Source organism: Phaeobacter sp. CC-HEC084, assembly GCF_059429255.1.
Genome location: NZ_JCAIJQ010000002.1, coordinates 1,120,833 through 2,039,477 on the forward strand (window position 1 = coordinate 1,120,833; position 918,645 = coordinate 2,039,477).

At 60.9% G+C, this 918,645-nt stretch carries 827 protein-coding genes, 11 tRNA genes, 1 other RNA gene, 2 pseudogenes and 2 riboswitches (2 of these 843 running past the window's edge); of the genes and pseudogenes, 425 read left to right on the top strand and 416 right to left on the bottom strand.

Annotated features, from left to right (window positions below; translation table 11 throughout):
• The 8 genes from secD to AC5SSZ_RS05825 all read left to right on the top strand — a co-directional run.
• Positions 1-1,365: the 3' portion of a protein translocase subunit SecD gene (gene secD, locus AC5SSZ_RS05790; RefSeq protein WP_274829125.1), read on the top strand. 297 nt of this gene lie to the left of the window's left edge; only the last 1,365 of its 1,662 coding nucleotides appear in the window; the start codon falls outside the window, past its left edge; its stop codon occupies positions 1,363-1,365.
• 1 nt (position 1,366) lies between these two features.
• Positions 1,367-2,335: a protein translocase subunit SecF gene (gene secF, locus AC5SSZ_RS05795; protein WP_065270470.1), complete on the top strand. Its 969-nt coding sequence runs from the start codon at positions 1,367-1,369 to the stop codon at positions 2,333-2,335.
• Positions 2,336-2,450: 115 nt separating this feature from the next.
• On the top strand, positions 2,451-2,804 hold the full coding sequence (locus AC5SSZ_RS05800) for an Mth938-like domain-containing protein (protein WP_274833480.1): 354 nt from the start codon (positions 2,451-2,453) through the stop codon (positions 2,802-2,804).
• 58 nt (positions 2,805-2,862) lie between these two features.
• On the top strand, positions 2,863-3,480 hold the full coding sequence (gene ccmA / locus AC5SSZ_RS05805; RefSeq protein ID WP_495437557.1) for a heme ABC exporter ATP-binding protein CcmA: 618 nt from the start codon (positions 2,863-2,865) through the stop codon (positions 3,478-3,480).
• On the top strand, positions 3,477-4,133 hold the full coding sequence (gene ccmB / locus AC5SSZ_RS05810) for a heme exporter protein CcmB (protein WP_495437559.1): 657 nt from the start codon (positions 3,477-3,479) through the stop codon (positions 4,131-4,133). Before ccmA ends, ccmB begins: the two co-directional genes overlap by 4 nt.
• Before the next feature lie 82 nt (positions 4,134-4,215).
• Entirely contained in the window at positions 4,216-4,947 is a 732-nt protein-coding gene (locus AC5SSZ_RS05815; protein WP_065270466.1) for a heme ABC transporter permease, read from the top strand.
• Positions 4,944-5,105, top strand: coding sequence for a heme exporter protein CcmD (ccmD, locus tag AC5SSZ_RS05820; protein WP_065270465.1), 162 nt, complete (start codon positions 4,944-4,946; stop codon positions 5,103-5,105). Before AC5SSZ_RS05815 ends, ccmD begins: the two co-directional genes overlap by 4 nt.
• Positions 5,098-5,637 (top strand): DsbE family thiol:disulfide interchange protein, encoded by a 540-nt coding sequence (locus AC5SSZ_RS05825; RefSeq protein ID WP_065270464.1) that lies wholly within the window; start codon positions 5,098-5,100, stop codon positions 5,635-5,637. Before ccmD ends, AC5SSZ_RS05825 begins: the two co-directional genes overlap by 8 nt.
• Before the next feature lie 200 nt (positions 5,638-5,837).
• Here AC5SSZ_RS05825 and AC5SSZ_RS05830 read toward each other — a convergent pair whose 3' ends face one another.
• The 3 genes from AC5SSZ_RS05830 to acnA all read right to left on the bottom strand — a co-directional run bounded on the left by AC5SSZ_RS05830 (position 5,838) and on the right by acnA (position 9,707).
• Positions 5,838-6,176 carry a DOPA 4,5-dioxygenase family protein gene (locus AC5SSZ_RS05830; RefSeq protein WP_495437562.1) on the bottom strand — a complete coding sequence of 113 codons (339 nt, stop codon included), beginning with the start codon at positions 6,174-6,176 and terminating at the stop codon, positions 5,838-5,840.
• A gap of 48 nt (positions 6,177-6,224) precedes the next feature.
• Positions 6,225-6,929, bottom strand: coding sequence for an SDR family NAD(P)-dependent oxidoreductase (locus AC5SSZ_RS05835; protein WP_495437564.1), 705 nt, complete (start codon positions 6,927-6,929; stop codon positions 6,225-6,227).
• Between the two features lie 90 nt (positions 6,930-7,019).
• A complete protein-coding gene (acnA, locus tag AC5SSZ_RS05840; RefSeq protein ID WP_274833489.1) occupies positions 7,020-9,707 on the bottom strand; it encodes an aconitate hydratase AcnA in 2,688 nt (895 codons plus the stop codon).
• A 245-nt stretch (positions 9,708-9,952) separates the two neighbouring features.
• On the opposite strand from acnA, the gene AC5SSZ_RS05845 reads away from it, so the two are divergent.
• Positions 9,953-10,660, top strand: coding sequence for a DUF1223 domain-containing protein (locus AC5SSZ_RS05845; RefSeq protein ID WP_274829142.1), 708 nt, complete (start codon positions 9,953-9,955; stop codon positions 10,658-10,660).
• A 44-nt stretch (positions 10,661-10,704) separates the two neighbouring features.
• Here the strand turns inward: AC5SSZ_RS05845 and AC5SSZ_RS05850 are convergent, their stop codons facing one another.
• The 6 genes from AC5SSZ_RS05850 to AC5SSZ_RS05875 all read right to left on the bottom strand — a co-directional run bounded on the left by AC5SSZ_RS05850 (position 10,705) and on the right by AC5SSZ_RS05875 (position 16,794).
• Positions 10,705-11,628: a lysophospholipid acyltransferase family protein gene (locus tag AC5SSZ_RS05850; protein ID WP_495437567.1), complete on the bottom strand. Its 924-nt coding sequence runs from the start codon at positions 11,626-11,628 to the stop codon at positions 10,705-10,707.
• Between the two features lie 127 nt (positions 11,629-11,755).
• Complete coding sequence (locus AC5SSZ_RS05855) at positions 11,756-12,901, bottom strand: flagellar motor switch protein FliG (protein WP_495437569.1); 1,146 nt, start codon at positions 12,899-12,901, stop codon at positions 11,756-11,758.
• Positions 12,902-12,978: 77 nt separating this feature from the next.
• Positions 12,979-13,527, bottom strand: coding sequence for a tetratricopeptide repeat protein (locus AC5SSZ_RS05860; protein ID WP_065270459.1), 549 nt, complete (start codon positions 13,525-13,527; stop codon positions 12,979-12,981).
• A 185-nt stretch (positions 13,528-13,712) separates the two neighbouring features.
• Entirely contained in the window at positions 13,713-15,017 is a 1,305-nt protein-coding gene (gene purB / locus AC5SSZ_RS05865) for an adenylosuccinate lyase (RefSeq protein ID WP_065270458.1), read from the bottom strand.
• A gap of 129 nt (positions 15,018-15,146) precedes the next feature.
• Positions 15,147-15,404: a DUF6455 family protein gene (locus AC5SSZ_RS05870; RefSeq protein ID WP_347510069.1), complete on the bottom strand. Its 258-nt coding sequence runs from the start codon at positions 15,402-15,404 to the stop codon at positions 15,147-15,149.
• A 169-nt stretch (positions 15,405-15,573) separates the two neighbouring features.
• Complete coding sequence (locus tag AC5SSZ_RS05875) at positions 15,574-16,794, bottom strand: bifunctional alpha/beta hydrolase/OsmC family protein (RefSeq protein WP_065270456.1); 1,221 nt, start codon at positions 16,792-16,794, stop codon at positions 15,574-15,576.
• Between the two features lie 102 nt (positions 16,795-16,896).
• On the opposite strand from AC5SSZ_RS05875, the gene AC5SSZ_RS05880 reads away from it, so the two are divergent.
• Positions 16,897-17,445 (top strand): NUDIX hydrolase, encoded by a 549-nt coding sequence (locus AC5SSZ_RS05880; protein WP_495437572.1) that lies wholly within the window; start codon positions 16,897-16,899, stop codon positions 17,443-17,445.
• A gap of 117 nt (positions 17,446-17,562) precedes the next feature.
• Positions 17,563-18,333, top strand: coding sequence for a heme-dependent oxidative N-demethylase family protein (locus AC5SSZ_RS05885; protein WP_495437574.1), 771 nt, complete (start codon positions 17,563-17,565; stop codon positions 18,331-18,333).
• Positions 18,334-18,376: 43 nt separating this feature from the next.
• On the opposite strand, the gene AC5SSZ_RS05890 is transcribed toward AC5SSZ_RS05885, so the two are convergent.
• The 6 genes from AC5SSZ_RS05890 to AC5SSZ_RS05915 form a co-directional block, all read right to left on the bottom strand.
• On the bottom strand, positions 18,377-19,402 hold the full coding sequence (locus AC5SSZ_RS05890) for a hypothetical protein (RefSeq protein WP_495437575.1): 1,026 nt from the start codon (positions 19,400-19,402) through the stop codon (positions 18,377-18,379).
• A gap of 329 nt (positions 19,403-19,731) precedes the next feature.
• Complete coding sequence (locus AC5SSZ_RS05895) at positions 19,732-20,529, bottom strand: lytic murein transglycosylase (RefSeq protein ID WP_495437576.1); 798 nt, start codon at positions 20,527-20,529, stop codon at positions 19,732-19,734.
• 99 nt (positions 20,530-20,628) lie between these two features.
• A complete protein-coding gene (locus AC5SSZ_RS05900) occupies positions 20,629-21,879 on the bottom strand; it encodes an Hsp70 family protein (RefSeq protein WP_495437577.1) in 1,251 nt (416 codons plus the stop codon).
• A 124-nt stretch (positions 21,880-22,003) separates the two neighbouring features.
• Positions 22,004-23,185, bottom strand: a complete 1,182-nt coding sequence (locus AC5SSZ_RS05905; protein WP_495437578.1) for an ATP-binding protein — start codon at positions 23,183-23,185, stop codon at positions 22,004-22,006.
• A 193-nt stretch (positions 23,186-23,378) separates the two neighbouring features.
• Complete coding sequence (gene glnA / locus AC5SSZ_RS05910; RefSeq protein WP_495437579.1) at positions 23,379-24,785, bottom strand: type I glutamate--ammonia ligase; 1,407 nt, start codon at positions 24,783-24,785, stop codon at positions 23,379-23,381.
• A 93-nt stretch (positions 24,786-24,878) separates the two neighbouring features.
• On the bottom strand, positions 24,879-25,217 hold the full coding sequence (locus tag AC5SSZ_RS05915; RefSeq protein WP_065270448.1) for a P-II family nitrogen regulator: 339 nt from the start codon (positions 25,215-25,217) through the stop codon (positions 24,879-24,881).
• 172 nt (positions 25,218-25,389) lie between these two features.
• Here AC5SSZ_RS05915 and AC5SSZ_RS05920 point away from each other — a divergent pair, with 172 nt between their 5' ends.
• Positions 25,390-26,991, top strand: a complete 1,602-nt coding sequence (locus tag AC5SSZ_RS05920; protein WP_495437580.1) for an NAD(P)H-hydrate dehydratase — start codon at positions 25,390-25,392, stop codon at positions 26,989-26,991.
• Here the strand turns inward: AC5SSZ_RS05920 and AC5SSZ_RS05925 are convergent.
• Positions 26,988-27,521 carry a Hint domain-containing protein gene (locus tag AC5SSZ_RS05925; protein ID WP_495437581.1) on the bottom strand — a complete coding sequence of 178 codons (534 nt, stop codon included), beginning with the start codon at positions 27,519-27,521 and terminating at the stop codon, positions 26,988-26,990. The genes AC5SSZ_RS05920 and AC5SSZ_RS05925 overlap by 4 nt on opposite strands.
• 226 nt (positions 27,522-27,747) lie before the next feature.
• Here AC5SSZ_RS05925 and AC5SSZ_RS05930 point away from each other — a divergent pair.
• Positions 27,748-27,832 (top strand) — tRNA-Leu (locus tag AC5SSZ_RS05930).
• 194 nt (positions 27,833-28,026) lie between these two features.
• Here the strand turns inward: AC5SSZ_RS05930 and AC5SSZ_RS05935 are convergent.
• The 3 genes from AC5SSZ_RS05935 to AC5SSZ_RS05945 form a co-directional block, all read right to left on the bottom strand.
• On the bottom strand, positions 28,027-28,551 hold the full coding sequence (locus tag AC5SSZ_RS05935; protein WP_495437582.1) for a hypothetical protein: 525 nt from the start codon (positions 28,549-28,551) through the stop codon (positions 28,027-28,029).
• A gap of 262 nt (positions 28,552-28,813) precedes the next feature.
• Positions 28,814-29,416, bottom strand: coding sequence for a hypothetical protein (locus AC5SSZ_RS05940; protein WP_495437583.1), 603 nt, complete (start codon positions 29,414-29,416; stop codon positions 28,814-28,816).
• 262 nt (positions 29,417-29,678) lie between these two features.
• Positions 29,679-30,299, bottom strand: a complete 621-nt coding sequence (locus tag AC5SSZ_RS05945; protein WP_347510374.1) for a glutathione S-transferase family protein — start codon at positions 30,297-30,299, stop codon at positions 29,679-29,681.
• Positions 30,300-30,443: 144 nt separating this feature from the next.
• Here AC5SSZ_RS05945 and AC5SSZ_RS05950 point away from each other — a divergent pair, with 144 nt between their 5' ends.
• Complete coding sequence (locus AC5SSZ_RS05950) at positions 30,444-31,328, top strand: LysR family transcriptional regulator (protein ID WP_495437584.1); 885 nt, start codon at positions 30,444-30,446, stop codon at positions 31,326-31,328.
• Between the two features lie 30 nt (positions 31,329-31,358).
• Here AC5SSZ_RS05950 and gph read toward each other — a convergent pair whose 3' ends face one another.
• The 10 genes from gph to AC5SSZ_RS06000 form a co-directional block, all read right to left on the bottom strand.
• Entirely contained in the window at positions 31,359-32,030 is a 672-nt protein-coding gene (gph, locus tag AC5SSZ_RS05955; RefSeq protein ID WP_495437585.1) for a phosphoglycolate phosphatase, read from the bottom strand.
• On the bottom strand, positions 32,027-32,584 hold the full coding sequence (locus tag AC5SSZ_RS05960; protein ID WP_495437586.1) for a thioredoxin family protein: 558 nt from the start codon (positions 32,582-32,584) through the stop codon (positions 32,027-32,029). Before AC5SSZ_RS05960 ends, gph begins: the two co-directional genes overlap by 4 nt.
• A 15-nt stretch (positions 32,585-32,599) precedes the next feature.
• Positions 32,600-33,304, bottom strand: a complete 705-nt coding sequence (locus AC5SSZ_RS05965; RefSeq protein ID WP_495437587.1) for an HAD family hydrolase — start codon at positions 33,302-33,304, stop codon at positions 32,600-32,602.
• The gene (gene rpe / locus AC5SSZ_RS05970) at positions 33,294-33,977 is read right to left on the bottom strand and encodes a ribulose-phosphate 3-epimerase (RefSeq protein WP_495437588.1); all 684 of its coding nucleotides are present in this window, start codon (positions 33,975-33,977) and stop codon (positions 33,294-33,296) included. Before rpe ends, AC5SSZ_RS05965 begins: the two co-directional genes overlap by 11 nt.
• A gap of 72 nt (positions 33,978-34,049) precedes the next feature.
• Positions 34,050-35,105 (bottom strand): class II fructose-bisphosphate aldolase, encoded by a 1,056-nt coding sequence (gene fba / locus AC5SSZ_RS05975; protein WP_495437589.1) that lies wholly within the window; start codon positions 35,103-35,105, stop codon positions 34,050-34,052.
• 9 nt (positions 35,106-35,114) lie between these two features.
• Positions 35,115-36,326 (bottom strand): phosphoglycerate kinase, encoded by a 1,212-nt coding sequence (locus AC5SSZ_RS05980; protein ID WP_495437590.1) that lies wholly within the window; start codon positions 36,324-36,326, stop codon positions 35,115-35,117.
• Positions 36,326-37,327: a type I glyceraldehyde-3-phosphate dehydrogenase gene (gene gap, locus AC5SSZ_RS05985; RefSeq protein WP_495437591.1), complete on the bottom strand. Its 1,002-nt coding sequence runs from the start codon at positions 37,325-37,327 to the stop codon at positions 36,326-36,328. Before gap (AC5SSZ_RS05985) ends, AC5SSZ_RS05980 begins: the two co-directional genes overlap by 1 nt.
• Positions 37,324-39,324, bottom strand: a complete 2,001-nt coding sequence (tkt, locus tag AC5SSZ_RS05990) for a transketolase (protein ID WP_495437592.1) — start codon at positions 39,322-39,324, stop codon at positions 37,324-37,326. The genes gap (AC5SSZ_RS05985) and tkt (AC5SSZ_RS05990) overlap by 4 nt, the downstream gene beginning before the upstream one ends.
• 11 nt (positions 39,325-39,335) lie before the next feature.
• Positions 39,336-40,208, bottom strand: a complete 873-nt coding sequence (locus AC5SSZ_RS05995) for a phosphoribulokinase (RefSeq protein WP_495437593.1) — start codon at positions 40,206-40,208, stop codon at positions 39,336-39,338.
• A gap of 24 nt (positions 40,209-40,232) precedes the next feature.
• Positions 40,233-41,234 (bottom strand): class 1 fructose-bisphosphatase, encoded by a 1,002-nt coding sequence (locus tag AC5SSZ_RS06000; protein ID WP_495437594.1) that lies wholly within the window; start codon positions 41,232-41,234, stop codon positions 40,233-40,235.
• A gap of 90 nt (positions 41,235-41,324) precedes the next feature.
• On the opposite strand from AC5SSZ_RS06000, the gene AC5SSZ_RS06005 reads away from it, so the two are divergent.
• On the top strand, positions 41,325-42,260 hold the full coding sequence (locus AC5SSZ_RS06005; protein ID WP_495437595.1) for a LysR substrate-binding domain-containing protein: 936 nt from the start codon (positions 41,325-41,327) through the stop codon (positions 42,258-42,260).
• A gap of 17 nt (positions 42,261-42,277) precedes the next feature.
• On the opposite strand, the gene AC5SSZ_RS06010 is transcribed toward AC5SSZ_RS06005, so the two are convergent.
• The 4 genes from AC5SSZ_RS06010 to AC5SSZ_RS06025 all read right to left on the bottom strand — a co-directional run bounded on the left by AC5SSZ_RS06010 (position 42,278) and on the right by AC5SSZ_RS06025 (position 47,266).
• Positions 42,278-44,593 (bottom strand): nitric oxide reductase activation protein NorD, encoded by a 2,316-nt coding sequence (locus AC5SSZ_RS06010; protein ID WP_495437596.1) that lies wholly within the window; start codon positions 44,591-44,593, stop codon positions 42,278-42,280.
• Entirely contained in the window at positions 44,559-45,362 is an 804-nt protein-coding gene (locus AC5SSZ_RS06015; protein ID WP_495437597.1) for a CbbQ/NirQ/NorQ/GpvN family protein, read from the bottom strand. Before AC5SSZ_RS06015 ends, AC5SSZ_RS06010 begins: the two co-directional genes overlap by 35 nt.
• A 74-nt stretch (positions 45,363-45,436) precedes the next feature.
• Complete coding sequence (locus AC5SSZ_RS06020; RefSeq protein ID WP_495437598.1) at positions 45,437-45,793, bottom strand: ribulose bisphosphate carboxylase small subunit; 357 nt, start codon at positions 45,791-45,793, stop codon at positions 45,437-45,439.
• Positions 45,794-45,832: 39 nt separating this feature from the next.
• Positions 45,833-47,266: a form I ribulose bisphosphate carboxylase large subunit gene (locus tag AC5SSZ_RS06025; RefSeq protein WP_274829180.1), complete on the bottom strand. Its 1,434-nt coding sequence runs from the start codon at positions 47,264-47,266 to the stop codon at positions 45,833-45,835.
• 123 nt (positions 47,267-47,389) lie between these two features.
• Here AC5SSZ_RS06025 and AC5SSZ_RS06030 point away from each other — a divergent pair, with 123 nt between their 5' ends.
• The 4 genes from AC5SSZ_RS06030 to tig all read left to right on the top strand — a co-directional run bounded on the left by AC5SSZ_RS06030 (position 47,390) and on the right by tig (position 52,147).
• Complete coding sequence (locus tag AC5SSZ_RS06030) at positions 47,390-48,310, top strand: LysR family transcriptional regulator (protein WP_274834308.1); 921 nt, start codon at positions 47,390-47,392, stop codon at positions 48,308-48,310.
• A 97-nt stretch (positions 48,311-48,407) separates the two neighbouring features.
• Positions 48,408-48,962 carry a hypothetical protein gene (locus AC5SSZ_RS06035; protein ID WP_495437599.1) on the top strand — a complete coding sequence of 185 codons (555 nt, stop codon included), beginning with the start codon at positions 48,408-48,410 and terminating at the stop codon, positions 48,960-48,962.
• Positions 48,963-49,477: 515 nt separating this feature from the next.
• Positions 49,478-50,596 carry a porin gene (locus AC5SSZ_RS06040; protein WP_274834305.1) on the top strand — a complete coding sequence of 373 codons (1,119 nt, stop codon included), beginning with the start codon at positions 49,478-49,480 and terminating at the stop codon, positions 50,594-50,596.
• A 219-nt stretch (positions 50,597-50,815) separates the two neighbouring features.
• Complete coding sequence (gene tig, locus AC5SSZ_RS06045; protein ID WP_495437600.1) at positions 50,816-52,147, top strand: trigger factor; 1,332 nt, start codon at positions 50,816-50,818, stop codon at positions 52,145-52,147.
• Between the two features lie 100 nt (positions 52,148-52,247).
• Here tig and AC5SSZ_RS06050 read toward each other — a convergent pair whose 3' ends face one another.
• The 5 genes from AC5SSZ_RS06050 to rpsF form a co-directional block, all read right to left on the bottom strand.
• A complete protein-coding gene (locus AC5SSZ_RS06050) occupies positions 52,248-52,712 on the bottom strand; it encodes a lytic transglycosylase domain-containing protein (protein WP_065270426.1) in 465 nt (154 codons plus the stop codon).
• Between the two features lie 678 nt (positions 52,713-53,390).
• On the bottom strand, positions 53,391-53,753 hold the full coding sequence (locus tag AC5SSZ_RS06055) for a hypothetical protein (protein ID WP_495437601.1): 363 nt from the start codon (positions 53,751-53,753) through the stop codon (positions 53,391-53,393).
• Positions 53,754-53,899: 146 nt separating this feature from the next.
• On the bottom strand, positions 53,900-54,523 hold the full coding sequence (gene rplI, locus AC5SSZ_RS06060) for a 50S ribosomal protein L9 (RefSeq protein WP_065270424.1): 624 nt from the start codon (positions 54,521-54,523) through the stop codon (positions 53,900-53,902).
• A gap of 11 nt (positions 54,524-54,534) precedes the next feature.
• On the bottom strand, positions 54,535-54,762 hold the full coding sequence (gene rpsR / locus AC5SSZ_RS06065) for a 30S ribosomal protein S18 (protein WP_005982441.1): 228 nt from the start codon (positions 54,760-54,762) through the stop codon (positions 54,535-54,537).
• Positions 54,763-54,790: 28 nt separating this feature from the next.
• The gene (rpsF, locus tag AC5SSZ_RS06070) at positions 54,791-55,144 is read right to left on the bottom strand and encodes a 30S ribosomal protein S6 (RefSeq protein WP_065270423.1); all 354 of its coding nucleotides are present in this window, start codon (positions 55,142-55,144) and stop codon (positions 54,791-54,793) included.
• 321 nt (positions 55,145-55,465) lie between these two features.
• Here rpsF and AC5SSZ_RS06075 point away from each other — a divergent pair, with 321 nt between their 5' ends.
• Both AC5SSZ_RS06075 and AC5SSZ_RS06080 read left to right on the top strand, forming a co-directional pair.
• The gene (locus AC5SSZ_RS06075) at positions 55,466-55,993 is read left to right on the top strand and encodes a hypothetical protein (protein WP_495437602.1); all 528 of its coding nucleotides are present in this window, start codon (positions 55,466-55,468) and stop codon (positions 55,991-55,993) included.
• 193 nt (positions 55,994-56,186) lie between these two features.
• Positions 56,187-56,762 (top strand): YceI family protein, encoded by a 576-nt coding sequence (locus AC5SSZ_RS06080; protein WP_274839125.1) that lies wholly within the window; start codon positions 56,187-56,189, stop codon positions 56,760-56,762.
• A gap of 377 nt (positions 56,763-57,139) precedes the next feature.
• Here the strand turns inward: AC5SSZ_RS06080 and AC5SSZ_RS06085 are convergent, their stop codons facing one another.
• Complete coding sequence (locus AC5SSZ_RS06085) at positions 57,140-58,396, bottom strand: cytochrome b/b6 domain-containing protein (RefSeq protein WP_495437603.1); 1,257 nt, start codon at positions 58,394-58,396, stop codon at positions 57,140-57,142.
• Between the two features lie 188 nt (positions 58,397-58,584).
• Here AC5SSZ_RS06085 and fabD point away from each other — a divergent pair, with 188 nt between their 5' ends.
• The 26 genes and pseudogenes from fabD (at position 58,585) to AC5SSZ_RS06215 (ending at position 80,829) form a co-directional block, all read left to right on the top strand.
• Positions 58,585-59,517, top strand: a complete 933-nt coding sequence (fabD, locus tag AC5SSZ_RS06090; RefSeq protein WP_495437604.1) for an ACP S-malonyltransferase — start codon at positions 58,585-58,587, stop codon at positions 59,515-59,517.
• Between the two features lie 171 nt (positions 59,518-59,688).
• On the top strand, positions 59,689-60,426 hold the full coding sequence (gene fabG / locus AC5SSZ_RS06095) for a 3-oxoacyl-[acyl-carrier-protein] reductase (protein WP_495437605.1): 738 nt from the start codon (positions 59,689-59,691) through the stop codon (positions 60,424-60,426).
• 421 nt (positions 60,427-60,847) lie between these two features.
• Positions 60,848-61,081: an acyl carrier protein gene (locus AC5SSZ_RS06100; RefSeq protein ID WP_065273474.1), complete on the top strand. Its 234-nt coding sequence runs from the start codon at positions 60,848-60,850 to the stop codon at positions 61,079-61,081.
• 170 nt (positions 61,082-61,251) lie between these two features.
• The gene (locus tag AC5SSZ_RS06105; RefSeq protein WP_495438320.1) at positions 61,252-61,995 is read left to right on the top strand and encodes a 1-(5-phosphoribosyl)-5-[(5-phosphoribosylamino)methylideneamino]imidazole-4-carboxamide isomerase; all 744 of its coding nucleotides are present in this window, start codon (positions 61,252-61,254) and stop codon (positions 61,993-61,995) included.
• Positions 61,996-62,268: 273 nt separating this feature from the next.
• Positions 62,269-63,534 carry a beta-ketoacyl-ACP synthase II gene (gene fabF / locus AC5SSZ_RS06110; protein ID WP_495437606.1) on the top strand — a complete coding sequence of 422 codons (1,266 nt, stop codon included), beginning with the start codon at positions 62,269-62,271 and terminating at the stop codon, positions 63,532-63,534.
• Positions 63,535-64,689, top strand: coding sequence for an endolytic transglycosylase MltG (gene mltG, locus AC5SSZ_RS06115; RefSeq protein WP_495437607.1), 1,155 nt, complete (start codon positions 63,535-63,537; stop codon positions 64,687-64,689).
• A 315-nt stretch (positions 64,690-65,004) separates the two neighbouring features.
• Positions 65,005-65,352: a recombinase gene (locus AC5SSZ_RS06120; RefSeq protein WP_495437608.1), complete on the top strand. Its 348-nt coding sequence runs from the start codon at positions 65,005-65,007 to the stop codon at positions 65,350-65,352.
• Positions 65,249-66,622, top strand: coding sequence for a DNA-packaging protein (locus AC5SSZ_RS06125; protein ID WP_495438321.1), 1,374 nt, complete (start codon positions 65,249-65,251; stop codon positions 66,620-66,622). The genes AC5SSZ_RS06120 and AC5SSZ_RS06125 overlap by 104 nt, the downstream gene beginning before the upstream one ends.
• A 121-nt stretch (positions 66,623-66,743) precedes the next feature.
• Positions 66,744-67,937: a phage portal protein gene (locus tag AC5SSZ_RS06130; RefSeq protein WP_495437609.1), complete on the top strand. Its 1,194-nt coding sequence runs from the start codon at positions 66,744-66,746 to the stop codon at positions 67,935-67,937.
• The gene (locus tag AC5SSZ_RS06135; RefSeq protein WP_065270415.1) at positions 67,930-68,148 is read left to right on the top strand and encodes a GTA head formation protein, RCAP_rcc01685 family; all 219 of its coding nucleotides are present in this window, start codon (positions 67,930-67,932) and stop codon (positions 68,146-68,148) included. The genes AC5SSZ_RS06130 and AC5SSZ_RS06135 overlap by 8 nt, the downstream gene beginning before the upstream one ends.
• 32 nt (positions 68,149-68,180) lie before the next feature.
• Positions 68,181-68,795: an HK97 family phage prohead protease gene (locus tag AC5SSZ_RS06140; protein WP_495437610.1), complete on the top strand. Its 615-nt coding sequence runs from the start codon at positions 68,181-68,183 to the stop codon at positions 68,793-68,795.
• Positions 68,770-69,951, top strand: a complete 1,182-nt coding sequence (locus AC5SSZ_RS06145; RefSeq protein WP_495437611.1) for a phage major capsid protein — start codon at positions 68,770-68,772, stop codon at positions 69,949-69,951. Before AC5SSZ_RS06140 ends, AC5SSZ_RS06145 begins: the two co-directional genes overlap by 26 nt.
• Before the next feature lie 170 nt (positions 69,952-70,121).
• Positions 70,122-70,721 (top strand): head-tail connector protein, encoded by a 600-nt coding sequence (locus AC5SSZ_RS06150; RefSeq protein ID WP_495437612.1) that lies wholly within the window; start codon positions 70,122-70,124, stop codon positions 70,719-70,721.
• Positions 70,718-71,068, top strand: coding sequence for a head-tail adaptor protein (locus AC5SSZ_RS06155; RefSeq protein ID WP_495437613.1), 351 nt, complete (start codon positions 70,718-70,720; stop codon positions 71,066-71,068). Before AC5SSZ_RS06150 ends, AC5SSZ_RS06155 begins: the two co-directional genes overlap by 4 nt.
• Positions 71,065-71,472 (top strand): DUF3168 domain-containing protein, encoded by a 408-nt coding sequence (locus AC5SSZ_RS06160; protein ID WP_495437614.1) that lies wholly within the window; start codon positions 71,065-71,067, stop codon positions 71,470-71,472. The genes AC5SSZ_RS06155 and AC5SSZ_RS06160 overlap by 4 nt, the downstream gene beginning before the upstream one ends.
• A gap of 47 nt (positions 71,473-71,519) precedes the next feature.
• Complete coding sequence (locus AC5SSZ_RS06165; protein ID WP_495437615.1) at positions 71,520-71,933, top strand: phage major tail protein, TP901-1 family; 414 nt, start codon at positions 71,520-71,522, stop codon at positions 71,931-71,933.
• A gap of 3 nt (positions 71,934-71,936) precedes the next feature.
• Complete coding sequence (locus tag AC5SSZ_RS06170; RefSeq protein WP_495437616.1) at positions 71,937-72,260, top strand: gene transfer agent family protein; 324 nt, start codon at positions 71,937-71,939, stop codon at positions 72,258-72,260.
• Positions 72,257-72,472, top strand: a complete 216-nt coding sequence (locus tag AC5SSZ_RS06175; protein WP_495437617.1) for a rcc01693 family protein — start codon at positions 72,257-72,259, stop codon at positions 72,470-72,472. The genes AC5SSZ_RS06170 and AC5SSZ_RS06175 overlap by 4 nt, the downstream gene beginning before the upstream one ends.
• Positions 72,459-73,115: pseudogene (locus AC5SSZ_RS06180) on the top strand (RcGTA-type gene transfer agent tail tape measure protein). The gene AC5SSZ_RS06175 and the pseudogene AC5SSZ_RS06180 overlap by 14 nt, the downstream one beginning before the upstream one ends.
• A gap of 52 nt (positions 73,116-73,167) precedes the next feature.
• On the top strand, positions 73,168-73,800 hold the full coding sequence (locus tag AC5SSZ_RS06185) for a phage distal tail protein, Rcc01695 family (protein ID WP_495437618.1): 633 nt from the start codon (positions 73,168-73,170) through the stop codon (positions 73,798-73,800).
• Complete coding sequence (locus tag AC5SSZ_RS06190; RefSeq protein ID WP_495437619.1) at positions 73,800-74,687, top strand: phage/gene transfer agent baseplate hub protein; 888 nt, start codon at positions 73,800-73,802, stop codon at positions 74,685-74,687. The genes AC5SSZ_RS06185 and AC5SSZ_RS06190 overlap by 1 nt, the downstream gene beginning before the upstream one ends.
• Positions 74,684-75,157, top strand: coding sequence for an NlpC/P60 family protein (locus tag AC5SSZ_RS06195; protein ID WP_495437620.1), 474 nt, complete (start codon positions 74,684-74,686; stop codon positions 75,155-75,157). Before AC5SSZ_RS06190 ends, AC5SSZ_RS06195 begins: the two co-directional genes overlap by 4 nt.
• Positions 75,157-79,125, top strand: coding sequence for a baseplate multidomain protein megatron (locus AC5SSZ_RS06200; RefSeq protein WP_495437621.1), 3,969 nt, complete (start codon positions 75,157-75,159; stop codon positions 79,123-79,125). The genes AC5SSZ_RS06195 and AC5SSZ_RS06200 overlap by 1 nt, the downstream gene beginning before the upstream one ends.
• Positions 79,122-79,406, top strand: coding sequence for a DUF7742 family protein (locus AC5SSZ_RS06205; RefSeq protein ID WP_495437622.1), 285 nt, complete (start codon positions 79,122-79,124; stop codon positions 79,404-79,406). The genes AC5SSZ_RS06200 and AC5SSZ_RS06205 overlap by 4 nt, the downstream gene beginning before the upstream one ends.
• A gap of 129 nt (positions 79,407-79,535) precedes the next feature.
• Positions 79,536-80,345, top strand: coding sequence for a serine O-acetyltransferase (cysE, locus tag AC5SSZ_RS06210; RefSeq protein ID WP_065270400.1), 810 nt, complete (start codon positions 79,536-79,538; stop codon positions 80,343-80,345).
• A gap of 190 nt (positions 80,346-80,535) precedes the next feature.
• Positions 80,536-80,829 (top strand): DUF1330 domain-containing protein, encoded by a 294-nt coding sequence (locus AC5SSZ_RS06215; protein WP_274829226.1) that lies wholly within the window; start codon positions 80,536-80,538, stop codon positions 80,827-80,829.
• A gap of 94 nt (positions 80,830-80,923) precedes the next feature.
• On the opposite strand, the gene AC5SSZ_RS06220 is transcribed toward AC5SSZ_RS06215, so the two are convergent.
• The 6 genes from AC5SSZ_RS06220 to AC5SSZ_RS06245 all read right to left on the bottom strand — a co-directional run bounded on the left by AC5SSZ_RS06220 (position 80,924) and on the right by AC5SSZ_RS06245 (position 88,836).
• The gene (locus AC5SSZ_RS06220) at positions 80,924-82,264 is read right to left on the bottom strand and encodes a pyruvate dehydrogenase complex dihydrolipoamide acetyltransferase (RefSeq protein ID WP_495437623.1); all 1,341 of its coding nucleotides are present in this window, start codon (positions 82,262-82,264) and stop codon (positions 80,924-80,926) included.
• 12 nt (positions 82,265-82,276) lie between these two features.
• Positions 82,277-83,656: a pyruvate dehydrogenase complex E1 component subunit beta gene (locus AC5SSZ_RS06225; protein WP_495437624.1), complete on the bottom strand. Its 1,380-nt coding sequence runs from the start codon at positions 83,654-83,656 to the stop codon at positions 82,277-82,279.
• Positions 83,657-83,672: 16 nt separating this feature from the next.
• A complete protein-coding gene (gene pdhA, locus AC5SSZ_RS06230) occupies positions 83,673-84,686 on the bottom strand; it encodes a pyruvate dehydrogenase (acetyl-transferring) E1 component subunit alpha (RefSeq protein ID WP_065270396.1) in 1,014 nt (337 codons plus the stop codon).
• 232 nt (positions 84,687-84,918) lie between these two features.
• Positions 84,919-85,218, bottom strand: a complete 300-nt coding sequence (locus tag AC5SSZ_RS06235; RefSeq protein ID WP_065273470.1) for an FtsB family cell division protein — start codon at positions 85,216-85,218, stop codon at positions 84,919-84,921.
• A gap of 362 nt (positions 85,219-85,580) precedes the next feature.
• Positions 85,581-87,419, bottom strand: coding sequence for a methyl-accepting chemotaxis protein (locus AC5SSZ_RS06240; RefSeq protein ID WP_495437625.1), 1,839 nt, complete (start codon positions 87,417-87,419; stop codon positions 85,581-85,583).
• A 223-nt stretch (positions 87,420-87,642) separates the two neighbouring features.
• Positions 87,643-88,836 (bottom strand): phosphoglycerate kinase, encoded by a 1,194-nt coding sequence (locus AC5SSZ_RS06245; protein WP_495437626.1) that lies wholly within the window; start codon positions 88,834-88,836, stop codon positions 87,643-87,645.
• A gap of 136 nt (positions 88,837-88,972) precedes the next feature.
• On the opposite strand from AC5SSZ_RS06245, the gene AC5SSZ_RS06250 reads away from it, so the two are divergent.
• Complete coding sequence (locus AC5SSZ_RS06250) at positions 88,973-89,479, top strand: peptidylprolyl isomerase (protein WP_065270393.1); 507 nt, start codon at positions 88,973-88,975, stop codon at positions 89,477-89,479.
• A complete protein-coding gene (locus AC5SSZ_RS06255; protein WP_065270392.1) occupies positions 89,472-90,020 on the top strand; it encodes a peptidylprolyl isomerase in 549 nt (182 codons plus the stop codon). Before AC5SSZ_RS06250 ends, AC5SSZ_RS06255 begins: the two co-directional genes overlap by 8 nt.
• A 104-nt stretch (positions 90,021-90,124) precedes the next feature.
• On the opposite strand, the gene AC5SSZ_RS06260 is transcribed toward AC5SSZ_RS06255, so the two are convergent.
• The 5 genes from AC5SSZ_RS06260 to AC5SSZ_RS06280 all read right to left on the bottom strand — a co-directional run bounded on the left by AC5SSZ_RS06260 (position 90,125) and on the right by AC5SSZ_RS06280 (position 95,228).
• Positions 90,125-91,387 (bottom strand): calcium-binding protein, encoded by a 1,263-nt coding sequence (locus AC5SSZ_RS06260; protein WP_495437627.1) that lies wholly within the window; start codon positions 91,385-91,387, stop codon positions 90,125-90,127.
• Positions 91,388-91,646: 259 nt separating this feature from the next.
• Positions 91,647-92,183: a bactofilin family protein gene (locus tag AC5SSZ_RS06265; RefSeq protein ID WP_065270389.1), complete on the bottom strand. Its 537-nt coding sequence runs from the start codon at positions 92,181-92,183 to the stop codon at positions 91,647-91,649.
• Positions 92,173-93,507: a DUF5930 domain-containing protein gene (locus AC5SSZ_RS06270; protein ID WP_495437628.1), complete on the bottom strand. Its 1,335-nt coding sequence runs from the start codon at positions 93,505-93,507 to the stop codon at positions 92,173-92,175. The genes AC5SSZ_RS06265 and AC5SSZ_RS06270 overlap by 11 nt, the downstream gene beginning before the upstream one ends.
• Before the next feature lie 226 nt (positions 93,508-93,733).
• Positions 93,734-94,588, bottom strand: coding sequence for a ferritin-like domain-containing protein (locus AC5SSZ_RS06275; protein WP_495437629.1), 855 nt, complete (start codon positions 94,586-94,588; stop codon positions 93,734-93,736).
• 178 nt (positions 94,589-94,766) lie between these two features.
• Positions 94,767-95,228 carry a peroxiredoxin gene (locus AC5SSZ_RS06280; protein WP_274829238.1) on the bottom strand — a complete coding sequence of 154 codons (462 nt, stop codon included), beginning with the start codon at positions 95,226-95,228 and terminating at the stop codon, positions 94,767-94,769.
• A gap of 47 nt (positions 95,229-95,275) precedes the next feature.
• Between AC5SSZ_RS06280 and AC5SSZ_RS06285 the strand changes: the two genes are divergently transcribed.
• From AC5SSZ_RS06285 to uvrA, 7 genes are all read left to right on the top strand, one after another.
• Entirely contained in the window at positions 95,276-98,791 is a 3,516-nt protein-coding gene (locus tag AC5SSZ_RS06285; protein ID WP_495437630.1) for a YhdP family protein, read from the top strand.
• 65 nt (positions 98,792-98,856) lie between these two features.
• Positions 98,857-99,921, top strand: coding sequence for a tRNA preQ1(34) S-adenosylmethionine ribosyltransferase-isomerase QueA (queA, locus tag AC5SSZ_RS06290; protein ID WP_495437631.1), 1,065 nt, complete (start codon positions 98,857-98,859; stop codon positions 99,919-99,921).
• Between the two features lie 197 nt (positions 99,922-100,118).
• Positions 100,119-101,393, top strand: coding sequence for an MFS transporter (locus AC5SSZ_RS06295; protein ID WP_065270385.1), 1,275 nt, complete (start codon positions 100,119-100,121; stop codon positions 101,391-101,393).
• Between the two features lie 139 nt (positions 101,394-101,532).
• Complete coding sequence (locus tag AC5SSZ_RS06300; RefSeq protein WP_495437632.1) at positions 101,533-102,111, top strand: DUF924 family protein; 579 nt, start codon at positions 101,533-101,535, stop codon at positions 102,109-102,111.
• A 375-nt stretch (positions 102,112-102,486) separates the two neighbouring features.
• On the top strand, positions 102,487-103,881 hold the full coding sequence (lpdA, locus tag AC5SSZ_RS06305; protein WP_274837128.1) for a dihydrolipoyl dehydrogenase: 1,395 nt from the start codon (positions 102,487-102,489) through the stop codon (positions 103,879-103,881).
• A gap of 142 nt (positions 103,882-104,023) precedes the next feature.
• The gene (locus tag AC5SSZ_RS06310) at positions 104,024-105,199 is read left to right on the top strand and encodes an MFS transporter (RefSeq protein ID WP_495437633.1); all 1,176 of its coding nucleotides are present in this window, start codon (positions 104,024-104,026) and stop codon (positions 105,197-105,199) included.
• A 94-nt stretch (positions 105,200-105,293) separates the two neighbouring features.
• The gene (gene uvrA / locus AC5SSZ_RS06315; protein WP_274829247.1) at positions 105,294-108,155 is read left to right on the top strand and encodes an excinuclease ABC subunit UvrA; all 2,862 of its coding nucleotides are present in this window, start codon (positions 105,294-105,296) and stop codon (positions 108,153-108,155) included.
• Positions 108,156-108,185: 30 nt separating this feature from the next.
• On the opposite strand, the gene AC5SSZ_RS06320 is transcribed toward uvrA, so the two are convergent.
• From AC5SSZ_RS06320 to AC5SSZ_RS06340, 5 genes are all read right to left on the bottom strand, one after another.
• Positions 108,186-108,500, bottom strand: coding sequence for an excinuclease ABC subunit A (locus AC5SSZ_RS06320; protein WP_274833718.1), 315 nt, complete (start codon positions 108,498-108,500; stop codon positions 108,186-108,188).
• A gap of 191 nt (positions 108,501-108,691) precedes the next feature.
• Positions 108,692-108,883 (bottom strand): YgaP family membrane protein, encoded by a 192-nt coding sequence (locus AC5SSZ_RS06325; RefSeq protein WP_065270379.1) that lies wholly within the window; start codon positions 108,881-108,883, stop codon positions 108,692-108,694.
• 134 nt (positions 108,884-109,017) lie between these two features.
• Positions 109,018-109,890, bottom strand: coding sequence for a 3-hydroxyisobutyrate dehydrogenase (mmsB, locus tag AC5SSZ_RS06330; RefSeq protein ID WP_274833716.1), 873 nt, complete (start codon positions 109,888-109,890; stop codon positions 109,018-109,020).
• Between the two features lie 3 nt (positions 109,891-109,893).
• A complete protein-coding gene (locus AC5SSZ_RS06335) occupies positions 109,894-110,934 on the bottom strand; it encodes an enoyl-CoA hydratase/isomerase family protein (protein WP_495437634.1) in 1,041 nt (346 codons plus the stop codon).
• 8 nt (positions 110,935-110,942) lie between these two features.
• Complete coding sequence (locus tag AC5SSZ_RS06340) at positions 110,943-112,088, bottom strand: acyl-CoA dehydrogenase family protein (protein WP_274834238.1); 1,146 nt, start codon at positions 112,086-112,088, stop codon at positions 110,943-110,945.
• A 236-nt stretch (positions 112,089-112,324) separates the two neighbouring features.
• On the opposite strand from AC5SSZ_RS06340, the gene AC5SSZ_RS06345 reads away from it, so the two are divergent.
• Entirely contained in the window at positions 112,325-114,118 is a 1,794-nt protein-coding gene (locus AC5SSZ_RS06345) for an O-linked N-acetylglucosamine transferase, SPINDLY family protein (RefSeq protein WP_495437635.1), read from the top strand.
• Positions 114,119-114,138: 20 nt separating this feature from the next.
• Here the strand turns inward: AC5SSZ_RS06345 and AC5SSZ_RS06350 are convergent, their stop codons facing one another.
• On the bottom strand, positions 114,139-114,735 hold the full coding sequence (locus AC5SSZ_RS06350) for a L,D-transpeptidase (RefSeq protein WP_065270374.1): 597 nt from the start codon (positions 114,733-114,735) through the stop codon (positions 114,139-114,141).
• Between the two features lie 255 nt (positions 114,736-114,990).
• Complete coding sequence (locus tag AC5SSZ_RS06355) at positions 114,991-116,490, bottom strand: CoA-acylating methylmalonate-semialdehyde dehydrogenase (RefSeq protein WP_495437636.1); 1,500 nt, start codon at positions 116,488-116,490, stop codon at positions 114,991-114,993.
• Positions 116,491-116,638: 148 nt separating this feature from the next.
• Between AC5SSZ_RS06355 and AC5SSZ_RS06360 the strand changes: the two genes are divergently transcribed.
• From AC5SSZ_RS06360 to coaD, 3 genes are all read left to right on the top strand, one after another.
• Positions 116,639-117,535, top strand: coding sequence for a LysR family transcriptional regulator (locus AC5SSZ_RS06360; RefSeq protein WP_495437637.1), 897 nt, complete (start codon positions 116,639-116,641; stop codon positions 117,533-117,535).
• Positions 117,536-117,669: 134 nt separating this feature from the next.
• Positions 117,670-118,104 (top strand): CBS domain-containing protein, encoded by a 435-nt coding sequence (locus AC5SSZ_RS06365; RefSeq protein WP_274829256.1) that lies wholly within the window; start codon positions 117,670-117,672, stop codon positions 118,102-118,104.
• 127 nt (positions 118,105-118,231) lie between these two features.
• Positions 118,232-118,726: a pantetheine-phosphate adenylyltransferase gene (coaD, locus tag AC5SSZ_RS06370; RefSeq protein WP_065270370.1), complete on the top strand. Its 495-nt coding sequence runs from the start codon at positions 118,232-118,234 to the stop codon at positions 118,724-118,726.
• A gap of 127 nt (positions 118,727-118,853) precedes the next feature.
• Here coaD and AC5SSZ_RS06375 read toward each other — a convergent pair whose 3' ends face one another.
• Positions 118,854-118,997, bottom strand: a complete 144-nt coding sequence (locus tag AC5SSZ_RS06375; RefSeq protein WP_495437638.1) for a hypothetical protein — start codon at positions 118,995-118,997, stop codon at positions 118,854-118,856.
• A 73-nt stretch (positions 118,998-119,070) separates the two neighbouring features.
• Positions 119,071-120,072, bottom strand: a complete 1,002-nt coding sequence (gene gap, locus AC5SSZ_RS06380) for a type I glyceraldehyde-3-phosphate dehydrogenase (RefSeq protein ID WP_495437639.1) — start codon at positions 120,070-120,072, stop codon at positions 119,071-119,073.
• A 262-nt stretch (positions 120,073-120,334) separates the two neighbouring features.
• Here gap (AC5SSZ_RS06380) and AC5SSZ_RS06385 point away from each other — a divergent pair, with 262 nt between their 5' ends.
• The 3 genes from AC5SSZ_RS06385 to AC5SSZ_RS06395 are packed head-to-tail and all read left to right on the top strand — an operon-like array spanning position 120,335 to position 123,331.
• Positions 120,335-121,309 (top strand): DUF808 domain-containing protein, encoded by a 975-nt coding sequence (locus tag AC5SSZ_RS06385; RefSeq protein ID WP_274833702.1) that lies wholly within the window; start codon positions 120,335-120,337, stop codon positions 121,307-121,309.
• 13 nt (positions 121,310-121,322) lie between these two features.
• Positions 121,323-122,096, top strand: a complete 774-nt coding sequence (locus AC5SSZ_RS06390) for an HAD-IIB family hydrolase (RefSeq protein ID WP_495437640.1) — start codon at positions 121,323-121,325, stop codon at positions 122,094-122,096.
• A 14-nt stretch (positions 122,097-122,110) separates the two neighbouring features.
• Positions 122,111-123,331 carry a glycosyltransferase family protein gene (locus AC5SSZ_RS06395; RefSeq protein WP_065270366.1) on the top strand — a complete coding sequence of 407 codons (1,221 nt, stop codon included), beginning with the start codon at positions 122,111-122,113 and terminating at the stop codon, positions 123,329-123,331.
• Between the two features lie 21 nt (positions 123,332-123,352).
• Here AC5SSZ_RS06395 and AC5SSZ_RS06400 read toward each other — a convergent pair whose 3' ends face one another.
• The 10 genes from AC5SSZ_RS06400 to mtnA form a co-directional block, all read right to left on the bottom strand.
• The gene (locus AC5SSZ_RS06400) at positions 123,353-125,101 is read right to left on the bottom strand and encodes a sugar phosphorylase (RefSeq protein WP_495437641.1); all 1,749 of its coding nucleotides are present in this window, start codon (positions 125,099-125,101) and stop codon (positions 123,353-123,355) included.
• Positions 125,102-125,240: 139 nt separating this feature from the next.
• Positions 125,241-126,026 carry an MBL fold metallo-hydrolase gene (locus AC5SSZ_RS06405; RefSeq protein WP_495437642.1) on the bottom strand — a complete coding sequence of 262 codons (786 nt, stop codon included), beginning with the start codon at positions 126,024-126,026 and terminating at the stop codon, positions 125,241-125,243.
• Between the two features lie 5 nt (positions 126,027-126,031).
• The gene (locus AC5SSZ_RS06410; RefSeq protein WP_495437643.1) at positions 126,032-126,802 is read right to left on the bottom strand and encodes an ABC transporter ATP-binding protein; all 771 of its coding nucleotides are present in this window, start codon (positions 126,800-126,802) and stop codon (positions 126,032-126,034) included.
• Entirely contained in the window at positions 126,799-127,656 is an 858-nt protein-coding gene (locus tag AC5SSZ_RS06415) for an ABC transporter ATP-binding protein (protein ID WP_495437644.1), read from the bottom strand. Before AC5SSZ_RS06415 ends, AC5SSZ_RS06410 begins: the two co-directional genes overlap by 4 nt.
• Positions 127,653-128,570, bottom strand: a complete 918-nt coding sequence (locus AC5SSZ_RS06420; RefSeq protein WP_369002147.1) for an ABC transporter permease — start codon at positions 128,568-128,570, stop codon at positions 127,653-127,655. Before AC5SSZ_RS06420 ends, AC5SSZ_RS06415 begins: the two co-directional genes overlap by 4 nt.
• A complete protein-coding gene (locus tag AC5SSZ_RS06425) occupies positions 128,567-129,625 on the bottom strand; it encodes an ABC transporter permease (RefSeq protein ID WP_495437645.1) in 1,059 nt (352 codons plus the stop codon). Before AC5SSZ_RS06425 ends, AC5SSZ_RS06420 begins: the two co-directional genes overlap by 4 nt.
• Positions 129,626-131,221, bottom strand: a complete 1,596-nt coding sequence (locus AC5SSZ_RS06430; protein WP_274829267.1) for an ABC transporter substrate-binding protein — start codon at positions 131,219-131,221, stop codon at positions 129,626-129,628.
• 54 nt (positions 131,222-131,275) lie between these two features.
• Positions 131,276-132,337 carry a dipeptidase gene (locus AC5SSZ_RS06435; RefSeq protein WP_495437646.1) on the bottom strand — a complete coding sequence of 354 codons (1,062 nt, stop codon included), beginning with the start codon at positions 132,335-132,337 and terminating at the stop codon, positions 131,276-131,278.
• A gap of 118 nt (positions 132,338-132,455) precedes the next feature.
• The gene (locus AC5SSZ_RS06440) at positions 132,456-133,121 is read right to left on the bottom strand and encodes a class II aldolase/adducin family protein (RefSeq protein ID WP_495437647.1); all 666 of its coding nucleotides are present in this window, start codon (positions 133,119-133,121) and stop codon (positions 132,456-132,458) included.
• Entirely contained in the window at positions 133,118-134,227 is a 1,110-nt protein-coding gene (mtnA, locus tag AC5SSZ_RS06445; RefSeq protein ID WP_495437648.1) for an S-methyl-5-thioribose-1-phosphate isomerase, read from the bottom strand. The genes AC5SSZ_RS06440 and mtnA overlap by 4 nt, the downstream gene beginning before the upstream one ends.
• A gap of 451 nt (positions 134,228-134,678) precedes the next feature.
• On the opposite strand from mtnA, the gene AC5SSZ_RS06450 reads away from it, so the two are divergent.
• The 3 genes from AC5SSZ_RS06450 to AC5SSZ_RS06460 all read left to right on the top strand — a co-directional run bounded on the left by AC5SSZ_RS06450 (position 134,679) and on the right by AC5SSZ_RS06460 (position 139,188).
• Positions 134,679-135,644 (top strand): TAXI family TRAP transporter solute-binding subunit, encoded by a 966-nt coding sequence (locus AC5SSZ_RS06450; RefSeq protein WP_065270355.1) that lies wholly within the window; start codon positions 134,679-134,681, stop codon positions 135,642-135,644.
• Between the two features lie 128 nt (positions 135,645-135,772).
• Positions 135,773-138,760, top strand: a complete 2,988-nt coding sequence (locus AC5SSZ_RS06455) for a TRAP transporter permease (protein ID WP_495437649.1) — start codon at positions 135,773-135,775, stop codon at positions 138,758-138,760.
• On the top strand, positions 138,757-139,188 hold the full coding sequence (locus tag AC5SSZ_RS06460; protein ID WP_495437650.1) for a universal stress protein: 432 nt from the start codon (positions 138,757-138,759) through the stop codon (positions 139,186-139,188). Before AC5SSZ_RS06455 ends, AC5SSZ_RS06460 begins: the two co-directional genes overlap by 4 nt.
• Positions 139,189-139,259: 71 nt before the next feature.
• Here the strand turns inward: AC5SSZ_RS06460 and AC5SSZ_RS06465 are convergent, their stop codons facing one another.
• The 4 genes from AC5SSZ_RS06465 to cls all read right to left on the bottom strand — a co-directional run bounded on the left by AC5SSZ_RS06465 (position 139,260) and on the right by cls (position 144,964).
• Positions 139,260-140,339, bottom strand: a complete 1,080-nt coding sequence (locus AC5SSZ_RS06465; RefSeq protein WP_495437651.1) for a lipocalin-like domain-containing protein — start codon at positions 140,337-140,339, stop codon at positions 139,260-139,262.
• Positions 140,329-142,755: an ABC transporter permease gene (locus AC5SSZ_RS06470; protein ID WP_495437652.1), complete on the bottom strand. Its 2,427-nt coding sequence runs from the start codon at positions 142,753-142,755 to the stop codon at positions 140,329-140,331. The genes AC5SSZ_RS06465 and AC5SSZ_RS06470 overlap by 11 nt, the downstream gene beginning before the upstream one ends.
• Entirely contained in the window at positions 142,752-143,408 is a 657-nt protein-coding gene (locus AC5SSZ_RS06475; RefSeq protein ID WP_495437653.1) for an ABC transporter ATP-binding protein, read from the bottom strand. Before AC5SSZ_RS06475 ends, AC5SSZ_RS06470 begins: the two co-directional genes overlap by 4 nt.
• A gap of 134 nt (positions 143,409-143,542) precedes the next feature.
• Positions 143,543-144,964, bottom strand: coding sequence for a cardiolipin synthase (cls, locus tag AC5SSZ_RS06480; protein WP_495437654.1), 1,422 nt, complete (start codon positions 144,962-144,964; stop codon positions 143,543-143,545).
• Positions 144,965-145,152: 188 nt separating this feature from the next.
• Between cls and AC5SSZ_RS06485 the strand changes: the two genes are divergently transcribed.
• Both AC5SSZ_RS06485 and AC5SSZ_RS06490 read left to right on the top strand, forming a co-directional pair.
• Positions 145,153-146,049 (top strand): YihY/virulence factor BrkB family protein, encoded by an 897-nt coding sequence (locus AC5SSZ_RS06485; RefSeq protein WP_495437655.1) that lies wholly within the window; start codon positions 145,153-145,155, stop codon positions 146,047-146,049.
• A 153-nt stretch (positions 146,050-146,202) separates the two neighbouring features.
• Complete coding sequence (locus AC5SSZ_RS06490) at positions 146,203-146,370, top strand: hypothetical protein (protein WP_274839152.1); 168 nt, start codon at positions 146,203-146,205, stop codon at positions 146,368-146,370.
• A 29-nt stretch (positions 146,371-146,399) separates the two neighbouring features.
• On the opposite strand, the gene AC5SSZ_RS06495 is transcribed toward AC5SSZ_RS06490, so the two are convergent.
• Both AC5SSZ_RS06495 and AC5SSZ_RS06500 read right to left on the bottom strand, forming a co-directional pair.
• The gene (locus AC5SSZ_RS06495; RefSeq protein WP_274829278.1) at positions 146,400-147,131 is read right to left on the bottom strand and encodes an RlmE family RNA methyltransferase; all 732 of its coding nucleotides are present in this window, start codon (positions 147,129-147,131) and stop codon (positions 146,400-146,402) included.
• A 111-nt stretch (positions 147,132-147,242) separates the two neighbouring features.
• Positions 147,243-148,355: a Ppx/GppA phosphatase family protein gene (locus AC5SSZ_RS06500; protein WP_065270347.1), complete on the bottom strand. Its 1,113-nt coding sequence runs from the start codon at positions 148,353-148,355 to the stop codon at positions 147,243-147,245.
• 355 nt (positions 148,356-148,710) lie between these two features.
• On the opposite strand from AC5SSZ_RS06500, the gene AC5SSZ_RS06505 reads away from it, so the two are divergent.
• From AC5SSZ_RS06505 to AC5SSZ_RS06520, 4 genes are all read left to right on the top strand, one after another.
• Complete coding sequence (locus tag AC5SSZ_RS06505) at positions 148,711-149,007, top strand: virulence factor (RefSeq protein ID WP_274829279.1); 297 nt, start codon at positions 148,711-148,713, stop codon at positions 149,005-149,007.
• A 26-nt stretch (positions 149,008-149,033) separates the two neighbouring features.
• A complete protein-coding gene (locus tag AC5SSZ_RS06510; RefSeq protein ID WP_065273465.1) occupies positions 149,034-149,966 on the top strand; it encodes a methylenetetrahydrofolate reductase in 933 nt (310 codons plus the stop codon).
• A 3-nt stretch (positions 149,967-149,969) separates the two neighbouring features.
• A complete protein-coding gene (locus tag AC5SSZ_RS06515; protein ID WP_065270345.1) occupies positions 149,970-151,031 on the top strand; it encodes a methyltetrahydrofolate cobalamin methyltransferase in 1,062 nt (353 codons plus the stop codon).
• A 281-nt stretch (positions 151,032-151,312) separates the two neighbouring features.
• A complete protein-coding gene (locus tag AC5SSZ_RS06520; protein ID WP_495437656.1) occupies positions 151,313-152,920 on the top strand; it encodes a PAS domain-containing sensor histidine kinase in 1,608 nt (535 codons plus the stop codon).
• Between the two features lie 235 nt (positions 152,921-153,155).
• Here AC5SSZ_RS06520 and AC5SSZ_RS06525 read toward each other — a convergent pair whose 3' ends face one another.
• On the bottom strand, positions 153,156-155,204 hold the full coding sequence (locus AC5SSZ_RS06525) for an ASKHA domain-containing protein (protein ID WP_495437657.1): 2,049 nt from the start codon (positions 155,202-155,204) through the stop codon (positions 153,156-153,158).
• A 268-nt stretch (positions 155,205-155,472) separates the two neighbouring features.
• Between AC5SSZ_RS06525 and guaB the strand changes: the two genes are divergently transcribed.
• From guaB to AC5SSZ_RS06540, 3 genes are all read left to right on the top strand, one after another.
• A complete protein-coding gene (guaB, locus tag AC5SSZ_RS06530) occupies positions 155,473-156,921 on the top strand; it encodes an IMP dehydrogenase (protein ID WP_065270343.1) in 1,449 nt (482 codons plus the stop codon).
• A 49-nt stretch (positions 156,922-156,970) separates the two neighbouring features.
• Complete coding sequence (locus tag AC5SSZ_RS06535; protein WP_495437658.1) at positions 156,971-158,146, top strand: RsmB/NOP family class I SAM-dependent RNA methyltransferase; 1,176 nt, start codon at positions 156,971-156,973, stop codon at positions 158,144-158,146.
• Between the two features lie 94 nt (positions 158,147-158,240).
• Complete coding sequence (locus tag AC5SSZ_RS06540; protein WP_495437659.1) at positions 158,241-160,553, top strand: hybrid sensor histidine kinase/response regulator; 2,313 nt, start codon at positions 158,241-158,243, stop codon at positions 160,551-160,553.
• 61 nt (positions 160,554-160,614) lie between these two features.
• Here AC5SSZ_RS06540 and AC5SSZ_RS06545 read toward each other — a convergent pair whose 3' ends face one another.
• A complete protein-coding gene (locus AC5SSZ_RS06545) occupies positions 160,615-161,211 on the bottom strand; it encodes a gamma-glutamyl kinase (RefSeq protein WP_495437660.1) in 597 nt (198 codons plus the stop codon).
• 432 nt (positions 161,212-161,643) lie between these two features.
• Between AC5SSZ_RS06545 and AC5SSZ_RS06550 the strand changes: the two genes are divergently transcribed.
• The 8 genes from AC5SSZ_RS06550 (at position 161,644) to AC5SSZ_RS06585 (ending at position 172,504) form a co-directional block, all read left to right on the top strand.
• Positions 161,644-162,768, top strand: coding sequence for a Gfo/Idh/MocA family protein (locus AC5SSZ_RS06550; RefSeq protein ID WP_495437661.1), 1,125 nt, complete (start codon positions 161,644-161,646; stop codon positions 162,766-162,768).
• The gene (locus AC5SSZ_RS06555) at positions 162,756-163,727 is read left to right on the top strand and encodes an NAD-dependent epimerase/dehydratase family protein (RefSeq protein ID WP_495437662.1); all 972 of its coding nucleotides are present in this window, start codon (positions 162,756-162,758) and stop codon (positions 163,725-163,727) included. The genes AC5SSZ_RS06550 and AC5SSZ_RS06555 overlap by 13 nt, the downstream gene beginning before the upstream one ends.
• Positions 163,724-164,938, top strand: a complete 1,215-nt coding sequence (locus AC5SSZ_RS06560) for a glycosyltransferase family 4 protein (RefSeq protein ID WP_495437663.1) — start codon at positions 163,724-163,726, stop codon at positions 164,936-164,938. Before AC5SSZ_RS06555 ends, AC5SSZ_RS06560 begins: the two co-directional genes overlap by 4 nt.
• On the top strand, positions 164,935-165,894 hold the full coding sequence (locus AC5SSZ_RS06565) for a glycosyltransferase family 2 protein (RefSeq protein WP_495437664.1): 960 nt from the start codon (positions 164,935-164,937) through the stop codon (positions 165,892-165,894). Before AC5SSZ_RS06560 ends, AC5SSZ_RS06565 begins: the two co-directional genes overlap by 4 nt.
• 11 nt (positions 165,895-165,905) lie before the next feature.
• The gene (locus AC5SSZ_RS06570) at positions 165,906-168,005 is read left to right on the top strand and encodes an NAD-dependent epimerase/dehydratase family protein (RefSeq protein ID WP_495437665.1); all 2,100 of its coding nucleotides are present in this window, start codon (positions 165,906-165,908) and stop codon (positions 168,003-168,005) included.
• 343 nt (positions 168,006-168,348) lie between these two features.
• A complete protein-coding gene (gene recA, locus AC5SSZ_RS06575; protein WP_065270335.1) occupies positions 168,349-169,416 on the top strand; it encodes a recombinase RecA in 1,068 nt (355 codons plus the stop codon).
• A 146-nt stretch (positions 169,417-169,562) separates the two neighbouring features.
• Positions 169,563-172,214, top strand: a complete 2,652-nt coding sequence (alaS, locus tag AC5SSZ_RS06580; RefSeq protein ID WP_495437666.1) for an alanine--tRNA ligase — start codon at positions 169,563-169,565, stop codon at positions 172,212-172,214.
• Positions 172,215-172,216: 2 nt separating this feature from the next.
• Positions 172,217-172,504: a DUF1330 domain-containing protein gene (locus tag AC5SSZ_RS06585; protein ID WP_065270333.1), complete on the top strand. Its 288-nt coding sequence runs from the start codon at positions 172,217-172,219 to the stop codon at positions 172,502-172,504.
• 100 nt (positions 172,505-172,604) lie between these two features.
• Here AC5SSZ_RS06585 and AC5SSZ_RS06590 read toward each other — a convergent pair whose 3' ends face one another.
• The 3 genes from AC5SSZ_RS06590 to AC5SSZ_RS06600 form a co-directional block, all read right to left on the bottom strand.
• On the bottom strand, positions 172,605-173,186 hold the full coding sequence (locus tag AC5SSZ_RS06590) for a VOC family protein (protein ID WP_065270332.1): 582 nt from the start codon (positions 173,184-173,186) through the stop codon (positions 172,605-172,607).
• Between the two features lie 85 nt (positions 173,187-173,271).
• Complete coding sequence (gene typA, locus AC5SSZ_RS06595) at positions 173,272-175,092, bottom strand: translational GTPase TypA (RefSeq protein ID WP_065270331.1); 1,821 nt, start codon at positions 175,090-175,092, stop codon at positions 173,272-173,274.
• A gap of 126 nt (positions 175,093-175,218) precedes the next feature.
• Positions 175,219-175,554 carry a DMT family transporter gene (locus tag AC5SSZ_RS06600; protein ID WP_495437667.1) on the bottom strand — a complete coding sequence of 112 codons (336 nt, stop codon included), beginning with the start codon at positions 175,552-175,554 and terminating at the stop codon, positions 175,219-175,221.
• 249 nt (positions 175,555-175,803) lie between these two features.
• Here AC5SSZ_RS06600 and AC5SSZ_RS06605 point away from each other — a divergent pair, with 249 nt between their 5' ends.
• Positions 175,804-176,103 (top strand): hypothetical protein, encoded by a 300-nt coding sequence (locus tag AC5SSZ_RS06605; RefSeq protein ID WP_495437668.1) that lies wholly within the window; start codon positions 175,804-175,806, stop codon positions 176,101-176,103.
• 19 nt (positions 176,104-176,122) lie between these two features.
• Positions 176,123-177,709 carry a methyl-accepting chemotaxis protein gene (locus tag AC5SSZ_RS06610; protein ID WP_065270329.1) on the top strand — a complete coding sequence of 529 codons (1,587 nt, stop codon included), beginning with the start codon at positions 176,123-176,125 and terminating at the stop codon, positions 177,707-177,709.
• 149 nt (positions 177,710-177,858) lie between these two features.
• On the opposite strand, the gene AC5SSZ_RS06615 is transcribed toward AC5SSZ_RS06610, so the two are convergent.
• From AC5SSZ_RS06615 to AC5SSZ_RS06625, 3 genes are read right to left on the bottom strand one after another with little or no spacing between them, the layout of a single operon-like run.
• Complete coding sequence (locus tag AC5SSZ_RS06615; protein WP_274834182.1) at positions 177,859-179,028, bottom strand: HD domain-containing protein; 1,170 nt, start codon at positions 179,026-179,028, stop codon at positions 177,859-177,861.
• The gene (locus AC5SSZ_RS06620) at positions 179,025-179,282 is read right to left on the bottom strand and encodes a hypothetical protein (protein ID WP_274829296.1); all 258 of its coding nucleotides are present in this window, start codon (positions 179,280-179,282) and stop codon (positions 179,025-179,027) included. The genes AC5SSZ_RS06615 and AC5SSZ_RS06620 overlap by 4 nt, the downstream gene beginning before the upstream one ends.
• Entirely contained in the window at positions 179,282-179,935 is a 654-nt protein-coding gene (locus tag AC5SSZ_RS06625; RefSeq protein ID WP_065270326.1) for an alpha/beta hydrolase, read from the bottom strand. The genes AC5SSZ_RS06620 and AC5SSZ_RS06625 overlap by 1 nt, the downstream gene beginning before the upstream one ends.
• Before the next feature lie 192 nt (positions 179,936-180,127).
• On the opposite strand from AC5SSZ_RS06625, the gene iscR reads away from it, so the two are divergent.
• The 9 genes from iscR (at position 180,128) to AC5SSZ_RS06670 (ending at position 188,698) form a co-directional block, all read left to right on the top strand.
• Positions 180,128-180,595, top strand: coding sequence for a Fe-S cluster assembly transcriptional regulator IscR (gene iscR, locus AC5SSZ_RS06630; protein WP_065270325.1), 468 nt, complete (start codon positions 180,128-180,130; stop codon positions 180,593-180,595).
• Between the two features lie 61 nt (positions 180,596-180,656).
• Positions 180,657-181,700, top strand: coding sequence for a cysteine desulfurase family protein (locus AC5SSZ_RS06635; RefSeq protein WP_495437669.1), 1,044 nt, complete (start codon positions 180,657-180,659; stop codon positions 181,698-181,700).
• A gap of 15 nt (positions 181,701-181,715) precedes the next feature.
• Positions 181,716-183,236, top strand: a complete 1,521-nt coding sequence (gene sufB, locus AC5SSZ_RS06640) for a Fe-S cluster assembly protein SufB (protein ID WP_065273461.1) — start codon at positions 181,716-181,718, stop codon at positions 183,234-183,236.
• A 253-nt stretch (positions 183,237-183,489) separates the two neighbouring features.
• Positions 183,490-184,368 carry a polysaccharide pyruvyl transferase family protein gene (locus AC5SSZ_RS06645; RefSeq protein ID WP_495437670.1) on the top strand — a complete coding sequence of 293 codons (879 nt, stop codon included), beginning with the start codon at positions 183,490-183,492 and terminating at the stop codon, positions 184,366-184,368.
• A gap of 14 nt (positions 184,369-184,382) precedes the next feature.
• Positions 184,383-185,138 carry a Fe-S cluster assembly ATPase SufC gene (gene sufC / locus AC5SSZ_RS06650; protein ID WP_065270321.1) on the top strand — a complete coding sequence of 252 codons (756 nt, stop codon included), beginning with the start codon at positions 184,383-184,385 and terminating at the stop codon, positions 185,136-185,138.
• Positions 185,139-186,419 (top strand): SufB/SufD family protein, encoded by a 1,281-nt coding sequence (locus AC5SSZ_RS06655; protein WP_495437671.1) that lies wholly within the window; start codon positions 185,139-185,141, stop codon positions 186,417-186,419.
• Positions 186,419-186,904 (top strand): YIP1 family protein, encoded by a 486-nt coding sequence (locus tag AC5SSZ_RS06660; RefSeq protein WP_495437672.1) that lies wholly within the window; start codon positions 186,419-186,421, stop codon positions 186,902-186,904. The genes AC5SSZ_RS06655 and AC5SSZ_RS06660 overlap by 1 nt, the downstream gene beginning before the upstream one ends.
• Complete coding sequence (locus tag AC5SSZ_RS06665) at positions 186,901-187,485, top strand: YIP1 family protein (protein ID WP_495437673.1); 585 nt, start codon at positions 186,901-186,903, stop codon at positions 187,483-187,485. The genes AC5SSZ_RS06660 and AC5SSZ_RS06665 overlap by 4 nt, the downstream gene beginning before the upstream one ends.
• Positions 187,478-188,698, top strand: coding sequence for a cysteine desulfurase (locus tag AC5SSZ_RS06670; RefSeq protein WP_065270317.1), 1,221 nt, complete (start codon positions 187,478-187,480; stop codon positions 188,696-188,698). Before AC5SSZ_RS06665 ends, AC5SSZ_RS06670 begins: the two co-directional genes overlap by 8 nt.
• Before the next feature lie 47 nt (positions 188,699-188,745).
• On the opposite strand, the gene AC5SSZ_RS06675 is transcribed toward AC5SSZ_RS06670, so the two are convergent.
• From AC5SSZ_RS06675 to AC5SSZ_RS06700, 6 genes are all read right to left on the bottom strand, one after another.
• A complete protein-coding gene (locus AC5SSZ_RS06675) occupies positions 188,746-190,458 on the bottom strand; it encodes a dipeptide ABC transporter ATP-binding protein (protein WP_495437674.1) in 1,713 nt (570 codons plus the stop codon).
• Complete coding sequence (locus AC5SSZ_RS06680) at positions 190,455-191,390, bottom strand: ABC transporter permease (RefSeq protein WP_065270315.1); 936 nt, start codon at positions 191,388-191,390, stop codon at positions 190,455-190,457. Before AC5SSZ_RS06680 ends, AC5SSZ_RS06675 begins: the two co-directional genes overlap by 4 nt.
• Entirely contained in the window at positions 191,390-192,358 is a 969-nt protein-coding gene (locus AC5SSZ_RS06685; protein ID WP_495437675.1) for an ABC transporter permease, read from the bottom strand. The genes AC5SSZ_RS06680 and AC5SSZ_RS06685 overlap by 1 nt, the downstream gene beginning before the upstream one ends.
• 50 nt (positions 192,359-192,408) lie before the next feature.
• Positions 192,409-193,968: an ABC transporter substrate-binding protein gene (locus AC5SSZ_RS06690; RefSeq protein WP_274829305.1), complete on the bottom strand. Its 1,560-nt coding sequence runs from the start codon at positions 193,966-193,968 to the stop codon at positions 192,409-192,411.
• A 616-nt stretch (positions 193,969-194,584) separates the two neighbouring features.
• Entirely contained in the window at positions 194,585-196,852 is a 2,268-nt protein-coding gene (locus tag AC5SSZ_RS06695) for a choice-of-anchor F family protein (RefSeq protein WP_495437676.1), read from the bottom strand.
• 343 nt (positions 196,853-197,195) lie between these two features.
• Positions 197,196-197,285: transfer RNA gene (locus tag AC5SSZ_RS06700), tRNA-Ser, on the bottom strand.
• A 120-nt stretch (positions 197,286-197,405) separates the two neighbouring features.
• Between AC5SSZ_RS06700 and AC5SSZ_RS06705 the strand changes: the two genes are divergently transcribed.
• The 7 genes from AC5SSZ_RS06705 to AC5SSZ_RS06735 all read left to right on the top strand — a co-directional run bounded on the left by AC5SSZ_RS06705 (position 197,406) and on the right by AC5SSZ_RS06735 (position 203,781).
• Positions 197,406-198,257, top strand: a complete 852-nt coding sequence (locus AC5SSZ_RS06705; protein ID WP_495437677.1) for a DUF2059 domain-containing protein — start codon at positions 197,406-197,408, stop codon at positions 198,255-198,257.
• A gap of 263 nt (positions 198,258-198,520) precedes the next feature.
• The gene (locus AC5SSZ_RS06710) at positions 198,521-199,117 is read left to right on the top strand and encodes a 50S ribosomal protein L21 (protein ID WP_065270310.1); all 597 of its coding nucleotides are present in this window, start codon (positions 198,521-198,523) and stop codon (positions 199,115-199,117) included.
• An 11-nt stretch (positions 199,118-199,128) separates the two neighbouring features.
• Positions 199,129-199,398 (top strand): 50S ribosomal protein L27, encoded by a 270-nt coding sequence (rpmA, locus tag AC5SSZ_RS06715; RefSeq protein WP_065270309.1) that lies wholly within the window; start codon positions 199,129-199,131, stop codon positions 199,396-199,398.
• A gap of 256 nt (positions 199,399-199,654) precedes the next feature.
• Positions 199,655-200,191 (top strand): GNAT family N-acetyltransferase, encoded by a 537-nt coding sequence (locus AC5SSZ_RS06720; RefSeq protein ID WP_495437678.1) that lies wholly within the window; start codon positions 199,655-199,657, stop codon positions 200,189-200,191.
• A 122-nt stretch (positions 200,192-200,313) separates the two neighbouring features.
• Positions 200,314-201,348: a GTPase ObgE gene (obgE, locus tag AC5SSZ_RS06725; protein ID WP_065270307.1), complete on the top strand. Its 1,035-nt coding sequence runs from the start codon at positions 200,314-200,316 to the stop codon at positions 201,346-201,348.
• Complete coding sequence (gene proB / locus AC5SSZ_RS06730) at positions 201,336-202,442, top strand: glutamate 5-kinase (protein ID WP_495437679.1); 1,107 nt, start codon at positions 201,336-201,338, stop codon at positions 202,440-202,442. Before obgE ends, proB begins: the two co-directional genes overlap by 13 nt.
• Positions 202,443-202,515: 73 nt before the next feature.
• Positions 202,516-203,781 (top strand): glutamate-5-semialdehyde dehydrogenase, encoded by a 1,266-nt coding sequence (locus AC5SSZ_RS06735; protein ID WP_274837249.1) that lies wholly within the window; start codon positions 202,516-202,518, stop codon positions 203,779-203,781.
• Positions 203,782-203,846: 65 nt separating this feature from the next.
• Here AC5SSZ_RS06735 and AC5SSZ_RS06740 read toward each other — a convergent pair whose 3' ends face one another.
• Complete coding sequence (locus tag AC5SSZ_RS06740) at positions 203,847-204,443, bottom strand: histidine phosphotransferase family protein (RefSeq protein ID WP_065270304.1); 597 nt, start codon at positions 204,441-204,443, stop codon at positions 203,847-203,849.
• Positions 204,444-204,472: 29 nt separating this feature from the next.
• Between AC5SSZ_RS06740 and AC5SSZ_RS06745 the strand changes: the two genes are divergently transcribed.
• From AC5SSZ_RS06745 to tsf, 5 genes are all read left to right on the top strand, one after another.
• Positions 204,473-204,655 carry a DUF3553 domain-containing protein gene (locus AC5SSZ_RS06745; RefSeq protein WP_065270303.1) on the top strand — a complete coding sequence of 61 codons (183 nt, stop codon included), beginning with the start codon at positions 204,473-204,475 and terminating at the stop codon, positions 204,653-204,655.
• Positions 204,656-204,759: 104 nt separating this feature from the next.
• Positions 204,760-205,518, top strand: a complete 759-nt coding sequence (olsB, locus tag AC5SSZ_RS06750; protein ID WP_495437680.1) for an L-ornithine N(alpha)-acyltransferase — start codon at positions 204,760-204,762, stop codon at positions 205,516-205,518.
• Positions 205,519-205,525: 7 nt separating this feature from the next.
• Positions 205,526-206,365 (top strand): lyso-ornithine lipid O-acyltransferase, encoded by an 840-nt coding sequence (gene olsA, locus AC5SSZ_RS06755; protein ID WP_495437681.1) that lies wholly within the window; start codon positions 205,526-205,528, stop codon positions 206,363-206,365.
• Between the two features lie 156 nt (positions 206,366-206,521).
• Entirely contained in the window at positions 206,522-207,289 is a 768-nt protein-coding gene (rpsB, locus tag AC5SSZ_RS06760; protein ID WP_065270300.1) for a 30S ribosomal protein S2, read from the top strand.
• Between the two features lie 78 nt (positions 207,290-207,367).
• Complete coding sequence (tsf, locus tag AC5SSZ_RS06765) at positions 207,368-208,243, top strand: translation elongation factor Ts (RefSeq protein WP_065270299.1); 876 nt, start codon at positions 207,368-207,370, stop codon at positions 208,241-208,243.
• A 433-nt stretch (positions 208,244-208,676) separates the two neighbouring features.
• Here the strand turns inward: tsf and AC5SSZ_RS06770 are convergent, their stop codons facing one another.
• From AC5SSZ_RS06770 to AC5SSZ_RS06780, 3 genes are all read right to left on the bottom strand, one after another.
• Positions 208,677-209,432 carry an autoinducer binding domain-containing protein gene (locus tag AC5SSZ_RS06770; RefSeq protein WP_274834153.1) on the bottom strand — a complete coding sequence of 252 codons (756 nt, stop codon included), beginning with the start codon at positions 209,430-209,432 and terminating at the stop codon, positions 208,677-208,679.
• Entirely contained in the window at positions 209,429-209,881 is a 453-nt protein-coding gene (gene aroQ, locus AC5SSZ_RS06775) for a type II 3-dehydroquinate dehydratase (protein WP_368996905.1), read from the bottom strand. The genes AC5SSZ_RS06770 and aroQ overlap by 4 nt, the downstream gene beginning before the upstream one ends.
• 167 nt (positions 209,882-210,048) lie before the next feature.
• On the bottom strand, positions 210,049-211,044 hold the full coding sequence (locus tag AC5SSZ_RS06780) for an NADPH:quinone oxidoreductase family protein (protein ID WP_495437682.1): 996 nt from the start codon (positions 211,042-211,044) through the stop codon (positions 210,049-210,051).
• Positions 211,045-211,184: 140 nt separating this feature from the next.
• On the opposite strand from AC5SSZ_RS06780, the gene AC5SSZ_RS06785 reads away from it, so the two are divergent.
• From AC5SSZ_RS06785 to AC5SSZ_RS06830, 10 genes are all read left to right on the top strand, one after another.
• Positions 211,185-212,360, top strand: coding sequence for an acyl-CoA dehydrogenase family protein (locus tag AC5SSZ_RS06785; protein ID WP_495437683.1), 1,176 nt, complete (start codon positions 211,185-211,187; stop codon positions 212,358-212,360).
• Positions 212,361-212,365: 5 nt separating this feature from the next.
• Positions 212,366-213,481, top strand: coding sequence for an acyl-CoA dehydrogenase family protein (locus AC5SSZ_RS06790; RefSeq protein WP_495437684.1), 1,116 nt, complete (start codon positions 212,366-212,368; stop codon positions 213,479-213,481).
• A gap of 10 nt (positions 213,482-213,491) precedes the next feature.
• On the top strand, positions 213,492-214,307 hold the full coding sequence (locus tag AC5SSZ_RS06795; protein ID WP_274837072.1) for an SDR family NAD(P)-dependent oxidoreductase: 816 nt from the start codon (positions 213,492-213,494) through the stop codon (positions 214,305-214,307).
• Between the two features lie 30 nt (positions 214,308-214,337).
• Positions 214,338-215,348 carry an NAD(P)H-dependent flavin oxidoreductase gene (locus AC5SSZ_RS06800; RefSeq protein ID WP_274839172.1) on the top strand — a complete coding sequence of 337 codons (1,011 nt, stop codon included), beginning with the start codon at positions 214,338-214,340 and terminating at the stop codon, positions 215,346-215,348.
• A gap of 3 nt (positions 215,349-215,351) precedes the next feature.
• Positions 215,352-216,002, top strand: coding sequence for a histidine phosphatase family protein (locus AC5SSZ_RS06805; protein ID WP_274839173.1), 651 nt, complete (start codon positions 215,352-215,354; stop codon positions 216,000-216,002).
• 11 nt (positions 216,003-216,013) lie between these two features.
• Entirely contained in the window at positions 216,014-217,048 is a 1,035-nt protein-coding gene (locus AC5SSZ_RS06810) for a phosphotransferase family protein (RefSeq protein WP_495437685.1), read from the top strand.
• A 242-nt stretch (positions 217,049-217,290) separates the two neighbouring features.
• Positions 217,291-218,061 carry an enoyl-CoA hydratase/isomerase family protein gene (locus AC5SSZ_RS06815; RefSeq protein WP_495437686.1) on the top strand — a complete coding sequence of 257 codons (771 nt, stop codon included), beginning with the start codon at positions 217,291-217,293 and terminating at the stop codon, positions 218,059-218,061.
• A 39-nt stretch (positions 218,062-218,100) separates the two neighbouring features.
• Positions 218,101-219,312: a serine hydrolase domain-containing protein gene (locus tag AC5SSZ_RS06820; RefSeq protein ID WP_495437687.1), complete on the top strand. Its 1,212-nt coding sequence runs from the start codon at positions 218,101-218,103 to the stop codon at positions 219,310-219,312.
• The gene (locus AC5SSZ_RS06825) at positions 219,312-221,282 is read left to right on the top strand and encodes an acetoacetate--CoA ligase (protein WP_495437688.1); all 1,971 of its coding nucleotides are present in this window, start codon (positions 219,312-219,314) and stop codon (positions 221,280-221,282) included. The genes AC5SSZ_RS06820 and AC5SSZ_RS06825 overlap by 1 nt, the downstream gene beginning before the upstream one ends.
• A 14-nt stretch (positions 221,283-221,296) precedes the next feature.
• Complete coding sequence (locus AC5SSZ_RS06830) at positions 221,297-222,160, top strand: acyl-CoA thioesterase (RefSeq protein ID WP_274833587.1); 864 nt, start codon at positions 221,297-221,299, stop codon at positions 222,158-222,160.
• 15 nt (positions 222,161-222,175) lie between these two features.
• Here the strand turns inward: AC5SSZ_RS06830 and AC5SSZ_RS06835 are convergent, their stop codons facing one another.
• Positions 222,176-222,943 (bottom strand): SDR family NAD(P)-dependent oxidoreductase, encoded by a 768-nt coding sequence (locus tag AC5SSZ_RS06835; protein ID WP_495437689.1) that lies wholly within the window; start codon positions 222,941-222,943, stop codon positions 222,176-222,178.
• Positions 222,944-223,148: 205 nt separating this feature from the next.
• On the opposite strand from AC5SSZ_RS06835, the gene AC5SSZ_RS06840 reads away from it, so the two are divergent.
• Positions 223,149-224,495 carry an ISNCY family transposase gene (locus AC5SSZ_RS06840; protein WP_058242035.1) on the top strand — a complete coding sequence of 449 codons (1,347 nt, stop codon included), beginning with the start codon at positions 223,149-223,151 and terminating at the stop codon, positions 224,493-224,495.
• Positions 224,496-224,564: 69 nt separating this feature from the next.
• On the opposite strand, the gene AC5SSZ_RS06845 is transcribed toward AC5SSZ_RS06840, so the two are convergent.
• Positions 224,565-225,290, bottom strand: coding sequence for a hypothetical protein (locus AC5SSZ_RS06845; protein WP_058242034.1), 726 nt, complete (start codon positions 225,288-225,290; stop codon positions 224,565-224,567).
• Between the two features lie 245 nt (positions 225,291-225,535).
• On the opposite strand from AC5SSZ_RS06845, the gene AC5SSZ_RS06850 reads away from it, so the two are divergent.
• Complete coding sequence (locus tag AC5SSZ_RS06850) at positions 225,536-226,882, top strand: ISNCY family transposase (RefSeq protein ID WP_058242035.1); 1,347 nt, start codon at positions 225,536-225,538, stop codon at positions 226,880-226,882.
• A 69-nt stretch (positions 226,883-226,951) separates the two neighbouring features.
• On the opposite strand, the gene AC5SSZ_RS06855 is transcribed toward AC5SSZ_RS06850, so the two are convergent.
• Positions 226,952-227,677 carry a hypothetical protein gene (locus tag AC5SSZ_RS06855; RefSeq protein ID WP_058242034.1) on the bottom strand — a complete coding sequence of 242 codons (726 nt, stop codon included), beginning with the start codon at positions 227,675-227,677 and terminating at the stop codon, positions 226,952-226,954.
• 234 nt (positions 227,678-227,911) lie between these two features.
• Between AC5SSZ_RS06855 and AC5SSZ_RS06860 the strand changes: the two genes are divergently transcribed.
• Positions 227,912-228,904 (top strand): IS30 family transposase, encoded by a 993-nt coding sequence (locus tag AC5SSZ_RS06860; RefSeq protein WP_495437690.1) that lies wholly within the window; start codon positions 227,912-227,914, stop codon positions 228,902-228,904.
• A gap of 92 nt (positions 228,905-228,996) precedes the next feature.
• Here the strand turns inward: AC5SSZ_RS06860 and AC5SSZ_RS06865 are convergent, their stop codons facing one another.
• Both AC5SSZ_RS06865 and AC5SSZ_RS06870 read right to left on the bottom strand, forming a co-directional pair.
• On the bottom strand, positions 228,997-230,757 hold the full coding sequence (locus AC5SSZ_RS06865) for a SulP family inorganic anion transporter (RefSeq protein WP_495437691.1): 1,761 nt from the start codon (positions 230,755-230,757) through the stop codon (positions 228,997-228,999).
• A gap of 768 nt (positions 230,758-231,525) precedes the next feature.
• Complete coding sequence (locus AC5SSZ_RS06870) at positions 231,526-232,746, bottom strand: acyl-CoA dehydrogenase (RefSeq protein ID WP_495437692.1); 1,221 nt, start codon at positions 232,744-232,746, stop codon at positions 231,526-231,528.
• A gap of 105 nt (positions 232,747-232,851) precedes the next feature.
• Between AC5SSZ_RS06870 and AC5SSZ_RS06875 the strand changes: the two genes are divergently transcribed.
• On the top strand, positions 232,852-233,763 hold the full coding sequence (locus AC5SSZ_RS06875; RefSeq protein ID WP_274828116.1) for a LysR family transcriptional regulator: 912 nt from the start codon (positions 232,852-232,854) through the stop codon (positions 233,761-233,763).
• A 130-nt stretch (positions 233,764-233,893) separates the two neighbouring features.
• Here AC5SSZ_RS06875 and phoB read toward each other — a convergent pair whose 3' ends face one another.
• From phoB to AC5SSZ_RS06930, 11 genes are all read right to left on the bottom strand, one after another.
• On the bottom strand, positions 233,894-234,583 hold the full coding sequence (gene phoB / locus AC5SSZ_RS06880; protein WP_065270283.1) for a phosphate regulon transcriptional regulator PhoB: 690 nt from the start codon (positions 234,581-234,583) through the stop codon (positions 233,894-233,896).
• Between the two features lie 3 nt (positions 234,584-234,586).
• A complete protein-coding gene (phoU, locus tag AC5SSZ_RS06885) occupies positions 234,587-235,297 on the bottom strand; it encodes a phosphate signaling complex protein PhoU (RefSeq protein WP_065270282.1) in 711 nt (236 codons plus the stop codon).
• Positions 235,298-235,320: 23 nt separating this feature from the next.
• Positions 235,321-236,115 (bottom strand): phosphate ABC transporter ATP-binding protein PstB, encoded by a 795-nt coding sequence (gene pstB / locus AC5SSZ_RS06890; RefSeq protein ID WP_065270281.1) that lies wholly within the window; start codon positions 236,113-236,115, stop codon positions 235,321-235,323.
• An 11-nt stretch (positions 236,116-236,126) separates the two neighbouring features.
• The gene (pstA, locus tag AC5SSZ_RS06895; protein WP_369002377.1) at positions 236,127-237,491 is read right to left on the bottom strand and encodes a phosphate ABC transporter permease PstA; all 1,365 of its coding nucleotides are present in this window, start codon (positions 237,489-237,491) and stop codon (positions 236,127-236,129) included.
• Positions 237,491-238,969, bottom strand: a complete 1,479-nt coding sequence (gene pstC, locus AC5SSZ_RS06900) for a phosphate ABC transporter permease subunit PstC (protein WP_495437693.1) — start codon at positions 238,967-238,969, stop codon at positions 237,491-237,493. The genes pstA and pstC overlap by 1 nt, the downstream gene beginning before the upstream one ends.
• A 103-nt stretch (positions 238,970-239,072) precedes the next feature.
• Positions 239,073-240,128 (bottom strand): substrate-binding domain-containing protein, encoded by a 1,056-nt coding sequence (locus AC5SSZ_RS06905; RefSeq protein WP_495437694.1) that lies wholly within the window; start codon positions 240,126-240,128, stop codon positions 239,073-239,075.
• Between the two features lie 246 nt (positions 240,129-240,374).
• A complete protein-coding gene (locus AC5SSZ_RS06910) occupies positions 240,375-241,415 on the bottom strand; it encodes an ATP-binding protein (RefSeq protein WP_274832244.1) in 1,041 nt (346 codons plus the stop codon).
• Between the two features lie 62 nt (positions 241,416-241,477).
• Positions 241,478-242,662, bottom strand: a complete 1,185-nt coding sequence (locus AC5SSZ_RS06915) for a trans-sulfuration enzyme family protein (RefSeq protein WP_065270277.1) — start codon at positions 242,660-242,662, stop codon at positions 241,478-241,480.
• Positions 242,663-243,187 carry a gamma carbonic anhydrase family protein gene (locus AC5SSZ_RS06920; RefSeq protein ID WP_495437695.1) on the bottom strand — a complete coding sequence of 175 codons (525 nt, stop codon included), beginning with the start codon at positions 243,185-243,187 and terminating at the stop codon, positions 242,663-242,665.
• Positions 243,184-243,825 (bottom strand): guanylate kinase, encoded by a 642-nt coding sequence (gene gmk, locus AC5SSZ_RS06925; protein WP_065270275.1) that lies wholly within the window; start codon positions 243,823-243,825, stop codon positions 243,184-243,186. Before gmk ends, AC5SSZ_RS06920 begins: the two co-directional genes overlap by 4 nt.
• Positions 243,826-243,856: 31 nt before the next feature.
• On the bottom strand, positions 243,857-244,753 hold the full coding sequence (locus tag AC5SSZ_RS06930; protein ID WP_065270274.1) for a YicC/YloC family endoribonuclease: 897 nt from the start codon (positions 244,751-244,753) through the stop codon (positions 243,857-243,859).
• A 266-nt stretch (positions 244,754-245,019) separates the two neighbouring features.
• Here AC5SSZ_RS06930 and AC5SSZ_RS06935 point away from each other — a divergent pair, with 266 nt between their 5' ends.
• A complete protein-coding gene (locus AC5SSZ_RS06935; RefSeq protein ID WP_495437696.1) occupies positions 245,020-245,847 on the top strand; it encodes a PAS domain-containing protein in 828 nt (275 codons plus the stop codon).
• A 222-nt stretch (positions 245,848-246,069) separates the two neighbouring features.
• On the opposite strand, the gene AC5SSZ_RS06940 is transcribed toward AC5SSZ_RS06935, so the two are convergent.
• Positions 246,070-247,452 (bottom strand): class II 3-deoxy-7-phosphoheptulonate synthase, encoded by a 1,383-nt coding sequence (locus tag AC5SSZ_RS06940; protein ID WP_274839177.1) that lies wholly within the window; start codon positions 247,450-247,452, stop codon positions 246,070-246,072.
• 184 nt (positions 247,453-247,636) lie between these two features.
• Here AC5SSZ_RS06940 and AC5SSZ_RS06945 point away from each other — a divergent pair, with 184 nt between their 5' ends.
• The 6 genes from AC5SSZ_RS06945 to AC5SSZ_RS06970 all read left to right on the top strand — a co-directional run bounded on the left by AC5SSZ_RS06945 (position 247,637) and on the right by AC5SSZ_RS06970 (position 254,183).
• The gene (locus tag AC5SSZ_RS06945) at positions 247,637-248,644 is read left to right on the top strand and encodes a GlxA family transcriptional regulator (RefSeq protein WP_065270271.1); all 1,008 of its coding nucleotides are present in this window, start codon (positions 247,637-247,639) and stop codon (positions 248,642-248,644) included.
• A 290-nt stretch (positions 248,645-248,934) separates the two neighbouring features.
• Entirely contained in the window at positions 248,935-250,128 is a 1,194-nt protein-coding gene (locus AC5SSZ_RS06950) for an ABC transporter substrate-binding protein (RefSeq protein WP_065270270.1), read from the top strand.
• Between the two features lie 100 nt (positions 250,129-250,228).
• Positions 250,229-251,017, top strand: a complete 789-nt coding sequence (locus AC5SSZ_RS06955) for an ABC transporter ATP-binding protein (RefSeq protein ID WP_065270269.1) — start codon at positions 250,229-250,231, stop codon at positions 251,015-251,017.
• Entirely contained in the window at positions 251,014-251,847 is an 834-nt protein-coding gene (locus AC5SSZ_RS06960; RefSeq protein WP_495437697.1) for an ABC transporter ATP-binding protein, read from the top strand. Before AC5SSZ_RS06955 ends, AC5SSZ_RS06960 begins: the two co-directional genes overlap by 4 nt.
• Positions 251,848-251,850: 3 nt before the next feature.
• The gene (locus AC5SSZ_RS06965; protein ID WP_274839178.1) at positions 251,851-252,861 is read left to right on the top strand and encodes a branched-chain amino acid ABC transporter permease; all 1,011 of its coding nucleotides are present in this window, start codon (positions 251,851-251,853) and stop codon (positions 252,859-252,861) included.
• A complete protein-coding gene (locus tag AC5SSZ_RS06970; protein WP_065270267.1) occupies positions 252,858-254,183 on the top strand; it encodes a branched-chain amino acid ABC transporter permease in 1,326 nt (441 codons plus the stop codon). Before AC5SSZ_RS06965 ends, AC5SSZ_RS06970 begins: the two co-directional genes overlap by 4 nt.
• A gap of 70 nt (positions 254,184-254,253) precedes the next feature.
• Here AC5SSZ_RS06970 and AC5SSZ_RS06975 read toward each other — a convergent pair whose 3' ends face one another.
• Complete coding sequence (locus AC5SSZ_RS06975) at positions 254,254-255,801, bottom strand: helicase HerA-like domain-containing protein (protein WP_495437698.1); 1,548 nt, start codon at positions 255,799-255,801, stop codon at positions 254,254-254,256.
• 544 nt (positions 255,802-256,345) lie between these two features.
• Here AC5SSZ_RS06975 and AC5SSZ_RS06980 point away from each other — a divergent pair.
• Positions 256,346-256,960, top strand: coding sequence for an invasion associated locus B family protein (locus AC5SSZ_RS06980; RefSeq protein ID WP_495437699.1), 615 nt, complete (start codon positions 256,346-256,348; stop codon positions 256,958-256,960).
• Positions 256,961-257,064: 104 nt separating this feature from the next.
• On the opposite strand, the gene AC5SSZ_RS06985 is transcribed toward AC5SSZ_RS06980, so the two are convergent.
• From AC5SSZ_RS06985 to AC5SSZ_RS07000, 4 genes are read right to left on the bottom strand one after another with little or no spacing between them, the layout of a single operon-like run.
• Positions 257,065-258,273, bottom strand: coding sequence for a beta-ketoacyl-[acyl-carrier-protein] synthase family protein (locus tag AC5SSZ_RS06985; RefSeq protein ID WP_274828104.1), 1,209 nt, complete (start codon positions 258,271-258,273; stop codon positions 257,065-257,067).
• Between the two features lie 29 nt (positions 258,274-258,302).
• On the bottom strand, positions 258,303-258,560 hold the full coding sequence (locus tag AC5SSZ_RS06990; protein ID WP_495437700.1) for an acyl carrier protein: 258 nt from the start codon (positions 258,558-258,560) through the stop codon (positions 258,303-258,305).
• Positions 258,561-258,608: 48 nt separating this feature from the next.
• On the bottom strand, positions 258,609-259,682 hold the full coding sequence (gene lpxD / locus AC5SSZ_RS06995) for a UDP-3-O-(3-hydroxymyristoyl)glucosamine N-acyltransferase (protein WP_065270262.1): 1,074 nt from the start codon (positions 259,680-259,682) through the stop codon (positions 258,609-258,611).
• 42 nt (positions 259,683-259,724) lie between these two features.
• Positions 259,725-261,350, bottom strand: a complete 1,626-nt coding sequence (locus AC5SSZ_RS07000) for a L,D-transpeptidase family protein (protein WP_495437701.1) — start codon at positions 261,348-261,350, stop codon at positions 259,725-259,727.
• A 362-nt stretch (positions 261,351-261,712) separates the two neighbouring features.
• Between AC5SSZ_RS07000 and mepK the strand changes: the two genes are divergently transcribed.
• Positions 261,713-262,282 carry a peptidoglycan L,D-endopeptidase MepK gene (mepK, locus tag AC5SSZ_RS07005; RefSeq protein ID WP_065270260.1) on the top strand — a complete coding sequence of 190 codons (570 nt, stop codon included), beginning with the start codon at positions 261,713-261,715 and terminating at the stop codon, positions 262,280-262,282.
• Positions 262,283-262,499: 217 nt separating this feature from the next.
• Here the strand turns inward: mepK and AC5SSZ_RS07010 are convergent.
• Positions 262,500-262,576: transfer RNA gene (locus tag AC5SSZ_RS07010), tRNA-Arg, on the bottom strand.
• Positions 262,577-262,769: 193 nt separating this feature from the next.
• Here AC5SSZ_RS07010 and AC5SSZ_RS07015 point away from each other — a divergent pair.
• Positions 262,770-262,843: transfer RNA gene (locus AC5SSZ_RS07015), tRNA-Gly, on the top strand.
• Positions 262,844-262,974: 131 nt separating this feature from the next.
• Positions 262,975-263,454: an acyl-CoA thioesterase gene (locus tag AC5SSZ_RS07020; protein WP_495437702.1), complete on the top strand. Its 480-nt coding sequence runs from the start codon at positions 262,975-262,977 to the stop codon at positions 263,452-263,454.
• A gap of 9 nt (positions 263,455-263,463) precedes the next feature.
• Here the strand turns inward: AC5SSZ_RS07020 and pgl are convergent, their stop codons facing one another.
• Both pgl and zwf read right to left on the bottom strand, forming a co-directional pair.
• The gene (gene pgl / locus AC5SSZ_RS07025) at positions 263,464-264,135 is read right to left on the bottom strand and encodes a 6-phosphogluconolactonase (protein ID WP_368996943.1); all 672 of its coding nucleotides are present in this window, start codon (positions 264,133-264,135) and stop codon (positions 263,464-263,466) included.
• Positions 264,132-265,607: a glucose-6-phosphate dehydrogenase gene (zwf, locus tag AC5SSZ_RS07030; RefSeq protein ID WP_368946593.1), complete on the bottom strand. Its 1,476-nt coding sequence runs from the start codon at positions 265,605-265,607 to the stop codon at positions 264,132-264,134. Before zwf ends, pgl begins: the two co-directional genes overlap by 4 nt.
• A 145-nt stretch (positions 265,608-265,752) precedes the next feature.
• On the opposite strand from zwf, the gene AC5SSZ_RS07035 reads away from it, so the two are divergent.
• Entirely contained in the window at positions 265,753-266,706 is a 954-nt protein-coding gene (locus AC5SSZ_RS07035; RefSeq protein ID WP_495437703.1) for a radical SAM protein, read from the top strand.
• Positions 266,707-266,734: 28 nt separating this feature from the next.
• Here AC5SSZ_RS07035 and AC5SSZ_RS07040 read toward each other — a convergent pair whose 3' ends face one another.
• Positions 266,735-267,004: an usg protein gene (locus AC5SSZ_RS07040; protein ID WP_065270255.1), complete on the bottom strand. Its 270-nt coding sequence runs from the start codon at positions 267,002-267,004 to the stop codon at positions 266,735-266,737.
• 196 nt (positions 267,005-267,200) lie between these two features.
• On the opposite strand from AC5SSZ_RS07040, the gene gyrA reads away from it, so the two are divergent.
• Together gyrA and AC5SSZ_RS07050 are read left to right on the top strand one after the other, a co-directional pair.
• The gene (gene gyrA / locus AC5SSZ_RS07045) at positions 267,201-269,954 is read left to right on the top strand and encodes a DNA gyrase subunit A (protein WP_197492330.1); all 2,754 of its coding nucleotides are present in this window, start codon (positions 267,201-267,203) and stop codon (positions 269,952-269,954) included.
• Positions 269,955-270,080: 126 nt separating this feature from the next.
• Complete coding sequence (locus AC5SSZ_RS07050; protein WP_065270254.1) at positions 270,081-270,431, top strand: DUF6614 family protein; 351 nt, start codon at positions 270,081-270,083, stop codon at positions 270,429-270,431.
• A 69-nt stretch (positions 270,432-270,500) separates the two neighbouring features.
• Here AC5SSZ_RS07050 and AC5SSZ_RS07055 read toward each other — a convergent pair whose 3' ends face one another.
• The 3 genes from AC5SSZ_RS07055 to AC5SSZ_RS07065 all read right to left on the bottom strand — a co-directional run bounded on the left by AC5SSZ_RS07055 (position 270,501) and on the right by AC5SSZ_RS07065 (position 273,941).
• Entirely contained in the window at positions 270,501-271,970 is a 1,470-nt protein-coding gene (locus AC5SSZ_RS07055) for a carboxypeptidase M32 (protein ID WP_495437704.1), read from the bottom strand.
• Positions 271,971-271,974: 4 nt separating this feature from the next.
• Entirely contained in the window at positions 271,975-273,123 is a 1,149-nt protein-coding gene (gene ctaA / locus AC5SSZ_RS07060; protein ID WP_495437705.1) for a heme A synthase, read from the bottom strand.
• Positions 273,124-273,188: 65 nt separating this feature from the next.
• On the bottom strand, positions 273,189-273,941 hold the full coding sequence (locus AC5SSZ_RS07065; protein WP_065273454.1) for an RNA methyltransferase: 753 nt from the start codon (positions 273,939-273,941) through the stop codon (positions 273,189-273,191).
• A gap of 166 nt (positions 273,942-274,107) precedes the next feature.
• Here AC5SSZ_RS07065 and AC5SSZ_RS07070 point away from each other — a divergent pair, with 166 nt between their 5' ends.
• Complete coding sequence (locus tag AC5SSZ_RS07070; protein ID WP_495437706.1) at positions 274,108-274,740, top strand: thiamine phosphate synthase; 633 nt, start codon at positions 274,108-274,110, stop codon at positions 274,738-274,740.
• A gap of 66 nt (positions 274,741-274,806) precedes the next feature.
• Here AC5SSZ_RS07070 and AC5SSZ_RS07075 read toward each other — a convergent pair whose 3' ends face one another.
• Positions 274,807-275,949, bottom strand: a complete 1,143-nt coding sequence (locus AC5SSZ_RS07075) for a HupE/UreJ family protein (protein ID WP_495437707.1) — start codon at positions 275,947-275,949, stop codon at positions 274,807-274,809.
• On the opposite strand from AC5SSZ_RS07075, the gene AC5SSZ_RS07080 reads away from it, so the two are divergent.
• The 4 genes from AC5SSZ_RS07080 to AC5SSZ_RS07095 all read left to right on the top strand — a co-directional run bounded on the left by AC5SSZ_RS07080 (position 275,948) and on the right by AC5SSZ_RS07095 (position 279,408).
• Positions 275,948-276,748: a DUF4198 domain-containing protein gene (locus tag AC5SSZ_RS07080; protein WP_495437708.1), complete on the top strand. Its 801-nt coding sequence runs from the start codon at positions 275,948-275,950 to the stop codon at positions 276,746-276,748. The genes AC5SSZ_RS07075 and AC5SSZ_RS07080 overlap by 2 nt on opposite strands.
• A gap of 48 nt (positions 276,749-276,796) precedes the next feature.
• On the top strand, positions 276,797-277,723 hold the full coding sequence (locus AC5SSZ_RS07085) for a PfkB family carbohydrate kinase (RefSeq protein WP_495437709.1): 927 nt from the start codon (positions 276,797-276,799) through the stop codon (positions 277,721-277,723).
• A complete protein-coding gene (locus AC5SSZ_RS07090) occupies positions 277,720-278,634 on the top strand; it encodes a pseudouridine-5'-phosphate glycosidase (protein ID WP_495437710.1) in 915 nt (304 codons plus the stop codon). The genes AC5SSZ_RS07085 and AC5SSZ_RS07090 overlap by 4 nt, the downstream gene beginning before the upstream one ends.
• Before the next feature lie 81 nt (positions 278,635-278,715).
• Positions 278,716-279,408, top strand: coding sequence for a DUF502 domain-containing protein (locus tag AC5SSZ_RS07095; RefSeq protein WP_065270246.1), 693 nt, complete (start codon positions 278,716-278,718; stop codon positions 279,406-279,408).
• Positions 279,409-279,498: 90 nt separating this feature from the next.
• Here the strand turns inward: AC5SSZ_RS07095 and AC5SSZ_RS07100 are convergent, their stop codons facing one another.
• Positions 279,499-280,272, bottom strand: a complete 774-nt coding sequence (locus AC5SSZ_RS07100) for a 3-hydroxybutyrate dehydrogenase (RefSeq protein WP_495437711.1) — start codon at positions 280,270-280,272, stop codon at positions 279,499-279,501.
• A 462-nt stretch (positions 280,273-280,734) separates the two neighbouring features.
• Between AC5SSZ_RS07100 and AC5SSZ_RS07105 the strand changes: the two genes are divergently transcribed.
• Positions 280,735-282,450: an extracellular solute-binding protein gene (locus AC5SSZ_RS07105; protein WP_495437712.1), complete on the top strand. Its 1,716-nt coding sequence runs from the start codon at positions 280,735-280,737 to the stop codon at positions 282,448-282,450.
• A gap of 142 nt (positions 282,451-282,592) precedes the next feature.
• Positions 282,593-282,823: a hypothetical protein gene (locus tag AC5SSZ_RS07110; protein WP_274828089.1), complete on the top strand. Its 231-nt coding sequence runs from the start codon at positions 282,593-282,595 to the stop codon at positions 282,821-282,823.
• Positions 282,824-283,002: 179 nt separating this feature from the next.
• Here AC5SSZ_RS07110 and AC5SSZ_RS07115 read toward each other — a convergent pair whose 3' ends face one another.
• Positions 283,003-283,626 (bottom strand): helix-turn-helix domain-containing protein, encoded by a 624-nt coding sequence (locus tag AC5SSZ_RS07115; protein ID WP_065270242.1) that lies wholly within the window; start codon positions 283,624-283,626, stop codon positions 283,003-283,005.
• Positions 283,627-283,690: 64 nt separating this feature from the next.
• Here AC5SSZ_RS07115 and AC5SSZ_RS07120 point away from each other — a divergent pair, with 64 nt between their 5' ends.
• The 5 genes from AC5SSZ_RS07120 to AC5SSZ_RS07140 all read left to right on the top strand — a co-directional run bounded on the left by AC5SSZ_RS07120 (position 283,691) and on the right by AC5SSZ_RS07140 (position 289,422).
• A complete protein-coding gene (locus tag AC5SSZ_RS07120) occupies positions 283,691-285,199 on the top strand; it encodes a class I adenylate-forming enzyme family protein (RefSeq protein ID WP_495437713.1) in 1,509 nt (502 codons plus the stop codon).
• 3 nt (positions 285,200-285,202) lie between these two features.
• Positions 285,203-285,871, top strand: a complete 669-nt coding sequence (locus AC5SSZ_RS07125; protein WP_495437714.1) for a DsbA family oxidoreductase — start codon at positions 285,203-285,205, stop codon at positions 285,869-285,871.
• Complete coding sequence (locus tag AC5SSZ_RS07130; protein WP_065270239.1) at positions 285,871-286,248, top strand: potassium channel family protein; 378 nt, start codon at positions 285,871-285,873, stop codon at positions 286,246-286,248. Before AC5SSZ_RS07125 ends, AC5SSZ_RS07130 begins: the two co-directional genes overlap by 1 nt.
• A 155-nt stretch (positions 286,249-286,403) precedes the next feature.
• On the top strand, positions 286,404-287,627 hold the full coding sequence (locus tag AC5SSZ_RS07135; protein WP_495437715.1) for an MFS transporter: 1,224 nt from the start codon (positions 286,404-286,406) through the stop codon (positions 287,625-287,627).
• 124 nt (positions 287,628-287,751) lie between these two features.
• Entirely contained in the window at positions 287,752-289,422 is a 1,671-nt protein-coding gene (locus tag AC5SSZ_RS07140; protein WP_495437716.1) for a hypothetical protein, read from the top strand.
• A 27-nt stretch (positions 289,423-289,449) separates the two neighbouring features.
• On the opposite strand, the gene mfd is transcribed toward AC5SSZ_RS07140, so the two are convergent.
• Both mfd and AC5SSZ_RS07150 read right to left on the bottom strand, forming a co-directional pair.
• Positions 289,450-292,911: a transcription-repair coupling factor gene (gene mfd / locus AC5SSZ_RS07145; RefSeq protein WP_495438322.1), complete on the bottom strand. Its 3,462-nt coding sequence runs from the start codon at positions 292,909-292,911 to the stop codon at positions 289,450-289,452.
• Between the two features lie 54 nt (positions 292,912-292,965).
• Positions 292,966-293,490 carry a component of SufBCD complex gene (locus AC5SSZ_RS07150; RefSeq protein WP_495437717.1) on the bottom strand — a complete coding sequence of 175 codons (525 nt, stop codon included), beginning with the start codon at positions 293,488-293,490 and terminating at the stop codon, positions 292,966-292,968.
• Positions 293,491-293,659: 169 nt separating this feature from the next.
• Here AC5SSZ_RS07150 and hemB point away from each other — a divergent pair, with 169 nt between their 5' ends.
• Together hemB and AC5SSZ_RS07160 are read left to right on the top strand one after the other, a co-directional pair.
• Positions 293,660-294,658, top strand: a complete 999-nt coding sequence (gene hemB / locus AC5SSZ_RS07155) for a porphobilinogen synthase (RefSeq protein ID WP_495437718.1) — start codon at positions 293,660-293,662, stop codon at positions 294,656-294,658.
• A gap of 185 nt (positions 294,659-294,843) precedes the next feature.
• On the top strand, positions 294,844-295,419 hold the full coding sequence (locus AC5SSZ_RS07160) for a lipid-binding SYLF domain-containing protein (RefSeq protein ID WP_065270233.1): 576 nt from the start codon (positions 294,844-294,846) through the stop codon (positions 295,417-295,419).
• Positions 295,420-295,518: 99 nt separating this feature from the next.
• On the opposite strand, the gene AC5SSZ_RS07165 is transcribed toward AC5SSZ_RS07160, so the two are convergent.
• Entirely contained in the window at positions 295,519-296,421 is a 903-nt protein-coding gene (locus AC5SSZ_RS07165; RefSeq protein WP_274832266.1) for an NAD(P)-dependent oxidoreductase, read from the bottom strand.
• Positions 296,422-296,504: 83 nt separating this feature from the next.
• Between AC5SSZ_RS07165 and AC5SSZ_RS07170 the strand changes: the two genes are divergently transcribed.
• Entirely contained in the window at positions 296,505-298,979 is a 2,475-nt protein-coding gene (locus AC5SSZ_RS07170; RefSeq protein WP_495437719.1) for a penicillin acylase family protein, read from the top strand.
• A 15-nt stretch (positions 298,980-298,994) separates the two neighbouring features.
• On the top strand, positions 298,995-300,191 hold the full coding sequence (locus AC5SSZ_RS07175) for a cation:proton antiporter (protein ID WP_274832218.1): 1,197 nt from the start codon (positions 298,995-298,997) through the stop codon (positions 300,189-300,191).
• Positions 300,192-300,230: 39 nt separating this feature from the next.
• Here the strand turns inward: AC5SSZ_RS07175 and hflX are convergent, their stop codons facing one another.
• The 4 genes from hflX to trkA form a co-directional block, all read right to left on the bottom strand.
• Positions 300,231-301,502: a GTPase HflX gene (hflX, locus tag AC5SSZ_RS07180; RefSeq protein WP_274832217.1), complete on the bottom strand. Its 1,272-nt coding sequence runs from the start codon at positions 301,500-301,502 to the stop codon at positions 300,231-300,233.
• Complete coding sequence (gene hfq, locus AC5SSZ_RS07185) at positions 301,502-301,741, bottom strand: RNA chaperone Hfq (RefSeq protein WP_008204623.1); 240 nt, start codon at positions 301,739-301,741, stop codon at positions 301,502-301,504. Before hfq ends, hflX begins: the two co-directional genes overlap by 1 nt.
• Positions 301,742-301,873: 132 nt before the next feature.
• Positions 301,874-303,409, bottom strand: coding sequence for a TrkH family potassium uptake protein (locus tag AC5SSZ_RS07190; RefSeq protein WP_065270228.1), 1,536 nt, complete (start codon positions 303,407-303,409; stop codon positions 301,874-301,876).
• A gap of 1 nt (position 303,410) precedes the next feature.
• Entirely contained in the window at positions 303,411-304,787 is a 1,377-nt protein-coding gene (gene trkA / locus AC5SSZ_RS07195; protein WP_065270227.1) for a Trk system potassium transporter TrkA, read from the bottom strand.
• A 102-nt stretch (positions 304,788-304,889) separates the two neighbouring features.
• Here trkA and AC5SSZ_RS07200 point away from each other — a divergent pair, with 102 nt between their 5' ends.
• Complete coding sequence (locus AC5SSZ_RS07200; protein WP_495437720.1) at positions 304,890-305,375, top strand: hypothetical protein; 486 nt, start codon at positions 304,890-304,892, stop codon at positions 305,373-305,375.
• Positions 305,376-305,482: 107 nt separating this feature from the next.
• On the opposite strand, the gene ntrX is transcribed toward AC5SSZ_RS07200, so the two are convergent.
• The 5 genes from ntrX to dusB all read right to left on the bottom strand — a co-directional run bounded on the left by ntrX (position 305,483) and on the right by dusB (position 312,706).
• Entirely contained in the window at positions 305,483-306,892 is a 1,410-nt protein-coding gene (gene ntrX, locus AC5SSZ_RS07205; protein WP_495437721.1) for a nitrogen assimilation response regulator NtrX, read from the bottom strand.
• On the bottom strand, positions 306,889-309,171 hold the full coding sequence (locus AC5SSZ_RS07210; protein ID WP_495437722.1) for a sensor histidine kinase NtrY-like: 2,283 nt from the start codon (positions 309,169-309,171) through the stop codon (positions 306,889-306,891). Before AC5SSZ_RS07210 ends, ntrX begins: the two co-directional genes overlap by 4 nt.
• 98 nt (positions 309,172-309,269) lie before the next feature.
• Positions 309,270-310,640, bottom strand: coding sequence for a response regulator (locus AC5SSZ_RS07215; protein ID WP_065270223.1), 1,371 nt, complete (start codon positions 310,638-310,640; stop codon positions 309,270-309,272).
• A 3-nt stretch (positions 310,641-310,643) separates the two neighbouring features.
• A complete protein-coding gene (locus AC5SSZ_RS07220; protein ID WP_495437723.1) occupies positions 310,644-311,723 on the bottom strand; it encodes a two-component system sensor histidine kinase NtrB in 1,080 nt (359 codons plus the stop codon).
• Positions 311,720-312,706, bottom strand: coding sequence for a tRNA dihydrouridine synthase DusB (dusB, locus tag AC5SSZ_RS07225; protein WP_495437724.1), 987 nt, complete (start codon positions 312,704-312,706; stop codon positions 311,720-311,722). Before dusB ends, AC5SSZ_RS07220 begins: the two co-directional genes overlap by 4 nt.
• 181 nt (positions 312,707-312,887) lie before the next feature.
• Between dusB and AC5SSZ_RS07230 the strand changes: the two genes are divergently transcribed.
• The 4 genes from AC5SSZ_RS07230 to AC5SSZ_RS07245 all read left to right on the top strand — a co-directional run bounded on the left by AC5SSZ_RS07230 (position 312,888) and on the right by AC5SSZ_RS07245 (position 316,361).
• Positions 312,888-314,051, top strand: coding sequence for a bifunctional 2-C-methyl-D-erythritol 4-phosphate cytidylyltransferase/2-C-methyl-D-erythritol 2,4-cyclodiphosphate synthase (locus AC5SSZ_RS07230; RefSeq protein ID WP_495437725.1), 1,164 nt, complete (start codon positions 312,888-312,890; stop codon positions 314,049-314,051).
• Entirely contained in the window at positions 314,048-314,545 is a 498-nt protein-coding gene (locus AC5SSZ_RS07235) for a phosphatidylglycerophosphatase A family protein (protein ID WP_065270221.1), read from the top strand. The genes AC5SSZ_RS07230 and AC5SSZ_RS07235 overlap by 4 nt, the downstream gene beginning before the upstream one ends.
• The gene (locus tag AC5SSZ_RS07240) at positions 314,542-315,018 is read left to right on the top strand and encodes a CinA family protein (RefSeq protein WP_495437726.1); all 477 of its coding nucleotides are present in this window, start codon (positions 314,542-314,544) and stop codon (positions 315,016-315,018) included. Before AC5SSZ_RS07235 ends, AC5SSZ_RS07240 begins: the two co-directional genes overlap by 4 nt.
• Positions 315,019-315,179: 161 nt before the next feature.
• On the top strand, positions 315,180-316,361 hold the full coding sequence (locus AC5SSZ_RS07245) for an ammonium transporter (RefSeq protein ID WP_495437727.1): 1,182 nt from the start codon (positions 315,180-315,182) through the stop codon (positions 316,359-316,361).
• A gap of 123 nt (positions 316,362-316,484) precedes the next feature.
• Here the strand turns inward: AC5SSZ_RS07245 and AC5SSZ_RS07250 are convergent, their stop codons facing one another.
• Entirely contained in the window at positions 316,485-316,931 is a 447-nt protein-coding gene (locus AC5SSZ_RS07250; RefSeq protein WP_065273452.1) for a type II toxin-antitoxin system RatA family toxin, read from the bottom strand.
• A 75-nt stretch (positions 316,932-317,006) separates the two neighbouring features.
• Here AC5SSZ_RS07250 and hpt point away from each other — a divergent pair, with 75 nt between their 5' ends.
• Positions 317,007-317,555: a hypoxanthine phosphoribosyltransferase gene (hpt, locus tag AC5SSZ_RS07255; protein ID WP_495437728.1), complete on the top strand. Its 549-nt coding sequence runs from the start codon at positions 317,007-317,009 to the stop codon at positions 317,553-317,555.
• A gap of 36 nt (positions 317,556-317,591) precedes the next feature.
• On the opposite strand, the gene AC5SSZ_RS07260 is transcribed toward hpt, so the two are convergent.
• Both AC5SSZ_RS07260 and lipA read right to left on the bottom strand, forming a co-directional pair.
• Entirely contained in the window at positions 317,592-318,755 is a 1,164-nt protein-coding gene (locus AC5SSZ_RS07260; protein ID WP_495437729.1) for an amidohydrolase, read from the bottom strand.
• Positions 318,752-319,705: a lipoyl synthase gene (gene lipA / locus AC5SSZ_RS07265; RefSeq protein ID WP_274832208.1), complete on the bottom strand. Its 954-nt coding sequence runs from the start codon at positions 319,703-319,705 to the stop codon at positions 318,752-318,754. Before lipA ends, AC5SSZ_RS07260 begins: the two co-directional genes overlap by 4 nt.
• 260 nt (positions 319,706-319,965) lie before the next feature.
• Between lipA and AC5SSZ_RS07270 the strand changes: the two genes are divergently transcribed.
• Positions 319,966-320,514: a peroxiredoxin gene (locus AC5SSZ_RS07270; RefSeq protein WP_065273451.1), complete on the top strand. Its 549-nt coding sequence runs from the start codon at positions 319,966-319,968 to the stop codon at positions 320,512-320,514.
• A gap of 3 nt (positions 320,515-320,517) precedes the next feature.
• Here AC5SSZ_RS07270 and AC5SSZ_RS07275 read toward each other — a convergent pair whose 3' ends face one another.
• Complete coding sequence (locus AC5SSZ_RS07275; RefSeq protein ID WP_274828070.1) at positions 320,518-321,486, bottom strand: LysR substrate-binding domain-containing protein; 969 nt, start codon at positions 321,484-321,486, stop codon at positions 320,518-320,520.
• A 44-nt stretch (positions 321,487-321,530) separates the two neighbouring features.
• Positions 321,531-322,589 (bottom strand): DUF6456 domain-containing protein, encoded by a 1,059-nt coding sequence (locus tag AC5SSZ_RS07280; RefSeq protein ID WP_495437730.1) that lies wholly within the window; start codon positions 322,587-322,589, stop codon positions 321,531-321,533.
• Positions 322,590-322,829: 240 nt separating this feature from the next.
• Here AC5SSZ_RS07280 and AC5SSZ_RS07285 point away from each other — a divergent pair, with 240 nt between their 5' ends.
• Positions 322,830-323,120: a DUF6477 family protein gene (locus AC5SSZ_RS07285; protein WP_274834057.1), complete on the top strand. Its 291-nt coding sequence runs from the start codon at positions 322,830-322,832 to the stop codon at positions 323,118-323,120.
• A 105-nt stretch (positions 323,121-323,225) separates the two neighbouring features.
• Here the strand turns inward: AC5SSZ_RS07285 and AC5SSZ_RS07290 are convergent, their stop codons facing one another.
• A complete protein-coding gene (locus tag AC5SSZ_RS07290; protein WP_495437731.1) occupies positions 323,226-324,770 on the bottom strand; it encodes a trimethylamine methyltransferase family protein in 1,545 nt (514 codons plus the stop codon).
• A 288-nt stretch (positions 324,771-325,058) separates the two neighbouring features.
• On the opposite strand from AC5SSZ_RS07290, the gene guaA reads away from it, so the two are divergent.
• The 11 genes from guaA to AC5SSZ_RS07345 all read left to right on the top strand — a co-directional run bounded on the left by guaA (position 325,059) and on the right by AC5SSZ_RS07345 (position 335,986).
• Positions 325,059-326,627, top strand: coding sequence for a glutamine-hydrolyzing GMP synthase (gene guaA / locus AC5SSZ_RS07295; protein ID WP_368946621.1), 1,569 nt, complete (start codon positions 325,059-325,061; stop codon positions 326,625-326,627).
• A gap of 540 nt (positions 326,628-327,167) precedes the next feature.
• Entirely contained in the window at positions 327,168-327,719 is a 552-nt protein-coding gene (locus AC5SSZ_RS07300; RefSeq protein ID WP_274832203.1) for a dTDP-4-dehydrorhamnose 3,5-epimerase family protein, read from the top strand.
• Positions 327,720-328,118: 399 nt separating this feature from the next.
• Positions 328,119-328,850: a hypothetical protein gene (locus AC5SSZ_RS07305; protein WP_495437732.1), complete on the top strand. Its 732-nt coding sequence runs from the start codon at positions 328,119-328,121 to the stop codon at positions 328,848-328,850.
• A complete protein-coding gene (locus AC5SSZ_RS07310; RefSeq protein ID WP_237028403.1) occupies positions 328,843-329,658 on the top strand; it encodes a hypothetical protein in 816 nt (271 codons plus the stop codon). The genes AC5SSZ_RS07305 and AC5SSZ_RS07310 overlap by 8 nt, the downstream gene beginning before the upstream one ends.
• A 54-nt stretch (positions 329,659-329,712) precedes the next feature.
• Positions 329,713-330,609 (top strand): DMT family transporter, encoded by an 897-nt coding sequence (locus tag AC5SSZ_RS07315; RefSeq protein WP_274832200.1) that lies wholly within the window; start codon positions 329,713-329,715, stop codon positions 330,607-330,609.
• Between the two features lie 76 nt (positions 330,610-330,685).
• Positions 330,686-331,600: a DMT family transporter gene (locus tag AC5SSZ_RS07320; RefSeq protein WP_495437733.1), complete on the top strand. Its 915-nt coding sequence runs from the start codon at positions 330,686-330,688 to the stop codon at positions 331,598-331,600.
• A 56-nt stretch (positions 331,601-331,656) separates the two neighbouring features.
• Positions 331,657-332,520: an ATPase gene (locus AC5SSZ_RS07325; protein WP_495438323.1), complete on the top strand. Its 864-nt coding sequence runs from the start codon at positions 331,657-331,659 to the stop codon at positions 332,518-332,520.
• A 50-nt stretch (positions 332,521-332,570) separates the two neighbouring features.
• Complete coding sequence (gene metA, locus AC5SSZ_RS07330) at positions 332,571-333,488, top strand: homoserine O-acetyltransferase MetA (RefSeq protein WP_065270205.1); 918 nt, start codon at positions 332,571-332,573, stop codon at positions 333,486-333,488.
• A 4-nt stretch (positions 333,489-333,492) separates the two neighbouring features.
• On the top strand, positions 333,493-334,440 hold the full coding sequence (locus AC5SSZ_RS07335; protein WP_495437734.1) for an alpha/beta fold hydrolase: 948 nt from the start codon (positions 333,493-333,495) through the stop codon (positions 334,438-334,440).
• Between the two features lie 66 nt (positions 334,441-334,506).
• The gene (gene ppk2 / locus AC5SSZ_RS07340; RefSeq protein ID WP_495437735.1) at positions 334,507-335,376 is read left to right on the top strand and encodes a polyphosphate kinase 2; all 870 of its coding nucleotides are present in this window, start codon (positions 334,507-334,509) and stop codon (positions 335,374-335,376) included.
• Complete coding sequence (locus tag AC5SSZ_RS07345; protein ID WP_065270202.1) at positions 335,369-335,986, top strand: TetR/AcrR family transcriptional regulator; 618 nt, start codon at positions 335,369-335,371, stop codon at positions 335,984-335,986. The genes ppk2 and AC5SSZ_RS07345 overlap by 8 nt, the downstream gene beginning before the upstream one ends.
• A 127-nt stretch (positions 335,987-336,113) precedes the next feature.
• Here the strand turns inward: AC5SSZ_RS07345 and rpsI are convergent, their stop codons facing one another.
• The 3 genes from rpsI to AC5SSZ_RS07360 form a co-directional block, all read right to left on the bottom strand.
• Positions 336,114-336,599: a 30S ribosomal protein S9 gene (rpsI, locus tag AC5SSZ_RS07350; protein ID WP_065270201.1), complete on the bottom strand. Its 486-nt coding sequence runs from the start codon at positions 336,597-336,599 to the stop codon at positions 336,114-336,116.
• A 5-nt stretch (positions 336,600-336,604) separates the two neighbouring features.
• Positions 336,605-337,063 carry a 50S ribosomal protein L13 gene (gene rplM, locus AC5SSZ_RS07355; protein ID WP_065270200.1) on the bottom strand — a complete coding sequence of 153 codons (459 nt, stop codon included), beginning with the start codon at positions 337,061-337,063 and terminating at the stop codon, positions 336,605-336,607.
• A 162-nt stretch (positions 337,064-337,225) separates the two neighbouring features.
• A complete protein-coding gene (locus tag AC5SSZ_RS07360; RefSeq protein ID WP_495437736.1) occupies positions 337,226-338,629 on the bottom strand; it encodes an aminotransferase-like domain-containing protein in 1,404 nt (467 codons plus the stop codon).
• A 93-nt stretch (positions 338,630-338,722) separates the two neighbouring features.
• Between AC5SSZ_RS07360 and AC5SSZ_RS07365 the strand changes: the two genes are divergently transcribed.
• The 3 genes from AC5SSZ_RS07365 to speE all read left to right on the top strand — a co-directional run bounded on the left by AC5SSZ_RS07365 (position 338,723) and on the right by speE (position 340,527).
• The gene (locus tag AC5SSZ_RS07365) at positions 338,723-338,956 is read left to right on the top strand and encodes a DUF1127 domain-containing protein (RefSeq protein ID WP_274828059.1); all 234 of its coding nucleotides are present in this window, start codon (positions 338,723-338,725) and stop codon (positions 338,954-338,956) included.
• A 216-nt stretch (positions 338,957-339,172) separates the two neighbouring features.
• Positions 339,173-339,679 (top strand): adenosylmethionine decarboxylase, encoded by a 507-nt coding sequence (gene speD, locus AC5SSZ_RS07370; RefSeq protein ID WP_065270197.1) that lies wholly within the window; start codon positions 339,173-339,175, stop codon positions 339,677-339,679.
• Complete coding sequence (gene speE / locus AC5SSZ_RS07375) at positions 339,676-340,527, top strand: polyamine aminopropyltransferase (protein ID WP_065270196.1); 852 nt, start codon at positions 339,676-339,678, stop codon at positions 340,525-340,527. The genes speD and speE overlap by 4 nt, the downstream gene beginning before the upstream one ends.
• Before the next feature lie 89 nt (positions 340,528-340,616).
• Here the strand turns inward: speE and ccmE are convergent, their stop codons facing one another.
• The 5 genes from ccmE to AC5SSZ_RS07400 form a co-directional block, all read right to left on the bottom strand.
• Positions 340,617-341,060: a cytochrome c maturation protein CcmE gene (ccmE, locus tag AC5SSZ_RS07380; RefSeq protein WP_065270195.1), complete on the bottom strand. Its 444-nt coding sequence runs from the start codon at positions 341,058-341,060 to the stop codon at positions 340,617-340,619.
• Between the two features lie 36 nt (positions 341,061-341,096).
• A complete protein-coding gene (argC, locus tag AC5SSZ_RS07385) occupies positions 341,097-342,125 on the bottom strand; it encodes an N-acetyl-gamma-glutamyl-phosphate reductase (protein ID WP_065270194.1) in 1,029 nt (342 codons plus the stop codon).
• Positions 342,126-342,257: 132 nt separating this feature from the next.
• Positions 342,258-343,067 carry a glutamate racemase gene (murI, locus tag AC5SSZ_RS07390; RefSeq protein ID WP_495437737.1) on the bottom strand — a complete coding sequence of 270 codons (810 nt, stop codon included), beginning with the start codon at positions 343,065-343,067 and terminating at the stop codon, positions 342,258-342,260.
• Between the two features lie 24 nt (positions 343,068-343,091).
• Positions 343,092-344,024 carry a lysophospholipid acyltransferase family protein gene (locus AC5SSZ_RS07395; protein ID WP_495438324.1) on the bottom strand — a complete coding sequence of 311 codons (933 nt, stop codon included), beginning with the start codon at positions 344,022-344,024 and terminating at the stop codon, positions 343,092-343,094.
• Between the two features lie 221 nt (positions 344,025-344,245).
• Positions 344,246-347,671 carry an indolepyruvate ferredoxin oxidoreductase family protein gene (locus tag AC5SSZ_RS07400; protein ID WP_495437738.1) on the bottom strand — a complete coding sequence of 1,142 codons (3,426 nt, stop codon included), beginning with the start codon at positions 347,669-347,671 and terminating at the stop codon, positions 344,246-344,248.
• A 178-nt stretch (positions 347,672-347,849) separates the two neighbouring features.
• On the opposite strand from AC5SSZ_RS07400, the gene AC5SSZ_RS07405 reads away from it, so the two are divergent.
• The 5 genes from AC5SSZ_RS07405 (at position 347,850) to grxD (ending at position 352,614) form a co-directional block, all read left to right on the top strand.
• Entirely contained in the window at positions 347,850-348,755 is a 906-nt protein-coding gene (locus tag AC5SSZ_RS07405; protein ID WP_065273448.1) for a LysR family transcriptional regulator, read from the top strand.
• Positions 348,756-349,276: 521 nt separating this feature from the next.
• Positions 349,277-351,442 (top strand): phosphoribosylformylglycinamidine synthase subunit PurL, encoded by a 2,166-nt coding sequence (purL, locus tag AC5SSZ_RS07410; protein WP_495437739.1) that lies wholly within the window; start codon positions 349,277-349,279, stop codon positions 351,440-351,442.
• A 226-nt stretch (positions 351,443-351,668) separates the two neighbouring features.
• Positions 351,669-351,905 carry a BolA/IbaG family iron-sulfur metabolism protein gene (locus tag AC5SSZ_RS07415; RefSeq protein WP_065270190.1) on the top strand — a complete coding sequence of 79 codons (237 nt, stop codon included), beginning with the start codon at positions 351,669-351,671 and terminating at the stop codon, positions 351,903-351,905.
• A 5-nt stretch (positions 351,906-351,910) separates the two neighbouring features.
• Positions 351,911-352,141, top strand: a complete 231-nt coding sequence (locus AC5SSZ_RS07420; RefSeq protein ID WP_065270189.1) for a hypothetical protein — start codon at positions 351,911-351,913, stop codon at positions 352,139-352,141.
• A 110-nt stretch (positions 352,142-352,251) separates the two neighbouring features.
• Positions 352,252-352,614, top strand: coding sequence for a Grx4 family monothiol glutaredoxin (gene grxD, locus AC5SSZ_RS07425; protein ID WP_274828054.1), 363 nt, complete (start codon positions 352,252-352,254; stop codon positions 352,612-352,614).
• Positions 352,615-352,746: 132 nt separating this feature from the next.
• On the opposite strand, the gene AC5SSZ_RS07430 is transcribed toward grxD, so the two are convergent.
• A complete protein-coding gene (locus AC5SSZ_RS07430; RefSeq protein WP_065270187.1) occupies positions 352,747-353,148 on the bottom strand; it encodes a cell division protein ZapA in 402 nt (133 codons plus the stop codon).
• A complete protein-coding gene (locus tag AC5SSZ_RS07435) occupies positions 353,148-353,945 on the bottom strand; it encodes a coiled-coil domain-containing protein (protein WP_495437740.1) in 798 nt (265 codons plus the stop codon). The genes AC5SSZ_RS07430 and AC5SSZ_RS07435 overlap by 1 nt, the downstream gene beginning before the upstream one ends.
• A 279-nt stretch (positions 353,946-354,224) precedes the next feature.
• Here AC5SSZ_RS07435 and tkt (AC5SSZ_RS07440) point away from each other — a divergent pair, with 279 nt between their 5' ends.
• Complete coding sequence (gene tkt, locus AC5SSZ_RS07440; RefSeq protein ID WP_495437741.1) at positions 354,225-356,246, top strand: transketolase; 2,022 nt, start codon at positions 354,225-354,227, stop codon at positions 356,244-356,246.
• A 186-nt stretch (positions 356,247-356,432) separates the two neighbouring features.
• On the opposite strand, the gene AC5SSZ_RS07445 is transcribed toward tkt (AC5SSZ_RS07440), so the two are convergent.
• Positions 356,433-356,518: transfer RNA gene (locus tag AC5SSZ_RS07445), tRNA-Leu, on the bottom strand.
• A 159-nt stretch (positions 356,519-356,677) separates the two neighbouring features.
• Between AC5SSZ_RS07445 and AC5SSZ_RS07450 the strand changes: the two genes are divergently transcribed.
• Positions 356,678-357,256 carry a YqaA family protein gene (locus tag AC5SSZ_RS07450; RefSeq protein WP_368997030.1) on the top strand — a complete coding sequence of 193 codons (579 nt, stop codon included), beginning with the start codon at positions 356,678-356,680 and terminating at the stop codon, positions 357,254-357,256.
• Positions 357,253-357,717, top strand: a complete 465-nt coding sequence (locus tag AC5SSZ_RS07455; protein WP_065270183.1) for a disulfide bond formation protein B — start codon at positions 357,253-357,255, stop codon at positions 357,715-357,717. Before AC5SSZ_RS07450 ends, AC5SSZ_RS07455 begins: the two co-directional genes overlap by 4 nt.
• A gap of 43 nt (positions 357,718-357,760) precedes the next feature.
• Here the strand turns inward: AC5SSZ_RS07455 and AC5SSZ_RS07460 are convergent, their stop codons facing one another.
• Positions 357,761-358,186, bottom strand: a complete 426-nt coding sequence (locus AC5SSZ_RS07460) for an Lrp/AsnC family transcriptional regulator (protein WP_065273447.1) — start codon at positions 358,184-358,186, stop codon at positions 357,761-357,763.
• 116 nt (positions 358,187-358,302) lie between these two features.
• On the opposite strand from AC5SSZ_RS07460, the gene rocF reads away from it, so the two are divergent.
• Both rocF and ocd read left to right on the top strand, forming a co-directional pair.
• Positions 358,303-359,229, top strand: a complete 927-nt coding sequence (gene rocF / locus AC5SSZ_RS07465; protein WP_368997033.1) for an arginase — start codon at positions 358,303-358,305, stop codon at positions 359,227-359,229.
• Positions 359,226-360,290 carry an ornithine cyclodeaminase gene (gene ocd, locus AC5SSZ_RS07470; RefSeq protein ID WP_495437742.1) on the top strand — a complete coding sequence of 355 codons (1,065 nt, stop codon included), beginning with the start codon at positions 359,226-359,228 and terminating at the stop codon, positions 360,288-360,290. The genes rocF and ocd overlap by 4 nt, the downstream gene beginning before the upstream one ends.
• Positions 360,291-360,298: 8 nt before the next feature.
• Here ocd and AC5SSZ_RS07475 read toward each other — a convergent pair whose 3' ends face one another.
• The gene (locus AC5SSZ_RS07475; protein WP_065270180.1) at positions 360,299-360,883 is read right to left on the bottom strand and encodes an HNH endonuclease; all 585 of its coding nucleotides are present in this window, start codon (positions 360,881-360,883) and stop codon (positions 360,299-360,301) included.
• A 216-nt stretch (positions 360,884-361,099) separates the two neighbouring features.
• Between AC5SSZ_RS07475 and AC5SSZ_RS07480 the strand changes: the two genes are divergently transcribed.
• Positions 361,100-361,789: an rRNA large subunit pseudouridine synthase E gene (locus AC5SSZ_RS07480; RefSeq protein WP_495437743.1), complete on the top strand. Its 690-nt coding sequence runs from the start codon at positions 361,100-361,102 to the stop codon at positions 361,787-361,789.
• Positions 361,790-361,815: 26 nt separating this feature from the next.
• Here AC5SSZ_RS07480 and AC5SSZ_RS07485 read toward each other — a convergent pair whose 3' ends face one another.
• Positions 361,816-362,481 (bottom strand): alpha/beta hydrolase, encoded by a 666-nt coding sequence (locus tag AC5SSZ_RS07485; RefSeq protein ID WP_495437744.1) that lies wholly within the window; start codon positions 362,479-362,481, stop codon positions 361,816-361,818.
• The gene (locus AC5SSZ_RS07490) at positions 362,478-363,152 is read right to left on the bottom strand and encodes a DNA-3-methyladenine glycosylase family protein (protein WP_495437745.1); all 675 of its coding nucleotides are present in this window, start codon (positions 363,150-363,152) and stop codon (positions 362,478-362,480) included. The genes AC5SSZ_RS07485 and AC5SSZ_RS07490 overlap by 4 nt, the downstream gene beginning before the upstream one ends.
• Positions 363,153-363,257: 105 nt before the next feature.
• Between AC5SSZ_RS07490 and AC5SSZ_RS07495 the strand changes: the two genes are divergently transcribed.
• A complete protein-coding gene (locus AC5SSZ_RS07495; RefSeq protein ID WP_274828046.1) occupies positions 363,258-364,478 on the top strand; it encodes an MFS transporter in 1,221 nt (406 codons plus the stop codon).
• A gap of 88 nt (positions 364,479-364,566) precedes the next feature.
• Here the strand turns inward: AC5SSZ_RS07495 and AC5SSZ_RS07500 are convergent, their stop codons facing one another.
• The 5 genes from AC5SSZ_RS07500 to AC5SSZ_RS07520 all read right to left on the bottom strand — a co-directional run bounded on the left by AC5SSZ_RS07500 (position 364,567) and on the right by AC5SSZ_RS07520 (position 370,253).
• Positions 364,567-365,343 carry a squalene/phytoene synthase family protein gene (locus tag AC5SSZ_RS07500; RefSeq protein WP_495437746.1) on the bottom strand — a complete coding sequence of 259 codons (777 nt, stop codon included), beginning with the start codon at positions 365,341-365,343 and terminating at the stop codon, positions 364,567-364,569.
• Positions 365,333-366,304 (bottom strand): alpha/beta fold hydrolase, encoded by a 972-nt coding sequence (locus AC5SSZ_RS07505; RefSeq protein ID WP_495437747.1) that lies wholly within the window; start codon positions 366,302-366,304, stop codon positions 365,333-365,335. Before AC5SSZ_RS07505 ends, AC5SSZ_RS07500 begins: the two co-directional genes overlap by 11 nt.
• Positions 366,301-367,923, bottom strand: coding sequence for a citramalate synthase (gene cimA, locus AC5SSZ_RS07510; protein ID WP_495437748.1), 1,623 nt, complete (start codon positions 367,921-367,923; stop codon positions 366,301-366,303). Before cimA ends, AC5SSZ_RS07505 begins: the two co-directional genes overlap by 4 nt.
• Positions 367,924-368,032: 109 nt before the next feature.
• A complete protein-coding gene (gene cysS, locus AC5SSZ_RS07515; protein ID WP_495437749.1) occupies positions 368,033-369,427 on the bottom strand; it encodes a cysteine--tRNA ligase in 1,395 nt (464 codons plus the stop codon).
• Positions 369,428-369,704: 277 nt separating this feature from the next.
• A complete protein-coding gene (locus AC5SSZ_RS07520) occupies positions 369,705-370,253 on the bottom strand; it encodes a hypothetical protein (protein ID WP_495437750.1) in 549 nt (182 codons plus the stop codon).
• A 490-nt stretch (positions 370,254-370,743) separates the two neighbouring features.
• Here AC5SSZ_RS07520 and AC5SSZ_RS07525 point away from each other — a divergent pair, with 490 nt between their 5' ends.
• Together AC5SSZ_RS07525 and AC5SSZ_RS07530 are read left to right on the top strand one after the other, a co-directional pair.
• Positions 370,744-372,294, top strand: coding sequence for a trimethylamine methyltransferase family protein (locus AC5SSZ_RS07525; RefSeq protein WP_495437751.1), 1,551 nt, complete (start codon positions 370,744-370,746; stop codon positions 372,292-372,294).
• Positions 372,295-372,415: 121 nt separating this feature from the next.
• On the top strand, positions 372,416-373,195 hold the full coding sequence (locus tag AC5SSZ_RS07530; RefSeq protein WP_133245344.1) for a hypothetical protein: 780 nt from the start codon (positions 372,416-372,418) through the stop codon (positions 373,193-373,195).
• Here AC5SSZ_RS07530 and AC5SSZ_RS07535 read toward each other — a convergent pair.
• From AC5SSZ_RS07535 to pdxH, 6 genes are all read right to left on the bottom strand, one after another.
• Complete coding sequence (locus tag AC5SSZ_RS07535) at positions 373,182-373,925, bottom strand: glycosyltransferase family 2 protein (protein ID WP_495437752.1); 744 nt, start codon at positions 373,923-373,925, stop codon at positions 373,182-373,184. The two genes, AC5SSZ_RS07530 and AC5SSZ_RS07535, sit on opposite strands and share 14 nt — an antisense overlap.
• A 219-nt stretch (positions 373,926-374,144) precedes the next feature.
• On the bottom strand, positions 374,145-377,819 hold the full coding sequence (locus AC5SSZ_RS07540; RefSeq protein WP_274836986.1) for a vitamin B12-dependent ribonucleotide reductase: 3,675 nt from the start codon (positions 377,817-377,819) through the stop codon (positions 374,145-374,147).
• 832 nt (positions 377,820-378,651) lie between these two features.
• Positions 378,652-378,728, bottom strand: a tRNA-Pro gene (locus tag AC5SSZ_RS07545).
• Between the two features lie 43 nt (positions 378,729-378,771).
• The gene (locus AC5SSZ_RS07550; RefSeq protein ID WP_495437753.1) at positions 378,772-379,260 is read right to left on the bottom strand and encodes a DUF192 domain-containing protein; all 489 of its coding nucleotides are present in this window, start codon (positions 379,258-379,260) and stop codon (positions 378,772-378,774) included.
• A 4-nt stretch (positions 379,261-379,264) separates the two neighbouring features.
• Positions 379,265-379,810, bottom strand: a complete 546-nt coding sequence (locus AC5SSZ_RS07555) for a cold-shock protein (protein ID WP_065270167.1) — start codon at positions 379,808-379,810, stop codon at positions 379,265-379,267.
• Positions 379,811-379,928: 118 nt separating this feature from the next.
• Positions 379,929-380,534 (bottom strand): pyridoxamine 5'-phosphate oxidase, encoded by a 606-nt coding sequence (gene pdxH, locus AC5SSZ_RS07560; RefSeq protein ID WP_065270166.1) that lies wholly within the window; start codon positions 380,532-380,534, stop codon positions 379,929-379,931.
• A 222-nt stretch (positions 380,535-380,756) separates the two neighbouring features.
• On the opposite strand from pdxH, the gene fabI reads away from it, so the two are divergent.
• The 5 genes from fabI to trpE all read left to right on the top strand — a co-directional run bounded on the left by fabI (position 380,757) and on the right by trpE (position 387,109).
• Positions 380,757-381,560 (top strand): enoyl-ACP reductase FabI, encoded by an 804-nt coding sequence (gene fabI, locus AC5SSZ_RS07565; protein WP_495437754.1) that lies wholly within the window; start codon positions 380,757-380,759, stop codon positions 381,558-381,560.
• A gap of 157 nt (positions 381,561-381,717) precedes the next feature.
• Positions 381,718-382,221: a xanthine phosphoribosyltransferase gene (gene gpt / locus AC5SSZ_RS07570; protein WP_495437755.1), complete on the top strand. Its 504-nt coding sequence runs from the start codon at positions 381,718-381,720 to the stop codon at positions 382,219-382,221.
• A 169-nt stretch (positions 382,222-382,390) separates the two neighbouring features.
• Positions 382,391-383,566, top strand: coding sequence for an aminotransferase (locus AC5SSZ_RS07575; protein ID WP_495437756.1), 1,176 nt, complete (start codon positions 382,391-382,393; stop codon positions 383,564-383,566).
• Positions 383,567-383,722: 156 nt separating this feature from the next.
• The gene (locus AC5SSZ_RS07580) at positions 383,723-385,567 is read left to right on the top strand and encodes a peptidylprolyl isomerase (protein ID WP_495437757.1); all 1,845 of its coding nucleotides are present in this window, start codon (positions 383,723-383,725) and stop codon (positions 385,565-385,567) included.
• 30 nt (positions 385,568-385,597) lie between these two features.
• Positions 385,598-387,109, top strand: a complete 1,512-nt coding sequence (gene trpE, locus AC5SSZ_RS07585) for an anthranilate synthase component I (protein WP_495437758.1) — start codon at positions 385,598-385,600, stop codon at positions 387,107-387,109.
• An 82-nt stretch (positions 387,110-387,191) separates the two neighbouring features.
• Here the strand turns inward: trpE and AC5SSZ_RS07590 are convergent, their stop codons facing one another.
• Entirely contained in the window at positions 387,192-388,748 is a 1,557-nt protein-coding gene (locus tag AC5SSZ_RS07590; protein ID WP_495437759.1) for a divergent polysaccharide deacetylase family protein, read from the bottom strand.
• Between the two features lie 194 nt (positions 388,749-388,942).
• On the opposite strand from AC5SSZ_RS07590, the gene AC5SSZ_RS07595 reads away from it, so the two are divergent.
• The 7 genes from AC5SSZ_RS07595 (at position 388,943) to lexA (ending at position 394,590) form a co-directional block, all read left to right on the top strand.
• Complete coding sequence (locus tag AC5SSZ_RS07595) at positions 388,943-389,524, top strand: anthranilate synthase component II (RefSeq protein WP_495437760.1); 582 nt, start codon at positions 388,943-388,945, stop codon at positions 389,522-389,524.
• Positions 389,521-390,543, top strand: coding sequence for an anthranilate phosphoribosyltransferase (gene trpD / locus AC5SSZ_RS07600; protein ID WP_495437761.1), 1,023 nt, complete (start codon positions 389,521-389,523; stop codon positions 390,541-390,543). Before AC5SSZ_RS07595 ends, trpD begins: the two co-directional genes overlap by 4 nt.
• A complete protein-coding gene (locus AC5SSZ_RS07605) occupies positions 390,543-391,193 on the top strand; it encodes a uracil-DNA glycosylase (protein WP_495437762.1) in 651 nt (216 codons plus the stop codon). Before trpD ends, AC5SSZ_RS07605 begins: the two co-directional genes overlap by 1 nt.
• 14 nt (positions 391,194-391,207) lie before the next feature.
• On the top strand, positions 391,208-392,020 hold the full coding sequence (gene trpC / locus AC5SSZ_RS07610) for an indole-3-glycerol phosphate synthase TrpC (RefSeq protein WP_274828027.1): 813 nt from the start codon (positions 391,208-391,210) through the stop codon (positions 392,018-392,020).
• On the top strand, positions 392,020-392,490 hold the full coding sequence (gene moaC / locus AC5SSZ_RS07615; RefSeq protein WP_065270156.1) for a cyclic pyranopterin monophosphate synthase MoaC: 471 nt from the start codon (positions 392,020-392,022) through the stop codon (positions 392,488-392,490). The genes trpC and moaC overlap by 1 nt, the downstream gene beginning before the upstream one ends.
• Positions 392,491-393,669: a molybdopterin molybdotransferase MoeA gene (locus AC5SSZ_RS07620; RefSeq protein ID WP_495437763.1), complete on the top strand. Its 1,179-nt coding sequence runs from the start codon at positions 392,491-392,493 to the stop codon at positions 393,667-393,669.
• Between the two features lie 228 nt (positions 393,670-393,897).
• Positions 393,898-394,590 carry a transcriptional repressor LexA gene (lexA, locus tag AC5SSZ_RS07625; protein ID WP_274832164.1) on the top strand — a complete coding sequence of 231 codons (693 nt, stop codon included), beginning with the start codon at positions 393,898-393,900 and terminating at the stop codon, positions 394,588-394,590.
• Positions 394,591-394,691: 101 nt separating this feature from the next.
• On the opposite strand, the gene AC5SSZ_RS07630 is transcribed toward lexA, so the two are convergent.
• Positions 394,692-396,704: a ComEC/Rec2 family competence protein gene (locus AC5SSZ_RS07630; protein WP_495437764.1), complete on the bottom strand. Its 2,013-nt coding sequence runs from the start codon at positions 396,702-396,704 to the stop codon at positions 394,692-394,694.
• A 79-nt stretch (positions 396,705-396,783) separates the two neighbouring features.
• On the opposite strand from AC5SSZ_RS07630, the gene gltX reads away from it, so the two are divergent.
• The 4 genes from gltX to AC5SSZ_RS07650 all read left to right on the top strand — a co-directional run bounded on the left by gltX (position 396,784) and on the right by AC5SSZ_RS07650 (position 401,837).
• Positions 396,784-398,184 carry a glutamate--tRNA ligase gene (gltX, locus tag AC5SSZ_RS07635; protein ID WP_495437765.1) on the top strand — a complete coding sequence of 467 codons (1,401 nt, stop codon included), beginning with the start codon at positions 396,784-396,786 and terminating at the stop codon, positions 398,182-398,184.
• A 128-nt stretch (positions 398,185-398,312) separates the two neighbouring features.
• Positions 398,313-399,608: a citrate synthase gene (gene gltA / locus AC5SSZ_RS07640; RefSeq protein ID WP_065270151.1), complete on the top strand. Its 1,296-nt coding sequence runs from the start codon at positions 398,313-398,315 to the stop codon at positions 399,606-399,608.
• A 218-nt stretch (positions 399,609-399,826) separates the two neighbouring features.
• Positions 399,827-400,771: a calcium-binding protein gene (locus tag AC5SSZ_RS07645; protein WP_495437766.1), complete on the top strand. Its 945-nt coding sequence runs from the start codon at positions 399,827-399,829 to the stop codon at positions 400,769-400,771.
• Between the two features lie 199 nt (positions 400,772-400,970).
• The gene (locus AC5SSZ_RS07650; protein WP_495437767.1) at positions 400,971-401,837 is read left to right on the top strand and encodes a calcium-binding protein; all 867 of its coding nucleotides are present in this window, start codon (positions 400,971-400,973) and stop codon (positions 401,835-401,837) included.
• A 47-nt stretch (positions 401,838-401,884) separates the two neighbouring features.
• On the opposite strand, the gene AC5SSZ_RS07655 is transcribed toward AC5SSZ_RS07650, so the two are convergent.
• From AC5SSZ_RS07655 to AC5SSZ_RS07675, 5 genes are all read right to left on the bottom strand, one after another.
• On the bottom strand, positions 401,885-402,661 hold the full coding sequence (locus AC5SSZ_RS07655; RefSeq protein WP_274828022.1) for an enoyl-CoA hydratase-related protein: 777 nt from the start codon (positions 402,659-402,661) through the stop codon (positions 401,885-401,887).
• Positions 402,662-402,775: 114 nt separating this feature from the next.
• On the bottom strand, positions 402,776-403,216 hold the full coding sequence (locus AC5SSZ_RS07660) for a cytochrome c-type biogenesis protein (RefSeq protein ID WP_274834459.1): 441 nt from the start codon (positions 403,214-403,216) through the stop codon (positions 402,776-402,778).
• A 50-nt stretch (positions 403,217-403,266) separates the two neighbouring features.
• On the bottom strand, positions 403,267-405,234 hold the full coding sequence (locus tag AC5SSZ_RS07665) for a heme lyase CcmF/NrfE family subunit (protein WP_495437768.1): 1,968 nt from the start codon (positions 405,232-405,234) through the stop codon (positions 403,267-403,269).
• A gap of 79 nt (positions 405,235-405,313) precedes the next feature.
• The gene (locus tag AC5SSZ_RS07670) at positions 405,314-405,865 is read right to left on the bottom strand and encodes a holin family protein (protein WP_495437769.1); all 552 of its coding nucleotides are present in this window, start codon (positions 405,863-405,865) and stop codon (positions 405,314-405,316) included.
• Positions 405,862-406,482, bottom strand: coding sequence for a holin-associated N-acetylmuramidase (locus AC5SSZ_RS07675; protein WP_495437770.1), 621 nt, complete (start codon positions 406,480-406,482; stop codon positions 405,862-405,864). Before AC5SSZ_RS07675 ends, AC5SSZ_RS07670 begins: the two co-directional genes overlap by 4 nt.
• A 199-nt stretch (positions 406,483-406,681) precedes the next feature.
• On the opposite strand from AC5SSZ_RS07675, the gene asd reads away from it, so the two are divergent.
• Complete coding sequence (gene asd, locus AC5SSZ_RS07680) at positions 406,682-407,572, top strand: archaetidylserine decarboxylase (RefSeq protein ID WP_274836965.1); 891 nt, start codon at positions 406,682-406,684, stop codon at positions 407,570-407,572.
• Between the two features lie 3 nt (positions 407,573-407,575).
• Here asd and AC5SSZ_RS07685 read toward each other — a convergent pair whose 3' ends face one another.
• On the bottom strand, positions 407,576-407,998 hold the full coding sequence (locus tag AC5SSZ_RS07685; RefSeq protein ID WP_274828018.1) for a PaaI family thioesterase: 423 nt from the start codon (positions 407,996-407,998) through the stop codon (positions 407,576-407,578).
• A gap of 58 nt (positions 407,999-408,056) precedes the next feature.
• On the opposite strand from AC5SSZ_RS07685, the gene AC5SSZ_RS07690 reads away from it, so the two are divergent.
• From AC5SSZ_RS07690 to gluQRS, 3 genes are all read left to right on the top strand, one after another.
• On the top strand, positions 408,057-408,845 hold the full coding sequence (locus AC5SSZ_RS07690; RefSeq protein WP_495437771.1) for an enoyl-CoA hydratase: 789 nt from the start codon (positions 408,057-408,059) through the stop codon (positions 408,843-408,845).
• A gap of 339 nt (positions 408,846-409,184) precedes the next feature.
• Positions 409,185-410,528, top strand: coding sequence for a methylenetetrahydrofolate--tRNA-(uracil(54)-C(5))-methyltransferase (FADH(2)-oxidizing) TrmFO (gene trmFO / locus AC5SSZ_RS07695; RefSeq protein WP_495437772.1), 1,344 nt, complete (start codon positions 409,185-409,187; stop codon positions 410,526-410,528).
• 15 nt (positions 410,529-410,543) lie between these two features.
• A complete protein-coding gene (gene gluQRS / locus AC5SSZ_RS07700; protein WP_495437773.1) occupies positions 410,544-411,386 on the top strand; it encodes a tRNA glutamyl-Q(34) synthetase GluQRS in 843 nt (280 codons plus the stop codon).
• Positions 411,387-411,392: 6 nt separating this feature from the next.
• On the opposite strand, the gene hisI is transcribed toward gluQRS, so the two are convergent.
• Entirely contained in the window at positions 411,393-411,788 is a 396-nt protein-coding gene (gene hisI, locus AC5SSZ_RS07705) for a phosphoribosyl-AMP cyclohydrolase (RefSeq protein ID WP_274833959.1), read from the bottom strand.
• A gap of 58 nt (positions 411,789-411,846) precedes the next feature.
• Here hisI and AC5SSZ_RS07710 point away from each other — a divergent pair, with 58 nt between their 5' ends.
• Together AC5SSZ_RS07710 and AC5SSZ_RS07715 are read left to right on the top strand one after the other, a co-directional pair.
• A complete protein-coding gene (locus tag AC5SSZ_RS07710; protein WP_274828013.1) occupies positions 411,847-412,299 on the top strand; it encodes an iron-sulfur cluster assembly scaffold protein in 453 nt (150 codons plus the stop codon).
• Positions 412,300-412,357: 58 nt separating this feature from the next.
• Entirely contained in the window at positions 412,358-413,764 is a 1,407-nt protein-coding gene (locus tag AC5SSZ_RS07715; protein WP_495437774.1) for a methyl-accepting chemotaxis protein, read from the top strand.
• A 256-nt stretch (positions 413,765-414,020) separates the two neighbouring features.
• Here AC5SSZ_RS07715 and AC5SSZ_RS07720 read toward each other — a convergent pair whose 3' ends face one another.
• The 4 genes from AC5SSZ_RS07720 to ctrA form a co-directional block, all read right to left on the bottom strand.
• Positions 414,021-414,143, bottom strand: coding sequence for a hypothetical protein (locus AC5SSZ_RS07720; RefSeq protein ID WP_274831152.1), 123 nt, complete (start codon positions 414,141-414,143; stop codon positions 414,021-414,023).
• A 150-nt stretch (positions 414,144-414,293) separates the two neighbouring features.
• A complete protein-coding gene (recG, locus tag AC5SSZ_RS07725; protein WP_495437775.1) occupies positions 414,294-416,384 on the bottom strand; it encodes an ATP-dependent DNA helicase RecG in 2,091 nt (696 codons plus the stop codon).
• Positions 416,381-418,633, bottom strand: a complete 2,253-nt coding sequence (ligA, locus tag AC5SSZ_RS07730; RefSeq protein ID WP_495437776.1) for an NAD-dependent DNA ligase LigA — start codon at positions 418,631-418,633, stop codon at positions 416,381-416,383. The genes recG and ligA overlap by 4 nt, the downstream gene beginning before the upstream one ends.
• Before the next feature lie 292 nt (positions 418,634-418,925).
• The gene (ctrA, locus tag AC5SSZ_RS07735) at positions 418,926-419,651 is read right to left on the bottom strand and encodes a response regulator transcription factor CtrA (RefSeq protein ID WP_065273438.1); all 726 of its coding nucleotides are present in this window, start codon (positions 419,649-419,651) and stop codon (positions 418,926-418,928) included.
• Between the two features lie 239 nt (positions 419,652-419,890).
• Here ctrA and AC5SSZ_RS07740 point away from each other — a divergent pair.
• Positions 419,891-420,648, top strand: a protein-coding gene (locus tag AC5SSZ_RS07740; protein ID WP_495436877.1) for an IS5 family transposase whose coding sequence is annotated in 2 segments (ribosomal slippage) — positions 419,891-420,209 and positions 420,209-420,648 — 759 coding nt in all. Because the reading frame shifts where the segments join, the coding sequence is not laid out codon by codon here.
• Between the two features lie 9 nt (positions 420,649-420,657).
• Here the strand turns inward: AC5SSZ_RS07740 and sciP are convergent.
• The gene (sciP, locus tag AC5SSZ_RS07745) at positions 420,658-420,936 is read right to left on the bottom strand and encodes a CtrA inhibitor SciP (RefSeq protein ID WP_065273437.1); all 279 of its coding nucleotides are present in this window, start codon (positions 420,934-420,936) and stop codon (positions 420,658-420,660) included.
• Positions 420,937-421,083: 147 nt separating this feature from the next.
• Here sciP and mnmA point away from each other — a divergent pair, with 147 nt between their 5' ends.
• Complete coding sequence (gene mnmA, locus AC5SSZ_RS07750) at positions 421,084-422,229, top strand: tRNA 2-thiouridine(34) synthase MnmA (protein WP_495437777.1); 1,146 nt, start codon at positions 421,084-421,086, stop codon at positions 422,227-422,229.
• Here mnmA and lpxB read toward each other — a convergent pair.
• From lpxB to pyrH, 12 genes are all read right to left on the bottom strand, one after another.
• Positions 422,226-423,383 carry a lipid-A-disaccharide synthase gene (gene lpxB / locus AC5SSZ_RS07755; protein ID WP_495437778.1) on the bottom strand — a complete coding sequence of 386 codons (1,158 nt, stop codon included), beginning with the start codon at positions 423,381-423,383 and terminating at the stop codon, positions 422,226-422,228. The genes mnmA and lpxB overlap by 4 nt on opposite strands.
• Positions 423,380-424,171 carry an LpxI family protein gene (locus AC5SSZ_RS07760; RefSeq protein WP_495437779.1) on the bottom strand — a complete coding sequence of 264 codons (792 nt, stop codon included), beginning with the start codon at positions 424,169-424,171 and terminating at the stop codon, positions 423,380-423,382. The genes lpxB and AC5SSZ_RS07760 overlap by 4 nt, the downstream gene beginning before the upstream one ends.
• Positions 424,172-424,175: 4 nt before the next feature.
• The gene (gene lpxA, locus AC5SSZ_RS07765) at positions 424,176-424,961 is read right to left on the bottom strand and encodes an acyl-ACP--UDP-N-acetylglucosamine O-acyltransferase (protein WP_274832145.1); all 786 of its coding nucleotides are present in this window, start codon (positions 424,959-424,961) and stop codon (positions 424,176-424,178) included.
• A 5-nt stretch (positions 424,962-424,966) separates the two neighbouring features.
• Positions 424,967-425,431 carry a 3-hydroxyacyl-ACP dehydratase FabZ gene (fabZ, locus tag AC5SSZ_RS07770; RefSeq protein ID WP_065273432.1) on the bottom strand — a complete coding sequence of 155 codons (465 nt, stop codon included), beginning with the start codon at positions 425,429-425,431 and terminating at the stop codon, positions 424,967-424,969.
• A 99-nt stretch (positions 425,432-425,530) separates the two neighbouring features.
• Positions 425,531-426,130, bottom strand: coding sequence for an OmpH/Skp family outer membrane protein (locus tag AC5SSZ_RS07775; RefSeq protein WP_495437780.1), 600 nt, complete (start codon positions 426,128-426,130; stop codon positions 425,531-425,533).
• A 91-nt stretch (positions 426,131-426,221) separates the two neighbouring features.
• Complete coding sequence (bamA, locus tag AC5SSZ_RS07780; protein WP_065273430.1) at positions 426,222-428,627, bottom strand: outer membrane protein assembly factor BamA; 2,406 nt, start codon at positions 428,625-428,627, stop codon at positions 426,222-426,224.
• Between the two features lie 429 nt (positions 428,628-429,056).
• Positions 429,057-430,406 carry an RIP metalloprotease RseP gene (rseP, locus tag AC5SSZ_RS07785; RefSeq protein WP_274828004.1) on the bottom strand — a complete coding sequence of 450 codons (1,350 nt, stop codon included), beginning with the start codon at positions 430,404-430,406 and terminating at the stop codon, positions 429,057-429,059.
• A gap of 9 nt (positions 430,407-430,415) precedes the next feature.
• A complete protein-coding gene (gene dxr, locus AC5SSZ_RS07790) occupies positions 430,416-431,585 on the bottom strand; it encodes a 1-deoxy-D-xylulose-5-phosphate reductoisomerase (protein ID WP_495437781.1) in 1,170 nt (389 codons plus the stop codon).
• Between the two features lie 17 nt (positions 431,586-431,602).
• Positions 431,603-432,376, bottom strand: coding sequence for a phosphatidate cytidylyltransferase (locus AC5SSZ_RS07795; protein WP_495437782.1), 774 nt, complete (start codon positions 432,374-432,376; stop codon positions 431,603-431,605).
• A complete protein-coding gene (gene uppS, locus AC5SSZ_RS07800; RefSeq protein ID WP_065273427.1) occupies positions 432,373-433,131 on the bottom strand; it encodes an undecaprenyl pyrophosphate synthase in 759 nt (252 codons plus the stop codon). The genes AC5SSZ_RS07795 and uppS overlap by 4 nt, the downstream gene beginning before the upstream one ends.
• A 9-nt stretch (positions 433,132-433,140) precedes the next feature.
• Entirely contained in the window at positions 433,141-433,704 is a 564-nt protein-coding gene (frr, locus tag AC5SSZ_RS07805) for a ribosome recycling factor (RefSeq protein ID WP_065273426.1), read from the bottom strand.
• 212 nt (positions 433,705-433,916) lie between these two features.
• On the bottom strand, positions 433,917-434,663 hold the full coding sequence (pyrH, locus tag AC5SSZ_RS07810) for a UMP kinase (protein ID WP_065273425.1): 747 nt from the start codon (positions 434,661-434,663) through the stop codon (positions 433,917-433,919).
• Positions 434,664-434,795: 132 nt separating this feature from the next.
• Between pyrH and miaA the strand changes: the two genes are divergently transcribed.
• The 6 genes from miaA (at position 434,796) to AC5SSZ_RS07840 (ending at position 443,340) form a co-directional block, all read left to right on the top strand.
• Positions 434,796-435,674, top strand: coding sequence for a tRNA (adenosine(37)-N6)-dimethylallyltransferase MiaA (gene miaA, locus AC5SSZ_RS07815; RefSeq protein ID WP_495437783.1), 879 nt, complete (start codon positions 434,796-434,798; stop codon positions 435,672-435,674).
• A 125-nt stretch (positions 435,675-435,799) separates the two neighbouring features.
• Entirely contained in the window at positions 435,800-436,621 is an 822-nt protein-coding gene (locus tag AC5SSZ_RS07820) for a helix-turn-helix transcriptional regulator (RefSeq protein ID WP_495437784.1), read from the top strand.
• A 320-nt stretch (positions 436,622-436,941) separates the two neighbouring features.
• Positions 436,942-438,612 (top strand): ABC transporter substrate-binding protein, encoded by a 1,671-nt coding sequence (locus AC5SSZ_RS07825; protein ID WP_274833938.1) that lies wholly within the window; start codon positions 436,942-436,944, stop codon positions 438,610-438,612.
• Between the two features lie 137 nt (positions 438,613-438,749).
• Positions 438,750-439,796, top strand: coding sequence for an ABC transporter permease (locus tag AC5SSZ_RS07830; protein ID WP_065273421.1), 1,047 nt, complete (start codon positions 438,750-438,752; stop codon positions 439,794-439,796).
• Between the two features lie 15 nt (positions 439,797-439,811).
• The gene (locus AC5SSZ_RS07835) at positions 439,812-441,248 is read left to right on the top strand and encodes an ABC transporter permease (protein WP_274827996.1); all 1,437 of its coding nucleotides are present in this window, start codon (positions 439,812-439,814) and stop codon (positions 441,246-441,248) included.
• Between the two features lie 4 nt (positions 441,249-441,252).
• Complete coding sequence (locus tag AC5SSZ_RS07840) at positions 441,253-443,340, top strand: dipeptide ABC transporter ATP-binding protein (RefSeq protein WP_495437785.1); 2,088 nt, start codon at positions 441,253-441,255, stop codon at positions 443,338-443,340.
• Between the two features lie 53 nt (positions 443,341-443,393).
• Here AC5SSZ_RS07840 and AC5SSZ_RS07845 read toward each other — a convergent pair whose 3' ends face one another.
• The 3 genes from AC5SSZ_RS07845 to AC5SSZ_RS07855 all read right to left on the bottom strand — a co-directional run bounded on the left by AC5SSZ_RS07845 (position 443,394) and on the right by AC5SSZ_RS07855 (position 445,755).
• Complete coding sequence (locus tag AC5SSZ_RS07845; RefSeq protein WP_495437786.1) at positions 443,394-444,566, bottom strand: cytochrome-c peroxidase; 1,173 nt, start codon at positions 444,564-444,566, stop codon at positions 443,394-443,396.
• Between the two features lie 132 nt (positions 444,567-444,698).
• Positions 444,699-445,073 (bottom strand): hypothetical protein, encoded by a 375-nt coding sequence (locus tag AC5SSZ_RS07850; RefSeq protein WP_065273418.1) that lies wholly within the window; start codon positions 445,071-445,073, stop codon positions 444,699-444,701.
• Between the two features lie 163 nt (positions 445,074-445,236).
• Positions 445,237-445,755, bottom strand: coding sequence for a lytic transglycosylase domain-containing protein (locus AC5SSZ_RS07855; protein ID WP_425537371.1), 519 nt, complete (start codon positions 445,753-445,755; stop codon positions 445,237-445,239).
• Between the two features lie 398 nt (positions 445,756-446,153).
• On the opposite strand from AC5SSZ_RS07855, the gene AC5SSZ_RS07860 reads away from it, so the two are divergent.
• Positions 446,154-446,672 (top strand): single-stranded DNA-binding protein, encoded by a 519-nt coding sequence (locus tag AC5SSZ_RS07860; protein WP_065273417.1) that lies wholly within the window; start codon positions 446,154-446,156, stop codon positions 446,670-446,672.
• 103 nt (positions 446,673-446,775) lie between these two features.
• Positions 446,776-447,855 (top strand): site-2 protease family protein, encoded by a 1,080-nt coding sequence (locus tag AC5SSZ_RS07865; RefSeq protein WP_495437787.1) that lies wholly within the window; start codon positions 446,776-446,778, stop codon positions 447,853-447,855.
• Positions 447,856-447,912: 57 nt separating this feature from the next.
• Here AC5SSZ_RS07865 and aroB read toward each other — a convergent pair whose 3' ends face one another.
• Together aroB and AC5SSZ_RS07875 are read right to left on the bottom strand one after the other, a co-directional pair.
• Positions 447,913-449,040, bottom strand: coding sequence for a 3-dehydroquinate synthase (gene aroB, locus AC5SSZ_RS07870; protein WP_495437788.1), 1,128 nt, complete (start codon positions 449,038-449,040; stop codon positions 447,913-447,915).
• Positions 449,040-449,633, bottom strand: a complete 594-nt coding sequence (locus AC5SSZ_RS07875; RefSeq protein WP_495437789.1) for a shikimate kinase — start codon at positions 449,631-449,633, stop codon at positions 449,040-449,042. Before AC5SSZ_RS07875 ends, aroB begins: the two co-directional genes overlap by 1 nt.
• An 81-nt stretch (positions 449,634-449,714) precedes the next feature.
• On the opposite strand from AC5SSZ_RS07875, the gene AC5SSZ_RS07880 reads away from it, so the two are divergent.
• The 7 genes from AC5SSZ_RS07880 (at position 449,715) to AC5SSZ_RS07910 (ending at position 458,717) form a co-directional block, all read left to right on the top strand.
• Positions 449,715-449,864 (top strand): hypothetical protein, encoded by a 150-nt coding sequence (locus AC5SSZ_RS07880; protein ID WP_197492328.1) that lies wholly within the window; start codon positions 449,715-449,717, stop codon positions 449,862-449,864.
• On the top strand, positions 449,854-451,416 hold the full coding sequence (locus AC5SSZ_RS07885) for a hypothetical protein (protein ID WP_495437790.1): 1,563 nt from the start codon (positions 449,854-449,856) through the stop codon (positions 451,414-451,416). Before AC5SSZ_RS07880 ends, AC5SSZ_RS07885 begins: the two co-directional genes overlap by 11 nt.
• A gap of 1 nt (position 451,417) precedes the next feature.
• Complete coding sequence (locus AC5SSZ_RS07890) at positions 451,418-452,377, top strand: site-specific tyrosine recombinase XerD (protein ID WP_495437791.1); 960 nt, start codon at positions 451,418-451,420, stop codon at positions 452,375-452,377.
• A 90-nt stretch (positions 452,378-452,467) separates the two neighbouring features.
• Positions 452,468-453,778: an HlyC/CorC family transporter gene (locus AC5SSZ_RS07895; RefSeq protein WP_065273411.1), complete on the top strand. Its 1,311-nt coding sequence runs from the start codon at positions 452,468-452,470 to the stop codon at positions 453,776-453,778.
• Between the two features lie 58 nt (positions 453,779-453,836).
• Positions 453,837-455,459, top strand: coding sequence for an MFS transporter (locus AC5SSZ_RS07900; RefSeq protein ID WP_065273410.1), 1,623 nt, complete (start codon positions 453,837-453,839; stop codon positions 455,457-455,459).
• 111 nt (positions 455,460-455,570) lie between these two features.
• Positions 455,571-457,988: a GcvT family protein gene (locus AC5SSZ_RS07905; protein WP_495437792.1), complete on the top strand. Its 2,418-nt coding sequence runs from the start codon at positions 455,571-455,573 to the stop codon at positions 457,986-457,988.
• A 144-nt stretch (positions 457,989-458,132) separates the two neighbouring features.
• The gene (locus AC5SSZ_RS07910; protein WP_274827987.1) at positions 458,133-458,717 is read left to right on the top strand and encodes a nucleotidyltransferase family protein; all 585 of its coding nucleotides are present in this window, start codon (positions 458,133-458,135) and stop codon (positions 458,715-458,717) included.
• Between the two features lie 153 nt (positions 458,718-458,870).
• Here the strand turns inward: AC5SSZ_RS07910 and AC5SSZ_RS07915 are convergent, their stop codons facing one another.
• The 9 genes from AC5SSZ_RS07915 to AC5SSZ_RS07955 all read right to left on the bottom strand — a co-directional run bounded on the left by AC5SSZ_RS07915 (position 458,871) and on the right by AC5SSZ_RS07955 (position 473,000).
• Positions 458,871-461,957 carry a Hint domain-containing protein gene (locus AC5SSZ_RS07915; RefSeq protein ID WP_495437793.1) on the bottom strand — a complete coding sequence of 1,029 codons (3,087 nt, stop codon included), beginning with the start codon at positions 461,955-461,957 and terminating at the stop codon, positions 458,871-458,873.
• Positions 461,958-462,710: 753 nt separating this feature from the next.
• Positions 462,711-465,146 (bottom strand): DUF3772 domain-containing protein, encoded by a 2,436-nt coding sequence (locus tag AC5SSZ_RS07920; RefSeq protein WP_495437794.1) that lies wholly within the window; start codon positions 465,144-465,146, stop codon positions 462,711-462,713.
• A complete protein-coding gene (locus AC5SSZ_RS07925; protein ID WP_065273405.1) occupies positions 465,143-466,177 on the bottom strand; it encodes a cysteine synthase A in 1,035 nt (344 codons plus the stop codon). The genes AC5SSZ_RS07920 and AC5SSZ_RS07925 overlap by 4 nt, the downstream gene beginning before the upstream one ends.
• A gap of 81 nt (positions 466,178-466,258) precedes the next feature.
• Positions 466,259-467,383, bottom strand: a complete 1,125-nt coding sequence (locus tag AC5SSZ_RS07930) for an NUDIX domain-containing protein (RefSeq protein ID WP_495437795.1) — start codon at positions 467,381-467,383, stop codon at positions 466,259-466,261.
• A 33-nt stretch (positions 467,384-467,416) separates the two neighbouring features.
• Positions 467,417-467,857: a TrgA family protein gene (locus AC5SSZ_RS07935; protein ID WP_065273832.1), complete on the bottom strand. Its 441-nt coding sequence runs from the start codon at positions 467,855-467,857 to the stop codon at positions 467,417-467,419.
• A 162-nt stretch (positions 467,858-468,019) separates the two neighbouring features.
• Positions 468,020-469,456 carry a cryptochrome/photolyase family protein gene (locus AC5SSZ_RS07940; protein WP_495437796.1) on the bottom strand — a complete coding sequence of 479 codons (1,437 nt, stop codon included), beginning with the start codon at positions 469,454-469,456 and terminating at the stop codon, positions 468,020-468,022.
• A gap of 30 nt (positions 469,457-469,486) precedes the next feature.
• Positions 469,487-470,710 (bottom strand): aminotransferase class V-fold PLP-dependent enzyme, encoded by a 1,224-nt coding sequence (locus AC5SSZ_RS07945; RefSeq protein ID WP_495437797.1) that lies wholly within the window; start codon positions 470,708-470,710, stop codon positions 469,487-469,489.
• Positions 470,711-470,887: 177 nt separating this feature from the next.
• On the bottom strand, positions 470,888-471,880 hold the full coding sequence (gene acuI, locus AC5SSZ_RS07950; RefSeq protein WP_495438325.1) for an acryloyl-CoA reductase: 993 nt from the start codon (positions 471,878-471,880) through the stop codon (positions 470,888-470,890).
• A 16-nt stretch (positions 471,881-471,896) separates the two neighbouring features.
• A complete protein-coding gene (locus tag AC5SSZ_RS07955; RefSeq protein WP_274827979.1) occupies positions 471,897-473,000 on the bottom strand; it encodes a dimethylsulfoniopropionate demethylase in 1,104 nt (367 codons plus the stop codon).
• A gap of 208 nt (positions 473,001-473,208) precedes the next feature.
• Here AC5SSZ_RS07955 and AC5SSZ_RS07960 point away from each other — a divergent pair, with 208 nt between their 5' ends.
• The 6 genes from AC5SSZ_RS07960 to AC5SSZ_RS07985 all read left to right on the top strand — a co-directional run bounded on the left by AC5SSZ_RS07960 (position 473,209) and on the right by AC5SSZ_RS07985 (position 477,497).
• Positions 473,209-473,946: a FadR/GntR family transcriptional regulator gene (locus AC5SSZ_RS07960; RefSeq protein WP_065273400.1), complete on the top strand. Its 738-nt coding sequence runs from the start codon at positions 473,209-473,211 to the stop codon at positions 473,944-473,946.
• 53 nt (positions 473,947-473,999) lie between these two features.
• Positions 474,000-474,352, top strand: a transfer-messenger RNA (tmRNA) gene (ssrA, locus tag AC5SSZ_RS07965).
• Between the two features lie 88 nt (positions 474,353-474,440).
• A complete protein-coding gene (locus AC5SSZ_RS07970) occupies positions 474,441-474,905 on the top strand; it encodes an ester cyclase (protein WP_274833901.1) in 465 nt (154 codons plus the stop codon).
• A gap of 158 nt (positions 474,906-475,063) precedes the next feature.
• Positions 475,064-475,510, top strand: coding sequence for an ester cyclase (locus AC5SSZ_RS07975; protein ID WP_065273398.1), 447 nt, complete (start codon positions 475,064-475,066; stop codon positions 475,508-475,510).
• Positions 475,511-475,599: 89 nt separating this feature from the next.
• Positions 475,600-476,901, top strand: a complete 1,302-nt coding sequence (gene chrA, locus AC5SSZ_RS07980; protein ID WP_495438326.1) for a chromate efflux transporter — start codon at positions 475,600-475,602, stop codon at positions 476,899-476,901.
• A 122-nt stretch (positions 476,902-477,023) separates the two neighbouring features.
• Positions 477,024-477,497 (top strand): SspB family protein, encoded by a 474-nt coding sequence (locus AC5SSZ_RS07985; RefSeq protein ID WP_274833897.1) that lies wholly within the window; start codon positions 477,024-477,026, stop codon positions 477,495-477,497.
• A gap of 141 nt (positions 477,498-477,638) precedes the next feature.
• On the opposite strand, the gene AC5SSZ_RS07990 is transcribed toward AC5SSZ_RS07985, so the two are convergent.
• Positions 477,639-478,262 carry a hypothetical protein gene (locus AC5SSZ_RS07990; protein ID WP_495437798.1) on the bottom strand — a complete coding sequence of 208 codons (624 nt, stop codon included), beginning with the start codon at positions 478,260-478,262 and terminating at the stop codon, positions 477,639-477,641.
• A gap of 198 nt (positions 478,263-478,460) precedes the next feature.
• Between AC5SSZ_RS07990 and fumC the strand changes: the two genes are divergently transcribed.
• The 3 genes from fumC to AC5SSZ_RS08005 are packed head-to-tail and all read left to right on the top strand — an operon-like array spanning position 478,461 to position 480,258.
• Positions 478,461-479,855, top strand: a complete 1,395-nt coding sequence (gene fumC / locus AC5SSZ_RS07995) for a class II fumarate hydratase (RefSeq protein ID WP_274827975.1) — start codon at positions 478,461-478,463, stop codon at positions 479,853-479,855.
• Positions 479,855-480,031: a DUF4169 family protein gene (locus tag AC5SSZ_RS08000; protein WP_347509858.1), complete on the top strand. Its 177-nt coding sequence runs from the start codon at positions 479,855-479,857 to the stop codon at positions 480,029-480,031. Before fumC ends, AC5SSZ_RS08000 begins: the two co-directional genes overlap by 1 nt.
• The gene (locus AC5SSZ_RS08005) at positions 480,028-480,258 is read left to right on the top strand and encodes a ribbon-helix-helix domain-containing protein (RefSeq protein ID WP_065273393.1); all 231 of its coding nucleotides are present in this window, start codon (positions 480,028-480,030) and stop codon (positions 480,256-480,258) included. The genes AC5SSZ_RS08000 and AC5SSZ_RS08005 overlap by 4 nt, the downstream gene beginning before the upstream one ends.
• Here the strand turns inward: AC5SSZ_RS08005 and AC5SSZ_RS08010 are convergent.
• From AC5SSZ_RS08010 to AC5SSZ_RS08020, 3 genes are all read right to left on the bottom strand, one after another.
• Positions 480,243-481,610, bottom strand: coding sequence for a cytochrome P450 (locus tag AC5SSZ_RS08010; RefSeq protein ID WP_495437799.1), 1,368 nt, complete (start codon positions 481,608-481,610; stop codon positions 480,243-480,245). The two genes, AC5SSZ_RS08005 and AC5SSZ_RS08010, sit on opposite strands and share 16 nt — an antisense overlap.
• The gene (locus AC5SSZ_RS08015) at positions 481,607-482,899 is read right to left on the bottom strand and encodes a hypothetical protein (protein ID WP_495437800.1); all 1,293 of its coding nucleotides are present in this window, start codon (positions 482,897-482,899) and stop codon (positions 481,607-481,609) included. The genes AC5SSZ_RS08010 and AC5SSZ_RS08015 overlap by 4 nt, the downstream gene beginning before the upstream one ends.
• A 70-nt stretch (positions 482,900-482,969) precedes the next feature.
• Positions 482,970-483,722, bottom strand: coding sequence for a cytochrome c biogenesis CcdA family protein (locus tag AC5SSZ_RS08020; protein ID WP_495437801.1), 753 nt, complete (start codon positions 483,720-483,722; stop codon positions 482,970-482,972).
• 93 nt (positions 483,723-483,815) lie between these two features.
• Between AC5SSZ_RS08020 and AC5SSZ_RS08025 the strand changes: the two genes are divergently transcribed.
• Positions 483,816-484,049 (top strand): sulfurtransferase TusA family protein, encoded by a 234-nt coding sequence (locus AC5SSZ_RS08025; RefSeq protein ID WP_274827971.1) that lies wholly within the window; start codon positions 483,816-483,818, stop codon positions 484,047-484,049.
• Between the two features lie 48 nt (positions 484,050-484,097).
• Here the strand turns inward: AC5SSZ_RS08025 and AC5SSZ_RS08030 are convergent, their stop codons facing one another.
• From AC5SSZ_RS08030 to purQ, 5 genes are all read right to left on the bottom strand, one after another.
• Positions 484,098-484,505, bottom strand: coding sequence for a DUF4440 domain-containing protein (locus AC5SSZ_RS08030; RefSeq protein ID WP_495437802.1), 408 nt, complete (start codon positions 484,503-484,505; stop codon positions 484,098-484,100).
• A gap of 58 nt (positions 484,506-484,563) precedes the next feature.
• Positions 484,564-487,620, bottom strand: coding sequence for an Rne/Rng family ribonuclease (locus AC5SSZ_RS08035; protein ID WP_495437803.1), 3,057 nt, complete (start codon positions 487,618-487,620; stop codon positions 484,564-484,566).
• Positions 487,621-488,226: 606 nt separating this feature from the next.
• A complete protein-coding gene (locus AC5SSZ_RS08040) occupies positions 488,227-489,564 on the bottom strand; it encodes a sigma-54-dependent transcriptional regulator (protein WP_065273386.1) in 1,338 nt (445 codons plus the stop codon).
• A 27-nt stretch (positions 489,565-489,591) separates the two neighbouring features.
• Positions 489,592-491,376, bottom strand: a complete 1,785-nt coding sequence (locus tag AC5SSZ_RS08045; protein ID WP_065273385.1) for an ATP-binding protein — start codon at positions 491,374-491,376, stop codon at positions 489,592-489,594.
• 36 nt (positions 491,377-491,412) lie between these two features.
• On the bottom strand, positions 491,413-492,081 hold the full coding sequence (gene purQ / locus AC5SSZ_RS08050; protein WP_495437804.1) for a phosphoribosylformylglycinamidine synthase subunit PurQ: 669 nt from the start codon (positions 492,079-492,081) through the stop codon (positions 491,413-491,415).
• A gap of 32 nt (positions 492,082-492,113) precedes the next feature.
• On the opposite strand from purQ, the gene AC5SSZ_RS08055 reads away from it, so the two are divergent.
• Positions 492,114-492,305 carry a hypothetical protein gene (locus AC5SSZ_RS08055; protein ID WP_495437805.1) on the top strand — a complete coding sequence of 64 codons (192 nt, stop codon included), beginning with the start codon at positions 492,114-492,116 and terminating at the stop codon, positions 492,303-492,305.
• Here the strand turns inward: AC5SSZ_RS08055 and purS are convergent.
• Both purS and purC read right to left on the bottom strand, forming a co-directional pair.
• A complete protein-coding gene (gene purS, locus AC5SSZ_RS08060) occupies positions 492,284-492,514 on the bottom strand; it encodes a phosphoribosylformylglycinamidine synthase subunit PurS (protein WP_065273382.1) in 231 nt (76 codons plus the stop codon). The two genes, AC5SSZ_RS08055 and purS, sit on opposite strands and share 22 nt — an antisense overlap.
• 115 nt (positions 492,515-492,629) lie before the next feature.
• Positions 492,630-493,391, bottom strand: a complete 762-nt coding sequence (purC, locus tag AC5SSZ_RS08065) for a phosphoribosylaminoimidazolesuccinocarboxamide synthase (RefSeq protein ID WP_065273381.1) — start codon at positions 493,389-493,391, stop codon at positions 492,630-492,632.
• Positions 493,392-493,601: 210 nt separating this feature from the next.
• Between purC and AC5SSZ_RS08070 the strand changes: the two genes are divergently transcribed.
• The 3 genes from AC5SSZ_RS08070 to bmt all read left to right on the top strand — a co-directional run bounded on the left by AC5SSZ_RS08070 (position 493,602) and on the right by bmt (position 497,122).
• On the top strand, positions 493,602-493,919 hold the full coding sequence (locus AC5SSZ_RS08070) for a DUF1476 domain-containing protein (RefSeq protein ID WP_274833887.1): 318 nt from the start codon (positions 493,602-493,604) through the stop codon (positions 493,917-493,919).
• A gap of 130 nt (positions 493,920-494,049) precedes the next feature.
• Positions 494,050-496,029, top strand: coding sequence for a phosphatidylglycerol lysyltransferase domain-containing protein (locus tag AC5SSZ_RS08075; RefSeq protein WP_495437806.1), 1,980 nt, complete (start codon positions 494,050-494,052; stop codon positions 496,027-496,029).
• 70 nt (positions 496,030-496,099) lie between these two features.
• On the top strand, positions 496,100-497,122 hold the full coding sequence (gene bmt / locus AC5SSZ_RS08080) for a betaine--homocysteine S-methyltransferase (RefSeq protein ID WP_065273380.1): 1,023 nt from the start codon (positions 496,100-496,102) through the stop codon (positions 497,120-497,122).
• A gap of 104 nt (positions 497,123-497,226) precedes the next feature.
• On the opposite strand, the gene AC5SSZ_RS08085 is transcribed toward bmt, so the two are convergent.
• Both AC5SSZ_RS08085 and AC5SSZ_RS08090 read right to left on the bottom strand, forming a co-directional pair.
• A complete protein-coding gene (locus AC5SSZ_RS08085) occupies positions 497,227-497,445 on the bottom strand; it encodes a DUF6500 family protein (protein ID WP_495437807.1) in 219 nt (72 codons plus the stop codon).
• A gap of 43 nt (positions 497,446-497,488) precedes the next feature.
• Positions 497,489-498,568, bottom strand: a complete 1,080-nt coding sequence (locus tag AC5SSZ_RS08090; RefSeq protein WP_495437808.1) for a PA0069 family radical SAM protein — start codon at positions 498,566-498,568, stop codon at positions 497,489-497,491.
• Positions 498,569-498,789: 221 nt separating this feature from the next.
• Between AC5SSZ_RS08090 and AC5SSZ_RS08095 the strand changes: the two genes are divergently transcribed.
• Both AC5SSZ_RS08095 and AC5SSZ_RS08100 read left to right on the top strand, forming a co-directional pair.
• The gene (locus tag AC5SSZ_RS08095) at positions 498,790-499,491 is read left to right on the top strand and encodes a corrinoid protein (RefSeq protein WP_065273377.1); all 702 of its coding nucleotides are present in this window, start codon (positions 498,790-498,792) and stop codon (positions 499,489-499,491) included.
• A 1-nt stretch (position 499,492) separates the two neighbouring features.
• The gene (locus AC5SSZ_RS08100) at positions 499,493-500,218 is read left to right on the top strand and encodes a DUF1638 domain-containing protein (RefSeq protein ID WP_347509869.1); all 726 of its coding nucleotides are present in this window, start codon (positions 499,493-499,495) and stop codon (positions 500,216-500,218) included.
• A gap of 30 nt (positions 500,219-500,248) precedes the next feature.
• Here the strand turns inward: AC5SSZ_RS08100 and AC5SSZ_RS08105 are convergent, their stop codons facing one another.
• Positions 500,249-500,878 carry a glutathione S-transferase family protein gene (locus AC5SSZ_RS08105; protein WP_495437809.1) on the bottom strand — a complete coding sequence of 210 codons (630 nt, stop codon included), beginning with the start codon at positions 500,876-500,878 and terminating at the stop codon, positions 500,249-500,251.
• Between the two features lie 96 nt (positions 500,879-500,974).
• On the opposite strand from AC5SSZ_RS08105, the gene AC5SSZ_RS08110 reads away from it, so the two are divergent.
• Positions 500,975-501,688 (top strand): helix-turn-helix transcriptional regulator, encoded by a 714-nt coding sequence (locus tag AC5SSZ_RS08110; protein ID WP_495437810.1) that lies wholly within the window; start codon positions 500,975-500,977, stop codon positions 501,686-501,688.
• Positions 501,689-501,706: 18 nt separating this feature from the next.
• Here the strand turns inward: AC5SSZ_RS08110 and AC5SSZ_RS08115 are convergent, their stop codons facing one another.
• Positions 501,707-502,117: a SufE family protein gene (locus AC5SSZ_RS08115; protein WP_274827959.1), complete on the bottom strand. Its 411-nt coding sequence runs from the start codon at positions 502,115-502,117 to the stop codon at positions 501,707-501,709.
• Between the two features lie 135 nt (positions 502,118-502,252).
• Between AC5SSZ_RS08115 and AC5SSZ_RS08120 the strand changes: the two genes are divergently transcribed.
• A complete protein-coding gene (locus tag AC5SSZ_RS08120) occupies positions 502,253-502,762 on the top strand; it encodes a hypothetical protein (RefSeq protein ID WP_065273373.1) in 510 nt (169 codons plus the stop codon).
• A gap of 110 nt (positions 502,763-502,872) precedes the next feature.
• Here the strand turns inward: AC5SSZ_RS08120 and rnd are convergent, their stop codons facing one another.
• The 4 genes from rnd to AC5SSZ_RS08140 form a co-directional block, all read right to left on the bottom strand.
• Positions 502,873-504,030, bottom strand: a complete 1,158-nt coding sequence (gene rnd, locus AC5SSZ_RS08125; RefSeq protein WP_495438327.1) for a ribonuclease D — start codon at positions 504,028-504,030, stop codon at positions 502,873-502,875.
• Between the two features lie 83 nt (positions 504,031-504,113).
• Complete coding sequence (gene purN / locus AC5SSZ_RS08130; protein WP_065273372.1) at positions 504,114-504,710, bottom strand: phosphoribosylglycinamide formyltransferase; 597 nt, start codon at positions 504,708-504,710, stop codon at positions 504,114-504,116.
• Positions 504,707-505,753, bottom strand: a complete 1,047-nt coding sequence (gene purM / locus AC5SSZ_RS08135) for a phosphoribosylformylglycinamidine cyclo-ligase (protein ID WP_274827955.1) — start codon at positions 505,751-505,753, stop codon at positions 504,707-504,709. The genes purN and purM overlap by 4 nt, the downstream gene beginning before the upstream one ends.
• Before the next feature lie 126 nt (positions 505,754-505,879).
• Positions 505,880-506,848, bottom strand: a complete 969-nt coding sequence (locus AC5SSZ_RS08140; protein ID WP_495437811.1) for an MBL fold metallo-hydrolase — start codon at positions 506,846-506,848, stop codon at positions 505,880-505,882.
• Between the two features lie 119 nt (positions 506,849-506,967).
• Here AC5SSZ_RS08140 and AC5SSZ_RS08145 point away from each other — a divergent pair, with 119 nt between their 5' ends.
• Complete coding sequence (locus AC5SSZ_RS08145; RefSeq protein ID WP_495437812.1) at positions 506,968-507,897, top strand: LysR family transcriptional regulator; 930 nt, start codon at positions 506,968-506,970, stop codon at positions 507,895-507,897.
• 37 nt (positions 507,898-507,934) lie between these two features.
• Positions 507,935-508,010, top strand: a tRNA-Ile gene (locus AC5SSZ_RS08150).
• Positions 508,011-508,160: 150 nt separating this feature from the next.
• On the opposite strand, the gene AC5SSZ_RS08155 is transcribed toward AC5SSZ_RS08150, so the two are convergent.
• From AC5SSZ_RS08155 to AC5SSZ_RS08190, 8 genes are read right to left on the bottom strand one after another with little or no spacing between them, the layout of a single operon-like run.
• Entirely contained in the window at positions 508,161-508,886 is a 726-nt protein-coding gene (locus AC5SSZ_RS08155) for an SDR family NAD(P)-dependent oxidoreductase (RefSeq protein ID WP_495437813.1), read from the bottom strand.
• Positions 508,883-509,656, bottom strand: a complete 774-nt coding sequence (locus AC5SSZ_RS08160) for a cyclase family protein (RefSeq protein ID WP_495437814.1) — start codon at positions 509,654-509,656, stop codon at positions 508,883-508,885. The genes AC5SSZ_RS08155 and AC5SSZ_RS08160 overlap by 4 nt, the downstream gene beginning before the upstream one ends.
• Positions 509,653-510,903, bottom strand: coding sequence for an SDR family NAD(P)-dependent oxidoreductase (locus AC5SSZ_RS08165; protein WP_495437815.1), 1,251 nt, complete (start codon positions 510,901-510,903; stop codon positions 509,653-509,655). Before AC5SSZ_RS08165 ends, AC5SSZ_RS08160 begins: the two co-directional genes overlap by 4 nt.
• Positions 510,900-512,069 (bottom strand): thiolase family protein, encoded by a 1,170-nt coding sequence (locus tag AC5SSZ_RS08170; RefSeq protein ID WP_495437816.1) that lies wholly within the window; start codon positions 512,067-512,069, stop codon positions 510,900-510,902. The genes AC5SSZ_RS08165 and AC5SSZ_RS08170 overlap by 4 nt, the downstream gene beginning before the upstream one ends.
• Entirely contained in the window at positions 512,066-513,670 is a 1,605-nt protein-coding gene (locus tag AC5SSZ_RS08175; protein ID WP_495437817.1) for an AMP-binding protein, read from the bottom strand. The genes AC5SSZ_RS08170 and AC5SSZ_RS08175 overlap by 4 nt, the downstream gene beginning before the upstream one ends.
• A complete protein-coding gene (locus AC5SSZ_RS08180) occupies positions 513,667-514,140 on the bottom strand; it encodes an aromatic-ring-hydroxylating dioxygenase subunit beta (protein ID WP_065273363.1) in 474 nt (157 codons plus the stop codon). Before AC5SSZ_RS08180 ends, AC5SSZ_RS08175 begins: the two co-directional genes overlap by 4 nt.
• Positions 514,137-515,477, bottom strand: coding sequence for an aromatic ring-hydroxylating dioxygenase subunit alpha (locus tag AC5SSZ_RS08185; RefSeq protein ID WP_495437818.1), 1,341 nt, complete (start codon positions 515,475-515,477; stop codon positions 514,137-514,139). The genes AC5SSZ_RS08180 and AC5SSZ_RS08185 overlap by 4 nt, the downstream gene beginning before the upstream one ends.
• Positions 515,478-515,487: 10 nt before the next feature.
• Positions 515,488-516,432 carry a PDR/VanB family oxidoreductase gene (locus AC5SSZ_RS08190; protein ID WP_495437819.1) on the bottom strand — a complete coding sequence of 315 codons (945 nt, stop codon included), beginning with the start codon at positions 516,430-516,432 and terminating at the stop codon, positions 515,488-515,490.
• A gap of 90 nt (positions 516,433-516,522) precedes the next feature.
• Between AC5SSZ_RS08190 and AC5SSZ_RS08195 the strand changes: the two genes are divergently transcribed.
• From AC5SSZ_RS08195 to AC5SSZ_RS08210, 4 genes are all read left to right on the top strand, one after another.
• Entirely contained in the window at positions 516,523-516,996 is a 474-nt protein-coding gene (locus tag AC5SSZ_RS08195) for a MarR family winged helix-turn-helix transcriptional regulator (RefSeq protein WP_274867575.1), read from the top strand.
• Positions 516,997-517,113: 117 nt separating this feature from the next.
• Positions 517,114-518,136, top strand: coding sequence for a TRAP transporter substrate-binding protein (locus AC5SSZ_RS08200; protein ID WP_495437820.1), 1,023 nt, complete (start codon positions 517,114-517,116; stop codon positions 518,134-518,136).
• Positions 518,137-518,211: 75 nt separating this feature from the next.
• Entirely contained in the window at positions 518,212-518,718 is a 507-nt protein-coding gene (locus tag AC5SSZ_RS08205; RefSeq protein WP_065273358.1) for a TRAP transporter small permease, read from the top strand.
• Positions 518,711-520,024 (top strand): TRAP transporter large permease, encoded by a 1,314-nt coding sequence (locus AC5SSZ_RS08210; protein WP_065273357.1) that lies wholly within the window; start codon positions 518,711-518,713, stop codon positions 520,022-520,024. The genes AC5SSZ_RS08205 and AC5SSZ_RS08210 overlap by 8 nt, the downstream gene beginning before the upstream one ends.
• A 131-nt stretch (positions 520,025-520,155) precedes the next feature.
• On the opposite strand, the gene AC5SSZ_RS08215 is transcribed toward AC5SSZ_RS08210, so the two are convergent.
• Complete coding sequence (locus AC5SSZ_RS08215) at positions 520,156-521,142, bottom strand: Gfo/Idh/MocA family protein (protein ID WP_495437821.1); 987 nt, start codon at positions 521,140-521,142, stop codon at positions 520,156-520,158.
• 707 nt (positions 521,143-521,849) lie between these two features.
• Between AC5SSZ_RS08215 and AC5SSZ_RS08220 the strand changes: the two genes are divergently transcribed.
• The gene (locus AC5SSZ_RS08220; RefSeq protein ID WP_495437822.1) at positions 521,850-524,075 is read left to right on the top strand and encodes a hybrid sensor histidine kinase/response regulator; all 2,226 of its coding nucleotides are present in this window, start codon (positions 521,850-521,852) and stop codon (positions 524,073-524,075) included.
• A gap of 106 nt (positions 524,076-524,181) precedes the next feature.
• On the opposite strand, the gene AC5SSZ_RS08225 is transcribed toward AC5SSZ_RS08220, so the two are convergent.
• Positions 524,182-525,759 (bottom strand): bifunctional metallophosphatase/5'-nucleotidase, encoded by a 1,578-nt coding sequence (locus AC5SSZ_RS08225; RefSeq protein ID WP_495438328.1) that lies wholly within the window; start codon positions 525,757-525,759, stop codon positions 524,182-524,184.
• A 174-nt stretch (positions 525,760-525,933) separates the two neighbouring features.
• Between AC5SSZ_RS08225 and AC5SSZ_RS08230 the strand changes: the two genes are divergently transcribed.
• Genes AC5SSZ_RS08230 through arsC form a run of 4 tightly spaced genes read left to right on the top strand, consistent with a single transcriptional unit; the run spans position 525,934 to position 528,093 of the window.
• Entirely contained in the window at positions 525,934-526,272 is a 339-nt protein-coding gene (locus AC5SSZ_RS08230; RefSeq protein WP_274833845.1) for a DUF952 domain-containing protein, read from the top strand.
• On the top strand, positions 526,269-526,700 hold the full coding sequence (locus AC5SSZ_RS08235) for a DUF1330 domain-containing protein (protein WP_274833844.1): 432 nt from the start codon (positions 526,269-526,271) through the stop codon (positions 526,698-526,700). The genes AC5SSZ_RS08230 and AC5SSZ_RS08235 overlap by 4 nt, the downstream gene beginning before the upstream one ends.
• Positions 526,697-527,755: a quinone-dependent dihydroorotate dehydrogenase gene (locus tag AC5SSZ_RS08240; protein WP_495437823.1), complete on the top strand. Its 1,059-nt coding sequence runs from the start codon at positions 526,697-526,699 to the stop codon at positions 527,753-527,755. The genes AC5SSZ_RS08235 and AC5SSZ_RS08240 overlap by 4 nt, the downstream gene beginning before the upstream one ends.
• On the top strand, positions 527,752-528,093 hold the full coding sequence (arsC, locus tag AC5SSZ_RS08245) for an arsenate reductase (glutaredoxin) (protein ID WP_495437824.1): 342 nt from the start codon (positions 527,752-527,754) through the stop codon (positions 528,091-528,093). Before AC5SSZ_RS08240 ends, arsC begins: the two co-directional genes overlap by 4 nt.
• On the opposite strand, the gene AC5SSZ_RS08250 is transcribed toward arsC, so the two are convergent.
• Genes AC5SSZ_RS08250 through AC5SSZ_RS08260 form a run of 3 tightly spaced genes read right to left on the bottom strand, consistent with a single transcriptional unit; the run spans position 528,090 to position 530,363 of the window.
• Positions 528,090-529,412 (bottom strand): MATE family efflux transporter, encoded by a 1,323-nt coding sequence (locus tag AC5SSZ_RS08250; RefSeq protein WP_495437825.1) that lies wholly within the window; start codon positions 529,410-529,412, stop codon positions 528,090-528,092. The two genes, arsC and AC5SSZ_RS08250, sit on opposite strands and share 4 nt — an antisense overlap.
• A gap of 13 nt (positions 529,413-529,425) precedes the next feature.
• A complete protein-coding gene (locus AC5SSZ_RS08255; RefSeq protein WP_065273350.1) occupies positions 529,426-529,944 on the bottom strand; it encodes a PaaI family thioesterase in 519 nt (172 codons plus the stop codon).
• The gene (locus AC5SSZ_RS08260; RefSeq protein WP_065273823.1) at positions 529,941-530,363 is read right to left on the bottom strand and encodes a PaaI family thioesterase; all 423 of its coding nucleotides are present in this window, start codon (positions 530,361-530,363) and stop codon (positions 529,941-529,943) included. Before AC5SSZ_RS08260 ends, AC5SSZ_RS08255 begins: the two co-directional genes overlap by 4 nt.
• A gap of 173 nt (positions 530,364-530,536) precedes the next feature.
• On the opposite strand from AC5SSZ_RS08260, the gene AC5SSZ_RS08265 reads away from it, so the two are divergent.
• The 9 genes from AC5SSZ_RS08265 to AC5SSZ_RS08305 all read left to right on the top strand — a co-directional run bounded on the left by AC5SSZ_RS08265 (position 530,537) and on the right by AC5SSZ_RS08305 (position 539,593).
• A complete protein-coding gene (locus AC5SSZ_RS08265) occupies positions 530,537-530,905 on the top strand; it encodes a MerR family transcriptional regulator (protein ID WP_065273349.1) in 369 nt (122 codons plus the stop codon).
• Positions 530,906-531,276: 371 nt separating this feature from the next.
• Positions 531,277-531,678 (top strand): MerR family transcriptional regulator, encoded by a 402-nt coding sequence (locus tag AC5SSZ_RS08270; RefSeq protein WP_065273348.1) that lies wholly within the window; start codon positions 531,277-531,279, stop codon positions 531,676-531,678.
• Positions 531,679-531,756: 78 nt separating this feature from the next.
• On the top strand, positions 531,757-533,538 hold the full coding sequence (locus AC5SSZ_RS08275; protein WP_495437826.1) for an acyl-CoA dehydrogenase C-terminal domain-containing protein: 1,782 nt from the start codon (positions 531,757-531,759) through the stop codon (positions 533,536-533,538).
• A gap of 84 nt (positions 533,539-533,622) precedes the next feature.
• Entirely contained in the window at positions 533,623-533,835 is a 213-nt protein-coding gene (locus tag AC5SSZ_RS08280) for a hypothetical protein (protein WP_274832081.1), read from the top strand.
• Positions 533,836-533,870: 35 nt separating this feature from the next.
• Positions 533,871-535,022 carry an acyl-CoA dehydrogenase family protein gene (locus tag AC5SSZ_RS08285; protein ID WP_065273345.1) on the top strand — a complete coding sequence of 384 codons (1,152 nt, stop codon included), beginning with the start codon at positions 533,871-533,873 and terminating at the stop codon, positions 535,020-535,022.
• 30 nt (positions 535,023-535,052) lie between these two features.
• Complete coding sequence (locus AC5SSZ_RS08290; protein ID WP_495437827.1) at positions 535,053-535,685, top strand: glutathione S-transferase family protein; 633 nt, start codon at positions 535,053-535,055, stop codon at positions 535,683-535,685.
• Positions 535,686-535,695: 10 nt separating this feature from the next.
• Positions 535,696-536,907, top strand: a complete 1,212-nt coding sequence (locus tag AC5SSZ_RS08295) for an acetyl-CoA C-acetyltransferase (protein WP_495437828.1) — start codon at positions 535,696-535,698, stop codon at positions 536,905-536,907.
• Entirely contained in the window at positions 536,907-537,392 is a 486-nt protein-coding gene (locus tag AC5SSZ_RS08300) for a cupin domain-containing protein (protein WP_495437829.1), read from the top strand. The genes AC5SSZ_RS08295 and AC5SSZ_RS08300 overlap by 1 nt, the downstream gene beginning before the upstream one ends.
• Positions 537,389-539,593, top strand: coding sequence for a 3-hydroxyacyl-CoA dehydrogenase NAD-binding domain-containing protein (locus AC5SSZ_RS08305; RefSeq protein WP_495437830.1), 2,205 nt, complete (start codon positions 537,389-537,391; stop codon positions 539,591-539,593). The genes AC5SSZ_RS08300 and AC5SSZ_RS08305 overlap by 4 nt, the downstream gene beginning before the upstream one ends.
• A 125-nt stretch (positions 539,594-539,718) precedes the next feature.
• On the opposite strand, the gene AC5SSZ_RS08310 is transcribed toward AC5SSZ_RS08305, so the two are convergent.
• The 3 genes from AC5SSZ_RS08310 to AC5SSZ_RS08320 all read right to left on the bottom strand — a co-directional run bounded on the left by AC5SSZ_RS08310 (position 539,719) and on the right by AC5SSZ_RS08320 (position 542,117).
• The gene (locus tag AC5SSZ_RS08310; RefSeq protein WP_495437831.1) at positions 539,719-540,381 is read right to left on the bottom strand and encodes a Hint domain-containing protein; all 663 of its coding nucleotides are present in this window, start codon (positions 540,379-540,381) and stop codon (positions 539,719-539,721) included.
• A 109-nt stretch (positions 540,382-540,490) separates the two neighbouring features.
• The gene (locus AC5SSZ_RS08315; protein WP_495437832.1) at positions 540,491-541,141 is read right to left on the bottom strand and encodes a sulfotransferase family 2 domain-containing protein; all 651 of its coding nucleotides are present in this window, start codon (positions 541,139-541,141) and stop codon (positions 540,491-540,493) included.
• A 52-nt stretch (positions 541,142-541,193) separates the two neighbouring features.
• The gene (locus AC5SSZ_RS08320) at positions 541,194-542,117 is read right to left on the bottom strand and encodes a DMT family transporter (RefSeq protein WP_274827886.1); all 924 of its coding nucleotides are present in this window, start codon (positions 542,115-542,117) and stop codon (positions 541,194-541,196) included.
• A 77-nt stretch (positions 542,118-542,194) separates the two neighbouring features.
• Between AC5SSZ_RS08320 and AC5SSZ_RS08325 the strand changes: the two genes are divergently transcribed.
• The 3 genes from AC5SSZ_RS08325 to AC5SSZ_RS08335 all read left to right on the top strand — a co-directional run bounded on the left by AC5SSZ_RS08325 (position 542,195) and on the right by AC5SSZ_RS08335 (position 545,260).
• Complete coding sequence (locus tag AC5SSZ_RS08325) at positions 542,195-543,823, top strand: AMP-binding protein (RefSeq protein ID WP_495438329.1); 1,629 nt, start codon at positions 542,195-542,197, stop codon at positions 543,821-543,823.
• A 110-nt stretch (positions 543,824-543,933) separates the two neighbouring features.
• A complete protein-coding gene (locus AC5SSZ_RS08330; RefSeq protein ID WP_065273337.1) occupies positions 543,934-544,125 on the top strand; it encodes a YgaP family membrane protein in 192 nt (63 codons plus the stop codon).
• Between the two features lie 124 nt (positions 544,126-544,249).
• The gene (locus tag AC5SSZ_RS08335) at positions 544,250-545,260 is read left to right on the top strand and encodes a hypothetical protein (protein ID WP_065273336.1); all 1,011 of its coding nucleotides are present in this window, start codon (positions 544,250-544,252) and stop codon (positions 545,258-545,260) included.
• 72 nt (positions 545,261-545,332) lie between these two features.
• On the opposite strand, the gene AC5SSZ_RS08340 is transcribed toward AC5SSZ_RS08335, so the two are convergent.
• From AC5SSZ_RS08340 to AC5SSZ_RS08370, 7 genes are all read right to left on the bottom strand, one after another.
• On the bottom strand, positions 545,333-547,111 hold the full coding sequence (locus AC5SSZ_RS08340) for a methyl-accepting chemotaxis protein (protein WP_495437833.1): 1,779 nt from the start codon (positions 547,109-547,111) through the stop codon (positions 545,333-545,335).
• A 255-nt stretch (positions 547,112-547,366) separates the two neighbouring features.
• The gene (locus tag AC5SSZ_RS08345; protein WP_274827884.1) at positions 547,367-548,143 is read right to left on the bottom strand and encodes a type 2 periplasmic-binding domain-containing protein; all 777 of its coding nucleotides are present in this window, start codon (positions 548,141-548,143) and stop codon (positions 547,367-547,369) included.
• Positions 548,144-548,467: 324 nt separating this feature from the next.
• Positions 548,468-551,317, bottom strand: a complete 2,850-nt coding sequence (gene gcvP, locus AC5SSZ_RS08350; protein ID WP_495437834.1) for an aminomethyl-transferring glycine dehydrogenase — start codon at positions 551,315-551,317, stop codon at positions 548,468-548,470.
• A 110-nt stretch (positions 551,318-551,427) separates the two neighbouring features.
• Positions 551,428-551,787 carry a glycine cleavage system protein GcvH gene (gene gcvH / locus AC5SSZ_RS08355; protein ID WP_065273332.1) on the bottom strand — a complete coding sequence of 120 codons (360 nt, stop codon included), beginning with the start codon at positions 551,785-551,787 and terminating at the stop codon, positions 551,428-551,430.
• 40 nt (positions 551,788-551,827) lie between these two features.
• Positions 551,828-552,967, bottom strand: a complete 1,140-nt coding sequence (gcvT, locus tag AC5SSZ_RS08360; RefSeq protein ID WP_495437835.1) for a glycine cleavage system aminomethyltransferase GcvT — start codon at positions 552,965-552,967, stop codon at positions 551,828-551,830.
• Positions 552,968-553,066: 99 nt separating this feature from the next.
• Positions 553,067-553,135, bottom strand: a riboswitch (glycine riboswitch).
• A gap of 3 nt (positions 553,136-553,138) precedes the next feature.
• Positions 553,139-553,246, bottom strand: a riboswitch (glycine riboswitch).
• Between the two features lie 82 nt (positions 553,247-553,328).
• The gene (locus AC5SSZ_RS08365; RefSeq protein ID WP_495437836.1) at positions 553,329-554,783 is read right to left on the bottom strand and encodes a glutamine synthetase family protein; all 1,455 of its coding nucleotides are present in this window, start codon (positions 554,781-554,783) and stop codon (positions 553,329-553,331) included.
• Positions 554,784-554,861: 78 nt separating this feature from the next.
• Positions 554,862-556,178, bottom strand: coding sequence for an aromatic ring-hydroxylating dioxygenase subunit alpha (locus tag AC5SSZ_RS08370; protein ID WP_065273329.1), 1,317 nt, complete (start codon positions 556,176-556,178; stop codon positions 554,862-554,864).
• 179 nt (positions 556,179-556,357) lie between these two features.
• Between AC5SSZ_RS08370 and AC5SSZ_RS08375 the strand changes: the two genes are divergently transcribed.
• The 4 genes from AC5SSZ_RS08375 to AC5SSZ_RS08390 all read left to right on the top strand — a co-directional run bounded on the left by AC5SSZ_RS08375 (position 556,358) and on the right by AC5SSZ_RS08390 (position 559,761).
• A complete protein-coding gene (locus tag AC5SSZ_RS08375) occupies positions 556,358-557,134 on the top strand; it encodes an IclR family transcriptional regulator domain-containing protein (RefSeq protein WP_495437837.1) in 777 nt (258 codons plus the stop codon).
• Between the two features lie 200 nt (positions 557,135-557,334).
• Positions 557,335-558,165, top strand: coding sequence for a bifunctional allantoicase/(S)-ureidoglycine aminohydrolase (locus AC5SSZ_RS08380; RefSeq protein WP_274833817.1), 831 nt, complete (start codon positions 557,335-557,337; stop codon positions 558,163-558,165).
• A 95-nt stretch (positions 558,166-558,260) separates the two neighbouring features.
• A complete protein-coding gene (locus AC5SSZ_RS08385) occupies positions 558,261-558,653 on the top strand; it encodes a hypothetical protein (protein WP_274827877.1) in 393 nt (130 codons plus the stop codon).
• A gap of 121 nt (positions 558,654-558,774) precedes the next feature.
• Complete coding sequence (locus tag AC5SSZ_RS08390; RefSeq protein ID WP_495437838.1) at positions 558,775-559,761, top strand: type I glyceraldehyde-3-phosphate dehydrogenase; 987 nt, start codon at positions 558,775-558,777, stop codon at positions 559,759-559,761.
• Between the two features lie 274 nt (positions 559,762-560,035).
• On the opposite strand, the gene AC5SSZ_RS08395 is transcribed toward AC5SSZ_RS08390, so the two are convergent.
• The 3 genes from AC5SSZ_RS08395 to puuE form a co-directional block, all read right to left on the bottom strand.
• Complete coding sequence (locus tag AC5SSZ_RS08395) at positions 560,036-561,463, bottom strand: uracil-xanthine permease family protein (RefSeq protein ID WP_274833812.1); 1,428 nt, start codon at positions 561,461-561,463, stop codon at positions 560,036-560,038.
• 87 nt (positions 561,464-561,550) lie between these two features.
• The gene (locus AC5SSZ_RS08400; protein WP_495437839.1) at positions 561,551-562,039 is read right to left on the bottom strand and encodes an ureidoglycolate lyase; all 489 of its coding nucleotides are present in this window, start codon (positions 562,037-562,039) and stop codon (positions 561,551-561,553) included.
• Positions 562,036-563,451 (bottom strand): allantoinase PuuE, encoded by a 1,416-nt coding sequence (gene puuE / locus AC5SSZ_RS08405; RefSeq protein ID WP_495437840.1) that lies wholly within the window; start codon positions 563,449-563,451, stop codon positions 562,036-562,038. The genes AC5SSZ_RS08400 and puuE overlap by 4 nt, the downstream gene beginning before the upstream one ends.
• Positions 563,452-563,633: 182 nt before the next feature.
• On the opposite strand from puuE, the gene uraH reads away from it, so the two are divergent.
• The gene (gene uraH, locus AC5SSZ_RS08410) at positions 563,634-563,990 is read left to right on the top strand and encodes a hydroxyisourate hydrolase (protein ID WP_274836855.1); all 357 of its coding nucleotides are present in this window, start codon (positions 563,634-563,636) and stop codon (positions 563,988-563,990) included.
• Between the two features lie 12 nt (positions 563,991-564,002).
• Here uraH and AC5SSZ_RS08415 read toward each other — a convergent pair whose 3' ends face one another.
• Positions 564,003-564,938 (bottom strand): LysR family transcriptional regulator, encoded by a 936-nt coding sequence (locus AC5SSZ_RS08415; protein ID WP_347509131.1) that lies wholly within the window; start codon positions 564,936-564,938, stop codon positions 564,003-564,005.
• A 139-nt stretch (positions 564,939-565,077) separates the two neighbouring features.
• Here AC5SSZ_RS08415 and AC5SSZ_RS08420 point away from each other — a divergent pair, with 139 nt between their 5' ends.
• From AC5SSZ_RS08420 to AC5SSZ_RS08430, 3 genes are all read left to right on the top strand, one after another.
• Positions 565,078-566,307 (top strand): urate hydroxylase PuuD, encoded by a 1,230-nt coding sequence (locus AC5SSZ_RS08420; protein ID WP_065273321.1) that lies wholly within the window; start codon positions 565,078-565,080, stop codon positions 566,305-566,307.
• 167 nt (positions 566,308-566,474) lie between these two features.
• Complete coding sequence (locus AC5SSZ_RS08425; RefSeq protein ID WP_495437841.1) at positions 566,475-568,286, top strand: autotransporter assembly complex protein TamA; 1,812 nt, start codon at positions 566,475-566,477, stop codon at positions 568,284-568,286.
• Positions 568,283-571,765, top strand: a complete 3,483-nt coding sequence (locus AC5SSZ_RS08430) for a translocation/assembly module TamB domain-containing protein (RefSeq protein WP_495437842.1) — start codon at positions 568,283-568,285, stop codon at positions 571,763-571,765. The genes AC5SSZ_RS08425 and AC5SSZ_RS08430 overlap by 4 nt, the downstream gene beginning before the upstream one ends.
• A gap of 54 nt (positions 571,766-571,819) precedes the next feature.
• Here AC5SSZ_RS08430 and AC5SSZ_RS08435 read toward each other — a convergent pair whose 3' ends face one another.
• The gene (locus AC5SSZ_RS08435; protein WP_495437843.1) at positions 571,820-572,788 is read right to left on the bottom strand and encodes a glucokinase; all 969 of its coding nucleotides are present in this window, start codon (positions 572,786-572,788) and stop codon (positions 571,820-571,822) included.
• A 182-nt stretch (positions 572,789-572,970) separates the two neighbouring features.
• Here AC5SSZ_RS08435 and AC5SSZ_RS08440 point away from each other — a divergent pair, with 182 nt between their 5' ends.
• Entirely contained in the window at positions 572,971-574,038 is a 1,068-nt protein-coding gene (locus AC5SSZ_RS08440) for a glycosyltransferase family 2 protein (RefSeq protein ID WP_495437844.1), read from the top strand.
• Here AC5SSZ_RS08440 and AC5SSZ_RS08445 read toward each other — a convergent pair.
• Entirely contained in the window at positions 574,035-574,787 is a 753-nt protein-coding gene (locus AC5SSZ_RS08445) for a WecB/TagA/CpsF family glycosyltransferase (RefSeq protein WP_495437846.1), read from the bottom strand. The two genes, AC5SSZ_RS08440 and AC5SSZ_RS08445, sit on opposite strands and share 4 nt — an antisense overlap.
• Before the next feature lie 257 nt (positions 574,788-575,044).
• Between AC5SSZ_RS08445 and AC5SSZ_RS08450 the strand changes: the two genes are divergently transcribed.
• From AC5SSZ_RS08450 to AC5SSZ_RS08490, 9 genes are all read left to right on the top strand, one after another.
• Positions 575,045-576,508, top strand: coding sequence for a hypothetical protein (locus AC5SSZ_RS08450; protein WP_495437847.1), 1,464 nt, complete (start codon positions 575,045-575,047; stop codon positions 576,506-576,508).
• 356 nt (positions 576,509-576,864) lie between these two features.
• On the top strand, positions 576,865-583,386 hold the full coding sequence (locus AC5SSZ_RS08455; RefSeq protein ID WP_495437848.1) for a type I polyketide synthase: 6,522 nt from the start codon (positions 576,865-576,867) through the stop codon (positions 583,384-583,386).
• Between the two features lie 6 nt (positions 583,387-583,392).
• Positions 583,393-584,424: a glycosyltransferase family 2 protein gene (locus tag AC5SSZ_RS08460; protein ID WP_495437849.1), complete on the top strand. Its 1,032-nt coding sequence runs from the start codon at positions 583,393-583,395 to the stop codon at positions 584,422-584,424.
• On the top strand, positions 584,421-589,010 hold the full coding sequence (locus AC5SSZ_RS08465) for a MupA/Atu3671 family FMN-dependent luciferase-like monooxygenase (protein WP_495437851.1): 4,590 nt from the start codon (positions 584,421-584,423) through the stop codon (positions 589,008-589,010). Before AC5SSZ_RS08460 ends, AC5SSZ_RS08465 begins: the two co-directional genes overlap by 4 nt.
• Positions 589,007-589,726 (top strand): 4'-phosphopantetheinyl transferase family protein, encoded by a 720-nt coding sequence (locus tag AC5SSZ_RS08470; RefSeq protein ID WP_495437852.1) that lies wholly within the window; start codon positions 589,007-589,009, stop codon positions 589,724-589,726. The genes AC5SSZ_RS08465 and AC5SSZ_RS08470 overlap by 4 nt, the downstream gene beginning before the upstream one ends.
• A 3-nt stretch (positions 589,727-589,729) precedes the next feature.
• A complete protein-coding gene (locus tag AC5SSZ_RS08475) occupies positions 589,730-590,662 on the top strand; it encodes a hypothetical protein (RefSeq protein WP_495437853.1) in 933 nt (310 codons plus the stop codon).
• Positions 590,659-593,178, top strand: a complete 2,520-nt coding sequence (locus AC5SSZ_RS08480; protein ID WP_495437854.1) for a hypothetical protein — start codon at positions 590,659-590,661, stop codon at positions 593,176-593,178. The genes AC5SSZ_RS08475 and AC5SSZ_RS08480 overlap by 4 nt, the downstream gene beginning before the upstream one ends.
• Positions 593,175-594,005: a glycosyltransferase family 2 protein gene (locus tag AC5SSZ_RS08485; RefSeq protein WP_495437855.1), complete on the top strand. Its 831-nt coding sequence runs from the start codon at positions 593,175-593,177 to the stop codon at positions 594,003-594,005. Before AC5SSZ_RS08480 ends, AC5SSZ_RS08485 begins: the two co-directional genes overlap by 4 nt.
• Positions 594,006-594,300: 295 nt before the next feature.
• A complete protein-coding gene (locus AC5SSZ_RS08490; RefSeq protein ID WP_495437856.1) occupies positions 594,301-595,668 on the top strand; it encodes an oligosaccharide flippase family protein in 1,368 nt (455 codons plus the stop codon).
• Between the two features lie 93 nt (positions 595,669-595,761).
• On the opposite strand, the gene AC5SSZ_RS08495 is transcribed toward AC5SSZ_RS08490, so the two are convergent.
• The 4 genes from AC5SSZ_RS08495 to AC5SSZ_RS08510 form a co-directional block, all read right to left on the bottom strand.
• Positions 595,762-597,006 (bottom strand): GumC domain-containing protein, encoded by a 1,245-nt coding sequence (locus AC5SSZ_RS08495; protein WP_495437857.1) that lies wholly within the window; start codon positions 597,004-597,006, stop codon positions 595,762-595,764.
• Between the two features lie 111 nt (positions 597,007-597,117).
• On the bottom strand, positions 597,118-597,981 hold the full coding sequence (locus AC5SSZ_RS08500; RefSeq protein ID WP_495437858.1) for a CpsD/CapB family tyrosine-protein kinase: 864 nt from the start codon (positions 597,979-597,981) through the stop codon (positions 597,118-597,120).
• Positions 597,982-598,174: 193 nt separating this feature from the next.
• Positions 598,175-598,810: a sugar transferase gene (locus AC5SSZ_RS08505; protein ID WP_065273817.1), complete on the bottom strand. Its 636-nt coding sequence runs from the start codon at positions 598,808-598,810 to the stop codon at positions 598,175-598,177.
• A gap of 634 nt (positions 598,811-599,444) precedes the next feature.
• Complete coding sequence (locus AC5SSZ_RS08510) at positions 599,445-600,524, bottom strand: AraC family transcriptional regulator (protein ID WP_495437859.1); 1,080 nt, start codon at positions 600,522-600,524, stop codon at positions 599,445-599,447.
• A gap of 417 nt (positions 600,525-600,941) precedes the next feature.
• Between AC5SSZ_RS08510 and AC5SSZ_RS08515 the strand changes: the two genes are divergently transcribed.
• Entirely contained in the window at positions 600,942-601,832 is an 891-nt protein-coding gene (locus AC5SSZ_RS08515) for a 2-dehydro-3-deoxygalactonokinase (RefSeq protein WP_495437860.1), read from the top strand.
• A gap of 64 nt (positions 601,833-601,896) precedes the next feature.
• Here the strand turns inward: AC5SSZ_RS08515 and AC5SSZ_RS08520 are convergent, their stop codons facing one another.
• Positions 601,897-602,691 carry a TIGR03084 family metal-binding protein gene (locus AC5SSZ_RS08520; RefSeq protein WP_065273305.1) on the bottom strand — a complete coding sequence of 265 codons (795 nt, stop codon included), beginning with the start codon at positions 602,689-602,691 and terminating at the stop codon, positions 601,897-601,899.
• A 101-nt stretch (positions 602,692-602,792) separates the two neighbouring features.
• Here AC5SSZ_RS08520 and AC5SSZ_RS08525 point away from each other — a divergent pair, with 101 nt between their 5' ends.
• Positions 602,793-603,464: a TetR/AcrR family transcriptional regulator gene (locus AC5SSZ_RS08525; protein ID WP_274839254.1), complete on the top strand. Its 672-nt coding sequence runs from the start codon at positions 602,793-602,795 to the stop codon at positions 603,462-603,464.
• 5 nt (positions 603,465-603,469) lie between these two features.
• Entirely contained in the window at positions 603,470-604,612 is a 1,143-nt protein-coding gene (locus tag AC5SSZ_RS08530) for an acyl-CoA dehydrogenase family protein (RefSeq protein WP_495437861.1), read from the top strand.
• Between the two features lie 15 nt (positions 604,613-604,627).
• Here AC5SSZ_RS08530 and AC5SSZ_RS08535 read toward each other — a convergent pair whose 3' ends face one another.
• Positions 604,628-605,635, bottom strand: a complete 1,008-nt coding sequence (locus AC5SSZ_RS08535; RefSeq protein WP_495437862.1) for a hypothetical protein — start codon at positions 605,633-605,635, stop codon at positions 604,628-604,630.
• A gap of 328 nt (positions 605,636-605,963) precedes the next feature.
• On the opposite strand from AC5SSZ_RS08535, the gene AC5SSZ_RS08540 reads away from it, so the two are divergent.
• From AC5SSZ_RS08540 to AC5SSZ_RS08550, 3 genes are all read left to right on the top strand, one after another.
• On the top strand, positions 605,964-607,271 hold the full coding sequence (locus AC5SSZ_RS08540; RefSeq protein ID WP_495437863.1) for a hypothetical protein: 1,308 nt from the start codon (positions 605,964-605,966) through the stop codon (positions 607,269-607,271).
• 207 nt (positions 607,272-607,478) lie between these two features.
• The gene (locus AC5SSZ_RS08545) at positions 607,479-608,264 is read left to right on the top strand and encodes an EAL domain-containing protein (protein WP_495437865.1); all 786 of its coding nucleotides are present in this window, start codon (positions 607,479-607,481) and stop codon (positions 608,262-608,264) included.
• A gap of 150 nt (positions 608,265-608,414) precedes the next feature.
• Entirely contained in the window at positions 608,415-610,025 is a 1,611-nt protein-coding gene (locus AC5SSZ_RS08550; protein WP_495437866.1) for a calcium-binding protein, read from the top strand.
• 120 nt (positions 610,026-610,145) lie between these two features.
• Here the strand turns inward: AC5SSZ_RS08550 and AC5SSZ_RS08555 are convergent, their stop codons facing one another.
• A complete protein-coding gene (locus AC5SSZ_RS08555; protein WP_347510894.1) occupies positions 610,146-611,465 on the bottom strand; it encodes an ATP-binding protein in 1,320 nt (439 codons plus the stop codon).
• Between the two features lie 89 nt (positions 611,466-611,554).
• On the opposite strand from AC5SSZ_RS08555, the gene AC5SSZ_RS08560 reads away from it, so the two are divergent.
• Positions 611,555-612,469 carry an MBL fold metallo-hydrolase gene (locus tag AC5SSZ_RS08560; RefSeq protein WP_347510895.1) on the top strand — a complete coding sequence of 305 codons (915 nt, stop codon included), beginning with the start codon at positions 611,555-611,557 and terminating at the stop codon, positions 612,467-612,469.
• Positions 612,470-612,593: 124 nt separating this feature from the next.
• Positions 612,594-612,668, top strand: a tRNA-Asn gene (locus tag AC5SSZ_RS08565).
• A 1,014-nt stretch (positions 612,669-613,682) separates the two neighbouring features.
• On the opposite strand, the gene AC5SSZ_RS08570 is transcribed toward AC5SSZ_RS08565, so the two are convergent.
• The 3 genes from AC5SSZ_RS08570 to AC5SSZ_RS08580 form a co-directional block, all read right to left on the bottom strand.
• Positions 613,683-616,100 (bottom strand): AAA family ATPase, encoded by a 2,418-nt coding sequence (locus tag AC5SSZ_RS08570; protein ID WP_495437867.1) that lies wholly within the window; start codon positions 616,098-616,100, stop codon positions 613,683-613,685.
• Positions 616,101-616,185: 85 nt separating this feature from the next.
• Positions 616,186-616,752 (bottom strand): group I intron-associated PD-(D/E)XK endonuclease, encoded by a 567-nt coding sequence (locus AC5SSZ_RS08575; RefSeq protein ID WP_495437868.1) that lies wholly within the window; start codon positions 616,750-616,752, stop codon positions 616,186-616,188.
• A gap of 64 nt (positions 616,753-616,816) precedes the next feature.
• Complete coding sequence (locus tag AC5SSZ_RS08580; RefSeq protein WP_495437869.1) at positions 616,817-617,845, bottom strand: hypothetical protein; 1,029 nt, start codon at positions 617,843-617,845, stop codon at positions 616,817-616,819.
• 248 nt (positions 617,846-618,093) lie between these two features.
• Between AC5SSZ_RS08580 and AC5SSZ_RS08585 the strand changes: the two genes are divergently transcribed.
• A complete protein-coding gene (locus tag AC5SSZ_RS08585; protein ID WP_495437870.1) occupies positions 618,094-618,678 on the top strand; it encodes a DNA-binding protein in 585 nt (194 codons plus the stop codon).
• A 22-nt stretch (positions 618,679-618,700) separates the two neighbouring features.
• Here AC5SSZ_RS08585 and mcrC read toward each other — a convergent pair whose 3' ends face one another.
• The 6 genes from mcrC to AC5SSZ_RS08615 form a co-directional block, all read right to left on the bottom strand.
• Positions 618,701-619,762 (bottom strand): 5-methylcytosine-specific restriction endonuclease system specificity protein McrC, encoded by a 1,062-nt coding sequence (mcrC, locus tag AC5SSZ_RS08590; RefSeq protein ID WP_495437871.1) that lies wholly within the window; start codon positions 619,760-619,762, stop codon positions 618,701-618,703.
• A complete protein-coding gene (locus tag AC5SSZ_RS08595; protein ID WP_495438330.1) occupies positions 619,762-621,570 on the bottom strand; it encodes an AAA family ATPase in 1,809 nt (602 codons plus the stop codon). Before AC5SSZ_RS08595 ends, mcrC begins: the two co-directional genes overlap by 1 nt.
• A gap of 403 nt (positions 621,571-621,973) precedes the next feature.
• On the bottom strand, positions 621,974-624,157 hold the full coding sequence (locus AC5SSZ_RS08600; protein WP_495437872.1) for a UvrD-helicase domain-containing protein: 2,184 nt from the start codon (positions 624,155-624,157) through the stop codon (positions 621,974-621,976).
• Positions 624,154-630,558, bottom strand: a complete 6,405-nt coding sequence (locus AC5SSZ_RS08605; RefSeq protein ID WP_495437873.1) for a DEAD/DEAH box helicase — start codon at positions 630,556-630,558, stop codon at positions 624,154-624,156. Before AC5SSZ_RS08605 ends, AC5SSZ_RS08600 begins: the two co-directional genes overlap by 4 nt.
• A gap of 1 nt (position 630,559) precedes the next feature.
• Positions 630,560-635,482: an Eco57I restriction-modification methylase domain-containing protein gene (locus AC5SSZ_RS08610; RefSeq protein WP_495437874.1), complete on the bottom strand. Its 4,923-nt coding sequence runs from the start codon at positions 635,480-635,482 to the stop codon at positions 630,560-630,562.
• 4 nt (positions 635,483-635,486) lie between these two features.
• Positions 635,487-638,441 carry a DEAD/DEAH box helicase gene (locus AC5SSZ_RS08615; protein WP_495437875.1) on the bottom strand — a complete coding sequence of 985 codons (2,955 nt, stop codon included), beginning with the start codon at positions 638,439-638,441 and terminating at the stop codon, positions 635,487-635,489.
• Positions 638,442-639,874: 1,433 nt separating this feature from the next.
• Here AC5SSZ_RS08615 and AC5SSZ_RS08620 point away from each other — a divergent pair.
• Both AC5SSZ_RS08620 and AC5SSZ_RS08625 read left to right on the top strand, forming a co-directional pair.
• On the top strand, positions 639,875-640,213 hold the full coding sequence (locus AC5SSZ_RS08620) for a hypothetical protein (protein WP_370570371.1): 339 nt from the start codon (positions 639,875-639,877) through the stop codon (positions 640,211-640,213).
• Positions 640,213-642,153 carry a relaxase/mobilization nuclease domain-containing protein gene (locus AC5SSZ_RS08625; protein WP_370570372.1) on the top strand — a complete coding sequence of 647 codons (1,941 nt, stop codon included), beginning with the start codon at positions 640,213-640,215 and terminating at the stop codon, positions 642,151-642,153. The genes AC5SSZ_RS08620 and AC5SSZ_RS08625 overlap by 1 nt, the downstream gene beginning before the upstream one ends.
• Positions 642,154-642,224: 71 nt before the next feature.
• On the opposite strand, the gene AC5SSZ_RS08630 is transcribed toward AC5SSZ_RS08625, so the two are convergent.
• Genes AC5SSZ_RS08630 through AC5SSZ_RS08640 form a run of 3 tightly spaced genes read right to left on the bottom strand, consistent with a single transcriptional unit; the run spans position 642,225 to position 647,114 of the window.
• A complete protein-coding gene (locus AC5SSZ_RS08630) occupies positions 642,225-645,317 on the bottom strand; it encodes an efflux RND transporter permease subunit (RefSeq protein ID WP_495437878.1) in 3,093 nt (1,030 codons plus the stop codon).
• A complete protein-coding gene (locus tag AC5SSZ_RS08635; RefSeq protein ID WP_370570374.1) occupies positions 645,314-646,612 on the bottom strand; it encodes an efflux RND transporter periplasmic adaptor subunit in 1,299 nt (432 codons plus the stop codon). Before AC5SSZ_RS08635 ends, AC5SSZ_RS08630 begins: the two co-directional genes overlap by 4 nt.
• Before the next feature lie 4 nt (positions 646,613-646,616).
• A complete protein-coding gene (locus tag AC5SSZ_RS08640; RefSeq protein ID WP_370570375.1) occupies positions 646,617-647,114 on the bottom strand; it encodes a cytochrome b in 498 nt (165 codons plus the stop codon).
• 96 nt (positions 647,115-647,210) lie between these two features.
• On the opposite strand from AC5SSZ_RS08640, the gene AC5SSZ_RS08645 reads away from it, so the two are divergent.
• Positions 647,211-647,807: a TetR/AcrR family transcriptional regulator gene (locus AC5SSZ_RS08645; RefSeq protein WP_370570376.1), complete on the top strand. Its 597-nt coding sequence runs from the start codon at positions 647,211-647,213 to the stop codon at positions 647,805-647,807.
• A gap of 30 nt (positions 647,808-647,837) precedes the next feature.
• Here the strand turns inward: AC5SSZ_RS08645 and AC5SSZ_RS08650 are convergent.
• Both AC5SSZ_RS08650 and AC5SSZ_RS08655 read right to left on the bottom strand, forming a co-directional pair.
• A pseudogene (locus tag AC5SSZ_RS08650) lies at positions 647,838-648,281 on the bottom strand (IS5 family transposase); the annotation flags it as partial.
• 133 nt (positions 648,282-648,414) lie between these two features.
• Positions 648,415-650,154: a site-specific integrase gene (locus tag AC5SSZ_RS08655; RefSeq protein WP_370570377.1), complete on the bottom strand. Its 1,740-nt coding sequence runs from the start codon at positions 650,152-650,154 to the stop codon at positions 648,415-648,417.
• Between the two features lie 524 nt (positions 650,155-650,678).
• On the opposite strand from AC5SSZ_RS08655, the gene AC5SSZ_RS08660 reads away from it, so the two are divergent.
• The 7 genes from AC5SSZ_RS08660 (at position 650,679) to AC5SSZ_RS08690 (ending at position 658,086) form a co-directional block, all read left to right on the top strand.
• Positions 650,679-651,785 (top strand): tyrosine-type recombinase/integrase, encoded by a 1,107-nt coding sequence (locus AC5SSZ_RS08660; protein ID WP_274840632.1) that lies wholly within the window; start codon positions 650,679-650,681, stop codon positions 651,783-651,785.
• A 279-nt stretch (positions 651,786-652,064) separates the two neighbouring features.
• Positions 652,065-653,300, top strand: a complete 1,236-nt coding sequence (locus AC5SSZ_RS08665; protein ID WP_274840633.1) for a ribonuclease E inhibitor RraB — start codon at positions 652,065-652,067, stop codon at positions 653,298-653,300.
• A gap of 143 nt (positions 653,301-653,443) precedes the next feature.
• A complete protein-coding gene (locus tag AC5SSZ_RS08670) occupies positions 653,444-653,821 on the top strand; it encodes a tyrosine-type recombinase/integrase (RefSeq protein WP_274840634.1) in 378 nt (125 codons plus the stop codon).
• 106 nt (positions 653,822-653,927) lie between these two features.
• Complete coding sequence (locus AC5SSZ_RS08675; RefSeq protein WP_274840635.1) at positions 653,928-655,496, top strand: Fic family protein; 1,569 nt, start codon at positions 653,928-653,930, stop codon at positions 655,494-655,496.
• Between the two features lie 2 nt (positions 655,497-655,498).
• Positions 655,499-656,140, top strand: coding sequence for a hypothetical protein (locus AC5SSZ_RS08680; RefSeq protein WP_274840636.1), 642 nt, complete (start codon positions 655,499-655,501; stop codon positions 656,138-656,140).
• An 88-nt stretch (positions 656,141-656,228) separates the two neighbouring features.
• Complete coding sequence (locus AC5SSZ_RS08685) at positions 656,229-656,468, top strand: tyrosine-type recombinase/integrase (protein WP_425537489.1); 240 nt, start codon at positions 656,229-656,231, stop codon at positions 656,466-656,468.
• 700 nt (positions 656,469-657,168) lie between these two features.
• A complete protein-coding gene (locus tag AC5SSZ_RS08690) occupies positions 657,169-658,086 on the top strand; it encodes an ArdC family protein (RefSeq protein ID WP_495437880.1) in 918 nt (305 codons plus the stop codon).
• 213 nt (positions 658,087-658,299) lie between these two features.
• Here the strand turns inward: AC5SSZ_RS08690 and AC5SSZ_RS08695 are convergent, their stop codons facing one another.
• The 4 genes from AC5SSZ_RS08695 to AC5SSZ_RS08710 all read right to left on the bottom strand — a co-directional run bounded on the left by AC5SSZ_RS08695 (position 658,300) and on the right by AC5SSZ_RS08710 (position 661,498).
• A complete protein-coding gene (locus tag AC5SSZ_RS08695; RefSeq protein WP_274841120.1) occupies positions 658,300-658,623 on the bottom strand; it encodes an H-NS histone family protein in 324 nt (107 codons plus the stop codon).
• 82 nt (positions 658,624-658,705) lie between these two features.
• Entirely contained in the window at positions 658,706-659,296 is a 591-nt protein-coding gene (locus AC5SSZ_RS08700; RefSeq protein WP_274841119.1) for a replication initiator protein A, read from the bottom strand.
• 349 nt (positions 659,297-659,645) lie between these two features.
• Positions 659,646-660,635: a hypothetical protein gene (locus AC5SSZ_RS08705; protein WP_274841118.1), complete on the bottom strand. Its 990-nt coding sequence runs from the start codon at positions 660,633-660,635 to the stop codon at positions 659,646-659,648.
• A 329-nt stretch (positions 660,636-660,964) separates the two neighbouring features.
• Entirely contained in the window at positions 660,965-661,498 is a 534-nt protein-coding gene (locus AC5SSZ_RS08710) for a replication initiator protein A (RefSeq protein WP_274841117.1), read from the bottom strand.
• 301 nt (positions 661,499-661,799) lie between these two features.
• On the opposite strand from AC5SSZ_RS08710, the gene AC5SSZ_RS08715 reads away from it, so the two are divergent.
• Complete coding sequence (locus tag AC5SSZ_RS08715) at positions 661,800-662,315, top strand: antirestriction protein ArdA (protein ID WP_495437883.1); 516 nt, start codon at positions 661,800-661,802, stop codon at positions 662,313-662,315.
• Positions 662,316-662,504: 189 nt separating this feature from the next.
• Here the strand turns inward: AC5SSZ_RS08715 and AC5SSZ_RS08720 are convergent, their stop codons facing one another.
• Both AC5SSZ_RS08720 and AC5SSZ_RS08725 read right to left on the bottom strand, forming a co-directional pair.
• Complete coding sequence (locus AC5SSZ_RS08720; RefSeq protein ID WP_274841115.1) at positions 662,505-663,014, bottom strand: relaxase/mobilization nuclease domain-containing protein; 510 nt, start codon at positions 663,012-663,014, stop codon at positions 662,505-662,507.
• Between the two features lie 205 nt (positions 663,015-663,219).
• Positions 663,220-663,528, bottom strand: coding sequence for a hypothetical protein (locus AC5SSZ_RS08725; protein WP_495437884.1), 309 nt, complete (start codon positions 663,526-663,528; stop codon positions 663,220-663,222).
• Positions 663,529-663,627: 99 nt separating this feature from the next.
• On the opposite strand from AC5SSZ_RS08725, the gene AC5SSZ_RS08730 reads away from it, so the two are divergent.
• On the top strand, positions 663,628-663,813 hold the full coding sequence (locus AC5SSZ_RS08730) for a hypothetical protein (RefSeq protein WP_495437886.1): 186 nt from the start codon (positions 663,628-663,630) through the stop codon (positions 663,811-663,813).
• Between the two features lie 24 nt (positions 663,814-663,837).
• Here the strand turns inward: AC5SSZ_RS08730 and AC5SSZ_RS08735 are convergent, their stop codons facing one another.
• From AC5SSZ_RS08735 to AC5SSZ_RS08770, 8 genes are all read right to left on the bottom strand, one after another.
• Complete coding sequence (locus AC5SSZ_RS08735) at positions 663,838-664,140, bottom strand: hypothetical protein (RefSeq protein ID WP_495437889.1); 303 nt, start codon at positions 664,138-664,140, stop codon at positions 663,838-663,840.
• Positions 664,104-665,675: an IS66 family transposase gene (gene tnpC / locus AC5SSZ_RS08740; RefSeq protein ID WP_495437891.1), complete on the bottom strand. Its 1,572-nt coding sequence runs from the start codon at positions 665,673-665,675 to the stop codon at positions 664,104-664,106. Before tnpC (AC5SSZ_RS08740) ends, AC5SSZ_RS08735 begins: the two co-directional genes overlap by 37 nt.
• Positions 665,676-665,743: 68 nt before the next feature.
• Positions 665,744-666,097: an IS66 family insertion sequence element accessory protein TnpB gene (gene tnpB / locus AC5SSZ_RS08745; protein ID WP_495437894.1), complete on the bottom strand. Its 354-nt coding sequence runs from the start codon at positions 666,095-666,097 to the stop codon at positions 665,744-665,746.
• A complete protein-coding gene (gene tnpA / locus AC5SSZ_RS08750; RefSeq protein WP_495437897.1) occupies positions 666,094-666,525 on the bottom strand; it encodes an IS66-like element accessory protein TnpA in 432 nt (143 codons plus the stop codon). The genes tnpB (AC5SSZ_RS08745) and tnpA (AC5SSZ_RS08750) overlap by 4 nt, the downstream gene beginning before the upstream one ends.
• A 275-nt stretch (positions 666,526-666,800) precedes the next feature.
• Entirely contained in the window at positions 666,801-667,688 is an 888-nt protein-coding gene (locus AC5SSZ_RS08755) for a hypothetical protein (RefSeq protein ID WP_274840842.1), read from the bottom strand.
• The gene (locus tag AC5SSZ_RS08760) at positions 667,675-669,180 is read right to left on the bottom strand and encodes a type IV secretory system conjugative DNA transfer family protein (protein WP_274840841.1); all 1,506 of its coding nucleotides are present in this window, start codon (positions 669,178-669,180) and stop codon (positions 667,675-667,677) included. The genes AC5SSZ_RS08755 and AC5SSZ_RS08760 overlap by 14 nt, the downstream gene beginning before the upstream one ends.
• 420 nt (positions 669,181-669,600) lie before the next feature.
• Positions 669,601-670,482: a hypothetical protein gene (locus tag AC5SSZ_RS08765; RefSeq protein ID WP_274840840.1), complete on the bottom strand. Its 882-nt coding sequence runs from the start codon at positions 670,480-670,482 to the stop codon at positions 669,601-669,603.
• Between the two features lie 110 nt (positions 670,483-670,592).
• Positions 670,593-671,006: a hypothetical protein gene (locus AC5SSZ_RS08770; protein WP_274840839.1), complete on the bottom strand. Its 414-nt coding sequence runs from the start codon at positions 671,004-671,006 to the stop codon at positions 670,593-670,595.
• Between the two features lie 156 nt (positions 671,007-671,162).
• Between AC5SSZ_RS08770 and AC5SSZ_RS08775 the strand changes: the two genes are divergently transcribed.
• Complete coding sequence (locus AC5SSZ_RS08775) at positions 671,163-671,831, top strand: recombinase family protein (protein ID WP_274840838.1); 669 nt, start codon at positions 671,163-671,165, stop codon at positions 671,829-671,831.
• 249 nt (positions 671,832-672,080) lie between these two features.
• Here the strand turns inward: AC5SSZ_RS08775 and AC5SSZ_RS08780 are convergent, their stop codons facing one another.
• A complete protein-coding gene (locus tag AC5SSZ_RS08780) occupies positions 672,081-672,482 on the bottom strand; it encodes a hypothetical protein (protein WP_274840837.1) in 402 nt (133 codons plus the stop codon).
• Between the two features lie 788 nt (positions 672,483-673,270).
• On the opposite strand from AC5SSZ_RS08780, the gene AC5SSZ_RS08785 reads away from it, so the two are divergent.
• On the top strand, positions 673,271-673,774 hold the full coding sequence (locus AC5SSZ_RS08785) for a plasmid mobilization protein (RefSeq protein ID WP_274840836.1): 504 nt from the start codon (positions 673,271-673,273) through the stop codon (positions 673,772-673,774).
• Positions 673,771-675,465 (top strand): relaxase/mobilization nuclease domain-containing protein, encoded by a 1,695-nt coding sequence (locus tag AC5SSZ_RS08790; RefSeq protein ID WP_274840835.1) that lies wholly within the window; start codon positions 673,771-673,773, stop codon positions 675,463-675,465. The genes AC5SSZ_RS08785 and AC5SSZ_RS08790 overlap by 4 nt, the downstream gene beginning before the upstream one ends.
• A 146-nt stretch (positions 675,466-675,611) precedes the next feature.
• On the opposite strand, the gene AC5SSZ_RS08795 is transcribed toward AC5SSZ_RS08790, so the two are convergent.
• Positions 675,612-675,929, bottom strand: a complete 318-nt coding sequence (locus AC5SSZ_RS08795; protein ID WP_274840834.1) for a hypothetical protein — start codon at positions 675,927-675,929, stop codon at positions 675,612-675,614.
• A 109-nt stretch (positions 675,930-676,038) separates the two neighbouring features.
• On the opposite strand from AC5SSZ_RS08795, the gene AC5SSZ_RS08800 reads away from it, so the two are divergent.
• The 8 genes from AC5SSZ_RS08800 to AC5SSZ_RS08835 all read left to right on the top strand — a co-directional run bounded on the left by AC5SSZ_RS08800 (position 676,039) and on the right by AC5SSZ_RS08835 (position 683,726).
• Positions 676,039-676,266 (top strand): hypothetical protein, encoded by a 228-nt coding sequence (locus AC5SSZ_RS08800; protein WP_274840833.1) that lies wholly within the window; start codon positions 676,039-676,041, stop codon positions 676,264-676,266.
• Positions 676,263-676,607, top strand: a complete 345-nt coding sequence (yidD, locus tag AC5SSZ_RS08805; protein WP_425537497.1) for a membrane protein insertion efficiency factor YidD — start codon at positions 676,263-676,265, stop codon at positions 676,605-676,607. Before AC5SSZ_RS08800 ends, yidD begins: the two co-directional genes overlap by 4 nt.
• Before the next feature lie 121 nt (positions 676,608-676,728).
• Complete coding sequence (locus tag AC5SSZ_RS08810) at positions 676,729-678,939, top strand: DNA methyltransferase (protein ID WP_274840832.1); 2,211 nt, start codon at positions 676,729-676,731, stop codon at positions 678,937-678,939.
• A complete protein-coding gene (locus tag AC5SSZ_RS08815) occupies positions 678,936-679,742 on the top strand; it encodes a hypothetical protein (RefSeq protein ID WP_274840831.1) in 807 nt (268 codons plus the stop codon). Before AC5SSZ_RS08810 ends, AC5SSZ_RS08815 begins: the two co-directional genes overlap by 4 nt.
• Positions 679,732-680,982, top strand: coding sequence for a DUF262 domain-containing protein (locus AC5SSZ_RS08820; RefSeq protein WP_274840830.1), 1,251 nt, complete (start codon positions 679,732-679,734; stop codon positions 680,980-680,982). Before AC5SSZ_RS08815 ends, AC5SSZ_RS08820 begins: the two co-directional genes overlap by 11 nt.
• Entirely contained in the window at positions 680,979-682,094 is a 1,116-nt protein-coding gene (locus tag AC5SSZ_RS08825) for an MAE_28990/MAE_18760 family HEPN-like nuclease (protein WP_274840829.1), read from the top strand. The genes AC5SSZ_RS08820 and AC5SSZ_RS08825 overlap by 4 nt, the downstream gene beginning before the upstream one ends.
• A 53-nt stretch (positions 682,095-682,147) precedes the next feature.
• A complete protein-coding gene (locus tag AC5SSZ_RS08830) occupies positions 682,148-682,882 on the top strand; it encodes a YiiX/YebB-like N1pC/P60 family cysteine hydrolase (RefSeq protein ID WP_274840828.1) in 735 nt (244 codons plus the stop codon).
• A 601-nt stretch (positions 682,883-683,483) separates the two neighbouring features.
• Complete coding sequence (locus tag AC5SSZ_RS08835; RefSeq protein WP_274840827.1) at positions 683,484-683,726, top strand: hypothetical protein; 243 nt, start codon at positions 683,484-683,486, stop codon at positions 683,724-683,726.
• Between the two features lie 34 nt (positions 683,727-683,760).
• Here AC5SSZ_RS08835 and AC5SSZ_RS08840 read toward each other — a convergent pair whose 3' ends face one another.
• Positions 683,761-684,312 carry a hypothetical protein gene (locus AC5SSZ_RS08840; protein ID WP_274840825.1) on the bottom strand — a complete coding sequence of 184 codons (552 nt, stop codon included), beginning with the start codon at positions 684,310-684,312 and terminating at the stop codon, positions 683,761-683,763.
• Positions 684,313-684,403: 91 nt separating this feature from the next.
• Between AC5SSZ_RS08840 and AC5SSZ_RS08845 the strand changes: the two genes are divergently transcribed.
• A complete protein-coding gene (locus AC5SSZ_RS08845) occupies positions 684,404-684,940 on the top strand; it encodes a recombinase family protein (protein WP_274840824.1) in 537 nt (178 codons plus the stop codon).
• 64 nt (positions 684,941-685,004) lie between these two features.
• On the opposite strand, the gene AC5SSZ_RS08850 is transcribed toward AC5SSZ_RS08845, so the two are convergent.
• Together AC5SSZ_RS08850 and AC5SSZ_RS08855 are read right to left on the bottom strand one after the other, a co-directional pair.
• Entirely contained in the window at positions 685,005-685,742 is a 738-nt protein-coding gene (locus AC5SSZ_RS08850) for a hypothetical protein (protein ID WP_274840822.1), read from the bottom strand.
• Positions 685,727-691,543 carry a beta strand repeat-containing protein gene (locus AC5SSZ_RS08855; RefSeq protein ID WP_495437907.1) on the bottom strand — a complete coding sequence of 1,939 codons (5,817 nt, stop codon included), beginning with the start codon at positions 691,541-691,543 and terminating at the stop codon, positions 685,727-685,729. The genes AC5SSZ_RS08850 and AC5SSZ_RS08855 overlap by 16 nt, the downstream gene beginning before the upstream one ends.
• Before the next feature lie 3 nt (positions 691,544-691,546).
• On the opposite strand from AC5SSZ_RS08855, the gene tnpA (AC5SSZ_RS08860) reads away from it, so the two are divergent.
• The 3 genes from tnpA (AC5SSZ_RS08860) to tnpC (AC5SSZ_RS08870) are packed head-to-tail and all read left to right on the top strand — an operon-like array spanning position 691,547 to position 693,881.
• The gene (gene tnpA, locus AC5SSZ_RS08860) at positions 691,547-691,954 is read left to right on the top strand and encodes an IS66-like element accessory protein TnpA (protein ID WP_027234191.1); all 408 of its coding nucleotides are present in this window, start codon (positions 691,547-691,549) and stop codon (positions 691,952-691,954) included.
• The gene (tnpB, locus tag AC5SSZ_RS08865) at positions 691,951-692,307 is read left to right on the top strand and encodes an IS66 family insertion sequence element accessory protein TnpB (protein ID WP_495437911.1); all 357 of its coding nucleotides are present in this window, start codon (positions 691,951-691,953) and stop codon (positions 692,305-692,307) included. The genes tnpA (AC5SSZ_RS08860) and tnpB (AC5SSZ_RS08865) overlap by 4 nt, the downstream gene beginning before the upstream one ends.
• A 53-nt stretch (positions 692,308-692,360) precedes the next feature.
• Positions 692,361-693,881: an IS66 family transposase gene (gene tnpC / locus AC5SSZ_RS08870; RefSeq protein ID WP_495437913.1), complete on the top strand. Its 1,521-nt coding sequence runs from the start codon at positions 692,361-692,363 to the stop codon at positions 693,879-693,881.
• A 2-nt stretch (positions 693,882-693,883) separates the two neighbouring features.
• Here tnpC (AC5SSZ_RS08870) and AC5SSZ_RS08875 read toward each other — a convergent pair whose 3' ends face one another.
• The 4 genes from AC5SSZ_RS08875 to AC5SSZ_RS08890 all read right to left on the bottom strand — a co-directional run bounded on the left by AC5SSZ_RS08875 (position 693,884) and on the right by AC5SSZ_RS08890 (position 699,065).
• The gene (locus tag AC5SSZ_RS08875; protein WP_495437915.1) at positions 693,884-694,960 is read right to left on the bottom strand and encodes a hypothetical protein; all 1,077 of its coding nucleotides are present in this window, start codon (positions 694,958-694,960) and stop codon (positions 693,884-693,886) included.
• A 42-nt stretch (positions 694,961-695,002) separates the two neighbouring features.
• Positions 695,003-695,760, bottom strand: a protein-coding gene (locus tag AC5SSZ_RS08880; RefSeq protein ID WP_495437918.1) for an IS5 family transposase whose coding sequence is annotated in 2 segments (ribosomal slippage) — positions 695,003-695,439 and positions 695,439-695,760 — 759 coding nt in all. Because the reading frame shifts where the segments join, the coding sequence is not laid out codon by codon here.
• A gap of 27 nt (positions 695,761-695,787) precedes the next feature.
• Positions 695,788-698,061: a hypothetical protein gene (locus AC5SSZ_RS08885; protein WP_495437921.1), complete on the bottom strand. Its 2,274-nt coding sequence runs from the start codon at positions 698,059-698,061 to the stop codon at positions 695,788-695,790.
• A 350-nt stretch (positions 698,062-698,411) separates the two neighbouring features.
• The gene (locus AC5SSZ_RS08890; protein WP_274841093.1) at positions 698,412-699,065 is read right to left on the bottom strand and encodes a hypothetical protein; all 654 of its coding nucleotides are present in this window, start codon (positions 699,063-699,065) and stop codon (positions 698,412-698,414) included.
• A 321-nt stretch (positions 699,066-699,386) separates the two neighbouring features.
• Here AC5SSZ_RS08890 and AC5SSZ_RS08895 point away from each other — a divergent pair, with 321 nt between their 5' ends.
• Positions 699,387-699,833, top strand: a complete 447-nt coding sequence (locus AC5SSZ_RS08895) for a gp53-like domain-containing protein (RefSeq protein ID WP_495437925.1) — start codon at positions 699,387-699,389, stop codon at positions 699,831-699,833.
• A 63-nt stretch (positions 699,834-699,896) separates the two neighbouring features.
• Here AC5SSZ_RS08895 and AC5SSZ_RS08900 read toward each other — a convergent pair whose 3' ends face one another.
• Entirely contained in the window at positions 699,897-700,106 is a 210-nt protein-coding gene (locus tag AC5SSZ_RS08900; protein WP_274841091.1) for a DNA-binding protein, read from the bottom strand.
• A gap of 203 nt (positions 700,107-700,309) precedes the next feature.
• Between AC5SSZ_RS08900 and AC5SSZ_RS08905 the strand changes: the two genes are divergently transcribed.
• Both AC5SSZ_RS08905 and AC5SSZ_RS08910 read left to right on the top strand, forming a co-directional pair.
• Positions 700,310-701,032: an AAA family ATPase gene (locus tag AC5SSZ_RS08905; RefSeq protein ID WP_274841090.1), complete on the top strand. Its 723-nt coding sequence runs from the start codon at positions 700,310-700,312 to the stop codon at positions 701,030-701,032.
• Positions 701,029-701,382 carry a hypothetical protein gene (locus AC5SSZ_RS08910; protein WP_274841089.1) on the top strand — a complete coding sequence of 118 codons (354 nt, stop codon included), beginning with the start codon at positions 701,029-701,031 and terminating at the stop codon, positions 701,380-701,382. The genes AC5SSZ_RS08905 and AC5SSZ_RS08910 overlap by 4 nt, the downstream gene beginning before the upstream one ends.
• Positions 701,383-701,503: 121 nt before the next feature.
• Here the strand turns inward: AC5SSZ_RS08910 and AC5SSZ_RS08915 are convergent.
• The 3 genes from AC5SSZ_RS08915 to AC5SSZ_RS08925 all read right to left on the bottom strand — a co-directional run bounded on the left by AC5SSZ_RS08915 (position 701,504) and on the right by AC5SSZ_RS08925 (position 704,920).
• Positions 701,504-701,578: transfer RNA gene (locus AC5SSZ_RS08915), tRNA-Asn, on the bottom strand.
• 321 nt (positions 701,579-701,899) lie between these two features.
• Positions 701,900-704,398 (bottom strand): hybrid sensor histidine kinase/response regulator, encoded by a 2,499-nt coding sequence (locus AC5SSZ_RS08920; RefSeq protein WP_274833761.1) that lies wholly within the window; start codon positions 704,396-704,398, stop codon positions 701,900-701,902.
• Positions 704,399-704,440: 42 nt separating this feature from the next.
• Positions 704,441-704,920 carry a putative pterin-binding protein gene (locus AC5SSZ_RS08925; RefSeq protein ID WP_495437931.1) on the bottom strand — a complete coding sequence of 160 codons (480 nt, stop codon included), beginning with the start codon at positions 704,918-704,920 and terminating at the stop codon, positions 704,441-704,443.
• A gap of 328 nt (positions 704,921-705,248) precedes the next feature.
• On the opposite strand from AC5SSZ_RS08925, the gene AC5SSZ_RS08930 reads away from it, so the two are divergent.
• Positions 705,249-705,863 carry a response regulator transcription factor gene (locus AC5SSZ_RS08930; protein ID WP_495437933.1) on the top strand — a complete coding sequence of 205 codons (615 nt, stop codon included), beginning with the start codon at positions 705,249-705,251 and terminating at the stop codon, positions 705,861-705,863.
• A 91-nt stretch (positions 705,864-705,954) separates the two neighbouring features.
• On the opposite strand, the gene AC5SSZ_RS08935 is transcribed toward AC5SSZ_RS08930, so the two are convergent.
• Together AC5SSZ_RS08935 and AC5SSZ_RS08940 are read right to left on the bottom strand one after the other, a co-directional pair.
• Positions 705,955-706,815, bottom strand: a complete 861-nt coding sequence (locus AC5SSZ_RS08935; protein WP_495437935.1) for a hypothetical protein — start codon at positions 706,813-706,815, stop codon at positions 705,955-705,957.
• Positions 706,816-706,964: 149 nt separating this feature from the next.
• Complete coding sequence (locus tag AC5SSZ_RS08940) at positions 706,965-708,191, bottom strand: cytochrome P450 (RefSeq protein WP_274832031.1); 1,227 nt, start codon at positions 708,189-708,191, stop codon at positions 706,965-706,967.
• 123 nt (positions 708,192-708,314) lie between these two features.
• Here AC5SSZ_RS08940 and AC5SSZ_RS08945 point away from each other — a divergent pair, with 123 nt between their 5' ends.
• A complete protein-coding gene (locus AC5SSZ_RS08945; RefSeq protein WP_274828478.1) occupies positions 708,315-708,662 on the top strand; it encodes a TfoX/Sxy family protein in 348 nt (115 codons plus the stop codon).
• A gap of 97 nt (positions 708,663-708,759) precedes the next feature.
• On the opposite strand, the gene ndk is transcribed toward AC5SSZ_RS08945, so the two are convergent.
• The gene (ndk, locus tag AC5SSZ_RS08950; RefSeq protein ID WP_065273293.1) at positions 708,760-709,182 is read right to left on the bottom strand and encodes a nucleoside-diphosphate kinase; all 423 of its coding nucleotides are present in this window, start codon (positions 709,180-709,182) and stop codon (positions 708,760-708,762) included.
• Positions 709,183-709,322: 140 nt separating this feature from the next.
• The gene (locus AC5SSZ_RS08955) at positions 709,323-710,525 is read right to left on the bottom strand and encodes a multidrug effflux MFS transporter (protein ID WP_495437938.1); all 1,203 of its coding nucleotides are present in this window, start codon (positions 710,523-710,525) and stop codon (positions 709,323-709,325) included.
• A 145-nt stretch (positions 710,526-710,670) separates the two neighbouring features.
• On the opposite strand from AC5SSZ_RS08955, the gene AC5SSZ_RS08960 reads away from it, so the two are divergent.
• The 3 genes from AC5SSZ_RS08960 to AC5SSZ_RS08970 are packed head-to-tail and all read left to right on the top strand — an operon-like array spanning position 710,671 to position 713,774.
• Positions 710,671-712,524, top strand: coding sequence for an ABC-F family ATP-binding cassette domain-containing protein (locus AC5SSZ_RS08960; RefSeq protein WP_495437940.1), 1,854 nt, complete (start codon positions 710,671-710,673; stop codon positions 712,522-712,524).
• Positions 712,521-713,147: a MarC family protein gene (locus AC5SSZ_RS08965; RefSeq protein ID WP_274832027.1), complete on the top strand. Its 627-nt coding sequence runs from the start codon at positions 712,521-712,523 to the stop codon at positions 713,145-713,147. Before AC5SSZ_RS08960 ends, AC5SSZ_RS08965 begins: the two co-directional genes overlap by 4 nt.
• A gap of 45 nt (positions 713,148-713,192) precedes the next feature.
• Complete coding sequence (locus AC5SSZ_RS08970) at positions 713,193-713,774, top strand: retropepsin-like aspartic protease family protein (RefSeq protein WP_065273290.1); 582 nt, start codon at positions 713,193-713,195, stop codon at positions 713,772-713,774.
• Between the two features lie 72 nt (positions 713,775-713,846).
• Here the strand turns inward: AC5SSZ_RS08970 and AC5SSZ_RS08975 are convergent, their stop codons facing one another.
• The 6 genes from AC5SSZ_RS08975 to AC5SSZ_RS09000 all read right to left on the bottom strand — a co-directional run bounded on the left by AC5SSZ_RS08975 (position 713,847) and on the right by AC5SSZ_RS09000 (position 720,121).
• A complete protein-coding gene (locus tag AC5SSZ_RS08975; protein ID WP_274832026.1) occupies positions 713,847-715,220 on the bottom strand; it encodes an SPOR domain-containing protein in 1,374 nt (457 codons plus the stop codon).
• Positions 715,221-715,370: 150 nt separating this feature from the next.
• Positions 715,371-716,003 (bottom strand): uracil phosphoribosyltransferase, encoded by a 633-nt coding sequence (upp, locus tag AC5SSZ_RS08980; protein WP_065273288.1) that lies wholly within the window; start codon positions 716,001-716,003, stop codon positions 715,371-715,373.
• 79 nt (positions 716,004-716,082) lie between these two features.
• Positions 716,083-717,318 (bottom strand): phosphopentomutase, encoded by a 1,236-nt coding sequence (locus tag AC5SSZ_RS08985; protein WP_495437944.1) that lies wholly within the window; start codon positions 717,316-717,318, stop codon positions 716,083-716,085.
• Positions 717,318-718,622 carry a thymidine phosphorylase gene (locus AC5SSZ_RS08990; RefSeq protein WP_495437946.1) on the bottom strand — a complete coding sequence of 435 codons (1,305 nt, stop codon included), beginning with the start codon at positions 718,620-718,622 and terminating at the stop codon, positions 717,318-717,320. The genes AC5SSZ_RS08985 and AC5SSZ_RS08990 overlap by 1 nt, the downstream gene beginning before the upstream one ends.
• A 6-nt stretch (positions 718,623-718,628) precedes the next feature.
• The gene (locus AC5SSZ_RS08995) at positions 718,629-719,021 is read right to left on the bottom strand and encodes a cytidine deaminase (RefSeq protein ID WP_495437948.1); all 393 of its coding nucleotides are present in this window, start codon (positions 719,019-719,021) and stop codon (positions 718,629-718,631) included.
• On the bottom strand, positions 719,018-720,121 hold the full coding sequence (locus AC5SSZ_RS09000) for a cupin domain-containing protein (protein ID WP_495437950.1): 1,104 nt from the start codon (positions 720,119-720,121) through the stop codon (positions 719,018-719,020). The genes AC5SSZ_RS08995 and AC5SSZ_RS09000 overlap by 4 nt, the downstream gene beginning before the upstream one ends.
• Positions 720,122-720,282: 161 nt before the next feature.
• On the opposite strand from AC5SSZ_RS09000, the gene AC5SSZ_RS09005 reads away from it, so the two are divergent.
• Together AC5SSZ_RS09005 and AC5SSZ_RS09010 are read left to right on the top strand one after the other, a co-directional pair.
• Positions 720,283-722,556, top strand: a complete 2,274-nt coding sequence (locus tag AC5SSZ_RS09005) for an NADP-dependent malic enzyme (protein ID WP_274832022.1) — start codon at positions 720,283-720,285, stop codon at positions 722,554-722,556.
• Between the two features lie 271 nt (positions 722,557-722,827).
• The gene (locus tag AC5SSZ_RS09010; protein WP_495437952.1) at positions 722,828-724,912 is read left to right on the top strand and encodes a putative bifunctional diguanylate cyclase/phosphodiesterase; all 2,085 of its coding nucleotides are present in this window, start codon (positions 722,828-722,830) and stop codon (positions 724,910-724,912) included.
• A 25-nt stretch (positions 724,913-724,937) separates the two neighbouring features.
• Here AC5SSZ_RS09010 and AC5SSZ_RS09015 read toward each other — a convergent pair whose 3' ends face one another.
• Both AC5SSZ_RS09015 and AC5SSZ_RS09020 read right to left on the bottom strand, forming a co-directional pair.
• Complete coding sequence (locus tag AC5SSZ_RS09015) at positions 724,938-725,396, bottom strand: DNA polymerase III subunit chi (RefSeq protein WP_065273281.1); 459 nt, start codon at positions 725,394-725,396, stop codon at positions 724,938-724,940.
• A 7-nt stretch (positions 725,397-725,403) separates the two neighbouring features.
• Complete coding sequence (locus AC5SSZ_RS09020) at positions 725,404-726,879, bottom strand: leucyl aminopeptidase (protein WP_274833738.1); 1,476 nt, start codon at positions 726,877-726,879, stop codon at positions 725,404-725,406.
• Positions 726,880-727,074: 195 nt separating this feature from the next.
• Between AC5SSZ_RS09020 and lptF the strand changes: the two genes are divergently transcribed.
• From lptF to rsmA, 6 genes are all read left to right on the top strand, one after another.
• Positions 727,075-728,214 carry an LPS export ABC transporter permease LptF gene (gene lptF, locus AC5SSZ_RS09025; protein ID WP_274832019.1) on the top strand — a complete coding sequence of 380 codons (1,140 nt, stop codon included), beginning with the start codon at positions 727,075-727,077 and terminating at the stop codon, positions 728,212-728,214.
• Complete coding sequence (lptG, locus tag AC5SSZ_RS09030; RefSeq protein ID WP_065273279.1) at positions 728,211-729,344, top strand: LPS export ABC transporter permease LptG; 1,134 nt, start codon at positions 728,211-728,213, stop codon at positions 729,342-729,344. The genes lptF and lptG overlap by 4 nt, the downstream gene beginning before the upstream one ends.
• Position 729,345: 1 nt before the next feature.
• On the top strand, positions 729,346-731,508 hold the full coding sequence (locus AC5SSZ_RS09035) for an LPS-assembly protein LptD (RefSeq protein WP_495437956.1): 2,163 nt from the start codon (positions 729,346-729,348) through the stop codon (positions 731,506-731,508).
• Positions 731,493-732,761: a peptidylprolyl isomerase gene (locus AC5SSZ_RS09040; RefSeq protein ID WP_495437958.1), complete on the top strand. Its 1,269-nt coding sequence runs from the start codon at positions 731,493-731,495 to the stop codon at positions 732,759-732,761. The genes AC5SSZ_RS09035 and AC5SSZ_RS09040 overlap by 16 nt, the downstream gene beginning before the upstream one ends.
• On the top strand, positions 732,758-733,735 hold the full coding sequence (gene pdxA / locus AC5SSZ_RS09045; protein ID WP_495437960.1) for a 4-hydroxythreonine-4-phosphate dehydrogenase PdxA: 978 nt from the start codon (positions 732,758-732,760) through the stop codon (positions 733,733-733,735). The genes AC5SSZ_RS09040 and pdxA overlap by 4 nt, the downstream gene beginning before the upstream one ends.
• Positions 733,736-733,806: 71 nt before the next feature.
• Positions 733,807-734,652 carry a 16S rRNA (adenine(1518)-N(6)/adenine(1519)-N(6))-dimethyltransferase RsmA gene (gene rsmA / locus AC5SSZ_RS09050; protein WP_495437962.1) on the top strand — a complete coding sequence of 282 codons (846 nt, stop codon included), beginning with the start codon at positions 733,807-733,809 and terminating at the stop codon, positions 734,650-734,652.
• A gap of 177 nt (positions 734,653-734,829) precedes the next feature.
• Here rsmA and AC5SSZ_RS09055 read toward each other — a convergent pair whose 3' ends face one another.
• The 3 genes from AC5SSZ_RS09055 to prfA form a co-directional block, all read right to left on the bottom strand.
• Positions 734,830-735,516 carry a DUF4167 domain-containing protein gene (locus AC5SSZ_RS09055; protein ID WP_274828494.1) on the bottom strand — a complete coding sequence of 229 codons (687 nt, stop codon included), beginning with the start codon at positions 735,514-735,516 and terminating at the stop codon, positions 734,830-734,832.
• A 221-nt stretch (positions 735,517-735,737) separates the two neighbouring features.
• Complete coding sequence (prmC, locus tag AC5SSZ_RS09060; RefSeq protein ID WP_495437964.1) at positions 735,738-736,625, bottom strand: peptide chain release factor N(5)-glutamine methyltransferase; 888 nt, start codon at positions 736,623-736,625, stop codon at positions 735,738-735,740.
• Positions 736,588-737,643: a peptide chain release factor 1 gene (prfA, locus tag AC5SSZ_RS09065; protein WP_065273272.1), complete on the bottom strand. Its 1,056-nt coding sequence runs from the start codon at positions 737,641-737,643 to the stop codon at positions 736,588-736,590. The genes prmC and prfA overlap by 38 nt, the downstream gene beginning before the upstream one ends.
• An 87-nt stretch (positions 737,644-737,730) precedes the next feature.
• Between prfA and AC5SSZ_RS09070 the strand changes: the two genes are divergently transcribed.
• Positions 737,731-738,033 carry a hypothetical protein gene (locus tag AC5SSZ_RS09070; protein ID WP_274828497.1) on the top strand — a complete coding sequence of 101 codons (303 nt, stop codon included), beginning with the start codon at positions 737,731-737,733 and terminating at the stop codon, positions 738,031-738,033.
• A 150-nt stretch (positions 738,034-738,183) separates the two neighbouring features.
• Here AC5SSZ_RS09070 and AC5SSZ_RS09075 read toward each other — a convergent pair whose 3' ends face one another.
• The 4 genes from AC5SSZ_RS09075 to AC5SSZ_RS09090 form a co-directional block, all read right to left on the bottom strand.
• Positions 738,184-738,621: a DUF1499 domain-containing protein gene (locus AC5SSZ_RS09075; protein ID WP_065273270.1), complete on the bottom strand. Its 438-nt coding sequence runs from the start codon at positions 738,619-738,621 to the stop codon at positions 738,184-738,186.
• Between the two features lie 67 nt (positions 738,622-738,688).
• Positions 738,689-739,636: an agmatinase gene (gene speB / locus AC5SSZ_RS09080; protein WP_274828932.1), complete on the bottom strand. Its 948-nt coding sequence runs from the start codon at positions 739,634-739,636 to the stop codon at positions 738,689-738,691.
• A 7-nt stretch (positions 739,637-739,643) separates the two neighbouring features.
• The gene (gene speB / locus AC5SSZ_RS09085) at positions 739,644-740,615 is read right to left on the bottom strand and encodes an agmatinase (protein ID WP_274832012.1); all 972 of its coding nucleotides are present in this window, start codon (positions 740,613-740,615) and stop codon (positions 739,644-739,646) included.
• A gap of 108 nt (positions 740,616-740,723) precedes the next feature.
• Complete coding sequence (locus tag AC5SSZ_RS09090) at positions 740,724-741,899, bottom strand: M20 aminoacylase family protein (protein WP_065273267.1); 1,176 nt, start codon at positions 741,897-741,899, stop codon at positions 740,724-740,726.
• A 62-nt stretch (positions 741,900-741,961) separates the two neighbouring features.
• Between AC5SSZ_RS09090 and mazG the strand changes: the two genes are divergently transcribed.
• The 5 genes from mazG to AC5SSZ_RS09115 all read left to right on the top strand — a co-directional run bounded on the left by mazG (position 741,962) and on the right by AC5SSZ_RS09115 (position 745,127).
• Positions 741,962-742,786 (top strand): nucleoside triphosphate pyrophosphohydrolase, encoded by an 825-nt coding sequence (gene mazG / locus AC5SSZ_RS09095; protein WP_495437969.1) that lies wholly within the window; start codon positions 741,962-741,964, stop codon positions 742,784-742,786.
• A 32-nt stretch (positions 742,787-742,818) separates the two neighbouring features.
• Entirely contained in the window at positions 742,819-743,760 is a 942-nt protein-coding gene (locus AC5SSZ_RS09100; protein WP_065273265.1) for a nucleoside hydrolase, read from the top strand.
• On the top strand, positions 743,757-744,212 hold the full coding sequence (locus tag AC5SSZ_RS09105) for a GNAT family N-acetyltransferase (RefSeq protein WP_274832010.1): 456 nt from the start codon (positions 743,757-743,759) through the stop codon (positions 744,210-744,212). Before AC5SSZ_RS09100 ends, AC5SSZ_RS09105 begins: the two co-directional genes overlap by 4 nt.
• Positions 744,213-744,351: 139 nt before the next feature.
• A complete protein-coding gene (locus AC5SSZ_RS09110) occupies positions 744,352-744,627 on the top strand; it encodes a YMGG-like glycine zipper-containing protein (protein WP_274832009.1) in 276 nt (91 codons plus the stop codon).
• A 251-nt stretch (positions 744,628-744,878) separates the two neighbouring features.
• Complete coding sequence (locus tag AC5SSZ_RS09115) at positions 744,879-745,127, top strand: DUF2798 domain-containing protein (protein ID WP_274828503.1); 249 nt, start codon at positions 744,879-744,881, stop codon at positions 745,125-745,127.
• 71 nt (positions 745,128-745,198) lie between these two features.
• Here the strand turns inward: AC5SSZ_RS09115 and eno are convergent, their stop codons facing one another.
• From eno to AC5SSZ_RS09130, 3 genes are all read right to left on the bottom strand, one after another.
• Complete coding sequence (eno, locus tag AC5SSZ_RS09120) at positions 745,199-746,473, bottom strand: phosphopyruvate hydratase (RefSeq protein WP_065273261.1); 1,275 nt, start codon at positions 746,471-746,473, stop codon at positions 745,199-745,201.
• A 160-nt stretch (positions 746,474-746,633) separates the two neighbouring features.
• Positions 746,634-747,515, bottom strand: coding sequence for a DMT family transporter (locus AC5SSZ_RS09125; RefSeq protein ID WP_274836811.1), 882 nt, complete (start codon positions 747,513-747,515; stop codon positions 746,634-746,636).
• Positions 747,516-747,665: 150 nt separating this feature from the next.
• Positions 747,666-748,079 (bottom strand): Fur family transcriptional regulator, encoded by a 414-nt coding sequence (locus AC5SSZ_RS09130; protein ID WP_065273259.1) that lies wholly within the window; start codon positions 748,077-748,079, stop codon positions 747,666-747,668.
• 364 nt (positions 748,080-748,443) lie between these two features.
• Between AC5SSZ_RS09130 and AC5SSZ_RS09135 the strand changes: the two genes are divergently transcribed.
• Positions 748,444-749,775, top strand: a complete 1,332-nt coding sequence (locus tag AC5SSZ_RS09135; protein ID WP_065273258.1) for a DEAD/DEAH box helicase — start codon at positions 748,444-748,446, stop codon at positions 749,773-749,775.
• A gap of 77 nt (positions 749,776-749,852) precedes the next feature.
• Here the strand turns inward: AC5SSZ_RS09135 and AC5SSZ_RS09140 are convergent, their stop codons facing one another.
• Positions 749,853-750,554, bottom strand: coding sequence for an endonuclease/exonuclease/phosphatase family protein (locus tag AC5SSZ_RS09140; RefSeq protein WP_274833713.1), 702 nt, complete (start codon positions 750,552-750,554; stop codon positions 749,853-749,855).
• A 148-nt stretch (positions 750,555-750,702) separates the two neighbouring features.
• On the opposite strand from AC5SSZ_RS09140, the gene AC5SSZ_RS09145 reads away from it, so the two are divergent.
• Complete coding sequence (locus AC5SSZ_RS09145) at positions 750,703-751,611, top strand: DMT family transporter (RefSeq protein ID WP_495437975.1); 909 nt, start codon at positions 750,703-750,705, stop codon at positions 751,609-751,611.
• Positions 751,612-751,778: 167 nt separating this feature from the next.
• On the opposite strand, the gene AC5SSZ_RS09150 is transcribed toward AC5SSZ_RS09145, so the two are convergent.
• Positions 751,779-753,197, bottom strand: a complete 1,419-nt coding sequence (locus AC5SSZ_RS09150; protein ID WP_495437976.1) for a protein adenylyltransferase SelO — start codon at positions 753,195-753,197, stop codon at positions 751,779-751,781.
• Between the two features lie 70 nt (positions 753,198-753,267).
• Between AC5SSZ_RS09150 and AC5SSZ_RS09155 the strand changes: the two genes are divergently transcribed.
• A complete protein-coding gene (locus tag AC5SSZ_RS09155) occupies positions 753,268-753,687 on the top strand; it encodes a cupin domain-containing protein (protein WP_274832002.1) in 420 nt (139 codons plus the stop codon).
• Between the two features lie 122 nt (positions 753,688-753,809).
• Here AC5SSZ_RS09155 and AC5SSZ_RS09160 read toward each other — a convergent pair whose 3' ends face one another.
• Entirely contained in the window at positions 753,810-754,922 is a 1,113-nt protein-coding gene (locus AC5SSZ_RS09160) for an anhydro-N-acetylmuramic acid kinase (RefSeq protein WP_495437979.1), read from the bottom strand.
• Positions 754,923-755,064: 142 nt separating this feature from the next.
• Between AC5SSZ_RS09160 and tyrS the strand changes: the two genes are divergently transcribed.
• Complete coding sequence (gene tyrS, locus AC5SSZ_RS09165) at positions 755,065-756,318, top strand: tyrosine--tRNA ligase (RefSeq protein WP_274868799.1); 1,254 nt, start codon at positions 755,065-755,067, stop codon at positions 756,316-756,318.
• A gap of 162 nt (positions 756,319-756,480) precedes the next feature.
• Here tyrS and AC5SSZ_RS09170 read toward each other — a convergent pair whose 3' ends face one another.
• Positions 756,481-756,618, bottom strand: coding sequence for a hypothetical protein (locus tag AC5SSZ_RS09170; protein ID WP_274831999.1), 138 nt, complete (start codon positions 756,616-756,618; stop codon positions 756,481-756,483).
• A 48-nt stretch (positions 756,619-756,666) separates the two neighbouring features.
• On the opposite strand from AC5SSZ_RS09170, the gene AC5SSZ_RS09175 reads away from it, so the two are divergent.
• Both AC5SSZ_RS09175 and AC5SSZ_RS09180 read left to right on the top strand, forming a co-directional pair.
• A complete protein-coding gene (locus AC5SSZ_RS09175) occupies positions 756,667-757,608 on the top strand; it encodes a GNAT family N-acetyltransferase (protein ID WP_495437982.1) in 942 nt (313 codons plus the stop codon).
• Between the two features lie 51 nt (positions 757,609-757,659).
• Positions 757,660-758,415: an SDR family NAD(P)-dependent oxidoreductase gene (locus AC5SSZ_RS09180; protein ID WP_495437984.1), complete on the top strand. Its 756-nt coding sequence runs from the start codon at positions 757,660-757,662 to the stop codon at positions 758,413-758,415.
• A 156-nt stretch (positions 758,416-758,571) separates the two neighbouring features.
• Here AC5SSZ_RS09180 and AC5SSZ_RS09185 read toward each other — a convergent pair whose 3' ends face one another.
• The 3 genes from AC5SSZ_RS09185 to AC5SSZ_RS09195 all read right to left on the bottom strand — a co-directional run bounded on the left by AC5SSZ_RS09185 (position 758,572) and on the right by AC5SSZ_RS09195 (position 761,812).
• The gene (locus AC5SSZ_RS09185) at positions 758,572-760,383 is read right to left on the bottom strand and encodes an ABC-F family ATP-binding cassette domain-containing protein (RefSeq protein ID WP_495437986.1); all 1,812 of its coding nucleotides are present in this window, start codon (positions 760,381-760,383) and stop codon (positions 758,572-758,574) included.
• Between the two features lie 67 nt (positions 760,384-760,450).
• Positions 760,451-761,212 carry a GNAT family N-acetyltransferase gene (locus tag AC5SSZ_RS09190; RefSeq protein WP_495437988.1) on the bottom strand — a complete coding sequence of 254 codons (762 nt, stop codon included), beginning with the start codon at positions 761,210-761,212 and terminating at the stop codon, positions 760,451-760,453.
• A gap of 129 nt (positions 761,213-761,341) precedes the next feature.
• Positions 761,342-761,812, bottom strand: coding sequence for an outer membrane protein assembly factor BamE (locus tag AC5SSZ_RS09195; RefSeq protein WP_065273248.1), 471 nt, complete (start codon positions 761,810-761,812; stop codon positions 761,342-761,344).
• A gap of 98 nt (positions 761,813-761,910) precedes the next feature.
• On the opposite strand from AC5SSZ_RS09195, the gene AC5SSZ_RS09200 reads away from it, so the two are divergent.
• The 8 genes from AC5SSZ_RS09200 (at position 761,911) to AC5SSZ_RS09235 (ending at position 768,452) form a co-directional block, all read left to right on the top strand.
• The gene (locus tag AC5SSZ_RS09200) at positions 761,911-762,447 is read left to right on the top strand and encodes a YceD family protein (RefSeq protein WP_274828514.1); all 537 of its coding nucleotides are present in this window, start codon (positions 761,911-761,913) and stop codon (positions 762,445-762,447) included.
• A 238-nt stretch (positions 762,448-762,685) separates the two neighbouring features.
• Positions 762,686-762,892, top strand: coding sequence for a 50S ribosomal protein L32 (rpmF, locus tag AC5SSZ_RS09205; protein ID WP_065273246.1), 207 nt, complete (start codon positions 762,686-762,688; stop codon positions 762,890-762,892).
• A gap of 39 nt (positions 762,893-762,931) precedes the next feature.
• A complete protein-coding gene (plsX, locus tag AC5SSZ_RS09210) occupies positions 762,932-764,041 on the top strand; it encodes a phosphate acyltransferase PlsX (RefSeq protein WP_065273245.1) in 1,110 nt (369 codons plus the stop codon).
• Between the two features lie 21 nt (positions 764,042-764,062).
• On the top strand, positions 764,063-765,034 hold the full coding sequence (locus AC5SSZ_RS09215) for a beta-ketoacyl-ACP synthase III (protein WP_274833696.1): 972 nt from the start codon (positions 764,063-764,065) through the stop codon (positions 765,032-765,034).
• 92 nt (positions 765,035-765,126) lie between these two features.
• Positions 765,127-765,429, top strand: coding sequence for an integration host factor subunit alpha (gene ihfA / locus AC5SSZ_RS09220; protein WP_065273243.1), 303 nt, complete (start codon positions 765,127-765,129; stop codon positions 765,427-765,429).
• A gap of 44 nt (positions 765,430-765,473) precedes the next feature.
• On the top strand, positions 765,474-767,081 hold the full coding sequence (locus AC5SSZ_RS09225) for a MerR family transcriptional regulator (RefSeq protein ID WP_495437993.1): 1,608 nt from the start codon (positions 765,474-765,476) through the stop codon (positions 767,079-767,081).
• A 72-nt stretch (positions 767,082-767,153) separates the two neighbouring features.
• Positions 767,154-767,230 (top strand) — tRNA-Pro (locus tag AC5SSZ_RS09230).
• 136 nt (positions 767,231-767,366) lie between these two features.
• Positions 767,367-768,452, top strand: coding sequence for a 2'-deoxycytidine 5'-triphosphate deaminase (locus tag AC5SSZ_RS09235; protein ID WP_274831992.1), 1,086 nt, complete (start codon positions 767,367-767,369; stop codon positions 768,450-768,452).
• A 28-nt stretch (positions 768,453-768,480) separates the two neighbouring features.
• Here the strand turns inward: AC5SSZ_RS09235 and AC5SSZ_RS09240 are convergent, their stop codons facing one another.
• The 7 genes from AC5SSZ_RS09240 to AC5SSZ_RS09270 form a co-directional block, all read right to left on the bottom strand.
• Entirely contained in the window at positions 768,481-768,720 is a 240-nt protein-coding gene (locus AC5SSZ_RS09240) for a hypothetical protein (protein ID WP_065273241.1), read from the bottom strand.
• An 84-nt stretch (positions 768,721-768,804) separates the two neighbouring features.
• Entirely contained in the window at positions 768,805-769,482 is a 678-nt protein-coding gene (scpB, locus tag AC5SSZ_RS09245) for an SMC-Scp complex subunit ScpB (RefSeq protein ID WP_274831991.1), read from the bottom strand.
• Complete coding sequence (locus AC5SSZ_RS09250; protein ID WP_065273239.1) at positions 769,482-770,279, bottom strand: segregation and condensation protein A; 798 nt, start codon at positions 770,277-770,279, stop codon at positions 769,482-769,484. Before AC5SSZ_RS09250 ends, scpB begins: the two co-directional genes overlap by 1 nt.
• The gene (gene nagZ, locus AC5SSZ_RS09255; protein ID WP_495437996.1) at positions 770,272-771,279 is read right to left on the bottom strand and encodes a beta-N-acetylhexosaminidase; all 1,008 of its coding nucleotides are present in this window, start codon (positions 771,277-771,279) and stop codon (positions 770,272-770,274) included. The genes AC5SSZ_RS09250 and nagZ overlap by 8 nt, the downstream gene beginning before the upstream one ends.
• Positions 771,276-772,532, bottom strand: coding sequence for an SPOR domain-containing protein (locus AC5SSZ_RS09260; RefSeq protein WP_495437998.1), 1,257 nt, complete (start codon positions 772,530-772,532; stop codon positions 771,276-771,278). Before AC5SSZ_RS09260 ends, nagZ begins: the two co-directional genes overlap by 4 nt.
• A 93-nt stretch (positions 772,533-772,625) precedes the next feature.
• On the bottom strand, positions 772,626-774,371 hold the full coding sequence (argS, locus tag AC5SSZ_RS09265) for an arginine--tRNA ligase (RefSeq protein WP_274831987.1): 1,746 nt from the start codon (positions 774,369-774,371) through the stop codon (positions 772,626-772,628).
• Positions 774,372-774,523: 152 nt separating this feature from the next.
• Positions 774,524-775,675, bottom strand: a complete 1,152-nt coding sequence (locus AC5SSZ_RS09270; protein WP_495438004.1) for a deoxyguanosinetriphosphate triphosphohydrolase — start codon at positions 775,673-775,675, stop codon at positions 774,524-774,526.
• Between the two features lie 92 nt (positions 775,676-775,767).
• On the opposite strand from AC5SSZ_RS09270, the gene AC5SSZ_RS09275 reads away from it, so the two are divergent.
• Positions 775,768-776,091, top strand: coding sequence for a HesB/IscA family protein (locus AC5SSZ_RS09275; protein WP_065273234.1), 324 nt, complete (start codon positions 775,768-775,770; stop codon positions 776,089-776,091).
• 95 nt (positions 776,092-776,186) lie between these two features.
• Here AC5SSZ_RS09275 and AC5SSZ_RS09280 read toward each other — a convergent pair whose 3' ends face one another.
• The 3 genes from AC5SSZ_RS09280 to AC5SSZ_RS09290 form a co-directional block, all read right to left on the bottom strand.
• A complete protein-coding gene (locus tag AC5SSZ_RS09280; RefSeq protein WP_495438007.1) occupies positions 776,187-777,143 on the bottom strand; it encodes a DMT family transporter in 957 nt (318 codons plus the stop codon).
• Complete coding sequence (locus AC5SSZ_RS09285) at positions 777,143-778,204, bottom strand: DUF6902 family protein (RefSeq protein ID WP_495438008.1); 1,062 nt, start codon at positions 778,202-778,204, stop codon at positions 777,143-777,145. The genes AC5SSZ_RS09280 and AC5SSZ_RS09285 overlap by 1 nt, the downstream gene beginning before the upstream one ends.
• 161 nt (positions 778,205-778,365) lie before the next feature.
• On the bottom strand, positions 778,366-778,725 hold the full coding sequence (locus AC5SSZ_RS09290) for a DUF6749 family protein (RefSeq protein WP_274828526.1): 360 nt from the start codon (positions 778,723-778,725) through the stop codon (positions 778,366-778,368).
• A gap of 396 nt (positions 778,726-779,121) precedes the next feature.
• On the opposite strand from AC5SSZ_RS09290, the gene xth reads away from it, so the two are divergent.
• Positions 779,122-779,928, top strand: a complete 807-nt coding sequence (gene xth / locus AC5SSZ_RS09295; RefSeq protein ID WP_274833678.1) for an exodeoxyribonuclease III — start codon at positions 779,122-779,124, stop codon at positions 779,926-779,928.
• Between the two features lie 31 nt (positions 779,929-779,959).
• Here the strand turns inward: xth and AC5SSZ_RS09300 are convergent, their stop codons facing one another.
• Positions 779,960-781,138, bottom strand: a complete 1,179-nt coding sequence (locus AC5SSZ_RS09300; protein ID WP_495438010.1) for an FAD-dependent monooxygenase — start codon at positions 781,136-781,138, stop codon at positions 779,960-779,962.
• A gap of 99 nt (positions 781,139-781,237) precedes the next feature.
• Positions 781,238-781,660 carry an RNA polymerase-binding protein DksA gene (gene dksA / locus AC5SSZ_RS09305; RefSeq protein ID WP_065273809.1) on the bottom strand — a complete coding sequence of 141 codons (423 nt, stop codon included), beginning with the start codon at positions 781,658-781,660 and terminating at the stop codon, positions 781,238-781,240.
• Positions 781,661-781,858: 198 nt separating this feature from the next.
• Here dksA and AC5SSZ_RS09310 point away from each other — a divergent pair, with 198 nt between their 5' ends.
• The 7 genes from AC5SSZ_RS09310 (at position 781,859) to AC5SSZ_RS09340 (ending at position 789,094) form a co-directional block, all read left to right on the top strand.
• On the top strand, positions 781,859-782,701 hold the full coding sequence (locus AC5SSZ_RS09310) for an AAA family ATPase (protein WP_065273228.1): 843 nt from the start codon (positions 781,859-781,861) through the stop codon (positions 782,699-782,701).
• Between the two features lie 180 nt (positions 782,702-782,881).
• A complete protein-coding gene (locus tag AC5SSZ_RS09315) occupies positions 782,882-784,267 on the top strand; it encodes a DUF2927 domain-containing protein (protein ID WP_495438015.1) in 1,386 nt (461 codons plus the stop codon).
• Between the two features lie 47 nt (positions 784,268-784,314).
• Positions 784,315-784,482 (top strand): hypothetical protein, encoded by a 168-nt coding sequence (locus AC5SSZ_RS09320; protein ID WP_165832664.1) that lies wholly within the window; start codon positions 784,315-784,317, stop codon positions 784,480-784,482.
• A 19-nt stretch (positions 784,483-784,501) separates the two neighbouring features.
• Positions 784,502-785,686 carry a vWA domain-containing protein gene (locus AC5SSZ_RS09325; RefSeq protein ID WP_065273226.1) on the top strand — a complete coding sequence of 395 codons (1,185 nt, stop codon included), beginning with the start codon at positions 784,502-784,504 and terminating at the stop codon, positions 785,684-785,686.
• Positions 785,687-785,834: 148 nt separating this feature from the next.
• On the top strand, positions 785,835-787,277 hold the full coding sequence (locus tag AC5SSZ_RS09330) for an HD-GYP domain-containing protein (RefSeq protein WP_495438021.1): 1,443 nt from the start codon (positions 785,835-785,837) through the stop codon (positions 787,275-787,277).
• Positions 787,278-787,308: 31 nt separating this feature from the next.
• A complete protein-coding gene (locus AC5SSZ_RS09335; RefSeq protein ID WP_274868817.1) occupies positions 787,309-787,995 on the top strand; it encodes a M48 family metallopeptidase in 687 nt (228 codons plus the stop codon).
• 106 nt (positions 787,996-788,101) lie between these two features.
• Positions 788,102-789,094, top strand: a complete 993-nt coding sequence (locus AC5SSZ_RS09340) for an LLM class flavin-dependent oxidoreductase (protein ID WP_495438023.1) — start codon at positions 788,102-788,104, stop codon at positions 789,092-789,094.
• A 2-nt stretch (positions 789,095-789,096) separates the two neighbouring features.
• Here the strand turns inward: AC5SSZ_RS09340 and AC5SSZ_RS09345 are convergent, their stop codons facing one another.
• The 4 genes from AC5SSZ_RS09345 to glnE all read right to left on the bottom strand — a co-directional run bounded on the left by AC5SSZ_RS09345 (position 789,097) and on the right by glnE (position 794,000).
• Positions 789,097-789,639 carry an RSP_2648 family PIN domain-containing protein gene (locus tag AC5SSZ_RS09345; protein WP_495438025.1) on the bottom strand — a complete coding sequence of 181 codons (543 nt, stop codon included), beginning with the start codon at positions 789,637-789,639 and terminating at the stop codon, positions 789,097-789,099.
• A gap of 6 nt (positions 789,640-789,645) precedes the next feature.
• Entirely contained in the window at positions 789,646-790,860 is a 1,215-nt protein-coding gene (locus AC5SSZ_RS09350) for an RSP_2647 family RNA methyltransferase (RefSeq protein WP_495438027.1), read from the bottom strand.
• A gap of 79 nt (positions 790,861-790,939) precedes the next feature.
• Complete coding sequence (locus AC5SSZ_RS09355; RefSeq protein WP_065273808.1) at positions 790,940-791,209, bottom strand: hypothetical protein; 270 nt, start codon at positions 791,207-791,209, stop codon at positions 790,940-790,942.
• On the bottom strand, positions 791,202-794,000 hold the full coding sequence (glnE, locus tag AC5SSZ_RS09360; RefSeq protein WP_495438029.1) for a bifunctional [glutamate--ammonia ligase]-adenylyl-L-tyrosine phosphorylase/[glutamate--ammonia-ligase] adenylyltransferase: 2,799 nt from the start codon (positions 793,998-794,000) through the stop codon (positions 791,202-791,204). Before glnE ends, AC5SSZ_RS09355 begins: the two co-directional genes overlap by 8 nt.
• Positions 794,001-794,790: 790 nt before the next feature.
• On the opposite strand from glnE, the gene AC5SSZ_RS09365 reads away from it, so the two are divergent.
• Positions 794,791-795,060: a DUF6455 family protein gene (locus AC5SSZ_RS09365; protein ID WP_082996122.1), complete on the top strand. Its 270-nt coding sequence runs from the start codon at positions 794,791-794,793 to the stop codon at positions 795,058-795,060.
• A 351-nt stretch (positions 795,061-795,411) separates the two neighbouring features.
• Positions 795,412-795,981: a thermonuclease family protein gene (locus AC5SSZ_RS09370; protein ID WP_065273219.1), complete on the top strand. Its 570-nt coding sequence runs from the start codon at positions 795,412-795,414 to the stop codon at positions 795,979-795,981.
• A 144-nt stretch (positions 795,982-796,125) separates the two neighbouring features.
• Here the strand turns inward: AC5SSZ_RS09370 and AC5SSZ_RS09375 are convergent, their stop codons facing one another.
• Positions 796,126-796,356, bottom strand: coding sequence for a hypothetical protein (locus AC5SSZ_RS09375; protein ID WP_495438031.1), 231 nt, complete (start codon positions 796,354-796,356; stop codon positions 796,126-796,128).
• On the opposite strand from AC5SSZ_RS09375, the gene AC5SSZ_RS09380 reads away from it, so the two are divergent.
• The 6 genes from AC5SSZ_RS09380 to AC5SSZ_RS09405 are packed head-to-tail and all read left to right on the top strand — an operon-like array spanning position 796,355 to position 802,950.
• On the top strand, positions 796,355-797,071 hold the full coding sequence (locus AC5SSZ_RS09380; RefSeq protein WP_368997371.1) for a helix-turn-helix transcriptional regulator: 717 nt from the start codon (positions 796,355-796,357) through the stop codon (positions 797,069-797,071). The two genes, AC5SSZ_RS09375 and AC5SSZ_RS09380, sit on opposite strands and share 2 nt — an antisense overlap.
• A 59-nt stretch (positions 797,072-797,130) precedes the next feature.
• Complete coding sequence (gene iaaH, locus AC5SSZ_RS09385) at positions 797,131-798,513, top strand: indoleacetamide hydrolase (RefSeq protein ID WP_495438033.1); 1,383 nt, start codon at positions 797,131-797,133, stop codon at positions 798,511-798,513.
• Between the two features lie 29 nt (positions 798,514-798,542).
• Entirely contained in the window at positions 798,543-799,691 is a 1,149-nt protein-coding gene (locus tag AC5SSZ_RS09390; RefSeq protein WP_495438034.1) for a substrate-binding domain-containing protein, read from the top strand.
• 10 nt (positions 799,692-799,701) lie between these two features.
• Positions 799,702-800,550 (top strand): branched-chain amino acid ABC transporter permease, encoded by an 849-nt coding sequence (locus tag AC5SSZ_RS09395; RefSeq protein WP_495438035.1) that lies wholly within the window; start codon positions 799,702-799,704, stop codon positions 800,548-800,550.
• Entirely contained in the window at positions 800,525-802,270 is a 1,746-nt protein-coding gene (locus AC5SSZ_RS09400) for a branched-chain amino acid ABC transporter ATP-binding protein/permease (protein ID WP_495438036.1), read from the top strand. The genes AC5SSZ_RS09395 and AC5SSZ_RS09400 overlap by 26 nt, the downstream gene beginning before the upstream one ends.
• Positions 802,267-802,950 carry an ATP-binding cassette domain-containing protein gene (locus AC5SSZ_RS09405; protein WP_274868831.1) on the top strand — a complete coding sequence of 228 codons (684 nt, stop codon included), beginning with the start codon at positions 802,267-802,269 and terminating at the stop codon, positions 802,948-802,950. The genes AC5SSZ_RS09400 and AC5SSZ_RS09405 overlap by 4 nt, the downstream gene beginning before the upstream one ends.
• 67 nt (positions 802,951-803,017) lie before the next feature.
• Here the strand turns inward: AC5SSZ_RS09405 and AC5SSZ_RS09410 are convergent.
• Positions 803,018-803,092, bottom strand: a tRNA-Val gene (locus AC5SSZ_RS09410).
• Positions 803,093-803,208: 116 nt separating this feature from the next.
• Positions 803,209-803,670: an Lrp/AsnC family transcriptional regulator gene (locus AC5SSZ_RS09415; RefSeq protein WP_065273805.1), complete on the bottom strand. Its 462-nt coding sequence runs from the start codon at positions 803,668-803,670 to the stop codon at positions 803,209-803,211.
• Positions 803,671-803,802: 132 nt separating this feature from the next.
• On the opposite strand from AC5SSZ_RS09415, the gene AC5SSZ_RS09420 reads away from it, so the two are divergent.
• The 3 genes from AC5SSZ_RS09420 (at position 803,803) to AC5SSZ_RS09430 (ending at position 805,935) form a co-directional block, all read left to right on the top strand.
• Positions 803,803-804,855: a Glu/Leu/Phe/Val family dehydrogenase gene (locus AC5SSZ_RS09420; protein ID WP_495438037.1), complete on the top strand. Its 1,053-nt coding sequence runs from the start codon at positions 803,803-803,805 to the stop codon at positions 804,853-804,855.
• 257 nt (positions 804,856-805,112) lie between these two features.
• Complete coding sequence (locus tag AC5SSZ_RS09425; RefSeq protein ID WP_065273212.1) at positions 805,113-805,370, top strand: YjhX family toxin; 258 nt, start codon at positions 805,113-805,115, stop codon at positions 805,368-805,370.
• Between the two features lie 25 nt (positions 805,371-805,395).
• The gene (locus AC5SSZ_RS09430; protein ID WP_495438038.1) at positions 805,396-805,935 is read left to right on the top strand and encodes a GNAT family N-acetyltransferase; all 540 of its coding nucleotides are present in this window, start codon (positions 805,396-805,398) and stop codon (positions 805,933-805,935) included.
• Between the two features lie 67 nt (positions 805,936-806,002).
• Here the strand turns inward: AC5SSZ_RS09430 and lon are convergent, their stop codons facing one another.
• The 3 genes from lon to tgt all read right to left on the bottom strand — a co-directional run bounded on the left by lon (position 806,003) and on the right by tgt (position 810,584).
• On the bottom strand, positions 806,003-808,414 hold the full coding sequence (gene lon / locus AC5SSZ_RS09435; RefSeq protein ID WP_274828687.1) for an endopeptidase La: 2,412 nt from the start codon (positions 808,412-808,414) through the stop codon (positions 806,003-806,005).
• Positions 808,415-808,648: 234 nt separating this feature from the next.
• On the bottom strand, positions 808,649-809,308 hold the full coding sequence (locus AC5SSZ_RS09440) for a hypothetical protein (RefSeq protein WP_495438039.1): 660 nt from the start codon (positions 809,306-809,308) through the stop codon (positions 808,649-808,651).
• A 145-nt stretch (positions 809,309-809,453) separates the two neighbouring features.
• A complete protein-coding gene (gene tgt / locus AC5SSZ_RS09445) occupies positions 809,454-810,584 on the bottom strand; it encodes a tRNA guanosine(34) transglycosylase Tgt (protein WP_274836779.1) in 1,131 nt (376 codons plus the stop codon).
• A gap of 69 nt (positions 810,585-810,653) precedes the next feature.
• Here tgt and rimK point away from each other — a divergent pair, with 69 nt between their 5' ends.
• The 7 genes from rimK to tpiA all read left to right on the top strand — a co-directional run bounded on the left by rimK (position 810,654) and on the right by tpiA (position 816,526).
• Positions 810,654-812,066, top strand: a complete 1,413-nt coding sequence (gene rimK / locus AC5SSZ_RS09450) for a 30S ribosomal protein S6--L-glutamate ligase (RefSeq protein ID WP_274833641.1) — start codon at positions 810,654-810,656, stop codon at positions 812,064-812,066.
• A gap of 82 nt (positions 812,067-812,148) precedes the next feature.
• Positions 812,149-813,039 carry an SPFH domain-containing protein gene (locus AC5SSZ_RS09455; RefSeq protein WP_065273207.1) on the top strand — a complete coding sequence of 297 codons (891 nt, stop codon included), beginning with the start codon at positions 812,149-812,151 and terminating at the stop codon, positions 813,037-813,039.
• Positions 813,039-813,320, top strand: a complete 282-nt coding sequence (locus AC5SSZ_RS09460; protein ID WP_065273206.1) for an NfeD family protein — start codon at positions 813,039-813,041, stop codon at positions 813,318-813,320. The genes AC5SSZ_RS09455 and AC5SSZ_RS09460 overlap by 1 nt, the downstream gene beginning before the upstream one ends.
• Positions 813,321-813,433: 113 nt before the next feature.
• Positions 813,434-813,796, top strand: coding sequence for an SUF system Fe-S cluster assembly protein (locus AC5SSZ_RS09465; protein WP_065273205.1), 363 nt, complete (start codon positions 813,434-813,436; stop codon positions 813,794-813,796).
• A 105-nt stretch (positions 813,797-813,901) separates the two neighbouring features.
• Entirely contained in the window at positions 813,902-815,140 is a 1,239-nt protein-coding gene (locus AC5SSZ_RS09470) for a glycerophosphodiester phosphodiesterase family protein (RefSeq protein ID WP_495438040.1), read from the top strand.
• A 112-nt stretch (positions 815,141-815,252) separates the two neighbouring features.
• Positions 815,253-815,612, top strand: coding sequence for a HesB/IscA family protein (locus tag AC5SSZ_RS09475; protein WP_065273204.1), 360 nt, complete (start codon positions 815,253-815,255; stop codon positions 815,610-815,612).
• A gap of 161 nt (positions 815,613-815,773) precedes the next feature.
• Entirely contained in the window at positions 815,774-816,526 is a 753-nt protein-coding gene (gene tpiA / locus AC5SSZ_RS09480) for a triose-phosphate isomerase (protein ID WP_495438041.1), read from the top strand.
• A 151-nt stretch (positions 816,527-816,677) separates the two neighbouring features.
• Here the strand turns inward: tpiA and AC5SSZ_RS09485 are convergent, their stop codons facing one another.
• The 5 genes from AC5SSZ_RS09485 to AC5SSZ_RS09505 all read right to left on the bottom strand — a co-directional run bounded on the left by AC5SSZ_RS09485 (position 816,678) and on the right by AC5SSZ_RS09505 (position 823,171).
• Positions 816,678-818,096, bottom strand: coding sequence for a TRAP transporter large permease (locus AC5SSZ_RS09485; protein ID WP_274833635.1), 1,419 nt, complete (start codon positions 818,094-818,096; stop codon positions 816,678-816,680).
• Complete coding sequence (locus AC5SSZ_RS09490; protein ID WP_065273801.1) at positions 818,096-818,788, bottom strand: TRAP transporter small permease; 693 nt, start codon at positions 818,786-818,788, stop codon at positions 818,096-818,098. Before AC5SSZ_RS09490 ends, AC5SSZ_RS09485 begins: the two co-directional genes overlap by 1 nt.
• A gap of 111 nt (positions 818,789-818,899) precedes the next feature.
• On the bottom strand, positions 818,900-819,901 hold the full coding sequence (locus AC5SSZ_RS09495; RefSeq protein WP_065273201.1) for a DctP family TRAP transporter solute-binding subunit: 1,002 nt from the start codon (positions 819,899-819,901) through the stop codon (positions 818,900-818,902).
• Between the two features lie 265 nt (positions 819,902-820,166).
• The gene (locus AC5SSZ_RS09500) at positions 820,167-821,408 is read right to left on the bottom strand and encodes a sigma-54-dependent transcriptional regulator (protein ID WP_274828697.1); all 1,242 of its coding nucleotides are present in this window, start codon (positions 821,406-821,408) and stop codon (positions 820,167-820,169) included.
• Positions 821,405-823,171, bottom strand: a complete 1,767-nt coding sequence (locus tag AC5SSZ_RS09505) for a sensor histidine kinase (protein ID WP_274828699.1) — start codon at positions 823,169-823,171, stop codon at positions 821,405-821,407. Before AC5SSZ_RS09505 ends, AC5SSZ_RS09500 begins: the two co-directional genes overlap by 4 nt.
• Before the next feature lie 73 nt (positions 823,172-823,244).
• On the opposite strand from AC5SSZ_RS09505, the gene AC5SSZ_RS09510 reads away from it, so the two are divergent.
• On the top strand, positions 823,245-824,426 hold the full coding sequence (locus AC5SSZ_RS09510; RefSeq protein ID WP_495438042.1) for a cytochrome P450: 1,182 nt from the start codon (positions 823,245-823,247) through the stop codon (positions 824,424-824,426).
• A 35-nt stretch (positions 824,427-824,461) separates the two neighbouring features.
• Here the strand turns inward: AC5SSZ_RS09510 and AC5SSZ_RS09515 are convergent, their stop codons facing one another.
• Entirely contained in the window at positions 824,462-824,935 is a 474-nt protein-coding gene (locus AC5SSZ_RS09515; RefSeq protein ID WP_065273197.1) for an Lrp/AsnC family transcriptional regulator, read from the bottom strand.
• A gap of 200 nt (positions 824,936-825,135) precedes the next feature.
• Between AC5SSZ_RS09515 and cobA the strand changes: the two genes are divergently transcribed.
• The 6 genes from cobA to AC5SSZ_RS09545 all read left to right on the top strand — a co-directional run bounded on the left by cobA (position 825,136) and on the right by AC5SSZ_RS09545 (position 830,038).
• Positions 825,136-825,924: a uroporphyrinogen-III C-methyltransferase gene (cobA, locus tag AC5SSZ_RS09520; RefSeq protein WP_495438331.1), complete on the top strand. Its 789-nt coding sequence runs from the start codon at positions 825,136-825,138 to the stop codon at positions 825,922-825,924.
• Positions 825,924-826,232, top strand: coding sequence for a DUF2849 domain-containing protein (locus tag AC5SSZ_RS09525; RefSeq protein WP_495438043.1), 309 nt, complete (start codon positions 825,924-825,926; stop codon positions 826,230-826,232). Before cobA ends, AC5SSZ_RS09525 begins: the two co-directional genes overlap by 1 nt.
• Positions 826,225-827,889 carry a nitrite/sulfite reductase gene (locus AC5SSZ_RS09530; protein WP_274833630.1) on the top strand — a complete coding sequence of 555 codons (1,665 nt, stop codon included), beginning with the start codon at positions 826,225-826,227 and terminating at the stop codon, positions 827,887-827,889. The genes AC5SSZ_RS09525 and AC5SSZ_RS09530 overlap by 8 nt, the downstream gene beginning before the upstream one ends.
• Positions 827,890-827,893: 4 nt before the next feature.
• Positions 827,894-828,655: a phosphoadenylyl-sulfate reductase gene (locus AC5SSZ_RS09535; protein WP_495438044.1), complete on the top strand. Its 762-nt coding sequence runs from the start codon at positions 827,894-827,896 to the stop codon at positions 828,653-828,655.
• Entirely contained in the window at positions 828,652-829,053 is a 402-nt protein-coding gene (locus tag AC5SSZ_RS09540; RefSeq protein WP_495438045.1) for a DUF934 domain-containing protein, read from the top strand. The genes AC5SSZ_RS09535 and AC5SSZ_RS09540 overlap by 4 nt, the downstream gene beginning before the upstream one ends.
• Positions 829,054-829,174: 121 nt before the next feature.
• Positions 829,175-830,038, top strand: a complete 864-nt coding sequence (locus AC5SSZ_RS09545; protein ID WP_065273192.1) for a ferredoxin--NADP reductase — start codon at positions 829,175-829,177, stop codon at positions 830,036-830,038.
• A gap of 124 nt (positions 830,039-830,162) precedes the next feature.
• On the opposite strand, the gene AC5SSZ_RS09550 is transcribed toward AC5SSZ_RS09545, so the two are convergent.
• On the bottom strand, positions 830,163-830,813 hold the full coding sequence (locus tag AC5SSZ_RS09550) for a hypothetical protein (protein WP_495438046.1): 651 nt from the start codon (positions 830,811-830,813) through the stop codon (positions 830,163-830,165).
• A 528-nt stretch (positions 830,814-831,341) separates the two neighbouring features.
• Between AC5SSZ_RS09550 and infC the strand changes: the two genes are divergently transcribed.
• Together infC and AC5SSZ_RS09560 are read left to right on the top strand one after the other, a co-directional pair.
• A complete protein-coding gene (gene infC, locus AC5SSZ_RS09555; protein WP_237028470.1) occupies positions 831,342-831,803 on the top strand; it encodes a translation initiation factor IF-3 in 462 nt (153 codons plus the stop codon).
• Between the two features lie 133 nt (positions 831,804-831,936).
• Entirely contained in the window at positions 831,937-832,536 is a 600-nt protein-coding gene (locus tag AC5SSZ_RS09560; RefSeq protein ID WP_495438047.1) for an SAM-dependent methyltransferase, read from the top strand.
• A 69-nt stretch (positions 832,537-832,605) separates the two neighbouring features.
• Here AC5SSZ_RS09560 and AC5SSZ_RS09565 read toward each other — a convergent pair whose 3' ends face one another.
• From AC5SSZ_RS09565 to AC5SSZ_RS09605, 9 genes are all read right to left on the bottom strand, one after another.
• The gene (locus tag AC5SSZ_RS09565) at positions 832,606-833,400 is read right to left on the bottom strand and encodes an FAD binding domain-containing protein (protein WP_065273188.1); all 795 of its coding nucleotides are present in this window, start codon (positions 833,398-833,400) and stop codon (positions 832,606-832,608) included.
• A 108-nt stretch (positions 833,401-833,508) separates the two neighbouring features.
• Positions 833,509-835,872: a xanthine dehydrogenase family protein molybdopterin-binding subunit gene (locus AC5SSZ_RS09570; protein ID WP_495438048.1), complete on the bottom strand. Its 2,364-nt coding sequence runs from the start codon at positions 835,870-835,872 to the stop codon at positions 833,509-833,511.
• 113 nt (positions 835,873-835,985) lie between these two features.
• On the bottom strand, positions 835,986-836,471 hold the full coding sequence (locus AC5SSZ_RS09575) for a (2Fe-2S)-binding protein (RefSeq protein WP_274831879.1): 486 nt from the start codon (positions 836,469-836,471) through the stop codon (positions 835,986-835,988).
• A gap of 168 nt (positions 836,472-836,639) precedes the next feature.
• Complete coding sequence (locus AC5SSZ_RS09580; RefSeq protein ID WP_495438049.1) at positions 836,640-837,656, bottom strand: molybdopterin-binding protein; 1,017 nt, start codon at positions 837,654-837,656, stop codon at positions 836,640-836,642.
• Positions 837,653-838,636 (bottom strand): XdhC family protein, encoded by a 984-nt coding sequence (locus AC5SSZ_RS09585; protein ID WP_495438050.1) that lies wholly within the window; start codon positions 838,634-838,636, stop codon positions 837,653-837,655. Before AC5SSZ_RS09585 ends, AC5SSZ_RS09580 begins: the two co-directional genes overlap by 4 nt.
• Before the next feature lie 146 nt (positions 838,637-838,782).
• Positions 838,783-839,373, bottom strand: coding sequence for a DUF6691 family protein (locus AC5SSZ_RS09590; RefSeq protein WP_495438051.1), 591 nt, complete (start codon positions 839,371-839,373; stop codon positions 838,783-838,785).
• Between the two features lie 3 nt (positions 839,374-839,376).
• Positions 839,377-839,922, bottom strand: a complete 546-nt coding sequence (locus AC5SSZ_RS09595) for a YeeE/YedE thiosulfate transporter family protein (RefSeq protein WP_274831875.1) — start codon at positions 839,920-839,922, stop codon at positions 839,377-839,379.
• 103 nt (positions 839,923-840,025) lie between these two features.
• Positions 840,026-841,279 (bottom strand): vWA domain-containing protein, encoded by a 1,254-nt coding sequence (locus AC5SSZ_RS09600; RefSeq protein WP_495438052.1) that lies wholly within the window; start codon positions 841,277-841,279, stop codon positions 840,026-840,028.
• Between the two features lie 16 nt (positions 841,280-841,295).
• Complete coding sequence (locus tag AC5SSZ_RS09605) at positions 841,296-842,207, bottom strand: AAA family ATPase (RefSeq protein WP_065273181.1); 912 nt, start codon at positions 842,205-842,207, stop codon at positions 841,296-841,298.
• A gap of 331 nt (positions 842,208-842,538) precedes the next feature.
• Between AC5SSZ_RS09605 and AC5SSZ_RS09610 the strand changes: the two genes are divergently transcribed.
• The 24 genes from AC5SSZ_RS09610 to AC5SSZ_RS09725 all read left to right on the top strand — a co-directional run bounded on the left by AC5SSZ_RS09610 (position 842,539) and on the right by AC5SSZ_RS09725 (position 867,032).
• On the top strand, positions 842,539-843,585 hold the full coding sequence (locus AC5SSZ_RS09610; RefSeq protein ID WP_495438332.1) for a glycosyltransferase family 2 protein: 1,047 nt from the start codon (positions 842,539-842,541) through the stop codon (positions 843,583-843,585).
• Positions 843,582-844,205, top strand: a complete 624-nt coding sequence (locus AC5SSZ_RS09615; RefSeq protein WP_495438053.1) for a sulfotransferase — start codon at positions 843,582-843,584, stop codon at positions 844,203-844,205. Before AC5SSZ_RS09610 ends, AC5SSZ_RS09615 begins: the two co-directional genes overlap by 4 nt.
• A gap of 2 nt (positions 844,206-844,207) precedes the next feature.
• Positions 844,208-846,553 (top strand): glycosyltransferase family 2 protein, encoded by a 2,346-nt coding sequence (locus AC5SSZ_RS09620; RefSeq protein WP_495438054.1) that lies wholly within the window; start codon positions 844,208-844,210, stop codon positions 846,551-846,553.
• A gap of 4 nt (positions 846,554-846,557) precedes the next feature.
• Complete coding sequence (locus tag AC5SSZ_RS09625; protein WP_495438055.1) at positions 846,558-847,247, top strand: FkbM family methyltransferase; 690 nt, start codon at positions 846,558-846,560, stop codon at positions 847,245-847,247.
• Between the two features lie 4 nt (positions 847,248-847,251).
• Entirely contained in the window at positions 847,252-848,394 is a 1,143-nt protein-coding gene (locus AC5SSZ_RS09630) for a glycosyltransferase family 2 protein (protein WP_495438056.1), read from the top strand.
• A 114-nt stretch (positions 848,395-848,508) separates the two neighbouring features.
• Entirely contained in the window at positions 848,509-849,465 is a 957-nt protein-coding gene (locus tag AC5SSZ_RS09635) for a phosphoadenosine phosphosulfate reductase (RefSeq protein ID WP_274833604.1), read from the top strand.
• A 121-nt stretch (positions 849,466-849,586) separates the two neighbouring features.
• On the top strand, positions 849,587-850,642 hold the full coding sequence (pyrC, locus tag AC5SSZ_RS09640) for a dihydroorotase (RefSeq protein ID WP_495438057.1): 1,056 nt from the start codon (positions 849,587-849,589) through the stop codon (positions 850,640-850,642).
• A 142-nt stretch (positions 850,643-850,784) separates the two neighbouring features.
• The gene (locus tag AC5SSZ_RS09645) at positions 850,785-851,465 is read left to right on the top strand and encodes an orotate phosphoribosyltransferase (protein ID WP_065273176.1); all 681 of its coding nucleotides are present in this window, start codon (positions 850,785-850,787) and stop codon (positions 851,463-851,465) included.
• Positions 851,466-851,719: 254 nt separating this feature from the next.
• On the top strand, positions 851,720-853,246 hold the full coding sequence (locus AC5SSZ_RS09650) for a replicative DNA helicase (protein WP_065273175.1): 1,527 nt from the start codon (positions 851,720-851,722) through the stop codon (positions 853,244-853,246).
• Between the two features lie 57 nt (positions 853,247-853,303).
• Positions 853,304-853,735: a nuclear transport factor 2 family protein gene (locus tag AC5SSZ_RS09655; RefSeq protein ID WP_495438058.1), complete on the top strand. Its 432-nt coding sequence runs from the start codon at positions 853,304-853,306 to the stop codon at positions 853,733-853,735.
• 108 nt (positions 853,736-853,843) lie between these two features.
• Positions 853,844-854,881, top strand: a complete 1,038-nt coding sequence (alr, locus tag AC5SSZ_RS09660) for an alanine racemase (protein WP_495438059.1) — start codon at positions 853,844-853,846, stop codon at positions 854,879-854,881.
• Positions 854,878-855,660 (top strand): MlaE family ABC transporter permease, encoded by a 783-nt coding sequence (locus tag AC5SSZ_RS09665; RefSeq protein ID WP_065273172.1) that lies wholly within the window; start codon positions 854,878-854,880, stop codon positions 855,658-855,660. Before alr ends, AC5SSZ_RS09665 begins: the two co-directional genes overlap by 4 nt.
• Entirely contained in the window at positions 855,657-856,403 is a 747-nt protein-coding gene (locus AC5SSZ_RS09670; RefSeq protein ID WP_369001867.1) for an ABC transporter ATP-binding protein, read from the top strand. Before AC5SSZ_RS09665 ends, AC5SSZ_RS09670 begins: the two co-directional genes overlap by 4 nt.
• 199 nt (positions 856,404-856,602) lie before the next feature.
• Positions 856,603-857,052, top strand: a complete 450-nt coding sequence (locus AC5SSZ_RS09675; RefSeq protein WP_495438060.1) for a paraquat-inducible protein A — start codon at positions 856,603-856,605, stop codon at positions 857,050-857,052.
• Between the two features lie 308 nt (positions 857,053-857,360).
• Positions 857,361-858,728: a DNA repair protein RadA gene (radA, locus tag AC5SSZ_RS09680; protein ID WP_065273169.1), complete on the top strand. Its 1,368-nt coding sequence runs from the start codon at positions 857,361-857,363 to the stop codon at positions 858,726-858,728.
• A 42-nt stretch (positions 858,729-858,770) separates the two neighbouring features.
• Positions 858,771-859,325: a CvpA family protein gene (locus tag AC5SSZ_RS09685; RefSeq protein ID WP_065273168.1), complete on the top strand. Its 555-nt coding sequence runs from the start codon at positions 858,771-858,773 to the stop codon at positions 859,323-859,325.
• Positions 859,326-859,725: 400 nt separating this feature from the next.
• Entirely contained in the window at positions 859,726-860,403 is a 678-nt protein-coding gene (locus AC5SSZ_RS09690; RefSeq protein WP_495438061.1) for a Hint domain-containing protein, read from the top strand.
• Between the two features lie 218 nt (positions 860,404-860,621).
• Positions 860,622-862,079, top strand: a complete 1,458-nt coding sequence (gene purF / locus AC5SSZ_RS09695; protein WP_370570395.1) for an amidophosphoribosyltransferase — start codon at positions 860,622-860,624, stop codon at positions 862,077-862,079.
• A gap of 148 nt (positions 862,080-862,227) precedes the next feature.
• Positions 862,228-862,770, top strand: coding sequence for a DUF2199 domain-containing protein (locus AC5SSZ_RS09700; RefSeq protein WP_274839377.1), 543 nt, complete (start codon positions 862,228-862,230; stop codon positions 862,768-862,770).
• A gap of 131 nt (positions 862,771-862,901) precedes the next feature.
• Positions 862,902-863,168 carry a hypothetical protein gene (locus tag AC5SSZ_RS09705; RefSeq protein WP_274839329.1) on the top strand — a complete coding sequence of 89 codons (267 nt, stop codon included), beginning with the start codon at positions 862,902-862,904 and terminating at the stop codon, positions 863,166-863,168.
• 54 nt (positions 863,169-863,222) lie between these two features.
• Positions 863,223-863,873, top strand: coding sequence for an SDR family NAD(P)-dependent oxidoreductase (locus AC5SSZ_RS09710; protein ID WP_495438062.1), 651 nt, complete (start codon positions 863,223-863,225; stop codon positions 863,871-863,873).
• 362 nt (positions 863,874-864,235) lie between these two features.
• Complete coding sequence (surE, locus tag AC5SSZ_RS09715) at positions 864,236-865,021, top strand: 5'/3'-nucleotidase SurE (RefSeq protein WP_495438063.1); 786 nt, start codon at positions 864,236-864,238, stop codon at positions 865,019-865,021.
• Positions 865,018-865,665: a protein-L-isoaspartate(D-aspartate) O-methyltransferase gene (locus AC5SSZ_RS09720; protein ID WP_065273163.1), complete on the top strand. Its 648-nt coding sequence runs from the start codon at positions 865,018-865,020 to the stop codon at positions 865,663-865,665. The genes surE and AC5SSZ_RS09720 overlap by 4 nt, the downstream gene beginning before the upstream one ends.
• A 161-nt stretch (positions 865,666-865,826) precedes the next feature.
• On the top strand, positions 865,827-867,032 hold the full coding sequence (locus AC5SSZ_RS09725) for a peptidoglycan DD-metalloendopeptidase family protein (RefSeq protein ID WP_495438064.1): 1,206 nt from the start codon (positions 865,827-865,829) through the stop codon (positions 867,030-867,032).
• A gap of 31 nt (positions 867,033-867,063) precedes the next feature.
• Here the strand turns inward: AC5SSZ_RS09725 and AC5SSZ_RS09730 are convergent, their stop codons facing one another.
• From AC5SSZ_RS09730 to AC5SSZ_RS09790, 13 genes are all read right to left on the bottom strand, one after another.
• Positions 867,064-867,468, bottom strand: a complete 405-nt coding sequence (locus AC5SSZ_RS09730) for a GFA family protein (protein ID WP_274836751.1) — start codon at positions 867,466-867,468, stop codon at positions 867,064-867,066.
• A gap of 3 nt (positions 867,469-867,471) precedes the next feature.
• Positions 867,472-868,314, bottom strand: a complete 843-nt coding sequence (locus AC5SSZ_RS09735) for an ATP-binding protein (RefSeq protein ID WP_495438065.1) — start codon at positions 868,312-868,314, stop codon at positions 867,472-867,474.
• Between the two features lie 205 nt (positions 868,315-868,519).
• Complete coding sequence (locus AC5SSZ_RS09740; protein ID WP_495438066.1) at positions 868,520-868,972, bottom strand: SRPBCC family protein; 453 nt, start codon at positions 868,970-868,972, stop codon at positions 868,520-868,522.
• A 116-nt stretch (positions 868,973-869,088) separates the two neighbouring features.
• A complete protein-coding gene (locus AC5SSZ_RS09745; protein ID WP_495438067.1) occupies positions 869,089-869,943 on the bottom strand; it encodes an XdhC family protein in 855 nt (284 codons plus the stop codon).
• Positions 869,944-869,951: 8 nt separating this feature from the next.
• The gene (locus AC5SSZ_RS09750) at positions 869,952-871,139 is read right to left on the bottom strand and encodes a vWA domain-containing protein (RefSeq protein WP_495438068.1); all 1,188 of its coding nucleotides are present in this window, start codon (positions 871,137-871,139) and stop codon (positions 869,952-869,954) included.
• Positions 871,136-872,002, bottom strand: coding sequence for an AAA family ATPase (locus AC5SSZ_RS09755; protein WP_495438069.1), 867 nt, complete (start codon positions 872,000-872,002; stop codon positions 871,136-871,138). Before AC5SSZ_RS09755 ends, AC5SSZ_RS09750 begins: the two co-directional genes overlap by 4 nt.
• Before the next feature lie 43 nt (positions 872,003-872,045).
• On the bottom strand, positions 872,046-874,460 hold the full coding sequence (locus tag AC5SSZ_RS09760) for an aerobic carbon-monoxide dehydrogenase large subunit (protein ID WP_495438070.1): 2,415 nt from the start codon (positions 874,458-874,460) through the stop codon (positions 872,046-872,048).
• Positions 874,457-874,948: a (2Fe-2S)-binding protein gene (locus AC5SSZ_RS09765; RefSeq protein WP_495438071.1), complete on the bottom strand. Its 492-nt coding sequence runs from the start codon at positions 874,946-874,948 to the stop codon at positions 874,457-874,459. The genes AC5SSZ_RS09760 and AC5SSZ_RS09765 overlap by 4 nt, the downstream gene beginning before the upstream one ends.
• A gap of 11 nt (positions 874,949-874,959) precedes the next feature.
• A complete protein-coding gene (locus AC5SSZ_RS09770; RefSeq protein ID WP_495438072.1) occupies positions 874,960-875,814 on the bottom strand; it encodes an FAD binding domain-containing protein in 855 nt (284 codons plus the stop codon).
• 388 nt (positions 875,815-876,202) lie between these two features.
• Positions 876,203-877,354 (bottom strand): MHYT domain-containing protein, encoded by a 1,152-nt coding sequence (locus AC5SSZ_RS09775; protein WP_495438073.1) that lies wholly within the window; start codon positions 877,352-877,354, stop codon positions 876,203-876,205.
• Positions 877,355-877,463: 109 nt separating this feature from the next.
• Positions 877,464-878,387, bottom strand: a complete 924-nt coding sequence (tatC, locus tag AC5SSZ_RS09780) for a twin-arginine translocase subunit TatC (RefSeq protein ID WP_274839333.1) — start codon at positions 878,385-878,387, stop codon at positions 877,464-877,466.
• Positions 878,384-878,857, bottom strand: coding sequence for a Sec-independent protein translocase protein TatB (tatB, locus tag AC5SSZ_RS09785; protein ID WP_274831848.1), 474 nt, complete (start codon positions 878,855-878,857; stop codon positions 878,384-878,386). Before tatB ends, tatC begins: the two co-directional genes overlap by 4 nt.
• A gap of 6 nt (positions 878,858-878,863) precedes the next feature.
• Positions 878,864-879,079 carry a twin-arginine translocase TatA/TatE family subunit gene (locus AC5SSZ_RS09790; RefSeq protein WP_274828764.1) on the bottom strand — a complete coding sequence of 72 codons (216 nt, stop codon included), beginning with the start codon at positions 879,077-879,079 and terminating at the stop codon, positions 878,864-878,866.
• Positions 879,080-879,300: 221 nt separating this feature from the next.
• On the opposite strand from AC5SSZ_RS09790, the gene AC5SSZ_RS09795 reads away from it, so the two are divergent.
• Positions 879,301-879,621 (top strand): hypothetical protein, encoded by a 321-nt coding sequence (locus AC5SSZ_RS09795; RefSeq protein ID WP_274831847.1) that lies wholly within the window; start codon positions 879,301-879,303, stop codon positions 879,619-879,621.
• Positions 879,622-879,654: 33 nt separating this feature from the next.
• Positions 879,655-880,341 carry a helix-turn-helix transcriptional regulator gene (locus tag AC5SSZ_RS09800; RefSeq protein WP_274839337.1) on the top strand — a complete coding sequence of 229 codons (687 nt, stop codon included), beginning with the start codon at positions 879,655-879,657 and terminating at the stop codon, positions 880,339-880,341.
• On the opposite strand, the gene AC5SSZ_RS09805 is transcribed toward AC5SSZ_RS09800, so the two are convergent.
• Complete coding sequence (locus AC5SSZ_RS09805; RefSeq protein ID WP_495438074.1) at positions 880,342-880,953, bottom strand: hypothetical protein; 612 nt, start codon at positions 880,951-880,953, stop codon at positions 880,342-880,344.
• Between the two features lie 195 nt (positions 880,954-881,148).
• Here AC5SSZ_RS09805 and AC5SSZ_RS09810 point away from each other — a divergent pair, with 195 nt between their 5' ends.
• On the top strand, positions 881,149-881,541 hold the full coding sequence (locus AC5SSZ_RS09810) for a GFA family protein (RefSeq protein WP_495438075.1): 393 nt from the start codon (positions 881,149-881,151) through the stop codon (positions 881,539-881,541).
• A gap of 21 nt (positions 881,542-881,562) precedes the next feature.
• Here the strand turns inward: AC5SSZ_RS09810 and AC5SSZ_RS09815 are convergent, their stop codons facing one another.
• From AC5SSZ_RS09815 to AC5SSZ_RS09830, 4 genes are all read right to left on the bottom strand, one after another.
• On the bottom strand, positions 881,563-882,672 hold the full coding sequence (locus AC5SSZ_RS09815; RefSeq protein ID WP_274828773.1) for an ABC transporter ATP-binding protein: 1,110 nt from the start codon (positions 882,670-882,672) through the stop codon (positions 881,563-881,565).
• 63 nt (positions 882,673-882,735) lie between these two features.
• Positions 882,736-884,109, bottom strand: a complete 1,374-nt coding sequence (locus AC5SSZ_RS09820; protein WP_495438076.1) for an SLC5/6 family protein — start codon at positions 884,107-884,109, stop codon at positions 882,736-882,738.
• Between the two features lie 171 nt (positions 884,110-884,280).
• Positions 884,281-885,408 (bottom strand): DNA alkylation repair protein, encoded by a 1,128-nt coding sequence (locus AC5SSZ_RS09825; RefSeq protein WP_495438077.1) that lies wholly within the window; start codon positions 885,406-885,408, stop codon positions 884,281-884,283.
• 4 nt (positions 885,409-885,412) lie between these two features.
• Positions 885,413-886,192, bottom strand: a complete 780-nt coding sequence (locus tag AC5SSZ_RS09830) for an SDR family oxidoreductase (protein WP_274868058.1) — start codon at positions 886,190-886,192, stop codon at positions 885,413-885,415.
• 215 nt (positions 886,193-886,407) lie between these two features.
• Between AC5SSZ_RS09830 and AC5SSZ_RS09835 the strand changes: the two genes are divergently transcribed.
• Both AC5SSZ_RS09835 and AC5SSZ_RS09840 read left to right on the top strand, forming a co-directional pair.
• Positions 886,408-887,421 carry a Hint domain-containing protein gene (locus AC5SSZ_RS09835; RefSeq protein ID WP_495438333.1) on the top strand — a complete coding sequence of 338 codons (1,014 nt, stop codon included), beginning with the start codon at positions 886,408-886,410 and terminating at the stop codon, positions 887,419-887,421.
• 1,308 nt (positions 887,422-888,729) lie between these two features.
• The gene (locus AC5SSZ_RS09840; protein ID WP_495438078.1) at positions 888,730-889,317 is read left to right on the top strand and encodes a hypothetical protein; all 588 of its coding nucleotides are present in this window, start codon (positions 888,730-888,732) and stop codon (positions 889,315-889,317) included.
• A gap of 175 nt (positions 889,318-889,492) precedes the next feature.
• On the opposite strand, the gene AC5SSZ_RS09845 is transcribed toward AC5SSZ_RS09840, so the two are convergent.
• Positions 889,493-889,861, bottom strand: coding sequence for a BrnA antitoxin family protein (locus AC5SSZ_RS09845; RefSeq protein WP_495438079.1), 369 nt, complete (start codon positions 889,859-889,861; stop codon positions 889,493-889,495).
• A gap of 230 nt (positions 889,862-890,091) precedes the next feature.
• On the opposite strand from AC5SSZ_RS09845, the gene AC5SSZ_RS09850 reads away from it, so the two are divergent.
• From AC5SSZ_RS09850 to AC5SSZ_RS09865, 4 genes are all read left to right on the top strand, one after another.
• Positions 890,092-891,699, top strand: coding sequence for a peptide chain release factor 3 (locus AC5SSZ_RS09850; RefSeq protein ID WP_065273138.1), 1,608 nt, complete (start codon positions 890,092-890,094; stop codon positions 891,697-891,699).
• Positions 891,700-891,877: 178 nt separating this feature from the next.
• A complete protein-coding gene (locus AC5SSZ_RS09855) occupies positions 891,878-892,771 on the top strand; it encodes a glycosyltransferase family 2 protein (RefSeq protein WP_495438080.1) in 894 nt (297 codons plus the stop codon).
• A gap of 201 nt (positions 892,772-892,972) precedes the next feature.
• On the top strand, positions 892,973-894,478 hold the full coding sequence (locus AC5SSZ_RS09860) for a DEAD/DEAH box helicase (RefSeq protein ID WP_274868063.1): 1,506 nt from the start codon (positions 892,973-892,975) through the stop codon (positions 894,476-894,478).
• 221 nt (positions 894,479-894,699) lie between these two features.
• Entirely contained in the window at positions 894,700-894,873 is a 174-nt protein-coding gene (locus tag AC5SSZ_RS09865; RefSeq protein ID WP_274831831.1) for an RSP_7527 family protein, read from the top strand.
• 86 nt (positions 894,874-894,959) lie between these two features.
• On the opposite strand, the gene AC5SSZ_RS09870 is transcribed toward AC5SSZ_RS09865, so the two are convergent.
• The 25 genes from AC5SSZ_RS09870 to AC5SSZ_RS09990 all read right to left on the bottom strand — a co-directional run.
• The gene (locus tag AC5SSZ_RS09870; RefSeq protein WP_495438081.1) at positions 894,960-896,630 is read right to left on the bottom strand and encodes a ribonuclease J; all 1,671 of its coding nucleotides are present in this window, start codon (positions 896,628-896,630) and stop codon (positions 894,960-894,962) included.
• Positions 896,620-897,408, bottom strand: a complete 789-nt coding sequence (locus AC5SSZ_RS09875) for a type III pantothenate kinase (RefSeq protein ID WP_274828795.1) — start codon at positions 897,406-897,408, stop codon at positions 896,620-896,622. Before AC5SSZ_RS09875 ends, AC5SSZ_RS09870 begins: the two co-directional genes overlap by 11 nt.
• A 13-nt stretch (positions 897,409-897,421) precedes the next feature.
• Positions 897,422-898,171 (bottom strand): biotin--[acetyl-CoA-carboxylase] ligase, encoded by a 750-nt coding sequence (locus AC5SSZ_RS09880; protein ID WP_274836737.1) that lies wholly within the window; start codon positions 898,169-898,171, stop codon positions 897,422-897,424.
• Positions 898,172-898,241: 70 nt separating this feature from the next.
• The gene (gene nuoN, locus AC5SSZ_RS09885) at positions 898,242-899,681 is read right to left on the bottom strand and encodes an NADH-quinone oxidoreductase subunit NuoN (protein ID WP_495438082.1); all 1,440 of its coding nucleotides are present in this window, start codon (positions 899,679-899,681) and stop codon (positions 898,242-898,244) included.
• A gap of 14 nt (positions 899,682-899,695) precedes the next feature.
• The gene (locus AC5SSZ_RS09890; protein WP_495438083.1) at positions 899,696-901,243 is read right to left on the bottom strand and encodes an NADH-quinone oxidoreductase subunit M; all 1,548 of its coding nucleotides are present in this window, start codon (positions 901,241-901,243) and stop codon (positions 899,696-899,698) included.
• Positions 901,243-903,315, bottom strand: a complete 2,073-nt coding sequence (gene nuoL / locus AC5SSZ_RS09895; RefSeq protein ID WP_495438084.1) for an NADH-quinone oxidoreductase subunit L — start codon at positions 903,313-903,315, stop codon at positions 901,243-901,245. The genes AC5SSZ_RS09890 and nuoL overlap by 1 nt, the downstream gene beginning before the upstream one ends.
• 6 nt (positions 903,316-903,321) lie before the next feature.
• Complete coding sequence (gene nuoK, locus AC5SSZ_RS09900; RefSeq protein ID WP_005624625.1) at positions 903,322-903,627, bottom strand: NADH-quinone oxidoreductase subunit NuoK; 306 nt, start codon at positions 903,625-903,627, stop codon at positions 903,322-903,324.
• Between the two features lie 4 nt (positions 903,628-903,631).
• Positions 903,632-904,234: an NADH-quinone oxidoreductase subunit J gene (locus tag AC5SSZ_RS09905; protein WP_065273130.1), complete on the bottom strand. Its 603-nt coding sequence runs from the start codon at positions 904,232-904,234 to the stop codon at positions 903,632-903,634.
• The gene (locus AC5SSZ_RS09910; protein WP_065273129.1) at positions 904,231-904,638 is read right to left on the bottom strand and encodes a carboxymuconolactone decarboxylase family protein; all 408 of its coding nucleotides are present in this window, start codon (positions 904,636-904,638) and stop codon (positions 904,231-904,233) included. Before AC5SSZ_RS09910 ends, AC5SSZ_RS09905 begins: the two co-directional genes overlap by 4 nt.
• A gap of 7 nt (positions 904,639-904,645) precedes the next feature.
• Positions 904,646-905,140: an NADH-quinone oxidoreductase subunit NuoI gene (nuoI, locus tag AC5SSZ_RS09915; protein ID WP_065273128.1), complete on the bottom strand. Its 495-nt coding sequence runs from the start codon at positions 905,138-905,140 to the stop codon at positions 904,646-904,648.
• A 2-nt stretch (positions 905,141-905,142) separates the two neighbouring features.
• A complete protein-coding gene (nuoH, locus tag AC5SSZ_RS09920) occupies positions 905,143-906,180 on the bottom strand; it encodes an NADH-quinone oxidoreductase subunit NuoH (protein ID WP_065273127.1) in 1,038 nt (345 codons plus the stop codon).
• 6 nt (positions 906,181-906,186) lie between these two features.
• Positions 906,187-906,576 (bottom strand): YNQ4 family lipoprotein, encoded by a 390-nt coding sequence (locus tag AC5SSZ_RS09925; protein ID WP_065273126.1) that lies wholly within the window; start codon positions 906,574-906,576, stop codon positions 906,187-906,189.
• Positions 906,573-908,588 carry an NADH-quinone oxidoreductase subunit NuoG gene (gene nuoG / locus AC5SSZ_RS09930; RefSeq protein ID WP_495438085.1) on the bottom strand — a complete coding sequence of 672 codons (2,016 nt, stop codon included), beginning with the start codon at positions 908,586-908,588 and terminating at the stop codon, positions 906,573-906,575. The genes AC5SSZ_RS09925 and nuoG overlap by 4 nt, the downstream gene beginning before the upstream one ends.
• Before the next feature lie 3 nt (positions 908,589-908,591).
• Positions 908,592-909,002, bottom strand: coding sequence for a DUF5333 domain-containing protein (locus AC5SSZ_RS09935; RefSeq protein ID WP_495438086.1), 411 nt, complete (start codon positions 909,000-909,002; stop codon positions 908,592-908,594).
• 89 nt (positions 909,003-909,091) lie between these two features.
• Positions 909,092-909,445, bottom strand: coding sequence for a hypothetical protein (locus AC5SSZ_RS09940; RefSeq protein ID WP_495438087.1), 354 nt, complete (start codon positions 909,443-909,445; stop codon positions 909,092-909,094).
• A gap of 145 nt (positions 909,446-909,590) precedes the next feature.
• Entirely contained in the window at positions 909,591-910,889 is a 1,299-nt protein-coding gene (nuoF, locus tag AC5SSZ_RS09945) for an NADH-quinone oxidoreductase subunit NuoF (protein ID WP_065273122.1), read from the bottom strand.
• Between the two features lie 6 nt (positions 910,890-910,895).
• Positions 910,896-911,123 (bottom strand): DUF5337 domain-containing protein, encoded by a 228-nt coding sequence (locus tag AC5SSZ_RS09950; protein ID WP_065273121.1) that lies wholly within the window; start codon positions 911,121-911,123, stop codon positions 910,896-910,898.
• Between the two features lie 51 nt (positions 911,124-911,174).
• Positions 911,175-912,344, bottom strand: a complete 1,170-nt coding sequence (locus AC5SSZ_RS09955) for an NADH-quinone oxidoreductase subunit E (protein ID WP_495438088.1) — start codon at positions 912,342-912,344, stop codon at positions 911,175-911,177.
• Entirely contained in the window at positions 912,344-913,558 is a 1,215-nt protein-coding gene (locus AC5SSZ_RS09960) for an NADH-quinone oxidoreductase subunit D (RefSeq protein ID WP_274834452.1), read from the bottom strand. The genes AC5SSZ_RS09955 and AC5SSZ_RS09960 overlap by 1 nt, the downstream gene beginning before the upstream one ends.
• A complete protein-coding gene (locus AC5SSZ_RS09965; protein WP_065273118.1) occupies positions 913,558-914,163 on the bottom strand; it encodes an NADH-quinone oxidoreductase subunit C in 606 nt (201 codons plus the stop codon). The genes AC5SSZ_RS09960 and AC5SSZ_RS09965 overlap by 1 nt, the downstream gene beginning before the upstream one ends.
• Before the next feature lie 24 nt (positions 914,164-914,187).
• The gene (locus AC5SSZ_RS09970; RefSeq protein WP_082996117.1) at positions 914,188-914,721 is read right to left on the bottom strand and encodes a NuoB/complex I 20 kDa subunit family protein; all 534 of its coding nucleotides are present in this window, start codon (positions 914,719-914,721) and stop codon (positions 914,188-914,190) included.
• A complete protein-coding gene (locus tag AC5SSZ_RS09975; protein ID WP_065273116.1) occupies positions 914,712-915,077 on the bottom strand; it encodes an NADH-quinone oxidoreductase subunit A in 366 nt (121 codons plus the stop codon). The genes AC5SSZ_RS09970 and AC5SSZ_RS09975 overlap by 10 nt, the downstream gene beginning before the upstream one ends.
• 306 nt (positions 915,078-915,383) lie before the next feature.
• On the bottom strand, positions 915,384-916,166 hold the full coding sequence (locus tag AC5SSZ_RS09980; protein ID WP_065273115.1) for a crotonase/enoyl-CoA hydratase family protein: 783 nt from the start codon (positions 916,164-916,166) through the stop codon (positions 915,384-915,386).
• A gap of 30 nt (positions 916,167-916,196) precedes the next feature.
• Entirely contained in the window at positions 916,197-917,054 is an 858-nt protein-coding gene (locus AC5SSZ_RS09985; protein ID WP_495438089.1) for a hydroxymethylglutaryl-CoA lyase, read from the bottom strand.
• A gap of 87 nt (positions 917,055-917,141) precedes the next feature.
• Positions 917,142-918,645, bottom strand: partial view of an acetyl/propionyl/methylcrotonyl-CoA carboxylase subunit alpha gene (locus AC5SSZ_RS09990; protein ID WP_495438090.1) — the 3' portion only. The gene runs 437 nt beyond the window's last position; only the last 1,504 of its 1,941 coding nucleotides appear in the window; the start codon falls outside the window, past its right edge; it ends in the stop codon at positions 917,142-917,144.

Consider the following 918,645-nt stretch of genomic DNA (forward strand, 5'->3'; position numbering starts at 1 on the left):
GTGCGCGATGCACTGCGCCCCGAGCGGGCCACCATCGGCACCTTCCGGCTGCAACCGGCACCGGACGGGCAGATTCGCGTCAAGATCTCCCAGCCCGAGGGCATGGCCCGGGCGCTGGAAGTGGTGCGTGGGCTGGCAAGTCCGGTCACCAGCCTCACCGGCGGCGGGGCAACGGATATTGTCGTTTCTGCCGAGGGTGATGTGATCATCATCGAACTGAGCGAGGCCGAGCGCCTTGCCTCGGATGACCGCACGGTGCGCCAGTCGCTGGAAATCGTGCGCCGCCGGATCGATGAGGTCGGCACCCGTGAGCCCACCATTCAGCGTCAGGGCGCCGACCGGATCCTGATCCAGGTGCCGGGTATCGGCAGTGCCTCTGAGCTGAAAGAGATCATCGGCACCACCGCGCAGCTGACGTTCAACCCGGTTGTGGGACGCGGCAATGACGCCGACGCCCGCGCCGGTGTCGGCAACAAGGTGATCCCGTCGCTGGATGAAGAGGGCGTGTTCTATACCGTCGAAGCCGCGCCGGTGGTGACCGGCGAGGAGCTGGTAGATGCGCAGCCGTCCTTTGACCAGAACGGCCGCCCGGCGGTGACCTTCCGCTTCAATACATCGGGTGCGCGCAAGTTCGGAGACTACACGGCGGAAAACATCGGCTCGCCCTTTGCGATCGTATTGGATGACGAGGTTGTCTCGGCGCCGGTCATTCAGGCGCATATTCCCGGTGGCTCCGGTATCATCACCGGTAACTTCACCATCGAGGAAAGCACCAACCTGGCCATTCTGCTGCGGGCAGGTGCCCTACCGGCCGGGTTGGAGTTCCTCGAAGAACGCACCATCGGCCCGGAACTGGGGCAGGACAGTATCGACGCGGGCAAGATCGCGACCATTGTTGCCTTTGTCGCGGTGCTGGTCTTCATGACGCTGTCCTATGGTCTCTTCGGGATCTTCGCCAATCTGGCGCTGATGCTGAACGTGGCGCTGATCTTTGGCGCACTCAGCCTGATTGGCGGTACGCTGACGTTGCCTGGTATTGCCGGGATTGTGCTGACCGTCGGTATGGCGGTGGATGCCAACGTGCTGGTGTTCGAACGGATCCGCGAAGAGTTGAAAGCGGGCCGGGGTCCGGCGCGCGCCATCGACGAAGGCTACTCCAAGGCGCTGAGCGCTATTCTTGACGCCAATGTCACCACCTTCATCACCGCCGTGATCCTGTTCGCCATGGGATCTGGACCGGTACGCGGATTTGCGATCACGCTGGGCCTTGGCATCATGACCTCTGTGTTCACGGCGATCTTCGTGACCCGGGTGATGATCGTGATGTGGTTTGAACGGCGTCGTCCGAAAACGATTGAGGTATAAGATGCGGCTGAAACTTGTTCCCGAAGGAACCTCTTTCGATTTCTTCAAACGCTGGAAGATCTGGCTGGGCGTCTCGGCGCTGATGATGGTGGTGGGCTTTGCCTCCTTCATGCTTCAGGGATTGAACTTTGGCATCGACTTCCGCGGCGGTACCACGATCCGCACCGAAAGCACCGAAGCCATCGACGTTGGGGTCTACCGCGATGCTATGTCGCCGCTGGAGCTGGGCGATATTTCGATCACCGAAGTGTTCGACCCCACCTTTGACGAAGACCAGCACGTTGCGATGATCCGCATCCAATCCCAGGCGGATGGCGAGGCGATTTCGGGCGATGTGATCGAGGCGCTGAACACCGCGTTGGATGCGGTGGCGCCGGGTATCAAGTTCGTTTCGGTCGAATCCGTGGGTCCCAAGGTGTCCGGAGAGCTGGTGCAGACAGCCGTCATCGCCGTGGTTCTGGCGATTGGTGCGGTGCTGGTCTACATCTGGCTGCGGTTCGAATGGCAGTTCGCGCTGGGGGCCGTTGCGGCGCTGGTGCACGACGTGGTGCTGACCATCGGCATCTTCTCGGAATTGCAGATCAAGTTCGACTTGGCGATCATCGCGGCGCTGCTGACCATCGTCGGCTATTCGCTTAACGATACCGTGGTTGTCTTCGACCGGGTTCGGGAGAATCTGCGCCGCTACAAGAAGAAGTCGCTGGCCGAGGTGCTGAACCTGTCGATCAACGAAACGCTGAGCCGCACCATGATGACCTCGGTCACCACGCTGATCGCTCTGATCTCGCTTTATGTGCTGGGCGGCGATGTGATCCGCGGCTTTGTCTTTGCGATGATCTGGGGCGTCATTGTCGGCACCTATTCGTCGGTCTTCGTGGCCTCGACCATCCTGCTCTGGCTGGGCGTCAAACGCGACTGGTCGAAACCATCGACACCGACCGGCAATCAGTTCGCCAATATCGACGCCTGATCCGGGCGCAGCAAATGACTACCAAAGGCCGCAGGCATCGCTTGCGGCCTTTTGCTTTTGCCCCATCCTGCCCCGTGGTAGGAGAGTGGCAAATCAGTTTCCCGGGAGATGCCTCATGCGCCTGAATGAAGTGACCTATTCCGATGCCGTGCCGGTGGATGGCTATGGCGAGGGGTTCTTTCGCATCGGCGGAGAGGTGCATCACGGCGCCGTTCTGACCGGCACCCGTGGCACGGTGGCCTGGGGGGGCTATGATGATCGGGAGGCGCTTCTGGCGCTGGCGGACGAGGTTGACGTTCTGTTCATCGGCACCGGCGCCGAAGTTGCGCATATCCCGGCAGATCTGCGGCGCGCGCTGGAAGGCGCCGGGATCGGGGTGGAGACGATGAATTCCCCCGCCGCCTGCCGCACCTATAACGTTCTGCTGTCCGAAGGGCGCCGCATCGCCCTGGCCGTATTGCCGGTGTGAACCGGACCGGGCGGAATACGGCTTTTGCGCCGGGCCGCAATGGGATAGTCAGTTATTCATGACATTGAATGTAACCGATCTCAGCATTGCCCGTGGCGGGTTGCCGGTTCTGGAAGGGCTGAGTTTTCAGCTTATGCCCGGCCGTGCCCTGATCCTGCGGGGGCCGAATGGGATCGGCAAGACAACGCTGTTGCGCACCATCGCCGGGCTGCAACCGCCGCTGTCTGGGCAGATCGACGGCGCCGAGGATCAGATCGCCTATGCGGCCCATTCAGACGGGTTGAAACCGGCGCTGACGGTCACGGAGAACCTGACATTCTGGGCGCGGGTCTTTGGCTCTGCCTCCATCACGCCTGCGCTTGAGGCCTTTGACCTCACCGCCTTGCAGGACCGGCCCGCCGGGGCGCTGTCTGCCGGGCAGAAACGCCGTCTGGGCCTGTCGCAGATGCTGGTGACAGGGCGCCCGATCTGGGTGATGGACGAGCCGACCGTCAGCCTTGATACCCGCTCGGTCACCATGTTCGCGGATGCGGTGCGGGCGCATCTGGGGCAGGGCGGTTCGGCATTGATCGCCACCCATATCGACCTGGGCCTTGACGAGGCCGAGGTGCTGGATGCGGGCGCCTTCAAGGCACGCCTGCCTGCGCTTGATGATTTTGACGAGGGCTTTTTATGATCGCTCTTCTGATGCGGGATCTGCGCCTTGCGGTGCGCGCGGGCGGTGGCTTTGGCCTTGGGCTGGCCTTCTTCCTGATCGTCACGGTGATGGTGCCCTTTTCCGTGGGGCCGAATTCCGAGCTATTGACCCGGATCGCGCCAGGCGTGTTGTGGCTGGGGGCGCTGCTCTCGTGCCTGTTGTCGCTGGACCGGCTGCTGGCGCTTGATTGGGAGGATGGCTCGCTGGATCTTCTGGCCACCGCGCCGCTGCCGCTGGAATCTGTTGTCACCATCAAGGCGCTGGCGCATTGGATCACCACGGGCCTGCCGCTGGTGCTGGCGGCGCCGGTGCTGGGCGTGCTGCTGAACCTGCCGGTGCCGGGGTTTTTATGGCTGGTGATTTCGCTGTTTCTGGGCACGCCAGCCCTGTCGGTGATCGGCACCTTTGGCGCCGCGCTGACCGTGGGGCTGAAACGCGGTGGGCTTCTGTTGTCGCTTTTGGTGATGCCACTATATGTGCCGACGCTGATCTTTGGCGCCGAAGTGGCCCGCCGCGGTGCAGAAGGCATGGCCGTGCAGACGCCGCTGTTGATGCTGGCGGGGATTTCCGCAGCGGTGATCGCGCTTCTGCCCTTTGCCAGCGCCGCGGTCTTGCGTATCAATCTGCGCTGACCGGGATGCTGCGAAAGAGCTGCGACGAAAGAGCAGGGAACAGAGACTTGAAACTTTGGGAGCGGGGAACAAGATAGCCACCATGTCGATTTGGGAATACGCCAATCCGAAGAAATTCCTGACCACCACCGAGCGGGTGATGCCCGCGCTGTGGATGATCTCGGGCCTGCTGATGGCCGTGGGGCTGATCTGGGGTTTCTTCTTCACACCGGACGATTATCGTCAGGGCTCCACCGTCAAGATTATCTTCCTGCACGTGCCCTCGGCGCTGATGGCGATCAACGCCTGGTTCATGATGCTTGTCGCCTCGCTGATCTGGCTGGTGCGCCGCCACCACGTCAGCGCCCTTGCGGCCCGTGCCGCCGCGCCGGTAGGCATCGTGATGACGCTGATCGCGCTGGTTACCGGGGCGATCTGGGGGCAGCCGATGTGGGGCACCTGGTGGGCTTGGGATCCACGGCTAACTTCTTTCCTTGTCCTGTTCCTGTTCTACCTTGGCTATATCGCCTTGTGGGAGGCGATTGAGGATCCGGACACGGCTGCGGATCTCACCTCGATCCTGTGTCTTGTCGGCTCGGTCTTCGCGGTGCTCAGCCGCTATGCGGTGAACTTCTGGAACCAGGGTCTGCATCAGGGCGCCTCGCTCAGCCTTGATAAGAAAGAAAACGTCGCGGACGCTTTCTCCAACCCGCTTTATGTCTGCATGCTGGGCTTCGGGGTTTTCTTTCTCGCAATGGTGTTCTACCGCACCGGAACTGAAATTCGCGCCCGCCGTATCCGGGCGCTGATGGCACGGGAAAAACTGGACACATGATGCCTGATCTGGGGAAATATTCGGAGACTGTCTTGTCGTCCTACGCGGCGTCGATTCTGCTGCTGGTTCTTCTGGTGGCCGTCACCCTGTGGCGTGGCCGCCGCGTGCGCGCCGAGATGGAGCGGCTGGAGCAGAACCGGGTGAAGCGCAATGGCTAAGATCTCTCCTTTGATGGCGGTGCCCGTGGTGGTGTTCGCCGGTTTTGTCGGTCTGGCGCTGGTAGGCATGTTCCGTGAGGACCCCGAAAGCCTGCCATCTGCCCGCGAAGGCCAGACAGCACCGCCGGTGGTGCTGGATGAATTTACCGGCAAGCCGTCGTTCGACGATGCGACCCTGCGCGATGGTACGGTCAAGCTGGTGAACTACTGGGCCAGCTGGTGCGCGCCCTGCCGCGCCGAACACCCGACGCTGGAGGCGCTCTCGGCCGAAGGCGTGCCGATCTACGGCGTTAACTATAAGGACCAGCAGGACAACGCCGAGGCCTTCCTCAACGAGCTGGGCGATCCCTATACCGCCATTGGCCGGGACGAAAAGGGTCGCATGGCGATCGACTGGGGCCTGTATGGCGTGCCCGAGACATATGTGATCGATGGGGAGGGTAAGATCGTGCTGCGCTTTGCCGGGCCACTGACCAGCTCAGTCGTTGAAAAGACGTTGCGCCCCGCGATGGAAAAGGCGGCTGGTCAGTAGATTTTCGGATCTGTCCGCAATGCCGGATATCGCCGATGCGCGCCGGGGCGAACCCCATGTTTCTGATTGGCAGTTTATCTTTGCCACATCCGTAGAAGGCACCCGAGGAGCTGTTCGGTAGCCAAATCGCCGCCGCATGAGGGCGCGTCGGCGATACGCGGCGGCCTTGCAGCCTTGTCCCGCGCCATCGCGTTCTGATTTTAGGCAAACAGGGACAGATCCAGCTCCAGCCCGGTGCCGAGCCAGATGCCATGATCACGGTGATCGGCCAGCTCATCGCCGGTTTCGGGGTGGGCAAAGACAATCAGCCCGTCCCGGTTCAGCGCCAGCCAAGGCAGCAGCTGTGCGAACTGTTCCGGATCGGCCGCCAATTGACAGGACCACATCGGGTGCGGGCCGACCAGCTTGTCATGGACGCGGCCCATCTTGACGCCAAAGATCTCGGCCGCGCGCTGACACAGGACCAGCGCCTCCTCCACCGTGTCGGCATCGAAATAGACATGGGCGTGATAGCCGGTGATGCGGTCTGTTTGTGTCATGTTTTCACTTCTTTGATTGCGCAAGGGCGTCGCTGTCCTGATTTTGGCTCAAAGCCTGTATCCACCAGCGACGGTGAGTATCTCTCCGGTGATAAAGGCGGCGTCTTCCGATGCAAGGAAACGAACTGCACGGGCGACGTCCTGGGGCGTGCCGATACGGCCAAGGGCGGTCATTTCGACAAATGCCTCGGTCAAATCGTCAGAGCGTGGGGCTTCGGGAACATTGATGGCGCCCGGGGCAACGGCATTGACCCGAATGCCTGCCGCTCCCAATTCCTTGGCCATGGCACGGGTCCAGAGGTTGAGCGCTGCTTTGCTGGCGCCATAGGTTGCGGCGTCCTTTGGAGGCAGCAGCGCATTCACCGAAGAAATGCTGACAATAGCGGCGCCTCTCTTAAGGTGTGGGAGGGCGGCAGTCAAAAGGGCCGCCAGGGCCAAAAGGTTGATATCGAGGATCCTTTGGTGGGCCTCGGCGTCAAAGGTCTCTTTTGGCGTGCTTATAACGGCACCTGCGTTGTTTACGATCACATCAATGCGCCCAAAACGGGCAAGGGTTTCCGAGACAACTTTCTCCGCTGACCCTGCCTCGGTCAGGTCGCATTGAACCGCCTGCAGCTGTGGGTTCGCTTCAATCAGGGGCGCAGGAGAGGTTCCATGCCATGTCAGCACGATTTCATGGTCCCGAGCCAGGTCCTCCACAATGGCGCGGCCAATCCCATAGGCGCCGCCGGTTACCAGGGCAGCCTTTCTCACAATGACCTCCTGAAATTCGAAAGCGGAATGCGGAAACAAGAAGGGCGCCCAAATTGGGCGCCCGTCAAGTTGATAGTTTGCGATCTCACCTTACGACTTCGCGAGGTTGCGCAGCACGTAGTGCAGCACGCCGCCGTGTTCGATGTACTCGATCTCGGGTGCGGTATCGATGCGGCACTTCAGCGTGATGGTCTTGGTGGTGCCATCTGCGTAGGTGATGTCGCAGGGCACTTCCTGCTGCGGCTCGATGGTGTCGAGGCCACGGATCGATACGGTTTCGTCACCAGTCAGGTTCAGCGACTTGCGGGTATCGCCAGCGGTGAACTCGAACGGGATAACGCCCATGCCAACCAGATTGGACCGGTGGATACGCTCAAAGCTTTCGGCGATCACGGCCTTGACGCCCAGCAGCGCGGTGCCCTTTGCAGCCCAGTCACGCGAGGAGCCCGCGCCGTACTGTTCACCGCCAAAGACGACCAGCGGAGTGCCAGCTTCCTGATAGGCCATCGAGGCTTCATAGATCGAGGTCTGCTCGCCATCGGGGCCTTTGGTGTAGCCGCCTTCAACGCCGTCCAGCATCTCGTTCTTGATGCGGATGTTGGCAAAGGTGCCGCGCATCATGATCTCGTGGTTGCCGCGACGCGAACCGTAGGAGTTGAACTCACGCGGGGCCACCTGACGTTCGATCAGGTACTGACCGGCCGGGGTGGTGGTCGCAAAAGAGCCCGCCGGGGAGATGTGGTCGGTGGTGACCATGTCGCCCAGGATCAAGAGCGGCTTGGCGCCCTCGATGTTCGAGATGGTGCCCGGCTCGGTACCCATGCCCTGGAAGTAGGGCGGGTTTTGGATGTAGGTCGAGGTCGCGGGCCAGTCATAGGTCTCCGCATCGGTGGTTTCGACCGCCTGCCATTTCTCGTCGCCTTTGAACACATCGGCGTATTTCGACAGGAAGGCCTCGCGGGTTACGGTTTCCTGCACGAGGTCCGCGACTTCCTGTGTCGAGGGCCAGATGTCTTTCAGGTAGACGTCCTTGCCATCGGCAGTTTGGGCGATAGGGTCGTTGGCCAGATCGATGTCCATGGTGCCTGCCAGCGCGTACGCGACAACCAGCGGCGGCGAGGCCAGATAGTTGGCGCGCACATCGGGGCTGATGCGGCCTTCGAAGTTGCGGTTGCCCGACAGGACCGAGGTTGCCACCAGATCGCCTTCGGCGATGGCGTCGGAGAGTTCCTGCTGGATCGGACCGGAGTTACCGATACAGGTGGTGCAGCCATAGCCAACGAGGTTGAAGCCGACAGCGTCCAGATGCTCTTGCAGGCCTGCGGCCTCAAGGTACTCGGACACCACCTGCGAACCCGGCGCCAGCGAGGTTTTCACCCAGGGCTTGCGGTTCAGGCCCAGCTCATGCGCCTTTTTCGCAACCAGACCCGCGCCGATCATCACGTAGGGGTTGGAGGTGTTGGTGCAGGAGGTGATCGAAGCGATCACGACCTTGCCGGATTCCATGGTGTAGTCTTCGCCCTTGACGGCCACTTCCTTGCCCATCGGGCGTTTGAAGGTGTTTTCCATCTCCTGACGGAAGGCGGCTTGGGCGTTGGTCAGCGGCACGTAGTCCTGCGGACGCTTGGGGCCGGAGATTGCCGGAACGATGCTGCTCATGTCGAGGGACAGCGTGTCGGTGTAGACCGGTGCGTAATCCGCATCGCGCCAGAAACCGTTTTCCTTGGCGTAGGCTTCGACCAGCGCGATACGGTCTTCGTCGCGGCCGGTGTTGCGCAGGTAACGGATGGTTTCCGCGTCGATCGGGAAGAAACCGCAGGTCGCGCCATATTCCGGTGCCATGTTGGCGATGGTGGCACGGTCCGCCAGCGGCAGACGGTCCAGACCTTCGCCGTAGAATTCGACGAATTTGCCCACAACGCCTTTTTGGCGCAGCATTTCCACGACTTTCAGAACCAGGTCGGTGCCGGTGGTGCCTTCGACCATGTCGCCGGTCAGTTCAAACCCGATGACTTCGGGGATCAGCATCGAGATCGGCTGACCCAGCATCGCGGCTTCGGCTTCGATGCCGCCAACACCCCAGCCCAGAACGGCCGCGCCGTTGACCATGGTGGTGTGGCTGTCGGTGCCGACCAGTGTGTCGGGGTAGGCGACTTCATTGCCGTCCTGATCGGTGTCGGTCCAGATGGTCTGGGCCAGGTATTCCAGGTTCACCTGGTGGCAGATGCCGGTTCCCGGAGGCACAACGCGGAAGTTGTTGAAGGCGCCCTGACCCCATTTCAGGAACTGGTAGCGCTCCATGTTGCGCTCATACTCGCGGTCCACGTTCATCTGGAACGCGCGCGGGTTGCCGAATTCGTCGATCATGACCGAGTGGTCGATGACCAGATCAACCGGGTTCAGCGGGTTGATCTTCTGGGCGTCGCCACCCAGCGCCTTGATGCCGTCGCGCATGGCGGCAAGGTCCACAACGGCGGGAACGCCGGTGAAATCCTGCATCAGCACGCGGGCCGGGCGATAGGCGATTTCGCGCGGGTTCTGGCCGCCGTTGGCGCCCCATTCCGCAAAGGCCTTGATGTCTTCGAGCGAGACCGAGAAACCGCCGTCTTCAAAGCGCAGCATGTTTTCCAGAACGACCTTCAGCGCCGCCGGCAGTTTCGAGAAATCGCCGAGGCCGGCTTCGGTGGCTGCGGGGATCGAGTAATAGGAAATCGACTTGCCACCGGCGCTGAGCGTGCGGCGCGTCTTGGCATTGTCCTGTCCGACGGTGATAGGCATGTTGGCCTCCCTCTGGATGTGATAATGGGGAATTCGCTGCAGGCTATCTGCAACAGGTTCGGCCTTCTTTCAATAGGGGAAACGCCTTCTGGTGCATTTTTTGTATGCAATAGTACACAAGAGCACATGCAAAGGGTAAACCAAGTCTCAAGAATGATTGATTGGTGTTCAGAATTGGGTTGGGGTACACCGGGGGGCCAGCGAGAGTTGGCCTGCGGATCACGACCAAAGGGGTACTCCGAACAATGATGCGTTTTGCCGCTCTTGCCAGTGTGTTGTGCCTTGCGATGCCTGCCGCGATCCGTGCGGAAGAGGTGGATCAGCCGGTGGTGGTAGAGCTCTTTACCTCGCAGGGTTGTGCGTCCTGCCCGCCGGCCGATGCCTTGATGCACAAACTGGTAGAACGCGAGGACGTTCTGGCGCTGGCGTTTCATGTCGACTACTGGGATTACATCGGCTGGAAGGACGTCTTTGCCGATCCGGCCTATACTCGGCGGCAAAAGGATTATGCCCGGGCGATGGGCCGTAACATGGTTCATACTCCGCAGATGATCGTGATGGGGCAGGAGGATGTTCATGCCGCCGACCCGCTGAAAGTAGGTGATGCGATCAAACGGCACCAGACCGGCGCGCAGCCGGTGGCGCTGGATCTGACGGCAACGGCGGCCGGTGTCGAAATCTCGGTTCAGGCTCGCGGCGCGCTGCCCAAAGGGGCGCTGCGGGTTGATGTGGTGCGGTTCACGCCGCTGCGCCGGGTGTCGATCAGCCGCGGAGAGCTGGCAGGACGGACCATGGCCTATGCCAATATCGTCGAGGACTGGCAGCAGGTCGCCGAATGGGACGGGCAGGAGGGTCTGACCCTAACCGTGCCGCTGCCCGGGGATCAGTCGCTGGCCGTGCTGGTGCAAGAGGCTGGCAGCGGCCCCATCATAGCCGCCGCGCAGCTGAAGTAATCAGCGCCAATTCCTGGGGGCGCCTGTACCTGCCGTGGTCGGCATTATCCCGCGGGATCGGTATTGGGCTTTTTCGGCGGCGTGTATGCTTTCCAGCGCCGGTGGATCCAGAACCATTGCCCCATATACTTGCGGATGACGCTTTCCAGATCGTCGCAGATCGCGCGGGTCATGGTGATGGGATCTGACGCCGGAATTTCCGGGTTGAGGTGGATTTCGAAATCAATGCCATTGGGTTGCCGGATGCCGTAGACCGGGATCAGTGCCGCGCCGTATTTCAGCGCCAGTTCCGCAGGAACGGTAGAGGTGACGGCAGGCTTGCCGAAGAATGGGATCTCCTCGCCGCCATGCACGTGCAGGTCGGCGACGATGGCGATATTGCCACCCTTTTTCAGATGGCGGACCATTTCGACCATGCCGCGTTTGCCCTGCTCGAACATCGGTTTGCCGTTGCCTTCGATGGCACGGACGTAGTGATCATTGAAATAGGGGTTGGCCATGCGCCGGTAGAGCGACCCCATCGGGAAACCGTGTGCGATCAACCCGGCCCGGGCAGCGTCATAATTTCCGAAATGACCGGTGACCAGAATCACAGGGCGCCCGTCAGCGCGTGCTTTCTCGAGCGCGGTCAGACCCTCACCGGTGATTGGCGCAGCCTTGGCGCGGGCAAGGAAGGGTGCGCCTGCATAGAGCTCGGCAAAGGTGCGCCCGGCGTTGTCGGGGACTTCGCGGCAGAGCCGGTCCACCTCCTCGGGCGGCAGGTCGGGGCAGACAAGGGCCAGATTGTCACGGATCCGCCGGTCAAAGCCCGCCAGCGGCGCGGCGGCGCGCACCAGACGACCCATGGCCGCCAGCCGCGTGCGATAGGGGATCAGCCCCATGGCGCCGATCACGCCACGCAAAAAAAGATTGCTGGCAAAATACTTTGCTTTTTGGGCCGGAGAAAGCTCGGAGGCGGCGACGGGCATTGTGGGTATGGGCCTGCTGGGCTGGGATCACATAGAGCATGTCTACTTAATCCCGGCCGCCATTGTGTACAAGCCGTCAGCCGGGTACCCAAAGTGTATCGGTAGAGACGGCGGGAGAGATCAGTACTTACTCGTCCTCTTCGCCGTCCTCAGACCTCAGCTCGATTTCCCCGTTGTTCACCAGATCGCGCATGGCGTTGACGATCAGGCTGAAGGCGATTTCGCCATCTGCGCGTTTGACCTTGCCGCGTTCGGTGACTTCTTCACGGATGTTGTTGGCCATGCGGTTCGACATGTTTTCCAGCAGGAATTCGCTAGAGGCAACGTCCTCTTCCGCGCTGGCAAAGGCGATGGCGGTGACCACATCGGGCTGGGACAGCACGCGCATCAGCTTGGGTACATCCAGTGGGTGCATGCGCTCAGCGATCAGGCCGTAGGTGAAGATCGCCTTTCGCACGTCGCCGGCGAATTCCTCGTCTTCTTCTTCCAGTGCGGTCAGAACCTCGTCCCGTTTGGCTGCGGCGGCTTCGGTCAGGATGGCGCCGACGCGCTGGCCCGGGGTGGTGTCAAAGGCCAGATCCGGGCGGGCCTCCACCTGCGCTGCCAGGGACAGGCCGATCCGGTCGACGGTGTCCGGGGTCACGTTTTTGGTATGGCTGACGGCATAGGCGATTTTCCTGGCCACGGGGCCTGGCAGGGCAGCCAGCATCTGTGCGGCCTTGGCGGTGTCGAGTTTCGACAGCAGCACGGCCGCAACTTCGGTGCTTTCTGCTTCGGCGAGCGAGGCGAGATCTTCGGGTGCAAGCTGTTTCAGACGGTCCCAGGGATTGCCGAACTGACGCACGCCGGCCTCTTTGCGCAGGCGGCTGGCGGTATGGCGGCTGATCTTGCCATCCATGGCGGTCAGCGCGCCAGCCAGCCCGTTGGGGAAGGTCAGGCCAACGTTGTCGAGCATTTCGGCAAACTCGCTGGCAACGGCATAGAGCGTTTCGCGGTCGACGATGCGCATCTTCCCCATCTGCTGGGTCAGTTCCATCTGCAGCTCATCGGGCAGTTCTTCAATCGGGATGTCGGCGCCTTCGTTCAGCAGCAGGCGTACGACGATCGCCGCCTTTGCTTTGCCGCTCAGATGGGAAGCGGAGCCGCCGAGCGATCCACCCATGGGACTATCCAATCCTCCCCCCATTCCACCAAGCGGAGCCGGAGCCGAAAAATCTCCTAATCCATCACCGCCTGTCGCCATGGGGAGCGCCAACATCTGGTCGTCTTGCATCTATAGGACCCTTGCCAAAAAGATTCTCTTTCTGTTGGGATCAAGATAGGCCATTAGCGGTAAAGAAAGACTAAAGCTCAATAGCTTGAGGTTTGTCCGCTCTGCAGCGCCTTGTAGAGCGAGACCTCAGGCCAGCTGCCAGTGCCGCCACGCGCACGGATTTCCTTCCATTGGGCCAGGGCCAGCCCCAGTTTGCCTTCCTCGACAAAGCCTTGTCCCATATAGGAGCGGGCCAGAAGGTTGTCGGGATCGGTAGCAATGGCGCGCTGGTAATAGGCGTTGGCCTCATCTGGCTGGCCGAGCTTACGGGCGGTGAAGCCCCAGTATGTCAGGACCCGACCTTCGCTTTGATCCGGCATCGCGGCCAGAACCATTTGCGCGTCTTTCAGTCGGCCCGCATAGGCCAGTTCACGCACCGCGTCATACAGCGTATCGGCATCCAACGCCGAATCCTTGGCGTCTACGCATTTGCCTTTTTTTTCGTCCCAGACCTGCGCTCCGGTGCATTCCTTGGTGGTTTGCGTGGTGGTCGGAGCCGTGAAGGTATTGTCGCCAGCGGCAAAGGCTGCCCCGGAAAGTGACATCGCGGGCAGGGACATCACGGTTGCAAGAACGATGGCACGCATCGGGGATCCTCATTACGGGTTATGGAGGGAATCTAGCCTGATTTACCAGCTCAAGGGAGGGGAATTCCCAGGAAAAGGGAGCTTCCGGTACTCTCTGGCGAATATTTGCCCAGTGGCGGGTGCGTAAATGAAAAACGCCCCGCCATTTTGGCGGGGCGCTGTCACATGTCAGATGGGGCTACCGTTCAGGCGCCGAACACCCGTTTGAAGATCGTGTCGACATGTTTGGTGTGATAACCCATGTCGAATTTTTCCTTGATGCCATCTTCGCCGAGGGCAGCAACAACCTCGGGGTCTGCAAGCAGCAGTTCTTGGAAATCAAGGCGCTCTTCCCAGACCTTCAGCGCGTTGCGCTGCACCATGGAATAGGCGTCTTCGCGGGACACGCCCGCTTGCGTCAGCGCCAGCAGCACCCGCTGCGACATCACCAGGCCGGGGAACTTGTTCATGTTTTCCAGCATGTTCTCGGGGAAGATCAACATCTTGTCGATGACGCCGGTCAGACGGTTCAGGGCAAAGTCCAGCGTCACGGTGGCGTCCGGGCCAATGCCGCGTTCGACCGAGGAGTGCGAGATATCGCGCTCGTGCCACAGCGCCACGTTCTCCATCGCCGGGATCACGGTCATGCGCACAAGACGGGCCAGACCTGTCAGGTTCTCGGTCAGCACCGGGTTCTTCTTGTGCGGCATCGCCGAGGAGCCTTTCTGGCCCATCGAGAAGAATTCGGCGCCTTCCAGAACTTCGGTGCGCTGCATGTGGCGGATTTCGATGGCGACGTTCTCGATCGAGGAGGCGATGACGCCCAGCGTGGCAAAGAACATCGCGTGACGGTCGCGCGGGATGACCTGGGTCGAAATCGGTTCGGGCTTGAGGCCCAGTTTCTCGCAGACGTGCTCTTCCACCGCGGGGTCGATATTGGCAAAGGTGCCGACCGCGCCGGAAATCGCGCCGGTGGCGATCTCTTCGCGGGCCTGCTGCAGGCGCGCCTTGTTGCGGTCCATCTCGGCATAGAAACGGGCGAAGGTCAGCCCCATGGTGGTGGGTTCGGCGTGGATGCCGTGGCTACGGCCGACGCGCACGGTGTTCTTGTGCTCCATCGCGCGCTTTTTTAGCGCGGCCAGCAGGTTGTCCATATCGGCAAGCAGGATGTCGGCAGCGCGCACCAGTTGCACGTTGAGGCAGGTGTCCAGCACGTCTGATGAGGTCATGCCCTGGTGCACGAAACGCGCTTCTTCGCTGCCCACGTGTTCTGCAAGATGGGTCAGGAAGGCGATGACGTCGTGTTTGGTAACGGCTTCGATCTCGTCGATGCGGGCGACGTCGAATTCCACGTCCTTGGCCTTCCAGACGGCGTCGGCGTTTTCGCGCGGGATCACGCCCAGATCGGCCATCGCGTCACAGGCGTGCGCCTCGATCTCGTACCAGATGCGGAATTTGGTCTCGGGGGACCAGATGGCGACCATGTCGGGGCGGGCATAACGGGGGATCATCGGCGGAAACACCTTTCGCAATTGCGGGAACACTTGCGCCGCGTCATAGACCGCTCTGCCCAAAGGAACAAGCCGCCACGGCGGGGGCGGGACGTATTGTCCGCCCGCCGCGGAGCCTAGCTGATCGGGTCAGCCCTGGCTGATACGGTCAAAGACGTCCTTGTTGCGGCAATAGGCCGGGGCCGCGTCCAGATGATCCTGATCCGCCTGCAACTGGGTGCAGCCTGCCTGATCGTCGCAATGGCTGCAGCGCATGATGGCGCGCATTAGCTTGGGGCCTTCGTGCTCCGGGTCACGGGCGATGATCTCGCCCATGTCGATACCAAGGCGGTCGGCCATGCCGTTCACGAGGTCCGAGCTTTGCTCCAGTTTCTTCACCAGTCCCATGTTGCGTCTCCTGTCGTGCCAATAAGGGTGCGATTGCATTGCAGGCGATCATGGCTAAGAACAAAGGGCGGGCCTTGATATCGATCAATCGGCGCAGGAATTGCGCGGACGGGCGGCGAAAAAGCCGCCTGTCCGTATCGTATATGGACTACGCTCAGCGGCGCTGAACTTAGTGAGGCGAAATGTCTACCGTGATCACCCGGGCCCCGCTTTCCAATGTGCGATGCACCGGGCATTTGTCGGCGATCTCCAGCAGCCTTGCGCGCTGATCCGGTGTCAGGGTGCCGCAGAGGCTGATTTTCCGGGTGAATTGATCGATCTTGGCCGGACCCGCCGGGGCAGCATCCTGCGCGTGCACCTTGTCGTGGCACACATCAACCGAAACGCTGTCAAGCGGCCATTCCTTGCGCCGGGCATACATCCGGATGGTCATCGAGGTGCAGGCGCCAAGCCCCGCTGCGACGAAACCATAGGGGGACATGCCCCGATTGGTGCCGCCATAGGCCAGCGGTTCATCGGCCAGCGCGTGGTGATGGGGGCCGGACTGAATGTCCTGCAGGAAGCCTTCGGGATCGGCTTCGGCAACCCGCACGATCCCCTCGGGCGCGCCGGGGGGCGGGGCGGGCGGTGTCATCTCCACATAGCGCCCGGCCCAGGCGGCAATCACCTCGGCGGCGTATTCGGCATCTTGCGCGCGGGAAATCAGATGGTCCGCGTCATCCAGCGTGACAAAGCTCTTGGGGTGTTTGGCGGCGGCAAAGATCTCGGCCGCGTTGTCGATCCCGACGGTTTCATCGCGCGGGGCATGCATCACCAGAAGGGCCGCATCCAGACCTGCAATGCAGGGGCCCAAGGCGCTGGCGCGGATATCGTCAAGAAACTGGCGGCGAATGGTGAAGGGACGCCCGCCAAGGCAGACTTCGGCGGCGCCGACCGCTTCGATCTCGGTCAGTTGGGAGCCAAAGTTGTGGGCCACATGTTCGGGATCATAAGGCGCGCCAAGGGTCACCACACCGCGCACCGAGGGAATGCCCGCGCGGGCACGCAGAACCGCGGCGCCGCCCAGCGAATGCCCGATCAGCAGCTGCGGCGCCATATCGCGCCCCGCCAGATACTGCGCGGCGGCAATCAGGTCCGAGACATTGGAGGAGAAGCTGGTGTTCTCGAACTCCCCATCCGAATGCCCAAGACCGGTAAAGTCAAAGCGCAGGACCGCAATACCCATCGAGGCCAGACGCCCCGCGATGCGCCGGGCGGCCGGGATGTCCTTGGAACAGGTAAAGCAATGTGCGAACAGGGCGGTGGCAAGGACAGGCCCCTCGGGCAGGTCGAGGCGCGCAGCTAGCGCGGTCCCGGCGTGTCCGGGAAACGTGATGCGTTCTGTGGGCATGGAAGATTGGCCTTTGGTTTTCTCGATCCTAAGGTGCGGCAGCAGGCGGGGTTCGGCAAGGCGCGGGCCGAAAATAACACGTGAAGGTGAAGGGGCGAGACCATGGAGCACATCATCGGCATCGGAGGGTACAGCCCTGAAAAAGCACGCGACCATGACATGTGGTCCCGTCTTGGCCGGTTCTGCGCGTCAGAACCCCGCGCCTTTGATCGCGATCCGGCCACCGGGCATGTTACCGCTTCGGCCTTTGTTCTCTCTACGGATATGTCCTCTGTCCTGTTGACCCACCACGCAAAACTGGACCGCTGGCTGCAGCTCGGCGGCCATTGCGACGGGATTTTCGATGCGCCCTTTGTGGCCCAAAAGGAAGCCTATGAGGAAAGTGGCCTTTCCCGACTTGAGATGTTGTCGCCGCAGGTGTTTGACGTCGATATTCATGAAATTCCGGCATCGCCCAAAGAATGCGCACATCTGCACTATGACGTGCGTTTCCTGTTTCGCGCTGCGGCGGGGGAAATTCAGGTCAGCCACGAATCCCACGAGCTGGAGTGGGTCCCGCTGGTCCGGCTGGAAGAGCGAACAACAGCGCCAAGCGTTCTTGTGTTGCGTGAGAAACTGCCGGGGTTTCTGCGCGGGGCCAGTGCCTGCTGACGGCAGTGCGCCTAAACTTGCCTCTGCGACGGTGGGTCGCGTGATTTTTTAGTGGTTTTTGGCTGAACGGGACACAGGGCCTCCTCCTTTTGATCAAATTTATGCTAGCACCATAACATGACAGCGATTCTACAGACCCAGATCCCGTACAACCCGCTTGCCTCGCAACGTTTGCCGGGGATCAAACCCCTGCCGGTGGCCGATTGGCTGCGTTCGGATGATGCCTTTGGCGACCAGATGGCGGAGCGTGAGCGTCTGCTGGACACCGCCCGGGACAAGGTCCTGATGCTGGATGAGGGCGGCCGTCCCGCTGCCGAAGAATTGCTCGAGCGGGTACTGGCGCATCTTTACCCCGGTGCAAAGGGTCACGTGCAACGCCCCGATGGGGTGACGGTGCGGATCGATTGGCAGGATCCCCTGGGAACCCTTGGCCGGATCACCCAGCAGGATTTCTGCATTCTGGAGAAACCCGAAGGCGCGGCGGAGCACGTGCTAACCGGCGCGGTTCTGTGTTTCCCGGCAAGCTGGACATTGTCTGAAAAATTCATGCGTCCGTTGACTGCCATTCATGTGCCGGTCGACAGCTATGACGCCAATATTGCGGCCCGGGTGCAGCGGCTGTTTGACGGCGTGCAGGTGGATCGCCCGCTGTGGCGGTTCAATGCGCTGTGGTATCACGATCCGATGCTGCACCAGCCCCGCAGCGCCAATGCGCCGCGCGAACAGCCGCGCAGCGAAGAAGCCGGGTTCATGCGCAGCGAAACGCAGAGCATTCTGCGTCTGCCTCGCACCCGCGCGGTTGTCTTTTCGATCCACACCTTCGTGCTGAGCCGCGCCGACGTCCTGCGCCAATGGCAGCAGGACGAGCAGGATATCGAGACCGTATAGGCTGCATCCGGCAAGGCGCCCGCTGGTCCGGGGGCTTCGGAGTTCAGGGGGTTGGTAGCTTCAGGACCTTTGCTGCGGCTTGAACCATTTCCGTACTTTGCAACAGGGCCAGAAAGACACCAAGGCTCAGGGCTTGCCTGCGCGGGGTCAGCTGGGAGCCCCTGAGCAATTCAACCAGCAAAAGCAGCAGGGCAGCGGGCGCCGACAGCATCGCAACCAGTCCGGTTGCAGCCCATGTCACGATGCCTTGCGCCCGCGCACCGCCTTGAGCGGGTTTTAGGCCCGAAAGATCCACGACCTGATCGGCGTGTGCTGGATCGGTGCGCACGTGGCGGGCGCATTGCTGGTCCAGATCATCTGCCATCGCCTCCACCGGCGCGAAACAGGAACGTCCGCGCGGCTTCCCGGCCACGGGCGCCTGGTTTGCGCCGCTGCGGGCGGCAAACAGTTTTGCCGAGGTCCGCGATTTTCCGGTCGGTTTGAACGGGGAGGGCGCGGGCAGGGCAGCCCGGGCGGAGCGGCGCCGGGGTAATGCACTACGTGGGTGGATATTGTCGGACGCCGGGCGGCTGAGCAGGGAGCCCGGCGTCCTTTCGGCCGTGGCCTGCGCCTCTGCCGTATCTGCCATGTCTGCCGCGTGATGCAGGTTGAAGACGCCGAGAAAAGCGTCGCAGGTCATCGCCTTGGGCGCGTCCTGCCAGAACACCACCGTGGGCGATAGCGTTTCGGCCAGACGGCGCAGGAGTACCGCGAGCAGGATCTCGGTGATCTCGCTATCGCTGCCGCTGGGGTAGAGGCGCTCCATGGTGACCTCAAGGAAGATTGCCGGAGCAGAAAGGCCCGCCGGGACATGCATGCCAAGCCGCAGCGGTAGGCGCCGCAGCCGCAGGATAACCCGGTACTGATCGCCTTCCATCTCGACCCGGTTTGCCGCCCGAGTGTTGATCTGCGCCATCGGGTGGCCGTATTCCTCAAGCATATCGACCGCCTGGATCAGCCCCTTGTTGAGGAGCCGGTTGCTGCGGGTCTTGAAACCGAGCCTGCCTTTGAACTGTTCTACCTGTGTCATTCTCAAGCCTCCTTCGTTCGGGGTGCCGTTAACCCAATATTACAAAGGGAAAAGGCACAAAGTGAGGCATCAGAACAGGTTCTGAGGGGCGGGGCAAAAAATCCCGCCAGGGCAGGTCGGTAAATTTTTATTCAAATAAAAACAATGTGATGTCAGTCGTGTTTGGCACAAGCCCCCGCCGAATGTGGCTGAAACCGGGCGCCCTGCGGCCATGTTGATGCCATAGTGATTACAATGCGTGGCAAATGGACGGACTGTTCGCAGTATGGGGGAATGGACTCAGTCGGCTACCGTGCCAGCAATCCGCGGCCGCGCGCCAAGCCCGACGTTCAGCCGTCGATCTGCTGCCCCATGATGGCCAGTGATTGCTGATAAACGGTTGCCGCATTCCATTGTTTCAGGACTTTGTAATTCGGCTGCCCCGGCTGGTATCCCTTGCCCCGTTTCCAGCCTTTTTTGCGCAGGTAATTCGCGGTCGAGGCCAACGCATCCTGTTGATCATAGAAATCAACGCGCCCGTCGCGGGTCCAGTCCACGCCATAGGTCAGCGCATTTCCGGGCAGGAATTGCGTATGGCCGAGCTCGCCATGTTTGGCGCCGAGTGTCGCGGGGGTGATCGCGCCCTGATCCACCAGCTTCAGCGCGCCGATAGCATGGGGCCGGAAGAAATCAGAGCGGCGGCAATCGTAGGTCAGGGTCACGATGGCCGAAACCACCTGACTGTCCCCCATGAAGTGGCCAAAGGCGGTTTCCATGCCGTGAATGGCGATCAGAACACCTGCGGGCACGCCGTATTTCTTTTCCAGTGCCGTGTAGAATTGTGGGTTGCGGGCTTTGCGTTTGCGCCCCTGCGCAACAATCGTGGCTGAGCCGCGCAGCTGCATGAATTTCTCAAGGCTGTAGCGAAAGCTTTTCTGATTGCGGTCGGCGGCGATGGTGCGGCTGGCGTATTGTGCCTGTGCCAGTGCCTTTAGTCCCTTGCCCTTGACGCCTGCGCGCTTGGCCTCGGCCGCAAACTCTGCCTTCCAGCTGGCAAAGCCCGCAGAGGTATTGCCACAGGAGGCGGCCACAGAGGCGACCGGCAGCAAAGAGGTCAGGGTCAGGCAAAGAACTGGCAAAATACGCATGGCGGAAACCTTCGGAAACTGGAACTGGATGCCTCCAGCCTACCGCTCTCGCGCAGAAAATATACGGACATATGGCGCGTTTCGGTGCTGGTGTTGCTCTCAGGCAAAGGCCTCGGCGGCGGCGATGGCCAATCCGTCTGCCACGGCTGTCAGCGCATGACGGTTTTCCACCTCCGCTTTCGGGCAAAGGCGCTGAATTTCGTGCTGCAGACAGCCAAGCAATGCCGAGCCCCCCACGAGAACGATGCGGTTAACCTCTTCCGGGGCAGTGCCTGCCAGTTTCAGTGTCTCTGCGGCGGCTTCGGCCAGTTCCTGCATCTGTGCCTCCAGTAAGGCCGAGATGTCATCGCCAGAAAGAGAGGCCTGCAGGCCGCGCTCCAGAACCTTGAGATCGATCTGTGCGTCGGCGTCCTGCGGGTGGTTGGCTGCGATCTTGCCGCGCTCCACCGCAAAGGCGATGTCGTGGCCCAGTTCATCCTCCAGCGTGCTGACGAGGCGCGCCAGCCTGTCCGGCTCGCTGGCCTGTTGCTGGAGGTCACGTGCGGCGCGGCGGTGCTCGGGCGTATAAAGAAACGGGATCATCTGCCAGCTGGACAGATCGTTGTAGATCCGGTTCGGCGCGGGCAGGGTGCCGCTGCCGAAACTGTTGCGGATGCTGCTGCCTCGCCCCAGAAGCGGCATAACACGGGCCAGGCTGATCTGCTGGTCGAAATCGGTACCGCCCAGACGAATCCCGTAGGAGGCCAGAATATCAGTGGTGCCGTCAGCGTCCTGCCGGAAGGCGGTAAAGTCCGAAGTGCCCCCACCGATATCGACAATCAGCCCCAGCCCCGAGCGGGCCTCGGTTGCGCGCAGCGCCGCTTCGGGCTCCAGCAGGAAGCGCACGTCCTGAAATCCGGCAGCCAGGTAGCAGGCACGGAGGTCGTCTTCGGCCTGGGCATTGCGGGCCTCATCGCGGCTGTGAAACCGCACCGGACGGCCCGACAGGGCATGGGTGAATGTCATGTGGGTCTGCGCCTCGGCGCGGGCTTTGACCTCAGCCAGAAACTGGGTGACTACCGCCGAAAGGGTCATTCGCTGCCCGCCAAGGCGACGTTCCTCGTGCAGCAGGGGCGTTCCAAGGAGGCTTTTGAGGGCGCGCATGAAGCGGCCCTCGTCGCCGGAAATCAGCGCCCGGGTGGCGCTGCGTCCGATGCGCATCTTGCCGCTGTCGGGATCAAAGAAAACCGCAGTGGGAAGGGTCTGTTCGCCCGGTTCCAGTTCAATCAGCCAGGGGCGCCCGCCCGCCGCCACACCTGCTGCCGAATTGGAGGTGCCAAAATCGATGCCTAAAGTCATGGGGGCGGTCATTGACCTGTCTCCTGCGGGTCCGGGGAGCGACGGCTTTACAGGCAGAACGGGCGGGGTTCAAGAATGACTGCCCCGCCCATTTGCCTTTGTCATCCGCAGCGATGGCCGAACGCGGTTGATCGGTTCAGGTCGCAGAGGATCCGCTTGGTAGGGTAACCCGAAAGGTGGAGCCTTGTCCGAGCTCAGATGACACTTCCAGCAGGCCATTGTGGTTGGAACAGATCCGGCGGCTGAGTGTCAGGCCAATGCCGGTGCCATCGTATTCATTCGGGTTGTGCAGCTTCTTGAACAGCTGAAAAATCTGCTGCTGATCTGAGGTTGAGATCCCAGCGCCATTGTCGGTGACGTCGATGCGTTCCTGCCTCTTGTTGGCCCCGGAAACGGACGTAATGGAGACCATGGGTTTGCGCGCGCCTGAGCGGAAGGTGATGCCATTGGTGATCAGGTTCTGAAATAGGCAGCGCAATTGCATTCGGTTGCCAGTCACCACCGGCAGGGGGCCAATGTCGACGGTGGCCCCGGCATGCTGGATCTCGCCTTGCAGATCCTGCACCAGCTCGCCCACCAGCGTGTTGAGATCGATGTCCCGCTTTTGGATGCGGGCGCCGACCACGCGGGAGTATTCCAGAATGTCATTCATCTGCCGCATCATGCGGGCTGCGGTCTTCTGGCTTTGCTCCAGCAGGAAAATTCCGTCCTCGCTCAGCCGGTCGCGTTCGGCATCCAGCTCCTGCAGCAGCAGGTTGAGCGTATTGGCTGGCGATTTCAAATCATGCGAAACCGCATAAGTGAATTCGCGCCTCTCCCGGTTGATATGTGCCATTTCAAGCATGGTTGCCCGCGTCCGGATTGCATCGGTGGCGCAAAAGGCCAGTTGCCGCAGCAGGGATATGTCCGCCTCAGTCCAGGCGCGCGGTTTGTTATCGATTACCGCCAGCACCGCAGCGGGTACACCGCCGGGTCGATAAACCGGCACGCCAAGATAGGAACCAATGCCAAGCCCCGGGGCAATACCCATGCCCAGATCCGGGGGAGGGTTGGGGACATCTTCAACCGCCACGGGGGCATCCTTTTGGATCACGTGCTGGCAAAAGGAATGAGACAGAGGCGCGTGCCGATCCTCTGCCACCGGGCCGCTAAGCCCGGTTTGGCTGGTGAAGAATTGACGTTCTGCGTCGCTGTCGATGGTGGAGAGCAGAGCCACCGGGGCGCCAATGGTGCGTTGTGCCAACCGGGTCAGGTTGTCGAATTCCGGGTGGGGCGGGCCGTCGATCAGCTCAAGATCCCTGAGGCTGAATTTCTGCATTATGAACGCTCGCTATTCTGAGAAACTCATGTCGCACCCTACGACATTATGATGGCAGAGCTTAACCTTTTCTGAAGCGCCCACACCGCTCCAGATCTGAAGACTGCCACTGGTTGGTCCAGTGAAGGCCGGACCTGTGAATGAAAAAGAGCGCCCGATGGGCGCTCTTTCATAGTTTTGACTGCCGCAGCTATTAGCAGCTGTAGTACATGCCGTACTCAACCGGGTGCGGGGTGTGCTCGTAGGTTTCGACCTCTTCCATCTTGAGCGCAATGTAGCCCTCAATCTGGTCTTTGGTGAACACATCGCCCTGCAGCAGGAACTCGTGGTCGGCCGCCAGGCATTCCAGCGCTTCGCGCAGGGAGCCGCAGACGGTCGGAATGTCGGCCAGCTCTTCGGCGGGCAGATCATAGAGGTTCTTGTCCATGGCTTCGCCGGGATCGATCTTGTTCTTGATGCCGTCCAGGCCAGCCATCAGCAGGGCTGCAAACGCCAGGTAGGGGTTTGCGGCCGGATCGGGGAAGCGGGCCTCGACGCGCTTGGCTTTCGGGCTTTCGGTCCACGGAATACGCACGCAGCCGGAACGGTTACGGGCGGAGTAAGCGCGCAGAACCGGAGCTTCGAAGCCGGGGATCAGACGCTTGTAGGAGTTGGTGGACGGGTTGGTGAAGGCGTTCAGCGTTTTCGCATGCTTCAGGATGCCGCCGATGAACCACAGGGCTTCGTCGGACAGGTCCGCATATTTGTCACCAGCAAAGAGCGGCTTGCCGTCTTTCCAGATCGACATGTTCACGTGCATGCCGGTGCCGTTGTCGCCTGCGATGGGCTTCGGCATGAAGGTTGCCGATTTGCCGTAGGCGTGCGCGACGTTGTGGATCACGTACTTGTACTTCTGCAGCTCGTCCGCCTGTTTGGTCAGGCTGTCGAAGATCAGGCCCAGTTCGTGCTGGCAGGAGGCAACCTCGTGGTGGTGCTTGTCCACCTTCATGCCCAGACGCTTCATGGTCGACAGCATCTCGGAACGCAGGTCCTGTGCTTCGTCGACGGGGTTGACCGGGAAGTAGCCGCCCTTGACGCCGGGACGGTGGCCCATGTTGCCAACTTCATACTCGGCATCGGTGTTCCAGGACGCGTCGGTCGCGTCGACTTCATAGGACACCTTGTTGATCGAGTTGGAGAAGCGCACGTCGTCGAACAGGAAGAATTCCGCTTCCGGGCCCATGAACGCCGCATCGCCGATGCCGCTGGACTTCAGGTAGGCTTCGGCCTTCTGTGCGGTGCCGCGCGGGTCACGCTCGTAGGCTTCGCCGGTGTCGGGTTCAACAACCGAGCAGTGGATGCAGAGGGTTTTTTCCGCGTAGAACGGGTCGATATAGGCGCTCTCGGTGTCGGGAATCAGCTTCATGTCCGAAGCTTCGATCGATTTCCAGCCCGCGATGGAGGAGCCATCGAACATGAAGCCTTCTTCGAGGAAATCCTCGTCGACCATGTCCACGTCTACGGTGACGTGCTGCAGTTTACCACGTACGTCGGTGAACCGGATGTCGACATAGGCGACTTCCTCGTCCTTGATCAGCTTCAGAACTGCGTCCTTGCTCATTGGTGCTTTCCTCTCCGTAAGAAAATTCGTGTGTTGCTGCGCCAACCCGCTACGCTGCCTTTGGCAATCTCAGCGCGCTGGCGCTATCTGGTATTAGAGTGCGTCGGGGCCGGTTTCGCCGGTCCGGATGCGGATGGCCTGCTCGACCGGGCTGACGAAGATCTTGCCGTCGCCGATCTTGTCTGTCTTTGCCGCGTTCACGATGGATTCGATCGCGCCGTCCACCTGATCGTCGTCAAGAACCACCTCGATTTTCACCTTGGGCAGAAAATCGACGACGTATTCGGCGCCGCGATAAAGTTCCGTGTGCCCCTTTTGGCGACCAAAGCCCTTAACCTCGATCACGGACAGGCCCTGTACACCGACGTCCTGCAGCGCCTCTTTCACCTCGTCCAGTTTGAACGGTTTGATGATGGCTTCGATCTTTTTCATCTCGTGGGCTCCTCACAACCTTGTCGAAGCTGGTCAGATCATTTCTAAATGCTGGCGACAATGGATGCCGCCAAAGATGCCGGAAAATCAGCCTGCAAAATGGGCGCGGGTGTTTAAAAAATAATCACTGCGCACAAAAAATAATCAGAATTGAATCGCGGGAGCCTGGAGAATGACCGAACTGCTGACAGCTGCCCAGATGCGCGCCATCGAACAGGCCGCAATCGAGTCAGGTAAGGTGACCGGCCTGGAGCTGATGGAGCGGGCCGGGCAGGGCGTGGTGGAGGCGATTTTCGAGGAATGGCCCGATCTGGACGCGGTCGGCAATCGCGCCGTGGTCCTCTGCGGTCCCGGCAATAACGGCGGCGACGGGTTCGTGGTGGCGCGCCTGTTGAGGGCGCGCGGCTGGGAGGTGGAGGTGTTTCTGTATGGAGCCCCGGCCAAACTGCCGCCGGATGCGAAGGCGAATTATGAGCGGTGGTCGGAGATGGGAGATGTGACGGTACGGGCCATCGATCCTCCGCCGCTGCTGGATGACAGCCTAAGAACGCCTGATCGGTTTGATCTTCTCGTTGATGCGCTGTTTGGAACTGGCCTAACGCGACCGTTAAAGGGTTTATTTACTATCTTTTCAACAGCACGATCTCTATTGGCGGAAAACGGTGTGCGGGTCGTTGGGGTCGACCTTCCCAGTGGTGTCTGCTCAGATAGTGGGCAGACGCTTGGTGCTGCTATTGGAGCGGACCTAACGGTCACATTCCATCAGCAAAAACTGGGTCATTTCCTTGGAGGCGGATCAGAGCTTTGTGGGAAACTCGTGGTCAAGGACATTGGCCTCAAGGGCACCCCCCGTCCGCGGGTGGGGGTGAAGCCCCCGCCCAGAGGGGCGGTCGGGGGCTGCCCGGCGGTCCCGCCGGGAGATATTGTACAACTGGCCAGTCCATCCTTGGTTGGCAAAGGCTCCGGCCACAAATTCTCCCACGGCCACGCCCTGATCCTGACGGGCGGTGCGGGCAAGACGGGTGCGGCACGGCTGTCGGCGCGGGGCGCGCTTCGGATCGGGGCGGGGCTGGTGACGCTCGGTGTGCCGCCAAGCGCCCAGCAGGAGGTCGCCTGCCAGATCACCGCTTTGATGCTGCAACGGGTGGCAGATGCTGAGGCTCTGGCTCAGGCGCTGGAGGATAGCCGCCTCAATGCGCTCTGCCTTGGCCCCGGAATGGGCCTTGATCGGGCGCGGGATCTTGTGCCTGCGGCCCTGGTGGCCAAACGGGCCACGGTGCTGGATGCCGATGCGCTCTCAGCCTTTGGCGTTGCGCCGGAAGAGCTCTTTTCCATGCTGCATGAAAACTGCGTGCTGACGCCCCATGGCGGCGAATTTGCGCGGCTGTTCCCGGATATTGCCGCGAAACTGAATGCGCCCGCCACCAAAGGTCCGGCCTATTCCAAGGTGGACGCCACGCGGGAGGCCGCCGTGCGGGCAGGCTGCGTGGTGCTGTTCAAGGGCGCCGATACGGTCATCGCCGCGCCGAATGGGCGATGCTCGGTCAACTCCGCCCATTATGATCGCGCCGCTCCCTGGCTGGCGACCGCCGGGTCGGGGGATGTGTTGGCGGGATTTATCACCGGTTTGCTGGCGCGGGGCCTTAGCCCGATGCAGGCGGCGGAAAGCGCCGCCTGGCTGCATGTGGACTGCGCGCTGGAATTCGGCCCCGGACTGATCGCCGAGGACCTGCCAGAGCAGATCCCAGCCGCATTTCGCAAGCTAGGGCTTTAAGCCGCAGGGCGCAGATTGTCGCCTGCCGCGCGGGAGGTGGCGATCTCCATGCCGCCCGCGTAGATCACATGGGGGCGATCAAAGGTCAGGGTGCAGAGTTCCAACATCTGCATGCCTTCGTCGCGGATGAACTCCTCATCGATCAGTTCGAACGCAGGCACAACGGCCTGGGGCTGTCCGAACATCGCCTTGGCGCGCCAGTCTCGGATCAGAACCTGCTGGTTCAGCGGCAGCAGCAAATCTCCGCCCGGCTGAGTGTGCCCAAGCGATCCGGCTGTGAAGCGGACCGCATGCATCATGGCGCGGGATTTGCGAATCTTGTTCAGCGGAGTGAGGCCCTGCGTCCGTGTAATTAACTGATCCCCGGCTGTCAGGGTCTCAACGGCCAAAGCGCCGTCTTGGGTCTGGATCGGAGTGCCGGTAATCAGCGTAACCGAACTTTGGGCCGCGTGGCTGCCGGTCTGCTCGCGGCGGCTTTGCAGGATGCGCGCAACGATATGCTGCGCAGGCGGATTCGCGTGCGGTTTCATGGGGTCTCTCGCTCTGCCTCAATAGCATTTTATTTGTTTTTTTCAGACACTAGCCATTCGGCGCGCCCGCGTCTGCGCAATTTTTCGCTTATGGGGGAAGCTGTGGCTGAGATGTGTCTTTGGTGCCGCAATCGAATAGTGTGGCTCCGGTGCGATTTCCTCTCGCATCCTGCGGCGGGCTTTGCTATTCAGCGGCTCACGCAGCGCCGGAAGGTGCTGCGCCAGTGCGGGTGTGGCGGAATTGGTAGACGCACCAGATTTAGGTTCTGGCGCCGCAAGGCGTGGGGGTTCAAGTCCCTTCACCCGCACCACTTTGATTTCAAATAAAAAGTCCAAGTCGCTTTTGTCAGGCTACCGCTGGGGGAATTGAGGGTTGCCCTTTTTGTGCGGCGGTAGCGGCGGCTGGTTGACGTCCTGTTGTATCGTCCAGGTCCCGACTAACGAACCTGAGCGACGAAGGCCCGCGCGGCCGAAACAGTTCCTGAAAACGTTGCAGGTTCCAAGTTTAAGGAGATTCGGGCAGAAAGTTTGGAAACTCTCGCTGAACCCCGTGCATGAAAATGTCGATTTCAAGCGCCAGCCCGACCTCGAAATCGTGGAGGTCGGGGCCGCTCCAGTGGTCATCCTCGAGGCGGTCAAGGAAGCTGCAACGGATCTGCTCGTCCTGTGGCTTCAGGGGGAGGGTCCCGGCGGCACGCAGCAGGTCGATACGCTTATGAACCTCGCACATGCCATGAAAAGCCTCCATCATCACACGCATCAGGCGCGGCTCGGTTCGCCAAGTCTGCCCCCCGAATACGTCTTGGATCACGCGGTTACCGGCCCCCAGACAATCATAGGCAACGCACCCCTTCAGGCCTTCCTGCGTCAGCTTTTCGTGGATGCTGCAGCGATGCCCCGAGAGATTCCTGCAAGGTTCGCCAGGGTTCTTGTCGAAAGCAAAGTCTTCGCCCTTGTCGAAAGCCAGTACAACACAGCAAAGGGCTGCGCATTTCGAGCAATCGGTTTGGAGACGGTCTGTGTGCGGCATTGTTGTTATCGACTTCCGATGGTCGCTCAGTTGGAGGTTCCGGGCTGCCATACCTTTTGAAATTCCTCAAGTCTGGATATGTCGGCGTTTCAATTGTGCACCGCGACGGACACCCCGGCGGTGCATCGACCTTTCACCCTAACCGCGGCATACGGCGGTCGTTTGCGGCGTTATTACTCGTTGGGGTTATGGCACCGCAGAGCAGAGAAACGCTGGGCGGCGCCTGAGCCGAGAGCGGGCTGCTCGCCTTGGGGTGGCTTATCTAGGTCGAGCCGGGCATACATTCAGCGGCGAGCGTCAATACAAGGCTGATAACCGCCTCACGCGCTTGATCCTGTGATTTCTTTCCGCGCAGCTTGCGGGCGAGCGCAGAGCCGCGCTTGGCGGCGTCCTGCGCAAGGATCAGCAGCGCAATCTCCCGCAGCTGGTGCATAGCCAGATCAGCTAGGTCTAAACCCAACAGCCTTTCGAACTCTGCTGGCGGTCTGCACTCCGCCAGCATGCTCTTCAGGGCAGGTCCATTCTTTGACGTCTCGGCGCGGGCAAGGCAAATGTCGGTCATGCCCGCCATTTCGGAGAGAAAGACGTCAACCGGCATGCGGGCGGTCTTTTGGGAGTAGCCAGCTTGCCGCTGAAGAATGAGCTCCCGCTGCGCCGGGACAAAGGAGACCTGCAACCCATCGATTGTTACATCCGATGCAGCCGGGGGGCCGAGGCGATTGCGCAGGTTGAGCGCTTCGGCGAATAGCACCATTTGCAGAAGGTCGGTCTGTGTCAGATCACAGGAAATTCGCTGAATGCCGCTGCGACCGATGTGTTTGTAGTTGAGCACAAACCGGGCGCCGCCGCCTTCTCGCGGCTCCATTGAAAAGATCTTTGCTGACATGCCGCGCGTTATAGGGAAGGTTGCCGGACCTTCAAGCGACCTTCGACCGGTTCGGAAATGCGCGGTAACTGAGTTGTTGAGCGGTACTCTTGCGTCTGGATATCGGCCAATGGACCACTACGGAGCAGGCAATTTGGGTGACGTAGATGTCGGTTTGCCTGCAAGACATGCCCCGATAGTGGGGCGGGCATATGGAGGGGGCCGTGGCGCCACGCCGAAAAAGACGCCACGGCCAAACCAATCAGGCTGCGAGGCCGACCTTGGTCACGGGCATTGCTTTGAAGCCTTTCAGACCTTCGATATTGGCCAGGAGGCGACGCAGGTTCGGGTAGGCTTCCAGCGAGATGCCACCTTCGGGTGCATGCGCGCTATAGGAATAGATGGCGATGTCGGCGATGGTCGGCTCGGTGCCCACCAGGAATTCACGGCCTTCCATATGCGCCTCGATCTTGCCAAAGACGGCAGCGGCGGTTGCCGCGCAGAATTCTGCGTCAAAGGGGGCGTTGAAGACGTTGATCAGACGCGCTGCAGCCGGGCCAAAGGCGATTTCGCCAGCTGCCAGGCTGAGGAATTTCTGCACCTCGGCTTCCAGCACCGGATCGGTGGGCAGGAAGGACGGTGCGTATTTGCGCGCCAAGTAGACCAGGATGGCGTTGGAGTCAGCGATCACGGTGTCACCGTCTTCGATTACGGGCACCTGACCGGCGGGGTTCAGCGACAGGAACGGCTCTTCCTTGTGGGCGCCTGCAGCGAGGTCAACGGTGATGACCTCATGTGCGATGCCGGCGAGGTTCGCAAGCAGTTCTACCCGGTGGGAGTGGCCGGAGAGCGGGAAGCCGTGAATACGGATTGAATTGGACATTTGGGGGTTCCTTCCTTTGTCTGATGCCTGTGCGGCTTATGGACAAGGCAAAGGTAAACTCGCCATATTGTGAGGATAACCGGTGAAATTGACGAAGTATAATGTACGGATTGACGACAAAAAATATGCAAGGAACTCCATAGAATGGACACGCTGGATTGTATGCGCACCTTTGCTGCCGTGGCGGCGCAACGCTCTTTTACCGCGGGTGCCCGGCAGGTGGGAATCAGCACCAAACTGGCCAGCAAATATGTGGCCCGGCTTGAGGAAAGACTGGACGCGCAATTGCTGCACCGGACCACGCGCAGCGTCACTCTGACCGACACCGGACAGGCCTATCTGGAACGCTGCATCGCCCTGCTTGATCAGTTCGAAGAGCTGGAGGACGTGGTGCAGCAGCGCCAGCAGCAGCTTGTCGGTCCGATCCGCATCACGGCCCCGACCGGGCTTGGTAGCCGCGAATTGGTGCAGGCGCTACAGCCGTTCCAGACCGCGCATCCGGATGTGCGGATCGAACTTGTGCTCTCTGACCAGCATATTTCGATCCTTGAAGAAGGCGTTGATCTTGCGGTGCGGTTCGGCACGCTGAAGGATTCCTCGCTGGTGGCGCGCAAGCTGACCGATATGCCGGTGGTCGTGGCCGCATCGCCCAACTATCTGGCGGCCCATGGCGAGCCAAAGGAACCCCACGCGCTGTCGACACATAATTGCCTGTTGATGACGGCCTCGTCGCAGCCCGAGGTCTGGACCTTCAGCCAGGGGCGTCGGCAGGTTGCTGTCACGGTCACCGGGGATTTTAGGGCGAATTCGCCCCGCGCGGTGGTCAATATGGCAGCGCTGGGGCGGGGCATTGGCCGGGTCCCGGAATACGCGGCACGCCCATTTCTGGAGAGCGGCGAGCTGAAGCAGCTTTTTGCGGATCGGGGCACGGTGAATATGCCGCTTTATGCGGTCTACCCGCCCAACAGGCATCTGACCACGCGCATCAGGGCGCTGATCGATCATCTGGCCGGGGCATTTGGCGGGTGAAGCACCTGCCGGGCGCGGCTGCGGGGCAGGTCAGACCGACCCGGCTTTGACCGTCATGACGCGGTCTGCGATAGCGGGCAGATTCCGGAAGGCGTCGAAGGTGCAGGCCGTGACCAGCTGATCCACCGGGGTTTTCCGGTATCCCTGCGTGAAAAGGGCAAAGTCGAGGCCCGCTCGCTGCGCCGTCTCTGCATCGACCTCGCTGTCGCCCGCATACATGCGCGAGGTGCCGCCCAGGGCTTCAAAGGCGTGGTGCAAAGGGGCCGGGTCGGGTTTTCGGACGGGCAGAGTATCGCCGCCTACGACGACCTCGAAATATTGCATCAGATCCAGTGCATCAAGGATCTGCAGCGCCGGGGCCCGGAATTTGTTGGTACAGACGCCAAGGCGAATACCAGCCTCCTGCAGGCGCGTAAGGCAGTCGGTCACGCCTGGATAGGGCTGCGACAGGTCGGCGGGATGCGCTGCGTAATACGCCATCATCCGGGTGATGGCTAGGTTCTCATCGGCTTCGGGGATGCCGCTGTCGCGCATGACCAGCCGGACAAGGTTCGGTATGCCATTGCCGATAAAGCTGGTCACCCGCGCCAGCGTCAGCGGCGGCTTGCCAAACTCTGTCAGCATCTGGGTCACGGCGGCGTGGATGTCGGCGGCGCTGTCCACTAGCGTTCCGTCAAGGTCGAAAACGATTGCGCGGCTCATGCGGGATCCTTCCATTTGATCGAACAGCCCATCGACGGCACTTGATCCGCTGGGCCCCGGCCGGTGTCTGCGACCTGTCGCATGGCCTCAAACAATTCGCGCCGGGCGCCTTCCGGCGCCGGGTTGCGCCCCGATGCATCGAGGCGGCCCCGGTACTGCAGCGCGCCTGCGGCGTTGAAGCCAAAGAAATCCGGCGTGCAGGCCGCATTCCAGGCGCGGGCGACGCTTTGGTCAGCGTCATGCAGGTATGGAAAGGGAAAGACGCGGTCGCGGGCCAGTTCGACCATCTTCTCGAAACTGTCGCGGGGATAGGTTTCCGCGTCATTGGAACAGATCGCCGCCATCCCGATGCCCAAGGCTTGCAGGTCGCGGGCATCCCGTTCGATCCGGTCCAGCACCGCGATCACATAGGGGCAGTGATTGCAGATGTACATCACCAGCGTGCCCTTGGGACCAGCGATATCCGCAAGGCTGTAGATCTTGCCATTGGTGGCGGTCAGGCGGAAATCTGGCGCGCGCCAGCCGAAATCGCAAACAGGAGGGGAGACAGCCATGATCGGTTCCTTTTGTCAGACGGTTCGCGGCGTGGGCAGAAGGGGTGCGAGCGCCTCAATGCCGCCGAGGTGGGTAACATCCCTAACCACGCGAGCGGCGCCGGTGAAATCATCGCCGCCTGTGTAGATCGATGGGGTGACGACACAGGTCAGCCCGGCGGCGCCTGCGCTGCGCAATCCGTTGCTGCTGTCCTCGAAGGCGAGCGCGTTTTCCGGGGCGATGTCCAGACGTTTCAAGGCCAGGTCATAGACATCCGGCGCAGGTTTCTTGGTCGCGACCTCGTCTCCGCAGGCAATGACCGCGAAAACACGATCCGCAGAGGTGCCAAAACAGACGGCGCAAAGCGCGTCCACATTGGCGCGGCTGGTGGTGGTGGCTATGGCCGTGGTCAGCCCTGCCTCCTTGGCCGCTGTGATCAGCGCGGCAATGCCGGGGCGCAGGTCTAACCCGCCGTCGCCCATCAGGCGCACATAGCGCTCCGTCTTGGCCCTGTGCAATGCGGCAATGTCGATAGCGTCGGGCGCAAGGCTCAGGTTACGCATGTGGTGGGCTATGCGTTCCTTGCCGCCGGTGGTCTGGAGCAGGCGGCGGTAGTCGTCTTGGCTCCAGTGCCAGTCGAGGCCTTCTTTGGCGAATGTCTCGTTGAAGGCGCGCCGGTGCAGCTCCTCGGTTTCGGCCAAGGTGCCATCCACGTCGAAGATCAACGCCTCAAGCGGCATTGGCCGCTTCGCGGATGGCGCGGATGTTGGTGCCGTAAACGCCCGGGTTGTCGACCGTGCCGCCCTTGAAGACGGCGGATCCCGCCACCAGCACATCGGCGCCCGCGGCGCGCACCTTGGGCGCGGTGGTGGGATCAACGCCGCCGTCGATCTCGATATGCACGGGGCGGTCGCCGATCATCTGGCGCAGGGCCGTGATCTTACCCGTCATGTCGATGAACTTCTGCCCGCCAAAACCGGGGTTCACCGTCATCACGCAGATCAGATCGGTGAGGTCCAGAAGATGCGCCACCGCCTCGGCCGGGGTGCCGGGATTGAGGGCAACGCCCGCCTTCATGCCCGACGCGCGAATGGCCTGTAGGGTGCGGTGAATGTGGGGTCCGGCCTCGATATGCGCAGTCAGCACATCGGCGCCCGCATCGGCATAGGCCTCGATGTAAGGGTCCACCGGTGCGATCATCAGGTGCACGTCCATCACCGTCTTCACATGCGGGCGGAAGGCTTTGACCGCCATCGGGCCAAAGGTGAGGTTGGGGACGAAGTGACCATCCATTACATCCACATGCACCCAGTCGGCGCCTTCGGCCTCGATGGCCCGGATTTCCTGCCCGAAGTTGGCGAAATCGGCAGAGAGGATGGAGGGCGCGATCTTCACGCTGCGGTCAAAGGACATCGGGGGCCTCGTCATATCGGGGAGGGGGCAGGGGGCGCGAACGCCCCCCGGATTCGCTTTGCGCGGGAGAGATCAGACCGCCAGCGCACCGCTGCCGTAGCGTTTTGCCATCTCATCTTGGTCTAGCGGCGAGATCTTTGCCGCATTGCCGGCGGTGCCGAAGCGTTCAAACCGGTCAAGGCAGAGTTTTTCCATCTCTTCCATCGCGGGGATGGTGAACTTGCGCGGGTCGAACTCGGTCGGTTTTTCCTGTGCCACCTTGCGGAACTGGCCGGTGATGGCCATGCGGTTATCCGTGTCGATATTGACCTTGCGCACGCCCGACTTGATGCCGCGCTCGATCTCTTCGACCGGCACGCCATAGGTTTGGGGCATCTCGCCGCCGTATTCGTTGATCAGGTCTTGCAGGTACTGCGGTACCGAGGACGATCCGTGCATCACCAGATGGACATTGGGGATCTTGGCGTGGATCGCCTCGATCTGGCTGATCGCCAGGATATCGCCGGTGGGCTTGCGGCTGAACTTATAGGCGCCGTGGCTGGTGCCGCAGGCGATGGCAAGCGCATCGACCTGTGTCTTGGCAACAAAGTCCTTGGCCTGATCGGGATCGGTCAGAAGCTGTTCCTGGCTGAGTTTGCCCACCGCGCCCGATCCGTCCTCTTCGCCCGCCTCACCGGTTTCCAGCGAGCCAAGCACGCCCAGCTCGCCCTCGACAGAGGCACCGACCCAATGGGCCATGCGGGAGACACGCTCGGTGATGTCGACGTTGTATTCGTAGGATGCCGGTGTCTTCATGTCCGCCTCAAGCGAGCCATCCATCATCACGCTGGTAAAGCCGTGGCGGATGGCCGACAGGCAGGTCTGTTCGTTGTTGCCGTGGTCCTGATGCATGCAGATCGGGATATGGGGGTACATTTCCACCAGCGCCTGGATCATGTGGCGCAGCATGATGTCGCCCGCATAAGAGCGCGCGCCTCGGCTGGCCTGCAGGATCACCGGGCTGTCGCATTTCGCGGCGGCCTTCAGGATCGCAAGGCCCTGCTCCATGTTGTTGATGTTGAAGGCGGGCACGCCATAGCCGTGTTCGGCGGCATGGTCGAGCAGTTGACGAAGAGTGATAAGTGCCATGAAAACCTCTTAGGCCGCTTCTGCCGCGCCTTGCAGCGCCGCAATGCCGGGGAGCGTCTTACCCTCCAGCCATTCCAGGAAAGCCCCCCCGGCGGAGGAGACATATGTGAAATCGCCAGATACACCGGCCATGTTCAGGGCCGCAACCGTATCCCCGCCACCTGCGACAGAAACAGCCAGCCCTTGCCGGGTCAGATCGGCGGCGGTCTGTGCCAGGTGCCGGGTCGCAAGGTCAAAGGGAGAGAGTTCAAACGCCCCCAAGGGCCCGTTCCACAGGATCGTCTTACAGGAGGTGAGCACCGACTGAAACCGTTTCAGCGCACGCGGTCCCGCATCGAGGATCATCGCGTTCTCGGGGCATGCATCTGCCGGGGTGATGTCATGGGCTGCACCGGCGGCAAAATCATAGGCGGCCACCACATCCTCGGGCAGATGCAGGGTGCAGCCTGCCTTTTGCGCCAGCGTGCGGATTTCGCGTACCGTGTCGATCTGATCGGCCTCGTGCAGCGAGCGGCCCATGGGCGCGCCATCGGCGTAAAGAAACGTGTTCGCCATGCCGCCGCCGATGATGATGTGATCGACCTTCTGGACCAGGTTCTTCAGCACCGCGATTTTGCTGGAGACCTTAGCACCGCCCACCACCGCCACAGCCGGGCGCTTGGGGCATTCCAGCGCCGCCGACAGGGCCTCGATCTCTTCGATCATCAGCGGGCCTGCGACGGCGGGCAGCAGGTGCGCCAAGGCTTCGGTCGAGGCATGGGCACGATGCGCACAGGAGAAAGCATCGTTCATGTAGATATCGCCAAGCTTGGCCAGCTGCGCGGCAAAGGCAAGATCATTGGCGGTTTCCCCGGCATGCAGGCGCAGGTTCTCGCAGAGCATGACCGTGCCATCCGTCAGACCCCGGCTGCGGGCGACTGGCTCTTCTCCGATTAGGTGCAGGCAGAAGCGGACCGGGCGGCCCAGCGCCTGTGCCAGGGCTGGGATCAGCGGTTCGACGGAATGCGGCCCGGCCTCGGCGCCCGGCTCGGGGCGGCCAAAGTGGGTCAAGATCACCAGCCGCGCCCCTGCGGCCAGAAGCGGTTTCATCCCGTCGGCAAAGCGGCGGATGCGGGTGTCATCGCTGACGGCTGCCTCCTCATTCATCGGCACGTTGAGGTCGGCGCGCACAAGGATGCGGCGGCCCTTGACCGAGGATGTGTCAATCTGCGGCAGGTCCATCACTGAAGTCTCCCCATGGCATTGGCCGTATCCGCCATGCGGCAGGAAAAGCCCCATTCGTTGTCATACCAGGCCATCACCCGCACCAGACGCGCGCCCAGAACCTTGGTCTGGTCGGCGGCGAAATTGCAGGAATGGCTGTCGTGGTTGTAATCGATCGAGACCTTCGGCTCGGTCTCGTAGCTGATGATCTGCTGCATGTTTCCTGCTGCGGCTTCGGCCATGATGGCGTTCACCTCGTCCTCGGTCACATCGCGACCCGCCATGAAAGTGAGATCGACGGCAGACACATTCGGGGTGGGCACCCGAATGGCGGATCCATCCAGACGGCCCGAGAGTTCCGGCAGAACCTCCCCAATGGCCTTGGCCGCACCTGTGGAGGTGGGGATCATCGACATCGAGGCCGCACGGGCGCGATAGAGATCCTTGTGGCGCCGATCCAGGGTGGGTTGATCGCCTGTGTAGGAATGCACCGTGGTGACGATGCCGCTGTCGATGCCGATGGCGTCATTCAGAACCTTGGCCAGCGGTGCAAGGCAGTTGGTGGTGCAAGAGCCGTTGGAAACCACCAACTCATCGCTGCGCAAATCGCGGTGATTGACGCCGTAAACCACGGTGCGGTCGGCGTTCTTGGCAGGGGCCGATATCAGTACCTTGCGCGCGCCCTGTTTCAGGTGGACCGAGGATTGCTCCTTGGAATTGAACACACCCGAACACTCCAGCACCACGTCCACGCCGTCCCAGTCGAGTTCCTCGGGATTGTAGGTGGAGAAGACCTTGATCGGGCCACGGCCCAGATCCAGCATGTCGTCATTGACCGCAACCGGATGTGGAAATCGCCCGTGCACGCTGTCATAGCGCAGAAGATGCGCGTTGGTCTCGATCGGGCCGGTGGCGTTGATTTTCACCACCTCGATGTCGTTGCGACCGCTTTCGATGATATGGGCCAGGGTGCAGCGTCCGATGCGTCCAAAGCCGTTGATGGCGACTTTCGTGGTCATGCCTTCGTCCTTTTCTCGATGTGGCGGCGGGCCGCGGCGGCGACGGCCCCGGCGGTAATGTTGAAGTGGCGGTAAAGCTCCTCGGCGGGGGCGGAGGCGCCAAAGCCGCGCATCCCGACAAAGCCGTCGCTGCGTTCCAGGAACAGCTCCCAGCCCTGGCGAATGGCAGCCTCGACACCGATACGGGGGGCGCTGCCGCGCACGGCCGCGCGGTAGTCCGGGGATTGGGCCGCGAAAGCCTCGAAACAGGGGGCAGAGACCACGGCGGCCCGGATTCCGTCCGCCTCCAGCAGGTCGGCGGCTTCCATGGCGATTTCCACTTCCGATCCGGTGGCAATCAGGGTCACGTCCCGCGCGCCGCCGCCGCGCAGCACATAGGCGCCGCGCGCCGTCAGGTTCTCGGCGCTGTGGTTGCGGCGCAGGGTGGGCAGGCCTTGGCGCGACAGGCACAGGACCGTGGGGGTGGTGTCCGAAGTGGCCGCCATTTCCCAGGCCTCGGCGGTTTCCACCGCATCGGCGGGGCGGATCACGTTCATGTTGGGCATCGCGCGCAGCGAGGCGATGGTTTCCACCGGCTGATGCGTGGGGCCATCCTCGCCAAGGCCGATGGAATCATGGGTCATCACGTATGTGACGGGCACCCCCATCAGGGCCGAGAGCCGCATGGCGGGGCGGCAGTAATCGGCAAAGGCGAGGAAAGTACCGCCATAGGTTCTGAACCCGCCGTGCAGGGCGATGCCGTTCATCGCGGCGGCCATGGCGTGTTCGCGGATGCCGTAATGGATGTAATCGCCGCTGAAATCTTGTGCCGTCACCGGGCGCATGGCGCTGCTGCGGGTGTTGTTCGATCCCGTGAGGTCCGCCGAGCCGCCCACGCTGTTGGGCAGGGTGGCATTGACCACCTCCAGCGCCATTTCGGAGGCCTTGCGGGTCGCGACCTTTTGCGCATCGGCGCTGAGGCGGGCCTTATAGGCGGTGATCGCGGCGTGTAGCGCCTCTGCGTTCGGCGGGGCCATGGCCTCGTCGAACTCCGCGGCCTTTGGTGCGTTTTCCTTGCGTGCCTGCCAGTCTTTCCTGGCCTTGGCGCCGCGTTTTGCCACGTCCTCCCAAGCGTTGCGCACACCATCGGGGATAACAAACGGCGCATGGGGCCAGTCAAGGGCGTCACGGGTGGCTGCGATCTCTTCCGCGCCCAGGGGGGCGCCGTGTACCTTGTGGCTGCCACCCATATTGGGTGCGCCTTTGCCAATTACCGTCCGGCAGGCGATCATCGACGGGCGGTCATCGGCGCGGGCGGCAGCAATCGCGGCGGCGATCGCCTCGGGTGCGTGGCCATCCACGGCCTGCACGTGCCAGCCTGCCGCCTCGAACCGCTGTTTCTGGTTCATGGAGGTCGACAAATCCGTGGGCCCGTCGATGGTGATCCGGTTGTCGTCCCAAAAGACGATCAGCCGCGACAGGCCAAGGTGCCCGGCCAGATCGATGGCCTCGTGGCTGATCCCCTCCATCAGGCAGCCATCCCCGGCCATCACATAGGTGTAGTGATCGACCAGATCGTCACCGAACCGGGCCTGCATCATGCGTTCGGCCAGCGCCATGCCGACGGCGGTCGAGATCCCCTGGCCCAGGGGGCCGGTCGTGGTCTCGATCCCTGCGGCATGGCCGTATTCGGGATGTCCCGCCGTGCGCGCGCCCATCTGGCGGAAGTTGCGCAGCTGATCGGCGTCCATATCCGTGTAGCCGAGCAAGTGATGGATCGCATAAACCAGCATGGAGCCATGTCCCGCACTCATCACGAAACGGTCGCGGTCGGGCCAGTCGGGGCAGGACGGGTCGATCCTGATGAAGCGGTTGAACAGCACCGTTGCCACATCCGCCAGACCCATCGGCGCACCGGGATGACCGGAGTTTGCAGCCTGTACCGCATCCATGGTCAGAGCGCGGATGGCATTGGCCATCAGGGTTTCATCGGCTTTCACCGGGGTTTGAACATTCATGAGAGGTCTCCTCAGGCACGTTTGGCTTCGCGGACCAGGCGGATCACCATCGGCGTAAAGATCAGCTGCATCGCCAGATCCATTTTGCCGCCGGGGATCACCAGGCTGTTGGCGCGGGTCATCCAGCTGCCCTCGATCATCGACATCAGATAGGGGAAATCGATACCGCGCGGGTTCTTGAACCGGATTACCACCAGGCTTTCGTCCGGGGTGGGGATCCAGCGCGCGACAAAGGGGTTGGAGGTATCCACCACCGGCACGCGCTGGAAATTGATGTCGGTTTCGGAGAATTGCGGGCAGATGCAATGCACATAGGCCTGCATCCGGCGCAGGATGGTCTCGGTCACCGCCTCGGTGGAATAACCGCGGGATTCGCGGTCGCGGTGGATCTTCTGGATCCATTCGAGATTGATCACCGGCACTACTCCGATCTTGAGATCAGCCAGCGCGGCGAGGTTCACATCGTCGTTCACCACCGATCCGTGCAGCCCTTCGTAGAACAGGAGGTCGGAATCATCGGGGAAGGGCGCCCAGGCGGTGAATTCCCCCGGGGGGACGCCGGTCCGCTTGGCTTCCTCGGCGTCGTGCACATAGGTGCGGGTGCGCCCCTTGCCGGTCTGGCTGTATTCGCGAAAGACCCGTTCCAGCTCTCCGAGCTCATTGGCGCCATAGGAGAAATGCGAGAACGTGTGATCGCCGTCGGCCTGTCTGCGTTCCAGCTCGGCCCGCATATCGGCGCGGTTGTAGCGATGAAAGGCGTCGCCTTCGATCGAAACGGAGGTAATGCCTTCGCGGCGGAAGATCTGGTCGAAGGTCTTTTTCACGGTCGAGGTGCCCGCGCCGGAAGACCCCGTGACACTGATGATCGGGTGTTTGGTGCTCATGTCGATGTCCTGAAGGTGTGAGGATCAGGCGCGGAACAGTCCGCGCAAGCCAAAGAGAGCGGATGTCTCCTCGTCCGGCAGATCGTGGTAGGTGGCGACTCGCGCCACCTTGTTGGACGAGCCGAAGACAAAGGGGGTGCGCCTGTGCAGGGTCTCGGGGACCGCATCCAGGATCGGGTCCTGCCCGTCGGTGGCCCGTCCGCCTGCCTGTTCGATCAAAAAGGCGATGGGCGCGCATTCGTAGACATAGCGCAGCCGCCCCTGGCCATAGCCCTGCCGCCCATCAGCGGGGTACAGAAAGATACCGCCACGGGTCAGGATACGGTGGGTCTCGGCCACTAGGGAGGCGATCCAGCGCATGTTGGAATCGGCGCCGCTCGGCCCTTCGGTCCCTGCCACGCGATCATCGATGTAGGCGCGGATCGGTTTGCTCCAGTGCCGGTAGTTCGAGGTATTGATGGCGTATTCCTTAGAATCCGGCGCGATCTCGGCGACCTGTCCCAGCAGACGGAATATACCGCTCTGCGGATCCAGCACGTATTTCAGCACCCCGTCGCCCAGGGTAACGATCAGCGCGCATTGCGGCCCGAAGATCGCATAGCCCGAGGCGAGAAGATCCCGGCCGGGTCGCAGAAACGACGCCTCGGGCGTGTCCGCAGCCGGATAGATGCCAAAGATGGTTCCGATGGACACATTTGTGTCGATGTTGGAGGAGCCATCCAGCGGATCGATGGCCACGGCAAACCGGCCCTTGGGGTTCATGGTGACGACAGTGTCCTGCTCTTCCGAGGCATAGTGACGGACATCGCCTTCGCGCAGGGCGGCCATGAAGGCCTCATCGGCGATCACATCCAGCGCTTTTTGCGCATCGCCATCGGTGTTGGTGCCCGCCGCTCCGGCAAGGTTTTCGTCGATGCCGCCGCGCGCAATGCGCTGGGCAAGCTCGGCAGCAACACCGGCCAGCCGGTCCAGTTCCGCAACAAGCGCAGGCTCGGCCCCCTGGGGCACCTGATCAAGAGTTTTCATGTGGTTGTCCTCCCTGACGCGACAAAGCTTGCAAAAATTGAACTTTTAAGGAATTTAAAAAATAGAAAGATCGATTAGAGGATTTCGAATTTGCGGTTCGACGCCATCACTCTCAAACAATTGCGCGCGCTTCTGGCGGTGGCGGACACCGGCTCCCTGACCATGGCGGCTGATATTCTGCATCAGACGCCGCCGACAATTCACAGCCAAATCAAGAACCTGGAAGGTGCGATTGGAGAGGCATTACTACAGAAGGCTAGCGATGGTTCGGGGTTTCAGCCGACTCTGGCGGGGCAGGAGATGCTGGCCGCCGCACAGCGGATCGAAGCGAATTTGTCGCATGCAGAGCGGCAGATTACCGCTCTGACCCAAGGGCGGCGCGGCCATGTGGTGCTCGGGACGGTATCTACGGCGAAGTATTTCGTGCCCCGTCTGGTGCGGCTGTTGCAGGACCGAATCCCGGATGTGGAAATCTCGCTGCGGGTGGCCAACCGGTCTGAGGTGATGCAGGCGCTGAACCGGGGGGACTATGACCTGGCAATCATGGGGCGGCCACCGCGCGGGGTGATCCATCGGGCGATCCCGCTGGGGCCGCACCCGCATGGCATCGTGCTGCCGCCGGATCATCCACTGGCGCAGGAAGACGGATATGATCCGGACCGGCTGCTGCAGGAAACCTTCCTCAGCCGCGAGGAAGGGTCAGGCACCCGGATCCTGATGGAGCGGTTCATTGAACGGCTGGCGGAGGGGCATAGTCCCAACAAGGTGGTGATGCCCTCGAACGAGACGATCAAGCAGGCGGTTCTGGCAGGGCTGGGAATTGCGTTCCTGTCGCTGCACACCGTGCATGACGAGGTCACATCGGGGCGGCTGGCGCTCTTGCGCGGGCGGGATCTGCCGGTGATGCGGCATTGGTATCTGATCACCGGCGCCGCAGAGGCAGATCACGTGTCTCCGGCGACGGAAATGTGCGCGCAGGAAATCGACGCCTTGTCAGGTGTTTACCTGCCAAAGTTCGACTTGTAGCGTTCGGTGCCGTGATCTCAGTGGGTCAGCGCCGCATAAAGCTGCGGCAGGCGTTCCGGCAGGCGTTCGACCCGGTCCAGGATCATCGCGCCACGGGGGCCAAAGATCCGCTGGACATAGGCATCGGCGCCGGGATCCAGAGTCAGGCAGAAGGGGGTGATGCCGCTTTGCGTGGCTTCCTCAACCGCGCGGCGGGTGTCGGCGCGCAGGTATTGCGGATCGCGCACGTCGATATCTGCGGGCGCGCCATCGGTCAGAACCAACATAAGCTTGCGCGTGGCCTTCACCCGCTTCATTTGCGCCGTCGCGTGGCGGATCGCCGTGCCCATGCGGGTCGAGAGCCGCCCTTCGGCGCCCATCAGGCGGGCGGTGGCCAGATCCTCCCACGGCTGGTCGAAATCCTTGAACCGTTCATAGTAGACCTGCGCGCGCCCGTCCGAGCAAAAGCCATGGATGGCAAAGGCATCGCCGACCCGGTTGATCGCCTCTGACAACAGCACGCAGGCCGATTTGGTCAGATCCATCACGGTGGAGCCATCGCCCACGGGGTCATTCGTCGATTCCGACAGATCCAGCAGCACCATCACGGCCGTGTCGCGCGTTTTGTGCACCTGGCGCATCATCACACGCGGGTCGGGCTGGCGGCCCAAGCGTATGTCGATGGCGGCAGTGATGGCGGCGCCGATGTCGATCACATCGCCATCCTCCAGCTTGCGGATGCGCTGCATGCCTTGCGGGCGCATGGCGTCCAGCCGGTGCTTCAGCCGTTCCATCACTGGGCGATGTTCGGCAAGGATCGCCTCGGCCCCGGTTGGGTCGCCCAGACGCGGGCGCCGTTCCAGCACCGTGGCCCAGGCGGGGCGCATCATCTGGATGGTGTGGTCGAATTCATCATACATCACTGGCGGTGCCAGCGGTTCGCGGCCTTCTTTCTCGTTGAAGCTTTGACCGTCGTCGTCAAAAAACTCCGCCGATTGCACCCAGATCTCCTGCGCGTCATCACCTGCGGTTTCGACCTCCACCTCGTTCACCATTTCGCTGACCGAGACGTATTTGCGCACCTGCTGGGGCGAGGCGAATTCCGTGTCGAACTCCAGCTCCTCGAACTCCCACAAGAGCCGGTTGTCGCAGCGATAGGGGCAGGAGGGATGATCGGTATAGGCGGAATAGGGTTGGCCGCGTAGGCGTTCGGCAAGGCGTAGGCCCAGATCGCGGGCAGCCTCCGCATCTGCCAAGTCAAACAGCGCGAATTCGCCCCGAACCCAGGACGCAAGATCGCTTTCGGGCGCCTGATCCGGCAACAGCAGGGCGCGGGAAATGCGGTCGAATTCTCCGGCGATGCCGGGGGCGGTGGCCTGATGAAACGGCGCCCAAAGATCGCGCAGCCGGGGCAGGCGGGCGATGGCAAGGGCCTCTGCGCGGGCATCTTCGATCAGGCCGATCATGGCCGATTGCAAGGCGTTCAGCCCCTCGCCCTGAATGGGTTTTCTGAGGCAGGCCAGATGCGCGGCCAGATGGGCAGCCTGCGCACGATAAAGATCCAGCGCGGCCTGATCCTGCCAGTCATCCAGCGCATCGGGTAGATGCAGGCTGTAGGTCTCATAATAGGGGCGCAGGCCCGTGCGATCCTCGAAATCGCCCGCGGTGGGCGTCAGCATGAAATCCCGCCCCCACAGGGCGCGCAGGTACATCATCAGCCGCCGCTGCACATCGACCAGCAGGGTGCCCTTGCGCTCACGCTGAATGACGGCGCGGCTTTCCTCGGTCTGAAGCGAGAAATAGGCGAGCAGTTCCTTGAAGTTGGTGCGATGCGCCTCCACCCCCCAGTCGGCCCAGCGGCGCAAGCCCCCTAGGGTCAGAACCTCCAGCAGTTCGGACAGGTGATCCAGCATGGGGCGCACGGCGCGGGGCGCGCGGGCCAGAAGATGCTCCAGAAACCGCAAGTAAGCCATGAAGAGGGTGGTATCGCCGAGCCGCATCGCGGCCTGCGGAGATGTCTCCAGCAGCCGGGCAATCACCGCGCCCGAGGTGCGCGAGGCAAAGCCAAGGAGCAGAGGTAGCAGATCGCCAAGGACATCCTCGCCGAGGTCACGGGCAAGGGCGGGCGCGGCCTCGATCCAGGCCACGACCGGATCCGCACCCCGGCCCAGTTGCATCAGCGCGTCACAGCCGCGCAGCCATGTATCGAGCGCCCGCGGCGACAGTTTGCGCCGGGCATCGGGCAGGGCGGTTAGCAGCACTTCAGCGACCTCACCCGGCAGGCTGTTCAGCAGCTCTGCACGGTCTTCGGGCAGGGCCTCAGAACCAGGTTGCGACAGCGGCATCGAGAGCATCGCACATATCCGGATCATCGGTGATGGAGTTGACCAGCGCCATCGAACAGGCGGAGCGCGGCGCGATCCCGCCCTTGATCAACCGGCCGGCGTGGATCAGCATCCGGGTGGACACCCCTTCGTCCAGCCCGTGCCCCTTGAGATTGCGGGAGCGCGCGCCGATCTCGACCAGCTTGCCGGCGGTCTCACTGTCGATGCCTGCCTCATGGGCCAGGATCTCGGCCTCGGTCTCGCCTTCGGGCCAGGTGAAGTTCATCGCCGCAAAGCGTTGTTTTGTCGACTGTTTCAGGTCCTTCATCAGGGACTGGTAGCCGGGGTTGTAGCTGATCACGATCAGGAAGTCGGGGTGCGCCTGCAAGAGCTCCCCTTTCTTTTCCAGGGGCAGAACACGGCGGTCATCGGTCAGCGGGTGAATGGCGACGGTGGTGTCCTGGCGGGCCTCCACCACCTCATCGAGGTAACAGATCGCGCCGTGGCGGGCGGCAAAGGTCAGCGGGCCGTCCTGCCAGCGGGTGCCGTCGGCATCCAAGAGATAGCGCCCCACCAGATCCGAGGCGGTCATATCCTCATTGCAGGCCACGGTGACCAGCGGGCGGCCCAGCCTCCAGGCCATATGTTCCACGAACCGCGTCTTGCCGCAGCCGGTCGGCCCTTTCAGCATCACCGGGATACGGGCATCCCAGGCGGTGGTGAACAGCTCCACCTCGTCGCCGGTCTGCCGCCAGAACGGCGCATCGGTGACGCGGAAGTCGTCAAGCATGTCTTTCATGGCGGGATCCTCCTGCTAGCCGGGCTTTGGGATGTGCTGCCCGGCACGAGGGAGCGCCGGGCAGCAAAGGGGCATCAGACCATCTCACCGCGGTAGACAACCATGTTGGCGCCCTGGCTTTGGGTGAAATTGTCATATCCCAGAAGGCGCACGTGGTGCTTGGGGTTGGCGGCGTGGCATTCGTCCAGCTCGGCCAGGATCGCGTCCACGTCGGTTTCACCGAACATCGGCAGCTTCCACATGTACCAGTAATAATCGGTGGCGTTGCTGGGTTCGGTGTGTTCGATCGCCGGGTTCCAGCCGTTGGAGACGATCCATTCCACCTGTTTGCGGATCTGATCCTTGGTCATTTCCGGCAGGTAAGAGAAGGTCTCCATCTTGCGCGAGGCGGGATCCGACAGGCGGGAGGGGTAGTCCTGAATGGTGCTCATTGGTCTTGGTCCTTTTGTTATGTGTTCGAGGGGGCGCGATCAGCGGTGCTGCACGTCCAGCTTGTCGACGGTGTCGAACTCGAACTTGATTTCCTTCCAGGTCTCCATCGCGGATTTCAGCTCGGGCGAATGTTTGGCCGCCGCCATCAGGATGTCCTTGCCTTCCTTCTCCAGCTCGCGGCCTTCGTTGCGGGCCTGAACGCAGGCCTCCAGCGCCACGCGGTTGGCCGCAGCACCTGCCGCATTGCCCCAGGGGTGGCCCAGGGTGCCGCCGCCGAATTGCAGGACGCTATCATTGCCGAAGATCGAGACCAGCGCGGGCATGTGCCAGACGTGGATCCCACCCGAAGCCACCGGGAAGACGCCGGGCATACTGCCCCAGTCCTGATCGAAGAAGACGCCCATCTCGCGGTCTTCCTTGACGAACTTGTCACGCATCAGGTTGATCCAGCCCAAGGTCGCGTTGCGGTCGCCTTCGAGCTTACCCACGACTGTGCCCGAATGCAGGTGATCCCCGCCCAGAAGGCGCAGAAGCTTGGTCAGAACGCGGAAGTTGATGCCGTGGTTGGGGTTGCGGTCGATCACCGCATGCATGGCGCGGTGGACGTGCAGCAGCATGCCATTGTCGCGGCACCATTTCGACAGGGAGTTATGGGCGGCCCAGCCGACGGTCAGATAGTCGGACATGATGATGGGCGTGCCGATTTCCTTGGCAAATTCGGCGCGCTGGAACATCTCTTCCACCGTGGGGGCGGTGACGTTCATGTAGTGGCCCTTGCGCTCACCGGTTTCGGCCTGCGCCTTGTCGATGGCCTCCTGGCAGAACAGGAAGCGGTCGCGCCAGCGCATGAAGGGCTGGGAGTTGACGTTCTCATCGTCCTTGGAGAAATCGAGCCCGCCACGCAGCACCTCATAGACGGCGCGGCCATAGTTCTTGGCCGACAGACCCAGTTTTGGCTTGATGGTGCAGCCCAGGAGCGGACGACCGTATTTGTCCATCTTGTCGCGCTCGACCTGAATGCCGTGCGGCGGGCCAAAGCAGGTTTTCACGAACCAGATGGGGAAGCGCACGTCCTCAAGCCGCAAGGAGCGCACGGCCTTGAAACCAAAGACATTGCCGACGATGGAGGTGAAGACGTTGACGACCGAACCTTCCTCGAACAGATCTGCCGGATAGGCGATGAAGGCATAAAAGGCTTCGTCCTGTCCCGGCACGTCCTCGATCCGGTAGGCGCGGCCTTTGTAGTGGTCGAGATCTGTCAGAAGGTCGGTCCAGACCGTGGTCCAGGTGCCGGTCGAGCTTTCGGCGGCCACGGCTGCGGCTGCCTCTTCGCGCGGCACGCCATCCTGCGGGATCACCTTGAAGACGGCCAGGACATCGGTGTCCTTGGGCGTGTATGCGGGTTCCCAATAGGTGGACCGGTAGTCCTTGACGCCGGCATCGTATTTCTTGGCTGGGGCTTGCATGTTCATGGGTTTGTTTCCTCCTCCTGGTCGCCAACGGGGGCGGGCCACTTCATTGGGATCAGAAGGCCACAAAGGGTAAATATAGTGAAATGAATAGTTTTTAGTTTCAGAATAACGTATTCTGTATATATGCGGTATTCCCTTCGGCAATTGCAGATATTTCAAGAGGTTGCGCAGCACCTCTCTTACACTCGCGCTGCCGAGGCGCTGCATCTGACGCAGCCGGCCGTCTTTGCACAGGTGCGTCAACTGGAAGAACAGACCGGTCACAAGCTGATCGAGCGGATGGGCAAGACCCTGTTCCTGACCGAGGCGGGAGAGGTGGTGTTGTTGTCGGCGCAGCGCATGCTGGGCGAGGCCGAGGATCTGGATATGCGCCTGGCGGAGTTGCGCGGTATGGCGCGGGGACGGTTGCGGCTGGCGGTGGTGTCGACTGCGAAGTACGACATCCCCGCCCGCATCGGGGCCTATAACAGCGACTATCCCGGGATCGAGGTTGCCCTGACCGTCTGCAATCGCGAGGAAATCCTGGCCCGTTTCGCCCAAAATGCCGATGACCTCTATATTCTGGGCACGCCGCCGCAGAACATGGCTGCCGAAGTGGAACGCTTTGCCGAAAACCCGCTGATCGTCATTGCGCCGCCGGATCATCCTCTGGCCACCCGGCAGGGGCTAAGTGTGGCGGACCTGTCCGTTTATCCATTCCTGACCCGGGAAAGCGGATCAGGCACCCGGCTGGCGGCCGAGCGCTGTTTCGAAGAGGCAGGGAAAGCCCCCGCCGTGCGGTTGGAGTTGGGCGCCAATGAGGCCGTCAAACAAGGGGTGATTGCAGGCCTCGGTTGGTCTGTGCTCAGCCGGGCTACCGTCGCGCTGGAGCTGCGCCACGGCTATCTGACGGAGCTTGACGTGAAGTCCTTTCCGATCATGCGTCATTGGTACGTGGCTTGGCCAAAGGGAAAGCAGCCCACGATGGCGGCCGAGGCGTTTCTGCAGCAGCTGAGGGAGGGACCTGGGGCGGCTGGCGTGGGTTCCTCTGTGGCGGGACAATAATTTTCTTGGAAAACCGCCGATTATACCCGCGCGCTTTAGGGGGTTTTCACCATATCGGCTGAGTGTGCGGTTCATTGAATAGCAGAAGGTTTTCAATATGAGCTACGCACAGATTTCAACGATTGCCACCCATGCACCGGCGAGCACAAGGTCTGTCAATGCCCCGGCGGGGCAATGGGGGGCCAAAGAGGCGAAAACAGAAGATTTTGCCAGCCATGTTGCACCGCAGTCGCCTGACGCAGAGGCGATTGATGCAATCTTTGCTAACTACGACCTGAGCGAAATCTCCCCGCAAGAAATTGACCAGATGGCCGATGAATTGGTGGCGGCAGGTTTTGACGACATGAAGTTTATTATGATGCTGACGACCAAGGGCGCGGCCTTCCAGGCCCATCTACAAGAGGACTTCGCGCAGTCCGGATATGAGGTTTCCCGTGGAAACAGCAACGTAAAGATGGACCTGATTGAGGTGACCCGCGACCAGCTGAAGATGTCCAAGGCCTTTGGCCAGCCGACCCATGCTCTGGAAAGCTTTCTTGACGACATAGAGGATATCGCTGCGGAGCAGGCGGCACCGCCACGCGCGCCGATCGCTCTGGTCCGGGGGGGCGATCTCGGCACGCTTGTGTTGTCGCAGGCCGACCGGATCTAGCGCTGGACTTAACCGGGCCCGATCGGGTCAGCGGACATGCCGGGGGGCGGGGGCTATGGAAATGGCTTCCGCCCCCTGTTTTATTTGCGGTCATGGTTTTGATGGCTCCGGCCTGGGGGCCTCGTCTCAGGCATCTCCCCTTAGACGGTCTGGCGGGGTGAGGCGGGGCTGAATCGGGCCTTGGAGGAGATTACTTTTTCGTGATATTTTTCAGTGTGATAACGCACAGTTGATGTGTCGCGAGGAGCTCTGCTTTTCCATCAAGGCAGGAATGCGCTGAGCGCATGCGATGTGTGATCTTCCTCACATAAACAGACGCGATATCGGCCTAAAGGTGCCGGGCACTGGGCGCGATTGGCAACATTCCGCGCAGTTCATGCCGTGGGTTTCCAGCCGTCAGTCCATCCGGAATTTCAAGGATGCTGCGGCGAAGACGCCCTTGGTAATCAACGTATGAGGTGCAGCCGCCGGGGATGGGGCTGCCGTGCCGCGTCGAAACGTCAGGAGACATCTTTATGACCACCACACTCACAACCAGAGCCATTGCTGCCACTGTGGCTGCGATGCTTGCCGCTCCTGCATTTGCAGGCCCGACTTATGAAAACAGCACCGGCGGGTCGTTCACCTGGTACGGCCAGTTCGACCCGGCGTTCCAGTACTACGATGATGGCGCTGAAACCTACAGCCGCCTCGTGGACAACTCCGGCTCCAACTCCCGCATCGGCTTCCGCCTGAAGCAGGCCTATGGCGAAAACACGCTGACCTTCGCCTTCGAAACCGCATTTGGTCTGCGCTCGTCCTACAGCGTCAACCAGACGTCCAAGGGCGACAACGTCAGCTGGTCCCGTACCAACCTGCGCCACGTGGACTTCCAATTCGATACCGCGCGTTACGGCCGTTTCTCAGCTGGTCAGGGCTCGATGGCGTCTGACGGCATTGCGTTCGCCGATGCTTCCGGCACCGGTCTGGCTGCTGGCACAGCGGTTGCCGACCCGGCTGGCGGATATGCGTTCCGCACCGCAGGTGGTGCTCTGAGCACTGTGTCCGTCGGCGACGCCTTCAAGGACTATGACGGCAGCCGTCTTGGCCGTGTGCGCTATGACTCCGTGAACTTCAACGGTTTCACCTTCTCGGCGTCCTACGGTACCGACATCCTGAAAACCAACAACGACCGCGAAACCTATGATGTCGCTGTGCGCTACAGCAACGACGAGCTGGGTGATTTCGGGTTCGACGCAGCTCTGGGCGCAGCCTGGACCGAGGAAACCGGCAAGGCAGACATCCGTGACGTCGCGGGCTCCTTCGGCGTCGAGCACAAGCCGACCGGCCTGTCGCTGACCGTTGCTGCAGGCGAGCGTGACATCGCGGGCAGCTATGCCTACGCCAAACTGGGCTACAGCGCGAACCTGATTTCGGCTGGTTCCACCTCCGTCTCCGTCGACTACTACGATGGTTCGGACATGGTTACTTCGGGCGATTCTGCTGAATCCTGGGGCATCGCAGCCGTTCAGAAAGTAGACAAGTACAACGTCGAAGCCTATCTGGCCTACCGCGATTACTCCTATGCGGACACTTCCGCGACCAACTACCAGGACAGCAACGTGATCCTGGCGGGTGCGCGCTGGAAATTCTAAGTCCCGGGTATCCGGACTGCCAAAAGACGAGAACACGCCCTGCGGGGCGTGTTTTTCATTTCGGGGTCGGTTTCACCCAACGAAACCCTCATAAACCTGCCCAATGTCGCACCGAAGCGGGCAATGCCTCTTGCACCGGAGGCCCCAGACACATAGAAGGCCTCAAATTGTCTGGGGGCGGAGCCTGCGCGCGCGCCCCGAATCTCTATGAGGTATAGGATGCAGGTCACCGAGACGCTGAACGAAGGTCTGAAACGCGGCTACGCCATCACTGTCACAGCCGCCGAGCTGGACGAGAAGGTCAACGAGAAGCTGGCAGAAGCGCAGCCCGAAGTGGAGCTGAAAGGCTTCCGCAAGGGCAAGGTGCCGATGGCCCTGCTGCGCAAGCAGTTTGGTCAGCGTATGCTGGGCGAAGTGATGCAGGAAGCCGTCGATGGCGCCATGAACAAGCACTTCGAAGACAGCGGTGATCGTCCGGCGATGCAGCCCGAAGTCAAGATGACCAACGAAGACTGGAAAGAAGGCGACGACGTCAACGTCGAGATGTCCTACGAGGCACTGCCTGAGATTCCCGAAGTCGACCTCTCCGTCATCTCGGTTGAGAAAATGGTTGTCAAAGCCGAAGACGAAGCCGTCGAGGAAGCTCTGCAGAACCTGGCCGACACCGCCAAGGATTTCGAAGCCCGCGAAGAGGGTGCTGCGTCGGAAGATGGCGATCAGGTTGTGATCAATTTCGTCGGCAAGGTTGACGGCGAAGCCTTCGAAGGCGGTTCCGCCGAAGATTACCCGCTGGCACTCGGCTCCAACTCCTTCATTCCCGGCTTCGAAGAGCAGCTGGTCGGCGTGAAGGCCGGTGAGGAAAAAGACGTCACCGTCACCTTCCCCGAAGACTACCAGGCCGATCACCTGGCGGGTAAGGAAGCCGTGTTCTCCTGCACCATCAAAGAGGTCAAGGCGCCGAAGGCCGCCGAAATCGACGATGAACTGGCGAAGAAATTCGGTGCCGAAGATCTGGAAGGCCTGAAAGCCCAAATCCGTGAGCGTCTGGAAGCGGAATACGCTGGTGCAGCCCGCGCCGTGATGAAGCGCGCGACCCTGGACAAGCTGGACGAGCTGGTCTCCTTTGACCTGCCGCCGTCGCTGGTCGAGGCCGAAGCACAGCAGATCGCGCACCAGCTGTGGCACGAGGACAACCCGGACGTCCACGACCACAACCACGGTGAGATCGAAGCGACCGAAGAGCACACCAAACTGGCCGAACGCCGCGTGCGCCTTGGCCTGCTGCTGGCCGAGCTGGGCCAGAAGGCAGAGGTCGAAGTGACCGACGCGGAAATGACCCAGGCGATCATGGCGCAGGCGCGTCAGTACCCGGGTCAGGAGCGCCAGTTCTTTGAATTCATTCAGCAGAACGCTCAGATGCAGCAGCAGCTGCGTGCGCCGATCTTCGAGGACAAGGTCATCGACCACGTCTTTGATCAGGCGACCGTGACCGAGAAAGAAGTCTCGAAAGACGATCTGCAGAAAGCTGTTGAAGAGCTGGACGAGGAGTAATCCTCTCCCTCCAGTAGTTGTTGAAAGGGCCGCCCGTCAGGGGCGGCCCTTTTTCATTCTGATACAGGGAATGCGGGCCACATGGACACCACAAGCCGGTTCAGGTCCTCAGGCCGGTTTCCTTCAGCATGCCGCGGCGCTTGGCTTCGTAGTAGTAGCCACGCGAGTAATGTTTGACTGCGGTGTCCTCGCTACCATCGGCAAGCAGCCAGGCGCCGCGCAGGTATTTCACCGAGAATTCAAGGTTGGTGTCTGCGTCCAACAGGTCCTGTGGCTTGCCTTTGAAGCCCATCGAACGCGCGGTGGCGGGCAGAATCTGCAACAGGCCGTAGTAGGGCCGGTTGACGGCTGTTGGGCGATGGGTGCTCTCCCGTACCGCCAGCCGGTGCACCAGAGAGCGTGGCACCTCGTAATGGTCGGACCAGTAATTAATCTTCTTGCGCAGGTCCGGGGTTTCATTGGGAAACAGTGGCGGCTCGTTGCGGCTGACGGCCTGAGGGGCAGCGCCGCAGCCCGCGGCAAGCAGCGGCAAGGCCAGCAGAGAGAAGACATGACGTCGGTGCATCGGGGAACTCCGGGCAACAGGAACAGAATGGATCCGTGAAGGGCGCTCCGTCTGGGGAGACGATGGGCACCGGTGGATCCGTCACGGCAGACTAGTCATGCTTGAGAATGGCCACAATCGGGGGGAAGCGCAGCGCTGTTTCATCGGCAAATCTTCACCGATCCATGAGGGGGGCAGCGCCGCTGAAAGGGGTGTGAGCGCCCGTTTCAGGCGCGCAAAAGTCCCGTTATGGAGCCATTGGCACGTACAGTCGGCAGCTTTGGCGGGCCTCCGCCGATATCCGGAAAAGTGCAAACAATTCTAATTTATAAGGCTTTGTTAATTTTCGCTGGAAACGCCAAAATACCCATGCGCATTGAGGCAAAAATAATACCTCAGGAAGGGTGCCCTGCTTTCGCCTGTAGCGGTGCCCGTAAACGAGCAGTAAAAAGGGGCCGCGGCCGTTTCCCACTTTCCGCGGTCCCAATAAGCTGAGCGGTCCATAATAACAGCGCAAATGAGTTTCGCATCATTGGCTGAAGCACCGGCTGAATCAAAGCCAAACCCGCCAGAGCAGACGCCGCCCGAGAACTGAAAGGGCGTGCAAGGCCCCCGCGCAGCGCAGCAGGCGCGCTTGCCGGGGGCGGGACCCAGCTGGTTCCCGCCGACCTCATCAGCCCATGTGGCGGAAATCCGCGATCAGCCGGTCACCGGATGGCCGCGGTTCTGCATGCAGCGGATCACGTAGTCACGCTGGGCCTGTTTGACCTGGATGTCGCCTACGGCGGCACCAGCCATGGCGCCAGCAATCGCGCCAACAAGCGCCTTGTCGCTGTTTTCGGTCGCCCCCACCAAGGCACCGCCTGCACCTCCAAGTGCGGCGCTTGTTCCGATGTGACCTTGTCCGATCTGACGGGCCGAGGCCTGACATTGTGCCAGATCCGCTTGATAGTTCGGGCCCGGAGTTCCGGCCAGCGACAAGGGCGCGTCAACCGATGGCGTGTCGCATCCGGAAAGGGTCGCGGCGCATAGCCCTGCAATCGCGATGGTTCTCAGCATCATCGGGTTTCTCCTTTGTCCAAATGCATCTCTTACCCATTCACTGTAGGCAGGAAGGTCCATCATGGCCAGTGTGCTGTCTGGCAAAGGAAAAGGCCGCGCCCATGTGGGGCACGGCCTTCGTGTTCTCTCGCTGTGATCCGCTGGGATCAGGCGTTGGTCTCTTCGTCGCCGGTCGCGGCCGGAGCGGCTTCGCCTTCGTCCTCATCGTCGGAGGCAGCGGAACCGATGTCGTCGAACAGCTCGGAGATTTCGAATTCAGCAGCGGCTTCCTCTTCGGCGGCCAGCTCCTGGATCGATTTGCCCGAGGCTTGCAGTTCGGCTTCTTCCGGCGAGCGGGCTACGTTCAGCTTGATAGTGACCATGACTTCCGGGTGCAGGTGCACTTCGGCCACGTGCAGACCAAGGGTCTTGATCGGCTCGCGGATGATGACCTGCTTGCGGTCGACCGAGAAGCCTTCCTCGGTGGCAACGTCGGCTGCGTCACGCGGGGTGACCGAGCCGTAGAGGTTGCCGCCATCGGAAGCGGAGCGAATCACGATGAACTGCTGTCCGTCGAACTTTTCACCCAGGGCTTCGGCTTCTTTCTTGGTCTCCAGGTTGCGCGCTTCCAGCTGCGCTTTCTGGGCTTCGAAGGAGGCGATGTTGGCTTCGGAAGCAACTTTGGCCTTGCTCTGCGGCAGCAGGTAGTTACGGGCGTAACCGGGTTTGACGTCTACGACGTCGCCCATCTGACCCAGCTTGGCCACACGTTCAAGAAGGATAACTTGCATGTCAGGTCTCCTTACTTCACGGCGTAGGGCAGCAGGGCGAGAAAGCGGGCGCGCTTGATGGCGCGGGCCAGTTCACGCTGCTTCTTCGCCGAAACGGCGGTGATACGGGAGGGAACGATTTTGCCGCGCTCAGAGATGTAGCGCTGCAGAAGACGGGTGTCTTTGTAATCGATCTTCGGCGCATTGTCGCCCGAGAAGGGGCACACTTTGCGGCGGCGGAAAAACGGTTTGGCTGCCATGGTTTAGCGTCCTTTTCTCAAGCGTTGATCAGCGGCGTTCACGGCGACCTTCACGGTCGTCACGCTTCTGCATCTGGACCGAGGGGCCTTCGTCGTGTTCGTCGACCTTAATGGTCAGAACACGCATGACGTCGTCATGCAGGCGCATCAGGCGTTCCATTTCCTGGATCGCCGCAGACGGTGCGTCGGTCTTCAGGAACGCATAGTGGCCTTTACGGTTCTTGTTGATCTTGTAGGCCATCGTCTTGACGCCCCAGTACTCCTGGTCGACCAGCTTACCGCCGTTGTCGGACAGAACAGCACCGAAGTGTTCGATGAGGCCTTCAGCTTGCGAGTTGGACAGGTCCTGACGCGCAATCATTACATGCTCATAGAGGGGCATGCGAACTCCTGTTTGTGTCTAGGCGCATTTCATAGACGGGGCGATGTAGCCTTCCGCGGCCCTGTCACGAGAGTCTGCGCGGATCGAATGTCGTGCGGAAGGAAGCCCCGATATACAGGCTTTGCCGATAAGAGCAAGGGATAAACGCAGCGCTACGCCTGCAATCACTCGGGGCCCGGCCTAAGGACATGCTTAAGGCCACTGTGGCGTGCGGGAAACCCCCTCGGTTTGGTCAAAATACTGCCGCATTCATCGGCTTCAACGTGGTTAATCAAGCATTAACGAGCGTCGGTTTGCCCGGCCAGCTACAGTGAGGACCCCATGCGCCTAGCCCAGATCCCGCACCCCGTCATTCCCGGATCCTTTGCCAAAGCCCCTGGCGCCATGAGGGGCGGGTCGCTTGTGCTGGGGTTCAAAGCGAATTGGCCGATGCGGAGGATGCTGCTGCAGATGCTGGGCGTGGCTTTACTGCTCTGCGCGGCAGGGCTGTGGATGATGAACGCGGAAATGATGCACCCGGGGGATAAAGTGATCCGGGTGGGCGTTTGCGTGGTCTTTTTCTTTCTGGGGATGGTTCTGCTGACCATACGGCCCCTGCGGCCCGGCACAGAAGTGTGTTTCGATCCGGTGCGGCGGGAATTGCGGGTGCTGAGAACCAATAGCCAAGGCGCGGTCCGGACTATTCTGCGCCGCCGCTACGACAGCCTTGGGGCAGCACGGCTGACCTCGGCCACGGTTCAGTTGTTCGAGGCGGATGGCAGCCTGTTGTTCGAGGTGCCGCTGAGTACTGTGCAGTCCCGCAGCCTGTTGCGCGATCAGCTCAGCGGATCTGTGCCGCTGCTAACCTGAAAACCGCTTGAAAAATAGGCGCAGAATTTTCGCGGTTGCTCGGTAAGGTCTTGCAATCAAACAGACAACTTCCCGGTTCGCGGGTAACTGTTCGGTTAGGAACAGACAATGTGGAAAATTGCCAGTTTCATTTCGTCGCCCGGTGGCACAGGTGTTGGGCATACAAATTTCGTTCCAACGGAGTCCTCTGACTATGAAAAACCTTCTGCTTGCCGCCGCCCTGACCGGCGCCGCCGCCACCGCCGCTGTCGCCGCGCCTGAAAAATACGTGCTGGATTCCAGCCACAGCCAGGTGGTGTTCAACTACAACCACCTCGGCTTTTCGACCACTTGGGGCATGTTCTCGGGGTTTGAAGGCGAGATCATGTTCGACAAGGAAGATCCGGCAGCCTCCAGCGTTTCCGTGTCGATGCCCGTGATGTCGATGCTGACCGGCTGGCAGGCGCGTTTCGATCACTTCATGTCCAATGACTTCTTTGCGGCAACCGAAGATGAAATGGTGACCTTCACCTCCACCGAGATCCACGTGTCCGGCGAGAACACCGCGCACATCACCGGCGATCTGACACTGAACGGTGTGACCAAATCTGTCGTGCTGGATGCCAAGCTGAACCAGTCGGGTGATCACCCGATGGCGGGCAAGCCCTGGGCGGGTTTCAACGCAACCACCACGCTGCTGCGCAGCGACTACGGTCTGGAAAAATTCGCTCCTTACGTCAGCGATGAAGTCCAGGTTCAGATCTCCATCGAAGCGATGAAAGCTGAATAAGCTACTGACTTGATCGTAAGATCCGCCGCCGGTTCCAGTCTGGGACCGGCGGCTTTTTTGTGCGCGCTGGTGTGGTGCGCTCTGGGGGGCTCAATAGGCTCTAGCGATGGCCGGAGGAGACGCGGGCAGGGAGGCATCTCAGCAGGAGCCGTAGGATCCCTGCTGCGTCCCCGTTTATGGCGTGGAGGACAACAGGTACGGGTTTTCATTCCGTTGGCCTCATTGCACCGTGGAAGCTCTACCTGTCGGGGCCGCCCCCATGCGGAGGCTCTGCCGTCCTTTTGTACCCGTATACGATTATCGATGGCCAAAACGAAAACGCGGGCCACTGGTGTGGCCCGCGTAAAGAAGCGCTTTGATCGGGGGAAGCCGCGCCGTCAGTTGCGCGTCGCCTCCAGCTCCACCGAGATCTCCACCGCAAAGGCAAGAGTGCCTTCGTCCTGGGTGCCCTGACCGATATTGAAATCCAGCCGGTTGACGGTGGTCTGTCCGCGCATGCTGGCTTTGTCTCCGTCCAGGGTCAGTTCGAATGGCAAGGTGATGGGCACGCTTTGATCGCGGATGGTGAGCGGTCCAACCGCCTGATAGCCGTCTGCGGTCTTTTCGATCTCACCTTCGAATGTTGCGGTGGGATAGGTCGCCTGATCGAAGTAATCCGGGCCCATCGCCTGGTCCGTGACCGATCCAAGGGTCAGCGAAGCGATCGAGATGGTGACGGAAACATCGCCAGCCGGTCCCGGCGCGGCGGGCTCTTCGAAATTGATGTCGGCGTTCCAGTCGGCGAACTGACCGGTTACGCTGCTGCCCATCTGCACAACCGAGATGGCAAGGGTGCCGCTCTCGACGCGCCAGCCAGAGGTATCTGCGGTCTCGGTTTCCGCATTCGCGGTGGGCTGCGTTCCAGAGGTTTCGTCCTGCGGTGCTGTGGCGGTTTGGTCGTCGTCGAGACCAAGGAACGCACCGGTACCAAGGACCACTGCAAAGACGGCAATGGCGGCAAGGGCAGGAAGGGCGCTGTGGCTTTGCGCCGGGGGCACGGGCATATCACCGGATCCAGGCAGCATACGGCGCAGGGTCGAATCCTTGTCGATCACATGATGCTTCAGCGCACCCGCCACGTGCAGGGCCAGGGCGGCCAGCAGGGTCCAGACCAGAATACCATGTGCCGCGCCAAATAGGCTGGCAACGCTTTCGGATTTGGCGACAAAGGGCAGGGACTGGCCAAAGGGCCAGAGGATCGGTGCGAAGCCCGTTGTCGCGGCGTGGTGGATCCAGCCGGTCAGCGGCACCGCCACCAGAGAGATATAGAGCATCCAGTGCACGATTTCAGCCGCCAGTGCTTCGGGCTTGTTGTCCGGGTGCAGCAGCCCCGGCTTCTCCTGCGTCACCGCCCAGAGAATCCGGGCCAGGGCCACAAAGAACACGGCAACGCCGACCGTCTTGTGCAAGGAAAACAACAGCGTGGCGCGGGAAATGGTTTCCTGCGCGCCGTCAAAGCCGGGGCTTTGGATGGTGTGTGCCAGCTCGTTGGCAAAATAGCCAAGCGGGAAGGCGGCAAGGATCAGCAAGGCTGTCAGCCAGTGAAACGTCTTGGCGACACTGCCATAGCTGGAGAATGAATTGCGGCGGGACACGGGGACAAACCCTCCTTGGGTACGGGATACGACGACAGCCTACCGTGCGGGGGCGCGCATGCAATGCGGGCAGCTGTCAACCGGTGCACATGGGAGGTGCGCTGACGCGGCATCGGGCGCAGATCCCTTGTACGCAGGGTCAGCTGCGTCTAAACCGGCTGAAATGGCAAATAAAGATGGGGTCTTTGATGACTGTCGCATTCGTGTTTCCCGGGCAGGGTGCCCAGACAATCGGCATGGGCAAGGAGTTGGCCGAGGCCTATCCCGCCGCAAAAGCGGTGTTTGACGAGGTCGACGCGGCGCTGGGGGAATCCCTTAGCAACCTGATCTGGGAGGGCGATATCGAAACCTTGACCCTGACTCGCAATGCCCAGCCGGCGCTGATGGCGACCTCCATGGCCGCGATGCGCGCACTTGAGGCCGAAGGTATCACCATCAACAAGGCCGCTTTTGTCGCCGGGCATTCGCTGGGTGAGTATTCAGCGCTGGCTGCTGTCGGGGCGATCTCGGTGGCCGATACCGCGCGTCTGCTGCGCACCCGCGGCGCTGCCATGCAGGACGCCGTGCCGGTGGGCGAGGGCGCCATGGCCGCGATCCTGGGGCTGAATCTTGACGCAGTGCGGGCCGTTGCCGAAGAGGCCGCTCAGGGTGAGGTTTGCCAGGCTGCCAATGATAACGACCCGACGCAGGTTGTGGTCTCCGGATCCAAGGCCGCCGTTGAGCGCGCCGCCGTGATCGCCAAGGAAAAGGGCGCCAAGCGCGCCGTGATGCTGCCGGTCAGTGCCCCATTTCACTGCGCTCTGATGCAGCCTGCCGCCGATGTGATGGCCGAGGCCTTGGCAGGTGTTGAGATCAAAGCCCCTGCCGTGCCGCTGATCGCCAATGTCCGCGCTGATGAGGTGACCGATCCCGATACCATCCGCCAGCTGCTGGTCGAGCAGGTCACCGGCTCGGTGCGCTGGCGCGAAAGCGTGCAGGCGATGGCCGCCAAGGGTGTGACCGAATTCTGGGAAATCGGCGCGGGCAAGGCCCTGTCCGGTATGATCCGCAAGATCGACCGCAGCCTGACTTGCCGTCAGTTCGGCACCGCCGAGGGCGTTAAAGCTGCGGTTGAAGGCTGACGCGCGGCCTGAGCGATATGTCTGCCGGTTGCCCGGCGGGACGTGGTCGCCCTGGTGGGCGTAAACGCGCCCGCCATGGGGCGGGCGGACGCGTCCCGACGCTTGCGCGCCGGGAGAAGACCATAAATAGCGTCTCTGCATGAGGCCGTTCGAAGACTTGAGGAAAAGAACATGTTTGATCTGACTGGCAAGACTGCCCTCATCACCGGCGCATCCGGCGGCATTGGCGGCGATATCGCCCGCGCGCTGCATGCTGCTGGCGCCACTGTTGCCCTTTCTGGCACCCGCGAAGAGCCGTTGATGGCCCTGGCCGAGGAACTGGGCGAGCGCGCCTTTGTGCTGCCTTGCAACCTTAGCGACGCGGACGCCGTCGAAGCGCTGCCGAAACAGGCGGCCGAGGCAATGGGCTCCGTTGATATCCTCGTGAACAACGCAGGCATCACCAAAGACAACCTGTTCATGCGCATGAAGGACGAGGAATGGCAGAGCGTTCTGGACGTGAACCTCACTTCCACCATGCGCCTGTGCCGGGGCGTGCTGCGCGGCATGATGAAGGCGCGCTGGGGCCGGATCATCAATATTTCCTCAGTGGTCGGTGCAACCGGCAACCCGGGGCAGGCCAACTACGCAGCCTCCAAGGCCGGTATGGTCGGCATGTCCAAATCCCTCGCCTATGAAGTGGCTAACCGGGGCATCACCGTCAATGCGGTTGCCCCCGGTTTCATTGCCACGGCGATGACCGACAAGCTGAACGACAACCAAAAGGACGCGATCCTGACCCAGATCCCAGCAGGCCGCATGGGAGATTCGAAAGAGATCGCTGCCGCGGTTCTATACCTTGCCAGCGCCGAGGCCGCTTATGTGACCGGCAGCACCCTGCACGTGAATGGCGGTATGGCGATGCTGTGATTAGCAATAGCCTTGCCGCGCCGGATTGCGGCGTTGCAGAATGATGAAAAAGGGGCCCTCTCGGGCTCCTTTTTTGCGTCTGTCAGAGGCGATTTCCTTCACAAGTATCTGTTAACAAAAACTTTATGGTGAAATCCGCGGCGCGGGGCTTGTGGGCGTTCCCCACAACCTCCATTTGCCAGTGCAGCACGCGTTTTAACCCGTTCTCTGGATCACCCGGAACGGCGCGAAAACGTTTGCCTCTGGGCGCGTCTGTGCTATAGGCGGCCCATATTTCCGCTGACGAAGGGGTTTGACCCCTGTCTCGGTCAGCCCCCGCCCGGCGGGGGCACAACCGCCCGGATCGGGCAAAACCACGCCAGCCCGAGCGGGTAAGGGCAAAACCGGGCAGATTGCCCTGAAGAAAAAACGAGGAATGGATATGAGCGACGTCGCAGACCGCGTGAAAAAGATCGTTGTAGAGCACCTGGGTGTTGAAGAAGCCAAAGTGACCGAGAATGCCTCGTTCATCGACGACCTGGGCGCAGACAGCCTGGACACGGTCGAGCTGGTTATGGCCTTTGAAGAAGAGTTCGGAATCGAAATTCCGGACGATGCAGCCGAAACCATCCAGACCTTCGGCGACGCAGTGAAATTCATCACTGAAGCTTCCTAAGATACGTCATTCACATATCTGTGAATGCCAAGGCGGCGCTTTCCTACCGGGAAGCGCCGTTTTGCGTCATGGAGGGTGGACGGTTTTGTGGCGAGGTGATCATGGACGTCCCCAGTCTGTGGTATGCTGGGGGCGATATCCTGATCCAACCCGCTAGGAGGACCTATGCCATGATGATCTACCCCACGATGGAGCTGATGAACGGCGGTTGCGTAACGCTGGACAAGGGGCGCCTGGAGGAACCGGTTCTTTGGCATGTGGATCCGGTCAAGACGGCCAAGGATTTTGCGGCCGCCGGGGCGGAATGGATGCACCTGACCGACTTCAATGCGGTGCAGGGCGATGATTCCAATGCTGCGCTAGTCGAGGAAATCATCCGCAGCGTCGGCATTCCGGTGCAACTGGGGGGCGGCCTGCGAAGCCGCGAGCAGGTCGAGCACTGGATCGACCTTGGTGCCGGGCGGGTCACCGTCAGCACCCTGGCCGCGCGGGATCCGGCGCTGGTCAGCGAACTGGCCAAGCAATACCCCGATCAGATCGTGCTCGCAGTGGATGTCTGGCAGGGGCAGGTGATGACCGAAGGCTGGCGCCAATCCGGTGCGTTCTCTCCTGAAGCCTATATCGCCGCCTTTGAAAACGCGCCTTTCGCGGCAATCCTGGTCACCGATATCGACAGCGACATGTCCGAGGTCGAGGCGCAGCTGGGTCTGATTTCCGGCCTAGCAGCCGAGGCGAAAGCGCCGGTCATCGCCAGCGGCGTGGTGCGCAACGTGGATGACATTTCGCGGTTGAAATACATCCCCAATATTGCCGGTGCCCTGGTCGGGCGGGCGCTGTTCCGCAAGACGCTGACTCTTGAGGAAGCGCTGGAAACCGCGCGTCCGCAACCCGAACCCGTCGCGGAATTTCGCTAAAGCACCGATGACGCGGTCGTTATTTCGGCGCTCTGCGGGCTCCGGCGGCGGATGTTCCGGGCTACCAAGGTGATAGGTCAGTCGCTTAGTCTGCTGAAAAGAAATGAAAACACCCTTCGGCGCAGCAGGCCGTAGGGTGTTTTTCTTTGGTGGTCTCCGACAATACAGTCCGACCGGCCCATCTGCGCGGACCTGCGTCGGCGCTCTTGCACCTTTTGGTAAATCCAAGGTATTTGGATGGGCGAAAAATGCCGAGGCAGAGGAGAGCATGGAATGCGTCGAGTAGTTGTCACCGGACTTGGCCTGGTTACCCCCTTGGCCAGCGGGGTAGAAGAAACATGGTCGCGTCTGCTGGAAGGTAAATCCGGCGCCGGGCCGATCACCCTGTTCGATGCCCATGAAAGCGGCGTCGCCACCACCTATGCCTGCGAAGTCCCGCGCGGTGATGGCACCGATGGTACCTTCAACCCCGATGAGTTCCTTGCCCCCAAGGAACAGCGCAAGGTGGATGATTTCATCCTCTATGGCATGGCGGCTGCGGATATGGCCGTCAAGGATGCGGGCTGGACCCCGAGCGATGAGGAAAGCTTGCTGCGCACCGGCGTGATGATCGGTTCCGGCATCGGCGGGCTCAGCTCGATCGCAGACACCGCGGTTCTGATCAAGGAACGCGGTCCGCGCCGTGTCTCCCCCTTCTTCATTCCTGGCTCGCTGATCAACCTTGCCTCCGGTCAGGTGTCGATCCGTTATGGCTTCCGCGGCCCGAACCACTCGGTCGTCACCGCCTGTTCCACCGGCGCGCACGCCATCGGTGATGCCAGCCGTATCATCCGCGCGGGCGACGCCGATGTAATGGTCGCCGGCGGCGCCGAGGCGGCAATCTGCGAGATCGGCATCGCGGGCTTCAACGCTTGCAAGGCGCTCAGCACCAAATACGGCAACGATCCGCAATCCGCGAGCCGCCCCTATGACGAGGACCGCGATGGCTTCGTCATGGGCGAGGGCGCCGGCGTGGTGGTGCTGGAAGAATACGAACACGCCAAGGCGCGCGGCGCCAAGATCTATGCCGAGGTCCTGGGTTACGGCATGTCGGGCGACGCCTATCACATCACCGCCCCGTCGGAATCGGGTGAGGGTGGCGAGCGCGCCATGCGGGCCGCGCTGTCCAATGCGGGCCTGAAGCCGACAGATGTGGATTACATCAACGCACATGGCACCTCGACCATGGCCGACACCATCGAGCTGGGCGCGGTTGAGCGGATGCTGGGCGATCACGCGAGCAATGTCACCATGTCCTCGACCAAATCTTCGACCGGGCACCTTCTGGGTGCGGCCGGCGCGATTGAGGCGATCTTCTCTATCCTGGCGATCCGCGATCAGGTGGCACCGCCGACCATCAACCTGGACAACCCCGCCATCGAAAGCCGGGTCGATCTGGCGCCCAACGCCAAACGCGAACGCAAGATCGACGTGGCCCTGTCCAACTCCTTCGGTTTTGGCGGCACCAATGCTTCGGTGATCTTCGGAAAGCCGAAATAAATGTGGCGCGCACTGGCCTCCAACATGCTGACGGTCCTCATCGTGGCGCTGTTCCTCTTGGGCGGCGTCATCATGTGGGGCCAGTCGCAATACACCTCTGAGGGACCGCTGGAGCAGGCCATCTGCCTGCGCGTCAAAAGCGGCTCCAATATGACCCGCGTGTCCCGCACGCTGGAGGATCAGGGCGCGGTGACCTCCGGGGCCCTGTTCCGGGTTGGTGTGAAATACAGCGACAAGGCATCGCTGCTGAAGGCGGGCAGCTACCTGGTACAACCCGGCGCCTCGATGGAGGAGATCGTCGATCAGATCACCCGTGGCGGCGCCAGCACCTGCGGCACCGAGATCGTTTATCGTGTCGGCGTCACCCGGGTTCTGGCTGAGGTGCGCGAAATGGATCCGGCCAGCAACCGGTTCGTGGAGCGGGCAGAGTTCAACCCCGCCGAGGACGAAGCGCCCGCCGAATACCTTGAGAAAAAGGCCGAAGCCGACACCCGGTTCCGCATCGCACTGGCCGAAGGTGTGACCAGTTGGCAGGTAACCGAGGCGCTAAAGTCCATGGATATCCTTGAAGGCGATCCCGGTGAGCGCCCGCCCGAGGGCATGCTGGCGCCGGACAGCTATGAGGTCACGCCCGGTGATGAGCGGGCAGCGATCCTTGCAGAAATGCAGGAACGTCAAGTCCTGCGCATCAATGCCGCCTGGGAAGGCCGCTCTGCGGATGCTGCTGTGGAAACGCCCGAAGAGATGCTGATCCTCGCCTCGATCATCGAAAAGGAAACCGGTGTTGCCGAGGAACGCGGGCAAGTGGCCAGCGTCTTTACCAACCGTCTGAAACGCGGCATGCGTTTGCAGACCGACCCGACGGTGATCTACGGTGTCACTCAAGGCGAGGGCGTGCTGGGACGTGGTCTGCGTCAAAGCGAGCTGCGCCGGGTAACGCCTTGGAATACCTATGTCATCGAAGGGTTGCCGCCGACCCCAATTGCCAACCCTGGCTTTGCCAGCCTGGAGGCCGCGGTCAATCCGGATGAAACGGATTACCTGTTCTTCGTCGCCGATGGCACGGGTGGCCATGCCTTTGCCGAAACCCTGGCCGAACACAACCGCAACGTGGTCAAGTGGCGCCAGATCGAGGCAGAGCGTAGCAGCGATTGAGGTGTCCTTTATCTGACGCTGGCACCCAGCGGCGGACGACACATTCACAGTGATACAAAGGGGCGCCTCGGCGCCCTTTTTCTTTGCGTGCGGACCGCGGGATACCCGGTCGCTTTGCATCCGACGGGCCGCAAAGCCTAACAAGGATTGGCGCCGCCGTTCTGCCAACCTGCTGCAGCGCTTGACATGATGGGCAGAAACCCGTATAAGTTGAGCTGCAGTTGGAAGGAAACTTGGCGGCCCCGCAGCGCATGTCGGCGGCCGTCCTTTCTTTCTCTCATCCGGAGCATTTCCGTATGAGGCCCGATGATTCCCATGACAACACCAGACCCCGCCGATGACCATCGGCCTGTCCGCGATCTGTTGCGGTCTTTGCGGGCCACGCTGCTGCGGCTGCGCAACGAGGCGGAGGGCTTGCACGTTTCCCTGATGCAGAACGGTGCAGAGGCGCTGACACAGGGAGAGCGGCAGCAGGTGGCGAAGCTCGAAAGCCTGATCCGGGACAGCCAGAAAGTGGAGAAGTTGATTGCAGAGCGAACCCATGACACCGCCGCAGGGGATGCTGAACTCGACCTTGAAGAGGCCCGGGCTGAAATCTGCCGCCGCCTGGATTGCCTCCGGGCCGCTGCAGTTGCAGAGCCGCCTGCTGGAGGGACTGAGTGATCAGGCCACGCGGGCGCTGCCCTATCTGTTTGAGGTCTGGGCACATCCCCATCAGCTGCCGCCAGAGGGCGATTGGCGTTGCTGGGTGATCCTTGGGGGGCGCGGGGCGGGCAAGACGCGGGCCGGCGCAGAATGGCTGCGGGCGCAGGTCGAGGGGGCGACGCCCCTGGCCGAAGGAAAGTCCCGGCGCGTTGCACTGATTGCCGAGACATACGATCAGGTGCGTGATGTAATGATCCACGGCGACAGCGGGCTGTTGGCTTGCTCTCCCTCGGATCGCCGTCCGATGTGGAAGCCGAGCGAGCGCAAGTTGATCTGGGCCAATGGTGCGATGGCGCAGGCCTTTTCCGCCCATGATCCCGAGGCGCTGCGCGGCCCGCAGTTCGATGCGGCCTGGGCGGACGAACTGGCCAAGTGGAAAAAGGGTCGGGATTGCTGGGACATGCTGCAATTTGCCTTGCGGCTTGGCACGCACCCGCAGGTCTGCGTCACCACAACGCCCCGCAACACGCGGCTGCTGCGGGAGTTGCTGGCGCGGGACAGCACGGTACAAAGCCACGCCGCGACAGAGGCAAACCGGGCCCATCTGGCGCCCTCCTTCCTGGCAGAGGTCCGCACGCGCTATGCCGGATCGCGGCTGGGGCGGCAGGAACTGGACGGGGTGCTGCTCTCTGATGTGGAGGGGGCACTCTGGTCGGCGGAGCAGCTGGAGCGGGGCCGGGTCGAGACTGCGCCGCGGCTGAGCCGGGTGGTGGTGGCGGTGGACCCCGCTGTCAGTGCTGGGAAATCCTCGGACGCCTGTGGGATCGTGGTAGCCGGTGCCATCACCGATGGGCCGCCGCAGGATTGGCGCGCCTTCGTGCTGGCCGACCGCACCCAGGAGGGCGCGCAGCCGCTCGCCTGGGCCCAGGCGGCGATCCGTGCGCGCGAGGAATTCGACGCCGACCGGCTGGTGGCCGAGGTTAATCAGGGCGGCGCGCTGGTTGAAAGCGTATTGCGGCAAGTGGATCCAATGGTGCCCTTTCGCGCCCTGCACGCAGCGCGCGGCAAGGCGGCGCGGGCCGAACCGGTGGCGGCGCTTTATGAACAGGGACGGGTGGCGCATCTGCCGGGGCTCGCTGCGCTGGAGGATCAGATGTGCCAGATGACGGCGCGCGGATATTTGCGGCAGGGATCGCCGGATCGGCTGGATGCGCTGGTCTGGGCCCTGCACGAATTGATGATCCGTCCTGCCGCCTCTCTGCGCCTGCCACGGGCGCGTCTGCTCTGATCCGGGGGCCGGGGTGTTGCGCCCCCGGCGGGCGCGGCACTTCGTGGATCTTCATACCGCTCAGGCACAACTGTTTCTCAGCAAAGGGCGGATTGGCCCGATCAAGCATGAGGAGTGCAGCATGGTCTTTGACCTCCTGCGGCGCAAGACACGGGCAGCCGAACCCCCGGTGCAGCAGAAAGCAAGCGCGGCGGCCCGCGTGGTGAACTGGCACGGGCTGGGCGGTGTCAACTGGAGCCCGCGCGACGCCGTCTCGCTGACCCGCAGCGGTTTTGCAGGCAATCCAGTGGGATTTCGCGCCGTCAAACTGATCGCCGAGGCGGCCGCCTCTTTGCCGCTGATCCTGCAGGATGCGACGCAACGCTATGACAACCATCCGCTGCTGACCCTGCTCGCACGGCCAAACCCGGCGCAATCCCGCACGGACCTGATCGAGGCGCTGATCGGGTATACCCTGTTGTCTGGCAATGCCTACGTTGAGGCCGTAGCCGGGGATGAGGGACTACCGGCGGAGCTGCACGTGCTGCGCCCGGACCGGATCAGCGTTATTCCGGGGGACGATGGCTGGCCGGTGGCCTATGATTATGCGGTGGGCGGGCGCAAGCACCGGTTTGCCGTAACTGGCCTCCGCAGCCCGATCTGCCACATCCGCAGTTTCCACCCGCAGGACGACCACTACGGGCTTGCACCCTTGCAGGCCGCCGCGACGGCTGTGGACGTTCACAACGCTGCCTCGCGCTGGTCCAAGGCGCTGCTGGATAACGCTGCGCGTCCATCCGGGGCGCTGGTCTGGTCCGGCAGCGATGGGCAGGGCATGATGCCCGAGGATCAGTTTCGCCGGTTAAGCGATGAAATTGAAACGAATTTCCAGGGTGCACGCAATGCTGGCCGCCCGATGGTTCTGGAAGGCGGCCTTGACTGGAAACCGATGGGGTTTTCGCCCTCGGACATGGAGTTCCAGAAAACCAAGGAAGCCGCTGCGCGGGAAATCGCCCTGGCATTCGGGGTGCCGCCGATGCTGCTGGGTCTGCCCGGCGATTCTGCCTACGCCAATTATCAAGAGGCAAACCGCGCGTTTTACCGGCTGACCGTGCTGCCGCTGGCGGGCCGTGTGGCAACGGCGCTGTCGGACTGGCTGTCGGGATTTACGGGTGAGGCGCTGGAGTTGAAACCGGACCTTGATCAGGTGACGGCACTTGCAGCCGAGCGCGAGGCGCAGTGGCGCCGGATCTCTCGCGCCGATTTCCTGAGCCGGGATGAAAAACGCCGCCTGCTGGGCCTGCCGCCGCTGGCAGAGGGAGAGACGGATGTCTGAGATACCCTTGCCTCCGTTTGATTGTTCTCCGGGATTGCGGCTGTCGGCCCATGAACGCGTCACCGAGATTCAGAACCAGGCGATGAACCGCAGGCTGGAGCGGATGGAGCAGATGATGGAACGGCTGGAAAAACGCCTGTGGCTGACTGTTTACGGCGTCGCCGCGGTGATCTTGGCGCAGGCGTTTCAATCCTTTCTGGTTGGTCTTTGATCGCAAATTCAGAGTGTTATCGGGAGTATTGCATGCGACCTGAAATGGAATTGGAGCATAAGTTTGCCAAAGGCGGCGGCGGGATTGCCCTTGCGGCGGACAATGTCGTGCGGGGCTACGCCAGCCTGTTTGGCGAGGTCGATCAGGGCGGCGATGTGGTGATGCCCGGGGCCTATGGCGCCTCGTTGCAAGCACTGGCTTCGCGGGACTGCAAGGTCAAGATGCTGTGGCAGCACGATCCTGCGCAGCCCATTGGGGTCTGGGACGAGGTACGCGAAGATGCGCGTGGCCTTTGGGTCAGCGGCCGGGTCCTGACCGATACCCGCCGCGGCGCCGAAGCGGTGTCCCTGATCACGGCCGGGGCCATTGACGGGCTGTCGATTGGCTATCGCACGGTCAAGGCGACCTGGCGGGTCGGCGGCGGACGGCAACTGACCGAGTTGGATCTCTGGGAGGTTTCGCTGGTGACCTTCCCGATGCTGGCGACGGCCCGGGTGTCGGCAAAATCGCGGCGCTGCGCGGATGAGGCTCTGCGGACCCTTGCGGCGGAGCTGCGCGGTGCCTGCGCGGATGTCGAGGGGATCCCGGGCCCGCAAAACCTTCACAACACAGGACAGGCAGATGAGCAATCACAACAGTCCGGCTGACACCGGAGAAACGGCGCCTTTGGCGCAGGAAGTCAGGCAGGCGGTTTCCGGCTTTGTCAAAGACTTCAGGGGGTTCCGGGGTGAAGTGCAGGAAAAACTGAAACAGGTGGACGCGCGCATGACAATGCTGGATCGAAAATCTCTGGTGGTGAACCGACCGCAACTGGCGGCAGGCGAAGACATTGGCGCCCCGCATCAAAAGGCCTTTGGCAGCTATCTGCGATCAGGGGATGAGAGCGCGTTGCGCGGGCTGGATCTCGACGGTAAATCCCTGTCCACCGTGGTCAACAGCGATGGCGGCTACCTGGCGGATCCGCAAACGGCGGACACGGTGAAATCGGTGCTGCAATCGACAGCCTCGATCCGGGCCGTGGCCTCGGTCGTGAATGTCGAAGCGACCTCGTTCGATGTGCTGATCGATCATACGGATGTGGAGGCAGGCTGGGCCAGTGAAACCGATCCCACGGTCGAAACCGGCACGCCCTCCATTGACCGGATCACCATCCCGCTGCATGAACTCAGCGCCTTGCCCAAGGCCTCGCAACGGCTGCTGGACGACAGCGCCTTTGACATCGAAGGCTGGCTGGCCGGGCGTATCGCCGACAAATTCGCCCGCTCCGAGGCAGCGGCCTTTCTGAGCGGTGACGGGATCGACAAACCCACCGGGATTCTGGCCCACCCGGCGGTCGACAATAGCAGCTGGAGCTGGGGCAGCCTTGGTTATGTGGCGACGGGCACCGATGGGGGCATAGGCACGGGCGATGCGATTGTCGATCTGGTCTATGCGCTGGGGGCGCGCTACCGGGCCAACGCGAGTTTTGTGATGAATTCCAAGACCGCCGGGGTGATCCGCAAGCTGAAGGACGCTGACGGCCGCTTCCTGTGGTCCGACGGTCTGGCTGCGGGTGAACCGGCACGGCTGATGGGTTATCCGGTGCTGGTGGCCGAGGACATGCCCGATGTGGCCTCGGACAGCTACGCGGTGGCCTTTGGCGATTTTGCGGCCGGGTACACCATTGCCGAACGGCCCGACCTCAGGGTGCTGCGCGATCCCTTCAGCGCCAAACCGCATGTGCTGTTTTACGCCACCAAACGCATCGGCGGTGATGTCAGCGATTTTGCGGCCATCAAACTGATGAAATTCGGCCTGAGCTAATCGCCCGGGACCGATGACGGGACCGGCAGCCCGGACCCGTCGGCGGGCGCATGTCAGATACTCCCTGTCGTCCAGCTGCTCCCCCTCCGTCCGAGCGGCAGGGAGGATGTGTGCCCGCTGCAGCCGATGAGACAAAGCCATGAGGACGCCGGGAAGTGCGGAGAAATGTGATGATATTGACCGATGTGGCGCCGCTGCCGGACAGCGCCTTGCCGCTGGAGGCCTTCAAGGCGCACCTGCGGCTGGGCACTGGGTTTTCCGAAGACAGCCTTCAGGACGGTGTTCTGAACGGGTTCTTGCGTGCGGCGCTCTCTGCCATCGAAGCGCGGACTGGCAAGATATTGATAACACGCAGCTTCACCTGGGAGCAGACGCGCTGGCGCAACGCAGAGGCTGAGATCCTGCCCGTCGCGCCGGTGACCTCGGTGACCGAGATTGTGATGCGGGATGCCGAGGGCGGCGAAGTGATCGTGGACCCCGCACTCTACCGGCTGGAGCGCGACACCCATCATCCCAAACTCTGCCCGCAACGCGGGTTCCTGCCCATCGTGGTCAAGGGCGGTTCGGTGCGGGTCAGTTTCGAGGCCGAGTTGGCGCCGGACTGGGGCGGCTTGCCTGCCGATCTGGCGCAGGCGGTGCTGATGCTGGCGGCGCATTACTACGAATACCGCGGGGATACCGGCCTGCACGGCGGTTGCATGCCATTTGGCGTCACCAGCCTTATCGAACGCTATCGCGCCATACGCCTGTCCCTGGGGGCGGTGCAATGACTGGGGCGTCGCGCCGCCCGCATCTGTCCCGGCAGTTGGTGCTGGAGGACCCGCGGCGTCTGCCCGATGGCGCTGGCGGATATATCGAAAGCTGGAGCGCGCTTGGCACCCTCTGGGCCGAGGTCACGGCGCTCAGCGGGCGCAACGCAGACCAGCAGGGCGGCAGCCTGTCGCTGCAACACTATCGCATCACTGTGCGGGCCGCCCCCGTGGGGGCGACGGCGCGGCCGCGTCCTGATCAGCGGCTTCGCGAAGGTACCCGCCGGTTTCGCATCGACGCGGTGAGCGAAGCGGACCCCGGTGCGCGCTATCTGACCTGTTTCGCGGTCGAGGAGCTGGGCGCATGAGCTATGCTATTTCCGCCGCGCTGGAGGCCGCGGTCTATCAGCACCTCTTGGCGGATCCGGCTCTGAGTGCGCTCATCGGCAGTGATCTGTTCGACGCACTGCCGTCGGGTACCCTGCCACAGACCTACGTGGCTCTGGGGCCAGAGGAGGTCGAGGATCGCTCGGATGCTACAGGAGCCGGGGCGCGGCACCGTTTCACGGTTAGTGTGTTTTCTGACACCGCCGGATTTGCCCATGCAAAATCCGTGGCGGCGGCGGTTTGCGATGCACTGAGTGATGCGCCGCTGCTGCTGAGCCGGGGGCGGCTGGTGGGCCTGTGGTTCGACCGTGCCGCGGCACAGCGGCTCAGCGGTGGCGGGCGCAGCATCGTATTGCGTTTTTCCGCCCGGGTCGAAGACAGCTGAACGCTGCTCTGCCGGTTCTTTAATTCAGACAATAGTGGAGTGACCTAATGGGTGCACAGAATGGCAAGGATCTATTGATCAAGGTGGATATGACCGGCGATGGGCAATTCGATTCCATCGCGGGGCTGCGCGCCACCCGGATCAGTTTCAACGCCGAAAGCGTCGATGTGACCAGCCTTGAAAGCCAGGGCGGCTGGCGCGAGCTACTTTCTGGCGCCGGGGTGCGCTCGGCCAATATCTCGGGCTCTGGGGTGTTTCGCGATGCGGGCACGGATGAGCGGGCGCGGCAGCTGTTCTTTGACGGGATCACCCCGGATTTTCAGGTGGTGATCCCCGATTTCGGTATCATCGAGGGCCCGTTTCAGGTGACCTCGCTGGATTATGCGGGCACCCACAATGGCGAGGCCACCTACGAGCTGGCGCTGGCCAGCGCCGGGATTCTCAGCTTTACTGCGGTGTGATCCATGGCAAATCCCTACAGTGGCGAGGTGGAAATCACCATCGATGGAAAGCCTTACGCGTTGAAGCTGACCCTTGGCGCCCTGGCCGGGCTGGAGCAAAGCCTTGCAGAGGGAAGTCTCGTCGATCTGGTGCAACGGTTCGAAGCGGGGCGGTTTTCCGCCCGCGATATCCTTGCCCTGCTGGCGGCGGGTCTTGAGGGCGGCGGCCATTCTTTAAGCGCCGAGGAACTGGCTCAGGCCGATATCGCGGCGGGACCTCTGGGCGCAGCGCGGGTGGCGGCGCAGCTGCTGGCGCGCAGTTTCTCGCTTCCCGGAACAGAGGCATGAGCGGCTTTGACTGGCCCGCGTTGCTGCGCCTTGGCCTTGTCGGTCTGCGCCTCAGCCCCGATGCATTTTGGCGCCTAACCCCGGCCGAGCTGCGGCTGATGCTGGCCCCCGTGGGCGCTGACGGGGCGCTGAACCGTGCAGGGCTTGAGGATCTGATCGCAGCCTTTCCCGATACTCCGAAAGCAAAGGACCCTGACCATGGCGGAGAGTGAAATCGCCGAACTGGAACTGCGCAGCGAGGCATTGGGCGATGCGCTGGGGGATGCCGCCGGGATGGCGGCCAGTTTCGACACGGAATTGCGCCGGGTGCGCCAGGCCTTTGCCGCGACGGGCAAGGATGTGCAAAGCCTTGAACGCGGCATGTCACGCGGGTTGCGCCGCGCCTTTGAAGGCGTGGTGTTTGATGGCAAGAGCCTGTCGGACGCGCTGGATACCGTTGCGCGCTCGATGATCTGAACCAGCTATAACGCCGCTATTCGCCCGGTCACCGATCACGTGGGCGGGCTGCTGGCCAGCGGTGTTGGCAATCTGGTCAGCGACATACTGCCCTTTGCCGATGGCGCTGCCTTTTCGCAGGGGCGGGTAATGCCCTTTGCCCGGGGCGGCGTGGTTAGCGGCGCCACGATGTTTCCCATGCGCGGCGGCACCGGGCTGATGGGCGAAGCGGGGCCAGAGGCGATCCTGCCGCTGCGCCGCACCGCCGACGGATCGCTTGGCGTTACCAGTTCCGGCAGCGGTGCAACGCAGGTGGTGATCAACATTACCACGCCAGATGTGGCCGGGTTCCGCCGCAGCGAAGGGCAGATCGCCGCGCGCCTGTCCCGCGCTCTGTCGCGTGGCAACCGCAACCGCTGATCTGCGCGCCGCCTGATCTACCCAACGACAGATCCCAAAAGGGGGTATTCCGATGAATTTCCACGATGTCCGATTTCCCGCCTCGCTCAGCTTCGGCTCGGTCGGCGGTCCGCAGCGGCGCACTGATATCGTCACGCTCGCCAATGGCCACGAGGAGCGTAACACCCCTTGGGCGCATTCGCGGCGCCGCTATGATGCCGGGCTTGGTCTGCGCTCGCTTGAGGATATCGAGGTTCTGATTGCCTTTTTCGAGGCCCGTCAGGGGCAGATGTACGGCTTTCGCTGGAAGGACTGGTCGGATTACAAATCGGCCCGCGCCAGCGCAGAGGTGGATTTCCGGGACGAGGTGATCGGCACCGGCGATGGGCAGACTACGCGCTTCCAACTGGTGAAGTCCTATCGCTCCGGCACCTCACTCTACCATCGCCCGATTGCCAAACCGGTGGCGGGAACCGTGCGCGTGGGCCTGAAGCAGGAGGAATTGCGCGAGAGCGTCGATTACGAACTCGACACCGCGACGGGTGAAATCACGCTGGCCTATCCGCCCGAGGCCGGGCTGGAGGTCGTCGCCGGTTTTGAATTCGATGTGCCGGTGCGGTTTGACACCGATCAGATCCTGACCAGCGTCGCCTCCTTTCAGGCGGGCGATGTGCCGGATGTGCCGATTGTGGAGGTGCGGATCTGATGGCCGGGCCGTCGCAACCTTTTCTGGATCATCTCGCCACTGGGGTGACAACACTGTGCCGGGCCTGGGGACTGACCTGCCGGGATGGCGAATTCTTTGGCTTTACCGACCACGACCGCGATCTGGCATTTGACGGGATGACGTTCAAGGCGGGCAGCGGGCTGACCGCACGAGCGTTGCAACAGGCGACGGGCCTGTCGGTGGACAATACTGAGGCGCTGGGGGCGCTGTCCGATACTGCGCTGCGGGCCGAGGATATCGAGGCGGGACGGTTTGATGCGGCGGATGTGCGCTGCTGGCTGGTGAACTGGCAGGACCTGTCGCTGCGCTGGCTGCAGTTTCGCGGATCGATCGGAGAGCTGCGCCGCGCGGGCAGTGCCTTTGAGGCCGAGCTACGCGGGCTGAGCGAGGCACTGAACCGCCCGCTGGGCCGGGTCTATCAGAAACCTTGCAGCGCGGTTCTGGGCGATGACACCTGCCGCTTCGATCTGGACCTGCCCGGCTATAGCGAGACCCGCGCGATAGAGCGGAGTGAGGACGGCCGCCTGTTCTATTGGGAGGATCTGGCAGGCTTTGAACCCGATTGGTTTACCCGTGGGCGCCTGACGGTGCTGACGGGCGCGGCTGAGGGGCTGTGGAGTGCGATCAAACAGGACCGCAGCGATGCCACGGGCCGCCTGATCGAACTGTGGGAGCCGTTGCGCGCGCCGGTGGCGCCCGGCGACCTGCTGCAGCTCGATGCGGGCTGTGACAAGCGGATGGAGACCTGCCGCCTCAAATTCAACAACCTCATCAACTTTCAGGGCTTTCCAGATATCCCCGGAGAGGACTGGGTGATGTCGGTGCCGCGCTCGACGGGCGCCAATACCGGCGGCAGCCGCCGATGACGGGCGGAAGGGTGACAGGCGCGGATATTGCCAAGACCGCCCGGGACTGGATCGGTACGCCCTATGTGCATCAGGCCAGTTGCCGGGGGGCGGGCTGCGATTGCCTGGGGCTGATCCGGGGGATCTGGCGGGCACACTGCGCGCAGGAACCGGCGCCGCTGCCGCCCTATACGATGGACTGGTCCGAACCGCAGGCCGAGGAACGCCTATGGCAGGCGGCCCAGCGTTATCTGCGGGCAAAACCGCTCTCCGCCTGCGAGGTCGGCGATGTCTTGTTGTTTCGCATGCGCGCCGGGGCCGTGGCCAAACACCTTGGCATTCAATCCGCAACGGGCGCGCCAGAGGTGCCACAGGGGCAGCCCCGTTTCATTCATGCCTATAGCGCGCGCGGCGTCGTTGAGAGCGCGCTGACCGGCCCCTGGCAGCGCCGTATTGTGGCGCGTTTTGCATTTCCCGATGAGGTGAGTTGATGGCGACCATTCTTCTTTCTGCGGCGGGCGCCGCAATCGGCGGGGCCGTGGGTGGCACGGTGGCGGGGCTGTCCTCGGTCGCGATTGGCCGGGCTGTGGGCGCAACGCTGGGGCGGGCCATTGACGAACGGTTGCTTGGCGCCGGGTCGGACCCGGTGGAAACCGGCAAGGTCAGCCAGTTCCGCCTGACGCAGGCCAGCGAAGGCCGACCCATCGCGCAGGTTCTGGGCCGCACCCGCATTGGCGGGCAGGTGATCTGGGCCTCTGATTTTCAGGAAAGCACCACCACCACGGGCGGCGGCAAGGGCGGGCCAAGGCAGCCCAGCGTCACGCGCTACAGCTATTCGGTCTCGCTAGCGATTGCCCTTTGCGAAGGGGAGATCGCCTCGGTGCCGCGGGTCTGGGCCGATGGAGAGGAAGTCTCGCCGCTGGATCTCAACATGACGGTCTATCGCGGCACCCCGGATCAAGCGCCCGATCCGGTGATGGAGGCCATCGAGGGCGCAGGCAAGGTACCTGCCTACCGCGGCACCGCCTATGTGGTGATGGAGAACATCGCGCTGGATCGCTTTGGCAACCGGGTGCCGCAGTTCTCGTTTGAGGTGATACGTGGCGTGCAGCCGGGCAGCGCGGAATTCGACCTTGATCCGGCGCAGCTGGTGCGGGGCGTGGCGCTGATGCCGGGGACAGGCGAATATGCGCTGGCCAGCAGCGCGGTGAACTACTCCGGTGGGCCCGGTGATATGCGGGCCGCCAATACCCACTCGCCATCGGGGCAGACAGACCTTCTGACCTCGCTTTCGGCGCTGGAGGAAGAACTCCCGGCTTGCGGGGCCGCCTCGTTGATCGTGTCCTGGTTTGGCAATGACCTGCGCTGCGGGGAGTGCCGGATCAAACCCAAGGTGGAGCAGAAATTGGCCGAGGGCGTCGGAATGCCCTGGCAGGTCTCAGGACAGGATCGTAGCAGCGCCGAGGCGGTGCTGAAGGACGAAGACGACAATCCCCTTTATGGCGGCACCCCGGCCGATGCGGCGGTGGTGGAGGCAATCAAGGCGCTGAATGCCGCCGGGCAGCGGGTGATGTTCTATCCCTTCATCCTGATGGATCAGGCCGAGGGCAATGGTCTGCCGGATCCATGGAGCGATAATCCCGATCAGCCACACCTGCCTTGGCGGGGCCGGATCACCCTGTCGGTGGCGCCGGGGCGCGCAGGCAGCCCGGATCAAAGCGCCGCTGCCGATGCAGAAGTCGCCGCCTTCATGGGGCAGGCCTCGGCCAGTGATTTCACCATTGGCGATGGCACTGTCACCTATAGTGGACCCGAGGACTGGGGGCTGAGACGCTTCATTCTGCACAACGCCGCGCTTTGCGCCGCAGCGGGCGGGGTGGCGGCTTTTTGCATAAGTTCGGAAATGCGGGGGCTGACCCAGATCCGGGGCGTCAGCGGATTTCCGGCTGTGACGGCCCTGCGGGCGTTGGCCGCCGAGGTACGCCAGATCCTGGGGCCAGAGGTCAAGATCGGCTATGCGGCCGATTGGTCGGAATACTGGGGCTACCAAAGTCCTGAAGGCGACCGCTATTTCCACCTGGATCCTCTCTGGGCCGATGCGGAGGTGGATTTCATTGGGATCGACAATTACATGCCGCTGTCCGATTGGCGGCAGGGCACGGACCATCTGGACGCCGAAGCCGGAGTGCCTGCGATCTATGATCTTGATTACTTGCGTGGCAATATCGAAGGCGGCGAAGGCTACGATTGGTATTACCACTCGCCCGAGGCCGAAGCGGCCCAGATCCGCACCCCGATCACCGATGGCGCCCATCAGGAACCCTGGATCTGGCGCTACAAAGATCTGCGCAACTGGTGGGACAACACCCATCACGAACGGATCGGCGGCGTGCGTCAGCCGCTGCCCACGGCGTGGGAGCCGCAGAGCAAACCGATCTGGTTCACGGAACTTGGCTGCGCGGCCATCGACCGGGGCACCAATCAGCCGAACAAGTTCCTTGATCCCAAAAGCTCGGAATCGAGACTGCCGAAGTATTCCAATGGCCAACGGGACGACCTGATGCAGCTGCAATACCTGCGCGCAATGCTGGGGTATTGGAGTGATCCGGCCAACAACCCCATCTCGGCAGAATATGACGCGCCGATGCTGGATATGGATAACGCCTATGTCTGGGCCTGGGACGCGCGGCCCTTTCCGGCCTTTCCCGCCGCGAGCGACGTCTGGAGTGACGGGGAGAACTACCTAAGGGGGCACTGGTTGAACGGGCGTGTCGGCCAGCGCACGCTGTCGTCGGTGGTGAGTGAGATCTGCGACCGCTCTGGAGTGAGGGAGACTCATGTCAGCTCGCTTTACGGGATCGTGCATGGGTATAGCCTTGAGGGAACAGAGACTGCCCGCGCCGCGCTGCAACCACTGATGCTGCGCCATGGCTTTGATGTGATCGAACAGGATGGGCTCCTGCGCTTCCTGCCACGCACGGGCACCGATGCGTGTCTGCTGGAGCCGCAGCATTTGGTCGACAGCTCCGAGGTGGAAGGAGAGATTGCCCATCAGCGCGCCGCCGAGGCCGAACTGACGGGCAGGGTACGGTTGCGCTATGCCGAATGGGGCGCCAATTACGATCTTGGCGCGCAAGAGGCGGTTCTGCCCGATCAGGCGACCCATGCGGTAGGTCAACACGACCTGCCGATGGTTCTGACTGGGGCAGAGGCCCGCCAGATCGCCGAACGCTGGCTGATCGAGGCCCGCATCGCCCGCGACAGCGCGCGCTTTGTGCTGCCGCCTTCGCGGCTGGATATTGCGGTGGGGGATGTGATCGCCCTGCCGATTGCTGACCCCGGCGCTAAGGAGGAGACCTCGGGGCAGGGCAGTGAGAGCGCCGAGGAGACGCCCGCCCTTTACCGGGTGGATCGTATCGAAATGGCCGAGGCGCAATTGGTCGAGGCGGTGCGGATCGATCCCGGCGTCTATCTCCCATCCCCCAGCGCCGAGGAGCTGCCCGGTGTAAATGAATTCGCAGCGCCCGTGCCTGTGCTGCCGCTGTTCATGGACCTACCCTTGCTGACGGGCGAGGAAACCCCGCATGCGCCGCACCTGGCCATTACCGCCCAGCCCTGGCCAGGCAGTGTCGCGGTCTACGGCGCCCAGGCCGACGAAGGCTACATGCTGGAAGAGGTGATCGCAGCCAGGTCGGTCGTCGGGATCACCCAGGCGCCCTTGCTGCGCGGGCCGGTCGGGCGCTGGGACCTGGGCGCCGACCTGCAGATCAAGTTGATCTCGGGGGCGTTGGAAAGCCGCGATATGCTGGCGGTGCTGAACGGGGCCAATGCGGCTGCAATCGGCGATGGCAGCAACGGCAATTGGGAGATTTTCCAGTTCCGCAGTGCCGAACTGGTGGCCCCCGAGACCTATCTGCTGCGCGGGCGTTTGCGCGGCCAGCTGGGCAGCGATGGGCTGATGCCCGATATATGGCCCGAAGGCTCATTCGTTGTGCTGCTGGGTGATGCCCTGCGCCAGCTCGACCTGCCGCTGGCGCAGCGGCGACGGGCGCGTCACTACCGGATCGGCCCCGCGCGCCGAGGCTATGAAGACCCGAGCTATGTGCACCGGATCGAGGCTTTTGATGGCAACGGCCTGCGCCCCTATGCGCCGGTGCATCTCCGCCTAGAGGGCGCGCTGGGCGGGGCGATACAGGTCAGCTGGATCCGCCGCACCCGGATCGAGGGCGACAGCTGGGACCTGCCGGAGGTGCCGCTGGGCGAGGCGCGTGAGGAGTATCTGCGGCGCGTCCTGCGCGGGCCCGTGGTTCTGCGGGAAGTAACCCTATCAGCGCCGGGCTGGAGTTACTCGGTAGCGATGCAGGTGGCGGATGGGGCATTGCCCGGGGACCGGATTGAGGTGGCGCAGGTTTCAGACCGGTTCGGCGCCGGGCCTGCTGCCGGGGCGGCGCTGATATGAGGCGGCCCGTCTTGCCGGGTGATATCTCCTCCGCCGCCCGCGCGCTGTTGCATGTCCCCGAGGCAAAGCGCGCGCGCCTTTGTGCCTGCCTGTTTGCGGGGGCCGCGCGGGCCTGTGCCCATATGGAGCAGGGCATGGGGCTGCACCCAAGGTGGGGCGATGGTACGCTCAGCGCGGCAGCACGGCGGTTTCCGCTGGCGGATGAGCCACCGCTCGATGATGCCGAATACCTTGCTTGCACGATCCGGGTCCTGCGCGCCGTGCATGGGCGAATAGGGTAAGCCTGTGCGCCACGCATGGGACGTCTGCCCCGCGATCCATTCATAATGAAAATACTTCTCTTCACAAATTTGCGTTTGGCCAAACTTGCGTTAGATACGTAGTCTGATGTGAGAAAAGGATGCCTCACCATGATCAAGACACGCAAAGCCGTTACTCCGCTGGACCCTGTCTGGGACCGCATCGCAACCGAAGCGCAGGAGGCCGTTGATAAACAGCCCCTGATGGGCGGTCTGATTCACGCCTGCATCCTGCACCATCCAACCATCGAAAAGGCGCTCTCTTATCGCGTGGCGGCCAAGCTGTGCTCGAACGAGATGTCGATGGTGATTCTGCGCGAGATCGTCGATGCAGCCTATGCCTCCGACCCGTCCCTGATTGCAGCGGCGCGGGCCGATCTGATGGCGGTCTATGAACGCGATCCGGCCTGCCACCGGCTTTTGCAGCCGATCCTGTACTTCAAGGGCTACCAAGCCGTTCAGGCCTATCGGGTCGGGCACTGGTTGTGGAAACAGGGCGATTACGATCTGGCCTATTTCTTCCAGATGCGGATTTCGGAGATCTTCGGCGTCGACATTCACCCGGCTGCAAAGATCGGCCAGGGCATCATGATCGACCACGCCCACTCCATCGTGATCGGTGAAACCGCCGTGGTCGGCGACAACGTGTCGATGCTGCATTCGGTGACCCTGGGCGGAACCGGCAAGGAAGAAGAGGACCGTCACCCCAAGATCGAGGATGGCGTGCTGATCGGTGCCGGAGCCAAGGTGCTCGGCAATATCCGCATCGGCCACTGCAGCCGCATTGCTGCCGGTTCTGTCGTTCTGAACGATGTCCCCCCGTGCAAGACGGTGGCAGGCGTCCCGGCCAAGATCGTTGGTGAGGCTGGTTGCGATCAGCCTTCGGTCAGCATGAACCAGGTTCTGGCCAGCGGCGAGTAATTCAGGCTCCGTAAGGGGCACGGAGCGGGGCGCCTTCCAAATGGAAGCCGCCCCGTTTTTGTTTTTATGGTCTGCAAGGCCCGGTGTTTCGCCAGGGTATTTCCTCCGCCTGTTTGTCGGGAAGGTTTGGTGCAGAGGTGATTTGCCGTTAGCCTTTTCGTCCAGTGTTGCTGGTCTGGGAGGTTACAGCATGACAGCGTTTATTATCGGGCAGATGCAAATCCACAGCCGCGACTGGATGGATGAGTATTTTGCCAAAATCCCCAAAGTGGTTGAGGCGCATAGCGGCGAGTTTCTGGTCCGGGGCGGCGAGCCGGAGATGATGGAAGGCAGCGACCCGCTGCCCGATGCGGCTTTCATCCTTGAGTTTCCCGACCGTGCCCATGCGCAAAGGTTCTGGAATTCGGATGAGTTTCAAAGGCTTGCGATTCTGCGCAGGTCCGGATCAACGCTGAATGCCATTCTGGTCGACAAGCTCGCCTAGGCTGTTTTGGGCGCCAGCACCGGGCTGGAGGATGCAAAAGGGCCGGACGTTTCCGTCCGACCCTTGTTTGGTGTGATAGGAACAGCTGCCTGGATCAGGCCAGCATGACCATCGGGTTTTCCAAGTTCTCGACGATGGCGGCCAGGAGGTTCGCCCCAAGCGCGCCATCGATGACGCGGTGATCTACGGACATGGTGACGCTCATCACCGTGGCGACTTTCAGCTCACCATCGGCGCCGACAACCGGTTTTTTCACGCCAGAGCCAACCGCGAGGATGCCTGCATGGGGCGGGTTCACGATGGCGTCGAAATTGTCGATGCCGAACATGCCGAGGTTGGAGATCGCAAAGGAGCCGCCCTGGTATTCATGGGGCGCCAGTTTGCGGTCGCGGGCGCGGGTGGCTAGGTCCTTCATCTCGGTCGACAGACTGGAGAGCGACTTCATGTCGGCGTCTTGCAGCACAGGAGTGAAGAGCCCACCCTCAATGGCGACGGCAACCGCCACATCCGAGGCTTTCATCTGCAGAACCCGGTCACCGGCCCAGACGGCGTTGGCCTCGGGCACCGATTGCAGCGCCAAGGCCACGGCCTTGATGATGAAGTCGTTGACCGACAGCTTCACGCCGCGTCCTTCCAGCTGCTTGTTCAGCTCACCGCGGAATTTCAGCAGGGCGTCCAGCTGGATATCCCGGCGCAGGTAGAAATGCGGGATGGTCTGTTTCGCTTCGCTGAGGCGCGCGGCGATGGTCTTGCGCATACCGTCGAGCTTGACCTCTTCGTAGTCGCGGCCTTCGTACATTTTGGCGACGGCATCCGCAGAGGGGCCAGCAGGCGCGGCGGTAGCAGCCGGAGCGGCGGCCGCAGGGGCAGCGGCAGGCTGGGCCTCGGCCTTTGGTGCTGCTGTAGCGCCTTCGACGTCGGCTTTGACGATGCGACCGCGCGGGCCGGAGCCGCTGATCGCAGCCAGATCCAGCCCTTTGTCTGCCGCAATGCGCCGCGCCAGGGGAGAAGAAAAGATGCGGCTGCCATCGGCGGCGGCAGGCGCAGCCGGGGCAGGGGAAGCGGAGGCGGCGGGCGCCTCGGTGCCCCCTGCGGGGGCCGCCTTGTTGCCCGCGTCAGCCGCCGGTGCCGTGTCCGGCGCGGCTTCTTCCGCCTTTGCGGCAGGCGCTGCGTCCACGTCATCAGCGCTTTCACCATCGGCGAGCAGAACGGCGATGGCGGTATTGACCTTCACCCCTTCGCTGCCTTCAGGCACCAGGATCTTGCCGATAACGCCTTCGTCGACGGCTTCGAATTCCATCGTGGCCTTGTCGGTTTCAATCTCGGCCAGAAGATCGCCAGAGGCGACGGTGTCGCCTTCCTTGACCAGCCATTTCGCCAGCGTGCCTTCCTCCATGGTGGGAGAGAGGGCGGGCATCAGGATTTCTGTGGGCATCGCTGTCTCTCCTTACCGGTAGGTCACTTGTTTCACGGCGGCGATCACCTCATCCGTGGTGACCAGCGCGTGTTTTTCGAGGTTCGCGGCATAGGGCATCGGCACGTCCTTGCCGGTGCAAGTCACGATGGGCGCATCAAGGTAATCAAAGGCCTGCTGCATCACTTCGGAGGCGATGTAGCTGCCGACCGAACCCTGCGGCCAGCCCTCTTCGACGGTGACAAGGCGGTTGGTCTTCATTACCGATTTGATCACCGTGGGCAGGTCCATCGGACGCAGGGTGCGCAGGTCGATCACCTCGGCATTGATGCCCTCTTCGGCCAGCTTATCCGCCGCTTCGAGCGCGTATTGCATGCCTATCCCGAAGGAGACGATGGTGACATCGTCGCCGGTCCGCCAGATGCGCGCTTTGCCAAAGGGTACGGTGTAATCATCCATGTCCGGCACATCGAAGGAGCGGCCATAGAGGATCTCGTTCTCAAGGAAGATCACCGGGTTGGGATCGCGGATTGCGGATTTCAGCAGGCCCTTCGCATCAGAGGCGGAATAGGGCATGGCGACCTTCAGGCCCGGGATCTGCATGTACCAGGCGGCATAGTCCTGGCTGTGCTGGGCGCCCACGCGGGCGGCGGCGCCGTTGGGGCCGCGGAACACGATGGGGCAGCCCATCTGGCCGCCGGACATATAGAGCGTCTTGGCCGCAGAGTTGATGATCTGGTCGATCGCCTGCATGGCAAAGTTGAAGGTCATGAATTCGACGATCGGCTTCAGCCCGCCAAAGGCCGAACCAACGGCGATCCCGGCAAAGCCGTGTTCGGTGATCGGTGTGTCGATGACGCGCTTGGCGCCGAATTCATCCAGAAGGCACTGCGAGATCTTGTAAGCGCCCTGATATTCGGCGACTTCCTCGCCCATCAGGTAGACGTCTTCGCTACCGCGCATTTCCTCGGCCATGGCATCGCGCAGCGCCTCGCGCACGGTCTGCTGCTTAAGCGTGGTCCCTTCGGGCCAATCCGGTGTTTCGTCCACCTGCGGGGCCTCTTGGGGCGCGGCAGCAGCGGCGGTCGGAGCGGGCGCCGAAGGTGCCTCTGCGGTCGGCGCTTCCACCTTAGCGGCAGGTGCGGCATCGGCGATGTCGTCGGCGCTTTCGCCCTCGGCCAGCAGCACGGCGATGGCGGTGTTGACCTTCACACCTTCGCTGCCTTCGGCGATCAGGATCTTGCCGATCACGCCTTCGTCGACGGCTTCGAACTCCATCGTCGCCTTGTCGGTTTCGATCTCGGCAAGGATATCGCCGGAATTCACGGTATCGCCTTCCTTGACCAGCCATTTGGCCAGCGTGCCTTCCTCCATGGTCGGCGACAGGGCGGGCATCAGAATTTCAGTTGCCATAGTCTTGATCTCTCCCTCAGGCGCTCTTCTGCGGAATTTCGTCGGCGTAGATATCGGTCCACAGCTCATCCAGGGCGGGCTCAGGGCTTTCCTTGGAGAAATCGGCAGACTTGTTGACGATGTCCTTGATCTCTTTGTCGATCGCCTTGAGATCGTCTTCGCTGGCGTGCTTGCCGGTCAGCAGCATTTCGCGGACCTGTTCGATCGGGTCGCGTTCGCTGCGCATCTTTTGGACTTCTTCGCGGGTCCGGTACTTGGCCGGGTCCGACATCGAGTGGCCGCGATAACGATAGGTCTTCACCTCAAGGATATAGGGACCTTTGCCCGCGCGGCAGTGGGCCACGGCGCGCTCGCCTGCGTCCTTGACGGTCAGCACGTTCATGCCATCCACTGCCTCACCGGGAATACCAAAGGCCTCGCCGCGGGTGAACAACTCGGGTGTGGAGGTCGACCGGGCCTGGGCGGTGCCCATGGCGTATTGGTTGTTCTCGATGACAAAGACCACCGGCAGCTGCCAAAGGGCGGCCATATTGAAGGTCTCGTAGATCTGGCCCTGGTTGGCGGCGCCATCGCCGAAATAGGCAAAGGTTACGCGGCCGTTGCCCTTGTATTTATCGGCAAAGGCAAGCCCGGCACCCAGAGGTACCTGCGCACCGACGATACCGTGGCCACCATAGAAATGCTTCTCTTTCGAGAACATGTGCATGGAGCCGCCTTTGCCCTTGGAGTAGCCGCCCTCGCGACCAGTCAGCTCGGCCATGACGCCATCCGGGTCCATGCCACAGGCCAACATATGGCCGTGGTCGCGGTAGGATGTGATGCGCTTGTCGCCTTCCTCCGCGGCGGCCTCCAGACCGACCACGACGGCTTCCTGGCCGATGTAGAGGTGACAGAAGCCCCCGATCAGACCCATGCCATAAAGCTGACCGGCCTTTTCCTCGAATCGGCGGATCAGAAGCATTTCGCGATAGTGGCGGGTCAGGTCTTCGGCGGAAACATTTGGTTTCTTGGTGCTTTTCCTAGCAGCCATGATGGCGGACTCCCCTCAAAGCCAGATAGTTTAGTGTTAAACTAATCCATATTCGATTTTGCTGTGACTGGCGAGTGCTTTTATGACGCGGGGTCACAACAATGCATAAAAATCCCATATTCCGGGCGGTCATATCTTCGTGACGCCATGGTTGCACGGCAAAGAGCCTGCAGCAACAACCGGTTTCATGCACTGGTAAAGGGAGGGTAAGCCTTGTGAGGCAGGTGCTGGATCAGCGAATGACGATTTCGTCTGCGCGCAGCATGCCCAGAACGGAACGGGCCTGCTGATCGAGAAGATCCAGATCAAGGTAATCATCAGACAGGCGCCGGGTGCGGTTTTCCATCCGATCGATGTCAGCCTGAAGGAGATCGAGATCCTGACGAAGCTCTTCGGCTTCTGCCTGGATCTCGACCCTTCTGAACAACCCGAAATCGCCCTGCACCGCCGCAAAGGTAAAATACGCGCTCAGCGCGAATGCGATGGAGAAGAAGGCGAATGCGCCGAGAGACGGCTTATTGCTTCGGGTCACGTTGAGTTTGCCTGTATGATACTGCTCAAAGTATTGTTTTTGCACCGATTGTTTCGATGTCTGCATCCTGTATGCCACAACCGAATCACTCTGTGAATCCCCAAAATGATTAACGCGGGCAGTTTCTGTTTCGCAGTCCGCGCCTGTGTCATGATCGCAACGGCAGCCAGGGCTTGTGGGGAGTGCTGTGACTCTGGCCGCAGCGCAGGACAGGCCGTGTTCCAGTGAGAGACCCGTCGGCAATCTGCGGGCGGTGCTGCGCAATGAAAAACCGGCCGGGACTGTTGTCCCGGCCGGTTTGTATGGTCTCTTTGATTTGACTGACGCAGCACGGGACCGGCCGCAATCAGGTGTTTCTGCGTTCAGGCGGCGGAAAGCAGCTCGTCGTCATCGGCCTCATCAAGCCAAGCGGTTTCAGCGAATTCTCCCGCCTCATCAAGCGCACCAGCCACGGTTGTTCCCTCTTGCGCCTGCCCGGTAAAGCTGAGCAGCAGCTCGCTCAGGCGGCTTGCCTCGGCGCGCATCTGGCGGCTGGCGCCATAGCTTTCCTGTACCATCGCCGCATTGTCCTGAGTGACCCGGTCCAATTGGGCAACGCCGGAATTGATCTCCTTGATGCCCTGGGCCTGCTCGCTGGAGGAATTGGCGATCGACGAGACCATGCCGGACACCCGGGTAACGCTGCTGGCAATCAGGCTGAGGGTGTCGCCAGTGTCCTGCACCAGACGCTCACCTGCGCTCACCTGTTGCGCGGCTTCCGTGACCAGCTCCTTGATTTCGTTCGCCGATTGCGCGGACTTCAAGGCAAGGCTGCGGACTTCGGAGGCAACGACGGCAAAGCCACGGCCTGCCTCGCCTGCGCGGGCTGCTTCGACCCCGGCGTTGAGGGCCAGCAGGCTGGTCTGGAACGCGATGTCGTCGATAGCGGTGATGATCTGGCTGATCTGCTCGGACGAGTGCGCGATGGCGCTCATCGCTTCGCGGGCGCGATCCATGACCTTGCCGCCCTGTTCCGCGTGCTGGCGGCCTTCCTTGACCTCGCGGTCGGCATCCTGCGCCTGGGCTGCGCTGGATTGGACGCTGGCTGACATTTCTTCCAGCGCCGCAGCGGATTGTTCCAGCGTCGCGGCTTGGGTTTCGGCGCGCTGCGACATCTGGTCCGACATCTGCTCCATTTCGCGGGCATTGCGCTCGACTGCGGCGGAGCTTTGTTTGAGTTCCTCCACCAGTCCGGACAGGCTGCTTGAGAGCGCGTTGAAATCCTCGCATAGGGTGACGTAGGTGTCGCCCAGGTCGGCCCAGTCTTCGGCCTCAATCTGTTGTCCCAGATCTCCGCGCGTCAGGCCGCTCATGGCTGCGCCCATGGTCTGGAACAACGCCACGCGACGGTCGTTTTCGGCGCGGTTTCTTGCGTCGGTTTCCTCTGCCGTGCGCAGGATTTCCTTCAGTTCTTGCAGGTTGCGGGCGATGCTGCCGACTTCGTCCTTTCGGGAGAGGCCCTGGATCTCCTGGTCATAGTCTTTGTCCATAATCTGCTGAACCGCCTGGGCGGCGCCGGTAACTGGCCCGCTGAGCTGGCGGCCAAAGGCAAAGGCGATGCCGGTGGAAATCAGAACGGCCACCAGGCCGACAATCAGCTGCGGCAGCTCGGCAAAGGCCGCAAGGTCGTCGATGCGGGTGCTGACCTCGTCGTGGGTGACGCTCAGCATGTCCTGCATGTCGTTCACCGTGTCGCGGAGTTTTTGAACGGTTGGCAGGACTGTGGCAAAGGCCATGCGCTGGCGCATCTCAAGGCTCGCCGCTTCCAGCTGCTGTACTTGGCCGTGCAGTGTGGTCAATATGCCGGGCAGCGTCATGATGGTCTCATAGACCTCCGGCTGACGCGCGATGGTCAGAGGAATGTCGAGAAACCGGGCCTTCGCCATTGCGACTTCGGTCTCGACCTCTTCGATATTTCCGCGCAGGTCGCCGATACTGGCGCCGCGACCCAGAGCATAGGCAAGCAGGTCTCCGATCCCCTGCTCGATATCTTCTTTCATGTCATCAAGGCTTTTGACCTGAGCGTTGACGTAGCTGGCCTGAGAGATGGCCCCGGTGAGTTTGAGGCTGGTGAGCCAGGCGACAGTGGTGCTGGCAAGCAGCATCACTATGAAGGCGGTTGCGAATAGCAGCACTTGGCTGCGGAGTGAAAAACGGCTCATGGCTGAGTGGTGCTCCTGAGGGTGTGTTCCGTGGCGTTAATACGCGCGGCCAGCCCTAGGAAGGCAGGGGTCTATGAAGTCTTAACGGGGGTCCGAAAGGGCGCTCAAGAAAACACAAATTAATGTGAGTAATCAATTGGAAGAGCACGAAAAAGGCCGGGCGATGATGCGCCCGGCCTTGTTGATTTCAGGTGTTCAGCAGTCCCTGCCGAGACGTATGATCTTAACCCTGATCGAGCGCGGCGACGCCGGGCAGGGTCTTGCCTTCCATCCATTCAAGGAAGGCGCCGCCGGCGGTGGAGATATAGGTGAAATCCCGCGCCGCACCCGAGGCGTTGAGTGCCGCAACGGTATCGCCGCCACCAGCAACCGAGATCAGCTTGCCTGCCCGGGTCAGGGCCGCCGCCTTCAGCGCGGCCGCATTGGTCGCCGCGTCAAAAGGCTCCAGTTCAAAGGCGCCCAGCGGTCCGTTCCAGATCAGGGTCTGGCTCTGCTCGAAGATCTCGTTGATCGTGGCGATGCTGTCAGGACCGGCATCCAGGATCATGCCCTCTGCGGGGCATTGGTCGGCGGGCAGCACCTGATGCGGCGCATGGGAGGCAAAGGCCTCGGCCACCACAACGTCGCTCGGCAGGATGATCTTGCAGCCTGCGCTTTCAGCCTTGGCCAGGATTTCGGCTGCGGTGTCTTTCATGATCCGTTCGGCCAGGGATTTGCCGACATCGATCCCCTTGGCGACCAGGAATGTATTGGCCATGCCGCCGCCGATGATCAGGTAATCGACCTTCTTGATCAGGTTGCCGAGCAGTTCCAGCTTGGTTGAAACCTTGGCGCCGCCGACAACGGCGGTCACCGGACGTTTCGGCGCGCCAAGGGCGCTTTCCAATGCAGACAGCTCTGCCTGCATCAATCGGCCCGCGCAGGCGGGCAGGAGGCGGGCAATACCCTCGGTCGAGCTGTGCGCGCGGTGTGCGGCGGAGAAGGCGTCGTTGCAGTAGACATCGCCCAGCCGTGCCATGCCTGCGGCCAGATCGGGGTCGTTCTTGGTTTCCTCGGCGTGGAACCGGGTGTTTTCCAGCAGCAGCACTTCGCCCGGTTGCAGGGCGGCGGCGGCAGCCTCGGCACCGGGGCCAACGCAATCGGCGGCAAACAGCACCTTGGTTTCAAAGGCACGCTCCAGCGTCGGGATCAGCTGGTTCAGCGACAGGTTCTCGCGGCGCTCCCCGCCCGGGCGGCCGAAATGCGCCAGCAGGATCGGTTTGCCACCGGCCGCCAGAATATCGCGCACGGTGGGGGCGATGCGGCGGATCCGGGTGGAGTCGGTTACCACGCCATCCACGATCGGCACGTTGATATCCACGCGTACCAGAACGCGTTTGCCGCTGAGATCCATGTCATCAAGGGTATTCCAGCCCATCCTCAGGCTCCTTCCGGTCATTGGCGAATGTGTTTGGTGCTGTTTCGGGGCTTTTGTGCGCCCAGTCAATGCTCCCTTGGCAATTGCGACCGCTGCCCTTAGGTATCTGGCAAAGCAAACACGACAGGAGAGCCAGATGGCCGAGATCAAGGACCCGGAAAACACCATCATCGTCGAGCTGAAAGACGGCAATGTGGTGATCGAGCTGCTGCCCGATGTGGCGCCCAAGCACAGCGAGCGGATGAAGGAACTGGCCCGTGCCGGTGAATATGACAACGTGGCCTTCCACCGCGTCATCGACGGTTTCATGGCGCAGACCGGCGACGTGCAGCACGGAGACATGGAAGACGGTTTCAACCTGCGCATGGCGGGCACTGGCGGCTCTGACCTGCCGAACGTTCCGGCGGAATTTTCCAAACTGCCGCACGACCGTGGCACCCTGGGCGCTGCGCGCTCTGCCAACCCGGATTCGGCAAACTCGCAGTTCTTCATCAACTTCAAGGACAACCACTTCCTGAACGGCCAGTACACCGTTTATGGCCGGGTCATCGAAGGCATGGAGCACGTTGATGCGATCACCCGTGGTGAGCCGCCTGCGAACCCTGACCGTATGATCAGCGTCAAGGTGGCCGCAGATGCTTAAGCTGGCTGCTGCATTTTCCCTGATCGCGGGCTCGGCCTTTGCCTCTGGCCTTGAAATCCAGATCGAAGGCGAGGGCGCCAATGGTACCGTCAAGATCGACCTCTTCGAGGACGTCGCGCCGAAGCACGTGGAGCAGATCACCGCGCTGGCCGCCGAAGGCAAATACGATGGCGTGGTGTTTCACCGCGTGATCGAAGGCTTCATGGCGCAAACCGGTGACGTCCAGTTCGGCAAGCTTGGCGAAGACATGCGCCGGGCCGGTATGGGCGGCTCTGAACGTCCGGACCTTCCGGCGGAGTTCTCGGACATTGCCTATGACCGCGGTGTCGTCGGCATGGCCCGTTCGCAGAACCCGAACAGCGCCAATTCGCAGTTCTTCATCATGTTCGCGCCGGGGCATTTCCTCAATGGCCAGTATACCGTCGTTGGCAAGGTTACCGAAGGCATGGATGTGGTCGACGCGATCAAGCGCGGCTCGGGGCAGAGCGGTTCGGTCAAGGGCCAGCCCGATGTCATGACCAAGGTCACCGTGACCGAGTAAGCCGACCGGGGCTGCGGCCTTGCCGATCTTTCAAATACGTCAAAGCCCGCGCCAATCCGCGCGGGCTTTGGTGTTCTCGTGCGTCGGGTTGGCCTGCAAATGCCTTAGAACAGGAAATTGTCCGCCTGCGCGATGTCCTGCAACTCCGCGTCCTCGATCAGGATGGTGACATTGGTGAAGGAAACCAGCACATCGTCTTGCTGTTGCTCGATGTCCAGTTGTCCAAAACGGGAAGCTCCGCGACCGATTTCGATCCTGTCGGTACCGACAGTGAAGTCCGAAATGGTGTCGTCGCCGTGGCCTTTTTTGAAGACAAAGATATCGGCCCGGCCACCGCCGGTCAGTTTGTCGTCGCCCTTGTGACCGATCAACCGGTCCCGGCCATTGCCACCAATCAAGCGATCACCGCCTGCGCCGCCGGTTAGGGTGTCATTGCCGCCACCGCCGTTCAGTATGTCGCGGTGATTGCCGCCAGTGATTTCATCCGCGCCCGCGCCGCCAAGGGCCCGATCCCGGCCGCTGCCGCCCTCAATCACATCGTCGCCTGCGGCGCCCACCAGCCGGTCGGAGCCGGTATTCCCGGTCAGATGGTCATCACCGGTTCCACCGAACAGCGTGTCGCGCCCGCTGCCGCCGCTCAGATGGTCATCGTTTGCGTTGCCGTAGAGCAGGTCGTCCTGCAGGCCGCCATCAAGCGTGTCATTGCCAAAGCCGCCGGCCATGACATCACTATTGGTCACGGACTGTGCGTCGCCGCGAAGCCGGTCGTTGCCAGCGTTGCCAAGCGACAGTGCCACGCTGCGGTCTATGAACTTCAGAATTTCGATATTGCTAATCCGGTCGGTTCCCATGGCGCTGCTGACCTGAACCGAAGAGTAGGATGAGAACAGATCGTCCAGCCCCCGTAGCGTGGCCTGGCTTGAATGCGTATTCAGAACCAGCGTGTCGGTCCCGGTTCCGGCGTCAATGGTGTCATCGCCGCTCCCAAGTGCAATGGTGTCATCGCCGCCATAGGTGTACCACAGGTTGCCGACAGCGCTGTTTGAGGTGATGGTATCGGTTCCCGCCAGAATACTGCGTTCCAGCGCGGCGCCGCTCATCGTAGCCAGATCGTAAAAGCTCTCGCTGAAGCCGGTCATGGAGAAGACCTGGTTACCGTAGCTGTAGATGTAGAGATCTGTGAGTTCCCACACATAGGGGGAGGCGTTTGAAAAATCGCCGTCAAACCGGAGCGACAGCCCGTTAGTTCCGCTCATACTGATCGACGTAGCGGATTGCTGGGTAATTACCGGATCCGCAAAATCCGCCGAGTTCAAATCATTGATGGACCAGGTGCCGTTGGAGTCCTGGATGCGTACATTTGCCAATTTCAAAATTCCCTATGAACCAGGCCCGCTCCAGGCTGCGTTTGAAAGGCGCGGCCTCGGAACGGATAATAGGATCAACCATGGCGGTAGAATGATGGAAGGTAAAGGAGCATAATCCCAGTGGGTTACGTTTTGGCGAACTGGGAAGGAAGGGGAAGGAGTACAACCTGAACCTTGCCCTGAAATGCGAAACGCCGCAGGGCTCTGCGGCGTTTACGGTCTTCTATTCAGTTCAGCGACCGAGAGGTCCCTGTGACTTTTAGCTGTCGGAGCTGGGGGCCGAGCCTGCCGGTGCGGCAGCAGGGCGCGCCGGAGCGGCGGCAGCCGGAGCGGCTTTCTTGCCGCCGGGATTCAGCGGATCGTCCTGACGCTGCACGGAGCCTTCGAAATGGGCGCCGCTCTCAATGGCGATGGTCTTGTGGATGATATCGCCTTCGACACGGGCGGTGGAGGTCAGGCGGACCTTCAGGCCGCGCACGCGACCCACGATACGGCCATTGATCACCACGTCATCAGCCGTGACTTCACCCTTGATCGTCGCGGTTTCGCCGATGGTCAGCAGATGCGCGCGAATGTCGCCTTCGACGGTGCCTTCAACCTGAATGTCGCCGGTGGTTTTCAGGTTCCCGGTGATATGCAGATCGGAGCTGAGCACGGATGCCGGCGGCTTGGCCTTGGGCGGCGTGGCCTTGTAATCGCTCGCGGGCGCAGAGGGCGGGGCGCTCGGCGTTGCAGCCGCCGGAGTTGCTTCGGCCTGCTTCGGCCCGGGCTCATTGATTTTGCTCTTAGAAAACATTTCTCGCAGCCTTGATGTAGATCATAGGGTTTACGGGTTTTCCGTTGACCCGAACCTCGTAATGAAGGTGGGTCCCGGTGGACCGTCCGGTGTTACCCATATCAGCAATGTGATCCCCGCGCGAGACCCTTTGACCGACCTTCACGCGGAGTTTTGAGTTATGGGCATATTTCGTCTCAATACCAAAGGCATGGCGGATCGTGACCAGCCTGCCATAGCCGGATTGCCAGCCCGCATGGGTCACAACGCCATCAGCAGTGGCGTAGATATCTGTGCCGGTGCGGCCGGCGAAATCCGATCCTTTGTGGAGCCGGCGGCCGCCAGTTTTAGGGTCGCGGCGATAGCCAAAGCCCGAGCTTTGCCGCACGAGGCCAAGGTTCACCGGCGTGGCAAAAGGCGCCTGCTGCGCGGCCATGCGATAAAGGTTCAGCTGGTCCAACTCATTGAGAATGCTGTTGGCCCGACGCTCTTCCGCGGTGGGTTCTTCACCGCGGGTCGACAGGGCTAAAGGGGTGAGGGGACCACCACCCTGTCCATTATAGCCGCGGCGCACCTGCTCCAGGATCCGATCCGGCGGCATACCGGCGCTGCGGAACATCTTGTCCAGCGGCGCTACGGAAACGGTAACCGCCTCTTCCAACTGCCGGAAGATCTGGTTGTTGCGCTCGTCCATCAGCTTGATTTCCATCTCAAGCGAATCCCGCTGCTCCAGCGCCGATTGTGCGTCTGCCATGACCTGATCCCGCTCGGCGGCGGTCTCTGCCAGCGCGTCGGCGAGGAACTCCATCTGCACCGGGGCAACAGCAGCCATCATCTGGACCGGGCTGTCTTCTTCGGTTTCCTTGCGCAATTCGGCAAGAGCATCGCGTGCCTTGTCCCGCTGGGTCATGGTGTCGCGCAGCGTGGCCTGAATGACTTCGATGCCGGTTTCAAGCTCCCGGCGCCGAGTTTCGGAGGCGAGCAATTCGGACTGCATGTCGGAAATCTGCGCCAGAGCTGCGTTGAACCGCTGCTGCGCTGCCAGCGCCTCTTCTGCGCGGTTGTCCCGCTCCAGCGATAGGGCGTTGAGCCGGGTGCGGTAGTTCATCTGATCGCGTTTGGCTTGCTCGCGGAAGTTTCCGGCGCCGATCCCGTCCATCAGCACAATGGCTGTTGCCATGATCGACCAGGCGACAAACAGAACGATACCGGCAACGGCAATAAGCTGTGTTTCCGGCCTGAGCCGAATGAATCTGGTGTCGTCATCCGATTTGAGGAAAACGCGCCGTTCGGGGAAGCGCCGTTCGAGAAACGCGTGAATTTTAATAGTCAGACGTGTGCGCACGCGCTGATCCTTGTCCCATGCCAATTGCATGGCGCAGGGCCACTCACATCCCTGTGAGCCCAGGCGCCATGGCCCATTTGAATAGCCAGCCGGGCTTCATTGGGCAAGTCTGTTGACCAATCAGTAAGGAATTTGTGCCTGCAAGGCAGGATATTGGCGGAAATTTGCCGGGTAGCGGCCGGGCGACGGCAGTCACGCGCCGCCCGGCCGCTTTGTCAGCCTGAAGTCAGCCTGGGGGCTGTGCGCCGGTGTCGGTCAGCGGCCAGTAGAAATCGGGCGGCAGCCCGGCCTCGGCGCGTTTTTCCTCGTTGAAGGGCGGTTTCAGCGTGCTGTGGAAATAGGTTCGGACCAGATCGTGAAAGACATCCTTGGGATCGAGGTTCTCGCGCCCGCAAAGGAAATGGAACCATTTGGAGCCATAGGCGACATGGCCAACTTCTTCCTTGTAGATCACCTCCAAGGCTTCCACTGCCTGGGTCAGCTTTGCCTGGCGGAAAATCTTGATCATGCCGGGGGTGACATCAAGACCCCGGGCCTCAAGCACCATCGGCACCACGGCAAGACGGCCCATCAGGTCCTCGGCGGTGTCTTCGGCAGCACGCCACATGCCAGCATGGGCCGGAAGGGCGCCGTAGTGGCTGCCAAGGCCTTCAAGGCAATCGCACATCAGGTTGAAATGCTTGGATTCTTCATCCGCCGCCTTGACCCAGTCGTCAAAGAACCCGATCGGCATCGGCACATGGGAAAACCGCGCGATGATATCCCAATGCAGATCGACTGCGTTGAGTTCGATATGGGCCACCGCATGGAGCAGCGCGATACGGCCCGCCTCGGAGCCGGGTTTGCGTTTTGGCACGTCGCGGGGATCGAGAAGTTCCGGCTTTTCGGGCCGGGCCGGGCGCAGTGGCGGGCTGGCGGTGCCGACCGGGATCTCGGGTGCCTCACCGCGACGATAGGCAAACCAGCGGGCCGCGTGCTGGCGGGAAAGGGCGGTTTTTTGGCGGCCGTCGGCGGTGGTCAGAACCTCTGTCGCCATTTCGGCGAGGGAAAGTTCGGCCTCAGAACTGGGGGTGTCGGTCATCTCGCCTCCGTCGGGTTTCGTGCTGCGCCGCGTTCCTGCCCTGTGGCGCGCGCCATGGCAACGGATTTGTCTGTGACGAAGGCCGGGACCTCCAGCCCGTCGTTGGTCACTTGCGAAGTGACCGGCTCCCGTTGGGCCCGGCGCCGCGCGCGGCGCCGGGTGGATCATTCTACAGGCTTCAAAGTGCCTTTGCGGCCTCCAGAACCTCCTCAACATGTCCGTCCACCTTGACCTTGCGCCAGACCCGCGCGATGCGGCCCTCGGCGTCGATCAGGAAGGTGGAGCGTTCGATGCCCCAGTGTTTTTTGCCGTACATGTTCTTCTCCTTCCACACGCCGTAATCCTCGCAGGTGGTGCCTTCGGCATCGGAGAGGAGCGGCGTGGTCAGCTCATGTTTGGCAACAAATTTGTCGTGTTTGGCGACGGTGTCCTTGGAAATCCCATAAACCTCGACCCCGGCATCGGCAAAAGCCTGCAAAGCGCCTGAAAATCCAATGGATTCCTTGGTGCAGCCCGGGGTATCATCTCGCGGATAGAAAAACAGGACGACGGCTCTTCCCTTGAGGTCGGCAAGCGAGATTTCACCGCCGCCGTCACGGGGCAGGGTGAACATCGGGGCGAGATCGGATGGTTCGAGCATATGGGGTCTCCGCTTGGTTTTGCATCATTGGGTGCCATAAATAGGCTATGGCGAGCAAAGGAAAAGCACAGATCGCGAGGTCAGCGGATCAGCCGGAGGAAGTCGCGGCACCCGAGGCTGCCGATCAGGCGGTGTCCGGGCAGGAGGCTGCGCGGGCCGAGCAGGTCGCTGGTCCCGCTGATGCGGAGGCCGCGGAAGGGCTTGCGGCGCGCCCCAAAGACCGGCGGCGCTGGCAGCGGCTGAAAACCGTGGTGCGCGTTGTGGCCGTCCTATGCTTTCTTGGGGCTGGCGCGGTTTATTTCGGGATCGGCACCCGCATCGATGCGCCGCAATGGCTGCGCCAGAAGGTCGAAACGCGCCTGGAACAAAGCCTTGGTGGTCTTCAGATCGAGTTTGGGGAAATCCACCTTGTTGTGAACAAGGGCTGGCGCCCACGGCTCGGGCTGCGCGATGTGTCTCTGGCGCAGGCGGATGGAACGCCGGTAGCGCGGCTGGCGGATGCGCAGGTGTCGCTGGCGATGCGACCCTTGCTGAGTGGGAAGTTTCAGCCCCGTAAGATCTGGCTCAGCGGGCTTTTTGCCTCTTTGCGGCGCGGCGCGGATGGGAAATTCGAACTCAGCCTTTCCGAGGCGGGATCGCCGTTCCGCGAAGCATCCGACCTGCCGCAATTGATCGAACACTGGGATACCCAATTTGAACGCCCGGTCCTTGCCGCACTGTCCGAGGTTGAGACCGAAGGTTTGACGCTGCGCTATGAAGACGGCCGACTGAACCGGGTCTGGACACTGGACGGCGGCACCGTGCGGCTGGCGCGTGAGGACAGATCGCTGGCCTTGTCTGGCGGCTTTTCTGTGCTGAGCGGGCGGCAGTATGTTGGCACCATTGAGGCCAACTACAAATCCGACATCGGCGATGCCTCAGCCGAATTCGGGTTCCTGATCGAAGAGATCGCGAGCGAGGATATCGCGGTTCAGGCGCCGGCGCTTGGCTGGCTTCAGGCGCTGCGGGCACCGATTTCCGGCTCGCTCCGCGGTGGCCTGGGCAGCGAAGGCGAGCTGCTGACCCTTTCCGCTGGCTTGCAAATCGGGCGTGGCGTGATCCAGCCGTCGGAAGAAACCCGCCCCGTGCCGATCCAAAGCGCGCATAGCTATTTCACCTACTACCCTGATCAGCAGGCCCTGCAGTTCGATGAGCTGAAAGTCGAAAGCGGCTGGGTCTCAGGTACGATGGAGGGGCGCGCGCATCTGAGCGGGATCGAGAACGGGCGGCTCACAGAACTGGTCGGGCAGTTGCAGTTTTCCGACCTCAGCCTCAACCCGCGCGACCTGTACGATCAGCCGCTGGAACTGGCGGGCGTTGGGGTGGATTTTCGGTTGGAGCCGGAACCCTTTAGCCTGACCCTGGGCGAGGTTTTGATCCAGGACGGGGATTCCAACATCCTGCTCGACGGCAAGGTCTCCGCCGAAGAAGCAGGATGGACCTATGCGCTGAATGGTCATGTGGATCAGATGTCGGTGGATCGGATCAAGGAATTGTGGCCAGCAGCGGCGCCGCCGAAACCGCGCGAGTGGGTGCGGGATAACCTTTATCAAGGTACTGCCCGCGATGCCTATGTGGCGTTGCGTGGCGCCGGGCTGGAAAAGCCGTTTCTGCATCTGGATACCACCTTTTCCGGGGTCGATGCGCGCTTTCAGAAACATCTGCCGCCGGTGCGGGGCGCTGATGGCCATTTCAGCATCCACGGCACGCGTCTGGTGGTGATCGCCAGCCGGGGCACGGTGACCGCCGATGACGGTGGCGCTGTGGATGTGACGGGCACGTCTTTCATCATTCCCGACACTTCGATCAAAGGCGGTGCGCCGGGGATCGTCCGGGTCAAGGCCTCGGGTGCGGTAACGGCGGGGCTGTCGCTGCTCGAACGTCCGCCGCTCAATATCATGTCCAAGGCGGGGCTGCCGGTGAAGCTGGCAGAGGGCCAGGTGCAGGTCAGCGGAACCTTGTCGCTGCCCCTGCGCGCGGGCGTGCCGCCAGAAGAGATCCTTTATCACTACACGGGCAGCGTGACCGGCGTCAGTAGCGGGGTTCTGGTGCCGGGACATCCGGTCGCCGCAGAGCGGCTGGAGCTGTCGGGGGATCAAAGCCACGTGCAGCTCTCTGGTGCTGCGACCCTGTCGGATGTGCCGCTGACGGCAACATGGCGCCAGCCGGTTGGCCCCGGTACCGATCCGACCAGCTATGTCACCGGTAAGGTGGCGCTTTCGAACGCGGTTGTGGAGAGGTTCAATATCGGCTTGCCGACAGGGTCCGTCTTTGGGACCGGTCAGGGCGAATTCGTGCTGCGCCTTGCGCCCGGGGTGCCACCCGAGTTGAACCTACGCTCGGCGCTCGAAGGGATCGGTCTGCGTATTCCGGCGCTGAGCTGGCGCAAGGCGGAGGCGGACACGGGTCTTCTGGATCTTGTGGTAACGCTGCGGGCGCAGCCCTCGGTGGACCGGCTTCGGGTCGAGGCTGCGGGGTTGAAGGCCGAGGGTACCGTGACCACGCGGGAAGATGGCGGGCTGGACCGAGCGGCCTTTAGCGCAGTGTCGCTGGATGGCTGGCTGCGCGGACCGGTGACATTTGTCGGGCGCGGGGTGGCGGCACCGGAAATCCGTATTGGCGGCGGCGTGATCGATATGCGCCGGGTGCCTTTTACCAGTTCCAGCGGCAGCAGTGGCTCCGGGTCGGGCGGCACCGGACCGATCCTCTTGAGCCTTGATCGGCTGCAGGTAACTGACAGTATCGCCCTCAATGGGTTTCAGGGGCGGTTTTCCACGGCGGGCGGCTTCAATGGCAAGTTCACCGCGCGGCTGAATGGTCAGACCCCGCTGAGCGGTATTGTGGTCCCGGACAAGGGCGGCACGGCGACGCGGATCAAGTCCGAGGATGCCGGCGGGATCTTCCGATCGGCCGGGGTGTTGCGGCACGGTCAGGGCGGCAGTTTTGACATGACGCTGGTGCCTGCAGCCACGCCGGGCGAATACGATGGCCGCATGACCGTGCGCAACACGCGGGTGAAGGACGCGCCCTCCATGGCAGCGCTGGTCAACGCGATCAGCCTCGTGGGTCTGGTCAATGAACTCGCCGGGCAGGGGATTCAGTTTTCTGAAGTCGAAGCAAAGTTCCGCCTTGGCGCCACCCATCTGATCGTTCACGAAAGCAGTGCAGTGGGGCCGTCGATCGGTCTGTCGATGGACGGGAATTACAATCTCGAGACCACGGCACTGGATATGCGGGGGGTGATTTCCCCGATCTATGTGCTGAACGCCATCGGCAGCGTCCTGACCCGCAAGGGCGAAGGGTTGATCGGCTTTTCCTACCGGCTGCGGGGCACGGCGGATGATCCCAAGGTGCAGGTCAACCCTTTGTCGGGCCTCGCGCCGGGCATCTTCCGCGAGCTGTTCCGGGGCCGGGCGCCGGAGGTGCCGGGGCAGACCCCCGCCGCGCCGCCGCCCACCAGCGGGCCATTGGCGCCCGAAGAGGTGCCAGCCGCCCCGACCGCTCCTCAGGCCGGCGAACGCTGAGCACACAGGCAATCTGGCGCAGATTGCCATGGCCAAGGCATCACAAAGCTCCTATATGCCGCCGCATGAAACTGAGCGATTTTGACTTTGATCTCCCCGAGGATCTGATTGCAACCCGCCCTGCCTCTCCGCGCAGCGCGGCCCGTCTTCTGGTGGCCGAAGGGGACCGGATTACCGATGCGCGGGTTTCAGACCTGCCGGAGTGGTTCCAGCCCGGTGATCGTCTGGTGTTGAACGACACCAAGGTTATTCCAGCGCGCCTGTCGGGGCAGCGCCATCGCAGCAGTGCGCAAGGCGATACCTCCGCCCGCATCGAAGTCACCTTGCTGGAGCCGGGCGCAGACGGTACCTGGAATGCCCTGCTGAAACCCTTGAAAAAGGTAAAACCGGGCGAGACGATCCGTTTTGCCGATGGTTTCAGCGCCGTGCTGGAGGGTGTTGCCGACGGGCAGGGCGCCCTGCGGTTCAATCTGGAAGGCGATGAATTCGAGGCGGCTTTGGCCGAGGCGGGCGCCATGCCGCTGCCTCCCTATATCGCCGCCAAACGTCCGGCGGATGCGCAGGACAAGACCGATTACCAGACCGTCTGGGCGCGCCACACCGGCGCGGTGGCGGCGCCGACTGCCTCGCTGCATTTCGATGCACCGCTGCTGCAGGCGCTGAAGGATCGCGGTGTCGCGTTCAGCTATGTCACTCTGCACGTGGGCGCGGGCACCTTCCTGCCGGTCAAGGTCGAGGATGTAACCACCCACAAGATGCACGCCGAATGGGGGCGGGTCAGCCCAGAAGCCGCTGCCGAAATTGCAGCGACCAAGGCCGCAGGCGGGCGCATCATCCCGGTGGGGACCACAGCGCTGCGACTGATCGAAAGCGCCGCGCGCAGTGGTGCGATTGCGCCTTGGGAAGGGGAGACAGATATCTTCATCTATCCCGGTTTCACCTTCCATGTTGCCGATGCGCTGATGACCAATTTCCACCTGCCGCGCTCGACCCTGATGATGCTGGTTTCCGCGGTGATGGGGCAGCAGACCGTGCGGCAGATCTATGCCCATGCGGTCAAGACCGGTTACCGGTTCTTCTCTTATGGCGATGCGTCGCTTCTGATACCGCCGACGACGGCAGAGCGTTAGATCTAACCACAGGCAGATCCATAGAAAACACAGAGCTTTCCGCCGTAAACGTGACGGCGGGATGAAATCGACTGTGCGATCTGCGATAGTTCTTTCCAGAATCCGCATCCGCAGATAAGGGCGGAAGATGCGAAATGAAACACCGCCTGCCGGATCCGAAACCGGGGGCAGGCGGCGGATGCAAAAGGATACGGGCAATGCTGCAGGTACTCTCAAGCGCATGGGCGCTGCTTCTGGGGATGGGAATGCTGATGATCGGGAACGGTCTTCAGGGCACCATTCTTGGGGTGCGCGGCGACCTTGAAGGGTTCTCGACGTTGCAGATGTCCTTTGTCATGTCCGCCTATTTCGTCGGCTTTCTGGGCGGCTCGCGGATGGCGCCGGAGATGATTCGGCGGGTCGGCCATGTCCGCGTCTTTGCGGCGCTGGCCTCGCTGATTTCTGCCGTGATGATTCTCTATCCCGCGATCACCAATCCCTTTGCCTGGATGGCCGGGCGGGTGCTGATCGGGTTTTGCTTTTCCGGCGTGTATGTCACCGCTGAAAGCTGGCTGAACAATGCGGCAGACAATGCCAACCGCGGCAAGGCGCTGTCGCTTTACATGCTGGTGCAGATGCTGGGCATCGTCTCGGCGCAGGCGCTGATGCTGCTTGGTAACCCGTCGGGCTATGAGACCTTTGTGATCGCCTCGGTTGTGATTTCGGTGTCCTTCGCGCCAATTTTGCTGTCAATTTCGCCGACGCCTGCCTTTGACACCACGAAACCGATGACCCTGCGCCAGTTGATGGATGCATCGCCTCTGGGCTGCGTGGGTATGTTCCTGCTGGGCGGCGTCTTCTCGGCCCAGTTCGGGATGAGCGCGGTCTACGCGGCTTCGGCCGGGCTGACCTTGCCGCAGATTTCGCTGTTCGTCGCGACCTTCTATGTTGGCGCGCTGGTGCTGCAATATCCGCTGGGATGGATTTCCGACCGCATGGACCGGCGCGTGGTGATCCTGTTCGCGGCGGCCTTCAGTGGCGCAGCGGCGGTTCTGGGTATGGCGATGGGCGCGAATTTCTGGATGCTGCTGCTGGCGGCCTTTTTTATCGGCGGGATGACCAACCCGCTTTACTCGCTGCTGATCGCCCATACCAACGACTATCTGGATTACGACGATATGGCGGCGGCCTCGGGCGGGCTGGTCTTCATCAACGGCCTTGGCGCCATTACCGGGCCACTGATCACCGGTTGGCTGATGGGCGAAAGCGTCTTTGGCCCGCCGGGATTCTTCCTGATCATGGCGGTGCTGACCTTTGCGCTGGCGGCATACGCGCTTTATCGGACGACGCAGCGTGCCTCGATCGCAGCCGAGGATTCGGGCACCTTCGCGCCGATGGCTCCGACAGGCTCGCCCGTGGCGGTCGAATTTGCACAGGAATACGTCATCGAAACCGAGATGGAAGAGCAGGAAGCCGCGCATGAGGCCGGGTGATTGCGCTAACCTGCAGGAAACGTGAGCAATATTTCACCAATTGCCGCTCCTGTTGCAATTTGTGACGGTTCTATGACTTGCCATGAGGGGGCAAAATCTTCTGAACTTGGAGGTAGGCAACACTTTTGGAGTAAATGGGATGGTTGGCCCCGAAGAAATCCTTGAATTCTGGCTGGATGAGGTCGGAGAAAAGGGCTGGTATGTGCAGGATGATGATCTGGACGCGACCATCCGCAAACGGTTCGGAAAGGCCTGGGAGGAGGCCTGCGAGGGCAAGTTCTCGCTCTGGCTCACCTATCCCAGTGGCACCCTTGCCTATATCATCCTGATGGACCAGTTCCCGCGCAATATGTTCCGCGGCGAAGGGCTGGCCTTTGCCTCGGATGAGATTGCGCTGGCAGTGGCCAAGAACGCGCTGAATAAGAAATGGGATCTGAAGATCGATGAACCTGCGCGGCAGTTCTTTTATCTGCCGCTGATGCATTCGGAAAACCTGTGCGATCAGGAGCGCTGCGTGCGCCTGCTGAAGGAACGGATGCCCGAATATGGTGCTGCCAATCTGCTGCACGCGCGCGCCCATCGCGATGTGATCCGGAAATTCGGCCGCTTCCCTTATCGCAACGAGGCGCTATTGCGCCACAGCACCGAGCCGGAGCGCGACTATGTCGAAGCCGGCGGTTATGGCGCCACGATCCGGACCTTCCAGCAAGCCAGCTGAAGCGAGGGGAGCGACTATCCGGGTGCATCCCTGACGCTGACATTCTAAAGGCGCTGTCTGCCCGGTCGGACAGCGCCTTTTCTGTGCCGGGCTTTCGGCGTCAGACAATCCGTTTTCCATCCCTCCATGCAGCCAGCCGTGATCACATCTTCTTGAAACGGTCGTCGCGGGATGACTGCGCTGGAGCGGGATTTTCTGTGGTCTGTAGCAGGGACTGTGCCTATGGTTGTTCTGGCGCGCAGGTTTCTGCGGTGAATGCCGGTTGGTGTAAATGCCAACCACGTTCCCAAAGGCTTTTGTCACTGCGAGATTGCAGCGTGCAAAAAATTGGTTTAACGGTAAACTAGTTTCAGATCCAGTTTGGCGAGGGATATCATGGCCGCACAAACCTATGACGTGATCGTAATCGGCGCAGGCCCCGGCGGCTATGTGGCTGCCATCCGCGCGGCCCAGCTGGGGCTCAAGACCGCGGTCATCGAGCGTGAGAACCTGGGCGGCATCTGCCTCAACTGGGGCTGCATCCCGACCAAGGCGATGCTGCGTTCCTCCGAAGTGTTCCACCTGATGCACCGGGCCAAGGAATTCGGGCTCAGCGCCGATGGCATCGGCTACGATCTGGACGCGGTGGTGAAACGCTCGCGCGGGGTGGCAAAACAGCTGTCTTCGGGCGTCGCGCATCTACTAAAGAAAAACAAGGTCACCGTGATCATGGGCGAGGCGACGATCCCCGCCAAGGGCAAGGTCTCGGTGAAGACCGACAAGGGCACCGAGGACCTGGCGGCCAAGAACATCATCCTCGCGACCGGCGCCCGCGCGCGGGAGCTGCCGGGGCTGGAGGCAGACGGTGATCTGGTCTGGACCTACCGCCACGCGCTGACCGCACCGCGGATGCCGAAAAAGCTGCTGGTGATCGGATCAGGTGCCATCGGCATCGAATTTGCCAGCTTCTTCAACACGCTGGGCGCCGACACCACAGTGGTCGAGGTGATGGACCGGGTGCTGCCGGTCGAGGATGCCGAGATTTCCGGCATGGCCAAGAAGGCCTTTGAGAAGCAGGGTATGAAGATCATGGAGAAATCCATGGTGAAGCAGCTGGATCGGGCAAAAGGCAAGGTCACCGCTCATATTGAGGCTGGCGGCAAGGTCCAGAAGATGGAATTCGACACGGTGATCTCGGCCGTTGGCATCGTTGGCAATACCGAAGGGCTGGGTCTGGAGGCGCTTGGCGTCAACGTTGACCGCACCCATGTGGTGACCGATGAATTCTGCCGCACCGGCGTCGAGGGGCTTTATGCCATCGGAGATATCGCCGGGGCGCCCTGGCTGGCGCATAAGGCCAGCCACGAAGGCGTCATGGTGGCAGAGCTGATCGCAGGCAAACACGCCCATCCGGTCAAACCCGAAAGCATTGCAGGCTGCACCTATTGCCATCCGCAGGTGGCTTCGGTCGGCTATAGCGAGGCCAAGGCCAAGGAGCTGGGGTACGACATCAAGGTGGGTCGTTTCCCCTTTGTCGGCAATGGCAAGGCCATCGCGCTTGGAGAACCCGAAGGGCTGGTCAAAACCATCTTTGACGCCAAGACGGGTGAGCTGCTGGGCGCACACATGATCGGCGCCGAGGTGACGGAACTCATTCAGGGCTATGTGGTGGGCCGCCAGCTGGAAACCACCGAGGAAGACCTGATGAACACCGTCTTCCCGCATCCGACGCTGAGCGAGATGATGCATGAAAGCGTTCTGAACGCCTTTGACCGCACCATTCACTTCTAAGCGCTGCGATATGTGACACACGCACCGCCCAGAGCCATTCCCGGCTTTGGGCGGTTTTTTATTGAGCGGCTGGTCGCTGCAATTGTTTCGAGGTATTGCGGCGAGGCATATTTATCATGACCTATTCAGACGGGATTTCAGCATGACACCGAGCCAGGACACCCGCTGGAGTGTGATCCTTCTGATTTGGGGCGCTGGCCTTGGCGCTGCAGCGCAATATGGCAAGGTGAGCGTGGTCTTCGCCGAGATGGCCGAGCTGTTTCCCGATGCGGGCAGCGCCATCGGATTCACGGTGTCGCTGGTTGGGTTCCTCGGGATCGGGCTGGGTGTCATTGCGGGCATGGTGGTGGCCTCTTTCGGCTTCCGCCGCACGCTTGTGGCGGCCCTGGCCAGCGGCGCTGCGATGTCCGCCCTGCAAAGCGTTGATTTGCCTTTCTCGCTGTTTCTGGCCACCCGCGTGATCGAAGGCTTGTCGCATCTGGGCGTGGTGGTGGCGGCACCGACCCTGATTGCCCAGATCAGTTCCAATCGGCACCGGGGCGCGGCGCTGACGCTGTGGAGCACGTTTTTCGCGGTAGCCTTTGCGTTCCTTTCGTGGTTTGGCGTTCCGCTGGCACGGATGGCTGGGGTTCAGGCGCTGTTTGCCACCCACGCCGTGATCATGGCAGCGCTGGCTTTGTTGCTGCTGCGGGTGCTGCGCGATGTGCCGGTGCCGCCGCGCCAGCCGCTACCCCGGTTCGCCGATCTACCGCGTCTGCATCTGGAGATTTTCCGCTCTCCCTGGCTGTCGGCACCTGCGGCTGGCTGGCTGTTCTACACCATCTGTTTCGTCGCGATCCTGACCGTCCTGCCGCCCTATCTGGCGCCACAGGTGCGGGGTTTTGTGATGGGCGCGATGCCGTTGACCAGCATCGCAGTGTCGATGACGCTGGGGGTGTTCCTGCTGCGGCGGATCCATGCAGTGCCACTGATCCAGGCGGGCTTTGCGCTCAGCGCGCTGGCGCTGGTCTGGATGTGGGCCGATCCCGGTGCGCCGCTGGCCTGTCTGGCGCTGGCCGGGGCGCTGGGGCTGGTGCAAGGACCGAGTTTTGCCTCGGTGGCGCAGCTCAATTCCGGGGCGGTCGATCAGGCCAGCTCCAATGGCGCCCTCGCCATGGCCGGTAATCTTGGCAATACCATCGGCACGCCGCTGATGGTCTGGGTGCTGGGGCTGGCGGGCTATAATGGCATGATCGTGACCGGCGTCATTGTGTTCATCTGCGGATGTTTGGTGCATGGCTGGCTGGCGGCACTGCGCAGAAAATCAAATGTTCGCTGAACGTTCTCGATTTTGGGTTGGAGACTCGGAAAGCTTTGCCTATCTGTAGGGTCGGGCGACCGGTGCAGGCCGGGGCGCGGATAACGGGGGTTCCATGGCTGAGCTGAAGTCCATCGAGGTGCGCGGCGCGCGCGAACACAACCTGAAAAACATCGACGTGGACATTCCGCGCGACGAATTGGTGGTGATCACCGGCCTTAGCGGCTCGGGCAAGTCGTCGCTCGCCTTTGATACCATCTATGCCGAAGGGCAGCGCCGCTATGTGGAATCGCTCTCGGCCTATGCGCGCCAGTTCCTCGACATGATGGAAAAGCCCGATGTGGATCACATCAGCGGCCTATCTCCGGCGATCTCCATCGAGCAGAAGACCACCTCGAAAAACCCGCGGTCTACCGTTGGCACCGTGACCGAAATCTACGACTACCTGCGCCTGTTGTTCGCGCGGGCAGGGACGCCCTACAGCCCGGCGACCGGCCTGCCGATCGAGGCGCAGCAGGTGCAGGATATGGTCGACCGTGTCATGACGCTGGAGGAGGGCACGCGCGGCTACCTGCTGGCGCCCATCGTGCGGGATCGCAAGGGCGAGTACAAAAAGGAATTCCTTGAACTTCGGAAGCAGGGCTTCCAGCGGGTCAAGGTGGACGGCGAATTCTATGAGCTGGACGAACCGCCGACGCTGGACAAGAAGTTCCGCCATGACATCGACGTTGTCGTCGACCGGATCGTTGTGCGCGAAGGGCTGGAAACCCGGCTGGCGGACAGCTTGCGCACCGCGCTGGATCTGGCTGATGGCATCGCCATTCTGGAAACGGCTCCGCGTGAAGGCGATCCCGAACGGATCACCTTCTCGGAAAACTTTGCCTGCCCCGTCAGCGGCTTCACCATCCCCGAGATCGAGCCGCGCCTGTTCTCCTTTAACGCGCCATTCGGTGCCTGTCCGGAATGTGACGGGCTGGGAATGGAGCTGTTCTTTGACGAACGTCTGGTGGTGCCGGATCAGAGCCTCAAGGTTTATGACGGCGCGCTGGCGCCCTGGCGCAAGGGAAAATCTCCCTATTTCCTGCAGACCATCGAGGCGATTGCCAAGCACTATGAGTTCGACAAGAACACGCCATGGAAGGATTTGCCTGCCCATGTGAAGCAGGTGTTCCTTTATGGCTCGGGCGATGAGGAAATCCCGTTCCGCTATGACGAAGGCGGCCGGGTTTACAACGTGACCCGCGTTTTCGAAGGCGTCATTCCCAATATGGAACGCCGCTACCGCGAGACGGACAGCAATTGGATCCGCGAAGAATTCGAACGCTACCAGAATAATCGCCCCTGCGGTGCTTGTGGCGGCTACCGTTTGCGGGAAGAGGCGCTGGCGGTGCGGATCGCCGATATCCACGTCGGTCAGGTGGTGCAGAAATCCATCCGCGAGGCACTCGCCTGGATCGAGGAGGTGCCGGATCACCTCAGCACCCAGAAACAGGAAATCGCCCGCGCCATCGTCAAGGAAATCCGCGAACGGCTGGGTTTCCTGAACAACGTCGGCCTTGAATATCTAACGCTCAGCCGGAATTCCGGCACGCTCTCGGGCGGCGAGAGCCAGCGGATCCGACTGGCCAGCCAGATTGGTTCAGGCTTGACCGGGGTCCTGTATGTTCTGGATGAGCCGTCCATTGGCCTGCATCAGCGCGACAACGACCGGCTGATAACGACCCTGAAAAACCTTCGTGATCAGGGCAATACGGTGATCGTGGTCGAGCATGACGAGGATATGATCCGTCAGGCCGACTATGTGTTCGATATCGGCCCCGGTGCCGGGGTGCATGGCGGGCAGGTGGTGAGCCACGGCACGCCGCAGCAGATCGCTGCCGATGCGGCTTCGGTCACCGGGCAGTATTTGTCAGGCGTGCGGGAAATCGAAATCCCTGCCAAACGGCGCAAGGGCAACAAGAAGAAAATCAAAGTGGTCAAGGCGACCGGCAACAACCTGAAAGAGGTGACAGCCGAATTCCCGCTTGGCAAATTTGTCTGCGTATCCGGCGTATCCGGGGGCGGTAAATCCACTCTGACGATTGAAACCCTGTTCAAGACCGCCTCGATGCGCCTCAACGGGGCGCGGCAGACCCCGGCGCCGTGTGAGACCATCAAGGGGCTGGAACATCTGGACAAGGTGATCGACATCGACCAGCGCCCCATCGGCCGCACACCGCGCTCGAACCCGGCGACCTATACCGGTGCCTTTACTCCGATCCGCGACTGGTTCGCGGGTCTGCCTGAGGCCAAGACGCGCGGCTACAAGCCGGGGCGGTTCTCCTTCAACGTCAAGGGCGGGCGCTGCGAGGCCTGCCAGGGGGATGGCGTCATCAAGATCGAGATGCACTTCCTGCCGGACGTCTACGTGGAATGCGAGACCTGCAAAGGCAAGCGCTATAACCGCGAAACACTTGAAGTCACCTTCAAAGGCAAGAGCATCGCGGATGTGCTGGATATGACCGTGGAAGAGGCGCAGCAGTTCTTTGCCGCCGTGCCCTCGATCCGTGACAAGATGGACGCGCTGATGCGGGTTGGTCTTGGCTATATCAAGGTGGGCCAGCAAGCGACCACGCTGTCAGGCGGTGAGGCGCAGCGGGTAAAGCTGTCCAAGGAACTGTCGAAACGCTCCACTGGCCGGACACTCTATATCTTGGACGAACCCACCACCGGTCTGCATTTCGAAGACGTGAAAAAACTGCTCGAAGTGCTGCACGAGTTGGTGGATCAGGGGAATTCGGTGGTGGTGATCGAACATAACCTTGATGTCATCAAGACCGCCGATCATATCATCGATATCGGTCCAGAAGGCGGTGATGGTGGCGGGGAAATCGTCGCCACCGGCACGCCGGAACAGGTGGCCGCAGAGCCGCGCAGCCATACCGGGCGTTATCTGAAACCGATGCTGGAGCAAGCGGGCAGGGTGGCTGCCGAGTAAGGCAGCCTCTCCCTGCGGGCGCGGCTCAGATTATTCCAGGATGTCCGCAACCGCACCGATCAGGTTCAGAACCTTGCGGGTTTCAGGATCGACACGATAGAGATATCCGTCGCTGCGGTAATAGGTGTACCTCGGGTCCAGCCTGTACCGCTTGGGGTCGCGCAGAATGATGTAGTTCATCAGCCTGTCCCCCACCGCGTACGGGCCACGGTGCTTGCCCACCTGACCCGGGGGCACGCAGGGAACGGACTTCTTGGCCAGCCCCGGCGGGCAGCCCTTCGGCGCGGCGAAACTGGCGGCGGGGAGGCTGAGGCCGAGAATGACAGCAGTGATGATGAAACGCATGACGCTCCTTTCCTGTGCTTTGTGCCAACCGTTGATTGGCGGTCAGCGCAAAGGATAGCGCGCCAAGCCGGTGCCTTCCCTGCGAAACCATCTGGGAGCAGTTGTTCAGCCTGATTTTGCCGATTGGCCGGATCAAAGCGGCAGATTGCAGCCAAATCCGGGAGTCCAGTCGACCAAATCCCCAGCGGTCGCTATTTCTTCATCGGGCAGGTATTGACGCCAAGGATGGAATACAGAGGGCAGGTCCCGAGCAGACCCGTCACCAGCGGCACCACGCCGATCCACATCCACCAGCCATAGCCCATCAGCGCGCCTACGATCAGCAATGCGCCGATGACGATGCGCAGGATCTTGTCCAGACCCCCAACGTTGTTTGCAAACATGGCATGTCCTTTCCTCGTTATGGGCAGAGAATACCCGGCGTCAGGACGGTCGAACATGATGTGGGTCAATGAAAAGGGGCGGCACCATCCGGTCCGCCCCTGTATTTGATCGGCAACTGATCTGTTGCTGTGCCTTAGTCGCGGCTGCGTTTTTCGAACCGGGGCAGCATGGCCGAGAAATCCATGCCCATGCCGTCCTCGTTCTCGACGAATTGCGCATAAAGCGCCTGTGCGAGCTGGCCCATCGGTGTATCCGCATCGGCGCTGTCTGCGGCTTGTTGTGACAAGCGCAGGTCTTTCAGCATCAGCTCGGCCGCGAAACCGGGCTTGTAATCGTTGTCGGCGGGCGATTGCGGGCCGACGCCCGGCGCCGGGCAATAGGCGTTCATGGTCCAGCTGTAGCCCGACGAGGTGGAGACCACATCGAACATTTTCTGCCGGTCCAGCCCCAGCTTGTCGGCGAGTGCAAAAGCTTCGCAGGTGGCGATCATGGTGACGCCAAGGATCATGTTGTTGCAGATCTTGGCCGCCTGACCGGCGCCCGCATCGCCGCAATGCACGGCCTTCTGCCCCATGATGTCAAACAGCGGCTTTGCCTTCTCGAAGGCCTCAGCCGAGCCGCCGGCCATGAAGGTCAGCGTACCGCCCGCGGCGCCGCCGATGCCGCCCGAAACCGGCGCATCCACGGGCAACAGGCCTGCCGCGGCGGCTTGCTCTGCTACGGCGCGGGCGGAATCCACGTCCACGGTAGAACAGTCCACGAATGCCGCGCCCGCTTTCATCGCCGGGATGATCTCATCCGCCACGCTGCGCAGGATCTGGCCGTTGGGCAGCATGGTGATGACCACGTCGGCGTCCTTGGCGGCTTCGGCCCCAGATGGGGCCATGGTGACGCCCTCGACCTTGACCTCAGCCATGTCAAAGCCGGTGACATCATGGCCTGCAGCGGCCAGGTTGGCCGCCATCGGGCCGCCCATATTGCCAAGGCCGATAAATCCGATCTTCATGGGTTACTCCTCCTCAAATGTCAGTGCGTCTGCGCCCAGCGGCATCAGCATCTGGCTGACGGCAACGGCTGGCACGGAGCGGTCCGCGTATTGCCACTTGGGCTGGCGGTCCTTGTCAATGATCTGGGCCCGGATGCCTTCCAGAAAATCGCCTTTTTCCATCGACCGGTAGGTAAAGCGATACTCCAGATCCAGCGCCTTGCGGATGGTCAGGGTCGCGCCCCGCAGCCGGTGCAGGATTTCTACGGTCGCGGCCATGGACAGCGGCGAATTGCGCATCAGCGGCTTTTGCGCGGTGGTGGCGAACTCCGAGCCGTCCTGTTCAAGGACGGTCAGGATGTCATTGAGGGTTTCCCCGGCAAACAGCCGGTCGATATCACCCTGCATGGCCTCCAGTGTGCCATCGGGCGCGGCCTCGGCGGCGTTGGCCAGAATATCAGGGTTGCCGTCCTGCTCCAGCGCGGTGATGAGCCCGGGCCATTTCTCCTGCGGGATATAGTGGTCGGCAAAACCGGCGTAGATCGCGTCGGCGGCCTTCATCCGGCCCGCAGTCAGACCGAGGTATTCGCCTAATCGCCCCGGCGCCAGCGCCAGGATCAGCGTGCCGCCCACGTCGGGGATCAGGCCGATGCCAGTCTCGGGCATGGAGATCTGGCTGCTCTCGCAGACGATCCGATGAGTGCCGTGGCAGCCGATGCCGACGCCGCCGCCCATGGTGAAGCCTTGCAGGAAGCTGACCACAGGTTTCGGGTATTCAAAGATCCGCGCGTTCAGGCGGTATTCGTCGCGCCAGAAGGTGCGCCCATAGTCGTAATCGCCCTTGGTGCCGGTGGCATAAAGCTCGGCAATGTCACCACCAGCGCAAAAGGCCTTTTCGCCGCTTGCATCGATGACGACGATTTTGACCGCATCATTGGTTGCCCAGTCCTTCAATGCCGCATCAATCGCCATGCACATGTCATAGGACAGGGCGTTGAGCGCCTTTTCACGGGTCAGGGTGATCCGGCCAGCAGAGCCGGTCACGCGAATGTCGATATCGCTCATCCCAGACCTCAGCGGTTTTCAGAGAGCATGTGGCGGGCAACGATCACGCGCATGATCTCGTTGGTGCCCTCAAGGATCTGGTGAACCCGCAGGTCGCGGACCAGTTTCTCGATGCCGTAATCCGCGAGGTAGCCATAGCCCCCGTGCAGTTGCAGGCACTGATCGACGATCTTCGATCCCGCTTCGGTGACGAATTTCTTGGCCATGGCGCAGAACTTGGTCGCATCCGGCGCGCCCTGATCCAGCTTCCAGGCGGCCTGACGCAGGAAGGTGCGTGCGGCCTGCAGTTCAATCTCCATATCCGCAAGGCGGAACTGAAGGCCCTGGAATTGGTCGATCGACTGGCCAAAGGCTTTGCGCTCGCTCATGTATTGCAGGGTCATGTTGAGCGCGGTCTGCGCCGCGCCAAGCGAGCAGGACGCAATGTTCAGACGCCCGCCATCCAGGCCCATCATGGCGTATTTGAAGCCCTTGCCTTCTTCGCCGACAAGGTTGTTCGCGGGGATCTTGCAATCGTCGAACTGAACCTGCGCGGTCGGCTGGCTTTTCCAGCCCATCTTGTCCTCAAGCCCACCAAAGGACAGGCCCGGCGTGCCGTCTTCGACATAGACGGTGGAGATCCCCTTGGGGCCATCCTCGCCGGTCCGCACCATGCAGACATAAGCGTCGGAATATCCGCCGCCCGAGATGAAGGCCTTGGTGCCGTTCAGGGTGTAGCCTTCGTTGGTCTTTTCAGCGCGGGTTTTCAGCGCCGCCGCGTCGGACCCCGAACCGGGTTCCGTCAGGCAGTAGGAGAGCACCGTGTTGAGGGTCAGAACGTCGGGCATCACACGGGCCTTCATTTCGTCGCTGGCAAAGGTGTCCAGCATCTTGGCGCACATGTTGTGGATCGACAGGAAGGCCGCAACCGAGGGGCAGGCCATCGACAGCGCCTCAAACACCAGCGTGGCGTCAAGACGCGTCAGAGCGGATCCGCCGCCTTCTTCGCTGACGTAAAGCCCACCAAAGCCCAACTCACCGACCTTGGGCCAAAGATCCTTGGGAATGGTGCCTTCGGCTTCCCACTGGCGGGCAAAGGGGGCGATGTTGTCCTGACCAAAGGCATGAGCCATGTCAAAAATGGCGGTCTGTTCTTCTGTCAAAGCGAAATCCACGTCGTGTCCTCCCTGGCGCGGTGTGAATTGAACGGTTGTTTATTTACTTATCCGCAGGCGCCTCTCAGAGCAAGCTGTGCAATTGCAAAGCCGTGCTGCAGGAATGGCGGCGGCACACCTTTAAGGCGAATTTTGATTTCGGAAACCAATTCTTAGGAACCGCGGCCATAGAGTGCAGCCACGCCCATGTGCCGGCGAACGGTATCATAGAACTGTCAGAACTTCGGAAGAGATCCATGTCAAAATTCGATTTCCAATTTCAGAAAAACGCGTCGAATCAGTCGGTAACAGCAGGGTTGGCGATGTTCGAAACGCAAAAGAAGGCTGGAATTCAGCAAGGCAGTCAGGCTGGCACGGTAAAAACTGCGCGGAAGTACATTGACGACGCGATGGATCTGGTGGTCTCGCTCGACTACAACGCCGCACGTGCCATGCTTGACGAGGCTCTGTCGATCTATCCCGAAGACATCGTTCTTCTTCGGCTTTCAGGCGATGTTTACCTGCAGCAGGATGATAAGGATAACGCGCTTTTAACCTACATGACTGCAATGGGTGTCAACCCGCTGGACACTCAAGTGTTGAACTCGATCGGAAGCCTGCTGGGGCTCATGGGGAACTCCCACGATGCCAAAGGTTTTTTCCAGGCAGCACATAATACCGATCCGAGTGATGCCTATTCTGGTTATAACTGGGCTCATAACAGTATGAAGGACAGCGACTGGAGTTTCTTTGACCGGCTGCCGCAGATTTTGCGCTTGGGCGATAGGTGTCCCCTTGATGTGCAGCCATTTACGCTTTTGGGTCTGACGGACGATCCGGCGTTGCACAAGGTGCGCGTCAAAGCGCGGTGTAGAGATTTGATGAAACGGATTAAGGAAAACAAGCGTTTCTCCCGGACCAGCGTTCACGGACGGAAAATCCGGATCGGTTTCTTTTCCGACGACTTCAGGGATCACGCCACAATGCTCCTGATGGGACGGTTTTTCGATCTAATAGATCGTGAGCGCTTTGAGGTTATTATCTATGACTATGGCAGTTCTGGAAATAGTGCCGTGCGACTGCAAGTGGAAGAGAGCGCGGATATCTATCACAACGTGCGCGATATCAGTGATCATGAAATGGCTGAGTTGGCGCGCAAGGATGGCGTCGACATCGCAATCGACATGAAAACCTATACGAAAGGCGCCAGGCTGGCTGCATTTGCAGAGCGGGTGGCGCCGGTTCAGGTTGCTTTCCTCGGCTATCCGGGAACGAGCGGCTTGCCGACGATGGACTATTTCATTGGGGATGAAATTACGGTGCCGCCATCGCTGCGTCAGCACTTCAGTGAAAAAATTCTCTATATGCCCAACTGTTATCAGGTGAATGACAACACAAGGGAGCATTCGCCGGATATGCCTACTCGCGCTGAACTGGGGCTTCCGGAAGATGCGTTTGTGTTTTGCAGCCTTAACAACCCGAACAAGGTCACACCGGCCGAGTTCGATGTCTGGACGAAGCTTCTCCACAATGTGCCGGACAGTGTGCTTTGGCTTTTTGCGCCGACCACCACCATTCAGGAGAACCTGCTACGGGAGGCGAAAGCACGCGGGATCGGACCCGAACGGCTGGTGTTCGCGGCAAGGGTTTCCATGGTAGAACACGTGAGCCGGATGGGGCGGGCAGATCTGTTCCTGGATGCGTTCAACTGTAACGCCCATACCACCGCAAGTGAGGCGGTCTGGTCCGGGCTGCCAATCGTGACCAAGGCTGGCAAACAGTTCGCTGCACGTGTCGCAGCCAGCATCGTCACCGCAATAGGGTGCCCGGATCTGGTGACCGAGACAAAAGAGGAGTACTACGACCTAGCGTACAAACTAGCGACGGATCGTGAGGCTCTGAACGAGATTAAACAGCGTCTCAAGGACAATCTCTGGACCACTCCGCTGTATGACTCGGAGCAGTATGTTCGCGACTTCGAGAACCTGATGGAAAAGGCAATCCTGCGCTATGAGGAAGGATACAAGCCCAAGCACCTGTCCCTGAACTGACAGAGGCCGCTGTGCGGATCCTAAAGGATCCGCACCTGCGTTCCGATCTCAACCAGTTCGTAGAGCTCCTCGACGTGCTGGTTGTAAAGACCGATACAGCCGGATGAGCTTTGGCGCCCGATCTTGCGGGTGTCATGGGTGCCATGCACCAGATAGGCCGGCCAAGTCAGATACATGGCGCGGGTGCCCAGCGGGTTGCCCGGGCCGCCTTCCATATATCGGGGCAGAGTGGGGTCACGTTCGCGCATATTGGCGGTCGGGGTCCAGCCGGGATTCTTTGCCTTGCGCACGACCTTGGTATAGCCGCGCTTGGTCAGCTCGTCGCTCATCGGCACGGAAGAGGGGAAAAGACGGTAACTTTCGCCGTCCCCGCCCCAGTAATGCACCGCGCGCGAGGCAACATCCGCCAGCAGGCAGCCCACACCTAGCTCGTCGAAATGATCCTGCCAGTTTTGCTGCGTAAAGGCCGAGATGTTCCTTTTTACCGCTGTCTGATCGCGGATCGGTGCCTCATCGGCGGGGAAGGCATCAGTGGATTGCGCGCGTAGGAGTGTCGGGGTCGCCAAAGCCCCTGCCAGCCCAAGGATTGTGCTCCGGCGGGTGATCCGTTGTGTCATGGTGCCTCCTGTATTCTGTTTTGAAACTGCTCGGTTTCGTTCGGGGTCTGTCCGGGAACATATTCACTTCAGCGAATTTGGCCAGTGGTTTCCGGAGGGTTTTGGTGGCCTCACGAATTTGTGTTCATGCGGTCCGGGGCCTGCCGCAAAAATTGCTTGCCGCTGCCCGATATCGCGGCACTCCCGTGGAGGAAAGCAAAAAACAAAGCCCCGGCGTTTCGGCCAGGGCTTTGCATGTCGGTATGAGATCCTAGATCAGTCCATTGGCTTGAAGTTGAACTCGCCGCCTTCGCGAATACCCGAGGGCCAACGCGAGGTGATGGTTTTGGTCCGGGTGTAGAACTTGAAGGCGTCCGGGCCGTGCTGGTTCAGGTCGCCGAATGCGGATTTCTTCCAGCCACCAAAGGTGTGATAGGCCAGCGGAACCGGGATCGGCACGTTGATGCCGACCATGCCGATGTTGATCCGGTTGGCAAAATCGCGCGCGGTGTCGCCGTCGCGGGTAAAGATCGCGGTGCCGTTGCCGTACTCGTGGTCCATGGCATAGCCAAGCGCCTCTTCGTAGGTCTTGGCGCGCACGGTGGACAGAACCGGGCCAAAGATCTCTTTCTTGTAGATATCCATGTCGGTGGTGACGTTGTCGAACAGGTGCGGGCCGACAAAGAAGCCGTCTTCATAACCTTGCAGGTTGAAGTCACGGCCATCGACCACCAGTTTCGCGCCTTGCTCGATACCGGATTCTACCAGCCGCAGGATGTTTTCCTTGGCGGCGGCGGTGACAACGGGGCCATAGTCCACATCGTTGCCTGCGGTGTAGGGGCCGACTTTCAGCTTTTCGATACGTGGAACCAGCTTGTCGATCAGGCGGTCGGCGGTTTCTTCACCGACAGGAACCGCAACCGAGATTGCCATGCAGCGTTCGCCGGCAGCACCGTAACCTGCACCGATCAGCGCGTCTGCGGCCTGATCCATGTCCGCGTCGGGCATGATGATCATGTGGTTCTTGGCGCCGCCAAAGCACTGTACGCGCTTACCTTGCGCACAGCCGGTGCCGTAGATGTATTCGGCAATCGGGGTGGACCCCACGAACCCGACCGACTGGATGGTGTCGTTGTAAAGGATCGCGTCCACGGCTTCCTTGTCGCCGTTGACGACCTGCAGGATACCTTTGGGCAGGCCAGCTTCTTCCATCAGTTCTGCCAGCATCAGCGGAACCGACGGATCACGCTCGGACGGTTTCAGGATGAAGGCGTTGCCACAGGCGATGGCCGGGGCGAACATCCACATCGGGATCATCGCCGGGAAGTTGAACGGGGTGATGCCCGCGGTCACGCCCAGGGCCTGACGCATGGAATACATGTCGATGCCGGGGCCGGCGCTGTCGGTGTAGTCACCTTTCAGCAGTTCCGGCGCGCCGATGCAGTATTCGACCACTTCCAGACCACGCTGCACGTCACCAGCCGCATCGGGCAGGGTCTTACCGTGCTCGCGGCTCAGCGCTTCGGCCAGCTTGTCCATGTCGCGGTTCAGCAGGTCGACGAATTTCATCATGACGCGAGCGCGGCGTTGCGGGTTGACGGCGGCCCATGCGGGCTGTGCGGCGGCTGCGATGGCCACTGCCTGTTCCATCTCGTCCTTGGAGGCCAGCGGCACCTTGGCCTGCACTTCACCGGTTGCCGGGTTGAAGACATCTGCAAAACGGCCGGACGTGCCTTTGACGTGTTCGCCGTTGATATAATGGTTGAGTTCTTGCATCGGATTCCTCCCTATACGCTTTGGCGGCAACATAGACTTGCAAAAAACACCGGAAAAGGGGAAAGATTTCAAAAAGGCTTTGCAAGAACGCAAGTATCGATCGCAGGGCAAGAACATAAGGTACAGGAACGTCGAGGAGGATCCCGGCATGGACCCACAATGGGATGATATGAAAGTGTTTCTCGCGGTCGCGCGCGAGGCCAGCCTGTCCGGTGCCGGGCGGGTGCTCAAGATGGACCCCGCGACCGTCGGGCGGCGTATCGCCCGGTTCGAGGCTGCATTGGACACCCCATTGTTCGTCAAATCCCCGCAGGGTTATGCGCTGAGTGCGGCTGGGGACCGGTTGCTGACCCATGCAGAGACCGCCGAACAGGCGATGCGGGCCGGGCAGGAGGCGCTGAGCGGTCCCAGCGACACGCTGTCGGGGCAGATCCGCATCGGGGCGCCGGATGGCAGCGCCAATTATATCCTGCCGCAGGTCTGCGCCGCGATTGGCGCCGAAAACCCCGATCTCGATATCCAGATCGTTGCCTTGCCGCGGGTCATCAACCTGTCGCGCCGCGAGGCGGATATGGCCGTGACCGTCAGCGCGCCCACTGCCGGGCAGCTGCTGGTTCAGAAGATCACGGATTACAAACTTCATCTTGTGGGGTCGCGCCACTATCTGCGTGAGCGCCCGCCGCTGGAAAAACTTGAGGATCTGAAGGGGCACCGGATGATCGGCTATATCCCGGACATGATCTTTGACCGGGAGCTGGATTACCTCAGCGATCTGGGGGTGGAGCGGGTGGCGCTGGCCTCCAACTCGGTCTCGGTACAAATCAAACTGGCGGCCGAGGGCACTGCGCTTTGTGTGGCGCATGATTTTTCACTGCCCGCGCATAGGGTCTTGCGCAAGGTGCTGACCGACAAGATCAGCCTGTCGCGCAGTTTCTATCTGGTGCGCCATCAGGGTGATCAGCGCAGCGAGCGTTTGAACCGGTTTGCGCAGGCGCTGTCCAAGGGGATCCGCGACGAGGTCGCGCGGCTGGAGGCACTGACCTGACGCTGGATCTGCTGCGGCTTTCCTGCCAAAGTGTCGGAGCTATTTCCAAAACTGACTGGACATGTTCTTGACTTGGATCTGCATTGCGGCAACGCTTGTATTTACGCAAGAAAATTACGAGTGGAGGAGAATTCATGCTGGTTCAATCGATTTTGAAATCCAAGGCAAGCGCCGGGGTGGTAACGATTTCTCCTGAGGCTCCGGTTTCTGACGCGGCCAAGCTGCTGGCGGAGAAAGGCATCGGGACCGTGGTGGTGTCTTCCGACAATGAGACGGCTGAGGGGATCCTGTCCGAGCGCGATATCGTGCGTGAACTGGGCAAAAGTGGGTCTGGCTGCCTGACCTGCAAAGTCAAGGACTACATGACCAGCAAGCTGGTGACCTGCACCAGCGAATCCAACGTCGAAGATATCCTGCAGCAGATGACCGAGGGCCGGTTCCGCCACATGCCTGTGGTCGAAGGCGGTAAAATGGTTGGGCTGATTTCGCTTGGCGATGTGGTCAAGGCCAAGCTGGCCGAAGTCGCGATGGAAAAGGACGCTCTGGAAGGCATGATCATGGGGCATTAAGCCTCGGCGAAATTTTCTTGCCAGATGACGTGCCGGAACAGGTGTTTCCGTATTTTCCCCCTCTTGTCAGGACAGGCGCAAATATGTTTGCGTGCGCGCGAGTTCTGAGGAGGCAGGAGGGCCCCCAATGCGTATAGGCTTGTACCCCGGCACATTTGATCCGATCACTTTGGGCCATATCGACATCATCCGCCGCGCCAGCGCATTGGTGGACAAACTGGTGATCGGTGTGGCGATCAACCGGGACAAGGGACCGCTTTTCGATCTGGAAGAGCGTGTTGCCATGATCGAGGCCGAATGTGCCTCCCTGTCAGAGGAAACCGGCACCGAGATCGTCGCGCACCCGTTTGAGAACCTGCTGATCCACTGCGCCCGCGATGTTGGCGCGCAGATCATCGTGCGGGGCCTGCGGGCGGTTGCGGACTTTGAGTATGAATTCCAGATGGTTGGCATGAACCGGGCCCTGGACAGCTCGATTGAAACGGTCTTCCTGATGGCCGAGGCGCGTCATCAGGCGATTGCCTCGAAACTGGTGAAGGAAATCGCGCGGCTGGATGGCGATGTGTCGAAATTCGTCACGCCCCAGGTCAACGACGAACTTCGTAAGCGGCTTTCGAAATAGGCCGGTCTGAAGTTTCCAGATAGGGCACGGGGTATTGCTCCGTCGCGAAATTACAAAGCCGGGCGCCTCGCCCGGCTTTTTCTATTGGGTCAATGGGGCAAATGCTGTGCAGCGGGCGACGCGCGCCTTAGCGCCAGAACGCAACCCAGTCGATCAGTTCGAACAGCTTCTTGCCGAGAAACACCATGTGCTCGCTGCCGAACAGCGCCACGTCGATGGCGATGGCGGTTGTCAGGATAATCCCCATGACAATAGCAATTTGATTGGTCATAGCTGTCCGCCAAAAAGAAACGCCCGGTCAGATATGCCTGACCGGGCGCTAAATCTCAAGTCCGTGACGGGGCTTAGCTAAGGCGGCCCATCGCGGTTGCCACGTCAGCCATACGTACCGAGAAGCCCCATTCGTTGTCGTACCAGCACAGGACGCGCACCATGCGGCCTTCGACCACGCGGGTCTGATCCGGTGCAAAGATTGAGCTTTCGCTGGAGTGGTTGAAGTCGGTGGAGACCAGCGGCGCGGGCTCATAGCCCAGAACACCGGCCATCGCACCCTCGGAGGCTTCGGCGACCAGCGCGTTGATTTCCTCGGCGGTCACTTCCTTGGCAGCGCGGAAGGTCAGGTCCACGGCGGAGACATTCGGCGTGGGCACGCGGATGGCGGAACCGTCCAGGCGGCCTTTGAGGTTCGGGAGAACCTCACCCAGAGCCTTGGCTGCGCCGGTGGAGGTGGGGATCATCGACATGGCTGCCGCGCGGGCGCGGTACAGATCCTTGTGGCGACGGTCCAACGTCGGTTGGTCGCCGGTATAGGCGTGGATCGTGGTCATGATGCCGCTTTCGATGCCGACACCTTCGTCCAGGACCTTGGCGATCGGGGCCAGGCAGTTGGTGGTGCAAGAACCGTTCGACACCATGCGGTCCTCGGCGGTCAGCTGGTCGCTGTTGACGCCATAGACGATGGTCTTGTCAACGTTTTTGCCAGGGGCGGAGAGCAGCACCTTGCCTGCGCCGCGCTCCAGGTGCGCCTTGGCTTTTTCACCGTCGTTGAATTTACCGGTGCATTCCAGAACGACATCGCAGCCGTCCCAGTCCAGTTCATTCATGTCGTAGGTCGAGAACATCTGCATGTCGCCGCGGCCAAGGTTCATGGTGCCGTCGCCGATGCTGACCTCGCCGGGGAAACGGCCATGCACGGAGTCGTATTTGATCAGATGCGCTGCGGTTTCCAGTGGACCGGTCGCGTTGACCTTGATCACTTCGATGTCGTCACGGCCCGAGGCTGCGATGTGTGACAGGGTGCAGCGGCCGATGCGGCCAAAACCGTTGATCCCGACTTTGATGGTCATTCCTGTGTCTCCTGGCGAGCAAAACTTGCGCCGGATATAGACCCGTTATGTAAATCCCTAAAGAGGCAAAAAGGCCGAAATGACAGCATGTTAGCGCAAAACTAGACCGGTGGCGTTAACGGTTTTCGACCGGTGGCGATAACGATTTGGGCAGGCCGCCATGCGCCGGGAATCCCCGGGCTGTCGTGCCCGGGCTTCGGCTTGCCTGTGCTGGTGGATCGGATAGGGTGCAAATAAAGGCAGGTTTACGAGGGGATGTTCGATGAGCGGTTTGCTGGCGCTGCTGGATGATGTGGCAGGCATTGCCAAGGTGGCGGCTGCCTCGGTCGACGATGTTGCGGCGCAGGCAGCCAAGGCGGGCGCCAAGGCAGCCGGTGCGGTGATCGACGATGCTGCGGTGACTCCGAAATACGTGCATGGCTTTGCCGCCGAACGCGAATTGCCGATCATCTGGAGGATCGCCAAGGGCTCGGTCAAGAACAAGCTGGTGATCCTGTTGCCCATCGGCCTGCTGCTGGCCAATCTGGCGCCCTGGTTGATTTCGCCACTTTTGATGCTGGGCGGTGCCTATCTTTGTTTTGAAGGCGCCGAGAAGATCTATCATGCCCTTGTGCCCCATGATGAAACCCATGTCTTCCCCGAGGATAAGCCGGGCGATCCGGCGCATCTCGAAGAAGAAAAGGCCGCTGGTGCAATCAAGACCGATTTTATCCTCTCGGCTGAGATCATGACCATCGCCCTTTCGGCCATTCCGGAGGGAACGATCTGGATGGAGGCGGCGACGCTGGCGCTGGTGGGGCTTGGTATTACCGTGGCCGTCTATGGCTCGGTCGCGCTGATCGTGAAGGCCGACGATGTGGGGCTTTACATGGCGCAGAATGGGCGTCTGGGCCTGACGCAGGCGCTGGGGCGCGGTCTGGTCCACGCTATGCCCGGCTTCATGAAGCTGCTGACCATAGTGGGGACCGCTGCAATGCTCTGGGTGGGCGGTTCCATCGTTATTCACGGGCTGGAAGAGCTTGGCTTTGGCGGGTTGGGGCATCTGATCCACGACTGGGCCTATGCCATTGGTCACGCGGTGCCTGCAGGCTGGACCGGGGCAGTGGAATGGTCGGCAAAGGCCGCGATGGACGGGGTCTTTGGCGTGGCTCTGGGCATGGTGCTGATCCCTGTGGCGACCAAGGTGATTGCGCCGTTGTTGGCGGCGGTGACCGGCAAATCGCCTGCCGGACACTAGGATAGTGGAGCCGATGCAAGAACCGCTGCCATTGGTCGTGTTTTCCGATCTGGATGGGACGCTTCTGGATCATGACAGCTACTCCTGGCAGGCCGCTGTTCCCGCGCTTGATCGGCTGGCAGAAATGGGCGCAGCTGTGGTTCTGGCCAGCAGTAAGACCGCATTGGAAATAACTGTTTTACAACAGAAAATGGGTCTTTCAAACTGGCCCGCGATCGTTGAAAACGGCGCTGGTTTGCTGGGGCAGAACGACCTGCCGACCTATGGTGATCTGCGCGCGGCGCTGGATCGGATTCCAGATGACCTGCGCCAGAAGTTCCGAGGGTTTGGCGATATGCCCGTGGCGGAGATTGCAAAGATCACCGGCCTGCCGCAGGCAGATGCTGCCCGCGCTGCCGAGCGGATGTTTTCCGAACCGGGGATCTGGAGCGGCACCGAGGCGGAGCGGGCGCAGTTTGAAACAGCGCTGGCGGATCTCGGTGTTTTTGCGCGATATGGCGGGCGGTTCCTGACCCTGTCCTTTGGCGGCACCAAGGCGGACCAGATGGCCGAGGTCCTGTCACGCTATCCTGCCCGGCACACAGTGGCGTTGGGGGATGCGCCAAACGACGTCGAGATGCTGGAAGCCGCAGAATTTGGCATCATCATCGCCAATCCGCATCGTGCGGCATTGCCGCCCTTGGCCACAGAACACACAGGCCGCATAATTCGAACAAATGAGGCTGGGCCTTCGGGCTGGAACAGGGCCATGATGGACCTGTTGGACCGGCTAGAAACCAAGGCATAGGAACGGACATCCGCATGGTAGATTTTCATCAGAACGGGAATATCACGACGCTGCACAATCTGCGGACCCGATCGCTGGAGGAAATGAACTATGAATTGGAAACCTTTGCCCAGTCACGCAAAATTTCCCTAATCCTGCCCTGTCTCTATTCCGAGCTGGAAACTGAGGCGATGCCCAATATCGTGGCAGAGCTGTCCAAGGTCCGTTACCTGCACCGCATCGTGGTGGGGCTGGACCGGGCCGATGAGGCGCAGTTCCGCCATGCCCAGAAGTTCTTCAAGGATCTGAACCAGAACCACGTGGTGATCTGGAACGACAGCCCTCGGATGAAGGCGCTTGGCGCGCGGCTGGAGGCGATGGGTCTAGCCCCGACCGAGCAGGGTAAGGGCAAGAACGTCTGGTCGTCGCTTGGCTATCTGATGAGCTGCGAAGACAGCTCGGTCATGGCAATTCACGACTGCGATATCCTGACCTACACGAACGAACTTTTGGCGCGGCTGGTTTACCCGGTGGCGAACCCCAACTTTCCCTATCAAGTGGCCAAAGGGTTTTATGCCCGCGTCGGGCAGGACCGGCTGAACGGGCGGGTGACGCGCCTTCTGGTCAGCCCGCTGCTGATCGCGCTTAAACGGGTGATCGGGGACCGCGACTACATCGATTACCTGCGCAGCTTCCGCTATCCCTTGTCCGGTGAATTCGCGATGCGCACCAGCATTCTGCCGGATCTGCGGATCCCTTCGGACTGGGGGCTGGAGATTGGAGTGCTCTCCGAGGCCTGGCGCAACCTGGCGCCCAAGGCCGTCTGTCAGGTGGAAATCGCCGATTCCTATGATCACAAACATCAGGAGCTGAGCCCGGAAGACGCTGAGGCAGGGCTGAACCGGATGTCGGTGGATATCTGCAAATCGATCTTCCGCAAACTGGCGGCGGATGGCACGGTCTTCACCACCAATGTCTTTCGGACCCTGAAAGCCACCTATTACCGCAGCGCGCTGGACCTGCTGGAGGCCTATTACGCCGATGCCAAGATGAACGGTCTCAGCATCGACCGCCACAGCGAGGAACGCTCGATCGAGCTCTTTGCCGAGAACATCATGCGGGCCGGGCAGTTCTTTCTCGATAACCCGCATGAGACGCCCTTCATCCCGACATGGAGCCGTGTGCATGCCGCAGACCCGGCCTTCCTGCGGGACATGCATGCCGCAGCGGCGCAGGACACGGCGGAATTTCAGTGATAATGCCGTCGTTGCAGGGCGTTAGTTGACGTTTGTAATCCAGCGGCACTGATAGGGCGCAAGGGTGATGGTGCCATCCATCATCGCCAGATGCTCGCCTGTCAGAATGTCGACCCAGGTGTCATCCTCGATCAGGTTCAGATGGTGGGATGGCAGTGCGATTTCATCCTTGCTGACGTTGTGCAAGGCAAACATAGACTGCCCGCGATCCAGGCTCTGCCGCCACAGGGTAAAGACCCGGTCATCCCCGGAATTGAGCGTGAATTGCGTGGCATTGGGATGAAAGGCGGACTGCATCTTGCGCAGTTCCAGCCGCGCGCGCAATTCACGCATCACGCGGGCCTGCAGGCTGGTTTCATCGTCCAGAAGGCCGCGCAGCTCGGTGTAATCCCAGCGGTGCCGGTTGATCGCCCGGTTCATGCCCCGTTTCTCCACCGCATCGTGATCGTTTGGCGTCGCCAGCAGGGAGTGAATATAGAACGCGGGAATGCCCTCCAGCGACATCACGATGGTCTGGGAGCAGATGAACCGTTCAAAGTGAAAGGCATCCGGCCCATCAAAGGTTTCGGTCAGCGCCTCGTAAAAGGTGGTGTTGAGCTCATAGGGGGACTCGCCGCCACAAGGCAGCGCCCGCATCGAAACCATCCCTCCCGCGTGGCGCACCGTTTCGATCATCCGCGCCTGTTCCTCGTGGCTCAGCAATCCTTCGGCGGGGCGCATGCCGATGCCATCGTGGCTGGCGGTAAAGTTGAAATAGGCACAGCCCAGCGGCGCTGGTGGCATCGCCTTTTGCCACTGCACCAGATGGGTGGCATCTCCGGCCATCATCGCATGCAGGATCAGCGGCGGTAGCGGGAAGTTGTAGATCATATGCGCCTCATCACGGGCGCCGAAATAGCTGAGGTTCTCCGCCTTGGGCACGTTGGTTTCGGTGATCAGAACCACTTTTTCCGCGGTGTTGTCGCACAAAAGTCGGATCAGTTTGATGATCTCATGGGTCTGGGGCAGGTGGATCGAGGGGGTGCCGACCTCCTTCCACAGGAAGGCCACTGCGTCGAGCCGGATCATCCGCACGCCATTGTCCAGATGCAGGCGAATGATACGCAGGAATTCGAGCAGCACCTCGGGGTTGCGGAAATCCAGATCGATCTGGTCGTGTGAGAAGGTGCACCAGACGTGACGCGTGCCGTTGCTGGTCTCGACCTCCTGCAGCAGCGGCGTGGTGCGTGGGCGGACTACGGCGCTCAGATCATCCTCTGGGCTGGCCTCGAAAAAGAACTTGTCATAGGGCGCCTGTCCTTGCCGGTAGGCGTTGAACCACGCGCCCTGGCTGGAGACATGGTTGAGCACCAGATCCGACATCAGGGTGAACTCATCCGCGATCCGGTTGATATCGCTCCAATCGCCTAGCTGCGGATTGACGCTGCAGAAATCCGACACCGCAAATCCGTCGTCCGAGGTGTAAGGAAAGAACGGCAGGATATGCACGCTGTTGAGCCAGCCATCACAATAGCGGCGCAGGAAATCATTCAGCAGATCCAGCGGCTTGTGCTGCCCGTCCACGATGGAATTGCCATAGGTGATGACCAGCGCGTCCGCTTCGCTCCACATCCGGTTGCCTGGGGTGCGGGCGCGTTTGCGGCGTTTGAACGGATCCGGCCAGAAGGCCTGGTTGATCTGCGTGGCAAGATTATCCGCGTTGAGACCGGGATAGATCCGCGCGATGCGGCTGCTGATCGCGCGATGTAGGGATCGGGTGGGTTCTGTCATGACAGGCAGTCAAACATGTTGCAGCCTGCAAGGCCAAGCCTATCCAGATTGGCAGGCCCGGAAAACAGGCGCGCCCTGCGCGGGGTGTCCAATTTTTCAGCAGCCCGTGTGCGATGTTTTGCGTGCGTGAAAATCGCCGTCAGGCAAAGTAATACGGCGCCTTTTTCAGGTCGGGCCATTGGGTCGGGCAATGTCCATAAATCACCATCGCATCGCGCGCTGTGGCAAGGTCCAGCAGGCGACGGGCGCTTTGCGTGGCCAGCTGCGGATCGGGTGCGGTATCAAAGCCTTCATCAACCTCGGCCGGGCGGGAAATCGCATCTGAGGTCAGAAGTACATCGCCGCTCTCCGGCAGGGACAGCAGCGCCGCGATCTGCCCCGGTGCATGGCCGGGCGCCATCAGCAGCTCAAAGCCCGGTCCGACCTTGGTATCTTCGGTCAGCGTAAGGTAGCGACGGTCCGGCCAGTCCAGCGGGCGTTGGTTTCCCCAGTAAAGCGGTTGCGGCAGGTCGCGTTCCCGTTTCGAAATCACCATCGGCGCCTGCAGGAAATCGGAGATGCCACCGATATGGTCGATATGAGTGTGGGTCAGCACGAAGAGGTCAATGTCCTTGGGCTGCACGTCGACGAGGGCCAGTTGCGCGGCGGGCAGGTGGTGCGGCTGACAATCAAGCACCTCGCCGAACTCATAAAGCCGATCCTCCTCGCTCGCCTGCGCAGGGTCCGTGGCGTATTTGGCGGGAAACCCTGAATCGATCAGCACGTTCTCGCCCGCATCTGTCTGGATCAGATAGCCACAGATGCCGATCTTGCGCCCGTTTGAATGGACCCGGAACAGCCCGAAATCGAGCACAAAGAGGCGCACAGGGTGGCCTTTCAGCAGGCCGCCCTGTGCGATGGGTTCAACAGTTCCGACATCCGCCACGGTCGTCAGGCCACCCGGTTGGCTGAGGCCGCCAGCAAGTGGCGCGTATAGTCGTGACTGGAGCGGTCGTTGCGCATGTCGTCGATGCTGAGGATCTCGACGATCTCGCCGTTTTGCATCACCGCGGCCCTGTCACACATATGAGCCACCACCGCCAGATCATGAGAGACCATGATGTAGGTCAGGTTATGTTCTTTGCGCAAGTCACTCAGAAGGTTCAGTATTTCGGCCTGAACCGACACATCCAGCGCCGAGGTCGGCTCGTCCAGAAGCAGGATCTGCGGCTCTGGCGCCAGGGCGCGAGCAATCGCCACACGCTGGCGCTGACCACCGGACAGCTGGTGCGGATAGCGAAAGCGGAACGCTGGGCCAAGCCCCACATCCCGTAGCAATTGATCCACCCGGTCGTCGATATCCGTGAACCCGTGCAGGTGCAGTGTTTCCGACAGAACCTGATCCACCGATTGGCGCGGATGCAAAGAGGCATAGGGGTCCTGAAACACCATCTGCACGGTCCGATAGAAGGTCCGGTCGCGCTTGCGCCCCAGGTCCTGACCGGCGACATGCATATGTCCTTCCCACTGCGGAGCAAGACCGGTCAGCGCCTTCAGGATGGTCGATTTGCCCGACCCGCTTTCGCCGACAAGACCGAAACTGGCACCCTTTTCAACGGTGAAACTGGCGGATTTGACCGCCTGAAACAGGTCGTGGTGATCGCCGAAATAGACGCTCAGGTCCTCAACTTTCAGCGCAATGTCTTTGGATGCGACGCTCATGTGCGGGCCTCCACGCTGGGGGCATCGCGCCAGGCGGGATCCCGTTGCAGCACATCCAGCCGCGCGCGCGGTGCATCGAACCGGGGCAGGGAGCCGAGCAGCCCCCGGGTATAGGGGTGCTGCGCCTCGTGCAACTTGTCAGCTTCGCAGACCTCGACAATGCGCCCGGCATACATGATCAGCACCCGGTCGCAGAATTGCGAAACGAGGTTCAGATCGTGGCTGATGAAGATCAACCCCATGCCGCGGTCCTTCACCAGCTTGTCCATGATCGACAGGACCTGCCCCTGAACCGAGACGTCGAGCGCCGAGGTCGGTTCATCCGCGATCAGGATTTCCGGGTTCGGGATCAGCATCATGGCGATCATAATGCGCTGCCCCATGCCGCCGGACATCTCATGCGGGTAGGCTTTCATCACCCGTTCCGGATCGCGGATCGACACCGCCTCCAGCATCTCGATGGCCTTCGCGCGCGCCTCGCTACGCGAGGATTTCGCGTGCAGACGGTGGGCTTCGATGATCTGATCGCCAATGGTCATGACCGGGTTCAGCGAGAACTTGGGGTCCTGCATCACCATCGAGATTTTTTGCCCACGCACTGCGCGCATCTTGCTTTCGCTCAGATCCATAAGGTTCTGACCATGAAGGGAAATATGATCAGCCTTGATCACCCCAGGGGGGCGGATCAGGCGCAGGATGGCGCGGCCGGTCATGGACTTGCCAGAGCCACTTTCGCCGACGATCCCAAGCCGTTCCTTGCCCAGCGAGAAGGAGATGCCGCGCACCGCTTCGACCACGCCGTTGCGGGTGGGGAATTTCACCCAGAGGTTCTTTACATCCAGAAGCGTGCTCATGAGGCGCTGTCCTTTGGGTCGAGTACATCGCGCAGACCATCCCCCAAGAGGTTGAAGGCAAGCGAGACGGTGAAAATGGCAAGGCCCGGCATGGTGGCAACCCACCAGTGATCCAGAATGAACCGGCGCCCTTCGGAGATCATCGCGCCCCATTCCGGGCTGGGCGGCTGCGCGCCAAGGCCAAGAAAGCCAAGGCCGGCAGCGGCCAGGATGATCCCGGCCATATCCAGCGTCACCCGCACGATCAGCGATGAAATGCACAGCGGCCAGATGTGTTTGATGATGATCCGCAAGGGGCCAGCGCCTTGCAGACGAATGGCGCTGATATAATCCGAGGAGCGGATCGTCAGCGTCTCCGCCCGCGCCATCCGCGCATAGGGCGGCCAGGCGGTGAGGCTAATGGCGAGCACGGCGTTTTCGATGCCCGCACCCAGCGCGGCGACAAAGGCCAGCGCCAGAACCAGACGGGGAAAGGCGAGGAAGATATCGGTGATCCGCATCAGGATCACGTCGACCCAGCCCCCGGCATAGCCCGACACGGTGCCCACCAGAAGCCCGGCGATGGGCGCGATCAGCGCCACCAGCGCCACGATGTAAAGGGTGATCCGGGCGCCCCAGATCAACCGGCTGAGGATATCGCGGCCAAGGGAATCCGTCCCCAGAAGGTGCCCCTCGCTGCCCAGCGGTTGCAGGCGGTTGCCAAGATCCTGAACGAAAGGATCATGCGGGGCAATGAGCGGGGCAAAGATCGCTAGCGCAATCAGGGCCACGATAATGGCAAGGCCCGCGATGGCCATATGGTTGGATTTCAGCGTCAGCCAGCCCTTGTATACGGCTGCCCAGCGGGCCTGCCGACGCGAGGTTGGCGTATCTGACAGAAGCCAGTCGCGCAGCGTTCCGGTTTGACTGCTCATTTGGACCTCGGATCAAAGACTTTGTAGAGAAGGTCGGAAAACACGTTCAGGCAGATGAACACGAGGCCCACCACGACGGTTCCGCCCAGAACGGCGTTCATATCCGCAGACAGCAGCGCGGTGGTGATATAGCTGCCGATCCCCGGCCAGGAGAAGATGATCTCGGTCAGCACCGACCCTTCAAGAAGGTTGGCATAGCTCAGCGCGATCACCGTGATCAACTGCACCCGGATGTTGCGGAAGGCGTGGTGCCAGACCACGGCCCATTCGCTCATGCCTTTGACGCGGGCGGTGGTGACGTATTCGGCCGATAGCTGCTCCAGCATGAAGGAGCGCGTCATGCGGCTGATATAGGCAAGGCTGTAGTAACCCAGGATCGAGGCAGGCAGAACGATATGGGAAAAGGCATCCCAGAAGGCGCCCCAGTCCCCGGCAAGAACAGAATCCAAGAGGATCATGCCAGTGACGACGGGGATCATGTCCTCATAAAAGATGCCTTGACGCCCGGGTCCGCCGACCCAACCCAAAATGCCGTAGAACAGCAATAGGCCCATCAGGCCTAGCCAGAAGATTGGCATCGAATAGCCGACCAGCGCCACGACGCGGGCGATCTGGTCGATCCAGCTGCCGCGTTTTACCGCGGCTACGACGCCCAGCGGAACGCCCAGAAGGCAGCCGAAGAGAATGCCGATGGTGGCGAGTTCAAAGGTCGCCGGAAAGACGCGGACGATATCATCGGCAACGGGCCGTGCAGTCAGCAGCGATGTCCCGAAGTCGCCGCGCAACACATCGGAGACATAGTAGAAAAACTGTACGACCAGGGGCTTATCCAGCCCAAGTTCAATAAAGACGGCATCGTATTGCGCCTCGGTGGCGCGTTCGCCGACCACCGCAAGAACCGGATCGATGGGCATCACGCGACCAATCACGAAGGTCACGAACAACAGCCCGAGCATGGTGATGGAAATGGACAGAAGGGTGACCAGCACGCCCCGCAGCCATGCCGGAAGAGGCAGCCGTGGCTGCCTCTTCACATAGGTGTTCGACGTGGTCATTTACTTGGTCACGGACCAGTAGGACACCGCGGTGATGGCGCCGCCAAGGCTGAGACCTTCGACGTTCTCGGCCACACCGGCTTGCTCCACCTTCTGGAACATCACCGCAAAGGGCGACTTGTCACGGAACTCGGCCTGGATCTCGTGATACATCTCGGCGCGTTTCTCGGTATCGCCTTCGACCACGGCGGCAGCAGTTTTCTCGGTCAGACCAGCGGTATCCCAGGCGTTACGCCAGGCCAGAAGACCGGTGGCGTTTGCCTCATCCGAATTGTCCGGGTTGTAGGCAAAGGTGCCTGCATTGGTATGGGGGTCAGGATAGTCCGGGCCCCATGCGCCCAGGTAGATGTCCAACTCGCGCGCGCGGTACTTGCCCAGCACCTGCTTGCCGGTGCCGACTTCGAGGTTCAGCGTGATCCCGGCCTGAGCAAAGGTGTTCTGCAGCGATTGGCCGATTTCCAGACGTTCCTGCGCTTCGCGCACGCCCACGGTCAGCTCCATGCCATCAACGCCTGCCTCGGCCAGCAGGGCCTTGGCCTTGTCGAGATCCAGTGAGAAGGGGTTTTCGTTGACCGAACCAAGATAGGTTTTCGGCAGGAAGTTCTGATGGACCACATAGGCGCCCTTCAGGAAGCTGCTTTCCATGCCTTTATAGTCGATCAGGTATTTCAGCGCCTGACGGACTTCGGGTTTGGACAGCTCCGGGTGCTTCTGGTTCATTGAGATATACATCAGACGACCGCGCATCTCTTCGAGGATTTCAACACCATCCGCGGCGCGTACGCCTTCGACATCAGAGGGGTTCAGGTTGCGGGCCACGTCGATGTCACCGCGTTCCAGCATCAGGCGCTGGGTGGCGCTTTCCTGCACGTGGCGGACGATCACCCGCTTCATCGCCGGTTCGCCGCCGTAAAAATCGGGATTCGCGGTCAGGGTGACGCTTTCCTTCGGTTTCCAGCTGGTCAGGGTGTAGGGGCCGGAACCGGCAGAGTTGGTCGCCAGCCAGGTGTTGCCCATATCGCCGTCGACCTCGTTGGCCATGACGGTTTTCTCGTCAACGATGGCGCCGATGGTTGCGGTCAGACAGTTCAGCACAAAGGAGGTCGCGTAGCGCTTGTCAGTGGTGATGGAGACGGTGTTGCCATCCACCTTGATCGTTTCGTCAATATTCTCCGGGGTGAAACCGAACTGGGTGATGATGAAGGACGGGGTCTTGTCCAAGAGGACAACGCGCTTCAGCGAAAAGGCAACGTCTTCGGCGCGGACCGGGTTGCCAGACTGAAATTTCACACCTTCGCGCATGGTGAAGGTGATGGTGCGGCCATCCTCGGAAACGGTCCAGCTTTCGGCCAAGTCGGGCTGATAGCCTGCATCCAGATTCTCGGGGTCGAAGTTCACCAGCTTGCCATAGACATTGCGCAGGACATCAGAGCCCGCGAATTCAAAGCTTTGCGCCGGGTCCAGCGTGGTGATGTCGTCGATCCGGTTGGCGATCACCAGCATATTGTCGGGTGTTGCTGCCACGGCGGGCAGGGTGGTCAGACCCAAAGCCAGGCCAAGCGCGGCCGTGCCCATCAGACGTGTCATAATTGTCATTTGTAAACTCCCTGTTTTTATTAGGTTTTTTTGTTTTGCCTTGCGGCGGCCCAGTCAGGCGGCGCTGGTGTGGCCCCAGGTCTTGTCGAGGACCCGCATCCAGTTGCCGTGACAGAGTTTCGTTATCAGCTCCGCATCATAGCCCCGCGCCTGCATGGCGCTACGCAGATGCGGCAGACCGGCGATCGTGCTGATCTTGGCCGGAACAGTGGCGCCGTCAAAGTCAGACCCAAGCCCGACCCGATCTTCGCCCAGCTGTTCCATCAGATAGTCAAGTTGTTTGACCATCTGGTCAATAGGTGTGTTTTCATCCATCCGCCCGTCTTCGCGCAGAAAGGCCACGGCGAAATTGAGGCCCACCATACCGTCGCTATCGCGGATCGCGTGCAATTGACGGTCAGTCAGGTTGCGGCTGTGCGGGCTGATGGCATGGGCATTGGAATGGGTGGCGACCAGTGGAGCGTCGCTGTGTTTTGCGACGTCCCAGAACCCAGCCTCGTTCAGGTGAGAAAGATCAACCAGGACCCGCAAGTCATTGCATTTCTTGATCAAGCGGATGCCGTCCGCCGTCAGTCCCGGCCCGGTGTCCCCGGTTGACGGGTATCGGAACGGCACGCCGTGGCCAAAGATGGTTTCCCGGCTCCACACCGGCCCAAGCGAGCGGAGGCCAGCGGCATAAAGAACGTCCAGCATGTGGAAATCGGGGTCGATGGCCTCGGCGCCTTCCATATGCATCACGGCGGCCAGCTTGCCTTCTGCCATGGCAGCGCGGATCTCATCGGTGCTGCGGCAGATGGCCAGCGCGCCTTCCCGCTCAAGCTTGATCAGGATGGAGGCCTGCGACAGGGCAACCCGGCTGGCTGCGGGCCAATCGACCATTTCTGGCAGGGGCAGATCATAGGCGGGTTTGTCCATCTCGGTTTCATCCAGAGATGTGTTCTCGTTTGGAACATAGATGGCAAAGAGACCGCCGCCAAAACCGCCCGCGCGTGCCTTTTCCATATCAATCTGGTTTCCGCCGTTGCCCAGAAACCCATCGGGACCGGCGGAGACTGCTCCGCTATGAATGCGCAGCAGAAGATCGTTGTGGCCGTCAAAGATGAGGGGGGCAGTCATGAAGGGTCCTTCGGCTCAGAGAATATCGGTGAATATTGGATTCAATAACCGGCAGCCTTCCGTCACACGTCGCAAATGTCCAGAGGAAAAGCCGACCGCGACGGCTTTGGGTCATCTCTCAGATATCTTTGAGACCATAATCAGCAAAGGCCTCCATGACCTTGGCCATTTCATCGCCGTTCAGAATATGGGGCTGTCCAACCGACAGGCTGGTGACATAGCCCTTGGCCAGTGTTTCCAGCTCCACCATGCGCCACAGCGCCCGGTTTAAGGTGTCGGCGATGACAACCGCACCATGATTGGCCATTAGGCAGGCTGCCCGATTTTTCAGCGATTTCAGAACATTGTCAGACAGATCTGCAGTGCCGAACAGGGCGTAGTCTGCCACCGGAACCGTATCACCACCAAAGGCGCCGATCATGTAGTGGCAGGCCGGGATCTCGGTCCGGTTCATTGCCAGCGCGGTGCAATTGACCGGATGCGCGTGGACTACCGCGTGAACGGCAGGCTTGTCGCGCAGGATATCCCGGTGGAACCGCCATTCAGAAGAGGGCTTCATCTGGCCGGGCGCCGGGGCGCCGTCGTCCAGCGGCATGGCAACGATCATCTCCGGCGTCATTCGGGCGTAATCCACGCCCGAAGGGGTGATCAGCATCTGGTCCCCAACCCGCACCGAGATATTGCCCGAAGTGCCCTGATTGATCTGCTGGCGCTCCATCGACAGGCAGGCGTCGATGATCTCCTGCCGCAGCTCGGGCGTGTCGGCGTAGGAACCCGCGCTCATGCCGGATCGCCAGAGGCTGCAAACTCCGGGAATAGCCCGGCCAGCCCCTCGGCGCTGGCATCGCAGACACCGCGTTCGGTGATCAGCCCGGTGACCAGACGGCTGGGGGTCACGTCAAAGGCGGGGTTGCCGACGCCGCTGCCTTTCGGCGTGACCTCAACCGTACCGATCATGCCATCCGGCAGGGCGCCCTGAACATGGCTGATTTCGCGGCCTGCGCGTTCCTCGATCGGGATCTCACGCACGCCGTCGGAAACCGTCCAGTCGATGGTCGGCGAGGGTAGCGCGACGTAAAAGGGCACACCGTTGTCGCGGGCGGCCAGCGCCTTTAGATAGGTGCCGATCTTGTTGCAGACATCGCCGTTGCGGGTGGTGCGGTCGGTGCCGGTGATCACCATGTCCACCTGTCCGTGCTGCATCAGATGGCCGCCGGCATTGTCGGTGATATAGCTGTGGGAGATACCGTGGCTGCCGAGCTCCCATGCGGTCAGCGCGCCCTGGTTGCGGGGCCGGGTTTCATCGACCCAGACATGGATATCCAGACCGGCATCATGGGCTTGATACATAGGGCTGGTGGCGGTGCCCCAATCCACCGTCGCAATCCAGCCGGCGTTGCAATGGGTCAGCAGGCGGACAGGCTCTCCGGTGGGTTTCTTCGCGGCGATCTTTTTAATGATTTCAAGACCGTGCTGGCCGATCCTGCGGTTGATCTCGACATCCTCGTCGGCAATGTCATGGGCGAGTTGCAGGGCCGCCGCGGCGCGATCTGGCTCTGCCAGTGGACGCAGGGCTTTGCGGCAGCGGTCCAGCGCCCAGCGCAGGTTGATGGCTGTAGGGCGGGTTGCGTTCAGCGCCTCCCAGGCTGCGTCCAGATTGGCATCCGAAGGGTCCAGCCGCGCGGCCAGCGCCATGCCATAGGCCGCGGTGGCGCCGATCAGCGGCGCGCCGCGTACATGCATGCCGGTGATTGCCTCGCAGTACTCTGCCAGAGTCTCAAGCTGTTCGATCCGGAAATCATAGGGCAGCCAGCGCTGGTCGATGATCTGCAAAGCCTGCGCATTCTCTTCCCACCACAGGGACCGGTACGGGGTTCCGTTAACCTTCACGAGAGCCTCTTTCTGCCAGGACGGCTGGATTGGTGCGTTGGAACTTTTTTCGCGGAAATTTCTGACCCTTGCAAGAGCGCGCCTATGGAGCCGCTCAACTGTGCCGGAAGTGGAAACCTGACGCAGGAAGAGGTCTTGCATTTCGGTGCGGCATTCTGCCACAGTTATGCGAATCCGGGTGGGTCTGGCTGAGAGCGGGGAAAATCCAACGCAGGGCGTCACATATGCGGGAAGATCGGTTTTTCAACCCTTTCGCCAAACGGCAGAGTTGACAGGCGCCGATGCGCGCCGGAAGCTGAGCTTTATCTATTGCATATGCAGACTTTAGCAAAACAGTTGGGCGTTCCTGCCTGCTGAGCCAGACTGTTCAGTCTCCGGATTTTGATTGAGAGCTGACAGTCGCACAGTGGTGTAGAGTGTCACCAAGAATGAAAAAGGGAGTATAGAAACGATGAAACACGCAAAACTGTCCATCGGTGCGCTTGTGACCGCGGCCTTCATGGCTCCGGCAGCGCAGGCGCAGGAATTTATCACCATCGGCACCGGGGGTGTGACCGGCGTTTATTACCCAACGGGCGGCGCGATCTGCCGTCTGGTCAACAAGAACCGCAAGGAGCACGGATTCAAATGCGCCGTCGAATCCACCGGCGGTTCGGTCTACAACATCAACACCATCCGCGAAGGTGAGCTGCAGTTCGGCGTTGCCCAGTCCGACTGGCAGTACCATGCCTATAATGGCACCTCCAAATTCGAAGAGCAGGGCGCCTTTGAAGGTCTGCGCGCGGTATTCTCGGTCCACCCGGAGCCTTTTACCGTTGTGGCGCGTGCCGATGCAGGCATCACCAACTTTGACGATCTGAAAGGCAAGCGGGTCAACATCGGCAACCCGGGTTCCGGTCAGCGCGGCACCATGGAAGTTCTGATGGAAGCCAAGGGTTGGGGCATGGAGGATTTTGCTCTGGCGACCGAACTGAAGGCGGCCGAGCAATCCGCTGCCCTGTGCGACAACCAGATCGACGCGATGGTTTACACCGTGGGTCACCCCTCTGGCTCGATCCAGGAAGCCACCACCGCTTGTGACTCGGTTCTGGTCACCGTGGACGGTGAAGCCGTCGACAAACTGGTTGCCGACAACTCCTTCTATCGTACTGCGACGATCCCGGGCGGCATGTACCGTGGGTCTGACGAAGACACCAAGACATTCGGTGTGGGCGCGACCTTCGTGACCTCGACCGACGTGTCCGAAGACGCGGTCTATGCGGTTGTGAAATCGGTCTTTGAAAACTTCGACGCCTTCAAGAAACTGCACCCTGCTTTTGCCAACCTGAAGCCGGAAGAGATGATCAAGGACGGCCTGTCGGCGCCGCTGCATGATGGCGCTGCCAAATACTACAAGGAAATGGGCTGGATCGAGTAAGATCGGCCAATAACCAACAGGCGGGGCGCATTGGCGCCCCGCTTTGCGCCTGCCGGGCCTCTCATCGGTGATGGCGCCAATCACAATAGCCGGATCCCATATCAGGGCGTCCGCAGGGGAGATTATCCATGACATCCGATGCTCAAGGAAATCGACCGCTTAGCGAGGAAGAACTGCAGGAACTGGTCGCGTCCTCGGACGCCGGTGCGCGCAACCCCATTGGGGCTGTGGGCCTGTCTCTTGCACTTGTCGCCGTAAGCTGGTCGCTGTTTCAGGTCATTCTGGCCTCACCGCTTTCGAACTATCTGCTTCCGGGCGCCGTCAATAACAATTCACGGCTGATCCACTTGGCCTTCGCCCTGATGCTGGGGTTCATGGCTTATCCCGCCATGAGCCGGGAAAGCCGCAATCTGGTTGGCTTCTGGCTGGGACACCTTGGAACACTGCTGGGCATTGGTGCCTTTGGCGTGGCGGTGCTGTTGGCCATCGCGCCGGGTATGTCGGTGTCGGTGGCGGTTGTCGTGTCGGCTCTGGTGGCGCTGGTGCTGGTGCTGCCGACCTATCTGAACGGATCGGGTATGGCGACGCGGCTGGAAAGCATGGTCAGCGCGCTTGGCATTTTCGCGGCGGTGGCACTACTGACCTATTGCGCGGTGGCGATCCTTGGGCAGTATCTTTTTGACGGTTGGAGCGGTTCTCTGGCGCTCTTTTCCATCGTGGTGGCGCTGATTGTAGCGGCCGTTATGGTTCTGGCCTACCTGCGGGAATGGGCCAATCCCGAGCCAGGTTTCGTGCCGGTGCAGGACTGGGTTCTTGCCGCTGCGGGCGTTTATGTGGCGGTCTATGGCTTCCTCAACTACCAGAAGATCGTCGACAGCGGCGGTCTGGCCGATGATGTCGACAAATTCTTTGCGCTGGCTGGGTTGATCATCCTGTTCGAAGCCGCGCGTCGCGCCCTGGGGCCCGCGATGGCGATCATCGCCACGATCTTCCTCGCCTATGTTTTTTTCGGTTCCTCTGACGTGGTGCCCGAAGTGATCCGCTGGAAAGGCGCCAGCCTGAAAAAGGCGATGAGCCATATGTGGATCACCTCCGAAGGGGTCTTTGGCATCGCGCTTGGCGTTTCCACCAAATTCGTCTTTCTCTTCGTGCTGTTCGGGGCGCTGCTTGATAAGGCGGGCGCCGGGAATTACTTTATCAAAATGGCCTTTGGCGCCCTTGGCCACCTGCGCGGTGGCCCGGCCAAGGCGGCTGTTGTCGGCTCGGCAGCGACAGGTCTGATCTCAGGCTCTTCCATCGCCAACGTTGTGACCACGGGCACCTTCACCATCCCCTTGATGAAACGGGTGGGCTTTACCAATGAACAGGCTGGCTCGGTCGAGGTCGCCTCATCGGTCAACGGTCAGATCATGCCGCCGGTGATGGGGGCTGCGGCCTTCCTTATGGTGGAATACGTAGGGATTTCCTACGTCGAGGTCATCACCCATGCCTTCCTGCCGGCTGCAATTTCCTATGTCGCGCTGGTCTATATCGTGCATCTGGAGGCGGTGAAGCGGAACATGCCGACGCTGGGCAACCGGGTGGTCTCCATGGGCCGCACAATCGGAGGTATGGCGGCGTTTTTCGCGGGTTTCGCGGCGCTGTGTTACGGCGTGCAATATCCCGTCGGTTGGGTGATTTCGCTGATGCCCGAAGCCTCTGGCACAGTCTTGTCGCTGCTGGTGGTTGCGGCCTATGTGGCGTTGCTGAAGCTCGCCGCCGGGGTCGAGGATTTGGTGCCGGACGATCCCAATGCCGAGGATGTGGAACTGCCGGATGTGGGCAAGATCTACAAGGCGGGGCTGCATTATCTCCTGCCGATCATCGTGCTGGTCTATTTCCTGATGATCGAACAGAAATCGCCCGGCCTGTCGGCCTTCTGGGCGACGGCACTGCTGTTTGTGATCCTGCTGACGCAGAAACCGCTCAAGGCCCTGTTCCGGGGACAGTCCAACCTTGCCTTCAACTTCATGGATGGGGTGAGCGATCTGTGGCACGGCATGATCGACGGTGCTCGCAATATGATCGGGATCGCCCTGGCAACCGCGACAGCGGGTGTGATCGTGGGCACCGTGACGCTGACGGGCGTGGGGCAGGTGATGTCCGAACTGGTGGAGTTCCTGTCTGGTGGAAACCTGATCCTTATGCTGATCATGGTCGGCCTTCTGTCGCTTGTCCTTGGCATGGGGCTGCCGACCACGGCGAACTATATCGTCGTGAGCTCGCTGATGGCGGGTGTCGTGGTAGAGCTTGGCGCGCAATCGGGGCTGATCGTGCCGCTGATCGCGGTGCATCTTTTCGTCTTCTACTTCGGTATTATGGCCGATGTGACACCGCCTGTGGGCCTTGCCAGCTTTGCTGCTGCGGCAGTCTCCGGCGGCGATGCAATCCGCACAGGTTTCGTTGCCTTCTTCTACTCTCTGCGCACCGTGGCGCTGCCCTTTGTCTTCATCTTCAATACCGATCTGCTGTTGATCGATGTGACATGGGCTCAAGGCATATTGGTGGCCATATCGGCGACCATCGCGATCCTGGTCTTTACCGCCGGGACGATGGGGTATTTCCTGACCCGCAGCCGCATCTACGAAAGCGTGCTTTTGGTTCTTGTGGCCTTTGCCCTGTTCCGTCCGGATTTCTTCATGAACCGGATCATGCCGCCCTTTGCCAAGGCGGCCCCGAGCGAACTGGTCGAGGTGCTCTCGGATTCTGAAGCGGGGCAGGAGTTGCGCCTGCGCATCGAAGGTCCCGATTTTGACACTGGCGGCGCGGCCTCAACGACTCTGGTCATCCCCTCGGATGGCTCCGGCGATGGTCTGGCCATGGCCGAGGCAATCGGTCTGGTGCTGTTGCCTGAAGACGGGCTGATGAAACTGGACGCGCCTGGTTTCGGCACCCCGGCAGAAGAGGTCCTTGGCAGCTTTGATTTCTATGGCGATGACCCGGTGCAGGTCACTGAGATCAAGGCGCCGCAGGATCAACTGCCCAAGGAGCTGATCTTTATCCCCGCATTGCTGCTGCTGGCATTGGTGGCCATGATGCAGCGCGGTCGCGCCAGCAAGGAAGGAGTACCGGCATGAGCAAATCCGTTCTATGTGCGCTTGAACTGAGCGATGCGGCGCTGGACCGCAAGGTGCTGGAACAGGCGGCGCGGCTTGCTGCGCTGGATGAGGCTCAGCTGGATGTGGTGAACGTCCTGCCGGATTTCGGCGAAAGCTGGGTTTCCGGCTTCTTCGAAGAGCATCATCACGACAAGGCGGTCAAGGACACCACTGCGCATCTACGGGACCTCTGCGAGGAAGTGCTGGGCGCGGAGCGGAACGCCAAGGCGCGCCACGTGGTGGCCACCGGCACCGCCTATCAGGAAATCCTGCAAGTGGCGGCAAAGGCGGGAACCGATCTGATCGTGATCGGCGCGCATAAGCCCGACCTCAAGGATTACCTGCTTGGCCCCAACGCCGCGCGTGTGATCCGGCACAGCGATTGTTCGGTCTACGTGGTTCGGTAGGTCTGCGGTCTAAAGCTGAGTACGACAGATCAGAGGCGCCCGCTTGTGGCGCCTCGTTTCACGCCTGACAGCTACTCACCAGGCTCATAACCGGTCATCTCCAGATACCCGCGCCCGTTGTGGCTGCCGCTGACCCGAACAGGCCCCTCCCAATAGGGAAAGGCGGTGCCCATCCAGCTTTGCGGGTTCAACGCCTCGACGGTTACTGACAGCTCCTGTTCGGGCAGCGATACCTGCCAGCGAGTGGGAACGGAGCGGCCCGCGACGCTGCTGTAGTCCAGCGGCTGCGCTGAGAAGGCGCCATCGGGCAGGGCGCGGGCGCTGCCATCGGCCGCAATCCATGTGCCCGACGTGAAATCGCCGCCCGCGCCGCGCAGAACGAACCCCATCAGTTTTTCACCGCTGTCGAAGGACAGGGAGAACCAATCCCAGCCGGTCTGATCCTCATCGAGTGGCTGACTGGACCATTCCCGGTCAAGCCAACCGTGGCCGGTGACGGCCACCGGGCCGGAGGGGAGTATCAACTGCCCCTCGATGCGGTAGCCGGGCTGCGAGTAGTAATGGCTCGCCTGTCCGCTGGCGGATTTGACCGAGTATCCATTCGCGCCATGCAGGACCAGCGGCGTGTCGGTCAAGAGATGGAGATCATAGGAAAACTCCTTTCCGCTGGCGCGGAGGCTCAACTGGTCGATGCCGACGCCGGTCCCTCGCATATGCCAATCGTCGATCCAGGCGTTGAACGGATCTGCAGTGACCCCGGCCTGTCCGATACCGCCGCGCGCCAGACGCTCGGCAAAGTAATGCTGCCGTTCGGAGGTGAGGCCTGCATGCCCCATCCAGATCCGCGGGCTGTCCCAGCCCGGTTGCTCTCCGGGGGCCAGTGCAGAGCGGAATAGGGTCCACTGAATGCCGTAGTCTTGTCCGTCCGCACCTTGAAGGTTAGCAGTCAAGTACCACCATTCAATGCGAAAATCAGGGTGGGGACCATGGTCGCGCGTAAAGCTGAGCACGGTGCCCGGTTCGGGGATGGCAAATCCTTCAGCCTCGGTGCCCAGGCCCGCGTAACCCTGCGCCCGCAACAACATGGGCGCAAGGGTCAGGCCGAGCGTCAGGAGAACGGCAGCAAGGATCGGCAGCGGCTTATCGTTCATTGGCAAAGACCTTCAGCAGGTGGGATGGCGACAGGCGGCTCAGCTTGCGCGCGGGGATCAGGGCAGCCAGGGCGGCGGCCAGCAACGCCAGCAGGAACAGGCGCAGCCAGTCGAGTGGGAACAGATACATCGGCAATTGCCAGCCAAAGGCCGCGACATTGATCACATCCAGCAGCGCCCAGGCCAGCGTCAGCCCCAGGGGTAGCGCCAGACAGGCAGTCAGGCCCGCCAGCAGCAGGCTACGCAAGATGTCGATCCGGGCCAGCCGTGCGCGCGTCACCCCCATGGCCCAGACCGGTGCCAGTTGCGGCAGCCGCTGCCCCCAGAGGGTTAGAAGGCTGGTCAGCATGGCAAAGCTGGCGACCCCCAGCGTCAGCAGGTTGAGCGCCTCTGTGACGACGAAAGTCCGGTCAAAGATCGCCAATGACCGTGCCTTGATCGTGGCTTGGTCTCTTATGTTTTCCGGCTTGATATCAAACCTCTGCCGGACAGAGCTGATAAAATTTGCGCTGCGTTCCGGGGGGATGCGGACGCCAAATTGCCGGTTCGGGATATCGGGCGCGCGGTGCAGCAAATCAGGCAGGGCGACGATGGCCTGGCCGTTTGGATTGCCGTAATCGGAATAGATCCCGGCGATGGTCGGGTTCCAGTCCGGCGCAAGGGTAAGCGTGTCGCCGGGCGCATACTCGTGGCGCCGGGCCAGCTGTTCGTTGATCAGAATGCCCTGACCCTCGGTCACCTGATTCCAGACGCCGGGCAGCGCCCGCAGGATCGGCCAGTTGTCCCGGTAAGTCGGATCGTCGACAACACCATAGATCCGCAGCGGTGCCTCTCGGTGCCGGATCTCGTGCCAGCGGATCGGCAGCGGGCGGACGTCGGGCTGTGTTTCAGCCCATGCCGCAAAATCAGTGCCCTGCTGGTCGCTGTTCAGCGTGATATAGAACTCTGCCGCCAGCCGCTGATCCAGCCAGCCTGTAAAGGTGAGGCGAAAGCTGGAAGTCATTGTTCCAACGCCGATATTCGTCGCCAGCGCCAGCAGAAGCGCCATCAGCGCCAGCGACAGGCCGGGCAGTTGCGCGCGGCTGTCGGCCCAGACCCATTCGGCGAGCGGACCCCGTGCACTGCGGGCCCCAAGGCGCAGCAGCAGCGACAGCGCCTGCGGCAGCAGCAGCGCCGCGCCCAGCATCAGCCCGCCCAGAAAGGCAAAGCCCGCCACCAGTCCGTCAAACATCCATAGCGTGACGCATCCCCCGGCGATCAGTATCACGCCAGCAAGAGCGGTCATCCTGAAGGACCGGGCGGTCTGCTGTCCCCGGGCGGAGGTCGCCGGGGCCGCCAGCACCGGCATGGCCCAGAGGCTGAACAGCGCCCGCGCGCCTGCCAGTGCGGTCCCCGCGAGGGCCATGCCAAGGCCGGACAGAACCCATACCGGGCGCAGGGTCAGGCTGCCTTCGACCGAGGCACCGTATAGTCCGGACAGCGTCGCGCTAACATCTGGCAGCAGCGCTGCCGCAACGCTATAACCTATGATCAGGCCAAGGCCACCAGCGCCCAGTGCAATGAGCGCAAGTTCTGCCACCAGTAAACCAGCAAGGGTGCGCAGCGGCACCCCGAGGCTGCGCAGGGTGCGGAACAGGCCGCGGCGATGCTCCAGCCCCAGCCCAATGCTGCCCTGCACGATGAACAGCCCGACGGCGAAAGACAACAGACCAAAGGCAGTGAGGTTGAGGTGAAAACTGTCTGTGAGCCGGGCCGTAGCTGAACCTGCCGTCTGTGCGCTGATCCGGGTGAGCGCCGGCGCCAGTTGCTCTGGCGGCGGCAGGTCACTGGATTGTTCTGGAAGGATCACCAGCCGATCTAGGGTATCCGGGCGCTGGAGAAGTCGGCTCGCCAGGCTGATATCGGCAATGGCAGTGCCGCGGGGAACATTCAGTGAAACCACAATGGGTGGCGTACGCTCGACCGGTGGAAGAGACGCGGCGGTATCCGGGTGCAGGAACAACTGGCCGGGGGGTAGCAGCGACAGTGAGATATCGGATGCCTCATCCTCTTCGCCTGTTTCTTCGGACAACAGTGCGACAGGCGGCGGGTTCAGGAGATCAATCCCCATAAGATCAATTGATTGCGTGCCCAGCTTGATGCGCCCCTCCAGAACCGGAGCCAGCCGCCAACCGGCGCGGCGTAGGGCCACATAGGTATTAAGCGGGATCACGCCATCACCGGCCACCAGCTGATCGGCCTGCGCTTGTCCCAGTTGGCTGGCGGCGCGGGCATAGCTGGCGCGGGCCTCGGCGTTGATGGCCTGCACCGCTGACCAGAGACCCGTGGAGAGCGCCAGCCCGGCGACGATGGCGAGCAGTTGGAAAGGATGGCGCCGCCAATGGGACAGCAGCGTCAGAAAGGCGGCAGCGATCATGCGATCTGCCCCTGTTTCAGATGCAGCCGCCGGTCCAGCTGGTTGGCGATACTGTCCGAATGGGTCACGAGAAACAGCGCCGCGCCACTGTCGCGCAGCAGCTCTAGCATCAGGGCCATCACCGCCTCGCTCGCGGTTTCATCAAGGTTTCCGGTCGGCTCATCCGCCAGCAGCAGCGCCGGACGCAGGGCCATGGCGCGGCCGATGGCGACCCGTTGCTGTTGTCCGCCGGATAGCTGGTCAGGATAGCGGTCCAGTAAGTTCGATAGGCCCAGCCGGTCGATCAAGCGATCTTCCCAGGAGCGGTCCCGGCGGCGGCCCAGCCGTGCGTGCAGGCTGAGGTTGCTACCAACGCTGAGGGATGGGATCAGGTTGAATTGCTGGAACACGATAGAGACCTGCCGCTGGCGTAGGGCGGCGCGCCCGGCCTCGTTCAGCCCGGACAGGGGCGTGCCTGCGATGGTGATCTCTCCGCTGTCGAAACTGTCCAGAGCCGCAGCCAGATGGAGCAGGGTGCTTTTCCCCGATCCGCTGTCCCCGGTCAGGGCCAGGCTGGATCCGGCCTCAAGCGTCAGCGAGACCCCCTGCAATACGGGCGTCACACCTTGGCCTGAGGAATAACTCTTGCTCACGTCGGTAATCTTGAGAACCATAGTGGTTTGTCATCCTGTCGGCGCTGGGGCGTTGGTTGAGACTGGGAAACATTTAGGGGCGTTTTGCGCGCGGAACAGGGCGGCCTGCTGGGATCGCGGCGTCAGTTCGTGACTTTGGAAACGGGGTCGGGCTCTCACAGCACGGGCGCCAGCAACCGGGCCACGGGGGCGAAAAGGCGGACGGACCAGTGCTGCGCCGCCAGTGGCCGATCCAAACTGCGCGCGCGGGTGAAATCATCCTCCAGCATCGCGGCGACAGATTCCGCCGCGCCGGTATCAAAGAACAGCGCCATGGTTTCGAAATTCAGCCGGAAAGAGCGGTTGTCCATATTGGTTGTACCGACGGCGGCGACGGTATCATCGACGACAAAGGTCTTTTGATGCATGAAACCGCCGGAATACTGCAGGACCTGAACACCGACCTTTTGCAGGTCATCGAAATAGGCGAATGAGGCCAACCATGGCAGGTAGTGGTCGACAATGCCTGGCAACAGTATGCGAACATCCACGCCGCGCAGCGCTGCGTGTTTGAGGGCGGCCACCACATCAAGGTCGGGCACGAAATAGGGCGAAGCGATCCAGACCCGGCTGCGGGCGGCAGAGATGGCCGAAAAGAACATCATTGATCCGTTTTCGGTGGTATCCCCGGGCCCTGTCGGGACGATCAGGGCGGATCGGTTTTCCGGCGACGGCTCCGGCTCCCATGTGAGCAGGTCCAGAATCGGCTCATCCGTCAGCCAATGCCAGTCCTGCGCATAGGTCAGCTGCAGCTGTTGCACCACCGGGCCGGTCAGCTCCACATGGGTGTCGCGCCAGTCACCAAAGGCCTTGGTGTGGCTGATATATTCATCGCCGACGTTCAGCCCACCGGTAAAGCCGACACGGCCATCAGCCACCACGGTTTTGCGGTGGTTGCGAAAGTTCAGCATGAAGCGGTGCTTGGGGCCCCTTTGGGTGCCGCGATCCACCAGATTGACGCCAGCCTGTTGCAGCTCGGCAAGATAGGAGGTGGGCAGGCCGTGGCTACCGATCCGGTCGGCCATGAACCAGACAGCAACGCCGCGCTGTCTGGCGGCGATGATGTGCCTCTTTAGGCGGCGTCCCAAATCATCGTCGCGCACGATGTAGAACTGGATCAAGAGGTAGTCGCGCGCCTCATCTATGGCGCGAAACATACTGGCAAACCCGGCTTTTCCGTCAATCAGCAGGCGGAAGCCGTTGCCGGTACAGACCTGCAGGCCAGAGACCGCTTCGAACGGTGCAGGGTCCACGGGAATCTTCGCAGGGCTATGTGCGCCACGCAACTCGGTCATTGGCTGCATGTCCCGCACGGCGCGATGGGCGTCCTGGCGGGCGGCGCGGTAGCGTTCGAACCGGTGATGGCCAAAGATCATATAGGCGGGCAGGGCGATCAGGGGCGAGGCCAGCAGGAACACCACCCAGCCGATGGCGCCCTGCGGTGTGCGGGCGGTGCGGGCAGCGTTCAGCGCGCCCAGAACCGCAAGCCCCCACATCAGGAGGACGCCACCCGTGCTGATCGCGACCCAGAACGTCACCTGGCCTGTCCCATTATTCGGTTCCTTTCCAATGGAGTATGGCCGGGGCCTGCGCTGATTGCCAGTGGGCAGTCGCGGGGCGAGGACCGCAGGCTCTTGGGTGACCGGGAGGCCACAGGTCACACCAGAGGTGAAAACCAACCCTGTCAGGCTGGCGATTCTGCCGAGGCTGTGGAACGATTTGCAGTATGAACCTGTTTGCTGCCCTTTCCCCTTGGCTGCGCGCGTTGGCCCGCGCTGCCGCCGCATTCAACCGCAAGAACGGATGGGTGATGAGCAGTCATATCGCCATGTCGATGATGCTGGCGCTGTTTCCCTTTGTCCTGTTCACCGTCGCCCTTTCGGGGGCCGCCGCGAGCCTTTTGTCACAGGATGTCGCGATCGAGGATCTGGTGGACCTCGTCTTTGGCGGCTGGCCCGAGGAGGTTTCTAAGCCGATCCTGAACGAACTCTTTGCGGTTTTGGAGACCTCCAGCACGCAACTGGCGACGCTGGGCGGGGTTCTGGCGCTCTATTTCGCCTCCAACGGTGTCAACGCGGTGCGGGTGGCCGTGGTCAATGCCTATGGCGACAACGATCCCCGGCCTTTCTGGAAGGCGCGCCTGATCTGCGCCGGGCTGGTGGTGCTGGGCGGCGCGGGCATCCTTGTGGCGGCTCTCTTCGAGGTCGTTTTGCCGCTTTATGTCCGCTATATCGCCGATCTGCTGCCCTATCAGCTGGTCGGGCCGGGATGGGAGCGGGGATTCAGTGGCGTGTTGTTGTTTCTGTTGCCACTGGTCGCGGTGCTGCTGTGCCATATACTGCTGCCCGGGCAGCAGCACCGGGTATCGCAGATCCTGCCGGGGGCGGTGTTGACGGTGGTGCTGTGGTGGGCGGCGGGGATTGGTTTTGCGATCTATGTCGGTTCTTTCGCGCAGTATTCGGCCACCTATGCGGGGCTAGCGGGAGCCATGGCGGCGATGATCTTTCTTTATGTGAATGCCGCGATCCTGATTTTTGGCGCCGAGTTCAACGGTGCGTTGATGCGGCTGGACCGGCCTGGCGCCGAGGCAGCAGAGGCGTCCGGCGACAGCTACGTCGAATAGTATGCACCAGCGGTTCTTGGAAAATTCGGAGGTGGAAGCCTTATTGTTTCCGGTTTTGCAACAAAAAGGCAGGTTTGCCACAATTTGGCCATCGGCTGGGCGAAATACGCGGGTAGGCAAGATTCAGCCGACGCAAGAATAAGGACCGCCGCGATGCTGAAACGCCTTCAAGATCTGTTCAAGAGCCCGATGCCCGACATGGCACCGACGCCGCGTGCCCAGATGATTTTCCGCCAGTGCGAAGACGAAGGCCCAGATGCGCGTTTGCTACGCGAGCTGGCCACCCTGTCCCTGCAGACAACGCAGCAGCCGTTGCATTAAAAAGCGGCCTGATCGACCCGCCGGGGCGCTTAACCCCGGAAGCCCGTGGCAATCACGAACTTTTCGGAACTGTCCGACCGCGATGCGGGCGGTTTGACATTGGCGACCTTGGTGAACTTCTGTTTCAAAAGTTTCTGCAGGTCGCCCTCGGCACCGCCAGCCAGAACCTTGGCCACGAAGGTACCGCCCTGTTCCAGCACATCAAATGAGAAATAGGCAGCTGCCTCGCAAAGGGCCATGATCTTCAGGTGGTCGGTCTGCTTGTGGCCGGAACTGGCAGCGGCCATATCCGACATCACCACATCGGCCATGCCACCCAGCCATTCCTTGACCTGATCGTCGGCGCCCTCATCCATGAAATCCAGTTGGTGGAATTCGGCTCCGGCCAGCGGTTCGACCTCCTGCAGGTCGACGCCGATGATGCGGCCGATGGATTTGCCTTGCTTTTCGCCCAGCGCATTGATGCGTTTGACCGCGACCTGCGCCCAGCCCCCAGGCGCGCAGCCAAGATCAACGACCCGGGCCCCCGGTACGAGGAAGCGGAACTTGTCGTCCAGCTCCATGATCTTGTAGGCGGCCCGGCCGCGATAGCCTTCGGCCTGGGCGCGGCGCACATAGGGGTCGTTCAGTTGACGCTGCAACCAGCGGGTCGAAGAAAGCTTGCGCCCGCGAGCGGTCTTTACCTTGACCTTGAGGTCACGCTGGCCGCGGCCGGAAGTGTTCTTGCCGGTCGGGCTCTTGCCGGAAGGGGTCTTTGCCATCTCTTTGTACCATCTTTGCCGATGTCGGTCTTTGCCAGTATAGGCTCGCTTTCCGCGGTCCATGACAGATCGGACGCGAAAACTCAAATGCCGAGCGTTCGGTTTGCGTTATTAAAAGGGTCCGTCTTCCAGAACACCGTCCGCGCTCATCTGTGCATATAGCAGACCTTCTCGCAGGCCCCGGTCCGCGACCGACAAACGGTCGGTGGGCCAGCAGCGCAGGAGAGCCTGCAGGATCGCGGCGCCAGACATGATCAGAGCCTGACGGTCCTCGCCGATACGTGGGTCACTGCGGCGTCCCTGCGGGCCGAGATCCAGATAACCGCGGATCACCTTGTCGATCTGATCACTGGTCATGCGCAGCCCGTCGACCTTGGTGCGGTCATAGCGTTTCAGCCCCAAATGGGAGGCGGCGACGGTCGTCACCGTGCCCGAGGTGCCGACGATCTGGAAACCTTCGCGGGCCTGCTCATCCTTATAGGGGGCGAAATCAGCGAGGTGTTCTTCGAAGAACCAGCTCATCAAGGCAAAACGGGCGGCATCGTCGTCGACGTCGTTGAACTGATCGCGCAGTGTCGCCACCCCAAGGGGGACAGAAATCCAATCCACCACCTTGGCGGCGGGGAAGGGGCTTTCTGGTGGATGAAACCCGGCATGCAGGCGCATGATGGCAGACGGCCGGTCGCGGCGCGGGACCGAGGAAATGTCGATCCAGACTAGTTCGGTCGAGCCGCCGCCAATATCCACCACCAAAAGCTGTTCCGTCTTGGTCGAAACCAGCGGCGCGCAGGAGATCACCGCCAGACGCGCTTCTTCCTCGGGCTGGATGATTTCAAGCGTCAGACCGGTTTCCCGTTTGACCTGCCGGATGAAATCGCGCGCGTTCTTGGCGCGGCGGCACGCCTCGGTGGTGACGAGCCGCATCCGACGCACTTTGTTCCGCTTGAGCTTTTGCTGACAGATGCGCAGCGCCTGAATGGTGCGCGACATCGACGAACGAGACAGGCGCCCAGTTCGTTCAAGGCCGGTCCCCAGCTGGACCGACTTGGAAAAGCTGTCCACCACGTGAAAGCCACTGCCATTGGGCTGGGCGATCAGCATGCGACAACTGTTTGTGCCAAGATCCAATGCCGCATAAAGCGCATCCGGATCCGGACGGGCTGGTACAGGGGTTTCAACCGCCTTGGGAAACGCGCCCGCACCTTTGGAACGCCTGGGCGCCATGATTCACGCCCTCCGATTATCGTGTTAGTTTCAGGATATGTTCACAAAGAAGTATGTGCAAGGGCGGCGGCGCCCGGATCGACGCTTTCCTTGTACCGGTTAACGGCGCTGCACCGGCCCTTGTTTCGGCGTTCAGCCTGTGTTGCCAGGGGCTTGTGCAGGGTCTTGGCGACAACCTCATAAGCTTGATGAGAATTATGAGGATGCCCCTCTGTGGCCATGCGGGCCCGGAGAATGTATTCAGAGCCAGAGCAAAAGGTCGCTCAAACCCCAAGTGTTGTCGAAAACCGGCACCCGCGTTTCAGGATCGCATTCTAGAAACGCAGCAGAACAGACGCAAAGCAAAGGACCCGACATGCCTGACGTCACCATCGTATACTGGCGCGATATCCCGGCTCAGGTCATCGTGGGCAAGGGCCGCCGCGGCGCCAAACGCCAGCTCGAAGAACGGTTCGAGCAGGCCATTGACCGCGCAGCGATGAAGGTGAACGCCAAGGATGCGGACGCCTATCTCGCTGAATGGCGCAAGGCGGCTCCCTTTGCGGCGGAGGGCGATCCGGCAGAGATCGCCGAAGCCGAAGCGGTACGTCTGGAAGGAGAGTTCGATCAGGAGCGTCTGAAAGCCCTGATCGCGAATGACGGATGGGCGTGAGCCTGACACCACTATGGGAGGCCGTGATGGCTTTGTTGAACTTCAAGAAACGCGAGGCCACCAGCCCGCAGCCCGTCAACCCGCAGGTCGAAGCCTTCCTTGACGGATATTCGATCGAGGTGATGCCGCGCACCGCGACCAAGGTCGAGGATTTCCGCGACCTGCTGCCCGCAGGCACCCGCGTCTATATCGCCCATATCGAAGGCACGCCCATCGAAGACATGGTCGAGACCGCCAAGCGTCTGAATGCCGAAGGCTTTCCCGTCATGCCGCACTTCCCGGCGCGGATCATCAAGGACGAGGCGACCCTGGCGGACTGGATCGCGCGCTATCAGGGCGAGGCTGACGTCAAGCAGGCGCTGCTTCTGGCCGGTGGTGTGGCGCAGCCGCACGGTGCCTTCGACAGCTCGATGCAGCTCCTGGAAACCGGACTGTTCGACAAGGCGGGTTTCTCCAACCTGCACGTCGCGGGCCACCCCGAAGGCAACAAGGACATCGATCCGGACGGTTCCTCGAAGAACGTGATGGAAGCGGTTCTGTGGAAACAGAAATTCTCGGAGCGCACCGATGCCAAGATGGCGCTGGCCACCCAGTTCGCCTTTGAGGCAAAGCCGATCATCGAATGGGCTGACGGTCTGAAAGAGGCCGGTGTCGACCTGCCGATCCACATCGGTATCGCCGGTCCGGCCAAGCTGCAGACGCTGATCAAATTCGCCATCGCCTGCGGTGTGGGCCCGTCGCTGAAGGTGCTGCAGAAACGCGCAATGGACGTGTCCAAGCTGCTGCTGCCCTATGAGCCGACCGATGTCGTTGCCGAGCTTGCAGCCCACAAGGCCGCGAACCCGGACTTCAACATTACCAACGTACACTTCTTCCCGCTGGGCGGCATCAAGACCAACGCCACCTGGGCCATCAACAACGGCGGCGCCTCGGCGCAGCCGGTCAACTCCCAAGGATAAGACATGACCCGTACTGTCGTAGAATCAAAAACAAAAACCGCTGTCCTGGGCTTTGATGAGCCGTTCTGCGTGATCGGCGAACGGATCAACCCGACAGGCCGTAAGAAACTGGCAGCAGAGCTGGAAGCGGGCGATTTCTCCACCGTTGAGAAAGACGCACTGGCACAGGTGGCAGCCGGGGCCAATATCCTCGATATCAACGCGGGCGTAGTCTATAATTCTAACCCCAACCCGAACGAGACCGAGCCGCCGCTGATGACCAAGATCATCGAGTTGGTGCAGGGTCTGGTCGATGTGCCGCTGTGCATCGACAGCTCGGTCCCCGAGGCGCTTGAGGCCGGTCTGGCCGCCGCGCAGGGTCGCCCGCTGCTGAACTCGGTCACCGGTGAGGAAGAGCGCCTGGAGTTGGTTCTGCCGCTGGTCAAGAAATACAACGTGCCGGTGGTTGCGATCTCCAACGACGACACCGGGATCTCGGAAGATCCCGACGTGCGTTTCGCCGTGGCCAAGAAGATCGTCGAACGCGCTGCCGATTTCGGTATCCCCGCGCATGACATCGTGGTCGACCCGCTGGTAATGCCGATCGGCGCCATGGCGACCGCCGGGCATCAGGTCTTTACCCTGGTGCGTCGCCTGCGCGAAGAACTGGGTGTGAACACCACCTGCGGTGCGTCGAACATCTCCTTTGGTCTGCCGAACCGTCACGGCATCAACAACGCCTTCCTGCCGATGGCAATGGGCGCGGGCATGACCTCTGCGATCATGAACCCGGTGGCGCTGCCGGTGACGCAAAAGGCGATTGCCGAGAAGAAGGAACAGGTAACTGCCGCTGGTATCATCCTGCCCGAAGGCATGGACGATGAGACCTTCGTCACCCTGTTCGGTCTCGGCTCGACCAAGCCGCGCGCGGGCAAGGAGATGGAAGCGATCCGCGCTGCCAACCTCTTGACCAACAATGATCCGCACGGCGGTGCTTGGATTGCCGCCAACAAGGCACCGGCAAAGGCTGGCGAAGAAGGCCGTGGCCGCGGTGGCCGCACCGGTGGCCGTCGCCGCCGCGCCTGAACCTGATAACAATATCGTGAGGGGAGGCCGGGATTTGTCCCGGCCTTTTCTTGTGTGCGGTCAGGGGGGCACCGTATTTCGACAAACGGAGCAGGGGCGACAGTGTCCTGTGCGTGTGTTTCCTGAGCCAAACGTTGCGGGTGCGGTCGGATTGCGCACAAACCTTTGGCAAAAGGTTATCTTCAGACTTCGTTAGCGGTGATCCATTTACAGATTACAACAGAGGAATGGTTGCCCATGGTCATTTGGGTGACGTGTCCGAGCTGCAAGGGAAGCAACGGGTGAAACGACTTCAGGTGACCGATTTCTATTCCATGCTGGATGCGATTGGCATGGCGGTGATCGTTTTGGAGGTCGGCGACGATGGGATCCCCCGATATGTCGCGATGAATTCGCGCGCCCGGGCTATTTCGAAACTTCCGGCAGAGGGTTGGTTTGGCAAAACTGCGATGGAAGTATTTGGCGGTTCCACCGGCGAGCGGGCTCTTGCCAAGCATATCGAAGTGGCGCGCGCTGCCGAAGAGGTAACCTATGAGATCAATCTCCCTGCGGTCCACAAGGAACGATACATCCGCACGACTATGAGCCCGGTCTTCGACGAGACAGGCAAGCTGACGCACCTTGTCGGCTCGTCAGCCGATGTCACGTCGGAACGTGAACGCGACGCGGCTTTGGAACTGGCCAAGATCGCAAAGCAGGAGGCGGAGGCGGCCAGCCAGGCCAAGGAACGGTTCTTGGCTGAGATGAGCCATGAGATCCGGACGCCGATGAATGGCATCCTTGGCATCTGCGAGTTGCTGCAAGACACCAGTCTGGACGAAGAGCAGTCCTTGCTTGCCAATACGATACTGAGTTCTACCAATGCATTGCTGAAGATCGTCAACGAAGTTCTGGATTTCTCGCAGATCATCGCGGACAAGATTTCACTGCACTATGGGCCCTTTTCATTGCGCGATCTTGTTGATGAAATCGTCACGCTTTTCTCGGCCAAGACCTCGTTCAAGGGGCTTGAGTTTCGCTTGGATTACCCTGATGCCGTGCCATCCGTTTTCGTGGGGGATGCCAGCAAGACTCGTCAGATCCTTTTGAACGTGATCGGAAACGCGATCAAATTTACCGACGAAGGCTATGTCTCGCTGGCGGTTTCCTATGATCCGGCCTCCGCAAGGGGGCCATTGCAATTCGTGGTTTCGGATACCGGCTGCGGGATCGAGGAAAGTAAGCTGCGTTCGATCTTTTCGGCCTACGAGCAAGCCGCCAGCTCGCCGCAGGCCCAGGCAGAGGGCACGGGGCTGGGCCTTGCAATCTCGCGGGCGCTGATCGAACGGATGGGGGGCGACATCACCGTCGACTCGGCGCCAGGACAGGGCGCGCGTTTCTCTCTTTGGCTGAACCTCGCGCCAGATACGGCTGATCCGCGGGGGGCAGAGACTGCGGGGAAGGCAGTCCTCAATCAGATCAACGTTGGTCTGGAACGGGATGCTGGGAGCGACACCGGTATCGCATCGGACCGGCTGCATGGGATGAAGATCCTTGTAGCCGAGGACAACAAGACCAACCAGATGGTCGTGGACAAGATGCTCCAGAAACTGGGGGCGCAGGTCCGTCTTGCGGAAAACGGTGCTGCCGCCGTCGAAAACTATCTGGGCGCGGACTACGACCTGATCCTCATGGATCTTTCCATGCCGGTCATGGGCGGGCTGGAGGCGGCGCGCAGGATCAGACAGCACGAGACAGAAACCGGCCGCGCCGAATGCCGGATCGTTGCGCTGACGGCGAATGCCCAGAAAAGCGACACAAGGGCCTGTTTCGAGGTCGGCATGAATGGTTTCCTGACCAAGCCGTTTCGCAGGGCCGAACTTCTGGCCTGTCTCGCTTCACTCGACTGAGGTCTGGTCGGGGCCTGTGGTGTCGGCTGTAGGGTACGTGATGGACGGCAGTCAAAGCGATCGCGTGTTTGGGACGGCCGCAACCTGGCTACATGATGTGATTCAATCCGATCCTCACGTGGGCCTTGGCCAGCAATCTTTGGGAAAGGGGGCGCAACGTGAAAAAACGTCCCGGTAACCACTACCGGGACGCCTGGCGTCAAGCCCCAGTGGGGCATAGTCTTGGGTGAGCGACTTAGCCGCGCCGACGCCTGCGTCTGCGCCCGCCGTCTGCCGCGCCATCGCCGCCGCCGGTGTTGAAGTTGACCTCTGGCAGGGTGACCACCGTTTCCAGGACCGGGAAGGGCTCGACCGAGTTCGGAATGGCCGAGGCATTGACGAAATGCTCCTGGAACCGGGGCTCGACTGCGGTTTCCACCTTTTCGATCTGGCGCACGGTTTCTTCGATTTCGCGGCGAGCCTCGGTGTTCAGAAGCGCAATCCGCGCCCCTGTGCCTGCGGCGTTGCCGGCGCTGGTGACCTTTTCCAGCGGGCAATCAGGGATCATGCCCAGAACCATCGCGTGTTTGGCCGAGATATGGGCGCCAAAGGCGCCGGCCAGCACCACGCGGTCCACGGTGTCGACGCCGAATTTGTCCATCAGCAACCGCGCGCCAGAGTAGAGTGCCGCCTTGGCCATCTGGATCGCCCGGATGTCCGGGTTGGTGACAGTAATCGTCGGACCGCCATCGGCAGATCCATCCCAGAGCACATAGGCGTTGGTGCGCCCGTCCTGAATACAGCGGCCGGAGCCGGTCTGTTCTGCCGAACCGATGAGACCAGAGGCATCAAGAACACCGGCAAGGCGCATTTCGGCAATCGCTTCGATAATGCCTGAGCCGCAGATGCCGGTAATGCCGGTGGTGGCAATCGCCTCGGCAAACCCGTCCTCATCCGACCAGAGCTCCGATCCGATGACGCGGAACCGCGGTTCCTTGGTTTCGGGATTGATCTCGACCCGCTCGATAGCGCCGGGCGCGGCGCGCTGACCGCTGGAGATCTGCGCGCCCTCGAAGGCTGGACCTGTGGGGGACGAGCAGGCGAGGACCTTTTCTGTATTGCCCAGCAGGATCTCCGCATTGGTGCCCACATCAACCACCAGCACCAGATCCTTGGATTTATCCGGTGCTTCGGACAGGGCCACGGCGGCAGCATCGGCGCCCACGTGGCCGGCGATGCAGGGCAGTAGGTAGACGCGTGCTGCGGGGTGGATGTTGAGATCCAGCTCGCTGGCACGCAGGGATAAGGCGTTCGAGGTCGCCAGGGCAAAGGGCGCCTGACCCAGTTCGAACGGATCAATACCAAGGAACAGGTGGTGCATCACCGGGTTGCAGACAAAGACTGCATCGACGATCAGTGTCTGATCAATCCCGGCCTCTGCCGAAATCTGAGTGAACAGCTGGGCCATGCCTTCGCGGACCGCGCGGGTCATCTCCTGATCGCCGCCCTTGTTCATCATTGCATAGCTGACCCGGCTCATCAGATCCTCACCAAAGCGGATCTGCGGGTTCATGATGCCGGAGGAGGCGACGACCTCGCCGGTTTTCAGATCGCACAGATGGGCCGCGATGGTGGTGGAGCCAAGGTCAACCGCCAGCCCATAAAGCGAGCCTTCGTAAAGGCCAGGCCAGATATGCATGATGCGCGGCGGCGTGTTGCTGTCGCCCAGATGCACCGCGACGGTGACCTTCCAGCCGCCCTTGCGCAGGACGGGCTGCATGGTTTGCAGGATTTGCAGATCGCACTGGACGTTCTCGATCTCCCACTGAACCCGCAGGGCCTCGGCCAGCCGCTCCAGATCGCCCGAGGGTTTGTGCATGTCGGGCTCTTCGACCTCGACGTAGAACAGGCGGGTCGACGGGTTCATCACGATGTCGCGCGCCTCGGCCCGTTTGCGGACCACCTGCCGGTGGACCTGGCTTTCGGGAGGAACGTCAATCACCACGTCGCCTTCGATCAGGGCCTGACAGCCAAGGCGACGGCCATCGATCAGGCCACGCTTGTCCTTGTAGCGCTGTTCAACCTTGTTCCATGGGCTCAGCGCGTCGTCCTGCACGGAGACGCCGAGTTTCGAGAATTCGCCATAGGAGGGGGTGATCTGACATTTCGAGCAGATGCCCCGGCCACCGCAGACGGAATCCAGATCGACCCCAAGCTGCCGCGCAGCTGTCAGAACCGGGGTTCCGGCGGGGAACCGGCCGCGTTTGCCGGAGGGGGTAAACACAACGAGAGGATCGTCAGCCATGCCTGTGCCTTTTCACTAGAATTCTGTGGCGGAGCATAAGTTCTTTTTGCCCAAGGGAAAGGCGGCCCGCGTCATTTTTGGGCCTGGTTCCGGCATTTTTCAAAAATGAGCATCTGAGATGCGCCTTGAGCCTGCCGTACGCCCCGTTTGCCTGACCCTGAGGCCCTTGCAACGGGATTTGATCTATTTCTTGTCGTGGCCTCTTTTCCCTCCCGGGCTTCTGTGCCATAGGGTCACCGCCAAACGGGGTTTTGCATGGGGATGACAAATGCAGATTCGTGAGGCTCTCACATTTGATGATGTTCTTCTGGTTCCGGGGGCATCCGAAGTGCTGCCCAGCACGGCGGACACACGCACCCGCGTGACACGCTCGATTTCGCTCAACATTCCGCTGCTCAGCTCGGCCATGGACACGGTAACCGAGGCCCGCATGGCGATTGCCATGGCGCAGGCCGGTGGCATGGGCGTCATTCATAAGAACCTCGATACCGAAGAGCAGGCCCGGCAGGTACGCCGGGTCAAGCGTTTCGAAAGCGGTATCGTCTATAATCCCATCACCCTGACGGCAGATCAGACCCTTGCCGATGCCAAGGCGCTGCAGGAACGCTACCGCGTGACCGGCTTTCCGGTGGTTGACAGCGATGGCCGTGTGGTCGGCATTGTGACCAATCGCGACATGCGCTTTGCGAGCGATGACAACACGCCGGTTTCGGTGATGATGACATCGGACAAACTGGCGATCCTGCAAGAGCCTGCCGACCGCGAAGAGGCGAAATCGCTGATGAAGGCGCGCCGGATCGAAAAGCTGCTGATCACCGACAAATCGGGCAAGCTGACCGGTCTTCTGACCCTGAAAGACACCGAGCAGGCGGTTCTGAACCCCACCGCCTGCAAGGACGATTTGGGCCGTCTGCGCGTCGCAGCGGCCAGCTCGGTTGGCGATTCCGGCTTTGAGCGCTCCGAGGCGCTGATCGATGCCGGCGTCGACATTGTTGTGGTTGATACCGCCCACGGCCATTCGGCAGGCGTGATCGAAGCCGTTAAACGGATCAAGGCGCTTTCGAACGAAGTGCAGGTGATTGCTGGTAACGTCGCCACCGCCGAAGCGACCCGCGCGCTGATCGATGCGGGCGCGGATGCCATCAAGGTCGGGATCGGCCCGGGCTCGATCTGCACCACTCGCATGGTGGCGGGCGTGGGTGTGCCGCAGCTGACCGCTGTGATGGATTGTGCCAGCGCGGCAGGCGACACCCCGGTGATCGCCGATGGCGGCATCAAGTTCTCCGGCGATTTTGCCAAGGCGATTGCCGCCGGCGCCTCCTGCGCCATGGTCGGCTCGATGATCGCCGGCACCGATGAAAGCCCGGGCGAGGTGATCCTGTATCAGGGCCGCTCGTTCAAGAGCTATCGCGGCATGGGTAGCCTTGGCGCCATGGCGCGCGGCTCGGCCGACCGCTATTTCCAGAAGGACGCCGCCAGCGACAAACTGGTGCCCGAAGGGATCGAAGGTCAGGTGCCCTACAAAGGTTCCGCAGGCGCGGTCATTCACCAGTTGGTCGGCGGTCTTCGCGCGGCCATGGGCTATACCGGCTGTGCGACCGTCGAAGAGATGCGCCGTAACTGCAATTTCGTGAAGATCACTGGCGCCGGCCTCAAGGAAAGCCACGTGCACGACGTGCAGATCACACGCGAAAGCCCGAACTACCGGATCGGGTGATCTTGATGGGCAGCATTGTGACAGCGTCAGTGATGATCGGGGCCGGGGCGTGACCCCGGCGGCCCGCCTGCAGGCGGCGATCGAGGTCCTGGATCAGGTGATCGCGGGCGAGGCGGCGGAGAAGGCTTTGACGGGCTGGGCCCGGCGCAGTCGCTTTGCGGGCTCCAAGGATCGCGCGGCAGTGCGCGATCACGTCTTCACGGCGCTGCGCTGCTTTCGCTCCCATGCGGTTCTGGGTGGCAGCCTGACGGGCCGGGGCCTGATCCTTGGCGGTCTGCGGGAGGCGGGCGTCGATCCCTCCGATATGTTCACAGGTGAAGGCTACGCCCCTGCGCCGCTCAGCGCCGAAGAACAGGCCGAGCCTGTCGGTTTTTCCAGTCCGGCCGAGGAATTCGATATTCCGGACTGGCTCTGGTCCTCCTTTTCAAGCAGCCTTGGGGACAATGCCGAGGCCGCAGCGCAGGCACTGCGCCAGCGCGCGCCGGTGCATCTGCGGGTGAATCTTCGCAAGGCCAGCGTCGCGGAGGCTCGCGCCGCGCTGGAGGAGGAGGGGATCTCGACCGAGCCCCATGCTGCTTCACCCACCGCGCTGGAGGTCACCGAAGGCGCCCGCAAACTGCGCAACGGGGCGGCCTATAACATTGGTTTGGTTGAGCTGCAGGATGCCGCGAGCCAAGCGGTGGTGGATATGCTGCCGCTGCGTGATGGCCTGTCCGTGCTGGACTACTGCGCCGGGGGCGGTGGCAAGAGCCTCGCCATGGCGGCGCGGGCCCAAATCCGCCTGACAGCCCATGACATCGATCCTCGCCGGATGAAGGATCTGCCGGAGCGGGCATCGCGCGCCGGGGTTCAGATCAGCTGCCAGCCCACCGAGGCGGTTCGCTCTGCGGCGCCCTTTGATCTGGTGCTTTGCGATACGCCCTGTTCCGGCTCCGGTTCTTGGCGGCGCGCACCCGAAGGCAAATGGCGCCTGACGCCGGAGCGGCTGGACGAGATCCGGGCCATTCAGGCCGAAATTCTGGATGAGGCGGCCGAACTTACAGCGCCAGACGGTGTGCTGGCGTATGCCACCTGCTCCATGCTGGAGGCGGAAAACGGCGATCAGATCCGTGCCTTCCTGTCCCGCAGCCCGGAATGGCAACTGATCGGCGAAAAAGCCTGGGGGGTGCAGGATGGCACCGATGGCTTCTTCGCAGCGATGTTGACGCGGTCGAAGGCTGGTTGATAAGTATCTGTCAATAAAAGCCGCTGCACCATTAACGTGGCCTTAACCTTGATGGCGGCGTATTGGCGGCATCTTGTCTTTTTTCGGAGCCGTAATGACAGGTCGCCCCACTTCCTCCGTTCCTTCATTGCGGGTGAATACCCCAGAGAATAAACGCCTTTTGATCGTTCTGCTGCTGGCAGGCGCAATGCTGGTGGCGCCTTGGGCGCTTGATTGGCCTGACCGGGTCTCGCGCGGAATGCTCGCCGTTTCGCTAACTCTGGTGGCGGTGGCGCTTCTGATGGTGCTGCAATCCCGGGTGCGACTGAATGCCCGGGCGATGGCGACGGATCTTCTGACCGGTTTCATCGAAAAGGACGCCACGCCCACCTTCGTTACCGATGTGGACGGCAGCATTCACGCCTGCAACGAGGCCGCCGTGAAGCGGTTTTCCGAAGGCAAACAGGAAACGCTCGCCGGCACATTGCGCTCGGTTCTGGCTAATCCGACGGCAGTACTGTTCCGCCTGCAAAGTCAGGCGGCAAAAAGCGGTGCTGCGCGTGAGGATATCGTCACCCGGCGCGGTCATGTCCGTCTCGCGGTGCACCAGATGCAGGGCGGCAGCTTTTTGTGGCGGGTTGAGGATATTGCCGAACGCAGCGGCGGCAGCGGGCGCGGTGCCGAGGCGGTGCCAATCCCGATGATCACCGTGGGCCGGTCCGGCGCGGTTTTGTTCATGAACGAGGCCGCCCGCAAACTGATCGGCGAACGGGTCAAATCCACCGAGCGCCTGTTCACAGCACTGCCGGTCAATCCCGGCCAGCTCAACACCATCATGACCCAATCCGGGCCGGTGGACGTCTTGGTGACCGAGCTGAACCGCACCCAGGGCCGCAGCGAGCTTTACCTGATGGAGGTGGACACCTCCGGGCTCAGCGCTTCTAGCTCCGGGTTCGAAAGCTTGCCCGTGCCCTTCCTGAAAGTGGCGCCCAGCGGCGATATCCTGTCTCTCAACAAGATGGCCCAGCGTCTGCTGGCGGTGGAGCCGCGCGACGATCTGAAACTTGGTCAGCTGATGGAGGGACTGGGGCGCCCGATGTCCGATTGGCTGCGCGATACGGCCGCAGGGCTGGCCTCTAACAAGTCCGAATTCCTGCGCCTATCGCGCCGTGACCGCGAGGTTTTCGTGCAGGTGACCCTGACGCGCACCTTCGAAGAGGGCGCGCCGGTTTTGATCGCGGTGCTGAACGACGCGACCGAGCTGAAGACGCTTGAGGCGCAATTCGTGCAAAGCCAGAAAATGCAGGCCATAGGCCAGCTTGCCGGCGGCGTTGCGCATGACTTCAATAACCTGCTGACCGCCATTTCTGGCCATTGTGACCTGCTGCTGCTGCGCCACGATCAGGGCGATCAGGACTATGGTGATCTGATCCAGATTCATGAAAACGCCAACCGGGCGGCCTCCCTTGTCAGTCAGCTTCTGGCGTTTTCGCGCAAGCAGACCCTGCAGCCCGAAATCCTTGACGTGCGCGACACGCTGTCGGACCTGACGCATCTGCTGAATCGTCTGGTCGGGGAGAAGGTGACTCTGACGCTCAGCCATGATCCGGTAATGCGCTCGATCCGGGCGGACAAACGCCAGCTGGAGCAGGTGCTGATGAACCTTGTGGTGAACGCCCGCGATGCGATGCCCAATGGCGGTGAAATCCGCGTCGAGACCGAAGCGGTTACGCTGACGGCACCGCTGGAACGCGACCGGGCCAAGGTGCCTGCGGGCGATTGGGTTACCATTCGGGTGTCAGACGAAGGTGTCGGGATCGATCCGGACAAGATGCAGAAGGTGTTCGAACCCTTCTACACCACCAAACGCACGGGCGAGGGCACCGGTCTGGGCCTGTCGACCGCCTATGGCATCATCAAACAGACCGGTGGCTATATCTTCATCGACTCGGTCAAGGATCAGGGCACCCGCTTCACCCTGTTCTTCCCGGTGCACAAGCAAGACGCCGTGGAACAGGCACCTGCCGAAGCCCCCGAGGAAGAAGCCGCCGCGCCGCAGCACGGTGAAGGCGTGGTGCTGCTGGTCGAGGATGAGGCGCCGGTGCGCGCCTTTGCCTCGCGGGCTCTGCGGATGCGCGGCTATACCGTGCTGGAGGCGGAATCCGCCGAGGATGCGCTGCGCACGCTGGAAGATCCGGGACTGAGCGTCGATGTCTTTGTCACGGACGTTGTGATGCCGGGCATGGATGGTCCCAGCTGGGTACGGGAGGCACTGAAAGAACGCCCCGATACCCGCGTTGTCTTTGTCTCCGGCTATGCCGAAGGTGCCTTTGGCGAGACGGACCCGGATGTGCCGAACTCGGTCTTCCTGCCGAAACCCTTCTCCCTGAGCCAGCTGACCGAAACCGTACACGCCCAGCTGCACTGACGCAGAGCAGGCACGGGCTGCTGTCGGTGACCTGCAGTTGTTCCAGAAAAGGGCGTTTGCGTCAGCCGCTGATGCTGTCGTAGAGCTCGAAATCTGCCGCGCGCTTGCGCCGCAAGATTGCCTCGACCTTGGGATCCAGCGTCAGTTCCATGGCGGGGCTGACGTTCAGGCTTTCCGTCTCGATTTTCATATCAAGGCGCGCCTCCAGGAACTGCCTGAGCGCGGCTTGATCCTCGTAACGAAAGAAATGCGTCACTGCGCAGCCGTTGCGTTGCGGCTCCAGAAACTTTGACTGGCTGCCGACGTCGGCAAATTTTGGCACATCGCCCTTGCAATAGGCCCGGACGAAATCGTCGAAACTGACCCCCTTGGTCGAGTTGGGCGAACCATCCAGAAACGGGCGCTGGCGGAAGCGGTACCAGCTACCGAGCCAGCTGATCGGTTCGCGCATCACGGCTGCCAGTTCCAGCTCCACCCCACAGACCCGTTCGAACATCGGCCGGAACCAGCGGTTATAGCGGAACACAGGGGCATGTTTCAGCTGCGGCGGATCGGAGACCACGAAATCAGCACGATCCCGCAGCGCAGCCTGATAGGCCGTGGTGCCGGTTTTCGGAACCGAAAGAAGAACCAGCCGTTCGTCATAAAATACAAGCATCGCCACGGGGCTCCGAGAAGAAATCAATCTAAGACATACTATCAGATTGCACGTGTCACAATTCTTCCATTCAAAGGACAACAAAAGCGCCGCGAGAGCTTTGATGCGTTAGAGTGCAGTGCATTTCGCGTGGTCAGCTTAATACCTCGTGGAGGCCTTCGCTATTGGGGCAGTGCTGCAAAGCACCTGATTTTGGTCTGGAAAGCGGGAAGAGAAGTTAAATTCTCCGCTCTGAAATAGCGCAAAGCGACATCGAACGTTGCGGAAACGCGGCATTTTTGCCCATCATTCAGAATTCGAAGTCTCGCCGAATTCTGGCCATTTTTGTAAAATAGGCAGATGTCGTGGGAAAAGGCAGGTCTTATTAGTGCTCCTTGAAAGTTTGGCAGGTGTGTCCCGTTCTTGCGGGTTTTTCTTATCGGGGGCAGGGGCGTGAAACAGCGGCTTCTGGTTCTTGGCTGCGGCTTTGTGGCCGACCTTTATATGCGGTCCTTGGCGGTTATGCCGGGGATCGAGATCGCGGGCGTGTTTGATACCGACAAACAACGGCTCAAACACTTCTGCAGCTACTGGAACCTGCCGCTTGCACCAACGTTTGAAGCATTGTTGCAAAGCGCGCCGGGCGCGCTCGTTCTCAACCTGACAAATCCAGGATCCCACTTTGAAACCAGCCGCGCCTGTCTGGGTGCGGGCCACCCGGTATATTCCGAAAAACCCCTGGCGACGACCTTTCCTGAGGCCAAAGAACTGGTGGATCTTGCCATTAGCCGCGGCTTGCAGATCGCTTCGGCCCCTTGCTCGGTCCTGGGGGAAGCGGCGCAAACTCTTGGTCAGGCTCTACGCAACAATACCGCAGGCACTCCGCGCGCTATCTATGCCGAGCTGGATGACGGTTTCATCACCCAGGCCGAATACCACAAATGGCAGACGGAGAGCGGCGCGCCTTGGCCTTATGAGGATGAATTCCGGGTTGGCTGCACGCTCGAACACGCAGGCTATTACCTGGCCTGGCTGATCAGCTGGTTCGGAGCGGTCCGCACGGTAGTTGCCGCCAGCGCTGAGGCTGTTCCGGGCAAGGAGGGGCACGGACCGCATGCGCCGGATCTGTCGGTGGCGACCCTGTTTTTCGAGAACGGCCCGGTCACGCGACTGACCTGTTCCTTTGTTGCGCCGCACAACCACCAGATCCGGATCGTCGGCGACGCAGGCGTGCTGAGCTGCGATGAAGCCTGGGACAATGATGCGAAAATCCGGTTCGCACGGCGTATCAAACTAAGGCGGCGCCTGATGGAATCGCCGTTGAAGAAACGGATCCGGCTCAAGCAGCCAACCCATCCCAAGGTTAGGAAATGGGGGGCTGCGGCGATGAATTTCATGCTTGGGCCCGACGAAATGCTATCCGCGCTTGCTGAAGGACGCCCAGGGCGGCTGTCCGGTGATTTCGCCCTGCACCTGACCGAAGTCACGCTGGCCATCCAGAACGCAGGCGAGTTCAGCGGAGCCCAGACCATGACAACCCGCTGCGATGCGATGGAGCCGATGCCATGGGCGCAGTGAACCGTATCCTGATCACCGGCGCGAGCGGCTTTGTCGGCTCCGCTGCCCTGCGCGCCGCCCGCGATCAGGGGATCGAGGTGATCGCGCTATACCGCGGCCTGCCGCACGCCGCGTGGGAGGATGATCTCGGCATCACTGGGGTAAAGCTGGATCTAACCGCAGCAGACGCCACCGAACAGCTGACCCCACTTGTCAGCGAAGCCGGTGCAATCATCCATGCCGCAGCGCATCTGGGTGATGATGCGGCGGCGCACGACCGTGTGACCCTGGGGGGGACGCAAGCGCTGCTTTCTGCTCTGGAAAACTGGTGCGGCACGTTCGTGCTTGTCTCTTCCATTGCAGTCTACGATACGGCGGCGCTTGCCCCCGGTGACGCTCTGGACGAAACCTGCGCTCTGGCAACCGCCCAGAAAGGCCGCGATGCCTATTCTAAGGCAAAGCTCACACAGGAAGCGCTGGTCCAAGAGACTATGCCCGATGCCTGGCTGATCCGGCCCGGTGCGGTTTGGGGGGGTGGACGAACGTGGAACGCTCTGCTGGGGTTCTGGGCATCCAACGTTTTCGTGCAGATCGGCAAGGATGGCGCCTTACCTTTGGTTCATGTTGATCACCTTGGCGAAACCCTGATCCGGGCGGCGCAAAAGGAACCAAAGGGACCGGTGTCGATCAATGTGGTGGACGATGATCTACCTGACCGGAGGCGGTTTGTGTCGGTGCACAAAACTCTGACTGGCTGGCCCAAGTTCGTCCTTCCCATCACCTATGACGTTTGGCTGAAGCTGGCGCGCCTGTTGCGGCCGATATCAGCGGGGCTGCCGGGGTTGTTTCAGGAACCGATTATTCGCGCACGGCTGATGCCGCTGCGCTATCCCAACGCGGCCTTGCGGGCCACATTGGGTGGCAAGGATCACGCCCCATTCGAAGAGATGATGGCACAGAGCATCGCAGGTGAGCCATGACATTGCCGAAGCTTGCCTATCTGACCGGAGAGTACCCGCGCGCCTCGGATACCTTTATCCAGCGTGAAGTCGCGGCGTTGCGAGCGCTGGGTCATGATGTCCTGACCTGCTCTATCCGCACCACGGGGGCCGAGCACCTAGTGGGTCCAGAGCAGCGCCAGGAGCATGCCTTGACCTTCAAGGTACTTGGGGCTTGTAAAAAGCCCCTGCGCCTGCTGCGCGCGCATCTGCGCTGGATGCGAAATCCCGGCCGTTATATCGCTGCCTTGCGACTGGCCTGGACAACGGCGCCCCGAGGGGTAAAGGGCCGCCTCTATAACCTGATCTACTTCATTGAGGCGGGCGTCTTGGCGGATGAGCTGCGCCGACAGGAGGTCGATCACCTGCACAATCACATCGCCACTGCCGCTTGCACTGTGGCAATGCTGGCCTCGGAACTGTCGGGCATCCCCTACAGTTTCACGATCCACGGGCCGGACATCTTTTTCAATCCGAACCATTGGCGGATCGATGAAAAGGCCGCGCGGGCGCGGTTTGTTGCCTGCATCAGCGAATTCTGCCGATCACAGCTGATGTGTTTTGCCGATCAATCCCATTGGGCGCGCTTTCATATCATCCATTGCGGCATTGACCCGGGCCGCTACACTTCTGCGCCTCACAAGGGGGCAAACCTGCTCTTCGTCGGGCGGCTCGCCGCGGTTAAGGGGCTGCCAATTCTGCTTGATGCGTTGCGGGACCTCTCTGGCGACTGGAAACTGACGGTGATCGGAGACGGTCCGGATCGCGCCGCGCTTGAGGCGCAGGCACAGGGGCTGAATGTCGATTTTCTGGGTTACCGTTCGCAATCTGAAGTCGCAGAAGCGCTTTCGAACACCGACGTCTTTGTCCTGCCCAGCTTTGCCGAAGGGGTGCCCGTGGTTCTGATGGAGGCAATGGCCTCGGCGGTGCCGGTTGTTGCAACAAGGATTGCAGGAATACCGGAACTGGTGGATCACGCCACCAGCGGGCTGCTGGTACCGCCCGGCGATCCGCAAGAACTGCGCGCGGCCCTGGACCATATGTTGGCGGACAGCAAGGCCCGGCAGGACATGGGGCTGGCGGGCCGTGCAAAGGTGTCCGACGATTTCAACATTAATACCGAAGCCGCCCGCCTATCCCGACTGTTTGCCAGCTATGCAGGCGGCAGCCCCGTTCTGGAGAAGCGTCCATGACGCCGGTCGATATCGTTCTCATTGGGCGCAACGAGGGCGCACGTCTGATTGCCTGCCTCGACTCGGTCCAGGGGCAGGCTCGGCACATTGTCTATGTGGACAGCGGCTCAGACGATGACAGCCTTCACGAGGCCCGCAAGCGCAACGCCAAAGTGGTGGAACTGGATATGTCGATCCCCTTCACCGCGGCGCGTGCGCGAAACGCGGGGTTTGACGCGCTGGAGGAGCCCGAGTTTGTCCTGTTCATCGATGGCGACTGTGTTCTGGCATCCGGGTTCGTAGAGGCCGCGCGCGGTTATCTGAACGATCATCCAGAGGTCGGCATGGTAACCGGTTGGCGCTCCGAGATCCATCCGGAGGCCAGCCCCTATAACCTTCTCTGTGATTGGGAATGGCATCGTCCGCCGGGCGAAATCATGGCCTGCGGCGGCGATATGATGGTTCGTGCTGCGCTATGGCAGGCCGTGGGCGGTATGAACCCGCAGGTGATCGCTGCCGAAGACGATGAGATCTGCTGCCGTTTTCGCAAATCCGGCCATACCCTCTGGCGCATACCCAGTGGCATGACACGTCATGATGCGGATATGCTGCGGTTTGGTCAGTGGTGGACGCGGGCGGTGCGCACCGGCCACGGCTTTGCGCAAGTGCATCATCTTCATCCTGACTATTTCACCACAGAATGCAGACGCGCCTATGTTTACGCCCTTGCGCTACCGCTCTTTGCACTCGCTGTGGCTGTGGTGTGGTGGCCGTTCAGCCTGCCCATTCTGGGGGTCTATGCGCTCAATTGGGCACGCTCAACGGCGGGATTGCGCCGGGATGGCATTCCGCTCACCAATGCAAGATACCTTGGCTTTCTACTGACCCTATCAAAATTTCCAAACCTGATCGGCATGGTGCAATTTCACCTGCGCCGGCTAACCGGGCGCGACATGCGCATCATCGAGTACAAGTAAAGGAACTTTCCATGGTGAGCGAAACCCGCATAGGCCTGATTGGCGCCGGATATATTGCCACCTGGCATGCGGACGCCCTCAAGGCGACGCCGAATGTGCGGATCGCGGCAGTCTGCGATGTCAATGAAACCGCGGCCAAAGGATTCGAAGGACGATATGGTGCGCAGGCATTTACCTCTGTCGATAATCTGATCGCTTCTGGTAGCTGCGACGCCGTGCATATCCTGACCCCGCCGCATCTGCACCGGGCGCTGGCCATCAAGTGCCTTGAAGGCGGGCTCGATGTGTTGGTTGAAAAACCGGTTGCTGAATCAGCGGCCGAGACCCGCGAGATCGAGGCGGCAGCCACCAAAGCAGGCAAGCGGTTTTGCGCCGGGCACAACTTTCTGGGTCTTCCCTCCTATCAAAAGATGAAAAAGGACATGCGCGCTGGGGCCTACGGACGGGTGTCTGGCTGTGACATCAGCTGGGCGTTGCCGCTCGCACCGCTCCGCTCTGGCCCCTATAATCTTTGGCTTTTGCGCGAGCCAAAGAACCTCCTGCTTGAACTAGGGCCGCATCTTTTTGCCTTTGCGCATGATCTTTTTGGTCCTGTCGAGGTGCTGCATGCCCAGGCGGAATGGCCCGTCGCACTGCCTGGAGAGGATATGCGCCCGCAGGGATTCCGGATCCTTGCGCGGGCTGGCGCGGTGCAGATCACCTTTACCCTTGCCATGGTCGAAACCACCGACAACCGAAGCGTGACGCTGCGCGGATCCAGCGCGCGGGCGCGGCTGGACTATGCGCAGGACGTGCTTGTTGTTGAGCGGGAAAACACATCAGACTTGGTGGCCAACCCGCTGCGTAGACAGCTGGACCTGTCCCGCCAGCACCTGTGGCAGGGGATAGGGAACGCGGCGGTTCAGACTGCGTCACTCAATACCAAAAACCCATACGGGCGCAGCTTTCGTGGCATGAATGCGGCCCTTTATGCAGCGGGTCCCGGCGCGGCGCATGCAAAGCCTTATGCTGGCGAAACCGCGGTTGAGGTCATGAAGGCGATCGACGATGCTATCGCTCTATTGCCCGAAAAGGTTTTGCGCGCCGCCGCACCTGCCGTTCAAACCAGAAAACCAAAGCCAAGCGTCATGGTGATCGGCGGAACCGGTTTCATCGGCCGGGCACTGACACGGCGCATTGTCGCCGACGGCCGCGATGTGCGTGTCCTGTCGCGCAGCCGCTCTGGCCCGTTTCCTGATCTTCCCGACCAGGTGGAAACCGTGAGCGCCTCGCTACACGATCTGGAGGCATTGACTGCAGCAATGCAGGGGATCGAGGTGGTGTTCAATTTAGCAAAGGCACTCGAAACCACATGGGAGGATTGCCTGATCAACGACGTGGGGGTTGCGACACGCATCGCCGAAGCCTGCCAAGTGGCAGGTGTAAAACGGTTGATCTACACTGGCACCATCGCAAGCTATGACATGTCGAACCCTGCACTGACCATCACCGAAGAGACGGGATTTGCAGAGGATCTGACCGACCGCAATCTCTATGCGCGGTCCAAGGCAGAATGCGAAAAGCAGCTGATGAAGCTCCACCGCGAGCGCGGGCTGCCTGTTACAATTGCCCGTCCCGGAATCGTCGTCGGGCCCGGCGGACCGCTGCAGCACTGGGGGATCGGTCGCTGGCACGGTGCCGGGGCGGTTCGCATTTGGGGGCACGGGCGCAATATCCTGCCCTTCGTCCTGAACGAAGATATTGCAGATGGACTTGTCCGGATGATGAATGCCCCGGTCGAAGGGCAGAGTTTCAATCTCATCGGTGAGCCGATGCTTTCCGCGCGTGACTATTTTGACGCCATCGAGACCGCACTCGGCGCCAGAATCCGCGTGAACTCCGGCAACCTGTATGCATTCTACGCGTCGGATGCGGTCAAATATGCGCTCAAGAAATATGCCCTGCGCCGATCCGGCGTAATCCGACCCAGCCTCGCAGATTGGAAAAGCCGAGCACATTATTCGCCATTCAGCAATGAAAAGCCAAAACAGGTACTCGGCTGGAAACCGGAAACCGACCGTGCGGTGTTCGTTGAGAAAGCCATAGCCAATGCGAACTTGTTTGGGTTTTGATCCCAGAGGAAGGGGTCTCAGTTTGCCCCCCTTGCCTGAAGTTAGAATTATTCAGAAGCTCCCTCCAGTCTGTCCGCATCGTCTAAAAGACTGCATTCGATCATTTGTCCATGCCTGAGGGGGGCGGTTCTGGTGCGCGTGGCGGGCACTTCCCTTTGCCAACTTCGTCTGGCCAGGGGCAGTCTCAGAGCTAGACACAGCGGTTCCTGTGCCGGTCCTCTACGCCTTCTCGGAAGTTTTACTTGCAATGTTCTTGTTTTGATCTCATAAGGAACAAGAGGCGAACAAAGCAAGTGATTGCCGCAACCCCACGGGTATGACACATAGAAGGGGATTAGGGATTATGGCGGATCTGTTGACCATGAAAAACAAAGAAAGCGGTGACAAGCAAAAGGCGCTGGACAGCGCGCTTGCCCAGATTGAGCGGCAGTTCGGCAAGGGCTCGATCATGAAGCTGGGCGACGGCAAGGCGATCCAGGAGATCGAAGCCAGTTCGACCGGGTCTCTGGGGCTGGATATCGCGCTTGGGATCGGCGGCCTGCCGATGGGCCGGATTGTTGAGATTTACGGCCCGGAAAGCTCCGGTAAAACGACACTGACGCTGCATTGCGTGGCCGAACAGCAGAAAAAGGGCGGCGTCTGCGCCTTTGTCGATGCGGAACACGCGCTGGATCCGCAATACGCGGCCAAGCTGGGCGTCGATCTGGACGAGCTGCTGATTTCGCAGCCTGACACCGGCGAACAGGCGCTGGAGATCACTGATACGCTGGTGCGGTCTGGTGCGGTCAACATGGTGATCGTGGATTCGGTGGCGGCACTGACACCCAAATCCGAACTTGAAGGCGACATGGGTGATTCCAGTGTTGGCGTGCAGGCCCGTCTGATGAGCCAGGCCATGCGCAAGCTGACCGGGTCCATCAGCCGCTCCAAATGCATGGTGATCTTCATCAACCAGATCCGCATGAAGATTGGCGTGATGTTCGGCTCGCCCGAAACGACAACTGGCGGTAACGCGCTGAAATTCTACTCTTCGGTCCGCCTTGATATCCGCCGCATCGGCTCGATCAAGGATCGGGATGAGGTTGTCGGCAACGCAACCCGCGTCAAGGTCGTCAAGAACAAGGTGGCGCCGCCCTTCAAACAGGTGGAATTCGACATCATGTATGGCGAAGGCATCTCCAAGATGGGTGAATTGCTCGATCTGGGTGTGGCCGCCGGTGTGGTCAACAAATCCGGCGCATGGTTCTCTTACGGAGATGAGCGGATCGGGCAGGGCCGTGAAAACGCGAAACAGTTCCTGCGGGAACATGCGGAAATCGCCTATGATATCGAAGACAAGATCCGGGCGGCGCATGGGCTCGACTTTGACCGCCCCGACGGCGGCGGGGACGATGACATTCTGGAGGCCTGAGGCCGGCCGGATGTGATCCGATCCAATATGAAATGGGGCGCAACGCGGGTTGCGCCCTTTTTCGTTTCGGGGGGCAGTGGACAGGGCTGCGCTCTGGGGCTAAACCTGCCTGAAACCCTGACAAAGCCCGAAAAGGGATCCCGCATATGGCGACGCTGAACGACATCCGCTCCACCTTCCTGAACTACTTTGCCAAGCAAGGCCACGAAATCGTGGAATCCGGTCCGCTTGTGCCCCGCAACGATCCCACCCTGATGTTCACCAACTCGGGCATGGTCCAGTTCAAGAACCTTTTTACCGGGGTCGAGCATCGTGATTACAAACGTGCCACCACCGCGCAGAAATGTGTGCGGGCGGGCGGCAAGCACAACGACCTCGACAACGTTGGCTATACCGCGCGCCACCACACGTTCTTTGAAATGCTGGGCAACTTCTCCTTTGGGGACTACTTCAAGAAAGAGGCGATCCCCTTTGCCTGGGAGCTGATCACCAAGGAATTCGGCATCGACAAGAGCCGTCTGCTGACCACCGTCTATCATACCGACGACGAAGCCTTTGAAATCTGGAAAAAGGTCGGCGTGCCCGAGGACCGGATCATCCGCATCGATACCTCGGACAACTTCTGGCAAATGGGGCCGACGGGGCCCTGTGGTCCGTGTACTGAAATCTTCTACGATCACGGTGATCACATCTGGGGCGGCCCTCCGGGCAGCGCTGATGAAGATGGCGACCGTTTCATCGAGATCTGGAACGTCGTTTTCATGCAGAACGAACAGTTCGAAGACGGCTCGATGAAGGCGCTGGACATGCAGTCCATCGACACCGGCATGGGGCTTGAGCGTATCGGTGCACTGCTACAGGGTAGCCACGACAACTATGACACCGACCTGTTCAAGGCGCTGATCGAAGCCTCGGCCGATGTCACAAACGTTGATCCTTATGGCGATCAAAACGTGCACCACCGGGTGATCGCGGACCATCTGCGCTCTACCTCTTTCCTGATTGCTGACGGCGTGATGCCTTCCAATGATGGGCGCGGCTATGTGCTGCGCCGCATCATGCGCCGCGCCATGCGCCACGCGCACCTGCTGGGCGCCAAGGATCCGGTGATGCACCAGCTGGTTCCGGCCCTGGTACAGCAGATGGGCGCCGCCTATCCGGAACTTGGTCGCGCACAGGCGCTGATCCAAGAAACGCTGCACCTGGAGGAAAACCGTTTCAAACAGACGCTGGATCGCGGTCTGAAGCTGCTGGACGACGAACTGTTCGGACTGGACGAGGGCGCACCCCTGCCCGGTGAGGCTGCGTTCAAGCTTTATGATACATACGGCTTCCCGCTGGACCTGACGCAGGACGCCCTGCGCGAAAAGGGGCGTGAAGTCGACACCGACGGCTTTGATACCGCCATGGCGGCGCAAAAGGCCAAGGCGCGTGCCGCATGGTCAGGCTCGGGCGAAAGTGCCGACAGCACCCTGTGGTTCGATATTGCCGATGAACATGGCGCCACCGATTTCCTCGGCTATGAAACCGAAAGTGCCGAAGGCCAGATCCAGGCCATCGTCAAGGATGGCGAGATCGTGCGTGAGGCGGGTAAGGGCGATAGCGTTCAGCTTATCCTGAACCAGACGCCGTTCTATGCCGAATCCGGTGGTCAGGTCGGAGACAGCGGTGAAATCCGTCTCGAAGGTGGTGCCCTGCGCGTCACGGACACCAAGAAAGCTGCCGATGTCATTATCCACTTCTGCGAAGTGACCGATGGGATCGTGACGGTCAATGCACCCGCGCAGCTGGTGGTGGATCACACCCGCCGCAGCGCCATTCGTGCCAATCACTCCGCCACGCACCTGCTGCACGAGGCCCTGCGGGAGGCGCTTGGCGATCACGTGGCACAGCGCGGCTCGCTCAACGCTGAGGATCGTCTGCGCTTTGACTTCAGCCACGGGAAGGCGCTGAGCGCCGAGGAGCTGGCCCAAGTATCAAAGGACGTGAACACCTATATTCGCCAGAACACTCCGGTGGAGACCCGGATCATGACGCCGGATGATGCTCGTGCCCTGGGCGCGCAGGCGCTGTTTGGTGAGAAATACGGCGACGAGGTTCGTGTCGTCTCCATGGGGCGCGCAGCAACCGGCAAGGGTCACGACAAACAGACCTATTCCATCGAACTCTGTGGCGGGACACATGTGAAGCAGACCGGTGATATTGGTTCCTTCGTCATCCTTGGTGACAGCGCATCCTCGGCTGGCGTGCGGCGCATCGAGGCGCTGACCGGCGCTGCAGCCTCTGAATATCTGGAGGCCGAGGCGGGCCGGATGGCGGATGTGGCAGCGATGCTCAAGGCACAGCCTTCCGATGTCATCGACCGCATCAAGGCGCTGATGGACGAGCGCAAGGCGCTGCAGAACGAGGTATCGCAGCTGAAACAGCAAGTCGCTATGGGTGGCGGTGCGTCCGGTGGCGTCGAGACCAAAGAGATCGGCGGCAAGACCTTCCTCGGTCAGGCGCTGGAAGGCGTCTCGGGTAAGGATCTGCGCGGGCTCATTGATGCGCATAAGCAGAAACTCGGTTCTGGTGTGATCCTGCTGATCGCCAACGATGACGGTAAGGTCGCAGTCGCGGCCGGGGTTACCGATGATCTGACTGGTCAGGTGTCCGCGGTAGATGTGCTGAAGGCTGCTGTGCCTGCTGTTGGCGGTAAGGGCGGCGGTGGCCGTCCCGATATGGCGCAGGGCGGCGGTAAGGATTTTGCCGGAGCCGAAGCGGCCATCGCAGCTGCAGAACAACTTTTGGAGGGATAATCATGGGCGCACTCTGGATTGCTCACGTCACGGTCACCGATGCGGAGGCCTATGGCAAATACGCTGAGCTGGCCGGCCCGGCGATTGCGAAACACGGCGGCAGCTTCATTGCCCGCGGCGGTAAGTTCGTACAGCTGGAAGGCAAGGAACGCCCGCGGAACGTGGTGGCGAAATTCCCAAGCGTCGAGGCCGCCGTCGACTGCTACAACAGCCCCGAATACCAGGAGGCGCTGAGCCACGCGCGCGACGCCTCTGAGCGTGAACTGATGGTGGTGGAAACCTCTGAATAACTGCGGTTTTCCGCGACCTGCCCAAAAAGGGCAGGGTGAGACAAAAAAGGAGCGCAGGCCTTCCTGCGCTCCTTTTCTTTTGCCGGAATGCCACCAGTGATCAATAGGGATCGCGGGGCCGTCTATCGTCCGTCAGGCTCGAGGTGTGGCAGGTCACCAGAAGCTCGATCGCATCGGCCAGGTGCTCTTCCTGAATGTTGTAATCTCCGCGGGCGACGCGGATCTTGTGGGCTTCGATCATTACATCCGCATGGGTGCAGCCGGTGGGCGGTTCAAACCTGTAGCAAGCCAGCTCAATCATCAGCCCCAGCGGATCCTTGAAATAGATCGAATCCATAAAGCCGCGGTCCTTCGCGCCGGAGTGGCCGATGCCGCGGTCCTTCAGCCGTTTTTCAACTTGCGAGAACATGGCCCTGCTGACGTTGAACGCGATATGATGCACACAGCCGGGTTCCGTTGGGGTGCGGCGGCGGTCGGGCGTGCGGGTTTCATTGGTGAAGACGGTAATCAGCCGCCCGTCACCGGGGTCGAAATAGAGGTGGCCTTCGTCCGGATTGTCCAGATTGGGCTGATCAAAGACGAAGGGCATGCCCAAGAGGCCTTCCCAGAAATCGATCGATGTCTGCCTGTCGGCGCCAGTCAGCGTGATGTGATGGACGCCCTGTACCTGAATTTTCTGCATTCGGGTCCTCCTGTAATTTTGGCGGACCCTATCATGAATGTGGCATAGAAAAAGGCCGCCCCGGGGGGCGGCCTCGTAAATGTGATCAGCCGTTAGACTTGGCCATCCGCTTGCGTTCATGCGGATCCAGGTAGCGCTTGCGCAGGCGTACGTTGTTTGGCGTGACTTCGACCAGCTCGTCGTCATTGATATAGGCAATTGCCTCTTCCAGCGACAGCGTCATCGGGGTGGTAAGGCGCACTGCCTCATCCGTGCCAGAGGCGCGCACGTTGGTCAGTTTCTTGCCTTTCAGTGGGTTCACTTCCAGATCGTTGTCACGGGAGTGTTCGCCGATGATCATGCCAGTATAGACGTCGGCCTGGGCGCCGATCATCATCTTGCCGCGCTCTTCGAGGTTCCACAGGGCGTAGGCAACGGACTGGCCGTTCTCCATGGAGATCAGCACACCTGCACGACGGCCGGGAATGGGGCCTTTGTGCGGTGTCCAGCCGTGGAATACGCGGTTCAGAACACCGGTGCCGCGGGTGTCGGTCAGGAATTCACCGTGATAGCCGATCAGACCACGCGAAGGCACATGAGCGATAATCCGTGTCTTGCCAGCGCCTGCGGGCTTCATCTCGACGAGCTCACCCTTGCGGGCGCCGGTCAGTTTTTCGATCACCGCGCCGGAGTATTCGTCATCAACGTCGATGGTAGCCTCTTCGACGGGCTCCATCTTGACGCCGTTCTCTTCGCGCATGATCACCTGCGGGCGGGAGATCGACAGTTCGAACCCTTCGCGGCGCATGTTTTCGATCAGAACGCCCATCTGCAGTTCGCCGCGGCCCGACACTTCGAAAGCCTCGCCGCCGGGCGTGTCGGCGATCTTGATCGCGACGTTGGATTCGGCCTCTTTCATCAGGCGGTCACGGATTACGCGCGATTGCACCTTCTTACCATCGCGACCCGCCAGCGGGCTGTCGTTGATGCCGAAGGTCACTGTGATGGTGGGCGGGTCGATGGGCTGGGCATCCAGGGGTTCGTCCACGGCCAGGGCGCAGATTGTATCGGCCACGGTCGCCTTGGCCATGCCGGCGATGGAGACAATGTCGCCCGCCTGGGCTTCTTCGATGTCCTGTTGAGCCAGACCGCGGAAGGCCTGGATACGGGTCACGCGGAACTGTTCGATCTTCTGGCCCATGCGGGTCAGCGCCTGAACGGTAGCCCCAACTTTCAGAGTGCCGGATTCGACACGGCCTGTCAGAAGGCGGCCCACAAAGGGGTCGCTGCCCAGCGTGGTGGCCAGCATGCGGAAATCTTCATCCTGACGCTTGATCTGTGCAGGCTCGGGCACGTGGTTGACGATCAGGTTGAACAGCGCGTGCAGATCCTTGCGGGGACCGTCCAGCTCTGCATCGGCCCAGCCATTGCGGCCCGAGGCGTACATATGCGGGAAGTCGAGCTGGTCCTCATTCGCGTCAAGCGAGGCGAAGAGATCGAAACATTCGTCCAGTGCGCGGTCCGGCTCGGCGTCGGGCTTGTCGACCTTGTTCAGCACCACGATGGGACGCAGGCCAAGCGCAAGCGCCTTGGAGGTCACGAACTTGGTTTGGGGCATCGGGCCCTCGGCGGCATCGACCAGAAGGACAACGCCGTCCACCATGGACAGGATCCGCTCTACCTCACCGCCAAAGTCGGCGTGACCGGGGGTGTCCACGATGTTGATCCGTGTGCCTTTCCATTCGACCGAAGTCGGTTTGGCAAAAATGGTAATGCCCCGCTCGCGCTCCAGATCGTTGCTGTCCATGGCGCGTTCCGCCACAGCCTGGTTTTCGCGAAAGGCGCCGGATTGTTTCAGCAGCTCGTCGACCAGGGTGGTTTTCCCGTGGTCCACGTGTGCAATGATCGCAATGTTGCGCAGGTCCATGACGTCAGCCTTTGTAAGGAAGTTGCGCCGCGCATAGCCCGATACCGGCCCGAAGGCCAGAGAAAATCCGCAAACCCGGCGCAAAGGCCGCTGCGACGCAGCGATTTGGGCGCCAGGGCGCCTGTGTCAGTGGCCAGAAGAACCTGAAAACAGATGAATGACAAGGATTCCCGCCAAGATCATCGCCATGCCAAGCAAGGCCGGAAGGTCCAGTTTCTGGCCAAAGACCACAAGACCGATCACCGCGATCAACACGATGCCGAGCCCGGACCAGATGGCATAGACGATCCCCACCGGCATCACCTTTAGGGTCAGGCCCAGCATGTAGAAGGAAAACCCGTAGGCGACCAGAACGATCAGGGAGGGCACCAGGCGGCTGAACTGCTGGCTGGCCTGCAGGGCGGTGGTGCCAATGGTTTCGGCGGCAACGGCGACGATCAGGTAGATGTAATGAACGGGCATCGCGGCCTCCGAAGTTTCCGGGAGAGATGTGTTGTCTTCCGGGTATCGCAAGCCGCTGCGTCGGAACAGCCCCGAAAACCGTGCCGCGCGATAATTCCGCATCCTGGCCTTGCTAAATCTATCTGAAGGGCTGCGGGAAGAGCCCGTTTCTATGGCGCGCGCGATTGTGGAGGATCGTTAAAACAGCTTTCAATTTTCTAACCAAATGGCAACGAGTTTCGGATAGAGAGAAGTCCGGAAGGAAATCTGATGAAGCATTTTCTGGCCGGCATGGCGGCTTGTATCGTTGTTGCATTGTCGCCGTTGCTGGTTCTGGCTTCGAACAAAGAGCTGAGCCCGGGCACGCCAATCCTTGTGGTGTCGGCGCCATGGGGGCCGGATGCACCCGACGTGATCGCCGGGTCCGGTTTGCAGGAGATTTCCCCCGAACGTGCGCCGTTTGGTGCGCTAACAGTGCTTGAGGATCTGGCGGACGCCAGACGGTTAAAAGAGAACGGCGCTTGGTTTGTGGTCGATGGAACGGTGATCGCCCAGATCTGCGCAGAGTGAGTAAAGGGGCTGCTCGAGTATGGGCAAGGTTACACAAGGCGATGGGCTGGATATGTCCACCGTCACAAACTCATCTGACAAACAGTTTCAGCGTCTGGCCACTCTGGTCCTGCTGCCTGCTCCGGCCCTGGTGGCCTATTTCGTTGATGGCGCGGTGCCGTGGTGGCTGATGGCCAGCTTGAGCGGTGCGTTGGGCCTGTTGACTTGGCTGTCAAAAGGATTCTCCGACAGCTTTCGCGATTATGTCATCGCCTTCTGCTATATCGGTCACAGCATCCTGTTCACGACCTCCTTTACCGGCCATGCTTGGCAGATCGACAGTCATATGCTGTTCTTCGCCTCGCTCGCCGTGGTGTCGACCCTCTACAGTCCCGGCGCAGTAATCTTTGCCACCGTGCTTGTGGCGGTTCATCACCTTGCCTTCAGCCTGATGCTGCCCTCCCTGGTGTTCCCGGGCGGCTCGGTCCTTGCCAGCATCGAACGCACGGTGATGCACGCCGTGATCCTACTGCTGGAGGCCGGTATTCTGCTGATGAGCATCTACCAGCGTCAGGCGGCCCGTAGGGCGCTCGAAGAGCAGCAACAGGCGCTGCAGGAAGAGGCAGCCAAGGCCGAGGAGGCAGAAGAGGAAGCCCTGCGTAGCAAGCGGGATTCAGAAAACGTTGTGATGATTTTCGACGAGAGCCTGAAAACTATGGCGGCGGGAAACCTCAGCGGTCGTATCACCGGTGATTTCCCGCATGAGTACGAATCCATGCGCGACGCCTTCAATGAACTGGCGGAAAGCCTGAACTCGGGCATTGGCACCGCAATGACGATCTCTGGCGATTTCCGCAACGATGCGCATTCCGTTTCTGAGGCGGTGCAAAGCCTGTCGGCCCGGACGGAATCGCAGGCGGCAACCCTGACCGAAACCACGGCAGCCCTTCAGGAGCTGAGCGAGTCAGTGAAGAAAAGCGCGGCTGATTCCGGCAAGGCCGCCGAGAATGCACGCACGGCCTATCGCGGTGCGGTGGAAAACGGCGATCTGATGTCCGCAGCCGTGGATGCCATGGGAAACATCGAACAGTCCTCCAACGAGATTTCGACGATCATCAACGTGATCGAGGATATTTCCTTCCAGACCAACCTTTTGGCGTTGAATGCGGGCGTCGAGGCCGCCCGCGCCGGAGAAAGTGGCCGAGGCTTCGCTGTTGTGGCGGCCGAAGTCCGGGCACTGGCGCAGCGCACCGCCGACGCTGCAAACGAGGTCAAGTCGCTGATTGGAACCAGCGCCAAGCAGGTCAAGGAAGGATCAGAACTGGTCAACAAGGCTGGCGACGCCCTTCAGGATATCGTCGCGCGGGTTTCCGAAACCAATAAGCTGATCGAGGCAATCTCCGGCACATCAACCGATCAGGCTTCGGCCCTGTCCGAAATGGCATCGGCGCTTAGCACGCTGGATGGGGCGACCCAAACCAATGCCGCCATGGTTGAGGAAATGACCGCCATGAGCATGAGCATGGACAGCAAGGCGCGTGAGCTGGCCGGAACGCTGTCGCGTTTTGAGCTTGATGATCAGCAGTCAGGTATGGGTGGAGCAGGGGGGCTGCGTCTGGTGAGCTGACGCAACCCTGCCCAGCAATCTGGGTAGTCCGTCCATCGCATTGGTGGGCGGAATTTAGTGAATGAATTGAAACGGGGGCGGTGGTGATCACTGTCCCCGTTTCCGTTTGGTCTGATTATGTCTGTGGGGCGCGTCCGGAGGGGAGGTGTTTAGACCCGGCCGGCTGCTTCAAACCAGGGCAATAACTGAGCGCGCACATGTGTCCAGACCTCTGGCGCCCCCCTGGCCACTTTTACCCCGACGCGCTCTTCCAGCTGGCTGAGGCTGACATCGTATTCCACCCAGCTGCCGCCACCGTTCAATAGGTTCAGAAAGATCGGCTGAACCCGGTCGATGGATTTGGCGTAAATGGCATCCGGACTCTCAGCGGCTTCAAACTCGGTCCAGAGCCCGTGAAAGGCGCTGCCTTGCGGATGCGGCAGAAGGTGGAACAGGCGCTCAGCGGCGGCGGCTTCCTTGGCCTCAAGCGCGGCCAGCGCCGCAGGGTCCTGGGTGCCGTGTATTGGAGTGTCCCCGGCGTCGATTTCCACAAGATCATGCAGCAACAGCATCTGCACGATGCGGCCCACATCCACGTCGTGGGCACTGTGCTCGGCCAGGATCCAGCCATAGAGCATGATATGCCAGCTGTGTTCGGCAGAGTTTTCCCGGCGCGATCCATCTCCGAGTTTGGAGGCGCGCAGAACCAGTTTCAGCGCGTCGGCCTGGTTGAGGAATTCCAGCCTCTGGGTCAGTGTCGCGCAACTCGCTACGCTGCCCTGACCCAAAAGGTTCATTGCGTGATGGTAGGCCTTGGGGAATTGCGTCTCCAGCGCCGCGGCGCGTCCGGTGGACAGGTTTTCCCGGACCACATCAAAATGGAACTCCGGCGCATCCGCGCAGTACAGGGTCTGAAAGATCGGCTGACAATGGTCCAGATGCTTGGCGAACCGTGCATCAAGACTTTCGCCTGTCTCAAATTCGCGCCAAAGGTCGAACAACTCTGCGCCCTGATCCTCTGGCAGCAAGCCAAACAGTCGCTGGGCCGCTGCCAGTTCAGAAACCGCCACGGCCTCCCAGTCGACGTCATCGGTGATCGGATGATCGCCCGCGTCGATTTCCACCAGATCATGCAGCAACAGCATCCGGATGACCCGGTCGATGTTCACATCCGGGTCGGCCAACGGGGCGAGCGCCAACGCATAAAGTGCGAGGTGCCAGCTGTGTTCGGCCGAGTTTTCCGCGCGCGACCCGTCAAGAATGAGGTTTTGCCGTTCGATCCGGCGCAGTTTTTCTGCTTCGAGGAGAAAGTCGAACTGTCGTTGGAGGCGCATCGTCACGACGCGCCGTCCGTCTTGTTCAGCTGCGCTTCAGCTTCGGCCTGCAGGGCTGCGATTTTCTGGTTCAGGAAATCGCGGGCTTTGCGTTCGGCAAGGCGCACGCGGATCTCGGTCAGAAATGCCTCTTCCAGAGATTGGGACGCCGCGCCCAGAACCTGTCCGACTTCAACATAAAGCCGATCCTGGCCGATGGCGTCCTGTATTTTCAGCGTATCGATGGCCAGCTTTTGGGCCAGCGTCTCGATCGTGCTCATCAGCGCGTGTTCTCTGTCAGGCGGCGTTTGACGTAGTCGTTCACGTTGGTCATCAGCGTGTCCATGTGCTGATCCTGGAAGAAGTGATCTGCGCCTTCGACCTCGGTATGTGTAATGGTGATACCTTTCTGCTCGTGCAGCTTGTTCACCAGGTTCACCGTGTCTGCGGGCGGCGCCACGCGGTCGGCGGTGCCGTTGATGATCAGACCCGAGGACGGGCAGGGCGCCAGGAAGGAGAAGTCATACATATTGGCAGGCGGGGCTACCGATATGAAGCCAGTGATCTCCGGGCGGCGCATCAGCAACTGCATGCCGATCCAGGCCCCGAAGGAGAAGCCGGCAACCCAGCAATGCTTGGAGTTGTTGTTCATCGACTGCAGGTAATCCAGCGCCGATGCCGCATCGGACAACTCACCGACGCCTTGGTCGTATTCACCCTGCGACCGGCCAACACCCCGGAAATTGAAGCGCAGCACGGTGAAGCCCATGTTGTAGAAGGCATAGTGCAGGTTATAGACAACCTTGTTGTTCATCGTGCCGCCAAACTGAGGGTGCGGATGCAGGATGATCGCGATCGGTGCGTCTTTTTCTTTTTGGGGGTGATAGCGGCCTTCCAGGCGGCCTTCGGGTCCGGGGAAAATGACCTCAGGCATGGGCAGTACGTTCCTACTCTTGGTATTTCCTTGAATGCCGGACCGGGAAACTTGACGAATTCGGTAAGGCACCTTAGAACTGTTCTAATTGCTGCGGGGGTCTTGGACCTGCGCTGTCAAGATCAGATATGCGTTGATGCGGTTAAGGTCAATGTTTTCGGCATTTACGCGGCTGTTTGGAGTGTCTGGACGATGAAACTATCCACCAAGGGGCGCTATGCCATGGTTGCCCTTGCTGATATTGCCCTGCAACCGGAAGGCACCCTTGTCGTGCTTGGCGATATCTCCAAACGTCAGGATATTTCGCTGCCCTATCTGGAGCAGCTGTTTGTGAAACTCCGCCGGGCGGATCTAGTGGCTTCGGTGCGTGGGCCGGGCGGCGGCTATCGTCTGGCGAAACCGGCGTCGGAAATCCGGGTGGTGGATGTGCTGTCGGCCGTCGATGAAACCGTTGATGCGATGCACAAGGGGGCAGGTGCCTCCGGCGCGGCCTCAGGATCGCGGGCGCAGTCGCTGACCAACCGTCTGTGGCAAAGTCTTAGCGCGCAGGTCTATGTGTTCCTGCACCAGACGCGCCTGTCGGATGTCATCGAAAACGAGCTGGCGCCGTGCCCGGCGGTTCCGAACCTTTTTGCGGTGGTCGACGCCGAGGCCGATTGACCCCAGTTCCCGCTAGAGGCAGGGACGGTCCAAGTGCCCTCTGATTGGAAAACATGAGTCTATGAAACGCGTTTATCTGGATCACAATGCCACCACGCCCGTGCGGGCAGAGGCGCGCGATGCGATGATTGCGGCGATGGACCTGTGCGGCAACCCGTCGTCAGTGCATGCCGAAGGGCGCGCGGCGAAATCCCTGATCGAACGCAGCCGCGCGCAGATCGCGGAGGCCTTTGGCGCAGACGGGGCCGATATTGTCTTTACCTCCAGCGCCACCGAGAGCGCGGCGCTGGCTTTGTCTGGGCGGGGTCTGCACGGCGCCCCGGTTGAACACGATGCTGTAAGGGCCTGGACTAACGAGGATCTTTCGGTGTCCCAGCATGGTATCGTCGAGGTGCCCGACCCCGCTGGCTCGACGTTGCAGTTGGCCAATTCGGAAACCGGCGTGGTGCAGAACCTGCCGCAGGGGCTTGCGGTGACGGATGCCACTCAGGCCTTTGGCAAGCTGCCGGTGGCCTTTAACTGGCTCGGCGCCGAGATGGCGCTGATTTCGGCGCATAAGCTGGGCGGCCCCAAGGGCTGCGGCGCGCTGGTGCTCAAACGCGGCACCGATCTGGCGGCGCAGATCAAGGGCGGCGGACAGGAAATGGGCCGCCGCTCGGGCACCGAGAACGTGATTGGGATCGCCGGTTTTGCGGCTGCTGCCACGGCGGCGGCCCGGGATCTGGCCGATGGGCGCTGGGATCGCGTCGCCGAACTTAGAAATATTCTAGAAAATGCCCTTGCGGTCGACGCCTCGGAAACTATTTTTGTCGGGAAAGAGTCGCCCCGCCTGCCCAACACCACTTGTTTCGCCACCCCGGGCTGGAAAGGCGAAACGCAGGTCATGCAGATGGACCTTGCCGGCTTCGCCATTAGCGCGGGCAGCGCCTGTTCCAGCGGCAAGGTCCGGGCAAGCGCGGTTCTGACTGCGATGGGATACGATGAGACAACCGCCCAGGGCGCCGTTCGGGTTTCGCTCGGGCTGGAGACAACAGAAGAAGATGTGCTGCGCTTTGCCGAAGCGTGGCTGAAGAAACAAAAGAAACATCGCGCCCGCGCGGCGTGAGTGCAGGAGATGATCATGGCCGCTTTGGACCAGACGCAAGTCAAGGAAGGTGTAGACCAGGAAACCGTGGATGCGGTGGCCGAGGTCAGCACGTATAAATACGGCTGGGAGACCGATATCGAGATGGAATACGCCCCCAAGGGCGTGAACCCCGATATCGTGCGCCTGATCTCTGAAAAGAACGAAGAACCGGAATGGATGACCGAATGGCGTCTGTCCGCCTTTGAACGCTGGAAGCAGATGGATGAGCCGGACTGGGCGATGGTCAGCTACCCGGAAATCGATTTCCAGGATCAATATTACTACGCCCGTCCGAAATCGATGGAAGTGAAGCCGAAGTCACTGGATGAGGTTGATCCCAAGCTGCTCGCCACTTACGAAAAACTGGGTATCCCCCTGAAAGAACAGATGATTCTTGCAGGCGTCGAAGGTGCTGAGGATGCGCCTGCCGAAGGCCGCAAGGTCGCTGTGGACGCGGTGTTCGACTCCGTTTCCGTCGGCACCACCTTCCAGAAGGAGCTTGAAGAAGCCGGTGTCATCTTCTGCTCGATCTCCGAAGCGATCAAGAACCACCCAGAGTTGGTGAAGAAATACCTCGGCTCGGTCGTGCCGGTGTCCGACAACTTCTACGCCACGCTGAACTCGGCCGTGTTTTCGGATGGCTCCTTTGTTTACGTGCCGCCGGGCGTGCGCTGCCCGATGGAGCTCTCCACCTATTTCCGCATCAACGCGGAAAACACCGGCCAGTTCGAGCGGACTCTGATCATCGCGGACAAGGGCTCTTACGTTTCTTACCTAGAAGGCTGCACCGCGCCGCAGCGTGACGTGGCCCAACTGCACGCAGCCGTGGTCGAGATCATCATCGAAGAAGACGCCGAGGTGAAATATTCCACCGTTCAGAACTGGTACCCCGGTGACGAAAACGGCAAGGGCGGCATCTACAACTTTGTCACCAAACGCGCTGATTGCCGCGGTGACCGAGCCAAGGTGATGTGGACCCAGGTGGAAACCGGCTCTGCCGTGACCTGGAAATACCCGTCCTGCATCCTGCGCGGCGACGACAGCCAAGGCGAGTTCTACTCGATCGCTATCGCCAACAACATGCAGCAGGCCGATACCGGCACCAAGATGGTGCACCTGGGTAAGCGCACAAAATCGCGCATCGTGTCCAAGGGGATTTCGGCAGGCAAGGCGCAGAACACCTATCGCGGTCTGGTATCGATGCACCCCAAGGCCAAGGAAAGCCGCAACTACACCCAGTGTGACAGCTTGCTGATCGGCGACAAATGCGGCGCCCACACGGTTCCCTACATCGAGGTAAAGAACAACTCCTCGCGGGTGGAGCATGAGGCGACCACATCCAAGGTGGACGATGAACAGCTGTTCTACTGCCGTCAGCGTGGCATGGACGAAGAAGAGGCGGTTGCCCTGGTGGTGAATGGTTTCTGCAAGGACGTGTTGCAGGCCCTGCCGATGGAATTCGCCATGGAAGCACAGCAGCTGGTTGCGATCAGCCTTGAAGGTTCGGTGGGCTGATACTGATGCGGCGGACGCCTGATCAAAACCTTTCCAGACCGGCTCGGGGCGCGTGGGATCACCACCGCCTCCATCGTCAGGGAACCGGCAGCGCGGCAGTGCTGCTGGCCGGGTTTTGCACTGGCGCTGTTGTGGGTGGCTGGATCACGGATGGGCTTGGCGTTTATGCAGTGGGTGCGGTTGGAGCTCTGGCGTTTTGGTGCGTCGGCTTCTGGATCTCTCGGCGCCGTCAACGCGGCAGGGATGGTCTGAAATGACTGCTGTGCCTTTGCATAACCGGCCTTTGCGGCTGTTCTGGTGGAAAGGTACGCCGAACTTCGGTGATGCCCTGTCGCGCATCGTGACGGCGCATGTCTCAGGGCGTGCGGTGCAGCACAGCCGCCCGGCGCAGGCGGATCTGTTTGCGGTGGGGTCGATCCTGCAGATCGTGCGCCGGAATTTTTCGGATAAATCCACACCGAAAGACAACGCACCGTGGATCTGGGGGAGCGGTGTTTTGCACCATATTCCCAATGGGTTCCTTGAAAATGTTCAGGTGGCCCTGCTGCGCGGTCCGGTAACTGCGGCCTTGCTCGGCTTGCAGACCAACCGGTTCGGGGATCCGGGGCTATTGATCGCGGATGCGCTTGGCGACAAGCCGACGCGGGGCGACCGTATCGGATTGGTACCGCATCACAGCCAGATCGACGATCCGATGGTCCGGGCCGTTGCGGCCTCCGATCCCGCTTTCGATCTGATCGATCCCCGCAGGGAGCCCGAGGTGGTGTGCCAACAGATCGGCGCCTGCCGCCATGTCTTTGCGTCGTCGCTGCATGGGCTGATCACGGCGGACTCCTATGGCGTGCCCTCCACATGGGTTTGGCCCGGTGATCAGGGATATCTGAAATACCACGACTACGCTGCCTCGATCGGGCGGGCGATGATTGCGCCAGAGGCATGGGAAGATATTCCCGGCCTTGCGCGCGGCCTGCACCACGACGACGGGCCGCTGCCCCATGCCGATGGCATCGCTGCGGCTCAGGCCGCGCTTTATGACACATTTCCCGCCGCGTTGCGGAGTCAGCAGGCTCTGGCGGTGGATCCGACAAAGAAAACGAATACAGGCGCGGCCACGGCCGTGCACTCAGGATAAGAAACGAGGAAATCATGCTGGAAATCAAAAACCTGCAAGTCAAACTTGAAGAAGAGGATAAGCAGATCCTCAAAGGTGTGGACCTGACGGTCGAAGCCGGCAAGGTACACGCGATCATGGGACCGAACGGGTCGGGTAAATCGACCCTGTCCTATGTTCTGTCCGGCAAGGACGGCTATGAGGTAACGGGCGGCACGGCGACGCTGGAAGGTGAAGATCTGCTGGATCTGGAGCCGGAAGAGCGCGCGGCAGCTGGCCTGTTCCTGGCGTTCCAGTATCCGGTCGAAATCCCCGGCGTCGGCAACATGACCTTCCTGCGCACCGCAGTGAACGCGCAGCGCAAGGCCCGCGGCGAGGACGAACTCTCCGCTGCTGATTTCCTGAAAGAAGTCCGTGCCAAGGCGAAGGATCTGAAGATCGACGCCGACATGCTGAAACGTCCGGTCAACGTCGGTTTCTCCGGCGGTGAGAAGAAGCGCAACGAGATCCTGCAGATGGCGATGCTGGGTCCCAAGATGTGTATTCTCGATGAAACCGACTCCGGTCTCGATGTCGATGCGATGAAGCTGGTGGCTGATGGCGTCAACGCGCTGCGTGACGAAGGCCGTGGCTTCCTGGTGATTACCCACTACCAGCGCCTGCTGGATCACATCAAACCGGACGTGGTGCACATCATGGCCAATGGCCGTATCATCAAAACCGGCGGCCCCGAGCTGGCGCTTGAGGTGGAAAACAACGGTTATGCCGACATCCTGGCAGAGGTGGCGTAAATGGCGCTTCCCGAGGTAAAACAAACAGCTACGGATGCGCGGCTCGCCGCGCTGACGCTGCCCGAGGGTGGCTGCCTGGAACCGGCACGCCGCGCTGCGCTATCCCGCGTGCAAACGCTGGGTCTGCCCGGTCGCCGCGATGAGTACTGGAAATACACCCGGCCTGAGACGCTGACCTCGGCCGAGGTCACGCCTGCCGCCGTCTTTGACGCGGGCGAGCCGCCGATGTTCGATGAATTCGACAGCCTGAAGGTGGTCTTTGTCGATGGCGTCTTTGACGCCGAGGCCTCGGATGATCTGGCGCTCGAAGGCGTTCAGATCGACCGGATCGCCGATATCTGTGGAAAAGATATCCATTGGGCTAAGGACTTGTACGGTGTTCTTGAGGCACGCGGCCAATCCCCGGTTGCTCGTCCGCTTGCGGCGCTGAATACGGCCTTTGCGGAGGATGGTCTGGCGATCCACGTGACCGGCACCCCTTCCAAGCCGATCAACATGGTCTATCGCCACACCGAGACCGGTTCGGATGCGATCCTGCACCATGTCATTCTTGTGGATGCCGGCGCCGAAGCCACGATCCTGGAAAACGGTCCGGCGGCGGCACGGTTCAACAAATGCATGGAGATCGACATTGCCGACACCGGCAAGCTGCATCTGGTGCGTTCGCAGGGTCGCGATCACGAACGGCGGGCGGCCACGCATCTGTTTGCGCGGCTTGGCACGGAATCGCAGTTCAAGGCCTTTACCCTGACCGTGAACGGCGTGCTGACCCGCAATGAGGCGGTGATCGAGCTGACCGGTGACGATGCCATTGCGCATATCGCGGGCGCCTGCGCAGGTGATGGCGACTTCCACCACGATGACACCGTGTTCATCACCCATGACGCGGTGAATTGCGAAAGTCGTCAGGTCTTCAAGAAGGTTCTGCGCAACGGGGCAACCGGTGTGTTCCAGGGCAAGATCCTGGTCAAGGAAGGTGCGCAGAAAACCGATGGCTACCAGATCAGCCAATCGCTGCTGCTGGATGACGACAGCCAGTTCCTCGCCAAGCCCGAGCTGGAGATTTACGCCGACGACGTGGCCTGCTCGCACGGCTCCACGTCTGGCGCGATTGACGAGGATGCGCTGTTCTATCTGCGTTCGCGTGGGGTGCCGGAAGGTGATGCGACCGACCTGTTGACGCTTGCGTTCCTGGCCGAGGCCGTCGACGAAATCGAGGACGATACGATCGCCGAGGCAATCGTCGCGCGTCTCGAAGGCTGGTTGTCGCGGCGCCGCTGATGGCTGTGACAACTGACATTGTCGCCACATACCGGGGGCCGCGCCGTGTAATTGCGCGGCTCCTGTCTATGGGCCACCGCGAAGACCGGTTGCTGGCCTTTGTGATGTTTGGCTGCGCCATGGCATTCGTGGCGCAGATGCCCCGGCTTGCGCGTGAGGCGCATCTGACGGGGCAAGAGTTGAACATGCTGCTGGGCGGCGCACTTCTGGGACTTGTCTTCATGGCGCCACTGGCGCTTTATGCCATGTCTTTTGTGCTGCATCTTCTGGCGCGTGTGCTGGGCGGGCAGGGTGAGGCTTATCGCTCTCGTCTGGTCCTGTTCTGGACGCTTCTGGCCTCCAGCCCATTTTTGCTGCTGAACGGATTGGTTGCCGGGTTCATCGGGCCTGGTCCGGCGCTCAACAGTGTTGGCATTTTGTGGCTGGCGGTTGTGCTGTGGTTCTGGCTGTCCGGTATGATCGAAGCCTATTGGACCCGCACATGACCCCGTTCTTGAACCTTGCACTGCTGACCCTGCGCAGCCCGGCCAAAGCGGCCGAGATCGTTCTTGCCCAGCAGTGGCGGGGCGAGGCGGTCTGGACCGGTCTCTTGCTGGTGGCCGTACTGAATGCGCTGACCCATGCGCTGATGCTGTGGTTGTTTCCGGTGGCGCAGGAACTGGCGTTTCTGAACCTCTCTCCGACAGCGCTGGTGGGGCTTTCTGCCGGACTTCTCGTGGTCTTTTCCGTGGCGGTGACCTTTTGCGGTCGGCTGATCGGTGGGCAGGGTGGCTTTGCCCAAGTTCTTCCGGTGATGGTCTGGCTGCAACTTGTCCGTGTTGGCATTCAGGCCGTGGTGATCGTGATGACGCTGCTCTCGGCCGGTATCGGCGCCTTGCTGAGCCTGCTGGTTAACGTGTTTTTGATTTACGTGCTCCTGCATTTCGTGAACGAGGCGCATAGGTTCAATTCCCTGTGGCGCGCCTTTGGCGTGCTGGTGATGGCGAGCCTTATGGCCCTCTTTACTCTGACATTCGTTTTGGGTCTTCTTGGCCCAGCCAAACTGGGACTGCCCGCTTATGTATGACGTCAACACGATCCGATCCGATTTCCCGATCCTGTCCCGGCAGGTGAACGGCAAGCCGTTGACCTATCTGGACAACGGCGCCTCGGCGCAGAAACCGCAGGTGGTGATTGATGCGATCACACGGGCGTATTCGGAAGAATACGCCAATGTTCACAGAGGCTTACACTTCCTGTCTAACCTGGCAACCGAAAAGTATGAATCCGTGCGGGGTGTCATTTCCCGGTTCCTGAACGCAGGTGATGAGAACACAATCGTGCTGAACTCTGGCACCACCGAGGGGATCAACCTCGTGGCATACAGCTGGGCGATGCCGCGGTTTGAACCGGGGGATGAGATCGTTCTGTCGGTGATGGAGCATCACGCCAATATCGTGCCCTGGCATTTCCTGCGCGAACGGCAAGGCGCCGTTCTGAAATGGGTGGATACCGCGCCCGATGGCAGCCTTGATCCGCAGGCGGTGATCGATGCCATCGGTCCGAAAACCAAACTGGTTGCCATCACCCAATGTTCGAACGTGTTGGGCACCGTAGTGGATGTAAAGGCGGTGACCGAAGGCGCCCACGCCAAGGGCGTTCCGGTTTTGGTGGACGGGTCGCAAGGCGCCGTGCACATGCCAGTCGATGTGCAGGATATCGGCTGCGATTTCTATGCCATCACCGGACACAAGCTTTATGGTCCGTCGGGGTCTGGGGCGATCTATATCCGCCCCGAACGGATGGCGGAAATGCGTCCCTTCATCGGCGGGGGCGACATGATCCGCGAAGTCACGCGCGATACGGTCACCTACAACGATCCGCCGATGAAGTTCGAAGCCGGCACGCCGGGTATCGTGCAGACCATCGGGTTGGGTGTTGCGCTGGAATACATGATGGGTATCGGCATGGAGAACATCGCCGCCCATGAACGCGATCTGTGCAATTACGCCTCCGAACGCCTGAACGGCCTCAACTGGATCAGTGTTCAGGGGCAAGCACCGGGCAAAGCGGCGATCTTTAGCCTGACCATGAACAACGCTGCGCATCCCCATGATATTTCGACCATTCTCGACAAGAAGGGCGTCGCTGTCCGTGCCGGGCAGCATTGCGCGGCGCCGCTGATGGATCACCTTGGTGTGGCGGCGACCTGCCGTGCCTCCTTTGGGATGTATAACACAAGGGAAGAGGTCGACACGCTGGTCGATGCGCTGGAACTGGCGCACGAATTGTTCTCTTAAAAATTGCATTCCCGGGCCTGAAGGAAGGTCCGGGAATGTTAGCCACCCTATGCCGTCGCGCCGCCCAGCAGATCCATGCGGGGCATCAGATCTAGCAAATGACGCGAATACTCATGCGCGGGGGCTTCGAACAAAGTTTCTGCCTCCGCGATTTCGCAGATCTGGCCGTTCCGCATCACCGCAATCCTGTCGCACATCTGGCGGATCACCGGCAGGTCATGGCTGATGAAAATCATCGTCAGGCCGAGTTCCTCTTGCAAGTCTTTGAGAAGGTTCAGGATTGTTGCCTGCACCGAGACGTCCAGCGCTGAGGTCGGCTCATCACAGATCAGGATCCGTGGTCGTGAGGCCAGCGCCCGGGCGATTGATATACGCTGCCGCTGACCGCCGGAAAACTCATGCGGATAGCGCAGCCCGGCGGCGGCGCCCAGTCCGACATGATCCAGAAGATCGCCAACGACCCTGCGGGTTTCCTTTTCATTGTCGGTCATCCGGTGATAACGGATCGGCTCGGCCACGATATCGAACACCCGCATCCGCGCATTGAGCGAGGAATAGGGGTCCTGGAATATCATTTGCAGCGCCCGGCGGGCCTGCTGCGCCGGGGCGCTGTTGGGGCGCGAGCTGACATCTTGGCCCAGCACCCGGATGGAACCGGAATCCGGGCGATAAAGCCCCGCGATCAGCCGCGCAATGGTGGACTTGCCTGAGCCGGATTCCCCAACGATGCCAAAGGTTTCCCCTTCGGCGACCGAGAATGTCGCCTCATTCACGGCCCTCAGCATGCGCCGGTTCCGTTTGAACAGCGATTTTTGCAGCACGAACGACAGGTTGAGGTTTTGCACCTCCACGGCGGCGCTTTCCTGACGGTCACTGCGGGCCTGTCCCAGCCAGTGGTTCTGAATGTCGATCCGGCTAAAGGGTTTGGTGTCGCCCTCGATGTAATCGACCGAGGTGAACCGCTCCAGCTTGCGGTCGGCGCGCGGAACGGCGGCGATCAGGGATCGGGTGTATTCGTGATTGGGGGCGCCAAGGATCTGCGCGACATCACCGGTCTCCACCACTTCGCCGCGGTACATCACTACGACCCGATCGGCGATATTGGCAATGACACCAATGTCATGGGTTACGATGATGACGCCCAGATTGCGCTCCCGGCAAAGCCGTTTCAGCAGATCAAGGATCTGAGCCTGGATCGAGACATCAAGCGCGGTTGTCGGCTCATCCGCGATGATCAGATCGGGATCGCCGGCAAGGGCAAGGGCAATGACCACCCGCTGACGCATGCCGCCCGAAAACTGGTGCGGATAGGCGCGCAGCCGTGCCTTGGCCTCGGTGATGCCGACTTGTTCCAGCAGTTCCACCGCACGGGCTTCGGCCTTGGCATCCTTCAATCCCGTGGTTTTTTCAATCGTTTCAACCAGCTGCGCGCCGATGGTCATTAGGGGATTGAGCGAGGTTTGCGGATCCTGGAAGATCATCCCGATCCGGTCGCCCCGGATCCGGCGCATCACGTCCTCGTCGCGCCCACGCAGCTCTTCGCCCTGAAACAGGATCGAGCCGCCCGCAACGCGCCCCGGCGCCTCCAAGAGATCAATGATCGCGTTGCCAATGGTGGATTTACCGGCGCCGGATTCCCCGACCAGACCGACAACTTCCCCCGGCTTCACGGTCAGGGACACATTGCGCGCTGCCTTGACCGTGCCGCGACGGGTGGGGAACTCGACATCGAGCCCTTCGATTTTCAAAAGTTCAGTCATCTCAGTTTCGGATTGAGGGCATCACGCATCCAGTCGCCAAGCAGGTTCACTGCAAAAACCAGAACGACCAGTGCGATTGCGGGAAAGAAGGTGATCCACCACAGACCAGAGAAGAGGTATTCGTTGCCAACCCGGATCAGGGTGCCAAGAGACGGCGTGGTGGGCGGGATGCCCTGACCAAGGAAGGACAGGGTCGCCTCGGAGATGATGGCAAGGGCAAGACCGATGGTCGCGATCACCAGAACCGGGCGCAGGGTGTTAGGAAAGATGTGGCGGATCATGATCAGCCAGCGGGGCAAGCCGATGATGCGCGCCGCCTGAACGTATTCCTTGTTCGCCTCGACCAATGTGGCGCCGCGGGCGACGCGAGCGAATTGCGGCCAGTCGGTCAGGCCAATGGCGATAATCACCACGTAGATGGCGAATTCGTCCCGAAGCTCCAGTGGCAGTACGGCACGGCCGATGCCGTTGATCAGGATCGCCAGCAGAATGCCCGGGATGGTCAGCTGCACATCGGCGATGCGCATGATCACCGCATCGGTGACGCCGCCGACATAGCCGGAAATCACCCCCAGCGTGACGCCCAACACCATGCCAAGGCAAACGGCAGCCAGCCCCACGATGATCGACAGGCGCCCACCGTAAAGGATCGTCGACAGCATGTCGCGGCCTTGGTTGTCGGTGCCCAGCAGGTATTGCGGTTGCCCGCCTTCGGCCCAGGCGGGGGGCAGCTTACCATCCCAGAGCGAGATTTGCGCCGGATCAAAGGGATCAAATGGCGCGAGAACAGGGGCAAAAACGCAGGCCAAGATCATCAGAACAGTGATCACGGCGGCAATCACCGCCCCCGGTGAATGGAAAAAGGACCAGACGATGTCATTGTCCTTGAAACGCTCCCAGCGGGTGGCCGGGCGATCGGTTGGAAGGCTCATCAGGACCCCAGACGGATACGTGGATCGACGACGAAATATAGAATGTCGACGATCAGATTAATCAGGACGAACAGCAGCGCCACGAAGACAAGGTAGGCGGCCATGATCGGCACATCGACGAAATCGACAGCCTGGATGAACATCAAGCCGGTGCCGGGCCATTGAAACACGGTTTCGGTGATCACCGAAAATGCGATCAGTCCGCCGATATTTAGGCCGATGATGGTGATCACCGGAACCAGCGTGTTGCGCAGCGCGTGACGAAAGTTCACCGCCCGTTCAGACAGGCCACGGGCACGGGCGAACTTGATGAAGTCGGTGCGCATGACCTCCATCATCTCGGCCCGCACCAGACGCAGGATCAGCGTCAGCTGAAACAACGACAGGGTAATCGCGGGCAGGACGATGGCGCGCCAGCCATCGCTGGTCAGCAGTGATGTCTTCCAGCAGCCAAGGTCCACTGTACCGCTGCGCCCCGAGGACGGCAGCCAGCGCAGATGCACGGCAAAGACATAGATCAGCGCGATGCCAATAATGAAGGTTGGCAGGCTGACCCCGATCAGCGATGTCGACAGGATGACCCGGCTGACCCAGGATTTGCGCCGGATACCGGTATAGACACCCAGTGTAATTCCAACCGCCAAGGCTATGATTGCACTAACAAAAACCAGCTCTAGCGTCGCGGGTAACCGCTCCAGGATCAACTCATCCACGGGGCGCTTGATCCGGTAGCTGAGCCCGAAATCGCCGCTAAGGATATTCCCCATGAAGCGGGTGTACTGCGTCAGGATGGGGTCATCGAGCCCCAGTTGCTGACGGATTTCGATCCGCTGTTCGCGCGTGGCATCCTGTCCGACCATATTGTTGACCGGATCGCCGACGAAGTTGAACAGGGAAAAACTGATGGCCGAGACGACAGCCATGACAAGCAAGGACTGCGCCAGCCGTTTGAGGATAAAGAATGTCATTGAGCCCCCGGAGCATAGGGGCGGACGCCAGGCCCGCCCCGTGACTCAATTTACTTCATGACCGCGAAACGAGGGCGGAAGGCATCATCCGCTGCGATCGCGATATCGACCTTGTCCGAGATGCCCCATGCCAGAACCTGGTGGTGGATCGGCACATAGGGAATGTCAGCCTTCACCAGATCCCAGGCCTCATCAATCAGCGCGGTGCGCTTGTCGATGTCGATCTCGGTGGTGATTGCGTCAGTGATCTCGTTCACGCGAGCGTTGTCATAGCCGGTTGCGTTCCAGGACCCTTCGCCATCCAGCAGGTAGGAGAAGACATAGTGGCTGTCGAGCGTCGGAACACCCCAGCCCAGCATGTAGAAATCCGATTCACGCTTCTGGATCTTGGGAAAGTGCTGCGCCTTCGGAATCGCGTCGAGGTTCACCTTCACGCCAATCTTGGCCAGCATCGCCACGGCCGCCTGACAGATCTTCTCGTCGTTGTTGTAGCGGTTGTTCGGGCAGTCCAGCTGGATCGAGAAGCCATCGGGATAGCCAGCCTCGGTTAGCAGAGATTTCGCTTTTTCCGGATCAAAGCCGTAGGAAGCGTCGTTGTCCGGCGTATTGCCCAGAACGCCCGGCGGGGTGATCATACCGGTCGGGAAGGACAGGCCTTCCATGACGACGCGCTGGATCGCGGCCTTATCGATGGCCAGGTTAAAGGCTTCGCGTACCCGCTTGTCCTTGAACGGATTTCCATCCACATCCGAGCTGCGCAGCTTGTCGACACCCTGATCCATGCCGAAGAAGATCGAGCGGATCTGGGCCACGGTTTTGACGCCGAGCCCATCGGCGGCCTCGATACGCTTGAGATCCTGCAAGGGCGGATCCAGCACGAAGTCGACCTCACCCGACAGCAGCGCAGCCACGCGAGTCGCCGCATTGGAAATCGGCCGATATTCGATCTTGTCGATATTGCCGGGGAACATGTCATTGCCCCACCAGGCGGCGTTGCGCTCCAGCACAGTCAACTCATCCGGGGCGCGGCTGACCAGCGAAAACGGGCCGGTGCCATTGGCATTGCGCACCGCATAGGTCTCTTCCTTGGCCTTGAAATCCTGCGGGGCGGTGACGTTGTTCGCCTCTGACCAGCCCTTGTCCATCATGTAGATCGAGGTCAACTGGTTCGGCAGGATCGGGTTCGGGCCATCGGTCATCAGTTTGACGGTGTAATCGTCGATCACCTCGACCGAGGTTACGTTTTTGGCCTGCTCTTTGTAGTCGGAGGCTTCGTGGTTGGCGCGCTCGAAGGAAAACACCACGTCTTCGGCGGTGAAATCCGCGCCATCATGGAACTTCACTCCCTTGCGCAGCTTGAAGGTCCAGCCGTCGGACCCGGCTTCCCAGCTTTCGGCGAGTTCAGGTTGCAGGGTAAGGTCTGCATCGCGGGTAACGAGCGATTCATAGATCTGCCCGTTCATCGCGATTGTGGGGCCTTCGTTTTGCGAATGGGGGTCCATGGTCAGAGCGTCGCCCTGGCTTGTCCAACGCAGGACATTCTCGGCCAGCGCGGGGCTTGCCGCCGTCATCGCCAGAAGCGAGACGGTAAATAGTCTTGTGAATTTCATTTTGATCTCCCTGTTGCATTACCGAACTCCCGACCTGTCCCGGCGGTGAGCTCAAACTGTCATAGGTAGCGGTATTCTCCTTTTGGAATGCATTTCGGATCATGTTGGCGGCTAATGCTTCACCGATCAAGCCTGTTGCGTGTTTTGGGTCCAACGTGGCTAGGTTGAGGCGGGAGTGTCCAAATATTGATCAGTTTATTATTGAATGAATACAGTTGTATGCTGTCCATACTTAAGTTGAGGTTGTAAGGTTTTGAGGCGCAGCATGCGTACGTGGTCGACGCCCGGAAACAGGGAGGTGTGTCCCGCGGCAGTGGCCGCAGAAATGGCTGCTCACCCTCTCCTGAGGTGGAGAAAAGGGGGCAGTAACCCGGGGGATTCGACTGGGGATCGACATGGCGGCTGACCGCGCCAGTCTGTCTGCTTCACTCCAGGGGGTGTCGTAGCGTGGTCACTGGCGGTGATGTGACAGCGGACCTGACTGCCTAATTTGGGGGAGCTACTGCAGCCCACGCCGCCCGGGGTGCAACAGCATTTCTTCAGGCCCGGAACATAAATGAAAACGGGCCTGACACCGGAAAGGCGTCAGGCCCGCGCTTTGCCCAAAGGGCGACGTTTAGAATTCGTAGTTCAGGCCGACTTGCAGTCTGTGGCTCTCGTAGTCACTACCAATCGACCCAGTGTAGCCGCCATAGAAAACAGACCCGCTGGATGCGCTGGACGCCAGCTGCGTTTCAAAGCCCAGCTTGACGTCAACCCAGTCGTCATCAAGCCCCTGGACCGGCAGTGTGGCGCCCGGCAGACCGATAAACCCGCTGCGTACGGCGAAGTCACTGCCCGATGCAAAGGTGTATTCCAGGCCACCGGTAAGCGTGGTGAGCCCCTGGGACCCGGCAAGATCGTATTCACCGCGGAAACCGACCGACCCGAGAACGATGTCGCTGGACAGGCCATCGACGTTCAGGTTCCAGGCGCCTGCGCCGGTTTCGTTAAAGGCGTCAACGGACATGTCATAGTATTCGACCGAGGCCAGCGGCCCCCAACGCAACGCACCAACCTCCTGCATGTACTCAGCTTGCAAGGCGCCAAAGACCTGCGTGCCATCGGTGCTGCCCGTTGCTGTCTGCCCAAGCACATTGCGGCTCGAGTCGTAGGAGCTGTCCTGATAGCCGACCAGGGCCTTGATCATGCCGCCATTGCCGAACCCGAAGCGACCATAGGCCGTCAACGAAACACTGCTGGAGTCCACCCCGCCCAGACCGTTCTGCGCGTCTGCGCTGCCGTCGGCGACCCCCAGGACAGCACCCCAGGCGGTGTTTGCGTTCAGCTGTTTCTCAAGGCCGAGCGACAGCGATGCAATATCGACATCATAGCCGACCGAGGTTGCTGTGGGATCATAAGTGGCCTGACTGCCGTTCAGCGAGAACAACCCGGTCCAGCCCTCTCCCATGTGCCAGGTGTCAAAGCTGCTGTTGCGGGTGACGCTGCCCTCGGCGCCGGTCACGCTTTGTGACGGAATGGCAAAGATCGCATCGACCTGCCCGCGGGATACTTCAAAGCCAAGGTTGGCGAAAGCGGGCGCAAAGCTGTAGCCGGTGCTGGTCAGTGCAATGCTGCGCTGAGCGGCGGTCATGGCCAGCATGTCGGCAATCGCCGTCTGATAGGCCGCCGCATTGCCCAGATCCAGGTAGGGCACATTGGCGGCCCCATCCAGATACCCGGCAAGCTTGAACTCGTAGGCCGAGGTGGCATTGGCAACGATCGGCGCGAATTGAGGTGCAATGCGCAATGTGAATTCACCGTCATCGATGCTGCCCACCGTTACCGTGAAATTCAGGTTTGCATTGCGCAGGTCTTCGATTTCGTCCACCGCAAACAGACCATTGGCCTGCGCCGCGGCGACGATGTCCGCAGGCACCAGACCACCGTCAACATAGCCGAGGTCTGCCACGCTGACGCCCAGTGCTGTCGCCAGTTCAGTCAGGCGCGCGTCGATGTTGGCAGCGGTATCCAGCGTGCCATACGTCCAGCCGCCGTTGGAGAGATCGTTCCATGCCACCAAAGCCGACTCGTCGGTCGGATCATTGTTGTCGTCCCAGAACAGCCCGTCCGGCGTCATCGTGTTGTCGATGAAGGAGTCGCCGAAATTGGCCAGATATTCTGTGTTACTCAAGGCGCCGAAGGTCAGTGCGTCAACGCTAGTGGTCGAGGCCAGGGATGCCCGGCTGCTTGAGAAAAAGCCGATTTCGCCTTCTTGCCCGCCGGCCCCGAACAGCCCGTCTGGCAGCCGTGCGCCAATGCCGATATCCGTCGCGTTGAGATTGAACAGAACAGCGTCCGACGGGGCAAGGGTGCCCATCGCATTGCCATTGGCATCCAAGAGCTGAAGAGAGAAGCCGGTCATCCGGGCGCCGGTGAAGTTGGAGGTCTTACCGAAAGTGAAGTAATCGACGGTCGGGTACGTTGCGCTGGCAACGGTCCGGATGCGCATGTCGAAAGGCGAAGGACCGGTCAGCTGTGTTTTGACACGTTTGCCCGAACCGCCTGCGGAGTCGCAATAGACGCCGTCCTGGCTGGCCATCAGACAGTTGGTCACATCTCCCCGAGAGGTCAAGTTGGAGAAGTCCGTGATGATTTGCTCGAATGGATCCACGTAGGTGAACCCGCCAGATCCATCCGGCACCCGCGTGCGGGTAAAGGTCACCGCCTTCACCCCGGGAGGGTCGATACCCTCATCCGGATCCGCGAAGATCAGGCCGTCGCCGCTGGTTGCGATGAGAGGATCATCAGGCAGTAAATCGGCGGACGCCGCACCTGCAGTCAGTATCAGCAACGCCGCAGGAGCAACCGTCCCCAGCTTCCAGAAATTATTGATGGATCTCATTTTGAGCATGCCCCGTCGATTCTCAATTTTGAAGTATGCAAACTTCAGTGTAACAACTGGCACGGACAATGAATTCGAATATTGATATGTGTCAACCGGGCAGCCAGTAAGACCGCGCGAACGTTGCTACATCACAACAATGGTGATGCCCCCAAATGGATATGCTCTGGCCCGGGGTGCTGTGGCACTACTTCGCCACTGAAGTGTTGTAGAACAGCCAATAGCCTGTCCAGGGGCGCGGATACCGTCAGTGTATGACAGCTTTTGGAAATGGAAACTTATTGCCAGGGGTCATCATCAATCCCTGACTATTTCGTGTTACAGTCGCAAATCAGGGAATTAATGGCGGAGAGACAGGGATTCGAACCCTGGGTTCCCGTGAAGGAACAACGGTTTTCGAGACCGCCCCGTTCGACCACTCCGGCACCTCTCCGCGGGGGGTGAGCGGCGGTTTAATGTTGAATTCTGATGGGCGCAAGGGGGGATTTTCAACTTCTTGAGGGAAAGTCGATTTTTCATTGTCTGTCAGACAATTTCCCATAGATTCGTGGGTATGACACATTCTCTTCTAAAACCGCTGGCGTCGCTTTGTGCTGCGCTGTTCATTGGCGTCTTTGCATCCGGGCTTCTGTCTCCGGCCAGGGCCGCTGACCGTGCTGAAGTGACAGCTTTTCTTGAGGTCACTGGATTCGACGTGGCGCTGGACAGTATTGCGCTCTCCGCCGAAAGCGCGCCCGAGATGCTCGGGCTTGAGGCCGGGGATTTTGGGCAGGAGTGGACCCGTCTGGCCGCCCGTGTCTTTGATACAGACCGGATGCGGGCGCTGGCGCTGGATATTCTTGTTGAAACGCTGGACGACGCGGCGCTGGATCACGCGGCAGCCTTTTACGCCAGCGATCTGGGGCAACGGTTGGTCGCAGCCGAAAATGCAGCCCATATGGTTGAGGATGACGAGACTAAGCAAATCGCCGGGCAGCGCATCATAGCTGATTTGGTTCAGGATGGGGCTGACAGGCTGGGGCTCCTTCAGCGCATGACCAAGGCGGTTGATGCCGCAGATACCGGTGTCAAAGCAATCCAGCAGATCCAGTTCCGGTTCCTGATGGCGGCCAGTGCCGCCGGGGTGATTGATCTGCAATTGGATGCCGACGGTTTGCGGGCCTGGCAGCAGGAGCAGGCGCCGGGCATGCGGATGGCGCTTAGGGCCTCCAGCATGGCGTCATCCGCCTATGCCTATCAGGATTTTTCCGATGAAGAGGTCCGTTCTTATGTACGGGCGCTGGAAACGCCGCTGATGCAAGAGGTCTATGAGCTGCTGAATGCAGTACAGTATGAGATCACCGCCAACCGGTTCGAGGCGCTGGCCTACCAGATGAAGGGGTTGGGGCAGGGCGAAGACATCTAGGCGCGCCAGTTCCGGGCGGCCCTGTCACCCTTTTCCCTCCGGCCCGGCGCACGACATGTATCGGGGCGGCAATCAGTGGTTGACATGAGCCACTTTCTGGATAAAAAGCGCCCATCCCGGCCCGGAATCTCTGTGCCGGGTCTATTTGTAATACGACCCATACAAGGGTCGCGCTGTTCGAGGCGGCGAAGGTTTAAACACCAGATGCCGAAACACCTGAAGTTCAGGGGCCGAAGGACGCGGTTGAAAAAGGAAAGACGCACATGTTTGCGGTCCTCAAGACTGGCGGCAAGCAGTACAAGGTTCAGGCGGGCGACGTGCTCCGCGTTGAGAAACTTGCTGCAGATGCTGGCGAAAAAATCCAGTTCAACGATGTTCTGATGCTCGGTGGCGACGCCCCTGTGGTCGGCGCTCCCTTTGTTGACGGTGCTGCGGTTCAGGCCGAAGTGATCGATCAGATCAAAGGCGAAAAGCTGATCCATTTCGTCAAGCGTCGTCGTAAGCACTCATCCAAGCGCACCAAAGGCCACCGTCAGAAGCTGACTCTGGTCAAGATCACCGACATCCTGGCGTCGGGCGCGGACAAATCCGGCGTAAAAGCTGCAACCGGCAAAGGCGCAACCGCACCTGCCGCTGCTGCTCCGGCCGCCAAGAAAGCCGCAGCACCCGCTGCTGCCGGTTCCGACGATCTGACCAAGCTGACCGGTGTCGGCCCTGCCGCCGCAACAAAGCTGAATGACGCTGGTCTGACCAGCTTCGCACAGATCGCGGCCTTGTCGGCAGACGATATTGCTGCTATCGACGCCATCAAAGTGAAGCCCGAATGGGTTGAGCAAGCCAAAGATCTGGCTAAAGGCTAAGGAGATAGACAATGGCACATAAGAAAGCTGGCGGTTCCTCCCGTAACGGCCGCGACTCAGCCGGTCGCCGCCTTGGCGTGAAACTGTATGGTGGCCAGGCGGCCATCGCAGGCAACATCATCGTACGTCAGCGCGGCACCAAGTTTTGGCCGGGCGAAGGCGTTGGTCTGGGCAAAGATCACACCATCTTTGCAACCACCGACGGTGCTGTGACCTTCCACAAGGGCCTTAAAGGCCGTACCTTTATTTCGGTTCTCCCAGTGGCGGAGGCCGCTGAGTAAGCCGAACCCGAAGTGGCAAAAAATATTGAGGGGATCGGTGATAGAGCCGGTCCCCTTTTTCGTTTTAACCAGTAATCCGCAAATGATGTCCGACGGGCAGGGTGTTCCGGGGTGGTCCCGGAAGGAAACGCTCCCAACCGGACGAATTTGCAGCCCGGGGCTGGCGTCAGGCAGATCAGCACCTATCTTGGTGCTTTCCCGGAAAGGCCGTACCGGTCGCCGATCGACGATTGGTCTTTTGAGGAGGAGCAAGGCAATGAGTTTGGATCAGACAGACCAGCAACCGGTCATCGAGACAGAGCGGTTTTTGCTGCGTCCGCTGCGCAAATCGGACGCGGGTCTGATCGCGCATTACGCAGGGGATGAACGGGTGGCGCGGATGACCACCTCGATCCCGCATCCGTTGCCCCCCGGCGCTGTCGAGGCCTATGTGGCCCGCGCCAAGGCGCCGGACCGCGAGGAGGACATATGGGCCATCGACGGCACCCCGTCGGGCGGAGATGAGCTGAAGGGCGTGATCGGGCTGAAGCGGATGGACCGCAACCAGTCCGAAGTTGGGTTCTGGATCGCACCGGCGTTCTGGAACACCGGCTTGGCTTCCGAAGCCCTTGAGGCGCTCGTGCAGGCCAACCCCTTGGGCAATGCAGCGATGTTTGCCTCGGTGTTTCAGGACAATCCGGCCTCGGCCCGGGTCCTGATCCATTGCGGGTTCGAATATCTTGGTGATGCAGAGACTTTCTGCGTGGCCCGGGACTCGACCGTGCCGACCTGGACCTACAGCCGAAAACAGTGATTGGCGGCTCTTCCCCAATGGGATAAGCCAATCGCAAAACCATGGCATGGGGTGCTCAATGCCCCTGTCCACAATCGAAAGCTGCGGAGCCGCCGCCTGGCGATCTGCACGAAGGAGCTGACATGAAATTCCTCGATCTGGCAAAGGTCTATATTCGCTCCGGCGCAGGCGGGAACGGGTGTATCAGCTTCCGGCGTGAGAAATACATCGAACACGGTGGTCCCGATGGCGGCGACGGTGGCAAGGGCGGTTCGGTCTGGGTTGAGGCCGTGGACGGGCTCAACACCCTGATCGATTTTCGCTATCAGCAACACTTCTTTGCCAAGAACGGCCAGTCCGGTATGGGGCGTCAGCGCACCGGCAAGGATGGCGATGATATCATCCTGCGGGTGCCGGTCGGCACCGAAATTCTGGATGAGGATGAAGAGACCGTACTGGCGGATATGACCGAACTCGGTCAACGTGTGCTGCTGGCCAAGGGCGGCAATGGCGGCTTTGGCAACCTGCATTTCAAAACCTCGGTGAACCAGGCGCCGCGCCGTGCAAATCCCGGTCAGGAAGGCGTCGAGCGCACCATCTGGCTGCGACTGAAACTGATCGCGGATGCCGGCCTGCTGGGTTTGCCGAATGCGGGAAAATCGACCTTCCTGTCGGCGACCTCCAACGCGCGGCCCAAGATTGCCGATTATCCCTTTACCACCCTGCATCCGAACCTTGGCGTGGTTGGCGTTGATAACGCAGAGTTCGTGGTTGCCGATATTCCGGGCCTGATCGAAGGCGCCCATGAGGGACGCGGGATCGGTGACCGGTTCCTGGGCCATGTGGAACGCTGCGCGGTGCTGCTGCATCTGGTGGATGGCACCTCGGAAACGCTGGTTGAGGATTACCATACCATCGTTGGAGAGCTCGAAGCCTATGGCGGCGAGTTGGCGGAAAAGCCCCGGATTACTGCGCTGAACAAGGTGGACGCGCTGGATGACGAGGAGCGCGCCGAGGCGCATGCCGCCCTCGAGGCGGCCGTCGGCGGGCCGGTGCATCTGATGTCTGGCGTCAGCCGCCACGGGTTGACCGACGTGCTGCGCACCCTTCGCAGCCAGATCAAAGAGGATCGCCTGCGTCTGAAACCCGAGGAAGAGGAAGAGACGTGGCAGCCCTGAGCGACGCCCGGCGCATCGTCATCAAGATCGGCTCGGCGCTGTTGGTAGACCGAGCCAGCGGTCAGCTGCGCTCTGGCTGGCTGCATTCCCTTGCCAATGACGTGGCTTGGCTGAAATCGCTGGGCAAGGATGTGGTGATCGTTTCCTCCGGCTCGATCGCGCTGGGGCGCGGGGTGCTCGATCTGCCGCGCCGCGAATTGCCGCTGGAGCAATCGCAGGCTGCTGCTGCCGTGGGCCAGATCCGCCTTGCTCGTGCCTATGAGGAAGCGCTGGCACCGCATGGGATCACCACCGCGCAGGTGCTGGTCACGCTGGAGGACAGTTCGGACCGGCGCAGGTACCTGAATTCCCGGGCGACGCTGGAAACCCTGATTGGTCTGGGCGCGGTGCCCATCGTCAACGAGAATGACACCATCGCCACCGACGAGATCCGTTATGGCGACAACGACAGGCTGGCGGCGCAGGTCGCTGTAACCGTCGGCGCAGATACGCTGGTCCTGTTGTCGGATGTCGATGGGTTCTACAGCGCCAACCCCGCGATCGATCCCGAGGCCCGCCGGTTCGACCGGATCGAAGAGATCACACCCGAGATCGAAGCCATGGCCGGCGACGGGGTGTCGGGCCTGTCCAAAGGTGGCATGATAACCAAATTGATGGCGGCCAAGATGGCCACGGCGGCCGGTTGCGCCATGGTGATCACTGAAGGTTCGGCCCTTAACCCGCTGAAAGCGCTAGAGGACGGTGCTCCCTGCACCTGGTTCGTGGCGCAGGGCGATCCGCAAGCCGCGCGCAAACGCTGGATCGCAGCGATGAAGACGCGCGGCGTGATCACGATTGACGAAGGGGCCGCCAACGCCCTGATGAACGGCAACAGCCTGCTGCCTGCCGGGGTGCGCTATGTAGAGGGGGACTTTGGCCGCGGGGAACCGCTGGCCATCCTCGGCCCAGACGGGCGCAAACTGGGACAGGGCTTGTCGCGCTATACCGGTGACGAGGCCCGCGCCATTCAGGGGCGCCAGTCGGCCGAGATCGAAGCGACGCTTGGCTATCCGGGCCGGGCCGCATTGATCCACCGAGACGACATCGCCTTCTGATCTTCTTCTATATGGAATTTCCCTCGCGGTTCGCAGTAGTCTGTGACCCGAGGACGTCAAAGGCATGATACCGATGAAAGACACCGATGATATTCAGGCTCTGATGGCTGAGCTTGGCAAAAATGCAAGGAAAGCTGCGGAAAAACTAGCCACAGCCAGTGCCGAACGCAAGGAAAAGGCCCTTCTGGCCGCAGCAGATGCGGTCTGGCAGCAGCGTGATCAGATCATTGCCGCCAATGAAAAGGATATGGAGTTCGGGCGCTCTAAAGGGCTTTCGCCGGCCATGATGGACCGGCTGATGCTGGATGAGGCGCGTATTCAGGGCATCGTCGACGGTCTGCGCGCCGTGGCAGGTCAGAGTGATCCCGTGGGTGAGGTTCTGGAGGAATGGACGCAGCCCTCTGGCCTTCGGATCCAGCGGGTCCGGACCCCTCTTGGCGTGATCGGAGTGATCTATGAAAGCCGTCCCAATGTGACAGCGGATGCCGGCGCGCTGTGCCTGAAATCCGGCAATGCGGTGATCCTGCGCGGCGGCTCCGAAAGCTTCCATTCGGCGCGCGCCATCCATGCCTGCCTTGCCGAAGGTCTGAAGGCGGCGGATCTGCCGGAAACCGCGGTGCAGTTGGTGCCGACCCGTGACCGCGCGGCGGTGCAGGAATTGCTGACCATGACCGATTATGTCGACGTGATCGTGCCCCGCGGCGGCAAAGGGCTGGTTGGGCTGGTGCAGCGCGAAGCGCGGGTGCCGGTCTTTGCCCATCTCGAAGGCATCGTGCATATCTATCTCGACAAATCCGCCGACCCGCAAAAGGCGCTGGACGTGGTGCTGAACGCCAAAACCCGGCGAACCGGGATCTGCGGCGCCGCCGAATGTCTGCTGATCCATCAGGACATCGCCGAAACCATCGGCAAGGATGTCCTGACTGCCTTGGCTACAGCTGGCGTCGAAATCCACGCTGAGGAAGGTCTGCCTGGCCCCGGGAACATGGTTGTCGCCACAGCCGAGGATTGGGGTAAGGAGCATCTGGACGCCATCATCTCGGCCCGTCAGGTCGCCGATATCGACGAGGCAATCGCCTATATCCGGACGCATCATTCCCAGCATACCGATTGCATCCTGACCGAGGATGAGGCGGCGGTGGATCAGTTCTTTGCCGAACTCGACAGTGCCATCCTGATGCACAATGCCTCGACCCAGTTTGCCGATGGTGGTGAGTTCGGCATGGGCGCGGAAATCGGTATCGCAACCGGCAAGATGCACGCCCGTGGCCCGGTGGGCGCGGCGCAGTTGACCAGTTTCAAATATCTGGTGCGCGGCGACGGAACCACGCGCGCCTGAGGTCCAAATGAAACGCAAAACGCCACCCGCTGGGGTGGCGTTTTCTATTCTAAAAATCGTTTGAATCAGAAGAAGATCGAAATCTTTTCCAGCGCCTGCTCGACCTTCAGGTCCCGCTCTGCCTGCTTTGCAGCGTAGGGCAGCATCGCGAACTGGACCTGCGCGGGGGAGATCTTTACCTCTGCGTTGTCATCGCTGAGGCGCGCCCAGAGCGCATCATCCACATTCAGTTTCGGACCTTCGCCGATGACGGTCCAGTGCCCATCCGCGCAAAGCACGGTGATGGTACCGCCATAGGGCAGGGCACTTTCCAGGCAGAGCGCGGCAAGGAAGGCCATGCGGACCTCACTGCGGCTGGATCCTTCGAGAGGGGCCCATTGGTAGCTGAGCCGCCCGCCCTTGCTGACGTCATCCAGAACCGAAACAACCTCGGCGCGGCCCATCTGCTGATCACCTGCGGCGCCAAAGGCAATGCGGAAAAACCGGATGCGGGCATTGGCATTGGTCACGCTGTCGGAAATCAGCTCCATCTCGGGACCGGACACTTCGCCTGACATTCCAAGCAGTTCAAGGCCGTTGTTGATGGCGCCGATAGGGCTGATAAGATCGTGGCAGATCCGCGACCCTATCAATGCAGGCAGATCTTCATTATCTACAGCCATGTAATATCCTCCGAATTGGGCCAATTCAAATGACTGACCTCAATGCAATCCTTTCGCCGGGCATGTACGTCAAACACCCGGAACACCCGGAATGGGGGCTCGGGCAGGTACAGTCCAATGCCGCAGGCAAAATCACCGTCAATTTTCGGGACCAGGGCAAGCTCGTGTTCGATGGACGCCAAGTGGCCCTTGTTCCAGTGTTTGAGCCATAATGGTTTACGGCCAGTTAATAAACCCATTTCGGTTTTGTTAAACTCTTGCCTGTTTCAAAGCAGATACGCTATCTGCAGGGCAGCTTCGACCACCGAGAATTCCGATGCCTGACACCCCTTCCGACTTCTCTGTGCGCCTGGCCCGGACCGAAGAAGATCTGCGCGCGGCGCAGGCACTGAGGTATCAGGTTTTTGTGACCGAACTGGGCGGAGATGGGGAGCTTGTCGATCACGTGGCCGGGCTTGAACGCGACCGGTTCGATCCGTTTTTCGATCATATGCTGCTAACTGATACCAACAGTGATCAGGTGGTGGGCGTTTACCGCCTGCTGACCAGTGATCGCGCAGCTGAGGTTGGGCAGTTCTATTCTGAGGATGAATATGATCTGACACCGCTCAAATCCTCGGGCCGCAGGTTGCTGGAACTGGGCCGGTCCTGCCTGCACCCGGAGTATCGCGGCGGCGCGGGGATGTTCCACCTGTGGAACGGTCTTGCGCAATACGTTGCCGAGCATGAGATAGAGGTTCTGTTTGGCGTCGCCAGCTTCCCCGGTACCGACGCGCAGGAACTGGCTGCCCCTTTGACGATGCTGCATCACAACCATCTTGCGCCGCCGGATCTGCGGGTGCGTTCGCGCGTTTACCAGCCAATGGATCTAATTGATCCGCAGCAACTGGACCGGCGCAAGGCGATGGTGGATATGCCAGCGCTGATCAAGGCCTACCTGCGTCTGGGCGGTTTTGTCGGCGACGGCGCATTTGTTGACCACACATTCAACACCACGGACGTCTGTCTGGTTCTGGATACCGAGCGGATGAACGCGCGTCAGAAACGGATCTATACCGGCGGCGGGGGCGCGTGAGCGTGCGATGAGCCCGGTCTGGTACAGTGATGAGGCGCCTGATCCGGTGCGGATCGGTCCGCTCGGGTGGATGCTGGTCTGCGTCAGGGTCTTGGTGCTTGGGACGCTGGTATTCGGCGGGCTGCTTGTTCTGCTTCTGGTACGGCTGATCGAATATCCGCTGTGTGGGCTGCACCGACCCGTGACGCCTTTCATTACCCAATTCGTCTGCCGCAATGCCTTCCGGGTGCTGGGTATGGGGTTTTCCACCACCGGCGCCCTCATGCAGCAGCGCGGGGCCGTCGTGGCCAACCATACGTCCTGGCTGGATATTTTCGCCCTCAACGCGCGCAAGCGGATTTATTTCGTCTCCAAGGCCGAGGTCGCAGGGTGGCCCGGCATCGGTTGGCTGGCGCGGGCGACCGGAACCGTGTTCATCGACCGCAACCCCAAGAAAGCCAAAGAGCAAACCCTGCTGTTCGAAGAGCGCCTGAAGGCCGGGCACAAGCTGTTGTTCTTTCCTGAAGGCACCTCGACCGATGGCCTCAGGGTTTTGCCATTCAAAACAACACTCTTCGCCGCGTTCTTTAGTGACCACCTGCGCGATTTCATGCATGTTCAGCCGGTATCGGTGGTGTTCTTCGCCCCCAGCGGTGCGCCGGACCGGTTCTATGGCTGGTGGGGAGATATGGAGTTTGGGCCGCATCTGCTGAAGACCCTCGCCGCAACCCGACAAGGCCGAGTTGAGCTGATGTACCACCCGCCGCTACGCGTTGCTGATTTTGCAAATCGCAAAGATCTGGCGGCGGCTTGCGAGGCTCAAGTGCGCGCAGGCCATGAGCAGTTGCGGGAAGAGGCAGCGAAATAAGCCTTGCGCCCCTGTCAAAGGTGACTTATACGCGCGCCATCGAACCCGCAGGCGGGGTTTGGGCCGATTTGGGGGAGACATCCCCAACGGCCCGCCGGTTGGAGCATACGCTCTGAGACCCCCGCCGAGGATTAAACCGGAAAAGGAAAAGATAGCATGGCTCTTCCCGAGTTCACCATGCGTCAGCTGCTCGAAGCTGGCGTTCACTTCGGCCACCAGACTCAGCGCTGGAACCCGCGCATGTCGCCCTTTATCTATGGCGCGCGCAACGGCATCCACATCATGGACCTCACCCAGACCGTTCCGATGCTGGACCAGGCGCTGCAGGTTGTTCGTGACACCGTTGCAAAAGGCGGCCGTATCCTGTTCGTCGGCACCAAGCGTCAGGCGGCTCAGCCGATTGCAGACGCGGCAGAGAAGTCGGCTCAGTACTACATGAACCACCGTTGGCTGGGCGGCACGCTTACCAACTGGAAAACCGTTTCCCAGTCGATCAACCGCCTGAAGGAAATCGACGAGAAGATGGAAACCGGTGCTGAAGGCCTCACCAAGAAAGAGCGCCTGGGCATGGAACGTGACCAGACCAAACTGCAGGCCTCGCTCGGCGGGATCCGCGAAATGGGCGGCGTGCCGGACCTGCTGTTCGTCATCGACGTGAAAAAAGAAGCGCTGGCCATCGCCGAAGCCAAGAAACTGGGTATCCCGGTTGTGGCAATCGTCGATACCAACTGCTCGCCCGATGGCGTTGACTACATCATCCCCGGCAACGACGACGCATCCCGCGCCATCGCTCTGTACTGCGATCTGGTTGCCCGCGCCGCGCTGGACGGCATGTCCGCACAGCTGGGTGCAGCTGGTGTTGACCTTGGCGCCCTGGAAGAAGCTCCCGAAGAGGAAGCTGTTTCCGAGGAAGCTCAGGCCTGATCCTGCCTGTCACAGATTTGACATCAGGGGCAGGGTATTTCCTGCCCCAATTCCGTTTCGATTTGAGGAGAGCCTAACATGGCAATCACAGCAGCACTCGTGAAAGAACTGCGCGACTCGACCGGCGCCGGCATGATGGACGCCAAAAAAGCGCTGACCGAAACCAATGGCGACATGGAAGCGGCCGTCGACTGGCTGCGCACCAAAGGTCTCGCCAAAGCCGCCAAGAAATCCGGCCGCACCGCAGCCGAAGGCCTGGTCGCTGTCGTCGTCGAAGGTGGCAAGGGCGTCGCCGTTGAAGTGAACTCGGAAACCGACTTCGTTGCGAAGAACGGCGAATTCCAGGAAATGGTTGCCGGCATCGCCAAGGCAGCTTTGAACGTTGATGACGTCGACGGTCTGAACGCGGCCGATCTGGGTGGTAAATCCGTTGCCGACACCCTGACCGACAAGATCGCCACCATCGGCGAAAATATGACCCTGCGCCGGATGGCCAAGATCGAAGGCGAAACTGTTGTGTCCTACGTGCACAACGCTGCCGCTGACGGCATGGGCAAAATCGGTGTCCTGGTTGCAATGACCGGTGGCGACGAAGCCTTTGGCAAGCAGGTTGCAATGCACATCGCCGCGGTTAACCCCGCTGCCCTGAGCGAAGCTGATATGGACCCGGCGGTTGTCGAGAAAGAGAAGCAAGTTCAGATGGACATCGCCCGTGAATCCGGCAAGCCGGAGCAGGTGATCGAGAAGATGATCGTTGGCCGCATGAAGAAATTCGTTGCGGAATCGACCCTGCTGAACCAGCAGTTCGTCGTGAATCCCGACCTGACCGTCGAGGCCGCTGCCAAGGAAGCTGGCGCCACCGTGACCGGTTTCATCCGTGTTGAGGTTGGTGAAGGCATCGAAGTCGAAAAAGAAGATTTCGCAGCTGAAGTCGCAAAAGCGGCTCAGGGCTAATCTGCCTAGACAGACTTTTAAGGGGCCGGTGGGGAAACCTACCGGCCTTTTTTGCGTTTCTGGAGCACTTTGATGGGGTAGAGGATCGTGTCTCAGAGCGAGGAACGTCTGAGCCAGCCCAGGGCGAATAGGGGATGTGATCGGGGAATATGGGGCCCCACTGATAGGGATGGATGGGACCCCAAAAACATGATCACCGACGCTGAGTATAAGCGTCGGCAACCACACAGGTCGGAGAGCCTTGGTATTACAAGGGTCGTTTCCCAAAGTTCCTAGGCTAAAGCCACCACTCACGGAACATTTACAGACTGCGTTTTTTTGTACGAAATCGGTAGTAGTGTATTCCTTACCTATTTGACGCTCTTTAGCGTCTGGCAGGCTTAAACCTCCCTAGCGGAAACTCACAATAGGCAGGCCGGGTAGGGGGATGCCGTCAGGTTTCCATCACATACATCTGGTTGTGCAAGGCTGCCTTGAGTACGGCCTGGGCCGTTGTCTCCACCGCCAGCGCGTCCCGGGCCAGGCGCAGGTGCTTTTCGACCGTGGCCGGGGTCAGGCCCATGAGGATCGCGATGTCCTGCGTCGTCTTGCCATCTCCGACCCATTGCAGCGCTTCCCGTTGCCGTTTGGTGAGGGCCCGGTTCGGAGGGCTATAGGGCAGGGTGAGGATTTTCAGATGCGCCACGTTGTTCATAAGGATGATATCGCTGCCGTGTTCAACCCAGATCGCATCGACCTCGTCCTGCGACAGCTCACTGCGCGCAGCGAGAGAGATCGCACCTTTGAAACGCGCCGAATTGGAGTGAAAGCTGACCGTATAGCCCGCGTTCATCTTCATCTTTCTGTTGAACTCCAGCACCCGTTCGCCATCTGGGCCAAGCTCACCATTCTCGATCATCTTCTGAATCAGATGCCAGCTGCCGGCGCCTTCGTTTTCCAGTGCCCAGCGCAGCATCGGCGCGCTGGAATAAAGGCCCCGGTGCAGGAACCCGTTCAGATACTCCGGCGAATGGTTGGACAGCACGACAAAATCTTCCGGATCCCCCAGAGAGGTTTCTGTCTTGTAGCGAGTGTATCCGTAAATCAGCCTGTCAAATTCGAACTTTGCCATCTGATCCACGTGCCCATGCCACAGCTCTTCGAGCGTCTTGGCCCCGCACACGAAATGCAGATAGTCAGAAAGGTTCATTCAGGCTCCGCCTCTCGTTCAAAATGCTTGGCCAGGGCATCGATGGCAAACAAATACCCCTGTGTTCCAAAACCGCAAATCTGGCCGATGACGGCACGCGAGATAAATGACCTGTGGCGAAACTCTTCGCGGGCGTGGATGTTGGATAGGTGGACCTCCACGGCCGGAATTTCAACCGAAAAGAGAGCGTCCATTAGTGCAATTGACGTATGCGTGTACGCGCCAGCGTTCAGGATGATCCCGGAATGGGTGCCGCGCGCCGCATGAATGGCATCCAGCAACACACCTTCGTGATTGGATTGCAGGCAGACAGCCTCAAGACCCTGCGCTCTGGCATGGGCAACGCAGGCCGCTTCGGCCATTTCCAGAGTTTCCCGTCCGTAGACTTCCGGCTGGCGCGTCCCCAGAAGATTAAGATTCGGACCATTGAGGATCAGAATACTGCGCATCGCATCATCCTTGTGCAGTTCATGTCCCGGAAACTACAGGAGAACTTTATTAAAAGCGACGGCGTATATGCGCCTTTTTGAACGTGTTCCTACTTTGTTACAGAGAGTTTACTTGGGGGAAGGTGCAGCGCCATCATCCGGCCTCCTGTGGTGCTGCACCCCAAATGTTAATCGTTGGTCAGGACGATTTTGCCCAGCGCCTTGCGGTCCTGCACAAGGTTCAGCGCAGTGGCAGCATCCTGCATCTTCAGGGTTTCGCTGATACGTGGTTTGATCTTGCCCTGCTCGTAAAGGGCGAACAATTCAGCCATGTTTTCTGCATGGCCCTTGGGGTCACGATAGACAGAGGCCCCCCAGAACACGCCTACGATATCACAACCTTTGAGAAGCGGCAGATTCATAGGGATTTGCGCGATGCCGGCCGGGAAGCCAACGACCAGAAACCGGCCTTCCCAGGCCATTGCCCGCAAGGCTGGTTCCGAATAGGCGCCGCCCACGGAGTCATAGACCACATCGACACCATCTTTTCCCGACAAGGATTTGATCTGAGACGAAAACTCTTTCTGCTGGCCCTTGTCGAGGCTGCGACCGTAGACCAGCGTTTCATCCGCTCCAACCTCGCGGCAGAAGGCAGCCTTGTCGTCCGAAGACACCGCCGCGATCACCTTGGCGCCCATCGCTTTGCCCAGTTCGATGGCAGCCACGCCGACACCGCCGGCAGCCCCCAGGATCAAAAGGCTTTCGCCCGGTTTCATATGCGCGCGGTCCTTCAGCGCGTGATAGGATGTGCCGTAGGTAAAAACGAAACAGGCGGCGTCCTCAAACGGCATCGCATCGGGAATGCGGATCGCCTGCGCTGCGTCGATGCAGCGATGGGTCGCAAATCCACCATGGCCTGTCAGTGCCAGAACCCTATCCCCAATGGCGTAGCCTTCGACACCCTCACCAATGGCGGCGACCACTCCGGCGATTTCACCGCCAGGCGCAAAGGGGCGCGGGGGCTTCATCTGATAGAGGTCCTGAATGATCAGCGTGTCGGGGAAATTGACGCCGGCGGCACGGATTTCTACCAACAATTCCCCCTTGGCGGGCGCCGGGTCCGGTAGCTCCGTCCATGTCAGACTCTCGGGTCCGCCGGGCTCGATGCTGAGCATTGCTTTCATGTTTTTTCCTCTTCCCACCAGTGTCAGATGCCAAAATTACGTAAAGTCTTGGGGCTGTCTGGAGCGTTGTCAATGGAATAGCGAAATGCAATTCTGCTATGTGAAACATCACGAGCCGAGTGGAACCATGGGGGGAGATCATGACCACGAGTACACAGCCGGAGTTTGCGGATACACCTGAGTTTCGCAAGCAAATCCGGGCATGGCTGGAGGAGAATTGCCCCGACGACATGCGCGATGGCGCCAGTGGCGAAGGTGCCATCTGCTGGGGCGGCAAGACTTGGGAGTTTTCCTCTCCCGCCCAGAAACTCTGGCTGGATCGCTGCGCTGCTGCCGGACTGACGGTTCCAACCTGGCCGCGTGCCTATGGCGGCGCAGGCCTGTCCCGAGCGCAGGACAAGATCCTGAAAGAGGAGATGGCCGAGCTAGGCGCGCGCTCACCCCTTGATAGTTTCGGAATCTGGATGCTTGGTCCGGCCCTTTTGAAGTTCGGCAGCGAAGAGCAGAAGCAAACCTACCTGCCGCCCATTGCGCGCGGTGAAATCCGTTGGTGTCAGGGTTATTCTGAGCCGGGCGCGGGTTCTGATCTTGCTGGGGTTCAGTCACGGGCCGAGGATCGAGGCGATCACTGGCTGGTCAATGGGCAGAAGATCTGGACCTCTTACGCGGACAAGGCCGATTGGATCTTTGCACTGCTGCGCACCGACCGCGACGCGCCCAAGCATAAGGGCATTTCCTTTATCCTGATGGATATGAGTTCAAAAGGGGTTTCGACCCGCCCGATCCGGCTGATTTCCGGCGCCTCGCAATTTTGCGAAACCTTCTTTGATGACGTTGAGGTGCCGAAATCTCAGGTAGTCGGGGACGTGAATCGGGGCTGGGACGTGGCCAAATACCTGCTGACCCACGAACGCGAGATGATCAGCGCCGGCGGGCAGACCATGGGCGCGGGCCGGGCGCTGGGAGCGGTTCTGGCCGATGCGGAAACCGGCCAAAGCGATCCGGTGCTGCGCGCCGACGCGATGCGCACGGAAGTCGACGCATTGGCGATGGAGATGACGCTGGAACGCTACAAGGATCAGGCCGAAGGCGGGCAGGGCGTCGGTGATGCCTCTGCCATGCTGAAATATGCCGGAACCGAGCTCAACAAACGCCGACTGGAACTGGTGATGGCCGCAGGCGGCAGCGATGCGCTGGACTGGGATGACGGGCGCGCGCCCTCCTGGCTGCGCACCAAGGCGAACTCGATCGAGGGCGGCACCTCCGAGGTGATGCTGTCGATCATTTCCCGCCGCATTCTGGGGCTTCCGGGGTAAGACTGATGCTGAAACTCATTCAAACTGAAGAAGAAATCATGCTGCAGGAAGCCGCCCGGGGGCTTTTGGACAGATCCGCTCCAGTCTCGCGCCTGCGGGAGTTGCGCGACGCCAACCAGACCCGCGACGATGCCCTATGGCAGGAAATGGTCGATGCGGGCTGGGCCGGGATCCTGGTCCCGGAAAGCGCAGGCGGCGCTGACATGGGGCACGCCGCCGCCCATGTGCTGGCAGGTGAAATGGGCCGGACGCTTGCCGTCAGCCCGTTCCTGAGCACAGCCGTCATGGCGGCGACGGTTTTGCGGCGGCTTGATGATCCACGATGTCAGGCTGCGCTGGCGCAGATTGCCAGCGGCGCGCGGACCTATGCCATTGCTGTCGATGAAGGCTCAAAGTTCAACCCGGAGCGCATTGAGCTCACTGCAGAAAAACGCGGCAACGGCTACGTCCTGAAGGGTGAAAAACGCTTCGTCGTGGATGGAGGCAATGCCGATCACGTGCTGGTTCTGGCGCAAAGCGAGGACGGCCCGTGCCTGTTTGATCTGCCTGCTGACCGCGCGGGGCTGAGGCGCAATGTATCCGCAATGATCGACAGTCGCGATGCGGCGCGGCTGGAGTTCGATGACGTTGCGGTGTCCGGCGACGAGTTGCTGGGGGCTGCCGGGGATGGCGCGGCGCTGTTGCGATATGGGCTGGAGGCCGGGCAGGCTGCGCTTGCCGCCGAAAGCACCGGGCTGGCGCAGGCGGCCTTTGCCATGACCACCGAATACCTGAAAGAGCGCAAGCAGTTCGGTGTCACCATCGCCAGTTTTCAAGCTTTGCAACACCGCGCCGCGCATCTGTGGTGCGAGATCGAGCTGACAACTTCGGCCGTGCTGCAGGCGGGCCGGATGCTGGACGCCGATCCCGAGGCTGCCACACTCGCCGTATCGGTGGCCAAGGCACGCGCCACAGATACTGCGCAGTTGGCGGCGCGCGAAGGTGTGCAGATGCACGGCGGGATTGGCATGACCGACGCCTATGACATGGGATTTTACATGAAACGCGCCCGCGTCGCGGCAGAGTGGCTGGGTGATTACGGCTACCACGCTGCGCAGGTGGCGCGGCTGCGCGGATTTTAAAGGATACGATATGATGGATCTGTTTTCACTGGAGGGCAAAACGGCCCTGATCACCGGCGGCGCCACAGGCATTGGCCGGATGGCAGCCGAAGCGATGGTGCGGGCCGGGGCACGGGTGCTGATCGCATCGCGCAAAGGCGACGCCTGCGTCGCGGTCGCAGAAGAGTTGAACGCGATGGATGCGCCGGGATCGGCTGAAGGTTTTGCCGCCGATATCGGCACAGTCGAAGGGATCGATGCGCTGGTCGAGGAAATCAAGGCCCGCACCCCCGCTCTGCATATCCTGATGAACAATTCCGGGGTGACCTGGGGCGCGCCGCTGGGGCAGTTTCCCCATAAGGCCTGGGAAAAGGTGATGTCGGTCAACGTCGCAGGGGTCTTCGATCTGACACAAAAACTGCTGCCGCTGCTGATTGCCTCCTCGGATGCGGATGATCCGGCGCGGGTGATCAACGTCGGTTCGGTCATGGGAGAAATCCCGATGGGTGATGGCGCCTACAGCTATGCCGCGTCAAAGGCCGCGGTGATCCATATGTCCAAAATCCTGGCTAAGGAGCTGGCCCATCAGCACGTCACCGTCAATGCGCTGGCACCGGGGCCGTTTGTGTCGCGGATGACCGCCTTTGCCACTGGCGATGAGGAGAAGCGTGAAAAGGTCGGCAATGATGTGCCGCTGGGCCGCGTCGGGCGGGACGATGACATCGCCGGCTGCGTGCTGTTTCTGGCCGGGCGCGGTGGGTCCTACGTCACCGGCGCAGTGATCCCCGTATCCGGCGGTATCAATGTGATGTCGGGGCACAACCTGTTCCAAAGCGCGCTCGACTAACACATAAAAACAAAGACTTGAGGTTAAAAGATGACTGACGCCACCTGGTCCCGGAATGAGGATCACCTGCCTGCCGCCCTGCGTGGATTGCGAATCCCGTTGATCGCATCGCCGCTGTTTATCATTTCGGTGCCGGAGCTGGTGATCGCCCAGTGCAAGGCTGGGATCATCGGGGCCTTTCCGGCGCTGAACGCACGCGAAGCTGAGGGCGAGCCGCCATTACTGGAGGCCTGGCTGAAGCAGATCACCGAAGAGCTGGACCGCCACAATCAGGAAAACCCGGACCGTCCGGCAGCGCCCTTTGCCGTCAATCAGATCGTGCACCGGTCCAACACCCGGTTGGAACGGGATCTGGAGATTTGCACCCGCTGGAAAGTACCGGTCTGGATCACCTCGCTTGGCGCGCGCCCCGAGGTGAACGAGGCAGCACATTCCTGCGGCGGCGTGGTGCTGCACGATGTGATCAACAACCGCTTTGCCAAGAAGGCGATCGAAAAAGGCGCCGACGGTCTGGTGGCCGTGGCCGCCGGTGCCGGCGGCCACGCCGGGCAGCAATCGCCCTTCGCCCTGATCCGCGAGATCCGCAGCTGGTTCGATGGTCCGCTGGCCTTGTCGGGCGCCATTGCAACCGGCGAATCCCTGCTGGCCGCGCGTGCCATGGGTGCCGACTTCGGCTATGCCGGCTCACCCTTTATCGCCACGCATGAGGCAAACGCCCAAAGCGAATACAAGGACATGATCGTCGAATCCGGCGCCGAGGATATTGTCTATTCCTCTTTGTTTACCGGGGTTTGGGGGAACTATCTGAAGAAATCCGTGTCCCGGGCTGGTATGGACCCGGACAACCTGCCGACGGCGGATGCCTCCTCGATGAACTTTGGGAGCGGGTCGTCCAAACCAAAGGCGTGGAAAGAAATCTGGGGGTCCGGGCAAGGCATCGGCGCGGTGACCGAGGTTTGCTCGACTGCGGATCTGGTGGACCGTTTCGACCGCGAATACCGCGCCGCAGGGGCGCGGCTGGCGGCAGAGTTTACAGGCTGACCCATGGCAGAAATTCTTGTGGTCCGGCACGGGCAGGCCTCTTTCGGTGCGGACAACTACGATGAGTTGAGCGAAAAGGGCCGCGATCAGGGGCGCCTGTTGGGCGATACCCTGCGGGCGATGGGCTGGACCCCGGATCGCACCATCACCGGCTCTCTGGCGCGGCAGAAACAGACGTTGCAGGAAATGGGATTTGACGTCGCCCCGGAAGAGCATGCAGGCTGGAATGAATATGATTTCCACGATCTGCTGCACAGCCGGTTCGGCGGGCAGGCCCCATCCGAGGTGATCCAGGACCGCAAAACCCATTTTCGCGCGTTGCGCGAAACCCTTGCCGAATGGCAGCAGGGCGGCGTGTCCGGCGCGTCGGAAAGCTGGGCAGAGTTCATCGCCCGGGTTGAGGCCGCGCGTCAACATGCGGCGGATACTGAGGCCGAACGTGTTTTGGTGGTGAGTTCCGGCGGGGTGATTGCCCGGCTTGTCGCCGCAACGTTGCAGGTTCCGGACAGCCAGATGATTGCCCTGAACCTACAGGTCAAGAACACCTCCCTGACCCGGTTCATTTCGGGAAGGGGGAAGTTTTTCCTACATGAATTCAACTCAGTACCGCACTTTCATGATGCAGAGCGCGCAAAGCTGATGAGCTATAGCTGAAGGAGCAAGAGATGAGCAGCGATACCCAGACCCTGGACATTGATGCAATCCGGACTTTTCTTGACGGGCGCCTTCCGGGCTTTGACGGCGCGGTGGAGGTGCAAAAATTCGCAACCGGACAGTCGAACCCGACCTTCCTGCTTAAAACGCCAGCAGGGCAATACGTGCTGCGGCGCAAGCCGCCGGGGGTTCTGCTGAAATCTGCCCATGCGGTGGACCGCGAATTCCGGGTGCAAAAGGCGCTCGCGGATACCGAGGTACCGGTGGCCCGGATGCATCTGCTGTGCGAGGACGACAGCGTGATTGGCTCGGCCTTCTACATCATGGACCACGTTGCGGGGCGCAATTTCACCGATCCGGTGATGGGTGATACCGACTCCGCAACCCGCGGCGCGGTGATCGACGATATGAACCGGGTGCTCGCGGCGCTGCATGACGTCGATGTCGACGCGGTGGGGCTGTCGGACTATGGGCCGCCCGGCAACTATTTCGAACGTCAGCTGGGCCGTTGGACCAAGCAATACAAAGCCTCGGAAACCCGGACCATCCCAGAGATGAACGAACTGATGAAGTCCCTTGAGGAACAGATGCCCGCCGATGACGGTCAGCGCGGTCTGGTCCATGGCGATTACCGCATCGACAATATGATCTTCAGCGCCGATGAGCCGCGCTGCCTTGCGGTGCTGGATTGGGAGCTTTCGACCATCGGACATCCCTATGCCGATCTGGCGGGTGTGATCATGCAGTGGCAGATGCCGCCGGGTCAGGAAGGGCGCGGATTGGCCGGGCTGGATCGGAAGGCACTCGGCCTGCCGTCGGATCAGGAGTTCATCGAGGCCTATTGCCGCCGCCGTGGCCTGCCGGAGATCGACAACTTCGGCTTCTACCTCTCGTTCAGTTTTTTCCGGATGGCGGGCATTCTTCAAGGGGTCCTGAAACGCGCGCTGGATGGCAACGCATCGAACCCGGAACGCGCCCGCAAGTTGGGAGATTTTGTTCCCATCTTCGCGCAAAGTGGACTCAACGCACTGAGCAGCAACAAGTAAGGCGACACGCCGGGCAGGGCGGGTCACTTGCCGCTGCCGCATGGCTGCTCGCCGCTTTGCGGTCTTATAACGGTCGTCAGCTTTGGCGGCCGCTTCCAAGAATATAGATTTTTACACGCGGCGGGCCAACGACTTGCGTGGTTTTACGTATCTCTTAACACTCGACCCGTAGCCAAAGGCTGCGCATTATGGACTGAAACATGGCTCGTGGTTCGCCGCGGCCAATTGGGAGGAACACGTCAATGACAGAGGCTGGCTGGCTGAACACCAGGGACCTTGGTGACGGAATCGTAGAACTGCAACTGGGCCGGGCGCCGGTCAACGCGCTGAGCGCGGATTTCCTGATGGAGTTCGCAGCCAAGATTGACGAGATGGGACAGGATCCGGCGGTCAGCGCCATCGTGTTGAAAAGCCCGTTCAAAGTCTTTTCCGCCGGGCTGGATCTGAAGGAAGCGCAGGAGTTCGATCTTGAGCAGCAGCACGCAATTGTGCGCGGCCTGAACGAAGGCTTCCTGGCGCTTTACAGCTGCCCGAAACCGGTAGTGGCTGCTGTTGGTGGCGCTGCAATTGCCGGTGGGTTGTTTTTCGTTCTGGCCAGCGACGTGCGGATCGGCCACTCCAGATCCGCCTATGGACTGGCCGAGGTGCGCGTCGGCGCGGACTTCCCGATAGGGCCGCTGGAAATCGCCAAAGCTACGCTCGACAGCAACACGCAGCGGCGCCTGATGCTGACCGGGCAATCTATCGGTCCGATTGCAGCGCGCAATTATGGCCTCGTTGATATCATCGCCGAGGATATGGAGGATCTTGAGATCTACGCGCTGCGCGAGGCCCGTAAGCTGGCGGAATTGCCGCCGCAGACCTTTGCCTCGGTCAAGATGCAACTGCGCGGCGAGGTAATCGACCGCATCAAGGCAGGGATTGCCGCAGGTGGTAACGCGCCAGAGGGTGGCTGGTTCAATTCCGAAACCAAGGCCGCGATGGATAAGATGATCAGCGGCCGGGGCGAGTAGGCACACCGGCCCGCACCAAGACAGACAGGGAGGAAATCAATGCTGGACCACGACCGGCTGGACCGCGTGAAGGCATGGCAGCAACGCTATGTGGATCAAAGGAAATATGCCGGCAGTTCGGTCTTGATCAACGAAGGTGGGAAGGAAGCGTTCTTTCACGCAACGGGTCTGAGAAATATCGAGGCAGGTCTGCCTTTTACCCGCGATACGCTGGTACGGATCTACTCAATGACCAAACCGGTGACCTCCCTTGCTATCATGATGCTGCTGGAAAAGGGGCTGTTTCACCTGGATGCGCCGGTGTCGGATTTTATTCCCGAATTCACCGACATGCAGGCGCTGGTGCCAGGGGCAACGGCAATTGATCAGGTTGAACCCAGCCGGGCGCCGACGCTGCATGAACTGCTGACCCACACCAGCGGTCTCAGCTATCCTTTCAACCCCGGCGTTTTGCCCGCAGCCATGGAAGAGCAGCAGCTGATGTTTAAACCGGGGCAGGGTAAATTGGAAAAGATGGCGGCGGAACTGGCAGCCTATCCGCTCGCCTTTCAACCCGGCACACGCTGGGAATACTCGGTCAGTATCGATGTTCTGGGCCGCGTCGTCGAAGTTGTTTCGGGCAAGACACTTGGCGATTTTTTTGAAACCGAAATCTTTGCTCCGCTCGGCATGACCGAGACAGCGTTCCGGGTCCCGCGTGGCACCGGTGATCGCTTTGCCTCGCTCTATACCCCGCTCGCCGGGGATGCGATGGCGCTGAATTCGGCAAAGACCGGCGGTGAAACCCTGCGCCTGACGGATCTGCACGGGGGCTCTCCGTTTGAAACGACTGAGATGATGTCTGGTGGCGGCGGGTTGGTCGGAACCATTGATGACTACATGAAGTTTTCCGAAATGCTGCGGCGCCGCGGCGCCCATAAGGATGGCTATCTGATCAGCCCGAAAACCGCTGATTTCATGATGCGGAACCATCTGCCCGGGGATATCGCCTCCATGGGGCCGCAAAGCTTTGCAGAACAGCCGATGGAAGGCATGGGTTTTGGCCTGGGCGGCGCCGTGGTGATGGATCCCGGCCGGGCGCGCTGCCCCGGGTCCGTAGGTGACTTTAGCTGGGGCGGCATGGCTTCGACCTTCTTCTGGATGGACCCGGTGTTGGATCTGTCCGTGGTGTTCTTTACCCAGCTGTCGCCCAGCAGTTCCTATCCCTCGCGGGCTGAGCTGAAGGCGCTGGTACATGGGGCAGTGATCTGATGAGCGATATTCCCGACCGTAAGATCCTGTGGACCCCAAGCGCGGAGCGCGCCGAGGCGAGCCGCATGGCGGCATTCGAGCGCTGGCTGGCTGCGGAGAAGGGAAAAACCTTCGACGATTACAATGGCCTGTGGGAGTGGAGCGTTTCCGACCTTGAAGGGTTCTGGGGCGCTTTGGCCGAGTTCTTTGACCTGGAATTCACCGCACCGCCGAGCCGGATTCTGGGAAATCGCAGCATGCCTGGCGCAGAATGGTGCCCGGGCGGAGAGTTGAACTGGGCCAGGCACATTCTGCGGCAGGTCGACAAAACCCCGCAGAAACAGGCGCTTGTCGTTCATTCTGAAACTTTTGGCGGATCCGAACTGACCTGGGCCGAACTCGCCGCTCAGGTGGCCAGCGTAGCTGCAAACCTGCGGGCCATGGGCGTCGGGCAGGGCGACAGGGTGACCGCCGTTTTGCCCAATACCGAGGCCGCGATTATCGCCTGTCTGGCCACCGCCAGCCTTGGCGGTATCTGGTCGCTGTGCGCGCCGGACATGGGCCATGTCGCCATTCTGGACCGGTTCCGCCAGATCGAACCCAAGGTCCTGATCTATCAGGACGGATATGTGCATGCAGGCAAGACCATGGACCGGCGCGAAGTGCTGACCACCATTGCCGACGGCCTGCCAAGCGTGACCCACCGCGTGGTACTGCCGGTGGTCGGTGATCTGCCCGATGGCGCAACCCATTGGCGCGACATGATCGCGGATGGTGACGCGCCGCTGGAGTTTACACCGGTCGCCTTCGATCATCCGCTATGGGTGGTCTATTCCTCTGGCACCACCGGAAATCCGAAACCCATCGTGCACGGGCACGGTGGCATTCTGTTCGAAGGCGTCAAGCAATCGCTGCATCAGGATCTGAGTTCCGACAGCCGGTTTTGCTGGCTGACGTCGTCGGGCTGGGTGATGTGGAATGCGCAATTCGTGGCCTTGGGGCAGGGCGCAACGACACTGCTTTATGATCGGGCGCCAAACCATCCCGATATGCTGGACCTTTGGCGGTGTTGCGCTGAGGAACGCATCACCTATCTGGGCGTCGGCGCCGCTTATATCACCGCCTGCGTGAAATCCGGCATCAGACCCGGGCATGATCTTGATCTGTCGGCGCTGGTCTCGCTTGGCACCACTGGATCGCCGCTGACCTCGGATGGCTATGATTGGGTGTATTCCGAGGTAAAGGCCGACATCTGGCTGGCGCCGATCTCCGGCGGTACCGATCTGTGCGGCGCCTTCGTCTGCGGCAACGTCATGCTGCCGGTGCGCGCGGGCGAAATGCAGTGCCGCGCGCTTGGCAATGCGGTACGTGCCTTTGATGAGACCGGACAGGAAGTGATCGGCAGCGTCGGAGAGCTGGTCTGCACCGAACCTTTGCCCTCTATGCCTTTGTTTTTCTGGGGTGATGAAGACGGATCGCGCCTGCATGACAGCTATTTCGATACCTATCCCGGTATCTGGCGCCATGGCGACTGGATCGAAATCACCCCCGAGGGCGGATCGGTGATCTATGGCCGCTCGGACGCGACGATCAACCGGCGCGGGCTGCGGCTTGGCTCTTCGGAAATCTATCAGGCCGTCGAAGGGCTTGAGGAAGTGCTGGACAGTCTTGTCGTTGATTTGGAGTTCCTCGGGCGCGACAGTTTCATGCCGCTGTTCGTGGTACTGGCCGAGGGGCAGGAGCTGGATGACGCCATGCGCGACAAAATCCGCAGCGCCATCCGCAGCGGCGTGTCGGCGCGGTTTGTGCCTGATGAAATAATCAGCGTCCCCGAAGTCCCGCGCACGCTTTCGGGAAAGAAGCTGGAAGTGCCCGTGAAAAAGCTGCTACTTGGAGGGGACCCCGCAAAAGTCGTGAACCGTGACTCGATGGCCAACCCTGACAGTTTCGATCTGTTCATCGCCTATGCAAAGACGCGGGAGGCTGGTTGAGGAAGGCGCCATAAATGAATGATGTTGGGAAGGTTTTGCTCAATCTTCTGGATCTGGAGCGGCTGGATACGAACCTGTATCGTGGTATTGGCTCCGGTGGTGAAACCCCCATGCGGATTTATGGCGGGCAGGTTATCGCCCAGGCACTGACGGCAGCCTATGCCACCGTGTCTGGGCGGTTGTGCCATTCGCTGCATGCCTATTTCATTCGGCCCGGCGACCCCGCAAGCCCGGTCATTTATGAGGTCGATCCGGCCCGCGATGGCGGCAGTTTCACTACCCGGCGCGTCATCGCCATCCAAAACGGCAAGCAGATCCTCAACCTTGCCGCATCGTTCCACAAGGAAGAACCCGGCTGGAGCCATCAGCATACAATGCCGGATGTCCCACCGCCGGATGGGTTGCAGAGCCGTGATGAGCTGCACGAGCTGCATGCCCACCGGATTTCCGAGGACATGCGCGAGGAATTCACCCGTCAGCGTCCGTTCGAAATCCGCGATATTGAGCCGCGCGATCCGCTGGATCCCCAGGTTTGCAGCGATATCAATCACATGTGGATCAGAATGGAATCCGCCAAGGACGCTGGGCCAGAGCTGCAGCATGTGCTGATGGCCTATGCATCGGACTTTGGTCTCTTGGGGTCAGCGCTGCGTCCGCATGGGCTGACTTGGTACAAGCCCGAAGCGATGACCGCGAGCCTGGACCATGCCATGTGGTTCCATGCGCCGGTGCGGTTTGAAAACTGGCACCTTTATACGATGGATTCACCCTTTGCCGGGAATGGCCGCGGCTTTAACCGCGGCTCAATCTACACGCAGGATGGCCAACTGGTGGCCAGCGTTGCACAGGAAGGGCTGATGCGACCGATTAGCAGCTGAGCGCGTCTTCAAAAATCACGTGTTATCAAAGCGATCGCGCAGTTTCTGCATGCCGGTGATCCAGCGGTCATAATCGGCCGTCTTTGCCTGCATGTAGCTTTCGACCTTGGGGTGTGGCAGCACCAGGAACTTGCCAGCCTCAATCGCTTCGGCGCAGGCGGTGGCCACATCTTCGGGCTCCAGAAGCCCGTCGACACTGGCGACGCTGTTTTCCAATCCACGGGTCATTTCTGACCGGACGGCTTGCGGGCACAGGACCGAAACGCCTATGCCCTTATCGCCATAAGTGATTGCCAGCCATTCAGAAAAGCCAACGGCCGCGTGTTTGGTGACGCCATAGGGCGCGGCGCCGATCTGGTTGAGCAGACCTGCAGCCGAGGCCGTGTTCAGGATGTATCCGCCGCCGCGTTCCAGCATGCGTGGCACCAGATGCCGCGCGGTCCAGACGTGGGACATTACGTTGATGTCCCAGATCCTCTGCCAGTCGTCATTGCTGACCTCAAAACCGCCGCGGGTCAGGATACCAGCGTTGGCGCAGAACAGGGTAATCGGTGCGATCTCGGTTTCCACGCAATCGACCAACGCAGCGATGCTGTCCTCGGATGCGACGTCCACATGCTTGGCAGTGCCGCTGATCTCGATCGCCGTTGCCTCAGCTCCGGCAAGATCGATATCGGCGCAGATCACATGCGCGGCGCCCATCTGCGCAAATTTTTCGGCTAGCCCTTTGCCGATCCCATGGGCAGCGCCGGTGACGACAACACAGCTGTTTTTGATTTGCATGATTGATCTTGCGCTCCATATTTGACCGAATTCACGCTAGCCGGAGCAAGAGGAGCTGCCAATCCCGTGTGACGGAACGGAATTCCAGTTACGTAACATAATACCAATTATACGATTACTGAGTGTAGCCGCAAAGCGATAATGTCACCCCTGAGCAATTCAGAAGTGTCACTCTCCTCGCATACGGTAGCGAGGACGAGCGGACATGGGATGGGTGATGATGAGCGAGCGCGATTTGAACCGCGTTGAGGTTTTGGCGCAGGTTGGTGATGGTCGGCTGACGGTCGCTAATGCGGCGAACATGTTGGATCTGACAAGGCGGCAAGTGTTCCGGCTTCTCAAGCGATACCGGCAGGATGGCGCCTCAGCGATCCGGCATAAGGCGCGCGGCAAACCTCCAAACAATCGTATCCATCATGCAAAGCGCGATTATGCTCTGAGCCTGATCAAAGAGAATTACCCGGATTTCGGCCCAACACTGGCAGCTGAGAAGCTGGCTGAGCATCACGGGTTCACAGTGTCTCGCGAGACCGTGCGCAAATGGATGATCGAAGACGGCATCTGGCTCTCGCGGAAACAGCGCCGGACCTTCCATCAACCTCGCTTACGGCGCGAATGCTATGGTGAGCTGATCCAGATTGATGGTTCCGATCACCGTTGGTTTGAGGATCGGGGTGATCCCTGCACCCTGCTCGTTTTCATCGATGATGCCACCAGCACCTTGATGGAGCTGCGGTTTGTGAAGTCCGAGAGCACGTTCAGCTATTTCGAGGCGTTGGACAGTTATTTGGTTCAGCATGGCCGCCCAGTGGCCTTTTACAGCGACAAGCATTCGGTATTCCGAGTTGCCAAAGAAGACGCCAGGAATGGTGCAGGCATGACCCAGTTCGGGCGTGCGTTGAATGAGCTGAACATCGAGATCCTGTGCGCCAACAGCTCTCAGGCCAAAGGTCGCGTAGAACGGGCCAACCGCACGCTTCAGGACCGGCTTGTCAAAGAACTGAGGCTGGCAGGCGTTTCGGACATGAAAGCCGGAAACGCTTTTCTTGAAGGCTTTAAGAGCCGCTTTAACGCCAAATTTGCCAAGGCCCCGGCCAAACCGGACAACCTGCACCGGGCGTTGAATGTGGAGCCGGATCGGCTGGCGGAAGTGTTGTGCTGGCGTGAGAACCGCTATGTCGGCAAGCAGCTCACGTTTTCCTATGACCGCAAGCGGATCATGCTCGAAGAGAACGAGCTGTCACGCGCTCTGGTCGGCAAATATGTGGACACCTATGTCTTTGTGGATGGGCGGTTCGAGGTACGCTGGAAAGGCCAAGCCCTGCCCTACAGGATCTTTGATATGGACCAGCGCGTCACCCATGCAGCCATCACCGAGAACAAGCGGCTCGGTGCGGTTCTGGCCTATGTCAAAGAGATGCAGGACGCCGCACCGCCTAAGCCGAAGGTGCGGACAAACTCAGAGAAGATGGGCTACAAGCCGAACGGGCGTCGGCCAGGCAGACCGCCAGGATCGCGGGCCAAGAAGAAGATTGCGCGCGCGGCAGAATAACTCAAGACTGCTGACATGGACGCCTATTACGAGCTCAAACACGCCGAGCAGGATGCGGCAGCTGTGGCATCAGACAAGGCGTAAAGCGGCCTGACCATCGGTTTCGAGTTTAAGGGCTGCGTGCCAGAGTGGCGTCTTGTAAAATGTGCCGTCGTCCCAAATCCTCAGCCCCTCCCGATCTTCCCAAAGCAGGCCGAGCCAACACAGTGGCTGCAAGACGCAGAATTTCAGCGCAAACCGCATGTCGCTGTGCTCTGGATCGTAGCGGTCCTTTTCTTCCCACCCGTAAAGCGTTTTGAGAAGATGTGCTAAGGTACACCCTGCCCGCGCCTCGACGTTGATCACGTTCAGAAAGATGTCCCAGTTGCCCAAGGGGCCACCCCGGGCTTCGATCCGTTCATCATGGATGAAACGATAAAGATAAACCGGAGCGGTCAGATCAAAAAAGACGTCAGATGCTTCCGCCATCTCCCGTCCTTTCTTAGTCGCAACCAGCTTGCCCTTGTAACGACGAAGAAGCTTCAGATGACGCAGCAACCCATGCACCGGGAACAAAGGTGGCATTTTGTATTCATCCAGCACCTTGTTCATTTCGAATAACTCGGTGGCGGTGTAATCTGGCCATTCAAAGTGTTCCGCCGCCCAATGCACAAACTTGCGGTTGAAGGAGCCTGATTGCGTCAGCCCGATCCCGCCGGTTTCGTTGGCATAACGCAACGCAAGCGTCATCCCACGAACCAGCGAAGAGTGTTTCAGGACATCAGCATCTGAGTGAAGTTTGAGCGTCGGAAGCATGTCGCCACGCTATCCTCGACACCACAGACCCGCAATCCGCAAGGCTTTTCAGCCCTCCGATATTTGGGGTCTGCGGGCTGCAAAGCCTTGCTCCTGTCCCTCCCTGTGGTGACGTTTCTGCTTTGCGCAGCCAGTGACATTTCTGAATGGGATTTACACTGAGTGTAGCCGCAAAGCGATAATGTCACCCCTGAGCAATTCAGAAGTGTCACTCTCCTCGCATACGGTAGCGAGGACGAGCGGACATGGGATGGGTGATGATGAGCGAGCGCGATTTGAACCGCGTTGAGGTTTTGGCGCAGGTTGGTGATGGTCGGCTGACGGTCGCTAATGCGGCGAACATGTTGGATCTGACAAGGCGGCAAGTGTTCCGGCTTCTCAAGCGATACCGGCAGGATGGCGCCTCAGCGATCCGGCATAAGGCGCGCGGCAAACCTCCAAACAATCGTATCCATCATGCAAAGCGCGATTATGCTCTGAGCCTGATCAAAGAGAATTACCCGGATTTCGGCCCAACACTGGCAGCTGAGAAGCTGGCTGAGCATCACGGGTTCACAGTGTCTCGCGAGACCGTGCGCAAATGGATGATCGAAGACGGCATCTGGCTCTCGCGGAAACAGCGCCGGACCTTCCATCAACCTCGCTTACGGCGCGAATGCTATGGTGAGCTGATCCAGATTGATGGTTCCGATCACCGTTGGTTTGAGGATCGGGGTGATCCCTGCACCCTGCTCGTTTTCATCGATGATGCCACCAGCACCTTGATGGAGCTGCGGTTTGTGAAGTCCGAGAGCACGTTCAGCTATTTCGAGGCGTTGGACAGTTATTTGGTTCAGCATGGCCGCCCAGTGGCCTTTTACAGCGACAAGCATTCGGTATTCCGAGTTGCCAAAGAAGACGCCAGGAATGGTGCAGGCATGACCCAGTTCGGGCGTGCGTTGAATGAGCTGAACATCGAGATCCTGTGCGCCAACAGCTCTCAGGCCAAAGGTCGCGTAGAACGGGCCAACCGCACGCTTCAGGACCGGCTTGTCAAAGAACTGAGGCTGGCAGGCGTTTCGGACATGAAAGCCGGAAACGCTTTTCTTGAAGGCTTTAAGAGCCGCTTTAACGCCAAATTTGCCAAGGCCCCGGCCAAACCGGACAACCTGCACCGGGCGTTGAATGTGGAGCCGGATCGGCTGGCGGAAGTGTTGTGCTGGCGTGAGAACCGCTATGTCGGCAAGCAGCTCACGTTTTCCTATGACCGCAAGCGGATCATGCTCGAAGAGAACGAGCTGTCACGCGCTCTGGTCGGCAAATATGTGGACACCTATGTCTTTGTGGATGGGCGGTTCGAGGTACGCTGGAAAGGCCAAGCCCTGCCCTACAGGATCTTTGATATGGACCAGCGCGTCACCCATGCAGCCATCACCGAGAACAAGCGGCTCGGTGCGGTTCTGGCCTATGTCAAAGAGATGCAGGACGCCGCACCGCCTAAGCCGAAGGTGCGGACAAACTCAGAGAAGATGGGCTACAAGCCGAACGGGCGTCGGCCAGGCAGACCGCCAGGATCGCGGGCCAAGAAGAAGATTGCGCGCGCGGCAGAATAACTCAAGACTGCTGACATGGACGCCTATTACGAGCTCAAACACGCCGAGCAGGATGCGGCAGCTGTGGCATCAGACAAGGCGTAAAGCGGCCTGACCATCGGTTTCGAGTTTAAGGGCTGCGTGCCAGAGTGGCGTCTTGTAAAATGTGCCGTCGTCCCAAATCCTCAGCCCCTCCCGATCTTCCCAAAGCAGGCCGAGCCAACACAGTGGCTGCAAGACGCAGAATTTCAGCGCAAACCGCATGTCGCTGTGCTCTGGATCGTAGCGGTCCTTTTCTTCCCACCCGTAAAGCGTTTTGAGAAGATGTGCTAAGGTACACCCTGCCCGCGCCTCGACGTTGATCACGTTCAGAAAGATGTCCCAGTTGCCCAAGGGGCCACCCCGGGCTTCGATCCGTTCATCATGGATGAAACGATAAAGATAAACCGGAGCGGTCAGATCAAAAAAGACGTCAGATGCTTCCGCCATCTCCCGTCCTTTCTTAGTCGCAACCAGCTTGCCCTTGTAACGACGAAGAAGCTTCAGATGACGCAGCAACCCATGCACCGGGAACAAAGGTGGCATTTTGTATTCATCCAGCACCTTGTTCATTTCGAATAACTCGGTGGCGGTGTAATCTGGCCATTCAAAGTGTTCCGCCGCCCAATGCACAAACTTGCGGTTGAAGGAGCCTGATTGCGTCAGCCCGATCCCGCCGGTTTCGTTGGCATAACGCAACGCAAGCGTCATCCCACGAACCAGCGAAGAGTGTTTCAGGACATCAGCATCTGAGTGAAGTTTGAGCGTCGGAAGCATGTCGCCACGCTATCCTCGACACCACAGACCCGCAATCCGCAAGGCTTTTCAGCCCTCCGATATTTGGGGTCTGCGGGCTGCAAAGCCTTGCTCCTGTCCCTCCCTGTGGTGACGTTTCTGCTTTGCGCAGCCAGTGACATTTCTGAATGGGATTTACACTGAGTGGTAGCAAGGCACATTCTATACTGGCTTGCGACAAATCCCCTATCTTGCTGAAAAGCCAGGAGAACGGACATGGCCCATACAGAGCTGGATTTGCGTGAGAGACGCGCAATTGAAGACATGTTGAATGCAAAAATGCCGGTGAGCAAGATCGCAGCGGAGATCGGCAGGCATCGCTCGACCGTCTATCGCGAGATCAACCGAAACTATTTCAACGACGAGGAACTGCCAGAGCTGAACGGCTACTACGGAATGAATGCTCAGAAATACGCATCAGACCGGCGCGCTAGAAAGCGCAAGTTGATCCGCCTGAATGATCTGCGTTCTCATGTCATCGCTCAATTGAAGATTGGCTGGACACCGGAACAGATCGCGGGTCGCCTTGGCTTTGATGATCAGCCTGTGCGTGTCAGCCACGAGACGATCTATGCTTACGTTTACAGCGCCGAAGGACAGTCCGAACAACTGGCGCGTCATCTTCCCAGCAGACGCAAGAAACGGCAGCCGCGCCATGCTAGACGCCCCAGAGGCCAGGTTTTTCCGCCGGATCGGTCCATCCATGAACGTCCAGACTACGTGAAGACACGCGAGACATTTGGCGAATGGGAAGGCGATTTGATGATCTTCGAGAGGTCTCAAGGCACAATGAATGTCGCCTCGCTGGTCGAACGCAAGACCCGTTTTGCTGTCCTGTTCCGCAACAACGACCGCAGCTCGACCCACTTCGTCAACAAGCTGATGGATGTGATGGAGCCCCTGCCCCAACCAGCCCGCAAGTCGATCACATTCGACCGTGGCTTCGAGTTCCGCGCGTGGCGCAAGCTGAAGTCTGGCATCGGCACAGAAAGTTGGTTCTGTGATCCCCAAGCGCCCTGGCAAAAGGGTTCCGTTGAGAACCTGAACAAACGCGCCCGCCGATACTTGCCACGCGACACCCAACTCGCGGCGCTCTCAAATCGCAATATGAAGGCGATTTGCGACCGCCTGAACGGCACACCCAGAAAGTGTCTCGGATGGCGAACCCCGACAGAGGCCTTCAGAGAAGAGATGATGAAACTGAGATAGCGGAAACCGTCGCAACGACCCTTGAGCCCACACAACAGGGCGCCACTATGATGCGCCCTGTCGACAATCAATCAGGTTGCTGCATTGCGCGCCTATGCGCTGATCTTGTCACGCGGCTGTGCTGCGATCAGCGTTTCAAAGGCTTCATTCTGGGACAGGAAGATCTGGCCGCTCAGCGCATCCAGGAAATGGCTGCGTTTCAGACGATCCATGACTGGCCCTTTAACCTCGGACATATGCAGTTGGATCCCCATGTCAGACAGCCGTTGGTTCATTTCCTCAAGCGATTCAAGCGCACTCAGATCGATTTCGTTCACTGCGGAGCACATCAGCACGACGTGTTTGATCTCATCACGGCCTTCGTGCACGCGCGCCAGGATCAGGTCCTCCATACGCCGCGCGTTGGCGAAGTACAGGCTTTCGTCGATCCGTAGCGTGACCAGCGAAGGATCGGTCACCACGTTATGGCGGTGAATGTTGCGGAAATGCTCGGTTCCCGGCACCTGCCCCACCTCGGCCACGTGCGGGCGCGAGGTCTTCCAGACGAACAACAAAAGCGAGACCAGCACACCAGCAGCGACACCGGTTTCCACACCAACCAACAGCGTCAGCAGGATCGTGGTCAGAACGGCGGCGAAATCGGCTTTGGAATAGGTCCAGGCAGTTTTGAGAATCTTCAAATCAACCAGTGAAAGGACCGCAATGATGATGGTCGCTGCAAGCGTTGCCTTGGGAAGGAAATACAGCAGCGGCGTCAGGAACATGGCGGCAAAGGTCAGCCCAACGGCGGTAAAAGCGCCCGCAGCCGGGGTGCGCGCACCGGCGTCAAAGTTGACGACCGATCGAGCAAAACCGCCTGTCACCGAATAGCCGCCAGACAAGGCAGAGGCCAAGTTCGCAGCGCCAAGAGCTTTAAGCTCTTGGTTTGGATCAATTTTCTGACGGCGCTTGGCGGCCAAGGTCTGCGCGACCGAGACACTTTCAACATAGCCGATAATGGTGATCAGCGCTGCAGGACCAATTAGGGCCGGAACCAGCGCCCAGTCGATCATCGGCAGGCCGATCGGCGGCAGACCGGTCGGCACCTCGCCAACCACGGAAACCCCCATCTCAGGCAGGTTCAGCGCCCAGGACAATACGATCGTTCCGATGACGGCAAAGACCGGGCCAACCCGGGCTGCGGTTCCGGCGGCGCCTTTTGACAGGCCAGCCTTTTGGTGCAGCACGTTCGCCATATGTCGGCGCACCCAGATCAAAAAGCCGAGGGCCAGCGCGCCGACCCCGAGGGTCCAGAAGTTGACCTGACCAAGCCCCTGCCCCAGCGACAGCAGAATTTCCAGCAGATTGTGACCGTGCGCCGGAATGCCCAACAGATGCTTCATCTGGCTGACTGCGATCAGCAGCCCCGAGGCCGTAATGAACCCAGCGATCACGGGATGTGACAGCAGGTTGGCCACCACCCCGAGACGCAAGGCCCCCATCGTTGCCAGCATCAACCCGGACAGCAGTGCCAGCACGGCGGCGGCGGCAGTGAACTCTGCAACAGTGTCCAGACCCAGCGGCGCCAGCGCAGATGCGCTCATCAACGACACCACGGCGACCGGCCCCACGGCCAGGGCACGCGAGGTGCCGAAGATCGCATAGGCCACCAAAGGCAGGATCGACGCGTAAAGCCCGACCTCGGCAGGTAGCCCGGCGAGCAAGGCATAGGCCAGTGACTGCGGGATAAGCATGATCGTGACGATCACTGCCGCTGTCATATCCCCGGTGAAATCAGGGCGGTCATACCGTCGTCCCCAGTCCAAAATTGGAAACAGGGATTTCAAGTCGATGCGGGACAGTGGCGAAGACATTGCGGAGGCTTTCCTGAGAATGGATCGCGCCGCGCACCCGATCAGGTGTCAACGCGCTCAATACATATTCGTAAAAGCATATATATATTCGATGAGAGGGAGGAAAGCCCTTTCATTAAAATTGTTACCGCACGCCCCTGTACGCCCTCGTAAAACACTGTTAAAAAAGAATTAAGCACAAAAGATACTGCAAAGCAGCCCTTCAATTCCTGCCGGTGTTATTGCAAAAAATGCCGGGGCAATTCTGCATGTTGCGACTTGCAGAAACGCAGGTCCGTTGCTTAGCCGCACAAGAAGGGGGATGCGCCCCTCCCTACCCTTTGCGATTTTCTATGGATTCACGTCGAACCTTCGGACTTCGGGGCCATTTGCGTGTTTACGCCTTTGCTTGAGAACTTGGCCTCAACGCCATGCTCAGATGCTGATGGCATCCCGTGGCGGTTAACTTGGGTAAATGGTGGATGGACGGCGGCTGACCGTGCAGGAGGTTGCCAAAAAACAAGCACAAGCAATTTGAAGCATCCCTTGCTTCTGCTTCAGCGTTAACCTCCGCCTTTACCGTTTTGGATCCATTTCGAAGGGAAACGAGCGAAAATCCTGTGCCTTTGTCTTTGCGGTGATGTGAGGACGAGGGCTATCTGCATTATTGCAGGCCTGAAATGCAAAACCGCAAGGCCGGTGGGCACTTGCGGTTTCGAGACTGATGTCAGTCAATCGGGGCCAGACCGCGGAAATTAACGATCTGGCCCCGGATTTTGGCGCTATTCGTTAAAAGAACGCCTGCAGACCGGTCTGAGCGCGACCCAGAATCAGTGCGTGAACATCGTGCGTGCCCTCATAGGTGTTGACCGTTTCCAGGTTCACCATGTGGCGGATAACCTGGAATTCCAGGCTGATGCCATTGCCGCCGTGCATGTCGCGGGCCATACGAGCGATATCCAGCGCCTTGCCACAGTTGTTCCGCTTGACGATCGAGATCATCTCGGGCGCGGCATTGGCGGCGTCCATCAGGCGACCAACCCGCAGCGAGGCCTGCAGGCCAAGGGTGATTTCGGTCTGCATATTGGCCAATTTCAGCTGGAACAACTGGGTGTTGGCCAGCGGACGTCCGAACTGGGTGCGGTCCAGACCATACTGACGTGCGGCGTGCCAGCAGGCTTCGGCGGCGCCCATCGCACCCCAGCTGATGCCGTAACGTGCGCGGTTCAGACAGCCGAACGGACCTTTGAGGCCTTGTACGTGCGGCAGCAGCGCGTCTTCACTGACTTCGACGCCATCCATGACGATTTCACCGGTGATGGAGGCACGCAGCGACGCCTTGTTCTGGATTTTCGGCGCGGAGAGGCCCTTCATGCCTTTTTCCAGCACGAAACCACGGATCTTCCCACCATGCTCTTCGGATTTAGCCCATACGACAAAGACATCGGCGATCGGCGCGTTCGAAATCCACATCTTGGAGCCGGTCAGCTTGTAGCCGGTTGCGGTCTTCTCGGCCCGGGTTTTCATGCCCGCGGGGTCGGAACCTGCGTCGGGCTCGGTCAGACCAAAGCAGCCGATCCATTCACCAGATGCCAGTTTCGGCAGGTACTTCTTGCGCTGCTCTTCGCTGCCATAGGCGTAGATCGGGTACATCACCAGCGAGCTTTGCACCGACATCATCGAGCGATAACCGCTGTCGACGCGCTCAACTTCGCGCGCAACCAGGCCGTAAGACACATAGCCTGCGCCCAACCCGCCGTATTCCTCGGGGATGGTGGTGCCCAGCAGACCCATCTCGCCCATCTCGCGGAAGATGGCGGGATCGGTGTGTTCGTTTTCATATGCTTCGGTAACACGCGGCTGCAGCTTTTCCTGCGCATAGGCACGGGCCGAGGCGGCGATCATGCGCTCATCTTCGTTTAGCTGATCGTCCAGACGCAGCGGATCTTCCCAGTTGAAGCCGCTCAGATCGGGCGCATCCTTGGCCCGCAGTTTAGGTGCATCGGTCATGTCTTGCCCCTTTGTCGTTGATGTTGAAACCTGCGGCGACCCTAACGGTGGGTTAAGGAAAAAAACAGCGAGACTTTTGCAAGCATATATGAGTAAACAGCATACATGAGTGCACCACGTCGTTTTCTCCCGTCCATTTCTGCCCTGCGCGCGCTCGAGGCACTGGATCGTTTGGGCAGTGCATCGGCGGCGGCGGCCGAATTGTCGCTGACCCAAGGCGCGGTGAGCCGCCAACTGCAGGCGCTCGAACGGCAACTGGGGCTGGATCTGGTACACCGGGACAAGAAAAAACTGACCCTGTCGGCCGAAGCGCAGGAATACGCCGGAGAAATCCGTGCCGCGCTGAACCAGATCGCCCAGTCGACGCTGCGCCTTCAGACCGCGCCCTTGGCTGGAACGCTGAATCTCGCGATCCTTCCGGCCTTTGGCATGCGCTGGCTGATGCCGCGCCTTCCGGAATTTGCCCGGCTGCATCCGGATGTCACCATCAATATGACGACGCGGCTGGAGCCTTTCAGCTTTGCCAGCGAACCCTTTGATGCGGCGATCCATTTTGGCCGCGCAGAATGGCCGGGCACCGACGCCCTGTTGTTGAAACATGAACAGCTTTTGCCGGTCTGCGCGCCGGATCTGGTGGTCGGCACGGCCTTGCGCGGCCCCAAGGACATTCTGAACCTTCCACTTTTGCATATTCAGACCCGCCCCGAGGCCTGGTCGGATTGGTTTGCCGCACAAGGCGTGGAGGCTCCAGAGACCGTTAGTGGTACCATGTATGATCAATTTGCAACCATTACTCAGGCCGCAATGCACGGGTTGGGGGTCGCCTTGATGCCGGATTATCTGGTGGAGCAAGACCTGGCGACCGGACGGTTGGTGGCGCTGCACCCTGCCCCGACAGAAACGCGCGGCGCCTATTATCTGGTCTGGCCGACCAGCAAATCCAACGCGCCTGCGCTGCGCAAGTTCCGCGACTGGCTGGCCACCAAGGCGCAGCCCGAAGATCCGCTGCCGCGCTGAACCACGCCCAACCACCAGTCAAAGCAAAGGGGGTGCCCTCCGCATCCCCCTCCTGTACCTGTCGTGCACCCTGCGTGCGCCGCTGTGGCCCAATCCATGGGATCAAGCGGAGCAGGCAAATATGGAAAAATTAGCCGAGCGCGTAGCCCGCGCCGCGCACCGTGCGCACAGGATCGTCGCCGCCATGCTGGGTCAGCGCCTTGCGCAGTCGCCCGATATGGACATCCACGGTGCGGGTGTCGACGTAGATGTCGCGGCCCCAGACCCGGTCCAGCAGCTGTTCCCGGCTCCAGACCCTGCCCGGCTTTTCCATGAAGGTCGACAGCAGGCGGAACTCGGTCGGCCCCAGTTTCAGGGGCTGGTCCGACCGGCTGACCTTGTGGGTCTCCGCATCCAGAATGATGTCGTCAAACTCCAGCCGCACGCCGACGGTGGACGGACGCACCCGGCGCAACTGGGTCCGCACCCGCGCCATCAGCTCGATCACCGAATAGGGTTTTACCACGTAGTCGTCAGCGCCGGTTTCCAGACCGCGCACCTTGTCCACCTCTTCGGAACGGGCCGAGAGCATGATGATCGGAATGCCGCGGGTCTCGGGCCGCGTCTTCAGGCGGCGGCAGACTTCGATCCCGCTGAGGTTCGGCATCATCCAGTCCAAAACGATTATGTCCGGCGTGTCCTCCTCGACCAGAAGGAGCGCCTCTTCGCCGTTTTCGGCGCGGATCACGCGGAACCCGTCTGCCTCAAGGTTGTAGGCCAGCACTTCACGCTGTGCCAATTCGTCCTCGACGACCAGAACAGTGGGCTGATCGGCAGCCATGTCTTAGACCTCCTGCGGAGTGGTTGAGGTGGTATCGGCCTTGGGCCGGTCGTCCTCGGGACGGCTGCCGGTAACCAGGTAGATCAGCTCTTCGCAGATCGAGGTTACGTGATCGCCCATGCGTTCGATGTTCTTGGCGATGAAATGCAGATGCATGCAGGGCGTGATGTTGCGCGGATCTTCCATCATATGGGTCAGGAATTCGCGGAACAGCGCGTTGTACATCTGGTCGACGTCACGGTCGCGGGTGATCACATCGCCCGCCAGTTCGACATCGCGCTGGATATAGGCGTCCAGTGCATCCTTCAGCATCAGCTCAACCTCACGCGCCATCCGGCGCAGCGCGGCGGCGCTGTCCAGCGCATCATGGCCCTGGATCAGGACCCCGGTGCGTTTGGCGATATTCTTGGCGTAATCACCGATGCGTTCCAGATTGCCGGCGATCTTCATCACCGACAGCACCACGCGGAGATCCACCGCAGCCGGGGCGCGGATGGCGATCACCCGAGCAGCTTCCTCGTTGATCAGCTCTTCGAGCCCATCAATGGCCTTGTCGTCGGCGCGCACCTTCTGGGCCAGTTCCTCGTCGCGGGTTTCCAGCGCGCGCGCAGATTCCATGATGGCGGCTTCGACCAGCCCGCCCATTTTCATGATCCGGGCCTGGATCGCCTCCAGATCCCGGTCAAATGCGGATGCGATATGTTGCTCTTCCATGTCTCAGTCCTTGCAATGAGGGATCAGCCGATACGGCCGGTAATGTAGCTTTCGGTCCGCGGATCTTCGGGGTTGGTGAAGATCTGACCGGTGTTGCCGAACTCAACCAGGTTGCCGAGGTGAAAGAAGGCGGTTTTCTGGCTGACGCGGGCCGCTTGCTGCATCGAGTGGGTGACGATCACCACCGAATAGCTCGCGCGCAGCTCGTCGATCAGCTCTTCGACCTGGGCGGTCGCGATCGGGTCCAGCGCCGAACACGGCTCGTCCATCAGCAGGACTTCGGGTTCGGTCGCCACGGCGCGGGCGATGCACAGACGCTGCTGCTGACCACCGGACAGGCCGGTGCCGGGCGCATGCAGGCGGTCCTTTACCTCATCCCATATGGCGCCGCGGCGCAGGGATTTTTCGACGATCTCATCCAGTTCGGCCTTGCTCCGGGCCAGCCCGTGAATGCGCGGGCCATAGGCCACGTTGTCATAGATCGATTTCGGGAAGGGGTTCGGTTTCTGGAACACCATGCCAACCTTGGCGCGCAGCTGCACCGGATCGACCCGCTTGTCATAGATGTCTTCGCCGTCCAGCAGGATCTTGCCGGTGACGCGGCAGATGTCGATGGTGTCATTCATCCGGTTCAGGCAACGCAGGAAGGTCGACTTGCCACAGCCCGAAGGACCGATAAAGGCGGTCACGGTATTGTCTTCGATCTCGACATTGACGTCTTTGATCGCGTGGGTGTCGCCGTAATAGACGTTGACGTCGCTGGCCGAGATTTTGATCGTGTTGGTCACAGTCTTATCCAGTCTACTCATGTCGTTCATATCGGTGCCCCCTACCAGCGGCGTTCAAAGCGGCGGCGCAGGATCACGGCCACCGTATTCATGGTTACGAGGAAAACCAAAAGGATAATGATGCCGCCCCAGGCCCTCTCGTAAAAGGCCGGGTCGGCGCGTTTGGCCCATTCATAGATCTGCGCGGGCATGGCCGAGTTCGGCGCCAGCAGACCATCGGCCAGGGTTTCCGGCGCGTTGGAGGCGATGAAGCCCACCATGCCGATCAGCAAGAGCGGCGCGGTTTCGCCCAGTGCCTGCGCCAGGCCGATGATGGTGCCGGTCAGGATGCCGGGCGCGGCCAGCGGCAGCACATGGTGGAACACCGCTTGCATTTTCGAGGCACCGACACCCAGTGCCGCATCGCGGATCGACGGGGGCACCGCCTTCAACGCCGCGCGGGTCGAGATGATGATCGTGGGCAGGGTCATCAGCGTCAGTACCAAGCCACCCACCAGCGGCGCCGACATCGGCAGGTGCATGTAGTTGATGAACACCGCGAGGCCGAGGATACCAAAGACGATGGACGGTACAGCGGCGAGGTTCGAGATATTCACCTCGATCACATCGGTGAGCCAGTTCTTGGGCGCAAATTCCTCAAGATAGATCGAGGCTGCAACCCCAATGGGCAGGGCCAGCGCCAGCACCACCAGCATCATGAACAGGGAACCCATCATCGACACGCCGATGCCGGCGGCCTCTGGGCGTTGATCCGAGGCATCCGCGCCGATGATGAAATCGATGTTGAAGGTCTTCTCGATCACGCCTTCAGCAACCAGCGCATCGACCAGATCCAGCTGCGCGGCCGAGATGTTCTTGTCATTCTCGATGCTGTCGCGGTTGACGCGCCCTTTCAGGTAACCATCAACGCGGCTTTGCGCGAGAAAGCGGAACTCGACCGTCTGTCCGATCTGATCGGGGTTTTCGATGACAAAGGCCCGCAGCTGGGCGACGGCGTTCTTGGACAGAAGGCCGGCCATGTCCTTGGACTTGAGCCCGGTTTCGATGCCGCGCGCGTCAATCATGTCCTGCATCGCGCCCTTGACCAGTGGGGCATAGCCGAAGGTGGTGACCTTCTTGATGTCCTCAATGTCGCGGTTGCCTTTCTTGTCGAGCTTGCTTTCCAGCAGTTCCACGTTCAGCGTGACAAAGGTCTGCTGAAAGGCGCCCGCGCCGCGGCCCACGATGGTTGTGACCAGGACGGCCAGCATCATCAGGCCCACTAGGATGGCCGCAATGCCATAGGCCTTGAACCGGGTCTCAGCGGCGTTGCGTTTGCGGGTGCGGGGGCTTTGCGACAGGAGCGATCCGCCCTTGGTCGTCTGTGGCCCGCCAGAGCCGCCGGAGGTGTGACTGATATCGGTCATTAGTCGTACTGCTCCCGGTATTTGCGCACGATATAGAGGGCCAGAACGTTGAGCCCCAGCGTCAGAACAAAGAGGGTCAGGCCCAGAGCGAAGGCGACCAGCGTTTCCGGGCTTGCAAAATCGGTGTCGCCGGTCAGCTGGCTGACGATGCGAGTGGTGATGGTGGTCATCGATTCCAGCGGGTTGAGCGAGAATTTGGCAATCGCCCCTGCCCCCATGACCACGATCATGGTTTCGCCGATGGCGCGCGAAGCCGCCAGCAGAACGGCGCCGACGATGCCCGGCAGCGCGGCCGGCAGAACCACCTGACGCACGGTTTCGGATTTGGTGGCGCCAAGCCCAAGCGAGCCATCGCGCATCGACTGCGGCACCGCGTTGATGATGTCATCGGACAGCGACGAGACAAAGGGGATCAGCATGATGCCCATGACCAGCCCCGCCGTCAGAACCGAGGTGGCGCCGCTCATCCATTCAACGCCAAGAACGCCGTTTTCGCCCTGACCAAAGAAGCTCACCAGCAAGGGGCCGACGGTCAAGAGGGCAAAGAGACCATAAACGATGGTCGGGATACCTGCGAGGATCTCCAGGAGCGGCTTGGCAAAGGCGCGCACCGCCGGGCCGGCGTATTCCGACAGGTAGATCGCTGCGAACAGGCCTACTGGCACTGCCACCAGCAGCGCGATGAAGGAAATATAGAGCGTGCCCCAGAGCAGCGGCAGGATCGACAGTTCGCTGTCACCGCGGAAGTTCGGTGCCCAGGTGGTGCCAAAGAAGAAGTCGGTCCAGGAATGCAGCCCAAAGAAATTCTTGGTTTCAAACAGCATCGACAGGACGATGCCAACGGTGGTCAGGATCGCCAGAGAGGCCGCCAGGATCAGCAGCGCCATGACAACCCGTTCCACCACGTTGCGGGCGCGGAAATCCTTGTCAGACTTGCGATAGGCCAGTCCAAAGCCACCAAGCGCCAGCAGGAGGACCGCAACGGTCATCGCCGTGCGGCCTGTGTGCGACAAGCCCCGGTAGGCGCGCGCGGCGTCCAGAACCTCAGGGCGCACATCCGCGCCAAGCGCGACGCCAACCTCGCCCAGGATGGCCCGCAGGTCAGAGGTTTCGCTGTCAAATTCGCGCACTTCGCGGGCGCTAAGCGCGCCCTGCTCAACCGCCAGATCCAGCCCTTCGGCAACCCGGCGTACGTCGCTCATCACAAGGCTGAGCGAGGCATTTTCCGGAACCAGATCCGCAGGGATCATGGAGGACACGCGGTTTTCGATCAGCACCGGCTGCGCCAGCAGCCAGATCACCAGAGCCGCCAAAGACGGGATCAGCACGCTCAGCCCCACATGAGAGCCGTAGTAGCTCGGCAGGGAATGCAGCGCGCGCGGGTCACCACCGGCCGAAGCAAGCGCGCGGCGACGGCCCAGAACATATCCGGCGGCCGCGATGACACAGAGTAGAACAACAAGCCAGAACGTCGGCATCAAAGGCTCCGTTTGGTGGCGGATTAAAATTCAGGGTGTCCGTTTGGACAGAGAAATGGCCGGGGGAACGTCCCCCGGCCAAATCAGATCAGCAGGGGAAAGATTAGGAGTTTCCGCCCATTACGTCTTCGTTTGCAACCGCTTCCTGGGTTTTCGCCAGTTCCGGGTCTGCAACCAGGCCGTATTCGGCCAGCGGGCCGTCGGGGCCTGCAACTTCGTCGGCGATGAAGAATTCAGCGTATTCTTTCAGGCCGGGGATCACGCCGATGTGGGCTTTCTTCACGTAGAAGAACAGCGGGCGCGAGACCGGGTATTCGCCGGTTGCGATGCTTTCGGTGGAGGGAACGATACCGGACATGGTTGCGACCTGCAGCTTGTCGGTGTTGTTCTCGTAGAAGGCCAGACCAAAGACGCCGATACCGTCTTTGTTGCTTTCGATGCGGGCCAGGGTCTCGGTGTAGTCACCGTCGATGTCCACGGAAACGCCATCGGTGCGCAGGGAGATACAGGCTTTCTCGGCTGCTTTCTTCTTGGCTTTGTCGCTGTCGCCTTCGGCGCCGGCCAGGATGTGCTCGAATGCGCCGGTGGCTTCGCAGCCTGCCAGGATCACCTTGTCTTCAAAGACTTCGCGGGTGCCGTGCTTGGTGCCGGGGATGAAGGCCTGGATCGGCTGCGCCGGGAAGTCCGGGTTCACGTCGGCCCAGGTTTTGTTCGGGTTGGCGACCATTTTGCCGTCGACCATGATTTCGTCGGACAGAGCCAGGTACCAGTCGGTCGGGGTGAATTCGAACCCGTTGCCGTTGATGTCGGAGGCAAAGACGATCCCGTCATAACCGATACGCACTTCGATGATGTCGGTGACACCAGATTCGGCACAGGCCTTGATTTCTTTGTCTTTGATTTTGCGCGATGCGTTTGCAACGTCGATGGTGTTTTCGCCAACACCTTCGCAGAAACGCTTGAGACCGGCCGAAGAACCGCCGGATTCAACAACCGGTGTCGGGAAGTCGAAGTTTTCGCCAAAGGCTTCGGCAACGATCGAAGCATAGGGCAGCACGGTCGAAGAGCCGGCAACCTGCACCTGATCACGTGCGGCGGCAGCGGTGGCCGAAACGGCAGCGATTGCCAGGGCGGATGCGGAAAGTTTCACAAAGGACATTTCAGTCTCCATGAGGTGTTAGAAGGTTCACGATCACCCCCACGATGATCTTGGCCTCCTGCTAAAGGGCGGTCATGTGGCTTTTGTGACAGGTATGTAACAGGCATATGACAATCGCCGGATTGTGACGGAAATTGTGACAAAAACCTTATCCTAATGGTTCACGGCGCCCACACGCCCCTGTGCAATCCGCAAGGGGGCGTTCTTATCTTTCGTTTTTCGGAAGCGGATAGTGGCGCAGGAAGGTTACTGCGGCAGGATCACGGTGAAGGATGCCCCTGCCCCAAGATCGCTTTCGACCCTCAGTCGGCCCCGGTGCCGGTTGATGATGTGTTTGACGATTGCCAGACCCAGACCGGTACCGCCCAGCTCCCGCGAGCGATGGCTGTCGGCGCGGTAGAAACGCTCGGTCAGGCGTGGCAGATGCACCGGATCGATACCCGGACCATTATCGATCACCTGGATGCGGGCCGCCGGGGCGCGCAGGGCCGGATCACGCTCCATCGGCGTCAGCACCACGCGCACCTCATCGCCACCGTATTTGATGGCGTTTTCGATCAGGTTGGTGAAGACCTGTTGCAGCTGATCGGAATCGCCGGTGACATGCACCGGCTCGTCGGGCGCCTCAAGCGACAGGGCGACATTGCCGGCCTCCGCCAGCGGCTGCATGGATTTCAGGGTGGATGTCAGATGCGCCGTAAGGTCCAGTTTTTCTTTTGGCCGCACCCGCTCCGCGCTCTCGACGCGGTTAAGGGACAGAAGATCGCCGACCAGACGGTTCATCCGGCTGGCTTCCCCTTCCATGATCGCGAGGAAGCGATCACGGGCCGCCGGATCGTCGCGGGCGGCGCCGCGCAGGGTTTCGATAAACCCCATCAGCGCGGTCAACGGCGTGCGTAATTCATGGCTGACGTTGGCGACGAAATCGCGGCGCATCTGGCCAGCCTGTTCGCGCTCGGTCACGTCGGTGAAACACAACAGTACGGCGCCGCCATTGACGGCGCCGATGCCGGGGACGTAGCGCAGGCTCACCTCGAATGTGGTGTCCTGCGCGCCGTCATTGGACAGATGTCGGGCGGTGCGCGCAGATTTGTCCTGCAGACAGGCTTCGATTGCAGCGGTGACGCCGGGCTGGCGCAGGATGGTGGCGAAGTGCCGCCCCTTCAGTTGCTGCCCCAAAAGGGTGGTACCGGCCGCATTGGCACCGATGAAGCGTTCGGTCTGATCTACTAGCACCGCAGGCAGCGGGATGGCTTCGAGAAACCCTTCGATCAGCTCTTGCGTCATGGCACTTTGGCCCCTTTTGGATGGCGGTTCGACCCGTGTACCTTTCCAATGTAACGGTTTTATTATGACGCTGCGGCCGCCGCGACCGCCTCGGAGAACACCGCCAGTAGCGCCGCCGGGTCCTCCAGACCAACCGACACCCGGAAGAACCCTTCGCTGAGGCCGAGGCCCGCGCGTTCTTCTGGCGTCAGGGCCCGGTGCGACGAGGAGGCCGGATGCGACAGTGTGGTGCCCACATCACCCAGCGTCGGGGCAAAGTTCAGCCCGTCCGCCGCGCGGGTAAATGCGTTGGCCGCGGCCCGGCCGCCTTCGAGTTCAAAGCTGACCATATTGCAGCCCTGCCCCTTGAGCAGATCCATGGCGCGGTCATGATCCGGGTGATCCTTGCGCGTCGGGTAGATCACGCGCTTGACGCCCGGCATCCCGGCCAGATGATCGGCCAGCGCCGCAGCCGTGGCCTGGCTGCGCTCGAACCGCAGCTCAAAGGACAGCATGCCGCGCTCGGCCAGCCAGCAATCAAACGGGCTGGGTGTCATGCCGGTGGTGACGGAAAACACGCTGAGCCGTTCATTCAGCGCCGGATCGCGTGCCACCACATAGCCCAGCATCACATCGGAGTGGCCGGCCAGCAGTTTGGTGATCGAGTGGATGACGATATCGGCGCCGTGGTCGAACGGCTGAAACCCGCGCGGCGTGGTAAAGGTATTGTCCACCACCAGCAGAATGCCGGTTTCCTTGCACAGGGCGGACAGCCCGTCGATATCCGCCACCGCCAGCGTCGGGTTCGACACGGTTTCGACCAGGATCATCTTGGTCTCCGGACGGATCGCAGCACGCACGGCCGCAATATCCGCCGGATCGGCAAGGCTGGTTTCGATCCCCAGACGCGGCAGGTCTTCCTTCATCAGGCGCAGCGAGCGGCCATAAAGCTGGTTGCCGCCGATCACGTGATCGCCGGTCTTTGTCAGCCCCAGCAGAACCGCAGAAACCGCTGCCATGCCCGAACCGGTGACAACCCCGCCCGACATGCCTTCCATCGCATCCAGACGTTTGGCCACCACATCCGCGTTCGGATGTCCCTCGCGGGAGTAGGTATAGCCGTGCACGCGGCCTTCATACTGGTCATCCAGCGCATCAGGGGTTTCGCTGGCGTAAACCACCGAGGGGCTGAGCGGCGTCACGACCGGGTGGCTTGCACTATGGGGAAGCGGATCGGGCCGCATCAGCGAGCCTTTGGAATTTCTCATTTAGTCGACCTTTTGCAGTTCTTCACGAAAGCGGCGCATGTTGTCCTGGTAATGGAGCGCGCTCCACTTCAGCTTTTCGATTGTTGCCTCATCTACCTGACGCACAACCTTGCCCGGAGCGCCCATGACCAGGGAGCCATCGGGGATTTCCTTGTTCTCGGTGATCAGCGCACCTGCCCCGATCAGGCAGTTCTTGCCGATCATGGCGCCGTTCAACACGGTCGCGCCCATCCCGATCAGGGAGTTTTCGCCGATGGTGCAGCCATGCAGCATTACCTTGTGACCGATGGTGCAATTCTTGCCGATGCTCAATGGGAACCCAGCGTCAATATGCATGACGACGTTCTCCTGCACATTTGATCCTTCGCCGATGCGGATCTCTTCGTGGTCGGCGCGGATGGTGCAGCCGAACCAGACCGAAGATCCGGCCTCCATCACCACCTTGCCGACCAGGTTGGCATTGGGGGCAACCCAGGTATCTTCGTGGATCTCGGGCTTGTCTGTTCCAAGGGCGTAAAGGGTCATGACATTTCCTCAAACTCTGCTTGCAGACCGCGCACGTGATCCACCAGATGCGGTTGCTGAATCCGGCGCAGACGGGTCGCGGTAATGATGGTGCGCAGGGCTTGCTCGGTGGTGTCCAGATCGTCGTTGATCAGCACATGGTCATAGCTGCCCCAGTGGCTGATTTCGTCCCAGCTTTTCTCCATCCGCCGCTTGATGGTGTCAGCATCATCCTGACCGCGGCTTTCCAGTCGGCGGCGCAGCTCGTGGATCGAGGGCGGCAAGAGGAAGATCGACAGCGTGTGCTGGCCAAGGTCCGAATTGCGGATCTGCTGCGCACCCTGCCAGTCGATGTCAAACAGCACATCCTGACCCGCGTTGATCGCCGCCCGCACCGGCCCCTTGGGGGAGCCGTAGAAGTTGCCGAAGACATGCGCGTGTTCCAGCATCTCGCCTTCGGTGACGGCGGCTTTGAATTCATCCACCGTGCTGAAGTGGTAATCCTGACCGTCCACCTCACCCTCGCGCGGGGCACGGGTGGTGGCAGAGACCGAGAACCGGATGCTGTCGTCCCAGCTCCGCAGCCGTTTCGCCAAAGTGGATTTGCCTGCGCCGGATGGCGACGACAGGATGATCAATAGGCCTCGCCGATCAGCCATCAGCTGCTCTCCTCAAATTCTATGGTCTGGGTCATTCGATGTTCTGCACTTGCTCGCGCATCTGATCTATTATCGCCTTCAGCTCAAGCCCGACAGCGGTCAGATCGCTGCTTTGCGCCTTGGAGCACAGGGTATTGGCCTCGCGGTTGAACTCCTGCATCAGGAAATCCAGCTTGCGCCCTATCGGGCCACCGGCCTCTAACAGCTCACGCGCCGCACGCACATGGGCGGCAAGACGGTCGATTTCCTCGGTCACGTCTGCCTTGACCGCGATCAGCGCTAGTTCCTGCGCCAGACGGTCGGGGTCCATGCCATCGGAATTCGCCAGAACCCGTTCAAGATTGGTCTTAAGAGTTTCCGCGATTCTGGGCTTGCGCTCTTCTGCCAGAGCCGCCGCCGAAGCGCTGAGGGCTTCCACTTGGTCCAGTTGACGCTTCAATACATTAAGCAATTGGGCGCCTTCGGTCCGCCGCATTTCGGTGAGGCCCGCCAAAAGGGTTAAGAATTCGTCCTTCAGCGCGGCCACCAGCGGCGCCGGGTCGTCCTCTGTCACCGCGTGTTCCATCACCCCGCGCAGGGCTAGAATGTCCGATGCCGACGATGGTTTCAGATCCACTCCCGCCGCCTGCGCGGCTGCTTCGGTCTGCGCCAGTGCCTCCAACACCGACGTGAGTGCTGCCGGGTTCAGTTGCAGTGGCCCGCCCCCCTCTTCCCGGCGCGTCAATCGCAGGGTCAGCGAGATATTCCCGCGCGATAGAGATTTGGAAAGTGTTGATCTGACAAAGGGTTCCAGACCCTCTAGCCAATCCGGAATGCGCAGGCGCAGGTCCAGCCCCTTGGCATTGACCGACCGGATTTCCCAGCCCCAGCTATGCGCATCAAGGCCCCCTTGCGCGGATGCGAATCCTGTCATGCTGTTCACAGTCATACACTCAGCCCTTCGTCGTTTTCTGCGCGCGACATTGCCACAAAGGCGCCGATAAGCACAACGGATGCGGGCCTTATTCTTTGGTATAGAAGGCCTATCCGGATCCCGTTAACCATTGCTTGAAGAAATAGTCATAATTTGAATCATATTGTGCCATATTAATGAAGCAGTAAGGATTTGGGCGGATATTGTTAAGCAGTCTTAAGAAAGCTTAACCTGCCGCCGCAGACAGTCGGGATTCTCCCGGCAAGCAAAAGGACACGGACATGTTTTTCGGCGGTCGCAAAAGCTCTGGACAGAACAAGGGTCACGACAAGGTGGTTCCGATGGACAACTTCCGCAGCCACACCCCCGTGTCGGCGATGCGCCAGGCAGAAGCCTACTGGACAGCCCTGCGTCGGGGTGATGACATTCCCAGCCGCTCGCAAATCGATCCGCGTGGTCTGGAAAACATCTTGTCCCAGACCTTCATTCTCGAACGCGTGGCGCCCGGGATCGCCCGGTTCCGCCTTGCGGGCCAGAAGGTCAACGAGATGGCAGGAATGGAAGTGCGTGGAATGCCGATCACGGCGTTCTTCACCCCCGATGCCCGCAAACAGCTGAGCGCCGCATTGGAGCATATGTTCGAAGCCCCCGCTATCGTTGAGCTGGAGCTGCAAACCGAACCCTCGCGTCTGCGGGGACGACGTGAGGCACGGATGTTGCTGCTGCCGCTGCGCAGCGATCTGGGCGATGTCAGCCGGGCTCTGGGCGTCTTCGTCTCGGAAGGCAACCCGACAGGAACATCGCAGCGGTTCACGGTGTCCTCGATCGAGATGCGGACCATCTCGCAGGGCAGCACCGATGGCGAATTCAAGGCCAAGCCGCGCGAAGAGAAGCAAGATATCAATACGCCGAACCCCGGCTTTGCAGAAACACAGGAGCGGTTCACGACCGAAAAGTCCATTCTGGACGAGGCGCGCGCCCTTGCCGACCGCGGCACCCTCAAGGCCACGCCGGATGCAGAAAAACCGGGTGAAACCGCAGACGGCTGTGCCAGCAAAAAGGCGCCCAAACGTGGATCACATCTGCGTCTCGTGGTCAGCCGCGACTAAGCACAGACATAGCCGGAGCACTCCGGCCGAGATTCCGGTCCAAGGTCATAGCACCGGAAAATACGCCCCGCGGAAGAACTCCCGGGGCGTTCCCTTTTCTGCCAGGCTTCACCGTTTTCAAGTCTGCCATGCAGCTCAAAGCAAAAAGCCGCCCCGAATGGAGCGGCTTTTCTTTTGTTATCAGCCCCCTAGGCGCAGCCTCTAAGGCAAGCACCCCTCGCTTCAGCCAGCCTCGGCTGTCGCGGCGGCGCCACCGCGTTGACCGCGCAGGGTGGACAGCTCTTCCGCCACCAGGAACGCCAGTTCCAGAGATTGGCTGGCGTTAAGGCGCGGATCGCAGGCCGTATGATAGCGGTCGCTGAGGTTCTCATCGGTGACAGCCCGCACGCCGCCGGTGCATTCGGTGACATCCTGACCGGTCATCTCGAAATGCACGCCGCCGGGGATGGTGCCCTCGCTGGTGTGAACTGCGAAGAAATCGCGCACCTCGCGCAGAACGCTGTCAAAGGGCCGGGTCTTGTAACCGCTGGTGGACTTGATGGTATTGCCATGCATCGGGTCACAGACCCATGTGACATTGGCGCCCTCTTCCTTCACCGCCTTGATAAGGCGCGGCAGATGATCCGCTGCCTTCCCGGCGCCGAAGCGGGCGATCAGCGTCAGACGGCCCTCTTCGTTCTCGGGATTCAGCTTGGCCATCAACTCCTTGAGGTCCTCGGCGGTGGTGGTCGGGCCGCACTTCAATCCGATCGGGTTCAGAACACCGCGGCAGAACTCCACATGCGCGCCGTCGGGCTGGCGGGTGCGGTCACCGATCCAGATCATGTGGCCGGAACCGGCCAGCCATTTGCCGGAGGTCGAATCAAGACGGGTCAGCGCCTCTTCATATTCCAGCAGCAGACCTTCGTGGCTGGTGTAGAACTCAACCGTCTGCAGCGTATGCGCGGTGTCGTTATTGACCCCGGCTGCTTTCATGAAGTCCAGAGTGTCGGTGATCCGGTTCGCCATTTCGCGATATGTCTCTGCCTTCTCGCTTTCGGTGAAACCGAGCGTCCAGGCGTGCACCTGGTTCACATCCGCGTAACCGCCGGTCGAAAACGCGCGCAGCAGGTTCAGCGTTGCAGCCGCCTGAGTATAGGCCTGCAGCATCCGGTTCGGATCTGGCACCCGCGAGGACTCGTTGAAGGCCAGATCGTTGATGATATCACCGCGGTAGCTGGGCAGCTCAACACCATCCACCACTTCGGTCGGGGCACTGCGCGGTTTGGCGAATTGCCCGGCCATCCGGCCCACCTTCACCACCGGGACCTTGGCGCCATAGGTCAGAACCATCGCCATCTGCAGCATCACCTTGAAGGTGTCACGGATTGCATCGGCGCTGAACTGTTCAAAGCTTTCGGCGCAATCGCCACCCTGAAGCAGGAAGGCCTCGCCGCGCCCGGCGGCTGCCAGGTGCTGTTTCAGACGCCGTGCTTCGCCCGCAAAAACCAGCGGCGGATACTTGGAAAGCTGCGCCTCGACGGCCGCAAGGGCCGCCGCGTCGGTATAGTCGGGCATCTGAACCCGCGGTTTCTGGCGCCAGGTCGATTTTTGCCACTCACTCATAGCTTTTCTCCGCTCAAGAGGTCTTTGGGTATTTTCGGGCCCCACGTATACAAAACCCCGTGGCCACTGGCCAGTTCAGAATTTGAACATCTTGACCCGGCGGCATTCCTGTGAGCACGGTCAAAGACAGCCAGAACGAGCCCGACTCTCTGCGCATTATCCACAACAGTCAGGGGCCCGCACCATGCAGAACCAACGTAAACGAGTTGAACTTTCCGAATCCGTCGGTCCGACCAAACGGTTCGTTTTTGTATTGCTCGAACGGTTCTCCATGCTTTCCTTTGCCTCAGCCGTTGAATGTTTGCGCATTGCCAATCGGATGAGTGGGCGCGAGCTTTATTCATGGTCGCTGCTCGCAGAAGGCGGAGAGACGGTTACCTGCTCAGCCGGAACCACGTTTCAGCTTGATGGTGACCTCAGCGAACTGCAGCGCGATGACACCATCCTTTTGTGCGCTGGGATCGATGTTCAGGGCGCCACAAGCAAGAAGCTGCTGTCCTGGCTGCGGCGCGAAGCCCGCAAGGGATTGAAGGTGGGAGGGCTGTGTACAGCATCCTACGCACTGGCCAAGGCCGGGCTTCTGGACGGAAAACGCGCAACCATTCACTGGGAAAATGCGGATAGTTTTTCCGAGGAGTTTGAAGAGGTTGAGCTGACAAAGTCGGTGTTCGTCATCGATGGGAACAGGCTGTCTACGGCTGGCGGGACCTCTTCGATTGATTTGATGCTGAAACTCATTGCCAATGACCACGGTGAAGAACTGGCCAATGCGGTGGCCGATCAGCTGATCTATTCGTCGATCCGGACCGATCAGGACACCCAGCGCCTTTCGATCCCGACCCGGATCGGCGTGCGCCATCCGAAACTGTCGATGGTCATCCAGATGATGGAAAGCAATATCGAAGAGCCGATCAGCCCATCGATCCTGGCGCAGGATGTCGGCATGTCGACGCGCCAGCTGGAGCGCCTGTTTCGCCGCTATCTGAACCGCAGCCCCAAGCGGTATTATATGGAGCTCCGTCTGCAGAAGGCGCGCAATCTGCTGATGCAGACCGACATGAGTGTCATCAACGTGGCGCTGGCCTGTGGCTTTGCCTCACCTTCGCATTTTTCGAAATGCTACCGAGCGCATTATGACACCACACCTTATCGTGAACGCGGCAGTAAATCGACACAGGCCGCCCCGCGCTGAATGCGTCGTCGCACGCGGCCCTGATCGGCCGATCCCGGATTACTCTCACGGAGAGCATTTGGCGGCCAATTTTGGCAACGCAGTCGCGTGATTGTGTTCTTTTCCTTTGCGGAGGAACGCTGTAAAGGCACGTCCCAGTCGGGTTTATAGATAAAAACCATGCCTGATGATGGAGGAATCGGCCCCAAAGCAAGCCGAGTGCGAAGCGAGGTCCAAATGGACTTTCTTTTTTCAAACGCCTTGCCTAGGGTCCAATGTGAACAGATTTGTTCCAACAAGGGAGTTTTCAAATGAAAAAACTACTGCTGGCCACAACGGCCGTTGCACTGACCGCGGGCACCGCATTTGCTGGTGGCCACGCCAAGGAAGTGAAACTGGGCGTTCTGCTTGGCTTTACCGGCCCGATTGAATCGCTGACCGCAGCCATGGGTGCCGGCGCCGAAATGGCAATGGCAGAAGCCACCGCATCCGGCAAACTGCTGGACGGCGCTTCGGTGACCTCTGTACGCGCAGATACCGGCTGCATCGACAACGGTCTGGCTGTTGCCAACGGTGAAAAACTGGTCGCTGAAGGCGTCAACGGCATCATCGGCGGTGACTGCTCGGGCGTGACCGGCGCGATCCTGCAGAACGTTGCGATTCCGAACGGCATGGTGATGATCTCCCCTTCGGCGACCTCGCCCGGGCTGACCACCATGGAAGACAATGACCTGTTCTTCCGCACCTCGCCCTCCGACGCCCGTGAAGGCGAAGTGATGGCCGAGATCCTGCAGGAGCGTGACATCAGCTCGATCGCCCTGACCTACACCAACAACGACTACGGCAAGGGTCTGGCGGACGCGATCAAGACCTCGTTTGAAAAGGTCGGCGGTGAAGTCACCATCGTGGCAGCCCACGAAGACGGCAAAGGCGACTATTCCGCCGAGGTTGCCTCGCTGGCTTCTGCCGGCGGCGACATCCTGGTGGTTGCCGGGTATCTGGACCAAGGCGGCCTGGGCATCATCCAATCGGCGCTGGACAGCGGCGCCTATGACACCTTCGGTCTGCCCGGTGGCATGATCGGTGACAGCCTGCCCAAGAACGTGGGTTCCGACCTTGATGGCTCCTTTGGCCAGATCGCCGGTTCCGACTCCAAAGGCGCGGAAGTCTTTGCCGAGATGGCCAAGGCGGAAGGCTTTGACGGCACATCGGCCTATGCACCGGAATCCTATGACGCAGCGGCGCTGTTCCTGCTGGCTATGCAAGCTGCAGGCTCCACCGATCCGGCGGAATACGGTCCCAAGATCATGGAAGTTGCTAACGCTCCCGGTGAGCCGATCAACCCCGGTGAACTGGGCAAGGCGCTGGAAATCCTGGCCGCTGGCGGCGACGTCGACTTCCAGGGTGCGACCGGCGTTGAGCTGATCGGCCCCGGTGAGAGCGCAGGCTCCTACCGTGAGATCGAAGTCAAGGACGGTGCAAACACCACCGTGAAATTCCGTTAATCCTGAACAGGATAACGCAAACGAGAGATCAGCCCGGCATCGTCCGGGCTGTTCCAAATTTAAAGACTGCAAAAAACAAGCAGTTAGGGGATGAAATGACATGATCGTCGTCGAGGACTTGCACAAGCACTTCGGCGGGTTCCACGCGGTTGATGGCGCTTCGCTTGAAATCGCAAAGGGCTCCATAACCGGTTTGATCGGGCCAAATGGCGCGGGAAAAACCACTCTTTTCAACGTGATTGCGGGTGTTCTTGAACCCACCTCCGGGCGGGTCACCATGGATGGTGAGGATATCACCGGCCTGCCCCCGCATGAGTTGTTCCACAAGGGATTGCTGCGCACCTTCCAGATCGCGCATGAATTTTCCTCGATGACCTGCCGCGAGAACCTGATGATGGTCCCGGGCAGCCAGTCGGGTGAGAGCTTGTGGAACACCTGGTTCGGACGCAAGCGCATCGCCAATGAGGAACGCGCCCTGCGTGCAAAGGCGGACGAGGTGCTGGAGTTCCTGACGATCAGCCATATCGCCGATCTGAAGGCGGGCGAGGTCTCCGGCGGGCAGAAGAAGCTGCTGGAACTGGGCCGCACCATGATGGTGGACGCCAAGATCGTCTTCCTCGATGAGGTCGGCGCCGGCGTGAACCGGACCCTGCTTTACACCATCGCCGATGCGATCAAGCGCCTGAATGAGGAACGTGGCTATACCTTCGTTGTGATCGAACACGACATGGAGTTCATCGGCCGCCTGTGCGATCCGGTGATCTGCATGGCCGAGGGCAAGAAGCTTGCCGAAGGTACGTTGGACGAGATCAAGGCCAACGAACAGGTGATCGAAGCTTACCTGGGCACCGGTCTGAAAAACAAAGACAAAATAGGGGCAGACGCATGAGCGGCAACCCGTATCAGGACGATCGTGGCAACAAGGATTCCACGATCACCAACACCCATGGCGTGGGCACGATGCAGCCTGCCCACCGCAAGAGCGGCCCCACCACCAAGGTTGAGGGCGACAGCCCCTTCCTGATCGGCGATTGCATGACCGGCGGATACGGCAAGGGACCGGACATCCTGCATGACTGCACCATCGCCGTGAACCCGGGCGAGATCGCCGTGATCGTCGGCCCCAATGGCGCCGGCAAATCCACCGCGATGAAGGCCGTGTTCGGCATGCTGAACGTGCGTTCTGGCGCGGTGCGTCTGGATGGTGAGGATATCACCCAGCTCTCGCCGCAGGACCGCGTGGTCAAGGGGATGGGCTTTGTGCCCCAGACCAGCAATATCTTCACTTCGATGACGGTTGAGGAAAACCTGGAGATGGGCGCCTTCATCCGCACCGATGATTTCTCGGACACGATGGAGCAGGTCTATCACCTCTTCCCGATCCTGAAGGAAAAGCGCAACCAGCCTGCGGGCGAATTGTCGGGCGGTCAGCGTCAGCAGGTGGCCGTGGGCCGCGCGCTGATGACCCAGCCAAAGGTTCTAATGCTGGACGAGCCCACAGCCGGTGTTTCGCCCATCGTCATGGACGAGCTGTTCGACCGCATCATCGAGGTTGCCCGCACCGGGCTGCCGATCCTGATGGTGGAACAGAACGCCAAACAAGCCCTTGAGATCGCGGACAAAGGTTATGTCCTGGTCCAGGGCCGCAACGCCTATACGGGCACCGGTCAGGAACTGCTGGCCGATCCCGAAGTGCGCAAATCCTTCCTGGGGGGCTGAGGCATGGAACTTCTCAACGCCCTTGTGGCATTCACGAACTTCGTTGGCGTGCCCGCCATCGCCTATGGCAGCCAGCTCGCCATTGGCGCGCTGGGGGTGACGCTGGTTTACTCTGTCCTGCGGTTCTCGAACTTTGCACATGGCGACACCATGGCATTCGGCACCATGGTCACGATCCTGTTCACCTGGTGGTTCCAGTCGATGGGCATCAGCTTTGGCCCGCTGCCCACCGCCCTGCTCGCGCTGCCCTTTGGTATCGTGCTGACCATGGGGTTGATGCTGGTCACCGACCGTACCGTCTATCGCTTCTACCGCGAGCAGAAGGCGAAACCGGTGGTCTTCGTCATGGTCTCGCTTGGTGTCATGTTCATGATGAATGGCATCGTCCGCTTCATCATTGGCCCCGGTGATCAGCGGTTCTCGGATGGGGAACGTTTCATTATCAAGGCGCGCGCCTTCAAGAAGATGACCGGTCTGGACGAGGGGCTCGCCATCAAGACCAGCCAAGGCATCACCGTGATCACCGCCGTGATCGTCGTGGCGCTGCTGTTCTGGTTCCTCAACAAGACGCGTACCGGCAAGAGCATGCGCGCCTATTCCGATAATGAGGATCTGGCGCTGCTGTCGGGCATCAACCCCGAGCGGGTGGTGATGTACACTTGGCTGATCGTTGCAACGCTGGCGACCATTGCCGGGGTTCTTTATGGCCTTGATAAGTCGTTCAAACCCTTCACCTATTTCCAGCTGCTGCTGCCGATCTTTGCCTCTGCCATCGTGGGTGGTCTTGGCAGCCCGATCGGTGCCATCGCGGGTGGCTTCATCATCGCCTTCTCCGAGGTGACGATCACCTATGCATGGAAGAAGGTCGCAACCTACGTGCTGCCGGAAAGCATGGCGCCTGACGGGCTGATGCAGCTTCTCAGCACGGATTACAAATTCGCGGTTTCCTTCGCGATCCTGATCATCGTCCTGTTGTTCAAACCCACGGGCATCTTCAAAGGAAAATCGGTATGAGCGATACAGTGAAACACACGCTGCTGTTCGTCTTTGTCGGCGTTCTGATCCTGCTGGAAGGCTCTACCACCTTCCTCAACGTCTTCTCCGGCTCGTGGAACTCGGCCCTTGTGATCCTCAACATGGGGCTGATCTCGGCCATCATGGCGCTGGGGGTGAACCTGCAATGGGGTTTTGCCGGTCTGTTCAACGTCGGCATCATGGGCTTTACCGCGCTTGGCGGTCTGGCCGTAGTGCTGGTCTCTACCGCGCCCACACCGGGGGCCTTCACCGCTGGTGGTATGGGTATCCTGATGGCGCTGGTGATGGGCGCGCTGACAGTCGTCGGCGCGGTTGCCGTCTACCGGTTCATGGCGCCGGGCATCGCCCGTACCCTGACCCTGCTGGCAGTGTTGATCGTCGGTTTCTTCGTCTACCGCGCGCTGTTTGACCCCTCGGTCGAGGCGGTCGAGGCGATCAACCCCGCGCTGGAGGGCAATATCGGTGGTCTTGGCCTGCCGGTGCTGCTGGCCTGGCCTGCCGGTGGCCTGCTGGCCGCCGGGGCGGCCTGGCTGATTGGTAAGACGGCGCTGGGTCTGCGTTCTGACTATCTGGCGATTGCCACGCTTGGCATTGCGGAAATCATCATCGCGGTCCTGAAGAACGAAGACTGGCTGTCCCGCGGCGTCAAGAACGTCGTCGGCCTGCCCCGTCCGGTGCCTTATGAAGTGGATCTGCAGAACGATCCCGCCTTTGTAGAACGGGCGGCAAGCTGGGGAATGGATGCCGTCGAAGGGTCCACGATCTTCGTGAAGCTGGGGTATTCCGTACTCTTTGCCGTGGTGCTGCTGGTGCTATTGTGGATGGCGCAGATGGCGCTCAAGAGCCCCTGGGGCCGAATGATGCGCGCGATCCGAGACAACGAGGTCGCAGCCGAAGCCATGGGTAAGGACGTCACCCGCCGTCACTTGCAGATCTTCGTGCTGGGCTCGGCGATCTGCGGCATTGCGGGCGCGATGATGACCACGCTCGACAGTCAGCTTACGCCAGGCACCTATAACCCGCTGCGCTTTACCTTCCTGATCTGGGTGATGGTGATCGTTGGCGGCTCCGGCAACAACTTTGGCGCCGTGCTGGGCGGTATGCTGATCTGGTTCTTCTGGATCAAGGTTGAGCCGATGGGTATCGAGCTGATCAAGCTGGTCACCGCCGGTATGGCGGATGGTAGCTGGCTGAAGGACCACCTGATGGAAAGCGCATCGCACATGCGGCTCTTCACCATGGGGCTGATTCTGCTCCTGGTGCTGAGGTTCAGTCCACGCGGATTGATACCTGAGAAATAAGCCTGAAAACAAAAAGCGCCGCCCCGAAGATCCGGGGCGGCGTTTTCTATTGGTAAAGGAGCTAGCCAGGTCAGCGTCCTTTGAACAGCCCGCCCAGGATCCCGCGCACGATTCGGCGGCCGGTGGTGCCTTTCAACTCTTTGATCACTGCTTCGGACAGGGCCGAACCAAAGGTTTCCTTGGGCCTGCCATAGCTGCGCGAAGTTGATCGGCTGACGCGGCTGCCCGAATAGCGCCGCGCGGCGTTGAACTCGCGCGCCATCGGCTCTGGCGCCGCTTCGGCCTGCTCCTCGGCCACCTCGGCTTCGGTGGCCGCCTGAGCTGCCCGCTGAGCCAGGATTTCATAGGCCGAATGCCTATCCAGCGTCTGGTCATATTTCCCCGCCATTCCCGACGCTTGCAGAGCCGCCTTGCGCTCCTCATCGGTGATTGGTCCCAGTTGGGACGAGGGCGGCCGGATCAGGGTGCGTTCCACCACGCCGGGCACGCCCTTCTTTTGCAGCATGGATGTTACCGCCTCCCCGACGCCAACCTCGCGAATTGCGTCCTCGGTCGAAAAGCGCGGGTTCTCGCGGTAGGTTTCAGCCGCCAGTTTAAGGTTCTTGCGATCTCGCGCGGTAAAGGCGCGCAGGGCGTGCTGGATCCGGTTGCCGAGCTGCCCAAGGATATCCTCGGGCACATCGGCGGGGTTCTGGGTGATGAAATAGATCCCAACGCCCTTGGACCGGATAAGGCGCGCCACCTGCTCTACCTTGTCGATCAGGGCCTTGGGGGCATCGTCGAACAACAGGTGCGCCTCATCAAAGAAGAACACCAGCCGGGGTTTGTCGGGATCGCCAACCTCCGGCAGCTCTTCGAAGAGTTCGCTCAGCAGCCACAACAGGAAGGTGGCGTAGAGCCCCGGTGCCGCCATCAGCTTGTCCGCGGCCAGAATGTTGATCATACCGCGCCCCTCTGCATCACAGCGCATCAGATCCGACAGTTCCAGCGCCGGTTCGCCAAAGAACTGCCCACCGCCCTGATTTTCCAGCACCAGCAACCTCCGCTGAATGGCCCCGATCGAGGCGGTCGAGACGTTGCCATAGCGTAAAGACAAATCGGCCCGGTTCTCCCCGGTCCAGACCAGCAGTGCCTGAAGGTCCTTCAGATCCAGCAGCGGAAGACCTTCCTCATCCGCCAGGCGGAAGGCGATGTTCAGTATGCCTTCCTGTGCTTCGCTGAGCTCCAGCAGACGCGACAACAGCAACGGCCCCATTTCGGCCACGGTGGTGCGGACCGGGTGACCCTGGTGGCCGTAAAGGTCCCAGAAGGTCACCGGGCAGGCGTGATAGTGATAGGTGTCAAATCCGATGGTCTGCGCCCGGCTGGTAAAGGCCTCGTGCAGCTTGTGGCTCACCGTTCCGCTTTTGGCGAGGCCCGAAAGGTCGCCTTTGACATCGGCAAGGATGACGGGAACGCCTGCGTTGGAAAAACTCTCGGCCAGGATCTGCAGCGTCACGGTCTTGCCAGTGCCAGTGGCGCCCGCGATCAGCCCGTGTCGGTTGGCGTATTTCAGGGCCATCTCCTGCGGGATGCCATAACCCTCGCCGCCGCCGCCCAGGAAGATCTTGTCGCTCATGCCTGTTTCCTACTCGCCTGCGTTCGAGGATACGGTGGCTGCGAACCCCGATAATCCGGCCCCGCTGATCGTCATCCGAACGCCCACACAGTTAATTAACCTTTATACTGAATACTTAGAACTGCCCGCCCACGCAAATACGGATGTGAGGGCGGTCATTTCCTCCCTGTCAGACTGGCCGTGCCACCGAGCACGGCCTTTTTTTGTGCACCGACAGGTGATGGATACCCTCAAAATCATGGTTAAAAGTTCGTAAATCGGTCAAACCCCTTTCAGGGGTGCCTTGCTGTAATTTTTTTGTCATTCCATGTTGACCACAGGCCGGGGCTTTCGTAACGTCCCTACCAATAACTAAGTCGGCCAGTCCGACGGGGAGAAAAAAACAAAAGGGAACCCGTTAGGTTCCCTTTTTTCTTTGTTTCCAAAATCTTCGCTCTGATCACCCTGCCGTGCATTTCCCCGCCGATAGGCCGATAATGACCTGACACCACATGTGCATCGTGCTAGATCCCGTATCGGACGTCCTGACATAAAAGAGGCACTCATGATCAAGTCCCTGACACCGATCGCCCTGGCTGCGATGATCGCAACAACTGCGCCTTTGCATGCGCAGGAAACGCAGAACTCCGGCGGCGAGGCGGCTGCACCCTCTGCGGATCAAATGCTGGACCTGGGGCAGCCCGTCGATGACGGCACTCCGGCGATTGGGGATCGCTATGCAAAAGAAACCCACGGCGACTGGGATCTGGCTTGCATCAAGACCGAAACAGAAACCGACCCCTGTTCGCTGTTGCAGATCCTGACTGCGCCTGATGGCAACCCGATGGCCGAGGTTTCGCTGTTCCGCATCAATCAGACCGGCGGACAGGCTGTTGCTGGGGCAACCGTAATCGTACCGCTGGAAACGCTGCTGCCTGCGGCCCTGACCATTTCGGTCGATGGCGCCCCGAGCAAGCGCTACAACTATTCCTTCTGCAACCCACTGGGCTGCGTGGCGCAGATCGGCTTTACCCAAGGCGACATCGATGCATTCAAGAAGGGCACCGAAGCCACCCTGTCCCTGCGTCCTGCCCCGGCGCCGGATCAGCTGATCGAACTGAAAATGTCGCTGAAAGGGTTCACCGCCGGCTACAACGTCGTCGACGTGGTTTCCCAATAGGATGAGAACTCACGCTCCCGCCATCCGGCGGGCGTGATCAGACAACGATTAAAGCCACCGCAACGACTGCTGACGGTGGCTTTTCTTTTCGGGTAACGCTCCGTTCAGATCTTTTTCAGCGCCAGAACCGCGTTCAATCCACCAAAGGCAAAGGCGTTGCTCAGCGCCACATCTACCTTTGCCTCACGCGCCTCATTGGGCACCACATCCAGAGCGCATTCCGGGTCTGGTTCCTCATAGCCGATGGTGGGGGCAATCACCCCATCGCGCACGGCCATGATACAGGCAAGAAGTTCCACCGCACCGGTGCCGCCGATCAGGTGACCATGCATGGATTTCGTCGAGGAAATCATCAGCCGGTCCGCGTGCGGACCAAAGACATCCGCCACCGCGGCGCATTCGGTTTTGTCATTCGCTGCAGTGCCGGTCCCATGGGCATTGATATAGCCAACGCTTTCAGGCGCCACTCCGGCATCCTGCAGGGCGCCAGAGATTGCGCGGGCCGCGCCCTGTTTGCTCGGCATGACGATATCCGCCGCGTCCGAGGACATGGCGTAGCCCACCACCTCGCAGAGGATCTCCGCACCGCGGGCGCGGGCGTGTTCGTAGTCTTCAAAGACAAACACGCCGGCGCCTTCGCCCTGCACCATACCGTTGCGGTTGGCGCTGAACGGGCGGCAGGCATCGCGGGACATGACCCGCAACCCTTCCCAGGCCTTGACCCCGCCAAAGCACAGCATCGATTCCGACCCGCCTGTGACCATCGCAGGCGCCATGCCGCTGCGCACCATCTGGAAGGCCTGCGCCATCGCATGATTGGAAGAGGCGCAAGCGGTGGAAACGGTGAAACTCGGCCCTTTGAGGTTGAATTCCATCGACACATGGCTGGCGGCTGCGTTGTTCATCAGCTTCGGCACCACGAAGGGATGGACGCGGTTTTTACCGTCCTCATAGACCGAGCGGTAATTGTCATCCCAGGTGGACACGCCGCCACCGGCTGTGCCCAGAACCACTCCGGATTTCGCCGACAGATCGCCGTGGAATTCGATTCCGGACTGGGCAATCGCCTCTTTGGCGGCGGTCAGAGTGAACTGGGTGAACCGGTCATAAAGGCTCATCTGTTGCCGGTTAAAACGGCCCTCGGCCTCAAAGCCCCTGACTTGGCCACCGATCTGAATCGACAGACGCTCCACATCGCGAAACTCCAGCGCGCCGATGCCACAACGCCCCTCGCGCATCGCCTCCATGGTGGCGGATACAGAATGGCCAAGAGCGTTGATGGTGCCGGCGCCGGTGATTACTACGCGTCTCATTCAGATCATCCTTGATCCCGAGGCAGGCCTCACTGCTTTGCAGCCGTCAGCTTTTCGATATCCGCGATGATGGCCGCAACATTGGTGATATCGAAATCACTCTCTTCCGGCGCATTGGCATTGAACGGAATGGTGATGTCGAACTCTTCCTCGATAGCAAAGATGCTTTCCACGAGGCCGAGACTATCGATGCCCAGATCCTCAAGCGTGCTGTCGAGTGTCACATCAGACGGTTCCAGCACTGCCTGCTCTGCGATGATTTCGATTACCTTGTCCTTGATGCTCATACCGGGTCCTTGATCCTTAAGGCTGGCGCAGATGTAATCTCTGTGCCGTTATTTTAAAACTGCCTTTTTCAGCGCTTCGATATCGCGCATCAGTCGGGGCAGCCTGCGTTGTGCCTTATAGACCTCGGTATGTGTCTCCATTTTGACAGCGGGATAGCCCATCATCACACGGCCTGCGGGCACGTTCGAAAGGATCTTTGTGCCGCCGCCGGCAATCACTCCGTCGCCGATAAAGATATTATCGACCACGCCGCATTGCCCGCCAAGAACCACGTTGTTGCCGATATCAACCGAGCCGGAGGTTCCGGTCTGCCCGCAGAGGAGGCAATCGCGCCCAACGCGGGTGTTGTGGCCAACATGCACAAGGTTGTCGAGCTTTGTGCCGTCGCCGATCACCGTGTCGCGGATGGTGCCGTTGTCGACGGTGCAATTGGCGCCCACTTCTACATCGTCGCCGATGGTGACCGAGCCAAGGGAGTGAATGCGCAGCCAGCTTTGGGGTTTGGCATCGCCCTGATCACCCAGCGTCTTGCGCACGGTTTCCGCGCCTGACACCTCAGGCGTTACATAGGAAAACCCATCGCCACCGATGCGCGCGCCGGGCTGGGCCCGGAACCGCTCCCCAATGGTGACGCGGGCGCCGATGGAGACCATCTCGCGCAGTTGTGCGCCGTTCCCCATCGTGACATCCACGCCGATATGGCACTGCGGACCGATGATGGAATTGTCTCCGATTTTCGCCCTCGCACCAATCACACAGAAGGGGCCGACGCTGACACCCTCTCCCAGCTCCGCGCTGGGATCAATGACGGCTGAGGGGTGAATGCCGGAGCCAAAGCCCTGGCCCGGATCCATCATACTGGTGAGACCGGCCATGGCCATACGCGGCCGGGCTGCGAAAATAGCCGCCTTCAGGCCCATGGACTGCCAGTCGGCACCTTCCCAGAGCATGGCAACCTGGGCTGCGCCCTCGGCCAGCGCCTCGGCATATTTCGGGGAGGTTGCAAGCGCCAGATCGCCGGGACCTGCGTCTTGCGGTTCGGCCGTACGCGCCACTTCGATAGAAACATCGCCTTCGCAGGCAGCACCTAATGCATCAGCAATCTGACGGACAGTATACATATGGGGCCCTTCCTCACGTCTGTTGAAGACGGGCCCCGGAGATCAGCCCTGCACGCCCGGCAAGGCGACCCCTGCCCGCTGCAAGGCGTCCCATACCTTGGCGTCGCGTCCATAGACATCCCGCCGGAACTCGGCCCGTCCTTTGCCCGAGACATAAGCCGTCCGGTAGATAATGTGAACAGGCACCTTCTGTTCCAGATCCACTTTGGTTTCTTTTCCGGAGCTTAGGATCCGCTGAAAGAATGCCTTGGGATCTTCGGTCTGCCGCGCCAGCAGCGCATAGGCAAACTCAAAGGGCTGCGCCAGGCGGATACAGCCGTGGGAGAAGGCCCGGACTTCGCGGCTGAACAGGCTCTTTTGCGGCGTGTCGTGCAGGTAGATGTTGTATTTGTTCGGGAACATGAACTTCACCAGCCCCAGCGCATTGCTGCGGCTCGGCGGCTGGCGCATCGAGTATGGAAAGTTGCTTCTGGTGTACTGAGAGAAGTCCGCTGAGTTGCGGTCGACGACACGGCCCTGACGATCGGTAATCAGAATGTGACGGACTGCATTCGGGTTGTTGCGCAGTTTCGGCAGGTATTCCTTGGTGATGATCGAGCGCGGCACGTGCCAGCTCGGATTGATAATCATGTGTTCCATGACATCCGAGAATTCCGGCGACCTGCGGTCGTGCTGGTTCTTGCCGATCACGGACCGGGTTTCAAAGGTCACGTCGCCACGGTCGACGATCTTGGCGGTGAAATCGGTCTGGTTCACCAGGATATGACGCTCACCGCGTTCGGGTGACAGCCAGCGCTCCCGCTCCATCGCCACCACCACGGATTTCAGCCGTTCGGTAACCGGTTTGTTAAGCTCGGCAATGGTGCCGTCCCCGGCAACGCCGTCGACCTCCAGCCCGTGGTTCGACTGGAACTTTTGCACCGCCTGTTCCACATCCATGTCAAACGCGGCGGTGGCGCTGCGGGGCAGATATCCCATTGCTACCAGCCGGTCGCGCAGCGCGATCACAGCAGGTCCGGTGTCACCCGGCTCAAGCTTGCCCTTCGGAACCGTGGTGCCCCAGCCGCCTTTGGCGACCAGCTGCTCAAGACGGAATTTCTCCCGCAGCAAGGCGCGGTATTGCGGCGAGGCGGGCACCAGCGAGCGCATATAGGCCATCGGCTGGTTGTCCCGGATGCCTTCCAGATAGGTCACCGGATCGGTGGTATGTTTCTTGCGAACGATCCCGTCGTCGATCGAGCCGGGATCAAGAAGGCCGGTCTGCAGGTCAGTGGCATAATTCACGTAAGCCGTGCTCAGCGCCGCTTCGATCTGCCCCAAATCGCGGGCCGACCGTGCATTGCGCATCTGCTCCATCAGCGACGCCGCCAGGGCAGACTGGTCCGGCAACCCGTGGGCCGAGGCCTCTTCCAGCGCACGCAGAAGCGCGGCCCGGCGCTGCATCGATTCTTCGCCCGGCGCCGTCCAAATCGGGGTGTAAGCGGATTCGCGGTAGAATTTGGCAACTGCGTCTGCGCCCGCTGCGAATTCAGCAACCGATTGCTTGAAGGCCGTGACCTGCGCCGAGGCACCACTAGGCGCAAAGGCGACTGTGGCACCAAATAGAGCCAGAGCGAAAACGCCGGACCGAACCTGCGGCAGAACGCTGCTATAAAGTGCTGTTTTCATTGACGCGCGACCCCCTGATGACGATGCCATTAAATCTTCCCTCTACTACATGAATCTTTAGTAAAAAGAAGCAAGACGCAGCCCCCATTTACACATCGTAAACCAATAGTTGAGAGCCTATTTTCGGCGGTTCTCGAACTTGTGACCAGTGATTTTGGTGCTTTTTGATGGGGAAATCTTAACGCAACGTCCCCTTTTGCGCAAAAAATTGCCGAAAATCCGAAGAAAACAGGGATGAGACCAATCGAAACTTGGATCGTGATTCCCCCTGTGTCATAGAAGTCACGTGCCGGGAAATACGGCAGGCCCGTAACATCGGGCATCGGCAGGACACACAAATCGTTCGGGATGGTGCGGTAAACATGGCAGAAACATCGAACTCGGGGCTCACCCGTCGGGCCCTTCTGGGTGCATTTGCGGCAACAGCAGTAACCGCAGCCCCAACATTTTCCAATGCAGCAGGCTTTTTGCGTGGTGGCGGCGATATCCGCCGCATCCGCATGTACTCGGGCCGCACCGGTGAACGGCTGGACATGGTTTATTGGATCGAAGGCAAGTACATCAAAGACGCAGTGCGCGAGATCAATCACTTCATGCGCGACTGGCGCACCGACGACGTCAAAGAAATCGACCTGCGCACAATCGATATCATGGCCGCCTCTCATAACCTGCTGGAAGTAAACGAACCGTATATGATGCTTTCGGGATATCGCAGCCCGAAGACCAACGCCATGCTGCGCAGCCGTTCGCGTGGCGTTGCCAAGAACTCTCTTCACATGCGCGGACAGGCCGCAGACCTGCGCCTTGCGTCTCGCTCGGTTACGCAGATGGCGAAAGCGGCCAAGGCTTGCCGTGCCGGCGGTGTTGGCACCTATTATCGCTCCAACTTTGTTCACATGGACTGCGGCGTCGTCCGTGACTGGCGCGGCTGATACGGAAACCCGACCAGGCATTCTATAGAAGCCCGGTCCGCATGTCGTCATTCAGGCGTTCTGCATTACACCAAAACGAACCACTAATGTCCGGTGTGCCCCGATGGGTGCGCCGGATTTTTGCTTCTGCTGCAGCTGGAATTGGCGTCGAATTTACAATACAGCCCAAATCCGAATTGGTCCGGACACTGGTTCGGGAGATTAGTTCGGGGAGAAGTGGCGCACCTGATAGGATTCGAACCTATGGCCTCTGCCTTCGGAGGGCAGCGCTCTATCCAGCTGAGCTACAGGTGCCTGATGTGGAGCCGTATACCTGCCGTTCCATGACGCTGCAATGGCAAAATTGCCTCTGGATTCTTTTGTTTGCGGACCGCCAGCCCTGTGTCGGGAGTACTGCGGTCCCGCTCGGCGCTGGATTTGCAAAATCCGCCATCCACAGCGAAATCAACTTGAAGCGCCCACGGCGCGGTGCTACCCAAATCTCACTGCGGGTGTAGCTCAATGGTAGAGCATTTGCTTCCCAAGCAAGTGACGAGGGTTCGATTCCCTTCACCCGCTCCAAATCTCCCTTCCCATTTCGAATGCCACAACCTCGCGACGCTTGGACTGATGTTTTCGCGGATGTCGCGGTCAAGACGATGTGCCGGAGGGTTTTTGTTGAAACTTCAAATACCGCGCCTTAGTCCAACGGGATGACACTCCTTTACCTTACCCCGCTCGATGCAGAGACTCAGTTGGCTCAGGGGATCGACCGCCCCTGCCCGGTTGCCATTGCCGATAAGGTTCGTTTCTCCGAACTCGACCTTTTGAACCATGTGAACAACAAGGCCTACCTGGGCTGGTTCGAATCCACCCGCGTCACCTATTTCGATACACATTGCGCCAGGCATTTCTCCGGCGGGCCGGTGCCGCGCACGGTGATGCGTAACTCCAATGTCCACTACCTCAAGGAAATGCTGCTTGGCGAAAGCTACATCTCCACCGCCCGGGTGCTGTCCTTCCGCAACACGTCATATGTGATGGAGCAGCAGATCTGGTCTGGCGACCTGCGCACCCGGCTGGAAGCCGTGATGGTTCTGCGTACCGCCGATGGCAGCGCAGGACAGCCGATTCCGGACAGTTTGAAACAGCAATTCCTAGATCTCGATGGCGCCACCGACCTCAGCCAATAAGGCTGAGGCTTAAGGTGCCCAATGCACTTGAGTGCCTGACAAAATGGCCTGAACCGGGGCTTCTTCGGGCGGCAGCGATATCGCCCGATCCAGCGCCTTGCGTTTGGCCTCACCAAAGATCACCAGATGCTTCGCCATCGCTCCGTTTAACACCGGCGCTGTCAGACTGATGCGGCCTTCCGGCTGGCTGTCCGGGCGCATCACTGCCAAAGTCGGCGCCGAGCCGGCCAGCGCTGCCTCAAGCCCCTTCACCCCCGGAAACAAGGATGCCGTGTGCATGTCTTCGCCCATCCCCAGAAGCGCCACTGAAATCGGCAATTCCGGGGAAACTAGGGATTCGACCTCGGCCAGGACATCTTCGGGGGCGCGGTCGGGTACGTAGAATGGCAAAAAACGCGCGGCGGCGGCGGGGCCTGTCATCAGCCGCTCGCGGATCATTCGCGCATTGGAGCGGTGACTGTCGGAGGGCACCCAGCGTTCATCCGTCGCCATCACCCGGACCCGCTCCCAGTCGATTGACGCTGCGCAGAGATCATCAAAGATAGGCGCGGGCGTGCTGCCGCCTGCCACCGCAAGCGAGGCGGTGTCGTGATGTAGCAGATGTGTTTCCAGATCCCCGGCAATGCGCTGCGCAACCTCTATCGCCAGCATTTCCTGATCTGGATATTCATTGAATTTCATGGATTTATTCCTCTCCATTCACGTCCATCACGGCGCATCAGCAAGTCCGCATCGCCGGGCCCGGTGCTGCCCATATCATAGGGTTTTGGTACATCCCCGCGCGCCTGCCAGCCCGCGATGATCGGATCGGTCCAAGCCCAGGCGGCGGTCACCTCGTCCCCGCGCATGAACAACGTCTGGTTACCCCGGATCATATCGGTGATCAGACGCTCGTATGCGTCCGGGGGATTTTTGCCATCCGCCCCGAGGGCCGTTGCAAAACTCATATCCAGCGGAACGTCAACCAGACGCATGCCGCCCGGACCCGGCTCCTTGATGGTCACGCTCAGCGTGATGCCTTCGTTGGGTTGCAGGCGGATCTTCAGATGGTTGGCGTGACGGCCGGCCTCCTCGCCGAATATCGAATGCGGCGCATCCTTGAACAGCACGTTGATCACCGAGGACCGCGCCACAAGCCGTTTTCCCGTCCGCAGGTAAAAGGGCGTGCCCGCCCATCGCCAATTGCTGATATGGGTCTTGAGCGCGATATAACTTTCGGTGCTGGAACGCGGATTTCCGACGGTTTCCCGGTAGGTTAGGTCGGGTCCTTCACCCCCGGCAGCCGCGTTATACTGCCCCCGGACGATGTGGTAAGGCTCCACCGGATCCAGCGCCCGGATCACTTTCACCTTTTCATCGCGCACCGCATCGGGGTCAAATTTTGCCGGCGGTTCCATCGCGATCAGGCACAGAAGCTGCATCAGGTGGTTCTGCATCATGTCACGCATTGCGCCGGCGCGGTCGTAATACTCCTCGCGCCCGGCGACCCCGACGGTTTCCGCCACGGTGATCTGGATATGATCGACGTATTGACTGTTCCACAGGGGTTCGAACAGCATATTGCCGAACCGGATCGCCATCAGGTTCTGCACCGTTTCCTTGCCCAGATAATGATCGATCCGGTAAATCTGGTTCTCGGTGAAATGCGCGGCCAGTGTCGCGTTCAGCGCCTTGGCAGACTGCAGATCGTGTCCAAAGGGTTTTTCCACCACGATCCGGCTGTCTTCATCCGACAATCCGTGCCGGTGCAGACGTTCGGCCAGCGGTCCGAACAGGCCCGGCCCCACCGAGAAGTAGAAGACTCGGATCGGCCGTGGCTCAACTTCGGCCAGTTGCGCGGCCAGCGGCTCCCAACCGCGATCCTCGCGGGCATCCAGCGACACATAAGTGACACGGCGCAGAAACTCCGGGATTCCCGCAGTGCCTGGCCCGTGTTCATTCAGCGTTGCCTTAATCCCCTCCGCCACCAGCCGCCGGTAGTCTTCGGTGCTGATATCGGCCCGGGCGGCGCCGATGATGCGGACTTCCTCAGGAAAATGGCCACCACAAAACCGCCGGTAAAGCGCCGGCAGGATTTTGCGCTGCGCCAGATCACCTGTACCGCCAAAGATCACCAGATCGAAGGGATCGACCGGTATCACGCGTGGAGCCATTGTTCATTCCATTTCGCTGTGACCGGATGCCCAAGGCAGAGGCGAAACAACTTCACATCCCTGTCAGGCGGCCTCCGGCGGCTTTCACTTTGGGGGCAGTATAGGGTAGCCTTGTCGGAAAGGAACGGCCCATGAGGACATCCCCGTGAAAGATCTGCCTAACCCCAACGCAAACCTAGGTAAATTTCAAGACAGCCTGGTGACAGCCGACGGCAGCACCCGGGCGTCCGTGGCCTTGTCGAACCCGGAAACCCTATGGTTCAACACCGGAACGCTTTGCAATATTGAATGCGCGAACTGCTATATCCTCAGCTCGCCCCGCAATGATGCCCTTGTCTACCTCACTGCAGCCGAGGTTGAGGACTATCTGGATCAACTCGAAGAGCGGAACTGGCGGGTACGTGAAATCGCCTTTACCGGCGGCGAGCCCTTCATGAATCCCGAGATGTGCGCCATGGCAGGCGCCGCGCTGGAGCGGGGATACGAAGTGCTGATCCTCACCAACGCCATGCGGCCAATGATGCGCAAGACCGTGCGGCAGGATCTGCTGGTGCTGAATGAAAAACACCCGGGCAAGATGACGCTGCGCATCTCGCTGGACCACCACTCCGCAGATATTCACGACACCGAGCGCGGCGAAGGCAGCTATGCCAAAACGCTGGAAGGTATGGCCTGGCTGCGGGACAACGGGTTCCAGATGGCGGTTGCCGGCCGCATCACCTTTGCCGAAAGCGAGGCGGAAGCGCGGCAAGGTTTTGCCGATCTGTTTGCCGCGCAGGGGTTTGATATCGATTCCGCCAACCCCGGTCAGACGGTGCTGTTCCCTGAGATGGACGAGGCGGTGGAAGTGCCCGAAATTTCAACCGCTTGCTGGGGCATCCTGAACAAGGCGCCAGAGGATGTGATGTGCGCCTCCTCTCGTATGGTGGTCAAACGCAAGGGTGCCGAAAAACCGGCGGTTCTGGCCTGCACCCTGCTCCCCTATTCGCCGGAATTCGAGCTCGGCACCACCTTGGCCGAGGCAGAGAAGCCCGTGGCGCTAAACCATCCCCACTGCGCCAAATTCTGCGTATTGGGCGGGGCCAGCTGTTCGGCCTGACCTCCATTCATGGCCCGGCACCTGCTGTTTAGTGGATCTTGAATTCTCCCTTCACGTGCCGCCATTCCCCGGCGCCAATCATCTTGCGGTGGGTAAAGCGGACCGAATGCAGCGGTCCCTCGATCTCGCGCTGCCAGAATTCGATGAACTGAAACATCCGATCATGGTCTGGAGCCAGATCGTACTCCTGCCACAGAAATGTATTCAGAACATGAGGATGGTCCGGCATGTGATAAATGAATTCGGCCGTGGTCAGCCCATAGCCCTTGAGCATCAGTTCCGTTTCGCTGATCTCCATTTGTGGTCTCCTGCAACGAAGCCCCCCGTGAAATCCTAGCCACGGATTGGTTAACAGTTTCGAAACCACGCTGCCTGCTCCGCGCGCGGTCGGGCGGCGTGCCGGTCTGCCCATCAGCCAGCTTGCGCCCCATATGGGGTGTCTGATAGGGTGTCCTGACACAATAGAGACCCATAATACAGAACGGGCAGCAAACGTGAGCGATACGCCGGATACTCCTGAAAACATGGACGAAACACCGCCCCAAGGGCCGGTATACGAGGGGCCGACGGTCTCAATCGAATCCGAGATGCGCACGTCCTATCTGGACTATGCCATGTCGGTCATCGTCAGCCGGGCCATTCCCGACCTGCGCGACGGGCTGAAACCCGTTCACCGCCGGATTCTTTATGCGATGCATGAGACCGGCAATACCCATGATAAATCCTATCGCAAATCGGCCCGTCCGGTCGGCGACGTGATGGGTAAATACCACCCGCACGGCGACAGCGCGATCTATGACGCCTTGGTGCGCATGGCGCAGGACTTTTCGATGTCGCTGCCGCTTTTGGATGGTCAGGGCAACTTTGGCTCGATGGACGGCGATAACCCCGCCGCGATGCGTTACACCGAAGTGCGCATGGACAAGCCTTCGGCCTTTATGCTGGCGGATATCGACAAGGATACCGTCGATTTCCAGGACAACTACGATGGCAAGGACCAGGAACCGACGGTTCTGCCCGCGCGTTTCCCCAACATGCTGGTCAACGGCGCCGGCGGCATCGCGGTTGGTATGGCCACCAACATCCCGCCGCACAATCTGGGCGAAGTTGTTGATGCCACCCTAGCCCTGATCGACGAACCGGATCTGACCAGCGAACAGCTGATCGAATATGTGCCCGGCCCCGACTTCCCGACTGGCGGCGTGTTGCTGGGCCGCTCCGGCGCGCGCAAGGCCTATCTTGAGGGGCGCGGAAGCGTCATCATCCGCGCCAAGACCCGGGTCGAGGAGATCCGCAAGGATCGCTACGCCATCATCGTGGACGAAATTCCCTATCAGGTGAACAAGGCCTCGATGATCGAAAAGATCGCAGAACAGGTGCGCGACAAAAAGATCGAAGGCGTTTCCCACGTTCAGGATGAATCCGACCGCAACGGTGTGCGCGTGGTGGTCGAGCTGAAGCGTGACGCCACTGCCGAGGTGGTGCTGAACCAACTTTATCGGTTCACCCCGATGCAGACGCATTTCGGCTGCAACATGCTGGCGCTTAACGGTGGCAGACCCGAGCAGCTGACCCTGCGCCGGTTCCTGACCTCCTTTATCGATTTCCGCGAAGATGTGGTCGCACGTCGGACCGCTTATCTCCTGCGCAAGGCGCGGGAACGCAGCCATATCCTTTGTGGTCTGGCGGTTGCCGTTACCAATATCGACGAGATCGTCACGACGATCCGCCAATCTGCGGATGCGGCCGAAGCGCGTGAAAAGCTGATGACCCGCCGCTGGCCGGCGCAGCCGATCTTGGAATATATCGCGCTGATCGATGATCCGACCCATACAGCGAACGAAGACGGGACCTACAACCTGTCAGAAACTCAGGCCCGCGCCATTTTGGAACTGCGCCTGCAGCGCCTGACCCAGATCGGGGTCAAGGAAGTCACCGACGAGTTGGAAGAACTGGCCTCCAAGATCAAGGAATACCTTGAGATTCTGGGCTCCCGTGACCGGATCATGGGCATCATCGCTGACGAGCTGCGCGAGGTTCGCGAGAATTTCGCCGTGCCGCGCCGCACCGAAATCGTCGACTGGTCCGGTGATATGGACGATGAGGACCTGATCGAGCGCGAGGACATGGTGGTCACCGTGACCTCTGGCGGCTACATCAAACGCACCCCGCTGGTCGATTTCCGCGCTCAGAAACGCGGCGGCAAGGGGTTGTCGGGGATGCAGACCAAGGAAGAGGATGTTGTCACCACCCTCTTTGTTGCGAATACCCATACACAGCTGTTGTTCTTCACCACTGATGGCATGGTCTACAAGCTGAAGACCTGGCGCTTGCCGCAGGGCGGACGCACCTCGAAAGGTAAGGCGATCGTCAACATCCTCCCGATCCCGACAGGCGTCTCCATCGCGGCCATCATGCCGGTGGACCGGGCCGAGGACGAATGGGACGATCTGCAGATCATGTTCGCGACATCTGCTGGAACTGTGCGGCGTAACCGTTTGTCAGATTTCACAAATGTCATGCGCAACGGTAAGATTGCGATGAAGTTCGAGGACGATCACGCGGACACCAAACTGATCAATGCCCGGATCTGCTCCGAGGATGACGACATCATGCTGGTCACCAACACCGGCCGCGCGATCCGCTTCCCCTCGACCGAGGTCCGGGTGTTCAACAGCCGCAATTCCGTTGGTGTACGCGGGATCAAGCTGAATGAAGGCGACGAGGTCGTATCGATGTCGGTGATCCGCCATTCGAAATACACGCCCGAACAGCGGACGGCGTATCTTAAGATGCGCCGGGCCATGGCCGGGATCGCAGACGACGCCGAACCCTCGGATGAGGATAGCGTGGCAGATCCCAACTTCTCGACCGAGCTTTATGCAGAAATGTCAGCGGCCGAAAACCTGATCCTCACCATTACCAAGGGCGGTCAGGGTAAGCTCAGCTCCAGCCACGATTACCCCGTTCGGGGCCGTGGCGGCATGGGCGTCACCGCCATGGACAAGGCGATGCGCGGTGGTGAACTCGTGGCGTCCTTCCCGGTTGAGGTTGAAGACCAGATCATGCTGGCAACCTCCAAGGGTCAATCGATCCGGGTGCCGGTGGATGGAATTTCCTTCCGGTCCCGCTCGGCCGGCGGCGTCCGTGTCTTCAACACTGGCAAGGGTGAAGAGGTGGTTTCGGTCGCCTGGATTGCCGACAGCGGTGACGATGATGAGGCTGAGGTTGAAGGCGGCGAAGCCTGACGCCCACTCCCCAAACCAAAGCAACAACAGACGCCGTCCCGGTCCGGGGCGGCGTTTCGTTTTTACCGATGGGTAAACAATTTCTGCCATACTGACGGGAAACATTTGCGTGGGAGGAGCCACCCGATGAACATGTACCACTGCTACATCGACCTTCATCACGAAGCCAAAGCGCTGGCGTTTTCCAGCGCCGTCGATCAATGGATGTCCTACCTGCAAGAACGCAAGGTGATCAACGGCTGGCGCCTGCTGCGTCGCAAGCTGAACCTTGCCAGCGATTCCTGCCGTGATTTCCTGCTTGAGATCGAATTCGAGAACATGACCCAACTGGACCAGGCCTTTCGGGTGTTGGGTGAAAAAGACGAAGAGATTGAAAAGCTCTACGCGAATGTCTCTGCGTTGATCGCAAATTCCGACTTTGGGCTCTACCGGCCATTTCCGGATCCGGAACGGGCGGAGCGCATGGCTCTGGTCTGATTCCGCTGTAGTTTATGCAAAAAGGCCGGGCATAGCGCCCGGCCTTTTCTGTTGTTCCCGCCAGGCGGCTTACAGATCGTAGAGCGCGCCGAATTTCTGTTCGAGATAGTTCATGAGCGGCGCGTGGTCCGGCTCCATTCCCGCCGCATGGGCGATAGTATCCCGCGGGCTGCGCAAGCCACCGTGCTGCTGCAACTTCTCGCCCAACCAGCCGGTTGCCGCCGAAGTATCGCCTTGCGCCAGATCTGCATCCAGCTGCGGCACATCCCGGCGCAGCGCCTCGTGCAGGCAGCCGGCGTAAACATTGCCCAGCGAATAGGTCGGGAAATAACCAAAGAGACCAACCGACCAATGCACGTCCTGCAGACAGCCGTTTGAAGGCTTGTCAACGGCATAGCCAAAATCGGCCTCAAATCGGTCATTCCAGGCCGCCTCAAGGTCGGCAACCTCCAGGTCGCCTTGCATCAATGCCCGTTCCAGATCGAAACGTAGCATGATGTGCAGGTTATATTGCAGCTCATCTGCTTCGGTCCGGATATAACCGTTATGAACCTTGTTGACCGCCGCGTAGAAGGCATCGGCTTCGGACACGCCAATGTCGCCAAAGCTGTCCCGCATCTGTTCGAACAACCATCCAGTAAAGGCACGGCTGCGGCCGATCTGGTTCTCATAAATCCGGCTCTGGCTTTCGTGCACGCCCATCGACACCCCGCGCCCCAGCGGCGTCAGCAGGTAATCGCGGCTGATGTTCTGCTCATAGGCGCCGTGGCCAACCTCGTGAATGGTCGAATAGAAGCAGTTGAACGGATCTGTTTCGCTGGTCCGGGTGGTAATCCGCACATCCAGCCCTGAGCCAGAGCTGAACGGGTGCACCGCCTTGTCGACCCGCCCATGCGCCATGTCATAACCAAAGGTGCGCGCCAACGTGCGCGCCAGCTGCATCTGGGCTTTCTCATCAAACCGCCCCGACAGGCCCTGCGGCGCTGGCTTATCCAGAACCCGCGCCCGCAGATCCACCAGACCGGGACGCATCGCATCAAAGATTTTTGCGATTTCAGAAGAGGTTGTGCCGTGTTCGTAATCCGAGACCAGCGCATCATACAGATCACCACCCGCCGCCAGTGCCTGACCTTCCTCACGCTTCAGTGCGACCACTTCCTCCAGCACAGGCAGGAAGGCCGCCACGTCTTCATTGGCGCGGGCCTCGGCCCATTTTCCCTGCGCTTCAGAGGTGACCTGCGCCAGTTTCTTGGCCAGATCCGCGGGTACCTTGATGGTACGGTCGTAGCTGCGGCGGATTTCGCGCAGATGCGCAGCGCCGATCTCATCCGGGGCTTCGGCCTGCTCCAGCCATTCCGCCACCTCCGGCGCGCTGCGGCGGGCGTGCAGCACGGATTCGATCGCGGCCATCTCCGCGCCGCGCTGTCCGGTGGCGCCACGCGGCATCATGGTTTCCTGATCCCAGCCCAGACGGCCAGCGATCTGCCCCAAAGCCTGCGTGTCACGCTCATAGGCCATCAGCTGTTCAAATGCGGTCATATTCTCAATGGTCCTTGATGGAAGTTGCAATCGGATAGCCTGCCAGGAAGCGGGCGCGCAGGATCAGGACCCACAGAACCACAGCCATCAGCTGGTGTAGGATCGCTGCCTGCCAGGGCGCAGCGTAAAGAACGGTGATCACACCAAGGGCAATCTGTACGATCAAACCTGCAAAGACGGCGTTGAAGGCGAACCGGGTCGCGCCATGGGCACTGGCGCGGCCGCGCAGCCAGACAACCACCCCAAAAGCAAACAGAAGATAGCCACAGATCCGGTGAACAAACTGCACCAAGCCCGGGTTTTCAAAGAAGTTCTTCCACATCGGTTCAATCATCAACGGATTGGGCGGGATCACCTGTCCGCCCATCAGCGGCCAATCGGTATAGGACCGCCCAGCGTCAATGCCTGCCACCAGCGCGCCCAGCAGGATTTGCAGGAACGCAAAGTGCAAGAGCCCGGTCGAGAGGCCGAAGATCTTTGCTTCCTTGGCCCGGCGCGCCTGCATCAGGTCCCGTTCCTGCCGCCCCAGAAGGAAGCCATACCAGGCGATCAGCCCGAGGATGACAAAGGCCAGGCCAAGGTGCGTCGCCAGCCGATAGGAGGCAACCGAGGTCATGCCCTCGCCCTGGGTCACGCCCGAAGAGACCATCCACCAGCCGATTGCGCCCTGAGCCCCGCCCAAAGCCCCCGGCAGGATCAGCCGCCCGGTCCAGCCGGAAGGGATCTTGCGGGCCAGCAGAAAGCCAAAAAAGCCAACCGCCCAGACCAGCCCGATGACACGGCCCAGTTGGCGATGGCCCCATTCCCACCAGTAGATCGATTTGAAGTCAGCAAGCTCCATCCACTGGTTATGGATCTGCCACTGGTCGATCTGCTTGTATTTGTCGAACTCCTGCTGCCATTCCGCCTCGTTCATCGGCGGAATGGCCCCGGTGACGGGGCGCCATTCGGTGATCGACAGGCCGGAATCGGTCAGACGGGTCAACCCGCCGACCACGATCATCGCCACCACCAGCGCAAACAGCAGGAACAGCCAGGCCCGGATCGCCTTGCGGGCGCCGCCCCGGCCCCGGTCGATCATGCCGGTTGCGGCGGTCTGCGGCTTGGCCTCGGGTTCACTGACCTCTTGGAAGATACTGCGCTTGCTGCTCATGCTCGTCCCTCTTCGGTTTCGCGGTGAAGCTAGGGTTGGCGGTCCGGATCGTCCAGTGCTAACGCTCAGCTATCGTCCGACATTTTCTTCCAGCGGACCATCTGCCGCATCACCCCATGCAGCATCTGCACATCCGCCCGGGTGAGGCGCATGCGGCTGAACAGGTTGCGGAAGACTACTTTCATCCCCGGGGCCTTTTCCGGCGGGAAGAAATAGCCGGCTTCCTCAAGCCGGTCCTCGTAATGGGTCACCAGTGCCTCAACCTCAACGCCGGTTGCCCAGTCGGATTTGCCGATCTCGAAGACCTCATGCTCGACCTCCGCCGCCTGACGGCGCCATTCATAGGCAGCCAGCAGCACGCATTGACCAAGATTGAGCGAGGCAAACTCCGGATTGACCGGTACCGTGATGATAGCATTGGCACGGGCGATATCGTCATTCTCAAGGCCCGCGCGTTCCGGGCCGAACATCACCGCGACCTTCTCGCCGCCACGGATTTTCTCAATCGCCAGCTTCATTGCGGCTTCGGGGCTGTACACCGGTTTGGTCAGCTCACGCGGACGCGCAGTGGTGGCAAAGACAAAGGAACAGTCCTCCAGCGCACCAGGCACATCGGGTGCCAGAAGTGCTTCGTCCAGCAGCCGCCCCGCACCCGACGCCATGGCCACCGATTTTGGGTTCGGCCAGCCGTCGCGCGGCGCGACGATGCGCATCCGGTCCAGCCCGAAGTTCCACATCGCACGGGCGGCAGCGCCAATGTTTTCGCCCATCTGGGGGCGCACCAGAACAAAGGCGGGCTGTGGCATATCGCTGGGCATGTCTGTCTCCATAGCGCCCAAAGGGCATTTCCCCTGCTGTAATCGCAGGGGCTGCGAACGGCAAGGGCATCCTCTGCTGGTCCCGGCGTCGCAGGGCGGCGCAGGATCCTTGCGTCCTGTGGCAGATGCGTTAAACACCAGCCAGCAAGCAACAGGAGCGCCCTTGATGGATACCGCCGCGGATACAGTGGAAAAGCCCCAGATCTATCTGATTTCGCCGCCCAGTTTCGAACTGGGCCGGTTTCCCGATCAACTGGCCAAGGTGCTCGACAGCACCGAGATTGCCTGCGTGCGCCTGGATCTGGCAAGCCGCGATGAAGACACGCTGAGCCGGGCCGGTGACGCCCTGCGTGAGGTCTGCCTGGCGCGGGACGTGGCCATCGTGATTTCCGATCATCAGATCCTGGCCGAGCGGCTCGGCCTTGATGGTGTGCACCTGACGGATGCCTCCAAATCCGTGCGCAGCGCCCGCAAGGCGCTTGGCGCCGATGCCATCGTCGGAAGCTTTTGCGGCGCCTCGCGTCACGACGGGCTGACCGCAGGCGAAGCCGGCGCCGATTACATCAGCTTTGGCCCCGTCGGCACTTCCGGTCTGGGTGACGGAGCCGTGGCTGAGCAGGAGCTGTTCCAGTGGTGGTCCGAAGTGGTAGAAGTGCCGGTCGTGGCCGAAGGCGGTTTGACTGAAGAGCTGGTCGAAAGCCTTTCTCCTTACACGGATTTCTTTGGCATTGGCGAGGAAATCTGGCGCAGCGAAGATCCCGTCGCCGCGCTTCAGACATTGATCAAGGCGATGGGCTGAGCCTCAGCCCTCCCAGATGGCGTTCCATCGCCTCGCACTCGCAACACCGGGGCGATGGGAACACGATCAGAGCCAGACGCGTTCCACGAACCAGTAGCTGCCGATCAAGGCAATCGTCAGGGACGCCGGAATGGCCACCCGGCCGCGGTATTTCGGATGGCCGCCGAACCAGTAACCGACCAGCAGATAGGCAAGCGCGATCACCGTCAGCTGCCCCAGTTCAACCCCGACATTGAACCCGATCAGCGCCGGAATGAATTGCGCCTGCGGCAGGCCAAATTCCCCCAGTACGCTGGCAAAGCCCAGCCCGTGCAATAAGCCAAAGCCAAAGATCACCACCGTGCGCCAGCTGTGCAACCGCTGGGCAAAGATGTTCTCAACCGCAACAAAGACGATCGAGGCCGCAATCAGCGGCTCCACCACCGCCGGGTTCACAGTCACCAGCCCCAGCGCACCGCAAGCCAGCGTGATGGTGTGGGCGACGGTAAAGGCGCTGACCTGCCACAAAAGCGGCTTTATCCGAGTGCTGAGGAAGAAAAGCCCCAGGACAAACAGGATGTGATCCAAACCTTTTGGAAGGATGTGGTCAAAACCGACCGGGATATAGCTGGTAAAAGCCTTTGCCGGGGACAAGGCCGATCCGCCCCCGATCGCGATGGGTCCGGTGCTCTCACCGCCCTGAATATAGCCGGTAAAAGGTTCTTCCACCCCGTTCTGACGCAGAACCACCGCGCCTGCCCCTTCTGGCCAGCGGATCGTCAGCGCCGAGGCAAGCGGCGGTAGCTCCCCCGAAAGGGACAGCACACTCTCGCGCGGAAGTTCGACGTCACCAACCGGTGCGACGCGTACATCTTCCACCACCAGCGGCACCGGGCTACCTGCCTCGACTTCAAGGGTTTTCAGCCAGTCCTCGGCAAACAGGCGCAGCATCGGCGCCAGTTCCTCGGGCGGCATGGCGCGCAACAGATCGTAATCGCCCGCCTGATCGGCCGCTTCCGTGTCTTGGTGCGTATCCAGATCAATACCGGCGACAAATGCCTCTGCATTCAAACGAAGAGATAGATGTAACGTGTTGTTCTCAATTGTGAAATCACCAATGGCCGGTGTCACCTCATGGGCGAGTGCGCGCTCGGCGCCCCAAAAGCCTAGACTTGACAGCAGGCAGAGGCATGCCACCTTCATCCCACGAAGCAACAAAGAATTCGTCATGAAAAATCACCTGGCCTGTTTACTCGTTTTTGCATTCTCTTTCAGGCTGGCGGACCCGGCCCTGTCCCATGAGTTTTGGATCGAACCGCAGAATTATCAAGTTGAATCCGGAGAGGAACTCCCAGCACAATTGCTGAACGGGCAAGAGTTCAAGGGCTTTCGGCTGCCCTATTTCAAAACTCGCACCAAACGGTTCGAAGTGATCAGTGGTGACACCGCCACCCCTTACGAGGGGCGCATGGGCGATTTACCGGCCCTGACAGTGACCGCCGAACGGGACGGGTTGCTGACTCTGGTCCATGAAACTATGCCGGAAACGCTGATCTATGAGACTTGGGAAAAATTTGACGCCTTCGCAGCGCACAAGGGATTTGCCGATATCCGCGCCCGGCACGAGGGGCGCGGCCTGCCCGTGGATGGTTTCACCGAACGCTACAGCAGGCACGCGAAATCCCTGATTGCCGTCGGCAGCGGCGCCGGGGCAGACCGGGAAAGCGGCTTGGAGACGGAGTTTGTTGCACTGGAAAACCCCTATACGTTCAAGGGTGACACACTACCGGTTCAGCTGTTCTATCAGCAAAAACCGCGCTCGGCGGCACAGGTCGAAATCTTCGAACGCGCGCCCGATGACAGCGTGACCATCACCTTGACCCAGACCGATGCAGCGGGGCGCGCCGAGATCCCGGTGAAGCCCGGCCATACCTATCTTCTGGACGCTGTTGTGCTGCGCCCGTCCGATCCGGAAACCGGCGCGGTATGGGAAACGCTTTGGGCTGCGCTGACCTTTGCGGTGCCATAGGTTGCAAAGCCGCTTGCGGGGGCGCGTGAAAGGCGGAAAGAGAGAGCCATGACATCGCCCCGTTCCGATACCCCCATGGCCCAACCTGCTCCCGCCCAGATTCTCTGCATCGGATCGGTGCTGTGGGACGTGATTGGCCGCTGCTCCTCTGACATGCAACGCGGATCTGACATGCCGGGGCGGATCACCCGCCTGCCCGGCGGCGTTGCCATGAACATCGCCATGACACTGGCCCGCTTTGGCCTGAAACCCGCGCTGCTGAGCGCGATTGGTCAGGATGCCGAAGGGGATGAGCTGATCGCCGCCTGTGGTCACCTCGGGCTTGATACGCAGCACGTCTACCGCTCCCAAGATCTACCGACTGACCAGTATATGGCGGTCGAAGGCGCCAACGGGCTGATCGCAGCGATTGCCGATGCCCATTCGCTTGAGGCCGCAGGAGCGAAAATCCTGCGCCCGCTGCTGGATGGCACCCTTGGCTCGGAAACCGCGCCCTATGCCGGGCCGGTTGCGCTGGATGGCAACCTGACCCTGTCCCTGCTGGACGACATCGCCGCCAGCCCCGCCTTTGCCAATGCCGACCTGCGGGTGGCGCCTGCCTCCCCAGGCAAGGCAGAGCGGCTACGGCCATTCCTGATGCGCAGCCGGGGCACGCTTTACGTCAACCTCGAAGAGGCCGGTTTGCTTTGCCAAGCCACGTTCGGCGATAGCGAAACCGCCGCAACCGCCCTGCTGGAGCGCGGCGCCGCGCGGGTTCTTGTCACCGACGGTAGCCGCTCGGCCACCAAGGCAGACGCACACAATACCTTTACGCTGGAGCCGCCGCAGGTCACCGTGGCCCGCGTCACCGGCGCTGGCGACACTTTCATGGCGGCGCATATCGCCGCCGAGACCCGCGGCGAGCCGCCCGCTTCGGCGCTGGCATCTGCTTTGAACGCCGCAGCCACATATGTTTCAGGAGAGCCTCCGCTGTGATCCCCATCAAGTATTCCCAAGAAGTGGCCGAGGCCCGCGCTGCCGGTCGCGCCATTGTCGCGCTTGAAAGCACCATCATCACCCACGGCATGCCTTATCCGCAAAACGTGGAAACCGCCGCACAGGTCGAACAGGACATTCGCGATGCGGGCGCGGTTCCGGCCACCATGGCGGTGATGAACGGCAAGCTGTACGTAGGCCTAGAAGCGGATGAGTTGCAGGCGCTGGGTCAGGCGAAAGACGTCGCCAAGGTGTCGCGCGCGGATATCGCTGCCTGCATCGCCAGTGGCGGCACCGGCGCGACCACCGTGGCCGCCACCATGATCGCTGCCCGGCTGGCGGGGATTTCCGTCTTTGCCACCGGCGGCATCGGTGGTGTGCACAAGGGCGCCGAAACCAGTTTTGACATCTCCGCCGACCTGATGGAACTGGCGCAAACCCCGGTGACTGTCGTTGCGGCTGGCGCCAAGGCAATTCTGGACATCCCCAAAACGCTGGAAGTTCTGGAAACTCAAGGGGTTTCGGTGATCTCCTATGGTCAGGACAGCTTCCCCGCCTTCTGGTCGGGACAATCCGAACTGATGGCGCCGCTGCGGATGGACACGGCCAAGGAGATCGCCAGCGCCCATGCCATGCGTCAGGCCATGGGGCTGAATGGTGGGCAGCTGGTGGCGAACCCGATCCCGGCCAAGGCTCAGATCCCCTCCGAAGAACTGACCCCGATCATCGCACAGGCCCAATCCGAGGCCGATGCACAGGGTATTTCCGGCAAGGGGGTGACGCCCTTTCTGCTGCAGCGCATCTTTGATCTGACCGAAGGACGCTCGCTGGTGGCCAATATCGCGCTTGTGCGCAACAACGCCCGTCTTGCCGCGGCTATTGCTCAGGAATTGAACGCAATCGCGGGCTGATATGGTAATTCGGCAGCGCGGCCATTGCCGTTCTGCTGAACAGTGCCTAGGTTCCCCGCATCTGTCATCGTGAATGCGCCCATGACCACTCCATTTGATCAAGAACCCCACCGCCGTCCCGGCCTGTTCGCGCGACTGCGCTCTTCCTTTCTGACCGGGATCGTCGTGATCGCGCCGGTGGGGCTGACACTCTGGCTGCTCTGGACCGTGATGGGCTGGATTGACGGAGTGGTTCTGCCCCTGGTGCCGCATACCATGCGGCCCGAGCAATATATCGGCATCAACCTGCGCGGCGTCGGGCTGATCATCTTCCTGTTGTTCACCATCATCGTCGGCTGGATTGCAAAAGGCATCATCGGCCGTTCGCTGATCGGGTTCGCGGAGAATCTAGTGGACCGGATGCCGGTGATCCGCTCGGTTTATTCCGGAATCAAGCAGATCTCGGAAACCGTATTCGCTCAGTCAGAAAGCAGCTTTGATACCGCCTGTCTGATCCAGTATCCGCGCAAGGGCGTTTGGGCGATCGCTTTTGTCTCGACCAAGGCGAAGGGCGAAATTGCACAGCGGGCCGAAACATCCGGCGGGTTGATGAGCGTCTTCATCCCGACAACACCCAACCCGACCTCCGGGTTCCTGTTGTTTGTGCCAGAAGAGGATGTGACCGTTCTCGACATGTCGGTCGAGGATGCAGCGAAACTGGTGATTTCCGCCGGACTGGTCTACCCGAACCCCAAGGATCCGACGCAGCCGCCCGCCGACGGGGCCAAAGGCTGACGACTTAGGCTTTTTCGTGCTTTAGCCTGCAATGTCGGCATTAAGAGCGGCAGCTATCTCGCTGCCACTCCATTCCTTTTCCCATACCGCTTACAGAGCGGTCCAGCCACCATCGACGCTGATCGTGGTGCCGGTGATCTGCGCAGCCGCATCCGAGCACAGGAAGACAGCCGTACCGCCAAGTTGCTCAACCGTGGCGAATTCGCGCGAGGGCTGACGCTCCAGCATGACCTTCTTGATCACCTCTTCGCGGCCCATGTTGTATTTCTCCATGGTGTCCGGAATCTGCGCCTCGACCAGCGGTGTCAGCACGTACCCCGGGCAGATCGCATTTGCGGTGATCGGCTCTTCAGCGGTTTCCAGCGCCACGGTCTTGGTCATACCGACCACGCCGTGCTTAGCCGCCACATAGGCCGATTTATAGGGCGATGCGGTCAGACCATGTGCAGAGGCGATATTGACCACCCGGCCCCAGCCCGCTGCGCGCATCTTGGGCAGCGCCGCTGCGGTGGTGTGAAAAGCCGAGTTGAGATTGATCGCGATGATCGCATCCCATTTGTCCAGCGGGAACTCATCAATCGGGGCGACGTGCTGGATCCCGGCATTATTGATCAGAATATCGCAGTTACCCGCCTTGTCGATCAGGCCCCGGCAGTCTTCGCCTTTGGACATATCCGCTTGAATGTAGCGGGCATTGACCGAGAACTCCCTGGCGATCTCTTCGGCCAGCGCGTGGTCTTCGTCCCTGTCGGTGAACGAGTTCAGAACCACATCCGCACCGGCGCGCGCCATCTCGCGCGCAACGCCAAGGCCGATGCCCGAATTTGATCCGGTAATCACCGCCGTTTTGCCCTTCAGTGTCATATCTCAGGTGTCCTTTGAGCTGAGTTGAGTTGCGCGGCATTCTGCCACGTGACCGGGGCAAAGAAAACGCGTAGGACTACTGACTTGTTCATCCAGGACGGCCGAAATACACAGCGCTTCCGCCGTACTCTCCCAAGCTATTTGCCATCGAAAACCACACGATTTCACCAAAAAAAACGCCCGCACGAAGCGGGCGTTAAGTTATTGAGGCAGGTTTCATACAGGCAAGAAACCTATCGAGCAGTGACCCCTTTATACGCAATTTCGTGCTTTCATCCAAGCTAAAAGTTTGAAAAGACAAAGACGCGCCTCTACCGTGAAGGCTCAAGTAAATAAGGGCAGAATGGGATTGTTGCCAAAGTGAGGTCAGAATATTTCTCCGCCGCCAGATCGCTTGTGATGGGAATCGGGCTTTGTCTCAACGCCAGTTTTGCAGCCGCAGAATCAGCCCATGGTATTGCAATGTATGGCGAACCGGCGCTGGACCCTGGCTTCACCGCGCTTCCCTATGCCAACCCCGAGGCGCCAAAGGGCGGCAAGCTGGTTGTCGGCAACACCGGCGGCTTTGATACGCTGAACCCATTTGCCCAGAAAGGCACCCCGCCCTGGCAGCTCCGCTTCTGGGGATACGAAAGCCTGATGGGCCGCTCCTGGGATGAACCCTTTACCCTTTATGGCTTGCTGGCCGAATCGATCAACGTGCCCGAGGACCGCTCCTGGGTCGAATTCACGCTGCGCCCCGAGGCGCGGTTTTCCGATGGCAGCCCTGTCACGGTCGAGGATGTGCTTTGGTCCTATGAAACGCTCGGCACCGAAGGTCACCTGCGCTATCGCGGGTTCTGGTCCAAGGTGGCGGGGATTGAACAGACCGGCCCACGCAGCCTGAAGATTACCTTCAATACCGAAGACCGGGAGCTGGCGCTGATCGCCGGTATGCGTCCGATCCTGAAAAAGGCGCAGTGGGAAGGCAAGGATTTCGCGGCCTCTGGCCTGAGCGAGGCGCCCATCGGCACCGGTGCCTATGTGGTGTCCGATTTCGAGCCGGGCCGGTTTGTAACGCTTTCCCGCAATCCCGACTACTGGGGCGCGGATCTACCGCTGCGCCGGGGCATGCATAACTTTGACGAGCTCCGCATAGATTTCTTTGGCGATCAGACGGTGCTGTTCGAGGCCTTCAAGGCCGGAGAGCTGAGCGCCTATCGCGAATTCAACGCCGACAAATGGAAAAGCGCCTATGACTTCCCGGCTGTGACCGACGGCGACGTGGTCAAAAGCGAGATCCCGCATCAGCGCCCATCCGGCATGACCGGACTGGCGATGAACACACGCCGCGCACCGCTGGGTGACTGGCGCGTGCGAGAGGCGCTGATCCTTGCCTTCAATTTCGAATATATCAACGGCACCGTCACCGGCGGTATCCAGCCCCGGATCACCTCTTATTTTTCCAACTCCACCCTTGGCATGCGGGACGGTCCCGCGCCTGATGAGGTGCGCGCACTGCTCCAGCCCTATGCCGACAGCCTGCTGCCCGGCACGTTGGAAGGCTATGCCCTGCCCACCAGCGATGGCACCAAACGCAACCGCAGGAATCTGCGCCGTGCAGTCGCCCTGCTGGCCGAGGCAGGATGGACCGTGCAGGACGGCGTGCTAAAAAATGATAACGGACAGATCCTGACGCTGTCGGTCCTCTTGCGCCAAGGCGATGCAGAGATGAAAACCATCGTCGAAATCTACGCCCGCGCACTGGATCGTCTGGGCATCACTATCACGCCAGAGCTTGTTGATAATGCGCAATATGTTGCCCGCCAGTCCGAGTTCGATTTCGACCTGACCCGGTTCCGCCGCGATCTGTCGCTCAGTCCCGGCAACGAACAGAAACTCTATTGGGGGCGCGCCGGGGTCAACCAACCGGGCAGCCGCAACCTGATGGGCATCGACAGCCCCGCCGCCGAAGCGATGATTGACCAGCTCCTGACCTCAAAGAGCACGGATGACTTCACCGCTGCGGTACGGGCACTGGACCGTGTGCTGACGGCGGGGCGCTATGTGATCCCGATCTGGCAATACGACAAAGGGCGCATTGCCCATAAGCGGCAACTGGCCCATCCCGAGAGCCTTCCAATATATGGTGATCGCACCGGCTTCTTCCCCGACGTTTGGTGGTATCAACCAGAGTAACTGGGCACGGCGCCGCAACCACTAGGCGTTGATCACAGCGGTTTCGCGTGATCGTGAAGATCTTCATGATCCAATTGTTTTCTTTTTTGACATATTTGCTACCATAATACCGTATTGTTGTTGTTTTCACGGGGTACTCGAAATGTCATGTTTCTCTGCTTCGGCCAGCTGGGCGGTTCGCTTTCCCCGCGCCAAACAGCGGTTTCCGTATCTTCAACGCCGGTATGCTCCCTGTCCGATCGGCGACAAGGACGGGTTCGTCGCTTACCTGGCCCAGTCGCATCACCTGACGCTCACCGAGGCGCAGGAAGAGGCCGACGACTTCCTGTTTTGGGAAAGGCTGCATGAAGAGCTGGAACGCGATGCGATCTGAACGCCGTGTTCCTTTGGTCATCGCATTGGGGTGCGGACTACAGCCGCTGTGACCGCTGTGGACTGAAATGCCCGTAGCGCGGGTCATACGGTGATGCGCGAAAGCTCCTGGGCGCCATCCCCCACAGAAATAAAATCATAAAAATTCAAGGCGTTGACAGCAGTACTTCACTGCGGCCTTCAGACCAGGGACGTGACCCAAAGAATGGTCGCATCATCCGGGCTGAGCGAGATCACGTTGTGCCCCATGGCACCATCGTAATAGGCGCTGTCGCCCCGGCGCATTTCAACCGGCTCGTAAAACTCGGTATAAAGCATGATCACCCCGGTCAGCACATAGAGGAATTCCTCGCCGTCGTGCCGTACCCAGCCGTCAAACTCATCCATCGAGCGCGCCCGGACCCGGGCCCGGTACGGCAGCATCTGCTTGCGGGTCAAACCATCGGCGAGCAGTTCGTGCTCATAGGTGGCCGTCGCCTGATGCGATCCTTCACCGGATTTTGTCACCGTCATCCGCCCGTTCACCTGATCGCGCTGCGGCGGGGTGAACAGCTGCGGTACTGAAATTTCCAGCCCGACGGCCAACTTTTTCAGGGCGTCATAGGTCGGGGACATCTGGCCGTTTTCGATCTTCGAAAGGGTCGAACGGGCCAGCCCCGCTTGATTGGCCGCGTGTTCCAGCGTCCAGTCCCGCGCCTTGCGCAATTCCCGCACGCGGGCGCCAAGGTCCAGCGGTTCTGCCTGCGTGTCTTCGCCGCCAGAGCGGGCAATGGTGATCAGGGTTTTGGGGTCGCGGCCAGTCATGCTGTTTCTATAGGCCGCAGCACGGCAGCTTGCAACGCGGCACGTGTCACGCTAGCGAAGATCCATGATATCAGTTTTCGACAATGGGCCCTTTGCCCCCTGCCCGGCGCCGTTCAACATGGCCGCCCATGTACTGCGTTTCGCACCCGACCACCCTCAAAAACCTGCGTTGGAGGTCCTTGGCGGCGATCAAAGCCAGAAATGGACCTATGCCCAGCTGGAGGCCGCGGTACGCGGGACCGGCACTGGGCTGTTGGCGGCGGGTCTGCGCCCTGGCGACATTGTGATGATGCGGCTTGGCAATACGGTCGATTTCCCGCTGGCCTATCTTGGCGCGATTGCGGCCGGTCTGGTACCCGTCCCGACCTCCTCGCAGCTGACCGCACCGGAAACCGCCAAGATGATTGCGGAACTCGACGTGGCCGCAGTTCTGCGCGACCCGTCGGTCGCCTGCGCCGATCACCCGCGCGAAATCATCCTGCCTGAACTGACCGCGATGCGCGACCTTCCTCCCTGCGAGTATGACATCGGGGATCCGGACCGTCTGGCCTATGTGGTCTATACCTCCGGCACCAGCGGATCACCCCGCGCCGTCGCCCATGCCCACCGCGCCATCTGGGCGCGGCAGATGATGGTGCGGGACTGGTACGACCTTTCAGAACACGACCGCCTGCTGCACGCCGGCGCCTTCAACTGGACCTTCACCTTGGGCACCGGATTGATGGATCCGTGGAGCATTGGCGCAACCGCGCTGATCCCTGATCCCGACACACCGCCCGAGGCAATCCCGGCACTTCTGCGCGACCACCACGCCAGCATTTTTGCTGCTGCACCCGGCGTTTATCGAAAAATCCTCAACTCAAATTGCACTCTTGACCTGCCGGATCTGCGCCATGGCCTTTGTGCCGGTGAAAAGCTCTCGCGCCACCTCTCCGAGCTTTGGAGCGATCGAACCGGCCGGGCCCTTTTTGAGGCCTACGGCATGTCCGAATGTTCGACCTTCATTTCTTCCAGCCCGGCGCACCCGACGCGCGGCGATGCGCTTGGCCAGCCCCAGGAAGGACGCCGGGTGGCGATCCTTGGTCCAGACGGGCCAGTACCGCGCGGCGCCGAAGGTACCATCGCCGTGCACCGGTCGGACCCCGGTCTGATGCTGGGCTATCTGAACGCCCCCGATGAAACCGAGGCGCGCATGCAGGGAGACTGGTTCCTGACCGGCGATCAGGGCGCCATGGCTTCCGATGGTCAGATCACCTATCTGGGCCGCGCCGATGACATGATGAACGCAGGCGGTTTCCGCGTTTCCCCGATTGAGGTGGAAACCACGCTCGCGGCTCATCACGGGATTGTGCAGGTCGGGGTTACCTCGGTTGAAGTCAAGGAAGACACACATATTATCGTGGCCTTCTACACCGGCCCGCAAGAGATCCCCGAAGCCGACCTTCGGGATTTTGCCACGGACCGCCTGGCGCGTTACAAACAACCGCGCGCCTATGTGTATCTTGAGGCCCTGCCGACTGGCGCAAACGGAAAATTACTGAGGCGCGCCCTGCCGGCCTATTTCAAAGGATAACCCATGACCAGCCTTCCTTCGGTCAAGCTCGACATTCTTTCGGACCCGATCTGCCCCTGGTGCTATATCGGTAAGACGCATCTGGACAAAGCCTTGGCCGAGATTCCCGACCATCCTTTTGTGATCGAATGGCACCCCTTCCAGCTGAACCCTGACATGCCCCGCGAAGGTATGGACCGGCGCGCCTATCTTGAGGCGAAGTTTGGCGGCAAGGAAGGCGCGGTGCGGGCCTATGCCCCCATCGTGGAACATGCTGAACAGGCCGGACTGTCGATCGATTTCGAAGGCATGAAGCGCACGCCCAATACGCTCAACGCGCATCGGCTGATCCATTGGGCCGGCACCGAAGGCAAGCAGACCGAGGCCGTCGACGCCCTGTTTGACGCCTATTTCGTCAAAGCGTTGGATATCGGTGATCCTGAAATCCTTGCGGACATTGCCGAAGAGATCGGCATGGAACGCGATGTCATGCTGAAACTGCTGGAGACCGAGAACGACATCGAGGCGATCCAGTCCCGCGATGCGCATTCGCGCAAGATGGGCGTGAACTCGGTCCCGACCTTCGTGGTGGCCAACCAGCACGCCGTGCCCGGTGCCCAGCCGCCCGAACTGTGGAAGCAGGTGATCGCCGACATCATGTCCCAGTTGGAAGCCGGACCAAAGGATGAATAATGCAGATTAAGCGGTCCAGTATCTTTGCCACCCTCATCGGTATCGTCGTTTTCAGTACAGTGTTTTTTCATTACGCCGAGGGGTGGAACTGGCTGGACAGCCTGTTCTTTACGGTCGTGACCATTTCCACCGTGGGTTACGGGAACTTTGTTCCCGTGACGGCGGCCGGGAAGATTGGCACGATCATCCTGATCTTCAGCGGCCTTGGGGTCTTTGCCCTGGCGATCCGGGAATTCGCGCTCTACCAGATCCAAAAACGAGAAGAACACAGCGAGTGGCTGATCGCCCATTTCGGTCGCCACCACCGCGAAGATCCGACCACTGCGGCCAACGAGGATGAGTGTCCCGATCCGCCCACGTCACCTGCGCGCCAGTGACGACGCTGCCGCAATTCTGACCATCGCATTGATGCACAGAGTCCTGTGCAGGCGATCTACTGGTGCCTTTTTTAAAATCATGGTAGCGGCCTTGCAGCGGCGCCCGGATTGGATCCGATTTCCGGTTCCTTCTGAAGCACCGCATGAGGTTATCTATGTCAAAATCCGTTTCAAACCCGATGTCGAAAGGTGAATTTATCGCCTTGATCGCGATGATGTTTGCCACCATCGCCTTTTCCATCGACGCCATGCTGCCGGCCCTGCCGGAAATTGGCGCAACGCTCAGCCCCGATAACATAAATCGGGCACAGCTGATCATCACCTCTTTTGTTCTGGGCATGGGAATCGGCACCTTCTTTACCGGCCCGATCTCTGACGCCTTTGGCCGTAAGCCCGTCATTTTTGGCGGCGTCATTCTCTACATCATCTCGGCGGCCGCGGCCTGGGCCGCGCAATCCCTGGAACTGGCGCTTTTGGCGCGGGTCACCATGGGGCTAGGCGCAGCCGGACCGCGCGTTGTCGCCATGGCCGTGGTGCGGGATCTCTACTCGGGCCGTGAGATGGCGCGGGTTGTCTCCATCGCCATGATGATCTTCACCCTCGTCCCTGCGGTTGCACCGATGCTGGGCTCCGTCATCATTGCCTTTTCCAGCTGGCGCGGCATCTTTGCTGCCTTTGCGGCCTTTGCTCTCATCATCGCACTTTGGATGGGCGTGCGCCTGCCCGAAACGCTGGTGCGGCAAGACCGCCGTCCGGTGCGCCCGGCGCTGATGGCTGCAGCACTGAAGGAGATGGTGACCCACCCCACCGTTCGCCTGTCGATCATCGCCCAATGCCTGTGCCTTGGCATGCTGTTCACCATGATCACACTGGTTCAACCGGCCTATGATGTGGTCTTTGACCGCGCCGAAAGCTTCCCTTACTGGTTCTTCGGCGTTGCGCTGGTGGCCGGGACGGGCAGCCTCCTGAATGCCGTACTGGTGGTGCGTCTGGGGATGCGCCGCATGGTAACCTGGGCGCTGGCCTCCCAGATCGGTCTGGCATCGGCCATGCTGGTCTTGGAAAGCATGCCGCTGGACAACTCCGTTGCCTTTGGCCTGTTTGTGACCTGGCAGACCAGCGTGTTCTTCATGGCCGGCGTTACCCTTGGCAATCTCAACGCCATGGGGATGGAGCCGATGGGCCATATCGCGGGTACGGCTGCCTCGGTCATGGGGGCAATCTCCACAGTAGTTGCCGCAGCCATCGCCGCACCGGTCGGGCTGTTGTTCGACGGATCGCTGCTGCCGCTGACCGCAGGCATTCTGATCATGGCTTTCCTCGGGTTTCTCGTCATGCTGCATATGGCGCGAGTAGAAGCACGCCTGCCTGCGGTTTAACCCCGCACCGCCGCCTGCCAGCAGATTGCGCAACTGCACTGCTGCCGCGTCGCGCCGGGGACACGCCGCTTGCCCGGCAAGCCTGAAAACCCTAACCTCTTCATAAGCTTGAAGGGGTGTTTTCATGGATTTCTATTATGATCTCGGGACCTATTCCTGTCCCGTGACCACCGGCAGCGCCAAGGCGCAGCTGTGGTTTGATCGCGGCCTGATCTGGACCTATGGCTATAACCATCAGGAGGCCGCGACCTGTTTTCGCCGCGCGCTGGCCGAAGATCCCGCCTGCGCCATGGCGCATTGGGGGCTCGCCTATGCCTCCGGCCCCAACTACAATATGCCGTGGGAGCTGCACGACCCCGCCACCCGGGCTGAGGCGCTGGCGACAGCCTATGATGCGACGCAGTCCGCCCTGGCCCATGCAGAGGGCTGCACTCCGGCCGAGCGCGCCCTGATCGCAGCGCTGACCGCCCGCTATCCGCAGCGCACGCCCGTCGATGACATGCACGCCTGGGACCATGATTTTGCCGACAGCATGCGTGCGGCCTTTGCCAAGGTACCCGACAATCTCGACCTGCGCTGCGTCTATGTCGAAAGCCTATTGAACCTAACACCCTGGAACATGTGGGATCTGAAAACCGGCCTTCCGGCAGAAGGCGCCGCAACGAAAGAAGCGCAACAGGTTCTGGAAGACGCCTTTGACAGCCTGCCCGGCGCCATGACCCATCCCGGCCTGCTGCATCTTTATGTGCACCTGATGGAAATGTCGCCGACCCCGGAAAAAGCGCTGAAGGCGGGTGATGTGCTGCGCGATCTGGTGCCCGATGCCGGGCATCTGGTGCATATGCCCACCCATATCGACGTGCTCTGCGGCAATTATCAGGATGTGGTCTATTGGAACCAGAAGGCGATCGAAGCAGACCTAAAATACTACGAACGCGAAGGCCCCTATAATATCTACACCGGCTATCGGCAGCACGATTATCACTTCGTGATCTATGGTGCTCTTTTCCTTGGACAAATCGAGCCAGCCCTGCGCGCAAATCAGGGGCTGTGGGACACCACGCCGATTGAAATGCTGCGGATCGAAAGCCCGCCAATGGCAGATTACTTCGAAAGCTACATGGCCATGCATCCCCATATCCTGATCCGGTTTGGGCGTTGGGAAGAGGCGATTGCGCTGGAACTGCCAGAGGACCAGGAGTTGTTCCGCACTCTGACAGCTACTACCCATTATGCCCGTGCCCTTGGCTATGCTGCGACGGGCCGCGTGGCTGAGGCAGAGGCCGAGGAAGCGCTGTTCCTTGCGGCCAAGGACCGGGTGCCGGAGACCCGCCTGATGCACAACAACCGCGTTGTCGATCTTCTTGAAATCGCGCGGGAAATGCTGCGCGGCGAGATTGAGTATCGCAAGGGCAACTTTGATATCGCCTATGGCCATCTACGCCGCTCGGTCGATCTGGATGATAACCTGCCTTACGACGAACCCTGGGGCTGGATGCAGCCCACCCGCCACGCGTTGGGGGCGCTGCTGCTAGAGCAAGGCCATGTGGGTGAGGCCGAGGCCGTCTATCGCGCCGATCTGGGGCTGGATGGCACCCTGTCGCGGGCGTCGATCCATCCCGACAACGTCTGGAGCCTCAAAGGGTTGCACGACTGCCTCGCGGCGCGTGGGGAAACCGTGGAAATCCACCACATTCGCCAGAAGCTGGATCTGGCGCAGGCGCGTTCGGACGGGATCATGGCCTCCTGCGGCTGCGCGCAGGTGGCGATGGCGCCGCAGGACTGTTGCGGCTGACCCGCACCATCCCTGCGCGCTGAAGGCCTAGCCCTGCTTTGCCTTGGCTTTTTTCTTCTCCGCGACCACCTTTTCGGCAAGGTCGCGGGCGATGGCAAAGGCGCCCTTGATCTTGTCGCTGTCCTTCTTCCAGTCGCGACGCACGACGATCTTGTTGTCCTTGACCTTGGCCAGGCCTTTCTGATCCTCGATGAATTCGACCAGCCCCTGAGGGGAGGCGAATTTGTCATTGTGGAACTGCAGGGTTGCGCCCTTGGGACCGGCGTCCAGCTTGGCGATGCCCGCGCGTTTGCACATCGCCTTGATCCGCACCACCAGCATCAGCGTATTGACCTCTTTCGGCAGTTTACCAAACCGGTCGATCAGTTCTGCGGCGAACCCTTCAAGCTCTACCTTGGTCGTGAGGCCTGAGAGACGACGATACAGGCCAAGGCGCACATCGAGGTCGGGCACGTAGTCCTCGGGGATCAGCACCGGCACGCCCAGATTGATCTGCGGCGCCCACTGATCGTCGCCCTCGGAAAGGCCCTCCAACTCCCCGGCCTTGATCTTGGCAATCGCCTCTTCCAGCATGGATTGGTACAGCTCATAGCCCACATCGCGCATCTGGCCCGATTGTTCCTCGCCCAGCAGGTTCCCAGCGCCGCGGATATCAAGATCCTGACTGGCAAGGGTAAATCCGGCGCCCAGAGTGTCGAGCGAACCGAGCACCTTGAGCCGTTTTTCAGCCGTCGCGGTCAGGCGCACGCGCGGCTTCGTGGTAAGGTAAGCGTAGGCGCGGGTCTTCGACCGCCCGACCCGGCCGCGGATCTGATAGAGCTGCGCCAGACCGAACATATCGGCCCGGTGCACCACCATGGTGTTTGCCGTCGGAATGTCGAGGCCCGATTCCACGATGGTTGTCGCCAGAAGGATGTCGAATTTGCCGTCGTAGAAGGCATTCATCCGGTCATCAAGCTCACCGGCCGCCATCTGACCATGCGCAACCACATAGGTCAGCTCGGGCAGTTGCTCCTTGAGGAATTCCTCGACCTCGGCGAGGTCTGAAATCCGCGGGACCACGTAAAAGCTTTGCCCGCCGCGATAATGTTCCCGCAGCAACCCCTCGCGGATGGTGACGGCATCGAATTCGCTGACATAGGTGCGGATCGCAAGCCGGTCCACCGGCGGGGTGCCGATAATCGACAGATCCCGCACCCCAGTCAGGCTCAACTGCAGGGTCCGCGGGATCGGCGTTGCGGTCAGGGTCAGCACGTGAATGTCACTGCGGAGCTGCTTCAGACGTTCCTTGTGGCCGACGCCGAAATGCTGCTCTTCGTCGATGATCAGCAGGCCAAGGTTTTGAAACTTGATCCCCTTGGCCAAAAGCGCATGGGTGCCGATCACGATATCGACCGTTCCCTTGGCCATACCTTCGCGCGTTTTGGCAGCGTCCTTAGCCGTAACAAAGCGCGACAACTGCCTGACTTCCAACGGGAAACCCCGGAACCGTTCTGCGAACGAGGCCGCGTGTTGACGCGCCAGCAGGGTTGTCGGCGCGATCACCGCCACCTGCACGCCGGACATCGCCGCGACAAAGGCCGCGCGCATCGCGACCTCGGTCTTGCCAAAGCCGACATCGCCGCAAATCAACCGGTCCATCGGCTGGCCCGAGGTCATATCGGCCATCACGTCCTCGATGGCCCGCAGTTGATCGTCGGTTTCCTGATAAGGGAAACGCGCCGAGAATTCCTCCCAGGCGTGCGGCGGCGGATCCATGATCGGCGCCTTGCGCAGCGCCCGTTCGGCCGCGATCCGGATCAGCCGGTCGGCCATCTCCCGGATGCGCTCTTTCAGCTTGGCCTTCTTCGCCTGCCAAGCACCGCCGCCCAGCCGGTCCAGAAGCCCTTCATCGTGGCCGTATTTGCTGAGCAGTTCGATATTCTCGACCGGCAGGTACAGCTTGGCCTCTTCGGCATATTCCAGCAGCAGGCATTCATGGGCCGCCCCGGCGGCGGTGATAACCTCCATCCCCTGATAGCGACCGATGCCGTGGTCGACATGCACCACCAGATCCCCCGGCGACAGCGATTGCGCCTCGGTCAGGAAATTCTCGGCCTTGCGGCGTTTCTTGGGCGAGCGGATCAGCCTGTCGCCCAGCACGTCCTGCTCGGAGATCACCGTCATGTCCGGCGCTTCGAACCCGTGTTCCAGCGCCCAGACCGCCAGATGCAGCCCGGATTTTCCGATCCGGATGCCGTCCATGACCGGGATCGCCTCGGCCAAACCTTCGTCTTCGATCAACCCGGTCAGACGTTCCCGCGCACCTTCGGAGTATGAGGCAACCACGACCGGGCCTTTTTGCATCCGCTCTTGAATATGGGCGGCCAAGGCGCCAAAAAGACTGACGTTTTCCAACTGACGTTCGGGCGCGAAATCCCGCCCGATCCGCCCGCCTGCATCCACCACACCGGGGCCAGAGGCCTGCGCCAGCGGGTGCAGTTGGATGGTGCGATGGGCGCTGGTTGCGTCCTCCCAGGCGCTGTCGTCGAGATAGAGCAGCCCCGGCGGCGTGGGTTTGTAAACCGTGTCCAGCCGTCCCTTTTGGGCCAACGCCAGTTTGCGGGTCTCATACTGGTCCACGATACTGTCCCAGCGCGCCAGCCGGGATGCGGTAACCTGATCGTCCAGCGTGACCGAGGCCTGCGGCAGGTAGTCAAACAGGGTTTCCAGCTTCTCGTGGAAGAACGGTAGCCAGTGTTCGATCCCTTGATGCTTTCGGCCCGCGCTGATCGCCTCGTACAGCGGATCGTCAGTGCCCGCCGCACCGAATTCAATCCGGTAGTTCTGCCGGAACCGGGTGACGGCAGCCTCGTCCAGGATCACCTCGGACACCGGCGCCAGCTCAATCAGGTCCAGTTTTTCGGTGGTCCGCTGGGTCACCGGATCAAACCGGCGCGCGCCATCCAGCACGTCACCAAACAGATCGAGCCGCACCGGCCCGGTGTCGCCCGGCGGGAAGATATCGATGATCCCGCCCCGGATTGCGTAGTCGCCCGGCTCCATGACCGTTGGGCTTTGCGTGAACCCCATGCGGACCAGGAACTGACGCAGCGCCGTTTCGTCGATCCGGTGGTCGACCCGGGCGCTAAAGGCCGCCTCGCGCAGGACCTCGCGCGCAGGCACCCGCTGACTGGCGGCGTTGAGCGTGGTCAGCAGGATGAACTGCGATGGCATCTGGTGGACCAGCGCCGCCAGCGTCGCCATCCGTGCGGCGGAGATATCGGCGTTGGGCGAGACGCGGTCATAGGGCAGACAATCCCAGCCGGGAAAGACAAAGACCGGCATGTCCGGCGCAAAGAAGGCCAGCGCGGCGCGCATCGCCTCCATCCGCTTGTCATCGCGGGCCACATGAAGAACCGGACCGCCGGACGTCTCGACCTCTTTCAGCACCAGCCGGGCATCGAACCCTTCCGGCGCGCCGCCCATGGTTATCGCAGGCTGCGCCATGCTGCGCGTCTCCCTCTTCATTGTGTTTCTTCAGCCCCGGGTCCCTGGTGATGCTCAGCCAAAGACGCCCAGCCGCAGATTCTGGTACATGCCCCACATCGCGGTGACGAAAATGGAGATCATGCCGATGATCTGGATCGCAAAGCGGCAGGTGGCAAGTCTGCGGTAGAGAGCATCGCCCTGCGGCTCATTCATCCGGATCGACCGCGCCGTCGCCAGATTGACCAAACCCACCGTAGCCATCGGGAACAGCAGCAGGAACACCGCCTGTGCGAGTTCCACGTCAAGGCCAAAGCCCAAGGTCGCCAAGGACGACAGCACGAAGCAAGCGATCGCAAGGATCCAAAATCCCGCCATTTGAACCACATAGAGCATGCGGTTTACGTTGATCCGCACCAGATCCTCCAGATCCTCGGCGCTCTGGCCGCCGTTCTTGCGGGCCCGGTGCACCATGTCAAAGGGCACACCCAGGATCCAGTGACTGGCCGTGGACCACATCACCGCCAGGGCAATCCAGTACCAAAGGTTGGAAAAGGACCGCAGGTCGATCATTTCGGTCAGTGTCTGAAACAGATCCAATCCCGTGCCCTCTTCCGTCTGTTCGCATTCGCCGCCTTATATCCACCGCCAAAGCCCCCGGCACAAGCCCCGCAGACAAGGGGCGCACAAGCGCGGCGATTGTGCCACTTGCATGACGGCGCGGTTCCATGCGACCCACAGGCGTGCCACAGAGAGATGAGAGACCACGATGAAGCCGACCGTCGCCCCCTTTCCCGCCGCCCGCCTGCGCCGTACCCGTGTCAGCCCTGCGATCCGCGGGTTGGTCCGCGAGAACACGCTGACCACGGATGATCTGATCTGGCCGGTTTTCGTGCGCGATGGTGAAGGGATCGTGGAGCCTGTCGTCTCCATGCCCGGGGTGGTGCGCCGGTCGGTCGACAAGATCGCCAAGGCGGCGGTCGAGGCACAGGCCCTTGGCATTCCGGCCATCTGCCTCTTTCCCTATACCGATCCGGCGCTCAAGACCGAAGACTGCGCTGAGGCCTGGAACCCCGATAACCTGTGCAACCGTGCTATCCGCGCGATCAAGGCGGTCGCGCCGGAGATCGCAGTGATGACCGACGTGGCGCTGGACCCCTATAACATCAACGGCCACGATGGTTTTGTCGTCGACGGTGAGATCCTCAACGATGAAACTGTCGAGGCGCTGGTGAAGATGACCCTTGCGCAGGCCGAGGCCGGTGCGGACATCATCGGACCGTCGGACATGATGGACGGCCGGATCGCCGCCATGCGCAGCGGCCTGGAACAGGGCGGCCACCGCAACGTATCGATCCTGTCCTATTCGGCCAAATACGCCTCTGGCTTTTACGGCCCGTTCCGCGACGCGGTCGGTGCCTCTGGCGCACTCAAAGGCGACAAGAAGACCTATCAGATGGACCCCGGCAACTCGGACGAGGCGCTGCGGCTGGTCGAACGCGACCTGCAGGAAGGCGCAGATATGGTCATGGTCAAACCCGGCATTGCCTACCTGGACATCTGCCACCGGGTCAAAACCACCTTTGGCACGCCCACCTTCGCCTATCAGGTTTCTGGCGAATACGCGATGATCCAGGCTGCCGCCCAGAATGGCTGGATAAATGGCGAGCAGGTCATGCTGGAAAGCCTTCTCGCGTTCAAACGCGCCGGCTGTGATGGCATTCTGACTTATTTCGCGCCTGAAACCGCACGGATCCTGAACGGCTGATCCGCCGCTGTCCGGGATCACTTCCGGCGACGACACTGCCAACCCCACACGAACGCCCTGCGGGAAGTCGCTCAGGCGGGCTGCGGCGCTGTTGTCGTAGATGACAGCGGGCTTTTTTCCGCCTATGATCCTGCTCAGAGCCGAACAACCGGCCTTTATCCATAACGTGACAGGCAACACTTCACATGAGCAGACATATTTCCCCCCGCTTGACGCGCCGCGGCTTCACTCTTGGCATTCTTGCCGGGACCGGAGCGGTTGCGGCCTGTGGCAATGGCGTTGGCAACAACAATGCCGCCACCATCGACGCCCGTGTCGATGCCACCCTCAACCAGATGTACAGCCGATACCCCAACACCATCACGCTGGCCGAGAAATCGACCGGCATGCTGGTGATGCCGCTGGTTACCGAGGCTGGTTTCCTGATTGGCGGCGCCTATGGGCGCGGCGCGCTGCGCATCAATGGCGTGACGGTCGATTACTATTCCACGGTCAAGGGCAACGCCGGGTTGCAGATCGGCGCCCAGCAATACGCCCATGTGCTGTTCTTCATGACGGACGATGCCCTGGCCGGGTTCCGACGCTCTTCGGGTTGGGCAGCCGGCGCTGATCTTGAATATGTGATCAAAGACGATGGCAACTCTGTCGCGGCCGATACCAATACCCTGACCTCTCCGATCCTGGCGGCCGTTTTCGCGCAGGCCGGCCTGCGTGTTGGCGCCACACTGGAAGGCACCAAATACACCCGCATCATTCCCTGATCGGACACGGCCCAGCTGATTTCTCCGCTGAAGCCGCAGATAAAAAAGGCGCGCCACATTCCGGGCGCGCCTTTTATTTCAAGCAGTTACGGGCTCCGCTTAACCTGCTGACTTCAGGCGTTTGAACAGCGACGAGGTATCCCAGCGCCCGCCGCCCATCTTCTGCACGTCCTTGTAGAACTGATCGACCAGCGCGGTCACCGGCAGGCTGGCTCCGGTTTCGTCTGCGGCATCCAGACAGATCCCCAGATCCTTGCGCATCCAGTCCACCGCAAAGCCATGTTCGAAATGATCGTCCAGCATGGTCTCATAACGGTTTGCCATCTGCCAGCTGCCTGCCGCCCCCTGGCTGATCACCTCGACCACGGCGCGGCCATCCAGCCCCGCCTTTTCTGCAAAATGCAGCGATTCCGCCAGGCCCTGCACCAACCCGGCGATTGCGATCTGGTTGCACATCTTGGTCATCTGGCCGGCGCCGCTGTCGCCAATCCGGCGGCAGATGCGGGCATAAGCGTCAATGATTGGCTCCGCGCGGGCATAGGCCTCCGCTTCACCGCCGCACATCACCGATAGAACCCCATTCTCGGCGCCCGCCTGACCGCCAGAAATCGGCGCATCGACGAAGGAAATGCCCAGCTCGGCAGCCGCCTCGAACAGCTCCCGCGTGACGCTGGCAGAGACCGTGGTGTGATCGACAAAAACGCCGCCCTTGGCCATCCCGGCAAAGGCGCCATCCGGCCCCAGACAGACCGAGCGCAGGTCATCATCGTTGCCCACACAGGACATCACGAATTCCGCGCCCGCAGCCGCCTCGCGCGGAGTTGGCGCGCTGGCACCACCGTGCTCCTTGACCCAGGCCTCGGCCTTGGCGGCGGTGCGGTTGTAGACCGTCACCTCGTGACCCGCCGATTGCAAGTGCCCGGCCATCGGATAGCCCATAACTCCCAACCCCAGAAATGCAGCTTTTGCCATGTGCTTTTCCCCTGTGCTTTCTTGGCATATGTTGACGCTACCCTAGCACTGGCGGCGCGGGGTGCAATCGTGCCAGGCCGCTGAACACAGAAAACAAAGGGAAAAACCTTTTTATGGCACTCCTGTTCCGCTGGCTGATGCGACTGACCGCCACCTTGATTCTGCTGTCGCTCGCTGCGGTTGTCCTGGCCTACTATTTCGCCTCTCAGTCTCTGCCCGATTATGACAAGACGATTGCCCTGCCCGGCCCTACGGCCCCGGTCGAGATTGTCCGTGACAACGCCAATGTGCCGCATATCTTCAGCAGCATCGGCGCCAGTGACGAGGACGTGTTTTTTGGCCTCGGCTATGCCCATGCGCAGGACCGCTTGTGGCAGATGGCTGTAATGCGGCGCACCGCGCAGGGACGTCTGTCCGAGATCTTTGGTACCCGCACCATTGAGGTCGATACTTTCGTGCGGCGGCTTGATCTTTACCGGCTGGCACAACAATCGGTCGCGGTTCAGACACCCGAAGCCATGGCCGCGTTGACCGCCTATTCCGCTGGTGTGAATGCCCGCCTGCAGGAGATCAACGAAGAGGCGCTAGGGCGCGGCGCGCCGGAGATGTTCCTGTTTAATATGCCGCTGGCCCCATGGCAGCCTGCCGACAGTATCGCGATCATGAAACTGATGGCGCTGAAACTGTCCGGCCATATGCGCGAGGAAATCCTGCGGGCACGCACCTCTCTGGCGCTCGCCGTTCCGGAACGCCTGTTTGATATCCTGCCCGATGCGCCGGGATCCGGCACGGCCGCGCTGCCGGAATATGCGAGCCTGTTCCCAGATGCACCGCGCATCGCCGCCTCTTCGCCCGAACCGGAAAGTCGCCTGTTTCCGCTCGCGCCGCGCGGCCTTGGCGGGGCGTCCAATGCCTGGGCCGCCGATCCCAGTCGGTCCGCGACGGGCGGCACTCTACTGGCCAATGATCCACATCTGGGCCTCAGCGCGCCCGGGATCTGGTATCTGGCGCGGATGGAGTTGGCGACCGGCGGCGTGATTGGCGGAACCATACCAGGGCTGCCTGCCGTGCTCACCGGACGCTCAAACGACTTGGGCTGGGGGATCACCTCTTCCTACATGGATGATCAGGATCTCTTCATCGAAAAGATCAATGCCGAAAATCCCGAAGAATATTTAAGTCCAACGGGTTACACGCCTTTCGTTACCCGCCGGTCCATCATCAACATCAAGGACGCGCCGCCAGTCACCCTGACCCTGCGCTGGACCGAGAACGGGCCGGTTCTGCCCGGATCCATGTTCTCTCTGGCCACCATCACCCCGCCGGGTCACGTGGTCAGCCTTGGCTGGACGGCTTTGTCGGGCGAAGATACCTCGGTCAGCGCCGCTATCGCTTTGATGCGCAGCGCCTCGGCCCGGGAAGCGATCCGTGTCGCCGAAGATTATATTGCACCTTCGCAGAACCTGACGCTGGCGGATAAGGAAACGATTGCCCTCAAGACCATCGGCGCCATTCCCCAGCGCGATGCACGCCATCAAAGCAAGGGCCGCCTGCCAAGCCAGGGCTGGCGCCGGGAAAACATTTGGAAAGGCCGCGCGCCCTATGCTGCCAACCCGGAATTCATCAGTCCCCGTGGCGGGATCCTGGGCAATACCAATAACAAGCTGCTGGACCGCCCCTTTCCCAACCATGTCTCCTTCGACTGGGGCGACACCCAGCGGATCAACCGCTGGCGCCGCTTGATGCAGAACCGCGAAGTGCATACGCGCGACAGCTTCATTGAGGCGCAGCTTGATACGGTATCCTACTCTGCCCGGGCCCTGCTGCCGCTGATAGGGGCAGACCTGTGGTTCACGGGCGAGGCCGCCCCCGAAGGCAGCCGCGAACGCCAGCGTCACACCGCGCTGACCCTGCTGTCTGAATGGAACGGCGAAATGAATGAGCACCTGCCGGAGCCGTTGATCTATGCGGCCTGGCTCCGGGCGCTGCAAGCGCGGCTGATCACCGATGATCTGGGACCGCTGACGGAAGAGTACAAACACGTGGACCCGCTGTTCATCGAACGGGTCTACCGCGACATCGATGGTGCTGCCGCCTGGTGCGATGTCCGGCAAAGCGCGCCGCAGGAAACCTGCACAGACATGGCGCGGCTGGCGCTGGACGATGCGCTGATCTGGATCGAGGAACGCTATGGCACCGCGCTGGAATCGCTGCGTTGGGGCGATGCCCACCAAGCCACCCACGATCACGAGGTTCTGGGCGAGGTGCCGGTGCTGCGGTTCTTTGTGAACATCCGCCAGTCCACCAGTGGCGGCGACAACACCCTGCAGCGCGGGCGCACCTCTGGCGAAGGCCCGATGCCGTTTCAGAATGTCCACGCCGCCGGGTTCCGCGGCGTCTATGATTTCGCCGATCCGGACAGTTCGGTCTTTATTACCTCGACCGGCCAGTCTGGACACTTCCTCTCGCGCCACTATGACGACATGGCCCAGTTGTGGCGCCGGGGTGAATATATTCCGATGTCTCTGGACGAGGATCTTGCCCGCGCGGCGGCAGTCGGGGTGACCCGTATCCTGCCCCGGAACTAGACAGAGAGCCCCCGGATGGAAGATCAAGCCGTCACTCTGATCATCTTTGGCCTTCTGTTCTTTGCCGGGTTGGCGGCCGACCGGATCGGACGACGGTTGCGCCTGCCCCGTGTAACCCTGCTTCTGGGCTGCGGCTTGCTGATCGGTCATTCCGGGTTTGGTTTGCTGCCGGACAGCATCACGGAACTGTACCCGGTGATTGCTGTGGTGGCGCTCAGCGCGGTTGCGGTTCTCTTGGGTAGCGCCTTGTCCATGTCCAACCTGCGCCAGCATGGCCGCGTGGTTGTCGTCGTGTCACTGTCCATCGTTATCGTCAGTCAGGTCGCCGTCACAACCGGGCTTTGGGCCATGGGCCTGCCACTGACGCTGGCCATCCTGCTGGGCGCGCTGGCCACGGCGACCGATCCCGCAGCCACCTATGACGTGATCGATCAATCCGGGCTGGATACCGGATTTACCCAAACTCTCAAAGGCTTGGTCGCCATTGATGATGCTTGGGGGCTGTTCGCCTTCAGCCTCGCATTGCTGATGATTGATCTCATCAGCGGTATTGGTGACGGTGTTGATACGCTGATCATCGCCACGCAGGAGGTTGTCGGATCGATAGGACTGGGGATCGCCATCGGCATTCCTGGTGCGCTGCTGACCGGACGGCTGTCAGATGGGGAGCCGCTGCGGATCGAGGCGCTTGGCCTGATCTTCCTGACCGCCGGACTGTCGCTGATGCTGGAGCTGTCCTATCTGATTGCAGGCATGACGACCGGCGCAGTGATCGTAAATCTTGCCCGCCACCACACTCGGGCCTTTCACGAGATCCACAATTTCGAATGGCCCTTCATGATCATCTTTTTCGTACTCGCCGGTGCAACGCTGGACCCCGAGGCGCTGGCGACGCTGGGTATGGCGGGCCTTGGCTATTCGGTTCTCCGGGTGTTGGGGCGCATCTTTGGGGGTTGGATCGGCGGTATGCTAGCCCACGCCCCGGCGACCGAACGGCCCTATTACGGCGCCGCAATGCTGCCGCAAGCCGGGGTGGCAATCGGCATGGCGCTGGTCGCAGCCGAGCGGTTCCCCGAATTCGCCCCGTCGATCATGGCGCTGGCAATTGGAACCACGGTGGGGTTTGAGCTGATCGGACCGATCGTCGCTGCAGCCACGCTCACACTGCAATCACGACCGCGCAGCGGTGCAACGCCGCCGGATTCTCACTAGCAGCTACTTCGGAGTTTCAAGGACGTACAGCACGACGGATCATAGCCCGTCGTACTGCGCCCGTTGTTTCGCAGTCCAAAGCACGGTGATATCAAAACCGCTCTCGGTCTGCTCTTCGGAGACGACAACATCCTGCGCAAACAGCCAGGCCCGTTGTTTGCCTTGCGAAAAATCAAGGCTGAGCACCTCTTGATGCTTTGTGCCTTGCAATTTTTCCGCGATATCCGCCAAGAGCCCGTCGATGCCTTCGCCGGTCAGGGCTGAAATCGCGTGGATCCCTTCCTCGCGGGCGGCGCGCTGACGGCGGGCGTCGGCTTCTTCCTCGCTGAGATTGTCGAGCTTGTTCCAGACCTCGATCTGGGTGCGGTTTTCATCCACCCCAAGCGACGTCAGGATCGCGGCCACATCGCGGGCCTGATGCTCGGTTTCATCGTGGCTGATGTCGCGCACGTGCAAGATCACATCGGCGGCCAGCACCTCTTCCAGCGTCGCACGGAAGGCCGCGACCAACTCGGTCGGCAGATCCGAGATAAAGCCCACCGTGTCCGACAGGATCACCTCCGGACCATCAGGCAACAGCACCCGGCGCATGGTCGGATCCAGAGTGGCGAACAGCATATCCTCCGCCATCACCTCAGCCCCGGTCAGGCGATTGAACAGGGTCGATTTACCGGCGTTGGTATAGCCGACCAGCGCGACAATCGGATAAGGCACCTTGGCCCGCGCGGCGCGATGCAGCGTGCGGGTTTTCACCACCTTGTCGAGCTGGCGGCGTAGGCGCACCAGCTGATCGTCAATTGCACGACGGTCCGCCTCGATCTGGGTTTCACCGGGACCACCAACGAAACCCAATCCGCCCCGCTGCCGTTCCAGGTGGGTCCAGGCCCGCACCAGCCGGGTCCGCTGATAGCTGAGCGCGGCCATCTCCACCTGCAGCACACCTTCTCGGGTGCGCGCCCGATCCGAGAAGATCTCGAGGATCAGCCCGGTCCGGTCGAGGATCTTGACCTTCCAGGCCTTTTCCAGATTTCGCTGCTGTACGGGGGACACCGGTCCGTCAATGAGGACCAGTTCCACCTCTTCGGATTTCAGCTTCTGCGCCAGTTCTTCGATCTTACCCGAGCCGAACAACATCCCCGCATGAGCCTTGGGCAAACGCACCACATCCGATCCGACAACGTCGAGATCAGGCAGCGCCTGAGCCAGCGCCACAGCCTCTGCAAGGGCGGGTTCGGGATCGCGCCGGTGTTGATCCGACTTGATCTCGGGATGCAGCACCCAGGCGCGGGTGCGCTTCCGGTCATGCTCCATCAAGAGGCGTCTTCACCTTCATAAAGGCTGATCGGCTGTGCGGGCATGATCGTGGAAATTGCGTGTTTGTAGACCAACTGCGACTGTCCGTCGCGGCGCAGCAGGACACAGAAATTATCAAACCAGGTAATAACCCCCTGCAATTTGACCCCGTTGATCAGAAAAATTGTAACGGGAACCTTGGTTTTGCGAACGTGATTCAGGAAGGCATCCTGAAGATTCTGTCTGTCCGAAGCCATTATTATTATCTCGCCTTTTTTCTTGCTACGCGCTGCGGACCAACGCGCCTCGTTACAACCAACTATGGACGGAGACCGATTGGGTTTCCACCCGAAAAACATCAAATGCCAGAGCAGCGTAACGAGGTTTTCTTAACTGCGCCAGAGATTAGGCGACAAAAGCGCGATGATCGCCAGAGTTTCGAGCCGCCCGAGCACCATCGCAAAGCACAGCACCAGTTTGGCCGAGGGCACAAGCTGCCACAGCATGATCGGCTCGCTCGCCGCGACTTCGGTCAACGGGCCAGTAGTCGACAGGGCCGATACCGCCAGGATCAGCGAAGTTTCGAAATCCGTACCAAGGGCGGCAAGCACCGTGCTGATCAGCGCCAGAGACAAGGCAAAGAGCATGAAAAAGATCCAGGCCACAAAGGCGCCGTTCTTTTGCAGCCGCCGGTTGCCAGCCCCCTCGCCGCTGACCGACGACGGATGCACCAGCCGTTCCATTTCGCCAAGCCCGTTGAGATAAAGCGCATAAACCCGCAGCAATTTGACACCGCCCGCTGTGGTGGCCACCCCGCCGCCAATCAGCGACAGGCCCAGAAGAATCATACCCGGGGTTTCCAACCCCGACCATTGCCCGGCGGCCTCCCAGTCGGCGCTTTCAAATCCGGTCGTGGACAGGAAGGACATCACCGTGAACAGCGCCCCCCAGAAGGCGCGCAGCGCCTGCATGCCATCCTCGGCGCTGTTGACCTCAAACGTTGCCAGCCAGTGGCGCAGGAACAAAAGCGTCGGAACCCCCAGCACAATCAGCAGGCCGGAACGGAACTCCGGGTCACGATCCAGCCGCCCATCGCCGGTGCTGACCGTATCGGAGGAAAATGTCAGCCGCGACAGGGCAAAGAACATGAACAGGAACATGACCATTTCCCCGGCCATGCCGCTGTTTGCCGCCTCGGTGCCCCCGACCGATGAAATCCCCGAGGTCGCCATCACCGACATCGCATGGGTCAGCCCGGCCAGCGATTTGCTGCCAGTCATCATCAAAAGCGTCCAGAGAACCAGCGTCAGCGCGAAATAGACCGGCGTCAGGGTGCGTGCGACCGTGATCAATTGGCGCCGTGGATCCGCCTTTTGCATCAGAACAGGTGTCGCGCCACCGCCGCCCGGCTCCCCCTTGGCGGTGACTTCGAAGCCGCCCAGGAACATCGGCGCCAGAACAGCCGATGCGGCGATCCACATCAAAAGGCCGCCAAGCCAGCCAACAATCGCCCGCCACAGATGCACGCTGGGCGGCAGCCGCCCCGGATCGGCAAAGATATCGGCGCCCGTTGTGGTGACGGCGCTGACCATGTCGAAATATGCGTTGAGGAAGCTTGTGTTTTTCAACGCATCCTGCACGGGAAGCGCGAGGAACAGCGGCAATACTGCAAAGGTTGCCAGCAGCGACAGCAGCTGCCCCGGCATGCCATAGCGGGGCACCTTATTGCCCAGCGACAAGGCAATCACAGCGATCACAAAAAGCCCCAAGAGGCCGGAGAAAAAGAAACTTTGCGACGTCGGGTGGTCGTTCAGGATCACCGCATGGGTGGCCGGCACCCACATGGCAATGCAAGCCACACCCCAGATCAGCAGGAACAAGGGCAGACGCAACAGCCCGCCCGCGGTATGATTGCGTGGCGCCATGCTAGAAGTAGTCGATCGAAACCTGCATCAGGCGCTCGACCTCTGGCACATCGGCGGCCATCGCAAAGATCGCGATGACATCACCCTCTTCGATGCGCATTTCGCCGCTGGGACGCAGGACCTCGCCTCCCTTGCGCACGGCGCCGATCAGCACGCCTTCGGGGAAAGGAATATCGCGGACTGCTTGCCCCGCCATCGGAGAGGTTCCCAGAACCTCAGCCTCGATCACCTCGGCTTCGGCATCGCCAATGGAATAGACCTGCCGAACGCGGCCATAGCGGATGTGCTGCAGGATCGAACTCACCGTGGTGGAGCGCGGGTTGATAAAGGCGTCGATCCCGAGAGGCGCCATCAGCGGCAGCAAGGTCGGATCATTGATCAGGGCCACCACGAAAGGGCAGCCTTCGGATTTGGCGCGCACGGCCGCCAGCATGTTGGTCTTATCATCGTCGGTGACAGCAAGCATGGCATCGGCGCGATCAATACCGCCTTCAATCATCAGAGACCGGTCCAGCCCGTCACCGTTCAGAACGATGGTCCTCTCGAGTGTTTCGGCCGCCCGCTCGGCGCATTTGCGGCTTTTCTCAATGATCTTGGCGCGGATCCGTCCGGTGCGGTTCTCAAGCGCCTTTGCCACTTCAAGGCCCACATTACCGCCGCCCACGATCACCACCCGATCCTGGCGTTTTTCTTTCTTGCCAAAGACTTCGATGGTTCTGCTCACGTCGTCCGTGTGGCAAAACACATAGGCGCTGTCGCCGACGAACAGCTGATCGCCCGGTTCCGGTGCAAACAGGCTGCCATCGCGCCGCACACCCACAACGATAGCCCGCAGGGTGGAAAACAGATCCGTCAGCTGCCGCAGCGGCGTGTTGACCACAGGGCAATCCTCGTCGATCTGAATGCCGAGGAGCTGCGCCTTGCCGCCCATGAAGGTTTCCGTGTCAAACGCGGCCGGTGCCAGAAGCCGCTGAATGGCGGCGGCGGCGACCTCGCGTTCGGGGCTGATCACCACATCGATGGGCAGATGGTCACGCCGGTACAGGTCGGAATAGATCGCATTCAGGTAGCTGCGCGCCCGCAGCCGGGCAATCTTGCGCTGGATCGAGAATACCGAATGGGCAACCTGACAGGTCACCATGTTGACCTCATCCGAATGGGTTGCGGCGATGATCATATCCGCATCCCGCGCCCCTGCCCGCTCCAGAACATCCGGGTATGAGGCAAAGCCCGCAATCCCCTGAACATCCAGCGTATCTGTCGCGCGGCGCACCAGATCCGGGTTGTTGTCGACAACTGTCACATCGTTGTGCTCGCCGGACAGGTGCCGCGCGATCTGCCAGCCAACCTGGCCGGCGCCACAGATGATAACCTTCATGATCTTTTCCCTTGGGCGCGATCTTGCCAGTTTTGAATGACAGAAGCCGCCAGAGGGGTCAAATCAATTGTACTGGCCGTCATCGCGGGGCATTCTGACAGCATGACCCGTGCTTACCGCCGCTTCCGTTCCCTGTTCGCCGTGCCCGTTTTGGGCGCCGTCCTTGCCGGATGTGGCCCGGTGCCGGTCTATTATCGCGAAGGCGCCGATGTGCAGCGGCTCAAGGCCGATACGCTTTCCTGTCAGGTCAGCGCACTGGAAAAGGCGCCCGTGGCCAACGAAATTCGTCAGCGCCCGCCCGTCTATTATCCCGGCGGGCAATATTGCAGGGACGGCAACTGCTGGAGCCGCCCCGGATACTGGGTTGATGGTGGCATCTATACGGTTGATGTGAACCAAGGTTTGCGCAGGCGGTTAGAGCAAAGCTGTATGGCCAAGAAAGGGTATCAAGAGGTCCCCCTGAGGCGCTGCACCACCGCCGAAGTGGGGCAGCGTCTGGCCGGACAATCGAGCCGCCTGCCGCCGCTGACTGGCGATGCTTGCGTCTGGAAAGGCCCTGACAACACCCTGCATGTCCTGACGCCGTAGTCGGCCACGCTGCCGCCCCAGACACCGGGTTTTCTCCAGGCTTCGCAAACACAATGACAGCAGGCGCGCAGACCGTGCCTACGCGCCCCGTCATCCGTCCGCGGCGGTCAAACCAAATCTTCTTCCTGCTCCACATGAGCAACGCGCGCGCCAGCCTTGTTCGAGGTGACAACGCCAAGGGATTTCAGCTTGCGGTGCAAGGCCGAGCGTTCCATACCCACAAACGAAGCCGTGCGGCTGATATTGCCACCGAACCGGTTGATCTGGGTCAGCAGATATTCGCGTTCAAAGGCCTCGCGAGCCTCGCGGAGCGGCAGCGTCGCCAAGGCCCCGGACAGGACGACGCGGCCCTCGTCTTCGACCTTTTCCTCTTCACGCGGCAGGTCGCGCGCCTCGATCGGGCCATTGCCATCGCCAAGGATCAGGATCCGCTCCACCAGGTTTTTCAGTTGGCGGACGTTGCCGGGCCACATCATGGTCTGCATCAGTGCAACCGCCTCATCCGTCAGTTCACGTAGTGGCAGGCCTTGCGCCTCATTAAAGCTGCGGATGAAGTGTTCGGCCAGAACAGGAATATCCTCGCGCCGATCTGCGAGCGTCGGCACCGCAATCGGCACCACGTTTAGCCGATGATAGAGCTCCTGCCGGAAACGGTCCGCTTCAATTTCTGCCTCCAAGGCCTTGTTTGTGGAAGAAATCACCCGCAGATCGACCCGCACGTTCTCGGATCCACCAACCCGCTGGAATTGCTGATCAACCAGCACCCGCAAGATCTTTGACTGAGTCCCGAGCGGCATGTCCGCGACCTCGTCAAAGAACACCACGCCGCCATGCGCCTGTTCCAGCAATCCCGGCTCAACCCCGCGGTCCGCGGTTTCACGGCCAAACAGAACCTCTTCCATCCGCTCCGGCTCGATGCTGGCGCAGTTCACCGTCACGAAGGGAGCCGAGGCACGGGCGGAATTGGAATGGATATAGCGCGCGGCGATATCCTTGCCCACGCCGGCAGGTCCCGTCAGCATCACACGGCCATTGGATTTGGTGACCTTGTCGAGCTGCGCCACCAGCGCCCGGAAGGCTGCGGAATTGCCGATCATCTCGGCAGCTCCGGTTTCCTTGCGGCGCAGATCGGTGTTCTCACGGCGTAAGCGCGAAGTCTCCATCGCCCGCCGGATCACCACCATCAGCTGATCGATATTGAAGGGCTTTTCGATGAAGTCATAGGCGCCCTGTTTGATCGCCGCGACCGCAATCTCGATATTCCCGTGGCCTGAGATGATCACCACCGGTACCTCGGGATTGTCCCGCTTCACGGTTTTCAGGATGTCGATGCCGTCCATCTGGCTATCCTTGAGCCAGATATCGAGGATCAGCAGCGCCGGAGGCTCCTGCCCGATCTCGGCCATGCATTCCTCGGAGTTCGCCGCCTTGCGCGTGGCAAACCCCTCATCTTCCAGGATATCGGAAATCAATTCGCGAATGTCGCGCTCATCGTCAACGATCAGAATGTCACTCATGTCAGACCTACCTTCACTGTATTTCTGTTAGCCTCAGCCGTACGTACGGCGTCTGGCAGGCGGATCACCGCCATGGCTCCAAAATGGTTCTGTCCTTCGAACACCGGCGCATCCTCAAGCGTCAGGGTGCCGCCGTGTTCTTCGATAATCTTCTTCACAATCGGCAATCCCAGCCCGGTGCCTTCGTTCCGGGTGGTTACATAGGGTTCAAACAACCGCGCGCGGTCCTCTGGCAAGCCGATGCCATTATCGGCAATCGTTACCTCATATCCCCCTTTATCGGCCCGGCGCAGCACCACGCGAATTTGCGGATCCAGATCCTCGGGCGCGCCTTTTTTCTTCAGGCTTTCAATCGCTTCACCGGCATTTTTGATCAGGTTGGTCAACGCCTGCCCGATCATCGTCGCATCCAGATCTGCACAGCACACGGTATTGGGAAGATCCGCCGTAATCGTCACATCCGGCTGGCCGGTGCGCTGCAGCACCACCGCGTCCTGCACCAGCTTGACCAGATCTTCTTCATGGCGTTCTGGTTCCGGCATGCGCGCGAATTTTGAAAACTCATCGACAATCCGGCGCAGATCGTTGGTCTGGCGCACGATCACATCGGTCATGGCTTGCAGTTGATCGCTGTTTTCCTCGCCGAGCTTGGGCGCGAACTTGCGCTTGATCCGCTCCGCACTCAGCTGGATCGGGGTCAGCGGGTTCTTGATCTCATGGGCAATCCGCCGGGCAACATCGCCCCAGGCGGCCATCCGCTGGGCGCTGACAAGGTCAGTCACATCGTCAAAGGCCACCACATAGCCTTCGAGGTTGCCATCATCGGACCGGCGCTGCGACATCCGCACCAGCAGGTTTTCCAACCGGCCATGCCGCGTCACCTTGATCTCATCCTGCGCGGTTTCCGCGCCATCCTTGGTCAGGGTTTCGAACAGCGGGCCGAATTCCGGCACGGCCACGGCGAGCGCCAGCGATTGCCGGTCCCCGTGCCAATCCAGCAGACGTTCCCCGGACCGGTTCACAAAGGCGACCCGTCCTTCGGCATCCAACCCCACGACACCGGAGGTGACTGAGGAGAGAACCGAATCGAACAGCCTGCGACGGCGCTCAATCTGGTCGGTGTTTTCCAGCAACGTCTTGCGCTGTTGTTTCAGTTCCCGCGTCATCCTGTTGAAATACTGGCCAAGTTGGGAAATCTCGTCACCGCCGTTCTCTTCGGGCACCTGCACGTCAAGATCACCGCCACCGACCCGGCGCGCGGCCACGGTCAGGCGACCGACAGGACCGGACAAACGTTCCGCAAACCACATGCCCAGCCACATAGCCGCCAGGATCAGGATCAATGCAAACCCGATGTACAAAAGGCCGAATTCGAACAGCACCCGACCGCGCTCTTTCTCGAGCTGTTGATAGAGGTTCGCGGTCTGCTGGGTTTCATCCAGAAGGTTCAGCAATTCACCATCCACATCGCGGCTGATGTACAGGAACCGGTCGACAAAGGCGTTCAGGCGCACAATGGCCCTGAACTCGTTATTGTCCCAGTCCTGGATGATGCTCCTCCCTTGCTCAGCCGCCTCGGTGATCTGCTCAGGATCGGGATGTTCGAAATCAAATTCGTAGGACCGTTCGCCCCGCGCCCGGATATCGCCAACGCCATCGATGACATAGGCCTCGCGCAGGCCACGCTGGATCTGCAACTGCCCCTGCGACAGAACCTGCCGCAGTTCTGCATCGTTCATGAAAAAACTACGCGAGCGGCTGGTATCTAGGTAACGCGCCAGCGCCTCGCCATCTTCGGAAAGGTCGCGTCGTTGTTCCACCTGATAGGCCTCGGCAGCCGCAAGCGACGAGCCGATGACCTGACGGACACGCTGGGAAAACCAGCCCTCAAGCCCAACATTCACCGTCAATACTGCAAAGATCGCGACGATAACCGTGGGCACCAGCGCCAAAAACCCAAAGGCTCCGATCAGCCGCAGGTGCAGTCTGGAGCCAGCCGATTTGGAACGGCGCGCCGCGAACAGACGCACAATCTGGGTCAGCACCAAGGCGGCAATCGCCATGATGTAGACCATGTCCGCCAGCAGAATCAGGCGCAACGACATAGAGGATGCGCCGTGCCCCAAAGGACCAAAGATCAGAAACGTCACCAGAGCCAGAATCGGCCCCAGCAGGACAAGGCCAAGGGTGCCGATATTGCGCGCCTTCCGGGTTTTCCGCCACCGATCAAACGCCGCGAGCGTTCTGAATCCCCCGCGAAGATGTGACTTCTGCGCCACTGGCTGCCCTCATTCTGATGTATGGCCTTCTAGGCCAACCGCCACATGTCGCGACCTCACCGACGGCTGTGCCGGTCGGCCACGTTTCTGTGGCGATATTACATCAGTTTGCGCCGCCGTGTCACCTCAATATCAAGGTCCGTAATTTTCTTTCTCAGGGTATTGCGGTTGATGCCCAGCAATTCGGCGCATTTCGCCTGATTTCCGCCGGTTGCAGCCAGCGCAATCTCGATCAGGGGCGTCTCTACTTCGCGCAGCAGCCGTCCGTAAAGCCCCGGCGGCGGCAACATGTCGCCATGCAGATCAAAATAGCGTTGCAGGTGGCGCGCCACGGATTCGGATAGCTTTTCGTTGACTGCGCCACTGACCATGGGTTCGGCCCCGGTCTGCGGCCCCAGCGCCGCCGCAACATCGGATTTACCGATTTCCTCGCTCCTCGCCGTCAGCGCCAGTCGGCGAACCACGTTTTCCAGCTGGCGCACGTTCCCGGGCCAAGCGAAATGGCGCAACAGCTCGCGTCCTTCCTCGCTCAGCGTGCGGTGCGGCGCGCCTTCGTTTTCTGCCCGGATCAGGAAGTGCTCCGCCAAGAGCGCGATATCCTCGACCCGTTCGCGTAGCGCGGGCACGTGCAGTTCCGTCCCGCAGAGCCGGTAATACAGATCGGCGCGCAGCTCCCCGGCTTCCATCGCCGGAGCCAGGTCTTTCTGGCTCGTCGCCATGAAACGCGGAGAATGATCACTGGTCGCATCCATCATGCGCACCAGCCGGGCCTGCGCCTCATCCGGCAGATCCAGTAACTCATCAATCAGCAGCGTGCCGCCCTTGACCTGCGACAAAAGCCGTGCAGGACCTTCGAGCTCGATCAGCTCGGCGGCGGTGGCGGTCACATAGGGCAAGGTACGCCGGTCGGAGAAATCGTGAATAGCACGCGCAATCAATGACTTGCCCGTACCACTTTCACCCGTAACCAAAAGCGGCATATCGGTGTTCATCACCCGCGCGATCAGGCGGTACAGGCCCTGCATCACCTCGGTACGACCAACGAGAGGCAGTTCCTCGGGGCGGTCGCCTTCTTCTTCTGAACGGGCCGTGGTCGCGGTGGTCCGTTTCTCCGACAACGCCTTGGCCGTGCGCTTCATCAGCTCCGGCAGGTCAAAGGGTTTCGGCAGGTAGTCATAGGCATCCGCCTCGGCCGCCTTGATCGCGGTCATGATGGTGTTTTGGGCCGAAATGACGATCACCGGCAGTCCGGGACGGTCCTCGGCAATCTTGGGCAGCATTTCCAACCCGTTTCCGTCCGGCATCATCACGTCGGAAATCACCACATCACCCTTACCCTCGGCCACCCAGCGCATCAGCGTGGTCAGGGATGAGGTCGCATGAACCTTGCATCCGGCCCGCGTCAGCGCCTGTGTCAGAACCGTGCGAATGGTGCGGTCGTCATCTGCGACCAGAACGGTGCCATCCATCGATCAACTCTCCTGCGATTGGACGTCGCGCGGAACACGCGACAAAGAAAGCCTGAAAACTGTGTGCCCCGGTTCGGAGCTGACAGAAATCCAGCCGTCATGGTCGGCAATGATCTTGCTGACCAATGCGAGCCCCAACCCGGTGCCGTTTTCACGCCCCGAGACAAAGGGATCAAAAATGTCCTCCCTGATGGTGTCCGGCAGCCCCGGTCCATCGTCGATAATCTCGATCTGAAGCGGTAACAGTTTCCCGGTTCCATCGCTGCGGCGCAGCCGGAAGGAATGCTCGTAAAAGGTACGGATCCGAATTTTTCCGCCTTTTTTGCCAGCGGCTTCGGAGGCGTTCTTCAACAGGTTCAGGATCACCTGGAGCAGCTGATCTGCATCGCCCCAGGCCGAGGGCAAGGACGGATCATATTCTTCGGTGATCGTCATATTGGCGCCGAACCCCAACAACGCAGAGCGCCGGGCCCGGTCCAGAACATCGTGCAGGTTCACCGGTTTGAAATCCGGCTCTGAGAGATTGCCGAATTGCTCCACCTGCTCCAGCAGCTTCACGATCCGGCGGCTTTCGCTGACGATCAGATCGGTCAGCTCCAGATCTTCGGCGGACAGGTTCATGCTCAGCAGTTGCGCCGCGCCGGTGATCCCGGCCAGCGGGTTCTTGATTTCATGGGCCAGCATTTCCGCCATCCCGATGGCAGATTGCGCCGCCGATTTAGCAGAATGGTTCTGCGTCATCCGCCCCGCAAGCTCTCGTGGGGAAAGCATCAGCAGCATCATCCCCTCGTGGCCGCTCACCGGGGAAATCTGCACCCCGCATTGCAGCGGCGCGCGGCTGCTGGCGCCCACATCAATGTCATTCACGAACAGGGGCGTGCCCGAACTGCGGCTGCGCGCAAAGGCATCCGTGATCGGCGCATCGATATAGATCTGGCTCCAGACCGGTTTCCCCATCAACGCCTTGCGCGAGGTGTTGAGGAAACCTTCGGCCGCAGAATTCGCATCCGCGATCAGGTCATCGCCATCGATCAGAAACGCCGGGACCGGAAGTGAGGCCCAGAGGGCTCCATCGTCAATCACGCTGCTACCTCGTCTGTTTGCTCACTCAAAGCTGCCTCAAGAAGAACCAGAACCTGATCTGGGTCGCGCTCCGTCAGAACCGCACGGCGCAGAACGGGGCCAGTGCCTGCGGCATCCATGTACCAGCCCAGATGTTTGCGAGCGACACGGGTGCCCAGATCGACACCATAGAAAGAGAGCATTGCCTGATAATGCTCTGAAACCATGTCCAAAAGCTCTTTTCCTTCGGGGACATCCGGCTTGGGCGTCTGCCAAAGATCATGCGCGATGTCGGCCAGCAGCCACGGCTTGCCCTGGGCGCCGCGACCAATCATCACGCCATCAGCGCCGGATTGGTCCAGCGCCTGATGGGCCGCGCCCGTGCCAGTAATGTCGCCATTGGCCAGAACCGGTATACCCACCGCGTCTTTGATGGCTCGGATCGCTGCCCAATCGGCGGAACCCTTGTAGAACTGGCAGCGAGTGCGACCATGGATGGTCACCATCTTGATACCCGCATCTTCGGCCCGCCGCGCCACCGAGGCGGCGTTGAGACTCCCCTCATCCCAACCAAGGCGCGTTTTCAGCGTCACCGGGATATCGACCGCCGCCACGACGGCCTCGATCAGCGACAGGGCGTGATCGGGCGTCTTCAACAGCGCCGAGCCGGAATAGCCATTGGTCACCTTCTTGGCCGGGCAGCCCATGTTGATATCGATAACCCGCGCGCCCCGGTCCGCAACCTGCCGGGCGGCCTCGGCCATCCAATGGGCTTCGCGTCCGGCCAGCTGAACGGCAGTATTTTCCACATCCGCGCTCAGCTCGGCCCGCTCACGCACACCGGGCTTGGCCTGCACCATTTCCTGGCTGGCCACCATTTCGCTGACCGTCAGCCCAACGCCAAAGGAGCGGACCAGATCCCGAAACGGGCGGTCCGTGATTCCGGCCATCGGCGCGAGTGCGATCGGCGGTGTCATAGAGGTGGTTCCGAGGCTGAAGGGCAACTGCCTAATCCTTGTGCAACTGAGACTTTTCTAACCGGGGGCGCCGGGGAGAGACAATGAAATGGCCCCGAATGATCCAATATTCCAGATCGCCTGCCTATTTTTTAAGCACGCCGCCTTGGGTGATTGCCTCTGTAACTGGCAGGTCCTAAACAGCCAAGCAAAAGCCGGAGGCTACCTTTTGACCACTGCCGCTCTTATCGTTGCTGCCGGGCGCGGAACCCGCGCTGGCGGCGGCCTGCCCAAGCAATGGCGCCCGCTGAAAGGGCGCCGCGTCATCGACTGGACCCTTGCCGCCTTTCGGCAGGCGGGGATCAAGAAGATCGTTCTGGTCCTTTCGCCGGATGACAGCGCGGCCTGGCAGGAGTTTCACGGACAGCCGGGGATTGTCCTGGCCCCAGGGGGCGATACGCGCTCCCACTCCGTTCTGAACGGGCTGGAGGCGATTGAGACGCAGGACATCACCAGAGTGCTGATCCACGACGCTGCCCGGCCCTGCATCACCCCGGATTTGATTCATGCGGTAGAGGACGCGCTTGCCACAGGGGCGGCAGCGGCCCCGGCGCTGGCGGTCACAGATGCGCTATGGACCGGGCACGAAGGCAAAGTCACCGGCACCCGCGACCGCGACGGGCTGTTTGCGGCGCAGACACCGCAGGGCTTTCGCTATACCGAGATCCTTGCCGCACATCGCGCCCATCCGGGCGAGGCAGCAGACGATGTCGCCGTGGCCCGCGCTGCCGGGCTTGACGTTGCCATCGTTCCGGGAAATCCAGACAATATCAAAATCACCGGCCCCGCGGATTTTGCCCGGGCCGAGGTGATCTTGGTTAGAGCAGATAACGACAGGTCAGAAGAGGACAGGATGGATATCAGGCTGGGAAATGGCTACGACGTTCACAGATTTGGTGCGGGCGACCATGTTGTGCTCTGCGGCGTAAAAATACCGCATGGCAAGGGGTTGCAGGGCCATTCTGATGCCGACGTCGGCATGCATGCGGTCACTGACGCGATCTATGGCGCGCTGGCCGAAGGCGATATCGGCCGCCACTTCCCGCCCTCCGATCCACAGTGGAAAGGCGCGGCGAGCGACATCTTCCTGCGTCACGCCGTTGATCTGGCGCGTGATAAAGGTTTTGTGATTTCCAACATCGACTGCACGCTGGTCTGCGAATACCCCAAGATCACACCGCATTCTGCAAAGATGCAGGCGCAAATGGCATCAATCCTTGGCATTGATGCAGATCGCGTGTCGGTCAAGGCAACAACATCCGAACGGCTCGGCTTTACCGGGCGCAGCGAAGGGATCGCGGCGCTGGCCACCGCGGCATTGGTGAAATCATGAATATCGCAACAGCAATCGGAACCGTTCTGGGCGTCGGTTATCTGCGCCCGGCCCCCGGCACCTGGGGATCCTTGGTGGCGCTACCGCTGGCCTATGGCTTGCATCTGGTCGGCGGCTTTCCCCTGCTTGCTGCGATGACCCTCATCTGCACCGCCGCGGGTCTCTGGGCTGCAGCCGAGATGACGCGCGGCAAGGAAGACCTCGACCCGTCCGAATTCGTTATGGATGAACTGGCCGGTCAGTTCCTGGCGCTCTGGGCGATTTCCTATCCATCCTGGGCGCATGGCATCGACATCACCGCCCTATGGCCGGGCTGGGTCACGGCCTTTGTGCTGTTCCGCCTGTTCGATATCCTGAAACCCGGCCCCGTCGGCTGGGCCGACCGCAAGAAAGGCGCGGTCGGAGTGATGATGGACGATGTGATCGCCGGGATCTTTGCCGCCATTGGCGTTGCCTTGCTGGCTGGCCTGTCGCACGGGGTGCTGGGGCTGTGAGTGTCGATGTCGCGGATCTGATCGCCCGCGCAGCCAAGGCAGGCGTGACCATCGCCACCGCCGAAAGCTGCACGGGGGGCAAGGTCGCCGCTGCCCTGACCGATATCCCGGGGTCCTCGGCGGTGCTGGATCGTGGCTATGTGACCTACTCCAACACCGCCAAAACCCAGATGATCGGCGTGCGTCCGGAAACGTTGGACGCATTCGGCGCAGTGAGCGAGGAAGTCGCGCGGGAAATGGCCGAAGGTGCCCGCGCCCGCGCCGGAACCACCTTGGCCGTGTCGATCACCGGGATTGCCGGACCGGGCGGTTCTGTGTTCAAGCCCGAAGGCCGGGTCTGCTTTGGCCTCTCTGCCGAAGGGCACGAAACTCATGTGGAGACCATCGAATTTGGCGCCCTAGGCCGCGCGCAGGTTCGCGCCGCCAGCCGGGATCATGCCCTTTCCCTGCTGGAATGGGCCATTTCACATTAAGTCCATAAAGAAGGCAAATAAGCGCAATTCTTGCCCAATATTTAATCGCTTCGCTAAAAGCTGCAAAAAACAGCACCCAAGAGCCGTACGATGCTTCTTTTAGCATCGCTCTTGCGTTTTGTCGGCCTCCAACCACTCAATCTTGATGGAAGGAACCCAAAATGAACGGAGCTGATACAGCCTGGATCATTGTGGCGACGGCTTTGGTGCTCTTTATGACGCTCCCCGGTCTCGCGTTGTTTTACGGCGGGCTGGTACGTGCCCGAAATGTGCTCAGCGTCTTCATGCATTGCTACGCAATTGCCTGCTTGATGAGCGTTCTGTGGCTGGTCGCAGGATACTCCATCGCATTCGGCGGCGGCACCAGCGGTTACTGGGGCGGGCTCGACAAGCTGTTCCTGAGCGGCGTTGATGCAGACAGCCTGGCAGGCACCCTGCCCGAGGTGCTGTTCTTTGCCTTCCAGATGACATTTGCCATCATCACACCAGCGCTGATCGTCGGCGCCTACGTGGAGCGGGTTGGGTTTGGCTTTGTGCTGACCTTCTCCGGGCTGTGGATGCTCCTCTGCTATGCGCCTGTGGTGCATTGGATCTGGGGCGGCGGCATGCTGTCCGATGGCGGCATCTTTGGCGACATCGGCGTGCGTGATTTTGCCGGCGGGATCGTGGTGCATGAAACCGCAGGCCTTGCCGCGATCATCATTGCCGTCTTCCTTGGGCCGCGCAAAAACAGTACGACCCCGCCGCACAATCCCGGCTTCGTGGTCATCGGTGCAGCCATGCTCTGGGTTGGTTGGTTCGGCTTCAACGGCGGCTCGCAACTGGCAGCAGACGGCGGCGCAGCCATGGCGCTGACCGTGACGCATATTTCGGCCGCCACAGCATCGCTGACCTGGGCACTGTGGGAAAAGATCAAATACGGCAAAGCCTCGGTTGTCGGCATCGTCACCGGCACCATCGCAGGCCTTGCCTCGATCACGCCGGCCAGCGGGTTTGTCGGCCCGGTTGAAGCGCTGATCATCGGCGCCATCGCGGGTATCCTGTGCCAGGAAGCGGTCAATCTGGTGCGCAATGTGCTGAAGATCGACGACACGCTGGATGTCTTTGCCGTGCACGGCGTTGGCGGCATCTTCGGTACCATCATGATCGCCGTCTTTGGTGCAGGCAGCTGGGCTGCGCAACTGGGCGGTCTGGCAGTCGTGGGCATCTTCACCACGGTTGTCACTGTGGTTCTGGTCAAAATGGTCGCTGCTGTCACCGCCCTGCGCGTCGATGCCGAAGCCGAAACCAACGGTCTGGATATCTCGGCCCATGGTGAACGGGCCTACGATCTGTCCAGTTAAGACAACAACTTAGAGAATTGAAATTCCTGAGACAGGCCCCTTTTTTTGAAGGGGCCTGTTTTGTGTCAGCCGGTGTCACTGCGCGGCGAGTGTCAAGGTTGCCCCGGCCACCAAGGCAGGAGACTAGCCGTAAAGCTCCGCCGCTCGCCGTTCGAATGCGCGCACGATGCGCTGCATTGCCTCGTTAAACACCACCCCAATGATGCCCTGAAGCACCGCGTTCTTGAACTCGAAATCGACAAAGAAATCGACATTGCAACCGCCATCGGGACGATCTTCAAAAGACCAGTTGGATTTCATGTAGCGGAACGGACCGTCGAGGTATTCGGTATCGATCTTGCGCGTAACAGGAAACAGGGTCACCCGGCTGCCAAAGCGTTCGCGGAACACTTTGAAGGAGATCACCAGATCGGCCTCCATAACCTCAGCATCGCCCTGTGGCGTCACGCTGCGGATCCGGGCTGCGGCGCACCAAGGCAGGAATTTGGGATATTGCGCCACATCCGCCACCAGATCGTACATCTGCTGTGCTGAATAAGGCAGCTGGCGGGTTTCCGAATGGGTGGGCATGGTTTCGTCGAATTTCCTGCTATGATCGTGCCGCGTCATGTCCTATGAACGCGCGGGAATTTCAAGGGGTCAGCCATGTCACAGCGTCCATATGTCATCGATGTGATGATTTCAGCCAAGGCCATCGCCGCACGGATCGAAGAGCTTTGCGGCGATATCCACGCCGAGTTCGGGGACACCGACAAGCTGGTCGTCGTCGGCCTGTTGCGCGGCAGTTTCGTCTTTATCGCCGATCTTGTCCGCGAGCTGGACCTGCCTATTGAGGTCGATTTCCTTGAGGCGTCCTCCTACGGTGACGGTATGGAGAGCAGCCGGGAAGTCCGCATTCTCAAGGACTTGCGCGGCGCCATTGAAGGTCGCGACGTGCTGGTCGTGGAGGATATCGTTGACACCGGTCACACGCTGAACCACGTGATCGGCCTTTTGAACAGCCGCAAGCCCGCACGGCTCAAATCCATTGCGCTGCTCGACAAACCCTCGCGGCGAGAGGTGGATTTCCGCGCCGACTGGATCGGCTTTGAAATCCCCGATGAATTCGTCGTCGGCTACGGCATCGATTTTGCGCAGCGCAACCGCAACCTACCCCATATCGGCAAAGTCCGCTTTACTGACGGCGGCGCCTGATCCCGCGACATAGTCTGGCATCGGCGGCAACCTCGTTCAGTGGCTGCCACCTGGCGCCCGGTTCAGAACAGCGTCGATTGCAGCGGCAAAGATCGCGGACCCAACGGGGATAAGCTCATCCGGGAAATCATAATCCGGGTTGTGAAGCTGCGGCATGGTCTCGCCTGCGCCGAGCCAGAACATAGCGGATTTGGCCACCTTGGAGAATTGACCAAAATCCTCTGACCACGGCTGTGGCACCTGCCACAACTGCGCTGGGTAACCCGCTGTTTCTGCGCCAAAAGACAAGATCTCGGTTGCATCAGGGTGGTTGGTGCACGCATCGAAGACATCGTCATAGGAAACGGTGTATTCCAGCCCCTCTGCCGCGCAAACCTCTGCAAGAACCGCGTTGGCCTCCTCCGTCAACTGCTCCATCCGGGAATCGGTCACGGTCCGCAGGGTGACCCAGATTTCCGCCTCTCCCGGCGCGATGCCGAATGTCGGCTCCCCCAGCCAGGCGTGGGTCAGGGTTACGCGGGCGAAATCGGCGGACATCTCTCCGCCCGGCCCCAGTGCCACCAGTCCCGGCATCAGCTTGGTCAATGCCCCGGCTGGGGATACCCCGTCCTGCGGCGCCGCTGCATGAGAGGTCTTGCCCATGAGCCGGATCCGCATGCCGCGCGACGCGCAATTTGCGGGTCCTTGACACAGGGCCACCGCACCGGCGGCGAGACCCGGATAGTTGTGAAGTGCAAAGGCATAGTCCGGTTGGATGCGTTCAAATTGCGGATCTGCAATTACAGCCGCGGCGCCCTTACCGGTTTCCTCGGCGGGTTGGAACAGCAGCACCACCCGGCCCGTTTGCGGACGGGTGCGCGCCAGATCCTCCGCCAGGGCGGCAACCATCACCATATGGCCGTCATGACCGCACAGATGCCCGCGCCCCGCATGACCCGACCGGTAGTCGGCGTCAGAGATTTCTTCGATCGGCAGCCCATCCAGCTCACAACGGATCAGCACCGTCGGCCCCTCGGCAGCGCCACGATAGACGGCGGCAACGCCGTGTCCGCCCAGCCCGGTCAACAATTCATCCGGCGCGTGTTGGCGTAGATACCCCGCAACCACATCGGCAGTTTTTTCTTCACTTCCCGAGACTTCCGGGATTGTGTGAAGCCTGTGGCGCAGCGCGGTCAGCTGCGCCAGACGCTCAGGCGTCATGCCCGCCCCAGCCTTGCATTCCGGGCCTCACGCAGCCGGGCAAAGTCATCCCCTGCGTGATAGGACGACCGGGTCAGCGGCGTGGCCGAGACCATCAGGAAGCCCTTGCCGTAGGCCGCCTTTTCATAAGAGGCGAATTCCTCGGGCGTCACAAAACGATCCACTGCGTGGTGTTTTGGGGTCGGCTGCAGATACTGGCCGATGGTCAGGAAATCGATATCCGCAGCGCGCATATCGTCCATCACCTGCTTCACCGCCTGCGCGTCCTCGCCGAGGCCAACCATGATGCCTGATTTGGTGAACATCGAGGGATCGAGTTCCTTGACCCGCTGCAGCAGGCGCAGCGAATGGAAATACCGCGCGCCCGGACGCACCTCGGGGTAGAGGCCCGGCACGGTTTCCAGATTGTGGTTGAACACATCCGGGCGAGCTTCAACGACGGTTTCCAGCACTTCCGGCGCGCATTTGATGAAATCCGGGGTCAGGATCTCGATCGTGGTCTTCGGGCTGCGGTGGCGGACGGCCCGGATCGTCTGAGCGAAATGCTCGGCGCCGCCGTCCTCAATATCGTCGCGGTCAACGGATGTGATCACAACGTGGTTGAGACCCAGTTTTTCCACCGCATGGGCGACCCGGCCCGGCTCAAAGGCGTCCAGTTCCTCGGGCGGCTTGCCGGTGGCAATGTTGCAGAAGGTGCAGGCCCGGGTGCAGACCTCGCCCATGATCATCATGGTGGCGTGGCCCTGGCTCCAGCATTCGCCCACATTGGGGCAGCCGGCCTCTTCACAGACGGTCACAAGATTGTTTTCCCGCATGATCTTGTGGGTGTCGGCATAGCCTTTTCCACCGGGCGCCTTCACGCGAATCCAGCTGGGTTTCTTCGGCTGTTCGTTATCGGGGCGGTGCGCCTTTTCCGGGTGGCGCTGCGCGGGGATTTTCAGGTCTCTCACGGGTTTTTCCCTTGCGGCAACTGTTCATCCGCTGATGTATCACAGCCGCAGAGCAATGACACGGCCATTTCTGCAACCCTGGTTTCACCCTTTCGCAACCGCCGCCGAACCGCGCCTTCAGCGGCATCGTGCCAGTCTTGTGATCATCCATCTCTGCAATGCGGCGCTGAACATTGCTTGTGCAGCATTCCCCATTGCAGCGTTTGCGCAAGTTTATTAAGCCAGCGCCCAGAACCGATTTTCACCATATGGAGACCGACATGAAAGCTGGCGTCAAACTGCCCGAGGTAACCTTCCACACCCGCGTTCGCGACGAAGCGATCGAAGGCCCGAACCCGTTCCGCTGGGAAGACAAAACCACCGCCGACTATTTCGCGGGCAAGCGCGTTGTGCTGTTCTCGCTGCCGGGCGCCTTCACCCCGACATGCTCCACCTACCAGCTGCCCGGTTTCGAAAACGGCTTTGCCGATTTCAAAGCCGAAGGTATCGATGCGATCTACTGCATGTCGGTCAACGACAGCTTTGTGATGAACAAATGGGCGGAATCGCAGAACCTTGAAAACGTTCAGGTTATCCCGGACGGTTCCGGCGAGTTCACCCGGAAGATGGGCATGCTGGTGGCCAAGGACAACCTCGGCTTTGGCGCGCGCAGCTGGCGTTATGCCGCCATCGTCAAGGACGGTGTCGTCGAAGCCTGGTTTGAAGAGCCCGGCCTGTCGGACAACCACGCCGAAGATCCCTATGGCGTCTCCTCGCCCGAAACCGTGCTGAACTACCTGAAAACCGCCAAGGCGGAAGTTGCAGCCTGATCTTCAGGTCTCATGATCTTCAGCGGGCGCGCCCGGCGCGTGCCCGCTGTCCTGCCTGCACTGGCTGACAATCCCTTCCCCCACCGATCTGACGACCTCGGCCAGTTGTTCAAACCAGCCTTCGCCGTCGGTTGAATCGCGCCGCACCAACCCGATACGCCTGTAGGGCTGCGGCTCGGGGAACCTCTGTACGCGCAATCCTTCTGCACCGCCGCATTCTGCCTGCGCGGCAATTTCCGGCATCAGGGTCAGGCCGAATCCTGCCGCAACCAGTCGTGACAGGGTGGCCAGCGATCCCGCCCCCATATTGATTTCCGGCGCGGTACGTTGCATCCCGCAGATATCGAGCGCCTGATCGGTCAGGCAATGGCCATCCTCCAGCAGCATCAGCTGCTCTGATCGCAGATCCTGCGGGCGAATGCCGGGACCATGGGCATTGATCTGCTCCAGCCGGTTGCAGGAGCCCGCCAGCAGGAACCGGTCGCGAAACAATTCAACCTCGACCAGACCATTACCGCCACTGGGCAAGGCCAGCACCGCTGCATCCAGCTCCCCGGCCTGCAACAGCGCCAGCAGCCGCTCTGTCGTGGCCTCCCGCACTTGAATCGCCAACTGCAGATCAACCGCGCGCAGCTGCGCCAGCGTTCCGGGTAGTAGATAGGGCGCAACGGTGGGAATCACCCCGAGGACAAGACTACGTCGTCCGCTGCTTTGATCCCGGGCCGTGCGCGCCAGGGTCTCGGCCGCCTGAAGCACCGCGTCGGCCTGCGCCAGAACCTGTCGCCCCAGCGGGGTCAGAACCACATCGCGGGCCCGGCGTTCCACCAGCGGGCCACCCATCACGTCCTCAAGCGCGCGGATCTGAACCGACAGCGCCGGTTGGGAGACATGGCAGGCCTCGGCCGCACGGCCAAAGTTCCTGTGGGCGCATAGCGCCTGAAAATAGGTCAGTTGTCGCAGTGTAAAGTTCATAGCCTCTATTTATCCCGGCCAATCAAAACCACAAGCCATAGTTATCAGCCGATCAGTCTTTCCTGCTCTCCCTCCTGTCCGCAGGATTCGTAGTGGGATTGCAGCTGCTGCAGGGCGATGCGCAGCACGATCTTTCCAGATCGCGCCGACCAGCCAAGCTGCCGCTCTGCCGCCTCAAGCCCTTCAAGGTAGCAACAACAGCGCAGGGCGATATCGCTGAGCCCGGCGCCAAGGGCCGCCAGTGCCCGCCGCGCCCGGTCCCGGGCCGCCCGGGCTGTTGCGCTTGGCATCGGGGTTGGTTCCGGTCTGGCACAGGACTCACCGCCGAAATAAGCCGCCTCCTGCATCAGGTGATTGCCGATCTGGGCCACTTCGAAATCCTCGCGCAGACGTTTGCCGACCCGAACCAGGTCGGGCGGCAGGAAGGGCTCGCCGTTCTTGTCGATAAGCCGCGCCAACATATCCATCGGTGTCTCCCCGCCGCCATAACGCGTGCGCCTGGGGCGTGGCGATTGTCCTTTGTGGCCGCTGGGCCCCCCGGCAAGGGCCGCGATTCCGTTTTCGGCACGGTTGCGTGCCTTGTTCTCACGCTCGGCGACCAGCCGGGTCAGAAGGTTACGACCGTTACTGGTGATCTGGTAGCGGCTGAGCCGTCCGGACCGGGTGCAATCAATCCAGGTCAACAGCGCCATGGCCCCGGCCAGCCCGCGGCTCACCGACAGCTTCGCCTCGACCGGATCGCCCTGCCGGACCACCACAGCGGTTTCCATACCCTCGGCCACCGCCAGAACAGCGCCGGGTTGCGCAAGACGCGTGAGGATTTCAACAGAACGGGATTCAAGCAGGGCAGTTTGCGAAGGCGGCAGCGCCCCGCTTTCCTCAGCCCCAGAATGGCAACACGCCAGCGCAGTCAGAATGCTATCGATTAACGGGTCGTCGCGCCGGGTCTCAATCCGGCGCACCTGCCGCAGCACCGTAGACGGATGACAGCCCGCCTGACGGGCCAGTTGCCGGATCGATTGCCCTGTTTCCGTATGCTGCAGATACCTTTGCGCATCCTCGGGAAGCCAGTCCGGCAGCTTCGAAACAGATAGTGTAACCATGATATCAGATCCCCGACTGTTGTTCAGGGAATAATCCACGGGGCACCCCCATGGTTACCCACAAGGGGGTCGCGTCCTACTCACCTGTTTTTAAACAAAACTTCGCGTCCGACCATCATTCATTTCAAATTTATATCAATCAACCGACAATACAGCGCGCGCTAGTATGCCCTGCGCCACAACACCCGCTTTAGTTGCGTTATGACATCGCCGCCCGTCGTCACAGAAAGGACCCGCGCGATGCAAGATGCTCTTAGCCGCCTAGCGGCGTTGCACCGACCCCGCCTTCTTGTCCGCACCGCCAGAATTGGCGCCAGCAGCTACCTACGGGAGAAGAGCCTGAACCGATTGCTGGGATATGGCGCCCGGCCCAGCCCGTCGGCAGCGATCCTGAAACTGTTGGACATGGAGTATGAGCTCAACGCATGCCGCCTGCTGCGCGATACGGGGTATGACCTGCGCCGCCATATCGAGGTGCTGATCGCGCTGATGGGAGAGGCAAATCTCCTGCGGAGCAGTAAGGAAACATGATCCTCTCGGGGCGTTACTCATTCGACAGAACAGAAAAAGGCGGCAGCCGCATGGCCACCGCCTTACAGGGCCGCCCATGCCGGACAGCCCACAGTTTTTCGAGGCTTACAGGAAGGAATCCGGCATGGATGCCTTTTTCTCGGCCACGTAGGCTTCCAATGCATCCTTGATCGCCGGGTCCAGCGCAGGCGGCTGATAGGTCGCCAGCAGGTGATCAACCCGCGCAGAGGCAAGCGCATAGGTGTCGCGTGCGCCTTCCTCTTCCCAGGTTTCAAAGGGCTTGTAATCCAGTAGATCGGATTTCCAGAACGCCGTTTTAAAGTTCGCCTGCGTATGGGCGCAGCCCAGATAATGGCCGCCGGGACCTACTTCGCGGATGGCATCCATCGCCTGATCGTCTTCGCTGACGGTGACGCCCTTGGCCAACCCATGCAGCACGCCCAGCTGATCTGCATCCATCACGAATTTTTCGAAATCGGCCACCAGACCACCTTCGAGCCAGCCACAGGAGTGCAGCATGAAGTTGACGCCAGACATCAGCCCCATGTTGAGCGAGTTTGCCGTTTCATAGGCGGCTTGCGCATCGGGCAGTTTCGAGCCGCAGAACGACCCGGCCGAACGGAACGGCAGCCCCAGGCGCCGCGCCAGCTGGCCCGCACCATAGGTCACCAGCGAGGCTTCGGGCGTGCCAAAGGTCGGTGCGCCGGAGTTCATGTCGATGGAAGACACGAAGGCGCCGAAGATGACCGGAGCGCCAGGACGGATCAACTGGCTATAGGCCACACCAGCCAGAACCTCGGCCAGAACCTGCGTCAGCGTGCCCGCCACCGACACCGGCGCCATGGCACCGCCAACGATAAAGGGCGAAATGATGCAGGCCTGATTGTTCTTGGCATAGACTTCCAGCGCGCCCATCATCACATCATCGAATGTCATCGGCGAGTTGATGTTGATGAGCGAGGTCATCACGGTGTTGTCCTGCACGAACTCCTTGCCGAACAAGACGCCGCACATATCAACCGAATCCTGCGCGCGGCTCGGTTCAGTGACCGATCCCATGAAGGGTTTGTCGCTCAGCGTCATATGCGCCAGCAGCATGTCGAGGTGACGCTTGTTGACCGGCACATCGGTCGGTTCACACACGGTACCACCCGAATGGTGCAGCCATTTGGACATATAGCCCAGTTTCACGAACTTCTGGAAATCCTCCAGCGTCGCATAACGACGGCCACCTTTGGCATCGCGCACGAAGGGCGGGCCATAGATCGGCGCCAGCACCAGATTCTTGCCACCGATTTCGACGCTTTTTTCCGGGTTGCGCGCGTGCTGGGTGAAGGTGCTGGGCGCGGTTTCGCACAGTTTGCGGGCCAGGCCACGGGGAATGCGGACCCGTTCGCCCTGAACATCCGCACCAGCGGCCTTCCAGCGCTCCAATGCTGCAGGATTATCGACGAAGTTGACGCCGACCCCTTCGAGGATGGTCTCGGCGTTGGTCTCGATAATCTCTATGGCTTCCTCAGTCAGAACTTCAAAGTTCGGAATGTTCCGCTCAATGTACTTGGCGGTTTCGATCTTGATGCTCGAACGTTCGGCGCGACGGGCGGCGCCTCCGCCCCCCCGGCTGCGCCGGCGCGGTGCTGCTTCAGTCATTGTTTTTCCTCACCAAAGCCGTGTCATTGACCTCGTGTCTACGCCCTTGCCCCGGCGCGGCGCCGAAGGATAACGGCCAATCAGGTTGAAAACCGACATATTCGCGGCAAAATTTCTGGGCACTTCTGTACAGTATTGCACCGTCTGCGATGACGATGCCGTCCAGCTGGGCCTTGCATCTATGATTAGGCACCAAAGCCGCACCTTAGGGGCGCAAATCCTTGCAGAGACAGGTTTCAGGCCATCTGCCCTCTTGCCAGCCGCCCTGTCTGCCCCTATGAGCCAGACATGAGCCAGACATCCCATGACCGCCTCCTGATTATCGACTTTGGCAGCCAGGTCACGCAGCTTATTGCGCGTCGCCTGCGCGAGCTGAACGTCTATTGCGAAATCCACCCCTATCAGAATGTCACGATGGACTTTGTGCGCGAAATGGCGCCCAGGGCCGTGATCTTCTCCGGGGGGCCGGACAGTGTGACCCGCGAGGGATCCCCCCGCGTGCCGCAAGAGATTTTTGACTATGGCGTGCCGATCCTTGGCATCTGCTACGGCCAGCAGGTGATGATGCACCAGCTAGGCGGCAAGGTGCTGTCGGGCCACGGCACCGCGGAATTCGGCCGCGCCTATGTGACCCCGACCGTCGACTCCCTGCCTCTACTAAACGGGTGGTTCCAGGACGACAGCGACCGCGAGCAGGTCTGGATGTCTCACGGCGACCACGTCAGTGAAATCGCACCGGGATTCAAGGTCTACGGAACATCGCCCAACGCCCCCTTTGCAATCACCGCAGATGTCTCGCGCAATTTCTACGCGGTGCAATTCCACCCCGAAGTGCATCACACGCCGAACGGCGCCAAACTCTATGAGAACTTCGTCAAACTGGCCGGGTTCAGCGGCGACTGGACCATGGGCGCATACCGCGAACAGGCAATCCAGGCGATCCGCGATCAGGTCGGCGACAAGCAGGTGATCTGTGGTCTGTCCGGCGGCGTCGACAGCTCGGTTGCGGCCGTGCTGATCCACGAGGCGATCGGCGATCAGCTGACCTGCGTCTTTGTTGACCACGGTCTGCTGCGCAAGGGGGAGGCCGAAGAGGTCGTCACCATGTTCCGCGACAATTACAACATGCGCCTGATCCACGCGGACGAGCAGGACCTGTTTCTGGGGGAACTGGAAGGCCAGTCCGACCCGGAAACCAAGCGCAAGATCATCGGCAAGCTGTTCATCGACGTGTTCCAGAAACACGCCGACACCATCGAAGGCGCCGAATTCCTCGCTCAGGGTACGCTCTACCCTGATGTAATTGAGTCCGTGTCCTTCTCGGGCGGACCTTCGGTCACGATCAAATCCCACCACAACGTGGGCGGCCTGCCTGAGAAGATGGGTCTGAAACTGGTCGAACCCCTGCGCGAGTTGTTCAAGGACGAGGTCCGAGCGCTGGGCCGCGAGCTGGGCCTGCCGCAAAGCTTTATCGGTCGTCACCCCTTCCCCGGACCGGGTCTTGCCATCCGTTGCCCCGGCGAAATTACCCGCGAAAAGCTGGACATCCTGCGCGAGGCCGACGCGGTCTATATCGACCAGATCCGCAAGCATGGCCTTTACGACGAGATCTGGCAGGCATTTGTCGCGATTCTGCCGGTGCGTACCGTCGGCGTAATGGGAGATGGCCGCACCTATGACTATGCCTGCGCCCTGCGCGCTGTGACTTCGGTCGATGGTATGACTGCGGATTACTACCCCTTCACCCACGAGTTCCTCGGCGAGACGGCGACCCGAATTATCAACGAGGTCAAGGGCATCAACCGCTGTACCTATGACATCACCTCCAAGCCTCCGGGCACGATCGAGTGGGAGTGATCCCCCGCGTGTAAGTCGTTGATACTATAGATTGACGACTTACACATTTTCTCTGGGCGCTTAGACCAAACATTGATTTTCCGAGGTTCATACCTTCGCCCCAGAGAGTGGCGAGTGCGGCGCGGATTTCGGGTGATGACGTCCCGCATCCCATTGTCTTGCGACGTCTTTTTGAAACACGTGCCTCGGCTGGTACGGATGGCGTGCAACTCTGCCGTAACAACTGGCCAATCAACGCCCCCCCAATCATCTCGGCAACGAAGCCCTGACCGCGCCAAACCATGCTGTGGTCTGCGCTCTCCCGTAGAAACAGATAGGCCCTGCCCGAGCAGGCGCACCTACGGACTGCCTCTTCTGCACGGGAATAACGTCACCAATTTCGGTGACTAAAACCTCGTACATTTCCTGCACACACCGGCACTCGATTATTTCCCAGGAAAGAGAGAGTTCCGCGCAAACACCGCACCAAATCTTGACTACGCCCCACCCCCCGACTACAAAACCTATGGCATTATGAAAATTCGAAACGAGACAAAAACAATGGCTAATCAGTTCGAAAAAATCCCCACTACGCTGGATGATGTCTTTGTCCTAAAACGTTTCACACACGCCGACGAACGCGGGATATTTACCAAAACATATAATTCCAAGATGTTCGATGAGTTAAACCTAGGGGAATCCATTGAAATCCGAGAATCTCTGTGCAGCATCTCGAAAAAGAACGTTATACGCGGAATGCATTACCAGACCGCCCCTTATGGCTGCGCGAAAATTGTAAGCGTTGTCAAAGGCGAGATTATTGACGTTATTGTTGGAGTGGGCGGAGCGTCAAACGAACGAAACAAAGGCAAATTTTTCTCCGTTAACCTATCCGACAGCAACCGGAAAAGCCTATTTATTCCGGATGGATACGCGCACGGCTTTCTGGTTCTTAGCGAAGAGGCCGTAGTTGTTTATCATCAGACAAATCATTTTGACGCGGCTTCTGACACCGGAATTCATTTTGATTCATTTGGATTTCAATGGCCGGTACAAAGCCCTGTTATCAGCGAAAAAGACGCAGCGCTTCCGGGGTTGAACGAGGTTCTCTGATGCACTCAAAGGATTATTCGACCTGAGACCTTATTGGATCAAAATATGGTTGAGAACGGAGCGTTGATGAATGCTCTGAAATACTTCAAACGGCTCCTTAAACATCCGCTCCACACCGTATTATTTATTTAACAAGCGGCGACGGAATACATTTTACCTTCACTCCTGCACGCAACAGTGATGCGCTGAGGCAATACAATCTAGCAATATGGTGTTGCCGATTTTCGATAGCTATCCCGTCCGCCTTGAGTACTTTAACGACCCGATAATTTTGATCTGACACTTACGAAGATTTCCGACCGGGTTCGAACCTCCCTTTTTTTTCAACTTAAGAATACATATTTTTAACACATCCTTCCTAGTTTGCTTGGCGTTGCTCCAGTACGCAAAGGCTGACCCGTGATCATTTGCCACCCTCTCAGGCTCATTTTCATCAAGACGATGAAGGTCGGTGGAACGTCGTTCGAGATCGCCCTGTCGAGCCTGTGCGATGGCGACAGCGTCATCACCCCCATTGCTCTGGATGACGAGGCTTTGCGCCGTAGGCTGGGGATTCCCGGCCCGCAGAATTATATAGCTCCGATCTGGCGCAACGCTGATGGCGAAGAATACTGGAGAAGTTCAGGAGATTTCGTCAACCACATCCCGGCCCCAAGGGCTAAGGCCCTTACTCCACCCGACGTCTGGGACGGATATCGCAAGATTACCATTTGGCGTAATCCCTTCGATGTGGCAATTTCGCGCTATTTCTGGGTGGGCGGCACCGCAACCGGGATGCATTTTGACGAGTTTATCGACCGTCACCGGAGCTTCCTGCACGACAATGCCCGGATCGCACCGCTTACAGGAGAAGCCGCTCTCGACAGCTATCTGCGGTATGAATGCCTTGCGGATGACATGGAGTCGCTTCAGGTGCCCGGCCTGAAAGAGCTGTTCCAGGCGTTGAACGCCAAGAGCAATATCCGCCCCAAATGGGGCACATCTGTCGCGGAAACATATTCCATGTTCCCTGCCGCGGCAGAGATCATCGCAGAAGAGTGCAAGGAAGAAATCGCCTTTTTTGGCTATCAGAATCCACTGTCACATGCCCCCCCCCAAGCAGCACAAACAAAGGACAAAATCCATGTCTGAGCTCATATTCTCCCTCGCAGCAGGCCGGTCTGGCAGCGCCTGGCTTGCCAAGTTTTTGGAAGCGAACCTAGGCTTTCCAACCGTGCACGAACCGTTCGGCATTGACGATTTTGGCAATACCATGCCGGATATTCGCACCATGCGCTCCTTCAATATGCGCGGGATGGATGACGTGGTCCGAGGGTTCTGGGGCCGAAAGATGGCCAGCCTGCCAAAAGACAAGCCCTATGCGGAAACCAACCACACGCTCGGCAAATGTGGTCTGATCGAAACTCTGATCGATCATCCGCGCTGCGACGATACGACAGTCATCATCCTGCGTCGGAACCTAGCCAAACAATGCGCCAGCTACATCCAGCGCAATGATTGCGGGAACATGACGCTATTGTGGCAATGGTACCTGGCCCCCAATTATCGCAATGTCATCCTGAAACCCGAGTCCTTCCTGAAAATGGGCGTCGTCGGGACCGCGCTTTGGTACACGCTCGAAATGGAATGCCGTCAGCATTATTATGAACAAGTTTACGGCGACCGCGTCAGATTTGTGCATGCTCAGCTGGAAGACGTCATCACGCCTGAGGGCGCCCGCAAGCTGCTTGCAGATCTTGGCCGAGACCAAGCCGCAACGCTTCCTCCAAAGGCCAATGCGAATGTGGCGCCTCCTGACGTTGGGCTGATCGATGAGATCGACACTTTTCTGACGAAAACCGGTTTCGACGCCCAAGCGCTGGTGGCCCAGTACCTGGATGCGGGGTTTAGCCTGGATCAGTCACACAAGAAACAGCCACAGGTCGCTGCCTCCTCTTGACCCTACCATGCAATTGGGCCTTCTTGCTGCCCAAGCCATGCGGGGGACGACACAATGCAAGAGCAGCCAATACAGATCGCCAAGGCGGCACTGTGGATGACCGGCTCGATCGTCTCGTTCTCCTCCATGGCCATCGCCGGGCGCGAGGCGGGGCTGACGCTCGATACCTTTGAGATCATGGCCTACCGCAGCGTGGTGGGCGTGATCGTGGTGGTGGCGATCCTGACACTGACCGGCAAATGGCATCAGGTCAGCCGCGAGCGCATGGGGCTGCACCTGGTGCGCAATCTGGCGCATTTTACCGGCCAGAACCTATGGTTCTTCGCCGTAACGGTCATTCCGCTGGCTCAGGTCTTCTCTCTTGAATTCACCTCCCCCATCTGGGTAATCATCCTGTCGCCCCTGATGCTAGGCGAGCGCATGACGCGGGTCCGGGCGGGCGCGGCAATGCTGGGCTTCATCGGCATTCTGATCGTCGCGCGCCCCTCGCCGGAAACGATAAACGCCGGTGTTCTGGCGGCGGCTGGCTGCGCGATTTTCTTTGCCCTGACGGCGATTTTCACCAAGCGCCTGACCCGACACGAAAGCATCGCCTCTATCCTGTTCTGGCTCACCTCCATGCAACTGGTGTTCGGCTTTGCCATGGCAGGCTGGGATGGCGATGTAGCGGTGCCGGATGCTGCCACCCTGCCCTGGCTGGTACTGATTGGCCTTGCTGGCCTTACCGCGCATTTTTGCCTGACCAACGCCCTGTCGCTGGCCCCGGCCACCGTGGTGATGCCGATCGATTTCACCCGTCTGCCCGCCATCGCGATTCTGGCGATGATCCTTTACGGCGAAGAGGTGGTGATCTGGACCCTGCTCGGCGCTGTGGTGATTTTCGCTGCGAACTACATCAACATTCTGGATGCGTCCGGCAGGCTGCGCCCGCGCGGTGCGCGCATCGGCTAGGGCTTTCTGCCCAAACGGCAGATGAAGCCGCAGGAAACGGGTCGCGGCAGCATCCCTTTCGGCGCAGAAAAGCGGCATGACAACACAGCATTCCATATCCCCCCGCGCCTGGGTCGAGCTGAGCCTATTGGCCTGCCTCTGGGGCGCCTCCTTTCTGTCGATCCGCATCACACTCAACGAAGTGCCGGTACTGACCTCGGTATTCTACCGTTGCGCGGGCGGCGCAGTGGTCCTTTGGGTTGCGGTACTCCTCCTGCGTCTGCCGCTGCCGCGCGCGCCCCAGGTCTGGGGGAGTTTTCTGGTGATGGGGCTGCTCAACAACGTGATCCCCTTCGTGCTGATGGCCTGGGGACAGCTCCATATCGAAACCGGGCTGACCTCGATACTGAATGCCACAACGGCAATATTCGGAGTTCTGGTGGCCGCGCTGTTCTTTGCCGATGAAAGGATCACGGCGCGGCGGGCCGTCGGAGTCGCCTTGGGGTTTCTGGGGGTATCGACGGCCATTGGCCTCAGTAGTTTTGCAGATTTCGATCCGCGCAGCGCGGCGCAGCTGGCAGTTTTGACCGGCACGCTCTCCTACGCGTTTGCAGCGGTCTGGGCAAAACAGCACCTCGCTGGCCTGAAGCCGCAAGTGGCCGCTGCGGGAATGTTGACAGGCTCCGCCCTGATCCTGCTGCCCCTCACGCTGGTTGTGGATGGGGTGCCGCGCCTTGATCTGATGCCAGTCACCTGGCTCGCGATTTTCTACTATGCGGTCTTTGCTACGGCGGGGGCATATCTTCTGTATTACCGGGTGCTGGCGATGGCGGGCAGCGGCAACCTGATGCTGGTGACGCTGATGATCCCGCCCGTTGCCATCCTTCTGGGCGCCGTGGTGCTGGGCGAGGCCCTGCCGCCCCATGCCTACCCCGGATTTGCGCTTCTGGCGCTTGGCCTGCTGATCATTCAGGGGCGCATTCCCCTGCCCCGACGCCTTCGGCGGAATTGACCCGGCCGCAGACACTGGCTAGCAAGGCGCCAGGTGATCAAGGATCTGGAATGCCAATGCTTTATTCTTCCGCTCAGGCGTGGCGCGACGCCCCCAGCAAACGCGTACTGTTCTTTGGCATGTCGGGACTCGGCAAGACCTACATCAGCAACATCCTGCGCGGCGCGGGGGGCTGGTTCCACTACTCGATCGACTACCGCATCGGCACCCGCTACATGGGCGAATACATCGCTGACAACGCCAAGGCCGAGGCGATGAAGGTCCCCTTCCTGCGTGATCTGCTGCTGTCAGATTCGATCTACATCGGATCGAATATTACCTTCGACAACCTGACACCGGTCTCCTCCTACCTCGGCAAACCGGGCAGCACGGCCAAGGGCGGCCTCCCGATGAGCGAATACCGTCGCCGTCAGGAACAGTTCCGCCTGGCCGAAATCCACGCCCTGCTGGATACCGAGTATTTCATCGACCGAGCCGAGCGGCTTTATGGCTATCCGCATTTCATCTGCGACACTGGTGGGTCGATCTGTGAATGGGTGGATGCCGAGGATCCGAACGATCCGGTCCTGACCGAACTGTCCAAACACACGCTGATGGTCTGGATCAAAGGTGACGAGGCCCATACCGAAGAGTTGATTCGCCGCTTTGATCGCGCGCCCAAACCGATGTCCTATCAGCCGGAGTTCCTGAGCAGGGTCTGGGAAGACTATCTTAGCAAAAACAACGTATCAGAGGCAGATGTTGACCCCGATTCCTTCATTCGCTGGACCTATGCGCAGGCGCTGGCGCACCGTCAGCCGCGCTATGAGGTGATGGCGCAGAACTGGGGTGTGACCGTCACCGCTGACCAGATCAGCGCCGTGCGCGACGAGGCTGGTTTCGAGGACTTGATCGCCAGCGCACTTGAGAGTGCCGCCTAGGCAGCTTATCTCTTGCCCTCAGCCCAACACATGAACCGCAAGGACCTGACATGCCTATCAAGATCCCTTCTGACCTGCCCGCCTATGACGTTCTGACGAACGAAGGCGTGATGGTCATGTCGCCGGATCAGGCGGCGCGTCAGGATATTCGTCCGCTGCGCATCGGTCTGCTCAATCTGATGCCAAAGAAGATCCAGACGGAGAACCAGTTCGCCAGGCTGATCGGCGCGACGCCGCTCCAGATCGAACTGTCTCTGATCCGGATGACCGAACACCAGACCCGCAACACCGCGGCCGAGCATATGGCCGAATTCTATCGCCCCTTTCAGGAGGTGAAGGACGAGCGCTTTGACGGGTTGATCATCACCGGCGCCCCAATCGAACATCTGAATTTCGACAACGTCACCTATTGGGATGAGCTGCGCGAGGTGTTTGAATGGACGCAGACCAATGTGCACTCCACCTTTGGCGTCTGTTGGGGCGGCATGGCGATGATCAACTATTTCCACGGCGTCAAGAAACACATGCTGGATCACAAGGCCTTCGGCTGCTTCCGACATAAGAACCTCGCGCCTGCCTCGCCCTACCTACGCGGGTTTTCAGACGATTGCGTCATTCCCGTCTCGCGCTGGACAGAGATGAAACAGGATGAAATCGACAGCCATCCAGAGCTCATCACCCTTCTGGGAAGTGATGAGGTTGGCCCCTGTCTGGTCGAGGATCCGAACCATCGCGCGCTCTATATCTTCAATCACTTCGAATATGACAGTGATACGCTGAAGCAAGAATACGACCGCGACGTTGCCAATGGCACCGAGATCAACGTGCCGATCAACTACTACCCGGATGATGACCCCAGCCGCACGCCGCAGAACCGCTGGCGCAGCCATGCGCATCTGCTTTATGGCAACTGGATCAATCAAATCTACCAAAGCACGCCCTTCGATCTGAACAACATCGGTCAATAGCGCATTGTTATCGCTTGCCTTTGCCATGGCTGCAGGCGTCGGCATCACCGCCCTGCAAGGATCCCGGCGGGAGGCCCGCGCCAGGGCCAGCCACCCGCCTGAAGGCCGGTTTATTGAGGTGGGTGATGCCCGCGTGCACGCGGTCGAGATGGGCCAGCCGCAGGGCTCGGCGCCAGATCTGGTGCTGATCCACGGCTCCAACGGCAGCACCCGCGATATGAGCTTTCGCCTCGCCCCTGCGTTGGCCAACCGTTTCCGCGTGCTGATGTTCGATCGCCCCGGTCTCGGCTATACCGCAGCGCCAGAAGCTGGCAATGCAACTCTGGAGGATCAGGCGGCCCTGCTGCAACAGGCCGCGGCCAGCCTTGGCGCCGAACGTCCCATCGTGCTGGGGCAAAGCTATGGCGGGGCCGTGGCGCTCGCCTGGGCTGTCTACCATCCGGATGATCTCTCGGCGCTGGTCTCGGTCTCTGGCGTATCGCACCCTTGGGATGGCTCGCTCGATCCATTCTACAAAGTGACAGCCTCGCCGCTGGGTAGCCGTCTGGTGGTGCCGCTGATCACCTCCTATGTGCCGGAACGCACCGTGACCCGCGCGCTGGAGGATGTCTTTGCCCCCCAACCAGTGCCAGAAGGATACGCCGAGCATTTTGGTCCCGGACTGACCCTCAGGCGCGGATCGCTCCGGGCCAATGCCCTGCACCGGGCCAACCTTCTGCGCGATATCAAAGCGCAGGCACCGCAGTATGACCGCATCAAGGTACCGGTCGAGCTTGTGCATGGCGACGCCGACACCACCGTTGGGGTTCATCTGCACGCCGCAAGACTGGTCAAGGACGTGCCGCAGGCCCGGCTGACCCTACTCGACGGGATTGGCCACATGCCACACAATGTGGCCACCGGGGATGTGACAGACGCCGTGGACCGCGTCGCCGCCCGCGCCGGGCTTTAGGTAAATCGGAGTCACATTGCACTGCGCAATGCCCTATAAAGAGTTGAGGACAGGAAGGTTTTGCCCATGACATTGCCATTTGACGGCGCCATCAGCCGCTATTTCGAGACCGGCGCGCCTTCTGACATCCGCAAGGCAATCGCCGATGCCGGAAAGAAGGCGGTATTGGATTCGGACTATCCGCATGCCGCGCGGATGAAGAAAAAGTCCTATGAGCAATCCATGGACGCGCTGCAGATCGAGCTGGTGAAACTGCAATCCTGGGTCAAAGCCTCTGGCGCCCGTGTCGCCGTGGTGTTCGAAGGCCGAGATGCCGCAGGAAAAGGTGGCACAATCAAACGCTTCCGCGAAAACCTTAACCCCCGCGGCGCGCGGGTTGTGGCACTGCAGAAACCGACCGAGGCTGAGCAGACCCAATGGTATTTCCAGCGCTATATCGACCATCTGCCCTCGGGCGGTGAAATCGTATTTTTCGACCGCAGCTGGTACAATCGCGGCGTCGTCGAAAAGGTCTTTGGCTTTTGCACCGACACTCAGCGCGAGCGCTTCTTCCATCAGGTTACAGGGTTCGAGGAGGCTCTGGTCGAGGACGGCATTCACCTGTTCAAGATCTGGCTGAACGTTGGCCGGGCCGAGCAGCTCGATCGGTTTCTAGCGCGCGAATCTGATCCGCTGAAGCATTGGAAGCTAAGCACCATCGACGTAAAAGGGCTGGAACGCTGGGACGCCTATACCGATGCCATCGGCGAAACCTTCCGCCGCAGCCATACCGAGGTGGCCCCCTGGACAGTCGTCCGCTCGGACGACAAGCGTCGTGCGCGGCTGGCTGCCATCCGTTCGGTCCTACATGGACTGGACTATGACAACAAAAACGCCGAGGCACTCGGGGACGTAGATCCCCTGATCTGTGGCGGACCGGACATCTGGAATGCGTAAACGCGGCTATCATCACGGCAACCTGCGTCAGGCTCTTGTGGAATCTGCGCTGGGTCTGATCGAGGCAAAAGGCCCGACCGGCTTTACCCTGTCCGAGGCGGCAAAACAGGCGGGCGTCACCCCGGCGGCAGTCTATCGCCATTTCGAAGGCCGTGAAGATCTGATCGCAGAGGCTGCCAAGCAGGGCTTTGCGATGTTCGCCGATCTGATGCAGCACGCCTATGAAAAATATCAGCCCTCGGCCCTGGCGGCATTTGAGGCAACGGGACGGGCCTATCTCGCCTTTGCCCGCAAACATCCCGGCCATTACATCGCGATGTTCGAAAGCGGTATTTCCGTCAACCGTACGCCCGAACTGGCAGATGCCGCTGCCCGCGCACGGGGCATCCTGGAAAAGGCTGCTGCGGATCTGAGCCAGCACATCCCGGCCGAAAAACGCCCGCCCGCAGCGATGTTTTCCGCCCATATCATGGCGCTGAGCCACGGCGTTGTGGAGCTTTATGCCCGCAACACGCCCGGTGCCACCTCGCCCTTCTCGCCCGAGGATCTGCTTGAAAGCGGGATCATGATCTATCTGCGCGGTCTGGGCCTGATTGAACCCGACAAATAGGCACCGCGGCTGCGCCTTTGTACGTAGGTTCCAGGGCGGTCCACCCCCCCGTTTCAGCCACACAGACAAACCACGAAAAAAGGCCGCAGATTTCTCTGCGGCCTTTCTCTGTTCTGCTGTCCAGCGATTAACGCTTGGAGAACTGGAACGAACGACGCGCTTTGCGGCGGCCGAATTTCTTACGTTCAACAACACGGCTGTCACGGGTCAGGAAGCCAGCAGCTTTCAGAGCGCCGCGCAGGGCGGGATCATAAAGCTGCAGAGCTTTGGAGATGCCGTGCTTGACCGCACCGGCCTGACCGGAAAGGCCACCGCCTTTGACGGTTGCGTAGACGTCGAACTGGTCTTCGACACCGGCAACGGTGAACGGCTGGCGCAGGATCATCTGCAGCACCGGACGGGCGAAGTATTTGTTCAGCTCTTTGCCGTTCACTTCGACCTTGCCGGAACCCGGCTTGATCCAGACGCGTGCGACTGCGTCTTTCCGCTTACCGGTTGCATAGGCACGGCCCAGCTCGTCACGGACGGGCTCACGGGAAATGGTTTCTTCAGCGACAGCTTCAACGCCTGCAACGGCGCCCAGCTCTTCGAGAGTGTTGATCTGATCAGCCATCGGTCTCAGCTCCGCGTGTTTTTCTTGTTCATGGATTTGACATCCAGAACCTCGGGGGCCTGGGCCTCATGCGGGTGCGCGGCACCAGCATAGATACGCAGGTTGCTCATCTGCTGGCGCGCCAGACGGTTGCCCGGCAGCATGCGCTTCACAGCCTGATAGACAACACGCTCGGGGTGCGCGCCTTCCAGGATCTGTTGCTTGGTGCGGGACTTGATGCCGCCCGGGTGGCCAGTGTGCCAGTAGAAGTGCTCGTCGCGCTTCTTGCCGGTCATCTGTACCTTGTCGGCGTTGATGATGATGACGTTGTCGCCCATGTCCATGTTCGGCGTGAACGACGCTTTGTGCTTACCGCGCAGGCGCATGGCAACGATCGAGGCAAGACGGCCCAGAACAACGCCTTCGGCGTCGATCAGGATCCAGTTCTTCTCGATATCTGCCGGAGTAGCAGAGAAGGTTTTCATGGCAGGTCTATCCTGTTTGTCGTGAAGATGAGCCGGAATACAACTCACCTGAATTCGATGGACGGGGTTTACGGGGATCTCCGCACTGCGTCAACACAGCGAAACAACAATTTATCACGCAAAATCAGCGTGTTAAAAAATAGGTATCAAAATACCCCACTCCTAAACGCTGATTTGCTCGGGCGGGTTGTCCAAAAGGCTGCGCAAACGCAGCATCGCGTCTTCGAACTTAGCCAAAGAAACCTGCCCGTTGATGGTGATGCGCACGGCATTGGGCGCGCGGCCATCCCTCAGGGCGAATTCATCGGCTGACCTGATCTGCACACCTGCGGCTTCTGCCGCGCGAGTAAAGGCCGCGGAGCGCCAGCCTGCAGGCAGTTTCAGCCAGAGGAACGGGACCTCGTCTTTCCATGTCAACTCAAACGCACCAAGGGCATTCACCGCCACACGCACATATTTGGCCATTTCCTTGCGCACCTCTTTGGCCAGCTCCTTGCTGCGCGGGTCCGAAAGCAAGACGCGGATCAGCTCGGCCAGCGGCTGCGACAGGCCAAAAAAGCTGTATTCCGCTGACCGGCGCAGATCCTGTTCGTGACCTTTAGGAGCGAGGGCAAAACCGACCCGCAGCGCCGGCGTCAAAACCTTCGAGATCGAACAGACGTGCCAGGTGATATCGGGCGCCAGAGCGCGATAGCTGGGCGCACCGGCCTCTCCCATGCGATAGCAATCATCCTCGACGATCTGCAACTCGTGGCGCCGGGCGACCTTGATGATCTCCTCGCGCCGTTTTTGCGGCGTAAACAGACCGGTCGGATTGTGCACCTCCGGGCTGGTACAGAGAACCGTGGCGCCCGTCTTGCGGATGGCAAGCTCCAGCGAATCCGGACGAATCCCGTGTTCGTCCATCCCCACCCCGACAACCTTGGCCCGGAGCAGTTCAGACGCACGACGAAAGCCGGCATAAGAAAGATCCTCGACCAACAGCGTGGGCTGCGCGTCCTTCAGGACCGCCTGCAGCACCGTGAGGATGCCGTTCTGACCGCCATGGGTCAGGACCACCTGGTTTTCATCAAGCGGCCCCAGCGGCTGATCAGACAGCCACTCCACCACTGCTTCGCGCACCGGGCGGTAGGCGTCACGGGTCGGGTAGTTCAGGAACATCAGCGGATCAGCGGCGGCGACCTTCTTCATCGCCTCCCGGATCGCAGCCACCTGCCCCACATCGGCAAGGCGCGGGCTGAACAGGCTGACATGGTTGGGATCGCCTTCCTCCCGAAGGTGCAATTCGCGGGACCAGACATCATCCATGACCTTGGTCTGCCGCTCAGCGACAAATGTACCGCGCCCGACCTCGGCCTGCAGAAGTCCTTCGTCCGTGAGCGTGGAATAGGCCCGTGCCACCGTGCCGGGGGTAATGCCCAGCTGATAGGCCAGATCGCGCACCGGCGGCAACTTTGTACCAACACGCAATGTATCGTTTTCCACCGCCGCGCGGATTGTATCGGCCACCCGCTGATACTTCGGTCCAGGCTTATCTCCAAGGCTCGGCGCCCAAATTGTACCCATTACAATGCTTCCTTAGACAGCTGAGTCGGAACTTTGTATCAAGTGATCGTACCAACAACACAGGATTGTATCAATACAATAAAGGATCTGACCATGACACAGCACGCGACCCCTGCACATTCCAGCATCACCTTTCTGACCAATCAGCCCACCCTGCCGGTGCTGGCTCAGGTCGCGGTGACGTTCGCGGTTCTGATGACGAAATGGTCCGTCCGACAGCGCAGCCGTAAACAGCTCCGCCACCTGACCCCGGAACAATTGCAAGACATCGGGCTCTCCCGCGAGGACGCCCATTATGAAGCCACTCTTCCGTTCTGGCGCCCCTGATCCCCGGGTACCGGAACCACCTGACGGCCGGGGCCAGTTCCCCGGCCTTTTTTCTTTTCAATCATTTCAAAGCCCCTGGTAAATTTTTCCTTGATCGAATCTGCCATGGGGCCTAGATGCGCCTCACTTTCGGCACCGATCCCAACCCCGGACCCTTATCCGGGGGGGCGCTAAGGGCCGGCTGGATTGTCATCTACTGGAACGAAGGGGAGTGTCATGAAAGACGCCAACCTCTTCCAACTGGGGATCGGTCTGGAGACAGGCGCCCAAGAGGAAGATACCGCCCGCAGTGTACCCGCTGCGATCATCGAAACCGTTGTGGACAGCGACCGCGAAGACCATTTCATCCGCCGTGATGGAAAAGTATTCGCCGGAACCCATCTGATCATCGAAGTCATGAACGGCACAGGCCTTGATTGCGAGACCCGCATTCAGAACGCCTTCCGCAAATGCGTCGAGGTTTGCGGCGCCACGCTGCTGCACATCCACACCCATAAATTCTCGCCGCAAGGCGTGTCGGGCGTGGCCGTGCTGGCCGAAAGCCACATCTCGGTGCACACCTGGCCGGAAATCGGCTATGGCGCCTTTGACGTCTTCATGTGCGGCGATGCCGAACCCTGGCGCGCTGTCGGCGTGCTGAAAGAGGCCTTTTCCACCGATCACGTGGAGGTCCGGGAACTTCTGCGCGGGGAGGAGCTGATCGCCAAGGAGGTCGCGGCATGAGCGAGACCTGGATCACCGAACGCCTGCACGATCACTACGCGCAGAGCCTGCGCGTGGATGAGATGCTTTATGACAGCAAGACCGAGCATCAGCGCCTGAAGGTCTTTCAGAACGGTACGTTCGGCCGCATCCTGACGCTGGATGACGTGGTGCAGACCACCGAAGGCGACAATTTCATCTACCACGAGATGCTGACCCATGTGCCGATCCTGGCCCATGGGGCCGCAAAACGTGTGCTGATCATCGGCGGCGGCGATGGCGGAATGGCCCGCGAGGCGCTGCGTCACGCCTCGGTCGAACATGTCACCATGGTCGAGATCGACGCCGGTGTGGTGGATTTCTCAAAGGAATACCTGCCGATGCTGAGCCAGGGCGCCTTTGACGATCCGCGGCTCAATCTGGTGATCAACGATGGCGCGGCCTTCATGCGTGAAACAGATCAGAAATTCGACGTGATCGTGGTCGATTCCACCGATCCGATCGGCCCGGGCGAGGTGCTGTTCACCAATACCTTCTACGGCCACGCCGCCCGCGCGCTGACCGATGACGGTATCATCGTCACCCAGAACGGCGTGCCCTTCATGCAAGGGGACGAGCTGACCGGCACCATGCGCGCCTTCAAGACGCTGTTTGCCGATCACAGCTGCTATCTGGCGACAATCCCGACCTATGCGGGTGGTCCGATGGCCTTTGGCTGGGGCAGCCACTCCAAATCCGCGCGCACCGTGTCGCTGGCCGATCTGGAAAAACGCTTTGCCGCTGCCGGGATTGAAACCGATTACTACACGCCCGAGGTGCACAAGGCGGCTTTCGCCCTGCCCGGCTATGTGAAGAAACTCTTCCCATAAGACATGCGCCGCGCGCAGGATCTGCTGAAACAAAACGGGGGCCAAGGGCCCCCGTTTTCATTTGGTACTGTTTTGGAATGTTCCGAACCTCAGGCGTCCGGCTCCTGATAGACACCCTGTTCTTTCAGCGCGTCCACGACTTCCTTGGGCATGTAGGTCTCGTCATGTTTCGCCAGAATTTCAGAGGCTTCGAACACACCGTTGACGTAACGGCCTGTGCCGACCATTCCCTGATTTTCCTCGAACAGATCCGGCAGCACACCCGCGTAGGTCACCGGCACGGTTGCGCCGCCATCAGTCACAGAGAACCGCACGGTTTCGCCCTGACCGCGCACCAGACTGCCATCTTCGACCAGACCGCCAATACGGAAAACCTCTGTCGGCACCGGCGGCTCGGCCATCACCTGACTGGGCGAACGGAAGTAGTTGATCCCGTCCCGCATCGCGTAACCGATCAAAGCCGTCGACACGATCAAGGCAACGGTCGCCAATGCGATCACCTGAATGCGGCGCTGCTTTTTGAGGTTTTTCATATCGTTACCGTCCTGTGCTCGTCCGGGTCTGGCGCCCTAGGGGAACAGCGGCGCCATCATCAGACCCGCAGTTTCGTCTTCACCTAACATCAGATTGGCGTTCTGCAAGGCCTGTCCGCTGCTACCTTTTGTCAGGTTATCCAGCGCTGCAATGACAATGGCCCGCCCTTCGATCCGGTCAGCGGTCACGCCGATATGACAGAAGTTGGAGCCGCGCACGTGGTGGGTGCTTGGCGCGGTGCCAAAGGGCAGAACCTCGATAAAGGGTTCATCGGCATAGGCAGAAACGAATGCCGCGTGGATCGCCTCGGCGTCGCCTTTGACATAGGTCGTCGCCAGAATACCCCGGTTGGCGGGAACCAGATGCGGGGTGAACTGCACCTTGACCGGACGCCCGGCCAGTTTCGAGAATTCCTGATCGAATTCACCCAGATGCCGGTGCGTACCACCGATGGCATAGGCATTGTAACCCTCGCTCAGCTCCGCATGCAGCAGGTTTTCCTTCAGGGCCCGCCCCGCGCCGGAAACGGCGCATTTCAGATCGAGGATGATTTCATCCAGATCAATCAGGCCCGAGGTGATCAGCGGTCGCAGCGCGAACTGCCCGGTTGCCGCGTTGCAGCCGGTACCCGCCACCAGCCGCGCGCCCCGGATCTCATCCCGGTAGAATTCGGTGAGGCCGTAAACCGCCTCTTCCTGCTGCTCCAGCGCAGCATGGGGGTTGCCGTACCATTTTTCATATTCCGCCGGATCGCGCAGCCGGAAATCCGCCGACAGATCGACGATCTTCAGATCCTTCGGCAGGGCCGCGATCACTTCCTGGCTGGTTTTATGCGGCAGAGCGCAGAAACACAGGTCGATCTGTGAAAAGTCGATCTCGCTGATCTTGCACAGGGTCGGCAGATCCAGATGGCGCAGGTGCGGGAACACCTCGGCCATGGTCAGGCCCGCCTTACGCTCGGCGGCAAGCGCCGCGATTTCAATGCTCGGGTGCTGGGAAATCAGCCGCACCAGTTCCGCGCCGGTGTAACCGCTGGCGCCAAGGATAGCCACTTTGTGGGTCATGTCAGACCTCGTCTTTTGAATTTAGGTGATTTGTACCGCAGCAACAGGCGGTGAGAATAGGGAAAACTGCCGCAGCCGACAGGCGATCCGCCCAAAAGGACGACTGAAAGCCGTCCCCGTGGAAGCGCCGGATCAGGCTGCTTCAAAGGTGATTTGTCGTCGCAAGAACTGGGTCGCATGGGTGCTGACCCGCGCCGGATCGCCGGTAGTGTAGAACCCTGCCTTGCCGGTGCCGTACATATCCGGGTGCCGCTCAAGGTAATCGGCAAGACTGTCTGCCACCAGATCGCCCTGGCTGAACACTTTGACCTTGGGGCCAAGCGCCTCCTGAAAGGTCTTTTCCATCAGCGGATAATGGGTGCAGCCCAAGATGGCAGCCTCGGGATGCGGCATCTTGCGCAAGAGCGCATCCACATGGCTGCGCACCAGCGCTTCGGCCAGGATCATGTCGCCTTCCTCGATGGCGTCGACAACACCGCCACAGGCCTGCGCTTCCACATCGACACCAATGGCGCGAAAGGCCAGTTCCCGCTGAAACGCCCGGCTGGATACGGTCGCGGGCGTTGCAAACAACGCCACATGCTTCACCGCAACCTCGCGCGGCGGCGAATTATCGCCCCACTGGCGCTCGGTCAGTGCTTCGATCAGCGGCACAAAGACGCCAAGCACGCGCTTGCCCTTGGGCAGCCCGCCCTCCTGCATGCGCCGCAGCGCCGCCGCCGAAGCGGTGTTACAGGCCAGGATCACCAGATCGCAACCCTTGTCCCACATGTCTTCCACGGCGGCCTTGGTCAGCTGATAGACATCCTCGGCATCGCGTACGCCATAGGGGGCGTGAGCACTGTCGCCGTAATAGATAAGGTCAACCTCCGGCAGACGCCGCTGCACAGCGTCGAGCACGGTCAGACCGCCCAGACCAGAATCAAAAATGCCTACTGCCATGTTCTTCTTTCGCGGATGCCACCTTCAGGCGCGATGTTTCTCTTCAAACTCGAACCCGCGCAAGCCCGGATCGAGAGGAGTCGGAGACAGCTCATACGTCGCTTTGCGCAGGAAATCCATCATTCCTTTGGCATCCCCGGTCAAAGGGTCAAGTTTGTCGCGCCCGATCGCCTCCCCGATCACCACCCGCACCGGTGTATCGACCCGCTTGTGAAATTCCTTGATCAAGAGCCCCATGCGCAACGTAGCGTGCAGATGGCTGGCGATCTGAAACAAGCGCGAAGTGTGGCCGTCAAAATAGACCGGCACCACAACCGCATCGGATTTGGCAATCATCCGCGCGGTAAAGCTGCGCCAGCCCGGATCCATCGGCCGGGCAAAGGGCGTTGCTCCCGTGGAAACCGTGCCGCCCGGAAAGATCCCGATGGCGCCGCCCTGCCCCAGATAGCTGAGCGCCGTTTTGCGGGTCTCTAGGTTGGTGCGCAGCGCATCCTTGGTTTCGGCAAAATCGATCGGCAGGATGATACGGTTCAGGTCTTCCGACTTGCCGAACACCTGATGCGCCAGAATACGAAAATCCCCGCGCGTTTCGGCAAGGATGTGCCCCATCATCAGCCCATCAAGGATCCCATAGGGATGATTGGCGATCAGAACGACCGGCTTGTCGCGCGGAATATTGGACAGCGCGCCGCCGATGATCTCCAGCGACAGACCATAGCGTTCAGCGATGACGCTCCAGAAACTGCGCCCACCCGCGACCTCCTGCTCATACCCCCGAGCGCGCCGGATCAGCTTCAGACGGCCCGTGGTATTCTCCATCATTCGGATCACCAGACGCCCCGAACGGGTCTGCGCCGAATGCGCGTAAGAGATCTCCCGCGCGATCTGGCGCGCGCTGGACCGGATTTTTCCAGGACGGGATTTCCTTGATTGGGTATTGCCGGACAGTTGCTGCATCTCGGACATGGGCTGGGTCTTTCTGGACGGAATCACCAAGGTGACCGGTTAGGCATAACAGCATCTCAGATCCCCGTAACAGACTCATGACCGGTCTACGGCAGGATCCCGCGCCCTGCCCCAGAACGCAGCAGCGCCGCGCAGATGCGCGGCGCCGGGCCCAACGGGCAAGAGGCAGCCGTCCGGCTGTCACCTGCCGGGCGGGAGAACACCCCTGCGGCTTATTCGGCCGCTTTCTTCATCGGAGCACCGCCCTGACGCAGAACCGCCAGCAGTTCTTCGCGTCGTTTCGCCGCCTTCTGCTCGCTTTCCATCTTCACCGGACCAAAGCCACGGATCTGCAGCGGCAGTTCGGCCAGAGCGACCAGCGGGTCCATGATCTCAGGCGAGGCTTTTGCCAGCCATTCCTTCATGTCGCGCTCGTATTGCTTGATCAGCGCCCGTTCCATCTTGCGCTCGGCGGTATAGCCAAAGATATCGAGCGGCGTGCCGCGCAGACCTTTGAACTTCGCCAGCAGCTTCAGACCGCGCTCCATGCTTGGGCCGAAACGGCGCTTTTTCGGGCGTCCGTTAGCGTCAACCCCGCCCAGGATCGGCGGCGCCAGATTGTAAGAGATCTTCAGATCGCCCTCAAACTGCGCCTCGGCCTTCTCGCGGCTGCTCAACAACAGACGCGCCACCTCGTATTCGTCCTTATAGGCCAGCAGCTTGTGATAGCCCTTGGCGACGGCTTCCTTCAGGCGTGCATCGTCGATGCCATCCAGCATCTTCATATAGCGTTTGGCCAGCCCCTTGCCCTGATAGGCGGTCAGATGATCCTGCCGATAGGCGATCTTTTCATCCAGCGTCTTGGGCAGCTCCACTACGTTGGCGGGCTTGATCAGCTTGGCCACCTCTTCGGGGTGCAGCACCGCCCAGCGACCGATTTCAAAGGCACGCAGGTTCTTTTCCACCGCAGCGCCGTTCAGCTCGATCGCCTGGGTGATTGCCTCAAGGCTGACCGGGATCAGACCGCGTTGGAAAGCCCCGCCAAAGACCATCATGTTGGAGAAGATCGAATCTCCCATTGTGGCCTGCGCAAGCTGCGATGCGTCGAACATATCGAGCCGCTCGCGCAGGCGTGCCTCCAGCGCCACCTCAAGCCGGTCAGTGGGGAGCTGGAAATTGGTGTCGCGAGTGAAATCGCCGGTGATGATCTCGTGGCTGTTCACCACACCGCCGGTCTGACCTGTGCGCATCAACCCAATGGTCTTGGCGCCCGCACTTACCACCAGATCGCCACCGATCAGCGCGTGCGCCTCACCAGTGGCGACGCGGATGGCGCTGATGTCATCAGGGCTTTCGGCAATGCGGCAGTGGATATGCACCGCGCCGCCCTTTTGTGCGAGGCCTGCCATCTCCATCATGCCGGCACCTTTGCCGTCGATTTGGGCAGCCTGCGCCAGCACCGCGCCGATGGTCACAACGCCAGTCCCACCAACGCCGGTGATCACCACGTTATGGGTACCGTCGATCTTGGGCAGGTCGGGCATCGGCAGATCGGGCAGCTTCAGCTCAGCCGTGGCCTCCTTGCGGATCTTGGCGCCTTCGATGGTCAGGAAGGACGGACAGAAGCCGTTGAGGCAAGAGAAATCCTTGTTGCAGGAGGATTGATCAATCGCCCGCTTGCGGCCCAGTTCGGTTTCCTTGGGAACGATAGAGACACAGTTGGATTGCACCCCGCAATCGCCGCATCCTTCACAAACGTCCGAGTTGATGAACACGCGCTGATCGGGATCGGGGAACAGGCCCCGCTTGCGACGGCGGCGTTTTTCGGCGGCGCAGGTCTGGACATAGATGATTGCAGAAACGCCTTCGACCTCTTCCATCTGCTTTTGCACGTTCATCAGCTCGGCCCGCTCATGGGTGGGAACCCCGGCTGGGAACTGCTTGAAATCGATCTCTTCTTTCTCGTCATAAACGATGGCAAGATGCTCCACCCCCATCGCCTTCAGCTCATGCGCGATGCGATAAGCGCTGAGGCCGCCCTCATTGCCCTGACCGCCAGTCATGGCCACCGCATCGTTATAGAGGATCTTGTAGGTAATATTGGTGCCTTCGGCCAGTGCGGCACGGATCGCCTGCACGCCGGAGTGGTTATAAGTGCCATCGCCAAGGTTCTGGAACACATGCTTGCGCTTGGAGAACGGCGCCTCGCCGATCCAGTTGGCGCCTTCGCCGCCCATATGGGTAAAGCCCATGGTCTCCCGGTCCATCCACTGCACCATGAAGTGACAACCGATCCCGGCATAGGCACGGCTGCCCTCAGGGATCTTGGTCGAAGAATTGTGCGGACAACCCGAGCAGAAATACGGCAGGCGCGCAGCGATTTCTTCGGCGTTGTCGGCGCGGCGCGCCTCGTCCAGGCTGGCCAGCCCGGCGCGGATTGCTTCGGTGTCGCGGCCCTCTTCGATCAGAATCTCGCCCAGCTTCTCGGCGATCATGATGGGGTCGAGCGCATAGCGCGTCGGGAAGAGTTCCGGCCCGTGCATGGAGCCCGCTCCGCCGCCCTTGTGCCAGCCGTAAACCCGGCGACCACGGCGGTCGTCAAAGATCGCCTCCTTGATCTGCACCTCGATCAGCTTGCGCTTTTCCTCGACCACGACGATCAGATCCAGACCTTCGGCCCAATCGTGGAAGCCCTTCATGTCCAGCGGCCAGACCTGACCGACCTTGTATGTGGTGATGCCCAGACGTTCGGCCATCGCCTCATCGATATTCAACAGAGACATGGCGTGAACCAGATCCAGCCAGTTCTTGCCCGCGGCCACGAAACCGATCTTGGCACCGGGTTTGCCCCAGATACGTTTGTCCATCTTGTTGGCGTGGCTGAATGCCTCGGCAGCAAAGCGTTTCTGGTCGATGATCCGGTCTTCCTGCTGAAAACGGTCATCCACCAGGCGGATATTCAGCCCATCCGGCGGCATGGCGAAATCGGGGGTAACCAGTTTCACCCGGTCCGGGCTTGCATCCACGACCGAAGTTACCTCGATGGTGTCCTTCATCGTCTTGAGGCCGACCCAGAGACCGGAAAACCGGCTGAGCGCGTAGCCATAAAGCCCGAAATCTAGGATTTCTTGCACACCAGCGGGGCTGAGGATCGGGAGGTAGGCATCCATCAGCGCCCATTCGGACTGGTGCAGCACGGTGGAGCTTTCGCCGGTGTGGTCGTCGCCCATCGCCACCAGCACGCCGCCGTTTTTGGAGCTGCCTGCCATATTGGCGTGGCGGAAGGCATCGCCAGCACGGTCAACGCCCGGCCCCTTGCCATACCAAAGGCCGAATACGCCGTCGAATTTGCCTTCACCACGGATTTCGGCCTGTTGCGCGCCCCATAGGGCGGTGACGGCCAGATCCTCGTTCAAACCGTACTGAAAGGTGACATCGGCCTCTTTCAGCTGCTTTTCGGCCCGGCTCATCTGCATGTCGACAGCGCCAAGCGGCGATCCGCGATAGCCGGTGACAAGCCCAGCAGTGTTGAGACCGGCAGCCGTGTCCCGCGCCTTCTGCATCAGCATCAGGCGCACAAGCGCCTGCGTGCCGTTCAGCATGACGGGCGATTTGCTCAGATCATATTTGTCATTCAACGAGATCTTTTGCGTGCTCATCCGGTCCTCCCAACCACAACTGGCTTGCAATAATTTCCATCGATATTAGGTCACAAATACTGACCTGTATACCCACTGTTGTCAATATCCCCCTCCGGAAGCGCGCTTCTGCATTCGGAAATTGATCCAAGTGTCAGGTTTCATATAGGCTGATATGGGCACAACGAAAGTAACGGATATGGACTGGGACAAGCTTAGAATTTTTCACGCCGTGGCAGATGTCGGCAGCCTGACCCACGCCGGGGACAAGCTTAACCTGTCGCAATCCGCGGTCAGCCGCCAGATTCGTGCGCTTGAGGAAAGCCTGAACGCGACGTTATTTCACCGTCACGCGCGCGGGCTGATCCTGACCGAACAGGGCGAGCTGCTGTTTGACGCGACTAAATCCATGTCCAAACGGCTCGAAGCGGCTTCGGCCCGGATCCGCGACAGCGAAGACGAAGTGTTCGGGGAATTGCGCGTCACCACGACATTCGGCTTTGGCACACTGTGGCTTGCACCCAGGCTGACGAAGCTCTTTGAGCAATATCCCAATCTGAAAATCGACCTGATGCTGGAAGAGCGGGTTCTGGACTTGCCCATGCGCGAAGCCGACGTTGCGATCCGGATGAAAGAGCCGAGCCAGGCGGACCTGGTGCGCAAGCGACTGATGACGGTTCAGATGCGACTTTATGCGTCTCGCGCATATCTGGACCGCAACGGCACGCCGCAGACCGCCGAAGATATCAAGAACCACCGTCTGATCTGCCAGAACCAGAATTCGGCACAGGTCGGTTCTGCCGCTGTGCTGGTCCAGAAACTGATCACCCACGGTCCCGGCTCGATGCTGTCGGTCAACAACTACTTCGGGGTCCTGCAGGGCGTGCTTCACGATCTGGGAATCGGCATCCTGCCTGACTATGTCACCGAGGATTTCCCCGATCTGGTACAGGTTTTGCCGCACGAGGACACCAGTGGTGTGCCTGTCTACCTGGCCTATCCGGAAGAATTGCGTCACTCACAGCGGGTGTCAGCTTTCCGCGATTTCGTGCAAACCGAGATCATGGCGCACCGCAAACATATGAAAGAGATGGGGAAACTCTGACCTTAGGTCAGCAGGCGTTAAGCTATGCATAACATGCATACCAGAAATGACGCAATTTGAGACGGAAAATTCTTGAAGCAGAGAAGCTCTATCCCTAAATGACCCTCATGAAGACGGCGCCAAGGCGCACTTCATACCTCCCTGTTGGACTTCGGCCGAGCTTAGTGCTCGGCCTTTTTTTTGGCCATTTGGTCCAGCTCCTGAGGCTTTCGATCAGGTCTCACGCCACTCGGAAGTGCCGGACACATTCAACGTCTCGCATCCACACCGCCAGCTGCAACCCTTTCCCCGGTGATCATTGCCCAGTTTTCTCACGTGCACGGATAATGACGGCATTTTCCGGCCCCCAATGACGACCTGCACATTTTTCAGGCAATTCGAGCATGACACCCCTCCTCAAGCCGGACCTTCTCACAGCGACGAAACGCCCTGCCTTCAATGATACATACGCTTTGCCCTTCCCCCGTGCGCTTCCTTGCCCTAAAAGGCGCGCAACCGCAGCCACTGGGGATACGACACGGATGCAGGAACCAGCAATCACGCCCGAACTGATTGAAAACCACGGACTGAACTCCGAGGAATATCAACTGATCCTCGAAATCATCGGACGGGAACCCACCTTTACCGAGCTGGGCATCTTCTCGGCGATGTGGAACGAGCACTGCTCTTACAAGTCGTCCAAGAAATGGCTCCGCACCCTGCCGACCGAGGGGCCCCAGGTCATCTGCGGTCCGGGTGAAAATGCCGGTATCGTCGATATCGGCGATGGCGATGCGGTAGTCTTCAAGATGGAAAGCCACAACCACCCCTCTTACATCGAACCCTATCAGGGTGCGGCAACCGGGGTTGGCGGCATCCTGCGGGACGTCTTTACCATGGGCGCGCGGCCAATCGCCTCGATGAACTCGCTGTCCTTTGGTGAGCCGTCCCACCCCAAGACCCGGCAGTTGGTCAACGGTGTGGTCGAAGGCATCGGCGGTTACGGCAACTGTTTCGGTGTGCCCTGCGCAGGCGGCGAGGTCCGCTTTCACTCTGCCTATAACGGCAACTGCTTGGTGAATGCATTCGCTGCGGGTCTCGCAAAGACCGACAGCATCTTCTACTCCGCCGCATCCGGCGTCGGCATGCCGGTGGTCTACCTTGGCGCCAAGACCGGACGTGACGGCGTCGGCGGCGCCACTATGGCCTCGGCCGAATTCGACGACACCATCGAGGAAAAACGCCCCACCGTTCAGGTTGGCGACCCCTTCACCGAAAAACGCCTGATGGAAGCGACGCTGGAGCTGATGCAGACCGGCGCGGTGATCTCGATCCAGGACATGGGCGCGGCCGGCCTCACTTGTTCGGCGGTGGAAATGGGCGACAAGGGTGAGCTTGGCATCAAGCTGAACCTCGAAGACGTACCCCAGCGTGAAGAAGGCATGACCGCCTATGAAATGATGCTGTCGGAATCCCAGGAGCGGATGCTGATGGTGCTGAAGCCCGAGAAAGAGGCCGAAGCCAAGGCCGTGTTCGAAAAATGGGACCTCGATTTCGCCATCGTCGGCGAAACAATCGCCGAGGACCGCTTCCTGATCCAGCACAACAACGTGGTGATGGCCGACCTGCCGCTGTCGAAACTGGCGTCCTCTGCGCCTGAATACGACCGTCCTTGGGTCGAAACGCCCGCCGCAGAACCGCTGACCGATGCGGATGTGCCCACTATCGATCCGATCGACGGCCTGAAGGCGCTGATTGCCTCACCGAACTACGCAGGCAAACAGTGGGTCTATGAACAGTACGACACCACCGTGATGGGCGACACCGCCCGCCGCCCCGGCGCGGGCTCCGGCATCGTCCGGGTGCATGGCACCGGCAAACAGTTGGCCTTTACCAGCGATGTGACGCCGCGCTACGTCAAAGCGAACCCCTTTGAGGGTGGCAAACAGGCGGTAGCCGAGGCTTACCGTAACCTCTCTGCCGTGGGCGCCCTGCCTCTGGCGACGACCGATAACCTCAACTTCGGCAACCCGGAAAAGCCCGAGATCATGGGCCAATTCGTCGGCGCCATCAAAGGCATCGGCGAAGCTGTTGCTGCGCTCAACATGCCGATCGTGTCGGGCAACGTCTCGCTTTATAACGAGACCGACGGACAGGGCATCCTGCCCACCCCAACCATCGGTGCCGTGGGTCTGATCGCCGAGGGCGAAGAGCCGATCACCGGTGAAGTGCGCGAAGGCCATATCGCCCTGCTGATCGGTGAAACCACTGGCCACCTGGGTCAGTCGGCCCTTCTGGCGGAAGTCTTCAACCGCGAGGACGGAGATGCGCCGACGGTGGATCTGGAAGCGGAAAAGCGTAACGGCGAATTCATCCGCGCCAACCGCGAGCTGATCAAGGCCTGCACCGATCTGGCGGATGGCGGTCTGGCGCTGGCGGCCTTTGAACTGGCCGAGGGCGCTGGCGTTGGGGTGCAGATCGATGCCGGTGACACCCCGACCCTGTTTGGCGAAGATCAGGCCCGTTATCTGGTCGCCTGCAACTTTGATCAGGCCGAAGGTCTGATGCTGGCAGCCGGTCAGGCCGGTGTCAGCGTCACCACCGTGGGCCGTTTCACCGGTGACACGGTAAAAATCGGTGGCAGCGAAGCGCCGCTGGAAGAGCTGTCGCAGATTTTCCGCAGCAGCTTTGCCGAGGCCGTCGCCTGATATCAAACACAAACGGGCGCCCTCCCGCGCCCGCAGGTGCCCTTGCCTATGGCAAGCCCCCCCCTTTTCGGCCTTGGGCCCGGCAGCGCGCATCGCGCGCTGCCGGGCCCAACTCGCACGGTCTGATTTTCAATCAGGTCTTGCGCGGCGGGAGCATCTCCCTGCTTGAACTGCCTCTCCGTCGGGCCTACATTTTTAGCGAACAGAACCACGAGGATCCCACGCAATGCCCATGCAGGCCCATGAAATCGAAGAGCTTCTGCGCGCATCCTTTCCCGATGCCCAAATCCAGGTCGGTGGCACCGACGGCGTGCATATGTCCGCGATGGTCGTCGATGAAAGCTTTCGCGGCAAGAACCGTGTGCAGCAGCAGCGCGCCGTTTACGCGGCCCTAAAAGGCAAAATGGACGGCGCCAATGGTGAGTTGCACGCCCTTGCCCTGACCACCAAAGCGCCCGAGTAGCACACATGTCGCTGTTCATGTCCTTTCTGGTGGTCGGCGTTATTGTGATGACGGCAGTTGTTGCCGTCATCGGTCAACGACGCGCACCAACGGAAGAAGACGACAGCGACCCGGACTATCACACCCTGCGCTCGGACTATCAGTCCGGCATGGGCGGTGGATCTGTCAGGACCTGGAAGGTCCCCAAGGACCCGCAGGAATATGCCCGCCTCTTTGTTCCCAAAGACAAGAGCTGAGCGCGCAGAGCCTCACACATCCGTTCCCCAGCCCGGATTGGAATTCTCCGCATTATTCCCTATATCTCGGGCAGCAGAACAACGGCACATCCGCCAGAAGGAAACGCAACATGAGCGACGCAAAAACCCGCATCGACGAAACCGTCAAATCCAACGACGTGGTTCTTTACATGAAAGGCACCAAGGACATGCCGCAGTGCGGCTTCTCTTCCCGCGTGGCCGGTGTTCTGAACTACATTGGCGTTGATTATACCGACGTCAACGTGCTGGCCGACGAAGAGATCCGCGCCGGGATCAAGGATTACTCGGATTGGCCGACCATTCCGCAGCTTTATGTCAAAGGCGAATTCGTCGGCGGCTGCGACATCATCACCGAAATGACCCTGTCCGGTGAGCTCGACGGCATGTTCGAACAGAACGGCGTCAGCTTTGACAAGGCCGCAGCAGATAAGATCCGCGAAGCCAACGGTTAAGCCGCACGACCAGACAACATGAAAAAGGCCTGTCCGCAGCACGCGTGACAGGCCTTATTTACGTTTCGGACTCGCACATTCGGCGAGCGACATCGAAAACCGATCGCCCCCGACAGCGCAGCGCCCCGCCGCCTATTGCGCGGCAGAGGCCTTTTCTTCGATCTCCTGCGCCATGGCTTCGGCGCGGGCGGCCAGTTCGGCCAGGGTTTCAGCCACCTGAGGGGGCACAACAGGCACTTCAATCCGCTCCGGCTCCGGCGCGGGCTGTGCCTTCAGCGCGGCCAGTTCTGCCTCGCGCTCAGCCAGTACCGCCTCGACTTCCTTGATGCGGTCCTCGACCGCTGCGGTCTTGTCCGCCAGCATCAGCCCCGCCATCAGCAGCATGCGCGCTTCGGGCATACGGCCAATCTGGTCCGACAGCACCTGCGCCTCATCATCCAGCATCTTGGCCGCAGAATGCAGATAACTCTCCTCGCCTTCCTGGCAGGAGACCTCGAAACCGCGGCCGCCAATATGAATGGTCACTTCGGGCATCAAATTTCCTCTCCTTCGGGCAGGTTGGGCGCTGCCGCCAGCAGCGGTTCAAGCCGGGCCAGAACCGCGTTCACCTGCGCCTTGTCACTCGCCTGTGCGGCGCGCAGACCGTCGATCTCTGCTGCCATCGCCGCATTGATCAGCCCTGCATCGCCCAGGCCTTCGGCATTGGCTTCGCGCAGGGCAGCGTTGGATGTACGGAGCTGTTCGTTGGCCAGGCGCAATTGCTGCAATTCCGTGTCCAGTCGCTGCAGCACCTCCTCGTCAGTGCCGCCGCTTTCACCATCCGCAGTTTCGGAAGCGGACGTTTCCTGAACGGATCCGGCTTCAGACAGCTGAGCTGTGAGTTCCGCATTGGCGGCCTCGAGCTGTTCAATCCGGTCCTCAAGGCTTTCTTTCTCGGTGGCCGCCGAATTGGCTGCGCCTTCCATTTGCGCCTTCAGCCGCGCCACTTCCTGTTTCAAGGCTTCGGCCTGCGGGGCATTTGCAGCCTCATTCCGCAATAGCTCGAGCTCGGCCTGCATTGCAGCGATATCACCCGAGGCATCTGCCGTAGACGCCGCCGGTGCCTGCTCTTCCAGCTCTTTCAACCGCCCGCGCAGGACCTTGACCCGTTCGGTCAACTGGGCATTGGCGACCCGTTCTTCGTCCAGCGCCTGTTCCAGCGCGCTGGTATCGGCCGCCGCAACGGCCTTGGCCTCGGCCGAGCTGCGCGCTAGTTCAAGTGCGCCGACACCCGTCCCGATCCGGTCCATTGCGGCCAGGATCCGGCCCTGCAAGTCTTCAATCTGCTTCATGCCTGTCCCTCACCCGTCCATCTCGCTGGCGCGATCTTCGCGCTGCCTCCTGCCGTGCCGGTTTGCACCTCTGCTTTGCACCGCTGTGCGAATCGCACATGCCTGCCGATCATACGCGCAGCTTCACCCTTGCAGGAGTAAAACACCGCCTCTTTGCTTTCAAGCACTTGCAAGCGGTCCTTCGCGTTCGAAACACAGAAACGCCTGCCAACGCTTGATCTTTGCCCCATCACTGGTATTCAGCGGCTCATCAGCCTGCCAACCTAAAGGAACAGTTCAGTGGATCTGACAGCCCTGCGCACCGCAAATCCCGAGCATTGGAACAAGGCCGCCGCCATTCGCGCCCTGACCCTTGATGCCGTCGCTGCCGCAAACTCCGGCCACTCCGGCATGCCGATCGGCATGGCCGATGTGGCCACCGTCCTGTTTGAAAAGCACCTAAAATTCGACGTAAAGGCCCCCAAATGGGCCGACCGTGACCGGTTCATCCTCTCGGCAGGCCACGGCTCCATGCTGATCTATTCGCTTCTCTATCTCATGGGCGATGAGCAGGTGACGCTGGATCAGATCAAGAACTTCCGTCAGATGGGTGCGCTGACCGCGGGCCATCCGGAAAACTTCCTGATCGATGCGGTGGAAACCACCACTGGTCCGCTGGGTCAGGGCATCGCCAACGCCGTCGGCTTTGCCATGGCCGAGGAAATGCAGCGCGCCCATTACGGCAAGAAGGTCGTCGATCACAACACCTATGTAATCGCAGGCGACGGCTGCCTGATGGAGGGCATCAGCCAGGAGGCCATCGGCATTGCCGGTCGTCAGAAACTGGGCAAGCTGATCGTGCTGTGGGACAACAACAACATCACCATCGACGGCTCGGTTGAACTCTCTGACCGCACCAACCAGATCCAGCGCTTCAAGGCCTCCGGCTGGCACGTGCAGGAAATCGATGGTCACGATCCCGAAGCCATCGACGCGGCAATCACCGCCGCGAAGAAGGCGCAGAAACCCTCGATGATCGCCTGCAAGACGCATATCGCCCTTGGCCACGCCGCGCAGGACACCTCCAAGGGTCACGGCGCACTGACCGATGCCGAGCAGCTGAAAGCCGCCAAAGAAGCCTATGGCGCTCCGCTCGGCGCCTTTGAGGTCCCCGCCGAGGTCAAAGCCCAGTGGGAAGCCATCGGCACCCGTGGTGCCGCTGACCGCGCGGCCTGGGAGGCGCGCTTTGCCGAGCTGTCCAAGCAGAAACAGGAGCGATTCAACCGCGCCTACGCGCTGGAAGCGCCGAAAAAGCTCTCTGCTGCCATCAAGGCCCTGAAAAAGCAGATCAGCGAAGAGCAGCCCAAGGTCGCCACCCGCAAATCCAGCGAAATGGCGCTGGCGGTGATCAACCCCTTGATGCCGGAAACCGTGGGCGGCTCGGCCGACCTCACCGGCTCCAACAACACCAAGACCGGCGACCTCGGTGTCTTTGACACCGACAACCGCAAGGGCCGCTACGTCTATTGGGGCATCCGTGAGCACGGCATGGCCGCTGCGATGAACGGCATGACGCTGCACGGCGGCATGCGCCCCTATGGCGGCACCTTCTTCTGCTTCACCGATTACGCGCGTCCGTCGATGCGTCTGGCGGCGCTGATGAAGACCCCGACCGTCTTTGTCATGACCCATGATTCCATCGGTGTTGGCGAAGATGGCCCGACCCACCAGCCGGTCGAACATCTGGCGATCTGCCGCGCAACCCCGAACACCTATGTGTTCCGTCCCGCCGATACGGTGGAGGCTGCAGAAGCATGGGAAATCGCGGTTACCGCCAAGGAAACGCCGTCGGTCATGGTGCTGACGCGTCAGAACCTGCCCACCGTGCGCACCGAGCACAAGCTGAGCAACCTCACCGAAAAGGGCGCCTATGTCCTGGCCGAGGCTGAAGGCAAGCGTCAGGTGATCCTGATCGCCACCGGTTCTGAGGTTTCGCTGGCGATGGAAGCCAAGGCCAAGCTGGAAGCCGAAGGTATCGGCACCCGCGTCGTTTCCATGCCCTGCATGGAGCTCTTCGCTGAGCAAGACGAAGCCTACCGCCGCAAGGTCCTGCCCGCAGGCCCCGTGCGTGTTGGTATCGAGGCCGCCGTACGCGCCGGTGGCTGGGACCGCTGGCTGCTGGGAGAGCGTGGCCAGGAGAAGAAAGCCGCATTCGTAGGCATGGACCGGTTCGGCGCCTCCGCACCTGCAGGTGAGCTGTTCGAGAAATTCGGCATCACCGCAGAGGCCACCGTTGCAAAGGCAAAAGAGCTGCTTGGGTGATCTGCGGACCATCCTATCGATGAGATCAGAGGCGCCCCAACCGGGCGCCTCTTTTCATTTCCGACCCGTGAAGTGTGAAGCAAGAACAGACGTCAAGCTGTTGAGGCCACGTCACAATGTCAAAAGCACCGGATGGCCCCGATGTGGCAACACTTGTGAATTCATGAATTTGGATGGGGTTGAGGCTGGTACCCAAGGCCGGACTCGAACCGGCACGCCCGTTAAGGCGGGGGATTTTGAATCCCCTGCGTCTACCATTCCGCCACTTGGGCCTCGGAGCTGTTGTTACCCAAGGCCGCAGATGAGGTCCAGAGCCAAACGCGGCCCCATGGCATAAATCTGTACAAACGCCTCTCAGTCCCCACCCGCATGTTGACCTTGCCGCGCCTGCGTGCAACCTCGGCGCCACAGGGGATAACGGCGGATGGTCAATGTTACGCAGGCTATATGATCGCACGATGGCGCTGGCGGATCATCCGCGGGCGCTGTGGTGGCTGGCCATCGTTTCTTTTGCCGAAAGTTCGGTCTTTCCGATCCCGCCAGATGTGCTGATGATCCCGATGATTCTGGCGCGCCCCTCGCGGGCCTGGTTGATTGCCCTGGTGGCGCTGGTCTCTTCGGTTCTGGGCGGGCTTCTGGGCTATGCCATCGGTGCCTTCTTCTACGAAGGCATCGGTCAGCCCATCCTTGAGATGATGGGTAAGGCGGATGCCATGGAGGCCTTTAACTCCCGGTTCAACGACTTTGGCTTCTGGGCGGTTCTGGGCGCGGGCATCACGCCATTCCCGTTCAAGGTGATCACCATCATGTCCGGCTGGACCGGCATGCCGCTGGTGACCTTCGTTGCAACCTCTATCCTCGCGCGATCGCTGCGTTTTTTCGCGGTTGCGGCTCTGCTGCGCCTGTTCGGCGCGCCGGTACGCGCCTTTATCGAGCGGCGGCTCGGTCTTGTTTTCACGGCCTTTGTCGTGCTTCTTTTCGGCGGCTTTCTTGTGGTGAGATACCTATGACGTTCAGAACCTTCCTGATCCTGATTGCAGCAGGCGGATCGGCTGCCCTTTTGCTGGGGGCCTTTGGCTTTCAGTACATCGGCGAGATGCCGCCGTGTAAAATGTGCTACTGGCAACGCTATCCCCACGCCGCCGCCGTTGGCATCGGGGCGCTGGCGATCCTGATCCCGGGGGCATTCTTCCCCTACCTCGGCGCGCTGGCAGCGCTGGCGACCTCAACCATCGGGGCCTATCACGCCGGTGTCGAACAGGGCTGGTGGGAAGGACCGAGCGCCTGCACCTCGGGATCGATTACCGGGCTAACCCCGGATCAGCTGATGGAGCAGATCATGGCCGCGCCGATGGTGCGCTGCGATGAGATCCCGTGGGAGATGTTTGGCCTGTCGATGGCGGGCTGGAACGCGGTGATTTCTGCCGGGCTGATGCTGATCTGGATCGCGGCCGCGCGGCAGCGTCGCTGAGCAGGACGAAACGGCAACGGGTGGCGCCCCCGCCCTGCCCCACTCAGGTCTCTTTCTTGGTGGCCAGCAACAGATTGGTTTCGCTGGTCGACACCCCATCAAAGTTGCGGATCTTCGCAAGCGCAGAATCGAGCGTCTCCAGCGTTTCCGTGCCGAGTTCCACGATCAGATCCCAGCGGCCGTTTGTGGTGTGGATTGCACGCACCTCTGGCAGACCATGCAATTGCCGCGTGATCCGGCTGGCACCGCGTCCCTCGATCCCGATCATCATCAAGCCGCGCACCGGATCCCGCAGCACGTCCTCCTTCAGGACAACGGTAAACCCCAGGATGTCCCCCCGCGCCTGTAGCCGTTCGATGCGCGCCCGCACCGTAGTGCGTGACAGGTTCAGCTCCAGCGCCAGATCGGACAGGGACGCCCGTGCATTGTGGCGCAGTGCCGCGATCAGCCGCTCATCCGTTTTGTCCAAACCCACCTCCATTACGTGAAATTGCGACGCATTATGGCCAAAATATTGACTTCAATCCACCCCGTATTGGAGTTCCTCTGAAGGCTCGACACAATCGTGATGGAGATCCTTCCCCCGTGAGCACACAGAACTGCATTCTGATCGGCGCGCCGGTAGACAGTGGAAAACGTCGCGCCGGCTGCCTGATGGGACCCGATGCCTATCGCACCGCCGGATTGTCCAAGGCCTTGACCGATCTGGGCCATCAGGTGACGGACCTTGGCACGGTGACACCCGCAGCGCACCCGCCGGACGAGGCGAACTCGCGGCTGTTCTCGCTGAACCAGACCATCGGTTGGACCAGCGCGCTCCGCGATGCTGCTGCATCCGCAATGGAGCAAGGCTTGCCAATTTTCCTTGGCGGTGATCACGCGCTGTCCCTTGGCTCCGTCATCGGTGTGGCCAATTACGCCGCCCGGCAGAACCGGCCGCAATTCGTGCTGTGGCTGGATGCACATACCGATTTCCACACACCGCAAACCACCGACAGTGGCAATCTGCACGGCACGCCGGTTGGCTATTTCACCGGTCGCGAAGGCTTTGACGGGTTTCCAGCTGTAAAGAACCCGGTGCCCGAGGAGAACGTCTGCATGTTCGGCCTGCGGTCTGTTGATACGCCCGAGCGGCAGGCTTTGGAAGGCAGCCGGATCCGGCGCCACGACATGCGCGACATTGACGAAAACGGTATCACTGGCCCCTTGGCCGCGTTTCTGGACCATGTGGCAGCCCAGAACGGCATGCTGCACGTGTCGCTGGATGTGGATTTCCTCGACCCCTCTGTCGCCCCGGCGGTGGGCACCACGGTGCCCGGCGGCGCCACGGTGCGTGAAGCGCATCTCATCTGCGAAATGCTGCATGATTCCGGGTTGATGACCTCGCTCGACCTTGTCGAACTCAACCCTTTCCTCGATGAACGCGGCCGCACCGCGCATCTGATGGTCGATCTCTGCGCCTCGGCCCTGGGCCGCCGCGTCTTTGACCGCCCCACACGGAGCTACCAATGACCAACCTCAATCCTTCCGCCAAAGCCATGGTGCCTTTTGTCAGCGTCGACAACATGATGCGCCTGATCCATCACACCGGCGTGGAAAACATGCTGCGCGACCTTGCTGCCTATGTCGAAGAGGACTTCCGCCGCTGGGAGCTGTTCGACAAGACCCCGCGCGTGGCAAGCCATTCTGATGTCGGCGTGATCGAACTGATGCCCACCTCGGATGGGGAGGCATACGGGTTCAAATACGTCAATGGCCACCCCAAAAACACCTCGGAGGGGCTGCAGACCGTGACCGCCTTTGGCCTCTTGGCGGATGTCTATACCGGCTATCCGGTGCTGCTGACGGAAATGACCATGCTGACGGCGCTGCGCACCGCGGCGACCTCGGCCATGGTGGCCAAACATCTGGCGCCGAAGGGCGCAGACACCATGGCGATGATCGGAAATGGCGCCCAGTCAGAGTTCCAGACACTGGCGATGAAGGCGATCTGCGGGCTGAAATCCGTACGCCTTTACGATCAGGATCCCAAGGCCACCGAAAAATGCGCCCGCAACCTGGCGGGCTGCGGTCTTGAGGTGGTGTCCTGCAAAACAGCCGAAGAAGCGATTGAGGGCGCGCAGATCCTGACCACCTGCACCGCGGACAAGCAATATGCCACCATCCTCAGCGACAATATGGTCGGCCCCGGTGTGCACATCAATGCCATCGGCGGTGACTGCCCCGGCAAGACGGAGCTAGCGGCAGGTATCCTGTCCCGGTCGGATGTCTTTGTGGAATTCCCGCCGCAGACCCGCATCGAAGGCGAGATCCAGCAGATGCCCGAGGATTTCGAAGTTACCGAGATATGGCAGGTCATTACCGGCCAAAAGCAGGGGCGCCGGGACGACCGGCAGATCACCCTGTTCGACAGCGTCGGCTTCGCAATTGAGGATTTCAGTGCCCTGCGATATATCCGCGATCAGATCAAGGGCAGCGAATTCTTCATTGAGCTCGACATGCTGGCGGACCCGGACGATCCGCGCGATCTGTTCGGCATGCTGCAACGGGCCGGAACCGCGCACCCCGCATAAACTGCGGGTCAGGCTTCCAGTTCGGAATCCCAATAAAGAAAGTCCATCCAACTGTCGTGCAGATGGTTGGGTGGGAACTTGCGCCCGATGTTGCGCAGTTCCTCGGCGCCGGGGCGTTTGGGCGCCTTGCGCAGGTGCATCCCTGCCCGGTGCAGCGATTTTGACCCCTTGCGCAGGTTGCACCTGGAGCAGGCCGCGACAACGTTTTCCCAGCTGGTCACACCGCCAGCAGCGCGGGGTACAACGTGATCGAAAGTCAGATCGCCCCTTGCGCCACAGTACTGACAGCAGAATTCGTCCCGCAAAAATAAATTAAAGCGCGTGAAGGCCACGCGCTTTTGAGGTTTGACATAATCTTTGAGGACGACAACCGACGGTATTCGGATCTGCGTACTCGGGCTATGCACCACGGTGTCATACTCTGCCACGATCGCCACCCGATCCAGCCAGGCTGCCTTGACCGCATCCTGCCACGGCCACAGCGACAGCGGATAATAGGAAAGCGGCCGGTAGTCCGCATTCAGTACCAAGGCCGGGTGCTGTTTCAGCGCCCCGGGGTCCCGTACAAAGTCTGTTCTGAAATCGCCGTCCATTCTAAACGTCTTCCTCGCCCTGCCTGCCCGTTACCTGACACCAGAGCGGGGAACCCGCCCCAGTCTGAGATTAACTATATATCGCGGTAGAAAGCTGGCAAGCCCCTTGCGCGCTACAACATCTCGAAGGCAGGCATAGGCCGATTCCGTGACAGACAGGTAACGGGCCTGCTCAAGAAACTTGCGCCTTTCAAACCCGAGGCCTATTGCGGCGCCATGACCCGGCTTATCCGCTTTAACAAACCCTTTGACGTTCTGCCGCAGTTCACCGACCGCAGCACCGAAGGGGGGCCCCGCAAGACGCTGAGCGAATTCATCGATTGCCCCGGCGTTTACCCCGCTGGCCGTCTGGATCGCGACAGCGAGGGATTGATGCTGCTGACCGACAATGGCCGCCTTCAGGCCTGGATCAGCGATCCGCGCAACAAGATGGCAAAGATCTATTGGGTGCAGGTCGAAGGCACGCCGGATGAGGCCGCGCTGCAGGCCCTGAGGCAGGGGGTGGAGCTGAAAGACGGGCAGACCAAACCCGCCAAGGCGCGGCGGATTGATGAACCGGCGGGCCTCTGGGCGCGCAACCCGCCGATCCGGGTGCGCAAGTCGGTGCCAGATACATGGATCGAGCTGACCATTACCGAGGGGCGCAACCGGCAGGTCCGCCGGATGACCGCTGCGGTCGGCCACCCCACATTGCGGCTGATCCGTTATGCCATTGGCGCCTGGACCCTGGATGGTCTGGCGCAGGCGACATGGGAAGATCTGGAGCCGCCAAAGGTGCCGGGGCGGCCCAAGCCCGCGCAGCTACCCAACCGCCGGGCACAGGCGAGACGGGCCAAGGAAAAAGCCAAAGACACCGATCAAAAGAAAACGGGCGGCAAGCCCCGAAAGCCCCGCCGCCCGTCCTAAATTCTTCTGTTCGGCCCCTCCGCCGGTCAGAGGCTCAGCTTGTCCCGCATGAAGGCGAGCGCGACGCTCAGCCCGTCGGAGGCAATACCATGGCCGGTACCCTTCTGGATATGGGCAAAGACGTCCTGAAATTCGGCTTCCTGCAGGGCTTCGGCGGCTTCGGGCAGGGATTGCACCGGCACCACGTCATCCGCATCGCCATGCACGAGCAGCACCGGCATCCGGCTAACCACCTCGTCCTTAAAGGTGTCTGGGCTCAGCAGACGACCGGAAAAGGCAACGATCCCGGCCACCGGATCCTCGCGGCGCGGTGCCACGTGCAGGCTCATCATGGTGCCTTGCGAGAAGCCGAACAACACCACCTGCTCGGGCAGTACGTCCTCATCCACCATCAGCGCGTCGAGGAAGGCATTCAGATCCTCGACGGCGGCCTGCATGCCGCGCATGCTTTCTTCTTCGGAGGACCCATCGATCCAGGGGATCGGGAACCACTGATATCCCATCGGCGCCCCGGCGCAGTTTTCGGGCGCATCAGGCGCCACGAACAGCGTGTCCGGCAGGTGCTCGGCCAGCGGATCGGCCAGCCCCAGCAAATCTGCACCATTGGCGCCATAGCCATGCAGAAACACCACAACCGAGCGGGTTGAGCCGGAAAGCGGCTCTTTGCGGCCGGCAGTCAATACACGTGTCATCGGATCCCTTCCCTGTCCTTTTTCACATGGTAATAGGCCCAGAGCACCCGTGCCGCAACCGCGCGCCAGGGCGACCACTCCTCGGCCATCTTGCGCAAGGCACGCTCCTTGGGACGTTCCGGCAGATCGAACAACAGCCGCGCGCCCTCCTGCAAGGCGAGATCGCCGGGCGCAAAGACATCCGCCCGCCCCAGCGCAAACATTGCATAGATTTCCGCAGTCCAGACCCCGATGCCGGACACCTCGGTCAGGATCGCCACGACTTCTGCATCCGGTTTACTCCGCAAGGCATTGAAATCAATAGAGGCCTCCGCCAAAGCCCGCGCATAGCGGACCTTTTGACGGCTAAGCCCGGCTGCGCGCATTTCCTCGTCGCTGGCCGCGATGATCGCATCCGGTTCGGTCAGCCCCGCATTGGACATCCGGGTCCAGATCGAGGCCGCCGAAGCAATGCTGAGCTGCTGGCCCACGATGGCATTCAACAACTCCGTAAAACCATCAGGATGGCGCCGCAGTGGCAAAGTTTCGATCTGGGCCAACGCAACGGCAAAGCGTGGGTGCCGCGCCGCCAGCCATTCCGCGCCTTCGATAACGCATGCATCGCTGTGAATGATCCGTCCAACCCCGTTATCCGTGACTACACGGCTCTCTGTATCTGTGTGTGACGCCACGTCACGTTTCCTTCATCTGTTAATTTTCACAAAACTGCCGACGGACGCCCGATGAGGCGCGCCAGGCGTCTTGTTCCCGCTCACATTCAGGGTTACGCATCCCACATGACACAGACCATGACCACCCCCACCGACGACAGAGTCGCCAAGAAGAATGTTGCCATTCTCGTGATGGCGCAGGCCTTCCTCGGCGCTCAGATGCCGATGATCTTTACCATTGGCGGCCTCGCGGGGCAGTCGCTGGCCTCCAACCCTTGTTTCGCCACCTTGCCGATCTCACTGATCGTCGCCGGGTCGATGATGGCGGCAACGCCGATTTCGGCGATCATGCAGCGCTGGGGCCGCCGCGCGGGTTTCTTTACGGGGGCGCTGTTCGGAGCGCTCGGCGGCATCGTTGGCGCCTATGGTCTCTATCTCGGCTCATTCCCTGTGTTCCTGCTCGGCAGCCTTCTGACCGGCGTCTACATGAGCGCGCATGGTTTCTACCGCTTTGCCGCCGCCGATACCGCGTCCGAAGAGTTCCGTCCCAAGGCGATTTCCTACGTGATGGCGGGCGGGCTCTTGTCGGCCATCATCGGCCCACAGCTGGTCAAGGCGACCAGCCAGGCCTTTGTCATCCCCTTCTTCGGAACCTATATGGCGGTGATCGCGGTCAACGTTGTGGGCGCGGCGCTGTTTCTGTTCCTGAACATCCCGAAACCGCCGGTCCCCAGCCATGACGCCCCCAAGGGCCGCAGCCGTATCGAGCTGCTGAAAACCCCGGTGATCGCGGTGGCGGTGATCTGTGCAATGGTTTCCTACGCGCTGATGAACCTGGTGATGACCTCGACCCCGCTGGCCGTGGTCGGCTGCGGCTATACCGAGGGCAACGCCGCCGATGTGGTGACCTCTCACGTGCTGGCGATGTATGTGCCCTCCTTCTTTACCGGTCACCTGATCGCGCGTTTCGGCGTGGAGAAGATCGTTGCTGCGGGTCTGGTCATTCTGGCCGGCGCGGGCGCCGTGGCGCTGCAAGGCGTCGATCTGGGCAACTTCTTCATCGCGCTTGTCCTGCTTGGTGTTGGCTGGAACTTCGGCTTTATCGGCGCGACCACCATGCTGGCGGGCGCGCATGAGCCGCACGAACGTGGCCGGATGCAGGGTCTGAACGACCTTCTGGTCTTTGGCGGTGTCACCATGGCCTCGCTCGCCTCGGGCGGTCTGATGAACTGTTCGGGCGGCTCGCCTGTGGATGGCTGGAGCGCGGTCAACATGGCGATGGCGCCCTTCCTGGTGCTGGCCGGCGGCGCGCTGGTCTGGCTCGCCCTGCGGCCCAAGCGGGTCTGACGGCGCTGCTCAGCCAAAACACAAAAGCCGCCCAGTGGGCGGCTTTTTTTGTTCGATTACAAAGACCTACCGCCTCAAACGCGCCCGCCTACCAGCGCCCCAGTGCGGCCCGCATCATCAGCCCGCTGCGGCGGCGGAATTCGCTGGTGCCAAGCGCACCTGCAGCCACCCGCTCCGGCTCGCGCATTGCCTGTTTCAGAATGCTGCGCGCCTGCCAGCCCGCCAGCATCGCCGGGGCAGCTGCCGTCGACACGCTGCCGCGCGCGCGCCGCGCTTGCGCCAGATATTGGTATCCCTTTTCCGCCAGCTGCTGCACGCCCTTTGGTGTGCCGTCCAGCAGCGGCACGCGCTTTTGTTTCTCCAGCTCGGGGATCGCGCGCAGCCAGTTGGCAATGCCCATGCCACGTCCAAAGGCGCGCACGGTTTCTTCTTCCGCCTCACCCAGCGAAGCTGCTGCCATCCATAAAAGGCTACCCGAGGTGGCATCGATATAGGTATCAAACGCCGCTTCATCCTCAAAAGGATCGCGGTAGATGTCCCAGCGCCGCGCCTCGGCCATGGGATCAATCTCTTTCGCAAGTTCGGGGCGCAGCAGCCGCCCAAGCGGGGTCGCCACATAGTGACGGCGTACCGGCTTCGCTTCCGCGATTTCGGCGCCGACATCGCGCCACCATTGCACCCGCATCTCTGCGATCATGCTTTCCTGGCTGGCCCAGGGCGCTCGGGAGAGTTCAAGATTGAAGGCATAAAGCGCGAACAGAAGCGGACGCGCTGCAACGGGCGCCGCCATGGTCGCCATGAAGCGGTCCGGATCGCCTTGCCGGACCAGCTCGGCACAGCCCTTCAGATCGTCGTCAAACTCCATCTAGGAACTCCTTCACGGCCATTGCTGTTTCCGGCGCATCGACGATGCCAAGATGGCCGACGCCCGGAATGATGCGATAGCTCCCCCGGTCCGTAACTGGCGCCATCAGTGGCTCATAGCCCTCCGCGACAAAGGCTTCATCCTTTTCCCCTGCCATTACAAGGAATTCCGGAAGAGCCCTAATGTCCGCCAGATAGTCGCTTCGCGGTGCGTATGAGGTGTTGAGCCGGTAGGAATACGCCGTCGTCGCCAGATGCCCCAGCGGTCCGTCCAGAACCTGTTTCGGCATCGCGAACTGGATCGCGGTCAGGTGATTGAACCACGTGATCCCCAAGGCATTCAGCATCGAAAGCCCGATGATCCGGCGCGTCAGCGGCTCCGCCCATCCGCCCGAATTCTTGCGGGTTGTCGGGGCGTCATACTTCAGGAACGGCGCCAGAAGAACGGCGCGGTCCAGCCTGCCCCCATGTTGCCCCCCGGCAAAGCGCACCACCAGCCCGCCGCCCGAGGAATGCCCCAGCAGAACAACTTTCTGCCGCGGTTGCACGCGGGCTGCGATCAGGTCCGCAAGGTCATCCTCCAGCTGGCCAATATACTCCACATCGCCGCGCCGCCCGGGGGCGGCTCCGTGCCCGCGCAGATCCGGCACCAGAACATGTCCTGCGATCTGCGGTGCAAGCGTGGCATATTGTAGCCCATTCCAGCCGGAACCATGCACCATGACCACCAGCGGCCCGGCGCCGTTGTCGAATCTGCGCACCTGCAGCGGATAGCCATCCCTCATCGGAACGGTCTCCGGCTCTGGCATGTCCGGCCCCGCAGAGACCGCAGAGAAATCCAGCCCCTTTTCCGGCGCCGCAGGCAGCATATCTGCAGGCCTTTGCGACAGGATCAAAGCAAAGGGCAGCACCGCCGTGATGGCCAGACCGATAGCCGCCGCCCGGATCAGCGCTTCCATCATGCTTCCGGCGCGCAGTCGCGGATCAGCTTCCAGCGGATCGCATCCAGCAGCGCCTCGAAAGAGGCGTCGATGATGTTCGGGCTAACGCCCACCGTGGACCAGCGGCGGCCCTGATTGTCGGCGCTGTCGATGACCACACGCGTCACCGCTTCGGTGCCGCCCTGAGTGATGCGGACCTTGAAGTCCACCAGACGCATATCGTCGATCACCTCGGAGTAGCGGCCCAGATCCTTGGCCAGCGCCTTCGCCAGCGCGTTCACCGGGCCGCGGTCGCTGCCGGTTTCATCCATGGATTCGCTGACCGACAGGCGTTTTTCGCCGTCCACCTTCACGACAACGACCGCCTCGGAGAGGCTCACCATCTTGTTGTACTTGTTCTTGCGCCGCTCAACCGTGACCTTGTAGCGCTTCACCTCGAAGAATGTCGGCAGTTGCCCCAGCTCCTCGCGCGCCAGCAGCTCAAACGAGGCCTGCGCCGTGTCGTAGGAGTATCCTTCATCCTCACGCGCCTTGATCCGGTCAAGGATCCGTGCCAGTGCCGGATCGCCCTTTTCCACGTTCAGCCCGGCGTCGGTCAGCCGCTTGCGCAGGTTCGACTGACCGGCCTGATTGGACATGGGAATGATGCGCGCGTTGCCCACCAGTTCAGGCTGGATATGCTCATAGGTCGACGGATCCTTCAGGATCGCGCTGGCGTGCAGACCCGCCTTATGGGCAAAGGCCGAGGCCCCGACATAGGGCGCCTGCTTCATCGGCACCCGGTTGAGGATATCATCCAGCATCCTGCTTTGCTGTGTGAGGCTGGTCAGCGCCTCAAGGCTGACGCCGGTCTCGAACTGGCTGGCGTAGGGTTCCTTTAGCAGCAGCGAGGGGATCAGCGTCGTCAGATTGGCATTGCCACAGCGTTCGCCCAGCCCATTCAGCGTGCCCTGCACCTGCCGCACGCCCGCATCCACGGCCGCCAGCGAACAGGCCACCGCGTTTTCGGTGTCGTTGTGCGTATGGATGCCAAGGCGCTCCCCGGGAATGCCTGCCGCGATCACCTCGGTCACGATGCGATAGACCTCGGTGGGCAAGGTACCGCCGTTAGTGTCGCACAGAACCACCCAGCGCGCCCCCGCATCCAGCGCGGCACGGCAGGCGGCCAGCGCATACTCCGCATTATCCTTGTAGCCATCAAAGAAATGTTCGGCGTCAAACAGCGCCTCGCGTCCCTCGGACACGATATGCGCCACCGAGGCGCCGATATTCTCAAGGTTCTCCTCCAGCGTGATGCCGAGCGCGGCCGTCACGTGGTAGTCATGCGATTTGCCCACCAGGCAGACCGTATCGGTGCCCGCGTTCATCACTGCCGCCAGAACATCGTCATTCGCAGCCGAGCGCCCTGCCCGTTTCGTCATGCCAAAGGCCGCCAGCCGCGCGCGGGTTTTCGGCGCCACCTCGAAAAAGGCACTGTCGGTCGGATTGGCGCCGGGCCATCCGCCCTCGATGTAATCGATCCCCAGATCATCCAGCGCCTTAGCGATCTGTTGTTTTTCGGCAGTCGAGAACTGCACGCCCTGCGTCTGCTGCCCATCGCGCAGCGTGGTGTCGTAAAGGTAGAGACGTTCTTTGCTCATTCCTGCCTCGTTGTGTTCACCGGGCGCCGCCCGGCCCGGGGTGGGCGTAAAGCGCCCGCCCATGGGGCGGGTCGGGCGCTGCCCGGAGACACGCTCCGGGCGGGTCGGATCAGATCTCGTCCAGCTTGGCCGGATCAAACCCCGGCCCCGGTACCAGTTCGACGCCTGTCTTGCTCATCCGGACTTCCAGTCCTGCGCCCGTATAGGCCGTTTTCAGACGATCCACTTCAGAGAAGTCCTTGCTTTCCATGGCAGTCTGACGGGCCTCGAACAGGCGCGTCTCATGCGCAGACAGATCCACGTCAGGTGCCTTCACCCAGTCCGGAACATCATCGCCCAGCAATCCAAGCAGTTCCATGCTAGAGCGTAGCGCAGCCACATCTCCGGCCTGTGAGTATTGGTGGCACTCCGCCAGAACGCCATGGGTGTTGATATCATCCGCGAGTAGCTCAACGACATGCGGTTCCGGCTGCCTGCCGGGAAGGGCCTCTGCCGCCTGAGCGTACCACTTGCGCAAGGTCTTCTCAGCTTCCGTTGCCTTCTTCTCGGTCCAGTCCATCGGTTTGCGATAGTGGGTCGACAGGAACACAAAGCGGATCACCTCACCCGGAATACCCTGCTCCAGCAGATCATGCACGGTGAAGAAGTTGCCGAGCGATTTCGACATCTTCTTGCCTTCGACCTGCAGCATCTCATTGTGCAGCCAGTAGTGCGCAAATTCGCCTTCAGGATGGGCGCAGCAGCTTTGCGCGATCTCATTCTCATGGTGCGGGAACATCAGGTCGTTGCCGCCGCCGTGAATGTCAAAGGTCTCGCCCAAAATTTCATAGGACATAGCCGAGCATTCGATATGCCAGCCGGGGCGCCCGCGGCCCCAGGGACTGTCCCAACCGGGCAGATCATCGCTCGACGGTTTCCACAGCACGAAATCCATCGGGTTCTTCTTGTAGGGCGCGACCTCCACCCGGGCGCCCGCGATCATGTCGTCGACCGAACGGCCCGACAGTTTACCGTAGCCCTCGCGCCAGCTGTCGACGGCGAAAAGCACATGCCCCTCGGCGGCATAGGCGTGGCCCTTGGCGATCAGATCCTCGATCATTGTGACCATCTGGGGAATATATTCCGTTGCCCGCGGCATGTGGTTCGGCTCCAGCGCGCCAAGGGCACCCATGTCATCCAGGAACCACTGGGTCGTCTCGGCGGTGATCTCACCGATCGCACGACCGCTTTCGGCAGCGCGGGCGTTGATCTTGTCATCCACGTCGGTGAAGTTGCGCGCATAGGTCACGTGATCCGCGCCATAGACGTGCCGCAGCAGCCGATACAGCACGTCGAACACCACGACAGGCCGTGCGTTGCCCAGATGCGCGCGATCATAGACCGTGGGACCACAGACATACATCCGCACGTTTTCCGGATCAATCGGGGTGAAGACCTCTTGCTTGCGGGTCTTCGTGTTGTGCAGTTTGATCACCGGTTGGGTCACTGTGTCGGTCGTCGTCATGACAGCTCCTTTGACAGGCACGGGCGTGCAGGGCTCAAGGCCAGGCGCACGGGGGCGCAGCGCGGGCTTAGCAAGTTGTCAGTTGGAAGGGAACGACAGAAACCAGCCCGCTGTGAAATTCAGCAGGTAATGCAGCAGCTAATGGAGATAGGCGCGGCGGTTCGGGTCATGGGATGGCTGTTAGCACGCCCCGGCCCCGCCGCCAAGCATTTCGCAATGCTATGCTGGCTCTATCTGCCCACGCTCTTGCCGACCCTTTGGAGACCCGGTGCCGCCTTCAGAACCGGAAAGCGGCCCGCACCGAAAGGATTTCGCCGCCCTTTCCCGCCTGCGCGGCCGCAGGATCGACATCATGGTGCAGAAATTCGCCGGTCATCTGCAACACCCGGTTCACCGAGACCCGCAACCCGAGACCAAAGACCTGGCTCGGCGCCAGACCAGAGGACCCGCCGTGCTGAACCTCGCCCAGCGTGACATAACCAAGGGCATCGCCAAAATCGTATCCGGCCCGCAGATGCAGCTGCTGACTGTCCGACTGACCGCCAAGGCCAGTAATATCCAGACCGCCGCCCTGCCGGACCGTGCCACCGAGGACAAGCTCACCATAATCATGATCGAACCCAGCCTGCAGCGTGGCAGCCCCGTTTGACTGCAGCCCCGACCGAGCGACATATGCACCATTACCGCCGGATCCCGCCTGCCCCAGAGAGCGTGCCACAAAGGAGGTGGACCAGTCCCCCGCCGCTGCGGGAATGGCCAGCGCAAGCCCGGTCATCGCCCCGATGACACTGGTACTTAGATGATGAAGCTGGAAAACCCCTGACATTGTTTCGGTCCTGTTTTCGCATCCGTATCGGTACGGTATTTTACGCCGGTGATGGCGCGGCATTCCCGTGATCCAGCTTGTCAAAAATCTCTTAACACTTGGTTCCCGTATCGCGTGTGCTGTGGCCATTCCCTCGCAAAATCACCGCTTCGTTATAACATTTTGAAAACACGCTACTTTCCCACCGTAAAATTTCCAGAACATTCCCCAGCCCCTGCGCGGCGTCCCCACGCAACCCTCCATCGTCCGAGCGCGCTCGTGAAATAGATGACGTTTTTTTCACATCGGTCGCAAACACGATAGTTTTGCCTTGTCGCGCTGCCATCCTGAAACCGTGAAAGGAGGGCGCACGGATGCAGGAGGAGCAATGCTTGGTCAGTCTGGTCTGGCGCACCATCGGCGCCGCGCGGGGTCTTGCAGCGCGCGGTCGACCAAGATCGGGTTATCCACTTAATAAAAGAAGGTAACCCTATATATCTAAAGGTTTTTTATGACTGCTGATCCGACAATCCGCACCAATTTGCGCAGCGGTGGGCGTGCGGCCCGCCGCGCCGCGCGCGCCGCGCCGCTGGACCGCGCCCTCCGTCCCATCCGCCCCGGTATGTCCGGCGGCGCCTATTCGCCCCTGTCACAGGCCGATGTGGAGAAAATCCACCACGCTGCCCTTGATGCGCTGGAACGTATTGGCCTTGCCGACGCCCCACAAAGCGGCATTGAATACCTGACCGCCGCAGGCTGCACCCTGGGCAGCGACCGCCGCCTGCGCTTTCCCCGCACCCTGGTCGAAGATACCCTGGCCCGCGCCAACCGATCCGTCACCCTGTTCAGCCGCGACGGGCAGACCGACCTAGACCTCTCCGGCACCCGGGTGCACTACGGAACGGCGGGCGCAGCGGTCCATATGGTTGACGTCGATGGGCGCGCCTATCGCGAATCCACGCTGCAGGACCTGCATGATGCCGCCCGGATCTGCGACGCGCTGGACAATATCCATTTCGTGCAGCGCCCCATGGTGGCCCGGGACATCACTGACAGCCGCGAACTTGACCTCAACACCATCTACGCTTGCTGTTCTGGTACCTTCAAACACATCGGCACCTCATTCACCGACGCGAGTTTTGTCGCGCCCGCCGTGGAGATGCTGCACATGATCGCAGGTGGCGCGGACAGATGGCGCGAACGGCCCTTTGTCTCCAACTCCAACTGCTTTGTGGTGCCACCGATGAAATTCGCCACCGAAAGCTGTCTGGTGATGGAGGAATGCATTCGCCATGACGTTCCTGTCCTGCTGCTGTCCGCTGGTATGGCCGGGGCCACGGCCCCCTCAACCGTGGCTGGTGCCATCGTGCAGGCAGTGGCCGAATGCCTGGCAGGCCTGGTTTACGTCAACGCCGTAAGCCCCGGACATCCTGCAATTTTTGGCACCTGGCCATTCGGACTGGATCTGCGCACCGGCGCCATGACCGGCGGATCGGGTGAACAGGCGCTGCTGACGGCAGGCTGTGCGCAGATGCACCGGTACTACGGGCTGCCCGGCGGCGCGGCGGCGGGGATTGCGGATTCCAAACTGCCGGACATGCAGGCCGGATGGGAGCAGATGTGCTCCAACGTCATGGCCGGTCTTTCCGGCCTCAACATGGTCTATGAGGCCGCCGGAATGCACGCGTCGCTCCTGGGGTTCTGCCACGAATCCCTGATCCTTGGCGATGATCTGATCGGTCAGGCCCTGCGCTGCGTGCGCGGAATCGAAGTGACGGATGAAACCCTGGCACTCGATGAAATCGCCGAGGTCTGTCTTGGCGGCAGCGGTCACTACCTTGGAACAGCGCAGACCCTGTCACGGATGCAGGCCGACCATGTCTATCCAACCTTGGGCGATCGCACCTCGCCCAAGGAGTGGGAGGAAAAGAGCAAGCCGGATCTGCTGGACAAGGCGCGGGAACGCAAGGAGGAGATCCTGTCCCGCCGAAGCCCGGCGCGCCTTCCCCCGGATCTGGACCGGGTCATAAGGGAGCGGTTCCCCATCCATTTGCCCAGTTGACACAGCGCGAGCACCTGAGGGTCTCAGGCATTCCGGTGCTCGCACCTAGTGTTGGGCTGTCGAATGGTCCATATAGGGGAGCGTCCGCTGCGGAGAAAGCAGCGCCCTGTTGGAGCATACGATGACACCTCCCTCCCAATTATCCGCAATCGTGACCATCCACGATCAGGACCTTCTTCTGCAGTATGAAGCTGAGAACAAATTCCAAACGATTGGGTGCCCTGTCACCTATATGTTCGTAGGCAAAGGGCCGGTAGATAAGGTTCGCGCCATGGATCGCGTCATCATTGCCCGGGAACAGGCTGACAATATTGAGGATTACAAATTCCTCGTAGACTTCACGTCTTGGTACGCCTGCATCAATAACGCTGTCCCCCTGACGGAATTTGTTGCGCTGATTCAATACGATGTAACCGTAAGCGAAAGTTTCTCCAGCACCACGCTGTCCCAGCTTCAAACCGATCCAGACGCGGTGCTGGGATATAGCCCTGTCCCCATGGCAGATCGGAATTTTATCCGTGACAACATGGGTTACGCGCCCCTGCGTGAGGCCGTGAAGAAGGTGTATGGGTTTGACATCAAACCGATCCTGCGCAGCCACATGGCCTCAGCAACCGACAAGAACTGGCCTGCCACAAACAACGTGGCTATGCGCCGCGATACGCTGTCCGATTTCGTGCGTTGGTTTACGCCGCTTGGCCTTGCGATGGGAAACAGTCGCCCGTCCGGGCATGCGTTCGAGCGTGCCATCAAATTGTTTTGCATTTTGACAGGAAGGCACAACCTGTACGACCGTGAGGTTTTGCAGCATTTCCAGATGAACTCCCACGAAACACAGGATTTCAAAAAGGATACCGGGCGTCTGCACCAACTGCTGGCCCGAAACTCTAGAGAGCCTTGATCCTTTGGCGCAGGTATTCAAGATAACCTGAAAGGGATGTGGAGGCGGCGAATTTCTGGCGGACATAACGCAGCTCTTTCTGGCGCAGCGATTTTGAGACGCTGGCGCTGACCTGCCCCTCGTGTATCCGGTTCACCACCAGAGTCTGCGGCAGGATCACCGGATCGCCAAGCGCATCCCACAGCCGTTTGTAGAGGTCCACATCCATCAGCCAGATCAGGTTTTCATCAAACCGCTGCATACGGCTGCGCCGCATTGCCAGCACCGACGGGCTTGAGACGGTGTTTTTGCCAAACTGCAGCTTCTCAGTCAGTCGCGGCACCATGGGGCGTTCAACCGACCCGCTATTGCGGCTGATACCCGAGCCACACAACAGCCAGTCGCCCCCCCCATCCATCGCTTCAACAACACCCCCCAAGGCACCGCTTCCATTCAGGAAATCGTCCTGAAAAAGCACTTTGACGATATCACCGGATGCGTGATCCAGGGCATTGTTCACATTGGCCGATGCCTGCCGTGGTGCATCGTGGTTCCAGATGTGGTGTATGGTCAGGCGATCCGAGAAAGCTGCGCAGACATCGGCCACCGCCGTGTCATCGGACTGGTCCGAAACGACAACCTCGAAATCGCGAAAGCTTTGCCTTGTCAGGATCTCCAGCGACTGAGCCAGATACTCTGCACCCTTGCCCCCCATGCCATAGGCCGGAATGCAGATACTTATGGCAGGCATGGCGTTTCTCCGGGGCTTGGTGGACTGCACTCTTGGCCTAGCAAAGAGCCGCGCCAAGGCCAAGCGGCAGAACGGGGAAACGGATACCCCACAGGAAAAAGCCCCCTCCGATACGGAGGGGGCGAGTTTCGCCAATCAGGCTCATTAGTGTACCGCCCGCGTTTTTTTGCCTGGGCCTTCTTGGCGTCCAGGGCGAGCGCACTCGCCCCCGATCTGGTCTCAGCTGCAGCCCGAAGTGGCGCCGCAGGTGTTGCATTTCATGCAGGTGCCGTTGCGCACCAGCGTGTAGTTGCCGCATTCACCGCAGGCCTCGCCCTCGTAGCCCTGCATCTTGGCCTTGGTGCGAGCGTCCATGCCGGTCACCGTAACCGAAGCCGTTTCCGTCACCGTTGCGCTTTCAGTCACCTCCGGCACCAGTGTTTGCAGCGCAGTCACCGGGTCAGCACCGGTGCCAAGCGGCGCGATCCCGTCCAGCACGGTCTGCCCGCCGTTCAGCACCACCAGTTCCTGCGGCAGACGCTTGCGCAAGTACCCGGTCGAGGAGATCTGCTTCAGCACCTCCAGCGAGCGGGTTGCGGCGCTTTCGCTCAGCTCGGTGACGTTGGAGACGCCCTCTTCCTCACCGCGACCGATATCATCGAATGCGGGGCCTTCGGGTTTCACGTGCGCGAGGTCGGTGCGATCCAGGTAGCTGACCGCCAGTTCGCGGAAAACATAGTCGAGGATCGAGGTTGCGTTCTTGATGCTGTCGTTGCCCTGCACCATGCCCGCCGGTTCGAACTTGGTGAAGGTGAAGGCATCGACGAACTCTTCCAGCGGCACGCCATATTGCAGGCCAACAGAGACGGCGATGGCAAAGTTGTTCATCATCGCCCGGAAGCCAGCGCCTTCCTTGTGCATGTCGATGAAGATCTCGCCAAGGTTACCGTCTTCATACTCGCCGGTGCGCAGGTAGACCTTGTGCCCGCCGACAACCGCCTTCTGGGTATAGCCCTTGCGGCGCTGGGGCATCTTGGTGCGGTGCGATTTCACCACTTCCTTGATGACCACTTTTTCGACGATCTTCTCGGCCAGGGTGACGGCCTTTTCCTGCTGGCTACCGCTTTCCAGGATCTCCGCCGCCTCATCGTCGTCCTCGACCAGCGCAGCCGCCAGCGGCTGGCTCAGCTTGGACCCGTCACGATAGAGCGCGTTTGCTTTCACACCCAGCGACCAGGACAGCTCATAGGCCTTCTGGCAGTCTTCGATGGTGGCATCGTTGGGCATGTTGATCGTCTTGGAGATCGCGCCCGAGATAAAGCTTTGCGCCGCCGCCATCATGCGGATGTGGCTGTCAACGCTCAGGTAGCGCTTGCCCTTCTTGCCGCAGGGGTTGGCGCAATCGAAGATGTGATAGTGCTCTTCCTTCAGGTGCGGCGCGTTCTCCAAGGTCATGGTGCCGCAGACGTGATCGTTGGTCGCCTCAATATCGGCCTTGGTAAAGCCCAGGTGACGCAGCAGATCAAAGGTCGGGTCGTTCAGCTTGGTCGCCGGGATGCCCAGAACACCGGTGCAGAACTCTTCGCCAAGGGTCCATTGGTTGAACACGAAACGCACATCAAAGGCGCTTTCCAGTGCGGCGTCGATCTTGGCCAGCTCGTTGGGGCCAAAGCCGTGACCGGCCAGCGAGGTATGGTTGATCCCCGGCGCATTGCCGATGGTGCCGTGGCCGACCGCATAAGCAACGATTTCTTCGATCTGGGCCGAGGTATACCCGAGCCCTTCCAGCGCGGCAGGCACCGAGCGGTTGATAATCTTGAAATAGCCGCCACCGGCCAGTTTCTTGAACTTCACCAGGGCAAAGTCGGGCTCGATCCCGGTGGTGTCGCAATCCATCACCAGGCCGATGGTGCCGGTCGGGGCAATCACGGTGGCCTGCGCGTTGCGGTAGCCGTGCTTCTCGCCCAGTTCCAGCGCCTCATCCCAGGCACCCGCGGCCAGATCGGTCAGGCGTGCATCGGGGCAGTTTTTCAGATCCAGCGGCACCGGCGGCACCGCCAGCCCTTCATAGCCGGTTGTCTTCCCCTGGGCGGCGGTGCGGTGGTTGCGCATCACCCGCAGCATGTGGTCGCGGTTCTTTTCAAAACCAGGGAACGGGCCCAGCTCGGAGGAGATTTCGGCCGAAGTGGCATAGGCAACGCCGGTCATTATGGCAGTGAGCGTGCCGCAGAGCGCGCGGCCTTCGTCGCTGTCATAGCCATAGCCCATGTTCATCAAGAGACCGCCGATATTGGCATATCCCAGACCCAGCGTGCGGAAGTCATAAGACCGCTGCGCAATTTCCTTGGACGGGAACTGCGCCATCATCACGCTGATTTCCAGCGTCAACGTCCACAGGCGGCAGGCATGCATGTAGTCCTCGGCCTGGAACTCACCGTCCTTGAGAAAGGTCAGGAGGTTCAGCGAGGCCAGGTTACAGGCGGTGTCGTCCAGGAACATATACTCCGAGCACGGGTTCGATCCGCGGATCTCGCCATCTTCGGGGCAGGTGTGCCAGTCATTCACTGTGTCATGGAACTGGATACCCGGATCGGCACAGGCCCATGCGGCGTGGCCGACCTTCTCCCACAGATCACGCGCCTTGACGGTCTTGGCGACGCGGCCATCGGTGCGGTTGATCAGCTCCCACTCGGCATCTTTCTCAACCGCGTGCAGGAAAGCATTGGTGACGCGGATCGAGTTGTTGGAGTTTTGACCCGAAACCGAGGAATAGGCATCGCTGTCCCAATCGGTGTCATAGGTCGGGAATTCGATCGAAGTGTGCCCCTGCTTGGCGTAATCCAGAACCCGTTTGATATAAGTCTCCGGGATCGCGACCTTTTTCGCTTCGCGGATGGCTTTCTTCAGCCCCTCGTTCTTGCTCGGCTCATAGGCGTCTGCCTCCAGACCGTCCCATTCGCGGATCGCCGCAAAGATGCCGTTCAGCATCTGCTCGTGCATCTTCGAGCCAGCAACGATCGAGGCAACTTTCTGCTCTTCGATCACCTTCCACTGGATGAAATCCTCGATATCTGGGTGATCCGCATCGACGATGACCATCTTGGCCGCGCGGCGGGTGGTGCCACCGGATTTGATCGCGCCGGCTGCCCGGTCACCGATCTTGAGGAAGCCCATCAGGCCCGAAGATTTGCCACCACCGGACAGAGGCTCGCCTTCGCCGCGCAGATGGCTGAAGTTGGTGCCGGTGCCGGAGCCGTATTTGAACAGGCGCGCCTCGCGCACCCAAAGATCCATGATGCCGCCGTCGTTTACCAGATCGTCGGACACGGACTGGATGAAACAGGCGTGCGGCTGCGGATGTTCATAGGCGCTGTCGGATTTGGTCAGCTTGCCGGTCTTGTAATCGACATAGTGGTGGCCCTGCGCGGGGCCGTCGATGCCATAAGCCCAGTGAAGCCCGGTGTTGAACCACTGCGGCGAATTCGGCGCCGCGCGCTGGGAGGCCAGCATATAGCGCATTTCGTCGTAATAGGCGCGGGCGTCTTCCTCGGTCGAGAAATAGCCGCCTTTCCAGCCCCAGTATGCCCAGCCACCGGCAAGACGGTCAAAGACCTGTTTGGAAGAGGTTTCACCAACAAATTCAACATCATCGCCATCGGGAACCGACCGCCACAGGAATTCTGGCACGCCCTTTTCGCGGACTTTTTTCAGGCGGGACGGAACACCGGCTTTGCGAAAGTATTTCTGGGCGATGACATCACTGGCAACCTGGCTCCATTCAGCCGGAACTTCGATGTTTTCGAGTCGGAAGACAATGGTCCCGTCAGGATTTCGAATTTCGGATGTAGCCGAGATGAAATCGAGGTCCGCATATGCGTCCTGACCAGATTTGGTGTACTTCCGTTCGATCTTCATGCTCTGCCCCTTCGCATTAGCTCTGTCCCGTCTTTTTGTTGGCCACGTCGCGGCGCAGCCTTGCCATGAAGAAACACAGAAAACAGGCGGCAACTGCTGTCAGAAGCGTGCCAGGGAGCCCTACACCGGCCCCGGTCCTTGGAATCTCTACTAGTGTTTAGTCTTGTTGCAGCGCCCAAAGAACATACAAGATTTAGTGGCGAAGCAACCGGCACCCACAATTTGGCGTAATCACGCCGTGAGGGTCAACGCAAAATTTACCACTTAGATACCATTTTTTTGGTTGACCGGTGAAATCGGAAACGCTCGTGGTTCGCTTCATCGATTCACCAACTGCACCCGCGGGCTGACCGAGCTGCCAACACCACTTCGGCAGCCTCGTATTTTTTTGCGAAACACTAATGGTTTGCCGCAAACACCTTACTCACGGCCCCTCCACCACTTCCTCGGCGACTCCACTAACACCCGCGGGCGGTCCACTTCCGAGACATGGCAGCGGACTTTTTGCGCCGACCTGCCACGTTGCACGAAGCGCACAGTCTATCTGCTGAAATCCTGTGCCAAGTTAGGCAAAACCCAGCTGCAGGTGGCGCCAGTTCGCGTCACATGGTTAATAATCGGTTAACACAAGATTTGGTAGCCACCAACATTTCGGGGTCACATTTTGCGCGATTCTAACCATCGCCCCGATCACATCTAAGTGAGATCTGGGTCCCTGATCGCTCTTTCAGTGAAACTGGCTGCTTGCACGCCCGCCTTGGACTTGACCGCCAAAGGACGTCACCCTGACCGGGCCAAACCGATCAGAGCTGGGATTTTTATAAGTGGAAAGTGGTCGGGGCGGCGAGATTCGAACTCACGACCCCCTGTACCCAAAACAGGTGCGCTACCAGACTGCGCCACGCCCCGGACCGTGCGCTTTCCTAGCGGTGTGAAACGGATTTGAAAAGCCCTAACAGGGCCAAACAGACGTATTAGAAGAAAAAACTTCGTGCCGCATCTGGGTGCCCGGCCCAATGCCATATCGGCGCGCCAAACCACCATTGATTTCCAGTACCGCAAACACCCGGTCGCCGCCCGGAATGGGGGTCAGATCATGGGGAATGGCATTGGAATGCACCGACGTCACCACGCCGGTTTCATCGAGGAATATGATATCCAGGGGGATCAGCGTGTTCTTCATCCAGAAAGCCGCCCTTTGAGGATGCTCGTAAACAAACAGCATCCCCGCCCCGCGCGGCAGGTCCTCACGGTGCATCAGCCCCATTGAACGGCTGTCGACAGTATCGGCAATCTCAACAGAGAAGGACGCCTGCCCCCAATCGCCGCGAAGATCGACACGATCCAGGGCGCAGGTCTCCTGTGCCTGTGCAATACCTGCACCAAGGCACAGTATTATGGCGGCACCCCAGCGGACAATTCCAGAGGCGCGCACCGACATGATCTTATTCTTCTTCGGATGCGGTTTCGGAAATGGCCGCTTCCCAGGCCTGGACCTCTACCGCCATGCAGCCCCGCCGACCGCTGATTGATCGCATCGCGATTGCCTCGCCCGGCTGGAGATCCGCAAGACCCGACTGGCGCAACACCTCGACGTGCAAGAAGACATCATCTCCGTAGCCGAACAGGTTGGCAAAGCCAAAGCCCTTGCCCTTGTCGAACCACTTCACACGCGCCGGGCGCAACGGAAGTGTTTTCAGCTCCTCGATATCCATATCGACAAAATCGCTGAGAACCGGCGCGTCATCCCGCGCCGGAGGCACGATTGCGACAACCTCCACAGCCTGAACGCCGCGCTCCGTCGCGTGGGTCAGAACGGTTACGCTGGACCCGTCCGCTACCGAGCTCTGCCCGAAGTTACGCAGGACATTCACGTGCAACAGGATGTCGGGACCACCCTCGTCGGACACAACGAAGCCATACCCTTTGGTCGGGTCAAACCACTTCACTATGCCCTGGATTTGCCTGAGACTGCTTTGATCGTCTGCCACTTATCTCGTCCACCGCGTCGTATTTGATTTCTCGATGCTTGATGCGCGATTTTCGCATATGAGTTCAAGTTAAAAAAATTCCCCATTATCACGAAAATGCTATTTTATGCTTAACCCATTAAGGGTTTAGCCGCACCACACTCCATTCGTCATCCGGCGTATTTCGGCGCCAGACAAATCGGTCATGCAGCCTGAAAGCCCCATCTGCCCAGAATTCAATTTCGCTCGGAACGATGCGAAATCCGCCCCAGAATGGCGGCCGGTCTGGGTTCGGGCCTTTCGTGGCCGTGATTTTTGCAACCTCTGCCATCAGGGCCGAACGGCTCTGCAATGGGCGCGATTGCCGCGAAGCCCACGCCCCGAGCCTGCTTTTCAGCGACCGGGAGTGGTAATACTCGTCTGCCTGCGGACCGTCTTCGCGTGTCACATGACCACGGACACGGATCTGGCGACGCAGGCTCTTCCAATGTAGCACGAAGGCGGCCTTGCCGGACTGCTCCAGCTCCTGCCCCTTGGCGCTTTCGTAGTTAGTGAAGAAGACAAAAGCGCCATCTTCGATTTCCTTGAGCAGCACCATGCGGACATTCGGCATGCCATCAGCATCCACCGTCGACAGCGCAATCGCATTCGGATCATTGAGCTCAGTCTCTTCGGCCTCCGCGAGCCATGCCCGCGCAAGTTCAAAGGGGTTATCCCCCGCAAATAATCCCGACCGCTCTGACATGGAAACCTCTTCTTAACTGTGCGCGCCAATCTATGCCGCCTTGGTTGGGCATACAAGCCAAGGTGGCTGCGGATTTATGCGTATAAATATGTGCGGCCATGCAGGCCGACATCCAAAACGGGCCGCAAAACTGACAATGCGCCTCAACCGGTACTCTCTTGATGCAGCGGCCCGAGCATATTAAAGGTCCTTCAGTTCATATTTTACAGGCGGAGAACCTGCATGCCCAGTCAACTGCTGTCCGGCAAACGTGGCCTTATCATGGGCCTGGCCAACGACAAATCCATCGCATGGGGGATCGCCAAGGCCTGCGCCGATGCCGGTGCCGAACTTGCCTTTTCTTACCAGGGCGAAGCCCTGAAAAAACGCGTTGGCCCGCTCGCCGAACAGCTGAACAGCACCATCGTTCTGCCCTGCGATGTATCCGATGAGGCGTCGATCGACGCCCTGTTTGAGAGCCTCGAAAAAGAATGGGGCAAGCTGGACTTTGTCGTGCACGCCATTGGTTTTTCTGACAAAAACGAACTGCGCGGCCGCTACGTTGATACCAGCCGTGACAATTTCCAGATGACCATGGATATCTCGGTCTACTCCTTTACGGCTGTTGCCCGCCGCGCCGAGAAACTGATGTCCGAGGGCGGCTCGATGCTCACCCTGACATATTATGGTGCCGAGCAGGTTATGCCTCACTACAATGTGATGGGCGTTGCCAAGGCCGCGCTCGAAGCATCGGTCAAATATCTGGCCGAAGATCTTGGAAAAGACGGCATTCGCGTAAATGCGATTTCCGCTGGTCCGATCAAAACGCTGGCCGCCAGCGGAATTGGCGACTTCCGCTACATTATGAAATGGAACGAATACAATTCGCCGCTGCGGCGAAATGTTACAACCGAGGACGTCGGTAAATCCGCTTTGTATCTTTTGTCGGACCTCGGATCGGGCGTGACCGGGGAAAATCTGCACGTGGATGCTGGTTATCACGTTGTCGGCATGAAAGCCGTGGACGCCCCCGACATTACCAAATAAACGAACTGCCCCGGGCCTGTGCTGTTTTTATTTTGAATGGTGCGCCCGGGGCTATATCAACGACGCACTCGTCAGACCAACACTGGTATCGTGCCTGCTATGCAGCCCGGCACATGACACCGCATCAGACGCTACAATTGCCGGAGCAAATCGCAAGATGACCGACCGCCTGCCGCACGAAAAAGGGTTTCACATCAGCTGGGATCAGATCCACCGGGACAGCCGCGCGCTGGCCTGGCGGCTGGACGGTCAGGGACCTGACGGTGGCGCATGGCGTGCCGTGGTCGCGATCACCCGTGGCGGCATGGCCCCCGCGATGATCGTCAGCCGCGAGCTGGATATCCGCACCGTCGATACGATCTCGGTGAAATCCTACCACCACCAGGACCAGGGTGAGGCCGTGGTGCTGAAAGCACCCGACGCCGAGCTGGTGGGCGATGGCGAAGGTATCCTGATCATCGATGATCTGGTCGACAGCGGCAAAACCCTTGAACTGGTGCGCCAGATGTATCCCAAGGCGCATTTTGCCACGGTTTATGCAAAGCCCAAGGGCCGCCCGATGGTGGACACCTTTATCACCGAGGTCAGCCAGGACACCTGGATCTTCTTCCCCTGGGATATGGCGCTGCAATACGTCGAGCCCTATCGCGGCAAGGACTGACGCCGCCCCGCCCCGTGCGCGGGACGGACCGCAGCCGATTTTCAAAACACCATGAATGCGCGCCCCTGTTGGAGGCGCGCTTTTTCTTGAGCCTGCCGCGAGGGCGTGCCACAGATAAGGCCCGAATACGCCTGCCCTGGCAGGGCCTTGCGACAACAGGATTGACTGCATGCATATCTCCCGCACCGAAGCGACCTTTTGTTCTCCGATCGTCGAGTCCCGGCGCTGGACCGAAGGGGTCACTTTTCCGCCGTCGCGCCCCCTGATCAACGTCAGTCAGGCCGCCCCGGCAGATCCGCCGCCCACGGGCTTGCGGCAGGCCATCGCCGATGCGGCCCTGAATGAAACCGACGCGCATCTATATGGCGCCGTTTTGGGCCGCAGCGAGCTGCGTGCAGCACTGGCGGCACAGATCTCGGAGCATTATAACGGCACCGTTGGCGCAGCGCAGGTCGGTATTACCTCTGGCTGCAATCAGGCCTTTGCCGCTGCCATCGCCGCCCTTTGCGGCGAAGGGGACGAGGTGATCATCCCGGTGCCTTGGTATTTCAATCACAAAATGTGCCTCGATATGGCAGGTGTCACAGCGGTTCCGCTGCCGGTAGGTGCTGATATGATGCCGGATCCGCAGGCCGCGGCCCAGTTGATCACACCCAAGACGCGGGCCATCACGCTTGTCACCCCCAACAATCCCACTGGCGCCGAATACCCCTCGGGCCTCGTGCAGGACTTCTTTGACCTGGCCCGCAAACATGGGCTGGCACTGATTCTGGATGAAACCTACCGCGACTTTGACAGCCGCGAAGGGGCGCCGCACGACCTGTTCCAGACCCCGAACTGGGACGAGACGCTGATCCATCTGTACTCCTTCTCCAAGGCCTATCGGCTGACCGGTCACCGGGTTGGAGCGATCGCGAGTTCTGAAGAGAAATTGTTCGAAATGGAGAAGTTTCTCGATACGATAACGATCTGCCCTGCACAGCTTGGACAGATCGGCGCGCTTTGGGGACTTGAAAACCTCCAGTCCTGGCTCGCGGGGGAACGGTTGGAGATTCTGGACCGCAAGGCGGCGATCGAAGAGGAATTCCCCCGCCTTGCCGAGAAGGGATGGAAGCTGTTGGGCTGCGGTGCCTATTTCGCTTATGTGGAACACCCCTTCGAGGAAGCCTCGTCCGAGCTGGCCAAAAAGCTGGTGCAGGACGCGTCGGTCCTGATGCTGCCTGGCACGATGTTCATGCCCGAAGGCGATCCGGCAGGCAGCAAGCAATTTCGCATCGCCTTTGCCAATGTCGACCGGGCCGGGATCGTCTCCCTGTTCGACCGGCTTTGCGCGTTTCACCCCTAACGCTACGCTGCGACACCCGAAACCAACAAGCCCGGCACAAGATCTTGCTCCTGTACGGGCGGCAGCGTATGCAGAACACGATTATGACACAGGCACCCTGCCCGCAGCGCCCATCCGGCGCAAAGGGAGCGGGCAACAGGTACGAATGAGGGCACAATGGCCGCAGGCATGAAAAATCTTTCCAGAACCTTTGTTTGGATCCTGATGGGGATGCTGATCGTCGGCCTTGCCGGTTTTGGTGCGGTCAATTTCACCGGCTCGATGAGCGCGGTTGCCTTGGTGGGCGACGAAGAAGTCACCGTCGACGCCTATGTGCGCGAGTTGCAGCGCGAACAACGCGCCATGCAGGCCCAGACCGGTCAGGCAATGCCGATGTCGCAGCTGACCGCAATGGGTTTGGATCAGGTTGTGCTCGGGCGACTGATCACCCTCGCCGCCATTGACAATGAGGTCAGCAAGCTGGGCATCTCCATCGGGGATGAAAACCTGCTGTCCGAACTGACCAAGGTCTCCTCGTTCCAGGACTCCAGCGGCCAGTTCGACCGCGAGACCTACCGCTTTACCCTCGACAACGCCGGTTTCACCGAAGCCGAGTTCGAAGACGACCTTCGCCGCGAGGCCTCGCGCACGCTGGTCCAGGGCGCCATCATGTCCGGCACCAAGATGCCCGAAGTGATGAGTGACACGCTGGTGTCCTATATTGGCGAGCGCCGCAGCTTTTCCTACGTGCAACTGTCATCCGACGATGTGCTGCTGACGCAGGAGATGCCCGATGACACTGCGCTGCGTGCCTTCTATGACGACAATATCGCGGATTTCACCCTGCCGGAAACCAAATCCCTGACCTACGCGCATCTCAGCCCCGACATGCTGCTGGACACCGTTGAGGTCGACCAGGAGGCGCTGCGTGGCCTTTATGAAGATCGCGCCGATCAATACCTGATCCCGGAACGCCGTCTGGTGGAACGCCTTGTCTTTGCGGACAATGACAGCGCCGCAAGCGCCAAGGCACAGCTTGACGTGAGCGGCACGACTTTTGAGGTCCTGGTGCAGGATCGCGGTCTGGCCCTGTCGGACGTGGATATGGGCGATGTGACCGAAGCTGACCTCGCGGATGCAGGCGCTGAAGTATTTGCTGCAGAGGTCGGCGATGTTGTTGGCCCGCTGCCATCGGATCTTGGCCCAGCACTCTACCGGGTGAACGGCCGCCTCGAAGCCCGCGAAACCAGTTTTGAAGAGGCCGAAGCCGAGCTGCGCGCCGAATTGGCGGCAGACCGCGCCCGCCGAGTGATTGAGCAGCAGGCCGAATCCATCGAGGACATGCTCGCTGGTGGCGTCACGCTGGAAGAACTGCCGGATCAGACAGACATGCAGATTGGCACCCTCGGCTGGACCGGGCTCAACGCCGAAGGCATCGCCGCATATGACGGCTTCCGCGAGGCCGCAGAGGCCGTGACGGTTGATGATTTCCCCTCGGTCGCCTTCCTTGAGGATGGTAGCCTCTTTGCTCTGCGGCTCGACGAAGTCCTGCCCCCGCGCCCCGAGCCCTTCGAAGACGCTCGGGACAAGGTACTTGCCGCCTGGAACGAAAACCGGACAGCAGAGGCCGTAAACAACCTGGCACAGGATCTGCTGAAACAGACCGAGGCAGACGGAGCCTTCCCCGAAGGCTACGACGTGCAGACCGAGACGGCGCAAACCCGCACCGCCTATATCGACACCACCCCGGTCGAGATGATGATCGAGGTCTTCGAAATGAACCCGGGCGAGCTGCGCACCGTGTCCGGGGAAGGCTCCACCGTGGTGCTGCGTTTGGACGAGGTTCTGCCTGCAGAGGACACCAGCGAGGAAATGCAGATGCTGGCCAACGCGATGCAGACCCAGCTGGATCAGGCATTGTCGCAGGCGCTGTTCGAAGCCTTCGCGCAGGACGCACAGCTGCGCGCCGCACCGCGTGTTGACCAACAGGCCCTGAACGCGGTTCAGGCCAATTTCCAATAAGCGCGCATAGATCAATCAAGGCACCTGACGATGGCTCTGACCCCGGATTTCGACACTTTCGCCGCCGCCTATGAGGCGGGAGAGAACCAGCTGGTCTATACCCGGCTGGCGGCTGACCTCGACACGCCCGTGTCGCTGATGCTCAAGCTGACGGGCGCCCAGAAGGACGCCTTCATGCTGGAATCGGTGACCGGTGGCGAGGTGCGCGGCCGTTACTCGATCATCGGCATGAAACCCGATTTGGTCTGGCGCTGCCGCGGCACGACATCTGAAATCAACCGCTCGGCCCGCTTTGATCCCGAGGGTTTCGAAGCGCAGCCGGGCGCGCCGCTGGACAACCTGCGCGCGCTTCTCGCCGAAAGCCGCATCGACCTGCCCGACGACCTGCCGCAGGCCGCGGCCGGGCTGTTCGGCTATCTTGGCTATGACATGGTCCGGCTGATCGAACATCTGCCGGACGTCAATCCCGACCCCCTTGGCCTGCCCGACGCGGTGATGATGCGCCCTTCGGTGGTCGCGGTTCTGGACGGCGTCAAAGGCGAGGTGACCGTGGTCTCCCCGGCCTGGACCGGAGACGGGAAATCGGCCAAGGCCGCTTATGCGCAGGCCGCAGAACGGGTGATGGACGCGGTGCGCGATCTGGAGCGCGCCATGCCCGCAGAGACCCGCGATCTCGGCGATGCGCACGAGGTGGCCCCGCCGGTCAGCAACTTCAGCAAATCCTGCTATATGGAAGCGGTGGAAAAGGCCAAGGAATACATCCGGGCCGGCGACATCTTTCAGGTGGTGCCCGCGCAGCGCTGGAAGCAGGACTTCCCGCTGCCGCCGTTCACGCTTTACCGCTCTTTGCGGCGAACCAACCCGTCGCCCTTCATGTTCTATTTCAACTTCGGTGGCTTTCAGGTGATTGGCGCCAGCCCCGAAATTCTGGTCCGTGTCTTTGGCAAAGAGGTCACCATCCGCCCCATCGCCGGCACCCGCCCGCGCGGCGCAACACCGGAAGAGGACAAGGCGCTGGAGGCCGATCTTCTGGCCGACAAGAAAGAGCTGGCAGAACACCTGATGCTGCTGGATCTGGGCCGCAACGATACGGGCCGCGTATCAAAGATCGGCACTGTGCGCCCGACGGAAAAGTTCATCATCGAACGCTACAGCCACGTGATGCATATCGTATCGAACGTGGTGGGTGAGCTGGACGAGGACAAGGACGCGCTGGATGCGTTTTTTGCGGGCATGCCGGCTGGCACGGTGTCCGGCGCGCCAAAGGTGCGCGCGATGGAAATCATCGACGAGTTGGAACCAGAAAAACGCGGCGTATACGGCGGCGGTGTCGGCTATTTCTCGGCCGGGGGCGACATGGATATGTGTATCGCCCTGCGCACGGCCATCGTGCAGGATCAGACGCTCTATATTCAGGCCGGTGGCGGTGTGGTCTATGACAGCGATCCCGAGGCCGAGTATCAGGAAACCGTGCATAAATCGAACGCGATCCGCCGCGCTGCTGCGGATGCCGCGCGTTTTACCGGCAGCCGCAACAGCTGATAACATCAAAGCACTCCGGAGCGCGGGGAAGCATAAGCGACCCCGTGCCCCCGGGCTCTGCCCCGTGCGTGTCTATTACGGGTTATTCTGCCGTTGCAGCCAGATTGGCGCGCAGACTGGCCGAAACCGGCGCCAGCGCCACCCGGCTGGCCCGGTCCTGCAGCCCCCACAGCAACAGTGCTGAAATCGTATCGGGCTGCAGCCGCCCCAGCATGATCACTGCACCTTCCTGACCGGCCCGGAAGGCCGCCTGATCCAGAAAGCGGCGAATGGCACGCGGGTTCTGACCGGCGCCATCGAAATCCCGGAACACCACGCCGGACGGCACGCCGTCGCGCAGCGCCAGTTTCTGCACGGTATTAAGGCCGCTGTTCTGCAGCACCAGCCCGTATCCCCCGGTCCGCGCCACATCCGACACCTGATCCGCCAGCGGCCTGTTGCCCTGCACGCCAGTCTCGACGCCTTCCAGAATTCCCAGCGCCTGCGGCACCCGGTCCAGCCAGACCTCCATCGCAGTCTCCGCGTCCTGCGGCATGGCTTCGCGCGGCAGATCCGACAGGATCAGCACCTCAAAGCCCGCGGCCCGGCGCGCGGTCATTTTCTCAGTCGCCCTGGGATCTTCGGGATCGATAGCGAAGCTCAGCGGATAGGGGAAATCGACCAGCGCCTCAGCGCCGACGGATGTTTCATCATCGATGAGGACAATCGACATCAAGGGCCGCCCATCGCTGCCAGCGAAGGGTTCGGAATAGGCATCAAACGGCTGCTGCGTGGTTTCAGCGCCCGCCGCAGAGGTCTCTTCGCTGTCGCGTTCGGTCAGCGGCACCACGCGGGTTCCGATCTGCGGCGATTGCGACGCGCGGCTTCCGTCTGCGGTTGGCAGCGCGGCGATCCGACCATTTTCCGGCGCATCTTCCGTCTCGGCCTCCTCGGCGGGCGGCATGTCTTCTTCCGGCTCCGCCTCGACGACCTCAGGCTGCTCAGGCGCGGGTTCGGGGGTGGAGAAGGCAATCACCGGCGGCGTGGTCGGATCCGGGGCGCTGCCCAGTTGCGGAACCGGCACCGCAGCGCCTTGCTCCAGCTGAACCGTCTCGGGCGCGCCCTGCGGCGCCGTCATTTCAGGCGCGGCGCCAGGCGCCGGGCTGTCAGCCGGGCTCTGCCCCACCTCTGCCGTGGTGTCCGGCGCCTCGGGTGTCGGCGCCGGGGTCATGGACACCTCGACACCGTCGTCGCTCTCTGCTGTTTCGGGCAACATTGCAGGCTCAGCCCCGCCAGCAGCTGTTTCCGCCTCGGACGGGGCCTCGGGTACATCCGGCAGATCAGCCTCGCCAGAGCCGCGCACATCGCCAGCAGGTCCGACTTCGGGACGGGCAGCCGGTTCGGTATCCAGAGAGGTCAGGTCATTGAGGTCATCCGCAGGCGCCGTTTCAGGTGCTACCGGCGCGGCCTCGACCAGATCGGCGTCGGGTTGCGGCGTCTCTATGGGCGCCAGCGCGCCCGATTGAGGCACAGTGGCCTTTTCCGGTCCCGTGGCGCTGACGTCGACCTGCCGCGGCAGCGGGGTCGACAACGACCACATGGCAGCGCCGCACACCGCCACCAAAGCTCCGATACTCACGCCTCCCAGAAAGCCACGCATGCCCGCTCGCCCTTTATCCTTGTGTCCGGCCTGGCCATCAGGACCAGCGGGGCGTCAGCCTGTCGCCACTGCCCCGCCGAGCCTTCAAAAACGCGCCGCGCTCTTGACGCTGCCTTGCAAGCCTGAACATGTATGTCGCAACAACTATACTGCGGCGCAAGCCCTGCCCGCCACCCATAAAAGAGCCTGCCAAGATGTTGCTGCTGATCGACAACTACGATTCCTTTACCTACAACCTTGTGCATTATCTGGGCGAGTTGGGGGCTTCGATGGAAGTACGCCGCAACGACGCGCTGGATGTCGAGGCCGCTCTGGCCCTGCGCCCCGCCGGGATCCTGCTGAGCCCCGGCCCCTGCGATCCGGATCAGGCCGGGATCTGCCTACCGCTGACCCTTGCTGCGGCAGAGGCCGGTATTCCGCTGCTGGGCGTCTGCCTTGGCCACCAAACCATCGGACAGGCCTTTGGCGGCAAGGTCGTGCGCTGCCACGAAATCGTGCATGGCAAGATGGGCGCAGTGCATCATCAGGGCAAAGGCGTCTTTGCCGGGGTGCCCTCTCCGTTCCAGGCGACGCGCTATCATTCGCTGGTGGTGGATCGCGACAGCCTGCCCGACTGCCTTGAGATCACAGCAGAGCTCGAAGACGGCACCATCATGGGGCTGCAACATCGGGAACTGCCGATCCACGGGGTACAGTTTCACCCGGAATCGATTGCCTCCGAGCACGGCCATACCCTGCTGAAGAACTTCCTGAATGACATGAAGGTGCCCGCATGAGCGACCAGATGAAGCCGCTGATCGACGCCGCAGCCGACCGCCCGCTGACACGGGCCGAGGCCGAGCAGGCCTTTACCCTGCTGTTCGAAGGCGAAGCGACCCCCAGCCAGATGGGCGGTTTGCTGATGGCCCTGCGTACCCGCGGCGAAACTGTCGATGAATATGCTGCTGCCGCTGCCGTGATGCGGTCAAAATGCAATCCGGTGAAGGCGCCCGAGGGCGCTATCGACATCGTCGGCACTGGCGGTGACGGCAAGGGCACGCTCAATATCTCGACCGCGACCGCATTCGTGGTCGCTGGTGCAGGCACGGTTGTCGCCAAACACGGCAACCGCAACCTCAGCTCAAAATCCGGAGCGGCAGATGCGCTGGGGCAGATGGGCATTCAGGTTATGGTCGGCGCAGAAGTGGTTGAAAAGTCACTGAAAGAGGCCGGAATTGGCTTCATGATGGCCCCCATGCACCACCCTGCGATCGCCCATGTCATGCCCACCCGGCAGGAGCTTGGCACCCGGACGATCTTCAACATCCTCGGCCCGCTCACCAACCCTGCGGGCGTCAAACGCCAGCTGACCGGGGCTTTCTCCCGCGATCTGATCCGTCCCATGGCGGAAACCCTTGGGCAGCTTGGCTCTGAACGGGCCTGGCTGGTGCATGGCTCGGACGGGACCGACGAGCTGACCATTACCGGCGTTAGCTGGGTCTCCGCGCTCGAAGAAGACGGCAGCATCCGCGATGTGGAACTGCACCCCGAGGACGCGGGCCTGCCGGTCCATCCGTTCGAGGATATCATCGGCGGCACGCCGGAAGAGAACGCGATTGCCTTCCGGGCACTGCTGGACGGGCAGCCTTCGGCCTATCGCGATGCCGTCCTGCTCAACAGCGCCGCCGCGCTGGTGGTCGCCGGAGACGCCGAAGACCTGCGCGAAGGCGTCGCCAAGGCGGCCTACAGCATCGACAGCGGCGCTGCACGGGATAAGATCGCAACCGTTGCGCGGATCACCTCCGGGGGCAACTGATGCCCCTGCCTGGTGGTCTTGGCGCCTGGTCCGACCTGCCGTTTTTTCAGCGCGACTGGCCCACAATAGAGGCTGCGCTGGCGGCAGAAACGCAGCCGGTTCTGCCCCCTGCGGCGCAGCGTTTTGCTGCGCTGGAGCTGACCCAGCCTGCTGACACCCGTGTGGTCATTCTGGGGCAGGATCCCTATCCGACCCCCGGCCATGCCCATGGGCTGGCCTTTTCAGTGGAACCGGACGTTGCGCCCCTGCCCCGATCACTTGGCAATATTTTCAAGGAGTTGCAGAGCGATTTTGGTGCAGTGCCCACCACGGGCGACCTGCGCAGCTGGGCGCGGCAAGGGGTGCTGCTTCTCAATACCGCGCTCAGCGTACCGGCAGGCGCCGCGAACGGGCACAAGGATCTGGGATGGCTATCCCTGATCGAGGAGGTGCTGGCGCGCACATCGCAGCGCCCCACGGCCTATGTGTTTTGGGGAAAACAGGCACAAAGGCTTGAAAAACACCTGAATCCGGGCGATCACCTGATCCTGAAGACCGCGCATCCCTCGCCGCTTTCGGCGCGGCGCGGCTTCTTCGGATCCCGGCCGTTTTCGGCAATAAACACATGGCTGCGCGCGCGCGGCGAAGCGCCCATCGACTGGGCCAGCTGACTGGAGGCAACGCGATGACAGAAAACGTGCTCGACAAGATCAAGGCCTACAAGCTGGAGGAAGTCGCCGCCGACAAGGCCGCCGTGCCGCTGACCGAGGTCGAAGCCATGGCTCGCAACGCGTCTCCGGTGCGCGGATTTGCAAATGCGCTGCTTGGGGCGAGCCGCGAAGGCTACGGTCTGATCGCCGAAATCAAGAAAGCCAGCCCTTCCAAAGGATTGATCCGCGAGGATTTCGACCCCGTGGCGCTGGCAGAGGCGTATGAACAGGGTGGCGCCACCTGCCTGTCCGTGCTGACCGATACGCCCAGCTTTCAGGGCGCCAAATCCTTTTTGACCGAGGCGCGTGACGCCTGCAGCCTGCCCGCGCTGCGCAAGGATTTCATGTATGACACCTATCAGGTGGCCGAGGCACGCGCGCTTGGCGCCGATTGCATCCTGATCATCCTTGCCTCTGTCAGTGACGCGCAGGCGGCCGAGCTGGAAGACTGCGCCACCGAATGGGGCATGGATGTTCTTCTGGAGGTGCATGATGCCGAGGAACTGGAGCGCGCCTGCGCGCTGAAGTCGCCCCTGATGGGAATAAACAACCGCAATCTCAAGACCTTCGAGACCACTCTGGACACCACGCGTGAGCTGTCGCGCATGGTTCCCGCAGATCGCACCATCGTCTGCGAAAGCGGCTTGTTCACGCCGCAGGATCTGTCGGACATGGCCCGCTATGGCGCCCGCAGCTTCCTGATCGGGGAATCCCTGATGCGTCAGGAGGACGTTGCCTCCGCAACCCGCCACCTGCTCGCCAATCCCCTGACACCGGGAGCGATGTGATGCCCCTGACGCATTTTGACGGCAAGGGTGACGCCCATATGGTCGATGTCTCGGACAAGGCAGTGACCGCGCGCATCGCCACCGCCGAAGGCCACATCACCATGGCCCGGGAAACCTTTGATATCATTTCCGAAGGCCGCGCAAAAAAGGGCGACGTTCTAAGCGTCGCCCGGCTGGCTGGCATCATGGGCGCCAAGAAAACACCCGAGCTGATCCCGCTCTGCCATCCGCTGCCGGTGACCAAGGTAGCGGTTGAGCTGACCCTGGACCCCGATCTTCCGGGCGTGCGCATCGAAGGCACCGTCAAGACCACCGGCCAGACCGGGGTCGAGATGGAAGCCCTGACCGCAGTGTCGACTGCGGCGCTCACCGTCTATGACATGGCCAAGGCCGTGGACAAGGCGATGGAAATCGGCGGCATCCGCGTTACGCTGAAAGATGGCGGAAAATCAGGACGGTACGAGGCTTAAATGATCTCAGTCAGCGAGGCACGCGCGCATCTTCTGGAGCTGGTTTCCCCGCTTGGAACCGAACTGGTCCCTCTCGCTGAGGCTGCGGGCCGGGTTCTGGCCGACGACGTCGCCGCCCGCCGGGATCAACCGCCCTTTGCCGCATCGGCGATGGACGGGTACGCGGTAAAATCTGCCGAGGTCGAACTTCACGCCATGTTCAAGGTGATCGGCGAAGCCGCCGCCGGCCACGGATTTGACGGCACCGTCGGCGCGGGTCAGGCGGTGCGTATCTTCACCGGCGCACCGATCCCCGACGGAGCCGATTTCGTCGTCATTCAGGAAGACGTCACCGCAAAAGGAACCCTGATCACCATCACCGACGCACCCGGCGACAATCCCAACGTTCGCCCCCGCGGTGGTGATTTCAAAAACGGCCAGACCATCTCGGCGCCGCGGCTACTGACACCATCTGACATCGCCCTCCTCGCTGCGATGAATATTGCCGAGGTCCCCGTTGCCCGCAAACCCGATATCGCCCTGATCTCCACCGGGGATGAATTGGTGATGCCCGGCAGCACTCCTGGACCGGATCAGATCATCGCCTCCAACACATTTGGATTGAAGGCAATGCTGGAGGGTCTGGGCGCACAGGTCCGGATCCTGCCCATCGCGCGGGACACCCACAGCTCTCTGCGCACCGCCTTTTCGCTGGCCGAGGGCGCTGATCTGATCGTCACCATTGGTGGCGCCTCGGTTGGCGATCATGATCTGGTTGGCGAGGTTGCCGCCAACCTTGGCATGGAGCGGAGTTTCTACAAGGTGGCGATGCGCCCCGGCAAACCGCTGATGGCTGGCCGCCTTGGCACCTCTGCCATGGCCGGACTGCCAGGTAATCCAGTGTCGGCCATGGTCTGCGGACATATCTTCCTGGCACCGATGGTGCGGGCGATGCTGGGGCTGCCGCCCTTGCAAGAGGTTATTCTATCCGCGCCGCTGGCGGCACCGCTGGGACAGAACGGTCCGAGAGAGCATTACATGCGCGCCACCCTGACGGATGACGGGCAGATCCGCGCGTTCGAGCGGCAGGACAGTGCGCTGCTGACGGTACTGGCAGAGGCCGACGCCCTGTTGATCCGCCCGCCGCATGATCCGCCCCGCGAGATCGGCGAAACAATGTCCTATCTGCGCTTGATCTGATGTTTCCGGCGCCGGGACGGCTGCCGTATCCCAATCGTCTCTCAGGTTGACCGCACCTGCGGTCTGCCCGCGCGCCACACGCCCCTTGCCCCTTGTGATCCCCCGGCCGTTCGGTGCGTCGCCACAACGCCACCGGGAAATTCGCATGGGGTCCGTTGACACAAAACGGGAACATGACTAGAACAAAGGGAAACATGGCAAAGCGTCATAGGGCGCAGAGGGGCGGACATGCTGACCAAGAAGCAATTGGATTTGTTGGAATTCATTCACACGCGTCTGCAAAAGGACGGTGTCCCGCCCAGCTTTGATGAAATGAAGATCGCACTGGATTTGCGGTCGAAATCCGGCATCCACCGCCTGATCACTGCTTTGGAAGAACGCGGTTTCATCCGCCGCCTGGCCCACCGCGCCCGCGCCATCGAAATCCTGCGTCTCCCTGACAGTATCAGCGGCGGATCCACCGAAACGAGCACGGATCGCTCCGCCAGTGCAGATGCGGGACCGGCTGCGGCCAACACCGACCGAGCGATTGGCTCCGCGATGGACTTGCCCGTCATGGGGCGCATCGCTGCAGGTGTACCGATTGAGGCAATCAGCCAGATGGCCAGCAAGGTGACTGTGCCCAGTTCGATGCTGACCTCATCCGGTAGCCACTACGCCCTTGAGGTGCGCGGCGACTCGATGATCGACGCGGGGATCAACAACGGCGATATCGTGGTGATCCGCGAAACCGACACGGCGGACGATGGCGACATCGTGGTCGCCTTGGTTCAAGGGCATGAAGCCACGCTGAAAAAGATCTATCGCCGCAACGGCGCGATTGAACTGGAGGCCGCCAACCCGGCTTATGAAACCCGCGCCTACCCCTCCGATCAGGTCGAGGTGCAGGGGCGGCTGGTTGGCTTGATCCGCAGCTACTGACCGCCCGCACCGCTGTTTGGTGGGCGGAGTGTCGGCCAGTTGTTGTATGCGGCGGACACCGGCCCGGTTCGGATGAGCCGTACCAATCGCGGTCAATGGCCCTAGCGGGTCCAGATGCGCTGCCCTGACAGGTCCCTCGCCGTGGTCAATTTGCCTTGCTGATCGATCGCAATACTGCCCATGCGCCGCAATTGCTGTAGCCCCAAAATGATGCAGCCGCCCTCCGGCTTCAGATCGACCGTCGACACTAGAATCTCCCTCTCGGCACATGAGGTCAAACGCTCCGCAGCCCTGCTGCCTACCGCATGCACCAGACTGTAGGGACCAACCCTGGCGCGGCGAAGGCTCGGGTCGTTGCCCTGAGACCGCCAGCGGTTTGCGGCAATGACCTGTCTGACGGGATCTCCGTCATTTTCCAGCCAGACCCGCGCCGCAAAGCCCTGCGCCTTGCTGCGGGACAAGGCCCGGCCCTCTGGCCCCATTACCCCGACCAAGCCGCCATTCGATGAAATCAACGCAAGCGGCCGCGTGTCTTGCGACCAAAGCGCGAAGGCCAGTGCAACCGGCATCACCCCGAGAAGGCGCAAACGCCCCTGCCAGATCAATAGGAACACCCCGACGACCGAAAGCAACGGCAACACCCACTGCCCCGGCTGCATCACCGTGCCCTCTGCTCCCGGAAGCTCCGCAACCGCGCGGGCGACGGTCAGGATCCAGTCAATGCCCGCTCCCATCACCGCCAGGCCGAAGCCCTCCAAACCGAGGGGCAGCAGGCAAAAGGACAGAACTGCGGCGGGCACCACAACAAGGCCCATCACCGGCACCGCGAGCAGGTTGGCCAGTAGCCCATAGTGCGACAGGGTGTTGAAATGCGCCGCGCCAAAGGGCGCCGTGGCCAGCCCAGCCACCAGCGAGGACAAAACCAAGGCGGCCACAGGGCGCAGCCATTTTGGCCCGAGGGTAAGACCGCCATCCCGGATCGCCCCAAACACCCCCACCAGCGCGGCCGTGGCAGCAAAGCTCATCTGGAAGCCCGGGCTGAGCAGCGTTTCGGGGCGCCGTAACAGAACCAGAACCGCAGCAATGGCAACCGCGCGCAAGGATATCGCCCGCCGGTCCAGCAGCACCGCGACAAACATCACCGCCACCATGATAAAGGCCCGCTCGGTCGCGACATTTCCCCCGGACAGCGCCAAGTATCCGCCCGCCGCCAGCAAGGCCGCAGCCGCTGACAGTTTCTTCACGTTCAGTCGCAGTGCGATGGGCGGCACCATGCACAGGGCAAACCGCAAAGAAGCAAAGACAAATCCGGCCACCAGCCCCATATGAAGACCGGAAATGGCGAGCAAATGCGCCAGATTGCTGGCTCGCAAATCCTGCAACGTTGACTGACTGACACCGCTGCGGTCGCCGGTGGTGATGGCGGCGGCGATGGCGCCGGTCTCACCGGGCAGCCGCTGGCGCAGCGCCAAAGACAGGTCCCGCCGCAGCCCTGCCAGCGTTGGCCCCGGCGGGCCGGGATCGAGCGTCAGCACGGCAACGCGGGTGTAGCCATTTGCGCCCAGTTGCAAAAACCAGGCATGGCGCCGGAAGTCGAAACCGCCCGGCTCTGCTGGGCCCTGCGGCGGCATCAGATGTGCGGTGGTGGCCACCCTTGCGCCGGGACCGGGTAACCCGCTGTCCACCGGCACCGAGACACGCACCCGCGCAGGCGTTCTACTCGGCGCTACCTGCTTCAGCCGCACCTGATCCAGCGTAAGACGCAGCATATCGCGCGCCGACCGGTCGATAGTGGCGACGCGCCCCTCCACAGGGCCGTAGTAGCGAAAGCCGAGTACTGGAGCCGCCACAGAATGGGTCCGCCACCCCGCAACCATGAACCCAAGAACACAAAGAAGAACCGCCCGTGCCAGCAATCCGCTGGCGCTGCCCCGCAACGAGAAAGCAGCGCACACTCCACCAAGAACCAGAGCGCAAAGATAGGTCACCGCCTCCGGCTCGACCGGGAGCGCAAAAAAGACCCCTATTCCAAGCCCCAGAAACACCGGCACCCAGGCCAGCAAATGTCCCCTTTGAACCTGTAGCAGCTGGTCCAGGATAGGCATCATACGCATGCTTGCTCCTGACCCTTCGGGTGGGTAGACAGGCAGAAACGCTACTCCTCTTATGGTTTCCAAAAGGTAAATCACCTCCATGTCCAAACCGGTCGTCACCCGTTTCGCCCCCTCGCCCACCGGCTTTCTGCATATCGGCGGCGCCCGCACCGCGCTGTTCAACTGGCTGTATGCGCGCGGACGCGGCGGTAAATTCCTGCTCAGAATCGAAGATACCGACCGGGAGCGTTCCACCCCCGAAGCCACCGCTGCCATCCTGCAGGGGCTGGACTGGCTGGGCCTGGATCACGACGGTGATGTGATCAGCCAGTTCGAACGCGCCGACCGTCACGCCGAGGTTGCGCATCAGCTGCTGGCCGAAGGCAAGGCCTACAAATGCTTTGCCACCCAGGAAGAAATCGCCGCCTTCCGCGATGCCGCCCGGGCCGAGGGAAAATCGACGCTCTACCGCTCGCCCTGGCGCGATGCCGATGCCTCCACTCATCCGGATGCGCCTTACGTGGTGCGCATCAAGGCCCCGCAGGAGGGCACATCGGTCATTCGCGATCAGGTGCAGGGCGATGTCTCGATCCGGAACGACCAGTTGGACGACATGATTCTGCTGCGGTCCGATGGCACGCCTGTTTATATGCTGGCCGTCGTCGTGGACGATTATGACATGGGCGTCACCCATGTGATCCGGGGCGACGACCACCTCAACAACGCCGCTCGTCAGATGATGATCTACGAGGCGATGGGCTGGGACATTCCGGTCTGGGCGCACATCCCGCTGATCCACGGCCCCGACGGCAAGAAACTGTCGAAACGCCACGGCGCCCTTGGCGCGCAGGAGTATCAGGCCATGGGGTATCCCGCGGCTGGCATGCGCAACTATCTGGCCCGTCTCGGCTGGAGCCATGGCGACGATGAGTTCTTCACCGACGCGCAAGCACGCGAATGGTTCGATCTGGATGGAATCGGCAAAAGCCCGGCCCGGTTCGATACCAAAAAGCTGGAAAGCCTCTGCGGGCAGCATATCGCCGTTAGCGATGACGCTGCACTGCGGCAGGAGATCGAAGCCTATCTTGCCGCAGCCGGTGAGCCTGCCCTGACTGACGTTCAGTCAACTGATCTTGAACGGGCCATGTACTGCCTGAAAGATCGCGCCAAGACTTTCCCTGAACTTCTTGAGAAAGCGCATTTTATCCTGACGGCACGCCCCATCGAACCGGATGCAAAGGCGGCCAAGGCGCTGGCATCTGTATCCGATAGTATACTGAATGAATTGACGCCGCAGTTGCAAAGTGCTAGCTGGACGCGTGACGATCTGGAGGCGCTTCTCAACCAATTCGCGGAAGCACAGGATACCAAGTTCGGCAAGCTGGCCGGCCCGCTGAGAGCGGCCCTGGCAGGCCGGGCGGTAACGCCTTCGGTGTTCGATATGATGCTGATTTTGGGCCGTGAGGAAACATTGGCCCGTTTGACCGATGCTGCAGGCTGATCCCGCCTCTTAACCCTTGGGTAAGTCTGCTTCGATACGACCTCACCTGCGCAGTCCACGCGCAGGTGCTGCCTGCACAAAGCCCGGATTTCTCCGGGTTTTCGTGCCTGTAACAGGAAGGGACATCTATGACCGATACCAATAAGACAGCCCAGCTCAGCCTGAATGGCGAAACTTACGAGCTTCCCATCTTCTCTCCGACAGCCGGGCCCGATGTTCTCGACATCCGCAAACTCTACGCGCAGGCCGGTGTCTTCACTTACGATCCGGGCTTCACCTCGACCGCAAGCTGCGACAGCACCATCACCTTCATCGATGGTGGCAAGGGCGAGCTGCTGCACCGTGGCTACCCGATCGACCAACTTGCAGCCAATTCGCACCACCTCGAAGTCTGCTACCTGCTGCTTTACGGTGAGCTGCCGACCGCTGCTCAGCTGGAAGATTTCGAAGCGCGTGTGACCCGTCACACCATGGTGCACGAGCAGATGCACAACTTCTTCCGTGGTTTCCGCCGCGATGCGCACCCGATGGCGACCCTGGTTGGTGTGGTTGGCGCGATGTCCGCCTTCTACCACGACTCCACCGATATCGCCGATCCGTGGCAGCGCGAGGTCGCCTCGATCCGCCTGATCGCAAAACTGCCGACCATCGCCGCGATGGCCTATAAATATTCGATTGGTCAGCCCTTCGTCTATCCGCGCAACGATCTGGATTACGCCGCGAACTTCCTGCACATGTGTTTCTCGGTTCCGGCCGAAGAATATCACGTCGACCCGATCCTCGCCCGCGCCATGGACCGGATCTTTATCCTGCACGCGGACCACGAACAGAACGCTTCGACCTCGACCGTGCGTCTGGCGTCCTCTTCCGGTGCAAACCCGTTCGCCTGTATCGCGGCTGGTATCGCCTGCCTCTGGGGTCCGGCCCATGGCGGCGCCAACCAGGCTTGCCTCGAGATGCTGAAAGAAATCGGCACCGTCGACAAGATCCCCGAGTTCATCGCCCGCGCCAAGGACAAGAACGATCCGTTCCGCCTGATGGGCTTTGGTCACCGCGTGTACAAAAACACCGACCCGCGCGCCAAGGTTCTGAAACAGTCCGCGGATGAGGTTCTTGAACTGCTCGGCGTCGAGGACAACCCGCTGCTGCAGGTTGCCAAGGAGCTGGAACAGACCGCGCTCAACGATCCTTACTTCATCGAGAAGAAACTGTTCCCGAACGTCGACTTCTACTCGGGCATCATCCTGGAGGCGATGGGCTTCCCGACCTCGATGTTCACGCCGATCTTCGCGCTGTCGCGCACCGTCGGCTGGATCTCGCAGTGGAAAGAGATGATCGCAGACCCACAGAACAAAATCGGTCGCCCGCGTCAGCTGTACCTCGGCGAAACCGCCCGCGATTACGTGGATATCGAGAACCGCTGATCGGTATAACAGCCTTGATTGGACGCCTCGCACCTTCTGGGTGCGGGGCGTTTTTTGTTGGCTGGAGCGGCCCTCCAGCAGCGTCCAACTCCCCGGATTCCCCGAGTTTACCCCCAGGATTGTTCTAAATTTGGAGATAATTCTTCTCATCTCGAACCATTATCCGCGCTTTCATCTACAACAGCGGTGTTTACCTACTCTTCCGCTAGGCAGGTCGAATGGGATGGTTTATTAATTTTTTATTGTTATTTGGGGGAATTTTTATGTTTTGGATGGCCATGATCGGCGTCGGCCTGCTTGCGGGTTTTGTATTTCTTGAATCGGATGATGAGGTTGAGACCTCGGAAACAATTACCGAAGAGGAGCAACCGGATGATGCGTTTACCGGTGCCAGCGGTGACGACGAGATAACCGGAAACCGGCAGGACAACACGCTTTTGGGACGTAATGGCGATGATGACCTCGCCGGTCAGCGCGGGTCCGACAGGGTCTTTGGCGACGGTGGCATGGACACCGTTTCCGGCGGCGGTGGCGACGACAGCGTATTTGGCGGCAACGGGGATGATTTTATCACAGGTGACCGCGGTGATGACATGCTCCGCGGCGGGCGCGACCATGACATCCTTTTGGATAATCAAGGCTCTGACAGCTTGCATGGCGATCTCGGCCAGGATCTTATCATCGCAAGCGGCCAACTGTCCGCCGAGACCATCGAAAGCCTGGAACAGGATCGCTCTCTGGAGAATGGCGCCCGAGATCTTCTGGAGCAACTTGGCATCGACTTCTCCGAAGACACCGATTCCCGCGGCGACAGCGTCGATGGCGGCGAAGGGGACGACACCCTTGTGTTCGGAGTAGATGACACGGTCATCGGCGGCAGCGGCAAGGATCTGTTCGTCACAGCATCCTGGCTGGAAGGTGAACCTGCGGCAACCATCACAGATTTTTCACGGGGCGAAGATCAGCTTATCTACGGCTATGATCCCTTGGATGGACCTGCGCCCGCGTTGACGGTGGACCACCTTCCCAACGAGACCGAAGGCAGCGATGCGATCGTCTATGCAGATGGGGTGGAGGTTATTCGGGTGCTGGATCAGGATGGTACGTTTGATCCCGCGCAGGACATTCGCGTGATCCCCTATGGAGCTCGGGCGACCACCTGATCGACAGCGGGTCCTGCAATTCTGAACTGTGGGACCCCTTTCAGATAAGGACGGAACCAATCCCGCCGATCGCCACCAATCAAGAATTGTCACCCTTGCAGAAACAATACCAACCGTTTGTTTTCCATTAAAAATTGACACAATCCCCCCTCAAGATTATCTTTCCGTAAGTTGTATTTAGAACTTTCAGGATATCCCTATGATTGCTCTTTTCGCGTTTGTTTCTCTTGGCCTTTTTGCAGGGCTTATTCTTGATGCAACCGACGATGATCAAGATCCCTCCGCTGAAGGGGAAGACCTTTCCGGAACCGAGGAAGGCGATGTTCTGACCGGCACCGATTTAGATGATACCATCCATGGCGGGGATGGATCGGATGCCATTACTGGCGGTGGGGGCGATGACTGGCTACGCGGCGGCTCCGATCAGGATGTGCTTATCGGCGAAGAAGGTAACGATAGCATCACCGGAAGCCTCGGCGCCGATTGGCTGCAGGGAGACCAGGGGCAAGACACATTGAACGGCGGGTTCGGTGGCGACGGGCTTTATGGCGGCGAAGGGTCCGACATCATGCTCGGCGGGGCTGGCGACGACGTTCTTTCCGGTGTCGTCATGTATGAGATCGCGGAAGATCAGGCAGCAGATGCCTTGGAGGATATTCAGGACGGATTTGGCGTCAGAATGACCCCATACTTCAGCTCCGTCTCAGATGATGGCGACAGCGACACTCTTCTGGGCGGTGACGGCCATGACACCTTGATTGCCGGCGACGGAGATATTCTGACGGGCGGTGGCGGCAGCAACGACTTCATTACAGGAGCCTGGGCGCAAGGTAACGACCTTGCAGTCATTACCGACTTCGACTTGGATGAAGACGCGGTTCTCTACTACTATCCTGAAAGCGAAGAGGCCCCCGACCTCACCGTGACATCCGAAGAGAACGGGTCCGGTGGTCAGGACAGCACCCTATATGCCGATGGGGTCTCCATCATGCGGATCAACGACACGGACGGATTGTTCAGCGTCGATGTCCATGTCCGCCTACGCGCAACCGCCGCAGAAATCTAAAAGAAAGTCGGCCCCGCGTCAGAATAACCGACCGGGCCGGTCCCCTACTAACGCCCTTCGAACTTGGCTGGGCGTTTTTCCATGAAGGCAGTGACGCCTTCCAGGAAATCGCGGGTCTTGCCGCATTCGCCCTGCAGTTGCGCCTCAATCGACAGTTGTTCGGGCAGGCTTTTATCATAGCTGCCCCGCATCGCGGTCTTGATGGCGCCAAAGGCCTTGGTCGGACCCTCCGCCAGATAGGCAGCCCGCGCCCGCCAATGGGCATCGAACTCTGCATCCGGCACCGCTTCCCAGATCATGCCCCAGTCGCTGGCCTGCTTGGCCGTGATCTTGTCAGCGAACAGGGCCGCGCCCATTGCCTTGGCCAGCCCCATCTGGCGCGGCAGGAACCAGGTGCCGCCCGCATCCGGCATCAGGCCGATCCGGGCAAAGGCCTGCAGGAAATAGGCGCTCTCGGTCGCGATTACCACATCAGCTGCCAGCGCCAGATTGGCCCCTGCCCCGGCCACTGGACCGTTGACCGCCGCCATGGTCGGCACCGGGCAATCATAAAGCGCCTCAAGCATCGGCGTGTATTCGTCGCGCAGCGTCCGCTCCAGATCCAGGTCGCCAGAGCCGGAGGCATCGCTCAGATCCTGCCCCGAGCAAAAGGCGCTGCCAGCGCCGGTGAGCACCACAGCGCGTGCCTCGCTCGCGGCCTGTTTCAGGGCATGGGTCAGTTCGGCCCGCATCTGACCAGTCAGCGCGTTCATCTTGGACGGGCGGTTCAGCGTCAGGATCGCCAATCCGTTCTCAAGCGAATATTGGATTTCTTTATAGTCCATCAGAGGGCCTCGTCTGTCTTCTCTCGGATCCCCGCGGGCCAGTGGCGCCGCAGAGCGGATGTGATTTCAGCCATGGTGGCGCAAAGCATTGCGGTCGAAAAGCCGGACCCGGCGTCACTCGTCCATAATTTTCCGCAGCCGGTCTTCTTCCTCGGGGCTCAGCCCGGCCTCTGCTGTTCCGGGCGCCCTGGCCCGTCCACGCAGATACCCGGCGCCAAGGCCAAGGGCCAGCAACAGCATCAGTGGACCCGCCGCCCAAAGCAGCCAGTTCGCTCCCGTGGTGGTGGGCCGCAGCAGCACGTATTCGCCATACCGGTCGACCACAAAGTCGATCACCTCGGTATCGCTGTCCCCGGCCACCAGGCGCTCGCGCACCAGAAGCCGCAGATCCCGCGCCAGATCGGCGTTGGATTCATCGATATTCTCGTTGCGGCAGACAAGACAGCGCAGGTCCTTGGACAATTCGCGCGCGCGCCCCTCCAAAACCGGATCGGATAGGACCTCATCCGGCTGGACGGCCAGTACAGGCGTCGCAGGCAGCGCGATCACCCCCATGAGGGTGATCACCAGAACCTTGGCAAACCGATTGAGCATAGCCGCGCCCTTCATTCTGCGGGCACCTTTGCCGCGCCAGCGCCCTTGCGGGCCCCGGCCGCCACACGGAAACGCCGGTCGCTGAGGCTCAGCAAACCGCCAAGCGCCATGAGCAGGCAGCCACCCCAGATCCAGTTGGCCAGCGGTTTGATATAGGTTCGCACGGTCCAGCCGCCATCCGCCTGCTGATCGCCGATCACCACGTAAAGGTCGCGCAGCAAGCGGTAGTCAATTGCGGCCTCTGTCGTCGGCATCTTCGCCACCGGATAGGTGCGTTTTTCAGGATGCAGCACAGCAACATCCGCGCCGTCCTTGAAGATGCTGACGGTGGCCATGGTGGTGAAGTAGTTCGGCCCCCGCGCGCGGTCGACCGCATCCAGCACCAGCTCGTACCCGCCGACAGTAAAGGGCTCGCCGATCTTGGCAATGCGGATGTCTTCCTCTTCCCACGCCGTCAGACCGGCGATGGCAAAGATGGTGATCCCCAGCCCTGCATGGGCCACGGCCTTACCCCAGTCGGCGCGCGGCAGTCGCAGCAAGCGCCCAATCTGCCCGACCTTGCCGGTGCGCGACCACAGATCGGCAGCGGCACCAAAGACCACCCAGGAGCCGATGAACAACCCGATTGGCCCCAGACCGGAGCGGCCCGTCTGCATGGCCCAGGCCAGCACACCCAAGGCAACCGATAGGACCAGCACATAGCGCAGGTACCAGATCGTCTGGCCCAGCTTACCGCGTTTCCACGGCAGCATGGCGCCAACCGGCAGGATCATCCCCAAAAGCACCATGAAGGGGGTGAAGGCCGCGTTGAAGAAGGGCGGTCCGACGCTCAGTTTGCGGGCAAAGGCCATTTCGGCCACGATCGGCCAGAGCGTGCCAAAGAACACCACAAAGCAGCTCACGGCCAGCAGAATGTTGTTGGCCACCAGCGCGCCTTCGCGACTGACGATGCCAAAGACGCCCTTGGCCTGCATCTGCTGGGCACGCGCCGCGAACAGCGTCAGCGCCCCGCCGGTAAAGAAGGCTAGGATGAATAGAATAAACACGCCGCGTTCCGGATCGTTGGCAAAGGCATGTACCGAGGTCAGCAGCCCCGAGCGGACGATAAAGGTCCCGATCAGCGAGAAGCCGAAGGCGAGGATGGCCAGCAGGATGGTCCAGCTTTTGAGCGACTCACGTTTTTCCACCACGATGGCGGAATGCAGCAGCGCTGCCGCCAGCAGCCAGGGCATGAAGCTGGCGTTTTCCACTGGGTCCCAGAACCAGAAACCGCCCCAACCCAGCTCGTAATAGGCCCACCAGGATCCCAGCGCGATGCCGATGGTCAGGAAAATCCAGGCGGCCAGCGTCCAAGGCCGCACCCAGCGTCCCCAAGCGGCATCAATGCGCCCCTCGATCAGGGCTGCCACGGCAAAGGAAAACGCCATCGAAAGCCCAACATAGCCGAGGTAAAGGAATGGCGGGTGAAAGGCGAGGCCCGGGTCCTGCAGCAGCGGGTTCAGATCCTGCCCGTCAAACGGCGGCGACACCAGCCTCAGGAACGGGTTCGATGTGAACAGAATGAAGGCAAAGAAGGCAACACCAATGGCGGCCTGAACCGAAAGAACCCGCGCCTTGAGCGTCTGCGGCAAGCCGCCGCCAAAGACCGAGGCCACTGCGCCGAACAGGCTGACTATCAGTACCCAGAGCAGCATGGAGCCTTCGTGGTTCCCCCAGGTGCCCGAGATCTTGTAAAGCATCGGCTTGGCCGAGTGGCTGTTGAGGGTGACAAGCCGGAGCGAGAAATCCGAAGTCACGAAGGCCCAGACCAGCGCCGCAAAGGCAAAGGCGGTAAAGAAGAACTGCGCCTGTGCCGCAGGTTCGGCGACGGCCATCCAGCCGGGCCAGCGTTTATGGGCGCCGATCATGGGAACAACCATCTGCACGATGGCAACCAGAAAGGCGAGGATGAGGGCGAAGTGACCGAGTTCTGTAATCATACCTCTGTCTATAATCTTTCACCGGGGCGGCGCCAATGGCATTTGGCGCGTCCAGCCGCCGCAGGAGGCGATTGCGCGCTTACTCTGCGGGGTGGTCGGCCTGCGACAGCCTGAACTGGCTTTCCTTCCATGCCTGCAACGCCGGGTTCTCGACTTCAGTCTGGGACGGCGGCTTGTCATTTTGCACAGGTGCAGGCCCCTCCAGCGTTTGAGGCACACGTGCAGCAACTTCCGCAAGGCTCCGCTGGAATTCCTGGCTTTTGATTTGATGGCGCGCACCGAAATAGAAAGAGACGATAACCCCCAGCAGCCACCACAACGGTTCGGGCACTGCCGCCAGCCCCTGCATCCGGGCTGCAAACCACGAGGGGTTGGCCATTGCGCTCACCATCAGCCCCACTGTCCCGAGCGCCAGCAGCGGCCTTGGCAGCCGGTTGATCCCATCCATCACCCGGTCAAACACGCTACGCCGTTCAGCGCGGAATTCTGCCGCGAACTGCTGCAGCGCCGCGCCTTGCGCCCGGCTGGCCCGCTCTGCACCGGCCTCCGCGTTTTCACGAAACACCTCAACTGTATTCTGCAACACATTGCGATTACGTCCAAACAGCAAGCGAAACAAACCTGTGATCATCGTTTTCCTTCCTGCCACCGTGCGATCCGCCGGACAAAGGCCTTCCGGTCCATGTGGTATTTGGTGCTGATGAATACCTCGGCGCGCCGGATCCATCCGCCCTTGCCGCCTGCGCGGGTCCGGGCGTATTTGCGGCTGGCCGGGCGCCGGTCTGCCAAGTCGAAATAGTAGCTGCGCCGGGCAATGCCGTAGGCGTCGCGCAGGCTCTTTGCATCCACCTGCGCCGCCCGCAGTCCCGCCGCCGCTGTGTGCGTCCCAATCACCCCATCCACCGCAATGTCGAACCCCATTTCCTGTAGCAGCCCCTGCAGGATCCGGACCGCGTTAGCGCCGGAATTGACGTACATATCGAACACCGATGCCTGGAGCGCCTCTGGCAAGCGGGCGATTCCTGGACGTTCGAAATACCAGCGGATGAAGATATCCACCGCATCTTCGCGGCTCAGCGCCTTCACATCCGTGGCGTCGACCTGCCCGTCACCGGAAACATCAATTCCCAGCCGTTTCAGGGTCCCGATCGTGACCCCGTGTTTGGTGGCCCCACCCGGATCACCGGGATCATTCACATAACCGCCTTCGCGCTCGACGATCTCTTCGGCAATCTGTCTGACCTGCATCCGGACACTCTTTTCTTTTTAATGGCAAAGTGTTGCACCAAACATCTGAGGTCCCGTTACCCTGGCGTCCGCGTGTGAGGCAACGGTCTGGCCCTGCGGCCCTCCGCCGCCGTTGCATTCCGCTCTTGAGCCTTCTGCGCGCACTCTGCTACCTCATCGCCACGGGCCAGACAGGCCGGACAAGCGACAAGGCGGATAGATGACGAATACTCCGATCAAGGTGGTCGACCGGGCAAGCGGCACGGTTTTCGACGAGGTGATCCTTGGCGAGAAATGGATCCGCTGGGCTTATCAGGACGCAGGCTCCAGCCTGCTGGAGCGCGCACTGTTCCGATCCTCTTTGGTTAGCCGCCTGTTCGGGCTGTGGTTCGACTCGCCCCTTTCCCGGCGCAAGATCGCCGCGGTCATCGAGGAACTGTCGATTGACATGGACGAGGCCCGCGATCCAGTCTCCAGCTTTCGCTGCTTTAACGATTTCTTCGTGCGGCACCTGAAACCGGAAACCCGCCCCTATAGTGATGAACTGAACGACATCGTCTCCCCGGCGGATGGTCGCGTCTTGGTGTTCCCTGAACTGGAGGAGGACGTTTTTGTCCCGGTCAAAGGGCACCCGATGTCAATCCGCACCATGCTGCCCGGCCTGCACGAGCGGTTTCTGGGCGGTGCCCTCGCCATTGTCCGCCTGTGCCCCGCCGATTATCACAGGTATCATTTTCCGACCGCAGGCCAGATTACCGAAACCCGCGACATTCCCGGCGCGCTGCATTCGGTGAACCCCATCGCGCTTGGCGCCGGGCCGGATGTTTTTGGTGACAACAAGCGCAGCCTGACCCTGATCGACACGGACACGGCGGGCACCATGTGCTTTGTCGAGGTCGGCGCCTTTGGCGTGGGGTCCATCGTCAACACCCGCACCAGTGGCCGGGTCGAGAAGATGGACGAAAAGGGCTATTTCAAGTTCGGCGGCTCCACCGTCGTCGTAGTCTTTGAACCCGGGAAGGTCCAGTTCAGCGACGATCTGATCACCAACAGTTCCAAAGGCTTGGAGACCCTTGTGAAAGTCGGCGAACCTCTGGCGCGCGCCCTCTGACCCCTATTTTTCCGGCGGAATCGAGTAGGTCATGGTGGAGCGCGCCACCATCTTGTCCGAACCTTCCGAATACATATGCACATCGCCAACAGCGAGCGCGCGGCCCAGTTTCAACAGAGTTCCTTTGGCGATCAGATCGACACCCGCCTCGGGCTTGCGCATGAAATCAAGCGAGCAATTGGTGGTCACCGCCAGTGCCTTGCGTCCCAGCCGGGATAGTACCAGCCCGTAGACTGTCACATCAGCCAGCGCGAACATCGAAGGGCCAGACACAGTGCCGCCCGGCCGCAGGTGCCGTTCTGCCGTCAGCAGCCGCATGGTGATCCCTGCCTCGGACAGTTCATCCACGGCGAAATCATCCGCCACCTGCGGAAAGATCTCCGCCATATAGGCGGTCAGCCCCGCCGCATCAAAAGCCAAAGCCATGCTTTTCCTTCTCCCTTGTCCGCCATAGAGTTGCCCCAAACAGGGTCAGGAGGACAAGATGACAATTCTGGAACGTCGCGACGCAAATGCGATCGCACATCTGCGCATGAACGCACCCGAGCGGCTGAACGCGCTGTCGGATGAGATGCTGGCCGCCCTGCAAGAGCAGATCGACGCCTTGAAAAACGACAGCACAATCAAGGCCGTTGTACTCTCTGGCGAGGGCAAGGCCTTCTGCGCCGGGCACGATATCCGACAGATGAACGCAGGGCGCGCGGCCGAGGATGGTGGCAAGGCCTATTTCGAGGGCCTTTTCGCCCGCTGCACCAGCGTGATGCTGGGTCTGCAACGCCTGCCACAGCCGGTAATTGCCCAGGTGCATGGGATTGCGACTGCCGCCGGCTGTCAGCTTGTCGCCTCTTGCGATCTGGCCGTGGCCGCGCAGGGCACCCGGTTCGGCGTCAATGGTGTCAATATCGGTCTGTTCTGCTCAACCCCCATGGTGGCCCTGTCTCGCAATATCCCGCGAAAACATGCCTTTGAACTGCTGACCACTGGCGAGTTCATGTCCGCCGTCCGCGCCGCCGAATTGGGTCTAATCAACAGAGCGGTGCCCGAAAAGGACCTGGAAGCTGAAACGCTGAAGATGGCAGAAACCATCGCATCAAAACTCGGCTCGGCCGTGAAGATCGGCAAGGAAGCCTATTACCGTCAAATCGAAATGCCCCTGGATGAGGCCTATGCCTATACCAGCGGGGTGATCGTCGAAAACCTGATGCACCGCGACACAATCGAAGGCCTCAACGCCTTTATCGAAAAGCGTCCGCCCGACTGGGAAGACAACTGAGTTTTCCGAAAATTTAAAACAAGTTTAGCCTTTGTTTACGATTGACCAGATATTGTTTCCATATCCGGTCTTTCAATAAAGGCAGGATAATGGCAAAGGTTGGGCACCGGTCACAGACCGGTCACAATTTTGGGCCGCTGCGTCGGAAGGTCCCTCCAACCGGGTCTCTCTCCCCGGTCGACATTCCCGCCGCAGTGGCCCCAAAATTCTCCCCTGCACAATACCGGTTCCAATGATCAGCAAACGGGTGCGTTGTCGGCCCCCTTGCATTGCGCGCCATTGCTGCCCCCGACGCATGTCATATTGCGCAATGGCCATCCCTGCCCTATGTGGCACCTCATGACACAAGAATTGCATATCGTGGGCGGCGGCATGGCCGGGTCCGAAGCTGCCTGGCAGGCGGCGAACATGGGCGTAAAGGTCGTGCTGCACGAGATGCGGCCCAAGGTCGAAACCTTTGCCCACCAGACCGGCAACCTGGGTGAGATGGTCTGCTCCAACTCCTTCCGATCCGATGACGATGAACAGAATGCCGTCGGCCTGCTGCATTGGGAAATGCGCGCCGCCAAGGGTCTGATCATGACCACGGCGGATAAGCATCGCCTGCCCGCAGGCGGCGCCCTGGCGGTGGACCGGGAACCCTTTGCCGAAACCGTGACCGCCCAGCTTAAGAGCCTTCCGAATGTCTCTGTTTCTTATGAAGAAATCACAGAGCTTCCCACCGAAGGTCACTGGATCTTTGCAACCGGTCCGCTGACCTCCCCCGATCTCGGCAAGGCGATCCAGGCTGAAACTGGCGCCGAGGCGCTGGCGTTCTTCGATGCCATTGCGCCCATCGTCTATGCCGAGAGCATCGACATGTCCAAGGCCTGGATGCAGTCGCGCTATGACAAGGGCGAAACCGAGGAGGAGCGCACCGCCTACCTCAACTGTCCGATGGACAAGGAACAATACGAGGCCTTCATCGACGCGCTGCTCGCCGCCGACAAGACCGAGTTCCACGAGGGCGAAACCGCTGGCTATTTCGACGGCTGCCTGCCGATTGAAGTGATGGCCGAACGCGGCCGCGAAACCCTACGCCACGGACCGATGAAGCCCGTTGGCCTCACCAACCCGCACCAGCCCGACATCAAGGCCCACGCCGTGGTGCAGCTGCGCCGGGACAATGCTTTGGGGACGCTGTTCAACATCGTCGGCTTCCAGACCAAGATGAAATACGGCGCCCAGACCGAGGTTTTCCGGATGATTCCGGGGTTGGAAAACGCCAGTTTCGCACGGCTTGGCGGCATCCACCGCAATACCTTCCTCAACTCTCCGACCCTTCTGGACAGCCAGATGCGCATGAAGTCGCGGCCCAATATCCGCTTTGCCGGGCAGATCACCGGCGTCGAAGGCTACGTGGAAAGCGCCGCTATGGGCCTGCTTGCCGGTCGCCTGGCCGCTGCGGAGATCCTGGGCAGGCCCCTTACCGACGTGCCGCAGGACAGCGCCATGGGCGCGCTGATCCATCACATCACCGGCGGCGCCGAGGCCAAGACGTTCCAGCCGATGAACGTGAACTTTGGCCTGTTCCGCCCGGTGGATGGGCTGAAAGGCGGGCGTCGCGGCCGCAAGGACCGCTACAAGGCCTATACCGACCGGGCCAAAGCCGCCTGGACCGAATGGCTGCAGCAGTTTTCCTGAACCGCGAGGGGCGCAATGACATTTCGCACCCGTTTTGCGCCCTCGCCCACCGGCCCGCTGCATCTGGGCCATGCCTATTCCGCGGTCATTGCTCACGACATGGCCCGCGCCGCCGGAGGCGCCTTCCTGCTGCGCATGGAGGACACCGACCTGCAACGGTCGAAACCGGAATGGGACGCGGCCATTATCGAAGATCTGACCTGGCTGGGCCTTCGCTGGGACGAGCCTATTCTGCGCCAGTCAGAGCATCTGAACGACTATAACAAATACCTCGAAACTTTTGAAAGTATGGGGCTTTTATATCCCTGCTCCTGCAGCCGCGCAGATATCCGCGCCGCCCTATCCGCACCGCAGGAGGGTGTCAGCCACGACGTCTATCCCGGCACCTGCAAGACCCGCCCCATGTCGGATCGCAAACCGGGTGATGCGCTGCGGCTGCATCTTGACCGCGCGCTTTCCCACCTAAAAGCCCAGAACATGACGTTCGAAGAAACCGGTGCGGCGCATAAGGGCACGCACCATCTGGACCCTGAACGTGCCCTAAAGGAAATCGGCGATGTCGTTCTGTCGCGCAAGGGCGAAGAGATCGTCGCCTATTTCCTGGCCTCGGCGCTGGACGACGTGCATCAGGAGATCACTCATGTGGTACGGGGCGAGGATCTGTTCGACTTCACCCAGCTACAGCTCCTGCTACTGACGCTGCTGGAGCTGCCCGTCCCCATCTACCACCATCACCGCCTGATCCGTGACGAGGCAGGCAAGCGCCTCGCCAAACGCGACGATGCCCGAGCCATCGCAAAATACCGCGCCGAAGGCGCAACACCGCAGGACATCCGCCGCATGGTGGGCCTTGGCTGAGCGCCCTCAGACCATGGGCGCCATCAATTCGACCTCTTCCCCTTCCCGCACAGCGGTATAGAAACAGCTGCGCCGGTTAGTGTGGCAGGCCGGTCCGGTCTGGCGCACGACAGCAAGCAAGCAATCACGGTCACAATCCAGTCGCAGATCCACCAGTTCCTGCACGTGGCCTGAGCTTTCACCCTTGACCCAGAACGACTGCCGCGAACGCGACCAATAGGTTACCTTGCCCGTCTCAAGCGTGCGCGCGACACTTTCGGCGTTCATCCAGGCCATCATCAGTACCTCATGGCTGTCGTGGTCCTGCGCGATACAGGGGATCAGCCCGTTTGCGTCGTAACGCAGGCTTGCGGGATCAAAGGACTGTGTGGTCGCGCTGGACATGGCAAAAACCTTTTGCATCTGAAGCTTCGCTCCCTATGTATGAGGAACTCCACCCAAGGGAAACCCCGAGGCCCGCATGTCCAGCGAAACCGATCTGATCAAACTCTATTCTTCCCGCATTCTGGCCCTTGCAGCGGATATTCCGCATTTAGAGCGTCTGGAAGATCCTGATGTCACAGTGAAAAAACGCTCGCCTCTCTGCGGGTCGACGGTGACCGTCGATCTGAAGGTCGAGGATGGCAAGATCACCGATTTCGGCCAGGACGTGAAAGCCTGCGCCCTGGGGCAAGCCGCGGCATCGGTTGTGGCGGATCACATTATCGGCTGCTCGCTGGAGACGGTGGAAAAAGCCCGCAACCAGCTGAAAGCGATGCTGACCGAAGGTGCCGAACCGCCGCAAGCCCCCTTTGACGAACTTGAGGTATTGGTGCCAGCCCGTGAGTTCAAGAATCGCCATGCTTCGATCATGCTGGCGCTGGATGCGACACATGAGGCGCTTCAGCAAGTTGCTAAGGAAGAGTGTACTTAACGATAATTTTATAACATTTGGGCTACTTGTTGACTGTAACGAGTAAACGGGTCCCTAAATGCTGCAAAAACAAGACACTCAGGCGCCATCAGTCGCGGACGCCAATCTGAACGATCTTGCCGAAATCTCTTCCCAGCTCGGTTTTGAAATTGTCGACATTGCCGGGTTCCTGGACATGATCGAGAGTAAATCCAAAACCCAGCTCGAAGATCTTGACCAATTGGACCGAGGCGCCGAGCGGGTTGTCAGATCGAATGCGCAGGTCATGGAGACCGTGGGTGCCGTCTCTCTATCAACCCAGAAAACGCTGGAGTCAGCCAGAAAGTCCGTAGCCCTCGTCCGCGAAAGCAGCGGCCGCAGCCAGGAGGTTGCCGAATGGGTGCAGGATCTCAACAGCCGGACCGAGGACGTCAGCAACACCGTCGACGCTATGCGCAAGGACAACGAGATCATCACTTCGATCGCGGCGCAGGTGAACATTCTGGCCATCAATGCCAAGATCGAAGCGGGGCGCGCAGGCGATGCCGGGCGGGGATTTGCGGTCGTTGCAGAGGCGATCAATGATCTGTCCAAACGCACCCAACGCGCGGCACGGGAGATCAGCACAAATATCGAAACGCTTTACAGCTGGATCCGGACTCTGGACGAAGAGACTGAGACGATATCCAAATCCGCCAAGCAAATCCTGGACCGCGCCCGAGATACCGACGCGTCGCTGGCTGGCATTGAAAAAGACGCCCAGAACGTGAACAGCGAAACCGGCCGGATTCTGACCGATGCCACGACCGTGCGCGACGCGATGGAGGCGTGTTTTCCCAACATCAACCGGATCAAGCATTCTGTTCAGGACACCACTGACGACATTCAAAAGACCCACCACCGTGTTGAAAATCTTATCATTTCCTCTGAACGCCTTGTTCAAGGCACGGTCGCTCTTGGCGGCCAATCCGGGGACAAGATGTTCATCGCATTTGTCACCGACATGGCGGCCCAGATTGGCAGGCTATTCGAAGAGGGCCTGACCAGCAGCCGGATTTCGCAGGCAGATCTGTTCGACCGGACCTATGTTCAAATCCCCAAGACCAATCCGACACAGGTCATGACCCGTTTCACCCAGTTCACCGACAGCGTCCTGCCGCCGCTGCTGGAGGCCGCCCTGGATCTGGATCCACGCGTGGTCTTTTCCGCAGCAGTGGACGTCAACGGATACCTCCCGACCCACAACAAGAAATTTTCCAAACCGCAAAGCGCAGATCCTGACTGGAACATGGCCAACTGCCGCAACCGGCGGATTTTCGATGATCGTGTCGGGCTCAAGGCCGGACGCAACACAGGTCCCTTCCTGATGCAGGTCTACCGGCGCGACATGGGCGGCGGCGACTTCGTCATGATGAAGGACCTGTCGGCGCCCATTACCGTGGGTGGTCGCCATTGGGGTGGTCTGCGGATGGCCTTTACGACCTGAAGCCCAATTACACGGATCCCCGAAACAGACGAAAACCCCGCGCAACTATATATTTATGCAATAAAATAAGCCGCCACACATCCGGGCAGATGGTGGCGGCAACTCTGGTTCTTCATGCGGGACGGGTCACGCTTTCCGGCAATCAGGCAAGGCCGGACGGGGATGGGTACAGGCAGGTGTTCCCCTCATCGGTTCGGGACAGGATGCAGTGCGACCACCATGAAGAGCCAAGATCGAATTCAGGATTGTCTCAGGCTTAGAAAGATCCCGGAAGGTGCAGCGCCGCCACCAGCATGACCGTAAGGGCGCCCGCACCAATCGCGTCCTGCAGCAGAGTGGATTGGGCGTTTTGAAGGGTCGTTTTCAACTGTGCAATCATTATCGTTCCTCCGGTCTGTTCGCTGTGTTTGCGCTTGGGCGCGTTCTTGTTGCCTCTTTGTTCTCATTTTGCGAACAGCATGTAAAGAACTTTATGAGAACATTTGCGAACTTTTTGGAACAAAACCGATTTCAATAGGAACGAAACAGGTTAACCCACTGAAATTAAACGGAACGCCTGGTCCTGCTTCATCAACCACAGCAGAACGCGTGCGGCCTGCCCCCGGGGACCAGTCAGGTCGGGGTCTTTGGCCAGCAATGCGCGCGCATCGCTCTGCGCTACGGCCATCAATGGCGCCTGCCGTTCCAGATCCGCAATCCTGAACCGCGGAAGGCCGGATTGGGCTGTGCCGATCATGTCACCGGCACCGCGCATCTCCAGATCGGTTTCGGAAATGCGAAAGCCATCCTCGGTTTCGCGCAGCACCTCCAGCCGCCGGCGGCCTCCCTCGCTCAGCGGTGGCTGGTACATCAACAGGCAGGTGGATTCGGCGCTGCCACGGCCGACCCGCCCCCGCAGCTGGTGCAGTTGGGCTAGGCCAAAGATTTCGGCCCGTTCGATCACCATGATCGAGGCGTTGGGCACGTTGACGCCCACCTCGATCACCGTGGTCGCCACCAGAACCTTGGTCTCACCGCTTTGAAAGGCGGCCATGGCCGCATCTTTTTCCCCAACCGGCATCTGCCCATGCACGAGACCCACCACGCCTTCGCCAAGGGCGGCACGCAAGAGCTTGAACCGTTCTTCTGCAGCGGTCAGGTCCATGACCTCGGATTCGCCAACCAAGGGGCACACCCAGTAGCACTGCCGCCCTTCCTCAATGGCGTGGCGCAGGTGGCTGACAATCTCCTCGGTCCGTTCCGTGCTGATCACAGCCGTCTTGACCGGCTTGCGGCCCGGGGGTTTCTCATCCAGCACCGAAACATCCATATCGCCGTATTGGGCCAGAGCCAGTGAGCGCGGAATGGGAGTCGCGGTCATCACCAGAACATCGGCGCCCATGCCCTTTTCTGCCAGTTCCATACGTTGACGAACGCCAAACCGATGCTGTTCATCTACGATGGCCAACCGCAAATCTGCAAAATGCACATCCTGCTGGAATACTGCATGCGTCCCGACCAGAATCTGGATATCACCCCGCTGCAGCGCTGCAAGCTTGGCCTTGCGCTCGGCGCCCTTGTCGCGGCCGGTCAGCAGTTCCAGAACCACGCCTGCTTCTTCGGCCAGGGGGCGCAGCCCGTCGTAATGCTGCTGCGCAAGGATGCTGGTCGGGGCCATCATCACACCCTGCCCGCCTGCCTCAACCGCAACCAGAAGCGCCATCAGCGCCACCAGCGTCTTGCCCGCGCCCACATCGCCCTGCAGCAGCCGGTTCATCCGCCTGTCCGAGGCCATATCGGCGGAGATTTCCTCGATCGCGCGGGTCTGCGCGCCCGTGGGGCGATAGGGCAGCGCCGACAGCACCCTTGATTGCAAACGCCCGGTGGCCTGACTCTGGATGCCACGGGATTTGCGCTCCGATTGGCGGGCAATCGCCAGCGTCAGCTGATGCGCAAACAGCTCATCATAGGCCAAGCGCGCCCGTGCCGGAGCGTCAGGGGCGAGATCCTCCTGTCCTTGTAGCTCATGCGCGGTGGTGATCGCCTTGTCCCATGAAGGCCAGGCTTCGCGTTTCACCTGCTCGGGGTCGATCCATTCGGGCAGTTCCGGCACCAGATCCAATGCGCCGCGCAGCGCCTTGAACATGGTTTTCTGCGACACCCCATGGGTCAGGTGATAGACCGGCTCGAACTCGGGAATCGTCGCGGCTTCGGCCAGTGGCACCATGTGATCGGGATGCACCATCTGCGCGATACCGTCGAACAGCTCCAGCTTGCCCGAGACCAGACGCCGCGATCCCTCGGGGCATTGCGCCTCCAGATAACGGCTGCGACCGTGAAAGAACACCAGCTGAAAATCTGTCTCCGCATCCGTCACCGTAATGCGGTAGGCGCCCCCACGATTGCGCGGCGGCCTGTGGGCGCCGATGGTGACTTCAACCGTGGCAACGGTCGGCAGCTCCAACCCGGCAACCGTATCGCGGCGGCGCCTGTCCTGAACAGAGTATGGCAATGAAAACAACAGGTCACGCGGCGTTTCTATATGGATCTGCTCCAGATTTTGGGCCGTCTTCGGCCCAATCCCTGGCAGTTTTTCCAGCCCTGAAAACAGGGGAAACAGGATCTCGGGACGCCCGCTCATGACTGTTCTATCAGCTCCAGCCAGCTGTCTTCATCCAGAACCTTGATCCCAAGATCTGCCGCCTTGGTTGCCTTGGAACCGGCCCCGGGCCCCGCCACAAGGATATCGGTTTTCTTGGAGACCGAGCCGGAGACCTTTGCCCCCAGCGCCTCAGCCCGCGCCTTGGCCTCGGCCCTTGTCATCTTTTCCAGCGTTCCAGTGAAGACCACCGTTTTGCCGGAGACCGGGCTTTCGGCGGCGGGTGCGTCGGGCGGGATGATCGTCAGATGCGCGGTCAACCGGTCAATCGCGGCGCGTTCCTCGGGGTTGGCGAGCGCGTCGGACAGAGACAGGGCCAGAATAGGTCCTATCCCGTCGGCGCCGACCAGATCGTCCCAGGCCGCCTGCGCTGCCTCGGGCACGTCGCAGGCGCTGACCGCAGCAGCACGGGTGTCGGAGATCCGGGCGCGGCGCCCTTCCTCGGCGGCGGCGATACGTTCGGCCTCTTCCGCCTCATCCGCCGCCCGATGCGCCAGCGCCGCCGGACGCGCGGTATCAAGCGCCGAAACCAGTTCATCCCAACCGCCGTAATGCAGCGCCAGATCGCGGCCACCGACCTCGCCGACGTGGCGAATACCAAGGGCAAAGATGAACTTGGCCAGTGGGATCTGTCGTTTCTCATCAATGGCATCAAACAGGTTGGTGGCCGATTTTTCCCCCCAACCTTCGCGGTTTTTCAGCTGCTGCATGCCAGAGCCAAAGCGGTCCCGCAGGGTAAAAATATCAGCCGGTTCGCGGATCCATTCGTCGCCGTAGAATTGTTCGACCTGCTTGTTGCCCAGCCCATCAATATCAAAGGCCGCGCGCGAGACGAAATGTTTCATCTTTTCAACAGCCTGCGCGGGACAGATAAGGCCACCGGTGCAGCGGCGCACAGCGTCGCCCTCTTCGCGGATCGCTTCGGATCCGCATTCCGGGCAGATATGCGGGAATGCATATGGCTCTGCACCCTCGGGCCGCTTGGTGAGGTCCACATCCGCCACCTTGGGGATCACATCACCAGCGCGGTAGATCTGCACCCAATCGCCGATGCGGATGTCCTTGCCGCCACGGATTTCTTCGCCTTTGGAGTCGAAGCCGCGAATGTAATCCTCATTGTGCAGTGTCGCGTTCGAGACAACCACCCCGCCCACGGTCACCGGGGTCAGCCGCGCAACGGGACTGAGCGCACCGGTGCGGCCAACCTGGATGTCGATGGCTTCAAGCCGGGTCCAGGCCAGTTCGGCGGGAAACTTATGCGCAATCGCCCAGCGTGGCGTGGTGGAGCGGAAACCCAGCCGCCCCTGCAGCGCCATGTCATTCACCTTGTAAACGACACCGTCGATATCGTAGCCCAGCGTGGCCCGCTGTTCCTCGATGCTCCGGTAATGCGCGATCATCTCGTCCACAGTGGGGCACAGCCTGGTCAGGGGATTGATGGTAAAACCAAAGCTTTCCAATCGTTTCATCGCCTCGAACTGCGTTTCCGCAAGAGGTTCAGAGAGTTCACCCCAGCTATAGGCAAAGAATTGCAATGGACGGGAGCGGGTAATTTCCGGATCCAGTTGACGCAAGGACCCTGCCGCCGCGTTGCGCGGGTTGGCAAATGTCTTGCCGCCGCGTTTTTCCTGCCGGGCGTTCAGGGCGGCAAAAGCCTCATGGCTCATGTAGACTTCGCCGCGCACCTCCAGCACTGCGGGCGCATCTACGATCTGCTGCGGAATATCGGCGATGGTGCGGGCGTTTTCGGTGACGTTCTCGCCCACCGATCCGTCACCGCGGGTGGCGGCCTGTATCAGCACACCGTTTTCATAACGCAGAGAAAGAGACAGACCATCAATTTTTGGCTCGGCGGTAAAGCTGAGCGGAGTATCCTCGGACTGGCCCAGGTATTTTCGAACACTGCGGGCAAAATCTTCTACATCACTGTCTTCAAACGCATTTCCGAGCGACAACATCGGCACGCTATGCGCCACCTTGCCAAAGCCAGAGGCTGCGGGCGCCCCTACGGCCTCAAGCTGAGACGCCTCGTCCTTCAACGCCGGAAATGCTTCCGTCAAAGCAACATACCGCCGCTTCGCCGCATCGTATTCGGCGTCCGAAATGATCGGCGCATCTTCCTGGTGATACGCAAGATCGGCGGTTTGCAGTTTCTCCTGCAAGGCCAGGAATTCCTGGCGGGCGTCCTCTTTGGAAAGACTCTTCGGATCGCTGTCTTGGCTTTGTGTCACGCGTTTGCCCCGTCTTGCTTCAGACTAGGTGATAGGCCGCAGAACCTGCCACGTCCAGAGAAGCAAGAGGGCTTTGGCGTCCCATCAAACACAAAAAATCCCGCCGCAGCGGGTTGAGCCAAGGCCCGTACAGAACCTTACTCACGAAAATCAAAATTGGCGAGGCGCGCACATGGTAAATGGCGCAGCCACATGGTTAACGACACACGCCTTTGGTTAACAGCACATGCCATTATGATTGAGGGCAGACATCTGCCCCCAACAAAGAGTTACAATTCGAATGGGTCGCCGATCAGGCGCCGACTGCCATCCGTTGTTCTGCGCCACCACCGAGTTGATCGTCCTGCGGATCGCGCAGCACATAGCCCCGGCCCCAGACCGTTTCGATGTAGTTTTCACCGCCTGTTGCAGTGCTGAGTTTCTTTCTCAGCTTGCAGATGAAAACGTCGATGATTTTCAGTTCGGGCTCGTCCATCCCGCCATAAAGATGGTTCAGGAACATTTCCTTGGTCAGGGTGGTCCCTTTCCGCAGGCTGAGCAATTCCAGCATCTGGTATTCTTTGCCGGTCAGGTGAACGGCCTTGCCGTCAACCTCAACGGTTTTTGCATCCAGGTTAACCGAGATCTTGCCGGTCTTGATGATCGACTGGGAGTGACCTTTGGAGCGGCGAATGATCGCGTGGATCCGTGCCACCAGTTCCTCACGGTGGAACGGCTTGGTCAGGTAATCATCAGCGCCGAAACCGAAGCCTTTGATTTTATTGTCTGTATCATCAGCACCAGACAGGATGAGAATGGGCGTCTCAATACGTGCCATGCGCAATTGGCGCAGCACTTCGTGCCCGTTCATGTCCGGCAGTCCCAGATCCAAAAGGATCAGATCGTAATCGTAAAGCTTCGCCAGATCGATGCCTTCCTCGCCCAGATCCGTCGTATAGACGTTCAGGTTGGCATGGGTCAGCATCAACTCAATGCTTTTTGCAGTTGTAGGATCATCCTCAACAAGAAGAATGCGCATGTTCGTTTTCTCCGCCTGTATCCTGTTTCCCTCAGGTCGCTGTTAACCTTGCTGGAAAATAGTTAATGCCCCGTTACCATGATCGTTAAAACTCAACATCAAATCAACCGTTCGGTGTTGTTTTAGCACAAAATGGCACTGGGTAGGTGGAGCAAAAGGTTAGTATTAAGCACTAGGGTCAGGATGCATTGATTTTCCTGTAGAGGTCTGATTCACGGCTCCCAAAACGGAGCGGTGATATGAGCGATCTTTACTGGCTGAGCGATGCGCAGATGGCGAAGTTGGAGCCTTTCTTTCCCAAATCCCACGGCAAGCCGCGTGTTGACGATAGGCGCGTGTTGAGTGGCATTATATTCATCAATCGCAATGGGTTACGGTGGCGGGATGCCCCAGCGGCCTATGGACCTCACAAGACCCTTTACAGCCGTTGGAAGCGGTGGAGCGAGAAAGGCATCTTTGCTCGGATGCTCCTGGAACTGGCTGATCAGGGCAGCAAGACCGACACGCTGATGATCGACGCAACCCATCTCAAGACGCACCGCACGGCCTCCAGCCTAGGGCTGAAAAAGGGGGGCGTGGCCGCCTGATCGGACGCACGAAGGGCGGGATGAACTCGAAACTGCATGCCGTCACCGACGCGGCAGGCCGCCCGCTGCGGATGTTTCTGACGGCGGGCCAGCGGAGCGATTACATCGGCGCGCGGGCGCTTCTGGATGCTCTGCCGCCCGCCAAACATCTGCTGGCAGATCGTGGCTATGATGCCGATTGGTATCGTGAAGCCCTTGAAGACAAAGGGATAACTCCCTGCATCCCATCGCGAAAGAACCGCAAGGTCCCGATCCCCCACGATGAGGCCCGCTACCGCAAACGCCACAAGATCGAGAACAGCTTCGCGCGGCTCAAGGATTGGCGAAGGGTCGCGACCCGCTACGACAGATGCCCGAAGGTCTTCCTGTCCGCATGTGCCTTGGCCGCTGTGGTCATGTTCTGGTTATGAATCCTGACCCTAAGGCTTACGAAATTTCTTCAATTGGGTGGTTTTCAACGCTTCTTCGCCGTGATCGGCAACCGCAGCAACCCAGCTGCGGAATTCTTCTTCACTGAGACCATAAAGACGCAGTGCCTCCCCTTGTGGCAGCAATCCATAAAGAACGCCCCTCACCACCGACGCCTTGCGCGAGGCAACCCAGCGTTTTGTCGTTTTGGGCGGAAGGTCTGCACGGGTCATAACGGAGCCGTCCGGCAAGGTCACAGCCCGTGGTCCATCTACTTTTTTCAAGAACATTGCTTTATCCTTGTGAGGATCTGCGTAATTAGCTTCGTGAGCAGGTTTCCCCCATTGTCCTTAATGGCGCGTGAACCACACACTTGAGAGTCGTTAGGATTTTCCTATATTCTGCAACGCCTTTCCCTTGAACTAAGGAGTCGCCCTATGGCGCTGGATACCGATGGCCCGCTGAATTCGCTTGGCTTTGCCAAACCGCCCTCGGAAACGCGGGTGGTTGTTGCCATGTCCGGCGGCGTCGACAGCTCTGTTGTTGCTGCATATTTGGCCGATCAGGGCTATGATGTGGTGGGCGTCACGCTGCAGCTTTACGACCACGGCGCGGCCCTGGCCAAGAAGGGCGCCTGCTGCGCTGGGATCGACATCCACGATGCGCGGCGAGTCGCCGAAGAGCGCGGATTCCCGCACTATGTTCTCGACTATGAGAACATTTTTAAGGATGCGGTTATCGATGAGTTTGCCGACAGCTATCTGGCCGGGGCGACGCCAGTGCCCTGCATCCGCTGCAATGAACGGGTCAAATTCAAGGATCTTCTGGAGACCGCAAAGGATCTGGAGGCCGATTGCATGGCGACGGGTCACTATATCCAGCGCAAGATGGGCCCCAACGGCCCCGAGCTGCATTCGGCCGAGGATGCTAACCGGGATCAGAGCTATTTCCTTTTTTCAACAACGCCGGAACAGCTGGACTATCTCCGCTTTCCGCTAGGACACCTACCCTCCAAGGATGCCACCCGCGAGATGGCCTCCCGCTATGGGCTGGCGGTGGCCGACAAGCCCGACAGTCAGGACATCTGTTTCGTACCCGATGGAAACTATGCCAGCGTGATCGAGAAGCTGCGCCCCGGCGCGGCTGATCCCGGAGAGATCGTTCATGCGGATGGGCGCGTTCTGGGCCAGCACACCGGGGTGATTCACTACACCATCGGCCAGCGCCGCGGCCTTGGCATCGGTGGCCTCAGCGAGCCGCTCTATGTGGTGCGGCTTGATGTGGACAAGAAACAGGTGGTCGTCGGCCCCAAGGAATTGCTGGCCACCCGAATCGTGCCTGTGCGGGAAATCAACTGGCTGGGCGACGAACCCTTTACCAGTCGGAAGGAATGGCATGTCGCGGTGAAGGTCCGCTCGACCCGCCCCCCGCGTGAGGCGATTATCCGTCCGCTGTCCGAAACCACGGCCGAGGTTGAGCTGTTGACGCCCGAAGAAGGCGTATCGCCCGGACAGGCCTGCGTTTTCTATGACACCGAAAGTAGCCGCATCTTTGGCGGCGGCTGGATCTGGCGCGGCTACTAAAGGCGCGCCAGAACCGCGCGGGCGGCGCGCAGGCCCGGAGCCTCCCCGCCCTCGCCCAGACGCTCCATGGTGAGCCCCATGGCGTCCTGCTGCGCCTCAGGGTTGGCACGGACATCTGCCAGCGCCCCGGCGATCCGCGACGGGGTGCAATCTGGCCCAAGGCATTCCGGCACGACGCGGGTCTCGCTCACCAGATTGACGAGTGTGACCGTATCGATCAGGGCCATGCGCTTCATGATCTGCCAGGTCAGCCATTGGAAGCGATAGGCGATCACCATGGGCGTGCGTGCGGCGGCTAGCTCCAGCGACACGGTGCCCGAAGCCGCCAGCGCCAGATCCGCCGCGGCAAAGGCCGCTCGTTTGCGCGCCTCGGCAACAGCCGGGTCAAGACCGGTCGGGTCGAGCAACACAGTGCCCTGTGGCCAATCTTTGGCGTGCTGGCGCACCAACTCAGCCACCGGACCGGCGGTCGGTACCACGATTCGGTATTGGGGGTAGGCCGCTGCGAAATCCCGCAGCGCGGCCCCGAACACGGGCGCCAAGCGCCCCACCTCTGACCGCCGTGACCCCGGTAAGGCCAAAAGGATCGGCGCATCGCCAAGGTCACAGGTCTGGCGCAACGCGGCGATCTCTTCTGCTGTCGCCTTTGGCTCTGCTACTACGGGATGGCCGACAAAATCGCAGTCCATCCCGGCGGCTTCCATATAAGGCGGCTCGAACGGCAGCAGCGCCAGCACGTGATCGATGCAGGTGGCCATCTTCTGCGCCCGGCCCGGCCGCCAGGCCCAGACGGACGGTGCCACGTAATGCACGGTACGGATGTCGCTGCCCTGTTTCACCAGCCGCGCCACGCGCAGCGAGAAATCCGGGCTGTCGATGGTGATCAACACATCAGGGCGCATGGCGATCACAGCATCGGCGGTTTCACGGATACGGCGTTTCAGATGGCGGTATTTCGGCAGAACCTCGGCCAGGCCCATGACGGACAGCTCGTCCATCGGAAACCGGGACTGCAGCCCCTGCTCAGCCATCAGGGTACCGCCAATCCCTTCAAATGAAACATCGGGCGCTAGCGTTTTCAGCCCTTCCATCAGGGCCGCGCCCAGCCGATCCCCCGAAGGCTCCCCGGCCAGGATAAAGACCCGGAGGCTCATGCCGCGTCGCGCAGCCACAGGAACAGGCCCAGACGGTCACAGGTGGCAATTACCGCCTCCTGCTCCAGCACGATCACGCCTCCGGCCTCCAGCACGATACCGGACAGACCGGCTGCTGCGGCCTTTTCCACCGTCGCAGGGCCAATGGTGGGCAGATCGGCGCGCCGGTCCTGTCCTGTCTTCGGCGCCTTGACCATCACTCCGCCCTGCCCGTCCGGACGGCGGATCAAGGTCTCCAGCATCCAGTCGGTGCCAAAGACCGTTTCCACCGCAACCGCTTGCCGCGACCGCACCGCGCAGGACTGGCCAATGTCCGCCGCGCTCATCGCGGCAACGATTTCTGTTCCCCTGGCTGCGTCTGCCTTGTCGAGTTCACCTGGCTGAATACGGGTCGGCACCCCTGGCTGCATCAATAGATCCGGCGCCACATCATGCGCAGCTCGTACAGCAAAACCTGCTGACTCAAAAAGCTCCATGATCGCCCGCAATGCGCCGTCATCCCCGGCGCCAAGCGCAGCCTGCAACACCGGCACCATCGGCAGGGTTTCGGCATCAATGGCCGCAGGATCAATGGCCGGGCGCGACACGGACCCCGCCAGGCAAATCTCCGTTACGCCTGCGGACGTCAGCCGGGCGAGGAAACTGCCCAACTGTTCCAGCCGAAAGGTGATTTCCGGATCAAGCGCATCCGGCTCTGACCCCGCCATGGCGCAGACCAGCGGTCGTTCGGACAGGCGATTGCAGATTTCAAGCGGCAGCGCACCGCGCCCCGCGATCAGAGCGATCATGCGATCATCCCCCTGGTGTCAAAAACGACCGGTCGCTTGCACCGGTGATAAAGGCGATGATTTCCTGCACATAAGCGCTGTCGGTTTCCTCACCAAGCCGCCGGGCGCGTTCCTGAAAGGTGCCCTCCCCCTGTGCCAGCATCTGGAAGGCGGCGCGCAGGGCGGTAATATCTGCCCGCGACACACCGCGGCGTTTCAGGCCGACAAGGTTAAGCCCGTCCAGCTCTCCGCGCGGGGCCTGTACCAGCCCGTAGGGGATCACATCATTTGTGACCATGGTCACCGCGCCGATGATAGCGCCACGCCCAATACGCACCCATTGGTGGATACCGGAAAGACCACCGATGATCACATCATCCTCGATCACGCAATGACCTGCGACGGCGGCAGAATTGACCACGATCACCCGATCCCCAATCTGCGCGTCATGGGCAATGTGGCAACCGGCCATAAACAAGCCGTCATCGCCGATCCGGGTCACCCCGCCGCCGCCTTCGGTACCGGCATTGATGGTCACATGTTCACGGATCCGGTTGCGCGCACCGATCACGGTCCGGCTTTTCTCTCCCTTGAACTTCAGATCCTGCGGAATCTCACCGATCACTGCGAAGGAGAACACCGTCGTCTCTGCGCCGATCTCGGTTTCGCCGGTGACCACCACGTGGGATTTCAGAACCACCCCTTCGCCAAGGGTGACGTCAGCGCCGACCATGCAGAACGGACCGATTTCACAGCCCTCACCAATGGTGGCGCCCGGTTCGATCACCGCCGACGGATGGATCTGGCTCATCGCGATCAATCCTTCTGAATGTCGACCATGGCCGAGAATTCAGCCTCGGCAGCGGTTTCGCCATCGACCGAGGCAACGCCCTTGAACTTGAAGATCTTGCCACCTTTCTTCCCGCGCAGGGTTTCGACATGCATGTCCAGGACGTCGCCCGGGATCACCTTGCGGCGGAATTTGCACTTGTCGATATTCATGAAGTAGATCAGCAGGTCGGTATCGACCATATCCATGCCGACACCCAGCATGACGCCTGCTGTTTGCGCCATCGCCTCGACGATGGTCACGCCCGGCATGATCGGCGTGCCGGGGAAGTGGCCCTGAAAATGCGGTTCGTTCATGGTGACGTTCTTGATCCCATGCGCCGAAGTGTAACCGTCGATTTCGATCACTTTGTCGACCAGCAGGAACGGGTAACGATGCGGCAGAATGCGCTGGATCAGGTGAATATCGGCACTTTTCAGATCGGCGGTCATGGCGGGTATCCCGTTTTTTTATATGTCCTGCGTCACTACCAAGCGGGAACGGTCTGGGCAAGCGCACCGCGCCGATGTCAGGCACCGGTCAGACCTGTTTCACTGGTCAGACGACTGGCTTTCAAGGTCTGCCCCGTCTCCCAGAACGGCATCGATGCGCGTGATCGCAAGATCCGTCACATCCGCGGCCTCAGAGCTGAGGAAAACCGAAGAGTTATCCAGAATGGCACCGGCGCCGCTGTCACGCATGATCCCCTGAAGGATAGGCAAAGAGGCTACAAAGAACTCCCGGCGGGCTGTTTCGCCCATTTGAGTGATCTCGCGCAGTTTCTGATCCTGCGTGCGCCGGGTCTCCTGCACCTTTTTGTCAAAGGCATCCGCAAGCGTGCGAAACGCCTCGGGCTCCATAGAGGGCCGCCGCTGAGTCAGGTCCTGCTCTTCGGCGCGCAGCTCTGCTTCGATACGGCGGTTCTCGGCGGTGAGCACTGCGCCTTCGGCTTCCAGCTCACGCGTGACGCGCTGGCCAAAGGCGCTTTCGGAGAAGAGACGGTCAGGCTGGATCGTCAGAATGCCACTTTGCGGCGCGCCAATCTGCATTTCCTGGCCGAGAGACAGATTGAAAGGCGCGGGTGTTCCAATAGCCGTTGACTGGGCCGAAGCTGTTCCAGCGGTCAAAGGCAGGCACAGCGCCAGGCCCATAACAAGCCCCCGGCGCGCCAGATAAAGGGGCGCCGACCAGCCGGTCGGCGCCCTCTTTGTTATACACGTCGGCCCTGCCTGCATCACCGGGTCAGAACCGGGCCTGCAAGGTCAGATCGAAACTTTGTTCCTTGTCAAAGTCTTCTTTCTTGACCGCATTGGAAAAGTTGAACCGCAACGGGCCAAAGGCCGTGGTCCAGAGGACCGAAAACCCGACCACGTGCCGGAAAGAGCCGTTACGGCCGACGACGAAACCACCGCTGGCAGGTGTGTCCACGTCCTGCAGGCCCCAAAGGTTGCCGACATCGTAGAAAAGACCACCGCGCAGCCCCAGTTCCTCAGGCAGACCCAGCGGGAATTCGGCATCAAAACGTGCAACGGCATAGACGTTGCCGCCGAGGAAATCGTCGTAACTTCCGCCATCAGCCCGCGGCGCAGTATCCCGAGGCCCGATCCCGCCGGGTTCGAACCCTCGCATAACGCTGGGGGTCAGAACAAAACGGTCAATCGAGCGGCTGTAATCGTCGCCCATCCAGTGCAGAGAGCCGGTTTCCAAAGTCGCCCGAAGCGTGACTTCCTCGTTGAGGATCTTGCGCTGTGCGACCAGCTTGGCCGTGGTTCTGAGGTATTCGCTATCCCCGCCAAGGCCGGCATAATCAGCGCCCACCTGCATGGTGAAACCGATATTGGGGTCGAGACCGGTCAGACGGCTGTCATAGGAATATGTGAACCCAAGGGAGCTGGACGTTTTGCTGCCTTGATTGATCTCACTTCTTATCACAGGGCCCGCCACAGGGTAGGTCCCTCCGACAAAGCTCACGTCATCGCGGCGGATCATCTCACTGTCGGCCCAAGTATAGCGCACTTCCAGAGTGGTATCTTCGGTCACATTGAAGGTCAGCGCCGGACGGAAGAACGCGCGAGAGGTGTCGTACTCCGCATAGCTAGAATCGGTTTCGGACACACCAAGGTCCAAATCGAATTTCAGATCGCGTCCCAGCAGATGCGGCTCGGTAAAGCCCAGAACGTACTCTTCCGATTCCTGAGCAGTCGCGATCGAGAAAGACAGGCGTTGACCGCGGCCCAGGAAGTTGTTTTCGGTCAGACCAACGTTAACCCCAAAGCCGTCGTTGACAGAGTATGCGCCGCCAAGGCTCAACGAACCGGTCGGTTGCTCTTCGACGTTCACGTCTACGATCACCTGGCTTTCGGAGCTGCCTTCCCGGACGTCCACGTCTGATTTGGCAAAGAAGCCAAGCGCACGAATCCGTTCTGCGGCATCCCGGATTTCACGCGGATTGAAGGGGTCGCCTTCGACCGAGCGGAACTTCTGGCGGATCACCCGGTCCAGCGTTGTCGTGTTGCCTTCGATATCGATGCGTTCGACGAAGACACGCGGCCCGCGCACCATTGCGAATTCAACATCCAGCGTCAGATCGCGGTCGTTGCGGGTCACCCGCGGCTCAACGCGCAGGAAATCAATCCCCTGACGCGTTGCCAGCGTTTCCAGCATCTCGATGGAACGCTCAACAATCAGCGGCGAATAGGTCACGCCCGGTTTGACTTTCAACGCAGAGCGGTAGAGGTCAGCATCGGCCTCAGCGATTTCGCTGGTCACCGAGATATTGCCGAACTCGAACTGCTGACCTTCGGTAACATCGACGACCAGATATACGGCGTCACGCTCCCGAGTCACTTCGGCGTTGGTGCTGTTGACCCGAAAATCCACATAGCCACGCGACAGGTAGAAATCGCGCAACACCTGCCGGTCAAACTGCAGGCGGTCCTCGATCAGCGTGTCCTTGTTGATGAAGGTCCGCAAGAGACCAGCCTGCTTGGTTTCCAGAACCCGGCGCAGACGCCGATCCGAATAGACCTTGTTGCCGACAAACGAAACGCGCTCGACTTCGATGGTGTCGCCTTCGGCAATCTCGAACACCAGATCGACACGATTGTCGCTACGGCGGATGATGCGCGGCGTCACCCGCGAGGCCAAACGTCCCTGCGCCCCATAGGCGGCAGCAATGGTCTCGGCGTCCCGTTCCGCCTGCGCGGCGCGGAACACGCGGCGTGGCGCGGATTCGATCAGCTCGGCCAGCTTGTCATCCTTGATCCGCCGGTTACCTTCGAAATTGATCTGGTTGATCGTCGGGAACTCTGTGACCTTGATGATCAGAGAGTTGCCGCTTGGCACCAGCTCAACGGTTTCAAAAACACCGCTGTCAAGAATACGCTGATACGCGTCATTCAACTGGCCAGCGCTGACCGGTTTTCCCCGTTCCAGCGCCGCATAGGACACGATCGTATCCGATTGGATGCGCTGATTGCCCTCCACCCGGACCGAATTGAACTGGTAGCTTTGCGCCGATGCGAAACTGGGCGTCAGGACAAATCCCAAGGCAACAGCCAATACGGCGCTCGATACGCTTCTATACAGTATATTGGTGCGTTTTGTGCGCACACCGCAGGATGTACCCACGACCTTCCCCCGAACCATCAGTCATAATCCGATTTTTTAAGCAGCTTTTAACTGTGCGTACCGGGTTTACTGACCGTTGTCAAAACTAAGAAATCACTCCGGGGCACGAAGATGCGCACAGACTGAGCACGGGTGACCGACGCGTTGCGCGGTGCAAACGCCGCATCCCCATGGTTTCAAAGGGATCCGAACCAGGCACCTGCAGTCAGAGCGAGAAAAATCGTCACGACCGACAGTGCGCGATCCCAATTAAGGCGCATCAAAAGACCCAGGCCATTGTCCGTTCTCATCAGAGCGTGCATGGTGACTTCCTTTCCCCAGTCGATGCTGCGCGCAAGGCTGCGCTGCGGGCGTAGCAGATTGAGAAAGGGTTAATGCCGGAATATGGCGACAGTTGGGCACCCGCCCCCTTCCCGGAGGCGGGCGCCACAACAAGTGCTTTAAATTTTAACAGAAAAGATCGTTGCCGAGTGCAAAGACCATCAACGACAGAATCATCGCAATGCCAAGGGTCATCAGGATCCGCATGACTCCATCACTGGGCGGACGCCCTGTGACCGCCTCATAGGCGTAGAACACCAGATGCCCCCCATCCAGCGCTGGCACCGGGAAGAGGTTCAGGAGGCCAACAGCCGTCGACAGAACCGCGATGAAGCGGATGAAGCTGACCGCGCCCTGGCTTGCCATTGCGCTGGAGGTTTCTGCGATCCCGATGGGCCCTGACAGGTTACAGGTGCTGATGGCGCCGGTAATCATATGCGTCAGGCCCGAAATCGACATGTCGATCACTGACCAAACCTGCGACGCCCCTGCTACCAGGGATTCGCCGACGCCGCCCACTTCGGTTGCGGGCTCAAAGGCCTGACCGCCGACCACACCAATCCGCCAACGGGTCGCGAAACTTCCGTCGGGCTGCGGCTCATCCGTGCGACGTGGTGCCAGCGCAAGCTCCAACTCCTGCCCTTGCCGCCAGACATCCAACAGCAGTACGCGGCCATCGGCCTGTTCGACGGTCTGCTTAAGCTGATCGAAGGCAAAAATCGGTTCTCCATCGACGCCGGTGATGACATCTCCGGCCTGAAGCCCGGCATCCGATGCAGCGCTGCGCGGCGCAACGGCCCGCACATGCGGCGGCGATAGGAACGGGCCCTGAACCGAGACCAGCTGACCATCCCGGCGCACCTGATACTCCATCGGCTGCACCATCGGCAGTTGGTCGCGGAATTCCCCCCAGGACATGGCTCCGGCCTCGTCCGGGATGGCAACGCCCTCGATTGCGACCAATTCGTCACCTTCGCGCAGCTGGTTTTCGATGCCGGGTAGCGGCACCAAGGTGCCGATAGCCAGCGGATCCCGCAGGGTTCCCTGCGTCATCGCCAGAACCGAGAAAATGATCACTGACATCACAAAATTGAACACCGGTCCGGCAGCAACCGTAGCGCTACGCGCCCAAAGCGGGGCACCATGCATGGTCTGGCGTAGGCGCGTCGGATCATTGGCCGCCGCCTCCATCGCGGCGCTGTCCTTGCCCGAAGCCGCATCTGCATCGCCAAGGAATTTCACATATCCCCCAAAGGGCAACAGCGCGATCTGCCAGCGGGTGCCACGCTTGTCGACGCGGCTGAACAACACCGGGCCAAAGCCCAGCGAAAAAACCTCCGCATGGATTCCGGACCATCGGCCAACGATATAGTGGCCGTATTCATGCACCGCGACGATCACCGAAAGCGCGACAACAAAACTGCCGATAGTGTAGAGAAAGCCGCCAAACTGCGGGAGTAGGGTCACGATATCCAAGTTCTTACCTTATCTGCGTTCCGCTGCGGCGCGCTCTGCCTCTTGTCGGGCGAGATGGTCAATCTCAGTGACGTTATCAAGGGTCATTGCGGAATCAATAAGGCCGCTTTGTGCCTCCATCCGCTCCAGAACCGCCGCAGTCACCTCGGCCATTTCGGTGAACCCGATCTGTCCCGCGATGAACAGATCCAGCGCCTTTTCCTTGGCTGCATTGAAGACGGCGCCCATCAGACCGCCGCGCTGCATCACATCATAGGCTTGCCGCAGCGCGGGGTACCGCGCGGTATCCGGAGCCGTGAAATTCAGCTGACCGATTTCCGCCAGATCAAGCCGCGCAACCGGCAGATCCTTTCGCTCGGGCCAATGCAGCGCGTATCCGATGGCATGGCGCATATCTGGTGCGCCCAGATGCGCCATCAACGCACCATCGCGAAAGCCAACCAGCGCATGCACCATCGATTCGGGATGCACCAGAACCTCGATCTGTTCCGGCGCGACACCAAAGAACTCTTTTGTTTCAATGACCTCTAACGCCTTATTGAACATTGATGCGCTGTCGATGGTGATGCGCTGCCCCATGTCCCAGTTTGGATGAGAGGACGCCTCTGCCAAGGTTGCCTTTTGCAGATCTTCCAGCGGCCAGTCGCGGAACGCGCCACCGGATGCGGTGATGATGATCCGCTCAACCGCGGAAATCTCTTCACCGACCAGCCCCTGAAACACCGCCGAATGCTCGCTATCCACCGGCAAGAGCCGGGCGCCATGTCGCAGCGCGGTCTGCATCAGAAGGCCACCGGCACAGACCAGCGATTCTTTATTGGCCAGCGCCAGCGTGGTGCCCTGCTCCAGCGCCTTGAGACCCGGCGCCAGACCGGCAGCCCCAACGATGGCCGACATGATCCAATCCGCCGGACGGGTTGCCGCCTCGATCAGGGCAGCCTCTCCCGCTGCGGCCTCCACGCCACTGCCCTCCAGCGCGGCGCGCAGATCCGGCAGGCGCTCCTCATAGGCCGTTACCGCAATATCAGCCTTGAGCGCGATGGCATCCGCCGCAAGCCGGGCAATATTGGCACCGCCCGTCAGTGCCACTACGTCATAGGTGCGCAGATCGCGCCGGATCAGGTCAATGGTGTTCTGCCCAATCGAGCCGGTGGCGCCGAAGATAGAGATTTTACGCATGGTCATGCCCTACAAGGCTATCCCAGAAATGTCACGAAGATCAGGAAGGCCGCCGCCGCCCCGAGCATCCCGTCGAACCGGTCAAAAAGGCCACCGTGACCGGGAATAAGCGCGCTGGAATCCTTGACGCCTGTCTTCCGCTTCAGAGCGCTTTCCGCGATGTCGCCCGCTTGGCTAGCCATCGACATGACAACCGACAGGACAATCGCGCCCACGCCCAGCCCCGAGGCTTCGCTGAAGAAGGCCCCGACAAACGCCGCAGCGATCCAGCCAGCCGAAGATCCGGACCAGGTTTTCTTGGGGCTGACACGCGGCCAAAGCTTTGGTCCGCCGATCATCTTACCGGCAAAATAGCCTGCTACATCGGTGGCAACGACAACGCCGATCAGCCACAACAGCCAAGAGGCCCCCATTTCATTGCGCAGCCATACAAAGGTAAAGCCGGCGCAAACGATCCAGAGACCAAATAAGCCAAAACGCAGGCGGGCAGCAACAGGCAGTTGAAACATACCGCCAAGAATAGGCGAAACCAGCAAGGGCATACCCCAGACCGGCGGCAGCAGGGTCGCGCCCAGCACCGCAATGGCTGACATTGCCCCCAGTTGCAGCGCCTGTCCGGTCTTTTCGGGCGCCAGCATCCGGACAAGCTCCCAGATCATGCCACCGCAAGCGGCAGCGATGAGCAGCGCAAACCAGATGCCACCCAGCCAGATTTCCACGGCGCCTACGACAAGCATGACGACCGCAGACAGCAAGCGCGGCATCAGGTCGGACCAACGTCCCGCGCTCATGTCTTCACCGCGCCAAAACGTCTGTCACGGGCGCCATAGCCCCGGCACAGGCGCCCCAGTTCTTCGGCGGTGAAATCCGGCCAGAGCGTGTCGATGAACTCATACTCCGCATAGGCAGACTGCCACAGCAGGAAGTTGGAAATCCGTGCCTCACCGCTGGTGCGGATCACCAGATCGGGATCCGGCAGCACATGGGTATCGAGGTATTTCGGCAGGGTTTCCTCGTCCACATCGTCAGGAGATAGTTTTCCAGCCGCAACATCCTGCGCCAGCCGTTTCGTGGCGCGGGCCACCTCGTCCCGCCCACCATAGTTCAGGGCAATTGTGAGATTGGTGCCGTCGTTACCTTTGGTTTCCTCCTCCAACTGATCCATCAACTGGATCAGCTTGGCATCAAGCCGCACCCGATCCCCGATGAAACGTACCCGCACATTACGCGCGGCCAGCGCCTTCATCTCCTTGGAGATATAGCGGCGGAACAGGCTCATGAGGCCCGCGACCTCGACCTGCGTCCGTTTCCAGTTCTCGGTCGAAAAGGCGAATATGGTCAGATACTTGATGCCCAGGGACGGGCAGCATTCGACGATTTCCCGCACCCGCTTGGCGCCTGCGTGGTGCCCGAACAGACGCGGGCGGCCACGGGACTGTGCCCACCGGCCGTTGCCATCCATGATGATGGCAACATGGCGTGGGCCCTGCCCCGTGCCGTCTTCGGACGCGCCCTCGGAAGGCGCCGTGTCGGTATTGCTGACCATATCCGGGCGTCAGACCTGCATGATTTCGGCTTGCTTGTTTTCCAGCGCCTCGTCCACGGCCTTGATCATCGCGTCGGTCAGATCCTGAACTTCGCTTTCCCAGAACTTCTGGTCGTCCTCGGACATCCCATCAGCCTTGGCCTTCTTGATCTGATCCATGCCATCGCGGCGCACGTTGCGCACCGACACACGGGCGTGTTCAGCGTATTGGCCGGCAACCTTCGTCAGTTCGCGGCGGCGTTCTTCGTTCAGCTCCGGAATCGGCAGCATGATGATGGTGCCATTCAACTGTGGGTTGATACCAAGGCCGGATTCACGGATCGCCTTTTCCACTTTACCAACAAGGGATTTGTCCCAAACGTTGATCGTCACCATGCGCGGCTCCGGCACGTTGACGGTGCCGACCTGGTTGATCGGCGTCATCGAGCCATAGGCATCTACCATCACCGGATCCAGCATCGAAGCCGAGCCACGGCCGGTTCGCAGCGAGGCAAACTCGGTGCGCAGGTTGGCCATGGCGCCATCCATGCGACGTTTCAGATCGTCGGTATCCAGTTCAAAATCATCAGACATTCTGCTCTCTCCCCTGACTTGAGGCGGTCTTTACACCGCTCATAAGCGATTGTCGCAAGATTGTATAGCAATCTCGGCCCGCTGACGGCCACTCTGCCCGATGGCAGCAGCTAGCCACAGCGTTGATACCGGCTCGCAACCCCTTGCATAAACGAAAAGACGCGCCTCCTGCCGGGACACGCGTCTTTTGCCATTTTCAAACCAACTGCGGTTCAGCCCTGAACCTTGGTGTAGGTGCCTTCGCCAGCCAGAATACCGCGGAACCCGCCCGGCTCATCCAGCGAAAAGACAATGATCGGCAGGCTGTTGTCGCGCGCCAGAGCAATCGCCGAGGCATCCATCACGCCCAGGCGTTTGGCCAGCACATCGTCATAGCTGACGGTGTCATAGCGCTTGGCGTCGTCGAACTTCACCGGATCCTTGTCATAGACACCATCGACCTTGGTGCCCTTGAAGATCGCCTCGCAGGCCATTTCATTGGCGCGCAGGGTCGCGGCGGTGTCGGTGGTGAAATAGGGGTTGCCGGTGCCGGCCGCGAAGATGCAGACCCGCTTCTTCTCAAGGTGGCGCACGGCGCGGCGGCGGATATAGGGCTCGCAGACCTGATCCATCGGAATGGCACTAATCACCCGGGTGAAGACGCCAAGGGATTCCAGAGCGGCCTGCATGCCAAGGGCGTTCATCACCGTCGCCAGCATCCCCATATAGTCAGCTGTAGTGCGTTCCATGCCCTGCGCAGCGCCGGACAGGCCCCGGAAGATATTTCCGCCGCCGATAACCATGCAGATCTCGACGCCCATGTCGTGTACCGACTTCACCTCTTTGGCGATCCGCTCCACGGTCGGCGGATGCAGGCCAAAGCCCTGATCCCCCATCAACGCCTCCCCAGAGATTTTCAGCATGACACGTTTATAGGCAACGGCCGAAGTGGCGGCCGGTGTTTCGATTTCTTGGGGCATGTTGCGCTCCGGAATATGACGGGGTTAATTTGCGCCGCAAAATGAAGCAAATCACCGGCAGGATCAATGCAGGCCAGGCGCCTTTTCTTCCCCGGAGTATAACAAATCCGCCCCCGGTGAGGACAGGCTGACATGACAGAACTTCGCATCGATCCGGATAGGCCCGTTCTGATCGCTGGCCCGACGGCCTCAGGGAAATCCGCGCTCGCGCTGGAAATTGCGGAAAAACAAGGCGGTGTGGTAGTCAATGCCGATGCCAGCCAGGTGTTCGACTGTTGGCGGATCGTTACCGCCCGCCCTTCTGCCGAAGAAGAAGCCCGCGCGCCGCACCAGCTTTATGGGCATGTGGCTTATGATGCGCCCTATTCCGCCGGTCACTGGCTGCGGGAGGTGGTGCCGCTGCTGTCAGGAACGCAGCGGCCGATCATCGTCGGCGGAACCGGTCTTTATTTCAGTGCCTTGACCGAAGGTATGGCTGAAATCCCGCCCACACCTGCAGAAGTCCGGGCCGAGGGCGATTCGATGTCGCTCGAAGACTTGCTGTCGGCGCTTGATCCCCAGACCGCGGCCCGCATCGATGTGCAGAACCGTGCCCGCGTGCAGCGCGCCTGGGAGGTGCTGACCGCCACGGGACGGGCGCTGGCCGATTGGCAGGATGACACCCCGCCGCCGCCCCTGCCGCTGGACGCCTGCAGTGCGTTGGTTCTGGAAAGCAGTAAGGACTGGCTGGAGGCACGCATCCGCAAACGATTCCGCGCCATGCTGGAACAGGGCGCCATGGATGAAGTCGAGGCCATGCGAGATCGGTTCGACCCCAGCCTGCCCTCCTGCAAGGCGATCGGCGCGCCGGAACTCATGGCCTATGCCACTGGCAGAATGACGCTGGAGGAGGCGGAGGAAAGCGCCGCGATTGCCACCCGCCGGTTCGCCAAACGGCAGCGCACCTGGTTCCGTGCCCGCATGGAGAAATGGCGGAAAATCTCCCCCGAGATCGGCTATCAGCTCAGCTAAACGGCAGGTGCAGGTAAGAGGCACAAATTTATCAATTTTTAACCTTCTTCGGCAGGAACTTGCCAGAATCACATTTTCATGCGCTGTTACATCGATAAAGTTTAAGTAAATCTATGTAACATCTCATGCCATTCGACCCGAAACCAGCCGAAGATCTTCACGTTTCGCCGCTTTCGCGTCTCTACCCGGACGGTCCTTGGCAAACAGAACTCGCGCATGATCGCGCCGAGCATGTGCTGATCTGGATCACACGCGGACAGGGTCGTTTTCTGATGGATGGGCACCGGCGCGGGTTTGGCGCGCATACGGCGCTGTTCTTTCCGGCCGGCAATCTGTGGTCAGTGGAATTCGGACGCCAATGCCTGGGTCAGGCCCTGATCGTGCCTGCCACCGCGCCCGTGTCGATGCCGCCCGAGCCGCTACACCTGAAGTTCAACGACCCGGTCGAGCAAGCGCGTCTCAACAGCCTGCTTGAGGCGGTGTCGGTCGAACAATCCACTCATCCTGCCTTGTGGCGCCGGGCCATGCAGTCCTACACCGATCTGATCAGCATCCAGCTGCGTCGTCAGCCCCCCTCCGGCCCCCTGCCCCCGGTGAAACCAAACGCCGCGCGGCGCCTGTCACAGGCCTATTGCAAGCGGGTGGTAACCTATTTCGACGAACACGCCAGCATGGCGGATCACGCCGCTGCGCTGAACGTGACGCCGACCCACCTGACCCGTGTCTGCAAGGCGGAAACCGGTAAGACTGCCGCCACGCTGCTGACAGAGCGGCAGCTTCACGCGGCCCGCAGCCTGCTGATTTCAAGCGATCTGGCCATGCGCGACATCGCCGCCCAACTGGGGTTCGGCAGCGCCGCCTATTTCACTCGCTTCATCACCCAGCACACCGGTAAGACACCAAGCGCCCTGCGCAAGAAGGCGCGCAAAGCCGCTATTCCCCAGTAACGTTACAGCCTCTGACCGCGACCTGCCGTCGTGAGTCGGCCCAGGCCCCCGTTTGCACCTCAACCCTGCGGAGAACTGGGCACTTCTGCCCAGTCCTGTGGCGCGACCCACCGCGAATATACGAAAACGACGCAAAAAAGGTCGCTTTTCTGCCGTATTCCGCCGAATCTGTGCATTGACCTAAGCCGCCTTATGAGGCCGAATAGGTGCGTGAGACGGCGAAATTCAAAAATAGCACCTTTCCGGGCCGCAATCCGGACATACCATCGCCACCTCGAGGCAGGGCCAAGCGTCCTGTTGGTGCAAACAGGGAGATCCGTATGAACAACGATACCACCACCGGCGCGCCGATCCACTGGGCCGCCCAGATGCATGCCGAGGAAGTCAAAAACGGCAAACTGAGCCGCCGTGAATTCCTGGCCCGCTCCACCGCACTGGGCGTCAGCGCCGCAGCCGCCTACGGGCTGATCGGTCTGGAGACCCCGGTGCAGGCCGCTGCACATGCCCAGAAGGGTGGCACCCTGCGTATGCAGATGGAGGTCCGTGCGCTCAAGGATCCGCGCACTTTTGACTGGACCCAGATCGCGACCTTTACCGCCGGCTGGCTGGAATATCTGGTCGAATACAACAGCGACGGCTCTTTCGGCCCGATGCTGCTGGAAAGCTGGAGCGCCAATGCCGATGCGACCGAATACACCTTGAACGTCCGCAAAGGCGTCAAATGGAACAACGGCGACGATTTCACCGCCGAGGACGTGGCTCGCAACATCGCCGGCTGGTGTGACAAGAGCGTCGAAGGCAACTCAATGGCAGGCCGCATGGCATCGCTGATCGACGAAGCCACAGGCAAGGCCGCAGATGGCGCCATCACCGTGGTGGACAGCCACACCGTGATGCTGAAGACCAACACGCCGGACATTACCATCATCCCCGGCATGGCGGACTATCCCGCAGCCATCACCCATGCCAGCCATGACGCCGCAACCATGCTGGAGAACCCGATCGGTACCGGTTACATGCTGCCCGAGAGCATGGAAGTCGGCGTCAAGGGTGTGCTGGTGCGCAACGAGGACCACGAGTGGTGGGGCTACGCCGCTGGTAAGGGCGGCCATCTGGACCGCATCGAGTTCATCGACTACGGCACCGATCCGGCCGCCTTCCTGGCCGCCTTCGAAGCCGAAGAAATCGACATGAACTGGGAGTCGGTCGGTGAATATGTCGACATTTTCGACAGCATCGGCCTAACCCGCTCGGAAATCCCCTCCGGCTTTACCATCGTCATCCGCCCGAACCAGCTGGCCGAAGTCGATGGCATGAAGCCCTATGCTGACAAGCGCGTGCGCCAGGCCCTGGCCATGGCAGTCGACAACAACGTCTGCCTTGAACTGGGCATGTCCGGCTACGGCATCCCGGCAGACAACTGCCACGTCGGCCCGATGCACCCGGAGCACGACCCCAGCGTCACCCGTATCCCCTATGACCCCGCCAAGGCCAAGGCCCTGATGGACGAAGCAGGCATGGGCGATTACGAGCACGAGCTGCTGTCGATCGACGATGACTGGCGCCGCAACACAACCGATGCGGTGGCAGCCCAGCTGCGCGATGCAGGCATCAACGTGAAGCGGACCATCCTGCCCGGTTCCACCTTCTGGAACGACTGGGTGAAATATCCCTTCTCCTCGACCAACTGGAACCACCGCCCGCTGGGCACTCAGGTTCTGGCACTGGCCTATCGCTCGGGCGAGGCCTGGAACGAAAGCGGCTTTGCAAATGCCGAGTTCGACGCGCTGCTGGCCGAGGCCAACTCGATCGCAGATGCCGACAAGCGCCGCGAAGTGATGGGCAAACTGCAAGCCATCATGATCGACGAAGGCGTCACCATCCAGCCTTACTGGCGCACCGCCATGCGTCACCACCGGGATACCCTGGTCGGTGTCGACAAGCACATTGCGGACCTGCCCCAGCTTTACAAGTGGGCTCTCAAAGCCTGACCTGGACCTGCACGGGCCGCGCATCGCGCGGCCCGTTTCCGCTGGACCCGTAGCACAGCCAAAAGACAGGGCGCATCCGCGCCTAGCAAAAGCGCAGCGGCATTGAACCGGGCGCATAGCCACCAATGGGGGCATCCATGGGACTGTTTATCCTCAGACGCGTCGGGGTCATGATCCTGACGGCGCTTTGTCTGACCTTTGTCGTGTTCTTCATGACAAACCTCTATCCGAACCTTGAAAAACTCGCCAAGACCCAGGGCAACTTCCGCATGTCGGACGAAGCCGTGGCCAGCTGGCTGGAAAAGGGCGGTTACCTGCAATCCACGCCAAAGAAATACATGGAATGGATCGGCCTCGCGCCGTCGTACCAGCACACGGCTGAGGATGGCACCATCACCGGCCGCTGCATCACGCCGGGCATGGACCCAGCCGAGGCCCCGCAGTTCTGCGGCATCCTGCAGGGCTATTGGGGTTATTCCACGGTGTTCAAGGATGAGGTCAGTTCCATCATCGCCACCCGCCTGTCGCTGACGGGCACGCTGATGTTCTGGGTGATGCTGGTCATGGTGCCCTCGGCGCTGATCCTTGGCGTTCTGGCGGGCATGAAGGAAGGCTCTGCAACCGACCGAACACTGTCGACCTTTGCCATCACCACCACGGCGACACCCGAATATGTCTCGGGCGTCCTGTTCATCGCTATTTTCTCATCCTCTGCCGTGGGCCTTAAATGGTTCAAGGGCACCGCGACCAGCGCGATGGAAAGCCCGAACATCGAAAATTTCCTGCTGCCGGTTCTGACCATCGCCCTTTATGGCATGGGCTATATCGCCCGCATGACCCGCGCCTCAATGACCGAGGTGATGACGGCGCAGTATATCCGCACCGCCCGGCTCAAAGGCGTGAGCTTTCCCAAGATCGTCATGAAACACGCCCTGCGCAACGCGCTGATCGCGCCCTTCACCGTGATCATGCTGCAGTTCCCCTGGCTCCTGAACGGCGTGGTGATCGTTGAGACCCTGTTCAACTACAAGGGCTTTGGCTGGACGCTGGTACAAGCCGCTGGCAACAACGATATCGAACTGCTGCTGGGCGTCTCGGTCGTCTCGGTTCTCGTGGTGTTGATCACGCAGCTGATCTCGGACATCGGCTACGTCTACCTCAACCCACGCATTCGCATTTCCTGAAGACGGAGAAAGACTATGGAACCACTCAGCTGGACCGGATCAATCGCCTTTCTCAACCCGCTTCTTTTTGCGGCTTTGGGACTACTGGCAATCTCGATCCTTCTTTGGATCATCATCGGCGCGGTCACCCCCGAGGAACGCGCCATTACCAACGCAGGCGGTACGCTCAGCCTGTCGGCCGGGCCGCAGGGCCTTGCCGCGCTGGCCGTGCGCCTCACCTTCCTGGCCTCGGCCGTCATCCTTCTGGCCTATCTGCTGCTTGGCCTCGTGATGGGCACCGGCGCGGGCATCATCGGCGCCCTGTCGCAGCAGATGCTGCCGGTCTGGATCGCCCTTGTGGTGCTTTATGCCGTTTCCATCACCTTCAAGCGGCGTCTTGGCCTTTATGGCAAGCTGTTTGACAGCCCCATCGGCATGATCGGCTTTGGCCTTGTCATGTTCTGGGTCTTCACCGGCTTTTTTGCGGCCTTTGACATGCTGGCCACCCATGATGCGCTGTCGCAGGCGTCGGGCATGAAAAACAAAGCCCCCGGCACGCCCCTGCGCGGCGCCGAAGAGGGGGAATTCCAATGGTATCTCCTTGGCGGTGACAACCTGGCTCGGGATGTGTTCAGCCGGATGGTCAAAGGTTCCTGGGAGGTGGTGAAAATTGCCCCGCTCGCGACGACCTTTGCCTTCATGGTGGGGATCACTCTGGGGCTGCCGGCCGGATACTATGGCGGCAAACTGGACACCTTCCTGTCGTTCCTCGCCAACCTGATCCTGGCCTTCCCGGTGATCCTGCTGTTCTACCTGATGGTAACCCCCGAGATCGTCGAAACCGGCCTGCCGCAGTATATGGCAGTGGTGCTCTTTGCCTTCCCGATGGTATTCTTCGGGGTGCTGCTGAACGCCCGCTACCGGACGCAGCCCAAGAAGAACTTCATCATCCTAGCTGTCGTTCTGGCGCCGCTGTTCATCCTTTACATGTCGCTGATCAATGCCAAGGGGTCCAAGATCGACTTCTGGCCGGTGGATCTGTTCGACATTCCGGGCGGTATCCTTGTGGTCTTTGTCTCGGTGGTCTTCGTGAACTCACCCACCGTGTTCCGCATCGTGCGGGGCCTGACGATGGACATCAAGACCCGCGATTACGTGGCCGCCGCGCAGACCCGGGGTGAGCGTCCCTGGTACATCATGCTGTGGGAGGTTCTGCCGAACGCACGCGGGCCGCTGATCGTCGATTTTTGCCTGCGCATTGGTTACACGACCATCCTTCTCGGGACTCTGGGTTTCTTCGGCCTTGGCCTGCCGCCCGAAAGCCCGGACTGGGGATCGACCATCAACGAAGGGCGCAAGCTCTTGTCGATCTACCTGCACCCGGCCCTGCCCCCCGCCATCGCTCTGCTGAGCCTGGTGCTGGGTCTGAACCTGCTGGCCGATGGTCTGCGCGAAGAAAGCCTGAGGGATTGATGACATGAGCAAGCTTGAGCAAACCGATGGCCCGATCCTGGAAATCGACCGCCTGTCGATCTCCTTTTTCACCCGGCTGCGCGAAATCCCGGCGGTGATGGATTTTTCCGTCTCCGTGATGCCCGGGGAAGCGGTTGGCCTTGTGGGCGAATCCGGCTGCGGCAAATCCACTGTCGCCCTTGGGGTGATGCAGGACCTTGGCAAGAACGGCCGCATCGTGGGCGGCTCGATCAAGTTCAAGGGCCGCGACCTGGGAGAGATGAGCGTCGAGGAGCTGCGTGACATTCGCGGCAACGAGATCGCGATGATCTATCAAGAGCCGATGGCCAGCCTTAACCCGGCGATGAAAATCGGCAAGCAGCTGATGGAAGTGCCGATGATCCACGAGGGCGTCAGCGAGGATGAAGCCTATAAACGCGCCCTCGAAGTTGTCACCGACGTGCGCCTGCCCGACCCGGAGCGGATGCTGAACAGCTATCCGCACCAGCTGTCGGGCGGCCAACAGCAGCGGATCGTCATCGCCATGGCGCTGATGTCGAAACCGGCACTGCTGATCCTGGATGAGCCCACCACCGCGCTTGACGTGACGGTGGAGGCCGCCGTGGTCGAACTGGTCAAGGATCTGGGCAAGAAATACGGCACCTCGATGCTGTTCATCTCGCACAATCTGGGTCTTGTTCTGGAAACCTGTGACCGACTCTGCGTGATGTATTCCGGCGAAGCAGTGGAGCGCGGCAGTATCGAAGACGTCTTTGACGAGATGCAGCATCCCTATACGCAGGCGCTGTTCCGCTCGATCCCGCTGCCGGGCGCCGACAAGAACGCGCGCCCGCTGGTGGCGATTCCGGGCAACTTCCCCCTGCCGCACGAACGCCCACCGGGCTGCAACTTCGGTCCGCGCTGCGATTATTTCGAAGCGGGCCGCTGCGATGCGGGCGATATTGCCATGGCCGATGTGCCCGGCAATGACCGCCACGCCACGCGGTGCTTGAAGTTCCAGGAAATCGACTGGAACGCGCCGATCACCGTAGCCGACAAGAAGGAAAAGACCGCCCCGGGTGAGGTTGTCCTCAAGATCGACAAGCTCAAGAAATATTACGAGGTGGCCGCGAATGCCCTATTTGGCGGCGGCGCCAAGAAAGTGGTGAAGGCCAATGAAACGCTGAGCTTCGAGGCCCGCGAATCCGAAACGCTGGCCATCGTCGGGGAATCGGGTTGCGGTAAATCCACCTTCGCCAAGGTTCTGATGGGCCTCGAAACCGCCACCGACGGCGACATCCTGATGGATGGCCGGAACATCGAACAGACCCCGATCGAAGAGCGCAACACCAAGACGATTTCGGACGTGCAGATGGTGTTCCAGAACCCCTTTGATACGCTGAACCCGTCGATGACCGTCGGACGGCAGATCACCCGGGCGCTGGAAATCTTTGGCATCGGTGACAACGACGCGGAGCGCAAGCAGAGGATGCTGGAGCTGCTGGATCTGGTGAAACTGCCCCGCGCCTTTGCCGACCGCATGCCACGGCAACTGTCCGGCGGACAAAAACAGCGCGTCGGCATCGCCCGCGCCTTTGCTGGCGGTGCACGCATCGTTGTGGCGGATGAACCCGTCTCGGCACTGGATGTGTCGGTGCAGGCGGCGGTGACCGATCTACTGATGGAGATCCAGCGCAACGAGAAGACGACGCTGCTGTTCATCAGCCACGACCTGTCCATCGTGCGCTATCTCAGCGACCGGGTGATGGTGATGTATCTCGGCCATGTGGTGGAGCTGGGGACGACCGATCAGGTCTTCTCGCCACCCTATCACCCCTATACAGAGGCCCTGCTGAGCGCGGTTCCCATCGCCGATACATCGGTGGAAAAGGAGCATATCGTTCTCGAAGGCGACATCCCGTCAGCGATGAACCCGCCATCAGGCTGTCCGTTCCAGACCCGCTGTCGCTGGAAGAGCGAAGTTCCCGGCGGTCTCTGTGAACGCGAGGTCCCCCCGGTGCGCGACATGCAGGGCGGGCATCAGATCAAATGCCACCTCAGCGATGAGATCCTTGAACGGATGAGCCCGGTCATCAAGATCGCGGCCGAGTAGCCACTCTGATCACCCCCAAAGCGGCGCCCGCGTTCATCACTCGGGCGCCCTTTCTATTCCAGATACTCTTCGTAGCGCTGATCGGTCAGCGTTTTCAGAAACGCAACCAGGGCGTCAATGCGCCGGTCATCCAGCGCAGGCCCGTGGGTCAGCTCGGTGGTCGACAAGGTGCCTGCAACCGGCGGCGGCCCCCAGGGTTTTCCGGTTTCGGGATTGATCTGCGCGGCGTCCGATTTGCTGTTGTAGCGATTGTAAAAGGCAATCACCGTGCGCAGCTCCTGAAACACCCCGTTGTGCATATAGGGGCCGGTCACCGCGACGTTTCGCAGTCCCGGCGTCTTGAACTTGCCCCGTTCTGCCGGATCAGTTACCGCCGGGTTGGCAAGCAGCCCGTCGTCAATGGCACCGGCGGCAACGCCGTTCTCGGCCCGCCCCAGAACATTCTCCGGCACGCCGATGTTGTGGTAGCTGTAGTTCGTAAAGGTTTCCTGCGGATCCATGGCACTGCGCTTCAGCTGGTGGCACTGGTTGCAATTGGTGAACTGCTCCGAGAAGAACAGGATCCGGCCAAGTTCCTCTTCTTTGCTGAGCTGAACCTCACCGCGCAGGAAACGGTCGTATTTACTGTCGAACGGTGCAAAGATGGCGGTTCTCTCATAGGCCGCCAGCGCCTCGGTCATCGCCGCATATCCGGCCTCCGGATCCTTCAGGACATCGGCGCCGAAGTTCTGCTGAAAGGCTGTGACATAGCCCGGCTCCTCCTTCAGGCGCGCGACGAGCTGCGCCTTGTCACTGAGCCCCATTTCAATCGGGTTCAGCGGTGGCCCCCCGGCCTGCTCTGCCAGATCCCGGGCGCGCCCGTCCCAGAACATCCCCCCGGCCCAGCTTCCGTCCTCCTTCTGGTGAAATGGCGGCGTAAAGGCCGCGTAAGCCGCGCTTGGCGCGTTGCGGTCGCCCAGCGAATGCCCGTCATTCCCCAGCGAAAACGCCCCATCGGCGAAACGCCGCGGATCGGTAAAGCCGTATTTCGCGTCGTGGCAACTGGCACAGGACTGCGTGCGGTTCTGCGACAGCATCGGATCGTGAAACAGAGCCTCTCCCAAGGTCTCAACCGGCGTCAGCTCTGCATCCTCGGCCAATGCAGAATGCGGCGATGCCGCGACGACCAGCAAGGTAAGGCAACGGGCAGCGGCGCCCATGCGCCAGAAGGGAGAAAACGTCATCATCAGGGCCTTTGGATCCGGGGCAGTCCCCACGCGAAGTACCCGACAGCTATAGCCCCGACCTTGATCGAGCGCAATTCCCGACAATAAAACTAGGAAAAGGCCCACCCCGATCATGGGGCGGGCCGATACTGGTTAACTCAGCAACAGAACAACGATCATCAGAAGGTTCATCGAGGCGAACTGCATCAAGCGCGGGAAACGTTTGCTTTTCCACGCCGCGAACAAGGCCAGCGTGACCGACAGGGCCAGACCGGCCAGCGACAGAGTACCAAACACGAGACCGACCGCACCGCTGCCCGGCCCCCAGGGAGACTGTTCGAAGGACATGCCGATCAGGCCAAAGCCAATCAGTATTCCCACAATGGCCCCGGCAAGAGTAACGCCGACACTGCGGGCGCTGGCACGCTGCCGCGCGCCAAGGACGCTGTCGACGATCTCGCGGCTGGGACCCGCCGACGGGGTCCAGTGCATACGGTCAAGGCGATCATCAAAACTGTAGGCTGTCACGGCAAATCCTCCTGAAACTGCTCGCTTTTTTCAGGGGGAATTCGGGCAGCTTCGTGGCGGAGAAAAGAAGTTAACGCGGCATTTACCAAGTTTACCGAGGCGTTAACACGGTCGTGATCCGGGCCGCCCCAAACGGGCGCGGTTCAAGGCGTTTCGTAAGCGGTCAGCCGCCCCAGATCGTTTTTACATAGGCCTGGGTTTCACGGTAAGGCGGCACGCCGCCGTGTTTCTGAACTGCCTCGGGGCCTGCGTTATATGCAGCCAGTGCCAGGCGCCAGGAGCCGAACTTACGGAATTGGCGCGCCAGGTACCGCGCGCCGCCTTCCAGGTTTTCCTGCGGGACAGCGGGATCCACCCCCAGAGACCGAGCGGTCTGCGGCATCAGCTGCGCCAGCCCCAGCGCGCCTTTGTGGGATTTCGCGCCGGGGTTCCAATTGCTTTCCTGTTGCACGAGACGCAGGAACAGATCCTCGGGCACGCCGTGTTTGCGCGCTGCGGCGCGCGCCATGGTCATGAATTTCCCACGGTATTTGCCGGTATAGGGCAGACTGCCATACTGACCCGTCTCAAATGAAGAACGCGGCAACAGACGGCTGGAGTTCTCATATTGTTGCGCCGCACGGCCATCCAGAACCTTGGTATGGGCGGCGAACAGGCTGCGCTGGTTCTTGGTCGAGAACATGTCGGCGGTAGCGCCAGTCGCCAATAACGAAACCCCGGCAGCCGCGGCAAGGCCACGAGCGTTCATTGCATAGACATTGATCAAAGCGGTCTTAAACGTGGCTTGCCCAAACATAGCGGCCCTCAACTCTGTTACCGTCGCGATCCGTTTTCCGACCGGCGAGACTATAGCGGATCTTAACTAAATTGAAAGCGTCAGCGTGCGGCGAACAGATTCCGGTGGAAGGCTGCCCGACCGAAAACCTGCGAAAACCCCCGTCCCGCGGCCAAGAAGGTTGCTTTCATCAGAGCTTGCGGGTCTGTACTGTGGACCAAAATCCGGGCGCGCTCAGATTCGGTTCTGACACCAGATGCCCATCCACCGACAAGAACATCCAATAAGAACAAGGACAGGACCAAATGGCCGGCTCAGTCAACAAAGTCATCCTCATCGGCAACCTGGGCCGCGACCCAGAGGTGCGGACCTTTCAGAACGGCGGCAAGGTGTGCAACCTGCGCATCGCCACCTCTGAAACCTGGAAAGACCGCAACACCGGTGAACGCCGCGAAAAGACCGAATGGCACAGCGTTGCCGTCTTCAACGAAGGTCTGGTGCGCGTCTGCGAGCAATACCTGCGCAAGGGCTCCAAGGTCTATATCGAAGGCCAGCTGCAAACACGCAAATGGCAGGATCAAAACGGTCAGGACCGTTATTCCACCGAAGTCGTCCTGCAGGGCTTTGGCTCCACCCTGACCATGCTGGATGGCCGCGGTGAAGGCGGCGGTGGTGGCGGCCAGGGTGGCGGCAGCTATGGTGGCGGCGGCGGATATGGCGGTGGCGGCGGTGGCTACGACAGCGGACCCCAGGGCGGTGGCTTTGGCGGCGGCGGTCAGGGTGGCCCCTCGCACAATATCGACGACGACGAGATCCCGTTCTGATCTAACGGTTCTGACGCGTGATATCACCCTGGCGATACAGCCTTGGTGATATCCTTCTGATGATCCTTGCCCGATCCGCACAGGCTGCAAAAGGAATGACGCGATGACATGGTCTTTTTCTCTCGGCCGCCTCTTTGGCTCAGAGGTCAGAGTTCATGTCACCTTCTTCCTTCTTCTGGGGTGGATCGGGCTATCTGCCTACAGCGAACAGGGCCTGCCAGGCGCCATCGAGAACACCGTTTTCGTGCTGGCGCTGTTTGCCTGTGTTCTGGCCCATGAATTCGGCCATGCGCTGATGGCGAAGCGCTACGGCATTGCCACCCCCGACATCACCCTGTTGCCCATCGGCGGTCTGGCACGGTTGGAACGGATGCCGTCCAACCCCTGGCACGAGATCGCGGTGGCCTTTGCCGGACCTGCCGTCAACATTGCGATCTGGGCCATTCTGGTGGTGATTGGTGCGGGCCGCTGGGATCTGGCGAGCCTGGCAGATCCGGCGCAGGAGTTTTCCGGCTGGAATTTCCTGGGCCGTCTGGCATTGGTGAACCTGATCCTTGCAGTCTTTAACCTGATCCCCGCCTTTCCGATGGATGGCGGCCGGGTGCTGCGTGCTGCGCTGTGCCTGAAGATGGACCGGGTCAAGGCGACCCGCATCGCCGCCATCGCCGGGCAGATCGCCGCCATGGGGCTGGCATATCTCGGCCTCACCTCTGGCAACCCGGTATTGGTGCTGGTGGCGGGCTTTGTCTTCATTGCCGCCAATGCCGAAAATCAGGACGTGGCGATGCGCGCCGTGACCAAGCGGTTCATGGCCCGCGATGCAATGATCACCAGTTTCGAGGCGCTGCGCCCTGAGGACACGCTGGAGACGGCCTCTGCCGCAGTCATCCGCACCACCCAGCATGAGTTCCCTGTTCTGGATGCCACAGGCCGCCCGCTGGGTTTTGTGACGCGCGGCGATCTGTTCGCCGCCATCGCCGCAGAAACCCCGCGCATGAACGCGGTTTCCATGCTGATGACAAATGATATCCCCTCGGTCCCGCTGACTGCCGGGCTGGAGACCGTTCTCGACGCCCTGCACAAGGGCGCGCCTGCCGTTGTCGTCACGACAAAAACAGGCGCTCTTGCAGGCTATATCACCTCGGAGAACATCGGGGAGATGATGGTGGTGAAAGGCCGCTAGCCAAAGGCAGACGACCTGTAACAGGACGGGGGCCAACAGCCCCCATTCCCCGAAAGGTTACGCCTGTTCGACCTGACGCAGGGCCAGCGCATCCTCCAGCACGGCCAGCACCGTCTCGCGCGGCACATCTGCCGTCACGAAGGCCTTGCCAATGCCGCGCGCCAAAACGAACCGCAGCTGGCCGGCGACCACCTTCTTGTCCTGCCCCATCAGGTCCAGCAGCGCCGCCGCGCCGGGCAAATCGCCGGGAATATCCGACAGATCCGCCTTCATCCCCATCGCCTTCAGATGGGCGCGGACCCGGCTGGGGTCTTCCTGACTGCACAGCCCCAGACGCGAGGACAATTCGAACGCAAGCGCGCAGCCGATGGCAACGCCTTCGCCATGCATCAGACGGTCGGAATAGCCGGTCGCTGCCTCCAGCGCGTGGCAGAATGTATGGCCAAGGTTCAGCAAAGCGCGATCGCCCTGTTCGGTCTCATCGCGCACGACGATATCGGCCTTCATCTGGACCGAGCGGGCCACCGCTTCGACCCGGGCCGCCATATCGCCCGCCGCCAGTGCCGGGCCGTGTTCTTCGAGCCAGTCAAAGAACGCAGAATCGCCCAGCAGACCGTATTTCACCACCTCGCCATAGCCGGACAGGAAATCCCGCGCGGTCAGCGTGCCCAGCACCTCGGTATCCGCCAGCACCAGCGAGGGCTGGTGAAAAGCGCCGATCAGGTTCTTGCCCTGCGGCGCGTTGATCCCGGTCTTGCCTCCGACCGAACTGTCGACCTGCGCCAGCAGGGAGGTCGGGATCTGCACGAAACGCACGCCGCGCCGCAGGACGGCTGCAGCAAACCCAGCCAGATCCCCTATCACACCACCGCCAAGGGCAATCACGATGTCAGAGCGTTCCACCTGCGTCTCCAGCAGCCATTCGACGGCGCGCGAAAACTGCGGCCAAGCCTTGGTACCTTCGCCGGGCGGCAAGGCCAGCGCATCCATTTCGATGCCTTCCGCCGCCAGTCCGGCCCGCAGGGTATCAAGGTGCCTGGCCGCCACGTTTTCGTCGGTCAGAACCGCAACCCGGGGGCGGTTCAGCAGCGGTTTGATCCGCTTGCCCGCCTCCTGCAACAGGCCGGGGCCGATCACCACATCATAGGCACGCTCGCCAAGGGGTACGTGAACTGTGCGCTGCATTATTCCGTCCATTCCAATACGTCTGGCCGCTCCTTCAGGGCCTCAAGCACCCGGTCGACCATTGTTTCAATCGAAGCCTGCCCGTCGGATTTCACCGTCAGGTCGGCCTTTTCATAAAATGGCACCCGCGCGTTATAAAGCTCGCGCAGGGTGGCCTTGGGGTCACTGGTACGTAACAAAGGGCGACTGTCCCGGTGGCGCACCCGGTTCCACAGAACCTCAAGGTCCGCCTGCAGCCAGACCGACACACCGCCTTCGGTGATCAGGGTGCGATTCTCTTCGGACAAGAAGGCGCCGCCTCCGGTCGAAAGCACACCGCGCTCTTCTTCGAGCAAGCGGGCGATGACCTGACGTTCCTTGAGCCGGAAAAACGGCTCCCCATCGCGCGAGAAGATCTCTGGGATAGACATATTGGCTGCAGCTTCGATTTCATGGTCGCTATCCAGAAACGGCACATCCAGCCGGGCAGCCAGCGCCCGGCCCACAGCGGTCTTGCCCGCGCCCATCATCCCAACCATGACGATCGTCTTTTTCAGCCTTCCCGGTGTCGGTCCGACGGTCACAGTTTCTTCGGTTTGCTCTTTTTCGCTCATTCTTCAGTGAATGACGTGATATTGCCGAAAAGGCCATATATAACTTGAGCAAAACACAAAGAAGCAGGCAGCAGGGACGCAATGGCAAGTTTGATCAAATATCTATTTTATATTGTTGTTCTGGCCGCGATCGGCCTGGTGGGATACGCCTATGTCGGCCCGTGGTTCGGCGCTGATTTCAGCGCCCCGACAGAGGAGATCCGCAAACCGGTGGTCCTGCATGCCGACTAGGCGTTCTTCAGGACCTCTGGCCCTTGCCCTTTCGGCGATATTTGCGGGCGCTGCGGGCGCCTCTCCGCCACTGGCGGAGGAACCGCTGACGGTGATCGACTGGCTGGGACAGACCCAAAGCCAGGTATTGCCGGATACAGTACTGCTGGAGCCCCCAACCGCGGGAAGCGCCGCGCGGCCGGAAATCTCGGTAACCCCGCTTGAGGCGCTGTTGCCCCCGATCGGGCTCGTAACACCTTCTGCCACCGGGCTGCCAATCGACCTTTGGCGCGGCAGCGCTCCGCAGGACATTGCACGGCTGCTGCGCGACGTGCCGGTGCATAACAGCCCGGCGATGCAGTCGCTGCTGTTCACTGTCATTCTATCAGAGAGTCGCCCCTTGCCTGGCGGCGCTGACGCCATTCTGCTGGCCCGCCTCGACCGGCTGATCGACCTCGGTGCCATCGACCCGGCACAGGCGCTGGCCGAACAGGCTGGGCCGTCGGAAACACGCGCTCGTTTCGACCGCTGGTTCGACAGCACGCTCCTGACCGGGGATGAGGACCGCGCCTGCGCCGCGCTGACCGCTGCACCCTATCTGGCGCCAGATTACAGCGCGCGGATCTTTTGCGCGGCCCGGCGCGGCGACTGGCCGACTGCGGCGTTAATGCTGGAATCCGCCCATGCGCTGGAGCTGCTGGATCCACCGGCGCTGGCCTTGCTCGACCGGTTCCTGAACCCGGATATTTTCGAAGGAACCGCGCCGCTTCCGGCGCCGGACAATCCTGATCCCCTGACCTTCCGCCTGTTTGAAACCATCGGAGAACGGCAACCGACGGCCCCTTTGCCGCGGGCCTTTGCCGCTGCGGACCTGCGCGATATCGCCGGCTGGAAGGCCCAGCTTGAGGCGGCAGAGCGGCTGACCCGCGTCGGTGCGCTAAACCCAAACCAACTGCTTGGCCTGTTCACTGAACGCAAACCTGCCGCCTCCGGCGGTATATGGGACCGGGTCCGCGCCCTGCAGACCTTTGAAACCGCGCTGCGCGGAAATCGGAGCGATCCGGGCACATCTACGGTACTGGATGACGCCCTTCAGTCTGCCTGGGAGGCCGCGCAGGCCTCCCGGATCGAAGTCGCATTTGCCGATCTTTTTGCCGACGATCTGGGCCGCGCACGCCTGCAGGGCGAGGCTGCCGAACTAGCCTGGCGTATCCGGCTCTTGGCGCGAAGCTATGAACTCGCGGCGCACAATCCGCCGTCGCGCTCCGCCGAAGACCTGTTTCTGGCTGCTTTGGCACAAGGCCGCCCAGCAGAGGTGCAGCCCCCTTCCGATCTGGCGGCCTCCATCGCGACCGGTTTTGCTGCCGACGCAGAAATGCCTGTTTCCATCGCCCGCCTTCTGGACAACGGCCAGCTGGGCGAAGCGATCTTGCAGACCGTCGAGCTCTTTGCCCATGGCGCCGATGGCAACCTGGGTGATCTCAGCGCCGCGCTGGTTGCACTACGGGCGATGGGGCTTGAGGATACCGCGCGCCGGGCGGCGCTTCAGCTCTTGCTGCTCGACAGGCACTGATATGGATGCCCCGCGCGATGATCTGCTATGGATCGCGACCTTCCTTGATGCTCAGGCAGCGGATCTCGGGGCGGCGCGCAACACGCTTTTGGCCTATGGCCGCGATCTGAAGGATCTGGCGGGCTGGATGGCCCGGCGTGGTATTTCCTTTAGCGCGGCCAGTCAGGATGACATCGAATCCTACCTGATTGCATGCGACGCCGAGGGCCTCTCTCGCGCCACCCGCGCGCGGCGTCTCTCCGCGATCCGGCAGATTTATCGCTTTGCCTTCGAAGAAGGCTGGCGCACAGACAATCCCGCCATTCAGATCAAAGGGCCGGGGCGCAGCAAATCCCTGCCAAAGACGCTGGAGGTGACCGAAGTCGACCGCCTGCTAGAGGCCGCGCGTCAGACTGGCCGCACACCCGACGACCGGCTGCGCAACACCTGCCTGATGGAGTTGCTCTATGCCACCGGCATGCGGGTGAGCGAACTGGTCTCGCTGCCGGTCAGCGCCGCACGGGGCGATCCGCGCATGCTGCTGGTTCTGGGCAAGGGCGGCAAGGAACGCATGGTACCCCTGTCGCCCCCGGCCCGCGATGCGCTGGCCGAGTGGCTGAAAGCCCGCGATGCCGCCGCTGCCGAGGCCGAAAAACAGGGCAAGCCCGCCTCACGGTTTCTGTTCCCCTCGCGCGGCAAGGAAGGGCACCTGACCCGGCACCGGTTCTACCTGTTAATCAAGGAATTTGCCGTCACCGGTGGCGTGTCGCCGCAAAAGGTGACGCCGCACACGCTGCGCCACGCCTTCGCCACCCATCTGCTGGCCAATGGCGCCGATCTGCGCGCCATTCAGGCCCTGCTGGGGCATGCGGATATCGCCACGACCGAAATCTACACCCATGTGCTGGATGCCCGGCTGAGCGAGCTGGTCCTGCAGCACCACCCCCTGTCCCGCAACAAGGGCCCTGGCGACAAAGAATAAGCCGCGCCGCACGGAAGCGCCCTGCCCCTTGAACGAAACCGGCAGGACGCCCATAACCATACAAAATCCTTCTGATAAACTGGACCCGACATGGAAACCGATCCGACCACTCTGGACAGCGCATTCTGGCTTAGCGCCGGATCCATTGCTCTGCTGCTCGTTCTTTCGGCCTTCTTCTCTGGCTCAGAAACAGCCCTAACCGCCGCCTCGCGCGGGAAGCTGCGCACCCAGGCCGACAAGGGCGCACGCGGCGCCCGCAGCGCCTTGGCCGTAACCGAGGACAGCGAGCGGCTGATCGGCTCGGTTCTGCTGGGCAACAACCTCGTCAATATCCTGGCGACCTCACTGGCGACAGCGCTGTTCACCCGCGCATTCGGCGAAGGTGGCGTTGCGCTGGCAACCCTGGTCATGACTCTGCTGGTTCTTATCTTTGCCGAGGTTCTGCCCAAGACATACGCGATTTCCAACGCCGAAAAGGCCGCATCTGCCGTGGCCCCGGTGATTGGCTTTCTGGTGACCATACTGGCGCCGGTCGTCGGTGCAGTGCGGCTGCTGGTGCGCGGCGTGCTGCGCCTCTTCGGAGTTCAGATCGACCCGGACAGCCACATCATGGCAGTGCGCGAAGAGATTGCAGGCGCCCTGCAACTGGGCCATTCCGAAGGCGTCGTGGAAAAAGAGGACCGCGACCGTATCCTCGGCGCGCTGGATCTGTCCGATCGCTTTGTCGAAGAGATCATGCTGCACCGTTCCCATATCGAGATGATCGACGCCAATTCCGACCCAGAGGTCATTCTGGAGCAATGCCTGACCTCACCCCATACCCGTCTACCGGTGTTCAAGGATGAGCAGGAAAACATCATCGGCGTTGTCCATGCCAAGGATCTGCTGCGCGATATGTATGCCCAGATCGGAGGGCCGGATGGCGATGCCGCGGCGTTGCGCAACTTCCAGATCACCTCGGTCGCGAAACCGCCCTACTTTGTACCGGAAACAACCACGCTGGACGACCAGATGCGCCAGTTCCTGCGCATGCGCAGCCACTTTGCCCTGGTGGTGGACGAATACGGTGCCCTGCAGGGGCTGATCACACTTGAGGACATCCTTGAGGAAATCGTCGGCGAGATCACTGATGAATTCGACCCGGCGGAGCAATCCCTTGCCAAGAAGACCCAGGACGGCAATTTCCTCGTGGAGGGCGCCACGACCATTCGCGATCTCAACCGCGCCACCGAATGGAACCTGCCCGATGATGAGGCGAACACCATCGCCGGTCTTGTGATCCATGAGGCCCAGATGATCCCCACCGTTGGACAGGTGTTTTCCTTCCATGGCTTCCGGTTCGAGGTGACAGGTCGCGAAGGCAACCGGATCACCGACCTGAAGGTGCGCCCGCTGACATGACCCAGAGCCCGCCCAGAAACGGAGGCGATAGCCCCGCCTCCCGGACCGGACGCAGCCCATGACCCGGGCGTGGCGATGGATCGACAGTATCTTCGTGGATCTGTCCCGGCAGATGCGCTGGTCGTTCCTGCCGCCTCTGCTGATCTATTTCGCCTATGGGGCGCAGGGCATCACCTCGGTTGCCGGGGCCTTTTACGTCAAGGAATATCTGGACCTGCCCGCGGCCTTCCTCGCCGGGCTCAGCTTTTGGGTGGGTATTCCCTGGGCGCTGAAAATGCCGATCGGGCATCTGGTGGATCTGATCTGGCGCTGGAAATACCTGCTGATCCTTCTGGGTGCGGCGCTGATGGCGTCAAGCTATGGGATCATCGTGGCGTTGTTGACCCTGCCCGAGGTTATGCAGGCGATCATGCCGGTCAATGCCTGGTATGTAACCGCAATCATTCTGGCGCCCTGCGGTTTTGTGCTGCAGGACGTGGTCGCCGATGCCATGTCTGTCGAGGCGGTTCCGCACCGGGATGCCGACGGCACGTTGCTGGCCGAAGAAGAAACCCGCGCACTGCACACAACCATGCAAACCCTGGGCCGTATCGCCCTGATCGGCGGCTCCAGCGCGGCGGCGGCGCTGAACGTGCTGTTGTTCGAAGGCGCCGAAGCCCTGCCACAAGCAGAAAAGGGCGCGCTTTACGCCCATGTCTATACGCTGGCGCTGCTGGTGCCGGTGCTGTCCCTGTCCGGGGTCGCGCTTGCCCTTGTGCAGCGCTTGCGCAGGACTGCAGATCTGCGCCGCGCCGGACTGCCACAGGCCGAGATCCGCACCCGGCTCGATCCGCCGCGCGATCCGGTGGATGTGAACTGGTGGTATTTCATCGGCGGCGGCGCCTTTGTTGCGCTGTCGCTCAGCGTCGGGCTCAGCGATCTGGCCTATGGGCAGGAAATCATCTTTGCCGGATCCATGGCCATCGTCCTGCTGCTGATGCGCCAGTTGATCGCGGTGCTGACGCCAGCCCAGGCCCGCGCGCTGATTGGCACCGCGATCATCATTTTCGTGTACCGCGCCAAGCCCCTCAGTGGCCCCGGGGCCAGTTGGTTCGAAATCGACGTTCTGGGTTTTGATCCTCAGTTCTTTTCGGTGCTGTCGCTGATCGCTTCGCTGCTGACACTGGTCGGCATGATCGTTCTGCGGCCAATGATGGCCAACCACACGATTGCCTGGATCGTGATTTTCCTGACATGCAGCGAGGCCCTGCTGAGCCTGCCGAATCTGGCGCTTTACTACGGTGTCCATGAATGGACCTCGGCGATGACCGGTGGGGTCGTGGATGCCCGTTTCATCGCACTGGTGGACACGGCCGTGGAATCGCCGCTGGGACAGGTGTCGATGATCCCGATGCTGGCATGGATTGCCCGCAACGCACCCTCGGGGCTGAAGGCGACCTTCTTTGCGGTGATGGCCTCCTTCACCAATCTGGCGCTTTCGGCCTCCAGCCTTGGCACCAAGTACCTCAACCAGATCTTCGTGGTCACGCGTGAGGTCACGGATGCCGATGGTACCGTCGTCACCGCCGCCGATTACACTCAACTCGGACCATTGTTGATCACCGTTGCCGTGCTGACGCTGGTCGCGCCGCTGATCGCCATTGTCATCATCCAGAACAGCCGTTTCCGCAGCGAAGACTGACAGTTCCCCTCTCCTCCGATCTGCCAGCGACATGAGATGTCGCTTTTTCACTGGACTACTGTTCACTTCTGTCCAGAATGGCCGAAACGCAGAACGCCAGGGAGCACAATCATGAAGACCACAACGCGCGTGGCAGTCATCGGCGGCGGAGTCGTCGGCTGTTCGGTCCTTTATCACCTGACCAAACTGGGCTGGTCCGACGTCATGCTGATCGAACGGTCCGAGCTGACCTCGGGTTCGACGTGGCACGCGGCAGGCGGCTTTCACACGCTCAATGGCGACACCAATATGGCGGCGCTTCAGGGCTATACCATCAAACTCTACCGCGAGCTGGAAGAGATCACCGGCATGTCCTGTGGCTTGCACCATGTCGGCGGCATTACCCTGGCTGATAATCAGGAACGCTTTGACATGCTGAAGGCCGAGCGGGCCAAGCACCGCTTCATGGGGCTTGAGACCGACATCATCGGCCCCGAAGAAGTGAAGAAACTGTCGGAGGTCACCAATACCGACGGCATCCTTGGCGCGCTTTACGATCCGCTCGACGGGCACCTTGATCCCTCCGGCACCACCCACGCCTATGCCAAGGCAGCGCGCATGGGCGGCGCCACCATCGAGACCCACTGCAAGGTGATCGAAACCAACCAGCGCCCCGATGGCACCTGGGACGTGGTCACCGAAAAGGGCACCATCCACGCCGAACACGTGGTCAACGCAGGCGGACTTTGGGCGCGCGAAGTGGGCGCGATGGCCGGGGTTTATTTCCCGCTGCACCCGATGGAGCACCAATATATCGTCACCGACGAAGTGCCTGAAATTGCGGCTATTATCGACGCGGGCGGCGAGCACCCGCACGTGATGGACCCCGCTGGCGAAAGCTACCTGCGCCAGGAGGGGCGCGGTCTTTGCATCGGTTTCTATGAACAACCCTGCAAACCCTGGGCGGTCGACGGCACGCCCTGGAACTTTGGCCACGAACTGCTGCCCGACAATTTCGACAAGATCGAGGACAGCATCGCCTTTGCCTATCGCCGCTTCCCCGCACTGGAGCGCGCCGGGGTGAAATCGGTGATCCACGGTCCTTTCACCTTTGCCCCTGATGGCAACCCGCTGGTCGGCCCCGTGCCCGGCATGCGCAACTACTGGTCCGCCTGTGCGGTGATGGCAGGCTTCAGCCAGGGCGGCGGTGTCGGTCTGATGCTGGCGCAATGGATGGTCGAAGGCGAGTGCGAACGCGATACCTTTGCCATGGACTGTGCCCGTTACGGCGACTGGATCACGCCGGGCTATACCCGTCCCAAGGTGATCGAAAACTACCAGACCCGGTTCTCCGTCTCCTACCCGAACGAGGAACTGCCCGCCGCGCGTCCTTTCCGCACCACGCCGATGTACGATATCTTCGACAAGATGGGCGCGGTCTGGGGCCAGCAATACGGCATGGAAGTGGTGAACTACTTCGCCGCAGAGGGTGAGCCGCGCTACGAGACGCCTTCGTTCCGCCGCTCCAACGCCTTTGACGCCACGGCGCGTGAGGTCAAGGCCGTGCGCGAAGCGGTTGGGATCAACGAGGTGCATAACTTCGGCAAATACCGGGTCACCGGCCCCAATGCCCGCGCCTGGCTGGACCGTGTCATGGCAGGCCGGGTGCCGCAGCCGGGCCGGATCAGCCTGACGCCGATGCTGTCGCACAAGGGACGTCTGATCGGTGATTTCACCATCTCCTGCCTCGATCAGGAAACCTACCAGCTGACCGCTTCTTATGGCGCGCAGGCCTATCATATGCGCTGGTTCCAGCAAAACGCACAGGAAGGCGTTCACGTCGAGAACATCTCGGACCGGGTCAACGGCTTCCAGATCGCCGGCCCCAAGGCGCGCGAGGTGCTGCAGGCCTGCACGCGACAGGATATTTCCGACATGAAATTCCTGGACGTGCGCCGGATGAGCGTCGGCATGGCAGACTGCGTGGTGCAGCGGGTCAGCTACACAGGTGACCTCGGCTATGAGATCTACTGCGATCTGCCCAGCCAGCGTGCCCTGTGGAATGTGTTGTGGGAGGCGGGCCAGCCCCATGGCATGAAGCCCTTCGGCATGCGTGCGATGATGTCGCTACGTCTGGATAAATTCTTTGGCGCCTGGCTGCGGGAATTCTCCCCCGACTACACCGCTGCCGAAACCGGGCTGGACCGCTTCATCTCCTTTAAGAAGGACGTGGATTTCATTGGCCGCGCTGCTGCCGAGGCAGAACGCGATGCGGTTCCTGCGCGCAAGCTCTGCGCCTTTGAGGTTGATGCGGATGACGCCGATGTCACCGCCTATGAACCGATCTGGCTGGATGGCACGGTTGTCGGATTCTGTACCTCGGGCGGCTATTCGCATCACGCCGGGAAATCCATCGCACAAGGGTTCGTACCGACCGACAAGGTGGCCGAAGGGCTGGAGGCCGAGATCGAAATTCTCGGCAAGATGCACAAGGCCCGGCTGATCACCACGCCGCTGTTCGATGCCGACGGCGCCCGCATGCGCGGCTGACCAGTGATCTGAAACGCATTTCGCCTCCGCCTGTTCCCGGGCGGGGGTGACGCAGGCGCCAGAAATCTCTGGCTTTATGGGCACAATGCCCACAAGATCCCCAAACGGCTGGCAGGTGACAGAGCAGCCACGGGGGAACGTTCCATGTCCAACATTGCTATCCTTCTGCTTGCGGCAGGCGCGTCGTCCCGTATGGCTGGGCGCGACAAGCTGAGCGAAGATGTGGAAGGCCAGCCCCTGCTCGCTCTGATGTGCCGCCGCGCTGCGCTGACCGGATTGCCGGTCTACGTTACCGTCCCGAACGAGGCACACCCGCGCACCGGTCTGACCGGTACGGCAACGCCCGTCCCGGTACCGGACGCGGATGAAGGCATGGCCGCCTCGATCCGGCGCGGAGTGACAGCCCTGCCGGAGACGACCGAAGGGGTGATGATCGTGCCCGCAGACATGCCCGAGCTGGAAACGCAGGACCTGATGCACATGGCAGCGCATTTCCATGGCGGCGATGGCCCGATCCTGCGTGCCACTGCCGAGGACGGCCAGTCCGGGCATCCGGTGCTCTTCCCCAAACGTTGTTTTGCGGATCTTGAGGCGATCACCGGCGATCAGGGCGCCCGTGTGCTGCTGAAGCAGGACAAGGTACAATACATCGCCCTGCCCGCCCGCCATGCGACAACGGATCTGGACACGCCCGAAGCCTGGGCCGCCTGGCGTGCCGCGCGGGTTTGAAGGCCCACCCTCGGACGCCCACCCCAATCCGAAAGACCACCTGACAACAAGAAAGGCAGGACCCAGCGGCCCTGCCCCTCCCCCGAAGCCTCGGTCTGCAGTGGTTCACGGGTCCTCTTCCGCAGCTTCCCCCCGGTGCTACGGACGGACCGTTCAGTGAACCAGCAGCCGCGCTTCGTGTTTCTTCAACGACCGGCGCGCTGACGTATAGGCCTCGCGGCCCTCGACAGTCTGCAATTCGGGGAACAGTTCCAGCACCTCGTTGCGCTGATCCCCATCCAGACCACGCAGGGTCAGATCACCGGGCTGGAAACTTTCGGTCCAAGCACCATCCGACAGAACCACCTCGTGCTGGTCGAACATGAAGTGGATGTAGGTCACCGCAGTGGTTTCCACCACGTCCACCCCTTCAAGGCCGGTCAGATGCTTCGCCGCAACCAGAACCTCGCGGTCCTCGAAATAAAGCGCCGTTTTGTCGTTGGCGACCAGTACCCGGTGGTTCGGACTGACCATCATGTCGCGCTCCGGCAGACCATTGCCAAGCGCACCCTGACGGATCAACACCGGTTGCAGATGCGCGGCGTCCTTCAGTTCGGCTTCGGTCAGGCTACGGGCTCCGATCCAGCGGATTTCCTGAATGCCGTTGTCACGGGTGATCACCCGGTCCCCCGTCTGCAGATCCTCGACCTTGCGCTCCCCATCAGGTGTCGCGATCAGGGTGCCCGGCGTGAAACAGGGAATGATCCGCTCGATCTCGCTGTAGGTCATGGATCCAATCACGGAGTCCGCGCCATCCAGCAGGTTGATGGTGCCCGAATAGCTGTTGCCATCGGCGTCCAGCGTGCGGCTGGTGATTTCAAAGTTCTGACCGGTCAGATCCAGCGTGTCATAATCATCGCCAGTGGAACCACCATCGACCACATCGCCATCGGATGCACCGATGAACAAGTCGCGGTCGGCGCCGCCACTCAGCGTGTCGGCCCCGTGGCCGCCGGTGATCACGTCGTTGCCGGTGCCGCCGGTCACCTCGTCGTCATCGATACCCGCATCAATGGTGTCGTCGCCTTCACCACCGGAAATGACATCGTCGTCGTCCTGGCCGTAGATCAGATCGTTGCCGGCACCGCCTTCGATGGTGTCCATGCCATTGGTCGGGTCAGGATCAACAGGGCGCCCATCAGCGCCATCGTCCATGATGTTGAGCCCATCCGGGAAGGCCGGATCAAGACCGCCATAAAGGGTATCGTCCCCATCGCCCCCCAGCAGAACGTCAGAGCCCTCACCGCCGATGATCATATCGTTGTCGGCGCCGCCATCGACCGTATCGTCGTCAATGCCACCATCGATGCTGTCATCACCGCTGCCACCGGAAATCAGGTCGGCGTCATCACCAGTGGTGATGGTGTCATTGCCCGCGCCACCCGCGACGGTATCCATGTCATCATAGGGATCGCTGTCCGCCGGGATCGGCGGAATGTTCGGCGTGGTGCCGGTGTAGCCCGGGAAACCGCGATCCGGCAGCGGTGTCGGTTCGTTACCAGAGGTGTCGATGACGTCATCGCCGTCGCCGCCATCGACGCTGTCAGACCCGTCACCGCCGGTCAGGCTGTCGTCCCCGCCATTGCCGATGATCACATCATCACCGTCGCCGCCATCAATGGTGTCATTTCCCGGCACGATCGGCGCGGTGGGATCGGTGGCATCGAAATAGACGTCGGAGACGTCGATGCCACTGTTGTCATGTCCATCCTGCGTGTGACTGATCACGATCGAAGATACCGGCCCCGGTATCGTCACCAAGAGGGAAATGTCCGGGTCGAAATCGCTGGCATAGGTGCCATCAACCTTGACCTCGGCGCTGTCATCGCCCGGTACGGCATCCGCATCCGACAAAGTCAGCGCCGGTCCGCCCGAGAGATTGACGATTACCGGGTTTCCATCGGCGTCAAATGCGCTGACATGTACCGAGCCATCGCCATCGATATCGTTGATACGGAAGGAAACATTTCCAACCGGGTCAGAAAAGTCGAGCTGATAGGCCGCGTTGTTACCGTCGCCGTCCAGTTCAGACGCCATGCCACTGTTGGCATCGGCAGCACTGCCATCGGTGTCGATATTGCCAACAAACTGCGTGGTGTCGCTGAATAGCGTCTCAGAACCCGAGGTCTGAGACAGCACGGAGAAGTCCACGGTGACCGAACCTGTATCCTGCGAAAAGCCGCCGCTCAGATCGTCCTGCGGATCAACGGCGCCACCGTCATCCGGGTCCGGAGCCAGATCCCACTGGAACACCTCGCGGCTGCTGGGACCGGCGCCCGGCGCATCGGTATCACCCTCCAGCACGTCATCGCCTGCGCCCCCGCTAAGGCTGTCTGCCCCAGAGCCACCATGCACGGTGTCGTCCCCGGCGCCCGCTTCAACGGTGTCATCCCCGGCTGCGGCGTTGACCAGATCGTCATCCGGGCCATCTGCCGGGTCAATTGCATCACCGGCGTCGATCCGGTCGCCTTCTGGATCACCGGTATAGGCCGTGTCGATCAGGTCGTCCGTGGCTCCACCTTCTACAATCCCGTCCAACTCACCGGCGATCACGTCTTCATCCAGCACGGCCACATAATCAATCAGACCGTTAAAGGACGCAGACCCGTCCCCGGCGGCGCCGATGGAGAAACTGTCATCGCCGTCGGCGGTAACATCCAGAGATAGGCCAGCCACATCATCCCCGGCGGTAGCAACCGTGCCTTGAGTGGTGTTTTCCACCACCATCGTCTGGCCCCCATCGGTCCAGCTGTATTTCACGGTCAGCACATCGCCATAGGTGAAAAAGCCCGGGTCCGTCGTCAGCAGCACGGAGGCGCCGCCATCGGCATGCGCGACCTCGACCGACCCATCGGCGGTGACCCGGATTTCGAAATTCTCGCCATCGGCATCGCCCGACGTTTCCAGACCGCGGCTGACAACGGTTTGGGAGTCAGAGGCCGGGACCTCATTCGGCTGGAAGGTGCTGATAAGGGTGCCTTCGGTCAGATCGAAGGGGCCATCATTGCTGCCATCGACAGAGAATTGCGTGTTGCTGCCATTTCCGAGCATCCAGCCGCCAGCGTAGGTGGTGGAGGGAGACCCCGTCCCATCCTGCGCGATGCCATCGCCCAGACCGGTGTCCTCAGTGGTATAATCCTCGCGGAAGTCCCACAAACCAATCAGATTTGCCGAATACGGGTTGTCGAAATTCTCAGCCATCACATTCTCCTCTTCGGCACGCGCTCGCACCAGAAACTCTGGACGCCGGAGCGACCGAATACCAAATAACCATGCCGCACAGATCTGCCGACATCGCCAATACCCGATCATGTAGGGGGATGCGGCCTATTCTACCGCCGCCGTATTCCGCACAGCCCGAAAGGCGTGCAGGTCAACAATGCACATTCAACGACACACTCACTGCCAGGCAGACGACAGCAAATACCAGAGCGAACAGAACCCCAGTGCCGAATTTCGGCGTACTCAAAAACAGCCCCCCCAGATGGGCTCAATCGAAACTACCCTAGGCCCTGAAACCAACAAAGGAAAAAATCGAAAGAAAATTTAAACGATTTGTAGAAACTCAAAGAAACGCGCCCTCTTTGAGTTTGTAACGTTGAAAAACTGTTTCCAAGCTGGAGTATATCAACGACGGCAAGGGCTTAACTTGCAACGAGCATTCGAAACAATCCGGCACCTACCGCCCTTATTGTGTGCAAAATCCACTCAATACCCAGCCTTCTGTTTCTCTGCTCATTGCAATTTTTGTCTGTTTGAAGCGCCAAACATCCGAGCAGCCGTACCGGGCCAATTTCTCGAATAATCACCCAATTTGAGGTAATCACTAGAAACAAGCGCCAATGTTGCTGCGTACGAAACAAACAGCCGCGGCAATCTTAACGAATCAACTATTCGCCGCCGCCCGCGACGCCGCATCGCGCAAGGTTTTACGGGCACGTCAGGCGCGCCCGCTCAATCCTCTCCGTCGGCTTGATCGGGGTCGAGATCCTGAAGATCGGGTTTAACCGGATCGTCGACCGCCGAACGAGGGGCAGCCGGACCGGAAGACTGCGATGTCGCGAGAGCCTCGGGATTGCGGATCCAGATATCGCGCTGCGAGAACGGGATCTCGATGCCCTCCTCGTGGAACCGGCGAGCGATCTCGTAGTTCATCTCGGATTTGACTGAGAGCACCCAGTTCACATCCCGCAGAATGGCGCGGATTTCAAAATCGAGACTGTCAGCACCAAAACCCTGGAAGATCACACTGGGTGCCGGGTTCATCAGAACCAGCGGATTGGCCTTGGCAATCTCCATCAGGATACTCTCGACCTTGCGCAGGTCCGTGCCATAGGCCACCCCGACCGGCACGATCACGCGACCTACCGTGTTGCCGCGCGTATAGTTGGTCACAGTCCCGGTGATAAGGTCAGAGTTCGGGATGATCACATCAGAGCGGTCAAAGGTCTCGATCCGGGTGGAGCGCACCGAGATGTCCCGCACGTAGCCCATCAACCCGCCAACCTCGATCCAGTCGCCTTTGGAGATCGGGCGTTCGATCAGCAGGATGATGCCCGATACGAAATTCGACACGATGGTCTGAAGGCCGAAACCGATCCCGACAGACAGGGCACCGGCAACAATCGCCAGCGAAGACAGGTCCAGTCCGGCCAGGGAAATCGCCACCACAGCGGAGATGAATATCCCCGCATAGCCAAGCCCCGAAACAATGGCATTCTGGCCGCCCGGATCGATCTTGGTCTTTGGCAGCAGAGAATTGCGCAGGCTACCCTGCACCAGCCGGGTCAGCGCATACCCGGCGGCGAATACGATTGCAAAGCTAAGGAAAGCGGTCGGAGAAATCCGCGTATCGCCAATCGAAAAGCCCGCAAGGAACCGAGACCACAGCTCCGTCAGGTCGGCAACGCGGGCCCCCCAGACAATGGCCAAAATCGGCAGCGACAGCGTCACCAGCAGGAAGCCAGAGATCACCGTGAACAGCGAATCCTGCGCGGTCTGCCCCTTGCCGCTAAGCCAGCCGTAAACATCGCCAATGAAGCGTTGCAGCACCAGCATTGCCGCGAGGATCGCAAGCGTGGAGATTGCCGGATAAATCAGCGCCTCGGCCGCACTGGTATAGCCGACTGCAGCCACCAGCGGCGACACGATCCCCAAGGTATAGGCGCCACGTCGCACGACGGACCGTATCCGCCCGACATTTGAAACAGCTGGCGCTCCGGTGTCGTCGTCCTCGCTCTGCTGGGTCTCGGACGTCTCGGAGATGGCCGTTAGCCGCTGTACCCGCAACATCACAAGCGCCGCAAAGACGATCAGCGGGAAGCCCAGCACCGCATGGGCCTCGACCGAGATCCTTTCGATCTGCTCAAGACGGATCAGCGCATCCTTCAGCACCAGCAACACCGCCAGAAGATCCAGCATCAACCGGGCCTGCTGGTGCCGGTTGTCGGCAACCGGGATCAGGCTGCTGCCGTCGCGCGGCTTGAAGACCTGTTCGCCCAACCAATGGAAGGACAACAGCAAGAAGGCCCAAACCGGCACGTAATCCATCAGCAGCGAACCGCGCAGCCCGAGAAGACCGGACAGATCGATTGCAGCGGTCAGCAACAGGATGCCACCGAACGGCAGCAGAACTTCCAGCAAGGAGACCACGAAACTCCAGACGCCGGTGCCACCGCCGCCATATTGGCGCAAATGGCTGCCCGCAGCCCGTGCCCAGGGGCGTCCCCGCAAGAGCAGCAGCCCGGACAACAGCAGCAGCAGCAAAATCGCCGGCAGGTTGTTGCTGATCCGCTCCCGCGTGGTGTCATTGCCCAATTGGAAAGCGGTTTCATGCCACACCGCCATTCCGGCATCGGACAGATCGGCCGCTGCCTCGGGCCAGTATTGCGGGTTCAGAGGCGACGGCCCCCGTTCCAGCAACCGTTTGGTGCGCCGCTCACGAATGATTTTGTCGATCTCTGCAATCAAGCCGTCGGCGCGGCTGTAAGCCTCTTCAGAAACCACCCGTGGGACCCGCAAGGCATTCAGCTGATCTCGGAGGCTTGCCCGCAACTGGGCGATATCCTCGGCCTCGGTTTCGCCCTCTGCCGGGGGCGGGCCAAGCGCCTCGAGCTGCCCTTCCAACGTGCGGATCCGGTCAGCGTTGTCGGTGCCTGAAGACAGAAAGGTCTGCCGGAATCTGGCCAATTCGCTTCGCAGCTGTTCCAGCGCAGCGTTGGAAGCCCGGTTGGTATCAATTACCTGTTCCGCACGCGTCGCGGTTTTCTGCCATTCGGCAGACATGGCCCGGATCTCTTCCGTGCTCTGTGCAGACAGCGGAAGGGCCAGGCCGATCAACAGGATCAGCCCAGCCCCCCAAATGCGCAGCAAGTCAGCTATGCGTTTCATACGTCCTCGAATACACCCGGGATGGAGGCAGGAGCGTGAGTCATCCAGTCCGGCACCGGCAGGCTTTTCTCACGCAGGAAATCGGGGTTGAAAAGTTTCGACTGATAGCGCGTGCCATAATCACACAGCACCGTCACGATGGTTTTGCCCGGTCCCATTTCCTTGGCCATGCGGACGGCGCCCGCGATGTTGATCGCCGACGAACCGCCAAGCACCAGACCTTCGTTATGCAGAAGATCAAAGACAAACGGCAGCGCTTCTTCGTCCGGGACCTGATAGTTGAAATCCGGTGTGAAGCCTTCAAGGTTCTTGGTGATGCGTACCTGACCGATGCCTTCGGCAATGGAGGAGCCCTCCATCGCGATTTCACCGGTGGTGTAATAGCTGTAAAGCCCGGCGCCCATCGGATCGGCAAGACCGATCTTCACGCCCTTGGGCTGCAGCGCCTCTGCGACGCCGGCCAGCGTACCACCCGAGCCGACAGCGCAGATGAAACCATCGACCTTGCCGTCGGTCTGCTGCCAGATCTCGGGGCCGGTGGTCTCCACATGGGCCTGACGGTTGGCAACATTGTCGAACTGATTGGCCCAGATCGCACCATTGGGTTCGGTCTTGGCCAGTTCCTTGGCCAGGCGCTCGGAATAGCGCACGAAGTTGTTCGGGTTGCGATAGGGCGCCGCCGGAACCTGCACCAGTTGCGCACCGGCAAGTCGCAGCATGTCCTTTTTCTCTTCGGACTGGGTTTCGGGAATCACGATGACGGTCTTGAACCCCATCGAGGCCCCCACCAGCGCCAGACCGATCCCGGTGTTGCCCGCGGTGCCTTCAACAATGGTGCCGCCCGGCTTCAGCTCGCCGCGTGCGATGGCGTCGCGGATAATATAGAGCGCCGCACGGTCCTTGACCGACTGGCCGGGGTTCATGAACTCCGCCTTGCCCAGAATTTCACAGCCGGTTTCGTCGCTGACGCGGTTCAGCCGTATCAGTGGCGTATGGCCGATCGCATCGGCCAGATCACGTGCAATGCGCATAGTATCCCTTTCGATCTTTCCCTACAGACTTAGCCAACCGCCCCTCCGATCACAAGGCGCGAAGCCACAACTGTGCCCCGCTCAACCGATGTGCGCGCGAAGCCTGTCCCGGTGCCGGGCCAGCCAAAGCGCTGCCGTTACCAAAGGCATGTCCTGATAGGTATTCCTGTCCACCGCATCGATAAATTCAGAGAACGAAATGACTTTACTGCGGATGTCCTCGTGTTCACTGGCCAGCCCGCCGCCCCCTTCGACCGCATCAAGATCGGCAAGCCCCACAAAAATGTGAATGAATTCACCTGAAGCGCCGCTTGATGGATAGACCTCGGCCACACGCTCCAGCTGGGTGACGGCTACGCCCGCCTCTTCCTGTGCTTCGCGCCGGGCGGTTTCTTCCGGCGTCTCACCGGGATCGATCAGACCCGCCACCGGCTCCCACATCCAGGGGCGTTTTTCCCCGGCAATATAGGTCGCGGCGCGGAACTGCTCGATCAGCAGCACCTGATCGCGGACCGGATCATAGGGCAGAACCACCGCCGCCCGTCCAACCAGCGCCACGCCCCGGTTCACCACCGGGCTGAAGCTGCCATCGTAGCGGCGGAACTGCAGATCCATCTCTTCCATGGCGAAAAAATTCACATAGGCACGTTTGTGGCCGTGCACCCGCACATCCCGCGCCAGATCGTGGGCCGGATCCTCTGGCCGGGCCTGCGCCGCCAACCAGGACGCGGCGCGGCGGCGGATCGAGGGGAAGATCCGGGCGATCTCCTCAGCCGATTTGCAACCGCGCAGGTCCATGACCTCCTCGGCAGCGCGCAGTGACAGCGCGCCCCAGTCTGCAATCCAGCCCTCCAGATCCCAAAGCTCAGTGGTATCCCACATACCGGGCGCGGGGAAATATACCTCTGCATGCGCAGGCTCTCCCCCCTCCAGGCGCACCTCCACCTGTTTCAGCGCATAATCGAAACCGCCTTCATAGAAATTGAGCGCGTCGAGATCCTGCTGCGTCACACCGCGCAGCAGCAGCCCCGGCGCAGAGGCGCCTTCGCAGGCTTCGATGGCGGGAAAGGGCTGGCCCCTGACCTGCCGCACTTCATGATCTGCAAGCTGCGCCTGCCGCGCATCAAGACTTTCGGCGCTGCGTCCCAGAACGCATTCCAGCAGCGGCACATAGCGCAGCGTGCCGTATAAAAAGAGATCAGCCACAAGGCTCCCCCATTATGAAGTGAAAATTGACAGTCAGCGCCAGCGGTTGTGAGCGTTCTCGGTGGCGAGGCCCGCCAGAACCCCGCCGATCACCAGCGCCAGCAGGACATGCGGCACCGCCATAACGAAGAAATAGTCCAGCGAAATGGTGAAGATCGCAGTCAGCGCCTCGAACGGCCCGTCAAACCGGTGCCGCATGGCCAGCCGGAACATCTCCCAGACGCCCTGCACGAACAGCCCCCAGAACACCATCACCGCCATGCCGGTGATCCCGTTGTTGATGGCGGGCACCAGACCATGACCAGCCCGCCGCCCCATCAGGATCCAGCCACAGACAACCCCGATGGCCATGTTCACATAGGTGAAATAGCCAAAATCGGTACCCTCGGGCATCAGGGGCATGATCATGCCCGAAACAACAAAGGCAAGCAGCGCCATCGACAGGGCTGCGATCAGTCGTGCTCCGTTTGGCATCCCGGCGGGTTCCGTTCCTGTTGTGGCGGTCGCCCCCAAACGGCCACCGCATCCTGCATTGACCAGCAATTTCGCCGGTTCCCGCCTCGCAGACAAGGGTGCCGGGAACAAGTTCTGCCACCATGCGCAACTGGGCAACAAAGCTACCCTGCCCGGCGTCACTCAGCCTGCTTTCTGTCCGGCGCTACGGTGCTGCCCATAGGCCTCCAAAGCCCGCTCCCGCCCCGCTTTCAGATCGATCAGGGGCCGGGCGCGCATCTGGTCCGGGGACAGGCCCCAGCTGAGCGGCGCCGCATCAAAAAAGCTGGTGGCGCTTTGCGGCGGCGTGCGCTGACCTTCGGCCATCCATCGGCGGATATAACGGCGATCTGCATCGAACTTGTCGATCTGGCCTTCCGGATTGTAGATGCGGAAGAACGGCGCCGCATCCGGGCCAGAGCCCGCGGTCCATTGCCAGCCCATCGCATTGGCGGCCGGATCCCAGTCCACCAGACAATCCGCAAACCAGTCCATCCCGACCTTCCAATGCACCATCAGATGTTTGGTCAGGAAACTTGCCACGATCATGCGCGATCTGTTGTGCATCCTGCCGGTGACATACATCTCCCGCATCGCGGCATCGACAAAGTCATACCCGGTCTGCCCCCGCTGCCAGGCTTCCACATCCGGGGTGATCTCGCTGGACCAGCCAAAACCGTCCCATTCTGGCCGCCAGTTTTCCGTCAGGATCTGCGGGCTGTGATACATCAGGTGGTAGGCAAACTCGCGCCAGACCACCTCTTTCAGGAAATGTTCCGCGCCTTTCCCGCTGCCTGCCATCGCGCGCTGGCCCAGATGCCACATCCGGTGCGGGCTGATCTCACCCCATGCGAGGTTTTCCGACAGGTTCGAGGTTGCATCCTCGGCCGGGTAATCGCGGCGGTCCTTGTAGCGAGCGACAGCCGCTTCAAGAAACCCGTCCAGACGGTCCAGCGCCGCTTGTTCGCCAACATTGCAGTGCGCCCGCACGATATCGGCGCCGCGCCGCATCGCCGCGCCCATCTGCCAATCCGCCACCGCATCGCTGTCCGGCCAGCTCTCCGGCGCGGACAGCTTGCCCGGCTCGGGCAGCAAATCGGCGGGCTGGCGATCGCGAACGGCTTTCCAGAACGGGGTGTAGACCTTGAACATGCCCCCTGCCTTGGTCTCGACCGTCCAGGGTTCAAACAGCAGCCGCCCGCCTTGGGATTGTACAGCGATCCCGGAGGCCTTCAGATCTTCCTTGATCGCTGTATCCCGCGCGATGGCCTCGGGATCATAAAGCCGCGACCAGACGACGCTCCCTGCCCCGGTCTCATCAATCACCTGCCGCAGAACCTCTTGCGCATCGCCGCGACGGAAAATCAGCCGACTGCCGCGCGCGGACAGTGTTTCGGCGAGTTTCTCCAGCCCAAGGCCAAGACGGAATTTCGGAGCCGCGCCCAGCGCCTTGTCCTGCGCATCCAGAATATAAAGCGGGATGACAGGCGCGCCGCTGCGCGCCGCCTCCGTCAGGGCCGGGTTATCCGCAAGGCGCAGATCGCGCCGGATCCACCAGATCACCGGGGCATTGCTGGTCATATGTCTGAAAGTCCTGTGCTGCCATTCTCGTTACAGCACGCGATCTAGGGCCTCGATCAGCTGCGTCACCTCATTTTCGTTGGTGTAATGGGTAAAACTCATCCGAAGGACGCCCTGTTCCGGGTCCACCCCCATCGCCGAGAGCGCGCGCACCGCGTAGAAATCCCCGCCGCCCGCCATGATACCATGCCCGGCCAGTTCCTCTGCCAGCCCAGCGCCAGACCGGTTGACGGCAACAGCCACGGTCGGCGCGCGCACGGCGGCGTCGCTTGGCCCGATGAGGCGCAGATCGTTGCGGTCCTTCAGCGCATCCAACAGCGGTTGCAGCAGTTTGACCTCGTGGTCACGCATCAGATCGTGCACGAACCCGGCGCGCGCTGCCGCGTCTTCGGTAGGGCCGCCGTGATGATCGCACAGGGCGTCGATATAATCCGCCATACCGGCGCTGGCCGCGACCTGTGCGTGATCGGGTCCCGCAGGGGTGAAGCGCTTGTAGAGAACGTCGCCGTTGAAATAATGCGCCTGGTTCGGAAGGATTTCGCCCAGCGCACGGCGGATGACCATGATCCCCTGATGCGGACCATAGGTCTTATAAGCCGAGAACAGGTAAATGTCCGGTCCCAGCTCCCCGACGTTGGGCAGCCCATGCGGCGCGTAGGACACCCCGTCGACGCAGACAAAGGCCCCCGCTGCATGGCAAAGCGCGGTGATCTCGGTCACCCGGTTGATCTCTCCCACCACGTTCGAGCAATGGGGAAAGCAAACAAGGCGCACGTTTTCATCCAGCAGCGTCTCCAGATCCGCCGGATCCAGATGACCAGTGGCAGGGTCGATCTTCCATTCACGAACCTCAATGCCCTCTTCGGCCAGCCGCCGCCAGGGGCCGGTATTGGCCTCATGATCCTGATTGGTGACGATGATCGCCTCCCCCGGGGAGAGGAACTGCCGGAACGCCTGCGCCAGAACATAGGTGTTCTGCGTGGTCGAGGGGCCAAAGCTGACCTCATCGGTATCCACCCCCAGGATTGCTGCAAGCCGTTGCCGGGCCTCATCCATCTCTGCCCCGGCCAGGGTCGAGGCCTCGTAAGGCGCATAGGGCTGCACCTTGCGCTGGGTGTAATAGCGGGTCAGACGATCAATCACCGGCTTGCAGGTATAGGAGCCGCCTGCGTTCTCAAAGAAAGCCTGCCCTTGCAGCGTGGGTTCGGCAAAGGCCGGGAATTGCCCGCGTACAAAATCAATATCCAGCGCCATCTGTCATTCCCCTGCTTTTGTGTTCGCAAAAGGGATGCAGATCTTGCCGTGCAAGGTCAAGCGCCGGTACGCGGTGGAACCGTCCTGCAGCGTGAGGCGCCAGATGCGTCGCCAAAAGAAAGAGCGCGCAGTATCAGCCCTGCGCGCTCCCTTCGTCTCAGAAAAACGGTGTTTCCGTTACCCGTTCACATCCACCACGACGCGGCCTTTGACCTGCCCTTTGAGGATGTCTGCGCCCAGTTGCGGCAGTTCCTGCAGAGTTGCGGGCTGGATCATCGCTTCCAGCTTGTCCATCGGCAGATCGGTCGCGATCCGTTTCCAGGCGCGCAGGCGGTTGTCATAGGGCTGCATCACGGAATCGATACCCAGCAGGTTCACCCCGCGCAAAAGGAAGGGCACCACAGTTGCGGGCAGGTTCGCACCACCAGCCAGCCCCACCGCCGCAACGGAGGCACCGTATTTCATCTGCCCCAGCACCCGTGCCAGCATCGCCCCGCCAACCGCATCAACGCAGCCTGCCCAGGTTTCGCTTTCCAGCGGGCGTTTGACCGTCTCATTGATTTCTTCACGGGCCACGATCTGTGTCGCGCCAAGGCTGCGCAGGTAATCCGCGGTCTCTGGACGGCCGGTCACGGCCGCGACCTCATAGCCGAGATTAGCCAGAATCGCGGTTGCAACTGAGCCAACCCCACCGGCGGCGCCTGTCACCAGAACCGGACCGTGGTCCTTTTGCAGCCCGTGATCCTCCAGCGCCATGACAGCCAGCATGGCGGTGAACCCGGCGGTTCCCACTGCCATGGCCTGACGGGTTGTCAGCCCGTCGGGCAGCGGTACCAGCCAATCGGCGCGCACGCGGGCCTTTTGGGAGTAACCGCCCCAATGGGCCTCTCCCACGCGCCAGCCGGTCAGGACCACCTTGTCCCCCGCCTTGTAACGCGCATCCGAAGACGCCTCGACCGTACCGGCAAAGTCGATGCCGGGAATATGCGGGTATTTGCGGACCAGACCGCCACCAGGGCCGATGCAGAGCCCGTCCTTGTAGTTCACGGTGGAATAGTCCACCGCCACCGTCACCTCGGCCTCCGGCAGGTCATCAAGGCTGATCTCTTCGACCGCCGCAGATGTCTTTCCGGTGTCTTCGTCCTTATTCACGACCAATGCGTTGAACATCATGCTTCCCCTCGTTTCACATCCAGAATTTCTCGCGCACGGTGGCCGTGCGCATACCGTCGGGTGTTTCCACCTCAAGTCTTGAGCCCGCATCCCAATGAGTCATGCGGATCATGCCGATTGCCACATTGGTGCGGAAATCGGGCGACCAGGCCGCCGAGGAAATTCGCCCCGCCGGACGACCGCCTGCAAACACCGACCAGAACTGATCACAGGGTGGCACGGCATCCCCGTCGATGGCAATCGGGCGGATCTGCTGTACCGGCCCTTCCTTGGCGACCCGCAACAACGCATCCCGGCCGATACAACCAATCGCCGTATGGGTATTGCAGAACCGGCCCAGACCACATTCATGCGGCGTGTTGTCATCGGTCATGTCGTTACCGTAGCTGAGCAAGCCGCCCTCGATCCGTTCGATCAGGTTCGGACAGCCCGCGCGGACCTCAAGATCCTCACCCGCCTCGAACAGCTTGCGCCACAGCGGCATGCCAAATTCGCTGCCTTCCACGTAGATCTCGAACCCGCCCTGTTTGGAGTACCCCGAGCGCGCAATGACCAGATCATGACCCTGAAACTGATAGACCCCGAAGCGGAAGAAGCGGATATTGCGGATGCTTTCGCCAAAGACGCGCACCATCAGCTCCTCGGCCTTGGGCCCCTGCACGGCCAGCGGTGAGACATCTGGTTCATCCACCAGGACATCCAGACGCCAGCCATTGGCGATCCCCTTGACCCAGTAAAGAAGGTCGCTGTCCGCGATGGAGATCCACCAGCGGTCCTCGGCCAGCTTCACTGCCACGGGATCGTTCAGCATGCCGCCGGTTTCATCGACGATGGGCACGTAGAAACACTGGCCTGCCGTCATCCCGCGCAGATCACGCGGGGTCAGCATCTGCATCAGGCGCCCGGCATCAGGTCCGCGCAGTTCAACCTGGCGCTCACAGGCCACATCCCAGACCTGAACATGGTTTTTCAGATGATGGTAATCCGCCTCGACGCTTTCGAAAACCGTGGGCAGCAGCATGTGGTTGTAAACGGTGTAGGCGCGCACTCCGGCCTCTTCCACACCTTGGGAAAACGGGGTGCGCCGCAGCCGACGCGACGGTGAAATCAGTGCCATTGCAAATCCTCCCTGGCAAGGCGTGTTGCCCAGTAGCCTGCGGTCCTCCTCATCCTCACCGGAACAGGGTTTTTACGCTTCACCCAAGGGTCAGAAACCGCGACTCAACGCTTGCTCCCCAAATGTCAGACTTTTAAATGTCTGACAAATGATTTTTACAGCCCCTCACGATATGGTAATGACGCCGGATATCGACAGGACAGTATCCATGAAAATCGACCCTTCCAGTTCCGACGACCTCTCCGTGCAAATCGCGCAGGCGATCAAGGACGCCATTATCGGCGGCCAGCTGATCGTCGATGAACGGCTTCCTTCCGAGGCCGAACTGGCCGACCATTTTCAAGTGTCCCGCCCCACCGTGCGCGAGGCGCTGAAGCGTCTTGCGGCGCAATCGCTGATCCGCACCCAGCGCGGCGCCACCGGTGGCGCCTTCGTCAACCGATTGAGTTTTGAGGATGCCTACCCCCAGCAGGTGACCACCTCGACCCTGCTGCTGTCGATGAATGCGGTCAGTTTCGACACAGCCTGCGAAGCGCGTTATGCGCTGGAGCGCGCCTGCGCGCCCTTGTCGGCCCAGCGGCGCACAGCCGATCAACTGGCCACGATGCGGACCGAGATGTTCCGCCAGTCCCAGCCCGGCCTGACCGATGAAGCCTTCTGCGCCTCGGATGTTGCCTTTCACCGGGCGCTCGTCGATGGCGCGGGCAATCCGGTCCTGTCCTATCAGCTGGCTGGCGCAGTCGAGGCGATGCAGCCGCTGATGAACATGATCACTTTCACCGCAAGGGACCGTGCACGTATCGTGGATTTGCACGGACGCATCGCGGATGCCATCGAATCCGGTGACGGCACCGCTGCCAGCGAAGGCCTCAGTGATCTGGAAAAGGAAACGCGCAAGCTGGCCTCGGATGTCTTTGCCGCACGTGCTGCGGCGGTCTCTACCTGACGCCTGATCGCAGGTAATTCGGCCCAGAAAATTCGCACTGTCTATCCGATTTGCCCCTTTAACTCCGCCCGGTCAGCACCTATGTTCTCACTGTTCCCTCGTGGAACTATGGACATAAACGCGCTCGTAATAAGCGGATCGGACCCGGGGGCGGTACCCGGCGGCTCCACCATATATCCTTCGTTTGGGGATCATGGGGCCGAAACAGGATCGACGAACGTCTAAAGGGGTTAGCTTTGTCTCGGCTGTCTGCCACCGTTATCGGCGAAACTAGTACAATTGCAAACGACAATCGTGCTCCGGTTGCTCTGGCTGCGTAAGCAGTTCGAGTCGAACCGACTTTAAGTCCTAGCGCCTAGCCGCGTTAGGCGGGGTTCGCAGGTACCTGGCAACAGAAACCTGCACTTTTCCCCAGCTTTCTCAACGATCACAGGCACCCGTATAGGTTTTATTCAGACTCTGGGCGCATCCTATGCGCAAGACGGAGAACTGTGATGACCAACGCTCAACGCTTGCGAAACTGGTATACCGAGGTCTGGGAAAAAGGAAACCTGGACGCGATCACAGATTTCATTGCACCGGACACCATCGCCAAGGGAATCGTTCCTGAAATGCAGATGGGAATCGATGATTTCCGAGACCTTATCATGACCTTTCAGGCCCAGGTCGGGCGGTTTGAAGTGGACCTGCCCAAGGTGATCGCCGAAGGCGACTGGGTTTCAGCCTTTCTCGTCGTGCGCACCTCAAGAACCGACACGGGCGCCCCGCTTGAGGTTTCAGGGCAGGTCATGGCCCGGTTCGAAAACGGCAGAATCGCCGAAGCCTATAATCACGTCGATTATATCTGCCTGCTGGAGCAAATGGACCTGTTGCCGCCCGACACGATCCCGATCTGTATGACCGGGCAGCGGCTCGACTGGGTCAGACAGACACCCCACAGCCTCGCCACGGCGCATTAGACCGCCAGCCTCGCAAACAAGCTCAACCCTACTCTTTCTCACTAGAAAACATACACACGTAAAAGTGGTTGATTCGCAGCCACAAGCCCTCTCGACTTCACTGTTGGTAACAAGTACCGGATTGACACTTCAACTCTGACCAACCGAGACCCCAACGAATGACTCATCAGACAGGCAGCGTTCTTGAGACTGTAAAGCAATGGTTTCACGAGCTTTGGGAAGAGGCGGATACGGCCGCCATAAATGCCCTCTCCAATTCTGGCACCACGATGCAGGGAGCGATATCAGAGCTGGCTGCGCCACAGAACTATGGCGAAGTGGTCACCGCGTTGAATGACCTGCTAAAGAATATTCACTTCGAATACGCCTATCCTGTCGAGCAGGGGGAGTGGGTTGCAGTAAAGTTGATCGTGCAGGCGCAATCCGCCGCAACTGGGGATGACGTTCGCTTTACCGGGCAGATCATCGCCCGGGTCAAAGAAGCAATAGTGACAGAACTTATTGCAACCATAGACTACATGAAGATGTTCGAGCAGCTTGGCCAGTTGCCCGAGGATTCCCTCCCGATCTGCCTCACAGGCGAACAATTGATCTGGGCTCAGTAATCCCTCCACAGACTAAGCTAGTTTTTTCTGTCTCCGCGGGCGCGGCTGCCCTATAGGCATGCAAGACCCTGCCCCGATCAGCCGCGGAGATCGACTTGTCTGCCAGCTTCACGCCCGACCGCCCGGATTTTCGCGATCTGTTCCGCGTTTTCCTTCGTATCGGCCTGCTGAGCTTTGGCGGCCCGGCCGCCCAGATCGCACTGATGCATCGCGAACTGGTGGAGCAGCGCCCCTGGCTGAGCGAAGATGAATTCCTGCGCGGTCTCTCCTTCTGCATGCTGCTGCCCGGCCCCGAAGCGATGCAGCTGTGCACCTATACCGGCTGGCGCCTGCGCGGCACCTTTGGGGGGATTCTGGCCGGATTGCTCTTTGTGCTGCCCGGCGCCGCAGTTATCGCCGCATTGGTCTGGCTTTACGCTGCCTTTGGCACCGTGCCGGGGGTTCAGGCCGCCTTTGCCGGGATCAAGGCAGCGGTCATCATCGTGGTTCTGCAAGCCCTGTGGCGGCTCAGTAAGAAGGCCCTCAGCAAAGGCTCCGACTGGGCCCTCGCCGGACTTGGCTTTGTCGGATTGTTTTTCCTTGGCCTGCCCTTTCCCGTTGTCGTCCTGGGCGCAGGTCTGTTTGGTCTTGTGAAAGGCCAGGCACCGGCAGCGGCACCGGCAGAAGTCACAAAGGGACACGGGTCACAATCGCCGCTGCGGGTCGCTGCCTTCTGGAGCATTCTCTGGCTGACGCCGCTGGCACTGCTGCATTTTTCCGGCTTCGGCTTTCTGGCAGACATTGGCTGGTTCTTTGCCAAACTCGCCGTGGTAACCTTTGGCGGCGCCTATGCGGTGCTCGCCTATATGAGCCAGACCGTGGTCGAGCAGCATGGCTGGGTCACCGCCGGGCAGATGATCGACGCGCTGGGTCTTGCAGAAACCACCCCCGGACCGCTGATCCTGGTCACCCAGTTCATCGCAATGCTGGCCGGGCTGACGACCGGCGGGATGCCCGTGTTCCTGGCTGCCGGGGCGGTGGCCCTCTGGGCGACCTTCGTGCCCTGCTTCCTGTGGATCTTTACCGCCGCCCCCTATGTGGAGCGCCTCTCGCGGCATCCCCGCCTTGGCAGCGCGCTAAAGGCGATCACCGCTGCGGTTACCGGTGTCATCCTCAACCTGTCGGTCTGGTTCCTGCTGCACGTCCTGTTCCGCGACCTGCCGCAGACACAGGTCGGGCCGCTGTCCTTTGTGGTGCCCGACTGGAGCAGCCTTGACGCCGAGGCGCTGTTTCTCACAGCAGTGGCAGCGGGCGCGACCATCGCGCTGCGCGGGCGGCTGCTCTGGCTTCTGGCGCTTATGGTTGTGGCGGGGCTCGCAGTTGCGGCTGCACCCGATCTGCTGCTCCCGTAATCCCTGTGCCAGAGCGGAAAACGCCCCCTTCGTTCCGCTGTTTTTTTGACAAATCGGTCCCGGTAACTATTTCGTTTCCCGGAGAATCCCCTATGCTGGGGAAAAGAAAAAGGGGTCTCAGCGTGTCCCGAGAAATCGACTACGGTAACCTGATGCATTCCGCCATGCGCGGCCTGATCCGCACCGTCCTGCAGGATGTGGCGGACAACGGTCTGCCCGGCAATCATCACTTCTTCATCACCTTTGACACCCGTCATCCCGATGCCCAGCTTGCCGACTGGCTGCGCGAACGCTACCCGGAAGAAATGACCGTGGTGATGCAGCACTGGTATGACAATCTTGCCGTCGATCAGGATGGCTTTGCCGTAACGCTCAATTTCGGTGAAACGCCAGAGCCGCTCTATATTCCTTACGACGCGATCAAAACCTTCGTGGACCCCTCCGTCGAATTCGGCCTGCGGTTCGAAACCGCCGAGGACGACGTCGAGGACGAACAGCCCGAAGACACCACCGCGCCCGAGGAAGATACGACCACGGACGAGACGGCGGAGAAAACCGACGCCGAGGTGGTATCGCTGGACAGTTTCCGCAAGTAACCGCCGGTCGCGGCCCGCCGGATCACCAAAAACCCAGATCGCGAAATACGGCTAAACCTTTTGCGCGTCGCGGGTGGCGTTTTTTTCAGACACCCCAAATAAGGCCTTTGTCCGTTTAAACGATCAGCAGTCGGCGCGGCGTTAGTCCTGACGTTTCAGAAAGGTCGAAACCATCCGGGTCGGCTCACCATTGCGATGGACCACATACTTCAGGTCCAGCCCCCCTTTGACCAGGGTGCGGTCGTATTGCTGCATCTCGTAATCGCCGTTCGGCGCGATGAACATTGAAAACACCGTAAAGGTATCTCCGGCAATCCGGCTCCACACGTAGGGATCGCCTTTCATCGGATCCATCTGGACGGCATGGCCAAAGACGTTCTGCTCCATCGCAGCGGCAAAAATGCCCGACCGATCGCTGTCCACGAAACTGATCTCATAGGTTTTTGCCTTGCGGTTGCCGCCCCCTTTGATGGTGACGGTGCTCCATTTGACGGTAAATCCCTTCTTGGCCTCAGCAATCGTCACGCTCATGTCCCGCAGCTCGCTCTCGCCGTTGGCATGGGTGACGATCACCGACCCGGTGTAGGCCCCGACAAACGGCGCGATATCCGCAATAGCCGCCTGCGCAAGCAGCAGAACTGCGGCACAAAACATCGCAGCCTGAAGCATGACCCAGCGGAGCCATGCCACACCGTCACGTACGGCCGGAAACGCCCTGACGCGGGCAACGGCTGATGGACTGGAGGGGGCAGAGTAATCGGGCACTGGCGTTCCTTGTCTACAGATGTGCGAAAGTATCTTCCGGTGACTTTAGCTTATTTCAGGGCGCAGGCAATCCGGCGCGCCCATTTGTCCCTATACCCGCGCGCGCGTTTCCCTATGATGCGCGCAACTGGCCGATTGCGCCTGACCCGGGCGTCGGCTAAACGGCATGCAATGGCATACGAGACGGAGAGAGACAAGATGTCCGATACCCGCACCGAAACAGACAGCTTTGGTCCGCTGGAAGTTCCTTCCGACAAATACTGGGGCGCACAGACGCAGCGTTCGATCATGAACTTCCCCATTGGCTGGGAAAAACAGCCCGTCGCCATCGTGCGCGCGCTGGGCGTGATCAAGAAAGCCTGCGCCATGGCCAACAAGGCCTCTGGCAAAATGGACGCCAAGATCGCCGATGCGGTGATCCAGGCCGCCGGTGAGGTGATCGAAGGCAAGTTCGACGACAACTTCCCGCTGGTTGTCTGGCAGACCGGCTCCGGCACCCAGTCGAACATGAACTCGAACGAGGTGATCGCCAACCGCGCGATCGAAATCCTCGGCGGCGTTATCGGCTCCAAGGATCCGGTTCACCCCAACGATCACTGCAACATGGGCCAGTCTTCGAACGACACATTCCCCACCGCGATGCATATCGCCACCGCCATGTCAGTGCGCGACGTGCTGGTGCCGGGCCTGACCAAACTGGCCGAAGGTTTGGAAAAGAAGTCCGAAGAGTTCAAAGACATCATCAAAATCGGCCGCACCCACACCCAGGACGCGACCCCGCTAACATTGGGCCAGGAGTTCTCTGGCTACGCGCATCAGATCCGTCAGGGTCTGGCACGGGTCGAGGCCGCGATGCCCGGTATCTATGAGCTGGCACAGGGCGGCACCGCCGTCGGCACCGGGCTCAATACCCAGAACGGCTGGGGCGAGACCGTAGCGGCCAACATGGCCGAGATCACCGGCCTGCCTTTTGTCACAGCACCGAACAAGTTCGAGGCACTGGCCGCGCATGACGCCATGGTGTTCCTGTCCGGCGCCCTCGCGACCATCGCAGGCAGCTGCTACAAGATCGCAAACGACATCCGCTTCCTCGGCTCTGGTCCGCGTTCGGGTCTGGGTGAGCTGATCCTGCCGGAAAACGAACCTGGTTCCTCGATCATGCCGGGCAAGGTGAACCCAACACAGGCTGAGGCGCTGACACAGGTTGCCGCCCATGTCATGGGCAACGACGCCGCGATCAAATTCGCTGGCAGCCAGGGCCATTTTGAACTGAACGTCTACAACCCGATGATGTCCTACAACCTGTTGCAGTCGATCCAACTGCTGGGTGATGCGGCGGACAGCTTTACCGAGCGGATGCTGATGGGCATTCAGGCGAACGAGCCCCGCATCGAAAAGCTGATGAAAGAGTCGTTGATGCTGGTCACCGCACTGGCGCCGACCATCGGCTATGACAACGCCACCAAGGTCGCCAAGACCGCGCATAAGAACGGCACCACCCTCAAGGAAGAAGCCATCGCGCTCGGCTTTGTGGATGAAGCGACCTTTGACGCCGTGGTGCGCCCCGAAGACATGATCGGGCCCAAGGCCTGATGGCGGAACCGGTCAATCTGAACCGGTTCAGAAAACAAAAAGCGCGGGCCGACAAAAAGGCCCGCGCTGATGCCAACGCTGTGAAATTCGGCCGCAGCAAGGCCGAAAAGCAGCTTGACCGCAGTCGGCGTGACAAAAGCGACCGCCAACTTGACGGTCACAAGTCCGAAGAATGAGCAACCGTCCCAAGAAACACTCCCTGACCCTGCGCGGGCACCGCACCTCGGTCTCACTGGAGGATGAATTCTGGACTGCCTTCCGCGCCATAGCCGCCAAGGAAGGCCGTGCAATCAACGACTTGGCTGCCGACATTGATGAAGAACGCGGAACAGAATGCGGGCTGGCCTCGGCCATCCGCCTGTACGTTCTGCGCCACCTGCAGGCGCATCAGACCGGGGACTGATCCCGCCGCTCCAGCCGCAGCCAGATCCCATTCTTTGCCCGCACCGTCAGATGGGCAACCGGCACAGGCTCCTTGCCTACCACCGGCGCCACCCGGAAATGGCGCAGCAGCATCGACAGAATCAACGGCCCTTCGACCATGGCAAAGCCAGCACCGGTACAGACACGAGGACCAGCCGAGAACGGCATATAGGCTTCGCGTTGACACTTTTTGCCATTCTCGGTTTGCCAGCGCTCCGGATCAAAGCCATCCGGGTTGTCCCACAGCCGTTCGTGGCGATGCAGGTGCCAGGGGCTGAGCACCAGTTGCGACCCTTTCGGCACTTCGCGGTCGCGGAAGTGTTCGGGGCAAGTCGCCTCGCGTACCATCATCGGCACCGGCGGATAGAGCCGCAGCGCCTCTCGGAACACATCGCGGCTGATGCGCAGGCGGGATACTGCGGCGAAACTGTCGTCCTCAAGCGCGGCGGCTTCCTCGGCCACCCTTTCCTGCCACTCCGGATAAATCGCCATCAGATAAAGCGTCCAGGCCAGCGCCGAAGCACTGGTTTCATGACCGGCCAGAAAGAAGATTGCCACCTGATCGACCATTTCCTCGGTCGAAAAGCGCGCCCCGGTTTCCGGGTCGGCAGTGGTCATGATCTTGGTCGCAAGGTCCTGCGGCGCGGTTCCGGCAGCGATTTCGGCTGCGCGCTCATCCGTCAACTGGGTAATCAGGGCGCGAATTCGCGTAGCATTTTCCCGCGTTCCCTTGCGAAAGAAACGCGGCATCCAGCGCGGCACCGGTACAAAGGCGGCGAGATTCAGGATTGGCTGGCTGCGCTGGTAGTCCCGGAAGCGGGAAAATACCTCGGCGGCAACCTCGTGCTCGATGGGGATGGAAAACAGCGTGCGAAAAATTACATCCGCCGCCACATGCGAAGTGACTGCTTCGATCTCCACCTCCCCCTCCTGCCCCTTGAGGCGCGCGGCAGCGGCTTCGGCAGCGGCACGCATCGCCGGGAAGGTCTCTTTCAGACGCCCGCCTTCGAATGCCGGGTCGATGATCCGGCGCTGGCGCTTCCAGACTTCGCCGTTGGTCAGGAACACCGAATTACCCAGCAGCGGCTTCAGCCCCTCGCTGATCCGGTCCGATTTCGGGAAATCGTCCGGGCGGTCCTTCAGCACGGTTTTCACCAGATCCGGCTGATTCAGCAGGAAGGACCGGAAGAAGGGCGTGCGAAACTCCGCCATCCAGGCCCGGTAAAGCCGCGCGGGCTGCGCCGACAGGATGTCCTTGCGAAACAGCCTCACATAGCGCCAGAGCGATACTTTGTCGGCGCGCGCGGGTGGTTTGGGTGGCAGGGGCGTCATGGCGATGACACCGAGGTATAGCCCGAGGTCGGCGCCTCGATCCGGGATTTCGACGCCGACCGCCCCTCGTAACGCTCTGCCAGCGTGATGGGGCCTGCGGTGATCTGAAAGTAGTCATAGTCACCGGGCCGGTCAAAGGCGCAGAGATACTGAAAATGCAGCCGGAAGAACCGCCAACGCAGCTCTTTCCAGCGCTCAGGGCTCAGCGTTTGTGTAAAGGCTGCCGAAACGACCAGTGGCCAGCGTTTTTCATCTGGTGCAACGCCGCTGACGCAGACCGGATCGCACAAGGCAAAGGCGCAGCCATCCCCAGGCGCGCTGACATCTACCCAGGAAAGTTCCGGACTGACCGACAGATACCGCAGATCGCCGCGCAGCCGGTCGGCCTTTGGCAGGAAGGAAACCATCGGCACCACCTGACCAAGGCTGAGAAACCCCAACGCCGGGCGCGCCGCGGGCAACCCTTCGCGCAACAGATCCGCAAGCACCGAAACACCAACATGGGCGCCGGATGAGTGGCCAACGACCAAAACCTCATCCACTGTATTCTCTTCGATGGCACGGCGGATCAGCTGCCGGAACTCCGCCATGCGGGCCTCCAGCTCGGGCGGGTTGGCCCCGCGCGAGGATGCGGAATAGGCGTAATCATGCATCAGGTAATAGGCAAAGAGCTTGCCATCGCGCGCCTTGAACCAGCGCAGCAGTGCAATCGCAGTTAAAATCAGCGCCGCAATGAATACCACCGCGCCGATGACCGCCGCTGTCTGAGGCCCGGCCACGGAGTTGAGTGCCCATTGTGCGAGCCAGTCGATTGCACCGCCGACAACAGCCCCCAACGCCAGCGCCAACAACAATTGCAGCAGCAGCATGCCCACCGGATAAAGCGCCGCAATCACCGGCCCCTTGCGCAGACGCATTAGGCGGAAAAGCGCGCCGGTCGAAATATAGGTCCAGGCGGTCCGCGACAGTTGCAGATAGGTCGCCGGGATGGAGGCCGCCATGCTGCCCCGCACGATGTCGGACCAGACCAGAACCTCTACATCGGCCGTCACCTCGGTCCCGTCGATCTCGGCCTCTACGTGCCAGCCATAGGGGCCGTCAGCCTGTTTGGGGCGCTGCGAGATCTGGTAACCGGAGATCGCCGCCTGGGCGGCGCTTTCGCTGCGGTAAAGCTCGCGATAGCGGCGGGGGTGGATGGGATCGTAACCGGGGATGTAAAAAACCTGTCGGCGGCGCACTGTTGCACCGCCGATGGATTGATCGCAGTCCTGCCTTGCCGTTCTGCCCATTCCGGCCTCATCCGATTTCACTCGAGATTAGCGGCGGATCTGGGCAAGAGTAAGACCCCGGCGGCGGCTCTTAGCCAAGTGTTGCAAGCGCGGGGAATGTTTCCAGCAGCCACCAGGAGAAGGTGGAGAACAGACCGGTCACCAGCATGATCCCAACCACCAGTAGCAGGCCGCCCATCACTTTTTCGATGAGCCCCATGTGGCGCTTCATCCGGTTCATCAGTGCCATTGAGCGGTTAAGGAAGATCGCCGCCAGTAGGAAGGGAACGCCCAGTCCAAGCGCATAGACGCCGAGCAACAGCGTTCCGCGGCTGACCGAGGCCTCAGAGGCCGCCAGCGACAGGATCGCGCCCAGCTGCGGGCCGATGCAGGGCGTCCAGCCAAAGGCAAAGGCGAGACCAAGCACATAGGCCCCGATGGCGGACCCACCGGATTCACCCGCTTCCATCCGTGCTTCGCGGTCGAGGATCGGAATGCGGAAGACCGACAGGAAGTGCAGGCCAAAGACGATCACGACAACGCCGGAGACCTTGGCGAACAGCTCCTGATTTTGCAGGACGAAGGCGCCAAAGGCCGAGGCGGTGAACCCCAGCAGCAGGAACACCGTCGACAGCCCCAGCACAAAGAACAGTGCCGAGACGATCACCTTGCGCCGGGCGGTTGCCGTGCCTTGCATCTCTCCGATGGTGACGCCGCTCATATAGGCCAGATAGGGCGGCACGATCGGCAACACACAGGGCGACAGAAAGCTGATAAGACCAGCCGTCAGCGCCACGAACATGGCAGGAATCAGTCCTGCGTCGATGATTTCAATTCCAAACATAGCTCTCACTTAATCCAGTGCAGACCAAAGGTCACTGGTACCTGCGGTCACATCCTTGTGGACAGGCTGTGAGAGGCACCTTATCTGCAGGATATGACAGACGAAAACACCACTCTAGATGCCATCGGGTTGCTTTGCCCCCTGCCCGTTCTGAAGGCCCGCAAACGGCTGAAGGCGCTGGCGCCGGGCGATACTTTGACCATGCTGGCCGATGATCCTGCGGCCATTATCGATGTGCCGCATTTCTGCGCCGAGGCCGGGCATGAGTTCCTTGGCCAAAGCGACGGGACCGGTCACCAGATCTACCGCATCCGAAAAGGCGGCTGAGATCCCTATTTACATGGGGCGAAAGCCAGGTCCACGCACCTGAACAGGTCAGTTTGTCTCTCTCTCGGGACCAAGCGCCGGAGTGTCCTGGCTGAAGGTATTGACCCAGCCTGCATCAGTGCGCTGCCAGATGGAACTGACGTACATCACCTCTTCCACCTCCTTACCGCAGCGGCTGTAGAGTGCGCGGTAAGACAGCAGTCCGTGATCCGGCCCCAGCGCCCTGACCTTTGCCTCCGAGATCTCGTAGCGGTCAATCGACGCACCAGCGCTGATCTGCGCCACGTGATCCTCCCGGCCCGCAAAGCCGTCCGGGTAAACCCCCAGAAAATCCGCACTGAGCAAGGCGGCGTCGGCTGCACTGTCGCCGGTCTGCAGCGCCTGCCAAACCCGCGCCTCACACTCCAGCAGTGCGTTCAGTAGCTCTGTGTCGCTGTGCGGCCGCGTCTTTGCCATGGCGATCCCCTCAGTAATGAAAAAGGGGCGGACCCTGTGGCCCGCCCCGATATCAGTCTCAGCTTCCCAGTGACCACCAGCCGCGGCGCTTGGGCTTGGGCGGGGCTTCCGGTTCTGGCGCTGGCGCAGGTTCTGCCGCTGCCACAGCCACCTCGGGCTCCTTGGTTTCCGGTTCTGCTGCCTCAGGGGCCGTAGCTTCCGGCTCAGCGGGTTTCTCGGCCTCTTCAGGCGCAGCGGTCTCCGCCTCGGCAGGTGCAGTTTCGGCGGCTGCCTCTTCTGCCGCCGGTTCCACCTCAGGCGCGGCCTCCGGCTCAGCAGCAGCAGTTGCCTCGGCGGGTTCTACCGCCTCGGGCTCTTCCGCAGGCGCAGCCTCAGCGGCATCGGGTGCAGCTTCCGCTTCGGCAGCTGCTTCCGCAGGTGCTTCGGCAGCAACAGCTTCTTCTGGCTGCGACGCGGGGCTTTCGGCTTGGTCGGGCTCTGCGGGTTTCTCTTCGGTCACCGCATCTGCGGTCTCGGCCTCTGCAGCCTCTGCCGGTTTATCGGAAGATTTTTTGCGGCTGCGGCTCTGGCTGGTGCGGGTGCGACGGGTGCGTTTGGCAGGCTTCTTCTCTTCCTGCTCAGCACCCTCTTCCGCGCCCTCCGCCTTGGCCTCGGCTGCGTCAGCGGGCTGATCAGACTTGGCGTCCTGCGCCGAACCGTCTTCCGTAGACTTGTCACCCTCCGCAACTCCAGCAGACTGGTCTTTATCACCTTCGGACTGATCGCCGTTGTTCTCGCCATTGTCCTGATCCGAGGATCCGGACTTGCGCCGCCGCCGACGACGACGCTTGCGCTTGGGTTTGTTCTCACCATCGCCTTCGGCCTCAGGCTGGGTCTTGTTGCCCTCGTCGACAGAGGTTGTCTCCTCTGCTTCCGCAGCCTCACTTTCGTCGGCATCGATCTGATCCATGATCGAAGTATCAACAGAGACCACGGGCGACGCGGCCACTGGAACAGTGCGCGATGCGGTTTTGAACTTCTCCAGCTCGAAATCCGGGCTGACCAGATGCGGGTGGCCCTCGATGCGCACGGAGAGACCGTAGCGCGCTTCGATCTGCGCGATATGTTCGCGTTTCTGGTTCATCAGATAATTGGCGATGGCCACCGGGCATTTCACCAGAACCTCGCGCGAGCGGCGGCGGGTGCCTTCTTCCTCGATCTGACGCAGGATCGACAGAGCGAGCGAGTCGTCCGAGCGGATAAGGCCGGTGCCATGGCAATGCGGGCACGGCGCCGTTGTCGCCTCGATCATGCCGGGGCGCAGACGCTGACGCGACATTTCCATCAGACCAAAGCCGGAAATGCGGCCCACCTGAATGCGGGCGCGGTCGGTCTTCAGCTTGTCCTTCATGCGCTTTTCGACGGCGGCGTTGTTCTTGCGCTCGTCCATGTCGATGAAATCGATGACGATGAGGCCCGCAAGATCACGCAGACGCAACTGGCGCGCCACCTCCTCGGCGGCCTCCAGGTTGGTCTTGAGCGCGGTTTCCTCGATCGAGGCTTCCTTGGTCGCCCGGCCGGAGTTGACGTCGATCGCCACCAGCGCCTCGGTCACACCAATCACGATGTAACCGCCGGATTTCAGCTGCACCGTCGGGTTGAACATGCCCGCCAGATAGCTTTCCACCTGATAGCGCGCGAACAACGGCAGCGTCTCGTTGTAGTTTTTCACGTTCTTGGCGTGGGACGGCATGATCATCTTCATGAAGTCCTTGGCGATGCGATAGCCGCGCTCGCCTTCAACCAGAACCTCGTCGATCTCGCGGTTATAGAGGTCGCGGATCGAGCGTTTGATCAGGTCGCCCTCTTCATAGATCTTCGCGGGCGCGATGGATTTCAGCGTCAGCTCGCGGATCTGTTCCCAGAGGCGTTGCAGATATTCATAGTCGCGCTTGATCTCGGCCTTGGTCCGTTTGGCACCAGCGGTGCGCACGATCAGGCCCGCGCCCTGCGGCACGTCGAGTTCGGTCGCGATATCCTTCAGCTTCTTGCGGTCGGCGGCATTGGTGATCTTACGGCTGATGCCACCGCCACGGGCAGTATTGGGCATCAGTACGCAGTAACGGCCCGCCAGCGACAGATAGGTGGTCAGCGCCGCGCCTTTGTTGCCGCGCTCTTCCTTGACGACCTGCACCAGGAGAACCTGGCGTACCTTGATGACTTCCTGGATCTTGTAGCGACGCGGACGCGGTTTGCGCGGCGGACGGATGTCCTCGCTGTCGTCCTCGTCAGCAACGGATTCGATGGTCTCATCTTTCGAGGTCGCGTCGGACTTCGCGGTGTCTTCTTTGTCGTCCTCGTCCTTGTCGTCAGATTCGTCTTGTTCGGCAGACTCAGCCTTGTCGGCTACATCACCGTTGTCCGCACCGGCATCCTCGACTGTCTCAGCATTGGCGGCCGCGTCATCGCCAGCCGCTTCTTCGGTGCTGGTAGCCTCTGCACCGTTCTGATCGTCGCCATCCGGCTCTTCAACCGGGGTTTCCGCGACGGTCTCCATCGGCGAGGTGCCCTCGGGGACCTCGGCAAGCTTGTCATCCGCAGCGCCGTCTTCGGCCTCCAGATCAATGGTTTCCATACCCGCGATTTCAGCCTTTTTCGGGCTGTCTTTTTCCCGGGCCTGGGTGGACGCATCATCACCATTGTCCTGCGGCGTGACCTCTTTGGTCTCCACCGCATCACCGGCGTTCGCCTTGGCAGCCTTGGTGCGCGAAGACTTGCGGCTGCGCGAGCGCGAGCCACGGGACGGTTTGCTTTCTTCTTCCTCGTCGCGGGCGCGCATCGCCTCGGCGTAGGCGCGCTCTTCTTCCATCAGCGCCTCACGATCGGCGACGGGGATCTGGTAATAGTCCGGATGGATTTCCGAAAACGCGAGGAACCCGTGGCGGTTTCCACCGTAATCGACAAAGGCCGCCTGAAGCGAAGGTTCGACCCGTGTTACTTTTGCGAGATAGATATTGCCGGCAAGCTGGCGTTTGTTTTCGGATTCAAAGTCGAACTCCTCGACCTTGTTTCCATCAACCACCACGACGCGGGTCTCTTCCGCGTGGGTGGCATCGATAAGCATCTTCTTGGCCATGTTTCCTTGGTGCACCTGCCCAGTGCAAACAAAGCCCCTCCTCTTCCGGGGGGCTGCGCGTGTTTTGGGTGGTGTCTTGTCAGGGCGATTTCAGACTGCGCGCCGCAGGTCAGGGTCCCGAAACATGCGTCCGGCCCTTTGTCCTGTATGCTCTTCGCTCTCGCGCGCGTCATCGCGGTTCTTCTCCGACAGGTGGGATATCCCGAACCCTGCCATGTTATTCCTTCCCGGTCGTACCGGAAGAGGTGCTAGGCTGCCCCTTCACAAGGGGCAAATCGGTCTGCCTCAGCTTTCTCGGTTCTTTCCGGACAAAAGCATGAGACAGCGAATCTCATAAGGCTGGATGCGAAAGAGGCATCCTTTTCCTGTATTTTCAGCATAAGGCCTGAAACCGGGAAATGACAATGGCCATTCGGCACGGGTATTGCTGAAAGTGTAAACTATTCTTCCTTAGACGGTATTGGTTAACAAATCCCCGAAAACTGCGGTGTTTTTCCGCAAAAAGCGACCTGAATGGAAAACGGCGCCGGTGCATCCCGGCGCCGCATCAATGTCGATCAAAGCCAAAACCTGCCTCAGCCAGGTTGCAGTCCAAGCCTGCAGCTGTCAGCTCAGGTATTCTGAGCGCTGCAATCCGTATTTGGCCATCTTCTCATTCAGAGTCCGGCGCGGCAGGCACAGCTCCTCCATCACCGAGGCGATGGAGCCCTTGTGGCGGCGCATGGTGTTGTCGATCAACATACGTTCAAAGGCTTCGACGTATTCCTTCAGGGGCTTACCTTCGGTGGTCATCACAGGCTGCATTTCCTCGTGATCGGACATCAGCAGCGATGCGATGGTCCCCGATCCACGTCGGGATTGCAGAACCGCTCGTTCGGCCACATTGATCAGCTGGCGCACGTTGCCCGGCCAGGGGGCCTGCAACAGCTGTGCTGCCTCCTGCGCGGTGACCTGCGGTGCCTCGCAGCCGTATTCTTCAGAGAATTGCTCGCTGAAGCGGGTGAACAGAGTCAGGATATCCTCGCCGCGCTGGCGCAGGGGCGGCACGGTGATCCGCAATGCCGCAAGGCGGTAGAACAGATCCGGGCGCAGCGCGTCCTCGCAGGTCTTGCCCGCCTCCTGTAGGTTCGAGATGGCGATGATACGGGTTTCGCCCGGCATACCCTGTTCGTTGATCACGCTCAGGAGTTTGGCCTGCAGCGCCTCGCTCAGCGCCTCCACGTCCTCTAACACCAATGTGCCGCCGCGGGCCTCTTCAATGGCGGGCAGCAGGCTGTCCTCGGGTTGCATCGGACCAAACAGACGCTTCGATAGGGCCTCTTCCTCCAGCGCCGCGCAGGAAACCAGAACGAATTTCTTGCCCGCCCGGCTGCCGACGGCATGCAGGGCGTGGGCCACCAGCGTCTTGCCGGTGCCGGTTTCGCCATCGATCAGCACGTGCCCGTCGGCTTGGCCCAGATCCAGAATATCCTCGCGCAGGCGCTCCATCACCGGGCTCATCCCGATCAGTTTCTTCATGATCTGGCCGCCATCGGACAATTCGCGGCGCAGCGCCCGGTTATCGAGCGTCAGGCGGCGGGAGTTGGTGGCCCGCTTTGCCAGTTCCGACATCCGGTCCGGATTGAAGGGTTTTTCGAGGAAATCGAAGGCCCCGACGCGCATCGCCTCAACCGCCATCGGCACATCGCCATGACCCGTGATCATGATCACCGGAAGGGCGCTATCGCTGCCCATCAGTTTCTTCAGGAACTGCATCCCGTCCATGCCAGGCATCTTGATGTCGGAGATCACGATCCCCGGGTAATCCGAGCCCAGAACCTTCAGCGCGTCCTCGGCGCTGGCAAAGGTTTCAGTGTCATAGCCCGACAGGGCCAGCCACTGGCTGATCGACTGGCGCATATCCTGTTCATCATCAACGATCGCGATTTTCATAGCCTGTGCCATGCGCGGCCTCTCCATCTTTAACGCCGCTTATTCAGCGGCTTCGATACCGTCCACAAGGATCGGCAACTGTATTTCAAACACGGCGCCGCCGTTTTGCCCGTTGCGGGCAATCAGCCGCCCCCCGAGGTCGTTCACGATCCCCGAGGAGATGGCAAGCCCCAGTCCGACCCCATCGCCGGGCTGTTTGGTGGTGTAGAAGGGTTCGAACAGATTGTCGAAATCCTTGATCCCGTTGCCATTGTCGCGCACCGACAGGGTTGCTGTCTCGCCTGCGGCCAGCAGGATCTCCACCTCGGGGTCCTCTACAGATTTGGTGGCATCCAGTGCATTGCGCAAGAGGTTGACCATCACCTGCTCCAGCCGCAACCGGTCGCCCATAACGTAAACCGGCTGATCGGGCAGCATTCGGGTGATCTTGACCTGACGCTGACGCAGCTGCGGTTCCATCATCGACAGGGACGACGCCAGCGCATCGCCCATGTTTACAGGCGCAAAGGCATCGCCTGCCTTGCGGGCGTAAGATTTCAGCTGCCGGGTAATGGCGCCCATGCGCTCAATCAGATCATCAATACGCCCAAAGGAGGCAAGTGCCTCTTCGGGGCGGTTGCGGTTGAGCAGCAGCCGCGCCCCGGCCAGATAGGTTTTCATCGCCGCCAGCGGCTGATTGAGCTCGTGACTAACCGCCGCTGACATCTCCCCCAGCGCCGCGAGTTTCGAGCTTTGCGCCAGGCTTTGTTCGGCCACGGCAAGGGTTTCCTGCACCCGTTCCCGTTCGGCGATTTCCCGCTGCAGCCGTGCGTTCAATACGCGAAGCTCCGCCGACTCGCGCTGGAACAGCGCCATGCGCAGCGCCGTCTTGCGGCTGAGCGCATAGAAGGCCAGTGCCAGCAGAATCGCGAATCCCATGATTTCAAGCGCCAGAACCGCGTTCACCCGCTCGCGGATCGAGGCATAGGTGGTGAAGGAGGTTAGCCGCCAGCCCTGGAACGGCACCCGCGTTTCCAGCCGCATCACCGCCTCGCCCTGCAGGTAGGCATCAGCCGGCAGGACGGTCCAATCCGCGGTTGCCCGGATTGCGCGCTGAATGGCGCCCTCCGGTGTTTGCAGGCGCAGTGCGTCGCGCTCTTCCTTGCCGCGCCAGCGCGCTTCGGTCGCCAGAACGATACGGCCGGTGCTATCGCTGACCATCACCGCGTCTGAAATCCCCGCCCAGGCCCGTTCGAATTTCTGTAGATCGACCTCGATCACGATCACGCCGAGCGTCCCGGTGGTGTCAACAATGCGCCGCGAATAGGTAAAACGATAGCCGCCTACCTCGCGTTCAATGACGGAAAACACGGTAGATTTGGCCCGAACCGCATCGACGAAATAGGGCGCGTTACGGTGGGTTTCGCCCAGGCGGTTGCGATTGGTCGCCGCCACGGTACGCCCGTCGCTGGCCAGCAACATGATTGAGGCAGCGCCGATTTCTTCAACAAAAGAAATCAGTCGGTGGGTGGATAGCGAAAAATCCTGACTTTGCAGCGCTGATATCAGCGCCTGGTCACGCGCCAAGAGCTGCGGCACGATGGCATGGCGGCGCAGCTCACTGACCAGGTTTCCGGAATAAAGCGCAAGGCGCAGTTCGGCCCGGTTGCGGGTACTTTCGGTGAACCGGTGCGTCAGCATTCGGTTGGTCACCCAGACCGTCGTTGCCGCCACCGCCATGAACAGGACCAAGGCCAGCCGCGCCCGCCAGGAGATCGTGCGCGATCTTGCGGCGGACCCGGATTTGGCCACGGGGAGTTCTGTGCGATCAGGCGGGGTGCTCATAGGCTTAACCTATTGCGGCTGCCCGCCTGTCTCAAGTCACGCTGTAGCAACGATCCCGGTCAATGCGCGGAAGACTGCCGTCCCGTCGGTGCCGCCATGACCTTCGTCCGCCGCGCGTTCGGGGTGCGGCATCATTCCCAGAACCCGGCGGTTCTCGGACAGGATCCCGGCAATATCAGCAACCGATCCGTTGGGATTGTCGACATAGGAGAAGGCCACCCGGTCCTGATCCTTCAGCGCCGCGACAGTGTCGGCGTCTGCATAGTAGTTGCCATCGTGGTGGGCGATCGGGATGCCGATGACGTCCCCTGCCGAATAGCCTTCAGTAAAGACACTGTTGCTGGTCTCGACCTTCAGGTCCACCGTGCGGCAGATGTATTTCAGCCCCGCGTTGCGCAGAAGGGCGCCGGGCAGGATGCCGGTCTCGGTCAGGATCTGGAACCCGTTGCAGACACCAAGCGCGTAACCGCCCCGGTTAGCGTGCTCCACAACCGCCTGGCAGATCGGCGATTGCGCCGCGATAGCGCCGCAGCGCAGGTAATCGCCGTAGGAGAACCCGCCGGGCACGCCGACAATGTCGATGCCTTCGGGCAGCTTGCTGTCCTTGTGCCAGACCATGGAGACATCAAATCCGGCCTGTTCAAAGGCCACGGCAAGATCCCTGTCGCAGTTGGATCCGGGGAAAACGACAACGGCAGCACGCATCAGGGGTTCCTTCCTAGCTTGCGAAATCGGTAATGACCGCCCCAACCCGAAGGCGCCGGGCGGTCAAACGCGGCCAGATCGCGCTGGCCTTTAAAAGAGAGATGGCGCGGGTCAGCACTTTGCGCGACGCGGGCGACGGATCCGGCAGGGTTACCAGCTCCAGCGGCTGGCGAAAGCCGATAAGCCGCGCCGCCCGCATCGGTCAGGCCAGCTCGATCTCGTAGGATTCGATCACGGTATTGGCGAGGAGCTTCTCGCACATGTCCCGTACATCCGCCTCGGTGGCGTCGTCGCTCAGTTCCAGATCGATGACCTTGCCCTGACGGACGCCTTCGACCTTGTCAAAGCCCATGGCGCCAAGCGCGTGGCGGACCGCCTCGCCCTGGGGATCCAGAACTCCGTTCTTCAGCATCACATGCACCCGTGCCTTCATCGCGTCTTTCCTCAGCTTTCGGTCACAAAGCCCGCCACGGGCTTGTTGTTGTCAGATCTATGCCCTGCCTGCCATCTTCACGGGACCACAGCCCCGGATAGGCGGGACGGGTCGGTCAGTTGACCAGAGTCGGCTTTCCCGCTGCGGGCGGGTTGTTCGGCATCACGCCCAGACGGCGTGCCACTTCGGTATAGGCGTCGGTCAGGCTGCCCAGATCGCGGCGGAACACGTCCTTGTCCAGCTTCTGGCCGGTTTCGATGTCCCACAGGCGGCAGCTGTCCGGGCTGATCTCATCAGCGACAACCAGACGCTGGAAATCACCATCGTAGACCCGACCGATCTCGATCTTGAAGTCGACGAGGCGAATGCCCACAGCCAGCATCACGCCGGACAGGAAATCGTTGACCCGCAACGCCAGGCTCAGGATATCGTCCATGTCCTGCTGGCTGGCCCAGCCGAACGCGGCGATATGTTCCTCTGTAACCAGCGGGTCACCCAGCGCGTCGTCCTTGTAGCAATACTCGACGATGGGGCGTGGCAATTGCGTGCCCTCGTCGATACCCAGACGTTTGGACATGCTGCCGGCCGCGTAATTGCGCACGATCACCTCAAGCGGGATAATCTCGCAGCTGCGCACCAGCTGTTCGCGCATATTGAGCCGCTTCAGAAAATGCGTCGGCACGCCGATCTGGCCTAGCCCCTGCATGAAGAATTCGCTCAAGAGGTTGTTCAGAACCCCCTTGCCCTCGATCACGTCCCGCTTTTCGGCGTTGAACGCGGTGGCATCGTCCTTGAAGTACTGCACGATGGTTCCGGGCTCGGGACCTTCATACAATGTCTTGGCTTTGCCTTCGTAGATCTTCTTGCGACGTGCCATGAGGAACCTTTCGGGGGTCAGGGGCGGGAATCCGTCCCGGTTTCTTGCCGCTCTCTTAGTGCAAGCGACATTGCGCCGCAAGCGCGGCGCGCGGTCACAGGCTTGCTGTGAAGGGATATTTGGTTCCGCAGGCCGCTCTTGGCGCTATTGCAGTGCGCCCGGGGCAGGCGCATAGTCATTTCATGCCATAGTGCGGAACAGGAGGAAATGATGAGTACTTTTGACAGTCGCGAGCAGGCTTTCGAGGCCAAATTTGCCCATGATGAGGAAATGCAGTTCAAAGCGCAGGCCCGCTGCAACAAGCTGCTCGGTCTCTGGGCGGCCGAAATGCTGGGAAAGTCCGGCGATGCAGCCGAGGCCTATGCCAAAACGGTGGTTACCGCCGATTTTCAGGAACCCGGGCACGAGGACGTTATCCGCAAGCTGGCGGAGGATCTGACCGGCCGGGTGAGCGCCGATGACATCCGCGAGAAGATGACCGACACGCTGGCCCTTGCCAAGGAACAGATTCTGTCCGAAATCAGCTGAGGCATGCATCTCCCGCCCAGCTTGGTCGGGAGGGGCATTAACTGAAATCATCGATATTAACTGAAGAAGAACGCCTTCTTTGGTATTCTCCTGCGCGAACCGCTGGTGCGGCGATTACGCAGGGATGCTGATGACAATCCACACTCTCCCTCTTTCCGGTGCAGGCCGCGGCCGCCGCTGGACGAGCCTGAAGGACGGTTTTGGCGCCGGTTTCCGGTGGGCCGCGCCTGTGGCCATGACGGTCCTGTGTCTCTGGGCCTTCGAGGCAAAACTTGGCCTTCCCTCCCTTGCCGAACTTGGTCACACACTAGCCGCCTTGCCCGCATGGGGCTGGCTGGGGGCCTCTATCGCCACTGCAATCAGTTTCTGGGCTTTGGGGCGCTATGACTCCGTGGCACACCGCCATCTGCAAACCGGCCTTGATGGCGCCGCGGCCCGCCGCGCCGGAATGGCCGCCATCGCGTTCTCACAGACAGCTGGCTTTGGGCTCATCACCGGCACCTATGCCCGCTGGCGCCTGCTGCCGGGTCTTACCGCGCTGCAGGCCGCCAAGATCACTGCCCTTGTCGGGTTCACCTTCATGGCCACGCTGGCCGCTATCGCCGGGGTTGCCCTCGTGCTCTTCCCGCCAATACAGGGGTTTGGCTGGATTGGCGGGCTGTTGCTGGCCGGTTTCATCTGTGCGGTTGCGGCCAGCTTCTGGTTTCCGGCCCTGAGGATCGGAAAGCTCAGACTGCGCTGGCCTTCACTGATTGCCCTGACGGCGATGATGGGCTGGACCCTGATCGATGTGGTGGCGGCGGGAACTGCTCTTTGGATGCTGCTGCCGGATACGGTCCAGATTGCCTGGTCAATGTTGGTGCCTGTCTATCTGATCGCCCTTGGCGCTGCGCTCCTGTCCTCCGCCCCCGGTGGCGCCGGTCCACTGGAGCTGACGGTCTGCGCCCTGCTGCCAAGCGCGGATACGGGCGCCCTCCTCGGCGCCCTCGTCGCCTTTCGTCTTGTTTACTACGTGCTGCCTGCTGCGCTGGCCTGTGGCATGCTGTTTCTGCCGGGTATGGGCCGCGCGAAATCCAGCGCCCCGACCGATGCTGACCTGTTGGGCGCCCGTCGCACCCCTCCCGCAGATCTGCCCGCAAGCCGTGCCTGCGCCGAAACGGCAATCATCCGGCAGAACGGAGGCCACGTGCAGGCCCTGGGCCTCAATCAGCTTGCCGTGCTTGACAGCCCGCAATGCACGGTAGCTTTCTTTGATCCCCTGTCGGGCCAAACGCCCGAAGTCTTTGCCCCGCTTGCCGCCTATGCCCGGCAGCGGAATGGCTCTGCCTGTTTCTACAAATGCGGCGCCCGCACTGGGACGCTGGCCCGCAAGGCCGGATGGAGGATCCTGCGCATCGCGCAAGAGGCCGTGGTCCGGCCCACCACCTTCAGCGATAGCGGCTCCTCCCACCGGCAGCTGCGCCGCAAGCTCCGCCATGCGGAAAAGGCGGGCCTCAAGGTCATGCAGGCCCCCGCCTCTCTGCCGATCGACCAGATGGGCGCCATCGACGCCGCCTGGCAGTCCACGCACGGACACGCCCACGGCACCACCATGGGCCGGTTCGAACCGGGATATCTGGCCGAGCAGCGCGTGTTCCTTGCCTGGAAGGACGGGCGGCTTGAGGGATTTGTCAGCCTGCACGCCACGCCCGGAGAGTGGTGCCTGGACCTGATCCGCATCGTGCCTGACGCGCCGGATGGCACAGGCCACGCGCTGGTGCGCACCGCGATTGCTGCCGCCGCGCTGGAAAACGTGCCGCGCCTGTCGCTGGCGGCAGTGCCCGACCACCGCTGGGCCAAGCATACCGATCCGGGACTGCGCCGGTTCAAATCCTGTTTCGCGCCGCGCTGGGAGCCACGCTATCTGGCGTCGCCCAGCTGGCCGCAGATGGCTGTCTCCCTGATTGAGCTTTTGCGTCTTGTGCACCGCCCGGGTCCCGTGCAGCCAGTCCTGCAGACCAGTAGCGATGACGCAGGCCAGACTTCGGACGCAGAGAATGATCTCCTCGACCGCTATCCGGCTCATAATGAACTTGAGCAAAATGAAATTGCCCTGCGCGCCGCGCCGTGACAGGAGGGGCCACTCCGCACTGGCCCGCCAGTGCGCCCCAGTGCCAACCCTTTGACGGGACCGATCAGCGATGACCAACACCTTTATTCAGCTCCTGCAAGACAAAGACGTGCTGCTGGCCGACGGCGCCACCGGCACCAACCTGTTCAACATGGGCCTGCAATCGGGCGATGCGCCCGAGTTGTGGAACACCGACGAGCCGAAAAAGATCATGGCGCTTTATCAGGGTTCGGTCGATGCGGGCAGTGATCTGTTCCTGACCAACAGCTTTGGCGGCACGGCTGCCCGCCTGAAACTGCACGACGCCCAGGGCCGCGTGCGCGAGCTGAACCGCGCCGCTGCGGAACTGGGTCGCGAGGTCGCCGACAAGGCCGGGCGCAAGATCGCCGTCGCGGGCTCGGTCGGCCCCACCGGTGAAATCATGCAGCCGGTCGGGGAACTGTCGCACGCGCTGGCGGTGGAAATGTTCCACGAACAGGCCGAAGCCCTGAAAGAAGGCGGCGTCGACGTGCTCTGGCTGGAAACCATTTCCGCCCCTGAAGAATTCCGCGCCGCGGCCGAGGCGTTCAAACTCGCGGATATGCCCTGGTGCGGCACCATGAGCTTTGACACCGCCGGGCGTACCATGATGGGCGTCACCTCCGAAGCGCTGGCGCAGCTGGTCGAGGAATTCGACAATCCGCCGCTCGCCTTTGGCGCCAATTGCGGCACCGGCGCCTCAGACATCCTGCGCACCGTGCTCGGCTTTTCGGCGCAGGGCACCGAGCGGCCGATCATCTCCAAAGGCAACGCCGGCATTCCGAAATACGTCGATGGCCACATCCATTATGACGGCACGCCCGAACTGATGGGCGAATACGCGGTGATGGCGCGCGATTGCGGCGCCAAGATCATCGGCGGCTGCTGTGGCACCATGCCCGAGCATCTGCGCCACATGCGCGCCGCGCTGGACAGCCGCCCGCGCGGTGACCGCCCCACACTGGAGCAGATCGTCGAAGTGCTTGGCCCCTTCTCCTCGGCCAGCGATGGCACCGGTGAAGATGCCGCTGCTGCCGGTGAGCGCCGCACCCGCCGGGGTCGCCGCCGCGGCTAAGCTTCCCTCTCCTTATTCTATGAAACGGCAGTCCAATCCCGGGCTGCCGTTTTTCGTTTCACCGACTGCAACCCTGTTCAGCGGGTTCCGTGCCCCGCAAGCGCCTAAAGCCCATCCGCCACCATGGCTCGAACCTTCACTGCCTCTTCGAAATGATCCAGCTGGTGCGTCTCGATCCACCAGGTAGCCGCCTCCATCAGCAGAGCGGGATCATCATTGCGATTGGCGAAAAAGGCATAAAAGGACAGGCCGACACCGGCCCCCTTCTGAGCAATTTTACGGTCGCAGACCGTCAGGATCTTCTGACGCAGCACGGCGCGCATAGCTCACTCCCATTCCCAAATTCCAGTGCCCAGACCGGCCCGGTCAAAACAGCGCCAGCTGATCCCCGGCCTGCTCCGGGCGCGCAAAGAGATCGCAGCGCTGCGGTTCAGACCTCTCGGTCAGGCCCAGACGCTTGCAGGCGGCGCGAAACCGGCGCCCGATCATTCCAGCATATTCACCAGTGCCCCGCATCCGCTCACCCCAGCGCGGATCATATTCCCGCCCGCCATGCATCTCCCGCAGGCGGGCCATAACCTTGGCCGCCCGGCCCGGCGCGTGCAAGGACAGCCACTCCTGCCAGAGTTCGGACACTTCGCGCGGCAGGCGCAGCATGATCCAGCTGGCAGCATCGGCGCCCGCCTCGGCCCCGGCAGCAAGCAGCGCCTCGATCTCGTGATCGGTTAATCCCGGCACGATGGGCGACGTCATGACCCGCACCGGGATCCCCGCCTCCGACAGGCGGCGGATCGTGGCCAGCCGCCGGGCCGGTGATGGCGCCCGTGGCTCCATCCGGCGGGATAGGTCCGGATCCAGCGTCGTGACCGAAATGCCAACCCGTACCAGCCCAAGCGCGGCCATTTCTGACAGAATGTCGATATCCCGCTCGACCAGCGCTCCCTTGGTGACGATGGCCACGGGGTGCCGGAAATCCCGCAGCACCTTCAGGCAGCTGCGGGTGATCTCCAGATCCCGCTCACAGGGTTGGTAGGGATCGGTGTTGGTGCCGATGGCGATCGGCGCCACCTTGTATCGCTTCGCGCAGAGCTCTTTGCGCAGCAGCTCGGCGGCATTGGGCCGCGCGATCAGCTGGGTTTCGAAATCCAGCCCCGGTGACAGGCCCAGATAGGCATGCGTGGGCCGCGCAAAACAATAGATACAGCCATGTTCGCAGCCCCGATACGGATTGATAGAGCGATCGAAGGGAAGATCCGGCGAGCGGTTGTAGCTGATGATGGATTTCGCCGTTTCCTGCCGGATTTCGGTGGGAATCACCTCCGGCGGTGCCTCTTGCTCCCAGCCGTCATCGACCGCGATTCTCGGCAGATCGAACCGGCCTGTCGCATTGCTGACACTGGCGCGCCCTTTGCGGCGCATGTGGGGTTGGTCGCTTTCGATACTCATGCGCCAAGGATGACAGAGCGATAAGAACAAATAAAGAACAAACAAGCAAACGCGAAGATTTCCTTGCGAAATCTTCATTATCATTCGGCATCTTTTCCGCCTATAGGTCGGTTCGGATAAAGGCAGTGTCGCAAATAATGCAGTTTCGCTGCGTCATTCTGGCCCATTAGTCGGTGAATAAGGCCAAGCCGGGGATACCCCGCCAGTCAAGGAACAAGCCCATGTCGGAAGAAGAAGACGAAATCATCCTGGCGGAACTGGATGACGAGGAACTCGTTCAGCAGATGTTCGACGACCTCTACGATGGAATGAAAGAAGAGATCGAAGAAGGTGTGAATATCCTTCTGGAACGCGGCTGGGCGCCCTACAAGATCCTGACCGAAGCGCTGGTCGGCGGCATGACCATCGTCGGCGCCGACTTCCGCGATGGCATCCTGTTCGTGCCCGAAGTGCTGCTGGCCGCAAACGCGATGAAGGGCGGCATGTCCATCCTGAAGCCGCTGCTGGCAGAAACCGGCGCGCCGCGCATGGGGTCGATGGTGATCGGAACGGTAAAGGGCGACATCCACGACATCGGCAAGAACCTTGTGTCGATGATGATGGAAGGCGCAGGCTTTGAAGTGGTGGATCTGGGCATCAACAACCCGGTTGAAAACTACCTGGAAGCTCTGGAAGAGCACCAGCCCGACATCCTCGGCATGTCGGCTCTGCTGACCACCACCATGCCCTATATGAAAGTGGTCATCGACACGATGGTCGAACAGGGCAAGCGGGACGATTACATCGTTCTGGTTGGCGGCGCCCCGCTGAACGAAGAGTTCGGCAAGGCCATCGGCGCAGACGCCTATTGCCGCGATGCGGCTGTTGCGGTGGAAACCGCCAAGGACTTCGTCGCGCGCAAGCACAACCAGATGAGCGCCTGATTTGGCACGCAAAGGACGCGCAGCCCGCCTGAATGAGCGGGCTGCCTTCCGCCCCCCAACCGGGCGCAGTCTCGATACCGCCTCCCTCGCGGAACAGGGGCTGGCTGCACCGGAGAAAAAGACCGGGCGCATCCTGCTGATCGGATGTGGCGCCCTGGCCCGGGAAATCCTTGATATCAAGGAAAAGAACGGTCTGGATCACATGGATCTGACCTGCCTGCCCGCGAAACTGCATATCTATCCCGACAAGATCACCGAAGCCGTCGAGGAGGCGGTGCTGAAACACCAGCAGGTCTACGACCAGATCTATGTGGTCTATGCCGATTGCGGCACTGGCGGTACGCTCGAAAAGCGCTGCGCGGAACTGGGCGTGGAACTGGTGCCCGGCCCGCATTGCTATGCCTTTTTCGAGGGAAACGAAGCCTTTGCTCAAAAGGCTGACGAGGGCGAAATCACCGCCTTTTACCTCACCGATTTTCTGGTCAAACAGTTCGATGCTTTTGTCTGGCGTCCCATGGGTCTGGATAAGCACCCCGAGCTGCGCGACATGGTGTTCGGCAATTATACCAAGCTGGTCTATCAGTCCCAGATCAGCGATCCCGCGCTGGTGGACAAGGCCCGCGCCTGCGCAGATCGCATGGGGCTGGAATTCGAGCACCGCCACACGGGCTATGGCGATCTGGAAACCGCGATCCGGCGCTGGGGCGCTAGGGACACGCAGGACTGACCTACGCGCCCCCAATTTGGTCCCTCTCGCTCAGGCGCTTTGCAACGCACCGAGTTCCGCCACCGCCTTAGCCTCGTAGGCTGCCAGCGCCGAACCATCCAAGGCATCGCCAACCCGTTTTACCCAGGCCTTGATCGCAGGACTGTCCGGCATCAGATGGGGCGCCCATTGAAAGGGTGAAGCCAGAAGGATGTCTGCAATACTAATGTCCTCTCCCAAAAGGAACGGCCGATCCTTCAAGCCCGCCTCCAGTGCGGAGCAAACCTCTGCCATCCCGCGAAAATTCCCGGTGATCGCCGGATGGTCAATGCCGGAGAAGGCGGACACGATGACGGGTTCCATGACGCCGCCATAATAGCTCATCCAGCTTAGGAAGCTCCCACGCATAGGCGTGCCGTTCTTCGGGCTTAGCGGCTGACCGAAGAGTTCATCCAGGTACATCATGATCGCGGCGCTTTCGCGGACCTCTTGCCCGTCATCGGTGATCAGATAGGGCACCTTGCCTTCGGGATGGACATTGCGCGGGTCGTGACGCCCGGTGCCATCACCGCGTGCGACATCTACGATGACGACATCGACAGCCTCCAGCTTGCCGATCAGTATGAGCTGGGCAATCACGCGAGAGGAGCGGCTGTTAGGGGAATGAAAGAGAGTGGGCATATCCATGACCTTCGTGTTGATGGGTTGCTGATGACGCAGCTATGCCGTTACCCTCTTGCCAATTTCTGTCAGGATGCTTCCGGGTATATCTCCCCCATGGCCAAAAGCGACCGACTGTTCCGACTGCTGCACCTGATCCGGGGTCTGCGCCCGCCGGTGACGGCTGCGCGGCTTGCTGCTGCAATGGAGGTATCCGAGCGCACGATCTATCGCGACATCGACAGCCTGCGCGCCGCCGGGGCCCGGATCGAAGGCGAGGCAGGCCTGGGCTATACGATGACCGAGGACCCTGCCCTGCCACCGCAGACCTTTAGCCAGATCGAACTGGAGGCCCTGATGCTGGGGATGGCGGATGTGAACCAGCGGGGCGATGCGGATCTGGCACAGGCGGCAAATGATGCATTGGTCAAGATTCTGGCCACCCTACCCGAACGCCAGCAGCGGCAGGCGATGCATGCGGTCAATCTGGTACACCGGTTCAATGCGCCGCCGCAGCCGACGATCGACATGACCCTTCTGCGCGAGGCGATGTGGGCCGAGGAGGCGCTGGATATCGGTTATCGCGATCTGCAGGACGCGCGCACGCAGCGGCGGATCTATCCTCTGGCCCTGTCGTACAATGATCGCAATGTGATGCTGCTCGCCTGGTGTTGCAAACGGCGGGATTTCCGCTTCTTTCACGTCACCCGCATCGAAGGCTATGAGCAAACCGGCGAAAGTTTTCGCCCGCGCCGGGTTGCCCTGCTCAGGGAGTTTATCGAACAGCTAAAGGCGCGCTGTGAACCATCCCAGACAGAGTCCCTTTCATAGGCGCAGATCAGGGGCGGATCAGGACGCGGCGGCGGCGGTCTCGCGGATCCGCTCGATCATGGCGCGCAGACCGTTGGAGCGCTGCGCCGAAAGGTGATCGTTCAGCCCCAAGCGGCCCAGTTCAGCCTTGGCATCCACCGCCAGAACCTCGGCCAGCGTCAACCCGTTATAAAGCGACCGCAGAACCGAAATCAGACCACGCACGATCATCGCGTCGCTGTCGCCGTCAAAATGGAACCGACCGTCTTCGATCACCGGGTGCAGCCAGACCTGACTGGCGCAGCCTTCGACCTTGGTTGCGGGGACCTTCAGCGCATCGTCCAGCGGGGTCATTTCCTTGCCCTGATCGATGACATGGCGATAGCGGTCTTCCCAGTCTTCCAGGAATTCGAAGTCCTCGACGATCTCTTCAAATGCGGCGCTGGCCATGAAAGGACAATCCCCTGTTGGTTACGGTGCGAGCAGATCAGCAGTTATGCGGCTGGCCCGGTCTTTTCAACCGCTTTTCAACGCAGCAGCAATCGGGTAACCACAATCAGGGAGAACTCAAACGGGCAGGACATCATGCGCAAACCCCTTTCACTACTCTTGGCCAGTGCAATTGTTCTGGCGGGCTGCGGCGGTTGGCGTGACTCCCGCATCAACCCGAGCAACTGGTTCGGCAGCTCCCGTGTGGCTGAGGCCCCGGTAGACGGCGATGTGAACCCGCTGATCCCCGAAAAGGTCGGCAATGGCCTGCTTGACAAACCCGAGGCCGAGGACCGCAGCGTTCTGATCGCCGAGGTCAGTGAATTGCGCATTGAAAAGACCCCCACCGGCGCCATCGTCTATGCCACTGGTGTTGCCTCGCGGCTGGGCGCCTTTGATGTCGAGATGCGCCCGGTGCCGAATGACGATCCTGCCGTTCTCGAATATGATTTCCGGGTGGTCTATCCCGAAGACGCCACCGCCGTGGGCAGTGCCTTCAGCCGCACCCTGCGCGCTGCGGTCAGCCTCGGAAGGCAGGATCTGGCGGGCATTCGCACGATCCGCGTCAACGGATCCGGCAACGCCCGCGAAAGCCGCCGTCGCTGATCTGGCGCCGTACGCGAACAGGCTGCTGCCCTTTGTACCCGCTTGGACCCTGACGACCAGCAAAGGTTCGTCAGGGCAATGTGAGAGATTTTCGCAGGAACGGGTGCCGCTTAGAGGGAAACAACCTTCACGGATTGCCCCTGCGCCGCCAGCGCGATTTCCCCGTCACACAGACGCAGCGCATCGGCGCCAAAGACTTCGCGGCGCCAGCCCGTCAGGGCCGCCACATCGCGCTGCCCGGCGGCGATAGCATCCAGATCAGCGCTAGGCGCGATCAGCTTGGCTGCGACGCCTGAACTTTCGGTCTTTGCCTTCAGCAGTACCCGCAACAGGTCCGCAAGCGCGGGATTGACCTGCAGTTTTTCACGGCTGCGGTCGGGCTTGGGCTGTTTTTCCGGCGGGCAGTTCACACCGCGGCCAACTGCCTCCAAAATACCTTCGGCGATGGCGCCCTTGCGGGCCTCGCGCAGCAGCAGGCGCGAGCCCCCCAGATCCGATCCGGTGCGCGGTTTGGTCGAGGCCAGCTCGACCAGTGCGTCGTCCTTGAACACACGGTTGCGCGGCACGTTGTTGCGCTGTGCGTAATCTTCGCGGAAGGCCGCCAGTTCGCGCACCACGGCCAGGAATTTACCCGAGGTGGTGCGGGTCTTGATCCGGCGCCAGGCCTCTTGCGGGCGAATGTCATAAGTGGCTGGGTCGGTCAGAACCTGCAGTTCCTCGGCCACCCAATGGCTGCGACCGCTGCGGTCCAGCTCAGCGGCGAGGTATTCATAGATCCGGCGAAGGTGGGTCACATCCGCCAACGCATAGGTTTTCTGCGCATCACTCAGTGGGCGGCGCGACCAGTCGGTAAACCGCGAGGTCTTGTCGAGCCCCTGTTTCACGATCTTGCGCACCAGAGTTTCATAGCCCACCTGTTCGCCAAATCCGCAGACCATGGCGGCCACCTGCGTGTCGAACAGCGGTTTTGGGAAAACGCCCGCATCGACCCAGAAAATCTCCAGATCCTGCCGCGCGGCATGGAACACCTTCACCACGCTTTCATCGCGGAACAGCGTGTAAAGCGGCTCCAGAGACAGACCGTCGGCCAGCGGATCGACCAGCACCGCGTCCTTTTCACCGTCGCCGGAAAACGCCAGCTGGATCAGGCACAACTTGGAATAATAGGTTCGCTCGCGCAGGAACTCGGTATCCACCGTCACATAATCATGCTTGGCAGCCTCCTGACAGAAGGCAGTCAACTCTTCGGTGGTGGTGAGTGTTTTCATCGGTCGCGGCTTTTCTTTATATTTCATGCGTATCACCCGGTGATACGCCCTTGGTTCCTGCATTGCAAACGGCGCGGGAAAGATCAGTCGATCAGAACCGGTGTTCGGTCCCCGGCTGCGTAACGACGCAGCACTGCCGGATACAGCAGGTGTTCCTTGACCAGAACTCGCTGGGCCAGATCCTCGGGCGTGTCCCCCGGTAGGATCGGAACCCGCGCCTGCCCCAGAACCGGGCCATCATCCAGCGCGGGCGTGACCTCGTGCACGGTGCAGCCGTGTTCCTTGTCACCTGCCTCAAGCGCGCGTGCGTGGGTGTGCAGCCCCTTGTATTTGGGCAGCAGCGACGGGTGAATATTCAGCATCCGGCCCTGAAACTGCGACACGAAGCCAGCGGTCAGAACCCGCATGAACCCGGCAAGGCAGACGATATCAGCGCCGGCCTCCAGAATGGGTTTGACCAGTTCCGCCTCAAACGCCTCGCGGTCGCCCTTGAACGGGCGGTGGTCCACCACGGCGGTCGCAACACCGGCAGCGGCGGCCTTCTTCAGCCCGCCCGCATCGGCATTGTTGGACAGCACCAGACAGGGGCGCGCCGGATGGTCTCCGGTCATGCTTTCCAGCAGCGACACCATATTGGAGCCGCCGCCCGAAATCAGAATGGCAACCTTCTTGTGGCTCACAGCAGCTTGCCCGAGTAACGCATACCCTCGCCCGGGGTCACGGAGCCAAGGCGGCTGACGGTCTCGCCTTCACCTTCCAGAACCTTAGTCAGCGCATCTGCGCGATCGGCAGAGACCGACAGGATCATGCCAATACCGCAGTTGAAGGTCTTCAGCATCTCAGCCTCGGCGATGCCGCCGGTTTCCGCCATCCATTTAAACACCGGCGGCAGCTCCCAGGCGTTCAGATCGATATCGGCGCCCAACCCTTCGGGCAGCACGCGCGGCAGGTTCTCGGTCAGACCGCCGCCGGTGATATGGGCCAGCGCATGCACGCCCCCTGCCCGTACCGCCGCCAGCGATTGTTTCACGTAAAGCCGGGTCGGAGTCAGCAGCGCCTCACCCAGAGTGCCTTCGGCAAAGGGACAATCAGCATCCCAGCCGAGGCCGGAAACCTCGACCAGCTTGCGCACCAGCGAATAGCCGTTGGAATGCACCCCGTCCGAGGCCAGCCCCAACAGGACATCACCCTCTTCCACGCCTTCGGGCAGCGCGGTGCCGCGCTCCATCGCGCCGACGGCAAAACCCGCAAGGTCAAAGTCGCCCTCGGGATACATGCCCGGCATTTCTGCCGTCTCACCACCGATCAGCGCGCAGCCAGAGCGCACGCAGCCCTCGGCGATGCCTTCGATGATGCGGGCAGCGGTTTCTGTTTCCAGCTTGCCGGTGGCGAAATAGTCCAGGAAAAACAAAGGTTCGGCGCCCTGACAGACCAGATCATTGACGCACATGGCAACCAGATCGATGCCGACGCCATCCACAACACCGGTATCAATGGCAATGCGCAGCTTGGTGCCCACGCCATCGGTGGCGCCAACCAGGATCGGATCATTGTACCCGGCGGCTTTCAGATCAAACAGCGCTCCAAAACCGCCCAAACCGCTCATCACGCCAGAGCGATTGGTGCGTTTCGCGGCCGGCTTGATCCGGTCCACCAATGCATTTCCTGCATCAATGTCCACACCTGCATCCGCATAGGTCAAACCGTTCTTGCCGCTGGTCATCGCTTGGCTCCTTTAGAAACGTTGCGCAGCCTTTAACGCAAGGCGCTTCGGAAGGGAACAAGGGAATCTGCCGCGCCGCAAGAGGCAGCACGGCAAACCTGTCAAACTGCGTCTCTCACGCCCGGATTACAGGCCGAATTGCCAAGGTGCCTGATGAAACCGGAAGTCTTCACCTGAACGCTTCACCTTGCCGAGCCCCGGGAAGTCCAAATGCATCCCGAGAACCAGCAGATCATCCGCCGCAGCCCGGTCGAACATCTGCCGCCGTGTCTGCGCGGCCAGCGCCTGATCGACGTCAAAGGGAATGGTCCAGTCCGGCTCGGCGAATTGCAGGGCGGCGCTGTGAACAACATCGCCCCAGAACAACAGCGCCTCGCTGCCCGCATCAAGCATGAACCCGGTATGTCCCGGCGTGTGGCCGGGCAGCGGCACCGCGCTGAGCCCCTTGGCTGCCTCAGCCTCGCCCGTCAGTAGTTTCAGACGGTTTGCGTAGGGTGCGACGCTGCTGCGGGCCATCTGGAAGAAACCGCGGCTTTCATCGGGCACAGCGGCCAGAACTGCCTCATCGTGCCAGTAATCCCACTCCGCCGCAGCCACCGCCAGTTCCGCATTGGCAAAGGCGGCACGGCCATCCGGCGTCAGCAATCCACCGCTATGGTCAGGGTGGATATGGGTCAGCAGCACGGTCGTAATCTGCTCAGGCGTCACACCCGCCGCTGCCAGGGCCGCAGGCAGCGCGCCCAAATCCGGCCCCATCAATTGCGCCGTCCCGGTATCGATCAGGGTATATTCACCGCCCTGCTTCACCAGATAGCCATTGACCGGGATTTCCAGACCTTTCGCATTTTCGCGATAAAGCGAGCCTGCCAGCGCCGCCTCTGCCTTGGCGGCGTCATAGCCGGTGAAAAACTCCGGCTTGATCGTCAGATGCCCATCCAGCAGCGCGGTGATCCGCGCATCGCCCAGTGTGAACTGATGTAGCACTGGCGTCGGCCCCTGCGGCGCCGCAGCAGCAGGAGTGATCAATGCAGGTGCAGCAGCAGCCGCTGGGATGATCGCAGCGGCTTTCAAAAGGGTTCTTCGGGTGATAGTCATAAGACACTCCAATATCTGATCAGCGGAATTTCCCCGCACCCTGCAGATAAGACGCATATATCTTGGGTATCAGTCACAGAAGTCAGATATCCATTATAAGCACTGCTAATAGGCACATCATGGACAGGCTTTCACTTCTGGAAACATTCGTCGTGGCACTGGATGAAGGCAGCCTGAACCGCGCAGCGCAGCGCCGGGGTATGACCCAATCCGCCGTCAGCCAGCAGATCAAGCAACTGGAGAGCCTGCTGGGCCAGCAACTGCTGCACCGCAGTGCTCGCGGGGTGCAGGCCACCCGCGCCGGTGATCTGGTCTTTACCCACGCCCAGGGACTGCTGGGTGGCTATGACCGGCTAACAGCCGAGCTGGACAGCCTGGACGCCAGCGTCTCCGGCACCTTTCGCATCAGCACCAGCACCTTCCTTGGCCGCAGCGTGGTCGGACCGCTTCTGCTGGAGCTGGACCGGCAATACCCCGATCTAGACATCGTCATGCGGCTGGAGGACCGGCTGGTCGATGTGGTGCGCGAGAATTACGATCTTGCCATCCGAAGCGGCAAGCTGGGCAGCACCGATGGCGTGGGCCGCAAGATCGCGGAGTTGGAAACCGTGCTTTTTGCTTCACCAGCCTATCTTGATGCCGTGGAGCGACCGCAGCAGCCCGAAGACTTGATAAGGCTTAAGTTCATCCAGTTGCACGAAGACCAGACCGAAGGTTTCTTTCCGCTGCACCGTGATGGCGAGGAAGTCCTGGCGCCGATCCGGGTTGGTTTCACGGCAGACGATCCCGAACTCATCATTCAGGCGGTGACCAACGGCTCTGGTTACACCCGCGCCCCACGACCTTTCGTCGAGGACCAGCTGCGCGATGGCACCTTCGAACAGGTGCTGCCGGAGTACAACGCCCCGGACAAGGACGTCTTTGCGGTCTTCCCCTCGCGCCACAGTATCGACCGACGGCGGGAACTGGTGATCGATGGAGTGACAGAGCGCCTGACCCAGATACACCGCCGAGCGGCGCAGCCGAGACCCGCGACAATCACCGCTTGACCTTACCCGCGCCATTTCCTAACCACTTGCTTACGGCGGGCCTGTAGCTCAACGGTTAGAGCAGAGCGCTCATAACGCTTTGGTTGCAGGTTCGAATCCTGCCGGGCCTACCACACCACCAATGACTTCCCTCAAAGCCGCCGTCCCCCTGCGCATCAATCCGCTTTCTTGCGGCGCAGCACCGCGGTTGCACAAGCCGGCAGCGGTCGTACTTTTGCTTTAGAATTGCAGTGCATTTTTCAAGCGCTACGGAGCAGCCCCGATCAAAGCGACATCGCCCCGACGCTGCCGCCACCGCAAACATACAGGGTCTGACCGGTGACAAACCCGTTCTCCGGATCGCAAAAGAACAGAAAGGCGTTCGAGATATCGCGCACTGTGCCCAGACGTCCCACGGGAATGCGCGTCGCCAGCTCTGCCTCGCGCTCGCTGCCCTTGGGAATGATCCCCCAGAAGTTATCAGTCTGGACCGGGCCGGGAGAAACCACATTCACGGTGATGCCATGCCCGGCAAGCTCAAGCGCCCAGGTGCGGGCCATGCCGATGATCCCCGCCTTGGTCGCCGAGTAGGCCGTGCGCGTCGGCACACCAAGTGCCGCACGCGAGCCGTTGAAAAGAACGCGTCCAAAACCGCGCGTCTTCATCGCAGGCAGGAAGGCCTGCAAGAGTGTCAGCGGTGCCGCAAGGTGCAGCTGCGTCAGCCCGGCCAGATCTTCGGGCGATGCCTCTTCCAGCAGATTGGGCCAGATCATCCCGGCATTGTTCACCAGATGCGTGACGTCATGATTGGCTGCGATTTCTGCTGCGGCCGTCGCCGTGGCGCTTGGGTCCAGCAGGTCGACCTCCACATGATGCAGGCCCGGGTCCGACCACTCAGGCGCGCCGCGTGACAGGGACACAACCGTGTATCCCTTTGCAATCAGGCGCTGCCCCAGACCGGCGCCAATGCCCTTGCTGCCGCCCGTGATCACGGCTGTATACTTGCTCATGTCGTCACCATTGCCAGTACGCGCAGGGGGCTGCCCGTGCCGCCTTTTATCTTGAGAGGGGGGGCGATCAGCAGTGCGCCCGTGGGGGGCAGCTGATCCAGGTTGCGCAGGCATTGCAGCCCGAATTTACCTGCCCCATGAAGCAAGTAATGCGCCGGATAGGGCGGGACGTAATGGGCGCCCTGACCGGCATCGGTGCCCACGGTTTCGGTGCCGAACCCGCGAATGTCCCGCTTCAGCAGCAGTTCGATTGCTGCGGGGGTTGGTCCCGGCGAATGCGGCCCGTCCTCTGCCATGTTCAGATAGGCCGCGCCGCTGCGCTTGGACCAATCAGTGCGCATCAGGACCCAGCTGTCGGCGGGTATTTCCCCGTGCTCGGCCTCCCAGGCTTCGATGATCTCTGGCGTCAGCTCGAAATCGTCATCCTTGGCTGTCCCTTCGGAACAATCGATCACCACGACCGGGCCGACAAAGACGCCCGGGTCGATCTCATCCACTGCGCCATTGGGCACATCCTTGCCCGACACCCAGTGGATGGGGGCATCAAAATGGGTGCCCGTGTGTTCATTGAGGGTCAGGTTGTGCCACTTCCACGCGGGGCCGCGATGATCATAGGCGCTGACCTCTTCCATGCGGAAGCGGGCGCATTGGCCAAATTCCGGCGGCAGGATGATCACCGGGAAATCCGGGTCCAGCGTATGGGTCAGGTCCACGATACGCGCCGCACCGCTGCCCAGCGCCACCGCCACATCTGCAATAAGATCGCTCATGATCCGCCTCCGGTCATTTCCCGCTCCAGCAACAGCGCATCCGCCTGCCAGAGCGCATAGTGATCACGGGCGATATCGCCGCAGGTGACCTCTTCCAGCCCGTCAATCAGCCCGCCCACGACCGAGCGCGCGATGGCGCCTGGCGTCACCGTGGGCGGCGGCAGCGGCTGGAACCAGGCATCCCCCTCGATGGGGCCGATATAGACATTCATCACGCGCAAGCCGCTCTGGCGGAATTCGGCGCGCAGGCTTTGCGAAATCGACCGCGCCGCCGCCTGGGACGCGCCAAATGAGCCAAAGCCCGGATCCGGCACCAGCGCCTGCACCGAGAGGATATTCACGAAGGCTGCTGCGGAATTGGTGCCATCCTGCACCCGCGCCGCCATGCCGGGGCCAAACCCCTGCGCCAGCCGCATCAAGCCCAAGGTGTTCACCTCGAAACCGTCGCGGGCAAAACCCGTGTCATTGCCCATGATCCCGCCGGGGCGCACGAAACTGGCCGTGTTGATCAGGATATCGACCTTGCCGCCGATCTCGGCCGCCAGCTTTTCGATCGACGTCACATCCGTCACGTCCAGCGGCAGCAGCGAGACGTTTTCCATCGCTTCAAAGGCCGCGCGTTCCGGCCAGCTGCGCCAGGCTTCCGGCTCCCCCAGGAACACATGGGAGGCACCGGCCTTGAGCAGCGCCTGCGTCAGGGCCAGAGCCACCGGCGCGCGCGCATCACTGATCAGGACGCGGCGGTATTTTGGATCGGACGACATCGCCCGCAGCACGGGATCATCTTGCATCGCATCGCTTCCTTTCTGTGGCAGCGCAACCAAGACGCCCTGCCCGGCCCTGTCCAGTTTCAACGCCATGCGCACCGCATCGCCGCGCCCAACCTCGCCATGCAGATGGCAATTCAGCATCGGCCCGGCATCGAGTTTCACCGCCCCCATGCGCCAGGGCATCCGTTCACGGAAATAGGGTTCGGGCGACACACGGATCGTGGTTTCAGCCATCACCGTGCCGGATGGATCCACATCCTGCCAGCGCAGATCAACGGACAGGCATTTGTGGCAGGCATCGCGTGGCGGATATTGTACCGCCTGGCAGTCTGCACAGACCTGCAAGCCAAAACGCCCCTGCGCGGCCATCACACCCAACCCCAACGCGGCCCGGCTGCGCGTGGCGGGGGGCAGCACCGGCACGGTGGTGCGTTTTTGCGGGTCTTTCTTTTTCGGTGGGACCAGTGGTTCGCTCATGACGTCCCTCCTTCGATCACGGCAGCAGAGGAACAAAGACCCCGATCATAGTTGATCACGCCAAAGCCCGACACGGCCGCCCGGCGGGCGCCCTCGACCTGGGTTGGCCCCGCCGTTCCTGTCACCTGCCGCAGCGCCTCGACAAGACCAAGGTAGCCGCCTGCCGCGCCGGCCTGCCCGACCGACAGCTGCCCGCCCGAGGTGTTGTGCGGGAAATCGCCGCCGATGGTCAGATCATGTCGGCGCACGAATTCCGTGCCCTCGCCCTTGGCGCAGAATCCCAGATCTTCGAACTGCATCATGCAGATCACCGGGTAGTCATCATAGGTTTGCAAGACGTCGATCTCGTCCGGGCCATGGCCCGCCATCTGCCACAGCTCATCCACGTCCACAGCCCAGCCGCCGCGCAGCTGCATGGGATCCTCGGGAAAGGCGTTGGTGCGCTCGATGGTGGCGCTGATGCGGGCAAAGGGCAGCCCCTTGGCCACCGCCATCTCTTCGCGCATCACCACAAAGGCCTCCGCGCCTGCGCAGGGCATCACGCAATCAAACAGGCCGATCGGGTCCGAGATCATGCGGCCCTCAAGGTATTGATCGAGGCTCAGCGATTTTTTCATGATCGCCTGCGGGTTCTTCAGGGCATTGGCCCGCTGCGCCACAGCGATGCGGCCAAAATCCTCCCGCGTTGCGCCAAATTGTTGCATATAGGCGTCCTGCAACAGGGCAAAGCTCGCGTTGGGGCCGCCGAACCCATAGGGAAAGGTCGCATCCATCGAGAACCGCGAAAAGGCGGACAGAAGGGTGCGGAAACTGTCGATCCGGTTGGTATCCCCCGACACGCAGGCGATGACATCCGCATCGCCGCATTGCACCGCGCGCGCCGCCCGGCGCAGGGCGGCAACCCCGCAGGCCCCGCCCATCGGAACGGTATCGAGCCAGCGGGGCGAAAGGCCCAGATGCTGGGTCAGGCCAACAGGCGTATCGGGCGCCAGGGTAAAGCTGGAGACCGAAAGCCCGTCAAGCTGCTGCGGTGTCATGCCGATCACCTTCAGGGCCTCGCGCAGGGCGCGGGCGATCCACCAATGGGCCGTCTCGTTGGTGTAGCGCACATAGGGCACCGACACCGGCGCGGTCAGCACAACCCCGTCATAGGGCAGACGGTTCATGCCGCGCTCCGCTTTTTCAGATGGCGGGTGTCGATGGTCTGAGGATACTTCAGTAACTCAGCCGCACGCGTCTTCAGGACCGCCCGTTGCAGTTTCTGGGTCGCGGTGACGGGCAGGTCTTCGACAAAGGCGATGTAGCCGGGTGCCTTGTAATAGGCCAACTGCGTCAGGCACCATGTGGTGATCTCATGGGCAAGCTCCGGGCTGGCCCCATCCTTGACAATGATGCAGGCAAAGACCTCGTCGCCCCGGATCTCATCAGGAACGGCGGCGACCGCAACGCTTTGAACTGCCGGATGGCGGGCCAGCACGGATTCCACCTCGACCGCCGCGATGTTTTCCCCGGATCTGCGGATCACGTTCTTCTTGCGGTCGACGAAATACATCGTCCCGTCCGCCGCGCGCCGCACGATATCGCCGGTGTGGAACCAGCCGCCTTCCCAAGCCTCATCGGTGGCGTCCGGGTTCTTGAAGTATCCGGCAAAGAAGCCCTTGCCCGGATCCGACCCTGCATGGCGCACCAGCAATTCGCCCTGATCTGCATCCGCGCCGCTGTCATCCACCAGCCGCGCCTCGACCGTGTCCTGCGGCCAGCCGATGCAGGAGGTGCCCACATTGCGCGGTTCGCGGTTGGCACAAATGGTGGCCCCTGCCCCGGTTTCGGTCATCGCCCAGGCCTCGGTCAGGGCAAAGCCGAAGCGTTCTTCGAAGGGGGCATGGAGTTTGGGATCAATCCCTGCGCCAAACCCGAAGCGTACCGAGTGATTGCGATCCTCCGCGCAAGGCTCCGCCCCCATCAGCATCGAGGGCATCACGCCCAGATAATGCAGGCAGGTTGCCCGGCTGCGGCGCACCGAGTCCCACCAGCTGCGTGGATGGAAACGATCCAGCGCCGTCAGGCAGCCGCCCACGGCAACCATCGCCATGAAGGAAAAGGCCATGGCGTTCATGTGAAAGATCGGCAGCGGCGTGATCATCCGCTCGCCATCCGTGTTCAGCGCACAAACACCGGTTGCGGTGCTGTACCAGCGGCCCGCCTCGATGAAATACTCATCGGTCAGGATGCAGCCCTTGGGCTGCCCGGTGGTGCCCGATGTATAAAGGAGCGCCGCCTCCGCATCGCCATTACGCGCGGCGATGGCCTCGGTTGTGACGGCCTTCGGCATCGGTTCCCCAAGTGTCACCACAGGCATCTGAACCTTGGCCGCCTCAGCGGCGCTGCGCAGCTCGTCCGCGCGACTGGCCAGCGACAGGGCCAGAACAGGTTCGCCGTGCCCGATCATGTATTCCATTTCAGCGGCGCGCAGATCGGGGTTCACGGGAACAACAGAGATCCCGAGCGCATTGAAGGCCAGCCACCACAGAAAATAGCTGGGCCGGTTCTCCAGCAAGACCATAACGCGCTGACCCTTGACGTATCCGGCAGCCTCAATCTCTGCGACATGGCCCTGCACCGTCTTTAAGGCCTCGGCGTAGGTGATCTCGCCTGCGTCGATCCGGTAGATCTCTGCCGTCTCTGGCAGCACATTCAGGAACGGACGGTCAGGCCAGCGGGCGGCGCTTTCTGCAAAGGCGCCAAAAACGGTCTGTGCAGTGATCATGGCAGCAACTGGATATTGCGGAAGGCCGCGTCGCAATTGAGGAGATCAACCCGCTTGCCCGCAATCCGAAGCGCCCCGTCCACCAGGGCCAGATCATGCCGCACGGTCAAGGCCAGCAACTGCTGCTCGTCCAGGCGCGTCTCCACGTAGTGCATCGAGGTATTGGTCACGAAGCGGTCTTCGCCCATCTCGTCCACGAATGGGCGCTGAATGACATGATGACAGCGGCTTTTTGGCTTTTGGCTGAAGGTGCGTGCGCCGTTCAGACGCTCGACCCGCAGTTTCAGCATGAACATGTCCTCATACAGCAGCGAGGTCTGATTGATCGGATCGGTCTGCTTGTAATCAAGCGGCATCCAGTAGATCCCGTCAGGCAGCCAGAGCGACAGCCATTCGTCATAGCGGCCCTCGTCCAGCATCCGCACCTCGTCATAGATGAAATCGATCAGCTGATCCCGTGTGACACTCATTCCGCCACCTCCTGTTCCGGGGCATCATAGGTCATGAACTTGGCCCAGGCGTTGAACTGGTTGCGCATCTGGCGTTCGGTGGTGCCATTGTGCACGGCTTCCTCGCTGAAATCCTCGTCGTCTTCGAGAAGACGCTGGACATTGACCCATTCCATCCCGTCGGCGTGCAATCCTTCCTGCGCGCGCTCGTACATCTCAAGGTCGTCATGTCCGACAATCGAGGTGGGCGCATTGATCATGCGGTTGTACATCGCGGTGCGGGCAGTCAGCGCATCCGGCGCCCCAACCAGCCGATAGATATAGCTTTCCACGATGGTCTTGTCGGCCGCGAGCGGGATAAAGACCCGCAGCTGCTGGATCGGCCCCTTGATCATGATATTGGGGAAGTAGACGGTGTTGTGCCGGTTGTCGTCTAGGATGGCCTTTGCCCTCTCCTCTCCGTAGCTTTCCGTCAATGCTTCGAAATATCCGGGAATGGCGGAGTAGTCCGAATGGATCGAATGGCTCACACCGGTGTGCCCATGCCCGTTGGGCCATGTGCGGATGCCCATGCCCTCGAAGAACTCATAGGGGGACATGAAGGGCGCGATGATCTCCATCGCGGGGGGCTTGGGCGTGCCTTCTGGCAGGTCCAGCTCTTCGTATAGCTTCACTGCGGTGCCGGCGCTGCTTTCATGCGCGACCATGGGATGGCAGGTGTCGGTCTGGTTCTCGACCAGCATTTTCCAATTGCAGTGATGCAGATAACGCAGCGGCGGGCCGACCACCTCAAGCCGACCTTCGGGCGAGCGGTCCACCATATTGTCGAGCGAGCTGAGGCTGTCGCCAAAGAACTCCTCGAAGCTGATGCCCTCTTCGGCCAGCCGCGCAAAGATGAAGCCGCGGTAGTTCTTGACGGCGCCGACCGCCTTCATGCCCTTGCCGCTTTCGGTCTCTTCAAGGCCGGTGCCCTCGTATCCCTTTTTGAGTGGGATAGCGAGCAGGCAGCCATCTGTCTTGAAGGACCAGGCATGATAGGGGCAGCGGAAGAATTTGCCGGTATTGCCCTGCCGGTCGATGACGATCTTGGTGCCCTTGTGCGGGCAGCGATTATAAAGGACGTGAATGTCATCCGCCTTGTGACGCACCTGGATGACCGGCTGATCCCCGATCTGGGTCGCAAAGTAGTCGCCCTTGGCCGGGGTCTGGCTTTCGTGGCCGACAAACACCCATGAATTGGCAAAGACATGCTTCATCTCAAGCTTGAAGATGTCCTCGTTGATATAGACATCCCGGTGCACCTGATGGGGCTGCACAAGGGACGCCGCCGCAGTTGGGTTTCCTGAATAGCTGACCATGTCCGTTCCCCTATATATCCAGCACCAGCCGCGCGGATTTCGCACGGCTCACGCATATCTGCATCACATCACCGGCGGCGCGTTCCGCCTCGCTGAGCACAACATCGCGGTGATCCGGCAGGCCCTCGATCACATCGCATTGGCAGATGCCGCAATCGCCGCGCTGGCAATCGTAAAGGACATCGACGTCATGCTCCTCCAGCACCTCTACGATGGTTTTGTCCGCAGGGATGGTGAAGACCCTGCCATCGTTGATCTGCACCTCAAAGGCGCTGTCACCGTCCTGCGCCTCGGCTGCGGTGAAGAGTTCGAAATGCACATGATCCGCCGGAATACCGGCATCTTCGGCCTTGGCGCGCACCGCATCCAGCAACCCGCGCGGACCACAGACGTATAGATGCGCATCCCCCAGCCCACTTATGAGAGCATCCAGATCCAGCGCGCTCGAGTCATCATCGCAATGCAGGTGAAACGCCTCGCCCAAGGTGTCCGCCAGCCTCTCGTGATAGGCCATGGCGGCAACCGTGCGGCCCGCATAGTGAAACGCAAACCTCTGGCCTGCCGCCTGCAAGGCTGCTGCCATCGAAATCATTGGCGTGACGCCGATACCGCCCGCCAATAGAACAGCCGGGGCGTCCAGCTTCACCGGGAAATCATTCTTGGGCGCTGCGAAAGTGACAGGATCGCCCACCGTCAGCGCATGCATCGCCTTGGAGCCACCCTGCCCCTCGTCTTCGCGCTGAACGGTGATGCGGTATTCCTTCGGCGCGGACATCAGGTCAGCATCAAACGCCACCAGCGAATAGGCGCGGGTTCCGCCCGGCACGTCGAACTCGACATGCGCGCCAGCCTCCCATTCGGGCAACACGCGACCATCTGTTGCAGCCACTGTCAGGCTGCTGATACGGTCGGTCAGCCGTGCAACCTCCAGTACGACACCATCAATTTTGCTCACGGGAGTCCTCCTTTTGAAAGAATATGAAATTTCATATAACTCAGGTCAAGACATTTCTGGGCGTCGCCTTGGCGCATGCTGGGTGGACCTATGACAACGCCAGTCAGCCCGGATGGCACACCGGGGTTTGTGAGCAACTACCTGCTTTATCTGCTTGCTGCCGCCAGCGAAGGGGCCAGTGCCCAGTTTCACGCCCAAGTCCGCAGCTCGGGCCTGCGCGTACCGGAATGGCGGGTGCTGGCCTGCCTGCACGACTGCGAAGGCGCGATGATTACGCAGCTGGCCCGGATCGCGCTGGTGGAGCAATCCCGCCTGACCCGCATCATCGCCCAGATGGAGAAGCGCGGACTACTGATCCGCCAAAGCGATCCCGAAGATGGCAGACGGGTCCGCGTCTTTTTGACGCCGGAGGGGCGCGCGTTGACCAACAGGCTGGTTCCACAGGCACAAGCCCATGAAAAGGCCTTGCTAGAACGCCTGACAGAGCACGGCGGACACCACCTGAAGCCCATACTGCATGCGTTGCTGAACACCCTGGAAGAGGACGCGCCAGAGAAGCTTTAAGCAGAAAATAGTTTTCAAGACGGCAAAAATGGAGTTACATGAAAACGCATATACCTTCCGAATTGGGGCGTTAGACCCTGAAAATGGTATGAATCCAACATTCTGGGAGACACTCCAATGACCAAGCTAACCAAGATTCTGGCCAGCGCCGCCGTTGCGATCAGCATGGGAACCAGTGCATTTTCTGCCGAAACGATCACCATTTCCACATGGCTGCCGCCCACCCACCCGGTGAACACTGAAATGTTCGCTCAACTGGGCGAGATGATGTCAGAGGCGACAGACGGCGCCGTGACGACCGAGCTGAAGAGCGGCCTTGCCTCGCCGCCTGCGCAGATGGATCTGGTCCTTGATGGCATCGCGGATGTGGCAATCCTGTTTCACGGTTACACGCCCGGACGGTTCGTCGGCACCAAGCTGGTCGAGATCCCCGGCTACGAGGGCAACGCCGAAGCCTCCTCGGTCGCTCATTGGCGGGTGCACGAAGCCATTCTCAAGGACCTGAACGAGCATCGCGGCGTCAAGGTCATCGCACTGACGACCCATGGCCCGGGGCAGATCCATTCGAACAAAGAAGTCAACACTCTAGCCGATCTGTCGGGCCTCAAGACACGTTTGGGCGGTGGCGTCTCCGCAGACGTAGGCGCGAAACTGGGTCTTGTCGGCATTCAGGTGCCTGCCCCCAAGGTCTACGAGACGCTTGATTCTGGCGCTGCAGATGCGGTTGCCATGAACCTTGGCGAGCGGATCAGCTTCAAACTGAACGAAGTGGCCAAGAACGTGTACGAAATGCCCGGTGGTTTCTATCGTGGCTCCTTCTCGGTCATCATGAGCCAGGAGAAATTCGACAGCCTGCCCGCCGATGTGCAGGAGGCCCTCGACAGCAAGGTCTTCGGCGAACCTGCTTCGCGGATGATGGGCGCGGTCTGGGACAAAAGCGACGCGACCGCACGCAAGCTGACCCTGGACACCGCGGACAATAAGATCGTTGAGGCCAGCGCGGAAGATCAGGCAGCCTTTGCCGTCATGGCCGCAGAGGTCCGCGACAAGATCATCGCAGAGGTGACAGCCGCAGGCGTCGACGGGCAAGCCGCCTATGACATGATGGTCAAGGAAATGGCCGCCGCGTCCGGCAAGTAAACGATCCGGAAAACGGGACCGGCGCACAGATGGGCGCCGGTCCTCTCATATCCTACTGCGCTCAAGCGAGGCCCGATGCAATACGCCCTCCGGTTCCTGACCGCCCTTTCAAAACTGCCGATGTTCCTGGCCAACCTGTCCCTTTTTGCGCTGATGTGCCTGACCTTTGCAGATGTGCTGATGCGTTCGGTTTTCAATGCCCCGATCGAAGCGGCAACCGAACTGATCCGTATCGGCATTGCGCTTATCGTGTTCGCCGCCTTGCCGGTTCTGAGCGCCCAGAACGGCCATATCGCCGTTGATCTGTTGGACGGGCCGTTCCGCAGGATGAGACTTGAACGCTGGCGTGATGCGGCTGTTGCCCTGATCTGTGCTGTGATGCTGTGGTATCCGGCGGGCCGTGTTGTCGATCTGGCGGAACGCTCGCGCAGCTACGGCGACGTGACAGAATATCTGTCGATCCCCACCTTTTATATCGCCTATTTCATCGCAGCGATGATCTACGTCACCGCTGTCGCATTGATCGGGCGCGGCCTGCTGCACCTCATTGCGCCGCATATGCTGGAGGCCAAGAATGCTTGAATCCTTCCTTGGCTTTATCGCCGTCTTCGTTCTGGTCCTGCTGCGCATCCCGATTGCCTTTGCCATGGGTTTTGTCGGCATGATCGGGCTGATTTACGAAACCAGCTATCGCGCTGCGATTTCGATGGTCGGGCGCTTGATCATCGACACCGCACAGGACTATGGGCTCAGCGTCATTCCCCTGTTCATCCTGATGGGGCTTTTCGTCAACAAGGGTGGGATCAGTCGCGAGCTCTACCGCGTCTCGAACGCCTTTCTTGGACATTTCCGTGGCGGTCTGGCCATGGCCACAATCGTGGCCTGCGGTGGGTTTGCGGCCATCTGCGGATCCTCGCTGGCAACAGCGGCAACCATGGCCAAGGTGGCCATGCCGGAAATGCGCAAATACGGATATGCAGACGGTCTTTCCAGTGCCTCCATCGCGGCGGGCGGCACCCTGGGCATTCTCATTCCGCCCTCGGTGATCCTGGTGATCTACGGGCTGCTCACGGAAACATCGATCGGCAAGCTGTTCATCGCGGGCATCGTTCCCGGCTTCCTTGGCGTCCTGTTCTACCTTGCGGCCGTGCGCCTGACCGTGATGCGCAACCCAGAGGCAGGCCCTGCCGGGACGCGTGCCACATGGGGCGAACGCCTGCAGGCGCTCAGCCATGTCTGGGCCGTTCTGCTGCTGTTTTTTCTGGTCATCGGCGGCCTTTACGGAGCGCTCAACTTCTGGCCGCTGAACCTCGCCTTTTCCCCTACCGAGGCCGCAGGAATGGGCGCAATGGGCGCTTTCCTGATCGCCCTGGCCCGGGGCAACCTGAATTGGCGAAGCATTCGCGAAGTCCTGGGGGAGACGGCTCTGACCACGGCCTCGCTCTTTGCGGTTCTTATAGGGGCCTGGGTGTTTTCCAACTTCGTCAATCTGGCCGGTCTGCCCGAAGGGCTACTAGCGCTGGTCACATCGCTTGATCTGGGGCCCTGGGTCGTGATGATCCTGATCATATTGATCTACCTCGGCCTCGGCTGCATCTTCGAAAGCATGTCGATGCTGCTCCTGACCGTGCCGATTTTCTTTCCCCTCATCACATCGCTGGGGTTCGATCCGGTCTGGTTCGGCATCGTTGTCGTCGTTGTGATCGAGATCAGCCTGATCACGCCTCCCGTCGGCTTGAACGTCTTCATCCTCAAAGGGGTGGTTGGTGACGTTTCGACCGCTACCATCTTTCGCGGCGTGACGCCTTTCTGGCTGATGGATATCCTGCGCCTGATCCTGCTGCTCGCCTTCCCTACGCTTGTGCTGTTCTTGCCAAGTCAAATGTAGGAAGCGCGGCGGAACTGGTGCTTGGGGTTTCGTAGGCCGAGGCGCATGTACCACGTGAGGGCGGCTCACCTCGCCGCCACTTCGCAAGGTATCGAGGATGGACCTGCCCCAACGGCAGGTCCAAACGCCTGTCAGCCTTTTCCGCCCAACATCTCCTCAACCAGGCGCTGCACCTCCAGCGCCTCTTGCGGGGTGGCAAGCCGGTGAGGTTTGCCCGCCATGCACAAAAGGAAATCGTCCAGCTGCGCTTGCAGCGCGACGGTGCGACGGTCTGCCGGAGGTTGGGGCACCGGAACGAAGTCCTCCCCTTCCGAGATGGCATGGTCCGAGAAATTCGAAACCCGGTGGCTGGCCTTGCGGCCCTTGATGGTGAACTCCTGACGATCCGGCTGCGCACCGCCGACCGAAGCCAGGATCGACACCGGCAATCCTTCCTCGTTTTCCAGCCGGGCCAACAACGCCGTTTCGCACAGCGCCGGGTCCCCAGGGTAAGAGGGGTGCGCCCAGGACACGGTGAGCGGGCCAAAGATCCGCTGGGTGAAGAACAGGAAATGCGACAGGACCTCGCGCGTCATGCCGCCTTCGGCGCGGCACCGCAGCCAATCCGCCGCCTGCTGCCAGGCGCGCGGCCAGGCGGCATAGGTCACCACCATATCCACCCCGACGAGATCGCCCATTTCCCCTGCAAGGGCAGCACTGGAGATATCCGTTAGAGCCGCACCGGCGGCCTGAGTGAAATTCACCGCTGCTGGTACGCCGCTGGCCTTGAGCCCCGCCACCAGCGCCTCGCTTTCCGCCAGATCAACGCCAAGCGGTTTTTCCAGAAACACCGCTTTGCCAGCCGCAGCCGCCGCCAGGGCATAGGCTTTGCGCGGTACCGGAGGGCAAGCAAGATAGACCAGATCAGCCGCCGCGATCGCCGCCTCGGGCGAACCTGTCACCTCAGCCTCGGGCGAACCTGTCACCTCAGCCTCGGGCGCCAGTGCCTGCGCGGCTGCGCAAGCGTCCGCAGACGGATCCCAAAGGGCTACCGGAGTGTAGTCTTTGTGCAGGATCAGTTGCTCAAGCATCCGCTGCCCCATGATCCCCAGTCCGATTACCGCTGTCTTCACCGTCATGTTGGCTCCTGTTTTTGCTTCTAATTGTATTGATCCAGCATCGCCGGTTCAAAGGTCCCGCCCCACAGAGGTGGATTGGCTACTGTTGTTTGTCATGTGTAATTACAGACAGATCGGCGCTTCCGCAGCAGGCGCTTTGTGACAATTATCCCTAACACATGCAAAGAGAGCGATGCGACCTGTTTCCGGACCCCCATGCCACAGACGCCGCGATCAAAAGTGACAGCCGCTAAGGTCTCAAAATGAAAACAATCTACGTATGACTGGAGCTTAGCGGCACCTCAATCACAAACCTCCGTTTACCTCACGGCACCTGCAAGTCGGAGTTGTGACCGCAGAAACGATCACAAAGCCCTGCTTTGCCCCTGTTGCCACGGCCAAGATTGCCCCTGGAATTAACCTGTAATGGCCCCAAACGGGCCATCGCCCACTTGCTGAGGGGCGACAGCGAATCCTGCTCTGCTGAGAAAGCTCAAAGATATGGGCGATCGACAGCCCAGCCCAAGCCCGGCAACACACCATTTACCACACAGGCTTTCCGCCTTGTTTTCAATATCTTCGCGATATACCGTCATTCTGTCCTCACGAAACAATGATCTACACCCTTTGTGCGAAACCGGACGCCATACGTATCAATATCGAAGATATCTTTTCATGCTCTCGCCTCTACGCTGCACAACTTGCCCCCAGGGTGTTCCGGTTAGGCCATGACCTGCCTGACACACCTGCATGTTACGCTGGCCGCTGCGACCGCTGCCATGCTCTGGGCGATCTGCGCCATGATCTTGTTCTGGGTCGCACGCAACACCCGCTTTGCGGGTAAGCCCGCCTTTCTGCTGACATTGAGTGCGATGCTGTGGTGGCTGTTTACCGTTGCCGCCGATCTCGCTTCGCCCGGAGAAGCCTGCAAGGTTGCCTGGTCCCTTGCTGCTTGGCCCGGCATCACCTTGCTGCCGATCGCCTGGTCCTTCTTTGTCTTCGACTACACGATGAATTCCAGCCGCAAGCGGCAACCGATCCGGTTGTTGCTCTATGTCGCTCTGCCAATCCTTGTCGCCCTCATCGCTGCCACCAACAGTCAGACGCAGCTGTTGTATGGTCCTGACACCCGGCTTGTGACCGAGGGCAAAAATACATTCGTCATTTTTGACCATGGCCCCCTGTTTTATGCGGTTGCGGCTGGGCTTTATATTTTTGTGAGCACCGCCCTTGGGCTGCTGACCTATGCGCTGATCCGGGCCAGGAAAATCATTCGGCCATTCCTCGCGGTGCTGATTTTCATCACCGCAGCGCCGCTCACGGCCAATCTGGCCTATATCTTCAATGGTTTCACTGTTTTCGGATATGATCCCACGCCCTTCATGTTTGCCGTGACCCTCATCGCGCTGAGCTGGCTGCTGCTGAACAACACGATGATGGATACCGTCGCACAGGGCCGGAGCCTGTTGTTCTATGCCACCCATGATCCGGTGATCATTCTGGACGCAGACGGTCGCTTTGCAGGGGCCAATCCCGCCGCCAAAATGCTGTTTGGTGAAACCCTTCCACGCCATGGCGACACGCTGGATCATCTGGACAAGATCGGTACGACACTGCAGTCATTTCTGAACAGTGGCGTTCTGGCCAACGCGGAACCGATCCGGCTCAACCAGCGTATCTTTGATCTGCGCGCGCTGCCGATCGAAAGCCCGATGCAAAGCAAGAGCCCGCTCCTGGGTTGGTCCGTTTCCCTTGTCGACATCACCGAAAGAGAACGGTCTGCCGAGGCCCTGCGCGAGGCGCTGGCGACAGCAGAAGCCGCCAACCGCGCGAAATCGCATTTTCTGGCGAATGTCAGCCACGAAATCCGTACGCCGTTGAATGGCATTCTGGGGATGGCCTCGGTGCTGAGCGAAACCGCGCTGGACAGGGAACAGCATGACTATCTTCGCATTATCGAGGATTCCGGTCAGGTGCTGCTCACGACGATCGGCGATGTTCTCGATCTGTCAAAGATCGAAGCGGGACGGATGGCTCTGGAAACCCGGCCTTTCGCACTCCGCGATGCAATCGAAGGTGCGCGATCACTGTTTTCAGCTAGAGCCGAAGAAAAACACCTGCAGCTCAGCGCCAGCATTCACGAGGATCTGCCTCAGATGATCGTCGGCGACGGACACCGGTTCCGCCAGGTCCTCCACAATCTGGTCTCAAATGCCATCAAGTTCACCCAGTCAGGCAGCGTCACCATCACAGCGGAACCCACGGCTGAGGGCAGCGAGCTGTTGGTCCGGGTCAGTGATACCGGTGCCGGCGTTCCCATCGGGGCCCGGCAGGCGATCTTTCTTCCTTTTCAGCAGGCGGATGCGGGCGACACACGCAAGTTCGGCGGAACCGGTCTGGGGCTGTCGATTTCCCGTCAATTGTGCCACCTGATGGGCGGCAGCCTGGAACTGGCCGATAAAGCCGGGAAAGGCGAAACCTTTGAAATCAGACTACCGCTGGTCCCAGGCCCTGACGTAGACACGGGACCGCTTCAGTCCACCACGGATGTCGCCACCTTGTCAGACGCTCCGGCGATGGAGGTTCTGGTAGTCGATGACAACAAGACCAACCGGCTGATCCTCGAAAAGTTCCTCTGCCATACCTCCTGCGAGGTTCACAGTGCCTGCAGCGGCGCCGAAGCGCTCGACATGGTGCGCGCTTCTGCCTTTGATGTGGTTCTGATGGATATTCAGATGCCCGGTATGGACGGCGTAGAGGCGACGCAGAAGATCCGCGCCATGGAACAGGCCACCCGTCGGCCGCCCTGCTTTATCGTCGCCGTCACCGCCAACGCCATGCCTGAGCAACTGGAACAATATTTAGCGGCAGGCATGGACGAGGTTCTGGCGAAGCCGGTGTCAAAGCCTCAGTTGCTGTCGCTCTTGCAACAGGTCCCCCGGAAGGCCGCATAGGAGCAGTTCAACGTTCCAGAACCGCCCCCATAGAGGCGGGGCACGTCAAATGTATGATTTGCGCGCAGCCTTTGACTGCGCGCGAATCCACTACCCGCAAGCCCGATTACTTCTGCGCGATGCGCCCATCGGTATAGGGCGAATATGCCCCTTGCTCTGCCAGATATTCCGCCAGCACATCCGCAAGATCGGGACCAAAGTCATAGGCGTTCTTGTCATCCCCTGAGAAGACCTTGTAGCCATCGCCGCCATTGCGCACGTAGTTGTTGGTTACAACCAGATAGGTCTTGGCTGGATCCAGCGGGGTAAATCCGTCGCCCATATCGACCATCACCTCCTGCACGCGCCCTTCGTTCGGGGCAACCGTAGGATCCCAGGTGAAAGTCAGCCCGGCTACCTGCGGGAAACGGCCTTTAACCTCTTCCACCTGGCTGACACCGTTTTCAAGCGCAGCAACCAGTTCCTGACCTGAGATTTCAAAGGTCGAAAGCGTATTCTGGAACGGCAGGATGGTCAGAACCTCGCCCATCGTCACCTCGCCCGGCTCCAGGCTGGCGCGGATTCCGCCCGAGTTGGCAATGGCGATCTGCACGCCCTGATCCTTGACCCGGTCCAGCATCGCATCCGCAACAAGATTACCCATCTGGCATTCCTGAATGCGACAGGTCTGGCGGTCTCCGTCCACCGCAGCCGCAGCCTCGGCCACCACCTTGTTGCGGATCTCATCAAGCGGCTGCGCCAGCTCGGCGATACGGGCGACGGTGGCTTCATCCTCAGCCACGGTGCCATCCATGATCAGCGGCTCACCTACCGCCTCGACCAGGTTCCCAGCCTCATCAAAGGTCACGTTCAGCTCGCCCAGGAATTTGCCATAGGCATAGGCTTGCACGATGGCCACACCGTTCACCATCGTCGGATAAGGCCCAACCGCCCGGTCCGATACATTGGAGAGATAAGTGTTACTGTGCCCTCCTACGATCACATCGACGCCCTTGGTTTCGGCCGCAACGCGCTGATCTACGCCATAGCCAGAATGGCTCAGCACGATGATCTTGTTGACGCCTTCCGCTGTCAGACGGTCGACCTCGGCCTGCACGGCAACCACCGGATCGGAAAAGGTGATATTTTTGCCGGGGCTGGCCAGCTCATGGGTGTCTTCGGGCGTAAGGCCGATCAGGCCGATCTTTTCGCCGCCGCGCTCGATCACCGTGGATTTCTTCAGCACATCCGCCAGCGCCGGTTCCGCGCTGACATCGGCGTTGGACATCAGCACCGGAAACCCGACGGAATCCATGAACCCGCGTAGCACCTCGGGGCCATCGTCGAACTCGTGGTTGCCGACGGTCATCCCGTCATAGCCCATCTTGTTCATCATCTCGGCCGCGGCTTTTCCCTTGTAATAGGTGTAAAATAGCGAGCCCTGGAACTGGTCACCGCCATCCACCAGGATCGAATTGTTGCTGCGAGTTCGGGCATCGGCAATCGCGCTCACCAGACGGGCGGAGCCACCAAAGCATTTGCCCTCGGCGTTGTCATCCTCGCGGCAGCCGCTGTCGTATTTACTGATCGGTTCAAACCGGGAGTGGAAATCATTGGTGTGCAGAATGGTCAGCTTGTAATCGGCGGCCGCAACGCCCGCCGTCAGCCCCAGTGCCGCAACCGACATCAGGAAACGTGTCATCATCATCAGGACTCCCTTGTTTTATGATTGGAGGAATGGTGCGACCAAACAACGCGCCAGTCAAAGGGGAAAAACAACCAGACCGGGTTTCTTAGGGTCAGCCTGCGCAGGCAGTGGGCATCAGCACCGCCGGATTACAGGCTTGATTCCATACGCGGCGCGGGGCATCACGATTTCATGCTGATCTACAAAATTTTCCGGGCGGACGAATGGGCCGCATTTGAGGCTGCGGGTACCACCCGCGGCGCGCCGATCGACCTTTCCGATGGCTACATCCACTTTTCCACCGCCGACCAGGCCGCCGAAACCGCGGCCAAGCATTTCGCGGGCGCGGAGGGGCTGTTTCTCCTCGCGCTGGAGGCTGACGCTCTGGGTGATGCGCTGAAATGGGAAGTCTCTCGCGGCGGCGCGGAGTTCCCCCATCTTTATCGCGAAATGAAGCTGGACGAGGTGCTTTGGGCCAAACCGCTGCCGCTGAAGGATGGCCGCCACCAATTCCCGCAGGAGATGACATGAGCCATTATATCGACCCGGACCGCGCCCAGTTCGAAGCCTTCAAGGGGCTCGACCGCGACCAGCCCATCGAGATGCTGAACCTTGTGAAGTTCCGCGACACCGCCGCCTACCCCGAGGATCACGCGCTGGCTGGCACCGGGCTGACGGGGGCCGAGGCTTACAAAAATTACGGCCGCGAAACCGCGCCGATCATCGCCCGCCTCGGCGCCGGTATCGTCTGGCGCGGCAATTGGCAGGCGACCCTGATCGGTCCGGGGGATGAGGTCTGGGACGAAATGTTCATCGCCCGCTACCCCACTGCCCATGCGTTTCTGGAGATGGTGACCGACCCCGATTACCGCAAGGCGGTGGTGCACCGTCAGGCCGCGGTTGAGACCTCGCGCCTGATCCGCACCAACCCTGCGAAAGGCGGAGCGAGTTTCGGATGAAGCTGACAGAGAAGCTGGCCCTTGCCGCCCTGCACCGCGTCGATCCCGAAACCGCACACGGGCTGTCGATCAAGGCACTGACATCGGGGCTCACACCGACGCCCGGCCCGGTGACTTCGCCGCGTCTGAAGACAACGCTTGCCGGGATCGAACTACCGAACCCGGTGGGTCTGGCGGCAGGGTTTGACAAGAACGCCGAGGCGCTGTTGCCGCTGTCGCGCGCCGGTTTCGGGTTTATCGAGGTGGGCGCCGCAACGCCCCGCCCGCAGCCCGGCAACCCCAAACCGCGCCTGTTCCGCCTGACCGAGGATGGCGCCGCCATCAACCGCTTTGGCTTCAACAACGAAGGCATGGAGGTGATCGGCAAGCGCCTTTCGCAGCGTCCCCGCGATGCGATCATCGGTTTGAACCTTGGCGCCAACAAGGACAGCGAAGACCGCGCTGCCGATTTCGCACGGGTCCTGGCCCATTGCGGCGCGCATCTGGATTTTGCCACCGTCAACGTGTCCTCCCCCAACACCGAAAAACTGCGCGACCTGCAGGGCAAGGCGGCGCTGTCGGCGCTGCTGGCCGGGGTGATCGAGACCCGCGATGGTCTGCCGCGCCGGGTTCCCGTATTCCTGAAGATCGCCCCCGATCTGGACCGCGCCGGGATCGAGGATATCGCCGCCGTGGCACTGGAAAGCGGCATCGACGCGGTGATCGCCACCAACACCACCCTGTCGCGCGAGGGCCTCAAAAGCGCCCATCGGGACGAGGCAGGCGGGCTATCCGGGGCGCCGCTGTTTGATCGCTCTACCCGGGTTCTGGCGCAGCTATCAGAGCTGTTGCAAGACCAGGTGCCGCTGATCGGGGTTGGCGGTATCAGCAACGCAGAACAAGCCTATGCAAAGATCTGCGCAGGCGCCACGGCGGTGCAGTTCTACACGGCGATGGTCTTTGGCGGTCTGTCGCTGGCGGGCGATATCGCACGCGGGCTGGATGCCCTTTTGGCACGCGACGGCTTTGACAACGTCGCGCAAGCTGTTGGAACCAAAAGAAAGGACTGGCTGTGATCACCTATTGGCACAATCCTCGCTGCTCAAAATCCCGCGCCGGTCTCGCCCTCTTGGAGGAGCGCGGCGCAGAGGCCGAAGTGCGGCAATATCTGAAAGACGCGCCCAGCCTGGAGGAAATCAAGACAGTGCAAGCCGCGCTGGACCTGCCTGCAATCGCCATGATGCGCACGAGCGAGAAAACCTTCAAGGAGCTGGGCCTCAGCAAGGACAGCGCCGAGGCGGATCTGCTCGCCGCAATGGCGGAACATCCGATCCTGATCGAACGCCCCATCGCCATCAAGGGTGACCGGGCCGTCATTGGCCGCCCGACCGAGGCTATCGAGGCGCTGCTTTAGGCGGCGACGCTGGCCTCCAGCCGTGGATATCGAAGGGCAAGCGTGGCGGCCCGCGCCACGTTCAGCACCATCAATGCGCCCCAGAGGCCATGATTGCCAAACAACGGCACCAGAACCAGCAGCGACACCACATAAAGCGTCACCGACTGGATCATCGCAACGCGCATGTCCCGCGTCCATGTGGCGCCGATAAAGACACCATCGAGCATGTAACTGGCCACGCTCAGCACCGGCGCCAGCGCTGCCCAGAAGAGGAACAGCCGCGCCGTGCTGCGCACCTCAGGCGAGGTTGTCATCACATCGATGATTGCACCGCCGCCAAACGCAAAGGCCAGCGACAGCGCCACCGCCCCGCCAAGCGCCCAGAAAGAGGCCAGCAAGGCCGCCCGGCGCATCCGGTCGCGGCTCTTTGCGCCCACGGCGCCGCCCACCAGGGCCTCGGCAGAGAAGGCAAATCCATCAAGCGCAAAGGCGGTGATTTCCAGAAACTGCAACAGCACCTGATTGGCCGCCAGTTGCACATCGCCAAGATCCGCGCCAATGAACAGGAAAGTGGTGAAGGAGCCGGTCAGCAGAACCGAACGCACCATGATGTCGCCGTTGACCTGCAGCATGCGGCGCAGCCTTGCGGGGTCGAATACCCGCCCCCAGTCGCGCCACTGATTGCCACCAAAGGCATCGCGGCACAGCCACAGCCCCAGCGCCAGACCGCTCCATTCGGCGATCAGGGTTGCCGCCGCGACGCCTTCGACGCCCCAGTCGAGGCCCAGAACAAACCACAGATCCAGCAGGATATTGAGCCCGTTCATCCAGATCTGCAGGATGAAGACGCCGCGTGTCCGCTCCATCGCGATCAGCCAGCCGGTCACTGCATAAAGCGCAATTGTGGCAGGTGCCCCCCAGATCCGAATGGTCAGATACTCGCGCGCCAGCGTCTCCACCTCGGCGCTGGCCGGGGCCAGCGCAAAGGCACCCCAGAACAGAAGCGTCTGAAACACGATAAAGACGCCACCGGCCAGTGCGGCCAGGATCAGTCCCCGCATCAAAAGAGCGCCGGTTTCAGCCATATCCCCGGCGCCACGCGCCTGCGCCGCAAGCCCGGTGGTGCCCATACGCAGGAACCCGAAGATCCAATAGACCGTGGCGAGGATGACGGCGCCAATTCCCACGGCGCCAATCGGAGCCGCCTGCCCCATCTGCCCCACCACGCCGGTGTCGACCGCGCCAAGGATCGGCACCGTCACGTTGGACAGCACGATCGGCACCGCGATCTTAAGAACCCGGCTGTGGGTGATTGGCGCCTCGGACGCGGCAGTCATCGCGACACCCGGTTCAATCCTTTTTCACGGGATCCTGCGGGATCAGGAAATGGCCGGTGGCCTGTGCGAACAGCCGGTCCTTGTGGTCCTGCCAGGCCTCGACATGGACCGAGGCATAGCGGCGCCCAGCCCGGTTCACCGTGGCCCGCGCATAGGCATCACGCGGCAGGCCAGATCGCAGGTAATCAACGGTGAAATCGATCGTCTTGGGTTGGCGCGGCAGTTTGCCTGCCGTAAGCTCATTCGGGTCCAGCTCACCGGATTCGATTTTCGGCCACAAATGCGCCCAGTTCAGTGTGACCACTGATGTGACCTCAAGGAAAGCCGCCGTGACGCCGCCATGGATAGCGGGCAGGAACGGATTGCCGATCAGCTTCTCATCGAAGTTGAGGATCGCCGTCAGCTCATCCCCGCGCCGGTCAAAGGTGATCCCCAGAAAACGGATATAAGGTACGGCCTCGACAAGGGCGGCAAGGGCGGCATCGCGGCGCTGCTTGACCACCTGAACGGGTTCGGGTCGGGAACGGTTCAAAACCCTTTCTCCACTGTGAAGGCACCCGAAGCCGTAGCCACGGGGCGGTCGCTGTCGTCATCCATCGCAACCGCGCGGACAAAGGCGACGTTGCGGGTGATGTGATGGCAGGTGGCCCGGGTGACAATGGTCTGCCCCGGGGTCGCTGCCCGCATGTAATCGATACGCAGATCAATGGTTGCGGTGCCGCCGGGCGCCGAGGGATGGCTCATCACTGCCGCACCGCAGCAGGTGTCCATCACGGCCGAAACCGCGCCGCCATGAATAACGCCCGTTTCTGGATCACCGATCAGTTTTTCATCATAAGCCATGGTGATTTCGGCCATGCCATCGCCGATTTCGGTCAGCACCATGCCCAATTCACGGGCGTGGGGGATGGCTTCGATGAACTGGCGCGCCAGCTGGGTCTTGTCCGCCATAGGGGCGTTCCCTTTGATCTGTTTGGTCTTTGTATGCGCAACCTTGGCCCTGCCCGCCCCAAAGCGCAACCCCGTGATCACAGCGCTCCGTGACGTCGGATGAAGTTGCCTGCTGCGGGTGCTTGCACTGTTTGCCGCAGTTGCATAGGTTCGCGGCCAAGGGGAGAAAGTGGATGACCGAAGCCAGATTGTCATTCAAGGAAATGTGCGCTGCGTTCGACGTGACACCGCGTACATTGCGCTATTACGAGTACATCGAGCTGCTGCAGCCCGATCGCGAAGGGCGGTCGCGGTTCTACGGCCCGCGTGAAAAGGCGCGGATGAAGCTGATCCTGCGCGGACGCCGGTTCGGCTTTCAGCTGGAAGAGATCCGCCAGTGGCTGCTGATCCGCGAAAACGAAGGCGATCAGGCGCAAATGCAGGCCTTTGTGGAGATGGCGGACCGGCAGATGATCGAGCTGCAGAAGCAGCGCGAGCAGCTGGATGAAGCCATGGAAGAGCTGAGCGCCCTGCGCGTCACCACCTTGGCTCTGGCGAAATAACACGCAAACTCCCGTTTCGGCGGTTCTCGGAATACCGGGTTTCACGCGGCAGCTATGCCTGCGTGGCCGTGCTGTGAAGTGCCCTTGGTCCGCCCGCTCGGCATATCTGACGTGCTGGGTGGGATTCGCCGCACCGCCGCATCGAATCCCGAAAGATCCGACCTGAATTCCGCCTTTACCCCTGCCCCGGATCCCCCTTTCGCCGGATTTACCAGGCGTTTCGGGGTCCGACGCTGCGTCACAAATAGCTCTCTCCACGTCACCCACGCATGTGACGCAGCGTACAGCTTACGTAAACGTCAAGAAGATGTTGTAAAACACGCCTCAGCTGTTCAATTTTAGGCTGCACCCAGCAGTCAAGAGTGACGACGATGACCGAAGAGACAAAATCCATCCGCCAGATGTGCGATGAGTTCGACGTGACTCCGCGCACCCTGCGGTTTTACGAAGCCAAGGAACTGTTGTTCCCGATCCGCGACGGCCAGAAACGCCTGTTCACCAAACGGGACGGCGCACGCCTGAAACTGATCCTGCGTGGAAAACGGTTTGGCTTCAGCCTTGAGGAAATCCGCCAGCTTCTGGACCTTTATCACATCGGGGACCAGCAGCTGACGCAGCTGTCGCGCACCTATGATGTCGCCTGCGAACGGCTCGCCGATATGGAACGCCAGCGGGACGAGCTGAACGAAGCGATCGAAGATCTGCAACAGCAGCTGAAATGGGGCGAAAGTGTCATCGCCTCGATGAAATCCGAACAGGAGGCTGCCGAATAACCGGCTGCCCCGCCCCGGCCTTCCGCCCTTCGGGAGGTCACGCCAGACAAACACTGAAGAAATTCAACGAGGACCGCGATGCCCGTTTACAATGCTCCCACCAAGGACACCCAGTTCATCCTGCACGATGTCTTGAAAGTCTCCGAGGCCGCCACGCCGGGATATAGCGAGTTGGAACGCGATTTCACCGGCGCCATTCTGGAAGAGGCTGGTAAGATCAGCTCCGAGGTTCTGCACCCGCTGAACGTGGTGGGTGATACCGAAGGCTGCCGCCTGGAAAACGGGATTGTCTACACCCCAACCGGCTTCAAGGACGCCTTTGAGCAGGTCAAGGAAGGCGGCTGGACCGGTCTGGATATGCCGGAACAATACGGCGGCCAGAACATGCCCTATGTGCTGGGCACCGCGGTGGGTGAGCTGTTCTCCTCGGCCAACCAAGCATTTGTGATGTATCAGGGCCTGACCCATGGCGCCGCCTCGGCGATCCTGGCGCACGGCACCGACGCGCAGAAAGACACCTACCTGCCCAAGATGGTGTCTTGCGAATGGACCGGCACCATGAACCTGACCGAACCGCATTGCGGCACCGATCTGGGTCTGATGCGTACCAAGGCAGAACCGCAGGCAGATGGCACCTACAAGGTGTCAGGCCAGAAGATCTTTATCTCGGCTGGCGATCACGACATGTCCGATAACGTGATCCATTTGGTTCTGGCCAAGATCCCCGGCGGCCCCGAGGGTATCAAGGGCGTCAGCCTGTTCATCGTCCCGAAATTCATCGTCAACGAAGACGGCTCGGTCGGCGAACGCAATGGCGTCTCGGTGGGCAATATCGAAAAGAAGATGGGCATCCACGGCAACTCGACCTGTGTGATGAACTATGACGAGGCGACCGGCTACCTCCTTGGCACCGAGCACAAGGGCATGCGCGCCATGTTCACCATGATGAACGAGGCCCGTCTGGGTGTCGGTATGCAGGGCGTGGCCCAGGCCGAGGCCGCCTATCAGAACGCCGTGGAATACGCCAAGGACCGCCTGCAGGGCCGTGACGTGACCGGCGTCAAGAACCCCGATGGCCCGGCCGATCCGCTGATCGTGCACCCGGACATCCGCCGCAGCCTGATGGATCAGAAAAGCTTTGTCGAAGGGGGCCGTGCCTTCCTTCTGTGGGGCGCAACCATGATCGACAAGGCGCACCGCGACGGTGACAAGGACGCCGACGGTCTGGTCTCGCTCTTGACCCCGGTGATCAAGGGCTTCCTGACCGACGAAGGCTACGACATGACCGTGAAGGCCCAGCAGGTCTATGGCGGCCACGGCTATATCGAAGAACACGGGATGAGCCAGTACACCCGCGACGCCCGCATTGCGCAGATCTACGAAGGGGCCAACGGCGTTCAGGCGCTCGACCTCGTGGGCCGCAAACTGGCGCAGGACGGCGGCAAGCACGTCATGGCCTTCTTTGAGCTGGTGAAAAATTTCTGCAAGGAAAACGCCGGTATCTCCGAGGATTACGCCAAGGACTTCATCGAGCCGCTGAAGGCCGCCTCCAAGGATCTTCAGGCCGCGGGCATGTATTTCATGCAGAACGGCATGAAGAACCCCAACAACGCGCTCTCTGGCTCTTATGACTTCATGCACATGTTCGGTCATGTCTGCCTTGGCCTGATGTGGGCGCAGATGGCAAAGGCGGCGCATGCTGCGCTGGAGGCCGGAACCTCTGACGCGGCGTTCTACGAGACAAAGCTGACCACCGGCCGTTACTACATGGCACGGCGCCTGCCCGCCACGCAGCTGCACCTTGTGCGCATCCAGAGCGGTGCGGATACGGTGATGGCGCTGGACGCGGCAAGCTTCTGATCCTTTGCCGGGGCGTTCCAACCGGGACGCCCTGCTTTGCCTTCCCTTCCGGCCCGGTGCCCAGACCAAAAGGACCACCGAACCATGCCAAAACGGTTCCGCCTGACCCGCCGCTTTCCGGTTGCCATGACCGAAGACGGTTATCGCAGGCTGAAACGTTTTGCCCATGAGGCCGGGTTGGACGAAGGCGAGGCGCTGTCATTCCTTTTTGAGAATTTCGACAGCGTCACCAACAGCGAAAACCTGACCCACCGGCTGCGTCTTTTCAACAGCGCGCTGGAGGACAGAAAACGATAGGCACGCCGCAACGACGCGTGCTGAAAGGGAGAGAAATGAGCACCGAGACCCGTTCCGCCTGGATGACAGACGAGCACCAGATGCTGGCCGACATGACGGCGCAGTTCATCACCAACGAATGGATGCCGAAATACGAAAAATGGCGCAAACAGGGGATGATGGACCGCGAGACGTGGAACCAGGCCGGTGAATTGGGGCTTCTCTGCCCCTCGATCCCCGAGGAATACGGCGGCGCGGGCGGTGATTTCGGGCACGAGGCCGCAATCCTGATCGAAGGCAGCCGCGCCAATCTGGCGAGCTGGGGCCATGGCATCCATTCCGGCATCGTTGCGCATTACATTCTTCAGTACGGCACCGAGGAGCAGAAGAAACGCTGGCTGCCCAAGATGGTTTCGGGTGAGCTGGTTGGCGCACTGGCGATGACCGAACCCTCGACCGGGTCGGACGTGCAGCGGATCAAGACCAAGGCGATCCGCGATGGCAATGCCTACCGTCTGTCCGGGCAAAAAACCTTTATTACCAATGGCCAGCACGCCAATCTTATTCTGGTCGCAGCCAAAACGGATCCCTCGCAGGGCTCCAAGGGCGTATCGTTGGTGGCGCTTGAAACCGACGGCGCCGAGGGCTTCCAGCGTGGGCGCAACCTCGACAAGGTGGGCCTGCATGCTGCCGATACCTCCGAGCTGTTCTTCGACAACGTCGAAATCCCGCCGGAAAACATCCTTGGCCAGGAAGAGGGCAAAGGCTTTTATCAGATGATGCAGCAGCTGCCGCAGGAACGTCTGATCATCGCCTGTGGTGCAGTGGGCGCCATGGAGGGCGCGGTCGAGCGCACCATCGCCTATTGCAAGGAACGCGAAGCCTTTGGCGGCCCGCTCACCCAATTTCAGAACACCCGTTTCAAACTGGTGGAATGCCTGACAAAGACCAAGGTTGCGCGCGCCTTCCTCGATGAATGCATGGCCGAGCATCTGCAAGGCAAGCTGACCGTCGAAAAGGCGGCGATGGCGAAATACTGGACCACCGACACCCAAGGCGAAGTGCTAGACGAATGCGTCCAGATGCATGGCGGTTATGGCTTCATGCAGGAATATGCCGTCGCGGAAATGTGGGCTGACGCCCGGGTGCAGCGCATCTACGGTGGCACCAATGAAATCATGAAGGAACTGATTTCGCGCAGCCTTTGATCTGCTGAATTCCGTGGGAGGATTTGAAGAATGACCATCAAACTGCACTGTTTCGGAGAAAGCGGTAACGCCTATAAGGCCGCCCTGGCGCTTGAGCTGTCGGGCCTTGAGTGGGAGCCTGTCTTTGTTGATTTCTTTGCCGGGGTGAACCGCACGCCGGAGTTCCGGGAAATGAACGTGATGGGCGAAGCACCGGTGCTGGAAGACGGCGACATGCGCCTGACACAGTCCGGCGCCATCCAGCAGTATATCACCGACAGAACGGGCAAATTCGGCGGCGCGCCGGAGGACAAATACGAGGTGCTGCGCTGGGTTCTGTGGGATAACCACAAACTCTCAAGCCAGGCGGGCATGACCCGGTTCCTGATGAACTTTCTGCCCGAAGACAAACGCCCCGACCAGGTGATCGGCTTCATGCAGGGACGGCTCAAGGCCGCCTATGCGACGCTGAACGCCCATCTGGACGGACGTGACTGGATCGTTGGCGATGGGATCACCAATGCTGACCTTTCCTGCTGCGGCTACCTTTATTATCCCGAACCCTTCGGCTTTGACCGCGCCGAATGGCCCCATATCGACGCCTGGCTGACCCGTCTCAGCGAAACGCCCGGCTGGAAACACCCCTATGATCTGATGCCCGGCAACCCGTCGGACCGAGCTTGAGGAGATACTTATGACCGAAGCTTATATCTATGACGCGATCCGCACCCCGCGCGGAAAGGGCCGCAAGGACGGCTCCCTGCACGAGGTGACCTCAGTGCGCCTGTCCGCGCTGACCCTGAACGCCCTGAAGGCGCGCAACAATCTGGACGGCCATGCCGTCGAGGACGTGATCTGGGGCAACGTCACCCAGGTGATGGAACAGGGCGGCTGCCTTGCACGCACCGCGGTTCTGGCCTCGGATCTGGACGAAAGCATTCCGGGCCTCGCCATCAACCGTTTCTGTGCCTCGGGCATGGAGGCCGTGAACCTGGCCTCCAACCAGGTGAAGGCCGGCGCAGGCAAGGCCTATATCGCGGGCGGCGTTGAGATGATGGGCCGCGTTGCCATGGGCAGCGATGGCGCGGCCATCGCCGTGGATCCCTCAGTTGCGATGGAAACCTATTTCGTCCCGCAAGGCATCTCGGCCGATATCATCGCCACAGAATACGGCTTTTCGCGTGAGCAGGCCGATGCGCTGGCCGTTGAATCGCAGCGCCGCGCCAAGGAAGCCTGGGACGATGGCCGTTTCGACAAGTCGGTGATCGCCGTCACCGATCAGAACGGTCTGACCATTCTGGATCGCGACGAATACATGCGCCCCCAGACCGACATGCAGAGCCTTGGTGCGTTGAACCCTTCGTTCCAGATGATGGGTGAACAGATGCCCGGCTTTGATGCTGTGGCAAAGCTGAAGTACCCGCACCTGGAGCGGATCAACCACATCCACCACGCGGGCAACTCCTCTGGCATCGTCGATGGCGCTGCCGCCGTTCTGATCGGCAACAAGGAGTTCGGCGAGGAATACGGCCTGAAACCCCGCGCGCGCATCAAGGCTACCACCAAGATCGGCACCGATCCCACCATCATGCTGACCGGCCCCGTGCCCGCAACGCAGAAGATCCTTGCCGACAACGGCATGGCAATCGGCGACATCGACCTGTTCGAAGTGAACGAAGCCTTCGCCTCGGTCGTGCTGCGCTTCCAGCAGGCGTTTGACGTGGACCCTGCCATCGTGAACCCCAACGGCGGCTCCATCGCCATGGGCCACCCGCTGGGCGCCACCGGCGCGATGATCATCGGCACGCTGCTGGACGAGTTGGAGCGCACCGACAAGGAAGTTGGTCTCGCGACGCTCTGCATCGCATCCGGCATGGGCGCGGCCACCATCATCGAGCGCGTCTGATGCCCAAGCTGAACCTGGCCGATATCCCCTGGCGGACCGGCTCCGCCTACCCCGGCAAACTGGCAGAGGCGGTCGCGGGCCGCTCCAGCCAGCGCTTGGGCGATGCGGGCGGGCTGACCCAGTTCGGCGTGAACCTCGTTCAGCTGGAACCGGGTGGCCTGTCGTCCTTGCGTCATTACCACATGGAGCAGGACGAATTCCTGATGGTCACCGCCGGGGTCTGCACCCTGATCGATGATCACGGGGAAACCGAGCTGCACCCCGGCGATTGCGCCACATTCCCTGCGGGTGACGCCAACGGCCATCACCTGAAGAACAACACCGACGCGCCGGCCACCTTCCTGGTGGTGGGCACGCGCACCGAAACAGAGACCGCTTATTACAGCGACATAGACATGATGGTGAAGGACGACGCCAATGGCTTCAACTTCACCCGCAAGGACGGCAGCCCGCTGACGGCTGACCAGATCGGAGACGAAACATGACTGAGTTTACGCTTTCCAAGGACGCCGACGGCGTCGCAACCATCACCTGGGATGTGCCCGGCAAGACCATGAACGTGATGTCCTTTGACGGGCTCCTGGAACTGGAAGCCGCCATCGACGACGCCCTAGCCGACGACGCGGTCAAAGGCATCGTGATCACCTCGGGCAAGGAAGGCTCCTTTGCCGGCGGCATGGACCTGAACCTGCTGGCGGTGATGAAGGAAGAAGCCGGAGACGATCCCGCGCGCGGCGTCTTTGACGGCATCATGAAAATGCATGCCCTGCTGCGCAAGATCGAGCTGGCAGGCATGGACCCCAAGACCAAGAAGGGCGGCAAGCCGATTGCCACCGCCCTGCCCGGCACCGCAGCAGGCATCGGCATGGAGCTGCCGCTGTCCACGCATCGCATCTTTGCCGCGGAAAACCCCAAGGCAAAATATGGCCTGCCGGAAATCCTGATCGGTATCTTCCCCGGCGCCGGCGGTACCACCCGCATGGTACGCAAGGTGGGCGCCATCGCAGCCGCGCCGCTGCTGCTCGAAGGCAAGATGCTGGACGCGAAAAAGGCCAAGAGTGCTGGTTATATCGATGAGATCGCAGCCGATCCCGTCGCCGCCGCGAAAGAATGGGTACTCAGCGCCAAACCCGCCGATCTGGTGAAACCCTGGGATGCCAAGGGCTACAAGATGCCCGGCGGCGCACCTTATCACCCTGCCGGTTTCATGAACTTCGTTGGTGCTTCGGCGATGATAAACGGCAAGACACAGGGCGCCTTCCCGGCGGCCAAGGCGCTGCTCTCTGCGGTCTATGAAGGCGCGCTCGTCGATTTCGACACCGCGCTCAAGATCGAGGCCCGCTGGTTCACCTCCGTGATCATGAACCCCTCCTCCGGCGCGATGATCTGTTCGCTGTTCCTCAACAAGGAAGCCCTGGAAAAAGGTGCCGTGCGGCCCAAGGACGTGCCCGATCAGCGGGTTAAGAAACTCGGCGTTCTGGGTGCGGGCATGATGGGCGCGGGCATTGCGCTGGTTTCGGCGCAGGCCGGTATGGAAGTGGTTCTGGTAGACCGCGATCAGGCCGCTGCCGACAAGGGCAAGGCCTATACCGAAGCTTACCTGGACAAGGGCATCAAACGCGGCAAGGTCACTGCGGAGAAGAAAGAGGCGATGCTGGGCCTGATCAACGCAACGCCGGATCTGGATGCACTGAAGGGCTGCGATCTAATCATCGAAGCGGTGTTCGAAGATCCCGGCGTCAAGGCCGAGATGACCCAAAAGGTCGAAGCGATCATTCCCGAGGATTGCATCTTTGCCTCCAACACCTCGACCCTGCCGATCACCGATCTGGCCAAGGCGTCGAGCCGTCCTGAGCAGTTCATCGGCATCCACTTCTTCTCTCCGGTTGAGAAGATGCTGCTGGTGGAGATCATCAAGGGCAAGGAAACCGGTGACCGTGCCGTGGCCAAGGCGCTGGATTACGTGCGCCAGATCCGCAAGACCCCGATCGTGGTGAACGATGCGCGTTTCTTCTACGCCAACCGCTGCATCATTCCCTATATCAACGAAGGTCTGCGCATGATCACCGAGGGCGTGTCGCCCGTGCTGATCGACAATGCGGCGCGTCAGCTGGGCTTCCCGGTCGGTCCGATCCAGCTCAACGACGAGACCTCGATCGATCTGGGCGCCAAGATCGCCCGCGCAACCAAGGCTGCCATGGGCGATGCCTATCCCGACAGCCCGGCGGATGATCTGATCTTCTGGATGGAAGGTCTGGGTCGTCTGGGCCGCAAATCCAATGCCGGCTTCTTCGACTATGACGAAAAGGGCAAGCGGGTCGAATACTGGAAAGGCATGCAGGAGAAATACCCGCTGGCCGAAGACCAGCCCGATCTGATCGAAGTGCAGGAACGCCTGATGTTTGCGCAGGTGCTGGAAGCCGTGCGCGCGCTGGAAGAAGGCGTTCTGATGGATATCCGCGAAGGCGACGTGGGTGCAATCCTGGCCTGGGGCTTTGCGCCTTGGTCCGGCGGCCCGCTCAGCTGGCTCGACATCATCGGCACGCCCTATGCTGCCGAACGCTGCGATCAGCTGACCGAAGCCTACGGTGAGCGCTTTACCTGCCCGGCGTTGCTGCGGGAGATGGCGGAGAAGGGACAGACCTTCTATGGCCGGTTCAATCCGGATGCAGCCGCCGCTGCTTAAGATTGGGCATTTGAAAACAGAAATGGCCGACCCGAAACCGGGTCGGCCATTTTTCTTTCTCGGTAAGGCTCTGTAGAAAAACAAGGCCCTAACCGGCTCACTCAGTTTTTTTATCGGGCGAAACCTCAGATCAGGGACGGAGCTCCCGAAGGGTCAATCGTGGGGCCAACACCAAAACCCCCAAGTTGCTCTGCTGCAGCCATGGCCAGCACAAGATCGCGCGCCTCGGCTGCGGGCAGCACATTGTAAAACTCAGGCACGGCGGCGCCATTCAGCAGATCGCCTTGCATCGGTGCAAAGCCAAGGAAGCCAGCCTCTAGATAGATCACCTCGTCCCGGGCAAAGCGGGGGATGATCAACTCCATCCGCTCGCCTGGATGCAGGCGGCGGATACCGCGATAGCCGTCCAGCGCACAGGCGGGAACCACGGCAAAGGGATCGCCATGGGCGTCCTCGACCAGATCACTTTCTATCAGAACGCCCTGATCCGGCATCAGATACATCGGCACGCGGTTGTTCAGCGCGTCCTGCGGCACCAGCAGTGGGCAGAACACCGGGTCCACGTCGCCTTCACCCACCAGCACCGTTTCGCGCCGCACTTCGACCAGTGGCTGCATGCCATGATCAAAGGTCAAAAGCTGGTCGCCGACAGTCAACGCCTCGACCGGGCGCCAGCCCAGGTTCGACGCCGCATGGGTTCCGGCCAGAAAACCACCCTGCCCAACCGACACCATCGGCGCCGCGCCCTCGGAAAACGGGTTGCTGCGTTTCTGGAACCAATCAAGCATCTGCGATCCTTTCCGGCCTTTCGGTCCGGGGTGCCTGTCCCCTGCGCCGTTTAGCCTGTTACATCCGTTTCGCGCGGGCGGTTTTGCCCGTCTTAAACAGAGGTAAAGGTTAAACGTTAAAAGAATATTCAAATTGTTCGATTTCTTCAGCGCAGCTTGCCGCCAGTGCGGCGCGACTTTGAGGATCGTAATATTCCCGCCAATCCCGCGCCCGGACCGAGGCATTGGCCCGCTCTAGGTCCAGCCGAAAGCCGAGATGATCAAACAGCGGCTCAGCATCCTTCTCAAAATACTCGATGCGGATATAGGCCTGACACTGTTCGCTCCCGTCCGCATGGCGCATGTAGGAACGCGGCGGATGTGCACGAAACGCCGAAAGTGTATCGGAATGCAGGATAAATTCGCGGAAATCCAAGGCCTTGGATCGCGTGACTGCGGGATGATCGAACGTCTGGTCCCGCAGCCAGTGGTAATAGCTGACCGCCCGATCAAAGGGATTGCGCACCAGAGTAAAGGCAAAAAGCCCCCTCATCTGGTCCTCCGGCAGCAGCCCTTCGATATCTGCGAGGGTGGAATGTTTCCACAACCTACCCCGCGTCTGCAGGTCCGTCAGCCGCCGCCGCCGGTTGCGCGCCTTGGGCGTATCCCCCAGCATCATGTCGTCCTTCATCGCCCGCGCCTCCAGCGCCAACGACAGGGAGGTGCCCCCGGTTTTTGGGATATGGATAAAAACGAAGTTGCGGCCGGGGGACAGGATCATGACACCAGCCTATGCAGTCCCATGGGAAAAGAAAACGGCGGAGCGCTGCGATTTACGATCCGCGCAGGGCCAGTGTAGCCCCGGCCAGCACAATAAGTCCGATCCCCGCCATCTGCAGCAGATCCAGCGTCTGACCGAACACAAGCCAGGCAAAGGCGGGTCCGACGATGATCACCGAATATTCGAAGACTGCAACATAAGACGCCTCGCCCTGCTGATAGGCCTTGGTGATCAGGAACACCCCGACGACCGAAGCCATCCCCTGCAGCAGCAGCCAATGCGAAATCTCCCACACTGGCCAGACCCAGCCCCGGGTCACAAACCCATCGGCGCCCTCGGCCACCGGCAACGGCCAGATCGCCAGCCCGCCTAGGGCCACAGCCCCGATCACCGCCTGCGCCAGCAGCATGGCAAACAACATCGACACCGTGCTTTCGCCCCGGCACATCAGCCCGGTCGCCATAGATCCCAGCGCGTAGAACAGCCCGCCACAGACCGGCAGCAGGATCAGCCAGTCGAAATCGGACAGGTCCGGCTGCAACACGCACAGCACACCGACAAACCCCAGCACCACCGCCCCGATACGGACCGGGCCGATACGATGCTTCAGAAACAGCACCGAGATCAGCACGATCAGGATCGGCGAGGTGAAAAGCCCGGCCAGCGCCTGCGCCAGCGGCATCAGCGCGACGGCGGAAAAGTAGAACACCATCGACACCGCCACCAGAAAACCCCGCAGCGCCACCGGCCCCAGCCGCTGAGGCCGTAGCCCGCCCAGGCCGGCACGCATCATGACCCAGATCAACGGCAGGGTGATGACCGTACGCAACAAGTAGAACTGCCAGATTCCGATCTGCTCCGCCATGAGCGGCACGGCATTGTCACTGATACCGATGATGGCCATGGCGGCCAGCATCGCCTGCGCGGCTGTGGTCTGGCTGCCTGCCACGCCGGGGGGAATGGTCAATTGTTTCATATCTCTTTCAATGAAAGTAACTTTCGGCAATATCTGTCCTCTAAGCGACACGGCGCAGAATCATGGGAGGAAAATTCATGGGCTGGATGCAGGATGAAACGGGACTGGAAAAAAATGCGGCAAACTATGTTCCGCTGACCCCGCTGTCGCATCTGCGCCGGGCCGCGCATGTGTTTTCCGACGTTCCGGCGGTGGTCTATGGCAAGCACCGCAAGACCTATGCCGCCTATTATGATCGCTGCACCCGGCTGGCCTCGGCGCTGGCGGGAATGGGCGTGAAACCGGGCGATGTGGTCGCAACGCTGATCCCCAACCTGCCTGCCCAGGCCGAAGCGCATTTTGGCGTGCCCGCCTGCGGCGCCGTCCTCAACACCATCAACACCCGCCTGGATGTGGACACGGTCGCCTACATCTTTGACCACGGCGGCGCCAAGGTCGCGCTGGTGGACAGCGAATTCCTGGCCCTCGCCGAAGCGGCGAAAGATCGGATGGAGGGCGACGGACCGATCCTGATCGAAGTGCCGGACACCGAGGCTGGTTTTACCGCTTCTGGCCGCTATTCCGTTTATGAGGACGTGTTAGGCAATGCAGCGCATGATTTCGACTGGATCATGCCCGAGGATGAATGGGAAAGCCTGGCGCTGAACTATACCTCTGGCACCACGGGACGTCCCAAGGGGGTCGTCTATCATCACCGCGGCGCCTACCTGATGACCATGGGCACGGTGATCTCCTGGCGCATGGTGATGCACCCGGTCTACCTGACCATCGTGCCACTGTTTCACTGCAACGGCTGGAACCACACATGGATGATGCCGGTTCTGGGCGGCACGCTGGTCTGCTGCCGCAACATTACCGCGTCTGCTGTCTATAACGCGATTGCGGATGAAGGCGTCACACATTTCGGCGGCGCGCCCATTGTGCTCAACACCATCGTCAACGCCAAGGAAGAGGACCGCCGCGACTTTGACCACACGGTCGAGGTCTTTACCGCCGGCGCCCCGCCTGCCCCGGCAACGCTGGAGAAAATCGAAAAGCTCGGCTTTCACGTGACGCAGGTCTATGGCCTCACCGAGACCTATGGCCATGTCACCGAATGCCTGTGGAAAGGTGGCAGCTGGGACACGCTGGACCAACAGGGCCGAGCCGCGATCAAGGCGCGTCAGGGCGTTGCCTTCCCGATGATGGACCATATCACCGTCGTGGATGACGACATGCATCAGATCCCGATGAATGCCAAGGATCAGGGCGAAATCGTCATGCGCGGCAATTCGGTGATGAAGGGGTATCTGAAAAACCCTGAGGCAACAGCCGAAAGCTTCAAAGGTGGCTACTTCCATTCGGGCGATATCGCGATCCAGCACCCCGACGGCTATATCCAGATCGCCGACCGTGCCAAGGACATCATCATTTCGGGCGGCGAGAATATCTCCTCGGTCGAGGTAGAGGGCGTACTGATGGCCCACCCGGATGTCAATCTGGCTGCCGTTGTGGCCAAGCAGGACGAGAAATGGGGAGAGGTTCCCTGCGCCTTTGTCGAACTGAAAGAAGGCGCATCTGTGGATGAGGCCGGGCTGATCGCCTTCTCCCGCGAGACGCTGGCTGGGTTCAAGGCGCCCAAAAAGGTGGTGTTCCAGGAGCTGCCCAAGACATCGACCGGGAAAATCCAGAAATTTGAGCTGCGCAAGATCGCAAACGGCCAATAATATCGGCACCGGCGGGCCTGCCCGTCGGTTGCCTCTTGCATTCGCTTACTCTTATTCTTATTTTTGAATATGAAGGCGCCACAGGGCGCGCGTATCAGAAAGGATAAGACATGACGATCAACAAAGCGGTTATGGCGCTTGCCGGTTTCATGGTGTTGCTGTCCGTGGTGCTGACGCAATTCGTGTCGCCCAACTGGGTCTGGCTGACGGTCTTTGTCGGCGCCAACCTGTTTCAATCGGCCTTCACCGGCTTTTGCCCGGCGGCGATGATCTTTGCCCGTATGGGTTTGAAACCCGCGTGAGGCACGGCGGTCGCTAAGGCACCCCACTGAGTTGTGAAATCTGCGGCAAAGCGGTTTGCTGCCTTGCCGTGAGGCATGCTATCCTGCGGCAAACAGAACAACCGCAATGATACGGGCAGGCTGAATGACCGCACTCAGGGACTTCGAACGGTTGGAGGCTGCGGGTTTGTGGCGCGCAGCCCCTGATGCGCAGCGCCGGGATGTGATCATCTCGGTTGGGGATGCGACCCTCACCATTACCGACATGAGCGACCGCCCCCTGGCGCATTGGTCCCTGGCGGCGGTCGAACGTGCCAACCCCGGCGAATTCCCGGCGATCTTTCATCCCGATGGCGATCCCGGTGAAACGCTAGAGATCGCAGAAGACGAAACCACCATGCTCGAGGCGATCGACAAGGTGCGGGCCGCCATTGATAGGCGCCGCCCGCATCCCGGGCGCCTGCGCGCGGCAAGCGTCCTTGCCAGTCTGGTCGTCCTTGCGCTGGTGGTATTTCTATGGCTACCGAGCGCGCTGCAGAACCACGCCGTCAGCGTTGTGCCCGACATCAAGCGCAAAGCGCTGGGTCAGGCGCTGCTTGGCCGGATTGAGCGGGTTACCGGTCAGGCCTGCAGCACGGCGGACACGGTGCCCATTCTGGAAAAACTCGCGCTGCGCACAGGCGTGCGCCGTCTTGTTGTGTTCCGCTCCGGCCTCGCCACCAGCCTGCACCTGCCGGGTGGTATCGTTCTTTTGAACCGGACGTTTGTCGAGGATCACGAAGACCCTGCCGTGGCAGCAGGAGCCGTTTTGGCCGAACGGGCCCGGGCCGAGGCGCAGGACCCGCTGGCAGAACTGCTGGCATCAGGCGGTGTGCTGGCCTCTTTCCGGCTTCTGACCACGGGACAGCTGAAACGCGAGACACTCGATCACTATGTTGAAACGGTTCTCAGCACACCGCGCCCCGAGGTTGCGGATGAGACGCTGCTGGCCGAATTTGCCCGCACCGCGATCCCGTCCACCCCTTACGCCTATGCGCTGGATATCACCGGAGAGACCACCATCGGGCTGATTGAGGCCGATCCGATGGCAGGCCGGGTTCTGGAACCGGTTCTGAATGACCGCGACTGGGTGCGCCTACAGAACATCTGCAGCTAACCCCAGGAAGACACAAAAACGCCCGGGCCAACGGCCCGGGCGCAATGGATTTCCCTGCGCGTAATATGCGAGTTAGCCCGCCATGAGCTCCTGACCAAAATCATCGTCATAGCCCTGCCCCGAGAGATCCCAATCACCATGGGCACTGGGCGTTGGAGCCGAAGCGAAAGACGAAGACGAGGGTTTGAACTGCGCCACCAGCTGCGCCAGCTCGGTCGCGGCCTGCTGCAACGACTTGCCTTGCTCACTGGATTTCAGAACCATGCTCGCGTTCTGCTGCGTCACCCTGTCCAGCTCGGTCATGCCCGAGTTGATCTCGGAGATGGTCGAGGCCTGCTCACCGGAAGACTCCGCGATCTGGCTGGCCAGGGTCGACACCGACTGGATCTTGGTGATGATTTCGTCCAGAGATTTACCAGCCTCATCAACCAGTTCCACGCCGATCTTGACCTTTTCCGAGCTGCTCTGGATCAGTTCCCGGATTTCATTCGCCGAATTGGCCGACTTCAGCGCCAGCGACCGCACTTCGGAGGCCACCACGGCAAATCCACGGCCGGCTTCACCTGCGCGCGCCGCCTCAACCCCGGCATTCAGCGCCAGCAGGTTGGTCTGGAACGAGATATCGTCGATCACGCTGTTGATCTCCGATATCTTGCCCGAGGCCTCATTGATCTCCTGCATGGCCACGACGGTCCGCTTCACGATATCGCCGCTGCGCATCGCCTCGCTGGTGGTTTCGGCAATAGTGCCTTCGACCGCTTTGGTCTGTTCGGTGGCGGATTGAACATTGGAGGTGATATTGTCCAGTGCAGCCGCAGTTTCTTCCAGGGTCGCCGCCTGATTTTCGGTGCGGCGGGACAGCTCGTCCGTGCCAACCGCCATCTCACCGATCTGACCTTCAATATCTCCGACCGTGCTCAGCACCCGCCCGATCACGTCATCCAATGCTTCGGCAGTCTGGTTAAAATCGGAGCGCAGCGCGGCATATTCGGCGCTCATTTCCTTGGTGATCCGGTATCCGAGGTTGCCCTTGGACAGGTTGTTCAGACCGTTCGCCAGCTCCTGAACCACATCTGCCTGCTCCTTCGCGGCAGCGCGGGACTGCCCCTCAAGCTCGGCATTGGCGCGCATCGCCTCGACGAATTCGACAACCGCAGCAGCCAGACGGCCCAGCTCATCACCGCGCGATTTTTCCGGCACCGCGCTGTCGGTATCGCCATTGCGAAGTGCATCGATACGATCAACGATCCGGTCCAGCGGACGGGTGACCGAGGCAGCCGAGAAATAGACGATCAGGCCAATCGCCAGACAGATCGCAAGGCCGATGACCGCAGACTGCAGATAGAGCGCAGAAACGGTGTCCTGGATCGCGCTGTTGTCAAAGCCCATCACCATTTCCCCCACAACGGTGCCGTCGGTCAGGGAGATCGGAAACTTGACGTAGACCACCTGATTGACCTCGGTGGTCTTCTCCTCTTCCGGATCCGCCAGCAGTGTCGCGACAGCCTCGGTGACTTCACCGCGCCGGTCCTCGCTCACGAACACCTCGGTAAAGGTCTCCCCATCGACAACGACCTGCGCAAACAGAGCGTTTTCCATATCCGCCACGCCCTGGATTACCCCCTGCGCCGCATCACTGTTGAAATCCCAGACCGCCGCAGCGACCGGAGGCCCGACAAACCGTTGCGCCAGCCCGACCTCATCCTCGAAGGCGTCAATCAAGGCGCTGCTGTGCTTGGACGCCCAGAAGACGGTGTAAGCAATGTTCGATACAACAATGCAGGCGAGGATGGGCAGCAGCAGTTTCTTCTTGATGGACATGCCCAAGAAACGTGAAAGCTGGCGTTTCATTATGGTGCTCCGGTTTGGTGACGAACGTGTCAGTGATCTTGAGGCCAGGCTGCATGCAGAGCTGCGTACACCCCCGGCAAGCAGGGTTCCGGGTTCAAAAATTCTTTTTGGAGGCGCCACGCATGGCGCCCCGTTTTCCCGAAGGAGAGGTTATGCGCCTGCCACACGCAAAGGGGGCGTTCCCCCGCGAAGGCAGATTGCACAGGGTGGCAGGCGCGGGCCGGGTTATACCGACACGCCTGCCACCGCTGCGGATCAGAAGGACATGTAGTTGTCTTCCAGCGCGTCCCGGTATTTGTCGGTCCACCGGGTGTTGATCTCCTGGATGGTCCCATCTGCTTCCAGCTCACCAAAGCAGCGGTCGAAATCAGCGGCAATCGCCGGATCTCGGAAGCTCATGACATAGGGGCTGGGTTCAAAGATGGCGCGGAATTCAAGCGGCTGGCTGGCGTCGACACCAGCGGAAGAACCAGCTTCCTGCAGCTGGCGGCTGAACTCTGCGAAAAGCATACCATCGCCCAGAATGCCATCGACCCGCTTGCCATAGAGCAGCTTGCTCTGGGTCTTCTGGTCAGCCATCTCGCGATAGGATTTGAAGCCTGCGGTTGCCCCATCCAGACCGGGAATGATGTTGCTCGCACCCTCAAAGGCCACGATGTTCCAGCCATCCAGATCCGACAGCGCATCGGCCTGCTGCTCTGAAGAGGTCAGGAACGAAACACCATTCTGATAGTTGATGTAGGTCTTGGTTTGAGTCCCGGCTGTGGGCATGCCCAGCGGCACGGTGGCCACCGCATCACCAGACCCTTTTTCGAAGGACTGCCAGTGACGGGTAAAGGGCTGCACCTTGAAAACAGCGCTGTGGCCGCAGTGGCCCAGAACCGCCGAGATAATCTCAGCCTCGCGCCCGGTGCCATCCTGATTGATCATCGGAGGCAGATCACCGGCCATGACTGTAATTTCGGCCGCTACTGCGGGATTGGAAAAGACGAGAAGAGACGCAGACACACATGCTGCAATTCCGAACTTCATACTTCGCTCCTGGTATTGAGTACCAAGCCAAAGAAGTCGATTCGTCTTAACGGGTGCTTATCACTCACGCGCCTGTAGGTTGCAAAAAAGGTCATAACTTCGCGAAAAATTGACCTGCACATAAAATGTGCATCAATGTGGAAGCGCCTCGAAAGCGTTACGAAATAATATTTCCGAAACAAGCCACACTTTGAACACTTACGTCTCTTTGGCGGATTAACGCATTCCTGCGCAAACAGAGATAGCCGGCCGCCGAAGGCAATCCGCCAATAGAAATCGGGCCCCGAATGGGGCCCGCTGTCCTTCTTCAATTAAGACCGCTCCTTACTCTGCCGCTTCGGCGTAGTCCTCCAGCGGCGGGCAGGTGCAGATCAGATGGCGGTCACCATAGACGTTGTCGACCCGGTTGACCGGTGGCCAGTATTTGTCGACGCGGAAGGCGCCCGGCGGGAAGCAGCCCTGTTCGCGGCTGTAGGGACGGTCCCAATCCTTGACCAGATCCTCCATCGTGTGCGGCGCGTGTTTCAGCGGGTTGTTCTCCCCGTCGATACGACCTTCCTCGATGTCGCGGATCTCTTCGCGGATCGACAGCATGGCCTCACAGAACCGGTCCAGCTCGGCCTTGGTTTCGGATTCCGTCGGCTCCACCATCAGGGTACCAGCCACCGGCCAGCTCATGGTCGGAGCGTGAAAACCGCTGTCCATCAGACGTTTGGCAACATCATCCACGGTGACATGAGCGCTGTCCGCATAGGGACGCGTGTCCAGGATGCACTCATGCGCGACGCGGCCCGAGGGTCCCTTATACAGGACGTCATAAGCCCCTTCGAGCCGCTTGGCGATGTAGTTGGCGTTGAGGATCGCAACCCGGGTTGCCTGGGTCAGACCGGCGCCCCCCATCATCAGGCAATAGGCCCAGCTGATGGTCAGGATCGAGGCCGACCCGAAGGGCGCACCCGACACCGGACCTTCTTCGCCGCCGGTTTCGGGATGGCCCGGAAGGTGCGAGACCAGGTGCGATTTCACACCGATCGGTCCCATGCCGGGGCCGCCGCCGCCATGCGGGATGGCAAAGGTCTTGTGCAGGTTCAGGTGGCTGACATCGCCGCCCAGATCACCGGGACGGGACAGGCCGACCATGGCGTTCATATTGGCGCCGTCGATATAGACCTGACCGCCCAGATCATGGGTGATCTTGCAGACCTCATGCACGGTTTCCTCGAACACGCCATGGGTCGAGGGATAGGTAATCATGCAGCCCGCAAGGTTGTCGCGGTGCTTTTCAGCCTTGGCCCGGAAATCGTCGAGGTCGATATCACCGTTCTCGGCCGATTTCACCACCACGACCTTCCATCCGACCATCTGCGCCGAGGCCGGGTTGGTGCCATGCGCAGACACCGGGATCAGGCAGATGTTACGGTGCCCTTCGCCGCGCGCCCGGTGATATGCCGCGATGGTCAGAAGACCGGCGTATTCGCCCTGCGCCCCGGAGTTCGGCTGCATCGAAATCGCGTCATAACCGGTGATCTGACACAGTTTGTCGGACAGATCCGTCACCATCTCGCCATAGCCTTCGGTCTGATCAGCCGGGGCAAAGGGGTGGATATGGGCGAACTCGGGCCAGCTGAGCGGCATCATTTCCGCGGCAGCGTTCAGCTTCATGGTGCAGGAGCCCAGCGGGATCATCGCCCGGTCCAGCGCCAGGTCGCGATCCGCAAGACGACGCATGTAGCGCATCATCTCAGTCTCAGCCCGATTCATGTGGAAGATCGGATGGGTCAGGTAGTCCGAGGTCCGGTGCAGGTTCTCCGGCACCCGGTATTCCGGGGTGAAATCGTCATCCTTGCGGACAATCCCGAAGGCGCGCCAGACGGCTTCGATGGTTTCCGGACGGGTGGTTTCATCCAGCGTGATGCCAACCCGGGTCTCACCAACGCGGCGCAGGTTGATACCTTCGTCGACCGCGGATTTCAGGACTGCCGCCTGCAGCGGGCCCACATCGACGGTGATGGTGTCAAAGAACACCTTGGGATCGACCTTGAAGTTCGCCTCTTCCAGCCCTTTGGCCAGACGTACGGTCTTGCGGTGGATACGCTGTGCAATCGCCTTCAGCCCCTTGGGACCATGGAAAACACCATACATCGAGGCCATCACAGCCAGCAGCGCCTGCGCGGTACAAACGTTCGAGGTCGCCTTTTCGCGGCGAATGTGCTGTTCGCGGGTCTGCAGCGACAGGCGGTATGCCTTGTTGCCATGGGCATCGACCGAGACGCCGACGATCCGGCCCGGCATCGCGCGCTTGTAGGCGTCCTTGGTCGCCATATAGGCCGCGTGCGGCCCGCCTGCCCCCATCGGCACGCCAAACCGCTGGGTCGAGCCGACAGCGATATCGGCGCCCATGGCACCGGGCTCTTTCAGCAGCGTCAGCGCCAGCGGGTCGGCAGTGACCACGGCGATTGCCTTGTGCGCGTGCAGCTTTTCGATATGGGGAGTGAAATCGGTCACGTGACCATAGGTGCCGGGATACTGGAAGATGGCGCCAAACACCTGCTCGGGGTCCATCTTCTCCGGATTGCCGACGATCACCTCGATGCCCAGCGGTTCGGCGCGGGTCTTGATCACGGCGATGTTCTGCGGGTGGCAGTCGCGGTCGACGAAAAACGCCTTGGCCTCGGATTTGGCAACCCGCTGCGCCATGGTCATCGCTTCGGCGGCGGCAGTCGCCTCATCCAGAAGCGAGGCATTCGCAATTTCCAGACCGGTCAGATCGGAAATCATCGTCTGGAAATTCAACAGCGCCTCAAGCCGACCCTGCGAGATTTCCGGCTGATAGGGGGTGTAGGCGGTGTACCAGGCCGGGTTCTCCAGAATGTTGCGCTGGATCGCGGGCGGGGTCACCGTGCCATGATAGCCCTGCCCGATCAGCGAGGTCATCACCTTGTTCTTTTGTGCGACTTCGCGCATGTGGAACAGCAGCTCGCGCTCGGACAGCGGGCGACCAAAATCCAGCGCAGCCTTTTGCCGGATCGACGCCGGAACGGTGTCGTCGATCAGCGCATCCAGACTGTCGGCGCCCACGACGCGCAGCATCTCGTCCATCTCCTCGGGAGACGGGCCGATGTGGCGGCGGTTGGCAAAGTCATACGGCAGGTAGTCCGTCGGTTCAAAAGACATGAGGCACCCCTTCAGGTTCATGTTTCAGGCAAACCCCTTTCATTCGGGCAGGCCCGTTCGCACAGCGCAGTGGTTCCCCGCCCCCGGATCTGGCGGCGGGGAATGAGAAATCAGCCGATGAACGCCTTGTAACCGGCTTCGTCCATGTAATCGTCCATCGGAGACAGATCGGACGGTTTGATCTTGAAGAACCAGGCTTCGCCTTCGGGGTCTTCGTTGACCTTGCCCGGCTCATCCGCGATGGCTTCGTTGATCTCGACGATCTCGCCGTCCAGCGGCGACAGGATGTCCGAGGCGGCCTTGACGGATTCGATCACCACGATCTCTTCGTCCTTGGTCACTTCGCTGCCGACCTCGGGCAGTTCGACGAACACCACATCGCCCAACTGTTCAGCCGCATGGGCGGTGATGCCCACGGTGATGATCTCGCCTTCGGCCTGCAGCCACTCGTGTTCTTCGGTATATTTCATGTCCACTTTCCCTTTGAACAAACGCGCCTGTTTTTCTGTTTCAGCGCTTGAAGTTGGCCGCCACGAAAGGCAGCGTTGCAACGGTGACAGGCGCGCGTTTACCGCGCAGCTCGCCATAGATACGGGTGCCGGGCGTGGCCATGTCCGCAGGGACATATCCCATCGCCACCGGGCCGCCCTCGGTGGGGCCAAAGCCGCCAGAGGTGATCTTGCCGATGGGCGCGCCGCCCTCGGGTTCGGCAAACAGCTCCACCCCTTCGCGCATCGGCGCGCGACCTTCGGGTTTCAGGCCCACGCGGCGCATGGTCGGCCCCTCTGCCATCTCGGCAAAGACATGCGCGGCGCCCGGAAAACCACCTTCGCGGTCGCCGCCGGGGCGACGCACCTTCTGGATGGCCCAGGTGAGCGAGGCCGCCGCCGGGCGGGTCTCTGCGTCAATGTCATGGCCGTAAAGGCACAGACCGCCTTCAAGGCGCAGGGAGTCCCGCGCGCCAAGGCCAATCGGCTCTACATCAGCCTGCGCCAGCAGGCGGCGGGCAAACGCTTCGGCCTGGTCTGCAGGTACGGAGATCTCATAGCCATCCTCGCCCGTGTAGCCCGAGCGGGAGACCCAGATTTCGACCCCATCTGCATCCAGCGTGGCCACATCCATGAATTTCATGTCCGCGGCGGCAGGCGCAATCACCGAAAGAACCGCCTCGGCCGCAGGACCCTGCAGCGCCAGCAGCGCGCGGTCAGTAATGGGGGTAACAGTCACGGCCGGTTCCAGCGCCGCCTTCATGCGGGCGATATCGGCCTCTTTACAGGCAGCATTCACGACCACGAACAGGTGATCACCGCGATTGGCAAACATCAGATCATCCTCGATGCCGCCCTGATCGTTGGTGAACAGACCATAGCGCTGGCGCCCTTCTTTGAGGCCCAGCACGTCCATCGGTACCAGCGTTTCGAATGCCTCGGCCACCGCCGCATAGCTCTCGCCGGTCAGGATCACCTGCCCCATGTGGCTGACATCAAAAAGGCCCGCCTTGGCGCGGGTGTGCTTGTGCTCGCCCATAATGCCCATGGGATACTGCACCGGCATCAGATACCCGGCAAAAGGCACCATCTTGCCACCCAGCTCTTCATGCAGGGCAAACAAAGGCGTCTTTTTCAAATCAGACGTGGTTTCATCAGACATGCGTGTCCGTCCCGTTGTCACGGCCGGTCCGATCCATCTGTTCGAATGGGTCCGGCATCCAAGTTCTGCGCAGATTTCGACTGCACACTTCGATGCCCCCTCTGTCCCTTGCGCCTGAGATCGCTATCCCTTCGGCGCCCCGGTACCTACGCCGGGGTCTCTCCAGAGTTTACTGCGCAGGCGGTCCCTTTGGCCTGAGAGTTTCCGGGGCGGTTGCTCCTTCGGCACCGGTTGGAGCGAGGTGATTCCGCTCCGCTGCGGTTCTCCCGTCTGCGCGCCCCGAAGCTAACAGCGCGCCGCCTGCCGTTCAAGACGCAAACGGCAGCAATACTGTCGCTTTCAAGGAAGTTTGATGCCGATTTCAGAACAGGTTGAAATATTCGGCCTGTTCCCATTCGCTGATGGTGTTCAGGTAACGATCCCATTCGAAGCGCTTGAGATGGGACAGATACCCCGTGAAGCCCTCCCCCAGAACGCCACTGAACAGATCGCTCCCTGCCTCGAATGCCGCCAGCGCCGCGCCCAGCGATTTCGGCAATTCCTGCGCCCCCTCGCCATAGGGAGAGGTCGTGGGCAACGGCGCCTTGAGCCCCGCCGCAATTCCATCGCCGCCCGCGATCAGCTGCGCGGCAAAGGCGTAATAGGGGTTTGCGGAACTGTCCGGCGCGCGGTTTTCGATCCGGCTCGCGGGATCGCCGGGCGCCATCAGCCCGCGCAGCATGGCGCCGCGGTTGTCGGCGCCCCACTGGATCCGGTTCGGCGCCAGCTGGAACGGCATATAGCGTTTGTAGCTGTTGACCGTCGGTGCGATCATCAGCGACGAAGCCTCCGCATGGGTCAGCAGCCCGGCAATCCAGCCCGACGCCTCGGCGCTGAGACTGCCATCCGCCTGTGGCATGAACAGGTTGCGGCCCGTGGCGATATCCTGCAGCGACTGATGCACGTGCCAGCCGTTGGCCATCGCGTTCTCCAGCCGCGGCTTGGCCATGAAGCTGGCGTGCAATCCTTCGCGGGCACATACTTCCTTGACCATGGTACGGAACATCACCATCGCGTCCGCCTGCGTCACCGGATCGGCAGGCGCAAAGGTCAGCTCGACCTGGCTTGGCCCCATTTCGATTTCGACCGAGCGCACCTTCAGCCCCAGCCCCTGCGCGTTGCGACGGATGAGATCCAGCACGTTTTCCATTTCGCCGTAGCGGGTTTCAGTCAGATACTGGTACCCCTGCGCCAGATTGCGGGTCTCAACCGGCGCACCAGGCATGCCCGACTGACCGTGTTCGCGGGCATCGCTGGTCCGCTCAAAGACCTGAAATTCCACCTCCAGCCCCAATGTTGCAGCCATGCCCTGCCCGGCCAGCCGATCCACCGCCGTCTGCAGCACGGTTTGCGAGGCAAAGGGAACCGGGCTGCCATCGCGCATCACCGGCGTGCAGAGGATCCAGGCCGAATGCGACGACCACGGCAGTACGCGGAAAGTCTCCGGGCGCGGCACCAGCAGCACATCACTCGCCCCCTGCATCAGGTTGGCAGGACCGTCATCTGCCTCGCTCCAGACGGGAAAGGCGGTGCGATGCGAGGTATCTTTCAACAGCAGGGTCGAAGGCACATTGAGCCCCGCAGAGAACAGGCTGTCAAAGGCGTCGGCCACGATGGTTTTGCCACGCAGGATGCCGTGCTGATCGGCAAACAGAACCCGGACGGTTTCTATACCCTCTGACCTGACCCTTTGCAGCAGATCCGCCGCCTCAGCGCGGCATGCATCGGACAAGAGGCCAAGACGGGCCAGCTTGCCTGTGGAAATATCTTCGGCCATCTCGCCTCTTTCATCGCTATGCATCCGACCCTACCGGGGCCGGTGCTGGCTGTGGTGTTGCGTTGCTTCCGGGACGGTTCAGACGCTCGCATCCCAGGAGCACTGGCCGCGGCGCGCATCGTCAGCCTCTTCCGCCGCCTTTTGCCAATCGCCGTCCTGGGCGATCGAGTCATTGGAAATAGGCCCGAAAATGCTGCCAAGGTCCAGTCCGCCCGCCATCGGAAGATCCGCTTCGCGGCCCTCCTTGACGGCCGCAATCGCTGCCCGCAGCATACGACGGTAGCGGATGATGGCCACATCCGACTTGCCCAGATGCTCCTGCGTGCGGTCCTGAATGGCGCCCATGCTCTCAACTGCCCATTGATCGTGCACGTTGATGTCCAGCCCCATGCCGGTATAGGTCTCGCTTTCCTGCTCGGCCGGGTTATAGCCGTATTCGTTGCGCTTGTTCTTCTTGGGCGCATAGCTCGGCAGCACGTGTTCCTTGAGGCGCTGTTCGCGCATCAGCTCCTTGTTCACCGGTTTGTCGAAGCTGGTGAACATCGAATACCAATAACAGTTCTCGTCATCGATCGGCACGTGCCACTGGGTGATGGTCATTTCCCGGCTCATCGGAATGCAGATCGCCTCGGGGAAGATCTGGTTGGTGACCCGCACGTGGCTGCGGCCATCCTCCATGTGGCGCAGGGCGGTGATTTTCAGCCCGTGATCGGCCTCTTCCACCTGAATTTCCGGGCGCGGATAGTCGCGCAGCAACTTGGTCATCGGGATTTCGGTGTTGCCCGCTTTATCGCGGAACTGCTTGCCATAGCTGTCGGCGGGATCTTCGTCCTGCAGGAACCGGTGCAGGAAAGAGGCATGCGCCGGGTCGATCCCCACTTCCATCGCCTGCAGCCAGTTGCACTCCCACAGGCCCTTGAAGGCAAAAACATGCGTATCGGGTGCCCGGAAACAGTCAAAGTTGGGGAATTCCGGCGGCTCACCCGGCCCCATATAAGCCCAGACGATACCGTTCTTTTCAACGACGGGATAAGACGCGGTCTGGATCTTCTCGTGCATCCGGCTGCCTTCCGGCTCACCCGGCTGCTCGACGCATTGCCCCGAACGGTTGAAATGCCAGCCATGGAAGGGGCAGCGCAGACCGTTATCCTCAAGCCGCCCATAGCACATGTCTGCGCCCCGGTGCGGACAGTGCCGCCCGATGAGGCCGAGCTTGCCTTCGGTATCGCGGAACAGCACCAGATCCTCACCCAGCAGACGCACCGGCACCACCGGGCGCCCCTGCTGCAGTTCATCCGAGAGCGCCGCAGGCTGCCAATAGCGGCGCAGTACCTCTCCGGCATCGCTCCCCTTTCCGACGCGGGTCAGACTGTCGTTGAGTTCCTGGCTGATCATGGCGGGATCCTTATTCCTGTCTGCAATAATTCGAACCGAAGGTAACAGGCTGCAACGAGTGACTTGACGAAGTTCGAAATACGCACCAATATATGTTGATACGCACAATTACTGCGCAGCCTGAGGATCGGTGTCAAGACCTGTTCCCCTTATGGCGAGCGGCTTCTTTGGGACTTCGAATGAACAAACCTCCTCAGGACCGGAACATTTCATCCAGCTTTGCCAAGGGTCTGGCCGTCATGGCGACCTTTGACGCCGAAACACCCAGCCTCACCCTGGCCGAAATCGCGCGCCGCAGCGGACAGGACCGGGCAACTGCGCGCCGGGGGGCCCTGACACTGGTGCAGGCCGGGTATCTGCGGCAGGACGGCCGCATGCTATCGTTGACGCCGCGGGTTCTGGCGCTCGCGGGCGGTTTCCTGCAGGCCAACCAGTTCGGCCACCGGGTTCAGCCGGTGCTGAACCAGCATGCCCGCAAGCTGGAGGTCGGCATTACCCTGTGCATTCTGGATCAGGACCGGGTTCTGCTGTTGGCACAATCCACCGTCGATCAAGGACCGGTCACCTACGGCTTTACTGCGGGGGCGCATATCCCGCTGCTGCACACCAGTCTCGGACGGATGCTTCTGGCCTGCCTACCGCCCGAGGAGGCGGGCGAAGCCGTCGCGCGCGCGGATAAACCGCGCCATACGGAGCAGTCCCTGACCCACCCCGAAGACATCACCAATCAGGTCGACCTCGCCCGTCGTCAGGGCTGGTGCCTGACCGACAGCGAATTCGAACCAGGCATCCTTGGCCTTGCGGTGCCCGTCTCCGTTCCGGGACAAACTCCGATCGTGGTTGGCGCCTCCGTCCCGCGCGGAAACACCCCCGAGGCCGACACCGGTGATCTGCTGCAGGGATTACAACTCTGCGCCGCCGACCTGCGCCAGTCCAAGGCGGTGGACTGTCTCTGATCCACGCCCTCTCGCATCCCGGGACGCCGGTTCCGGGATGCATATTCAAAAATTATTGAACAATGTTTTTACCACGGCGCATCTTGGACCCGCACGCGCATCAGCTCATAGTCGCTCCTGACGCGCGGTAACCGCCTGCCCTGACAGTGGCAGGCAGGACAACCGCGCCCCATCAGAGCCTCACAAAGGACGGCGGCACCATGACAGAGCGCAGCTATTTCACCCCCACAGGCGGGCACCCCGGGCAGGACCAGTTGCTGACAGACCGGGCCATGTTCACCGATGCCTATGCGGTCATCCCCAAGGGCACCATGCGGGACATCGTCACCTCGGTCCTGCCGGGCTGGCAGGGCATGCGCATGTGGGTGATCGCACGCCCGCTCAGCGGGTTTGCCGAAACCTTCTCTCAGTATATCGTCGAGCTGCAACCGGGCGGCGGGTCTGACACCCCGGAAACCGATCCGGCTGCGCAGGGCAGCCTGTTTGTTACCGCTGGCCAGGTCGAGCTCAGCATCGACGGCACCGCGCATGTGCTGGAGGAAGGCGGGTTTGCCTATGTGCCCCCGGGCAGCGACTGGTCGCTGCGCAATCCGGCCGCAGACACCGCCTCCTTCCACTGGATCCGCAAACAGTGGCAGTCCGCACCGGGCCTGACCGCGCCTGCCTTTTTTACCGTCAATGAAAAGGATCTGTCGCCCCATATGATGCCTGGAACCGAGGGGCGCTGGGGCACCACGCGCTTCATGGATCCCGAAGACCTCTCCCATGACATGCATGTGACCATCGTTACCTTTGAACCCGGCGGCACCATTCCTTTTGCCGAAACCCATGTGATGGAGCACGGGCTCTATGTGCTGGAGGGTAAGGCAGTCTACCGGCTCAATCAGGACTGGGTCGAGGTGGAAGCCGGTGATTTCATGTGGCTGCGCGCTTTCTGCCCACAAGCCTGCTATGCGGGTGGACCGGGCCGGTTCCGCTACCTGCTTTACAAGGATGTGAACCGCCATATGCCGCTCACGCCCCTGCGCTGAACGGCCGGGTCGGCGGCTTTTCCTCGGACGCCCCATTGCAAACCGCAGCCGCGACGCTAGGCTGCGAGTACGTCTTTGCCTTCAGGAGCAGTCCGATGACTTTTGCTTTTGCCCCGGCCCGCACCCTTGCCCGCCTTGTTTTCAGCCGCCGCACAACGGTTCCCACTCTGGCGCTTTGCGCGACGCTCGGCGCGGGTATGCTGACGCTGCCCCCCACACCCGCCGCGGCCGGGGAGAAGGTGCAGGGAAGTCAGGTTACAATTCTGGGTCGCACCTGGATCGTCAGCCCTGTCGGCGATGGCACCGGTCGCTACCGGGCCGAGCGGCTGAACCGCAAGCTGGAGGCCTTCCGCCCGCCTGCAATGATCAGCGCCCGTCAGGCTGCGCGCGCCTACAAGGCCGCCACCGGTTGCACCGTCCGCCGCGACAGCATGCTGCGCACGATCTCCGGCGTCTACTACGCCGATCTGGTCTGCCGGTCGCGGTAACCGCGCACCGCGACGCCGCACGGCGCCTGCCACTCGCTCCCTTTTGCCTTCCCATCCAGATATTCATCGCCCCAATCCGGACCGGCTGCGCCGCTCCATTTCCGAGGCCGGAGAACAATTCATGAAAATTGCCATCAACGGATTTGGCCGCATTGGCCGCACCATCCTGCGCCAGATCCTGACACTGCCCGGATCCGAAAGCATCGAGATCGCCCGGATCAACGATATCGCACCGCTCGATATCTGCGCCTACCTGTTCCAATACGACAGCACATTCGGCCCCTTCCCCGCGCCGGTGGAGACAGGAGAAGCCAGCCTGCACGTGATGGGGCGCACTATCCCGGTCAGCCATGCAGCGGACCTGACTGAGGTCGATCTGTCCGGTGTCGATGTGGTTCTCGAATGCACCGGCATCGCCCGAACCTCGGACGTGGCGCAACGCGGTCTGCAGGCGGGCGCGCGCAAGGTGCTGATCTCCGGCCCCTCCCCCGCCGCCGAACGCACCGTGGTTCTGGGCGCCAACGAGGATAGGCTGACAGACGCCCGCATCGTCTCCAACGCCTCCTGCACCACCAATGCCCTGGCGCCGCTGGTACGCCTGCTGGATGAGCTCGCGGGCATTGCTGCCGCCCATATGACCACGATCCACTGCTACACCAATTCGCAGCCGCTGGTAGATGCGCCCCGCGGCGATTTCGCCCGCTCTCGGGCGGCGGCAATGTCGATGGTGCCAACCACCAGTTCGGCCACTCACCTGATCGACGAGGTCCTGCCGCAGCTGAAGGGCCGGATCAGCGGTGCTGCCGTCAGGGTGCCTGCCGCCAGTGTTTCCGCCGTCGATCTGGTGGCTAGCCTTGAAACCCCGTTCAGCGAAACTGACGCCCTCAGCGCGCTGAAGAAAGCCGTCGAAGGCTCTCCGGTGCTGGGCTGGACCGATCTGCCCCTGGTTTCCTCGGATCTGCGGGCCCGGCCGGAATCACTGGTAATCGCAGCGCCGGAAACCCGGATGTGCGGAGACCGGCAGATCCGTCTGTTCGGTTGGTACGACAATGAATGGGGCTTTTCCGCCCGCATGCTGGATGTGGCCCGGCTGATGGCGCAAAGCTGACCTCATCCCCGGCCCGATCTTGGCCCCGCTCCCAAGGTCTGGCTTCGGGGTCAAGGGCAGCGCAGCTGCCGCGCCTTGGCGCGGGCTCCCCTTGAGGCCGAAACCAGACCGATAGAATGGCGCAGGTGCCTGAAGGCAGACCTGCCCTTCAGGCACCTCTCAGCAAAAAGAAAAGCGCCGCGCGGCAGCACGGCGCCCGGCCCAACGGGACCAGATCATCACAGGATGATCGCAGGACGGGCGGGAGAGCCCCCGCCAATCCTTGGGACTTGGATCAGTCGTGTCCGAGGCTGCCCTGACCATGCCCGGACATGCCGCCAGAAACTTCCTCGGTGGCGCTGCCGGGCAGTTCCATGGGCAGCACCAGGTTCAGCACGATGGCGATTACCGCCGCAGGCAGTAGGCCGCTGGTCATCAGGATCCGAAGCGTATCGGGCAGATACTGAACCGCACCGGGTTCCAGCTGCAGCCCCAGCCCCACCGACAGGGAGATTGCAAAGATCACCATGTTGCGCCGGTTCCAGTCCACATCGGACAGCATCGAAATGCCAGCCGCGACCACCATGCCGAACATGACGATCACGCCGCCCCCCAGCACCTCGATCGGAATGGTGCGGATAATGGCGCCGACCTTGGGCACCAGGCCGCAAATGATCAGAAAGATCGCGCCGCAGGTCACCACATGGCGGCTCATCACGCCGGTCATGGCGATAAGGCCGACGTTCTGGCTGAAAGATGTATTCGGCAGCCCGCCAAAGATCCCCGCAACCGCCGTGCCCAGACCATCGGCATAGGTCGCTCCGGCGATCTCCTTGTCGGTGGCCTCGCGCCCGGCGCCACCCTGAGTGATGCCGCTGACATCACCCACGGTCTCAACAGCCGAGACAAAGGCCATCAGGCAGAAACCCAGGATCGCGGCAAAGGAGAACTCGAACCCGTATTTGAACGGCACCGGCAAGGCAAAGGCCGATGCGCGCGACCAGCTGGTTCCGATGGCCTCAAAGCTCACCATGCCGACCATCAGCGCGTAGATATAGCCCACGATCAGCCCCAGAAGCACCGCCGAAACCGACAGCATGCCACGGGCAAAGAATTTCAGCCCCAAGGTGGCAAAGATCACGATCAACGCGGCCGACCAGTTCAAGAGCGAGCCGTATTCCGGCTTGCCAATGGCAGGCACGCCGCCTGCCGCGTACTGAATGCCGACCTTGACCAACGCCAGGCCGATCATTGTCACCACCAGCCCAGTCACCAGCGGCGGCAGGGCAAAACGGATCTTGCCGATCACCGTCCCGAGCAACGCATGAAACAGGCCACCGATCAGGACACCGCCATAAAGCGCGCCCAGCGCATCGACGCCCTTGCCCGCGACCAGCGGGATCATGATCGGCAGAAAGGCAAAACTGGTGCCCTGCACGATCGGAAGCGCGGCGCCAACCGGGCCGAGGGTGATCGTCTGCAGCAACGTCGCCACCCCGGCAAACAGCATCGACATCTGGATCATGTACAACAGCTCGGGAAAGTCGGGCGAGTTCGAACCAAACCCGAAACCCGCCGCCCCGGCGACGATGATCGCCGGCGTCACATTGGACACGAACATCGCAAGCACATGCTGGATCCCCAGCGGTATCGCCTGGGTCAGCGGCGGCGTGTAATTCGGATCGCGCAGCTCTGCTGCCGTTCCGATGGAACCATCTGCCATTTTCATTTCCCTCTTCTGTTGGATCTGTTGGTATTTTTGTTGGTGCCACCTCTTTTCGGGTGGGCTTGAAAACAGACGAGGCGCCCGTCAGGGGCGCCTCACCTCATATGCGGTATCGAACCAGTGTTCCTGCAGATTTGCGCCGGGACCGATCCGGTCCACCACGGCAAAGAGGCCGGGTTCGCACAGCGGCGTCAACACGCCGTGCCAGGTGCCACGGTGGAAATTGATGGCCTGACCCGGTTCTGTCTCAAAAGCCAGCGGCCTGCCCGGCGCATCGCCCAAATCTTGGGCAACAACCACAAGGAAACCCTGCCCCCCCATGGGGATAAAGGCCTGGCTTCCCTCCGGGTGGCGCTCCACCATTTCCAGCCGCATCGGCAGGCTGCGCGGCTCGGCGTTGAACAGGCTGAGACCCGCGCGCCCGTCCGCAAAATCCATATTTGCCCGGTCGTGATAGCGTCCGCAGAGGCCCTGATTGATGATCTTGTCGGGCGCGCCAGAAATGTCGATCAGATCCCCGAACGGTGCGAATGCCTCGACGCTGATCGGCGCGATCTCGATGATCTGGCTCATGGCAGGAGATCCTTCAGGCGGAATTCGGCAATCCGTTCAACCTGACGGCAGGCCTCGGCAAATTCGGTATCCCGGTCGCTTTCGATCCGCCGCTCAAAGGCCGCCAGGATTGACGCCTTGTCGTGATCGCGCACGGCGATGATGAAGGGGAAACCGTGTTTTTCCACATAAGCAGTGTTGAGCTGCGTGAAGCTCTCCCGCTCAGCGTCAGTCAACGCGTCCAGCCCGGCGCTGGCCTGTTCTGAAGTGCTTTCTGCGGTCAGGCGTTTCGCGGCGGCCAGCTTTCCGGCCAGATCCGGGTGGGCGGTCAACACGCCCAGACGCTCAGCCTCACTGGCGGAGCGAAACATCCGGCACAAGGCATTGTGCAGCCCCAGTGCCGTGTCATGCGCCGGTCCCAGCTCCAGATCAAAGGCCCGCTCGGCGATCCAGGGGGAATGCTCGAAGATGCCGCCATAGGCCGCAACAAAGCTTTCCCGCTCCATCTGGCTCGGACGCGTGTAGCGCTTGTGCGGGTGGGTCTCTGCCCAGTGATCGGCGATATCGGCCCGGCGCGGGCACCAGACGCCCTCAAATCCTTGGATATAATCAAGGAACCGCTTCAGCCCTGCGGCCTTGCCCGGCCTGCCTATCAGACGGCAATGCAGACCCACCGACATCATCTTGGGTGCTCCGGCCTCTCCTTCGGCATAGAGCACATCAAAGGCGTCCTTCAGATACTGAAAGAACTGCTCGCCCGTGATGTAGCCCGGCGCGGTGGCAAAGCGCATATCGTTGGCTTCCAGCGTATAGGGAATGATCAGCTGGTCCCGCTCACCGACCTCAAGCCAATAGGGCAGATCGTCGTCATAGGTATCCGAGATATAGTCGAACCCGCCTTCTTCGGCGACCAGCCGCACGGTATTGGCGCTGCATCGCCCGGTGTACCAGCCGCGCGGGCGGGTTCCGACCACCTCAGTATGAAGGCGCACCGCCTCGGCGATCGCGGCGCGTTCCTCTGCCTCGGGCATGTCCTTGTGCTCGACCCATTTCAGCCCATGGCTGGCGATCTCCCACCCGGCGGACTTCATCGCAGCCACCTGCTGCGGGGAGCGGGCCAGCGCGGTGGCGACGCCATAGATGGTGACCGGGATATTCGCCCCGGTGAACATCCGGTGCAGCCGCCAGAACCCGGCGCGGGCGCCGTATTCGTAGATCGACTCCATGTTCCAGTGCCGCTGCCCCGGCCAGGGCGCGGCCCCGGCGATATCCGACAGAAAGGCCTCGGACGCAGCATCCCCGTGCAGCACGCAATTCTCGCCGCCTTCTTCATAGTTCAGCACGAATTGCACCGCGACCTTCGCACCGCCCGGCCAGGCTGCATCCGGAGGGGTGGCGCCATAGCCGATCATATTGCGCGGATATCTGTTCATGGTCTGCTGTCTCTTTGTTGATGTCGCCCGCCACTTTGGCAGGCAACCGCAAGCATAACCTCTATAATGGCAGAAGACCTGGCCCTTTTATCAAAATTTCCCGAAAACACTGTCAATCCGGCGCCATTTGCTCAACTCTCGCGCTTGGTGCAGGAAGAACAGACATAGCGAAGGAACTGCCAATGACCGGATACCTTACCACCCATGTTCTGGATACCGCCCGCGGCTGCCCGGCCGAGGGGCTTTCGATCACGCTTTATCGTGTCGAAGGTGGCACCCGGACCGAGCTGGCGCAGATGCAGACCAACACGGATGGACGCACCGACAGCCCGATCCTGCCACAGGGGGAGTTTGCGACCGGCACTTACGAGTTGGAGTTCGACGCAGGCGGCTATTTGCGCGCCACCGGTCAGACCGCAGAGGAGCCACTGTTCCTCGATATCGTGCCGATCCGGTTTGGCATCAGCGATCCAGAGGCCCATTACCACGTGCCGCTGCTGCTATCGCCCTATGGCTATTCCACCTACCGTGGCAGCTGAACGCCGCATCGGTCAGGCGCCGGGATCCTCGGCGCCTGTTTCGGTCTGGCGCATCGCCCGCGCCATACGCTCGGTCATGAAATCCATGAACAGCCGGGTTTTCGGATCCTGATGGCGCCGGTGGGTGTAAAGACAGGCCATCTGCACCGGCACCGGCGGCGTCGCGGTTGCAACCGGCACCAGCCGCCCGGCCTCCAGATGCGGCGCCACCTCGAACACGGGTTTGAGGGCGATCCCCTCACCAGCCAGAGCCCAATCGGTCAGCACATCGCCATCATCGCATTCATAGCGCCCGGAGACGGCAAAACGCTGCGGCCCCTCCGGAGTTTGCAGCATCCACTGGAACTCGCTGGCACCGGGATAGCGCAGGTTGAGACAATTGTGCCCCTCTCGGATCAGTGCCGCCCCGTCCTTTGGCATGCCACAGCGAGCAATATACTCCGGCGCCGCAACTAGAACCCGGCGGCAATCGGCGATCTTGCGGATCCGCAGGGTGCTGTCTTCGGGTTGGCCTAGAAAAAAGGCCAGATCCAGCCCTTCGGTGGTCAGATCCACCGCCCGGTCGGACAGGCGCAGGCGCAGGTTGATTTCAGGATAGCTCGCCAGGAATTCCGGCACCGCAGGCGCAACCAATCGCCGCCCCAGTCCCAGAGGCGCCGCTACGAACAGCGTGCCGCGCGGCGCATCGGTGAGATGCATCACCTTGGCCTCGGCCTGATCTACCGCGTCCAGCACCGTGACCGCGCCACTGTAGAACACCTGTCCCTGCTCGGTCGCGGTCAGGTTGCGGGTGGTGCGCTGGAACAGACGAACGCCCAGATAATCCTCAAGCTGGGAAATCCGTGCCGAAGTAACAGCCGGAGAGATCCGCAGATCCCGCCCCGCCGCCGACATGGAGCCAAGTTCATAGACACGCACAAAGGTGCGGATATTGTCGAGGTAAGACATGGACGGGGCCGATATTATTCCAGAATTTTTGATACAGCTTGGATTTTATCTGCAATACCGAAGAATGTCCCCCTTGCCTAGGGTAAGGACCAGAGACCGGACTGAGACCAGAAAGCAAAGACAATAGGGGCGTTTGCGCATGTATGAACTCGTGATGATGTGGGATTGGCTGGGCTTTGCCATCCGCTGGCTGCATGTGATCACCGCGATCGCCTGGATCGGCTCGTCCTTCTATTTCATCGCGCTGGACCTGGGCCTGCGCAAGGCCGCGGATCTGCCCCCCGGCGCCCATGGCGAGGAATGGCAGGTCCATGGCGGCGGCTTCTACCATATCCGCAAATACCTGGTGGCCCCGGCCGAGATGCCGGAGCATCTGATCTGGTTCAAATGGGAAAGCTATTCCACCTGGCTCTCCGGCTTTGCGCTGCTGATGGTGGTCTACTGGGCCGGGGGTGAGCTTTATCTCATCGACCAGTCCAAGGCGGATCTGTCCCTGTGGCAGGGCATCGCGATCTCTGCCGCCACCTTGTCGATTGGCTGGCTCGTTTACGACCGCCTGTGCAAATCCGGTCTGGCCGAGCGCCCTACCCTGCTGATGGTACTGCTGTTCGTACTGCTGGTGGCCATGGGTTGGGGACTCAATCAGGTTTTCACCGGCCGCGCCATGATGCTGCATCTGGGGGCATTTACCGCCACCATCATGACCGCGAATGTCTTTTTCATCATCATGCCGAACCAGCGCATCGTGGTGAAGGACCTGCAGGAAGGGCGCACCCCCGATGCCAAATACGGCAAGATCGCCAAACTGCGCTCGACCCATAACAACTACCTGACCCTGCCAGTCATCTTCCTGATGCTGTCGAACCACTATCCGCTGGCCTTTGCCAGTGAATACAACTGGCTGATCGCGGCGCTGGTATTCTTGATGGGGGTGACGATCCGGCATTATTTCAACACCCGCCACGCCAATGCAGGCAACCCGACCTGGACCTGGCTGGCCACGTTCCTGCTGTTCCTCGGGGTGATCATCCTGTCCACTGCCGGGCTGGAGCACGAAGGCGATGCTGAGGAAGAGGCGGCACTCCAAGGCACCGCCCTGGTGATGGCAGAGGCCGCAGGGTTCGAAGAGGTGCATGAGATCGTCATGGGCCGCTGTAGCATGTGCCACGCGCGCGAACCTTTCTGGGACGGCATCCGCACAGCGCCCAAGGGCGTGGTTCTGGAAACCGAGCGCGACGTGGCCCGCCGCGCCCGCGAAATCTACCTGCAGGCAGGCGTCACTCATGCCATGCCCCCGGCCAATATCACCTATATGGAACCCGAAGACCGTGCCGCGATCCGCCGCTGGTTCCGCGCCGCGCAGATGTGATCCGCGCCTTCTGATGGCGGGCGGCATGCCTATGTGCGCACCAATCCGCCACCTGCCCGATCCGCTCCTGCGATGATACCTATCCCGGCTTTACCTCGGCTGTTGCTGTGCTAGGTTTTCCGCCGACAGGGGGGCACGCCCGCCCCCTGCCGCTGCCCGGAGCCTTGATGTACTCAAAACCGAAATCACGCTTTGCCTTGCGGCGTTTGGCGTCGGGCCTGCTGGTCTGCGGCTGCCTGCTGTCCGCTCCTGCTGAGGCCGCCGAAACTCTGCTGGTGGCTCCCGGTGCGCCGGATGATCTGACCGCGCGTCTGCAAGGCGCCTCTGCGGTTCTGGCCACAAGAGATCAGAGCGACGTTCAGGATCTTCTAGCGGCAGCGCTGTCGGATTACCGCACCATGGTGCAGGTTCTGTATGATGCGGGCTATTTCGCGCCGGTGGTGAATATTCGCCTTGATGGACGCGAGGCAGCGGCGATTGATCCCGTGACACCGCCCAGCCGCATCGACCGGATCGAGATTTCGGTCAAACCGGGGCGCAGATTCACCTTTGGTGCGGCCGAGGTTCGTCCCTGGCCCAAGACCAGCGATATGAAGCTGCCGGACGAGTTCACCAGCGGCGCCCCCGCCAGCACCGGTGCCATCCGCGATGCAGCCAATGCCGGGATCCGCGCCTGGCGGCGGCAGGGGCATGCCAAGGTCGCCCTTGGCGGGCAGGACATCACCGCAGATCATCGCAGCGCCACGCTGAACGCGCGGCTGCGGCTGCAGCCCGGTCCGCAGCTGCGGTTCGGCAAGACCACGATTCTCAGCCCCAGCGCCGTCCGCGAAGACGCCATCCGCAAGATCGCAGGTTTCCCGCAAGGCGAAGTCTATCACCCCGATCTGATGTCGAAATCCGCGACGCGCCTTCGCCGCACCGGGGCCTTCTCCTCGGTCTCGCTGCAAGAGGCCGAGCGCGCCAACACCGATGGCACGCTTGATCTGAACGTAACGCTGGAAGACATGCCGCCCCGCAGGCTGACCTTCGGCGCCGAGCTGAGCACCACCGAGGGGGTGACGCTCACCACCAGCTGGATGCACCGCAACCTGTTCGGCGCCGCCGAAAAACTACGCTTCGAGGCCCGCGTCAGCGGCATCGGCGGCAGCAGCGATATCGACGGGCGCATCGCTGTGCGTCTGGACCGGCCTGCCACGCTCGGCCCCGATGACAATATTTTCTACCTGGCCGAAGCCGAGCGTCTGGATCAGGAGCATTTCACCGCCACCCATGGCATGGGCGGCATCGGGGTTCGGCGTGTGTTTTCCGACACGCTCTTCGCCGAAGGCACTGTCGGGTTCGATTCCATCCTCGCCACGGACGCCTTTGGCAAACGGCGTTTCAAATATGCTTTCGCCAGCCTGCGCGCCGAATATGACGGACGCGACAGCACGGTGGATCCCACCCGTGGCCGCTTCCTGAGTGGCCGCTTTACGCCTTTCTTTGGTGTCGATGGCAGCGATCCCGGTGCGCAGATCACGCTGGATGCCCGGACCTATCATGGGTTTGGCGCCGATGACCGGATCGTGCTGGCCGGGCGGGCGCAGCTCGGCTCGGTCATTGGTCCTTCGCACAGTGGGGTCTCTCCGACGCTGCTGTTCTTCTCCGGCGGCGGCGGGTCGGTGCGCGGGCATGAATATCAATCCCTTGGCGTGCCCGTCGCAGGAAAGACCGCAGGCGGCCGGGGCTATCTGGCCCTGTCCGCGGAACTGCGCGGCCGCATCACAGAGAAAATCTCACTCGTCGGCTTTTACGACCATGCCTACGTCGATGCGGATAGCTTCGTGTCGTCGGACTCGGCCAGCCACTCGGGCGCCGGGCTGGGCCTGCGCTACAACGTGTCGGGCATCGGCTCGATCCGGGTCGACCTCGCCTATCCCGTGACCGGCGGCAGCGACGATGGGCCACAACTCTACATCGGCATAGGACAGGCGTTTTGACCAGTACCCGCACCCTCACGCGCGGCAGCTGCCTGGCTGCGGCCCTGTCGCTCACCGCTGCCGTCGGTCCCTCCGGCGCTCAGGAAACAGAAAGCGACAGCGGCGGCATGCTGGTGGGGTTCCTCGAAGACACCCTGTCTGCCGACAGTCGCTATATCACCGTGACCGGCCTCACTGGCGCCCTGTCCTCACAAGCCACGATCGAACGGCTGACCGTCGCGGATGATGATGGCGTCTGGCTCACCATCGAAGAGGCAAAACTGGACTGGAACCGGCTGGCCCTTCTGCAGGGGCGGTTTTCGGTCAACAGCCTCAGCGCCGAGAGCATCACCGTGGTTCGCAGCCCGACACCGGTGCCCGCAGACCCGGAGCTGCCCACCCCGGAAGCCACCCCACTCCGTCTGCCCGAATTGCCCGTCGCGATTGAACTGGGTGAGATCCGCGCAGGCCGCGTGGATCTTGGCGAAGACCTGCTTGGCCAATCCGCCAGCCTCTCCGTCACGGGGGCACTGAGCCTGGCCGATGGCGCGCTGCAGACCCGGCTCGAAACGGCGCGGCTGGACAAGCCCGGCGACCGGCTGTCGCTGGTGGCAGGCTATTCCGATCAGACCCGCCAAATTAATCTGGACCTGTCCCTGACCGAGGCCGCAGGCGGTTTGCTCTCCACCGTCCTGGCACTGCCCGGTCGCCCGACCCTTGGCCTCACCGCAAAGGGCAGTGGCCCGGTCACTGATTTCAAAGCGGATATCGCGCTCAGCAGCAACGGACAGGAACGTCTTTCGGGTCAGGTCGTTCTGGCTGCGCTGCAGGATGCCGAGAGCGAACAGGACGCAGGCCCCAGCGGGATCGCCTTCTCGGCTGATCTGGGCGGCGATATCGATCCGCTTCTCTTGCCCGACTACCGCCCCTTCTTTGGTCCGGGCCTGCGGCTGGTGACTCGTGGTCAGACCGGGGCCGAAGGCGGTGTCGCGCTTGATACGCTCGCGCTCAGCACCCGCGCCCTGCGCGTGACCGGCGCGCTTGCCACCGGCGCCACCGGCAACCTTGATACCGCCAACCTGAAGGTCCAAATCCAGCCCCCGTCAGGAGAAGCCGCCGTCGTCCTGCCCGTCCCCGGCGCGGCAACGACCCTTGCCGGGGCAGATCTCACCGCGCGCAAGACCACCGATGGCGCATGGAGCGTCGCCGGAACGGTGAACCAGCTCAGCCATCCGCAGATGCGCCTTGGGGAACTGCGCCTTGACGGCTCCGGCACCCTCAAGAGCGCAGCAGATGACACCGGCCCGGCAGGTCTTGTCGGAGATCTACGTCTGGCCCTACGCGATTTCGCGCCGCGCGATCCGGCGCTGGCACAGGCAACCGGTAGCGAACTGGAGCTTGTCACCACTCTCACCACAGACGGGCCGGATGCGCTGTCGCTGACCGGCCTGACGCTGAGCGGCTCCGACTACCGCGCCGCAGGCGACGCCACGTTTTCCGGCCTCGATAGCGGTCTCCGGGTGGCGGCGGACCTCAGTGCAGGTGCTGGCGACCTGTCACGGTTCTCTGCGCTGGCGGGCCGCCCGCTGGGCGGCGCGGTGCAGGCATTGTTCACCGGGCAGTTCACGCCTCTTTCCGGCGCCTTTGACGTGGATCTGAACCTGCAGGCGCAGGACCTGAGCGCGGATATCGCCCAGCTGGATGCGCTGATGACCGGTCCTACCACGCTGAAACTTGTAGCCGCGCGCGGCGCAGACGGATTGCGGATCGACGATTTCAACCTAGATAGCCGCGCCCTGTCTGCCACTGCCAGCGGCAGTCTGGACAGCGCCGCCGGACGGCTCTCCCTCACCGCCCGCCTGATGGAGCTGGAACAGCTGGTGCCAGAGGTGCCCGGCACGCTGGAACTTGCGGCGGACCTGACCCGCGATGGCGACATCCTGTCGGGCCAGGCACGGCTCAAGGGACCGCATTCCTCCCGTGCGGATCTGGAAGGGTCCGTGCAGCTGGATGGCAGCGCCGATCTGACATTTGATGCGGCGCTCAACGAATTGCAGCGGTTCGTGCCGGAATTGCCGGGCGTCCTGGCCGCCAAGGGCGAGGCGCAGCGCAAAGACGGGGTCTGGAGCATCAATGCCAGTGCCACAGCCCCTGCAGAGGCCCGCGCCGATCTCTCCGGCACCTTTAGCGAGGCCAGCGGCGCGGCCGATATCGCCGCCACCGGTCAGCTGCGTCTGGAGGGGGCGAACCCCTTCATCAAGCCCAACCTTGCCAAGGGCGCGGCCCGCTTCGATCTGGCCATGAAAGGCCCGCCCGCACTGGAAAGCATTACGGGCACGATCACCACGTCCGGGGCAACACTGGCCCTGCCATCGGCGGGACAGCGCGTCGATGATATCAACGCCACCGTGACCCTGCAGCAGGCGCGCGCCTTGCTACAACTTTCCGCCAGCCCCGGCGACAGCGGCAGCCTGCGCGTCTCCGGGCCGGTGGCTCTGGCGCCGCCGTTCAATGCAGACCTCAGCATTGAGATCCTCGATCTGCTGATGAGCGATCATCTGAGCTATGACAGCCAGTTGAACGGGCGGCTGGCCCTCACCGGCGCGCTCACCGGCAACAGCCGCCTGTCCGGGCGCATCGACGTGGGTGAAACCAATATCAACCTCAACGCCACTGGCGGTTCGGTCACTGCGGCGCCAATCCCGCCGATCTCTCATATCGGGGCCTCTGGCGCCGTGAATGCCACCCGCGCCCGTGCTGGGCTGATCACATCAGCGCAAAGCACGGGCGGCAGCGCGGGCCGTTCGAACATGGCGCTGGACGTGCTGATCGATGCGCCAGGCAAGATCTTTGCCCGGGGGCGCGGCCTGCGCGCCGAACTGGGCGGGCGCATTCAACTGCGGGGCAGCACAGCGCGGATCTCACCCGCCGGTCAAATCGGCCTGATCCGCGGCACCTTCGACATTCTGGGGCGGCGTCTGGATCTGGACGAAGGACAGATCACCCTGCTGGGCAACCTGGTTCCTTATCTTGAATTCCGCTCCTCGGCGCAGACGGAACAGGGCAGCGCCACGCTGGAGATTTCGGGCCTGATCGATGCACCGGAAATCAAGGTCACCTCCGAGCCGCCCCGCCCCAGCGAAGAAGCCCTGGCGTTGCTGCTCTTTGGGGATAACATCAAGGATCTGTCGCCGCTGGCACTGGCCCGGCTGGCGGCCTCGGCCCTGCAGCTGAGCGGTCGGGGCGGGCAAACTCAGGACACTCTGCGCCAAAGCACCGGCGCCGACGATGCCGAAGTCGGCCTGGACAGCCTTGGCGCCGGGCGACTGGGTCTGGGCGGTTATATCTCCGAAAACGTCTATACCGATGTGGATGTGAACACCCGCGGCGATAGCGAGCTGAGCATCAATCTTGACCTGTCCAAAAGCCTGACGGTGAGCGGTAAGGTCGACAGTGAAGGCGAATCCGGTCTGGGCCTGTTTTTCAAACGTGATTACTGACAGGCAGGCGCCGCACCCGGCAACACTCTCCCCTCCGCGTTGGTAGCCGACCGATTACGCTCGAACGGGTGCGGCACCCCGGCGCTGCGCTGCTTCGATGGCATAGCGGGCGGTGCCGCTGACGCCAGCAGCATCATCGGTGATCAGCCACAGGGGCGTGGTGGCGCATTGCGCGGCAAGTTTGCCCCCCGGTTCGGCAAAGGCCGCCAGAAAATCACCGCGCGCACCGGTGCCAAGCACCCCGCGGGCGACGCTACCGGCAAAGAAGATCCCCTGGCCCGGCATATAGGCAGGCACCAGTTCGCGGACCAACAACCCAAGCAGCCGCGCCCAGGCAGGCACGCTGCGCTGCGCGACGTGTTCTTCGCCATCCTGAAAGGCGGCAACGATCTCTGCCCCGCCTTCGGAGGGATCGCCGCCAAGGGCGCGGTGCAGCCGCACGAGTCCGCGACCGGAAAACAGCTCTTCCACGCTGGGGAATTCCTCCGGACTACGCCCCAGAAGACGTGCCAACTCCTGCGCCAGCGGATCCGGCAGGCTGGCGTGACCCAGTTCCGCCTCGATCGTGTTCCCCCCGGCCGAAAGCGAGACATTGAAGCCGGTGCCGACACCGGCCACCAGTGCCTGCTCTCCCTGCTGGCGCCCGGCGCGCAACGAGGACAGCTGTCCGGGGATCAGTACTGGCAGCGCATGACCAAGGGCGGCTAGGTCATTGACCACATCGACCCCGCCACCGGGCTCCAGCGGCAATCTCTCAGCCAGCCCCGCCGCCGTGCCATGCCAGTCTCGGTTGGTCAGCCGGTAGGTTCCACCATAAACCGGGCCGGCCACGGCCAGGCAGCAGCCCTGCAAGGGCGGAAGTTCCGGCTGCGCGCAATAGGCGGCCAGAACCTCATCCAGGCTGGAATAGCTGTCGTTCGGGAAATGTTTGAGCCCTGTCACGCCAATCTCCGGCCCCGCAAGAGCCAGCCGCGTATTACTGCCCCCAACATCCCCCACCAATACGGTCAGATCCGATGCCATTCCTGTCAGCCTCCTCGGGCGCCCCGGTTGTCGGGTGGTGCTATTTTAAGCTGCCGCATCGAATAGCAAAATGCAAATGTTGGCGCAACCATTGCCCGTGCCAGGATCGGCAAACACATCTTGCCGCAGATACGGCCCTCGCCTTAGGTTGGCCGCACCTAAGCTGAAGGAAACAGATGCAAATGAAGGACAGTGCCGAACCAAGCTCCGTCTCTGTACGGCTGCGCAAACGGCTCGGCCGAACCTATCAGCGGATGCGGTTCCTGTCCTCGCTGCGTCACTTGCACGGGCCGCGCGGCGTCTTTGCAGCCCCGGATGAGGTCACCCTGATCGCCCTTGTGCGTGACGGGAGTTATTACCTCGACGCGTTTTTCGATCACTACAGCAGCCTTGGCATCCGCCATTTCGTGTTCTTCGACAACGGCTCGGAGGATGACACGATTGCGCGGATCCGCGAAAGACCGGGCACCGCCATCCTGCAATCGCGCCTGCCCTGGGGCCAGTTCGAGAACATGTTCCGCAGCTATGCCGCGCAGCGCTATGCGCAAAACCGCTGGTGCCTGATCGTGGATATGGACGAGATCTTTGATTTCGAAGGGCGCGCCGAGGTCGGACTTAAGGGGCTGGCGCGCTACATGTCCGCGCGCGGATATACCGCCATGATGGCGCAGATGCTGGAAATGTTCCCCAAAGCGCCTTTGGCCGAGGTCGCGGACATGACCTACCCCGAGGTGCTGCGCCAGTTCAGCTGGTGCGACCTCAGCGCGATTACCGCCCATGACTATGACGCACCGGACACTGGGCTTTCCTATTTTCTGAACCAGAACCGGATCGCCATGGGTGGTTCGCAGCCACTGCAAGTGTTGTTTGGCGGCGTGCGCGCCAAGGTGTTTTCAGAGCATTGCTGCCTGACGAAACACCCGTTGGTCTTTGTCGGTCCCGGGGTTAAGGCAGGCGTGCATCCCCATGCCGCCACCGGGGTGACACTGGCGCCGATGACGGGGCTGCTTAGGCACTATAAATTTTCCAACGACAGCCTGGCCCGCGACCGCAAATCCGTTGCCGAGGCGGCCATCGCGCATGGTGAGGACCAATTGCGCCTGTCGGTTCTGTCCAGCAACCCCGATCTGTCGCTGTGGTCCGAGGCGACGCTGCAGGCACCCGAAATAGCCACCCTGCAGGACAAGGGGTTTCTGATCGCGTCAGAGGACTACAGTCAGCATATCCAGGCCTCAGCTGAGGGCGACTAGCTGCGCCTGATGCGCAGGGCGCGCTTAATTTGACGTGGCAGAATGGCAAAGCATTTCAGATAACGGGGCACCATCCGACCCGGACTGCTGAGCGCCCGCCAGAGCCATTCCAGCGCCAGTTTGCGCATCCACAGTGGCGCGCGCTGCTGATGCCCGCCGAGAAAATCCAAACCCGCACCAACCGAAGCAAACCCCACTCTCGGCGCAAATTCGCGCCCGCGCGCCGCCAGCAGCTCCTGCTTTGGCGCGCCCAGCGCAAGGAAACACAGGCGAATTCCCTTTTGATCCAAGTTATGCAGGATCTCTGCCGCCTCGGCGCCTGCGGGCTCGAACACGCCAGAGGGCGCATGGTACCATGCCAGATCAAGTCCCGGCACCTTGGCTGTCAGCGCAGCGGAGGCATCCGAAAGCGCCTCGGCAGTGCTGCCGACCAACGCCACCGGCACCCCAGCCTTTGCGGCCAGTCTGCACAGGGGTAGCACCATGTCCGATCCCGGCATCAGCTCCACCGGCCTGCCTGCCAGCTGTGACAGCCAGACCACCGGACGCCCATCGGCAACAACCAGATCCTGCGCCGCATAGGCGGCAAGGAAATCGGCACTTGTTTCCAGTTTGACCAGATGATCCAGATTGACCGTAGCAAGGGCAAAGCCCTCGCCACTTGCAAACCGCGACAGGACCTCATCCTCCAGCCGGAGCCGGTCCGCGATGTTGACCTCAATCCGTGTGCCTTGAAACTCGAAATACACCAGTTCGCCTCATCCCTGTCTGCAAACCCTGCCTATAAATCCAGTCTGCAAAGGACTGATTACCCGTCTGCCCGCGTCTGGACCAGTCCGGCAGGGGTGCGCATAGGTAAACGTGGCATTGTTGCCATCCGTTTACCCGATTTCGCATTTCAGCGGGACACGAGGTGCAAGTTTACGTAAACTTTGACAGGTAAGGTCTATAAAACAGGCCATTACTGATCGTTTGTGATCGTCACCATCGAGAGTCCCGAACGCCGATGCCCAACGCCCTGGCCAATATGATGCTGCTGATCTGGCCGCTGGTCAGCCTGCTGTTGTTCCTGCGGCTGCCGCTGGAACGGGCAATCCTGTGGTGTTTCATCGGTGGCTATCTTGTGCTGCCGCCCCTGGCCGAGTTCGACCTGCCGCTGGTGCCGGACATGGACAAGTTCACGATCCCTTCGGTCGTCGCTTTTGGCCTCTGCGTCTGGCTGTTGCGCAAGCCAGTGCCGCTGTGGCCGCGCCATCCGCTGGCCCGTGCGCTGACAATCCTGTTTGTCCTATGCGTCATCCCGACGGTCATGACGAATAAAGATCCCGTTCTGTTTCAGGTGCTTGAAGGGGCCGGCCCGATCGTCTTTCTGACCGATATGCTACCTGGACTGCGCTGGCGTGATCTGGGATCAGTGATCATCAATCAGATCATAGTGCTGATGCCGTTTTTGCTGGCCCGACGCTATCTGTCCTGCGAAGCGGGACAGAAGGAACTGTTGCTGGCCCTCTGCCTGGCCGGTCTGGCCTATAGTATTCCGTCGCTGTTCGAGATCCGCTTGAGTCCCCAGCTCAACATCTGGATCTATGGATTTTTCCAGCACGATTTCGGCCAGATGATGCGGCAGGGCGGATTTCGTCCCATCGTATTCCTGCCGCATGCGCTGTGGCTGGCCTTCTTCATCTTTACCTCCATTGTTGCAGCTGTCGCACTTGCCCGGGCCGCACAGGAGCGGGAACGGACCAATTTCGCCCTCGCCGCTGTCTATCTCTTTGGGGTGCTCTACCTGTGCAAGAGCCTGGCTTCGCTTGCCTATGGGCTTTCCATCGTGCCGGTTGTGGCCCTGGCCCCGGCCCGCTGGCAAATGCGTCTGGCGATGGTAATTGCGGTGATCGCGGTGACCTATCCGATGCTGCGCAACCAGGGTCTTATTCCAACCGACGCCATTCTGGCACAGGCAGAGGCAATCAGCACCGAGCGGGCACAGTCCCTGGGTTACCGGTTCCACAACGAGGCGATGATGCTGGAGCGGGCCGCCGAAAAGCCCTGGTTCGGCTGGGGGGGCTGGGGGCGCAATCTGGTGCGCGACATGGAAACCGGCCGGATCATATCTGTGCCCGACGGGCGCTGGATCATCACTTTCGGCGCATTTGGCTGGCTCGGTTACATTGCCGAAATGGGCATGCTGACCTTGCCGATTTTTCTCCTCGCTTGGGAAATGCGCCGCCACCGGGGCCACGCGTTCTCCCCCTATGCAACACCGATCGCCCTGATCCTAGCCGCCACATTGGCCGATATGCTGTTGAATGACACACTCATCCCGATCACCTGGCTTTGTGCAGGCTCTGTGCTGGGATATGCCGAACGCCTGCGCAATCCGGACGTATTTCGTAGTAAGCGCAGCCTGTTTGACCGACAGCAAGCCATTGGAACGTCGGAACAGGCTCCGGGGCCACGCAGTGTCTTGTGACTAACGCTTTGCAAGCTTTTGCCCTTGCTGCCTCATTTTTATCGCGTTTCCGGCGTAATTGGTCACCATCCGTTCATAGCTTGGCCGCATATGGCGATCACTCTGGCCTTGGGCAATCAGGATTTCGGGTGTCATATTTCCGAGGTTTTGACTGAATTCAGCCCAGCCACGTTTTGGTTCACGATACCTCTGCACCCGCTTTCCCGGGGGCTTTTCCTATTTCGGAACAGAGGTTAACCGGGCGCGACAAGGGGTTGAAGGGATTGACAAAAGACGACCGGCCCGTTCCACTTTCACGGCGCTGCGGGTTTCGGTTCAGGGTTGATGCGTAAGACGCGTAAAAGGTGAAGACTAAGTTGGGAAACAAAGACGAGAGCCAAACACGCGCCGACGCCTACTCCGGTGACATCGCCATCGTCGGACTGTCCGTCTGCCTGCCTGGCGCCGAATCCGCTGCGGCGTTCTGGCGCAACCTGCGTGACGGCATTGAATCCATCGAGGTGCTGGACGAGGCGAGCCTGCTGGAAGCCGGTGAACGGGCCTCTGTCCTCAGCGATCCAAACTATGTGCCTGCCGCCGCGCGTCTTGAGGGCTATGACGAATTCGATGCCGATTTCTTTGGCTTCAGCCCCAAGGAAGCCGCCATTCTGGATCCCCAGCACCGAAAGTTCCTTGAGGTCGCCTGGGGCGCCATGGAGGATGCCGGCCACCCGCCCGAAAGCCTGAATGAGCCCATCGGTGTCTATGCGGGCTGCGGCATGGGCAGCTATTTCTATTTCAACATCTGCTCGAACCCGGCCCTGGTGGACGAGGTCGGCATGTTCCTGCTGCGCCACACCGGCAACGACAAGGACTTCCTGTCGACCCGCGTCAGCCATGTGTTTGATCTGAAAGGGCCATCGGTCAACATTCAGACCGCCTGCTCGACTTCTCTGGTGGCGGTGCATTACGCCTGCAAGGCGCTGCGCGAAGGGGAATGCGGCATGGCGCTGGCAGGCGGCGTCACCATCGAGCTGCCGCAGGGGCGTGGATACCTATACAAGGAAAACGAGATCCTGTCGCCCGACGGCCATTGTCATGCTTTTGACCACCGGGCGCAGGGCACCGTCTTCGGCTCTGGCGCTGGGGCGGTGGCGCTCAGACGGCTGGAGGATGCCATCGCCGAGGGCGACCATATCTGGGCCGTGATCAAGGGCTCCGCGATCAACAACGACGGCGCCGACAAGGCTGGCTATCTGGCGCCTTCGGTCGGAGGACAGGCCACTGCCGTACGCAAAGCGCTGGCGGCAGCGGATGTGACGGCCGAGACCATCGACTATGTGGAATGCCATGGCACCGGAACCTACCTAGGTGATCCAATCGAGGTCACCGCCCTCACAGAAGCCTACCGCGACAGCACCGAGGAAAGCGGCTTTTGCCGCATCGGCTCGGTCAAGACCAACATCGGCCATCTCGATACGGCCGCAGGGGTCGCGGGGCTGGCCAAGACCGCGCTGGCGCTGAAACATCAGCAGATCCCGGCCTCGCTTGGCTACGAGGCACCAAACCCGGCCATTGATTTCGACGGCTCACCGTTCAAGGTTAACGCCGCTCTCAGCGACTGGCAGTCCAATTCCGGACCGCGACGTGCCGCGGTGAACGCGCTGGGGGTTGGCGGCACCAACGCCCATGTCATTTTGGAGGAAGCGCCAGACCGCGGCGCCTCCGACGAAAGCGATTTCCCCTTCCATGTGCTCTGCATTTCGGGCCGGTCCAAGGCGGCGCTTGATGACAACAGCGCCGCGCTGGCCGCGTGGCTGCGCCAGAACCCCGAGGTGGATCTGGCCGATGTGACCTATACTCTGAAGGAAGGGCGGCGCGGCTTTGCCAAGCGTCGGGTGCTGGTGGCCGAAACCGCAAGCGAGGCCGCCGATCTGCTAGAGGCTGGTGATCCACGCAAGGTCTTTACACACGACCATCTGGGCGATGCGCCCGAGGTCGTCTTCATGTTCCCGGGCGGCGGTGCACAATACGCGGGCATGGCGCGCGACCTTTACGAAACCGAACCGGTCTTTGCCGACTGGATGGACCGGGGGATTGATCACCTCCAAGCCAGCCTCGATTATGACATCCGCGCCCTGTGGCTGCCCGAAGAGGGGCAGGCAGAGGCCGCGAATGCAGCCCTGCAAAAGCCCTCGGTGCAGCTGCCGCTGATCATGATCGTGGAATACGCGCTGGCGCAGCTCTGGATCAGCTGGGGCGTGCGTCCCGCTGCGCTGGTCGGCCATTCCATGGGCGAAAACACCGCCGCCTGTCTGGCCGGGGTGATCTCATTCGAGGATTGCATCGATCTGGTGCTCTTGCGCGGGCGGCTCTTCGACACCGTGCCTGCGGGCGGCATGCTGTCCGTCTCCCTGCCGCTGGCCGAGGTCGAGGCGCTGATTGGGGATGATCTCGATATCGCCAGCGTCAACGCGCCGCGCCTGACCGCAGTTTCCGGCCCGCAGGCGGCGCTGGACCGGCTGGCCAAGGACCTGAGCACGCGCGACATCGACCATCAGCGGATCCAGATCGATATTGCGGCCCATTCGAGGATGCTGGACGGGATTCTTAAGCAATATGGCGCCTTCCTGCACGGCCTGACGCTGTCGGCGCCGCAGATCCCGGTGATGTCCAACCGCAGCGGCGAACAGCTGACGCCAGAGCAAGCCACAGACCCCGACTATTGGGTCAGCCAGCTGCGCGGCACCGTGCAATTCGGCGCCTGTATCGACAGCTTGGCCGAGGTGCCGGGCCGCATCTATCTGGAGGTCGGCCCGGGCAAGGCGCTCAGCGCGCTGGCGCAGATGGCCCCGGCGGTCGCCCCCGGACAGGCGCTCAGCTCACTGCGCCATCCCGAACAGGATGTGATGGATGATGCTTATTTCTTTGGCGTCATAGGTCGGCTCTGGGCCTGCGGCTATGACGCCGACTGGGATCAGATCTGGGGCGAGGCAAAGCGCCATCGCCTGCCGCTGCCCACTTATGCCTTTCAGCGCAGCCGCTATTTCATCGAACCCGGCACCGCCACGCAGGTCGAAGAGGCTCCCCTGCCCGCCCGCCACGATGACATCGACAACTGGGGTTACCGTGCGGCGTGGCGCCCGCGCCTTGCCGATTGCGCGCTGGATGTGGACACCGAACTGGATCAGGATCCGCAATGCTGGCTGATCTTCGAAGACGACATCGGCCTTGCCTCTCAGGTGGCGGACAGGCTGGTGGCGGCAGGGCACGCCGTGGTGCGGCTGCGCACCGGGGATACCTATGCGCAGCTATCGCCGACCTCTTACATCTTGGCGCCCGAACAGGGCCGCGCGGGCTATGCCGCACTGCTGGCGGATCTGGCCCGGACCGAGATGCTGCCAACCCGGATTGCGCATTTCTGGCTAGCGACCGAAGGCGAGACCTTCCGCCCCGGCAGTTCATTCTTTGACCGCAATCTGGAAACCGGGTTTTATGCCCTGACCGCGCTGGCGCAGGAGCTTGGCAGCGCCGATCTACCCCAGCCGCCGCACATCACCGTCTTCACCACCGGCGCCGTGCAGTTGCGGGACGAAGCCCTGCCGGATCCGGAAAAGGCGATGATCGCCGGTCCTGCCCGGGTGATACCGCGCGAGTTGCCTGGATTCTCCTGCGCCACGGTGGACATCGAACTTCCCCGCGCAGAAACAGGTCTGCTGGCCCGGATCAAGGGCGCAGCGGCACCAGATATCTCCTCTCGACTACTTGAGGAACTTCTGGCCGAGCCTACCAGCACAGCCGCTGCCTGGCGCGGTGAAAAACGGTATGAGCTGGACTGGCGCCCGGTCGAACTGCCGCCTGCCGAGCTGCCCACCTTCAAAAAAGGCGGAACCTATCTGATCACCGGTGGCTACGGCGGCATTGGCCTCTCAATCGCCCGGCATCTGCTGGAGGAATACGCCGCAAATGTTATCCTGATTTCGCGCGAGGGCCTGCCCGAGCGCGGCGGCTGGGCGCAATATCTGCGTAGTCACAGCCCCGCAAACCGCACCGCCACGCGCATCCGCGCGGTCGAGGCGCTGGAGGAGATCGGCACGGGCGCGGTGCTGCCGCTGGCCGCCGATGTCTGCAACTCCGGCCAGATGCGCGCCGCGCTAAAGACCGCCGAGGACCGCTTTGGCCCCCTCACCGGGGTGATCCATGGCGCGGGCAATATCGATGACGGGCCATTGCTGGCGAAATCAGACGAACAGATCGCCAAGGTCCTGGCGGCCAAGGTCAGCGGGTTGCGGGTACTGGACAGCCTGTTCCCCGATGGCAGCCTTGATCTGATGGTGCTGTTCTCTTCATCCTCGACGGTGACGGGACCGGCGGGACAGGTGGATTACATCGCCGCCAACGAATACCTCAACGCCTGGGCGGCGCATCGCCGGGGCGGCAAGACCCGTGTCGTGGCGGTGGATTGGGGCGTCTGGGCCGATACCGGCATGGCTTCCGAAGCGATGGCCGCGCGGCAAGGCAGTGACGGCCCCTCGGACCCTGTGCCCTGCGCACAGGCCCTGCTGGACAGCGAAGGATTTGATGGCAGCGGCAACCGGATCTACCGCACCCGGCTCGACGCGGCCCGACACTGGCTGCTGAATGAACACCGCACCGCCGATGGTACCGCAGTGATGCCCGGCACCGGTTACATCGAACTGGCTGCAGAGGCGATGACGGCCCTTGGCATGGCCGAGGATGGCGCGCTCCCAGCCTTTGAACTGCACGACCTTTACTTCCTGCGCCCGCTTGTGGTCGCCGATGACAGCCCGGCAGATCTGCTGATCCGGCTGCTGGCCGAGGAAGACGGCTACGCGCTGTCCTTCTACACCGCCAGCGGCGAAGGCTATGCCCTGCATGCCGAGGCCAAGGTGACATTTGCCGAGGCGCAGAGCCCGGCGGCGCCTGTTGACCTCAGCGCTCTTGCCGCCCGCTGCCCGTCGCAGACCGAAACCGATGGCGCGCGGCTGAAATCCCCGCAGGAGGCCAACCTGCTTTTTGGTCCGCGCTGGCATGTGCTGCAGCGCATGGCCTTTGGGAGTGGCGAAGGGATCGCGACACTGCAACTGGCCGATGCGGCCGAATCCGACGGAACGATTCTGCACCCGGGTCTGCTGGATCTGGCAACCGGCTGGGCCATCGCGCTGGCGCCGGGCTATAGCCCTGACCACCTTTGGGTGCCCCTGTCGTACCGGGCAATCCGCATCCATGCGCCACTGACCGAGACAATCCACAGCCACATGCGCCTGTCCGCGCAAGCCGCCGACGCGGCTGGCGAAGGGACCGCCGTATTCGACGTGACGCTATGCGAGGATACAGGGCGGGTTCTGGTCGAGATCGAAGGCTTCCGCATGCAGCGGATGACGCAGGCTCTGGCTCCCGCTGCAACTGCGGCGGCTGATGTCAGCGCCGCCGGTATTGCTATGGGCAAAGGTGGCAGCGCTCAGCCCCTGTCGCCCGAGGAACGCCGCCTTCACCACAATATCGCAAACGGCATCCGCGCCGAAGAAGGGGGCGAGGCCCTGTCGCGCGCCCTTGCCGCAGCAACCTCCGGCGGCCTGTCGCAGGTCGTGGTCTCAGCCCTTGATCTGCCTGCCCTGATCGAACAGGCCAAGATGACCAGTTCCGAGGCCTCATCGGACAGCCAAAGTTTTGAGCGCCCGCAGCTCGACACTGACTACGTGGCGCCGGAAAACGCGGTTGAGGAGGTCCTGGCGGGATATTTCCAGACCCTTCTGGGGGTGGACGAGGTCGGCACCCGCGACAGCTTCTTTGATTTGGGTGGGCATTCCCTGATCGCGGTGCGGCTGTTTGCCCAGATCAAGCGGGATTTTGGCGTCGAGTTCCCCCTGTCAGTCCTCTTCGAAGCCCCAAGCGTTGCTGATCTGGCGACCAGGATTATCGCCCGAACAGGCGGCGGCGTGACCACCGAAGGCAGCGCGCAGTCCCCGGACACTACCGATGACGCAGGGCCAGAACCCTTTACCCATCTGGTCAAGCTTCACGCCGGAGATGGCACCGGGCGGCGCCCGTTCTTCCTTGTGGCCGGCATGTTTGGCAACGTGCTGAACCTGCGGCATCTGGCGCAGATGCTGGGCAGCGACCGCCCGGTCTACGGCCTTCAGGCGCGCGGGTTGATCGGGGACGTCGCGCCACACGACAACATTGCCGAGGCCGCCGCCGATTACCTGCAGGAGGTGCGGCAGATCCAGCCGCAGGGCCCCTATCTTCTGGGCGGTTTCTCGGGCGGTGGCATCACGGCCTATGAAATGGCGCAGCAGCTGAAGGCTGCCGGAGAGGAAACCGCAGCGCTGGTCCTGCTCGACACACCGCTGCCAGTGCGCCCACCGTTGAGCCGACAGGACAAGGCGCTGATCAAACTGCAGGAGTTGCGCCGCAAGGGACCGTCCTATCTGGCGGAATGGGCGCGCAACCGCGTTGCCTGGGAGATCACAAAACGCCAACGCCGCCAGGGCAGCAACGATGCAGGCGCTGCGCCTGCCTTTAACAACCGGCAGATCGAAATGGGCTTCCGCGCCGCTGTTGCCAGCTATGAATTGCAGCCCTGGGACGGCGCCATGTCGCTGTTCCGTCCGCCACTGGACCAGCACTGGCAGGTCTCGGGTGGCAATTGGGTCAGCGCCGAGCGGGAGTATGTCTTTGACGACAACGACTGGACCCGCTGGGCGCCGGAGATCGAGGTGATCGAAGTGCCCGGTGACCACGACAGCATGGTGCTGGTACCCAACGTCAGCGTTCTGGCGGCTGAGGTCAAAGCGCGGCTGGACCGGGCCGAGGCTGGCTATACTGCGCCAGCACCGGTGCATGCCGGGCAAGTGCGTAATCAGGCGGCGGAGTAGATGTCCATGGCCCCTCCCCCACAGTCCCAAAGCGACAGCGTTCTGACCATCATCCTGAACTACCGCACCCCGCAGATGACGCTGCAGGCGGCAGAGGCGGCGTTGGCGGAAATGGAAGATCTGCCCGGCGCCGTGGTGATCGTGGAAAACGGATCGGGTGATAACTCGTGGGAAGAGTTGCAGGCAGGCGCCGCCAGCCGGGGCTGGCTGGACAGCGGCAAACTGCGGCTGATCCGTTCGCCCGTCAACGGTGGCTTTGGCGCGGGCATGAACATCGGCATGGAGGCCGGTCTGCCCGACGGCAGCGCGCCGGGGTTCTATTACCTGCTGAACTCTGATGCCTTCGTGGAGGGCACAACGATTTCCCGGCTGCGGGAATTTCTCCTTTCCAGCCCCGGTGCTGGCCTTGCCGGATCCTTTGTGCATGGCACGGATGATGTGCCCCACCGCACCGCGTTCCGCTTCCCCTCGATCGCGGGAGAGTTCGAAATGGCCGCCCGCACCGGTATCGTGACCCGGCTGCTGTCCCATGCAGTGGTGGCGATGGATATGCCGCAGCAGGAAACCCAGGTCGACTGGACCGCCGGCGCCAGCCTGATGATCCGCCGCGAAGTGATCGAGGATATCGGTGGCTTTGACGAAAGTTTTTTCCTCTATTTCGAGGAAACGGATCTGTGCAAGCGCGCCGCGCAGGCCGGATGGCGCACGCATTACGTGCCGACCAGCACCGTGGCGCATCTCGGCTCGGCCTCGACCGGGATGAAGTCCTGGGACCGCACACCGACCTACTGGTTTGATTCCCGCATGCATTATTTCGTCAAGACGCACGGGGTGATCTACGCCGCCCTCGCCACCCTGGCGCGCGTCCTCGGCTGCGGCCTTTATGGGCTGCGGCGACTGATCCAGAAAAAGCCAGCCGCGGATGCGCCGCATTTCCTGCGCGACCTGCTGACCCACGCGCTGCGGTCGGCGATCCGCACCAAGACAGCAATACGTGAAACGCGCCCTCACAGTCATGTTCCGGAGGAACAGAAATGAGCCAATTTTCCTCAGTCATCATCGGCAATGAATCCCTCGCGGTGGGATGCGGCGATGCGCTGCTGGCGCGCGGGCATCAAATCTCTGCCGTCGTGTCGCAGGATGATGGTATTCGCAGCTGGGCCGAAAAACACGGAATCCCAGTGCACGCCAGCCCGGATGCGCTGACCGAAGGCTTTGACTGGCTGCTCTCCATTGCCAACCTGCGGGTCATTCCCGACCGGGTGCTGACGCTGGCGGCCAAGGGCGCGGTGAACTTTCACGACGGGCCCCTGCCACGTTACGCCGGCCTCAACGCACCGAACTGGGCGCTGATTGAAGGCGCCGACAGCTATGGCATCACCTGGCACATGATCGAAGGCGGCATCGACGAGGGCGATATCCTCGCCCAGCGCCTGTTCGATGTGGCAGCGGATGACACCGCCTTCAGCCTGAACTCCAAATGCTATGCCGCCGCGATGGACAGCTTTGGCACGGTGATAGACCAGCTGGAGGCAGGCACACTCAACCGCCAGCCACAGGACCTGAGCCAGCGCAGTTATTACGCCCGCAGCGACCGGCCCGCGGCAGGCGCGCTGATCGATTTTATCGCCCCGGCGGCGGCGATCACCCGTCTGGTGCGCGCGCTTGATTTTGGCGGCTACTGGAACCCGCTTTGCGCCGCGAAATGCGCCATTGGCGAGAATATCCTGCTGGTCGGCAGCGCAGAGGCGGTCGAGGGCGCAGGCGCGCCCGGCAGTGTGATCGAGGTCAGCAAGGACAGCCTGACCGTGGCCTGCGGCGATGGCGCGGTGCGACTCAGCGGTCTGACCGATCCTGCGGGGCGCAAACGGGCGCCTGTCGATCTGTGCAAACCAGGCGATGCGCTACCGGTCCTGAATGCGGCGGAAAAGCACGCGATCACCGAAGCCCTTGCCAAGACACAGAAAGGCGAAAGCCATTGGCGCCGCGCGCTGGCAGCGATGCGCCCGGTCGCTGTTCCCCTGGCGGAACCGACCGGTGACAGCGGCCTCGCCCGCCGTCCCATTGCAGCGCCGGATGGCCCGACAGAGGCACAGATCGCCGCCGCAGTCCTGATCTGGGCCCTGCGCAGCGCGGGGGAAGAGGTCGCCGATATTGCCCTCAGCCTTGAGACCATGACACCGCTGGCGGGGCTTGTCTCTGGCTGGGTTCCAGTGCAGGGACAGCGCGACGACACCTTCGCGGATCTGCAGGACCGCGTCGCCAAAGAGATCGAAAAAGCCCGCGCGACAGGCGGGTTTGCCGAGGATCTGATTGCCCGCGCGCCGGAACTGGCACCGCAGGCACAGCCCGGTATTGGTTTGTCCATGGGACGGGATGCAGCTCTGCCAGGCTGCGTCGCCACCGTGTCATGGGCGGATGGGGTGCTTGCGCTCCATGTGGATGGTGCCCAGCTGACACCAAAGGCCGCGGAGCTGCTCGCCGCGCGGCTGGAACTGCTGCTGGGCGCCATTTCCGCTCCGGATCATGCAGATAGCCCTCTTTCTGAACTGCCGGTCCTGCCCGAGGATGAGCGCCGAGTGTTGCTCAGCGACTGGAACCAGACAGCCGCAGACACGGGCCCGGATCAAACCATCCACGCCGCATTTGCCGCGCAGGTGTCCCGTACACCCGAGGCCACCGCTCTGGTATTCGAAGATCAGAGCCTCAGCTACGCAGACCTCAATGCCCGCGCCAATGGGGTCGCGGCCAGACTACAGGACATGGGCGTCAAACCCGGCAGCCATGTGGGGATCTACGTCTCCCGCAGTCCGGATCTGGTGGTGGCCGCCCTCGCGGTGATGAAGGCGGGTGGCGCCTATGTGCCGCTCGACCCAGCCTATCCTGCGGATCGGATTGCCCATTTCATCAAGGACAGCGGCGCCGATGTCATCGTGACACAAGACGCCCTGCAAGGCAGCCTGCCCGCCTCAAGCGCGCAACTGCTGGTACTGGATGGCGCGGATGCCCCCGCCCCGAGTGTCGCGCCTGTTGATGGCGGCGCCACCGGACAGGATCTGGCCTATGTGATCTATACCTCCGGCTCTACCGGCCTGCCTAAGGGGGTGATGGTGCGCCACGCCAATGTGGCGAATTTCTTTGCCGCCATGGATGCGCGCATTCCCCATCAGCCCGGCGATGCCTGGCTCGCGGTGACCAGCCTCTCCTTTGATATCTCGGTGCTGGAGCTGTTCTGGACCCTCGCGCGCGGCTTCAAACTGGTGCTCTCCAGCGATGAAAGCCGCCTGCAGTTATCCAACGGGCCAATTGCCATCTCGGACCGGAAGATGGACTTCAACCTCTTCTACTGGGGCAATGATGATGGCCCCGGCCCACGCAAATACAACCTGCTGCTGGAGGGCGCGAGATTTGCCGATCAGCACGGCTTTAACGCGGTCTGGACGCCCGAGCGGCACTTTCACGCCTTTGGCGGTCCCTACCCGAACCCCTCGGTCACCGGGGCAGCCGTCGCGGCGGTGACGCAGAATATCGGTGTGCGCTCGGGCTCTTGCGTGGCGCCGCTGCACCATCCCGCCCGCATCGCCGAGGAATGGGCGGTGATCGACAACCTGACGGCGGGGCGCGCCGGTATCGGTTTTGCCGCAGGCTGGCAACCGGATGATTTCATCCTGCGCCCCGAGAATACGCCTCCGGCCAACAAACCGGCGATGTACGAAGCCATCGAAACCGTGCGCAAACTCTGGCGTGGCGAAGAGGTCGCCTTCCCGCGCAAGGATGGCGGCACCCATGCGGTGCTCACTCAGCCTCGCCCTGTGTCCAGCGAACTGCCGGTCTGGGTCACTACGGCTGGCAACCCCGACACCTGGCGCGAGGCAGGCGAGATCGGCGCCAATGTCCTGACCCACCTTCTGGGGCAAAGCATTGATGAGGTCGCGGGCAAGATCCGCATTTACCACGACGCCCTGCGCGGCGCCGGGCATGATCCGGCGGAGTTCACCGTGACGCTGATGCTGCACACCTATCTGGCCGACAGCCGCGAGGATGCCCGTCAGACCGCGCGCGAGCCGATGAAGGATTACCTGCGCTCGGCCGCGGGTCTGATCAAGCAATACGCCTGGGCCTTCCCCGCCTTTAAGAAACCCAAAGGCGTCAACAATCCCTTTGAAATGGATCTTGGTATCCTGTCCGAGGAAGAACTGGATGCGATCCTCGACTTTGCCTTCGAACGCTATTTCGAGGACTCAGGACTGTTCGGCACCGTGCAGGATGGCGTCGCCCGGGTCGAGCAACTGAAGCGCATCGGCGTGGACGAGATTGCCTGCCTCATCGACTATGGAATCGCGCCTGACGTGGTGCTCGAGGGGCTTAAACCGCTGGCCGAGGTGCTGCGCCTGTCTAACGCCCCGCAAGAATTGGCCACGGACGACTTTTCGCTTGCGGCGCAGATCCTGCGCCATGACGTCAGCCATATGCAATGTACGCCCTCCATGGCGCGCATGATGGTGCAGAACGATGAGGCCCGCATGGTGCTGCCGCACCTGCAGCATCTTCTGGTCGGGGGCGAAGCGCTGCCCGGCGATCTGGCCGGTGATCTGCGCGAGGCTGGACCCGGGCAGATCCACAACATGTACGGGCCGACCGAAACTACCATCTGGTCGACCATGCAGACCCTTGATGGCGTCCCGGCAGGCGTTGCCGATATCGGCGGGCCCATCGCCAATACCCAAGTCTACGTGCTGGATGCTACCGGCGCGCCGCAGCCCATCGGTGCACCGGGGGAGTTGTTCATCGCCGGACACGGGGTGACCGCAGGTTACTGGCAACGGCCCGAGTTGACAGCGGAACGGTTTGTCCCCGATCCCTTTGGCGGCGGGTTGATGTATCGCACCGGCGATCTGGTGCGCTGGCGGGCAGACGGGCGGCTCGATTTCCTAGGCCGCACCGACCATCAGGTGAAGATCCGCGGCCAACGTATTGAACTTGGAGAGATTGAAGCCGCCCTCGCCGCCCAGCCCGGCGTCACAGGTGCGGTGGTGATGCCGCGCAAAATTGGCGCGGGCGAACAGCTGGTGGGCTATATCACCACCTCTGCTCCGGTGCAGGAGGCTGCGTTGAAACAGGCGCTTTCGGCCAGGTTGGCCGAGGTGATGGTGCCATCGCATATCGTGACGCTGGATGCGTTTCCACTAACCCCCAACAAGAAGATCGACCGCAAGGCGCTGCCGGATCCTAAACCGGCGCGGGTTGCCGCACCCACCGCAGCGACCCCGCCCAAGGGCGGCGCGCAGGGCAAGATCGCCGTGATCTGGGGGCAGATCCTTGGTCTTGACGGGATCGGCGCGCAGGACAATTTCTTTGTCCTTGGCGGTCATTCCCTGCTGGCGGTGCAGGCGCACCGGGACATCCGCACGGCGCTGGAGGTGCCAAAACTGTCGATCACCGACATCTTCCGCTTCCCGACGCTCGCCGGTTTGGCCGCCCATATCGAAGGGCTTGCAGGCGGTGCGGAATCGCCGGATGATCCCGCGGGTGCAGAACAGGCCGCCGTCGCCGAGGCGGCCAAATCGGAAACCATGTCGAAACGGCGGGCGATGCGCGCCAGCCGCAAAGCCCGGACCGGATGATAACTGACAGCCCCGCCCCCCTTGATCAGACAACCGATGCGCGGCTGGCCATGGTCCGGCCGCTCTTTGGCGCTGGCATATCGCTGGGGGCGGCCAACCCGCTGGGGGCGCTGCCCGATCCATTTCCGCAGGAGCGCGTCTGCCTGTCGCCCAGCGCCGTGGAGAAACGCCGCCGCGAATTTGCCGCTGGGCGGGCGGCAGCGCACGCAGCAATGCGGGATCTCGGCCAGATGCCCTGCCCTATCGTGATTGCCAAATCCCGCGCGCCCATCTGGCCCGCAGGGCTGACCGGATCGATCACCCACACCCGCAGCTGCGCCCTTGCTGCCGTGGCCTCGACACAGACCCGGCGCGCCATCGGCATCGACGTCGAGGAAGACACCCCGCTGAAAGACGACCTGCGCCCGGCGATCTGCTCTGCCCGCGAACAGGATTGGCTGACCTCGCAGGACAACCCCGGCCAGATGGCCAAGCTGATCTTCTCCGCTAAGGAAGCTGCATATAAGTGCCAGTATACTGTCAGTGAACAGTTTTTCGGCTTTGACGGCATGGAATTGGAGATCGAACCAGAAGAGGTGGGTGAAACGGTCCGGCGCGGGCGTTTCGTAGCCGCCTTCACCGCCGACCGCCCGCCGTTTCGCACTGGCGCCCGGATCAACGGCGCCTATGTCATCGGGGAAGGTATCATTTTCACCGCAGCAAGCCTGGAGGCGTGAGCAATGGGAAAACGATCTCTGCTTCTGGCGCTGACGACCTGCCTGCACGGGATTTGGGCCAGCCTGCCCCTGCAGGCCGCGCCGTTTCCGGTGCCGGTGCTGCCCCCACCAGAGCAGCCAATGAAGGTCTATCACCTTGGCCACTCTCTGGTTGGCCCTGTGATGCCGCACATGCTGGCGCAGCTTGCCCCCAAGGGGCACAGCTGGAATAGCCAGCTCGGGTCGGGCACGTCGCTAAAGCAGCACTGGGAGCCGGAGGAGACGATCCTTCATTTCGATCTGGTGAATCAGGCCCCCATCTGGCGCGACGCCAAAGAGGCCATCGGTTCCGGCGATTATGATGCGGTGGTGCTGACAGAAATGGTCGAGCTGCGCGACGCGGTGAAGTATTTCGGCTCTGCCAAATACATGCGCCGATGGGCCGCGCTGGCCCGTGATGCTTCGCCTGACACGCGGATCTATCTTTATGAGACCTGGCATCACCTTGATGACCCGGACGGCTGGCAGGCGCGCATCGCAAGCGATCTGGACCGGCTCTGGCTGGGCAAGGTGCTCGGATCAGACACACGTCGTAATCCCAAACGTCCGGTCTACCTGATCCCTGCCGGACAGGTCATGGCCGCTGTCGCACGGGCCATTGATGCAGGCCAGATCGACGGGCTGAGGGATATTTCGGATCTCTTTGCCAAGACACCGGAAGGTGCACAGGACACTATTCATATCAATGACTTGGGCACATACATTGTCGCCCTCGCCCACTATGCCGTGCTCTATCACCGCTCCCCTGTTGGCCTGCCGCACCAGCTGTCGCGTCCGGATGGAGAGGCAGCGACGGCGCTGTCACCGGCCGCTGCCGAGACGGTGCAGCAAATCGTCTGGCAGGTGGTGACAGGGATCCCCCGCACGGGTCTCTCTGACGCAGGCCAGAACGGATGAACCTTGAAACACTGATCACCTCGGTCCTGATGGTGGGCCATTCGCTGTTTGGCCAGGACAATCCCGCCATGCTGGAACAGCTGTTGCGCCAGTCCAGTAGTAGTGCCACCGTCGAAGCGCAGATCATCAATGGCGCGCCGCTCAGCTACAACTGGGAGCACGGCGACAGCGCCGAAGGGGTGAACGCCCGCGAGCGGCTCCAGACCCCAGTCGACGCGGTGATCCTCACCGAGGGCCTTCCGCTGGCCAATCACCTGAAATGGAGCAATACCGAAGAGACCGTCACCCGCTATTACCAGCTGGCCAAGGATGCCAATCCGGCTGCCGCGGTCTATCTGCAGGAAACCTGGCACAGCCTCAGCAGCGGAACCGGCACCGAGGTGCCGTTTGACGAAGGCGCCGATATCGCCTGGCGTGACCGGCTGGAGCAGGACCTGCCCCGCTGGCAGGCTGTGGTCGATGAAGTCAACGACAGCGTCGGTGGTGATATGCGCCTACTTCCCGCCGGGCAGGCCATGGCGCGTCTGGACGATGCCATCCGGGCCGGAACGGTGCCGGGCCTCACCGAGATTTCCGAAGTCTTTTCCGATGACATCCACCCAAATGCCACCGGGTTCTACTATATCAGCGCGCTGCAATATGCGGTTCTGACCGGACACAGCCCAATGGGCCTGCCGCACCGGCTGAAGGATCGTTGGGGCAAAGCCTATCCGGCGCCTGCGCCCGCACTGGCCCGGCGGCTGCAGGAGATCGCCTGGGCCGCGGCCCAAGGCGAGGAGGTGCGCACCGCCGCCCTGCCGCCCGACCCGCCGCCGCTGCCCTCCGAACCCGCTGCGCCACGCCTGAATGAGGAGGTTGCGGCCTCTGCCCCCGCGCCGGGAAACACCGCAAAGGCACCGCCGCGCCAGCCGATCGCCATGAACCTGATGGAGGTCGCCGACTGGAGCCCGCAGGCGCCTTTCCTTGACCACTTCAAAACCGCCCGCCCGTGGATCGGCCACCTGCCTGGGCGCTGGGGCGGTGTCGGCCATGACGATCTTGCCGCTGCAGGCTATCTGGACCCGCAAGGCTGGCCCACCGCCATGCCGCCCGAGCTTGGCTCCATCGGCACCGTCATTCTGACCGATCTGCCCGCCTCGGCGCACTCGCTTGCCGGGCGTTATGTGCTGCGCTTTGACGGCTCCGGCATTGTCGAGGTCTCTGGCCGCGCCGAAAACGTCCGCTACGGCAAGGGCGAGGTCACCTTTGACTTTACCCCCGGCCCCGGCCCGGTCGAAATCCGCATTCAGCGTACTGGGCGCGGGGCGGACTATGTCCGCAACATCACCGTGGTGCGCGCCGATCAACTGCAGGCCTATGAAGATGGCGCCCTGTTCAACCCACTCTGGCTCGACTTGCTGGATGGGTTTGACGTGCTGCGCTTTATGGACTGGATGCAGACCAACGATTCCGAACAGGTTGGCTGGGAAGACCGCCCGGAGGTTTCTGATTACACCTGGGCGCGCAAGGGCGTTCCGGCCGAGATCCTGCTGGCGCTGGCCAATACGCTGGGCGCCAATCCCTGGTTCAATATGCCTCATATGGCCGACGACAGCTATCTGCGCAATTTCGCACAGCTGGTGGATGGCGGCCTGGACGAAGATTTGCGCGCCTATGTGGAATACTCCAACGAGGTCTGGAACTGGCAATTTGCACAGGCCCAATGGGCCGACGAGCAGGCCCGCAGCCTCTGGGGCGGCAGTGACCTCTGGATGCAGTTCTACGGCGGACGCGCTGCGGAAATGTCGCGGATCTGGACCGATGTCTTTGGCGCAGACGCCGACCAACGACTGGTGCGGGTGATTTCCAGTCAGACCGGCTGGCCGGGCCTTGAGGAACAGGTGCTGAACGCACCGCTCTGGGTGGCCGGGGCGCCAGACCGCCTGCCCCCGGCGCGCTATTTCGATGCCTATGCAATCACCGGCTATTTCGGCGGCACGCTTGGCCTGCGCGACAACGCCCCCATGGTGCGCGCCTGGATCGCCGACAGCCGCGACCGGGCCCGCTCTGCCGCCGCCGATCTGGGGCTGCAGGGCGCTGAGGCTGCGGCCTATATCGAGGAGCATCAGTACGATGTGGCAACGGCGCAGGCTATGCTGGAAATCGAGGATGGCCTCCTCAGCGAGGACGGCAATGGCGCTATGGCCGGTTTTCTGGACAAGGAGCTGCCCTATCACAAATCCGTCGCCGACGAATACGGGCTGGACCTAATCATGTACGAGGGCGGCAGCCATGTGGTGGGTGTCGGCCAGATGGTCGAGGACGCAGAGCTGACCGGCTTTTTCACCCACTTCAATTACACCGAGGAAATGGCCGCGCTTTATACGAAGATGCTGACCGGCTGGGCCGAGCATGGCGGCACCCTGTTCGCGGCCTATGCCGATGTGGCTGTGCCCGGCAAATGGGGCAGCTGGGGTGCGCGGCGCACGCTCAGCGACGACAACCCGCGCTGGCGGGTGCTGGAGGCGGTGAAATGATACCGATGATATCCGTGCTGATCCCGGCCCATAACGAGGCGGCGTATATCCGCCCCTGTCTTGAAGCGCTTTATGCCTCTGATCCGCTGCCCGGCCCGGCCGAGGTTCTGGTGCTGGCCAATGGCTGCACCGATGACACCGCTGAAATTGCCCGTTCTGTCACCCTTCCCCAAGGCTGGAGCCGCAAGGTGATCGACCTCCCGCAGGGGGGCAAGCTGGCCGCGCTCAACGCTGGAGATGCACGCGCAAAGGGCGCTGTGCTGGTCTATCTTGATGCCGATGTCACGGTTACCCCGCCTCTCTTGGCGCAACTGGCAGGGGCTCTGGCGCCGGAGCGACCGCTTTATGCCAGTGGCAGCCCCCGTGTCGCCCCGGCCCGCTCTTCCCTGACCCGCGCCTATGGGCAGTTCTGGTCCAGACTGCCCTTTGTCACGGATGGCGCCCCCGGTTTCGGTCTTTTCGCCATGACTCGTACCGGGCGTGAGCGCTGGCAGGAATGGCCCGACATCATCTCGGACGACACATTCGCACGGTTGTCCTTTGCCCCTGCCGAGCGCATCCGGGTGCCCGCGTCCTATGACTGGCCGATGGTCGAAGGGTTTGCCAATCTTGTGCGGGTGCGCAGACGACAGAATGTCGGCGTCTGGGAAATCGCCAAGCGGTTTCCGCATCTGTTGGAAAACGATGACAAACGCAGCCTCGGCGCCTCAAGGCTGATGCGTCTCTTCCTGCGCGACCCGCTGGGGTTTGCCGCCTATGCGCTGGTCAGCCTGACGGTAAAAACGCCACTGTTCAGGACCAAGACACGCTGGGCCAGAGGTCGCTAGGCCTCCTGACGCCTGCGGACTGACGCCACCGCGCCGCGCTTGCGCGGCGCCAGGCCCAACCGTCGCACACGCGGCTCTGCTGTGGGCAAGATGGGCGGGAGCGCGCCGTTGGCAGCAGAAGTTTCCGCCGTCGCGCTGCTCCACTGCCTGTCACGACGGCGCATCAATCACTGCCCAGCCAACGGATTGTCGCATGCAACTGCCGGGTTTCGTGCTTAGGCAGCGCCGAAAGTTGCATGTCGATTGACGCGCCGCGCCGCCCTGCCTAGCGTGCAGAAAACCATCAGGAGGTCAGATGCTTAAGCAAGCCGCGCTGTTTTCCGGCCAGGGTCTGCTGGCGCGGGTGCTGCGCTCGGCCTCCTGGCTGATGATCGGCTATGGCGGCAGCCAGGCACTGCGGCTTGGCGCCAATCTGATCCTGGCCCGGCTGCTGTTCCCCGAGGCCTTTGGCCTGATGGCACTGGTCAGCGTGGTGACCGTTGGCCTTTCGCTGTTTTCCGATGTCGGGATCGGCCCGTCCATTGCGCAGAATGAACGCGGCGATGATCCCGACTTTCTCAACACCGCCTGGACCATTCAAGTTGTCCGCGGGTTCGGTCTCTGGGGGATGACTCTGGTGCTGGCCTGGCCTGTTTCCTGGCTCTATCAGGCCCCGGATCTGCTGCTCTACTTGCCGATTGCCGGCATTGGCCTCGCCATCGCAGGCTTCAATCCGACCCGCATTGAAACTGCGCACCGGCACTTGCTGGTCGGGCGCCTCACTGCACTGGATCTCGCGGCGCAGGCCCTTGGCATCGGCGCTATGGTGCTTTTGGCCTGGGCAACCGGATCGGTTCTGGCGCTGGTTCTGGGCGGGGTCATTCAGGCCGCGGTGAAACTTGTGCTGACCCATTTCGGCCTGCCAGGGCAGACAAACCGGTTTCGCTGGGAACCCCGCGCCGCGCAGGAACTGATCCGCTTTGGTAAGTGGATATTCCTCTCCACGGCCTTCTGGTTCCTGACCTCGCAGGGGGACCGGGCTATCTTGGGCCGCTTTGTGCCGCTGGATGTGCTGGGCGTCTATAATATCGGCTACTTTCTAGCGAGTTTCCCGATGCTGCTGGGCCATGCGGTGAACCAGAGGCTGATGATTCCGGTGTACCGCGACAAGCCCGCCGATGGCCCGCCGGAAAACCGGCGCAAACACCGCCTGCTGCGCGCAGGTCTGAGCGCCGTGATACTGTCGTTGCTGTTGATCATGGCCTGGATCGGCCCCTGGCTGACAGATCTGCTCTATGATGCGCGCTATCAGCAGGCGGGCGCGATGATCGTGCTGATCTCACTGGCGCTGGCCCCGGCCGTCATCACCATGACCTACGATCAGGCCGCATTGGCCGCCGGAGACAGCCGGGCGTTCTTTGTCTTCACCGCCAGCCGCGCCCTGCTGCAAACAGCACTTTTCTTACTCGGCACCTACTGGTTCGGGTTGCCCGGCGGTATTGCAGCGCTGGGATTGGCGATGCTGGGCGCCTATCCGGTGCTGATCTGGCTGGCCCGCCGACACGGCGCCTGGGATCCCCTGCACGATCTGGTCTGTGGCTTTCTGGTTGTTCTGGTCGGAGGCAGCGCCCTTTGGTGGCATCAAGATGCGGTGCTGACCCTGATCAAGGCGCTAGCCCCCTGATCCACCGCCTGCCCTACAGCCGCCCCTGCGGCAGGACAACTGGGACTGCACGCCCGGCTTTTGGTCGTGACGGTCCCCTCACAAGGCAAACGATCAGCTGCGCCGCCCTTTGCCTGAGCGCCGTTTTCCGCCGGGGGACTTCATTTCCGGAATGGTGACAACCGGCATTAGCCCAGTTTCCCGCTTCATCTGCGCGACCGAGCGCAGCACCGGCTTTCGTAGCTCCAGAAGGAAGGCAATCACCAAAGCGGCGAGCAGGCTGGCGGCGCCACCCAAAAGCGCCGTGCGCTTGCGTCCCCCGGTTACCGGGTAATCGGGCAAGGCAGCTGGTTCCAGCACTGTCAACCGCTCGGACTGGCGCGCGGTTTCCAGACGGAATCCGATCTCGGCCTCGTTGCGGCGAGCACGGGTCGTCTCCAGTTCGCTCTGCAGCTGTTGCAGCCTGCGGTCATAGGCAGCGAGCTGACGCTCGACCTCAGGAGAGGTTTCTAGTGACGCTTCGATTTCTGCCTTGCGCCGGGTCAGAAGATCCCGCTGCGCAGTCAGGGTAGCAAGCTGCTCTTCGAATTCTTCAAGCATGCGCTGCGCTGTTGCCGGGCGTTCATTGGACATCGCCTGATCTGCCGCCCGACGGATCTGGATCTGCTCCCGGTCAATATCCAGCAGCGCCTCGTTCAGCGTGGCGATTTCCCCTTGGCGGATTTCCAACGCCCCCGGCTGAGCAACGTCGTGCTCGGTCCGGTAGGAGGCGATCTCATCGTCCAGCGCCGCCAGTTCCTTAGCCACGGCCGTTTCCTTTGCGGTAAAGAAATTCAGCGTTTCCCGCGCCTGCTCGATACGGGTACTGACGCTGAGCTCGATCGTCCGGCGCCCAAATTCCGCTGCAACCGCCTGGGCCTGTTCAGGGCTGGGCATGCGGGCGGTGATGGTCAAAACAGCGATGGTGCCATCATCGGCAAAGCCTTCGCGCACCGCAGCCACCCCGGTAATCGAGACGTTTTCGCGCACCAGCGTAACCAGGTCCGAAGGTCTAAGATCCGGCATATCGCCATATAGATCGAACGCCTCGACAATCTCCAGTACAGAGCTGCGCGCCATCAGCCGCTGTTCGATCAGCTGCATGCGACGCGCGGTGGATCCTTCGACCGTTGATTTGGCCAGATCATCCGCGATTGTCGGCTGTGCGACCTGGATGACCTCGGAGCTTTCGTAGAAATGCTGCTGTCGGGCGGCCAGAAACAGCGACACCAGACTGCCCAGAACGGCAATCGCAAGGATCACCAACGCGCGGCGGCGCAGCATGTCCAGAAGATCCGGCAAGGAGTAGATAGGACCCATTCAACATCTCTTGGTTTGCCGCGGTCGCGCCGCTGGGCAGATTAACGTGCAAAGTGTGCTGTGCCATACACACCATGGCAAGCAGGCAAAACTTTGACCGGTTGGCGGAAGTTATGCGACAGGACCGATGTCGGCGGTCGCGCGCCCTCGGTTCAGGACCACCCCCAGCAACGGCGCGTTTCCATTGAGGATCCTCTCGCAAGCGGCCAGATGCGCCGCCGTTGTCTGCGTCCCGTCCGAGATCACCAGCACCCCGTCGACCTGCGGCAGAAAGGCCGCCGCATCATCGTACTCCAGCATCGGTGGCAGGTCGAAGACAACCGTTTCCGGGTCCAGGTCCGCCACCATGTGGTCCAGTACCGCAGCGCTACGGCTGTCATGCAGGATTTCTGCCGCGTTCAGGTCCGGCGTCGCGTTCAACCCAACCGCGAGCGTATCGAGCGGGCGCACCAACGCCTCTTCTACAGGGCGGGAGCCGGACAGGAAGGACGCCATGTCGCCCGCCGCCACCAGCCCCATCGCAGGGCCCACCCCAGGGCTGCGAAAGTTGAGATCCATCAAGATGGTCCGGCTAGACGGCACCCGCGCCAGGCTAAGCGCCAGATTGACCGCACAGAATGTGGCTCCACAGCCCCCGGTGGGCGCAGTGACCGCAACCCGGTTCCAGCCGCGGGCCTTCAGGGTTTGCAACAGCCGCGTGCGCAGCAGATCAAATGCGCGCCCGGCCGGGTCGGTCCGCACGGCTGAAGCCAGCGGCGCACCATCACGGCCCCCCCGGTCAGGATCAAAGGAGATTCTGGCCAACCGTTCCCATGGGCTTGGCAAGGTGGTGGGGAGGATTTCGGCAGGTTCGGACTGCAGGCCGGGTGGTACGTTCTCCAGCACAGCCTCATCCGGTTCCGGGCGCAACTGTTCCTGCACCTCGGGCTGAACCTGTGCGCGCCGCCGAAATTTCTTAAAACCCTGTTGCGTCATGCCTTGCTCATATTGTCATCACAGCCTTGCCACGAGGCCGCAGCTTTGCCAACTTCAGGATCATATCAACTTGCCCCTGCGAAAGAAGCCCGCAACGCGCCTTGCTCCGGCCATGGCCGCAGGGCAGCGCCCGCACCAATAATGAGATGCACGGCGCGGGTCCTCTTCGCGACTGCATTGAACCAGACAGGGATTAATATCCTGTACCTTTCAGAACCACGCCGATAGTACGCCAGATCAGACCGATGTCACAGCCAAGGCTTAGCGCGCGACAGTATTCGGAATCCGCGGCAGCGCGAAAGGCAAAGGTGCTTTCGTTGCGGGCCGACACCTGCCACAGCCCCGTCAAACCGGGTTTGAGATCAAAATAGTCGCGCGGATCACCGTAAATCGCTAGCTGCTCGGGCATCATCGGACGCGGACCCACAAGGCTCATCTCGCCTTTCACCACGTTCCACAGCTGCGGAAGCTCATCCATGGAGGTGACCCGTAGGATACGGCCAACACGGGTGATGCGGGGATCGTTCTTCAGTTTCTGCGTTGCGTCCCATTCCCGCCGCAAGGCCGGGTCCCGCGCAAGGCATTCGGCCAGACGGGCATCCGCATCCCGCACCATGGTGCGCAGCTTCAGGATTCGGAAGCGTCTGCCATTCCGGCCCAGGCGCTCCTGCGTGTAAAACGGGCTGCCGCCTTCAAGTGCAAGCGCCAGCGCGCAGAACAACACGACAGGCAGAGTGACAGGCAAGGATAATAGGGTTAGCAGCAAATCTAGGGTCCGTTTTCCAGCCCGACGATACAGCTCCGGACGCGAGGACCGGCGGTGCGGCATCTGCAGCGGTTCATAGTGTGATGGACCGATCCATTGGGCCACGTTGGCATTGGCCGCCTGTGCCGTCATTGCCTGTCGCAGAGCTTCATCCTTGAGCCGTTTCAAAACCAAGGTTCCCTGACCAGCAGTATCGACTGAAGCAAATGACAGCATCGGAACTTTATTCTTACGCAACAGGTCCGTCATCAAAATCCCCATTCCTCACCAGACCCCATGGGTCGGGCACACCGCATCCTGCGGAACCGTTTAATTTGCACAGGTCCGGCATGGCAGCAGCCGGCAACACACGTCTGTAATTGAAGGGTCTGATAGGACGCGCCCCCACGCGTCTTCCCTGCACCCACTTCTCCGCATTTAGGGCGAAAGAAGTTCAAATTATCGACACATTCTTTTTAATATATTTTTATCTAAATTGCTGCGAGTAAATGAAAAAAGGTTAACCAGCCACATTTTCACCTGAATTCCAGCGCATTTGGGAAACAATAATCCAAAATATGCTCACACTGTTGGGGGACTGGGGAATATAGACCCGGAATCGGTGGCGCAGCGCACCTCAGCCCCCACATTGGATCCGGGCTAAGCGTGCACGCTATTAGCCTGCAACGGAATGAGATTCGACAGGATCGCGGCCGTTTCAGGAGCCGCTGCGGAATTTCCCGGGGCTTTTTCCTGTCCAACGCTTGAAGGCATCGTTGAACGAGCTGAGCCCGCGATAGCCCAGCAAATGCGCGATCTCTGCCAGAACCAGATCGCTGTGCAACAGATATTGCGTGGCCATTTCCTCGCGCAGCTTTTCCAGAATTTCGAAATAACTGGTACCCTGATCGCCCAGCTTGCGCGACAAGGTACGGGGACTCATCCCAAGGTCCTGCGCCACGGTCTCCAGCGCTGCCGTTCCCGAGGCAAGTCGACGCGAAATGCTCTGCCCAACTTGCGATGCGATATCTCTCTCCCCGGCCATCATGGTCTTCATCTGCGACGCGGCGCATTGCAGCAAGATGCGCAACAGGATCGGGTCACCTGTCGCAAGCTCCCGCGTCAGATCATCGGTTTCGAACCGTAACAGGTTTTCAGGCGCACCAAACTGGACACGGCAGCCAAAGAACTCTTCCATCTCGGCGGCGCCGGACAAACGGTGATGGCAGAACGCCACCTGCCGCAGCCGGATACGGGTCTGGCTGGACCGGCGCAGGTTCGACAGGATCAGTGCCACGAGGAATTCCACGTATTGTCCGCTTAGCTCGATCCCCGCCGTGTCTGGAGCAGATGTCCGCACTCGGCTCTCTCCTCCGCGGATCTCGGGGCGAGTGCCTGCATCCACCGCATAGGTCCAGGTCAGCGCACCGGTTTCAGCAAGATGTGAGCGATCGAAATGCAGGGCCTCTCCGAATAGGCGGGCGTAGTCCGACAGGTTCGACAGAAACCCCAGCACCTGCGGCGCACACAGGGCCAGATACCCCAGAAGCCCGGCCTTGCGCAGATCGGTCTGCTGCCCGAACCGTAGTCCGAAGAGATCAATCTCGCTGATTTTCGCCGCATGCTGAAAGAACGATGCGATCGAACGGCTGTCGGTAAAAGGCTCTTCTTGGCCAACAAGACTCTGGCCAAAAGGCACCGCACGAAAGATCTCTGCCGGAGAATGCCCAAGCTCGGCCAGCCTTTGCGCGGCACATTGGACGAAAATTGCATTTTCAAGGTTCAGATGCCGGGTCATAACACAAGCCCCACTCAAAACACACTCAACACCACAGTCAGAGGGCATCGTCTTGGCCCCTGACATGGCCTCTGTGGTGCATCCGGGCAGAGCGTCCCGGCATTTCATCCGTGCGTTGTACGCGGGTGCGCCGCTTGGCCAGGCAGCCCTACGAAACGCTGCAGGCTGCTTCTACAATATAGCCTGATTTGAATATTTCCCAACTCTGTCCAGCGGAAACCGGCCACCGCTTGGCGTCTCTTCCGGTCACCCCCCCTCACCTTTTGGATACCACCCCAAGACCTGCTGATAGGTCTGGCCGCTTTTCGGGGCGATCAAACGCCGTGCCAGCAACATTGACGGTCGCCTGCTTGCCTGTTGGCGGGAATCGCGTCTTTATGCGCGCCATTCCAAAACAGACGGAAGGCGCGGATGACCATGGCTGCAGATAGATCGTCTCTTTTTCAGTCCGACAACTGGATCGCTGCCGAGGCGCAGGGCACGGAGTGGACTTTCTGGGCCATGTCCGGGGACACGCCCGGCGCTCGCCGCAAGGCACATCTGCCGCAGGGCAGCAACGATCCGGGCTTGTCCGAGATCCATGCCGCGCTGTGCGGCGAGCTGACTGCATCGCAACTGCCAATTGTCGCCTGTGGCACCGGCCTGGCCGCACCGCAGGCCGTCCCGACGCGCCCGGACCAGCTGCCACTGGCCCCGCAAGGCAGCGCCCTGCCCCCGGAAACCGTGCTCATCACACTGCCCGGGCTGGCGCAAAAGGCGCCGCCTGCCATCATGCAGGGCGCCGAAACCTGCATCGCCGGGTTTCTGACGCTCAATCCGTCCTGGGACGGGGTTCTTTGCCTGCCCGGCACGACCACTCACTGGGCACTGATCAGCGCAGATGAAGTCGTCAGTTTTCAAAGCTTCCTGACCATGGAACTGGCCGAAGCCACCTGCGCCATGGCCGGATTGCAGGTGCAGGACTGGGCAGCGGGTGAGCTGACCGGAACCGTAGCCGACACCATGTCAAAGCCGGAACTGATGGCCGCGCGATTGGCCGAAGCCAAGGCCGCCATGCATGGCGGCAGCTGCACCCCGGAAGAGGCCACCGGGCGGATCTGGGGCGCCGTGCTGGGCGCCGAACTGGCCGCCGCCCGCCCTTACTGGCTAGGGCAAAATCTGGCGCTGATCGGTGACACGGAAACCGCCCGCCCCTATGCTGCTGCATTGGAAATGCAGGGGCTGCCGGTCACCATTGCAGACGCGGAACGCATGACTCTGGCCGGGCTGACCAAGGCCTGGCGCAGTTTCCGCAAGGCAGACGACTGATCTTCATCGACGCGCCAGCCCCCTGCCCGTTCACAAGACAGAGGGCCGAGGGCGCGGCAAGCGATCAGACCTTGTGACGGGCCCCTTTCGAGGGGGGCATTTCGGGCGGGCCAGCAAAACACTGGGCGATCTCCATCCAGCGCGTCGCGGTCGCCCCTGTCACCTCCAGCGCGGTGTCTTCGATATTGCGGACCTGCGTCACCACCTGCGCGAACTCCACCGCAGATCCGACAACCCGGTTGTCCTCTTGCGGCGTGTTCCATTCCCAGACCGCCGAAGACGGTCCGGTCAGCTGCACGAATGGCGCGGGGTCGGGCACCTCTTCTCCCCGGTTTAGGAAGGTCCAGCCATAAGTCGCAACGCCAAGATGGGCGATATTGCGGATCCGGTCCTGCTCCACCCGCTCCAGCCCCAGTAGATCAAAGACCTCCTGACCGTGCGCCCAGGTCTCCATCTGCCGTGCGGTGATCGAGGACAGCGCGCTCATGTCCGGGCCGACCCATTTCACCCGCGCCTTGGGATCGGCCACAGCAAAGGCATCGGCGCAGGTTTCCGCGCCAGCCTTCCAGGCCTCAAATAGCGCCCGTCCCGACAACCCGTCCAGCCAGGGGAACTGGCATTGCAGGATCGTCTTGCCCGATTGCATGTCCTGCACAATCGGGCCGATGAATGCGGCAAAGGCCTCCTCCCCCTTGAGCGAGGTTTCTGCCGCCACGTTGAACAGGTGCAGGTGGCCCAGCACGTGATCGATGGTCCAGTCTTTGAACTGCGTCGGCCTGTGAAACGCCTCTTCCGGCAGATCCTCCAGTATCGCCGCCAGCGCCCGGCTTTCGGCACGAAAATCCTCTGCCTGCTGCATGAATGCCCTCCTCCCAATTGAAATTCCGCTACGTCCGGCGAGCCCTTCCACGATTGAACCGACCGAACGTTCTGTTTTACGATTCCTCAAAGGATAGGCGCATGACACAGAAAACCGAAGACCAACCCGACGTCACCGCGCCCGGCGCTGCGGGCACAACGCGAACCGAAACGCGGGCAGACAAGACCCGGCAGCGGATTTTCGATGCGGTCACGGACTGTCTGGACCAGTCGGGATACGCGGAAACCTCGATCAACCGGGTACAGACCGCCGCTGGTGTGTCGCGCGGGGCGCTGACCCATCACTTTCCTTCGAAAGAGGAAATGATGGTGCGCACGCTGGAACATCTTTTGGCGCCGGTGCGCGGCCCGGAACAGGCGAGCGAAAGCGGCCATATGCTGCGCAAGGGCGGCGCGGCACAGGATTTGCCCGCCGAGCTGCACCGTCTGTGGGCCCGGGTGATCAACACCCGCGAAGGGCGCGCGGTGATGGAAATCCTCGTCGCCTCGCGCACGGATGAAACCCTGCGCACGCGCATCACCCCCTCGCTCTGGGATTATAACGACGCCTTCAACCGCAATATCGCGAACCTTTACACCGCCTCCTCGGGCGAGGATCTGGCGCTGCTCTGGTCGATCTGCCGTAGTTTCATGCGCGGGCTGCACAGTCAGGCACCCTATGAACGCGATCCAGAGATCATCACCAAGATGGTCGATCTGTTCGCCCGCATCATGTCGCCGCATCTGGCGACCCGCCCCGGCCCCAAGGAGTAAACCGCATGCAAAGCCCCTTTGACACCGAAGAGCGCCGTGCCTTCCGCGAGAGCCTGCGAAGCTTTGTGGCGCAGGAAATCACTCCCTTCTGCGATGACTGGGACGAAGCCGGGGAAATCCCGTGGGAGCTGCACCAGAAAACCGGGGCGCTGGGCGTATGGGGTTTTGGCATCGACGAGAAATACGGCGGGCTTGGCTTTGACGACTGCTTCATGCGTGCCGCCTACAGCGAGGAAATCGCCCGCTGCGGCGCGGGCGGTGTCGCGGCGGCCATGGGTGGGCGTCAGATCTCGCTTGATCCCATTGCCCGGCTGGCCAGCGAAGAAATCAAGATGCAGGTGCTGCCGGAGGTGATCGCGGGGCGCAAAGGGTCTTCGCTTGCGGTGACGGAGCCGGGCGGCGGATCGGACGTCGCCAATATCACCACCACGGCGCGGCGGGATGGCAATCACTGGGTGCTCAGCGGCAGCAAGACCTTCATCACCAGCGGCATGACCTCGGAGTATTTCGTCATTCCTGCCCGCACTGGTGGGCCAGGGCTGGAGGGGATTTCGCTGTTCTTTGTCGAGGCGGACACCCCGGGGTTCACCCGCAGCGCGCTGAGCCGGAAAATGGGCTGGTGGTGCTCGGATCAGGCAACGCTGTTCCTCGATGACGTCCGCCTGCCCGCCGACCGGATGATGGGGCCGGAAAATCATGGCTTTCTGGCGGTGATGGAGAATTTCAACCTCGAACGGGTCGGGCTGATCGCCGGCATGCTGGGCATGATGAAAACCTGCCTTGAGGACAGTATCGCCTGGGCACAAGAGCGGCAGACCTTTGGCAAGCCGCTGATCCGCCATCAGGTGATCCGCCACAAGATCGCCGATATCTCGGCCCGGATCGACGCGGTAGAGGCCACGCTCAACATGATCTGCTGGCAGGTGAACGAAGGGCGGATGCCCGTGGCCGAAATCTGCAAGGCGAAGGTGTTCACCTCCAAGGCCTGCGAATTCTGCGCTTCCGAGGCGATGCAGATCCTGGGCGGCGCGGGCTATCTGCGCGGCAACCGGATCGAACGTATCTACCGAGAGGTCAAGGTGATGGCCATCGGCGGCGGATCCGAGGAAATCATGCGCGATCTGGCGGTGCGGCAGATGGGGCTGTAACGGCGCAGCCGTGCGTCACACCGCCGAGGAAAAGCTGCGTTCAGCCGCCTCGAAATTGCGGGTCAGCGGCGCCGTCAACGGCGATTGCGCCGAATAATAGGCCCCGACCCGGCACAGCTGCACCGCGAAATCGGGGTGCACGCCCGCATCATCGTATTTACGCACCCGCTCCTTGTGTAGCCAGCCGCGGCGTTTAACCTCCTGCTCAATCAGCTTCAGGCGCTGTACGCAATGCAGCGTCGTGTAGACTGACAAGTAATCCATGTAGTCGGCAATGTCGTGGCCACAGCCGGTATCGAAATTCTCGATCACGATATCGGCCATCACATCGGGGGCGATTGGCCAGGTTTCATCGGCAATCAGCCAGGCCAGATCCTCGGCCCCGTGGCGTAGTCCGGCGTATTCGAAGTCGAACCAGCGCAGGTATCCGTCGTCGCCGATGGCGGCATTGCCCGACCGGCAATCCCATTTCAGGAACTGCACACCGGGGTAATCCATCCGCTCTGCCACAGCCGCCATATCGAACTGGCGGGAGATGCCCACCGAATAGGGCTCCATCGCGGTCACCGAACCGACAAAGGAGGTGACCCAATCCGTGTTCGATCCCAGATGCGGCAGCATTTCCGCCAGGTTGGTTTGCCGCCCGGCGGCCTGGATCCGGAAGATCGCCGCCACCGCCTCGGCGGCCAGTTCGACCTGATCCTCTGGGTCCTGTTCCATGATCTCTGCATTCAGACGCATCTCGCCAGTGTCGGATTGGAACATCACATCATCGCTGACCCCCAGAACCTGCGGAATATCGTCACAATGGGGCGCTAGTTCCTCAAGTACATGCGCCTCTAAGTGGGTGCGGCGGAAATCGGGCCGCAGCGTGGCAATCACGTTGTGATCTGGATAATGCAGCCGCAAGGATGAGCGTGAATTGCCTCCCGGAGCAGAAATCCGTTCGGGGGCCGCGCCCAGAACCATCTCAGCCTTGGCCGAGATATAGGCCTTGCGATCCTCAAAACTGCCGTCCGCCACGTCTGTCCCTCTTCACCTCAGCCTCTTTGCTCCTGTCCTGACAGCAGAAAACGGCGGTTTTCGGGACAAACAAGGGCAAAGGCCCGGAAAACGGACCGATTCGGGCGCCACTCGCTATGATTGAACATTTCAATCACTTCATTCGCAGAACAATAAGAGCCCTCAGGATGGCTTTGTTTCCTGAAATATCTGATGCACGCGCGAATTTGACTAAAATGAGACGAAAATTTGTTCCACCCCAGCGTGTTTCATATGTTCACCGTTGAGCGGCACGCCTCCCATTTTGCGCCTGCCGAAACGCATCATTTCAGATCGTAGGGGTGACAATATGACTTGGGGACATTTTTCGCACAAAGGCTGGTCCGGTTGGGGAAAAAGCAGCGGCAAGGACGCCTGCGGCAGCAACAGCTACCACAATGGCGGCGTGCGCGGCGAACACTTCGCGCGCTGGTATGACGGACATCTGTCCGACCGGTTTGGCCACGGCGGCAAAGGCCATAAAAACTGGTGGAACCGCGACGAAAAGGACGATCACGGCACGGGCGGCAGCAAGGGGACCGGTGGCAGCAAGGGCTCCGGCGGAACCAAAGGCTCTGGCGGCACCCGGGGATCGGATGGCAAGGACGGCTGCGGCACGGGAGAAGGCACAGGTCGCGGATCAGGCGGCGGCACCGGTGGCGGCTTGAAAGGCCATCACGGCGGCAAGGACTGGTGGAACCACGGTGGCAAGAACTGGTGGGACCATGGTCGCAACGAAGATGACGATTGCGCGTCCGATGGCTCTGGCGGAACCAGCGGCTCTGGCGGAACGCATGGTTCTGGTGGCACCCACGGTTCTGGCGGGACTCACGGTTCTGGTGGAACCAGCGGATGGGGCAGCGGTGGCCATTGCGGCTCCGGAGGCACGGGTGGAACCGGCGGCACCGGCGGTACAGACGGCGGCGGCGGCGAAAACACCGACGATGGCAAGACCACCATCACTTTCACCCTGGGCGAAGAAGGCGGCAGCCAGGTGGACGTGTCCGTCACGCAGACGCCCGGCGGTGAGCTGTTCGTGAAACTGGATCCAACCACCTTTGACGGCCAGGAGGCTGATCTCGACGGCATGTTCTTCAACCTGAGCGACGACGGCCGCACGGATGCACTGCACTTCTACCCTGATGAAAACGCGTTGCCGGTGACCGGCCACAGCGGATCCGCCAATTCGGAGAACACGCTGGATAACGGCGCCACTGTTTCCGAAAACTATGACGCCCACGTGCAATTCGGACAGGTACCGGACAGCACCGAAGGGACCGTCAACAACCTCAACTTCACCCTGTGGTCCGAAGATGGCGCGCTGACGCTGCAGGACCTGGACCTCACCAATGTGTCGATTGTGGTCAACAGCGACGGTCGGGATCCGCAGGAGCTGCACGGCGGTCTGACTGATGAAGCGCAGGCGCAGGTCGAAACCGACCCGGCAGCGGTGAATGGCATGACGCTGGGCAGCTGGTCCGAAACCCTTCCGGTCGCCTTTAGCCAACCCGCAACCGAACCGGATGTCATGTCTCTCATGACCCTACCGCCGGAGGATGACATGATGCCGGAAGACCCGGCTGACACGGAAGACGAGATGATGGCCGAGGCTGTCTGAGGCCACGCTGCCTCACCATGAACCGAGAAGACATTGACCGGAGGCCCCCAAACGGGGCCCTCCGGCGATTTTTTGGAGCAGCATTACTGATCCCCTTCGACGATCAACCGTTCACCGAAAAAGGAGGGTGCATCCCGCAGATGCATAAACCTTTCTTTAGGAAGAAAGGTTACACAGCTGGCCGACGGATCCTTAGGAGGTGCAGCGGTGAAACAGGAAAAATGTCAGGCCTGCCGGAATGGCGCAAAGTTCGACCTGCCCATCACCATGGCGTTCCAGCCAATGGTCGCCCTTGGCGCGGAAAAGATCTTTGCCTACGAGGCGCTGCTGCGCGGCAAGGACGGCGCTGGTCCGCGCGAAGTGTTCTCGCATGTCACTTCTGATACGCTTTATGCCTTTGACCAGAAGTGCCGCACCACCTCGATCGAACTGGCAGCAAAGCTGAACCTTGCCGACACCGGCGCGCTCCTGTCGATGAACTTCCTGCCCAATGCGGTTTACGATCCAAAGGCCTGCATCCGGCTGACGCTTGAGACGGCCAAACGCACCGGATTTCCGGTGGACCAGATCATGTTTGAGTTCACCGAAACCGAACGGGTGAACACGGACAAGCTGATCGAAATCCTGACCACCTATCGCCGCCTTGGCTTCAAGACCTCCATCGATGATTTCGGCGCCGGCTATTCCGGCCTGAAACTGCTGACGATGTTCCAGCCGGATGTGGTGAAACTGGACGCCGGGCTGATCCGCAATATAGATGTCTCATCGGCGAAACAGACGATTGTTCGCAACACCATCAGGATGCTTGAGGAAATGGGTATCCTGATCGTCTGCGAAGGGATTGAAACCCAGGGCGAATACGATGCGCTATATGATCTGGGTGTGGACCTGATGCAGGGCTATTTCTTCGCCAAACCAGGGTTTGAGTCTCTCCCGGCCCCGCAATGGCCTGTCCACAGCAGCCTGTCCATGGAGAAAAGCGTGCTACGCTGAGGCACACGCCACAAGTTACCGTGACGTCATCCACTTTTTGAGCGAATTCTCCTACCTCCACCCGCTCCTATTTGATCCTGGTCACGTTCCACGCGTACGCCCGGCTTTAAAATTGCGCTGTATTTACGGGCACGGTGAAGGAGGTTTCCCATGTATCAACTGACCGAAGACGGCGACTGGACCAACGATTTTGACTACACTCAGACGAACGTCGCAGACATCCAACCCGGTCACAGCGTCAGCGGTACCGTAGGCGGCGCCGATGCGGGCGATCTGATCCGGGTCTCACTGGCCTATGATCAGCCCTACACGTTTACTCTGGAGGGCGACGGGGTTTCCTTTGAGATGCTGGATGACGGCACCGATGCCGGGGCAACAATCGACGGCAACACGATGACCTACACGGCCGAGCACCCCTCGGACTATTATAACATCCGCGTCACTGGCAGCGGCAGCTACACCGTCACCATGCAGGGCCTTCCTGCGGATTATCTGGAGGACGAGGACGCAGGCGACATGAGCGGCGCGCCAACTCTTGAGATCGGATCCAGCATAACGGGCGTCATCAATGGCAGCGCCCGCACCGGAGAGACCGACTACTATGCCTTCCACGCGATTGGCGGAATGGACTACGGGTTCTCCATGGCGCAGGCTGACTCGCCTTTTGGGGCCACGTCCGGCGGCTGGCTGGAAATCCTTGACGCGGATGGAGAGCCGGTCGACGGTGTGTCCGGCGGCGCCAGCGCCTGGGACGGATCAGTGAAGACCTTCTCGCCAGAGCTTTCCGGCACCTACTACCTCGCTGCCTGGACCTATTTCGGCTACTCCGGCGCCTATACGATCAGCAGCTATACGGACGCCGCACCGACCAACCTGGCCAGCCTCGGCACGATTTCCGCTACCGAAAGCGGTGGCTCCACAATGGTTACCCTGCGCGTTGATATCGCCGAGGCCCCCGAAAGCGATATCACGGGAACCGTCTCTGTCACCGCAGTGGACGCGGATTACTCTAAGACGGTCAACAGTTTCGACGCCGCCTTCACGCTGGAGGCAGGCCAGACCTATGTGAACGTCACCGTCCCGGTAGGCAGCAGTGCAGATTACTCAGAAGACACGATCTTTGTAGGTGATATTGCGGAAATTCGTGGTGCCGGGATCGACCAAGGTTTCCTCGCCTCAGAGAGCTTTGTCAGCGAGCTGAGCAACACCCCAACCGCGGGCGACGACGTTCTGGTCGGCACCGATGGAAAAGACCGCATTTTGGGCCTTGCGGGCGATGATGAAATTTCCGGCCTCGGCAGACGCGATACCCTGAAGGGCGGTGCTGGCCGCGACACGCTGGACGGAGACACCGGCAACGACAAACTTCTGGGCGGCACCGGTCGGGACAAGCTGTTCGGCGGCGACGGCGACGACAAACTGCTGGGCGGCGGCGCCCGTGACCGGCTGTTCGGTGGCAGTGATGCCGACATCCTGGACGGTCAGGGCGGCAACGATATTCTGACCGGTGGTCGTGGTCTGGATGTCTTCGTGTTCTCCGGCGACTTTGGCAATGACAAGATCCGCGATTTCAACGCCACACGCAACGGTGAGGACATTGATCTGAGCGGGGTGGAAAGCATCACCGGCATGCGGGATCTGCGCAACAATCACATGAGCCAGGAAGGCGACGACGTGCTCATTCAGGATGGCAACGGCAATTCGATCACTCTGCTGGACGTCGATATGGCCGACCTAGGTGTGGGCGATTTCATCTTCTGATCGTGTAATCGGATTTTCCACCGGGCCTGCATCACGCAGGCCCGACTATTCTGACATTGACCAGCAGGTGCCCTGCCCGTTCAACCGTTTCGCAGCCCCTCAGGGTATAGCTGCAATTCCTCAGCGTGCGATCACGATATCGGCCTGCAACCCGCCCAGTTCGGCGCTTTCGGTCAGGCGCAGCGTGCCGCCATGCGCCCGCGCCACATCCACAACGATGGCAAGCCCCAGTCCAACCCCGGTTCCAAGGTTCTGATTGCGCGCAGCATCCAGCCGGGTAAAGGGACGTATCGCATCACCGCGCTGCTCAGGGTCGATACCGGGACCGTCATCCTCGACCCGGATGCGCAGGGATTTTTCCGTCAAAGTCACAGAGACCCGCGCCCGGCTGCCATATCGTACCGCGTTCGAGACCAGATTTTCCACCGCCCGGCGTATCGATTGCTGGCGTAGCATCACGGTGCCAGACCCGCTCAGCTCTCCCAGCATCACATCCTTGCCTTGCCGCTGCCAATCCTCGACGATGGCATGCGCCATTTGCATCGGGTCCACCGGTTCAGGCTCGCCTGTTGACGCACCGCGGGAGAAATCCAGAAAGGCATCCAGCAGCGCCTGCATTTCATCGACATCACGCAACAGCGGTTCCGCTTCCTCTTCGTCCAACATCGCCAGCCCCAACTTCAGCCGTGTCAGCGGCGTGCGCAGATCGTGGCTCACCCCCGACAGCATCAGGGTCCGCTGCTCGATCTGCCGCTCGATCCGGGCGCGCATATCCACGAAGGCGCTGCCAGCGGCCCGTACTTCGGTCGCGCCACGCGGCGAATAAGGGATCATCCGTCCCCGGCCAAAGGCCTGCGCCGCATCCGCAAGCCGCTTGATCGGGCGCAGCTGATTGCGCAGGTAGATGAAAGAAATCAAAGCCATGAAAAGGCCGAAGAAAACCATCGTCACGATCAGCTGATGCGGCGCTGCCGCCGTCAACCGCCGCCTGTCCACCCGCAGTTCCATCCTGCCAAGGTCGGTATCCAGGAATACCTTGACCTCGCGGTTATCGGGAAACTGCGCCGCGACAAATCCTGGCAAATCCTGCTGCATCTTGTCCCGGACCACGCGGCCAGAGAATTCGTACCACCCCACTAGATCCTGCGGGTCAGGTTCATCCTCCTCAAGGAACCGTGCCCCCATCTGCAGAGGCTGCAGGAACGGAGCAATCCGCACCAGCATGTCCTGTTGGCTTTCCGCGCCTGCGCCCTGCTGTTGCAGCAATGCGATCTGCTGCATCACCGTGGCCGTCATCTGGGTGGTCACATCCTCCAGATCTCGTTTGATAAAGACGATGGAGACCACAAGCTGCATCGACACGATAGGCACGATCAAGATCAGCGCCGCCCGGCCATAAAGGCTCCGTGGAGAATATTGTTTGAGCCTTTGCAAGAACATGCGCTAAGCCTACAGGGTCGCCCCATGGCTGTGAAGGCACCCGGCAGGCTTTTGCCCCCGCGCCAGCAACAAAAGGAACGGATACCCGAATGCAGGCTCCAGACGATTTCAATCCCGCCCCCGGTCGTGCCGAAGAGCTGCAATCGGGTGTGCGCCGCATTCTGGCCCCGAACCCTTCGCCAATGACCTATCGCGGCACCAACACCTATCTGATCGGAACCCGGGATCTGGCGGTGATCGACCCAGGTCCGGTGCTGCCAGAGCATCTGGAGGCGATTTTGGCCGCAGTGGGCCCTGATCAACGTATCGGCCATATCATCGTCACCCATGCCCATGTGGATCACTCCCCCCTTGCCGACGAGCTCAGCCAGCGTACCGGCGCGCCGGTCTATGGTTTTGGCCCGGCCAGCGCAGGCCGGAGCCCGGCGATGCAGCAACTGGTCGCGCAGGGCATGACGGGCGGCGGCGAAGGCATCGACACCGAGTTTACGCCTGACATCACGGTGGCAGATGGCGATATGATCTCCGGCGAGGGCTGGAACCTTGAGGTGCTGCACACGCCCGGGCATCTGGGCAACCACATCGCGCTGGCTTTTGGGGATGCCTGTTTCACCGCTGATCACGTGATGGGCTGGGCCAGTTCGCTGGTCTCGCCGCCCGATGGCGATCTGACCGACTTCATGGCTTCCTGCCGCAAGCTGCGCGCCCGCGACTGGCGGATCTTCTATCCCGGCCACGGCGCCCCGATCACGGACCCTGCCGGACGTCTCGACTGGCTGATCGCCCACCGCGAAGCCCGCGAAGCCGCTATCATCGATGCGCTGCGCTCCGGCCCGGCCCGCCCGGGCGATCTGGCCGCCCGGATCTATACCGAAACCCCGGCGGCCCTATTGCTCGCCGCCGAGCGCAACGTTCTGGCTCATCTCATTGACCTAATGGGAAAATCCCGCGTAGCCCCGGTCGGTGACCTGAGCGCAACCGCAGAATTCAGGCTGCTGGGCTGATCCCTGGACGACCCTGCCCCAGAGCGGTTTTCGGTCCCGGATTGTGCGATCCGATGTTATTTGCATTTTTTTCGCCTCTCCCTCTGGACGCCCCCACGCAGGGCCGCTATACGGCGCGGACCGTTCCGGCGTAGCTCAGCGGTAGAGCAGTTGACTGTTAATCAATTGGTCGTAGGTTCGATCCCTACCGCCGGAGCCATAAAAAGCCCTCAGGTCGCGCAGAACTGAGGGCTTTTTTGGTGTCGGAAAGTTTGACGCCATAGCTCCATCCTTTTGATGAAAGCCTGCGCTTGGGGGAAGGCACTGCACCTTCCTTAAGGGTGGCCAAGCAACCTGAGTTACCAACTGATTACCTCTGGCGTCTAAACTTCCATATGCACAGATAATTTTTTCCTCTTTAGTGAAAATCAAAACGTCTGTCTTTGGGGTGAGCTCAAAAAGCATGGCGCAAGGGCAGTGCCCCACTGCACTCTCTTTCACATCTCGGAGGACGGCAAGGAACACAAAAAGCTGTCGTATTAAATGGACCAATTGATGGCCTCAAAGGCCACATCCACGGACACAGGGTTCGGACCGCAGAACGCGGACGTGGCGCTTCGCCAATCTGACCTCTAGCGCTCAACTGGAGACCAGAATGTAACTTAGAAGGCCAGCAGGTTCAAAAAAGGAGGGGAGTGCACCTCTTGCGCAGATACCCCCGCATCCAATAGCACTCCAGATTCTGGAACCAAAAAAGCCCTCAGGTCGTAAAGACCTAAGGGCTTTTTATGGCTCCGGCGGTAGGGAACGGAGCCATATTTTTCGAAACCATAAGTATCTGATATTAAACCGGAAAATTATTAAGGTCGGTCCGTGGTGTCACAGTTGGGTGTCACAGTGTGCCACCCGGTCTTGGAATGCAAGCGGGGCAGGCAAACCGCAAGCGGATTAGGTCGATCTCAATGCAGCGCCCCGTGAATACGGGAGTGGCGTCGCGCCATAGGCGCGTTTCTCTGAACAAGAACCAGTTATGAAGGTGTCGGTGTAGAATAGATCGAGCGCGGCGCAACTCTGCGATCGAGACTGGGATCACATGATCAAGCCTTCCCATTCTTAGGAAGCCCCTAATCGAACGCACCACCCTCGAGACTGGCGTCCTGACGACGGTTAGCGTCTGCGCTGACTTCGCCGACCGCCTGCACAGGGTCGAACAGGCGGCCGGGTACGGGGCGGATCAGGCGGCGCGATCGAGTGTTCGGTAGGCCGCTGACCAGTCCGCATGCGGGTTGTCCGCTCGTTCGTCGCCGGGCCCGGACTGGTCCATCTCACCCGGGATCGCCATCGCGGCCTCTTCGGGCGTCTGGAGCGCAGCCTCCGGCTTCACCCGGGAGATCAGCTCATCCAGCGCGGAACCGGTGAGCATGCCCCTGTTGTGGAGCGCGGTGGCGATGGCTTCGAGGGCCGACCTTTGCTCCCGCAAGATGCGGAGCGCACGGTTTTCCGCGCGGCGGAGGTGGTCCTCGACGCGGGCCGCGAGCGGCGGGTCGAGGCGCAAGCGCGCGACGATGGTCTCGGGGTCACCGGACCACGTAAGTCGGTCCCCGAGCCCCCAGGCGGCCTCCATAGCGACAGCTACGGTGGTTGCGCGGGCGAGGTCGGAATCCGAGGCACCCCCGGCCCCGGCGGAGGCCTCTCCGAAGACCACCCGTTCCGCTGCGCGACCGGCCATGTCGAGGGCCAGCGCGGCCTCGAGTTCAGACCGCCGCTGGTGGATGACGCGCCGTTCCGCATGGGTGACGCCGCCGTCGCCCTGAAGCGCCAGCACGCGGGGCGTCGCGATGCCGGTGGCGGCGCCGACCAACGCGTGCCCCGCCTCGTGCACCGCGACCTGCCAGCACAGGGCGTCGCTCATCGGGGGCCTAAGCTCACCGAGAGCGACGCAGAGATCCTCGACACTTAGCGGACGACCCAAGCGCCGGGCCTTCGCCCGTGCGGCGCGGACCATGCCCGCGATATCGGCGCCACTCATGCCCAAGGCTTGCGCCGCGATGGCGGTCAGATCGGCGTCGCTCAGGTCCGGCCACACCTGCCAGCGGATCGCCTGCGGCATCAGCTCGGGGGTGGGGTGGCCCAGACGCAGCACCTTGTCGAAGCGGCCGGGCCTGCGGATCGCGGCGTCCACTTTGTTTACGTGGTTGGTGGCTGCCATGGGCACAACGCCCTCGAGCCCGGCATAACCGTCGAGGCACTCGAGCAAGGCCGAGACGACGTATTCGGTCCACGACGAATTATGATCGCGCCGGTCCCGGTCCCCAAAGGCGTCCACCTCGTCAATAAAGACGATACAGGGGGCTTGGGCCGCTGCCTTAGCGAAGCTTTCTTTCATGGCCTTGACGATCCCGCTCGCCCGTTCTCCCTGTGCTTGCCAGGTGGCGACCGACCCGGCGACCACGTTGATCCCGGCCTCGCGCGCAACCAGCCTGGCGACTTCCGTCTTCCCGGTCCCCGGAGGGCCGGCGAGCAGGATCCCACGGCTCACGTCGCGCCAGGGGATCTCCCCCGCCTTCCAGGCGCGGAGGTCCTCGACGAGCTGCTCCAGCGGGCCGCGAACCTCGTCGGGAAGCGGGAATTCGGCAAGCCCCGGCTCGGTCTCGGTCGCTTCGGGGGTCAGCGCGGCGGCCAGCGTGGCGACGGCGCGCTCCGGGTCGGGCCAGCGCAGGGCGAGGAGCAGTTTGCCGGGGGTGAGCCGCGCGAGTGGCGCGTTGGCGGGCAGCGCGGTGAGCGCCGCGCCGGGGGCCTTTGCCTCCGGATAGGCATCAGCAAGAAGCTGCGCCAGCATCGCGCGGTCGAGGGGTGAGAGCGCGATCACCTCCGGGTTGAGGGGCTTGAGCGCCTTCGGCGCGGTTCCGGCGGCCGGAGCGATGACGACCGCCGGGCGGCGCGTGTCGAGCGCCAGACGCAGGGAACCATACAGGGCAGCGACAGCCGGTTCGGATGAATCCAGCTTGTTGGACGCGGCCTTCTCGGCACTCAGCACGACGGGGATCGGCGCGCCCCGCGGCCAGAGCGCGTTGGGCTGGGCGACATGCTCGATGAGCTGGATCAGATGCGAGTCGATCGCCGGGTCGGCGGTGGTGATCAGGGTCACAGCACCCGGCGCACCCAGGGCCCGGACCATCGCCTCCACGGAGCCGAAGGTCGCGGCCAGTCGCACCGCGGTCAGCGCGGCCTCCGGGCGCAGGCGGTAGACCTTGCGCCGTGCAGTGGCGTCCTCCGGGACCGGGGGCAATACCGGGCCGAATTCAGTCATAGCCGCATCGGCCTCAGCCTCGATTTGATCGAGCAGATCATCGAGGTTCAATCCTTCGCTCTGGGCGCTGGACCGGGCGGTGTCGGCCAGAGTGGTATCGCGCAGGGAGCCGGTGTCGACCGTCGCATTATCGCCATTTCCGGCGTCGGTGGCCGTCGCAACGGAGACCTCGGCGTCGTCTTCGCCGGCAGGCTCGGACGCCGTGTAGGCGGTAACGGCCCAGCTGGCGGCCTGAGAAATGAGGCTATGCCGCAGCCGGGCCGCGAGGACGGTCCAGTCCGGGGTATCGGTGACGGGCGTGGCGGCGGGCGGGGTCGAGAAGTAGGTCGAGGGCTGCGTCATGGGAGAGCTCCGAAAAAAAGGGGTGGCCGTCGGCCCGCCGCCAAGGGGCGGGCCGAGGAAGGTGCTGGGGGGTGGAAAGCTGGGCTCAGGCGGCGAGGTCGAGGTCCCGACCCCAGTTAGCGGGGATCGCCCGGTCATGGCCCAGGCGCATGAGGGCCGCATCGAGCGTGGCGCGCGGGTTGCGCCGAAGTTCCGGGAACTCGCTTGCGTAGATCGTATGGCGCGTCTGCCAGTCGGCGGTGAAGCGCACGGCCATGTCCGGCAGTGCGACCATCGCCAGAATGTCGAAATCCGCCGCGGAATAGGGTCCGCGCCCGGTGGCTCCCCTCTCGGACCGCTGCTTCAGGTTGAAGACATAGTCGCCGCTGCTATTCTTCGTATGGCGCGTCTTGACCTGAATGCGGACGGGCGAACCGTCGGGGAGCATGAGAACACGGTCGTGGCGTTCATGCTCGGGCGCGGGAAAGATGCGTTCGCCGAGACGCATGAACAGGGCATCGACGAGCATCTCGGCGGCGGCCCCCAGCCACTTCGCATAGCGACACAGGTCTGCGGTGGGCATTTCCGGGTAGGCCGCCAGCGCCTCACGGGCGTCGCGGGGCTCGGCGGGGCGGGTCGGCAGGGTGATGCCGGGAAGAAGAAGCTGTGTCATGCATGCCTCCTTCGTTCGAGAAGAGGGAAAGGGGATCGCGGCCCCTTGCGAGGTCCGGGGCGGCTCAGGCCGCGAGCCCGGGCGCGTCCGGGCGGTGATCGTCCGGCCCACCCCCCTCTCCTCCGTAGTCTGCCATCGACATGAGCTGCGCGACACCGCGGAAATAATGGCGCTGCAACGCACGCACCCGGCGCTCCACGGGCGCATCCCCCCGCACGAGCAGCAGATCGGCGCTCCCGGCCATCACCGCATGCATGTGCTGGCGGTCGCCATCATCCTCCACCGAAACAAGCGCCTGAAGGGCCTTTGCCAGCAGGCGCAGCGGACGGTCGAGGACGCGCTGCTCCGGCAGCATTGCAACCTCTGCGAGCCGGGCAAAGAGATCTTCGCGGGCCGCCTCTGCCGCAGCCAGGTCCGAGGCGACCTCCGGGGCGAACACGTCGTCGCCCACAACGTCGCGCTGGATGCGACGCTCGGTAACCACACAGGCTTCGAGACAGCGCAGCGCACCATTGAAGGCGCGGCTCAACTCCGTATGCGCGGTGGCGTGCGGATGAGCCTCCCTGTCCTCTGCCGGACCCGCCTCCATCACCATCTGCGGCGCCGCTGCCGGCGGGGTGTCCTGCGGTCCTACGGGGCCATCGATAAAGGCGCTGAGCGCATCGAGCGCTGCATCGAGGGCCGCATTATGAAAGGTGTGACCCGGCACCGTGGCGGGCAACTGCCAGACCCAGCGCGCCACGGTCAGCGCAGACCGGATACCGGCCACCTCGACCGGATCACCGGACTGGACGACGGTCGCGACCAGCGCGGCGACCCGCTGGAGGGAGGCGGCCTGCAGCGTGGCGGGGTCCTGGGCGATCAGCGCCTCGCAGTGCCCGAGAACCCGGGCCCGGGCCTCATCGACGGCGGCCTGATAGGCGGCGAGGGCCGGGTCGAAACAACCATCATCGCCCAGATCGCGCTCGGCAGTGGTCAGATCGACCAGCGCACGGGTCATCGCGCGAGTGATGACGAGCGGGGTGATGGTCGAATGGGAGGGAAGCGCGGAATTGAAACCGCTCGCGCTGCGGGTTACGTAGTTCTTAGCCATCGTAGGGTCTCCTTAGGACTCTTCGGCGGTCAGGGCGGGGGCAGAGGGTAGGATCTCTGTTCTCGCCCGCTTATCGGGCGCCCGGTGACCTATGTGTAATTTGGTGATACCATCCCCCTTGTTCAAGTCCCATCTTACAATTAATTACACTAATCAGGAAGTCACATACCAGACAAACGGGGCCGGCGCTTCTCTTGTGGGTTCCCTGCGTATCATAATGTACGATATTACAAAGAGGGAGCAACGCCATGCCACGTCAGTCGTCCATAACGCCCGAAGCTGTCGCCGAGGCCGCCGAAAAACTCATCGCGCAAGGCCGCCCAGTGACGAATCAAGCCGTCCACAGTCTTTTGGGTGGAGGTTCTATGTCCACGATTTCTCCCTTGGTGCGGGCCTGGAAACAAGATCAAAAGGAACGTCAGGCTCTCGCAGAGCGCTATGTGCCCGAACCCATCGAGCAGCTCGCGCAAGAACTGGCAGCCCGTATGTGGCGCGATGCGCAAGAAGAGGCTGGCGTTGCGACGGAGGCGCTGCGCAGAGAGCTAAAGAATCTACGAGATAAATATTCCGAAAAAGAAGCTAACCTTAAAGCAAATCTTGAGCTCGCAAGGAAGCAGCATGAGGACGCAGAAACCGCACTGAATGATGTGCAGAGTGAGCTCGATATGCTCCAGGCCGCCTATGAAGAACTAACGTTAGAACATGCGCGAGCTACGGAAAAAATAGCCGGACTAGAACAAAGAGTCTCCGACCTGCAGGGTGTCCTCGAGAAGGCCGAAGCGCGCGCAGAGCGCGCTGAAGAAAGGTTAGCTTCCGTCGCCAAAGGGAAATGATCGGTCCACGACGAATCAGCCCTTATTTCGAGACCAGACCCCTTAAACTCACTTCGAATTCTTCAGGATCGCCGGTCAAGTCAAGCGTCTTAAAACGCATTCGGTGACCCTGTATCGTCACCTCTTCATCGACTGATCCCCCTGTCTGCGGATGCAGCAGCATCCCGACAGCGGTTAAGCTAGCGGTATCTCCCGGCAGCTCTTGGCTGCGCAGATAGGTGTAAAGCTGGTAGAGGTAACCGCTTTTCAGAATCCGGTCTCGATAGCTGGACGCTGTAAAGATGGCTGTGAATTTCGTATCAATCACAATGCGGTGTCCCGTCGCGGTATGGTTTAACTCAATATCGGTCTGCATTCCGGGCAGGATTTCGGCGATTCCAGGGGATGCGGCCGTAACCGGCCATGACAGTCGTTTACCTTGAGCCACGGTCCAGTCATGAGGCTCCAGTTCAAGGCGCAGGGCATTGCCCACCGCCCGCTCGAATAGGCGGCGGATCAGGTGGTCGGTGCTGTCAGGCAGGGCGCCTGTTACCTCCCCGGGCTCCTCTGTCGGGATAATCGTGTCAAACACCATCCGCGCCAGTGCCACCATGAAACGGTCGGCGGCCTCATTTCGACCAATCTGGTCACTGGCCAGTTCTGCCCAGGACGGGCGGGGGCCGACAACGCCTATGCGGGTAAAATCCCCGGCCAGTTGGCGGCAGCGATGCGCCACCAGATCATCCGCGACGCGTGTTGCGAGCCGTGCGAGGGCTGCCCTGACCAGCCGATTGCGGGGCGTGTCCATCATGTGTTCTTCGAAGCGGCAGGCGATGCGACCACGGTCCATCAAACGGCGTGACGTGGTTTCCAGCATATCGATGCGACCGCGCACCCGCGACAGGGTAGCCACCCTGGGGCGGTATCCACGCGAGAGGTTCCTGCGCAGTCGTTCCTCGACCACATGGGTCAAAAGCCGTGCCACCAGATCAGGAAGATCCCGGGCGGTTTCGACCTGATTATCAAACCGACCTTTGAATTGCACCAGAACGGCTGCGTACAGAAAGAGCAGCCAGATATTGCGCAAGGGGATCGCTGTGGCCATTACAGCCCGGCACGCAAGGTGTGCACCGTATCACGGGCTCGATCCGGGGCATCAAACCAGTACTCCTGCAGCAGTGGCTCGATCTCGGTATCGATGACCTCGACGAACCATGCCCGCGGGTCTGGAATGTCATCATCGCCGGGGGTGACATAGGAATGGCCCACCCGAAACTGCGGCCCTAGGGCCCGATCCTGTGCGATTGTGTCATTCAGCGCGGTCATGCGCTCACGCATCAGGGAGATCACGTCATCCGGGAAATCCCTATCACGACACCAGTCTTCCCAAGCCATGTTCAACATGGGGTCCAGCGTCACAAAGGCGAACCTGCGACGCAAAGCCAGATCGACCAGAGCAAGGGAGCGGTCCGCGATATTCATCGTGCCGATAATATGCAGGTTGTCGGGGATATGTACCTTTTCACCCGGGACTTTACGATAGGCCAGCTCCATCGCATCCGCTCGGCTGCGTTTGGTGTTTTCCAAAAGCGTCAGCATCTCGCCGAATACTTGAGCGGGGTTGCCCCGGTTGATTTCCTCGATGATCAGGACATGAGGGACATCGGGTTGGGCACGTGCGGCTTCGACCACTTGCAGGAAAATCCCGTCGGTTAGGGTCAACCCATTGCTGGAGGGGCGATACCCCCGCACAATATCCTCATACGATAACGAGGGGTGAAACTGGACAGAGCGCAGCTGATCGGGCAAAGGAGACCTGCGGCCGATTAAAGCCTTGGCTAGTCGCTTGGCGAGCCAGGATTTCCCCGTCCCGGGTGGCCCCTGCAGGATCAGGTTTTTCTTGGATGACAGGCGATCCACAAGCCCCGTCAAGGTATCGCGCTCCATAAAGCCGCCCTCATTGATAGTGCCATCCACCGTGTAGGGCACGATTTCTGGCCCGGGAGCGTTGTCATCTTCCGCAGCGTCCTCTGCCTCGCTTGCGCTCAGGGGATCGATCTCTGGGGCGAAACGTTCTGCCCAGTAGGAATGGCTGAGGAAATAGCCGTAATCCTGATCTGCCCCGTCAAAGGTGAATGCTACAAGCCGCTTTGCCATGTCATCATCCTCCACACGGGCACGGGCAACGTTTGTGCGATAAGTGTAGAAGTACCAGTCTTTAGGCGGGGCAAGCTCTTGCCAGTCCACATTGACTGTCTTGCCATCGCCACGGTTCGCAGTGATGGTCCCAATGGCCTTGATCCGCATGACGCTCGCGGCACGGCCGTAGTTCTCAAAAGGAACATCGTTTTTTCGAGTGAACGAGGCTTTGATGGCGATCCGGTCCCCGGGCTTCATCTGCCGGACAAGCTTGGAGAATTTGTCGTCATAGCCGTTCTGCCAGACTCCTTCGTTCAAGAACCGGTCGGTCTGGTCCTCGCCTCCCCACGATGCCCCGACATACCAGTGACTCAGCCCCTCCGGAGCAAGGTCATCTTTGGGCGCCTCCTGTTCATCCTCATCACCGGAGAAATTGACCCGGGCTGTCCTGAAAATTTCTGCTGCCCATTCAGGGGAAAGTTCCGCCTTCCATCCCTGATCTGACAAACCCCAGACACCGCGGCTGGGCGCGGTTATGATGCCGGCTGAGTATAGATAAGACCGAGCAAAATGTACCCTGTTCTCGAACTTCGAGCCGCCATTCTTGTTGCTCAGCGCAAGAAAATCTTCTGGGATGTCATTCCGCTTGATCAACTCATCAAAGACCTGACGCGGGCGGGCTTGGCCGCCCAAATCCCGCATGATCTCGATCACGGGCGCAAAATAGCTGACAAACTGCGGGACGCCTTCAATTTTCTGATCATGTAAACCCATTCCGCCCACCCATATTTTTGACGCCGGCTAGAATGTCAGCATTACCCCGCACTGCCAAGGGCTTGGCCGTCGATGAGGCTGCTACAGGCAAGGCAGCATAATGATAATCGTGACCCCGGTCACTGCAACTCACATACATAGCCATTCCGCCCATCTCGGGGAAGCGTAGGAAGTTCACTTTCAACTTAATGGATCGAAGCCACCGGCTTCCAGCCGCTCCGCTTCAGCGAATGTTTTCTGCTGAAGCGCGCTCAGGGCGATCGCTCGGCGGATCCCGTTACCATCCCCAGGACCGCGGTCTTCACTAGGTGTATTACGCATTCCTTGCCCCTTACCTTAACCGTTCGACCGCCAAGTCGAGAGCTGCGAACCTAATCCGTTGTCGAATGTCGCGAACTTCAGGTCATTTCTGAAGCCTGTCACTGATCAGCCCGGTCGGTATGCCGGACCATGACACGCGGAGCGCCTTCTTCGCCCGGGTAGCGGCGACGTGCAGAAGGGAGCGGTACTGGATGACGATATCTTCGCGATCAGCGGCATCAACGGCCGATTTCAGGGCGCCGGGCGGTGGGAAAGCTGCCTCTGACAGGAAGGGGATCGCCACGGCAAAAAACTCGAGCCCCTTGGCGCGGTGCATCGTCGTGATACGGACCCCGGGGACGGACCGGTCATCAGCACCAGCCTGGAGAACCACCGTCTCGATACCCTCCGCCTGCAGCGCCGCGCCAACGCGGTCAACATCCGCGCGTCGCGCGCAGAGAATTCCGATATCCGAAAGTCGAACGTTTTCCGATGGTAGACTGCGAACCCAGGTTGAAATCCCTTTCAGTTCTTCGACTTCCGAAGTGCAGCCGACCAGGTCAGGCGACACACCATGCAGGAGGCTGACATAGCCCTTGAGGGTATCGCTGCCTTCATCGAGATCATCGACGCTGACGCCTTCCAGCACCGACACAGCCCACGACCTGATTTCCTGAGTCGTCCGGTAGTTGAGCCTGAGCCGCTTAGAGCGGCCACGCACGTTGATCCCGCAGCCAGCCATACTGGCGCGGCGCCCATAGATCCGCTGGTGCGCATCGCCCACAATGAAGAGGGAATTTCGATCCCCGGATGGGCCTTCCGGGATGATTGCCCGGATCAGACGGAAGGCCTGCTCGCCCATGTCCTGCGCCTCATCCACGATCACGGCCGCATAGGGAAGGTTCGGGGCCTCGGAGGACAGGATTTCGATCGCTTCGCGATAAGCGTCATCCGGCTCGGCGAGCCCCTCACTCACCACCCGGGCGCGATAATCAGCAAAGATATCCCAGAGGGCGGCCCGTTTTCGGCGATCGAGCGGGGTTCCGCGTCCGGCCCGGGATACCTTGAGGTAGGCCCTTTTATCCATGAGACCCTTCGCCTGAACGATCTGGGCCCATTCCGCGCGGATGAACGGTTCCGAAAGACCCTCGGGAAGCTCATGGTCGTCGAACACCTCCCTCCAGACCTGATCCAGCCGTTCACGCGCCTCCCCGAAGAACGCGACCTCACGCGCGAAGCTTTTCCGCTTGAGAAACTGCGAGACCCAGCGATCGAGGTTGATCACTTCGATCCGAGGTGGTCGCGCCTCCAGATGCTCCGGGCAGAGGGTCCGGAGGTTCGCCTCGATATCCTGTGCGAGACTGGTTGTGAAAGTGGTCAACAGAACCCTTTGACCGGCCCGGGTCAGATCCTGTTTGATCTGATCGGCCAGGTGCTTCGCCCGGTGCATGGCGACGACGGTTTTCCCGGTCCCGGCGCCTCCGCGCACCATAGCCGGGCCGTTATAATCCCGATAAGCAAGCTTGCGTTGATCCGGGTGCAGGAACACGCGCCAGCCTTCGAGCCCTTCCTCGAAGACGCGCCGCAGTTCCTTTTCATCTTCGGGAATGAAAATGGTCTGGCGGCTTTCTTCAGTCTCGATCATCTGATCGAACGTCAAGTCGGCCGATGGGATTTCCGGGACGGCTTCCGTCTCTTCCGGAACGCCCGTCAGTGCATAGACCTCCTCGTCTGAATAGCCTGCTGCGAGTGCGTAGAGGATCTGATAGGTCAGCGGGTCGAACCCCTCTTCCTCCGCTTCGAGCCCCTCGATCGAAGTAAGGGCGCGGACGGCGGGGAGTTCCTCGCCCGGAACACCGAGGGCCTTCAGTCGTTTATCGGCGACTGCCGCGAAGAGTCGCGGCTCGTCCGCACCCTGGGGCTCCGCCTCGACGACGGTTACGTCGAGTTCCTCAACGACGCGGATCCGGTTCGTGTCCGGATCCAGTTTGACCCGCCGGTTTCCAGCCCATCGGTAGGCCTTGTCGTGCTCGTTGACGTGCACAAACATGATATCGCGGCCGACCTCAAACGCGATCGCGCGGTAACCCTGATCGACCCTGAGCGACTTGATCGAGCTGTCTTTCGCGCCCTCCACAGTCTCGAGATTCAATCCGTTCGCGGACGGGTCAGACATGTATTTTGTCATGAGATCCATGAACCGGATAGCCACCCGGTCCGGCAGCTTTCTCAGGCTTTTCATGCAACCGATGTCATAGGAGACCCGCTTGTTGATCGCGTTCATCATGTGTTCATCTCCTGTAGTGCCTGGATAACTTTGGTGACCGTCTCGCCGATTGGATCGCTCTCCGGATCAAACGGGATGAGCCGCCAGCTTCCCACCTCGCATGGCTTTTCCGCGATCGCGACGCCGGCTGCTTCCCAGCCGAATTCCATCATCCCCACAACCCGCCCTTCTACCAGGAGGTCATCCCCGAAACTATCCGGGCCGGGCACTTCCGCCGCGACCAGCGCGTCGATCAGGGGATGGAACAGGTCATCACAAAGGGCCCTAGCCTCGAGCCAGGCTTCGGTGTCCGCATCGGTCGGTCCGGTCCCGACCGACATATCGGGTGGCGAGAGCGTTTCGAGACCCGCCAATTCAACGTGGAAACCGCGTAACCCTTGGCACAGATTGACGAGCCGCCAGAGTCCACGCCAGGCCTCGGCATAGAGGGCTTTCGCCGCAGGCTCGTTGCCCGGATCGGGAAGTTCAGCGCGCAGAAGAAGCCGAATATCTTCGTCTGTTCCCGCCCATTCCGTCGGAGAGATCTGCTTGCAGGACAGATAGAGGTCGAGCACTCCCGCACCGATATGCTCTGTCAGGCCCGGTGTCAGCAGGAACTGCCGCCCCTCTTCCGTCAGGGAGGCCTGGCGTGGCAGCTGGTCGAGCGGACGCCCGGTCGCGACAAAGCCCCGGGTCAAGATCGACCGGCTCGGAAGATCATCATCCCTCTTGCCGTCCAGAAGGCACCAGAACCCCTCGAGGGAGCTTTCCCCCTGGAGAGCACGGACACCGTCGATGTGATCTGAGAAGCCCGGAAAGGCGCACACCCGGGAGAGCCGCCCGACCTTTTCCGCGCTCAAGGCCGGTTCCGCGAGCGGATTCAGGAAGGACCGGTTCTCCGCGTCTAAGTCTGCCCAGGCGAGGGTCCAGACCCGGACCTGACCGGACCGGATCATCAACATCCGATCGAGTAAGTCCTGGGCAACGGTATCGGCGTGATACTCAAGGCCGTCCATCTCAAGAACGACGGGCACCGCCCCGGTTTGACCTGTCTGTGTAAGAAGGAAGTCGACCCTTTTGCGGGGGAGACCCTTGAAACGGGCGTCGATCTGCACTTGGGGTTCGATCGTCCAGAGCCGAGGCCGGTCTTTCGGGCCTGCGCGCAGTACAAAACCGCGACGTCCACCCGAGAGAACCTGCGGGGTCAGTGCATCGTCCCCATACCGCGTCGCAAGGGCGTTCAGAAGTCGCTTCTCGAGCGCACTTTCGACCATGGCATCCCGGATCGACGCGTCGATCCCGGTCTCGGTCCGGCTTAGGCTGTCCCACTTCTGCAGGATCGCTTCCATCATTTGACGGGCGCGATCCCGATCCGGTTCACCAGGTCCGAACTGGGACCGATACGGCTTCACGCAGCGGAAGCAGCCGTTCCGATCCGGTTCCTGGTTACAGGGACAGTCCCGAAGCGCCTCAGCCGCGCGACTGATCACCGCCTTCATCGTGTCCGGGTGCTCTCCGACCTGCCGCAGGTACCCGGACCCGCCCGGGACCGCATCATACAGGTAGAGGCTGCGGACGGTGGTTATCCCGTCGAGCCGGGCTTCAAAGATCGTGGAGCGGAGGTGATCGACCTTCCCCGCGAAATGTCGGCGCATGCCGAGGTTGATCGCGGCGACGAAGCTTTTCAGATCATCGTCATCCGCCTCACCGACGACAGGGATCACGATCCGGATCGCTTCGGTGTCGAATTTCCGCATCAGGAAGACCCCGGTCTCCCACCTCTCGCGGGCGAGATCCGGTTCGCGGGTGACTTTACAGCTTGGCGGATGGGTCCCGCGATCCGCCTCATCCTTCGGCGGTTTCTGGAGCGTGCCGCAGTGTCGGCAGATCCGGAACGGCTGCGCCGGTCGCTTTTCCCCGGCGATTTTCGGGCCCGGAAGTGCTGATTTCGGCCCGAAGTTGAAGTCCCGGAAGGCACAGTGGGGCAGAAACTCGAATCCGAAAGGCGCGCCGCTCTCCCGAGTGGTGAACCAGGAAGAGGCGATGTCTTCCGGCCCGTGGAAGGGCATCAGAACCCGGTCGAACTGACGCTGGTCCCGCTGATCCCCATCCCGGATCGCTGCCTTCTCCTCGCTGTCCACAGAGATCACGGATTTGAGCTGGACGACATCGTGGTTGGACCCGGAGTCGGACCACATCTCATCCCCGCAGCGCGGGCAGGTACTGGTTTCCGCGCCTTCGATCCGATCCGCGACATGGGAACAGGAGGGACAGAAGGTCCAGCGGCTCAGATCTTCCTTCCCGATCTCGATCCGCTCGATTTCGACCTGCCGCCCGTTTGCATAAAAGTACTGCCCCGGTGCGAACTCTGCCAGAGCCGAGCTGGCCGGGCGGGAATACTCGACATAGAGAAGCCCATCCTCGTCCTTCGACGCGGTTTTGGAAGGATCGTTGCGGCGCGACAGGATTGAGGTGAGCTTTACGCCCTCTTCCGGGAAGGCATAGTTCGGCAGGATCCCTTTGTCGGTGAGGAATTTGATCACCGACACGTCATCAATCCCGCTCCGGATCAACCGGTTGATCTCGGTCCGGTCCCGCGCGATCTCGCCCTCGCGCTTCTCGAACTCGTCATCGGTCAGCTCGGCGCGACGTTTACGCAGCCGAGTAAGCTCCTTCGTGGCCTCCTCGCGCTTCTCGATCAGTCGAGCCTTCTCGGCGGCAGCGCCATCGAATGCCGCGCCGATCCGCCACCCGATCGAGGTTTCATCGGTCCCGGTCAGGAAGCCGCGAACCCGGTTCACCAGATCGGTGCGCGCCTGAACATCTGGCGGAAGCCCTGCCAGGAAGGCTGTCGCCAACTCATCCCCCCTGGCCTGGACCAGATCCAGCCATTCAATGGGGAAGCCCTCCGTCGCCCCGGAGGAGCGGCGTTTCAGGACATCGCGCACCTTCCCGTAATCCCCTGCCTCGGCAGTGGCCGCGACATAGGTATCAAGGGTGAAGGCCGTGACCTGACGCAGAAGGACCTCTTCCGCTGCGAGGAAGACCCCTGGGGGGCGCACCTGGCCCGCGAGCATCGGAGTCGGATCTTCCCAGAACTGAAGGTCGTGGGCCCGCGAATTGGCGAGGACCATGTTCAAGGCATTCCCGTCGCGGCGTCCGCTTCGGCCCATACGCTGGACGTAATTCGCCTCCTCAGGGGGCACCGAGCCCAGAAGCAGGGTCGAAAGGTCGCCGATGTCGATCCCCATCTCAAGGGTCGGGGTCGCGGAAATAAGGTTCGGGGCCCACCGTGTCTCGCCGTTGATGAACCCGGTCTCGACCCTCAGACGCTCATCGGTTTCGAGGATGCCGGTATGCTCGCGCGCGACAACCCGGTGGTTCCGGTCGGATTGAAGGGATCGGCGCAGAGCCGGGCGCGGCGGCATGCCCGCCACCACGAGATGCCCGGAACAGCCGATCTTGGTGCAGGGGGATCCCGCCGCGAAGGCCTCGTTCTCCGCGAGGGCCGTCTCCTGCCGACCACAGCGGTCACAGGTGAGCCCGATCGCCCTGGTCGTGACCGTGATCTTGTCCGGGTCGATTAGCCAGGCGTGCCGATTCTGCCCGTCCGGACCGTTGACGCGGCGCAGGATGCTGTCGGCCTCGAGGCGCTGCAGAACCATCGGGTAGATCGTATCCGGTTCGGTTCCATAGCGGAGATCTTCCGGACCCAGGGTCCGGAACAGCCCGTCCCGATACCAGCTTACCCCCTGCGATTTCGTGATACGCTCGAACCCGATCGGTGGGTAAGCCAGTGTTACCGGGATGGGCGCAAGGCCGCGCCGACTGTCCGGAAACGGTAGCGTTCCGGTCCTGCCGACCCCGATTTGGGACGCCGCCGCGAACCAGTTCAGGCCGCGAGCGCCCGACGCCGTGGCAATCGCGCTGGCGATATAGGGATGCGCGACAGACCCTTGGCGGCGCATGCGCTGTACAACACCCGAAAGGAACCGGGTAAGAACCGCCGGATCAATGTCCGGGGCACCGGGAAGGTCGTTCTTGAGCTCGCGGGCAAGCCGCTCCGCAGAAGCGCTGAGAAGATCACTGGAGACATCCGCTGTGGCCATGCCGTTCGCTTCGAGCGTGTGGCTGAAATGCGACCGATAACTCAGGTCAACGAAATACTCCCACCCGAGGCGCAACGTCATATGACGAAGGAAACCCGTGTCGGTGATCGAGCTCCCGGCCCGGATCAGGTCCTGATATCGGCTCCGCCAGGTCTGCTCTTTCGGAATATAGAGCGCGGTGAAGGCATCCGGCCCATGTTTTTCGAGCTCCGCGGCAGGAACGGTTTCGATCACCTCCGCGAGGCTCATCCCATCAGTTTCAGCTTCCTCAAGCGCGGTGAAGAGAGATTTCTGGTAGACCGAGAGGGCGTTCCGGGTCTCGGCCACTGCCGCCCGATGCGCCGCATCCTGCACCGAGTCCGAGAACATGAGAAAGCGCGGTTTCGCCTCTGGCTCTTCCTCGTTCTGTGCCGAGGTGTAGAGGGTCCCCGTGATCCCGGTCGTCAAGCGGGCTGCCCGCATCCCGAAAAGCAGGAGACCGCGCGCTTGACCGCAGGCCGGGCAGGATCGGTCGATCCGCCCCGTCGTTGCATCCGTCGGGTCATACATCCAGACCGGTGCGGCGGGTCCGGTTTCGAGATTGTCGTGGTCTGACGGGGTGAACTCGATGCTTTCGGCGTCCAGAAGCCCCTTTACGATCCGCACACCGCCGCCCACCGCCGGAATCATCCGATCAAGGGTCTCGTGATAGAAAAGCCGGATCTTTCCGCCGGCGTTGTCATCGAAGAACTCTTCGTAGAGCTGCTCGAGCGGAGCCCAGCAGGCGGTCGAGTTCGGGTTCAGTCGCCCTACATGGGCGGTGGCCCCGCAGCGATTACAGTTCACGATCGGGAGCGAACGACGCAGGGCGTGCCTGTCGAGATCGAGGGCGTGGAACAGGTCCATCTGGGACCTGACGCCACCCGCCTCGGTCCGGGGCAGATTCGTCACCATCCGCGCCATTTCGCGGATCCAGAGCTGAAGCCGGACGTTGAACAGGGGCCTTGGACTATCGGCCGAACCGGACCGGGACCATGCGACCAGCGCCACGACCAGTTCCGCAAGCGCGCGATGATCCGCCTCGAACCAGTCCCGAAGGACCCGGACCTGCCCTAGCCCGGCGGCGATCACCTCAAGTGAGGCTGGACCGTTATGTTCGGCGATGATCTTGAGGACGCGTTGACAGAGATGGTGTTCTTTCAGCCGGTCACCAAGCGCGATCCGCCAGGCTGGGTCGGCGGCATCGCCCTCGTCGAGGAAGGCGAGGTCCCGATCGGCCCGGTCCGGGAACAGGGCTGTCGCCAGGCGATGCGCGGCGGCGGCCTGGTTCATTTCTTCCGCTTCGCGCAGGGCCGCGTGGATTTCCGCTGGGTCCGGCCGCTCGAGATATTCCGGATCCCCGAACACCTCGTTCGGCGTCTTCCGGGTCTCAGTCACCACCGCCCCTTCATCGAAGGGTTCCCCAAAAATCGTCTCGGCATAGCGCCGAAGATCAACCTTCGCGTCTTCACCCGCGCCGAGCGTGGCCGAAGACCCCACGCAGATCAGATGGTCTTTTGGGGTGTTCAAGCGGTGTTTCAGGCGGCGCAGCAGAAGGGCAAGGTCCGCCCCCTGCGCACCGTCGAAAGTGTGCATCTCGTCGACGACCAGAAACCGAAGCGTCTCCGGGTCGTTCTGCGCCCAGAGCGGCTTGTCCCGGCCGCGCAGCAGCAGGTAATCCAGCATCTTGTAGTTCGTGAGCAGGATGTCGGGCGGGTTCTTCCGCATCGTCTCGCGATGCGTGATCACGCTGTCCTCGGTCACCTCATGGGCCGGGTTACTCGGCTCCTTATCGGCATAGATCCCGGCCCGGACCCCATTCAGGGACGGGATACTGGAAATCGCGGCCGCGATCCGGCGCGCCTGGTCGGTCGCCAGCGCATTCATCGGGTAGATCAGGATCGCCTTGATCCCGGGCTTCCCCTTGTTCCGCCGACAGTGATCCAGGATCGGCCACAGGTAGGATTCCGTCTTGCCCGACCCGGTCCCGGTCGCGACCAGCGTCGATCTCATTGTCGTCCCGCTCAGCCGGGCGAAGGCGTCCGTCTGGTGCTGATAGGGCGCGAATTTCAGCGGCACTTCCGGGAAGGGCTGTGCCCACGTCCCCTCCTTCGCCCCGTCGATCTGCCGGAAAGGCATGTCGACCGAGATCCACGGCCCCTTCAGGAAGTTCGCGGGCTCGGCGATGAACCGGTCCACCATCCCCTCGAAGGCGGGGCTCGTGCTGTTCAGCGTCGTGTGGACCAGTTCGCGCAGGCTGTCCTGCACATGACGGGCGAGGAGGATCGGGTTCATCTCAGGCGGCCTCTTCGGATTTCAGCCGCTCGAAATGGGCCCAGGCGCGGCGGTAGTCCTCGATCCGGTCGCACTGGGTGAAGGGGCCGACGAAGTGGCGGGTGACGGTGCGGGGGCCGCCGGGCATCGTGTCGTCGATGGCGGTGCAGGTCAGTTCCGCCGGGTTGTCGGCGAGGATCTTCTCCCAGGCAGCGCGGCCGGGGCTCTTGCCGCGGTCGTCCAGCCAGCCGACGCCGGGCAGACCCTTGGAGCAGGTCCAGACGATCCGGCCGTTCTGGTCGTACCAGGTGCCTGCCTCGTTCTCTTGCAGGACTGGGAAGTAGATCCGGTAGATCTCGATCAACTGGTCGAGGGTCAGGCCGAGCGCCTGTGCGACCAGCACGTCAATTTCGACCAGCGCCATGCGACGAGCGAACTCGGTCCGGAGGCCTGCGGTGCGGTCCCAGGTGGCCGGGCCTTCCACCGGGCCTTCGAGGTGGAGGCGGGGGTCAGTGGAGGACCAAGGCAGGACGTCCAGCGTATGGGCATGGCGATCCCAGACTTCCGCATAGGCCGAAGTCAAACAGGCAAGACGCAATGCTCGACCGACCGCAGTTCTTTCATTTTCTACCCATGCAAAATTCCCAACGTCATCATCATGCAAATTCTGGCGCCCAGATGACTTGATGATGAAGTCATACAGGATCGAGCAGCATGAAACATGGAAATTCAGGAGGTCTGTGTCTCGTTCGAATGAAATACTTTGCACCGAGTCAACGTGCGAGACTCCGACCGGAATAAGGGCTCCGATCAGACTCCTTTCGCCATTCAGGGCAATCATTTTTCGGACAGCAACCCGATAATAGTCAGCGTGTCTCTTACTCGCATCCCATCGACACCTTGCCATGTGTTTCCTATAGTCGCCTATGGTCGTCGCAGGTCCGTAATTTGTACGTGGGAGGTACTGTTCGGACGCAGTGGCTAGATCGATGACGATGTAGTCGGCATTCGTGCGTGATATAGGTTTCGGTGTCTTGTAGAGTGGGTTACCAACATGGAAAAGCGGTCCTTGTAAGATCATCTGATCAGCAGAGCGGAAGGCTGTTTCTCTTCGGATCCTTCCATCCTTCTGCGCGCCAGATTCATGCCAATGTGCAGACATCTGCCAGAGCGGAATCTTTACCATCCGCTCGCCCGTAGGCGTGCTAACCCTGCGCTCAACCTTTGGGATCGCCTCATCCAATTTGGGGAATCTCGCCATCTGGCGGAACACGTCGAGGGTTCGAGCCGAGTGCGGTTGGATCAGCCGGGCCTCTTCGACTGGGACCGTTTGTTCCTCGGACAGGGCATGGATCACGGAAAGCGCGTCGCGATCGATCCGCATGACGCGGTCACGATGCCCGCGCGTGTCCCACTTTCCATCCTTTCCCTTAATCCCGGGAATTTCGCCAAGACCGTCCTGGTCGGAGTAGGAGTCCTCGATCTGTGAAGGCAGGAACGCGTGCGTGAACTTTTCGAAATCAACGTCGCGCGCTTCGCCGCGGTAAACGTTCAGGCTGAACTTGAGCTCGTGGTGAACTTCAGCGAAGACCTTCGTCGTCATCTTGTTGCTGAACTCGAAGTGCTTTGCCGCTCGCGCATACCAGTGCCGCCGGAACGCCCCCGACTTCGGATCGCCCAGATGCCCGTCCTGATGGATCAGCGCCGCATAGCCCTGCGGGGCGACCAGCCGGAACGACAGGTCGATGAAACAGCGATAGAGGTTGTTCGACCCGCCCCCGGCGAAGGGGTTCATCACCTCGGACGAGGTCACCTCCATCGCCCCCCGGGTCGACACGAAGTCCTGAAGGAAGGCCTCGACCGCCGGAACCGTCCGCCCCTCGCGCCGCACGGACGGGGCCTTTGGTAGCGCCTCGGGCAGGACCTTCTTCGCGTCCGACGCCGACAGCCCCGCATGAAGCGGATCGATATCCGCCAGCACCAGCCCCTCGTTCCACGAGGGCTTGGCCCAGGGCGGGTTCCCGACGATCATGTCGAACCCGCCACGCGCCTTCATCACGTCGGCGAAGATCAGGTCGAAATGTACGAAGCGCTCACGCTCGGCCACCTCGACCGCGACGCCGAGCCAGTCGAAGGTCTCGATCAGCGCCTCGACATTCGTTTCGCGGAACAGCCCGTCCTGTCGCTTTGCGGCCGCCTTGAACAGGTCGCGTGCGGGTGCGTCCGGCTCCATCAGATCAAGGAAATCTGGCGACGGATCGGCGAACTCGTCCATGCTGGGGGCGGCCAGTGATCCGTCCGGGGTAAATCCCCCTTCAAGGATCATCGCCATGCCCTGAAGGAACTCGGCCCGGCTGGGCAGCTGGTCCGCCTTGTCCAGCGGCCAGAGCCAGAGGGCGCACCACGCGTCCATCGCCGTCTTGAGCCGCTTATAGGGAAGCGTGTTCGTCGCGTGATCCGCCCCAATCAGGTGAGCGTTCAGCTTCTCCTTGGCGTGAAAGTCGAGCCCCTTGTTTCCGGCGATGACCTTGTCCGGCCAGAGCGTGATCGCGTCATTCGCCGCGGTCCGGGTCTTGCCGAGATCCTCGGCCACTTGATCGAACAGCGCCTCGGCGACCCGGCTGAGTTTCTGGACCAGCTTGACCTCGTGGGGTTCGAGCTTCTTGAAGAAGCCGTCCTTGCGCCAGGCCTTGATCCGGTCCTGCGCATCACCCGCGAATGGTGCGATCGACTTGTCCTTGTCGAAGTTCACCATGTCCTTGGCGGGGAGCAGCCACTGCCAGACATGGTTTTCCGGCAGGCGCTTGCGCCAGCCGATCTCGTCGGGTTTCGCGGTGAGCCAGAGGTCCTTCTGGGACCTTGCGTTGAGAAGCGCGGGGGCATAGGCGGCCCGGCGCGCGCCGATCAGGGAGTTCCCGGCATGGAGCTGGTCGCCGAACCACGGTGAGAAGTCGCTCGCATGAAGACTGTTCAGCCAGAGCGAGATGGCCCCGAGTTCTACGGCGATTGGGTTCAAGTCGACCCCGAAACAGTTTCGGTCTGCGATATAAGCCCGGACCCGCTGTTTCTCGAGGACGATCCGGTCCTGCGGGATCGTCTGGCCCGTCTCCTTCTGTTTCCGCTCGAGGTAGAGGTCCGCGAGCTGGTTCGTGGTCTCCACCAGGAAGGCTGCGGACCCCATCGCGGGCTCTAGAATCTTCAGGTCCAGAAGCTCGTCTGCCGTCAGGTCTCGGCACCGCTCCATGAGCGCATGCTTCACCAGCAGGCGGGCGAGCGGCTCCGGTGTGTAATACGAGGCGGACTTCTCCCGGTCCCGGCCCGCGAGGCGGTAGATGAAGGTCCCCTTCGGATAGACCAGCGCCTCCGACCCGTTGAACACGATCTCTTCCGGGGCGAATTCGCCGATCCGATTGCGGGGCACGAACCAACTCGGGGCGAGCGGATCGACCTTGTCGCGGCGGAAGGCCTCGTCCGGCTCAGTGTCGTCATCCCCGAACAGATCTTCCTCGACTTCATCGTCCGGTTCCGAGGTGTCCGCCTCTTCGCCGTCGTTGACCACGTCATTCGACCGGCCCCTGCGAGGTTTCAGCTCGATGAGGTCTGTTTTCGCGACGACCCCTGTGAAGGAGATCAGGGTTTCATAGACCGCGCCCAGCTGGCCGATCCCGAGCTTGGCGTAGGAAATCCGGCCCGTACTCTTGCCGGTGGACCGGAGCGAAAGGAGCCGGATCACCTTCTGGATCGCCTCGTTGCGCAGCATCAGCCCGTTCAGAAGCGGCGTGCTCGCCGGGTCCAGAAGGGATACCTTCACCGACGGCAGACGCAGCCCGCTGCCCTTTTCCTCATCGGCGAGATCAAGCCCGGTATAGAGAAGCGTCAGCGTCCGCTGGAGGCTTTCCCAGAGGAAAGTTCCCTCCCGATCTGCCGTCGTGCGCAGAGGAACGGATTCCAGATCGCGCAGCGTTTCCAGGGAATAACCCGTCGCATAGATCGGGTTCTTCAAGTCGAGCAGGTTCAGCCGTGGGTTCGCCTCGGCGTAGAACAGGAACAGGAGCCGGTACATATAACGTAGGGCTTCGCGCGACAGCTCCGGCCCGTCGATCCATACGTCTTTGTTCTTGCCGCCGGTGACGGTCAGAACCTCCTGACCGAGGAGTTCGATCGCGTCCCGAACTGTGCGCTTAAGCGAGGTTGTGACGGCGTTGGCGTTCCGCTGCGCCTCCTCTTCAAGCCGGTCCGAGATCGGTGCACCCTGTTCCGGCACCCGGGCCTCCCGCGAAATCAGGCAGGCCATCACGGTCAGCGTGTCCCGGTCCGAGCGGGCGAAGATTTCCTGAAGATCGAAGCGGAGGACAGACCTCGCCGGCCATTTCCTTTTGTCGATCAGAACGATCTGCGAAAGGCCGAGGACAAGAACGTGGCGTGGCCCGTCGGCGAGTTCGAACACCCCTTCTGCCAGAATGGACTCGATCGTTCGGTCCAGGAGCGCCGCTTCGCCTGCATCGGTGGGAAACTGATCCGGCGCAAAACACGCACCGAGCGGGTCCGCAGCCTCGTCCTCGGCGTCCGGAAGGGGCGACTCGATGATCCAGAGCGCATCCCGACCGGCTGCGTCCGCCACCCGGGAGATCAGTGGAATAATCGGTGCGCCTGCCAGAGCGGTGAACGCAGTATCACGTTTCCAAGCATACCCGAGTGCGCCTAAAAGGGCGTGGTGCATCTCCCGGGTCAATTCTGTTCGGCGATCCGCGTCCGAACTGTTCCGGATTTGTCGAAGGGCTTCGATGGTCGAGGTTGCAACCTGGGACAACCGCTCGATCGGATGGGCTGACTTCTCAAGGCCCGCCCACCGGGCTGTGATGTCGGAAAGCTCTTCCTTCAGAACGTCTGAGAGCGTCCCGGACGGGAAGAACTCGGCTTCGTTTTCAATACCGATCAGATCCATCCGCTCACCCCACAAATACCGCTTTGACATCGACATAGGGGTTGGGGTCATCCACCATCTGGCGGGTCCGCTCAAACCACTCTGTCCAGTCCTTGAACAGGTCCTCGATCTTCTTCTCTTTCGCGCGCCGGATCGTCAGCCGCCTCTTTTCAAGGGCGCTGAGGCCCTCGGCCGACTCCGCTGCCTCCCCGAGATCGAGGGTCAGCTGGGCCTGGAACCGGCCTTCCAGCTCCCCAAGCCGGGTCAGGACCGCGTCAAGATCCTGCTGGATCAGGGCTGCGCGTTCTTTTCCGAGCCCGCGCAGATGGGTTTGGAATCGGTCCACAGCGATTTTGATCGCAGCCTGCGCAGGGTCCAGATCCTCCACCGGACGACCAGGGGTATCCTGTGCGAGACGGACCCGGACAATAAAGTCCGGCACTTCTTCGATATGGACATCCCCGTCCGACCCCTGGGCCACGACAGCCCACCGATCGACAACCGGTGCACCGTTTGCATTCGGGATCGCACCATGCATCACGACCGCGACCTCTCCCTTGGAGAGGCCACTCAGCGGCGCGACAGGAGCAGAATGCTCCGGAAAGAAGGTGCTGGCCCGGTCCGCGAACCATTCGAGGATCGGGTGACCATCCCAGAGGTACTGCACGGTCGGCCAGGACCGCTCCTGCATCTTCGCATGATCAATCGCCCGGTTGATCACCTGCGCCTGATCGGTCAACTCGACCCGGTCTCCTGCGCCGACAGCCTCTTCGGGCATGAAACGTCCATCGACCGCGCCCTCACTCGCGTAGCCGAAACCATCCCGGGCGCGCATGTCATCCGGGATCGCGATCCGGATCGTCCGATCCCCCAGGGAGATGTCGGGCGTAGACGGGAAGGCCCGCTCTTCGCCGCGAGACAACCGGCCGATCATCGCGGCCGCATAGCTGAATGTATCCGGGAAGAGCCGCGGCGGCGCGCCTTCGGTGGCGATGTCACCGGCCGCCTTTGTCTCGGCTGGGGCTGCGTAGTCCCCAAAGAGGGCCGCAAACTCGTCATCGAGGGACATCTGAGTCTTCGCCTCGTCCGCGCGGGCATTCATCTGGGCGTCGAATGCATCTGCGCCGATCCCGGCTGACACCGCTTCCGCGACGACAGCCTCTTCCTCGTCAGCGTCGCCTTTCCCGAGGAAAACGGCCGGGTCTCCAACCCCAGACTGCGCCGCTTCATCTTTTTCGACGAGCTTTTCCAGGACCCACATCTGACGCACCTTAGGATGTGTGCTCTCGCCCACGAAATAGGTGATTAGCGGCGGGCGGTCCTGACCATAACGATCGATCCGACCGTTACGCTGCTGGAACCGAAGGAGTGACCAAGGCAGGTCGAAATGGATGAGGCGGTGGCACTGGAAGTGCAGGTTGAGACCCTCGGACGCCATGTCGGAGGCGATCAGTATCCGGATAGGGGACTTTTCCTGCCCGAAGGCGTCGATCACCTCCTGGGTCCGGACATCCGCTTCGACGCTGCCCCCATCCACGCGCGCCACCTGACCATCAGACAGGTTCAGATCCGCCTGAAGCCGCTCTGCGAGCCAGGACACGGTGGCGATACGTTCCGAAAAGATGACAATCCGGTCTCGTGGATCCTTTCCAGTCCAGCGAAGATCCCGCAACATTTTGAGAAGGTCCTGATACTTGCGGAAGGCCTCTGTATCGATCGCCGCCACCTGATCTGCGAGGTCTCGGAGCCGAAGTCGGTCTTCTTCGGTGCCCCGGGCGGTTTCGTTCTCGATCCCGCGGATGCGCCGCTCGAGCGTTTCAAGGCAGGCCGCCGGGCTTGAGAAGATCGCCTTCGCCAGCGTGGTCCGGAACAGATCGATGGCGCGGCCCCGGGTCGATTGTTCATCGAGATCCAGGTGCAGCTCGGCAATCGACTGATAGGCGATTTCCTCTTCGGGGCTAAGCGGGAAGTTTCTGCGGATCAGTTCTCGTTTCGGAACCTGTTGTCCGATGTCAGCCGCCACGTTTTTGTCGGACCGGAACCGCCTGATAACCAGATCTTCGATATCCGATCGTTGTAGCCGGGTCGGGTCTGGAACGCGCGTAGGATCCAGCATTTCGATGAGGCTCGCGAAACTCTCCTGCGACCCGTCGTGCGGGGTCGCGGTCAACAGGAGAAGCGAGTCGGTCCGCCGGGAAAGAAGCTGCGCCAGCTCGGCCCTCTGTGCGATCGTGCCGGCCGTGTTCTTCCGGGCTGCCGCGTTATGCGCTTCGTCGATGATGATCAGGTCCCAGTACGAATGCTTGATCGCATCCCGGATCTGGGCGTCCCGTTTCAGCGTGTCGATCGACACGATGGACCGGTCGAACTGATCGAACACGTTATAGTGGGCGGGGATCTTGTTCCGCATCCGACGGATCGCGGCGCTGTCGAGCCGGGAAAGTGGGATCGAGAACCGGGTCCAGAATTCCTTCTGGAACTGGGTCAACATCGCGCGGGTCGTGACGACGAGGATCCGATCCGCCCGGCCCCGTAGCGCCAGCTCCGAGGTGATCAGGCCCGCTTCAAGGGTTTTCCCGAGACCGACGTCGTCCGCGATCAGCAGCCGAACCCGGTCCTGCGCGAGAGCCCGCTCTACCGGCAGGTGTTGAAACGGCAGATCGTCGATCGCGGCCCGGCCGAGGGTCAGGGGCGTCCGCGTGGTGGTCGGGGTGTTCCGGAACGCGGCCTCGAGATGGAGTTTCGTGTCGATGAGCCCGGAGGAAGCGTCAGGAACCAGTCGCACCGCCGACGGGTCGACGACCCGAGCGCCCTTTTCCAGATCCCAGACGAACCGGGCTTCCTTGTCGCGCACCAGACCGTTGAGGCCTCGACAGTGAACCTCTCTGAAGCCGCGCTTGAGGATCGAGGTGCTCAGAACCTTCCACGTTGCCGAGCGTAAACTGATGACGGCGCCGGGGGTGGGGTATGCTGAGATCATTCTCGTTCCTGATAATTTTCGATAGGCTGTGCCTTGTAATTCTTTTCGATGATAAGACCTCAACCCGAGCGGGCCTTCGTTTCCGGAGCAATATCGACCCGGAAAGTGTTCAAACACCGAAAGGTTGTTCCATTCAAAGGGATTTTCCTCAATAACTCAAGACGATTAGGTTCTTACGCTGCGATCATCGTTGAAGAGCCTTCGCAATGCTGAAAAGCTCACGGCGCGGTTCGCAACGGCGTGCAAGCACCGAACCGGTCTTTAGCGTACGGCTCAACAGCAAAGCGCGGGACCCCCCCCGAGAAAAGGTTAAACCGGAACGACCCTGATGTCACAGATGCTACCACTGACCGTTCCGCTCCTGTGGCATGAGACACGCGACGTCCTACACAGCGCGGCTCGCCGCGCGGAACGGGCTCTCGGCGGCTGCGTTCTGCCGGGACTTCGGCATGTCGTTCCGGTCGATTGTGGATGGTGACCCTTCCGCCATACGGACGATAGCCGGCCTGACCGCAACATGCCATGCGGCGTCAAATCCGCACCGACTTGAACAAGCTTCCCCTGAGCGCGCCGGGTGGTCCGCAACTGACGCGTGATGTAGTTCAGAAATTTAAGGGTGACCCGATACGACCGGTGCGCCTTACAGACTGGCGGCCCCCGACCTTGTGGACGCATCCATCGCGCATAGACTTTGGTGGATACAGCGAACGGCCCCACGCTCAGGCATGCCCGATCTGATAGGGTCCTCGGCTGTTCAGTGGGAGGCGCGAACCTTATGGTTTTCCCTGGCACGACCACGGGTATTTCGGACCGGACCCATCCGACGCTCTTCACCCACTTCAGGGATATCGGATCAGCCATCCGATCAAGGGGCTCGTCTGCCTCTGCCAGCATCATGTTTACGACATCCATGGCCCGGATATCATCGAGCAAGCCCGACCCACTCGACTCTTGCTTGAGATCCACGTCGTTCATATGCCTCCCGACCCGCTCGCCGAGCCAGTCGGCAGCCTTGATGTCGGCGAACAGGTTACAATCCTCCTGTCGACCCTCCTGTGTCAGGGAGCCCGGAAGAGATGTTTCGGTACTGCCAGTGGTCATCGCGTTCTCCGTTTCTTCTACGAAGATCGCCGGAACCCATGAAAAATCGAAGGGTCAAGTCGGGAGACCATGCTTCCTGGTGGGGCGGTCCCTTTTGCTCGTACGCGCGTGCGCGCATACGAGAACCTATAGGGTTTGGGCCCAAACTCTCTATGAACGACCATCCGTGCAGAACCGCATCCAGGTTTTTTTATGGGGATAAACCCCCTAATTACGGTCCCTTCGACTTCGGATCGGAGCACCTTCGACATATACTAGACAATGACGAGAGAAGCCCATGGTTGATGGTTTTGACACGGCGTCTCAGCACGTAATAGACGGGAACGGTAAGGGTGACGATCGAACTGACACCACTCAGCGGGCGCGGCGGAAAACGCGAAATAAAATTTCGAGTCCATGACGAAGAATTCCCCGGGATGGAGCGCAAAGCGCATCAACATGGATTTCGCAGTGTGAACGCCCTCGCGGCTCACGCGCTTCGTCAATATGGAACGCATGGCATCAGTATGGTGGCCGCTCAAATGGGCGAAGCTGCGGAAGTCCTGCATGACATCCGCGCGGCAGCGCACGCAGAAAACTCACCGATCTCCCCTGATCAAGTGAAGGTCATGGTTCGGACCTGGGAAGGTCTGTGCGACAGGCTGATCGCGGAATTGAGGAAAAAAAGGTAATGCGTCCGCATTTCACATCGCATCACTCGGCCGTCGAACTGGCGCGATATGATCTGCGGAAAGGCAGTGAGGTACTCGGCGGGACCGTGATCGCGCGGTCCGCATCAAAGTTGCGCGATCATTTCGAACAGTTCGGTGCTTGCGGTTTTGTTCATATCACGCTGTCAGCGCCGGAGGGGGTTTGGCTTGATCGAGAGACGTGGCTGGCCTCGATGCGCTTCGTGATGAAACGCCACCAGTTTCCCGTTGAACTGACCCCTTGGGTCATGGCGCGCCATACCGACACCCCCGGTGACCACGTCCACTGTTTTGCGGCACGCGAGACCTTCGAGTTTCGGGAAATCAGGCCGATCCGGTCAAAAGCGCATACAGCGGAAACTCACCAGCTGCTGGCCGAGCGTCTGGGCTTGCCGATACCTGACTATTTCTCACCGGCCGCACCACCTCGTCTTTACGGCAGTGTCCCCTTGAGACGGCTGAACCGGGACACCGAATATCGCCGTTTGGCGGATGACCTCAATGCGGGCCTTTCGAAATGGCCGGAAAACCTGGACGCCTTGAACGATGCGCTGTCAGCCCTGGCGAGCCCTTATCAGATAAGTGAAGACATCAACTCGTATGGCCACCCGAGCCTCGTCTGCGTGAGTCCAACGCGCCGGCTTCGACCGAGCGCGTTGGGTGACGCCTTCTTTCCCGTAAACCTGAAGAAAAGGATCGACTGGGCAGCACAGCTCACGCGATCGCGGCTCAACTTAGACATGGCTATCCTCTTGAGAACGCCTGAAATTCTTAGGGCCCTAGACCACGCCGAACATGAAAAATCAGACCACAGACATTCTTTGAGAGGAAACCCGCCCGATGCCGCCGAAGACCGAAAAAACGGTGCACCAGATCCCGGACGAGATGGAAAAATTAACCGCCAGGTTGAAAATGATCAGGGGGGACGTGCTGATCTTGCATCCCCTCTTAGACCTGCTGGAGGACCCGGACGGCTCAGGCCCGGGCGGGACGGCAGCGGTTCGTCTGATCAAGATGATCGCGGACATGAAAACCAGGCAGGAAGCGATCGAGGCCGAGGTGGCGGACGTCAAAGAGGCGGTGCTGATGATCAAGGAAAAATCCGACACCATGGCCGAAATACTGGATCGCCTGGACACAGTACTCAACAGCGAGGTGGATTAACGCTACTCGGCTGGGTTGCGCGCGTGTTGAAAATCGCGGGTCGGGTCACTCCGGGGTTCAGACATAGCCTCGATATTTTTGCCCGAAGTATGCGGTTGAAGTTCAGGGATAAGAGCGCGGTTGACGTGATGCCGGGCAGCGTGACCCTGCGTGAGGCAGGTGATTCGCTTTCGAAAGACGCGCGCCTTTTCACATCAGCTTTTGCGTCGGATTTTGAACGCCATGATGTGCTGGAGAACATTCTTGATCCTAATCTACCGTTGACACCGGCGATGACGCTCTGTGGAACTGCTCAATCAAAGGGACATCACTCGAAGAAGAAAAGGCCTCGGGTTCAGTTGATGTGTCTGGGGCTCAATCTCGATCCCGTCAGTGAGTTGGTGGAACTTTTTCATGGGGCGATCGAAGGGGTGCACATCAAGGGACCCGTTCTTCAAATAACGGACGGCTTCGCGCTGTTGGGAAAAAATCAGCCGCGAGTTCTTGTACTCGGCTTACGCGCGCAGGAGCGCTTGCAAGCACAGGACCTGAAGCTGACGTCCATCTTGACCGATGTGATCACGACATGCCCCGACATGACCTGTGTGCTGCCCGATGGAACTATCACGATAGCCAGAGAGTTGTCCCGGATTGCATCGACCATCGCACAAAAATCGGGGCAATGCGCCCCAGAAAGCTTATCAGGGGACGAAACGAATAACGAAGGAATTCTAGCCAACAAGAACACCCCCTCCGACGATCAGGAACCTGGCTTCTGAGCATGGAACAACTGGATTGCAATTCACGTATCGTTCGAGGAGCCGCACCTCGAGCAAAAAAACCATGACATTCAGCGGGCATCCGTTTTGCACTGTTTCCTTGGTCGAATGTCCTCGAGCGCTGCATAGAATGCCGGCAACACCAACAGAATGAGAACCGTCGCTGCCAACAGCCCAAACACGACCGAAATCACAAGCGGCTTGAGGGTCTGTGCTTGGGTCGAGGATTCCAGAAGCAGAGGTGCCATGCCCATGATGGTGGTCGAGACCGAGACGAAGATCGGGCGGAACCGCGACCGCACAGCCTCTCCCGCAGCCATCGCGGCCGACAATCCATCGACGCGGCGGGCGTTTATGACGCCAACCAGCAGGATCGCATTGTTGACCACGATTCCGGCAAGCGAGGCCGCGCCCACCAGCGACGGCATGGAGATGTTGTAGCCCATCAGGACATGACCCCAGATCACCCCGAGAAACGCGAGCGGGATGGTGATCATTACGATCAGCGGTTCAACATAGCTGCGGAACTGGAAGCTGAGCACCAGGTAGATGCCCACCAGCCCAATCAGGAAACCGCGTAGGATCGAGGCAACGGTTTCCGCCGAATTCGCTGCTTGTCCGCCAATATCAAAGTTGAGGCCGGGAGTGGCGGTGACAAGGTCAGGAAGGAAACCCTCAGCCAGCCGGGCCGTGATCGCGTCGGCATTGCCGATCTGGCCCTCGACATCGGCTGAAACGGTCAGTGTCCGCGATCCGTTTCGGCGCGAGATGCTACCCCAGCCGCGTGCCTCGGTAATCGTAGTAACGCTGGATAACGGCACGGTGCCGCCACCCGGCAGGGCGATTTCGAAAGTATTCAGGTCATCGCGGACAGCGCGGTCGCTGGCCGTCAGCCGTATCTCCAGATCCCAGGCCAGATCGCCGCGCCGGATTTCCGCAAGCTGCGTGCCGAGAAAGGCGGCGCGGATCTGGCCGGCCACGTCCGTGGCGGTCAGCCCGAGAGCTTCGGCGCCTTGCGACAGGCTCAACCGCAACTCCGGTGCGCCGGTGCGCAGGTCGAGGATCGCGTTACGCACACCGGCATACGATTCGAGTTCCGCCAGCGTGGCGCGCCCCGCCGCCTCCAACGTGGAAAGGTCGGGGTGGGTCAGGCGCAATTCTACCGCGATGCCTTGCGGGCCGATCCCCGGCTCGGTCAGGATCAGCGAAGAAACACCGGGCAGAATGCCGATTTCTTCGCGCCAGAGCGTGACGATTTCATCAAGCGTGCTGGCGCGTATCTCGGCCCCAAGCAAATCGATGGCAACGGTGGCGACATGGGCACCGCTTTCGCCAGCCGAAAGGTTTCTCCCGAGCCGCGTGATGCGGCGGATCACCAATGGTTGCGCCTGCGGCTGCTCCGGCGTCAAGCGCGCGTTCACGCGGTTTAGCGCCGCCTCAACCTGAGCGACGGCCTCGGTCGTGCGCACAAGCGGTGTGCCTGCGGGCAGCATCAGTCGGGCCTCCAGCACGTCGCCATCGATCTCGGGCATCGCCTCGCGCTTCACGACACCGCCGCCCAAGGCACCAACGGTCAGGATCAAGGCCCCGATGGCCAGCCCGACAACAAGCCAGCGCGCCTTGATCGCGGCATCAGCCATGCGGCCCACGCCACGCTCACGAAGAGCATCGAAACCCGCGTCGAACCGGATGCGAAAACGGGACGCGGCGATGTCCTTCATTCCGCCTTTCAGGTGATGCGGCAGGATGAAAAAGGCCTCGATCAGCGACGCGGCGAGCGCGGCCAGCAAGACGATCGGAAGGACCTCGAGCACCGCGCCTAGTTCCCCCGAAAGGAAGGCTAAAGGCAGGAACACCGCTAGCGTTGTCAGGAAGGATGAGATCACGCCGGGCGCCACGGCTGCCACGCCCGCCGCGACGGTTTCGACCGTTGCGCTCTTGGCGGCATGCACTGCGATGGAATCCGCGATCACGATGGAATCGTCCATCACGATCCCGATCGCCATCAGCAGGGCCACGAGCGTCATCATGTTCAGGCTCAGCCCGGTCAGCCCCATCCAAACAAAGGCTCCCGCAAAGGCCACGGGCAGGCCCATCGCGGCCCATATCGCGAACCCGGGTTGGAAGAAGAGGCTCATGACCGCGACGACCAGCACAAGCCCGATCACCCCGTTCTGAACGAGCATCACCAGCCGGTCGCGGATGATGGATGTCACGTCCTGAACCCCCTCGACGGTGATCGTGTCCGGCAGGCGTTCGCTCTCCTCGGCCACCAGCGCGGCGACCCCGTCAAGCACGCGCAGCGCATCGGCATTGAGCGACTTGGCCACGTCGATCAATATGGCTGGCGCGCCGTCGACAAAGGCGCGGTCCTGCGGCGGCTCGAAGCGTTCCTCGATCACCGCCACGTCCCCAAGCGTCAATGTCGCGCCATTCGGCAAGACCAGAACCGGAATCGTGGCTAGCGCCGTGGCCGTGTCGCGTTCGGCGGTGAAGCGCAAGGTCAGGTCCGCGCCCGGCCCTTCGAGCGTACCGGCGGGCAGGTCGATGTTCTGTGCGGCGATGGCGGCTGCCAGTGAGGCAGGTGTCAAGCCGTGGCTGTCGAGCAGGGCGTTCGAAGAGGTGATGGAGATTGTTCGGGTTCCGAGCCCCCCGCGCGTTACGCGGGCGACACCGGCCAAGGCGGTCAGTCGGTCCGACAGGCCGTCAGCATAAAGGTCAAGTTCGCCCAGCGGCAGATCGCCCGAGATGGCGACCGATGTGACCGGATCGGAGCGGTGCAGTTCGCGTACCACCGCGGGATCGGCACGGTTAGGGAAGGTGTCGATGGCCGACACCTCGGTGCGCAGCGAATTGACGAAGCGCAGCGCATCGTTACCGGGCGCCATGGTTGCCACGGCGCGGGCGCGGCCGCTCTGCGCGGTGCAGGAAAAGGTTTCCAGCCCCTCGACACCCTGCACGCCGTCCCAGAGCGGCGCGCAGATCGCGGCCTCCACATCCTCGGCAGCAGCGCCCCGGTAGGGCACGGTGACCTCGGCCTCGACGGCGCGGAAATCGGGGAAGGTTTCGCGCAACAGGCCCGGCGCGGCAAAGATGCCCGCTGCAAGGAACAACAGAAGCAGCAGGTTGCCCGCCGTCGGGTGGCCGGTGAACCAGCGTATCACGGCTGGACCTCGACCGGGGTCAGGGCCATGCCGGGAATGGCCGGCGCGATGTCGTCGATCACCACGCGGTCGCCCGGCGACAGGCCAGCGGCGATAACGACGCGGCCATCCTGCGCAAAGGCGGCGGTGACGGGGCGCAATTCCAGCAAGTCATCGGGGCCAAGGATACGCACCATGTCGCCATGCAACGCCGCCTCGGGGATAGGGATGAGGCCTGTCATGGAAGCGCCCGAAAAGGGAAGCTGTACCTGCATGTTGGGCACCAGCGGCAGGCGGCGGGGCGGATCCGCGCCCTCATAGGGGTCGTCAACCCTGACCACGACCGGCACGGTGCGCGCACGGGCATCCAGCACGCCCTCGATCCCGACAACACGGGCGCTCCAGATCTGCCTCGGGTCCGCCATAGGGCTGAGCGTCACCTCGATCTGCGTGGCGGGCATGTCGCGCATCATGTCGCCAAGGGTGATGCCCTCCGGTGTATCTCCCAATAGCCGTCGAAAGCTGTCTACCGGCAAATGCGCCACGACCTCGGCCGCCGCGATCCCGTCAGCACGGATCACCACCTGACCTGGGGCGACGGTCTGAAACAGCTCAGCATTCACCTCGGTCACCCGCAGGTCGAACGGCGTCGTCAGGGTCGTGCGGTCGAGCGAGCGGCGCGCCCGGTCTATGGCGGCCTCGCTGCGTGCGACCTGCGCCGCGATCCGCGCTTGGCGAGACGGGATCAGGGCGAGCGTGTTCTCCAGTTCCGCCACCGTGCGGCGGGCCAGAAGGGTCGCGCGCTCGGCCTCGTCGGCGCGCGATTGTGGGACGGTGCCCTGTTCGGCCAAGGTCCGCGTGCGCGTCAGATCGGCCTCGGCCAACGCCAATCGCGCGCGTTCCAGATCGAGGATGCGGCCCGTATTGGCCGCCTCGGCGGTCAGTTGCGCGCTTTCGGCAGCGAGTGCAGCAAGATCGGCCTGCGACTGCGCCAGCGCCAGTTCGTAATCGGTCGGGTCGATCTGCAGCACCTCGATTCCCGCCGGGATCAGGCGACCTGGCTCCAGGTCGGGATGGCTCCAGATCACCTCGCCCTGCACCTCGGCCACGGCGACCCAGGTCTCGGCTGCGCGCAGGTTTCCCCAGGCAGTGGCGGACGGACGGATGTCTTCCGCCGCAACCGTCATGACCCGGACAGGCAGCGCGGATGCGCCGCCCTCGACCTGCGCGGGTCCGGGGGCGGAGGCGATCATCCAGACCGCCGCGGCGATGCCGAGCGCGATGGGTGGCAGCGCCAGGAGCGGGACGAGGCGCATGGGTTCAGCCCTGCGCCCGGCGCATCCGCGCCAGCGTGCCGTCGCGCAGGATGAACTGGTGGTAGAGCGCGCCAATCACATGCAGCGCAATCAGCGTCAGCAGGACAATCTTCAACACATTGTGCCCCTGCGCCGCGGCCTCGACCCCGCCGAACCACGCGACAGACCCGCTGAGTGGCATCAGGATCATCAGCGTGTACAGGCCGACATGGGTAAGCTTCGCGAAAATGCCTTGCACCTTGCTGGCCTCGATCGCCGGGGGCACCCCACGCCGGGCGCGCAGGGTCAGCCGCCACAGCGCGAAGATCATCACCAGCGCGCCGCCCGCAACATGGGCCAGCACGAGCGGGTCGAACCCAGCCTCCAGCCCATCGGTGATGCGGTCCCATGCGGCCGACATCGCGTCCTTGAAAAGGTATTGCTGCGCGATCAGTGCGAAGACGAGCCAATGCAGCGTGATCTGAAGGCGGGAATAGCCGGTGGGGGCGGTTTTGGCGGGCATGGCGAGGATCCTTTCGGTCAGGGTGCGCGACTCGGGATAGAGGTTGCGGTTGTCAACAGTATATGTTAGTGAGTTATAACTAACAAGGGGTGACGCATGTCGGGTCGTCAAAGTGCTGAAGAGAGAAAGGCGCAAATCGTGGCCGAGGTTCTGCGACTGGCCGATGAGATCGGACCCGACCGGCTGAGCACCACAGATGTCGCGCGTGCAATCGGCCTCAGTCAGCCTGCGATCTTCAGGCATTTCCCCACCAAGGGTGCGCTCTGGCTGGCGGTGGCCGACGATATCGCTGACCGGTTGCAGAGTTGCTGGGCTGCGGCCGAGGCGGGGGCCACCGGGCCGCAGGCGCGCCTGAAAGCGCTGGTCGGTGCGCAACTGACGGCCATTGCTGAAACGCCTGCCCTGCCGTCGATCCTGTTCTCGCGCGAGTTGCAGGTGGACAATCAAGCCCTGCGCGACGTGTTCCGGGGGCTTCTGGGCGCTTTTCAGGGCCGCCTTGTTGCCGTGATCCGTGATCTTCAGGCTGCGGGCAATCTGAAGCGCGACGTCAGCCCGGAGGATGTCGCCATCCTGCTGACGTCTCTGGTGCAGGGTGTCGCCATCCGCTGGACGCTCGGCGCCCGGGGCTTTGCGCTCGTTCCTGAGGGGATGCGTCTTTATGAGGTGCAAATGGGAGTATTTCGACAGACGTAGGGCGATCTCGATACCTAGGGTCAGGTTCCACAACCAATAGATTACGACGGCCGCGAGAACGATCGATGAGAGGAACACCTTTGGACATCGCTCATAGTGGGTCGCGGCGCGCCTCCAATCCTAGATCCTGCCAAACATGATCTCATTCCGGTTCCGCCGCTTATAGCGTCGCTTATCGTATTTGACAGGCGTCTTCCGCTGCTTTCGACCGGGGATGCAGGCGCGTATGCCCTTGTCCTGCAATGCTTCTCGGAACCAGTCGGCGTCAAACCCGCGATCCCCAAGCAACGATTTGACGCTTGGCAAGCCGCTGAGCAGGGCCCGTGCGCCGATATAGTAGCTCACCTGCCCCGCGGTGACGAACAGGTCGATCGGTCATCACTGACTGTCGCAGATGGCGTGAAGTTTGGTATTCATGCCGCCTTTAGGTCGTCCGATCAGGCGACCGCGCCCCCTTTTTTTCGCGGCCATGCTGAGCGACCGAAATCAGTGCATCCTGACCCTAACCCGCGGAACCGCAGGATGACGTAAATGGTCCAAGCTTCTGAAGCGTCACGGCGACCATCTACCAGACTATAAATCGGCTGGGTTCGCTCTCCCGTTCCACCTACCGTGGTAATGACAGAACGCCGCTCAGCGACGGCAGGCGATCGATCGCGGCTTTGAGAGCGGGAACGGGAGACTGGTCTCCATATACCGATTCATGCACGTCCTGACCTTCGTGACCCATGATGTCGCGGGCGACTTTAGCGGGGACCTCTGTGTCGAGATCCAGGACGTGCTGGACGTAATGGCGGGCGCTCTGAAGTGACAGACCTCGGCCTGCATCCCCCCAGGTTTCCTTGACAAATTTTTCGACCTTTCGGCCGACTTTGCGGCCCATGATGTTGGAGGCCGGCTCCTTAAGGTCAGGGAAAAGGCGAACATAACCAGCTTTCCGGGCATCGCGAACAAGCTCCATTAGACCCAGGTGGATCAGGTCATCGTGAAGCGGAACTTTTCGCCGCGAAGTAGCGTTTTTGATCCGGCGATCGGTGGTGGTGATCACATCGAAGTAGGTGATCCCGTCCTCCTGTCTAACGTAGTCGACGCCGATGCCGGCGATTTCCTCGCGCCGCAGGCCGCTATACGCCGCGATCAGGGGGACCCAATACACTCCGCTCCTGCGCCGTTCGGCGAGAGGGGGTAGCCAAGGCCCCGGCTCGGGATCGCTCCAATACCGGTGCCGAAAGAAGGTTTCGAGTTCTTCTCGGGTGAAGGTCCGCTTCTTATCTCGCGCGCGCCCCTTTTCTTTTCGTCGCAGGAGGCCAGGATCAAGCCGGGGATGCAGTTCGAAGCCCTCAGCCTTGGCCGCCGAAATCAGTGCGCTTGCGTGGTCCACGTATCTGTTGACCGTGCCGACCGCCAAGCCGATCTTTTCCTTCGGGAGACCTTCGGCCTTAGCGAGGACCGATTCTATCGGGAGGGTGTGATCTGACGGCGATTTGCCGAAGGATTTCGGCAACTTAAGAAGGACAGCCCGAAGTTTCACGAAATCTGATTGGATAAGGGATCGGATATCTGTCTTGCCCGTAACCCTCTGAAGGAGGATCCCGAAAGCGCGGTACTGACGCGCCGTCTTTTCTTCCAGACCTTCATCTGCGTGTTTTTTGAACTGGATCATTCGTTCAATGACCGCATTAATCGACGGATCGAGCTCGGAGTCGTCCTGTTCAGCCGGCATGATTTCATGGATCACTGCGCGGGTTTTGTTTGCCTGAACATCGGTCACTGTCGACGCGGTTACGGGGTCAGGCGAACTCGGTGCTTCCCTTTGCTCATCGTCTTGCGAGAATGTGCCTTGGACCGGATCGAACTGGTCCATAACGTCTGATGCCAGCGCCCGAGCGGGTGGGGTGGCCACCGCGGCGTTGGCCGCGCGCATGCCCTCGATGAAAAGCTCGAGCAGCTGGACAGCTTCACGGTCTCCCTTGATCCGACGACCGGTCACCTTCTCGAAGTCATCGGCCCTGCGAGCTGCGCCGACGTGGCTACGCAACAGAGGTCGGGCGTGACTGTCGAGGACCAGCCTTAGCATCGCCACCTCGGCACGACTGCGGCCTTTGGCGATCATATCGTGCTCGACCTGCTCGGATATCGTCGCGCCGATTCCCTGCTCCGCCAGAATGTCCCAGGTTTCAGTCGTATTGGAGGTGATCTGTCTCTCCAGCTCGCAGGGCGGTGACCCGTAGCGGAATCGGAGGTCTTGTCGCAGATCATTCTGTGCCGTGACGTGGGTTTTCACCACGTGCTGCAAATACCGCCGGGCTTCTTCCAGCGTGATTCTATCCTGTTCCAAGGCTGCCATGATCGGCTCACTCTCCGCGCTCAACACACGGGATAATATAGTCGCCCTGACGCGGTCTGTGGTGCGCAACGAGACCCTCAGGTCTGCGATTCTTGTGGATTGAGGCCGGACTTTGCGTCGCCAGTAATAGACGCCGTCTCGGCAGGTCAGGTGGGGGAGAGAGGTCATTTTCGGGCTCCAGATAGGAGACCGACCCGAAAACACCGCCGCAGCGGTGTCACAGTCTGGTGTCACAGTAACGAACCCCCGAAGGGGAAAGTTACTGAGATCAGACACTTACGTGAAAGTTGGCTCCGGCGGTAGGGATCGAACCTACGACCAATTGATTAACAGTCGGAGGAACACCTATACTCCTCAATAAGTATCAACCGATAAAATGCTTAAAAACATATACTTGAAGGGAATCTCTTATTGTGGGCTATTGACGTTTGGGGGCGTTTTTCGCTAGAAAGTGCCCCTAAAATGCCCCCAAGACTGCCCCTGCTTTGGGTAGTCTCGAGGCCGGAGCTGACAAGGAGGCTGGTATGGCAACCATCGAGAAGCGTGAACGCAAGAAAGGCGTTGTCTATCAGGTCGATGTTCGCGTTGCAGGATATCCCCGCCAGAAGAAAAGCTTCAAGCGCCTCACAGACGCTAAAGCATGGGCGGCCAAGACCGAGAGCGACATCAAGTCGGGTCAGTTCCAACCGATCAGCGCTCAGTCGAAGCGCAAGACATTCGCGGATGTCTTGGATCGCTACGAACGGGAAGTCTTGCCTAACCTAGCCGAGAGCACCCAGCGCAGTTCAAGGACGGCACTGCGCTACTGGCGCAAGAAGCTTGGCGACTACAGTTTGCAGTACATCACCACTGAGCAGGTCTCGAAACTCATGGGTGAGCTTGCCGCGACCCCGGATGAACGCGGTCTTGGCGAAAGGACAAAGCCCAAGAGCAAGCGCACGCTGAAGTACTACCGCGACGCGCTGGATATGCTTTTCAAGAAGGCGTGCTCATGGAAATGGCTTGGTGTTAATCCGGTGGACGGGGTCGAACGCGTGACCAAACTCCGAAACGAGCGCACGCGCTATCTCTCTGATGACGAGCGCGGGCGGCTTTTGGATGCCTGTCGGCAAAGCCCCAATAAACAGCTTTACCCAATCGTCGTCTTCGCTCTGTCCACCGGTTGCCGTCGTGGTGAGATCATGGGCCTCACACTCCCTGATATTGATCTGTCGCGACACATGGCGGTGTTACGCGACACCAAGAACGGTGAAACACGATCCGTCCCGATCGTCGGCCATCTAGCCGAGCTTTTGGAACTGCATATCGTTGACGTGAATGACCTGTACGATGAAAAATTCCCGGCTGCGCCAAGGCGCTACCTATTCCCTAGGCGTGACCTAGCCGCGCCGATGGATGTCCGCAAAGCATGGGAAAACGCGATATCCAAGGCGAAGATCACCGACTTCAGGTTTCACGATCTGCGCCACAGCACCGCCAGCTATCTGGCCATGCAGGGTAAGTCTCTGATCGAAATTGCCGACATGCTAGGGCATAAAACCCTCCAAATGGTGAAGCGATATTCGCACTTGTCAGCTGATCACAAAAAGGGTCTTGCAGAAGACCTCAATGGCAAAATGTTTTCAGCTTAAGTACCTCGGCAGTTCAGCGGCCCTGCGCGCAGCACTCCGAGGCCAGGTAGAGAAAGTTCTTGTTTGCCGCTTCTGCACAAACTGTTACTTTCAGAAAGTTGGCCGTGTCATGAATCCTGTTCGAGACACGACATCAACAAGAAAAAGCTGAGATGAGCAGAGCTGAATCAAGCAAAAATTTTTGAATTACATTGCACGGCATGGTGCTTGCTCAGAGGGGCGGTCGATAGGAGAAGAGTGATCTCTTGCGGTGTAATGAAACGTGCTAAAAGAAATAGGATGTCCATGAAAATTGTTGGCTTATCGCCCGAGGAGATGGCACGTGAGGAAGCTGAAAAAGCTGCATTTGATGCCCTGCCATTAATTGAGAAAAATGCGATCAAGTTAGCTGATCTGGAACGTGAGTGGTCCATACTTGGCCCGTCGCGTTCCATCACGTTCACGGTTTGTTTTATAGAGGAAGAGCAAGCCAATTTATTGGCTCAAGATGCGCGAAAAGAAGGCTTTGATGTGAGTATTGTCACGTGGGCCTCTGAAAATACCTATCGGTACGAACTGAATGCCACACGCATAATGGAGCCTACCGCAGAGAATGTCACTTTTTGGGAGGATTGGTTTTTTACGCGAGCAAAGAATGCGCCTGATTTTGAAGAATATGATGACTACTTTATAGACGGCGCTGATTTCTCTGGATGGAGTTATCCCAAAACGCTACGTCCCGCATTTTTGCTGGAAGGCGACAAGCGGTCGAAAAACTATCAAAACGCCCTCGGCGCTCAAGAGCGAACTCGTATTCTATTTGGACAAACCCTGTGTGATTTCGAAGCATCAAACGGATGGGCTTCAAAAAAAAACTCGAATTCCTCCCCATCCTTCCAACTTATCCCATCAGAGTTTGTGAAATTTGCAATCCGCCGAAGACCCTCCTCCCCAGGACCAACGGCATCTAATTTTTCACAGTGGTTGTATTCTCTCTACGCTAGCGCTTTTGGCGACGCACAAGATCGTGATGAAGGGAAGGCCGCAGAGGAGTTCATCCTGGAAGAGCGACAACGAGCATACGCAGCTACAGATTCCAAAACAATGCGCTCGCACTTCTCGGATTGGCGGCTACAATTCAACGGGCTTCATATGGCTCAAGGCATTAGGCCAAATTTCTATACAATCAAGGACCTCAGGGTAAGAGGAGAGCCGCTCCGTGTGCTCCCCGACTTGGTCTATAGGAACAACCGTACAGGCGAGGTCATTATCGTAGAGATCAAACATTCACAAATGGATATTCCCAGTAACCTTTGGCCGAATATCTGGGGCCAGCTGTGGTGCTATGCGCAAATAGAAGAATTTCGCGATGCCCCGAAGGTAACAGTGGTTGGTGAAGTATGGGGAGATCAGTGGTATTCTCGTGGACAAGTCAGATACGTGTACTTGCGCGCCAGTGTCAGGCGCAATCCACGCGCAAAGGCCTACGATCGTTTTTTTCGCTCCTTGTTTGATATCTATCGTGGCAAAAATTAAACATCCTCTTCAATATTTTGGGTGTTCGTTTGTCTGTCATGATGCAGGTGGCTTCCTGTAAGATGCTGACGAGCGGCACAACCTAGTTTACACCGCATTTCCAAATTCTTCGTCGGTCATTATTCGCTGCGTAGTTTTTTCCGGTGGGATCTCCTGCGGCTGACAAACTGGGTTCGACTCCGCCTATTCGCTACCTGTTATCTAGACGTATCCTAGGCTCCAGACTCATTTATTTTCAAAGCCAGAAGAGCACGGTAGCGGCGAGAGCAATGGCGAAGATCACCGACTTCAGATTTCACGATCTGCGCCACAGTACTGCCAGCTATCTGGCCATGCAGGGCAAGTCTCTCATCGAAATTGCCGACATGCTGGGGCACAAAACCCTCCAAATGGTGAAGCGGTATTCGCACTTGTCAGCTGATCACAAAAAGGGGCTGGCAGACTTGGATGGCAAGGTTTCACGGTCGTCCCCTTGTGGGAAGGACGGAAATCCAACTGTCTACTTGAGCGCATGCCTGTAATCATTTTTCATGATTTATACGAAAAAGTAATCACTTTTCATTGCGAGTAAGAGTTTTTCATGACATCATACGCCTCAAGCCAAACGACAAGGGGTATAGGGTTTTCATGGAAATGGCTCAAAGTCAGCAGTTTTCAGGCGTTGTAAGTGTTTTTCAGGATAGTCGGCTACCAGAGCCAGCTATGCCCGTTGGATACGCTGCGCTGATTGACGCCTTCCACTTGAACGTGCCGCTTCCTTTGATCCTTAGCGCCACAGGTGCCCGCCACAAAGTGTATGAGCGAGACGGTTGGCGCATCTACACACCGCGCCACGAACCAGCCGCATCCCTGGAAGGCCATCTGATCTTTGCCCTGAAGTACGAAGGGCTGGACCTTTGCATCCTGAAAAAGCTCTTCGAGGTCGTCGATCCTCAAGAGCTCGAAGCCATGATTTTAACGAAGCCAAACAGTGCCTATATGCGGCGTATATGGTTCCTCTACGAATGGTTGCTTGATGTCGCTCTAAATTTACCTGACGCAAAGACGGGAACTTATGCCGACATTGTCGATGCCAAGTTGCAGTACGCCATAAAGGGCGTCACATCGACCCGGCACCGAGTGCGAAACAATCTACCTGGCACAAAGGACTTCTGCCCACTCGTGCGGCGCACTAAAGCACTTGAAAGATCGGTAGCCGCCCAGTTTGACGTCCGAGCCAAAGAGGTTGTCGGCAAGATATCGGCAGGCGTTCTCGCCCGAACCGCAGCATTCTTGCTCCTGAAGGATTCCAAATCAAGTTATGCAATTGAGGGAGAGGCTCCACCACAAGATCGCGTCCAGAGATGGGGCAAGGCGATTGGTGAGGCTGGCAAGCATCCTCTCGATCAGGACGAACTTCTTCGGCTTCAGCGCATCGTCATTGGAAAGGACGACCGCTTCATAAGACTTGGGTTCCGAACACAGGGCGGTTTTGTCGGTGAGCACGAAAAAGACACCCGTTTGCCCATACCTGACCATATCAGCGCGCGCCATGAGGACCTGCCCGCCCTAGTGAGTGGGCTGGTTGCATATGATCAGCATGCTAATGAACTTGATCCTGTCATCACAGCGGCGGCTCTGGCGTTTGGATTCATCTATATCCACCCTTTCGAAGACGGAAATGGACGGATTCACAGATATCTTATCCATCATGTCCTGTCCGCAAGAGACTTCAGCCCGCGCGGTCTTATCTTCCCTGTTTCAGCCGCGATCCTAGATCGTATAGATGACTACCGGCGCGTGTTAGAATCTTACTCGACGCGACTATTGCCTCTCGTTGAGTGGCGTCCGACAACCAAAATGAATGTTGAGGTGCTCAACGATACTGGGGACTACTATCGCTATTTCGACGCGACCCCCCATGCAGAATTTCTGTATGCCTGCGTTCAACGAACAATAGAGCATGATCTTCCTGAAGAAGCGGCGTTTTTACAGCGCTATGACAATTTCAAGGCGCGCGTTGAAGCCACCATTGAGATGCCTGCGTTGACAGTGGATTTACTGTACAGTTTCTTGGCGCAAAACGGCGGCATCCTTTCTAAACGTGCGCGTACAAAAGAGTTTTCCCTGCTGACAGATGAGGAAGTTGGGAAAATCGAAGCCATCTACCAAGATCAGTTTGATGGCTCTGGATCGGATCGACTGCACAGCGAGTGAAAATGACTGAACTAGAAGACGCTTTGGACACATTGAAAGAACGCTTGGGTCAAGAAGGTCATGCCGCTGAAATCGTGATCGATACAGCCCGCGAATATGAACTCAATCCCATCCTCCTGCGCCGCAAGTTCGAGGAGCGCTTCTCAGTTTCTCCAGAGGCTTATGTCCCAACAATAAGCATAACCACACTAAATCGCCGACGCGCTCGAAAAGAGGCTCAAAACTGGGCATGGCAATTACATAGCCAAATTCAAACAATTTCAATGGCGATGGACGCGTTTCAAAAGCATCAGCAGCGAAAAGGCGAATGGATTGAGCATCAAGTTCGAGATCACCATCTGGGCGTGATATTTGCAGAAAGCGGATATGAGTATGCCTTTGCCGGTCTTTCATCTTCTGGGGCGATCATGGCTATTCCAGTTGATGGTGGTGATCCCGTCGAGAGAAGCGCGCAACTCTATCAGGTCGTCTTTAAAGATGACGCGAAACCGTTTGCATGGACGTCGATGCAAGAGGTTAGACCGCACATATCTGGCGTTATCTGGCGGATAGGAAACCCTCACCTGGAGTTTTCAAACGAGCAAGAAGCCTATGCTTGGTTGCGGGAGCACACTGTCGTGGGTGCCATTGAAAACTTGGCCTGAAGCAACCGCGCGAGATTTTTTCCACATGACCACCTTGGGAAGGCAGCCTATTCGCTACCTACTCCCTAGGTATAGCCTAGTCGCCCTGATGGATGTCTGCAAAGCATGGGAAAACGCGATATCGAAGGCGAAGATCGCCAACTTCCGGTTTCACGATCTGCGCCATAGCGCCGCCCGCTATATGGTCATGCAAGGAAAGTCTCTGAAACAGATTCCCGACCTGCTAGGGCATAAAACCCTCCCAATGGTGAAGCGGTATTCGTACTTGTCAGTTCACCACATTACAGGGCTAGCTGAAGGCGTAATCCGCAAGATGTTTCGACTTTGAACTTGGATGCCGTTTAAGCGGCCCCTCAGATCACTTCTTTCCCCACGGGCTGGCCATGCCAATCCAATACGACCAGATGCATTCTACGTGCCGTACAGGGGCTTATAAGCCATATTCTCAAAACCTTCCCTGATCTATTGCGCCATTCCAGCTCCCTCAGTGACAACTCTTTTGGGAAAGACAACCATTAACTTTCACCTGGGCCTTCCTGGCACCGTCCTGCCACTGGCGGGTGCCCATCGGGCCTGAGTTTCCAAATCGCCTGTGCTGTTAAAGACGCGTCAGAGGTTGATCCGATCATTGCTGAAGACGTCGATATCGGGCGTCGATCACGCTGCCTATCTGATCCGGGCATATTCATGCAAGTCACCGGCTTTTCGTGATCATTGGGCAATACCGTTTGGTTCACTGGTAACTACCCCCGCGTGGGTATGGCCTCTTTTCCCCATGTCCCTATCCGCTCCCAACGAGCTGTCCTCCATCTGGCTTGACCTGGCAGAGACGCCGTTCGGCGCAACGGGTCACAGTCAGTTTCATCCCCTGATTTGCATCATTCCTCGCGAAACAAGAAACAGCCTGCTCTCCGTCTGTCGTGTTTCTCCAGCCCGTTCCGGGTGCACCGCCCGTCTTTGCCCCTGCCTCTTCGGTCGCCATCGGACAGCCGCGATGGGCGCGGCTCTCAGAGACAAGGAGAGAGACCATGAAAACCGCACGCGAAGACGTTTACACCCAAGTCACCAACAACATCATCGCCGCAATCGAAAAGGGAGCCGGTCACTGGCAGATGCCCTGGCACCGCACAGGCAAGGGCCTCAACCGCCCCGTCAATATCGACACCAGCAACGCGTATCGCGGGATCAACGTCCTGAGCCTCTGGGCCGCAGGACAGGCGCGCGGCTTCTCGACCGGGACCTGGGGCACCTATCGCCAGTGGCAAAACAAGGGGTGCCAGGTTCGCAAGGGCGAAAAATCCAGCCTGGTTGTTTTCTACAAAGAGTTCACCGTCGAAGAGCAACGCGAGAACGGCGAAACCGAAGAGGGCAAGCGCATGATGGCCCGTGCCTCCTATGTCTTCAACGCAGATCAGGTGGACGGCTATGAAGCCCCGCCAATGCCTAATCCCAAGGACCCGATCCAAGTGATCGCAGAGGCCGATGCCTTTATCCAGGCGACCGGTGCCAACATTCGCCACGGCGGCACGCGCGCCTTCTACAGCCTCCCGCAGGGCGGTGCGGGCGACTATATCCAGATGCCGGAAAAAGCCCTTTTCACCGGGTCCGAGACCAGCACCGCGACCGAGTGCTACTACTCCACCCTCCTGCATGAGCTGACACACTGGACCGGTAGCGCCAAGCGTTGCGATCGAGAATTCGGCAAGCGGTTCGGCGATGACGCCTACGCCGTCGAAGAACTTGTCGCCGAGCTGGGAGCTGCTTTCCTCTGCGCCGATCTCGGGGTCACGCTGGAGCCGCGCGCGGATCACGCGGCCTATATTCAAAGCTGGCTCAAGGTCCTCAAGGCCGACAAGAAGGCCATCTTCACCGCCGCCAGCCAAGCGGCCAAGGCGACGGATTTTCTCTCGGGCCTTCAGGCCAAGGTCCCATCCGCTGCCGCATAGGCAGCCGTTCAGCTTTGATTATATGCCACCCCAGATTGGGGTGGCGATCATGCTGTGTAGAGTGAGAGCGCCTGTACGGCCTCTCAGATCATTCCATAGCGCTCTGCGCTATGGTGGGTGCAAACAGACCTGCAAAAGCACCAGAGAGGCGCTATACGGCCACATATACACCCTTTTCAAAGTCAATTATGCTGAACTTTGCCGCCGCGCAGGTCAGATCAACAGGTCTTCTTGTTTCATGCCCTGCTCAAGAGCTTCAGTAAACCACGCTGGCTTACGTCCTCGACCGGTCCAGGTAAGGGCATCATTCTCAGGATGACGGTACTTTGCTGGCGCTGAGCTGCGTGGTGACTTTGCAGATGGCGTATCGTTAACCAAGTCTTTCAGGTCAAAGCCGAATTCCCTTGCCTGCGCCTGAACGGCAGCAAGCGCCTCTTTCTTCCTGCGGACCTTCGCTTCCACGATTGCTTTTTCCACATCCAGCTTCAGGCTTTCAAGCTCTTCCACCGTGAGACCTTCGAGGTCAATCTTCGCCATGCGTCACCTTTTCCTATGCATCAGATGACGGCAACACTTTCATTTTACGTCAGTAAAAGCAACCAGAGAGCTTTGCTGGAAATCAAGAACAATCGAGGCTCTCAATGCATGCATAAACGTAGTCGGGAATTTCTAAGCGCAAAGCGTGAATGACGCCATCACCATCACGCTCAAGCGAATAGTGGTTCAGCAAGCGAAAGCTGAACCGACCAACATCACGCCCTTCGAGGATTGCAATAGATACCTTCGTGGCTGCAAGGCGACGAAGAGACATTTCTAAGTCCTGATCGATGTAATCGTTAAAATCTTCACAAAAACCATCAAGTCGTTCCTGAGTTGGTTCATAGTAGCGCATACCGCCTTGCGCCAATGCGCAAGGCGAAATGTTGGTTCCGATCTGATTCTGGCCGCTCGCAATGTCCAAAATCATCGACAGTAAGATTTTGTAATCCCCAACAGTTGCGATATAGAGACCTTCATCTGCCGAAACGGTCACTTCGCATTGGTTCAAGACGTAGTGCTGAAAGCTGTTCTCTCTAATGATTGGATCGATAGAAGCGAGACTTGAGCGTTTGTATAGTCTATTCCTGGACAAAATGTCTTTTACGGTTGGAGCCAGCAGTGCCAAATGATCAAGGTCTATTGGTGGTTGGCGAAATTTTCTCAAATGCATATTTGAAACCCTCAGTCATCGAATAATATAAATCCTATCACCTTATGGTGGACGTCAGTAGAAAATTAGTTTTTCGTTTTTTTTGGCTCGGCGGGTTCTCGAAAAATTGATTGTCGCCTCGTCGTCAAAAAACAAAAAAACAGCTTATCCACATTGTATACAGGGGCAAAAATCCTCTTTAATATATCTTTAAATAATCTTTAATATATCTTTAGACGCTGGAATCGCGCGCTCACAAAGGGTTTGAGGGGTGTAACCTTGCCAGCAATTCCCAAAACCTTGCCAGCAATTCCCACAACCTTGCCAGCAATTCCCATAACCTTGCCAGCAATTAACTTATCCACAGAAGTTATCCACAGGAGGTGTCGATTGATGGATCAGGTGTGAACGGAAAGGTGCCCCGAATGACTTCTGACGGGTCGCAAGGAAAGAGGTCTTTTTGCTTCGGCTTGCAGAATTCATACTCAAAGCGGAAACACGTATTTTTCCCGCTTTTGTAAGGAACGCGCTGGACATTTCGTAGATATCCGGATGCTTCGAAGTCATTGAATGCACGAACGCAGTATTTTCTGAAATCGCCCCGCTGTTGCCAGTTTTCACGCCAAATGTCACGACCCACAATTTGCGCCAGAATAGATTCATCAACCCATGAGTTATTTGGCTGACTATCAATGAAACTGAAGAATGCCTTAGCATAGTCGCTCTTCAGTGTATAATAGGCTTCCGCGTCCAAATATACGATCTGCTTCGCAGCCATAATCTGCTTCACATGTTGGCCATAACTAATCTGCACACGGCTATCCAGCTCGAAGCCATCGAACAACACTTCGATTAAGCTTCCAGAGCCTCCCCCACGACGTCCCTCGTGTATTCTGAAGCTCACTATCAGCGAGCTAAGGTCCTCCAGAAGGCCCGCTTGCGTGGTGATATTGTTGACATGTGCTGACTTGTTTTGCGCTTGCAGCAACCCCCGCCATGTTGTGTAGACAACCGACTTGGTCTTGGCCGCAATACCCCACTTTTCGATTTGAGACGATTCCGGGGAATTATCCATGATCGTCCTGGCATTTTGGCGAAATACTGCCATCAGCGTGTCTTTATGAGCAATGCCAAGTTCTTTGCCAACAACGCTAATTTTTGCCCAATTTCCGACTTCCAGCGTATAGCTTGTTGTTTGTTGATTGAGATACTGCTTTGTTGGCCTGAACATACCGCTTCGCGCCAGCTCAGTTGGAACCTTTGCCGGTTTCCTCGATAAACGTTGCCGTCTTTGCTTTATCGCTTCTTGCCGCTTTCGACTTTTCTCAGATAGTTCATTTGGATCAACAATCAGCTCCATAGGGCGTTCCTTCAATATATTCCAATAATTATGCACCTTTATTAAAGTCCGTTTTTTTGAATTTAGCAAGAAAACCTTGCCAGCAATTCCCAAAACCTTGCCAGCAATTCCCGTGCTCTATCGTTATTTTTCAATGCTTTATGATTTTTGCTATGTGCCTGTATACACTTTGAGCTGCCTTTTTGACCTGACAGAGCGGTTTTTTGGTCTGGGATTTATAGATAATCCTTTCGCCCAGTATGCGGAGGGCGTGTTAATGCATTGAAAATATTGGAGAATTAAAAAACCTTGCCAGCAATTCCCGTTTTGGTGAGAGGCTTTGCGAGAGGTTACGGTAAATCTTCGGGCGGCGATAAAAGCCACTCCGGTACACTAACATAAACTTCCTTTGCATCAAATTCGTCATTCTGGAAAATGCTGTAGCCACCTATAAGTGAAAAACGGTGAACTTTTTTGTTCTGATCATGAACTTCAGTGATTTCGACCTGTGTACGGCTAAGCCTTTTCAAGGCTGCCTCAATCGTATCAGCGGAGGCTAATCTGTCAAAATTTGCAACCCACATTCTGTCAAGAGTTATTTTCGGATCGGCTTCCAGTGGGGAAGTTCGCCCCAATGGGACGCAGACATCCTCCAAGTTAGTAATAAGTGTTCGAATTTCGGCAAGAACGCGGAGATCACTAAGGTTAGCCCCGCCATCAGCTGTTCTAGGCTCTATCGCGATTATATAGTCCTTCGTCGTGGACTCATAAATATCATGATTGTTGGATTGAATTTCTTTTAATGAACCTATCACCCTACTAAGCTTTCTAAACTTTGGTGAAATATCCGCCAATTTTTGAGGTGTAATTCTTTCCTTTATCAAGGCTTTTACTTTCTTGGGTTTGATTGATTGTAGGTAATAATCAACACAATGTCATGAATTTCTGAATTTACGTTTTGAGCTGCGCGCTTTTTTTGTTTTGTCCTAAGGGACTTTGCCCCTGGCGCAGGCAAGGCTTCCCTTCGGCGCGACGGGCGGTTTCCCCGTCCTTCCTTCTCTTCGATCCGTGCAGGGCGGGTGATCCCCCTCCGCCTGTCGCGGCCTGTGCCTTTGCCTCCCCACAACTCGCCGTCGAGGCGTCGGTTGCAGCACGCGCAACCGAAAAATGAAGGAGAAAAGAGACATGGAAAACCCGGCAATCTACGTTGCAGACCTCGCAGCTTACAACAATGGCATTTTGCATGGCGTCTGGATCGACGCGACCCAGGATATCGCGGACATCTGGCAGGCCGTGCAGGACATGCTGAAGGCCACACCGCTTGACGAGGTGGCCGAAGAATGGGCCATTCACGACTATATGAATTTTGGCCCGGTCCAGATCAGTGAATACCAGAGCTTTGAGAGCGCACATGCCTTGGCTCTGTTCATTGAAGAGCATGGCGACCTTGGCGCGGCGGTGCTGGAAGAGGTACAAGGCGACGTGGACACAGCGACCAGGGTTCTGGAAGAGGACTATATTGGCGAATATCAAAGCCTGGCAGACTACGCCGAGCAACTGACCGAGGACACGATCGATATCCCCGAGGCGGTTGCCTGCTACATCGACTATGAAGCTATGGGCCGCGACATGGCACTTGCAGGCGAGGTGTTCACCATCAAGTTGGGCTGGCAACAAGTGCACATTTTCTGGAACCGCTAACAATGCACAAGGGGGCGGTAACGCCCCCATTGCTTCGCAAATTCGGCGACGGCTGCGCCGTCAGGTTTATTTCTCCCCAAACCCACCCTGCGGGCGCGGCGCTGCCGCGCCCCAAAGAAAACAACCCTCCATGTCTGGAGGGTTGTCGTTATTCTGGGATTTTCGATTAGCGTAGCATTCTATTTGACGTTACAAGTTCTGTTCTGAATCGTGAAAATTCTTACTGGGCAGAACGACTTGATCTTCAATTTTTTGAAGACTTTCTAAAATCTGATACACGTCGCGCCATGAATTCCATACTCGTCCCGTATCTGGATGTACCGTATTCACGACAATATGGATATGTGGTCTTGCACCTCCCGTGTGCGAAACGATAAGGCATTGATGCTCAGAAAGCCCAAGGTCTGAGGTAAGGGTATCTGCTACATTTATCTGCTCTTCTTTTTGAAGCTGAGCCTCTTCTGGCCAGGAAATGCATAGATGGTACACAGGTCTCTTGACTAGTATAGAAAGGGAAGTCGTTGCCTGCATGCATCCCGCTACAACTCTAGCGTCTTTAATCGGTATATTTCGTACTTCAGACCAAACAGGGCGATGCGCACTCAGTTTTTCCGTATCACCTTCAAAAAGATTGAGCACAAGCTCTTTGAACTTCACGCCACGGTAGGTGCGAAATTTGAAGACTTTTAATTTTGGCATGAGAAACCTCTCTGAATATAGAGAGGGCGCTTTTGCGCCCTTTGCAGGACGCGTAAGAAAGGTACGGCAAGTTAGGTCCCCTTGCGGGAACTGACGTACAGTTCCCACGCGGGTTAACAACATTATTGTTGTAAAGCGATTAACTGTTTTCAAGGCGAACTATGAACAAAAAACAACCCTCCAAAACTGGAGGGTTGTCTGTCGATTATAAAAAATCACCGGTTTCTACCGTTTCCCCAAGCCTGAATCTATACTGGCCAAGAATGCGGGTGTTTCCTGTGATCGTTACGCGGTCCTCAAACCGGGAACGCCCTTCAATGAAGGCATTTCCCGAAATCAGGACCCGTCCATTCATCTGTGAATTTCCACCGACATGGGAATTCTCGATAATCCGAACGTTGCCGGTAATCTTCGAATTCCCTCCAACCCAGGAACGGCCAGTGACGAGCACACGATCGGCGAGGCGGGCATTGTCTATGACAATGCCGTATCGCGATACGCGCGCCCAGTCCATAATTCTGACTGTCCCTCCAGCAATCGCCTTGCCGGTAAGTTGAGCATGATCTTGAAGGATCGCAGAACCGTAAGCCCGTGAGGCATCACGGAGTTCTACATGATCTTCAGCACGCGCTTTTTCGAAAAGCTGCGCATCTGGACCGACGTATGCCGTGGGAGCAGCATAGGCCGTTTCCGCAACCCAACCGCCGATCGACCCATCAGGATTGATGTGGCGATGAGCTGGAACTGGACCACGACCGAAGGTAAGCGCCGGCTGATGACCCTCCGAGTTTTGTCTTGACGATACTTGGGTTGTCGTTGTTGCTCAGCCGATCAGCTTCGCGTCTTTCATGCGTTTGATGGTGTCAGTAATGCTGGTCAGGGTGCCAATTGCACCGAAGGTCTCGCTCTTGTTCATGTTTTTGTTACTCTCAAAAACGTTCATGCCCTGAGTGAGGAGCGCCATGATTTGCGCTTCGTCGATTGCTTTCATGCGCAGGGCTTCAACGATGACGCCCTCCATGATCATTTGCTGAGCCGTAACCTGCCCTGCGATCACCTCGATGCTGCGCTCGAGGTCCTTAATCTTACTCATGAGTACTTTGACCCGTTCGGCTTGAAGTTCCATGGCATCAGGCTTTTGATGTCGTCCTGCATATGTCCATTCAATATCTTGTCCAGCACGTCTTCCAGATAGGCCTGCGGGTTGATGCCGTTCAGTTTGCAAGTGCCGATCAGCGATGCCATGCTTGCCCATGTGACCGCCCCGTCGTCGTTTCCCGCAAAGAGTGCATTCTTTCTTGTAAGAGGAATCGGGCGAATTGCGTTCTCGACTGCATTCGTATCCATCTCGATGCAACCATCATTAAGGAACCGGGTCAGGCCCACCCACCGTTTGAGGCCATACCTGATATGGCGGGCAAGATCCGAGCTGGAAGAGAGCAAGTCAAGTTGCCCTTCCAGCCAGAGACGCAGGGCATCCACGATGGGCTTAGAGAGCTGTTGCCGGACGGCGCGCCGGACGTCTGGCGCTTTGCCGCGGATATCAGCCTCGATCCGATAAAGCTGCGCGATGCGATTGGTCATTTCCAGACAAATCGGGGAGTGTGTCGTGCGGCTATATTCGACGAACCGGCGTCGCCAATGCGTCCAGCAATAGGCCATCGTCCAAGGGTCATTGGTTTTCTTCGGATCGCACAAGACATCGTATCCGGCATAGCCATCAACGGTCAGCTGGCGCCCTTGGAAGTCGCGGAAGATCTCTTGAGCGGTTTTGGCGCTTCGGCTTCTGGAATGCTGGAACACCACGATTGGCGGATCGCCTCCTCCCCAGCCCCGTTGATCGCGGACCACGGCCCAGAGATAATCCTTCCGAGTTTTTCCCGTGCGCGGGGCCAGAACCGGGACCGTGGTCTCGTCTGCGAAGAGATAGTCACTCGCTTTCAGGTCGTCGATCAAGGCGTCGATGAGCGGCGCGAGGTGGAATGCGACGCGTCCCGCCCAATTGGCCAGCATGGTGCGATCGATCTCGATCCCCTCCCGGCGCCAGATCTCGGCTTGTCGGTAGAAGGGGAGGTAGTCGCAGAATTTGGATACGACAGCATGGATGGCGAACCGGTTTGTCCCAAGACCGCGCGGCACAAGGAATTCCGGCGCCGGGGCTTGCGCGTGGGATGTGCCCTTGCACGCCCGGCACATGTATTTGGGACGCACGGTGACCAAGACCCTGAACCGGGCTGGCACGACATCGAGCCGCTCGGTGCGATTTTCCCCGACCCGAACCATCTCACCGCACCCACAGGGGCAGGACGTGCTCGCGGGTTCGATGACCTCTTCGACACGTTCCAGATGCTCCGGCAGCCGCCCTTTATTCCGGTTTGTGGAAGACGCGTGCCGGGACGCCTTGCCGAGCGCTTTATCGGCGGCCTCACCCGCGGCCGCCAACTGCCCTTCCGCGATCTCGATATCTTCCGCAAAGAGATTACGCTGATCCGGATCACCCTTTTCCGAGCTTGAGCCAAACCGCGCGTGCCTGGACTGGAACAAAAGCCGTTCCAGCCGTGCGTTGGCCTCGGTCAGAGCCGCGTTGGCCGCCTCTGCACGGGCCAATCGCTGCTCGAGATCGGCAACGTATTCAGGGCTGATTTGGCTTGAGGCAGGCATGGCCTATTATACACTGCCATGCCCGCTTGCGCTGCAGAATTCGCCCTCATGAGTCACCCCGCCGCATGTTATCCAGCGCACTTGGGTTGACGGCGACGCTCTGCACGCACCGCCTTCCAGTCCAACCCTTCAAACAGGGCCGCGAACTGCGCGGGCGTCAGCCTGATCACACCGTCAGCCGGCCGGGGCCACTGGAATTTGCCCCCTTCCAGATGTTTGTAAACCAGTACCAGACCTGTCTGATCCCAAACCAGAACCTTGATCCTGTCGCTGCGCTTCGATCTAAAAACAAAAATCGCTCCGCTGTACGGATCACGCCCCAGAACCGTTTGGACCACCAGCGATAAACCCGCGTGCCCCTTCCGGAAGTCGATCGGCCGCGTTGCCAGATACACATGGTACGCCCCTCCTGGCAGGATCATGTGGATGCCCTGATGGCAGAAAGAACCTGCCCAAGATGGTCGGGAGCAAATTCTGCTGGCACCAAGATCCGCACGTCCGCGATCTCCAGAACAATGCTGTCGCTCGCGTTCACAGGGGCGACAGGACTGTCGCTGTCATGCCCTTCAACGACAACAGGCACCAAGCCAAGGATGTCGTCATCAGGCATCGCCAAAACCCCCTCACGGGCAGCGCGACGCCAGGAATGAAGCTGGGGCGCGGAGATACCATGCTTGCGGGCGACATCTGCAACCGAAACGCCATCACGGTAACTCTCCAGAACAAGCTCTGCCTTCACATGTTCCGGCCACCGACGCCGACCAGTTGGACCAGTCACAACATCGATACGTCCGCCATATCCTTCTTCGGCACTGTGACAAGTTACGTAATTTTGTACTATATCATCCATAAGAACCCTCCTTATCTGGACGGCTCCTTCTCAAAGAAACAGAAAACAACATCTACGAGGGCGATCGCGCGGCGCTTACGACCGAAGTCGAAATACTCAAGATGAAACATGATATTCCCCTTTCAAAGGAAAGAGGGCGCTGCGCGCCCGTTACAGGACGCGTGAAAACGGTAAGTCAGGTTCCCAGGCGGGAACTGACGTACAGTTCCCACGCTGGTGAGTATTGATTTATGGCAAGTGCCGGTAATTTAATCCGCGCGTCACTGACGGGGGCGTTAGCCGAACAGTTTTCCGAACAGCCCCTTCGGGGCGGGCATCACCGCCTTCAGCGCTAGGTCGGTATGCTGGCGAGGGTCAAATTTCGTCCGATAAAGTGCGTGCGCTATTTCAACGCGACCAGCCTGACGGCGATTGTCCAGTTCGTTAAACGGGATGAAAACCTCATAGAATTCCATCAGCCCGTCCTCTGCACCCGTCGCCTTCACCGTAACCGGCGCGCCTGTTTGCCAGTCGGATTTGCTGACTTCAGCACTATAAAGACCAGGCTGGATTTCTACGTCCTTTTTCTCAAACCTATCCCAGCCCGGTACTGGCACTTCTGTTCTGAACATGAACTTGATCAGAAACCCCCGCGTTTCATCAACTTTCGCCTCAGGTTCCTCCTTCAAGCTTTCGGGATGCACCCAAAGATCGCCCGTTTCAAAGTTTCCGAGATAATAGCACTTGCTTTCTCTCAGCACCGGATAGCCTCTCCAAGGATTGAAAATAGGCGAATTCAGGAGACGGCAGACCGATTGGAACATCAGCGTATTTGAAAAGTCGAAAACTTTATTGTCGTCGAAGCCAAGCCCACCATCGTTGAAATACATGCCGCCGAGCCGCAGGTGCGGGCTTTGTAAATCGATATACTCGATGTCATGAAAGTCTTGAGCATAGTCCAACCGCACGAAGACCTGCGGCGTTGCTGTGATGGAAAGCCCAGCAGCGTTGTCATGGACGTGCACAATTTGCCGCCTCTTATCGAAAATCGCCTTAGCCCCAGCTGGTATTTTTATCTCCATCGGCTGCCCGTCATATTGGAACAGCCAAGGCGCAGTCATCGTACGCGGTCTATCACTGACCGAGTATTCAAATGGGCTTTCGCGCTCTTCAAGTGTCTTCATTGGCATCCCTGATCCCATAGTTGTGCCCCTTGGGAACACCTCTCCAATACTCTGTGCCTCGCAAGTCATTGGGCCGCGCCAGCGGCTCCGGTTCCGTCGAACCGGCCATCCTAGAAAGGTTTTCGTCCTGGTGGAACTCCAGACGTTGCGCGGCGATCGGTCGCTTGCCGGATAGCAGTATCAGCTGAAAAGGCTGGCCGACCCCCAAGAGCTCCATGATCTCTCCAGGCGTCATCAGGGGCGCACCGGTTAGCTGCACCCCGTGGCTAGCACCGCCATTGACCTGAAGGGAACCCGTTGCATCGCGCCCGCTTCCACCAATGTTGACACCGGGCACGCCGATTGCTGTCGTCTTCTGGCCCAAGGTCTTCTGTAGCCAGTCCACTGTCTCAAAATCGGTCACACCGAAAACATTCACCGTACTGCATTGGGACAGGATCACGTTCCAATCGTCTGGATATAAGGATTTCAGTTGCGAAATGTTCTGAGCAAACAGCCAAAACCGCACGCCATAACCCGCGATTTCCGCCAGCGCTCGTACCAGCTCTTTCATCGCCCCAAGCGCCGGGAATTCATCGATCAGGCAGGCGACCGGCACGCCTTCGGCTTTGCCGCCCTTGATCATTGCCTGATAAAACTGTCCGATTATAAGACGTAAGAACGCGCCATAGTCGCCCAATTTATCGAAGGGCAGGACAACATACACCGTTACTATGTCCCGTTTTAGATCACTAAACGGTACGTCTGTTTGGCTGACCGCCTTCGCTATTTCCGGCGTATCCCAGATACTCATCTTGGCATTGATGCTGGCCAAGATGCTCGACTGCATCTTGGTTTCATAGCCGATAAAACTTTTAATCCGACGCTTTGGTCCGGGCTCATCGGTGCGTTCAGCAAGGGCCACCAAACCCTTCATCAGGTCAGACGGGCCGTCGCGCTTTTCTGCGTTCGAAGCCGTCAGAAGATCGCGCGCGTCACCCAGCTGATCACGGCCCATCAGAACGCAGGCGAGGATAACCGCCGACAGGAGGTTCAGCGCCTCGTCATGCCAGAACTGGCCATCCCCTTTCGGGGCATCGCCCAGTAAGACCGAGGCGAGCCGCCGCGCATCCCCTTCGCCCTCAATGAACTCCATCGGATTATAACCGGCGTAAGGTGACACCGGATCAATCTCCTTCGTCACCTGGAACGGGTCGATCCGAACCACGCGGCCAAACTCCCGCCGCCTTTCATGGGTCAAAGCATAGTTTTCGCCTTTTGGATCGATCACCACGGTAGAACCGGCATACATGAGCAGGTTCGGCACGATATGGCTCGTGCCTTTTCCCGCCCGCGTCGCCGCGATGGTCAGAAGGTGCCCCGGCGCAAAAGATGCAACCGCGCCACCGATCTCCCGCTTTTCGACGTCGATGCCATCCCCGAGCAAGAAGAACGGGTTTCCCGGCCCGTTCATCGCTTCGCGCTCAGCATAAGCGCGGCGTTCGATTTCCATCAGGTCGTCTGTCCTCATAAAATGGGCATCGCCGTGGATCGTAGGTGGGTTTTGGATCAGCCGCGCTCTCTCAGCCGCCGCCTCATAATAGCGCTGGCCCGTGGCCGTCCAGGGCGGAGGCGAACCGTGCTGCTCATGCCACATCCGGTCCCGCCACGATCGATAGTCACGCGACAGCCAGTAGAGCAGTTTCGAAGGCAATGATCGAGGGTCTTGCAATGGTCCTGCGGCGCTCCGGTTGTGAGGCAGCCGAAGGATTATCCGGCTTTTCCATCATCTTGGCCGGAACTTCCGTTTCAGTCGAGACTATAGACAAGCTTAAATGTCATTTTGTTCCGGAGTGCGGGCGCGAGCGCCCGCACCTGCGGTGCGTATCTTGAACGGCAGGACTGTGGCAAAGGCACGGGTGCCAAGTTTTCGCTATTTCCTGACAACCGTCGTGAAGGCGCAGAAGTGCGACTTGGACCGATTATCTTGCCAATAGACGGCGACATCCTTGCCGTCACGGCTGCGCTTGATGAAATACTCGGTCCACATGCCGCTGGGGTAGCCTTTCAGCTCAAGTCTGCTGACGGGCTCCATGCTCTTGAAATCGATATGCTCGCAATCGACCACTTGCAAAAGTTCCGCCCGATAGGCCGATGGGTTTTCCTCCCATCCTTGGGCATGGTAGGCCGTTAGCTTGGTACCGATCTGCCCATTGCCTTGCGCGACCTCCTTGCCATCTGGACCCAATACCGTGAGCATGTCCAGCGCCGCTGTATAAGCGACTTCGGGCTGCGTTTTGCCCAGATAAGCCCGCATTAAACTTTCGGCGTCCCCAAAGTCTTTCAGCGTCGGCAAGAGCTCTCCGAGCGTGTTGAACTGATCAAAATGCCCTTTGGGGAACTTGAGGACCAAATTGAGCTGTTTGACAGGATATTTTCCAAAATACTGCCTCTGGGCCGCGTCAGGCTGCACATCGATCGAAATTGTGTCACCAAATGCAGGGTGAACCTGAAGGCTAAAAGTGCCAGAAACAACGGCCATTCGCTTTCCGCCCATTGTTAGGCGGACGTTCTTTGCGATCGACTGATTGGTTTGATTGATCAAGCTGGCAACTGGCGTGGCGGGGTCAATATTGAGAAAGACCTCGTATTTGGTTGGGGAGCCGATGCGATACCACCGAGTATCCATTAAGTCTTTCGTCACATAGCCTGTAGCTTCAAGGGTAAATGTCTGAACCTCCGCAAAAGCGGGAACCGGGAGGCTGAGCACGGTACATCCAAGTACGGAAATGGCCATAGCCTTTAGCGTTTTCATGGGTGGGTTTTCCTACGGATAGAGTGAGAGAGAGACGCAATAGTCGCGCTTTAGAGGGAAAATTTGACACGCGCCCGATATCCCTTCGAATGTTTCGGGCGCAGGTTCTTTTAGCGAAACATTTGCGGCATGATGCTTTTTGAGCGGAAGTAGCTGAAGATCATGATCAGCGGGACGATAATTCCAATCGCTGCAATAACCTGAAGAAATGTAAACCAAACTCCGAAACGTACGGTGGATCGTTTCACATTGAGAAATCCTGCACCTGCCGCAGTAATTGCGCTGGTGGCAAACAAGACCACTCCATTCTCAATGGAGCCACTCGAATACCGAGCGTCAGTCGCAGTGCTGTATTCCAGAAAACCGAAGAACAGCGTCCCCAAGCTCAGAACAACTAAAACGAACGTCCAATTCATGACCAGACCAAACCCAAAAAGATCACGCGCCTTTTTAGCTTGATTCATTATGACCGCGATGGTGCCAAGAATGGCACCAAGAAAAAGGATGATATTGAGAGCTTCCATGATGGCCTCCACGCGCTGGAAGAGGACGGAGATTTTTTCACGCAGTTTTGGATTTGTGATATCCTTGGCACAAGAAGGGGTCCGTTTTGTCAAACAGGATGTGCGGATAATCTCCGCAATCAAATCGTGACAAATCCGACAACTTCAGGATTGGAGATGCAGTCTTTCATGCTCGGACAGAAGGGACCCCTTCTGTCAAGCGTTGTAGGCGCGAAATCCGACAAGAATCACAAAATTTACGAAAGCGAAGAAATGCGTATTGGCTATGCGCGTGTGTCCACCGTTGAGCAAAATCTTGAGCTTCAACTGGATGCGCTGAAAGCGGCAGGTTGCGAGAGGATTTTCAAGGACCTTGGCGTGTCCGGTGCCGCAGCGGAGCGGGAAGGTCTGTCCAAAGCGATGGGCGCACTGAAGGCTGGTGATGTACTGGTTGTTTGGCGGCTAGATCGGTTGGGCCGTTCCCTGATCCGGCTGATTGAGTTGATCAATCTTGTGGCGGCCAAAGATGCGCACTTCATGTCTCTGAATGAAGCAATCGACACGGACTCCCCCGGCGGCAGGCTCGTCTTCCATATGATGGGGGCACTGGCCGAGTTTGAGCGGTCGCTCATCAGCGAGCGCACGCGCGCCGGTATGAAGGTTGCTAAGAAAGCGGGCAAGCAGATCGGCCGCCCACCTTCCTTGTCGCCTGCGCAGGTCGCTGAAGCCAAAGCGATGCTCGCCTCTGGCAAGGCAACGGTTGACCAGCTTGCTGACGACTTTGGCGTCCATGTGCGAACCCTGAAGAGGGCGCTTAGCGGAAAAAAAGAGAACTGCCCCGATTAAGGGCAGTTCCTCTTCGCTTGGCAGACAACGCCAGGACTTGGCCTGCCGCTGTCACCCCATAGGCTCGCGATGGCAGTTCGTTGGAGGCCGCGAGCACGACGTTGATGCTGGTATCCTACTTTGCAGGAGAAGACTTTTTGTTCCGTCCGCGCATCTGTCCTTTTGGGCATGCAAATTCTTATGGCAGACGGCGAAAAGTTCAGGTCATAAATTTCCGACCATCCTGACCATCCGATTTCCTCGGAAAGTTTACGCCAGCGATGGATCGCGGGTGAGCGGCGGCATTGCTCCGCGTTGGCGAGCCAAATGCCGCTTGGCCGCCTCTCTCTGAAAAGCTGGAATGTGATGCTGAGGGCGTTGCGCAAGCGCCGCCAACATCGAAAAACTGATGGTCTCTGGCGTATACCCGTGACCGGCCAACAGCGTAAACACGCCCGCAAGGAGGTCTGTCACCTGTGCTTCAGGGAGGTCGATATTGCCGGATTTCGCGAAGAACCTCCATGCACCTGGCTCATCCTCATGTCCGATCATTGGAGCGATCCACGCCTTTAGCCTGTTGGACCTCTCTACATTTGAGCGCCAGGGCAGGTTCACGAATACGCGTTCCCCGTAGGTGGCGGTCGAACTGTAGGTCAATTCTGTCCACGACATGCGTTCATCTCCTATGCCGCTCCACGACGAGGTTAGCGAGCGGGAGTGTGGAGCATCCATGTTTAGGTGAGTGCTAACCTCGATCCGATTGCCCGTGTCGTCACGAGCTTCCGTATTGGTGCGGGGATGGCTTGGGCGAGACATCGTATCTGCGACTAGCGAGTGGGGCCATCCCCGCATCCTCTTATAGCCGCACACAAAATGCCACCTATAGTTGTTTCCTGACATACCCAAGAAATCCCAGAACCCTAGGTGTTTCATGCAACGGGCAGGAATTCCTGACGGGTCGTTAAGATGCAAAGTTGCACGTTAAGCTGGCCATGTATGGCACAAAATAGAAAGCGGTGTTGCGGGGCGGCAGTGACTGAGGATGTATTGTGAAAGATGGTGCGGGACCAGTTTTGGGGTCAAGAGAAGCCTTAGCTAATGTTGAACTGCCGGTCCCGCACGTCTTTATGAACAAGCGTACAAAGCAAATTCCTGACGTATTTTCCTATTGGCACTTGGAGCGCAGTGCAGGTGCATGTTGCCATATATTGACAATCATCGCCAGATGTTGGAGCTTATTGTTAAGCGTCTGTGTCAGAAAGAAAATTCCAGACCTATCGCCCAACTCCATAAGTTGACATTGCTGGGTTTGTCGGTAGCGTTCTGTTGAGGAGCGAGGAAGTATATCTGTACAGAAAAAACTATTCTGTACAGGATATATGATCCCCATTCGACCCGCTAACGCTTACGTCTCAAGGGAATCACCTCGTCTGCTCAAACGCCGCAGAGGGCTTGGATGCATGGCACGACCTAAGGGTTCCGCAAAACCGGACCACAAACGCCGCACAGCTCAGGTCACCTTTTGGGTGACGCCAGCTGAGCGAGACCGCATTTCCGCGAACGCGGAACGTGCGGGCGTTTCTATGTCGGCATACATCCGCAGCCTCGCCCTGGGTAAGCCGTTGCGGCAGAAACCAGGTGCGATGGCTGGCGAGCTCATCCGGCAGTTGACTCGTGTCGGCAACAACCTCAATCAGCTCTTGGGACACGCGCAGGAAGGAAAGATCCATGGTGCGTCCCACATCGAACATGTTTTCAGGCGCGTGTCCGGTGCGCTCAAGTGGTGGACCTCTGGTGAGGCCGACCGCAAGATCGCACAGGAGGCGATAACCCTGCTAGCCCATGAGGGTACCAGACTTAACGGCCTCGCCCGTCAGGCCAACACAGGTGAGCCGGTCAGCGAGGACCAGCTACTCTCTGTTCTGAATGACCTGACGGCCAAGCTCATTCCGTTCTGCCCATGATCGGCAACCCATACAAAGGGAAGGGGTTCAAAGGTCTCCTCCAGTATCTGCACTTCGGCAGAAAGGGCGAAGACAACCCCCACCGCGTTGTGTGGTCCGAAGCCCGTAACATGCCTTCTACCGACCCCAAGGTTGTTGCAGGGATCATGCGCGCCACGAGTGAGCTTTCGCGTGGCGTGAAAAAGCCGGTGTACCACTTGCCCATCAGTTGGCCACCAGAGGAGCAGCCGCCGAAAGAGGTACAGATGCAGGTGGCCGACACGCTAATCGCGGACCTCGGCCTCTCAGAGCATCAGTACCTGATCGTCGCGCACGACGATGGCGACTGCCCTCATATCCATCTTGTGGTCAACACCGTGCACCCTGAGACCGGACGGGTCTGGAACCCGTGGCGTGACGTGTACCGGATCATGGAAAGTCTTGAGCGCCAGGAGCAGGAGCTGGGGCTCCGGATCGTAGACAGGCCCGATCTGGAAGAACTGCGCCAAGGCAAAAAGGACCCTGCCCGGAAGAAAAAAGCATCACGCGAAGAAAAGCTCAGGGCAACCCGTGAAGGGGACACGCCACTCGCGAAGTGGTCCGAAACAGAGATGCGCCGCATCCGCGCCGACATCACGAACCACTTCAAAGAAGCCACCAGCTGGGCAGAGCTAGAAGCCAGACTGGAGGCTCATGGCCTGCATCTGAAACCCGCAGGCCAGGGCTTCCGCATCACCGACGGCGAGCATTTCATGACCCTGTCCAAGGTCGGAAAACACGCCCGCCAAGATCGGCTGGAAGCCCGCTTCCAGGAGACCTGGGAAGCATACGAGATCGATAGGGAGATTGACCGTGAGGTCGCGGATCAGCTGGAGCCGCCAGGTTCTGAGCGGCCTGAGTCTATCCTGGATGAACTCACCCAGGATGCTGATCGCCAACAGTCAAAGGAGCGTGCAGAATCCGCAAGGCGGGTCAAACACGCCCTTTTGGCGGCCAATCGATACGCCTATTTCAGGGGCCAGGAGAAGCAGGCGAAAGAAGCAGCCCAAAGGCACGCCAAAGATCGACGTGCCATCCGGCGGTTACAATGGATCAAAGAAAGAGTTGCCGACGACATTGGCGTTGCCAACCGTGAATTCGAGGATGTCTGTTCTCAGCTTTACCGTAACCCCAGAGCGGCTTGGGCAGAGATCGATCGTCGTCTCAAAGCAGGTGAGAGCTTTGAGGAAATCGATCTTGATGCTGTAGGTAAGAAAAAGGGCTGGAAATTCCTTGGCTTTCGATCGAAAGGCAGAAAGGACGCAAATCAGGCGGCAAAATCCATGCCCCGTGCTCACCGCAAAATTGAGCGCCTCCGTAATCAATGGGAGATAACCCAGCACGATGAAATGGAATTGTATGCGCGCCTCGGAGAGTCTGAAAGTCGTTATAACGAGGCGATCGCCAATGTTGGTGATAGGGATAATCGGCGCAAGCGTGGGTTAGAGCTTTGGCGCGAACGTCAAAACTCGGTCAATCAGCTTTCCGAGCAAGATATTTGGCAATCTGAATTGACTGAAGATGAAAAGGAGCAATTAGGCAAGGCGTGGGAAGAGACGCTTGATGTCGAACGTCGCCGAGAAATGAAGGGGCAGCGCAACGAGACAGTGCGTGACTACTACGAATTATTGTATGAACGCAGCAAGAATAAAGAAAAGGGGCGCGAGCTATAACCTCAAGCGTTGCCGAAATTTATCATTTTACGCCGTAGAGTAAAATTTAAGAATTTACGCTAGAGCGTAAAATTTTGAGCTTTGCGCTTTAGTGCTTTCTGTATGATCGCAATCAGTCATTGCTTTCTTGGAGGATATTTTGTTTTTCAATAGAGTGAAATGTGATATGAATATCCTTTCTTTCTGTTGAAGAAGAGAAGCCCTCCGTCCGACACTGCGGAGGGTTTTGTTTTGCGAATTTTTTGGTCTGTGCTATAAGGGCTTTGGAAAAGTTGTGCGCCTGTAAGGGCGTGCTTCATTTCTGAAAACGATGCTGAGGTCGTTTTCCTCATGATACCTATCCTCTTGCTTTTCTGCTCTCTGGAATGCAAGAGGATGTTTCTTTTCATATGACGCTTCAGCAGTTTAGCAACTGCATCGAATTTGGCCCTGGCATTTTCGTAATACCCAATATCTTTCAGCAAATTAAATTTTCGAGACGCCGAAAGATCGTTGGTCGTTTGCGCTTTGGCGTTGATCTGGCTTGAGCAAACGGCAAGACTGCCACTTGAGCGAGAGAAGAAGGAAGACTCAATGGACTACAAGTGTGTGCCGTTTGAACCCGCGATCGATCGGAAGGACCCAGTTTCGGGCGTCGCCGCCAGCTTGGACAGCGTGATATCGACTGAAGCCAAGGCAGGTTGGGAATTTGTTGGCCTGGAGAACCATAGCACAGTGGTGCCTGGCTCGAACGGCTGCTTCGGCTTCGGAGCAACGAGCCCCTTCGAAAAGACCTTCTCTGTCGCTGTCTTCCGCAAGTGAAGTATCTGATCATCTGGGCGATCTTGCTGTACCAGCGGGTCGCTCCGACGTCTTTGAGGGAGCGTTGCATCTTCAAACTCAGCTGTTCCAACTACGTGCTGGAAGGCGCTAGGCAGAAGGGGGCATTCGAAGCTGTCCGGCGGCTTGGTGTGCGCGTCAGGAGCTGCCGCCCCGGCTACGCTCCGATCGACACCGGTGTCGCGGGCCACGATGACTTGTTCCTTCTTAGATTGTGCGATGGTTCGGTGCTGGAGGAAGCCGACCTTTCCGACCGGATAAGGGAGGAGTTTGGGTTGCTTCAACAACTTGACACCGACTGTGGAACTGGACGTTCCTGTTAGTCGCCGCTTCCAAGCATTGATCCTTTTACAACTGGCCTTCAACGGCTAGAATGCCAGAAACGGCGTTGCTACTTCCGCAACGCACAAAATCTTGTACTCCGGATCAACCCGAAAGACTGCCATGCCCCGAGCAAAACTTCGCTCCCCAGCCCAGTTGGAGCTGTTGTGTTCCGATGATACCCATACGACCGTAGAAGTCTTACCATTCTCAGGGCCAACCGCCCTGGAGGACGAGAACTTTCCCTTCGAATTGATCAGCGACATCGCGGAGAGGGAAAGCTGGAGGAAGGAGATCAACAGGCCAATCTATCATATTCACAAATGGTGGGCGCAGCGTCTGGGGTCAGTCTTTCGGGCGATCACAATCGGTGCGCTTAGCCCGTCCGGAACAAACGTTTTTGACGCTTTCTACGAGCCTCTTAGGCTGCCAAAGGCAGTGGTATTTGATCCGTTTATGGGAAGCGGAACGACAATTGGTGAAGCGGTCAAGCTTGGCGCACGTGCTGTCGGGCGAGACATCAACCCCGTCGCCCATTTTTTGGTTCGTAATGCTCTAGCATTTCACGATCGGCAGGAGATACTCGCTGAGTTTGAGCGGATCAGCGCAGACGTTGCCGCTACGATCCAAACGTACTACAAGACCGAGCTAGCAGACGGACGTAATGCGACAGTTCTCTATTGGTTTTGGGTGAAGACGGTATCTTGCCCTGATTGTTCTGAAAGCGTAGACCTTTTTGGTTCGCGGATTTTTGCGCGGCATGCATACCCCAAGAAATATCCGGAATGTCGCGCCACATGCCCCGATTGCGGCGGCGTAAACGTTGTGCGTTACGACGACACCACAGTCGCTTGCAGACATTGTTTGAGCCAATTTGACCCGCAGCAGGGTAACGCTAAAGGGCAAAAAGCGACTTGTCCGTCCTGCGAGCACCAGTTTCAGATTTCAAAAACCATCCGTGAAAGTAATCAGCCGCCAAAGCATCGCCTGTATGCCAAGCTCGTTCTGCTTGCGGATGGAACGAAAGAATACCATGAGGCTTCGGAGACTGATCAGGCTCTGTATGATGAGGCATCGAACCGATTAGAAGAGCGGACAAACCCATTTCCAATTGTATCAATCGAACCTGGCTACAATACCAACCAGGCGCTCGGCTACAATTATCGTGCTTGGCATGAAATGTTCAACAATCGTCAGCTGCTTTGCTTGTCGATCCTTTCTGAGCGCATCCAGAAAATAGATGATCAAACAATCAAAGAGCTGTTCACGTGCCTGTTCTCTGGAGCATTGGAGTTCAACAACATGTTCGCCTCCTACAAGGGCGAGGGTACCGGTGCAGTTCGACACATGTTCGCGCATCATGTGCTAAAGCCCGAGAGGGTGCCTCTTGAAGCAAACCTGTGGGGAACAAATAAGAGCTCTGGCTCATTTATGACAATGTTCCAGGGTCGGATCATGAGAGCCCTAGAGTATGCTGAGGACCCTTTTGAGCTTAAAGTTGATTCAGTCAATGGAAAGAAGTCAACCTCAAAGGTTTATGGCCTGAGCGAACCAATTGGCTTTGATATCACAACGTCTTTTGCTGATTTTCAGAAAGGTAAACGCCTTTATCTGTCTTGCGGGGACTCTAGTAAAACCGATATTGATACAGGTTCGGTCGATGCTGTGATCACTGATCCACCGTTTTTCGATAACGTGCACTACTCGCAGCTGGCTGACTTTTTCCACGTATGGCAGCGCCACATCCTCGGAGCAGAAGGCTACAGAGAGAACGTAACGACGCGCTCAGAGCGTGAAGTTCAGAATTCTTCGGTCGCCGACTTTACCGATCGCTTGCAAGGCGTTTGGACCGAAGCGGCGAGAGTTTTGAAGGATGACGGCATACTTGCTTTCACCTACCATCACTCCAGGTCCGAAGGCTGGAGCTCAGTGCTTCGTGCGTTGTCCAAAGCGGGCCTTGTAGTCACGGCATCTCAGCCGATAAAGGCTGAAATGTCCGTCGCCATGCCGAAGCAGCAGGCCAAGGAACCTATTGACCTTGACATCGTGGTCGTCTGTCGGAAGCGAGGATACGTAGAACCCAAGGATCATGAAACTATCCCATGGGAAGATGTGGAGCGCCTTGCACGGAACCAAATTGCTCGGTTTCGCAGCACCGGACGGAAGCTTAGTCGAAACGATGTTCGAATTATCGTTATGGGGCAGTTACTTAAATCCCTTTCTTCCCACAGCAGTTTTGATAAGTCTTATGACATGTTGGTTGAGGCGGATCAGGATATCGAGAACCTGATCGAGGCGCTGCATGAGAAAAACGAAAAGGTAAGGCAAGCATGAGCATTGTTTCCAAGGTTTTCCGAGAATGCGTTCAAGCGATGCGTGACGGCAAGCTCATTGAAAGAGAAGGCAAAAACGACAAAGAGTTTCATTTCCAAAACTGGTTTAAATCGCGATTGGAAGATATCGGTGAAAACTTCGATGAACCGGGTCGAAACACTTACCCTGACTTCCGTATGGTCAAACAGACCGAGGGATATGAGTTAAAGGGTCTGGCCTACCCAGGCAGGGAAGCTGACTACGACTGTAACAGCCAAGTTCCGTGCGGCGAGCACAATGGCCGTGAAGTCTATTATGTCTTCGGGCGTTATCCCAAAGACCCAGATGGTAACCGGTATCCCGTTCTTGATCTTGTGATCTGCCACGGAAGCTTCCTTAACGCCGACAATACCTACGTGCATAAGAACAGGAGCTTTCGAGGTTTTGGCAGTTACGGTGACATCCTAGTCCGTGATCGCAAAATGTATGTCGCGCCAACCCCCTTTGCACTGGCTGAGGGAACAGCTCATCGCCGCACCTTGATTGTCCCAGAAGGTACCCAAGTGGATGATGACATGGTCGAAATCGCCGAGCTCACACGCCGTGAGGTTGAGCAAATGGTGGTTGCGTACCAGTTTGACCTCCGCACCAATGAAATAAACACAACACTGGTGCCGAACCCGAATGCTGGCCGCGATCACGTCTTCAAAATCTACCGCCTAGAAGGCGATCCGGTTGAGCCGGTTTCCCTTGTTGAGCGTTCGAGAGAAAAGGCCCAGGCTACGTTAGCATTGGATGCACAGGAGGAAGACTATGACGACTGAGGCGATCCAAGACCGAGACTCTATTCTCTTAGAAGGGGAGCGCATCGACTTTGGTGCTAATGCTGGTGCTCCGCTGGAAGAAATCTCCGACTCCGAAACAAATGAAAAGTACATTAAGGGCGAAATCCGGATTGTCACGGAGCAAGCGCGATATCCTATTATAAATGTTTCAAAGATTGTCTCCGATAAATCGTATCGGATAAGCCCGGAATACCAAAGAAGGCATAGATGGTCGGCTGACCGAAAGTCAAAACTGATCGAATCGCTGATCATGAATGTCCCGATCCCACCAATATTTCTCTATGAATATGACTACTCGAAATACGAAGTAATGGATGGCTTGCAGCGTCTAACAGCCATTCATGAATTCTATTCCGATGCTTTTGCACTTGAATCCTTGACGGAATGGTCGGAATTAAACGGAAAAAAATATAGCACTCTTCCGGAAAAAGTCCGTGAAGGAATTGACCGGCGCTATTTGTCTTCTGTCATTTTGCTGAAAGAGACTGCAAGGGATGAAGGAGAGGCGCTTCGATTGAAGCAGCTTGTCTTTGAGCGCATCAACAGCGGCGGGGTAAAACTTGAAGGACAAGAAACCCGTAATGCGATCTTCGACGGTCCACTGAACCAGCTGTGTATCCGCCTTTCTCGTAATTCATCCCTTTGCCGCTTGTGGGGTATTCCGGAAGCAACCGATGAAGAAGCAAATGGTGGCAAGCCGTCTCAGGAAAGAGTGGAAAATAAGCTATTTCGAGAAATGACCGACGTTGAGTTGGTTCTGCGATTCTTCGCTTACCGCCAGAAACATCGCCTGCAAAAGTCTGGAGAGAGTTTAGGGGCCTATTTCGATCGTTTCCTTCGCGAAGGAAACCAACTGGAAAACAGTACGCTTAGCGAATTGGCGCAGCTGTTTGAGAAGACCATTGACCTAACGGAGCGGCTCCTTGGAACCGCTGCTTTCTATCTGTATCGCAAGAGAACACGGCTAGGTGACGAGAACTGGGCCTGGAGGGACAGCCCGACCACTACGATTTACGACCCCATGATGTTTGCGCTTTCCTTGCTCTTAGACCGTGAGGCCGAGCTTTTGGAAAAGCAGGAAGATATCAAAAACAAGCTAAGCGACTTTTACAAAGAAAACTATAGCACGTTCGAAGGTAGAAACGTGAATCCCGCAGCGCTTATTGAGCGTGAAGAGAAACTATATGAGTATTTCAAAAACTTCGTCTCTGAAAAATGAAGAAGGCTTATCTTACATTTCAAGCAGAGCTGAATGGACTACTCAACTTTTTGACATCAGTTGAGAGCGAAGGTGATCTTCTCAAGCACATCCTTTCGAACGATGATGGCGCGTCACATGGGCTCGTTGACTATGCTAAGGCGATTGTTGGTAGTTCAACAAATCGCAGACGCTTCGTCCATTCTCAGGCAATAATCGTCCTATACGGCGCGCTAGAACGTTTTATAGAAGATGCGATACGCGAATATGTTGTGGAGACCAGGAAGCTCTGTACTACCTTCGAACAGCTCCCTGACGCGATTAAGAGTAAACATTCTGATCTTTCGATCGAATACTTGAGTCGCCTCAAGGAAGGAAAAGTGAATGGGGTGGAAGAGGGTGAACTTCAAAGTGCAATATCGCGATTGAGTTCATCAATCTCAGAAAATCCAGATTTTATGCTCAATGATCGTGCTTTTGCTCTTCGCAATGCCAACGCTAGCGTAGAACGGATACGTATATTACTATCCAACATAGGCATCCCGCTGAACTTAGCCTCTCTTCTCCGGATAACATCATACCAGGCGGGGTATGTAGACTTATATGGAGTTGAACCGGAGCAAGGTGACTATGAGGCAATAAAGCGAAATTTTTCAAAGGTTGACGCCTTGGTCTCAATGCGTAACCAGATCGCGCACGGCGTTGTTGATCTCGACAACATCGAAGATGTTGGTATCCTTCGAGAACGGGCTGCCGATCTTAACAACTTTGTTATTGCTGTCTCTGACATCATGGAAATGAACTTTGTGCAGTATTGCTGTCTAGATCACGTAAGCATCCCACTTTCGAAACCCATTGCGGTATATAACAATGAAATTGTCTGCATTCAGTTTAACTCGGGCCATATGCAAAACGGTGACGTTGTCGCGATCAAAATGAATGATAATGATGTGCGTTTTGGAAAAATACAAAGCATACAAGTTGACAACGCATCTGTGCAATCTGTTGCCGGGCAAGATGGAATCACGCTCGGCTTTAAAATTGGATTCCACGCCATTGATAGGGAAGGATATCGTTTACTGCCTCGGAACGTAGAGGGGATATTAAGAAATTCTATCTTTCAGTTAATTTGAAACTGGTTCTGTTTCTTAGTTTGGGATCAAGAATGCTGACCGGGAGTGCCAAGATGGACAATTCAAAAAATCAACTAGATGAATTCAATCACAATGACCAAGAGCTGCCCTCAGGCAATGAGGGTTTGCTGGTTCAGCAATCAGAATTGTTGCCAGGCGACATATTGTTGTATGTCTCCAAGCGCTCTAAACCACATCATTGGACGATATCTAGCGTGACCGACAGTCCCTACACTCACGCTTCGATATATATAGGGGACGGACTTGTCGCGGAGTCCAACCCCCTGAACGGCGTCAGCAAGTGTGACGTTCAGTCATCAATTCGAAAATCAAAGTGCGTAGCCGTGTTGAGAACCCAAATGGGTTTCGGCCTAGATAGGCAAACTTTGTTAAAAAATTTCGTAGACGAAGTTGTCGATAAGGGCAATCTATACGACTTTTCTGTTGTTGCATTCGCACTCACAAAAGCGGAACACACTAAGAACTTAATGAGCCAGATAAAAGAGAATTACGGTCGCGTGACCTCAGCCGATGACTTCGCACAGCAGCAGTACTTCTGTTCATCGTTCGTGGTTGCCTGCTACACGATAACCAATGTAATCGACGGCACTGCACAAATCCTTTATCAGCCGAATGCCTACTCACCTGGAGACCTCTATCGAGACGCGACTTTTGGCTGGTTACTCGGCTATTTGCTTCCGGAAGGAGGCGCGATTCTGGAAGATGATCCAATAAAAAATCATACCGCTCTGTGGAAGGATAACTTAGATTGTAGGTGGTGGAGCTAGGCGGACATCGTTGTTTTTTCACGCTTTTGATTATCAGACAGCGCCATTTACTTGGCGATCTCAGAAGGGCACTCAGTTTTTTGGCATAATAAGACGCGATCTATCCCTATAACAGCTTGATGAGCTCGGATACTTTCATCTTCTAGCCACACTCCACTCTGGACAGATGCTGGAAGGACTACGTCGTAATATTCAGAAGACATGTTTTCACATACCACACACCCAGAAACAAGTATGGCCACGATAAGAGCAATGCCTGAAGCAAAAAAATATTCTAAAAAATTCATTCACCCATAATAGCACGAATTTTCCAATCGGGTTTGAGAATTTGGATAAAGCGCATCAATTTTAGGATGGTCCAGCGAAGATATGCGTGCGAAAATCAAGAATTTCGCACGCTTAATCTAATTGACATAAATCAATTACTTGGCGCGTGCATAAGTCGCGTGCAATAATCAACGTTTAAAAACGCTCGTAATGTCAGTTTTTTTAGAGGAGAGTTTTTGCTGGCCTCCATAAAATGATACCTATACATCTTTTTACCTTTTTCCACATCCAACATTGTGTTGGAGCGGTGTATAGGGTCTATGGAGAATATCCAATGAACTTCATCAAGAATATCGCCGTTGTCTCTATCCTTTCCCTGTTCGTCGGTTCGTCGGTTTACGCAGACGACACGATGATTGGAGGAATGACCGAGGAGGAATTCCTCGCGGAAATTGCCGAAATTGAACGAGAATTGAAAATTTTCGAAGACATCCTCAATGATCTGGACGCAGTAATTGAGGAGCTTGAAAAAGGCTCGGATCAAATTAGCAAGACTCTTCTTTCTGAAGACGTATAATCGAGAAAGCCCTCCTACCGGAGGGCTTTCATTTTTAATCTGGTGACAGTTCTAGCTCTATCGTTCCACTATAAATTCCAGCAGGCATGCCATCTAAGGCGCTGCGAAATATCACTGTCCGTATAAAATGGGTATCTCCACTTAAGTTACAGTCCTGCTGTCCCGATGGATAGCTTCCAGCATCGAATACGATTTCCTTAAAGCCATCACCAGCGTCAATCGCGCGCCAAGTGCCGCTTGAGCTTGCGCGTATTGCGACTGCAACAGGTATTTCGTTTCCGAGGCCATCTTCTACGGCGAAATACGCAGACTGCGAACTGTGCTGACTACTACCTCCCGTGTTTCGAATAAATGCGCGGTTGTCACCATCTGCTTGGGTGTAGATGCAGACGCCTTCTATTGATAGCTTTTCAGAAGCAAAATCATCTTCGCCAAAAGCAGTATCGACCACGCCAGTCGCGGAGATGCACTTGTCACTAACCGGATCGCTACATTGACCAACCGATGCGAAAGGAGTCATGCAGAAAAATAGCGCAGCAAATATCTGAGGGCAATATGTAGGGTCTCTTGCTAATCTCATGATCAATACTTTTTCCGTACATAATACACTAAGCTCAATATCAATTCACTATTTATGTGCGGTATCGAAGTATATTTGATATATTTCGGACATGGTAATGATTGGATATGCAAGAGTTTCTACGTCCGGGCAAAGTCTCGAAGTGCAAATTGAAAAGCTAGAATCTTCTGGTTGCGATTTCATATATCAGGAGAAGGAAAGCGGTTCAAAGCGTGACAGGGACAAGTTAACCGCTTGTTTAGCGAAGTTGCATAAGGAAGATGTACTGGTTGTCACCCGGCTTGATCGGCTGGCGAGGTCCACGCGTGATCTTTTGGACATTGTAGCGCAGATCGAAAGCAAGGGCGCTCGCCTTCGCTCGCTGTCAGAGGCATGGGCAGACACAACAACGCCAGCAGGAAAGCTGATCCTTACTGTTCTCGGGGGACTTGCTGAGTTTGAGCGTTCATTAATCGCTGAGCGCACTTCTGAGGGACGGGAACGCGCCAGGAGGGCTGGCAGACGATTGGGGCGACCGCCCAGCCTTACATCGCACCAGAAATCACTTGTCAGACAGTGGCGTGGCCAAGGCCAGACAAATGCTGATATTGCCCGCGCTCTAGGCGTTTCGCGCTCCACGATCTCCAGAATTTAATGGTTGGTTATCTGCCGAACCACTTGCGGTCAGATGGCGAGGGATAAGATGTTCCCAATTTCGGTTACCAATTATGACCGTCATCGAAAGTGCATCTGTTGCCGTCCCAGTACCATGGTCTTGTACAAGTGTTGCCAGTTGGTCGTGCGGCAATGAGCTCAAGAAGCGCTTCTAAATCTTCAATTCGCTCCGCGTGATTTCCAACCGCTGTCTCCAGTTCGGAAATGCGTCCACTTGCATGATCAGAGAAACTTTCCATCATCGTACGCAAACTTTGTATCTGGGCAGCGAGCCCACTTGTTGACGCACTCGCTTGTGCATGCGCGCCAGGGGAGGACAATGTCAGTATTGTGAATGTCACAGACATCGCCAGTTTGGCAAGCTTCGCCGTTGAGGCCCTGATTTCCGATTGGCCCTTACTTTCGCAATATTCCATGAGTTTTGGTATTTCAAACTGCACTATGTCCCACATGGCGACGCTTGCTTTTACGTTGCTCATCCCAGCGCGCTGTGACATCAGTCCTTGTATTTTGGGAATGGCGGGCAAAATCTCTAGATTTTTTTGTGTTTTTCTTAAATCGCGGGCGGTTTCAAAAATAAGGTAAAGTAAAATTTCCGCAGTGTCGGCTTTTTGATAGTTCTGACTAAAGAGGTACTTGCTTCCACCTTTGCAGATTTCCTGCAATTGTTCGCACAAGGCGTTTATCTTCACCAGATATCTTGCAACTATTACATTGTCTTTTGTTGTTATCTCCACTGTCGGTCTTTCTTTTTGATTTATATTGCCTATCGGCCAGTCCACGAAATCGTAACTTCACCATCCTGTTCAGTGGCAGCCCCAAGAATAGACATTGCGTTGGTGATGTTGCTTAGGCCAGAATTCAGATAGCCACCACCACCTGATCCACTCGCCGCCGAGTTGACGTCACCGCCGCCAGCGCCACCGCCATATCCGCCTCCACCTGCACCGCCATGATAACCAGTGCCTGTGGAGCTACAGTATCCTCCGGCACCACCTCCACCAGCGATTTTGAAGAGGGGGATACCGACACCGCCTGTTCCGTTTGAACGGGTGCCAGGGGCACTTAGGCCACTCCCGCCATTCGAGCCACCGTCGCCCGCGCCATATGAGTAGTTATTTGGCGCATCGGCACCCTGGTTATTTCCACCACCAGGCGCAGCCGCAGCTCCTACGCCAGGTCCTCCCGGTGCACCGCCGCTTCCACCGTCTCCGCCGGTTCCGCCTGCGCCTCCACCGCCGCCGCCGCCAGCAATAGCGAGAATAGTTGTACCGAAACGCACAGCTGACGCGCCGCCGCCGCCACCGCCGTAATAACTACTGTAAACACAGCCTCCTGCGCCGCCACCCACTCCGCCATTGGGCCCGGATGCGCCTCCACCGACGAAAATGCCGAGTGTTCCCGTGCTGGATGGTACAAAGTTAAATGCTACACCGCCGCCGCGACCTCCTACGCCACCATACCGCTGTTGGCCGCTGTACATACGCTTGCCTCCGCCACCGCCTTTGAGACTGATCGAGAAGATGCAGTGATCGACCATGTTTTGCGTGATCGATATGCTCGACTCGCCCGGCGCGGTGAAATCCATGTTGCCTTCGACGCACTCAGAAGCCTCTCCGCCCGCTCCAGAAGCGCGTAGCATTTCCCATTGAGACGCAGTTGCCACCAAGTCCAGGACGCCGCCTTGGAAGCTGATTGGGCGGCTCGCTGTGCCTTCAATCGTATCGCTGCCCGAAGCTTCGACGGTTACGTTCCCAAACGCCTTGCGCTTGATGTATACGCGGAACCCTTCGTTCACCGATGAGAGGCTCGGTAGGGTCGCCGTTGCGCTATCGTTGACGAGGAAGAGATAGTTTGCGTGGCTAGAACTAATCGTGAAATCACTCGACTGATCCACAACGGTTAAGTCGCCGCCACCACCACCTGATGCGACGCCTTCAAATGGCGACCATGCACTGCCGTCACAGTATTCCCAGTCCGGGCTTGCGCCTGTATAGCGGATTGTTCCAGCTTTGGTTGCGGTACAGGCGTCGGTATCATTTCCAATTTGTACGCCGCCCGCGACGTGTAGGGTTGAAGCGGGGTTATCAGTACCAACCCCTACCTTTCCATCTGTGGTAATCACTACATGCTGTGTAGAGACTCCTGCGGCAGAGGTGGTTGATAACCCTAGACTGGATGCTCCGCCACCTGAACCTACAACGCCGCGTAGAGGAGTGTTTGGATCAAATCCCAGGTAAACGCCGTCATAGGTTGGTTTATTGGCGACAGCCGCTGTAACGACTTGGAAGTTCGAGAAGGTGTATCCCCCATCTCTCACTAGCAAAGGCACCAGTGATGATGCGTCACCAATCCCAACATAGCCGTTTGCGCCAATGTGAATACCTTCACTGTCACCATCGCCGCTGAGATAATTTCCGTTCAACGAAATGTTTTGTGTCGCGATGTGGTCGCCAAGATTGTCAGAACCACCAACTGTGGCCCAAGAGCTTCCGTTGCATAGAGTTAGCGATCCAGCGGCGTATCGAAGCGCCCCGCTCTTCGCTGATGTACATGCTGTGCTGTCTGACGCGAGTTGAATATCACCTCCAATGTGCAGGGATGAGGAAGGGCTTGTTACGCCTGCAACGCCAACGCTGCCCTTGAGTAGGGTTTTGGTGATGTTGTCATTGCCAAGTACAACAGTGTTAGAACCGGCACCGGTAGCTCCATAGCCGATGACAATCTCATTTGTTCCATCAGTTGCCAGTGATTTGCTGTATGAACCCAAGAAAATACTCTTGCTCGGAGTTCTATTGTAAGTAACCATATTCGCGGCCACACGGCCTGATCCATTGCCCAGTGCTATGTTGTGGCTTCCGGTAGTATTGGACTTAAGAGAGTCGTAGCCGTGCGCAATATTATCTGTACCGGTGGTATTTGAATACAAAGCATTTGGACCGTGGGCAATGTTATTGTTCCCACTTGTGTTGTTTTGTAAGGACTGAATGCCTAAGGAGATATTGCTATCTCCATCAATATTGGAGGAAAGGGCTCGCATTCCTAGAGAAATATTATAACTTCCACTTGTGTTCGCGAATAGCGAGTGAAAGCCTTCTGCTATGTTGTTGCTTCCACTTGTGTTGGAATAAAGTGCCTGATATCCCTGAGCTATGTTGCCGCTACCAGTGGTATTGAAATATAGTGCTTTGTAGCCCAAACCAATGTTAGTTCCACCTGAAGTGTTGGAATTCAGCGTCTGATACCCAATCCCAACATTATTATTGTTGGTTAGGTCATCGCTTACCCCGGTGCCATTTCCCAGATACAGGCTGGTATCCGAATGAATGGCGTCCGTTAGGTCGTTAATCGCGATGACCGCTTCACCACCAACAGCGCCCCAAGAGGTGCCGTTACACAAACTTAGAGACCCTGCCTCGTATCGGAGTGCCCCGCTCTTTGCTGATGTACATGCTGTGCTGTCTGACGCGAGCTGAATGTCGCCTCCAACGTGGAGGGAAGAAGCTGGGGCCGTTACGCCTGCAACGCCAACGCTGCCCTTGAGTAGGGTTTTGGTGATGTCGTCATTCCCAAGCACAACAGAATTACTTCCCCCGCCAATTGCGCTATGCCCAATAACGATTTCATTCGCACCATTCGCTGCGAGCGCTCGCGTTTGGGCACCAATGAATAAACTGTTTTGGGAGTTTCTGTTGATGCTTGAGCCGTCAGCGAGATATCCTCCCGCCTGGTAACCAGTTGCAATATTGTTGCTTCCACCTTGATTTCCCAACAGCGCCAGATAGCCAGTTGCGACATTATTGCTTCCACTTTGATTTGAATATAGTGCTTGATAACCGTTCGCGACATTCTTCTCCCCTGTACTATTGAAGGCCAATGAAGCGGTTCCTATTGCGACATTATATAAAGGTGTACTTCCAAAGTCAGACGCTCCTGAAAATGATCCGAAATATAGGCTTTGACCGACGTACTTAGCATCGCTAAGGTCGTTGATCGCGATGACTGTTCCACCACCAACGGAGCCCCACGCGGTGCCATTGCACAAACTTAGCGATCCAGCTTCGTATCGAAGCGCGCCACTCTTCGCTGCCGTACATGCTGTACTGTCTGAGGCGATTTGAACGTCGCCTCCAACGTGGAGGGTTGAGGCGGGGGTTGTTACGCCTGCAACACCGACGCTGCCCTTGAGTAGGGTTTTGGTGATGTCGTCATTACCAAGAACTACGGAATTACTTCCCGCGCCAATTGCGCCGAATCCGATCACAGTGGAATTAACATCTGATGTTGAATTTGAGCGCGTTTCAGCGCCTAAAAATATGGATTGATTTGATGAAGTATTCGGAAATCCGGACTCATTATAGTAACCAGCCAAAAATCCCATGGCTACGTTTTTTTCACCTGTTGTGTTGCCACTCAAGGCTGACTTCCCTATCGCCGAGTTAGAATGCCCGCTTGTATTGGCATATAGAGCATCGGACCCCAGTGATGTATTTTGATAGCCAGTACTAGTGTTGGCCATTGCGTATCTGCCGAATGCTGTGTTGGAAAAACCTGTGGTGTGCACCCTAAGCGCGCCCGCACCAACTGCCGTATTTGCTGGTCCAGTCGTGTTTTGTTGAAGCGCCTCGTGTCCTATTGCGACATTGAAATTGCCATTATTCTTCCAAAGAGCTTTATATCCAACGCCTACATTGTTCCGTCCAGTTGTGTTCGTGTTTAAGCTTAATACCCCGGTTCCAACATTGAAACGATCTGTTGTTCCTGGGTCTGAAACGCCTGAGTTTTCCCCTAGATAGACACTTTGGCCGACGTACCTTGCGTCCGCGAGATCGTTAATTTCGTTCACACTGCCCATCGGTAGCCAAGCCGAGCCATCACAAAACTCAAGGCTGCCCGATCCATAATGCAGGCTACCCTCTCGCGCTGCATCACATGTAACAACTGTACCACCGAGTTGCAGGTTTCCGATGACATGTAGTGTGCTCGACGGAAACGCCGTACCGAGACCGACATGACCAGTGCTGAAATCGCCCTGGATCATAGGTCCACTGCCAACGCCGTCTTGTTTCAAAATGAATTGATTGGCGCGGGTATTGTCTACACCCGCTCGGTAACCAATGGCAACAACGTTGTCACCTGTGTTTCCGCGTCCGGCATAAGCGCCAATTGAAATGTTGCGAGCACCGGCATTCAGCGACCCCGCCCAATATCCCATTGCGATTTGATGGTAATTGCTATTTTGCGAACCCGCTCCATAGCCCACGGCGGACTGACCTAATCCGGTGTTTTGGTACCCAGAATAGTTGCCAAATGCTGCCTGCTGGTTTGCAGTATTTTCAGCGCCTGCCATCATTCCAAAAACAGACTGACGCGCGCCTGAGCTTCCAAACCCGGCCTTGGCCCCAAAAGCTGATTGACTGAAAGCCGCTGTCGAACTTGTTCCAGCCAATTTGCCGACGACCGTCGAGTCCGCACCGCCTGCCAGTGCATCCAGACCCAATACGGTCGTGCTCACACCGGTACCTTCGCTTAGGAAGTTCTGACCACTGATCGTAAGAGCGTGACCCGCAAGCTCGATATCCTGTGTTGCGATGTGATCCCCTAGGTTGTCAGAGCCGCCGACTTCGCCCCAGACAGAGCCATCGCAGATCGTTAGCGCGCCAGTGTCGTAGCGCAGCGCACCGCTCTTAGATGCTGTACATACTGAGCTGTCAGAACCTAGTTGAATGTCGCCATGAACGTGAAGTGTAGAGGCACCATCGTCGGAACCGATGTAAACATTCCCACCTTTAAAGAAGCTGCGTCCGTCTGAACGAATTTCGGTGTTGAGATCACCGTTGCTAGCGTAGAAGCTCGCTAGCCCACTACCGCTGGTGTTGAGGCGCAACCTGACCGCTGTGCGATCATTATCTGCTTGATCACGGATCGTCAGACCATTGTTGGCAAGGCGCTGCGCAATGACACTGACATCGCCCGCAGCCCCGCTGACATCAAAGGCAGCTTGACCAACCACGTGGAGAGTTTTTGACGGGTCTTCGGTGCCAATACCCACCTTACCATTAGCGGCAATCACAACATGCTGTGTAGGGATATTAGACCCGTCAGTTGTTGAGAATCCTAGGCTTGACGATGCCCCGCCTGAACCAATCACGGCTCGACGAGTGTTCGTACTATCATAGCCTAAGTATACACCATCGTAGGATGTTGTATCGCTCACTGCTGCCGCAACGACTTGGAAGTTTGATAGTGAGTATCCCTCACCACTGACAAGAAGGGGTGCAAGAGACAGCGAATTGCCAATCCCAACATGGCCGTTTGCGCCAATGTGAATACCTTCACTGTCACCATCGCCGCTGAGATAATTTCCATTTAACGAAATGTTTTGTGTGGCGTTGTGGTCTCCGAGGTTATCGGCTCCGGAAGATGCGATATCGATCCATGCCGAGCCGTTACACAGCTCAATAATTCCACTGTTATAGCGGATGGCACCTTCTTTGATTGGTATGCGTCCGTTGAAACTGCTCTGACGGTGTCGGTCTGCTACCGATAATGTCCATGATCGGTAATGGACATCTTGAGGCACTCCATGGCGGGAAAGAAAGGGCAGAAGAAGCGGTTCTGGTCTGACGAGGAGAAACGCAGGATCTGTGGGCAGGCGCGCGCGCCTGGCGTTTCCGTGGCGCAGGTTGCACGTCGCTATGCGATGAATTCGAACCTGCTCTTCACATGGCTGAGGGATCCGCGTTTCGCGTCGGCCGACCACGAAATCTCCAGCGATCCCGGGGATGGCGATCTCTTCCTGCCGGTTGAAATCACCGAATTTGCCACCGAGCCTGACCCGCGAGCTGACCTTGCCGGGACATCGCGTTCGACAGATGCCCGTGTTCTCGCGCAGCGGGTCGATATAACGCTCTCGGACGGGCGACGGGTCGTGGTGGAAGGGCCAACGGCATTGTCGGCGGTTCTCGGGCTGGTGAAGGGCCTGATGGCATGATCCCGGTTCCGAGCAATACGCGGGTCTGGCTGGCTGCCGGGGTCACGGATATGCGACGGGGGTTCAATACGCTTGCGGCGCAGGCCGAGAAGACGCTTGAGGAGGACCCGTATTCCGGCCACCTGTTTGTGTTCCGCGGTCGCCGGGGCGATCTGTTGAAAATCATATGGTGGGACGCGCAAGGCGCATGCCTGTTCTCGAAACGCCTAGAGCGCGGGCGCTTCGTCTGGCCTGCCGCCAAGGACGGCAAGGTTAGTCTCAGCCCATCGCAATTGTCGATGCTTCTGGAAGGCATTGACTGGCGCATGCCGCAGAAGACGTGGCGCCCTCTTACCACTGGAAACTTTCCATAGAATCCAACATCATAACCTTCACTTGCGCGCGGCTAACCGGTATAAATCCAGCAATGCTGGAGACGCCTCAATCCCTTCCTTCCGATCCCGATGAGCTCCGCGCCCTCGCGGCGCAGCTGCGCGATCTGGCCAAGTCCCAGGCATTGAAGATTGAGCAGCTCGAACACCAGCTGGCCGGTCATCGCAAGGCGCGGTTCGGAGCCAAGTCGGAAAGCTTGGATCAACTGGCATTCGACCTTCACGAGGACGCCGAGATCGCCACAGCCGCTGCGGCCCAGCAGGAGGAACCCAGTCAGGGCGGTGGGAAGGTCGATGCGGGAAAGCGCAAGCACAGCCGTGCCCCGCTGCCCGACCACCTGGAGCGGCAGTCCGAGGTCCTATCCCCGGGCGAGACCTGTTCCGACTGCGGCGGACCCTTGCGGGCCCTTGGCGAGGATGTGACGCAAGAGCTGGAATACATTCCGGGGCGGTTCGTGGTCCGCGAAATCGTGCGCCCGCGCATGGCCTGCAAATGCTGCGAGACATTCGTGCAAGCGCCGCTGCCGAGCCGCCCGATCGAGCGCGGGCGCGCTGGCCCCGGTCTGTTGGCGCATGTGTTGGTCGGCAAGTATTGTGATCATCTGCCGCTCTACCGGCAGTCCGAAATTTACGCCCGCGAGAAGGTAAATCTTCACCGGTCGACGCTGACTGATTGGGTTGGGCGATCGACGGCACTCTTGGCACCTCTGGCCGACCACATCGGCAAGCTGGTAGCGGCCGGGCCCGCGCTCTTCGCCGATGATACCCCCGTCAAGATGCAGACCGGGGGCAAGACGGGCAAAGCCCAGACCGCGCGGATGTGGAGTTATGTCCGGGACGAGCGGCCTTGGTGCGGCCAGGCCCCGCCCTGCGCGTGGTACCAGTTCAGCGTGGATCGCAAAGGCAAACATCCCGCCGCACATCTCGCGGCGTACAAGGGCACCGTACATGCCGACGGGTTCACCGGCTTCAACGGGTTGTTCGGCGAGGGTTTGGCCAGCGAACAAGCCTGCATGGTGCATGTGCGGCGCAAGTTCGTGGATGTCTTTGAACGAAACGGCTCCACCATCGCGAAGGAAACCATCAAACGGATCTCCAGGCTCTATGCCGTCGAAAAAGATGCACGGTACAAGCCGCCCGAAGAACGTGTCGCCCTGCGACAGACCAGGGCCAAGCCCATCTTCGACGACCTGGAGGCCTGGCTAAAGAGCCAACTGCCGAAAATCTCGGGGAAAACCAAACTGGCTGAGACCATCCGGTATGCGCTCAGCCGCATGCCCAAGGCACGGGCCTATCTGGAAAACGGCCAGTTGGAATTGGACAACAACATCTGCGAGCGGTCAATCAGGCCGCTGACTCTCGGGCGGAAGAATTATCTGTTCATGGGGTCCGAAGGCGGCGGCAAGGCCGCGGCGATTGCCTACACTCTCATCGAGACAGCCCGCATGAACCGCGTCGATCCGGAAGCCTGGCTGACTTGGGTGCTAACCCACATCGCCGATCACAAGATCAACCGCATCGACGAACTTGCGCCCTGGAATTGGCAGCCAACTTGATGTCAACGGCGGTCACGCCGGACGGATACTTTGATTGTATCACATGCGACACCCTCAGAGCTTAGTTGGATATCCCCCAATACGTGAAGGCTAGAAGATGGAGATAATGTAGATATGCCAACATTGGTTCCAATAGCGTGCGTTCCCTTAATTTGAACAGTGTCATTCCCATCGCCAATGTTGATTGTATTGGCTCCGCCTGTGTAAATCGTTGCGCTTTCTCTGAATTTCAAATCACCTAACAGGTCAATTCCTGACGCGGGCGGTGGGAAGTTGTGGCCAATCGACATTCCGAAGCCGCTTCTCACTCGTACACCGCCCTTGATATCTACCAAGGCATCATTCGAAGGTGCGACATTCACACCTATCGGTCCGACGATTGTATCGCTTACATCGCTTCTGACAAACTGTGTGCTATTTAGTCCATCGATCGTACCAGAGTTTCCTGCGCCGCTTAAAAGAGCTTCATCTACATAATTTTTGGTGGCCGCGTCTTGAGCGTTTACAGGGTCTTTTAGTGCAGTGATGGCGAACGTTGCCAAATCCAAGTCTTGCGTTGCTGTATGATTGCCTAAATTATCGGCACCTGTCGCCGCAATATCCGTCCAGGAACTTCCGTCACAGAGTTCGATGATTCCAGAGGTGTAGCGAATTGCGCCTTCTTTGCTTGCCTCACAGGCCACACCTTCAGACCCAAGCTGAATGTCTCCTGCTACATGCATTGTGCTCGATGGACCTTCAGTCCCAATACCGACTTTACCATCCGTGGTAATCACAACATGCTGTGTGGAGACGCCTGCGGCAGAGGTGGTTGATAACCCTAGACTGGATGCTCCGCCACCTGAACCTACAACACCACGTAGCGGAGTATCGGGATCGTATCCCAAGTACACGCCATCGTATGTTTGCTTATTAGCCACAGCTGCTGCAACGACTTGAAAGTTCGAGGAGAAGGTGTACCCCGCATCTCTCACTAGCAAAGGCACAAGTGACGATGTGTCACCAATCCCAACATAGCCGTTTGCGCCAATATGAATCCCTTCACTGTCACCATCGCCGCTGAGGTAATTTCCGTTCAATGAAATATTTTGTGTCGCGATATGGTCTCCTAGGGTCAGGACTCATAGCCAGTAAATGACGAGCGCTGCGAGTGCGATGGCTGACAGGAAGACCTTTGGGCACCTGTCGTAGCGGGTTGCGACACGTCGCCAATCCTTGAGCCTTCCGAACATGATCTCGATCCGGTTTCGGCGTTTATAGCGACGCTTGTCGTACTTTACCGTTTTCTTCCGCTGTTTTCGGCCAGGGATGCAGGCGCGTATCCCTTTGTCTTTCAACGCTTCCCGAAACCAATCAGCGTCATAGCCACGATCTCCAAGCAGCCAGTCCACCTTGGGCAAACTGCTCACCATGGCGCGGGCACCGATGTAATCGCTGACCTGTCCTGCGGTCACGAACAGGTTCAGTGGGCGTCCTTGGCTGTCGCAAATGGCGTGCAATTTGGTATTCATGCCGCCCTTCGTCCGACCAATCAGGCGTCCACGCCCCCCTTTTTGACGCCCAAACTGGTCGCTGTCCGGTGTGCTTTGAGGTAGGTCGCATCGATCATCACAGTCTTCTCTTCGCCGTGTTCGGCAGCCAGACCCACCATCATCCGGGCGAAGATGCCCTTGTCACTCCACCGCTTCCAGCGGTTGTAGAGCGTCTTGTGCGGGCCATAGGCCGCAGGGGCATCGCGCCAACGCAACCCATTGCGATTAATGAAGATAATACCGCTCAACACACGTCGATCATCGACGCGTGGCTTGCCATGGGACTTGGGAAAGAAGGGCTCAAGACGCGCCATCTGCGCGTCCGTAAGCCAGAATAGATCAGACATGTTACCGCTCGATTTTCGAACCGTGAATCACGCCGCTGGACGGAAATCAATGGGTCCTGACCCTAGGTTGTCGGCTCCGGTGGCAGCGACATCCGTCCAGGAAGTTCCGTCGCAGAGCTCGATAATTCCCGAGTTGTAGCGAATTGCGCCTTCTTTGCTTGCTGCACAGGCGACACCTTCAGAGCCAATCTGAATGTCGCCCGCTACATGCAATGTGCTCGATGGAGCTTCAGTCCCAACGACTAGTGTCTCTGATACATGTGCGTTGCCATTGACGCTGAATATTGCGTTGCTAGGAGCCCGCGTTTCTACCTGATTGGGGTTGGAATACCCAACACCTGTTTTTACTGGAAGAGCTACTTCCGGATTCATCTGTGCCATTTGAGATAGAAATGTTGGTTGATCATATTTCGTGTATAAACCTGCATACCCGGAACCAGAAAACTTCAGCTGACCCCATTGCCCAGTCGTTGAGCCTCCGAAATTTATTGGGCTGTATCCGGCCAAAGCGATTGGGCCATCAATTAAGAATGATCCATCGAGATGCACCGATGCGGAAGGCGACACAACACCAATTCCAACATTTCCATTTGGGTCAATTGAAATGCCCTCATTGTCACCATCGCCTGAAAGCCAATTTCCATTGAGGTCGATATTCTGCGTTGCAGTATGGTCTCCCAAGTTATCTGCGGCACCCGCTGCGGCTGTGGCTGCATCTACACAGGTCAGGTTAGCGCCATCGCCACTGAGGAGTTGGTCGGCTGTACAGGTCGGTAAGACCGCTTTCGCGAATTCTTCCACGGTTGGATCGGTTTCTGAAACACTCGCCACCCCGGCGGCAACTTCAGCATCCACGTACGCCTTTGTGGCCGCATCTTGAGCATTGACCGGATCATCCATTCCGATGATCCTAGACGAAGCCATATCCAAGGCTTGTGTCGCTGTATGGTCCCCAAGGTTATCAGCTGCGCCCGCTGCCGCTGTCGCTGCATCCACGCAGGTCAAGGTGGTACCGTCGCCGCTCAGGAGCTCGTCTACGGCACATGTTGGTAGGACGGCCTTGGCAAACTCTTCTACGGTTGGGTCAGTTTCCGAAACACTCGCCACGCCTGCTGCAACTTCGGCGTCCACATATGCTTTGGTCGCCGCATCCTGGGCATTGACCGGGTCATCCATGCCAATGATCCTGGACGAAGCCATGTTCAAGGCTTGTGTCGCTGTATGGTCCCCAAGGTTATCAGCTGCGCCCGCTGCCGCTGTCGCTGCATCCACGCAGGTCAAGGTGGCACCGTCGCCACTCAGAAGCTCATCAGCTGCACATGTTGGAAGGACTGCCTTGGCGAATTCCTCGACGGTTGGGTCGGTTTCCGAAACACTCGCTACACCTGCCGCAACTTCAGCATCCACATATGACTTTGTGGCCGCATCTTGGGCATTCGACGGGTTTCTCAAATCACCAATGCCGAAGGACGCCATGTTCAAATCTTGGGTTGCGATATGGCTACCCAAGTCATCAGCAGCTCCAGCAGCGGCAACCGCCGCGTCTACACAGGCGAATTCTAGCCCAGCACCGTCAGTAATACTGAGCACTTCATCTGACGCGCAGACAGGGAGAGCTCGCTTTGCAAAGGACATCGTGAGTGGATCAAGTTCCAAAAAACCACCTGACGTATCGGTTACGCACGAAAGTGATGTACCGTTCGATTTCAGGACCTGACCAACCCCACAGGTTGGTAGTACAGACTTCGCAAAGCTCTGGACAGTAGGGTCTGTTTCCACGCCTTCGCCGGAAATGGTCGTGCAAACCAGTCCATTTGAAGTGCCCGACAGCGCTTGTTTACTGCCGCAAACTGGAAGCTCCTCTTTAGCGAAGTCTTCTACCGTTGGATCAATTTCAGCCCCGGTGACAACCGCCGTTGAGTCTACGCAATACAGGCTTCTGCCATCCCCTTGCAGGAATTCTGTTGATCCACAGCTCGGAAGTGCTTCCTTTGCGAAGAGCTCGACTGTCGGATCGTCTTCTTGGATACATGCGAATGTTTCGCTGCCCGCATCCCATGAAATTTTCGTGCCGCTTTCCCCGCATCCAGGTAAGACTGAAAATGCATGCGGTTGAAGGCTATCCAAGACGTCTTGTTGCAATCCGTGCAATTGCTCCATGCGCGCACCCATCTTCGCATTTTGAAGCCCACGTCCTGAGCTTTCGACTGTAAACGTCGTTTGGGGAAAGGCAGGCGAAACCAAGCCAACTAAAAATGCAACGACCAAAAGTGCATAGCTTAGAATTAAATGTTTGCGCATAGAAAAAATCCCACCTTTTAAAAATTCCACAATTATTTATGTAGATTACCACTAATTTTCTTGCGAAAAAAATTAATTTAGATAATATGTGGGGGATTGCCCATTTCACAGTTTTCCAATGGGAAGGAGCAATCCCGGCCAGCCTCCCCGAGGCTGGCCACTTTGATTCATAGAATTGCTTGTGTGGGTAATGAGTTTTGTGGCCTACTATAAGTAAACGCCAAATCATGTAAGATGAGGCAAAGTCGTCACATCATCGCGTCGATATCGAACACAAATGTTCGAGAAAAAGCCGCCCTATTTATGGTAGGGCGGCTTTTTGCTTGGCTTCATGAAAGTGATTTTGCGTGTCAATAACAGCCTATGCTATTTACGGATGGGTAGCAGGTTTGACTTATGCATCCCTTATTTGTATCGCGACAAGTCTGATAAACACAAATTGGAAGGTTGTCATACCGGTAATCATTAAACGGCGCACCTCCTACCGAACAACTTGTGCCATAGGCACCACCGCTGCATGTGCGTGACGCATAGCTTCGCCATCCCGCATAGGCAGTAAAGCCAGGGGGACATGATTTTTTACCTGTGAACTTGCAAAAAAACTCTCCGGGTGAATTGGGGTCAGCATAAGGCATGCCACCATTCACAAGACACTCAGCACAGGAATTTTTCCCATTCACAAGCTGACCACTACAGGTCACTTTGCTCAAATCGCTCTGTCTGACACAACCATTTTTTTTGGCGCTGCCATGTGACGGCCAGTATATCTGGGGCTCTCCTGATGCTTTAAAACAAGCGCGGCGTTCAAGCTCCTGCTCTTCAAGGTCGGATATCTTTTCTTCAAGTGTTTTAATTCTTGGAGTGATGCTATCCGCGTAACTTTCCATGGAATTCCTCAAGCTCATTATTTTTACGTCTAATGCCTCCGCTTGTGCGCTAGCTTGGACTATTGGATGCGAAATCAAGATTGAGATAATAAAAAATTTTGCAGTCTTTGTGATCATTTTGCCCGTGGTGCTCCATTTTAATTAATTTCTTATAGGGATTTATGGAAATTAATAAATTGCATTGCGGGCTGTCAATTTATATTGTGCCACATTATTGGCGTTGTCAGGATGCTATTTGTCTATACTTGAGGTGCTAAATATAATTATTTGAAGGGGGAAGGTGTATTGCGGAGTATTTTTTGGGAATTGGCTATTTTTCTATGCGCGTTAATTGCGTGTGTTAATGTGAACGCGTCTGAGAAATTGTCACGTCAGATCAGTGCGCTTAGGGTTTCACTGGAAAGCTTCAATAATACTATGACCGTGAAGCTAGATGCTATGAACGGCCTTCTCAATGACGCGCTGGCGGACATCTCTGCGATGGAGAGTGTTCTCAATGCGACATCTAGATGCAGCGCGATTGGTGCGTTTTACGCTCCGCAATCGAAGAAATCTAATAAGCAGGGATGCCTCGATGCATCGTTTGCAACTTTTGATGATCAGCTTCTCAAGAAAAATGGCTACCATATGGTTGGTGATCTTATTATTCAGTGGGGAGTCTTCAATCACAACGGTCAAAACCAAGTTTACCATAAAGTGAAGTACCCCATACCCTTTCGGGAAAGGGTCTTTAATATTCAATCGTCAATAGGTCGCGAGTATGTCGTAAGTGGGACCAATAGCACTGCGATCAGAAATATTCGTTTGAAGAGTTTTGAAATCACAAGCGATCACTCCCGGCAGGCTGCGCAGGAAGATATTTATTGGCTTGCAATCGGAAAGTAATCAAAAAACAGCCCCGCCAAAATGGCGGGGCTGCCCTTTCCGGCTGCTACGGATTACAAACAATCAGTTCAATGGGGCCATACGCTGGCTTTCCACCCAACTTTCAAACGCCCTACGATCGATATATACCCGATTAGAGATTTTCACGATCGCAGAAGCGAGCCCGTTGCTCTCCGCATTGAAGATGTACCATCTGAGCTTTTGCTCTGTCAGGAACGGGGCTTCTTCAACAAGTTGCTTGACGGTCCGCAGGTCCTCATAGCTAGCCTTCATGAGCTAGTGTCCTTGAGTATGAAGAGATCAAGTTCACTAAACGCCTTGATCTTACCTGCTTGAACTGTGGGGGCAAGCCTAGGATCGGACTAGGTCACGCCTGCCTAGGCACTAGTTAGTGCATATTTGCAACGTAGTCTGTGGCTAGCTGTATGGCATCAGGGGTGTTTCGGGCGGATTTTGCCTTCGGATGTGACGCTTTCATGTTCAAATCAAAGAAAAAGGATTTGAATATGCCTGTGATCGTATTCGCCAATTCGAAAGGTGGTGTTGGAAAATCGACATCCGCTTTGGTCCTTTCCCAGGTCCTCGCAAAGCACCAGGCCAGCGTCAGCTTGATCGACGCTGACCCCAATCAGCCACTCTCAGACTGGGCGCGGCGCAGCGATGGACGACTGCCCCGCAACTTAACGCTGCTACCTAAGGTGACAGAAGACAGCATCATGGACGCGATTGATGACGCAGCCGAGCAGAGTGCATTTGTCGTTGTTGATCTGGAGGGAACAGCCAACCTCGCCATGTCCTATGCTATTGGGCGGGCTGATCTGGTCCTGGTGCCGATGCAGGGAAGCCAACTTGACGCTGATCAATCTCGTCGGGTGATCAACCTCATTCGGCGGGAAGAGAAAGCGTTTCGCCGTCATATCCCGTACGCGGTGTTCTTTACGCGAACGAGCGCCGCCATCAGGCCCAAAGACCTCACGCATATTAGCAGCGATCTCGAAGCGAGTGGTATCAACCGGATCAAAGTGGAGATGACAGAACGCGCTGCGTTTCGAACCATCATGCAGTTAGGTGGCTCCATCTACGACTTAGCTGGCAGCGAAGTATCCAATCCGCAGGCAGCTATCGAAAACGCAGAGGCTTTCACAAGAGAAGTCACGAACACAATCAAAATGAACGAAAAACAGGAGGTAGCAGCATGACACGTCAACGCCCCCAGACATTCACCGATGTGATACACGATCCCTTGGATGAACTCGCAGCAAGCAAACCAAAGCCCGCTCGTGAGCGGGTCTCTGAGAGCGAAGCGCAACGCCTTGCCGCTGAGAGTGGCTTTACGCCGCGTGGCGTCGCATTCGTAAAGTCCTTTGATGCCCGGAGCCTGCGATCAACTGATAGGACTGCGCAGTTGAACATCAGTGTGCGTCCTGAAACGAAGCGCCGCTTTTGGCAGTTTGCCCATGAGCATGGCTTTAAGGCTGGCGAGGACGCTTTGGTTGCGCTCCTAGAGATGGGCTCGCCGACAAAAGATGTGAACGGGCCTGCTGAGTGATGTTGCATGTTGTGGGGACTTGTTGACACTTTGTGCCCCTAAACTGCCCCTAAAACGAAAATCTGCCCCTGCGCTGAAAACCAAAAAAGCCCTTAAGTCTTTGCGACTTAAGGGCTTTTTATGGCTCCGGCGGTAGGGATCGAACCTACGACCAATTGATTAACAGTCAACTGCTCTACCGCTGAGCTACGCCGGAATGTGAGGCGTGGTATAGAATCTCCGCTCTGCCGCGTCCAGAGAAAATTCTCTCCAAGCTGCAGTTTTTTTCAGCCCCTAAAGTCAGAGCGCGCTTTCTGCCTAACATATTGGTCTTAAGCCCTCTTTCGTCTCCACGCCGACACCCCCTGTCACCTTGATAGGCCCCTGTGGAACCGACCTCTGTCCACGCGTCTTCGGCACCAAGTCGGCCCAAAAGCCCGACCGGCTTGCCACGTTGTCCGGCTCGGCGCCGTAGCCAGCCCCCCCTCCCCTGTTGATGGTCAACAGCGCGGAGAGCCTGTGCCGCGGTGCGCCGACTTCAGGCGCACATATGGACGGACAGAAAGCTCTCGGCCTCGCACCAGATCTCATCGAGCAGTTCGGTCTGGGTGATGTCGCAGCCTTCTGCGTGTTCGATCTCCAGCATCAGCTCGCGGAACCGGGTCAGGCCCAGGACCGCTGCCGATCCCGCCAGGCGGTGTGCCTCTTGGCGCAGCTCTGTCGTCAGCTCCTCGGCCTCAGCCAAAGCTGCCTTCAGCCGCTCCACGTCCTCGCAATACGTCGCGAGGAAGCCGCGAGCGCGTTCCGGGCCAAGCGCATCGAAGAACTGCACGATGTTTTCGTCCTGATTAACCTCCGGCAGCACAGGGGTTCGCCCTGCCCGACGAGCGATCACATCGGCAAGTTCCTGTTTGCTGATCGGCTTGGTGATGACCTCGGCGAATCCCGCGTCCAGAATGCGGGCATGATCTTCGGCGGCAGCATGCGCTGTAAGGGCTACGATGTCGGTGCCTTCCGCCAGTTTCCGCGCGCGGATTCGGCGAATTGCCTCGATCCCGTCCACCTCTGGCATGCTGATATCCATCAGGATCAAATCGAAACTGCCCGCTTCGGCACAGTTGACCGCCTCCAGCCCGCCTGCGGCCGTGGTCACCCGTTGGCCCTGCTGGATCAGCATCTTCTCCAAGAGCAGGCGATTGATGTCATTGTCTTCGACGATCAGGACGGCACTGGTCTCCTGTTCCTGATCCGATTGCGCCTCGGCCTTGACCATGGGCGCGCTGGCCACCGGCAGCGGCAGCGACATCGAGAACAGGCTGCCTTCGCCAAGTTCGCTTTCGCAAGTGATTTCACCATCCATTGCCTGCACGATGCGGCGGGTGATCGCCAGGCCAAGCCCGGTGCCCTCATTGCCGCGCCGATAGCTGGAATCGAGCATGGTGAACTCTTCAAAGATGCGCTGCAGATCCTCCTGCGGGATACCGGGGCCGGTATCGGCGACATGGAAGTCCACCACATCCGTCTCCGGCAGGCGCTGGATATCGACGGAAACGGCGCCTTCATTGGTGAATTTCACGGCATTTGCGATCAGGTTGAGAAGCGCTTGCTGAATGGCGCGGGGCCGCCCTGCCACCACCGAGGATGGGCCAAGGCTGCAATGCAGCGACAGATCGATTCCCCGGCTCTTTGCGGTGGCCTGCTGGCTTTCGATCAAACCTTCGGCCAGTTCCCTGAGGTCGAAGACACGAATCTTTTCCGGGTCCACCCCTGCTTCGAGCCGCGACAACTGCAACACGTCGTTCACATGATGCAACAGAAGCTCCCCCGACACTCGCATTGCCTGGAGATAGCGCATCTGTTCGCCCGAGGGATCGGTGTCTTCCAGAAGGTCGATCGCCCCCAGCACCCCGGTCAGAGGGGTGCGCATTTCGTGGCTCATGACGGTGAGCAGATTGGCCTTGGCACGTTCACCTGCAAGGGCATCATCGCGGGCGGTGCGCAACTCTTCTTCGGCCTGCATCCGGTCCGAAATGTCACGCATGAAGCTGACAAAGACCATATCCTGCCCCGACTGGCTGAGCGAGACCGAGAGTTCGACCGGAAAAATTTCACCGGACTTGCGCAACCCTTCAAGCTGGACCCGGCCGGCGCCGATCACCTTGGTCTGGCCGGTATTGAGGAAACGCGCCATGCCCCGGGCATGCGCTTCGCGCAGGTGCATCGGAATGATCAGCTCCTGCATCTTCTGCCCGATGACTTCGGCGCTGTTGTAGCCAAAAATCGTTTCGGCCGCGCCGTTGAACGCCTGAATACGGCCTTCGGTGTCGACCACCAGAATGGCGTCGAGAGAAGAGGAAATCATCGCCTCCATCTGCGCGGCGGCGCGGCTGCGCTCTTCGGCCAGCTGGCGCCCGCGCCGGTACATCTGCGCCAGCATTAGCGCGGTGATCGCAATGGCCGCGAATAACGCCAGAATGACCCAACCCAACTGGTAGAGGATATCGAACAGCTGTAGGCGCTTGGCCTCTGTTCCCTCGACCTGCATCACCACCCCGAACAGGGCAAGTTCACGCACCTTGTCGCCGTTCTGATTCAGTTCCGAACGGACCTGAGAGATATTTTCAATCAACTGCTCGTCGCTGACATCGATCAGATCAGCCAAACGGTCCAGCCGCGCACTGAGATCGGACAGTAACTTGCTGCCCGCCTCGTTGTCGCGCAGCTCCTGAAACAGCGGGCTTTCCTGAAAGGTCGCAATGCGGCTGTAATAAATGTCAAAGCGACGGCGCAGCAGGGGCAGGTCCTTTGCCTGCCGCGCTGCACCGGCTGCTGCATCCAGTTTAAGATGCTCGACCTCGGCCTGCGACATGACCCATTGCATGTTGTCCGTCGCGGCCGTCGATAGGCCCTCGAGCCTGAGGAGAACCTGTTGACCCAGGCGCACGGACTGTACCACCAGCAAAGGCAGAACGATCAAGGCCGCGACCAGAACCCAGCGCGACGCTAGTGGAAATCGCCAGTCCGTTTCTTTGGTCACCGGGCCACACCTTTACCGTTGGACGTTGATCCCCTCCAGCTGTCAGATGCTTCTGGAGTAGATCGCTTCGGTTTTATACGAGGGATTGCTATCGTAAGGGTAAACGATCCACAAAGGCCCCTTAGAGCGGACCGACATGGTTTTGCCGTTGCGTTCATAGGCGATGATCGGCCCCCCTTCGATCGCATCGGACAGAGGCACCTCGACCATGTAATCGTTAATCGCCCGCGCTTGCATGACACCGGAGGTCACCCCGAGATGGGCCATGAGATCCTTCAGCGATACGCCGGTGAAGGCCTGCGTGCCAGAGGTCCAGATGGTTTCCGTTTCAAAGGAGGTCTGGCCCAGCGCCATTAGCTGATCGCGGGTAAAGGTCGTCGTCGAGGCATCATCCCCTTCGATCTGAACCGTCAGCAGCACGGTGTCGTCGCTGGCGGCCTGCGCCGACGCCCCAAGCCCGAGCATCAGGCCCACCCCCAGCGCCAGAACCAGCGCGCCCAAAACATTCAACCAGCGGATCATCACAACACTCCTTTTTGAAAATACCCAATTTCACCGCGTCGGACACTGACAGATTGTGCCCCCTCTGGCACCAACGCCTCGGGATATGCGCCTATCCCAAAGGATAGGACGCCTGCCGGATGGGTTATTAAAACCCAACCTTTTCAGCTGTCCTTCTCCAGCTTAATTCAGTTATCTTTCTAAATGTTTTATTGAAAACCGGCCCGGGGCACTATTGTCTGCAAGAGGGAAGACACGTCCAGCCGGGGATTGATACTTATGAAACCCTTGTCGTGTAGGTGTCGACTTTGATTGACCTTCGCTGTCGCTAACAGACTCTAGGAATTCTATGCGTATTCTTTTGGCAGATGATCATGACATGGTTCGCGAGACCATTTCCGCCTACCTCAAATCCGAGGGGGGCGCAGAGGTGTTGCTTGCCACCGATCTGCCGGGCGCGATGGAGCTGATTTCCGCGGAAGGCCCGTTTGACCTGGTGTTGCTGGACTACCAGATGCCCGGAATGACGGGACTGGATGGCCTGGCTGAGGCGCTTGCGGCCAATGGCGGCAAGGGCGTTGCGATCCTCTCCGGCAGCGCTCCGGCCAATACTGCCCGGGCGGCGCTCGATGCCGGGGCCATCGGGTTCATTCCCAAGACCATGGGCGCGCAGTCGCTTTTGAACGCGGTCCGCTTCATGAGCGCGGGGGAAATCTATGCTCCGGTCGAGTTGATGCGCGCGGAAGAGAACGCAAATACGCACCCCCTGGCCGAACGGCTGAGCCCACGGGAGCTGGAAGTCCTGAACGGCCTTTGCCGCGGCCAGTCGAACAAGGAAATCGCCCGCGAGTTGGACTTGCAAGAGGTCACCATTAAACTGCATGTGCGCACCCTCTGCCGCAAGCTTGACGCCAAGAACCGTACCCAAGCTGCCCTGACCGCCAAGGAAGCCGGTCTTTTCTGAACCACGCCCGCAGACTGCGCCGCACCGGTCGCATTCAGGTGTTCTTTGGCAAGAGGCGGCATTCCTCCTCTCCGGCCGTGCGGGCTCTTGATCAGGCCGCCCTCTGCCGTTTCGCACGTCGGCGGGCCGCACCGGCTTCGGCCTTTTCATTCGCCATGTCCTGGATCCAGTCCTCCCAGATCGACCGGTTGTGGTCCAGTTGCACGCTGTCGACGATCTCCACCCGTCCCAGAATCGCAGCCTCAAAGCTTTCCTGTTTCACCTTGCCATAGGCATCGGGCACAAGCCGCCGAACGATCTCGGTCTGCGCGATACCGGCAACGGCGGCCTTGGTGGCATGAAGGATACGCGGCGCATGGCGTTTGAATGCTGCAAGGAGACTGCCCGCCCGCACCAGATAGATGCCGGAATTCCACAGGACATCAGGATCGGCCTCATCCCCCCCCACTCCGGCGCTGTACAGCGCCTGCATCGGCTCCTGTCCCCGGCGCCGCGACAAGGTTCTGAGACGACCATAAGGCCCGTGATCACGGGTTGCCACCGCCACGATACCGCCCTGTTTGGCCGCAGGCAGTGCCGCCTCCAGCGTCTGAAGCAAACGGCCTTCGGAGGCGCAGGAATGGCTGGCAGGCATGATCAGCAACAGCGCATCCGGCGCATCGCGGAACCGCAGCGCAACGGCCGCGAGAGCCGCAGCGGATTTCGACAGCCCCGGCTCGACCAGCAGGGAGCCCTTTACGCCCACCGCGCACATCTGCTGCGCTGCCAGACCTTGATTGGCTTCGCAGGTGACCACCGTCGGAGCGGCAAACATCGGATGATCCAGACAGCGGATAACCGATTGGAACCGGCTTTCGATCATCGCTTCCGCGAAGAAATGCGCCGGAACGCGCTCTTCCCCTGCCGGAACCACAGAATTTGCCTGCCCTGCCATCACCACTGGATAAATCATAACAACCCTCGCCGGAGTAAACTGATGCCGACAGGTTTACAGAAACTTCATACAAAAAGCGCCTATCCATGGGGCTGCGCAGCGCGCCCAAAAGGATAGGTCGTGCGCAAAGGCGCACCCCATGCGGGCAGCGCTAGGCCTGGCGGCGGTCAGCCCAAGGAGGCAGGCAGATGGGCATAACCCCGGAACCGCATCCGACCGCCAGAGACCCGTCCCGGCAGCAGATGATAATCCGGAAAGCGGCTCAGGAAGCGTTCGATGGCGATCTTACCTTCCAGCCGTGCCAGGGTCAGCCCGACGCAGACATGCGGGCCACCGGCAAAGGCCAGATGCCGGTTCGGCTTGCGCGAGATGTCGAAGCGTTCAGGATGGTCGAACACCTCCGGATCGCGGTTGGCCGCGCCGATCACCAGATGCAGGTTGGTGCCCCGCGGGATCTCAAGCCCGCCGATCTCCACCATCCGCGTGGTTTCCCGGTTGCCCAGCTGGTTCGGGGACCGCATCCGCAACATCTCCTCCACCGCCGGTTTGATCAGCTCCGGATCCGCCTGCAGCCGCGCGCGCTGGTCCGGGTGGTCGTTCAAGAGCGCCAGACCATTGCCAATCAGGTTGGTTGTGGTCTCATGGCCCGCGTTGAGGATGAAGATACAGTTCTGGATCAGCTCGATCTCGCTCAGTTGCTCATCCGCGCCCTCACCCCGGATCAGCCGGGTCAGCACGTCGGTTTCCGGATCGCCCGGCTGGGCCCGGCGCCGGGCAATAAGGTCGGTCAGGTAGTCCTTGAACTCTTCCACCGCCCTGTGCCCGCGCTCCAGCTCTTCCTCGCTGAGCGCAGGTTCAAGCGCCCCGAGGATCGCCAGCGACCAGTCACGCAGCGGCCCGCGTTCCTCCATCGGGACGTCCAGCAGGTTGCCGATGATCTGGATCGGAATGGTCGAGGCGAAATCCTCGATCAGATCTACCTCCTCGCGCCCTTCCATGGCATCCAGCAGATGATCGACGGTCTCAACCAGCCCCGCCTCCATCCGCCCGATGGCACGCGGCGTCAGGGCCGAGGTCATGATCTTGCGCACGCGTGTGTGCAGCGGCGGGTCGGAAAACACCAGCGATGTGGTATGATGTTCAAAGAGCGGTGAACCTTCGCCGAACTTGGGCGCAAAGGCGGCCTTCTTATCCGAGGAGAAAGACGTGGTGTCCCGATAGATCCGGTCCAGATCCGCATGGCGGCAGATCAGCACCGAGCCATCGGGCTGCTGCAGAATGGGCGCCTCTGCCAGCAGGGCATCGTAGAAGGGAAACGGATCCTCCACAAAGCCCTCGGGCGGGTTTGCCAGATCAAAATTCAGAATGTCGGGTGCGGTTTGCGGTTGTGTCACGTCGTCTCCTCCCAGAACGTGCCGTAACGTCCGCTGTCGTTTTGAGACTGTCAATCGCTGCGGCGCAAAATTCCGCTGCGAAACCAGCGTGACAGCCCCGGACGCCCCGGATATGTTCGCCCTATGTCCACGCCTATCTCATCCATCCGCAACCTTGGCCCGGCCTCGGAAGAGTCCTTTGCCCGTGCAGGCATCCACTCCGCCGAGGAGCTGCGCGAGCTTGGCGCGGATGCGGCCTATGCGCGGCTGCTGCAGGCGGGCAGTCGCCCTCATTTCATCGGGTACTATGTGCTGGTGATGGGGCTTCAGGGGCGCCCGTGGAACGACTGCAAGGGCGAAGAGAAAAAGGCCCTGCGCAAGCGGTTCGACCAGATCAAGGCGGAAAACACTACGGCCAAGAGCGAGGCCGCCGGTCTGTCCCGGCTAGAGCGCGAGCTCGACGCCATCGGCGTCATTCCCCGCCGGGGATAAGCGCTCCTCCCCCCCCTGCCGAAGGAAACGGACAAACGAAAAAGGCCGCCCCGGTGTCCCGAGGCGGCCCTGAAATCCGGGTCACGGAAAGGCAGGCTTAGCCGACCAGTTCCAGACCGGAGAAGAAGTATGCGATTTCAACCGCTGCGGTTTCCGGCGCGTCGGAGCCGTGAACCGAGTTTTCGCCAACCGATTCCGCGAACTCGGCGCGGATGGTGCCGGGAGCGGCGTCTGCCGGGTTGGTGGCGCCCATGATTTCGCGGTTTTTCGCGATGGCGTTTTCACCTTCCAGAACCTGACACACGATCGGCTCGGAGGACATGAATTCGCACAGTTCGTCATAGAAGGGACGCTCGGCGTGCACTTCGTAGAACTTGCCGGCCTGTTCCTTGGTCAGGTGGATGCGCTTTTGCGCGACGATGCGCAGACCTGCTTCTTCGAATTTGGCGTTGATTGCGCCGGTCAGGTTGCGGCGGGTTGCATCGGGCTTGATGATCGAAAAGGTGCGTTCCAGTGCCATCGGGCGTTCTCCATTAGTGTTCGGCCGGGGCAAATCCCCGCGCCGGATATATCGCGCGCCGGGTAACATGCCTGCGCTCGCTTGGGAAGGGCTGAGTTGCTCCCTGGCGCTCAAATCCACGCTGTCAACACGGCCTGCGATCAGCCCGCTTCGGGCAAAGGTTCGCGTATATCGACCCAGCGCACATACAGCGCCGAGGCCAGCGCCAGGATACTGGCGCACAGGATGATCCCCAGCACCATGAAGGGCGCGTTTTCAGGCGCCACCAGAGCACCGGTCAGCGAGGTCAGAACCGCCCCCAGCGCCACCGACAAGGCCCCCGACAGCCCCGAGGCGCTGCCCGCCAGATGCGGGCGCACCGACATCAGCCCGGCGCTGGCATTGGCGATGGTCAAACCGTTGCCAAATCCGACGCAGATCGCGGCGCCGAAAAACACCGGAACCGAGCCCTGCCCCAGCGCGAACAGGAACAATCCGCCAAGCGGGCCGAGTGTCGCGCTGATACGGCCAATCAGGATCAGTGTCAGCAGCGACACCCGCCCCGCCACCCGTCCGGTGATGAAATTGCCCACCATGAAACCGCTGGTGATGATGCCGATGCCCAGCCCCACCATGGCAGGGCTGAGGTCGAACCAGGCCGCTGCCACCAGCGGCGCCCCGGTGATGAAAGAGAAGAACCCGCCGACCGAAAAGGCCACACAAAGGCTGTACCCCCAGAACCGGCGCGAGGCCAATAGCTCCGGATAGGTGCGCATCTGGGCGCCAAAGGTGGCCGAGCGGTTGTCGTTTGTCTCGCCCCAGTCGCCCCAGGCCAGCGCCAGCATGGCAAGGCCCATCACGGTATAAAGGATGAATCCCGCCCGCCAGCCAAAGGCCATTTCGAGAAAACCGCCCAGCATCGGCCCCAGCATCGGCGCCAGCGCCATCGCCATGGAGACATAGCCCATCTTGCTGGCGGCCTCTTCGGCGCTGTGCATGTCTCGGATCGCAGCGCGGGAGACCACCTGCCCCGCCACCACGGCCCCTTGCAGCAAGCGAAAGCCAAGGAACACCCAGATCGATTGCGCCAGCGCACAGCGGATTGAGGCAAGGGCAAAGACCAGCAGCGACACCAGCACCACCGGACGGCGTCCGAAGCGGTCCGACAAAGGCCCCATAACCAGCTGCAATACCGCAGAAATCGCCAGGTAACCGGCGATGGACAGGTTCACCAGACCATAGTCGGCCTGAAAATCCTCTCCGATCCGTGCCAGCGACGGCAGGAACATGTTGAGCGACAGCACCGAAAGGGCAGTGCCAAAGATCAGCGTGGCAATATGAGGGGCCGTTTGCGCAGCTCGCATGGCAGTCACCGGACGTAGAACGGGAGAAAGACGAATTCCCGCCTTGGCTATCACGTGCTCTGGGTATGGGCCAGTTGATACCCAGTTGAGACGCAGCGTGCAAAGGCGCTGGTCGGGCGCGATACCCTCTGCTATGAGCGCGGCCATGTTACGTATTCAGGACATCACCTATTCGGTCGAAGGCCGCCCGCTTTTTGACGGGGCCAGCGCCACCATTCCCACCGGCCACAAGGTTGGTCTTGTGGGGCGCAACGGCACCGGGAAGACCACCCTCTTCCGCCTGATCAAGGGCGAACTGGCGCTGGAAGGCGGCAGTATTTCGCTGCCGTCCCGGGCGCGCATCGGCGGCATTGCACAAGAGGCACCTGCCTCGGACGTGTCGCTGATCAACACGGTTCTGGCCGCCGACATCGAACGTGCCGAACTGATGGCCGAAGCCGAAACCACAACCGATCCTGATCGCATCGCCGAGGTGCAGACCCGGCTTGCCGATATCGACGCCTGGTCCGCCGAAGCCCGCGCCGCGTCTATCCTCAAGGGGCTTGGCTTCGACGAAGAGGCGCAACAGCGCCCCTGCGCCGATTTCTCGGGCGGCTGGCGTATGCGGGTGGCGCTTGCCGCTGTGTTGTTCTCTGAGCCCGATCTGCTGCTGCTCGACGAGCCGACCAACTATCTCGACCTCGAAGGCGCGCTCTGGCTTGAGGCCTATCTGGTGAAATACCCTCATACGGTCATCATCATCAGCCACGACCGCGAACTTCTGAACCGCTCGGTCGGGGGGATCTTGCATCTGGAGGATCGCGGCCTCATCTACTACGGCGGCAACTACGACCAGTTCGCCCGCCAGCGTGCCGCCAACCGCGCCAATCAGGCCGCAGCCGCCAAGAAACAAGACGCGCAGCGGGCCCACCTGCAGGCATTCGTGGACCGGTTCAAGGCCAAGGCCAGCAAGGCCAAGCAGGCGCAAAGCCGCGTGAAGATGCTGGAGAAGATGGAAACCATTCGCGCGCCCGAAGACGCGGCACGCACAGTCTTCACCTTCCCGGAGCCCGAAGAACTGTCGCCGCCGATCATCGCCACCGAGGGCGTTTCGGTGGGCTATGGCGACAGGGTGATCCTCAGCAAGCTGGACCTGCGCATCGATCAGGACGACCGGATTGCCCTGCTGGGCAAGAACGGCGAAGGCAAATCGACCCTGTCGAAAATGCTCTCTGGCCGTCTTGCACCGATGTCCGGAAAGATGACGCAATCGAGCAAGCTGCGCATCGGTTTCTTTGCCCAGCATCAGGTCGACGAGCTTTATATCGAGGAAACCCCGCTGCAGCACCTGCAGCGCGAGCGCCCCGAAGAAGGTCAGGCGAAACTGCGGGCGCGCCTTGCGGGTTTCGGTCTTGGCGCCGCGCAGGCGGATACCGAGGTCGGACGCCTTTCGGGCGGACAGAAGGCGCGCCTGTCGCTGCTGCTGGCGACGCTGGATGCGCCGCATCTGCTGATCCTCGACGAACCGACCAACCACCTTGATATCGAAAGCCGCGAAGCTCTGGTGGAGGCGCTGACCGCCTATACCGGGGCGGTGATCCTTGTCAGCCACGACATGCACCTTCTGAGCCTTGTGGCCGACCGGCTGTGGCTGGTGTCGCAAGGTACGGTGAAGCCCTATGAGGGCGATCTGACCTCTTACCGGTCGCTGCTGCTGGAAAAGGACAAACCGGCGTCGAAACCGGCCGCTGCCAAGCCAAAGCCGAAACGCCCCACGCGCGATGCCATGCTGGCGCTGCGCGCGGAGGCCCGTAAAGCCGAGGAACGCGTCAGCAAACTGACCGCAATGAAGGACAAGCTTGACATCAAGCTGGCGGACCCGGAACTCTACGAGGCAGAGAAGAAGGACGAAGCCCGCGTCTGGCAAGGCAAGCACGCCGAAGTCATCGAGGCGCTGGACCGCGCCGAACTGCTGTGGATGCGGGCGCTGGAGAAACTGGAAAAAGCCGAAGCCCTATGATCGACACGGCCTTTATGATCACCTCTTTTGTCACGCTTTTCGTGATTATTGATCCTATTGGCCTGACCCCGATCTTTCTGGCGCTGACACAAGGCATGAGTGCGTCCGAGCGGCGCGGCGTGGCCATTCGCGCGTCGCTGACCGCGACCTTCATCCTCGCGCTTTTCACCCTGTTCGGAGAGGCGGTTCTTGCCTTTGTCGGCATCTCCATGCCCGCCTTCCGCGTCGCAGGTGGCGCGCTGCTGTTTCTCACTGCGCTCGACATGCTGTTCGAACGGCGCACCAAACGCCGCGAACATCAGGGCGAGGAAGCGACCGAGGTCGAGGACCCCTCCGTCTTTCCCATCTCCATCCCGCTGATCGCAGGCCCCGGCTCGATTGCAACCGTGATCCTGCTCGCTGGTCAGAAACCGGGCATCGAAGGCTTTGCCCTGGTGATGAGCATCGTTCTGGCGGTGCTTTCTCTGATGCTGGTGATGTTCCTTGTCTCCGGCGTGCTGGAGCGGCTTCTGGGCAAGACCGGGATCAATGTGGTGACCCGACTTCTGGGCATGCTACTGGCGGCGCTTTCTGTGCAGTTCATTCTGGACGGTCTGCGCGCCTTTGGCTTTGCCGCAGGCTAGTATCGCGGCGCGAACTTCCTACATCAGAAAGCAGGAGGCGCGCTGATGACCGATATGGACTATGCCCGGGTGATTTATCTTGTCCTGCTGCTGGTGGCGGTAGGATCCTGGGTCTTCGTGCAGAACCGGCAGTCTCTGGGCAAGACGGTGCAGATGCTCGCCGTCTGGGCGTTTATCTTCCTTGGGGTGATCGCCGCCTATGGTCTGTGGGGCGATATCCGCAGCACGGTAATGCCACAGCAAAGCGTGATCACCGAACAAGGCCGGGTGGAGGTGCCAATGGCGCCGGATGGTCACTACTACCTGACCCTCTCGGTCAACGGCACGCCAGTCAATTTCCTGGTGGATACCGGCGCCAGTCAGGTGGTGCTGAGCCACGCGGACGCTGAGCGCGCCGGGATCGACACCGACAAACTGGCCTATCTGGGCCGCGCACAGACCGCCAATGGCGAAGTGCGCACCGCCTCTTTCTGGGTGGATGAGATGTCGCTAGGCGGGATCACCGACAGCGATGTGCGGGTCTGGGTCAACGCCGGTGAAATGGATAAATCCCTGCTTGGCATGGGCTATCTGCAACGCTGGTCACGGATCGAGATCCAGAACCGCGCCCTTGTGCTGACCCGTTAAGTTACGGAGCAACGCAACGGGGCAGAGATGCGCCCTGCCCCATAGCCTGAACGCCCATCTTTCTTGCTGAGCTTACTTGCTGAGCCGCGCCTTGGGATACCCCGCGCCGCGCACGGCGTTCAGGGCTTCATCACCTGCCCCAGTGGCCGTGAAAGGCCCTGCCAAAACAACTTTGTAGGTCTTGCCCTTGCGGGTGAGCGTGCCCAGACGGACCGGCAAGCCAGTGCTGCGGGCCAGATCCCGCGCAGCAGCGCGCGCCGCCGCCGGATCGGCAAAGGTCGCCGCACGGACGTAGCGACGCGGTGTGGCTTCAGATGCAGCCGCTCCCGCCTCGGGGTCCGACCTGGTCGACAGACGCAATGCCAGCGGCTCGCGCGCCTCGGCGGCGCTGCGGGCCTGACGCCCCGACAATGTGACCGTCTGCCGGTCCAGCGGTTTGCGCACCAGTTTACGCGGCAGGCCATCGGTCCAGACCTCGGCCATCTGCGCATCTCCTGCAGCGCTGCGCACGCCGCGCATTGTATTCATGCGGTCGTCATCCCGTTCCACCCGGACGTAACCCGGCGGCACCGCAGTCTGTCCATTCGGCGTGGCCGCTGTCAGCGTACGCTCGGCGCGCCGGGGGTTCAGACGATCATCCTCCCAGACTGGGCGGTAGCCTTCCGGCACCGTCAGCCCCGTGCTCAGTCGGCGCTGCTGATAGACATGTGCCGGCAGGATACGGGTGTTGGGCGCCAGTTGAAGCGACGAGTTCTGATCGCCCGCCCTGTCCCGGCCATAAGTCACCGGCGCTTCGGCCTGCGGGCCACAGCGGACACCGTCGGATTTATTGATGTACTGCTGGCTGATCGCCGAGGCTCCGGGGCAGCCGCCTGCTGTTGGTGCCGTGCGCACTTGCTGCGGTGCAGGCTGCGGCGCCGGAACAACCGGAGCCGGTTTCACGACACGCCGGGGCGCGGCGGTGGTGACCCGCGTGGGGCGGGCACTGGTGCTTTGCGCAGTGCGGCGCGGTTTGGTGGTTGCGGCGACTGCAGGGGCGCTTGCAGGAGCCGTTGTGCGAGACGTGGGCGTCGCCTTTTTGGCGGGAGCCGTTGCAACCGCGGTCGCGGCGGGCTGCTGTTCCTGCGGCAGGGTGATGATTTCAGGCCCCGCGTTCGCCTGCGGCTGGCGTTTAGCAGCCCCTGCGATGGTAGTAGGCTTGTAGCCGCACAATTGCTTGCGGCTGCGGGTTACGCGGGGCACCCAGTTCACATTGCCGTCGATCCCGGCGCGTATATAGATACAACCGCGGCTGTCGACATATTGCTTACCCTTATAAGAGGCCGGGGGCACCTCTGCTGGGGGACCGGAGGCCCGCAGGGTCTGCGCCTCCACGGCCTGACCCACGCCTTGAACGCTCAGCGTGCCTGCAATGATGGCGAGCGCGACAATTCTTGTTATCTTCATACCAGAGCCCCACAACATATGGGCATACGATGCCTGATAACCAAATCTTAGTAAACCCGGCGCCGGGCACAATCTGGCGGCGTTCGGGCAAATTGTTGCCCCGGCTCCGCTGCCAAGGCAGGCAGCGGACCCAGAGCCAGCAAATGCGAATTACTTGGTGCCGAACATGCGGTCGCCGGCATCGCCAAGACCGGGCATGATATAGCCTTTTTCGTTCAACTCGCGATCCAGCGAAGCAGTGACGATCGGCACATCCGGATGCGCCTCTTTCATGCGCGCAACGCCTTCCGGCGCGGCCAGGAGGCAAAGGAAACGAATGTTGTTGGCACCAGCCTCTTTCAAGAGGTCGATGGCCGCTGCCGAGGAGTTGCCGGTCGCCAGCATCGGATCGACGGCGATCACCAGACGATCCTTCAGACCTTCGGGCGCCTTGAAGTAATATTGCACCGGCTGCAGGGTTTCCTCGTCGCGGTAGAGACCCACAAATCCAACCCGGGCCGAAGGGATCAGTTCCAGCACGCCATCCAGCATGCCGTTGCCCGCCCGCAGGATCGACACCAGCGCCAGCTTCTTGCCCGCCAAGATCGGCGCTTCCATTTCCTCCATCGGGGTGTCGATGGTGGTGGTGGTCAGCGGCATTTCGCGAGTGATCTCGTAGGCCAGAAGCTGGGTGATCTCGCGCAGCAGACGCCGGAACCCGGCAGTCGATGTGCCCTTGTCCCGCATCAGGGTCAGTTTGTGCTGGACCAGCGGATGATCAACAACGGTCAGATGTTCGGACATATCGGCACTCTCCTGCGAATAAATTTGGTCTCTCTTATGCGCCCTTGCCCGGTGCAGGCAAGCCGGATTGCCCATTCCGCTACAGAAAGCTGCGCCCCGGGCCGCTGCTGGCCAGGCCCAGATGCCGCGCAACCGAGACACCGACATCGGCAAAGGCCAGCGCGCCCAGCGATCCGGCGCCCGGTGCCTGACCTGGTGTCTGGCCCGGCGCGGCCACCAGAACCGGCACTTGTTCACGGGTGTGGTCGGTCCCCGGCCAGCTGGGATCATTGCCATGATCTGCGGTCAGCACCAGAATATCCCCGACCCGCAACCGTGGCAGGATCTTTCCGATTTCATGGTCGAACCATTCCAGCGCCCGGGCATAGCCCGAGATATCACGCCGATGACCGTACAGACTGTCGAACTCCACAAAGTTGGCAAAGGTCAGACTGCCTTCCTCTGCCGTCTCCACCGCCTCGGCCAGATGCTGCATCAATTCGGCGTCGGTGCCTTTCTTCAGGGTGTCGATGCCGCTCATGGTGAAGATGTCGCCGATCTTGCCGATGGCGTGGACCTTCTGCCCGGAGTCCTGCACCCAGTTGGTCAGCAGCTTGGCCGGGGGCGTGATCGCAAAATCCCGCCGGTTGGTGGTGCGGGAAAATCCACTCTCTGGCGTGCCTACAAACGGGCGCGCGATCACCCGCCCCACCTTCATCGCATGCAGGCGCGGCGCCACCGCGCGGCACAGGTCCAGAAGACGATTGAGGCCAAAGCTCTCTTCATGCGCAGCGATCTGAAAGACGCTGTCGGCAGAGGTATAGCAGATCGGGGCACCGGTCCTCATATGCTCGGCCCCGTGACGGGCAATGATATCGGTGCCCGAGGCGTGACAATCGCCCAAGATCCCCGGCGCCCCCGCGGCCTCTGCGACAAAGGCGCTAAGATCTGCCGGAAAGGCAGGTGTCTCGTCTGGAAAGAAATGCCAGTTCCAGGGCACCGGAAGGCCTGCCAGTTCCCAATGGCCCGAAGGCGTATCCTTGCCTGGGCTGACTTCAGCGGCGCAGCCCCACAGCCCCTCAGGTTCAGCGGTCAACCCCGGAAACGGCACAGCAGATGCCAGCCGCATGGCCGCCCCCAGTCCCAGCCGGTCCAGATTGGGCAGATGCAGCGGGCCACTGCGCCCGTCCTCGGCGCGGCCCTCGGTGCAGGCCTGCGCGATATGGGCGAGCGTATTGGCACCCAGGTCCGGCAGGTCGCCGTTGTAAAAGCGATCCGCATCCGGCGCCCCGCCGATGCCAACGGAGTCCATCACCACCAGAAAGGCGCGTGCCATCAGCTGATCCTTTCGTGAATGAGCGGCGGCAGCTCCGGCGCCGCCTCTGCGATGGTGATCGCCGCCAGAACCTCCTGCGCGGCGCGGTCGGCGGCCTCTTCCCGGGCGGCATGAATGCGCACCAGCGGCGTTCCGCGTGCAACGCGCGCGCCCAGCGGCAACAAATCTGACAGGCCGACAGCAGGATCGACAAGATCGCTTTCGACCATGCGCCCGCCGCCAAGGCCAACCACGCAAAGGCCCAGCGCCTCACCGTCGATGGCCGAGATATAGCCGGCCTGCGGCGCGGTCACTTCGCGGATGACGCTGGCTTCAGGCAAAACGCTTTGCCAGTCGCTGGCAAAGCCCTGCGGCCCGCCCATTGCGGCCACCATGGCTTCGAACCGGGCGGCGGCCCGGCCATCGGTCAATACCGTCGACAGGCGCGTGGCGGCCTCTTCCGGAGTTTTTTCCAGCCCCGCCTGCACGAGCAGCACCGCCCCAAGTGCGATGGTGATCTCAGCCAGCGGCCCGGAGGTCTCGCCGGTCAGCACGCGCATCACCTCAGCCACCTCTAGCGCATTGCCCAGAGCGGGCGCCAAGGGCTGGTTCATATCCGTGATCAGCGCCGAGGTCGGACAGCCTGCCGCATTGGCGGTGTCCACCAGCGAACGCGCCAGCGCGCGGGCCTCCTCGTCAGATTTCATGAAGGCGCCCGAACCTGTCTTTACGTCCAACACCAGCGCATCGGGGCTGGCGGCCAGTTTCTTGGACAGGATCGAGGCGGTGATCAGATCCAGGCTTTCGACCGTGGCCGTCACATCGCGGATCGCATAGAGCCGTTTATCTGCGGGGGCGATCTGCGCGGTTGCCCCGACGATGGCACAGCCGACATCGCGCATCAGACCGTCCAGCCGGTCCTCGGACACTGAGGTGGTAACGCCGGGGATGGCCTCCATCTTGTCCAGCGTCCCGCCGGTATGGCCCAGGCCCCGCCCCGAGATCATCGGCACATAGGCGCCGCATTCCGCCAGCGCGGGCGCCAGCAAGAGCGATACGCAGTCGCCGACACCGCCAGTGGAATGCTTATCCAGCACCGGTCCATCCAGATCCCAGCTCAGCACATCACCGCTGTCGCGCATGGCAAGCGTCAGCGCGCGGCGGCCATCCGTGCTCAGCCCCTGCAGACAGACCGCCATGGCAAAGGCCCCGGCCTGGGCATCGCTGACCGTTCCATCGGCAAGCCCTTGGGCAAACCAGCGCAGATCGGCGTCACCCGGGGTCTCTCCCCGGCGCAGGGCAGCATTGATCGCACGGGCATCCATAGGGGATCAGGCCCCGGCCATGTGGCCGGCACCAAAGGCACCGGGCAACAGATCGGCAATAGTGGCGCGCCGCTCGGCCCCTGCGGTGGTTCCCATGGTCACACGCACATCTCCGCCGCCGAATTCAGCCAGTTTCTGACGGCATCCGCCGCAGGGCGGCACCGGGTCGGGACTGTCGGCGATCACATAGACCTCTGCCAGCTGCGTCTCGCCCGCTGCCACCATCGCGGCAATCGCCCCGGCCTCGGCGCAGGTGCCTTCGGGATAGGCGACATTCTCTACGTTGCAGCCCACGTAGACCGTGCCCGAGGCCGCGCGAATGGCGGCCCCGACCTTGAAGTTGGAATAGGGCGCGTGCGCGTTCTCACGCACGGCAATGGCTGCTTCCTTCAGACTCATGCTTCCTCCAGCTTTGTGTTGAAGGTACCCGGCAGGCTGACCTCAAGCAATTCCAGATCCGCCGAGCCATCGCTGAGCCGCGTTTTCATGCCGGGCGGAATGACGAAGGCATCGCCTGCTTCCAGCTCATAAGGATCACGCCCTTCTCCGTGGAGGGTTACGCTGCCCTCCATCACGAAGGTAAAGAGGATGTCGGTGTCGTGGCTGGCCCAGGGGCTGTTGCCCGCCTCTGCGCCCTCGGCGCGGCGTACCACCTGCACCGAGGCGACGCCCTTGGTGTTGTCGTTGATGGTCGTGTCGCGGCAGATAAAGCCTGGCAGGCGGAAAGGAACCCAGTCTGCGCCCGCCGCCTGATTGTAGACAAACCGCTGCCCCTGCCATTCGCGATCAGGGCGGTAATGCGGGGTCGGCAGGGTCATCTCGTGGTCGATCTCGGTCACATGTTCCGCCGGAACGCCGATCTCGATCACCTGCACGTTGTCGCTTGCCTCCAGCACGCGGTGACGGATTTCAGGCGGCTGGATAAAACAATCGCCCGCCGTCAGGCGCATCTTCTCGCCCTGATCCTCATAGACCACATCGACCCAGCCGTGGATGCAGAAAATCAGCTGAAAGCCGACCCGGTGGAAATGCACCATATCCGGCACTGGCCCGCCATCGGGGATGCGGATGTGGCTGGCGATGATCGAGCCGCCCAAGCGGTCCGGCACCAGATCACGGTAATGCATGCCCGCGCGCCCGATGATCCAGGGCGCCTGATCCTTCAGCCTGCGCACCACGAAGGAATGCACCGTGTCCGGCATCACAATTGGTTGATGACGCTCTTCGATTTCGATTTTGGTGCCGTTCGGGGCGGTCAGACTACGCGCCCCGCCCGCGAATCCCTCGGGGTCTTCGGTCAGAATGCGCAGGGTTCCGGGGCTCTCGGGGGCCCCCCGTTCGATACGCAGCCGCAGGCCATGCCCTGAGAAGACACCGATGCGCGGATCGTCCGCCGGATAGATCATATCCAGCTTCATTCCCAAGGTTTTAGTATAAAACGGAATATCGTCGCGTAGCTCCTGCGTGGGCAGGCGCATTTCTGCGATGGTCTCGGCCATCTCTCTTCTCCCTCAGACGGTCTGGTGCGGTTCTGCCCGGCAGAGTGATCCGATTGGATAAAATATGCAAGGATCCGCCCGCCGCCGAGACCGCCCCGAAAACCCTGTTCCCCTCCGGCGCAATATAGTTTAACGCTAAACTATCAGTTTTGGAGGGCCCCATGTCCGATACCCCGAACCTGCGCGACGCCGCGCTGCGCTATCACGAATTCCCCCGCCCCGGTAAGCTGGAGATCCGTGCGACCAAACCGATGGCCAATGGCCGCGATCTGGCGCGGGCCTACTCCCCCGGCGTCGCCGAGGCCTGCCTTGAGATCAAAGCAGAGGCAGGCACCGCCGCGCGCTATACCTCGCGCGGCAACCTGGTGGCGGTTGTCACCAACGGCACCGCGGTTCTGGGGCTGGGCAATATCGGCCCGCTCGCCTCGAAGCCGGTGATGGAAGGCAAGGCGGTCCTGTTCAAGAATTTCGCCGGCATCGACTGTTTCGACCTGGAGCTGAACGAAAGCGATCCGGAGAAGCTGGCCGATCTGGTCTGCGCGCTGGAACCGACATTCGGCGCCATCAACCTGGAAGACATCAAGGCGCCCGATTGCTTCATCGTCGAGAAGATCTGCCGCGAGCGGATGGGCATTCCGGTGTTCCACGACGACCAGCACGGCACCGCCATCGTGGTGGGGGCGGCAGCCCGCAACGCTCTGCATGTGGCAAAGAAATCCTTCGAGGATATCAAGGTCGTCTCGACTGGCGGCGGCGCAGCGGGCATTGCCTGCCTCAACATGCTGATGAAACTGGGCGTCAAACGGGAAAACATCTGGCTTTGTGACCTTCATGGTCTGGTCTACGAAGGCCGCACCGAAGACATGAACCCGATGAAAGCCGCCTTTGCCCAGAAAACCGATCTGCGCACACTGGAGGATGTGATCGACGGCGCCGATCTGTTCCTCGGCCTCTCTGGTCCCAACGTTCTGAAACCTGATCACGTCGCCCAGATGGCCAAGCGACCGATCATCTTTGCCCTTGCCAACCCGACGCCGGAAATCATGCCCGATGAGGCCCGCAAGGTTGCCCCCGATGCCATCATCGCCACCGGGCGCAGCGATTTCCCCAATCAGGTCAACAACGTCCTGTGTTTCCCGTTCATCTTCCGCGGCGCGCTGGACGTCGGCGCGACCGAGATCAACGACGAAATGCAGATCGCTTGCGTCGAAGGCATCGCGGAACTGGCGCGCCGGACCACCTCGGCCGAGGCGGCGGCCGCCTATCAGGGCGAACAGCTGACATTCGGCGCCGACTACCTGATCCCGAAACCCTTTGATCCGCGCCTTGTGGGGGTTGTCTCCTCTGCCGTGGCCAGCGCCGCCATGAAAAGCGGCGTTGCCACCCGCCCGATCGCGGATCTGACCGCCTATCGCGCCCAACTGAACCAGACCGTGTTCAAATCGGCACTGTTGATGAAACCGGTGTTCGAAGCCGCCCGCGCCGCCGCCCGCCGCATCGTCTTTGCCGAGGGCGAGGATGAACGGGTGCTGCGCGCCGCGCAGGAGGTACTGGAAGAGACCACCGAAACCCCGATCCTGATCGGCCGCCCCGATGTGATCGAGGCACGCTGCGAGAAGATGGGCCTGCGCATCCGACCCGGCAGCGATTTCCAGATCGTCAACCCGGAGAACGATCCGCGCTATTACGATTACTGGAACAGCTATCACAAGCTGATGCAGCGCAAGGGCGTGACCCCGGATCTGGCCAAGGCGATCATGCGCACCAATACCACGGCCATCGGCGCCATCATGGTGCACCGCGGCGAGGCGGACAGCCTGATCTGCGGCACCTTTGGCGAATACCGCTGGCACCTTAACTATGTGACCCAGGTTCTGGGCGGCGGCACCTATGCACCGCATGGCGCCCTGTCGATGATGATCCTTGAGGACGGCCCGCTGTTCATCGCCGACACCCAGGTGCGGATCGAACCCACCCCCGAGCAGATCGCCCAGACCGTGATGGGCGCCGCGCGCCACGTACGCCGCTTTGGTCTCGAGCCCAACATTGCCCTTTGCTCGCAATCTCAGTTCGGCAATATCGATTGCGACACCGGCGCCCGGCTGCGCGACGCCATAGACATTCTGGACGATAAGCCACGCGATTTCATCTACGAAGGCGAAATGAACATCGACACCGCGTTGGATCCTGAGTTGCGCGGGCGGATCTTCCCCAATTCCCGGCTGGAAGGCGCCGCCAATGTGCTGGTCTTTGCCCATGCGGATGCAGCCAGTGGCGTGCGCAACATCCTGAAAATGCGCTCGGACGGGCTGGAGGTCGGCCCGATCCTGATGGGCATGGGCAACCGCGCCCATATCGTCAGCCCGTCGATCACCGCACGGGGGCTTTTGAACATGGCGGCAATTGCGGGTACGCCCGTCGCCCACTACGGCTGATAGCGACCAATTTAGCGCGCTTGCGCGCCGCCCCCGGTGAGCGGCGCGCCAGTGCCGTCACGTCAGATGCGGAGCCTGCGCTCTGCCCCGCATATGAATTGCTGAATATAAACACAAAAGTAACCCCCGACACTTAGCAAGACATTGGTATGGCCCGTGCCAAGCGGTATTGACGCGGGCTGGTCACAGAAGGCGGTTCAGGACGTAACAGGTCCGGAATTGTCCGGCGCAAGGCAGGGTCTGCCAAGGCGCAGTGCGAAGGTTGGACGAGGTGACGGAACAGTTTCCGCAACATAGCCCAGAAGGAGACGGTGGAGCCGCCGGAACCGAAAGGGACTGTCAAGCGCAGGAACAGCGGATCGGGCTGAGCCTCCTTAAGCACGCCTATCGTAACCATCTGTCCAATCTCTTCGTGAACGTCGCCTGCGTCCTGGGCGTCTACGCCCAGTTCCAGTACACGGGGCAAGGCAGCACCTTGGTCGATGCTCTGACCGCCTGTCTTCTGACGCTTTCCATTGGCCGCACGATCCTGGCAGCGCGGGACGAAAAGCACCTGTCGCAGGAAACCGATCCTGGCTCATCTCTGGCAGTCAGTGCCAGTCGGCGTTATTTCCTCGGCACATTTCTTGGCAGTCTGATCTGGGGAGGCCTGCTGCATGCTGCCTTGCAAAGCGGCAATCAGGACCTGAAGTATTTCACCGTCATCGTGGTCTCTGCCATGGCCTCCGGGGCAACCGGGGTGCTCGCGCCGATGGCAAACACGGGCCGTATCTATATCGCCACCCTGCTGACGCTGATCATTGCAGAACTGTGCCTGCAGCCTGTGCCGGAATTCGCTCTCGCCACTTTGGTTGCCGTCTTCATGGCCGTCATGTTGGTCACACACCAACGCAACTACAATATCCTACGCCATTCGATCCGCCTGCAACTGCGCAATCACGAACTGGTGCAGGACCTGCGCGTCCAGCAGGAAGCCCTGACCGAACTCAATGCAACGCTGGAAGACCGGGTCAAGAAACGCACCCGAGACCTGAAACGGCTGGCGGAACATGACAGCTTGACCCAGCTGTATAATCGCCGTGGCATCATTCAATGGGTGGAGGATCAGCAACCCAATATCCCTGACGGATATGCCTTTGTGGTGATCTTCATCGATCTGGACCGGTTCAAGCAGATCAACGACGGCATGGGCCATGCCACCGGGGACTGCGCCCTTGCAGAAATCGGCGAACGTCTTGCTGACGCCGCGCCGGAACACGCGGCCTTCTGCCGTTGGGGCGGCGACGAATTCGTAGGATTGGTTGCCGTGCCTGAAGAGCGCTGCATCGACATCGGCTATGAATTCACCGAACAACTGCGCGCCATTATCGAAAAGCCCATCATCTTCTCCAGCCAGGAGGTCACCGTGGGGTTCAGCGCCGGTCTCGCCGTCTCGCGCCCCCGTCCGGTCGCAGTCAGCGAGGCGATCAGATCTGCGGATCTGGCCGCCGGAGAGATCAAGCGGACCGGACGCGGCAACACGCTGCTGTTCTCCAAAGAGCTGGTTGAAGAAAAAGAGCGCCACCTGATCATTGCCCAGCGCCTGAAACACGCGGTGCCTGCCAATGAAATGCACCTGGCCTTTCAACCGCTCGTGCATGCGGATGATTTCTCGTTGCATTCCTACGAGGTTCTGCTGCGCTGGGACAATCCGATCCTTGGCCGTGTCAGCCCGGAAGAGTTTATTCCCATCGCCGAAGACATCGGCGAGATCGTCCGCATCGGCGAATATGTGCTGGATACGGCACTCTCGACCTACACCGAAGAACTTGGACGCGATTCACATGTGAAGCTGGCGCTCAATATCTCGCTGCGGCAGCTGGTTGTGCCCGGGTTCGCAGACTTCATTCTGGGTTACCTTGAAAAATACGGCCTGTCCGCCCGGTCGCTGATCCTTGAGGTGACAGAAACGATTTTTGACGCCCGGAATCAAAACCAGATCATCGCGGTTCTAAATGCACTGCACGCCAAGGGCATCGAAGTTCACATCGACGATTTCGGCACCGGCTATTCCTCGCTGTCACGCTTGCACGAAATGCCGATTTCGGCGCTTAAGATCGACAAATCCTTTGTTCAGCAGATCGACGATCAACGCTGCGCCATCATCGAAGGCAGCGTCATGATTGCTGAACGGTTCGGTGTGCATACCGTGGCCGAAGGGGTGGAAACCGTTGAACAGGCCCGCCTGCTGCACGCCATCGGCGTCACCTATCTGCAGGGCTACCTCTTTGGCAAACCCAAGCCCCATTTTGCCGAAGTGACAGTGCACTCCGACTTCCTGCTCTGGACCAAGGACAAACAGTCCCGTGCTTCCTAGATCCTGTCGCCCCGGCGGGAAAGTATCACTTCTCAGCCTTCTTTTCCCAGCGCCCGCTTTCTTCGGACCAGTATTGCGCCGAACAGCCTGCATCGGTCAGGGTTTTCCACTGCACGCGGGCATGCTGCACCGCCTCGGGGTCGGTACCATCAAACAGGATACAGACGCGCTCCAGCGCCTGCACCTCTTCTGGTGAAACCGCTGCCCCATCCACCGCCATGACGCAGCTGGGCGTGTTTGCCGCCTCGGCTTCGGTGGTCAGCAGGATAGGCTGCAACGCATCATGCGGACCGCCCGCCAGCCCGTGCGGCAGGAAGGCGTCATCGCCCCCCAGCCACAGGCGTTCATCCAGCCAGGCCATGCGATCCGGGCTTTGGCCCCGCACAGCAATACGCCAGCCTGCGCCGCGCGCCTTATCCAGCAGCACCGGCAGCGTATCCTGCAGTGGCCTGCGCGTCAGATGATAGAAATAGGCGGCCCCCATGGCTGTGTCATTCGGCCTCGAACCGATCCTGCACCAGACGGTTCAGCGCCATGACGCCCCAGCCCGTCGCCCCTTTGGGTGCATAGGCGGTTTCGGTCTTAACCGAGGCGACGCCCGCGATATCCAGATGGATCCACGGCATGCCGTCCTGAATGAACCGTTGCAGGAACTGAGCGGCGGTGATCGAACCTGCAGGACGGCCGCCGACGTTTTTCATATCGGCAATGCGCGATTTCAGCTGATCATCATAGGCTTGTCCCAGAGGCAGACGCCATGCGCCTTCATCCTCGGCTGCGGCGGATTTCAGGAAACCGTTGCACAGACTGTCATCATTGGAGAAGACGCCAGCGTTTTCGTGGCCAAGACCGATGATGATCGCACCCGTCAGGGTGGCCAGATCGATCACGCCCGCCGGTTTGAACCGCTCCTGCGCGTACCAGAGCACGTCGCACAGAACCAGACGACCTTCGGCATCGGTATTGATGACCTCAACCGTATCGCCCTTCATCGTCTTCACCACATCGCCGGGCCGGGTGGCGTTACCCGATGGCATATTCTCGACCAGACCAACCAGCCCCACCACATTGGCCTTTGCCTTGCGCAGGGCCAGCGCCTTCATGGTACCGGTCACAACTCCGGCGCCGCCCATATCCATGGTCATGTCTTCCATGCCTGCAGCCGGTTTCAGCGAGATACCACCAGTGTCAAACACAACGCCCTTGCCCACCAGCGCCAGCGGCGCGGCATCGCTCGGGCCGCCCTTCCATTGCATGACGGCGACTTTGGACGGGCTGTCCGATCCCTGCCCCACCGACAGGAGGCAATGCATGCCCAGCTCTGCAAGCGCTGCCTCGTCGAGGATCTCGACCTCAAGACCGATATCGGAAAGCTCTTCGATCCGGCGCGCGAACTCAGTGGTGGTCAGCACGTTCGCCGGCTCGTTGATCAGATCGCGGGTCATATGCACGCCTTCAGCCACCGCCAAGAGCGGAGCGAAAGCCGTCGCCATCTCCTCCGGTGATTTATGCGCGATCACCACTTCCCCCTTCGGTGCCTCATCGGCAGCGGTCTTGTGCTGATCAAACCCATAGGCCCGCAGCGCCAGCCCCAGCGCCAGATCTGCCGCCCGAGGCATCGGCCCCGCCATCACGGTTAGCGCCTTGCCGCCTGCGCGTTTTGCCAGTTCAGCGCCGGCCTTTCGGGCCTCGGTCTGGCTGGCGCGTTTGGGCAGCACCAGTACATGCAGAGCCTCAGCGGCGAGGCCAGCAGGCCAGGCCATGGTGATCACCGAGCCGGTTTTTGCCTTCTTGAACCCTTCCGATTCGATCAGCCGGGCAATGCCCCCCTTGCCCAGACGGTTGGCGGTACGCGCCGCCTGATCCATTGTCCCCTCCGGCGTCACCAGAACCGCGACATGGCCAGTCATTTCGGCCAGGGTCTTGGGATCATAGTCATCAAAACGGATCGGGGTCAGAGTGCTCATCGCATGGGCTCCTGTCGGTCTTTTACATGGTTTTGCAACAGCTACCCTGTGCTTGACGGCTTGACCAGCCCTGCGGATTGCACGCCGCGCCCGGCTTTGATCATTGCCTGTCGGCTGTGCAGATTGCAGTTTTCCCCGCCGGACAAATCCTTTAAGCTGCGGCGCAATCACAACCGCAAGATCTGGGGGGATCAGGTGTCACGCTACGACAGATATGTGCTGTCGCAATACCTGCTGTTCTTCGGCTTCTTTGCGCTCATCCTTGTAGCTGTGTTCTGGGTGAACCGGGCCGTGGTGCTGTTCGACCGGCTGATCGGAGACGGGCAGTCGGCGCTGGTCTTCCTGGAATTCACCGCCCTGACGCTGCCGAATCTGATCCGCATGGTGCTGCCAGTCGCCGCCTTTGCCGCCTCGGTCTGGGTGACCAACCGGCTGCACAATGAAAGCGAGCTGACGGTGCTGCGCGCGACGGGAACCAGCCCTTGGCAAATGGCCCGCCCGGCGCTGGCTTTTGGCATCATTACCGCGCTGATGATGTCAGTGCTGACGCATTTCCTGTTGCCGTCCTCGATCAACCAGCTTGCGCTGCGCGAACGGGAGGTGTCACGCAATGTCACAGCCCGCCTGCTGACCGAAGGCAAATTCCTGCACCCAGCCAAGGGGGTCACCTTCTACATCCGGCAAATCGACCCTGACGGCACTCTCAACGACGTGTTCCTTTCGGACCGGCGCGATCCGGAGCAATCGGTCACCTACACAGGCGCCCGCGCCTTTCTGGTGCGCGATGGCGACAAGGCCCACCTCATCATGGTAGATGGCATGGCGCAGCGGCTGGATCACAAGACCCAGACGATGTCGACCACCGTCTTTTCTGACTTTTCCTATGATATCAGCTCTCTGACTCAAAAGATTGGTCAAACGACCCGCAATATCCGCGCCATTTCCAGTCTTGAGCTTCTGACCGCAAAAGAGGCGATAACCGACAGCGAAGGCTATTCGCAGGGTGCCCTCACGGAAGAACTGCATCTGCGGTTTGCCCGGGCGCTGATCTGCGTCACGGTCGCCCTGATTGGGTTTTCCGCGCTGATGTTGGGAACATTTTCGCGCTTTGGCGTCTGGCGGCAGGCGCTGATAGCCTTTGCGCTGCTGATCGGGGTCGAGGGCCTGCGCGGTATCGTCTCGGAACCCGTTCTGAAGAACCCCGATCTTTGGCCCCTGATTTATCTCCCCGCGCTGAGCGGCCTTGCCATTGCGCTGCTGTTTCTGCATCTGGCCAGCCACCCTAGCCTGCTGCGCAGGCGGCGGCGGGCTGAACCGGGGGAGCAGCTGGCGTGAAACTCGATCTCTATTATGCACGCAGATTTGCGCAGTGGTTCCTCGTTATCGCTGGCGTCCTAATGACGTTGGTGGTGCTGATCGACCTCAACGAGCAGATCCGCCGGTTTGACAGCCTCGACCTCGGCGCCGGTAAGTTGATCGGTCTGACACTGTTGAACGCCCCCGCCGCCTTTGACGAATTCCTGCCGCTTATCATGATCCTCAGCACCATAGTGCTGTTCGTTGGGCTCGCGCGCAGCAGTGAACTGGTGGTGACCAGAGCCATCGGTCGCTCTGGCATTCGGGCGCTGGCCGCGCCGGTTCTGGTAGCCGCGCTGATCGGCATTCTAGCCCTCAGCACCCTGAACCCCATCGTCGCGGCGACGACCAACCGTTTCAAAACCCTTTCGGAAACCTATCGCAACGGCGGCCCCTCGGCGCTGTCGCTGTCCGGCGAGGGGCTATGGCTACGTCAGGGTAGCCCGCAGGGGCAATCGGTGATTCACGCGTCGGGCTACGCGGGCGAGCAGCAAGACTCCAGCCTGGGAAACGGCGATGCCGACAGTATCAAACTGTTCGACATCACCATTCTCGACTACGCCCCCGGCGGCACACCAATCCGTCAGATCGTCGCCGAAAGCGCCCGGCTGCAAGGCGGCGACTGGCTGCTGACCAAGGCCAAGGTCTGGCCATTGGCCGCTGGATTGAACCCCGAAACCAGCTCGGCTGAGCACGAAGTTTTACTGGTGCCGACCACCCTGACCACCGACCGGATCCGCGACACGCTTGGCACCGCTGACGGGATCTCGGTTTATGACCTACCCGCCACCATACGCGATCTGGATGAAGCCGGGTTCTCCACCAAACGCTACGAGGTTTGGTATCAGGCCGAACTGGCCCGGCCGCTGTTCCTGGTGGCCATGGTGCTGGTCGGTGCGGCCTTTACCATGCGCCATGCCCGCTTTGGCGGCACAGGCCTGGCGGTACTCACTGCCGTCTTGCTGGGCTTTGGCCTTCATTTCATACGAAACTTTGCGCAGGTTCTTGGCGAGAACGGCCAGATCCCGGTGGCCTTGGCCGCTTGGGCTCCACCGGTCGCCGCGATTCTGCTGACTATGGGCCTGCTTTTGCATGCCGAGGACGGTTAATATGCGCCGCACCCTTTTGCTTTCCGTGCTGCTGCCGTGGCTGGGCCTGACCGTCCCCGTGCAAGCGCAGGACGCCAATGCCGCTGACGCGCCGCGACAGCCTGCAATGCTGGTTGCAGACCGGGTATTCATCGCCCCGGACCGGACGCTGGTTGCCAGCGGCCATGTCGAGGCCTTTCAGGGTGACGTCCGCCTCAAGGCACAAAAGATCACCTATGACCAAAGCAGCGGCACTCTAGAAATCGACGGGCCGATCCGGATTGATCAGGGCGGCGAGATCGTCATTCTTGCCAATGCTGCCGAAATGGACCGGGACCTGCGGAATGGTCTTCTGAGCAGTGCGCGCATGGTGTTCCAACAGCAATTGCAACTGGCCTCGCTGCAAATGACGCGAGTCAGCGGGCGTTATACGCAGCTGTACAAGACCGCCGTCACTTCGTGTCACGTCTGCGAGGACGGAAGCCCGCCGCTCTGGCAGATCCGGGCTGAACGCGTGACCCATGACCAGCTCGAACGCCAACTTTACTTCGAGAACGCCCAGCTGCGGGTTCTGGATGTGCCGGTGTTCTATTTCCCAGGAATCCGCCTGCCCGATCCGACGCTGAAGCGAGCCACCGGTTTCCTGATCCCCTCTTTGCGCACAACCTCGAACCTCGGCTCCGGGGTCAAAGTGCCGTATTTCTTCCGGCTTGGTGATCACCGGGACCTGACGCTGTCGCCCTATGTCTCGCGCAAGACCCGCACGCTGGAGGCACGCTACAGGCAGGCTTTCCGTACCGGCACCATTACATTCGAGGGCGCCCATACTCGGGATGATCTGCAACCCGGCGACAGTCGCGGCTATTTCTTCGGGACCGGCAGTTTCGATCTGCCCCATGATGTCCGCCTGGGGTTCGATGTAAAAACCGTCTCGGACGACGCCTATCTTGCCGACTACGGCCTCGACGATCTTGACCGGCTTCGCTCGGATCTGACGCTGACCAAGGCGCAACGCGACATGATGTTCAGGGCCGGTCTTTATCACTACAAGACGCTGCGCGACAGCGAACAGCAGGAGTTCATCCCCTCGGCCGTCGCCGATCTCACCTTCCAGCGCCGCTATTTCCCGCAGACTATCGGTGGCGAAATGCGCCTGACGCTGGAGGCCCATGGCCACCGTCGACAGTCGGATCAGACCAGTACCGGCGCCTTGCCGCTGGGCCGGGACATTGCCCGTGTGACCGCCGATATCGACTGGCGCCGTCAATGGCATTTCGCGAGTGGCCTGGTGGCCGAGTGGCAGGCCGGCGCTGCGACAGATGCGTTTTCGATCTACAACGACGCCAAGTTTGACAACACCGCAACCCGGCTGACGCCGCGCAGCGCCCTGACCCTGCGCCTGCCGATGAGCAAGATCAGCGCCACCGGCAACCGCAGCTATCTGGAGCCCATCGTCCAGCTGGGCTGGAGCGATGTCACCGGCGATGCGGTGCCCGGCGACGAAAGCGGCTTTGTCGAATTCGATCAGGGCAATCTTCTGGCCCTGTCGCGCTTCCCCGCTGTCGATGCGCGCGAAGACGGGCTGACCCTAGTCTACGGGGTCAACTGGGCGCATTACGCGGTCAATGGATGGCAGGCCTTTGCCACCGTCGGACAAATCTTCCGGCAGGATGCCGACACCCGCTTCACCAAGAGCTCGGGCCTCGGCGGCACCACCTCAGATATCCTGATGGCAGGGCAGCTGAAGCTGAGCCAGGATCTTTCGCTAACCACGCGCGGCCTACTGAACGGGTCGCTGAACTTTTCCAAGGCGGAATTCCGCGGCGATTGGCGCCACGAAAAGGGGTCGTTGTCGGGCACCTACCTCTGGCTTGGCACCGACCCGGCCGAAGGGCGCAGCGAAGAGACCTCGGAAATGTGGTTCGATGGCTCCTACGAGATTTCACCGGCCTGGCGCGCCAGCGCCAACCTGCGCTATGACATCTCTGATGCACAGGCCACGCGGGCAGGTATCGGCCTTGCCTACAGCAATGAATGCGTCACCGTCGACGTTTCGCTCAACCGGCGTTATACATCTACAACAAGTGTTGAGCCTTCGACCGATTTTGGGTTTACCATCGCGTTGAACGGGTTCTCCGTGAACAGCGGCAACAAAAAGTACAGGCGATCATGCAGCAATACCTGACCCTCCGGACTCCGGCCTCCCTGATCCATCGCGGCCTGCGGTTTGCGGCCAAGTCGGCCACGGCCCTGACGCTCTGCGCCGTTCTTCTGACGCCGGTGCCTGGCGCCGCGCAGGGGTTGTTCTCGCCTGCCATCACGGTCGATGACTCAGTCATTACATATTACGAACTCGAACAGCGCGCCCGTTTCATGGGGGTGCTGCGGGTTCCGGGCGACCTGATGAAGGCGGCCCGCAAGGAGCTGATCAATGACCGCCTGAAACTGGCGGCCATGGCTGAGGCTGGTATTGAGCCCAGCGAAGATGAGATCACCGCAGGCATGACTGAACTGGCTGGGCGCGCCAACCTGTCGCTGAACGAATTCCTGTCGGCGCTGCAGGAAAGCGGCGTCGATCCGGAAACCGTGCGCGATTTCTCCCGCGTCGGGCTGGGCTGGCGTGATCTGGTCGGTGCCCGCTTCCTGTCACGCGCCCGCCCGACCGAGGCAGAGATCGACCGCGCCATGGGTCAGGCTGGCTCCGGCAGCGTTCAGGTTCTTCTTTCCGAGCTGATCCTGCCGATCAACGAACAAAACGCCGCACAGGTCGAGGATCTGGCGCGTCAGGTCTCGCAATTGCGCAGCTATGATTCCTTTTCCGCCGCCGCCAGCCAGTATTCCGCTGCCCAAAGCCGCGAACGGGGCGGTCAGTTGAACTGGATGCCGATCACCAAGCTACCGCCGCAGCTGCAAGAGGTCGTGCTGGCCCTCAGCCCCGGCGAGGTGACCGACCCGCTGCCGCTGCAAGGCGCGGTTGCCCTGTTCCAGATGCGCGATCTGCGCGAGGTCACAGGACGTGCGCAACGCTATGCCGCGATCGATTACGCCGCCTATTACCTGCCCGGAGGGCGCAGTGCCGAGACATTGACCGAGGCGCAAAGCATCATCTCCCAGACAGATACCTGCGACGATCTTTATGGGGTGGCAAAGGGTCAGGATCCTTCGGTTCTGGATCGTGTCAGCCTGCCCCCGGCAGAGATTGACCGCGACATCGCGATCGAGCTCGCGAAACTCGATCCCGGCGAAACCTCGACCGCAGTGACGCGCAACAACGGAAATACATTGGTTCTGCTGCGCTTGTGCGGACGCACCGCCGAACTCGGCGAAGGTGAAAGCCGCGAAACCGTCGCCAATGCCCTGACCGCGCAGCGGGTTGATTCCCTGTCCGAAAGTTATCTGGAACAGCTGCGCGCCGACGCCCAGATCAAAGAAAAATGACCCATACGCGCCCCGTCGCGATCAGCTGCGGCGAACCGGCCGGTATCGGCCCTGAAATCGCGGCCAAGGCCTGGGCTGAGCTGCGGACCAGCTGTCCCATGCTGTGGCTCGGCGATCCGCGCCACCTTCCTGCAGGCACGCCTTATCAGGAGGTTGCGCAGCCGCAGGATGCCGCAGCGATCTGCCCGCAGGCGCTGCCGGTACTGAAGGTGCCCTTTGCCGGGGACGCCAATACCGGAACACCGGACCCACGCAATGCATCCGGTGTGATCGCCGCAATAGGAACCGCCGTATCGCTGGTGCGCACAGGCGAGGCCTCGGCCATCTGCACCGCCCCCATTCACAAGAAGGCGCTGATCGACGGCGCGAGCTTTGCCTATCCCGGCCACACCGAATTCCTGGCCCATTTGGCTGGGCGCGACAGGGTGGTGATGATGCTGGCGAGCGACCAGCTGAGGGTGGTGCCGACAACCATCCATATTGCCCTCTCTGAGGTCCCCCGCGCCCTGACGCCGGATCTGCTGCGCGAAACCATCGCCATCACCGCCGAGGGCCTGCGGCGTCAGTTCGGCATTTCCAAGCCGCGCATCGCTGTTGCCGGGCTCAACCCGCATGCCGGTGAAGGCGGCGCCATGGGCCGCGAGGAGCTGGAGTGGATCGCTCCGCTGATCGCCGAGCTGCAATCGCCGGACATTACACTGACCGGGCCGCATCCGGCCGATACGATGTTTCATGCTGCAGCCCGCGCCCGCTATGATGCGGCGGTCTGCATGTATCACGATCAGGCGCTGATCCCGATCAAGACGCTGGATTTCGACCGCGGCGTCAACGTCACCCTTGGCTTGCCCTTCATCCGCACCTCCCCGGATCATGGCACCGCCTTTGATATCGCAGGGACCGGTCAGGCGAACCCGTCGAGCATGATCGAAGCGTTGAAAATGGCGCAGCGCATGGCCTTGGCGACCTCTGGCTGAGCCTATCCCACGCCAGCCTTTGCGCCTGCTGCCCCTTGCCTTGACCCGGTATTTCGCCGCATAGGAAGGGCATGAGCCAGATCGACACCCTCCCCCCCCTGCGCGAGGTCATCGCGACGCATCAACTGTCCGCGCGAAAATCGCTGGGCCAGAACTTTCTGCTGGATCTCAACCTGACAGCAAAGATCGCCCGTCAGGCCGGCGACCTTACTGGTTGTGATGTGCTTGAGATCGGGCCCGGTCCCGGTGGCCTGACCCGTGGCCTGCTGGCCGAGGGCGCGCGCCGGGTGCTGGCAGTGGAAAAGGACAGCCGCTGCCTGCCGGTGCTGGAGGAGATCGCAGACGCCTATCCGGACCGTTTGCAGGTGATCAATGGCGACGCGCTTGAGATTGACCCGCTGCAATACCTGACGCCGCCGGTGCGGGTGGTAGCCAACCTGCCCTACAACGTCGGTACCGAATTGCTGGTGCGCTGGCTTACGCCAAAAGACTGGCCGCCGTTCTGGCAAAGCCTGACGTTGATGTTCCAACGCGAGGTGGCCGAACGCATCGTGGCGCAGCCCGGCTCCAAGGCCTATGGACGACTTGCCATTCTGGCGCAATGGCGCGCCAAGGCGCAGATCGTACTGTCGCTGCCGCCGGGCGCCTTTACCCCGCCGCCGAAGGTGAGCAGCGCCGTGGTACATCTGGAGGCGCTACCCGAACCGCGCTACCCGGCGGATGCGGCGACCCTGTCGCGTGTTGTGGCTGCGGCCTTCAACCAGCGTCGAAAAATGCTGCGTGCAAGCCTTAAAGGGGTGTCCCCGGATATCGAAGCGCACCTGGAGGCTGCGGGCATCCCCCCAACAGAACGCGCCGAGCAAGTGAGCCTGGAAGCCTTCTGCGCGCTGGCCCGCAGCCTGAAGCCAGTCACGTAAGACGCCGCCCCTGCCGCAACGCCCTCATTTGACGGTGCTCCAAACCTGTAGCCCAGAGCAAAAGAAAAACCCCGGCCCGCCATCGGCGACCGGGGTTCTCTATTTCGTTCGCAAAAGACCTGAACCACAGGGTGGACGCAGGAACGGGACACATCTGCCCCAATCCCATTGCAGCCCTTACTCAGCGGCTTCCGGAGTGTCTTCTGACGGTTTGGGCTTGGAGCGGCTGCGCGTGGGCTTCTTGGCCGGTTTCTTGGCCTCATCCTCTTTGCCTTCCGCTGCGGCCGGTTCTGCGACCTCGCCTTGTGCCCCTTCGGGCGCCTTCTTGGCGGCGGGCTTGCGCGGCGCGCGGGGTTTGCGCGGCGCAGATTTCTTCGGCGCAGCCTCGGAACTCGCGCTTTCCGGTGTCTCAACCAGACCGCTGTCCTGATCCTGACCGCCAGCTTCGCGCGGGTCGATCACTTCGGGCTGCGGCGCATCGGCGGGATCGGCTGCGGGTTTGGCCTGAGCCGCTTCGCGTTCCTGACGTTCCATCCGCTCGGCGCGTTCGCGATCACGTTCGGCCTGGCGTTCTCGGTTCTGCCGCTCCTGCTCTTCACGGCGCGCGTCGATTTCCCGCTGCGCTTCGTTCAGAAGGCGCAGGTAATGCTCGGCATGCTGCTGAAAGTTTTCAGCCGCAACGCGGTCATTGCTCAGCTGCGCATCGCGAGCCAGCTGGTTGTACTTGTCTATGATCTGCTGCGGAGTTCCGCGCACCTTGCCCTCGGGACCAGAGCTGTCAAAGACACGATTGACAACATTGGCGCCATTTGCAGGGCGATTTCGGTTCGACTTGGAACGCGAACGTGATTTTGACGATCTCATATGCCTAACGTCAGCCTTGATTGTAAGCGTCGTAGACCCAATCGAGCGCGCCTCAGCGCCGGGTCATCGACATTTTTGGGCTTGATGTCGCCGGGAGGAAAAACGCCCTCACCTTTGTGCGACAGTTTGAGTAACCACTTTAAGCGCCCCCATACAAGAGGCACAGCTTCTTTTTCGACCTTTTTTCTTTCTAAAGTGCGAATTTTCCCATTCGATCCGGCCTAGGCAGGCGCATTCCCGCAAACAACCCGGTCCCGTCCATCAAGATCGGGAAGAACCTGAACCGCCTCCAGCCCTGCCGCGCGGAACAGATCCGCGACATCCGCGCCCTGACTTGGGCCGATTTCGACCAGCAGCCGCCCCCCCGGCACAAGATGCTGCATGACACCGGCCAGAATACTGCGATAGGCGCCCAGACCATCGCCGCCATCGGTCAAGGCCATCTGCGGTTCATGGTCCAGAACCTCGGGGTCCAACGCCTCCATTTCAGACCGGGCGATATAGGGCGGGTTGGAAACGATCAGATCGAATGTCCCGCTCACGTTTTGCAACCAATCCGACTGGCGGATATCGGCGCGCTCCGCCACCCGGTGCAGCACCGCATTGGCGCTGGCCTGCAGGCAGGCGGCCTCGCTGAGATCGACGCCAAGCCCAGAGGCATCCGGCTGTTCTGCCAGCAACGTCACCAGAATGCAGCCCGACCCGGTGCCCAGATCCAGCACCCGCTTGAACGGACGCGACAGCGCGGCTTCGATCAGGGTTTCGGTTTCCGGGCGCGGGTCCAGAACCTCGCCCGAGACCTTGAAACGGCGACCGTAGAACTCCCGCTCGCCGATTAGATGCGACACAGGAACGCGCACGGCGCGCAGGGCCACAAGTTGCTCGAACCGGTCGGCGATCTCAGAAGACAGCTCTTCCGGAGCTATCAGTGTAACACGACTCGCTTCGATTCGCGCGGCATGCGCCAAAAGAACCCGTGCATCGCGTGCAGGATCAGGCACCCCGGCCGCCCGCAGCCGCGATGCTGCGGCAGCCATGGCCTGCGCTGCGGTATTTCCCGAATGCGTCACGTCACTGCCCCAGTTCGGCCAGAAGACGCGCCTGATCATCGGCCGTCAGCGCGTCGATGATCTCATCCAGATCGCCCTGCATGATCTGATCCAGCTTATAGAGCGTCAGGTTGATCCGGTGATCCGACATCCGCCCCTGCGGGAAATTATAGGTCCTGATCCGCTCCGAGCGATCGCCCGAGCCGACCTGGCTGGCGCGGCTTTCCGAACGCTCGCTGTCGATGCGCTGACGCTCCAGATCATAAAGCCGCGTGCGCAGCACCTGCATGGCAATCTCGCGGTTGCGGTGCTGAGATTTTTCCGAGCTGGTGACAACCGTGCCGGTCGGCAAGTGGGTGATCCGCACCGCAGAATCCGTGGTGTTGACGTGCTGCCCCCCCGCGCCAGAGGACCGCATGGTGTCGATACGCAGATCGTTCGCATCAATTTTGATGTCGACGTCCTCGGCTTCGGGCAGGACCGCGACGGTTGCCGCTGAAGTGTGAATACGGCCTCCGGATTCGGTGACGGGAACCCGCTGCACCCGGTGCACACCGGATTCATACTTCAGCCGGGCAAAGACATTCTCGCCCTTTATGTGGGCCACGACTTCCTTGATGCCCCCCAGTTCGGTGGCCTGTTCTTCCAGGATCTCGAACTTCCAGCCGCGCGCCTCGGCATAGCGCTGATACATGCGGAGCAGATCCCCCGCAAAAAGCGCCGCCTCGTCGCCGCCGGTGCCGGGACGGATTTCCAGGATCGCGGGCCGCGCGTCAGCCTTGTCCTTGGGCAGCAGCGACAGCTGCAGCTGATGTTCCGCTTCGGGCAGCGCCGCCTTCAGCGCCGGGATTTCCTCTTCGGCCAGTTCCTTCATATCGGGATCGGCCAGCATGGCTTCGGCCTCGGCCAGATCCGCCACCAGTTTGCGATAGGCCTGCACCTGCTCAACCACCGGCTTCAGATCGGAATATTCCTTGGCCAGGGTCGCAATATCGCCGCCGCTGGCACCATCTGCCATCGCCGCTTCAAGGTATTGAAACCGTTGCAGGATCTGCTCCAGCCGATCTTCGGGTACCATCGGGAACGCCTATTTTGTTCTTGTCATACGGGCCATGGGCCGCCGGGGCGCTTTGGCGCGGGCCGCGCCCTGTGATATGCTAGGGGCATGCATTATACCAGTCTCCTTATCGCAACAGCGCTGATCGGCACCGCCCTGCCCCTGCAGGCGGATGTCACCGGTCCGGGCGGCAAGGTGCTTGATTGCTATTGCACCGACAAATCCGGCAGCCGGGTCGAGCTTGGCGAGTTTCGCTGCCTCTCGGTGGATGGGCGCAGTTTCATGGCGCAATGCCAGATGTCCCTGAACGTGCCGATGTGGCGCGAGGTCCAGTCGGCCTGCCCTTCGGCCGCGCTGAACGGAGCGCAGTTGCCGCAAACCGAAACAGACCACCCGCTGCCGAGGCTTTAGGCGCAAGACCGCGAAACCGCGCGCACGCCGCACCTTGGTGCGGCGCCCGGCCCAACGGGAGCGGCGCATTCCACAATGCGCCTGCGACGGGCGGGAGCGCCTCCCCCTACTTGTTGAGCATCGCTGCCGGTTGAAAAAGCTGCGGGTTTCCTAGTCCACCGCAGCAGTGTCGCCCGCCATCTCCATCTGCGACAACCAGTTGTCGATCCGCGCCTTGTTGCTGCCCAAATCGGAGCGGCCAAAGCGCAGCCGAGCGTAGACCTTCAGCAACTCCCCATCCTGCCGGGCCGTGGTGTAATCGGGAAATCCGAACAGCTTGGTCCGGGTCACATAGGTCACCATCTGGTCCTCGACCGAGCCAGCGAGCAATTGCGTGCGCGGCGCCTGCCCGGCGATACGGTCGAACCGGCGCAGCCCGTCCGGGCCTGTGTTCACCACCCGGAAGATACCACCGCGAAATTCCTTGTCCTCGGACAGTTCCGGCTGGGTGTTCCAGTCCAAGGGATCAGAGGGCGCCAGCCGGATGAAGCCAAGCACCACAACGACAGCAGCAAGAACGATCCACCCAAGCAGCATAACACGTCCCATCTGGTCTCCCCCCGCCCCGTCTGCTGTCACCGCAGACCGCGGTGCCCTGCGCCGCGGCTGAGGTTGCCTATTTCGTCTTCACACCCGGCAGCACGCACATCAATTCGTACAGCAGGTTCGCCGCCGTCAGCGCCGTGTTGCCCGATGCATCATAGGGCGGCGACACCTCGACCAGATCGCAGCCCACGATATTGAGCCCCTTCAGGGACCGGATCAGCTCCAGCGCCTGCGGTGTCGTCAGCCCGCCGATTTCAGGCGTGCCGGTGCCCGGCGCATAAGCCGGGTCAAGACTATCGATATCATAGGTCACATAGACCGGCCTATTGCCGATATCGCGACGAATTTCCGCACCCATATTGTGCAGCTGCCGCCCCCACAGCTCCTGCGCCGGGAAATGCTGGAAGCCCCAGGACTGCGCCTCGGCAAAATCCTGTGCCGAATAGCCGGTGCCGCGAATGCCGATCTGATAGGTCTTGTCGGGAACGACCAGCCCTTCTTCATAGGCGCGGCGGAAGACGGTGCCATGGGTTTCCTTTTCGCCGAACATCTCGTCGTTGACGTCGGCGTGGGCATCCACATGAACCAGCGCCACGGGGCCATATTTCGCGGCGATGGCGCGCAGAATCGGCAGGGTGATGGAATGATCACCGCCCATGGCCACCGGAATGGCCGAGCCCGACAGGATCGCCGCATAGCTGTCCTGGATGATGCGCAGCGAATCCTTCAGCGAAAAGGTATTGATCGCCAGATCGCCGATATCGGCGATGTTCAGGCTGTCAAAGGGCGCCGCGCCGGTGGCCATGTTATAGGGCCGCAGCATCGCGCTTTCGGAGCGGATTTGTTTCGGGCCAAACCGGGTGCCCGAGCGCCAGGAGGTGCCGATGTCCATCGGAATGCCCAGCACCGCCACGTCCAGCCCGGTCAGCGAGGTCGCTTGCGGCAGCCGCATAAAGGTATTGGGCCCGGAGAACCGCGCCAGATCGTTGCCACTGATGGGTTGATTGAACTCTGCCATTCTCTGCTCAGCCATTCTTCTTTGTCATATTCCAGCCCAGAAGGCAGATGATTTCCATCGCCACATGAGCCCCCGCAATCGCCGTCGCGCCGGTAGTATCGAACGGAGGCGAAACCTCCACCACATCGCCGCCCTTGATGTTGATCCCGGCGATATCACGCAGGATCCGCGCCACCTGCGCCGAGGTCAGCCCGCCCCAGACCGGAGTGCCGGTACCGGGCGCATAAGCCGGGTCCAGCCCGTCGATGTCAAAGGTCAGATAGGTGGGCCGGTCGCCGAGGATGTCCTTGATGCGGCGGGCAGTCTCTGCCGGGCCGATCTCATGCACGGTGGGGGCGTCGATGATATTGACGCCCAGCGTGTCCTCGTTGGTGGTGCGGATGCCCACCTGAACCGAGGTCGCAGGGTCCACGATCCCCGATTTCACCGCCTTATAGAACATGGTGCCGTGATCCACGCGCGAGAAATCATCATCGGCCCAGGTGTCGGTATGGGCATCAAACTGCAACAGCGAGATCGGACCGTATTTCTCGGCATAGGCTTTCAGGATGGGAAAGCTGATGTAGTGATCGCCGCCCAGCGTGACCGAAGCGGTGTCGCTGTCGAGAATGCCCTTGATATGGGCCTGCAGGGTGCCGGGAAAGGCCGGGACGTTGGCATAGTCAAAGGCCAGATCGCCGTAATCCGCAATCGCCAGTTCGCTGAGGGGATCAAAGCCCCAGCCATAGGGGGCATCGGGGCTTTGCAAGAGGCTCGCCTCGCGGATCGCGCGCGGGCCCAGCCGGGTGCCGGGGCGGTTGGTCACCGCCTGATCAAAGGGCACGCCGGTAACGGCGATATCCGCGGCGCTCAGATCCTTGGTGTAGCGGCGGCGCGCAAAGGACGGTGCCCCGCCAAAGGTGTTCTCATAGCTGAGCCCCTTCAGGTCTTCGCGGGTGAAAGCCTGATCCACCTGGGTCTTTGCGTCTTCCAATGCCATCGGCCGGCCCCGTTACAAGTTGTTAACCCCGTTTCAGCCGGGAATACCCGACTGAAACTATGTTGTCACCTGCTGAGGGTGGTATGAATACCCGCCCTTGCAAGCCAGTCACGCTGCGGGTTGTGCGCGCTCCACCAGACGGGCGAAAAAGGACGCCCCGACCGGCGCGATGGCATCATTAAAGTCATACTTGGGGTGGTGCAGCCCGGCGGTATCGCCCTGGCCGATATACAGATAGGCGCCGGGGCGGGCGTTCAGCATGTAAGAGAAATCCTCGGCCCCCATGTCGCGGGTGGCATCGGGGACAACCCGGTCCTCGCCGACGATTTCGCGCGCGACGCCGACAGCAAAATCCGCCTTGTCCGCATCGTTGATGGTCGCGGGATAGCCGACCTCGTAATCCAGCGTCGCTTCGACGCCGTAAGAGACCGCCTGCCCCGCCACGATCTCCTCCATGCGGCGCATCACCATGTCCTGCACTTCCGGATCAAAGGTGCGGACGGTGCCGTTGATATAGGCCGTGTCGGGAATGACGTTGTCGACGGTGCCGGTATGGATCTGGGTGACCGAGACCACCAGATCCTGAAGCGCATAGTGATTACGGCTGACGATGGTCTGTATCGCCTGGGCAATGCCGCAGGCCGCCATCACCGGATCGCGGGTCTCGTGCGGCATGGCGCCGTGCCCGCCAACCCCCTGAATACGCACATGGAAGGTATCCACCGCCGCCATGATCGGCCCCGGCGTGGTCAGGAAACTGCCCTCGGCCAGCCCCGGCAGATTGTGCAGCGCGTAGACCTCGCCGATGTTGAATTGCTCCATCACGCCTTCTTCTACCATGATACGGGCACCGCCGATGGCCTCTTCGGCGGGTTGGAAGATCAGCGCGACGCGGCCACTGAAATTACGCGTCTCGGCGAGGTATTTCGCTGCGCCCAGCAGCATGGTGGTGTGTCCGTCATGGCCGCAGGCGTGCATGTTGCCCGCGTGGCCCGAGACATATTCGACGCCGGTTTCCTCGGGGATGGGCAGTGCATCCATGTCGGCGCGCAGGCCGATCGTGGGCGCATCCGGCGCGTCATGCCCCTGACCGTTGATGATCGCCACCATGCCGGTCTGAGCGATGCCCTCGTGCAGCTCATCCACACCGAATTCGCGCAGGCGCTCGGCCACGAATGCGGCGGTCTTGGGCAGATCCAGCGCCAGCTCCGGGATCTGGTGCAGATGGCGCCGCCATGCGGTCATATCAGTGGCAAAATCGGCGATGCGGTTGACGACCGGCATGGGGTGGACTCCTTGGTCAGACTCGGGATGATGCATCTGACACCGATCAATAGGCAGCTGCAATGGCCGATACAGAGCTCATCCACGACGAAACCGCCGGAATCGAACGACTTTTGGAAATCATGCGCGCCCTGCGGAATCCCAAAACGGGCTGCCCCTGGGATGTGGCGCAGGATTTCGCCACCATCGCGCCCTATACCATCGAAGAAGCCTATGAGGTCGCCGATGCGATCGAGCGCGAAGCCTGGGATGAGCTGAAGGGTGAGCTGGGCGATCTGCTGTTCCAATCCGTCTTTCACGCGCAGATGGCCGAGGAAGCCGGGCATTTTAGCTTTCAGGACGTAGTCACCACCATGTCGAACAAGATGGTCAGCCGTCATCCGCATGTCTTTGGTGACGAATCGCGTGATAAATCCCCCGAGCAGCAGACCCGCGACTGGGAGGCGATCAAGGCCGCAGAACGCGCGGGCAAGGCACAACAGGGCACGCTGGATGGCGTCGCCGTCGGTCTACCCGCACTGCTGCGGGCGCATAAGCTGCAAAAACGCGCCGCCCGGGTGGGGTTCGACTGGCCCGATGCCAGCCACGTGATCGACAAGATCCAGGAAGAGGCCGCCGAACTGGTGGAGGCGCGGGACGAGCTGACACAGGACGCGGTGGAAGAGGAATTCGGCGATCTGATGTTCGTGATGGCCAATCTGGGCCGCCATCTGGGGGTCGAACCCGAGGCCGCCCTGCGCCGCGCCAACGCAAAATTCATCCGCCGGTTCGAAGGCGTCGAAGCGCGTCTGGCCGATCTGGGCAAACGCCCCGAGGACAGCACGCTTGAAGAGATGGACGCCCTGTGGGATGCCGAAAAGGAAGCCCAGCGCGCCAAAGCCACCTGACCGTGACCAAAAGAGATACAGAAAGACCTTTCATGACCGCACGCAAGATCATCATCGACACGGATCCCGGCCAGGACGATGCCGTTGCCCTGCTGCTGGCGCTGGCCAGCCCCGACGAGCTGGAGGTGCTGGGCATCACCTGCGTCGCTGGCAACGTGCCGCTATCGCTCACGCAGAAGAACGCCCGCATGATCTGCGAAGTCGCTGGGCGCAGCGATGTGCCGGTATTGGCGGGCTGCGATGCGCCACTGGCCCGGCCGCTGGTGACGGCTGAACATGTGCACGGCAAGACCGGCCTTGATGGCCCCGAGCTGTGGGAGCCCCAACTGCCGCTGACCGACGGGCACGCAGTGGATTTCATCATTCACAACCTGCGTCGCCACGCGCCCGGCTCGGTCACCCTCTGCCCGCTGGGTCCGCTGACCAATATCGCGACGGCCTTCAAAAAGGCGCCAGATATTATCGACCGGGTGCAGGAGATCGTACTGATGGGCGGCGCCTATTTCGAAGTCGGCAATGTCACCCCCGCCGCCGAATTCAACATCTACGTCGACCCCGAGGCTGCCGAAACCGTCTTTACCTCCGGCGTGCCGCTGGTTGTGATGCCGCTGGATGTCACCCACAAGGCGCTGGCAACCCGGCCCCGGGTCGCTGCGATCCGCGCTTTGGATACTCGCGCCGGTCATTTCACCGCCGATATGCTGGATTTCTTTGAACGGTTTGATGTGGCCAAATACGGCTCTGAAGGCGGACCGCTGCACGATCCCTGCGTCATCGCACATCTGCTGCAACCTGATCTCTTTTCAGGTCGTCACGTGAACGTTCAGGTCGAAACCGGATCGGAGCTGACCCTCGGCATGACTGTCGCCGACTGGTGGGGCGTCACCGACCACGCGCCCAATGCCATGTTCATGGGCGATGTGGACGCGGACGGCTTTTTCGCCCTGATCACCGACCGTCTGGCCCGGCTATGAGCGCCGCACTGCATCTCGCCAAGCCCGAGCATCTGGGCAAGCTCCTGCCGCTGGTCGCAGCCTGCCATGAGGAGATGGGCATCGACAGCAGCGCCGAGCAGCGCGAGGCGGCAATCGCGCCGCTGCTGGAGGGCATGCCTTATGGCGCAGTCTATATCATCGGCCCCACCCGTGCGCCCATTGGCTATATCGTGGTCACCTTCAGTTGGTCGGTCGCCTTTGGCGGCATGGACGGCATGGTGGATGAGATCTACATCCGCCCCGCCGTACGCGGCCGCGGCATTGCCACCGAAGTGCTGACAGAATTGCCCAAAACCCTGGCCGAAGCCGGGATCACGGCGCTGCATCTCACCGTCGATCAGGCCAATGAACAGGCACAGCGCCTTTACGCCCGCGCCCGTTTTCAGCCGCGCGAAGGCGAGATGCTGATGAGCAAGAGACTCATCCCCTGAGGCCCCAAACAGCGCATCAGGCAGGTTTTCGCCACTTTGGGCGTGTCCTTCGGATTTTTCCCAAAAGTTGATCCAGGACAGATCGGGGCGCTGAAATCGGCGCAATACTCCCCCTCAGACCACTGACAGGAGATGTCCGATGAAAGCAAAACTCACCGCACTCACCGCTGCTGCCGTTCTAGCCCTGACCGGTTGCGAGAACCTGACCACCGAACAACGCACCGTCGTTGGTGTCACCGGCGGCGCCGCTGCCGGTCTGATCGCCGCCGAGGCGCTGGATGCCAACAAGAACTGGCGCATCATCGCTGCCCTTGCCGGTGCGGCAGCTGGCACCGTGGTGGCCCAGAACCAGGCCACAAACACCTGCGCCTATGCCCGCGGCGACGGCACCTATTACGAAGCGCCCTGCCCCTGATCGCAATCTGACACCGCGCGCCTTGACCGGTGCCCTGACCGGGTGCTAGCGAGGCTTACGCTGAAAAACGCAGGGCCGGTCCGGTTATCCCGGCCCTTGCGGGACGCCGCCCTAAAGCGGCGCCTGCAAGAGTTAGTCAGGCTGGACATCCCTGCCTGAACCCGCAGCAGTCCCCGTCACTGGGGTGCTGCGGTATATCGTGAAATGACCCGTCGCATCCCGTTTACACAGATAGAAAACGGAGTGCGTTCATGCCTCACCCCAAAACGACAGTCATCCTCGCCCAGTTCTTCATCGCGCTGATGATGGCCTTTCTGATGACCGGTATCTTCACCGCCTTTCCCACCGGCTTTGCGCCCGGATGGGTTGGCCTCTGGCTGGGACGGTTCGTGATCGCGATGCCCATCGCCTTTGTCCTGTCGCTGGGCGTCGGCCCACTCGCCTTTTTCCTGGCCAGCCGCCTGATCCGCCTCCTGACGCTGTCACGCAGCGCCGGGTGAACCGCCCGCAGGACACGCAAAAGGCCCCGCCGATACCGACGGGGCCTTTCATCAGATCTGTCGCCTGATCCTTATTTCAGGATCGAACGGCCTGCGTATTCGGCCACTTCGCCCAGCACTTCTTCGATGCGGATCAGCTGGTTGTATTTCGCGAGCCGGTCGGAGCGCGCCAGCGAGCCGGTCTTGATCTGGCCGCAGTTGGTGGCAACCGCGAGATCGGCAATGGTGGCGTCCTCGGTCTCGCCCGAACGGTGCGACATCACGTTGGTAAAGCCCGCGCGGTGCGCCATGTCGACGGCCCGCAGGGTTTCGGTCAGCGAGCCGATCTGGTTCACCTTGACCAGCATCGAGTTGGCCGAGCCGCGCTGGATGCCTTCGGCCAGACGCGCCGGGTTGGTCACAAACAGATCGTCACCCACCAGCTGCACCTTGTCGCCGATGGCGTCGGTCAGGGCTTTCCAGCCGTCCCAATCGTCTTCGCCCATGCCGTCTTCGATCGAGATGATCGGGTAATCGTTCACCAGCGCCGACAGGTAAGCGACGTTTTCATCGCTCGACAAGGTCTTGCCTTCGCCCGAAAGAACGTATTTGCCGTCCTTGTAGTATTCGGTGGCGGCACAATCGAGCGCCAGATAGATGTCCTCACCCGGGCGGTAGCCTGCCTTCTCGATGGACTTCAGAACGAAATCCAGCGCTTCACGAGTCGATGCGATATTGGGGGCAAAGCCGCCCTCGTCGCCGATCCCCGTGCTGAGGCCCGCTGCGGTCAGCTCTTTCTTCAGGGTGTGGAACACTTCGGCGCCCATGCGCACGGCGTCACGGATATTCTCCGCGGCCACCGGCATGATCATGAATTCCTGAATGTCGATCGGGTTGTCGGCATGTTCGCCGCCGTTGATGATATTCATCATCGGCACCGGCAGAACCCGCGCCGAGGTGCCGCCCACATAGCGGAACAGCGGCTGGGTGGTGAAATCGGCAGCCGCCTTGGCCACGGCCAGCGATACGCCCAGAATGGCATTGGCGCCCAGACGGCCCTTGTTGGCGGTGCCGTCCAGTTCGATCATCGCGCTGTCGATGGCAACCTGCTCGGTCGCGTCAAAGCCGACCAGCTCTTCGGCAATCTCACCGTTGACGGCGGCCACGGCCTCCAGAACGCCCTTGCCCATGTAACGGCTCTTGTCACCGTCGCGCTTTTCCACCGCTTCATGGGCGCCGGTCGATGCGCCCGAGGGGACAGCGGCGCGGCCCATGGTGCCGTCTTCGAGGATCACATCAACCTCGACGGTCGGGTTGCCCCGGCTGTCAAGGATTTCGCGGGCGTGAATGTCGATAATGGTGCTCATCGGTCGGTTCCTGACTGTGGCAATTGGTTGCCAGCGTCATAGCAGCCGAGGGCAGATTGTAAACCGTTTCCGTTATCGCTAACGCGCCTTTATTTCACCGGTTAGGGCTAACAATTCGCTGTTTGCGCCAACAGTTTTGCAGCTGCGGCGATGTGCCTGATCAGGCCGCCGCCGGAACGGCGCGGGCCAGTCGACGTTCGCGCAGGAAGGTGTAAAGGCCAGAGGCTATGATCAGCCCGGCCCCGGCCAGGGTCATGGCATCGGGGCGTTCGTTGAACATGATGACGCCCGCCAGCAGCGAAAAGACAAGCCGCGTATAGCGGAAGGGCGTCACAGCCGAGGCATCCCCGACCCGCATCGCCGAAACAATACCGTAGTAACCCAACACACCGAACAGAACGCCGCCCAGCATCATCAGCGTTTCGCCCCCCTCCAGCGCCCGCGCCTCTCCGGGCGTCAGCACCAAGAGCAGCGCCGCCGCCGGAATGACGGCTGCAAAGGCCTGAAAACTGACCACGGTGGAGGGCACGGCACTGTCCATCACACGTGTCAGCAGATCCCGCGCGGCAACCGCCCCAACCGAGACCAGCACCAGCAGGGCAGCAGGCTCAAATCCGCTGAGCCCCGGCCGGATGATCATCAGAACCCCGGCGAAACCAACAAGGATCGCGCTCCAGCGCCGCCAGCCGACCTGCTCACCCAGAAACAGCGCCGCGCCCATAGTGATGACAAGCGGCGTTGCCTGAAACACGGCGGCCACAACGGAAATATCCACCAGCGCCAGCGATGTGGCAAAGCTGACTGCAGCCAGCGCCTCGGTCAGGGCGCGCAGCACCGGCATCCGGCGCCAGGCGCGCGGGGCAAAGATCCGGTGCCCCTGCAATTTCGCCAGAACTGCAAAGACGCTGCCGCTGCCGAGCCCCAGAAGGATCAGGATCTGCCCCACCGGAAGCCCCTCGGAGAGGGTCTTGATGAACATATCCTCCAGGGTGAAGGCTGCCATCGCTCCGATGACCAGAAGAATACCGTTAATGTTGTTCATGCGCGCGCCCTTCCTGTGCCCGGCCCCCGCGATAGGCGCCCTGCAAATCCGGGCATGCCCAGCATTGCCGCCACCGGCAAGCGGTTTCGCGACAGGATGATGCAACATGTTGTGATGTTAATCATCACGCATCGTGATGAATGTAGCTTGTCAGCTCTTTTTTGTCGGCACGCCGTAGAGTTCCAGCTTGTGTCCCTTCAGCTGGTATCCAAGCTTGGCCGCGATCTTTTCCTGCAGCGCCTCGATCTCGGGGTCGCAGAATTCGATCACTTCACCAGTGTTGATGTCGATCAGGTGGTCATGATGCTCGCGGTCCGCGTCCTCGTAACGGGCGCGGCCGTCGCCAAATTCCAGCCGGTCCAGAATACCGGCCTCTTCGAACAGCTTTACCGTGCGATATACCGTGGCCAGCGAAATCCCGGCATCCAGCGCGCTGGCCCGGGCGTAGAGTTCCTCCACATCCGGATGATCATCGCTGTCCTGCAGGGCGCGCGCAATCACACGGCGCTGGCCGGTCATACGCAGGCCCTTGGCCTCGCAGCGGGCGATAATCGATTCTGCCATCGCAGTCCTCTCCGTTTCTGGGCTCCCTGTGTAACGAACCAAGCTCGGGGCGCAAACCGTCAAATCACCTGTCGTGCCCATTGACATTCCGAGCCGGGGCCTCCATTTGGGCGTCAGGCATCCATCCCTGCCGCGTGAGCAGAGACGGCCCGGTTGCACCTGAGGTGCAGGCATTTCCCGGCGTCTTAGTGATATGCCCGTGTTCCCAAAATCACGCGTGGGGCGTTTGCAGAGGCCAGCGGCCTGGCATCCGGCCAGCTCCCGCCCGAGGTCCCTGCCCCACCCATCTCCGCAATCCGGGACGCAGTCCCGGAGCTGCGGCACCGGTCTTTTGCATGATGCGAAGGCCGCGAAAGGACGACAAGTGACTGAATTTTCGACTATGGGGCTGCCGCAGCAGCTTCTCGCCCGCCTTGATGACATGGGTCTGAAGGATCCGACCCCGATTCAGGCGCGCGCCATTCCCCATGCCCTGAACGGCGAGGACGTACTGGGTTTGGCCCAGACCGGTACCGGCAAGACCGCCGCCTTTGGCATTCCGCTGATCACCCGCATGCAGGACTATGGCCGCAAACCAGCGGCCAAGACCGTGCGCGGTCTGGTTCTGGCGCCGACCCGCGAACTGGCCAACCAGATCGCCGCGACCCTCAAAGGGCTGACCGAAGGCTCCCCGATGAAGATCGGCCTGGTGGTCGGCGGTGTTTCGATCAACCCGCAGATCCAGCGTATTGCCCGCGGCACCGATATTCTGGTGGCCACCCCCGGCCGCCTGCTGGACATTCTGGACCGTAACGCGCTGGATCTTGGCTCCTGCGACTTCCTGGTGCTGGACGAGGCCGACCAGATGCTGGACCTCGGCTTCATCCACGCCCTGCGCAAGATCTCGGCCCTTCTGCCGGAAGAGCGCCAGACCATGCTGTTCTCTGCCACCATGCCGAAACAGATGAACGAGATCGCCAACTCCTACCTGCAGCGCCCGGTGCGCATCGAAGTGACCCCTCCGGGCAAACCGGCGGCCAAGGTCACCCAATCGGTGCATTTCATCGCCAAGGCGGAAAAGCTGAGCCTGCTGAAAGAGTTGCTGACCGAGCACAAGGACGAGCGCACGCTGGTCTTTGGCCGCACCAAACACGGCATGGAAAAGCTGATGCGGGTGCTGGACAAGGCCGGTTTCGCCGCTGCCGCAATCCACGGCAACAAGAGCCAGGGTCAGCGCGAACGTGCCCTTGCCGCCTTCAAATCCGGTGAGATCAAAGTGCTGGTGGCCACCGATGTGGCCGCGCGGGGTCTGGATATCCCAGACGTGAAATACGTCTACAACTACGAACTGCCCAATGTGCCGGATGCCTATGTGCACCGCATCGGCCGCACCGCACGCGCGGGCAAGGACGGTCAGGCCGTCGCATTCTGCGCACCGGACGAGATGGATGAGCTGAAGGCGATCCAGAAGACCATGAAGATCACCATTCCGGTCGCCTCGGGCCGCCCGTGGGAAGTGCTGCCCGATCCGGCAGCGCCCAAGGGGCGTCGTGGCGGCCCGGGTGGCGGCGGCAAACCCGGCGGCGGCGGACGCCCCGGTGGCAACCGTCGGCGTCGTGGCGGCGGCGGAGGCCGCGGTGGCCAGGGTCAAAGCGGCGGTCAAGGTGGCAGCGGCCAGGGCAACGGACAAGGCGGCCAGCGCCGTCGCTCCAGCTAAGCCAAAGCTGCTAACAGATCAGAAAAATCGGAAACCGCCGCGCCATTGTGTGGCGGTTTTCTTTGTGCGGCGGATGCCTAACCGGCGCGCCGCAGATCCGCCCAGACCGGCAGGTGGTCTGAGGCGATATGCGCTGGCTGCGCCTGATGCACCCCAGCCCGCACCACCTCCAGACCTGTGCTATGGGCAATTCGGTCCAGCGCGCCAAGCGGTCGCAGCGCCGGAAAACTGGGGGCAGGCGGCAGGAACCGCATCATCGGCGCCAGCCGGTCCAGGACAGAGCTGCGCGACCAATCGTTGAAATCACCACCCCAGACCGTCGGCATATCGGTCCATTTCGCGCTGTGCTGCGCCAGATGCCGCACCTGCGCCCGCCGCGCCCGCCCGGTGAGCCCCAGGTGCGCGCCTACCACGCGCAGGGGGCCGATGGGGGTGTCAAAGGCCGCCCAGACCGCGCCGCGCGGCTCCAGGCCCGGCAGGTCGATATGCCCCTTGTCGCACAGGGAAATGCCCTGGCCCTTCCAGATCACCGCATTGCCATGCCAGCCCAGCGATCCGGCCCCGCCCAGATCTACATCCTGCCAACCCGCCTCGTTCAGAACGAAATGCGGCAGCGCCGCGGGCCGGGGCGGCAGACGCTTGTCCGCCTCCTGCAACAGCACGATCCGCGCGCCCATGTCCTCCAGCACGTTCAGGATACGGCGTGGCTGGCGGCGCAGGTCCAGACCAACGCATTTCTGAATGTTGTAACTGGCCAGACGCAGGGTGGTCTCGGGCATGGGCGCTCCTTTCCCTGCCAGTGTTCATCGCCCGCAAAGCCGGTGCAAGCCAAGATCGCCTTGCCTGCGTCAAGGCGCGCACGATTGCAGCCGATTTTGGCGAAACGTCTTGCTTGACAGTCCGTTACCTCCCGGTGCTGATGCGCCCATGACGGAAAAAAGATCCATGGACGCCGCGGGCGCCCTTGCCCTGACCGGCTTTGCTGCCCTTCTTGGCTTCAATCAGGTTGTTATCAAGATCGCCAACGGTGGCTTTGGCCCGGTGTTCCAGGCCGGGCTGCGCTCGCTTATCGCGCTGGCGGTGATCCTCATTTGGGTCTGGCTGCGCCGCTCAAGGCTGCGCCCCGAAGGCGGCATGCCAGCGGGGGTCCACGGCTGGGGCATCGTGGTGGGCCTCTTATTCACTGGTGAATTCATCTGCCTGTTCTGGGCGCTGGATGTCTCATCGGTGTCGCGGGTGACGATCATTTTCAACTCGATGCCCGTGTGGCTGGCGCTGGCCGCGCATCTGTGGCTGCCGGGAGAACGCTTGAGCGGGCTGCGCGTTGTTGGCCTGGTGCTGGCGATGGGCGGTGTGGTTCTGGCGGTGCTGGACCGGGACGCCAGCGGCGCTTCGGTTCTGGGCGATGTGCTGGCGCTTATCTCGACCCTGTGCTGGGCCGGGCTGGCCTTCTGCGTGCGGGCAACGCCCTTGTCGCGGGTGCCCGCGGTGACGCAGCTGGTCTACCAACTGGCGGTCTCGGCCGTGCTGTTGCTGGCACTGTCGCCGCTTTTCGGGCCGCTGCTGCGCGCACCCGAGCCGATCCATATCGCAGGCGTGCTGTTTCAGGCCATTGCGATTGCCAGCCTCGGATACCTGCTGTGGTTCTGGCTGTTCACCATCTACAAGGCCGGCTCGGTCGCCTCCTTCAGCTTTCTCTCGCCGGTGCTGGCGGTGGTGATGGGCTGGCTGATCCTTGGCGAGACACTGTCATATGAGGTCTGGCTGGCACTGGCACTGGTGGCGGCAGGCGTCTTCCTGATCAACCGCCCCGACAAACGCACCACAATCGGATAAGCAAGCTCTCCCGCCCGTCGCGGACGCATCACAGATGTATCCGCTCCCCTTGGGTCTGGTGCGTCAAGGCGCGCACGCCGTGCGCAGCACGGCGCCGGGCCCAAGGGGGAGAGCGCCTCCGCAAGGAGGCCGAGCCCGCGCGGGAGCGCTGCCCATGCTTCTCTGCCTCAGGTGCCGCAGAAAGTTGCTGCGACCATCTCTTCGGGGCGCGGCGGGTTTTGCAGCTCCGCGTGCTCCGGCTGATCCTCATAGGGACGTGCCAGCACCAGATTGAGCCGTTCAAACGGCGCCATGTCGCCATGGACCGCAGCCGCTATCATCTCTTCGATACGGTGGTTGCGCGGTATGAAGGCCGGGTTGACCTGCCGCATCAGCGCCTCGGGGTTTTCCTCTGTCTCTAACCGCTGGCGCCAGCCCATCGCCCAGCTGTCAAAGGCCGCAGGGTCAAGGAACTGGTCACGGGCATTCTCACCAGCTAGCGCCCGGAAGGCGTTGGTGAAATCCGCCTGCCCCGCCGCCATACGCTCCAGCAGATCCTCGATCAGCGCCATGTCGCCCTCTTGCGGCGTGGCGATGCCGACCTTTGCGGCAAAGCGACTGAGCCATTCCTGCTCGATCACCCCCGGCATGGCATGCACGATCTCGGTGGCTTCCTCCACACCCGCCTGCGGATCGTCCAGCTGCTGGATCAGCGCCGTGGCCAGCTGCGCGAGGTTCCAGACGATGATCCCCGGCTGGTTGTCGTAAGCATAGCGCCCCATCCGGTCGATCGAACTGAAGACCTGCGAAGGGTTGTACGTATCCATGAAGGCGCAGGGGCCGTAATCGATCGTCTCGCCCGAAATGGCGCAATTGTCTGTATTCATCACGCCGTGGATAAAGCCCACCGACATCCACTGCGCCACCAGCTGCGCCTGTACATCGCGCACCGCGCGCAACAGGCTCATGGGACCCTGGGCATCCGGGTAGTGCCGATCGATGGCGTATTGCGTCAGCCGCTGCAGCGCCGCGACATCACCGCGCGCAGCAAAGATCTGGAAGGTTCCCACCCGCAGATGGCTTGCCGCCACCCGCGTCAAGACCGCGCCGGGCTTGGCGCCTTCACGCCAGACGGGATCGCCGGTTTCTACTGCGGCCAGCGCCCGCGTGGTGGGGATGCCAAGCGCATGCATCGCCTCGGACACCACGTATTCCCGCAACACCGGCCCCAGCCAAGCCCGCCCGTCGCCTTGCCGCGAATAGGGCGTACGGCCTGAGCCTTTGAGCTGGATATCCCGGCGCTTGCCGTCGCTGCCGATGGTTTCGCCCAAAAGGATCGCGCGCCCATCCCCCAGCTGCGGATTGAAGTTGCCGAACTGATGCCCGGCATAAAGCTGCGCCAGCGGATCGGCCCCCTCGGGGATGCGGTTGCCGCCGAACACCTCGGCCATCTCCGGCAGATCGCCCGTGGTGATCCCCATGAGCTGTGCCAGATCGTTGTTGAAGGCAAGCAGGCGGGGCGCGGACACCGGTTCCGGCACCTGTTTGCTGTAGAACTGAGGCGCAAGCTGCGCGTATGTGTTGTCAAAGGGGATGTGCAATGTCATGGCCCAAACATATGCGGCAAGGCACGGATTGCCAGATCAAACAGGCACAGACAGCAGGAAAGAGGCGCGGATGACGGCGGATCAGATCATCGAAAAGCTGAAACTGGAACCCCACCCCGAGGGCGGCTGGTACCGGCAGACCTGGGTTGCCGAGAACGACGGGCGCCCCACCGGCACTTGCATCTATTTCCTGCTCAAAGCGGGGGAAGCCAGTCACTGGCACCGCGTCGATGCGGCCGAGATCTGGCTGTATCACGCAGGCGCGCCGCTGGTCCTGTCGCTGTCCAAAACAGATGAAGGCCCCGCCACAGATCACCTTTTGACCCCGGATCTGACGAAGGGCGCGCCGCAGCTGATCGTGCCCACAGGTCACTGGCAGGCTGCCCGCACGACCGGAGACTATACCCTGGTCAGCTGCACTGTATCGCCTGGGTTCCGGTTCGAAGGGTTCGAGCTGGCCGCGCCAGAGTTTGATATTCCGCGCGCATAACCCTTTGGCGCGCCCCCTCTGACACGGCCGCAAGGCCGGGTCGCGCCCGACCCTCCCCACGGGAGGGCGCATTCGCCCCCTCCCAGGGTCAGGCCCGCCCCTTCGTTCTACATGAAGGCCACCTACCCCTCGCCCGGCACGCTCACCACACCACCGCCGACACAGGCGCGCACGCCAGTGGTGCCGGGACAGGAGGTCGGCATGCCCCGCGCCACCCGCACCGCCAGATGGGCAAAAGCCTGCGCCTCCAGCATGTCGCCATCAAGGCCAACGTCCTCGACCGGTTTGACCGGGCAATCGAGTGAGACCCGCAGCATCTCCATCAGCACTGGGTTCTGCCGCCCGCCGCCGGTGACCAGCACCATCTCGGGCGGCTCGGGGCAATGCTCCATCCCCTGCGCCACGGCGGCGGCACACATGGCGGTCAGCGTCGCTGCGGCATCCGCATCGCTCAGCTCCCCGACCAGCTCTACCATTTCGGAGAAATCGTTCCGATCCAGTGACTTCGGCGGCATCTTTGCAAAGAACCCCTCAGCCAGGAACAACTCCAGTGCGCCCTCTTCGACCTGCCCCTTGCGGGCAATCGCGCCATCCTTGTCAAACGGCAACCCCAGCCGCGCCTGCAGCAGATCGTTGAGCGGTGCATTGGCTGGCCCGGTGTCAAAGGCCAAGAGCGCGCCGGGATCTTCGGGTCGCTCGAACCGCGGATCCACATAGGTGAGATTGCCAACCCCGCCGAGGTTCAGAAAGCATAGCGGGCGCGTCGCGCCGATGTATTTGGCGCAGGCAAAGTGGAAGAATGGCGCCAGCGGCGCGCCCTCACCGCCAAGGGCCACGTCATCAGAACGGAAATCCCAGACCACGGGCCGTCCCAACGCCTCGGCCAGGGCCGCGCCATCGCCCACCTGCAGCGTGCCCTGTCTGCGCGGCGCATGGGCCAGGGTCTGACCGTGAAATCCGACAATCTGCGCGGCGGGAAACCCGGACAAAAGCTCGGCATGGACCTGATCGGTCAGAACGCCTGCGGCCTCAACCTCTGGCCCTGACCAATGGCCGAGCCCCGCACGCAGCACTGCGCGCTCCGCCTCGCTATAGGGGCGGTAACCACTGTCGCCAAAGGCAAAGATCCGGTCTCCATCGGTGTCCACCAACGCCGCATCCACCCCATCCAGCGAGGTGCCACTCATGGCGCCAAGCGCGATCACCCTACCGGTTTTTGCAATCGCTCGTGTCATTTCCCTGCCCTTCAGCCAGATCAACCGGGCCCGCCTGCCTGCAGACTGCCCAACGCGCATGGATTTTCTGCGCAAAAGCAGGTTCCATGTGCCCCTTTTGCGTTTTATACACCACGTCGCAATAGACAAGCCGAGGCATGCCATGACCTATCATCCCAAATCGGATTTCATCACCGTGATGATGGAGCGCGGGTTTCTCGCCGACTGTACGGACTATCAAGGTCTGGACGAGGCGCTGATGACCCCTGGCCAGTCCGGCTATATCGGCTTTGACGCCACAGCGAAATCGCTGCACGTGGGATCGCTGATCCAGATCATGATGCTGCGCTGGCTGCAAAAGACCGGCCACAAGCCGATCACCCTGATGGGCGGCGGCACCACCAAGGTGGGCGATCCGTCGTTCCGTGCAGATGAACGCCCGCTGCTGACGCCCGAACAGATCGACGACAATATAGCGGGAATCAAAAAGGTGTTTTCGGCCTATGTCGATTATGGCGACGGCCCGAATGGCGCCATGATGATCAACAACGACGAATGGCTGAGCGATCTCAACTACCTTGAGTTCCTGCGCGACATCGGGCGGCATTTCTCGGTCAACCGGATGCTGTCCTTTGAAAGCGTGAAATCGCGGCTGGACCGGGAACAATCGCTCAGCTTCCTCGAATTCAACTACATGATCCTGCAGGCCTATGACTTCCTGGAGCTGAACCGCCGCTATGGCTGCATCCTGCAGATGGGCGGCTCGGACCAGTGGGGCAATATCGTCAACGGTATCGACCTGACCCGCCGGGTGCTGGATCACGAGATCTACGGTCTGACCTCGCCGCTGCTGACCACTTCGGACGGCAAGAAGATGGGCAAGTCGCAGAACGGCGCGGTCTGGCTGAACCCGGATATGCTCTCCCCGTATGAGTTCTGGCAGTTCTGGCGCAACACCACCGATGCCGACGTGGGCCGGTTCCTGAAGCTCTACACCGAGATGCCGCTGGACGAATGCGAGCGCCTGGGCGCACTGGCCGGATCCGAGATCAACGAGGCCAAGGTGATCCTCGCCAATGAGGTGACCACCCTACTGCACGGCGCCGACGCGGCCGCCGCTGCCGAGGCCACCGCACGCGAGGTGTTCGAGAAAGGCGGCGTCGGGGACGATCTGCCGACGCTGACCCTAACCCCTGCCGATCTGGGCGACGGAATTTCGATCGTGCAGTTGATCGTGAAATCGGGCCTGGCGAAATCCGGCAAGGAGGCCAAGCGGCTGATCTCCGAGAATGGCGCGCGCATCGACGATGCTCCGCTAAGCGACGCGGGCCTGATGATCGACGCAGGCGCGCTGGCCTCTCCGATCAAGCTGAGCGCGGGCAAGAAACGCCACGCGCTGGTGCAACTGGCCGATTAAGCGCCTCTGGCTATGTGACGAAGAACGTTGAAGAGGCAGGGCTTCCTGCCTCTTTTTTGTTGCTGCCTGCGCTGCTCTGCCTGCCGTGTCGGCTCTTCTCCTCCCACGGGAGTGGGAGTGCCCCGTTATTGAGCGCAGAGCACACCGCACCCGGCGGCGGGGCTAGAAGAACAGAAACTCCGCCAGCGTCAGCAGGATGAAGACCGGAACCGACAGGCCCGTCGCCACAAGAAGGGCTGCGGTCTTGGTGATCCGGGGGCTGGGGGCGCATTGGCCCAGAACCTGGGACTGTTTTTTCATGTGCCCCATTAACCCTGAATTAGGTTTCCACTCGGTAAACATATAGGCATGTTTGATTTCATTCCTGCCGAAACGGCCCAGACCTCGACCCAGCCCGGACGGCACGACACCTTGCCCCAATCCGAAGAATTTCTGCGCGCGCTGCGGGCGACCGGGCAGGATCCGTTGGTCCTGGAGCGGATGAACAATACCACCGTTCTGCGGCAACGGTTCTGGGGCCGCATCGACGTCGCCATGGTCAACCGCGCCACGGTGCACAAACCCCTACGCCTGCTGGAAATGCTGCAAGAAGAAGGCCTGCGCCGCACGCCGGTGATCCTGTCACCGGAAACACCCACACCCGAACTGGCCCGCCACGGCGCGGTGCCTCTGATGGGGCCCGCCAGCGTTGCCCGGTTGAAGCTGGCGCCCTGCCCCGATGCCCGCCGCGCCGCACTACATCAGAAATGGCGCAACCGGCTAAAACACGGTGAATCTCAATCCCTGCGCCTGACGCGGCAGAACATGCCGGTGGATCCGACTCACTGGCTGTTTGCGGCCGATCAGGCAAAGCAAACCGAACGCGGCTATCGCAGCTGGCCCGTCGGCCTGACTCTAGCCTATGCGCAGGCCAACCCCGGCACGGCGAAACTGTTCCAGGCCTTCGAGGGCAAACAGCCTGTGGCGGCGATTCTGGTGCTGCGCCACGGGCAGCATGCGACCTACCACCTGTCCCACAGCAGCGACCGCGGCAAACAGCTGTCGGCCCATAACCTGTTGATGTGGGAAGCGATGAGCTGGCTCTCGGCCCAGGGCTGCAAAACGCTGGATCTTGGCGTTATCAACACCGAAGACGCGCCTGGCCTCGCCCGGTTCAAACTTGGCACCGGCGCCGACCTGCACCGTCTTGGCGGCACCTGGATTTTCTGGCCGCCGATGGGCCGCCTGCTGGCGCCACTGGCGCGGCTGGACCGGCGCATGATGACGGCGGGTACCGCTGGACAGATCTGATCCCCCATGTTTATTTGAACACATGTTCAGATACTGGGAGGACCCCTGCTCATGAAACTTGACCAGACATGCGCGGTAATCACCGGCGGCGCATCCGGCCTTGGCGAGGCGACTGCCCGCCATTTTGCAGAAGGCGGTGCCAAGGTTACCATTCTTGACCGCGACGCCGAGCGCGGCGAGAAGGTCGCGGCCGAGATTGGCGGCTTTTTCGTTCAGACCGATGTCACCGACGAAGACTCGGTTGCCGCAGCGATTGCCTTTGCTGCCGAGAAGATGGGCCGGATCTCCGCCTGCGTGAACTGCGCTGGCATCGCTTACGGGATCAAGACCGTCGGCAAAGAGGGCGCGCATCCGCTGGATGCCTACAAGCGCACCATCGACATCAACCTCGTCGGCACCTTCAACGTGGCACGGCTGGCGGCGGTAGAGATCGCCAAGAACGACCCCGAGCCCGATGGCGCCCGTGGCGTGATCATTAACACCGCGTCCATCGCGGCCTTTGACGGTCAGAAAGGCCAGGTAGCCTATTCCGCTTCCAAGGGCGGTGTCGTCGGCATGTGCCTGCCGATGGCGCGGGATCTGGCCTCTTCCGGTATCCGGGTAATGACCATCGCACCGGGCATCTTCATGACCCCGATGCTGGCCGGTCTGCCCGAAGAAGTGCAACAGCAACTGGCCGCCGATGTGCCGAACCCACCGCGCCTTGGCGATCCGGCGGAATACGGCCGCCTCGCAGGCTTCATCGTCGAGATGGGATACCTCAATGGCGAAGTGATCCGCATCGACGGCGCCCTGCGCATGCGCTAAAAATATCGGATTAACAATACGTTAATCTAAAATATTAAAGGGGCGCCGTATCAGGCGCCCCTTTTCTTGTGGCAGTCTAATTACCGCATATCTAAATGAATAGTTAACGATAAGATACTGATTTTAGACAATGTTTCGCACACGAAACAAATCCGCTCAGGCATCGCCCGCCTTTTCCTCCAGCTCCAGCCACTCTTCCTCTGCAGCCGTCAGTTTTTCCTGACGCTCTACAAGGGCTTCGGTGGCTTTTTTGAACTTCACCGGCTCACGCGTGAACAGTTCGGGATCTGCCATCAGCTGTTCCAGCTTGGCGATCTCCTGCTCCAGCCGGTCGATCTCATCCGGCAGGGCCTCAAGCCGGTGTTTTTCCTTGAAACTGAGACCATCCTTCGGCGCCGCCTCCTGCTTGGGCTTTGGCTTGGAAGATTTTGACTTTTCGACCTTTTCCTCCGCCTCTTTCGGTGCGCGTTGGGACAGGTAATCGCTCCAGCCGCCCGCATAAGCCGTGGCGCGCCCGTCGCCCTCCATGGCGATGGTGGTGGTGGCAACACGGTCCAGAAAATCCCGGTCGTGGCTGACCAGCAGCACCGTGCCGTCATAAGCGTCCAAAAGCTCCTGCAGCAGATCCAGCGTCTCCACATCCAGATCGTTGGTCGGCTCGTCCAGCACCAGAAGGTTGCTTTGCCGCGCCATCAGTCGGGCCAGCAACAACCGCGCCTTTTCCCCGCCTGACAGGGAGCGCACCGGCGCCCGCGCCTGCCGTTCATCGAACAGGAATTCCTTGAGGTAGCCCACCACATGTTTGGGCTGCCCCCGCACCATAACCTGATCAGCCTTGCCGGAAATCCCCAGCGCCGGATCCGTGGTCAGGTTTTCCCAGAGGCTGGCATCGGGATCGAGCTGATCGCGGGTCTGATCGAACAGGGCAATCTCCAGATTGGTGCCAAGGGTCACGCTGCCCGCGTCCGGCTCTTCCAGCCCCAGCAGCATCTTCAGCAGCGTGGTCTTGCCCGCGCCGTTGGGTCCCACAAAGGCGACGCGATCGCCGCGCTGCACCTTCAGCGAGAAGTTCGAGACAATGGTCTTACCATCAAAGGCCTTGGAAAGGCCCTCGGCTTCGATCACCTTGCGGCCTGACTTGGGTCCGGCATCCAGCGCCAGTTCGGCCGCGCCCTGGCGTTTAATCTGCGACGCGCGCTCGGCCTTCAGGTCCTGCAGCGCTCGCACCCGGCCCATGTTGCGCTTGCGCCGGGCCGAAATACCTTCGACGGCCCAGCGGCTTTCGGACTTGATCAAACGGTTCAGCTTGTGCCGCTGCTGGTCTTCTTCTTCCCAGATCTTGTCGCGCCAGGCCTCGAAGGCGTCAAATCCCTTTTCCTGACGCCGCACTTGCCCCCGGTCGACCCACAGGGTGGCGCGGGTCAGCGCGCGCAGAAAGGCCCGGTCGTGAGAGATCAGCACGTAGGCCGCGCGGGTGGATTTCAACTCCCCTTCGAGCCAGGTGATCGCCTTGATGTCCAGATGGTTGGTCGGTTCATCCAGCAGCATCAGATCGGGCGCTTCGGCCATCAGCTTGGCCAGGGCCGCGCGGCGCCGTTCCCCGCCCGAGGCAGTCTCGACCGGGCGCGCAGGATCAAACTTCAGCCCCTCGCCTGCGCGCTCCACCCGGTACATCTCGCCCGGCTCCAGGGCGCTGGCGGCGAAATCACCAAGCGTCGCAAACCCGGTCATCTGCGGGTCCTGCTCCATATAGCCCACCGATTTACCTGGCGGCACCACGATGCTGCCCTGGTCCGGTTCGACGAGACCCGCCATCACCTTCATCAGGGTGGATTTACCCGAGCCGTTGCGGCCCACAAGGGCCACCCGGTCCCCGGGGTGCACCACGAGGTCGAGATCGGAAAACAGCGGATCACCACCAAAGGTGAGCGATATGCCGGACATCTGCAAAAGAGGAATTCGTGCCATGAAAGCCAGCTAAACCGGCCCGCCCGCGCCGTCAACGCCGACCACGGCTGGGAGCCGTGGAAATCGGCTATACCGGGGTTGCTACAGCGCGCAGCAGGCGTTTGCGCGTCTCCGGGATGGCACCAACATCGACGCCGGTAAAGACATGCAGCGTATTGAGCTCCTCATCCACCACCGCGTGATCGCTGACCCAGCCTCCCATCAACAGATAGGTCCGCAACAAAGGCGGCATATGGCGCAGGGCCACCTTCTGGTCGGGCAAGCGCGCTGGGAGGCAGTCAAACCGCACCACCTGCGGCGCCTTGATCACAGGCTGCCACATGCCCGGCGCCAGATGGCGCTGCCTCAGCAGGGCAAAAGTGTCGAGATAGGGCGCAGCTTCCGTACCTGCGAAGGAACTGCACCCGAAAAGCATCCGGATATCTTCGGCGTCCACCAGGGCGGTGATCGCCCCCCAGGCGATGCGCAGGATGTCTGCATCCCCGGCGCCTTCCCGAATGCAGAATCGCCCGACCTCGGCCATGCGCCCCTCATAGGAACTGAGCCGGGACAGGTCATAGTACTGGGCTGCATAGCTTTGGGGAATGTCCTGACCGCTCTCCAGCATCAGCATCCGGAAACACCCAATCAGTGCCCTGGTGTCCCGCCCTTCGATCAGTATGTGGCGACAGCGGGAATCATAGGGATCACGATCCGGCTTCACAGTACCAAAGCATTGGCTGCGCAACTCTTGCGCCGCGTGAAGATCCGCATCTGTCCCTGCGAACCGGGCCAGATAACGGCCTTTGCTGAGGAGTGTTTCCGTCAGCAGCGTTGCAGACTGCGCCATTGCCGATCCCCCATGTGGCCGCCAAACCTCTCATCCGGCACCCCACCCGCGTTTCCATAGGGCGCAGTCAGACTAGCATCCCCTGATCACAACCGCACGACAGATACCGCAGCCCATGGCCATACCTGCTTACTGGTCGAGGATTGCATCCGGGGAGAAGTTGCCCAGGTTGCCGATCAACTGACGCAGGAAGGTCTTATCTTCGATGCTGGAGGATGTGACCCGGCGCTGCAGCGGGATCACCCGGCCATCCTCAAGCCCGAAACGCTGGATGCCGCTAACGACGCCGCGCGTGTCAAAGTTGACCGCAACCAGTTCGCGGGACACAGGCTTCGGCTCCGCAGCGCCATAATGGCGCATCCGGGTGGACACATAGTAGTAGCCGCTTTCGTTCAGCACGCCGGAAGACGAAGGAATACCGATGCTCTCCGCAACCGAGTCTCGGCTGTCCACGCCGACGACCACTTCTGCCAGATCTTCCTCGGATGGCACATAGCCGTGCTTGCGATAGCTGGCCGCGCAGGCGGTCAAGGATCCGCACAGCAGCAGTGTCGCCGCCAGCTTTGCCGCTGATTTCAGCTTGATTGACTGTGCACCCATGATGCCCCCCGAAAGACTGCCGCGACCCCGGCTTGATTACGCCGCCCATCCCGATTACCTAATGCAGCCTTCTGGTTCAAGAAACGAAAGTTTGCAAAATGGCTGACAGCACTGCTTTCCGGGTCGCGGATCTGCCGCAGAACGCCCCGACGCCCTTTGATATCCGCCCCGATGCCGATGCCCTGGCTGACTTGGCGCGAGATCTGGAGGTCAACAGCCTGCGCAAGCTGCGGTTCGAAGGCGAGATCCGCGCCAGCGGGCGCCGGGACTGGGTGCTGACCGCCACCCTGGGCGCCACGGTGGTGCAGGACTGCGTGGTCACGCTGGATCCGGTCACCACCCGGATCGACCAGAAAGTGCGGCGACAGTACATGGCATCCTACGAGGAGCCGGAAGACGCCGAAGCAGAAATGACCGAGGATGAAACCATCGAACCGCTGGGCAGCAGCATCGATCCCTATGAAGTAATGATTGAGGCACTGACCCTGGCGATTCCCGCTTACCCGCGCAAAGAAGGCCAGGAACTGGGCGAAGCAGTGTTCGCTGAACCGGGTGTTAAACCCATGCGCGACGAAGACACCCGCCCCTTTGCCGCCCTTTCGGCTCTCAAGGAACAGTTGAAAGGCGACGACTGACGGTAAATGAGGCGGAAAAATACCGTATGGTGAACTTCCTGCTGGTACTGACGCCCCGCCTGCCCTAAAAAACCGCTTGCGCCGCAGAGGATTCGCAGTATTTTCGCGCGCTCATCGGAATTTTTGGTTGGACATCGGAGAGGCTGCGGCCTACACGCACGTCACACCGATCACGACAAAACAATGAAATCGCGCGGCGGGGATGGCCCCAAGGCGCCAAGCAGACAAAGGTTGAGACATGGCCGTCCAACAGAACAAAGTATCCAAATCGCGCCGCAACAACCGTCGCGCGCACGATGCCCTGGTTGCTGCAAACCCGAACGAATGCTCCAGCTGCGGCGAACTGAAGCGTCCGCACCACGTGTGCCCGTCCTGCGGCCACTACGACGATAAAGAAATCGTTGCAGCGAACGACGAAATCGACATGGATGAGGACGCGGCGTAAGCCCTCCTTTGATCACATAACGCCAGGCAGGCTTTACCTATGACGGGCAAACCCGATCAATCCAAAGCGCAGACTGGTAAAATTGTGATTTCTGTCGATGCCATGGGCGGAGATGCCGGCCCTGCCGTAGTGGTGGCCGGTATCGCGAAATCCGCCGAGAAGAACCCGAATATCGGATTCATTCTACATGGCCCCGAAGACGAATTGGCACCCTTAGTTGCCAAACGGCGCATCCTGGCGGATCGCGTCGTTATTCGTCATGTCGACAGCGTTGTCACCATGGACGACAAGCCCAGCCAGGTCATGCGCAATGGCAAGGGCACCTCGATGTGGTCCGCATTGGACGCCGTGAAGAACGGCGAAGCCGCCGGGGTCGTCTCTTGCGGCAATACCGGCGCGCTGATGGCGCTCAGCATGCTGCGCCTGCGCAAGGTGCCGGGCGTCAACCGCCCCGCGATTGCGATTCTCTGGCCATCACGCAACCCCCAGGGGTTCAACGTGATGCTGGATGTGGGCGCCGATGTGCGCGCCGACGCGCAGGATCTGCTGCAATACGCGCTGATGGGCACCTCCTATACTCGTAATTCCATGGACATTGCCCGCCCCCGGGTTGGCCTGCTCAACGTCGGCACCGAGGAACACAAGGGCCGCGCCGAGCTGAAAGAAGCCCATGCATTGATCGCCGAAAATGCCGGGATCGCCGATTATGAATTTGTCGGCTTTGTCGAAGGCAGCGATATCCCCGGCAATGTGGCAGATGTCATCGTCACCGACGGCTTTACCGGAAATGTCGCGATCAAGACCGGTGAAGGCACCGCCAGCCTGGTCCGCTCGGCCTTGCGCGAGGCCTTTGAATATTCCTTCCTGTCCAAGATCGCGGCGCTGCTGGCCTATACCTCTCTGTCGCGGCTGGCAAAACGGATCGATCCGCGGCGCGCCAATGGTGGCGTGTTTCTGGGCCTAAACGGCACCGTGGTAAAATCCCACGGCGGCGCCGATGCCACCGGGGTATCCGCCGCGGTGAAACTGGCCTTCCGTCTGGCCGAGCAGGGTTTTGCCGAAAAACTGGCCGCGCGGGTTGCATCCGCCGTGGAGCTTACCCAAGATGCCGCAGGCTCCGACGACGACGACCGGATCTCAACAAAATAAGACCAAGAAGGCAGTCACAGAATGACGCGACGTGCAGTAGTTGTAGGCACCGGCCATTATCTCCCTAAACGCGTGGTCGAAAACGCGGAATTCGAAGCCACCCTGGACACCACGGACGAATGGATTCGCTCCCGCTCCGGGATTGAACGCCGCCATTTCGCCGAAGAGGGCGAAACCACCTCCTCGATGGCAACCGCAGCGGCCAAGGCGGCGCTCTCCGATGCCGGTCTTGTGGCCGACGACCTCGACGCGATCATCGTGGCCACCTCGACCGCCGATCTGACCTTCCCTTCGGCGGCCACCATGGTGCAGGCACAGCTGGAAATGACCCGCGGCTTTGCCTTTGACGTGCAGGCGGTCTGCGCCGGCTTCGTCTATGCGCTCTGCAACGCAAACGCATTGATCGCCTCCGGTCAGGCTGACCGGGTTATGGTGATTGGCGCCGAAACCTTCTCACGCATCATGGACTGGACCGACCGATCGACCTGCGTGCTCTTCGGTGATGGCGCTGGCGCACTGATTCTGGAGGCACAGACCGGCGCGGGCACCAGCGATGACCGCGGAATTCTGGCCACCGATCTGAATTCAGACGGGCGCTACAAGGATTTGCTTTATGTAGACGGCGGTGTTTCCACCCAGTCGACCGGCCATCTGCGCATGCAGGGCAACCAGGTTTTCCGCCATGCCGTGGAGAAACTGGCCAAGACCGCAACCACAGCTCTGGAACGCGCGGGCCTTGGCGCCGAAGACGTGGACTGGATCGTGCCGCATCAGGCCAATATCCGCATCATTCAGGGCACCGCCAAGAAGATGGGCCTCAGCCTCGATAACGTTGTGGTGACCGTTCAGGACCACGGCAACACCTCTGCTGCGTCGATTCCACTGGCCCTGTCGGTCGGCAAGGAACGCGGCCAGATCAAGCCCGGCGACCTGATCGTCACCGAGGCGATCGGCGGCGGATTGGCCTGGGGCGCGGTCGTGCTGCGCTGGTAGCACGGGCCAGCGCAATCTCGCAGCGCGCAATTCATTGATATTGACAGTGAAATTCCCCACCCCCTATGCTTGAGCAAACAACGGGGACTGGTATGAGCGAAAAAACTCTGACGCGAATGGATCTGAGCGAGGCCGTTTTCCGCGAGGTTGGCCTCTCCCGCAACGAAAGCGCGCAACTGGTTGAAAGCATGCTGCAGCACATGTCAGACGCCCTTGTCCGCGGGGAGCAGGTGAAAATCTCTTCTTTCGGCACCTTTAGCGTCCGGGACAAGACGGCACGTGTGGGGCGCAATCCCAAAACCGGTGAAGAGGTTCCGATTCAGCCACGTCGTGTGCTGACCTTCCGGCCCTCCCATCTGATGAAAGACCGAGTCGCTGACGGCAACCGCAGCTGAAGACGGCTGCCCCGACCGGTCCAGAACCAACGGAATCAATACCCATGTCCAAATCACCAGACGCCTTCCGCACCATCAGCGAAGTGGCGGAATGGCTGGGGGTGCAAGCGCATGTCCTGCGCTTCTGGGAAAGCAAATTCACCCAGGTAAAACCGGTCAAGCGAGCCGGTGGGCGCAGATACTATCGCCCTGCGGACATGCTGCTCCTGGGTGGCATTCGCAAACTGCTGCATGACGATGGCATGTCCATCAAGGAAGTTCAGGCAATTCTGCGCGACCTTGGCATTACCCATGTCTCCGAGATGTCCCATAGCCTTGATACGGCCTCCCCCGGAGAACCGGACGGAACCGGATCCGGCGGTGGGTTCGCCCAGAGCAATGCAGCCACAGAATCTGCCGCAGCGCATCCCGGCGCTGGCGCAACGCCAGGACCCAGCGTCGAGGGCGCCCCCGAGATCACGAGCGAAAGCGCAGGAGCGGAAGAAGACTCGCCGCGCCCCGCCAGCCATCTGCCGTTTTTCGAACAGGAACAATTTGATCCCTTTGCCGAGGTCGCTGACGAAAGCCAGGTCGGCGCCCAGCCCAGTGCATCGCAAGCTGAGAGCATTCCAGAGACCATCTCGGAGCTCGATCAGGATGAGTCGCCACTGGTGCAGGCGGAGGCCGACGATGCCCCGTCCGAGGTCCCCAATGCGGAGCCCGACACATCGGCGGATCAACCTATTGCCTCTGACCTGTCGGAAGAGCTTCCCCCGCCACAAGACGACCTGAGCGGCGAAGAAAGCCTGCCTTTCGACGAGGTGCAGCCCGTCTCCACTGAGCCGGAACCCGCACAGATCATGATGGACCTTGGCGGCCACGACTCCCCTGCCCCGGAATGCGAGGCAGACCCGGTGATCGAGGAAACCGCCGCGCCGGAGGCAACAGCCGAACCGGCCCCCTTCGCAGGAGAAGCGGACAGCACCACGGATGACACTGGCAGCGAGGTCCAGTCGGCGCCGAATGCGGATGCAGAAGCGCTTGTGCCAACCGACGATCAGGCGGAGCCTGCCTTCGAGGTCAGCTTTGCACCGGATGAGACCGAGCCGCCAACCGCGCCGATTGACCCTACTGTGCCGCTCACCAGCCACCTCGACGCTCCCACGCCATTGGGTGAGAGCGAGCCCGCCGAATTGGACGATGCCCACGCCGAACTGATGGCCGAGGAAGCGCCGACTGAGGCTATGGCTACGGAGCATGACGAGCCTGAACCCGCATCCGAGCAAGCCCCTGTCGAAGCCATCCTGCCTGAGGAACTCTCAGAGCAACTGGGCGAGGAACTGGCCGAATCCGACGCAGATACAGCCCTGCAGGATGCCATGGATGCAGATGCACCGCGGGAAGGATTTGCCCCTCCAGGCCTGCCGGACGATGCGGAGCAGGACGCGGCAACCGATGCGCCCGAAGCAGGCTTCCCCCCGACCGGGGATCTCCCGATGGAGGAATCCAAGCCGCGAATCATTTCCGTGCCCGACGAAAATCTGGCCGCCCAGGTCAGCCTGCGTCCCGGTGTTCTGGCCCTGTTGTCTCAGACGACGGAACTGCGGCCCGAAGTGCGCGCCGAAGTTGCCGAATGCGCCGCCGAGCTGCGCCAATGGCTGGAAGCACATTAATTTTCCAAAGCAGCGGAAAAACTTGGCAATGCCTCTTGCCCCCGCCGGGAAAAACGGTAGAAAGCGCTTCAACGGGCTATGGCGCAGCCTGGTAGCGCGTCCGTCTGGGGGACGGAAGGTCGCAGGTTCGAGTCCTGCTAGCCCGACCATACAAAACGCCTGGGTGTTTGCGCACCCAGGCGTTTTGTGTATGTGTAGCCTGGGGTTACGGATCGGGACCATCATCTGGGTCGTCTTGAACAGCAGCCCGACCGGGCGGATGCCCGGCCAGACGGGAGAAAGACAATGACAGGCGTTTTACCCAGCCAGACACTGGAAACCATGCTGCAGCAGGGCGAGATCACCCTGTCCGAGCCTTTGATCGACGGGCAAATTCAGCCTGCCAGTCTGGATCTGCGGCTCGGCCATGTGGCTTACCGCGTGCGCGCCTCCTTCCTCTCCGGACACGGCAACACGGTCGCTGATCGCCTCTCTGAATTTGAAATGCACCGCATTGATCTGGATGGTGGCGCTGTGCTGGAAAAGGGCTGCGTCTACGTGGTGCCGCTCCTCGAAGGGTTGGCCCTGCCGCAGGACGTCTCCGCCGTGGCCAATGCCAAAAGCTCAACCGGGCGGCTGGACCTGCTCACACGCACCATCACCGATGGCGGCGAGGAATTCGACCGCATCAAGCCGGGTTACACCGGGCCGCTGTATGCCGAGATATGCCCGCGTTCCTTCTCCGTGCTGGTGCGCCCCGGCATGCGGCTCAATCAGATCCGCTTCCGCACCGGTCAGGCGGTGCTGAGCGATCAGGAACTCAGCGCGCTGCACGCAGAAAGCCCGCTGGTGGATGGCGAGGCGGTGATCGAGGATGGCTTGGGCTTTTCCGTGGACCTGCAACTGCCAGGTACCGATCTGGTGGGCTACCGGGCCAAACCGCATACCGGGGTAATCGATCTGGACCGGATCGGCGAATACGATCCGCAGGATTACTGGGAAGAGGTGCGCACCACCAAGGGCCGCATCATTCTGGATCCCGGCGCCTTTTACATCCTTGTCAGCCGCGAGGCCGTGCATATCCCGCCCGCCTATGCCGCCGAAATGGCGCCCTATCTGGCCATGGTCGGGGAATTCCGGGTGCATTACGCGGGCTTTTTCGATCCCGGCTTCGGTCACGCTTCAGTCGGCGGAGCAGGATCGCGTGGCGTGCTTGAGGTGCGCTGCCACGAAGCGCCTTTCGTGCTGGAACACGGGCAAGTCGTCGGTCGATTGGTCTATGAACGCATGGCCGAGGTGCCGCAGCAGCTTTATGGCGCGGGCATAGCCTCCAACTATCAGGGACAGGGACTGAAACTGTCCAAGCACTTCAAACAGCCACAATCCAGCTGACGCCGGAAGCCAACCCAGGCGGAAAAGCTCAGCGGTTGTCCCGCTGGGCGCGCCGCGCACGCCGCTCCTGCCGCATCTCGCGGATCCTTTCGCGTTCAGCGCGTTCTTCCGCCTCTGCCGGTGTCTCGGGTCGGTTTTCCGCCTGCCCGCCCCGCCCGCGTTTTCCACTGCGCCCCGACAGCGCGTTGAGCCCCGCATCCACGCCAGAGTTGACGGCCCGCCCGACAAGGCGGCGCATGATCATGTTGAGAATGGATTCGACGTTCATCAATAGGCTCCGGTTCCGTTCACGTACCATTGTGACATCGGAATGGGACGATTTCTTGGCAGGCTGCCCCCGCACACGAAATCGTCAGCTTTCGAACAGCTCTGGCTGCTCCTCGGGATCCTCGTCCCCGTCGTCACCGCCCTGCCCCGTCGGGAAGCTGCCCGGCGGCGGGCGGCTTTCCAGCAGCCCGGCAGAGCGCAGTTCCTTCAACCCCGGCAGGTCGCGGGCGCTTTCCAGACCGAAGTGATCCAGGAACACCGGTGTCACCACGAATGTCACCGGGCGGCCCGGCGTCATACGGCGGCGACCAAGGCGGATCCACTCCATTTCCAAAAGCTGATCGATGGTGCCACGGGACACCGATACGCCGCGGATCTCTTCGATCTCGGCCCGCGTCACCGGCTGATGATAGGCGATGATAGCCAGGGTTTCGATCGCAGCGCGGCTCAGCTTGCGGGTCTCGACGATTTCCTTCTGCATCAGGAAGCCAAGGTCCGGCGCCGTGCGGATTGCCCAGGCATCGCCGACGCGCACCACCCTGACGCCGCGCCCCTCGTAGCGTTTGCGCAGGTATTCCAGCGCCTCGCCCGGGTTGCAGCCATGCGGCATGCGGGCCTCCAGATCACGGAGGGTGACAGGCTCGGTACTGGCGAACAGCACCGCCTCGACCATGCGCTCCTGCTCGGCCATGGGCGGGGCATCGAACAGGCTGTCCGACTCCTGCTGCGCCTTGTCCGGCTCCTGGTTGCTGAAATCTTCCATCAGGTATTCCCGTTCAGGTGGCGCAACTGAATCGGCGCAAAGGTCTCGTTCTGGCGGATTTCCAGCTGGCCTTCCTTGACCAGCTGCAGGGAGGCGGCAAAGGTCGCCGCCGTGGCCGAGCGCCGTTTCACGGGATCACTGTGCCAGCCATCCGGCAGGTAGCTCAGCATATCGGTCCAGCTGCCGGTAAAACCAATGAGACCGCGCATCCGCTCCAACGCCTCCTCCATGGTGAAGACCGAATCCCGGTCCATCACAAAGGGGCGAAAATCGTCGCGGGTGCGGATCCTGGCATAGCCCTGCATCAGGTCGAGAAGGTTGGCGCTATAGGTCACGGTGCGGATACGTTCGACCGTTTCGCTTTGCCCACGGGAAAAGAAATCCCGCCCCAACTGGTCACGCCCCATCAGCCGCGCCGCCGCATCCCGCATGGCCTGAAGCCGCTCCAGCTGGAACGCCAGATGCGCCGCCAGTTCCTCGCCTGAAGGTCCCTCCTCTTCGGGGTCAGGGGGCAGCAGCAGGCGCGATTTCAGGAAGGCCAACCAGGCCGCCATCACTAGGTAATCCGCCGCCAGTTCGATGCGCAGCTCCTTAGCACGCTCCACGAAAGAGAGGTACTGTCGGGCAAGCTCCAGAACCGAAATACGCCGCAGATCCACCTTCTGGGTGCGCGACAGCGTCAACAAAAGGTCGAGCGGCCCCTCATAGCCGTCGACATCGACAATCAGCGCCTCAGCCGCCAGCCGGTCCTCGACCGAGGGCTGAATCTCTTCCGGAAAAAGTGACTCTTCAGACATAAACCTTTCCGCCCATCAGGGCAGCAAGTTCGGCCTCGGCAGCCTCTATGTCAAGCGCAGCGGGGGTTTTGCGCGCCGCGATGGCCCGCAGGGCGCGGTTTTGCCCCACCTCGTCCAGGTTTCCGGCAGCCTCTGCCACCTGCGTACGCACGGCAAGATCGGCATTGCACAGCAGAACGATATCGCAGCCCGCCGCGCGGGACTGCCCGGCGATATCTGCCGGTGCCCCCTGCAGGGCCTTCATCGAGATATCGTCGGTCATGATCAGCCCGTCAAAACCGATGTGCTTGCGGATCCGCTCCATCACCGGGGGCGACAGGGTCGCGGGGCGCGGATCAAGCGCGTCAAAGACGATATGCGCCGTCATTGCCATCGGAAGGTCATTCAGCGCCCGGAAGGCCGCGAAATCCGTTGCCTCCAGATCGGCAGCGGAGGCGGCCACATGCGGAAGGTCCAGATGGCTGTCCGCCACCGCGCGGCCATGGCCGGGAATATGTTTCAGAACCGGCACCACGCCGCCATCAAGATGCGCCTCGGCCACCGCGCGAGCCAGTACGGTCACATCCGGCAAAGCCTCGCCATAGCAGCGATTGCGCAGAAACGGGTGAGTGTCGGTAGAGGCGATATCTGCAATCGGGGTGCAGTTGCTGTCGATACCAAGCGCGTGCAACTCATGCGCAATCAGGCGATAGCGCAGATACATGGCCCGTTCGGCGTCGTCACCAGCCTGAACCGCGTGTTCCATCGGCGGCAGCCAGTCGCGCCCCAGTGGCGGGCGCAGGCGCTGCACCCGGCCACCTTCCTGATCGATGGTGATCAGGCAATCGCGGCCCACGGAATCGCGAAGCTCTCCGCAGAGGGCACGGACCTGATCTGCAGAGCTGATATTGCGGGCAAACAGGATAAAGCCAAAAGGATCCGCATCGCGGAACAGGGCCTTTTCATTCTGGGTGAGGCGCAGCCCCTCTGCATCCAGAATCGTCGCGCCAAATCCTGTCATCGGGTGGTCACGGGGATGCAGTCGGCATTGCCTGCCACCAGTGCAGAGCAGAACCGGCGGGCATCGGACAGCCCGTCAAAGCCCATGGCCCGCAGACGGTAGAAGGTGCGGCCACCGCTTTCGGCGCGCTGGATCACCCGTTTCTTGTCGGCAAGGTAGTCGTCGAACTGCGCATAGATCCGGTCCCATTCGGAGCGGGCGACCTCTGCGCTTTCATAGGCGCCAAGCTGTGCCAGGCGCGTACCTGCGGGCAGGCTGTCGGCAGAAACCTCGATCGCGACAGCAGAGCTGGGAGTTGCGGTCGGCGCAGCTGCGGGGGTAAACCGCGCAGGCCGCAGGTTCGGGCGCAGAGAAACCTTGACGCCCGGGGCCTTCAACAGCGCGGCAGAGGGTTGCGGCGCGGACGAAACAGCGGCGATTTCAACCGGCTTCAGGGGCTGCGGCTGTACGATCTCGGGGGCCGCGACAGAGGCATTGGAAACCTGCTCCGGCGCTGCATCCGGTGTCTCTGCACCAAGAGGCGTTACCCCATCAGTAAGTTCAGCCACCAGGGCGTTGATGTCACCGCTTTGATAGGCGGCCAGAGACTGATCCGAAACTGCGGGCGCCTCGCGCTCGGCGCGGTTCTGCTCGGCCTGCTGCGCCAGTTCCGACATCGGCCGGTCGTCCTCAGTCAGCTCAATGGGTTGCGGCGCCAGCACCAGACGCTCTGCTGGATCCTCGGCAGTGCCGGTTGCGGCCACGGCGTTCACTGCCAGCCCCTGATGGTCTGCCGGACGGCCGCCGGGGTTTTCCGGCTGCACGCGCATCGGCCCTTCGACCGCGCGCACCACAGGCACGCCGCTAACATCGCGCATCACCAGCTTGTAGCCCCAGACACCGATCCCGACGACCAGCGCCAGCGAAGCGACCGCACCGAGCATTCCGGCCATCCGACCAAATCCTGCCCGCCCGGCAGGCGCAGCATCCTCGGCATAGCCGTAATCATCGGCCATATAGGCATCTGCCTCATAGCCGGTCCCATCGGCCTGCGCCGGATCAAAGCCACCAAAACCCTGCGGTGCATAGGACGCGGCAGGGGCTGCAGCGGCTTGGGGTGGAACAAAACTCTGCTGTGCCTGCGGCTGGACCGACGGGTCATAGGCACCGAACTGCTGCTGTCGCTGATACTGAACACCACCGGCAGAATCGCCATCTGCGACTCCGCTCTGGTCATAGGCCGGGCGCGTGCCCGCCTGCGTAAAATACGCCATTATCCGCCTCACTGCCCGTTTCATGCGCCACATCACCTGCGCCGCATTTTCGGGTCTCTTGAACTGCCTCGTTCCGGCGGTCTGTGCGTATTTTTATCGCATCTCTTCCGCCGGGGTCACGCCAAGAATACCAAGACCAGCGGAAATGACAATGGAAACGGCCCGTGCAAGTGCCAAATTGGCATGTGTTGCCGATTGGCTGCTCTCGTTAACAAATCGTAAACTTTTGTCGCTTTTGCCGAGATGGTACAGGCCGTGCAGATCCGAAGCCAGATCGTAGAGGTAGAAGGCTACGCGGTGCGGCTCGTTGCTGCGGGCAGCAATTTCCACCAGGCGCGGCCATTCCGCCAGCTTGCGGGCCACCGACAGCTGCGCCGGAGCGGCCAGCAGCGACAGATCCGCATCGGCTAGGGCCGCATCATCAGAAGCGATTCCCGCCTCTTCCGCCTTGCGCAAGGTCGAGCAGATCCGCGCATTGGCGTATTGCACGTAAAAGACCGGGTTGTCTTTGGACTGCTCCAGCGCCTTGTCGAGATCAAAGTCAAAGCCCTGATCGTTCTTGCGGGTAAGCAGCATGAAGCGGGTCACATCAGGGCCCACGGCCTCGACCACGTCGCGCAGCGTGACAAATGTCCCTGCCCGTTTGGACATCTTGAATTCCTGACCGTCCTTGAACAGCTTCACCAGCTGGCACAGCTTGATATCCAGCGGCACCTTACCATCGGACAGGGCCGACACAGCGGCCTTCATGCGCTTCACATAGCCGCCGTGATCGGCGCCAAAGATGTCGATCAGCTCGTCAAAGCCGCGCTCCACCTTGTCATAGTGATAGGCGATATCGGGGGCGAAATAGGTCCAGGCGCCATCGGATTTCTTCACCGGACGATCCACGTCATCGCCGTGTTCGGTGGATTTGAAGAGGGTCTGCTCACGCGGCTCCCAGTCTTCCGGCTTCTTGCCTTTCGGCGGCTCCAGCACGCCTTGGTAGATGAGCCCCTTGGCATCAAGACTTTCCAGCGCGGCTTCGATCTTGCCGGTGCCATAAAGCGATTTCTCGGAGAAGAAGACATCCATTTCGATGCCGAGCAGCTTCAGATCCTCGCGGATCAGATCCATCATCGCGTCGGTAGCGAAATTGCGCACTTCCTGCAGCCAGACCTCTTCGCCTTTGCCGACATAGGCGTCGCCCACCTTGTCCTTCAGCGCCTGGCCGACCTCGATCAGGTAATCGCCGGGATAGGTTCCATCCTCGAATGCGACCTCCTGGCCGTGCGCCTCAAGATAGCGCAGGTAGACGGAACGGGCGAGCACATCGACCTGACCGCCGCCATCGTTGATATAATATTCGCGGGTGACGTCATAACCCGCATAGGCCAGCAGCGAGGCCAGCGCGTCGCCGAAGACCGCACCGCGCGTGTGCCCCACGTGCAGCGGGCCGGTCGGGTTGGCGGAAACATATTCCACGTTGACCCGTTTGCCCTGTCCCAGCTCGGATTTCCCATAGGCCGTGCCATCCGCCAGAACGGAACCCAGCACACCCTGCCAGACGGACGGTGCAAGACGCAGGTTCAAAAAGCCCGGACCAGCCACTTCGGCAGAGGTGATCCGATCATCCTGCGCCAGATGTGCCGCCAGTGCCTCGGCAATGTCGCGCGGCTTTTTCTTGGCCGGTTTTGCCAGCACCATGGCTGCATTGGTCGCCATATCCCCATGCGCCGGATCGCGGGGCGGCTCCACCGCCACGTTGTCGAAAGAAAGCCCCTCGGGCAGCGTGCCGTCGGCGGTCAACGCGTTCAGGCTGTCGATCACAAGCGAGCGGATATCGTTGAAGAGGTTCATATCGGGCGTCCTATTGGTTTGATCTAGCGGATACCCACGCCTGCGTCAGGGGTCAACCATCAGCGACCGCCACAAGGCCTGTCATGCCCCAATGGGCAGCGCAAACTGGTCCGCAACGCCCGAATGGCCCTCATGCGCGCCAATCCACTGCGCTAGGCCGCAGGTTTCCCCAGGATCAGCCGGTCATGTTCCTGCAGCGCAAATCGGTCCGTCATGCCCGCAATGTAATCCGACACCAGACGCGCAAGAACGGTCTGGCTGTCCGCAGCGCGGATCTCGGCGTGCCAGCGCTCCGGCATCTGATAAGGGTTGGCCAGAAAGTAGGGAAACAACGCTTCGACCACCTGCGCCACCTCGGCGCGTTTCTTCATGACCTTCGGCGCCCGGTACATGCGCTGGAACAGGAACGCACGGATCTCCTTCAGATCCCTCCACAACCCGTCGGAAAAGGCCACTACCGGCGTGCCCAGCGCGCGTACATCTTCGACGCTTTGCACCCCGGCCTCCTGCAACAGGCCGCGGGAGGTCGCGATTACATCTTCGACCATCACGCCAAAGACGCGCCGCAGCGCCTCGTGTCGGCGCCGGTTCAGCTCAAGCCCAGGATAGCGCAGGTCCACCTCGCGATAGGCCGATCCGACGATGGGCAGATCGGCGATTTCCGCATCGCTGAACAGCTCTGCCCGCAACCCGTCGTGCAAATCGTGATTGTTATAGGCGATATCATCGGCCAGTGCCGCCACCTGCGCTTCGGCGCTGGCGTGGGTGCTGAGCTCCAGATCCATGGTGTCGTTGAATTCGGCCAGCGCCCAGGGCAGCGCGCCTGTCACCGGGCCATTATGCTTTGCGATGGCCTCCAGCGTTTCCCAGGTAAGGTTCAGCCCGTCGAAATTGGCATAGTGGCGTTCAAGGCTGGTGACGATGCGGATCGCCTGCGCGTTATGATCAAAGCCGCCATAGGGTGCCATCAACGCATGCAGCGCATCCTCGCCCGTATGGCCAAAGGGCGTGTGCCCCAGATCATGCGCCAGCGCGACCGCCTCGGTCAGTTCCTGATTGAGCCCCAGCGCCCCGGCAATCGTCCGCGCCACCTGCCCGACCTCGATCGAATGGGTCAGCCGGGTGCGGTAGTTGTCACCTTCGTGTTCGACAAAGACCTGCGTCTTGTGCTTGAGCCTGCGAAAGGCGCTGGCGTGGATGATGCGGTCACGGTCCCGTTGAAAGGGAGAGCGGAAGTAGCTTTCTTCCTCGGCGACCAACCGGCCACGGCTCCGATTTGGCATCGTCGCAAAAGGCGCATTCATTTCTGATCTTTATCCTTCGCAAATCTTGTCGCCCGCCCAGGACTTTCTATATATGGGTTAGCACGCGGCACCACATATTTGGGAGAAAATATATGCAATTGCCCCCAAAAGTCACAGAACGCGCCTTTGCGCGCCTCGCCGAGATCGGCGCCGCCGGTCAGGGCCAGGCCCTGCGGGTTGCCGTCGAAGGGGGCGGTTGTTCCGGTTTCCAGTATGAGATCGGCCTCGACACCCCGACGCCCGAGGATCTGGTGCTCGAAGGCGGTGGTGAAAAGGTGGTGGTGGATGCGGTCTCGCTGCCGTTTCTGGAAAACGCGGTCATCGATTTCACCGAAGAGTTGATCGGTGCGCGTTTCACCATCGAGAACCCGAATGCCACTTCCAGCTGCGGCTGCGGCACCTCCTTCTCGATGTAAATCTCCTCATCTGGGCATCGCCACGCTCGCGTCGGTGCCCCGATCGTTAAAGACTATTCCCACGCGTCGGAAAGATCTGGCAGGCGACGGCCGGATTACGGGTCCGTGCGCATTGCAACACCTGCGCGGTGCCGGACCTGCCGCCGCGCATTGATCATCGACTTGCTCCAGACATTGCCACCCGGGGTTAGCTGATCCCAGACAAGATAGATCCCCGAGGCAGCAATCACCGCAGCCCCCATCCAGGTGCCCTGCTCCGGCAGCTCGCCAAACCCAAGCGCGCCGATCAATACCATCCAGACGAATTGCAGATTCATCAGCGGCGTCACCGCATAGGATGGCAACCGTCTCAGCGCCGCCACCAGCAGCCAACGCGCCCCGAACAGCAGACCGGCATAGCTCAGCGCCCAGACGACATCCACCATTGGCATTGGCAGCCAGACAAAGGGCAGCACCGGCAGCATGACAAGGCTGAGCGCCAGATTGGGATAGAACACCTGCGCCAGCACGTTCTGCTCATGCCGCCCGATATAGCGTGACAGGGTGATCGACAGCGTCCCCAGCACAGAGGCCCCCAGCGCCACCGCGTGGCCCGCTGTCAGGCTGGAAAGACCGCCCGGAAAGACGCAGATCACCCCACCGAAACCCGCCGCCAGTGCCAGCCAGGCGCCGGGACGCACCGGCTCGCGCAGGATCGGCGCCGACATCAGCCCGGCCAGAAGCGGCATCAGCCCGATAAAGATGAACACCTCGGCAAAAGGCAGCAGACGGAAGGCATAGAAGAAACACAAGGCCGCCGCCACCGTGGCCGCGGACCGCAGCCCCATGGCCAAGCGGCAGTCCGTGCGCAGCCCGTCCGGTAGCGACCGGGCGCCGCTACGCATGAGTGTGGTCGCGGCGCAAAGCCCCGCCACAACCGCCCCGGACAGAGCATAAAGCTGCGCCGGGGCATAGCCGCCCGCCAACAGCTTGGTAATGCCATCGGCCGAAGCGATGAACCCGGTATAAAGAACAGCGAACACCGCGCCGGTCAGGGCAAAGGGCAATCCCATCACGCCCGCCCCGCATGGCCGCTGCGCAGGAAGCCTTCGAAGAACTGCCCGAAGCAGGCGCAGCTGTTTTCGGCTTGCGCCAGTACGTTTCGCTGCGCCGGATCCAACCCTGACGCCAGCCTGTCCCGTGCCAACGCCCAGTCCCCTCCGCGCGCCACGTCTGCCTCATAAAGAGCCATGGACAGGCTGCGCAGAACCCCGGCGCCCGCTGGCGCCTTCAGGTGCGTCGCGCCTTGCGGCAGCCGGTGGTCAAAGGCCTTCCCGCCACTCAGGCCGCGCAGCCAGTTGCAGACAAAATAGCAGTGATAGTCATCGCCGCCGCCGGTAAAGCCCTGCGGTATTGCGGCGAAACCATCGGTTTGCACGGCCAGCCAGTCCTGCCAGATCACGGGCACCTCCCCCCCGGCATAGCGCAGCGCGATGCAGACCTCGGCCAGCAGATCCGCATCCTGATCGAGAAAGGACACCACTCCGGCGTACTCCAGACTGCGCAGCGCTGCCCGGCTCAGCCCCGGATCCCTGCGACCGTATTCGGACAGGTAGAACACGATATGGGTGAGCTCATATCCCGCCTTTTTGTTCGGCAGCGCAAAGGTCTGCGAGGTTTCGATGAAATCATGCAGACGCTGATCCAGTCCCGGCTGGTCCAGCGTGATCCCCCGGCGCGCCAGCAGCCGCCGTGCCTCGGCCCGCTGCAGGTCGGACAGTTCGGCGCCCACCAGATCGCTGCCCTCAACCCAGGCGGCCATCTCTTCGCCCTTGCCGCCAGTAAACCCCAGATCCTCCAGATCCAGACAGATGGACAGAATGAAGCGGTAGTACTGCCGAAAGAAACTCAGCCGCCGCTCTGCTGTGTCGTAAAACGCCTCGAAAGGTGCAAGTGCCACGACCGGCACCTCTGCCCCCGTGCATTCGAGAATATTCAGCAACTCGGCGTTTTCCTTCAGCCAGAACACATTCTCCCGGCTGCGCCGTTGCCGCGCAAAGGTATCGCTCAGCACAGCCACATTGCCCCCCGGGGGCCGGATACGATCTGTCGGAAAGGCAAGAACCTGTGCCATGGAGGCGAGCTCCTTTTGTGCGCTGTGCAGTGGGTGGTGGGCGGCGGAAGGATCAGTATTGCGGGCACCCCCGGATCGGATCGGCGGTGCCCCCGCTTTTAGATGATCAGGTCATGATCATCGCCCCTGTTTATGGTGCGGTTTTTATAGGGGCACCTGCCTCAGCTGCCCGAGGAAAACAGGCCGGTGACATCCCCCTGATCGGTGCGCGCCCGGGCCTGCGGCGCCGAGCCAGAGGAAAAAAGACCGGTCAGCGCGCCGCTGGACTGGCTGCCATCCGCAACCGGTGCAGAGCCCGAGCTGAACAGAGAAACCGCCTCACCGCCAAAACTATCCGCCGCACACGGCGCGGAACCGGAGCTGAACATCTCCGCACCGCCGCCTGTCATCAGGTCCGCAGAGGGCGCCGATCCGGACGAAAACATCTCGACAGCTTCGCCGCCAAACAGGCTGGCAGCAGCAGCCTCAACGGATGAAGTAGCGGCAGATTGAACGTCATTTTTCTTGAGCAAAGCAGTCATGGAAACCTCCGAGTGTTGGGCATTATCGCCACCAAAACGCTGGCACGGAGTTGGCAATTCCAAAACCGGAATCTGCAATTTCAGGTTGCTTTTTCCGCGACAATCACTTTAACTTTGAATTGCAAATTACCGTTTAATTACAAGTATTTAAAACCATACACACCTTATGCTAATCCTTATCCACAAAGGCAGTCTTGCAAGGCCAAAAACAACAACCCTAGGTGGATGCATGCAAAGTCGCAAAACGAGCCTTTCACCCGTTAGCGCCAGCCCGCATAAGTGATTCGCCCCTCCGTGGCCAGCCCTTGCTCTGGCCCCTTGTTTGGGCGATAGATCGGCAACCCCAAATGCCCCGCCCGCACCCCTGCGGTCGCCGGGCGCGCCTGGAGATCCGACATGAAAATCGCCACGTTCAACATCAACGGCATCAAAGCCCGCGCCAATGCCCTGCCCGACTGGCTCGATGAAGCACAGCCGGATGTTGTTCTGCTGCAGGAAATCAAATCGGTCGACGAGGCTTTCCCGCGCGAGATTTTCGAAGAACGTGGTTACAACGTCGAAACCCATGGTCAGAAAAGCTTCAACGGAGTGGCGATCCTTTCAAAACTGCCGCTCGAAGATGTCAGCCGCGGCTTGCCCGGCGATGACAGTGACGAGCAGGCACGCTGGATCGAGGCCACCGTGGTCGGAAAACAGGCGATCCGCATCTGTGGGCTTTACCTGCCCAACGGCAACCCGGTGGAGCTGACCGACGATGGCAGCCCGGTGCCCGGCGGCAAATATGCCTATAAACTCGCGTGGATGGAGCGGCTGCAAGCGCGCGCCAAGGCCTTCCTGGCCGATGAGATGCCCGCACTGATGGCCGGGGATTACAACATCATCCCCCAGCCCGAGGATGCCAAACGCCCCGAGGCCTGGGCCGAGGATGCCCTGCACCGCCCCGAAAGCCGCGCGGCCTTCCAGCGGATCGTCAACCTCGGCTTTACCGAAGCCTTCCGCGCCCGCCATCAGGGGCCGGGCCATTATTCCTTCTGGGATTATCAGGCCGGGGCCTGGAACCGTAACGACGGGATCCGCATCGACCATTTCCTGCTGACCCCCCAGGCGGCGGATCTGCTGACGGATTGCCAGATCGACAAGGACGTGCGCGGGCGGGAAAAACCGTCGGATCACGTGCCCGTCTGGGTCGAACTCGACATCTGATGCCGCAGCTCCGCGCCTCCGCCCAGCCGGATCAGTCCGGCTGCGGCGCTCTCACATCGTGGCGGTAGATCCAGTCGAACTGCCCCACCATCATCTGCGGCGCCAGCCGTCCAGCCAGTTTCAGCACCTGATGCGCAGGCCAGTTGAGCGGCGGGCGCAGGTGGTATTTCCAGGCATTGCCATTGGCGGCGGCCACCACTTTTTCCGCACGAGCTCGGCGACGGTTCTGATAGAGCGCTAGCCCGGCCTGCATGTCCGGCGCCTCTTCCAGCGCGGCACACAGCGTCCAGGCATCCTCAAGCGCCAGATTGGCCCCCTGCGCCATGAAGGGCAGCGTCGGATGCGCCGCATCGCCCAGCAGCGCCATGGACTCGCCATACCAATGCTCTGCCACCGGGTGCCGAAACAGCCCCCAGAGCGCCACATCCTCGACCGCGTCCAGGAGATCCTTTGCATCGCCGCCAAACCCGGCAAAGGCGCGGCGCAGATTGTCCGGGTCGTCCTTGAGGTTCCAGCCTTCCTCGGCCCAGCCGCGCCGCTCCTGCGCAGCGACAAGGTTGACGATGGAGCCGTCCCGCAGCGGATAGGCCACCAGATGGCGGCCCGGCCCCATGAAGACCTGCGCCTCAGCCGTCAGGCCGATATGGTTCGGCACGATGGCGCGCCAGGCGACCTGCCCGGTGAAGAACGGCTGCCGCGGGGCGTTGAGTGCCGCGCGCACCCGCGAATGTAGCCCGTCTGCGCCGATCACCAGATCACCGCCACAGCCCGCCCCATTGGCCAGATGCACCATCGGCTCCGGACCGGGCTCGACCCGTTCGACCTTTTGCAACAGGCGCACCTTCACGCCCTCTTGCCGAGCGGCATCCGCCAGAAGGCCGATCAGATCCGACCGGTGCACAAAATAGTATCGCAGATCCGCCGCGTATTGCTCCAGATCGAGGCGCAGAACCTCATCCCCTTTGGCATGGCTGCGCAGCACCACAGCGCGGGCCCGCGGGGCACTCCAGGCCAGATCCTCGGCTAGGTCAAGCGCCTGCAGCACCGCCAGACCGTTCGGGGTGATCTGCAACCCGGCGCCCACTTCGGAAATCGCCTCGGCCTGCTCCAGAACCGTGACCCGCGCACCCTTGCGGCGCAGGGCGACCGCCGCCGCAAGACCGCCAATACCAGCGCCCACAATGGTGATTTTCTTATCCGTCAGTTCCATGGGTCGCCTACGCAGATTCTCCGGTCCGGTTTCCCTTAAACGAAAAACGCCGGAGCCACAGGCCCCGACGTCAATGTTTCTGCCTTCGCCGAGAGACGATCAGTCGTCGCGGTGAACTTTTTCGCGGCGCTCGTGGCGTTCCTGCGCTTCCAGGCTCATGGTGGCGATGGGGCGGGCGTCCAGGCGTTTCAGCGAGATCGGTTCGCCGGTTACTTCGCAATAACCGTATTCGCCTTCATCAATGCGCCGGATGGCCGCGTCGATCTTTGCGACCAGTTTGCGCTGGCGGTCGCGGGTGCGCAGTTCAAGAGCACGGTCCGTCTCTTCGCTTGCGCGGTCTGCAACGTCGGGAATGTTTCGGGTGTTGTCCTGCAATCCTTCGATAGTGTCGCGGCTCTCTGCAAGCAGCTCGTGCTTCCAGTTCAGCAGCTTACGACGAAAATATTCAGATTGCCTTTCGTTCATGAAAGGCTCGTCTTCGGCCGGACGATAGTCTTCCGGCAGAAACATTTCTTGCTTCATCTCGGCTCCTTCGGTCTGGCCCATAATGCTGGTCTCTTCAAATCGTTCCAAACATTGCGGCTCCCCATGCCGCAGCGTTTATCCCCTGCCGCGCAGATTGTCACTACACAATAGTAAACCAGCCGGGTTAAAAGCGACCAAACCGCATCATTGCAGCCCGGAAACGGGCACAGAGTAACCAGAGGACGCAGGACAGACATGCAATTTCAGGGCACCAAGGATTACGTTGCAACAGATGACCTGAAAGTGGCGGTCAACGCCGCCGTGACGCTGGAGCGGCCGCTGCTGGTCAAGGGCGAGCCGGGAACCGGCAAGACCGAGCTGGCCAAACAGGTGGCGGACGCTCTGGGTCTGCGGATGATCGAGTGGAACGTGAAATCCACCACCCGCGCGCAACAAGGCCTTTACGAATACGATGCCGTAAGCCGCCTTCGCGACAGCCAGTTGGGCGATGAACGCGTGCATGACGTCAAGAACTACATCAAGAAGGGCAAGCTTTGGGAGGCCTTCGAGGCCGACGAAAAGGTGGTGCTGCTGATCGACGAGATCGACAAGGCCGACATCGAATTCCCCAACGACCTCTTGCAGGAACTCGATAAGATGGAGTTCCACGTCTACGAGACCGGCGAGACGATCCGCGCCAAGCAGCGGCCGATCATGATCATCACCTCGAACAATGAAAAAGAACTGCCGGACGCCTTCCTGCGCCGTTGTTTCTTCCATTACATCCGCTTCCCCGATGCCGAGACGATGAAAAAGATCGTCGAAGTGCACCACCCTGGTATCAAGGAAAGCCTGCTGACCACGGCGCTGACCCAGTTCTACGAAATCCGCGACACCGCGGGTCTGAAGAAGAAGCCGTCGACCTCCGAAGTCATCGACTGGCTGAAGCTGCTGCTGGCCGAGGATCTGACCCCCGAGGATCTCGCGCGGGATGGTGCCGATGCGCTGCCTAAGCTGCATGGGGCGCTCTTGAAGAATGAACAGGACGTGCATCTGTTCGAACGGCTGGCCTTCATGGCACGCGGGCGCCGAGGCTGACGCTAACCAGGGCACCACTCTTGACCTCACCGCTGCCGCCCATTTCGGCGGTAGCGGCGGTCGTTCCTGCGTTTTGATGCTGCGTTTACTTATTTTCGCGATAGCTTATCCTTGCCGGGGCGTAGCCGACTGATGGCACCGCAGCATCCCGCCAGCCCGTTTTTCCGGAGACCGCCGTTTTTGTTCAGAAGAACGCATCGTGACACTGCCCGGGCGCCCCGGGTCCTGCTTGCCCTCGCCTGCGCTGCGCTTGTGGGCTGCACCGGCACCTTTGACGGCAGCCAGCCCGGCCGCGCCGCCATCGCCGACAGCACATTGCCCCCGGCCAAGGCATTCGCCGCCGCGCACCCGCAGCCACCACAACGGGCAAACCGCGATATCGCGCGGGATTTCCTGGATCTGCATTTCAATCTCGAAGGCGGCGGCACCCTGCCCGTCTTTACCCGGTTTGACGGCCCCATCACGCTGCGGGTAACAGGCGCCCCGCCCCTCGGTTTCGAGCACGAGCTGACCCGCCTTCTGGCACGCTTGCGCAATGAGGCCGGGATCGACATCACCCGGGTGAATGGTGACAGCGCCCGGATCACAATCGAAACCGTCTCTCGCAAGGCGATCCGCAAGGCTCTGCCCAAGGCGGCCTGTTTCGTGGTACCCAACGTCACATCGCTGAAGGATTTCCGCCGCAAGCGGCGCAGCCCGGACACCGACTGGACCCGGATGCGCCAGCGGGACAATCTGGCGCTGTTCCTGCCCAGCGACGTCAGCCCGCAAGAGCTGCGCGACTGCCTGCACGAAGAGCTGGCGCAGGCGCTTGGCCCGCTGAACGATCTGTACCGGCTGTCGGATTCCGTCTTTAACGATGACAATGTGCACACCGTTCTGACCGGTTTTGACATGCTGATCCTGCGCGCCACCTATACGCCGGAATTGCGGACAGGCATGACCCGTGCCGAGGTCGCCGCCCGCCTGCCGGGGATCCTGGCAAGGCTCAACCCACGCGGCCAGGGCATCCCGCCCCGCCCGCTGCCCGCAACGCCGCGCCGCTGGATCGCCGCCATCGAAACCGCGCTTGGCCCCGACACTCGCCTGTCAGAGCGTAGGCTGGCGGCCCGCACCGCCGTGGAAATCGGCCGCGCCAGCGGCTGGCGGGACCATAGGCAGGCGCAGGGGCTTTATGTTCTGGGCCGCCTGATACAGGCCGATGCCCCAGACAGCGCCCAGGCCCTGTTTGCCTCCGCAATGGAAATCCTGCGCGGTCAGCCCGGCACGGAGCTGCACCAGGCCCGCATCCGCCCACGCATGGCGGCCTACGCCATCGCCCGAGGCCAGCCCGATGCGGCCCTGACGCTGCTGGAACCGGTTCCCGAGATCGCAGCCCGCTATGAAAACGCCGCGCTGCTGTCCACGGCCTTGATGATGCAGGCCGAAGCGCTAGACCTTGCGGGGCAATTCGACGCCGCCTCCGCGGTCAGGCTGGACAGCCTTGGATGGGCACGCTACGGGTTCGGCCCGGATTGGGCCGTCCGGGCCAAGCTGCGGGAGGTCGCAAATCTGCGCCCGCACTAAGACCGGCCGGGGATCCATGGAACATATGACACAGGCGGACTGACAAGATGATCGTAATCGCTGCATTGCTGCTGGGGGCGCTGACAGGTGCACTGACGGCCCGGAAACGTAACGGCAATCTCGCCGACATGCTGCAATATGGCGCTGTCTATGCCATTGCCTTTGGTATTGTCGGGATGCTCGCCACCCTGATCATTCACCGGATGGCGGTGTAACTGCCCAGAAAGGTCCCAGATGTTTCAACCCTTTTTCGAAAACCTGCGCCAGGCCTCGGTCCCCGTTTCGCTGCGGGAGTACCTGACCTTTCTGGAAGGCATGAAAAAGGGGCTGGTGACCTACGATCTTGACGCCTTTTACTACTTGGCGCGCGCCGCCATGGTGAAGGACGAGCGCAATATCGACAAGTTCGACCGCGCCTTTGCCGCCACATTCGAAGGGCTGGAGGCACTGCCCGCCTCAGCCGTGCTGGACGCCGTGGACATCCCCGAAGACTGGCTGCGCAAGATGGCGGAAAAGCATCTTTCGCCAGAAGAACAGGCTGAGATCGAGGCGCTTGGCGGTTTTGACAAGCTGATGGAAACCCTGAAAGAGCGCCTGAAAGAACAGGAAGGGCGCCATCAGGGCGGCAACAAATGGGTCGGCACCGCCGGCACCTCGCCCTTTGGCGCCTATGGCTATAATCCCGAAGGGGTGCGCATCGGCCAGAAGGAAAGCCGCCACCGCCGCGCGGTGAAGGTCTGGGACAAGCGCGAGTTCAAGAACCTTGATGGCGACGTGGAGCTTGGCACCCGCAACATCAAGGTCGCCCTGAAGCGCCTGCGCCGCTGGGTCCGCGAAGGGGCGCAAGAAGAGCTAGATCTCGACAATACCATCCGCGCCACCGCCGAGCATGGCTATCTGGACGTGAAAACCCGGCCCGAGCGGCACAACGCCGTGAAGGTGCTGCTGTTCCTTGACGTGGGCGGTTCGATGGATCCGCATATCAAGGTGGTGGAAGAGCTGTTCTCGGCCGCGCGGTCTGAGTTCAAGCACCTGGAATACTTCTACTTTCACAACTGTCTTTACGAAGGCGTCTGGCGCGACAACCGCCGCCGCTGGGATGCACAAACGCCGACGCACGAGGTGCTGCGCACCTATGGGCCGGACTACAAATGCATCTTCGTCGGCGATGCCTCGATGTCGCCCTATGAAATCGCCTATCCGGGCGGCGCCAATGAGCATTGGAACCAGGAGGCTGGACAGGTGTGGTTGCAACGCGCGCGCGAACACTGGAAATCCAATCTCTGGATCAACCCGGTGCCAGAGAAATACTGGGACCATACCCATTCCATCGGCATGATCCGCGAGATTTTCGAGGACAGCATGGTGCCGATGACTCTGCACGGGCTGGAAAAAGGCATGCGCGAGTTGACCCGGTAAGCTCCGGCTCGCAGGCTGCACTTCACACCAACTTAAATAAATTCCTGCGTATTTTGATTTCGGACGCGGGAAACCGTTAATCAATCGTCAAACACGCGCGATTAGCGTCGATGCCCAGTTCTGCATCCCTATCGAGTACAGCCATTTAATGACCACTGGCACAAACTTTGACGGCACCGCCGGGCCGGAGCTTCGTCTTGGAGAAGTCCTTGGCGCACTCAGCCACGCGCTGGATATGACCGAAGGCCAGCCCAAGGGCCATTGCATCCGCTGCGCCTGGATCGGCATGCAGGTGGCCGAGGCGCTGGACCTGCCGCCGCAAATGCGCACCGATCTGTATTTCACCCTGCTGATGAAAGACACCGGTTGCAGTTCTAACGCGGCCCGGATCAACGAACTCTACATGATGGATGATCTGGCCTTCAAACGGACCTTCAAACGCGTCAAAGGCTGCCGCGAAGGCATGCCCTTCGTGCTGCGCAGCACAGCCCGGGGGGCGCCGCCGCTGACGCGGCTGAAGACTTTGCGCCATGTAATCGGACACCGGGACGAAATCGGGCAAGAGCTGGTCCGCAATCGCTGCGGCCGCGGGGCGGAAATCGCCCGCCGCATGCGGTTTTCCGAAGAGGTGGCCGAGGCGATCGCCTCACTTGATGAACATTGGGACGGCGGTGGGCGGCCTCTGGGCCTGCAGGGCGATCAGATCCCGCTCCTTTCGCGCATCGCCCTGATGGCGCAGGTGACGGATGTTTTTACCCTGGATTTCGGCGCCGAAGCTGCCGCGCGGGAGATGGAAAACCGCGCGGGCGTCTGGTTCGACCCCGATCTGGTCCGCGTCTTCACCAGCCTGATCCGTGACCCCGGTTTCGCCCATGACCTGCTGTCACCGGAACTGGAGCAACAGGTGTTCTCCTGCGCCCATGCCCTGCACACGGCAGAGGTGAACGAGGACTACCTTGATGAGATCAGTCATGCCTTTTCGCTGGTGATCGACGCTAAAAGTCCCTTTACCCACGGCCATTCCCAACGTGTCGCCCGCTATACCCGCATGATCTGTGAACAGCTGGGGCTGGCGACCTGCCACACCCGGTGGATGACCCGCGCCGCGCTGCTGCATGATATTGGCAAGCTGGGCATTTCGAACACCATTCTGGACAAGCCGGGCAAGCTGACGATGGACGAGATGGATATCGTCCGCAAGCATCCGGTCTGGGGCTATGACGTGCTGAGCCGGGTTGGCGCCTTCCGGCGGATGGCCGAAGTGATCGTGGCCCACCACGAACGCCCCGATGGCAAGGGCTATCCCTATGGGCTTCAGGGAGAGGCGCTGACGCGGGACATGCGGATCATGGCCGTTGCCGACGTCTTTGACGCGCTGACCGCCGACCGCCCCTATCGCGATGCGATGCCGCTGGAGGAAGCCTACAAGATCATGGACAAGATGTCCGGCACCGGCATCGATCCGGATTGCTATGCCGCGCTACAGGATGCGATCACGGCCAGCGGCTGGCCTGCGACGTCCCTGCAGGGCGAGTGCGAATGGGATAGCCTCGCGCAGTTTTCCACGAAAAGCGGCCAACAATCCGCTTGAGCGCGGGGCTTGCCCGCCCCATATCTACCTCATGCTGCGTCTCACTCCCATTCTGCTGGCCGTGCTCTATGGCCTCGTCTCCTACCGGATTTCGGTCTGGCGGACCCACCGCGAACTTGACGCCCGTTCAACCCGTCTGGCAGACCCGAAACTGAAACGGCTGACCGACCAGATGGCGGCGGCGCTGGAGGTCGCGGATATCCCCGTCTTCATCTACGAGGTCGACCCGGTGAACGGTCTTGCAGCTCCCGATGGACGTATCTTCATCACCCGCGGGTTCTACGCCAAGTATCAGGCGGGAGATGTCAGCGATGCAGAGCTCGCCTCGGTCATCGCGCATGAACTGGGGCATGTGGCGCTGGGGCATTCAAAAAAACGCATCATCGACTTTTCCGGCCAGAACGCCCTCAGGACCGCGCTGATGATGATCCTCGGGCGTTATATCCCTTTTGTCGGCCCCTGGATTGCCGGACTTCTGGCAAATCTTCTGGCAGCGCGGCTGTCGCGTGGCGATGAATACGAGGCGGATGAATATGCAGCCGCCCTGCTGATGAAGGCAGGCATCGGTGTCGAACCGCAGAAAAGCCTGTTCCGCAAGCTTGAGGAGTTGACCCAGTCGCGCGCGGGCATGGCGCCGGCCTGGCTGATGAGCCACCCCAAGACCGAACAGCGCATCGCCGCCATCGAAAGGCTGGAGGCGGACTGGGCCAAGGTCTGACGGAAGGTCATACCCCGTTTGCGTAGCTCTGCCCCGCTGCACGCCTTGCGCCCGGCCGGCAGAGGCGCCACATCTTGAGCAAACACCCGATCACAAGGCCGTTCTCATGCTCTATTCCCTGCTCGATCTTGCCCCGGTTCCGGAAGGCTCCGCCATTCCGCAGGCGCTGAAGAACAGCACCGAACTGGCGCAAAAGGCCGAAAGCCTTGGCTATCGCCGCTACTGGCTGGCCGAGCACCACAACATGCCCGGCATAGCCAGCGCCGCAACCGCTGTTCTGATCGGCCATATCGCCAGCCAGACCAGCACCATGCGTATCGGCGCGGGCGGAATCATGCTGCCGAACCATGCGCCCTATATGGTGGCGGAGGCCTTCGGTACTCTGGCCTCCCTCTATGGTGACCGGATTGACCTGGGGCTGGGCCGGGCGCCCGGCACCGACATGCAGACCGCTCGCGCCCTGCGCCGCGGCATGGGCGCCGCGGCCAGCGGCGACAGTTTTCCGCAGGATGTAATTGACCTCATCGGTTTCATGGCGCCGGAGGACCCGCAGGCGCCGGTGCGCGCCTTCCCGGGCCAAGGCACCAATGTGCCGGTCTGGATCCTAGGCTCCAGCCTTTATGGCGCGCAGCTCGCCGCGCATCTGGGCCTGCCCTATGCCTTTGCCTCGCATTTCGCGCCGCAGGCGCTGGAAGAGGCGCTGGAGGTCTACCGGCGCTCTTTCCAGCCTTCGGTCTTCCTGGACAAGCCGCACGCGATGATGGCGATCAACGTCTTTGCCGCCGACAGTGACGCCGAAGGCATCCGGCTGCGCTCCACCATGCAGCAGGCCTTTGCCCGACTGCGGCTGGGTCGTCCGGGCAAGCTGCCCGCCCCGGTGGATGACATCAACGCGCACCTGGAGCCGCATGTGCTGGCAGGTGTGAACGAGGCACTGCGCATCACCGCCGTGGGTTGCCCAGAGAGTGTGCGCAGCCAGCTATCGGAGATCATTGGACGGTATCAGCCCGATGAGGTGATCCTAACCGGGCAGATCCACGATCATCAGGCCCGGATGCACTCGTTCGAGATCGCGGCAGAAATCCTGAACGAGATCTAGCTTCAGCCCGCCAGCGCCTTGGCAAGCCGTGGCAGGCGTGCCTTTTTCAGCAAGGGGCGCATCTGCCAGCCGCCGCCGGACAGGCGGTTGGCCTCATCCAGAACGGCCTCGCCGACCGTTTGCATCCCGGCCTGTTCCTTGAGCCACAGATCATAAAGCAGCTCATCTGGGCCGATGCGTTTCAACCCTTCCTCGGACAGGGTGTGGCGCGGAAAATCCTTGGCGTTCATGGTGACGATGCCATCGGCATGCCCCGCAATGGCGGCGGCCAGCACGTGCACATCCGCCGCATCCGGCAGCCACAGCCGCGCCTCCACTCCCGGTGCGGGCGCCACAAGTGCACCGGGCCAGTTCGCCTGTAACAGCGCAACTTCGGACGCGGCCTGCGCCGCCCCTTCGGGGCCGAGTTTCAGCGCCGCGCGGCGCCATTCCTCCAGGATACGCTCGGACCAGAGCGGCGCAAAAAGCCCCAGCCGGGCCGCGCCCAGCAGCATCTCCCGCATCACCGTGGGATAAAGAACGCAAGTATCAAGGAGCAGTTTCACGCGCGATCAGTCCAGCCGGAAGAACACGGCCTTGAGGTAACCGCTTTCGGCCAGCTGTGGCATCTGCGGATGGTCCGGCCCGGCGTATCCGGTGTGAATGAGCTGCCCGCGCCGCCCGGCCTTGCCGATCCCGCGCGCCGAGGCGTTGCGGAAGCGGGTCAGATCCGCCGCGTGTGAACAGGAACACAGCCCCAGATAGCCACCCGGTGCCACCAGCGGCGCCGCCAGTTTGGCCACCCGCTCATAGGCACGCAGACCGGCCTCCAGCGCGTTCTTGGACGGTGCGAAGGCAGGCGGATCGCAGATCACCACGTCAAATTGCGCGCCTTCGCTGCCCAGCGCCGCCAGCACGTCAAAGGCATCGCCCTGCCGCGCGACAAAACGATCCTGCCAGCCCGACGCAGCCGCGCCCTGCCCCGCCAGATCAAGTGCCGCGGCAGACCCATCAACACAGGTCGCCGAACCAGCACCTGCCGCCAGCATGGCAAGGCCAAAACCGCCGACATGGGAAAACACATCCAGCACCTTCGCCCCCGGTGCCACCAGCCGGGCAGCAAAGGCGTGGTTTTCGCGCTGATCGAAAAACAGGCCGGTTTTCTGCCCACCAGTCAGATCCGCCATATAGGTGGCACCATTCATCTGAACCGGCACCGGAGCGTCTGGCGTCTCGCCCTGCAGGGTGGCATTGACATCGTCCAGCCCCTCCAGCCCCCGGGTGCGCCCTGAGGCATTCTTCAGGATCACCTTCGTACCGGTGACGGTGGCCAGTGCGGCGGTCAGCGCCTCAAGATGCGCTTCGGCCCAGGCCGCATTGGGCTGTACCACGCAAGCGTCGCCAAACCGATCAATGACGATACCCGGCAGTCCGTCTGCCTCGGCGTGGACCAGTCGATAGAAGGGCGCATCGTATAGCTGTGTCCGCATTTCCTGCGCCCGCGACAGGCGCGCCTCGAACCAGGCCTGATCAATCTGTGCCTCAGGGTTGCGGTCCAGCATCCGGCCGATGATCTTGCTGTCAGGATTGACCGAAATCAGCCCCAGCGGCCGCATCGCCTCATCCTCAAGCACTGCCAAGGTGCCCGGCGCCAGTTTCCGGGTGCGCCGGTCGGTGACCAGTTCATTGGCATAGACCCAGGGAAACCCATGCCGGATCGCACGGGCATTGGCCTTGGGCTTCAGTTTTACGCGGGGGCGCTGCGGCGCGGAGGCTGTGTCTGTCATGCCCCCTCATAGCTGCAAGGCAGATAGAGGGGAAGAGGCCGCAGCGCGCCAGTCGGTAATAGCGCGCGGTGCCGAAAGCCTAGCGATCCCGACTGCGCCAGCCGCCGCGCCGACGCGGCTTCACGACCTCGGCCAGCCCCTCACGCAGAACGATGACCATCGGGTGGTCCGGCTGTCCGTCCTCATATTTGGCAAGCAGGCGCTGCATCGCATCGCGGTTATCAATCCCTCCGGGCAGGCTCAGCGCCCAGTCCAGAAAGATACTGCGGCACTGCGACATGTCGATCCCGTCGATCCGGAAGGATTCCCGGATCAGCCCCTTGGGGTCCATCTGGTCCTGCTCACTCATCTGCGCCATTTGCACCTTCCCGATCAAGCGCCCCGTCGATCATCGCACGACAGGCCGCATAGCTGTCTTCCAAGTCCCGCTCCAAACCCTGCAGCGTTTCAAATCCGGTGCTGCGGCACAAGAACTGCGCGCCGCCCTCACCGATTGCTGCGGTATCCAGCGCCTTGGCCGACAGCAGCCGCGCCGCCGTCTGCACTGACCAGAATAGGCGATAGGCCTGCGCCAGTCTGGTACCTTCTGCGGCATCCAGCCAGCCACATGCGACGGCGCCGTCCAGACCAGTCGCCACATCCCGCGCCCCAGAACCAGAGAGCAGCGCGCCAGCCTGCGCGACGAGTTCGATATCCATCATCCTGCCCGGCCCGGTCTTGGCATCCCAGACCCCCGCCGGGGCCTTGGCCGCCGCGATACGGGCGCGCATGTTGGCCACCTCGGTAAGGATCTGCAGCCGCTCACGCGGGCCGCTCAGCACCGCGCTACGCAGGTCTTCGATATCGGCGATCAGATCCGCAGGCCCGGCGATGCTGCGCGCCCGCGTCAGCGCCAGATGCTCCCAGACCCAGGCTTCGTTCTGCTGGTAGTTGGTGAAACTGGCGAGACTGGTCGCCACCGGCCCCTGATTGCCCGAGGGACGCAGGCGCATGTCGACCTCATAAAGACGCCCCTGCGCCATCGGTGCGGTCAGCGCGGTGATCAGTGCCTGCGTCAGCCGGGCAAAATAGGGGCGCGTCGCCAGCGGTCGCTTGCCTTCGGATCCTTCATCCGATTGCGGATCGTAGATCACGATCACATCAAGGTCGGACTGCGCATTGATACGCCCGGCCCCAAGCGAGCCCATCGCCACCACTGCCGCGCCGCGCCCGGGCGCGGCGCCGTGTTTTTCGGCAAACTGCGCCTCGACGCAGGGCACCAATGCGGCGATCACCACCTCGGCCAATTCGGCGTATTGCACGCCCGCGGCCTCGGCATCGATCAGACCGCGCAGATGATGCACCCCGATGCGGAAATGCCATTCCTTGCACCAGCGCCGGGTGGTGTCGAGCTGGGTTTCGTAATCGCCTTCGGCGGCCAAAAGCGCCTCCAGATCCTGCTGCAGCTTGGCGCCGCCCGGCCAGGGGTCGAAGAAGGAGCCGCCGATCACCGCGTCGAACACGCCCGCGTTGCGCGACAGGAAGGCCGCCAGCTCGCCAGAGGTGCCGACGATATCCACCAGCAAATCCAGCAGCTGCGGATTGGCCTCGAACAGGGAAAACAGCTGCACCCCGGCGGGCAGACCAGCGAGGAAGCCATCCAGCGCCAAAAGCGCCTCAGCCGGTTTTGCGGTACGCGCCAGACGCGCCAGAAGATCCGGTTTCAACCGATCAAAGATCTGCGCGCCCCGGGCCGAGCGCAGCGCCGGATAGGTGGGCCAGCGGGCAATCACTGCCTCATCCAACCCCTCGGGCAGCGCAGGCGCCGCCGCCGGTTTTGCATCCGGGGCGAAAAAGCCTTCGGTCAAGGTATGCACCTCGGTCAGCCGGTCGCGGATTTCCGACTGAAGCTCAGCCGGATCGCGCCCCATCAGGCAGGCGACGCGGGCGATGCCATCCTCGGATTGCGGCATCCGGTGGGTCTGGGCGTCATGCACCATCTGGATGCGGTGCTCCACCTCGCGGTGGAACCGGTAGTGATCGGTAAGAGTTGCAGCGACATCGGCGGGGATCCAGTCCCGCGCCGCCAGCGCCGCCAGCCCTTCGACCGTGCCACGCAGGCGCAGGCTTTCATCGCGTCCGCCCGCGATCAGTTGCCGGGTCTGGGTGAAGAACTCGATCTCGCGGATACCGCCACGTCCCAGTTTCATGTCATGGCCCGGCACGGTGATCACACCGCCGGTGCCCTTGTTTTCCCGGATCCTGAGCCGCATGTCGTGGGCGTCCTGGATAGCCGCGAAATCCAGATGGCGGCGCCAGATAAAGGGCCGCAATGCCGCAAGGAACCGCTCGCCTGCGGCAATGTCCCCGGCGCAGGCGCGCGCCTTGATATAGGCGGCACGTTCCCAGGTGCGCCCGAGGCTCTCATAATACCGCTCCGCCGCCTCCATCGCCATGGCGACCGGCGTCACTGAGGGATCCGGGCGCAGGCGCAGATCGGTACGGAAGACGTAACCATCGCCGGTCTTGTCACTGAGCAGCGCGCACATATTGCGAGTAGCCCGCACCATGCCCTGACGCGCCTCATAGAAATCATCCGGGTCGAACCGGGTTTCATCAAAGAGGCAGATCATATCGATGTCAGAGCTGTAGTTCAGCTCATGCGCGCCCATCTTGCCCATCGCGAGGATGGTCAACCCGCCTGCAGTTTCCACATCTGCCTCAGTCATTCCCGGCAGTTTCTTGCGGCGGATCAGCGCGGCGATTTCCGACTTGATCGCCACATCGGCGCAAAGCGCACCGAAATCGGTCAGCGCGCCAGTCACCCGTTCCAGCGGCCAGACACCGCCCAGATCGCAAAGCGCCGTCAGCAGGGCCACACGCCGCTTGGCCTGACGCAGCCCCGGTTTCAGCTGATCGGGCGCCATGGCGCGGCAGTCGGCAAACACGGCCTCCAGCGCCGTCTCGGGATCTGCCAGGGCTTCGGGCAGCCAGGCTGCCTCCCGCGTGATCAGACCTTTCAGATAGGGGCTGGAGCCGCCGGTCCCGGCCAGAAGCTCAGCCACTTCGGCCGAAGCCGACGGCACCAGAGCACGGGTTTCTGCACCCAGTTCGGAATCAAAGGGGCGCGGCAGGCGGGTGATGTCAAAGGCAGCATTCATATCGGGACTCTGTGCTGCCGTGAAACCGGCGTCAATGCGCCTTTTGGCGGCGCCTGCCCACCCTCTCCCCGGCCCGCTGCACCAGGTCATAAGGGCGCGGTAATCTGGTGCCAACGACCAGGCGGAGCAGCAAACCAACCAGAGGTCTGGAATACCCCCATAACCACCCAGGGTTGTATCACGTTATAGTGAGGTGTGGCTGTGCTCCTCTCCCTTGCCCGAATGTGCCAGTAATCAGTAGCCCGTTGTCAGGAACCAGAGCCAAATGCCCACCTTTGGGGCCTTCCCAAAGGGTTTGGCTTTCGGATGTAGCGAGTATCGTACCGAGTGGCCGTCGTTCAAACCGGACCATCGATGAGCATGGCCGCGCCGGGGGAATGGGCGGGCAGCGCGCAAGAAAAGCCTATCTCTTTTGCAACGCCCATTAACCAGGCTGGTCGCCCCATCGCGGCGTAAAAGTCCAAGAAACACCCCCAGCTCCGAACTCGGACAGACCGGGCCGAGAACGCGAGAGTACCACCCTCTGGTTCTCTCTCAGGCCGTGTCGCGTGACCGCCATAAGGACAGCTCTAATAAAATCGTAACTAGTCTTTACGGAAACTTACCGTTTGGCGCTTTGGTGCCCCATTCGTGCCGCGTTCTTCACCTTAACTGTCGCTGTCGGTCAGATTGGAAACGCAACTGATGACGTGGTCGGCTCCTCCGCCGGTCTCGACATGAATGGTCGCCTTGAACACGCGACGAACCAACAGCAGCCGCGCCTTTGGCGTGGGTCGGAGACACTTTTTTGATGAGTACAGCAGAAAAACTGACAAGGCCCGGTTACCTCAGCAAATCCATCGGCCTGATGTCCACCGCCGCCAGAGCTGCCGGTGTCGATCTTGGCGCCGCCATGAAGAAAGGTGACATCACCGCAGTGGATTATGCCACCATGGTGCATCGCTGCAATTCCTCCAACTGCGCGCGGAAATGCGAACACTGGCGCAACGCAGAACCCGATGCGACCGCTGCGCCCTCCTTCTGCGCCAACCTGGAAATCCTTGAGCGGCTGAAACCCTAATCCCGACACCTATGCCCGCAGCCTTGTGGCAGCCGAACTGCGGCGCGGCCCACAAGGGCCCTTGTCCTGCCTCTCTGCAGACCTGCAGACTGAACACCTGAGACTTCCCGGGGCGGCTTCCCTGGATTGCCCCCCCCGCTCGGCCAGGGTGAGATGCGGGGCATAGCGGTATGATTTCTGGGGGAGAATACGGCGCCCCAACGGCGTGCCATGCGGGCCCCTGATGAACCGCTCTGGCACTGTCTGCACCACCATTAACCAAATATTGGCCTGTTTGAGGGCATGATCCTGCTCATTCGAGTTTTTAACCATCAGCACCACCTGACAAATATCATCAGAGAAGCCACGCCGATGAAAATCAAACACCTTGCCGCCCGTATCGCCCTTACTTTTGCCGCCAGCGCTGCCATGTCTGCCGATCTGCAGCCCGGCGATCCCATTTCCGCAAAGATCTTTCTGCAGTTGCACAGCATCGAAAAACTGGCCGGTGAGGTCGTGCCGCTGGTGTCGGCGCCGGGCCGGGACTTTCGGGTTATCGATGGCGATTCGCTGGCTATGGGCGATCTGAACATCCGCCTCGTCGACATTGATGCGCCGCTCGCGGTGCAGCGCTGCAACACGCCGGACGGGTCCTATTGGGATTGCGCCGCCCAGGCGCGCCAACGGGTGCGCTCCATTGTGAACGAAGCTGAGCGGGTGGAATGCTTTAGCACCGATCAGGATCACTATGGCCGACACTTGGCCACCTGCGATGCCGATGGGGTCGACGTCGGGGCCCTGCTGGTCGAAGAAGGACTGGCCTGGGCGCATGAGAACGACGGCCGCTATGTCCCGCAGGCCTCGATCGCGCAGGCCAATGCGCGCGGCATCTGGCAGGCCGAAACCGCTCCGCCCTGGAACTGGGACGCCGAACAGGACTGACCGTTCTCACCACGTATGCAGACCGGACCGGGGGCCAGCGCATTTTGCCGGGCGCCCCTGGCCTTACCTTTGCACAGCCCCCTTTTTGACGCCCGCGGACGCCACCTGCAGCCGCGCCACCCGGTCTGTGCGGAGTTTTCGCATTCAGCACGGGATGCCGAATTCCGGTTGCGCCCGAACATAAAACTGCGTGGTCTTCAGCCGCGCAGCCTCCCATACAGCCCATTTTCCCACCTTGCCCGCATCGGGATTCGACCTTGCAACGCGCTCCTCTTGTTGTGGATGTTTCTTTCTGCAACAGTAATGACGTGTTCCCTTTCGACTGGTGCCAGTGAAGCTAACCGAAACAGAAACCGAGCTGATCTTTTCGATCATGCGAGACCTCAGTGGTGCCTTTGACCATTGCGAGGTCCGGCGCCGTGTCGGCCAAAAGATGCTGGATCTTCTCAAGGCGGATTATTTCGCCTCTTACGTCTGGGATGATGCCGAGCAGAGGTTCGTGTCCTGCGTTCAGATCAACATGAGCGAAGACAACCTGCGCCGCTACGAAAGCTATTTTCAGTTCAACGACCCGATCACACCAACCCTGCAAAAGCGCAAGAAGGCGACGCCGGTCAGCGAAGTGATGCGCCACGACCGGCTGGTCAAGACCGAGTTCTACAACGATTTCCTGAAGCAAGATGGCCTATGCTACGGTATGGATTTCTTTGCCTATGACCGGGGCGACAACATCGGCGACCTGCGGATCTGGCGCGGCGCAAACCGCGAGGATTTTACACCACGGGATGCCCGGATCGTGGATGCCGTCGGGCCCAGCCTTGTTAACGCGCTGGTCCGCGCGCGCAGTTCCACGCAGCAAACGCCCTCCTTGCGGTTTGCACATATCGCCGATGATCTGGGTCTGACGGTGCGCGAGGCCGAGGTTGCCGATCTCTTGATCACCGGCCTCAGCGATGATGAACTCTGCGCAAAGCTGGGCTTTTCCAAGCCGACCCTGCGCTCCCACATCGCCTCCATCTTCCGAAAATCCGGGCTGAACCGGCGTACCCAGCTGGCACCTTTCTTGGCCGAGAAAAATCATCATTTGTGATGATAGGAATGTAATCCTGCCGAAACCTATCCTGTTTCCCAACCATCAGGGAGACAGGAATGACGCTGGATTTGGAACGTTTGGACGCCGTTGCAACGGTCGCTGCGCTCAAGGAAGGATCGGTTTCACCGGCGGCCTATGCCGAAGCCTTGGCAGAGCGGGCCGCGAAACACGCCGATCTGAATGCGCTGCAAAGTTTCGATGCCGGGCAGGTTGTCCAAGCGGCGGCCGCAGCCTTTGAAGCCCACCCGGAGGCGGTGCTGGCCGGGCTGCCCATCGTGGCCAAGGACAATATCAACACAACGGCCTATCCGACCTCCGGCGGTACCAAGGCGCTTTTGAGGCATACTCCGGCCACCGATGCCGGTGTTGTGCAGCGCATCACCAAGGCGGGCGGCTTCATCGGCGCCAAGGCGGGGATGCACGAGCTCGCCTTCGGAATCACTTCGAACAATGCGGTCTCCGGCGCGGTGCACAATCCGGCAGATCCCGGCCTGATCGCCGGCGGCTCCTCCGGCGGCACCGCTGCCGCTGTTGCAGCCGGGATCTTCCCGGCGGGTCTCGGCACAGATACGGGCGGCTCCTGCCGCATTCCTGCAGCACTGTGCGGAGTGATTGGTTTCCGCCCAACCACCGGGCGCTATGACAGCGACGGAGTAGTGCCGATCTCCCACACCCGCGACACTGTCGGCACCCTGGCCCGCAGCACCCGCGACATAGCCCTCTTCGATGGGGTCCTATCCGGCGATGATGCCGCGCTCGCGGAGCTTGCGATGACCGATGTCACGCTGGGCGTGCCCCGGAACATGTTCTATGACAACCTCGATCCGGTGGTTGCCGCAGCGGTCGAGGCGCAGCTTTCGGTGCTGTCGGCGGCGGGAGCTAAGCTTGTCGACGTCGATTTCGATGGCATCTGGCAGCACAACGAAGCCTTCAGCTTCCCGGTCGTTTTCTACGAGGTCATGCGTGACCTTCCTGCCTATCTGGCCGAACACGCGCCAGAGGTTTCCTTTGAAACACTCATCAAGGGCATCGGATCCCCTGATGTGGCAGGCGCCATCGGCAGTCAGCTGGGGGACGAGGCGATGCCGGAAGCCGCCTACCGGGCTGCGATGGATGTGCACCGCCCAGCGATGCGGCAGATCTACGGCAAGGTCTTCGAAGACAACGGATTGGACGCGATTGTCTTCCCGACTACGCCCCTGCCCGCACGGCCCATCGGTGAGGACGAAACCGTTACATTGAACGGTGACCAATGCCCCACCTTCCCCACCTACATCCGCAATACCGATATTGGATCGAATATCGGCGCCCCAGGCATCTCGCTTCCGTGCCCCGTTTCCTCGGGCCTTCCGGTCGGCATCGAGTTTGACAGCCTGCCCGGCAAGGACCGTGCGCTGCTCGCTTTGGCGCGGGCCGCGGAAAAATCAATGGCGCGATAGACGCCGACATCCACACAGGGAGAATAAAAATGCTGAAAGCAACAACCAAACTCTTTGCCAGCGCTGCGGTGACGCTGGCCCTTGGGACGGTCTCTGCCGCCGCCGATATCAAGGTGGGCGTGCTGGTGCCGGATTCTGGCCCGGCAGGCCTGTTTGGCCCTTCCACTCGCAACTCGGCCACATTGGCGGCCGAGCAGATCAACGCGGCCGGTGGCATCAACGGCGAGGCAATCGAACTGGTCTTCGCCGATGTCGGCGTGCCCCCGGCCGAGGCTGCACAGGCCGCATTGCGCCTGTGGAAGGGCGAAGGCGCGCAAGCCTTTGTCGGCATGCATGATTCCGCAGTACGCGAAGCACTGACCGGGCGTTTCAACGGGCAAGTTCCCTATGTCTACACCCCTGTATACGAAGGCAACTCCTGCGCGCCCGGCCTATATGTCACCGGCGAAACCCCCAGCCAGCAGCTGGCACCGGTGATCCCATATCTGGCAGCAAATGAAGGCGCGTCGAAATGGTATCTGATCGGCCATGATTACAACTGGCCGCGCGACACAAATGCGCTCGCGAAGAACTATATCGCCGATGCAGGCGGTGAAGTGGTGGGCGAGGAATACGTGCCTTTCACGGTTTCTGAATTCGACTCCTCGCTGCAACGCATCAAGGAAAGCGGCGCCGACGCCATTCTGATCACGTTGGTCGGGGGCGGGTCCGTCGGCTTCAACGTCAGCTTTGCGGGGTTTGGTCTGGATGAGCAGGCCCTCCGCCTTGGTACATTGATCGAGGAAAACACCCTTGCAGGCATCGGCGCAGAGAACGCGGACCGGCTTTTCTCCTCTTCGGGATACTTTGCCTCCATCGACTCGGACGCTGCGGTTTCCTTTGCAGCGGATTACACGGCAGCCTTCGGGGCGGATGCGCCGGCCCTGAATGGCCTTGGTCAGTCCGCTTATGAAGGGCTGATGCTGCTGGCCGCGCTCGCGAACAAGACGGGCAGCCTTGACGTCGCCGCGATGGATGCCGCCGCCGAAGGTACCACATGGAGCACGCCCCGCGGTGAAAACACACTGACCGGACGCCATATGGCGCAGACGATCTATCTCGCCGATGGCAGCGGCGGCACCTTCGACATCGTTGCCTCCTTCGACAAGGTGGCCTCCTCCGAAGCCTGCGCGGACTGAGCCTGCGCCCATGTCCTCCGTTCTTATCCTCAACCTTGCCTGGCAGATCAGCACCCTGGCGCTGGTCGCGCTGGGGCTGGCCATCGTGTTTGGCAAGCTTCAGATCATGAATATGGCACATGGGGAATTCGTAATGATCGGGGCCTATGCCCCGGTCATCACTTCCTCGCTGGGTCTGCCTGCATGGCTGCAGGTTCCGGTTTGCCTGCTGACCGTTGCCATGGTGGCCTTCGTGCTTGAGCGCACGATCATCCGTCACCTCTATGGCCGGATGTTCGACAGCCTGCTGGCCACCTGGGGCATCGCCATCCTGCTCCGCGAAGCGGTGGAGCTGATCTTTGGACGGGGCTATCAATCCGTCACCCCGCCCATCAGCGGTACGATAAGCGTTCTGGGCGCCGACTACCCTGCCTATCGCATTGCCGTCATCCTTGGCATTCTCGCAGGTTTTGTCGCGCTGTTCTGGTGGAACAGCCGCTCCAAGGTCGCCACCCGGATCAAGGCGATGGTCGGCAATCCGGACCTGGCCGAGGCTGTGGGCATCAATACCGCCCGGCTGTCGGCTGGCGCTTTTATCTTCGGCTGCTGCACCGCTGGATTGGCCGGGTTGATCCTGGCGCCCACCATCCGGATTGAGCCGATGATGGGGCTCGATTACCTGATCCGCTCGTTCTTTGCCCTTGTGGTCGGCGGTCTTGGCTCCCTCGAAGGGCTGGGCATCGGCGCGGGCATTATCGCGGGAACGCAATCCGTCCTCGGGGCCGTTGCCAATCAGACCTATGGCTATCTGGCTGTTCTCTCTCTTTCCATTCTCTTTCTCTGGCTGAAACCTGATGGTATCCGTTCTTCTTCCCGTTAGCCTGCTTCTGGCAGTGCTTCTCCTGATCCCCGTGGTGTTCGGCGACTTCACGGCCTACCAGATCGGGCTGTACCTGATCTATGGCATCGCAGCGCAAGGCATCGGCTTTCTCTGGGGCAAGACCGGGGTGCTGCCGCTGGGGCAGGCACTGTTCTTCGGATTTGCCGCCTATGTCACGGCCAGCACCCTGCGCGCAGGAAACGGACTCGGCATCGACCTCCTCCTGGCCGTCACCGTATTGGCTGCCATCGCCGTGTTTGCTTTCCTTCTGGCCACGCTGATCTTTCGCGGTCGGAAGGAAAGCGGTCCATACTTTTCACTGATCACACTCGCCTTGGTGATGATCGCCGAACAGATCGCCGGAACCGCCACGCCGCTCACCGGCGGCTTCAACGGGATGAGTGGGTTTTCCAGCCTCGGCAATCTCGATCCCTTCGGAAGCTTTTACTACGTCATCGTGGCAGCCACAGTGTTGGTCAGCCTGTTGCTGTTCATCCTGAACCGACTTCCGGTCAACCTGATCGCCAAGGCCGTGGCCGACAACGAACCGCGCCTGCAGCTGCTCGGATTTCCGACCCATGTCATCAAAGGCGCAGCCTTTGCTTTCTCTGCCGCCATTGCGGCCCTGGCCGGGGGGCTTTTTGCTTCGCATCAGGGGATCGTGACGCCCACCTCGATGGGGTTCGGCCTCTCCGCTGAAATGGTCATCCTGACCGCTGTGGGCGGCCGGTTTCACGTGCTTGGCCCGCTGATCGGAGCCGTCATCGTCGGCTGGGCCTCAGCCGAGCTGCGCGACAGTTTCCCCTATTGGGAACTATTGATGGCCTTGGCTTTCATTCTAGTGGTGCTGAAGGCCCCCGGCGGCATCGCGGAGCTGCTGGAGGCCGCATACCGGCGTATCCGGCCCGCAACGCCCGGCAGGCGCGCGCCCTCCATCGCGGCTCCGCCAAGCAAACCGACCGACACCCCCGGCGCGCTGCGATTTGACGATGTGCATCTACAGATCGGTGTCGTCCGAATCCTGAACGGCGTGACCTTTGAGACGCCCTCGACCGGCATCATCAGCGTCATCGGGCCAAATGGCGCGGGTAAGACCAGCACGCTCAACGCGATCACCGGCAACCTGCAGATCACCCGCGGCAGCATTGCATTGGGGTCGTGCAACATTCACGCGCGCCCTCCTTACAAGGCGCTGCGCAGCGGCATTGGCCGCAAGTTGCAGGTGCCCTCCGTGTTCTTTTCCATGAACGTTTCAGAAAACCTGGCACTTGCCATGATGGCCAACCGGGCACGGCTGGTGGATCTGCTGCGCCCCGCGACCCTGCACTGGCGATCGGAATCGCTGACGGAACTTTTAAAACGCCCCGCGGTGCCTCTGCAGGAAGATCTGGTCGCGCCGGTCGCACATCTACCACAAGGCCACCGTCAGTTTCTGGAATACGCCATGACCATCGCATCTGAGCCTCGGGTATTGCTGCTGGACGAACCCTGTGCAGGGCTTTCCCCGGATGAAACCGCGTTGATGACCGAACTTGTGCGGACATATCAGGCACAAACCGGCGGTCTGGTCATCGTCATCGAACACGACATGAGCATCGTTCAGGCGATCTCGGACAAGGTTCTGGTCCTGCACCTCGGGCAGGTGCTCGCCTTTGACAGCTTCGACAAGGTGCGCAGCAATCCCGAGGTTCAGGCCGTCTATGCGGGAGGCACCAAATGACCTCGCTTCTGGAAATCGACAATCTGACCGGCGGCTACCGGGACACCCATGTTCTGTTCAACGTCTCGGCCCGGATCGAAGCAGGCAGTGTTCTGGGCGTCTTTGGCCGGAACGGTGTCGGCAAGACCACCCTTGCACGACTTGTGCAGGGCAGCCTGATTGCGGGGGCTGGTGATATCCGGCTGGAAGGGCGTTCTGTCGCCTCACGTCCTTCGCATGCCCGGCGCAAACGCGGCATCGGTTACATGCCCCAGACATCAATGGTGTTCGACGATCTGACGGTCAGGGAAAACCTGACCCTCGGCAGCAACCGGGAGGGACCGGAGAGGTATTTCGACCGCTTCCCAAGGCTGGCAGAACGGCTGGACCAGCCCGCAGGCACCATGTCCGGCGGTGAGCGTAAAATCCTGGCCTTTGTCCGCGCTATGATCGAGGACACAAAGGTGATTGTCCTTGATGAACCCTCCGAGGGCGTTCAGCCGGAAAACATCGCCCATATGGCGGAGTGCCTGATGGACCGTGCGAAAGCCGGGGCCGGTATTCTGTTGTGCGAACAGAACCTCAGCTTTCTGACCGGTATTTCCGATTGGTATCTCGGCCTCGACGCCGGAACGGTGGTTCTGGACAAACCCGCAAACGAGGTCTCCATAGAGCGATTACGGTCGATATTAAGCCTATGACCGAGACTAAAATCGGCAGTTCCCTGCGCGCGCCAACACTCAAACGAGCAAATGTGAAAAGAGGGAATGGTGGGTGATAAGAGATTTGAACTCCTGACATCTTCGATGTGAACGAAGCGCTCTACCACTGAGCTAATCACCCGTGGGATCGGGTATTACCGTCAGGATCACCGCTCTGCAAGAGGGGGATATGAAGATTTTCACCAGTCTCCTTCTTTTTCGGCTTCCTCTTTTCACATCCCTCCTGCACTGGCCGCCTCAGCCAGGTCCGCCGGGCAGCACATCGCGGCGGATCATGGTGCGCAGGGTGAAGCTGGACCGCGTATTGCGGATCCCCGGCACCCGCATCAACTGCTCTTCCAGAAAGCGGTCGAAATCCGTCAGATCCTGCGCCACCACCCGCAGCAGGATATCGCGACTGCCTGTCATCAGGTAGCACTCCATCACTTGATCGAACTGGCGCACGGCATTTTCAAAGGCCTGCAGCGCGTCCTTCGACTGGCGCTCCAGCTCAACAGCGACAAAAATGGTGACGGCCAGCCCGACCTTGGCCTGATCGACCCGCGCGGAATAGCCGGTGATGATCCCGGCTTCTTCCAGCATCGACACCCGCCGGGCGCAGGGGGTGGGCGACAGGCCGACCTCTTCTGAGAGCTGCGCCAGCTTCATGCGCCCGTCCCGCTGCAGCGCGGTGACAATCCTGCGATCGATAGCGTCCATAGCGATTTCCTCCATTACTTGGCGCCATGTTAGCAAATTGCTCCAAAACCAACCACTCCTGAGGGCGTCTTTGGAAAATTTCCGAAGCCCATACCCGGTATTCTGGGGCTGTTAGTTCAGGAGCCTGTCAGTATGACCCTCACCAAAATCGCCTCTCCCGGTCACGAAGAAATCTACCGTGTCGACGATCCCGCCGTCGGTCTGACCGGCTTCATCGCCATCCATTCAACCGAGGCCGGACCGGCCGCTGGCGGGCTGCGGATGCGCGCCTATGCCACTGCGGATGAGGCGCTGGATGATGTTCGGCGGCTGAGCGAGGGCATGACCTACAAGAACGCCGCGGCGGGCCTGCCGCTGGGCGGCGGCAAGGCGGTGATCATCAGCGACCCGACAACAAGCAAAACGCCAGAGATGCTGCGCGCCTTTGGCCGGGCGATCGACAGCCTGAACGGCCGCTACATCACCGCCGAGGATATGGGCATGAGCCCTGCCGACATGGCGCTGCTCGCCGATGAAACGCCCTATGTCGCCGGTCTGGCAGACGGGGAGTTTGCCAGCGGCGATCCCTCCCCCATCACCGCGCGCGGCATCTTCAACGCCATCCGCACCGCCCGGGCGCACAAGGTCGGCAGCGCCGATCTGCAGGGCGTCACGGTGGCAGTGCAGGGGCTGGGCCATGTGGGCTGGTATCTGTGCCAGTTCCTGAATGACGCGGGCGCCGGTCTGATCGTCACAGATGTGGACCCACAGCGCATCGAACGCGCGGTCGCGGAATTCGGCGCCCGCCCGGTTGCCATCAACAAGATCTGCACCGTGCAGGCGGATATCTTTGCCCCCTGTGCCATTGGCGGCATCCTCAATGCCGAGACCATCCCCCTGTTGCAGGTCGGGATCGTCGCAGGCGGTGCCAACAACCAGCTGGCCACCCCCGAGGACGGTCAGGCCCTGCATGAACGCGGCATCCTTTATGCGCCCGATTTCATCGCCAATGGCGGCGGCATCATCAACGTAGCGACCGAGATCCTGAAAATCGCGGATCGCGAGGCCTATGTGGCCAAGAAACTTGCTGCGCTGGAAGCGACCATGGCCGAGGTGCTCAACCAGGCGCGTCAGCAGGACATCAGCCCGGATGCCGTGGCCATTGCCGCCGTGCGGGCGAAGATGGCGCAGGCCGCAGCGGCTTAAGCCCACCCCAACGATTACAGAAATGCAACAGCGGCAGCTGCCATTTGGCGCTGCCGCTTGTCAGCGCGGGTTTGCCTCCCTATTTAGGGCAGAAGACATGGGGCTGACGCCTCATGCATTTGGAGATTTTATGGAAGAGACCCGGGCATAAGCCCGTTCCCGGCACAGCACATCGGGAACGCAGGACGCAACAAGGACACTCACGGCATCGGCTGAGTGACCTCTTTCCTTGCACTCTCATAAAATCGAGACTTCCGTTGAATATCTCAAAACACGAGCAACGCGTGTTGCACGAGCTCGCCCTTGGCGGCAGCATCCATCATGAACGCAGTGAAAACGGCAAGATCCGCAGTATCATCTGCTATACGCGCGAGGGCAACGTTCTGTCGGACTGCACCCTTGGCGTCTTTCAGCGCCTGCACAAACGCCGTTTCATCCAATCGCGCGACGGCAAACCCTATCGCGCCTCGCGACTGGGGATCAAAGCCGTACGCGCGCAGCTGAACCAACGATAACATCATGACATCAAAGGAGCAGACCATGGAATTTGTGTCAGGCCACAAGGGGCGAACAGCAGAGATCACCGACCTGTTCGCCGCCTCCTTCACCGCGTCGGAAGGCGCCGACGAAGGGCAAACCATCGCTGCGCTGGTGCGCGCCCTGTTCACCACGGTGGCAGAGGAGGATTTGTTTATCTTCTCCGTGCTAGAGGGCGGCGCGGTGGTTGCCAGCATCCTGTTCACGCGGATGCGCTATGATCAGGACGACCGGGTCGTCTTTCTACTTTCGCCGGTAGCGGTTGCGCCGGATCAGCAGGGCAAGGGCACCGGTCAGGCGCTTCTGCGCCATGGCCTCAGCCAGCTGAAAAGGGATGGCGTTGATATCATCCTGACCTATGGCGATGTCAATTTCTACGCCAAGGTCGGGTTCAGGCAGATCACCGAACAGGAGGCCGCGGCGCCCATGCCCCTGTCCTACCCGCATGGCTGGCTGGGCCAATCGCTGACTGGGGGAGCCTTCGCGCCGCTGGTCGGCCCTGCCTCCTGCGCCGCGCCCTTCCGAAATCCGGAGTATTGGTAGGTATCGAGCAAAAAAAGAAAAAGGCGGCCCAAGCGGGCCGCCTTTCCTGTCTTACTGCTACCGGCACTTAGTGCGCGGTCGGGGCTGCCGATGCGGATTTCGCCTCCAGCGCGGCCTGGGCTGCGGCGGCCTCTTCGGCCTCCTCGTCCCATTCGATCGGCTCAGGGCTGCCCACCAGTGCGTGTTTCAGCACTTCGGACACGTGGCTCACCGTGATGATCTCCAGACCTTCCTTCACGTTGTCGGGAATATCCGGCAGATCCTTGGCGTTTTCCTCGGGGATCAGCACCGTCTTGATGCCACCGCGCAGGGCTGCCAGCAGTTTTTCCTTGAGCCCGCCGATGGCCAGCGCATTGCCACGCAGAGTGACTTCGCCGGTCATGGCGATGTCCTTGCGTACCGGGATCCCGGTCAGCACCGACACGATGGAGGTCACCATGGCCAGACCCGCCGAGGGGCCGTCCTTGGGCGTGGCACCTTCGGGCACGTGCACGTGGATGTCCCACTTGTCGAACTTTGGCGGCTTGATCCCCAGCTGCGGCGCAACCGAGCGCACATAGCTGGAAGCAGCCTCGATCGACTCCTTCATCACATCGCCCAGTTTACCGGTGGTCTTCATGCGACCCTTGCCCGGCAGGCGCAGTGCCTCGATGGAGAGAAGCTCACCACCGACAGACGTATAGGCCAGACCGGTCACGACACCGACCTGATCTTCCTTTTCAGCAAGACCAAAGCGGTATTTAGGAACGCCCAGGAATTCGTCGAGGTTGTCATGGGTGACCTTGACGCTCTCGGCTTCCTTCTTGACGATCTTGGTCAGCGATTTCCGCGCCACCTTTGCGATTTCCCGCTCCAAGTTCCGCACGCCCGCCTCGCGGGTGTAGGTGCGGATGATGTCGGTCAGCGCCTCATCCGTCAGTTCGAATTCCTTGGCCTTGAGGCCGTGGTTCTTCACCTGCTTGGACACGAGGTGCTGCTTGGCGATTTCGCGCTTTTCGTCCTCGGTGTAGCCCGACAGCGGAATGATCTCCATCCGGTCCAGAAGCGGACCCGGCATGTTGTAGCTGTTGGACGTGGTCAGGAACATCACGTTCGAGAGGTCGTATTCCACCTCCAAGTAGTGGTCCACAAAGGTGGAATTCTGTTCCGGATCAAGCACTTCCAGCATCGCCGAGGCCGGGTCGCCACGGAAATCCTGGCCCATCTTGTCGATCTCGTCGAGCAGGATCAGCGGATTGGTGGTTTTCGCCTTCTTCAGCGCCTGGATGATCTTACCGGGCATCGAGCCGATATAGGTCCGGCGGTGACCGCGGATCTCACTCTCGTCGCGCACGCCGCCAAGGCTGATGCGGATGAATTCACGCCCCGTTGCCTTGGCCACGGATTTGCCAAGCGAGGTCTTACCCACACCCGGAGGGCCAACGAGGCACAGGATCGGCCCCTTCAGCTTGGCCGAGCGCTGCTGCACGGCAAGGTATTCGACGATGCGTTCCTTGACCTTCTCAAGGCCGTAGTGGTCCTTGTCGAGGATATCCTGCGCGCGGTTGAGGTCTTTCTTGACGCGGGATTTTGTGCCCCACGGGATCGACAGCATCCAGTCCAGATAGTTGCGCACAACCGTGGCTTCGGCCGACATGGGCGACATGTTCTTGAGCTTCTTCAGCTCGGCGTCGGCCTTTTCGCGGGCTTCCTTGGACAGCTTGGTCTCGGCGATTTTCTCTTCCAGTTCGGCCACTTCGCCCGAACCTTCTTCGCCATCGCCCAGCTCCTTCTGAATGGCCTTCATCTGCTCATTCAGGTAGTACTCGCGCTGGGTCTTCTCCATCTGGGATTTGACGCGGGTCTTGATCTTCTTCTCGACCTGCAGGACAGACATTTCGCCCTGCATCAGGCCATAGACCTTTTCCAGACGTTCGCTGACCGAGAGGGTCTCGAGCAACTCCTGCTTGCGGTCCACCTCGATACCCAGGTGACCGGCAACAAGGTCCGCCAGCTTGGCGGGCTCGGTGGTCTCGCCAACTGCGCTCAGCGCCTCTTCGGGGATATTCTTGCGCACTTTTGCGTAGCGTTCGAATTCATCACCAACGGTGCGCACCAGCGCCTCGGTGGTGGTGACGTCGCCGGGCATCTGGTTCAGCAGTTCGGCGCGGGCTTCGAAATAGCTGTCGTTTTCCAGGAAATCGGTGATCTTGACGCGGGTCTGGCCCTCGACCAGCACCTTGACGGTGCCATCGGGCAGCTTCAGCAGCTGCAGCACATTGGCCAGAACGCCGACGCGGTAGATGCCATCGCTTTCCGGATCGTCCTCAGAGGGGTCGATCTGGCTGGACAGCAGGATCTGTTTGTCATCGGCCATCACCTCTTCCAGGGCGCGTACCGATTTCTCCCGGCCGACAAACAGCGGCACGATCATGTGCGGGAACACCACGATGTCACGCAGCGGCAGCACGGGATAGGAAGAATTGAGTGGCTCTTGCATACTCGGTCCTTTTCTTTGGCAAGACGTCCAGGCCCCAGGTAGCGGCAGCCGCAGGCGTCTCCTCTTTGATCTGTTATCTGGTGCGGTTCAGCATGTATTTCAACCGCAGCGCCTCAATCTTTGCGCTCACATTGCCCCTGCAGGGCGGCGACCACAAGGGCGCAAATGCAGGAAGGGTGAGCAAATGGTGAAGGGGGCTGCGAGCTGCCCCCGGTTTGGGCCATGCGGGTCAATTCAGCGTCGCATCAGGGTGATGAATCCCCGCTCCATCCGCCCGCCCGGCCCGGTTTCAATATAGGTTCCGCTCATCCGTGTTTCATCGATCAAGAACAGGCGCACCTCCTGCCGCAAGACCTCTCCGGTGCCGGTTGAACGCTCGGCCAGCAGGGTCAGCCTGATCAACTGATCGGCGCCGCAGGGCAGCGGCCCCAGAGACACCTCATCCAGGAACACCTCGGCATCATCCGGCAGATCACCGCGGCCGACGCTTTCGGCGCGCAGCCCCGTGCCGGGCTTTAGTGGGCCCCGGTCCTGTACAGAGATCCCAAAAAGCCCCAGCACCGGCGAATCCGCCACCAGCCTGCCATTGCGAAACCGCAGCGACAGGGTATCGCCGCTGCGTTGCGGCAGCGGCACCATCTCGATGCGCCCGCCGACAGCCGTCGACATCTCTCCCGGGCCTTTTTGAACGATCCACTGGCCGCGCAGCCCGGCAGAGCCACCTTTGACCAGATCCTCTAGCGGAATGCTGCAACCGTTAAGGCGCGGCGCCTTGAAGAAACTTGATGCCTCTGCCAGCGATCCTGGCGTGGTGTTATCCTGTGTCGCCTGCGCCTGAGCTGCCATCGAGCCGCCCATCAAGGCCGCAAAAGCCAGCGCCAGATACCACCTCATCACCATTCTCCCCTTTTGGCGGGAAACTAGTAAAAAGGTCTTCACAACTGGTGAACAAGGCATAACCGGTCGCCACGCAGGTACAGGGCAATCAGCCCCCGCCTCTTACCCGGAAAAGGGTGGTCAGCGGTCTTATACCCCCCGATTACACCGGCTCGATATCACCTTCAGCGCGGGTGTCGTGGAAGTCCTTCTGCCAAGCCTCGAACGTCCCCGCCGCAATCGCATCGCGCATGCCCTGCATGATCTCCTGAAAGTAATGCAGGTTGTGCCAGGTCAGCAGCATGCCCGAAATCATCTCGTTGGCGCGGAACACATGGTGCAGGTAGGCGCGGCAATAGTTCGAACAGGCCGGGCAGCTGCACTCTTCATCCAGCGGGCGCGGGTCGTCGGCGTGGCGCGCGTTCTTGATGTTGACCACCCCGCGGCGGGTAAAGACCTGCCCGGTCCGGCCGGATCGCGACGGCAACACGCAATCCATCATGTCGATGCCGCGCGCCACCGCGCCGACGATATCGTCGGGCTTGCCAACGCCCATCAGGTAGCGCGGCTTGTCCTGCGGCAGCATGTCCGGCGCGTAGTCAAGGCAGCCGAACATCGCCTCCTGCCCCTCGCCCACCGCAAGACCGCCCACCGCGTAGCCATCAAAACCGATGTCGGTCAGCGCCTTGGCGCTTTCCTCGCGCAGGTCCTGTTCCAGCCCGCCCTGCATGATCCCGAACAGGGCATGACCGGGCCGGTCGCCAAACGCGTCCTTGGACCGCTCGGCCCAGCGCATCGACAGGCGCATCGACTCGGCAATGCGGTCGCGGTCCGCAGGCAACGCCGGGCATTCGTCGAAACACATCACGATATCGCTGCCCAAGAGCCGCTGGATCTCCATCGAGCGTTCTGGCGTCAGCTCGTGCCGGGAGCCGTCGATATGGCTTTTGAAGGTCACGCCCTTCTCGGTCAGCTTGCGAAGGCCCGCCAGCGACATCACCTGAAACCCACCCGAGTCGGTCAGGATCGGACGCTGCCAGTTCATGAACTTGTGCAATCCGCCCAGCCGGTCGATCCGCTCAGCCGTTGGACGCAGCATCAGGTGGTAGGTATTGCCCAGCAGGATGTCAGCGCCGGTGGCGCGCACGCTTTCCGGCATCATCGCCTTGACCGTCGCAGCGGTGCCAACGGGCATGAAGGCAGGCGTGCGAATGTCACCGCGCGGCGTCTGGATCACACCGGTGCGTGCTTTTCCGTCCTGCGCTTTCATTTCAAACTTGAAAAGCTCTGACATTTCGACTTCCTGCGTTAGTTCTGTCATCTGACGACCATAAGATTCCCCTAATGCCAAGGAGCCAAGCGCATGTCCACAGACGAGCACGCCGCAAAACTGACCCTCGGTTGGGAGGAATGGGTAAGCCTGCCGGGGCTTGGCCTGCCCGCAATGAAGGCCAAGGTCGACACCGGCGCCCGCACCTCTGCCCTGCATGCCACTGAAATCGAAACCTTCGGACCGGCTGCCGCCCCCAAGGTACGCTTTACCGTCCACCCCGTGCCAGGGCAGGAAGGGCTGCGGATCCCCTGCTCTGCCGATATTATCGACCGGCGTGAGGTGACCTCCTCCAATGGCGAAAGCGAAATGCGCTATGTCATCTCGACCGATCTGGTGGTCGATGGCCACAGCTGGCCCATCGAAGTCACCCTCACCGATCGCAGCGGTATGACACTGCATATGCTTCTGGGCCGTCAGGCGTTGGGAGAGAACGTCGCGGTGGCACCTTCGGAACGGTTCTGCCAACCGGAACTAGACTATTCGGTCTATGCCTCGAAAAACATCCGCAAGGCCGCGCCGAACCGGGTGCTGCGCATTGCTGTACTCAGCCGCGAGGATAATTTCTCCACCCGCCGACTGGTGGAAGAGGGCGAAAAACGAGGCCACACCGTCGAGGTCATCGACACCACACGCTGCTACATGGACATCAACGCGCTGGCGCCCGAAGTGCACTACGACGGCAAGCGTCTGCCGCGCTATGACGCGGTGATCCCGCGCATCGGCGCCTCGATCACCCCATATGGCACCGCCGTGCTGCGCCAGTTCGAGACCCTTGGCACCTTTTGCGTCAACGGCAGCGCTGGCATTACCGCCAGCCGCGACAAGCTGCACGCCCATCAGGTACTGGCACGTCAGAAGATCGGCATGCCCGAAACCGCCTTTGCCGCCTCGCCCAAGGATACAAAGAACCTGATCGACATCGTCGGAGGTGCCCCCCTGATCGTGAAACTGCTGGAAAGCACGCAGGGTAAAGGCGTGGTGCTGGCCGAAACCAAGAAGGCCGCCGAATCCGTGATCACCGCCTTTCGCGGGCTCAAGGCAAACTTCCTGGTGCAGCAATTCGTGAAAGAGGCCAATGGCGAGGATATCCGCTGTCTAGTGGTCGGTTCCAAAGTGGTTGCGGCGATGAAACGCTCGGGCGCCGAGGGTGACTTTCGCTCCAATCTACATCTTGGCGGCAGCGCCGTGTCGGTCCGGATCAGCAAGGAAGAACGCGCCACAGCCGTCAAGGCAGCCAAGGCCTTTGGCCTCAATGTCGCGGGTGTCGACCTTCTGCGCTCGGAAAACGGGCCAAAGGTGCTGGAGGTCAATTCCTCGCCCGGGCTGGAAGGTATCGAACGGACCTCGAAGAAAAACATCGCCGGGCTGATCTATGACGAGATCGAAGACCACGTGCGCCCCGCCCCCCTGCGGGTGCGCAAACAGGCGACGGCGCGCAAGTGATCCCACTGGCGGCGGCAGGGCTTGACCGCGCGCCGCCGCCACCCGATCTTGGTTCCATACCTTTCAGACAGGATTTCCAGTTATGAGCGAAGATCAGATTACCGCCCTCTTGTCCGGCAGCCTGCTTTACATTCTCGGGGCGATCTTCCTGATCGTCGTCATTCTCAAAGGCGTCCGGATCGTTCCGCAGTCGGAAAAATTTGTCGTCGAACGTTTTGGCCGCCTGAAGTCGGTGCTTGGCCCGGGCATCAATTTCATCGTGCCTTTTCTGGATGCGGTCCGCCACAAGGTCTCGATCCTTGAACGGCAACTGCCGAACGCCAGCCAGGATGCGATCACCCGCGACAACGTGCTGGTAGAGATCGATACGTCGGTATTCTACCGCATCCTGGAGCCGGAAAAGACAGTCTACCGCATCCGGGATGTAGATGGTGCCATCGCCACCACCGTCGCCGGGATTGTTCGCGCTGAAATCGGCAAGATGGATCTGGATGAGGTGCAATCCAACCGCTCGCAGCTGATTGGCGAGATCAAGCGCAGCGTCGAAAGCGCCGTGGATGACTGGGGGATTGAAGTGACGCGCGCCGAGATCCTTGACGTGAACCTCGATCAGGCCACCCGCGATGCGATGTTGCAGCAGCTCAATGCCGAACGCGCGCGCCGGGCGCAGGTGACCGAGGCGGAAGGCAAGAAACGCGCGGTGGAACTCGCCGCCGATGCCGAACTGTATTCCGCCGAACAAACCGCCAAGGCCCGCCGCATTCAGGCCGATGCCGAAGCCTATGCGACCGGAGTGGTGGCCAAGGCGATTGCCGAAAACGGTCTGGAGGCGGCGCAGTATCAGGTGGCGCTGAAACAGGTGGAGGCGCTCAATACTCTTGGCGCAGGCACCGGCAGCCAGACCATCGTGGTCCCGGCGCAGGCGCTTGAGGCCTTTGGCGATGCCTTCAAGATGCTGAAAGGAAACAAGTAATGGCCGCTCCCTTCTGGGCACTTTGGTGGGTCTGGTGCGCTGCGGCGCTGGTACTTGGCATTCTGGAGGTGCTGGCGCCGGGCTTTGTCTTCCTGGGTTTTGCCATCGGCGCCCTTGGCGTCGGGGTACTGCTTCTTGCGATGGGCAGCGGCACCTTTGGCCTGCCTGTGCTGGTCTTCCTCTTTGCGGCGATATCGCTCATCGCCTGGCTTGTCCTGCGCCGCGCCTTTGCCCTGCCTCGCGGGCAGGTGAAGACCTTTGACACGGATATCAACGACTAGTCAAAAATCGCCTCTATCATCTGCACCAGCGCGCAAGTTCCCTGCGGTCCAAGACTGGACGCCGCTTGCCCTGTTCCCTATATAAACGGTCGGATAACCAGTCAGGGACCGATATGACCAACGCTTCCGAACCTCTTGAAGGGGCGCCGCTGATCGCGCCGTCTTCTGTTTCCCACCCGCTTTACGATGCGGTGGCAGACGCATGCCGTAGCGTCTATGACCCTGAAATCCCGGTCAATATCTACGAGCTGGGCCTGATATACACCATCGACATCAACGAAGAAAACGACGTCAAGATCATCATGACCCTGACCGCGCCGGGTTGCCCCGTCGCTGGTGAGATGCCGGGCTGGATCGTCGATGCGATCTCGCCCGTACCCGGCGTTAAATCCGTCGATGTCGAACTGACCTGGGAGCCGCCCTGGGGCATGGAGATGATGTCGGACGAGGCGCGTTTGGAACTTGGGTTCATGTAACCCCTGCCCCGTGCATCATCACAATAGTTTCATGGGATCGCGGCGCGGGTGTTACCCGGCGCCGCGATTTTTATTTCAAACCTGATTTTTTTCCGGAGAATCCCTTTGCGCCTTTCCCGTGCCCTGTCGGCCCTTACCCTGCCCGGCCTGCTCCTGTCGCTTGCCGCCACTTCTGTTGTCGCCGAAACCGCCCTGACCTATGGGCCGCGTCCGGCCTATCTGATCGACAAACTGCCCGCGGGCGCGCTGAAGGAGAGGCTGCAGTCCTGCGCCGCGCAGGTGCCGCAGCGCACGGAATTCTCCATCGGTCATCGCGGCGCACCGCTGCTCTTTCCCGAACACACCATCGAAAGCAACATGGCCGCCGCGCAGATGGGCGCCGGGATCCTTGAGTGCGACGTGACCTTTACCAAGGATCTGGAACTGGTCTGCCGCCATGCCCAGAACGATCTTCACACCACCACCGATATCCTGACCAGCGATCTGGCCGACACCTGCATCACCCCCTTCACCCCCGCAGGCGGCGGCGCGGACGCCAAGGCCGAGTGCCGCACCTCGGAGATCACGCTGGAAGAGTTCCGCAGCCTGACTCCCAAGATGGACAGCCGCGACAAGACGGCGAAGACCGCAGAAGCCTATCAGGGCGGCGTCGCCCCATGGCGCAGCACGCTCTATGTCGATGGCGCGCGCAGCATGACCCACGCTGAGTCCATCGCCCTGTTCCGCAGCATTGGCGCCAAGTTCACGCCCGAGTTGAAGGCACCGGCGGTAAAGATGCCCTTCAACGGATTCACGCAGGAAGACTACGCGCAGAAGCTGGTGGAAGAGTACAAATCCGCGAGCGTGCCAGCATCGGATGTCTGGCTGCAAAGTTTCGATCTCAGCGATGTCCTATATTGGATAGAGAACGAGCCAGAGTTCGGCGCGCAGGCGGTGTACCTCGATGACCGCTATTCCAAATCCGATGCCGATGAAGGCAAGGTGGATCCGTCCAACCCCGCGAGTTTCAAGCCGAGCATGCAGGAGCTGGCAGATATGGGGGTTAACTATATCGCACCGCCGATCTGGATGCTGCTGGCGCTGGAGGACGGGAAGATCGTGCCCTCCCCCTATGCCATCAAGGCGCGCGAGGCGGGGCTCAAGATCATCGCCTGGTCGATGGAGCGCTCTGGGCCGCTGACAAATGGCGGCGGTTGGTATTACCGGTCAGTGAAACCGGCGATCTCGGATGCCTCGGCCTATTATCAGGTGCTGGATGTTCTGGCACAGGATGTGGGCGTCTCCGGTGTCTTTTCCGACTGGCCCGCAACGGTGACCTATTACGCCAACTGCATGGGACTGTAGACAAAAAAACCGCCACCGCACAGGCACCTGTGCATCGCATCTGCCGCCGCCCCCTTGAGCCTGCCGCCGCAGGACCCTAGATTGAGGGTAACGCGCGAAACTGGAGACTTTCATGTTCGGTATCCCCGGCAAACAGGCTGTAACCATCACCCCGAAGGCTGCGGCGCAGATTTCAAAGCTGATGCAGAATGCGGGCCACGCGGGCCTGCGCATTGGCGTGAAAAAAGGCGGCTGCGCCGGCATGGAATACACCATGGAATACGTCGATGACGCCGATCCCAATGACGAGGTCGTGGAACAAGACGGCGCCCGGGTGATGATCGCACCGATGGCACAGATGTTCCTGTTTGGCACCGAGATCGACTATGAAACCACGCTGCTGGAAAGCGGGTTCAAGTTCAACAACCCCAACGTCGCCGAGGCCTGCGGCTGCGGCGAGTCGATCAGCTTCAAGGATATGCCCGGCGCCTGAACTCAGACGACTGATCACCCTAGATTACGGCATTCATTGCATGGGGCGGCTTCGGTCGCCCTTTTGTGTTTCCAATGGCCACGCCAGCGGCGTCTTGCACAATTGCTCCCTCTGCCGCGGGGTGCTACCACCACGCCACAGAACAACAAGGGAAGCGACACATGCGGCGGAAACTGGCGGCGGGAAACTGGAAAATGAACGGCACCGGGGCAGAGCTGGTTGAGCTTGCTGCGCTGGCTGAAGGCCATCCGGCGCCGGATGGCACCGACATCCTGATCTGCCCGCCCGCAACGCTGCTGTCGCGCGCAGCGGACACCACCCGCGGCGGACCGGTACAAATCGGTGGTCAGGACTGTCACGCCGCGACCTCGGGCGCGCATACCGGCGATCTGAGCGCGGCGATGCTGCTGGATGCAGGCGCGAGCGCGGTGATCCTGGGCCACTCTGAACGCCGTGCCGATCACGGTGAAACCGACGCCATCGTCCTTGCCAAGGCCGAAGCCGCCATGGCCGCTGGCCTGCTGGCCGTGGCCTGCCTTGGCGAGACCCTGGAAGAGCGCGAAGCGGGCAAGACCCTTTCGGTCGTCGGCACACAGCTGGCCGGTTCGGTGCCGGAGGGCGCCAGCGGCGCCACGCTGGTCGTCGCTTATGAACCGGTCTGGGCCATCGGCACCGGCAAGGTTCCAACGCTGGAGCAGATCGGCGAAGTGCACGATTTCCTGCGCGCCGAGCTGACCAACCGCTTTGGCGCCGAGACCGCCGAAGGCATTCGCCTGCTTTACGGTGGCTCGGTGAAACCCGGAAATGCGGCCGAAATCTTTGCCGTGTCGAACGTGGACGGCGCCCTTGTCGGCGGCGCCAGCCTGACGGCGGCGGATTTCTCTCCGATCATCTCGGCTCTGGAAAACGCCTGACCAAGAGGCGCGGCCTCACACATCAATGACAAGCCCGGCTCTGACGCAGAGCTGGGCTTTTTTACGGCCTTTGCTTACAAAAATGGCGCCCCGATCTCCCGGGGCGCCCTCACTCGTACCAACTCTTACACAACTCGGTACTCGTGAATCTCTAGTTCGTTATAATCTCCGGCCCCATTAGCGCGTTCGGGATCATCGTGCTGAGCCATGGGATATAGGTCACCATGATCAAGAAGACGAAGAGCACCGCCAGGAACGGCAGGGCCGCCCGGACCACCGCCATCATCGGCATGCCCGCAACCCCGGAGGTCACGAAGAGGTTCAGGCCAACCGGCGGGGTGATCATGCCGATCTCCATGTTGACCACCATGATGATGCCCAGATGGATCGGGTCGATGCCCAGCTCGATCGCGATCGGGAACACCAGCGGCGCAACGATCACCAACAGGCCCGACGGTTCCATGAACTGACCGCCGATCAGCAGGATCACGTTCACCACGATCAGGAACATCACCGGGCCAAAGCCCGCCGACAGCATGGCATTGGCGATATGCTGCGGCACCTGCTCGTCGGTTAGTACATGTTTCAGGATCAGCGCGTTGGCGATCACGAACATCAGCGTCACGGTCAGCTTGCCCGCATCGAACAGCGCCCGTTTGGTGTCCTTGTGGAACCAGACCGACAGCAGCGCAAGCGGCGCCTGCAGGACGGTGCGGCGCGGGCGCACCTCGGTTCCCGCCAGCGGTCCCATGTCGCGGTAGACAAAGGTTGCCACCAGGAAAGCATAGACGGATGCCACGGCGGCGGCTTCGGTCGGCGTGAAGATCGCGCCTTCCTTGTAAAGCCCCAGTTCAGGCGAATACCACGGGTAGCCATAGATACCGACCATGATGATCACGATCAGGAACAGGCCCCAGAACGCCTCGCGGAAGGAGGCGCCGACCTCGGCCCAGCCTGCCCAGTCGCCCTTGGGCATGTTCTTGATCCGGGCGATGACGTAGATCGTCACCATCAGCATCACCCCGGCCAAAAGGCCCGGAATGATACCGGCAAGGAACATCCGTCCGACCGAAACGTCGACCGATGCCGCATAGACCACCATCACGATGGAGGGCGGGATCAGGATGCCAAGCGTGCCGGCGTTGCAGATTACACCGGCGGCGAACTCCTTGGAATAGCCCGCTTGGCGCATTGCTGCGATCACGATGGAGCCGATGGCCACCACAGTCGCCGGAGAAGACCCGGACAGCGCCGCGAACATCATGCAGGCAAAGACGCCAGCGATGGCCAGACCGCCCTGAAAATGGCCGACGCAGGCAATCGAGAACCGGATGATCCGCTGCGCCACACCGCCGGTCGACATGAAGGTCGAGGCGAGAATGAAGAACGGGATGGCCAAGAGGGTGAAATGGCCTTCGAAGGCTTCGAACAATGTGCCGGCGACCGAGGCCAGCGAACTGTCCGAATAGACCAGCAGAAACAGGGTGGAGCTGAGGCCCAGCGAGACGGAGATCGGCACGCCGATCAGCATCAAGCCAACCACCATGGCAAAAAGCAGAACGACGTCCATCAGTTTTCTCCCCCCGTCTTTTCTCCGGTGGCGCGGGCGCGGGCCTCGTCCAACTCGTCCTCAACCTCGTGGCTGGCCACCAGCCGGTCGGCCTCACCGCGCCAGATACGCAGGGCAGCCTGCACAAAGCGGATCACAAGCAGCAGCATCGACAGCGGCAGGATCAGATACGGCACCACTTTGGGTAGTTTTTCGTAGGAATCCCCGTAGTTGATCAGATCCTCCAGAAACCGGAAGATCCCCACCATCGGCACGTCCTGCACCTCGTAAAAGCTTTGGCTGCGGGCCTTCATGTCCAGCCCCGTCGGGAACCAGCGCCCCGAGGTCGGCGGCAGATCCGCAAACACCGCCCAGTAATCATAGGCGCCTTTCAGCAACAGCAGCGAAAACAGCAGGCAGGCGCCAACCGCGATCAGCCCCACAACGCGACGTGCAGGCGGCGCAAGCGTGTTGACGATGGCATCCACCCCCAGGTGCGCATGCGTCTTGACCGCGTAAGACGCCCCCAGCAGCACCAGCCAGGCAAAAAGGAACACCGTCAGCTCCAGCGCCCAGAGGATATTGGAGTTGAACACGAAACGCGCCACCACATTGGCAAAGGTGATCACTGTCATCAGCCCCAACAGCAGCGCGATCAGCGTTTCTTCCAGCGTATTGATGACCCCGGCCGGGCCGGTTCTTGCCCCCGACATGCCAGTCTCCCCTGCTATGTTGATAAAATGGTGCAGGCGGCGGATCCCCACGCCGCCTGCAAAACGGGGCGCAGCACTCATCCTTGGATGGCGCGCCCCGGGGTGCGGCTATCAGAAGCCTGCGTTGATCGCCTGTGCGGCGTCGATCTTGTCCTGACCCACGTCACCGGCGAACTGCGCCCAGACGGGTTTCATGGTGTCGACCCAGGACTGGCGCTGCTCGGCCGAGAGCTGACGCACGGTGCCACCGGCATCAATGATCGCCTGCTTGGCTGCTGCGTTGACCTTGGCGGATTCAGAGTTCCGCGCTTCGGTCACTTCCGACAGGATGGTCAGGAACTGGTCGCGTACTTCCGGCTCCAGGCTGTCCAGCCAGTCCACCGAGGTCACCACCAGATAGTCGATGATGCCGTGGTTGGTTTCGGTGATCCCGTCCTGCACTTCGAAGAACTTCTTGCCGTAGATGTTGGACCAGGTGTTTTCCTGACCATCGACAACACCCTGCTGCAGAGCGCCGTAGACTTCGGAGAAGGCCATTTTCTGCGGGCTGCCACCGATCGCTTCCATCTGCGCCACCAGCACGTCCGAGGACTGCACGCGGAACTTCAGGCCATTGGCATCGGTCGGTTCGACCAGCGGTTTGTTGGCCGACATCTGCTTCATGCCATTGTGCCAGTAAGCCAGGCCCTGCAGGCCACGGCGCTGCATCGAATCCAGCATCGCCTGACCGTTGTCGGACGCCTGGAAGGCATCAACCGCATCGATGTTCTTGAACATGAACGGCAGGTCGAACAGACGGAACTGTTTGGTGAACTTTTCGAACTTGGACAGCGACGGCGCGGCCAGCTGCACGTCGCCCTGCAGCATCGCTTCGAGCACCTTGTTGTCATTGTAGAGGGTCGAGTTCGGATAGACCTCAAGGCACATGGTGCCGTTCATCTCTTCGTTGACACGCTTTTCCAGCAGCGTCGCGGCAATCCCCTTGGGGTGCTTGTCGGTGTTGGTGACGTGGCTGAACTTGACGACGATCTCGCCTTCGTCACAGGCCGCCTGAACGGCGCCAGCGGATACGGTCATCGCCAGAGCGGCGGCGGTAGCAGTCAGGAACTTCATAATAGTCCTCCCAGATTTCTCTCCATAGCCTGTGCGCAATGCACAAGCCCCGTGGGAAGGATCGCGAATCGCACTGCCCCGCTCAAGAATTGAGTCGTGATTCGGCTGATTTTGATTTTTTTATAAACTTTTCAGATAGATGCATGGCGCCCAGTTCTCGGGCGCAGGCGCCTAAATTGTAGGCTGTGCGAAAACTCGCACAGGGATCAGCGCGAGGTGTGCGGATTTCCGCACAGCCGTTAGCCCATCTTTTCAACCACTGGAATCACGCATCTGAGGCGCGGCGATAGTCCTCGGGGCGGATGCCATATCGGGCCAGTTTGTCGTAAAAGGTCTTGCGTGGCAGCTTTAGCGCCGCCGCCGCCGCCGAAGCGCGCCCGTTCTGGCGCCCCAGCGCTGCGATCAGCAAGGACCGCTCAACCTGCGCCATCTGTTCCGCCAGCCCCAGACCAGAGCCGACCGAAACCTCCTCGGGCATGCCAAGCACGAACCGCATGGCCGCCGACATCAGCGAGCGGGCATTGCCAGGCCAGTCCTGCGCCATAAGCATGGCCAGATGCTCCTGGCTGATCTCGGGCGCCGCGATGCCCGCCTGCTCGGCCGCCTGGGCCACGTAGTGACGGAACAGAACCGGGATGTCCTCGGGCCGTTCAGCCAGCGATGGAATGCGCACCCGCATGCCATCCAGGCGATAAAACAGGTCAGCATTGAAGGCGCCGCTGGTGGCCAGCTGCGCCAGATCGCTGGTGGTCCCGGCGATCACCCGCGCGGCGACGCCCTGCTCCAGACGTTCCAGAACCGCGTATTGCACCGCGTCGGCCATGGCCGGGATTTCATCCAGAAACAACGACCCGCCCGCCGCATCCTGGCACAGCGCATCAAAGGCTTCGATGGTCATCCCGGCGGCGGGTCGCTTCACAAAGGCGCCCTGCGCCCGCGGCGACATCAGGTGGATGACTTCGGCGACCTTGGAAACGCCACTGCCCGCCGGACCTGTCACCAGAACCTCGGCTCCGGTGGGCGCCACTGCGCGCACCCGCGTCCTGAGCTGCTCTGCCTGCGGGGAGGTGCCGAAAAGCATCCGCGCCGCCGGATCGCCCGCCTCCAGCTGGCGCTTCAGGCGTCTGTTTTCCAGCACCAGTGCCCGGGTCTTGCGCGCCCGCTCCAGCACCGAAAGAAGATCCCCCGGAGCGCAGGGTTTTTCCAGAAAATCAAAGGCACCCTCGGACATCGCCCGCACCGCCATCGGAATGTCGCCTTCGCCGGTCAGCAGGATAACCGGCAGTTCGGCGTCGATCTCATGCGCATAGGTCAAAAGATGAAACCCGTCCCGCCCCGGCATGCGAATGTCCGACAGGATCACGCCATCAAATTCGGGAGAGATCAGATCCTTGGCCCCCACGAAAGAGCCAGCTGTCACCGCCTCCAGGTCGTTCAGCTCAAGCGTCTGCGACAGCGCCTCGCGCACCGCCGCGTCATCATCCACGAGCAGTACCCGCCGGGTCATGCAGCTTCTTCCTCGCTCCAGGGGTCAAGTTCGACGGTAAAGACCGCACCATCGCTGCTGTTGCAGCCGCGGATGTGGCCGCCGAAACTTTGCACCAACCCGTAAGAGATCGACAGCCCAAGGCCAAGCCCCTCGGCGCTGCCCACGGCCTTGGTCGAATAGAAAGGTTCGAACATCTTTTCCGGTTCCTTGATGCCCGGGCCGATGTCACGGACATGAACGCGCAGCCGCGCGCCAGTTTGCTGTGACGGCCATTCCAGCGCGATGCGGATCGCCCGCTGGTCCTGCTCCATCATGGCGTCGGCGGCGTTATTGATCAGGTTTACAAAAACCTGGGTCAGCCGCACCTCGCCACCCCAGGCGTAGACCGGACCGGATGGCGCTGCCCAATGGAGCGCCACATGGTCCGTTTCCAGCCGCGCCGTGGTCAGTTCCACCGCCGCATTGATCACCTGCACCAGATCAACCCGCGCCATCGGTTCGCTTTCGTTGCGAGCAAAGGCCCGCAGGTTCTTGATGATCCGCGCCATGCGTTCGGCCATGCTGGAAATCCGGGTCAGGTTTTCCGCCGCGCGCTCGGGCTTTTCCCGTTCCAGAAAGGCGGCGCCGTTTTCGGCATATTGCTGAATGGCCATCAGCGGTTGGTTCAGCTCGTGACTGATGCCCGCAGACATCTGCCCCAGCGCCGAGAGTTTCCCGGCCTGGACCAGATCTTCCTGCGCCTGTTTCAGCGCCGCTTCGGCCTCTTGTCGCTCATGGACCTCGCGGCGCAGCTGAGTGTTGATCACCTGCAGGGCCTGGGTGCGGGCCTCGACCCGGGTTTCCAGAATGACATTGGCCCGGGCCAGGGTTCGGCGCCGCTCGGTCGCGAGGAACAGGAGCGTGCCGAATGCAAGACACACCGCCGTCAGAGCGGCCGCCTGCAAGGCAGCGATACGCCGCGCCGGGGCGACATCCACCAGGATCTCTCCACGCATACCGATGACCGGCAGGTCCACCGTCAGGTGCAGCGCCTGCTGCGGCAGGTAGGAGCTGCCGGACATCTGCCAGACCTCGTGCCCGCCATGGTTTTCCACCGCGAAGGAAACCGGATCGCCTCCCTCGGCCGCGCTGCCAGGCAGCCGTTCAGCCCGTCGCCAGAACAGCAATTCCGGCCGGTTGGAAATAAACACCTCTTCGTTGCGGTTGGTGAAGAAGACCGCAGGCAAGGAGCCGCGCCAGGTCTGCTCCACATCCTCTACATCGGCCACGACCACCAGCGCCCCCAGCACGCCGCCGCCGGGCGCAAAGCTGGGCGCGGCATAGAAATAGGCCCGCCGCCCCTCGGGCAGCAGCACCGCCTGACCGGTGCCAAGCGCGCCCTGCATGGCACGTTTGAAATAGGGTTGATCGGCCACCGAGCCTCCGGCGACCCCTTCGGCAAAGGCCAGAACCCGCCCCGAACGGTCTGCATAGAACACGTCGAGCGCCGCCGTCTTGTCCGCGACTTCGCGCAGGCGCCGGGCCGCCTCTTGCTGCCCCGCCGCCGTATCCAGCCCGTCCAGCACCGGATGATCCGCCGTCAGAACCGCCAGTTCCTGATAGATTTGCAACTGTGTGCTGACCCGGTCCGACGCCAATGCCAGATCCGCCGCGCTGCGCTCTGCCAGCGAGTCCAGCGCCTGCCGGTACCCATAGATCCAGACCGCAGCCGCCAGCCCTGCGACTGCACATGCAAATCCCAGCAATAGGCCCCAGCGCTGCCACATGGTTTGTTTGATCATTGATACTGCCTCATGCAGGCCAGACTATGAAACTCACCTTGCATTGACCAGCCGCCATGGCAAAAGTCGCCGCATGAAAACACTGCATCAGCCTCCGACCGATCCGGCCTTTGTGCAAGATCCCTATCCGTTCTACGTCAAGGCCCGCGACGCGGGCGCCCTGCACTATTGGCAGGATTACAGCATGGTGGCAGCCTTTCGTAAATCGGCCGTTCACATGCTGCTGCGGGACCGCCGCTTCGGACGGGAAATCCCCGCGGAGATGGCCGCGCCCGGCCCGGCCCATCTGGCGCCGTTTCTGGCTGTCGAGGCCCATTCGCTGCTGGACGCCGAGCCGCCGCGCCACACCCGCCTGCGCAAACTGGTGATGCGGGCCTTCACCTCGCGCGCGATTACCGCGCTCGAGGCGGATATCGCCCAGCTGTGCCATGATCTGATCGATGCCTTTCCGGACCAGCCCTTTGATCTGTTGCAGGCTTATTGCACGCAGGTTCCGATCGTGACCATCTGCCGCCTGCTCGGCGTACCCGAGGAGATGGCGCCGCAGCTTCTGGATTGGTCGCACCGGATGGTGGCCATGTATCAGGCCGGGCGCACGGAAGAGACCGAGCATTCCGCAGCCGAGGCATCTGCCGCCTTTTCCGATTATCTGCGCAGCTATATCGATCAACGCCGCAGCGATCCGCAGGATGATCTGATCACCCGCCTGATTGCCGCCGAGGAGGCCGGGGACAGCCTGACCACGGATGAGCTGATCGGCACCTGCATCCTGCTGCTGAACGCGGGGCACGAAGCAACAGTGCACGCCCTTGGCAACGGGGTGAAGACGATGCTGGAACAGGGCTGGGATCCGGCCTGGCTGACAGAGGACGGGATCGACCAACTGGTCGAGGAAATCCTGCGCTATGATCCGCCGCTGCATATGTTCACCCGCTATGCATATGAAGAGGCCGAGGTCTTCGGCCATACCTTCCAGCGCGGCGATCAGGTGGCGCTGCTTCTGGGCGCGGCCAACCGCGACCCGGCAGTGCTTGATGATCCAGAGGTCTTTAACCCCAGCCGCCCGGCCAAGACCAACACGTCCTTTGGGGGCGGACTGCATTTCTGCGTCGGCGCGCCGCTGGCACGGCTGGAAATGCGCATCGCGCTGCCCATCCTGTTCCAGCGCTGCCCCGATCTGCGTCTGGCAGAAAAACCCGAGTATTCAGACAGCTACCATTTTCATGGCCTCACCCGGCTGATGGTGAGCCGCTAATGGTCGGCGCCACCCGGCGCCGCCCTCCACTTCCCCTACTCCGCTGGCTCCAGCGGCAGCAGCGTGGTCGATTTGATTTCCTCCATCGACAAGAGCGCGGTCACATTGTGCACCCGCACCTCTGAAATCAGCGCCTGATAGAATTTGTCATAGGCCCGCGCGTTCTTCACCCGCACCTTCAGGATGTAATCGATATCCCCGGCCAGCCGGTGCGCCTCCTGCACCTCGGGGCGGTCGCGCAGCGCCTGCAAGAAGGATGCCTGCCACTCCGCCTCGTGCTCAGAAGTGCGGATCAGCACAAAGAAACAAGCCTCGAACCCCAGCGCCTCGGCGTCCAGGATCACGGTCTGGCGACCAATCACCCCGGCCTCGCGCAGCTTGCGGATGCGATTCCAGACCGGGGTCTTTGAGCTGCCCACCTGCTTGGCGATTTCGTCCAGCGACTGGCTAGCATCGCGTTGCAGCTCCGCCAGGATTTTCCGATCCGTGGCATCAATCCGCACTGTCATTCTAATTTTCCCTCTGCATCGAAACCTTGGTCACCAAGCCCCGAACCACGTGGAACACATGTCCTTATTTGGGCGGACGTATGGCGCTCAAATGGGAATATTTCCTATATTGAGGGTCAAGTCAAACACCAGAAATGAGGCGCCACATGTCCAGCTTTGCCCCGATCATTCCCTCTGCCAGCTCTCAGCGCGCAGATGGCATGTGCTGCCCCGAGCCGGGACAGGTTGCCTTTGCCGGCTCTGGTCCGGGCGACCCCGATCTGCTGACTCTGAAGGTGCTGAAAGCGATGCAGTCCGCAGATGTGATCCTGTTCGACCGCTTGGTCAGCCCCGAGATCATGGCCCTTGCCGCCCCCGGTATCGCGCTGGAAGACGTCGGCAAGGAAGGCTTTGGCCCCTCCATGTCGCAAGAGGAGATCTGTGACCGTCTGGTGGCCCATGCCCGTGCGGGCCGCAAGGTGCTGCGGCTCAAATCCGGCGATCCCACCGTCTTTGGCCGCCTCGACGAAGAGCTATCCGCCTGCGACGCTGCCGGGATCGGCTACCAGATCCTGCCCGGCATCACCGCCGCCTCTGCTGCGGTCGCCGCCATCGGTCAGAGCCTGACACAGCGCGGGCGCAATTCCTCGGTCCGGTTCCTCACCGGGCACGACATGCGCGGTTTTGCCGATCACGACTGGGCTGCGCTGGCGCGCCCCGGTGAAGTGGCTGCCATCTACATGGGCAAGAAGTCCGCGCGTTTCGTGCAGGGCCGCCTGATCATGCACGGCGCGGACCGGGCTACGCCGGTGACCATCGTCGAACATGCCTCGCGCGCCAACCAGCGCGTTCTAGAAACAACGCTGGACCGGCTGCCTGCCGATCTGGCTGCGGCAGGTCTGTCCGGCCCGGCCCTCACCTTCCTCGGGCTGGCGCCGCGTCAAAGCATCGCCGCCCTGCCCGACCTCGCCTCTGACCTTACCTCCGATCTGAATATGGAGCTCGCCTGATGCCCCGTCCCTTTACGCCCAAAGTGATCACCGCGAATGACCTCCTTGAGGGCGACGTGATCTATTACACCGCCAAGGACAGCTGGAGCCGCTCGCTGAGCGAGGCCGAGCTGATTACCGACGAAGCCGAGGCGCAGCTGCGCCTGCTGGCCGCCGAACGCGATGCTCTCAACGTTGTCGGCATCTATCTGACCGATGCCAAACCCGGCACGGATGGCCCCGAACCTGTCCACTTCCGCGAAGAATTCCGCCGCACCGGTCCCTCGAACTACGCCCATGGCAAACAGGAGACTCTCTCCAATGTATAAGTATAACGACTTTGACGCCGCTTTTCTGGCTGAACGCAACGCCCAGTTCCGTGCCCAGGTAGAGCGCCGCATCGACGGCAGCCTGACCGAGGACGAGTTCAAACCCCTGCGCCTGATGAACGGGCTGTATCTGCAGCTGCACGCCTATATGCTGCGGGTTGCAATCCCCTATGGCACGCTCAGCAGCGCCCAGATGCGCCAGCTCGCGCTATTGGCCGAAAAGTGGGACAAGGGCTATGGTCATTTCACCACCCGTCAGAACATCCAGTACAACTGGCCGACCCTGAAGGACGTGCCGGACATGCTGGACGCGCTGGCCGAAGTGGGCCTGCACGCGATCCAGACCTCGGGCAACACCGTACGCAACGTGACCTCGGATCACTTTGCCGCCGCCGCCAAGGGTGAACTGGAAGATCCGCGCCCCTATGCCGAGCTGATCCGGCAATGGTCCACCGACCACCCGGAATTCCAGTTCCTGGGCCGCAAGTTCAAGATCGCGGTGACTGGCGCCGAAGAGGACCGCGCCGTGACCCGCGCCCATGACATCGGGCTGCGCATGGTCTCCCGCGAAGGTGAGACCGGGTTCGAGGTGATCGTGGGCGGTGGCCTTGGCCGTACGCCAATGATCGGCAAGGTGCTGCGGGAGTTCCTGCCCAAGGCGGACCTGCTGCCCTATCTTGAGGCGGTGCTGAGCGTCTACAACCTGCTGGGTCGGCGCGACAACAAGTACAAGGCCCGGATCAAGATCACCGTGCAGGAAAACGGCATCGACAAGATCCGTGCCCTGGTCGAAGAACGCTTTATCGAGCGCCGCGCTCAGTTCAACGGCGCCGATCAGGAGCTGCTGGAAGAGATCAAGGCGCATTTCACGCCCCCCGCCCTGCGCAGCGGCGACACTGCGGCCTATGATGCGGCCTACGACAGCGATCCGGTGTTCCGCGCCTGGGCCGACACCAACCTGTCGGCGCATCGCAACGAAGACCACGCCATCGTCACCATCTCGGTCAAGGCGCATGGCGCCACCCCCGGCGATGCCACTGCCGAACAGATGCGCGTGATGGCCGATCTGGCGCAGGAATTCGGCTATGACGAGCTGCGCATCAGCCACCAGCAGAACGTGATCCTGCCGCATGTTCTGAAATCGGACCTGCCCGCGATCCACGCCCGCCTGAAAGAGGTCGGCCTTGCGACCGCCAACATTGGCCTGATCTCGGATATCATCGCCTGCCCCGGCATGGACTATTGCGCCTTGGCCACCGCCCGCTCGATCCCGGTTGCGCAGGATATCGCAACCCGGTTCGAAGAGCTGAAGCTGGAGCACGACGTGGGCCATCTGCAGATCAAGATCTCGGGCTGCATCAATGCCTGCGGCCACCACCACGTCGGCCATATCGGCATTCTGGGGCTGGATCGCGCCGGGGTAGAGAACTACCAGATCACCCTGGGCGGTGATGCCACCGAAACGGCGGCCATCGGCACACGCACCGGCCCCGGTTTCGCCTATGACGAGATCGTTCCGGCGGTCGAGCGTCTGATCGGCGCCTATCTGGAGCTGCGGACCGATGAAGGCGAGACCTTCATCGAGACCTACCGCCGCGTCGGAATGGAACCGTTCAAAGCCGTGCTTTATCCCGAAGCCCGCAAAAAGGTGGCCTAGAGCGATGCTGAAGCTCGCAGAGAGCAGCCCCAATGGGGCTGCACCGGACACCGCCCTGGCGGAAAAGGTGGAGATGCTGAATGCCCGCTACCGGCACCATTCGGCTACCGCCGTGATGCAGGGCGCCCTGCAGGATGCCGGGCAGATTGCCCTGGTTTCCAGCTTTGGCGCGGAATCGGTTGTGCTGCTGCATATGGCGGCGGTGATCGATCCCGCCGTGCCGGTGCTGTTCGTGGATACCGAGCTGCTGTTCACCGAAACGCTGGTCTATCAGCAGGAGGTGAGCGAGCGCCTTGGCCTGCGCAACGTGCAGGTCATCCGCGCCGAGGATATCGCCGAAAAGGATCCCTATGGCGCCTTGCGGTTCTCGAACACCGACGCCTGCTGCCACCTGCGCAAGACCGTGCCGCTGCAAAACGCACTGTCGGGCTATGATGGCTGGATCACCGGACGCAAACGGTTCCAGTCCGGCAGCCGCGCCGCGCTCGACTTTTTCGAGGTCGAGGACGGCACCGGACGCATCAAGGTGAACCCGCTGGCCCATTGGGCGCCCGAGGACGTGCGCGCCTACATGGAAGAAAACCGCCTGCCGCGCCATCCGCTGGTGGCGCAGGGCTACCCGTCGATCGGTTGCGCCCCCTGCACCTCGAAGGTGGCAGAAGGTGAAGACCCCCGCGCCGGACGCTGGCGCGATCAGAACAAGGAAGAATGCGGCATCCACATCGTGGATGGCAAACTCACCCGCAAAGGAGCTGACCCCAAATGACTGTAATTGTGACTGACACCGGATTTGGCCCCGACAGCTGGCAGGCCGGCTACGAGGGTGAAAACGCGCTGGACCTGCAGCCCGATGCGGATCTGGCCCCCTTGTCGAACCGCATCCCCGGCTGCGAGATGATCCGTATTCATTTCCCCAGCTTTGCTGACGGGCGCGGTTTCACCCTGGCGCGGCAATTGCGGCAGATGGGTTATACCGGGCGGCTCCGGGCCTATGGTCACGTGCTGGCGGATCAATACGCCATGGCGCGGCGCAGCGGCTTTGACGAGGTCGAGATCGATGAGGATCTGGCCGCCCGCCAGCCCGAGGACCAGTGGTTGGCCCGGGCCAATTGGCAGGCACACGACTATCAGGCACGTCTGGGACGCGGCCGGGCCGCCCGCTGAGACGGGCCTGATCTCGCGTCAGACACCCCCACAAACCGCAATTCGGGAAAAACAAAGCTTTTCCTGACCTGAATCAACGATTAATCAGAGGTGCCGGTCTACCAGACCGGCAGTGAAACCGATGAACGAGATGACCGCCGTGACCGACACTGCCTCCGAAGCCAAGCCCGCCAAGGCGACCCCGACCCTGCCGGACGCCCAGACCGTGACCGCGGTCAAGCACTGGACAGACCGCCTGTTTTCCTTCCGGGTCTCGCGGCCCGCGTCGCTGCGGTTCCGCTCGGGCGAATTCGTGATGATCGGCCTGATGGGCGATCCCGATCCCAAGACCGGCAAGCAGAAGCCGCTGCTGCGCGCCTATTCCATCGCCTCGCCTTCCTGGGATGAAGAACTGGAATTCTACTCGATCAAGGTGCAGGACGGTCCGCTGACCTCGAAACTGCAGCACATCAAAGAAGGCGATCAGATCATCCTGCGGCCCAAGCCCGTCGGCACCCTGGTGCATGACGCGCTGCTGCCCGGCAAACGCATCTGGTTCTTCGCCACCGGCACCGGCTTTGCGCCCTTCGCCTCGCTGCTGCGCGAGCCGCAGACCTACGAGGATTACGACGAGGTCATCATCACCCACACCTGCCGCACCGCAGGCGAGCTGACCTATGGCCGGGAACTGATCGAAAGCCTGAAGGACGACGAGCTGCTCAATGAGGTGATCGGTGAGGGCTTCTGGAAGAAGATTAAATACTACCCCACCACCACCCGCGAAGAGAGCGCCAAGATGGGCCGGATCACCGACCTGATCAACTCGGGCGAGGCCTACAAGGATCTGGGCGTTGAGCCGCTCAACCCCGAGAGCGACCGGGCGATGATCTGCGGCAACCTGGCCTTCAACCTGGAACTGAAGGACATGCTGGAAGCGGCCGGCCTTGAAGAAGGCGCCAATTCCAAGCCCGCGCAATATGTCGTGGAAAAGGCTTTCCTCGACTAAGCCAACACGCCTGACGCAAGCCGCCAATGGCCAGATACAAAAAGGCCGCGCCACCCTGATACGGGCGGCGCGGCTTTTCTTTTGAAACAGCGGGTTACCCCGCACCTGTGACGGGGCGCAGAGGTTACAGGTTCAGCGCGGCCTTTACCTGATCCAGCGCCGCCTTCAGCATCGCCGGGCTGTCCTTTGCCGCATCCAGCGCCGAGGTCAGAACGGTTTTCTGGGTCTGTGACAGATCCGAGTCGGCGATCATCGTGGTGACCGTTTCGTAATCAAAGCCTTCCAGCGTCAGCGCCTCTGACATGGCCTGATCGGCAGCCTGTTCCGCTGCGGGATCAGCGGCATTCCCCGCTGTGTCTGTCACAGCTTGCGTTGCGCTTTCTACAGCCTCACGGACAGCCTCATCCGCCTGCTGAGCGACGCCCTCTGCCGCATCCGCTGCTGCTCCGGCTGCTGTCTCTGCCGTCTCTTTGGCGCTTTCCAAGGCTGCCTCTGCCTCGGCGGCGGCCCCTTCGACGGTCTCCTCGACCGCGCGCTCGACCGCTTCGGCAGCCTCTTCCATCTGCTCTGCCGTGGTTTTCGGCGCTTCGCTCTCGCTGGTCTCCTCGACCACCGGTGCAGGTTCTGCCTCAGGTGCAGGCTCTGTCACGGCTGCGGGGGCGTCCGTGTTGGTCGGCGCGTTGCTGATCGCGCTGTCTTCGGTCTGGACGGAAAAGGCATAGTAAGCGCCAATCGCCACCACCCCGGCTGCTACGGCAACAATAACCGGTTTCATGATGTCTCTCCTTTGTTGTGGCCGGGGCCTGCATCGCAGCAGAGGCTCCGGCGCGTGTTCTTGCGACATTCGATACCGGCTAGCTGACGTTCCGCAGCCCCCGCCACAAGGGGCAAAAATCGCCGGACGCGTCATCGGCCAGCCGCCGCCGACAGGATCCCGGCGGATTGGCGGGGCTTTGCCGGCACCCAGGCCGGGAGCGCTTTCCCCCTGACGACCGCCCCTCCGAATCGATGCAGACCAGGCCGGGCTGGCTGCCGCCCTGCCCGCCGGGTGCCGGTGCCTACCTGCCCGCAGGCCCGACTGCGGGAGGCTTGCCCCGGTTCTGTGATGACAATCGCCTTTTTTCACGGGCGCCCGCATCGGTTCCCGCTTGAAAGACGCCGCGCCCCGGTTTAGATTTCATGCTCGAAAATCGGCAACCATCAAAGGATTGAACCCATAGCCCGCAGACCTCATAACGCGCCGCCGCCTCGTGATACCGGCCCGCGCACGAACGAAAAAATCCGCGCCCCCGAAATCCGCCTGATTGGCGCCGAAGGGGAGAACGTTGGCGTTGTCCATCCGGCCAAGGCGATGGAGATGGCAGCGGAAGCGGGTCTGGACCTTGTGGAGATCTCGCCGAACGCCAATCCGCCGGTCTGCAAGATCATGGACTTCGGCAAGTTCAAATACGAGCAACAGAAACGCGAAAGCGAAGCCCGTAAAAAGCAGAAGATCATCGAGGTCAAAGAGGTCAAGTTCCGCCCGAACACGGACACCAATGACTACAGCGTGAAAATGCGCAACGTTTTCAAATTCCTTGAAAACGGTGACAAGGTGAAGATCACCCTGCGTTTCCGCGGCCGCGAAATGGCGCACCAGAACCTCGGCCGTGAGCTGCTGGAGCGTGTGGCCGAAGACGTCAAAGATATCGGCAAGATCGAAAACATGCCGAAGATGGAAGGCCGTCAGATGATCATGATGATCGGCCCGCTGCCGCAGAAATGATCCTGCGGCCCTGACGGACCGGCCCGATCTGGGCTGAATTCCGCCTTTCTATTCCGCCCCCGGTGCTTGACTGCGCCGGGGGCGTTGTCATTGTCGCCCCTGATAAACAGCCATGCGATCAGGACGAGCCGACATGTGGGAAGAACGATTTGCGAACTCCGATGACTATGTGTTTGGAACCGAGCCTGCCCGGTTCCTGACCGAACACACCGCCTATCTGACACCGGGCCAGACCGCCCTGTCGGTGGCCGATGGCGAGGGGCGCAATTCCGTCTACATGGCGCAGCGGGGGCTTGAGACGACCGCCTATGAGTTCGCCCCCACCGCCATTGCCCGCGCCCGTAATCTGGCGGCAGAGCGTGGCGTCACGGTGGATTTCCAAAACGTTGATATCCTCACCCATGACTGGCCTGAGGATGCCTATGATCTGGTGGTCGGCATTTTCATCCAATTCGTCGGCCCCAAGGATCGCAAGGTGCAATTCGAAGGCATGAAACGCAGCCTGAAACCCGGCGGTGTGCTGCTGCTGCATGGCTATACGCCGAAACAGCTTGAGTTCGGCACCGGCGGGCCGCCCTTTGCCGAGAACATGTACACCGAGGATCAGCTGGCCGCTGATTTCGTAGGCTGGGACATCCTGGAGAACCGCGCCTATGAGCGGGAGGTGCAGGAGGGACGCGGCCACAGCGGCATGTCCGCCCTCATCGATTTCGTGGCGCGCAAACCCGCCTGACTACAGGTACCCGCATGAAAAAGGGCCCCGCAGTGCTGCGAGGCCCCATTGCTGTTCTGTCCCAGTGGCTCAGCCTGCGGCGGCGGCCACGGCGCGTTTGGTCAGGACACCGACAAGATGGGCACGGTATTCCTTGGTGCCGTGGATATCGCCCATCATGTTGGCCGGGTTAATGCGCAGATCCGTCAGAGCGTCAGGGCGGAATTCCTTGCCCAGTGCCTGCTCAGCTTCGCTCCAGCGGAACACACCCTCTTCCGACGCGCCGGTGACGGCAACCCGCACCCCGTCCGCGTATTTGGCCACGAAAACCCCCACCAGGGCAAAGCGCGAGGCAGGCTGCACGAACTTCTGATAGTTCGCGGCCTCCGGCACCGGGAACCGCACGCCGGTGATGATCTCACCCTCTTCCAACGCGGTGGTGAAAAGACCGTCGAAATAATCATCCGCCGCGATTTCGCGGGCATTGGTGATCACGGTTGCGCCGCTGCCCAGAACCGCTGCCGGATAGCAGGCCGCCGGATCGTTATTGGCAAGCGAGCCGCCGATGGTGCCCCGGTTGCGCACGGCGGGATCGCCGATGTGGCTGGCCAGCTCGGCCAGCGCGGGATAATGCGCTGCGGCCTCGGAGGCAACGGTGGCATGGGTGGTAGCGCCGCCGATTGCCAGGCTGCCATCATCTTCGCGGCAGACGCCCTGCATTTCACCAATCCCGGCAAGCGAGACCAGTTTCGACGGCATCGCCAGCCTTTGTTTCATGGTCGGCAGCAGGGTCTGGCCACCGCCCAGCGCCTGCGCGTCTTCCTCTGCCAGCGCGGCAACCGCGTCGGCAATGGAGGCAGGCTTCTCAAACTCGAAATTATACATTCCGCTTTCCTTCCCAAAGAATGCCGGGGGATCACCCCCCTTGTTCTTTTGTTCAAATCTCCCAAGGGCGCAGGGACCCGGCACATCTGCCTGGCCCCTGCCCCGGTGTTAACTGTTCATCGCAGCCCAGACGCGGCCGGGGCTGAGTGGCATATCGATATGCGTCACATCTTTACCCGCTGCCTGCAGCGCGTCCACCACTGCATTCACAACCGCCGGCGGCGATCCGATGGCACCGGCCTCACCGCAGCCCTTCACCCCAAGGGGGTTATGGGTACAGGGCGTCTGGCAGGAATGGTCCACCTGATAGAAGGGCAGATCATCGGCGCGCGGCATGGCGTAATCCATGTAGGAGGCTGACAGGAGCTGACCGTTCTCGTCATAGACGCAGCCCTCAAGCAACGCCTGACCGATGCCCTGACCGATACCGCCATGCACCTGACCATCGACGATCATCGGGTTGACGATATTGCCAAAGTCATCCGCCGCCGCGAAACGTTCGATGGTGACCTTGCCGGTCTCAGGATCGACCTCCACTTCGCAGGCATAGGCGCCCGAGGGGTAGGTGAAGTTCGCCGGATCGTAAAAGGCGGTCTCTTCCAGCCCCGGCTCCATATCCTCAAGCGGGTAGTTGTGCGGCACATAGGCCGCCAGCGTGACATCGCCCCAGGCCAGGGATTTATCCGTGCCCGCAACCGAGAACTGACCGTCCTTCAGCTCGATATCCGCATCGGAGGCTTCCAGAATGTGGGCGGCGATCTTCTTCGCCTTGGCGATGATCTTTTCCGTCGCCCGAACCATGGCAGAACCACCAACGGCGAGGGAGCGCGAGCCGTAGGTGCCCATGCCCATCGGCGTGTTGGCGGTGTCGCCATGCACGATCTCGACCATGCTTTCGTCGATGCCGATCATATCCGCGATCACCTGCGGGAAGGAGGTTTCATGCCCCTGCCCGTGGCTGTGGCTGCCGGTCATAACCACCAGACCCCCGGTCGCATTCACCCGCACCGTGGCGGATTCATAAAGACCCGCCCGCGCGCCCAGCTGCCCGACAAGGTTCGACGGCGCAATGCCGCAGGCCTCGATATAGCAGTTGACGCCCAGACCGCGCAGCTTGCCGTTTTCCTCGCTCTTGGCGCGGCGCGCCTTGAAGCCTGCGAAATCGGCAACCTCCATCAGCTTGTCCATGGTCGCGTTGTAATCGCCGGTGTCATATTCCACCGCCACCGGGGTGGCATAGGGGAATTCGGTGATGAAGTTCTGACGCCGCAGGGCGATGGGATCGACGCCCAGCTCGCGCGCGGCCTTGTCGATGACGCGCTCCAGCTGGAATGTCGCCTCAGGGCGGCCCGCGCCGCGATAGGCATCCACCGGCACCGTGTTGGTGAAGACCGCCTTCACGTTCACATAGATCAGCGGCGTCTTGTAGTTACCCGCCATCAGCGTGCCATGCAGCCAGGTCGGCACCGAAGGCGCAAAGGTCGACAGGTACGCGCCCATATTGGCGTAGGTGTCGGTGCGCAGCGCGGTAAAGTTGTTCTCCGCATCCAGCGCCAGTTCGATCTTGGTCACGTGATCGCGCCCGTGGGCATCCGACATGAAGGCCTCGGACCGGGTAGAGGTCCATTTGACCGCCCGGTTCAGCGCCTTGGCCGCGAAGGTACAGAAGGCTTCCTCGGCATAGTGGAAGATCTTGGTGCCGAAACCGCCGCCCACATCCGGCGCGATGACGCGCAGCTTATGCTCGGGGATACCCAGCACGAAAGCGCCCATCAGAAGGCGGATCACATGGGGGTTCTGCGAGGTTGTATAAAGCGTCGATTCCCCGGTGGCCCGGTTGAAATCGCCCACAGCCACGCGCGGCTCCATCGGGTTCGCGACCAGACGGTTGTTGACCAGCTCCAGCGTGGTCACATGGGCCGCATTGGCAAAGGCCTCTTCCACCGCTGGTTTGTTCTCTTCCACGAAGCCCCAGTCATAGCAGAGGTTCGAGGTGAGATCGTCATGCACCTTGGGGGCGCCTTCCTTGATGGCCTCCTTCATGTCGATGACGGCGGGCAGTTCTTCGATATCGAGCTCAATCGCCTCGGCGGCGTCGCGAGCTTCCTCGCGGCTTTCTGCGACCACGGCGGCGATGGCATCGCCCACATAGCGGACCTTGCCCTGAGCCAGAACCGGGTGCGCAGGTTCCTGCATCGGTTCTCCATGGCGGTCGGTCACCTGCCAGCCACAGGGAATCGATCCAACACCTTCGAAATCAGCGCCGGTGAAGATACGGATGACGCCGGGCATTGCGGCCGCAGCCGTGGTGTCGATGCCGTTGATCTTGCCGTGGGCCACATCCGAGCGCAGGAAATGCACATAGGCCTGATTGTTGAGGTTGATGTCGTCGGTGTAATTGCCGGTTCCGGTCAGGAACCTTACGTCTTCGCGCCGCTTCGGGCTGGCGCCGATGCCACTATCCTTTGGCATTGTCCAAATCTCCTCCCTGGATGGTGCGCGCCAGGGCGCACCTCTTGGTCATGCAAAATTGTCTTTTGTCCCGGGCCGCGCCTCCCTGCGCTGCCCGCGGCGGGCTTATGGCTTTATTCGGCAGCAATGGCCGTCACGTCCTGACCGGACGCGGCAAGGATCGCCTTGACGATGTTATGATAGCCGGTGCAGCGGCAGATATTGCCTTCAAGATAGGCGCGCACCTCGGCTTCGGTCGGCTTGGGGTTTTCCTTCAGCAGCGCCGCCGCCGACATCACCATACCCGGGGTGCAAAAACCGCACTGAAGCCCGTGGTGATCCTGAAACGCCTGCTGGATCGTATTCAGCGTACCATCCGGAGCCGCCTGCCCTTCGATGGTGGCAACCTCTGCGCCGTCTGCTTCGGCCGCCAGCATGGTGCAGGATTTGACCGCCTTGCCGTTCACATGCACCACGCAGGCGCCGCACTGGCTGGTATCGCAGCCTACATGTGTCCCCGTGAGCCCCAGCTCGTCGCGCAGAAATGACGCCAGGAGCGTGCGCCCCTCCACATCACCGCTGGCGGGCTTGCCGTTCACGGTCATCGAGACCTTCGCCATGAATTCCTCCCATTCGCTACTTTTGTTTGGCTGAATAGGAGTTAAGCACGGGATGCGGCTGGCGCGAACCCCCAGAAATGCCTCTGGCCGTAACATTTTTGCCAAACGGCAAGAAGCCGCGCGTAACACGTTGGAGATGCGGACATTTTGTGCTCTCTGGCGCAGCGTTCAGCCCCGCCCGGCGTCATCCTGTCCCGCGCGGCGCGGCATGGGCCGGGTGGGAATCTCTTTCAGCAGCCCGCCAACCCCCATGGCGGCGATATCCGCACCGCGCAACGCGACGCCGCAGATCACCCGTTCCAACACCCAGTCCGCGCCATTAAGCGCAGGCGAGCGGGCGCAGCCCGGCAGGCCGATCACAGGCTTTTCGCCCAATGCACCAAGAAACAGAAGGTTGCCCGGATCGACCGGCATGCCAAAGCGCGTCACCGTGCCCCCCGCCAGCCGCAGCGCCTGAGGCGCCACATCCAGTGGGTCCGAGGTCGCCGATCCGGTCAGGATCAGGATGACCTCTCCCGGCGCATCGGCAATTGCCGCTGACAGCTCCGCCTCGCGGTGGGGCACAACCACGCGATCTGTCAACTCCATACCCATCCGGTCGAGCCGTCCGGCCATGGCCGCGCGGCCCTTTTCGGATGGAGTATCGCCCGTAACCCGCGTTTCGATCAGGGTTGCGGTCTTGTAGACCGGGGCGCGCACCCGCAACGCCCCGCCTGCATTCCTTGCCGCTTGTCTCAGGTGCGCCTCTGGCACCCCGTAGGCGATGATCTTGATGGTGGCGATCATGCCGCCTGCATCGACCCGGTGATAGGCGGGCACGGTGGCGATGGTGATCATCGGCTCGACCGCATTCACCGCCTCCAGCTGCGCCCGGTCCAGCTCCACCACACCGCAGGTTTCGGCGTAAAGGTTCACCCGCCCCGCCCCGGCGCCGGAAATGCGCAGCCCTTGGGCGCTTGGGTCTGGGACAATGGCGTGGGCCAGCGCCTGCGCCGCCGCATCCTCGTGCATATCGCCGCTTTCCAGCCGCGCCGCGGTGACTTCGGAGAAACCGGAGGCGGCCAGATCGCGAAGATCTTCAGCGGCCAGCGCCGTGCCCTTGGCAATCTTGCGGGCCTCCAGATGCAGGGAATGCGCCAGGATCGCCCCCTCGGCCTGATCCAGCGGAACCGGGCCGAACTTCATGAGGATTTGCCACGCAGAACCGCTGTCATCTCGGCCAGGATCGACACCGCGATTTCAGACGGGCCCGCCGCGCCGATATCCAGACCGATGGGCCCGTGGATGCGCCCGATCTGTTCTGCGGTGAAGCCTGCGGCCACCATCCGGTCCACCCGTTTGGCATGGGTGCGGGTGGAGCCCAGCGCACCGATGTAGAAACAATCGGCGCCCAGCGCTGCCTCCAGCGCCGGATCGTCGAGTTTCGGATCATGGGTCAGCAGCACCAGCGCGGTGCGGGCATCAAGGCCAAGCTTTTCCACCGCCTCGTCCGGCCAATCGTCCATCAATGTCTCGCCCGGGAACCGCGCGGCGGCGGCAAAGGCCTCGCGCGGGTCGATAATCACCGGATCATAACCCGCAATCCGCGCCATGGGCACCAGCGCCTGGGCGATATGCACCGCACCCACCACGATCAGCCGCAGCGGCGGGTTGTGCACGGCAACGAAGGTCTTGCCGTCTTCCTCCCCCCCGGAGCGGTCCATGCGCAGGCGCTCAGCATAGCCATCGCGCACCAGACGGCGCGCGCCGCTCTCCAGATCCACCTCATAGGCGAGCGCGATACGGTCTTTGCGGGCCGCGACCAGCTGTTCCAGCAGATCGACCGGTAGGGCGCCGCCCACGGGTTCAACCAGAACTTTGATGGTGCCGCCGCAGGCCAGCCCCACGGCAAAGGCATCATCATCGCTGACCCCGAACTCGAGCAGGCGGTGCTTGCCATCCTCGATGGCTTCCAGCGCCTCAAAGACCACCGCGCTTTCGACGCAGCCGCCCGAGACCGAGCCTTCGATGCGGCCATCGCCGCCCACCACCAGCTGCGATCCGGCCCGGCGCGGCGCCGATCCCCAGGTCTGCACCACCGTGGCCAATGCAGCCCCGGTGCCATCCCTGTGCCATTCCAGCGCCACCTCCGGCGCGTTCTCGAAACGCTGGGTTTCCTCTGACATGCAATCCTCCCGGCGTGTCTTCCGCCTTTGTTGCCCCCAAGGTTGACGCGAAGGCCAGAGGTTTCAAGCCGAAAACGCAGCGCACAACGCAAAGCGCCCGCCGGGACCGGCGGGCGTTCGGGCATGTTACAGGCGCGGGAGGGTGCCTATTCAGCCGGTTGCAGGTTCGATTTGGAGGGCGTCAGACGCTCGGGCAGGGCAAAGGCCAGCGCGATGAAACCAAGGCCCAGAACGATGCCGAGGACATCGCCCGGCAGCGCCGTCATCCCGTCGAACTTGGATCCCGGCACGGTGCCAACGGTGACCTTGCCGCCCGCGATGCTGTCCAGAAGGCCGCTCGATTTCCACATCGGGTAGGTGACCATATAGGCCGCAGCACCCAGAAGGCCGCCGGCGATGAAGAACAGCGCATCCTTGCGCCCCGAGGCCGCCGCGACAACGCCGGTGCCGGGGCAATAGCCCGCCAGCGCCCAGCCAGCGCCCAGCATCAAGCCGCCAATTAAGACGCCCACATAGGCGGTTTTTACGGACATATGCCCCACGTCGACAAAGCCCAGCATCTGCCCCGCGAACATCAGCACCGAACCGGTGCCGATGGCCAGCAGGATGGTCTTGGCCAGATTGAGATTGGTGAGGTTCAGCATCTTGCCGATCATGTTCGGGTTGCTGGCGCCAATACGGTCCAACACCGCGCCGAAGGCCAGGCCGATAACAATTGCGAGAACGATAGACATCATGGCTCAGGCCTCCTTCTTGAACAGGATAAGGGATACGGGGATCGCAGCGGCAAAGGCCCCGGCGGCAAAGAGATAGCCCGACAGCGCGGTCTGCATCATGCCCGACATCATGTGCCCCGAGGTGCATCCGCCCGCAAGGCGCGCGCCGTAAAGCACGATGAAGCCGCCAACAAAGGTCGCGCCGTAGCGCAGGGCAACCCCGTCCCCCATATTGGCGCGCCACAGATCGGGGATGCTACGCTCCCGTGCGGGCAGGCCGCCGCGCGCCATGACCGACAGAAAGCCGCCCACCGCCATCGCAAGAACAAAGACAAAGCTGTAGTTCAGCGGGTTCATCACCGATTTGGCGTATTTGCCATTCGATTTCGCCAGATAGGCATTGGTCGAGGTATATCCCTCCTCGGTCTTGGTCACCAATTCGCTGTTCACCGCGTCGCCGATGATCCCGTCCAGGATCACGAATTGCGTTGACACGCCAATCGGTTTGACCAGCAGCACTGCCAGAAAGAAGACGAACCCCAGCAGGAGCCCTCCGGTTTTCCAGTTCATGGCCATCATCAGCCTCCCAAATTACATTCCATTTACGGAATGTAGCAGGGCGGGCGCAGGTCAGGCTTGACCCAGATCAATTACATTCGACTTTTAGAATTCGTCAGAGAAGCGCCATCAACCGCGCCTTTTCGCCCTGATCCTCGGGGCGGGAAATCACCTGCGCCAGATCTTCGAGCGAGGCAATGGAGTGGCCGGCCCGAAAACTGTCCACATGGGGCAGCATGGCGCGGATACCTTGCGCCTTGGGGGCGAAGCCTTCCCAGCGCAAGAGCGGGTTCAGCCAGATCAGCCGCCGCGCTGACAGGTGCAGGCGCTGCATCTCCTTGGCCAATTGGTCCGGGTCGTCCCGGTCCAGCCCGTCAGTGATCAGCAGCACCACAGCCCCCTGCCCCATCACACGGCGCGACCAGTCGCGGTTGAACTCATGCAGGCACTGGCCGATGCGGGTGCCACCTTCCCAGTCCTGCGCCTCGGCGCCCGCTGCGGCCAAGGCCGCGTCCACATCGCGCGTCGCCAGATGGCGGGTGATATTGGTGAGCCGCGTGCCAAAGGTGAACCCATGCACCTTCGCCCAGCCCGCGCCCTTTTGGTTGGCGACCGAATGCAGGAAATGCAGCACGATGCGGCTGTACTGGCTCATGGAGCCGGATATATCGCAGATCACCACCAGATTGGGCCAGCGGATGCGCCGTTTCGCGCGGGCGATATCTTGCAGATCGCCACCCCGACGCGCCGCATCGCGCAGGGTGCGCCGCCAATCGGCCCGCTGCCCATGCGGCGCGGCCATCAGGCGGCGCGACTGGATCGGCTGCACCGGCAGGCGCATCTGGGAAAGGATACGTTTGGCGCGGGCCACTTCCTCGGTGCTCATCTGTTCGAAATCCAAGGACCGCAGGCGTTCCTCGGAGGACATGGTCAGGGTCGCATCGATCTCGAACTCAGTGCCCTCGTCCTCTTGCCCCTCTGGCAGGTCGATCTGATCATTCGCCCCATCCAGCAGCGCCTCGGCGGCGCGTTTTTCACCGGGTTTGGCGGCGCGCTCTTCCTGCACGCCGCGCACCGCAGGCAGCATCGCCGCCATCATATGCTCCAGAAACCGCGGATCACGCCAGTAGAGACGAAAGATCTGCGCAAAGACCGTCCGGTGTTCGGGACGGGTCACGAAACAGGCATGCAGTGCCCAGTAGAAATCCTGCCGACTGGTGAAACCCGCTGCCGCCACCGCCTCGACCGCGTCCACCACCCGGCCCGGCCCGATGGGCAGCCCCGCCTTGCGCAGGGCGCGGGCGAAATGGGTGATGTTCTGGACGAGTTTCGGATCGTCCGGCAGGGAGAGTTCGGGCAGTTCAACCATCAGATCAGCACCCGGATCACGGCGTCTCCTCCAATGTCTGCTTTGCCTTGTCGAGGATGCGTTTCGCCTCCGATCCCTGGAGTTGCGCGATATCGTCCTGGTATTTCAGGATCGCGCCCAATGTATCGGCGATCACCTCGGGGCTGAGGTCAATGACATCAAGCGCCAGCAGACAATTGGCCCAGTCGATGGTTTCGGCCACGCCGGGTTTCTTGAACAGATCCTCGGTCCGCAGCGCCTGGACAAAGGCGACGACTTCGCGGCTGAGTTTTTCTGAGGCTTCCGGCGCGCGGGCCCGCAGGATTTCGACCTCGCGGGTGAAATCGGGGTAATCGACCCAGTGATACAGGCAGCGCCTTTTCAGCGCGTCATGCACCTCACGCGTGCGGTTGGAGGTCAGGATCACGATGGGCGGCTCGGGCGCCTTGATGGTGCCAAGTTCCGGAATGGTCACCTGAAAATCGCTGAGCGCCTCCAGAAGGAACGCCTCGAAAGGCTCATCGGTACGGTCCAGTTCGTCGATCAGCAGCACCGGCGCGCCATTCTCATCGGGGCGCATCGCCTCCAAGAGTGGCCGTTCGATCAGAAACTCGTCAGAGAACAGCTCCGTTTGCAGCGCCGCGCGGTCGGCGCCGCCTGCAGCCTCGGCGGTGCGGATCGCCACCATCTGCGCGGCAAAATTCCATTCATAAACCGCGCTGGAGGCATCAAGCCCCTCGTAGCATTGCAGCCGGATCAGGCGACGGCCCAGCGCCGCAGACAGCGCCTTGGCGATCTCGGTCTTGCCGACGCCAGCCTCACCTTCCAGGAACAAGGGGCGGCCCAGACGCAGCGACAGGAAAACCACGGTAGCAAGCGCCCGGCCGCAGACATAGCCCTGCTCGCCCAACATCTGTTGCACCTGATCGATGGATTGCGCCTCTGTCATGCCTTGCCTCCCCGCTTGGTCGCACCAAGAGGCCATGCGCCCAGCGCGCGGTCAAGGCTGGTCTGCCCCCGTTTTCGGATTGTTGATTTCGTTTGTTGGGCAACACTTCGACAAGGGTTAACGGCTATACACCCTGCAATGATTGACGCAGGGCGCCCGCCCTGCCATGGATTTTGGCAATGACGATAGCCCCGGCTGCACCCGATCCATTTGTGACGACGATGTGCGGTAACGAGAGGCAAGATGCAGGCGGCAAGGCAACAGATCGAATGATGCGCCACGGATCAACACAGCCCGGCACTTCGCGCCGGGACGCCAAAGGGGATGCATGATGCGCATCACCGCCGTCACCTGCGTCAAGAACGAAGGCCCCTTCCTGCTCGAATGGATCGCCTATAACCGGCTGATCGGGGTCACGGATTTTCTGTTTTATTCCAACGATTGCAGCGATAGCACCGATGACCTGCTAGATGCATTGGCGGCGCGGGGGCTGGTGCAGCATCTGCCCAACCCGGCCGAGGGGCGCAATTACCAGATGGAGGCGCTGAAACACGCGCGCCAGCAGCCCATCGTGGCGGATGCCGACTGGGTCTGGGTGGCCGATGTGGATGAATTCCTGAATATCCATGCAGGAGACCACACAATCCCCGATCTGATCGCGGCCTGCGGTAATCCCCAGGCGATTTCGCTCAGCTTCCAGTTCTTTGCCAATGATGGCGTCGAGGCCTTCGAAGACGTGCCGGTGATTGCCCAGTTCACCCGCTCGCACAACCCGGATATCTGCTGCGCCGATGGTTCAATCGAGGTCAAGACGCTGGTACGCCGCGATTTTCCGCTGCAATACTATGGCGCGCATCGCCCGTTCTTCCGCAAGGCTTTGGCCAAGGACAAGCGGCCCGTCTGGACCGATGGTGGCGGCCGCCGGGTGCCCTTCCGGTTCCTGATGGCTGCAAACCGCGATCATATCCGCAAACTCCCGGCCAAAGGCGCCCGCAGCCTTGCGACGCTGAACCACTACGCGCTGCGCTCGCTCGACAGCTATCTGGTGAAGAATGACCGCGGCGATGTGAACCGGGAAAACCGCGCCTTTGACGATACCTATTGGCGCGAACGCAATGACCCCGCCTATGAGGATCTGTCGATCCAGCGTCATCTTCCGGCGCTGGAGGCGGCGCTTGCCGTTCTGAAATCCGACCTCGAGATCGCCACCCTGCACGAGGAGGCCGTGCGCCTGCACCGTGCGAAACGCGATGAGCTGCTGGCCCAGCCCAGCTATCAGGCGATGCGCGATCAACTGCGCGCCGCCCCACCCCTGCCGCCACAGGAAGAGGCCCTGCTGCGCGACCTGGGCCTCTGGACCAAAGAGGCGGCGCAATGAGCCTCAAGGTCATCAACCTCGGCCTGCCGAAATCGGGCACCACCACGCTGGGCAAGGCGCTGTCGCAGGCGGGATACACCGTCGCCGATCACCGCCTGCGCGACCGCGAGGAAGACAAACCCGGCAAGCGGCGGATCTTTGTCGGCAGCCTCCTTTACAAGGGGCTTTATGAGCGCGGCGATCCCATGGCCTATCTGGATGGTTTTGATGCGCTGTCAGAGGTGAGCTTTATCCATGGCAAATTCTCGGTCTGGCCGCAGTTCGACTTTGCCCTGCTGAAGGTGCTGAAGGATCTCAACCCGGGTCTCAAATTCATCGCCACCCGGCGCGATGCGGCCAGTCATTCCAAATCGATCATGGCCTGGAACAACCTTGGCACCGCCCGGCTGCCCGCCAGCACGGTGCCTGGCCTGCCCATCGGATACGGCAAGACGCCCGAACAGCAGATGATCTGGATCGACGGTCATTACGAAGCACTGAAACACTGGTTCCGCGAGGATCCCGATTATTTGGAGGTCAACGTGGCTGATGCCGATGCTCAGGCGCAGGTGGGCGCCTTCCTTGGCCGTGATCTCCCCTGGTGGGGCCAGGCCAACGTCAACCGGAAGGCACGTTCCTGACCATGCGCATCGTTCTTCATATCGGGCTCGAGCATACCGGCGCCGAGCGGCTGCAAAAGGTCCTGGCCCACAAACGGGACCAGTTGCGCGGCAAGGGCGTGTTGTTTCCCACCTCTCCCGGCGGCAGCAATCACACGCGCCTGTTCATGGCGGTGACCGATCCCGATCACGTGGACCCGCTGCGCCACGCCCGCGGCCTTGCCGATCCCGAGCGGCAAGCGCTGTTGCGCGAAAAGCTGAGCGCCGATCTGGCCCGTGAGGTCAATGAGGCGCAGCCGGACATTCTGATCCTCTCGGCCTCGCAACTGGGCAGCAGGCTGCACCGGCGCAGCGAGCTGATGCGGCTGAAGGATTTGCTGACCCCGCTGTCCGGTGACATCAGCCTCGTGGCGCATCTGGATGATCCCGCCCGCCTGCTGGCGCGTAGCTATGGCGCGCAGGTACTGAACGGCCGCGCTGCCCCGCTGGAACGCGAACTGGCCCTCGTGGATCAGCCGGAGTGGTGGCAGGCCTGCCTCGCGCACCAGCCGCAGATCAGACCGCAGGAAAACCAGTTCGAAGAGACCGAAGGCGCGCCCTTCTGGCTGGATTATACGGCCTTGCAACAGCATTGGGAGAGCGTTTTCGGCGCCGGGTCCATGAGCTTCCGCTCTTACGACGAGGCGCTGTTCTACGGTCCGGAGGCCACCAAAGAGATCCGCGCCGCCTTTGGCATTGCGCAGCAGATCGGACGTTGCGGGGCCGCCACGCCGCCCGCAATGCCCGCTGCGCCCTGGCTGACGCGGGCGCGGCAGCTCAATACGCTGCTGCAACACATCACCCTGCATCAGGGCAGGATCGTACCGCCGAAAATGTGGCGCGGTTTCCTGAATGAGCTGCAGATCGACGGCGCCCCGATGGATCCGGCGCATCTGGCCTGCATCTCGGCCCGTTTTGCCGCCGCAAATCAGGCCCTTGCCGAGCAGCACCCCGGATTGTCTGCAGTCAGCCTCGCCACCCGGCCCGGTGCCCCGGATCCGTCCGCCGCAGACTGGCAAGAGGCGAACCCGGAAATGGGCTATCGCGCCTCGCAGTACCTGCTGCGCTTCATGCCGCAGATTGAGGCCGCAACCCGCGCCTCCCGACCAGCGGAAGAGGCCAAGCCGGACCCAGCCACCACGGAACCCACCGCGCAGGCCCGCAAGGTGATGACCCCGCTGGCGTTGAAAAACTTCGAAATGTTGCAGACCTCGCCCTTCCGGCCGCATGACAATCTCGGCGCGCTGGATGAAACCGCGCGTGCCGCCCCCTATGCGGAGGTGCCCCGTCGCGCCCTGGCTGCGGGCAGCAGCGGCAATGTGATCGTCGGCTGCATGAAGAACGAGGCGCCCTATATCCTGGAATGGGTTGCCTATCACCGCGCCATCGGCGTGGACAATTTCCTGATCTACACCAATGGATGCGAGGACGGCACCGCCGAGATCCTCGACCGGCTGCAAGAGCTGGGCATCCTGCAGCACCGCAACAACGACGACTGGCGCGGCAAGTCTCCGCAACAGCACGCGTTGAACCAGTCGCTGAAGGAACCGGTGATCACGCAGGCCGACTGGATCGTGCATATCGACGTGGATGAATTCATCAACGTGCGCTGTGGCAACGGCACCCTGCAGGATTTCTTTGACCGGGTGCCGGATGCCACCAACGTCGCCATGACCTGGCGCCTGTTCGGCCATAACGATGTGACACGGCTGTCGGATGATTTCGTCATCGGCCAGTTTGATGCCTGCGCGCCGAAATACTGCCCCAAGCCGCATACGGTCTGGGGTTTCAAGACGATGTTCAAGAACACCGGCGCCTATCAGAAGATCAGCTGCCACCGCCCCAACAAGTTGCAGGACGGGTTCCGCGATCAGGTCCGCTGGGTCAACGGATCGGGCCGCGACATGACGCAGGATGTACTCGACAACGGATGGCGCAACTCGCGCCGCTCCATCGGTTACGATCTGCTGCAGCTCAACCACTACGCGCTGCGCTCGGCCGAAAGTTTTCTGGTCAAACGTCAGCGCGGACGTGCCCTGCATGTGGATCGCTCCATCGGCCTCAACTACTGGATCCGCATGGACTGGAACGACCACAAGGACGTCACCATCCAACGGAACCTTCCGCGCCTGCGCGCCGAATATGACCGGCTGATGGAGGATGCGGCCCTGCGCCAGTGGCACGAAAAAGGCCTCGACTGGCATCGCGCCAAGGCCGAGGAACTGCACGGGATGGAAGAATTCGAAACCCTTTACCGGCAGGCTCTGGACGTGAAACTGACCGCAACCGAACGCGTTGCCTATGCGCTTGCGCTGGATATGGAGAGCTGAAGACATGACCGACGCAGCCACCGACCCGGTTCTGACCTGCCTGGATATGAAGTTCCCGCTGGACAAGGCAGTGCTGCCGCCGCGCGTGCGCAAACTGCTGCGCACCGGCGCCTATGAGGCAAAGGAGGCCGTGGCCGCCAGAAAGCTGATCCGCGCCGGGGATGTGGTAATGGAACTCGGCGGCGGCATCGGTTTCATGTCGACGCTGGTCGCCACCCAGACCCCGGCGCAATCCGTGCATTCGTTCGAGGCGAACCCGCAGCTCTTGCCCTATATCCACCGGGTGCATGCGCTCAACGACGTCACGAAAGCAAAAGTAACCCATGCGGTGCTGAGTGACACGGACGGCACCGCGCCCTTTTACGTGCGGCCCAATTTCCTTGCCTCCTCTCTGGCACCGATGGCCGAGGATGGCCCTGACGTGCAGCAGGTCGAGGTGCCGATGCGCGATATGAACCGGGTGATGGCAGAGCTGAGACCCAGCGTTCTGATTTGCGATATCGAAGGCGCCGAGGCAGAGCTGTTGCCAAAGATGGACCTGTCCTCGCTGCGGGCGGTGCTGATCGAAACCCATCCGCAATGGATCGGCAAGGCAGGCATCCGCAAGGTCTTTCAATGCCTTGATGCCGCCGGTCTGGTGTTCTTCCCGCGCTGGTCGCATGGCAAGGTCGCCGTGTTCCGGTCCGACTGGTAGGCCCATGCGGTTTCTGGCCATCCTGACCCTGCGCAATGAAGGCGCCTTTCTGCTCGAATGGCTGGCCCATCACCGCGCCGTGGGCTTCACCGATTTCCTCGTCTTTTCAAACGACTGCCAGGACGGCACCGACAGGATGCTGGACCGGCTCGATGACCTTGGCCACCTGACCCATGTGCGCAACGATGGCCCTTACGGCAAGGGTGGCATCCAGTTCAGCGCCCTGAAGCTGGCGGACCGGCACCGGCTGGTGAAAAAGGCCGACTGGATCATGGCGCTGGATATCGATGAATTCGTCAATATCCACGCGGGCCATGGTCAGTTGGGCGACCTCTTGGAAGCGCTGCCAGAGGCCGACGCCATCACCCTGACATGGCGGCTGTTCGGCAATGGCGACACCCTGCGCTATGAGGACACGCCGGTGACCGAGCAGTTCACCCGCTGCGCCCCCGAGGTGATCCACTGGCCCTGGCGCGCGGCGATGTTCAAGACGCTTTATCGTAACGACGGCACCTATCGCAAAACCGGGGTGCACCGCCCGCGCGGGGTAGAGGACGACAGCGCGCTAGAGCAATTCCGCTGGTTCGATTGCGAAGGGCGAGAACTGGGGCCGCAGTTCAAGACCCGCCGCCTGTTTTCCGACTACGGCCAGCCCAATCACCGGCTGGCGCAGCTGAACCACTATGCGCTTGGCGCGATGGAAAGTTTCGTCCTGAAGGCAGACCGAGGCCGCGCGGTGCATTCGGATCATATGCTCGATGTGGACTACTGGGTCGAACGCAACTTCAACACCGATGAAGATACCTCCATTGCCCGCTACAGTGAGGCGCGCGCTGCCATTCAGGCGCTGCTGCTGGAGGATGGCAAACTCGCCCGCCTGCACGAAAAAGCCGTGGCCTGGCGTCACGCCCGGTTCCGCGAGCTGATGTTGCAGGAACCGTTTCGCGCCCTCTTTGCCCGGCTATTGATGACCCCGCCCTCGCGCCCGATCAACGCGGTCACGGCGCGCACCCTGGCCGGGTTCGCAACATTAGGACGCCGGGCCGAACAGGCACTCAGCGCCCCCGCGCCACAAGCACCCCCGGAGCAGTCGGCAGACCGGGCCAACGGAGAGACCGAGACGCCCAAAGAGAGCGGCACGGACTGACCCGCGCAGAGCCGGAAAACTGGCATGAGTTTTTCTCAATTTTGCCGCATTCCGCCCCTAGCTTCAGACCCAACTACCGGTCCGTCAAAGGTCCGGAGGCAGAGGATCATGGGCATGCAGGACGGTTCAGACGCGCTTGAGACAGATCTTTCCGGGCTGAAACCAGCCCAGTGGAAAGAGCGGCTTGCTGTGCTCAGCGAGGAACTGGGTATGTTCCAGCCTCTGGGCGCGCGCCACTGCGCCGCCTTCATCGATCAGGGCAACACGCTGCTCGTGAGCTTTGAAACCATCCAGGGCATCCAGAGCCTGTCCGAACTGGCGCAACCCTTGGGCTTTGATCTGGTCCGCAACCTTGGCTGGTCGCATCTGTGCATGATTTCGGATGGCGACACCTGGTTCCGCGACGAACAGGTCTTTGGCTTTATCGACCAGCTGATCGACGACGGGTTCTTCGAGGAATTCGACAATGTCGTCTTCTACGGCGCCGGCCCCTGCGGCTATGCGGCCAGCGCCTTTTCGGTGGCGGCCCCCGGCGCAACCGTGGTGGCGATCCAGCCGCAGGCGACGCTGGATCCGCGCATGACCGAATGGGACGAGCGGTTTATCGAGATGCGCCGCACCTCCTTCACCGACCGCTATGGCTATGCGCCCGATATGCTGGACGCCGCCGATCATGCCTTTGTCCTGTATGATCCGCGCGAACATCTGGATGCCATGCACGCCGCCCTGTTTGCCCGCCCCAATGTCACCCGCCGCCGTCTGCCGGACTTTGGCGAGGCGGTGCAAACGCGGCTGATCGAGATGGATGTGCTCTATCAGATCCTGTCGATGGCTGGTTCGGGCAAGCTGACCGATTTGGCTTTGTCACGCGTTCTGCGCGCCCGGCGCAACAACACGGCCTATCTGCGCAACGTCATGGGACACCTCGACAAACGCGACCGGCCCTATCTGATGACCCTGCTGTGCCGCAACGTGACCGCGCGCCTGCGCGCGCCGCGGTTCCGGCAACGGCTGCAGAACCTGCGCAAACGCGCCGCCGAGGGTGATTTCACCCTGCCGCCGGAACGCTGATCCCAACGCGTCCCTCGCCGTCTTATAGCATGGATTTGCCCAGCACCCGGCACCGGTGACAGATCGTCCTGTCGCGGGCTTCTTTCTTCCCCTTTCTGCGTGCCTGTGCTAACGCGGCGCCATGACACAGACCACGCCCCAGACGCTGACCCTCACCCGCCCCGATGACTGGCATCTGCACCTGCGCGACGGCGCCATGCTGCAGGCCGTGCTGCCGGAAACCGCGCGCCATTTCGGCCGCGCCATCATCATGCCCAATCTGGTGCCGCCGGTGGGAACCGGGGCGCAGGCCGCCGCTTATCGCGATCGCATCCTGGCCGCGCTGCCAGGCGACATGTCCTTTGAGCCGCTGATGACGCTCTATCTGACTGAGGACACAGATCCCGGCGATATGGCCGCGGCCCATGCCAGCGGGTTGATCAAGGCGGTGAAACTCTACCCCGCCGGGGCCACCACCAATTCGGCTTCGGGCGTGCGTGATTTCGACAAGGTGCGTCCGGTGCTGGAGAAAATGGCCGAAATCGGCTTGCCGCTTTGTGTGCATGGCGAGGTGACCGACAGCGACATCGACATCTTCGACCGCGAAGCCGTGTTCATCGACCGGGTGCTGGATCCGGTACGCCGCGCCACCCCCGGCCTGCGCGTCGTGATGGAGCATATCACCACCGCCAACGGTGTGGACTATGTGAAGGCCAACGCGGCGGACCTTGGCGCCACCATCACCACCCATCACCTGATCATCAACCGCAACCACATCCTGGTTGGTGGCATCAAACCGCATTATTATTGCCTGCCGGTGGCCAAGCGCGAAGAACACCGCCTGGCCTTGCGTGCGGCGGCGACCTCGGGCGATGCGCGGTTCTTCCTCGGAACGGATTCGGCCCCCCATACCGACCCCAACAAGGAAAGCGCCTGCGGCTGTGCCGGCTGTTTCACCGCCACCAACACCATGGCGCTGCTCGCCCATGTGTTCGAAGAGGATGGCGCGCTGGACAAGCTGGAAGGCTTTGCCTCGAAAAACGGCCCGGCTTTCTACCGCCTGCCGGAAAACGACAGCACCATCACCCTGGTCAAACAGGACGCCCCCACCGCCTTCCCGGAAAAGATCGAAACCGGCGAAGGCCCGGTGACGGTCTTCGATCCCGGCTTCCCGGTGCATTGGACGGTTCAGGCGTGAGCCCGAGGCGGATCCTTGCCAAAATTCCCCGGACCGCATGCGGTCCGGTTCGCGCCCGACCCGTCCCCAATGGCGGGCGCGAAAACCTGCGTGGCATTGCGGCTGCGCATGGGGAAAGACATTCAATTTGCGGAGCTGCCACATGATCCCCTCCTCCTACCCCTCTGCCGAAGAAATCGCCCGCCTCTCTGCCCGGATGCTGCTGGAAATCGGTGCGGTGAACTTCAACACCGAAACGCCCTATACGCTGGCTTCCGGCCTGCCCTCGCCCAGCTATATCGATTGCCGCAAGCTGATCTCCTTCCCGCGCATCCGCGCGACGCTGATGGATTTCATGACCGTCACCGTAATGCGCAACGCAGGCTTTGAAGCCTTCGACAATATCGCGGGTGGTGAGACGGCCGGCATTCCCTTTGCCGCATTGGTGGCCGAGCGCATGGCGCTGCCGATGACCTATGTGCGCAAGAAACCTAAAGGTTATGGCCGCAACGCCCGCATCGAAGGCGCGATGAGCGAAGGCGAGCGGGTGCTGCTGGTCGAGGATCTGACCACCGATGGCGGCTCGAAACTGTCCTTTGTCGATGCGATCCGCGAAACCGGCGCCACCTGCGGCCACACGGCGGTGATCTTCTACTACGACATCTTTCCTGAGACGACCAAGACGCTGGGCGATCACGGGGTCGAGCTGCACTACCTCTGCACCTGGTGGGACGTTCTGGCCGAGGCCCGCGCGCAAGAAGCCTTCAGCACCGAAACGCTGGATGAGGTGGAGAAGTTCCTCAAGGACCCGCGTGCCTGGCAGGATGCGCATAAATCCGCCTAAAACGCGCAGGCAGGCCCGGCCTGCCGTTTAAGCCCTGATCCAGCACGCCTGATCCGCAGAACAGCCCCAGTGTGCTGGATACTTTATTTGGGCGTACATCCGTGCCATGCTACCCGATATAGCGTCCCGCCCTGCGGGGGCCGCAAAGATCCCCAGACACCGGGCAGCTATCCACAGGTTGCCCACAGGGATTTCCAGATGGCTTTGGGCCAGCGAATTGACCTATCTATCCGGACCGAACGAAGAGAGCCGTGATGAACGAATTGACCCCATTTGATGGCGACCAGCCCCCCGCGCCAATGCCCGAACCTGATGCCCCGCAGCAGGCCAGCGGCATGGAGGCAAACGAGCTGCCCCATTCGGTCGAAGCCGAACAGCAGCTTCTGGGGGCAATCCTGACCAACAACGACGTCTACGACCGCGTGGCGTCGATCATCAATTCCACCCATTTCTACGACCCGGTCCACACTCGCATCTATGAAATCGCCGCGGCGCGGATCTCCAAGAACGCGCTGGCCTCTCCGGTGACGCTGAAGGCCTTCATGGAAGATGATGAAGGGCTGAAGGAGCTGGGCGGCCCGGCCTATCTGGCAAAACTGGCCGGGGCCTCAATCTCGGCCTACGCTGTGCGCGACTATGCTCAGATGATCTATGATCTGGCAATCCGGCGCGAGCTGATCGCACTGGGGCAGTCGATCTCTGACAAGGCGCGCCGGGTGGATGTGTCCTCGGAGCCGAAAGAACAGATCGTCGAAGCGGAACAATCGCTCTATCAGCTGGCCGAACAGGGCCAGACCGAAAGCGGCTTCAAGTCCTTCCTGAAAGCGGTGACCGAGGCGGTCAACGTCACCAACGAGGCCTATCAGCGTGGCGGCGGCATGGCCGGGATTTCCACCGGTCTTGATGATCTCGACAAACAGCTGGGCGGGTTGCACCCGTCGGACCTTCTGATCCTTGCAGGTCGTCCCTCGATGGGTAAAACCTCGCTCGCGACCAACATCGCCTTCAACGTCGCCAAGGCCTATAAACGCGGGGTGAAACCCGATGGCACCGAAGGCGCCGTGGATGGCGGGGTGGTCGGCTTCTTCTCACTCGAGATGAGCGCCGAGCAGCTGGCGGGGCGTATCCTTGCCGAAGCATCCGAGATTTCCAGCCACAAGATCCGTCAGGGTGACATGACCGAAGGCGAATTCCGCCGCTTCGTGCAGGCCGCCAAGGATCTGGAAAGCTGCCCGCTCTTTATCGACGACACGCCCGCCCTGCCGATTTCGCAGCTAGCCGCCCGCGCCCGCCGCCTGAAGCGGACCCACGGGCTGGACCTTCTGGTGATCGACTACCTGCAGCTTTGCCGCGGCATGTCCGACAACCGGGTGAACGAAATCGCCGAAATCTCGATGGGGATGAAGGCCATCGCGAAAGAGCTGAACATTCCGGTAGTGGCCCTGTCGCAGCTCTCTCGTCAGGTCGAAAGCCGGGACGATAAACGCCCCCAACTGTCGGACCTTCGGGAATCCGGCTCGATCGAACAGGATGCCGACGTGGTGATGTTCGTGTTCCGCGAGGAATACTACAAGGAACGCGAAAAACCCGGCGATCACGAGCTGGACAAGATGGAAGAGTGGAAACAGGCGATGGAGCGCCTGCATGCCAAGGCCGAAGTGATCGTCGGCAAACAGCGTCACGGTCCCATCGGCACGGTCGAATTGTCATTTGAGGCGCAGTTCACCCGCTTTGGCAACCTCGCCAAATCCTGGCAGCAGCAGCCGGACGGCTACGAATAAAGCAGGCTTTCCCAAAACAGCTCAGCCAGAGGACATCCAATACGCATCCATGATTTCATGCAGGCCTACAAACGGGTCTGGGAGGCGCAGGATTCCGATGGCTTTGCTGCGTTATTCACCCCCGACGGGCAATATTGGAACACGCCCTTTCAGGTGCAGACCGGCCCCAACGAGTTGGCCCGTTACTGGGATCGGATTAAGCTGCAACAGGATATATGCCTGACACCCTCGGTTCTGGCCGAAACGCCCACCGGGGGCATCGGCCACTGGAACGTCACCTATCAGGTCGCCAGCGAGGAATTGTTCCAGATCTGGGCAAAATCCACTGGCACTGGCCTGCCCGACCGCCAGCCCGGCGATCCCCTGCCCCGGATGGAGCTGGACGGCACCCTGGTTGCCGATCTGAACGAGCAAGGGCTTGCCACCTGTGTGCGGATTTTCTGGCACTCCAACGCCTCCATGCCGACAGCGGCAAAAGACCGCGACTGACCGCCTGAATGCCCTGCCACAGGCGGGAGCACGCCAAGGAGGCCATGCCCAGGCCAAAGCAGGGCGAATTCCACTTGACCCCTGCGGCGCGCATGTCATGAACGGGGCATGAGCACGGCAAGACTGACAATCAATCTGGATGCGCTGGTGACAAACTGGCGGAACCTGAACACCAAGACCAACTGCGAGACCGCCGCAGTGGTCAAGGCAAATGGATACGGCCTCGATTCAGGCCGCGTCGCCACCGCTCTGGCCAAGGCCGGAGCGCGCAATTTCTTTGTGGCCATCGCCGAGGAAGGCGTCGCCCTGCGCCGCGCCCTGGGCCCCGGTCCGGGGATCTCGGTCTTTTCCGGTCATATGGAGGGCGATGCAAAACTCCTGCGCGACTTCCAACTGACTCCAATGCTGAATTCGCTCGATCAGATGCTGCGCCATTTCGAGGCGCTGCCCGGCCACCCCTTTGGTGTGCAGCTGGACAGCGGCATGAACCGGCTGGGCATGGAGCCCGGCGAATGGGGCGCCGTGCGTGATATCGCGCTGGGGCAGAACCCGGTGCTGCTGATGTCGCACCTTGCCTGCGCGGATGAGCCGGACCACCCGATGAACCCGCAGCAATTGAAAGCCTTCCAGGAGATGACCGACGGTATCGAAGTGCCCCGGTCCCTCTCGGCCACCGGCGGCATGCTGCTGGGCCGTGATTACCATTTCGATCTCTGCCGCCCCGGTATCGGTCTTTACGGTGGCCGCCCATTTGGCGATGCCCTGCCCGTGGTACAACTGGACCTGCCGGTCATCCAGATCCGCGACCTGATGCCCGGTGAGACCGTCGGCTATGGCAACACCTGGACCGCGCCGCGCCAATGCCGCATCGCAACCGTCGCGGCGGGCTATGCAGATGGACTGCTGCGCCGGATGACCGATGGCGACATCAAGGCCTATGCCGGAGCCACGCCCTGCCCCGTTGTGGGCCGCATTTCCATGGATCTGATCACCATCGACGTCACCGATCTGTCCGAGGATCCCGCCGTTCTGACCCTTCTGAACGAGCAGCAGACCGTCGACACGCTGGCCGATGCAGCAGGTACCATCGGGTATGAGATCCTGACGTCTCTTGGCGCGCGCTACGCAAGGACCTACCAAGGATGAGCCCGCTCGCCCTTCTTGCCCGTATCGGTCGGCTGGTTCTGCACATGCTTGCAGTTGTCGGCCGGGTCGCGCTTTTTGGGCTCTCGACGCTCAGCCACATGATCCGCCCGCCGTTCTACGGCAAGGAAACGCTGCAGGCGCTTCTGCACATCGGCTGGCTGTCGCTGCCGGTGGTGGGGCTCACCGCGATCTTTACCGGCGGCGCGCTAGCGCTGCAGATCTACGCAGGTGGCGCGCGCTTCAATGCCGAGGCCGTGGTGCCCCAGATCGTCGCCATCGGCATGGTACGCGAACTTGGCCCGGTGTTGGTCGGCCTGATGATCGCTGCCCGCGTCACCTCCTCCATCGCGGCGGAGATCGCCACCATGAAGGTGACCGAGCAGATCGACGCACTGGTGACGCTCTCAACCAATCCGATGCAATACCTCGTTGCCCCCCGCGTGCTGGCGGCCTTCCTGACCGTGCCATTGCTGGTGGGTATCGGCGACATCATCGGTATCGCTGGTGGTTACGCGGTGGCGGTACACAATCTCGATTTTAACGCGGCGGCTTACCTCAAGAACACCGTGGATTTCCTTGAAACGCTCGACATCGTCTCCTCGCTGGTCAAAGGCGCGGCCTTCGGCACCATCGCAGCGCTGATGGGCTGTTACTACGGCATGCAATCGGGCCGCGGCGCCCAGGGCGTCGGCAGCGCCACCAAAGGATCGGTCGAGGCTGCTGCCATCCTGATCCTCGCCGCCAACTTCCTGCTGACGGGGGTCTTCTTCTCGGTATGATCAAGCTCGACAACGTCCACAAGGCCTTCGGCTCCAACCAGGTTCTGCGCGGTATGACGCTGGAGGTTCCCAAAGGCACCTCAATGGTGATCATCGGCGGCTCCGGCACCGGCAAATCGGTGGCGCTGAAATGCGTTCTCGGCCTTATCAAACCCGACAGCGGCAGCATCCTGGTCGATGGAAAACCGGCGGATGCAGGCGACCGCGATGCCTTCCTCGCCCGCTTTGGCATGCTGTTTCAGGGTGGTGCGCTGTTTGACTCCCTGCCCGTCTGGCAGAACGTCGCCTTCCGCCTGATGCGCGGCGCACTGAAACGCCCAGCCGAGGAAGCCCGCGAGATCGCCATCGAGAAACTGCGCCGCGTCGGCCTGAAACCCGATGTCGCCGACCGCCTGCCAGCCGAACTCTCGGGCGGCATGCAGAAACGCGTCGGCCTCGCCCGTGCCATCGCCGCCGAGCCCGAGATCATCTTCTTTGACGAGCCGACTACCGGCCTTGATCCGATCATGGCAGGCGTTATCAACGATCTGATCCGCGAAATCGTGGTCGAAATGGGCGCCACCGCCATGACCATCACCCACGACATGACCTCGGTGCGTGCGATTGCCGACAATATCGCGATGCTGCACGACGGGGTGATCAAGTGGACCGGCCCCGTTGGCCAGATGGATGACAGCGGCGATCCCTACCTCGACCAGTTCATCCACGGCCGCGCCGAGGGTCCGATCGAGGCAGTGCGCTAAACATCCCCGCCGAAAGATATTCTCTCCAATCAAGGCCAGCGCCTGACCCTGGGTGGGCGCAATAAGCGCCCTCCCGTGGGGAGGGTCGGGCGCTGGCCGGGCCACAGGTGCCCCGGCCGGGGAACGCTCAACACCTTTCCCCCTTCCAAATCGGCGGCAAAGGGCACACATCTAGGCAACGCCACCAAACCGGACCCACATGATCCTGCGCCTCGCCACTCTCTCGCTCTTGATCCTCTACCCCATCGCCTGGTTCGCGCCCCTGATGCGCGCGGGGCTACTGCCGCTGTTCGGCCTCAGTGAGATCAGCGTCATCACCGGCCTGCAATCCCTCTGGGGCAGCGACGTGATACTGGCGCTGCTGGTGACCTTCTTTGCCATCTTCGCGCCCTATCTCAAGACCATCGGCCTTGCGCTGGTGCAATGGGACCTGCTCGATCCCCGCGCCCAGCCGGTGCTGCATGTCCTGGGGAAGCTCGCGATGGCCGATATCTTCCTCATCGCGCTCTATATCACCATTGCCAAAGGCATCGGCTATGTCACGATTGAGACCGGCTGGGGCCTCTACATGTTCTCCGCCTGCATCCTCGCCTCCATCGCTCTCGGCCTCCTCACCGAACGCCACCTCCGATCAGATCCGGGTCAATGACGGCGCCCCGCGCCGCCTTGCGCAGCAAGGTCGCAGATCATTGACGCGGATCTGATCACTCACACACTCGACAAGGCGCCTTCAGGGCAGACCTGCCCCTGAAGCGCTTCCCCAGCAAATCTTTCGCGCCGCGACGGCGGCGCCCCCTTTACAAATGGCACCGCTACCGCGGTGCATTCCCGATCCGATGGCACCGCTACCGCGGTGCCGGGCCCAACCGGGGCGGATCCCCAAAGGGGATCGCGCGACGGGCGGGAGCACCGCCTTCCAGACTTGAACAAACCCTGAACATGAGGCAGAACAGCCGCATGGCAAAATCATCTTCCTTCTCCTGCTCGGCCTGTGGCGCCAGCTTCTCCAAATGGTCCGGCCGCTGCGAAGGCTGCGGCGAATGGAACACCATCACCGAGGACAAGGGCCTCTCCTCCGGCGGCCCGGCCAAGAAATCCCTCGGGATGCGGCGCGGCAGGACCATCCCGCTCACCGATCTCGCGACCGAGGAAACGCCGCCACCACGCAGCCATTCCGGCGTTGGCGAACTCGACCGGGTGCTGGGCGGCGGGCTGGTCGCGGCCTCGGCCATTCTGGTCGGCGGCGATCCAGGCATCGGCAAGTCGACCCTGCTGCTTCAGGCCGCTGCGCGCTTTGCCGAGGCAGGCGTCAAAACCGTCTATGTCAGCGGCGAGGAAGCCAGCGCCCAGGTACGCATGCGCGCGCAGCGGCTTGGCCTTGCACAGGCGCCGGTAAAGCTCGCCGCCGAAACCAACCTGCGCGATATCCTGACCACGCTGGAGGCTGAACGTCCGCAGCTCGCCATCATCGATTCCATTCAGACAATGTGGGCCGACCACGTCGACAGCGCGCCGGGATCGGTCAGCCAGGTCCGCGCCGCCGCGCATGAGCTGACGACCTTTGCCAAATCCAACGGCATCTCGATCATCATGGTCGGCCATGTCACCAAGGAAGGCCAAATCGCCGGTCCCCGCGTGGTCGAACATATGGTCGACACAGTCCTCTATTTCGAAGGTGAGCGCGGCCACCAGTTCCGCATCCTGCGCGCGGTGAAGAACCGCTTTGGCCCCGCGGATGAGATCGGCGTCTTTGAAATGACCGGTGCCGGCCTTTCGGAGGTGATCAACCCCTCGGCCCTGTTCCTCTCCGAACGCGGTCAGCCCTCGCCGGGCTCAGTCGTCTTTGCCGGTATCGAAGGCACCAGGCCGGTTCTGGTGGAACTGCAGGCCCTTGTCGCCCCATCGCCGCATTCGCAGCCGCGCCGCGCCGTGGTGGGCTGGGACTCATCGCGCCTTGCGATGATCCTTGCGGTTCTGGAGGCGCGCTGCGGCATTCCCTTTGCCGGGCTTGATGTCTATCTGAACGTCGCAGGCGGCATGAAAATCTCAGAGCCTGCTGCCGATCTGGCGGTGGCAGCAGCCTTGCTGAGTGCCCGCGAGGATACGCCACTTCCCGCCGATACCGCAATATTCGGAGAAATCTCACTATCTGGTGCCCTCAGACCGGCGCCTCAGACCGAAAACCGGTTGAAAGAGGCGCAAAAACTTGGTTTCACCTCAGCCATTGCCCCCGGCGGCGGCAAATCCGTATCCGTGAAAGGCCTTTCCCAGCGCAAGGTCAGTGATCTAACCGGTTTTGTTGGCGAATTCTTCGGGGCCGGCTAAAGTCGCCGAAAGAATTTTACTGCGGGCTAACGGGCGAGGGACATGGAAGGTTTCACCATTATCGACGGGGTCGTGGCCCTGGTCATCATTGTATCGGCATTGCTTGCCTATTCACGCGGCTTGGTACGCGAAGCGATGGCAATCGCCGGCTGGGTTGCCGCGGGCGTGTTGGCCTTCATGTTTGCGCCGCAGGTCGAACCCCTGATGGCGGAAATCCCGGTGCTGGGTGAATTCATCGCCGACAGTTGCGAACTCTCGATCATCGCAGCCTTTGCCGCGGTCTTTGCCCTGGCGCTGATTGTCGCCGCCTTCTTTACTCCGCTCTTTGCCTCGCTGGTACAACGCTCGGCGCTTGGCGGGCTGGATCAGGGGGCTGGCTTCTTCTTTGGGGTGCTGCGCGGCATCCTTTTGGTGGCCATCGCCTTCTTCCTCTACAATGTGGTGATGACCGGTCAAAGCTTTACCATTGTTGACGAAAGCCGCTCTGCCGTGGTGTTCGAACGCATGATCGGAAAGATCGAAGCACGCAATCCCGAGCAGGCGCTTGGCTGGGTCACTCAGCAGTATGAGGCCCTGATCGGCGCTTGCGAAGGCTGACACGCGACCATCGCAGCACTGTGAACAGTTTCGAAAGGGCGCCCTATGGGCGTCCTTTTTGCTTTCATATCAAAATCATAAGCCCCCAACCCCGCGCAATTTTTGCCCTCACTCCGCGCCGTTGCACGGTTTGCGCGTCGATTCGCGTCTGAACAGGGCGCCCGGAATCACGCCCCAGTCACGTTTTTGAATTTCACCCGCTGACAAGGGTTAAAAGTTAACAAAACCTGTCTCTACACGGGTAAATCGTTAACAATCCCAGCCAAAATCGCCGTTTTGTCCCCAGAAAATCGTTCAAATTCTAAATTGGCCGCACCCTTGCCCCATTTTCGGCCCAATTCGGGGGCCACATAGGATCAACGACAGGCAGAAAGCCACTATCACTCAGAAGGGACACGACATGTTTCTGGATCATTTCAACTCTTTCGCTGACTACCAGCCGGTGGACATGCTGTTGGATTTTCCGATGTTCCAGAGCGCCCCCCTGCTGACCCCCCCGGCGCAGAGCCGCAGCGGCGGTTTCCTGCCCTCGACACTGGTCGAAACCGACCGTGGCTTTGTACAGGCCCGCGACGTGAAGCCCGGCGACATGATCTACACCTATGATGGCGGCGCGCAGGAAGTGAAAGACGTGAGCCATGCGGTGCCGCGCCTCACCACCCTGATGCATGTGCCCGCTGGCGCCCTTGGCAATGACACCGACCTTCTTCTGCCCGCCGATCTGACCGTTGCACTGGAACTGGACGCTGCCGAGCGCCTGTTCGGTGTGCCGCTCATCACGGCCAAGCTGATCTCCCTGTCGGGTCACAAAGGCATCAAGGCAGCCGCGCCGGAAAGCATCGGCCGTATTCACATCACCTGCGACGAAGAAGAACTGCTCTGGGCCGAAAGCGGCATGCTGGTTCTGGCTGGTGACGGTGGCCTTGACGGCGCCTTCTGCGAACTGTCGCTCAGCGAAGTGCGCCAGGTTCTGGCCAGCGAAGACGGCCGCGCCCTGGCCCTGACCGGCATGGGCAGCGAAGACGCACGCTTTCCCGCGCCCTTCGACGATATTTTTTCCCCAGCTCTGGCGGCCTAAAGCACCAGTGTTACCCCGGCTTACGACCACAGGATGCTGCGGTTTGCCAGGGATGTCGCCCCAGACTTCGCCTTTTATCCGGGCAGTAACCGGGCGCGACAAATAAAGCTTTGCCGAATTCAATTGTGATCCTTTGATGACATCCGCTGCCTAAGGCACTATGTGAGGGCCATCACTCAATCCCGGATTCGGAGCCACACGCCTTGCCGATGCCGCAGATGCCACCCGCACACCCCTTTGATGACGACAAACTCCGCGAAGAATGCGGTGTGTTTGGCGTCGTAGGCGTTCAGGACGCCGCCAATTTTGTCGCCCTCGGCCTGCACGCCCTGCAGCACCGCGGCCAGGAGGCAGGCGGGATTGTCTCCCATGATCCTGTCGAGGGCTTTAACAGCGTGCGCCGCTTTGGCTATGTGCGCGACAACTTCACCTCGCAGGATGTGATGGCCACGGTACCCGGCCCGCTGGCCATCGGCCACGTGCGCTACTCCACCGCCGGCTCCAAAGGCCAGACCGCGATCCGCGACGTGCAGCCCTTCTTTGGCGAATTCGCCATGGGCGGCGCCGCCATTGCCCACAACGGCAATATCACCAATGCCAACGCCCTGCGCCGCGAACTGATCGAGCGTGGCTCGATCTTCCAAAGCTCCTCGGACAGCGAATGCATCATCCATCTGATGGCGCGCTCCATGGGCCGGTCGATCCCCGACCGCATGGAAGAAGCCCTGCGCAAGGTCGAAGGCGCCTTTTCCGTCGTCGCCATGACCCGTACCAAGCTGATTGGTGTGCGCGACCCGCTGGGCGTGCGCCCGCTGGTCCTCGGCAAGATTGGTGATGGCTACGCGCTCAGCTCGGAAACCTGCGCGCTGGATATCATCGGTGCCGAGTTCATCCGCGAGATCAAGCCGGGTGAAATGGTGGTGATCAACGACGAGGGTGTGCAAAGCCACTTCCCCTTCCGTCCCCAGCCGTCGAAGTTCTGCATCTTCGAACATGTCTACTTCTCGCGCCCCGATTCGATTCTCGGTGGCCGCTCGGTCTATGAAACCCGCGAGGCGATTGGGCGGGAACTTGCCAAGGAAAACCCGGTCGACGCCGACCTCGTCTGCCCGGTGCCTGACAGCGGCACACCGGCGGCAATCGGCTATTCGCTGGAATCGGGGATCCCCTATGCGATGGGGATCATCCGCAACCAATACATGGGCCGGACCTTCATCGAGCCGACCGAACAGATCCGCAATATGGGCGTGCGTCTCAAGCTGAACGTCAATCGCGCCCTGATCGAGGGCAAGCGGGTCATCCTGGTGGACGATTCCGTCGTGCGCGGCACAACATCGCGCAAGATCAAGGAGATGATCCTAGATGCCGGCGCCAAGGAGGTGCACTTCCGCATCGCCTCTCCGCCCACCGCATGGCCCTGTTTCTACGGGGTCGACACCCCGGACCGGGACAAGCTGCTCGCTGCCTCGATGAGCGAGGAACAGATGGCCGAGCACCTGGCGGTGGACAGTCTCAAGTTCATTTCGCTGGATGGTCTGTACCGCGCCGTCGGTCAGTTCCAGGGCCGCGACAAAGCCTGCCCGCAATACTGCGACGCCTGCTTCTCGGGTGAATACCCGGTCACCCCGTCGGATATGATCGACCGGGGGTTTGAAATGAAGCCCGCAGCAGAGTAAGAGAGCCGCGAACAGATATAGGGAGGGCGCTGATCCGTGTGATCGGCGCCCTTTCCTATGGTTCCGGACAACCGTCCGGAAGGCACAAGCCGAAGACCACGACCCGAAGACCACGAAAGGCCATTCCTTGGACGCCCATCTTGCCCGAATGCTGACCTCTGCGCGCCAGTGCCGTTGTTGCGGTGCCACCTTTGCGCAATTGCTGAGCCTCAGTTGCGACCGGCCTGACGTGTGCCCCGATGATCTGGTGGTACAGGACAACTCCGCGGTGCTGGAAGAACGCGGCGATGTGCTGACCGAGGATTTTTGCCGCTATGGCAAACTACGCTTTGTGCGCGCCGTTCTGGCCCTGCCGCTGGCCGACAGCCGTGGCGCCGAATTCCTGCTGGGCACATGGGCCAGCCTCAACGAGGATGACTTTGACGCCTATCTCGACCTGTTCGACATGCGCGAAACCGAAAGCATGGGCAGCCGTCCGGCCTGGCTTGCCAATGCCATTCCGCCCGAAAGCGGCGCCCCGGTGGCCTGCATGCTGCATATGCGCCCTGAAGGCGAATACCCCGAACTGCAAGTCTCGGAGTCCAACAACGCCCTGGCCCGGCTACAGCAGACTGGCGTGCAGCTCGAAGAACTGTTGGAGCTTCTCTACGCCTATGGCCACGACCTGCCCTCTCTCGTCTATGACTCCTGATCCCTGATACCGCCGTGGGGCGGCCCGGCACCACGACGCGACCATCCGCCGTGACTGGCCCGCTGCCCGGGCCCATGCCGGGTCCATCCGGGCGGACGACTTCCACCAAGCTTGCAAAGCAAACACTCCGAATGACAAAGACACGTACATCGACACCGCCCCAGGTGGCCGCAACCGCAACGCAGCACGTAGAGGCCCCCGAGGGCCGCATCGCCCTCCTTGGTATTTTCGGCTCCGAAGACAATCTGTCGGCGCTGGTGCAGTTTCCCGGAGGGCGCACCCGCAAGGTGACCACCGGGCAGCGCCTCGGTCGGTCCGAGATCATCGCCATCGACAAGCGCGGCCTGCTGATCCGCTCCGGCAATACCACGGTGCAGATGACCATGCCCGGCAGCTAATCTGCCGCGCATCAGCCCCTTGACCCGATGCCTCAACAGGCCCAAAAGGCGGACATGACACAGAAACTTGCTCTTATCACCGGCGCATCGCGCGGCCTTGGCGCCGCTCTGGCCGAGGCGCTTGCCCCGACGCATCACATCGTTGCCGTGGCCCGCACCACCGGCGCTCTGGAAGAGCTAGACGACCGGATCAAGGCCAAGGGCGGCAGCGCCACGCTGGCACCGATGGACATCACCGTCCCCGAGGCCATGGCAACCCTCTGCCGCGGCATCCACGACCGTTGGGGCCAGCTGGATCTTTGGCTGCATACCGCCATCCACGCAGCCCCGCTCAGCCCGGCGCCATTTGTGGCGCCCAAGGACTGGGAAAAATCCGTTGCGGTGAACGCTACCGCAACCTCGGTGCTGATCCCCTATGTGGCGCCGCTGCTGGGCCAGACCGGGCGGGCGGTATTCTTTGACGATCCGCGCGGTGGCGAGAAATTCTTTGGCGCCTATGGCGCAACCAAGACCGCGCAGATGGCGCTGGCACGCAGCTGGCAGGCCGAAAGCGTCAAAACTGGTCCGCGGGTCGAGATCTTGCAGCCGAAGCCGATGCCCACCGCCCTGCGCGCACGTTTCTTCCCCGGTGAAGATCGCGAGGCGCTGACACCAGTACAGGATGAGGCCGCGCGCCTGCTGCCCCTGATCCTGAACGACGACTAAGCGACAGCATCAGCGGGAACCAGTCACAGCGCCGCTCCCGCCCCCGCTCTCTCATATCACAGATATACGGATCGGCGTTGGGCCGGGCGGCGCGCCTGCGCCGCGGCGCGGTTGCGCCTTATCGCGTCCGCTTCTCCTGCCCCGCAGGCGCCAGCCTGCCCGGCCCAACTGTGCGGGGGCATTCGCAGGATGCACCCAAAGCAGGCGGGAGCGATCCCGGGTGCGGGTGAAACCTGACCTAACCTGTGGCAAGCTGTGGCGCCTTTGCCCCGTTCCCCACTTCGCGCGCAGGCCTTCCGTGAAAGACTTGCCCCCTCATTCCCCACGTCCTATTCAGATCAAAACCAAGACAGGGGAACGTGATGCGCATTCTGGTTACCAACGACGACGGGATCAACGCTCCGGGGCTGACGGTTCTGGAAGCCATTGCGCATGAAGTTGCCGGACCAGATGGGGAAGTCTGGACCGTTGCCCCCGCGTTCGAGCAATCCGGCGTCGGCCACTGCATCAGCTACACCCGCCCCTCGATGCTAAGCCAGCTGGGCGAGCGCCGCTTTGCCACCGAAGGCTCTCCCGCCGACTGCGTACTGGCTGGCGTGCACGTGGCGATGGAAGATGTGATGCCGGATCTGGTCCTGTCGGGCATCAACCGCGGCAACAATTCCGCCGAGAACGCGCTTTATTCCGGCACCCTTGGCGGCGCGATGGAAGCAGCCTTGCAGGGCATTCCGGCGATGGCGCTGTCGCAGTATTTCGGGCCGCACAACGCGCAGCTCGACAACCCTTTCGAAGCCTCTGCCGAACATGGTGCCGCGCTGATCCGCGACATTCTGAAGTCCACGCCGCAGGAGCCCACCGAAGGCTACCGGCTGTTTTACAACATCAACTTCCCGCCAGTGCCCGCCGCCGCCGTCAAGGGCGCCCGCGCCGTGGCCCAGGGCATGCGCCATGGCACCCGGTTCTCGGCCCAGGAGCAGCAATCGCCGAACGGGCGGCGCTACGTCTGGATCAAGGGGGGCGATCAGCATGTGCACACCGCGCCGGACACCGATGCTTCGGTCAATTTGGACGGCTATATCTCGGTCACCCCTATGCGCGCGGACCTGACCGCCCATGACGCCCTCCACGCGCTCAAGGTTCTGGAATGACCGCACCCGATCCCGAAACCAAGATGCAGTTCCTTTTTGCGCTCCGCTCGCGCGGGGTCACCGATAGTCAGGTCCTTGAGGCCATGGAGCAGATCGACCGCGGGCCTTTTGTGCGCGGGATCTTTGCCGAACGCGCCTATGAGGACATGCCGCTGCCGATCGCCTGCGGCCAGACGATTTCGCAGCCGTCGGTTGTTGGACTGATGACGCAGGCGGCGCAGATTTCGCCGCGCGACACGGTTTTGGAGGTCGGCACCGGCTCTGGTTATCAGGCGGCAATCCTGTCGAAACTGGCGCGCCGGGTCTATACCATCGACCGCCACGCCCGGCTGGTGCGTGAGGCCCGGGCCCTGTTTGATGCGCTGCACCTGCCCAATATCACCTCGCTGGTGGGCGACGGCAGCCATGGTCTGCCGGATCAGGCGCCGTTTGACCGCATCATCGTCACCGCCGCCGCCGAGGATCCGCCCGGCCCGCTGCTGGCGCAGCTGAAACCCGGTGGCATCATGATCGTTCCGGTGGGCCAGTCGGACACGGTGCAAACGCTGATCCGGGTGCGCAAGTCCGAAACCGGCCTTGAATATGACGAATTGCGCCCGGTTCGCTTCGTGCCCCTTCTTGAGGGCCTGGGAAAAGACACGTAGATAGGGGAAAAGCCACCGCATCAGGGCAATGTCTCCTTTCCCGGACCCTGCTCTGTCGCAGTGAACAACAAAAGACGCCGACGTTGCGGCCCTGCCCGGAGCTTCCTGATCCGAACCGGCACGGGCGCCAGCTCCAAATGACGTGTTCCGAGGAGAGCGAGATGACACAGAACGCCCCCATCCTGTCCCGACGCGTGGCAAAGACCCTGGCGATATTGCCAGTCGCTGCCCTACTTGCCGCCTGTGATGGGCCGCTGGATTATGACCTGAGGGGGCAGATCGGCGCCTTCAACACCACTTCAGCAGCCAAAAGCGCCACCAGCGACCGCCCGGCTCCGGATGCGCGCGGGTTGATCACCTATCCCTCCTATCAGGTGGCCGTTGCCCAGCGCGGCGATACGGTGGCCGATGTGGCAACCCGGATCGGCCTGCCCAGCGGTGAAGTGGCACGCTTCAACGGCATGCAGCCCGGCGATACCCTGCGCAAAGGCGAGGTTCTGGCCTTGCCGCGCCGCGCGCCCGATGCGCCGGTAACAGCAGGAACCGCCCAGCCCGGCGGCGTCGACATCGCCTCGCTGGCTGGACAGGCCATCGACCAGGCCCCCGAAACATCGCCCAACCCCGGATCGGTCACCACGACCGAGCTGAAACCGACGCCCCGCCCGGCCCCGACCGAGGTGCAGGACGGCCCCGAGCCGGTGCGTCACAAGGTGGTGCGCGGTGAAACCGCCTATACGATCTCGCGCCTCTATCAGGTGCCGGTCAAGGCGCTGGCCGAATGGAACGGTCTGGGCAGTGATTTCTCCATCCGCGAAGGCCAGTATCTGCTGATCCCGCTGAAGAATCAGAGCGCGCCGGCCCGGCCCGCCGCAGAAATCACGCCACCCGGCGCAGGCAGCGCCACGCCGACGCCGCCGAGCGCCACCAAACCGCTACCGGATGAGGATATCGCCCCGGCTGCGGAAGAGGTCGCCCCACTGCCCAAGGTCGAGGTGCCGGAGCCGACGCGCAAGAATGACGCCGCCATGGCCTATCCCCTGCAGGGCAAGATCATCTCGACCTATTCCAAAGGGCGCAACGAAGGCATCGATATCGCCGGGGCGCCGGGCGCTGCGGTCATGGCTGCAGATGCCGGTACCGTCGCCGCGATCACCAAGGATTCAAAGAACATCCCGATCATCGTGGTGCGTCACTCCAACAAGCTGCTGACGCTCTATGTGAATGTCACGGATATCTCGGTGAAGAAGGGCGACAAGGTCACCCGTGGCCAGCCCATCGCCAAACTGCGCGATGGCGACGATGCCTTCCTGCATTTCGAGGTCCGCAATGGCTATGAAAGCCTGGATCCGCTGCCCTATCTGAACTGACTCTTGTCCCGCGGCGTCAGCCCCTGCGCGGTCAGTCTTCGTCGGACTGACCGCCCTCCCGGTTACCCGCGAAGTGCTGCATCCGCACAAACTCAGGCAGCCAGCTTTCCCGGCGCCGGGTCCAGAGCTCATACTCCGGCACCAGTTGATCCGGCGCGTCCAGCGCGCCGAGATGCAGCTCAATCTCATCATCTGTACGGGCAAAGACGGATGAGCCGCAGCGCGGGCAGAAATGGCGCCCCTCATAGGCGTGGGTCTCTCCGGTGACAGACACCGCTTCTTCAGGAAATACGGCGGCTGCATAGAACAGCGCGCCGTGGTGTTTGCGGCACTCAAGGCAATGGCAGATCCCCACCCGGCGCGGCCTGCCCCGCGCGGTGATACGCACCGCGCCGCACAGGCATCCGGCGGAAAACTCTGCCTGCGCCCCGGCCATGGCTCAGCTCAGCGTGACGCCATGGCGCCCGGCCAGATCGGTGAAATACTGCCAGGCCACCCGCCCCGAGCGCGCACCGCGCGTCGCCTGCCATTCGATGGCCTCAGCGCGGATCACCTCAGGATCGGCGGAAACCCCATAGGCGGTGCAATAGCCTTCGATCATCTCCAGGTATTCATCCTGATCACACGGGTGGAAGCCCAGCCACAGTCCGAACCGGTCGCTGAGCGAGACCTTTTCCTCCACCGCTTCGGAGGGGCTGATGGCGCTGGAGCGTTCGTTTTCGATCATGTCGCGCGGCATCAGGTGACGCCGGTTCGAGGTGGCGTAGAACACCACATTCTCCGGGCGCCCTTCGATACCGCCATCCAGCACAGCCTTCAGGCTTTTGTAGTGCTGATCATCATGACTGAACGACAGATCATCGCAGAACAGCACAAAACGTTTCGAGGAGCCGCGCAGATGGTTCAACAGCCGCGCCACTGAAGGCAGATCCTCGCGCTGCAATTCCACCAGTTTCAGATCCGGGTGTTCCGCGACAAGGCTACCATGTATCGCTTTGACAAGGCTGGATTTTCCCATACCCCGCGCGCCCCATAACAGGGCGTTATTGGCGGCGGATCCTTGTGCGAAGCGGCGGGTGTTTTCCAGCAGCGTATCGCGCGAACGGTTGATCCCCACCAGGAGATCCAGATCGACGCGGTTCACCGTTTCGACCGGCGCCAGACGGTCCGGGGCCACGTGCCAGACAAAGGCCGGAGCCGCATCGAAATCCGGGGCCGCCAGCGGTGCGGGCGACATCCGCTCCAAAGCCTCGGCAATGCGCGTCAATGCATCCTCGTTCATCGGGTCCTCCGTATCGATTGTTGCGCATGACAAACCATGTTCCGACCCTAGCAACAAGATGCTTTGCCGGGTGGCGGCGCGGCAAAGGGGGCGACACATGCGCGCCGCCCCCTCTCTTCTCTCGGTTCTGGTGCCCATTTCGGGCTTCTTACCTGCTGCCACGCTGCCTCATGCTCGCCCTGCCTCTTGCGGTGTGGCCGTTGTTTCAGGCCGCCTCGGCTTTTTCCATTTCCTCGGAAAAGCTCTTGAAGAACTTGGCAGCCAGTTTCTTTGCGGTGCTCTGGATCAGGCGGCTGCCCAATTGCGCCAGCTTGCCGCCGATATCGGCCTTGGCAGTATAGGTCAGCAGGGTGCCGCCATCCTGTTCGGTCAGCACCACCTCGGCACCGCCCTTGGCAAAGCCCGCCGCGCCGCCATTGCCCTGACCTGTCAGCGAGAACCGCTCGGGCGGGGCATCGGGGGAGAGGGTCACCTGCCCTAAGAATTTTGCCTTCACCGGTCCGATTTTCAGCACCACCTTGGCCTCCAGCTCGGTGTCGGAATGTTTGATCAGCTCCTCGCAGCCGGGGATCGCCTTTTGCAGTACCTCAGGGTCGTTGAGGGCCGCGTAGACCTCGTCTCGCGGGGCGTTGATGAAGATTTCGTCGCTCAGTTCCATGCTCGTTTTCCTTCTAGCAACAGGGGAATTTGACGGAGGCCAGAACCTTGGCCTGCGCGTCACTCAATTCGGGGAAAAGGCGCCGCCACAGGCTGCGGATCAGGGGGCGGGTCAACTCACGCATCTGCCGCCTCCCCGCGCTGTAGCGCCCGGCGGCGCTGTACCAGTTCGGCAAGGATCGACAGCGCGATCTCATCCGGGGTGATGGCGTGGATGTCGACGCCTGCGGGCGCCTTTACCGTGGCAATCGCCGCTTCGGACACGCCCTTGTCCTGAAGACGCTGTGACAGGGTGGCGAACTTACGGCGGCTGCCGACAAAGCCGATATAGCGCGCCTTTTGCATCAGCGCGCGGCGGAGCGCCGCCTCGTCCCCGCGCCCCTGGGTCGCGACCACCACAAAGGGCGCGCTGTCCCAGATCGGGTGTTCGTCGAAATGCTCCACCACCCGGTCGGGCATGGGCAGGTCAACCTCCTGCGGACCGGGCAGGCACAGGGTGCGGTCAAATTCGAACCGCGCTGCCAATTCCACTAGCGCCTGCGCCACCGGGCCGGAGCCGCAGACCACCAGCGCCGGAAGCGGCAGCACGGGTTCCACGAAGATGTCCAAGACGCCCTTGCTGGGGCAGCCGTTGCGGGCGTATTTGATACCGTCGCGTTCCTCGCCCGCGCTGACACCCGCCTCGGCCAAGAGCTCCTCGGGGCCGATCGACAACAGCTGCGGCGCGCCCGTCTCGATCGCCTCGCGCGCGGCGCGGCCCACGGCACCGCGCACACAGCCCCCGCCCAAGAACCCGACGACGATCTCGCCCTGCGCGTCGATCAGCGCCTTGGCGCCCGGCTTGGCCGAGGTCGCCGCCACGGTGCGCACCACGGTCGCCATGGCAAAGGGTTCGCCGGCGCTGCGCCGGGCCTCGGTTTCGCGGGCCAGATCCTGTTCCAGGCGTGGTCCCAGTGATGAATGTCCTGCCATGATGAAACTCATATCGCCCCCAGTTTTTGATCGAGGCTGGCCAGTGCCTCCAGCGTGTTGGCCGCCTCAAACAGATCCAAGTATGGCAGGGCCGCCGCCATGCCGCGTGCAATCGGCTCGTAGCCCTTCCAGCCCTTCAGCGGGTTCAGCCAGACGATCCGGCAGCCACGCCGCTTCAGCGCCTGCAAGGCTGCTGCCATATGTTCCGGCGGGTCACTGTCGTAGCCATCCGACAGGATGATCACCACTGATCGTCCATCGACGAACCGGCGCGCATAGGTCGCCGCGAAATGTTCCAGCGCGCCGCCGATGCAGCTGCCGCCACCGATGCCCTCGGCCATCAGCGTCACCCGGTTGAGCGCGCGCATCGGGTCCTCTTCACGCAGGGCATCAGCAATGCGCACAAGACGGGTGTGAAACAGATAGGCGTCCGAATTCGCATCGGCCCGCATCAGCCCCGCCAGAAACGCCAGAAAGGGCCGTGCATAGACCAGCATCGAGCCAGACACGTCACACAGGGCAACGATCTTCACGGGGCGGTCAGGACGGGTACGCCGCGCCAGCCGCAGGGGCACGCCGCCGGTGGCCACGGCCTTGCGGATGGTGCGTCGGAAATCCACCGCCCTGCCCCGCCGCGCCGCCTTGCGCCTGCGGGAGCGTTTGTCGCGCAGGGCCTGCCCCAACCGCACGGCAACCGCTTCGGCCTTGCGGATGTCTTCAGGATCCACAAGATCGCGCAGGTCCTTCTTCATCAGGTTCTTCACATCCGAGGCAACCAGCCGCCCCACGCCGTCGCTTTCCGCCTCGCCGCCACCGCTGCCACCGGGGGCGTGTATTGTGCCTGCACCCTCTGCCTCTGTCTCGCCTGCGTCCTTGCGGGAGGAGCGCATGTCATCAGTCTTGTTAGTCTTGTCGCTGGGCACGGTCTTCTGCCGCACACGGCCCGCATCCATCCAGAAACTGTCAAAGAGCGCATCAAAGCGGTCCACATCCTCGGCGCGGCCTGCACAGACGGCGCGCAGGGCGGCGCGCGCCTCTGACGGATCGCTCGCCTTTACCGCGCCAAGGGCGGCCAGCGCGGTGCCGGTTTCCGCTACGCCCAGCGCAAAGCCATGGGCACGCAGATGCGCCATGAAGCCCGCAATCCGCGCACCGGGGCCGGGATCGCGGCCCGCGAATTTGGTCACCCGGCTCATGCGGCGCGCCCCGCCAGCCGCTGGGCGACCTCTGCCGGAACCGCGCCGCGGTCGGCCTCGGTCTTCAGCAAGGTTGCCATGGCCGCCATCAGGGCCGCGGGGTCTTCGGTGAGGTCACCAACCCCAAGCCCAGCTAGGGCAGCGGCGAAATCCAGCATCTCGGCCACGCCGGGTTTCTTCACCAGATCTTCCTTGCGCAGATCCTGCACAAAGCCAACGATCTGCCCTGCAAGATGGGCACTCAGCCCCGGACAGCGCGCGTCCAGAATGGCGAGTTCCGTCTTGCGGTCGGGGTAGTCCACATGGGCGTAAAGGCAACGCCGGCGCAGCGCGTCCGACAGATCGCGGGTGCCGTTTGCCGTCAGGATCACCAGCGGGCGGCTTTTGGCCGTGAGGGTGCCAAGCTCCGGCACGGTGATCTGGAAATCGGCGAGCACCTCCAGAAGGTAGGCCTCGAATTCTTCATCGGCGCGGTCGATTTCGTCAATCAAGAGCACCGGGGGAATATCCTGCCGGATCGCCTGCAACAACGGGCGCTCCAACAGGTAGTCTTCAGAGAAAATCTGCGTCTCGGCCTCTTTGCCTGTCTTGCCGGAGGCCTGGATCGCCAGAAGCTGGCGCTGGTAGTTCCATTCATAGATCGCCTGTGCCGCGTCCAGCCCTTCGTAGCATTGCAACCGGATCAGTCGGGTGTCGCGCGCGGCGGCCAGGGCGCGGGCGACCTCGGTCTTGCCGACACCGGCAGCCCCTTCCAAGAGCAGCGGGCGGCCCAGTGTCACCGCCAGATGCAGCGCCATCGCCAGATCATCGGAGGCGACATAGCCCTGTTTTGCCAGGTCATTCTGAAGGTCGAGATAGGTCATGATTGCAACAGGAGGGCCGCCGAAACGGCCCCCCGTTCTCCCCTTATCCGTGCAGGCCCAAATCGCTCGCGATCTTCCAGATCCGCCAGTGATCGTGAGGCATGTGGCTTTGGCGCAGACCAAAGGCACGGAAGGCATCATGCACCGCGTTGGAGAAGGCCGGAACACCGCCCACGTTGGGGCTTTCGCCCACCCCCTTGGCGCCTATCGGGTGATGCGGGCTGGGGGTTTCGGTGTGGTCGGTGGTGTAGTGGGGCGTCTCAACGGCAGTCGGGATGAAGAAATCCATCAAGGTGCCGGTCTTGCAGTTGCCCATATCGTCATAGGCGATCTCTTGCCCCATGGCGATGGCAAGCGCCTCTGTGAGGCCGCCATGGACCTGGCCTTCGATGACCATCGGGTTGATCCGGGTGCCGCAATCGTCCAGCGCGTAGAACTGGCGGATTTCATGCTCACCGGTGTCAACGTCCACCTCCATGACGCAGATATAGGCGCCAAAGGGATAGGTCATGTTGGGCGGATCATAATAGCTCACCGCCTCAAGCCCCGGCTCAACGCCCGGGATGGCCTGATTGTAGGCCGCATAGGCGATGTCCTTCATGGTCTTGAAGCGCTCGGGCGCGCCCTTGACCACGAACCGGTCCACGTCCCATTCCAGATCGTTGTCATGCACCTCCAGAAGGTAGGCCGCGATCATCTGCGCCTTGGCGCGGATCTTGCGCCCCGCCATGGCGGTCGCCGCCCCGGCAACGGGTGTGGAGCGCGACCCATAGGTGCCCAGACCGTAAGGCGCGGTGTCGGTGTCGCCTTCCTCGATGGTGATACTGTCAGCCGAGAGACCGATTTCAGACGCAAGGATCTGCGCGAAAGTGGTCGCATGGCCCTGCCCCTGGCTGATGGTGCCAAGGCGTGCGATGGCCGAGCCCGTTGGGTGAATGCGGATCTCGCAGCTATCAAACATTCCCATACCAAGGATATCGCAGTTCTTCACCGGGCCCGCGCCGACGATCTCGGTAAAGTGCGTCAGACCAATACCAAGAAGCTTGCGCGTCTTTCCGGCCTTGAAGTCCTCCACCCGCTGCGCCTGCTCGGCGCGCAGATCGTCATAGCCGACAGCGGCCAGAGCCTTGTCCCAGGCGGTGTGGTAATCGCCAGAGTCATATTCCCAGCCCAGTGCCGACTGATAGGGGAACTGATCGGCCTTGATGAAGTTGATCCGGCGCAGTTCGGCTGCGTCCATGTTCAATTCCATCGCCAGGACTTCGATCATGCGTTCAATGAAATATGCAGCCTCCGTCACCCGGAAGGAACAGCGATAGGCCACGCCGCCCGGTGCCTTGTTGGTATAGACACCGTCAACGCCCACATAGGCGACCGGGATGTCATAGGATCCGGTGCAGATGTGGAAGAAGCCGGCCGGGAATTTGGTCGGGTCGGCGCAGGCATCGAATGCGCCGTGGTCCGCCGTAACATGGCAGTGCAGCCCGGTGATCTTGCCCTCCTTGGTGGCGCTGATCTTGCCCTTCATCCAGTAGTCGCGGGCAAAGGCGGTGGCCATCAGGTTTTCCATCCTGTCCTCGATCCACTTCACCGGCTGGCCGGTGACGATGGTCGCAACGATAGAGCAGACATAGCCCGGATAGACGCCGACCTTGTTGCCGAAACCGCCACCGATATCGGGCGAGATCACGCGGATGTTGTTTTCCTCGATACCCGACAGGATCGAGGCCACGGTGCGCACGACATGCGGCGCCTGGAAGGTGCCCCAGAGCGTCAGTTTGCCGTTGATCTTGTCCATGCTGGCAACCGAGCCGCAGGGCTCCAGCGGGCACGGATGGGTGCGGTGGTAATAGACCATCTCTTCGGCCACCACTTCGGCCTCATCGATGACCTGCTCGGTGGCATCCTTGTCGCCCTCCTCCCACAGGAAGATGTGGTTGTGATGGCGGCGGGGGCCATGGGCGCCCTCTTTTTCGTCCTTGATGTCTTCGCGCAGGACGATGTCCGATTGCAGCGCCTCGAAGGGGTCGACCAGAACCGGCAGTTCCTCGTATTCGACCTCGACCAGTTCCACCGCGTCGGCGGCGATATAGCGGTCCTTGGCCACCACAAAGGCGACCTCCTGCCCCTGGAACAGCACCTTGCCATCGGCCAGCACCATCTGCTTGTCGCCCGCAAGGGTCGGCATCCAGTGCAGGGCCAGCGGTTCAAGATCCTTGGCGGTCAGCACCGCAACCACGCCATCCAGCGCCATGGCGGCATCGATATTGATCGATTTCACCCGCGCATGGGCATAGGGCGAGCGCACGAAATCCCCGTGCAGCATGCCCGGCAAATTGACGTCATCGACGTAATTGCCCTTACCTTGGGTGAACCGGGCATCCTCGACCCGCTTGCGCGAGCAGCCCATGCCCTTGAGATTGTCGATCCGTTCCTGACGGTCCTCCAGATCCTTCATTGTGCGGCCTCCTTGGATGCGTTGATCTCGGCCGCAGCGGCGAGGATCGACTTGACGATGTTCTGATAGCCGGTGCAGCGGCAAAGGTTGCCTGCGATGCCGAAACGGACCTCTTCTTCGGTCGGGTTGGGGTTCTCCTGAAGCAGGCGATAGGCCCGCGTGATCATGCCGGGGGTGCAGAACCCGCACTGAAGCCCGTGATGTTCGCGGAACATTTCCTGCAGGATGTGCATGCCATCGGGGCTTGCGATGCCTTCGATGGTGGTGATTTCGGCGCCATCCGCTTGTGCTGCAAACATGGTGCAGGATTTCACCGACTTGCCGTCAATATCCACGGTGCAGGCACCGCAATGCGAGGTTTCACAGCCCACATGCGGGCCAGTGAGGTTCAGCGTCTCGCGCAGGGTATGCACCAGAAGTTCGCGCGGCTCGGCGGCGACCTCGTGCTTTTCGCCGTTCACCGTCAGGGTGATGATTTGTTTTCCCATGGTGTCCTCCCTCAGGCCCGCGACCAGGCGCGTTCAATGGCGCGGCGCAGGATGACGCCAGCCACATGTTTCTTGAACTCAACCGGTCCGCGGTTGTCCTCGGTCGGGTCGATGTCGCCCAGCATGGCGCTGACCGCATCGGCGATAGCATCGGCGCCGCAGTCCCTGCTCACCAGCGCCGCGCCCGCATCCTCGGAGAACACCGGCGTATCGCTGAGGTTGGTCATTGCGATCGAGGCAGAGGCCACCTTGCCGTCCACCTTCTCTAGGATCACAGCCGCCGCCGCCGTGGCGTAATCGCCGATCTTTCGCTTTTGTTTTTCGTAGGCCTGCCCGCCCTTTGGCACGGCAAAGGAGATCTCGGTCAGGATCTCGTCATCCTCGCGGTCGGTCATATAGGCCGCCTCATAGAAGTCACGCGCCTGTACCTCGCGGGTGCCATCCGGCCCCTGCAGGGTGAAGGTGGCATCCAGGCACTGCATCAGCCCCGGCATGTCGTTGCCGGGATCGCCATTGGCCACATTGCCGCCGATGGTACCCACATAGCGCACCTGGGGATCGGCGATCAGCAGGGCCGCCTCCCGCATGATCGGGGCTGCTCTAACCAGATCATCATTGGTGATCAGCTCGTGCTGGGTGGTCATTGCACCGATTGTTACGGTTCCACCATCCACCGCGATGCCTTTCAGCTCGGCGATGGATTGCAGGTCGATCAGATGCGGTACATCGGCCATGCGCAGTTTCATCATCGGGATCAGGCTGTGCCCGCCTGCCATGACACGGGCATCGTCGCCGTGTTCCTGCAATACCGCCAGGGCCGCGTCGATACTGCCGGGCCGGTGGTATTCAAACTCTGAGGGTATCATCCGTTTCCTCCCTGAATTCCGGATTGCGGATAGTAAAGGCGCCGCTGCCGCCCCGGGGCGAGGCTGCGGGAACGACCGCCGAGGTTGCGTTCACGAAATGCGAATGGGCTGCACGAGTTGCGAAAGCCCCGTCAGACAGGGAGTTTCGCCGCCAGGCACAACCAGAACATGCAGCACGAGTCGCGGCGGCAAATCGCAGATGTCCGACACAATGAGCAGAGCCCCGTCACGGCCCATTCGGGAGTGTCAGATAGGGAGGTGTTGGGCTGCGCTGTGACGCCCAATGGTTCCGGGCCTAAAAGTCGGCCAATGAAAAGCCGCCAGACCCGTCCGGGGGTTGGAGAGGGGCTGGAGGATGCTGGCAGAACCGCAGGCGCCCTGCCCTCCGCTACATGCCCAGCTTTGCCCGCACCTCGCTCAGGCGGGAGCGGCTGACAGGCACCTTGGGCAGCGCAGGGGTTTCATCGAAGTAACACACGCCATTGTCCTTCTTGCGCTCGAAACTGGTGACATGCGCCAGATTCACCAGATAGCTGCGGTGGGTGCGGATGAAACTGCCGGTGGCGGTGCGGGTTTCGGCCTCTGAGATTGACCAGGGACAGAATAGCTTCGCCTCGCCGCTGTAGAGCACGGTGTAGTGACCTTCGGCGCGGATGGCCGACACGCTGTCCGGGCTGATGAAATGGGTGCGCGCATCGGATTCGTAAGGTATACGCGCCTCCTGCGGCATCTCGGCGGCCTCCGCTTCTGGCCCGGTCGCCGCCGGATCGATTTCCTCAGCCACAGGCGGCTGCACGTCAGCCTGCCCGGTCTGCGCAGTTCCTTCCCCGCTCAGTCGGGTGGCGAAGGTGGCGCCGCTGAGCAGGAAACTGCCCGACAGCACAAAGGCCGACAGGGTGACCCCAAAGGCCAGCACGCCCCGGCTCATTGGCGGCACAAAGGTGGTGTATTCGGCAGATTGGGTGAAACCCGTGCCCGCCATGGCGATGAAATGCACGGCAAAAACGGCGATGCCAAAGCCAAAGGTGCCCAGCACGATATTGCGGGCGCTGCGGTGGCCATAGGAGACCTGAAACGACGCCATGCTGAGCGCGATGGAGGCGGCAAAAGCCATGGCGATCTGTGCCGGAGTATAGCTTGGCACGCACAGCTCCATCCCCGACATTCCGATGTAATGCATCGCCGCAATGCCGCTTCCCATGATGACCCCGGCCAGCATGATCTTGCCTCGTGTCCGGGTGCCGAAATGCACGATCAGCAGCGCCAGCCCCATGAACAGGATCGCCGTCAGCGCCGAAATCAGCGTCACTAGCGGATCAAAGTAATAGGCCACCGGCAGCTCCAGCCCCAGCATGGCCACGAAATGCATCGACCAGATGCCGCTGCCCAGGATCACCGACGCCGCCGAGACCACGATCTTGCGCACCGGCGCCGACATCTGCGAGGCGCCCTGCGTCAGCGACAGGCCGGAAAACCCCGCGATCAGGGCAATGGCCAAAGATGCCAGAACAAACAGGCTGTTATGACTGTAGTCGAGCAAAAGGGCCTCCCTTCCCCATGCAGCACTGCGTCAGCATATCCGCAAAATTTCACCCGCGCATAGAAAAAGACGCGCCCCGGAGGGCGCGCCTTGATGTTCTGTCAGTTGATCACTTGTCGTCGTCTTCGTCGAATTCGGCCATCAGAGGATCCTCTTCATCCTCATCATCGTAATAGCCCTCTTCGCGAAGCTTTTCTTCGCGTTTCTTCTCGACCCGGCTGACCAGGAAGATCGAAATCTCGTAAAGCCCGTAAACAACCGTGAACAGGATCAGCTGGGTGATCACATCCGGCGGCGTCACCAGCGCGGCCAGCACCAGAATGGCCACAACCGCGTATTTGCGCACCGATCCCAGACCTTCGGCGCTGACCAGACCGGCCTTGCCCATCAGGGTCAGCAGCACCGGCAGCTGGAAGCACAGGCCAAAGGCCATGATGAACTTCAGCGTGATATCCAGCGACTCGTTCACCTTACCAAAGAAGGTGATGCGCACGCCGTCAGCCGTTTCCGGCACCACCGCCGCATCCGTCGGCAGGTCATTGACCGTTCCGGACAGAAGGTTGGCAAAGATCGACGACACATCCGCAAAGCCAAGGAAAAAGGCCATCGCCAGAGGGGTGACGACGAAATGCGCAAAAGATGCGCCCAGAAGGAACATCACCGGCGCCGCGATCAGGAACGGCAAGAAGGCGTTCTTCTCGGTCTTGTATAGGCCGGGTGCCACGAACCGCCACAATTGGAAGCCGATCACCGGAAAGGACAAGGCAAAGCCGAAAACCATCGAGATCCGGAACAGCGTGAACAGGTATTCCTGCGGGCTGGTATATTGCAACGTCGGCGACGGGTCGCCCAGCTCGCGCAGGGTGGCCTCGATCGGCCCCAGCAAGAACTGCAGGATCGGCTCGGCCACGGTAAAGGCTAGCACGATCCCGACGATAAAGGCCCCCACCGCCCGGATCAGGCGGGTGCGCAGCTCTGCCAGATGCTCGATCAGCGGCGCCGTGGAGTCCTCGATATCATCCGTTTGACTCATGATTTGGTCTCTTTGTCTTGATCCGGCTCCCCGGCACCTGCCTTGGCCGCCTCCGCTGCCGCTGCGGCCTCTTCGGCCTCACGAGCCTGGCGGTCAGATGCGGCGCGGGCGGTGGCCTCCTGGATCTTCTTGGCATCAGCGGCGCGTTCGGCGGCCAGCTTTCCGGTTTCGCTGTCCGGATCGAATTTGGTCGGGTCAATCGATTTGGCCATATCCTGCGCCGCCTCTTTGACACCGTCCATGGCCGTGCCAACTGGATTGGTCGCTGCCTTCAGCCCCTGCGCCATATCCTTGACGCCCGCCTCATCGGCGGCGTCATTCATCGCGCGGCTGAATTCACGGGCCATGCCCTTGGCCTTGCCCACGAAGCGGCCGACGTTGCGGAACAGCACGGGCAGATCCTTGGGACCGACCACGATCAGCGCAACGATCCCGACCACCATGAGTTCGGTCCACCCAAGATCGAACATGGCGGATTACGCCTTGTCTTTTTCGGTCTCGGGGGTGATGTCCTTGGCGTCGGCAGCAGCGTCCTGCTCCAGTTCCTCGGTGCTGTCTTTCACGCCTTTCTTGAAGGCGGTGATGCCTTTGCCGACTTCGCCCATCAGCGAGGAAATCTTGCCGCGGCCAAACAGGACCAGAACCACGACGGCGATCAGCAGAATGCCCGGAAGGCCGATATTGTTAAGCATGTGAGTGTCTCCTTCTTGTCCGGTGCCCATCCGCGCCGGTTTTGTCTGTCATCCCCATTTTTACGGACGCGCCGCGCTGCCGGATAGATCTGGCAGGCTGTCGGGGGGCTCAGGCAGGGCAAAAATCACTGAAATCCGCATCCGCCCAAACACAACTGACAGGTTTATGTCAGTTGCTCCCTGCTAGGTCCAGCCTGTCACATCAATAAGGAGACACCGATATGACAGACACCCAGACCACTCCGGTTGCCGAAATCGTTACCTTCACCCTGGCGAACGGAATCACCCCGGCGGCCTTTGTCGAGATCAGCCAGCAAAGCGAAGCCTTTGTGCGGGCGCAGCCAGGGTTCATGTTCCGCCGCCTCAGCTGCGGCGCCGATGGCCGCTGGAGCGATCACGTGGTCTGGCGCGATCACGCGGCGGCCATGGCGGCGGCAGAGGCCTTTCCCAAGCAGCCCTTTGCCGCGGCGCTGATGCAGGCGATTGAGCCCGGCAGCATCGACATGCGCCATGAAGACATCCTGTGGCAGATGGCGGCTTGACCTAACGGTGCGGCGCGGGCCAAGGCTAGGATCATGCGCCGCACCGACCGCCTTTTTGAAATCATCCAGATCCTGCGCGACGGGAAGTTGCACCGCGCGCAGGACATCGCGGCGCGGCTGGAGGTTTCCACCCGCACCATATACCGCGACATGGACACGCTAGTCGCCTCAGGCGTGCCGGTCGAAGGGGAGCGCGGCGTCGGCTATATGGTGCGCGAAGCGATCACCCTGCCGCCCCTCACACTGACCCCGGAAGAGCTGGAGGCGCTGAACCTCGGCATGGCCATCGTCGCCGAGGCCGCCGATCCGGACCTTAAATCCGCCGCGCAGTCACTGGCGGCCAAGGTGGACGCGGTGCTGCCTGCCGAGACCATCGCCGAGGCGGATGCCTGGAAATTCGCCGTCTACCCCTTTGCCGATGCGGCGCGGGGCTTTGCCCAGATGCCCACCCTGCGGGCAGCGATCAAGGCGCGCCAGAAGTTGCAGATCACCTATCGCCGCATCGATGGCGAAATGACCCGGCGCAAAATCCGCCCGCTGCACATGGAATACTGGGGCCGTGTCTGGACCCTCACCGCCTGGTGCGAAGCGCGTGAGGATTTCCGTGTCTTCCGCGTCGATCTGATCGAAGAGGCCACCGCCCTGCCCGAGTTGTTCGTCGATGAGCCGGGCAAGCGGCTGTCGGATTACGATCCCTACCGCGACAAACAGGAGAGCTGATTACTCACCTTTGTCCTGCTTTTGGCGGCGGCGGCGGACAAGCACATAGATACCGCTGCCCAGCGCCCCGCCGATGGCCGCAGCCAGCGCAACATGCAACATCAGCGCGCCAAGGGTCAGCGGAAACAGGGCAAGCGTCATGATCACCGCCTCGGCAAAGCCGCCCGGCCCCTGATAGGAGGCAAGGGAGAACAGCGAATAGCAAACCCAGACGACCGACAGCAGGCCAGCGCCCGAAAGCGCAGCCCATAGCCTGCCCGCATCCTTTGGCTCGGCAACCGAAACAGCGGGCACCAGCACCGCGAGGACATACTCTCGCCACTTGCTTTTGCGCCCGCGGATTGCCGCCTTGCAGGCCGAAATCTCCACAAGGGCGAGCACGATCAGCGGCACGGCGTGAAACAACGCGACGGGTATGAACAGGGACACGCCCCGCGACCAGGACACCATGGACACCCCGGCGTTCTGCAGCGTGATCCAGACCAGCCCCCCTGTTGCATAGATCGCCCCAAGGCCTCCCAGCCAAGTGAGATGGGCAATCAGGCGCACCCCACGCAAATTTCTGGCGACCCAAGGCGGGATCTCTGGTTCGGTCTCTGGCTCTTCCGGCATGTTCTGTGCCTCCCGTGCCCGAGTATAAGACAACGGCAGAAACATCGGTTCAAGACGTCACCCCGTGGGGTGGCTCGGCCCGCCGATGCGCGCGCTTCACGGGAAAGTCACCTCTGCCCCGTCCGCCCATATATTGCAGCCTTGCAGCTGCTCCCCTAGCGTTTGTCCAATTGATCACGCAGGAAGGCACATCACATGGTTAAGGGAAGCTGCTGTTGCGGCGCGGTACAATTTCAACTGACCGTGCAGCCGCCGATTATGGGTACCTGCCATTGCTCCCGCTGCCGCAAGGTCGGCACCAGCGCCATCGTGCTTGTGCGGCCCGGAGACGTGCAATGGATCAAGGGCAAGGATCAGGTCACCACCTACACGCCTGAGCCGCCCTTCAAATTCATCCGCTGTTTCTGCAAGATCTGCGGCACCTCGCTGGGGGAAATCCTGGCCGAGGACGAGCGTATCGCAATCGCGGCAAGCGCGCTGAATGGCGATATCGGCGTCAGCAACCAGTTTCACGAGTTCGTCGCTGACAAGGCCGATTGGTACGAGATTTGCGACGATGCCCCGCAATACGACGGTGCACCGACATAACGCCAAGGACGGAGTGGTTCCCTACCCCTTTGGGAAGACGAAACACCGGTTGCGCGGCACGGTGAGCCAGAGGACGCGGCCCACTTCGGGCAGGAACACGTTAGGTACCGTCACCTTCAGGAGCGATCCGTCAAAATCCATGCGGAACTCGACCAGGCTTTCATGGCCAAGAAAGCGCGCCCGTTCGACCACGCCGCGCGCCGGGACGCCGTCGCTGGGGGTCGGCAAGGGACCTTTGCCCGCGCGGTCGAAATCAATGCGCACGTGCTGCGGGCGAAAGACGATCTCCACATCCGTGCCATCGGGCACACCAGGTGCCAGGAACTGGCCGAATGGCGTCTGCGCCAGCGCGCCGTTCACCTGTGCATCCAGAACGTTGACGTCGCTGAAAAAAGCCACCGCCGCCTTATCGACCGGGCGGGTATAGACGTTATAGGGCGCGCCCTGCTGAACGATCCGCCCGCCCCGCATCAGGGCGATCTCATCGGCCATGCGCATGGCTTCTTCCGGCTCGTGCGTCACCAGAAGGACTGCCGTGTCCTCTTCGCGCAAGAGCGTCAGCGTCTCGTCGCGGATGCCATCGCGCAGACGGTTATCAAGGCCCGAAAACGGCTCATCCATCAGCATGATACGCGGACGCGGCGCCAGGGCGCGGGCCAGCGCCACGCGCTGTTGTTCGCCGCCCGACAGCTGGTGCGGGTAATCGTCGATGTATTTCGACAGCGACACCTTGGCGAGCAGCTCCTCGACCCGGGCGCGTTTCTGATCTTTCGGCCCTTTCAGACCAAAGGCGACGTTATCCGCGACGCTCAGGTGCGGGAACAGGGCAAAGTCCTGAAACATCAGGCCGATCTCGCGCCGCTCGGGCGGCACACGGAACACCGTGTCGCAGATCAGCTTGCCATCGACATAGATTTCACCCTCGTCCTGCATCTCCACCCCGGCGATCATGCGCAGAGTGGTGGATTTACCGCAGCCTGACGGGCCCAGCAGGCAGGTCACCTGTCCCGCCTGAATTTGCAGGGACACATCGTCGACCACCGGGCGCCCGTCGAAGAACCGCTTGATATTGCGGATTTCCAGCCGTGGCGGGGCCATGGTGCTGAGCATTTCGGCAGGGGCAGTGTTCATGCGGCCTCGGGGCTGTTTCCGACGCTTTCCATCGGGTTTGGCGCAGATGTAGCAGCCCCCCTGTCAGGCTTCAACCCTGCGGCTGCCGCGTGCCACTGCGGCAAAGCCGACCACCAGCACGATCACGCAGATCTGCAAAAGCTGCTCGTATTTGTGCCCATCATAAAGCAGCGCCGAGATGCCCGGTGCATCGCGGAACATATAGGCCGCCGCGCCAAGTATGGCAGAGCCAAAGCTGACCAGATAGGCCCAGATTGCCACCTGACGTTTACCGAGAAGTCCCGCCACCAGCACCGGGGTCAGGAACATCGAGGCGGTACCGGATACAGCCACGGCATCAAACAGCGTCTTGTTGCCCCAAAGCGTCAGCGCGCCACCAGCAGCGGCAAAGACCACGATGGCGATGCGGCCGCCCATCAGGCTGCGCGGCGCAAGGCGCAGTTCTTCGACCACCAGACGCGCGGCCGAGCTGAGCGCGGAATCAAGCGTGGACAGCGCCGAAACCAGCAGCGACACGATCAGCATGACGAAAACCCAGCCCGGCAGCATAGTCGCCCATGTCCCCAACAGCTGGCCTTCGTATTCCGCGCCCTCAAGGGAAGCCTGAATGCCGAAAAAGCCAAAGGCGATGATGCAAAGCGCCGAAATCCAGAAGGCATGCAAAAAGCTTTTGCGGGTGGTTGCGGGATCGGCAAGAAAGCCGCGGTCCATCATCACCGGATCATGCACCGGGTAAGAGAAGACCTGCAGCGCGGCAACCACCAGCAGCACCCAGCCGTTGTGGGCGCCCGCCGCCCCCGGTGCGGTCATCACCGCAGAAATCTCAAAGCCCGGGCGCAGGATCAGCGCCACAAAGGCGGCGCCAAAGACCACGAGGAAAAGCGACATCTGGATCACATCGGTGCGCAGCGCCGCCGACAGCCCGCCCCATGCGGAATAGGCCAGCGCCAGCACACCGACCACCAGGATGGCGGTTGTCTCGGCCCCTGCCACATCCGGCAGGGCGGCGGCAAAGATCAGCCCGACGACCAGCAGGTTGGCAAAAACTTCGGACAACAGGCGCAGTGCGATCACCAGATTATAGGCGGTGGTGCCCGTGGCGCCGAAACGCTCCGCCAGCCAGGATTGCACCGATGTCGCACCCTGTGCGCGCATCCGGCCAACGATATAGCCGCCGGTCAGAAAGGAGCCGTAATAGGCCGCATAGGCCAGAGTTCCCGCGATGCCGTAGTAAAAACCCAGGATCGCCGCGTTCATCAGCGAGCGCGCGAAAATCCATGTGGTCACCTGCGACAACACCAGCGTCCACAGGGTCGGCGCCTCTCCCCGGTCAGACTGACCGCCGAAGAACCCGCCCACCGTGGCCTTGCGCGGCGCATAGAAGAGGCTGAGCAATATGATAGCGGCAAAGATGGTGGTTATGGCGATGGCCTGCATGATCGTTATCCCCGTTTTGATGGGCTTGGCGTAGCAGGCAGGCCCTTACCGCACCATATTGCCCACAGGAATGTGAAGCGGTGTCAGGGAGGAGCCGGGTAACCTGCGCGCAAAACAGGCACCCTCGGCCTCCCGGGCGCCGGATATTCCATCGTTCCTGGCTGTTGGCAGTTACTCCCCCGCTGGCAACAGGTCGAACGCAGCCTCTGCCCGCACATTGCCATTGACCAGCAGCTCCAGCCGATGCGGCCCGGGCACCAGTTTGAAGGTCGTGGCATCGCCTTTCAGCTTATGCGTCTTCTCCAGTTTCAAGGCACCGCGCACCAGTTTTGCCTGTTTCAGCTTGAACACCTTGGCCGAGGCTTTGCCGCCGGGGCGCTGAAAATGCAGCCGGTAATCGACCAGCACCGGCTGCTCCGCTGGCCCCGCCAGATCGACCGTGAAGTTCAGCGCATCGCCGATGGGCACCCCTGTGCTTTGCAGCGTGATCCTGGCCTCCACCGGCGCCTCCGGATCATATCCCAGAAGGCCCAGCGCGCCCGGGTGCCCTGCCTTCACCAGTCCACGGCAGGCGTGGCGGGTGATCCAATCCATTTCCTTGCCCATCTGTTGTCCGGCCTCCCCCCAGCGGCGCAGCGTCTCAACCACCAGATCCGGCTCTTTCTTGGCGATGTCGTTCAGGTGGTTGGCGACCGAGCGGGTGACAAAGCGCGTACCATCCCCGTGCAGCTGGTCCAGCAGCGGCAGCGGCGCCCGCAGATCAAGCCCGATCCCAAGACCCCAGGGCAGACGCGGGCGCGTGCCCTCGCTGACCAGCCGCCGCACGTGGTAATGGTCGTGCCCGGCCCAGTCCTGCATCCGTTCCAGCGTCAAATCCGGCCAGCGGTTCAGGAAGGGTCGAATGGCGAATTCCATGGAGAACCGCTGTGTCAGCGCCTCCAGCAGATCCAGTGATAGATCCGGGTGCGCTTCCAGCCCCTTGGACACTACGAATTCGCCCAAGGGGGCAAAGATGAAATCGCCGAAATCATCGTCGTTTTTGCCGGGGTCCAGCGGCGGCGGCAGGGCCGCGCGCAGCAGTGGCGCCACCTCGGGCAAGGGCGCAGCGTAATGCAGCCCCAGAACCTCGGCGATCCAGTCGATCCGCTGTTTCAGCTCCAGTTCCGGCAGGCGGGCGTTCACCTGCGCCTCGAACCCCGGCGCGTCGAAACCGGGGTCACAGGCCGCAAAAAGACCCGCCAGATAGCGGGTCTTTTCCGGATTAAACAGCTGGTCCTTCAGGGAAAAACCACTGGCCACCGCCTTACAGCGTCATATTGGTGGCGCCGCCATCCAGCAGGATGTTTTGCCCCACGATAAAGCCCGCATGCTGCGAGCAGAGGAAGGCACAGGCCGCGCCGAATTCCTGCCGGGTGCCATAGCGGCCCGCCGGAATGGTCGCCTCACGCTGGGACTTGGCCTCTTCGATGGAAATGCCCTTTTGCCCGGCCACGCCGGTGTCCAGCGACACAGCACGGTCGGTTGCGTGAATGCCCGGCAGCAGGTTGTTGATGGTGACACCGCTGCCTGCGACCTGCCGCGAGGTGCCCGCAACATAGCCGGTGAGACCGGCACGGGCCGAATTCGACAGGCCCAGCACTGCGATCGGTGCCTTCACCGATTGCGAGGTGATATTGACCACCCGGCCCCAGCCGCGCTCCATCATGCCGGGCAGCAGCGCCTTCATCAGCGCAATCGGCGCCAGCATATTGGCATCCAGCGCCTTGATGAAATCGTCGCGCTCCCAGTCCGACCACATGCCGGGGGGCGGGCCGCCTGCGTTGGTGACCAGAATGTCGGCCGCGCCTGCGGCCTCCAGCACCTTTTGCTGGCCTTCGGCGGTCGTCACGTCTGCCACCACGGTCTCAACCTCGACGCCATAGGTATCGCGGATGGTCTGCGCCGCCGCCAGCAGCGCCTCTTCTCCGCGTGCGTTCATCACCAGATTGACCCCGGCTTCGGCCAGCGCCTCGGCACAGCCAAGCCCCAGACCCTTGCTGCTGGCACAGACCAATGCGCGCTTGCCTGCAATTCCCAGTTCCATGTTCGTCCTCCATCGGGATTCTTCGTTTCCGGCGCAGACTGTGCACTCTGCGCCCGCCGTTGACCAGCCTTCCCGCCCCCGCCATGATCATCTATGACGTGATCACGGGTCAGAAATTCTGTCCGTTGTGGTCCGTTTCGTGCCATATTTCCCGGATAGGTTACACCAGCCGCTGGCGCCCGCGCCGCCCCTTCTTTGCACAGACGAGCCATACCGTGACAGCCGACCGCACCGCGATCCGATCCATTCCGGCCCATGCCGCCGCCGCCTTTTTGGTGGAGACCGGCGCCAATATGGGGGATCCGCTGGGGGTGCTGGAGGATCTGGTGCTGGACGATGTCTATATGCTCGCCCCAGGCGCCACAGCACCGCGACGCCTGTCAGTGGCCAGCGGCAGTGATGGCAGTTTCACCCTCGCCGAGGACAGCGAGCTGGGCCAGCCCGGCGCCGCGCTGCATCTTGACTGCGCGCTCACCCTGATGGCCGAGGCCGGTCCCAATGTGGATGCGCTGGTGATGGTGGAGGTCGATGCCGAAGGGCTGATCGCCGCGATCTACCTGGTGCCGATGGCGCCGCTGATGCCGCAGACCGGATATACCCTGCTGAAGGCCGAGCGCGCCCCGGCCCGGGCGCGGCTGGCGCAGATGGCCTCGATCGCCTTTACCCGGGGCACTCATATCACCCTCGCCACCGGCGCCCAGAAGCCCATCGAGGATCTGCGCCCCGGGGACCGCATCCTGACCCGCGATGATGGCGTGCAGGAGTTGCGCTGGATCGGCCAGACCACCAGCCGCGCCACCGGCGCCATGGCCCCGATCCTGATCCGCAAGGGTACGCTCAACAACGCCCGCGACCTGCTGGTCAGCCCCGATCACCGGCTGATGGTCTACCAGCGTCACGATGCGCTGGGAGCGGGCACGCCCGAATTGCTGGTCGCCGCCCGCCATCTGGTGAACGGAGACAGCGTGGTGGTGCAGGACGGCGGCTTCGTGGATTATTTCCAGCTGCTGTTTGACCGCCATCACATCGTCTATGCCGAGGGCATCGCCGCCGAAAGCCTGTTCCTGGACCCGGTGACCGAACCCGCCCTGCCCCCGGGGCTGCTGCAGCGGATCGCAGACGGGTCCATCCCGCCCCAGCGCCGCGACAGCCACGGGCTGGACGTGCCAAGCCCGCTGTTGGACCGGCCGGATCTAGTGGAGCTGCTGAAGCGGGCGTCGCTGCGGTAGCCGTCCGGCATGGTCAGCTATGCGCAGATAGCGCCCTTTGCAAGGTTGGGCGAACAATCCAAAGTCGACTGTCATGACCTCACGAAATGAGCCCTCCGATTTCTCCAAAGCGGCTATTCCTGAACAGCGCAGTGTTTGATCGTGGCGATCTTATGAAACACGGATCAGTGAGCCTATCTCCACATATGATCCTTGCCGGAGAATGTTGCAATTTCACTACGTGTAGCTTCGATCGCGCTTTTCCACTTGAAAGACCTCCCTATGTTATCCAGTTTCAACTTAAGCGGCTACAAAGCTGTACCGAAATAGTCGGAGCCGCCGGGAACCTCCAGCCAACTATACCCAAATGGCAAACTCGGCAGCTGGTTTAACCGCGTCTTAGACCGACTACTCTAAGGGCCAAGCGCGGCTATAAATGGGAGGATCACCATGAAGATAGGTGTGACATTCCAAGCCAGTAAGTCTAACGGCGATGAATATCGCTGCGAGATCGCTCTGAGCCTAACCGCTCTGATCTGGCTTGCGAGCTTCTTCGTCTAGGACGGGGTCAGGGGACTGCTTACCGGCGGTCCCCTGAATTCTATTTTGCTTTTCAGAACACTTTTTAGGACGATAGACTTTTGGACACTTCAAAAATCCCGCCGTCAATTCTACGCGAATGGGCCCAGCCTGACATACCCATAGTCGTTCGCTCAGGCTTAAAAGGTGACAAGCTCACGGCCCGCCTCCCGTACCGCGCTGACAACCGTAAATGGCTTAATAGCTTGGCGACTGGCAATCGCAGGCCCGCAATACTCTTCGACCATGTAGAGAAATCCTGGAAGCTACCTGTGAGCTGGCTCAATCGCTTCGTAGATGGAGCATTAAACCGCTATGGGCGAGTCTATGTTGTCCAGCCTTTCCGTGAAATGGAGAAATGCGCGCCAGCATGTCGAAACGCTGTAGGCCACGACTGCCAATGTTCTTGTATGGGGGCAAATCATGGCGCGGGTGACGGTGCTGGCTGGTTTGATGTGTCGGACACATTCTCGTTTAGATGGGGGCCGCAAGAAGCCGCGATCCGCCTTATGACACGGCGCTATTGATGTACTTCAGTCCGCAAAAGAGCGTGTGTGGTTAGCTTCGTGAAAATGCAGCCACACTGTTGGGGAATAAGCTGCTCTGCTCCATCTGGGCTAGGTCAAGATTATCGATGGCGATACTCAGAACAATGGTGATCGCTATCGTGTATCAGTTGTTTCTGGGGTTGTCCTTCACATATCCATAGTCCCGTATAGGGGGATAAGATTGCTGTAAAGGAAAACCTCATTGAAACCAGTTGTTGAAAATATTCTAAAGGAGGTTGAGGCAGCGGGTTTTAGTGACATTCTTGAGGCTTCCGAGCAGGATGTGAGAAAGCTATGTGAAGTTTATTGCTTTGACCTGAAGGATTTAGCCAAGCGTTTGCGCTTGAATAATCACGCTATTCAACTTCTTACTGCTCACTTGGCCCTCGATCATACGCTTAGCGTATTCCTATCGCAGCAGTTTGTGGCCCACGCTTCTATTGACGTCGAGCGATGGGCATTTGCTCAGAAAGTGGACCTGATTTACTCTCTGGGATTGATCGACAAGCGCTTGTTTGACGCGCTTCGCCAAATAAACAAGCTGCGAAACAAAGCCGCCCATCAACTCAATTTCAAGGTGAGTTCCAAGGATGTTGAGGCAGTTATCCGCCACTGCGGAGCGCCAGTTGGTGAAATTAAGGGAAGGCGTAGGTTCGCCGAGGCCTTATTGACCACTCTGCTTCAGCTGGATGGGGCGCGCGCTCATGACGTTTACAAGCAAACCATGACTTTCCGTGCGATGTTCAATGCGCGCCGCGTCTTGGATGAAACCGCTCAGGGTTCTGATTAAAGAGGGAAGGTAGTTGCGCTTTCCGCACATAAATGTCGCAAACTCAGCTTGCCGCATCAACACCCGCACTAATTTGAAGGTCCGCTTTCGCTGGAGAGGTTGGGAAACCTCACACATGCGGTATTCGAAACAGCGCGTCACATCAGAACGGCAAGTTTGGGCTGCCTGCCGCCCCTCACTCTCTGCGCCTCTCCCTCTCTTCGCGCTCCTCTCTCTGCCTGCGTTGCGCATTCAGCGCGATGCGCAGGATGGTGTCGTCCCTCTCATGCGCCTGGATGTGGCCCGATAGCAGCGCCATCCAGTAGATGCGCAGCACCGCGTTGATGCGGCGGCTGTAGTTGGGGCCCAGCTTGCGGAACCAGCGCACCATGTCGGCGTCCAGACGGATCGTCACCCGCGTCTTTGGCCGGTTGAGGCGCTGCCAGCTGTCCATACCGTGCCAGTCCTCGGGCAGGCTGTTGCCCAGCCACTCCTTGCGCATGGCCATTTGCAGCTCTTCCAGCTCTTGCTGCATTTCAGAGAAGTAGTGTTTGCGGCTGGGCATCGGCTGTGGACTGTTGGCTTGGTTTATTTCCGTCTGGGCCTTCAGCATCGGGCATTTGGGTAAACCTGGCCCGGACGCGGCGCGCGCGTTCGGCGCAACGGCCAAGCGCGGGGGCTGGGCGGATGCGGCGGCCCGGTGTACGCCCGGTGTACAGGGGGTGCACGGGGGCTGTACGGGGGGTGCCGCCTGTTTTTCTTGCCTCGACCCGCAATCCTGATATACGCGCGCTCATGCTGGATTCCGTCACAAACCGCCCTGAACTGCCGCCCGAAATCGCGCGGCGCCGCACCTTTGCGATCATCTCGCACCCGGATGCGGGCAAGACCACTCTGACCGAGAAATTCCTGCTCTATGGCGGCGCGATCCAGATGGCCGGTCAGGTGCGCGCCAAGGGCGAAGCGCGGCGCACGCGCTCGGACTTCATGCAGATGGAAAAGGACCGGGGCATCTCCGTTTCGGCCTCGGCCATGTCGTTCGATTTCGACGGTTTCCGCTTCAATCTGGTGGACACCCCCGGCCACTCGGACTTTTCCGAAGACACCTACCGGACGCTGACGGCGGTGGATGCGGCGGTGATGGTGATCGACGGCGCCAAAGGTGTCGAGAGCCAGACGCAGAAACTGTTCGAAGTCTGCCGCCTGCGCGATCTGCCGATCCTGACCTTCTGTAACAAGATGGACCGGGAAAGCCGCGACACGTTTGAGATCATTGACGAAATCCAGGAAATGCTGGCGATTGACGTGACCCCCGCCAGCTGGCCCATCGGAGTCGGGCGCGATTTCATCGGTTGCTATGACCTGTTGCGCGACCGGCTGGAGCTGATGGACCGCGCCGACCGCAACAAGGTTGCCGAGAGCATCTCGATCGAAGGGCTGGACGATCCGAAACTGGCAGAACACGTGCCTGCGCATCTGCTTGAGAAGTTCCTGGAAGAGGTGGAGATGGCCAAGGAGCTGTTGCCGACCCTTGACCCGCAATCGGTGCTGGAGGGTCATATGACCCCGATCTGGTTCGGCTCTGCGATCAACTCCTTCGGGGTGAAGGAGTTGATGGATGGGATCGGCCGATACGGCCCCGAGCCGCAGCCGCAAAAAGCCAGCCCGCGCCAGGTCTGTCCGGAGGAAAAGAAGGTCGTCGGCTTCGTCTTCAAGGTACAGGCCAATATGGACCCCAAGCACCGCGACCGCGTCGCCTTCGTGCGCATGGCCTCGGGCCATTTCAAACGCGGCATGAAGCTGACCCACGTGCGCACCAAGAAGCCCATGGCGATCTCGAACCCCGTGCTGTTCCTGGCTTCGGACCGGGAACTGGCGGAAGAGGCCTGGGCGGGCGATATCATTGGTATTCCGAACCACGGCCAGCTGCGCATTGGCGATACGCTGACCGAGGGCGAGGCCCTGCGCGCCACCGGTATCCCGTCTTTTGCGCCGGAACTGCTGCAGACCGTGCGCGCGGGCGATCCGATGAAAGCGAAGCATCTGGAAAAGGCGCTGATGCAATTCGCAGAGGAAGGCGCCGCCAAGGTCTTCAAACCCTCCTTCGGCTCCGGCTTCATCGTCGGCGTTGTGGGGGCTTTGCAGTTCGAAGTGCTCGCAAGCCGGATCGAGATGGAATACGGCCTGCCGGTGCGTTTTGAGCCCTCTCAGTTTACCTCGGCCCGCTGGGTTTCCGGGGAAAAACCGGCGGTGGAGAAATTCATCAACGCCAACAAGCAGCACATCGCGACAGACCATGACGGCGACACCGTCTACCTGACGCGGCTGCAATGGGACATCGACCGGGTGGAGCGGGATTATCCAGACTTGAAACTGACCGCGACCAAGGAAATGATGGTCTAACAACATCAATGCCCGGGCGGTTCAACATGGCCCGGGCGCGTTTCCAGACCGGCGGTGATCTGGAGACGATCGTCGACTGCGCCGTCCTGCTGAACCGCCGTTCTAAGAGGCTGCCCTGACACATTCGCCGACACAGACATGGGGTATCGTCAGCACCATCAAGGCCCAGGCCAAGGATGTGCTGAACTTTGCCGCCTATCATCTCGACGCAGGCGCGCATCGGCTTTTCCTCTATCTTGATGCCCCCTGCCCCGAGGCACGCGATCTCTTGGCGCAGCACCCGAAGATCCGGGTTTTCGACTGCGATGATGCCTCCTGGGCGCAGCGGCGCAAGGGCGGCAAACCTGACAAGCACCAGGTCCGGCAAACCCTGAATGCCACCCGCGCCTACAGACGTCAGAGCAAGGGGCTGGATTGGCTGATCCATATGGATGTGGATGAATTCCTCTGGTCCAAAGAGCCCTTGTCACAGGTGCTGGCGCGCCAGCCCGAAACGGCTCTCTGCGCGCGCGCGTACCCGATTGAAAGCCTGGCCGGAGGCGACGGCTCTGCCTTCAAGACGCAAATCCCCCGTGGTAGCGACAGAGGTGCCCGGGCCGGGCAGCTTTATCCCACCTATGGCGAGCATCTGCTCAGCGGCTTTCTCAGCCATACCCAAGGCAAGCTTTTCGTCCGTCCTGGCATGGAAGAGGGCAAGCTGCGCATCCACAATTTCTTCGTGGACGGGGAGGAAAATCCCAGCCAGGTGGTCCTGCCGGACGTCGACTTGTGCCATCTTCACGCCCGCGATTGGGACAGCTGGCTGTCGCATTACAGCTACCGGCTGAGGCAGGGCTCCTACCGATCCGAGCTGAAACCGGCCCGGCCCCGCGACAAGGGCGGTATCAATCTGCACGAACTCCTCTCGGCCATCGAAGCGGAACAGGGTACCGACGGTCTGCGCGGTTTTTTTGAGGAGACCTGCGCCGACAGCGCGGAACTGCGAGCGCGGCTTGAGCAGGAAGGCTGCCTGCGAATCCGTGAACTGCGCCTCGCGGAGAAACGCGCCAAACATTTTCCAAAATTCGCCTAAAGGGCGATAAACTCTGCAAATATGCACCGAAAGAGCGCGAAAAACCGCGTTTTCTCCTGCAAAATCAGGCTTCAATTGACGGTGCACCCGTATTTTGCTAAGTCCGCCCCGAAGCCGGAAGCTGCCAAACCGCATGACCTTGCGAAACCGGCTGACTCACACACGCGCGGGCCTGGTCAGTGTCCGCAAAAACGGACGCATATGACAAAATTCACCGATCTGAACTTGAACCCCAAGGTCCTCAAGGCAATTGAGGAAGCCGGGTATGAATCCCCCACCCCGATCCAGGCCGGAGCGATTCCGCCCGCGCTGGAGGGACGCGACGTTCTGGGGATCGCCCAGACCGGCACCGGGAAGACCGCTTCTTTCACCCTGCCGATGATCACGATGCTCGCCCGCGGTCGCGCGCGTGCGCGGATGCCGCGCAGCCTTGTGCTCTGCCCCACGCGCGAGCTGGCAGCACAAGTTGCTGAAAACTTCGACACCTACACCAAGCACCTGAAACTGACCAAGGCCCTGCTGATTGGCGGCGTCAGCTTCAAGGAACAGGACCAGCTGATCGACAAGGGCGTCGACGTTTTGATCGCAACGCCCGGTCGTCTGCTTGACCATTTCGAACGCGGCAAGCTGATCCTCTCTGATGTCAAGGTCATGGTGGTGGACGAAGCCGACCGGATGCTCGATATGGGCTTTATCCCAGATATCGAACGCATCTTTGGCCTGACGCCCTTTACCCGCCAGACCCTGTTCTTCTCGGCCACCATGGCGCCGGAGATCGAGCGGATTACCAACACCTTCCTGTCTAACCCCGAGCGGATCGAGATTGCCCGTCAGGCAACCACCTCGGAAACCATCGAACAGGCCGTTGTGGAATTCAAAGCCTCCCGCAAGGATCGCGAAGGCAGCGAAAAGCGCAAAGTGCTGCGCGCGCTGATCGATCAGGAAGGCGAAAAGCTGACCAATGCGATCATCTTCTGCAACCGCAAGATGGACGTGGATGTGGTGGCAAAGTCGCTGAAGAAATACGGCTATGACGCCGCGCCGATCCACGGAGACCTGGACCAAAGCCAGCGGACCAAAACCCTTGATGGGTTCCGCGAGGGCCAGTTGCGCATTCTCGTGGCTTCGGACGTGGCTGCGCGCGGTCTCGACGTGCCCAGCGTCAGCCATGTGTTCAACTACGACGTTCCCGGCCACGCCGAGGACTACGTGCACCGGATTGGCCGCACCGGCCGCGCCGGCCGTGAGGGCAAGGCGATTACCATCTGTACCCCGCGCGATGAAAAGGCGCTGGATGCAGTCGAAAGCCTGGTTCAAAAGACCATCGCCCGCTTGGAAAACCCTGTTAAAAAGGCACCCAGCCGCAAGTCCACCGAAGATGCCGTGGACGCAGGCAAGGATGATACCGCCGCAAGCAAGCCCAAGCCGACCCGCAGCCGTCGCGGTAAATCGGCGGACAAGGGTCAGGACGCGCCCAAGGATGCAAAGGCAGATCAGGCAGCAGACGCGGATACGGACACAGCAACCGCGCCAAAATCCCAGTCCCGCTCTGGCGACAAATCGGCCAATGCTGAAAAGCCAGCGAAACAATCGCGTGGTGGCCGTGGAGGCAAGCAGGACCGCCGCGACGACCGCAAGGTTGTCGGCATGGGCGATCACATGCCCAGCTTTATTGCGCTGTCCTTTGACGAACGCCGCGCTAGCTGACGCATCACCACTTTGACAGTTTTGACGGCTGCATCCTGAATGGGATGCAGCCGTTTTTCGTTCTCCCCTACGGCGCCTGCCAACCGATCATTCGCGGTTTGGTGACTTGCTTTGCACCTGCAGCATGGCGGCATTGATCATTTGACCGGATGTCAAACCCGCCGCAGGGGACTATGTCACCCGCAAGCAAGACAGACACATCTCATAGGTTGAAAAGTTAAATGACCCAGTTCGACAACACCCCGCTCACCGCACAGGACATCCAGGCCATCGAGCAGCGTGCCCATGCAATGCGCAGCGCGGCAATGGGCAACATGCTGCGCGCCGTGGTGGCACGCATCGGCGGCGCCGTCCACAAGATCACCGCACTGGTGCACCGCCCGCGCCACGCCTGATCGCACTTTCGAATACCACAGCTCACAAAAACGCCCTGACTTATCCAGTCAGGGCGTTTTCGTTTTCAGTCTTTGACAAGTAGGGATCAGCGCATACGGCTGATCACCACTGTTACTTCAGGCTTCTTGCCGATCTCGTTGTTCGCGGTTTGACGCGCCACACGGCGCAACTCGCCTTCCAGCTTGTCATCGTCGCGCAGGGTCTTGGCACCGGCGCGCATCAGGAACTGGTTCAGGTCCTCTTCGATCACCTCAGCCAGCGCCGCATCGGATGTTCCGGTCTCCGCTAGGCCTTTGATGTCGCACCAGGGTTCGCCCAGCGGTTCGTCTTCTTCATCAAGGATCACCGTGATCACCACGTGGCCGTTCAGCGCCATGCGGATCCGGTCACGCACAATGCCATCCAGCGCGCCGATCTTGACCGATCCATCCAGATAGGTCCGGCCGGTGTCCACATAGTCGACGATCTTCGGCCCTTGATCATCGGAAAGATCCAGCATGGTGCCGTTCACCGCCACAACGCTGGCATAGCCTTTTTCCTCAGCGATGCGCGCGTGCTGGCGCAGGTGGCGGTGTTCGCCGTGCATCGGCACCAGGATCTTCGGTTTGACCAGCGCGTGCAGCTGTTCAAGGTCGGGACGGTTGGCATGGCCCGACACGTGGTACAGGCCCGAGCTGTCATCTACGACGTCGACGCCGCGCTCCGAGAACTGGTTCATGATGCGGATCACGCCCTTCTCGTTGCCCGGAATGGTTTTCGAGGAGAACAGGAACAGATCACCGGCCTTCAGCTCAAGCCCCCGATACTTACCGCGTGCCATCTGCGCGGTTGCCGCCCGGCGTTCGCCTTGGCTACCGGTAGTGATCAGCATCACGTTGTCACGCGGCAGTTCCTGCGCGTCCTCAGGCTGGATCACCTTGGGGAAATCCTTCAGCACACCGGTTTCCACGGCGGCCTCAACCATGCGCAGCATCGCACGGCCCAAGAGGACGATGGACCGCCCTGCCCGCTCGCCCGCCTCGGCAAGGGTCTTCACTCGCGCAACGTTGGAGGCAAAGGTGGTGGCAGCAACCATGCCGGTTGCGCTCTCGATCAGTTTGGTAATCTCCGGCGCCAGTTCGGATTCAGAGCGCCCCGGATGAGCCGAGAAGACGTTGGTGGAATCGCAGACCATCGCCTGCACGCCGTCCTTGGCGATCTCGGTCCACATCTCCGGATCGAAAGCCTCACCGACCAGCGGGTTCGGGTCCAGTTTGAAATCGCCGGTGTGCACGATCCGCCCGGCCGGGCTGTCGATCACCAATGCGCCGCTTTCGGGGATGGAGTGGGACATCGGCGCGACACCAACGGTGAAGGGGCCGAGCTTGGTCACTTCGGGCCATGCCGATACGGTCTGCACCACCTTGGGATCATGGCCGCGCTCTTCCATCTTGCGGCGGGCAAGGTTGGCGGTAAAGGCGCGCGCGTAGACGGGCACCCGCAGATCCCCATAAAGATGCGAGACCGCGCCGATGTGGTCCTCGTGACCATGGGTGATGAAGATCGCCTCAAGCTGGTCAACGCGTTCCTTCAGCCAGGTGATGTCGGGCATGATCAGGTCCACGCCCGGGCTGGTCTCCATATCCGGAAACGCAACGCCCAGATCCACCAGGATCAGCCGTTCCTTGCCCGGTTTACCATAGCCATAGACATAGGCGTTCATGCCAATTTCACCTGCCCCGCCAAGGGGCAGATAGATCAATCGTTCAGTGCTCATTCGGAGTACCGTTATCCTTATTGTATTTATGGATGACCTGTAGGCCGTGCATCGTGAGGTCGTCCTCGAATGCGTCAAACAGATCCGCCGTTTGCTGGAACAAAGGCGCCAGCCCGCCTGTTGATATGATTTTCATAGGCACACCGCGCTCTTCCTTGATGCGGGTGCATATCTCTCGCACCAGCCCCACGTAGCCCCAGAACACGCCAGATTGCATGCAGGCCACGGTATTGGTGCCAATGACTTTTTGCGGTTTAGAGATGTCCACATGTGGCAGCGCAGCCGCCGCCTGATGCAGAGCCTCAAGACTAAGGTTCACGCCGGGGGCGATCACGCCACCGACATAGGCACCATCTTCGGCCACCACGTCAAAGGTGGTCGCGGTGCCGAAATCCACCATCACCAGATTGCCACCGTAGTGATCGAAGCCGGCCACCGTATTGACCAGTCGGTCCGGCCCCACGGCGGTGCCTTCATCCACGCGTACTTCGACCGGCAGCAGGCAATCGGGCTTGCCAACCACAAGGGGCCGTGTGTTGAAATAACGATCCGCCAGAACACGGAGGTTGAACACCACCCGCGGCACAGTAGAGGAGATGATCATGTCGGTGATATCCGCCTCGATCCCCTGCAGTCGCATCAGCGTGTTGAGCCAGACGTAATACTGATCCGCGGTGCGTTTCCAATCGGTGGCGGTGCGCCACATGCCGATGAACTGCTCTCCGTCATAGATCGAGAAGACGGTATTGGTATTGCCACAATCGACGGCCAGAAGCATGGGCTTGTCCTTCCTAGAAATAGACATCCGCGGCCGGGATCGAAATGCGGCCTTTGGCGGTGTTTAGGACAAGGTTGCCACTGGCGTCCACCGTTTCGAACGTGCCTTCGGTTTCCGACGTTGCGGTGCGTGCCGTGATGACCTCACCCAGCTTGGCCGCGCGGGCCAGCCAGGCGGTGCGGATCGGTTCAAATCCGTAGGTTACGAATTGCTCCTCGTATCGGGCAAAGGCCGCAGCCAGCGCCTCAAGGAAATCCTCGGGCGCGACCTGAATACCGGTCTCCGACAGCAGCGAAACCGGCCACACGGCGCCGGGCTCCAACCATTCCTTCATCGGGGTTTCCATCAGGTTCACCCCGATCCCGATGGACAGGTGGCTAACACCTGTGCCTTGTCCGACGCTTTCCAACAGGATACCGGCCAGCTTGCCACCGTTCAGGAGCACATCATTGGGCCATTTCAGCGCCAGTCCTTCGCTGCGCCCCGTCAGGGACTCGCATGCGTCATAGACCGCCAGCGAGGCCACGAAACTGCGCAACGCCACCTGCGAGGCCGGACCTTCAGGACGGATCACAAGCGTGGCTGCAAAATTTCCCTTGGGATCCTTCCAGTCGCGGCCACGGCGGGCGCGTCCCTTGGTCTGGCGCAGGGCCAGGATCCACTCGGGGCCCTGAAGCTCACCGACGATCCGCGCTGCCTCGTCCAGGGTGCTGTCCACCTCGGGCAGAACCCGTTTCCCATATCCCGTCGGCCAGGTCATCAAACGCCTCCACCTTTACGCACAAAAGGCCCGGTCATGCGACCGGGCCTTCCGAGACTGTCTGAACAACAGATCAATTTACAAGCGTTGCGGCGGCAGCCGCTGCTGCCCCGTCGATACCGAACTGGTAGACCACCCCGATCAGCATCAGCGCAGCCGATCCCATCAGCGCCAGCGTCAGCACCGGAGAGCCTTTGATCTCGACTTCACCTTCGCCGGAGCCGAAGTACATGTAGAAGACGATCCGCAGGTAGTAGAAGGCACCGATGACCGAGGCGACTGCCGAGGCCACGACCAGCCCCATCAGACCCGCATCAACACCCGCCTGCCACACGCCCAGCTTGGCAAAGAAGCCCAGCATCGGCGGAACACCGGCCAGCGAGAACATCAGGATCAGCACCGCCAGCGCCTTGCCCGGCTCGCGCGATGCGAACTGGTTCAAGGCGTTGATATCGGTGACCGGCGTGCCGTCTTTTTCCAGCATCAGGATGAAGGAGAAGGTACCGATGTTCATGGTGACGTAGATGGCCAGGTAAACCAGCATCGCGGTCACGCCCTGTTCGGTGCCCGCTGCGAGACCGATCATCGCATAACCCATATGCGCGACCGAGGAGAAGGCCATCAGGCGTTTGATGTTGGTCTGTCCAATGGCGGCAATGGCGCCAAGGAACATCGACAGAACCGACAGAACCACGATGACCTGCTGCCAGTCGGTGACCGCACCGCCGAATGCATCATGCAGCACCCGTGCGAACAGACCCATCGCAGCAACCTTGGGCGCGGTGGCAAAGAAGGCGGTAACCGGCGTCGGCGAACCTTCGTAAACGTCCGGGGTCCACATGTGGAACGGAACGGCCGAGACCTTGAACGCCATGCCCGAGATCAGGAAGACGAGGCCGAACAGCATGCCCAGCGACATGTGGCTATGCTCTGCCACCTGAATGATACCAGCGAATTTCGTGGTACCGGCAAAACCATAGACCAGCGAGGCGCCATAGAGCAGCAGACCGGAAGACAGAGCGCCCAGCACGAAGTACTTGAGGCCCGCTTCGGTCGATTTCACGCTGTCGCGGCGCAGGGCAGCAACCACATAAAGCGCCAGCGATTGCAGCTCTAGCCCCATGTAAAGCGCCATCAGGTCGCCTGCCGACACCATGACCATCATCCCCACGGTGCTAAGCGCAACCAGGATCGGATACTCAAAGGGCAGCATGCCGCGGCGCGACATGTACTCTTGTCCCATCACCAGCACCGCTGCGGCACCGATCAGAACCAGAACCTTGGCAAAGCGAGCAAAGCCATCATCGACGAACATGCCGCCGAAGGCCTCGTGCATGCCATTGCCGCCGGTTGCGATCCAGACCGCCAGGGCGACCATCAGGGCTGCGGTGGACCAGACCAGCGTCGCGGCCAGCTTGTCCTTGCCCGTGTAGACCGCCGCCAGCAGCGCCAGCATTGCGTAAACAGCCAGAATAATCTCTGGCAGGACGACGGAGAGATCAGCTTGGATCATCTGCCTTGGCTCCCTTAGTGCGAAGCAATCTGGGTCGCCGACGAGGTGTCAGCGGCGGCCAGAGAATGGTTGAAATTCGAGATCAGAGCCTCGGTCGACGGGCCGATGATATCGGTGACAAGCGACGGGTAGACGCCCAGCAGGATCGTCATCACCACCAGCGGCGCAAAGATGAACCGCTCGCGTCCATCCATGTCCTTGATGGTCTTGAGGCTCTCCTTGATCAGATCGCCAAAGACCACCCGGCGATAGAGCCACAGCGCATAGCCCGCTGAGAAGATCACGCCGGTGGCAGCAACAGCCGCAACCCAGGTGTTCTTCTGGAAGGTGCCCATCAGGGTCAGGAATTCACCAATGAAGCCCGAAGTGCCCGGCAGGCCGACGTTGCCCATGGTGAAGAACATGAAGACCAGCGCATAGGCAGGCATCCGGATCACAAGGCCGCCGTAGGCGTCGATGTCACGGGTATGCATACGGTCGTAGATCACGCCAACGCAAAGGAACAGAGCAGCCGAGATGAAGCCGTGGCTCAGCATCTGGAAAATCGCACCGTCTACGCCCTGTTGGTTGGCCGCAAAGATACCCATGGTCACAAAACCCATGTGCGCAACCGACGAGTAGGCGATCAGCTTCTTCATATCCTCCTGCACCATCGCTACCAGCGAGGTATAGACAACCGCGATGGCGGACATCCAGAGCACCAGATCAGTCATCACGTCCGATCCGACCGGGAACATCGGCAGGGAGAAGCGCAGGAAGCCATAGCCGCCCATCTTCAGCATGATCGCTGCCAGCACGACCGAGCCTGCGGTCGGCGCCTGAACGTGCGCATCCGGCAGCCAGGTATGCACCGGCCACATCGGCATCTTCACCGCGAAGGAGGCGAAGAAGGCCAGGAACATCAGCGTCTGCATGCCGCCCACCACATGGATACCCAGCACGTCAAAGCTCGCGGCCGAGAAGCTGTGGGTCAGCAGGGTCTCGATGTCGGTGGTGCCCGCGTCAGCGTACATCGCCACCATGGCCACCAGCATCAGCACCGAACCGAAGAAGGTGTAGAGGAAGAACTTGAAGGAGGCGTAGATACGCTCCTTGCCGCCCCAGATACCGATGATCAGGAACATCGGGATCAGGCCCGCTTCGAAGAACAGGTAGAAGAGCACCAGATCCAGCGCCATGAAGACGCCCAGCATCAGGGTTTCAAGCAGCAGGAAGGCCACCATGTATTCCTTGACGCGGACGGTAACATTCCAGCTGGCCAGAATGGTCAGCGGCATCACGAATGTGGTCAGCAGCACGAAGAGCACCGAGATACCATCGACACCCATCTTGTACTTCAGACCAAAGATCCAGTCGGCCTCTTCCACAAACTGGAAGCCCGTGTTGGCGGCGTCAAAGTTAACGTAGATATAGAGCGACGCCAGGAAGGTGATCGTTGTCGCCAGAAGCGCGATCCATTTGGCGTTCCGCTGACCCGCTTCATCCTCTCCCCGGAGCAACAGGGCCATCAGGCCCGCCGCAAATGCCGGGATAAAGGTGATAATTGAAAGGATGTTGTCCATCAGTGCGCTCCTCCGCCGATCGACATCCAGGTGACAAGGGCGGCAATGCCCAGCACCATCCAAAAGGCATAGGTAAAGATGAAGCCGGACTGGGCCCGGCCAGCGAGACGGGTGAAGAAGGGCACGATGCCCAAGGCCACACCGTTCAGGAAGCCGTCAACCGTCTTGCCGTCGCCCTTCTTCCAGAAGAAGCGGCCAATCGCCAGGGCGGGTTTGACAAAGATCGCATCGTACAGCTCGTCAAAGTACCACTTGTTCAGGAGGAACAGGTACAGCGGGCGCTGGTTCGCGGCCAGACGGGCCGGAAGCGAGGGGTTCCAGATATAGAACCACAGCGCCATGATCAGACCGCCCATCATCGCGATGAAAGGAGAGACCTTTACCAGCCAGTGAACCTTGTGCGCATCGTCCAGCACGGTGTTGTCCGGAGCGAAGTAAAGCGCGCCCTCGCCCGGCTTGCCGGTGAAGACATAGTGATGTTCGCCCTTTGCAGCCTCGCCATGGTCGTCCGTGGCTTCACCGTGTCCTTCAGCCGAGGCTTCAGCGTAGGGAATGCCATAGAACTTGCCCACGGTGTCAGCATGACCGAAGAAGCTGTTGTACCAAATCATGCCGGAGAACACCGCACCCAGAGCCAAAACGCCCAGCGGGATCAACATGACCATCGGGCTTTCATGCGCGTGATCATGGGTGTGCTTGTCGCCGCGCGGCTTGCCGTAGAAGGTCAGGAAGATCAGGCGCCAGCTGTAGAAGGAGGTCATCGCAGCAGCGATTACCAGCAGCCAGAAGCCATACATGGAGCCACCTGCATAGGCGCTTTCGATGATCGCATCCTTGGACAGGAAGCCTGCAAAACCGAAATGCGTGAGCGGAATACCAACACCGGTGATGGCCAGCGTACCGATCATCATCGCAGCAAAGGTGTAGGGGATCTTTTTGCGCAGACCACCATAGTTCGTCATGTCCTGCTCGTGGTGCATCGCGTGGATCACGGAGCCCGCGCCAAGGAACAGCATCGCCTTGAAGAAGGCGTGGGTGAACAGGTGGAACATCGCTGCCGAATACATGCCCACGCCAGCGGCCACGAACATGTAGCCAAGCTGCGAACAGGTCGAATAGGCGATGACGCGTTTGATATCGGTCTGAACCAGACCCACGGTGGCGGCAAAGAAGGCCGTCGTGGCGCCCAGCACGGTGATGAACATGGTCGCCTGCGGCGCCACTTCCATCAGCGGCGACATGCGGCAGACCAGGAAGACACCAGCGGTCACCATGGTCGCGGCGTGGATCAGCGCCGACACAGGCGTCGGGCCTTCCATCGCGTCCGGCAGCCAGGTGTGCAGGATCAGCTGCGCCGATTTACCCATGGCACCGATGAACAGCAGGATCGCGATCAGGTTTGCCGCGTTCCACTCGCCCCAGAGAAAGCTGAGCTGTGTTTCGGCAATCTCGGGCGTCGCCGCGAAGATGTCGTTAAAGCTGATGCTGTCGGTCAGGAAGAACAGACCAAAGATACCCAGCGCAAAACCAAAGTCACCGACACGGTTGACGATGAAGGCTTTCATCGCAGCCGCATTGGCCGAAGGCTTGCGGTAGTAGAAACCGATCAGCAGGTAGGAGGCAACGCCGACGCCTTCCCAGCCAAAGAACATCTGAACCAGGTTGTCCGAGGTCACCAGCATCAGCATCGCGAAGGTGAAGAAGGACAGGTAGGCAAAGAAGCGCGGCTTGTAGCTTTCGCCGTCTTTCCACTGCGGGTCATGGGCCATGTAGCCGAAGGAGTAGAGGTGCACGAGGCTGGAAACCGTGGTCACCACGATCAGCATGATCGCAGTCAGGCGGTCCAGCCGGATGCCCCAGGAGGTCGAAAGCGAGCCGCTTTCGATCCAGCGCATGATTTCGATGTGCTGCGTGGTCCCGTCAAAGGACAGGAAGGTGATCCAGGACAGGACCGCCGAGAAGAACAGCAGGCCCGTCGCCGTGATGGTGGCGGCCTTTTCGCCGATGAACTTCCAGCCAAAGCCGCAGATCACCGCCCCGACCAGCGGGGCAAAGAGAAGGATGGTTTCCATGACGCTTTAGCCCTTCATCACGTTGATGTCTTCCACGGCGATGGTGCCGCGGTTGCGGAAGAAGCAAACCAGGATCGCCAGGCCAATGGCGGCCTCAGCGGCGGCCACGGTCAGCACGAACAGGGTAAAGACCTGCCCCACCAGATCCCCAAGGAAGCTGGAGAAGGCCACAAGGTTGATGTTCACCGCGAGGAGCATCAATTCGATGCTCATCAGCAGGATGATCACGTTCTTGCGGTTCAGGAACAGTCCGAAGATGCCGATGACGAACAGTGTCGCCGCGACGGTGAGATAATGTTCAAGTCCGATCATTGCCTTACAGCCCCTGCCCCGGTTTGATGTCCTTGAGTTCCATCGCCTTGGCCGGGTCACGCATCATCTGTGCGACGATGTCCTGACGCTTCACGTCCTTGCGATGGCGCAGGGTCAGCACGATGGCGCCGATCATGGCCACCAGCAGGATCAGGCCCGCCAGCTGGAACAGAAGGAAATATTGGTCATAAATGATGAGGCCAAGCGCCTCGGTGTTGTGGGTATCCGTCGGTGTCGGCTGCGCCAGCAGCTCGGATGCCAGCGGCGCGCTTTCCCAGGCGCCATAGGCCATGACGAACTGCATCAGGATGACAAGACCGATCAGCAGCGCGACAGGCATGTACCTCGCCATTTCCGCTTTCAGCTCGGCGAAATCCACATCCAGCATCATCACCACGAAGAGGAACAGAACAGCGACCGCCCCCACGTAGACGATGACCAGCAGCATGGCGACGAACTCCGCCCCCAGCAGCACGAACAACCCGGCCGAGGAAATAAAGGCCAGGATCAGCCACAGCACCGAGTGTACCGGCTGGCGACTGATCACAGTGAACAGCCCGCCGGTGATGGCGCTGATGGCGAAGAGGTAGAAGGCAAAAACGCTCATGTCTCATCGTCCCTTTTGTCGTCCAGGACCTCCTGCGCCAGCTCGAGCGCGCGGGTCATGGCCGGAATGCCGGCAAAGACCGACATCTGTCCGATCGTTTCAACGATCTCTTGTTTCTTCGCGCCCGCCTCGAGTGCGTGGCGCACGGTCTGGCGCACGGCGGTATCCGCCTGCGCGCCCTGCATGGTCAGCCCGGCCAGCGTCAGAAGCAGCCGGGTCTTGGCGTCCAGACCGTCCTTGTTGACGGTCCTGCCGAACATCAGTTCCATCGCCTCTTTGGGCATGGTCGGCCAAAGCGCCTCGAACCCCTTGGGCGAGAAATGCTCAAGGCCGGGATTGAGAGCCCGGGCCATCTCGTGGGCCTGGGCCATCATGGCCTCAAAGGGGTTCTTGGTTTCGCTCATCTCTCATTCACCGGTACGGGGCGTCGATTTCCAGGTTGCGGGCGATCTCGGCTTCCCAGCGCTCCCCGTTCGAAAGCAGCTTTTCCTTGTCGTAGAACAGCTCTTCGCGGGTTTCGGTGGCGAATTCGAAATTCGGCCCTTCCACGATGGCATCCACCGGGCAGGCTTCCTGACAGAACCCGCAGTAGATGCATTTGGTCATGTCGATGTCGTAACGCGTAGTGCGGCGGCTGCCGTCTTCACGCGGTTCGGCATCGATGGTGATCGCCTGCGCGGGACAGACCGCCTCGCAAAGTTTGCAGGCAATGCAGCGTTCTTCGCCGTTGGGATAACGGCGCAGCGCGTGTTCACCGCGGAAGCGGGGCGACAGCGGCCCCTTTTCATGCGGGTAATTGAGGGTGGCCTTGGGCGCGAAGAAGTACTTCAGGCCCAGTTTCATGCCTTGCCAGAAATCCTGCAGCAGGAAGTATTTGGCGGCGCGGGTGTAATCGATCTGCGTCATGATCAGCCCCCAGTTGTCCAGCGTGCGAAGGCACCCCAGAACCAGTCGAATTTTGCAGCGAAGGAGACAAAAACCACCCAGACCAGCGAGAAGGGAAGGAAGACCTTCCAGCCAAGGCGCATCAGCTGGTCATAGCGGTAGCGCGGGGTGATCGCCTTTACCATCGCAAAGAGGAAGAAGAAGAAGGCCATCTTGCCAACCATCCAAAGGACGCCATCAGGCAGACCCGGGATCGGGGACAGCCAGCCGCCAAAGAACAGCAGCGTGGTCAGCGCGCACATCAGGAAGATGGCAATGTATTCACCGGCCATGAACAAGAGGAACGGCGTGGCCGAATATTCAACCTGATAACCCGCAACCAGTTCGGATTCCGCTTCGGGAAGGTCGAACGGCGGGCGGTTGGTTTCAGCCAGGGCCGAGATGAAGAACAGGAACACCATCGGGAAGTGCGGCAGCCAGTACCAGTTGAACAGACCCGCGTTGCCATCCTGCGCACGCACGATCTCGCTGAAGTTCATCGAACCGGTCGAGATGATGACACCAACGATGATCAGGCCAATCGACACCTCGTAAGAGATCATCTGCGCGGCAGAGCGCAGGGAGCCAAGGAACGGATATTTCGAGTTCGAGGCCCAGCCACCCATGATGACGCCGTAAACCTCAAGGCTGGACACCGCGAAGACATACAGGATCGCCACGTTGATATCCGAAAGGACCCAGCCATCGTTGAACGGGATCACCGCCCAGGCAATCATCGCCAGCACGAAGGATGTCAGCGGGGCCAGAATGAAGACGCTGCGGTCCGCACCCGCCGGAATGACGACCTCTTTGACGACGTATTTCAGCGCGTCGGCCACCGATTGCAGCAGGCCGTAGACGCCCACCACGTTGGGGCCCCGGCGCATCTGCACCGCCGCCCAGATCTTGCGATCCCCGTAGACGAGGAACAAAAGCGAAATCATGACAAAGGCAACAACTGCAAGCACTTGCGCCAGTATCAGAATGGCGATGCCGCCTGGGGTGTTAAAGAATTCAGCCATAGGTCCTCACACCGTGGGTATTCCGTTTGCCTCACAGTCGGCGACCACGACTTCAGCGTCGATGGTGCGCAGACCGCGCGGGAGGGAGGGCGAGATGGTGTAGACAGCATCTGCAGTCTGAACGCCACCCTCTTGTTTCATTTTTGTGCGCACATGACGCGCGAAGCCGTAGCCCCGGATCAGCGCATATTGCGCGGCCGCACATTCGGCATAGTCATCCAGGTCCGCCTCGGAGCGGGCACCGGACATAGCAACGTTGAAACGCACCAGATCGCCGTTCAGCAGGCTGGTCTCGACCCCTTTGTATTCAGGGGTGGACCGGTCTGCCGCGCCGGAACCGGGCACCTGCGCGCAGGCCCCCAGCAGCAAGGACGATATGAGCGCCGCGCGGATCACTCGGCCGCGATCTTGTCTGTCTTGCGGGCTTTTGCTGCGGCCGAGAGTTCGGCCATCAGCTGCGATGCACGTGCAATCGGGTTGGTCAGGTAGAAGTCCTTCACCGCAGGCAGGAAGTCGGCCTTGCCCAGCGGTTCGCCTTCGAGCGCGGCAACCTCGTTTTCGATAACCTCACCCACTTTCGCCAGATGCGGAACTTCGCCAACCATCGCCTGACGCAGCTGCGCCAGCGAGTCGTAAGGCAGTTTCGCGTCCAGCTCGGCGCTGAGTGCGCGTAGGATGGCCCAGTTTTCCTTCGCCTCGCCCGGTGCGAACCCGGCACGGAAGGTCAGCTGCGGCCGCCCTTCGGTGTTGACGAAAAGACCGTTTTCTTCGGTATAGGCGGCACCCGGCAGGATCACGTCGGCGCGGTGTGCGCCGCGGTCACCGTGGCTGCCCTGATAGACAACGAAGGCACCCGGATCGATTTCGACCTCATCCGCGCCCAGGTTGTAGATCACCTCGGCGCCATCGATTGCTGCGGCCATGCCACCTTCGGTCACGGCGCCGATGTCCATCGCGCCAACACGGGCTGCGGCGGTGTGCAGCACCAGAACCTTGGCGCCGGATTTGGCGGCGAGCTCCTGAACCTTGGCCATCACGGCCAGACCGTCCGCCTCACGCAGGGCGCCCTGCCCCACGATGATGACCGGCGCCTTGTCGGCAATGTCATGGGCGTTGGCTACTGCTGCGTCCAATGCAGCGCGGTCGGTGCCGATGTGTTCGTAATCATAGGTCAGATCCGCAGCGGCGCCGATCAGCCCGACATTGGCGCCCTTCAGCCAGGCCTTGCGGATACGGGCGTTCAGAACCGGCGCCTCGTCGCGCGGGTTGGTGCCAACCATCAGGATCGCCTGTGCCGCGTCGATATCCTCAATCGCCGCAGTGCCCACATAGGCCGAGCGGTTGCCAATGGCGAGGCGGGCATTGTCGGTGCGGCATTCCACCGAACCGCCCAGACCTTCGACGAGTTGTTTCAGAGCAAAGGCCGCCTCGACCGGGACCAGATCGCCGATCAGACCGGCAACTTTCTTGCCCTTCATGGCAGTTGCCACGGCATCCAGCGCCTCGGGCCATGTGGCGGGGCGCAGTTTGCCATCAACACGCACATAAGGCTTATCCAGACGCTGGCGACGCAGACCGTCCCAGACGAACCGGGTCTTGTCAGAGATCCACTCTTCGTTCACGCCGTCATGGTTGCGCGGCAGGATCCGCATGACTTCGCGGCCCTTGGTGTCCACGCGGATGTTCGAGCCAAGCGCGTCCATCACGTCGATGGTTTCGGTCTTGGTCAGCTCCCAGGGGCGGGCGGTAAACGCATAGGGTTTCGAAGTCAGCGCACCGACCGGGCAAAGATCGATGATATTGCCCTGCAGGTTCGAATCCAGCGTCTCGTTCAGGTAGGAGGTGATCTCCGCATCTTCGCCGCGACCGGTCTGACCCATCTGGGTGATACCGGCGACTTCAGTGGTGAAACGCACGCAGCGGGTGCAGGAAATGCAGCGGGTCATGGCGGTGCCGACCAGCGGTCCCAGATCCAGATCATCCACGGCACGCTTGGCTTCACGGAAGCGGGAGAAGTCAACGCCATAGGCCATCGCCTGATCCTGCAGGTCGCATTCGCCGCCCTGGTCACAGATCGGGCAATCGAGCGGGTGGTTGATCAGGAGGAACTCCATCACGCCTTCGCGTGCCTTCTTCACCATCGGTGAATTGGTCTTCACCACCGGTGCCTGACCTTCGGGCCCCGGGCGCAGATCGCGGACCTGCATGGCGCAGGAGGCTGCGGGCTTGGGCGGGCCGCCAACGACTTCGACCAGGCACATACGGCAGTTGCCGGCGATGGACAGGCGTTCGTGATAGCAGAAACGCGGGATCTCTACCCCGGCCTCCTCGCACGCCTGGATCAGGGTCATGGCCCCATCCACCTCAATCTCGGTTCCGTCAATGTTGATCTTGCGGAGGTCAGACATGGTCTATTTCGCCCTCAGTAAAACGCCGATCGCGCTGTTGTTCTTGATTTCCATGCGTCCGAACGCACAGAAGGATTCCGGTTTTCCGTATGAGACGCCACGGCTTGCAAACAGCGTCTCTCCCTTTGCCCGCATCCGGGCCTTTTCCGTGTCCGAGCCGATGTAGGCGCGGATTTCAGTGTCCGAATAGCCAAGGTCATTGGCCCGCGCGCGCAGGCGCCGCAACTCTCCGACGCCCTTCCAGAACCGCGCACTGAGGCTGTCGCAGTGATCGGCGATCTCTTTGGCGACGGCGACGGCAAACAACGGCTCTTCGATTTCGGCGACCGAGCGCAATGGAGGTTTCGCTAGCAGCGCCGATGGTACCAGCGTCAGTGCCACTGCAGACACAAATGACAGAACAACCCGTTTCACATGACTCTCCTTCTTTGCGGAGCGCCAATCAAACGGGGAGCCTGCGTCGTTATGCAATAACGCCGGGCCAGGATATGCGGCCATGCCGGTCACGTGTCGCAAGTCCCGTGGAAAATCGCGGTATCACCATCAAGCCGCAGATCGGCCTCGGGGTCGTAGGGATCCACGTCCCAGATGATGTCGGAAGTGCCGTAACCGGCTTCACTCAGGCAATAGGTGACGCCAGCGTGATGCGCAGCCATACGCGCGCCCTTGAAGGATTGCGACGCCTTGGAGACCTCAACGCGGAAATCGGCCCGCGTGACCTTCTTGTCCACCGGTTTCGCCTTCGCCTTGAACGCTACGCCATCATAAAGCGTGCGGTCGCTGAAAGAACTGCCACAGCCAGCCAGCACTGCCGCAGACAGCAACAGGACACCTGCGGATTTCAGTTTCCGGTTCATCGTGCCCCCTCCCCGTCGTAGCTGCACAGACCCCATGCCCCCAGACAAAGCACAGCCGCCCGGGCAGAAACGCCTGCCTGGCTGGATGTCATTGTGAGGGGAAAATTGCTCATCATGGGATCTGCTATCTGCCTGTCTTTTATTATTATTCAGCCGCCATCGCGCCCATGCGGCCCGACTTTTGCGCCTTGATGCGGTCTTCGATCTCTTCGCGGAAGTTCCGGATCAGGCCCTGGATCGGCCAGGCCGCCGCGTCGCCAAGCGCGCAGATGGTGTGGCCTTCGACCTGCTTGGTCACATCCCACAGCATGTCGATTTCTTCCGGTTCCGCCTGGCCTTTGACCAGACGATCCATCACGCGCATCATCCAGCCGGTGCCTTCGCGGCAGGGTGTACACTGGCCGCAGCTTTCGTGCTTGTAGAATTTGGACAGACGCCAGATCGCCTTGATGATGTCGGTCTGCTTGTCCATCACGATGACCGCCGCAGTGCCAAGGCCGGAACCCAGCTCACCGCGCAGGTAATCAAAATCCATGATCGCATCGCGCATGTTCTCACCGCGTACACAAGGCACGGACGAGCCACCGGGGATCACCGCAAGTAGGTTGTCCCAGCCGCCGCGAATGCCGCCGCAATGCTTTTCGATCAGTTCCTCGAAGGAAATCGACATCGCCTCTTCGACGACGCAGGGGTTGTTGACGTGCCCCGAGATCGCGAACAGCTTAGTGCCCGCGTTGTTGGGGCGACCAAAGCCCGCAAACCATTCAGCGCCGCGGCGCAGGATGGTGGGAACGACGGCGATGGATTCGACGTTGTTCACCGTGGTCGGGCAGCCATAAAGACCCGCGCCCGCCGGGAACGGTGGCTTCATGCGGGGCATGCCCTTCTTGCCTTCAAGGCTTTCGATCAGAGCGGTTTCCTCGCCGCAGATATAGGCACCGGCACCGTGGTGCAGGAAGACGTCAAAGTCCCAGCCGGATCCGGCCGCGTTCTTGCCCAGAAGACCCTTGTCATAGCATTCGTCGATGGCCGCCTGCAGGGCCTCGCGCTCGCGGATGTATTCGCCGCGAAGATAGATATAGCAGGTGTGGGCGTTCATCGCGAAAGAGGCAATCAGCGCACCTTCGATCAGCGTATGCGGATCGTGGCGCATGATTTCGCGGTCTTTACAGGTGCCGGGCTCGGATTCATCCGCGTTGATCACCAGATAGGCCGGGCGACCGTCGCTTTCCTTGGGCATGAAGGACCATTTCAGGCCGGTGGGGAAGCCCGCACCGCCGCGACCACGCAGGCCGGAGTCCTTCATTGTCTGGATGATCCAGTCCCGCCCCTTTTCGATCAGACCGGCGGTGCCATCCCAGTGGCCGCGCGCCTGAGCGCCTTTGAGCGTCCGCTCATGCATACCGTACAGGTTGGTAAAGATCCGGTCCTGGTCCTTCAGCATGTCTGCCTACCTTTGGTTGTCCTGACGCATGCGCCAGAGTTGAACGATGTTGACCCCTGCATAGATCATCCCCGCCAGCGCGAGAAAATCGAACAGAAGCGCGTAACGGCCCGGCAATCCCATCGCCGGACCAATGATCAGGGACAAAGCGAGCCATGCCAGCATGGTTCCGGCAATCACCAGGGCGATATGGCGCCCCTTGGCTGCGATGGCTTTGTCCTGTTCTGCGCTCATTGGGTCCCAATGTCTGCTCCTCCGCCCCCGGTATCAGAGGCGGAAGACGGGTTAATCTTCGTAGCGGCCGTCGTCCTTGGCCTTCTTGGCGAACTCGGTCTCTTCACCAGCGGCGAGCTGTTTGGATTGCTCAATCCAGCCATCGCGTTCGATGCGGCCCTTGAACTTGAGGCGGCTGTCGACCCATGCGATTTCGGCCTCGGTCCATTTGGCGATCTGGTCAAAGTGGAAGAAACCGAGTTCATTCAGCGTCTCTTCCAGCTTGGGACCAACGCCCTTCAGCATCTTCAGATCGTCGGCCTTGCCACCGCGGGCTTCGCTCAGCGTCTCAGGCGCGCTTTCTTCAACCGATTTGGCGGCTGCCCCTTCGGGCGACGCAGGCTCAGCGGCTTTCTTGGCCGGAGCTTTCTTCGGTGCGGGCTTTGCCTCGGCAGCCTGTTTGGCAGCCGGTTTTGCGGCGTCGGGCGCCTTCGGAGGCTGACCTTCGGCAGCGCGGCCAGCGACGACGCCGTCCTTGCCAACCCAAGGGGTCAAGATCGGAACTTCATCGCCCTGAATGCGCTTGACGCTGTCGCTCAGATCCACGGCCAGCTGCACAGACGCGTTATACTGCGTCTTGCCACTGTCGTATTCGGTGAGCGACGTCAGGCCCGATTTCGGCTCGGCCGCGTAACGCCCGTTCTGCGGCCCCGGAACAACCGGATTGCCTGCTGCCAGATCATCGAGGATCTTGGTGAAGCTTTCGGTGGTCAGATCCTCGAAGTAATCCTTGCCGATCTGCGCCATCGGCGCGTTGGTGCAGGACCCGAGGCATTCCACCTCTTCCCAGGAGAACTTGCCATCGGCGGACACGGTGTGCGGCTTCGGCGCAATCTTTTCCTTGCAGACCGCGATCAGATCCTCGGCGCCGCAGATCATGCAGGAAGTGGTGCCACAGACCTGCACGTGGGCAACGGATCCGGTCGGGACCAGCTGGAACATGAAGTAAAAGGAGGCAACTTCAAGAACGCGGATATAGGCCATGCCCAGCATATCCGCGATATATTCAATCGCGGGCTTGGTGACCCAGCCTTCCTGCTCCTGGGCACGCCACAGCAGCGGAATAACCGCAGAGGCCTGACGCCCCTCGGGGTATTTGGTGAGTTGCGCTTCGGCCCACTTCTGGTTGTCGGGCGTGAAGGCAAAGCTTTCGGGTTGTTCGGGATGCAGACGACGAAGCATTAGCGGTCAATCTCTCCAAATACGACGTCCATGGTGCCGATGATGGCAGCCACGTCGGCAAGTTGGTGACCCTTGGCCACATGGTCCATGGCTTGCAGGTGCAGGAAGCCCGGCGCGCGCAGCTTGGCGCGGTAGGGTTTGTTGCTCCCGTCCGCCACAAGATAGACGCCGAATTCGCCCTTCGGCGCTTCGACAGCGGCGTAGACTTCGCCCTCGGGCACGTGGAACCCTTCGGTGTAAAGCTTGAAGTGGTGGATCAGGCTTTCCATCGAGGTTTTCATGTCGCCGCGTTTCGGCGGGGTCAGCTTGCCACGGGCCAGCACATCGCCAGTGGCTTCGCGCAGCTTGTGGATGGCCTGGCGAATGATCGACAGCGACTGGCGCATCTCCTCCATGCGAACGAGGTAGCGATCATAGCAGTCGCCATTCTTACCGACCGGGATCTGGAACTCGAACTCGTCATAGCATTCATAGGGCTGCGCACGGCGTAGATCCCATGCAAGGCCGGAGCCACGCACCATGACGCCGGAGAAACCATAGTCCTGGATCTCCTGCTCGTTCACCACACCAATGTCGCAGTTACGCTGCTTGAAAATGCGGTTTTCGGTCAGAAGCCCGTCGATATCAGCCAGAACTTTGGGGAATTCGATCGCCCATTCTTCGATATCGTCGATCAGTTCATCCGGCAGATCCTGATGCACACCGCCGGGACGGAAATACGCCGCGTGAAGGCGGGCACCGCAGGCGCGCTCGTAGAAGATCATCAGTTTCTCGCGCTCTTCAAAGCCCCACAGCGGCGGGGTCAGCGCACCAACGTCCATCGCCTGCGTGGTGACGTTCAAGAGGTGGTTCAGGATGCGGCCGATTTCCGAGTAGAGCACCCGGATCAGAGAGGCGCGGCGGGGAACTTCGACACCGCAGAGCTTTTCGATGGCCAGACACCATGCGTGTTCCTGGTTCATCGGCGCCACATAGTCGAGGCGGTCGAAATACGGCAGGTTCTGCAGGTAGGTGCGGCTTTCCATCAGCTTTTCGGTGCCACGGTGCAACAGGCCGATGTGCGGGTCGCAGCGTTCAACGATCTCGCCGTCCAGCTCCAGCACCAGACGCAGCACGCCGTGCGCCGCCGGGTGCTGCGGACCGAAGTTGATGTTGAAGTTGCGGATCTTCTGTTCGCCCGTCAGGGCGTCTTCGAAACCTTTGGAGCCGTCCATCATTTCGCCCCCTCTTTTTCATCGCCGGGCAGGATGTATTCGGCACCCTCCCACGGGGACATGAAGTCAAACTGGCGGTATTCCTGAACCAGGCTTACGGGTTCGTAGACAACACGCTTTTGCGCCTCGTCATAGCGGACCTCGGTATAGCCGGTGGTCGGGAAATCCTTGCGCAGCGGATGGCCGCGGAAGCCATAGTCCGTCAGGATCCGGCGCAGGTCGGGGTGACCGGTGAACAGGATCCCGAACATGTCGAAGACCTCGCGCTCGAACCAGTTGGCCGAGGGGTGCAGATCGACAATCGAGGGGACCATTTCATCTTCGCGTACGGAAACCCGTAGGCGGATACGCTGGTTCTGATACATCGACAGGAAGTGATAGACCACGTCGAACCGCTTGGTCCGCTCGGGGTAATCGACTGCCGTAATATCGACCAGGGTGGAAAATTTGCAGGTCGCATCCGCTTTCAGAAAGTCGACCAGCGCCGCGATATTCGCAGGCGCCACGTCCACGTTCAGCTCGCCATGGGACACATCCCAGGACAGCACGCATTCGGGGCGCTTGGCCGCGATCTGGGTCCCGAGTTCGTTCAGTGCTTCAGTCATCATCAATTCTCCAACCAAAGCCGATCAGCGGACCAGGGTGCCGGTGCGGCGGATTTTGCGCTGCAGCTGCATCAGACCATAGAGCAGAGCCTCTGCGGTCGGCGGGCAGCCGGGCACATAGACGTCAACCGGAACGATGCGGTCGCAACCGCGCACAACCGAGTAGCTGTAGTGATAGTACCCACCGCCGTTGGCACAGGAGCCCATCGAGATCACGTAACGCGGCTCGGGCATCTGGTCGTAGACCTTGCGCAGTGCCGGGGCCATCTTGTTGGTCAGCGTGCCCGCGACGATCATCACGTCCGACTGACGCGGAGAGGCGCGCGGCGCGATACCGAAGCGTTCGGCGTCGTAGCGCGGCATCGAGGTATGCATCATCTCAACGGCGCAGCAGGCCAGACCAAAGGTCATCCAGTGCAGCGACCCTGTGCGGGCCCAGTTGATGATGTCCTCGGCCGAGGTCAGCAGGAAGCCTTTGTCCTGCAGTTCGGCGTTCAGGGCCTGGGTGACGACTTCCTTGTCGACGCCCGCCGTATTGGCTCCGGTCATCACTCCCATTCCAGGGCCCCCTTCTTCCATTCATAGGCAAAGCCGGCTGTCAGCACGCCCAGGAACACCATCATCGACCAGAAGCCTGCGTCGCTCATGTCCTTGAAGCCGACGGCCCAGGGAAACAGGAAGGCGATTTCCAGATCGAAAATGATGAACAGAATCGACACCAGGTAAAAGCGCACATCGAATTTCATACGGGCGTCATCGAAGGCGTTGAAACCACATTCGTAAGCACTTACTTTTTCCGGGTCGGGATTGCGTACGGCGAGCACAACTGCTGCCAGAATAAGAACAATTCCAAGGCCGATAGCGACGGCCAGAAACACCAGGATCGGGAGGTATTCCCGCAACATCTCTTCCACGAGTGGCTCCTTTCCGCGCGCGCGGATTCTCGCGCGCCGTCAATTGGCGTGTTGACTTGGGGCCGTGTCTACTCCCCTGCCCCCCGACCGTCAACACAGGCATTTGGTTTGGCTAAAGCTTCCTTTAACAGCGCGGCGCGGGCACATCACATAGCCCGCAAACGCATACAAATATGCATATTTTTCTATGTATAAGAAAAGAACAGCGCGCCCAAAATTTGGGCGCGCCTGAGGGAAATACTCGGTCTTTGGCAAGGCCGCGAAACCGCCTTAAAACCCGTCTCTGAGGCCCCTCTCAGACCCGTTTCAGACCTGCCAGCTGGGTTTGCGTTTGTCGAAGAACGCCGCGATGCCCTCGGAGGCTTCGCCGCCTTCCCAGCGGTCAACCAGCGCCTTGATGGTGTGGTCGATGGTGGCGTCGTCCAGACGCGGGCCCAGATCGCGGGTCAGTTTTTTCGCTGCGGCGACCGCGCCCGGGGCGCAAGCCATGTAGGGGGCGACCTCTGCCTCGACCGCTTCGGCCAGTTGATCGGCCGGAACGATTCTGGCGAGCAGCCCCAGATCGACGGCCTCGGCTGCGCCAAACAGACGGGCCGACATGAAAACGCGGCGCGCCCGCGCTTCACCCATGCGGGCAATCACGTAGGGGCCAATGGTGGCCGGGATCAGGCCCAGTTTGGTTTCCGTCAGCCCCATCTTCAGATGGTCGACACCAATCGCCACGTCACAGACCGAGGCCATGCCAACACCGCCACCAAAGGCATTGCCCTGAATGGCCCCGATCAGCGGCTTGGGCAGCGTGTTGAGCAGCATCAGCATTTCCGCCAGCACCCGCGCCTCTTTCGCGCGTGTCTCGGCGTCGGCCGTCATCTGCGCCTGCATCCAGCCAAGATCGCCGCCCGCGCAAAAGCTTTTGCCTGCGCCGGTCAGCACCACGACGCGGACCTTGTCATCGGCGGCTAGGTCCTGTGCGGCCTGTTTCAGCTCCAGCAGCATCTCGCCGGACATGGCGTTGTGCTTCTCGGGCCGGTTCAGGGTCAGGGTCGCCACGCCGCGCGCATCGGTCTCAAGGGTAATCGTGTTGAACATCGTATCGCTCTCTTTTCTAAAATCGCGCTATCAGACCACGCCGCGCATGGCGCGAGCCACCTCGGCAGCCTCATCCAGAACCCGCGCATCGAGCCCGGTGTCATATCCCAACGCCGTAAGATGCGCGTGCACCGTTTCCGTCGCCACGTTGCCCGCGGCGCCCGGCGCATAGGGACAACCGCCCAGCCCGCCGACGGCGGCATCAAACACCCGCACGCCCTGCGCAAGCGAGGCGTCGATATTGGCAATCGCCCGCCCGGCGGTGTCATGATAATGTCCGGCCAGTTTCTCGACAGGCACTCGTGCCTTTACGGCCCCTAGCATTTTCGTGATCGTTTCCGGCGTCCCCTGTCCGATGGTGTCGCCCAAAGAGACCTCATAGCAGCCGAGTTCAAACAACCGCTCAGCCACTTCTGCCACCTTTTCCGGCGGGGTTGCGCCATCATAGGGGCAATCGGTCACGCAGGAGACATAGCCCCGCACCGGCAGGTCGATCTTCTTTGCCGCCTCAAGGATGGGCACGAAGCGCTCGATGCTCTCGGCAATGCTGGCGTTGATATTGGCTTTGGAAAACCCTTCGGAGGCCGAGGCAAAGACGGCGATTTCATCCGCCTTGGCCGCCACCGCGTCCTCGTATCCCCGCATGTTGGGGGTCAGTGCTGCATAAGAGACCCCGGGCGCGCGTTTGATGCCCGCCAGAACCTCGGCGCTGCCCGCCATCTGCGGCACCCATTTGGGGGAGACAAAGCTCGCCACCTCGATCCGCCGGAAGCCTGCGCGGGACAGGCAATCCACCAGCCCGATCTTTTCCGCCACCGGAATGGCCCGTTTTTCATTCTGCAGCCCATCGCGCGGGCCCATTTCGAAGATTTCAACGCTTTGCGTCATGGCGCGCCCTCCCCGGCAATCCTGCCTTCGATATCCAGTCGCGTTGGCAGCACTCTGCCGCCAACGCAGTTTCTTCACGAGAACCGATCAGTCGTCGGCATCCTCCAGCCGCACCAGCGCGGCTCCGGCCTCGACCTGATCGCCAGCGGCGGCCAGAACTTCTGCCACGGTGCCATCACGGGCAGCCAGCAGCGAATGCTCCATTTTCATGGCTTCGAGAATGGCAAGGCGATCACCTTCCTTCACCTCCTGGCCTGCTTCGGCGAAGACCGCCTTGACCAGACCCGGCATCGGCGCCTCGATCAAGTTCATGTCACCCCCGGCAGCCGACGCCCGGTCCAGCGGATCGATCACCTCGAACTGGATCCCGTAGCCATCGAAAACGGTGATCGTGTTCCCAGCCTGCGCCATGGGCGGCAGCCGGTCGCTGCCCAGAACCCAAGCCCCACCGATACGGTTTGCCACGACCTGATCTTCGCCGATCACCCAGATCTGGCGATCCGGCCCGTCCACCTCGACCATGGCCTCGAATTCTTCGCCCTGATGGCTAAGATGGACCGAACGGTGCATGTCAGACCACAGGGTAAAGCCAGTGTCCCAACCTGTGTCGATCAGGCCCAGTGCCTGCATCCCTGCGGCGGCCTTGTGCTCGGGCTTGATCTCGGGTGCCTGCACCAGCTGATCCAGATCCCGCGCGATCAGGCCAGTGTCCACATCGCCCGCAGAGAAGCCCTCATGCGCGGCCAAGGCCCCAAGGAAGGCAAGGTTGGTCACCGTACCTCCGACCTCAGTTTCCGCCAAAGCCTGCGACAGGCGCGACAGGGAGACAGCGCGGGTGGGGCCATGCACGATCACCTTGGAAATCATCGGATCATACCAGGGGCTGATGGTGTCCCCTGCCCGCACGCCACTGTCGGCGCGGCAGCTTGCGGGGAATTGCAGATGTGTCAGCGTGCCGGTTGCAGGCAAGAACCCCTTTGGCACGTCCTCGGCATAAAGGCGCGCTTCAAAGGCGTGACCGGTGATCGTCAGCTCGCCTTGCTGTTTCGGCAGGCTTTCACCCGATGCCACGCGCAGCTGCCATTCCACCAGATCGACGCCGGTAATGAGTTCCGTCACCGGGTGTTCCACCTGCAGGCGGGTGTTCATTTCCATGAACCAGAACCCGTCGGGGCGCAGACCGTTGGAGCCATCGACGATGAATTCAACCGTACCGGCGCCTTTATAGCCGATCGCCTCGGCCGCGCGCACACCTGCGCGGCCCATGGCCTCGCGCATTTCATCGGTCATGCCGGGCGCGGGCGCCTCTTCGATGACCTTCTGGTGACGACGCTGGAGAGAACAGTCCCGCTCGAACAGATGCACCGCTGTGGTGCCATCGCCAAAGACCTGCACCTCGATATGGCGCGGCTGCTGGATGTATTTCTCGATCAGCACATCCGGGTTGCCAAAGGCCGTGGTGGCTTCGCCCTGCGCGCTTTTCAGCGCCTCGTCGAAATCCTTTGGATCCTCGACCAGACGCATACCCTTGCCGCCGCCACCGGCGACCGCCTTGATCAGGACGGGATAGCCGATGGTATCGGCAGCGCCC

Coding starts and splice junctions, on each gene's coding strand:
- secF (WP_065270470.1), top strand. CDS start 1,367: ATGCGGCTGAAACTTGTTCCCGAAGGAACCTCTTTCGATTTCTTCAAA.
- AC5SSZ_RS05800 (WP_274833480.1), top strand. CDS start 2,451: ATGCGCCTGAATGAAGTGACCTATTCCGATGCCGTGCCGGTGGATGGC.
- ccmA (WP_495437557.1), top strand. CDS start 2,863: ATGACATTGAATGTAACCGATCTCAGCATTGCCCGTGGCGGGTTGCCG.
- ccmB (WP_495437559.1), top strand. CDS start 3,477: ATGATCGCTCTTCTGATGCGGGATCTGCGCCTTGCGGTGCGCGCGGGC.
- AC5SSZ_RS05815 (WP_065270466.1), top strand. CDS start 4,216: ATGTCGATTTGGGAATACGCCAATCCGAAGAAATTCCTGACCACCACC.
- ccmD (WP_065270465.1), top strand. CDS start 4,944: ATGATGCCTGATCTGGGGAAATATTCGGAGACTGTCTTGTCGTCCTAC.
- AC5SSZ_RS05825 (WP_065270464.1), top strand. CDS start 5,098: ATGGCTAAGATCTCTCCTTTGATGGCGGTGCCCGTGGTGGTGTTCGCC.
- AC5SSZ_RS05830 (WP_495437562.1), bottom strand. CDS start 6,176: ATGACACAAACAGACCGCATCACCGGCTATCACGCCCATGTCTATTTC.
- acnA (WP_274833489.1), bottom strand. CDS start 9,707: ATGCCTATCACCGTCGGACAGGACAATGCCAAGACGCGCCGCACGCTC.
- AC5SSZ_RS05845 (WP_274829142.1), top strand. CDS start 9,953: ATGATGCGTTTTGCCGCTCTTGCCAGTGTGTTGTGCCTTGCGATGCCT.
- AC5SSZ_RS05850 (WP_495437567.1), bottom strand. CDS start 11,628: ATGCCCGTCGCCGCCTCCGAGCTTTCTCCGGCCCAAAAAGCAAAGTAT.
- AC5SSZ_RS05855 (WP_495437569.1), bottom strand. CDS start 12,901: ATGCAAGACGACCAGATGTTGGCGCTCCCCATGGCGACAGGCGGTGAT.
- AC5SSZ_RS05860 (WP_065270459.1), bottom strand. CDS start 13,527: ATGCGTGCCATCGTTCTTGCAACCGTGATGTCCCTGCCCGCGATGTCA.
- purB (WP_065270458.1), bottom strand. CDS start 15,017: ATGATCCCCCGTTATGCCCGCCCCGACATGGTCGCCATCTGGTCCCCC.
- AC5SSZ_RS05870 (WP_347510069.1), bottom strand. CDS start 15,404: ATGGGACTGGTGAAGAAACTGGAGCAAAGCTCGGACCTCGTGAACGGC.
- AC5SSZ_RS05875 (WP_065270456.1), bottom strand. CDS start 16,794: ATGCCCACAGAACGCATCACGTTTCCCGGACACGCCGGGACCGCGCTA.
- AC5SSZ_RS05880 (WP_495437572.1), top strand. CDS start 16,897: ATGGAGCACATCATCGGCATCGGAGGGTACAGCCCTGAAAAAGCACGC.
- AC5SSZ_RS05885 (WP_495437574.1), top strand. CDS start 17,563: ATGACAGCGATTCTACAGACCCAGATCCCGTACAACCCGCTTGCCTCG.
- AC5SSZ_RS05890 (WP_495437575.1), bottom strand. CDS start 19,402: ATGACACAGGTAGAACAGTTCAAAGGCAGGCTCGGTTTCAAGACCCGC.
- AC5SSZ_RS05895 (WP_495437576.1), bottom strand. CDS start 20,529: ATGCGTATTTTGCCAGTTCTTTGCCTGACCCTGACCTCTTTGCTGCCG.
- AC5SSZ_RS05900 (WP_495437577.1), bottom strand. CDS start 21,879: ATGACCGCCCCCATGACTTTAGGCATCGATTTTGGCACCTCCAATTCG.
- AC5SSZ_RS05905 (WP_495437578.1), bottom strand. CDS start 23,185: ATGCAGAAATTCAGCCTCAGGGATCTTGAGCTGATCGACGGCCCGCCC.
- glnA (WP_495437579.1), bottom strand. CDS start 24,785: ATGAGCAAGGACGCAGTTCTGAAGCTGATCAAGGACGAGGAAGTCGCC.
- AC5SSZ_RS05915 (WP_065270448.1), bottom strand. CDS start 25,217: ATGAAAAAGATCGAAGCCATCATCAAACCGTTCAAACTGGACGAGGTG.
- AC5SSZ_RS05920 (WP_495437580.1), top strand. CDS start 25,390: ATGACCGAACTGCTGACAGCTGCCCAGATGCGCGCCATCGAACAGGCC.
- AC5SSZ_RS05925 (WP_495437581.1), bottom strand. CDS start 27,521: ATGAAACCGCACGCGAATCCGCCTGCGCAGCATATCGTTGCGCGCATC.
- AC5SSZ_RS05935 (WP_495437582.1), bottom strand. CDS start 28,551: ATGCCGCACACAGACCGTCTCCAAACCGATTGCTCGAAATGCGCAGCC.
- AC5SSZ_RS05940 (WP_495437583.1), bottom strand. CDS start 29,416: ATGGAGCCGCGAGAAGGCGGCGGCGCCCGGTTTGTGCTCAACTACAAA.
- AC5SSZ_RS05945 (WP_347510374.1), bottom strand. CDS start 30,299: ATGTCCAATTCAATCCGTATTCACGGCTTCCCGCTCTCCGGCCACTCC.
- AC5SSZ_RS05950 (WP_495437584.1), top strand. CDS start 30,444: ATGGACACGCTGGATTGTATGCGCACCTTTGCTGCCGTGGCGGCGCAA.
- gph (WP_495437585.1), bottom strand. CDS start 32,030: ATGAGCCGCGCAATCGTTTTCGACCTTGACGGAACGCTAGTGGACAGC.
- AC5SSZ_RS05960 (WP_495437586.1), bottom strand. CDS start 32,584: ATGGCTGTCTCCCCTCCTGTTTGCGATTTCGGCTGGCGCGCGCCAGAT.
- AC5SSZ_RS05965 (WP_495437587.1), bottom strand. CDS start 33,304: ATGCCGCTTGAGGCGTTGATCTTCGACGTGGATGGCACCTTGGCCGAA.
- rpe (WP_495437588.1), bottom strand. CDS start 33,977: ATGTCCTTTGACCGCAGCGTGAAGATCGCGCCCTCCATCCTCTCTGCC.
- fba (WP_495437589.1), bottom strand. CDS start 35,105: ATGGCACTTATCACTCTTCGTCAACTGCTCGACCATGCCGCCGAACAC.
- AC5SSZ_RS05980 (WP_495437590.1), bottom strand. CDS start 36,326: ATGGACCTGCCGCAGATTGACACATCCTCGGTCAAGGGCCGCCGCATC.
- gap (WP_495437591.1), bottom strand. CDS start 37,327: ATGACCACGAAAGTCGCCATCAACGGCTTTGGACGCATCGGACGCTGC.
- tkt (WP_495437592.1), bottom strand. CDS start 39,324: ATGAATGTTCAAACCCCGGTGAAAGCCGATGAAACCCTGATGGCCAAT.
- AC5SSZ_RS05995 (WP_495437593.1), bottom strand. CDS start 40,208: ATGAGCACCAAACACCCGATCATCAGTGTCACGGGGTCTTCCGGCGCG.
- AC5SSZ_RS06000 (WP_495437594.1), bottom strand. CDS start 41,234: ATGAAAACTCTTGATCAGGTGCCCCAGGGGGCCGAGCCTGCGCTTGTT.
- AC5SSZ_RS06010 (WP_495437596.1), bottom strand. CDS start 44,593: ATGCTCTCGATGCCGCTGTCGCAACCTGGTTCTGAGGCCCTGCCCGAA.
- AC5SSZ_RS06015 (WP_495437597.1), bottom strand. CDS start 45,362: ATGAAAGACATGCTTGACGACTTCCGCGTCACCGATGCGCCGTTCTGG.
- AC5SSZ_RS06020 (WP_495437598.1), bottom strand. CDS start 45,793: ATGAGCACCATTCAGGACTACCCCTCCCGCCTGTCGGATCCCGCCTCG.
- AC5SSZ_RS06025 (WP_274829180.1), bottom strand. CDS start 47,266: ATGAACATGCAAGCCCCAGCCAAGAAATACGATGCCGGCGTCAAGGAC.
- AC5SSZ_RS06030 (WP_274834308.1), top strand. CDS start 47,390: ATGCGGTATTCCCTTCGGCAATTGCAGATATTTCAAGAGGTTGCGCAG.
- AC5SSZ_RS06035 (WP_495437599.1), top strand. CDS start 48,408: ATGAGCTACGCACAGATTTCAACGATTGCCACCCATGCACCGGCGAGC.
- AC5SSZ_RS06040 (WP_274834305.1), top strand. CDS start 49,478: ATGACCACCACACTCACAACCAGAGCCATTGCTGCCACTGTGGCTGCG.
- tig (WP_495437600.1), top strand. CDS start 50,816: ATGCAGGTCACCGAGACGCTGAACGAAGGTCTGAAACGCGGCTACGCC.
- AC5SSZ_RS06050 (WP_065270426.1), bottom strand. CDS start 52,712: ATGCACCGACGTCATGTCTTCTCTCTGCTGGCCTTGCCGCTGCTTGCC.
- AC5SSZ_RS06055 (WP_495437601.1), bottom strand. CDS start 53,753: ATGATGCTGAGAACCATCGCGATTGCAGGGCTATGCGCCGCGACCCTT.
- rplI (WP_065270424.1), bottom strand. CDS start 54,523: ATGCAAGTTATCCTTCTTGAACGTGTGGCCAAGCTGGGTCAGATGGGC.
- rpsR (WP_005982441.1), bottom strand. CDS start 54,762: ATGGCAGCCAAACCGTTTTTCCGCCGCCGCAAAGTGTGCCCCTTCTCG.
- rpsF (WP_065270423.1), bottom strand. CDS start 55,144: ATGCCCCTCTATGAGCATGTAATGATTGCGCGTCAGGACCTGTCCAAC.
- AC5SSZ_RS06075 (WP_495437602.1), top strand. CDS start 55,466: ATGCGCCTAGCCCAGATCCCGCACCCCGTCATTCCCGGATCCTTTGCC.
- AC5SSZ_RS06080 (WP_274839125.1), top strand. CDS start 56,187: ATGAAAAACCTTCTGCTTGCCGCCGCCCTGACCGGCGCCGCCGCCACC.
- fabD (WP_495437604.1), top strand. CDS start 58,585: ATGACTGTCGCATTCGTGTTTCCCGGGCAGGGTGCCCAGACAATCGGC.
- fabG (WP_495437605.1), top strand. CDS start 59,689: ATGTTTGATCTGACTGGCAAGACTGCCCTCATCACCGGCGCATCCGGC.
- AC5SSZ_RS06100 (WP_065273474.1), top strand. CDS start 60,848: ATGAGCGACGTCGCAGACCGCGTGAAAAAGATCGTTGTAGAGCACCTG.
- AC5SSZ_RS06105 (WP_495438320.1), top strand. CDS start 61,252: ATGATGATCTACCCCACGATGGAGCTGATGAACGGCGGTTGCGTAACG.
- fabF (WP_495437606.1), top strand. CDS start 62,269: ATGCGTCGAGTAGTTGTCACCGGACTTGGCCTGGTTACCCCCTTGGCC.
- mltG (WP_495437607.1), top strand. CDS start 63,535: ATGTGGCGCGCACTGGCCTCCAACATGCTGACGGTCCTCATCGTGGCG.
- AC5SSZ_RS06120 (WP_495437608.1), top strand. CDS start 65,005: ATGACAACACCAGACCCCGCCGATGACCATCGGCCTGTCCGCGATCTG.
- AC5SSZ_RS06125 (WP_495438321.1), top strand. CDS start 65,249: ATGCTGAACTCGACCTTGAAGAGGCCCGGGCTGAAATCTGCCGCCGCC.
- AC5SSZ_RS06130 (WP_495437609.1), top strand. CDS start 66,744: ATGGTCTTTGACCTCCTGCGGCGCAAGACACGGGCAGCCGAACCCCCG.
- AC5SSZ_RS06135 (WP_065270415.1), top strand. CDS start 67,930: ATGTCTGAGATACCCTTGCCTCCGTTTGATTGTTCTCCGGGATTGCGG.
- AC5SSZ_RS06140 (WP_495437610.1), top strand. CDS start 68,181: ATGCGACCTGAAATGGAATTGGAGCATAAGTTTGCCAAAGGCGGCGGC.
- AC5SSZ_RS06145 (WP_495437611.1), top strand. CDS start 68,770: ATGAGCAATCACAACAGTCCGGCTGACACCGGAGAAACGGCGCCTTTG.
- AC5SSZ_RS06150 (WP_495437612.1), top strand. CDS start 70,122: ATGATATTGACCGATGTGGCGCCGCTGCCGGACAGCGCCTTGCCGCTG.
- AC5SSZ_RS06155 (WP_495437613.1), top strand. CDS start 70,718: ATGACTGGGGCGTCGCGCCGCCCGCATCTGTCCCGGCAGTTGGTGCTG.
- AC5SSZ_RS06160 (WP_495437614.1), top strand. CDS start 71,065: ATGAGCTATGCTATTTCCGCCGCGCTGGAGGCCGCGGTCTATCAGCAC.
- AC5SSZ_RS06165 (WP_495437615.1), top strand. CDS start 71,520: ATGGGTGCACAGAATGGCAAGGATCTATTGATCAAGGTGGATATGACC.
- AC5SSZ_RS06170 (WP_495437616.1), top strand. CDS start 71,937: ATGGCAAATCCCTACAGTGGCGAGGTGGAAATCACCATCGATGGAAAG.
- AC5SSZ_RS06175 (WP_495437617.1), top strand. CDS start 72,257: ATGAGCGGCTTTGACTGGCCCGCGTTGCTGCGCCTTGGCCTTGTCGGT.
- AC5SSZ_RS06185 (WP_495437618.1), top strand. CDS start 73,168: ATGAATTTCCACGATGTCCGATTTCCCGCCTCGCTCAGCTTCGGCTCG.
- AC5SSZ_RS06190 (WP_495437619.1), top strand. CDS start 73,800: ATGGCCGGGCCGTCGCAACCTTTTCTGGATCATCTCGCCACTGGGGTG.
- AC5SSZ_RS06195 (WP_495437620.1), top strand. CDS start 74,684: ATGACGGGCGGAAGGGTGACAGGCGCGGATATTGCCAAGACCGCCCGG.
- AC5SSZ_RS06200 (WP_495437621.1), top strand. CDS start 75,157: ATGGCGACCATTCTTCTTTCTGCGGCGGGCGCCGCAATCGGCGGGGCC.
- AC5SSZ_RS06205 (WP_495437622.1), top strand. CDS start 79,122: ATGAGGCGGCCCGTCTTGCCGGGTGATATCTCCTCCGCCGCCCGCGCG.
- cysE (WP_065270400.1), top strand. CDS start 79,536: ATGATCAAGACACGCAAAGCCGTTACTCCGCTGGACCCTGTCTGGGAC.
- AC5SSZ_RS06215 (WP_274829226.1), top strand. CDS start 80,536: ATGACAGCGTTTATTATCGGGCAGATGCAAATCCACAGCCGCGACTGG.
- AC5SSZ_RS06220 (WP_495437623.1), bottom strand. CDS start 82,264: ATGCCCACAGAAATCCTGATGCCCGCCCTCTCTCCCACCATGGAGGAA.
- AC5SSZ_RS06225 (WP_495437624.1), bottom strand. CDS start 83,656: ATGGCAACTGAAATTCTGATGCCCGCCCTGTCGCCGACCATGGAGGAA.
- pdhA (WP_065270396.1), bottom strand. CDS start 84,686: ATGGCTGCTAGGAAAAGCACCAAGAAACCAAATGTTTCCGCCGAAGAC.
- AC5SSZ_RS06240 (WP_495437625.1), bottom strand. CDS start 87,419: ATGAGCCGTTTTTCACTCCGCAGCCAAGTGCTGCTATTCGCAACCGCC.
- AC5SSZ_RS06245 (WP_495437626.1), bottom strand. CDS start 88,836: ATGGGCTGGAATACCCTTGATGACATGGATCTCAGCGGCAAACGCGTT.
- AC5SSZ_RS06250 (WP_065270393.1), top strand. CDS start 88,973: ATGGCCGAGATCAAGGACCCGGAAAACACCATCATCGTCGAGCTGAAA.
- AC5SSZ_RS06255 (WP_065270392.1), top strand. CDS start 89,472: ATGCTTAAGCTGGCTGCTGCATTTTCCCTGATCGCGGGCTCGGCCTTT.
- AC5SSZ_RS06265 (WP_065270389.1), bottom strand. CDS start 92,183: ATGTTTTCTAAGAGCAAAATCAATGAGCCCGGGCCGAAGCAGGCCGAA.
- AC5SSZ_RS06275 (WP_495437629.1), bottom strand. CDS start 94,588: ATGACCGACACCCCCAGTTCTGAGGCCGAACTTTCCCTCGCCGAAATG.
- AC5SSZ_RS06280 (WP_274829238.1), bottom strand. CDS start 95,228: ATGCTCGAACCATCCGATCTCGCCCCGATGTTCACCCTGCCCCGTGAC.
- AC5SSZ_RS06285 (WP_495437630.1), top strand. CDS start 95,276: ATGGCGAGCAAAGGAAAAGCACAGATCGCGAGGTCAGCGGATCAGCCG.
- queA (WP_495437631.1), top strand. CDS start 98,857: ATGAAACTGAGCGATTTTGACTTTGATCTCCCCGAGGATCTGATTGCA.
- AC5SSZ_RS06295 (WP_065270385.1), top strand. CDS start 100,119: ATGCTGCAGGTACTCTCAAGCGCATGGGCGCTGCTTCTGGGGATGGGA.
- AC5SSZ_RS06300 (WP_495437632.1), top strand. CDS start 101,533: ATGGTTGGCCCCGAAGAAATCCTTGAATTCTGGCTGGATGAGGTCGGA.
- lpdA (WP_274837128.1), top strand. CDS start 102,487: ATGGCCGCACAAACCTATGACGTGATCGTAATCGGCGCAGGCCCCGGC.
- AC5SSZ_RS06310 (WP_495437633.1), top strand. CDS start 104,024: ATGACACCGAGCCAGGACACCCGCTGGAGTGTGATCCTTCTGATTTGG.
- uvrA (WP_274829247.1), top strand. CDS start 105,294: ATGGCTGAGCTGAAGTCCATCGAGGTGCGCGGCGCGCGCGAACACAAC.
- AC5SSZ_RS06320 (WP_274833718.1), bottom strand. CDS start 108,500: ATGCGTTTCATCATCACTGCTGTCATTCTCGGCCTCAGCCTCCCCGCC.
- AC5SSZ_RS06325 (WP_065270379.1), bottom strand. CDS start 108,883: ATGTTTGCAAACAACGTTGGGGGTCTGGACAAGATCCTGCGCATCGTC.
- mmsB (WP_274833716.1), bottom strand. CDS start 109,890: ATGAAGATCGGATTTATCGGCCTTGGCAATATGGGCGGCCCGATGGCG.
- AC5SSZ_RS06335 (WP_495437634.1), bottom strand. CDS start 110,934: ATGAGCGATATCGACATTCGCGTGACCGGCTCTGCTGGCCGGATCACC.
- AC5SSZ_RS06345 (WP_495437635.1), top strand. CDS start 112,325: ATGTCAAAATTCGATTTCCAATTTCAGAAAAACGCGTCGAATCAGTCG.
- AC5SSZ_RS06350 (WP_065270374.1), bottom strand. CDS start 114,735: ATGACACAACGGATCACCCGCCGGAGCACAATCCTTGGGCTGGCAGGG.
- AC5SSZ_RS06355 (WP_495437636.1), bottom strand. CDS start 116,490: ATGCAAGAACTCAACCATTATATCAACGGCGAACACGTCAAAGGCACG.
- AC5SSZ_RS06360 (WP_495437637.1), top strand. CDS start 116,639: ATGGACCCACAATGGGATGATATGAAAGTGTTTCTCGCGGTCGCGCGC.
- AC5SSZ_RS06365 (WP_274829256.1), top strand. CDS start 117,670: ATGCTGGTTCAATCGATTTTGAAATCCAAGGCAAGCGCCGGGGTGGTA.
- coaD (WP_065270370.1), top strand. CDS start 118,232: ATGCGTATAGGCTTGTACCCCGGCACATTTGATCCGATCACTTTGGGC.
- AC5SSZ_RS06375 (WP_495437638.1), bottom strand. CDS start 118,997: ATGACCAATCAAATTGCTATTGTCATGGGGATTATCCTGACAACCGCC.
- gap (WP_495437639.1), bottom strand. CDS start 120,072: ATGACCATCAAAGTCGGGATCAACGGTTTTGGCCGCATCGGCCGCTGC.
- AC5SSZ_RS06385 (WP_274833702.1), top strand. CDS start 120,335: ATGAGCGGTTTGCTGGCGCTGCTGGATGATGTGGCAGGCATTGCCAAG.
- AC5SSZ_RS06390 (WP_495437640.1), top strand. CDS start 121,323: ATGCAAGAACCGCTGCCATTGGTCGTGTTTTCCGATCTGGATGGGACG.
- AC5SSZ_RS06395 (WP_065270366.1), top strand. CDS start 122,111: ATGGTAGATTTTCATCAGAACGGGAATATCACGACGCTGCACAATCTG.
- AC5SSZ_RS06400 (WP_495437641.1), bottom strand. CDS start 125,101: ATGACAGAACCCACCCGATCCCTACATCGCGCGATCAGCAGCCGCATC.
- AC5SSZ_RS06410 (WP_495437643.1), bottom strand. CDS start 126,802: ATGAGCGTCGCATCCAAAGACATTGCGCTGAAAGTTGAGGACCTGAGC.
- AC5SSZ_RS06415 (WP_495437644.1), bottom strand. CDS start 127,656: ATGAGCACGCTTCTGGATGTAAAGAACCTCTGGGTGAAATTCCCCACC.
- AC5SSZ_RS06420 (WP_369002147.1), bottom strand. CDS start 128,570: ATGAGCAGTCAAACCGGAACGCTGCGCGACTGGCTTCTGTCAGATACG.
- AC5SSZ_RS06425 (WP_495437645.1), bottom strand. CDS start 129,625: ATGACCACGTCGAACACCTATGTGAAGAGGCAGCCACGGCTGCCTCTT.
- AC5SSZ_RS06430 (WP_274829267.1), bottom strand. CDS start 131,221: ATGACAATTATGACACGTCTGATGGGCACGGCCGCGCTTGGCCTGGCT.
- AC5SSZ_RS06435 (WP_495437646.1), bottom strand. CDS start 132,337: ATGACTGCCCCCCTCATCTTTGACGGCCACAACGATCTTCTGCTGCGC.
- AC5SSZ_RS06440 (WP_495437647.1), bottom strand. CDS start 133,121: ATGAGCGCGGGTTCCTACGCCGACACGCCCGAGCTGCGGCAGGAGATC.
- AC5SSZ_RS06450 (WP_065270355.1), top strand. CDS start 134,679: ATGAAACACGCAAAACTGTCCATCGGTGCGCTTGTGACCGCGGCCTTC.
- AC5SSZ_RS06455 (WP_495437649.1), top strand. CDS start 135,773: ATGACATCCGATGCTCAAGGAAATCGACCGCTTAGCGAGGAAGAACTG.
- AC5SSZ_RS06460 (WP_495437650.1), top strand. CDS start 138,757: ATGAGCAAATCCGTTCTATGTGCGCTTGAACTGAGCGATGCGGCGCTG.
- AC5SSZ_RS06465 (WP_495437651.1), bottom strand. CDS start 140,339: ATGAACGATAAGCCGCTGCCGATCCTTGCTGCCGTTCTCCTGACGCTC.
- AC5SSZ_RS06470 (WP_495437652.1), bottom strand. CDS start 142,755: ATGATCGCTGCCGCCTTTCTGACGCTGCTGTCCCATTGGCGGCGCCAT.
- AC5SSZ_RS06475 (WP_495437653.1), bottom strand. CDS start 143,408: ATGGTTCTCAAGATTACCGACGTGAGCAAGAGTTATTCCTCAGGCCAA.
- AC5SSZ_RS06485 (WP_495437655.1), top strand. CDS start 145,153: ATGAACCTGTTTGCTGCCCTTTCCCCTTGGCTGCGCGCGTTGGCCCGC.
- AC5SSZ_RS06490 (WP_274839152.1), top strand. CDS start 146,203: ATGCTGAAACGCCTTCAAGATCTGTTCAAGAGCCCGATGCCCGACATG.
- AC5SSZ_RS06495 (WP_274829278.1), bottom strand. CDS start 147,131: ATGGCAAAGACCCCTTCCGGCAAGAGCCCGACCGGCAAGAACACTTCC.
- AC5SSZ_RS06500 (WP_065270347.1), bottom strand. CDS start 148,355: ATGGCGCCCAGGCGTTCCAAAGGTGCGGGCGCGTTTCCCAAGGCGGTT.
- AC5SSZ_RS06505 (WP_274829279.1), top strand. CDS start 148,711: ATGCCTGACGTCACCATCGTATACTGGCGCGATATCCCGGCTCAGGTC.
- AC5SSZ_RS06510 (WP_065273465.1), top strand. CDS start 149,034: ATGGCTTTGTTGAACTTCAAGAAACGCGAGGCCACCAGCCCGCAGCCC.
- AC5SSZ_RS06515 (WP_065270345.1), top strand. CDS start 149,970: ATGACCCGTACTGTCGTAGAATCAAAAACAAAAACCGCTGTCCTGGGC.
- AC5SSZ_RS06525 (WP_495437657.1), bottom strand. CDS start 155,204: ATGGCTGACGATCCTCTCGTTGTGTTTACCCCCTCCGGCAAACGCGGC.
- guaB (WP_065270343.1), top strand. CDS start 155,473: ATGCAGATTCGTGAGGCTCTCACATTTGATGATGTTCTTCTGGTTCCG.
- AC5SSZ_RS06540 (WP_495437659.1), top strand. CDS start 158,241: ATGACAGGTCGCCCCACTTCCTCCGTTCCTTCATTGCGGGTGAATACC.
- AC5SSZ_RS06545 (WP_495437660.1), bottom strand. CDS start 161,211: ATGCTTGTATTTTATGACGAACGGCTGGTTCTTCTTTCGGTTCCGAAA.
- AC5SSZ_RS06555 (WP_495437662.1), top strand. CDS start 162,756: ATGGGCGCAGTGAACCGTATCCTGATCACCGGCGCGAGCGGCTTTGTC.
- AC5SSZ_RS06560 (WP_495437663.1), top strand. CDS start 163,724: ATGACATTGCCGAAGCTTGCCTATCTGACCGGAGAGTACCCGCGCGCC.
- AC5SSZ_RS06565 (WP_495437664.1), top strand. CDS start 164,935: ATGACGCCGGTCGATATCGTTCTCATTGGGCGCAACGAGGGCGCACGT.
- AC5SSZ_RS06570 (WP_495437665.1), top strand. CDS start 165,906: ATGGTGAGCGAAACCCGCATAGGCCTGATTGGCGCCGGATATATTGCC.
- recA (WP_065270335.1), top strand. CDS start 168,349: ATGGCGGATCTGTTGACCATGAAAAACAAAGAAAGCGGTGACAAGCAA.
- alaS (WP_495437666.1), top strand. CDS start 169,563: ATGGCGACGCTGAACGACATCCGCTCCACCTTCCTGAACTACTTTGCC.
- AC5SSZ_RS06585 (WP_065270333.1), top strand. CDS start 172,217: ATGGGCGCACTCTGGATTGCTCACGTCACGGTCACCGATGCGGAGGCC.
- AC5SSZ_RS06590 (WP_065270332.1), bottom strand. CDS start 173,186: ATGCAGAAAATTCAGGTACAGGGCGTCCATCACATCACGCTGACTGGC.
- typA (WP_065270331.1), bottom strand. CDS start 175,092: ATGGACCTGCGCAACATTGCGATCATTGCACACGTGGACCACGGGAAA.
- AC5SSZ_RS06600 (WP_495437667.1), bottom strand. CDS start 175,554: ATGCCCGTTCATTACATCTACCTGATCGTCGCCGTTGCCGCCGAAACC.
- AC5SSZ_RS06605 (WP_495437668.1), top strand. CDS start 175,804: ATGAAGCATTTTCTGGCCGGCATGGCGGCTTGTATCGTTGTTGCATTG.
- AC5SSZ_RS06610 (WP_065270329.1), top strand. CDS start 176,123: ATGGGCAAGGTTACACAAGGCGATGGGCTGGATATGTCCACCGTCACA.
- AC5SSZ_RS06620 (WP_274829296.1), bottom strand. CDS start 179,282: ATGAGCACGATCGAGACGCTGGCCCAAAAGCTGGCCATCGATACGCTG.
- AC5SSZ_RS06625 (WP_065270326.1), bottom strand. CDS start 179,935: ATGCCTGAGGTCATTTTCCCCGGACCCGAAGGCCGCCTGGAAGGCCGC.
- iscR (WP_065270325.1), top strand. CDS start 180,128: ATGAAACTATCCACCAAGGGGCGCTATGCCATGGTTGCCCTTGCTGAT.
- AC5SSZ_RS06635 (WP_495437669.1), top strand. CDS start 180,657: ATGAAACGCGTTTATCTGGATCACAATGCCACCACGCCCGTGCGGGCA.
- sufB (WP_065273461.1), top strand. CDS start 181,716: ATGGCCGCTTTGGACCAGACGCAAGTCAAGGAAGGTGTAGACCAGGAA.
- AC5SSZ_RS06645 (WP_495437670.1), top strand. CDS start 183,490: ATGACTGCTGTGCCTTTGCATAACCGGCCTTTGCGGCTGTTCTGGTGG.
- sufC (WP_065270321.1), top strand. CDS start 184,383: ATGCTGGAAATCAAAAACCTGCAAGTCAAACTTGAAGAAGAGGATAAG.
- AC5SSZ_RS06655 (WP_495437671.1), top strand. CDS start 185,139: ATGGCGCTTCCCGAGGTAAAACAAACAGCTACGGATGCGCGGCTCGCC.
- AC5SSZ_RS06660 (WP_495437672.1), top strand. CDS start 186,419: ATGGCTGTGACAACTGACATTGTCGCCACATACCGGGGGCCGCGCCGT.
- AC5SSZ_RS06665 (WP_495437673.1), top strand. CDS start 186,901: ATGACCCCGTTCTTGAACCTTGCACTGCTGACCCTGCGCAGCCCGGCC.
- AC5SSZ_RS06670 (WP_065270317.1), top strand. CDS start 187,478: ATGTATGACGTCAACACGATCCGATCCGATTTCCCGATCCTGTCCCGG.
- AC5SSZ_RS06675 (WP_495437674.1), bottom strand. CDS start 190,458: ATGACTGAACTTTTGAAAATCGAAGGGCTCGATGTCGAGTTCCCCACC.
- AC5SSZ_RS06680 (WP_065270315.1), bottom strand. CDS start 191,390: ATGAGCCTTCCAACCGATCGCCCGGCCACCCGCTGGGAGCGTTTCAAG.
- AC5SSZ_RS06685 (WP_495437675.1), bottom strand. CDS start 192,358: ATGACATTCTTTATCCTCAAACGGCTGGCGCAGTCCTTGCTTGTCATG.
- AC5SSZ_RS06690 (WP_274829305.1), bottom strand. CDS start 193,968: ATGAAATTCACAAGACTATTTACCGTCTCGCTTCTGGCGATGACGGCG.
- AC5SSZ_RS06695 (WP_495437676.1), bottom strand. CDS start 196,852: ATGAGATCCATCAATAATTTCTGGAAGCTGGGGACGGTTGCTCCTGCG.
- AC5SSZ_RS06705 (WP_495437677.1), top strand. CDS start 197,406: ATGACACATTCTCTTCTAAAACCGCTGGCGTCGCTTTGTGCTGCGCTG.
- AC5SSZ_RS06710 (WP_065270310.1), top strand. CDS start 198,521: ATGTTTGCGGTCCTCAAGACTGGCGGCAAGCAGTACAAGGTTCAGGCG.
- rpmA (WP_065270309.1), top strand. CDS start 199,129: ATGGCACATAAGAAAGCTGGCGGTTCCTCCCGTAACGGCCGCGACTCA.
- AC5SSZ_RS06720 (WP_495437678.1), top strand. CDS start 199,655: ATGAGTTTGGATCAGACAGACCAGCAACCGGTCATCGAGACAGAGCGG.
- obgE (WP_065270307.1), top strand. CDS start 200,314: ATGAAATTCCTCGATCTGGCAAAGGTCTATATTCGCTCCGGCGCAGGC.
- AC5SSZ_RS06735 (WP_274837249.1), top strand. CDS start 202,516: ATGAAAGACACCGATGATATTCAGGCTCTGATGGCTGAGCTTGGCAAA.
- AC5SSZ_RS06740 (WP_065270304.1), bottom strand. CDS start 204,443: ATGGCTGTAGATAATGAAGATCTGCCTGCATTGATAGGGTCGCGGATC.
- AC5SSZ_RS06745 (WP_065270303.1), top strand. CDS start 204,473: ATGACTGACCTCAATGCAATCCTTTCGCCGGGCATGTACGTCAAACAC.
- olsB (WP_495437680.1), top strand. CDS start 204,760: ATGCCTGACACCCCTTCCGACTTCTCTGTGCGCCTGGCCCGGACCGAA.
- olsA (WP_495437681.1), top strand. CDS start 205,526: ATGAGCCCGGTCTGGTACAGTGATGAGGCGCCTGATCCGGTGCGGATC.
- rpsB (WP_065270300.1), top strand. CDS start 206,522: ATGGCTCTTCCCGAGTTCACCATGCGTCAGCTGCTCGAAGCTGGCGTT.
- tsf (WP_065270299.1), top strand. CDS start 207,368: ATGGCAATCACAGCAGCACTCGTGAAAGAACTGCGCGACTCGACCGGC.
- AC5SSZ_RS06770 (WP_274834153.1), bottom strand. CDS start 209,432: ATGAACCTTTCTGACTATCTGCATTTCGTGTGCGGGGCCAAGACGCTC.
- aroQ (WP_368996905.1), bottom strand. CDS start 209,881: ATGCGCAGTATTCTGATCCTCAATGGTCCGAATCTTAATCTTCTGGGG.
- AC5SSZ_RS06780 (WP_495437682.1), bottom strand. CDS start 211,044: ATGAAAGCAATGCTCAGCATCGAGCCCGGCGGACCCGAGAGTCTGACA.
- AC5SSZ_RS06785 (WP_495437683.1), top strand. CDS start 211,185: ATGACCACGAGTACACAGCCGGAGTTTGCGGATACACCTGAGTTTCGC.
- AC5SSZ_RS06790 (WP_495437684.1), top strand. CDS start 212,366: ATGCTGAAACTCATTCAAACTGAAGAAGAAATCATGCTGCAGGAAGCC.
- AC5SSZ_RS06795 (WP_274837072.1), top strand. CDS start 213,492: ATGATGGATCTGTTTTCACTGGAGGGCAAAACGGCCCTGATCACCGGC.
- AC5SSZ_RS06800 (WP_274839172.1), top strand. CDS start 214,338: ATGACTGACGCCACCTGGTCCCGGAATGAGGATCACCTGCCTGCCGCC.
- AC5SSZ_RS06805 (WP_274839173.1), top strand. CDS start 215,352: ATGGCAGAAATTCTTGTGGTCCGGCACGGGCAGGCCTCTTTCGGTGCG.
- AC5SSZ_RS06810 (WP_495437685.1), top strand. CDS start 216,014: ATGAGCAGCGATACCCAGACCCTGGACATTGATGCAATCCGGACTTTT.
- AC5SSZ_RS06815 (WP_495437686.1), top strand. CDS start 217,291: ATGACAGAGGCTGGCTGGCTGAACACCAGGGACCTTGGTGACGGAATC.
- AC5SSZ_RS06820 (WP_495437687.1), top strand. CDS start 218,101: ATGCTGGACCACGACCGGCTGGACCGCGTGAAGGCATGGCAGCAACGC.
- AC5SSZ_RS06825 (WP_495437688.1), top strand. CDS start 219,312: ATGAGCGATATTCCCGACCGTAAGATCCTGTGGACCCCAAGCGCGGAG.
- AC5SSZ_RS06830 (WP_274833587.1), top strand. CDS start 221,297: ATGAATGATGTTGGGAAGGTTTTGCTCAATCTTCTGGATCTGGAGCGG.
- AC5SSZ_RS06835 (WP_495437689.1), bottom strand. CDS start 222,943: ATGCAAATCAAAAACAGCTGTGTTGTCGTCACCGGCGCTGCCCATGGG.
- AC5SSZ_RS06840 (WP_058242035.1), top strand. CDS start 223,149: ATGGGATGGGTGATGATGAGCGAGCGCGATTTGAACCGCGTTGAGGTT.
- AC5SSZ_RS06845 (WP_058242034.1), bottom strand. CDS start 225,290: ATGCTTCCGACGCTCAAACTTCACTCAGATGCTGATGTCCTGAAACAC.
- AC5SSZ_RS06850 (WP_058242035.1), top strand. CDS start 225,536: ATGGGATGGGTGATGATGAGCGAGCGCGATTTGAACCGCGTTGAGGTT.
- AC5SSZ_RS06855 (WP_058242034.1), bottom strand. CDS start 227,677: ATGCTTCCGACGCTCAAACTTCACTCAGATGCTGATGTCCTGAAACAC.
- AC5SSZ_RS06860 (WP_495437690.1), top strand. CDS start 227,912: ATGGCCCATACAGAGCTGGATTTGCGTGAGAGACGCGCAATTGAAGAC.
- AC5SSZ_RS06865 (WP_495437691.1), bottom strand. CDS start 230,757: ATGTCTTCGCCACTGTCCCGCATCGACTTGAAATCCCTGTTTCCAATT.
- AC5SSZ_RS06870 (WP_495437692.1), bottom strand. CDS start 232,746: ATGACCGATGCACCTAAACTGCGGGCCAAGGATGCGCCCGATCTGAGC.
- AC5SSZ_RS06875 (WP_274828116.1), top strand. CDS start 232,852: ATGAGTGCACCACGTCGTTTTCTCCCGTCCATTTCTGCCCTGCGCGCG.
- phoB (WP_065270283.1), bottom strand. CDS start 234,583: ATGGCTGCCGATCAGCCCACTGTTCTGGTCGTCGAGGACGAATTGGCA.
- phoU (WP_065270282.1), bottom strand. CDS start 235,297: ATGGAAGAGCAACATATCGCATCCGCATTTGACCGGGATCTGGAGGCG.
- pstB (WP_065270281.1), bottom strand. CDS start 236,115: ATGAACGACATGAGTAGACTGGATAAGACTGTGACCAACACGATCAAA.
- pstA (WP_369002377.1), bottom strand. CDS start 237,491: ATGACCGATATCAGTCACACCTCCGGCGGCTCTGGCGGGCCACAGACG.
- pstC (WP_495437693.1), bottom strand. CDS start 238,969: ATGCCGACGTTCTGGCTTGTTGTTCTACTCTGTGTCATCGCGGCCGCC.
- AC5SSZ_RS06905 (WP_495437694.1), bottom strand. CDS start 240,128: ATGTCCTTTGTGAAACTTTCCGCATCCGCCCTGGCAATCGCTGCCGTT.
- AC5SSZ_RS06910 (WP_274832244.1), bottom strand. CDS start 241,415: ATGACGCAAGAGCTGATCGAAGGGTTTCTCGAAGCCATCCCGCTGCCT.
- AC5SSZ_RS06915 (WP_065270277.1), bottom strand. CDS start 242,662: ATGAGAAATTCCAAAGGCTCGCTGATGCGGCCCGATCCGCTTCCCCAT.
- AC5SSZ_RS06920 (WP_495437695.1), bottom strand. CDS start 243,187: ATGACCCTTTACGCCCTTGGAACAGACAAGCCCGAGATCCACGAAGAT.
- gmk (WP_065270275.1), bottom strand. CDS start 243,825: ATGGCTGATCGGCGAGGCCTATTGATCATCCTGTCGTCGCCATCCGGC.
- AC5SSZ_RS06930 (WP_065270274.1), bottom strand. CDS start 244,753: ATGACTGTGAACAGCATGACAGGATTCGCATCCGCGCAAGGGGGCCTT.
- AC5SSZ_RS06935 (WP_495437696.1), top strand. CDS start 245,020: ATGTTTTTCGGCGGTCGCAAAAGCTCTGGACAGAACAAGGGTCACGAC.
- AC5SSZ_RS06940 (WP_274839177.1), bottom strand. CDS start 247,452: ATGAGTGAGTGGCAAAAATCGACCTGGCGCCAGAAACCGCGGGTTCAG.
- AC5SSZ_RS06945 (WP_065270271.1), top strand. CDS start 247,637: ATGCAGAACCAACGTAAACGAGTTGAACTTTCCGAATCCGTCGGTCCG.
- AC5SSZ_RS06950 (WP_065270270.1), top strand. CDS start 248,935: ATGAAAAAACTACTGCTGGCCACAACGGCCGTTGCACTGACCGCGGGC.
- AC5SSZ_RS06955 (WP_065270269.1), top strand. CDS start 250,229: ATGATCGTCGTCGAGGACTTGCACAAGCACTTCGGCGGGTTCCACGCG.
- AC5SSZ_RS06960 (WP_495437697.1), top strand. CDS start 251,014: ATGAGCGGCAACCCGTATCAGGACGATCGTGGCAACAAGGATTCCACG.
- AC5SSZ_RS06965 (WP_274839178.1), top strand. CDS start 251,851: ATGGAACTTCTCAACGCCCTTGTGGCATTCACGAACTTCGTTGGCGTG.
- AC5SSZ_RS06970 (WP_065270267.1), top strand. CDS start 252,858: ATGAGCGATACAGTGAAACACACGCTGCTGTTCGTCTTTGTCGGCGTT.
- AC5SSZ_RS06975 (WP_495437698.1), bottom strand. CDS start 255,801: ATGAGCGACAAGATCTTCCTGGGCGGCGGCGGCGAGGGTTATGGCATC.
- AC5SSZ_RS06980 (WP_495437699.1), top strand. CDS start 256,346: ATGATCAAGTCCCTGACACCGATCGCCCTGGCTGCGATGATCGCAACA.
- AC5SSZ_RS06985 (WP_274828104.1), bottom strand. CDS start 258,273: ATGAGACGCGTAGTAATCACCGGCGCCGGCACCATCAACGCTCTTGGC.
- AC5SSZ_RS06990 (WP_495437700.1), bottom strand. CDS start 258,560: ATGAGCATCAAGGACAAGGTAATCGAAATCATCGCAGAGCAGGCAGTG.
- lpxD (WP_065270262.1), bottom strand. CDS start 259,682: ATGTATACTGTCCGTCAGATTGCTGATGCATTAGGTGCTGCCTGCGAA.
- AC5SSZ_RS07000 (WP_495437701.1), bottom strand. CDS start 261,350: ATGAAAACAGCACTTTATAGCAGCGTTCTGCCGCAGGTTCGGTCCGGC.
- mepK (WP_065270260.1), top strand. CDS start 261,713: ATGGCAGAAACATCGAACTCGGGGCTCACCCGTCGGGCCCTTCTGGGT.
- AC5SSZ_RS07020 (WP_495437702.1), top strand. CDS start 262,975: ATGACACTCCTTTACCTTACCCCGCTCGATGCAGAGACTCAGTTGGCT.
- pgl (WP_368996943.1), bottom strand. CDS start 264,135: ATGAAATTCAATGAATATCCAGATCAGGAAATGCTGGCGATAGAGGTT.
- zwf (WP_368946593.1), bottom strand. CDS start 265,607: ATGGCTCCACGCGTGATACCGGTCGATCCCTTCGATCTGGTGATCTTT.
- AC5SSZ_RS07040 (WP_065270255.1), bottom strand. CDS start 267,004: ATGGAGATCAGCGAAACGGAACTGATGCTCAAGGGCTATGGGCTGACC.
- AC5SSZ_RS07050 (WP_065270254.1), top strand. CDS start 270,081: ATGAACATGTACCACTGCTACATCGACCTTCATCACGAAGCCAAAGCG.
- AC5SSZ_RS07055 (WP_495437704.1), bottom strand. CDS start 271,970: ATGACCGCATTTGAACAGCTGATGGCCTATGAGCGTGACACGCAGGCT.
- ctaA (WP_495437705.1), bottom strand. CDS start 273,123: ATGAGCAGCAAGCGCAGTATCTTCCAAGAGGTCAGTGAACCCGAGGCC.
- AC5SSZ_RS07065 (WP_065273454.1), bottom strand. CDS start 273,941: ATGCCCAGCGATATGCCACAGCCCGCCTTTGTTCTGGTGCGCCCCCAG.
- AC5SSZ_RS07070 (WP_495437706.1), top strand. CDS start 274,108: ATGGATACCGCCGCGGATACAGTGGAAAAGCCCCAGATCTATCTGATT.
- AC5SSZ_RS07080 (WP_495437708.1), top strand. CDS start 275,948: ATGAAAAATCACCTGGCCTGTTTACTCGTTTTTGCATTCTCTTTCAGG.
- AC5SSZ_RS07075 (WP_495437707.1), bottom strand. CDS start 275,949: ATGACGAATTCTTTGTTGCTTCGTGGGATGAAGGTGGCATGCCTCTGC.
- AC5SSZ_RS07085 (WP_495437709.1), top strand. CDS start 276,797: ATGACATCGCCCCGTTCCGATACCCCCATGGCCCAACCTGCTCCCGCC.
- AC5SSZ_RS07095 (WP_065270246.1), top strand. CDS start 278,716: ATGACCACTCCATTTGATCAAGAACCCCACCGCCGTCCCGGCCTGTTC.
- AC5SSZ_RS07100 (WP_495437711.1), bottom strand. CDS start 280,272: ATGACACTGAAGGGCAAAACGGCGGTGATTACCGGATCAAATTCGGGC.
- AC5SSZ_RS07105 (WP_495437712.1), top strand. CDS start 280,735: ATGTATGGCGAACCGGCGCTGGACCCTGGCTTCACCGCGCTTCCCTAT.
- AC5SSZ_RS07110 (WP_274828089.1), top strand. CDS start 282,593: ATGTCATGTTTCTCTGCTTCGGCCAGCTGGGCGGTTCGCTTTCCCCGC.
- AC5SSZ_RS07115 (WP_065270242.1), bottom strand. CDS start 283,626: ATGACTGGCCGCGACCCCAAAACCCTGATCACCATTGCCCGCTCTGGC.
- AC5SSZ_RS07120 (WP_495437713.1), top strand. CDS start 283,691: ATGATATCAGTTTTCGACAATGGGCCCTTTGCCCCCTGCCCGGCGCCG.
- AC5SSZ_RS07125 (WP_495437714.1), top strand. CDS start 285,203: ATGACCAGCCTTCCTTCGGTCAAGCTCGACATTCTTTCGGACCCGATC.
- AC5SSZ_RS07130 (WP_065270239.1), top strand. CDS start 285,871: ATGCAGATTAAGCGGTCCAGTATCTTTGCCACCCTCATCGGTATCGTC.
- AC5SSZ_RS07135 (WP_495437715.1), top strand. CDS start 286,404: ATGTCAAAATCCGTTTCAAACCCGATGTCGAAAGGTGAATTTATCGCC.
- AC5SSZ_RS07140 (WP_495437716.1), top strand. CDS start 287,752: ATGGATTTCTATTATGATCTCGGGACCTATTCCTGTCCCGTGACCACC.
- mfd (WP_495438322.1), bottom strand. CDS start 292,911: ATGGCGCAGCCTGCGATAACCATGGGCGGCGCGCCGGAAGGGTTCGAT.
- hemB (WP_495437718.1), top strand. CDS start 293,660: ATGAAGCCGACCGTCGCCCCCTTTCCCGCCGCCCGCCTGCGCCGTACC.
- AC5SSZ_RS07160 (WP_065270233.1), top strand. CDS start 294,844: ATGAGCAGACATATTTCCCCCCGCTTGACGCGCCGCGGCTTCACTCTT.
- AC5SSZ_RS07170 (WP_495437719.1), top strand. CDS start 296,505: ATGGCACTCCTGTTCCGCTGGCTGATGCGACTGACCGCCACCTTGATT.
- AC5SSZ_RS07175 (WP_274832218.1), top strand. CDS start 298,995: ATGGAAGATCAAGCCGTCACTCTGATCATCTTTGGCCTTCTGTTCTTT.
- hflX (WP_274832217.1), bottom strand. CDS start 301,502: ATGGAGCATGACCGGAAGCGCACCCGCGCCTGGGTGCTGCATCCCGAG.
- hfq (WP_008204623.1), bottom strand. CDS start 301,741: ATGGCTTCGGACAGACAGAATCTTCAGGATGCCTTCCTGAATCACGTT.
- AC5SSZ_RS07190 (WP_065270228.1), bottom strand. CDS start 303,409: ATGGCGCCACGCAATCATACCGCGGGCGGGCTGTTGCGTCTGCCCTTG.
- trkA (WP_065270227.1), bottom strand. CDS start 304,787: ATGAAGGTTATCATCTGTGGCGCCGGCCAGGTTGGCTGGCAGATCGCG.
- AC5SSZ_RS07200 (WP_495437720.1), top strand. CDS start 304,890: ATGACCCGTGCTTACCGCCGCTTCCGTTCCCTGTTCGCCGTGCCCGTT.
- ntrX (WP_495437721.1), bottom strand. CDS start 306,892: ATGAGTGACATTCTGATCGTTGACGATGAGCGCGACATTCGCGAATTG.
- AC5SSZ_RS07215 (WP_065270223.1), bottom strand. CDS start 310,640: ATGGATGGCACCGTTCTGGTCGCAGATGACGACCGCACCATTCGCACG.
- AC5SSZ_RS07235 (WP_065270221.1), top strand. CDS start 314,048: ATGAATATCGCAACAGCAATCGGAACCGTTCTGGGCGTCGGTTATCTG.
- AC5SSZ_RS07245 (WP_495437727.1), top strand. CDS start 315,180: ATGAACGGAGCTGATACAGCCTGGATCATTGTGGCGACGGCTTTGGTG.
- AC5SSZ_RS07250 (WP_065273452.1), bottom strand. CDS start 316,931: ATGCCCACCCATTCGGAAACCCGCCAGCTGCCTTATTCAGCACAGCAG.
- hpt (WP_495437728.1), top strand. CDS start 317,007: ATGTCACAGCGTCCATATGTCATCGATGTGATGATTTCAGCCAAGGCC.
- AC5SSZ_RS07260 (WP_495437729.1), bottom strand. CDS start 318,755: ATGACGCCTGAGCGTCTGGCGCAGCTGACCGCGCTGCGCCACAGGCTT.
- AC5SSZ_RS07270 (WP_065273451.1), top strand. CDS start 319,966: ATGAAAGCTGGCGTCAAACTGCCCGAGGTAACCTTCCACACCCGCGTT.
- AC5SSZ_RS07275 (WP_274828070.1), bottom strand. CDS start 321,486: ATGAACTTTACACTGCGACAACTGACCTATTTTCAGGCGCTATGCGCC.
- AC5SSZ_RS07280 (WP_495437730.1), bottom strand. CDS start 322,589: ATGGTTACACTATCTGTTTCGAAGCTGCCGGACTGGCTTCCCGAGGAT.
- AC5SSZ_RS07285 (WP_274834057.1), top strand. CDS start 322,830: ATGCAAGATGCTCTTAGCCGCCTAGCGGCGTTGCACCGACCCCGCCTT.
- AC5SSZ_RS07290 (WP_495437731.1), bottom strand. CDS start 324,770: ATGACTGAAGCAGCACCGCGCCGGCGCAGCCGGGGGGGCGGAGGCGCC.
- guaA (WP_368946621.1), top strand. CDS start 325,059: ATGAGCCAGACATCCCATGACCGCCTCCTGATTATCGACTTTGGCAGC.
- AC5SSZ_RS07300 (WP_274832203.1), top strand. CDS start 327,168: ATGGCTAATCAGTTCGAAAAAATCCCCACTACGCTGGATGATGTCTTT.
- AC5SSZ_RS07310 (WP_237028403.1), top strand. CDS start 328,843: ATGTCTGAGCTCATATTCTCCCTCGCAGCAGGCCGGTCTGGCAGCGCC.
- AC5SSZ_RS07315 (WP_274832200.1), top strand. CDS start 329,713: ATGCAAGAGCAGCCAATACAGATCGCCAAGGCGGCACTGTGGATGACC.
- AC5SSZ_RS07320 (WP_495437733.1), top strand. CDS start 330,686: ATGACAACACAGCATTCCATATCCCCCCGCGCCTGGGTCGAGCTGAGC.
- AC5SSZ_RS07325 (WP_495438323.1), top strand. CDS start 331,657: ATGCTTTATTCTTCCGCTCAGGCGTGGCGCGACGCCCCCAGCAAACGC.
- metA (WP_065270205.1), top strand. CDS start 332,571: ATGCCTATCAAGATCCCTTCTGACCTGCCCGCCTATGACGTTCTGACG.
- ppk2 (WP_495437735.1), top strand. CDS start 334,507: ATGACATTGCCATTTGACGGCGCCATCAGCCGCTATTTCGAGACCGGC.
- AC5SSZ_RS07345 (WP_065270202.1), top strand. CDS start 335,369: ATGCGTAAACGCGGCTATCATCACGGCAACCTGCGTCAGGCTCTTGTG.
- rpsI (WP_065270201.1), bottom strand. CDS start 336,599: ATGGCTGATCAGATCAACACTCTCGAAGAGCTGGGCGCCGTTGCAGGC.
- rplM (WP_065270200.1), bottom strand. CDS start 337,063: ATGAAAACCTTCTCTGCTACTCCGGCAGATATCGAGAAGAACTGGATC.
- AC5SSZ_RS07360 (WP_495437736.1), bottom strand. CDS start 338,629: ATGGGTACAATTTGGGCGCCGAGCCTTGGAGATAAGCCTGGACCGAAG.
- AC5SSZ_RS07365 (WP_274828059.1), top strand. CDS start 338,723: ATGACACAGCACGCGACCCCTGCACATTCCAGCATCACCTTTCTGACC.
- speD (WP_065270197.1), top strand. CDS start 339,173: ATGAAAGACGCCAACCTCTTCCAACTGGGGATCGGTCTGGAGACAGGC.
- speE (WP_065270196.1), top strand. CDS start 339,676: ATGAGCGAGACCTGGATCACCGAACGCCTGCACGATCACTACGCGCAG.
- ccmE (WP_065270195.1), bottom strand. CDS start 341,060: ATGAAAAACCTCAAAAAGCAGCGCCGCATTCAGGTGATCGCATTGGCG.
- argC (WP_065270194.1), bottom strand. CDS start 342,125: ATGACCCACAAAGTGGCTATCCTTGGCGCCAGCGGTTACACCGGCGCG.
- murI (WP_495437737.1), bottom strand. CDS start 343,067: ATGGCAGTAGGCATTTTTGATTCTGGTCTGGGCGGTCTGACCGTGCTC.
- AC5SSZ_RS07395 (WP_495438324.1), bottom strand. CDS start 344,024: ATGCAGCAACTGTCCGGCAATACCCAATCAAGGAAATCCCGTCCTGGA.
- AC5SSZ_RS07400 (WP_495437738.1), bottom strand. CDS start 347,671: ATGAGCACGCAAAAGATCTCGTTGAATGACAAATATGATCTGAGCAAA.
- AC5SSZ_RS07405 (WP_065273448.1), top strand. CDS start 347,850: ATGGACTGGGACAAGCTTAGAATTTTTCACGCCGTGGCAGATGTCGGC.
- purL (WP_495437739.1), top strand. CDS start 349,277: ATGCAGGAACCAGCAATCACGCCCGAACTGATTGAAAACCACGGACTG.
- AC5SSZ_RS07415 (WP_065270190.1), top strand. CDS start 351,669: ATGCCCATGCAGGCCCATGAAATCGAAGAGCTTCTGCGCGCATCCTTT.
- AC5SSZ_RS07420 (WP_065270189.1), top strand. CDS start 351,911: ATGTCGCTGTTCATGTCCTTTCTGGTGGTCGGCGTTATTGTGATGACG.
- grxD (WP_274828054.1), top strand. CDS start 352,252: ATGAGCGACGCAAAAACCCGCATCGACGAAACCGTCAAATCCAACGAC.
- AC5SSZ_RS07430 (WP_065270187.1), bottom strand. CDS start 353,148: ATGCCCGAAGTGACCATTCATATTGGCGGCCGCGGTTTCGAGGTCTCC.
- AC5SSZ_RS07435 (WP_495437740.1), bottom strand. CDS start 353,945: ATGAAGCAGATTGAAGACTTGCAGGGCCGGATCCTGGCCGCAATGGAC.
- AC5SSZ_RS07450 (WP_368997030.1), top strand. CDS start 356,678: ATGTTACGCAGGCTATATGATCGCACGATGGCGCTGGCGGATCATCCG.
- AC5SSZ_RS07455 (WP_065270183.1), top strand. CDS start 357,253: ATGACGTTCAGAACCTTCCTGATCCTGATTGCAGCAGGCGGATCGGCT.
- ocd (WP_495437742.1), top strand. CDS start 359,226: ATGACCAACCTCAATCCTTCCGCCAAAGCCATGGTGCCTTTTGTCAGC.
- AC5SSZ_RS07475 (WP_065270180.1), bottom strand. CDS start 360,883: ATGGACGGCGATTTCAGAACAGACTTTGTACGGGACCCCGGGGCGCTG.
- AC5SSZ_RS07480 (WP_495437743.1), top strand. CDS start 361,100: ATGACCCGGCTTATCCGCTTTAACAAACCCTTTGACGTTCTGCCGCAG.
- AC5SSZ_RS07485 (WP_495437744.1), bottom strand. CDS start 362,481: ATGACACGTGTATTGACTGCCGGCCGCAAAGAGCCGCTTTCCGGCTCA.
- AC5SSZ_RS07495 (WP_274828046.1), top strand. CDS start 363,258: ATGACACAGACCATGACCACCCCCACCGACGACAGAGTCGCCAAGAAG.
- AC5SSZ_RS07500 (WP_495437746.1), bottom strand. CDS start 365,343: ATGGAGTTTGACGACGATCTGAAGGGCTGTGCCGAGCTGGTCCGGCAA.
- AC5SSZ_RS07505 (WP_495437747.1), bottom strand. CDS start 366,304: ATGATGGAAGCGCTGATCCGGGCGGCGGCTATCGGTCTGGCCATCACG.
- cimA (WP_495437748.1), bottom strand. CDS start 367,923: ATGAGCAAAGAACGTCTCTACCTTTACGACACCACGCTGCGCGATGGG.
- cysS (WP_495437749.1), bottom strand. CDS start 369,427: ATGACGACGACCGACACAGTGACCCAACCGGTGATCAAACTGCACAAC.
- AC5SSZ_RS07520 (WP_495437750.1), bottom strand. CDS start 370,253: ATGTCAGGGGTTTTCCAGCTTCATCATCTAAGTACCAGTGTCATCGGG.
- AC5SSZ_RS07525 (WP_495437751.1), top strand. CDS start 370,744: ATGACTGCTGATCCGACAATCCGCACCAATTTGCGCAGCGGTGGGCGT.
- AC5SSZ_RS07530 (WP_133245344.1), top strand. CDS start 372,416: ATGACACCTCCCTCCCAATTATCCGCAATCGTGACCATCCACGATCAG.
- AC5SSZ_RS07535 (WP_495437752.1), bottom strand. CDS start 373,925: ATGCCTGCCATAAGTATCTGCATTCCGGCCTATGGCATGGGGGGCAAG.
- AC5SSZ_RS07540 (WP_274836986.1), bottom strand. CDS start 377,819: ATGAAGATCGAACGGAAGTACACCAAATCTGGTCAGGACGCATATGCG.
- AC5SSZ_RS07550 (WP_495437753.1), bottom strand. CDS start 379,260: ATGTCGGTGCGCGCCTCTGGAATTGTCCGCTGGGGTGCCGCCATAATA.
- pdxH (WP_065270166.1), bottom strand. CDS start 380,534: ATGTCAGAGCGGTCGGGATTATTTGCGGGGGATAACCCCTTTGAACTT.
- fabI (WP_495437754.1), top strand. CDS start 380,757: ATGCCCAGTCAACTGCTGTCCGGCAAACGTGGCCTTATCATGGGCCTG.
- gpt (WP_495437755.1), top strand. CDS start 381,718: ATGACCGACCGCCTGCCGCACGAAAAAGGGTTTCACATCAGCTGGGAT.
- AC5SSZ_RS07575 (WP_495437756.1), top strand. CDS start 382,391: ATGCATATCTCCCGCACCGAAGCGACCTTTTGTTCTCCGATCGTCGAG.
- AC5SSZ_RS07580 (WP_495437757.1), top strand. CDS start 383,723: ATGGCCGCAGGCATGAAAAATCTTTCCAGAACCTTTGTTTGGATCCTG.
- trpE (WP_495437758.1), top strand. CDS start 385,598: ATGGCTCTGACCCCGGATTTCGACACTTTCGCCGCCGCCTATGAGGCG.
- AC5SSZ_RS07590 (WP_495437759.1), bottom strand. CDS start 388,748: ATGCGTGGCTTTCTGGGAGGCGTGAGTATCGGAGCTTTGGTGGCGGTG.
- AC5SSZ_RS07595 (WP_495437760.1), top strand. CDS start 388,943: ATGTTGCTGCTGATCGACAACTACGATTCCTTTACCTACAACCTTGTG.
- trpD (WP_495437761.1), top strand. CDS start 389,521: ATGAGCGACCAGATGAAGCCGCTGATCGACGCCGCAGCCGACCGCCCG.
- AC5SSZ_RS07605 (WP_495437762.1), top strand. CDS start 390,543: ATGCCCCTGCCTGGTGGTCTTGGCGCCTGGTCCGACCTGCCGTTTTTT.
- trpC (WP_274828027.1), top strand. CDS start 391,208: ATGACAGAAAACGTGCTCGACAAGATCAAGGCCTACAAGCTGGAGGAA.
- moaC (WP_065270156.1), top strand. CDS start 392,020: ATGCCCCTGACGCATTTTGACGGCAAGGGTGACGCCCATATGGTCGAT.
- AC5SSZ_RS07620 (WP_495437763.1), top strand. CDS start 392,491: ATGATCTCAGTCAGCGAGGCACGCGCGCATCTTCTGGAGCTGGTTTCC.
- lexA (WP_274832164.1), top strand. CDS start 393,898: ATGCTGACCAAGAAGCAATTGGATTTGTTGGAATTCATTCACACGCGT.
- AC5SSZ_RS07630 (WP_495437764.1), bottom strand. CDS start 396,704: ATGCGTATGATGCCTATCCTGGACCAGCTGCTACAGGTTCAAAGGGGA.
- gltX (WP_495437765.1), top strand. CDS start 396,784: ATGTCCAAACCGGTCGTCACCCGTTTCGCCCCCTCGCCCACCGGCTTT.
- gltA (WP_065270151.1), top strand. CDS start 398,313: ATGACCGATACCAATAAGACAGCCCAGCTCAGCCTGAATGGCGAAACT.
- AC5SSZ_RS07645 (WP_495437766.1), top strand. CDS start 399,827: ATGGGATGGTTTATTAATTTTTTATTGTTATTTGGGGGAATTTTTATG.
- AC5SSZ_RS07650 (WP_495437767.1), top strand. CDS start 400,971: ATGATTGCTCTTTTCGCGTTTGTTTCTCTTGGCCTTTTTGCAGGGCTT.
- AC5SSZ_RS07655 (WP_274828022.1), bottom strand. CDS start 402,661: ATGGACTATAAAGAAATCCAATATTCGCTTGAGAACGGATTGGCGATC.
- AC5SSZ_RS07660 (WP_274834459.1), bottom strand. CDS start 403,216: ATGGGGGTGATCGCGCTGCCTGCGACGCCTGTACTGGCCGTCCAGCCG.
- AC5SSZ_RS07665 (WP_495437768.1), bottom strand. CDS start 405,234: ATGATTACAGAACTCGGTCACTTCGCCCTCATCCTCGCCTTTCTGGTT.
- AC5SSZ_RS07670 (WP_495437769.1), bottom strand. CDS start 405,865: ATGATCACAGGTTTGTTTCGCTTGCTGTTTGGACGTAATCGCAATGTG.
- AC5SSZ_RS07675 (WP_495437770.1), bottom strand. CDS start 406,482: ATGCAGGTCAGACAGATTGCCGAAGAGATCGTCGAGCGCGAAGGCGGT.
- asd (WP_274836965.1), top strand. CDS start 406,682: ATGACGAATACTCCGATCAAGGTGGTCGACCGGGCAAGCGGCACGGTT.
- AC5SSZ_RS07685 (WP_274828018.1), bottom strand. CDS start 407,998: ATGGCTTTGGCTTTTGATGCGGCGGGGCTGACCGCCTATATGGCGGAG.
- AC5SSZ_RS07690 (WP_495437771.1), top strand. CDS start 408,057: ATGACAATTCTGGAACGTCGCGACGCAAATGCGATCGCACATCTGCGC.
- trmFO (WP_495437772.1), top strand. CDS start 409,185: ATGACACAAGAATTGCATATCGTGGGCGGCGGCATGGCCGGGTCCGAA.
- gluQRS (WP_495437773.1), top strand. CDS start 410,544: ATGACATTTCGCACCCGTTTTGCGCCCTCGCCCACCGGCCCGCTGCAT.
- hisI (WP_274833959.1), bottom strand. CDS start 411,788: ATGCAAAAGGTTTTTGCCATGTCCAGCGCGACCACACAGTCCTTTGAT.
- AC5SSZ_RS07710 (WP_274828013.1), top strand. CDS start 411,847: ATGTCCAGCGAAACCGATCTGATCAAACTCTATTCTTCCCGCATTCTG.
- AC5SSZ_RS07715 (WP_495437774.1), top strand. CDS start 412,358: ATGCTGCAAAAACAAGACACTCAGGCGCCATCAGTCGCGGACGCCAAT.
- AC5SSZ_RS07720 (WP_274831152.1), bottom strand. CDS start 414,143: ATGATTGCACAGTTGAAAACGACCCTTCAAAACGCCCAATCCACTCTG.
- recG (WP_495437775.1), bottom strand. CDS start 416,384: ATGAGCGGGCGTCCCGAGATCCTGTTTCCCCTGTTTTCAGGGCTGGAA.
- ctrA (WP_065273438.1), bottom strand. CDS start 419,651: ATGCGCATTCTTCTTGTTGAGGATGATCCTACAACTGCAAAAAGCATT.
- sciP (WP_065273437.1), bottom strand. CDS start 420,936: ATGTTCTTGAAAAAAGTAGATGGACCACGGGCTGTGACCTTGCCGGAC.
- mnmA (WP_495437777.1), top strand. CDS start 421,084: ATGGCGCTGGATACCGATGGCCCGCTGAATTCGCTTGGCTTTGCCAAA.
- lpxB (WP_495437778.1), bottom strand. CDS start 423,383: ATGAGCCTCCGGGTCTTTATCCTGGCCGGGGAGCCTTCGGGGGATCGG.
- AC5SSZ_RS07760 (WP_495437779.1), bottom strand. CDS start 424,171: ATGATCGCTCTGATCGCGGGGCGCGGTGCGCTGCCGCTTGAAATCTGC.
- lpxA (WP_274832145.1), bottom strand. CDS start 424,961: ATGAGCCAGATCCATCCGTCGGCGGTGATCGAACCGGGCGCCACCATT.
- fabZ (WP_065273432.1), bottom strand. CDS start 425,431: ATGACCGCCGATCTGAAAAGTGCCGATATTCACCTGATCCAGCGCATT.
- AC5SSZ_RS07775 (WP_495437780.1), bottom strand. CDS start 426,130: ATGGGCCTGGCGCTGTGCCTGCCTTTGACCGCTGGAACAGCTTCGGCC.
- bamA (WP_065273430.1), bottom strand. CDS start 428,627: ATGGTTCGGGGGAAGGTCGTGGGTACATCCTGCGGTGTGCGCACAAAA.
- dxr (WP_495437781.1), bottom strand. CDS start 431,585: ATGCGTAAAATCTCTATCTTCGGCGCCACCGGCTCGATTGGGCAGAAC.
- AC5SSZ_RS07795 (WP_495437782.1), bottom strand. CDS start 432,376: ATGAGCGCGGGACGTTGGTCCGACCTGATGCCGCGCTTGCTGTCTGCG.
- uppS (WP_065273427.1), bottom strand. CDS start 433,131: ATGGTCAGCAATACCGACACGGCGCCTTCCGAGGGCGCGTCCGAAGAC.
- frr (WP_065273426.1), bottom strand. CDS start 433,704: ATGTCTGATGATTTTGAACTGGATACCGACGATCTGAAACGTCGCATG.
- pyrH (WP_065273425.1), bottom strand. CDS start 434,663: ATGCCCCAAGAAATCGAAACACCGGCCGCCACTTCGGCCGTTGCCTAT.
- miaA (WP_495437783.1), top strand. CDS start 434,796: ATGACAGAACTTCGCATCGATCCGGATAGGCCCGTTCTGATCGCTGGC.
- AC5SSZ_RS07820 (WP_495437784.1), top strand. CDS start 435,800: ATGCCATTCGACCCGAAACCAGCCGAAGATCTTCACGTTTCGCCGCTT.
- AC5SSZ_RS07825 (WP_274833938.1), top strand. CDS start 436,942: ATGAACAACGATACCACCACCGGCGCGCCGATCCACTGGGCCGCCCAG.
- AC5SSZ_RS07830 (WP_065273421.1), top strand. CDS start 438,750: ATGGGACTGTTTATCCTCAGACGCGTCGGGGTCATGATCCTGACGGCG.
- AC5SSZ_RS07835 (WP_274827996.1), top strand. CDS start 439,812: ATGGAACCACTCAGCTGGACCGGATCAATCGCCTTTCTCAACCCGCTT.
- AC5SSZ_RS07840 (WP_495437785.1), top strand. CDS start 441,253: ATGAGCAAGCTTGAGCAAACCGATGGCCCGATCCTGGAAATCGACCGC.
- AC5SSZ_RS07845 (WP_495437786.1), bottom strand. CDS start 444,566: ATGATGACGTTTTCTCCCTTCTGGCGCATGGGCGCCGCTGCCCGTTGC.
- AC5SSZ_RS07855 (WP_425537371.1), bottom strand. CDS start 445,755: ATGTTCTCGACCAAGAACCAGCGCAGCCTGTTCGCCGCCCATACCAAG.
- AC5SSZ_RS07860 (WP_065273417.1), top strand. CDS start 446,154: ATGGCCGGCTCAGTCAACAAAGTCATCCTCATCGGCAACCTGGGCCGC.
- AC5SSZ_RS07865 (WP_495437787.1), top strand. CDS start 446,776: ATGACATGGTCTTTTTCTCTCGGCCGCCTCTTTGGCTCAGAGGTCAGA.
- aroB (WP_495437788.1), bottom strand. CDS start 449,040: ATGCAGCGCACAGTTCACGTACCCCTTGGCGAGCGTGCCTATGATGTG.
- AC5SSZ_RS07875 (WP_495437789.1), bottom strand. CDS start 449,633: ATGAGCGAAAAAGAGCAAACCGAAGAAACTGTGACCGTCGGACCGACA.
- AC5SSZ_RS07880 (WP_197492328.1), top strand. CDS start 449,715: ATGGCAAGTTTGATCAAATATCTATTTTATATTGTTGTTCTGGCCGCG.
- AC5SSZ_RS07885 (WP_495437790.1), top strand. CDS start 449,854: ATGCCGACTAGGCGTTCTTCAGGACCTCTGGCCCTTGCCCTTTCGGCG.
- AC5SSZ_RS07890 (WP_495437791.1), top strand. CDS start 451,418: ATGGATGCCCCGCGCGATGATCTGCTATGGATCGCGACCTTCCTTGAT.
- AC5SSZ_RS07895 (WP_065273411.1), top strand. CDS start 452,468: ATGGAAACCGATCCGACCACTCTGGACAGCGCATTCTGGCTTAGCGCC.
- AC5SSZ_RS07900 (WP_065273410.1), top strand. CDS start 453,837: ATGACCCGGGCGTGGCGATGGATCGACAGTATCTTCGTGGATCTGTCC.
- AC5SSZ_RS07905 (WP_495437792.1), top strand. CDS start 455,571: ATGAAGACCACAACGCGCGTGGCAGTCATCGGCGGCGGAGTCGTCGGC.
- AC5SSZ_RS07910 (WP_274827987.1), top strand. CDS start 458,133: ATGTCCAACATTGCTATCCTTCTGCTTGCGGCAGGCGCGTCGTCCCGT.
- AC5SSZ_RS07915 (WP_495437793.1), bottom strand. CDS start 461,957: ATGGCTGAGAATTTCGACAACCCGTATTCGGCAAATCTGATTGGTTTG.
- AC5SSZ_RS07920 (WP_495437794.1), bottom strand. CDS start 465,146: ATGAAACGCATAGCTGACTTGCTGCGCATTTGGGGGGCTGGGCTGATC.
- AC5SSZ_RS07925 (WP_065273405.1), bottom strand. CDS start 466,177: ATGCGCATTGCACGTGATCTGGCCGATGCGATCGGCCATACGCCACTG.
- AC5SSZ_RS07935 (WP_065273832.1), bottom strand. CDS start 467,857: ATGCCAAACGGAGCACGACTGATCGCAGCCCTGTCGATGGCGCTGCTT.
- AC5SSZ_RS07940 (WP_495437796.1), bottom strand. CDS start 469,456: ATGACCAGCAATGCCCCGGTGATCTGGTGGATCCGGCGCGATCTGCGC.
- AC5SSZ_RS07945 (WP_495437797.1), bottom strand. CDS start 470,710: ATGGCGCTGGATATTGATTTTGTACGCGGGCAATTCCCGGCCTTTGCC.
- acuI (WP_495438325.1), bottom strand. CDS start 471,880: ATGTTCAACGCATTGGTCGTGAATAAGGACGAAGACACCGGAAAGACA.
- AC5SSZ_RS07955 (WP_274827979.1), bottom strand. CDS start 473,000: ATGGCACTGATTTCACCGTCGCGTCGGCTGCGGCGCACCCCGTTTTCC.
- AC5SSZ_RS07960 (WP_065273400.1), top strand. CDS start 473,209: ATGAAAATCGACCCTTCCAGTTCCGACGACCTCTCCGTGCAAATCGCG.
- AC5SSZ_RS07970 (WP_274833901.1), top strand. CDS start 474,441: ATGACCAACGCTCAACGCTTGCGAAACTGGTATACCGAGGTCTGGGAA.
- AC5SSZ_RS07975 (WP_065273398.1), top strand. CDS start 475,064: ATGACTCATCAGACAGGCAGCGTTCTTGAGACTGTAAAGCAATGGTTT.
- fumC (WP_274827975.1), top strand. CDS start 478,461: ATGTCCGATACCCGCACCGAAACAGACAGCTTTGGTCCGCTGGAAGTT.
- AC5SSZ_RS08000 (WP_347509858.1), top strand. CDS start 479,855: ATGGCGGAACCGGTCAATCTGAACCGGTTCAGAAAACAAAAAGCGCGG.
- AC5SSZ_RS08005 (WP_065273393.1), top strand. CDS start 480,028: ATGAGCAACCGTCCCAAGAAACACTCCCTGACCCTGCGCGGGCACCGC.
- AC5SSZ_RS08010 (WP_495437799.1), bottom strand. CDS start 481,610: ATGACGCCCCTGCCACCCAAACCACCCGCGCGCGCCGACAAAGTATCG.
- AC5SSZ_RS08015 (WP_495437800.1), bottom strand. CDS start 482,899: ATGGGCAGAACGGCAAGGCAGGACTGCGATCAATCCATCGGCGGTGCA.
- AC5SSZ_RS08020 (WP_495437801.1), bottom strand. CDS start 483,722: ATGTTTGGAATTGAAATCATCGACGCAGGACTGATTCCTGCCATGTTC.
- AC5SSZ_RS08025 (WP_274827971.1), top strand. CDS start 483,816: ATGACAGACGAAAACACCACTCTAGATGCCATCGGGTTGCTTTGCCCC.
- AC5SSZ_RS08030 (WP_495437802.1), bottom strand. CDS start 484,505: ATGGCAAAGACGCGGCCGCACAGCGACACAGAGCTACTGAACGCACTG.
- AC5SSZ_RS08035 (WP_495437803.1), bottom strand. CDS start 487,620: ATGGCCAAGAAGATGCTTATCGATGCCACCCACGCGGAAGAGACCCGC.
- AC5SSZ_RS08040 (WP_065273386.1), bottom strand. CDS start 489,564: ATGGCACAGGCTATGAAAATCGCGATCGTTGATGATGAACAGGATATG.
- AC5SSZ_RS08045 (WP_065273385.1), bottom strand. CDS start 491,376: ATGAGCACCCCGCCTGATCGCACAGAACTCCCCGTGGCCAAATCCGGG.
- purQ (WP_495437804.1), bottom strand. CDS start 492,081: ATGCGTGCTGCCGTTGTCGTTTTCCCCGGATCCAACTGCGACAGGGAT.
- AC5SSZ_RS08055 (WP_495437805.1), top strand. CDS start 492,114: ATGACCGCCCCAACCCGAAGGCGCCGGGCGGTCAAACGCGGCCAGATC.
- purS (WP_065273382.1), bottom strand. CDS start 492,514: ATGAAGGCACGGGTGCATGTGATGCTGAAGAACGGAGTTCTGGATCCC.
- purC (WP_065273381.1), bottom strand. CDS start 493,391: ATGGCACGTCGCAAGAAGATCTACGAAGGCAAAGCCAAGACATTGTAT.
- AC5SSZ_RS08070 (WP_274833887.1), top strand. CDS start 493,602: ATGAGTACTTTTGACAGTCGCGAGCAGGCTTTCGAGGCCAAATTTGCC.
- AC5SSZ_RS08075 (WP_495437806.1), top strand. CDS start 494,050: ATGACAATCCACACTCTCCCTCTTTCCGGTGCAGGCCGCGGCCGCCGC.
- bmt (WP_065273380.1), top strand. CDS start 496,100: ATGACCAACACCTTTATTCAGCTCCTGCAAGACAAAGACGTGCTGCTG.
- AC5SSZ_RS08085 (WP_495437807.1), bottom strand. CDS start 497,445: ATGCGCGCCGTGCTGCGTCAGAAGATCCTGACGGTCTGCGACCGTAAA.
- AC5SSZ_RS08090 (WP_495437808.1), bottom strand. CDS start 498,568: ATGAGTATCGAAAGCGACCAACCCCACATGCGCCGCAAAGGGCGCGCC.
- AC5SSZ_RS08095 (WP_065273377.1), top strand. CDS start 498,790: ATGTCGGAAGAAGAAGACGAAATCATCCTGGCGGAACTGGATGACGAG.
- AC5SSZ_RS08105 (WP_495437809.1), bottom strand. CDS start 500,878: ATGCCCACTCTCTTTCATTCCCCTAACAGCCGCTCCTCTCGCGTGATT.
- AC5SSZ_RS08110 (WP_495437810.1), top strand. CDS start 500,975: ATGGCCAAAAGCGACCGACTGTTCCGACTGCTGCACCTGATCCGGGGT.
- AC5SSZ_RS08115 (WP_274827959.1), bottom strand. CDS start 502,117: ATGGCCAGCGCCGCATTTGAAGAGATCGTCGAGGACTTCGAATTCCTG.
- AC5SSZ_RS08120 (WP_065273373.1), top strand. CDS start 502,253: ATGCGCAAACCCCTTTCACTACTCTTGGCCAGTGCAATTGTTCTGGCG.
- rnd (WP_495438327.1), bottom strand. CDS start 504,030: ATGAAAACACTCACCACCACCGAAGAGTTGACTGCCTTCTGTCAGGAG.
- purM (WP_274827955.1), bottom strand. CDS start 505,753: ATGACCAGCGGCAAGAACGGTTTGACCTATGCGGATGCAGGTGTGGAC.
- AC5SSZ_RS08140 (WP_495437811.1), bottom strand. CDS start 506,848: ATGACTATCACCCGAAGAACCCTTTTGAAAGCCGCTGCGATCATCCCA.
- AC5SSZ_RS08145 (WP_495437812.1), top strand. CDS start 506,968: ATGGACAGGCTTTCACTTCTGGAAACATTCGTCGTGGCACTGGATGAA.
- AC5SSZ_RS08155 (WP_495437813.1), bottom strand. CDS start 508,886: ATGAGCAAGTATACAGCCGTGATCACGGGCGGCAGCAAGGGCATTGGC.
- AC5SSZ_RS08160 (WP_495437814.1), bottom strand. CDS start 509,656: ATGAGCGATCTTATTGCAGATGTGGCGGTGGCGCTGGGCAGCGGTGCG.
- AC5SSZ_RS08165 (WP_495437815.1), bottom strand. CDS start 510,903: ATGAGCGAACCACTGGTCCCACCGAAAAAGAAAGACCCGCAAAAACGC.
- AC5SSZ_RS08170 (WP_495437816.1), bottom strand. CDS start 512,069: ATGAACCGTCTGCCCTATGACGGGGTTGTGCTGACCGCGCCGGTGTCG.
- AC5SSZ_RS08175 (WP_495437817.1), bottom strand. CDS start 513,670: ATGATCACTGCACAGACCGTTTTTGGCGCCTTTGCAGAAAGCGCCGCC.
- AC5SSZ_RS08180 (WP_065273363.1), bottom strand. CDS start 514,140: ATGAGTGTCACACGGGATCAGCTGATCGATTTCATCTATGACGAGGTG.
- AC5SSZ_RS08185 (WP_495437818.1), bottom strand. CDS start 515,477: ATGGTCAGCTATTCAGGAAACCCAACTGCGGCGGCGTCCCTTGTGCAG.
- AC5SSZ_RS08195 (WP_274867575.1), top strand. CDS start 516,523: ATGACAACGCCAGTCAGCCCGGATGGCACACCGGGGTTTGTGAGCAAC.
- AC5SSZ_RS08200 (WP_495437820.1), top strand. CDS start 517,114: ATGACCAAGCTAACCAAGATTCTGGCCAGCGCCGCCGTTGCGATCAGC.
- AC5SSZ_RS08205 (WP_065273358.1), top strand. CDS start 518,212: ATGCAATACGCCCTCCGGTTCCTGACCGCCCTTTCAAAACTGCCGATG.
- AC5SSZ_RS08210 (WP_065273357.1), top strand. CDS start 518,711: ATGCTTGAATCCTTCCTTGGCTTTATCGCCGTCTTCGTTCTGGTCCTG.
- AC5SSZ_RS08215 (WP_495437821.1), bottom strand. CDS start 521,142: ATGACGGTGAAGACAGCGGTAATCGGACTGGGGATCATGGGGCAGCGG.
- AC5SSZ_RS08220 (WP_495437822.1), top strand. CDS start 521,850: ATGACCTGCCTGACACACCTGCATGTTACGCTGGCCGCTGCGACCGCT.
- AC5SSZ_RS08225 (WP_495438328.1), bottom strand. CDS start 525,759: ATGATGACACGTTTCCTGATGTCGGTTGCGGCACTGGGGCTGACGGCG.
- AC5SSZ_RS08230 (WP_274833845.1), top strand. CDS start 525,934: ATGCTGATCTACAAAATTTTCCGGGCGGACGAATGGGCCGCATTTGAG.
- AC5SSZ_RS08235 (WP_274833844.1), top strand. CDS start 526,269: ATGAGCCATTATATCGACCCGGACCGCGCCCAGTTCGAAGCCTTCAAG.
- AC5SSZ_RS08240 (WP_495437823.1), top strand. CDS start 526,697: ATGAAGCTGACAGAGAAGCTGGCCCTTGCCGCCCTGCACCGCGTCGAT.
- AC5SSZ_RS08250 (WP_495437825.1), bottom strand. CDS start 529,412: ATGACTGCCGCGTCCGAGGCGCCAATCACCCACAGCCGGGTTCTTAAG.
- AC5SSZ_RS08260 (WP_065273823.1), bottom strand. CDS start 530,363: ATGGCGGACAAGACCCAGCTGGCGCGCCAGTTCATCGAAGCCATCCCC.
- AC5SSZ_RS08265 (WP_065273349.1), top strand. CDS start 530,537: ATGACCGAAGCCAGATTGTCATTCAAGGAAATGTGCGCTGCGTTCGAC.
- AC5SSZ_RS08270 (WP_065273348.1), top strand. CDS start 531,277: ATGACCGAAGAGACAAAATCCATCCGCCAGATGTGCGATGAGTTCGAC.
- AC5SSZ_RS08275 (WP_495437826.1), top strand. CDS start 531,757: ATGCCCGTTTACAATGCTCCCACCAAGGACACCCAGTTCATCCTGCAC.
- AC5SSZ_RS08280 (WP_274832081.1), top strand. CDS start 533,623: ATGCCAAAACGGTTCCGCCTGACCCGCCGCTTTCCGGTTGCCATGACC.
- AC5SSZ_RS08285 (WP_065273345.1), top strand. CDS start 533,871: ATGAGCACCGAGACCCGTTCCGCCTGGATGACAGACGAGCACCAGATG.
- AC5SSZ_RS08290 (WP_495437827.1), top strand. CDS start 535,053: ATGACCATCAAACTGCACTGTTTCGGAGAAAGCGGTAACGCCTATAAG.
- AC5SSZ_RS08295 (WP_495437828.1), top strand. CDS start 535,696: ATGACCGAAGCTTATATCTATGACGCGATCCGCACCCCGCGCGGAAAG.
- AC5SSZ_RS08300 (WP_495437829.1), top strand. CDS start 536,907: ATGCCCAAGCTGAACCTGGCCGATATCCCCTGGCGGACCGGCTCCGCC.
- AC5SSZ_RS08305 (WP_495437830.1), top strand. CDS start 537,389: ATGACTGAGTTTACGCTTTCCAAGGACGCCGACGGCGTCGCAACCATC.
- AC5SSZ_RS08310 (WP_495437831.1), bottom strand. CDS start 540,381: ATGCTTGATTGGTTCCAGAAACGCAGCAACCCGTTTTCCGAGGGCGCG.
- AC5SSZ_RS08315 (WP_495437832.1), bottom strand. CDS start 541,141: ATGATCCTGTCCCCCGGCCGCAACTTCGTTTTTATCCATATCCCAAAA.
- AC5SSZ_RS08320 (WP_274827886.1), bottom strand. CDS start 542,117: ATGAAACAATTGACCATTCCCCCCGGCGTGGCAGGCAGCCAGACCACA.
- AC5SSZ_RS08325 (WP_495438329.1), top strand. CDS start 542,195: ATGGGCTGGATGCAGGATGAAACGGGACTGGAAAAAAATGCGGCAAAC.
- AC5SSZ_RS08330 (WP_065273337.1), top strand. CDS start 543,934: ATGACGATCAACAAAGCGGTTATGGCGCTTGCCGGTTTCATGGTGTTG.
- AC5SSZ_RS08335 (WP_065273336.1), top strand. CDS start 544,250: ATGACCGCACTCAGGGACTTCGAACGGTTGGAGGCTGCGGGTTTGTGG.
- AC5SSZ_RS08340 (WP_495437833.1), bottom strand. CDS start 547,111: ATGAAACGCCAGCTTTCACGTTTCTTGGGCATGTCCATCAAGAAGAAA.
- AC5SSZ_RS08345 (WP_274827884.1), bottom strand. CDS start 548,143: ATGAAGTTCGGAATTGCAGCATGTGTGTCTGCGTCTCTTCTCGTCTTT.
- gcvP (WP_495437834.1), bottom strand. CDS start 551,317: ATGTCTTTTGAACCGACGGACTACCTGCCGTATGACTTTGCCAACCGC.
- gcvH (WP_065273332.1), bottom strand. CDS start 551,787: ATGAAATATACCGAAGAACACGAGTGGCTGCAGGCCGAAGGCGAGATC.
- gcvT (WP_495437835.1), bottom strand. CDS start 552,967: ATGTCTGATGAAACCACGTCTGATTTGAAAAAGACGCCTTTGTTTGCC.
- AC5SSZ_RS08365 (WP_495437836.1), bottom strand. CDS start 554,783: ATGGCCGAAGATATTTCCACAGGCAAGCTGGCCCGTCTTGGCCTCTTG.
- AC5SSZ_RS08370 (WP_065273329.1), bottom strand. CDS start 556,178: ATGATCAGCCAGGAACTCAACGACAGTCTGACCCGCGTCGGAAAGGGG.
- AC5SSZ_RS08375 (WP_495437837.1), top strand. CDS start 556,358: ATGAACAAACCTCCTCAGGACCGGAACATTTCATCCAGCTTTGCCAAG.
- AC5SSZ_RS08380 (WP_274833817.1), top strand. CDS start 557,335: ATGACAGAGCGCAGCTATTTCACCCCCACAGGCGGGCACCCCGGGCAG.
- AC5SSZ_RS08385 (WP_274827877.1), top strand. CDS start 558,261: ATGACTTTTGCTTTTGCCCCGGCCCGCACCCTTGCCCGCCTTGTTTTC.
- AC5SSZ_RS08390 (WP_495437838.1), top strand. CDS start 558,775: ATGAAAATTGCCATCAACGGATTTGGCCGCATTGGCCGCACCATCCTG.
- AC5SSZ_RS08395 (WP_274833812.1), bottom strand. CDS start 561,463: ATGGCAGATGGTTCCATCGGAACGGCAGCAGAGCTGCGCGATCCGAAT.
- AC5SSZ_RS08400 (WP_495437839.1), bottom strand. CDS start 562,039: ATGAGCCAGATCATCGAGATCGCGCCGATCAGCGTCGAGGCATTCGCA.
- puuE (WP_495437840.1), bottom strand. CDS start 563,451: ATGAACAGATATCCGCGCAATATGATCGGCTATGGCGCCACCCCTCCG.
- uraH (WP_274836855.1), top strand. CDS start 563,634: ATGACCGGATACCTTACCACCCATGTTCTGGATACCGCCCGCGGCTGC.
- AC5SSZ_RS08415 (WP_347509131.1), bottom strand. CDS start 564,938: ATGTCTTACCTCGACAATATCCGCACCTTTGTGCGTGTCTATGAACTT.
- AC5SSZ_RS08420 (WP_065273321.1), top strand. CDS start 565,078: ATGTATGAACTCGTGATGATGTGGGATTGGCTGGGCTTTGCCATCCGC.
- AC5SSZ_RS08425 (WP_495437841.1), top strand. CDS start 566,475: ATGTACTCAAAACCGAAATCACGCTTTGCCTTGCGGCGTTTGGCGTCG.
- AC5SSZ_RS08435 (WP_495437843.1), bottom strand. CDS start 572,788: ATGGCATCGGATCTGACCGTATTGGTGGGGGATGTTGGGGGCAGTAAT.
- AC5SSZ_RS08440 (WP_495437844.1), top strand. CDS start 572,971: ATGAAGGACAGTGCCGAACCAAGCTCCGTCTCTGTACGGCTGCGCAAA.
- AC5SSZ_RS08450 (WP_495437847.1), top strand. CDS start 575,045: ATGCCCAACGCCCTGGCCAATATGATGCTGCTGATCTGGCCGCTGGTC.
- AC5SSZ_RS08460 (WP_495437849.1), top strand. CDS start 583,393: ATGGCCCCTCCCCCACAGTCCCAAAGCGACAGCGTTCTGACCATCATC.
- AC5SSZ_RS08465 (WP_495437851.1), top strand. CDS start 584,421: ATGAGCCAATTTTCCTCAGTCATCATCGGCAATGAATCCCTCGCGGTG.
- AC5SSZ_RS08470 (WP_495437852.1), top strand. CDS start 589,007: ATGATAACTGACAGCCCCGCCCCCCTTGATCAGACAACCGATGCGCGG.
- AC5SSZ_RS08475 (WP_495437853.1), top strand. CDS start 589,730: ATGGGAAAACGATCTCTGCTTCTGGCGCTGACGACCTGCCTGCACGGG.
- AC5SSZ_RS08480 (WP_495437854.1), top strand. CDS start 590,659: ATGAACCTTGAAACACTGATCACCTCGGTCCTGATGGTGGGCCATTCG.
- AC5SSZ_RS08485 (WP_495437855.1), top strand. CDS start 593,175: ATGATACCGATGATATCCGTGCTGATCCCGGCCCATAACGAGGCGGCG.
- AC5SSZ_RS08490 (WP_495437856.1), top strand. CDS start 594,301: ATGCTTAAGCAAGCCGCGCTGTTTTCCGGCCAGGGTCTGCTGGCGCGG.
- AC5SSZ_RS08495 (WP_495437857.1), bottom strand. CDS start 597,006: ATGGGTCCTATCTACTCCTTGCCGGATCTTCTGGACATGCTGCGCCGC.
- AC5SSZ_RS08500 (WP_495437858.1), bottom strand. CDS start 597,981: ATGACGCAACAGGGTTTTAAGAAATTTCGGCGGCGCGCACAGGTTCAG.
- AC5SSZ_RS08505 (WP_065273817.1), bottom strand. CDS start 598,810: ATGCCGCACCGCCGGTCCTCGCGTCCGGAGCTGTATCGTCGGGCTGGA.
- AC5SSZ_RS08510 (WP_495437859.1), bottom strand. CDS start 600,524: ATGACCCGGCATCTGAACCTTGAAAATGCAATTTTCGTCCAATGTGCC.
- AC5SSZ_RS08515 (WP_495437860.1), top strand. CDS start 600,942: ATGGCTGCAGATAGATCGTCTCTTTTTCAGTCCGACAACTGGATCGCT.
- AC5SSZ_RS08520 (WP_065273305.1), bottom strand. CDS start 602,691: ATGCAGCAGGCAGAGGATTTTCGTGCCGAAAGCCGGGCGCTGGCGGCG.
- AC5SSZ_RS08525 (WP_274839254.1), top strand. CDS start 602,793: ATGACACAGAAAACCGAAGACCAACCCGACGTCACCGCGCCCGGCGCT.
- AC5SSZ_RS08530 (WP_495437861.1), top strand. CDS start 603,470: ATGCAAAGCCCCTTTGACACCGAAGAGCGCCGTGCCTTCCGCGAGAGC.
- AC5SSZ_RS08540 (WP_495437863.1), top strand. CDS start 605,964: ATGACTTGGGGACATTTTTCGCACAAAGGCTGGTCCGGTTGGGGAAAA.
- AC5SSZ_RS08550 (WP_495437866.1), top strand. CDS start 608,415: ATGTATCAACTGACCGAAGACGGCGACTGGACCAACGATTTTGACTAC.
- AC5SSZ_RS08555 (WP_347510894.1), bottom strand. CDS start 611,465: ATGTTCTTGCAAAGGCTCAAACAATATTCTCCACGGAGCCTTTATGGC.
- AC5SSZ_RS08560 (WP_347510895.1), top strand. CDS start 611,555: ATGCAGGCTCCAGACGATTTCAATCCCGCCCCCGGTCGTGCCGAAGAG.
- AC5SSZ_RS08570 (WP_495437867.1), bottom strand. CDS start 616,100: ATGACGCAGCCCTCGACCTACTTCTCGACCCCGCCCGCCGCCACGCCC.
- AC5SSZ_RS08575 (WP_495437868.1), bottom strand. CDS start 616,752: ATGACACAGCTTCTTCTTCCCGGCATCACCCTGCCGACCCGCCCCGCC.
- AC5SSZ_RS08580 (WP_495437869.1), bottom strand. CDS start 617,845: ATGGCTAAGAACTACGTAACCCGCAGCGCGAGCGGTTTCAATTCCGCG.
- AC5SSZ_RS08585 (WP_495437870.1), top strand. CDS start 618,094: ATGCCACGTCAGTCGTCCATAACGCCCGAAGCTGTCGCCGAGGCCGCC.
- mcrC (WP_495437871.1), bottom strand. CDS start 619,762: ATGGCCACAGCGATCCCCTTGCGCAATATCTGGCTGCTCTTTCTGTAC.
- AC5SSZ_RS08595 (WP_495438330.1), bottom strand. CDS start 621,570: ATGGGTTTACATGATCAGAAAATTGAAGGCGTCCCGCAGTTTGTCAGC.
- AC5SSZ_RS08600 (WP_495437872.1), bottom strand. CDS start 624,157: ATGATGAACGCGATCAACAAGCGGGTCTCCTATGACATCGGTTGCATG.
- AC5SSZ_RS08605 (WP_495437873.1), bottom strand. CDS start 630,558: ATGAACCCGATCCTCCTCGCCCGTCATGTGCAGGACAGCCTGCGCGAA.
- AC5SSZ_RS08610 (WP_495437874.1), bottom strand. CDS start 635,482: ATGGATCTGATCGGTATTGAAAACGAAGCCGAGTTCTTCCCGTCCGGG.
- AC5SSZ_RS08615 (WP_495437875.1), bottom strand. CDS start 638,441: ATGATCTCAGCATACCCCACCCCCGGCGCCGTCATCAGTTTACGCTCG.
- AC5SSZ_RS08625 (WP_370570372.1), top strand. CDS start 640,213: ATGCGTCCGCATTTCACATCGCATCACTCGGCCGTCGAACTGGCGCGA.
- AC5SSZ_RS08635 (WP_370570374.1), bottom strand. CDS start 646,612: ATGCGCCTCGTCCCGCTCCTGGCGCTGCCACCCATCGCGCTCGGCATC.
- AC5SSZ_RS08640 (WP_370570375.1), bottom strand. CDS start 647,114: ATGCCCGCCAAAACCGCCCCCACCGGCTATTCCCGCCTTCAGATCACG.
- AC5SSZ_RS08645 (WP_370570376.1), top strand. CDS start 647,211: ATGTCGGGTCGTCAAAGTGCTGAAGAGAGAAAGGCGCAAATCGTGGCC.
- AC5SSZ_RS08655 (WP_370570377.1), bottom strand. CDS start 650,154: ATGGCAGCCTTGGAACAGGATAGAATCACGCTGGAAGAAGCCCGGCGG.
- AC5SSZ_RS08660 (WP_274840632.1), top strand. CDS start 650,679: ATGGCAACCATCGAGAAGCGTGAACGCAAGAAAGGCGTTGTCTATCAG.
- AC5SSZ_RS08665 (WP_274840633.1), top strand. CDS start 652,065: ATGTCCATGAAAATTGTTGGCTTATCGCCCGAGGAGATGGCACGTGAG.
- AC5SSZ_RS08675 (WP_274840635.1), top strand. CDS start 653,928: ATGGAAATGGCTCAAAGTCAGCAGTTTTCAGGCGTTGTAAGTGTTTTT.
- AC5SSZ_RS08680 (WP_274840636.1), top strand. CDS start 655,499: ATGACTGAACTAGAAGACGCTTTGGACACATTGAAAGAACGCTTGGGT.
- AC5SSZ_RS08685 (WP_425537489.1), top strand. CDS start 656,229: ATGGATGTCTGCAAAGCATGGGAAAACGCGATATCGAAGGCGAAGATC.
- AC5SSZ_RS08690 (WP_495437880.1), top strand. CDS start 657,169: ATGAAAACCGCACGCGAAGACGTTTACACCCAAGTCACCAACAACATC.
- AC5SSZ_RS08695 (WP_274841120.1), bottom strand. CDS start 658,623: ATGGCGAAGATTGACCTCGAAGGTCTCACGGTGGAAGAGCTTGAAAGC.
- AC5SSZ_RS08700 (WP_274841119.1), bottom strand. CDS start 659,296: ATGCATTTGAGAAAATTTCGCCAACCACCAATAGACCTTGATCATTTG.
- AC5SSZ_RS08705 (WP_274841118.1), bottom strand. CDS start 660,635: ATGGAGCTGATTGTTGATCCAAATGAACTATCTGAGAAAAGTCGAAAG.
- AC5SSZ_RS08715 (WP_495437883.1), top strand. CDS start 661,800: ATGGAAAACCCGGCAATCTACGTTGCAGACCTCGCAGCTTACAACAAT.
- AC5SSZ_RS08720 (WP_274841115.1), bottom strand. CDS start 663,014: ATGCCAAAATTAAAAGTCTTCAAATTTCGCACCTACCGTGGCGTGAAG.
- AC5SSZ_RS08725 (WP_495437884.1), bottom strand. CDS start 663,528: ATGGACTGGGCGCGCGTATCGCGATACGGCATTGTCATAGACAATGCC.
- AC5SSZ_RS08730 (WP_495437886.1), top strand. CDS start 663,628: ATGATCTTCAGCACGCGCTTTTTCGAAAAGCTGCGCATCTGGACCGAC.
- AC5SSZ_RS08735 (WP_495437889.1), bottom strand. CDS start 664,140: ATGGAACTTCAAGCCGAACGGGTCAAAGTACTCATGAGTAAGATTAAG.
- tnpC (WP_495437891.1), bottom strand. CDS start 665,675: ATGCCTGCCTCAAGCCAAATCAGCCCTGAATACGTTGCCGATCTCGAG.
- tnpB (WP_495437894.1), bottom strand. CDS start 666,097: ATGATCCTGCCAGGAGGGGCGTACCATGTGTATCTGGCAACGCGGCCG.
- tnpA (WP_495437897.1), bottom strand. CDS start 666,525: ATGGATGATATAGTACAAAATTACGTAACTTGTCACAGTGCCGAAGAA.
- AC5SSZ_RS08755 (WP_274840842.1), bottom strand. CDS start 667,688: ATGAAGACACTTGAAGAGCGCGAAAGCCCATTTGAATACTCGGTCAGT.
- AC5SSZ_RS08760 (WP_274840841.1), bottom strand. CDS start 669,180: ATGGAAATCGAACGCCGCGCTTATGCTGAGCGCGAAGCGATGAACGGG.
- AC5SSZ_RS08765 (WP_274840840.1), bottom strand. CDS start 670,482: ATGAAAACGCTAAAGGCTATGGCCATTTCCGTACTTGGATGTACCGTG.
- AC5SSZ_RS08770 (WP_274840839.1), bottom strand. CDS start 671,006: ATGGAAGCTCTCAATATCATCCTTTTTCTTGGTGCCATTCTTGGCACC.
- AC5SSZ_RS08775 (WP_274840838.1), top strand. CDS start 671,163: ATGCAGTCTTTCATGCTCGGACAGAAGGGACCCCTTCTGTCAAGCGTT.
- AC5SSZ_RS08780 (WP_274840837.1), bottom strand. CDS start 672,482: ATGTCGTGGACAGAATTGACCTACAGTTCGACCGCCACCTACGGGGAA.
- AC5SSZ_RS08785 (WP_274840836.1), top strand. CDS start 673,271: ATGGCACGACCTAAGGGTTCCGCAAAACCGGACCACAAACGCCGCACA.
- AC5SSZ_RS08790 (WP_274840835.1), top strand. CDS start 673,771: ATGATCGGCAACCCATACAAAGGGAAGGGGTTCAAAGGTCTCCTCCAG.
- AC5SSZ_RS08800 (WP_274840833.1), top strand. CDS start 676,039: ATGGACTACAAGTGTGTGCCGTTTGAACCCGCGATCGATCGGAAGGAC.
- AC5SSZ_RS08810 (WP_274840832.1), top strand. CDS start 676,729: ATGCCCCGAGCAAAACTTCGCTCCCCAGCCCAGTTGGAGCTGTTGTGT.
- AC5SSZ_RS08815 (WP_274840831.1), top strand. CDS start 678,936: ATGAGCATTGTTTCCAAGGTTTTCCGAGAATGCGTTCAAGCGATGCGT.
- AC5SSZ_RS08820 (WP_274840830.1), top strand. CDS start 679,732: ATGACGACTGAGGCGATCCAAGACCGAGACTCTATTCTCTTAGAAGGG.
- AC5SSZ_RS08825 (WP_274840829.1), top strand. CDS start 680,979: ATGAAGAAGGCTTATCTTACATTTCAAGCAGAGCTGAATGGACTACTC.
- AC5SSZ_RS08830 (WP_274840828.1), top strand. CDS start 682,148: ATGGACAATTCAAAAAATCAACTAGATGAATTCAATCACAATGACCAA.
- AC5SSZ_RS08835 (WP_274840827.1), top strand. CDS start 683,484: ATGAACTTCATCAAGAATATCGCCGTTGTCTCTATCCTTTCCCTGTTC.
- AC5SSZ_RS08845 (WP_274840824.1), top strand. CDS start 684,404: ATGATTGGATATGCAAGAGTTTCTACGTCCGGGCAAAGTCTCGAAGTG.
- tnpA (WP_027234191.1), top strand. CDS start 691,547: ATGGCGGGAAAGAAAGGGCAGAAGAAGCGGTTCTGGTCTGACGAGGAG.
- tnpB (WP_495437911.1), top strand. CDS start 691,951: ATGATCCCGGTTCCGAGCAATACGCGGGTCTGGCTGGCTGCCGGGGTC.
- tnpC (WP_495437913.1), top strand. CDS start 692,361: ATGCTGGAGACGCCTCAATCCCTTCCTTCCGATCCCGATGAGCTCCGC.
- AC5SSZ_RS08885 (WP_495437921.1), bottom strand. CDS start 698,061: ATGCGCAAACATTTAATTCTAAGCTATGCACTTTTGGTCGTTGCATTT.
- AC5SSZ_RS08890 (WP_274841093.1), bottom strand. CDS start 699,065: ATGATCACAAAGACTGCAAAATTTTTTATTATCTCAATCTTGATTTCG.
- AC5SSZ_RS08895 (WP_495437925.1), top strand. CDS start 699,387: ATGAACGGCCTTCTCAATGACGCGCTGGCGGACATCTCTGCGATGGAG.
- AC5SSZ_RS08900 (WP_274841091.1), bottom strand. CDS start 700,106: ATGAAGGCTAGCTATGAGGACCTGCGGACCGTCAAGCAACTTGTTGAA.
- AC5SSZ_RS08905 (WP_274841090.1), top strand. CDS start 700,310: ATGTTCAAATCAAAGAAAAAGGATTTGAATATGCCTGTGATCGTATTC.
- AC5SSZ_RS08910 (WP_274841089.1), top strand. CDS start 701,029: ATGACACGTCAACGCCCCCAGACATTCACCGATGTGATACACGATCCC.
- AC5SSZ_RS08925 (WP_495437931.1), bottom strand. CDS start 704,920: ATGATCCGCTGGTTGAATGTTTTGGGCGCGCTGGTTCTGGCGCTGGGG.
- AC5SSZ_RS08930 (WP_495437933.1), top strand. CDS start 705,249: ATGCGTATTCTTTTGGCAGATGATCATGACATGGTTCGCGAGACCATT.
- AC5SSZ_RS08935 (WP_495437935.1), bottom strand. CDS start 706,815: ATGATTTATCCAGTGGTGATGGCAGGGCAGGCAAATTCTGTGGTTCCG.
- AC5SSZ_RS08945 (WP_274828478.1), top strand. CDS start 708,315: ATGTCCACGCCTATCTCATCCATCCGCAACCTTGGCCCGGCCTCGGAA.
- ndk (WP_065273293.1), bottom strand. CDS start 709,182: ATGGCACTGGAACGCACCTTTTCGATCATCAAGCCCGATGCAACCCGC.
- AC5SSZ_RS08955 (WP_495437938.1), bottom strand. CDS start 710,525: ATGCGAGCTGCGCAAACGGCCCCTCATATTGCCACGCTGATCTTTGGC.
- AC5SSZ_RS08960 (WP_495437940.1), top strand. CDS start 710,671: ATGTTACGTATTCAGGACATCACCTATTCGGTCGAAGGCCGCCCGCTT.
- AC5SSZ_RS08965 (WP_274832027.1), top strand. CDS start 712,521: ATGATCGACACGGCCTTTATGATCACCTCTTTTGTCACGCTTTTCGTG.
- AC5SSZ_RS08970 (WP_065273290.1), top strand. CDS start 713,193: ATGACCGATATGGACTATGCCCGGGTGATTTATCTTGTCCTGCTGCTG.
- AC5SSZ_RS08975 (WP_274832026.1), bottom strand. CDS start 715,220: ATGAAGATAACAAGAATTGTCGCGCTCGCCATCATTGCAGGCACGCTG.
- upp (WP_065273288.1), bottom strand. CDS start 716,003: ATGTCCGAACATCTGACCGTTGTTGATCATCCGCTGGTCCAGCACAAA.
- AC5SSZ_RS08985 (WP_495437944.1), bottom strand. CDS start 717,318: ATGGCACGCGCCTTTCTGGTGGTGATGGACTCCGTTGGCATCGGCGGG.
- AC5SSZ_RS08990 (WP_495437946.1), bottom strand. CDS start 718,622: ATGGATGCCCGTGCGATCAATGCTGCCCTGCGCCGGGGAGAGACCCCG.
- AC5SSZ_RS08995 (WP_495437948.1), bottom strand. CDS start 719,021: ATGAGTCTGAAGGAAGCAGCCATTGCCGTGCGTGAGAACGCGCACGCG.
- AC5SSZ_RS09000 (WP_495437950.1), bottom strand. CDS start 720,121: ATGGCCGAGACCATCGCAGAAATGCGCCTGCCCACGCAGGAGCTACGC.
- AC5SSZ_RS09005 (WP_274832022.1), top strand. CDS start 720,283: ATGTCCGATACCCCGAACCTGCGCGACGCCGCGCTGCGCTATCACGAA.
- AC5SSZ_RS09015 (WP_065273281.1), bottom strand. CDS start 725,396: ATGGGGGCCGCCTATTTCTATCATCTGACGCGCAGGCCACTGCAGGAT.
- AC5SSZ_RS09020 (WP_274833738.1), bottom strand. CDS start 726,879: ATGAGCACTCTGACCCCGATCCGTTTTGATGACTATGATCCCAAGACC.
- AC5SSZ_RS09035 (WP_495437956.1), top strand. CDS start 729,346: ATGCGCCGCACCCTTTTGCTTTCCGTGCTGCTGCCGTGGCTGGGCCTG.
- AC5SSZ_RS09040 (WP_495437958.1), top strand. CDS start 731,493: ATGCAGCAATACCTGACCCTCCGGACTCCGGCCTCCCTGATCCATCGC.
- pdxA (WP_495437960.1), top strand. CDS start 732,758: ATGACCCATACGCGCCCCGTCGCGATCAGCTGCGGCGAACCGGCCGGT.
- rsmA (WP_495437962.1), top strand. CDS start 733,807: ATGAGCCAGATCGACACCCTCCCCCCCCTGCGCGAGGTCATCGCGACG.
- AC5SSZ_RS09055 (WP_274828494.1), bottom strand. CDS start 735,516: ATGAGATCGTCAAAATCACGTTCGCGTTCCAAGTCGAACCGAAATCGC.
- prmC (WP_495437964.1), bottom strand. CDS start 736,625: ATGATCAGGCGCGTCTTCTGGCCGAACTGGGGCAGTGACGTGACGCAT.
- prfA (WP_065273272.1), bottom strand. CDS start 737,643: ATGGTACCCGAAGATCGGCTGGAGCAGATCCTGCAACGGTTTCAATAC.
- AC5SSZ_RS09070 (WP_274828497.1), top strand. CDS start 737,731: ATGCATTATACCAGTCTCCTTATCGCAACAGCGCTGATCGGCACCGCC.
- AC5SSZ_RS09075 (WP_065273270.1), bottom strand. CDS start 738,621: ATGGGACGTGTTATGCTGCTTGGGTGGATCGTTCTTGCTGCTGTCGTT.
- speB (WP_274828932.1), bottom strand. CDS start 739,636: ATGGCAGAGTTCAATCAACCCATCAGTGGCAACGATCTGGCGCGGTTC.
- speB (WP_274832012.1), bottom strand. CDS start 740,615: ATGGCATTGGAAGACGCAAAGACCCAGGTGGATCAGGCTTTCACCCGC.
- AC5SSZ_RS09090 (WP_065273267.1), bottom strand. CDS start 741,899: ATGCCGGTCGTCAACCGCATCGCCGATTTTGCCACTGATATGACCGCA.
- mazG (WP_495437969.1), top strand. CDS start 741,962: ATGGCCGATACAGAGCTCATCCACGACGAAACCGCCGGAATCGAACGA.
- AC5SSZ_RS09100 (WP_065273265.1), top strand. CDS start 742,819: ATGACCGCACGCAAGATCATCATCGACACGGATCCCGGCCAGGACGAT.
- AC5SSZ_RS09105 (WP_274832010.1), top strand. CDS start 743,757: ATGAGCGCCGCACTGCATCTCGCCAAGCCCGAGCATCTGGGCAAGCTC.
- AC5SSZ_RS09110 (WP_274832009.1), top strand. CDS start 744,352: ATGAAAGCAAAACTCACCGCACTCACCGCTGCTGCCGTTCTAGCCCTG.
- AC5SSZ_RS09115 (WP_274828503.1), top strand. CDS start 744,879: ATGCCTCACCCCAAAACGACAGTCATCCTCGCCCAGTTCTTCATCGCG.
- eno (WP_065273261.1), bottom strand. CDS start 746,473: ATGAGCACCATTATCGACATTCACGCCCGCGAAATCCTTGACAGCCGG.
- AC5SSZ_RS09125 (WP_274836811.1), bottom strand. CDS start 747,515: ATGAACAACATTAACGGTATTCTTCTGGTCATCGGAGCGATGGCAGCC.
- AC5SSZ_RS09130 (WP_065273259.1), bottom strand. CDS start 748,079: ATGGCAGAATCGATTATCGCCCGCTGCGAGGCCAAGGGCCTGCGTATG.
- AC5SSZ_RS09140 (WP_274833713.1), bottom strand. CDS start 750,554: ATGCCCGAGACCACCCTGCGTCTGGCCAGTTACAACATTCAGAAATGC.
- AC5SSZ_RS09145 (WP_495437975.1), top strand. CDS start 750,703: ATGACGGAAAAAAGATCCATGGACGCCGCGGGCGCCCTTGCCCTGACC.
- AC5SSZ_RS09150 (WP_495437976.1), bottom strand. CDS start 753,197: ATGACATTGCACATCCCCTTTGACAACACATACGCGCAGCTTGCGCCT.
- AC5SSZ_RS09155 (WP_274832002.1), top strand. CDS start 753,268: ATGACGGCGGATCAGATCATCGAAAAGCTGAAACTGGAACCCCACCCC.
- AC5SSZ_RS09160 (WP_495437979.1), bottom strand. CDS start 754,922: ATGACACGAGCGATTGCAAAAACCGGTAGGGTGATCGCGCTTGGCGCC.
- tyrS (WP_274868799.1), top strand. CDS start 755,065: ATGACCTATCATCCCAAATCGGATTTCATCACCGTGATGATGGAGCGC.
- AC5SSZ_RS09170 (WP_274831999.1), bottom strand. CDS start 756,618: ATGAAAAAACAGTCCCAGGTTCTGGGCCAATGCGCCCCCAGCCCCCGG.
- AC5SSZ_RS09175 (WP_495437982.1), top strand. CDS start 756,667: ATGTTTGATTTCATTCCTGCCGAAACGGCCCAGACCTCGACCCAGCCC.
- AC5SSZ_RS09180 (WP_495437984.1), top strand. CDS start 757,660: ATGAAACTTGACCAGACATGCGCGGTAATCACCGGCGGCGCATCCGGC.
- AC5SSZ_RS09185 (WP_495437986.1), bottom strand. CDS start 760,383: ATGGCACGAATTCCTCTTTTGCAGATGTCCGGCATATCGCTCACCTTT.
- AC5SSZ_RS09190 (WP_495437988.1), bottom strand. CDS start 761,212: ATGGCGCAGTCTGCAACGCTGCTGACGGAAACACTCCTCAGCAAAGGC.
- AC5SSZ_RS09195 (WP_065273248.1), bottom strand. CDS start 761,812: ATGGGTGCACAGTCAATCAAGCTGAAATCAGCGGCAAAGCTGGCGGCG.
- AC5SSZ_RS09200 (WP_274828514.1), top strand. CDS start 761,911: ATGGCTGACAGCACTGCTTTCCGGGTCGCGGATCTGCCGCAGAACGCC.
- rpmF (WP_065273246.1), top strand. CDS start 762,686: ATGGCCGTCCAACAGAACAAAGTATCCAAATCGCGCCGCAACAACCGT.
- plsX (WP_065273245.1), top strand. CDS start 762,932: ATGACGGGCAAACCCGATCAATCCAAAGCGCAGACTGGTAAAATTGTG.
- AC5SSZ_RS09215 (WP_274833696.1), top strand. CDS start 764,063: ATGACGCGACGTGCAGTAGTTGTAGGCACCGGCCATTATCTCCCTAAA.
- ihfA (WP_065273243.1), top strand. CDS start 765,127: ATGAGCGAAAAAACTCTGACGCGAATGGATCTGAGCGAGGCCGTTTTC.
- AC5SSZ_RS09225 (WP_495437993.1), top strand. CDS start 765,474: ATGTCCAAATCACCAGACGCCTTCCGCACCATCAGCGAAGTGGCGGAA.
- AC5SSZ_RS09235 (WP_274831992.1), top strand. CDS start 767,367: ATGACAGGCGTTTTACCCAGCCAGACACTGGAAACCATGCTGCAGCAG.
- AC5SSZ_RS09240 (WP_065273241.1), bottom strand. CDS start 768,720: ATGAACGTCGAATCCATTCTCAACATGATCATGCGCCGCCTTGTCGGG.
- scpB (WP_274831991.1), bottom strand. CDS start 769,482: ATGGAAGATTTCAGCAACCAGGAGCCGGACAAGGCGCAGCAGGAGTCG.
- AC5SSZ_RS09250 (WP_065273239.1), bottom strand. CDS start 770,279: ATGTCTGAAGAGTCACTTTTTCCGGAAGAGATTCAGCCCTCGGTCGAG.
- nagZ (WP_495437996.1), bottom strand. CDS start 771,279: ATGACAGGATTTGGCGCGACGATTCTGGATGCAGAGGGGCTGCGCCTC.
- AC5SSZ_RS09260 (WP_495437998.1), bottom strand. CDS start 772,532: ATGGCGTATTTTACGCAGGCGGGCACGCGCCCGGCCTATGACCAGAGC.
- argS (WP_274831987.1), bottom strand. CDS start 774,371: ATGAACCTCTTCAACGATATCCGCTCGCTTGTGATCGACAGCCTGAAC.
- AC5SSZ_RS09270 (WP_495438004.1), bottom strand. CDS start 775,675: ATGAATGCGCCTTTTGCGACGATGCCAAATCGGAGCCGTGGCCGGTTG.
- AC5SSZ_RS09275 (WP_065273234.1), top strand. CDS start 775,768: ATGCAATTGCCCCCAAAAGTCACAGAACGCGCCTTTGCGCGCCTCGCC.
- AC5SSZ_RS09280 (WP_495438007.1), bottom strand. CDS start 777,143: ATGGGATTGCCCTTTGCCCTGACCGGCGCGGTGTTCGCTGTTCTTTAT.
- AC5SSZ_RS09285 (WP_495438008.1), bottom strand. CDS start 778,204: ATGGCACAGGTTCTTGCCTTTCCGACAGATCGTATCCGGCCCCCGGGG.
- AC5SSZ_RS09290 (WP_274828526.1), bottom strand. CDS start 778,725: ATGACTGCTTTGCTCAAGAAAAATGACGTTCAATCTGCCGCTACTTCA.
- xth (WP_274833678.1), top strand. CDS start 779,122: ATGAAAATCGCCACGTTCAACATCAACGGCATCAAAGCCCGCGCCAAT.
- AC5SSZ_RS09300 (WP_495438010.1), bottom strand. CDS start 781,138: ATGGAACTGACGGATAAGAAAATCACCATTGTGGGCGCTGGTATTGGC.
- dksA (WP_065273809.1), bottom strand. CDS start 781,660: ATGAAGCAAGAAATGTTTCTGCCGGAAGACTATCGTCCGGCCGAAGAC.
- AC5SSZ_RS09310 (WP_065273228.1), top strand. CDS start 781,859: ATGCAATTTCAGGGCACCAAGGATTACGTTGCAACAGATGACCTGAAA.
- AC5SSZ_RS09320 (WP_165832664.1), top strand. CDS start 784,315: ATGATCGTAATCGCTGCATTGCTGCTGGGGGCGCTGACAGGTGCACTG.
- AC5SSZ_RS09325 (WP_065273226.1), top strand. CDS start 784,502: ATGTTTCAACCCTTTTTCGAAAACCTGCGCCAGGCCTCGGTCCCCGTT.
- AC5SSZ_RS09330 (WP_495438021.1), top strand. CDS start 785,835: ATGACCACTGGCACAAACTTTGACGGCACCGCCGGGCCGGAGCTTCGT.
- AC5SSZ_RS09335 (WP_274868817.1), top strand. CDS start 787,309: ATGCTGCGTCTCACTCCCATTCTGCTGGCCGTGCTCTATGGCCTCGTC.
- AC5SSZ_RS09340 (WP_495438023.1), top strand. CDS start 788,102: ATGCTCTATTCCCTGCTCGATCTTGCCCCGGTTCCGGAAGGCTCCGCC.
- AC5SSZ_RS09350 (WP_495438027.1), bottom strand. CDS start 790,860: ATGACAGACACAGCCTCCGCGCCGCAGCGCCCCCGCGTAAAACTGAAG.
- AC5SSZ_RS09355 (WP_065273808.1), bottom strand. CDS start 791,209: ATGAGTGAGCAGGACCAGATGGACCCCAAGGGGCTGATCCGGGAATCC.
- glnE (WP_495438029.1), bottom strand. CDS start 794,000: ATGAATGCTGCCTTTGACATCACCCGCCTGCCGCGCCCCTTTGATTCC.
- AC5SSZ_RS09365 (WP_082996122.1), top strand. CDS start 794,791: ATGAGTACAGCAGAAAAACTGACAAGGCCCGGTTACCTCAGCAAATCC.
- AC5SSZ_RS09370 (WP_065273219.1), top strand. CDS start 795,412: ATGAAAATCAAACACCTTGCCGCCCGTATCGCCCTTACTTTTGCCGCC.
- AC5SSZ_RS09380 (WP_368997371.1), top strand. CDS start 796,355: ATGCGAGACCTCAGTGGTGCCTTTGACCATTGCGAGGTCCGGCGCCGT.
- AC5SSZ_RS09375 (WP_495438031.1), bottom strand. CDS start 796,356: ATGATCGAAAAGATCAGCTCGGTTTCTGTTTCGGTTAGCTTCACTGGC.
- iaaH (WP_495438033.1), top strand. CDS start 797,131: ATGACGCTGGATTTGGAACGTTTGGACGCCGTTGCAACGGTCGCTGCG.
- AC5SSZ_RS09390 (WP_495438034.1), top strand. CDS start 798,543: ATGCTGAAAGCAACAACCAAACTCTTTGCCAGCGCTGCGGTGACGCTG.
- AC5SSZ_RS09395 (WP_495438035.1), top strand. CDS start 799,702: ATGTCCTCCGTTCTTATCCTCAACCTTGCCTGGCAGATCAGCACCCTG.
- AC5SSZ_RS09400 (WP_495438036.1), top strand. CDS start 800,525: ATGGTATCCGTTCTTCTTCCCGTTAGCCTGCTTCTGGCAGTGCTTCTC.
- AC5SSZ_RS09405 (WP_274868831.1), top strand. CDS start 802,267: ATGACCTCGCTTCTGGAAATCGACAATCTGACCGGCGGCTACCGGGAC.
- AC5SSZ_RS09415 (WP_065273805.1), bottom strand. CDS start 803,670: ATGGACGCTATCGATCGCAGGATTGTCACCGCGCTGCAGCGGGACGGG.
- AC5SSZ_RS09420 (WP_495438037.1), top strand. CDS start 803,803: ATGACCCTCACCAAAATCGCCTCTCCCGGTCACGAAGAAATCTACCGT.
- AC5SSZ_RS09430 (WP_495438038.1), top strand. CDS start 805,396: ATGGAATTTGTGTCAGGCCACAAGGGGCGAACAGCAGAGATCACCGAC.
- lon (WP_274828687.1), bottom strand. CDS start 808,414: ATGCAAGAGCCACTCAATTCTTCCTATCCCGTGCTGCCGCTGCGTGAC.
- AC5SSZ_RS09440 (WP_495438039.1), bottom strand. CDS start 809,308: ATGAGGTGGTATCTGGCGCTGGCTTTTGCGGCCTTGATGGGCGGCTCG.
- tgt (WP_274836779.1), bottom strand. CDS start 810,584: ATGTCAGAGCTTTTCAAGTTTGAAATGAAAGCGCAGGACGGAAAAGCA.
- rimK (WP_274833641.1), top strand. CDS start 810,654: ATGTCCACAGACGAGCACGCCGCAAAACTGACCCTCGGTTGGGAGGAA.
- AC5SSZ_RS09455 (WP_065273207.1), top strand. CDS start 812,149: ATGAGCGAAGATCAGATTACCGCCCTCTTGTCCGGCAGCCTGCTTTAC.
- AC5SSZ_RS09460 (WP_065273206.1), top strand. CDS start 813,039: ATGGCCGCTCCCTTCTGGGCACTTTGGTGGGTCTGGTGCGCTGCGGCG.
- AC5SSZ_RS09465 (WP_065273205.1), top strand. CDS start 813,434: ATGACCAACGCTTCCGAACCTCTTGAAGGGGCGCCGCTGATCGCGCCG.
- AC5SSZ_RS09475 (WP_065273204.1), top strand. CDS start 815,253: ATGTTCGGTATCCCCGGCAAACAGGCTGTAACCATCACCCCGAAGGCT.
- tpiA (WP_495438041.1), top strand. CDS start 815,774: ATGCGGCGGAAACTGGCGGCGGGAAACTGGAAAATGAACGGCACCGGG.
- AC5SSZ_RS09485 (WP_274833635.1), bottom strand. CDS start 818,096: ATGGACGTCGTTCTGCTTTTTGCCATGGTGGTTGGCTTGATGCTGATC.
- AC5SSZ_RS09490 (WP_065273801.1), bottom strand. CDS start 818,788: ATGTCGGGGGCAAGAACCGGCCCGGCCGGGGTCATCAATACGCTGGAA.
- AC5SSZ_RS09495 (WP_065273201.1), bottom strand. CDS start 819,901: ATGAAGTTCCTGACTGCTACCGCCGCCGCTCTGGCGATGACCGTATCC.
- AC5SSZ_RS09500 (WP_274828697.1), bottom strand. CDS start 821,408: ATGACCCGGCGGGTACTGCTCGTGGATGATGACGCGGCGGTGCGCGAG.
- AC5SSZ_RS09505 (WP_274828699.1), bottom strand. CDS start 823,171: ATGATCAAACAAACCATGTGGCAGCGCTGGGGCCTATTGCTGGGATTT.
- AC5SSZ_RS09510 (WP_495438042.1), top strand. CDS start 823,245: ATGAAAACACTGCATCAGCCTCCGACCGATCCGGCCTTTGTGCAAGAT.
- AC5SSZ_RS09515 (WP_065273197.1), bottom strand. CDS start 824,935: ATGACAGTGCGGATTGATGCCACGGATCGGAAAATCCTGGCGGAGCTG.
- cobA (WP_495438331.1), top strand. CDS start 825,136: ATGTGCTGCCCCGAGCCGGGACAGGTTGCCTTTGCCGGCTCTGGTCCG.
- AC5SSZ_RS09525 (WP_495438043.1), top strand. CDS start 825,924: ATGCCCCGTCCCTTTACGCCCAAAGTGATCACCGCGAATGACCTCCTT.
- AC5SSZ_RS09530 (WP_274833630.1), top strand. CDS start 826,225: ATGTATAAGTATAACGACTTTGACGCCGCTTTTCTGGCTGAACGCAAC.
- AC5SSZ_RS09535 (WP_495438044.1), top strand. CDS start 827,894: ATGCTGAAGCTCGCAGAGAGCAGCCCCAATGGGGCTGCACCGGACACC.
- AC5SSZ_RS09540 (WP_495438045.1), top strand. CDS start 828,652: ATGACTGTAATTGTGACTGACACCGGATTTGGCCCCGACAGCTGGCAG.
- AC5SSZ_RS09545 (WP_065273192.1), top strand. CDS start 829,175: ATGAACGAGATGACCGCCGTGACCGACACTGCCTCCGAAGCCAAGCCC.
- AC5SSZ_RS09550 (WP_495438046.1), bottom strand. CDS start 830,813: ATGAAACCGGTTATTGTTGCCGTAGCAGCCGGGGTGGTGGCGATTGGC.
- AC5SSZ_RS09560 (WP_495438047.1), top strand. CDS start 831,937: ATGTGGGAAGAACGATTTGCGAACTCCGATGACTATGTGTTTGGAACC.
- AC5SSZ_RS09565 (WP_065273188.1), bottom strand. CDS start 833,400: ATGTATAATTTCGAGTTTGAGAAGCCTGCCTCCATTGCCGACGCGGTT.
- AC5SSZ_RS09570 (WP_495438048.1), bottom strand. CDS start 835,872: ATGCCAAAGGATAGTGGCATCGGCGCCAGCCCGAAGCGGCGCGAAGAC.
- AC5SSZ_RS09575 (WP_274831879.1), bottom strand. CDS start 836,471: ATGGCGAAGGTCTCGATGACCGTGAACGGCAAGCCCGCCAGCGGTGAT.
- AC5SSZ_RS09580 (WP_495438049.1), bottom strand. CDS start 837,656: ATGAAGTTCGGCCCGGTTCCGCTGGATCAGGCCGAGGGGGCGATCCTG.
- AC5SSZ_RS09585 (WP_495438050.1), bottom strand. CDS start 838,636: ATGTCAGAGGAAACCCAGCGTTTCGAGAACGCGCCGGAGGTGGCGCTG.
- AC5SSZ_RS09590 (WP_495438051.1), bottom strand. CDS start 839,373: ATGATGTCTATCGTTCTCGCAATTGTTATCGGCCTGGCCTTCGGCGCG.
- AC5SSZ_RS09595 (WP_274831875.1), bottom strand. CDS start 839,922: ATGAACTGGAAAACCGGAGGGCTCCTGCTGGGGTTCGTCTTCTTTCTG.
- AC5SSZ_RS09600 (WP_495438052.1), bottom strand. CDS start 841,279: ATGGTTGAACTGCCCGAACTCTCCCTGCCGGACGATCCGAAACTCGTC.
- AC5SSZ_RS09605 (WP_065273181.1), bottom strand. CDS start 842,207: ATGACAGAGGCGCAATCCATCGATCAGGTGCAACAGATGTTGGGCGAG.
- AC5SSZ_RS09610 (WP_495438332.1), top strand. CDS start 842,539: ATGCGCATCACCGCCGTCACCTGCGTCAAGAACGAAGGCCCCTTCCTG.
- AC5SSZ_RS09615 (WP_495438053.1), top strand. CDS start 843,582: ATGAGCCTCAAGGTCATCAACCTCGGCCTGCCGAAATCGGGCACCACC.
- AC5SSZ_RS09620 (WP_495438054.1), top strand. CDS start 844,208: ATGCGCATCGTTCTTCATATCGGGCTCGAGCATACCGGCGCCGAGCGG.
- AC5SSZ_RS09625 (WP_495438055.1), top strand. CDS start 846,558: ATGACCGACGCAGCCACCGACCCGGTTCTGACCTGCCTGGATATGAAG.
- AC5SSZ_RS09630 (WP_495438056.1), top strand. CDS start 847,252: ATGCGGTTTCTGGCCATCCTGACCCTGCGCAATGAAGGCGCCTTTCTG.
- AC5SSZ_RS09635 (WP_274833604.1), top strand. CDS start 848,509: ATGCAGGACGGTTCAGACGCGCTTGAGACAGATCTTTCCGGGCTGAAA.
- pyrC (WP_495438057.1), top strand. CDS start 849,587: ATGACACAGACCACGCCCCAGACGCTGACCCTCACCCGCCCCGATGAC.
- AC5SSZ_RS09645 (WP_065273176.1), top strand. CDS start 850,785: ATGATCCCCTCCTCCTACCCCTCTGCCGAAGAAATCGCCCGCCTCTCT.
- AC5SSZ_RS09650 (WP_065273175.1), top strand. CDS start 851,720: ATGAACGAATTGACCCCATTTGATGGCGACCAGCCCCCCGCGCCAATG.
- AC5SSZ_RS09655 (WP_495438058.1), top strand. CDS start 853,304: ATGCAGGCCTACAAACGGGTCTGGGAGGCGCAGGATTCCGATGGCTTT.
- alr (WP_495438059.1), top strand. CDS start 853,844: ATGAGCACGGCAAGACTGACAATCAATCTGGATGCGCTGGTGACAAAC.
- AC5SSZ_RS09665 (WP_065273172.1), top strand. CDS start 854,878: ATGAGCCCGCTCGCCCTTCTTGCCCGTATCGGTCGGCTGGTTCTGCAC.
- AC5SSZ_RS09670 (WP_369001867.1), top strand. CDS start 855,657: ATGATCAAGCTCGACAACGTCCACAAGGCCTTCGGCTCCAACCAGGTT.
- AC5SSZ_RS09675 (WP_495438060.1), top strand. CDS start 856,603: ATGATCCTGCGCCTCGCCACTCTCTCGCTCTTGATCCTCTACCCCATC.
- radA (WP_065273169.1), top strand. CDS start 857,361: ATGGCAAAATCATCTTCCTTCTCCTGCTCGGCCTGTGGCGCCAGCTTC.
- AC5SSZ_RS09685 (WP_065273168.1), top strand. CDS start 858,771: ATGGAAGGTTTCACCATTATCGACGGGGTCGTGGCCCTGGTCATCATT.
- AC5SSZ_RS09690 (WP_495438061.1), top strand. CDS start 859,726: ATGTTTCTGGATCATTTCAACTCTTTCGCTGACTACCAGCCGGTGGAC.
- purF (WP_370570395.1), top strand. CDS start 860,622: ATGCCACCCGCACACCCCTTTGATGACGACAAACTCCGCGAAGAATGC.
- AC5SSZ_RS09700 (WP_274839377.1), top strand. CDS start 862,228: ATGCTGACCTCTGCGCGCCAGTGCCGTTGTTGCGGTGCCACCTTTGCG.
- AC5SSZ_RS09705 (WP_274839329.1), top strand. CDS start 862,902: ATGACAAAGACACGTACATCGACACCGCCCCAGGTGGCCGCAACCGCA.
- AC5SSZ_RS09710 (WP_495438062.1), top strand. CDS start 863,223: ATGACACAGAAACTTGCTCTTATCACCGGCGCATCGCGCGGCCTTGGC.
- surE (WP_495438063.1), top strand. CDS start 864,236: ATGCGCATTCTGGTTACCAACGACGACGGGATCAACGCTCCGGGGCTG.
- AC5SSZ_RS09720 (WP_065273163.1), top strand. CDS start 865,018: ATGACCGCACCCGATCCCGAAACCAAGATGCAGTTCCTTTTTGCGCTC.
- AC5SSZ_RS09725 (WP_495438064.1), top strand. CDS start 865,827: ATGACACAGAACGCCCCCATCCTGTCCCGACGCGTGGCAAAGACCCTG.
- AC5SSZ_RS09730 (WP_274836751.1), bottom strand. CDS start 867,468: ATGGCCGGGGCGCAGGCAGAGTTTTCCGCCGGATGCCTGTGCGGCGCG.
- AC5SSZ_RS09735 (WP_495438065.1), bottom strand. CDS start 868,314: ATGAACGAGGATGCATTGACGCGCATTGCCGAGGCTTTGGAGCGGATG.
- AC5SSZ_RS09740 (WP_495438066.1), bottom strand. CDS start 868,972: ATGGAACTGAGCGACGAAATCTTCATCAACGCCCCGCGAGACGAGGTC.
- AC5SSZ_RS09745 (WP_495438067.1), bottom strand. CDS start 869,943: ATGGCAGGACATTCATCACTGGGACCACGCCTGGAACAGGATCTGGCC.
- AC5SSZ_RS09750 (WP_495438068.1), bottom strand. CDS start 871,139: ATGAGCCGGGTGACCAAATTCGCGGGCCGCGATCCCGGCCCCGGTGCG.
- AC5SSZ_RS09755 (WP_495438069.1), bottom strand. CDS start 872,002: ATGACCTATCTCGACCTTCAGAATGACCTGGCAAAACAGGGCTATGTC.
- AC5SSZ_RS09760 (WP_495438070.1), bottom strand. CDS start 874,460: ATGAAGGATCTGGAGGACCGTCAGGAACGGATCGACAATCTCAAGGGC.
- AC5SSZ_RS09765 (WP_495438071.1), bottom strand. CDS start 874,948: ATGGGAAAACAAATCATCACCCTGACGGTGAACGGCGAAAAGCACGAG.
- AC5SSZ_RS09770 (WP_495438072.1), bottom strand. CDS start 875,814: ATGATACCCTCAGAGTTTGAATACCACCGGCCCGGCAGTATCGACGCG.
- tatC (WP_274839333.1), bottom strand. CDS start 878,387: ATGAGTCAAACGGATGATATCGAGGACTCCACGGCGCCGCTGATCGAG.
- tatB (WP_274831848.1), bottom strand. CDS start 878,857: ATGTTCGATCTTGGGTGGACCGAACTCATGGTGGTCGGGATCGTTGCG.
- AC5SSZ_RS09790 (WP_274828764.1), bottom strand. CDS start 879,079: ATGCTTAACAATATCGGCCTTCCGGGCATTCTGCTGATCGCCGTCGTG.
- AC5SSZ_RS09795 (WP_274831847.1), top strand. CDS start 879,301: ATGACAGACACCCAGACCACTCCGGTTGCCGAAATCGTTACCTTCACC.
- AC5SSZ_RS09800 (WP_274839337.1), top strand. CDS start 879,655: ATGCGCCGCACCGACCGCCTTTTTGAAATCATCCAGATCCTGCGCGAC.
- AC5SSZ_RS09805 (WP_495438074.1), bottom strand. CDS start 880,953: ATGCCGGAAGAGCCAGAGACCGAACCAGAGATCCCGCCTTGGGTCGCC.
- AC5SSZ_RS09810 (WP_495438075.1), top strand. CDS start 881,149: ATGGTTAAGGGAAGCTGCTGTTGCGGCGCGGTACAATTTCAACTGACC.
- AC5SSZ_RS09815 (WP_274828773.1), bottom strand. CDS start 882,672: ATGAACACTGCCCCTGCCGAAATGCTCAGCACCATGGCCCCGCCACGG.
- AC5SSZ_RS09820 (WP_495438076.1), bottom strand. CDS start 884,109: ATGCAGGCCATCGCCATAACCACCATCTTTGCCGCTATCATATTGCTC.
- AC5SSZ_RS09830 (WP_274868058.1), bottom strand. CDS start 886,192: ATGGAACTGGGAATTGCAGGCAAGCGCGCATTGGTCTGTGCCAGCAGC.
- AC5SSZ_RS09845 (WP_495438079.1), bottom strand. CDS start 889,861: ATGCCCAGCCGCAAACACTACTTCTCTGAAATGCAGCAAGAGCTGGAA.
- AC5SSZ_RS09850 (WP_065273138.1), top strand. CDS start 890,092: ATGCTGGATTCCGTCACAAACCGCCCTGAACTGCCGCCCGAAATCGCG.
- AC5SSZ_RS09860 (WP_274868063.1), top strand. CDS start 892,973: ATGACAAAATTCACCGATCTGAACTTGAACCCCAAGGTCCTCAAGGCA.
- AC5SSZ_RS09865 (WP_274831831.1), top strand. CDS start 894,700: ATGACCCAGTTCGACAACACCCCGCTCACCGCACAGGACATCCAGGCC.
- AC5SSZ_RS09870 (WP_495438081.1), bottom strand. CDS start 896,630: ATGAGCACTGAACGATTGATCTATCTGCCCCTTGGCGGGGCAGGTGAA.
- AC5SSZ_RS09875 (WP_274828795.1), bottom strand. CDS start 897,408: ATGCTTCTGGCCGTCGATTGTGGCAATACCAATACCGTCTTCTCGATC.
- nuoN (WP_495438082.1), bottom strand. CDS start 899,681: ATGATCCAAGCTGATCTCTCCGTCGTCCTGCCAGAGATTATTCTGGCT.
- AC5SSZ_RS09890 (WP_495438083.1), bottom strand. CDS start 901,243: ATGGACAACATCCTTTCAATTATCACCTTTATCCCGGCATTTGCGGCG.
- nuoL (WP_495438084.1), bottom strand. CDS start 903,315: ATGGAAACCATCCTTCTCTTTGCCCCGCTGGTCGGGGCGGTGATCTGC.
- nuoK (WP_005624625.1), bottom strand. CDS start 903,627: ATGATCGGACTTGAACATTATCTCACCGTCGCGGCGACACTGTTCGTC.
- AC5SSZ_RS09905 (WP_065273130.1), bottom strand. CDS start 904,234: ATGAGCGTTTTTGCCTTCTACCTCTTCGCCATCAGCGCCATCACCGGC.
- AC5SSZ_RS09910 (WP_065273129.1), bottom strand. CDS start 904,638: ATGAGCGAAACCAAGAACCCCTTTGAGGCCATGATGGCCCAGGCCCAC.
- nuoI (WP_065273128.1), bottom strand. CDS start 905,140: ATGACGCAGATCGATTACACCCGCGCCGCCAAATACTTCCTGCTGCAG.
- nuoH (WP_065273127.1), bottom strand. CDS start 906,180: ATGGCTGAATTCTTTAACACCCCAGGCGGCATCGCCATTCTGATACTG.
- nuoG (WP_495438085.1), bottom strand. CDS start 908,588: ATGTCTGACCTCCGCAAGATCAACATTGACGGAACCGAGATTGAGGTG.
- AC5SSZ_RS09940 (WP_495438087.1), bottom strand. CDS start 909,445: ATGAACCGGAAACTGAAATCCGCAGGTGTCCTGTTGCTGTCTGCGGCA.
- nuoF (WP_065273122.1), bottom strand. CDS start 910,889: ATGCTGAAGGACCAGGACCGGATCTTTACCAACCTGTACGGTATGCAT.
- AC5SSZ_RS09950 (WP_065273121.1), bottom strand. CDS start 911,123: ATGAGCGCAGAACAGGACAAAGCCATCGCAGCCAAGGGGCGCCATATC.
- AC5SSZ_RS09955 (WP_495438088.1), bottom strand. CDS start 912,344: ATGCTTCGTCGTCTGCATCCCGAACAACCCGAAAGCTTTGCCTTCACG.
- AC5SSZ_RS09960 (WP_274834452.1), bottom strand. CDS start 913,558: ATGGACGGCTCCAAAGGTTTCGAAGACGCCCTGACGGGCGAACAGAAG.
- AC5SSZ_RS09965 (WP_065273118.1), bottom strand. CDS start 914,163: ATGACTGAAGCACTGAACGAACTCGGGACCCAGATCGCGGCCAAGCGC.
- AC5SSZ_RS09970 (WP_082996117.1), bottom strand. CDS start 914,721: ATGGGAGTGATGACCGGAGCCAATACGGCGGGCGTCGACAAGGAAGTC.
- AC5SSZ_RS09980 (WP_065273115.1), bottom strand. CDS start 916,166: ATGTTCAACACGATTACCCTTGAGACCGATGCGCGCGGCGTGGCGACC.
- AC5SSZ_RS09985 (WP_495438089.1), bottom strand. CDS start 917,054: ATGACGCAAAGCGTTGAAATCTTCGAAATGGGCCCGCGCGATGGGCTG.